Annotated in this window: 781 protein-coding genes, 3 tRNA genes and 6 pseudogenes (2 of these 790 running past the window's edge); 437 read left to right on the top strand and 353 right to left on the bottom strand. The window is 70.8% G+C overall.

Annotated features, from left to right (window positions below; all coding sequences use genetic code 11):
• On the bottom strand, positions 1–368 hold the 5' portion of the coding sequence (locus tag ACN26Z_RS23775) for a hypothetical protein (protein WP_282237333.1). The gene continues 184 nt to the left of window position 1, outside the view; the window shows 368 of its 552 coding nt (coding positions 1–368); the start codon lies at positions 366–368; its stop codon lies beyond the left edge, outside the window.
• Positions 369–497: 129 nt separating this feature from the next.
• Positions 498–1,373, bottom strand: a complete 876-nt coding sequence (locus ACN26Z_RS23770) for a S66 peptidase family protein (protein ID WP_421464705.1) — start codon at positions 1,371–1,373, stop codon at positions 498–500.
• Between the two features lie 171 nt (positions 1,374–1,544).
• Between ACN26Z_RS23770 and ACN26Z_RS23765 the strand changes: the two genes are divergently transcribed.
• The 5 genes from ACN26Z_RS23765 to mptB (ACN26Z_RS23745) all read left to right on the top strand — a co-directional run bounded on the left by ACN26Z_RS23765 (position 1,545) and on the right by mptB (ACN26Z_RS23745) (position 10,475).
• A complete protein-coding gene (locus ACN26Z_RS23765; RefSeq protein WP_421463481.1) occupies positions 1,545–2,309 on the top strand; it encodes a type 1 glutamine amidotransferase in 765 nt (254 codons plus the stop codon).
• Entirely contained in the window at positions 2,309–5,530 is a 3,222-nt protein-coding gene (locus ACN26Z_RS23760; RefSeq protein WP_421463480.1) for a bifunctional [glutamine synthetase] adenylyltransferase/[glutamine synthetase]-adenylyl-L-tyrosine phosphorylase, read from the top strand. The genes ACN26Z_RS23765 and ACN26Z_RS23760 overlap by 1 nt, the downstream gene beginning before the upstream one ends.
• A 59-nt stretch (positions 5,531–5,589) precedes the next feature.
• The gene (locus tag ACN26Z_RS23755) at positions 5,590–7,218 is read left to right on the top strand and encodes a hypothetical protein (protein ID WP_421463479.1); all 1,629 of its coding nucleotides are present in this window, start codon (positions 5,590–5,592) and stop codon (positions 7,216–7,218) included.
• A 145-nt stretch (positions 7,219–7,363) separates the two neighbouring features.
• Positions 7,364–8,776, top strand: coding sequence for a polyprenol phosphomannose-dependent alpha 1,6 mannosyltransferase MptB (mptB, locus tag ACN26Z_RS23750; RefSeq protein WP_421463478.1), 1,413 nt, complete (start codon positions 7,364–7,366; stop codon positions 8,774–8,776).
• 214 nt (positions 8,777–8,990) lie between these two features.
• Positions 8,991–10,475, top strand: coding sequence for a polyprenol phosphomannose-dependent alpha 1,6 mannosyltransferase MptB (gene mptB / locus ACN26Z_RS23745; RefSeq protein ID WP_421463477.1), 1,485 nt, complete (start codon positions 8,991–8,993; stop codon positions 10,473–10,475).
• A 163-nt stretch (positions 10,476–10,638) separates the two neighbouring features.
• Here mptB (ACN26Z_RS23745) and ACN26Z_RS23740 read toward each other — a convergent pair whose 3' ends face one another.
• The 3 genes from ACN26Z_RS23740 to glnA form a co-directional block, all read right to left on the bottom strand.
• Positions 10,639–11,607, bottom strand: coding sequence for a hypothetical protein (locus ACN26Z_RS23740; RefSeq protein ID WP_421463476.1), 969 nt, complete (start codon positions 11,605–11,607; stop codon positions 10,639–10,641).
• A 156-nt stretch (positions 11,608–11,763) separates the two neighbouring features.
• Positions 11,764–12,123 (bottom strand): PadR family transcriptional regulator, encoded by a 360-nt coding sequence (locus tag ACN26Z_RS23735; RefSeq protein ID WP_093401258.1) that lies wholly within the window; start codon positions 12,121–12,123, stop codon positions 11,764–11,766.
• Between the two features lie 97 nt (positions 12,124–12,220).
• Positions 12,221–13,645, bottom strand: coding sequence for a type I glutamate--ammonia ligase (gene glnA, locus ACN26Z_RS23730; RefSeq protein WP_093401257.1), 1,425 nt, complete (start codon positions 13,643–13,645; stop codon positions 12,221–12,223).
• A 311-nt stretch (positions 13,646–13,956) separates the two neighbouring features.
• Between glnA and ACN26Z_RS23725 the strand changes: the two genes are divergently transcribed.
• Positions 13,957–14,361 carry an RDD family protein gene (locus tag ACN26Z_RS23725; RefSeq protein WP_093401256.1) on the top strand — a complete coding sequence of 135 codons (405 nt, stop codon included), beginning with the start codon at positions 13,957–13,959 and terminating at the stop codon, positions 14,359–14,361.
• A gap of 63 nt (positions 14,362–14,424) precedes the next feature.
• Here the strand turns inward: ACN26Z_RS23725 and ACN26Z_RS23720 are convergent, their stop codons facing one another.
• A complete protein-coding gene (locus tag ACN26Z_RS23720; protein ID WP_093401255.1) occupies positions 14,425–15,114 on the bottom strand; it encodes a DUF4191 domain-containing protein in 690 nt (229 codons plus the stop codon).
• 195 nt (positions 15,115–15,309) lie between these two features.
• On the opposite strand from ACN26Z_RS23720, the gene ACN26Z_RS23715 reads away from it, so the two are divergent.
• Entirely contained in the window at positions 15,310–15,480 is a 171-nt protein-coding gene (locus ACN26Z_RS23715) for a hypothetical protein (protein WP_170863258.1), read from the top strand.
• A gap of 77 nt (positions 15,481–15,557) precedes the next feature.
• Positions 15,558–18,437: a helix-turn-helix transcriptional regulator gene (locus ACN26Z_RS23710; RefSeq protein WP_421463475.1), complete on the top strand. Its 2,880-nt coding sequence runs from the start codon at positions 15,558–15,560 to the stop codon at positions 18,435–18,437.
• A 24-nt stretch (positions 18,438–18,461) separates the two neighbouring features.
• Here ACN26Z_RS23710 and lipA read toward each other — a convergent pair whose 3' ends face one another.
• Positions 18,462–19,454 (bottom strand): lipoyl synthase, encoded by a 993-nt coding sequence (gene lipA, locus ACN26Z_RS23705; RefSeq protein WP_093401253.1) that lies wholly within the window; start codon positions 19,452–19,454, stop codon positions 18,462–18,464.
• A gap of 485 nt (positions 19,455–19,939) precedes the next feature.
• Here lipA and aspS point away from each other — a divergent pair, with 485 nt between their 5' ends.
• Positions 19,940–21,226, top strand: a complete 1,287-nt coding sequence (gene aspS / locus ACN26Z_RS23700; protein ID WP_421463474.1) for an aspartate--tRNA(Asn) ligase — start codon at positions 19,940–19,942, stop codon at positions 21,224–21,226.
• Positions 21,227–21,363: 137 nt separating this feature from the next.
• Here aspS and lipB read toward each other — a convergent pair whose 3' ends face one another.
• The gene (gene lipB / locus ACN26Z_RS23695) at positions 21,364–22,008 is read right to left on the bottom strand and encodes a lipoyl(octanoyl) transferase LipB (RefSeq protein WP_421463473.1); all 645 of its coding nucleotides are present in this window, start codon (positions 22,006–22,008) and stop codon (positions 21,364–21,366) included.
• A 107-nt stretch (positions 22,009–22,115) separates the two neighbouring features.
• Entirely contained in the window at positions 22,116–23,936 is a 1,821-nt protein-coding gene (locus tag ACN26Z_RS23690; protein ID WP_421463472.1) for a DUF2079 domain-containing protein, read from the bottom strand.
• 182 nt (positions 23,937–24,118) lie between these two features.
• On the opposite strand from ACN26Z_RS23690, the gene ACN26Z_RS23685 reads away from it, so the two are divergent.
• Entirely contained in the window at positions 24,119–25,348 is a 1,230-nt protein-coding gene (locus tag ACN26Z_RS23685; RefSeq protein ID WP_421463471.1) for a PHB depolymerase family esterase, read from the top strand.
• A 95-nt stretch (positions 25,349–25,443) separates the two neighbouring features.
• Here the strand turns inward: ACN26Z_RS23685 and ACN26Z_RS23680 are convergent, their stop codons facing one another.
• Genes ACN26Z_RS23680 through ACN26Z_RS23670 form a run of 3 tightly spaced genes read right to left on the bottom strand, consistent with a single transcriptional unit; the run spans position 25,444 to position 30,856 of the window.
• Positions 25,444–26,343, bottom strand: a complete 900-nt coding sequence (locus ACN26Z_RS23680) for a TIGR01777 family oxidoreductase (RefSeq protein ID WP_093401575.1) — start codon at positions 26,341–26,343, stop codon at positions 25,444–25,446.
• Between the two features lie 47 nt (positions 26,344–26,390).
• Positions 26,391–27,398 (bottom strand): aldo/keto reductase, encoded by a 1,008-nt coding sequence (locus ACN26Z_RS23675; protein WP_421463470.1) that lies wholly within the window; start codon positions 27,396–27,398, stop codon positions 26,391–26,393.
• A 44-nt stretch (positions 27,399–27,442) separates the two neighbouring features.
• The gene (locus ACN26Z_RS23670; protein WP_421463469.1) at positions 27,443–30,856 is read right to left on the bottom strand and encodes a DEAD/DEAH box helicase family protein; all 3,414 of its coding nucleotides are present in this window, start codon (positions 30,854–30,856) and stop codon (positions 27,443–27,445) included.
• Positions 30,857–31,064: 208 nt separating this feature from the next.
• On the opposite strand from ACN26Z_RS23670, the gene ACN26Z_RS23665 reads away from it, so the two are divergent.
• From ACN26Z_RS23665 to ACN26Z_RS23650, 4 genes are read left to right on the top strand one after another with little or no spacing between them, the layout of a single operon-like run.
• Positions 31,065–31,328: a hypothetical protein gene (locus ACN26Z_RS23665; protein WP_421463468.1), complete on the top strand. Its 264-nt coding sequence runs from the start codon at positions 31,065–31,067 to the stop codon at positions 31,326–31,328.
• Positions 31,329–31,331: 3 nt separating this feature from the next.
• Positions 31,332–31,592: a hypothetical protein gene (locus tag ACN26Z_RS23660; RefSeq protein ID WP_421463467.1), complete on the top strand. Its 261-nt coding sequence runs from the start codon at positions 31,332–31,334 to the stop codon at positions 31,590–31,592.
• Complete coding sequence (locus tag ACN26Z_RS23655; protein ID WP_421463466.1) at positions 31,589–32,251, top strand: hypothetical protein; 663 nt, start codon at positions 31,589–31,591, stop codon at positions 32,249–32,251. The genes ACN26Z_RS23660 and ACN26Z_RS23655 overlap by 4 nt, the downstream gene beginning before the upstream one ends.
• Positions 32,241–32,672 (top strand): hypothetical protein, encoded by a 432-nt coding sequence (locus ACN26Z_RS23650; RefSeq protein ID WP_421463465.1) that lies wholly within the window; start codon positions 32,241–32,243, stop codon positions 32,670–32,672. Before ACN26Z_RS23655 ends, ACN26Z_RS23650 begins: the two co-directional genes overlap by 11 nt.
• A gap of 84 nt (positions 32,673–32,756) precedes the next feature.
• Here ACN26Z_RS23650 and ACN26Z_RS23645 read toward each other — a convergent pair whose 3' ends face one another.
• Positions 32,757–33,101, bottom strand: a complete 345-nt coding sequence (locus ACN26Z_RS23645; protein ID WP_421463464.1) for a hypothetical protein — start codon at positions 33,099–33,101, stop codon at positions 32,757–32,759.
• A gap of 60 nt (positions 33,102–33,161) precedes the next feature.
• Between ACN26Z_RS23645 and ACN26Z_RS23640 the strand changes: the two genes are divergently transcribed.
• On the top strand, positions 33,162–33,992 hold the full coding sequence (locus tag ACN26Z_RS23640; protein WP_421463463.1) for an alpha/beta fold hydrolase: 831 nt from the start codon (positions 33,162–33,164) through the stop codon (positions 33,990–33,992).
• Positions 33,993–34,103: 111 nt separating this feature from the next.
• On the opposite strand, the gene ACN26Z_RS23635 is transcribed toward ACN26Z_RS23640, so the two are convergent.
• Together ACN26Z_RS23635 and ACN26Z_RS23630 are read right to left on the bottom strand one after the other, a co-directional pair.
• Positions 34,104–35,273 (bottom strand): helix-turn-helix domain-containing protein, encoded by a 1,170-nt coding sequence (locus tag ACN26Z_RS23635; RefSeq protein WP_421463462.1) that lies wholly within the window; start codon positions 35,271–35,273, stop codon positions 34,104–34,106.
• Positions 35,270–35,395, bottom strand: coding sequence for a hypothetical protein (locus tag ACN26Z_RS23630; RefSeq protein ID WP_421463461.1), 126 nt, complete (start codon positions 35,393–35,395; stop codon positions 35,270–35,272). The genes ACN26Z_RS23635 and ACN26Z_RS23630 overlap by 4 nt, the downstream gene beginning before the upstream one ends.
• A 196-nt stretch (positions 35,396–35,591) precedes the next feature.
• Between ACN26Z_RS23630 and ACN26Z_RS23625 the strand changes: the two genes are divergently transcribed.
• Positions 35,592–36,359 carry a DUF5753 domain-containing protein gene (locus ACN26Z_RS23625; RefSeq protein WP_421463460.1) on the top strand — a complete coding sequence of 256 codons (768 nt, stop codon included), beginning with the start codon at positions 35,592–35,594 and terminating at the stop codon, positions 36,357–36,359.
• The gene (locus ACN26Z_RS23620; protein ID WP_421463459.1) at positions 36,350–36,541 is read left to right on the top strand and encodes a DUF397 domain-containing protein; all 192 of its coding nucleotides are present in this window, start codon (positions 36,350–36,352) and stop codon (positions 36,539–36,541) included. The genes ACN26Z_RS23625 and ACN26Z_RS23620 overlap by 10 nt, the downstream gene beginning before the upstream one ends.
• Before the next feature lie 101 nt (positions 36,542–36,642).
• On the opposite strand, the gene ACN26Z_RS23615 is transcribed toward ACN26Z_RS23620, so the two are convergent.
• The 4 genes from ACN26Z_RS23615 to ACN26Z_RS23600 all read right to left on the bottom strand — a co-directional run bounded on the left by ACN26Z_RS23615 (position 36,643) and on the right by ACN26Z_RS23600 (position 41,470).
• On the bottom strand, positions 36,643–37,854 hold the full coding sequence (locus tag ACN26Z_RS23615; protein ID WP_421463458.1) for a restriction endonuclease subunit S: 1,212 nt from the start codon (positions 37,852–37,854) through the stop codon (positions 36,643–36,645).
• Positions 37,851–39,386 (bottom strand): type I restriction-modification system subunit M, encoded by a 1,536-nt coding sequence (locus tag ACN26Z_RS23610; RefSeq protein ID WP_421463457.1) that lies wholly within the window; start codon positions 39,384–39,386, stop codon positions 37,851–37,853. The genes ACN26Z_RS23615 and ACN26Z_RS23610 overlap by 4 nt, the downstream gene beginning before the upstream one ends.
• 137 nt (positions 39,387–39,523) lie before the next feature.
• Positions 39,524–40,846, bottom strand: coding sequence for a low temperature requirement protein A (locus ACN26Z_RS23605; protein ID WP_421463456.1), 1,323 nt, complete (start codon positions 40,844–40,846; stop codon positions 39,524–39,526).
• Between the two features lie 45 nt (positions 40,847–40,891).
• The gene (locus tag ACN26Z_RS23600; RefSeq protein ID WP_093401243.1) at positions 40,892–41,470 is read right to left on the bottom strand and encodes a TetR/AcrR family transcriptional regulator; all 579 of its coding nucleotides are present in this window, start codon (positions 41,468–41,470) and stop codon (positions 40,892–40,894) included.
• Between the two features lie 137 nt (positions 41,471–41,607).
• Here ACN26Z_RS23600 and ACN26Z_RS23595 point away from each other — a divergent pair, with 137 nt between their 5' ends.
• The gene (locus tag ACN26Z_RS23595; RefSeq protein ID WP_421463455.1) at positions 41,608–42,561 is read left to right on the top strand and encodes an SDR family NAD(P)-dependent oxidoreductase; all 954 of its coding nucleotides are present in this window, start codon (positions 41,608–41,610) and stop codon (positions 42,559–42,561) included.
• Between the two features lie 99 nt (positions 42,562–42,660).
• Here the strand turns inward: ACN26Z_RS23595 and sucB are convergent, their stop codons facing one another.
• Positions 42,661–44,490, bottom strand: a complete 1,830-nt coding sequence (sucB, locus tag ACN26Z_RS23590) for a 2-oxoglutarate dehydrogenase, E2 component, dihydrolipoamide succinyltransferase (protein WP_421463454.1) — start codon at positions 44,488–44,490, stop codon at positions 42,661–42,663.
• 72 nt (positions 44,491–44,562) lie between these two features.
• Positions 44,563–45,954, bottom strand: coding sequence for a dihydrolipoyl dehydrogenase (gene lpdA, locus ACN26Z_RS23585; RefSeq protein ID WP_282237354.1), 1,392 nt, complete (start codon positions 45,952–45,954; stop codon positions 44,563–44,565).
• A gap of 179 nt (positions 45,955–46,133) precedes the next feature.
• Between lpdA and ACN26Z_RS23580 the strand changes: the two genes are divergently transcribed.
• Positions 46,134–46,463 carry a hypothetical protein gene (locus ACN26Z_RS23580; RefSeq protein WP_093401239.1) on the top strand — a complete coding sequence of 110 codons (330 nt, stop codon included), beginning with the start codon at positions 46,134–46,136 and terminating at the stop codon, positions 46,461–46,463.
• A 132-nt stretch (positions 46,464–46,595) separates the two neighbouring features.
• Here ACN26Z_RS23580 and ACN26Z_RS23575 read toward each other — a convergent pair whose 3' ends face one another.
• Positions 46,596–48,167: a leucyl aminopeptidase gene (locus ACN26Z_RS23575; RefSeq protein ID WP_421463453.1), complete on the bottom strand. Its 1,572-nt coding sequence runs from the start codon at positions 48,165–48,167 to the stop codon at positions 46,596–46,598.
• Between the two features lie 162 nt (positions 48,168–48,329).
• On the opposite strand from ACN26Z_RS23575, the gene gcvT reads away from it, so the two are divergent.
• Positions 48,330–49,454 (top strand): glycine cleavage system aminomethyltransferase GcvT, encoded by a 1,125-nt coding sequence (gene gcvT, locus ACN26Z_RS23570; protein WP_421463452.1) that lies wholly within the window; start codon positions 48,330–48,332, stop codon positions 49,452–49,454.
• A gap of 121 nt (positions 49,455–49,575) precedes the next feature.
• Here gcvT and ACN26Z_RS23565 read toward each other — a convergent pair whose 3' ends face one another.
• The 5 genes from ACN26Z_RS23565 to ACN26Z_RS23545 form a co-directional block, all read right to left on the bottom strand.
• Entirely contained in the window at positions 49,576–50,865 is a 1,290-nt protein-coding gene (locus tag ACN26Z_RS23565) for a DUF2314 domain-containing protein (RefSeq protein ID WP_421463451.1), read from the bottom strand.
• A gap of 67 nt (positions 50,866–50,932) precedes the next feature.
• On the bottom strand, positions 50,933–51,706 hold the full coding sequence (locus tag ACN26Z_RS23560; protein WP_421463450.1) for an adenosylcobinamide-GDP ribazoletransferase: 774 nt from the start codon (positions 51,704–51,706) through the stop codon (positions 50,933–50,935).
• Positions 51,696–53,642, bottom strand: coding sequence for a bifunctional adenosylcobinamide kinase/adenosylcobinamide-phosphate guanylyltransferase (locus tag ACN26Z_RS23555; protein ID WP_282237359.1), 1,947 nt, complete (start codon positions 53,640–53,642; stop codon positions 51,696–51,698). Before ACN26Z_RS23555 ends, ACN26Z_RS23560 begins: the two co-directional genes overlap by 11 nt.
• A 74-nt stretch (positions 53,643–53,716) precedes the next feature.
• Entirely contained in the window at positions 53,717–53,923 is a 207-nt protein-coding gene (locus ACN26Z_RS23550; RefSeq protein ID WP_093401233.1) for a hypothetical protein, read from the bottom strand.
• A 52-nt stretch (positions 53,924–53,975) separates the two neighbouring features.
• Positions 53,976–55,640: a protein kinase domain-containing protein gene (locus ACN26Z_RS23545; RefSeq protein ID WP_421463449.1), complete on the bottom strand. Its 1,665-nt coding sequence runs from the start codon at positions 55,638–55,640 to the stop codon at positions 53,976–53,978.
• A gap of 117 nt (positions 55,641–55,757) precedes the next feature.
• Between ACN26Z_RS23545 and ACN26Z_RS23540 the strand changes: the two genes are divergently transcribed.
• A complete protein-coding gene (locus tag ACN26Z_RS23540; protein WP_421464704.1) occupies positions 55,758–55,958 on the top strand; it encodes a hypothetical protein in 201 nt (66 codons plus the stop codon).
• Positions 55,958–56,749 carry a site-2 protease family protein gene (locus ACN26Z_RS23535; protein WP_093401230.1) on the top strand — a complete coding sequence of 264 codons (792 nt, stop codon included), beginning with the start codon at positions 55,958–55,960 and terminating at the stop codon, positions 56,747–56,749. Before ACN26Z_RS23540 ends, ACN26Z_RS23535 begins: the two co-directional genes overlap by 1 nt.
• A gap of 61 nt (positions 56,750–56,810) precedes the next feature.
• On the opposite strand, the gene ACN26Z_RS23530 is transcribed toward ACN26Z_RS23535, so the two are convergent.
• Both ACN26Z_RS23530 and ACN26Z_RS23525 read right to left on the bottom strand, forming a co-directional pair.
• Positions 56,811–57,809, bottom strand: a complete 999-nt coding sequence (locus ACN26Z_RS23530) for an aldo/keto reductase family protein (protein WP_093401229.1) — start codon at positions 57,807–57,809, stop codon at positions 56,811–56,813.
• A gap of 45 nt (positions 57,810–57,854) precedes the next feature.
• Positions 57,855–58,520 (bottom strand): TetR/AcrR family transcriptional regulator, encoded by a 666-nt coding sequence (locus tag ACN26Z_RS23525; RefSeq protein ID WP_282237362.1) that lies wholly within the window; start codon positions 58,518–58,520, stop codon positions 57,855–57,857.
• 108 nt (positions 58,521–58,628) lie between these two features.
• Here ACN26Z_RS23525 and ACN26Z_RS23520 point away from each other — a divergent pair, with 108 nt between their 5' ends.
• Positions 58,629–59,153, top strand: coding sequence for a quercetin 2,3-dioxygenase (locus tag ACN26Z_RS23520; RefSeq protein ID WP_421463448.1), 525 nt, complete (start codon positions 58,629–58,631; stop codon positions 59,151–59,153).
• Positions 59,154–59,330: 177 nt separating this feature from the next.
• Here the strand turns inward: ACN26Z_RS23520 and ACN26Z_RS23515 are convergent, their stop codons facing one another.
• From ACN26Z_RS23515 to nadA, 4 genes are all read right to left on the bottom strand, one after another.
• On the bottom strand, positions 59,331–63,419 hold the full coding sequence (locus ACN26Z_RS23515; protein WP_421463447.1) for a WG repeat-containing protein: 4,089 nt from the start codon (positions 63,417–63,419) through the stop codon (positions 59,331–59,333).
• A gap of 521 nt (positions 63,420–63,940) precedes the next feature.
• Complete coding sequence (locus ACN26Z_RS23510) at positions 63,941–64,546, bottom strand: DUF3043 domain-containing protein (RefSeq protein WP_093401226.1); 606 nt, start codon at positions 64,544–64,546, stop codon at positions 63,941–63,943.
• A gap of 80 nt (positions 64,547–64,626) precedes the next feature.
• Positions 64,627–65,982 (bottom strand): UDP-N-acetylglucosamine 1-carboxyvinyltransferase, encoded by a 1,356-nt coding sequence (gene murA, locus ACN26Z_RS23505; RefSeq protein WP_093401573.1) that lies wholly within the window; start codon positions 65,980–65,982, stop codon positions 64,627–64,629.
• A 227-nt stretch (positions 65,983–66,209) separates the two neighbouring features.
• On the bottom strand, positions 66,210–67,385 hold the full coding sequence (gene nadA / locus ACN26Z_RS23500) for a quinolinate synthase NadA (protein WP_421463446.1): 1,176 nt from the start codon (positions 67,383–67,385) through the stop codon (positions 66,210–66,212).
• A 68-nt stretch (positions 67,386–67,453) separates the two neighbouring features.
• On the opposite strand from nadA, the gene ACN26Z_RS23495 reads away from it, so the two are divergent.
• The 3 genes from ACN26Z_RS23495 (at position 67,454) to ACN26Z_RS23485 (ending at position 70,362) form a co-directional block, all read left to right on the top strand.
• Positions 67,454–68,593 (top strand): glycerate kinase, encoded by a 1,140-nt coding sequence (locus tag ACN26Z_RS23495; protein WP_421463445.1) that lies wholly within the window; start codon positions 67,454–67,456, stop codon positions 68,591–68,593.
• A gap of 152 nt (positions 68,594–68,745) precedes the next feature.
• Entirely contained in the window at positions 68,746–69,114 is a 369-nt protein-coding gene (erpA, locus tag ACN26Z_RS23490; protein WP_093401225.1) for an iron-sulfur cluster insertion protein ErpA, read from the top strand.
• A gap of 270 nt (positions 69,115–69,384) precedes the next feature.
• The gene (locus ACN26Z_RS23485; protein WP_421463444.1) at positions 69,385–70,362 is read left to right on the top strand and encodes a carbohydrate kinase family protein; all 978 of its coding nucleotides are present in this window, start codon (positions 69,385–69,387) and stop codon (positions 70,360–70,362) included.
• A 106-nt stretch (positions 70,363–70,468) separates the two neighbouring features.
• Here ACN26Z_RS23485 and ACN26Z_RS23480 read toward each other — a convergent pair whose 3' ends face one another.
• Positions 70,469–70,687 carry a sulfurtransferase TusA family protein gene (locus ACN26Z_RS23480; protein WP_421464703.1) on the bottom strand — a complete coding sequence of 73 codons (219 nt, stop codon included), beginning with the start codon at positions 70,685–70,687 and terminating at the stop codon, positions 70,469–70,471.
• A 71-nt stretch (positions 70,688–70,758) separates the two neighbouring features.
• The gene (locus ACN26Z_RS23475; RefSeq protein WP_421463443.1) at positions 70,759–71,910 is read right to left on the bottom strand and encodes a cysteine desulfurase family protein; all 1,152 of its coding nucleotides are present in this window, start codon (positions 71,908–71,910) and stop codon (positions 70,759–70,761) included.
• A gap of 193 nt (positions 71,911–72,103) precedes the next feature.
• Here ACN26Z_RS23475 and coxB point away from each other — a divergent pair, with 193 nt between their 5' ends.
• Together coxB and ACN26Z_RS23465 are read left to right on the top strand one after the other, a co-directional pair.
• Positions 72,104–73,075: a cytochrome c oxidase subunit II gene (gene coxB, locus ACN26Z_RS23470; RefSeq protein ID WP_093401222.1), complete on the top strand. Its 972-nt coding sequence runs from the start codon at positions 72,104–72,106 to the stop codon at positions 73,073–73,075.
• Between the two features lie 10 nt (positions 73,076–73,085).
• Entirely contained in the window at positions 73,086–73,514 is a 429-nt protein-coding gene (locus ACN26Z_RS23465; protein WP_093401221.1) for a cytochrome c oxidase subunit 4, read from the top strand.
• 77 nt (positions 73,515–73,591) lie between these two features.
• Here the strand turns inward: ACN26Z_RS23465 and ACN26Z_RS23460 are convergent, their stop codons facing one another.
• From ACN26Z_RS23460 to ACN26Z_RS23445, 4 genes are all read right to left on the bottom strand, one after another.
• Positions 73,592–73,792 carry a hypothetical protein gene (locus ACN26Z_RS23460; RefSeq protein WP_282237370.1) on the bottom strand — a complete coding sequence of 67 codons (201 nt, stop codon included), beginning with the start codon at positions 73,790–73,792 and terminating at the stop codon, positions 73,592–73,594.
• Positions 73,793–73,898: 106 nt separating this feature from the next.
• Positions 73,899–74,945: an anthranilate phosphoribosyltransferase gene (trpD, locus tag ACN26Z_RS23455; RefSeq protein WP_421463442.1), complete on the bottom strand. Its 1,047-nt coding sequence runs from the start codon at positions 74,943–74,945 to the stop codon at positions 73,899–73,901.
• An 84-nt stretch (positions 74,946–75,029) separates the two neighbouring features.
• Positions 75,030–75,425 carry a hypothetical protein gene (locus tag ACN26Z_RS23450; protein WP_093401218.1) on the bottom strand — a complete coding sequence of 132 codons (396 nt, stop codon included), beginning with the start codon at positions 75,423–75,425 and terminating at the stop codon, positions 75,030–75,032.
• Positions 75,426–75,588: 163 nt separating this feature from the next.
• Positions 75,589–76,590 carry a cytochrome c oxidase assembly protein gene (locus tag ACN26Z_RS23445; RefSeq protein ID WP_421463441.1) on the bottom strand — a complete coding sequence of 334 codons (1,002 nt, stop codon included), beginning with the start codon at positions 76,588–76,590 and terminating at the stop codon, positions 75,589–75,591.
• 108 nt (positions 76,591–76,698) lie between these two features.
• On the opposite strand from ACN26Z_RS23445, the gene ACN26Z_RS23440 reads away from it, so the two are divergent.
• The 5 genes from ACN26Z_RS23440 (at position 76,699) to ACN26Z_RS23420 (ending at position 81,773) form a co-directional block, all read left to right on the top strand.
• Complete coding sequence (locus ACN26Z_RS23440; protein WP_093401217.1) at positions 76,699–77,298, top strand: cytochrome c oxidase subunit 3; 600 nt, start codon at positions 76,699–76,701, stop codon at positions 77,296–77,298.
• Between the two features lie 76 nt (positions 77,299–77,374).
• Positions 77,375–78,214 (top strand): cytochrome c, encoded by an 840-nt coding sequence (locus ACN26Z_RS23435; RefSeq protein WP_093401216.1) that lies wholly within the window; start codon positions 77,375–77,377, stop codon positions 78,212–78,214.
• 11 nt (positions 78,215–78,225) lie between these two features.
• Complete coding sequence (locus tag ACN26Z_RS23430) at positions 78,226–79,311, top strand: ubiquinol-cytochrome c reductase iron-sulfur subunit (protein WP_421463440.1); 1,086 nt, start codon at positions 78,226–78,228, stop codon at positions 79,309–79,311.
• A complete protein-coding gene (locus ACN26Z_RS23425; RefSeq protein WP_093401214.1) occupies positions 79,308–80,927 on the top strand; it encodes a cytochrome b in 1,620 nt (539 codons plus the stop codon). The genes ACN26Z_RS23430 and ACN26Z_RS23425 overlap by 4 nt, the downstream gene beginning before the upstream one ends.
• Positions 80,928–81,095: 168 nt before the next feature.
• Complete coding sequence (locus ACN26Z_RS23420; protein ID WP_282237373.1) at positions 81,096–81,773, top strand: DUF4142 domain-containing protein; 678 nt, start codon at positions 81,096–81,098, stop codon at positions 81,771–81,773.
• 48 nt (positions 81,774–81,821) lie between these two features.
• On the opposite strand, the gene ACN26Z_RS23415 is transcribed toward ACN26Z_RS23420, so the two are convergent.
• The 5 genes from ACN26Z_RS23415 to ACN26Z_RS23395 all read right to left on the bottom strand — a co-directional run bounded on the left by ACN26Z_RS23415 (position 81,822) and on the right by ACN26Z_RS23395 (position 87,711).
• Positions 81,822–82,109 carry an Lrp/AsnC family transcriptional regulator gene (locus ACN26Z_RS23415; protein WP_093401212.1) on the bottom strand — a complete coding sequence of 96 codons (288 nt, stop codon included), beginning with the start codon at positions 82,107–82,109 and terminating at the stop codon, positions 81,822–81,824.
• A gap of 429 nt (positions 82,110–82,538) precedes the next feature.
• A complete protein-coding gene (locus tag ACN26Z_RS23410; protein WP_421463439.1) occupies positions 82,539–83,426 on the bottom strand; it encodes a nucleotidyltransferase family protein in 888 nt (295 codons plus the stop codon).
• The gene (locus tag ACN26Z_RS23405) at positions 83,423–83,965 is read right to left on the bottom strand and encodes an NUDIX hydrolase (protein WP_093401210.1); all 543 of its coding nucleotides are present in this window, start codon (positions 83,963–83,965) and stop codon (positions 83,423–83,425) included. Before ACN26Z_RS23405 ends, ACN26Z_RS23410 begins: the two co-directional genes overlap by 4 nt.
• Before the next feature lie 74 nt (positions 83,966–84,039).
• Positions 84,040–85,827, bottom strand: a complete 1,788-nt coding sequence (locus ACN26Z_RS23400) for a RelA/SpoT family protein (protein ID WP_282237374.1) — start codon at positions 85,825–85,827, stop codon at positions 84,040–84,042.
• 129 nt (positions 85,828–85,956) lie between these two features.
• Positions 85,957–87,711, bottom strand: a complete 1,755-nt coding sequence (locus ACN26Z_RS23395) for a DEDD exonuclease domain-containing protein (RefSeq protein WP_421463438.1) — start codon at positions 87,709–87,711, stop codon at positions 85,957–85,959.
• A 128-nt stretch (positions 87,712–87,839) separates the two neighbouring features.
• Between ACN26Z_RS23395 and ACN26Z_RS23390 the strand changes: the two genes are divergently transcribed.
• The 3 genes from ACN26Z_RS23390 to ACN26Z_RS23380 all read left to right on the top strand — a co-directional run bounded on the left by ACN26Z_RS23390 (position 87,840) and on the right by ACN26Z_RS23380 (position 91,858).
• Positions 87,840–89,273: an NYN domain-containing protein gene (locus ACN26Z_RS23390; protein ID WP_421463437.1), complete on the top strand. Its 1,434-nt coding sequence runs from the start codon at positions 87,840–87,842 to the stop codon at positions 89,271–89,273.
• A 180-nt stretch (positions 89,274–89,453) separates the two neighbouring features.
• Positions 89,454–90,713, top strand: coding sequence for a M48 family metallopeptidase (locus ACN26Z_RS23385; protein WP_421463436.1), 1,260 nt, complete (start codon positions 89,454–89,456; stop codon positions 90,711–90,713).
• The gene (locus ACN26Z_RS23380) at positions 90,710–91,858 is read left to right on the top strand and encodes a glycosyltransferase family 4 protein (protein ID WP_421463435.1); all 1,149 of its coding nucleotides are present in this window, start codon (positions 90,710–90,712) and stop codon (positions 91,856–91,858) included. Before ACN26Z_RS23385 ends, ACN26Z_RS23380 begins: the two co-directional genes overlap by 4 nt.
• Before the next feature lie 21 nt (positions 91,859–91,879).
• Here the strand turns inward: ACN26Z_RS23380 and ACN26Z_RS23375 are convergent, their stop codons facing one another.
• The 5 genes from ACN26Z_RS23375 to ACN26Z_RS23355 all read right to left on the bottom strand — a co-directional run bounded on the left by ACN26Z_RS23375 (position 91,880) and on the right by ACN26Z_RS23355 (position 98,771).
• Complete coding sequence (locus tag ACN26Z_RS23375; RefSeq protein ID WP_282240742.1) at positions 91,880–93,535, bottom strand: putative bifunctional diguanylate cyclase/phosphodiesterase; 1,656 nt, start codon at positions 93,533–93,535, stop codon at positions 91,880–91,882.
• A 79-nt stretch (positions 93,536–93,614) separates the two neighbouring features.
• Positions 93,615–94,424: an SAM-dependent methyltransferase gene (locus tag ACN26Z_RS23370; RefSeq protein ID WP_093401205.1), complete on the bottom strand. Its 810-nt coding sequence runs from the start codon at positions 94,422–94,424 to the stop codon at positions 93,615–93,617.
• Positions 94,425–94,586: 162 nt separating this feature from the next.
• On the bottom strand, positions 94,587–95,255 hold the full coding sequence (locus ACN26Z_RS23365; RefSeq protein ID WP_007072219.1) for a response regulator transcription factor: 669 nt from the start codon (positions 95,253–95,255) through the stop codon (positions 94,587–94,589).
• Positions 95,256–95,262: 7 nt separating this feature from the next.
• On the bottom strand, positions 95,263–96,957 hold the full coding sequence (locus tag ACN26Z_RS23360; RefSeq protein WP_093401204.1) for a GAF domain-containing sensor histidine kinase: 1,695 nt from the start codon (positions 96,955–96,957) through the stop codon (positions 95,263–95,265).
• 14 nt (positions 96,958–96,971) lie between these two features.
• The gene (locus ACN26Z_RS23355; RefSeq protein ID WP_421463434.1) at positions 96,972–98,771 is read right to left on the bottom strand and encodes an AMP-dependent synthetase/ligase; all 1,800 of its coding nucleotides are present in this window, start codon (positions 98,769–98,771) and stop codon (positions 96,972–96,974) included.
• A gap of 145 nt (positions 98,772–98,916) precedes the next feature.
• Here ACN26Z_RS23355 and ACN26Z_RS23350 point away from each other — a divergent pair, with 145 nt between their 5' ends.
• From ACN26Z_RS23350 to ACN26Z_RS23325, 6 genes are all read left to right on the top strand, one after another.
• Positions 98,917–99,372: an SRPBCC family protein gene (locus ACN26Z_RS23350; protein WP_421463433.1), complete on the top strand. Its 456-nt coding sequence runs from the start codon at positions 98,917–98,919 to the stop codon at positions 99,370–99,372.
• A 40-nt stretch (positions 99,373–99,412) separates the two neighbouring features.
• Positions 99,413–100,129: a hypothetical protein gene (locus ACN26Z_RS23345; protein WP_421463432.1), complete on the top strand. Its 717-nt coding sequence runs from the start codon at positions 99,413–99,415 to the stop codon at positions 100,127–100,129.
• 73 nt (positions 100,130–100,202) lie between these two features.
• Positions 100,203–101,150, top strand: a complete 948-nt coding sequence (locus ACN26Z_RS23340) for an ROK family glucokinase (RefSeq protein WP_421463431.1) — start codon at positions 100,203–100,205, stop codon at positions 101,148–101,150.
• 44 nt (positions 101,151–101,194) lie between these two features.
• On the top strand, positions 101,195–101,884 hold the full coding sequence (locus ACN26Z_RS23335; protein WP_421463430.1) for an endonuclease/exonuclease/phosphatase family protein: 690 nt from the start codon (positions 101,195–101,197) through the stop codon (positions 101,882–101,884).
• 90 nt (positions 101,885–101,974) lie between these two features.
• Entirely contained in the window at positions 101,975–103,381 is a 1,407-nt protein-coding gene (locus tag ACN26Z_RS23330) for a flavin-containing monooxygenase (protein ID WP_421463429.1), read from the top strand.
• Positions 103,382–103,392: 11 nt separating this feature from the next.
• Positions 103,393–104,196 carry an alpha/beta hydrolase gene (locus tag ACN26Z_RS23325; protein ID WP_421464702.1) on the top strand — a complete coding sequence of 268 codons (804 nt, stop codon included), beginning with the start codon at positions 103,393–103,395 and terminating at the stop codon, positions 104,194–104,196.
• A gap of 29 nt (positions 104,197–104,225) precedes the next feature.
• On the opposite strand, the gene ACN26Z_RS23320 is transcribed toward ACN26Z_RS23325, so the two are convergent.
• A complete protein-coding gene (locus ACN26Z_RS23320; protein WP_282237383.1) occupies positions 104,226–105,641 on the bottom strand; it encodes an alpha,alpha-trehalose-phosphate synthase (UDP-forming) in 1,416 nt (471 codons plus the stop codon).
• Positions 105,642–105,816: 175 nt separating this feature from the next.
• On the bottom strand, positions 105,817–106,665 hold the full coding sequence (locus ACN26Z_RS23315; RefSeq protein WP_282237384.1) for a DUF308 domain-containing protein: 849 nt from the start codon (positions 106,663–106,665) through the stop codon (positions 105,817–105,819).
• A 549-nt stretch (positions 106,666–107,214) separates the two neighbouring features.
• Here ACN26Z_RS23315 and ACN26Z_RS23310 point away from each other — a divergent pair.
• Entirely contained in the window at positions 107,215–107,925 is a 711-nt protein-coding gene (locus ACN26Z_RS23310; RefSeq protein ID WP_093401562.1) for a lysophospholipid acyltransferase family protein, read from the top strand.
• A gap of 54 nt (positions 107,926–107,979) precedes the next feature.
• Here the strand turns inward: ACN26Z_RS23310 and ACN26Z_RS23305 are convergent, their stop codons facing one another.
• Entirely contained in the window at positions 107,980–111,543 is a 3,564-nt protein-coding gene (locus ACN26Z_RS23305; protein ID WP_421463428.1) for an ATP-binding protein, read from the bottom strand.
• Positions 111,544–111,710: 167 nt separating this feature from the next.
• Here ACN26Z_RS23305 and ACN26Z_RS23300 point away from each other — a divergent pair, with 167 nt between their 5' ends.
• Entirely contained in the window at positions 111,711–111,920 is a 210-nt protein-coding gene (locus ACN26Z_RS23300) for a hypothetical protein (RefSeq protein WP_210939792.1), read from the top strand.
• Between the two features lie 71 nt (positions 111,921–111,991).
• Here the strand turns inward: ACN26Z_RS23300 and ACN26Z_RS23295 are convergent, their stop codons facing one another.
• Entirely contained in the window at positions 111,992–112,684 is a 693-nt protein-coding gene (locus ACN26Z_RS23295) for a Crp/Fnr family transcriptional regulator (protein WP_093401197.1), read from the bottom strand.
• A gap of 263 nt (positions 112,685–112,947) precedes the next feature.
• Between ACN26Z_RS23295 and ACN26Z_RS23290 the strand changes: the two genes are divergently transcribed.
• From ACN26Z_RS23290 to ACN26Z_RS23260, 7 genes are all read left to right on the top strand, one after another.
• Positions 112,948–113,445, top strand: coding sequence for a polyadenylate-specific 3'-exoribonuclease AS (locus ACN26Z_RS23290; RefSeq protein ID WP_093401561.1), 498 nt, complete (start codon positions 112,948–112,950; stop codon positions 113,443–113,445).
• A gap of 105 nt (positions 113,446–113,550) precedes the next feature.
• A complete protein-coding gene (locus tag ACN26Z_RS23285) occupies positions 113,551–114,045 on the top strand; it encodes a pyridoxamine 5'-phosphate oxidase family protein (protein ID WP_421463427.1) in 495 nt (164 codons plus the stop codon).
• Positions 114,046–114,202: 157 nt separating this feature from the next.
• Positions 114,203–115,231 carry a 6-phosphofructokinase gene (locus ACN26Z_RS23280; RefSeq protein WP_093401195.1) on the top strand — a complete coding sequence of 343 codons (1,029 nt, stop codon included), beginning with the start codon at positions 114,203–114,205 and terminating at the stop codon, positions 115,229–115,231.
• Positions 115,232–115,301: 70 nt separating this feature from the next.
• On the top strand, positions 115,302–116,120 hold the full coding sequence (gene proC, locus ACN26Z_RS23275) for a pyrroline-5-carboxylate reductase (RefSeq protein WP_282237388.1): 819 nt from the start codon (positions 115,302–115,304) through the stop codon (positions 116,118–116,120).
• A gap of 259 nt (positions 116,121–116,379) precedes the next feature.
• Positions 116,380–116,730, top strand: coding sequence for a DUF2203 domain-containing protein (locus ACN26Z_RS23270; RefSeq protein ID WP_093401193.1), 351 nt, complete (start codon positions 116,380–116,382; stop codon positions 116,728–116,730).
• Positions 116,731–116,745: 15 nt separating this feature from the next.
• The gene (locus ACN26Z_RS23265; protein WP_421463426.1) at positions 116,746–116,952 is read left to right on the top strand and encodes a GNAT family N-acetyltransferase; all 207 of its coding nucleotides are present in this window, start codon (positions 116,746–116,748) and stop codon (positions 116,950–116,952) included.
• The gene (locus ACN26Z_RS23260) at positions 116,952–117,548 is read left to right on the top strand and encodes a GNAT family N-acetyltransferase (RefSeq protein ID WP_421463425.1); all 597 of its coding nucleotides are present in this window, start codon (positions 116,952–116,954) and stop codon (positions 117,546–117,548) included. The genes ACN26Z_RS23265 and ACN26Z_RS23260 overlap by 1 nt, the downstream gene beginning before the upstream one ends.
• Before the next feature lie 60 nt (positions 117,549–117,608).
• On the opposite strand, the gene ACN26Z_RS23255 is transcribed toward ACN26Z_RS23260, so the two are convergent.
• The 5 genes from ACN26Z_RS23255 to ACN26Z_RS23235 form a co-directional block, all read right to left on the bottom strand.
• Positions 117,609–118,517, bottom strand: coding sequence for a glycine betaine ABC transporter substrate-binding protein (locus ACN26Z_RS23255; protein WP_282237391.1), 909 nt, complete (start codon positions 118,515–118,517; stop codon positions 117,609–117,611).
• Between the two features lie 101 nt (positions 118,518–118,618).
• Positions 118,619–119,506, bottom strand: a complete 888-nt coding sequence (locus ACN26Z_RS23250) for an ABC transporter permease (protein ID WP_093401190.1) — start codon at positions 119,504–119,506, stop codon at positions 118,619–118,621.
• On the bottom strand, positions 119,503–120,885 hold the full coding sequence (locus ACN26Z_RS23245; protein WP_421463424.1) for a quaternary amine ABC transporter ATP-binding protein: 1,383 nt from the start codon (positions 120,883–120,885) through the stop codon (positions 119,503–119,505). Before ACN26Z_RS23245 ends, ACN26Z_RS23250 begins: the two co-directional genes overlap by 4 nt.
• A 681-nt stretch (positions 120,886–121,566) precedes the next feature.
• On the bottom strand, positions 121,567–122,238 hold the full coding sequence (locus ACN26Z_RS23240; protein WP_421463423.1) for an NADPH-dependent F420 reductase: 672 nt from the start codon (positions 122,236–122,238) through the stop codon (positions 121,567–121,569).
• Positions 122,239–122,421: 183 nt separating this feature from the next.
• Positions 122,422–122,910, bottom strand: coding sequence for a glutathione peroxidase (locus tag ACN26Z_RS23235; protein WP_421463422.1), 489 nt, complete (start codon positions 122,908–122,910; stop codon positions 122,422–122,424).
• 214 nt (positions 122,911–123,124) lie between these two features.
• Between ACN26Z_RS23235 and ACN26Z_RS23230 the strand changes: the two genes are divergently transcribed.
• From ACN26Z_RS23230 to ACN26Z_RS23215, 4 genes are all read left to right on the top strand, one after another.
• On the top strand, positions 123,125–124,753 hold the full coding sequence (locus ACN26Z_RS23230) for a glycosyl hydrolase family 18 protein (RefSeq protein WP_282237396.1): 1,629 nt from the start codon (positions 123,125–123,127) through the stop codon (positions 124,751–124,753).
• Positions 124,754–124,908: 155 nt separating this feature from the next.
• Positions 124,909–125,391, top strand: a complete 483-nt coding sequence (locus ACN26Z_RS23225) for a hypothetical protein (RefSeq protein WP_421463421.1) — start codon at positions 124,909–124,911, stop codon at positions 125,389–125,391.
• An 87-nt stretch (positions 125,392–125,478) separates the two neighbouring features.
• The gene (locus ACN26Z_RS23220) at positions 125,479–126,885 is read left to right on the top strand and encodes a class II 3-deoxy-7-phosphoheptulonate synthase (RefSeq protein ID WP_093401186.1); all 1,407 of its coding nucleotides are present in this window, start codon (positions 125,479–125,481) and stop codon (positions 126,883–126,885) included.
• A 14-nt stretch (positions 126,886–126,899) separates the two neighbouring features.
• Entirely contained in the window at positions 126,900–127,928 is a 1,029-nt protein-coding gene (locus ACN26Z_RS23215) for a threonine aldolase family protein (protein WP_421463420.1), read from the top strand.
• Between the two features lie 109 nt (positions 127,929–128,037).
• Here the strand turns inward: ACN26Z_RS23215 and ACN26Z_RS23210 are convergent, their stop codons facing one another.
• On the bottom strand, positions 128,038–128,916 hold the full coding sequence (locus tag ACN26Z_RS23210; RefSeq protein ID WP_396885835.1) for a deoxyribonuclease IV: 879 nt from the start codon (positions 128,914–128,916) through the stop codon (positions 128,038–128,040).
• A complete protein-coding gene (pknB, locus tag ACN26Z_RS23205; RefSeq protein ID WP_421463419.1) occupies positions 128,916–130,904 on the bottom strand; it encodes a Stk1 family PASTA domain-containing Ser/Thr kinase in 1,989 nt (662 codons plus the stop codon). The genes ACN26Z_RS23210 and pknB overlap by 1 nt, the downstream gene beginning before the upstream one ends.
• A gap of 165 nt (positions 130,905–131,069) precedes the next feature.
• Between pknB and ACN26Z_RS23200 the strand changes: the two genes are divergently transcribed.
• Complete coding sequence (locus ACN26Z_RS23200) at positions 131,070–131,453, top strand: Rv2175c family DNA-binding protein (RefSeq protein ID WP_282237401.1); 384 nt, start codon at positions 131,070–131,072, stop codon at positions 131,451–131,453.
• A 6-nt stretch (positions 131,454–131,459) separates the two neighbouring features.
• Here ACN26Z_RS23200 and ACN26Z_RS23195 read toward each other — a convergent pair whose 3' ends face one another.
• Both ACN26Z_RS23195 and ACN26Z_RS23190 read right to left on the bottom strand, forming a co-directional pair.
• Positions 131,460–132,542: a polyprenyl synthetase family protein gene (locus ACN26Z_RS23195; protein WP_093401181.1), complete on the bottom strand. Its 1,083-nt coding sequence runs from the start codon at positions 132,540–132,542 to the stop codon at positions 131,460–131,462.
• A gap of 277 nt (positions 132,543–132,819) precedes the next feature.
• Positions 132,820–133,329, bottom strand: coding sequence for a helix-turn-helix domain-containing protein (locus tag ACN26Z_RS23190; protein ID WP_421463418.1), 510 nt, complete (start codon positions 133,327–133,329; stop codon positions 132,820–132,822).
• 231 nt (positions 133,330–133,560) lie between these two features.
• On the opposite strand from ACN26Z_RS23190, the gene metF reads away from it, so the two are divergent.
• Both metF and ACN26Z_RS23180 read left to right on the top strand, forming a co-directional pair.
• Positions 133,561–134,478, top strand: a complete 918-nt coding sequence (metF, locus tag ACN26Z_RS23185) for a methylenetetrahydrofolate reductase [NAD(P)H] (RefSeq protein WP_093401180.1) — start codon at positions 133,561–133,563, stop codon at positions 134,476–134,478.
• Positions 134,479–134,521: 43 nt separating this feature from the next.
• A complete protein-coding gene (locus ACN26Z_RS23180; protein WP_093401179.1) occupies positions 134,522–135,211 on the top strand; it encodes a CDP-alcohol phosphatidyltransferase family protein in 690 nt (229 codons plus the stop codon).
• A 1-nt stretch (position 135,212) separates the two neighbouring features.
• Here the strand turns inward: ACN26Z_RS23180 and ACN26Z_RS23175 are convergent, their stop codons facing one another.
• The 6 genes from ACN26Z_RS23175 to ACN26Z_RS23150 all read right to left on the bottom strand — a co-directional run bounded on the left by ACN26Z_RS23175 (position 135,213) and on the right by ACN26Z_RS23150 (position 140,577).
• The gene (locus tag ACN26Z_RS23175) at positions 135,213–136,700 is read right to left on the bottom strand and encodes a phytoene desaturase family protein (RefSeq protein WP_421463417.1); all 1,488 of its coding nucleotides are present in this window, start codon (positions 136,698–136,700) and stop codon (positions 135,213–135,215) included.
• 18 nt (positions 136,701–136,718) lie between these two features.
• Positions 136,719–137,846, bottom strand: a complete 1,128-nt coding sequence (locus ACN26Z_RS23170; RefSeq protein WP_421463416.1) for a glycosyltransferase — start codon at positions 137,844–137,846, stop codon at positions 136,719–136,721.
• Positions 137,843–138,682: a carotenoid biosynthesis protein gene (locus tag ACN26Z_RS23165; RefSeq protein ID WP_421463415.1), complete on the bottom strand. Its 840-nt coding sequence runs from the start codon at positions 138,680–138,682 to the stop codon at positions 137,843–137,845. The genes ACN26Z_RS23170 and ACN26Z_RS23165 overlap by 4 nt, the downstream gene beginning before the upstream one ends.
• On the bottom strand, positions 138,679–139,272 hold the full coding sequence (locus ACN26Z_RS23160; protein WP_282237406.1) for a GNAT family N-acetyltransferase: 594 nt from the start codon (positions 139,270–139,272) through the stop codon (positions 138,679–138,681). The genes ACN26Z_RS23165 and ACN26Z_RS23160 overlap by 4 nt, the downstream gene beginning before the upstream one ends.
• Positions 139,269–140,012 carry a monooxygenase gene (locus tag ACN26Z_RS23155; RefSeq protein WP_282237407.1) on the bottom strand — a complete coding sequence of 248 codons (744 nt, stop codon included), beginning with the start codon at positions 140,010–140,012 and terminating at the stop codon, positions 139,269–139,271. Before ACN26Z_RS23155 ends, ACN26Z_RS23160 begins: the two co-directional genes overlap by 4 nt.
• A 76-nt stretch (positions 140,013–140,088) precedes the next feature.
• Positions 140,089–140,577, bottom strand: a complete 489-nt coding sequence (locus ACN26Z_RS23150) for a YbaK/EbsC family protein (protein WP_093401558.1) — start codon at positions 140,575–140,577, stop codon at positions 140,089–140,091.
• 572 nt (positions 140,578–141,149) lie between these two features.
• Between ACN26Z_RS23150 and ACN26Z_RS23145 the strand changes: the two genes are divergently transcribed.
• The 8 genes from ACN26Z_RS23145 (at position 141,150) to ACN26Z_RS23110 (ending at position 151,397) form a co-directional block, all read left to right on the top strand.
• Complete coding sequence (locus ACN26Z_RS23145) at positions 141,150–141,599, top strand: SAV_6107 family HEPN domain-containing protein (protein ID WP_093401173.1); 450 nt, start codon at positions 141,150–141,152, stop codon at positions 141,597–141,599.
• Positions 141,600–141,730: 131 nt separating this feature from the next.
• Positions 141,731–142,456 carry a hypothetical protein gene (locus tag ACN26Z_RS23140; protein WP_421463414.1) on the top strand — a complete coding sequence of 242 codons (726 nt, stop codon included), beginning with the start codon at positions 141,731–141,733 and terminating at the stop codon, positions 142,454–142,456.
• Positions 142,449–144,122, top strand: coding sequence for a DNA polymerase Y family protein (locus ACN26Z_RS23135; protein WP_421463413.1), 1,674 nt, complete (start codon positions 142,449–142,451; stop codon positions 144,120–144,122). The genes ACN26Z_RS23140 and ACN26Z_RS23135 overlap by 8 nt, the downstream gene beginning before the upstream one ends.
• A gap of 105 nt (positions 144,123–144,227) precedes the next feature.
• A complete protein-coding gene (locus tag ACN26Z_RS23130; protein WP_421463412.1) occupies positions 144,228–147,620 on the top strand; it encodes an error-prone DNA polymerase in 3,393 nt (1,130 codons plus the stop codon).
• A 34-nt stretch (positions 147,621–147,654) separates the two neighbouring features.
• Complete coding sequence (locus tag ACN26Z_RS23125) at positions 147,655–148,419, top strand: methyltransferase domain-containing protein (RefSeq protein WP_282240745.1); 765 nt, start codon at positions 147,655–147,657, stop codon at positions 148,417–148,419.
• On the top strand, positions 148,416–149,588 hold the full coding sequence (locus ACN26Z_RS23120; RefSeq protein WP_421463411.1) for an alkaline phosphatase family protein: 1,173 nt from the start codon (positions 148,416–148,418) through the stop codon (positions 149,586–149,588). Before ACN26Z_RS23125 ends, ACN26Z_RS23120 begins: the two co-directional genes overlap by 4 nt.
• 38 nt (positions 149,589–149,626) lie before the next feature.
• The gene (locus ACN26Z_RS23115) at positions 149,627–150,886 is read left to right on the top strand and encodes a DNA polymerase IV (RefSeq protein WP_093401170.1); all 1,260 of its coding nucleotides are present in this window, start codon (positions 149,627–149,629) and stop codon (positions 150,884–150,886) included.
• Between the two features lie 115 nt (positions 150,887–151,001).
• Complete coding sequence (locus ACN26Z_RS23110; protein WP_093401169.1) at positions 151,002–151,397, top strand: DUF3040 domain-containing protein; 396 nt, start codon at positions 151,002–151,004, stop codon at positions 151,395–151,397.
• Positions 151,398–151,605: 208 nt separating this feature from the next.
• Here the strand turns inward: ACN26Z_RS23110 and ACN26Z_RS23105 are convergent, their stop codons facing one another.
• The 3 genes from ACN26Z_RS23105 to ACN26Z_RS23095 are packed head-to-tail and all read right to left on the bottom strand — an operon-like array spanning position 151,606 to position 156,446.
• Entirely contained in the window at positions 151,606–154,077 is a 2,472-nt protein-coding gene (locus tag ACN26Z_RS23105) for a transglutaminase TgpA family protein (RefSeq protein ID WP_421463410.1), read from the bottom strand.
• A 16-nt stretch (positions 154,078–154,093) separates the two neighbouring features.
• Positions 154,094–155,392: a DUF58 domain-containing protein gene (locus tag ACN26Z_RS23100; RefSeq protein ID WP_282237414.1), complete on the bottom strand. Its 1,299-nt coding sequence runs from the start codon at positions 155,390–155,392 to the stop codon at positions 154,094–154,096.
• A 1-nt stretch (position 155,393) separates the two neighbouring features.
• The gene (locus tag ACN26Z_RS23095) at positions 155,394–156,446 is read right to left on the bottom strand and encodes an AAA family ATPase (protein ID WP_093401166.1); all 1,053 of its coding nucleotides are present in this window, start codon (positions 156,444–156,446) and stop codon (positions 155,394–155,396) included.
• Positions 156,447–156,700: 254 nt separating this feature from the next.
• Here ACN26Z_RS23095 and mbhE point away from each other — a divergent pair, with 254 nt between their 5' ends.
• The 7 genes from mbhE to leuS all read left to right on the top strand — a co-directional run bounded on the left by mbhE (position 156,701) and on the right by leuS (position 165,386).
• A complete protein-coding gene (gene mbhE / locus ACN26Z_RS23090) occupies positions 156,701–159,469 on the top strand; it encodes a hydrogen gas-evolving membrane-bound hydrogenase subunit E (protein ID WP_421463409.1) in 2,769 nt (922 codons plus the stop codon).
• Positions 159,466–159,837, top strand: coding sequence for a sodium:proton antiporter (locus ACN26Z_RS23085; protein WP_093401164.1), 372 nt, complete (start codon positions 159,466–159,468; stop codon positions 159,835–159,837). Before mbhE ends, ACN26Z_RS23085 begins: the two co-directional genes overlap by 4 nt.
• Positions 159,834–161,297, top strand: coding sequence for a proton-conducting transporter membrane subunit (locus ACN26Z_RS23080; RefSeq protein WP_421463408.1), 1,464 nt, complete (start codon positions 159,834–159,836; stop codon positions 161,295–161,297). The genes ACN26Z_RS23085 and ACN26Z_RS23080 overlap by 4 nt, the downstream gene beginning before the upstream one ends.
• The gene (locus ACN26Z_RS23075; protein WP_421463407.1) at positions 161,294–161,710 is read left to right on the top strand and encodes a Na+/H+ antiporter subunit E; all 417 of its coding nucleotides are present in this window, start codon (positions 161,294–161,296) and stop codon (positions 161,708–161,710) included. Before ACN26Z_RS23080 ends, ACN26Z_RS23075 begins: the two co-directional genes overlap by 4 nt.
• Positions 161,711–161,712: 2 nt before the next feature.
• Complete coding sequence (locus ACN26Z_RS23070) at positions 161,713–161,970, top strand: monovalent cation/H+ antiporter complex subunit F (protein WP_093401161.1); 258 nt, start codon at positions 161,713–161,715, stop codon at positions 161,968–161,970.
• Complete coding sequence (gene mnhG / locus ACN26Z_RS23065) at positions 161,967–162,329, top strand: monovalent cation/H(+) antiporter subunit G (RefSeq protein ID WP_282237418.1); 363 nt, start codon at positions 161,967–161,969, stop codon at positions 162,327–162,329. Before ACN26Z_RS23070 ends, mnhG begins: the two co-directional genes overlap by 4 nt.
• A 231-nt stretch (positions 162,330–162,560) precedes the next feature.
• Complete coding sequence (gene leuS, locus ACN26Z_RS23060) at positions 162,561–165,386, top strand: leucine--tRNA ligase (RefSeq protein ID WP_421463406.1); 2,826 nt, start codon at positions 162,561–162,563, stop codon at positions 165,384–165,386.
• A 113-nt stretch (positions 165,387–165,499) separates the two neighbouring features.
• Here the strand turns inward: leuS and ACN26Z_RS23055 are convergent, their stop codons facing one another.
• Positions 165,500–166,342 (bottom strand): hypothetical protein, encoded by an 843-nt coding sequence (locus tag ACN26Z_RS23055; protein ID WP_421463405.1) that lies wholly within the window; start codon positions 166,340–166,342, stop codon positions 165,500–165,502.
• A complete protein-coding gene (locus tag ACN26Z_RS23050) occupies positions 166,339–167,250 on the bottom strand; it encodes an ABC transporter ATP-binding protein (protein WP_421463404.1) in 912 nt (303 codons plus the stop codon). The genes ACN26Z_RS23055 and ACN26Z_RS23050 overlap by 4 nt, the downstream gene beginning before the upstream one ends.
• A 3-nt stretch (positions 167,251–167,253) precedes the next feature.
• On the opposite strand from ACN26Z_RS23050, the gene ACN26Z_RS23045 reads away from it, so the two are divergent.
• Together ACN26Z_RS23045 and ACN26Z_RS23040 are read left to right on the top strand one after the other, a co-directional pair.
• Entirely contained in the window at positions 167,254–168,726 is a 1,473-nt protein-coding gene (locus ACN26Z_RS23045) for a sensor histidine kinase (RefSeq protein WP_421463403.1), read from the top strand.
• On the top strand, positions 168,723–169,376 hold the full coding sequence (locus tag ACN26Z_RS23040) for a response regulator (protein ID WP_421463402.1): 654 nt from the start codon (positions 168,723–168,725) through the stop codon (positions 169,374–169,376). The genes ACN26Z_RS23045 and ACN26Z_RS23040 overlap by 4 nt, the downstream gene beginning before the upstream one ends.
• 151 nt (positions 169,377–169,527) lie before the next feature.
• Here the strand turns inward: ACN26Z_RS23040 and ACN26Z_RS23035 are convergent, their stop codons facing one another.
• The 3 genes from ACN26Z_RS23035 to ACN26Z_RS23025 are packed head-to-tail and all read right to left on the bottom strand — an operon-like array spanning position 169,528 to position 172,257.
• Entirely contained in the window at positions 169,528–170,304 is a 777-nt protein-coding gene (locus tag ACN26Z_RS23035) for a TVP38/TMEM64 family protein (RefSeq protein ID WP_282237424.1), read from the bottom strand.
• Entirely contained in the window at positions 170,301–171,020 is a 720-nt protein-coding gene (locus ACN26Z_RS23030) for a type 1 glutamine amidotransferase (protein WP_093401153.1), read from the bottom strand. The genes ACN26Z_RS23035 and ACN26Z_RS23030 overlap by 4 nt, the downstream gene beginning before the upstream one ends.
• A complete protein-coding gene (locus ACN26Z_RS23025) occupies positions 171,010–172,257 on the bottom strand; it encodes a Mur ligase family protein (RefSeq protein ID WP_093401554.1) in 1,248 nt (415 codons plus the stop codon). Before ACN26Z_RS23025 ends, ACN26Z_RS23030 begins: the two co-directional genes overlap by 11 nt.
• 356 nt (positions 172,258–172,613) lie before the next feature.
• On the opposite strand from ACN26Z_RS23025, the gene mraZ reads away from it, so the two are divergent.
• The 24 genes from mraZ (at position 172,614) to ACN26Z_RS22905 (ending at position 197,772) form a co-directional block, all read left to right on the top strand.
• Entirely contained in the window at positions 172,614–173,045 is a 432-nt protein-coding gene (gene mraZ, locus ACN26Z_RS23020; protein ID WP_421463401.1) for a division/cell wall cluster transcriptional repressor MraZ, read from the top strand.
• 210 nt (positions 173,046–173,255) lie between these two features.
• Entirely contained in the window at positions 173,256–174,362 is a 1,107-nt protein-coding gene (rsmH, locus tag ACN26Z_RS23015; protein ID WP_093401553.1) for a 16S rRNA (cytosine(1402)-N(4))-methyltransferase RsmH, read from the top strand.
• Positions 174,359–174,964, top strand: coding sequence for a septum formation initiator family protein (locus ACN26Z_RS23010; protein WP_093401151.1), 606 nt, complete (start codon positions 174,359–174,361; stop codon positions 174,962–174,964). The genes rsmH and ACN26Z_RS23010 overlap by 4 nt, the downstream gene beginning before the upstream one ends.
• Before the next feature lie 3 nt (positions 174,965–174,967).
• Positions 174,968–177,193: a peptidoglycan D,D-transpeptidase FtsI family protein gene (locus ACN26Z_RS23005; RefSeq protein WP_282237426.1), complete on the top strand. Its 2,226-nt coding sequence runs from the start codon at positions 174,968–174,970 to the stop codon at positions 177,191–177,193.
• A 112-nt stretch (positions 177,194–177,305) separates the two neighbouring features.
• Positions 177,306–178,796, top strand: coding sequence for a UDP-N-acetylmuramoyl-L-alanyl-D-glutamate--2,6-diaminopimelate ligase (locus tag ACN26Z_RS23000; protein WP_421464701.1), 1,491 nt, complete (start codon positions 177,306–177,308; stop codon positions 178,794–178,796).
• Positions 178,793–180,220: a UDP-N-acetylmuramoyl-tripeptide--D-alanyl-D-alanine ligase gene (locus ACN26Z_RS22995; RefSeq protein ID WP_282237427.1), complete on the top strand. Its 1,428-nt coding sequence runs from the start codon at positions 178,793–178,795 to the stop codon at positions 180,218–180,220. The genes ACN26Z_RS23000 and ACN26Z_RS22995 overlap by 4 nt, the downstream gene beginning before the upstream one ends.
• Positions 180,217–181,350, top strand: a complete 1,134-nt coding sequence (gene mraY, locus ACN26Z_RS22990) for a phospho-N-acetylmuramoyl-pentapeptide-transferase (RefSeq protein WP_093401147.1) — start codon at positions 180,217–180,219, stop codon at positions 181,348–181,350. Before ACN26Z_RS22995 ends, mraY begins: the two co-directional genes overlap by 4 nt.
• 318 nt (positions 181,351–181,668) lie before the next feature.
• A complete protein-coding gene (locus ACN26Z_RS22985) occupies positions 181,669–183,078 on the top strand; it encodes a peptidoglycan glycosyltransferase FtsW (RefSeq protein WP_093401552.1) in 1,410 nt (469 codons plus the stop codon).
• Positions 183,078–184,184, top strand: a complete 1,107-nt coding sequence (gene murG / locus ACN26Z_RS22980; RefSeq protein ID WP_093401146.1) for an undecaprenyldiphospho-muramoylpentapeptide beta-N-acetylglucosaminyltransferase — start codon at positions 183,078–183,080, stop codon at positions 184,182–184,184. Before ACN26Z_RS22985 ends, murG begins: the two co-directional genes overlap by 1 nt.
• A 14-nt stretch (positions 184,185–184,198) precedes the next feature.
• Positions 184,199–185,731, top strand: coding sequence for a UDP-N-acetylmuramate--L-alanine ligase (murC, locus tag ACN26Z_RS22975; protein WP_421463400.1), 1,533 nt, complete (start codon positions 184,199–184,201; stop codon positions 185,729–185,731).
• Between the two features lie 32 nt (positions 185,732–185,763).
• Positions 185,764–186,543, top strand: a complete 780-nt coding sequence (locus tag ACN26Z_RS22970) for a cell division protein FtsQ/DivIB (protein ID WP_421464700.1) — start codon at positions 185,764–185,766, stop codon at positions 186,541–186,543.
• Positions 186,544–186,783: 240 nt separating this feature from the next.
• A complete protein-coding gene (gene ftsZ, locus ACN26Z_RS22965) occupies positions 186,784–187,899 on the top strand; it encodes a cell division protein FtsZ (protein ID WP_421463399.1) in 1,116 nt (371 codons plus the stop codon).
• A gap of 9 nt (positions 187,900–187,908) precedes the next feature.
• Positions 187,909–188,658, top strand: coding sequence for a YggS family pyridoxal phosphate-dependent enzyme (locus ACN26Z_RS22960; protein WP_093401142.1), 750 nt, complete (start codon positions 187,909–187,911; stop codon positions 188,656–188,658).
• Positions 188,659–188,851: 193 nt separating this feature from the next.
• Positions 188,852–189,547: a cell division protein SepF gene (locus ACN26Z_RS22955; protein ID WP_093401141.1), complete on the top strand. Its 696-nt coding sequence runs from the start codon at positions 188,852–188,854 to the stop codon at positions 189,545–189,547.
• 29 nt (positions 189,548–189,576) lie between these two features.
• Positions 189,577–189,882 carry a YggT family protein gene (locus ACN26Z_RS22950; RefSeq protein WP_093401140.1) on the top strand — a complete coding sequence of 102 codons (306 nt, stop codon included), beginning with the start codon at positions 189,577–189,579 and terminating at the stop codon, positions 189,880–189,882.
• Positions 189,883–189,926: 44 nt separating this feature from the next.
• Complete coding sequence (locus ACN26Z_RS22945; protein WP_093401139.1) at positions 189,927–190,730, top strand: DivIVA domain-containing protein; 804 nt, start codon at positions 189,927–189,929, stop codon at positions 190,728–190,730.
• Positions 190,731–190,804: 74 nt separating this feature from the next.
• Positions 190,805–191,377 (top strand): hypothetical protein, encoded by a 573-nt coding sequence (locus ACN26Z_RS22940; protein WP_093401138.1) that lies wholly within the window; start codon positions 190,805–190,807, stop codon positions 191,375–191,377.
• 10 nt (positions 191,378–191,387) lie between these two features.
• Complete coding sequence (locus tag ACN26Z_RS22935) at positions 191,388–191,693, top strand: DUF167 domain-containing protein (RefSeq protein WP_093401551.1); 306 nt, start codon at positions 191,388–191,390, stop codon at positions 191,691–191,693.
• Positions 191,694–191,922: 229 nt separating this feature from the next.
• Complete coding sequence (locus ACN26Z_RS22930) at positions 191,923–192,342, top strand: TraR/DksA family transcriptional regulator (protein WP_093401137.1); 420 nt, start codon at positions 191,923–191,925, stop codon at positions 192,340–192,342.
• Between the two features lie 67 nt (positions 192,343–192,409).
• The gene (gene lspA, locus ACN26Z_RS22925) at positions 192,410–193,090 is read left to right on the top strand and encodes a signal peptidase II (RefSeq protein ID WP_421463398.1); all 681 of its coding nucleotides are present in this window, start codon (positions 192,410–192,412) and stop codon (positions 193,088–193,090) included.
• Positions 193,087–194,031 (top strand): RluA family pseudouridine synthase, encoded by a 945-nt coding sequence (locus ACN26Z_RS22920; RefSeq protein ID WP_093401135.1) that lies wholly within the window; start codon positions 193,087–193,089, stop codon positions 194,029–194,031. The genes lspA and ACN26Z_RS22920 overlap by 4 nt, the downstream gene beginning before the upstream one ends.
• A gap of 41 nt (positions 194,032–194,072) precedes the next feature.
• Positions 194,073–195,116 (top strand): hypothetical protein, encoded by a 1,044-nt coding sequence (locus ACN26Z_RS22915; RefSeq protein WP_421463397.1) that lies wholly within the window; start codon positions 194,073–194,075, stop codon positions 195,114–195,116.
• 96 nt (positions 195,117–195,212) lie between these two features.
• Positions 195,213–196,646 (top strand): MinD/ParA family ATP-binding protein, encoded by a 1,434-nt coding sequence (locus tag ACN26Z_RS22910; protein WP_421463396.1) that lies wholly within the window; start codon positions 195,213–195,215, stop codon positions 196,644–196,646.
• A gap of 298 nt (positions 196,647–196,944) precedes the next feature.
• On the top strand, positions 196,945–197,772 hold the full coding sequence (locus ACN26Z_RS22905; protein WP_421464699.1) for a DUF2567 domain-containing protein: 828 nt from the start codon (positions 196,945–196,947) through the stop codon (positions 197,770–197,772).
• Here the strand turns inward: ACN26Z_RS22905 and ACN26Z_RS22900 are convergent.
• Positions 197,684–198,385 carry an LON peptidase substrate-binding domain-containing protein gene (locus ACN26Z_RS22900; protein WP_421463395.1) on the bottom strand — a complete coding sequence of 234 codons (702 nt, stop codon included), beginning with the start codon at positions 198,383–198,385 and terminating at the stop codon, positions 197,684–197,686. The genes ACN26Z_RS22905 and ACN26Z_RS22900 overlap by 89 nt on opposite strands.
• 106 nt (positions 198,386–198,491) lie before the next feature.
• On the opposite strand from ACN26Z_RS22900, the gene hisD reads away from it, so the two are divergent.
• From hisD to hisF, 9 genes are all read left to right on the top strand, one after another.
• On the top strand, positions 198,492–199,850 hold the full coding sequence (gene hisD, locus ACN26Z_RS22895; RefSeq protein WP_421463394.1) for a histidinol dehydrogenase: 1,359 nt from the start codon (positions 198,492–198,494) through the stop codon (positions 199,848–199,850).
• The gene (locus tag ACN26Z_RS22890) at positions 199,847–200,968 is read left to right on the top strand and encodes a histidinol-phosphate transaminase (RefSeq protein ID WP_421463393.1); all 1,122 of its coding nucleotides are present in this window, start codon (positions 199,847–199,849) and stop codon (positions 200,966–200,968) included. Before hisD ends, ACN26Z_RS22890 begins: the two co-directional genes overlap by 4 nt.
• Positions 200,965–201,576, top strand: coding sequence for an imidazoleglycerol-phosphate dehydratase HisB (hisB, locus tag ACN26Z_RS22885; RefSeq protein WP_099844733.1), 612 nt, complete (start codon positions 200,965–200,967; stop codon positions 201,574–201,576). Before ACN26Z_RS22890 ends, hisB begins: the two co-directional genes overlap by 4 nt.
• A 28-nt stretch (positions 201,577–201,604) precedes the next feature.
• Positions 201,605–201,778 (top strand): hypothetical protein, encoded by a 174-nt coding sequence (locus ACN26Z_RS22880; protein WP_247673964.1) that lies wholly within the window; start codon positions 201,605–201,607, stop codon positions 201,776–201,778.
• Complete coding sequence (hisH, locus tag ACN26Z_RS22875) at positions 201,775–202,446, top strand: imidazole glycerol phosphate synthase subunit HisH (RefSeq protein WP_282237439.1); 672 nt, start codon at positions 201,775–201,777, stop codon at positions 202,444–202,446. The genes ACN26Z_RS22880 and hisH overlap by 4 nt, the downstream gene beginning before the upstream one ends.
• A gap of 30 nt (positions 202,447–202,476) precedes the next feature.
• Positions 202,477–202,797, top strand: coding sequence for a hypothetical protein (locus ACN26Z_RS22870; RefSeq protein WP_093401544.1), 321 nt, complete (start codon positions 202,477–202,479; stop codon positions 202,795–202,797).
• Between the two features lie 22 nt (positions 202,798–202,819).
• Entirely contained in the window at positions 202,820–203,545 is a 726-nt protein-coding gene (priA, locus tag ACN26Z_RS22865; RefSeq protein WP_093401543.1) for a bifunctional 1-(5-phosphoribosyl)-5-((5-phosphoribosylamino)methylideneamino)imidazole-4-carboxamide isomerase/phosphoribosylanthranilate isomerase PriA, read from the top strand.
• Positions 203,546–203,599: 54 nt separating this feature from the next.
• Positions 203,600–204,598 carry an NADP-dependent oxidoreductase gene (locus ACN26Z_RS22860; protein WP_421463392.1) on the top strand — a complete coding sequence of 333 codons (999 nt, stop codon included), beginning with the start codon at positions 203,600–203,602 and terminating at the stop codon, positions 204,596–204,598.
• 67 nt (positions 204,599–204,665) lie between these two features.
• Positions 204,666–205,433: an imidazole glycerol phosphate synthase subunit HisF gene (gene hisF / locus ACN26Z_RS22855; protein ID WP_093401541.1), complete on the top strand. Its 768-nt coding sequence runs from the start codon at positions 204,666–204,668 to the stop codon at positions 205,431–205,433.
• A 66-nt stretch (positions 205,434–205,499) separates the two neighbouring features.
• Here the strand turns inward: hisF and ACN26Z_RS22850 are convergent, their stop codons facing one another.
• Positions 205,500–205,961, bottom strand: a complete 462-nt coding sequence (locus tag ACN26Z_RS22850) for a hypothetical protein (RefSeq protein WP_093401625.1) — start codon at positions 205,959–205,961, stop codon at positions 205,500–205,502.
• A 143-nt stretch (positions 205,962–206,104) separates the two neighbouring features.
• On the bottom strand, positions 206,105–206,752 hold the full coding sequence (locus ACN26Z_RS22845; protein WP_396885869.1) for a YitT family protein: 648 nt from the start codon (positions 206,750–206,752) through the stop codon (positions 206,105–206,107).
• 58 nt (positions 206,753–206,810) lie between these two features.
• On the opposite strand from ACN26Z_RS22845, the gene ACN26Z_RS22840 reads away from it, so the two are divergent.
• Positions 206,811–208,268 carry a PLP-dependent aminotransferase family protein gene (locus ACN26Z_RS22840; RefSeq protein ID WP_093401539.1) on the top strand — a complete coding sequence of 486 codons (1,458 nt, stop codon included), beginning with the start codon at positions 206,811–206,813 and terminating at the stop codon, positions 208,266–208,268.
• A 141-nt stretch (positions 208,269–208,409) separates the two neighbouring features.
• The gene (locus ACN26Z_RS22835) at positions 208,410–209,705 is read left to right on the top strand and encodes a low temperature requirement protein A (protein WP_421463391.1); all 1,296 of its coding nucleotides are present in this window, start codon (positions 208,410–208,412) and stop codon (positions 209,703–209,705) included.
• Between the two features lie 106 nt (positions 209,706–209,811).
• Here ACN26Z_RS22835 and ACN26Z_RS22830 read toward each other — a convergent pair whose 3' ends face one another.
• From ACN26Z_RS22830 to ACN26Z_RS22820, 3 genes are all read right to left on the bottom strand, one after another.
• Positions 209,812–211,632 (bottom strand): AMP-dependent synthetase/ligase, encoded by a 1,821-nt coding sequence (locus tag ACN26Z_RS22830; RefSeq protein ID WP_210938191.1) that lies wholly within the window; start codon positions 211,630–211,632, stop codon positions 209,812–209,814.
• A 139-nt stretch (positions 211,633–211,771) separates the two neighbouring features.
• Positions 211,772–212,710, bottom strand: a complete 939-nt coding sequence (locus ACN26Z_RS22825; protein ID WP_282237445.1) for a terpene synthase family protein — start codon at positions 212,708–212,710, stop codon at positions 211,772–211,774.
• Between the two features lie 122 nt (positions 212,711–212,832).
• Complete coding sequence (locus ACN26Z_RS22820; RefSeq protein ID WP_282237446.1) at positions 212,833–213,462, bottom strand: TIGR03085 family metal-binding protein; 630 nt, start codon at positions 213,460–213,462, stop codon at positions 212,833–212,835.
• Between the two features lie 162 nt (positions 213,463–213,624).
• Here ACN26Z_RS22820 and ACN26Z_RS22815 point away from each other — a divergent pair, with 162 nt between their 5' ends.
• The 3 genes from ACN26Z_RS22815 to ACN26Z_RS22805 all read left to right on the top strand — a co-directional run bounded on the left by ACN26Z_RS22815 (position 213,625) and on the right by ACN26Z_RS22805 (position 218,076).
• Positions 213,625–215,493, top strand: coding sequence for an ABC transporter ATP-binding protein (locus tag ACN26Z_RS22815; protein ID WP_421463390.1), 1,869 nt, complete (start codon positions 213,625–213,627; stop codon positions 215,491–215,493).
• 2 nt (positions 215,494–215,495) lie between these two features.
• On the top strand, positions 215,496–217,280 hold the full coding sequence (locus ACN26Z_RS22810; RefSeq protein WP_421464698.1) for an ABC transporter ATP-binding protein: 1,785 nt from the start codon (positions 215,496–215,498) through the stop codon (positions 217,278–217,280).
• A 64-nt stretch (positions 217,281–217,344) separates the two neighbouring features.
• Positions 217,345–218,076 carry a DUF2470 domain-containing protein gene (locus tag ACN26Z_RS22805; RefSeq protein WP_093401532.1) on the top strand — a complete coding sequence of 244 codons (732 nt, stop codon included), beginning with the start codon at positions 217,345–217,347 and terminating at the stop codon, positions 218,074–218,076.
• Between the two features lie 11 nt (positions 218,077–218,087).
• Here the strand turns inward: ACN26Z_RS22805 and ACN26Z_RS22800 are convergent, their stop codons facing one another.
• The 3 genes from ACN26Z_RS22800 to ACN26Z_RS22790 form a co-directional block, all read right to left on the bottom strand.
• Entirely contained in the window at positions 218,088–218,684 is a 597-nt protein-coding gene (locus ACN26Z_RS22800) for a TetR family transcriptional regulator (protein ID WP_093401531.1), read from the bottom strand.
• A 77-nt stretch (positions 218,685–218,761) separates the two neighbouring features.
• Positions 218,762–219,517 carry an ABC transporter permease gene (locus ACN26Z_RS22795; RefSeq protein ID WP_421463389.1) on the bottom strand — a complete coding sequence of 252 codons (756 nt, stop codon included), beginning with the start codon at positions 219,515–219,517 and terminating at the stop codon, positions 218,762–218,764.
• Positions 219,517–220,248: an ABC transporter ATP-binding protein gene (locus ACN26Z_RS22790; protein WP_421463388.1), complete on the bottom strand. Its 732-nt coding sequence runs from the start codon at positions 220,246–220,248 to the stop codon at positions 219,517–219,519. The genes ACN26Z_RS22795 and ACN26Z_RS22790 overlap by 1 nt, the downstream gene beginning before the upstream one ends.
• A 117-nt stretch (positions 220,249–220,365) precedes the next feature.
• On the opposite strand from ACN26Z_RS22790, the gene ACN26Z_RS22785 reads away from it, so the two are divergent.
• The 5 genes and pseudogenes from ACN26Z_RS22785 to ACN26Z_RS22765 all read left to right on the top strand — a co-directional run bounded on the left by ACN26Z_RS22785 (position 220,366) and on the right by ACN26Z_RS22765 (position 224,575).
• Positions 220,366–220,758, top strand: coding sequence for a MerR family transcriptional regulator (locus tag ACN26Z_RS22785; protein WP_093401528.1), 393 nt, complete (start codon positions 220,366–220,368; stop codon positions 220,756–220,758).
• A 109-nt stretch (positions 220,759–220,867) separates the two neighbouring features.
• A pseudogene (locus ACN26Z_RS22780) lies at positions 220,868–221,572 on the top strand (phosphoribosyl-AMP cyclohydrolase); the annotation flags it as partial.
• A gap of 180 nt (positions 221,573–221,752) precedes the next feature.
• Positions 221,753–222,181 carry a phosphoribosyl-AMP cyclohydrolase gene (gene hisI / locus ACN26Z_RS22775; RefSeq protein ID WP_093401624.1) on the top strand — a complete coding sequence of 143 codons (429 nt, stop codon included), beginning with the start codon at positions 221,753–221,755 and terminating at the stop codon, positions 222,179–222,181.
• 76 nt (positions 222,182–222,257) lie between these two features.
• Positions 222,258–223,820 carry an anthranilate synthase component I gene (locus tag ACN26Z_RS22770; RefSeq protein ID WP_421463387.1) on the top strand — a complete coding sequence of 521 codons (1,563 nt, stop codon included), beginning with the start codon at positions 222,258–222,260 and terminating at the stop codon, positions 223,818–223,820.
• 173 nt (positions 223,821–223,993) lie between these two features.
• A complete protein-coding gene (locus ACN26Z_RS22765) occupies positions 223,994–224,575 on the top strand; it encodes a Trp biosynthesis-associated membrane protein (protein ID WP_421463386.1) in 582 nt (193 codons plus the stop codon).
• Between the two features lie 19 nt (positions 224,576–224,594).
• On the opposite strand, the gene ACN26Z_RS22760 is transcribed toward ACN26Z_RS22765, so the two are convergent.
• Positions 224,595–224,846, bottom strand: a complete 252-nt coding sequence (locus tag ACN26Z_RS22760; protein ID WP_396885872.1) for a hypothetical protein — start codon at positions 224,844–224,846, stop codon at positions 224,595–224,597.
• A 443-nt stretch (positions 224,847–225,289) separates the two neighbouring features.
• Here ACN26Z_RS22760 and trpC point away from each other — a divergent pair, with 443 nt between their 5' ends.
• The 5 genes from trpC to ACN26Z_RS22735 all read left to right on the top strand — a co-directional run bounded on the left by trpC (position 225,290) and on the right by ACN26Z_RS22735 (position 230,912).
• The gene (gene trpC / locus ACN26Z_RS22755) at positions 225,290–226,093 is read left to right on the top strand and encodes an indole-3-glycerol phosphate synthase TrpC (RefSeq protein ID WP_170863280.1); all 804 of its coding nucleotides are present in this window, start codon (positions 225,290–225,292) and stop codon (positions 226,091–226,093) included.
• Between the two features lie 39 nt (positions 226,094–226,132).
• A complete protein-coding gene (gene trpB, locus ACN26Z_RS22750) occupies positions 226,133–227,371 on the top strand; it encodes a tryptophan synthase subunit beta (protein ID WP_093401525.1) in 1,239 nt (412 codons plus the stop codon).
• Between the two features lie 4 nt (positions 227,372–227,375).
• Complete coding sequence (gene trpA, locus ACN26Z_RS22745) at positions 227,376–228,191, top strand: tryptophan synthase subunit alpha (RefSeq protein WP_421463385.1); 816 nt, start codon at positions 227,376–227,378, stop codon at positions 228,189–228,191.
• Positions 228,192–228,357: 166 nt separating this feature from the next.
• Positions 228,358–229,716, top strand: a complete 1,359-nt coding sequence (gene lgt / locus ACN26Z_RS22740; RefSeq protein WP_421463384.1) for a prolipoprotein diacylglyceryl transferase — start codon at positions 228,358–228,360, stop codon at positions 229,714–229,716.
• A 14-nt stretch (positions 229,717–229,730) separates the two neighbouring features.
• Positions 229,731–230,912, top strand: coding sequence for an FAD-dependent oxidoreductase (locus tag ACN26Z_RS22735; protein WP_421463383.1), 1,182 nt, complete (start codon positions 229,731–229,733; stop codon positions 230,910–230,912).
• A gap of 129 nt (positions 230,913–231,041) precedes the next feature.
• On the opposite strand, the gene ACN26Z_RS22730 is transcribed toward ACN26Z_RS22735, so the two are convergent.
• Complete coding sequence (locus tag ACN26Z_RS22730) at positions 231,042–231,884, bottom strand: GNAT family N-acetyltransferase (RefSeq protein ID WP_421463382.1); 843 nt, start codon at positions 231,882–231,884, stop codon at positions 231,042–231,044.
• A 147-nt stretch (positions 231,885–232,031) separates the two neighbouring features.
• On the opposite strand from ACN26Z_RS22730, the gene gltB reads away from it, so the two are divergent.
• The 7 genes from gltB (at position 232,032) to ACN26Z_RS22695 (ending at position 243,951) form a co-directional block, all read left to right on the top strand.
• Complete coding sequence (gene gltB / locus ACN26Z_RS22725; protein WP_421463381.1) at positions 232,032–236,753, top strand: glutamate synthase large subunit; 4,722 nt, start codon at positions 232,032–232,034, stop codon at positions 236,751–236,753.
• A complete protein-coding gene (locus tag ACN26Z_RS22720) occupies positions 236,746–238,248 on the top strand; it encodes a glutamate synthase subunit beta (protein ID WP_421463380.1) in 1,503 nt (500 codons plus the stop codon). Before gltB ends, ACN26Z_RS22720 begins: the two co-directional genes overlap by 8 nt.
• 181 nt (positions 238,249–238,429) lie before the next feature.
• Positions 238,430–239,230 carry an SGNH/GDSL hydrolase family protein gene (locus ACN26Z_RS22715; RefSeq protein WP_093401518.1) on the top strand — a complete coding sequence of 267 codons (801 nt, stop codon included), beginning with the start codon at positions 238,430–238,432 and terminating at the stop codon, positions 239,228–239,230.
• Between the two features lie 163 nt (positions 239,231–239,393).
• On the top strand, positions 239,394–241,931 hold the full coding sequence (locus ACN26Z_RS22710; RefSeq protein WP_421463379.1) for an FtsK/SpoIIIE domain-containing protein: 2,538 nt from the start codon (positions 239,394–239,396) through the stop codon (positions 241,929–241,931).
• A gap of 3 nt (positions 241,932–241,934) precedes the next feature.
• A complete protein-coding gene (locus ACN26Z_RS22705; RefSeq protein ID WP_421463378.1) occupies positions 241,935–242,999 on the top strand; it encodes a hypothetical protein in 1,065 nt (354 codons plus the stop codon).
• Between the two features lie 225 nt (positions 243,000–243,224).
• Positions 243,225–243,488, top strand: coding sequence for a DUF6244 family protein (locus ACN26Z_RS22700; RefSeq protein WP_093401516.1), 264 nt, complete (start codon positions 243,225–243,227; stop codon positions 243,486–243,488).
• A 25-nt stretch (positions 243,489–243,513) separates the two neighbouring features.
• A complete protein-coding gene (locus tag ACN26Z_RS22695; RefSeq protein WP_421463377.1) occupies positions 243,514–243,951 on the top strand; it encodes a hypothetical protein in 438 nt (145 codons plus the stop codon).
• A gap of 13 nt (positions 243,952–243,964) precedes the next feature.
• Here the strand turns inward: ACN26Z_RS22695 and ACN26Z_RS22690 are convergent, their stop codons facing one another.
• From ACN26Z_RS22690 to ACN26Z_RS22670, 5 genes are all read right to left on the bottom strand, one after another.
• Positions 243,965–245,065 carry a J domain-containing protein gene (locus ACN26Z_RS22690; protein WP_421463376.1) on the bottom strand — a complete coding sequence of 367 codons (1,101 nt, stop codon included), beginning with the start codon at positions 245,063–245,065 and terminating at the stop codon, positions 243,965–243,967.
• Between the two features lie 172 nt (positions 245,066–245,237).
• Positions 245,238–245,735 carry an RloB family protein gene (locus ACN26Z_RS22685; RefSeq protein WP_282237462.1) on the bottom strand — a complete coding sequence of 166 codons (498 nt, stop codon included), beginning with the start codon at positions 245,733–245,735 and terminating at the stop codon, positions 245,238–245,240.
• 85 nt (positions 245,736–245,820) lie between these two features.
• Positions 245,821–247,134 (bottom strand): AAA family ATPase, encoded by a 1,314-nt coding sequence (locus ACN26Z_RS22680; protein WP_421463375.1) that lies wholly within the window; start codon positions 247,132–247,134, stop codon positions 245,821–245,823.
• A gap of 178 nt (positions 247,135–247,312) precedes the next feature.
• A complete protein-coding gene (locus tag ACN26Z_RS22675) occupies positions 247,313–247,567 on the bottom strand; it encodes a flavin reductase (protein WP_421463374.1) in 255 nt (84 codons plus the stop codon).
• Positions 247,564–247,932 carry a hypothetical protein gene (locus tag ACN26Z_RS22670; RefSeq protein WP_421463373.1) on the bottom strand — a complete coding sequence of 123 codons (369 nt, stop codon included), beginning with the start codon at positions 247,930–247,932 and terminating at the stop codon, positions 247,564–247,566. The genes ACN26Z_RS22675 and ACN26Z_RS22670 overlap by 4 nt, the downstream gene beginning before the upstream one ends.
• A 234-nt stretch (positions 247,933–248,166) precedes the next feature.
• Between ACN26Z_RS22670 and ACN26Z_RS22665 the strand changes: the two genes are divergently transcribed.
• Positions 248,167–248,976 (top strand): helix-turn-helix domain-containing protein, encoded by an 810-nt coding sequence (locus ACN26Z_RS22665; protein ID WP_421463372.1) that lies wholly within the window; start codon positions 248,167–248,169, stop codon positions 248,974–248,976.
• Positions 248,964–249,158 (top strand): DUF397 domain-containing protein, encoded by a 195-nt coding sequence (locus tag ACN26Z_RS22660; protein WP_421463371.1) that lies wholly within the window; start codon positions 248,964–248,966, stop codon positions 249,156–249,158. Before ACN26Z_RS22665 ends, ACN26Z_RS22660 begins: the two co-directional genes overlap by 13 nt.
• A gap of 316 nt (positions 249,159–249,474) precedes the next feature.
• Here ACN26Z_RS22660 and ACN26Z_RS22655 read toward each other — a convergent pair whose 3' ends face one another.
• The gene (locus ACN26Z_RS22655) at positions 249,475–250,824 is read right to left on the bottom strand and encodes a pentapeptide repeat-containing protein (RefSeq protein WP_421463370.1); all 1,350 of its coding nucleotides are present in this window, start codon (positions 250,822–250,824) and stop codon (positions 249,475–249,477) included.
• 326 nt (positions 250,825–251,150) lie between these two features.
• Here ACN26Z_RS22655 and ACN26Z_RS22650 point away from each other — a divergent pair, with 326 nt between their 5' ends.
• Both ACN26Z_RS22650 and ACN26Z_RS22645 read left to right on the top strand, forming a co-directional pair.
• A complete protein-coding gene (locus tag ACN26Z_RS22650; RefSeq protein WP_421463369.1) occupies positions 251,151–251,960 on the top strand; it encodes a TerC family protein in 810 nt (269 codons plus the stop codon).
• Between the two features lie 227 nt (positions 251,961–252,187).
• Positions 252,188–253,234, top strand: a complete 1,047-nt coding sequence (locus ACN26Z_RS22645) for a lipase family alpha/beta hydrolase (RefSeq protein ID WP_421463368.1) — start codon at positions 252,188–252,190, stop codon at positions 253,232–253,234.
• A gap of 239 nt (positions 253,235–253,473) precedes the next feature.
• Here the strand turns inward: ACN26Z_RS22645 and ACN26Z_RS22640 are convergent, their stop codons facing one another.
• Positions 253,474–254,349, bottom strand: coding sequence for an aldo/keto reductase (locus ACN26Z_RS22640; RefSeq protein ID WP_421463367.1), 876 nt, complete (start codon positions 254,347–254,349; stop codon positions 253,474–253,476).
• A gap of 122 nt (positions 254,350–254,471) precedes the next feature.
• Here ACN26Z_RS22640 and ACN26Z_RS22635 point away from each other — a divergent pair, with 122 nt between their 5' ends.
• Positions 254,472–258,608: a CHAT domain-containing protein gene (locus ACN26Z_RS22635; protein ID WP_421463366.1), complete on the top strand. Its 4,137-nt coding sequence runs from the start codon at positions 254,472–254,474 to the stop codon at positions 258,606–258,608.
• Between the two features lie 108 nt (positions 258,609–258,716).
• Here the strand turns inward: ACN26Z_RS22635 and ACN26Z_RS22630 are convergent, their stop codons facing one another.
• Positions 258,717–259,178, bottom strand: a complete 462-nt coding sequence (locus ACN26Z_RS22630) for a hypothetical protein (RefSeq protein ID WP_421463365.1) — start codon at positions 259,176–259,178, stop codon at positions 258,717–258,719.
• Positions 259,175–259,495: a hypothetical protein gene (locus tag ACN26Z_RS22625; RefSeq protein WP_421463364.1), complete on the bottom strand. Its 321-nt coding sequence runs from the start codon at positions 259,493–259,495 to the stop codon at positions 259,175–259,177. Before ACN26Z_RS22625 ends, ACN26Z_RS22630 begins: the two co-directional genes overlap by 4 nt.
• A gap of 224 nt (positions 259,496–259,719) precedes the next feature.
• On the opposite strand from ACN26Z_RS22625, the gene ACN26Z_RS22620 reads away from it, so the two are divergent.
• The 5 genes from ACN26Z_RS22620 to ACN26Z_RS22600 all read left to right on the top strand — a co-directional run bounded on the left by ACN26Z_RS22620 (position 259,720) and on the right by ACN26Z_RS22600 (position 264,313).
• Positions 259,720–260,085: a YciI family protein gene (locus ACN26Z_RS22620; protein WP_093401503.1), complete on the top strand. Its 366-nt coding sequence runs from the start codon at positions 259,720–259,722 to the stop codon at positions 260,083–260,085.
• A gap of 244 nt (positions 260,086–260,329) precedes the next feature.
• Positions 260,330–261,778, top strand: coding sequence for a pyruvate kinase (pyk, locus tag ACN26Z_RS22615; protein ID WP_093401502.1), 1,449 nt, complete (start codon positions 260,330–260,332; stop codon positions 261,776–261,778).
• Positions 261,775–262,656 (top strand): acyl-CoA thioesterase, encoded by an 882-nt coding sequence (locus tag ACN26Z_RS22610; protein WP_164448335.1) that lies wholly within the window; start codon positions 261,775–261,777, stop codon positions 262,654–262,656. Before pyk ends, ACN26Z_RS22610 begins: the two co-directional genes overlap by 4 nt.
• Before the next feature lie 112 nt (positions 262,657–262,768).
• Complete coding sequence (locus ACN26Z_RS22605; RefSeq protein ID WP_093401500.1) at positions 262,769–263,230, top strand: RrF2 family transcriptional regulator; 462 nt, start codon at positions 262,769–262,771, stop codon at positions 263,228–263,230.
• Between the two features lie 135 nt (positions 263,231–263,365).
• Positions 263,366–264,313 (top strand): sulfite exporter TauE/SafE family protein, encoded by a 948-nt coding sequence (locus ACN26Z_RS22600; protein WP_282237471.1) that lies wholly within the window; start codon positions 263,366–263,368, stop codon positions 264,311–264,313.
• 73 nt (positions 264,314–264,386) lie between these two features.
• Here ACN26Z_RS22600 and ACN26Z_RS22595 read toward each other — a convergent pair whose 3' ends face one another.
• The gene (locus ACN26Z_RS22595; RefSeq protein WP_421463363.1) at positions 264,387–265,823 is read right to left on the bottom strand and encodes a pyridoxal-dependent decarboxylase; all 1,437 of its coding nucleotides are present in this window, start codon (positions 265,821–265,823) and stop codon (positions 264,387–264,389) included.
• A 241-nt stretch (positions 265,824–266,064) separates the two neighbouring features.
• Between ACN26Z_RS22595 and ACN26Z_RS22590 the strand changes: the two genes are divergently transcribed.
• Positions 266,065–268,335 carry a cellulose binding domain-containing protein gene (locus ACN26Z_RS22590; protein ID WP_421463362.1) on the top strand — a complete coding sequence of 757 codons (2,271 nt, stop codon included), beginning with the start codon at positions 266,065–266,067 and terminating at the stop codon, positions 268,333–268,335.
• A gap of 275 nt (positions 268,336–268,610) precedes the next feature.
• On the opposite strand, the gene ACN26Z_RS22585 is transcribed toward ACN26Z_RS22590, so the two are convergent.
• Positions 268,611–269,615 carry an LLM class flavin-dependent oxidoreductase gene (locus ACN26Z_RS22585; RefSeq protein ID WP_421463361.1) on the bottom strand — a complete coding sequence of 335 codons (1,005 nt, stop codon included), beginning with the start codon at positions 269,613–269,615 and terminating at the stop codon, positions 268,611–268,613.
• Between the two features lie 56 nt (positions 269,616–269,671).
• Positions 269,672–270,151, bottom strand: coding sequence for an Lrp/AsnC family transcriptional regulator (locus ACN26Z_RS22580; RefSeq protein ID WP_421463360.1), 480 nt, complete (start codon positions 270,149–270,151; stop codon positions 269,672–269,674).
• Between the two features lie 83 nt (positions 270,152–270,234).
• Here ACN26Z_RS22580 and ACN26Z_RS22575 point away from each other — a divergent pair, with 83 nt between their 5' ends.
• Complete coding sequence (locus tag ACN26Z_RS22575) at positions 270,235–271,410, top strand: trans-sulfuration enzyme family protein (RefSeq protein WP_421463359.1); 1,176 nt, start codon at positions 270,235–270,237, stop codon at positions 271,408–271,410.
• A 56-nt stretch (positions 271,411–271,466) separates the two neighbouring features.
• Here the strand turns inward: ACN26Z_RS22575 and ACN26Z_RS22570 are convergent, their stop codons facing one another.
• Together ACN26Z_RS22570 and ACN26Z_RS22565 are read right to left on the bottom strand one after the other, a co-directional pair.
• Complete coding sequence (locus tag ACN26Z_RS22570; RefSeq protein ID WP_421463358.1) at positions 271,467–272,216, bottom strand: terminase gpP N-terminus-related DNA-binding protein; 750 nt, start codon at positions 272,214–272,216, stop codon at positions 271,467–271,469.
• A 35-nt stretch (positions 272,217–272,251) separates the two neighbouring features.
• Positions 272,252–272,325, bottom strand: a tRNA-Leu gene (locus tag ACN26Z_RS22565).
• A 107-nt stretch (positions 272,326–272,432) separates the two neighbouring features.
• Between ACN26Z_RS22565 and ACN26Z_RS22560 the strand changes: the two genes are divergently transcribed.
• From ACN26Z_RS22560 to polA, 8 genes are all read left to right on the top strand, one after another.
• The gene (locus ACN26Z_RS22560; protein ID WP_282237477.1) at positions 272,433–273,053 is read left to right on the top strand and encodes an ANTAR domain-containing response regulator; all 621 of its coding nucleotides are present in this window, start codon (positions 272,433–272,435) and stop codon (positions 273,051–273,053) included.
• A 71-nt stretch (positions 273,054–273,124) separates the two neighbouring features.
• Positions 273,125–274,327 (top strand): hypothetical protein, encoded by a 1,203-nt coding sequence (locus ACN26Z_RS22555; protein WP_421463357.1) that lies wholly within the window; start codon positions 273,125–273,127, stop codon positions 274,325–274,327.
• 364 nt (positions 274,328–274,691) lie between these two features.
• Positions 274,692–275,846 carry a branched-chain amino acid ABC transporter substrate-binding protein gene (locus ACN26Z_RS22550; RefSeq protein WP_421463356.1) on the top strand — a complete coding sequence of 385 codons (1,155 nt, stop codon included), beginning with the start codon at positions 274,692–274,694 and terminating at the stop codon, positions 275,844–275,846.
• Between the two features lie 66 nt (positions 275,847–275,912).
• On the top strand, positions 275,913–276,896 hold the full coding sequence (locus ACN26Z_RS22545; protein ID WP_093401491.1) for a branched-chain amino acid ABC transporter permease: 984 nt from the start codon (positions 275,913–275,915) through the stop codon (positions 276,894–276,896).
• Between the two features lie 8 nt (positions 276,897–276,904).
• Positions 276,905–278,050 (top strand): branched-chain amino acid ABC transporter permease, encoded by a 1,146-nt coding sequence (locus ACN26Z_RS22540; protein WP_232511008.1) that lies wholly within the window; start codon positions 276,905–276,907, stop codon positions 278,048–278,050.
• On the top strand, positions 278,043–278,981 hold the full coding sequence (locus ACN26Z_RS22535) for an ABC transporter ATP-binding protein (protein WP_093401489.1): 939 nt from the start codon (positions 278,043–278,045) through the stop codon (positions 278,979–278,981). Before ACN26Z_RS22540 ends, ACN26Z_RS22535 begins: the two co-directional genes overlap by 8 nt.
• Complete coding sequence (locus tag ACN26Z_RS22530) at positions 278,971–279,681, top strand: ABC transporter ATP-binding protein (protein ID WP_093401488.1); 711 nt, start codon at positions 278,971–278,973, stop codon at positions 279,679–279,681. Before ACN26Z_RS22535 ends, ACN26Z_RS22530 begins: the two co-directional genes overlap by 11 nt.
• Before the next feature lie 107 nt (positions 279,682–279,788).
• Positions 279,789–282,488 (top strand): DNA polymerase I, encoded by a 2,700-nt coding sequence (polA, locus tag ACN26Z_RS22525; RefSeq protein WP_421463355.1) that lies wholly within the window; start codon positions 279,789–279,791, stop codon positions 282,486–282,488.
• Positions 282,489–282,749: 261 nt separating this feature from the next.
• Here the strand turns inward: polA and ACN26Z_RS22520 are convergent, their stop codons facing one another.
• The 4 genes from ACN26Z_RS22520 to ACN26Z_RS22505 form a co-directional block, all read right to left on the bottom strand.
• Positions 282,750–283,181, bottom strand: a complete 432-nt coding sequence (locus tag ACN26Z_RS22520; protein ID WP_421463354.1) for a DUF3140 domain-containing protein — start codon at positions 283,179–283,181, stop codon at positions 282,750–282,752.
• On the bottom strand, positions 283,168–283,386 hold the full coding sequence (locus ACN26Z_RS22515) for a DUF2945 domain-containing protein (RefSeq protein ID WP_093401484.1): 219 nt from the start codon (positions 283,384–283,386) through the stop codon (positions 283,168–283,170). The genes ACN26Z_RS22520 and ACN26Z_RS22515 overlap by 14 nt, the downstream gene beginning before the upstream one ends.
• Positions 283,387–283,450: 64 nt before the next feature.
• On the bottom strand, positions 283,451–284,053 hold the full coding sequence (locus tag ACN26Z_RS22510) for a Uma2 family endonuclease (protein WP_396885899.1): 603 nt from the start codon (positions 284,051–284,053) through the stop codon (positions 283,451–283,453).
• Between the two features lie 65 nt (positions 284,054–284,118).
• Positions 284,119–284,925 carry a class I SAM-dependent methyltransferase gene (locus ACN26Z_RS22505; protein ID WP_421463353.1) on the bottom strand — a complete coding sequence of 269 codons (807 nt, stop codon included), beginning with the start codon at positions 284,923–284,925 and terminating at the stop codon, positions 284,119–284,121.
• 325 nt (positions 284,926–285,250) lie between these two features.
• Between ACN26Z_RS22505 and rpsA the strand changes: the two genes are divergently transcribed.
• Positions 285,251–286,744: a 30S ribosomal protein S1 gene (gene rpsA / locus ACN26Z_RS22500; RefSeq protein ID WP_093401481.1), complete on the top strand. Its 1,494-nt coding sequence runs from the start codon at positions 285,251–285,253 to the stop codon at positions 286,742–286,744.
• 240 nt (positions 286,745–286,984) lie between these two features.
• A complete protein-coding gene (gene coaE, locus ACN26Z_RS22495) occupies positions 286,985–288,166 on the top strand; it encodes a dephospho-CoA kinase (RefSeq protein WP_421463352.1) in 1,182 nt (393 codons plus the stop codon).
• Positions 288,167–288,207: 41 nt separating this feature from the next.
• On the opposite strand, the gene ACN26Z_RS22490 is transcribed toward coaE, so the two are convergent.
• Complete coding sequence (locus ACN26Z_RS22490) at positions 288,208–289,797, bottom strand: hypothetical protein (RefSeq protein ID WP_421463351.1); 1,590 nt, start codon at positions 289,795–289,797, stop codon at positions 288,208–288,210.
• Between the two features lie 407 nt (positions 289,798–290,204).
• Here ACN26Z_RS22490 and uvrB point away from each other — a divergent pair, with 407 nt between their 5' ends.
• Together uvrB and ACN26Z_RS22480 are read left to right on the top strand one after the other, a co-directional pair.
• A complete protein-coding gene (gene uvrB, locus ACN26Z_RS22485; RefSeq protein WP_421463350.1) occupies positions 290,205–292,313 on the top strand; it encodes an excinuclease ABC subunit UvrB in 2,109 nt (702 codons plus the stop codon).
• A gap of 110 nt (positions 292,314–292,423) precedes the next feature.
• The gene (locus ACN26Z_RS22480) at positions 292,424–293,278 is read left to right on the top strand and encodes a helix-turn-helix domain-containing protein (protein ID WP_282237485.1); all 855 of its coding nucleotides are present in this window, start codon (positions 292,424–292,426) and stop codon (positions 293,276–293,278) included.
• 172 nt (positions 293,279–293,450) lie between these two features.
• Here the strand turns inward: ACN26Z_RS22480 and ACN26Z_RS22475 are convergent, their stop codons facing one another.
• On the bottom strand, positions 293,451–293,744 hold the full coding sequence (locus ACN26Z_RS22475) for an antibiotic biosynthesis monooxygenase family protein (protein WP_093401613.1): 294 nt from the start codon (positions 293,742–293,744) through the stop codon (positions 293,451–293,453).
• Positions 293,745–293,936: 192 nt separating this feature from the next.
• Here ACN26Z_RS22475 and ACN26Z_RS22470 point away from each other — a divergent pair, with 192 nt between their 5' ends.
• Complete coding sequence (locus ACN26Z_RS22470; protein ID WP_093401477.1) at positions 293,937–294,935, top strand: TerC family protein; 999 nt, start codon at positions 293,937–293,939, stop codon at positions 294,933–294,935.
• Positions 294,936–294,990: 55 nt separating this feature from the next.
• Here the strand turns inward: ACN26Z_RS22470 and ACN26Z_RS22465 are convergent, their stop codons facing one another.
• On the bottom strand, positions 294,991–295,158 hold the full coding sequence (locus ACN26Z_RS22465; protein ID WP_421463349.1) for a hypothetical protein: 168 nt from the start codon (positions 295,156–295,158) through the stop codon (positions 294,991–294,993).
• Between the two features lie 188 nt (positions 295,159–295,346).
• On the opposite strand from ACN26Z_RS22465, the gene ACN26Z_RS22460 reads away from it, so the two are divergent.
• Entirely contained in the window at positions 295,347–296,159 is an 813-nt protein-coding gene (locus ACN26Z_RS22460; RefSeq protein WP_421463348.1) for a tyrosine-protein phosphatase, read from the top strand.
• On the opposite strand, the gene ACN26Z_RS22455 is transcribed toward ACN26Z_RS22460, so the two are convergent.
• Positions 296,113–297,015: a serine hydrolase gene (locus ACN26Z_RS22455; RefSeq protein WP_421463347.1), complete on the bottom strand. Its 903-nt coding sequence runs from the start codon at positions 297,013–297,015 to the stop codon at positions 296,113–296,115. The two genes, ACN26Z_RS22460 and ACN26Z_RS22455, sit on opposite strands and share 47 nt — an antisense overlap.
• Positions 297,016–297,023: 8 nt before the next feature.
• A complete protein-coding gene (gene typA, locus ACN26Z_RS22450) occupies positions 297,024–298,892 on the bottom strand; it encodes a translational GTPase TypA (protein WP_210938523.1) in 1,869 nt (622 codons plus the stop codon).
• A gap of 126 nt (positions 298,893–299,018) precedes the next feature.
• On the opposite strand from typA, the gene ACN26Z_RS22445 reads away from it, so the two are divergent.
• Together ACN26Z_RS22445 and ACN26Z_RS22440 are read left to right on the top strand one after the other, a co-directional pair.
• Positions 299,019–300,371: a DedA family protein gene (locus ACN26Z_RS22445; protein ID WP_282237489.1), complete on the top strand. Its 1,353-nt coding sequence runs from the start codon at positions 299,019–299,021 to the stop codon at positions 300,369–300,371.
• Between the two features lie 97 nt (positions 300,372–300,468).
• On the top strand, positions 300,469–301,374 hold the full coding sequence (locus ACN26Z_RS22440; RefSeq protein WP_421463346.1) for a transglycosylase SLT domain-containing protein: 906 nt from the start codon (positions 300,469–300,471) through the stop codon (positions 301,372–301,374).
• Here ACN26Z_RS22440 and ACN26Z_RS22435 read toward each other — a convergent pair.
• Positions 301,320–303,449 (bottom strand): MMPL family transporter, encoded by a 2,130-nt coding sequence (locus ACN26Z_RS22435; RefSeq protein WP_421463345.1) that lies wholly within the window; start codon positions 303,447–303,449, stop codon positions 301,320–301,322. The two genes, ACN26Z_RS22440 and ACN26Z_RS22435, sit on opposite strands and share 55 nt — an antisense overlap.
• A gap of 169 nt (positions 303,450–303,618) precedes the next feature.
• On the opposite strand from ACN26Z_RS22435, the gene ACN26Z_RS22430 reads away from it, so the two are divergent.
• The 3 genes from ACN26Z_RS22430 (at position 303,619) to ACN26Z_RS22420 (ending at position 306,874) form a co-directional block, all read left to right on the top strand.
• Entirely contained in the window at positions 303,619–304,134 is a 516-nt protein-coding gene (locus ACN26Z_RS22430) for a MarR family winged helix-turn-helix transcriptional regulator (RefSeq protein ID WP_282240757.1), read from the top strand.
• A gap of 3 nt (positions 304,135–304,137) precedes the next feature.
• The gene (locus ACN26Z_RS22425; protein WP_421463344.1) at positions 304,138–305,814 is read left to right on the top strand and encodes a CocE/NonD family hydrolase; all 1,677 of its coding nucleotides are present in this window, start codon (positions 304,138–304,140) and stop codon (positions 305,812–305,814) included.
• A 163-nt stretch (positions 305,815–305,977) separates the two neighbouring features.
• The gene (locus tag ACN26Z_RS22420; RefSeq protein ID WP_282237492.1) at positions 305,978–306,874 is read left to right on the top strand and encodes a hypothetical protein; all 897 of its coding nucleotides are present in this window, start codon (positions 305,978–305,980) and stop codon (positions 306,872–306,874) included.
• Between the two features lie 77 nt (positions 306,875–306,951).
• Here the strand turns inward: ACN26Z_RS22420 and ACN26Z_RS22415 are convergent, their stop codons facing one another.
• A complete protein-coding gene (locus ACN26Z_RS22415) occupies positions 306,952–307,155 on the bottom strand; it encodes a cold-shock protein (RefSeq protein WP_093401468.1) in 204 nt (67 codons plus the stop codon).
• 236 nt (positions 307,156–307,391) lie between these two features.
• Between ACN26Z_RS22415 and ACN26Z_RS22410 the strand changes: the two genes are divergently transcribed.
• Complete coding sequence (locus tag ACN26Z_RS22410; protein WP_421463343.1) at positions 307,392–308,000, top strand: DedA family protein; 609 nt, start codon at positions 307,392–307,394, stop codon at positions 307,998–308,000.
• A 195-nt stretch (positions 308,001–308,195) separates the two neighbouring features.
• Here ACN26Z_RS22410 and ACN26Z_RS22405 read toward each other — a convergent pair whose 3' ends face one another.
• Entirely contained in the window at positions 308,196–308,849 is a 654-nt protein-coding gene (locus tag ACN26Z_RS22405; protein WP_421463342.1) for an MBL fold metallo-hydrolase, read from the bottom strand.
• Positions 308,850–308,855: 6 nt separating this feature from the next.
• Positions 308,856–309,572 (bottom strand): maleylpyruvate isomerase family mycothiol-dependent enzyme, encoded by a 717-nt coding sequence (locus tag ACN26Z_RS22400; protein ID WP_421463341.1) that lies wholly within the window; start codon positions 309,570–309,572, stop codon positions 308,856–308,858.
• A 258-nt stretch (positions 309,573–309,830) separates the two neighbouring features.
• Between ACN26Z_RS22400 and rsgA the strand changes: the two genes are divergently transcribed.
• The 3 genes from rsgA to ACN26Z_RS22385 all read left to right on the top strand — a co-directional run bounded on the left by rsgA (position 309,831) and on the right by ACN26Z_RS22385 (position 314,764).
• A complete protein-coding gene (rsgA, locus tag ACN26Z_RS22395) occupies positions 309,831–310,874 on the top strand; it encodes a ribosome small subunit-dependent GTPase A (RefSeq protein ID WP_421463340.1) in 1,044 nt (347 codons plus the stop codon).
• A gap of 277 nt (positions 310,875–311,151) precedes the next feature.
• Positions 311,152–314,094: an excinuclease ABC subunit UvrA gene (uvrA, locus tag ACN26Z_RS22390; RefSeq protein ID WP_282237497.1), complete on the top strand. Its 2,943-nt coding sequence runs from the start codon at positions 311,152–311,154 to the stop codon at positions 314,092–314,094.
• A 193-nt stretch (positions 314,095–314,287) separates the two neighbouring features.
• Positions 314,288–314,764 carry a Rieske (2Fe-2S) protein gene (locus ACN26Z_RS22385; RefSeq protein ID WP_421464697.1) on the top strand — a complete coding sequence of 159 codons (477 nt, stop codon included), beginning with the start codon at positions 314,288–314,290 and terminating at the stop codon, positions 314,762–314,764.
• A gap of 55 nt (positions 314,765–314,819) precedes the next feature.
• Here the strand turns inward: ACN26Z_RS22385 and ACN26Z_RS22380 are convergent, their stop codons facing one another.
• Positions 314,820–318,071: a penicillin acylase family protein gene (locus tag ACN26Z_RS22380; protein ID WP_421463339.1), complete on the bottom strand. Its 3,252-nt coding sequence runs from the start codon at positions 318,069–318,071 to the stop codon at positions 314,820–314,822.
• A 190-nt stretch (positions 318,072–318,261) separates the two neighbouring features.
• On the opposite strand from ACN26Z_RS22380, the gene uvrC reads away from it, so the two are divergent.
• On the top strand, positions 318,262–320,376 hold the full coding sequence (gene uvrC / locus ACN26Z_RS22375; protein WP_421463338.1) for an excinuclease ABC subunit UvrC: 2,115 nt from the start codon (positions 318,262–318,264) through the stop codon (positions 320,374–320,376).
• An 86-nt stretch (positions 320,377–320,462) separates the two neighbouring features.
• On the opposite strand, the gene recQ is transcribed toward uvrC, so the two are convergent.
• The 5 genes from recQ to ACN26Z_RS22350 all read right to left on the bottom strand — a co-directional run bounded on the left by recQ (position 320,463) and on the right by ACN26Z_RS22350 (position 326,791).
• Entirely contained in the window at positions 320,463–322,343 is a 1,881-nt protein-coding gene (gene recQ / locus ACN26Z_RS22370; protein WP_421463337.1) for a DNA helicase RecQ, read from the bottom strand.
• 114 nt (positions 322,344–322,457) lie between these two features.
• Positions 322,458–324,116 carry an alpha/beta hydrolase gene (locus ACN26Z_RS22365; protein ID WP_421463336.1) on the bottom strand — a complete coding sequence of 553 codons (1,659 nt, stop codon included), beginning with the start codon at positions 324,114–324,116 and terminating at the stop codon, positions 322,458–322,460.
• Positions 324,117–324,208: 92 nt separating this feature from the next.
• Positions 324,209–324,901, bottom strand: a complete 693-nt coding sequence (locus ACN26Z_RS22360; RefSeq protein ID WP_421464696.1) for a response regulator — start codon at positions 324,899–324,901, stop codon at positions 324,209–324,211.
• Between the two features lie 8 nt (positions 324,902–324,909).
• Complete coding sequence (locus tag ACN26Z_RS22355; RefSeq protein WP_421463335.1) at positions 324,910–326,085, bottom strand: sensor histidine kinase; 1,176 nt, start codon at positions 326,083–326,085, stop codon at positions 324,910–324,912.
• A 52-nt stretch (positions 326,086–326,137) separates the two neighbouring features.
• Positions 326,138–326,791: a hypothetical protein gene (locus ACN26Z_RS22350; protein ID WP_421463334.1), complete on the bottom strand. Its 654-nt coding sequence runs from the start codon at positions 326,789–326,791 to the stop codon at positions 326,138–326,140.
• Between the two features lie 244 nt (positions 326,792–327,035).
• On the opposite strand from ACN26Z_RS22350, the gene rapZ reads away from it, so the two are divergent.
• The 8 genes from rapZ to ACN26Z_RS22310 all read left to right on the top strand — a co-directional run bounded on the left by rapZ (position 327,036) and on the right by ACN26Z_RS22310 (position 333,988).
• Positions 327,036–327,908: an RNase adapter RapZ gene (rapZ, locus tag ACN26Z_RS22345; protein WP_093401610.1), complete on the top strand. Its 873-nt coding sequence runs from the start codon at positions 327,036–327,038 to the stop codon at positions 327,906–327,908.
• Entirely contained in the window at positions 327,905–328,876 is a 972-nt protein-coding gene (locus ACN26Z_RS22340; protein WP_421463333.1) for a gluconeogenesis factor YvcK family protein, read from the top strand. The genes rapZ and ACN26Z_RS22340 overlap by 4 nt, the downstream gene beginning before the upstream one ends.
• Positions 328,877–328,930: 54 nt before the next feature.
• Complete coding sequence (gene whiA, locus ACN26Z_RS22335; protein ID WP_093401454.1) at positions 328,931–329,911, top strand: DNA-binding protein WhiA; 981 nt, start codon at positions 328,931–328,933, stop codon at positions 329,909–329,911.
• A gap of 248 nt (positions 329,912–330,159) precedes the next feature.
• Complete coding sequence (gene gap / locus ACN26Z_RS22330; RefSeq protein WP_093401453.1) at positions 330,160–331,164, top strand: type I glyceraldehyde-3-phosphate dehydrogenase; 1,005 nt, start codon at positions 330,160–330,162, stop codon at positions 331,162–331,164.
• Positions 331,161–332,360, top strand: coding sequence for a phosphoglycerate kinase (locus ACN26Z_RS22325; protein ID WP_421463332.1), 1,200 nt, complete (start codon positions 331,161–331,163; stop codon positions 332,358–332,360). Before gap ends, ACN26Z_RS22325 begins: the two co-directional genes overlap by 4 nt.
• Positions 332,360–333,151, top strand: coding sequence for a triose-phosphate isomerase (gene tpiA, locus ACN26Z_RS22320; protein ID WP_093401451.1), 792 nt, complete (start codon positions 332,360–332,362; stop codon positions 333,149–333,151). Before ACN26Z_RS22325 ends, tpiA begins: the two co-directional genes overlap by 1 nt.
• A gap of 95 nt (positions 333,152–333,246) precedes the next feature.
• Positions 333,247–333,507, top strand: coding sequence for a preprotein translocase subunit SecG (gene secG, locus ACN26Z_RS22315; RefSeq protein ID WP_093401450.1), 261 nt, complete (start codon positions 333,247–333,249; stop codon positions 333,505–333,507).
• A 136-nt stretch (positions 333,508–333,643) separates the two neighbouring features.
• Positions 333,644–333,988: an RNA polymerase-binding protein RbpA gene (locus tag ACN26Z_RS22310; RefSeq protein ID WP_281603492.1), complete on the top strand. Its 345-nt coding sequence runs from the start codon at positions 333,644–333,646 to the stop codon at positions 333,986–333,988.
• Between the two features lie 23 nt (positions 333,989–334,011).
• Here the strand turns inward: ACN26Z_RS22310 and pgl are convergent, their stop codons facing one another.
• From pgl to tkt, 5 genes are all read right to left on the bottom strand, one after another.
• The gene (gene pgl, locus ACN26Z_RS22305) at positions 334,012–334,776 is read right to left on the bottom strand and encodes a 6-phosphogluconolactonase (RefSeq protein ID WP_282237505.1); all 765 of its coding nucleotides are present in this window, start codon (positions 334,774–334,776) and stop codon (positions 334,012–334,014) included.
• Between the two features lie 58 nt (positions 334,777–334,834).
• Positions 334,835–335,851, bottom strand: coding sequence for a glucose-6-phosphate dehydrogenase assembly protein OpcA (locus ACN26Z_RS22300; protein ID WP_210938482.1), 1,017 nt, complete (start codon positions 335,849–335,851; stop codon positions 334,835–334,837).
• Between the two features lie 31 nt (positions 335,852–335,882).
• Entirely contained in the window at positions 335,883–337,454 is a 1,572-nt protein-coding gene (zwf, locus tag ACN26Z_RS22295; RefSeq protein ID WP_093401446.1) for a glucose-6-phosphate dehydrogenase, read from the bottom strand.
• Positions 337,455–337,702: 248 nt separating this feature from the next.
• Positions 337,703–338,884, bottom strand: coding sequence for a transaldolase (tal, locus tag ACN26Z_RS22290; RefSeq protein WP_421463331.1), 1,182 nt, complete (start codon positions 338,882–338,884; stop codon positions 337,703–337,705).
• A 17-nt stretch (positions 338,885–338,901) separates the two neighbouring features.
• Complete coding sequence (gene tkt / locus ACN26Z_RS22285; protein ID WP_421463330.1) at positions 338,902–341,040, bottom strand: transketolase; 2,139 nt, start codon at positions 341,038–341,040, stop codon at positions 338,902–338,904.
• Between the two features lie 289 nt (positions 341,041–341,329).
• Here tkt and ACN26Z_RS22280 point away from each other — a divergent pair, with 289 nt between their 5' ends.
• From ACN26Z_RS22280 to ACN26Z_RS22270, 3 genes are all read left to right on the top strand, one after another.
• Positions 341,330–342,286: a heme o synthase gene (locus ACN26Z_RS22280; protein ID WP_421463329.1), complete on the top strand. Its 957-nt coding sequence runs from the start codon at positions 341,330–341,332 to the stop codon at positions 342,284–342,286.
• 191 nt (positions 342,287–342,477) lie between these two features.
• Complete coding sequence (locus tag ACN26Z_RS22275) at positions 342,478–342,813, top strand: hypothetical protein (protein ID WP_093401442.1); 336 nt, start codon at positions 342,478–342,480, stop codon at positions 342,811–342,813.
• Between the two features lie 6 nt (positions 342,814–342,819).
• Positions 342,820–343,749 carry an ATP-grasp domain-containing protein gene (locus ACN26Z_RS22270; RefSeq protein ID WP_421463328.1) on the top strand — a complete coding sequence of 310 codons (930 nt, stop codon included), beginning with the start codon at positions 342,820–342,822 and terminating at the stop codon, positions 343,747–343,749.
• A 39-nt stretch (positions 343,750–343,788) separates the two neighbouring features.
• Here the strand turns inward: ACN26Z_RS22270 and ACN26Z_RS22265 are convergent, their stop codons facing one another.
• Positions 343,789–344,742, bottom strand: coding sequence for a COX15/CtaA family protein (locus ACN26Z_RS22265; protein WP_421463327.1), 954 nt, complete (start codon positions 344,740–344,742; stop codon positions 343,789–343,791).
• 178 nt (positions 344,743–344,920) lie between these two features.
• Between ACN26Z_RS22265 and ACN26Z_RS22260 the strand changes: the two genes are divergently transcribed.
• The 10 genes from ACN26Z_RS22260 (at position 344,921) to ACN26Z_RS22215 (ending at position 353,288) form a co-directional block, all read left to right on the top strand.
• Positions 344,921–345,658, top strand: coding sequence for a helix-turn-helix transcriptional regulator (locus tag ACN26Z_RS22260; protein ID WP_421464695.1), 738 nt, complete (start codon positions 344,921–344,923; stop codon positions 345,656–345,658).
• Positions 345,655–347,085 carry a Fe-S cluster assembly protein SufB gene (gene sufB / locus ACN26Z_RS22255; RefSeq protein ID WP_093401439.1) on the top strand — a complete coding sequence of 477 codons (1,431 nt, stop codon included), beginning with the start codon at positions 345,655–345,657 and terminating at the stop codon, positions 347,083–347,085. Before ACN26Z_RS22260 ends, sufB begins: the two co-directional genes overlap by 4 nt.
• Positions 347,086–347,140: 55 nt before the next feature.
• Positions 347,141–348,283, top strand: a complete 1,143-nt coding sequence (gene sufD, locus ACN26Z_RS22250; RefSeq protein WP_421463326.1) for a Fe-S cluster assembly protein SufD — start codon at positions 347,141–347,143, stop codon at positions 348,281–348,283.
• Positions 348,283–348,609: a non-heme iron oxygenase ferredoxin subunit gene (locus tag ACN26Z_RS22245; RefSeq protein WP_093401437.1), complete on the top strand. Its 327-nt coding sequence runs from the start codon at positions 348,283–348,285 to the stop codon at positions 348,607–348,609. Before sufD ends, ACN26Z_RS22245 begins: the two co-directional genes overlap by 1 nt.
• On the top strand, positions 348,609–349,382 hold the full coding sequence (sufC, locus tag ACN26Z_RS22240; RefSeq protein ID WP_093401436.1) for a Fe-S cluster assembly ATPase SufC: 774 nt from the start codon (positions 348,609–348,611) through the stop codon (positions 349,380–349,382). Before ACN26Z_RS22245 ends, sufC begins: the two co-directional genes overlap by 1 nt.
• Positions 349,383–349,409: 27 nt before the next feature.
• Positions 349,410–350,714 (top strand): cysteine desulfurase, encoded by a 1,305-nt coding sequence (locus ACN26Z_RS22235; RefSeq protein WP_282237512.1) that lies wholly within the window; start codon positions 349,410–349,412, stop codon positions 350,712–350,714.
• Positions 350,714–351,190: a Fe-S cluster assembly sulfur transfer protein SufU gene (gene sufU, locus ACN26Z_RS22230; RefSeq protein WP_421463324.1), complete on the top strand. Its 477-nt coding sequence runs from the start codon at positions 350,714–350,716 to the stop codon at positions 351,188–351,190. The genes ACN26Z_RS22235 and sufU overlap by 1 nt, the downstream gene beginning before the upstream one ends.
• A complete protein-coding gene (locus ACN26Z_RS22225; protein WP_093401433.1) occupies positions 351,187–351,606 on the top strand; it encodes a metal-sulfur cluster assembly factor in 420 nt (139 codons plus the stop codon). The genes sufU and ACN26Z_RS22225 overlap by 4 nt, the downstream gene beginning before the upstream one ends.
• Positions 351,607–351,923: 317 nt before the next feature.
• Complete coding sequence (locus ACN26Z_RS22220) at positions 351,924–352,595, top strand: LysE/ArgO family amino acid transporter (protein WP_421463321.1); 672 nt, start codon at positions 351,924–351,926, stop codon at positions 352,593–352,595.
• A 30-nt stretch (positions 352,596–352,625) separates the two neighbouring features.
• Complete coding sequence (locus ACN26Z_RS22215) at positions 352,626–353,288, top strand: acVLRF1 family peptidyl-tRNA hydrolase (RefSeq protein ID WP_421463319.1); 663 nt, start codon at positions 352,626–352,628, stop codon at positions 353,286–353,288.
• A gap of 79 nt (positions 353,289–353,367) precedes the next feature.
• Here ACN26Z_RS22215 and ACN26Z_RS22210 read toward each other — a convergent pair whose 3' ends face one another.
• The gene (locus ACN26Z_RS22210; RefSeq protein ID WP_282237516.1) at positions 353,368–354,279 is read right to left on the bottom strand and encodes a neutral zinc metallopeptidase; all 912 of its coding nucleotides are present in this window, start codon (positions 354,277–354,279) and stop codon (positions 353,368–353,370) included.
• A 230-nt stretch (positions 354,280–354,509) separates the two neighbouring features.
• Here ACN26Z_RS22210 and ACN26Z_RS22205 point away from each other — a divergent pair, with 230 nt between their 5' ends.
• From ACN26Z_RS22205 to ACN26Z_RS22190, 4 genes are all read left to right on the top strand, one after another.
• Entirely contained in the window at positions 354,510–356,114 is a 1,605-nt protein-coding gene (locus ACN26Z_RS22205) for an ABC-F family ATP-binding cassette domain-containing protein (protein WP_421463317.1), read from the top strand.
• A gap of 146 nt (positions 356,115–356,260) precedes the next feature.
• Positions 356,261–356,488: a helix-turn-helix domain-containing protein gene (locus ACN26Z_RS22200; RefSeq protein WP_007072022.1), complete on the top strand. Its 228-nt coding sequence runs from the start codon at positions 356,261–356,263 to the stop codon at positions 356,486–356,488.
• A 58-nt stretch (positions 356,489–356,546) separates the two neighbouring features.
• On the top strand, positions 356,547–357,314 hold the full coding sequence (locus ACN26Z_RS22195; protein ID WP_421463315.1) for an enoyl-CoA hydratase/isomerase family protein: 768 nt from the start codon (positions 356,547–356,549) through the stop codon (positions 357,312–357,314).
• Positions 357,315–357,424: 110 nt separating this feature from the next.
• Positions 357,425–359,401 (top strand): ABC transporter ATP-binding protein, encoded by a 1,977-nt coding sequence (locus ACN26Z_RS22190; protein WP_421464694.1) that lies wholly within the window; start codon positions 357,425–357,427, stop codon positions 359,399–359,401.
• Between the two features lie 21 nt (positions 359,402–359,422).
• On the opposite strand, the gene mug is transcribed toward ACN26Z_RS22190, so the two are convergent.
• The 6 genes from mug to ACN26Z_RS22160 form a co-directional block, all read right to left on the bottom strand.
• On the bottom strand, positions 359,423–360,055 hold the full coding sequence (gene mug, locus ACN26Z_RS22185; RefSeq protein WP_421463313.1) for a G/U mismatch-specific DNA glycosylase: 633 nt from the start codon (positions 360,053–360,055) through the stop codon (positions 359,423–359,425).
• Positions 360,052–360,813, bottom strand: coding sequence for an SDR family oxidoreductase (locus ACN26Z_RS22180; protein WP_421463311.1), 762 nt, complete (start codon positions 360,811–360,813; stop codon positions 360,052–360,054). The genes mug and ACN26Z_RS22180 overlap by 4 nt, the downstream gene beginning before the upstream one ends.
• 64 nt (positions 360,814–360,877) lie before the next feature.
• Positions 360,878–361,366: a hypothetical protein gene (locus ACN26Z_RS22175; RefSeq protein ID WP_421463309.1), complete on the bottom strand. Its 489-nt coding sequence runs from the start codon at positions 361,364–361,366 to the stop codon at positions 360,878–360,880.
• Positions 361,363–362,181 (bottom strand): DUF692 domain-containing protein, encoded by an 819-nt coding sequence (locus ACN26Z_RS22170; RefSeq protein ID WP_421463307.1) that lies wholly within the window; start codon positions 362,179–362,181, stop codon positions 361,363–361,365. Before ACN26Z_RS22170 ends, ACN26Z_RS22175 begins: the two co-directional genes overlap by 4 nt.
• Positions 362,178–363,089 (bottom strand): TIGR04222 domain-containing membrane protein, encoded by a 912-nt coding sequence (locus tag ACN26Z_RS22165; RefSeq protein WP_421463305.1) that lies wholly within the window; start codon positions 363,087–363,089, stop codon positions 362,178–362,180. Before ACN26Z_RS22165 ends, ACN26Z_RS22170 begins: the two co-directional genes overlap by 4 nt.
• A 103-nt stretch (positions 363,090–363,192) precedes the next feature.
• Positions 363,193–363,765, bottom strand: coding sequence for a TetR/AcrR family transcriptional regulator (locus tag ACN26Z_RS22160; protein ID WP_093401424.1), 573 nt, complete (start codon positions 363,763–363,765; stop codon positions 363,193–363,195).
• A gap of 152 nt (positions 363,766–363,917) precedes the next feature.
• Here ACN26Z_RS22160 and ACN26Z_RS22155 point away from each other — a divergent pair, with 152 nt between their 5' ends.
• Together ACN26Z_RS22155 and ACN26Z_RS22150 are read left to right on the top strand one after the other, a co-directional pair.
• Positions 363,918–364,562, top strand: coding sequence for an HAD family hydrolase (locus tag ACN26Z_RS22155; RefSeq protein WP_282237523.1), 645 nt, complete (start codon positions 363,918–363,920; stop codon positions 364,560–364,562).
• Positions 364,563–364,723: 161 nt separating this feature from the next.
• Entirely contained in the window at positions 364,724–365,656 is a 933-nt protein-coding gene (locus ACN26Z_RS22150; RefSeq protein ID WP_282237524.1) for a serine protein kinase RIO, read from the top strand.
• A 69-nt stretch (positions 365,657–365,725) separates the two neighbouring features.
• Here ACN26Z_RS22150 and ACN26Z_RS22145 read toward each other — a convergent pair whose 3' ends face one another.
• Positions 365,726–365,974, bottom strand: a complete 249-nt coding sequence (locus tag ACN26Z_RS22145; protein WP_093401421.1) for a DUF2630 family protein — start codon at positions 365,972–365,974, stop codon at positions 365,726–365,728.
• A 307-nt stretch (positions 365,975–366,281) separates the two neighbouring features.
• Here ACN26Z_RS22145 and ACN26Z_RS22140 point away from each other — a divergent pair, with 307 nt between their 5' ends.
• From ACN26Z_RS22140 to ACN26Z_RS22130, 3 genes are all read left to right on the top strand, one after another.
• Positions 366,282–368,762, top strand: a complete 2,481-nt coding sequence (locus ACN26Z_RS22140) for a nitrate- and nitrite sensing domain-containing protein (RefSeq protein ID WP_421463302.1) — start codon at positions 366,282–366,284, stop codon at positions 368,760–368,762.
• 85 nt (positions 368,763–368,847) lie between these two features.
• The gene (locus tag ACN26Z_RS22135; protein WP_093401419.1) at positions 368,848–369,279 is read left to right on the top strand and encodes a roadblock/LC7 domain-containing protein; all 432 of its coding nucleotides are present in this window, start codon (positions 368,848–368,850) and stop codon (positions 369,277–369,279) included.
• Between the two features lie 113 nt (positions 369,280–369,392).
• On the top strand, positions 369,393–369,992 hold the full coding sequence (locus tag ACN26Z_RS22130) for a GTP-binding protein (protein WP_421463300.1): 600 nt from the start codon (positions 369,393–369,395) through the stop codon (positions 369,990–369,992).
• Positions 369,993–370,054: 62 nt separating this feature from the next.
• Here ACN26Z_RS22130 and ACN26Z_RS22125 read toward each other — a convergent pair whose 3' ends face one another.
• On the bottom strand, positions 370,055–372,910 hold the full coding sequence (locus ACN26Z_RS22125; protein WP_421463298.1) for an aconitate hydratase: 2,856 nt from the start codon (positions 372,908–372,910) through the stop codon (positions 370,055–370,057).
• A 294-nt stretch (positions 372,911–373,204) separates the two neighbouring features.
• On the opposite strand from ACN26Z_RS22125, the gene ACN26Z_RS22120 reads away from it, so the two are divergent.
• Positions 373,205–373,564, top strand: coding sequence for a VOC family protein (locus tag ACN26Z_RS22120; protein WP_421463296.1), 360 nt, complete (start codon positions 373,205–373,207; stop codon positions 373,562–373,564).
• Between the two features lie 173 nt (positions 373,565–373,737).
• On the opposite strand, the gene ACN26Z_RS22115 is transcribed toward ACN26Z_RS22120, so the two are convergent.
• Positions 373,738–374,394 (bottom strand): C39 family peptidase, encoded by a 657-nt coding sequence (locus ACN26Z_RS22115; protein WP_421463294.1) that lies wholly within the window; start codon positions 374,392–374,394, stop codon positions 373,738–373,740.
• 490 nt (positions 374,395–374,884) lie between these two features.
• Here ACN26Z_RS22115 and ACN26Z_RS22110 point away from each other — a divergent pair, with 490 nt between their 5' ends.
• Positions 374,885–376,558 carry a right-handed parallel beta-helix repeat-containing protein gene (locus ACN26Z_RS22110; protein ID WP_282237526.1) on the top strand — a complete coding sequence of 558 codons (1,674 nt, stop codon included), beginning with the start codon at positions 374,885–374,887 and terminating at the stop codon, positions 376,556–376,558.
• Between the two features lie 7 nt (positions 376,559–376,565).
• Here ACN26Z_RS22110 and ACN26Z_RS22105 read toward each other — a convergent pair whose 3' ends face one another.
• Entirely contained in the window at positions 376,566–376,754 is a 189-nt protein-coding gene (locus ACN26Z_RS22105) for a hypothetical protein (protein WP_421463292.1), read from the bottom strand.
• A 19-nt stretch (positions 376,755–376,773) separates the two neighbouring features.
• On the opposite strand from ACN26Z_RS22105, the gene ACN26Z_RS22100 reads away from it, so the two are divergent.
• The 5 genes from ACN26Z_RS22100 to pulA all read left to right on the top strand — a co-directional run bounded on the left by ACN26Z_RS22100 (position 376,774) and on the right by pulA (position 385,245).
• Positions 376,774–377,466, top strand: a complete 693-nt coding sequence (locus tag ACN26Z_RS22100) for a hypothetical protein (RefSeq protein WP_282237527.1) — start codon at positions 376,774–376,776, stop codon at positions 377,464–377,466.
• 37 nt (positions 377,467–377,503) lie between these two features.
• Positions 377,504–377,893 (top strand): hypothetical protein, encoded by a 390-nt coding sequence (locus ACN26Z_RS22095; protein ID WP_093407440.1) that lies wholly within the window; start codon positions 377,504–377,506, stop codon positions 377,891–377,893.
• A gap of 154 nt (positions 377,894–378,047) precedes the next feature.
• Positions 378,048–378,848, top strand: a complete 801-nt coding sequence (locus tag ACN26Z_RS22090) for a hypothetical protein (RefSeq protein ID WP_421463290.1) — start codon at positions 378,048–378,050, stop codon at positions 378,846–378,848.
• Positions 378,849–378,927: 79 nt separating this feature from the next.
• A complete protein-coding gene (locus ACN26Z_RS22085) occupies positions 378,928–379,620 on the top strand; it encodes a cellulose binding domain-containing protein (protein ID WP_421463288.1) in 693 nt (230 codons plus the stop codon).
• 132 nt (positions 379,621–379,752) lie between these two features.
• Positions 379,753–385,245: a pullulanase-type alpha-1,6-glucosidase gene (gene pulA / locus ACN26Z_RS22080; RefSeq protein WP_421463286.1), complete on the top strand. Its 5,493-nt coding sequence runs from the start codon at positions 379,753–379,755 to the stop codon at positions 385,243–385,245.
• Between the two features lie 120 nt (positions 385,246–385,365).
• Here the strand turns inward: pulA and ACN26Z_RS22075 are convergent, their stop codons facing one another.
• From ACN26Z_RS22075 to ACN26Z_RS22065, 3 genes are all read right to left on the bottom strand, one after another.
• Positions 385,366–387,051, bottom strand: a complete 1,686-nt coding sequence (locus ACN26Z_RS22075; protein ID WP_421463284.1) for a hypothetical protein — start codon at positions 387,049–387,051, stop codon at positions 385,366–385,368.
• 352 nt (positions 387,052–387,403) lie between these two features.
• Entirely contained in the window at positions 387,404–389,137 is a 1,734-nt protein-coding gene (locus ACN26Z_RS22070; protein ID WP_421463282.1) for a right-handed parallel beta-helix repeat-containing protein, read from the bottom strand.
• Positions 389,138–389,496: 359 nt separating this feature from the next.
• Complete coding sequence (locus tag ACN26Z_RS22065) at positions 389,497–390,978, bottom strand: aminopeptidase P family protein (RefSeq protein WP_421463280.1); 1,482 nt, start codon at positions 390,976–390,978, stop codon at positions 389,497–389,499.
• A 135-nt stretch (positions 390,979–391,113) separates the two neighbouring features.
• Between ACN26Z_RS22065 and asnB the strand changes: the two genes are divergently transcribed.
• The gene (gene asnB / locus ACN26Z_RS22060; protein ID WP_282237535.1) at positions 391,114–393,075 is read left to right on the top strand and encodes an asparagine synthase (glutamine-hydrolyzing); all 1,962 of its coding nucleotides are present in this window, start codon (positions 391,114–391,116) and stop codon (positions 393,073–393,075) included.
• A gap of 60 nt (positions 393,076–393,135) precedes the next feature.
• Here asnB and ACN26Z_RS22055 read toward each other — a convergent pair whose 3' ends face one another.
• Positions 393,136–394,251, bottom strand: a complete 1,116-nt coding sequence (locus ACN26Z_RS22055; protein ID WP_093407421.1) for a lytic polysaccharide monooxygenase auxiliary activity family 9 protein — start codon at positions 394,249–394,251, stop codon at positions 393,136–393,138.
• A 403-nt stretch (positions 394,252–394,654) separates the two neighbouring features.
• On the opposite strand from ACN26Z_RS22055, the gene ACN26Z_RS22050 reads away from it, so the two are divergent.
• On the top strand, positions 394,655–395,590 hold the full coding sequence (locus ACN26Z_RS22050) for a PfkB family carbohydrate kinase (protein WP_282237536.1): 936 nt from the start codon (positions 394,655–394,657) through the stop codon (positions 395,588–395,590).
• A gap of 68 nt (positions 395,591–395,658) precedes the next feature.
• Here ACN26Z_RS22050 and ACN26Z_RS22045 read toward each other — a convergent pair whose 3' ends face one another.
• Both ACN26Z_RS22045 and ACN26Z_RS22040 read right to left on the bottom strand, forming a co-directional pair.
• Positions 395,659–396,495 (bottom strand): MBL fold metallo-hydrolase, encoded by an 837-nt coding sequence (locus ACN26Z_RS22045; protein WP_421463277.1) that lies wholly within the window; start codon positions 396,493–396,495, stop codon positions 395,659–395,661.
• Positions 396,492–396,896: a thioesterase family protein gene (locus ACN26Z_RS22040; protein WP_282237538.1), complete on the bottom strand. Its 405-nt coding sequence runs from the start codon at positions 396,894–396,896 to the stop codon at positions 396,492–396,494. The genes ACN26Z_RS22045 and ACN26Z_RS22040 overlap by 4 nt, the downstream gene beginning before the upstream one ends.
• 124 nt (positions 396,897–397,020) lie before the next feature.
• Between ACN26Z_RS22040 and ACN26Z_RS22035 the strand changes: the two genes are divergently transcribed.
• The gene (locus ACN26Z_RS22035; RefSeq protein WP_421463275.1) at positions 397,021–398,079 is read left to right on the top strand and encodes a phosphatase PAP2 family protein; all 1,059 of its coding nucleotides are present in this window, start codon (positions 397,021–397,023) and stop codon (positions 398,077–398,079) included.
• A 139-nt stretch (positions 398,080–398,218) separates the two neighbouring features.
• On the opposite strand, the gene ACN26Z_RS22030 is transcribed toward ACN26Z_RS22035, so the two are convergent.
• The 3 genes from ACN26Z_RS22030 to ACN26Z_RS22020 form a co-directional block, all read right to left on the bottom strand.
• Positions 398,219–399,694 (bottom strand): PH domain-containing protein, encoded by a 1,476-nt coding sequence (locus ACN26Z_RS22030; protein WP_421464693.1) that lies wholly within the window; start codon positions 399,692–399,694, stop codon positions 398,219–398,221.
• Between the two features lie 119 nt (positions 399,695–399,813).
• Entirely contained in the window at positions 399,814–400,344 is a 531-nt protein-coding gene (locus ACN26Z_RS22025) for a PH domain-containing protein (protein ID WP_282237540.1), read from the bottom strand.
• 39 nt (positions 400,345–400,383) lie between these two features.
• On the bottom strand, positions 400,384–400,656 hold the full coding sequence (locus tag ACN26Z_RS22020; RefSeq protein WP_282237541.1) for a hypothetical protein: 273 nt from the start codon (positions 400,654–400,656) through the stop codon (positions 400,384–400,386).
• Between the two features lie 236 nt (positions 400,657–400,892).
• Here ACN26Z_RS22020 and ACN26Z_RS22015 point away from each other — a divergent pair, with 236 nt between their 5' ends.
• Genes ACN26Z_RS22015 through ACN26Z_RS22005 form a run of 3 tightly spaced genes read left to right on the top strand, consistent with a single transcriptional unit; the run spans position 400,893 to position 403,938 of the window.
• Positions 400,893–401,999, top strand: a complete 1,107-nt coding sequence (locus ACN26Z_RS22015; protein ID WP_093407405.1) for an AAA family ATPase — start codon at positions 400,893–400,895, stop codon at positions 401,997–401,999.
• Positions 401,978–402,991, top strand: coding sequence for a DUF58 domain-containing protein (locus ACN26Z_RS22010; RefSeq protein ID WP_421463273.1), 1,014 nt, complete (start codon positions 401,978–401,980; stop codon positions 402,989–402,991). Before ACN26Z_RS22015 ends, ACN26Z_RS22010 begins: the two co-directional genes overlap by 22 nt.
• A complete protein-coding gene (locus tag ACN26Z_RS22005) occupies positions 402,988–403,938 on the top strand; it encodes a VWA domain-containing protein (protein ID WP_282237543.1) in 951 nt (316 codons plus the stop codon). Before ACN26Z_RS22010 ends, ACN26Z_RS22005 begins: the two co-directional genes overlap by 4 nt.
• A gap of 557 nt (positions 403,939–404,495) precedes the next feature.
• On the opposite strand, the gene ACN26Z_RS22000 is transcribed toward ACN26Z_RS22005, so the two are convergent.
• From ACN26Z_RS22000 to ACN26Z_RS21985, 4 genes are all read right to left on the bottom strand, one after another.
• Entirely contained in the window at positions 404,496–405,623 is a 1,128-nt protein-coding gene (locus ACN26Z_RS22000) for an acyltransferase family protein (protein WP_421463271.1), read from the bottom strand.
• Positions 405,620–406,582 carry an alpha/beta hydrolase gene (locus tag ACN26Z_RS21995; protein ID WP_421463269.1) on the bottom strand — a complete coding sequence of 321 codons (963 nt, stop codon included), beginning with the start codon at positions 406,580–406,582 and terminating at the stop codon, positions 405,620–405,622. The genes ACN26Z_RS22000 and ACN26Z_RS21995 overlap by 4 nt, the downstream gene beginning before the upstream one ends.
• A gap of 98 nt (positions 406,583–406,680) precedes the next feature.
• On the bottom strand, positions 406,681–407,346 hold the full coding sequence (locus ACN26Z_RS21990) for a response regulator (RefSeq protein WP_282237546.1): 666 nt from the start codon (positions 407,344–407,346) through the stop codon (positions 406,681–406,683).
• Complete coding sequence (locus ACN26Z_RS21985; protein WP_421463267.1) at positions 407,343–408,626, bottom strand: sensor histidine kinase; 1,284 nt, start codon at positions 408,624–408,626, stop codon at positions 407,343–407,345. Before ACN26Z_RS21985 ends, ACN26Z_RS21990 begins: the two co-directional genes overlap by 4 nt.
• A gap of 153 nt (positions 408,627–408,779) precedes the next feature.
• On the opposite strand from ACN26Z_RS21985, the gene fabG reads away from it, so the two are divergent.
• From fabG to ACN26Z_RS21965, 4 genes are all read left to right on the top strand, one after another.
• Positions 408,780–409,484 carry a 3-oxoacyl-ACP reductase FabG gene (gene fabG, locus ACN26Z_RS21980; protein ID WP_093407398.1) on the top strand — a complete coding sequence of 235 codons (705 nt, stop codon included), beginning with the start codon at positions 408,780–408,782 and terminating at the stop codon, positions 409,482–409,484.
• A 26-nt stretch (positions 409,485–409,510) separates the two neighbouring features.
• Positions 409,511–410,278 (top strand): enoyl-ACP reductase FabI, encoded by a 768-nt coding sequence (gene fabI, locus ACN26Z_RS21975; RefSeq protein WP_421464692.1) that lies wholly within the window; start codon positions 409,511–409,513, stop codon positions 410,276–410,278.
• A 79-nt stretch (positions 410,279–410,357) separates the two neighbouring features.
• A complete protein-coding gene (locus ACN26Z_RS21970) occupies positions 410,358–411,389 on the top strand; it encodes a ferrochelatase (RefSeq protein ID WP_282237548.1) in 1,032 nt (343 codons plus the stop codon).
• The gene (locus ACN26Z_RS21965) at positions 411,338–412,207 is read left to right on the top strand and encodes an HAD-IIA family hydrolase (RefSeq protein ID WP_282237549.1); all 870 of its coding nucleotides are present in this window, start codon (positions 411,338–411,340) and stop codon (positions 412,205–412,207) included. The genes ACN26Z_RS21970 and ACN26Z_RS21965 overlap by 52 nt, the downstream gene beginning before the upstream one ends.
• Positions 412,208–412,219: 12 nt before the next feature.
• Here the strand turns inward: ACN26Z_RS21965 and ACN26Z_RS21960 are convergent, their stop codons facing one another.
• Positions 412,220–412,996 (bottom strand): alpha/beta fold hydrolase, encoded by a 777-nt coding sequence (locus tag ACN26Z_RS21960; protein WP_421463265.1) that lies wholly within the window; start codon positions 412,994–412,996, stop codon positions 412,220–412,222.
• 28 nt (positions 412,997–413,024) lie between these two features.
• Between ACN26Z_RS21960 and ACN26Z_RS21955 the strand changes: the two genes are divergently transcribed.
• Positions 413,025–413,630 carry a TetR/AcrR family transcriptional regulator gene (locus tag ACN26Z_RS21955; RefSeq protein ID WP_421463264.1) on the top strand — a complete coding sequence of 202 codons (606 nt, stop codon included), beginning with the start codon at positions 413,025–413,027 and terminating at the stop codon, positions 413,628–413,630.
• A 139-nt stretch (positions 413,631–413,769) separates the two neighbouring features.
• Here ACN26Z_RS21955 and ACN26Z_RS21950 read toward each other — a convergent pair whose 3' ends face one another.
• Positions 413,770–414,564 (bottom strand): hypothetical protein, encoded by a 795-nt coding sequence (locus ACN26Z_RS21950; RefSeq protein ID WP_093407386.1) that lies wholly within the window; start codon positions 414,562–414,564, stop codon positions 413,770–413,772.
• 204 nt (positions 414,565–414,768) lie between these two features.
• On the opposite strand from ACN26Z_RS21950, the gene ACN26Z_RS21945 reads away from it, so the two are divergent.
• The gene (locus ACN26Z_RS21945; RefSeq protein ID WP_282237553.1) at positions 414,769–415,581 is read left to right on the top strand and encodes a DUF3097 domain-containing protein; all 813 of its coding nucleotides are present in this window, start codon (positions 414,769–414,771) and stop codon (positions 415,579–415,581) included.
• Positions 415,582–415,657: 76 nt separating this feature from the next.
• Entirely contained in the window at positions 415,658–416,947 is a 1,290-nt protein-coding gene (locus ACN26Z_RS21940; protein WP_421463261.1) for an AI-2E family transporter, read from the top strand.
• Positions 416,948–417,039: 92 nt separating this feature from the next.
• Here ACN26Z_RS21940 and ACN26Z_RS21935 read toward each other — a convergent pair whose 3' ends face one another.
• Positions 417,040–418,359 (bottom strand): serine hydrolase domain-containing protein, encoded by a 1,320-nt coding sequence (locus ACN26Z_RS21935; protein WP_421463259.1) that lies wholly within the window; start codon positions 418,357–418,359, stop codon positions 417,040–417,042.
• Positions 418,360–418,441: 82 nt separating this feature from the next.
• Between ACN26Z_RS21935 and ACN26Z_RS21930 the strand changes: the two genes are divergently transcribed.
• From ACN26Z_RS21930 to ACN26Z_RS21915, 4 genes are all read left to right on the top strand, one after another.
• Positions 418,442–418,912, top strand: a complete 471-nt coding sequence (locus ACN26Z_RS21930; RefSeq protein WP_093407378.1) for an NfeD family protein — start codon at positions 418,442–418,444, stop codon at positions 418,910–418,912.
• A gap of 4 nt (positions 418,913–418,916) precedes the next feature.
• Positions 418,917–420,026, top strand: a complete 1,110-nt coding sequence (locus ACN26Z_RS21925; protein ID WP_093407375.1) for an SPFH domain-containing protein — start codon at positions 418,917–418,919, stop codon at positions 420,024–420,026.
• A 546-nt stretch (positions 420,027–420,572) separates the two neighbouring features.
• Positions 420,573–421,382: a hypothetical protein gene (locus ACN26Z_RS21920; RefSeq protein ID WP_421463257.1), complete on the top strand. Its 810-nt coding sequence runs from the start codon at positions 420,573–420,575 to the stop codon at positions 421,380–421,382.
• A 290-nt stretch (positions 421,383–421,672) separates the two neighbouring features.
• Positions 421,673–423,862, top strand: a complete 2,190-nt coding sequence (locus tag ACN26Z_RS21915; RefSeq protein ID WP_421463255.1) for a transglycosylase domain-containing protein — start codon at positions 421,673–421,675, stop codon at positions 423,860–423,862.
• Between the two features lie 110 nt (positions 423,863–423,972).
• On the opposite strand, the gene ACN26Z_RS21910 is transcribed toward ACN26Z_RS21915, so the two are convergent.
• The gene (locus ACN26Z_RS21910; RefSeq protein WP_282237557.1) at positions 423,973–425,823 is read right to left on the bottom strand and encodes a thiamine pyrophosphate-requiring protein; all 1,851 of its coding nucleotides are present in this window, start codon (positions 425,821–425,823) and stop codon (positions 423,973–423,975) included.
• Positions 425,824–425,963: 140 nt separating this feature from the next.
• Between ACN26Z_RS21910 and ACN26Z_RS21905 the strand changes: the two genes are divergently transcribed.
• Positions 425,964–427,055: a DNA glycosylase AlkZ-like family protein gene (locus ACN26Z_RS21905; RefSeq protein WP_282237558.1), complete on the top strand. Its 1,092-nt coding sequence runs from the start codon at positions 425,964–425,966 to the stop codon at positions 427,053–427,055.
• A gap of 162 nt (positions 427,056–427,217) precedes the next feature.
• On the opposite strand, the gene ACN26Z_RS21900 is transcribed toward ACN26Z_RS21905, so the two are convergent.
• Complete coding sequence (locus ACN26Z_RS21900) at positions 427,218–427,742, bottom strand: hypothetical protein (RefSeq protein WP_421463253.1); 525 nt, start codon at positions 427,740–427,742, stop codon at positions 427,218–427,220.
• Between the two features lie 70 nt (positions 427,743–427,812).
• Between ACN26Z_RS21900 and ACN26Z_RS21895 the strand changes: the two genes are divergently transcribed.
• From ACN26Z_RS21895 to ACN26Z_RS21870, 6 genes are all read left to right on the top strand, one after another.
• Positions 427,813–428,676 (top strand): LysR family transcriptional regulator, encoded by an 864-nt coding sequence (locus tag ACN26Z_RS21895; RefSeq protein ID WP_421463251.1) that lies wholly within the window; start codon positions 427,813–427,815, stop codon positions 428,674–428,676.
• On the top strand, positions 428,673–429,218 hold the full coding sequence (locus tag ACN26Z_RS21890) for an RNA 2'-phosphotransferase (protein WP_282237561.1): 546 nt from the start codon (positions 428,673–428,675) through the stop codon (positions 429,216–429,218). The genes ACN26Z_RS21895 and ACN26Z_RS21890 overlap by 4 nt, the downstream gene beginning before the upstream one ends.
• Before the next feature lie 33 nt (positions 429,219–429,251).
• Positions 429,252–429,548 (top strand): ArsR/SmtB family transcription factor, encoded by a 297-nt coding sequence (locus ACN26Z_RS21885; protein ID WP_421463249.1) that lies wholly within the window; start codon positions 429,252–429,254, stop codon positions 429,546–429,548.
• Positions 429,548–429,934, top strand: a complete 387-nt coding sequence (locus ACN26Z_RS21880; protein WP_170863517.1) for a VOC family protein — start codon at positions 429,548–429,550, stop codon at positions 429,932–429,934. Before ACN26Z_RS21885 ends, ACN26Z_RS21880 begins: the two co-directional genes overlap by 1 nt.
• A gap of 46 nt (positions 429,935–429,980) precedes the next feature.
• On the top strand, positions 429,981–430,850 hold the full coding sequence (locus ACN26Z_RS21875; protein ID WP_282237563.1) for a TrmH family RNA methyltransferase: 870 nt from the start codon (positions 429,981–429,983) through the stop codon (positions 430,848–430,850).
• 61 nt (positions 430,851–430,911) lie between these two features.
• A complete protein-coding gene (locus ACN26Z_RS21870) occupies positions 430,912–432,909 on the top strand; it encodes a PucR family transcriptional regulator (protein ID WP_421463247.1) in 1,998 nt (665 codons plus the stop codon).
• Positions 432,910–433,069: 160 nt separating this feature from the next.
• Here ACN26Z_RS21870 and ACN26Z_RS21865 read toward each other — a convergent pair whose 3' ends face one another.
• A complete protein-coding gene (locus ACN26Z_RS21865) occupies positions 433,070–434,425 on the bottom strand; it encodes a hypothetical protein (protein WP_282237564.1) in 1,356 nt (451 codons plus the stop codon).
• Positions 434,426–434,508: 83 nt separating this feature from the next.
• On the opposite strand from ACN26Z_RS21865, the gene murD reads away from it, so the two are divergent.
• From murD to ACN26Z_RS21850, 3 genes are all read left to right on the top strand, one after another.
• A complete protein-coding gene (gene murD, locus ACN26Z_RS21860; protein ID WP_282237565.1) occupies positions 434,509–435,858 on the top strand; it encodes a UDP-N-acetylmuramoyl-L-alanine--D-glutamate ligase in 1,350 nt (449 codons plus the stop codon).
• Between the two features lie 63 nt (positions 435,859–435,921).
• Positions 435,922–436,779, top strand: coding sequence for a hypothetical protein (locus ACN26Z_RS21855; protein WP_282237566.1), 858 nt, complete (start codon positions 435,922–435,924; stop codon positions 436,777–436,779).
• A gap of 8 nt (positions 436,780–436,787) precedes the next feature.
• Complete coding sequence (locus ACN26Z_RS21850) at positions 436,788–437,564, top strand: hypothetical protein (protein WP_421463244.1); 777 nt, start codon at positions 436,788–436,790, stop codon at positions 437,562–437,564.
• On the opposite strand, the gene ACN26Z_RS21845 is transcribed toward ACN26Z_RS21850, so the two are convergent.
• The 4 genes from ACN26Z_RS21845 to ACN26Z_RS21830 are packed head-to-tail and all read right to left on the bottom strand — an operon-like array spanning position 437,536 to position 444,143.
• The gene (locus ACN26Z_RS21845; protein ID WP_421463242.1) at positions 437,536–438,900 is read right to left on the bottom strand and encodes an acyltransferase family protein; all 1,365 of its coding nucleotides are present in this window, start codon (positions 438,898–438,900) and stop codon (positions 437,536–437,538) included. The genes ACN26Z_RS21850 and ACN26Z_RS21845 overlap by 29 nt on opposite strands.
• Before the next feature lie 38 nt (positions 438,901–438,938).
• Positions 438,939–442,727 carry a hypothetical protein gene (locus ACN26Z_RS21840; RefSeq protein WP_421463240.1) on the bottom strand — a complete coding sequence of 1,263 codons (3,789 nt, stop codon included), beginning with the start codon at positions 442,725–442,727 and terminating at the stop codon, positions 438,939–438,941.
• Positions 442,724–443,590, bottom strand: a complete 867-nt coding sequence (locus ACN26Z_RS21835) for a pentapeptide repeat-containing protein (protein ID WP_232511330.1) — start codon at positions 443,588–443,590, stop codon at positions 442,724–442,726. Before ACN26Z_RS21835 ends, ACN26Z_RS21840 begins: the two co-directional genes overlap by 4 nt.
• On the bottom strand, positions 443,580–444,143 hold the full coding sequence (locus tag ACN26Z_RS21830) for a hypothetical protein (RefSeq protein ID WP_396885972.1): 564 nt from the start codon (positions 444,141–444,143) through the stop codon (positions 443,580–443,582). The genes ACN26Z_RS21835 and ACN26Z_RS21830 overlap by 11 nt, the downstream gene beginning before the upstream one ends.
• A gap of 342 nt (positions 444,144–444,485) precedes the next feature.
• Between ACN26Z_RS21830 and ACN26Z_RS21825 the strand changes: the two genes are divergently transcribed.
• The 5 genes from ACN26Z_RS21825 to ACN26Z_RS21805 are packed head-to-tail and all read left to right on the top strand — an operon-like array spanning position 444,486 to position 449,565.
• Positions 444,486–445,448, top strand: coding sequence for a MurR/RpiR family transcriptional regulator (locus ACN26Z_RS21825; protein ID WP_093407330.1), 963 nt, complete (start codon positions 444,486–444,488; stop codon positions 445,446–445,448).
• Positions 445,445–446,194 (top strand): SIS domain-containing protein, encoded by a 750-nt coding sequence (locus tag ACN26Z_RS21820; protein ID WP_282237571.1) that lies wholly within the window; start codon positions 445,445–445,447, stop codon positions 446,192–446,194. The genes ACN26Z_RS21825 and ACN26Z_RS21820 overlap by 4 nt, the downstream gene beginning before the upstream one ends.
• Positions 446,195–446,220: 26 nt before the next feature.
• Positions 446,221–447,624 (top strand): N-acetylglucosamine/diacetylchitobiose ABC transporter substrate-binding protein, encoded by a 1,404-nt coding sequence (ngcE, locus tag ACN26Z_RS21815; protein WP_093407325.1) that lies wholly within the window; start codon positions 446,221–446,223, stop codon positions 447,622–447,624.
• Positions 447,625–447,647: 23 nt separating this feature from the next.
• Positions 447,648–448,589, top strand: coding sequence for a carbohydrate ABC transporter permease (locus ACN26Z_RS21810; protein ID WP_093407322.1), 942 nt, complete (start codon positions 447,648–447,650; stop codon positions 448,587–448,589).
• 13 nt (positions 448,590–448,602) lie between these two features.
• Complete coding sequence (locus tag ACN26Z_RS21805; RefSeq protein ID WP_282240764.1) at positions 448,603–449,565, top strand: carbohydrate ABC transporter permease; 963 nt, start codon at positions 448,603–448,605, stop codon at positions 449,563–449,565.
• An 85-nt stretch (positions 449,566–449,650) separates the two neighbouring features.
• Here ACN26Z_RS21805 and ACN26Z_RS21800 read toward each other — a convergent pair whose 3' ends face one another.
• Positions 449,651–450,346: an ArsR/SmtB family transcription factor gene (locus ACN26Z_RS21800; RefSeq protein ID WP_421463237.1), complete on the bottom strand. Its 696-nt coding sequence runs from the start codon at positions 450,344–450,346 to the stop codon at positions 449,651–449,653.
• A gap of 64 nt (positions 450,347–450,410) precedes the next feature.
• Between ACN26Z_RS21800 and ACN26Z_RS21795 the strand changes: the two genes are divergently transcribed.
• The 3 genes from ACN26Z_RS21795 (at position 450,411) to ACN26Z_RS21785 (ending at position 452,551) form a co-directional block, all read left to right on the top strand.
• Positions 450,411–451,073: a hypothetical protein gene (locus ACN26Z_RS21795; protein ID WP_421463235.1), complete on the top strand. Its 663-nt coding sequence runs from the start codon at positions 450,411–450,413 to the stop codon at positions 451,071–451,073.
• Positions 451,070–451,825, top strand: coding sequence for an isocitrate lyase/PEP mutase family protein (locus tag ACN26Z_RS21790; RefSeq protein WP_421463234.1), 756 nt, complete (start codon positions 451,070–451,072; stop codon positions 451,823–451,825). The genes ACN26Z_RS21795 and ACN26Z_RS21790 overlap by 4 nt, the downstream gene beginning before the upstream one ends.
• A 180-nt stretch (positions 451,826–452,005) precedes the next feature.
• On the top strand, positions 452,006–452,551 hold the full coding sequence (locus ACN26Z_RS21785; RefSeq protein ID WP_421463232.1) for a hypothetical protein: 546 nt from the start codon (positions 452,006–452,008) through the stop codon (positions 452,549–452,551).
• Positions 452,552–452,563: 12 nt separating this feature from the next.
• Here ACN26Z_RS21785 and ACN26Z_RS21780 read toward each other — a convergent pair whose 3' ends face one another.
• From ACN26Z_RS21780 to ACN26Z_RS21770, 3 genes are read right to left on the bottom strand one after another with little or no spacing between them, the layout of a single operon-like run.
• The gene (locus tag ACN26Z_RS21780; RefSeq protein ID WP_421463230.1) at positions 452,564–452,971 is read right to left on the bottom strand and encodes a VOC family protein; all 408 of its coding nucleotides are present in this window, start codon (positions 452,969–452,971) and stop codon (positions 452,564–452,566) included.
• Positions 452,968–453,738: an ArsR family transcriptional regulator gene (locus ACN26Z_RS21775; RefSeq protein WP_421463228.1), complete on the bottom strand. Its 771-nt coding sequence runs from the start codon at positions 453,736–453,738 to the stop codon at positions 452,968–452,970. Before ACN26Z_RS21775 ends, ACN26Z_RS21780 begins: the two co-directional genes overlap by 4 nt.
• A gap of 60 nt (positions 453,739–453,798) precedes the next feature.
• On the bottom strand, positions 453,799–454,392 hold the full coding sequence (locus tag ACN26Z_RS21770) for a DJ-1/PfpI family protein (RefSeq protein ID WP_421463226.1): 594 nt from the start codon (positions 454,390–454,392) through the stop codon (positions 453,799–453,801).
• 40 nt (positions 454,393–454,432) lie between these two features.
• Between ACN26Z_RS21770 and ACN26Z_RS21765 the strand changes: the two genes are divergently transcribed.
• The 3 genes from ACN26Z_RS21765 to ACN26Z_RS21755 all read left to right on the top strand — a co-directional run bounded on the left by ACN26Z_RS21765 (position 454,433) and on the right by ACN26Z_RS21755 (position 456,721).
• A complete protein-coding gene (locus ACN26Z_RS21765; RefSeq protein WP_421463224.1) occupies positions 454,433–455,392 on the top strand; it encodes a GlxA family transcriptional regulator in 960 nt (319 codons plus the stop codon).
• A gap of 40 nt (positions 455,393–455,432) precedes the next feature.
• Positions 455,433–456,215 carry an alpha/beta hydrolase gene (locus ACN26Z_RS21760; protein ID WP_421463223.1) on the top strand — a complete coding sequence of 261 codons (783 nt, stop codon included), beginning with the start codon at positions 455,433–455,435 and terminating at the stop codon, positions 456,213–456,215.
• 128 nt (positions 456,216–456,343) lie between these two features.
• Positions 456,344–456,721: a YybH family protein gene (locus ACN26Z_RS21755; protein ID WP_282237581.1), complete on the top strand. Its 378-nt coding sequence runs from the start codon at positions 456,344–456,346 to the stop codon at positions 456,719–456,721.
• A gap of 52 nt (positions 456,722–456,773) precedes the next feature.
• Here the strand turns inward: ACN26Z_RS21755 and ACN26Z_RS21750 are convergent, their stop codons facing one another.
• Both ACN26Z_RS21750 and ACN26Z_RS21745 read right to left on the bottom strand, forming a co-directional pair.
• Positions 456,774–457,346, bottom strand: a complete 573-nt coding sequence (locus ACN26Z_RS21750; protein WP_421464691.1) for a class I SAM-dependent methyltransferase — start codon at positions 457,344–457,346, stop codon at positions 456,774–456,776.
• A 72-nt stretch (positions 457,347–457,418) separates the two neighbouring features.
• A complete protein-coding gene (locus ACN26Z_RS21745; protein WP_421463221.1) occupies positions 457,419–458,315 on the bottom strand; it encodes a LysR family transcriptional regulator in 897 nt (298 codons plus the stop codon).
• Positions 458,316–458,416: 101 nt separating this feature from the next.
• Here ACN26Z_RS21745 and ACN26Z_RS21740 point away from each other — a divergent pair, with 101 nt between their 5' ends.
• Positions 458,417–459,454 (top strand): SMP-30/gluconolactonase/LRE family protein, encoded by a 1,038-nt coding sequence (locus tag ACN26Z_RS21740; protein ID WP_282237584.1) that lies wholly within the window; start codon positions 458,417–458,419, stop codon positions 459,452–459,454.
• A gap of 120 nt (positions 459,455–459,574) precedes the next feature.
• On the opposite strand, the gene ACN26Z_RS21735 is transcribed toward ACN26Z_RS21740, so the two are convergent.
• Positions 459,575–460,516 carry an SDR family oxidoreductase gene (locus ACN26Z_RS21735; protein WP_282237585.1) on the bottom strand — a complete coding sequence of 314 codons (942 nt, stop codon included), beginning with the start codon at positions 460,514–460,516 and terminating at the stop codon, positions 459,575–459,577.
• Positions 460,517–460,592: 76 nt separating this feature from the next.
• Positions 460,593–461,465: a helix-turn-helix transcriptional regulator gene (locus ACN26Z_RS21730; RefSeq protein ID WP_282237586.1), complete on the bottom strand. Its 873-nt coding sequence runs from the start codon at positions 461,463–461,465 to the stop codon at positions 460,593–460,595.
• Between the two features lie 173 nt (positions 461,466–461,638).
• Here ACN26Z_RS21730 and ACN26Z_RS21725 point away from each other — a divergent pair, with 173 nt between their 5' ends.
• Complete coding sequence (locus ACN26Z_RS21725) at positions 461,639–462,439, top strand: phosphotransferase family protein (protein ID WP_282237587.1); 801 nt, start codon at positions 461,639–461,641, stop codon at positions 462,437–462,439.
• Between the two features lie 95 nt (positions 462,440–462,534).
• Here the strand turns inward: ACN26Z_RS21725 and ACN26Z_RS21720 are convergent, their stop codons facing one another.
• Complete coding sequence (locus ACN26Z_RS21720) at positions 462,535–464,124, bottom strand: DUF6194 family protein (protein WP_421463218.1); 1,590 nt, start codon at positions 464,122–464,124, stop codon at positions 462,535–462,537.
• 63 nt (positions 464,125–464,187) lie between these two features.
• Between ACN26Z_RS21720 and ACN26Z_RS21715 the strand changes: the two genes are divergently transcribed.
• Positions 464,188–464,919, top strand: coding sequence for a TioE family transcriptional regulator (locus ACN26Z_RS21715; protein WP_421463217.1), 732 nt, complete (start codon positions 464,188–464,190; stop codon positions 464,917–464,919).
• A 177-nt stretch (positions 464,920–465,096) separates the two neighbouring features.
• Positions 465,097–465,762, top strand: a complete 666-nt coding sequence (locus tag ACN26Z_RS21710; RefSeq protein WP_421463215.1) for a helix-turn-helix domain-containing protein — start codon at positions 465,097–465,099, stop codon at positions 465,760–465,762.
• Here ACN26Z_RS21710 and ACN26Z_RS21705 read toward each other — a convergent pair.
• The 7 genes and pseudogenes from ACN26Z_RS21705 to ACN26Z_RS21675 all read right to left on the bottom strand — a co-directional run bounded on the left by ACN26Z_RS21705 (position 465,751) and on the right by ACN26Z_RS21675 (position 470,060).
• Positions 465,751–466,146 carry a VOC family protein gene (locus ACN26Z_RS21705; RefSeq protein ID WP_093407284.1) on the bottom strand — a complete coding sequence of 132 codons (396 nt, stop codon included), beginning with the start codon at positions 466,144–466,146 and terminating at the stop codon, positions 465,751–465,753. The two genes, ACN26Z_RS21710 and ACN26Z_RS21705, sit on opposite strands and share 12 nt — an antisense overlap.
• 168 nt (positions 466,147–466,314) lie before the next feature.
• Positions 466,315–467,283: a GNAT family N-acetyltransferase gene (locus ACN26Z_RS21700; RefSeq protein WP_421463213.1), complete on the bottom strand. Its 969-nt coding sequence runs from the start codon at positions 467,281–467,283 to the stop codon at positions 466,315–466,317.
• 33 nt (positions 467,284–467,316) lie between these two features.
• Positions 467,317–467,964, bottom strand: a complete 648-nt coding sequence (locus tag ACN26Z_RS21695; RefSeq protein WP_421463211.1) for a GyrI-like domain-containing protein — start codon at positions 467,962–467,964, stop codon at positions 467,317–467,319.
• A gap of 175 nt (positions 467,965–468,139) precedes the next feature.
• Entirely contained in the window at positions 468,140–469,024 is an 885-nt protein-coding gene (locus ACN26Z_RS21690; protein ID WP_421463209.1) for a fructosamine kinase family protein, read from the bottom strand.
• Between the two features lie 70 nt (positions 469,025–469,094).
• Positions 469,095–469,271: an alpha/beta fold hydrolase gene (locus ACN26Z_RS21685; protein WP_421464748.1), complete on the bottom strand. Its 177-nt coding sequence runs from the start codon at positions 469,269–469,271 to the stop codon at positions 469,095–469,097.
• Positions 469,272–469,411: 140 nt separating this feature from the next.
• A pseudogene (locus ACN26Z_RS21680) lies at positions 469,412–469,702 on the bottom strand (hypothetical protein); the annotation flags it as partial.
• The gene (locus ACN26Z_RS21675) at positions 469,686–470,060 is read right to left on the bottom strand and encodes a VOC family protein (protein ID WP_421463207.1); all 375 of its coding nucleotides are present in this window, start codon (positions 470,058–470,060) and stop codon (positions 469,686–469,688) included. The pseudogene ACN26Z_RS21680 and the gene ACN26Z_RS21675, both read right to left, overlap by 17 nt.
• Positions 470,061–470,238: 178 nt before the next feature.
• On the opposite strand from ACN26Z_RS21675, the gene rox reads away from it, so the two are divergent.
• The 5 genes from rox (at position 470,239) to ACN26Z_RS21650 (ending at position 475,960) form a co-directional block, all read left to right on the top strand.
• Entirely contained in the window at positions 470,239–471,672 is a 1,434-nt protein-coding gene (gene rox / locus ACN26Z_RS21670) for a rifampin monooxygenase (RefSeq protein WP_421463205.1), read from the top strand.
• Between the two features lie 26 nt (positions 471,673–471,698).
• A complete protein-coding gene (locus ACN26Z_RS21665) occupies positions 471,699–472,073 on the top strand; it encodes a nitroreductase family deazaflavin-dependent oxidoreductase (protein ID WP_139233179.1) in 375 nt (124 codons plus the stop codon).
• A 25-nt stretch (positions 472,074–472,098) separates the two neighbouring features.
• Positions 472,099–473,808, top strand: a complete 1,710-nt coding sequence (locus tag ACN26Z_RS21660) for a bifunctional 3'-5' exonuclease/DNA polymerase (protein WP_421464690.1) — start codon at positions 472,099–472,101, stop codon at positions 473,806–473,808.
• A 212-nt stretch (positions 473,809–474,020) separates the two neighbouring features.
• Positions 474,021–475,127, top strand: coding sequence for a hypothetical protein (locus tag ACN26Z_RS21655; protein ID WP_421463203.1), 1,107 nt, complete (start codon positions 474,021–474,023; stop codon positions 475,125–475,127).
• Between the two features lie 239 nt (positions 475,128–475,366).
• Positions 475,367–475,960 carry a nucleotidyltransferase family protein gene (locus ACN26Z_RS21650; RefSeq protein ID WP_093407260.1) on the top strand — a complete coding sequence of 198 codons (594 nt, stop codon included), beginning with the start codon at positions 475,367–475,369 and terminating at the stop codon, positions 475,958–475,960.
• A 117-nt stretch (positions 475,961–476,077) separates the two neighbouring features.
• Here the strand turns inward: ACN26Z_RS21650 and ACN26Z_RS21645 are convergent, their stop codons facing one another.
• The 12 genes from ACN26Z_RS21645 to ACN26Z_RS21590 form a co-directional block, all read right to left on the bottom strand.
• Positions 476,078–477,475: a GH1 family beta-glucosidase gene (locus tag ACN26Z_RS21645; RefSeq protein WP_421463201.1), complete on the bottom strand. Its 1,398-nt coding sequence runs from the start codon at positions 477,473–477,475 to the stop codon at positions 476,078–476,080.
• Complete coding sequence (gene yicI, locus ACN26Z_RS21640; RefSeq protein WP_421463199.1) at positions 477,472–479,703, bottom strand: alpha-xylosidase; 2,232 nt, start codon at positions 479,701–479,703, stop codon at positions 477,472–477,474. The genes ACN26Z_RS21645 and yicI overlap by 4 nt, the downstream gene beginning before the upstream one ends.
• Positions 479,700–480,575: a carbohydrate ABC transporter permease gene (locus tag ACN26Z_RS21635; protein ID WP_282237599.1), complete on the bottom strand. Its 876-nt coding sequence runs from the start codon at positions 480,573–480,575 to the stop codon at positions 479,700–479,702. The genes yicI and ACN26Z_RS21635 overlap by 4 nt, the downstream gene beginning before the upstream one ends.
• Positions 480,575–481,528 carry a carbohydrate ABC transporter permease gene (locus ACN26Z_RS21630; protein WP_093407249.1) on the bottom strand — a complete coding sequence of 318 codons (954 nt, stop codon included), beginning with the start codon at positions 481,526–481,528 and terminating at the stop codon, positions 480,575–480,577. The genes ACN26Z_RS21635 and ACN26Z_RS21630 overlap by 1 nt, the downstream gene beginning before the upstream one ends.
• A gap of 54 nt (positions 481,529–481,582) precedes the next feature.
• Positions 481,583–482,878: an ABC transporter substrate-binding protein gene (locus ACN26Z_RS21625; RefSeq protein ID WP_093407246.1), complete on the bottom strand. Its 1,296-nt coding sequence runs from the start codon at positions 482,876–482,878 to the stop codon at positions 481,583–481,585.
• Positions 482,879–482,915: 37 nt separating this feature from the next.
• Positions 482,916–484,028 carry a LacI family DNA-binding transcriptional regulator gene (locus tag ACN26Z_RS21620; RefSeq protein WP_093407243.1) on the bottom strand — a complete coding sequence of 371 codons (1,113 nt, stop codon included), beginning with the start codon at positions 484,026–484,028 and terminating at the stop codon, positions 482,916–482,918.
• A gap of 148 nt (positions 484,029–484,176) precedes the next feature.
• Entirely contained in the window at positions 484,177–485,067 is an 891-nt protein-coding gene (locus tag ACN26Z_RS21615; RefSeq protein WP_421464689.1) for an amidohydrolase family protein, read from the bottom strand.
• A 23-nt stretch (positions 485,068–485,090) separates the two neighbouring features.
• On the bottom strand, positions 485,091–485,900 hold the full coding sequence (locus tag ACN26Z_RS21610) for a metal-dependent hydrolase (RefSeq protein ID WP_093407241.1): 810 nt from the start codon (positions 485,898–485,900) through the stop codon (positions 485,091–485,093).
• Positions 485,901–486,097: 197 nt separating this feature from the next.
• Positions 486,098–486,676 (bottom strand): DUF1707 SHOCT-like domain-containing protein, encoded by a 579-nt coding sequence (locus ACN26Z_RS21605; protein WP_421463197.1) that lies wholly within the window; start codon positions 486,674–486,676, stop codon positions 486,098–486,100.
• Between the two features lie 31 nt (positions 486,677–486,707).
• Positions 486,708–488,585, bottom strand: a complete 1,878-nt coding sequence (locus ACN26Z_RS21600) for a serine/threonine-protein kinase (RefSeq protein ID WP_421463195.1) — start codon at positions 488,583–488,585, stop codon at positions 486,708–486,710.
• Between the two features lie 133 nt (positions 488,586–488,718).
• Positions 488,719–490,050, bottom strand: coding sequence for a glycosyltransferase family 4 protein (locus ACN26Z_RS21595; protein WP_282237604.1), 1,332 nt, complete (start codon positions 490,048–490,050; stop codon positions 488,719–488,721).
• Between the two features lie 140 nt (positions 490,051–490,190).
• Positions 490,191–492,122 (bottom strand): amylo-alpha-1,6-glucosidase, encoded by a 1,932-nt coding sequence (locus tag ACN26Z_RS21590; RefSeq protein WP_421463192.1) that lies wholly within the window; start codon positions 492,120–492,122, stop codon positions 490,191–490,193.
• A gap of 41 nt (positions 492,123–492,163) precedes the next feature.
• Here ACN26Z_RS21590 and ACN26Z_RS21585 point away from each other — a divergent pair, with 41 nt between their 5' ends.
• From ACN26Z_RS21585 to ACN26Z_RS21550, 8 genes are all read left to right on the top strand, one after another.
• A complete protein-coding gene (locus ACN26Z_RS21585) occupies positions 492,164–494,860 on the top strand; it encodes an MGH1-like glycoside hydrolase domain-containing protein (protein ID WP_421463190.1) in 2,697 nt (898 codons plus the stop codon).
• A gap of 83 nt (positions 494,861–494,943) precedes the next feature.
• Positions 494,944–495,528, top strand: a complete 585-nt coding sequence (locus ACN26Z_RS21580) for a TetR/AcrR family transcriptional regulator (protein WP_282237607.1) — start codon at positions 494,944–494,946, stop codon at positions 495,526–495,528.
• Positions 495,529–495,751: 223 nt separating this feature from the next.
• Positions 495,752–496,657: an acetyltransferase gene (locus ACN26Z_RS21575; protein ID WP_421463188.1), complete on the top strand. Its 906-nt coding sequence runs from the start codon at positions 495,752–495,754 to the stop codon at positions 496,655–496,657.
• Between the two features lie 162 nt (positions 496,658–496,819).
• Positions 496,820–497,494 (top strand): HAD family hydrolase, encoded by a 675-nt coding sequence (locus tag ACN26Z_RS21570; RefSeq protein ID WP_421464688.1) that lies wholly within the window; start codon positions 496,820–496,822, stop codon positions 497,492–497,494.
• A gap of 1,071 nt (positions 497,495–498,565) precedes the next feature.
• Positions 498,566–506,380, top strand: a complete 7,815-nt coding sequence (locus ACN26Z_RS21565; RefSeq protein WP_421463186.1) for a DNRLRE domain-containing protein — start codon at positions 498,566–498,568, stop codon at positions 506,378–506,380.
• Positions 506,377–507,018: a hypothetical protein gene (locus ACN26Z_RS21560; protein ID WP_421463184.1), complete on the top strand. Its 642-nt coding sequence runs from the start codon at positions 506,377–506,379 to the stop codon at positions 507,016–507,018. Before ACN26Z_RS21565 ends, ACN26Z_RS21560 begins: the two co-directional genes overlap by 4 nt.
• 475 nt (positions 507,019–507,493) lie before the next feature.
• A complete protein-coding gene (locus tag ACN26Z_RS21555) occupies positions 507,494–509,137 on the top strand; it encodes an RHS repeat-associated core domain-containing protein (RefSeq protein WP_421463182.1) in 1,644 nt (547 codons plus the stop codon).
• Complete coding sequence (locus ACN26Z_RS21550; RefSeq protein ID WP_421463180.1) at positions 509,127–509,867, top strand: hypothetical protein; 741 nt, start codon at positions 509,127–509,129, stop codon at positions 509,865–509,867. Before ACN26Z_RS21555 ends, ACN26Z_RS21550 begins: the two co-directional genes overlap by 11 nt.
• Positions 509,868–510,723: 856 nt before the next feature.
• Here the strand turns inward: ACN26Z_RS21550 and ACN26Z_RS21545 are convergent.
• On the bottom strand, positions 510,724–511,152 hold the full coding sequence (locus ACN26Z_RS21545) for a hypothetical protein (protein ID WP_421463179.1): 429 nt from the start codon (positions 511,150–511,152) through the stop codon (positions 510,724–510,726).
• A 171-nt stretch (positions 511,153–511,323) separates the two neighbouring features.
• On the opposite strand from ACN26Z_RS21545, the gene ACN26Z_RS21540 reads away from it, so the two are divergent.
• Positions 511,324–512,019: a hypothetical protein gene (locus ACN26Z_RS21540; RefSeq protein ID WP_421463177.1), complete on the top strand. Its 696-nt coding sequence runs from the start codon at positions 511,324–511,326 to the stop codon at positions 512,017–512,019.
• Between the two features lie 66 nt (positions 512,020–512,085).
• On the opposite strand, the gene ACN26Z_RS21535 is transcribed toward ACN26Z_RS21540, so the two are convergent.
• Positions 512,086–512,949 carry an IS5 family transposase gene (locus tag ACN26Z_RS21535; RefSeq protein ID WP_421464646.1) on the bottom strand — a complete coding sequence of 288 codons (864 nt, stop codon included), beginning with the start codon at positions 512,947–512,949 and terminating at the stop codon, positions 512,086–512,088.
• A 195-nt stretch (positions 512,950–513,144) separates the two neighbouring features.
• Between ACN26Z_RS21535 and ACN26Z_RS21530 the strand changes: the two genes are divergently transcribed.
• On the top strand, positions 513,145–514,965 hold the full coding sequence (locus ACN26Z_RS21530) for a BTAD domain-containing putative transcriptional regulator (RefSeq protein WP_421463175.1): 1,821 nt from the start codon (positions 513,145–513,147) through the stop codon (positions 514,963–514,965).
• A gap of 3 nt (positions 514,966–514,968) precedes the next feature.
• On the opposite strand, the gene ACN26Z_RS21525 is transcribed toward ACN26Z_RS21530, so the two are convergent.
• From ACN26Z_RS21525 to ACN26Z_RS21515, 3 genes are all read right to left on the bottom strand, one after another.
• Entirely contained in the window at positions 514,969–515,238 is a 270-nt protein-coding gene (locus tag ACN26Z_RS21525; RefSeq protein ID WP_332907863.1) for a hypothetical protein, read from the bottom strand.
• A 46-nt stretch (positions 515,239–515,284) separates the two neighbouring features.
• Positions 515,285–515,716 carry a hypothetical protein gene (locus ACN26Z_RS21520; RefSeq protein ID WP_093407610.1) on the bottom strand — a complete coding sequence of 144 codons (432 nt, stop codon included), beginning with the start codon at positions 515,714–515,716 and terminating at the stop codon, positions 515,285–515,287.
• Positions 515,717–515,906: 190 nt separating this feature from the next.
• Positions 515,907–516,602 carry a VOC family protein gene (locus ACN26Z_RS21515; RefSeq protein ID WP_421463173.1) on the bottom strand — a complete coding sequence of 232 codons (696 nt, stop codon included), beginning with the start codon at positions 516,600–516,602 and terminating at the stop codon, positions 515,907–515,909.
• 290 nt (positions 516,603–516,892) lie between these two features.
• On the opposite strand from ACN26Z_RS21515, the gene ACN26Z_RS21510 reads away from it, so the two are divergent.
• Genes ACN26Z_RS21510 through ACN26Z_RS21495 form a run of 4 tightly spaced genes read left to right on the top strand, consistent with a single transcriptional unit; the run spans position 516,893 to position 521,213 of the window.
• On the top strand, positions 516,893–518,182 hold the full coding sequence (locus tag ACN26Z_RS21510; RefSeq protein ID WP_421463171.1) for an ABC transporter substrate-binding protein: 1,290 nt from the start codon (positions 516,893–516,895) through the stop codon (positions 518,180–518,182).
• Complete coding sequence (locus tag ACN26Z_RS21505; RefSeq protein WP_421463169.1) at positions 518,179–519,159, top strand: carbohydrate ABC transporter permease; 981 nt, start codon at positions 518,179–518,181, stop codon at positions 519,157–519,159. Before ACN26Z_RS21510 ends, ACN26Z_RS21505 begins: the two co-directional genes overlap by 4 nt.
• 1 nt (position 519,160) lies before the next feature.
• Positions 519,161–519,994, top strand: coding sequence for a carbohydrate ABC transporter permease (locus ACN26Z_RS21500; protein ID WP_164448176.1), 834 nt, complete (start codon positions 519,161–519,163; stop codon positions 519,992–519,994).
• Positions 519,995–520,004: 10 nt separating this feature from the next.
• A complete protein-coding gene (locus tag ACN26Z_RS21495) occupies positions 520,005–521,213 on the top strand; it encodes an ABC transporter ATP-binding protein (RefSeq protein WP_282237612.1) in 1,209 nt (402 codons plus the stop codon).
• A gap of 54 nt (positions 521,214–521,267) precedes the next feature.
• On the opposite strand, the gene ACN26Z_RS21490 is transcribed toward ACN26Z_RS21495, so the two are convergent.
• From ACN26Z_RS21490 to ACN26Z_RS21465, 6 genes are all read right to left on the bottom strand, one after another.
• Complete coding sequence (locus ACN26Z_RS21490; RefSeq protein ID WP_421463166.1) at positions 521,268–522,995, bottom strand: IlvD/Edd family dehydratase; 1,728 nt, start codon at positions 522,993–522,995, stop codon at positions 521,268–521,270.
• An 82-nt stretch (positions 522,996–523,077) separates the two neighbouring features.
• A complete protein-coding gene (locus ACN26Z_RS21485) occupies positions 523,078–523,956 on the bottom strand; it encodes a carbohydrate ABC transporter permease (protein WP_421463164.1) in 879 nt (292 codons plus the stop codon).
• Positions 523,956–524,897, bottom strand: a complete 942-nt coding sequence (locus ACN26Z_RS21480) for a carbohydrate ABC transporter permease (RefSeq protein WP_093407206.1) — start codon at positions 524,895–524,897, stop codon at positions 523,956–523,958. Before ACN26Z_RS21480 ends, ACN26Z_RS21485 begins: the two co-directional genes overlap by 1 nt.
• Positions 524,898–524,974: 77 nt before the next feature.
• Complete coding sequence (locus ACN26Z_RS21475; RefSeq protein WP_421463162.1) at positions 524,975–526,315, bottom strand: ABC transporter substrate-binding protein; 1,341 nt, start codon at positions 526,313–526,315, stop codon at positions 524,975–524,977.
• 48 nt (positions 526,316–526,363) lie between these two features.
• Positions 526,364–527,887 carry an aldehyde dehydrogenase (NADP(+)) gene (locus ACN26Z_RS21470; protein ID WP_421463161.1) on the bottom strand — a complete coding sequence of 508 codons (1,524 nt, stop codon included), beginning with the start codon at positions 527,885–527,887 and terminating at the stop codon, positions 526,364–526,366.
• On the bottom strand, positions 527,884–529,068 hold the full coding sequence (locus ACN26Z_RS21465; protein ID WP_282237617.1) for a fumarylacetoacetate hydrolase family protein: 1,185 nt from the start codon (positions 529,066–529,068) through the stop codon (positions 527,884–527,886). The genes ACN26Z_RS21470 and ACN26Z_RS21465 overlap by 4 nt, the downstream gene beginning before the upstream one ends.
• Positions 529,069–529,230: 162 nt before the next feature.
• Between ACN26Z_RS21465 and ACN26Z_RS21460 the strand changes: the two genes are divergently transcribed.
• Positions 529,231–529,989, top strand: a complete 759-nt coding sequence (locus tag ACN26Z_RS21460; protein WP_282237618.1) for an IclR family transcriptional regulator — start codon at positions 529,231–529,233, stop codon at positions 529,987–529,989.
• 64 nt (positions 529,990–530,053) lie between these two features.
• Here the strand turns inward: ACN26Z_RS21460 and ACN26Z_RS21455 are convergent, their stop codons facing one another.
• Together ACN26Z_RS21455 and ACN26Z_RS21450 are read right to left on the bottom strand one after the other, a co-directional pair.
• Positions 530,054–530,308 carry a flavin reductase gene (locus tag ACN26Z_RS21455; protein WP_421463159.1) on the bottom strand — a complete coding sequence of 85 codons (255 nt, stop codon included), beginning with the start codon at positions 530,306–530,308 and terminating at the stop codon, positions 530,054–530,056.
• Entirely contained in the window at positions 530,305–530,601 is a 297-nt protein-coding gene (locus ACN26Z_RS21450) for a hypothetical protein (protein ID WP_421463157.1), read from the bottom strand. Before ACN26Z_RS21450 ends, ACN26Z_RS21455 begins: the two co-directional genes overlap by 4 nt.
• A gap of 313 nt (positions 530,602–530,914) precedes the next feature.
• On the opposite strand from ACN26Z_RS21450, the gene ACN26Z_RS21445 reads away from it, so the two are divergent.
• Positions 530,915–531,721 (top strand): helix-turn-helix domain-containing protein, encoded by an 807-nt coding sequence (locus ACN26Z_RS21445; RefSeq protein ID WP_421463156.1) that lies wholly within the window; start codon positions 530,915–530,917, stop codon positions 531,719–531,721.
• Positions 531,708–531,899 carry a DUF397 domain-containing protein gene (locus tag ACN26Z_RS21440; RefSeq protein ID WP_421463154.1) on the top strand — a complete coding sequence of 64 codons (192 nt, stop codon included), beginning with the start codon at positions 531,708–531,710 and terminating at the stop codon, positions 531,897–531,899. Before ACN26Z_RS21445 ends, ACN26Z_RS21440 begins: the two co-directional genes overlap by 14 nt.
• 208 nt (positions 531,900–532,107) lie before the next feature.
• Here ACN26Z_RS21440 and ACN26Z_RS21435 read toward each other — a convergent pair whose 3' ends face one another.
• Complete coding sequence (locus ACN26Z_RS21435; RefSeq protein ID WP_421463152.1) at positions 532,108–533,121, bottom strand: NAD-dependent epimerase/dehydratase family protein; 1,014 nt, start codon at positions 533,119–533,121, stop codon at positions 532,108–532,110.
• Between the two features lie 144 nt (positions 533,122–533,265).
• Here ACN26Z_RS21435 and ACN26Z_RS21430 point away from each other — a divergent pair, with 144 nt between their 5' ends.
• The gene (locus tag ACN26Z_RS21430; protein WP_421463151.1) at positions 533,266–533,679 is read left to right on the top strand and encodes a hypothetical protein; all 414 of its coding nucleotides are present in this window, start codon (positions 533,266–533,268) and stop codon (positions 533,677–533,679) included.
• Here the strand turns inward: ACN26Z_RS21430 and ACN26Z_RS21425 are convergent.
• The 3 genes from ACN26Z_RS21425 to ACN26Z_RS21415 form a co-directional block, all read right to left on the bottom strand.
• A complete protein-coding gene (locus tag ACN26Z_RS21425; protein ID WP_421464687.1) occupies positions 533,663–534,733 on the bottom strand; it encodes a winged helix DNA-binding domain-containing protein in 1,071 nt (356 codons plus the stop codon). The two genes, ACN26Z_RS21430 and ACN26Z_RS21425, sit on opposite strands and share 17 nt — an antisense overlap.
• A gap of 326 nt (positions 534,734–535,059) precedes the next feature.
• Positions 535,060–535,647 (bottom strand): HAD family hydrolase, encoded by a 588-nt coding sequence (locus ACN26Z_RS21420; protein ID WP_421464686.1) that lies wholly within the window; start codon positions 535,645–535,647, stop codon positions 535,060–535,062.
• Positions 535,648–535,692: 45 nt separating this feature from the next.
• Complete coding sequence (locus ACN26Z_RS21415; RefSeq protein WP_282240770.1) at positions 535,693–536,181, bottom strand: GNAT family N-acetyltransferase; 489 nt, start codon at positions 536,179–536,181, stop codon at positions 535,693–535,695.
• A gap of 124 nt (positions 536,182–536,305) precedes the next feature.
• On the opposite strand from ACN26Z_RS21415, the gene wrbA reads away from it, so the two are divergent.
• Positions 536,306–536,923: an NAD(P)H:quinone oxidoreductase gene (gene wrbA / locus ACN26Z_RS21410; RefSeq protein ID WP_421463149.1), complete on the top strand. Its 618-nt coding sequence runs from the start codon at positions 536,306–536,308 to the stop codon at positions 536,921–536,923.
• 94 nt (positions 536,924–537,017) lie between these two features.
• Here wrbA and ACN26Z_RS21405 read toward each other — a convergent pair whose 3' ends face one another.
• Complete coding sequence (locus ACN26Z_RS21405; RefSeq protein ID WP_421463148.1) at positions 537,018–538,928, bottom strand: anthranilate synthase family protein; 1,911 nt, start codon at positions 538,926–538,928, stop codon at positions 537,018–537,020.
• A gap of 255 nt (positions 538,929–539,183) precedes the next feature.
• Here ACN26Z_RS21405 and ACN26Z_RS21400 point away from each other — a divergent pair, with 255 nt between their 5' ends.
• The 3 genes from ACN26Z_RS21400 to ACN26Z_RS21390 all read left to right on the top strand — a co-directional run bounded on the left by ACN26Z_RS21400 (position 539,184) and on the right by ACN26Z_RS21390 (position 543,629).
• The gene (locus tag ACN26Z_RS21400) at positions 539,184–540,566 is read left to right on the top strand and encodes an FGGY family carbohydrate kinase (RefSeq protein WP_421463146.1); all 1,383 of its coding nucleotides are present in this window, start codon (positions 539,184–539,186) and stop codon (positions 540,564–540,566) included.
• Between the two features lie 124 nt (positions 540,567–540,690).
• Positions 540,691–543,210, top strand: coding sequence for a nitrate- and nitrite sensing domain-containing protein (locus ACN26Z_RS21395; RefSeq protein WP_421463144.1), 2,520 nt, complete (start codon positions 540,691–540,693; stop codon positions 543,208–543,210).
• 5 nt (positions 543,211–543,215) lie between these two features.
• Positions 543,216–543,629 carry a roadblock/LC7 domain-containing protein gene (locus ACN26Z_RS21390; protein ID WP_155218583.1) on the top strand — a complete coding sequence of 138 codons (414 nt, stop codon included), beginning with the start codon at positions 543,216–543,218 and terminating at the stop codon, positions 543,627–543,629.
• Between the two features lie 32 nt (positions 543,630–543,661).
• On the opposite strand, the gene ACN26Z_RS21385 is transcribed toward ACN26Z_RS21390, so the two are convergent.
• Both ACN26Z_RS21385 and ACN26Z_RS21380 read right to left on the bottom strand, forming a co-directional pair.
• Positions 543,662–544,897: an MFS transporter gene (locus ACN26Z_RS21385; protein WP_421463142.1), complete on the bottom strand. Its 1,236-nt coding sequence runs from the start codon at positions 544,895–544,897 to the stop codon at positions 543,662–543,664.
• Between the two features lie 60 nt (positions 544,898–544,957).
• A complete protein-coding gene (locus ACN26Z_RS21380) occupies positions 544,958–546,451 on the bottom strand; it encodes a GH1 family beta-glucosidase (RefSeq protein ID WP_232511360.1) in 1,494 nt (497 codons plus the stop codon).
• Between the two features lie 967 nt (positions 546,452–547,418).
• Here ACN26Z_RS21380 and ACN26Z_RS21375 point away from each other — a divergent pair.
• Complete coding sequence (locus ACN26Z_RS21375) at positions 547,419–550,319, top strand: glycoside hydrolase family 48 protein (RefSeq protein ID WP_093408059.1); 2,901 nt, start codon at positions 547,419–547,421, stop codon at positions 550,317–550,319.
• Positions 550,320–550,597: 278 nt separating this feature from the next.
• On the opposite strand, the gene ACN26Z_RS21370 is transcribed toward ACN26Z_RS21375, so the two are convergent.
• Entirely contained in the window at positions 550,598–551,323 is a 726-nt protein-coding gene (locus ACN26Z_RS21370; RefSeq protein ID WP_421463140.1) for a DUF3159 domain-containing protein, read from the bottom strand.
• 82 nt (positions 551,324–551,405) lie between these two features.
• Between ACN26Z_RS21370 and ACN26Z_RS21365 the strand changes: the two genes are divergently transcribed.
• Together ACN26Z_RS21365 and ACN26Z_RS21360 are read left to right on the top strand one after the other, a co-directional pair.
• Positions 551,406–552,293 carry a phosphatase PAP2 family protein gene (locus ACN26Z_RS21365; RefSeq protein ID WP_421463138.1) on the top strand — a complete coding sequence of 296 codons (888 nt, stop codon included), beginning with the start codon at positions 551,406–551,408 and terminating at the stop codon, positions 552,291–552,293.
• Positions 552,294–552,297: 4 nt separating this feature from the next.
• Positions 552,298–553,020, top strand: a complete 723-nt coding sequence (locus tag ACN26Z_RS21360) for a maleylpyruvate isomerase N-terminal domain-containing protein (RefSeq protein WP_421463136.1) — start codon at positions 552,298–552,300, stop codon at positions 553,018–553,020.
• A gap of 96 nt (positions 553,021–553,116) precedes the next feature.
• Here ACN26Z_RS21360 and ACN26Z_RS21355 read toward each other — a convergent pair whose 3' ends face one another.
• Positions 553,117–553,980: a DUF1028 domain-containing protein gene (locus ACN26Z_RS21355; protein WP_421463134.1), complete on the bottom strand. Its 864-nt coding sequence runs from the start codon at positions 553,978–553,980 to the stop codon at positions 553,117–553,119.
• Between the two features lie 101 nt (positions 553,981–554,081).
• Between ACN26Z_RS21355 and ACN26Z_RS21350 the strand changes: the two genes are divergently transcribed.
• Both ACN26Z_RS21350 and ACN26Z_RS21345 read left to right on the top strand, forming a co-directional pair.
• A complete protein-coding gene (locus ACN26Z_RS21350; RefSeq protein ID WP_093408046.1) occupies positions 554,082–555,062 on the top strand; it encodes an LLM class F420-dependent oxidoreductase in 981 nt (326 codons plus the stop codon).
• On the top strand, positions 555,059–555,898 hold the full coding sequence (locus tag ACN26Z_RS21345; protein ID WP_421463132.1) for an SDR family oxidoreductase: 840 nt from the start codon (positions 555,059–555,061) through the stop codon (positions 555,896–555,898). The genes ACN26Z_RS21350 and ACN26Z_RS21345 overlap by 4 nt, the downstream gene beginning before the upstream one ends.
• On the opposite strand, the gene ACN26Z_RS21340 is transcribed toward ACN26Z_RS21345, so the two are convergent.
• The 6 genes from ACN26Z_RS21340 to ACN26Z_RS21315 form a co-directional block, all read right to left on the bottom strand.
• Positions 555,853–556,140: a hypothetical protein gene (locus ACN26Z_RS21340; RefSeq protein WP_421463130.1), complete on the bottom strand. Its 288-nt coding sequence runs from the start codon at positions 556,138–556,140 to the stop codon at positions 555,853–555,855. The two genes, ACN26Z_RS21345 and ACN26Z_RS21340, sit on opposite strands and share 46 nt — an antisense overlap.
• A 29-nt stretch (positions 556,141–556,169) precedes the next feature.
• Complete coding sequence (locus ACN26Z_RS21335; RefSeq protein ID WP_421463128.1) at positions 556,170–558,443, bottom strand: transglutaminaseTgpA domain-containing protein; 2,274 nt, start codon at positions 558,441–558,443, stop codon at positions 556,170–556,172.
• Positions 558,419–559,579, bottom strand: a complete 1,161-nt coding sequence (locus ACN26Z_RS21330; RefSeq protein ID WP_421463126.1) for a DUF58 domain-containing protein — start codon at positions 559,577–559,579, stop codon at positions 558,419–558,421. Before ACN26Z_RS21330 ends, ACN26Z_RS21335 begins: the two co-directional genes overlap by 25 nt.
• Before the next feature lie 15 nt (positions 559,580–559,594).
• On the bottom strand, positions 559,595–560,590 hold the full coding sequence (locus tag ACN26Z_RS21325; protein WP_421463125.1) for an AAA family ATPase: 996 nt from the start codon (positions 560,588–560,590) through the stop codon (positions 559,595–559,597).
• Positions 560,591–560,615: 25 nt separating this feature from the next.
• Positions 560,616–563,228, bottom strand: coding sequence for a fibronectin type III domain-containing protein (locus ACN26Z_RS21320; protein ID WP_421464685.1), 2,613 nt, complete (start codon positions 563,226–563,228; stop codon positions 560,616–560,618).
• A gap of 215 nt (positions 563,229–563,443) precedes the next feature.
• Positions 563,444–566,113: a tetratricopeptide repeat protein gene (locus ACN26Z_RS21315; protein WP_421463123.1), complete on the bottom strand. Its 2,670-nt coding sequence runs from the start codon at positions 566,111–566,113 to the stop codon at positions 563,444–563,446.
• Positions 566,114–566,327: 214 nt separating this feature from the next.
• Between ACN26Z_RS21315 and ACN26Z_RS21310 the strand changes: the two genes are divergently transcribed.
• From ACN26Z_RS21310 to ACN26Z_RS21280, 7 genes are all read left to right on the top strand, one after another.
• Positions 566,328–566,411, top strand: a tRNA-Leu gene (locus tag ACN26Z_RS21310).
• Between the two features lie 636 nt (positions 566,412–567,047).
• The gene (locus ACN26Z_RS21305) at positions 567,048–568,262 is read left to right on the top strand and encodes a hypothetical protein (protein ID WP_421463120.1); all 1,215 of its coding nucleotides are present in this window, start codon (positions 567,048–567,050) and stop codon (positions 568,260–568,262) included.
• Positions 568,255–568,812, top strand: coding sequence for a hypothetical protein (locus tag ACN26Z_RS21300; protein WP_421463118.1), 558 nt, complete (start codon positions 568,255–568,257; stop codon positions 568,810–568,812). The genes ACN26Z_RS21305 and ACN26Z_RS21300 overlap by 8 nt, the downstream gene beginning before the upstream one ends.
• Complete coding sequence (locus ACN26Z_RS21295) at positions 568,809–569,474, top strand: hypothetical protein (RefSeq protein WP_421463116.1); 666 nt, start codon at positions 568,809–568,811, stop codon at positions 569,472–569,474. Before ACN26Z_RS21300 ends, ACN26Z_RS21295 begins: the two co-directional genes overlap by 4 nt.
• A complete protein-coding gene (locus ACN26Z_RS21290; protein WP_421463113.1) occupies positions 569,471–572,569 on the top strand; it encodes a hypothetical protein in 3,099 nt (1,032 codons plus the stop codon). The genes ACN26Z_RS21295 and ACN26Z_RS21290 overlap by 4 nt, the downstream gene beginning before the upstream one ends.
• On the top strand, positions 572,566–573,855 hold the full coding sequence (locus ACN26Z_RS21285) for a DUF2399 domain-containing protein (protein WP_421463112.1): 1,290 nt from the start codon (positions 572,566–572,568) through the stop codon (positions 573,853–573,855). Before ACN26Z_RS21290 ends, ACN26Z_RS21285 begins: the two co-directional genes overlap by 4 nt.
• Positions 573,856–573,911: 56 nt before the next feature.
• Positions 573,912–574,403 carry a hypothetical protein gene (locus ACN26Z_RS21280; protein WP_421464747.1) on the top strand — a complete coding sequence of 164 codons (492 nt, stop codon included), beginning with the start codon at positions 573,912–573,914 and terminating at the stop codon, positions 574,401–574,403.
• Here ACN26Z_RS21280 and ACN26Z_RS21275 read toward each other — a convergent pair.
• The gene (locus tag ACN26Z_RS21275; RefSeq protein WP_421463109.1) at positions 574,286–574,711 is read right to left on the bottom strand and encodes a sugar nucleotide-binding protein; all 426 of its coding nucleotides are present in this window, start codon (positions 574,709–574,711) and stop codon (positions 574,286–574,288) included. The two genes, ACN26Z_RS21280 and ACN26Z_RS21275, sit on opposite strands and share 118 nt — an antisense overlap.
• 586 nt (positions 574,712–575,297) lie before the next feature.
• On the opposite strand from ACN26Z_RS21275, the gene ACN26Z_RS21270 reads away from it, so the two are divergent.
• Together ACN26Z_RS21270 and ACN26Z_RS21265 are read left to right on the top strand one after the other, a co-directional pair.
• Positions 575,298–577,598: an ATP-dependent nuclease gene (locus ACN26Z_RS21270; RefSeq protein ID WP_421463106.1), complete on the top strand. Its 2,301-nt coding sequence runs from the start codon at positions 575,298–575,300 to the stop codon at positions 577,596–577,598.
• Positions 577,595–579,460 carry a UvrD-helicase domain-containing protein gene (locus ACN26Z_RS21265; RefSeq protein WP_421463103.1) on the top strand — a complete coding sequence of 622 codons (1,866 nt, stop codon included), beginning with the start codon at positions 577,595–577,597 and terminating at the stop codon, positions 579,458–579,460. The genes ACN26Z_RS21270 and ACN26Z_RS21265 overlap by 4 nt, the downstream gene beginning before the upstream one ends.
• 302 nt (positions 579,461–579,762) lie before the next feature.
• Here the strand turns inward: ACN26Z_RS21265 and ACN26Z_RS21260 are convergent, their stop codons facing one another.
• The 6 genes and pseudogenes from ACN26Z_RS21260 to ACN26Z_RS21235 form a co-directional block, all read right to left on the bottom strand.
• The gene (locus ACN26Z_RS21260; RefSeq protein ID WP_421460383.1) at positions 579,763–581,049 is read right to left on the bottom strand and encodes an IS256 family transposase; all 1,287 of its coding nucleotides are present in this window, start codon (positions 581,047–581,049) and stop codon (positions 579,763–579,765) included.
• A complete protein-coding gene (locus ACN26Z_RS21255) occupies positions 581,049–583,292 on the bottom strand; it encodes a hypothetical protein (protein ID WP_421463101.1) in 2,244 nt (747 codons plus the stop codon). The genes ACN26Z_RS21260 and ACN26Z_RS21255 overlap by 1 nt, the downstream gene beginning before the upstream one ends.
• Positions 583,293–583,494: 202 nt before the next feature.
• Entirely contained in the window at positions 583,495–584,688 is a 1,194-nt protein-coding gene (locus ACN26Z_RS21250) for a hypothetical protein (protein WP_421463099.1), read from the bottom strand.
• Positions 584,689–585,201: 513 nt separating this feature from the next.
• Positions 585,202–585,510 (bottom strand): hypothetical protein, encoded by a 309-nt coding sequence (locus tag ACN26Z_RS21245; protein WP_421463097.1) that lies wholly within the window; start codon positions 585,508–585,510, stop codon positions 585,202–585,204.
• Between the two features lie 690 nt (positions 585,511–586,200).
• The gene (locus tag ACN26Z_RS21240) at positions 586,201–586,548 is read right to left on the bottom strand and encodes a hypothetical protein (RefSeq protein ID WP_421464746.1); all 348 of its coding nucleotides are present in this window, start codon (positions 586,546–586,548) and stop codon (positions 586,201–586,203) included.
• Positions 586,445–586,840 (bottom strand): annotated as a pseudogene (locus tag ACN26Z_RS21235) (IS110 family transposase); the annotation flags it as partial. The gene ACN26Z_RS21240 and the pseudogene ACN26Z_RS21235, both read right to left, overlap by 104 nt.
• A 197-nt stretch (positions 586,841–587,037) precedes the next feature.
• Between ACN26Z_RS21235 and ACN26Z_RS21230 the strand changes: the two are divergent.
• Positions 587,038–587,592, top strand: a complete 555-nt coding sequence (locus tag ACN26Z_RS21230) for a hypothetical protein (protein WP_421463095.1) — start codon at positions 587,038–587,040, stop codon at positions 587,590–587,592.
• Between the two features lie 187 nt (positions 587,593–587,779).
• Here ACN26Z_RS21230 and ACN26Z_RS21225 read toward each other — a convergent pair whose 3' ends face one another.
• From ACN26Z_RS21225 to ACN26Z_RS21190, 8 genes are all read right to left on the bottom strand, one after another.
• Positions 587,780–588,619: a hypothetical protein gene (locus ACN26Z_RS21225; RefSeq protein ID WP_421463092.1), complete on the bottom strand. Its 840-nt coding sequence runs from the start codon at positions 588,617–588,619 to the stop codon at positions 587,780–587,782.
• Complete coding sequence (locus ACN26Z_RS21220) at positions 588,616–593,103, bottom strand: AAA domain-containing protein (protein WP_421463088.1); 4,488 nt, start codon at positions 593,101–593,103, stop codon at positions 588,616–588,618. The genes ACN26Z_RS21225 and ACN26Z_RS21220 overlap by 4 nt, the downstream gene beginning before the upstream one ends.
• 899 nt (positions 593,104–594,002) lie before the next feature.
• On the bottom strand, positions 594,003–594,569 hold the full coding sequence (locus ACN26Z_RS21215; RefSeq protein ID WP_421459488.1) for a GNAT family N-acetyltransferase: 567 nt from the start codon (positions 594,567–594,569) through the stop codon (positions 594,003–594,005).
• A gap of 50 nt (positions 594,570–594,619) precedes the next feature.
• A complete protein-coding gene (locus ACN26Z_RS21210) occupies positions 594,620–595,276 on the bottom strand; it encodes a GNAT family N-acetyltransferase (RefSeq protein ID WP_421459489.1) in 657 nt (218 codons plus the stop codon).
• Positions 595,277–595,289: 13 nt separating this feature from the next.
• A complete protein-coding gene (locus tag ACN26Z_RS21205; protein ID WP_421459490.1) occupies positions 595,290–596,783 on the bottom strand; it encodes an APC family permease in 1,494 nt (497 codons plus the stop codon).
• A 47-nt stretch (positions 596,784–596,830) separates the two neighbouring features.
• Positions 596,831–597,580: a GOLPH3/VPS74 family protein gene (locus ACN26Z_RS21200; protein WP_421459491.1), complete on the bottom strand. Its 750-nt coding sequence runs from the start codon at positions 597,578–597,580 to the stop codon at positions 596,831–596,833.
• Entirely contained in the window at positions 597,577–597,810 is a 234-nt protein-coding gene (locus ACN26Z_RS21195; RefSeq protein WP_421459492.1) for a hypothetical protein, read from the bottom strand. Before ACN26Z_RS21195 ends, ACN26Z_RS21200 begins: the two co-directional genes overlap by 4 nt.
• Positions 597,807–598,082, bottom strand: a complete 276-nt coding sequence (locus ACN26Z_RS21190; protein WP_421459493.1) for a hypothetical protein — start codon at positions 598,080–598,082, stop codon at positions 597,807–597,809. The genes ACN26Z_RS21195 and ACN26Z_RS21190 overlap by 4 nt, the downstream gene beginning before the upstream one ends.
• Before the next feature lie 682 nt (positions 598,083–598,764).
• On the opposite strand from ACN26Z_RS21190, the gene ACN26Z_RS21185 reads away from it, so the two are divergent.
• From ACN26Z_RS21185 to ACN26Z_RS21175, 3 genes are all read left to right on the top strand, one after another.
• Entirely contained in the window at positions 598,765–599,151 is a 387-nt protein-coding gene (locus tag ACN26Z_RS21185) for a hypothetical protein (RefSeq protein ID WP_421463085.1), read from the top strand.
• A gap of 1 nt (position 599,152) precedes the next feature.
• Positions 599,153–600,016 carry an IS5 family transposase gene (locus ACN26Z_RS21180; RefSeq protein WP_421464646.1) on the top strand — a complete coding sequence of 288 codons (864 nt, stop codon included), beginning with the start codon at positions 599,153–599,155 and terminating at the stop codon, positions 600,014–600,016.
• 400 nt (positions 600,017–600,416) lie between these two features.
• A complete protein-coding gene (locus ACN26Z_RS21175) occupies positions 600,417–601,529 on the top strand; it encodes a prolyl oligopeptidase family serine peptidase (RefSeq protein ID WP_421463084.1) in 1,113 nt (370 codons plus the stop codon).
• Here the strand turns inward: ACN26Z_RS21175 and ACN26Z_RS21170 are convergent.
• Positions 601,509–602,894, bottom strand: a complete 1,386-nt coding sequence (locus ACN26Z_RS21170) for a helix-turn-helix domain-containing protein (RefSeq protein ID WP_421459499.1) — start codon at positions 602,892–602,894, stop codon at positions 601,509–601,511. The two genes, ACN26Z_RS21175 and ACN26Z_RS21170, sit on opposite strands and share 21 nt — an antisense overlap.
• Positions 602,895–603,272: 378 nt before the next feature.
• Between ACN26Z_RS21170 and fxlM the strand changes: the two genes are divergently transcribed.
• From fxlM to ACN26Z_RS21145, 5 genes are all read left to right on the top strand, one after another.
• Positions 603,273–604,514, top strand: a complete 1,242-nt coding sequence (gene fxlM, locus ACN26Z_RS21165; RefSeq protein ID WP_421459495.1) for a methyltransferase, FxLD system — start codon at positions 603,273–603,275, stop codon at positions 604,512–604,514.
• Between the two features lie 12 nt (positions 604,515–604,526).
• Positions 604,527–604,682: an FxLD family lanthipeptide gene (gene fxlA, locus ACN26Z_RS21160; RefSeq protein ID WP_421459496.1), complete on the top strand. Its 156-nt coding sequence runs from the start codon at positions 604,527–604,529 to the stop codon at positions 604,680–604,682.
• 67 nt (positions 604,683–604,749) lie between these two features.
• The gene (locus ACN26Z_RS21155) at positions 604,750–607,497 is read left to right on the top strand and encodes a lantibiotic dehydratase (RefSeq protein WP_421459497.1); all 2,748 of its coding nucleotides are present in this window, start codon (positions 604,750–604,752) and stop codon (positions 607,495–607,497) included.
• A complete protein-coding gene (locus ACN26Z_RS21150) occupies positions 607,494–608,564 on the top strand; it encodes a lanthionine synthetase C family protein (protein ID WP_421463081.1) in 1,071 nt (356 codons plus the stop codon). The genes ACN26Z_RS21155 and ACN26Z_RS21150 overlap by 4 nt, the downstream gene beginning before the upstream one ends.
• A 12-nt stretch (positions 608,565–608,576) precedes the next feature.
• Positions 608,577–609,341, top strand: a complete 765-nt coding sequence (locus ACN26Z_RS21145) for a thiopeptide-type bacteriocin biosynthesis protein (protein WP_421463079.1) — start codon at positions 608,577–608,579, stop codon at positions 609,339–609,341.
• A 221-nt stretch (positions 609,342–609,562) separates the two neighbouring features.
• Here the strand turns inward: ACN26Z_RS21145 and ACN26Z_RS21140 are convergent, their stop codons facing one another.
• Positions 609,563–610,438, bottom strand: coding sequence for a hypothetical protein (locus ACN26Z_RS21140; protein WP_421463077.1), 876 nt, complete (start codon positions 610,436–610,438; stop codon positions 609,563–609,565).
• Here ACN26Z_RS21140 and ACN26Z_RS21135 point away from each other — a divergent pair.
• From ACN26Z_RS21135 to ACN26Z_RS21115, 5 genes are all read left to right on the top strand, one after another.
• Positions 610,431–610,664, top strand: coding sequence for a hypothetical protein (locus ACN26Z_RS21135; RefSeq protein WP_421463074.1), 234 nt, complete (start codon positions 610,431–610,433; stop codon positions 610,662–610,664). The genes ACN26Z_RS21140 and ACN26Z_RS21135 overlap by 8 nt on opposite strands.
• Before the next feature lie 572 nt (positions 610,665–611,236).
• Positions 611,237–611,677, top strand: a complete 441-nt coding sequence (locus ACN26Z_RS21130; RefSeq protein ID WP_421463072.1) for a hypothetical protein — start codon at positions 611,237–611,239, stop codon at positions 611,675–611,677.
• A gap of 471 nt (positions 611,678–612,148) precedes the next feature.
• Entirely contained in the window at positions 612,149–612,649 is a 501-nt protein-coding gene (locus ACN26Z_RS21125) for a hypothetical protein (RefSeq protein WP_421463070.1), read from the top strand.
• A gap of 810 nt (positions 612,650–613,459) precedes the next feature.
• Entirely contained in the window at positions 613,460–614,299 is an 840-nt protein-coding gene (locus ACN26Z_RS21120) for a formyltransferase family protein (protein WP_421463068.1), read from the top strand.
• Positions 614,300–614,320: 21 nt separating this feature from the next.
• The gene (locus tag ACN26Z_RS21115) at positions 614,321–616,711 is read left to right on the top strand and encodes an ATP-binding protein (protein WP_421463065.1); all 2,391 of its coding nucleotides are present in this window, start codon (positions 614,321–614,323) and stop codon (positions 616,709–616,711) included.
• 199 nt (positions 616,712–616,910) lie between these two features.
• Here the strand turns inward: ACN26Z_RS21115 and ACN26Z_RS21110 are convergent, their stop codons facing one another.
• Positions 616,911–618,197 carry an IS256 family transposase gene (locus tag ACN26Z_RS21110; RefSeq protein ID WP_421460383.1) on the bottom strand — a complete coding sequence of 429 codons (1,287 nt, stop codon included), beginning with the start codon at positions 618,195–618,197 and terminating at the stop codon, positions 616,911–616,913.
• 145 nt (positions 618,198–618,342) lie between these two features.
• Between ACN26Z_RS21110 and ACN26Z_RS21105 the strand changes: the two genes are divergently transcribed.
• The 4 genes from ACN26Z_RS21105 to ACN26Z_RS21090 all read left to right on the top strand — a co-directional run bounded on the left by ACN26Z_RS21105 (position 618,343) and on the right by ACN26Z_RS21090 (position 626,311).
• The gene (locus ACN26Z_RS21105; protein ID WP_421463063.1) at positions 618,343–620,220 is read left to right on the top strand and encodes an Hsp70 family protein; all 1,878 of its coding nucleotides are present in this window, start codon (positions 618,343–618,345) and stop codon (positions 620,218–620,220) included.
• Between the two features lie 28 nt (positions 620,221–620,248).
• The gene (locus ACN26Z_RS21100) at positions 620,249–622,186 is read left to right on the top strand and encodes an AfsR/SARP family transcriptional regulator (RefSeq protein ID WP_421463061.1); all 1,938 of its coding nucleotides are present in this window, start codon (positions 620,249–620,251) and stop codon (positions 622,184–622,186) included.
• A gap of 330 nt (positions 622,187–622,516) precedes the next feature.
• Positions 622,517–625,495 (top strand): BTAD domain-containing putative transcriptional regulator, encoded by a 2,979-nt coding sequence (locus ACN26Z_RS21095; protein ID WP_421463060.1) that lies wholly within the window; start codon positions 622,517–622,519, stop codon positions 625,493–625,495.
• A gap of 318 nt (positions 625,496–625,813) precedes the next feature.
• Entirely contained in the window at positions 625,814–626,311 is a 498-nt protein-coding gene (locus ACN26Z_RS21090) for a nitroreductase/quinone reductase family protein (protein ID WP_421463059.1), read from the top strand.
• Between the two features lie 143 nt (positions 626,312–626,454).
• On the opposite strand, the gene ACN26Z_RS21085 is transcribed toward ACN26Z_RS21090, so the two are convergent.
• Positions 626,455–627,468, bottom strand: coding sequence for a DUF3885 domain-containing protein (locus tag ACN26Z_RS21085; RefSeq protein WP_421463057.1), 1,014 nt, complete (start codon positions 627,466–627,468; stop codon positions 626,455–626,457).
• A gap of 152 nt (positions 627,469–627,620) precedes the next feature.
• Between ACN26Z_RS21085 and ACN26Z_RS21080 the strand changes: the two genes are divergently transcribed.
• A complete protein-coding gene (locus ACN26Z_RS21080; protein WP_421463055.1) occupies positions 627,621–627,869 on the top strand; it encodes a hypothetical protein in 249 nt (82 codons plus the stop codon).
• On the opposite strand, the gene ACN26Z_RS21075 is transcribed toward ACN26Z_RS21080, so the two are convergent.
• From ACN26Z_RS21075 to ACN26Z_RS21060, 4 genes are all read right to left on the bottom strand, one after another.
• Positions 627,849–628,775 (bottom strand): formylglycine-generating enzyme family protein, encoded by a 927-nt coding sequence (locus tag ACN26Z_RS21075; RefSeq protein ID WP_421463053.1) that lies wholly within the window; start codon positions 628,773–628,775, stop codon positions 627,849–627,851. The genes ACN26Z_RS21080 and ACN26Z_RS21075 overlap by 21 nt on opposite strands.
• A gap of 159 nt (positions 628,776–628,934) precedes the next feature.
• Positions 628,935–629,909 carry a hypothetical protein gene (locus ACN26Z_RS21070; protein ID WP_421463052.1) on the bottom strand — a complete coding sequence of 325 codons (975 nt, stop codon included), beginning with the start codon at positions 629,907–629,909 and terminating at the stop codon, positions 628,935–628,937.
• A 318-nt stretch (positions 629,910–630,227) separates the two neighbouring features.
• Positions 630,228–630,299, bottom strand: a tRNA-Pro gene (locus ACN26Z_RS21065).
• A gap of 100 nt (positions 630,300–630,399) precedes the next feature.
• Positions 630,400–631,812, bottom strand: coding sequence for a hypothetical protein (locus ACN26Z_RS21060; protein ID WP_421463050.1), 1,413 nt, complete (start codon positions 631,810–631,812; stop codon positions 630,400–630,402).
• Positions 631,813–632,354: 542 nt separating this feature from the next.
• On the opposite strand from ACN26Z_RS21060, the gene ACN26Z_RS21055 reads away from it, so the two are divergent.
• Positions 632,355–635,273: a caspase, EACC1-associated type gene (locus ACN26Z_RS21055; RefSeq protein ID WP_421463049.1), complete on the top strand. Its 2,919-nt coding sequence runs from the start codon at positions 632,355–632,357 to the stop codon at positions 635,271–635,273.
• An 809-nt stretch (positions 635,274–636,082) separates the two neighbouring features.
• Here ACN26Z_RS21055 and ACN26Z_RS21050 read toward each other — a convergent pair.
• Positions 636,083–637,081 (bottom strand): hypothetical protein, encoded by a 999-nt coding sequence (locus ACN26Z_RS21050; RefSeq protein WP_421463048.1) that lies wholly within the window; start codon positions 637,079–637,081, stop codon positions 636,083–636,085.
• Positions 637,082–637,256: 175 nt separating this feature from the next.
• On the opposite strand from ACN26Z_RS21050, the gene ACN26Z_RS21045 reads away from it, so the two are divergent.
• The 4 genes from ACN26Z_RS21045 to ACN26Z_RS21030 all read left to right on the top strand — a co-directional run bounded on the left by ACN26Z_RS21045 (position 637,257) and on the right by ACN26Z_RS21030 (position 640,517).
• On the top strand, positions 637,257–637,616 hold the full coding sequence (locus ACN26Z_RS21045; protein WP_421463047.1) for a hypothetical protein: 360 nt from the start codon (positions 637,257–637,259) through the stop codon (positions 637,614–637,616).
• Between the two features lie 107 nt (positions 637,617–637,723).
• Entirely contained in the window at positions 637,724–638,365 is a 642-nt protein-coding gene (locus ACN26Z_RS21040; protein WP_421463046.1) for a DUF7003 family protein, read from the top strand.
• Between the two features lie 194 nt (positions 638,366–638,559).
• On the top strand, positions 638,560–638,892 hold the full coding sequence (locus ACN26Z_RS21035; protein ID WP_421463045.1) for a hypothetical protein: 333 nt from the start codon (positions 638,560–638,562) through the stop codon (positions 638,890–638,892).
• A 530-nt stretch (positions 638,893–639,422) separates the two neighbouring features.
• On the top strand, positions 639,423–640,517 hold the full coding sequence (locus tag ACN26Z_RS21030; protein ID WP_421463044.1) for a hypothetical protein: 1,095 nt from the start codon (positions 639,423–639,425) through the stop codon (positions 640,515–640,517).
• Between the two features lie 290 nt (positions 640,518–640,807).
• On the opposite strand, the gene ACN26Z_RS21025 is transcribed toward ACN26Z_RS21030, so the two are convergent.
• From ACN26Z_RS21025 to ACN26Z_RS21000, 6 genes are all read right to left on the bottom strand, one after another.
• Positions 640,808–641,338 (bottom strand): hypothetical protein, encoded by a 531-nt coding sequence (locus ACN26Z_RS21025; protein ID WP_421463043.1) that lies wholly within the window; start codon positions 641,336–641,338, stop codon positions 640,808–640,810.
• An 800-nt stretch (positions 641,339–642,138) separates the two neighbouring features.
• Positions 642,139–643,002, bottom strand: coding sequence for an IS5 family transposase (locus tag ACN26Z_RS21020; protein WP_421464646.1), 864 nt, complete (start codon positions 643,000–643,002; stop codon positions 642,139–642,141).
• A gap of 69 nt (positions 643,003–643,071) precedes the next feature.
• Positions 643,072–644,358 (bottom strand): IS256 family transposase, encoded by a 1,287-nt coding sequence (locus tag ACN26Z_RS21015; protein WP_421460383.1) that lies wholly within the window; start codon positions 644,356–644,358, stop codon positions 643,072–643,074.
• The gene (locus tag ACN26Z_RS21010; protein ID WP_421463042.1) at positions 644,358–645,455 is read right to left on the bottom strand and encodes a M23 family metallopeptidase; all 1,098 of its coding nucleotides are present in this window, start codon (positions 645,453–645,455) and stop codon (positions 644,358–644,360) included. Before ACN26Z_RS21010 ends, ACN26Z_RS21015 begins: the two co-directional genes overlap by 1 nt.
• Before the next feature lie 418 nt (positions 645,456–645,873).
• Positions 645,874–646,827, bottom strand: a complete 954-nt coding sequence (locus tag ACN26Z_RS21005; RefSeq protein WP_421463041.1) for a DUF2637 domain-containing protein — start codon at positions 646,825–646,827, stop codon at positions 645,874–645,876.
• Positions 646,828–647,095: 268 nt separating this feature from the next.
• Positions 647,096–647,893: a hypothetical protein gene (locus ACN26Z_RS21000; RefSeq protein ID WP_421463040.1), complete on the bottom strand. Its 798-nt coding sequence runs from the start codon at positions 647,891–647,893 to the stop codon at positions 647,096–647,098.
• Here ACN26Z_RS21000 and ACN26Z_RS20995 point away from each other — a divergent pair.
• Entirely contained in the window at positions 647,892–648,257 is a 366-nt protein-coding gene (locus ACN26Z_RS20995; RefSeq protein ID WP_421463038.1) for a hypothetical protein, read from the top strand. The genes ACN26Z_RS21000 and ACN26Z_RS20995 overlap by 2 nt on opposite strands.
• Before the next feature lie 370 nt (positions 648,258–648,627).
• Here ACN26Z_RS20995 and ACN26Z_RS20990 read toward each other — a convergent pair whose 3' ends face one another.
• From ACN26Z_RS20990 to ACN26Z_RS20895, 20 genes are all read right to left on the bottom strand, one after another.
• Positions 648,628–649,143 (bottom strand): hypothetical protein, encoded by a 516-nt coding sequence (locus ACN26Z_RS20990; protein WP_421463036.1) that lies wholly within the window; start codon positions 649,141–649,143, stop codon positions 648,628–648,630.
• Positions 649,140–649,412 (bottom strand): hypothetical protein, encoded by a 273-nt coding sequence (locus tag ACN26Z_RS20985; RefSeq protein WP_421463034.1) that lies wholly within the window; start codon positions 649,410–649,412, stop codon positions 649,140–649,142. The genes ACN26Z_RS20990 and ACN26Z_RS20985 overlap by 4 nt, the downstream gene beginning before the upstream one ends.
• A 1,159-nt stretch (positions 649,413–650,571) precedes the next feature.
• Positions 650,572–651,189, bottom strand: coding sequence for an endonuclease domain-containing protein (locus ACN26Z_RS20980; RefSeq protein WP_421463033.1), 618 nt, complete (start codon positions 651,187–651,189; stop codon positions 650,572–650,574).
• A 1,163-nt stretch (positions 651,190–652,352) separates the two neighbouring features.
• Positions 652,353–652,919, bottom strand: coding sequence for a hypothetical protein (locus ACN26Z_RS20975; protein WP_421463031.1), 567 nt, complete (start codon positions 652,917–652,919; stop codon positions 652,353–652,355).
• A gap of 141 nt (positions 652,920–653,060) precedes the next feature.
• Positions 653,061–654,086, bottom strand: coding sequence for an ArdC family protein (locus ACN26Z_RS20970; protein ID WP_421463029.1), 1,026 nt, complete (start codon positions 654,084–654,086; stop codon positions 653,061–653,063).
• Positions 654,087–654,206: 120 nt separating this feature from the next.
• Entirely contained in the window at positions 654,207–655,553 is a 1,347-nt protein-coding gene (locus ACN26Z_RS20965; protein WP_421463027.1) for a hypothetical protein, read from the bottom strand.
• Between the two features lie 286 nt (positions 655,554–655,839).
• Positions 655,840–656,178, bottom strand: a complete 339-nt coding sequence (locus tag ACN26Z_RS20960; RefSeq protein ID WP_421463025.1) for a hypothetical protein — start codon at positions 656,176–656,178, stop codon at positions 655,840–655,842.
• Positions 656,175–656,825 carry a diguanylate cyclase domain-containing protein gene (locus tag ACN26Z_RS20955; protein ID WP_421463023.1) on the bottom strand — a complete coding sequence of 217 codons (651 nt, stop codon included), beginning with the start codon at positions 656,823–656,825 and terminating at the stop codon, positions 656,175–656,177. The genes ACN26Z_RS20960 and ACN26Z_RS20955 overlap by 4 nt, the downstream gene beginning before the upstream one ends.
• A gap of 146 nt (positions 656,826–656,971) precedes the next feature.
• Positions 656,972–657,979 carry a DUF4192 domain-containing protein gene (locus ACN26Z_RS20950; RefSeq protein WP_421463021.1) on the bottom strand — a complete coding sequence of 336 codons (1,008 nt, stop codon included), beginning with the start codon at positions 657,977–657,979 and terminating at the stop codon, positions 656,972–656,974.
• A 52-nt stretch (positions 657,980–658,031) separates the two neighbouring features.
• A complete protein-coding gene (locus ACN26Z_RS20945) occupies positions 658,032–658,385 on the bottom strand; it encodes a hypothetical protein (protein WP_421463019.1) in 354 nt (117 codons plus the stop codon).
• A gap of 202 nt (positions 658,386–658,587) precedes the next feature.
• A complete protein-coding gene (locus tag ACN26Z_RS20940; protein ID WP_421463017.1) occupies positions 658,588–659,253 on the bottom strand; it encodes a hypothetical protein in 666 nt (221 codons plus the stop codon).
• A gap of 288 nt (positions 659,254–659,541) precedes the next feature.
• Positions 659,542–659,973 (bottom strand): hypothetical protein, encoded by a 432-nt coding sequence (locus tag ACN26Z_RS20935; RefSeq protein WP_421463015.1) that lies wholly within the window; start codon positions 659,971–659,973, stop codon positions 659,542–659,544.
• 220 nt (positions 659,974–660,193) lie between these two features.
• On the bottom strand, positions 660,194–661,315 hold the full coding sequence (locus ACN26Z_RS20930; protein WP_421463013.1) for a diguanylate cyclase domain-containing protein: 1,122 nt from the start codon (positions 661,313–661,315) through the stop codon (positions 660,194–660,196).
• Between the two features lie 1,846 nt (positions 661,316–663,161).
• Positions 663,162–667,295: an NACHT domain-containing protein gene (locus ACN26Z_RS20925; protein ID WP_421463011.1), complete on the bottom strand. Its 4,134-nt coding sequence runs from the start codon at positions 667,293–667,295 to the stop codon at positions 663,162–663,164.
• Positions 667,296–667,985: 690 nt separating this feature from the next.
• Positions 667,986–668,879: a replication-relaxation family protein gene (locus ACN26Z_RS20920; protein WP_421463010.1), complete on the bottom strand. Its 894-nt coding sequence runs from the start codon at positions 668,877–668,879 to the stop codon at positions 667,986–667,988.
• A gap of 237 nt (positions 668,880–669,116) precedes the next feature.
• Positions 669,117–671,594 (bottom strand): type IV secretory system conjugative DNA transfer family protein, encoded by a 2,478-nt coding sequence (locus ACN26Z_RS20915; RefSeq protein ID WP_421463008.1) that lies wholly within the window; start codon positions 671,592–671,594, stop codon positions 669,117–669,119.
• Positions 671,591–673,417 carry a VirB4 family type IV secretion system protein gene (locus ACN26Z_RS20910; protein WP_421463007.1) on the bottom strand — a complete coding sequence of 609 codons (1,827 nt, stop codon included), beginning with the start codon at positions 673,415–673,417 and terminating at the stop codon, positions 671,591–671,593. Before ACN26Z_RS20910 ends, ACN26Z_RS20915 begins: the two co-directional genes overlap by 4 nt.
• Positions 673,414–674,337: a PrgI family protein gene (locus ACN26Z_RS20905; RefSeq protein WP_421463005.1), complete on the bottom strand. Its 924-nt coding sequence runs from the start codon at positions 674,335–674,337 to the stop codon at positions 673,414–673,416. Before ACN26Z_RS20905 ends, ACN26Z_RS20910 begins: the two co-directional genes overlap by 4 nt.
• A 33-nt stretch (positions 674,338–674,370) precedes the next feature.
• Positions 674,371–675,852, bottom strand: a complete 1,482-nt coding sequence (locus ACN26Z_RS20900) for a hypothetical protein (protein ID WP_421463003.1) — start codon at positions 675,850–675,852, stop codon at positions 674,371–674,373.
• Entirely contained in the window at positions 675,852–676,193 is a 342-nt protein-coding gene (locus ACN26Z_RS20895; RefSeq protein ID WP_421463001.1) for a pilin, read from the bottom strand. The genes ACN26Z_RS20900 and ACN26Z_RS20895 overlap by 1 nt, the downstream gene beginning before the upstream one ends.
• Positions 676,194–676,677: 484 nt before the next feature.
• Between ACN26Z_RS20895 and ACN26Z_RS20890 the strand changes: the two genes are divergently transcribed.
• On the top strand, positions 676,678–677,676 hold the full coding sequence (locus ACN26Z_RS20890; RefSeq protein ID WP_421462999.1) for a DUF5954 family protein: 999 nt from the start codon (positions 676,678–676,680) through the stop codon (positions 677,674–677,676).
• Positions 677,677–677,784: 108 nt separating this feature from the next.
• On the opposite strand, the gene ACN26Z_RS20885 is transcribed toward ACN26Z_RS20890, so the two are convergent.
• Positions 677,785–679,071, bottom strand: a complete 1,287-nt coding sequence (locus ACN26Z_RS20885; RefSeq protein ID WP_421460383.1) for an IS256 family transposase — start codon at positions 679,069–679,071, stop codon at positions 677,785–677,787.
• A gap of 357 nt (positions 679,072–679,428) precedes the next feature.
• Positions 679,429–680,034 carry a hypothetical protein gene (locus ACN26Z_RS20880; RefSeq protein WP_282237808.1) on the bottom strand — a complete coding sequence of 202 codons (606 nt, stop codon included), beginning with the start codon at positions 680,032–680,034 and terminating at the stop codon, positions 679,429–679,431.
• 203 nt (positions 680,035–680,237) lie between these two features.
• On the opposite strand from ACN26Z_RS20880, the gene ACN26Z_RS20875 reads away from it, so the two are divergent.
• Entirely contained in the window at positions 680,238–682,943 is a 2,706-nt protein-coding gene (locus ACN26Z_RS20875) for a LuxR C-terminal-related transcriptional regulator (protein ID WP_421462997.1), read from the top strand.
• Between the two features lie 211 nt (positions 682,944–683,154).
• On the top strand, positions 683,155–683,625 hold the full coding sequence (locus ACN26Z_RS20870; RefSeq protein ID WP_421462995.1) for a UPF0158 family protein: 471 nt from the start codon (positions 683,155–683,157) through the stop codon (positions 683,623–683,625).
• A 94-nt stretch (positions 683,626–683,719) separates the two neighbouring features.
• Here the strand turns inward: ACN26Z_RS20870 and ACN26Z_RS20865 are convergent, their stop codons facing one another.
• Both ACN26Z_RS20865 and ACN26Z_RS20860 read right to left on the bottom strand, forming a co-directional pair.
• Positions 683,720–684,349 (bottom strand): hypothetical protein, encoded by a 630-nt coding sequence (locus ACN26Z_RS20865; protein ID WP_421462994.1) that lies wholly within the window; start codon positions 684,347–684,349, stop codon positions 683,720–683,722.
• Positions 684,350–684,599: 250 nt separating this feature from the next.
• Positions 684,600–685,139: an AAA family ATPase gene (locus tag ACN26Z_RS20860; RefSeq protein ID WP_421462992.1), complete on the bottom strand. Its 540-nt coding sequence runs from the start codon at positions 685,137–685,139 to the stop codon at positions 684,600–684,602.
• A gap of 160 nt (positions 685,140–685,299) precedes the next feature.
• On the opposite strand from ACN26Z_RS20860, the gene ACN26Z_RS20855 reads away from it, so the two are divergent.
• The 3 genes from ACN26Z_RS20855 (at position 685,300) to ACN26Z_RS20845 (ending at position 688,135) form a co-directional block, all read left to right on the top strand.
• A complete protein-coding gene (locus ACN26Z_RS20855; RefSeq protein WP_421462990.1) occupies positions 685,300–685,827 on the top strand; it encodes a hypothetical protein in 528 nt (175 codons plus the stop codon).
• Between the two features lie 167 nt (positions 685,828–685,994).
• Positions 685,995–686,687: a response regulator transcription factor gene (locus tag ACN26Z_RS20850; RefSeq protein WP_348774966.1), complete on the top strand. Its 693-nt coding sequence runs from the start codon at positions 685,995–685,997 to the stop codon at positions 686,685–686,687.
• Positions 686,684–688,135 carry a HAMP domain-containing sensor histidine kinase gene (locus tag ACN26Z_RS20845; RefSeq protein WP_421462988.1) on the top strand — a complete coding sequence of 484 codons (1,452 nt, stop codon included), beginning with the start codon at positions 686,684–686,686 and terminating at the stop codon, positions 688,133–688,135. Before ACN26Z_RS20850 ends, ACN26Z_RS20845 begins: the two co-directional genes overlap by 4 nt.
• A 354-nt stretch (positions 688,136–688,489) precedes the next feature.
• Here ACN26Z_RS20845 and ACN26Z_RS20840 read toward each other — a convergent pair whose 3' ends face one another.
• From ACN26Z_RS20840 to ACN26Z_RS20825, 4 genes are all read right to left on the bottom strand, one after another.
• A complete protein-coding gene (locus ACN26Z_RS20840) occupies positions 688,490–689,086 on the bottom strand; it encodes a DedA family protein (protein WP_421462986.1) in 597 nt (198 codons plus the stop codon).
• Entirely contained in the window at positions 689,077–689,724 is a 648-nt protein-coding gene (locus tag ACN26Z_RS20835; protein ID WP_421462984.1) for a DUF998 domain-containing protein, read from the bottom strand. Before ACN26Z_RS20835 ends, ACN26Z_RS20840 begins: the two co-directional genes overlap by 10 nt.
• A complete protein-coding gene (locus ACN26Z_RS20830) occupies positions 689,721–691,481 on the bottom strand; it encodes a glycosyltransferase (protein ID WP_421462982.1) in 1,761 nt (586 codons plus the stop codon). The genes ACN26Z_RS20835 and ACN26Z_RS20830 overlap by 4 nt, the downstream gene beginning before the upstream one ends.
• Positions 691,482–691,749: 268 nt before the next feature.
• Complete coding sequence (locus ACN26Z_RS20825) at positions 691,750–693,168, bottom strand: phosphatase PAP2 family protein (protein WP_421462981.1); 1,419 nt, start codon at positions 693,166–693,168, stop codon at positions 691,750–691,752.
• 183 nt (positions 693,169–693,351) lie between these two features.
• Between ACN26Z_RS20825 and ACN26Z_RS20820 the strand changes: the two genes are divergently transcribed.
• Positions 693,352–694,560, top strand: a complete 1,209-nt coding sequence (locus tag ACN26Z_RS20820) for a monooxygenase (RefSeq protein ID WP_421462979.1) — start codon at positions 693,352–693,354, stop codon at positions 694,558–694,560.
• Positions 694,561–694,794: 234 nt separating this feature from the next.
• Here ACN26Z_RS20820 and ACN26Z_RS20815 read toward each other — a convergent pair whose 3' ends face one another.
• Complete coding sequence (locus ACN26Z_RS20815) at positions 694,795–695,460, bottom strand: response regulator (RefSeq protein WP_421462977.1); 666 nt, start codon at positions 695,458–695,460, stop codon at positions 694,795–694,797.
• A 556-nt stretch (positions 695,461–696,016) separates the two neighbouring features.
• On the opposite strand from ACN26Z_RS20815, the gene ACN26Z_RS20810 reads away from it, so the two are divergent.
• The 7 genes from ACN26Z_RS20810 (at position 696,017) to ACN26Z_RS20780 (ending at position 703,470) form a co-directional block, all read left to right on the top strand.
• Positions 696,017–696,727 carry an ABC transporter ATP-binding protein gene (locus tag ACN26Z_RS20810; RefSeq protein ID WP_421462975.1) on the top strand — a complete coding sequence of 237 codons (711 nt, stop codon included), beginning with the start codon at positions 696,017–696,019 and terminating at the stop codon, positions 696,725–696,727.
• 53 nt (positions 696,728–696,780) lie between these two features.
• Positions 696,781–699,258 (top strand): FtsX-like permease family protein, encoded by a 2,478-nt coding sequence (locus ACN26Z_RS20805; RefSeq protein ID WP_421462973.1) that lies wholly within the window; start codon positions 696,781–696,783, stop codon positions 699,256–699,258.
• Between the two features lie 210 nt (positions 699,259–699,468).
• Positions 699,469–699,864 carry a YkvA family protein gene (locus ACN26Z_RS20800; protein ID WP_421464684.1) on the top strand — a complete coding sequence of 132 codons (396 nt, stop codon included), beginning with the start codon at positions 699,469–699,471 and terminating at the stop codon, positions 699,862–699,864.
• Between the two features lie 824 nt (positions 699,865–700,688).
• Positions 700,689–701,072, top strand: coding sequence for a DoxX family protein (locus ACN26Z_RS20795; protein WP_421462971.1), 384 nt, complete (start codon positions 700,689–700,691; stop codon positions 701,070–701,072).
• A 68-nt stretch (positions 701,073–701,140) separates the two neighbouring features.
• The gene (locus ACN26Z_RS20790; RefSeq protein WP_421462969.1) at positions 701,141–701,404 is read left to right on the top strand and encodes a hypothetical protein; all 264 of its coding nucleotides are present in this window, start codon (positions 701,141–701,143) and stop codon (positions 701,402–701,404) included.
• Positions 701,405–701,572: 168 nt separating this feature from the next.
• The gene (locus ACN26Z_RS20785) at positions 701,573–702,550 is read left to right on the top strand and encodes a hypothetical protein (RefSeq protein WP_421462967.1); all 978 of its coding nucleotides are present in this window, start codon (positions 701,573–701,575) and stop codon (positions 702,548–702,550) included.
• Between the two features lie 263 nt (positions 702,551–702,813).
• The gene (locus tag ACN26Z_RS20780; protein WP_421462966.1) at positions 702,814–703,470 is read left to right on the top strand and encodes a hypothetical protein; all 657 of its coding nucleotides are present in this window, start codon (positions 702,814–702,816) and stop codon (positions 703,468–703,470) included.
• A 305-nt stretch (positions 703,471–703,775) separates the two neighbouring features.
• On the opposite strand, the gene ACN26Z_RS20775 is transcribed toward ACN26Z_RS20780, so the two are convergent.
• From ACN26Z_RS20775 to ACN26Z_RS20765, 3 genes are all read right to left on the bottom strand, one after another.
• Positions 703,776–705,452 carry a cellulose-binding protein gene (locus ACN26Z_RS20775; protein WP_421462964.1) on the bottom strand — a complete coding sequence of 559 codons (1,677 nt, stop codon included), beginning with the start codon at positions 705,450–705,452 and terminating at the stop codon, positions 703,776–703,778.
• Between the two features lie 537 nt (positions 705,453–705,989).
• Positions 705,990–706,739, bottom strand: coding sequence for an SDR family oxidoreductase (locus tag ACN26Z_RS20770; RefSeq protein ID WP_421462962.1), 750 nt, complete (start codon positions 706,737–706,739; stop codon positions 705,990–705,992).
• Positions 706,736–706,933: a helix-turn-helix domain-containing protein gene (locus tag ACN26Z_RS20765; RefSeq protein ID WP_421462960.1), complete on the bottom strand. Its 198-nt coding sequence runs from the start codon at positions 706,931–706,933 to the stop codon at positions 706,736–706,738. Before ACN26Z_RS20765 ends, ACN26Z_RS20770 begins: the two co-directional genes overlap by 4 nt.
• Before the next feature lie 1,017 nt (positions 706,934–707,950).
• Here ACN26Z_RS20765 and ACN26Z_RS20760 point away from each other — a divergent pair.
• From ACN26Z_RS20760 to ACN26Z_RS20740, 5 genes are read left to right on the top strand one after another with little or no spacing between them, the layout of a single operon-like run.
• The gene (locus ACN26Z_RS20760; protein ID WP_421462959.1) at positions 707,951–708,484 is read left to right on the top strand and encodes an RNA polymerase sigma factor; all 534 of its coding nucleotides are present in this window, start codon (positions 707,951–707,953) and stop codon (positions 708,482–708,484) included.
• Entirely contained in the window at positions 708,481–709,287 is an 807-nt protein-coding gene (locus ACN26Z_RS20755) for a zf-HC2 domain-containing protein (protein WP_421462958.1), read from the top strand. The genes ACN26Z_RS20760 and ACN26Z_RS20755 overlap by 4 nt, the downstream gene beginning before the upstream one ends.
• 14 nt (positions 709,288–709,301) lie before the next feature.
• Positions 709,302–710,108, top strand: coding sequence for an ABC transporter ATP-binding protein (locus tag ACN26Z_RS20750; protein WP_282237831.1), 807 nt, complete (start codon positions 709,302–709,304; stop codon positions 710,106–710,108).
• On the top strand, positions 710,105–711,445 hold the full coding sequence (locus tag ACN26Z_RS20745) for a hypothetical protein (protein ID WP_421462956.1): 1,341 nt from the start codon (positions 710,105–710,107) through the stop codon (positions 711,443–711,445). The genes ACN26Z_RS20750 and ACN26Z_RS20745 overlap by 4 nt, the downstream gene beginning before the upstream one ends.
• Positions 711,442–712,017 (top strand): hypothetical protein, encoded by a 576-nt coding sequence (locus tag ACN26Z_RS20740; protein WP_421462954.1) that lies wholly within the window; start codon positions 711,442–711,444, stop codon positions 712,015–712,017. Before ACN26Z_RS20745 ends, ACN26Z_RS20740 begins: the two co-directional genes overlap by 4 nt.
• A gap of 17 nt (positions 712,018–712,034) precedes the next feature.
• On the opposite strand, the gene ACN26Z_RS20735 is transcribed toward ACN26Z_RS20740, so the two are convergent.
• Positions 712,035–712,493, bottom strand: a complete 459-nt coding sequence (locus ACN26Z_RS20735; RefSeq protein WP_421462952.1) for a MerR family transcriptional regulator — start codon at positions 712,491–712,493, stop codon at positions 712,035–712,037.
• A gap of 15 nt (positions 712,494–712,508) precedes the next feature.
• Positions 712,509–713,528, bottom strand: a complete 1,020-nt coding sequence (locus ACN26Z_RS20730) for an MDR family NADP-dependent oxidoreductase (protein WP_421462951.1) — start codon at positions 713,526–713,528, stop codon at positions 712,509–712,511.
• 167 nt (positions 713,529–713,695) lie between these two features.
• On the opposite strand from ACN26Z_RS20730, the gene ACN26Z_RS20725 reads away from it, so the two are divergent.
• From ACN26Z_RS20725 to ACN26Z_RS20695, 7 genes are all read left to right on the top strand, one after another.
• Positions 713,696–714,994 carry a sensor histidine kinase gene (locus tag ACN26Z_RS20725; RefSeq protein ID WP_421462949.1) on the top strand — a complete coding sequence of 433 codons (1,299 nt, stop codon included), beginning with the start codon at positions 713,696–713,698 and terminating at the stop codon, positions 714,992–714,994.
• Complete coding sequence (locus ACN26Z_RS20720) at positions 714,982–715,644, top strand: response regulator (RefSeq protein ID WP_421462947.1); 663 nt, start codon at positions 714,982–714,984, stop codon at positions 715,642–715,644. The genes ACN26Z_RS20725 and ACN26Z_RS20720 overlap by 13 nt, the downstream gene beginning before the upstream one ends.
• A gap of 130 nt (positions 715,645–715,774) precedes the next feature.
• On the top strand, positions 715,775–716,548 hold the full coding sequence (locus ACN26Z_RS20715; RefSeq protein WP_421462945.1) for an ABC transporter ATP-binding protein: 774 nt from the start codon (positions 715,775–715,777) through the stop codon (positions 716,546–716,548).
• A gap of 3 nt (positions 716,549–716,551) precedes the next feature.
• A complete protein-coding gene (locus ACN26Z_RS20710) occupies positions 716,552–719,089 on the top strand; it encodes an FtsX-like permease family protein (RefSeq protein WP_421462943.1) in 2,538 nt (845 codons plus the stop codon).
• A 95-nt stretch (positions 719,090–719,184) separates the two neighbouring features.
• Complete coding sequence (locus tag ACN26Z_RS20705) at positions 719,185–720,420, top strand: serine hydrolase domain-containing protein (RefSeq protein ID WP_421462941.1); 1,236 nt, start codon at positions 719,185–719,187, stop codon at positions 720,418–720,420.
• Between the two features lie 195 nt (positions 720,421–720,615).
• Positions 720,616–721,800: a serine hydrolase domain-containing protein gene (locus ACN26Z_RS20700; RefSeq protein ID WP_421462939.1), complete on the top strand. Its 1,185-nt coding sequence runs from the start codon at positions 720,616–720,618 to the stop codon at positions 721,798–721,800.
• 173 nt (positions 721,801–721,973) lie between these two features.
• Positions 721,974–722,435 carry a hypothetical protein gene (locus ACN26Z_RS20695; protein WP_282237841.1) on the top strand — a complete coding sequence of 154 codons (462 nt, stop codon included), beginning with the start codon at positions 721,974–721,976 and terminating at the stop codon, positions 722,433–722,435.
• A gap of 133 nt (positions 722,436–722,568) precedes the next feature.
• Here the strand turns inward: ACN26Z_RS20695 and ACN26Z_RS20690 are convergent, their stop codons facing one another.
• Together ACN26Z_RS20690 and ACN26Z_RS20685 are read right to left on the bottom strand one after the other, a co-directional pair.
• On the bottom strand, positions 722,569–724,371 hold the full coding sequence (locus ACN26Z_RS20690; protein ID WP_421462938.1) for a carbamoyltransferase: 1,803 nt from the start codon (positions 724,369–724,371) through the stop codon (positions 722,569–722,571).
• 238 nt (positions 724,372–724,609) lie between these two features.
• Positions 724,610–725,140, bottom strand: a complete 531-nt coding sequence (locus tag ACN26Z_RS20685) for a pyridoxamine 5'-phosphate oxidase family protein (RefSeq protein ID WP_421462936.1) — start codon at positions 725,138–725,140, stop codon at positions 724,610–724,612.
• 366 nt (positions 725,141–725,506) lie between these two features.
• On the opposite strand from ACN26Z_RS20685, the gene ACN26Z_RS20680 reads away from it, so the two are divergent.
• From ACN26Z_RS20680 to ACN26Z_RS20670, 3 genes are all read left to right on the top strand, one after another.
• Positions 725,507–726,016 (top strand): hypothetical protein, encoded by a 510-nt coding sequence (locus tag ACN26Z_RS20680; protein WP_139233254.1) that lies wholly within the window; start codon positions 725,507–725,509, stop codon positions 726,014–726,016.
• Between the two features lie 97 nt (positions 726,017–726,113).
• A complete protein-coding gene (lepB, locus tag ACN26Z_RS20675) occupies positions 726,114–726,764 on the top strand; it encodes a signal peptidase I (RefSeq protein ID WP_421462934.1) in 651 nt (216 codons plus the stop codon).
• Between the two features lie 271 nt (positions 726,765–727,035).
• Positions 727,036–727,452 (top strand): GNAT family N-acetyltransferase, encoded by a 417-nt coding sequence (locus ACN26Z_RS20670; RefSeq protein ID WP_421462932.1) that lies wholly within the window; start codon positions 727,036–727,038, stop codon positions 727,450–727,452.
• A 134-nt stretch (positions 727,453–727,586) separates the two neighbouring features.
• Here ACN26Z_RS20670 and ACN26Z_RS20665 read toward each other — a convergent pair whose 3' ends face one another.
• The 4 genes from ACN26Z_RS20665 to ACN26Z_RS20650 form a co-directional block, all read right to left on the bottom strand.
• Positions 727,587–728,177, bottom strand: a complete 591-nt coding sequence (locus ACN26Z_RS20665) for an SUKH-4 family immunity protein (RefSeq protein WP_421462931.1) — start codon at positions 728,175–728,177, stop codon at positions 727,587–727,589.
• A 241-nt stretch (positions 728,178–728,418) separates the two neighbouring features.
• Positions 728,419–728,790 (bottom strand): hypothetical protein, encoded by a 372-nt coding sequence (locus ACN26Z_RS20660; protein WP_421462929.1) that lies wholly within the window; start codon positions 728,788–728,790, stop codon positions 728,419–728,421.
• A gap of 144 nt (positions 728,791–728,934) precedes the next feature.
• On the bottom strand, positions 728,935–729,768 hold the full coding sequence (gene pyrF / locus ACN26Z_RS20655) for an orotidine-5'-phosphate decarboxylase (protein WP_421462927.1): 834 nt from the start codon (positions 729,766–729,768) through the stop codon (positions 728,935–728,937).
• A 66-nt stretch (positions 729,769–729,834) separates the two neighbouring features.
• Entirely contained in the window at positions 729,835–732,420 is a 2,586-nt protein-coding gene (locus ACN26Z_RS20650; protein WP_421462926.1) for an ATP-binding protein, read from the bottom strand.
• A 482-nt stretch (positions 732,421–732,902) separates the two neighbouring features.
• Between ACN26Z_RS20650 and ACN26Z_RS20645 the strand changes: the two genes are divergently transcribed.
• Positions 732,903–734,828 (top strand): serine hydrolase, encoded by a 1,926-nt coding sequence (locus tag ACN26Z_RS20645; RefSeq protein ID WP_421462924.1) that lies wholly within the window; start codon positions 732,903–732,905, stop codon positions 734,826–734,828.
• A gap of 197 nt (positions 734,829–735,025) precedes the next feature.
• Here ACN26Z_RS20645 and ACN26Z_RS20640 read toward each other — a convergent pair whose 3' ends face one another.
• Complete coding sequence (locus tag ACN26Z_RS20640; RefSeq protein WP_421464683.1) at positions 735,026–736,018, bottom strand: sigma-70 family RNA polymerase sigma factor; 993 nt, start codon at positions 736,016–736,018, stop codon at positions 735,026–735,028.
• A gap of 140 nt (positions 736,019–736,158) precedes the next feature.
• Here ACN26Z_RS20640 and ACN26Z_RS20635 point away from each other — a divergent pair, with 140 nt between their 5' ends.
• Positions 736,159–736,989, top strand: coding sequence for an alpha/beta fold hydrolase (locus ACN26Z_RS20635; protein WP_282237852.1), 831 nt, complete (start codon positions 736,159–736,161; stop codon positions 736,987–736,989).
• A gap of 85 nt (positions 736,990–737,074) precedes the next feature.
• Here ACN26Z_RS20635 and ACN26Z_RS20630 read toward each other — a convergent pair whose 3' ends face one another.
• The gene (locus ACN26Z_RS20630) at positions 737,075–738,013 is read right to left on the bottom strand and encodes an AraC family transcriptional regulator (protein ID WP_421462921.1); all 939 of its coding nucleotides are present in this window, start codon (positions 738,011–738,013) and stop codon (positions 737,075–737,077) included.
• A 108-nt stretch (positions 738,014–738,121) separates the two neighbouring features.
• Between ACN26Z_RS20630 and ACN26Z_RS20625 the strand changes: the two genes are divergently transcribed.
• The 3 genes and pseudogenes from ACN26Z_RS20625 (at position 738,122) to ACN26Z_RS20615 (ending at position 741,040) form a co-directional block, all read left to right on the top strand.
• Positions 738,122–738,835 (top strand): SDR family NAD(P)-dependent oxidoreductase, encoded by a 714-nt coding sequence (locus ACN26Z_RS20625; RefSeq protein ID WP_421462920.1) that lies wholly within the window; start codon positions 738,122–738,124, stop codon positions 738,833–738,835.
• 34 nt (positions 738,836–738,869) lie between these two features.
• Positions 738,870–739,745, top strand: a pseudogene (locus ACN26Z_RS20620) (NAD(P)-dependent oxidoreductase); the annotation flags it as partial.
• Positions 739,746–740,278: 533 nt separating this feature from the next.
• Entirely contained in the window at positions 740,279–741,040 is a 762-nt protein-coding gene (locus tag ACN26Z_RS20615) for a GNAT family N-acetyltransferase (RefSeq protein ID WP_421462918.1), read from the top strand.
• 194 nt (positions 741,041–741,234) lie between these two features.
• Here ACN26Z_RS20615 and ACN26Z_RS20610 read toward each other — a convergent pair whose 3' ends face one another.
• Positions 741,235–741,606: a nuclear transport factor 2 family protein gene (locus ACN26Z_RS20610; RefSeq protein ID WP_421462916.1), complete on the bottom strand. Its 372-nt coding sequence runs from the start codon at positions 741,604–741,606 to the stop codon at positions 741,235–741,237.
• A 76-nt stretch (positions 741,607–741,682) separates the two neighbouring features.
• Between ACN26Z_RS20610 and ACN26Z_RS20605 the strand changes: the two genes are divergently transcribed.
• Positions 741,683–742,276, top strand: coding sequence for a TetR/AcrR family transcriptional regulator (locus ACN26Z_RS20605; RefSeq protein ID WP_421462914.1), 594 nt, complete (start codon positions 741,683–741,685; stop codon positions 742,274–742,276).
• Between the two features lie 237 nt (positions 742,277–742,513).
• Positions 742,514–743,038: an orotate phosphoribosyltransferase gene (gene pyrE, locus ACN26Z_RS20600; RefSeq protein ID WP_282237859.1), complete on the top strand. Its 525-nt coding sequence runs from the start codon at positions 742,514–742,516 to the stop codon at positions 743,036–743,038.
• 87 nt (positions 743,039–743,125) lie between these two features.
• On the opposite strand, the gene ACN26Z_RS20595 is transcribed toward pyrE, so the two are convergent.
• Entirely contained in the window at positions 743,126–743,506 is a 381-nt protein-coding gene (locus ACN26Z_RS20595; protein WP_282237860.1) for a hypothetical protein, read from the bottom strand.
• Positions 743,507–743,804: 298 nt separating this feature from the next.
• On the opposite strand from ACN26Z_RS20595, the gene ACN26Z_RS20590 reads away from it, so the two are divergent.
• Positions 743,805–744,572, top strand: a complete 768-nt coding sequence (locus ACN26Z_RS20590) for a class I SAM-dependent methyltransferase (protein WP_421462912.1) — start codon at positions 743,805–743,807, stop codon at positions 744,570–744,572.
• Between the two features lie 24 nt (positions 744,573–744,596).
• Here the strand turns inward: ACN26Z_RS20590 and ACN26Z_RS20585 are convergent, their stop codons facing one another.
• Complete coding sequence (locus ACN26Z_RS20585; protein ID WP_421462910.1) at positions 744,597–745,223, bottom strand: histidine phosphatase family protein; 627 nt, start codon at positions 745,221–745,223, stop codon at positions 744,597–744,599.
• 186 nt (positions 745,224–745,409) lie between these two features.
• Between ACN26Z_RS20585 and ACN26Z_RS20580 the strand changes: the two genes are divergently transcribed.
• Both ACN26Z_RS20580 and ACN26Z_RS20575 read left to right on the top strand, forming a co-directional pair.
• Entirely contained in the window at positions 745,410–746,324 is a 915-nt protein-coding gene (locus tag ACN26Z_RS20580) for an AEC family transporter (protein WP_421462909.1), read from the top strand.
• 183 nt (positions 746,325–746,507) lie between these two features.
• A complete protein-coding gene (locus tag ACN26Z_RS20575; protein ID WP_421462907.1) occupies positions 746,508–747,059 on the top strand; it encodes a GrpB family protein in 552 nt (183 codons plus the stop codon).
• Positions 747,060–747,109: 50 nt separating this feature from the next.
• Here the strand turns inward: ACN26Z_RS20575 and ACN26Z_RS20570 are convergent, their stop codons facing one another.
• Entirely contained in the window at positions 747,110–748,036 is a 927-nt protein-coding gene (locus ACN26Z_RS20570) for a helix-turn-helix transcriptional regulator (protein ID WP_421462906.1), read from the bottom strand.
• 133 nt (positions 748,037–748,169) lie between these two features.
• Here ACN26Z_RS20570 and ACN26Z_RS20565 point away from each other — a divergent pair, with 133 nt between their 5' ends.
• The gene (locus tag ACN26Z_RS20565; RefSeq protein WP_282237865.1) at positions 748,170–749,075 is read left to right on the top strand and encodes an oxidoreductase; all 906 of its coding nucleotides are present in this window, start codon (positions 748,170–748,172) and stop codon (positions 749,073–749,075) included.
• Positions 749,076–749,143: 68 nt separating this feature from the next.
• Positions 749,144–749,227: pseudogene (locus tag ACN26Z_RS20560) on the top strand (deaminase); the annotation flags it as partial.
• Between the two features lie 28 nt (positions 749,228–749,255).
• On the opposite strand, the gene ACN26Z_RS20555 reads toward ACN26Z_RS20560, so the two are convergent.
• Positions 749,256–750,502, bottom strand: a protein-coding gene (locus tag ACN26Z_RS20555; RefSeq protein WP_421459667.1) for an IS3 family transposase whose coding sequence is annotated in 2 segments (ribosomal slippage) — positions 749,256–750,220 and positions 750,220–750,502 — 1,248 coding nt in all. Because the reading frame shifts where the segments join, the coding sequence is not laid out codon by codon here.
• Between the two features lie 48 nt (positions 750,503–750,550).
• On the opposite strand from ACN26Z_RS20555, the pseudogene ACN26Z_RS20550 reads away from it, so the two are divergent.
• A pseudogene (locus ACN26Z_RS20550) lies at positions 750,551–751,030 on the top strand (dihydrofolate reductase family protein); the annotation flags it as partial.
• A gap of 125 nt (positions 751,031–751,155) precedes the next feature.
• The gene (locus ACN26Z_RS20545; protein WP_282237868.1) at positions 751,156–751,800 is read left to right on the top strand and encodes an alpha/beta fold hydrolase; all 645 of its coding nucleotides are present in this window, start codon (positions 751,156–751,158) and stop codon (positions 751,798–751,800) included.
• 210 nt (positions 751,801–752,010) lie between these two features.
• Here the strand turns inward: ACN26Z_RS20545 and ACN26Z_RS20540 are convergent, their stop codons facing one another.
• A complete protein-coding gene (locus ACN26Z_RS20540; RefSeq protein WP_421462903.1) occupies positions 752,011–753,054 on the bottom strand; it encodes an alpha/beta fold hydrolase in 1,044 nt (347 codons plus the stop codon).
• On the opposite strand from ACN26Z_RS20540, the gene ACN26Z_RS20535 reads away from it, so the two are divergent.
• From ACN26Z_RS20535 to ACN26Z_RS20515, 5 genes are all read left to right on the top strand, one after another.
• Positions 752,959–753,960 carry a helix-turn-helix transcriptional regulator gene (locus ACN26Z_RS20535; protein ID WP_421462902.1) on the top strand — a complete coding sequence of 334 codons (1,002 nt, stop codon included), beginning with the start codon at positions 752,959–752,961 and terminating at the stop codon, positions 753,958–753,960. The genes ACN26Z_RS20540 and ACN26Z_RS20535 overlap by 96 nt on opposite strands.
• Before the next feature lie 69 nt (positions 753,961–754,029).
• Positions 754,030–754,488: an FGGY-family carbohydrate kinase gene (locus ACN26Z_RS20530; RefSeq protein ID WP_421462900.1), complete on the top strand. Its 459-nt coding sequence runs from the start codon at positions 754,030–754,032 to the stop codon at positions 754,486–754,488.
• A gap of 1 nt (position 754,489) precedes the next feature.
• Complete coding sequence (locus ACN26Z_RS20525; RefSeq protein WP_282237871.1) at positions 754,490–755,263, top strand: (Fe-S)-binding protein; 774 nt, start codon at positions 754,490–754,492, stop codon at positions 755,261–755,263.
• 17 nt (positions 755,264–755,280) lie between these two features.
• Positions 755,281–756,690: a LutB/LldF family L-lactate oxidation iron-sulfur protein gene (locus tag ACN26Z_RS20520; RefSeq protein WP_421464682.1), complete on the top strand. Its 1,410-nt coding sequence runs from the start codon at positions 755,281–755,283 to the stop codon at positions 756,688–756,690.
• Positions 756,687–757,316: a LutC/YkgG family protein gene (locus tag ACN26Z_RS20515; protein WP_421462898.1), complete on the top strand. Its 630-nt coding sequence runs from the start codon at positions 756,687–756,689 to the stop codon at positions 757,314–757,316. The genes ACN26Z_RS20520 and ACN26Z_RS20515 overlap by 4 nt, the downstream gene beginning before the upstream one ends.
• 507 nt (positions 757,317–757,823) lie before the next feature.
• Here ACN26Z_RS20515 and ACN26Z_RS20510 read toward each other — a convergent pair.
• Entirely contained in the window at positions 757,824–758,948 is a 1,125-nt protein-coding gene (locus ACN26Z_RS20510; protein WP_421462896.1) for an FAD-dependent oxidoreductase, read from the bottom strand.
• A gap of 58 nt (positions 758,949–759,006) precedes the next feature.
• Here ACN26Z_RS20510 and ACN26Z_RS20505 point away from each other — a divergent pair, with 58 nt between their 5' ends.
• The 3 genes from ACN26Z_RS20505 to ACN26Z_RS20495 all read left to right on the top strand — a co-directional run bounded on the left by ACN26Z_RS20505 (position 759,007) and on the right by ACN26Z_RS20495 (position 760,895).
• On the top strand, positions 759,007–759,612 hold the full coding sequence (locus ACN26Z_RS20505; protein ID WP_282237874.1) for a TetR/AcrR family transcriptional regulator: 606 nt from the start codon (positions 759,007–759,009) through the stop codon (positions 759,610–759,612).
• 429 nt (positions 759,613–760,041) lie between these two features.
• Entirely contained in the window at positions 760,042–760,467 is a 426-nt protein-coding gene (locus tag ACN26Z_RS20500) for a hypothetical protein (RefSeq protein WP_421464745.1), read from the top strand.
• On the top strand, positions 760,455–760,895 hold the full coding sequence (locus ACN26Z_RS20495; protein ID WP_282240775.1) for a DUF6223 family protein: 441 nt from the start codon (positions 760,455–760,457) through the stop codon (positions 760,893–760,895). Before ACN26Z_RS20500 ends, ACN26Z_RS20495 begins: the two co-directional genes overlap by 13 nt.
• Before the next feature lie 189 nt (positions 760,896–761,084).
• Here the strand turns inward: ACN26Z_RS20495 and ACN26Z_RS20490 are convergent, their stop codons facing one another.
• The 8 genes from ACN26Z_RS20490 to ACN26Z_RS20455 all read right to left on the bottom strand — a co-directional run bounded on the left by ACN26Z_RS20490 (position 761,085) and on the right by ACN26Z_RS20455 (position 768,419).
• Complete coding sequence (locus ACN26Z_RS20490; RefSeq protein WP_170863636.1) at positions 761,085–761,846, bottom strand: S1 family peptidase; 762 nt, start codon at positions 761,844–761,846, stop codon at positions 761,085–761,087.
• A 152-nt stretch (positions 761,847–761,998) separates the two neighbouring features.
• Positions 761,999–762,460 carry a hypothetical protein gene (locus ACN26Z_RS20485; protein WP_282237877.1) on the bottom strand — a complete coding sequence of 154 codons (462 nt, stop codon included), beginning with the start codon at positions 762,458–762,460 and terminating at the stop codon, positions 761,999–762,001.
• Positions 762,461–762,684: 224 nt separating this feature from the next.
• A complete protein-coding gene (locus tag ACN26Z_RS20480) occupies positions 762,685–762,879 on the bottom strand; it encodes a DNA-binding protein (RefSeq protein WP_093411060.1) in 195 nt (64 codons plus the stop codon).
• A 92-nt stretch (positions 762,880–762,971) separates the two neighbouring features.
• A complete protein-coding gene (locus ACN26Z_RS20475) occupies positions 762,972–763,994 on the bottom strand; it encodes a methyltransferase (RefSeq protein ID WP_421462893.1) in 1,023 nt (340 codons plus the stop codon).
• Positions 763,991–765,154 carry an aminotransferase class V-fold PLP-dependent enzyme gene (locus ACN26Z_RS20470; RefSeq protein WP_421462891.1) on the bottom strand — a complete coding sequence of 388 codons (1,164 nt, stop codon included), beginning with the start codon at positions 765,152–765,154 and terminating at the stop codon, positions 763,991–763,993. Before ACN26Z_RS20470 ends, ACN26Z_RS20475 begins: the two co-directional genes overlap by 4 nt.
• Positions 765,151–766,416, bottom strand: a complete 1,266-nt coding sequence (locus ACN26Z_RS20465) for a tryptophan 2,3-dioxygenase family protein (protein ID WP_421462889.1) — start codon at positions 766,414–766,416, stop codon at positions 765,151–765,153. The genes ACN26Z_RS20470 and ACN26Z_RS20465 overlap by 4 nt, the downstream gene beginning before the upstream one ends.
• An 86-nt stretch (positions 766,417–766,502) precedes the next feature.
• Positions 766,503–767,189 carry a tryptophan 2,3-dioxygenase family protein gene (locus ACN26Z_RS20460; protein ID WP_421462887.1) on the bottom strand — a complete coding sequence of 229 codons (687 nt, stop codon included), beginning with the start codon at positions 767,187–767,189 and terminating at the stop codon, positions 766,503–766,505.
• Positions 767,190–767,564: 375 nt separating this feature from the next.
• The gene (locus ACN26Z_RS20455; RefSeq protein WP_421462885.1) at positions 767,565–768,419 is read right to left on the bottom strand and encodes a DUF6745 domain-containing protein; all 855 of its coding nucleotides are present in this window, start codon (positions 768,417–768,419) and stop codon (positions 767,565–767,567) included.
• Positions 768,420–768,587: 168 nt separating this feature from the next.
• Here ACN26Z_RS20455 and ACN26Z_RS20450 point away from each other — a divergent pair, with 168 nt between their 5' ends.
• On the top strand, positions 768,588–768,875 hold the full coding sequence (locus ACN26Z_RS20450; protein WP_421462883.1) for a DUF2277 domain-containing protein: 288 nt from the start codon (positions 768,588–768,590) through the stop codon (positions 768,873–768,875).
• A gap of 99 nt (positions 768,876–768,974) precedes the next feature.
• Here the strand turns inward: ACN26Z_RS20450 and ACN26Z_RS20445 are convergent, their stop codons facing one another.
• Positions 768,975–769,862 carry a LysR family transcriptional regulator gene (locus ACN26Z_RS20445; RefSeq protein ID WP_421462881.1) on the bottom strand — a complete coding sequence of 296 codons (888 nt, stop codon included), beginning with the start codon at positions 769,860–769,862 and terminating at the stop codon, positions 768,975–768,977.
• Positions 769,863–769,947: 85 nt separating this feature from the next.
• Between ACN26Z_RS20445 and ACN26Z_RS20440 the strand changes: the two genes are divergently transcribed.
• The gene (locus tag ACN26Z_RS20440) at positions 769,948–771,261 is read left to right on the top strand and encodes an aspartate aminotransferase family protein (RefSeq protein ID WP_421462880.1); all 1,314 of its coding nucleotides are present in this window, start codon (positions 769,948–769,950) and stop codon (positions 771,259–771,261) included.
• A 70-nt stretch (positions 771,262–771,331) separates the two neighbouring features.
• Here ACN26Z_RS20440 and ACN26Z_RS20435 read toward each other — a convergent pair whose 3' ends face one another.
• From ACN26Z_RS20435 to ACN26Z_RS20395, 9 genes are all read right to left on the bottom strand, one after another.
• Complete coding sequence (locus ACN26Z_RS20435) at positions 771,332–771,988, bottom strand: response regulator (RefSeq protein ID WP_421462878.1); 657 nt, start codon at positions 771,986–771,988, stop codon at positions 771,332–771,334.
• Positions 771,985–773,139, bottom strand: a complete 1,155-nt coding sequence (locus tag ACN26Z_RS20430) for a sensor histidine kinase (RefSeq protein WP_421462876.1) — start codon at positions 773,137–773,139, stop codon at positions 771,985–771,987. Before ACN26Z_RS20430 ends, ACN26Z_RS20435 begins: the two co-directional genes overlap by 4 nt.
• A gap of 23 nt (positions 773,140–773,162) precedes the next feature.
• Positions 773,163–773,912 carry an ABC transporter permease gene (locus tag ACN26Z_RS20425; RefSeq protein ID WP_421462874.1) on the bottom strand — a complete coding sequence of 250 codons (750 nt, stop codon included), beginning with the start codon at positions 773,910–773,912 and terminating at the stop codon, positions 773,163–773,165.
• The gene (locus ACN26Z_RS20420) at positions 773,909–774,805 is read right to left on the bottom strand and encodes an ABC transporter ATP-binding protein (RefSeq protein WP_282237890.1); all 897 of its coding nucleotides are present in this window, start codon (positions 774,803–774,805) and stop codon (positions 773,909–773,911) included. Before ACN26Z_RS20420 ends, ACN26Z_RS20425 begins: the two co-directional genes overlap by 4 nt.
• Before the next feature lie 169 nt (positions 774,806–774,974).
• Positions 774,975–776,027 carry an HAD-IIIC family phosphatase gene (locus tag ACN26Z_RS20415; protein WP_282237891.1) on the bottom strand — a complete coding sequence of 351 codons (1,053 nt, stop codon included), beginning with the start codon at positions 776,025–776,027 and terminating at the stop codon, positions 774,975–774,977.
• Positions 776,024–777,160, bottom strand: a complete 1,137-nt coding sequence (locus ACN26Z_RS20410; protein WP_421462871.1) for an acyl-CoA dehydrogenase family protein — start codon at positions 777,158–777,160, stop codon at positions 776,024–776,026. The genes ACN26Z_RS20415 and ACN26Z_RS20410 overlap by 4 nt, the downstream gene beginning before the upstream one ends.
• Positions 777,161–777,183: 23 nt before the next feature.
• Positions 777,184–777,432 (bottom strand): acyl carrier protein, encoded by a 249-nt coding sequence (locus ACN26Z_RS20405; protein ID WP_093411088.1) that lies wholly within the window; start codon positions 777,430–777,432, stop codon positions 777,184–777,186.
• A 31-nt stretch (positions 777,433–777,463) separates the two neighbouring features.
• A complete protein-coding gene (locus tag ACN26Z_RS20400; RefSeq protein WP_421462869.1) occupies positions 777,464–778,315 on the bottom strand; it encodes a 3-hydroxyacyl-CoA dehydrogenase family protein in 852 nt (283 codons plus the stop codon).
• Positions 778,316–778,336: 21 nt separating this feature from the next.
• Positions 778,337–779,434, bottom strand: coding sequence for a ketoacyl-ACP synthase III family protein (locus ACN26Z_RS20395; protein ID WP_282237895.1), 1,098 nt, complete (start codon positions 779,432–779,434; stop codon positions 778,337–778,339).
• A 177-nt stretch (positions 779,435–779,611) separates the two neighbouring features.
• Here ACN26Z_RS20395 and ACN26Z_RS20390 point away from each other — a divergent pair, with 177 nt between their 5' ends.
• The 10 genes from ACN26Z_RS20390 (at position 779,612) to ACN26Z_RS20345 (ending at position 796,521) form a co-directional block, all read left to right on the top strand.
• Entirely contained in the window at positions 779,612–781,351 is a 1,740-nt protein-coding gene (locus ACN26Z_RS20390) for a condensation domain-containing protein (protein ID WP_282237896.1), read from the top strand.
• Entirely contained in the window at positions 781,348–788,604 is a 7,257-nt protein-coding gene (locus ACN26Z_RS20385; protein WP_421462867.1) for an amino acid adenylation domain-containing protein, read from the top strand. Before ACN26Z_RS20390 ends, ACN26Z_RS20385 begins: the two co-directional genes overlap by 4 nt.
• Positions 788,601–790,238 (top strand): amino acid adenylation domain-containing protein, encoded by a 1,638-nt coding sequence (locus ACN26Z_RS20380; RefSeq protein WP_282237898.1) that lies wholly within the window; start codon positions 788,601–788,603, stop codon positions 790,236–790,238. Before ACN26Z_RS20385 ends, ACN26Z_RS20380 begins: the two co-directional genes overlap by 4 nt.
• Entirely contained in the window at positions 790,235–790,588 is a 354-nt protein-coding gene (locus ACN26Z_RS20375; RefSeq protein ID WP_421462865.1) for a deaminase, read from the top strand. The genes ACN26Z_RS20380 and ACN26Z_RS20375 overlap by 4 nt, the downstream gene beginning before the upstream one ends.
• A gap of 448 nt (positions 790,589–791,036) precedes the next feature.
• Positions 791,037–792,884, top strand: coding sequence for an FAD/NAD(P)-binding protein (locus tag ACN26Z_RS20370; protein ID WP_421462863.1), 1,848 nt, complete (start codon positions 791,037–791,039; stop codon positions 792,882–792,884).
• Positions 792,881–793,591 carry a class I SAM-dependent methyltransferase gene (locus tag ACN26Z_RS20365; protein ID WP_282237901.1) on the top strand — a complete coding sequence of 237 codons (711 nt, stop codon included), beginning with the start codon at positions 792,881–792,883 and terminating at the stop codon, positions 793,589–793,591. Before ACN26Z_RS20370 ends, ACN26Z_RS20365 begins: the two co-directional genes overlap by 4 nt.
• 92 nt (positions 793,592–793,683) lie before the next feature.
• Positions 793,684–794,655, top strand: coding sequence for a kinase (locus ACN26Z_RS20360; protein WP_421462861.1), 972 nt, complete (start codon positions 793,684–793,686; stop codon positions 794,653–794,655).
• Positions 794,652–795,359 (top strand): AzlC family ABC transporter permease, encoded by a 708-nt coding sequence (locus ACN26Z_RS20355; protein WP_093409032.1) that lies wholly within the window; start codon positions 794,652–794,654, stop codon positions 795,357–795,359. Before ACN26Z_RS20360 ends, ACN26Z_RS20355 begins: the two co-directional genes overlap by 4 nt.
• Positions 795,359–795,658 carry an AzlD domain-containing protein gene (locus ACN26Z_RS20350; RefSeq protein ID WP_282237904.1) on the top strand — a complete coding sequence of 100 codons (300 nt, stop codon included), beginning with the start codon at positions 795,359–795,361 and terminating at the stop codon, positions 795,656–795,658. Before ACN26Z_RS20355 ends, ACN26Z_RS20350 begins: the two co-directional genes overlap by 1 nt.
• A gap of 119 nt (positions 795,659–795,777) precedes the next feature.
• Positions 795,778–796,521: an alanyl-tRNA editing protein gene (locus ACN26Z_RS20345; RefSeq protein ID WP_093409027.1), complete on the top strand. Its 744-nt coding sequence runs from the start codon at positions 795,778–795,780 to the stop codon at positions 796,519–796,521.
• A 49-nt stretch (positions 796,522–796,570) separates the two neighbouring features.
• Here ACN26Z_RS20345 and ACN26Z_RS20340 read toward each other — a convergent pair whose 3' ends face one another.
• The 5 genes from ACN26Z_RS20340 to ACN26Z_RS20320 are packed head-to-tail and all read right to left on the bottom strand — an operon-like array spanning position 796,571 to position 801,104.
• Positions 796,571–797,743, bottom strand: coding sequence for a hypothetical protein (locus tag ACN26Z_RS20340; protein WP_421462858.1), 1,173 nt, complete (start codon positions 797,741–797,743; stop codon positions 796,571–796,573).
• Positions 797,740–798,921, bottom strand: coding sequence for a cytochrome P450 (locus ACN26Z_RS20335; RefSeq protein WP_421462856.1), 1,182 nt, complete (start codon positions 798,919–798,921; stop codon positions 797,740–797,742). Before ACN26Z_RS20335 ends, ACN26Z_RS20340 begins: the two co-directional genes overlap by 4 nt.
• A 10-nt stretch (positions 798,922–798,931) precedes the next feature.
• A complete protein-coding gene (locus ACN26Z_RS20330; RefSeq protein ID WP_282237907.1) occupies positions 798,932–799,624 on the bottom strand; it encodes an RraA family protein in 693 nt (230 codons plus the stop codon).
• Complete coding sequence (locus tag ACN26Z_RS20325; RefSeq protein ID WP_170863578.1) at positions 799,621–799,890, bottom strand: acyl carrier protein; 270 nt, start codon at positions 799,888–799,890, stop codon at positions 799,621–799,623. Before ACN26Z_RS20325 ends, ACN26Z_RS20330 begins: the two co-directional genes overlap by 4 nt.
• Positions 799,891–799,904: 14 nt before the next feature.
• Positions 799,905–801,104 carry an aminotransferase class III-fold pyridoxal phosphate-dependent enzyme gene (locus ACN26Z_RS20320; RefSeq protein WP_421462854.1) on the bottom strand — a complete coding sequence of 400 codons (1,200 nt, stop codon included), beginning with the start codon at positions 801,102–801,104 and terminating at the stop codon, positions 799,905–799,907.
• A gap of 855 nt (positions 801,105–801,959) precedes the next feature.
• Between ACN26Z_RS20320 and ACN26Z_RS20315 the strand changes: the two genes are divergently transcribed.
• The 12 genes from ACN26Z_RS20315 to ACN26Z_RS20260 are packed head-to-tail and all read left to right on the top strand — an operon-like array spanning position 801,960 to position 816,434.
• On the top strand, positions 801,960–803,867 hold the full coding sequence (locus tag ACN26Z_RS20315) for a KedN5 family methylcobalamin-dependent radical SAM C-methyltransferase (RefSeq protein ID WP_396885625.1): 1,908 nt from the start codon (positions 801,960–801,962) through the stop codon (positions 803,865–803,867).
• A 33-nt stretch (positions 803,868–803,900) separates the two neighbouring features.
• Positions 803,901–804,884, top strand: coding sequence for a methyltransferase (locus tag ACN26Z_RS20310; RefSeq protein WP_421462852.1), 984 nt, complete (start codon positions 803,901–803,903; stop codon positions 804,882–804,884).
• Positions 804,885–804,886: 2 nt separating this feature from the next.
• Entirely contained in the window at positions 804,887–805,930 is a 1,044-nt protein-coding gene (locus ACN26Z_RS20305) for a methyltransferase (RefSeq protein WP_282237911.1), read from the top strand.
• A gap of 20 nt (positions 805,931–805,950) precedes the next feature.
• Complete coding sequence (locus ACN26Z_RS20300; protein ID WP_421462850.1) at positions 805,951–807,834, top strand: ABC transporter ATP-binding protein; 1,884 nt, start codon at positions 805,951–805,953, stop codon at positions 807,832–807,834.
• Positions 807,831–809,621 (top strand): ATP-binding cassette domain-containing protein, encoded by a 1,791-nt coding sequence (locus tag ACN26Z_RS20295; protein ID WP_093409003.1) that lies wholly within the window; start codon positions 807,831–807,833, stop codon positions 809,619–809,621. The genes ACN26Z_RS20300 and ACN26Z_RS20295 overlap by 4 nt, the downstream gene beginning before the upstream one ends.
• Complete coding sequence (locus ACN26Z_RS20290) at positions 809,618–811,105, top strand: condensation domain-containing protein (protein WP_421462848.1); 1,488 nt, start codon at positions 809,618–809,620, stop codon at positions 811,103–811,105. The genes ACN26Z_RS20295 and ACN26Z_RS20290 overlap by 4 nt, the downstream gene beginning before the upstream one ends.
• Entirely contained in the window at positions 811,102–811,977 is an 876-nt protein-coding gene (locus ACN26Z_RS20285; RefSeq protein ID WP_093408997.1) for a diiron oxygenase, read from the top strand. The genes ACN26Z_RS20290 and ACN26Z_RS20285 overlap by 4 nt, the downstream gene beginning before the upstream one ends.
• A complete protein-coding gene (locus ACN26Z_RS20280; protein ID WP_421462846.1) occupies positions 811,974–812,831 on the top strand; it encodes an aminoacyl--tRNA ligase-related protein in 858 nt (285 codons plus the stop codon). The genes ACN26Z_RS20285 and ACN26Z_RS20280 overlap by 4 nt, the downstream gene beginning before the upstream one ends.
• Positions 812,824–813,822 (top strand): NAD(P)H-dependent flavin oxidoreductase, encoded by a 999-nt coding sequence (locus ACN26Z_RS20275; protein WP_421462844.1) that lies wholly within the window; start codon positions 812,824–812,826, stop codon positions 813,820–813,822. The genes ACN26Z_RS20280 and ACN26Z_RS20275 overlap by 8 nt, the downstream gene beginning before the upstream one ends.
• Positions 813,819–814,373, top strand: coding sequence for a holo-ACP synthase (locus tag ACN26Z_RS20270; RefSeq protein WP_421462842.1), 555 nt, complete (start codon positions 813,819–813,821; stop codon positions 814,371–814,373). The genes ACN26Z_RS20275 and ACN26Z_RS20270 overlap by 4 nt, the downstream gene beginning before the upstream one ends.
• On the top strand, positions 814,366–814,593 hold the full coding sequence (locus ACN26Z_RS20265) for an acetyl xylan esterase (RefSeq protein WP_093408987.1): 228 nt from the start codon (positions 814,366–814,368) through the stop codon (positions 814,591–814,593). Before ACN26Z_RS20270 ends, ACN26Z_RS20265 begins: the two co-directional genes overlap by 8 nt.
• Before the next feature lie 26 nt (positions 814,594–814,619).
• On the top strand, positions 814,620–816,434 hold the full coding sequence (locus tag ACN26Z_RS20260; protein ID WP_421462840.1) for a condensation domain-containing protein: 1,815 nt from the start codon (positions 814,620–814,622) through the stop codon (positions 816,432–816,434).
• Positions 816,435–816,477: 43 nt separating this feature from the next.
• Here ACN26Z_RS20260 and ACN26Z_RS20255 read toward each other — a convergent pair whose 3' ends face one another.
• The 5 genes from ACN26Z_RS20255 to ACN26Z_RS20235 are packed head-to-tail and all read right to left on the bottom strand — an operon-like array spanning position 816,478 to position 821,159.
• Entirely contained in the window at positions 816,478–817,701 is a 1,224-nt protein-coding gene (locus ACN26Z_RS20255; protein ID WP_421462838.1) for a pyridoxal phosphate-dependent aminotransferase, read from the bottom strand.
• Positions 817,698–818,651 (bottom strand): alpha-ketoacid dehydrogenase subunit beta, encoded by a 954-nt coding sequence (locus tag ACN26Z_RS20250; RefSeq protein WP_396885614.1) that lies wholly within the window; start codon positions 818,649–818,651, stop codon positions 817,698–817,700. The genes ACN26Z_RS20255 and ACN26Z_RS20250 overlap by 4 nt, the downstream gene beginning before the upstream one ends.
• Complete coding sequence (locus ACN26Z_RS20245; RefSeq protein WP_093408977.1) at positions 818,648–819,649, bottom strand: thiamine pyrophosphate-dependent dehydrogenase E1 component subunit alpha; 1,002 nt, start codon at positions 819,647–819,649, stop codon at positions 818,648–818,650. Before ACN26Z_RS20245 ends, ACN26Z_RS20250 begins: the two co-directional genes overlap by 4 nt.
• Positions 819,646–820,257 (bottom strand): O-methyltransferase, encoded by a 612-nt coding sequence (locus tag ACN26Z_RS20240; RefSeq protein WP_421462836.1) that lies wholly within the window; start codon positions 820,255–820,257, stop codon positions 819,646–819,648. The genes ACN26Z_RS20245 and ACN26Z_RS20240 overlap by 4 nt, the downstream gene beginning before the upstream one ends.
• Positions 820,254–821,159, bottom strand: coding sequence for an LLM class flavin-dependent oxidoreductase (locus tag ACN26Z_RS20235; RefSeq protein WP_396885613.1), 906 nt, complete (start codon positions 821,157–821,159; stop codon positions 820,254–820,256). The genes ACN26Z_RS20240 and ACN26Z_RS20235 overlap by 4 nt, the downstream gene beginning before the upstream one ends.
• 682 nt (positions 821,160–821,841) lie before the next feature.
• Between ACN26Z_RS20235 and ACN26Z_RS20230 the strand changes: the two genes are divergently transcribed.
• Genes ACN26Z_RS20230 through ACN26Z_RS20215 form a run of 4 tightly spaced genes read left to right on the top strand, consistent with a single transcriptional unit; the run spans position 821,842 to position 825,550 of the window.
• A complete protein-coding gene (locus ACN26Z_RS20230; protein ID WP_093408969.1) occupies positions 821,842–822,801 on the top strand; it encodes a thiamine pyrophosphate-dependent dehydrogenase E1 component subunit alpha in 960 nt (319 codons plus the stop codon).
• Positions 822,798–823,802: an alpha-ketoacid dehydrogenase subunit beta gene (locus ACN26Z_RS20225; RefSeq protein ID WP_232511396.1), complete on the top strand. Its 1,005-nt coding sequence runs from the start codon at positions 822,798–822,800 to the stop codon at positions 823,800–823,802. Before ACN26Z_RS20230 ends, ACN26Z_RS20225 begins: the two co-directional genes overlap by 4 nt.
• Positions 823,795–824,307 (top strand): biotin/lipoyl-containing protein, encoded by a 513-nt coding sequence (locus ACN26Z_RS20220; protein ID WP_093408964.1) that lies wholly within the window; start codon positions 823,795–823,797, stop codon positions 824,305–824,307. Before ACN26Z_RS20225 ends, ACN26Z_RS20220 begins: the two co-directional genes overlap by 8 nt.
• Positions 824,288–825,550, top strand: a complete 1,263-nt coding sequence (locus ACN26Z_RS20215) for a DUF1116 domain-containing protein (protein ID WP_421462833.1) — start codon at positions 824,288–824,290, stop codon at positions 825,548–825,550. Before ACN26Z_RS20220 ends, ACN26Z_RS20215 begins: the two co-directional genes overlap by 20 nt.
• A gap of 21 nt (positions 825,551–825,571) precedes the next feature.
• Here ACN26Z_RS20215 and ACN26Z_RS20210 read toward each other — a convergent pair whose 3' ends face one another.
• The 7 genes from ACN26Z_RS20210 to ACN26Z_RS20180 all read right to left on the bottom strand — a co-directional run bounded on the left by ACN26Z_RS20210 (position 825,572) and on the right by ACN26Z_RS20180 (position 832,275).
• A complete protein-coding gene (locus ACN26Z_RS20210) occupies positions 825,572–827,707 on the bottom strand; it encodes an SAM-dependent methyltransferase (protein WP_396885609.1) in 2,136 nt (711 codons plus the stop codon).
• A 26-nt stretch (positions 827,708–827,733) separates the two neighbouring features.
• Positions 827,734–828,834 carry a monodechloroaminopyrrolnitrin synthase PrnB family protein gene (locus ACN26Z_RS20205; RefSeq protein ID WP_139233220.1) on the bottom strand — a complete coding sequence of 367 codons (1,101 nt, stop codon included), beginning with the start codon at positions 828,832–828,834 and terminating at the stop codon, positions 827,734–827,736.
• Between the two features lie 133 nt (positions 828,835–828,967).
• Positions 828,968–829,546, bottom strand: a complete 579-nt coding sequence (locus tag ACN26Z_RS20200; RefSeq protein ID WP_396885608.1) for a dihydrofolate reductase family protein — start codon at positions 829,544–829,546, stop codon at positions 828,968–828,970.
• Entirely contained in the window at positions 829,543–830,742 is a 1,200-nt protein-coding gene (locus ACN26Z_RS20195) for an RNA polymerase sigma factor (protein ID WP_396885607.1), read from the bottom strand. The genes ACN26Z_RS20200 and ACN26Z_RS20195 overlap by 4 nt, the downstream gene beginning before the upstream one ends.
• Positions 830,743–830,762: 20 nt before the next feature.
• A complete protein-coding gene (locus ACN26Z_RS20190) occupies positions 830,763–831,116 on the bottom strand; it encodes a YciI family protein (protein ID WP_282237932.1) in 354 nt (117 codons plus the stop codon).
• A gap of 30 nt (positions 831,117–831,146) precedes the next feature.
• Positions 831,147–831,560, bottom strand: a complete 414-nt coding sequence (locus ACN26Z_RS20185) for a DUF6069 family protein (RefSeq protein WP_093408946.1) — start codon at positions 831,558–831,560, stop codon at positions 831,147–831,149.
• Positions 831,561–831,666: 106 nt separating this feature from the next.
• Positions 831,667–832,275: a YdeI/OmpD-associated family protein gene (locus tag ACN26Z_RS20180; RefSeq protein WP_093408944.1), complete on the bottom strand. Its 609-nt coding sequence runs from the start codon at positions 832,273–832,275 to the stop codon at positions 831,667–831,669.
• A gap of 118 nt (positions 832,276–832,393) precedes the next feature.
• On the opposite strand from ACN26Z_RS20180, the gene ACN26Z_RS20175 reads away from it, so the two are divergent.
• From ACN26Z_RS20175 to hisC, 20 genes are all read left to right on the top strand, one after another.
• On the top strand, positions 832,394–833,011 hold the full coding sequence (locus ACN26Z_RS20175) for a helix-turn-helix transcriptional regulator (protein ID WP_093408941.1): 618 nt from the start codon (positions 832,394–832,396) through the stop codon (positions 833,009–833,011).
• A gap of 22 nt (positions 833,012–833,033) precedes the next feature.
• Positions 833,034–833,489, top strand: a complete 456-nt coding sequence (locus tag ACN26Z_RS20170; RefSeq protein WP_093408939.1) for a DUF3291 domain-containing protein — start codon at positions 833,034–833,036, stop codon at positions 833,487–833,489.
• A 202-nt stretch (positions 833,490–833,691) separates the two neighbouring features.
• Positions 833,692–834,909 carry an ROK family transcriptional regulator gene (locus ACN26Z_RS20165; RefSeq protein WP_421462828.1) on the top strand — a complete coding sequence of 406 codons (1,218 nt, stop codon included), beginning with the start codon at positions 833,692–833,694 and terminating at the stop codon, positions 834,907–834,909.
• Between the two features lie 131 nt (positions 834,910–835,040).
• The gene (xylB, locus tag ACN26Z_RS20160; RefSeq protein WP_093408934.1) at positions 835,041–836,438 is read left to right on the top strand and encodes a xylulokinase; all 1,398 of its coding nucleotides are present in this window, start codon (positions 835,041–835,043) and stop codon (positions 836,436–836,438) included.
• A gap of 42 nt (positions 836,439–836,480) precedes the next feature.
• A complete protein-coding gene (locus tag ACN26Z_RS20155; protein WP_421462826.1) occupies positions 836,481–838,088 on the top strand; it encodes an ABC transporter substrate-binding protein in 1,608 nt (535 codons plus the stop codon).
• A complete protein-coding gene (locus tag ACN26Z_RS20150; RefSeq protein WP_232511395.1) occupies positions 838,058–839,101 on the top strand; it encodes an ABC transporter permease in 1,044 nt (347 codons plus the stop codon). Before ACN26Z_RS20155 ends, ACN26Z_RS20150 begins: the two co-directional genes overlap by 31 nt.
• Positions 839,094–840,002 carry an ABC transporter permease gene (locus ACN26Z_RS20145; protein ID WP_421462824.1) on the top strand — a complete coding sequence of 303 codons (909 nt, stop codon included), beginning with the start codon at positions 839,094–839,096 and terminating at the stop codon, positions 840,000–840,002. The genes ACN26Z_RS20150 and ACN26Z_RS20145 overlap by 8 nt, the downstream gene beginning before the upstream one ends.
• Positions 839,999–840,967, top strand: a complete 969-nt coding sequence (locus ACN26Z_RS20140) for an ABC transporter ATP-binding protein (RefSeq protein ID WP_421462822.1) — start codon at positions 839,999–840,001, stop codon at positions 840,965–840,967. Before ACN26Z_RS20145 ends, ACN26Z_RS20140 begins: the two co-directional genes overlap by 4 nt.
• Positions 840,961–841,614, top strand: coding sequence for an ABC transporter ATP-binding protein (locus ACN26Z_RS20135; RefSeq protein WP_282237943.1), 654 nt, complete (start codon positions 840,961–840,963; stop codon positions 841,612–841,614). Before ACN26Z_RS20140 ends, ACN26Z_RS20135 begins: the two co-directional genes overlap by 7 nt.
• A gap of 315 nt (positions 841,615–841,929) precedes the next feature.
• Positions 841,930–842,943, top strand: coding sequence for a hypothetical protein (locus tag ACN26Z_RS20130; RefSeq protein ID WP_421462820.1), 1,014 nt, complete (start codon positions 841,930–841,932; stop codon positions 842,941–842,943).
• Positions 842,940–843,992: a cysteine synthase family protein gene (locus ACN26Z_RS20125; protein WP_396885599.1), complete on the top strand. Its 1,053-nt coding sequence runs from the start codon at positions 842,940–842,942 to the stop codon at positions 843,990–843,992. Before ACN26Z_RS20130 ends, ACN26Z_RS20125 begins: the two co-directional genes overlap by 4 nt.
• The gene (locus tag ACN26Z_RS20120; RefSeq protein WP_421462818.1) at positions 843,989–845,485 is read left to right on the top strand and encodes an argininosuccinate lyase; all 1,497 of its coding nucleotides are present in this window, start codon (positions 843,989–843,991) and stop codon (positions 845,483–845,485) included. Before ACN26Z_RS20125 ends, ACN26Z_RS20120 begins: the two co-directional genes overlap by 4 nt.
• A complete protein-coding gene (locus tag ACN26Z_RS20115) occupies positions 845,467–846,708 on the top strand; it encodes an ATP-grasp domain-containing protein (RefSeq protein WP_421462816.1) in 1,242 nt (413 codons plus the stop codon). Before ACN26Z_RS20120 ends, ACN26Z_RS20115 begins: the two co-directional genes overlap by 19 nt.
• Complete coding sequence (locus tag ACN26Z_RS20110) at positions 846,705–847,748, top strand: GntG family PLP-dependent aldolase (RefSeq protein ID WP_421462814.1); 1,044 nt, start codon at positions 846,705–846,707, stop codon at positions 847,746–847,748. The genes ACN26Z_RS20115 and ACN26Z_RS20110 overlap by 4 nt, the downstream gene beginning before the upstream one ends.
• 44 nt (positions 847,749–847,792) lie before the next feature.
• Positions 847,793–851,206, top strand: coding sequence for an AMP-binding protein (locus ACN26Z_RS20105; protein WP_421462812.1), 3,414 nt, complete (start codon positions 847,793–847,795; stop codon positions 851,204–851,206).
• On the top strand, positions 851,203–857,904 hold the full coding sequence (locus ACN26Z_RS20100; RefSeq protein WP_421462811.1) for an amino acid adenylation domain-containing protein: 6,702 nt from the start codon (positions 851,203–851,205) through the stop codon (positions 857,902–857,904). The genes ACN26Z_RS20105 and ACN26Z_RS20100 overlap by 4 nt, the downstream gene beginning before the upstream one ends.
• 36 nt (positions 857,905–857,940) lie before the next feature.
• A complete protein-coding gene (locus ACN26Z_RS20095) occupies positions 857,941–862,092 on the top strand; it encodes an amino acid adenylation domain-containing protein (RefSeq protein WP_421462809.1) in 4,152 nt (1,383 codons plus the stop codon).
• Entirely contained in the window at positions 862,089–863,351 is a 1,263-nt protein-coding gene (locus tag ACN26Z_RS20090; protein WP_198413237.1) for an MFS transporter, read from the top strand. Before ACN26Z_RS20095 ends, ACN26Z_RS20090 begins: the two co-directional genes overlap by 4 nt.
• Positions 863,338–865,692 carry a penicillin acylase family protein gene (locus tag ACN26Z_RS20085; protein ID WP_421462807.1) on the top strand — a complete coding sequence of 785 codons (2,355 nt, stop codon included), beginning with the start codon at positions 863,338–863,340 and terminating at the stop codon, positions 865,690–865,692. The genes ACN26Z_RS20090 and ACN26Z_RS20085 overlap by 14 nt, the downstream gene beginning before the upstream one ends.
• A gap of 121 nt (positions 865,693–865,813) precedes the next feature.
• Positions 865,814–866,887, top strand: coding sequence for a histidinol-phosphate transaminase (gene hisC / locus ACN26Z_RS20080; protein WP_421462806.1), 1,074 nt, complete (start codon positions 865,814–865,816; stop codon positions 866,885–866,887).
• A 136-nt stretch (positions 866,888–867,023) separates the two neighbouring features.
• On the opposite strand, the gene ACN26Z_RS20075 is transcribed toward hisC, so the two are convergent.
• The 4 genes from ACN26Z_RS20075 to ACN26Z_RS20060 all read right to left on the bottom strand — a co-directional run bounded on the left by ACN26Z_RS20075 (position 867,024) and on the right by ACN26Z_RS20060 (position 871,269).
• On the bottom strand, positions 867,024–868,409 hold the full coding sequence (locus ACN26Z_RS20075; RefSeq protein WP_421462804.1) for an MBL fold metallo-hydrolase: 1,386 nt from the start codon (positions 868,407–868,409) through the stop codon (positions 867,024–867,026).
• A 78-nt stretch (positions 868,410–868,487) separates the two neighbouring features.
• Complete coding sequence (locus ACN26Z_RS20070; RefSeq protein WP_282237954.1) at positions 868,488–868,904, bottom strand: carbonic anhydrase; 417 nt, start codon at positions 868,902–868,904, stop codon at positions 868,488–868,490.
• A 2-nt stretch (positions 868,905–868,906) separates the two neighbouring features.
• The gene (locus ACN26Z_RS20065) at positions 868,907–870,670 is read right to left on the bottom strand and encodes a SulP family inorganic anion transporter (RefSeq protein WP_282237955.1); all 1,764 of its coding nucleotides are present in this window, start codon (positions 870,668–870,670) and stop codon (positions 868,907–868,909) included.
• A complete protein-coding gene (locus ACN26Z_RS20060; protein WP_421462802.1) occupies positions 870,667–871,269 on the bottom strand; it encodes a rhodanese-like domain-containing protein in 603 nt (200 codons plus the stop codon). Before ACN26Z_RS20060 ends, ACN26Z_RS20065 begins: the two co-directional genes overlap by 4 nt.
• A gap of 151 nt (positions 871,270–871,420) precedes the next feature.
• Here ACN26Z_RS20060 and ACN26Z_RS20055 point away from each other — a divergent pair, with 151 nt between their 5' ends.
• Entirely contained in the window at positions 871,421–871,687 is a 267-nt protein-coding gene (locus ACN26Z_RS20055; protein ID WP_421462800.1) for a metal-sensitive transcriptional regulator, read from the top strand.
• Between the two features lie 45 nt (positions 871,688–871,732).
• On the opposite strand, the gene ACN26Z_RS20050 is transcribed toward ACN26Z_RS20055, so the two are convergent.
• From ACN26Z_RS20050 to ACN26Z_RS20035, 4 genes are read right to left on the bottom strand one after another with little or no spacing between them, the layout of a single operon-like run.
• Positions 871,733–872,356, bottom strand: a complete 624-nt coding sequence (locus tag ACN26Z_RS20050) for a DUF6518 family protein (RefSeq protein WP_421462798.1) — start codon at positions 872,354–872,356, stop codon at positions 871,733–871,735.
• 45 nt (positions 872,357–872,401) lie between these two features.
• Positions 872,402–873,058 (bottom strand): response regulator, encoded by a 657-nt coding sequence (locus ACN26Z_RS20045; protein WP_421462796.1) that lies wholly within the window; start codon positions 873,056–873,058, stop codon positions 872,402–872,404.
• A complete protein-coding gene (locus ACN26Z_RS20040) occupies positions 873,055–874,425 on the bottom strand; it encodes a sensor histidine kinase (RefSeq protein ID WP_421462795.1) in 1,371 nt (456 codons plus the stop codon). The genes ACN26Z_RS20045 and ACN26Z_RS20040 overlap by 4 nt, the downstream gene beginning before the upstream one ends.
• A gap of 32 nt (positions 874,426–874,457) precedes the next feature.
• Positions 874,458–876,500, bottom strand: a complete 2,043-nt coding sequence (locus ACN26Z_RS20035; protein ID WP_421462793.1) for a serine hydrolase domain-containing protein — start codon at positions 876,498–876,500, stop codon at positions 874,458–874,460.
• A gap of 253 nt (positions 876,501–876,753) precedes the next feature.
• Between ACN26Z_RS20035 and ACN26Z_RS20030 the strand changes: the two genes are divergently transcribed.
• Positions 876,754–877,407, top strand: coding sequence for a hypothetical protein (locus ACN26Z_RS20030; RefSeq protein ID WP_421462791.1), 654 nt, complete (start codon positions 876,754–876,756; stop codon positions 877,405–877,407).
• On the opposite strand, the gene ACN26Z_RS20025 is transcribed toward ACN26Z_RS20030, so the two are convergent.
• The 6 genes from ACN26Z_RS20025 to ACN26Z_RS20000 form a co-directional block, all read right to left on the bottom strand.
• On the bottom strand, positions 877,408–877,926 hold the full coding sequence (locus tag ACN26Z_RS20025) for a MarR family winged helix-turn-helix transcriptional regulator (protein WP_421462789.1): 519 nt from the start codon (positions 877,924–877,926) through the stop codon (positions 877,408–877,410).
• An 8-nt stretch (positions 877,927–877,934) separates the two neighbouring features.
• Positions 877,935–879,182 (bottom strand): FAD-dependent oxidoreductase, encoded by a 1,248-nt coding sequence (locus ACN26Z_RS20020; RefSeq protein ID WP_282237963.1) that lies wholly within the window; start codon positions 879,180–879,182, stop codon positions 877,935–877,937.
• 63 nt (positions 879,183–879,245) lie between these two features.
• A complete protein-coding gene (locus ACN26Z_RS20015) occupies positions 879,246–879,365 on the bottom strand; it encodes a DUF1905 domain-containing protein (protein ID WP_421462787.1) in 120 nt (39 codons plus the stop codon).
• Positions 879,366–879,435: 70 nt separating this feature from the next.
• Positions 879,436–880,506, bottom strand: coding sequence for an alpha/beta hydrolase family esterase (locus ACN26Z_RS20010; protein WP_421462785.1), 1,071 nt, complete (start codon positions 880,504–880,506; stop codon positions 879,436–879,438).
• Between the two features lie 93 nt (positions 880,507–880,599).
• Positions 880,600–882,153 (bottom strand): class I adenylate-forming enzyme family protein, encoded by a 1,554-nt coding sequence (locus ACN26Z_RS20005; RefSeq protein ID WP_421462783.1) that lies wholly within the window; start codon positions 882,151–882,153, stop codon positions 880,600–880,602.
• On the bottom strand, positions 882,150–883,721 hold the full coding sequence (locus tag ACN26Z_RS20000) for an NAD(P)-binding domain-containing protein (RefSeq protein WP_421462781.1): 1,572 nt from the start codon (positions 883,719–883,721) through the stop codon (positions 882,150–882,152). The genes ACN26Z_RS20005 and ACN26Z_RS20000 overlap by 4 nt, the downstream gene beginning before the upstream one ends.
• 74 nt (positions 883,722–883,795) lie before the next feature.
• Between ACN26Z_RS20000 and ACN26Z_RS19995 the strand changes: the two genes are divergently transcribed.
• From ACN26Z_RS19995 to ACN26Z_RS19970, 6 genes are all read left to right on the top strand, one after another.
• Positions 883,796–885,328 carry an aromatic amino acid ammonia-lyase gene (locus tag ACN26Z_RS19995; protein WP_421462779.1) on the top strand — a complete coding sequence of 511 codons (1,533 nt, stop codon included), beginning with the start codon at positions 883,796–883,798 and terminating at the stop codon, positions 885,326–885,328.
• A gap of 34 nt (positions 885,329–885,362) precedes the next feature.
• Complete coding sequence (locus ACN26Z_RS19990) at positions 885,363–886,943, top strand: FAD-dependent oxidoreductase (protein ID WP_282237971.1); 1,581 nt, start codon at positions 885,363–885,365, stop codon at positions 886,941–886,943.
• A 4-nt stretch (positions 886,944–886,947) separates the two neighbouring features.
• Positions 886,948–888,069: an alpha-hydroxy acid oxidase gene (locus tag ACN26Z_RS19985; RefSeq protein ID WP_232511391.1), complete on the top strand. Its 1,122-nt coding sequence runs from the start codon at positions 886,948–886,950 to the stop codon at positions 888,067–888,069.
• Positions 888,066–889,433 (top strand): cytochrome P450, encoded by a 1,368-nt coding sequence (locus tag ACN26Z_RS19980; protein ID WP_421462776.1) that lies wholly within the window; start codon positions 888,066–888,068, stop codon positions 889,431–889,433. Before ACN26Z_RS19985 ends, ACN26Z_RS19980 begins: the two co-directional genes overlap by 4 nt.
• A 175-nt stretch (positions 889,434–889,608) precedes the next feature.
• Positions 889,609–890,220 carry a response regulator transcription factor gene (locus ACN26Z_RS19975; protein WP_282237973.1) on the top strand — a complete coding sequence of 204 codons (612 nt, stop codon included), beginning with the start codon at positions 889,609–889,611 and terminating at the stop codon, positions 890,218–890,220.
• Between the two features lie 47 nt (positions 890,221–890,267).
• Positions 890,268–891,524, top strand: coding sequence for a sensor histidine kinase (locus tag ACN26Z_RS19970; protein ID WP_282237974.1), 1,257 nt, complete (start codon positions 890,268–890,270; stop codon positions 891,522–891,524).
• A gap of 44 nt (positions 891,525–891,568) precedes the next feature.
• On the opposite strand, the gene ACN26Z_RS19965 is transcribed toward ACN26Z_RS19970, so the two are convergent.
• Together ACN26Z_RS19965 and ACN26Z_RS19960 are read right to left on the bottom strand one after the other, a co-directional pair.
• Positions 891,569–892,054, bottom strand: a complete 486-nt coding sequence (locus ACN26Z_RS19965) for a MarR family winged helix-turn-helix transcriptional regulator (RefSeq protein WP_282237975.1) — start codon at positions 892,052–892,054, stop codon at positions 891,569–891,571.
• A 51-nt stretch (positions 892,055–892,105) separates the two neighbouring features.
• The gene (locus ACN26Z_RS19960; protein ID WP_421462774.1) at positions 892,106–892,780 is read right to left on the bottom strand and encodes a GntR family transcriptional regulator; all 675 of its coding nucleotides are present in this window, start codon (positions 892,778–892,780) and stop codon (positions 892,106–892,108) included.
• Positions 892,781–892,932: 152 nt separating this feature from the next.
• Here ACN26Z_RS19960 and ACN26Z_RS19955 point away from each other — a divergent pair, with 152 nt between their 5' ends.
• The 3 genes from ACN26Z_RS19955 to ACN26Z_RS19945 are packed head-to-tail and all read left to right on the top strand — an operon-like array spanning position 892,933 to position 896,256.
• Entirely contained in the window at positions 892,933–894,294 is a 1,362-nt protein-coding gene (locus ACN26Z_RS19955; RefSeq protein WP_421462772.1) for an MBL fold metallo-hydrolase, read from the top strand.
• Complete coding sequence (locus ACN26Z_RS19950; RefSeq protein ID WP_282237978.1) at positions 894,291–895,598, top strand: MFS transporter; 1,308 nt, start codon at positions 894,291–894,293, stop codon at positions 895,596–895,598. The genes ACN26Z_RS19955 and ACN26Z_RS19950 overlap by 4 nt, the downstream gene beginning before the upstream one ends.
• On the top strand, positions 895,591–896,256 hold the full coding sequence (locus ACN26Z_RS19945) for an ArsR/SmtB family transcription factor (protein WP_093408846.1): 666 nt from the start codon (positions 895,591–895,593) through the stop codon (positions 896,254–896,256). The genes ACN26Z_RS19950 and ACN26Z_RS19945 overlap by 8 nt, the downstream gene beginning before the upstream one ends.
• A 54-nt stretch (positions 896,257–896,310) precedes the next feature.
• On the opposite strand, the gene pflA is transcribed toward ACN26Z_RS19945, so the two are convergent.
• Together pflA and pflB are read right to left on the bottom strand one after the other, a co-directional pair.
• Complete coding sequence (gene pflA / locus ACN26Z_RS19940; RefSeq protein WP_421462769.1) at positions 896,311–897,090, bottom strand: pyruvate formate-lyase-activating protein; 780 nt, start codon at positions 897,088–897,090, stop codon at positions 896,311–896,313.
• Positions 897,090–899,369, bottom strand: coding sequence for a formate C-acetyltransferase (gene pflB / locus ACN26Z_RS19935; RefSeq protein WP_421462767.1), 2,280 nt, complete (start codon positions 899,367–899,369; stop codon positions 897,090–897,092). The genes pflA and pflB overlap by 1 nt, the downstream gene beginning before the upstream one ends.
• Before the next feature lie 170 nt (positions 899,370–899,539).
• Between pflB and adhE the strand changes: the two genes are divergently transcribed.
• The 11 genes from adhE (at position 899,540) to ACN26Z_RS19880 (ending at position 914,086) form a co-directional block, all read left to right on the top strand.
• A complete protein-coding gene (gene adhE / locus ACN26Z_RS19930; RefSeq protein ID WP_421462766.1) occupies positions 899,540–902,200 on the top strand; it encodes a bifunctional acetaldehyde-CoA/alcohol dehydrogenase in 2,661 nt (886 codons plus the stop codon).
• A gap of 122 nt (positions 902,201–902,322) precedes the next feature.
• Positions 902,323–903,597 (top strand): ATP-grasp domain-containing protein, encoded by a 1,275-nt coding sequence (locus ACN26Z_RS19925; protein ID WP_421462764.1) that lies wholly within the window; start codon positions 902,323–902,325, stop codon positions 903,595–903,597.
• Positions 903,594–904,442 carry a Rossmann-like domain-containing protein gene (locus ACN26Z_RS19920; RefSeq protein ID WP_421462762.1) on the top strand — a complete coding sequence of 283 codons (849 nt, stop codon included), beginning with the start codon at positions 903,594–903,596 and terminating at the stop codon, positions 904,440–904,442. The genes ACN26Z_RS19925 and ACN26Z_RS19920 overlap by 4 nt, the downstream gene beginning before the upstream one ends.
• On the top strand, positions 904,436–905,512 hold the full coding sequence (locus ACN26Z_RS19915; RefSeq protein ID WP_421462761.1) for a PLP-dependent cysteine synthase family protein: 1,077 nt from the start codon (positions 904,436–904,438) through the stop codon (positions 905,510–905,512). The genes ACN26Z_RS19920 and ACN26Z_RS19915 overlap by 7 nt, the downstream gene beginning before the upstream one ends.
• A complete protein-coding gene (locus ACN26Z_RS19910) occupies positions 905,509–906,531 on the top strand; it encodes an enolase C-terminal domain-like protein (RefSeq protein WP_421462760.1) in 1,023 nt (340 codons plus the stop codon). Before ACN26Z_RS19915 ends, ACN26Z_RS19910 begins: the two co-directional genes overlap by 4 nt.
• Positions 906,528–907,790: an MFS transporter gene (locus tag ACN26Z_RS19905; RefSeq protein ID WP_421462758.1), complete on the top strand. Its 1,263-nt coding sequence runs from the start codon at positions 906,528–906,530 to the stop codon at positions 907,788–907,790. The genes ACN26Z_RS19910 and ACN26Z_RS19905 overlap by 4 nt, the downstream gene beginning before the upstream one ends.
• Positions 907,787–908,590, top strand: a complete 804-nt coding sequence (locus tag ACN26Z_RS19900; protein ID WP_421462756.1) for a class I SAM-dependent methyltransferase — start codon at positions 907,787–907,789, stop codon at positions 908,588–908,590. The genes ACN26Z_RS19905 and ACN26Z_RS19900 overlap by 4 nt, the downstream gene beginning before the upstream one ends.
• A 30-nt stretch (positions 908,591–908,620) precedes the next feature.
• Complete coding sequence (locus ACN26Z_RS19895; RefSeq protein WP_421462754.1) at positions 908,621–910,186, top strand: ABC transporter substrate-binding protein; 1,566 nt, start codon at positions 908,621–908,623, stop codon at positions 910,184–910,186.
• Positions 910,183–911,127 carry an ABC transporter permease gene (locus tag ACN26Z_RS19890; protein ID WP_421462752.1) on the top strand — a complete coding sequence of 315 codons (945 nt, stop codon included), beginning with the start codon at positions 910,183–910,185 and terminating at the stop codon, positions 911,125–911,127. Before ACN26Z_RS19895 ends, ACN26Z_RS19890 begins: the two co-directional genes overlap by 4 nt.
• Positions 911,124–913,514: an ATP-binding cassette domain-containing protein gene (locus ACN26Z_RS19885; protein ID WP_421462750.1), complete on the top strand. Its 2,391-nt coding sequence runs from the start codon at positions 911,124–911,126 to the stop codon at positions 913,512–913,514. Before ACN26Z_RS19890 ends, ACN26Z_RS19885 begins: the two co-directional genes overlap by 4 nt.
• On the top strand, positions 913,511–914,086 hold the full coding sequence (locus tag ACN26Z_RS19880; protein ID WP_282237991.1) for a GNAT family N-acetyltransferase: 576 nt from the start codon (positions 913,511–913,513) through the stop codon (positions 914,084–914,086). The genes ACN26Z_RS19885 and ACN26Z_RS19880 overlap by 4 nt, the downstream gene beginning before the upstream one ends.
• Positions 914,087–914,108: 22 nt before the next feature.
• Here ACN26Z_RS19880 and ACN26Z_RS19875 read toward each other — a convergent pair whose 3' ends face one another.
• Together ACN26Z_RS19875 and ACN26Z_RS19870 are read right to left on the bottom strand one after the other, a co-directional pair.
• Positions 914,109–915,305, bottom strand: a complete 1,197-nt coding sequence (locus ACN26Z_RS19875) for an NAD(P)/FAD-dependent oxidoreductase (RefSeq protein ID WP_421462748.1) — start codon at positions 915,303–915,305, stop codon at positions 914,109–914,111.
• Between the two features lie 175 nt (positions 915,306–915,480).
• The gene (locus ACN26Z_RS19870) at positions 915,481–916,719 is read right to left on the bottom strand and encodes a serine hydrolase domain-containing protein (RefSeq protein ID WP_421462746.1); all 1,239 of its coding nucleotides are present in this window, start codon (positions 916,717–916,719) and stop codon (positions 915,481–915,483) included.
• A gap of 279 nt (positions 916,720–916,998) precedes the next feature.
• Between ACN26Z_RS19870 and ACN26Z_RS19865 the strand changes: the two genes are divergently transcribed.
• On the top strand, positions 916,999–917,145 hold the full coding sequence (locus ACN26Z_RS19865; RefSeq protein WP_210934774.1) for a hypothetical protein: 147 nt from the start codon (positions 916,999–917,001) through the stop codon (positions 917,143–917,145).
• A 101-nt stretch (positions 917,146–917,246) separates the two neighbouring features.
• Here ACN26Z_RS19865 and ACN26Z_RS19860 read toward each other — a convergent pair whose 3' ends face one another.
• Together ACN26Z_RS19860 and ACN26Z_RS19855 are read right to left on the bottom strand one after the other, a co-directional pair.
• Positions 917,247–918,065: a class I SAM-dependent methyltransferase gene (locus tag ACN26Z_RS19860; RefSeq protein ID WP_421462743.1), complete on the bottom strand. Its 819-nt coding sequence runs from the start codon at positions 918,063–918,065 to the stop codon at positions 917,247–917,249.
• Between the two features lie 153 nt (positions 918,066–918,218).
• Positions 918,219–918,800, bottom strand: a complete 582-nt coding sequence (locus tag ACN26Z_RS19855; protein WP_170863565.1) for a helix-turn-helix domain-containing protein — start codon at positions 918,798–918,800, stop codon at positions 918,219–918,221.
• A gap of 201 nt (positions 918,801–919,001) precedes the next feature.
• Between ACN26Z_RS19855 and ACN26Z_RS19850 the strand changes: the two genes are divergently transcribed.
• Both ACN26Z_RS19850 and ACN26Z_RS19845 read left to right on the top strand, forming a co-directional pair.
• Complete coding sequence (locus ACN26Z_RS19850; RefSeq protein ID WP_421462741.1) at positions 919,002–920,609, top strand: MFS transporter; 1,608 nt, start codon at positions 919,002–919,004, stop codon at positions 920,607–920,609.
• Positions 920,610–920,721: 112 nt separating this feature from the next.
• Positions 920,722–921,363, top strand: coding sequence for a GNAT family N-acetyltransferase (locus ACN26Z_RS19845; RefSeq protein WP_282237997.1), 642 nt, complete (start codon positions 920,722–920,724; stop codon positions 921,361–921,363).
• Between the two features lie 84 nt (positions 921,364–921,447).
• On the opposite strand, the gene ACN26Z_RS19840 is transcribed toward ACN26Z_RS19845, so the two are convergent.
• Positions 921,448–922,002, bottom strand: coding sequence for a hypothetical protein (locus ACN26Z_RS19840; RefSeq protein ID WP_282237998.1), 555 nt, complete (start codon positions 922,000–922,002; stop codon positions 921,448–921,450).
• A 161-nt stretch (positions 922,003–922,163) separates the two neighbouring features.
• Between ACN26Z_RS19840 and coaD the strand changes: the two genes are divergently transcribed.
• Positions 922,164–922,622: a pantetheine-phosphate adenylyltransferase gene (gene coaD, locus ACN26Z_RS19835; RefSeq protein WP_421462739.1), complete on the top strand. Its 459-nt coding sequence runs from the start codon at positions 922,164–922,166 to the stop codon at positions 922,620–922,622.
• Between the two features lie 89 nt (positions 922,623–922,711).
• Positions 922,712–922,746 carry the 5' end (the start) of an RNA polymerase subunit sigma-70 gene (locus ACN26Z_RS19830; protein WP_421462737.1) on the top strand. 967 nt of this gene lie beyond the right edge of the window, so only the first 35 of its 1,002 coding nucleotides appear in the window; the start codon lies at positions 922,712–922,714; its stop codon lies off the right edge, out of view.

Below are 922,746 nucleotides of genomic sequence, written 5' to 3'. Positions count from 1 at the left end.
CGCCGCTCGCCCTTACGGCCCTCGGCGGCACCGTCGCCGCCCATCCGTCCCTCACCACGCCCCGGGAATCCCCGGTGGCCCTCGCGGTCCGTCCGGCTCTCCGGCTGGTGCTGCTCGCGGAGCTTCTCCAGCGCCTCGGTCACCTTCTCGGTGGGCACGCCCAGCTCCTCGGCCAGCGCCTCGGCGAACTGCGCGTGCCGTGCGGCCCGCTGTTCCTGCCGGTCGCCCTGCGGCTCGCTGCTCGCGCTGGCGCTCGGAGTGGCCTTGTCGTCGGCGAGCGCCACGGTGGGAGCGGCGATCCCCACGCCGAGCACGCCTGCCGCGGCCAGGCCGGCCAGCAGGTGCTTCTTCGAAATCGTGCGGGACATCGTTCCTCCAACTCGTCGGTGATGCGATGACGTCACCGACAGTGACGAGCCCGGCTGGGCGCGAACCATGGCGAAGCTGTCAGCGAGCTGGCAATCCGGGCCAGAAATCCGGACGTGTCCGACAAAGAGTCAGCGGACGGCGGCGACCACGCTGAGGGTGCCGGCGTCGGCGTCGAGGGTCGCCCGGGTGCCGACCGGGACGGTGAGCTGCCCGGGGCCGTGACCGATCGGCAGACCCCCCAGCACCGGTACGCCCAGGTCGCCGAGGCGTTCGACGAGCACGTCGACCACCGTGGTGTCCCAGCCGTCGGCGCAGTCGGTGAACTGCCCCACCGCCACCCCGGCCAGCCCGTCCAGCGCGCCGGCCCGGCGGAGCTGGGTCAACATCCGGTCGACCTTGTACGGCGGTTCCTGCACGTCCTCCAACAACAGCACCGCGTCGGTCAGGTCGGGCATGTCCGGGGTGCCGAGCGAGGCCACGACCAGGCAGAGGTTGCCACCCAGCAGCCGGCCGGTGGCCCGGCCCGCGACGCGTACGCCGAAGGTCTCCTCGCCCTCGACGGCGCGTACGGTGATCGGCTCGGTGCTGGTCATCGCCGCGTGCAGGGACTCGGCCGAGGACAGCGGAGTGCGCTCGTCGCGCCAGGCCGCCCCGGGACCGTGCACCCCCGCCAACCGGGCACCCCGCCAGAGCGCCAGTTGCAGCGCGGTGATGTCGGAGAACCCGGCCACCACCTTCGGGTCACGGCGTACCGCCGCCATGTCGATCGCGTCCACCACCCGCTGCGCCCCGTACCCGCCCCGGGTGCAGATCACCCCGCGCACCTGCGGATCGGCGAACGCCGTGTTCAGGTCGGCCGCCCGCAGCGCGTCCGCCCCCGCCAGGTAGCCCTGCCGGGCGTAGGCGTTGGGCGCGAGCACCGGTCGCAGTCCCCAGCCGGTGAGCAGCTCCACGCCCCGGGCCACCCGTTCCGGGCGGGTCGGTCCGGACGGCGACACCAGCATCACCGTGTCGCCGGGGCGCAGGGCGGGTGGGCGTACGACGTCGTCGGGCGTGCTGCGGTCGGACACAGCGGCAGAGCCTACTGCGGTGGCCGGCGAAACCTTCGACGTTGCCGGACACGGCGCCGATCCCTCGCGCGGGCCGGGGCGGCCGGACCGGATAGCCTCGACGATGTGGCAACCGCGTTGGTGATCGAGAACGACCAGACCGACGACCCGCGCCGGCTGGGGGAGTGGCTGACCGAAGCCGGGCTGGAGCTGGCGGTGGTCCGCCCCCACGCGGGCGAGGCCCTCCCCACCGACCTGGACGGGTACGCCGCCCTGGTGGTGCTCGGCGGTGATCAGCAGGCCTACCCGCTGGTCGACGGGGTGCCGGCGGCCCCCTGGTTCCCGGCGGTGGAGAAGCTGCTCCGCAAGGCGGTGCGGCACCGGCTGCCGACGCTGGGTGTCTGCCTCGGTGCGCAGCTGCTCGCCACCGCCCACGCCGGCACGGTCGTGCGCAGCCCGTCCGGGCCGGAGGTCGGGCCTGCCGTGGTCGGCCGGCGTGACGCGGCCGAGTCCGACCCGCTCTTCCGGTACGTTCCGCTGATCCCCGACGTGTTGCAGTGGCACGCCGACGAGATCACCGAGCTGCCCGCCGGTGCCACCCTGCTGGCCGCCTCCACCCGCTATCCGCACCAGGCGTTCCGCCTCGGCGACCGGGCCTGGGGGTTGCAGTTCCACATCGAGTGCGACACCGCGATGATCGCCGAATGGGCCACCGACTCGGCGCTGCTGGCCGAGCTGGGCTACGACCCGCAGCTGGTGATCTCCGCCTGCGACGCGGTGATGGCCGACGTCGAGGAGGTCTGGCAGCCGTTCGCGGCGCGGTTCGCCGCGCTCGCCCTCGGCGAGCTGGACGAGGGGTCGCGACGCAGCCTGCCCCTGCTCGGGCACTGATGGGCCGGCCGACAAGCGCCACGGGCCGGCTCGCCCGCTACGGCTTCGGCGTCACCGACGACGACGCGGGCGCCCGCGCCGCCGACCTGCTCGGCCCGGACGGCCTCGACCTGTGGCGCGCGCAGACGCAGGAACCCACCGGCGAGCAGGCCCAGGAGCTGCTCACCGCGCTGTCCCGGGCCGCCGACCCGGATCTGGCGCTGCGTCAGCTGCACCGGCTGGTCGAGGCGGAACACCGCGTGACGGCTGGCCCGAACCGCACCGCCGGCCCGGGCGCGGCGGTGCGGCAGCGGGGTGCGGGGCCCGGCCGGGTCACGGCGACCCCCACCGGCCAGGGCGGCGCCACCGGGAGCGGGGATGCCGGTGGCGCCGCGGGCGAGGGTGCGACCGGCAACGGCGGCAGCGCCGGAGGTGACGGCACCGCCGGCAGTCAGGGCAGCACCGCGGCCGTCGGCGGCATCGGAGCAGGTTCGGCGCTGCTCGCCGCTCTGCACGACGACCCGGGTCTGCGTCGCCGGCTGCTCGCCGTGCTGGGTGCCTCCTCCGCGCTCGGTGACCATTTGGTGGCCAACCCCGACCAGTGGCCGGTGCTGCGTACCGAACCGGACGGCCTCGCACCGACCGCCGACGGCCGGCTCGACAGGTCCGGCGAGGGCAATCCCGTCGCGGTGCTGCGGCGAGCGTACCGGCTGGCGTTGCTGCGGGTCGCGGCGGCCGACCTGACCGGCGGGCGCGGCCTGGAACAGACCATGGCCGCGCTCTCGGCACTTGCCGACGCCACGCTGTCGGCCGCCTACCAGATCGCCGTGGCGGAGCTGCCCGAGGGCACCCGGGAACCGCGACTGAGCGTGGTCGCGATGGGCAAGTGCGGCGGCGGCGAGCTGAACTACGTCTCCGACGTCGATGTGATCTTCGTGGCGGCCGAGGACGACGACCTGACCGCCGCCACCACCGTGGCCACCCGACTGATCCACATCTGCGGGCTGGTCGCCTGGCCGGTAGACGCGGCCCTGCGCCCCGAAGGCAACCGGGGGCCGCTGGTGCGGACCCTCGCCAGCCACCTGGCCTACTACCGGCGTTGGGCCCGGACGTGGGAGTTCCAGGCGCTGCTCAAGGCCCGCCCGGCCGCCGGTGACCTGGCGCTCGGCCAGGAGTGGATCGACGCGCTGGCACCGCTGCTCTGGCAGGCGGCCGAACGCCCCGAGGCGGTCGAGGACGTCCGGGCCATGCGGCGCAAGATCATCGATCACATCCCGCCGAAGGAGCTGGAACGCGAGATCAAACGCGGCCCCGGCGGGCTGCGCGACATCGAGTTCGCGGTGCAGTTGCTGCAACTGGTGCACGGCCGGGGCGACGAGACGTTACGCGCGCCCGGCACCATCCCCGCCCTACGCGCGCTGGTCACCGGCGGTTACGTCGGCCGGGCCGACGGCGAGGCGCTGCTGCGCGGCTACCGATTCCTGCGCAGCGTCGAGCACCGGCTGCAACTCCAGGGCCTGCGGCGTACCCACACCGTGCCGACCGAGCCCGGCGCGTTGCGCTGGCTCGCCACCGCGCTCGGCTACACCGCCGGACCCGGGCGCAGCGCCGTCGAGGAGTTCCGCGCCGAGTGGGTCACCCACGCCTCGGAGGTACGCCGGCTCCACGCCAAACTGCTCTACCGGCCGCTGCTGGAGTCGGTGGCCCGGGTACCGGCCGACGGGCTGCGGCTGACCCCGCAGGCGGCCCGCAACCGCCTGGAGATCCTCGGCTTCGCCGACCCCGCCGGGGCGCTGCGTCACCTCCAGGCCCTCACCGGCGGGGTGAGCCGTACGGCCGCCATCCAACGCACCCTGCTGCCGGTGCTGCTCAGCGAGTTCGCCGACGCCCCGGAGCCGGACCGGGGCCTGCTCAACTACCGCCAGGTCTCCGACTCCCTCGGCAGCACCCCCTGGTACCTGCGGCTGCTGCGCGACTCCGGGCCGGTGGCCCGCCGGCTGGCCCGGGTGCTCTCCTCCTCCCGGTACGTCGCGGACCTGCTGACCCGCGAGCCGGAGGCGCTGCGCCTGCTGGCCGAGGAGAGCGAGCTGAGTCCGCGCCCACGGGAGGTGCTCTTCGACGGCCTCACCGCCGCCGCGGCCCGGCACAGCGATCCGGTCGAGGCGACCCGGGCGGTACGCGCGCTGCGCCGCCGCGAACTGCTCCGCCTCGCCTGCACCGACGTGCTCAGCCGGGCCGGTTCGCTGGCCCCGGCCCGTCCCGACGGCGGCCGGACCACGCCCGCCCTGTCCGACATCACGGCGGTCGGCACCGCGCTCTCCGACGTCACCGACGCGACCCTCGCCGCCGCGCTGCGGACCGCCCGGGCCGCCCAGCCGGCCATGCCGGGACTCACCTTCGCGGTGATCGGGATGGGTCGGCTCGGCGGCTACGAGTCGAACTACCTCTCCGACGCCGACGTGCTCTTCGTCTACGACCCGCCGGAGGGAGTCAGCGAGAGCGCGGCCAGTGCCGCCGCGCACGCCATCGCCGAGGAGCTACGGCGGCTGCTCGGCATGCCCGCACCCGACCCGCCGCTCGGCGTCGACGCCGACCTGCGTCCCGAGGGCCGGCAGGGTCCGCTGGTCCGTAGTCTCGCCGCCTACCAGCAGTACTACGCCCGCTGGTCGCGGGTGTGGGAGGCGCAGGCGCTGCTGCGCGCCCGCTGCGTCTGCGGCGACGCCGAACTGGGTACCCGGTTCGAGCAGATGGTCGACCCGATCCGGTACCCGGCCGACGGGCTGACCCGGGAGCAGGTCATCGAGATCCGCCGGATCAAGGTGCGGGTGGAGACCGAGCGGCTGCCCCGTGGCGCCGACCCGGCCACCCACACCAAGCTGGGCCGGGGCGGCCTGGCCGACGTGGAGTGGGCGGTGCAGCTGCTCCAACTGCGCCACGCCGGTGCGTACCCGCAGCTGCGCGGCACGCGTACCCTCGACGCGCTTGCCGCCGCTCGGGAGGCGGGCCTGGTAGATCCGGCGGACGCCGAGGCGATGACGGCCGGCTGGACGCTCGCCGCGCAGGTCCGCAACGCGCTGATGCTGGTCCGGGGCCGCGCCGGCGACCAGCTGCCCCGGCACGGCGTGGAACTGGCCGGCGTGGTCCGGCTGCTCGGCCGCGACGACCCGGGCGAATTCCTCGACGAGTACCTGCGCACCGGCCGCCGCTCCCGCGCCGCCACCGAGCGCGTCCTGGAGATGTGACGCCGGTGTCCGGGTGACCCGCCACCCGGGCCGGTCACTGATCGTGGTAGGACTGCTCGGTGCCGACCTCGACCCACGCTGCCGTCCCGGAGGGGCAGGCCGCCGAAGCTGCGCCGGGTGCCGGTGCACCCAGGGCGGCGTGCCCGGTCCTCGGCGCGCTTGTGGTGTCGCTGCTGCTGGCTGTGGCGTTTCTGCTGGCCCCGCCCATGGGCACCGACCTCTCCGCGCAGGTGGCCCGCGCGGGTTTCGCCGAGCGCAACGGTCTCGCCCCGCTGGACTTCTCCTGGTACGGCGGGGTCAACCAGTTCGGTTACAGCCTCTACACCCAGATGCTCGGCGCGCTGGTCGGGGTGCGCCCGGTCGGTGCGGTCGCGGCGGTCGTCTCCGCCGTGGCACTGGCCTGGCTGCTGGTGCTGACGGGTGCCCGCCGTCCGCTGCTCGGCGGCCTGCTGGGTGCGATCGTCCTGGTGGGGAACCTGGCCAGTGGCCGGATCACCTTCGCCGTCGGCCTGATGTGGGCGCTGCTCGCGCTCTGCCTGGTGGCGCTGCCCCGGGGGGCGCGTTGGTGGCGGCTGGCGGCGGCCGGTGCGGCGGCGGTGCTCGCGACAGCCGCCAGCCCGGTGGCCGGCCTCTTCCTCGGTCTGGCCGGCGGTGCCCTGCTGGTCCTCGACGTCTGGCGGGACCGGCGACCCGGAACCGCCGCCCTGGTCCTGTGCCTCGCGCCGCTGGTGACTGTGGCGCCGATGGCGGCGCTCTTCGGCAACGGTGGCCGGCAGCCGTTCAGCGCCGAATCACTGCGGATCAACCTCGCCCTGGCCGTGGTGGTGCTCGCGCTCGTACCGGTCCGGGCACTGCGGGTCGGTGCCGCGCTCACCGCGCTGCTCCTGGTCGCGGCCTATCACCTGCCCAGCCCGATCGGCTCGAACGCGCTGCGCCTGCCGATGCTCTTCGCCCTGCCGGTCGTCGCGGCGTACGTCGGACTGGGCCGGCGCTGGCTGGCCGCGCTGCTCGTCGCGCTGTTCTGGTGGCAGTCCCCGGTGATGACCAACGACATCGCCCGCCGGGGGTCGGCACCGGCGTACGCCGCCTTCCATGAGCCGTTGCTGGACGACCTGGAGCGGCGGGCACCGGTGGGCCGGATCGAAGTGGTGCCGCTGCGGGACCACTGGGAGAGCGCCTTCGTGGCCGCCGCCATACCACTGGTCCGGGGCTGGGAGCGGCAGGTCGACGTGGGACGTAACCCGCTCTTCTACGACGGCAGTCTCGATGCCGGGCGGTACGGCGAATGGCTGCGCCGCAACGCCGTCAGCTACGTCGCCGTCGCGCCGGACGCGGCCCTCGACCGGTACGGCCGGGACGAGGCGACGCTCGTGCTGGCCGGCCAGCCGTACCTGCGGGAGGTCGGCCGCCCCGGGCAGTGGCGCCTGTACCAGGTGCTCGACCCGGCACCACTCGTCTCTGCTCCGGCTCGGCTCGTCACCTCCGACGACGCGGGGGTGCGATTCACCGTCGACGCCCCCACCGATGTGCTCGTCCGGGTCCGTTGGTCCCGTTGGCTGGCACTGTCGGCGGGAGACGGGTGCCTGAGCGCCGACCCGGACGAATGGGTCATCGTACGGGCCCGAACTGCGGGAACCTTCGAGATCACGAGCAGCCTGCGGCCCTCCGGCCACTGCCCGCCCGGCTGACGGCGGGCGCTCGACGGCTGGGCTGGGCGGCCGCCGGTGCGTTGGTTGCCGGTGGGCGCGGGCGGGGGCCGGGCAGGGGCGGCGCGCGTCCGCCGCGCGATGCCCACCTCCGCAGCGGGCACACGGTACTGGCAGCATGTCGGACGTGCCCCATCACCTCGTGCGCTGGACCGGACTGGCTGGATCGATCATGCTCGCCGTGGCGGCGTTCCTCGGCGGTGCGCTGCCCGACGGTGATCTGCGACCCAACCCGGTCAAGATCTGGTTGGGCCCGAACGGGCCGCTGATCATCGGGCTGTGGCTGTTCGGCACCGCAGCCATGGCGGTGGCCTGGTGGACGCTGCGGGACCGGGTGCCGTCGGCCCGGTGGGCCCTGGTCACCGCCGGGCTGTGGGCGCTGCCGTTCCTGTTCACGCCGCCGCTGGGCAGCCGGGACGCCTACGCGTACGCCTGCCAGGGGGCGAGCTACGCCAATGGCATCAGCCCGTACGAGTACGGCGTGTCCACGCTGCCCTGTCCGTGGCTGGACACCATGTCGTACATCTGGCGGGACACCCCGGCGCCGTACGGGCCACTGTTCGTGGTGCTCTCCGGCGCGGTGGTCGCGGCGACCGGTTCCCTGATCGGCAGCATCGCGCTGTTCCGGGTGCTTGCGGTGGCCGGCGTCGTGCTCACGGCGGCCTGCCTGCCGGTGCTGGCCCGCCGCAGCGGCGTGCCGACCGGCCGGGCCCTCTGGCTCGCCCTGGCCAGTCCGCTGGTCGGGGTGCACCTGATCTCCGGCGTACACAACGACGCGCTGATGGTCGGGCTGATGGTGGCCGGGCTGGCCGTGGTGGTCAGTCGCCCCGGGCGGCCCTGGCCGCTGCTGGCCGGCGGCGTCGTGCTCGGCCTGGCCGCCGGCATCAAGGTGACCGCGCTGGTGGTGGTGCCGTTCGCGGCGCTCGCCGCGATCACCGGCGGCTTCTCGCTGCGCGCGCTGCTGCGCCACGGTACGCCGGTGGTCGGCGGTGCCGTGGCCACGCTGTTCGGCGTGACCCTCGCCGCCGGGCTGGACCTCGGTTGGATCACCGGGCTGTCGCACGGCAACGAGGTGGTCGCCTGGACCTCGCCGCCCACCGCCGTCGGGCAGACCGTCGGTTACCTGGTGCTGCCGTTCGGCCTGCACATCGACGCGTTGCCGGTGACCCGGAGCATCGCGGTACTGGTGCTGGCGGCGTTGCTGGTGTGGCTGTGGTTCCGGGCCCGCCACCGGGAACCACTCTGGCACGCCGCGCTGGCGTTGACCGCGACGGTGGCGCTCGCCCCGCTGTTCCACCCCTGGTACTGGTTCTGGCCGCTGGCGCTGCTCGCCGCCACCGCGCAGCGCACCTGGTGGTTCAGCGCGGTGACGGTGTACGCCGCGTTCCTGGTGCTGGCCGACGGCACCGGCCTGCCCCGGTACACCAAGACGGTAGGTGCGCCGCTGATGACGCTGTTCGTGATCGTGGTGACGGTCCGCTTGGTACGGTCGGCGAAGGAGGCCCGGACGGCGGCCCGTCAACCGGTGCCTGCCGATTAGGGCGGGCCTTCCAGGAGGGGACCCACTGGGCCAGTTCCGGCGAGGCGTCCCTGGACCCCGCACCTGAGGAGAGGTACCGCCGGTGAACGATCCCGGCGCCCGTCCCCATCCCGAGCCCCGCTCCGCGTCCGGCGACCGTAGTGCTCCGGATCTCCGGCGCGATCCGGGTCCCGGGCGCGATCGGGGACTGGGGCGGGCTCCCGATGCCCGGGCGGTGGGCACGCGGGACCGGGTCGCCCGGTACACCGGACTGGTGGGGGCACTGCTCCTGGCGGTCGTCGGGTACCTCGGCGGCGCGCTGTCCGATGCCAGCACCGCCCCCGACGGCGGACCGCTGACCGTCACGTTGTGGCTGCTCGGCACGACCGCCATGGTGGGCGCCTGGTGGGCGCTGCGCGACGGTGCGCCGTCGACCAGGTGGGCGTACGTCACCGCTGGGTGGTGGACGCTGCCGCTGCTGGTCACCGCCCCGCTGGGCAGCCGGGACGTCTATTCGTACGCCTGCCAGGGCTGGATCTACGCCGACGGTGGTGATCCGTACGCCGTCGGCGTGGCTGCGGCCGGCTGCCCCTGGGCCGAGGCGGTCGCGCCGGTCTGGCGGGACACCCCGGCCCCGTACGGGCCGTTCTTCGTGCTGCTCGCCGCGCTGGCCGTGGTGCTCGGCGGTGGGCTGGTCGGCACGGTGCTGCTGCTGCGGACGCTGGCGCTCGCGGGCGTGCTGGCGGCAGCGGCCTGCCTGCCCGGCCTGGCCCGGGCAGCCGGCGTGCCACCTCGGCGGGCGACCTGGCTGCTGCTGGCCTGCCCACTTGTCGGCGTGCACCTGGTGGCCGGGGCGCACAACGACGCGGTGATGCTCGGCCTGCTCCTGCCCGCCCTACTGGTCCTCGTGCACCGTCCGGGCCGGCTCGGATCGCTGCGGCCGGTCGGTGTGCTCGTGGTCGCCGGGGTGCTGCTCGGTCTGGCGGTGTCGGTGAAGGCGACCGCCGTGGTGGTGCTGCCGTTCGCGGCGCTGGTCACCGTGCGGGGCCGGCCCGTCGTGCGGACGCTGCTGCGCGACGGTGGCGTGCTGGCCGTTGGGGCGGTCGGCGGGCTGCTGGCTCTCTCGCGGCTGGCCGGTCTCGGGCTCGGCTGGCTCGGTGGGCTGGGCCGCAGCGGCGACACCGTGCAGTGGACCTCGCCGCCGACCGCCGTCGGCATGCTCGTCGACTACGTCGGTGAACTCTTCGGCCGTCACCCCGACGCGGTCCCGGTAACCCGCACAGCCGCCCTGCTTCTCCTGACCGCCCTGCTCCCCCTCCTCTGGCTCCGCACCCTCTCCACCCTCCACCCCCCACCGAAACCCCACCCCAAAGCGTTGATCAAGAGGTTTTTGCCGCAGCAAGCGCTCATCGAAGGCAAGAACCTCTTGATCAACCCGGTCGGGGGTGCGGGGGTGGGGTTGGTGGCCACTGTGGTGCTCGCGCCGGTGTTTCATCCCTGGTACGCCACCTGGCCGCTGGCGTTGCTCGCGGTGGCGGCGACCCGGACCGCCTGGTTCGTGGTGCCGTGCGCGCTGGCCTCGTTCCTCGCTCTGCCGGACGGCACCAATGTGGCCCGGCTGACCAAGGCTCCGGGCGCGATTGCGATGACGGCACTGGTCCTGGCCACGGTCCTCTGGTCTCTGTCCCGCCGCCGACCCTGGCGATCAACCCCACCCTGATCGACGGCGCTCCGCCCGTCTGCCCCTGCTCAGGCGCGCGGTTGCGCGGTTGCGCGGCCGGAGCGTGGCAGCAAAAGCTGTTCGACACGCCGGTGTGAAAGCACCTGCACTGCCACAGCCGCCGGGCGCTCCGTGCGCGGTCAAGCGGTGGCGGCGGGGCCGGTCAGCGGCGGGCGCCACAGGTGGGACAGGGCTCGCTGGGACTGTTGCCGCCGATGCGACGGCGCAGGGCTACGGCAGCCGGCAGCACGGCCGGCCCGAGCAACCCGACGGTGAGAGCGGCACCGACAAGCGTCGGATAGGTCGGACGCGGAGCGCCGCCGAGGCCGTCCACCGCCCCGGCCAGGATGTGCACGCTGAGTAGACCGATTGGGGTGAGCAGGGCGACCACCGCCCAGCCGCCCCGCGAGTCCCGCCGCATGGCCAACCCGACGGCGAGCAGCAGCACGACCCCCAACAGAGCCGCCCCGGTCGCTGGTAGCAACTGTTCGGCGCTCCACCGATAGGCGTCCCAGTAGTAGGCATGCCCGAACACGTAGCCAGCCGTCGCTGCCACGATCGGCAGGGCCCGAGCCGGCAGCGGCAGGTGGCTGTCGACGGCAAGCGCCAGCACGCCGAGGGCGACCTGTGGCACCAGCACCAGCAGCGGCGGCCGAGGCAGGCCGGCGATCGGACTGATCGAGAGAACCGCCACGGTGGCCAGCACCCCCACCGCGATGGCCACCCGGGTCGGTCGACCCGGTGCCACCAGGGCGAGGAACGTCGCCACCAGCCACGCCAGCCACGCCACGATGCCGGTCGACGTGAACGGGCCGAACACCGGCACACCCGCCTCGGTGGGTGGCGGGGTCTGCTCGACGAGCGTCCAGAAGCCGGCCAGGAAGGCGGCGGTGGTCAGCGCGAGCAGTGCCGCGAGGCGTACCCCGGGAATCAGGTCGGTGGCGCCGGCGGCCCGCAGCCGCTGGCGGAGGCCACCGCGCACCAGGTCGGCGGCGTCCGCGACGGAGGGCCAGCGCCGTCGCGGGTCCGCCAGGTCGAGGTACGTCCCGACGATCTCGTCGCCGCGGTCGTGGCGGTAGTCCGTCGGGTACGCCCGCAGCAGGTGCCGGTATCGGCGCTCCAGCGTGCTCATGCCGGCCCTCCGCTTCGCTGCGGGCCGGCATGAGGCACCAGCGCACTGCGTTGATGATTCGCTCGCTGACGCTCGCTCATGCCGGCCCTCCGCTTCGCTGCGGGCCGGCATGAGGCACCAGCGCACTGCGTTGATGATTCGCTCGCTGACGCTCGCTCATGCCAGACCTCCGGCGGTACGCGGGGCGAGTGGACGCGCCGCCCGGGCGCGCAGTCGGGCGGTGGCGGCCTCGACATTGCGGCGCAGCCGTTCGGTCTCGGCGGCCAGCGTGGCGTCACCGGTGGGGGAGAGGCGGTAGTAGCGGCGTAACCGTCCGTCAACGGTCTCCTCCCGGTCGAGTTCGACCAGGCCGGCGTCGGTGAGTCGGTCCAACGCGCCGTAGAGGGTGCCGGGGCGCAGCGACAGTCGCCCGTCGGAGAGGGCCGCGACCTCGCCGATGATCGCGTAGCCGTGCATCGGCTCGCGGGCGAGCGCGGTCAGGATGAGGAAGGTGGGTTCGCGTAGCGGAGTGTCCACTCCCTCAATATATCGGACGCGAAGGTATTGGGTTTGCCGAAACGCCGCGGGCCGGCTCCGCGTGGTGCGGAGCCGGCCCGGATGGCGCTGAGTGAGATCAGCAGTCGAAGTACATCGCGAACTCGTGCGGGGTCGGGCGCAGACGCACCGGGTCGACCTCGTTGGCCCGCTTCCAGTCGATCCAGGTGGAGATCAGGTCGGGGGTGAAGACGCCACCGTCGAGCAGGTAGTCGTGGTCGGCCTCAAGCGAGTCCAGCACGGCCGGCAGGGAGCCCGGCACCTGCTTGACGTCGCCCCACTCCTCCGGCGGGAGGTCGTAGAGGTCCTTGTCGATCGGCGCCGGCGGCTCGATCTTGCTCTTGATGCCGTCCAGGCCGGCCATCAGCATCGCCGAGAAGGCGAGGTAGACGTTTGCCGACGGGTCCGGCACCCGGAACTCGACCCGCTTGGCCTTCGGGTTGCTGCCGGTGACCGGGATACGGGTGCAGGCGGAGCGGTTGCGCTGCGAGTAGACCAGGTTGACCGGCGCCTCGAAGCCCGGGACCAGACGACGGTACGAGTTGACCGTCGGGTTGGTGAAGGCCAGCAGCGACGGCGCGTGGTGCAGCAGACCGCCGATGTACCAGCGGGCGGTGTCGGACAGGCCGGCGTAGCCGGTCTCGTCGTAGAACAGCGGCTCGCCGCCCAGCCAGAGGCTCTGGTGGGTGTGCATGCCGGAGCCGTTGTCGCCGAAGAGCGGCTTCGGCATGAAGGTGGCGGTCTTGCCGGCGGCCCAGGCGGTGTTCTTCACGATGTACTTGAAGAGCTGGAGCTGGTCACCGGCGTGCAGCAGGGTGGAGAACTTGTAGTTGATCTCCGCCTGGCCGGCGGTGCCGACCTCGTGGTGCGAGCGCTCCACGGTGAAGCCGGTGTCGATCAGCCGGCGGACGATCTGGTCACGCAGGTCGGCGTAGTGGTCGACCGGCGGCACCGGGAAGTAACCACCCTTGTACGCGGTCTTGTAGCCGCGGTTGCCGCCCTCCTCCTCACGGCCGGTGTTCCAGGCGCCCTCGATCGAGTCGATGTAGTAGTACGCCTGGTGCGCGGAGGTCTCGTGGCGGATGGAGTCGAAGATGTAGAACTCCGCCTCCGGACCGAAGTAGGCGGTGTCGGCGATGCCGCTGGCGGCCAGGAAGGCCTCGGCCTTCTTCGCCACGTTACGCGGGTCACGCGAGTACGCCTCGCGGGTGAACGGGTCGTGGATGAAGAAGTTCAGCGCGAGGGTCTTCTGCGCGCGGAACGGGTCGATGAAAGCGGTGGCGACGTCCGGGAGCAGGAGCATGTCCGACTCGTGGATCGCCTGGAAGCCGCGGATCGACGACCCGTCGAAAGCGAGACCGTTGGTGAAGAAGTCGTCGTCGACGGACTCCACCGGCAGGTTGAAGTGCTGCATGACGCCGGGCAGGTCACAGAAACGAACGTCGACGAACTTCACGTCCTCGTTCTTGAGGTAACGCAGGAGTTCCTCGGGATTGGCGAACACTCGTCCTCCTGGCACGTCCACGGATAGCTAGGCTCCTGGCGACGCTATGGCCGTGCGGTTGCCCGGCCATGTCTCCAGTGTTTCCGCCGTGTTACGTCCCTCGCGTTGGGTCACACCCGAGTGCCTGACCCGGACACCTCAACCCGAGGAACGGGTCCGGCTGTGCCAGTGTAGTGAAGCTTGATGAGATTGGTCCTTTTTGGCGTTCCGCGTCGGCGCGCCCGGCACCGGTCCGGCTCCTGCCCGGCACCGGTCCGGCTCCCGCCTGGCGCCGGGCCTGCGCGGGGCCGGCTGCCGCGCTGGCTAGGCTCATGCAGGTGACCACCCAGCCGAGCCCCTCGCCACCCCCCGCCGCGGATCCCGACTTCGTCCCGGCCGACCTGGGCCGCCGGTTCGGGGCTCTGGTCATCGACTGGATTCTCTGCCTGCTCGCGTCGGGCCTGTTCGCCAGCCCCACCCGGGACGCCTGGGCGCCCGTGCTGGTGCTGATCCTGCTGTACGGCGTTTTCCTGGGCCTGTTCGCCCAGACCCCCGGCATGTACCTGACCCGGATCCGGTGCGTCGACTGGACCGACGGCGGCCGGATCGGCCTGCTCCGGGCACTGCTGCGGGGTGTGCTGCTGGCCCTGGTCGTCCCGGCCCTCCTGATGGATCAGCACCGGCGCGGCCTGCACGACCGCCTAACCGGCTCGGTCGTCACCCCCGTACCGCGCTGACCCGCCCTCCCGCGCGAGCCCAGGGGCCCGAGCCGTGCGCTGACCGGTCCCTCCGTGCTGGGCTCAGCGGCCGCGCATCTGGCGGGACGCGCCGCGCGGCGGGCGGAGATTCTTGGGGATGGCGCCCTTGGGCATCTGGGGGCGGGAGGTGAGCGCCTTGAGGCGCTTGTCCAGGGAGTTGACGTCCTTGCCGCTGAGGTTGCGGGGCAGCCGCATCAGCGTCATCCGTAGCTTGCGGATCGGCAGCTCGCCCTCGTCCTGCCCGATGACGTAGTCGTAGAGCGGGGCGTTGCCGATCACCTTGGCCAGCCGACGCTTCTCCTGGCCCAGCAGGCCCCGGACCCGCTGCGGGTTGCCCTCCGCCAGCAGGATCACGCCGGGCCGCCCGATGACCAGGTGCACCATGTCCATCTGGGTGGTCGAGCTGACCGCCGGGGAGACCCGCCAGTCACCGCGCATGTTTTCCATGATCTGCGCGGCGGCGCCCGGTTGCCCCTCGGCCGCGTTCATCATCGCCCGGTTCGACCGAAGGTTGAGCACGATCAGCAGGCAGAGCAGGGCGAACAGGATGCCCAGCGGCAACCAGAGCCAGCCCCAGAGCGCGACCGCGACCACGGTCAGCGCAAGCGGGATCAGCACCGCACCGGTGGCCAAGGGGGCGAACCACTTGTCCTGCTTGGCGGTGAACCGGAACACCAACCCGATCTGCTTCAGCCGCTGGCCGAACGAGACCTTCTCCTGGGGCTTTGCCATGTCGTCGAGTCTAGTGGTCGCCCGCCGCACCGTTGATCCGCGGCCGGCTGAGTACCTTACGACGCCGCTACGCCGCCAGCGACCCGGCGTAAGGAGGGCGAGTGGGCACAGATCAGGCGCGGTGCCCATGCCCCGGCGGCACCTTCGCGAGCAGAGTCAGAGTCACCAGTTGACGACGATCGCAGGGAGCGCGCCATGTTCGGTCACGACGCCAACCTCATGCTCACCCTCTACCGTACGCACGCCGCGGAGCTGCGGGCCGAGGCCGCCCAGGACCGGCTGGCCCGGTCGCTACCGCACCGCTCGGCCCGCGGCTGGCTGCACCGCCGGCACCATCGGACGCGTACCGACGAGGCACGCCACTGAGCGTCGACCCGGGAGCAGCCGGCCGGGAGGACGGCGGCCGGCGGGCGGGCGACGGCGGGCGTGGCATGCTCGGTGCCGTGAGCGTCCGCCCCACCAGCACCATCCTCGTCGGCCGTCAGCGGGAGATGGCGCGACTACGTGCGGCGGCTGGCCGCGCCCGCGCCGGGGAGCCGGTCACCGTTCTGGTCGGTGGCGAGGCCGGGGTCGGCAAGACCCGCCTGCTGGAGGAGTTCGGCCGCTCCCTCGGCGACGACGCCCGCCTGCTGGTCGGGCAGTGCCTCGAACTCGGCGAGGCCGGACTGCCGTTCGCTCCGTTCGCCGCGGTGCTGCGGACGGTGCTGCGCCGCGACGGCCCCGGTGTCCTCGACGGGTACGACGCCGAGTTCGCCCGCCTGCTGCCGGAGCTGGCCCGGCCGGCCGGTGCCGCCGCGCCCGCCGCCGGACCGCCCTCGGACGCCCCCCGGGGTTACCTCTTCGAACTGGTCGCCCAACTGTTCGGCCGGCTCGCCGCCGCCCAGCCGCTGATCCTGGTGATCGAGGATCTGCACTGGGCGGACCGGTCCACCCGCGACCTGATCGCTTTTCTGGTGCGAGCGGCCCGCACCGGCCGGCTGCTGCTGGTCTGCACCTACCGGACCGACGAACTGCACCGGGGTCATCCGCTGCGGCCCTTCCTGGCCGAGTTGGACCGGGCCCGGGGCGTCGAGCGGATCGAGCTGTCCCGGCTGGAGCGGGACGGCACCGGGGCGGTCCTCGCCGGGCTGCTCGGTGCCGAGCCGGCCGCGCGGGCGGTCGACGACATCCACGACCGTACGCAGGGCAACCCCCTGTTCATCGAGGAGCTTGCCGCCGCTGGCAGCCCGATCGGCTGCGCCGCGCTGCCGGAGACGCTGCGTGATCTGCTGCTGGCCCGGGTGGACCGGCTACCCGAGCCAGCCCAACGGGTGCTGCGCATCGCCGCCGCCGGCGGCAACCGCCTGGCCCACCAACTGCTCGCCGAGGTCGCTGGCCTGCCCGAGGCGGAGCTGGACGACGCCCTGCGGGCCGCCGTCGCCGCTCAACTGCTGGTGGCCGACCCGGACGGCGACTACGAATTCCGCCACGCGCTGGTCCGTGAGGCGGTCCACGACGAGTTGCTACCCGGCGAACACGCCCGGCTGCACGCCCGATTCGCCGCCGCCATCGAGGCACACCCGCACCTGGTCGCCGCCGGCCGGGCGCCGGCCGAGATCGCCCACCACTGGTACGCCGCCCACGACCACCCCCGAGCCCTGGTGACCGCCCGGGTGGCCGCCTGCGCCGCCGCCGACCGGTACGCGTACGCCGAGCAGACCCGGCTGCTGGAACGGGTGCTGGAACTCTGGGAACTGGTGCCCGACGCCGCCGACCGGCTCGGCATGGACCACCTCGCGCTGCTTGAGGAGACGCTCGGCGCGGCGACCACCGCCGGTGACTACCAGCGGGCGTTGACCCTGACCCGGGCTGCGCTGGCCGAGGTGGACACCGGTGAGCAGCCGCTGCGCGCGGCGCGGCTGCTGGATCGGCGTGGCCGGATGCTGGCCATGCTCGGCAAGAGCGACGGCGCGACCGAGCTGCGGGAGGCGTACCGACTGGTGTCAGGGGTGTCGGACGGGCCCGACCGCTTGCGGCTGCTCGCCGACCTCGCCGATCACCTGGCCCGCATCGACCATGCCGACGCGGCCCGGATCGCCGCCGAGGTGGTGACCGCGGCACAGGCGGCCGACACCGACGCGGCCCTGCTGCTGGTGCAGCTGGCGGTGCTGAAACGACGGGAGGGCGCGGCCGATCTCGGGCTGGCCGAGCTGCGCCGTTGCGAGGCGCTGGCGCGTGCCGCCGGGGAGACGCCGGCACTGGTCAGCGCGCTGGTACACATCTCCGACGTGCTGTTCGAGCTGGGCCGGTACGACGAGTCGGCGCAGGCCGCCGCGGACGGGGTGAGCGAGGCACGTCGGGTCGGCATCAGCCGCTCCACCGGGGCGTACCTGCTCTCGAACCGGGCGGAGGCGCTGCTGGCGCTGGGCCGTTGGACGGAAGCCGACCAGGTCTGCGCCGAGGCGGCCCGGCTCGACCCGCCGGGCGTCTCCGGCCTGCACTGGCTGCAACTGCGGGCCGCGTTGCGACTGGCGCAGGGGCATCCCCGCGCCGACGAAACCGTCGCCCGGGCGCTGAGCTTCCTCACCAAGCCGTACCTGCATCCGCACAACCGGCTTCCGCTGTACCTGCTGCGGCTGGAGACGGCGCTGGCGGCCGACGACCGGGTCGAAGCGCTGCGGGCGGCGCAGGCGTGCCTGACCGACCCGGCGATCGTCGACTATCCCCGGTACAGCTGGCCGGTGCTGGCCGCGGCGGCCCGGGCCGCCCGACACGTCGGCGATGAGGCGGTGGCGGGCGAGGTCGCCGCGCTGGCCGGCGGCGTCGCGGCCCGGTTTCCCGCCGAGCGGGCGTACGCCGCCGAGGTGGTCGCCTGCGGAGCGTCAGGTGCCGAGACGCTCGTCGCCTGGCGGACCGCGGTCGCGGCCTGGCGGACCGCCGGTCAGCCCGGGGAACTGGCGCGGGTGCTGCTGGGCTACGCCGAGGCGGCGGCGGGTGCGGGAAAGCGCGACGAGGTCGGCGCGGCGGTGAGTGAGGCGGCGGGGCTCGCCGACGGGCTCGGCGCGGTCCGGCTCGCCGAACGCGCGGCCACCCTGGCTCGCCGGGTGGGGCTGCGTGGTGCCGGCAATGGTCGACCGGGCGCGGATCTGCTCACCGAGCGGGAGCGTGAGGTGTTGCGCCTGGTCGCCGCGGGTCACAGCAACAGCCGTATCGCCGAGCAGTTGTTCATCTCGCCCAAGACGGCGAGCGTGCACGTCTCCCGGATCATCGCGAAACTCGACGTGACCAACCGCGTCGAGGCCGCCGCCCTCGCCCACCGCCTCAACCTGCTCACCGACCCCTGACGCGGCGGGCCCGGGGCGGGTGGGTCAGCGGGTGGCCAGGGTTGCCGGTTCGCGGGCCGCGAGGGCCTGCTGGTAGAGGCGGCCGGCGCGGTAGGAGGAACGGACCAGGGGGCCGCTCATCACGCCCGCGAAGCCGATCTCCTCGGCCTCCTCCCGCAGCTCGACGAACTCCTCCGGCTTGACCCACCGTTCCACCGGGTGGTGCCGGGGGGAAGGGCGCAGGTACTGGGTGATGGTGATCAGCTCACAGCCGGCGGCGTGCAGGTCGCGCAGGGCCTGGGAGATCTCGGAGCGCTCCTCGCCCATGCCCAGGATCAAGTTGCTCTTGGTGACCAGGCCGTCGGCGCGGGCCTGCGAGATGACGTCCAGGGACCGCTCGTAGCGGAAGGCCGGCCGGATCCGCTTGAAGATCCGGGGAACCGTCTCCACGTTGTGCGCGAGCACCTCCGGTTTGGCACCGAAGACCTCGGCAAGCTGCTCGGGTACCGCGTTGAAATCGGGGATCAGCAGCTCGACACCGCAGCCGGGCTGCAAGGCGTGGATCTGCCGCACGGTCTCGGCGTACAGCCAGGCGCCGCCGTCGGGCAGGTCGTCACGGGCGACGCCGGTGATGGTGGCGTACCGCAGCCCCATCGACACCACCGACTCGGCGACGCGACGCGGCTCGTCGGCGTCGAACTCGGCCGGCTTGCCGGTGTCGATCTGGCAGAAGTCGCAGCGGCGGGTGCACTGGTCACCGCCGATGAGGAAGGTGGCCTCGCGGTCCTCCCAACATTCGTAGATGTTGGGACAGCCGGCCTCCTGGCACACCGTGTGCAGCCCTTCGCGGGCGACCAGCCCACGCAACTGGGTGTACTCGGGGCCCATCTTGGCCTTGACCTTGATCCACGGCGGTTTGCGCTCGATCGGCGTCTCGGCGTTGCGTGCCTCGATCCGCAGCAGTCGCCGCCCCTCAGGGGCGGGCGTCGCGGTACTCGCGGCCTGGCCGGTCGTCGGCGCGGAGTGCTCGATCGTCACAAAACGAGCCTACGCCGGACGGCGGCGGTCGATGAACGGCGGGCGACGGCCGTCACCCCGGAAATCCTGTGACGCCGGACACCGGGCTGCAAAAAAACACGTAACAGGACGACCCGACGGGGTGTTAGCGTGCGCGGCGAGTAGCGACGACGGAGCCGAGTAGCGCACCGATCCGCCAGTTGAAGAGAGCCGCCGGTGGCTGCGAGGCGGTCTGGCACCGGGGCCGCGAAGACCCTCCCGAGCTGCGGGAAGAACAGCGTTTGGTGCCTGGACGGTCCTGAGCAGGGCGGCTCCGGCATCCGCGCCCAGTAGAGCCCGCCCGGCTGGCCCCCGGTGAAAAGGCGACGAACGAGGCTCCCGTCCCCGACGGGAGCGAAGGTGTGGTGGCACCGCGAGGTTCCCGCTCGCCCACACCTCCCGGGGCTGAGGCGACGCCTCGCCACCCGAGGTGGCCAGGGCGTTGCGATCGACCGAGGAGAGCCACTGTGCAACGCATCCTGTCCGACCAGCTCGCGCCGTACACCGGGCGTACCGTCCGGATCGCCGGCTGGGTCCACCGCCGCCGCCTGCTCAAGTCGGTGGCCTTCCTGATCGTCCGCGACGCCGCCGGCCTCGCCCAGGTGGTCGTCACCGACCCGGCAGTGCGCGCCGACGTGGCGGCGCTGCCCGAGGAGACCGTCGTCGAGGTGGTGGCCACCGTGGTCACCAACGCGGCGGCGCCCGGCGGGTTGGAGCTGACCGACCCGACGATACGGCCGCTCGGCCCGCCCGCCGTGCCGCCCCCGTTCGACCTCTACCGACCCGAGCTCGCCGCCACCCTGCCGACGCAGCTCGACCACGCCCCGGTCGCCCTGCGCCACCCGACCCGATCGGCCGCGTTGCGGATCTCGGCGGCGGTGGTGGCCGGTTTCCGGGCCACGCTGGACGCCCGCCGCTTCGTGGAGATCCACACGCCGAAGGTGGTCGCCTCGTCCACCGAGAGCGGGGCGAACGTGTTCGCCCTGGACTGGTTCGGCCGGCCCGCGTACCTGGCCCAGTCGCCACAGTTCTACAAGCAGCTCATGGTCGGGGTCTTCGAACGGGTCTACGAGGTCGGGCCGGTTTTCCGCGCCGAGCCGCACGACACCGTGCGACACCTGGCGCAGTACACCTCGCTCGACGTGGAGCTGGGCTTCGTCACCGACCACCGCGACGTGATGACGGTACTGCGGGACACCCTCGCCGGGATGCTCGACGCGGTCGGTGACCGGGCCGCGGGTGCGCTGGACACCCTCGGCGTCACACCCCCACCGGTGCCGGCGCAGATCCCGGCGGTGCACTTCACGGAGGCGCTGCGGATCGCCAACGCCCCCGCCGACGAACCGGACCTGGCACCGGCGCACGAACGGACGCTGGGAGAGTGGGCCCGGCGCGAGCACGGGTCGGAGTTCCTCTTCGTCACCGGGTACCCGATGGCCAAGCGGCCGTTCTACACCCATCCGGACCCGGCGCGGCCGGGCTACTCCAACGGCTTCGACCTGCTGTTCCGGGGCCTCGAACTGGTCACCGGTGGCCAGCGGCTGCACCGGCACGCCGACTATCTGGCCGCGCTCGCCGACCGGGGTGAGCCGGTGGAACCGTACGCCGGCTACGTCGACGCGTTCCGCCACGGCATGCCCCCGCACGGCGGCTTCGCCATCGGCCTGGAACGCCTGGTCGCCCGCCTCACCCACGCCCCCAACATCCGCCAGGTAACCCCCTTCCCCCGCGACCTCCACCGCCTAACCCCCTAACCCCCCCGGTGGGGTTGATCAAGAAGTTTGCGTCGGGGATCCGCACCGGAACCGACGCAAACTTCTTGATCACCGCGGGACTGGGTGGAGCTGGAGCTGGAGCTGGAGCTGGAGCTGGAGCTGGGGTGGGGGAGGGGTTAGGGGGTGGGGAGGAGGGTGGGGAGGTGGCGTTCGACTGCGGGGAGGACGTCGGCGACGGTGACGGGGCGGCCGAGCTCGGCGGTCAGCGAGGTGACGCCGGCGTCGCGGATGCCACAGGGCACGATCCGGTCGAAGTACGCCAGGTCGCAGTCGCAGTTGATGGCGAAGCCGTGCAGGGTCACGCCTCGGGCTACCCGGATGCCGATCGCCGCGACCTTGCGCTCCGGACCTTTGTCGTCGGCGGGCACCCACACCCCGCTGCGCCCGTCGACCCGGCCCGCGGCCAGCCCGAACTCGGCGCACACGTCGATCAGCAACTGCTCGACCCGGCGTACGTACGCGACCACGTCGACCGGGTCGGGTAGGCGCACGATCGGGTAGCCCACCAACTGGCCCGGGCCGTGCCAGGTGATCTTGCCGCCGCGGTCCACGTCGATCACCGGGGTGCCGTCGACCGGGCGGTCCCACGGCTCGGTGCGCTTGCCGGCCGTGTAGACGCTCGGGTGCTCCAGCAGCAGCACGGTATCGCCCTGCCCGCCGGTGACCACCGCCTCGTGCAGGCGCCGCTGTTCGTCCCAGGCGGCGGAGTAGTCGAGGACACCGGCGCGTACGGCCGTCAGGCCGGAGGTCGTCACGGTCACGCGTCCAGCCTAGACCCGTACCCGCTGGTCACCAGTGGTGAGCCGGCTCACCGCCCGACCGGCTGGCTCACCGCCCGACCGGCTGGCTCGCAGCCGGACCGGCTGGCTCACGGCCGGACCTGCCACACCCAGACGTCCTCGACCCGCTCCGGCTCACCGAAGAGCAGGACCAGGGTGCGGCGGATGGCCTCCTCGTCGACCGGCCACTTGGCGCCGTGGACCTGGTCGGCGAGCACCACGGTCTCGATTCGCCAGTGCTCCAGGTCGGCCCGGACCTCCTCTCGGGTGCCCTCGGTGACGATCGGCGGCAGACCGCTGCGGGCGGCCTGGTCCAGCAGCGCGCCGAACGGGCGCGGCACCGGACCGATGCGTCCCCGGTCGTCCGGACCGCCGGGGCCGAGGAAGAAACCGGACGGGATGGCGAATTCTCCCTGTCGGTTCGCCAGCGCGTACGCCTGCCAACGCTGGCCGTCGGGGTAGACGTCGAGGGTGAGCGGTGCGGGAGTCAGCACCCCTCCCGGGGAGACGTGGTCCCGCCAGGCGCCGGAGGTGATGAAGCGGGGAATGGGCTCACGTTCGCTGGTCAGCAGCGGAGTGGGGAGCAGCGGCACCAGGGCCACCGCGAAGCCGACCGTCCAGGCCACAGTCGCGGGGCGGGAGGGCGGACGTCGACGCAACTGGTCCACCGCGTACGCCAGCAGCAGGCCGATCACCGGCGTCACCACCAGCGCGAACCGGGCGGGCAGCGCGGCGTTCACCACCGGCAGGTGCCCGAGCAGGTCGAAGGGCATCGGCAGGTCGGTTCGCCGGCCGTCGACCTTGGCCACCGGCCCGAACGAGAGCGCGGTGAACACCACCGCGACGATCCCGAGGGCCCACAGGGTGGCCCGTCGACGGGCGTCACCGCCCCGCCACAACAGCACGAAACAGCCGACGGCGAGCACCAGCAGCGGCAGCCCGAAGAAGGAGTTCTCCTCGGTGGGGTTCGGCGCCAGCGAGGTGCCGAACCCGGCCTCGCCGCCCAGGGAGCGGCGCGGATAGGCGGCGTACGCGGCGATGTCCTCGGAATGGATCACCGCGTCGAAGCCGGTGCCGTGGAATCGCTGCGGCCCGGCGAAGTGCAGCCACAGTGGGTAGGCCAGCAACACCCCGGCGACCACCGCGGTCACCGCCAGCCCGCGCAGGAACGAGGGCAGTACGGCGCGGGCCTCGGTCCGGTTGGCCGGGTGCAGCGCCCAGACGGCGACGAAGAGTCCGAGCGCCAGCGCGGTGAAGAAGAGTCCCTCGGCGGCGATCGAGAAGGCGACCGCGACGAGTACGCCGAGGACGGCGCCGTCACGCAGCCAGTGGCCTGGCCGGCGCAGCGCGAACAGCCGCCATGCCAGCAGTGGCACCAGCCAGCCGGCGGTCCAGTTCAGGTGGGCGTTGGCGTGCGAGACCATCCCGGGGGAGAAGCCGATGAACAGTCCACCGACGGCCGCGGCGAGCGGGCTGCGGACCAGGTGCCGGGAGAGCAACCAGTACCAGGCGACGGCGGTGGCGGCCAGATTGAGGGTGAGGATCACCAGGAAGGTGGCCGACGGGCCGATCAGGTACGTCAGCGGGGCGAAGACCGCCGCGTACACCGTGATCGAGGTGTTGACCGCGAGGTTCACCCCGTCCGGGACGTTGATGAGATAGGTGAAGAGGGGGTTGTCCCCGTGGGTCAGCGCGTGCCCGCCGAAGGCCAGCAACCATTCGAACAGCGCCTGGTCGCTGGAGTTGACGGTGATCGCCCGCCCGTTCGGGTCGATCCACAGCCCGCTGGTCACCCAGACGGCGAGCGCCAACGCGACAAGCACCACGATCAGATCGACGCGGCGGTCGCGGGCGACCCGCGACGGCGACGGTGAGGCGGGCGCGGGAGCCACGGACGGGGAGGTGGGCACCTAGCGGACGTTACCAACCGCACCGGGACACGCCGGTCAGACCCGGCAGGTAGGCGGCGGCCCGCGCTGCCACACCCGGACATCGACGAATATGTGCACGGCCGCCATGTCATCGGTGTGACACAAGTGCGTAACGTCGCGGCAATCATTGGTGACCCAGCTCACACCCTTTGGAGGCTCTCGTGCGCCGCACCCGTACCCGGCTCGCCGGTGCGCTGGCCGGGCTGGCCCTGGCCGCCACCGCGCTGGTGGCCGTCGCCGCGCCCGCCCAGGCCGCAACCCTGACCCAGGTCACCGGCTTCGGCTCCAACCCCGGCAACCTCGCCATGTACGCGTACCGGCCGGACAACCTGCCCTCCGGCGCCCCGGCCGTGGTGCTGCTGCACGGCTGCGCCCAGAACGCCAGCGGCTACTTCGCCAACTCGGGCTGGCAGAAGCACGCCGACCAGTGGCGGTTCGCGCTGATCGTCCCCGAGCAGCGTTCGGCGAACAACTCCAGCTCCTGCTTCAACTGGTTCGAGACCGGTGACACGTCCCGGGGGCAGGGCGAGGCGCTCTCCATCAAGCAGATGGTCGACCACGCCAAGTCGACGTACGGCACGGCCGCCAACCGGGTCTACGTCAGCGGGCTGTCGGCCGGTGGGGCGATGAGCGCCACCATGCTGGCGACCTACCCGGACGTCTTCGCCGGCGGCTCGATCATCGCCGGGCTGCCGCACCGCTGCGCCACCAGCATGATCAACGCCTTCTCCTGCATGAGCCCGGGTGTGGACAAGAGCCCCGCGCAGTGGGGTGATCTCGTCCGCAACGCCTACCCCGGCTACTCCGGTGCCCGCCCGAAGGTGGCCATCTGGCACGGGACCAGTGACTACACGGTGGCGACGGCTAACGCCACCGAGTCCCGCGACCAGTGGACCAACGTGCTCGGTGTCTCGCAGACGCCCACCAGCACCCGGCAACTGCCGGCCGGCACCAGCGTCGAGGTCTACGGCAACGACGTGGTCCGCGTACACCGGGTCTCCGGCATGGGGCACGGCACCCCCGTCGACCCGGGCTCGGGCGCGGACCAGTGCGGTACCGCCGCCGCGTACTTCCTGGACACCATCTGTTCGACGTACCACGACGCGGTCTTCTTCGGCCTGAACGGCGGCGTCACCCCGACCCCGACGGCGACTCCGACCACGTCGCCGAGCCCGACCGCGTCACCCACCCCGACCGCGAGCCCGACCCCCACCGGTGCCCCGACCTGCGTCACCGCCAGCAACTACGCCCACGTCTCCGCCGGCCGGGCGTACCACTCCGGCGGCTACGCCTACGCCAACGGCTCCAACCAGCGGATGGGCCTCTACAACACCTTCTACACCACCACCCTGCGCCAAACCGCACCCAACCACTGGCTCATCGGCTGCTAACCACCCCCGCGACGCCTGCGTTGATCATGAGGTTGGCGGCAGTTTCAGATCAACCCTGCCGCCAACCTCATGATCAACAGGCTGGAGGGGAGGGGTCAGTCGTGGAGGGCGGCGTGGAGGGCGGTGCGGAGGTCGGGGTGGCGGAAGGTGAACTGGGCGCGGTTGAGGACGCCGGGGAGGACGCGGGTGCTGGTCAGCGCCTCCTGGGCGAAGCCGCCCAGGGCGACCTTCAGGGCCAGCGCCGGGATCGGGATGACCGCGGGACGGTTCAGTTGGCGGGCCAGCTCGCGGGTGAACTCGGCGTTGGTGACCGGGGCCGGGCCGACCACGTTGACCGGCCCGGCGAGGTCCGCCCGGGCCAGCAGAAACGTGGTGGCGTTGAGCCAGTCGGTCATCGAGATCCACGGAATCCACTGCCGGCCGCTGCCGAGCCGGCCGGCGATACCCAGCTTGAACGGCAGCAGCTGCGGCTTGAGCAGCCCACCGTCGCGGTGCAGCGGTAGCCCGGTGCGCAGCCGCACCACCCGTACCCCGGCGTCCTCGGCCGGCCGGGTGGCCGCCTCCCACACCCGGGACACGTCGGCGAGGAAACCCTCGCCGGCCGGCGCGTCCTCCTCGACCACGCGGTCGCCGGTGTTGCCGTACCAGCCGATCGCCGAGGAGTTCAGCAGCACCTCCGGCCGATCGGCCGCCGGCAGCCCGGCGATCGTGGTGGCCAGGGTGGTGGTGGTGTCCACCCGGCTGGACCGGATGAGCTGCCGGTACCTGTCGTTCCAGCGCCGGTCGCCGACACCGGCGCCGGCCAGGTTGATCACCGCGTCGGCCTCGGCGACCACCGCCGGGTCCAACTGCGCCGCCGACGGCGACCATCGTCGCTCGTCGGCGGCGCGCGGCGGTCGTCGTACCAGCCGGGTCACCTGGTGCCCGTCGGCGACGAGCAGATCGACCAGCCGGGTGCCGAGGAAGCCGGACGCGCCGGCCATGAGGATCCGCATGCCCTCCATCTTCGGGTACGCGCGGCGACCCGGCCCGGTCGAGTCGGTCACGCCCGCGTGGCGGCCCCGTCCCGACGTAGCTCCGACAGGTGCCGCTCGACCTCGTCGTAGGCGTCGGCGGGCAGCGGCCCGAGGGTGAGCACCCGGGCGTTCTCCTCGACCTGCGCCACCGTGCGGAAGCCGGGGATCGGCACCGTACGCGGGCTGCGGGTCAGCAGCCAGCCGAGCGCGCCCTGGGCGAGGGTGCGGCCGTCGGCGGTGAGTGCCGCACGTACCCGAGCCACCCGCTGCGCCCACTGCGGCGCCGGCCTGCCGTCGGTGAACCAGGGCAACCACTCCGGTGCCCGCCCCCGCACGTCGTCGTCGCCAAGCGACCGGGTCGCGGCGGTCAGCAGCCCCATCGCCAGCGGCCCCCGGTTGATGCTGGCCAGGTCGTACTTCTCGCAGACCGCCAGCATGTCGGCGTTGTCCCGCAGCACGGACTGGTCGTGCTGGATCGCCGTGCAGTGCGGGGCGGCCGGTGCGAAGGCGGTGGCCGAGTCGGGGTGGTCGGTGCTCCACCCGTACGCCCGGATCTTGCCCTGGGTGACCAGGCCCTCGAGCGTGTCGACCAGGTCGAGCGCGAGCGCCGGCGCCAGGTCGTTCAGGTGCAGTTGCAACAGGTCGACGTGATCGGTGCCGAGCCGGCGCAGCGACGCCTCCAGACTCGCCACCGCGTACTCGGGACGGTGATCCTCGCCGGTGGCCCGGCGGGTCGCCTCGTCGGAGGTGAAGCCGAACTTGGTGGCGATCACCACCCGGTCCCGGCGCCCGGCCAGCGCCCGCCCGAGCACCCGCTCACTGTGCCCGGCCCCGTAGTTGCTTGCCGTGTCGAAGAAGGTCACGCCGTGCTCAAGCGCCGCGTGCACGGCCCGTACCGACTCCTCGTCGTCCACCTCGCCCCAGCCCAACGGCTGCCGGTCGTCACCCCACAGCGGCCCGCCGATCGCCCAGCACCCCATGCCGATGGCGCTGACCTCGATCCCGCTTCGACCCAGTTTCCGTGTCGTCGTCATGCCGCCAAGCGTCGCGCTTGGAGCACACTCGAAGTCAAGCGCGCTCACGCGACCTCGTGGGTGGGGGTGGCGGTGGCGCGTACGGAGGTGAGGATGGCGTCGATGCGATCCACGTCGGCGGGGACGAACAGCGACTCCGGGCCGTGCGGGGCGATCTCGGTGAACGGCGACTCGTAGAGCCGGCCGATCTCCATGGCGCCGTTCTGGGTCAGGTGCCCGATGATCATGTGGATGAAGTGGATCTGGTTCCTGGTCAGCGTCCGCCCGTCGAGGAACTCGTTGAACGCCTCCGTGGCGGCCTCACGGTCCAGGCCGACAAGTGACCGGATGAACAGCCCCAGCCCGTCGGCCGATCGCCGGGCACGCTCGATGTCGTCGGCGGCACCGACCCCGCTGTCGGCGAGCATCCGTTCCAACTCGACGAGGTCGGTGGGTGAGAGCTGCCGGTTGCGGCGCAGCTTCTGCAACGCCACGTGGTCCTCGTGCTGGCGCAGGTAGGCACGCGCCTTGATCCGGAACCGCTCGTAGTCGGTGCCGACCCGCGCCTGCGGAATGGTGATCTCGGTCAGCTCACCGAGCTGGTCGACGAAGTCGGTGTAAACGATGGTGCGCTTGCCCCGCTCGATCAGACGCACCAGAGACCGGACCCGGCGTCGCACCAACTCCAGCATCGGCAGGGTCACATCCTGCCACCACTCGTCGCTGACGACCTCGTCCAGCAGCTCTCGCTGCTCGCGGATCGCCGGAATGCTGGTCTGCTCCAGCAGCGCCGAGGCGATCTCCTGCACCTGCTTGCGTAGCCGCTCGTAGGCCGGCTCCACGTCGAGCTGGCCGAGCTGGAGGCGCAACATCATCAGGTCGAAGCGCTTGGCGGTCTCGTCGTCGTCCTTGACCGAGGTGGGCAACCCGGCCAGGTCGCGCCCGATCTCCTCGACCGCCTCCGGGGTGAGCCGGTGCCAGTTGGCGGCGTCGGCGTAGAACTGCACCGTCCGTCGCTTGGGCCGGACGACGAAATTGTCCAGGTGCATGCCGGTGACCCGCTCGTGCAGGTGGTGGGCGATGTCCCAGCGTAGGCCGGCTTCGCTGCGGGTGCCGTCCACGGCGGGCTCGCCGCCCTGCGGTAGGCGCTGGTCGAGCCGGTAGAGCAGTTCGACTCGTGCTTTGAACAGGCGGGCGGTGAGGGATTCGCCGAGCGAACCCTCGCTGGCCGGTAGATCCTGACTGAAGTACGCGAAGTTCGCGCAGCAGTCGAAGACGAAGAAGTTCTCCTTGTTCTGGCCGGGGCCGAACAGGTCCGGGCACAACCGGGTGCCCCGGCCGATCATCTGCCAGAACTTGGACTTGGACCGGACGATCTTGAAGAAGACCAGGTTGACGACCTCCGGCACATCGATGCCGGTGTCGAGCATGTCCACCGAGATGGCGATGTGCGGGGCCTTGTCCTTGACCGAGAAGTCGTCGATCAGGCTCTGGGCGTGGTCCACCCGGTGCGTGATCACCTGCGCGAAGTGGCCCTTCAGATGCGGGTAGTTGGCGTCGAACCGCTCGCGGATGAAGTTCGCGTGGTCGTTGTTCTTGGCGAAAATGATCGTCTTGCCGAGGCGGTCACCACCGGCGACCGTGTGCCCGTGCGTCATCAGGGTCGCCAGCACCTTGTCGACCGTGTCGGTGTTGAACAGCCACTTGTTGACCGCATCCGGGTCGACGCCGTCCGGCGGGCCGTCCTCACCCCAGTCGAGGGCGTCCCAGCGGTCCTTCTCTTCCTCGCTGAGGTCGTCGTAGCGGATGCCGTCCCACTGGAACTTCAGCGGCACCGCCACCGCCCGGGGCGGCACCAGGTAGCCCTCCTCGACCGCCTCGTCCAGGTCGTAGTGGTCGGTGGGCACGCCGTCTTCCAGGTTGAACAGGCTGTAGGTGTTGCGGTCGATCTCGTTGCGGGGGGTGGCGGTCAAGCCCAGCAGCAGCGAGTCGAACCAGGCGAAGATCGCCCGGTATTTCTGGTAGACCGAGCGGTGCGCCTCGTCGATGATGACCAGATCGAAGTGCCCGGGGCCGAAGCGCCGCACGCCACTCACGGTCTCGTTTATCAGGCCCATCATGGTCGGGTACGTGGAGACGTACACCCGGCCGTCGGTGGTCTTCTCGGTGACCAGATTGACCGTGGCCACCTCCGGCAGGTGCGCCTTGAAGGCGTTGACCGCCTGGTTGACGAGCGCGTTGCGGTCGGCGAGGAAGAGCACCCGCTTGACCCAGTTGGCCCGCATCAGCTGCTCCACCAGGGCGATGACCGTGCGTGTCTTGCCCGCACCTGTCGCCATCACCAGCAGCGCCTGACGCTGCCGGTGCAGCTCGAACGCCTCACCAACCGCCCGGATCGCCCGCTTCTGGTAGTGCCGCTCGACGATCCGCCCGTTGATGGCCAACTCGCCCAGCGGCCGGCGGCTCTCCCGCCGCTGCACAAGCAGTTGCAGCTCCGCCTTCGTGTAGAAGCCCTGCACCGGCCGGGGCGGGTAGGCGAGGTCGTCCCACAGCCAGTGCTCGTAGCCGTTCGTGTAAAAGATGACAGGCCGCTGCCCGTACGCCTGCTCCAGGCAGTCGGCGTAGAGCTTGGCCTGGTGCTGGCCGGCGGTGGCGTGCCGGCGGGCGCGCTTGGCCTCGACCACGGCGAGCGGCTTGCCGTCGTCACCCCACAGCACGTAGTCGACCGCGCCAGCGCCGCTGCCGCCGGGCATGCCGGTGACCGGGAACTCCCGATCGCGCCGCTGGTCGAGCGGCCAGCCGGTCTCCTTGAGGAGTACGTCGACGAACAGGTCCCGGGTCTGCGCCTCGTTGTAGTCGTGCTCGTCCGGCCGGGCCTCGTTCGCGGCCTTGGCGGCGGCGATCTGGGCGCGCAGCTTCGCCAGCTCGGCGTCCAGACTGGCGTTCTTCTCCCGCTCGGCGGCGAGCGCGGCGTCCTGCGCGGCGAGCTTTTCGGCAAGCGCCTTGATCTCGGCCTGGCTGGTCTGCTGCGGTTGACCGTGCGTCGGCCGGGGAAGCAGCGTCTCATCGAAGGCGAGGGTGCTCGGCGGCACCTGCGACTGGTCGCGGGTGTAGTGGCGGGCCACCCAGTACATGACGTGGAACAGTTCCCGCAGGACAGGAATGGAGTCGGTCGACTTGACCGGCGCCATCCTATGCACCGCCCAGTTCCCCTGCTTGCGGATGATGTCCATCTTGGTGCTCAGGGAGGGGCCGACCAGATGCTGCAATGTCGGCTCGTGGATCCTCCCGTTGAGGTCCTTCTTGTACGGCTGGTTGAGTGTGCTGTCGACCTCGAACAGCCAGGTGAGGGTGTGCTCCAGCGTCCGCCGGGCATAAAAGCAGGCGGTACGCGGGTCGAGCACCGCATTCCGTTCGGCCTTGGCGGCTTCCCGAAACAGATCGGGCCACTCGGTACGCAGAAAATGAAAGTTGCTCATTGCGCCAACCCCCACGATCGACAGCAGCCCCCGATGCTCTCACATCGGCAACCCCAATCGAGCCCTCCTGACAGCCACTGCCATTCACCGATCGGGCGGCGTCGCTCCACCGGCGGGGCTGCGGAAGAGGATTCACGTTGGGTAGTGTCTGCACCGCTACCGAAAGTGAAGGAAGTCGGCATCCCGCGCAGTGGACCGGAAGGACGGCATGGCCAGCATCGAGCAAGTCAAGGCCGAACTTGCCCAGGCAGCCGAGCAGTGCAACACGACGACGAACCAGATCCGGGCCGCCATCGAGGGCACCGAGCAGGTGCTCTCCCGACTCCGTGCCGTCGCCGCCGGCACCGGGCATCCGGCGATCGCGGAGGCGATCAGCCGGGCCGAGCAGAGCAAGCAGCGGCTGATCGAGGCGGCGACCGTCCTCCAGGGCAGCACCCAGGCGGCCCGGCAGTACATCAGCGTCCTCGGCTGACCTGTGAGCATCGGCGAGGTCAAGGCGGCTCTCGGTGAAGCCAACTACCTGCTCGACCAGGGTAGGGCCACGATCGAGGGAGTCGGCACGGCCCTGGACGAGGTTGCCGGGCTCGTGCTCGCCACCCTGCACGACAGCCAGCGGTCCGAGGCGGAACACGCGCGCAAGGCCATAGCCGACGCGATCCGTGAGGTGAAGCTGACTCTGCGAGCCATCGCGGCGGCGCAGGAGAGCGGCAACGCGTACCGGAAAGCGCTGGGATGAGCGGCCTGCTCGCCCAGGTCATCGCCCAACTCAAGTCCGCCATGGACCAACTGGACGCGCTTGCGGTCCGCGCCTCCCGGGCCGCCACCGATGTCGCCGAGGCCCACACCCGATACACGACGGTCGGCACGGGCTCCGACCATCCGGCGCTGCGCGCGGCGGTGACCCACACCCGCACCGGCGTCGACAAGGCCCACCGACTCGCCCGGCTCAGCAGCGAAGCGTCCCGACACCTCGGGACTTACCTGAACGTCATCGCCCCGGGCTCGGTGCCGCAGCAAGCCATCGCATCCGGACCGCCATCCGGCGAAGACCTGCTGTCTGACAGTGATCAGCGGGACCTGAGCCGCGCGAAGCTGAGAGCGTTCCTCAATCGACCCACTCGAAGGGCCGACGACGTACAGGACCATGTGACCACGACCGCCGATACGATCGAGCACTCGATCAGCGTGTTCCGTGACCGCAGCGGACCCAGCGGGACACACTCAACGGGCACCGCCGCCCCGACGGTCCCACCTGCCTCACCACGGCCAAAGATCGATGCTGCGGAAGCCGCAGGAAACCTGGCGGTGCTCGGCCTCCTGGCCGGTATAGCAGCACAACGAACCGTAACGGCGATCAGCAGACGGATAGCGAGGTTCAGAAGACGTGGACGTTAAACCACTGAGCGACCTTATCCGGGCTTTTGCCAGGGCTGACTGGGATGCCGCCGACGCCGTGGTGGCAGACATCAGGCAGCACGGCCTTTCCGACAGCCTACGGGTGATCGAGGCCGCGTTCGCCATCGCTGTTCACCGGCACCTAGGGGCCAACGCCACCCCGAATGATGTGGCCGCTTTCGTGTCCTCGGCTCGTGCCCAGTACGAGCAGGGCGACACTCTGTCCGCCCTTGAGACGGAGGGTGTCATCCGGGCGGCCCTCGGAGAACCGGCACTGATCGACAACATCCCTGCGGAGACCATCCTGGGAGCCGAGATATTCGTCCTCGGACAGATCCTGCTCGAATCGAACCTGACCCCGGCCGAACTGGACGAGTTCGTGGCCGAAGCCGAGGAACTCGCCGCCGAACACCTGTCGTAAGCATCGCCGGATGGTTTCAGCAGGGATCATGAAGATGGCCGGTAGTCGGTGGCGGGTCGGCAGCCGCCAAGGTGGTGGCCGACGTCATTTGATGCCGTGGAGGATGCAGGCGGCCAGGTCCCGCAGCCGGTCGAGGCTCGCGACGTAGTAGCTCTCGGGTTCTGGCCGGGGGAAGCTGGGGTGCGCGGTATGCCCGGCAACCCAGCTCGGGATCGAGCGACAGCCCTCCACCAGCCACTGGTCGGGCGCCTCGCGGCGGTCGTACCGCTCACAGACGACGCGCATCGCCGCCGCCAGGCGGGCGAAGGCCGCGCGATCCCATTCCAGGTCGATGCGTAGCTGCAGCAGGAAGGAGCCGTCATCGGCCCCGAACTGACTCCGCAACACGGCGAGCGCTTCTTCGACCGGCTGCTCGTGTCCTCCGCTCACGGGCGCAGCTTAGCCAGCCGAAGCTGCTCGCACCGATGACCGTCTGGCAATCTTGGCCGGATGGATCTGACGGAAGAGTTCGAGTGGCGCGGACGTACGGTCCGATGGGGTCGGACGGGTTCCGGGCCCGCCGTCATGTTCTGCCACGGGACGCCGTGGTCGTCGCAGTTGTGGGGCCCCTACGCCGAGGCCCTGAGCGACCAGTTCACGGTCTACCTGTGGGACATGCCCGGTTACGGGCTCTCCTCGAAGCTGCCAGAGCACCGGGTGTCGCTGGACGTCCAGGGTGAGTTGCTGGCCGATCTCCTCTCGTACTGGGAGTTGCCGTCCCCACATGTCGTGGCGCACGACTACGGCGGCGCCGTCGCGTTGCGGGCTCGTCTCCTGCACGGCTGTTCGTTCGCGTCGCTGGCGCTGGTCGACGTGGTGGCGCTGGCTCCCTGGGGGTCGGATTTCTTCCGGCTGGTACGGGAGAACGCCGACGTTTTCAGCGCCATGCCGCCCGCCGTCCACGAAGGAGCACTCCGGGCCTACATCGCCGGAGCCAGCCACCGGGGTCTCACACCCGACCAGATGCAGGCACTCGTGTCTCCGTGGCTCAATGCGACCGGGCAGGCCGCTTTCTACCGGCAGATCGCCCAGGCGGACCAGCGCTACACCGACGAGATCCAGGACCTTTACCCCCGTCTGGACCTGCCGGTCCTGGTGGCGTGGGGCACGGACGACACCTGGATTCCGGTCGACCGTGCCCACCGACTGACCGACCTCATCCCGGGCGCCCAGCTCAAGCTGATCGAGGATGCAGGTCACCTGATCCAGCTCGACCAGCCCGTACAACTGGCCATGACGCTGCACCGTTGGCTCACCGCGCAGGCCCTGCTGGGCCGGTGATTCGTGATCGCTGGCCAGCGGCTGCATCCGGGGGTCCCGCCCTCCGGCAGGGTCGGTGCTGATCGTCAATCGTCGGCTGGGGACTGCCAGCAGCTCCAGCGGGCGTGGACGTTACGTACTGACCAAGGTCAGGCCGATGGTGGTGGCGAGGCGGGTGAGGTCGGCGGGGGTGGGGCCGGCGCGGAGGACGGCAGCCAGCGCGGCGCGGGCGGCGGGTCGGATGCGGGTTTCGGCGGGGGCGATTTGGTCGGCGGTGACGAGGGCGCGGCCGGCGGCGTGGTGGTCGCCGGTGGCAAGGTACGCGCGGCTCATGTCGATGAGGTGGGCGGCGCGGTGTTCGGCGGGGAGCCGGTGCCAGCCGTCGGTGCGGGTGGCGGTCAGGTGGTTGGCGACGGCGAGCGCGTGGTCGCCGAGGATGGTGGCGGTCAGGGCGCGAGCGAGGTCCACCGCGGTCGGCCCGAACCCGTCGCTGTCCTGGCACCGCTGGGCGCGGCGGGTGGCCTGGTCGGCGAGGCTTCCGGCGGTGCTGGCGTCGCCGTGACTGGCGGCGGCGAGCGCAGCTTCGACCATCAGAGTTCCGGCGAGAACGGCGTGTTCCGGTGGAGCGTCGGACGGGAGTACGGGGTCGAGGTTGCGCAGTGCCGTGCTGCTGACGGCCAATGCCAGCCGGCCCCGGCGCTGGGCGCGTAGGGCCTGGGCGAGCGGGAGCACGGCGGTGGCGGTGCGTCGCGGGTCGCCGTGGGCGGCGGTCATGGCGCGGTCGGCGGCGAGCCACGCCAGGTCGGGCTCGCCGAGCTTGACCAGCAGGTGGGCGGTGAGCCGGTACGCCCCGACCAGCACGTCAACGGCGGGGGCGTGGCGGGCGGCGGTGAGCAGGTCGGGCAGCGTCCGCAGCACCTGCGGATGCTGGGCGTGCCGGTAGGCGGTGTACGCGTAGGCGATCTGCCGGTCCATGTCCGCGACGCAGCCAGCGGGAGTGTCGTAGCGGACCAGGGCTTCGCGTACCCGCTCCACGGCGGCGGCGACCTCGGTGACGGTCGCCTGCCGGGTGCGACGGCCGACCAGGAGATCGGGGGCGACCCCGAGGACCCCGGAGATCGCGTGGATCACGGACAGTCGATCGAGGTTGCGTACCCCGCGTTCGACCTTGTCGACCCAGCTCTTCGACTTGCCGATCCGGTCGGCGAAGACCTGCTGGCTCATTCCCCGGCGCACCCGTAGCTGCGCGACCCGCCGCCCGATCGGCACCTCACGCCGCTCCTGCCGGCCGGGGGCGGTCACCGCCGGACCCCCGGAGGTAGGGCGTGGGTCGAGGCACCGCAGCGCGGACACCACCGCGCCTTCACCCGGAACGCGAACAGCCCAGCCAGAAACCCCAGCAGTACGGCACCGAGCAGCATCATGACTGACCTCCTTCGCTCTGTCTGGGAGGGGCCGCCCCGGTTGCTCGCCCAAGGGCGGCCCCGATAGCGCGACCGGCAGGTTGGGGACCTCCACCGACCCGCGCCATCTACAGAAACCTTTGTGGCAGTGATGGGACGCCTACACAGCGTTGCCCTAGAATTGATAGACGTCAGAAACGTCTATCGAGGAGCCTGGGTGAATCACGGACTTATCCAAGCCATGGCCGAGGCCGGTGAAACAGCTGAAAGTCTCGCTGCTCAAGTCGGTGTAGATCCGAAGACCGCCGCGCGCTGGATGAGCCCTGGACGAGTACCGCACCCCCGCCACCGATCGAGGGTCGCCAGCATCCTCGATCAGGACGTAGGGGACCTTTGGCCGGACGTTCTTAAGCGACGTCAGCCAGTGTGGTTCCGGCCATGGGTTGAGATCGAACGCGAAGCCGTCGCGCTACGGGCGTACCAGCTCGCGTGGGTGCCGGGCCTCCTTCAGACGGAGTCGTACGCCCGTGCCACCGTGGAAGGCGAAGGGCTCTCGCCGGACGAACTGGAAGAGATGGTGGCAGCGCGGATCGCGCGCCACGCGATTCTCCGTAGGCACGGCGGTCCGCTGTACGTCGCCGTCATCGATGAAGGAGTGCTCCGGCGAAACGCGTACGGCAACCGGGCTCTGATGGCAGAGCAGCTGGCGTACTTGGTCGAGTGTGCCCAGCTCTCCTCGGTGCAGATTCATGTCGTCCCCTCGGAGGTCGGCATGTATCCAGGACTGGGTGGACCGTTCACCGTCGCGGAAATGCGCGACGGGACGCGCGCCGCATACGTGGACAGCCAGGCCGCAGCGCAGATCATCGATCAACCGGCCGACCTTGCTACGCTTGATCGACGGTGGGAACGCATCCGGGGCGAGGCCCTGCCCCGCAAGGGTTCCCTCAACTTGCTTAGGGAAGCGGCAGCATCATGGACCTGACCGGTGCACGGTGGCGCAAGAGCACGAAGAGTGGCAACAACCAGGGCGACTGCGTAGAGGTAGCCGACAACCTTCCCGGCGTCGTCGGCGTCCGTGACTCGAAGGATCCGGCCGGCCCGACGCTGGTTTTCACGCCGCTGGCTTGGGGGGCGTTCGTCGAACGCGTCGCCGAGCACGGCTGACCAACCCACAGGCGCACGTTGAAGCGCTCGCCCTCCGCCGGGGCGAGCGCTTCAACGTGCGGGGGGGTGCGCCAGCTACAGCGCTGGACCTCGAAAGCGAGCTACCTAAGCAGCGCTTCCCGGAAAGCCCGATCCTGCAATGAAGCAAACAGCGTGTCCAACTCGACGAGGCTTTCGCGATGAAGTGACTTGGTGGCGTCTATCTTGAGAATACGCTCAACGAATTCCAGCTGATCGGCGAGCGACGGCACCGGTATGGGTACCGAACCTAGATTCTCTGTGTTCAAGTTGTACTGGCCTGCTGAGGTCTTGCACCTATCTCGGAGAGCCGCTCTGCCGGCAGGTCCAGTCATATAAACCTGTGCGTAAGCGGGATGGATGCGTTGCTTATTCACGCGCGCCCGGATTAGGTAGGATGCGTAAATGAATTGGTCTGGTTGGAACCTCGATCGTCGAACGAGGCGTTGCTCGAAGACCGCGCAGCGTCCCACGTAGTCAGGGTTGCCGTTCGTTCGCACGAAGAGGAGATCGCCGTCAAAGAGTCTGAGGCGGCCAAATTCGGCGGGAGTTGCCGGAACTGTCTTGAGGTCCCGCAAATCGAGGGTTCCGTTGACTACATTCGGAATTCGCAGGGTCGGGGCGCCGGAGTTGCTGGACTTGTTCGAAGTGCCGTACCTAAATTCGTCGGTCAAACTTCCAAAAGTTTCTACCGGCAAGCGCCGTGGATTCTGTCGTGGATCGCCGAACATGTCGAGGAAGATGGACTGGGTGAGGTTGTCGAGGTGGGCGAGAGCTTGACGGCGCTTCGCGCGCAGCTCGTCCGCCCGATCCAGCACCTCCGCAATCCTCCTCTGCTCAGCGAGCGGGGGCAGAGGGATGATCATCTCACTCAGCTTCGCCACAGGAAAGTTGTCTGCCGTGGTGGCCCTGACCCAGCTTAAGATTTGGTTTGAATTCGCCTTAATAAATCGTGCCAGGTACTCTGGGTGCACCTCGGGGTCGCATAGTAGGGCTTTCATATCCTGGTTAATTGCAACAGGAATCTGATTTAGGCCGACCGGCACCGTGTGCTTCAGGACACCCGAGCGAACGACGATCAGAATCGACTGTGCCGGGACGAGTCGAGCGGCGCTGTTTGCGAGACCGGCGTCTGTGATCCTAATCTGGGAGCCGTCGATATGCCATGACTTCATGTCCTTGGGGGTGACCCACGGAATACTGCCATCGTAATACTCGGAGCTGCTTCGGGTTGGGGTGCCGCCGCCAACTATTCTCGTTACGTCCCCGAGGCGTACTGTTTTCGATGGGATCACTTGAGCATCGCCTTCAACTCGGCCATGCCCTGCTGGATTTCGGATTCCAGGCGTTCGAGGTCGGCGATGATTTCCAGGGGTGGGCGGTGTTCGACTTCCTCGTGGACGACTTCCTTGTAGCGGTTGAGGCTGAGGTCGTAGCCCTGGTCGGCGATGTCGGACTTGGGGACGCAGAAGCTCTGCTCGGTCCGGGCACGCTTCAGCTCGTCGCCGTCGCGGCGGGACCAGCGGGCTAGGGCGTCGGGCAGGTTGTTCTTGGCGTGCTCGTCGGCGGTGAGGGCCACCTTGAGGGCCGGGCCGAGCTTGTCATCAGGCAGTAGGGGAGTGCGCTTGTCGTCCAGGCTCCAGCCGTCGGCGGTCACCTCGTAGAACCAGACGTTGTCGGTGCCGCCGCTGTCAGTCTTGGTGAACAGCAGGATCGCCGTGGACACTCCGGAGTACGGCTTGAAGGTGCCGCTGGGCAGCTTGACCACGCCATCGAGCTTCTGGTCCTCGACCAGGATGCGGCGTAGCTCCTTGTGCGCCTTGCTGGAGCCGAACAGCACACCCTCAGGCACGATGACCGCCGCCCGGCCGCCGGTCTTGAGTAGCCGCAGGAACAGGGCGAGGAAGAGCAGTTCCGTCTTCTTGGTCTTGACGACCCGTTGCAGGTCCTTTGACGTGCTCTCGAAGTCGAGGCTGCCGGCGAACGGCGGGTTGGCGAGGATCAGGGAGTACTGCTCGGCCTCGCCGCTGACGCTCTCGGCGAGGGAGTCGCGGTAGCGAATCTTCGCGTTCTCCACGCCGTGCAGCAGCATGTTCATGCTGCCGATGCGCAGCATGGTGCCGTCGAAGTCGAAGCCGTGGAACATCTCGCCGTGGAAGTGTTCACGCTGCTTGGTGTTGTGCAGGGCTCCTGGGTGGTGCTTGCGGACGTACTCTCCGGCCTCGACCAGGAATCCCGCAGTGCCGCAGGCCGGGTCGCATATCACGTCGCCCGGTTCGGGCGCCATCATCGCGACCATCAACTGGATGATGTGCCGCGAGGTGCGGAACTGCCCGTTGTGGCCGGCGGTGGCGATCTTGCCGAGCATGTACTCGTACAGGTCGCCCTTGGTGTCCCGGTCCTCCATCGGGATGGTGTCGAGCATGTCGACCACCCGGTCCAGCAGCGCCGGATTCGGGATGGTGAACCGGGCGTCGTGCATGTGCTGCGAGTACGTCGAGCCGTCGCCGCCGAGCGTACGCAGGAACGGGAACACTCGGTCGCGTACCGTCTCGAACATCTCGGCCGGGGCGAAGTCCTTGAACTTCGACCAGCGCAGGTCGTCGTACTTGCGTCCCTGCTCGTCAGAGCCTTCCGGGAAGATCTCTTGCGGCTTCCTGCCGGTGCGTTCGAACCTGTTGTGCTCGCGGTTATAGATCTCATCCAGGCGCTTGATGAAGAGCAGGTAGGTGATCTGCTCGATCACCTCCAGCGGGTTGGAGATTCCACCCGACCAGAAGGCGTCCCAGATGCGGTCGATCCTGCTCTTCAACTCACCAGTGATCACGTAGCTTCGATCCCCACGCCGTCGGCCATCTCCAATTGACCTTCGCAGGGTAGTCCCGTTGGCGGGATGTCCGGCATAGGGCATCGGGTCGAGTCGGTGACCATTCGTCGCGCCCCTGGGCGGCAACTGGATGGTGCTCAGGTGGTGCCGGGGGGTTGGCCGTGCCAGCGGGCGCGGTAGGCGGCCTCGTTGGTCTCGTGGGTGGTGCGCTCCTCGAAGACCACCGCGCGCAGCGTGTGCCGGGCCTCGGACATCAGCACCACCTCGGCGAGGACCAGGCCGACGCAGATCGCGGTGAGCAGCCCGAGAGCGACCAGCCCGGGCATCGGCATGGCGACCGGGATCGCGGCGAGCAGCACGACCAGGGTGCCGACCCGGGTCCAGCTCAGCGTGTGCAGGGTACGTAGCTGGAACGCCATGTTGCCGAGCAGGTATAGGAACACCCCGCCGAACAGCATCGGCACGTCCGGCCCGCGCGCCGGCTCGGTCACCGGCACGCCGGGTTCGGCGACGTCGTGCACGATGCCCTCGGCGCCGAGGGCGAACAGGATGATCCCGGCGATCATCGGCAGGTAGAGGTACGCGTAGGCGTCGCGGGCCATCAGCACCCGGGCGCGACCCAGGGTGGCGTGCAGGGCGATCCGGGCGGCCGGGCCGATCAGGTCGTAGTGCACCCACCAGAGTGCGGCGGTGAAGAAGATCCCGAAGACGGCGGCGGTCACCCCGGGCCAGGTCGGAGCCTGGCCGAGCAGGTCGCTGCCGACGCCGACGGAGATCACCGACTCGCCGAGTGCGATGATCAGGATGAGGTCGTACCGCTCGGTCCAGTGCTCCGCCGAGGTCACCTGCCAGCCCCAGGTGCGGGCCAGCAGCCCGGTGCCGTACTGGAGCAGCACCACGCTCACCCAGAGCCCGTCCCGGACGAGGGCGGCCGTCCCGGCATCGGGGATGTGGGTGGGTAGCAGTGCCGCGACGAGCAGCAGCATGGTGCTCAGCGCCAGTTCGGGGGCGTATCGGAGCAGTTGCCGGCGTTCGGTCGGATCGTTCCGTACGACGTGCAGGAACAGGATCAGGTGGATGGCCCGGATGACCACGTAGCTGACCGCGACCACGACCGGACCCGCTTCATCCTTGTGGTCCATGAACGCCTGCGGCAGGGCGAGGGCGAAGCAGAAGAGCGCGGCCATCCCGATGACCATCAGCACCGGCACGAAACCCTCGCCGATGCGGATCCGGGTGGCCACCACCGTGTGCACCACCCAGCACCACCAGAGCACGGCCAGCACGAGGGCGGCGTGCAGCAGTTGGCGACCGTTGATGTTGGCGGCGGTGGCGCGGGTGATGATGAAGAACGAGAAGACGAAGACCAGGTCGAAGAAGATCTCGAACTTGTCGACCCGGGCGCCGGGTGCGATGCCGACGGCCGGCCCGAGCCGCCCCCGCCAGCCCATGTCGCCCACGGGCTGAGTCTGGCAGCGCCGACCTGGGCGTACGCCCGTTTCCGATCAGTCAGGCCGGCGGTACCGCAGGCCGTCCATCAACAGGTCGAGCAGGCGTCGGGCCTGGTCGCGCTGTTCCCGGCCGCCGGCGGCGAGCGACACCCCGCTGAGCCCGGCGAGGACGTCACCGGGTTCCACGTCCGACCTGATGGTGCCGGCCGCCGCGCCCGCCGCCAGCAGTCGGGTCAGGGCTGAGAGCAGCCGGTCCCGACTCTGCGCGAACGGGTTGGTGCCGGCGGCGATCACCAGGCGCAGCGCGTCGGCCATTTCCCGCTTGGTGGCGAGGTAGTCGATGAAGTGGTCCATCCAGGCCCGGGTCGCCGCCTCCGGAGGCAGCCGGTCGAGCAGCTCGGCGGCGGAGTCGCAGAGGCGCTCCAACTCGTTGCGGTAGGCGGCCTCGACCAACGCCTCGCGGGTGGGAAAGTGCCGGTAGAGCGTGCCGATTCCCACTCCGGCGTCGCGGGCTATCTGCTCCAGGGTTACCTCCGCGCCGGACCGGGAAAACGCCCGGACGGCCGCCTCCAGCAACCGCTGGCGGTTGCGTAGCGCGTCGGCGCGCAACGGTCGGGATGGCTGCTCCGGCACGTACTCCTCCTGACAGTCGGCCTCCGTCCGGTTGGCAAACGGAGGAACCTCCGGTTAGCCTGGCGGTAACGGAGGAGCCTCCGCTTCTCATCGTAGCGGCGGACCGACCCGCCGCACATCTGAGACAAGGATGGATCATGACCATCGGCACACCTGTCAGCACCCCGTTCACCGCGGCGTCCACCGCGCTGGAGGTCGTCGCCGGCATCGACCTCACCGGGCGCCGGGTCGTCGTCACCGGCGGCGGGTCGGGCATCGGCGTGGAGACCGCCCGGGCGCTCGCGTCCGCCGGAGCCGACGTCACCCTCGCCGTCCGCAAGCCCGAGCAGGGCGACCGGGCGGCAGCGGAAATCATCGGTACGACCGGCAACGACCGGGTCACCGTGGCCCCGCTCGACCTGGCCGACCCGGCCTCGGTGGCCGCCTTCGTGGCGACCTGGGACGGCCCGCTGCACATCCTGGTCAACAACGCCGGCATGATGGCCTCGCCGGAGATGCGTACCCCGCAGGGCTGGGAGATGCAGTTCGCCACCAACCACCTGGGGCACTTCGCGCTCGCCACCGGGCTCCACCCGGCCCTCGCCGCCGCGCAGGGCGCCCGGATCGTCTCGGTCAGTTCGGCGGCGCACCTGCGCTCACCTGTCGTCTTCGACGACATCAACTTCGAGCGCCGGGCCTACGAGCCGTGGGCCGCGTACGGGCAGTCCAAGACCGCCAACATCCTCTTCGCGGTCGAGGCGAGCCGGCGCTGGGCCGACGACGGCATCCTGGTCAACGCGCTGCACCCCGGCGCGATCCGTACCAACCTCCAGCGCTACGTGACCGAGGACGACCTGGCTCGGATGCGCGCCCAGAGCGGGCCGGCCACGCCATCCTGGAAGACCCCGGAGCAGGGGGCCGCCACCTCGGTCCTGGTGGCCACCTCACCGCTGCTCGACGGGGTCGGCGGCCGCTACTTCGAGGACTGCCAACAGGCCGGCCCCAACCAGCCCGGCACTCGCACCGGCGTGGCCGACTACGCCCTCGACCCCGAATCCGCCCACCGCCTCTGGAACCTCAGCACCCAATCAACAACGCCGCTAACCTCCTGATCAACAGGGGGCGGGCGGGGTCGGGGTACGGGTAGGGAGGGGCAGACAGCAGGGCGCCCCGGTCCGGTGGACCGGGGCGCCCTGCTGGTGCGCTGGGGGTTACAGGCCCAGTTCGGCTTCGAAGTTGCCGGCCTCCAGGCGCTCCTTGACCGCGGTCAGGAACCGGGCCGCGTCGGCACCGTCGATCAGCCGGTGATCGTAGGACAGGGCCAGGTAGACCATCTGGCGTACCGCGATGACCTCGCCCAGATCCGGGTCGTTCACCACTACCGGACGCTTGACCACGGCACCCGTACCCAGCATCGCCGACTGCGGCGACGGCACGATCGGGGTGTCGAAGAGAGCGCCCCGGCTGCCGGTGTTGGTCAGCGTGAAGGTCGCACCGGCGATCTCGTCCGGGCTGATCTTGTTGGTCCGGGTCCGCTCGGCCAGGTCGGCGACCCGCTTGGCGATACCGCCCAGGTTGAGGTCACCGGCGTTGTGGATGACCGGCACCAGCAGGCCCCGCTCGGTGTCCACCGCGATGCCGAGGTTCTCGGCGTCCGGGTAGGTGATCGTCCCGCCGTCCAGGTCCATGCTGGCGTTGACGATCGGGTACGCCTGAAGCGCCTCGATGGCCGCGAGAGCGAAGAACGGCAGGAACGACAGCTTGACACCGTGCCGCTGCTGGAACGACTCCTTGGCCTGCGCCCGCAGCTTGGCGACCTTCGTGACGTCCACCTCGACCACCGTGGTCAGCTGCGCCATCTCGTGCAGCGACGAGAGCATCCGCTTGGCGATGGCCGCGCGGATGCGCGGCAGCTTCTCGGTGGTGCCCCGCTTGGCGCTCGGCTGCGGCTTGGCGGCCGGCTTGGCCGGTGCGCCCGCCGCCGGCTGTGCCGCCGCCGGTGCCGGCGCGGCCTTGGCCGCCTTGGCCTTCTCGGCCGCGTCCAGCACGTCCTGCTTGCGGATCCGACCGCCGACACCGGTGCCGTTGACCGAGGCGAGGTCCACGTTGTGCTCGCTGGCCAGCTTGCGTACCAGCGGGGTCACGTAACCGGCTGCCTGCTCGCCGCCGTTGGACGGCGCCGCCGCGCGCTGCGGGGCCGCGGCCGGCGGTTGCGCCGCCTGCTCGGCCTTGACCGGCTCCTGCGCGGTCTCGGCCTCGGCGGCCGGCTCGTTGTACGACATGCCGGGCGTCGGCTCGGAGACCTGCGGCTCCGGCTTCGCCTCGGGCTCCGGCTTCGCCTCGGGCTCCGGCTCGGGCTTCGCCTCCGCCGCGGGCTTCGGCTCCGGCTTCGCCTCGGCCGGCGCGGCACCGGCGGCACCAACCACGGCCAGGGTCGCGCCGACCTCTGCGGTCTCGTCCTCGGCGACCTTGATCTCCAAAACGGTACCGGCGACCGGCGAGGGAATCTCCGTGTCGACCTTGTCGGTGGAGACCTCCAGCAGCGGCTCGTCGACCTCGACGGTCTCGCCGACCTGCTTGAGCCAGCGGGTGACCGTACCCTCGGTCACGCTCTCGCCCAGTGCCGGCATCTGCACCGGAGTGCCCTCGCCCGACGGCGCCGGGGCCGCCTGCGCCGGCTGCTCGGCCGGCTCCTCGACGGCGGGCTGCTCCGCCTCGGCCTCCGGCTCCGCCGCAGCCTCGGCGGCCTGCTCGGCGGGGGCCTCCTGCTGCTTCGGGGCGGCTCCGCCGCCGGCCGACTCGCCCTCGCCGGAGATCACCGCCAGCTCGCTGCCGACCTCGGCCGTCTCGTCCTCGCCCACCACGATCCGGGTCAGCACCCCGGCCGCCGGGGACGGGATCTCGGTGTCGACCTTGTCGGTGGAAACCTCGAGCAGCGGCTCGTCGACCTCGACGGTGTCGCCCTCCTGCTTGAGCCAGCGCGTGACGGTGCCCTCGGTGACGCTCTCGCCGAGCCGGGGCATGGTGACCGATACCGGCATGTTCTCCAGACTCCTTCATTTCCCTGGTGGGGGGAGCGCCGCCCGTCGCCGGACGCCGCGGGTACGTCGTGGTCAGGCGTGCGCGTGCAGCGGCTTGCCGGCGAGCGCGAGGTGCGCCTCGCCCAGGGCCTCGTTCTGCGTCGGGTGGGCGTGCACGAGCTGCGCCACCTCGCCCGGGTACGCCTCCCAGTTGTAGATCAGCTGCGCCTCGCCGACCAGCTCGCCGACCCGCGCGCCGACCATGTGCACGCCGACCACCGGACCGTCCTCGACCCGCACCAGCTTCACGAAACCGGCCGTCTTGAGGATCTGGCTCTTGCCGTTGCCGCCGAGGTTGTAGTTGTAGGTCTTGACCTTGTCAGCGCCGTACTGCTCCTTGGCCTTCGCCTCGGTGAGCCCGACCGACGCCAGCTCCGGGTCGCTGTAGGTGACCCGGGGGATGCCCGCCTCGTCGATCACCGCCGGGTTCTGGCCGGCGATCTCCTCGGCGACGAAGATGCCCTGCTGGAAACCGCGATGGGCGAGCTGGAGACCGGGCACGATGTCGCCCACGGCGTAGACGTTCGGCACGTTCGTGCGCAGCCGCTCGTCGGTCAGCACGTAGCCCCGGTCCATCTTCACGCCCTGCTCCTCGTAGCCGAGGTCGGCGGTGTTCGGGCCCCGGCCGACCGCGACCAGCAGCAGCTCGGCCTCGACGGTGTCGCCGCCGGCGATTGTCACCTTCACGCCGTTGTCGGTCTTCTCGACCTTCTCGAACGGCTTGCCGACCTTAAAGTTGATCTTCCGCTTGCGGAAGGCCCGCTCCAGCGCCTTCGACGACTCCTCGTCCTCGGCGGCGACCAGCCGGGGCAGCGCCTCGACGATCGTCACGTCCACTCCGAAGGACTTCCACACGCTGGCGAACTCGACGCCGATCACGCCGCCGCCGAGCACGATCGCCGAGGCGGGGACCCGGTCCAGGGTCAGGGCGTGGTCGCTGGTGATGACCCGCTCGCCGTCGATCTCCAGGCCCGGCAGGCTCTTGGCGTACGACCCGGAGGCCAGCACCACGTTGCGGCCGGTGTACCGCTTGCCGTCCACCTCGACCGCGTTCGGCGCGACAAGCTTGCCGTGCCCCTCCACGATCGTGATCGACTTGTTGCCCTTGAGCATGCCCTGCAGGCCCTTGTAGAGCCGCGAGATCACGCCGTCCTTGTACGAGTTGACCCCCGCCATGTCGATGCCGACCAGCTCGGCCTTGATACCGAACTGCTCCGACTCGCGGGTCTGGTCGGCGATCTCGGCCGCGTGCAGCAGCGCCTTGGTCGGGATGCAGCCGTTGTGCAGGCAGGTGCCGCCGAGCTTGCCCTTCTCGACCAGTGCCACGGAAAGGCCCAACTGGGTGGCGCGCAGTGCGGTCGCGTAACCGCCGCTACCACCTCCGAGGATGACGATGTCGAAGGTTGCGTCGTTCGGCTCGCTCACGTCCAACTCCCAGGTCGCTTCGCTGCATCGGGGGTCACGGCGGGGTAACACGGACACACCCCACCTCGGCCATCTTGTCACCACCGCGTCGCACCCGCGTACCGAGGTGCCCAACGACACGTTGCCGCCACGTACCCTTGGCTCTGCCTTCGATACGCCACGACTGGGGAGACGGCTCGGTGGGACTGTTCCGGCGAAGCAAGCGACCACGCGCGGCTGACCCTGACCGTACGGCCAATCGTGCCGATCTGGAGCACCTTGAGAACTTCGTCCGTACCCGTAAGGGCGTCGAGGCGTACATCGAACCGCGTACCACAGTCACCGAGACCACGGTGATCCTCATCGCCGACGACGGCGAGTGGACCCGACGCCGGATCGACGGACCGGACGGCGCGCGGCGGTTCGCGTACCGGCTGAGCATCCCGATCTACGACGTGGCGCTGATGGGCTACCCCCAACGCATGCGCGACTACAACGAGCGCCGCAAACGCCGCCCCGAGCAGTACTGACCCGCTCCCGCGCCCCGCGCCCGCGCCGGGGAGGCAGCAGTTTCGGGGAAGTTGCTGCCTCCCGGCGCGTGGACACAACAACTTCCCCGAAACTGATCGAAACCTGCGCAGCCCGCGCAGCCCGCGCGGGGCTCAGCCGTTGGCGGCCACGTCGTCGATCAGGTGCAGCAGGGTGCGGACCGGGACGCCGGTGCCGCCCTTGGTCCAGTAGCCGGTCGCCTCGCCTGCGTGGTACGAGGGGCCGGCGATGTCGATGTGCGCCCAGGCGACGTCGTCGGTGACGAACTCACGCAGGAAGACCCCGCCCTGGAGCATGTGACCGGCCCGGTCCATGCCCGCGTTGACCTGAGAGATGTCGGCGACGTCGGAGTCCATGCCCTTGCGCACGTCGTCCGGCAGCGGCATCGGCCAGGCGGGCTCGCCGACCGCGTCACCGGCACCGCGGACCCGCTCGCACAGCTCGGCGGTACCCATCACGCCGGAGATCCGCTTGCCCAGCGAGACGACCTGACCGCCGGTCAGGGTGGAGGTCTCGAACAGGTAGTCGCAGCCGTCGGCGCAGGCCCGGGCCATCGCGTCACCGAGGATCATCCGGCCCTCGGCGTCGGTGTTGAGCACCTCCACCTTCTTGCCGTTGAACATGGTGACCACATCGCCGGGCCGGTACGAGGTCCCGGACGGCATGTTCTCCGCCATCGGCACGTAACCGGTCACCGCCACGGACGGCTTCAGCTCGGCCACCGCCAGCATGGTGGCCGCCACCGCCGCCGCCCCGGCCATGTCGGACTTCATCTCCCACATGCCCTGGGCCGGCTTGATCGAGATGCCACCGGTGTCGAAGGTGATGCCCTTGCCGACCAGGGCGACCCGCTTACCGGTGCCGCCACCGTCCGGGGTGTAGATCAACTTGACCAGTCGCGGTGGGGCCTCCGAGCCCTGACCGACGGCGATGATGCCGCCGTACCCGCCCTCGCGCAGAGCGACCTCGTCGAGCACCTCGACGTCGAGACCGGCCGCCCGACCCGCCTCGGCGACCGCGTCGGCGAAGGCCGGCGGGCGCAGCTCGTTCGGGGCGATGTTGACCCAGTCGCGGGTACGCCGGACCGCACCGGCCACCGTCTGTGCCCGGACCACCTCGGCCTGTGCTGCTGCGTCCGCAGCGTCCGGCACGGCCACCAGCACCTCGGCGACCGGCTCGCGGCGGGTCGGCTGCGGACGGGTCTTGTACCCGGCGAAACGGTAACCGCCCAGCAGCGCGCCCTCGGCGACCGCGCGCAGCGCGTCGGCGGCGTCGGCGTCGTCCGGCAGCGGCAGCGTCATCGCCACGCGGGCCGCGCCGGCCAGGGCACGCACGGCGGCGCCCGCCGCCCGGCGCAGCGTCTCCGGGGCGGGTGCCGCACCACTGGGCTCCGGGCCGAGGCCGACGGCGGCGAGCACCGGCGCGCTGACGGTGCCCAGCGTCGCCAACTTGATCACCTCACCCGGGCCGCCGGTCGCGCCGAGCAGTGCCAGCGTCTCGGTCAGCTTGCCGTCGAAGGCGGCGGCGATGCTCTCGGCGCCGCTGGCGAGCAGCAGGGTGCCGGCGAGGCCGCTGGTGGCGTCCTGCTCGCCGGTCGTACTGTGCACGCCGATCACGATCGCGTCGACGGCGAGCTCGGCGGGGTCGGTGTCGACCAGGCTCAGGGTGGTGCTGGGCGATGTCACGGAGGCTGCTCCCGGGCGGGCCGGGCCGGTCGCGTGGTGGCGTACCGGCGATGGAGTTCCCCGACGGATGATTACCCGCCGGACGTCATTGCTGCCCCGCCGGGTCATCCGGCGGTCCCGCCGATGCTAACCAGCCCGGTGCGTCCCGGTAAGTTGCCACCCATGACCGAGGTGACCACCGACGCCGCCGCGACCCGGCTGCGTCGTTCCCCGCTGGCCGGCCGGCACACCGCGCTCGGCGCCAAGTTCGCTCCGTTCGGCGGCTGGGAGATGCCCCTGGAGTACGCCGGCGGCGGGGTGTTGCGCGAGCACACCGCGGTGCGTACCGATGTCGGCGTGTTCGACGTGTCACACCTGGGCAAGGTGCGGGTGACCGGGCCGGGGGCGGCGGAGTTCGTCAACACCTGCCTCAGCAACGACCTGGGCCGCATCGGGCCCGGCCGGGCGCAGTACACCCTCTGCTGCGACGAGGCGACCGGTGGGGTGGTGGACGACATCATCGCCTACCTGCACGCCGACGACCACGTCTTCCTCATCCCGAACGCGGCGAACAGCGCCGAGGTGGTACGCCGGCTGCGCGCCGCCGGGCCACCGCAGGTCACCATCACCGACGAACACGAGGGGTACGCCGTACTGGCCGTGCAGGGGCCCCGGTCGGCGGAACTGCTGAGCGATCTGGGTCTCCCCACCGAGCACGGGTACATGAGTTTCACCCGGGCGACGCTCGGCCCCGTCGAGCTGACCGTGTGCCGTACCGGCTACACCGGCGAACTGGGCTACGAGTTGGTGGTCCCGGCCGGCGACGCGGTCGCGGTGTGGGACGCGTTGTTCGCCGCCGAGCCGGCGCCGCAGGCGTGCGGGCTCGCCGCCCGGGACACGCTGCGCACCGAGATGGGGTACCCACTGCACGGGCAGGATCTCTCGCTGGAGATCACGCCGGTGCAGGCCCGCTCCGGTTGGGCGGTCGGCTGGGACAAGCCGGCCTTCTGGGGCCGCGACGTGTTGGTCGCGGAGAAGGCCGCCGGTCCGGCGCGTACGCTGCGCGGCCTGGTCGCCGTCGAGCGCGGCATTCCCCGCCCCGGCATGCCGGTGTACGCGGGCGACACCCGGGTCGGCACCGTCACCAGCGGCACCTTCAGCCCCACGCTGAAGCAGGGCATCGCCCTCGCCCTGATCGACACCGCCCCCGCCCTGCCCGACGGCGCCGAGCTGCACGTGGACATCCGCAACCGCCGCACCCCCGCCCACCTAACCCGCCCCCCCTTCATCCACCCCTCCGTCAAATAACCCCCACCCACCCACCCACCCCGGCAGAACCGCGTTGATCAAGAAGTTTGCGTCGCCGTGCAGCACGGAACCTGACGCAAACTTCTTGATCAACGCGAAGGTCAGGGGGTGGGGGTGAAGGTCAGGGGGTGGGGGGTTGGCCGGCGTCTAGGACGGCTTGGGTCCAGCCGCCCTCGATGACGCCGCTGGTGCCGAGGACGGCCCAGTCGACGATGTCGGCGACCTCCACCACGACGGGGGAGCCGATTCGTACGGTGGGGTCGGTGTTGGCGTCGCTGGCGCTGGCCCCGACGATCCGGTCCGGGGTGTCCCAGTCCGTCACGCCGGCCCAGACGTACTCGGGGCCGTCGTCGCCCGGCAGCCCGTACTTGACCACCAGCTGCGTCTCCGGTGGCAGCTGACCGTCGCGGAACCGGGCCCGGATGTCCGCCAGCCCGGCGCGGGCGGTGGCGATCGCCCGGCTCATCGCGTCACCGGTGCGGGCGTACCGCACGTCGGGTTGGATCCCGGAGAAGAGGGTGGCGCAGGCGTTGGCGAAGTACCGCCCGGCCGGACCGGGATGGCCGGCCGGCGGGCGCAGGCTGAGGAAGGAGTCGGCGTCCGGGTCGGTGGCCGGGTCCAGCTCCAGGCGCAGCAGCACCGGCGCGGTCGCCCCGTGCTGCTCCGGATTGCCGTACGCCACCGCGATGTCGTGCCCGGTCACCGTGGCCAGCACCGGTAGCTGGACGAACGCCGGGACGTCGTCGCCGGCCAGCCCGTCGGTCCAGTCCCTCAGCAGGCGTCGGGCGGCACCGGTCATCACCGCGCCCCAGGCCCGGGTGAGATGGTCGGGTACCCCCTGGGTCTGCAACTCCAGCAGGCCGAAGCGGCGCAGTCCCTTGGTGGTGAACCAGAGCCCCTCGGCGTCCGACGAGTAGGGCACCAGCACCCAGTCGACCAGCCGGACCCGACCCTGCGCGTCGGGCAGCGAGCGCAGCGCCGCGGCCGGGTCCAGGAACTGCAGGCCGAAGACGTCCACCACGTCGCCACCCACTGCCTCGGCGACCGCCGCGGCCACCGCCCGGGCGGCCCACTCGTGGGCGGGCGGCCAACCCGGCCGGTACTCCGCCTGCACCACCACCAGGTGGGTCGCCGCGGCGAGCCGGTCCAGCTGCGCCTCGCTGGCCCCGAAGGCGGTGAGCAGGTCCGGCGGCAGCTCGGGAAACTCGCCGACCGGCCGGATGTCGACGCTCATCAGCGGACTGTCCAGCATCTGCCGGGCCAGCCCGTACACCGGTTCGGCGAGGCGGCCGGCCAACTTCCCGACGGCCGTGCGGGCGGTCACCGACGGCAGCCCCACCGTCGGCACCAGGTAGGTCGCGCTGAGCGACTCCGGGACCGGAACGGGCAGGAAGTCGTCGGTGATGAGCATGTCGTCCCCCGGGTGGCCGCGCCGGTGCTGTCGTCGCAGGTACGCTACCCGGCGCCGAGCCATCGACTCAGGCGGACAGCACCAGACCCAGGTAGACGAGCGTGGTGACCAGCTCGACGACGGCACCGAGCACGTCTCCGGTGATCCCGCCGAGCCGGCGTACCACGTGTCGCAGCAGCCCGGCCGCGACGGCGAGCGCCGTCAGGACGGCCAGCGGGCCCTGCCACGGCCGGTGCGGCACCGCCGCGATCGCCAGCAGCGCCACGGCGACGGTGGCGATGCCCAGCGCCATCGGTCCGACGCTGCCGGCGACCAGCGCACCCAGCCCTTCGGGGCGCGCCGCCGGCACCCCACGGCGGCAGGCCAGCGTCACTCCGAGCCGCCCCGCGGCGGTGGCCGTCAGCACGGCCGCGAACACCGCCGGACGGGACCGACCGGCCAGCTCGGCCAGCGCCGCGGCCTGCACCAGCAGGACGAGGACCAGAGCGACCACGCCGAAGGGCCCCACGTCGGGCTTCTTCATGATCTCCAGAGCGGCCGGTCCGCTCCGGTACGACCCGAGCGCGTCCACGGTGTCGGCCAGCCCGTCCAGGTGCAGCCCCCGGGTGAGCAGGGCGGCCACCGCGACGGTCACCCCGGCGGCGACCAGCGGCGCGGTGCCGGCGTCCAGCAGCAGCAGTACGCCGGCCAGCGGCACCCCGAGCAGCACGCCGACCGCCGGGGCGAGCGTCATCGCCGTACCGGCGGTGGCCCGGTCGATCCGGCCGACGCGCAGCGGCAGGATGGTGAGGGTGGTCAGTGCCAGCCGCGCCCCGTCGCCGAGCCGGGGCTCAGCCGGCACGTGCGGCGGAGGTCTCCGCCGGCTCGGCGGCCGGCGTGGTGGTGGTCGGGCCGGGCCCCTCGGGTTCCGGCTCGTGGAAGTCGGGCTCCGCCTCCTCGACGGGGTCCACCTCGCCGCCCTCGCTGTCGTCGCCCTCGGGGCGGGCCGGCAGCGCGGCGGACAGCGCCAGCGCCGAGCGCAGCAGCGGCAGCAGGGTGAGCGCGTTCGCCCCCTCGCCGAGGTCGAGCCGCAGCTGGGTCAACGGGTCCAGGCCGAGCACGTCGGCGGCCAGCCGGACGGCCGGATGCCCGCCGTCGTCGGCCAGCAGGCACCAGTGCCGGGCCTGCCCGGCCAGGTCCCGACTGATCAGCGCGGAGGCCACCCCGACCGGCCCGTCCAGCAGCACCGGCAGCCGGCGGGCGGTCGCACCCAGCAGGATGCCGGTGGCGACGGCGATGTCCCCGCCGCCCAGCTCGGCGAGCACGTTCGCGGCGTCCCGGGAGGAACGACGGGTGCGGTGCAGGGCGTCGCGGACCGCGGCGCAGCGGGCCATCCAGGCCACGTCGTCGATCTCGCCACCCGAGGTGACCACCCGGGCGAGCACTGCGGGCGGTTCGGCGCCGGCGGTCGCGGCCAGCACCGCCGCGGCCGTGGCCTCCGCGCCGGCCCCGCACGCGGCCAGCACCAGCAGCTGTACGCCGGCATCCGCCGCCTCCTCGGCCAGCCGCCAGCCGTAGCGCAGGGCCGAGTCCACCTGCTCGGGGTCGAGCGCCGGGCCGTGCTCGATGGGTGCGGCGGCGGGCGCGTCCACCACCTGGAGGCTCGCGCCGCTCTCGGCGGCCAGCCGGGCGAGCACACCCTGACCGGCCCGGGCCTGCTCGGCCCGCCGGTCCGATTCACCGGTCACCGTGCCGGCGGCGACCCCGCCGGCGTGGTCGCCGTGCACCACCAGCACCCGCACCGACCGCCACGGCGTGGGGGTGGGGGTGCCCTGGGTGGCGGCGGCGAACGAGATCACCTGCTCCAGCGCACCGAGCCCGGTGCCCGGCACGTCCAGGCCCGCCAGCCGCTCGACGGCCTGCGGTCCGGTGTACTCGTCGGGCATGGGCAGTTCCATGCCGGGCTGGATGACCAGGCCGGTCGCGGCCGCCGGGAGCGCCATGGTGGGCGCGGTCCAGCCGGTGCCGCCAACGTCGGAGTTGGTTTCGGCGGGCACCTGCGGGGTGGTCACTGGCGGTGAGCCGGGCAGCGGCGGACCATCGGGGCCGACGGGCGACTGGCCGGTCGGACCGGCCTGTGCGGGCACCGTGGCGGCGGTCGGGCCGTTCTGGGCGGACACCGTCGCAGCAATCGGGGCGGGAGTGGCCGTCGCCGAGTCGGCCTGGGTGGGGTGGCCGACGGCGGGCTGGACGACGGCGGGCTTCAACCAGCACGGCTGGCCGGCGACCACCAGGACCACCGTGTCGCAGGCGTCGGCGACGGCGCGGTTGACCGCGCCGAGGGCGTCGGTGAAGGCCCGGCCCAGCGGTGTGGTGGGTACCAGGGAGAGCCCGACCTCGGGACTGACCAGCACCAGCCGGGCGGCGCAGGACCGCACGGCCGCGGCCAGCTCGTCGACGGTGGCGGTGTCGTCGGCCGGCTGGTGAGCCGGGTCGAGCAGCACGGTCACCCAGCCACCGAGGTCGTCGACGAGCAGCGTCTCCTCCGGCCGGGCGTTGGAGATCACGTCCGCGAGACGACGCGGGTCGGTCGCGGTCTCCTCCGTGCTCCAGGTCTCGGGCCGGCGGGCGCGGTGCGCGGCGAGTCGCGCGGCCCACTCGGGGTCGTCACCCGGGTCGGCGGCGGTGGCCAGGTAGCGGACCGTGGGCGCGTCGGCTACCAGGGACTCGGCGAACTCCGACTTGCCGGACCGGATGCCACCGAGGACCAGAAGCGTGTTCCACCCGTCTTGGGACATGCTGCGTACCTTACGTCCAGCGGGGCGGCCGGGGCACCGCAGGTGCGGCACCGTACCGCCGCCCCGCGACGCGGTCAGTGTCGCTCGGGGGCCTGGTACCGGAAGTCGTTGGGGTTGACGTTCGCCGGCTTCGGATCCTCCTGCCAGGCACCCTCACCGGGGCGGGCCTGCAGGGCGTCGATCAGTTCGTTCCGGTCCATCTCCCGCGCCCCTTCGATTCCGCCGCGCACCGCGATGTCGCGCAGTTCCGCCGTGTCCATCTGCGGGATCGGTGTCGTCATTGTCGCCTCCTGTGCGTCGGGTTCCCGAAACACATACCCGGCCACGGCAGGCTCAGTCGCAGTGCTCGAAGGGGCTGCTGTAGCTGGCGCCACCGGCGGAACCGCCCCACTTGACGCAGGTGCCGGCCGCCTCGGCCCGCACCGGGCCGGCGTAGTAGCGGAACGAGCCGTCGTCGGTAGACCGCCCGCGTCCGCGAACCTCCAGGAAGGCCGAGACCGCCGTCTGCGCGCCGACCGCGCTCTCCTTCAGCGTCACCACGCAGTTCGAGCCGGTGCCCGCGTGGTAGAGCAGGTGGACGGTGGCCTGCCGGCGACCGTCCGCGGTCAACGGCGCCGAGTTGATCAGCCGGTAGCCGCTGCCGCACGCCTGGGTGGCGGTGTAGGGGTTCGCCCGCTCGCCGCTGCTGGGTGTGGCGCTCGGCCGGGGCGAAGGCGAAGCGGAACGGGTCGGTTGCGGGGTGACCGCCCCGGCGTCGTCGCGCCCCGGTGCCGGCGACGAGCCCTTCGTCGCCGGTACGGAGGCTGTCGGTGACCGGCTCGCCGACCGCTCACCCGTGCCCTGCGCGCCGGTCTCGCCGGCGGTCACCAGTCCCGCCGCGTCCGGCGCGGACGCGGCAACCGGAGGGTCGGCGCCTTCGGCGTCCGGCTGCGACACCACTGCGAGCGCCACCCCCGCCGCGGCGACGATCACGACACCGGCCACCGCGGTCACCATGGCGGGTGCGCCGAACCGCCGGCCACCGTCCGGATGCGTCGGGGCGCTCGCCACGGTGACCGCCCCGGTACCGGATCCGGCCCCGACCGGCGCGGCCATGGCCAGGCCACCCTGCCCCGGATGCGCAGCCGGCGGCGGCACCGCGAAGCCGCTCGGCCCGGGAGGTGGGGCCTGCTCCGGCGCGCTGGAGCGGGCAGCGGCGGCCAGGTCCGCCGCGCTGGCGTGCCGGTCGCCGGGCTGCCTGGCCATGGCTCTGAACACCAGTTCGGCTACCGGCGGGGGAACGTCCGGCGGGAGCGGCGGTGGCTCTTCCCGCAGTCGCCGCAGGGCCACGTCGAGCGGGTTGTCCCCGACGAACGGAGGTCGGCCGGCGAGGCAGAGGTACGCCACGGCACCGAGCGCGTAGATGTCGCTCAGCCCGGAGATCGGCTGGCCGCCGGCCTGCTCGGGGGACATGAACGAGGCGGTGCCGAGCACCGTGTGGGCGGCGGTGATCCCGGCCGTGGTGCCGGAGCGGGCGATGCCGAAGTCCACAAGCACCACCTGGCCGTCCGCCTTGACCAGGAGGTTGCCGGGTTTCACGTCCCGGTGCACGATGCCGGCGAGGTGGGCGGTGTGCAGCGCCTCGGCGGTCTGGGCCACGACGGACATGGTGGTGGCCGGGTCCAGTCGGCCCAGCCGGCGCAACCGGGCGCTCAACGGCTCGCCCTCGACGTACTCCATCACCAGGTAGTCCACCCGGCTGCCGTCGGCGAGTGTGGCCTGGCCGACGTCGTGCACCGCGACCACCCCGGGGTGCCGCAGCGCGGCAAGCATCCGTGCCTCGGCCCGGAAGCGGGTGGTGAACTCGGGTTCGACGGTCAACGCCGGCAACAGCACCTTCACCGCCACCTCGCGGCCCAGCAGCAGGTCCGTCGCCCGCCAGACCGCGCCCATCCCACCGGTCGCCACCCGCTCGCCCAGCCGGTACCGTCCGCTGAGCACGCCCCCTTGAGTCAGCACCGGGCCACGGTACCGGCCGCCGATCGACGCCCGTGGCCCGGTCGTCGGCCGTGCGGTACGACTACGCTGGCGGAGGTCCGTCCCATGGGGGCAGCAGCGGCGAGGGGAGACGCGCACATGGCGTGGAGCTGGCGGTACGAGGGCGCGAACGGCGAGTCGGTCGACGGGCCGGCCGAGTCGTTTGGCAGCCAGGCGGATGCCGAGTCCTGGATCGGTCAGACCTGGCGGGAACTCGCGGCGTCCGGCGTCACCACGGTCGCGCTCCTGGAAGACGATCGGGTGGAGTACCGGATGAGCCTGCAGCCCGTGGCCGAGTGATGACACCCAGGGACTCCGAGCCGTTGGTGCTCGGGGTGCCCCGGGCGGCCTTCCGACCCAGCCCGGTCTTCCTGGCGCTGGTCGCCCTGCTGGTGACCAGCGCCGTATTGACCTGGCACGGGATCGGAAACGTCCGGCTCACCGTGTTCGGCTTCGTCGTCTGCGGCTGGCTGGTCTCGTTGTGCCTGCACGAGTACGCCCACGCCGTGGTCGCGTACCGCAGCGGTGACCGGGGGGTGGCCCACCGCGGCTACCTGACGTTGAACCCGTTGAAGTACAGCCACCCGTTGCTGTCCATCGCGCTGCCGGTGGTGGTGGTACTCCTCGGCGGGATCGGCCTGCCCGGTGGTGCCGTCTGGGTCGACCGGCACGTCATTCCGGGGCGGTTACGGCACACCCTGGTCAGTCTCGCCGGGCCCGCCACCAACGTGCTGTTCGCGCTCGTGCTGGTGGTGGTGCTGCGGCTCGGTGCGGGCGGCGGTGGGCCGGTGGAGTTCTGGGCGGCGGTGGCCCTGCTGGCCTTCCTGCAGATCACCGCCAGCCTGCTCAACCTGCTGCCGGTGCCCGGCCTGGACGGCGGCAACATGATCCAGCCGTGGCTGACGCCGCAGTACCGGCGGATGTACGACCTGTTCGCGCCGTACGGGTTCATCCTGCTCTTCGCGTTGCTGTGGAACCCGACGATCGGCGGCTGGTTCTTCACCGCCGTCTTCGCCGTCGGCGACGCGCTCGGCCTGCCGCCCTGGCTGTACGCGACCGGTCTGGACCTGATCCGCTTCTGGCAGGGCTGAGCAGGCTCGGGCGGCCCGTCCGCCCGGCCGACGTGCGGTACGCCGGCCGGGCCGGGTGGGGTCAGGGCCGTTCGGCCGGCGACTCGGTGCGCGCCGGGTCCCGCTCGGTGACCGGGTCGACGATCTCGTCGATCGCCTTGAGCAGGCCGGCGTCGAGCTTCACGCCGGCCGCCTTGACGTTGTCGTGCACCTGCTCGGGGCGCGACGCCCCGATGATGGCCGAGGACACGTTAGGGTTCTGCAGCACCCAGGCGATGGCCAGCTGGGGCATGGTCAGCCCGGCCTGGTCGGCCAGCGGCTTGAGCTGCTGCACCCGGGTCAGCACGTCGTCGGTCAGCCACTTCGCGATGAAGCCCGCGCCGGACTTCTCGTCGGTGGCCCGGGAACCGGACGGCGGCGGCTGGCCGGGAAGGTACTTGCCGGAGAGCACGCCCTGGGCCATCGGCGACCAGACGATCTGCCCGAGGCCCAGCTCTTCGCTGGTGGGGATGACCTCGCTCTCGATGACCCGCCAGAGCATCGAGTACTGCGGCTGGCTGGACACCAGCGGGATGCGCAGCTCCCGGGCGAGGCCGTGCGCCTCGCGGATCTGCGATGCCTTCCACTCGGAGACGCCGATGTAGTGCGCCTTGCCGGAGTGCACGACGTCGGCGAACGCCTCCATCGTCTCCTCCAGCGGGGTGCTGTAGTCGTACCGGTGGGCCTGGTAGAGGTCCACGTAGTCGGTACGCAGCCGGCGCAGCGATCCGTTGATCGACTCCATGATGTGCTTCCGGGACAGGCCCCGGTCGTTGCGGCCCGGCCCGGTGGGCCAGTACACCTTGGTGAAGATCTCCAGACCCTCGCGCCGCTCCTGCTGAAGCGCCCGGCCGAGAACGTCCTCGGCGCGGGTGCCGGCGTACACGTCGGCGGTGTCGAAGGTGGTGATGCCGGCGTCGAGGGCGGCTCGCACGCAGGCGAACGCCGCTTCCTCCTCGACCTGCGAACCGTGGGTGATCCAGTTGCCGTACGAGATCTCACTGACCATGAGGCCGGAGCGGCCCAGGTGTCGGAATTCCATGCTCTGACCCTAGCCCGCCCTGATGCGCCCGGCAGGAGACGGTGATCAGTCGGGGTCCGACAGCAGCGCATGGCGCAGGCTGCGGCCGAGCCACTGCCGGAAGGTCTCCTCGTGCCAGCCACGCTCCAGCACCAGCGCGCCGTAGTGCGCCGGGTCGTTGTAGAACCACACCTCGTCGATGGCAGCCTCGACGTCGGCGCCCTGGCGCAGCGGCCCACCCAGGGCGCACACCCGCTCGACCACCATCGTGGCGCCGAGCCGCCGGTTGCGTAGCAGCGTCTGCCAGACCTCGGCCACCTCGGGGCTGCTGTCGGCGGCGCGGCGGACGGTCTCGAACACCCGGGCGGTCCGCCCGCCGATCATGGTGCAGACCCCGGCGTACGCATCGAGCACCTCGCCCCCGGTGGTGGCCTCCCAGACCGGCTGGTACCAGGGGCGTTGCGCCACCGGCACCGGCTCGTCGTCGCCGGCGAGCGCCTCGTCGAGCACCTGACGCAGCAGCGCCGCCTTGGCGCCGAACGTGGCGAACACGGTGGGTCTGGCCACCCCCGCTGCGGCGGCCACGTCGGCCAGCGACGTGGCCGTGTAGCCCCGCGCGACGAAGAGGTCGGTCGCCGCCGCGACCACGGCCTGCCGGGTGCGGCGGGCGTTCTCCTCGCGGATCCGGGAGCGGTACGGCCGGGTCGGTTTTCCGTCCTTGACTTCATCCATGGCGTCGTCATACTAGCAATGTATTCACTATACTCACAGCTATCGAATAGTGGGCTAGCTATCCAATAGTTGGTTGTCCAGCGAAGTTCGTCGTCCCTGGGAGGCGCCATGTCCGTCGATCCGTTCGTCCGCGGCCCCGACGAGGGGGAGGCGTACTGGTTCCTGGGCAATCTGGTCACCGTCAAGGCGACAGGTGCGCAGACCGGCGGCCGGCTCACCGCTGTCGAGTTCGTCAACCCGCCCGGATTCGCCCCGCCACTGCACCGGCACCAGGTCGAGGACGAGATGTTCTACCTGCTGTCCGGCACCGCCACGTTCTACTGCGGCGACACGGTGCTGGCCGCCGCACCTGGTGACTTCGTGCTGCTGCCGGCGGGTCTGCCGCACACCTTCGTGGTCGGGACGGACGAACCGCTGCGGGTGCTGCAACTGACCACCCCCGCCGGCTTCGAGGAGTACGTCGCCGACGTCGGGGTGCCGGCGCTCGAACGTCGGCTGCCGGACCCGGCGCCGATCGATCCGGCCGCGCTCGGTCACGCCTCCGCGCGGCACGGGATCGAACTGCTGGGACCGCCGCCCGGTCAACAGCCGACCGGCCAAGCCGACCAACCGACCCCCCGGCCAGTGCCGTGACCACCGTCGGCGCCCGCTGGGACGAGACGCGGGGCCCCAAGACCGGTCAGGCCCGGCCCCACCACGCCCGGTGGGAGACGTCGGCCTGATCCTGGCCGACAACAGTGGTGCCCGGACGGCCCGGACGGTCGTCGTCCGGGCCGGCGCAGTCGGGCACGGCCTCCTCGAACAGGCTTTTCAGAGCACCGGGTTGGCGTCGGCGAGCAGCCCGTCGATCTCGGCGACGACCGCGCTCGGGTGATGGAACATCGGGTCGATCAACGACTCGCCCCGCCGGTCCAACGCACCCCAGTTCCCGGCGCTGTTGGTGGCCAGGAAGGCGACCGGGTGGATCAACAAGGCTGGATGCGCCGGTGCGACGATCACCTGCCCGTTACGGTCCACCACACCCTTGCGACCAGCCAGATCCACCACGGCCAGCCCCTCCTCGGTGAAGCCGTCGACGTAGTGACCGTCGGCCAGTGTGGTGTGGAAGCCGTGGTAGCGGGTCGGCACCACGATTCTTCCGGTGCGGTCGACAGCCCCCCAGCCCTCTCGGCGTACCACCGCCACGCCCTTGTGGAAGGGCCGCACGTCGGCGAAACCCGGCGGTACCGCGACCTCACCCGTGGTGTCGACGGCGTGCCAGCCGCTTTCGTCCCGTACCACCCAGGCCAGGCCGTCGGAGAACGGCCGAGCCGCCAGGTAGGTCGGTCCGAGCACCGGGTCGCCAGCCAGGTTGATCAACGACCACCGGTCGCTCTGCGGTTCGCGTACCCAGGCCAGGCCCTCCCGGAACGGCTGTGCCTCCGCGTACCGGGCGGGCACCACCATGTCGCCGTCCGCGTCCGCGTAACCCCACAGGCCCTGGCCGCCGTCGCGTGCCGGCACCGGCGCCCGGTCCCGCTCCAACACCTCGTCCCAACTACGCGGGTACGGCCCGAAGCCGCTCTCCTCGGCGCGGGCGGCCACCGCATCGAGGCCGGTCCGGACCCGGGCCAGCAACTCGGCGTCCTGCTCGCCACGCAGGTCGAGAGCTCGCTCGAAATGATGGCACGCCTCGATCAGCCGGCCCTGGTCGTAGCAGCAGCGGGCCGAGTGCTCGTGCAGTGCGGCGCGGAGCCGGTCGGGTAGTTCGATCGAGTTGGCCTCCGCGAACAGCCGGTCGGCCTCCGCGAACTCGCCGCGCCAGCGCAGCACATGGGCCAACCGGGCCTGGGCGAGCGCGGCCCGGCGCAACTCCCCGGTCGCCTCGGCGTAGGTAAGCGCCATCCGGGCGTCGTCCAGCGCATCGTCCAGGTCGTCGAGGACCCGCGAGGCCACCGCGCGCAGACTCAGCAGCCGAGCCCGAGACCGGTTGTCCAGCGCCGAGGCGAGCTTCTCGGTGAGCCGCTCCCGGACCTCCCGCAGTTCCTCCGGGTCGTCCACGATCTCGCGCAGAGTTGCTGGATCGAGTCGCCAGCGGAAGTTCGCCAACACCTGTTCGGGATCGGCCGGCGGTTCGGGTGCGGGCTCGTCGTCCTCCGCGTCCTCGGTGCTCTGCTCGCCGTCGGCCGGTGGGCCGGCTTCGGCGGAGGTGGCGAGCGTCGCGTCGACCGGGCCAGCACCATCACCCGGCGATCTCCCGTCACCGATGTCACCGGGCGGGGTGTCGACCGGAGGCTCGATGGTGTCAACGGATGCCTCGGTGCTCTCGGTAGTACCCGGCTCGGTGGGCGCGACCTGAGGCTGGTCCTCCGACGACGCGGAGTCAGCCGGCGGTGCCGACACCGGCACGGCGGAAACCGGCGCGTCGAGGTCGGGCTCGCCGGGGAGCGCGGAGACCGACGACCCGTACGCCGGCGGCGCGGAAACCGGCGGTGTCGGGGTCGGCGACTCCGGTACGGGAGGTGCCGGGACCGGGGACGCCGAGGTTGGCTGTGTGGAGGCCGGCAGGTCGGACGGGGGTGCGGGCGGTGCGGAGACGGGAGGCGCCGAGACCGGCGGCGCGGGGGCCTCGATGTCGTCGAGCGGCGCGATCTCCGGTGACGCGGGCCGGTCCGACGCGGGGAGGTTGGGCGGTGCCGGCACGGAGTCGGCGAGCGGATCGGTGCCAGGTGCGGCGCGCTGCTCCCGTGGCGGGGTAGTGGCCGGTGCCGCGGCTGCCGGCTCGGCGGCGGGCCCGAACCAGCTCTGCGGGCCGTCGGAGGCGGGACGGGCGGGCGGGGGCGCGGACGGCTCGGGTGCTGGTGGGACGTACCGGGTGGGCCGGCGGGCGGCCGGTGTGCTCGGCAGCCCGGCGTCACCGCCGGCCCGGTCGGGTCGACCCACCGGCGGCGGTCCGACCGATGCCGGGTCGGTGACGGCACCGGACGTCGGCCCCGACGATGTGGGCCCGGCCGGCTCGCTGGGTGGTGCGGAGACCGGTTGGTGGGTCGGTGGCGCGGAGACGGGGCGGTGGCTGGGTGGTGCGGAGACCGGTTGGTGGGTCGGTGGTGGGGCGACGGGTGGCGCGGCGGCGACCGAGGGGGCCGGGGCCGGTGGTGGTGAGGCGACGACTGGCTGGTCGTGCAGGGGCGCCGGACGGACCTGGTGCTCGTGCAACGGCGCGGGACGTACCTCGTGCTGGTGCAGGGGTGCCGGCCGGACCGCCTCCCCGGTCGGGGCCCGGTCGGCGCCGGAGGCGACGGCGGACCGGTCCCGGTCCCGGCCGGGAGGGTCGACCCGGTTCCGGTCGGGTCGCCCGGTCGGACCACGGTCCTGACCCGGCAGGTGGGTGTCGCTCCGGTCCCTGGCAGTGGCGGCGGCGGGGCGGCTCCGTTGCGGGCGGTCGATCTCCGGCTGGGGGTGCTGCGGAGCCGGGGAGACGGGCCGGGCCCGGCCGGCTGCGGGGGAGACGGGACGATCCCGTTCCGGAGCGGGGGAGACAGGGTGGTCCGGCACCACCGACAGGTGCCGGCGGCGTGGATCCTGGTCGGGTGCCGCGGAGACCGGCCGTTCGGGGTCGGGCAGCGCAGCGGCCGGCCGGTCGACGAACCGCTCCGGGCCGGGACCGTCAGGTGCGCCGGTCGGTCGCCGGTCGGCCTCCGGCTCCTGCGGTTTCGGCCGCTGGTACTCGCGATGGTCCCGTCCGCTGCTCGGCCGCAGCGGTCCGGGCGCGGGCCAGGGCAGGTCGCCACGCGACGGAGCGCCGTACGGCTGCTGATCCGGCGTCGGCGGTTCCGGGCGTCTCCGACGGGGATCCGGGCGGACCCATTCGTCGGGCGCGGCCGGGATCGGTTCGTCGTCGACAAAGCCGTCCGGGTACGGAGCGGCGTCCGGATCGCCGCCGCCGACGAAGTCGGTGCGATAGCCGTCCACCAGTGGGCCGTCGGTGCGGGTCGGCTGCCCGGGGTGGTGACTCCACTGGTAGCGAGGGCGCGGGGAGGCGTCTTCAGGCGCCCGGCGGTCGGCACCTTCCACCGGGCGGTGTGCGGCGGCGGGCCGGCGCGTCTCCTCGTCCACCTCGGCAGCCCAGCCGGGTTCCGGACGGGGGGCCGGGGACACCGGCGCGCCGCGCCGGTAGTCGTCGCGGCCAGCCGGCTCGGAGCGTCGGCGCGGCCGTTCCGGGTACGGCTCGGGCTCGCGCTGGCCACGTCGCTCTGGTTCGGGTCGCGGGTATCGGTTGTCGCGACGGTCCGGGTCACGCCGTTCGGGCTCCTGCCGGGCGTGCCGCTCCGGGCCGCGTCGCGCGTACCGGTCCGGGTCGCGCTGGTCGCGGCGGCGATCCGGGTCGCGTGGGTCGGGAAACCGATCGGGTTCACGCTGGTCGCGTCGATCGACATACCGGTCCGGGTCACGCTGGTCGCGTCGTGGTGGTGCGCCGGTACCGGTGCCCTGCGGGCCGAAGTCCGACCAGACGACCCCGTCGCGACCCCGGGCGGGCTCACCGTACGGCGAGCGCCGTCTGTCGGGCCTCGCCCTTTCGGACCGGGAGTCGGGCGGCACCGACCGGTCGTACGGTGACGAACCGTTGGGGCCGTCGGCGGGCCGCCGTTCAGGTGCCTCGTGTCGGCCCGGCCAACCATCCGGCTCGTCGTCCCAGGACCGGCCGACGTACGTGCCGTCGGGTCGGGTCGGCGCGAGCGGCGGCACCTCGGCGCGCCCGACGGCGCTCGCTCGACCTCGGGCGGACGGTGGCTGGTGCTCGACGCCGATGTCACCCGGATAACGCTGGCCAGGGAACTGCGGCTGCCATTCGCTCGTCGGCTCGACGACCCAGGATGGCTCCGCGGGATCGTGCCACCGGTCGGCGTAGCCGCGACTCATCCGCCGGACCTGTCGCTGCGGCCGGGACGCCGCCGGGCGGCGGCGCCAGTCACGACAGAAGACGCTTGGGCGCGTGCGGCGTAACCCCAACGATCGAGCCCGCCGTCCCGGCACGTGCCAGAACTCAGGGCCGGCGCCCGCTCGCTCACGGTCGCGCCCCGGTGGTCGGCTCGCGTCCGCTCGCTCACGGCGATGTCACCTCGTCGGAAATGGTCGCGCTGGGCACCCCGGAGACCGGTGAAATCGCTCGTCCGGGCACCGAATGGCTGCGCAAGGAGGGTAGCGGCGCGGGCTCGGTCACCGCCACTGCGGCACCCTCGTCAACCCAAACGTTATCCTATTGATCCGGACATTTATCCCTATGCCGGTATCGGACTTCCGACGATGCTGCACCCACCGTCAGTCGCCCGTTGCGGCTGCCCGGGGGGGGCGGGTGACGCGACCCAGGATCGCTCCGGCGCCAGCCCGGCGGAAGGGCCCGATTCGAGGATCCGACAGTGCTCGGCGTGTCTGGGTGGCGATCAGACCTGGTCGCCGATGGCGACCCGCGGCTCCGGCGAACGCAGCTTGCGGAAAGTGATCGAGCGCATGATCGCGTAGAGGTACAGCGAACCCATCCGCTGGGTGGACTTCGGGAACCGCTCGCGGACCAGCTTCTTGATCCTGCGGGAGATGAGCACCGAGTCGATCACCACGCCCAGCGCCAGCGCGCCCCAGAGCAGGTTGGAGGCCAACCGGATCACCGGCGGCATCGCCTGGTTCGAGCCGATCAGCACCACCAGGGCGCCGCCGAAGAACCAGGTACCGACGGTGCGTCGGGAGTCGACGACGTTACGGGCCAGCAGCCGCTCCGGACCCCGGTCACGGGGACCGCCCTCACGCCGGAACTCCGCGGCCGCCTCGGCACGTCGTTGCCGGCGCAGCGCTTTCGCCTCGTCCTTGCTCAGCGGCTTCGTCGCCCCGGCGGGTCGGCGGCCGGTGACGGGCCGCTTCGGCGTCTCCCGTCCCTTGGCCGGGGTGTAGGCACGGGACCGCGCCGCCTCGGCTGCCTCCTCCTGCGCCGGGGTCAGCGGCTCGGTGGGAGGATCGGCGAGGTCGGCGGACTTGCGACGAAACAGCGACGGCACGCGGCAAGGGTAGCCAACGCCGCGCGCCCGGTGCACATCGCGGTGCAGGCGAACGCGCGGCAGGCGGCGCGTCGAGTCGACTACGGCCGTTCCACCTGCGCGCCGAGATCGGCGAGCTTGGCCTCGAAGTCCTCGTAACCCCGGTTGATCAGGTCGACGCCGTAGACCCGCGACGTGCCCTCGGCAGCCAGCGCGGCGATCAGGTGGCTGAAGCCCGCCCGCAGGTCGGGAATGACCAGGTCGGCGGCGTGCAGCTTGCTCGGGCCGGCGATCACCGCGGAGTGCTTGAAGTTGCGCCGGCCGAAGCGGCACGGGGTGCCGCCCAGGCAGTCCCGGTAGACCTGGATGTTGGCGCCCATCGAGTTCAGCGCCTCGGTGTAGCCGAGCCGCTGCTCGTAGACCGTCTCGTGGACGATGGACAGCCCGCGAGCCTGAGTCAGGGCCACCACCAGCGGTTGCTGCCAGTCGGTCATGAAGCCCGGGTGCACGTCGGTCTCCAGCGCGGTGGCCTGGAGTTCACCGCCGGGGTGCCAGAAACGGATGCCGCCCTCCTGACCCGGCTGTCCGGGCCGAGGCGGACGGGTGTCGGTCACCTCGTACTCGCCGCCGACCGACCGGAAGACGTTCAGGAAGGTCATCATGTCGGCCTGCTCCGCGCCGAGCACCTCGACGTGGCCACGGGTGGCCAACGCCGCCGCCGCCCAGCTCGCCGCCTCGATCCGGTCCGGGATCGGCCGGTGGGTGTAGCCGTGCAGCTTCGGCACGCCCTGGATCTCGATGACCCGGTCGGTGTGCACCTTGATGATCGCGCCCATCTTCTGCAGCACACAGATCAGGTCGACGATCTCCGGCTCCACGGCCGCGTTGCGCAGCTCGGTGACACCCTCGGCCATCACCGCGGTCAGCAGCACCTGCTCGGTCGCGCCGACACTCGGGTAGGGCAGCGCGAACTTGGTGCCGTGCAGCCCGTTCGGCGCGGACAGGTGCAGCCCTTCGGGGGTCTTGTCGACGGTCGCACCGAACTCCCGCAGCGCCTGCAGGTGGAAGTCGATCGGCCGGGGCCCGATGTGGCAGCCGCCGAGGTCCGGAATGAAGGCGTGCCCGAGGCGGTGCAGCAGCGGCCCGCAGAACAGGATCGGGATCCGGCTGGAGCCGGCGTGCACGTTGATCTGGTCGGTGCTGGCGCTCTCCACGTTGGCCGGGTCGAAGACCAGCTCACCGTCCTCGACGCCGTCGGTGACCTTGACGCCGTGCAGCCCCAGCAGGCCCCGGACGACCTCGACGTCGCGGATCTTCGGTACGTCGAACAGCCGGCTCGGGCTGTCGCCGAGCAACGCGGCGACCATCGCCTTGGAAACCAGGTTCTTCGCGCCGCGCACGCGGATCCGCCCTTGCAGCGGCGTGCCTCCGTGTACGACCAGGACGTCGTCGGTCAACGCAACCTCCAGCGCGTGCGTGCTGCCGTTTCGATGGATGGACACCACCCGGTTCGCTACCCGGGACGCGGTCGCGCCCAAACGCCCGCGCCCGCGTATGTCGTCGCCCGGCAGCATAGCCCTCCGTGATGAGAATGGATCCGGTCACACCGCCTCGGAGGGCATTTATCGGTGATCCGGCACTTTCGCGTACACCGTCCCTCACTCAGCGTGAGGGACGGTGTAGGTTAGGCCCCGGGCAGTGCGAGCATCTGGTCCAGCGCCACCCGAGCGTGGTGCGCGGTGTCCGCGTCGACCGTGATTCGGTTGACCACCCGACCGGCGACCAGCTCCTCCAGCGCCCAGACCAGGTGCGGCAGATCGATCCGGTTCATCGTCGAGCAGTAGCAGACGGCCCGGTCCAGGAACATGATCTGCTTGTCCGGGTGGGCCAGCGCCAGCCGGCGGACCAGGTTCAACTCGGTGCCGACGGCCCACGCGGAGCCGGCCGGGGCCGCCTCGATGGTCCTGATGATGTACTCCGTCGACCCGACCAGGTCGGCGGCCTGCACCACCTCGTGCCGACACTCCGGGTGCACCAGCACGTTCACTCCCGGCACCCGCTGCCGAACGTCGTTGACGCTGTCCAGCGTGAACCGGCCGTGCACCGAGCAGTGCCCGCGCCAGAGGATCATCTTCGCCTCGCGCAGCTGCTCCGCAGTGAGCCCGCCGTTCGGCTTGTGCGGGTCGTACAGGACGCAGTCGTCCAGGGAGAAACCCATCTCCAGCACGGCGGTGTTGCGGCCCAGGTGCTGGTCGGGCAGGAAGAGCACCTTCTCACCCTGCTGGTACGCCCACTCCAGGGCCCGCTTCGCGTTCGACGAGGTGCAGACCACACCGCCGTTGCGGCCGACGAAGCCCTTGATGTCAGCCGAGGAGTTCATGTAGGTGACCGGGACGGTGCGCTCGGTCAGGCCCAGCTCGAAGAGGACCTCCCAGGCGTTCTCCACCTGCGGCAGCGCGGCCATGTCCGCCATCGAGCAGCCGGCGGCCAGGTCGGGCAGCACGACCTGCTGCGTGTCGGCGGTGAGGATGTCCGCGCTCTCGGCCATAAAGTGCACACCGCAGAAGACGATGTACTCGGCCTGCGGCCGGGCGGCGGCCTCGCGGGCCAGCTTGAACGAGTCGCCTGTCACGTCGGCGAACTGGATCACCTCGTCGCGCTGGTAGTGGTGACCCAGCACGAAGACTCGGTCGCCGAGGGCGGCCTTGGCCGCGGTCGCACGGGCCACCAGGTCGGGATCGCTCGGTGCCGGCAGGTCACCCGGACACTCCACGCCACGTTCGGTGGCGGGGTCGCTGCCGCGGCCGAGGAGCAGCAGCGCAGTGGCGGTGTTGGAGGGCTCAACCCAGGTCGACGTCACGCTCTCCATGGTCCCACAGCATGACCGCCGTGCCGCCCGTGCCGGTGTGGGCTGCCACACTGCCAGGCATGCGCGTACTGCTCTGCCCGGACAAGTTCGCCGGTACGCTGCCGGCCCCGCAGGTCGCCGCTGCCGTGGCCGACGGCTGGCGGGAGGTGGCACCCGGCGACGACCTGCTGGTCAGACCGCTGGCCGACGGGGGACCGGGCTTCCTCGACGTGCTCGCCGAGGCGCTGCCCGGTCGGCGGGTACCGGTGCCGACGACCGATCCGTTGGGCCGCCCGGCCACCGGTGAGATGCTGCTCACCGAAGGGGGTGCGGTCGCCTGGCTGGAGAGCGCGCAGGCCTGCGGCCTGCACCTGCTCGACGCCGCCGAGCGTGACCCGTTGACCACCACGTCGTACGGCCTGGGTCTGCTGATCGCCGCCGCGGTGGAGGCCGGTGCGCGCACGGTGGTGGTCGGGCTCGGTGGTTCCGCGACCAACGACGGCGGCGCGGGAATGCTCGCCGCCCTGGGCGCGGTGGGCCTCGACGGCACCGGCGCGGCCCTGCCGTACGGCGGTGCGGCCCTGGCCGCCGCGGCGAAGCTCGACGGGCTGCCCCGGTTGCGTGAGGCCCGGCTGATCGCGGCCACCGACATCGACAACCCGTTGCTCGGTCTGCACGGCGCCAGCAACGTCTTCGGCCCGCAGAAGGGCGCCGACCGGGCCGACGTGCTGCTGCTCGACGCCGCGCTCGGGCGCTGGGCCGAGGTGCTGGAGCGGGACCTGCCCGGCTGCCCCAGCGGGCTGGGCGCGCTGCCGGGTGGCGGCGCTGCCGGCGGCATCGGTGCCGCGCTGCTCGCCCTCGGCGGGCGGTGCGAGTCCGGCATCGGCCTGGTCAGCCGGGCCGTCGGGCTGGAAACAGTGCTCGACGAGGTGGATCTGGTGGTCACCGGGGAAGGCCGGTTCGACCACCAGTCGCTGCGCGGCAAGGTGGTGGCCGGCGTGGCCGGCGCCGCCCGCGACCGGGGCGTACCCTGCGTCGTGCTCGCCGGGCAGGTGAGCACCGGGCGGCGGGAGGCGGCGTCGGTCGGGGTGACCGACACGTACAGCCTGGTGGAGCACTTCGGCGGCGAGGAGCACGGCGGGCTGACCGCCGCGCTGGAGCGTCCGGCGGAGGGGCTGCGGGCGCTCGGCGCCCGGCTGGCCCGGCAGTGGAGCCGCTGATCCCGGTTCCCACCGAGTGCCTGGTCACGCCGCCGGGCCAGGCCGCCACCGGCGGCCTACAATCAAGAACTGGACCACTGTGGGAATCGCTGACCGGCGGCTGACGTTGGCCAGGGGAGGACCACACCGACGCGCCGCAGGGAGAATTCCACGTGACCACGCCAGCGCAGACCGAGTCGACCGAGGCCAAGGCCCCCACGTCCGTCGTCCTCACCGACGTCGCGGCGCAGAAGGTCAAGGCCCTGATCGAGCAGGAGGGCCGCGACGACCTGCGGCTCCGGGTCGCCGTGCAGCCGGGCGGCTGCTCCGGCCTGCGGTACCAGCTCTTCTTCGACGAGCGTTCGCTCGACGGTGACATCGTCACCGACTACGACGGTGTCGAGGTCGTCGTCGACCGGATGAGCGCCCCCTACCTGGCCGGCGCCACCATCGACTTCGCCGACCGGATCGACGCCCAGGGCTTCACGATCGACAACCCCAACGCGGGCAACTCCTGCGCCTGCGGAGACTCGTTCAGCTGAGTCCGGTTCTGCACGCGGACGGCGGTACGGCCCCAGCGGCCGTACCGCCGTCCGCGTCTCTGCACCCCGGCCGCCCGCATCCACCCAGTTGACCAAGAAGTTCTGGTCGCGATATGGCCGGCGGCGCGGCCAAAACCTCTTGATCATCCGTGCAGGCGGGTGGGTGGGGGGTGGGTGCGGGGGTGGGGGTGGGGTGGAGTCGGGTGGTCGCTCGGGGGGGCGCGGTGCCGGTAGGCTGATCGGGCTCTGCTGCCGACCCCGAGGGTTGCCATGAAGATCGCCGTGACCGGCTCGATCGCCACCGACCACCTGATGAGCTTCCCTGGGCGGTTCGCCGACCAGCTCATCGCCGATCAGTTGCACAAGGTGTCGCTCTCCTTCCTGGTGGACGATCTGGTGCTGCGCCGGGGCGGGGTGGCGGCCAACATCGCGTTCGGCATGGGGCAGCTCGGTCTCCGGCCGGTGCTGCTCGGCGCGGTCGGTGCCGACTTCGCCGACTACCGCTCCTGGCTGGAGCGGCACGGGGTGGACTGCGACTCGGTGCACGTAAGCGAGATCGCCCACACTGCCCGCTTCGTCTGCACCACGGACACCGACATGTGCCAGATCGCTTCGTTCTACGCGGGCGCGATGAGCGAGGCCCGCAACATCGAGCTGCACCCGGTCGCCCAGCGTCTCGGTGGGCTCGACCTGGTGCTGGTCGGCGCCAACGACCCGGAGGCGATGCTGCGGCACTCGGCCGAGTGCCGCGAGCGTGGCTACCGGTTCGCCGCCGACCCGTCCCAGCAGCTCGCCCGGATGCCCGGCGAGGACGTCATCGCGCTGATCGACGGCGCCGACTACCTGATGACCAACGACTACGAGAAGTCGCTGCTGCAGAGCAAGGCCGGCCTCTCCGACGACCAACTGCTGGACCGGGTGAAAATCCGGGTCACCACGCTGGGCAAGCACGGGGTGGAGATCGCGGGGCGGGAGATCGAGACGATCCACGTGCCGACCGCCCGGGAGACCCAGGCGGTCGACCCCACAGGTGTCGGGGACGGCTTCCGCGCCGGCTTCTTCACCGCGCTGTCCTGGGGGGTAGGGCTGGAGCGGGCCGCCCAGGTCGGCTCCCTGCTCGCCACGCTGGTGCTGGAGACCGTCGGCACCCAGGAGTACCAGGTGCGCCGGGACGTGTTCGTCAAGCGCCTCGCCGAGTCCTACGGCGACCACGCCGCCAACGAACTCCGCCCGCACCTCCTCCCCTGACTCGAACCCCGAGTGGGCACCAGCATCCCGGCGTCGGGATCGGTGTTGATCATGAGGTTGGCGGCAGCGTTCGATCCCACGGTGCCGCCCACCTCGTGATCAATTGTTAGTGGGTTCGGCGGATGTGGTAGGTGGGGCCGGGGTGGGCGCCGAGGAACTTCTGGCCACGCATCCGGCACCAGGCCGGGATGTCGACAGCTGCCGCCGGGTCGTCGGCGAGTACCCGGACCACCGCGCCCACCGGCAGCTCCGGTAGCCGGCGGGCCAGGGCGATCACCGGCAGCGGGCAGCGCTGGCCGAGACAGTCGAGCACCTCGTCAGGCAGCTGACCGGGCAGGTCGCTGGACGCGCCCCCCACGGGGCGGTCCGGTGTGTCACCGGTGGCGTCGGGGACGTTCACAGCCCTGTCACTCCCGCCTGTTCCCGCAGGTTGGCGACGATGCCGGGCAGTTCGGTGAGGAAGCGTTCCACATCGGCCTCGGTGTTGCCGGTGTGCAGCGAGACCCGGACGTTGCCGTGCGAGAGCATCCCCATCGCCTCCAACACGTGCGACGGGCGCAGGGTGGACGACGTGCAGGACGAGCCCGACGAGACGGCGAAACCCCGCCGGTCCAGCGCGTGCAGCAACGCCTCCCCGTCGACGTACAGGCAGGAGAAGGTGACCAGATGCGGTAGCCGGTGCTCGGGATCGCCGACCACCTCCACGTCCGGCACCTCGGCCGCCACCCGGGCCCGGATCCGGTCCACCAGCGCGGACAGCCGCGTCGCCTGGGCCGCCGCGTCGGCCGCCGCCGCGCGCAGGCTCGCCGCCGCCGCCACCACCGCCGGCAGGTTCAACGTGCCGGGCGTACGCCCCGACTCACGCTCGTCGGCCGGCCAGGGTGACTCCCAGCGGGTGCCTTTGCGGACCACGAGCAGTCCGACGCCGGGTGGACCGCCCCACTTGCGGGCACTCGCGGTCAACACCGACCAGCCGGACGGCACCGGTACCCGGCCCACCAGCTGCGCGGCGTCGACGTAGAGCGGCACGCCGACCCGGGCGCAGGCCGCCGCGGCGGCCTCGACCGGCTGGACGGTGCCCACCTCGTGACTGGCCGCGATCAGCGCGGCCGACGCCACCTCGGCACCGGTGACCGCCGCCGACCAGGCGTCCAGGTCCAGTCGGCCGAGGCGGTCGACCGGCACCTCGACCGCCGTGCCACCGCCGGCGACGTGCTGTTCGGCGGCGTGCAGCACGGCCGAGTGTTCGATCGCCGAGTGCACCAGGACTCGGCCGGCGCGTCGGCGCCCGCGCAGCCCACCGAGCACTGCGGTGTGCGCGGCGCTGGTGCCGCTGGCGGTGAAGGACAGCTCGTCGGGGCGTACCCCGAGGGTGTCGGCGGTGGCCTCGCGGGCGGCGTCGAGCAGGTGGCGGGCGCGCCGGGCCTGCGAGTAGAGCCGGTCGGGGTCGGCCCAACCGTCGTCGAGCGCGGCCAGCAGCGCCTGCCGGGCGACCGGATGCAGCGGCGCGGCGGTGGCCGCGTCCAGGTAGACGGGGGAGGAAGTCACGTCTGCCCACGCTATCGCCTCGGTCGGCACAAGATCCCCCGTCGGGTGCGGACAACGACCCCAACCGGGTCCAGCCCGTCATGGTCGAGTAATCTGCGACCGTCGGTGACGCCTTTGCCGCCGGTGCGGCGGCTCCGCTCGGCGGAGCCGGCCGAAACGAGGACACCGCGGCGCGCTAGGGAGGCAGGACCAGGTGGTCGCAAGGAGTTCGGAGGTACGGCCGACGGCCGTACGGCGCAGCGCAACCCCGCGAGCCGGTGGGCGGCGGGGGCGTCGTGCCGGGCGTCTCGCCGGGCTCGGATTCAGTGGGGCGGCGCTGCTGGTCCTGCTCACGGGCTGTGACGTCGGTGCGGCGTTCGGAGGCTTCGGGTGGCCGCAGGGCGGCATCACTCCCGAGGCCCGGCGGATGTACGACCTGTGGATCGCCTCGTGTGTCGCGGCACTCGCGGTCGGCTTCTTCGTCTGGGGCCTGATCTTCTGGTGCATCGTGCGTTACCGCAAGCGCGGCAACGAGCTGCCGGTGCAGACCCGCTACAACCTGCCGATGGAGTTCCTCTACACCATCGCGCCGGTGCTGATCGTCTCGGTGCTCTTCTACTACACCGCGGTGGTGCAGACCGACGTGGTGAAGACCACCAACAACCCCGACGTCACCGTCGAGGTCGTGGCCTTCAAGTGGAACTGGCAGTTCAACTACCGCGACGGCCAGGGCGTCGACGCCGAGACCACCGCGTCGGTGCTCGGCACCAGCGAGGTCATCCCGATCCTGGTGCTGCCGACCGGCCGGTCCATCCGGTTCGAGGAGACCAGCCGCGACGTCATCCACTCGTTCTGGGTGCCGGAGATGCTGTTCAAGCGGGACGTCATGCCCGGCAGCATCCGTAACGTCTTCGAGGTCTCCTCGCTGGAGACCGAGGGAGCCTACGTGGGCCGCTGCGCCGAGCTGTGCGGCAGCTACCACGCCTTCATGAATTTCGAGCTACGGGTCGTCTCGCCGGAGAACTTCGACCGCTTCCTCGCCGCCAAGCAGGGCGGTGCCTCGACCCAGGACGCGTTGACGTCGATCGGCGAGGAGCCGTACGCGACCACCACGCGGCCGTTCGAGACGCGGCGCACCGAGAGCAACTTCAACCCGGACACCGCTCCGGCCGGCACGGGAAGCTGAGGCAACCGGCATGAAGACCGAGTGGCGTATCTTCCTGATCATCGCCGGGTTCCTGCTGTTCGCGACCTTCCTCTACGGCGGCTGGACGTGGGCCGAAGCGGACGGTCGGGTCGAGTGGATCGGCACCGTGGCCCTGCTGCTGTCGTTCCTGCTCTGCGCGATGTGCGGCGGCTTCTTCTGGTTCGTCTCCCGCCGCATCGACCTGCGTCCGGAGGACCGGCCGGACGCCGAGATCGCTGACGGCGCGGGCGAGATCGGCTTCTTCAGCCCGGGCAGCTACTGGCCGTTCGGGCTGGCCCTGGCCGCCGCGATCGCCGGCCTGGGCCTGGTGTTCTGGCAGTTCTGGCTGCTCGGCCTCGGTGCGCTGGCCGTGATCCTGGCCGCCTGCGGCCTGCTGTTCGAGTACTACAGCGGGACTCGGCGCACCGCCGAGCACTGAGCCGCGGAAACGAAACGAGAGCCCGCCCCAACCGGGGCGGGCTCTCGTCGTTGTCGGTGCCGAGTGGGCGGGCCGGTTCAGGCGGCGCGGTGTCGGACCGCCGTGCGGCGACGGGACGACCGGCGCGGCGGGCTGAGGACGAAGACGGTGATGATCGCCGCTCCGCAGCCGGTGCAGGCGCGCTCGGGGCAGTCGGCCCCGTGGCCGTCGACGCAGGGCGGTGCCTCGAACGGCTGGATGCTGCCGCAGGTTTCGCAGTGAAGCTCGCGCTCCGTCACGGACCTCTCCTTCCGCTCGGCGGCCGGTCGCTGGGCGTCGCCGGAACTACTCAGTTGTAGTTTCCCACGGCCCTCCGACATACCCCGCGTCGAGCACCGGGTGGGATCAGACGGTGCGGGCGACCTCGATCCAGCGGTCCAGGGTGCGGGCGGCCGCGCCGGAGTCGATCGACTCGGCGGCGCGGCCCAGGCCGGCGCAGAGCGCGTCGGTCAGGTCGCCGTCCAGGGGCCCCTGGGTGGCCAGGGCCGCCGCCGCGTTGACCAGGACGGCGTCGCGTACCGGTCCCGGCTCGCCGGCGAGCAGCCGCCGGGCCACGTCGGCGTTGTGGGCCGCGTCGCCGCCGCGCAGATCGGCCAGGGTGGCCCGGGGTACGCCGAGGTCGACCGCGTCCACCACGGCCTCCCTGACGGTCCCGTTCTGGGCGATCCAGAACCGGGTCGCTGCGGCGGTGGTGAACTCGTCCAGCCCGTCCTCGCCGCGCATCACCAGCACCGAGTCGCCCCGGGCCGCGAAGACGGCCGCCATCACCGGCGCCATCGTGGCGTCGAAGCAGCCGACGGCGCCCGAGCGGGGACGGCCCGGATTGGTCAGCGGGCCGAGGAAGTTGAACGCGGTCGGCACGCCCAGTTCCCGGCGGACCGGACCGGCGTGGCGCATGCCGGGGTGGAACCGGGCCGCGAAGCAGAAGCCGATCCCGGCCTCGGCCACGCAGCGGGCCACCTGATCGGGCCCGAGATCCAGTGGAATGCCGAGGAACTCCAGCAGGTCGGCGGTGCCGCAGGAGGACGAGGCGGCCCGGTTGCCGTGCTTGACGACGCGTACGCCGGCCCCGGCCACGACCAGCGCCGTCATCGTGGAGATGTTGACCGTGTGGGCGAGGTCGCCACCGGTGCCGACCACGTCGAGCGCCTCGGCGCGTACCTCCTCGGGCAGCTCGACCGGGACGGCCCGGCTGAGCATCGCCTCGACCAGCCCGGTCACCTCGGCCGGGGTCTCGCCCTTGGCCCGCAGCGCGACGGCGAAGCCGGCGATCTGGGCCGGCCCGGCCGACCCGGACATGATCTCGCCCATCGCCCAGGCGGTGTCGGCGGCGGATAGTTCCTCGCCGCGCAGCAGCGCGGTGAGCAGGTGCGGCCAGGTCCGATCGCCCATGGTGGGCCTCCCGAGCAGACGGTTACGGGTGGGACGGGACCGGCGCCGGCTCGCCCGGCGCCGTGGCGGTGCCGGAGTGGGACGTCAGGCGGGCGCGCCCGCGCGCAGCAGCTCGGTCACGGTGGCGGCGGTGGTGACCGGGTCGAGCGGGTGCACCAGAGTGGCGTCGACCTCGGCGAAGGACGCCAGCCAGCGGTCGGCGGCGCGGGCGATCACCACACAGGTGGGTGGGGCGTCGTCACGGTCGTCCTTGATCTGCCGGGCGATGCCGATGCCGCCGCCGGGGGTGGCCTCACCGTCGAGCAGCATCAGGTCGATCTCGTAGTCGTCGACCAGTCGGACGCACTCGGCGTAGGTGGACGCCTCGACGAACTCGACCCGCAGGTCGGCCGCGGGTCGGGTGCCGACGGCGAGCCGCATCCGGTCCCGCACCTGCGGGTCGTCGCTGTAGAGCAGGACGGTGCACAGACGGTCGCTCATGCCGACACTCCGCTTCGCTTCGGGCCGTCCTGAGACACCATCACACCGAGCTCGATCCGCTCGCTCATGGCTTTCACGGCTCCCACTTCGTAGCTGCGTGGCTGATCGTACCGGTCGGTGTGGTGCGCGTGACACGCCGCCCCGGCCCGTTGCCGGGCTGCCCTCAGGCGGTCGTTTCCGCCGCTCGGCGGCGGGCCTCCTGGCGGTCCAGTTCGCGGTCGATCCGGCGGGCCTCCCGCTCGGCCTGACGCATCCACTGCACCACCAGGACTGCGAGCATCGTCACGCTGACGAACTCGCCACCGGCCCACAGGATCCCGCCGGCGAGCACCTGGTCCTCCCACGGGTCGGCCCAGCTCAGCCCGAGTGAGGGGTACCAGTCGCCGCCGAAGAGGGTGGTGCTCTGCATGATCGTCAGCCCGAGCACGGTGTGGAACGGCACCGACAACAGCATCAGCAGTGCCCGCCCGGGGTACGGCCAGCGTCCCGGCAGCGGATCCAGTCCGAGCAGCGGCCAGAAGAAGACGCAGCCGGTCATGATGAAATGCGCGTGCACCACCTCGTGCGCCCAGGCGTGCTCCAGCGTGTAGCGGTACAGGTCGGTGAAGTAGAGCGCGAACGGGTTCACCACGAAGATGGCGAACGCCACGAGCGGGAAGGTGTAGATTCGGGCGATCCGGCTGTGCACCACCGCGAGCAGCCGCTTGCGCGGACCGGTCGGCAGGGTACGCAGGGCCAGGGTCACCGGCGCGCCCAGCGCCAGGAAGATCGGCGAGACCATGGACAGCACCATGTGCTGCACCATGTGCACCGACAGCAGCGTGCTGTCGTACGCCTCCAGCCCGCTGACCGTCACCGAGGCGATGCCGCCGAGGCCGGGACCGAGGAAGAAGATCGTCCGGGCGACCGGCCAGCGGTCGCCGCGCAGCCGCAGCCGGTACACCCCGTAGAGATAGAGACCGGCGGCGAGGACCAGGCCGACGGCGAGCCAGCTGTCCAGCCGCGCCTCGGTCACCACGGCGGTGATGGAGAACGGCGGTGGGGCGGTTTCGGCCGCCACTGCCCCGACGCCCGTCGTCATCCCGTTCGCGGCCGAGCCGGTCATGGCCGCCGTGAGCAGCGGCGCGGCCGGAGCAGCCAGGGAGATCGGATCGACGTGCAGCACGCCAATCAGCCTAGGTCAGGCGAACCGGACGGTACCGATCGGGCCACACCTGGCCCGGGTTTCACCCCCCGCTGATCGCCGGCCGTGGTGAACGGCAATAATGACCGCGTGACTGCGGCCCCAGCCATTGACAAGAGCCGGATCCACTCCCTGACGCGTCCCAACATGGTCAGCGTCGGGACGATCGTCTGGCTCTCCAGCGAACTCATGTTCTTCGCGGCGCTGTTCGCGATGTACTTCTCCATCCGCGCGGCGGCACCGGAGCAGTGGGCGGAGCACACCGAGGTCCTCAACATCCCGTACGCGACCACCTTCACGGTGATCCTGGTGTTGTCCTCGGTGACCTGCCAGCTCGGCGTGTTCGCCGCCGAGAAGGGTGACGTCCACGCGCTGCGGCGCTGGTTCACGATCACCTTCGTGATGGGTCTGATCTTCGTGCTCGGCCAGCTCAACGAGTACCGCGAGCTGGTGCACCACGGTGTCAAGATCAACAGCGACGGCTACGGGTCGATGTTCTACCTGACCACCGGCTTCCACGGCCTGCACGTCACCGGGGGTCTGATCGCCTTCGTGATCTTCATGATCCGTACCACCATGGGCCGGTTCACCCCGGCTCAGGCCACCGCCGCGATCGTGGTGTCGTACTACTGGCACTTCGTCGACGTCGTGTGGATCGCGCTCTACGCCATGATCTACTGGCTCCAGTGATCTTGGCGCGCGCCAGCCGCCTTGCCGCTGCTCCACCCCCCGCAACACAAGGTCCAACCGGTTAAGGACACAGGTCATGACTTCTGACAACGACCGCCGACGCGGTCTGCTCGCGCGGCTGCGCGGGCGGCCCGGGGCGCCCAGCAGGGGCCGCCGCCGGCTGGGTGCTGCGGTCCGGCTGGTCGCCGCGCTGATGCTGGCCGGCGGCGCCTACACCGTCCTCGCCCCCGGCGCTGCCGCCCAGGAGAACCCGCCGCTGAGCACCGCCGCCGCCGACGGCAAGGCGCTGTTCGACGTGAGCTGTGTGACCTGTCACGGTCGCAACGCGCAGGGGGTCGAGGGGCGCGGGCCGAGCCTCATCGGCGTCGGCGCCGCCTCCGTGGAGTTCCAGGTGGGCACCGGTCGGATGCCGATGGCCCGGCAGGAGGCCCAGGCGGCGCGCAAGCCCGAGGTGTTCACCCGCGACGAGATCGACCAGCTCGCGGCGTACATCCAGGAGCTCGGCGGTGGCCCGGTCGTGCCGGCCGGTGACAACCTGCACGCCGACGGCAACGTCGCGATCGGCGGCGAGCTGTACCGGATCAACTGCTCGCAGTGCCACGCGTTCAGCGGCGGTGGCGGCGCCCTCTCCTCGGGCAAGTACGCGCCGAGCCTCGCGCCGGCCACCGACCGGCAGATCTACGCGGCGATGCTCAGCGGCCCGCAGAACATGCCGGTCTTCGGCGACAACCAGATCACGCCGGAGCAGAAGGCGGACATCATCGCCTACATCCAGCAGACGCTGAAGGACGACGGCGACCCGGGCGGCCTGTTCAACCTGGGCCGGTACGGACCCTCCACCGAGGGAGTGGCGATCTTCCTCGTCGGTATCGTCGCGCTGGTCTTCGCCAGCCTGTGGATCGCGGGCAAGTCGTGAGCGGGGGGACCATGAGCAGCCAGACCGGGCAGCGGGCCCTGCCGGGCGGCGAGCCGCTCGACGTGAACGACCCCCGGCTGAGTCGGTTCGACATCGTCCGGGAGGGCGCCCGGCGGGACGACATCGAGATCGTCCACTACGAGCCGCAGGTGGCCCCCGGCACCAAGGCCGAACGGCGGCTGGTCCGCACGGTGGCGGGCTTCTTCCTGCTGACCGGGCTGGCGGCGACCGCCTTCCTGGCCATCTACATCTGGTGGCCCTGGGAGTACGAGCCGGGTCGCGGCGGCGACAAGCTCTACACCCCGCTGCTCGGGGTGACCCTCGGCGTCGCCCTGCTCGGCATCGGCTTCGGCATCCTCACCTGGGGCAAGAAGCTGCTGCCCAAGGAGGTGTCGATCCAGGACCGGCACGAGGGTGCCCCGCCTGCCGAGGACCAGCGGATCACCGGCGAGACCATGGCGTACATGGCCGACGAGCTGGGGGTCAAGCGTCGGCCGCTGCTCGGGGTGTCGCTGCTGGCCGGGTTGCTGCCGGTCGGCGCTGTCGCCGCGGCGCCCCTGGTCGGCGGGCTGATCTCCGACCCGCACAAGGACGACCAGATGATGACCACCGGGTTCGCCCCCCGGGACGGTCAGAAGATCCGGCTGGTCCGCGAGGACGGCCGGCCCATCCGACCGGCCGACATCAGCGCCGGTGGTCAGATCACCGTCTTCCCGGGCGTGGAGCACGGGGTCAGCAACCGGTACGCGGACTCGCCCACCCTGCTGATCCACCTGCGCGAGGACGACGCCGAGGCGTCGCGCCGCAACAACGAGCGCGAGGGCCACGGCGGCTACATGTGGGGCAACTACGCCGCGTACTCGAAGATCTGCACGCACGCCGGCTGCCCGGCGAGCCTGTACGAACAGCAGACCAACCGGCTGCTCTGCCCGTGCCACCAGTCGCAGTTCCTGATCACCGACAACGCCAAGCCCGTCTTCGGTCCGGCCAGCCGGCGGCTGCCGCAGCTGCCGATCGAGGTGGACGCCGAAGGTTACTTCGTGGCTACGTCCGACTACACTGAACCCGTCGGGCCCGACTTCTGGGAGCGGCCGTGAAGCGGCGAAAGTTTGACGTGGCAGCAGTGCCGGGCAACACCGCCCGAGCGGTCGACGACCGCTTCCAGGTGGCGACTCCGCTGCGCCGACTGCTCAACAAGGTCTTCCCCGACCACTGGTCCTTCCTGCTCGGCGAGATCGCGCTCTTCTCGTTCATCGTCCTGCTGCTGACCGGTGTCTTCCTGACCTTCTTCTTCGAGCCGGCGATGACCGAGGTCATCTACAACGGCAGCTACGCCCCGCTGCGGGGCACGCCGATGTCGGCCGCGTACGCCTCGACGCTGGACATCTCCTTCGACGTCCGTGGCGGCCTGATCATGCGCCAGATGCACCACTGGGCGGCGCTGCTGTTCATGGCCGCGATCGTGGTGCACATGCTGCGGGTCTTCTTCACCGGCGCGTTCCGCAAGCCGCGCGAGACCAACTGGATCATCGGCTCGCTGCTGTTCTGGGTCGGCTTCCTGGCCGGCTTCACCGGCTACTCGCTGCCGGACGACGGCCTGTCCGGCACCGGCCTGCGGATCGCTTCCGCGATCATGCTCTCCATCCCGGTGATCGGCTCCTGGGTGACCGCGGCGGTCTTCAACGGCGAGTTCCCCGGCACGATCATCATCAGCCGGTTCTTCATTGCCCACGTGCTGCTCATCCCCGGCCTACTGGTCGCGTTGATCACCGTGCACCTGGGCCTGGTGTTCAAGCAGAAGCACACCCAGTGGCCGGGACCGGGCCGGACGAACGGCAACGTGGTCGGCGAGCGGATGTTCCCGCGCTACGCGATCAAGCAGGGCGGCTTCTTCATGGTCGTCTTCGGCGTGATCGCGCTGATGGGCGGTCTGTTCCAGATCAACCCGGTCTGGCTGTTCGGCCCGTACGAGGCGTGGGTGGTCTCGGCGGCCAGCCAGCCGGACTGGTACGTCATGTTCCTCGACGGCTCGACCCGCCTGATGCCGGACTGGGAGATCACCATACCCATCGGCGAGGGATACGTGATCCCGCCGCTGTTCTGGCCGACGGTGGTGCTACCCGGCATCCTGGTGGCGATATCCCTGCTTTATCCCTTCATGGAGGCTCGCCACCTGAAGGACTACCGCAGCCACAACCTGCTCCAGCGTCCCCGCGACGTCCCGTTCCGCACCGGTCTGGGCGTCATGGCCCTCACGTTCTACGTGATCCTGACGCTGTCGGGCGCGAACGACGTCATCGCCGACAAGTTCCACATCAGCCTGAACGCGATGACCTGGGCCGGTCGGGTCGGTCTGCTGCTCCTTCCGCCGCTGGCGTACTACGTCACCTACCGGATCTGTCTGGGCCTGCAGCAGCACGACCGGGAGGTTCTCGCGCACGGCGTGGAGACCGGCATCATCCGGCGGCTGCCGGACGGGCGGTTCGTCGAGGTGCACCAGCCGCTCAGTGCGGGCAACGGGCACGGCGAGCTGGATTACGCCGGCTGGGTGGTACCGAAGAAGATGAACCGGCTCGGTGCGCTCGGCCCGGCCATCCGCGGTTTCTTCTACCCGATCGAGCGCCCGGCCGAGGCTCCGGTCTCGCCGGGGCACCCGCCGGTCGAGCCGCGCCCGGAGCGGGAGGAGATCACCAGCGGGGAGACCCGCTCCTGAGATCCGTCGCAACGTGACGTGGCGCCCGCCGGACCAGTTCCGGCGGGCGCCACGTTCGTTTCGCCTCTTCCGGACCCGTCGCCGCCGTCTCCCGTCGTCGCCGGATCGCAGGAATAACCCCGGCCAGCCGGGTATCCGTGCGGTCCAACGTCTCAACGGGGAGGAAGCATGTTGGGTATCAAACGCCTCGGCCTGCTGGCCGCGCTGGTGCTGGTGGGCGTCGCGCCCGCCGCGGCGGCACAGGCGGCGGCGCAGCCGTCGGAACAGGACACCCAGTACCTGCAGGCGGTCCACCAGGTGAACCTGTACGAGATCGCCGCCGGTGAACTGGCCCAGGAGAAGGGCCAGAACCAGCAGGTCAAGGAGCTGGGGCAGCAGTTCGTCACGGACCACACCGAACTGGACCAGTCGGTGCAGGATCTGGCCGGACAGCTAAACGTCGAGCTGCCTAGCGAGCCGACCACCGATCAGCAGGACGGTCTCGACCAGCTCAACAACGCCAGCGGTGAGGAGTTCGACCGGCTCTGGGTGACCCAGGAACTGGCCGGCCACGTCCAGGCCATCCAGGCGACCCAGACGGAGATCTCGCAGGGTACCGAACCGCAGGTGGTCCAGCTGGCGCAGACCGCGCTGCCGGTCCTGCAGGCGCACTACGACGCCCTGGTGATGTTGGCCGAGGAACTCGGCATCCCGGTCCCGGAGACCAGCCCGAGCGGTACGCCCAGCCCGGGTGGCACCGTCCCGGCTCCGGGCGGCACCACGCCGACTCCGGGTGAGACCTTCACCGAGGAGGCCCCGGTTCCGGGTGGCACCGTCACCGAGACCCCGGTGCCGCAGCAGAGCTGACCCGGCGGTACGCGACGAGCCGGTCCACCCCGTGCGGGGTGGCCCGGCTCAGTCGGTGCTGCCCAGCCCGATGGCGAAGGCTTCCTCCAGGTCGTGCCGCGAGTACGCGCGGAAGGCGATGTGCGACTCGGTGTTGAGCACGCCCGGCACCTTCGAGATGCTGCCCGCGATGATCTGGGCGATCTCGTCGAACTCGCGGACCCGGACCATGGCGATCAGGTCGACGTGCCCGGCCACCGAGTAGACCTCGCTCACCCCCGGCAGGTTCGCCAGTGCCTCGGCCACCTCGGGGATCGCGTCGGTGGCGCAGTCGATCAGCACGATCGCGGTGATCACTGGAGGGTTCTCCGTTCGTCGGCGTCGCAGCCCATGCTAGTCGTGCGGTGCCGATGCAGTGCGCTGTGGCGAGCCGTCGCTCCATCGGGGACGACAACTCTCGGTGATTAGCACCTAGAGTGACGGTTGGTCCTCTCCGCCGCCACCCGACCAGTCTCCTATGCCGACGCTTTGCTCTGCTTCAACCGACGCAACGGTCGTCTTCCAGCGGCGACGCCACCATGGCTTCGGCGCTGTCGCTGCCGCCGAACGACGGAGGGTAACTGTTGCGTCGGTTGAAGCAGAGCAAAGGATGTGTGGGGGTGTGGTGGCGGGCGGCCTTCTGCTTACCCCGGGTGACGTCTGATTCGGGCTGGTGCACGGCGGGGGGAGCGATGCCGGTGGCCGGTGGCGTCGGTGGGGGTTACGGCATCGGATCGGACCGCCGGATCAGGCCGCCCGGACGGTCAGGTCGGCACCGACGCGAATCACGTCGTGCAGGTCCTCGTCGGCGCCGACGAGGGCGTTCGGCCAGATCACGCTGCGGCTGACCGCACCCCGGACGGTGGCACCCGCCCCCACTACGGAGCGATGGCAGGGGCCGGTGACCGTGGCGGCCGGGTCGATCAGGCCGCCGTCACCAGCGGCGTGCAGGTTCGCGGCGAGGTAGTCGGTCGGGGTGCCGGTGTCGATGAAGGTGCCCTGGTAACCGACCACGGTCAGCCGGCCGGCCGCCTCGGCCGGGCGCCACACCGCGCGTACCAGGTCGCCGAAGGTGGCGGGCAGGTCGCGGACCAGCCGCCACGGCAACAGCGAGAAACCGGTGAAGACGTGCCCGTCGAAGGTGCCCGGTGCGCCCGGGTCGGCGGCCGGCTGGCCGAGCAGGCGTACCGACTCGCCGTCCCAACCGTCGAGCAGCGTGGCGATGTCGGGGCCGGGCGGTGCCGCCGGATCGGCCAGGTAGGCGTCGGCGTTGCCGACCAGCACGCCCCGGCCGTCGATCCAGTCCCGCAGCCGTCCCACCCCGCCCGCGGTGCCGAGCGGACTGCCCGGCTCCACCGAGAGGTATGCCCGGGCACCCACCCGCTGCACCACCTGTTCGCCCAGGTAGCAGGCGTTGACTGCGACCGCCGCCGGGCCGCTCAGGCCGAGACCGGTGAGCCGGGCGAGCGCCCGGTCAAGCAGGGGCACGTTGCCCACCGGGCAGAGCGCCTTGGGTAGCCGTTCGGTGAGCGGGCGCAGCCGGGTGCCCTCGCCGGCGGCGAGCACCACCGCGCAGATGCCGGCGGCGGGCAGGGTGGGCCGACGGTCGCTCTCGGCACCCCCGGGCCGGGTCATGGCGTCGTGTCGGGCAGCGGCGGTGGGAACTGCCCGGCCAGCGGACCGATGTCGTAGTACGCCAGCAGGCGGGCGGTCGGCCAGGTCAGCTTCGGCAGATCGTCCAGCGGATGCCAGGCGGCCTCGAAGACCTCGGCGCCGTCCACGGTCAACTCGGTGCTGGACGCGGGCACCTCGGCGGTGAACACCACGTCCACCCAGCCCTTGGCGTGCACGATGGCGTTGGGCACCGCCGGGGTGAGTCGGGTGGGGGAGAGGCGGACACCGCTCTCCTCGTACAGCTCCCGGGCGGCGCCGACGGCCGGGTGCTCGGCGCGTTGCAGCAACCCCGCCGGCAGGGTCCACCCGCGGCCCGGTGGTTGCCGCAGCAGCAGCAACCGTCCGGCCCCCTCGGCCTCACTGTCCCGGAGCAGGGTGACCGCGCCGACGATGTATTTGGGTACGGCCATCCGGACCAGCCGACGTCGGACCGGCAGCGGCAGCCGGTAGAAGACCTGGTACGCGACGGCGCGCCCGGTGCGGCGGGTACGGGGGATCATGACTCCAGGCTAGTGGCCGTGAGGCGTGCTCGCGCCACGAGGACCACGCCGAGTACCGCGTACGGCCTGGGCGGTCACTGACGGTGGTCGACCAGATCGATTAGTTGGCGTACCACGGCGTCCGGCTCGATGACCCGGTCGAAGACCGCGACCAGCAGGGTTTCCAGATCCGGGTAGCCGAGTTCCTCCGACAGCCGCAGCAGCGGCAGATCACTGGCCAGCCCGCGGTTGTGCTGACGCAGGGCCAGCCCGATGGTGGCGCGGCCCAGGCGTACCTTGTCGCTGATCGAGATGCCCGGCTCGCTGTGCTCGGCGAACCACCTGTTGATCTGCATCTGTGCGTGCGGCGACTTGACGAACCCCAGCCACTCGCGACGCGGCCCCCGGGGAGCCACCTCGGCGTCGAGGCTGCTCTCCTCGTCGGTCTCGGTGAAGATCTCCACCACGTCACCCTCCTCAAGCTCGGAGGAGAGCGGGACCAGCCGACCGTTGACCCGGGCCGCCAGGCACCGTTCCCCCCGGTCCGTGCCCAGCTCGTACGCCAGGTCGACCGGGGTGGCACCGGCGGGCAGCACGATCTGCCGCCCCTCGGCGACCACCTGGATCTGCGCCTCGGACAGGTCGCAACGAAGCGAGTGGAGGAACTGGGCCGGGTCGGCCGCATCCTGCTCCCAGTCCAGCACCCGGCGCAGCCAGTCGAGCTGCCCCGGGCGGGCCGTCGTCCCGCCGGAGCGGGGGAAACGGAAGTCGGCGGCCACCCCGTACTCGGCCGCCCGGTGCATCTCCGTGGTGCGGATCAGCACCTCGACCGTGCGGTTCTTCGGCCCGCAGACGCTGGTGTGCAGGGATCGGTAGAGGTTGTTCTTCGGCGAGGCGATGAAGTCCTTGAACCGGCCCGGCACCGGCCGCCAGACGCCGTGCACGGCGCCGAGTGCGGCGTAACAGTCGGTCGCCGGGCCGTCCACCACGATGGTGATCCGGGGCAGGTCGAACGGGGCGGCGTGGTCGCCGGCCACGGTGTCCTTCCAGATCGAGTAGAGGTGCCGGGGTCGCGGAGCCACCTCGGCGTCGACCCGGCTGCGCCGCAGCGCCACCCTGGCCTGCGCGACCACCTCGGCGAGGTAGTTGTCCCAGCCGGGCCGGTCGTGTACGTGCCGCGCGATGCGGGCGTGCTCGTCCGGTTCGAGGTGCAGCAGCACCACGTCGTCCAGTTCCCGCTTGAGGGTCTGGATACCCAGCCGGTCGCAGAGCGGTACCAGCACCTCCTGGGTCTTGCGGGCGATCCGCTCGCGGGAGGCGGCCGAGCGTACGCCGAGGGTGCGCATGTTGTGCAGTCGGTCGGCGAGTTTGATGATCAGCACCCGGACGTCCTTGCCGGCCGCGACGATCATCTTGCGGATGGTCTCCGCCTCGGCGGCCTGCCCGTAGAACGCCTTGTCGAACTTGGTCACCCCGTCGACCAGGTGGGCGACCTCGTGGCCGAAGTCCTCAGCGAGGGCCTGCAACGTGTAGCGGGTGTCCTCCACCGTGTCGTGCAGCAGGGCTGCGACCAGGGTGGTGGTGTCCATACCCAGCTCCGCGCAGATCTGGGCGACCGCCAGCGGATGGGTGATGAACGGTTCCCCGCTCTTGCGGAACTGGCCGCGGTGCATGTTGTCCGCGATGGTGTAGGCGCGGCGCAGCACCGCCGGGTCGGCACCGGCGTGAATGGCGCGGTGGGTGCGTACCAGCTGGCCGACCGGTTCGGTCTCGGCGCTCGGCCAGGTCAGCAGCGAACGGAGTCGTCTGGTCAGGGGCAGCTCGCCGGGCTGTGTCGGGAGCGCACCGCCCAGGGCGCCGCCGTGTCCGGCGTTGACGTCCACCTGGGACACCCCCTCACGCCTGCTGCACCACCACCGGAATCCGGCAAGCGGGAGCAGACCCTCGAAACGGGCAGGACTGCACTTCCTTAACAGAGTAAGTGAGTCGACGTAGTCCGATCGGACAGTTGCTCATGAGCGTTCGGACCAGAGTTGCCGGGACGCCGCGTTCTCGGCCTTGGTCAACAGGTCCCGGAACCGTGCCGCCCCGGCCACCGGGGAGGACCAACCGGCTGACATCTCGACCAGCCGGGTCTCCGGTCGCTCCAACCAGGACAGGATCCGCTCGGACTCCTCCGGACTGGCGGCCGGTACCGGACCGTGCCCGGGTGGCACCGTCTCGGCGGTGGCTCGGATGGTGGCCAATGTCGGTCGAGGGTGGACGCCGGGCGGGGACACCCCGGCCCCGGCGAGCCGCCCATGCCGGATCAGCGCCAGCTCCCAGCCGCCGCTGGCCGCCGGGTGAGCGGCAGCCACCTCGGCGAGCCCACTCAACGCGGCGAGGCGCTGCATGCGTACGGCGGCCCGCAGCACCGCGGCGAGGCGGGAGCGCAGCACGGCCGCGTCCTCGTAGCGCTGGCCGGCCGAGAGTGCCTCGATCCGGGTGAGCAGGGCGTCCACCACCGGCTGCGGGTCGCCGGTGGTGGCGGTGGCGAACGGCGTGACCGCCTGGGCGTCGTACTCCTCGGGAGAGATCCGATGCTCGCAGGGTGCCGGGCAGCGGCCCAGCTCGGCCAGCGCGCAGGCCGGCGTGACGGTGCGCAGCGACAGCCGGTGGGTGCACTGCCGCAGCGGGACCGCGTCGTGGAAGCCGGCGGCGGCCAGCTCGGCGGCGCGTCGCGAGGTGAACGGGCCGAGGTAGGCGCGGTCGCCCGGGGAGATCTCCCGGACCACCGACAACCGGGGGTACGGCCCGTCGGTCAGCTTCAGCCAGACCACCCGCTCCGGGTACTTCGACCGGCGGTTGTACGGCGGCGCGTGCGCCGCGATCAGCCGCAGCTCCCGCACCTCTGCCTCCAGCGAATGTGCGCACTCCACCGCCTCGACCCGTTCGGCGGCGGCCAGCATCTCCGAGATCCGGGCGCGTTTCTCCGCGGCGGTGAAGTAGCTGCGCACCCGGGTGGCGATGTCCCGGGAGGTGCCGACGTAGAGCGGTCGGTCGTCGGCGGCCCGGAAGATGTAGACCCCGGGGGAGCGGGGCAGGCCGTCGGCCAGGTGCCGCTTGCGCCGCTGGGTCGGGGTGACCGCGCGGGCGAACTCGATGGCGTCGCCGATGGTGTCGACCCGGTGCCCGCCGAGGCGTCCGATGAGTCCGTGCAGCACGTCGACGGTGGCCCGGGCGTCGTCCAGGGCTCGGTGGGTCGGCTGCGTGGCGGCGCGGAAGTACGCGGCGAGGGTGCCGAGCTTGCGGTTGGGCACCTCGTCACGCAGCAGCACCCGCCGGGCCAGCGCCGCGGTGTCCAGCACCCGCGGGTTCGGCCAGCGGTAGCCGTGCTTCGCGCAGGCCGCCTTCAGGAAGCCGACGTCGTAGGGCGCGTTGTGGGCGACCAGCACGGCATCCGAGACGAACTCCAGGAAGCTCGGCAGCACCTGCTCGATCGGTGGGGCCGGCAGCAGCATCGCCTGGGTGATGCCGGTCAGCACGGTGATGAAGGGCGGAATCGGCACCCCGGGGTTGACCAGGGTGGCCAGCACCCCCAGCTCCTCACCGCCGCGCACCTTGACCGCGCCGATCTCGGTGATGCCGCCACCGTCGGGAGCTCCGCCGGTGGTCTCCAGGTCGACCACCACGAATGTCGTCGCGTACAGCGGCAGCGCCGGGTCGACACCGCCGACGGTCGGATCGAGCCCGGCCAGCGCCGGTTGCAGGAACTCCTGTGCTGCCATCCGCGGCACCGTAACGGTCCGGTCCGACACTCGCGCCCCATCCGTCCCACCGGCAACTCCCGGGTCTAGGATGAGAGATCGGCTCACTCACCGGGCGGTGGGCCCGGTCGCGGTGGGAGACTTGCCACATGCCCCTCACCGAGCCGCACGACGACAACCTCCCGCAGGAGGAGCAGGTCGTCGCGGTTCCTGCGACCGGTGAGGACGCCACCGACGCCCCGGCGGTGACGGATTCCGGGTCGGTGGAGCCCGGGCAGCCGGAGCCGGAGCCGAGCCTGCCCGAGCCGGTGCGACAGCGAATCATCTCGCTCACCGCCGCGGTGCTGCCCGGTCTGCCCGCCGACGAGGTGCCCGTGCCGCTGCGCCGGGTCGCCAAGTTCGCCCCGAACCGACGCGCCCGGCTCGGTGCGCCGGTGATCGCCGCTCAACTCGCCGCTGATCCACTGTTCCGGCAGCGGGTCACCGCCCGGGTCCTGACCGATGCCGGTGACCTGGGTACGGCAGTGGTGGAGGGCACCGCCCCCGCCGCCGCCGACCCGGTCGAGGTGGCCGCCCTGGCCTACCTGGCCCGCCCGCGCGGTTGGCGGGAGCTGATCGACGCCAGCGGGGCGGCGGTCCGCGCCGAGGCGGACACCGCGGTGGTGGCCGAACTGGTTCGGCAGGCCGAGCAGCGGGCCACCCGGGCCGAGCATGACCGGGCGGTGGCCCGGGTGGAGGCGGACAAGCTCCGCGACGAGTTGGCCCGGGTGCGCGAGGAGTTGGGCCAGCTGCGTGAGGAGGCCCGGCAGTTGGCCCGTACGCTCCGGGAGAGCCAGGCTCGCGAGCGCCGGGCGAACGAGCTGCTGGCCACCGAGCGGGGCCGGGCCACGCGGGCCGCCGCCGACGCGGACGCCGAACTGCGTCGCGCCCGAGCCCGACTGGCCGAGGCGGAGGCGGCGGCTGGAGCGGCCCGCAGCAGCGCCAAGGAGGCCCGCTCGGTCGACGACGCACGACTGTGGCTGCTGCTGGAGACGATCGGTCAGGCCGCCCTCGGGCTGCGCCGGGAGCTGGCCCTGGACCCGGTCGACCGGCTGCCCGCCGACTTCGTGGCCGACTCCTTCGCTGATTCTCCGGGCGCCACCGCTGCCGCGGCCCGAGCCCAGGACACCGACGACCCGGCCCGGCTGGATCAACTGCTGGCCCTGCCCCGGGCACACCTCGTGGTCGACGGCTACAACGTGACCAAACGTGGCTTCGGCGAGATGTCGCTGGAACAGCAGCGCAAGCGGCTGGTCACCGGCCTCGGCGGGATCGCCGCGCAGACCGGTGACGAGGTCACCGTGGTCTTCGACGGCGCCGAACGAGTGCATGGCCTGCCACCTGCCCCGCGCGGCGTACGGGTGCTGTTCTCCCGCAAGGGTGAGACCGCCGACGAGTTGATCCGCCGACTGGTCCGTGCCGAACCGCCCGGCCGCCCCGTGGTGGTGGTGTCCTCCGATCGCGAGGTCGCCGACGGGGTACGCCGGCACGGGGCGTACCCGCTGGGGGCGGACTCGCTGGTGCGTCGGCTGTCGCGGTCCTGAGCCCGACTGCGCTGGTCCTGGGCCGGCCGTGCGGGTGGGTCGACGGGCGTGGGGCGGGCACCCGCCGGGACATAGGATGGGCGCCCATGGCGACAGGAGCGGCGGTATGAGGCGCACGGGGGGCGACGGGTCGGTTCGCGTTCGCTGCGGCGGGTCGCCGGTGCCGGACGGGGCGTCGCGGTGAGCCCGCGGGGGTGGGCGGTGCTGACCCTGGCCGGGCTGGGCGTCGCGCTGGTCGTGGCGGCACTGGTGCTGGTCCCGTGGCAGCGCCCACCGGCTCCCCGGGCCGACCAGCTCGCCGCCCTGCGTGACCTGCCGACCGGGCAGGTGGAGCACGCCCGGCAGTTCCGATCCGCGTTGCGTCCCGGCGGATGGGCGGCCCTCGGCGTCGGCCTGCTGGTGGCACTCGCGCTCGGGTTGACCCCGCTGGGCAGCCGCCTGGTCGAGTTGGCCGGGCGCCCCTTCGGCGGGCACTGGATCGCGCAGGCGATCCTCGGCGGTCTGGCCGTGGTGCTGGTCGCCGACCTGGTGACGCTGCCGTTCGCGGCCTGGCGGCACAGCGTGCTCACCCGCTACGGGCTGGCCACCAACGGCTGGGGCGGCTGGGCGGTGGACCTGCTCAAGTCGTACGCGGTCAGTGCCGTCATCGGCGCGGTGGCCCTGCTCGGCTTCTACACCGTCATCCGACTCGCCCCGCGCTGGTGGTGGGCGTTCGGCGCGGCCGGCGCCGCCACCCTGGTGGTGCTGCTCTCCTTCGTGCTGCCGGTGCTGGTCGAGCCGGTCTTCAACCGGTTCAGCCCGATGGAACCCTCGCCGTTACGCAGCCAGCTCATGGAGTTGGCCGAACGCGACGGAGTGCCGGTGCGCGACGTGCTGGTCGCCGACGCCTCCCGGCGCACCCGGGCGGTCAACGCGTACGTCTCCGGCTTGGGGCCGACCCGCCGGGTGGTGGTGTACGACAACCTGCTGCGCGAGGCGACGCCGGCCGAGGTGACCGCGGTGGTGGCGCACGAACTCGGCCACGCCCGGGACCGGGACGTATCGGTGGGCACCCTCACCGGCGCGCTCGGCGCCGCCGCCGCGGTGGTGGCGCTCTACCTGATCGGATCCTGGCCCCCGCTGCTGCGCCTGGCCGGTGTCGACTCGGTGGCTGAACCCCGCGCGTTTCCGCTGCTGCTCGCCCTGGTGACGGTGGCCGGGCTGGTCTTCACCCCGGTGCAGTCGCTGATGTCGCGGCGGGTCGAGGCCCGCGCCGACGCGCACGCGCTGGCGTTGACCGGCGACCCGGTGGCATTCGAGTCGATGCAGCGGCGGCTGTCCGCGGTCAACCTCTCCGACCCCGACCCGCCCAGCTGGGAGTACCTCTACTCGGCGTCTCATCCGTCCACCGTGGAGCGGATCGCCGCTGCCCGCGCGTACGCCCGAAAGGTTGACCGGTGAGCGAGCGTCAGCGAGCGAATCATCAACGCACGTTGCTGGTGACGAACGACTTCCCGCCCCGGCCGGGCGGCATCCAGTCGTTCGTGCACAACCTCGCGGTGCGTCAGCCGGCCGGTTCGGTGGTGGTGTACGCGTCACGCTGGGCCGGCGCGGAGAAGTTCGACGCCGACCAACCGTTCGAGGTGGTGCGGGAGCGCACCAAGGTGCTGCTGCCCACCCCGCTGGTGGCCCGCCGGGCCGCCCAGCTGGCCCGGTCGTACGAATGCGACACGGTCTGGTTCGGCGCGGCGGCTCCGCTCGGCCTGCTCGCCGCCGGGCTGCGCCGGCGGGCCGGGATCCGGCGGGTCGTCGCCCTGACCCACGGCCACGAGGTCGGCTGGGCGGCGCTGCCGATCGCCCGGACGGCGCTGCGACGCATCGGTCGGGACACCGACGTGGTCACCTACCTGGGGGAGTACACCCGCACCCGGCTGGCTCGGGCGCTGGACGGCCTGACCGAGCTGCGGCGGCTCGCGCCCGGCGTGGACACCGACGTCTACCATCCGTCGGTCGACGGCGGCGCGGTGCGGCACCGGCTCGGCCTGGCCGACCGGCCGGTGGTGGTCTGCGTGTCCCGGCTGGTGCCCCGCAAGGGCCAGGACATGCTGATCCGGGCGATGCCGCTGATCCGCCGCCGGGTGCCCGACGCCGCGCTGCTGGTGGTCGGCGGCGGGCCGTACCGGACCACGCTGGCCCGGCTGGCCCGTCAGTCGGGGGTGGAGCGGGAGGTGGTCTTCACCGGCTCGGTGCCCTCGGCCGAGCTGCCCGCCCACTACGCGGCCGGGGACGTTTACGCCATGCCGTGCCGCACCCGCAACCGGGGACTGGACGTCGAAGGTCTCGGCATCGTCTACCTGGAGGCGTCGGCGACCGGTCTGCCGGTGGTGGCCGGCAACTCCGGCGGTGCCCCGGACGCGGTACGCGAGGGCGAGACGGGCTACGTGGTGGACGGTCGGGATCTCGCCGAACTCGCCGACCGGGTGGCCACCCTGCTGGCCGACCGGGACCTGGCCCGGCAGTTCGGCGCCGCCGGCCGGGCCTGGGTGGAGCGGGAGTGGCGTTGGGAGACGCAGGCGCTACGCCTGTCCACGCTGCTCGCCGGCTGAGACCGGCCACCGGAGGCGGGCTCAGCGGATGCGGGCGAGAATGTGATCGGGGGAGGCGGGGCGGCCGAAGTGCCAGCCCTGACCGGCGTCGCAGCCGATCGCCCGCAACCGTTCGGCCTGTCCGCCCGTCTCCACCCCTTCCGCGGTGACCGTGAGGTCCAGCGCGTGCGCCAGCGACACCAGCGAGGCGAGGATCCGCTCGTCGGCGAGGGCCTCGGGAGTGCGTAGGCCGCGAACGAACTCACCGGCCACCTTCAACTCGGTCACCGGCAGATCCCGCAGGTAGGCCAGGTTGCTGTAGCCGGTACCGAAGTCGTCGATGGCGATCCGGATGCCCAGGTCGGCGAGGGCACGAAGGGCGCGTACCGGCTCCTCGGAGGTGGTCATCATCGTGCTTTCGGTGATCTCCAGCTGGAGCCGGTTCGGCGGCAGGCCGGTACGCCGCAGCAGGGACCGCACCTCCTGCACCAGACCGGGGCGGCGGACCTGACGGACCGCCAGGTTGACGCTGACGTACGGCGGCTGGCCCGAGGTGGACGTCCAACCGACCGCCTCACGGCACGCCTCGGCGAGCACCCACCCACCGAGCTGCACGATCAACCCGGTCTCTTCGGCCAGACCGATGAACTTGTCCGGCCGCAGCACCCCGAGCCGTGGGTGACGCCACCGGACCAGCGCCTCCACCCCCAGCAGCGAGCCGTCGTGCAACGAGGTCAACGGTTGGTAGTCGAGGAAGAACTCACCCCGTTCCAGGCCCGCCGGGATGGCCGCGCTCAGCTCCTGACGGGCCTGTTCCCGCCCGTCGCGCTCCGCGTCGTACAGCGCCCACCCCGCGCCGCCAGCCGACTTGGCCCAGTGCAGGGTGCTGCCGGCGGCACGCATCAGGTCGTCCGGGGAGGTGCCCGCGACCCGCCGCTCCACGATGCCCACGCTCGCCGTGACCGTCACGTCATGCCCGTCGACCACCACCGGCTCGGAGAGCGCGGCCAGCGCCGCCTCGGCGACGGCGACCACGTCACCGGTGCCGGTGGAGCGTTCGACGAGGACGACGAAGGCGTCCCCGCCGAGCCGCGCGACCAGGTGCGGCTCGACCGCCCGCCGCAGGCGCTGCGCCGCCGCCACCAGGGCCCGGTCGCCGATCTGGTGCCCGAACGAGTCGTTGACCCGCTTGAACCGGTCCAGGTCGAGAAAGCAGAGCCCGACCCGGCGGCCGCTGCCGGCCGATCCGTCGACGGCGGCGGCGAGGCGTTCGGCGAAGAGCGTGCGATTCGGCAGGTCGGTCAACGGGTCGTGGGTGGCCTGGTGCCGGAAGCGGGCCTCGCTGGCCCGCAGGGCCTGCTCCGCCTCGACGCGGGCGGTCATCGCGGCCCGGCGGATGGACTCCTGCTCGTCCAGGGTCCGGTCACGCAGCGCCCGGGCGTATCCGGTGGCGACCGCGCCCAGCAGCCGGGCCATCCGGTCCTCGATGTCGTCGGAGACCAGGTCGAGGTCGCGGACCAGCCGAAGCTGGATCACCTCCACGGTCCGGCCGAGCGCCTCGGCGGAGACGATGTGCGCGGCTACCAACTCGTCGGCGACCTTGTGCCCCACCCGCAGGTCGAGCGGCTCCGCCCGCAGCGCCTCGGCCAGCAGGTCGGTGAGCCGTTGCAGCAGCAGCTCCAGTTGGGCGTGGGTCATCGGCAGATAGCTGGTGCCCGCTACCGCCTTCGCCCAGGCGCGGGCGAACACGCCGGCGCAGGGCTGGCCGTCCGGCGGCTCACCCACCGAGGCGCCCGACCCCGCCGAGGAACACCGCCCGTTCGGCGTCCTCGGCGCTCTCCGGGGTTTCCGGACGCCACTGCGGCACCCACACCACGCCGGGCTCGACCAGCTCGAAGCCGTCGAAGAACCCGGTCAGCTCGGCCCGGCTGCGTACCCACAGCGGGCTGTCGGTGCGCCGGTAGACCTCCTCGGCCTCGGCCCGCTCGGCTTCGTCCCGGCCGTCGTCGCTGGCCTGGGACAGGACCAGGTAGCTGCCGGGAGCCAGTGCCGCCCGCAGGGTCCGCAGCACCTCGGCCGGACGGTCGTCGTCGGAGACGAAGTGCAGCACCGCCACCACCAGCACGGCCATCGGCTGGGAGAAATCGAGCATCGCGCGGACGTCGGGGTGGGCCAGGATCCGGTCGGGCTGGCGCAGATCCTCCTGGATGACCGCCGTGCGGTCGTTGCCGGCCAGGATCTCCCGACTGTGCGCCACGGCGACCGGGTCGACATCGACGTAGACCACCCGCGAGTCGGGGGCGTGCAGCTGCGCGATCTCGTGCACGTTGCCCACCGTGGGGATGCCGGAGCCGATGTCCAGGAACTGCCGGATGCCGGCGTCGGTGAGGAACTGCACGGCCCGGCGCAGGAAAGCACGGTTGGCCTGGGCCATCAGCGGCGCCTGCGGCACCGCCGCCACCATCGCGCGGGCGGTCGCCCGGTCCACGGCGAAATTGTGTGAGCCGCCGAGGTAGTAGTCGTACATGCGGGCGACGCTGGGACGTTCGACATCGATTGTCTCGGGTGCCCAGTCCGGCCGCTGCAATGCCCTCACCCCTTCGCACGCCCACGGAGGCGACGCCGCCCCGGCGGGTATTCTGCCCCGCTTTCGCAAGGGAGGCCATAGCCGTTCGTGTCAGAGGGCGATGAATGCGAAGATCCGTGCCCCGCCGTGGCGGGACACGGATCCTCGTCGGTGCCGCGCCGGTCAGAACTTCGGCGCGTCCGGTGCCTCAAGCAGACCGAGCCGCAGCGCGGTCATCAGCGCCTGCGCCCGGTTGGCCGCGCCGAGCTTCTCGTAGAGCTTCGAGATGTGGGTCTTGGCGGTCGACTCGCTGACGAACAGCTGCTTGGCGATGCCGGCGACGCTCATCCCGTCGGCGAGCAGCCGCAGCACCTGTCCCTCGCGGGGGGAGAGCTGCGGCCCGGACGGGGCGAGTCGACGCTTCATCGCCTCGGCCAGGTCGGCGGCGGTGAAGGCGCTGGGGGAGGAGGCGGCGTGCCGGGCGGCGGCGACCACCTCGTCGGCCGGAGCGGTCTTCGGCACGAACGCGCTGGCGCCGGCCTCCAGGGCACCGAAGAGCTGGTCGTCGCCGGCGTACATGGTGAGCACCACGATGCCCATCGACGCACTGGACTTGCGTAGCGCCCGGGTGGCCTCCAGGCCACTGCCGTCGGGCAGCCGCAGATCCATGATCACCACGTCTGGCTGCAGGGCACCGGCCTGCCGGACGCCCTCCGCCGCCGTGGCCGCCTCGCCGACGACCTCGAACTGCCGGTCGCGCTCGAAGGCGTGCCGCAGGCCCTTGCGGATCAAATCGTGATCGTCGACAAGGAGGACCTTGGTACGGGTTGCCGGTGTCGGGCTTGTGGTCATCCTCGGCTTACTCCCCTTCTGCAGCGGCGGCGCTACCGCGAACGTTATCGCGCCGGGGCGGTGAACCGACCACCACCGCGACGGTCGTCCCGCTCGGCTGCCGCGGCCTGATCTCCAACCGGCCTCGGATACGTTCCGCTCTCTCGGCCATGATCGCAAGACCATAGTGCCCGTCCGAGCGCTGGTCACCTATGCCGTGACCGTCATCCGACACTTCGATCTGCGCGTAGGGCGGGTCCACCTCGCAGGTGACCCAGAGATTGGCCGCACCGGCGTGCTTGCGGGCGTTGGTGACCGCCTCCTGGGCGATGCGCAGCAACTCGGCCTCGGTCGCGGCGGGCAGCCGGGCGGTGGACTCGTCCAGGGACAGGTGCACCCGCAGCCCGCCGGAGGCGCCGACGGTGCGGGCGTACTCGGCGATCGCGGCGGCCAGGCCACCGTGCCGGTCAACCTCGCTGCGCAACTCGAACAGGCTCAGCCGCAGCTCGGTGATCACCCGGGTCACCTCGTGGCGCAGCAGGCGCAGCGACTCGGCGGTCTCCTCGGCGTCGTCGTGCACGGTGGCCAGGGCGTTGTCGATGCCGTAGCCCACCATCACCAGTTCCTGGGCCACCCCGTCGTGGATCTCCCGAGCCAGCCGCTGCCGTTCCTCGTTGGTGGCCAGCGAGCGCACCTCGTCGAAGAGCAGCGCGGCCTCCAGACGCAGCGCGGCCGGGCCGGTCAGCCCGGTCACCTGGGCCACCACCGGTGGCGGGTACGCGTGCGCCGTGTCGGTCTCCAGCACCACCAGACCCACCGTGCGCAACCCGGCCACCAGCGGCACGATCAGCGCCGAGACCTCCCCGCCCCGGTGCGAGCGGGACTGCGAACGGGCCGAGGTCTGCGACTGCTGGCTGGCCCAGGCGTCGGCGATGGCCGAGTCCGCGTCGATGGTGGTCTCCCAGTCGACCCGGTCCGCACCGAGTTGGGCGAGCACCACCAGCCGGCCACCACCGCTGGCGGAAAGCACCGCGCCCCGGTCGGTACGGGCCACCGTGCGCAGTTCCTCCAACAGGTGCTCGGAGATGCCGCCCGGGTCCAGCGTGGCGCCGGGCAGTTGGCGGGCCACCGTACGCAGCTGGGTCAGCAGCCGGGTCGCCTCGGCGTACGGCTGGGGTTTGCTGTCGTGGCGGACCTGCATGACCCGGTGCAGGGTGCCGGCGGCGTAGAGACCGAGGGCGGCCAGGATCAGCCACTGCGCGCAGACGGCGAGATACCCGGGCTGGCTGAGCTGGCGAACCCCGCCGACCTCGGTGACCGCGCCGGCGACCAGCAGACTGCCGGCGGTCACGGCGATCAGCGCCGCACCCTCACGGAATCGGCGACGCAGCGCCGTGACGGTCACCGGCACCGCGAGATACGGCAGCACCGCGGAGGCGCCCAGCCCGCCGATGTGGCCGCCGACGGTGGCCACCGCGGCGACCTGGCTGGCCGCCAGGCCGAGCACCACCACCTCCGCCACCCGGCTGAGTGGACCGACGAGCCGGTGCTGGGGGGCCAGCATCGCCGGTAGCCCGGCCAGCGCCAGCAGCACGATCCACCACAGCTGGGTGACGTCGCGGGTGGCGAACAGCGTCAGGACGGCGACCAGCGTGAGCACGACGACGCGCGCCGCCGCGGCGAGCGGGTGCGAGCGGGCCAGGGCGGATGTGGAGGCGGGCACGTGACGGATGGTAGTCAGCCGCGGTAGATATCGGCGATTTCCGCCGCGTACGTCTTGTGCACGACCTGACGCTTGACCTTCAGCGACGGGGTCAATTCCCCGGTCGCCTCGGTGAAGTCGTGCGGCAGCACCCGGAATACCTTGATCGCCTCGGCCTTGGAGACCGACTCGTTGGCCCGGTCCACCGCAGCCTGGATCTCCGCGCGCAGCCCGTCATGCTGACGCAGCTCCTCGATCCCGGTGTCCGCCGGTAGACCGACCGACTCCAGCCAGCCCGGCAGGGCCTCCTCGTCCAGGGTGACCAGCGCGGCGATGAACGGCTGCCGGTCGCCCACCACGACGCACTGGCTGACCAGACGGTGCGACCGGACCTGGTCCTCAAGCACGGCCGGGGCGACGTTCTTGCCGCCGGCCGTCACGATGATCTCCTTCTTGCGGCCGGTGATGGTCAGGTATCCGTCACCGTCGAGCGAACCCAGGTCGCCGGTGCGGAACCAGCCGTCGGTGGTGAGCGCCTCGGCCGTGGCCGCGTCGTTGTGCCAGTACCCCTGGAAGATGAGATCACCGGCGATGAGGACCTCGCCGTCGTCGGCGATGCGGATGGTCACGCCGGGCAGCGGCCGACCGACCGTGCCGATCCGGGTGAATCCGGGCAGGTTGGCCGAGGCGGCGGGAGAGGTCTCGGTCAGGCCGTAGCCCTCGCAGACCGTCACGCCGATGCCCCGGAAGAAGTGGCCGAGCCGGGCGCCGAGTGGCGCGCCGCCGGAGATCGCGTCGCGGCAGCGCCCGCCGAGCGCGGCCCGCAGCTTGCCGTAGACCAGCCGGTCGAAGAGCGCGTGCTGGGCACGGAGCGCCAGGCCGGGCCCGCCGGGCGTCTCCAGCGCCTCGCTGTACGCGATGGCGACCGCCTCGGCCCGGGCGAAGATCTTGCCCTTGCCGCCCGCCTCGGCCTTCTGCTTGGCACCGTTGTAGACCTTCTCGAAGACGCGCGGCACCGAGAGCACGAAGGTCGGCTTGAAGTCCTGTAGCTCGGCGACCAGGTTCTTGGTGTCCGAGCAGTGCGCCATGGTAGCCCGGGCCTGCACCACGCCGATCTGGATGAGCCGGGCGAAGGCGTGTGCGAGCGGCAGGAACAGCAGGGTCGAGGCGTTCGGCCCGAACAGGTTCGGCAGCACCGGGACGGCGTTGGCGATGTCGGCGTACATGTTGCGGTGGGTCAGCACGCAGCCCTTGGGCCGGCCGGTGGTGCCGCTGGTGTAGATGATGGTCGCCACGTCCGAGGAACGCAGGGCCGCGCGGCGGCGATCGATCTCGGTCGGTTCCACCTCCGCGCCGGCGGTCACCAGGTCGTCCACGCCACCCAGGTCGATCTGCCAGACATGGGCCAGGGCGGGCAACTGGTCACGGACGCCGGCCACCAGCGTGGCGTGCGCGGTGGTCTCCACCACGACGGCCACCGCGCCGGAGTCGCCCAGGATCCAGGCTGCCTGCTCGGCACTGGAGGTCTCGTAGATCGGCACGGTGACCGCACCGGCCGCCCAGATGGCGTAGTCGACGAGCGTCCACTCGTAACGGGTGCGGCTCATCAGCGCCACCCGGTCGCCCGGCTGCACACCGGCGGCGACCAGCCCGCGCGCGACCGCGGCCACCTCGTCGCGGAACTGCCGGCAGGTCACGTCGGCCCAGCCACCCGCAGCGTCGCGGCGGGCGAACTGCACCGCGTCGGGCGCGGTCTCGGCGTTGTCCCAGACCGGATCGGTGAGGTTGGCCGAATCGCCGACGGTGACGATCGGCGGAACGGTGAACTCGCGCACCTGCACTCCCTCGTGCTCACGGGACCGGGTCGGGACGCCACCTGCGCCGGTGGCTCTGTCGAAACCTACCCGCCCGGCCGACCGGGAGCACACCGCAGGTGGGCGGCGCGGCGCGCGGGGGGTCACCGGACGGTAGCCTCCCAGCATGGCGGACTCCTCCACCCAGTCGATCATCATCGGCGCGTCACCGGACCGGGTGGCCGCGGTCATCTGTGACTTCCCGAGCTACCCGGAGTGGACCGACGCGGTCCGTGCGGCGGAGGTGATCGAGGAGTACGAGGACGGTTACGCCAGCCAGGTCCGTTTCGTCCTCGATGCCACGGTGATGGCCGACGAGTACGTGCTGGCGTACGCCTACGCCGAAGACCTGTCCCGGATCGAGTGGCACCTGGTGGCCCCGTCGAAGATGCAGCGGGCGCAGCGGGGCTCGTACGACCTGGAGGCCAACACCGACGGAAGTACCACCGTGACCTACACCCTGGAGGTGGAGCTCGCGGTCGGGATGCTCGGCATGTTCCGTCGCAAGGCCGAAAAAATGATCATGGACGCCGCGTTGAAGCAGCTCAAGCGCCGGGTAGAAGCATCCGGTGCGGCGCAGTGACGCAGCTGGCGACCCGGTCGCCGCGGTAGAGGAGCCCAGCATGGGTGCGACAGATCCGGGTACGGCCCGGGAAGAGGCGGAGCGGCTGGTCGCCACTCTGCTGGCCACCGTACGGTTGGCCGCCGCCAACCCGGCGGCGGTGCCGCTGGGCCCGCTCGGCGGGATCGTGACCGGTGTCCTCGGTCACAACGACGTCCCTGGTGCGGCCTCCGCTGACACCGGAGCGGGTTTCGCCACCGGTGCGGCCGAATGCTGCGTCTGCCCGGTTTGCCGGGGCATCGCCGCGTTGCGTGATCCGAGCCCCGAGTTCGCCGAGCGACTGGCCACCGGTGCCGGGGATCTGGCCGCTGGCCTGGCGAGTTTCCTGCGTGCCTTCGCCCCGGCCGAGCCGCCGGCCGGACCGGGCGCGGCGCCGCCGCCGGGGCCCACCGCCGATGCCGCCGCCACCGCCGCCACCGATCCGTACGGCGACCACGTGTGGCGCGAGGCGACCCGGACCGGGCATGATTCTCAGCCGGCACCGGAGCGGGACGTCTGGTCCGCCGCGACCCGGGCGGAGGACGTCGCCGTCCCGGCCGCCGCGCCCGTCGATGCCGCCGGGCCGGTCGCACCGGCCGGACGCCGGACGCCGACCGAGCGTCGCGTGGTGCCCGCCTCCCGGGTACCCGACGGCGAGCCCGCGCCGGGCGACGAGCCCGCGCCGGACGGCCGTACCGTGCCCGGCGGGCGGCAGGGCGCACCAGGCGACGGGGCCTGATCACGGACGACCCGCAGCACCACCGGCGAGGGCAGGTGTGCGCGGGGTGGCACAGCAGAGGGGAGTGGCAGCGGTGACGCTGACCATCGGAGTCGACGTCGGTGGCACCAAGGTGGCCGGCGGTGTCGTCGACGACACCGGCACGGTCCTCGTGCAGACCCGACGGGACACCCCCGCCGACGACGTCGGCAAGACCCGCGACGTCATCATCGAACTCGTCGCCGAACTGAGCGCCGGTCATGACATCCAGGCGGTCGGCATCGGCGCGGCCGGCTGGATCGACGCCAGTCGTTCCACAGTGCTCTTCGCCCCCAACCTGGCCTGGCGCGACGAGCCGCTGCGGGCGTACGTCAGCGCGGCGGTCGGACTGCCGGTCATCGTGGAGAACGACGGCAACGTGGCGGCCTGGGCGGAGTTCCGCTACGGCGCCGCCCGCCACGCCGACGACTCGATGGTCATGTTCACCATCGGCACCGGCGTCGGCGGCGGCATCGTGCTCGGCGGTGAGTTGGTCCGCGGCGCCCACGGCATCGCCGCCGAACTGGGCCACATGCTCACCGTCCCCGACGGCCACCAGTGCGGCTGCGGCCGACTCGGCTGCATCGAGCAGTATGCCAGCGGCAGCGCCCTGGTCCGGTTCGCCCGGGCCGCCGCCCGGCAGGAGCCGCACCGGGCCGCCGCCCTGCTGGAGTTGGCCGACGGTGAGGCCGAAGCGATCACCGGCCCGATGGTCACCGCCGCCGCCAAGGGGGGCGACGCGGTCTCGGCCGAGGCGTTCGCACAGGTCGGCCGCTGGCTCGGCACCAGCCTGGCGGACATGGCGCAGATTCTCGACCCGCAGATCCTGGTCGTCGGTGGCGGCGTCATCGACGCCGGTGACCTGCTGATGGGCCCCACCCGTCGCTCGTTCACCGAGGCGCTGGCGCAGCGCAGCCGGCTGCCGGTGGCCGAGATCCGGCCAGCCGAGCTCGGCAACTCCGCCGGGGTCATCGGCGCCGCCGACCTGGCCCGGCGGATCTAGCGGTGCCGGTGTCCGCGACACCGCCTCCGGTGACGGAGCCCGGCGTGCCGCTGCGCGTGCTGTCGTACAACGTCCACGGCCAGCGCGACGACACCGCCGCGCTGGCCACGGTGGTGCGCGAGGCGGCACCGGACGTGGTCATCGTCCAGGAGGGACCGCGCCGGTTCCGGTGGCGGGAGAAGTCCGCCGCGCTGGCCGAGTCGTTCGGGCTGGTGGTCGCCGCCGGTGGGCTGCCGTCGCTGGGCAACCTGGTGTTGACCAGCCTCCGGGTGCGGGTGACCGCGACCCGCTGCCGGCGCTTCCCGCTCACCCCGGGCCGGCACCTGCGCGGCGCCGCGTACGCCGACTGTCGGGTGGGCGCCTCGGCCCGGTTCACGGTGGCCGGGTCGCACCTGTCCACCGATCCGGCGGAGCGTCCCGGACAGGCCGAGCTGTTCAAGCGGGACCTGACCGCCGCACCCCACCCGGTGATCGCCGCCGCCGACCTTAACGAGGAGCCGGACGGGCCGGCGTGGCGCGCCGTGGCCGACGGGCTGACCGACGCGGCGGTGGCGGCCGACCGGACCGATCGGCTCACCTATTCGTGCGCCGACCCCCGACGGCGCATCGACGCCCTGTTCGTCGACGCGCGGATCACCGTGGTCGACTACGACGTGGTGGACACCCCGCTGACCCGACGGGCCAGCGACCACTTCCCGGTCCTGGTCGACCTGCTGCTCCCCGCCGCCGCCTGAGACGGCCGTCCGCCGGGCTGGACATCCCGCTCCGTTGTGGAGAGGATTTCGCGCGACCCGGCACTCGTGCCGAGACGAAGGAGATCCCCGGTGCCCACCTCCACCGAGCCCGGCCGGCCAGATCCGGAGACGACCACGCTCGCCCGCGGCCACGACGGCCGCCCGGTCTCCGACCGGGGCGACACCGTCTGCGTCATCGGCGCCGGTGCCAGCGGCCTGACCGCGGTCAAGAACCTCGCCGAGCACGGCTTCGGGGTCGACTGCTACGAACGCGAGACCGGAGTCGGTGGCGCCTGGAACTGGCGGCACGACCGCAGCCCGGTGTACGCCAGCACCCACCTGATCTCGTCGCGGCCGTTCACCCAGTTCCCCGACTTCCCGATGCCCGACCACTGGCCGGACTACCCGCACCACAGTCAGCTGCTGTCGTACTTCGAGCGCTACGCCGACCACTTCGACCTGCGCCGGCACATCTGGTTCGGCACCGAGGTGGTGCGGGTCGAGCCGGTCGGCGACGAGCGGTGGGACGTCACCACCCGCAGCACCGGTGGCTACGGCCCCGAGCGAACCTCCCGGTACGCCGCCGTGGTGATCGCCAACGGGCACAACTGGTCACCGAAGCTGCCCCGCTACGAAGGACTGGAGCAGTTCCGGGGCGAGGTCATGCATGCCGCGTCGTACAAGGACTCGGCGCAGCTGCGGGGCAAGCGGGTGCTGGTGGTGGGCGCCGGCAACACCGGCTGCGACATCGCCGTGGAAGCCGCCCAGCAGGCGTCGCGTTGCTGGCACTCCACCCGTCGCGGCTACTGGTACGCCCCGAAGTACGTCTTCGGTCGTCCCGCCGACCAGGTGAACGACCTGCTGCTGGCGCTGCGGGTGCCGCTGCGGGTACGGCAGTGGCTCTACCACCGGACGCTACGACTGACCGTCGGCGACCTGACCCGCTTCGGCCTACCGAAGCCCGACCACCGGGTGTACGAGACCCACCCGATCGCCAACAGCCTGCTCGTCTACCACGTGGGTCACGGCGCGATCACCCCGGTGCCGGACATCGAGCGTTTCCACCCGCACTCGGTGGAGCTGACCGACGGCCGGCAGGTCGACCCGGAGCTTGTCGTCTTCGCCACCGGCTACCTGCCCCGCTTCGAGTTCCTCGACGGCAAGATCCTCGGGGACGACGAGGGGGTGGGCCGGCCGCGGCTGTGGCTCAACGCCCTCGTACCGGACCATCCCACGCTCGCGGTGACCGGGTTGCTCCAACCGGACTCCGGCATCTTCACCCTGGCCCACTGGCAGGCGGTGCTCTTCGCCCGGTTGCTGCGGTTGCGCGTCAGCCGTCCGGAGCGGGCCGCGGCCTTCGCCGCCCGGGTACGCGCCGGGGCCGGCGAGCGCTACTCGGGGCAGGTGAAGGATTCGACCCGGCACTGGTTCGAGGTCGGGCACGCCGACTATCTGCGCGCGCTGGAGCGCGCCCTACGCGAGCTGGAGAGCAAGTGACCGAGCGGGTGATGCGCAGCTGGGAGTGGGCGCGGCCGGTGCGCCCGGTCCGGCGTGAGGTGCTCAGCGCCGTCCCGGAGTTGGAGGAGGGGCGGCCGCCGCTGCTGTTCGTGCCCGGCTTCGGCCATGGTGCCTGGGCGTACGCGGAGAACTGGCTCGGACACGTCGCCGCCCGCGGCTTCGGCGGCTACGCGGTGAGCCTGCGCGGGCACGGCGCCAGCGAGCCGGCCCCGGAGGCGACCCTGCGGGCGTACGCCCACGACGTGGTCCAGGTGGCGGCGAGCCTGCCGCGCCGGGCGGTGCTGGTGGGGCACGGCGCAGGAGCCCTGGTGGTCGCGCATGCCATGACCCGCTATCCGGCTCGGGCAGCGGTGCTGGTGGCGCCGGTGTTCGGCGGCTGGGCGACGTTCGGCACCGCGTTGCGCCGCAACCCGCTCGGTACCCTGCCGGCAGTGTTCGGCGCCGGGCTGCGGCTGAATCGCCGGCAGCTGTTCAGTGGTGAGCTGCCCGACGCCGATGCCCGGCGGTACACCGGGCGGCTGGGGCGGGCGGCCCGGCGGGCCCAGTGGCAGCTGTTGACCGGCGCCGATCCGGAGCCGGCGGTGGGTGATCCGCCCGTGCTGGTACTTGGTAGCCCGGACGACCGGGTGGTGCCGGCCGCCGCGCTGACCCGCGCAGCACGGCGATACGGTTCGGCTCCGCTGCTCTTTCCCGGCATGGGGCACGACCTGATGCTCGACGCCAGGTGGCGGGAGCCGATCGACGCGATTCTCGACTGGCTGGTCAAGGACCCGGCCCGCGACGACCTCGGCTGAGGCGTCGTGGGTGTGCCCGGCGACCGGTCTCAGCCGCCACCGAGGCGGGTGAGCATCGAACCGCTCTGGTCCAGTGTGGACAGGTAGGAGCGGGCCCAGGCCCGGATGTCGTGCTCGTGCAGGTACGCACGCATCGATCGCATCCGTTCCCCTACGTCGGCGGGATCGGCCCGCAACGCGGCGAGCAGACCCTGCTTGAGCCCTTCCAGGTCATGCGGATTGACCAGGTACGCCTGTGGCAGTTCGGCGGCGGCCCCGGCGAACTCGCTCAGCAGCAGCGCGCCGCTGTCGTCGACCCGGGCGGCGACGTACTCCTTGGCGACCAGGTTCATCCCGTCGCGCAACGGGGTCACCGCCATCACGTCGGCGACCCGGTAGAGCGCGGCCAACTCGGCGCGATCGAACGGCTGGGTGAGGTAGTGGATGGCGGGCTCACCCACCCGGCCGAACTCGCCGTTGATCCGCCCGACCTCGCGCTCCACCCGGTCCCGGAGGATCTGGTATTGGCTGACCCGCTCTCGGCTCGGCACCGCCACCTGCACCAGCACCGTGTCGCGGACCTTGACGTGCCCACCGGCCAGCAACTCGCTGTACGCCTTGAGCCGCTGCTCGATGCCCTTGGTGTAGTCCATCCGGTCGACGCTGAGGATCACCTGGTCGGGGCTGCCCAGGTCGTGACGCAGCCGGTGCGCCCGGTCGGCCACGTCCGGGCGGTCGGCCAACGCCGCCATCTCGACAGTGTCGATCGACACCGGGAACGCGCCGATGCGCACCACCCGGTCCTCGACGCCGACCCGTCGGTCGGTGGCCGGCAGCCCCAGAACCTTCGTCACCAACTGGGCGAAGTTGTGCGCGGCCTGGGCGCGCTGGAAGCCGACCAGGTCGGCGCCGAGCATTCCGCGTAGCAGTTCGGCCCGGCGGGGCAACTGCATGAACAACTCCGGCGGGGGGAAGGGCACATGCAGGAAGAAGCCGATGCGCAGGTCGGGCCGCAGGGTGCGGAGCACCCCCGGGACCAGTTGCAGGTGATAGTCCTGCACCCAGACCACCGCGCCGGGCTCGGCGACCTGTGCGGTGGCCTCGGCGAACCGCTGGTTGACCCGCTGGTAGGCGTCCCACCAGCGCCGGTGGTGCTGGGGCTGCTCGACCGCGTCGTGATAGATCGGCCAGAGGGTCGCGTTGGCGAAACCCTCGTAGTGGTCGCGCAGGTCTTCACCGCTGAGCGGCACGGAGTGCATCCGTACTCCGTCGATGTCGGGCAGGGCGGGCGCGGGACCGGTGCCGCCGGCCCAGCCGACCCAGGTGGCGGGAGTGTGGCGCAGCAGCGGGTGCAGCGCGCTGACCAGCCCACCAGGGCTGCGCCGCCACTCGCAGGCACCGTCGGGGGCCACGCTGTCGTCGATGGGTAGGCGGTTGGCCACCACCACGAGGGAACTCTGTCGCATCTCGGGCATTCCGATCAGCAGGGGAGTGACCGCCACGAGGAAGGAACAACCGGGCAGTCGGCGGGTGACGTGACGTACTGCGGTATTCCTACTGACAGTAAGTTACACCACTGTTACGCGCGTCGGCACGGGCGGTCGCCGTCCCGGTATCCGGACGGCTACCCTGCGCGGTGACTCAGACGACGGCGCCGTCGTCCGGGTCGCGGTCGTCGGCGTCGCCGGGCCGCAGCCGCCACACAAGCGTGACGAAACCGGCGAGAATGCCGGTGAAGCCGAGCAACGTCACGATGCCCTGGTCGACGGGGAGCAGATCGGGGAAGAGGAACAGCACGAAGCCGAGCAGCACGGCGAGGATGCCGGCCAGCGCGAACTTCGACACCCGGGGCAGCGGTGGTGGCGGCGGCGGTACGTAGCGCTCGTCGTCGTCCGGGTCGTCGGGCAGCTCCGCGCCGAAGGTGTCCAGGCCGTCCAGCAGCGACGGCCCCTCCCCGTCGCGGGGGCCACGTCCCACCGAGACGCCGGAGATGTCGGCGGCGTACGGCAGTCGGCGTACGTCGGTGGCGGTGGGGCCGGGCTCCTCGGTGCCGGGTCGGGTGGCGGTGGCCGTGCCACCGCCCCGTCCGGCCGGGTCGTCCACATTCTCTGCGGCGGGCCACGGATGGTCGCCGGAGCCGGGCGGGGCGTGGAAGCCGGCGATGATCCGCTCCCACTCGGCGTCGATGTCCGGCTCCTCGCTGGCGCGGGCGTCGCCGGTCTCGTCGGCGAGTTGGCTGAGGTAGTCCCGGGCGGTGCTCAGGTGCGAGCGGTCCACGTAGAGCCGGTCCACCGGCCGGGGCGGCACGGTGGTGGTACGGGTGACCGGGTTCAGGTCGGCCGATGGTTGCAGGTAGGCGGCGATCCCGCCGGCGGCCAGCACGTCGAGCAGGTGCTCGCCGACGCGCGGATCGACGTCGCCGGCGATGGCGTACTCGCTCGCGTCGAGACCGTTGTCCCGCCGTCCCCGGCGGGCCCCACCCGCTGACACCGACCATCCTCCTCATCGCGCCACCGGCGCGCCCCGCAGCCCCTCGGCGCGCCCCCGCACGCCCCGTGCCCTGAATCGTGACACGTCGAGGGTGGGTTCGGGGAGTGCCTTGTGGCGCGGCGTACGGTCACCGGGCCCGGCCGATGGCCACAGCCGTCACTGTCGCACCGCCTGTCTGCCGGGCGACTCGGCCAGGCGACGACCCTCGGTGATGGCGACTCAGCGTGACGAAGCCCCCTCGGCCCCCGCCTACCCACCGCCCCCTTTGCTCTGCTTCAACCCACGCACAGCCGCCTGACCAGGTGGGATGGTGCCAGCGGAAGCCAGGTTCCGGCGAACAACCGCCACGGAAAGTGACTGTTGCGTGGGTTGAAGCAGAGCAAAGGGCGGAGATGGGAGGTGCGGAAGGGGAGCGGCCAACACCGAACGTGACGGGTGATTTCGGGCCGAGCGTCCGTTGCCGCGGCTGGCCGGTGGTTCGTAGGCTCGTGCCACGATCACCCGACCCGGCGCGGTCCGCGGTGAGCAACACCTGGGGAGAGGATGCCGGTGCTCTACTGGCTGCTGAAGTACGTGCTGCTCGGCCCGCTGCTGCGGCTCATCTTCCGGCCGCAGGTGGAGGGCCTGCACCACGTACCGGCGACCGGTCCGGTCATCCTGGCCAGCAACCATCTCTCCTTCTCGGACTCGATCTTCACACCGCTTATCGTGCCGCGGAAGGTCACCTTCGTGGCCAAGGCGGAGTACTTCACCGGCAGGGGGATCAAGGGCTGGCTGACCAAGATGTTCTTCACCGGCACCGGCACCATCCCGGTGGACCGCTCCGGCGGCCGGGCCGCCCGCGCCGCGCTGGACACCCAACTGAAGGTGCTGCGGGCCGGCGGCATCGCCGGCATCTACCCGGAGGGCACCCGCTCGCCCGACGGCCGGCTCTATCGAGGCAAGACCGGAGTGGCCCGGCTGGCGCTGGAGAGCGGTGCGCCGGTCGTGCCGGTGGTGATGCTCAACCTGGACGAGATCCAGCCGCCCGGTCAGCTCATCCCGAACCTGGCACGGGTCCGGATCCGCTTCGGCCCACCGCTGGACTTCTCCCGTTACGCCGGGCTGGCCGGCGACCGGTTCGTCGAGCGCGCGGTCACCGACGAGATCATGTACGAGTTGATGGAGCTCTCCGGCCGCGAGTACGTCGACGTCTACGCCCAGCAGCTAAAGGCCCAGCCCACGGCGACGACCCCGCCCGCCACACCTGTCGCGGCCTGAGGGGCCCACCGGAGACGGCAGGCCGGACGTGGGAGGCGAGTGGGCCGGCGACGGTCAGGAGGCGAGGATCTGTGCGGTGTCGGCGGGCGGCTGGGCCAGAGCGAGCAGGCCCGGTGCGCCGTTGCGGTGGGCGAAGGCGCGCAGCTCGGCCAGGGGCGCGTCGGCCGCCGCGAGGTCACCGGCGCAGGTCAGTTCGCGTACCGCGAAGGTCAGTGCCAACATCCGGTCGGTGACGTCGGGGATGCCGGCGTAGGTCTCGGCGGCGGCCAGGTGCAGCTCGGCGGCGTGCCGGTGGTTGTCGTCGGCCCCGGCCAGCGCGCCGGTCACCGTCCGCAGCGCCGCCTCGGACCAGGGCGTACGGTGACCGACCTGGTCGAGCATGGCGCGTATCCGGGCGGCGGGCTTGCGTCCGGTGAGGCACGCCGCCCAGCTGGCCGCGGCGATCCACTCGCCGCTGGCCAGCGCCGGTACCGCGGTCCACGACTCGGCCAGCTCGTCGACAAGCGCGGCGGCCTCGTCGAGGCGACCCTGTACCGCCCGGCACAACGCCCCCATCGCGAGCATCGTCCAGTGCAGCCGGTGGAAGCCGCTGCGCCGCGCGATGTCCAACGCGGCGGCCACGTCGTCACGCGGCGGTGTCCCGGTCGGCGCCCCGTCGGCGGGTGGGCCCGGCGGCACCGGCCGGCCACGCAGCACCAGCAGGCACGACCGCAGGCCGCGTACCTGCATGTCCCAGCTGCCGGTCGGGGTGTCCACGAACGCCTCGGCGGCGGCGAGCAGCCGGCCGAAGTCCCCCTCGAACCAGGCCCGCATCGCCTCGCCCGAGTAGCTGGTGGTCAGGGTCTGCCCGCTCGCGGTGCGGGCCGGCGCCGCCGACAGCAGGGCGTCGGAGCGTAGCCAGTCGCCCTCCTCGCGAACCGCGTAGGCGAGGTTCTGGGTGGCCCGGGGCAGGGCGAGCAGTTGGCCCGCCCGGCTGAACTCCACGATGGCGTACAGCTCGTCGAGCCCGGCGCGGTCGCCGGCCTGGTAACGGGCGGTGGCCGCGGTGATCCGGGCGTTGGTGCGGGTCTCGGTCAGCCCGAGTCGTTCGCCGATCTCGGCTGCCGTGTCCGCCGCCGCCACGGCCGGGTCACGCTCGTAGTTGAGCATGTGCAGCCGCCCCAACTCGGCGAAGGCGTCGGCCTTCTGCGGGCTGTCCGGCAGCGGCTCGAACAGCCGTACCGCCCGGTCCAGGCAGGCCAGGGCCGCCGGCCGGTCGGCCCGCAGCCATGCGGCCTGGCCGAGCAGCGTCCAGGCCCGCGCCGCGCACGCCTCGTCGCCGTACGCGAGCAGTCGCTCGGCGAGCGCCTGCACCTGCTCCGGCCCGCCGCTGGAGAGGAAGGCGTTGCCGTCGCGGTGGAACGAGATCTCGGTGCTGAGCAGCTCCAACTGGAGCCGGCCCACCGGATCGGAGTCGTCGGCCAGGCCGAGCGCCCGGGCGGCATGGCTGGCGGCGGCGTCCAGCCCGTGCAGCGCGTACGCCCGGCGCGCCGCCCGGTGCAGCGCGGCCCGGGCCGGCGCGGCGTAGCGGATGGTCTCCATGCCCAGCGAACGGGCGATCTCGTGCGCCGCCCAGCGGTGGTGGGCCAGCACCTCGGCCAGGTCGGTGTCCCGGCTCTGCGACAGCGTGTCCAGCCAGTCGGCGGTGCGTTCGTGCCGGGCCACCCGCTCGGTACGGGGCAGCCGCTGGTAGCACACGTCGCGGACCAGGACGTGCCGGAAGCGGTACTCCGGCTGACCGGCCATCGTGGAGGCGGCCTGCTCGTGGACGAAGTCCCGCTGCTCCAGCCGGCGCAGGGCACGCTCGACGGACTCGACCGGCTGCCCGACGGCGGCGGCCACCGCACCCGGCCAGAACTGCACCCCGACGACTGCGGCGGCCAGCAGCACCGCCCGGTCCTTCGCGTCGAGCAGGTCGACCCGGTTGGCGATGACCGCGTGCACGCTCTCCGGCATCGGCAGGTCCAGGTGCTTCTCCAGCGACCAGCCACGCCCGGACTGCCGCAGCGCCCCCTGCTCGATCAGCATCCGGACGTACTCGTGGGCGTAGAGCGGATTGCCGCCGGCCACCTCGATCAGCGGGGTCAGCAGGTCGGCGGAGAAAGCGGCCTGGCCGAACATGTGCGCGTACAACGTGGCGATGCCGGTGTCCCGCAACGGCGGCAGGGCGATGGTGACCGAGCCGGTGATCGTCCCGGCCCAGCTCGGATCCCGGTCGACAAGTTCGGGACGGGCGGTGCACAGCAGCAGCAGCGGTACGTCCCGGGCCGCCGCACCCAGCAGTTCCACGAAGCGCAGCATCGCGTCGTCGGCCCAGTGCAGGTCCTCGAAGACCAGCACGGTGGGGCGGCGGGCGGCGAGCGCCAGCAGGAACCGTCGCCACGCCGACTCCGCCTCCTCGGCCGGCAGCGGGGTGCCGGCCAGCCCGACCAGCGGTCGCAGCGCGTCGGCCACCCGGTCCCGCTCGGCGACGCCGACCAGTTCGCCCACGGCGGTGGCCAGCCGTTGGGCGGCGCTGGCCGCGGGATCGGTGTCGAGGATGCCCGCCTCGGCCTTGACGATGTCGGCCAGCGCGGCGAACGTGACGTTCTCGCCGAACGGCGGGCACCGGCCGATCCGCCAGGTCAGTGGCTCGTCCACCAGCCGGCCGGTGTGCCGGTGCAGCTCACGGACCAGTCGGCTCTTGCCGATGCCGGCCCGGCCGAAGACGGTCACCACCTGGGGCCGACGGTCACGCAGGCTGCGGTGCAGGGCGTTGACCAGCATGCCCAGCTCGTGTTCCCGGTCGATCAGCGGAGTGGTGTCCGGCTCCCGGTCGGTGGGCTGCTGGCGTACCGCGGACCGGGCCAGCCACACCTCGGTCGGTGCGGACCGGCCGCGCAGGGTGACCGGTGGCTGCTCGTCGTACCGGATGGTGTCCCGGGTCAGCGCGTGCGTGGCACCGTCGACGAGCACCCCGCCGGGCGGCGCCGCCGACTGCAACCGGGAGGCGGTGTTGACCACGTCACCGGCCACGATCGCCTGCCCGCCGTCGCGAGCGGCGGCCACGTCGACAAGTGCCTCCCCGGTCGCCACCCCGACCCGGAAGCGCAGCCCGTCGGTGCCGGTGGGGGTGAACCGGGTCAGCACCCGCTGCAACTCCAGCCCGGCCCGGACACACCGCAACGCGTCGGTCTCGGTGGCAATCGGCGCACCGAACAGCGCCATCACCGCGTCACCTATGTACTTCTCCACCACCCCGCCGTACTGGCCGACCACTCGGCGGGCGGCGGAGAAGAAGCCGGTCTGCATGCCGCGCACCAGCTCCGGGTCGGCCCGTTCGACGTACGGGGTGAAGTCGATCAGGTCGACGAAGAGCACACTGACCCGGCGGCGATCCTCCTGGTTGATGGTCGCCGGCCGGTCCGTGCCGGCGCGGGGTGACCCACAGGAGGTGCAGAAGGCCACGTCCGGCGCGAGGGGGCGCAGGCAGTGTGGGCAGACGGCACCGAGTTCCGCGCCGCAGCCACCGCAGAAGCGGTCGCCCTCGGCGGCGGTACGTCCACAGCGGTCACACTGTGCGGCGATGACACCCTCCATTGGCAGGCCCCCGACGCGCCGGGGCGCAGTATCGAGTATCGCCGCCCGCCGCACTGTCGGGTACCGGGCTGTTGGTTTGTGGACACTCAGCCGGGCAGCTCACGGCGTTCCGGAACGGCTAGATTCAGGCAGCCGATTTGTCGACAGCTGATCAGGGGGACAGCTCCATGGTGTACGTGATGCTGAAGAGCGACTGGACCGACGGTAACGGGGTCGCCCATTCTGCGGGTGACTCGGTGGACGTGGACGCCGCTACCCTCGCGCAGTTGCAGGCGCAGGGGATCGTCGGCGAGGTGCCCGGCGGTGGCAAGGACGGCACGGACTGGGCCGGACCGGGTGGCACAGACTGGGCCGGGCCGGGCAGCACCAAGCCCTGACCGAACAACGACGGGCGGGGCCGGGACGTTCGTCCCGGCCCCGCCCGCATTGTCGTCTGCGCGGTGGCCGCTCAGCGCTCGTTCATGCCGGCGCGGCGGCGCAGCGCGGGCACGTCGGTGACCACGATCCGGCGACCCTCGGTACGCAGCCATCCCCGGTTGGCGAACGAGCCGATCGCCTGGTTGACGCTCTGCCGGGAGCCGCCGGCCATCTCGGCGAGCTGGCTCTGGTTCAGCTCGATGGTGATCATCGGAGCCTGGCTCTCGCCGGCGAGCCGGACCAGCGTCTTGGCCACCCGGCCGGGCAGGTCGAGGAAGACGTGGTCGGCGTTCTGCTCGGTCAGCCGACGGATCAACGCACCGAGGGAGCGCATCACCGCGTCGAGGATGCGCGCGTTCGAGTGCACCAGCTCCATGAACGCCGGCCGGGACAACGCCAGCGCGGCAGTGTCCTCGATCGCCTCGGCCGAGGTCGACCGGGTCGAGGCGTCCAGCAGGGAGACCTCACCGAGCACGTCCGGCGGACGCATCACGGTCAGGATCGCCCGTTCACCGGTGGGCGCGGTCCGGAACACGGCCACCGCTCCCCGCCGCAGGATGATCAGCGACTCGCCCGGGTCGTTCTCCACGAACAGCAGCTGACCCTTGCGGTACGTCCGGGGCACCGCTGCGGCGACCACCCGCTGGCGTACCTCCGGCTCCAGCCCGGCGAACATGTCGACGCCGGTGAGCGCGTCGCCCGGCTCCGGCAGGCGCATCTCCACGGCCCCACCCCTCCCCGGTCAAGGACCCCAACTCGCTCACCGGGTGAGCCTGGCGGCCCTGACGAGGTGATCCGACACCCGTGCGGCGTCCGGCAGCGGTAACACATCAGATCATGACGGTCCCGTCGCGTGCTGTACACCCCTCAAATCACTTCCGTGACCGGTTCGAGCTGGGGCGTGACCTCCCGGCGGACCGTGGAAGCGCTCCCGGTGTCGCCGACCCGATGAACGGGCCGCGGTGACCGTCCGCGAGGATGGTCACGATGGCCTACCGCTACTTCTACGACTGCGAGTTCATCGAGGACGGCCGGACCGTCGAACTGGTCTCGATCGGCGTCGTCGACGAGCACGGCCGCGAGTTCTACGCGGTCTCCACCGAGTTCGACGCGTCCCGGGCGGTGCCCTGGGTACGTCGCAACGTTCTGGACAAGCTGCCCTCCCCGGCAGACCGGGCGTGGCGGTCCCGCGAGCGCATCCGCGATGACCTGTACGAGTTCCTCGTCGAGCCGATCCGGGGCCGCCCCGGCGAGGAGGTGGAACTGTGGGCCTGGTACGCGGCGTACGACCATGTGGCCCTGGCGCAGCTGTGGGGTGCGATGCCGGCGCTGCCCCGGGAGATCCCCCGGTACACCAAGGAGCTGCGGCAGCTGTGGGACGAGCGGGGTCGGCCTCCGCTGCCGAACGCCGCTGCGGCCCGGCACGACGCGCTTGTCGACGCCCGGCACAACCTGGCCCGGTGGCGGGCGATGACCGGTTCGTGAGATTCGGTATTTCGGTGGTTTGACCGGTGCTGTCCCGGGCACCGGGTTCGCCGACGGGCCGAGGCGAGGGAGTGCCGGCGTGGGCAGGTGCAGGGGAGTGTCGACGTGAGCGGCGGGGTGATCGGCGGCCGGCAGGCCCGGAGACGGATCACCGAGCTGATCCGGGCCGCGCGGATCTGCACCCTGACCACCATCTCCCTCGATGGTCGGCTGGTGGGCCGGCCGATGACGCTGCAACGGGCGGAATTCGACGGGCAACTGTGGTTCTTCGCGTACGCGGGCTCGGCGACCGCCCGGCAGGCGCGGGTCAACCCGGAGGTCGAGCTGAGCCTGCACGACCCGCAGGCGCAGGTCTGGGCCTCGATCACCGGCAGCGCCCGGGACGACCCTGACCAGGCACGCGCCGAGCGGCTGTGGCACCCCGGACTGGCCCCGTGGTTTCCGGACGGTCCGGCCACGGCGGGGCTCACGCTGATCGCCGTGCACCCCACGGCCGTGCGGTGCTGGGACGCCCGGGGTGGTCAGGTCGAGCTGATCGGCCCGGTCGGCGCGGCGTTCAGCGGTGGGTCCTCGGCCGATCACCGGGAGGACGGCTACTGACCGGTAGTGGGGCGCGGTGTGGGCCGTACCGAGCGGCGACTACAGTTCGTAGGGACGGCCCGCCCCGGGCCGGCAACGGTGCCGAGGGTCCGCGCTGACACATATCCTGGGGCTTGATCGGGCTTGACCAGATGCTCCCCAGGAGGATGAGCAGATCATGCGTATCGGCGTGCTCACCGGCGGCGGCGACTGCCCGGGTCTCAACGCGGTCATCCGGGCGGTGGTCCGTAAGGGCGTCGCCAGCTACGGCCACGAGTTCGTAGGCTTCCAGGACGGTTGGAAGGGTCCGCTCGAGGGGCTGTCCCGCCCGCTCGGCATCGCGGAGGTCCGTGGCATCCTGCCCCGTGGCGGCACGATCCTCGGCTCCTCCCGGACCAACCCCTTCAAGATCGAGAACGGCGTCGAGCGGATCAAGGACAACCTGGCGGCGCAGGGTGTCGACGCCCTGATCGCCATCGGCGGCGAGGACACCCTCGGTGTCGCCACCAAGCTCCACGAACTGGGCGTCAACGTCATCGGCGTGCCGAAGACCATCGACAACGACCTCGGCGCGACCGACTACACGTTCGGCTTCGACACCGCCGTCAACATCGCCATGGAGGCGATCGACCGGCTGCACACCACCGCCGAGAGCCACCACCGCACCCTGGTGGTCGAGGTGATGGGCCGGCACGCCGGCTGGATCGCCCTGCACGCCGGCCTGGCCGGCGGCGCCAACGTGATCCTGCTCCCCGAGCGGAACTTCGACGTCGAGCAGGTCGCCGGCTACGTCGAGAAGCGCTTCCAGCACCAGTACGCCCCGATCGTCGTGGTCGCCGAGGGCGCCCAGCCGCTGGAGGGCCAGATGGTCCTGCAGAACCAGGAGCTGGACGCGTTCGGTCACGTGCGGCTCGGCGGCATCGGCCAGTGGCTGGCCGAGCAGCTGGAGGCCAAGACCGGCAAGGAGGCCCGCACGGTCGTGCTCGGCCACATCCAGCGCGGCGGCACCCCCACCGCGTTCGACCGGGTGCTCGCCACCCGGCTGGGCCTGCAGGCCATCGACGCCGCCCACGAGGGCGACTGGGGCAAGATGGTCGCGATGCAGAGCACCAACATCGTTCGCGTCCCGCTCGCCGACGCGACCGCCGAGCTGAAGACCGTTCCGCTGGAGCGGTACGCCGAGGCCGAGGTCTTCTTCGGTAGCTGATCGTCGTTCCGGCGTCGCGGTCGGGCCGTCGGGCCCGCCGCGACGTCGGCCCACGAAGGGGGTACGCCAGGTGTCAGCCGGGGTGCACACGGTCGCGGTGATCGGCGCGGGCAAGATCGGCGAGCTGATGCTCTCCGGGCTGCTGCGGTCCGGCTGGCCGGTGGACCGGCTGCTGGCCACCGCCCGCCGCCCGGCCCGCGCCGAGGAACTGGCCGACCGCTACGGCGTACGGGTGGTGGACAACCTCACCGCCGTGGACGAGGCCGAGGTGCTGGCCGTCTCGGTGAAACCGCAGGACGCCGCCGCGCTGCTGGACGAGATCGGGCCCAAGGTGCCGCCCGGCAAACTGCTGATCTCGCTCTGCGCCGGCCTGCCCAGCAGCTTCTTCAGCCGCCGGCTGCCCGAGGGCACCCCCGTGGTGCGGGTGATGACCAACACCCCCGCCCTGGTGGACCAGGCGATGACCGCGATCTCGGCCGGCGCGTACGCCACCGGCGAGCACCTGGCGCTGGCCGAGGAGATGTTCAAGCCGCTCGGCGCGACGATCCGGGTGCCCGAGACGCAGCAGGACGCGGTGACGGCGCTGTCCGGCTCCGGCCCGGCCTACTTCTACCTGCTGGTCGAGGCGATGACCGACGCCGGCATCCTGCTCGGCCTGCCCCGTCAGGTGGCGCACGACCTGATCGTGCAGACCGCGATCGGCTCGGCGGTGATGCTGCGCGACTCCGGCGAGCATCCGGTGAAGCTGCGCGAGGCGGTCACCTCGCCCGCCGGCACCACCATCTCCGCTGTCCGCGAGTTGGAGAACCACGGCGTACGCGCCGCCCTGCTGGCCGCCCTGGAGGCCGCCCGCGACCGCGCCCGCGAACTAGCCGCCCAAGCCGAGTAGCACCCACCCCACCCGCCCCCCCGCCCGGGCCTCGCCCCCGCCCCGGCCCTGCCAGCCCCGCCCGCCCGGCCCGGGCCGCGCTGGCGGCGCGGGTTGCGGTAAGTGGCGGTATCCCGGTCGAGTTGAGGGCGCGAAATGCGGCGTCTCGTGCGGTGACGGGTAATCGGCCGGCTCGGGACGGTAGCGGGCGCGGACACAACGGCGGTCAGTTCAGCGGTGCCGGGTCGTTCCGGTGATCGGGGTGGCGCATACTGGCGCGGTGTTCACTCTCGCCCAGGCCCGGCATCTGGTAGCCACCCTGCATCCCCGGATCGACGAGCTGATCCGGGTCCGGGCCGACCTGGCCGAGTTGCAGGCCGACCTGGCCGGCCACGGGCTCAGCGCGCTCGGTGGTCGGGCCGAGGTCAAGGGCCTGGAGGCCCGGCTGTACGCGGTCCTCGACGAGATCCAGCAGCACGGCATCGAGGTCAAGAGCGTGGCACCGGTGCTGCTCGACTTTCCCGGCGAACGCGAGGGCCGGCAGGTGCTCTGGTGCTGGCTGGAGGGCGACTCGGACGTGCGCTGGTACCACCGTGCCGACTGCGGCTTCGCCGGCCGCCGCCCGATCTGAGACCGGGCCCGACAGGTGACCGCCCCCGGAAGGCCCGCACCGCCTGCGTACCGTCGTCGGGGTTTCTCGCGGGCCTGCCTGGGCGCGCTGCTCGACTGGTTCGTCGAGCGCGGCGTGCGCACGGTGGATCTGAAGGCCAGTGCGGAGGGCGAGCCGCTCTACCAGGAGCTCGGCTTCCGGCCCACGTCGATGGCCGCGATGCGGCGGGGTGAAGGGTGCTGATGTTCGCCACAGCGTTGGCTGCGGACGCCGAGCTGCGACCGCTGAACCCGTGGCACGCCGAGGAGTTCCTGGGCAACCTGGACCGGGCGCGGGAGCACATCGCGCCGTGGGTGTCGCCGTCCTTCGTGGCCACCGACCTGGCCGGGGCGCGGCACGTGCTCCAGCGTTATGCCGACCGGTGGGCCCGCGACGACGGCGGCATCTGGGGGATCTGGTCGGGCGGCAAGCTGGTCGGTGGGGTGCTGCTGGTGTCGCTGAACGCGACGTCCGGGGTGTGCGAGGCGGGTTGCTGGCTGGAACCGGCGGCCGAGGGCCGGGGCCTGGTGACCCGGGCGGTCGAACGGCTCATCGACTGGGTGCTGGTCGAGCGCGGACTGCATCGGGTCGAGTGGCGGACCAACGCCGGCAACGCGCGCAGCATCGCGGTTGCCCGCCGGCTCGGCATGCGGCGTGACGGCGTGCTGCGCGAGGTGCTTGCCGGCCCGGACGGCCGGATCGACCTGGAGGTCTGGTCGGTGCTGGCCCCCGAGTGGCGGGCCCGGCGTGCCGGCGTCCCGTCGATCCGGGACTCCGGCGGCGTCGCTCCTGACAAGTAGTTGAGCCGCCGGCGGCGGGGCCAACTGCCCCGCCACCGACGGCTTATCGCTCAGGCCCGGTCAGGAGTTGGCGACGTCCACCGTGCCGGCGTAGTCCGGGTTGGCCTTCAGCCACTCCTCGACGGCCTTCTCCTCGTCGTCCTTGTGCACGTTGAACATCAGGTCCTCGAGCGAGCCGAGCTGCTGGTCGTCCATCTTGAACTTCTTCAGCATCTCGGTGACCTCGGGGAAGTCCGCGCCGAAGCCCTCACGGGCCAGCGTGTTGATCTCCTCGGCCCCGCCGAGCGTGCCCTTCGGGTCCGCCAGGTCCTTCAGCGGGTAGTTCGCGTAGGCCCAGTGCGGGTGCCAGAGGGTCACCACGATCGGCTTCTGGTCCTTGATCGCGCCGTCCAGCGCGGCCAGCATCGCTGGCGTCGACGACGTCTTCAGGGTGAGCTTGCCGGTCAGGTCGTACTCCGGGATGACCTTGTCCTGGGTGGCGGCGGTCAGGCCGGCACCGGGCTCGATCCCGATGATCTCACCGCCGAAGGCGTCGGCGTTGGCAGCCAGGTCCTCAAGCGAGTTGACGTCGCTGACGTACTCCGGCACGGCGATGCTCAGGCTGGCGTTGTCGTACCAGACGCCGACCTTCTCGATCTTGTCGCCGTACTCCTTCATGTAGTCGGCGTGGGTCTGCGGCAGCCAGCTGTCGAGGAAGAGGTCGATGTCCCCCGTCGCCAGGCCCTGGTAGACGATCCCCGCCTCGACGTTCTTGAGTTCGACCTCGTAGCCCTTCTCCTCCAGCAGATTCTTCCAGAGGTAGGAGGCGGCGATGGCTTCGTCCCAGGCCATGTAGCCGATGGTGAGCTGCTTGTTGTCGCCGGCCGAGCTGCCGGAGTCGCCGTCGTCGCCGCAGGCGGCGACGCCGGTCAGCGCCAGGGCGGCGGTGGCCGCCAGCGCGACCCGGCGCACCAATTTACTGCTCCACATGTGGAGTTTCCTTCCCTTGTTGCGGTGAACCGGCGGAACTCGCGGTAGCGAGGCAGGGCGCCGGCAACCGGTGACTTCCCAGCGTGGGTCAGGACGTGGGGTCAGGCCTGTTGCATGGCGCGTTGCGCCTTCGCGGAGGCGGTACGCGCGCCTATCGAATCGGTGAGGCGGTCGAGCACCACCGCCAGGATCACCACGGCGATGCCGCCCTCGAAGCCCGCGCCGACCTGGACCCGGGCGAGCGCCGTCATGATCACCTCACCGAGCCCGCCGGCGCCGACCATTCCGGCGATGACGACCATCGACAGGGCCAGCATGATGACCTGGTTGACGCCGGTCATGATGGTCGGCAGGGCCAGTGGCAGTTTGGTCCGCAGCAGGATCTTCCACGGCGATGCGCCGAACGCCTCGCCGGCCTCGATGACCTCGCGGTCGACCTGGCGCAAGCCCAACTCGGTCAGGCGTACCCCGGGCGGCATGCTGAACACCACGGTGGCCAGCACGCCGGGCACGGCGCCGACGCCGAAGTAGAAGATGGCCGGGATCAGGTAGACGAACGCGGGCATCGTCTGCATCAGGTCCAGCACCGGCCGGACGACCGCCGAGACACGGCGGCTCTCCGCGACGAGAATGCCCAGCGGTACGGCGAGCAACAGGGCGATTCCGCTGGCCACCAGGACCAGCGCCAGCGTACTCATCGTCTGTTCCCAGATCGGCAACCCGGCCACCAGGCCGAGCCCGAGCGTGGTGCCGAGACCGAACTTCCAGCCCCGCAGCCACCAGCCGAGGCCAGCGAAGATCAGTACCATGACGATCGCCGGGGGCGCGGTCAGCAGGTCCACCAGCGGCTCGACAAGCGAATCGACGGCGGAGGCGATGCCGTCGAAGACGGCGGACAGATGATCCCTGGACCAGTCGACGCCGACCTTGAACGCGTCGCCGATCCGCACGTACGGCAGCAGGTCATCGATACTGTCGGCGCTGTTCATGCGGGCTCTCCCGTCAGCCGGGCCGATGGTTCGGCAACCACCTGGGCCGGCACCTCCGCTGTCGGGTCGTTGCTTCCGGTCGGTGCCGCCGTGCCGGCCGCTCCGACGGCCCGGGTCGGGTCAGTGGTCGGCGACGTGCCCACCTCGTCCGCAGGCCCCGGGGTGGCGGTGGCCCCGGCGGTGTCGGTGCTGAGGTTGCCCAGGGCGCTCAGCAGGGTGACCCGCGGAATCACGCCGACGAGCCGCCCGGCGCTGTCGACCACGGCGACCGGTGCCGGGCTCTGGGCGGCGGCGGCGAAGATGTCGGCCACCGGCGTCGTGTCCTCGACCGTGTGGGCGTACTCGGTCGACACGATCTCCTGGAGGTTCTTCCGGGCGTCCCGGACCGCCTGGGTGGCGGCGTCGGCGGTCACGGTGCCCAGGTACCGCTTGTCCCGGCCGGTGACGTAGACGGCCGACGTCTGGGTCTCGCGCAGCACCCGGGCGGCCACGCGTGGGCCGGAGTTGACGTCCACGACGCCGAGCGGTCGCTCCATGACCGCCGACGCGGTGAGGATCCTGGTCCGGTCGACGTCGGCGACGAACTGGGCGACGTAGTCGTTTGACGGGTCGGTGAGGATCTCCTCGGCGGTGCCGATCTGAACGATCCGACCAGCACGCATGACCGCGATGCGATCGCCGAGGCGCATCGCCTCGTTGAGGTCGTGCGTGATGAACACGATCGTCTTGCCGAGTTCGGCCTGTAGCCCGAGCAACTGGTCCTGCACCTCGCGGCGGATCAGCGGATCGAGCGCGGAGAACGCCTCGTCCATGAGCATGATGTCGGTGCCGGCGGCGAGCGCGCGGGCCAGGCCGACGCGCTGGCGCATGCCGCCGGAGAGTTCCTGCGGCAGCTTGTCCGCTGAGCCGTCGAGTCCGACCATCCGGAGCGCCTGCAGCGCCTTCTCCCGGCGCTCGGCGCGCGGCAGGCCCGCGATCTCCAGCGCGTAGCCGGCGTTGTCCAACACCGACCGGTGTGGCTGGAGCGCGAAGTGCTGGAAGACCATGCTGATCTTCTCGCGGCGCAGCTTCCGTAGCGCGGCGGGCTTGAGCTTGGTGATGTCGACCCCGTCGATCTCGACCGTGCCGTGCGTGGGGGAGAGCAGCCCGTTGAGCATCCGGATCAGGGTGGACTTCCCCGAGCCGGACAGGCCCATGACCACGAAGATCTCGCCGCGTCTGACCTCGAAGTTCGCGTCGACGACCGCGGCCGTGACCGGTAGTCCTGCCAGCTTGTCGTCCCGGCCTGCGCTGTTGCGGAGAATCTCCGCCGCCTTGTCGGCGCGGCTCCCGTAGACCTTGTAGAGGGATTTCACTCTGAGTGCGGACACGGTCTCCATTCCAATGGGCATGGGGTACGCGGGCAGCTTTCTTGGGCATCGCACGAAGGCGCGCTGCTATCGACACCAGGTGTTGCCGTGGGCCTGCCGAAGTCACGACAGCCCAGGTAAGCGAGGCTCGACCCTACCCGAGATTCTTCTGTGCACGGCTACCCCGATGCCCGGCCCGGTGTCGCCTCGTGGCAACGATGTGCAGTGATGGATGTCGATGCAATTTTGGTTGTTCATTGGCAACCGACGCGCAATTCTGGTAACGAGGATCGGGGTGCCGACCAGACCTCCGACCTTGCGACACTCCGGACGTAAGCGCATATACCGACGCCGACCCGATCTTGTTCTGCCGCCGTTACCGTCCGAATGAGTCATCTGCCCGGGTTGGCGCCAGGCGTCCGCCGAGGCTGGTGGTGCCGTTTTCGTCGCTGACAGCGCAGCATTTATGCGGTGTGGTCTGCGCCTCGGTCCGTCGGTTCGTCTCGCGCCCGTCGTATCTGGCCGGCTTGGACATTTGCGAGATCTACATGGAATCTCCATGGGACCGAGACGGAATCTCCATGACATCTACACGGGTCCGCCGGGCTGATTCCGCCGATGGCGGAACCGGAAATCGATGAATCTCGACCAGCGTCGGAATGGTGGCTCCGGCACGCCCCGGGGTGACGTCGGTGTCGGACCGCGGCCGGGTCAGCCGGCGTCGGCGAGGGCAGCGCGCAGCACGCCCGCGCCGGCCGGCGTCTCCTGTTCCCGGTTCGCCGGATCGGCGGAGTAGATGACCCCGTAGGCGGGGGTGTCCGGCTGGAAGCGCCAGCTGTCGGCGAGCGGGCCCCCGTCCACCGTGTCGTAGCCGATCCGATCCAGGAACTCGGTCACGGTTGCCTTGGCCGCCGGGTCGTCGCCGGCGATTGGCAGCGCGCTGCGGTCGGCGGCGACGCCGGGTCGGGCCAGGGTGAGCAGGTGCTTGAAGAAGATGTTGTTGAACGCCTTCACCACGTGGGCCTGCGGCAGGTGGCGTTGCAGCAGTTCGCTGCTGGTGGCGCTGCCCTCGTCCAGTTCGGGGATCTGGCCGTCCCGCTGCGGGTAGTAGTTGTTGGTGTCGATGACGACCTTGCCGGCCAACGGCTCGGCCGGTACGGACCGGTACGACTTGAGCGGAATGGTGACCACCACCAGGTCACCGGCGCGAGCCGCGGCGTCGACGGTGCCGGCGCTCGCCTGCGGCCCCAGCTCGTCGACCAGGTCGGTCAGGGTCTCCGGTCCGCGTGAGTTGCTCAACACCACGTCGTAGCCGGCGTTCACGGCCAGCCGTGCCAGGGTTCCTCCGATGTGCCCGCTGCCGATCAACCCCACCGTCGCCATACCTCACCCCTCCACCGCGCTGGCCTGCCCCGAACCTGCCTCGCTTCGCCGTTCCACCCACCCGGCTCGTCGATCATGCAGTTCTTGTCGGTCCAAAAGGTGCGAAAGCCAGAAAAAGCCGACCACAACTGCAAGATCGACGAGCTGGGGGTGGGGGTAGGGGTGGGCTGGGGGTGGGGTGGGTTACGCGGGGAGGTTCTTGTCGATGGTGGCGCGGAGGGTGGGGTCGTCGGGGGTGACGGTGGGGGCGAAGCGGGCGGCGACGGAGCCGTCGGGAGCGACGAGGAACTTCTCGAAGTTCCACCGGAGGTCGCCGGTGTGACCGTCGGCGTCGGCGGTGTCCACCAGGGCCGCGTACAGGGGGTGGCGTTCGGGGCCGTTCACGTCGACCTTCTCCGTGATCGGGAAGGTCACCCCGTAGTTGACCTGGCAGAACTCGCTGATCTCCGCCGCGCTGCCGGGCTCCTGGCCGGCGAACTGGTTGCACGGCACGCCGAGCACGGTGAGTCCACGGTCGGCGTACTCGTCCTGGAGGGTCTGTAGGCCCGCGTACTGCGGGGTGAGGCCGCAGCGCGAGGCGACGTTGACGATCAACAGGGCGCGTCCGCGGTACTGCGCGAGGTCGGCCGGGCCACCGGCGAGGGCACCGATCGGAATGTCGAAGACGGTCATGCCCGGAGGCTACCGCCGCAACGGTGGGCGCGGGCGATGCGGGTAGTGGTGAAGTTACCGATCGGTACCCGACCCCTGACCGGCGGTGACGCCGGGAGAAGTCCAATCTGGCCTCCTCGCCCAATCGATACATGGACATCTTGACGAAGTGGTGGCGTGTGAGTAGCGTCTCCTCATCCTTTTGGAAAGTTTCCTAACTGTTTGGAGACGCCACATGAAGAGATCGCTTCGCCGAGCCCTCTGGGTCGGCGCCGTGGTCGCGGTGACCGTCGCCACGGTCCCGATGGCCTCGGCGTTCGGCGCCGGAAGCGTGACCGCCTCGTTCACCCGGGTGTCGGACTGGGGTACGGGTCACGAAACGCGGGTCACCATCACCAACGGGTCGGACGCCAGCGTCAGCACCTGGCGCATCGAGTTCGAGCTGCCCTCAGGCACCAGCATCGGCAGCTACTGGGACGCCGACGTCACCCGCAACGGCAACCGCTATGTGGCGGTCAAGAAGAGCTGGGCCGGTGCGCTGGCCCCGGGCGCCTCCTTCAGCTGGGGCTACAACGGAACCGGCGCGTACCGGGCGCCGCTGAACTGCACCATCAACGGCGCGTCGTGCGGCGGCGGCACCACGCCGCCGACCACCACCGCACCGCCCACCACGACCCCACCCACGACCACGCCACCCACGACCACCCCGCCGACGACCACGCCCCCGACCACCACGCCGCCGAACCCGGGTGCACAGAAGGTGGTCGGCTACTTCGCCCAGTGGGGCGTCTACGCCCGCAACTATCACGTGCGGAACATCCACACCAGCGGCTCAGCCGCGAAGCTGACCCACATCCTGTACGCCTTCGGCAACACCACGGGCGGCCGGTGCACCATCGGGGACAGCTACGCCGACTACGAGAAGGCGTACACCGCGGCGGAGAGTGTCGACGGCGTCGCCGACACCTGGGACCAGCCGCTGCGTGGCAGTTTCAACCAGCTGCGCAAGCTCAAGAAGATGTACCCGCACCTCAAGGTGATCTGGTCGTTCGGTGGCTGGACCTGGTCCGGCGGCTTCACCCAGGCCGCGCAGAACCCGACCGCCTTCGCCGAGAGCTGCTACAACCTGGTCGAGGACCCGCGTTGGGCCGACGTCTTCGACGGCATCGACATCGACTGGGAGTACCCCAACGCCTGTGGCCTGACCTGTGACGCCAGCGGCCCGAACGCGTTCAAGAACGTGGCCAGCGCGCTGCGCGCCCGGTTCGGCGCGAACAACCTGGTCACCGCCGCGATCACCGCCGACGGCAGCAACGGCGGCAAGATCGACGCCACCGACTACGCCGGTGCCGCCACGCACCTCAACTGGATCATGCCGATGACGTACGACTACTTCGGCGCCTTCAACGCGCAGGGCCCCACCGCCCCGCACTCGCCGCTGTACTCGTACTCGGGCATCCCGCAGCAGGGCTTCTGGTCCGATGCGGCGATCCAGAAGCTCAAGAGCAAGGGCATCCCGGCCAACAAGCTGCTGCTCGGCGTCGGCTTCTACGGCCGTGGCTGGACCGGGGTCACCCAGTCCACGCCGGGCGGCACCGCGACCGGGCCGGCGCCGGGCACCTACGAGCAGGGCATCGAGGACTACAAGGTGCTCAAGAACACCTGCCCGGCCACCGGCACTGTCGCCGGCACGGCGTACGCGAAGTGCGGCAGCAACTGGTGGAGCTACGACACCCCGTCGACCATCGGCGGCAAGATGACGTACGCCAAGAACCAGGGCCTCGGTGGCGCCTTCTTCTGGGAGCTCTCCGGTGACACCAGCAACGGTGAGCTGATCAGCGCCATCAAGGGCGGCCTCGGCTGAGCCGACGGTCGACGCACCACCCACACGACGGGGAGGGGCCCCGCACCGGCCCCTCCCCGTCCGCTGTGCCCGGGGTCGATCTCGATGCCCGGACGGTGGTGTGACAGACTCGCCGCTCGACCGTGTCTCGATGTCCGGCGTCGAGGGAGGTGACGATGCGGGTCAGGAACCGGCGTCCGGCGAGCGTCATCGCGCTGCTCGCCACCGTGCCTCTCGCGCTCGTCGGCTGCGGGCTCGTCGGCGGTGAGCCCGAGGCGGAGCAACCGGGACGGGCACCGGCCGAGGAGGCCACCCTGAAGTCCCGCGAGCGGGTCCAGGCATATCTCGACGCGATGACCGCCAAGGACGTGGCGGCCGGGCGCAGCCAACTCTGCGCGGTGCTGCACGAGGCGTTCGACGCCGCCGCCACCGAGGCGAACGGAGACTTCGCCGACCACTTCGAGGTGTCCAAGTCCGAGATCACCGACATCCGGCCCGGTCCGTCCGGGCAGGAGGTCAGCACCGCGATCACGGTGACCGTCGGCAAGAAGAAGGCGACCCGCCCGCTGCTGTTCACCGTCACTCGCGACGGGCTCGACTGGTGCATCTCCGACGAGCGGCCGGGCGCACACAGTCCGGCGCCGGCACCGACGCCCTGACCTGCGTCGCCGTCGAGGGTCGTCCATCTGCCGGAACCCGGCCCCTCGCCGATGGCCCGTCCGGCTGGTCGCCGTACGCTGAATACCATGCGCCATGAGTGGCATCAGTTGAGTCATCCGGCAGTGGGCAGCCCGGTGCTGCAGACCAGCCGCCCGACCGTCGACTCCGCCGAGGACGAGGCTCTCGGCCTGGACCGCTGGCGACAGCTGCCGCGTGCCCAGACTCCGCCCTGGCCCGATGCGGCCCAGGTCGCCGAGGTCTGCAAGGTGCTCGACACCGTGCCGTCGGTGGTCGCTCCGTACGAGGTCGATCAGTTGCGTCAGCGTCTGGCGTTGGTCTGCGAGGGCAAGGCGTTCCTGCTCCAGGGCGGTGACTGCGCGGAGACCTTCGCCGACAACACCGAGAGCCACCTGCTGGCCAACGCCCGCACGCTGCTGCAGATGGCCATCGTGCTGACCTATGGCGCGTCGTTGCCGGTGGTGAAGGTGGCCCGGGTGGCCGGGCAGTACACCAAGCCCCGGTCGCTGCCGACCGACGCGCGGGGCCTGCCGGCCTACCGCGGCGACATGATCAACTCGCTGGAGGCCACGCCGGAGGCGCGGGTCGCCGACCCGCAGCGCATGATCAGGGCGTACGCGAACTCGGCCGCCGCCATGAACATGTTGCGGGCGTACCTGGCCGGTGGGCTGGCCGATCTGCACGCGGTGCACGACTGGAACAAGGGCTTCGTGCGCAACTCGCCGGCCGGTGAGCGGTACGAGGCGATCGCCCGGGAGATCGACCGGGCCCTGGCGTTCATCCGCGCCTGCGGGATGACCGAGGACGACGCGTTGCGTACGGTCACCCTGTACTGCTCGCACGAGGCTCTCGCGCTGGAGTACGACCGGGCGTTGACCCGGGTTTCCGGTGGCCGGCCGTACGGGCTCTCCGGGCACTTCCTCTGGATCGGTGAGCGCACCCGGCAGATCAACGGCGCGCACATCGACTTCATCTCCCGCATCGCCAACCCGATCGGGGTCAAGCTCGGCCCGACCACCACCCCGGACGAGGCGATCGAGCTGTGCGAGAAGCTGAACCCGGACAACATCCCCGGCCGGCTCACCCTGATCAGCCGGATGGGCAACCACAAGGTTCGCGACGCGTTGCCGCCGATCGTGGCCAAAGTGACCGCCGCGGGAGCCAAGGTGGTGTGGCAGTGCGACCCGATGCACGGCAACACCCACGAGTCGTCAAACGGCTACAAGACGCGCCACTTCGATCGGATCGTCGATGAGGTGCTGGGCTACTTCGAGGTGCACCGTGGCCTGGAGACCCACCCCGGCGGTCTGCATGTCGAGTTGACCGGCGAGGACGTCACCGAGTGCCTCGGCGGCGCTCAGGGAATCGCCGACCTTGACCTGCCCGACCGTTACGAGACCGCCTGCGACCCCCGGCTGAACACCCAGCAGTCGCTGGAGCTGGCCTTCCTCGTCGCGGAGATGCTGCGTGGCTGACGCGAGGAGTGACTGTGGCTGACCTGATCGACCTGCGGTCGGACACGGTGACCCGTCCCACGGCCGCGATGCGGCAGGCCATGGCCAGCGCCGAGGTGGGTGACGACGTCTACGGCGAGGACCCCACGGTGCAGGCCCTGGAGGTCGAGGTCGCCGCGATGTTCGGGCACGAGGCGGCGTTGTTCTGCCCGAGCGGGTCGATGGCCAACCAGATCGCCCTGCAACTGCTGGTGCCGCCCGGCTCCGAGCTGCTCTGCGATGCCGACGCGCACGTGGTCACGTACGAGATGGGGGCTGCCGCCGCGTACGGCGGGGTCACCTCACGGACCTGGCCTGCGGTGGGTGCCCAGCTCGACCCCGACGTGATCGCCGGCATGGTGCGTCCCGACGGCTACTGGGCGGTGCCCACCCGGGCGATCGCGGTGGAGCAGACCCACAACCGTGGCGGCGGCGGGGTGATTCCCCTCGATTCGCTGCGCGAGCTGCGCCGGGTCGCGGACGCCGGGCGGTTGGCGCTGCACTGCGACGGTGCTCGGATCTGGCACGCGCACGTCGCCGACGGGGTGCCCCTGGCCACCTACGGCGCGTTGTTCGACACCCTGTCGGTCTGCCTGTCCAAGGGGCTCGGTGCGCCGGTCGGCTCACTGGTCGTCGGCGCTGCCGACCGGATCGAACGGGGTCGGGTGATCCGCAAGCGGATGGGTGGTGGGATGCGTCAGGCGGGCATCCTGGCCGCCGCCGGTCGGCACGCCCTGGCTCACCACATCGGCCGGCTGGCGGCCGATCATGCGAAGGCGGCCCGACTGGCGGAGGCGGTCGCCCCGTTCGGGGTGCTGGCCGCCACGGTACGCACCAACATCGTTCCACTGGATCTGACCAAGGCCCCGCTGGATGCGCCGACGCTGGCCGCCGCCGCCCGCGCCGAGGGCGTACTGATCTCGGTGCTCGGTCCCCGCACGGCCCGCCTGGTCACCCACCTGGACGTCACCGACAGCCAGGTCGCCCGAGCCGCCGCCGCCCTCACCCACATCTTCCGCCGCTGACCCCCGCCCGCCCCGACCCGCCACCTCCGTTGATTCGGCGGCGATCTCGATCTCGGTGAGGGCTGCCAACCTCACGATCAACGGGGCGAAGAAGCCAGGCGTGGGGACGTTAGGGGCGGGGGAGAAGGCGGCGGAGGGTGGTGATGTCGGCGGCGTGGCCCTCGTGACGTTCGGTGGGGGTTTCCACCAGGATCGGGACACCTGCGGTGGCGGGGTGACGCATCAGCTCGGCGAAGGCGGGCTCGCCGATCATGCCCTTGCCGATGTTCTCGTGCCGGTCCCGGGTGGAACCGCACAGGTCCTTCGAGTCGTTCGCGTGCACCAGCCGCAGCCGGTCCGCACCGACCGTGGTCACCAGAGCGTCAAGCGTCGCGGTCATCCCGCCCTCGGCGGCCAGGTCGTGCCCGGCCGCCCAGGCGTGGCAGGTGTCGAAGCAGACCCCGAGCTGCGGATGCCGGTCGACCGCGTCGAGGTACGGGCCGAGCTGCTCCACCCGGCAGGCCAGTGACCGGCCGCCGCCGGCGCTCGGCTCGACCAGCAGCATCGGGCCGCCCGTGTCGGCGGCCGAGTCGAGCAGCGGCAGCAGCGACTCGCGTACCTGCCGCATGGCCGCGTCGGCGTGCCCGGCGTCCACCGCACTGCCGGCGTGGAAGACCACCCCGCGCGCGCCGATCGCGGTACCTCGGCGCAGCGCGTGCGCCAGGCTCTGAGTCGACCGCTCGACCGTTGCCTCGGTCGGTGAACCGAGGTTTACCAGTAGCGACGCGTGGATGTAGACGGCGACCCCGCGTTCGGCGCAGCCGTCCCGGAACAGCGCGTCCTGCACCGGATCGCCGGCCGGCATCGCCCAGCCCCGGGAGTTGCCGACGTAGACCTGCGCCACCTCGGAGCCGGCCGCGTCGACGTACGGCAGCGCCGCCTTGGCCAGCCCGCCCGAGGCGGGCGTGTGTGAACCGATCGGCCGGTGCCCGGCGTCCGGCGTCGGCATCAGAAGCATCCGATGGTGATCTGGGTCCCGGGCGCGACCTGGGCGTTCTCGTTCGGGTTCTGGAAGCGGGTGACGGCGTTCGGGTTGAACTGCACCGCCACCGGGAAGCCCTGGCTCTCCAGCACCTGCTTGGCCTGCTGACAGGGCAGGTCGACGACGCGCGGCACGGTCACCAGCGGCGGGCCCTCGCTGACCTCCAGCCGGATCTGGGCACCCTTTTCCACGCCGCCGCCAGCGGCCGGGCTCTGCCCGATCACCTCGTCACGCGGCTTGTCGGACTCCTTGCGCGTCGGCTCCACCAGCACCAGTCCGAGCTGCGCGATCTGGTTACGGGCGTCGTTGAGGTTCTTGCCGACCAGGTTCGGCACGGTGATCGGGGCCCGGCCCTTGCTGAGGATGACGGTGATCTCGTCGCCCGGCTTGACCTCTTCGCCCGCCTTCGGGTTGGTGGCCACCACGATGCCCTCCGGCAGGCTGTCGTCGTACCGGGCGGTGCCCTTAACCACCTCTAGCTGGGCGCTGAGCAGGTCGGCCTCGGCCAGCGCGAACTCCTTGCCGACCACGTCCGGCAGCTCGAAGCGCTCCGGCCCGAGCGACAGGGTGAGGGTGATGGTGCCGCCCTTGACGATCCGGGCGGACGAGGCGGGATCCTGGTCCAGCACGCCGTCGCGGGGGATCTGGTCGTCGTACCGAGGGTCGGCGTAGACCACCTCGAAGCCGGCCTGGGATGCCTGTGCCTCCGCCTCGGCCTTGGTCATGCTCACCAGCTGCGGCGCGGTGGTGTACCGACCGACGCCGAACCACCAGCCACCGAGCGCGGCCACCAACCCGAGCACCACGACCACGGCCGCGACGGCGAGACGTCCGCCGCCCTGGCCGGTCAGCCGGGCGCCCAGCCCGGCCAGTCGGGCACGCAGATCGTCACCGCCGCTCGGCGTCGCCCGACGCCGACCGCGAGCGGGCGGGCCATCTTCCGGCAGCCGGGCCCAGGTCGGTCGCTCGGCCGGACGTACGGGCGCGACCACCATCGTCGGTTGCGACACGGCCGGGCCGTCGGTCACCGGAGCGATCAGAGCGGTGTGGCTGTTCGGGCTGCCCAGCCCGTCCCGGGCCACCTGCACCTCGGCCAGCAGCGTGCCGGCATCGGCGGGACGGGCCGACGGATCGCGACGGGTGGCGCGGGCGACCAGGTCGTCGAGCACCCTCGGCAGGCCCGGCACCAGCGTCGATGGTGCGGGGACGTCCCGGTCGACGTGCTGCCAGGCGATGTCGATCGGCCGGTCACCGTCGTACGGAACCCGGCCGGTGAGCATCTCGAACAGCACGATGCCCGTCGAGTAGACGTCGGTGCGGGCATCGGCCCGGCCGTCGGTCACCAGCTCCGGGGCGACGTACGCCACGGTGGCCATCAACTGGTTTCCGCTGTCGTGGTCGGTGCTCGCCTCGACGGCACGGGCCAGCCCGAAGTCGGTCACCTTGACCACGCTGTCGACGAGGTTGGCCGGACCGCCGCTGGGTGCCTCCGCGACCAGCACGTTCTCCGGTTTCACATCGCGGTGCACCAGGCCGGCCCGGTGGGCGGCGCCGATGGCCGCGAGCATCTGCTCGGTGATGGCCAGTGCCTCGTCCGGGTTGAGCCGCCGCCGCTCGGCCAGCACCTCGCGCAGGGTGCGGCCGCGGACGTACTCCATGACCAGGTAGGGCCGCCCGGCGTGGGTCCCCTGGTCGTAGACCGCCACCACGTTGGGGTGGGTGAGGCGGGCGATGGTCTTGGCCTCGTCGGTGAACCGGTCGACGAAGCTGGGCCGGCCGGCCTGGCCGGGCGTTCCCTGTGCGGAATGGATGATCTTGACAGCGACGGTGCGTTCGAGCCGCTCGTCGGTGGCGGTGTACACGGTCGCCATGCCGCCACGGGCCACGCGACCGCGAATGCGGTAGCGCCCGTCGATCAGCGAGCCCAGCAACGTGTCGGCGACCTGTGTGTCCATCAGCAGGCAGTCTATGTGTCGGGGGGACGAAGGTTGAACAGGATGCTACCGACAGGCTTCCCAGCTTGGGTCCGGCGCGCGCGCAGGGTGACGGTCGCCCCTGCTCAGGGTGGTTGTCGGGAGGCCGTTGACCGGGCCTGGGGGTGGCGTGGCAGGGTGTTGCGCGTGACCGATTCCGTACCCGCCGAGGGCGGTGCGCCCCTGGCCGGTCCCGCCGACCCGGCGGGCTGGCTGACCCTGCCGGACGTCGCCGAGCGGCTCGACCTGCCGATCAGCAAGGTCCACCAGATGATCCGGGACCGGGAACTGGTCGCGGTCCGCCGCGACGGTGTCCGCCGGATCCCGGCCGACCTGGTGGCCAACCGGACCGTGCTCAAACACCTGCCGGGCGTGCTCACCCTGCTGGCCGACGCCGGCTACGACGACGAGGCCGCACTGCGCTGGCTCTACGAGCCCGACGACACGTTGGCCGGTGGCACCCCCGCGTCCGCCCTCGGCGGCGATCAGGCCCGTGAGGTCAAGCGTCGCGCCCAGGCCCTGGGCTTCTGAGGGGAGTCAGTCGGCGCGGCGGGTGGCGGCGATGGCCAGGTCCACCAGCGCCTGCCGGGCCTCGGTGTCGAGGTCGACGGCGGTGAGCGCGGCGAGCGCCGCGTCGGTCAGGGTGACGATGCGCTGCTCGGTACGGGCCAGCGCGCCGGTGTCGACGATCACTTCCCGTAGCCGAGCCACCCCGGCGGCGTCCAGCTCGCCATCGCCGAGGCCACCGAGCAGCAGCGCGCGACCGGTGTCGTCGGCCACCTCCAGGGCCGCCGCCACCAGGTAGGTCCGCTTGCCCTCGCGCAGGTCGTCGCCGGCCGGCTTGCCGGTCTGCGCCGGGTCGCCGAAGACACCCAGCACATCGTCACGCAGCTGGAAAGCCTCACCCAACGGCAGGCCGTACGCCGAGTAGGCGATGCGTACGTCGGCGGGGGCGTCGGCCAGCGCCGCGCCGATCAGCAGTGGCCGCTCCACGGTGTACTTGGCCGACTTGTACCGGGCGACCTTGCCGGCCCGTTCCAGCGAGGTGTCGCCGGTGGCCTGGGTCAGCACGTCGAGGTACTGCCCGATGGTGACCTCGGTGCGCATCTCGTCGAAGTCCGGTCGGGCGCGGGCCACCGTCCGGGGGTCGAGTCCGGCGGAGTGCAGCAGCTCGTCGGACCAGACCAGGCACAGGTCACCCAGCAGGATCGCCGCGGCGTCACCGAAGCCGTCCGGGTCGCCACCCCAGCCGGCGCCGCGGTGCCGGTTGGCGAACCGCCGGTGCACCGCGGGCTCACCCCGTCGGGTGTCCGAGCGGTCCATCAGGTCGTCGTGGATCAGGGCGCTGGCCTGCACGAACTCGAGCGCGGCGAGGGCGGTCACCACCGGGTCGGTGTCCACCCCGCCGGCACCCCGGTAGCCCCAGTAGGCGAAGGCCGGCCGCAGCCGCTTGCCGCCACCCAGCACGAACGCCTCGATCGCCTCGGCGACCGGCACCAGGGCGTCGTCGACGTCGGTCATCCAGGCGCGGCGGCCGGCGAGGAATTCCGACAGCGCTTTGTCGACCCGCTGGCGCAGGCTGGCACGGTCGACGGGGGAGACGGGAGCAGCATGGGTCACGTCCCGACGCTAATGGGTCGGGGTGCGCCGGCACGACCCACCCGCCCTCCGGCGCGTCGGGGCCAACTGCTGGTCGCGGCCGGATCGATGCCCTGCCGGAGGGGCGGGTCGACGATCGAGGCCCTCGGGGCGACGCTCGACGAGCCTGACCCCTGGCGCTCCACCAGCCACCTTGAGCCCTTCGATCAGGACGAAGACTGTCCGCCGTGCTGCGGTTATTCGCTTGTCGTCAATCTGATACCCCGCCAACCAGATCCACCCGTCGTACCTGGTCCAGTCAAGCGTCTTGATCACTCGGAGCGTGATCGGCCGGTAGAACTGTGGGCTCGCGTCCCGGGAGATCCGCAGGAGATCGCCCGACCGAGGTGCGCCGGGTCGAGCGGCGGTTGGTCGGGCGAGGGCTGTGACACCGGGGCCGGCGGGCACGCCCGGCGGGCCGGGCCGCCGTACCGACGGTTGTGGCGGCTGGGCGGGTCGGCCTGGCCGCCGGGCCGGTGGATCTGCCTGCCGGATCAGTGGGTGTGCCGGATTCGATCGACAGGGCGTCCGGCCCGGTGGCCAGCGGGCTCGCCGGCGCCGCGAGCACCAGGGCCAGCCAGCCACGCCAGAACCGGCCCGGCACCCGCACCTGCCGCTCCCACCGAGAAACCTCGTGCCGGCTCAGCGTGGACACTCCGGCGGCGGCGCAGAGTTCTGCCGCGAGGCGGGACTGGCTCCAGCCCTTGGCGAGTCGTAACCGGGCCACCATCGGGCCGAGCGGCGGTCGGCTGGGCGGGGGCTGTGACATCGTGGCCTCCGGGGCGGGTCGGCGTGGCGGTGGCCCGACCCACCCGTACGGGAGATGCCGGTGCGCACCGATCTGCTGTTGACCCCCGCGCGGCCCCCAGGTGCGGACTCGGCCGCATCCGCGCCAGACGTGCACGTTAGCCGGCAGGTGCGACAGTTCCTGAACGCGGCACGCGTCCCCACCGCTGGGAAGCCGGTGGGGGCGTCCGGCCCGGCCCGCTAGAGTCGGTGCGTGGCGCTCGGTCTTCCCTCGGTCCTCCCGAATCCGCAACCGGCGATCGGAGAGCTGGTCCGCGACTGCCAGCCGACCTTCTCCTTCGAGTTCATGCCCCCGAAGACGGAGCAGGGCGAGCGGCAGTTGTGGCAGGCCATCCGCGAGCTGGAGCCCCTGCGTCCGTCCTTCGTCTCGATCACCTACGGTGCCGGCGGCTCGACCCGGGACACCACGGTCGCGGTCACCGAGCGCATCGCCACCGAGACCACCCTGCTGCCGATGGCCCACCTGACGGCGGTCAACCATTCCGTCGCCGAGTTGCGGCACGTGATCGGCCGGCTGGCCGGCGTCGGGGTGCGCAACGTGCTTGTGGTGCGCGGCGACCCGCCGGGCGATCCCACCGGCGAGTGGATCCCGCACCCCGACGGCGTGCACTACGCCGAGGATCTGGTCCGGCTGGTCCGTCACTCCGGCGACTTCAGCGTCGGTGTCGCCGCCTTCCCCTACCGGCATCCGCGCTCGCCGGATGTCGACACCGACACCGAGTACTTCATCCGCAAGTGCCGGGCCGGCGCGGATTTCGCGATCACTCAGATGTTCTTCGACGCTGACGAATATCTTCGGCTACGGGACCGGGTGGCCGCCGCCGGCTGCGACACCCCGATCCTGGCCGGGGTGATGCCGGTGACCCGGATCGGCACCATCGAGCGCTCCGTGCAGCTGTCCGGGGCACCCTTCCCGCCCGCGCTGGCCGCGCGGTTCGAGCGGGTCGCCGACGATCCGGAGGCGGTCCGCCGGCTCGGCATCGAGCAGACCAGCGAGATGTGCCTCCGGTTGCTCGACGAGGGGGTCCCGGGGATCCACTTCATCACCTTCAACCGGTCCACCGCGACCCGGGAGATATGGCAGAACCTGCGGGTGGGCGCCGAGACGTGACACCCGGCGCGCGACACCTCGGCGCTGTCGCGACGGTTGAACCGTGGTGGGCAGACAGCTGAACTGGAACGATTACGCCACGGCGTGGGCCCGGCTGCACGGCGGGTTCGATCCCCGGGCCGCCACTCCCGTGGTGCGTGGCTGGCTGCGCTTCTCCTACCACATCGGATTCCTGCTGGGCCGGCTGCGGGTCGGCCCGACCGCGGTGACGGTGGTCGGGGTGCTGCTCTGTCTCTGCGTACCGCTGCTCGCGGTCCGACCGGGCGACGGGCCGTTCCTGGGCGCGCTGTTCGTGCTGCTCGCCTCGGTGGCCGACAGCGTCGACGGTGCGGTGGCCGTGGCCACCGGCCGCACCACCCGGCTCGGCTACGTCTACGACTCGTTGGCCGACCGGATCGGCGAGGCTGCCTGGCTGGTGGCGTTCTGGCTGGTCGGCGCGCCGGGGGCGCTGGTCGCCGCGGGTGGTGCGCTCTCCTGGCTGCACGAGTACGTCCGGGCCCGGGCGGTCGCCGCCGGGATGCGGGAGATCGGCGCGGTCACCGTGGGGGAGCGGCCCACCCGGGTCTGTGTGGCCGTGGCGGGGCTGCTGTTGGCCGGCCTGAGTGGACTGATCGAGGTGGACCTGGCCGCCGGCACCATCACCATGGCGACCGCGGTCTGGGTGCTGCTCGCCGCCTTCGGGCTGGGACAGCTGCTCTCCGCGGTGCGCCGGGCCCTGATCGACGCCGGCTGAGCTACCAGGCCGGGCCGATCGCCTCGGCGACGATCTGCGCGGAGAGGGTCACCATCGGCAGACCACCGCCGGGATGGCTGGAGCCGCCGACCAGCCAGAGTCCCCGGGCCGGTCCCCGGTTGGCCGGCCGGAGCAGGCCACCGGCCGTACCGTAGATGGTGCCGCCCGGTGCGCCGGTGGCGGCGGCCAGATCGGCCGGGGAGCGCACGTCGCGGAACACCAGCCGGTCGCGTACGTCCACGCCGCGTTCGGCAAGCACGTCGAGGATCCGATCGGCGTACGCCGGGGCCAGCCCCGGCCGACGCCAGTCGATCGCGCCCGGGGCGGTGCCCTGGCGGGCGGCGTTGACCAGCACGAACCACGCCTCGTGCCCGGCCGGGCGGACCGCCGGATCGTTCGCCACGGTGACGAAGACCGTCGGGTCGGCGGCCGGGCGGGCCCGCACCCCCCGTCCCGGGTCACCGAAGACCGCGTCGAACTCGGCGTCGTAGTGGCGCGGGAAGAAGACGTTGTGGTGGGCCAGCCCGGAGTCGCCGCGGACGCCGAGCAGCAGCACGAACCCGGCCAGGCTGCGGTCGGTGAGCCCGGCCAGCCGACGCGCGTCGGGCAGCAGGTCACGGTAGACGCTCAGCGCGTCGACGTTCGCCACCACCACGTCGGCCGGGACCGGAGTGGTCGAGTCGGCGACGCGTACCCCGTGCACCCGCCCGCCCACCGCGTCGATCCGGGTGACCGCGGTGCCGGTGCGCACCACCACCCCCAGGTCCAGGCAGCGCGACAGCAGCGCGTCGGCGAGGGTGCCCAGCCCGCCGCGCAGATACCAGCCGCCGAAGGCCAGCTCGGCGTAGGGGACCGCGACGAGCGCGGCCGGCGCGCGGCGCGGGTCGGCGCCGGTGTAGGTGGCGTACCGGTCCAGCAGCATCCGCAGTCGCGGATCGGAGATCAGGCTGCGACCCAGCCCGCGCAGGCTCTGGCCGGGCCGGATCGCGGCCAGGTCGCCCAGCCGCCAGGCCAACCGGGCCAGGTCGCGGGGCGAGTCGACGCGGCGGCGCAGGATGTCACGCTCGGAAGCCCGCCACACCCGGCCGGCGCGCCGCCACAGCCGCTGCCAGTCGGCGGCGGCCCGGTCGCCGAGGGCCACGCCGATCCGGTCGGTGAACTCGGTCGGGTCGGCGCAGGAGTCGAGCACCGGGCCGCCGCCGGGAAAGACGTGCCGCACGATCGGGTCAAGCGGCACCAGGTCGAGGTACTCGTCGAGCTTCGCCCCGGTCGCCTCGAACAGCTCGTGGAAGACCTGGGGCAGGGTGAGCAGGCTGGGGCCGGTGTCGAAGTGGAACGAGCCCTCGGGAGTGTCCCGGGTGTGCCGGCCGAGTTTGCCGCCGACCTCGTCGGCCCGTTCGAGGACTGTCACCTGGTGTCCGGTGACGGCCAGCCGGGCCGCGGTGGCCAGCCCACCCACCCCGGCGCCGACGACCACGATCCGCGCCATGTCGCGTCCCCCCAGGCTCTAACCCACCGGACGGCCACGCCAGGACAGGCGTCGCCGCTTGCGCAGATGGTACGACCGCAGGGTCAGCCAACCGAGGACCGCGACCGACACGGGATGGCCCAGCGCGTCGGGCCAGGCCCGGCCACCGGTGGCCCGGGCACTGACCATCCGCCCGGCCACCCCCGCCAGGTAGGCGCCCACTGCGACCCCGGCCACCGTCGGCGCACCGGCGAGCAGCGCCGCGACGGCCACCAGCGGCGGCGCGGTGTAGAGCGCCAGCAGCACGGTCAGCACCACGGCTGCGGCGCTCGGGTGCCCGAACGAGGCCCACAACGACTTGGTGTAGCCGTCACGCAGTTGCGGCCAGTCCTCGTACATCCGGCAACTGGCCAGCCGGGAGCCGTCGGCGAGGGCGATCCGGCCGCCGGCCCGCTTCACCGCCCGGCCCAGCTCGATGTCCTCCAGCACCTTGTCGGCGACCGCCGCGTGCCCGCCGGCCCGCAGGTAACCGGTTCGGTCGACGACCAGGAACTGCCCGCCGGCCGCGGCCAGCGACGGTCGCGGCGAACGCTCCATCGCCCGCAGCGGCAGGAAGGTCAGCCACAGCCACTGCAACAGCGGCTGCACCAGCCGGTCGGCCGCCGTCCGCACCACGATCCGTGGGTACGGCGACAGCAGTGTCGCCCCGGCGGCGCGCAGTTCAGTGACCGCCGCCGCCACGGCGTACGGTTCGAGCACCACGTCGGCGTCGACGAAGACCAGTGCGTCGGTCGGGTCCTCGACCCGGGTGGCCAGCTGCCAGCAGGCGTGCGGTTTGCCCAGCCAGCCCGGCGGGGGGTTCACCCCGGTGAGCAGGGTGACCCGGGGGTCGTCGGCGACCACCGCGCGGACCACCTCGGCGGTGCCGTCGACCGAGCCGTCGTCGAGCACCACGACGCGCAGCCGGGGCACTCCCCGCTGGGCGAGCAGGGCGCGCAGGCACGGGGTGACCCGGTCGGCCTCGTCGCGCAGCGGCAGCAGCACCGCCACCGTCTCGCTGATCTCCACCGGCCGGTCGGTCGGCCGGCGCAGCCAGCGGCCCGCGTTGACCACGGTGTGCGCGGTCAGCACGGTGACACCGAGCAGCAGAACCAGCGCGGCGATCATGCCGCCACGTCGACCGGGGAGCGTGGCGAACCGGTGGCCCGGTCGCGGGTCCGCCGGGCCCGCAGCAGGGTGACGGCCAGCGGTACGGCGACCACCGCCATGCCGGCCGCGCCCCACACCGCCGAGGCGGGCAGGTCGAGGAAGACAGCGTGGGCGAGCACGCTGGAGCCGTACGTCCACAGGTAGAGCGCGTACATCGGCTGGTCGCCGGTGCCGGTGGTGGCCACGCTGGGCCCGGCGAGCGGGCGCAGCGCGGTCATCATCAGCACCGCGAACAGCAGCCAGCCCAGGTAGTTGCTGACCGGGATGCCGGGCAACCCGGGCAGGGCCGGCGTGGCATCCCGCCATACCCAGTGCCCCTCGGCCACCATCTGCGGGTCGAGGAAGAGATCCCAGGCGGCCAACCCGACGGTGGCCAGCGCGATGCGGCCGGGCCAGCGCCACCGACCGGACGACCCGCCGGTGAGCCGGGTGGCCGCCAACCAGGCCGGCCAGGCCATCCAGGTCCAGGCCAGCGGGATGATCAGCGGTACGCCGGCCAGTTTCGGGCCGAGTTGGCCTGAGTAGTCGTAGCTGCCGAACGGGAAGCCGGTGGTCACGCCGAGCGCCTCGATGGCGAACCCGCCGCCGGTGGCCACCGCGACAAGCGCCGTCGCCGCCCGTGGCCCCCGGGTGACCAGGGCGTGACCGACCGAGAGCAGGTAGCCGAGCACGACGGTGGCCACGGTCAGCCGGGCCCGGGTGACTCCGCCGGTCAGCGGGTAGCAGATCTGCGCCAGTACCAGCAGGGCCAGCAACGTCCAGGCGTAGCCGCGGGCGGGTGCGCGTGCGGTCATGACCGGGTGGGCGGTGGGGTCGGCATCGATGGCGGTGGTGTCGGTCCCGGCGCGGGCAGCGGCAGATCCCGGCCGAGCACCCCGAACGGGCGTTCGTCGCCGGGGAAACGGAAGTCGCGCAGCACGTCGACGAAGCCGAACCGGCGGTACAGCCGCCAGGCGCGCGAGGTCTGCTCGTCGGCCTCCGGAGTGGACAGCAGGGTGGTGGCGTTCTCGGCCATGGTGAGCAGGGCCCGCAGTTGCCCGGCGCCCAGCCCGTGCCCCTGGGCCGGTGGCCGCACGTGCAACTCGACCACCTCGAAGCAGTCGGTCAGCCAGCGCCGCCGGGTGGGCTGGTCCAGTGCCCGCCAGACCTGGTCGTGCCACCACTGTCCGGCGGCGCCGACGTAGCCGTACCCGAACCCGGCCAGGTGGCCGGAGCTGGTGAGGCTGGCCACGGCGCGGAAGCCGGGCCGACGTACGTGGGTGGCGATGTAGCCGCGGCGGGCCTCCAGCAGGTCGGCGCGGTAACCCATCGCCTCGCCGTAGACGGCCACCACGTCGTCCAGTCGCCGGAGGAGATCGTCAGGTGTCCACCGCACCAACCTCATGCCCGTTCACCCTTCGCCGGGTCACCGTCGTCGGTGACCCACCCCAGTACCGTCCGGTCGCCGACCACGTCCCGCACCTCGAATCGGGCGAAGAGTTCCTCCGCGTACCACCGCTGGGTCTCCGTCCGGGTGATCGCGGCCCGGTGCTGCGGGTGACGGTACGCGAACGCCACGAGATCCGCCGGATCACGCCACACGCTCACCGTGCCCTGCCAGCCCAGGGGCGCCTCGCCGACGCCGAAGCGGGCCAGCAGCCCCGGTGCGGCGTGCAGGGCCGCGGCCACCGGCGGGACCGCCCGCCAGAAGGTGAGCGCCCGGGTCGGACGTAGCCGCGCCCGGGTCAGCGCCAGCACCGGACCGGTGACCCGGCCACCGGCGGGCGCACCGAACGGCCGCCGGCCGGACCACTCACCCCGGCTGGTCAACGGTCGCAGGTCGAGCCGGACGCCCGCGCGGGCGAGACCGGACCAGGCCCGCGCCACCGGCGAGTCGGCGAACCGGGCGGCCGCGGCGGGGGAGTCCCAGACCGTCAGCGCCGCCCACCGGGTCAGGTCCGCGTCGCCGGGCCCGAAGCCGGTGCCGGTCCCGGTGCCGAGCAGCTTGCCGAACCGTACGCCGGGCAGGGCACGCAGCCGGCGCGGGTCGACCGCCATCCGGGGCAGCGCCCGGCCCACGGCGGCCGGCGCGATCCGCCACACGTGCAGGGTGACCAGCTCGGGGACGCTCTCCGGGTGCCTCACGCCGCCACCTCGCTGCGCTCGCCGCCGGCACGGGGCACCACTGTGCTGTGCCTGATGGTTCGCTCGCTTCGCTCGTTCACGCCACGTCGGTCGGGGTCCCGCCGGTGACCCGGAGTAGTTCGGCGTACGTGGTGGGGAAGACCGCCTGCGGTACGCCGCCGGCGGCCCAGATCTCGTCGTACTTGTCCAGGGCGGTGTCGACGAGCGTGCGCAGCGGCTGCGGGTGGCCCACCGGGGCGACCCCGCCGATCACCTGCCCGGTGTGTTCCTTGACGAACTGCGGGGTGGCCCGGCGCAGCCGGGTGACGGCGAGCCGGGTGGCCAGCGCGGTGGTGTCCACCCGGTGCGCGCCGGAGGTGAGCACCAGCAGCGGGGCCCCGTCGGCGTCGAAGACGAGCGAGTTGGCGATGGCGCCGACGTCGACGCCGAGCGCCTCGGCAGCCGCGGCGGCGGTGTGTACGGCGTCGGGCAGCAGGCGGACCGTGGCGGGCGCGTCGGAGCCGTTCCGGGCGTTCGCGGCATCGAGCGCGTCCTGCACCGCCCGGACGTTCGGGTGTGACTGCATGCCGCCATTCTTCCCGGTACGCGGACCGCCCGCGCCACCGGCCACGTCACCCCGGGAGTCGGCGCGCAGCGATCACCAGATCGTCCCCGGGTTGCCGCATCTCGCGGTATCCGGTGCCGGTGAAGCCGCGAGTCGCGGCGTCCTGCGCGACGCTGCCGATCCGAGCGATGTTGTTGGCGCGTCACACGTTGCGTTTTCGTCGGTGGGAGGGTGTACTGTCAGCAGCAGTTAGAACGAGTGTTCGATTGCCTCGAACGTTCGTTCCAACCCCTCTCGGGGGCGGGTGTTTCGCGGCACCGGCTTCCGACAGGTGCGGTGCCGCGGACCGCACCTGGGCTCCGGGCAGTCGCGAGTCCGGGCCCGTCAGGCAGGCCGTCGTCCGCCGCCCAACGACCCCCGGGCGGCGGACGACGGACCCGCCGGTACGCCGGCCGGGTGTGGTGTGGGGAAGCTCCGCACCCGGCCGGCCACCCACCTGGTGCGTCTTCCTCCGCACCGACCGTCGCGGGTTGCCGCGTCGACGGCTCCACTCCGTCGCGCGCCTGCCCGCCCCGGCTCATCTGGAGGAGACCATGCCGACCAGTCCGGCTCAGGCGCCGACGGTGCCCGCGAACGTGCTGCCGCACCGTACTCCCGTCCAGTTGCTCGCGGTGGCCCGGCAGGGGCTCGCCGAGGCCGCCCGGACCGGCCCCGATGGCCTCCGGTATGCCGCCGCACATCTCGCAGCCCTGCGTGCCGCCGCGGCGGTGCTCGCCGCCCGCGCCCGTCCCGCGCCCACCCGACGCCACCGGATCACCAGCGTCTGGGTCCTGCTCGCCAGTGTCGCCCCCGAGCTCGACGAGTGGGCCGGCTACTTCGCCCTCGGCGCCGGCAAACGAGCCGCCGCCGAGGCCGGTATTCCCCGGGTGGTGACCGCCCGGGAGGCCGATGACCTGCTCCGCGCCGCCGAGGAGTTCGTGACGGTGGTGGAGGCGGCACTCGGCCTGGCGCACCAGCCGGCGATCGACGGTCTCGCCGCCTGAGCCGCGGCGTCCGGCCACCGTTGGCGGGACCCTAGGGTGGCCGGACGCCGCCCCGCCACACACACGTTCTTCTGATCCACGACAGCACCATCCACGGGCCGGATGTCCGTGGCGATGACGGGGGAGGTCCGATGGCGGGCCGCATGGTGGTCGGTTCCGCAGCGCTGGCCGGGCTGGTCCGCCCGGCCAGCGCACCCGACCCGGCGGGTGGGCACCGGGTACTGCCCGTGCGGCCCGAGTTGACCGGGTTGCTGCCCAACCGGGGGCTGCGGCGCGGCAGCACCATCGCGGTCGGTGGCGGGCAGACCCGACCCAGCGGCACCACCTCGTTGTTGCTCGCGCTGCTCGCCGAGGCGTCCCGCGCCGGATCCTGGTGCGCCGTGGTCGGGATGCCGACCTTCGGGGCCGGGGCGGCAGCCGAGGCCGGCCTCGTCCTGGACCGGCTCGCCCTGGTGCCGCAGCCCGGTCCGGAGTGGCCCACCGTCGTCGCCGCGCTCATCGACGGGGTCGACGTGGTGGTCACCGCGGTCCCGTCCACCGTCTCCGCCTCCGTCGCCGACCGGTTGGCCGCACGGGCCCGGCAACGCGGCAGCGTGCTGGTGCCGTACGGCCGGTGGGACGGCGCGGACGTGACGCTCCAGGTGGTCCGTGGGATCTGGCAGGGGCTCGGGTCGGGGCGGGGGCGGTTGCGTCGCCGGGAGGTGACCATCTCGGCTCGCGGGCGGGGCGCCGCCGCCCGACCCCGGGAGGCCAAGGTCTGGTTGCCCGGTGACGAGCTGACCCGGGTCGTCCCCGGCCCGGCCGCCGCCGCTCGGTCGGGTGCCACGCGTCTGCGGGTGGTGGCGGGCCGTGGATGAACCGGTCCGGACACTGCTGCTGTGGTGCCCGGACTGGCCGGTACTCGCCGCCGAGATCGTCGACGGGGTGCCCGCCACCGGGTCGGTCGCGGTGCTGCACGCCAACCGGGTGATCGCCTGTTCCGAGCGAGCCCGCGCCGAGGGGGTACGCCGAGGGTTGCGTCGGCGGGAGGCACAGGGACGCTGCCCCGGGCTCACCGTCGTCGACCACGATCCGGGGCGGGACGCCCGGGCGTTCGAGCCGGTGGTGGCCGCTGTCGAGGAGGTGGCGGTCGGGGTCGAGGTGATCCGCCCGGGGGCCTGCGCGTTGGCCGCCCGGGGGCCGAGCCGCTATCTGGGTGGTGAGGAGGCGGCCGCCGAGCGAATCGTCGAGCACGTCGCCCTCAGCTGCGCGGTGGAGAGCCAGGTCGGTGTCGCCGCCGGGGTCTTCGCCGCCGGCCTGGCCGCCCGTGAGGGGCGGATCGTGCCGCCCGGCGGGACACCGGAATTCCTGGCCGGTCAGCCCGTCGAGGCGCTCGGCCGCCCCGCCCTGGCCGACCTGCTGCGCCGGCTGGGGGTGCGTACGCTCGGCGACTTCGCCGCGCTGCCCGCCGGCGACGTGCTGGCCCGGTTCGGCTTCGACGGGGCGCTGGCCCATCGGCTGGCCGCCGGACGGGACGACCGGCCGCTCGCGGCGCGGCGCCCACCGGTCGACCTGACGGTCACCGCCGACCTGGACGAGCCGATCGACCGGATCGACGTGGCGGCCTTCGCGGCCCGGACACTGGCCGAGCAGCTGCACGAACGGCTCGCCGGACACGGACTGGCCTGCACCCGCCTGGGCATCGAGGCGGTAACCGCGCACGGCCAGGAACTGCACCGGGTCTGGCGGCACGACGGGCTGCTCACCGCGGCGGCGATCGCCGACCGGGTCCGCTGGCAACTGGACGGCTGGCTCTCCGGTGCCCGTCGCGGCGGTGACCGGCCGGCCCGTCCCACTGCCGGGATCGTCCGGCTGCGGCTGCTGCCGGACGGGGTGCTGGCCCAGGCCGGCCTGCAACCCGGGCTGTGGGGGGAGACCGGCGCGGAACGCGAGCGGGCACACCGTGCGCTGAGCCGGGTGCAGGGCCTGCTCGGTCCCGAGGCGGTGGTCACCGCGGTGCTCGGTGGCGGGCGGTCCCCGGCCGACCAGACCCGGCTGGTGCCCTGGGGCGACGAACGACTCCCGGCCCGTCCCGGTGGACGGCGGGTGGGTTCCGGGCCGGCGGTACCGCCCTGGCCGGGGCGACTACCGCCGCCCTCGCCGGCCGTGGTGCTGCCCAGCCCGCTCGCCGCCAGCGTGCTCGACGCCACCGGCGCGCCGGTCGTGGTGAGCGCCCGGCTGGCGGTGAGCGCCCCACCGGCCCGACTGAGCATCGGCACGATGCCGCCGCAGCTCGCCGGCCCCACTCCCGCCCCGGGTTCCGCCCCTTCGGCCACCCCCTCTTCGGCCGCTGCCCTCCGTGGTGGCACGGTCGGGTGGGTCGAGATCGTCGGTTGGGCCGGTCCGTGGCCGGTCGACGAGCGGTGGTGGGCCCCGGCCGAGGCCCGCCGTCGAGCCCGGTTCCAGGTCCGCCTCGCCGACGGCACCGCCCTGCTGCTCGCCGTCGAGTCCGGCCGGTGGCTCGTGGAGGCGATCTATGACTGACGGGGCACCCGGGCCGGCGGGCTTCACCAGTTGCGGTATGCCGGGGCATCCGGGCCGGTCGAGGGCACGAGATGCGGCGTCCTGCGCGACGGCGAGGTGGCGGCGGTGAGTTTCCACAACCCCCGGTTGCCGTGGTCGGAGTTGGAGCGGGTGCTCTCCGGGCGGCCGGGCGGCGGCGGGCAGGGCAGCGGCGGGGGCGGGAAGGGCGGCGGCGCGGGGCGGCACCTGCATGTGGTGGATCCGCTGGCGGTCGACGCCGACGGGGGCGACTCGCCGGCCTGGAGCCGACGGCGGGAGCACTACCGGCCGCCGGAGCTGACCCGGCCCGACGACGTGCCGCCGTACGCCGAACTGCACGCGCACACCAACTTCAGCTTCCTCGACGGTGCCAGCCACCCCGAGGAACTGGCCGAGGAGGCCGTCCGGTTGGGGCTCACCGCGCTCGCCGTCACCGACCACGACGGTTTCTACGGTGTGGTGCGGTTCGCCGAGGCGGCCCGCGCGCTGGGTCTGCCGACGATCTTCGGAGCGGAGCTGTCCCTCGGCCTGCCCGGCCCGCAGAACGGCGTACCCGATCCGCACGGCCACCACCTGCTGCTGCTGGCCCACGGCCACGAGGGGTACGCCCGGCTGGCCGCGACCATCGCCCGCGCCCAGCTACGCGGCGGTGAGAAGGGCCGCCCGGTCTACGGCGAGCTGGAGGAGATCGCCGCCGACCTGCGCGACCACGTGCTGGTGCTCACCGGCTGCCGCAAGGGGCACGTGCCGGCCGCCCTGCTCACCGAGGGAGTCGACGCGGCGGCCCGCGAGCTGGACCGGCTCACCGCGCTGTTCGGCGCGGAGACGGTGGCGATGGAGTTGACCGACCACGGGCATCCGATCGACGGCGACCGCAACGACGCCCTGGCCGAGCTGGCGGCCGCCGCCGGCCTGCCCACGGTGGCCACGAACAACGTGCACTACGCGACTCCGGGGCGGCGTCGACTGGCCACCACCCTCGCGGCCGTCCGGGCCCGGCGCAGCCTGGACGAGATCGACGGCTGGCTGCCCGCGGCAGGCACCGCCCATCTGCGCGACGGCGCCGAGATGGCGGCCCGGTTCGCCGCGTACCCGGGTGCGGTGGCCCGGGCTGCCGAGTTCGGCGCCGAGCTGGCCTTCGATCTCCAGCTCGTCGCACCGCAGCTGCCGGCGTACCCGGTGCCGCCGGGGCACAACGAGATGAGTTGGCTGCGCCACCTCACCGAGCAGGGCGCGCGGGAGCGCTACGGCCCGCGCGCGGCACACCCGCAGGCGTACGCGCAACTCGACCACGAGCTGAACATGATCGAAGAGTTGGGCTTCCCCGGCTACTTCCTGGTGGTGTACGACATCGTCGACTTCTGCCGGCGGGCGGACATCTACTGCCAGGGTCGGGGTTCGGCGGCGAACTCGGCGGTCTGCTACGCGCTGCGGATCACAAACGTGGACGCGGTCCGGCATCGGCTGTTGTTCGAACGCTTCCTGGCACCCGAGCGCGACGGGCCGCCCGACATCGACGTGGACATCGAGTCAGACCGCCGGGAGGAGGTCATCCAGCACGTCTACGCCCGCTACGGCCGGGAGCACACCGCCCAGGTGGCCAACGTGATCTCCTACCGGCCCCGCTCGGCGGTGCGGGACGTGGCCAAGGCGTTCGGCTTCCCACCCGGCCAGCAGGACGCGTGGAGCAAGCAGATCGACCGCTGGGGCGACGTGGCCACGGTGGACGTGCCGGAGATCCCCGAGCAGGTGGTCGCGTACGCCAACGAGCTCCAGACGTTCCCCCGGCACCTGGGCATCCACTCCGGCGGCATGGTGATCTGCGACCGGCCGGTGATCGAGGTCTGCCCGGTGGAGTGGGGGCGGATGCCCGGCCGCAGCGTGCTCCAGTGGGACAAGGACGACTGCGCCGCCGTCGGCCTGGTCAAGTTCGACCTGCTCGGCCTCGGCATGCTGTCGGCGTTGCACTACGGCTACGACATGATCGGGATGAGCCTGGATCTCGGCGACATGACGCTTGACGACCCCGAGGTCTACGACATGCTCTGCCGCGCTGACTCGGTAGGGGTGTTCCAGGTGGAGAGCCGGGCCCAGATGGCCACCCTGCCCCGGCTGCGGCCCCGCGAGTTCTACGACCTGGTGGTCGAGGTGGCGCTGATCCGGCCCGGGCCGATCCAGGGCGGCTCGGTGCACCCGTACATCCGGCGCAAGAACGGCCAGGAGCCGGTGACCTTCGCGCATCCGCTGATGCGCAACGCGCTGGAGAAGACCCTCGGCGTGCCGTTGTTCCAGGAGCAGCTGATGCAGCTCGCCATCGACCTGGCCGGCTTCGACGCGGCCGAGGCCGACCAGTTGCGCCGGGCGATGGGCGCCAAACGGTCGGTGCAGCGGATGGAGCAGATCGCCGACCGGCTCTACCGGGGCATGGCGGAGCGCGGCATCACCGGCGAACTGGCCGACGACGTCTACCGCAAGCTCACCGCGTTCGCCAGCTACGGCTTCCCGGAGAGCCACGCGATGAGCTTCGCCTACCTGGTCTACGCCAGCTCCTGGCTGAAGCGCTATCACCCCGGTCCGTTCCTGGCCGCGCTGCTGAGCGCCCAGCCGATGGGCTTCTACTCGCCGCAGACCCTGGTCGACGACGCCCGCCGGCACGGCGTGGAGGTACGCCGACCGGACGTCAACGCCAGCGACGCGAAGCCGGTACTGGAATCCACCCCGGACACCCGCTGGGGCAGCCGGGCGGGGGAACCGCCGCACGCCTGGGGGCTGGGCGGCCCGGCGGTCCGGCTCGGGCTGTCCAGCGTGCGTACCCTCGGCGACGGGGTGGCCGAGCGGATCGAGGCCGAGCGGGCGGCGAACGGCCCGTACCGCGACATGCCGGAGCTGGCCCGGCGGGTGGGTCTGACCGCCGCGCAGTTGGAGGCGCTGGCCACCGCGGACGCCTTCGCCTGTTTCGGCCTGACCCGGCGGCAGGCGCTCTGGGCGGCCGGCGCGGCGGCCCAGGAGCGGCCCGGTCGGCTGCCCGGCACGGTGACCGGTACGGCGGCGCCCGTGCTGCCCGGGATGGAGGAGGTGGACCGGCTGGTCGCCGACGTCTGGGCCACCGGGTTGTCGCCGGAGAACCATCCGGCCCGGTTCATCCGGCCGCAGCTGGACGCCGTGGGCGCGGTGCCGATCGACAGGTTGGGCCGGGTGGAGCCGGGACGGCGGATCCGGGTCGGCGGGATCGTCACCCACCGGCAGCGGCCGGCGACCGCCGGTGGGGTCACCTTCCTCAACCTGGAGGACGAGACCGGCATGCTCAACGTCACCTGCTCGCCCGGCCTGTGGCAGCGGCATCGACGGGTGGCCCGCACCAGCACGGCGTTGGTGGTGCGGGGCCGGCTACAGCGGCACGAGGGGGTGGTCAACCTGGTCGCCGACCGGCTGGACCCGATCGAAGCACCGGTCCGCCCCACCTCCCGTGACTTCCGTTGACAGCCGCAGGTGCCCCCTGGCGATCTGTTCCCGGCTGACTAGGCTCGACCGGGTGGAACAGACCCCAGGCCCGGCTGGGCCGCCGCTCACCCCCCGTACCGCCGTGGTCTGGTCGGTGCTGCGCGCCGAGCTGGACCGCCGGCCGGCCGCCGAGCTGACCGTGCTGGACGTGGGCGGTGGCACCGGCGGCTTCGCGGTGCCGCTGGCCCGGGCCGGCCACCGGGTGACAGTGGTCGACGCCAGTCCCGACGCGCTCGCCGCGCTCAGCCGCCGCGCCGCGGAGGCCGGGGTCGCCGGGCGGGTACGCGCGGTGCAGGGCGACGCTGACGCGTTGGCCGGCCTGATCGAGCCGGCAAGCGTGGACCTGGTGCTCTGCCACGCCGTGTTGGAGGTCGTCGACGACCCGGCGCCCGTGGTGTCCGCGCTGGTCGGCGTGCTGCGACCGGGCGGCGCGGCGAGCGTGCTGGTCGCCGGGCGGGCCGCCGCGGTGCTCGGCCGGGCGATGAACGGGCACCTCGACGTGGCCGCGATCCTGGCCGCCGATCCGACCGGCGCGGCCGGCGCCCGGGACACCCTGCGCCGCCGCTTCGACGTCGAGAGCGCCGCCGCGCTGCTGGCCGCCGCCGGGCTCACCGTCGAGGAGATCCACGGCGTACGCGTCCTGGCCGACCTGCTGCCCGCGGCGGTGGCGGACGGTCAGGCCGCTGCCCTGGTCGAGTTGGAGCGGACGCTGGCCGCGCAACCACCCTGGCGGGACGTCGCGGCCCAGCTGCACCTGTTCGCCCGCCGCCCGGCATGACCGGCCTGATCGGTCGGGCCCGACCGCTGGATGTCGTCGCGCCGGGATACGGCGGTGGGAGCCTCGCCGACGTGCTGCCCAGCGCGCTTGCCGTGCTCGGTGTCCCCGGCGCCACGGACCCGCTCGGCCTCGCCGCCGAACTGCCGGGGGTACGCCGGATCGCGGTGCTGCTTGTCGACGGCCTCGGCTGGTACCAGATCCCGACGGCCGCGCCGTACGCGCCGACGCTCACCGGACTGACCGCCGCGGCCGGCCGACCGCTCACCTGCGGTTTTCCCTCCACCACCCCGACCAGCCTGGTCACCCTGGGCACCGGTGTGGCGCCCGGGGCGCACGGGGTGCTCGGCTTCACCGTGTGCGTTCCGGGTACCGAGCGCGTGCTCAACCACATCGAGTGGCGCGACGGCGATCCCGACCCGCTGCGCTGGCAACCGGTCCCCACCCAGTTGGAACGGGCGCGGGCGGCGGGTGTGGCGGTGACCGTGGTGAGCCGGCCGGAGTTCGGCGGCACCGGCCTGACCCTGGCCGCGAACCGGGGCGGTGACTACCGGGGCGCGGCCGGGGTCGACGCGGTGGCCGCCACCACGCTGGCGGCGCTGACCGCCGGACCCGGTCCGACTCTCGTCTCCGCCTACCACCCGGACGTCGACCGCCACGGTCACCTCAGCGGCGTCGACTCGTTGCCGTGGCGGGTGGCGGTGACCGAGTTGGACGGGTTGCTGGCCCGGTTGCTGGACGGGTTGCCGCCCGACGCCGCGCTGCTGGTCACCGCCGATCACGGGCAGCTCGACATTCCCGCCGGGGACCGGTTCGACCTGGACACCGCCCCCCGGTTGACCGACGGGGTGCGGGTGGTGGCGGGCGAGCCCCGGGTGCGCTACCTGCATGTCGCGCCGGGGGCCACCGCCGACGTGGTGGCGGCCTGGTCGGCCGTGCTCGGCACCGCCGCCCGGGTGCTGACCCGTGAGGAGGCGGTGGCCAGTGGCCGGTTCGGGCCGGTGGCCACCGACCACCTGGACCGGATCGGCGATGTGGTGGTGGTCTGCAACGACACGTTCGCCGTGCTGGCCAGTCGGTCGGAGCCGCCGATGGTGTCCCGGTTGGTGGCCTTCCACGGCGCGGACACGGCAGCCGAGATGACCATTCCGCTGCTGGTGGTGCGGGGCTGACCGGCCGGAATGTCACTCCCGCGGGCTAACCTGCGCGGGTGGGCCGCAGCCAGTCGCTACCCCGGGGCGGTGATCCCCGGTTCGGGCCCGGCGCCGACGACGCCGGGTGCCCGATCCTGCACGTCGACATGGACGCCTTCTACGCCTCGGTGGAGGTCCGTCACCGCCCCGAGCTGCGCGGCCGGGCCGTCGTGGTCGGCGGGGTCGGTCCCCGCGGCGTGGTCAGTTCGGCCAGCTACGAGGCCCGGCGGTACGGCGTTCGCAGCGCCATGCCCACGATGCGGGCCCGTGCTCTCTGCCCGCACGCGGTCTTTCTCGCTCCCGACTTCGCCAGCTACTCGGCAGCCTCGCGGGCGGTCATGCAGATTTTCCGTGATGTCACGCCGCTGGTCGAGCCGCTCTCGCTGGACGAGGCCTTCCTCGACGTCGCAGGTGCCCGGCGACTGTTCGGTAGGCCGGCGACGATCGCCCGTCGCATCCGCGAGCGGGTCGCCGAGGAGCAGGGGCTGACCTGCTCGGTCGGGGTCGCGCCGAGCAAGTTCGTGGCCAAGCTCGGCTCGACCCGGGCGAAGCCCGACGGTCTGCTCGTGGTGCCGGCCGACCGGGTGCTCGAGTTCCTCCACCCGCTACCGGTCGCCGCGCTGTGGGGGGTGGGGGAGCGTTCCGAGCAGGCCCTGCTGCGACTCGGTCTGCGTACCGTCGGCGACCTCGCGCAGGCGCCGCTGGGCATGCTGCGGACCGCGCTCGGCGAGGCGGCCGCCGCGCACCTGCACGAGCTGTCCTGGGGCCGTGACCCGCGCCGGGTCAGCCCGGAGCAGGCCGAGAAGTCGATCGGCGCGGAGGTCACCTTCGACGTGGATGTCGACGATCCGGCCGAGATCCGTCGTACGCTGCTGGCCCTGGCCGAGAAGGTCGGTGCCCGGTTACGAGCCAGCGGTCAGGTGGGGCGGACGGTCTCGCTCAAGGTGCGGACCGCCGACTTCCGCACGGTGAGCCGGGCACGCACCCTGGACGTGCCCACCGACGTGGCTCGGGAGATGTTCGACACGTCCTGGGCGCTCTACACCGCGCTGGATCCAGGTGAGCGGATTCGCCTGCTCGGTGTCCGGGCGGAAGGATTGACGGCGGCGGACCAGACGCCGCAGCAACTCGCCCTCGGCCAGCCGGAGCGGGGCTGGCGGGAGGCGGAGGTGGCGGCCGACGCGGCGGCTGCCCGTTTCGGGCGGTCCGTCATAGGACCGGCCAGTCTTCTCACCGGGCGCGATCCCCGACGAAATGAAAATCCGACCCGGCCGTAGGTCGTCCCGCTTTCCGACGCGCGAGGGCCCTCGTAGACTTGCGGGTAAGCAGCCGGTTGGCTGCCACGGTCTGTCGGTCCGACCGGACCGACCAACGTGACCGGGGAGGAGTGCCGTGCCGCTCTCGGAGCACGAGCAGCGGCTGTTCGAGCAGATCGAGCGGTCGCTTGCCGAGGACCCCAAGTTCGCCTCGGCGGTGCGCGCCAGCGATCCGCGCTTCCACGCGCGGCGTCGCCTGCTCGTCGCTGCCGGCCTGATCATCGCTGGCCTGGCGTTGCTGGTCTATGGCGCGGTGATCAAGACTCCGCCGCTGGCAGTGGCGGGATTCGTTGTCATGTTGGCCTCGGCCGCGTTCGCGGTGCAGTCGCACCGTCGGGCGCAGTCACCCGACCTGCACGTCGTCGGGGGCACGGCGAGTCGTCGCCGGCCCCGAGGCCGTGCCGGCCGGAGGTCGGGTTTCCTCGACCGGATGGAGGACCGGTGGCGGCAGCGCCCGGAGGGGCACCGCTGACCCCGTTCCACCGTAGACGAGGAAGCACGTCACCCCGGGCCGACCGCCCGGGGTGAGTGGCGCGCAAACGGCCAGGGCGCCGGGTGGGGCTTCGCGTTGCCCTCCTGCCGCTGATGGCTGTCACCCGGCCGGTTGCCGGTAGGCGCGTCTGCCGGCGACCCACGAGGGTGTCGCCGGCAGACGGTGAGGATGGTGGGGCGGGTCGCGTTCAGCGCCCCGCGCGGCTGGCGATCAGCCGACGTGGACTGAACCGCAGCAGCCTCCGGCGCACCTGCCCGGCCGAGTTGACCAGTCGTGACGAGTTATCCGCGATCGCGGTGCGCCACCGGGACAACACCGACGGCGGCAGCATGGTCGCCACCAGCCGGGTCCGCCGGTCGGCCTGCCCGGCCAGCGCGTCGCGCACCGTCCGTAGGGCCGCCGGCAACGGTTCGCCGGTCAACGGGTCCCGGGCGTAACGGGCCCGCTCCTCCGCACGTCCGAGCAGACGTACCGCCGAGCCGGCGTCGGTCTGCGCGGCCAGGCGCTCCCGGGCCACCCGCTCCGCCGTGGCGCGGGGGGTTTCCGTCCGATCCACCCCGACCCGGTAGTCGACAAGCGTGTCGATCAGCTCGTCCCAGGCGGCGTGCGCGTCGGCCCGTGCCCGGTCCGGATCGGTGGCGACCACCACGACCGGTTGACCGGTCGCCGACGGGTCCGCGTCCGGCGCGTCGACCGCCCGCACCGCCGGTGCCGGCCGGCCCCGACGGCGGCGCAGCGCGAGTCGGCGCAGTGCGGGCACGGCGAGCAGGACCAGCAGCGTCAGGACGCTGGCGGCGACCAGCCACGGCCAGACTGGCGTCTGCGCGGTGGGAGTGTCGGAGCCGACCGCCGCACCCGGGTCCTCGCCCTCCTCGAACTGGTTCGGTCCCTGCTCCGCCTCGGCCGAAGGATCCGTCTCCTCGGGCGTGTCCGCGCTGCCGCCCTGCGGCGTGCTCTCCTCCGGGGCGTCCACGTCCGGCGCCCACGCCGAGCGGGTCGAGCCCGGCACGCCGTAGGCCGGGGTGGCGTCGAACGGCACCCAGCCGATCTGGTCGAAGTAGACCTCGGTCCAGGCGTGCAGATTGCGGTTGGTCAGGGTGAGGGTGTCGTCGCTGCGACGGCTGCCGTTGGTGAACCCGAAGGCGACCCGGGCCGGGATGCCCGCGTCGCGGACCATCCAGGCCAGCGCTGCGGCGTACTGCTGGCAGTAGCCGACCTTGTTCTCCAGGAAGTCGAGAATCGCCTCGCCGCTGCTGCCCTGCTCGGTGCTGAGCCGGTAGCTGAAGCCGTTGTCCTCGGAGAAGTAGTTGTAGATGGCTCGCACCTTGTCGTACTCGGTGCGCGCGCCCCGGATCAGGTCCTCCACCAGGGCCCGGACCTCCGGCACGTCCGGCGTCACGGTCTGCTGCCGGCGCAGCGGCAGGTCCGCCGGCAGCGGCTGAGCCCGCCGCAGCGCCTGCGGACTGTACGACGAGCGCACGTAGTCGAAGGAGTACTCCTTGCCCCGGGAGTTCTCCCGGTTGGAGAAGACGACCTGCAGGTTCGGGTCGTAGAACCAGTTGTTGCCCAGCTCGGCGAAGCTGACCGGCTCGGCGTAGACCGGCAACAGCGGCATGTTCAGCTCGCGGCTCACCTGCACGGTGGCCCGTTGCCGGGTGCGCTGGATGCCCGGCGCCGAACGCCCGGAGGGATCGGGCAGGTCGCCGGTGACCCGCCTACCGTTGGGCCCGCGCACCCGGAAGCCGTCGGTACGCAGGTCGTCGGCGACCCCGAAGCGCAGATAGAACGGCTCCTCCTCGGTGGTGGTGACCGTCACCAGGTCGGTCACCTGGGACTGGTTGAGCTGGCCACTGAGCGCGGCGAAGAGGTCGACCCGGCCCGGGGAGCCACCGAACCCGGGACCGATGCCGGAGCCGGGGCCGGAGTTGAGCGTGGTCATCAAGCCGGCGGTCATTCCCGGCACGGCCAACGGAACCAGTACGGCGAGCGCGAGGCCCACCACCGCGAGTCGCCGGCCGGCGGCGGCCAGCGGGGACGACTCCCAGACATCGACGTCGCGGCCGTCGCCGGTGAACCGCCGGCCGAACCGACGGACCCGGTCCACGTTGTCGGTGACCAGCAGCCACAGGAAACCGGCGGCGCCGATCGCGAACGGCACCGGCGGGACGCTGTCCACGTAGACCGCGACCGGCACCGAGTAGATGGCAAGCATGGGCAGCCCGGCCAGAGCGGGGCGGCGCAGCCCGACGCAGAGCACGTCCACCAGCACCGCCACTCCGCCGATGCCGAGCACGGTGATGAACAGCAGCGGGTCGGTGTCCGGAACCTTCACGCCGTGGGAGCGCATGTCCTCGACCGAGTTGCCGAGCAACTCGGCGAAGTGCCCGAAGGTGGCCGGGGTGGGCAGCACCGCGAGCAGTTCGGAGCCGCTGGGGAACAGCCAGGTCAGGGCCAGGGTGAGACCGCCGACCATGGCCAGGATCTGCACCCACAGCGGGGTCCGGCCGAGCCGGGCCAGCGACGCCGCGGCCGCCACCGCGGCCACCGCGATGACCGCCTGGACCAGCCACGTCCAGCGATCGAAGATGGCCGACAGTGGCGCTGCCGCGAGCAAGGTCGCGCCGGCGGCCACCAGGCCCAGATTCCGATGGGCGATCATGAGGGGGACCTTCCGTTCATCGCACGCCACCGGCCACGGTCTCGGCCATCGCCGCGCGCAGCGCGAACCCCTGCGAGCCCCGCCCCGCCTGTGGCCAGAGCGCCGCCAGCCGGCCGCCGTGATCGACGCCGATTACCCGCCAGCCGGAATGCAGCAGCGCCAGCGCCGCGGTGTCGTGTGCCTGATCGGCCTCGGCCCGCGCGGGCGTCGGCAGGTTCAACCAGGCGGAGCTGTCCAACAGGAAGCAGACACAGGTGGCGCCGTTGGCGCGCAACCCGGCCAACAGCTCCGCCTCGGCGGTGCTCAGCGACCCGAACAGCCCGATGATCAGCCCGCCGTCGGCGCGTTGCCGTACGTGCTGCACCAGAGTGGTGATCTCGACCCGCTGATCGAGCCGGACCTCCGCGAGCTGGTCGAGCAGCAGGCCGTCGCCGGCGCCCTCGGTGGCGTCGACGTCCGCGCCCGAGCCGGTGACCAGGCGCAGCTTGTACCCGGCCTGCCGCAGGTGCACCGCGATGCTGGCGGCGGCCGAGACCGCCCACTCGAAGCTCGCGGTCGGACCGTCGCCCTGATGTCCGTAAGCGCGGGTGTCCAGCAGCACCGTCGCCCGGCTCTCCCAGGGCTGCTCCTCCCGGCGCACCATCAGCTCGCCGGTGCGCGCGGTCGACTTCCAGTGCACCCGGCGCAGGTCGTCGCCGCGCCGGTACTCCCGGGTGGCCGCATCGTCCTCGCCGTGCACCGCCACCGAGCGGGCCCGACTCTCACCGCTGCCGGCGTACTCGCCGGGCAGCCGCACCGACGGCAGTGGGACCACCTGCGGAACGACGGTGAGCCGGTCGGTACCGGGGAAGGCGCGGCTGAGTTCGCAGAGGCCGAAGGGGTCGGTCATCCGGACCACCAGCGGCCCCACCTCGTACCGGCCGCGCACGTCGGCGCGCACCGTGTAGGCCACGGAGCTGGCCTGGTGCGCGCCGAGACGTTCCAGCACCACCCGGGGGCGGCTGCCGAGGGCGTACGGAAGCCGGTCCTCCAGCAGCAGGGTGCCGGTGGGCAGCCGGGACATGTTCTGCAGGCGCAGCACCACCCGGGCGGTCGCGCCGACCGGCACCCGGTGCGGCTCCAGCGACCGGTGGCAGGCGAGCTTGTAACGGCTGCGGCCGACGTACAGCGCGGCGAGCAGCGGCAGGACGGCCAGCAGCACGGCCACCCGCAGCAGGTCCTTCTCGCCGAGGATGCCGGCGGAGATGGCCGCCGCCACCGCCGCGGCCAGGAAGGAGCGGCCGCGGGTGGTCAGCCCGCGCAGCCCGTCACGCACGTCACGGCCTCCGCGGCTCGAAGGGGGCCCGGCCGTTACCGCTCGGTGGCCGGGTGTCGTAGGGCGAGCGCTTCCGGTCGTGCGGCAGCGGCAGCCGGTGCACCAGGTCGGCGACGATCGCGTCGGTGGTACGCCGGGCGAGCTGGGCGTCGGCCGTGGGGATGATCCGGTGCGCCAGCACCGGCACGGCGAGCACCTGAAGGTCGTCGGGCAGGACGTAGTCGCGCCCGTCGAGGGCGGCTACCGCGCGGGCGGTGCGCAGCAGTTGCAGGGTGCACCGGGGGGAGGCGCCCAGCCGCAGGTCGGGTGACTCGCGGGTGGCGGTGACCAGGTCGACCGCGTACTGCTTGACCGCGTCGGCGACGTGCACCTGCCGGACGTGACCGATCAGCCGGCGTACGGTGTCGGCGTCGGAGACCGGCCGCAGCCCGGACAGCGGGTCGACCGCACCGTGTCCGTCGAGCATGGCCAGCTCGGCGGTCGGGTCCGGGTACCCCATCGCGATGCGGGCGGTGAACCGGTCGCGCTGCGCCTCCGGCAGCGGGTAGGTGCCCTCCATCTCGATCGGGTTCTGGGTGGCGATCACCATGAACGGCGTCTGCAGCTGGTAGGTCACCCCGTCGACGGTGACCTGCCGTTCCTCCATGCACTCCAGCAGCGCGGACTGGGTCTTCGGCGAAGCCCGGTTGATCTCGTCGCCGACGACCAGGTTCGCGAAGACGGCACCCGGACGGAACTCGAAGTCGTGGGTCTCCTGGTTGTAGACGCTGACCCCGGTGACGTCGCTGGGCAGCAGGTCGGGCGTGAACTGGATGCGGCGTACCGAACAGTCGATCGACCTGGCCAGGGCCTTGGCCAGTTTGGTCTTGCCGACGCCGGGCACGTCCTCGATGAGCAGGTGACCCTCGGCGAGCAGGACGGCCAGCGCGAGCCGCACGGTCGCGGTCTTGCCCTCGATGACCTGTTCGATGTTGGTAACGATCGCGTCACTGGCGGCGCGGAACTCGTCGTACGGCAGCAGACCGCCAACGTCGTCCCAGGTCTGTTGTGTCACGGGCCTCCTCCTCGTCGCCGTCACGGCAGCTCTCTACAAGAGCACCTGGCCCCGCCGTTTCGTTCGCGACGTGTGAGCCTCATGTGCCGCGGCAATCTCACTGGCCTCTCAGGCTAACCATGTTTGTCGTCAACGCCGACCGCCGCAGGTGTTTGAGCGCTTACGCAGTGATTTGTCATTCACACAGCGCATGTCATCGGTTCTGCCGGGTAAGCGGGCCCGAATCCGCCTGCCGGACAGGAGGACATGACGAGGTGATCCTCGCCGCCACGCTCGCCTGGCAGGTCGGCCTGGCGGTCTGCGTACCGCTGCTGGTGCGGCGCTTCGGCCGTGACGCCGGCTATCCGCTGGCCGCCGGCTATCTCGTCGCGGCGGCGCTGCTGCTCACCCGGTTGCCGGTGATCCTCGACGACCGGGAAGTCACCGTGGCCTGGCGGTGGCTGCCCGGGCTGGCGGTCCACGCCGCGTTGCGGATGGACGCGCTGGGTTTGGTCTTCGCGCTGCTGGCGCTCGGCGTGGGCGCGCTCATCATGGCCTACTGCCCCCGCTACCTCGACGGCAGCGAGGCCGAGCAGCAGCGGGTGTACGTGACGATGACCCTCTTCGCCGCCGCGATGCTGGGCCTGGTCCTCGCCGACGACCTGCTGGTGCTCTTCGTCTTCTGGGAACTCACCTCGATCCTGTCGTTCGTCCTGATCGGGCAGGGCGGTCAGCCGGCGGCCACCGGACCGGCCGTGCAGGCGCTGCTGGTCACCGTCGCCGGCGGTCTCGCGCTGCTGACCGCGATCGTGCTGCTGGCGGTCCACCTCGGCACCACCAGCCTGGACACCATCGTGGCCGAGCCGGAGCGACTGAGCGGCGTACCGGCCTGGGTGGTGGGGACGCTGATCATCGTTGCGGCGTTCACCAAGTCCGCGCAGCTGCCGTTCCATTTCTGGCTGCCCGGCGCGATGGTGGCGATCACGCCGGTGAGCGCGTACCTGCACGCGGCGACGATGGTGAAGGCCGGCATCTACCTGCTGATGCGCTTCTCGGCGGTGTTCGGCGGCTCCTGGGCGTGGAACGGCACCCTGATCGCCGTCGGCCTGCTCACCGCGATCCTCGGCGCGCTGCTCGCGCTGCGCCAGTACGACCTGAAGGCGCTGCTGGCGTACTCCACGGTCAGTCAGCTCGGCCTGCTGGTCGGGGTGATCGGCGTCGGCACCCCGGACGCCGACGCGGCGGCGATCCTCTACACCGTCGCCCACGCGCTGTTCAAGGCGACCCTGTTCATGCTGGTCGGCATCATCGACCACCAGGCGGGCAGCCGCGACGTGCGGGAACTGGCGGGGCTGCACCGGGTGATGCCGGCGACGGTCTGGCTCACCGCGCTGGCGGCGATGTCGATGGCCGGCCTGCCGCCGACCATCGGCTTCGTCGGGAAGGAGGCGATCTTCGAGGCCCTCAGCGGGGCCTACGGGGGAGGGTGGTTGGGCTGGTGCGCGGCCGGGCTCGGGGTGCTCGCCTCGGTGCTCACCTTCGCGTACGCGGCCCGCTTGGTGCACGGGATGGTGGAGGGACCGACCCGGCAGCGCCAGCTGCGCGAGCCGTCCTGGGCGTTTCTCGCCCCGGCCGCGGTGGCCGCGGTGACCGCGACCGTGCTCGGCCCGACGGTGGCCGTGCTGAGCCCGCTGGTGGAGCGGGCCGCGGACGATGCCCGCCCGGAGGGTACGCCGCCCTATCTGGCCTTCTGGCACGGCTTCACCCCGGCGTTGGGGCTGAGCGTGCTCACCGTGCTGCTGGGCGTGCTGATGTTCCTCGGCCGGGTCCGGGTGGACCGGTGGCTTCGGTCCGTACCCACCATCCCGCCGTTCGCCGAGTTGTTCGAGCGCGCCCGGCAGGCGCTGCTGCATGCGGGCTCGTTCGTCGCCCGGACCGCGCGCGCGCCGGGGCCGGCACCGTACCTGGCCCGGCCGTTGCTGGCGACGGTGGCCCTGGCCACGGTCGCGGCGGTGACGCTGAGCGACGTCCCGGCCGGTCTGGGTGATGGCGACCCGGCCCGGCCCGGCGACTGGCTGCTGCTGGGGATGCTCGTGACGGCGCTCGCCGGGCTGCTGGTGGCGCGCTCCGCGCTGGCGGCGATCGGCCTCACCGGAGTGGTGGGGCTGCTGCTGTCGGCGTGGTTCCTGACCGTCGGAGCACCGGACGTGGCGTTGACCCTGATGCTGGTGGAGGTGCTGACCGCGGTGGTCGTCATGCTGGCTCTGCGGCAGCAGCCGCCTCGGCTCGCGCCCGTCGGACGGCGCCGGCCGGTCGTGGGCGCGGCCCTGCTCGCGGCCGCCACCGGTGTCGCGGCCGCCGCCGGTACGGCCGTGCTGACCGGCCGCGACCGGGTGTCCGGCCCTGGCCGGTGGTACCTCGACCGGGCGGAGGCGTTGACCGGCGGTGCCAACGTCGTCAACACCATCCTGGTGGACTTCCGAGCCCTGGACACCCTCGGCGAGGCGGTGGTGCTCGCGGTGGTGGCACTCGGGCTGGTCCGGCTTGCCGCCGGTCGCCCGGTCGAGCCGGCCAGCACCGGAACGGCCGGCGACGACCTCGTGCTCGGCCTCGCCTACCGGGTGCTCGCACCGGTGATGCTGCTCGCCTCGGCGGTGCTGTTCCTACGCGGACACGAGGAGACCGGCGGCGGCTTCATCGGGGCGCTGCTGGCGGGCACCGCCGTCGGGCTCGGCCAGTTGGCGCACCCCGGCGGCGCACCACTGCTGAGTCGGCTCAGGTCGGCGCCGCTGGTGGCGGCCGGGCTGCTGACCGCGACGGTCGCCGCGCTGGTGCCGCTCGCCGCAGGTCGGTCGCTGCTCGCGCCGCTCGCTCTGGGCACACCGGATCCGTTGCCGTCGCTGTCCACGTCGCTGCTGTTCGACCTCGGGATCTACCTGATGGTCCTGGCGCTGGTGGTGGCCGCGGTGCGCCGCCTCGGCGTACCGCCGGCTACTCCGACCGACCTGCCGACCGGCCAGCCGGAGACCGGAGGTGCCCGGTGAGCGCCGCGTTCGTGGTCGGCGTCCTGGTGGCCGCGGGGGTGTTCCTGCTGCTGCGGCCGGGCCTGCTGCGCGTGGTGCTGGGCTTCGTGCTGCTCGGTCACGCCGTCAACGTGGTGCTGCTCGCCGCCGGTGGGCTGGCCCGGCGGACCGCGGCGCTGGAGGAGGTCGGTCCCGACACCGCCGATCCGTTGCCGCAGGCGTTCGTGCTGACCGCGATCGTGATCAGCTTCGGAATCACCATCCATCTGCTCGGCCTGCTGCGACGCGGTGCCGGTGGGCCCGCCGCAGATCCGACCGGTGGCGACGCCGACGCCGATTCCGAAGGTGACGGCGGAGAGGGCGGGCACGGCACGGGGCGGCGCCGGTGAGCGGTCTGCTGCTGATCCCGGTGGTCGGGCCGCTGCTCGTCGCCGGGGTGCTGCTCGCCCTGCCGGGCCGCACCAGGCTGCATCGGGTCGGCGCGTTCACGACCATGACTGTGGTGCTGGCGACCGGGCTGGTGCTGCTGGCGTGGACCGGTGGGGGCGCGTTGGCCGTGCTGCGCGTCGGTGGCTGGCCCGGTCCGATCGCCATCAGCCTGGCGGCAGACGTGTTCAGCGCCCTGCTGGTCACGGTGACGGCGCTGGTGGTGCTTTGCTGTCTCGTCGCCGCCGTCGGCTCCGGAGACGACAGTCGCCCGTACTTCCTGCCGCTGGTGCTGGTGCTCGCGGCCGGGTCCGGCGGCGCGTTCCTCACCACCGATCTGTTCAACCTCTTCGTGCTCATCGAGGTGATGCTGGTGCCCTCGTACGTGCTGCTGAGCCTGGCCGGCGGGGCCGGGCGCGGCGGCGCGGGACGGGTGTACGTGGCCACCAACCTGCTCGGGTCCACCCTGCTGCTGGCCGGGGTGGCCCTGGTCTACGGCACCACCGGAGTGGTCGGGCTGGGCGACCTGGCCGGCGCGGCACGCGACCAACCGACCGTCGCGGTCGCCGGTGGCGTGGTGCTGCTCGCCCTCGGCGTCAAGAGTGCGCTGGTGCCGCTGCACGACTGGCTGCCCCGCACCTATCCGGTGGCCTCGCCGGTGGTGGTGGCGCTCTTCTCCGGGCTGCTGACCAAGGTCGGTCTCTACGCGGTGATCCGGATCTACGCGGTGGTGTACGGCGGCGATCCTGGATACCGCTGGCTGCTCGGCGCGGTGGCGCTCGTGTCGATGGTGGTCGGCGTGCTCGGGGCCGTGGGTGAGAACTCGATGCGGCGGATCCTGGCCTTCCACATGGTCAGCCAGCTCGGCTACGTACTGCTCGGCCTGGCCCTGTTCACCGCCGCCGCGCTTGCCGCGGCGGTCTACTACCTGGCCCAGTACATCGTGGTCAAGGCGGCGTTGTTCCTGTGCGCCGCAGCGATACGCGCCGGGCGCGGCACCGACCGGCTCGACGGTTCCGGCGGTCTTGCCGGGCAACGTCCGGCGCTCGCCCTGGCCTTCGCCGGGGCGGCGCTGTCGCTGGCCGGCCTGCCGCCGTTCTCCGGGTTCCTGGCGAAGTTCCTGCTGCTGCGGGCCACCGCGGAGGCCGGCGCCTGGCTGGCCATGACGGTCGCGGTGCTGGTCAGTCTGGTCACCCTGCTGTCCATGCTGAAGGTCTGGAGCGCGCTGTTCACCGGGGACCCGCCGGCCTCGTCGAGCGTGGCGAAGCGGATCGGCCCGACCCTGGTCGGCCCGCCCCTGGTGCTGGCCGGCCTCTCCCTGGCAGCCGGGCTGGCGGCGGCACCGCTGCTGATGCTCGCCGACACGGCGGCGGCCGGGCTGCGTGACCCGGCGGGCTACGTACGGGCGGTGACCGGCCGATGAGCACCGGCGCTATGCCGGTCCCGCGCCGCACGGTGGTGCGGGCTCGACGACTCCTGCGGTTCGCCGGCTATTTCGCGGTCCGGCTGGTCCAGGCGAACCTCGCCGTGGCCTGGGAGATTCTGACGCCGGGTTCCCGGCTGGCGCCGGCGGTGGTGCGGGTGCCGCTGCGGGCGACCACCGACACCGAGGTGGCCGCGGTGGCGCTGGCGGTGAGCCTGACTCCGGGCACGCTGACCCTGGGCGTGCACCGCGAACCCACCGCCGCGCTGTGGGTGCACGGCATGTACGCCGCCGACCCGGTGGCGTTCCGGCGGGCGGTGACCGAACTGGAGTGGCGGTTGCTGGCCGCCCTGCGTCCGGCCGCCCACCCGGACGGCCCGGACGCCGGCCGGTCGGAGGTGACCCGGAGGTGACGATGATCCTGCTCGACTCGGTACTCGTGGTCCTCGCCGGCTCGATGGCGGTGGTGATCGTCCGGCTGGTGGTCGGTCCGACCGACGCCGACCGGGCAGCCGCCCTGGATCTCGGCTTCTTCGTCTTCCTGGCGGCCCTGGCGGTGCTCGCCGCCCGGCTGCATGCCCCCGATCTGCTCGACCTGGTGCTGACCGGCACGCTTGTGAGTTTCCTGGCGACGGTGGCGATGGCCCGGCTGGTGCACCGGCGGCAGCGATGATCCGCACCGTGGCGGCGTCGACGTTGTTGCTGCTCGGCACCGCGCTGATCGCGACCAGCGCGGTCGGCCTGATCCGCCTGCCGGACGTCTATCACCGGATGAACTCCGTGGCCAAGGCGGCCAGCCTGGGGGTGAGCTGCGTGCTGCTCGGCGTGCTGCTGCTGATCCCTGGCTGGCGTACCGCCGTGGTGGTCCTGGCCGCCGTCGGGCTGCAACTGTTCACCGCGCCGATCGGCGGCTACACCCTGGCGCGGGCCGCCTACCGGTCCGGGGCGCCGCTGGCACCGATCACCCGCTACGACGAACTCGGTGGCCGGGCCGGCGAGGGCGGCGACGAGCCGGCCCGGGACCAGATCTGAGGGGTGGTGGGCGGCGGCGACACACCACGCGCGGTACACTGCCGGTCATGGCCGGAGTCTTCCTGCTTCTTACCGGGCCGTGCTGATGCGCTGAACGCGCGACAGCACGGCGGCCCCTCCTGCGTGAGGGGCTTTTTCGTGCCCGCTGCCGGCCCCCGACGGGCCGGTGTGGCAGACCCGAGACCAGCCAGCACTCCGACAGACTCCGCCGAGCGACGCGAGGAGAAGGCCATGACCGAGGCAGACGTCCCACCGTTCCGGTACACCGCAGCACTGGCCGACGAGATCGAAAGCCGCTGGCAGGACCGGTGGGAGCGGGAGGGTGCCTTCCACGCGCCGAACCCGTCCGGTCCGTTGGCCGATCCGGCCCACCCGCGATCAGGTGCGGAGAAGCTGTACGTGCTGGACATGTTCCCGTACCCGTCCGGGGCCGGGCTGCACGTCGGGCATCCGCTGGGCTACATCGGCACCGACTGTTTCGCCAGGTACCAGCGGATGGCCGGCCGCAACGTGCTGCACGCGATGGGTTTCGACGCGTTCGGGCTGCCCGCCGAGCAGTACGCGGTGCAGACCGGTACCCACCCCCGGACCACCACCGAGGCCAACATCGAGCGCTACCGGGCGCAGCTGCGCCGGCTGGGCCTGGCCCACGACCAGCGACGTTCGGTGGCCACCATCGACACCGACTTCTACCGCTGGACCCAGTGGATCTTCCTGCAGATCTTCAACTCCTGGTACGACCGGGAGGCCGGCCGGGCCCGGCCGATCAGCGAGCTGATCGCCGAGTTCGCGGGCGGCGTGCGGCGCACCCCGGACGGCCGGCCGTGGGCCGAGCTGTCGGCCGCCGAGCGGAGCGCCATCGTCGACGACCACCGCCTGGCGTACGTGTCGCAGGCGCCGGTGAACTGGTGCCCCGGGCTGGGCACGGTGCTGGCCAACGAGGAGGTCACCGCCGACGGTCGATCCGAGCGGGGCAACTTCCCGGTCTTCAAGCGCAACCTGAAGCAGTGGATGATGCGGATCACCGCGTACGGTGACCGGCTGCTGGACGACCTGGACAAGCTGGACTGGCCCGAGCCGATCAAGCTGATGCAGCGCAACTGGATCGGCCGGTCGCAGGGCGCGCACATCGACTTCCCGACCCCGGTCGCCCCGATCCGGGTGTTCACGACCCGGCCCGACACCGTCTTCGGCGCCACCTACATGGTGCTGGCCCCGGAGCACGAGCTGGTCGACACGCTGGTGCCGGCGGCGTGGCCGGCGGGCACCCGGGACGCGTGGACCGGCGGGCACGCCGGCCCGCGGGAGGCCGTCGAGGCGTACCGCAAGGCGGCGGCGGCCAAGACCGACGTGGAGCGGCAGGCCGAGACGAAGGAGAAGACCGGCGTCTTCACCGGCGCGTACGCCACCAACCCGGTCACCGGCGGGCAGATCCCGATCTTCATCGCCGACTACGTGCTGGCCGGCTACGGCACCGGCGCGATCATGGCGGTGCCCGCCCAGGACGAGCGGGACTGGGAGTTCGCCGAGGTTTTCGAACTGCCCATCGTGCGTACCGTGCAGCCGCCGGAGGGCTTCGACGGCAAGGCGTACACCGGGGACGGCCCGGCGATCAACAGCGCCGCGCCCGAGCGCGGCCTGGACCTGGACGGCCTGGGCGTGGCCGACGCCAAGGCCCGGATCATCGGCTGGCTGGAGGAGACCGGCAACGGTCAGGGCGCGGTGACCTACCGGCTGCGGGACTGGCTGTTCAGCCGGCAGCGCTACTGGGGCGAGCCGTTCCCGATCGTGTACGACGCCGACGGCGCCGCCATCGCCCTGCCGGAGGAGATGCTGCCGGTCGAGCTGCCCGAGGTGGACGACTTCTCCCCGCGCACCTTCGACCCGGAGGACGCGGCCAGCGACCCGGAGACGCCGCTGTCGCGCCGCCGCGACTGGGTCGAGGTCGAGCTGGACCTGGGTGACGGCCCGAAGCGCTACACCCGGGAGACGAACGTGATGCCGCAGTGGGCCGGCTCCTGCTGGTACGAACTGCGCTACCTGGACCCGACCAACGAGGGCCGGTTCGTCGACGCGGAAAACGAGCGGTACTGGATGGGCCCGCGCGCCGAGGGCGACTGCGGCGGCGTGGACCTGTACGTCGGCGGTGCCGAGCACGCCGTGCTGCACCTGCTGTACGCCCGGTTCTGGCACAAGGTGCTGTACGACCTGGGCCACGTCTCCAGCTTCGAGCCGTTCCGCAAGCTGTTCAACCAGGGCTACATCCAGGCGTACGCGTACACCGACGCCCGGGGCGCCTACGTGCCGGCGGAGGAGGTCGCCGAGCGTGACGGCGGCTTCTTCCTGGGCGACGTCCAGGTCAACCGCGAGTACGGCAAGATGGGTAAGTCCCTGAAGAACGTGGTGACTCCGGACGAGATGTGCGCCGCCTACGGCGCGGACACGTTCCGGGTGTACGAGATGTCGATGGGGCCACTGGAGGTCTCCCGCCCGTGGGAGACCAGGGCGGTGGTCGGCTCGTACCGGTTCCTGCAACGGGTCTGGCGGGCCGTCGTCGACGAGCGGACCGGCGAGTCCCGGGTCACCGACGACCCGGCCGACGAGCAGACCCGGCGGCTGCTGCACAAGGTCATCGACGGAGTCCGGGGCGACATGGAGCAGATCCGGTTCAACACCGCGATCGCCAAGCTGATCGAGCTGACCAACGGGGTGACCCGCCTGTCGCGTACCCCGCGCGAGGTGGCCGAGCCGCTGGTGCTGATGGTCGCGCCGTTCGCCCCGCACATCGCCGAGGAGCTGTGGCAACGGCTGGGCCACTCCACCTCGCTGACGTACGCGGACTTCCCGGTCGCCGACCCGGCCCTGCTGGTCGCCGAGACGGTCACCTACCCGGTGCAGGTCAACGGCAAGGTCCGGGGCCGCGTCGAGGTGCCCGCCGACGCCAGCGAGGACGACGTACGGCAGGCGGCCCTGGAAGCCGTCGCCACCACCCTGGCCGGCACCCAACCCCGCAAGGTCATCGTCATCCCCACCCGCATGGTCTCCATCGTCCTGTAACCCCACCCACCCCACCCTGGCCGATTCCATCCGCGTTGATCATGAGGTGGCGGCAGTTTGAAGATCGACTACCGCCGTCAACCTCATGATCAACGTTGGGTGGGGTGGGTGTTTCAGGGGGTGCGGTGGGTCAGGGCCAGCGCGGTGATCAGGGCGGTCAGGGCGGCCCAGGCGGTGTAGGTGGTCCAGGCGCCGGAGACGGTGGCGGGGTGGATGTCGGTCAGCCACGGCGGGGGGCCGTTCGGGTCCCTGAGCCGCTGCCACGCGGGCACCAGCATGGCGTGCCGGAGCAGTGCGCTCCAGCGTTCGTCCTCGTCGACGGCGGTGGGCAGCAGGAGCAGCACGGTCGCGGCGGTGACGATCGCGGGTGCGGTGTGCCGGATCAGCGCGGCGAGGGCCATACCGACGAGCGCGCAGAGCGGCACCAGCAGGGCGGAGGCGGCGATGCCGCGCAGCGCGCCGGGATCGCCGATGGACATGTTCGCGTCGACGTCGGCGAGGATCGCCTGCGACACCACGAACGCCGCCGCCGTGCCCAGCGCCCCCAGCAGGGTCAGCACGCCGGTCAGCACGGTCAACTTGGCGGCGGCCACCGCGTAGCGTCGGGGGACGGCCGCGAACGTGGTGCGCATCAGCCCGGAGGCGTACTCACCGCCGATCGCGACCGCGCCGACACCACTGGCCGCGAGGACGACGAACATCTGCGCCTCGGTGGGAAAGGCGTCCCAGAGCGGGGAACGCAGCGCCCGCTGCTCGGCCGACCAGTCCGGCCAGCCCGCGTGGGTGGCCAGCGCGGCGTGGCCGGCGAGGCCGACCATGGCGAGCAGGATCAGGGCGAACGCCGCCCAGGTGGAGCGGAGCGACCAGAGTTTGATCCACTCGGCGGCGAGCAGGTCGCGGTAGCGGGCCGGGTGGGTCGGGCTGGTGCGCGTGGCGGGTCGGGTCGCGGTGGTCATCGGGTCCTCCCGGCGGCGTACTCGACGTCGGCGGCGGTGAGTGCCATGAAGGCCTCCTCCAATGAGGCGGTGCGGGTGGTCAACTGGTGCAGCGGGATCCGCAGGCCGAGGGCCAGGTCGCCGATCCGTTCCGCGTCCACCCCGCTGACGGCGAGCGCGCCATCCGCAGCCGGCCGCACGTCCGCGCCGACGTCCACCAGAGCCGAGGTCAGGGCGGCCGGTTCGGGGGTACGCAGGACGACCTCGGCCCGGCCGGCGCGGGCGGCGAAGTCGTTCAGGGACTCGTCGGCGATCAACCGGCCCCGGCCGATGACGACGAGATGGTCGGCGCAGTGCTCGACCTCGCCCATCAGGTGACTGGAGACGAAGACGGTACGACCCTCGGCGGCGAGCCGTCGGAACAGTTCGCGCACCCAGCGCACCCCTTCCGGGTCGAGGCCGTTGAACGGCTCGTCGAACATCAGCACGGGCGGGTCGCCCAGCAACGCGGCGGCGATACCGAGGCGTTGCCGCATGCCGAGCGAGAATCGGCCGACCCGGCGGTTGGCGGCATCGTCGAGGCCGACCAGTCCCAGGACCTCGTCGGCTCGCCGGGAGCCGATGCCGTTGCCGCGGGCGAGGGCCGTCAGGTGCGCCCGTGCGCTGCGCCCGGCGTGCACGTCCCCGGCGTCGAGCAGCGCGCCGGCGTGCCGTAGCCCCCGGGCAAGGTCCCGGAACCGGACGCCAGCGACCGTGACGGTGCCGCTGGTCGGCGTGGTCAGCCCGAGCACCATGCGCAGGGTGGTGGACTTGCCGGCGCCGTTCGGGCCGAGGAAGCCGGTCACCCGGCTGGGTCGGACGGTCAGGGTCAGACCGTCGACGGCGGTGGTGCGGCCGTACCGCCGGGTCAGGCCATCAAGTTCGATCATGCCGTGCACGATGCCGGGCGCCGGGCACTGCCGCGTCGACCCGCCGGCCGTACCGGGCACCTGGATGGTGGCCTGCGGGCGTACGCCCCCGGGCCGATGCCGGCGCGGCGCGGCGCTGGATACCGTGTGCCGGTGGAGGTCACCGCCCTGATCCGGCCGCGTGCCACCGTGCCGGTGGTGCGGGCGGTCCTGGTGTGGGCCGGGGTCGCCCTGCTGCCGGTGCTCTGGGCGCTGGCGCCGGCCGTGGCGAACAGCGGCGACGGGGTCGGCGTGGTGGGCTGGTGGCTGCCGGTGCGCTACCTGGTGCCGGTGCTCATCGTGGCGCTGCCGGCGGGCCTGCTGCGGCGCCGCCCGCTGACCGCGCTCGGCTTGATGCTCGCCGGAGCGACGCTGTGCGCCGCGACCGTGCACGGCCGGGATCCCGGGTACCTCGGCGACATCTTCAACCTTCAGTTCCTCGCCGTCGACGCGGCGCTCGCCGTCGTTGCCGCGAACCGCTCCCGTCGGGTGTCGGTGCCGGCCGCCGGGGCGGTGCTGGTGACACAGGTGCTCGCCGCCTTCGTGAACCTCGGAGTCGAGCCGGTGGACCAGGCCGCGCTGACCGTGCTGGCGGTCGCGACAGCCTGGATCGCCGGCAACTCGGTGCGGGCACGGCGGAGCTACGCGGCAGCGATGCGCGGGCACGCCGCCGCCGAGGCGGTCACCGCCGAGCGGCTGCGCATCGCCCGGGAACTGCACGACATGGTCGCGCACAGCATCGGGGTGATCGCCATCCAGGCCGGGGTCGGGGCACGGGTAATCGACACCCAACCGGCCCAGGCCCGCGCCGCGCTCGCCACCATCGAGGCGGCCAGCCGGGACACCCTGGCCGGGCTGCGGCGTACCCTCGGCGCGCTGCGCCGCGGCGACGGTGATCCGGCGCCGCTGGAGCCGGTGCCCGGATTGGTGGACCTGGAGCGGCTGATCGCCGCGACGGGTGATGCCGGAGTCCGGGTCGAGTTGTGCTCGGCCGGCGACGGGCCGGTCCCGGCCGAGATCGACCTCGCCGCGTTCCGCATCGTCCAGGAGGCGCTCACCAACGTGGTCCGCCACGCCGGGGTGGACGCGTGCCGGGTCGTCGTCGAGCGCGGCGACCACGCGGTCATGGTGGAAATCGTCGACGACGGCCGGGGCGGTCCGATCGGCGTCGAGGGGCACGGCTTGATCGGCATGCGCGAGCGGGTCATGGCCGTCGGCGGTCGGTTCCGGGCCGGACCACGGTCCGAGGGAGGCTTCCGGGTGACAGCCTGGCTGCCGGTGTCGCCGCAGAGCGCAGTCCCGGCCGGTGGCTGTCCGGGTGGTGCTGGTGCCGTCGGTGGCCGTCCGGCTGGTGGCGGCCGGGTCGGCGACGGTCCGGATGGTGCCAGTTCCGACGGTCGTCGTCCGGCTGGTGGTGGCGGGGCCGGCGGTCGCCCTGAGGAGGTGGCGGAGCGGTGACCATCCGGGTGCTGCTCGTCGACGACCAGCCGCTGGTGCGGGCCGGGCTGCGCGTGCTGATCGCCGACGTGCCGGACATGGCAGTGGTCGGCGAGGCTGGCACCGGCGCCGAAGCCGTACGCCTGACTCGTGAGGTGTTGCCCGACGTGGTGCTGATGGACCTGCGGATGCCGGGGACCGACGGCATCCAGGCGACGCGGACGATCACCGACTCCGGCGGTCCTGCCCGGGTGCTGGTGCTCACCACGTTCGACGACGACGAACACGTGCACGCCGCGCTGCGGGCCGGCGCGAGCGGCTTTCTCGTCAAGGACATGGCGTTGGAGGACATCCTCGGCGCGATCCGGGTGGTGGCGGCGGGGGACGCGCTCATCGCACCAGGTGTGACCCGGCGACTTATCGCCGAGTTCAGTCGCCGGCCGGCGGCTGCGACGCCACGGTCGCTGGCCGGGGTGACCGATCGGGAGCGCGAGGTGCTCACCCTCGTGGGACGGGGCCTGTCCAACGCCGAGATCGCCGCCGAGCTGGTGATCAGTACGGCTACCGCAAAGGCGCACGTGGCCCGACTCTTCAGCAAGCTCGGCGCCCGCGACCGGGTGCACCTGGTCATCGCCGCCTACGAAGCCGGCCTGGTCACCGTATCCCGCTGACCCACCCCACCACCCCATCACCCCCACCCACCGCGCGCCCGCATGCCCCGCATGTGCAACTTCGGGGGAAGTGCTGCCTCGACCGCCTCGGAACCAGCACTTTCCCCTAAGTTGCGCGGTCCCGCTGGGTGCCTGGGGGTGGGGAAGTCGGTCAGCGGCGGAGGCGGCGTTCGGCGCGCCACCAGCGGGCGAGCAGTACGGCGCTGGCGATGAAGCCCAGCGAGGCCGGGGCGGCGGCGAACCAGTTGATCTCGCCGGGGCTGGTCACGGCTGCGCCGACCGCCGCGTAGCCGAACGCGGTCGGCGCGGAGGCGATCACGCTGCCGACGAGGAACGGCAGCACCCGCGCGCCGGTGGTGCCGTAGCCGTAGCTGACCAGACCGAAACCGGAGATCGGCAGCAGCCGTACGGTGACCACGCCGAGGACGCTCTGCCGGGCGAACCAGCGGTCGAGGCGGGCCAGCCGGCCCCGGACGCGTTCGGCGACGAACTCCCGACCCAGCACCCGACCCACGGTGAAGCCGATCGCCGCCGCCAGCAGTGCGGCGCCGAGCGCGTACGCGGCACCTTCCAGGGCACCGAAGATGGCACCTGCGGCGAGGGTGATGAACGTGCGGGGGACCAGCGCCACCAGCAGCAGTGCCCCGCCGAGCACACCGGCCACCGGGGCGAGCCGCCCCATCCGGTCGGCCAGGTCCGGCAGCGCCGTCGGCTCGGGGTGCGGCACCAGCAACAGCGTCGCCCCGAAGACAGCGAGCAGGAGCAGCAGCAGCGCGAACCGGGTGACCGACGGCGTCGCGGCGACCAGCAGACGGCGCCACCCGACGGGCGGGGGGCCGACCAGTGGGCTGTCGGGCTGCGGGGGGCCGGCCGCAGGGGCACCCGACCGGCTCGCCCGCAGGAGTCGTCTCCGCAGCTTGCGGATCATGCCCGGGCGGTGGCCACCGCGGTCCGGCGTTCGGCCCGCAGCCGGTCGGCCCAGGTGTCGTCGAGCGGGGGCAGGTGCTGTGCGCCGGTCGCCCAGCGCAGCAGCAGGTCGGCCAGGGCCGGATTGCGGGCCAGCGCGGGGCCGTGCGAGTACGTGCCGAGCAGCTTGCCCCGCCAGGCCCCCTCGGTGGCGCCGTCGTTGCCGACCCCGGCGGTGACCCGGGCCAGCGGGGAGACCCCGGGGCCGAGGTGGGTGCGACCGCCGTGGTTCTCGAACCCGGTCAGCGGCGGCAGGCCGAGGCGGGCGTCGATGTCGCCGGCCAACTCGCCGACGGCCCGGCTGGGACCCCGGTCCGAGGAGAGGTCGAGCAGTTCCAGGCCCTGGTACTGGGTGCCCTTGGCAAAGAACGAGGTGCCCAGCAACTGGTAGCCGGCGCAGACACCGAAGACCACCGAGCCCTGGGCCACCGCCCGGTGCAGGCCACCGTCGGCGAGCAGTCGTTGCGCGCCGAGCGCCTGCGGGCCGTCCTCACCGCCACCGATGAGGTAGATGTCGGCCGTGGTGGGCAGCCGCTGGTCGGAGCGGACCTCCAGCACCTCGACCGGGAACCCGCGCTGCTGGGCCCGGCGGGCCAGGATCAGAGCGTTGCCCCGGTCGCCGTAGGTGGACAGCAGGTCCGGATAGATCCAGACGATGCGCAGGGTCTCAGTTGACACGGTCCAACTCCGCTCGGATGTCCTGGAACGCGGTGTAGTTCGCGATGACCTCCAGCCGACCCGGAGGTACTGCCCGGACGGCTTCGTCGAAGGTGCGTACGTACTGGAAGGGCACGTCGTTGATCTCCAGCCGCACGGCCAGGTCGTACGCCCGGTCGCCGGTGATGAGCACCAGACGTCCGCGCAGCGGAGCGAAGTCGACATCGAAGAGCCAGGAGGTGTCCAGCCCGTCGGGGTCCCGCGCGTTGATGGACAGCAGCGTCGGCGCCTCGTCCGCCATGTCGAACGCCTCCAGCCAGCTGGCCGGGTTCTTGGCCAGCAGCAGTCGCACGGTGCGACCCTCCCGGACCACCTGGGCGTAGCGTCCGGCCACCGAGGTCACGTCACCGAGGCGGGGCACCGCGTCGAAGGGGCGTACGCCGAATTCGGCGGCGACCGCGAGGGCGGTGGCCGCGTTGCCGACGTTGACCTTGCCGGGTAGCTGGAGCTTGACCTTGTACCAGGCGCCGGTCGGGTCGACGACGCCCTCGTCGTCCACGGTCCACTGCGGCTCCGGCCGGCGTAGCGGGCAGCCGGTGCACCACCACTGCTCGCCGGAGCGCTGGATGGTGGAGCCGCACTCGGGGCAGACCCAGGAGTCGTCGTGCCAGCGCTGCCCGGCGGAGAACCAGGTGACGTGCGGCGGGGTGATCCGCTGGTCGTGGGAGGCCGGCGGGGTGGCCGCCCAGACCACCATCGGGTCGTCGGCGTTGGCGACCACGCGGATGTCCGGATGCCGGGCCAGCGCCGCGCGCCAGAGCTGCGCCATCATGGCGACCTCCTTGGCCCGGTCCAGCTGGTCACGGGAGAGGTTGAGCAGCGCCACCACGTGCGGGTCGGTTGCCTCGATCACCTGGGCGAGGTAGTGCTCGTCGACCTCCAGCACCGCGTACGGCGTGCTGCCGGCCTTGGCCAGCGCGGAGGTGTGTCCGGTGGGCATGTTGGCGCCGAACGAGTTGGTGGCGACCCGCCCGAGCACCCCGACGGCCGCGGCGGCGAGCCGCGTGGTGGTGGTCTTCCCGTTGGTCCCGGAGATCAGCGCGATGGCCCGGCCGGCGGAGAGGTGGGCGAGCAGTTCGGGGTCGATCTTCAGGCCGAGCCAACCACCGATCACCGAGCCGTCGCCCCGGCCCGCCGCCCGGGACAACGCCGCGGCGGTCCGTGACACGGAGCTGGCCACCTTCGCCCGCAGGGGCATCTTCGCGTCCGTCACCCGAGCGAGGTTACCGGACCAGCGGACCCGCGAGATCGGCACCGACGGCGATCCGTTCGGCTCGGCTCTGCCGGCGGCCGGTCGGATGACCCTCGGCCGGACGGAGTCGATCTATGTCGGAAAGCGGACCCGCCCTGCGGGGCCGCCGGGCCCTCCACTCCGCTCCACCCCGCCTGACGTGCGCTTTTGTGGCGACGCGCGGCGCGCCACGCGGTCGAATCTGGTTGCGAGTGGAGGGAAGTGGAGTAGAGTGGGGCGCATTGGTGGGGCCGGGAGGGGCCCACCGGCCCGGGGGGTCAGCGGCGCGCGAACGCCGCTCAAAGGGCGAGGGGGTTGGGCCGATGTTTCTCGGCACCCACACTCCGCGCCTGGACGACAAAGGCCGGTTGATCCTTCCGGCCAAGTTCCGGGATGAGCTGGCGGGGGGTGTCGTGATCACCAAAGGGCAGGAGCGCTGCCTCTACGTCTTCCCGACGCCGGAGTTCCAGCAGATCGCGGAGCAGTTGCGTGCGCAGCCGATGACACACAAGGCGGCCCGGGCCTACAGCCGTGTGTTCTTCGCCAGCGCGCACGACGAGGTGCCGGACAAGCAGGGTCGGGTGATTATCCCGCCGCACCTACGTACATACGCGGGGCTCGACCGGGACCTGGTGGTCATCGGTGCGAGCACCCGGGTGGAGATCTGGGACAAGGTCGCCTGGGAGACCTACCTCGCCGAGAGCGAAGACGACTTCGCCGACATCGAGGAAGGGGTGCTGCCCGGCGGTCTGTAGGGCGTGGCGACGCCCGACGTACTGCGAGATCTCCAGCCGCTTTCGAGTTCCTGGCATCCCTTCCCCGGTGCCAGGCGCACGATCCGACCCTCCGGGCCTGCGGCCCGACGGGCGGGCGGAGAGCGGATGGGGATCTGGCGGTACGACGGCACGGCGTCGTCCGACGAACAGGGCGCGGATACACAACCGGTTCAACCAGTGGGGGTCGACATGGGGGAGCTACGCGGCACGCACGTGCCGGTGCTGCTCGAGCGGTGTCTCGAGCTGCTGGCCCCCGCGCTGGGCCGGGGTGGCCGCACCGTGCACGTCGACGCGACGTTGGGTCTGGCCGGCCACGCCGAGGCGGTGCTTCAGGCCCATCCGGAGACGGTGCTGGTGGGCCTGGACCGGGACACCGAGGCGCTGGCCCACGCCAGGGTCCGGCTGGCCCGGTTCGCCGACCGCGTCCATCTGGAGCACGCCGTCTACGACGAACTGCCCGAGGTACTCGACCGGCTGGGATATCCGTCCGTGGACGGGGTCCTGTTCGATCTCGGTGTCTCCTCGTTGCAGCTCGACGCGCCCGACCGCGGGTTCGCGTACGCGCAGGACGCGCCGTTGGACATGCGGATGGACCAGACCCGGGGGGTGACCGCCGAGGAGGTGGTCAACACCTACCCGCACCCGGACCTGGCCCGGGTGCTGCGGGTGTACGGCGAGGAGAAGTTCGCCGGCCGGATCGCCTCGGCGATCATCCGGGAGCGGGAACGCGGCCGGATCACCTCGTCGGCGCGGCTGGCCGAGCTGGTCCGGGAGTCGATTCCGGCACCAGCCCGACGAACCGGGGGACACCCGGCAAAGAGAACGTTTCAGGCTTTACGGATCGAGGTAAACAGAGAACTGGCAGCGCTGGAGACAGCGCTGCCGGCCGCTCTGGACCGGCTCGCCGTCGGCGGTCGCCTGGTGGTGCTGTCCTACCACTCGCTGGAGGACAGGCTCACCAAGCAGGCGCTCGCCGATCGGGTCCGCAGCACGGGCCCGATCGACCTCCCGGTCGAACTGCCCGGGTCAGAGCCGACGTTCCGGCTGCTCAGCCGGGGCGCGGAACTGCCTGGGGAGGTGGAGGTCACCGCGAATCCGCGGGCCGCTTCGGTGCGCCTGCGGGCCGCGGAGCGGATCGACCCGCAGGCACGGCAACGGGGGCGTACCGACCGCGAACGGTACCGCCGCCGGGTCAAGGCGATGCACCAACCGGGGACGGGGTCCACCACGGAATCCGGTCCGGATCCGCGGCGGGCGCCGGGGGACACCACGGACGAAGAGGGGGAGGGGACATGAACGTAGACAAGCGTCGGGACATCGCCGGCGCCGGGCAGCGCGCACCGCGGTCGGGGGGCCGGATCGCGGCGGAGCGGACCCGGGGAGCGGGCGACGGTGCTCGGCGGACGGACCGGGTGAACCGGTCGGCGGAGACTCGCGCCCGGGGGGCGCGCGAGTTCCCGACCCAGGGCAGCGCGGCGCTGCGTCCGGTGGAGCGGGTCGCCGTCGCGGCCGAGCGGTCGGAGTCGCCGCGGCTGCGGGTCGCCCCGCCGCCGCCGGTGCGGGTGCCGCGGGCACCGTTCGCCGCGCTGGTGGTGGTGCTGGTCGTCGGCGGGGTGCTGGGCATCCTGGCGGTCAACACGAAGATCAACGAGAACGCCTTCCGGCTGGACGAGTTGCAGCAGCAGCAGGCCAAGCTCGACGTGGAGCAGCAGCAGCTGAAGAAGCAGATCGCCGAGTCCGAGTCGCCGGGCAACCTCGCCGCCCAGGCCCGCAAGCTGGGGCTGGTCGAGTCGGGTGAGCCGGCGTACATCCGGCTGCCGGACGGCAAGGTGATCGGGGTGCCGCAGCCGGCCGGTGGGAAGCTCTCCATCGCCAGCCAGCAGGGCGGGCAGGGGTAGGCCGTGCCACCGAGGTCGGAGGAACCGCGCCGGGACGCCGAAGGCTCCCGGCGCGGTTCGTCGCGTGGCGGCGGGCAGCGGGGTACGCCGCCCCGCGCGACGGCGGAGCGGGACGCGGATCCGGGCCTCGGCGGCATCTCCGACGCCCGCGCCTACACCCCCCGGGGCCGCACCGTGCGCGAGGGCGGCGCGGCTGCCGGCACCGGACGCGCGGAGCAGCGGCGTACCCCGCGCAGCAACCGGTCGCAGGACCCGTTCCGCCCGGCGCTACAGGTGCTCGACGGTGGCCGGGGCGCCGCCGGCCGGGCGGCCGGCCGCCCGGGCCGCCGGGACGGTGGCGCCGCACGTGCCACGGTGACCCGTACGGTCACCGACCGCACCCCGCGCGACGAGCCCCCGGTCACCGCCCCTCGGCGGCGGGTGGCCACCCGGGAGCCGCGTCACGGGGACCGCACGCCGCCGCGCCGGCCGGCACGCAAGCGGCCCCGACCGCCCCGGCTGGCCGACCCGGGACGTCGGCTGCGACTGGGTACCGCGCTGACCCTGGCCCTCTTCGTCGCCGTCGGGGTGCGGCTGGTCGTGCTCCAGACCGTCGACACACCGGCGTACGCCGACGGCGGGCTCGCCGACCGCACCCGGACCGTGCAACTGCCCGCGCCGCGGGGCGCCATCTTCGACCGCTCCGGCGAGGCCGCCCTGGCGCACAGCGTCGAGGCCCGGTACGTCTACGCCGACCCGACCCGGATCGTCGACATCGCGGCGACCGCCCGGGCGCTCTCCCCGCTGCTGGGCATCCCGGCCTCCGAACTGGCCGAGAAGATGAAGCCCCGCAAGCGGATCAACGGCGTCGACTCGCAGTTCGAGTACCTCGCTCGGGGGGTGGACATCGACCGCGCCAAGGAGATCATGGCGCTCAAGCTGCCCGGCATCGCCACGCACCGCGACGAGCGGCGCGAGGTGCCCGGCGGGGATCTCGCGGCCAACCTGATCGGCTTCACCAGCCCCGACATGGTCGGGCTGGAGGGTCTGGAGGCGCGCTTCGACGACCTGCTGCACGGCGAGGACGGCCAGCGGGTCTTCGAGGTCGGCCTCGGCGACCTGGCCGCTCCCATCCCCGGCGGCTACAGCAGCACCACGAAGGCCAAGCCGGGCAGTTCGGTGGTGCTCACCATCGACCGCGACCTGCAGTACATGGTGCAGCGCATCCTCAGCGACCGGATGCAACAGGTGCAGGGCAGCACCGGCGCCGCCGTGGTGCTGGACGCGCGTACCGGTGAGGTGCTGGCCCAGGCCAGCCACCCCACCTACAACGCGGCGAAGCCCTTCCCGAGTGAGCCGACCGACCGGGAGGACGCGGCCACCAGCTTCATCGTCGACCCCGGCTCGGTGCACAAGCCGATCACGTTCGGCGCTGCCCTTCAGGAAGGCGTCATCACCCCGGACACCTCGTTCCCGGTGGCCAACGCCATCCGCAAGGGCGACACCTGGTTCCGCGACACCCACCAGGCGAACGGGCGGCGGATGAGCGTCGCCGGCATGATGGCGTACTCCTCGAACGTCGGCACCATCCAGATCGCCGACAAGCTCGGCGCGGAACGCCTGCTCGACTACCAGCGGCGGTTCGGCCTGGGCAAGCCGACCGAGGTCGGGATGCCCGGCGAGGCGAGCGGGCGGCTGCTGCCCGTGGAGGAGTGGAGCGACTCGTCGTACGGGTCGGTGCCGATCGGGCACAGCGTGGACGCCACCCCGTTGCAGATGGCCGCCGCCTACGCCGCCATCGCCAACGACGGCACGTACATCCAGCCGCACCTGCTGAAGGAGACCATCGCGCCGAACGGGAAACGGACCCCCGCGCCGGCGCCGGAGACCCGGCAGGTGCTCAGTCCGGACAACGCCGCCGCCCTGCGTACGATCATGGAAGCGGTCACCACTGTCGACGACGCCACCGGGCTGGCCGCCGCCGTCCCCGGTTACCGGGTCGCCGGCAAGACCGGCACCGGCTGGCGACTGGTCGACGGCAAGAAGCAGCCCGGCGAGGTCGCCTCGTTCATCGGGATGGCCCCGGCGGAGAATCCGCGCTACGTGATCGCGGTCTTCGTGCACAGCCCGAGCGGTGGTGGTGGCCAGATCTCGGCACCGGCCTTCCAGGACATGATGACCTTCACCCTGCGTCATCACCGGGTACCGCCGTCGACCGAGCCGGCGCCGACGTTCACCGTCTTCCCGTAGCCACCACCTGCGGTTCGACTTCATCAGACGGAGATTCAGGCGCGCCGTGCGGCCCGGACCGAGCGACCGGGTAGGGTCTGACGCCGTGCGCGGCAATCCTCGTCCCCGTTCCGTGACCGGGATCCGGCTCGGTGACCTGGCCGCCCGGCTCGCCGTGGCGTCCCCGACAAGTGCCGACCCGGTGGTGACCGGGGTGACCCACGCCAGCGGCGAGGTCGGTCCCGGTGATCTGTACGCGGCCCTGCCCGGCGCTCGACGGCACGGCGCGGAGTTCGCCGCCGCAGCGGCGAGCGCCGGTGCGGTCGCGATGCTCACCGATCCGGCCGGCGTCGAGCGCGCCGCCGACAGCGGGTTGCCGACCCTGGTGGCGGCCGACCCCCGCGCGGTGCTCGGCATGCTCGCCTCGGCCGTCTACGGCGATCCCACGGCCGGGCTGACCGTGATCGGGGTGACCGGTACCGCCGGCAAGACCTCCACCGCTTACCTGGTCGAGTCGGGGTTGCGCGCCGCCGGCCACACCACCGGCCTGATCGGCACCGTGGAGACCCGCCTCGGTGATCTGGTGATCGACAGCGTGCGGACCACGCCCGAGGCCACCGACCTGCACGCCATGCTGGCCGCCGCTCGCGAGCGTGGCGTGACCGCGGTGGTCATGGAGGTCTCCAGCCACGCCCTGGCGATGGGCCGGGTCGGCGGGGTGCGGTTCGCCGTCGGCGGCTGGACCAACTTCGGCTCCGACCACCTGGACTTCCACGCCGACGCCGAGGACTACTTCGCGGCAAAGGCCCGGCTGTTCGACGGCCGGTGCGCGGTCGAGGTGCTCAACCACGACGACCCGGCGCTGAAGGCGCTGTTCAAGCCGGGCACGGTCAGCTTCTCCGCGCTCGGGGACCGGGCCGCCACCTGGTGGGCCGACGAGCAGACCGGCGAGGGGTACGCGCAGCGGTTCACCGCGCACGGCCCGGACGGACTGACGCTGCCCGCCCGGGTGGCGCTGCCCGGCCGGCACAACGTGTCCAACGCCCTGCTCGCCATCGCCAGCCTGGTGGCTGCCGGGATCGACCCGGTTACCGCCGCCGAGGGCGTGGCCGCCTGCGGCGGCGTACCCGGGCGGCTGGAGTCGGTGGGCGTGGCCGGCGGGGTCCGCGGGGTGGTCGACTACGCGCACAAGACCGACGCCGTGGTGGCCGCGCTGGCGGCGCTGCGGGAACTCAGCACCGGCCGGCTGATCTGCGTCATCGGGGCCGGTGGTGACCGGGACCGGGCCAAGCGGCCGGCGATGGGTGCCGCCGCCGCGGCCGGCGCCGACGTGGTGGTGGTGACCGACGACAACCCCCGCACCGAGGATCCGGCGGTGATCCGCGCCGAGGTGCTCGCCGGTGCGCGCCGGGCCGGCGCGTCGGCCCAGGTGATCGAGGTCGGTGGTCGCCGGGCGGCGATCGACGAGGCGGTGCGGCTGGCGACGCCGGGTGACGTGGTGGCCCTGCTCGGCAAGGGGCACGAGCGGGGCCAGGAGATCGCCGGCGAGGTGTACCCGTTCGACGACCGGACCGAGCTTGCCGACGCGCTGCGGGGCCGCTTCGGGGATCTGGAGGGCCAGTGATCACGCTCAGCCTGGCGGAGGTGGCCTCGGCGGTCGACGGTCGGCTGGTCGCCGCCGATCCCGCCGCGCAGGTCACCGGCAGTGTGGAGTTCGACTCCCGCAAGGTCACCCCCGGTGGGCTGTTTGTCGCCTTCGACGGGGAGAAGGTGGACGGCCACGACTTCGCCGCCGCGGCGGTGGCGTCCGGCGCGGTGGCTGTCTTGGGTACCCGCGAGGTGCCCGGGGTGCCGATGATCGTTGTCGCCGATCCGTTGGCGGCGATGGGCCGGCTCGCCCGTGCGGTGGTGGACCGGCTGCCCGGGCTCACCGTGATCGGGCTGACCGGCTCGTCGGGCAAGACCACCACCAAGGACCTGATCGCCCAGTTGACCGCCCGGCTCGGTGAGACGGTGGCGCCGCCCGGATCGTTCAACAACGAGCTGGGGCACCCGTACACGGCGTTGCAGGCCGGCCCGACCACCCGCTACCTGGTGATGGAGAAGGGCGCCCGGGGCATCGGCCATGTGCGGTACCTCTGCGAGGTCGCGCCGCCGCGCATCTCCGTGGTGCTCAACGTCGGGGTGTCGCACATCGGCGAGTTCGGGTCGCAGGAGAACATCGCCCTGGCCAAGGGCGAGCTGGTCGAGGCGCTGCCGGCCGACGGCCTGGCGGTGTTGAACGCCGACGATCCGCTTGTCGACGCCATGGCGGCCCGTACGGTGGCCCGGGTGATCCGCTACGGCGAGTCGGCGCACGCCGACGTGCGGGCCGTGGACGTGACGCTTGACGAGCGGGGACGGCCCGCGTACACCCTCGTCACGCCGGAGGGCAGTGCGCCGGTGCGGCTCGGGCTCACCGGCCGCCACCAGGTCTGGAACAGCCTGGCCGCGGCGGCCGTGGCACGGGAGCTGGGCATGCCGCTGGCCGAGCTGGCCACCGCGCTTGGCGCGCTCGGGCTGGTTTCCACCCGTCGGATGGACGTCTTCGAGCGCACCGACGGGATCACCGTGATCGACGACTCGTACAACGCCAACCCGGCGTCGACGGCGGTGGCGCTGCGGGCGCTGGGCGGCATCGGCGCGGGACGGCGTACCGTCGCGGTGCTCGGCTACATGGCCGAGCTGGGCGAGTTCGAGGCGCAGGGACATGCCGAGGTGGGCCGGCTCGCGGCCGAGCTGGGTGTGGACCGGTTGCTCGTGGTCGGCGAGGCGGCGGCGCCGATCCATCACGGGGCGACATCGGTAGGTGACTGGGGAGGAGAGTCGGTGCTGCTCACCGATCAGGCGGCGGCCGTCGAGGTGCTGCGCAGCGAGCTACGGCCGGGCGACGTCGTCCTGGTGAAGGGCTCCCGGTACCGGACCTGGGAGGTGGCCGACGCGCTGCGCGTCGAGGCCGCCGGGGGCGGTACGGGTACGTCGGCGTCGGCCGGGGGTGGCGCCGCGTGAGGGCGGTAATCGTGGCCATCGGGGTGGCCTTCCTCGTCTCGCTGTTCTGCACCCCGATCGCGATCCGGGTCTTCACCCGGCTCAAGGCCGGCCAGCCCATCCGGGCCGAGGGCCCGCAGATGCACCAGGGCAAGAAGGGCACGCCGACGATGGGCGGCGTGGTGTTCATCCTGGCCACTGTCATCGCGTACGTGGCCGGCCACCTCGCCCTGACCACGTTGCCCGACGCGCAGATCGCCCAGGTCGAGCCGACCATCACGGCGCTGGTGCTGCTCGGGCTGATGGTCTTCTGCGGCGCGGTCGGCTTCATCGACGACTTCCTGAAGGTGCGCAAGCGGCACAGCGGTGGCCTGAGCGCGCGGGGCAAGCTGCTCGGGCAGATCCTGGTCGGCGCGGTGTTCGGAGTCGTCGCGCTCTGGTTCCCCTCCACCATGACCGACGCCACCGGCGCGGTGACCAACACCGAGACGGTCGGCAGCACCACGCTCAGCTTCATCCGGGACATCCCGGCGCTGGACGTGACCAAGATCGGTGCGGTGATCATCTTCATCTTCGTGGTGATGGCGGCGACCAACGGCGTCAACCTCACCGATGGTCTCGACGGGCTGGCCACCGGCGCCTCGGTGATGGTGCTCGGCGCGTACGCGGTGATCGCGTTCTGGCAGTACCGGCACTGGTGCGCCGACCCGGCGTACACCGCGAACCCGGACAACTACTGCTACACCGTCCGCGACCCGCTGGAGATCGCGCTGATCGCCGGAGCGGCGGCCGGCGCCTGCGTCGGCTTCCTGTGGTGGAACACCTCGCCAGCCCGGATCTTCATGGGCGACACGGGGGCGCTCGGCCTCGGTGGCCTGATCGCCGGGATGGCGATGTCGACCCGTACGATCCTGCTCCTGCTGATCATCGGTGGTCTGTTCGTGATCATCACGATGTCGGTGGTGATCCAGATCATCTCCTTCAAGACCACCGGCAAGCGCGTCTTCCGGATGTCGCCGTTGCAGCACCACTTCGAGTTGGCCGGCTGGAGCGAGGTCAACATCGTGGTCCGGTTCTGGATCATCGCCGGCATCGGCGTGGCCATCGCCCTCGGCCTCTTCTACAGCGACTTCCTGGCCAACATGGGCTGACCCACCGCGCTGGGCGGCGTTGATCAAGAGGTTTGGGTCGGGATCCGTAACGGATCCCGACCCAAACCTCTTGATCAACGCCTTGGGGTGGCGTGTTGGAGGGACAGCGGAGGGTGGTTGGCGCAAGTGCGACACGCCGACCGGGCCGTACCGCCCCGGTCGGGTGCCGGTAGCGGCGATGATGACGCTGTGGGGGAGGCGCGAGCAGACGACGTGGCAGTGGACCGCAGCCCGGCGCGTCCGGAGGTGTCGGTGACCGCGGTGACCGGACGCGGCGACGCCGAGGGGGCGTGGCGTGGGTTGGACACGGTGGGGTCGTTGGCCGCGTTGCGGGGCCTGCTGTCCCGGCCGCTGGCCTCGTACCACCTGCTGCTGGCCAGCGCCGGGTTACTGCTGCTGATCGGGCTGACCATGGTCTTCTCGGCCACCAGCGTGCGGGACTACGCCCTGGGTGGCAACGCCTCGGCGTCGCTGACCAAGCAGGCGATCTTCGCGGTGATCGGCATCGTGGCGTTCTGGGCCTGCCAGCGCCTGCCGGCGCGCACCTACCGGGCCCTGGGCCGGCCGACCCTGGCCGTCGCGGTGGGGCTGCTGGTGGTGCTGAACCTGCTGGTGGCGTACGGGCGGCTGACCGACGGCGACGCGAAGATCGGCCCGCTGGAGGCCCAACTGCTCTGGCTGTACGTCGGCGAGGTCAGCCTGCAACCGTCGGAGCTGGCGAAGTTCGCGCTGGTGCTGTGGGGTGCGCACGTGCTCGCCCGCAAGGGCGCGGCGCTGGGTTGGTGGCGGGAGTTGGCCACGCCGTTGTTCCCGGTGGTGGGGCTGCTCTTCGTGCTGGTCGGCTACAACGACCTGGGCAGCATGCTCTGCCTGCTGGCCCTGGTGGTGGGGCTGCTCTGGGCGGCCGGGGTGCGGCTGCGGGTCTTCGCCGCGCTCAGCGCGATCGGGCTGCTCGGCATCGGCCTGCTGGTGGCGGTGGCCTCCCTCGGCGCCGGTTCGGGCGTACGGGGTGAGGAGAACTACCGGCTGGCCCGGCTCACCGTCTTCTTCAACCCGCCGCCGCTGGACGGATGCAAGGAGCAACTCTGCTACCAGATGGTCCAGGCCCGTTACGCCATCGCCAACGGCGGCTGGTTCGGCACCGGGCTGGGCCAGGGGCGGACCAAGTGGGCCTGGCTGCCGGCCGCGGAGAACGACTTCATCTTCGCGGTGATCGCCGAGGAGCTGGGGGTGGTCGGCTGCGCCGTGATCGTCACCCTGTTCGCCGTGCTCGGCTACACCGGCCTGCGCATCGCCCGTCGGGTCGACGACCCGTTCCGGCGACTGGCCGCCGCGGGCGCCACCGCCTGGCTCGTCGGGCAGGCGTTCATCAACATCGGCGGCGTCATCGGGCTGTTGCCGCTGACCGGCGTACCGCTGCCGTTCATCTCCGACGGCGGCAGCGCCCTGGTGGTCACCCTCGCGGCGGTCGGCATGCTGGCCTCGTTCGCCCGCGCGGAACCCGATGCGGCCCGGGCCCTGCATGCCCGTCCACCGGCCCGGTGGGTCCGACTAGTGTGGGCACCGTTGCCGCCGCTTCCCGGCCGGCGGCGCCGCTCGGCGCCGCCGTCGACGGCCCGGGGCTCCGTGCCCCAGGCACGCAAGCGGCGTAGGGACGACCAGGCCGCGTCGCGTGGCGCCCGGGACAGCCGGGGTCGCAGCGGGTCGGCGAGCGAGAGGAGACGTTGATGGGTCCGCTGCGTTCGGTGGTGCTCGCAGGAGGTGGCACCGGGGGGCACATCTACCCGTTGCTCGCCTTCGCCGACTGCCTGCGCCGGCACGACCCCGGCGTCCGGATAACCTGCCTCGGCACACCGAAGGGCCTGGAGAACGAGCTGATCCCGCCGGCCGGCTACGACCTGCGGAACATCCCTGCCTACCAACTGCCCCGGTCGATCAACATGAACCTGGTCCGTACCCCGGGCCGGATGTGGACCGCGGCCCGCGCGGCCGGCAAGGTCATCGACGAGGTACGCGCCGACGTGGTGGTCGGCTTCGGCGGGTACGTCTCGGTGCCGGCCTATCTGGCCGCCTGGCGGCGGGAACTGCCCATCGTGATCCACGAGGTGAACGTGCCGCCGGGGGTGGCGAACCGGTTGGGCATGAAGTTCACCAAGCACGTCGCCGTCGGTTTCCCGCACCAGCCGGCGCAGGCGGAGTCGCTGCGCGACGCCCGGGTGGTCGGCGTGCCGCTGCGCCGCAGCATCGCCGGGCTGGACCGGGCGGCGATGCGTAACGCCGCGCGGGCCCACTTCGGGCTCCGCCCCGACCTGCCGGTGCTCTTCGTCGCCGGCGGCTCGCAGGGCGCCCGGTCGATCAACCTCGCGGTCTCCGGGGCGGCGAAGGAACTGGCCCGCAACGGCGTCCAGGTGCTGCACGTGATCGGCGCCCGCAACGAGCCGGTGTCGGTCCCGACGGACCTGCCGGTGCCGTACGTGACGCTGCCGTACCTGTCCGACATGGACGCCGGGTACGCGGCGGCGGACCTGATGCTCGGCCGGGGCGGGGCGATGACCTGCGCCGAGGTCGCCGCGATCGGGCTGCCGACGATCTACGTGCCCTACCCGCACAGCAACCAGGAGCAGAAGCGTAACGCACTGCCGGTGGTCGAGGCCGGTGGCGGCCTGCTCGTCGACGACGCCGAGGTGACTCCGGACTGGCTCGAACGTACGGTCATTCCGCTGATCCGCGATCCGCAGCGGCTGCACGCGATGGGTACCGCCGCCGCGGCCTACGGGCGGCGCGACGGCGACGAGGCGCTGCTCAACTTCGTCTACGAGGCGGTTACCCGGTGAGCGCGAGGAGCGAGATGACCACGTTCAGCCCGGCGGGCACGCTTACCGCCGAGGATCTCGGCCATATCCACCTGATCGGCGTGGGCGGGGTCGGCATGAGCGGGCTGGCCCGGCTCTTCCTCACCCGGGGCCTGCCGGTCTCCGGCAGCGAGCTGCGCGAGTGGCCGTCGCTGGCCGGCCTGCGGGCGCTCGGGGGAACGATCCACATGACCCACGAGACGGCCAACCTCGACGGGGTCGACACTGTCGTGTACTCCTCGGCGATCCCCGCCGACCATCTGGAGATGGTCGAGGCACGCCGCCGCGGGCTGCGGGTGCTGCACCGCTCGGAGGCCCTGGCAGCCGCGATGACCGGTCGCCGTACCGTGGCCGTCGCCGGCACCCACGGCAAGACCACCACCACCTCGATGGTCACCATGGTGCTGCAACAGGCCGGGGCCGATCCGTCCTTCGTGATCGGTGGGGAGATCTCCGAGGTCGGCTCGGGGGCACACCACGGCACCGGCGAGTACTTCGTGGTCGAGGCCGACGAGAGCGACCGCTCCTTCCTCATCTACCGTCCGTACGTCTCGATCGTCACGAATGTCGAGGCGGATCACCTGAACACCTACGGCGACCTGGCCAACCTGGAGGCCACCTTCGCCGAGTTCGCCCGGCTCACCGACCCGGAGGGGTTCGTCATCACCTGCGCCGACGACGCGGGTGGCCGGCGGCTGGCGGCGACGCTGCGCGCCGAGGGGCGTCGGGTGTACACCTACGGGGAGGCCGAGGACGCTGACCTGCGACTGACCGACATCGCCTCCTCGGCGCGGGGGGTGCGCTACCTCGCCCACATCGACGGTCGCTCGCTGGGCGAGTTCCGACTGCCGGTGCCGGGCCGGCACATGGGGCTCAACAGTGCCTCGGCGGTGCTGGCCGCGTACCTGCTGGAGCTGCCACTGCCGGCGGCGGAGGCCGCGCTCGCGGCCTTCCCGGGGGTGCGCCGACGTTTCGAGCGCAAGGGCGACGTCGACGGGGTGCTCGTCTACGACGAGTACGCCTACCACCCGACCTCGATGACGTTGGCCCTGCGGACGTTGCGCGAGGTGGCCGGGGAGGGCCGGCTGATCGTGGTCTTCCAGCCCTACCGGCTCTACCGCACCCGGGAGTTGCAGGCGGAGATCGCTGAGGCGCTGGCGATCGCCGACGAGCTGGTGCTGCTGGAGGTCTTCGGGCCGGGCGAGGAACGTGCCCCCGGCGAGGGCTCGACGGCGCTGGTCGAGGCGGTGTCGCTGCCGGCGGAGCGGAAGGTCTTCGTCGACACGTGGGAGGCGGCGCCGGCCGAGGTGGCCCGCCGGGCCCGGCCGGGCGACGTGGTGGTGACGATGGGGGCTCCGCCGATCTCGCTGATGGGTGACGAGTTGTTGGCCGCGTTGGCGGCGCGTACCGCCGGTGCGTCGGCGCTGACCGGCACCGTCGCCGGCGGGGTGGCCGGCGGGTCGACGAGCATCGGGGGCAGCGTTCCCGGAGCCGTCGGCGTGGACGGCGCGGCGCCCGTCGCGGAATGAGTCCCGGTCCGGCCCGGGGGCGCGGCACCGGTGTGGACGGTGGCGCGGGGCGTCGCCCCGTGCGCCGGTGGCAGTTGGTACGTGCCGGCAGCGACGCGGTACCCGCCTCGACCCGGCGGTTCATGGCCCGGGCCCGGCGTCGGCGGATGCGCGCGGCGTTGCCCTGGGCGGTGGCCGGTGGTGTGGTCGCGGTGGCCGGGCTGGTGGCGTGGACGCTGCTGGGCACCGGCCTGTTCGGGGTACGCGAGGTTCGGGTGGAGGGTGCCGAACTGGTGACGGCGGTGCAGGTGCGGGACGCAGCGGGCGTGCCGGACGGTGCTCCGTTGGCCCGGGTGGACCTGGCCGCGCTGGCCGGCCGGATCGGTGCCCTGCCGCCGGTGGAGCGGGTCACCGTCACTCGGGACTGGCCGGACGCGTTGGTGGTACGACTGACCGAGCGTACGGGTGTGGCGGTGGTGCCGCGCGGGGAGCAGTTCGCGGTGGTCGACGCCGCCGGGGTGGTGTTCCGGACGGTGCCGCAGCGGCCGGACGGCCTGCCGCTGGTACGGCTGGCCACGCCCGGTCCGGACGACCCGGACACCCGGGCCGGTCTGGAGGTGCTCGGTGTGCTCACCCCGGAGCTGCTCGACCAGCTGGTCGAGATCAGTGTCGAGGGGCTGGCCCGGATCAGCCTGAGGTTGCATGACGACCGTACGGTGTTCTGGGGCGACGCGACCCGTGGCGCGGACAAGGCGCGGGTGGCCACCGCGCTGCTCGACCAGGATGCGGCCCGGATCGACGTGAGCGCGCCGGATGTGGTCACCTTCCGGTGAGCGACCGGTCAGTGGTGAGCCGTCTCGCTACACCGGCGACACGCCGGAGAGGTCCTTGGCTCATCGCTCGGCTGCGCTTACGTTGCCCCGAAGAGGATCAGTGGTTGACATAACTCTAACCCTCTAGTAGAGGGTGAGGGTTTACCTCTCGACCTCGGTGGTGGTAACTGCGTCGACCGTCGGTCCGGCCAGGCCGTAGCTCGGTCGGGGAGTAGCCGATCTCGAAGGAAAGGACCGGAGATGACACCTCCGCACAACTACCTGGCGGTCATCAAGGTCGTCGGCATCGGGGGTGGCGGCGTCAACGCCGTCAACCGGATGATCGAGGTTGGGCTCAAGGGCGTCGAGTTCATCGCGATCAACACGGACGCGCAGGCGCTGCTGATGAGCGACGCCGACGTCAAGCTCGACGTCGGCCGCGAGCTGACCCGGGGGCTGGGCGCCGGCGCCAACCCGGACGTCGGCAAGAACGCCGCCGAGGATCACCGCGACGAGATCGAGGAGGTCCTCAAGGGGGCCGACATGGTCTTCGTGACCTGCGGTGAGGGTGGTGGCACCGGCACCGGCGGCGCGCCTGTGGTGGCGAACATCGCCCGGAAGCTCGGCGCGCTGACCATCGGTGTGGTCACCCGCCCGTTCTCCTTCGAGGGCAAGCGCCGCCAGGTGCAGGCGGAGGCCGGCATCGACGAGCTGCGTAACCAGTGCGACACCCTGATCGTCATTCCCAACGACCGGCTGCTGGCGCTCGGTGACCGCAACATCAGCATGATGGACGCGTTCCGGACGGCCGACCAGGTGCTGCTCTCCGGTGTGCAGGGCATCACCGACCTGATCACCACGCCAGGTCTGATCAACCTCGACTTCGCCGACGTCAAGAGCGTGATGAGCGGCGCGGGCAGCGCGCTGATGGGCATCGGTAGCGCCCGGGGCGAGAACCGCGCGGTCGAGGCCGCCGAGGCCGCCATCTCCAGCCCGCTGCTTGAGCAGAGCATGGACGGTGCCCGTGGCGTGCTGCTCTCCATCGCCGGTGGCTCCGATCTCGGCCTGTTCGAGATCAACGACGCGGCCCAGCTGGTCACCGACGCGGCACACCCGGACGCGAACATCATCTTCGGTGCGGTCATCGACGACGCGCTCGGCGACGAGGTGCGGGTCACCGTGATCGCGGCGGGCTTCGACGGTGGCACACCGGCGTACAAGGCGGCCGAGCCGGCCCGCAAGACCAACCAGAACCAGCCGGCACAGCCGAGCACACCGATCCTGCCGCCGCCGGCCGCGCCGGCCGCGCCGCAGTCGCCGCGTCGGGTGCTCTTCGACGACGTGGATGTGCCCGACTTCCTGAAGAACGGGTCCTGAACACCGCCGATGACCGACAGCCAAGCCCCGGCGAGAGCCGACCGGCGCGCGGAGATCGCCGCCGGGCTCGCCCGCGTACGCTCCCGGATCGCCGACGCCTGCGCGGCTGCGGGCCGGGATCGGGCGGAAGTGACCATGATCGCGGTTACCAAGACCTATCCGGCCTCCGATGTGGTGACTCTGGTGGGCCTCGGCGTGACCGACGTGGGGGAGAACCGTGACCAGGAGGCGGCGACCAAGGCGGCGCAGGTCGCCGCCGCCGGGGTCGCCCCGCGCTGGCATTTCGTCGGCCGGTTGCAGCGCAACAAGGTCAAGTCGGTGCTGCGGTACGCGGACGTGGTCCAGTCCGTCGACAGTGTCCGCCTGGCGTCCGCGTTGGACGCCGGTGTCACCGCCATTGGCCGGGACCGGCCGTTGGACGTCCTGGTGCAGGTCAGCATCGACGGAGACGCGGCCCGGGGCGGTGCCGTGCCGGACTCGGCCGATCCGGACGCCGGCCTCGGCGCGGTCACCGAGGCGGTCGCCGCCGCCGGTGGGCTGCGGCTGGCCGGCCTGATGGCGGTGGCGCCGCTGGGCTGGGAGCCGGAGCGCGCCTTCGCCCGGCTGGCGGCCATCGCGGCGCTGGTGCGGGCGGACCATCCGCAGGCCACGGAGCTGTCCGCCGGCATGAGCGGCGACCTGGAGGCGGCGATCGGTCACGGCGCGACACATGTCCGCGTCGGCAGCGCGTTGCTCGGAATGCGTCCCACGCTGCGGTAGCCTGGCCGCGAGGGAAGCAAATTACATCAGTGTTGTTTGTGGGAACGGCCTTCCCGGCGACGGGGGGCGTGACGTGCAACGCGAGTTGCGCGTCGGGGGATTGCCGTTCCAGTCCGGTGGGCAGGGATGGTCCACTCGCGACAGGCGACACGGCGGGGGCGTGTGCCGCACGGCGGACGGGAAGGGCGCGGGGATGGGTGCACTGCGCAAGGCGGGGGTCTGGCTCGGACTGGTCGAAGAGGACGACGAGCGGGCCTACGACGACGGTGGCTACGACAAGGGTGGCTACCGGGAGTCGCGCTACCGGCAGAGCCGGTACGCCGAGGAGTTCGCCGACGAGGAGGAGGAGCCGGAGGAGCCGCCGGCGCCGCGTCCACGGTTGGGTGACCGTGGGCGGCTGAGCGAGCGGTCGGGCCGGCTGGGTGAGGCCGAGCGGCTGGAGTCCGAGCGCCCGGAGCGGTCCGAGCGGTCGGAGCGGTCCAGTGTCCGGTCGATCACCAGGTCGACCGGCGAGCCGTCCGGCGCGCTGACTTACCACACCCGGGACAATCTCGCCCTGGCGCCGCAGGTGCAGCCGCGTGAGCGCCCGCTGGTGCCGGAGGAGGAGCAGCGGTACCAGATCACCACGTTGCACCCGACGACCTATCGCGAGGCGCGGACGATCGGCGAGCACTTCCGCGACGGGGTGCCGGTGATCATCAACCTCACCGAGATGGATGAGGCGGATGCCCGCCGTCTGGTGGACTTCGCCGCCGGGCTGGCCTTCGGGCTGCGCGGTACGATCGAGCGCGTGACCAACCGGGTGTTCCTGCTCTCACCGGCCAATGTCCAGGTCACCGCGGAGGACAAGGCCAAGATCGCTGAGGGCGGGTTCTTCAGCCTGAGTTGACCCGCCCGACCCGAGGGACGTCGCCTGCCGTGTTGTCGATCTTGTTACAGGTCCTCTACCTGACCACGTATGTCTTTCTGATCGTTCTTCTGGCCCGTTTCGTGCTGAGCGCGGTGTTGCAGTACGGCCGACGCTGGCAGCCCGGTCGGGGAGCGTCAGCCGGACTGGAATCCGTGTGGAGCGTCACTGATCCCCCGCTCCGGGCGTTGAGGCGTGTGATCCCTCCGCTGCGAATTGGTACCGTGAGCATCGACCTGGCCTCCCTTGTGCTCCTGGTTATCCTGTTCGTGCTGATGAGGTTTGTGTTAGAGCCGGCGATCATCAGGACCGCCTGATGACCGACGCGCTATCGCGGCCGCAACTGACCCGAGGAGTTTCGATGCCGCTGACCCCGGCCGACGTCCACAACGTCGCCTTCAAGAAGCCGCCGATCGGCAAGCGGGGCTACGACGAGGAGGAGGTCGACGCCTTCCTGGACGAGGTCGAGCGCGAACTCGCCCGTCTGATCGAGGAGAACAACGAACTGCGCGCCCAGGTGGAGCGCGGTGGACGGGGCGGTGCCCCGGCCGGCCCCGGCGGCGACGCCCGCCTGGCCGCCGAGCTGAACGACGTCAAGGCCCAGCTCGACCGGGTGCAGCGCGACAAGGCCGCCGCCGAGCAGGCCGCCCGCGCCATGCAGGCCGAGCTGGAGCAGGTCCGCTCCGTCGGTGTCGGTGGCGCCGTGGCCGGCCCGGACGGCGAGCAGCAGGCGCTGCGCGTGCTCATGATGGCCCAGCGCACCGCCGACGACCACGTCTCCGACGCTCGCCGCGAGGCCGACCAGCTGCTCTCCGAGGCCCGTTCCAAGGCCGAGGAGGTCACCCGCGAGGCCCGTGCCAAGGCGGACGCGCTGGAGCGCGACGCCCGGCAGCGGCACCAGGAGGCCATGGGTGGCCTGGACGCCAAGCGCACCGCGTTGCAGAAGCACATCGAGGAGCTCAAGCAGTTCGAGCGCGAGTACCGCACCCGGCTCAAGGCGTACCTGGAGAGCCAGCTGCGGGACCTCGACGGCCGCGGTCAGGGCCTGGAGGCCGAGATGACCCGCGGCGAGGGCGCCCGGGCTGCCGGCAACGGGCTCGCTGCGGCGGGTCTCGCCGGTTCCTACGGCGGGGGCCGCTCCGGCGCGCTTGAGGCCGGTCGCTGAACCGGGTCGGTGACTGCCGCCAGCGCGGCGATCACCCGCCCAGCCTCATCGGTACGACACGGCGAGGGTGAGCCATGATAGTCATCAGTCTCGGGCTCATCCTCGTCGCTGTGGTGCTGCTGGTCTTCGGCCTGGCTGGTGGCTCCAGCCCGCTGCTGGTCGTCTCGATCGGGGCCAGCCTGCTGGCCGCCGTGGCACTTGTCGCAGGCGCCCGCCAGGCGGCTGGCCGGGCTTCGGCTCCCAGCGGCGCTACGGCTGGCCAGACCCGTCGCGACGGCGACGGGCGTGGGTGGGGCATTCCGAACCAGCAGACCTCGGCAACCGTGGACACCGGCGATGTCGGGTGGCGGCAACCACCCGGCTCGCCGGTGACCGAGCCGCGCGAGCGGTCGGGTGTTGCCGACGAGTACGACGACGAGCCGGCCGCCGAGGAGACCACGGCGGAGCAGGCCGCCCGGGTGGCCCGCCTCGCGGACGAGGTGCGGGTCGTCGACGGCCGGCCGCGGTACCACCTCGACGGGTGCCCGCACCTGGTCGGCCGGGAGCACGAGCCGCTGCCCGTCGCCGAGGCGGTCGAACTCGGTTTCACCCCCTGCGCGCACTGCACGCCGGACACCGTGTTGCTGGCGGAGACCGAGCGCCGCTGACGTGGTCCCGATGGACGATGCGCTGGTCGTCGCCGTACGGGTGAAGCCGGGTGCCTCCCGGGCCCGCGTGGGTGGCCGGTTCGACGGCCCGCACGGGCCCGCTCTCGTAATCGCGGTGCATCCACCGGCGGCGGACGGTCGGGCCACCGAGGCCGCCCGGCGCGCGTTGGCTGCCGCGCTCGGCGTCCGGCCGGCCGCCGTGTCGCTGCGCACCGGTGCGGCGAGCAGAGACAAGCTCTTCCTGGTCACGCCCTCCGGGCCGGATCTGATCGGTCGGCTGAGCCAGCTGCGGGACGGCGCGGAACCGACCGGCTGAGTGTCGGACATCTGCTAGCGTTCCCTTTGCCCCGAAATGGCAGTAACCGGGGTGGAACGGGCGTCGCGGTGCGGCACGTTGTCGGACGCCTTTACGTTCCGTATCCTTGCCAACCTCCGGAGTGCGCGGCCCCGTGGCCGCGCGCCCGTTTTGTACCTGGGGCGGCCGATGCGGCGGCCCCTGTCGAGGCGTCGCGGGCAACCGCGGCTCCGTGGCCGAGGGAGCGACGATGGCCAAGCCAGCCGACACCAGGACCGCAGGCCGCAAAACTGCGGCGAAGTCCACCCGCAGCGCCGCGGAGACCGAGAAGATCCGAGCCGCGTTGGCGGCCCGGCACGAGGAACTGCGAGCCGAGTACGATCAGACGCTGAGCGAGATCACCGAGCTGCAGCGCGACCGTCTCACCGACTCGGCCGGGGACGACCAGGCCGACACCGGCACCAAGACGTTCGAGCGGGAGCAGGAGATCTCCCTCGCCAACAGCATCCTGGAACGGATCACGCAGGTCGAGCGCGCCCTTGAGCGTCTCGATGAGGGTGGCTACGGCTGGTGCGAGCGATGCGGCAACCCCATCCCGGTGGAGCGGCTGGCCGCGTTCCCGTCGGCCACTCTCTGCGTGACCTGCAAGCAGCTGGAGGAGCGGCGCTGACGGCACGTTCCCCGGCGTGAGTGCGCAGCGGTGCGACCGTACCGCCGCGATAGTCGATGGGGAGCAGATGAGCGCAGCACCGCCCGCTGGATCCGGCACCACCGGGTCGGGCACCGCCACGAGATCGCGGCGCCGAGCCGTCACGATCCTCCTCTCGCTTGCGGTGTTCGCGTTGGCCGTCGACCTGTTGACCAAGCACCTGTCCCTCCAGGAACTCAGCGACCGCGAGCCGGTGCGACTGCTGGGTGGGGCGCTCTACCTGTCGCTGACCCGCAACAGCGGGGCCGCGTGGAGTCTGGGCAAGGACTACACCTTCATCTTCCCGATCATCGCGATCGGGGTGCTGGGCTGGATCGCCTGGATGGCGCGGACGTTGCGCTCGGCGCCGTGGGCGGTCGCGCTGGGCCTGGTGGTCGGTGGCGTCACCGGCAATCTGCTCGACCGGATCTTCCGGGCGCCGGGCTGGTTCGTCGGGCACGTGGTCGACATGTTCAGCGTCTTCGACCCGTACGGTCGGGTCTTCCCGATCTTCAACGTCGCAGACAGTGCCCTGGTCTGCGGTGTGCTGCTCGCCGTCGCGCTGGAGTTCACCGGACGCCAGCGCGACGGCACCCGGGCGCTGCCCGACGGCCGGCGCAGTGCCACCGACCGGGAAGACCCACCGGCCGGTGGCGGCACCGCGGACCGGCAGCCCGCCGGGGCCGGCGATCAGAGCGACACCGACGGCGGACGGCGGGAGCGGGCGTGACGGCCACCTTCGCCGCCGGCGGCGACCAGCGGAGCCTGCCGGTGCCCGACGGACTCGACGGGATGCGACTGGACCAGGCCGTCGCCCGGCTGTTCGGCCTGTCCCGTACCGCCGCCGCCGCGCTCGTCGATGCCGGGGAAGCGCTGGTGGACGGTGCGGTACGACCCAACTCGCACAAGGTGCGGGCGGGCTCCTGGCTGGAGGTGACGCTGCCCGCGCCGGCCACGGCGCCGGTGGTGGTGCCCCAGGCGGTGCCCGGCCTGCGGGTGGTGTACGCCGACGACGACATCGTGGTGGTGGACAAGCCGGTCGGCGTGGCCGCGCATCCCAGTCCCGGCTGGACCGGCCCGACCGTGATCGGCGGGCTCGCCGCGATCGGGCACACCATCGCCACCAGCGGCGCCGCCGAGCGTCAGGGCGTCGTGCACCGCCTCGACGTCGGCACCACAGGGGTCATGGTGGTGGCCAAGAGCGAGCAGGCGTACAGCGTGCTGAAGCGGGCCTTCAAGTATCGGGAGGTGGAGAAGCGCTACCACGCGGTGGTGCAGGGCCACCTGGACCCGTTGCGGGGCACCATCGACGCCCCGATCGACAGGCATCCGCACCACGACTACCGCTGGGCGGTGGTCTCCGGCGGTAAGCCGAGCATCACCCACTACGACACCATCGAGGCGTTTCCGTCCGCGAGCCTGGTCGACGTGCGGCTGGAAACCGGCCGTACGCACCAGATCCGGGTGCACTTCTCGACGCTGCGGCATCCGTGCGTGGGTGACCTCACGTACGGCGCCGATCCGACACTCGCCGCCCGGCTCGGACTGGACCGGCAGTGGTTGCACGCCAGAGAGTTGAGCTTCGAGCACCCCCGTACGGGGGACGAGGTCCGCTTCGTCAGCGACTACCCTGACGATCTGGGACGCACGTTGGAGATCCTCCGCGACTGACGCGTCCCACCCGTTTCGACCGACCGACGAGGGGACCGCCCGTGCGCGCCGGCGATCTGCTGCGGAAGTTGGACCAGCGACTGCTGCCCCGCCTCGCGGCCACGGTGACCCGGCTCGGCCATGGCCCGAGCCGCACTCCGCTGCTCGGCTGGGTGGCGATGCTGTCGTGCACCACGGTGCTGGCCACGGCCGTGCTCGCCACCGGTGGCCCGCCCGTGCCGGACCGCACGGTCGGCGAGGTGACCCGGGTGGGCGTGGTCGAGGGCGACTCCATCCCCCGTTACGAGGCGACCGCGGCGGCCGACCTGGCCGCGCTGGCCGGCTCGCTCGGCGACGGCACGTACGCCCTCGTCTCGCTCACCGAGTACCTCACCCCGGCCCGACTCGCCGCGGTGGTCGGTGACGTGGGGGTCGCGGTGGTGTTCGGACGGGTGCCGCTGCCGGAGCGGCAGACCGAGATCGTCCGTATTCCGACCCAGCGGGTGCCGGAGGACGTGACGGCCGGAATGATCAAACTCGCCGAGCGCAAGGAGCGGGAGGCCGCCGACTACCGGGCCCGGGCCACCGCGTTGGGCGGTGGTGGCCCGGAGGAGCGCGAACTGCGCGGCCTGTACCTCAGCGGCGCCCAGGTCGCGGCGGCGGAGGCGGCCGCGTTCCGGGCCGAGTGCGCCTGCCTCTACGCCCTGGTGGTACGCGCCGAGCCGGCGAAGCTACGCGGCGTCGCGGCCCGCTCCGGGGTGCGGGTGGTGGATCCGGCTCCGGAGGTTCGGCGGTTGGAGCGGACCGTCTTCACCCCGCCGCTGCCGGAGCAGCGAGATGTGGTCCGGCCGCCGGTTGACCGGACGGCCACACCGGAACCGACGGCGAGCGCCACCGTCTCCGCCACCGCAAGTGCCACCACAGCCGCCACCGAGGGCCCGCCCGCGCCGGAGCCGACAGTGGCGGACCGCTCGCTGACACCGCCGGAGGTGACGGATCCGTCACCGTCACCGTCGCCGCCCGCACCCGCGCCTTCGGCCTCGACATGGACGCCCTCGACCTCGGCAGACACCGACGACGAGGGTGATCCAGAGTCGGCACCTTGACGGTTGTCGACACATCCGGTTGTCGCCCGGTGTGGCCTCAGTAGGCTTTCGTTCGTAGCCTGTCAGACGGAGACCGAAGCGCTGGGGAGGCGATCCGTGGAGGGCAGCGAGACCGGTTGGGAACGGCCCGCCGAACCCGCACCGCGGTGGCGGGCGCTGCTCGACCGAGCCCGCCTCGGCGGACGCAGCGCAGAGCCGGCCGCCACCGAGCGGCGGGCCGAGGAGCCACCGCCGTCTCCGTCACCTGAGCCGTTGCCGCGGCGGGGGCCCGGCACCGGCTACGCGGGGCGGGCGCCGGCCGTCGGCCAGCCGGCGGACCGGTCGTACGGGGAGGAGCCGGCCTACCGCGCCGAACCTGCCTACCGCGCCGAACCTGCCTACCGGGTCGACCCGGCGCATCCGGTCCAGCCCTACCGCGGACAGCCGGCGCAGCCGCCGTACCCGGCGGTGCCGGAGCCGCGCCGGCCGGAGCCGATGGAGTCCCGGTACAACCTGCTGGACAACGGCTACCGGCACGCCGCGCCGCCGGTGGAGTCCCGGTACGCCCTGCTGGACAACGGCTATCAGCCGCCCTCGGCGGCGATGGCGCCCCCTGCCGTGGCGCCGCCGGTGGCACCGTTGCCGGCCGTGGCCCCGCCGACCCCGCCGCCGGCTGTGCTGCCGCCGGCCACCGTGGCCGGCCGCCCCGGGCGCATCGAGTGGCGTGCGCAGAGCGCCGGCAGCGACCTGGAACGGGCCGCCGCCGTGCTCCGGCGCGACCTGGGCACCCCCCGGGTGATCGCCTTCGCCAATCCGAAGGGCGGGGTGCACAAGACCACGGCCACCGTGCTGGCCGCGGCGACCGTCGGCAGCGTACGCGGCCGAGGCGTGCTGGCCTGGGACGACAACGAGCTACGCGGCACCCTCGGGCTGCGCGCCGGCAGCGCCCGGCACGCCCGAACGATCCGGCACCTGGTCGCCGATCTCGTGCAGATCGAGATCCGGGAGGGGGCGGAGCTGCTGGAGATCCTGGACGACTACCTGCGGCACGCCTCCGACGGGTCGTACGACGTGCTCGCCGGTGAGGAGAGCCCCCGGTTCGCCCAACGGCTGGACCAGTTCACCGTCAAGCGGGTGCTGGAGCTGCTGCGTCGCACCCACGACGTGATCTGTGTGGACACCGGCAACAACGTGGAGAGCCCGAACTGGCGTACCGTCATGCAGGCCGCCGATCAGCTGGTGGTCACCACGGTGCCCCGCGAGGACGCCGCGTTCAGCGCAGACTGGATGCTCGACCTGCTGCACGAGGAGGGGATGGGTCAGCTGGCCGACAACGCCGTCACGCTGATCTCCTGCCCCACCCCGGGCCGGTTGCCGTTGCAGGGCGACCTGGAGAAGCACTTCGCCACCCGGACCCGCGCGGTGACCGTGGTGCCGTACGACCCGGCGCTGGAGACCGGCTCGTCGATCGAGTACCACCAGCTCCAGGGCGAGACCCGACAGGCCTGGCTGCGGGCCGCCTCGGCGATGCTGGAGCCGTTCGGCCGCTGACCGACACGCGGGATACCGGCCGGCCGGGCGGCTCGCGGCACCTGCTGCCGCGACACGGTGTACGACCGACGACGGTAGCTGCGAGGATCATCGGGTGAGCCCGACCACCCCCGCCGCCGAACCGCCCGCCCGGCCGTCGGCTGCCCTGCCTAATTCGTCGACCGAGCCGACGACCAGATCGACAAGCCAGCCGGCGACGGACGCCGCCGTGGCGGCTACCCAGTCGGCGAGCCAGCCGGCCGCCGAGGCCGCCGCGCCGGGTACCGAGACCACCGAGCCGGGTGGCAAGGTCGCCGGGCTGGCCGCCGAGATCGACGGGCCGGCGGCTGCGGCCACCGGGCCGAGCAGCGACCCGGCTGCGGGGGCCGCGGTGCTCTCCGCCGAGACCGTCGATTCGACCGCCGGGGGGCCGGGTGGGCGTGGCCGAGTGGCGGCGTTCGGGGCGGCGACGGTGTTGGTCCTGGGCCTGCTGGGGGCGCCGCTGGGGTGGCTCTGGGCGGCGGTCGCGCCGGCCACGCCGGTCGTCAAGAGTGGCGACGGCGCGGTGTACGGCCAGGCGCAACCGGAACAGCCGATCGCCGCGGACGGATGGTTCAGCCTGCTCGGGCTGGCGTTCGGGGTGCTCACCGCGCTCGCCGTGTGGTTCCTGCTGCGTCGCCACCGGGGGCCGGTCGGGCTGGTCGTCGCGGCGGCCGGTGGGCTCGCCGCCGGACTGGTCGCCTGGCAGGTGGGGCGTCGGGTCGGCCTGGCCAGCTACCAGCGGCTGCTGGACAGCGCCCCGGACGGCACGCGCTTCAGCAAGCCGGCGGACCTGCGGGCCGGCGGGATCGAGCTGTTCCTCGGGGTGCTGCCGGTGCCCTACGGCAACCTGCTGCTGCCGGCCTTCGCCGCCGCGGTCACGTACACCCTGCTCGCCGGCTGGTCACGATGGCCGTCGCTGCGGCCCGAGCCGGAGCCGGACGCGGCCTGGCTCGCCGCGCATCCGCCGCTGCCCGCCGGGCCGGCGGGAGCAGCCGGTTCGGGGCCGGCGGGCGAGGTCAGTTCGGGGCCGGCGGGGGCGAGGCCAACTCCGCCAACGGCACCGGAACCGCCCGCACCTGGCGAAGCAGCGCCGCCTCGCGGTTGAGCAGGTGCAGTTCGGCGCGCAGCCGGGCCGCCGTGCCGTCGATGGCGAGTAGGCGCTGGCGGTCGGTCAACGTCAGCGCCGCGGTCGCGGCGACCAGGTGGGACAGCACCGTCGGGTCCTCGGGCAGCTGCTCGGTGAGCTGACCGGCCTCGGCCCGGATCAGGCCCAGGTACTGCCGGAAGACAGCGATCACCCGGGCCGCCAGCAGATCGGCGGTTTCGTCCGGGCCGTCCGGCTCGGGCAACCACTGCACCTCGGCGGTCAGGTACGGCGCGGAGGTCCGGTCGACGTCGCCCATCCGGAAACGACGCCGCCCCACGGTGACGATGTCGAAGCCTCCGTCATCCAACTCGCTGACCTGCCGCAGTTCGGCGGTGCAGCCCACCTCGTGCAGGGTGACCTCGCCGGTGCCGGACATGTCCTGGCCGGCAGCGGAGGCGACCTCCCAGCCACTGCGGATGGCCACCACCCCGAACTCGCGTGGGGCGCCCTCGGGCAGCGCGACGAGGTGTCGGACCAGCGCGCGGTAACGCTCCTCGAAGATGTGCAGCGGCAGTACCAGCCCCGGGAAGAGCACCGTGGCGAGCGGGAACACCGGCAGCCGTGCGGTCACGTGATCAAGCGTAGCCCGATCGGCGGGCGGCGGCGTGTCCCGGCTCACCGTCCCGGACAGCGGACGGCGCGGTCGGCCCGACGGAGGGCCGCCTAGACTCGCAGGCGTGTTGAACCGGATCGACCTGCGCGGTGGCGCGCGTGACCCGCGCCACCTGCTGCCTCGTGCCCAGCTCGACGTCTCGGTGGCGGTCGAGCGCATCCGCCCGATCGTCACGGCGGTGCGTGAGCATGGATATCCGGCGGTCCGCGAGGCCAGCGAGCGGTTCGACGGGATCGCCCCCGAGGTGCTGCGGGTGCCGGCGGAGGCCATCGCGGCGGCGGAGGGCACGCTGGACGACCAGGTCCGTGCGGCGCTGCTGGAATCGATCGCCCGGGCCCGGCGGGTGCACGCCGATCAGCGACGGGTCGACCACACCACCCAGGTGGTGCCCGGCGGCACGGTCACCGAGCGGTGGATCCCGGTCGACCGAGTCGGTCTCTACGTCCCCGGTGGGCTGGCGATGTACCCGTCGACCGTGGTGATGAACGTGGTGCCCGCCCAGGCGGCCGGCGTCCGGTCGCTGGTGGTGGCCAGCCCGCCGCAGAAGGACAACGGCGGCCTGCCCGATCCGCGGGTGCTCGCCGCCTGCGCGCTGCTCGGCGTCGACGAGGTGTACGCCGTCGGCGGCGCCCAGGCCGTGGCGATGCTGGCGTACGGCTGTGCCGTCGACGCCGCCGGCAGCGCGCACTGCGCACCGGTCGACATGATCACCGGCCCGGGAAACATCTGGGTCACCGCCGCGAAGCGGCTGCTGCGCGGGGTGGTCGGCATCGACGCGGAGGCTGGCCCGACCGAGATCGCGATCCTGGCCGACGACACCGCCGACCCGGTGCACGTCGCCGCCGATCTGATCAGTCAGGCCGAGCACGACCCTCTCGCGGCCAGTGTGCTGGTCACCCCGTCGGTCGCCCTGGCCGACGCGGTGGATCGGGAACTGGCCCGACTGGTGCCGGCCACCAAGCACGCCGAGCGGGTCGGCACCGCGCTGGGCGGCGAGCAGAGCGGCGTGGTGCTCGTTGACGACCTGACGGCGGGCCTGCGGGTGGTCGACGCCTACGCGGCCGAGCACCTGGAGATCCAGACCGCCGACGCCCGTCAGTGGGCGATGCGGGTACGCAATGCCGGCGCGGTCTTCGTGGGCGCGTACTCGCCGGTGTCGCTTGGCGACTACTGCGCCGGCTCCAACCACGTGCTGCCCACCGGGGGATGCGCCAGGCACTCGTCCGGGCTGTCGGTGCAGTCGTTCCTGCGCGGCGTGCACGTGGTGGAGTACACCGAGGAGGCGCTGCGGGAGGTCGCCGGCCACGTGGTGACCCTGGCGAACGTGGAGGATCTGCCGGCGCACGGCGAGGCCGTCACCGCCCGGGTTCCCGGTGCTTCCCCACCCCCGGCGCCGCAGTCGCCGACCGGGGCGACCACATGACCGGGTTGGCCGACCTGCCGATCCGTGACGATCTGCGGGGGCTGTCGCCGTACGGTGCGCCGCAGCTCGACGTGCCGGTGCGGCTGAACACCAACGAGAACTCCCACCCGCTGCCGGAGGCGGTGGCCGAGGCGATCGGCAAGGCCCTCGCGGCGGAGCTGCGCGACCTCAACCGCTACCCCGACCGGGACGCGCTGGCGTTGCGGGCCGACCTGGCCGGGTACCTCGGCCACGGGCTCACCGCCGACGGGGTGTGGGCGGCCAACGGTTCCAACGAGGTCCAGCAGCAGCTGCTCCAGGCGTTCGCCGGGCCGGGACGCAGCGCGCTCGGGTTCACCCCGGCGTACTCGATGCATCCGCTGTTGGCCCTCGGCACGGGCACCCGGTGGGTGCCGGCCCGCCGGGGCGCCGACTTCGCGCTCACCGCCGACGACGCGGTCGAGCAGGTCCGCGAGCACCGGCCGGACGTGGTCTTCCTCTGCTCGCCGAACAATCCCACCGGCACCGCGCTCGACCCGGCGGTGATCGGCGCGGTGCTGGACGTCGCTCCGGGGATGGTGGTCGTCGACGAGGCGTACGCGGAGTTCGCCCGGCCGGGCACGGTCAGCGCCCTGTCGATGCTGCCCGGGCACCCACGGCTGGTGGTCACCCGGACGATGAGCAAGGCGTTCGGGTTCGCCGGGGGTCGGCTGGGCTACCTGGCCGCCGATCCGGCGGTGGTGGCGGCGGTGCAACTGGTCCGCCTGCCGTACCACCTCTCCGCACTCACCCAGGCCGCCGCCCGGGCCGCGCTGGCGCACTGCGAGGCCCTGCTCGGCACGGTCGCCGAGATCGCCGAGCAGCGCGACCGCATCGTCAGTGAACTGCGCCGCCGTGGCCTGCGGGTCGCCGACAGCGACGCCAACTTCGTGTTGTACGAGGTGGGCGGCGACCAGTCGGTGGCCTGGCGGGCGCTGCTGGCGCACGGCGTGCTGGTACGTGACGTCGGCCTGCCCGGCTGGCTGCGGGTCACCGCCGGTACCCGGGCCGAGACCGACGCCTTCCTGGCCGCCGTGGACAGTATTCAGCGCGAGGGTTCCATCGCCCCGCAGCCGCGACCGACGAAAGGCACATCATGAGCCGGACCGCCCGGGTGGAGCGGATCACCAAGGAGACCAAGGTCCTGGTCGAGGTCGACCTCGACGGCACCGGAGTGGCCGAGATCAGCACCGGGGTCGGGTTCTACGACCACATGCTGCACCAGATCGCCCGGCACGGTGGCTTCGACCTGACCGTGCGCACCGTGGGCGACCTGGAGATCGACGCGCACCACACGATGGAGGACACCGCGCTGGCCCTCGGTGCCGCGTTCGACCAGGCGCTGGGCGACAAGGCCGGCATCCGCCGGTACGGTTCGGCCACCGTGCCGATGGACGAGGTGCTGGTCCGGGCGGCCGTGGACCTCTCCGGCCGGCCGTACGTGGTGCACGACGAGCCGCCCCTGGCGCCGTACATCGGTCCGGTCTATCCGACAAGCATGACCCGGCACATCTGGGAGTCCTTCGGCCAGGCGGCCCGGATCACGCTGCACGTGGACGTGTTGCGGGCGGCCCGGCCCGGCGGGCATCCGGACGCCCACCACGTGGTCGAGGCGCAGTTCAAGGCGGTGTCCCGGGCGCTGCGGGAGGCCACCGCGGTGGACCCGACGGCGGGCGGGGCGATTCCCAGCACCAAGGGGGCGTTGTGACGGGTACGGCGCGGCGGAGGTGTCGCCGGTGAGCGGCATCCTGCCCACGTTGCTGTTAATCCTGGCCGGCGTGCTTGTCGGCGGGGCGTTGTCCCTGCATCGGCAGGGTGCGCCCCGCGGCGCGGTGGTCGTCACCGCGCTGCTGGCCGTGCTGGCCACCGCCGCGGGGGTGCTCTGGCTGCTACCGGGGGACGGGTCGTGACCGGCCGACCCGACGGCGGGGCGGCCCCCCGTGGACGGCGTCGAATCGTGGTGCTCGACTACGGCTCGGGTAACCTGCGCTCCGCCGAGCGGGCGCTGGCCGCAGCCGGCGCCGACGTGGTGGTCACCGGTGACCTCGCCGCCGCGGCCGACGCGGACGGTCTGGTGGTTCCCGGAGTGGGCGCCTTCGCCGCCTGCGTGGCCGGCATCGAGGCGATCGGTGCCGGGCCGGTGATCGCCGGACGGGTCGCCGCCGGCCGCCCGGTGCTGGGCATCTGCGTCGGCATGCAGATCCTCTTCGAGTCCGGCGACGAGCACGGGGTGGTGACCAAGGGGCTGGGACTGCTGCCGGGCTCGGTCACCCGGCTCGCCGCCGCCCGGCTGCCGCACATGGGCTGGAACACCGTGCAGGCGCCGGTCGGCTCGGTGCTCTTCGCCGGCCTGCCCGCCGACAGCCGGTTCTACTTCGTCCACTCGTACGCTGTCGGCGACGCCGCCGCGTTGACGGCGTCCGGGGCCCGGGTGACCACGGCCCACCACGACTGTGACTTCGTCGCGGCGGTGGAACGCGGCGCGCTGTCGGCCGCCCAGTTCCACCCCGAGAAGTCCGCCGAGACCGGTGCCGCGTTGCTGCGCAACTGGCTGGCCACCGTGCCGGCCGGTGACTGAGCCGGTGGGGCGCACCCGCCGGGAGGCACAGTGAGCAAGGAACGGGCCCAGCGCCGGGCGGCCCGCGAGGCGGAGGCGGCCCGGCAGCGGGTGCTGCGCGAGCGGGCCACCGCCCGTCGGGCCCGCCGTCGGGCGTTGGTCCGCCGGGTGGTGCCGGCGGTGCGTCGTGGCCGCACCGGCCGGTTGCCGCGATACTCCCGGGGAGAGCGGGCCACGATCGTGGCGCTCACCCTGGCGGCGATCACCCTCATCTGGGTGCTCGTGCCCGATCTGGCGCTGCGGGTCGGGCTGATCCTGCTACTGCTGCTCGTCCTGCCGGTGATCGTGGTGATCGCCCTGGACCGCCGTTGACCATGCGAGAGGGACAAGACACATGAGCCTCACCCTGTTGCCCGCCGTGGACGTCGCCGACGGCCAGGCCGTCCGGCTCGTGCAGGGCGCCGCGGGCAGCGAGACCACCTACGGCGACCCGCTGGAGGCCGCGCTGGCGTGGCAGCGCGACGGCGCCGAGTGGATCCACCTGGTCGATCTCGATGCCGCCTTCGGCCGGGGCAGCAACGCCGAGCTGCTCGCCGAGGTGGTGCGCCGTCTCGACGTGCGGGTGGAGCTGTCCGGTGGCATCCGGGACGACGCCTCGTTGCGGGCCGCGTTGGCCACCGGTGCCGAGCGGGTGAACATCGGCACCGCCGCGCTGGAGGACCCGCAGTGGTGCGACCGGGTCTGCGCGGAGTACGGCGACCGGGTCGCGATCGGGCTGGATGTACGCGGCCGGACCCTGGCGGCCCGGGGCTGGACCCGCGACGGCGGCGACCTGTACGAGGTGCTGGAGCGGCTCGACAAGGCCGGTGCCTCTCGGTACGTGGTCACCGACATCACCAAGGACGGCACCATGCGGGGGCCGAACCTGGACCTGCTGCGCGAGGTGTGCGCCCGTACCGACGCCCCGGTGATCGCCTCCGGCGGCGTCTCCACCCTGGACGACCTGCGGGCGCTGGCCACCCTGGAGCCGGTCGGCGTGGAGGGCGTCATCGCCGGCAAGGCGCTCTACGCGGAGGCGTTCACCGTGGCTGAGGCGCTGGCGGTCCTGGCCAACCCGTGATCGGGCCGAGGCCCGGTCGCGCCATCGCCCCGACGGCAGAGAAAGGACACTCCCGTGCCCACCAACCGTGAGATCCAGCTGGCCTCGCGCCCGCAGGGCTGGCCCACCGAGGACAATTTCCGGCTCGTCACCGCCGAGGTGCCCACGCCCGGCCCGGGGCAACTGCTGATCCGCAACCGGTACATGTCGGTGGATCCGTACATGCGCGGGCGGATGAACGACGTTCGGTCCTACGTGCCGCCGTTCGCCCTGGACGCGCCGCTGGACGGCGGGGCGGTCGGTGAGGTGGTCGGCGGCGAGGCCGACGGGTTCGCCCCGGGTGACACCGTGCTGCACGGTCTCGGCTGGCGGGACTACGCGCTGGTCGAGGCGAAGGCGGCCCGCAAGGTCGAGCCGGGTCTCGCGCCGGTGACCGCGTACCTCGGTGTGCTCGGGATGACCGGGCTGACCGCGTACGCCGGGCTGCTTGAGGTGGCCGCGATGCGTCCGGGCGAGACGGTCTTCGTCTCCGGGGCGGCCGGCGCGGTCGGCAGCATGGTCGGCCAGATCGCCCGGCTCCGCGGTGCGGGCCGGGTGGTCGGCAGCGCCGGATCGGCGGCGAAGGTCGAGCGACTGCGAGCGCTCGGCTTCGACGACGCGTTCGACTACCACGACGGCCCGGTACGCGACCTGCTGCGGGCCGCCGCCCCCGACGGCGTCGACGTCTACTTCGACAACGTCGGCGGCGAGCACCTGGAGGCGGCCATCTCGTCGATGAACCTGCACGGTCGGGCGGCGATCTGCGGCATGATCGCGCAGTACAACGACACCGAGGCGCCGGCCGCCCCGCGCAACCTGGCCCAGGTGATCGGCAAGCGGCTGACCCTGCGCGGCTTCCTGGTCAACGATCACGGCCACCTGCGGGAGCAGTTCGTGCGGGAGGTCTCCGGGTGGCTGCGCGACGGCACGCTGGCGTACGACGAGACGGTCGTCGACGGCCTGGAGAACGCCCCGGCGGCCTTCCTCGGCCTGCTGCGGGGGGAGAACCTCGGCAAGATGCTGGTGCGGCTGTGACCGGCGGCGCACCCCGTCGCCCTGGTCGGGCCGGCGCAGGTCGTCCGGGCGGCGATAGGCTCGTCGCATGACGGTGGCGGTGCGGGTGATCCCCTGTCTCGACGTGGACGCGGGACGGGTGGTCAAGGGCGTCAACTTCCTCGACCTGCGGGACGCGGGCGACCCCGTGGAGTTGGCTGCCGCGTACGACCGCGCGGGTGCCGACGAGTTGACCTTCCTCGACGTCACCGCCTCGTCGAGCGACCGGGGGACGATGCTCGACGTGGTCCGGCGTACGGCGGAGTCGGTCTTCATCCCGCTGACCGTCGGCGGCGGGGTGCGGACGGTGGCGGACGTGGACACCCTGCTGCGCGCCGGAGCCGACAAGATCGGGGTCAACACGGCGGCGATCGCCCGGCCGGAGCTGCTCGCGGAGATCGCGGAGCGGTTCGGTCGGCAGGTGCTGGTGCTCTCGCTCGACGTGCGCCGCGCACCGGCGGGCACCACTGCCAGTGGCTTCGAGGTGACCACCCACGGCGGGCGGCGCGGCACCGGGCTGGACGCCGTGGAATGGGCGCGGCGCGGCGCGGAGCTGGGCGCGGGTGAGATCCTGCTCAACTCGATGGACGCCGACGGCACGAAGGCCGGGTTCGATCTGGAGCTCATCGGCGCGGTGCGCCGGGTCGTCGACGTCCCGGTGGTGGCGAGCGGCGGTGCCGGTGCGGCGGCCCATTTTCCTCCGGCGATCGGTGCCGGCGCCGACGCGGTGCTGGCCGCCAGTGTGTTCCACTTCGGGGAGCTGACCGTGGCGGAGGTCAAGGACGTGCTGCGCGGCGCCGGTCACCCCGTGCGCTGACGCCGATCACTGCGCTGCGGCCGTCAGGGCGCATCCTGGCAGCCGCGGCGGACGACGGCGCGGAGGTCAACCGCGTCCGGAGTGTCCCTCGGGGGAGCGTCGGGGCATCGGGATGGATCGCACCAGGTACTCCTGCACGGCGGCGGCGTGCTCCTGCTCGTCGAGGTGCCAGTCCGCGGTGCCGGGCGCGTGCCGGCGGCTGAGCACCCCCTGCACGGTGTCGACGGTGGTGGCCAGCCCGGCGCTCGGCCGGGAGCGCCACAGGTGCTCGCCGTCGGGCGTGATCCGGAACCAGCCGTCGGAGACGTCGACCAGCCCGGCGCCGAGCAACCGGCGGATCGCCTCCTCGATGTCGTGCCGATCGGGGATGCTGCGGTCGAGATGGTCGGCCGTGGAGAGCACGTCGGCGAGGCGTACCCCCTCGGGGCGGCGAGTGGTCGTGGACCGTCGGTGGCGTCCGGCGCCGCTGGCGATCACCAGCGAGACGAAGATCCATGCGTCGGTACGACGCCAGGCGTTGTCCCCCATGCGGAGATTCTGCCGGGCGACCCGGCTCCAGGAAAACACCGACCGTCGCACTGCGACCGTGAGTGGCATCATGATTGCCGACAGTCGATGTGGGTGGACGGAAGCGGCCCGATCCGGTATGTGGCGGTGGCGCTGGGTGGTCGTCAGGTCGCCGGAGCCGGCTCGATCCGGGCCGGTGGGTTCGGTTCGGCGACGTCGAACAGCGGCAGGAACAGTTGGGCCAGTGGTCCGATGGTCAGCGCGTAGGCGATGGTGCCGATGCCGACCGTGCCGCCGAGCAGCGCTCCCACGGCCAGCACGCCGACCTCGATGACGGTGCGGACCAGGCGTAGCGACCGGCCGGGGCGGCGGGCGACCAGGCCGGTCATCAACCCGTCGCGGGGGCCCGGGCCGAGTCGAGCGCCGAGGTAGAGCGCGGTGGCCGCGCCGTTGCCGACGATCCCGACGACCAGCAGGACGATTCGCAGCGCAAGTGGCCCTCCGGGTGGCAGCAGGGCCAGGGTCGCGTCGACCGCCAGGCCGATCACCACCACGTTGGCGACGGTGCCGAGGCCGGGGCGTTGGCGCAGCGGGATCCAGGCCAGCAGCACCAGCGCGCCCACCGCGATGACCACGGTGCCCATGCTCAGGCCGGTCAGTCGGGACAGCCCCTGATGGAAGACGTCCCACGGGTTCAGCCCGAGCCCGGAGCGGATCATCAGCGCCATGCTGAAGCCGTAGAGGACGAGCCCGACGAACAGGTGGGTGAGCCGTCGCGTCGGCCGGTGCCGGAGGTTGCCAATCATTGCCACGCATGCCACTCTAGGTGCCAATTGGCCCCGCGACAGAGCCAATATTGGGAGAGTGGCCATGGTCAGTCAAGTGCGTGGGGTCCAATTGGCCCGGCTGCTCGGGCAGTGGCACGCCCTGCCCGGCCGGCGACGCAGCCCTGACTACGCCGCGCTGGCCGGGGCGGTACGCGGTCTGCTCGCCGACGGGCGGCTACCTCTCGGCGTGCGCCTGCCGGCCGAACGCGACCTGGCCGAAGCGCTGCGGATCAGCCGTACCACCGTCACGGCCGCGTACCGCGAGCTGCGCGACAGCGGGCACCTGGCCAGCCGGCGGGGTGCCGGAAGCTGGACGATGCTGCCGGGAACGCACCGGGTGGCGCCCAACGGGCTCTGGATCCCGCTGGACGACCGGGACATGCTCGACCTCGGGGTGGCGGCGCTGGCCGCCCCGCCCGAGCTGCTGCCGGCGGCCCGCGCGGCGGCGGAGGACCTGCCCCGCTACCTGAGCGGCGCCGGGTACCACCCGATCGGGATCATCGAGCTGCGGGAGGCGGTCGCCCAGCGCTACACCGAGCGGGGCCTGCCCACCTCGCCCGACCAGATCATGGTCACCAACGGTACGCAGCACGCCCTGGACCTGGTACTACGGTTGGCACTCGCGCCGGGCGGCGGGGTGCTTGTCGAGTCGCCGAGCTACCCCAACGCGCTCGCCGCGCTCGCCGCCCGGCGAGCCCGGATCACCACGTACGGCCTGGCCGCCGATGCCGACGGTTGGGACGCAGACCTGCTGCTGGGCACGCTGCGGCAGGTGCGGCCCCGGGTCGGGTACCTGATCCCCGACTTCCAGAACCCGACCGGGCACCTGATGCCGGCCGAGCTGCGGGAACGGGTGGTGGCCACCGCGCACGCGGTCGGCACCGACCTCGTGATCGACGAGTCGTTCGTGGACCTGCCGCTGGACGGGACGGACCTGCCGCCGCCGACGGCGAGCTTCGACCGGCACTCCCGGGTGGTGAGCATCGGCGGCATGAGCAAGCCGTTCTGGGGCGGGCTGCGGATCGGCTGGATCCGCACCTCGGCGCCACAGGTGCAGCGGCTGGCCGCGGCCCGGGTGGGGGTGGACATGTCCAGCCCGGTGCTGGACCAGTTGGTCGCGGTGCACCTGCTGGACGTCGCGCCGGCCATCGTGGCCGCCCGGCGGGCGCAACTGGCCGTGCAGCGTGACGCGTTGCTCGGCGCGCTGGCCGCCCGGCTGCCGGAGTGGCGGGTCACCGTGCCGCGTGGCGGAGTGACCCTCTGGGCCGAGTTGGACGGGCCGATCTCCAGCGCTCTGGCGCGGGCCGCCGAGGAGGTCGGCGTACGCCTGGCGCCCGGACCCCGCTTCGGCCTCGACGGGACGCTGGAGCGTTTCCTGCGGCTGCCGTTCACCCTGCCGGCCACCGACCTGGTCGAGGCGGTCGGACGGATCGCGGCGGTCCGGTACGACCTGGACCGGGCGGGGCAGCCCCGCTGGCGGGAGCCCGCCGTCATCGCCTGAGCGGCGCAGCGGCACGGGTCGTCACCGGCTCGGCCGGTCGGGAGGCGGGCTCGATGCGGCCGTGTCGCGGCGGCCGGCCACCGGTGCCGGGGGTTCGTGGAACCTGCCCGGGCCCGTCGTCGTCCTTGGCACACTGCCCGGGTGGGCACTGGCGGGAGACTCGAACTGGTCAGCTGGGGACGGCCCGGCACCCGGGTGACCCGCCTTGAGCTCTTCTACGACGTGGTCTTCGTCTTCGCCTTCCTCAACGTCACCACCTTGACCTCCGAGAATCTAACCGGGGTGGCCCTGTTCGAGATGTTCCTCGTGCTGGCGCTGCTGTGGTCGTGCTGGAGCGGCTTCGCCGCACTCGGCAATTTCGTCCGTGCCGACCAGGCGATCATGCCCGCGATCGGCTTCGGCATCATGGCGTCGATCTTCGTGCTGGCCCTCACCACCGACGTGGCGTTCTTCGACGAGCCGGGCGGTCTGGACGGTCCGCTGGTGTTCGCCACGGCCTACCTGCTCACCTGGCTGATCAAGATCGTGACCTTCTGGGTGGGTGTGCGGGTGTTGTCACGTCGCCGGGCGCTGCTACTGACGCTGCCGACGACGGGCGGCGCGGTGCTCATCCTGATCGCCGCTGTGCTGCCCGACATGTTCTTCGACGGCACGGTGGCGCTGGGCGTGCGGCTCGGGCTGTGGGTGGTGGCACTGTCGTTCGAGTACGCCACCGCCCTGATGCTGATCCGTACCGAGTGGCAGGTGCGCTCGGCCGGGCATCTGGCTGAGCGGCACGGACTGATCGTGCTCGTCGCGCTGGGTGAATCGGTGATCGCCCTGGGCCTGGGTGCGGCGGAACGCACCGGACGGCCGATCACCTGGTGGGCCATCTACGCGGCCGGCGTCACCCTCGGCATCATCTTCGCGCTGTGGTGGCTCTACTTCGACACCCTCGCCCTCGCCATGGAGCAGCACCTGCACGGTGTGCGAGGGGCGGAGCGGATCCCCCTGATCCGCGACGTCTACACCTACCTGCACCTGGCGTTGATCGTCGGGATCATCTTCTTCGCCCTCGGGATCAAGCGCATGCTCGCCCGCCTCACCGACCCCGACGTGCTGGCCAGCCGGGACATCTTCGGCGGGCTGGAACTGCTCTCGCTCTACGGCGGGTTGGTGGTCTACCTGCTGGCGTTGGTCGCCATGCAGTGGCGCATGTTCCATCGGTTGGCCCGCCGGCCGCTGGTGGCTGCCGGCCTGCTGACCGTCTCGGCGCCGGTGCTGCTGTCGTTGCCGACCCTGGTCGACCTGACCCTGATCGGTGTGGTCTTCGTCGTCCTGGCGCTGATGCAGATCGGGCGGGACCGCCAGGTGCGCCGACGGGTGCGGAGCCTGGCCCTGGAGGAGCAGGTCGCCCTGGAGGACGAGGCGAACGTGTTCCGCGGCCGCCGCCTGTGAGCCGAGCGTCATCGCCTGAGCGGCTGACTCGCCGCTGTCCGTGGCGCGGCACGGATCGGCCCCGCACCCCGGGGAGGGACGGGTGCGGGGCCGAGGCCGTGGGCCGTCAGATCTCGGCGACGGTGCCGGCGTACATCTTGTCGATCTCGTCGGCGAAGTTGTTCTCCACGCCACGGCGCTTGATCTTCAGCGAGGGGGTGATCTCGCCGTCCTCGATGGTGAGGTCGCGCCGCAGGATGGTGACCTTCTTGATGGTCTCCCAGCGGTTCAGCTTCTGGTTGAGCTGGGCGACGTACTCCTCCACCATGGCCTGGGCCTCCGGAGAGGCGACGATCTCGGCGTACGGGCGACCCTCCAGCGGGGTGCCGGCCGCCCAGCCGGCGATGGCGTCCGGGTCCAGCGTGACGAGCATGGTGCAGTAGTTGCGGGCCTGGCCGATCACCACGGCCTGCGAGGTGTACGGGCAGGTGGCCTTGAACATGCCCTCGATGTGCGACGGTGCGACGTACTTGCCGCCGGAGGTCTTGACCAGGTCCTTCTTGCGGTCGGTGATGCGCAGGTAGCCGTCGTCGTCGAGGCTGCCGATGTCGCCGGTACGGAAGAAGCCGTCCTCGGTGAACGCGGCGGCGCTCTCCTCGGGCAGGTTGTGGTAGCCCCGCATCACCGGCCGGCCCTTGAGCAGGATCTCGCCGTCGGTGTCGATGCGGCACTCGAGGTCGCCCATGGCCCGCCCGACGGTGCCGATCCGCAGCCCGTCGGGCGGGTTGACGAAGTTGCCGGCGCTGGTTTCGGTAAGCCCGTAGCCCTCGGAGATCGGCAGGTTCGCCGCGGCGAAGAAGGTGGCGATCTCCGGGCTGAGCGGGGCGGCGCCGGAGACCAGTACCCGGATCCGGCCACCGAGCCGGGCCTGGAGCTTGCTGAAGACCAGCTTCTCCGCCAACGTGTACTTGAGCTTCAGCCCGCCCGGCACCGGTTTGCCGGCCTGCTCCAGGGCGACCTTCTCCTTGCCGACGCCGACCGCCCAGGCGAAGATCTTGGCCTTCGCCCCACCGGCGTCCTGTGCGGTGGTGACCGACTTGTTGTAGACCTTCTCGAAGACCCGGGGTGCGCCGCACATCAGCGTCGGGCGGACCACCGAGAGCAGTTCGACGAGCTTGTCGACCCGGCCGTCCACGTACGTGGGCAGGCCGACGTGCGTGGCGCCGCAGAGCAGCGTCTTGCCGAACGAGTGGGACAGCGGCAGCCAGAGGTACTGGAGGTCGTCCTCGCGGAGCAGCCCGACCGCCTCCTGCGCCACGCCCTCCCAGCACCAGCCGCCGTGCAGGAGCTCGACGCCCTTGGGACGGCCGGTGGTGCCGGAGGTGTAGATCAGGGTGGCCAGATGATCCGGGCCGATGCCGGCGACCAGGCGCTCGATCAGTTCCGGATCCTCGGCGAGCCGCTGGGCGCCCTGCTCCTCCAACTCGGCGAGGGTCAGTTGCGGCACGGCCGCGGACGGGTCGGGGGCACCGTCGAAGAGGACCACGTGGGTCAGCGCGGGCAACTGCGCTCCGGCGATCTTGGCCGCCTGGTCCGGGTTCTCCGCGAACAGCACCTTGGAGCCGGAGTCGGAAATGATGTAGGTGGCGTCCTCCGGCTCGGTGGTCGGGTAGACGGTGGTGGTGGCGCCGCTGGCGCACATGATGCCGAAGTCGGCGATCACCCACTCGATCCGGGTGTTCGCCAGGATCGCGACCCGGTCCTCCTGACCGACGCCCAGGCCGTGCAGGCCGGCGGCGATCGCCGTGGCCCGCTGGGAGACCTGCGCCCAGGTCAGCCAGACCGGGCCGTCGGGGCCGGGGTGGGCGAAAGCGTGGCGGTCGGGGGAAGCCGCGACGCGCTTGAGGAACATGTCAGGAATGGAGCTGTACGGTACATCGAGAGCCATCGCTGTAGCCGCCTTCGGGGGTGGAGGCGTGACGGTCGTCACGGTCGGTGTTCGTTACCGAAGGGTATTGCCTGTCCCCGGGCATCGGCTAGCCCTGACGATCATCCACCAGCCTCTTCCCACGAAAGGCACCCTCGTCTCACTCGTAGCGGGCCGCCGCCCGTGACCAGTCGTAGGTGGCCCGGATCCAGTTCCGCCGGGTGTCCAACGCCGGGCGTACCGCGTCGCCGTGGCTGGCCAACAGGTCGGTCTCGGCCGCCAGATACGCCCCGAGTCGATCGTTGAACCGGTCGGCAGCGGCCCGCAGCGCCACCGACTCGTCGCCGGTCTCCCTGGCCAGTACCGTGATCAGATTGTGCGCGTCCGGCCCACCCTGGTGCTCCTTGCGGTAGGAGAAGACGTCGTTGCACCAGCAGATGAGATCGGCGGCCAGCGCCTCCAGGGTGGCCCACCCGGGATCGGCTCGGCGTACGGCCGGCGGAAAGCCGTCCAACGCCAGGTCGGTAAGGGTGAGGCTGGGGTACACGGCGCCGGTGTGCCGGCGCATCTGGACGTACTCGTCGATCGGCGGGACCCGCTCGTGTTCCCGGTTCGCCGCCTCCCACAGCAGCGCGAGCAGGTACTCGCGCATCCCGGCGACGAATCGCAGCAGCACCGCCGGACGCCGGTGGCCACGCACCCGTTGGCACAGGTCGGCCAGGCCGAGCGCCAGCGTCCCGGCCGCTCCGGGCGGCACCGGACCCGGCGCGCCCTGGCGGTCCAGCACGTCCAGCAGCGCTGCCACGGTCGGCGCGAGTCGGGTGGGTTCGGCACCCAGCCCGTCCTCGTCGCAGGCGTCGTCCATCACGAACAGCCAGGAGATCAGATCGGTCAGTAGGCGCAGACGTTCCCGCGGAGCCTGCGGACAGGCCCGCCCAGCGAGCCCGGCGGCATCTGCCCGGTGCAGCCGCTGCCCGTTACTGATCAGGCCCAGGTCCTGCGCCCAGTCCGCGCTCTCCCGCGCCACGTGCTCGGTGTCCTCGTGCCGCACGTGGGCGAACGGAGGCTCGCGCAGGGCCGAGACCACAAAGCTTCGCATCGCGCTCCCTGTCGCCGCCCCCCCACGAGGCGGCGCGGTCAGCGTACGGGAGCACCGATCGTGGTCGACCGATGAGCTGAGTAACGTTTCGGATTTTGCCGTGACCGGTTCCGCACAGAGGGTTAGAAGCCCAGGCTGGCGGTGCGGAGCCGATCGGCCAGGGCCGGCGCGCCGTCGAGTTGCACCCGCGCCGCGCGTTGCCGGCCGGACAGGAACAGGGCCAGCTCACCGGGGGTGCCGACCAGCCGCAGCGGTTCGCCGCCACGGCCGGTGGCCACCTCGCCGTGGCCGGGCGCCTGCACCAGCACCTGGGCCGGAAAGCGGCGCAGCGCCATCCGCCCCAGCGTCGACACCCGTCGCCACAGTCCCCGCTCCAACCCCACCGGCAACTCCCGGGGCTGCCAGCCGGCCCGGGCGCGGCGTACGTCCTCGTGGTGGATGAAGAACTCCAGCGTGTTTGTCAGCTCGTCGGTCAGCGGGTTGCTCACCGGGCTCCACAGCGGAGGACGTCGCACCTGAGCGAGCAGTTCGGTCCAGTCGAGGGCGGCGACCTGACGCCGCACCCGCTCGGCGTGCCCGCTCAGTGGTGGGAGGACGATGCCCGCGGCGGCGTCCGGACGACGCTCCCGGACCACCAGGTGGGCGGCGAGGTCACGGGTCGTCCAGCCCTCGTTGAGGGTCGGGGCGTCCGGGCCCAGGGTGGACATCAGTTCGGTGAGCGCCTCGCGCTCCGATCGGGCGTACCGCGGCATGGCAGTGATCGTAGGCCGGTGCGGGGCAGCTCGCGTCCTGAGCCGGGCGCGCGGGCGACCCGGGTCCCGGGGTGACGTCGGACATATCGCCGCGGGTCGGCGTACCGGGTCGGTAGCGGTAAGGATGAGAGAGGATTATGGCGGCTTACGGCGGGGGAGAATGTGGCGAGCGGGACTAGTCGGGACGTGCTCGGTCGCGGGCTGACCGTTCTCGGGCGGGCCATCCGGGAACAACCGAGGATCTTCGCGGTCGCGGTGGCCGGCAGCGTGCTGTTCGGGCTGATGGTGGTCGCCAGCGCGTTCGTGGTCGGCGCGGTCGTCGGTGATGTGGTGGTGCCGGCCGTCGAGAGCGGTTCGGTGGCGGTGGGCGCGTTGGGGCTGGCCGCCGCGGCACTGCTCGGGCTGAGTGTGCTGCGGGTGGTCGGCATCTTCGGTCGCCGGCTCGGCGCCGGCTACATGCAGTTCCGCCTCCAGGCCGCCTACCGTCGCCGGGTCACCCGGCGGTACCTGGAACTGCCGCTGTCCTGGCACCACCGCAACGCCACAGGCACGCTGCTGTCCAACGCCAACTCCGACGTCGAGGCCGCCTGGCAGCCGATCGCGCCGCTGCCCTTCGCGGTGGGCACGCTGGTGATGCTGATCGGCGCGGTGACGTCGCTGTTCGCCGTCGACTGGGCGCTGGCGCTGGTCGGGCTGGCCGTCTTCCCGGCCCTGTTCGCGCTCAACGTGGCGTACTCCCGCCGGATGGCGCCCCGGCAGGCGCGGGCGCAGCGGCTGCGCGCCGAGGTCAGCGGCATCGCGCACGAGAGCTTCGACGGCGCGCTGGTGGTCAAGACGATGGGTCGGGAGGCCCAGGAGACCGCCCGGTTCGCGGCCCGGGCCGGCCAGTTGCGCGACGCGCTGATCTCGGTCGGTCGGCTGCGGGGCATCTTCGACCCGATGCTGGAGACGCTGCCCAGTCTCGGCACCCTCGCGGTGCTGGTGGTCGGCGCGTACCGGCTGCGGCAGGGTGCCATCGAGGTGTCCGAGCTGGTCAGCGTGGCCTTCCTCTTCACCGTGCTGGCGTTCCCAGTGCGGGCCATCGGCTGGGTGCTGGCCGAACTGCCGCGCAGCGTCGCCGGCTGGGACCGGATCCGCCGGGTGCTCGACGCCACCGGCGAGATGCCGTACGGCGACACCCGGCCGGACCCGGCCGTGGCGACGCCGGCCACGCTCACCTTCACCGACGTCGGCTTCGCCTACGAACCGGCGGAGGCGCACCTGCCCGGCGCCGAGGTGTTGGGCGAGGTCACCTTCACCGTGCCGGCGGGCAAGACCGTCGCCCTGGTCGGACCGACCGGCGCCGGCAAGTCGACGATCACCGCGCTGGCGGTCCGGCTGGTCGATCCATTGTCGGGCACGGTCAGCATCGACGGCGTGGATGTTCGCGACCTGGCCGCTGACGTGCTTGCCGGCACCGCCGCGCTGGTCGCCCAGGTGCCGTTCGTCTTCGACGACACGGTCCGGGCCAACGTCTCGCTGGACCGTCCGGGCGTCGACGACGAGGCCGTCTGGGCCGCGCTGCGCCTGGCCGAGGCCGACGGGTTCGTCGCCGCCCTGCCCGACGGGCTGGACACCATGGTCGGTGAGCGGGGTACCTCCCTCTCCGGCGGCCAGCGGCAGCGACTCACCCTCGCCCGGGCGTTGGCGGGTCGTCCCCGCCTGTTGGTGCTCGACGACGCGACAAGCGCGGTCGACCCCCGGGTGGAGGCCGCCATCCTGGCCGGGCTGCGCTCGTCGTCCGGCGGCGGCCCGGGCGCGTCGATCCTGGTGGTGGCCTACCGGCGGGCGACCATCGCGCTCGCCGACGAGGTCATCTACCTGGAACAGGGGCGGGTCGTGGCGCGGGGCACCCACAGCAGGCTGCTGGCCACCGTGCCGGGGTACGCCGATCTGGTCACCGCCTATGAGCAGGCCGAGGTCGACCACGACCGGCAGCGCACGTACGACGAGGTCACCCCGATGACCTCCGGACTGGAGGTGGACCGGTGAGCGTGGGAGCGGGGACGGTCGGCGAAGCGCCTGAGCAGGCCGAGTCGACGTGGCGGACGCTGCGGCGAGGGCTGGCGCTCTCCCCGGAACTGCGGGTCGGGCTGGCCGGCACCCTCGGTCTGGCGCTCGTGTACATGGTCGGCCGGGTGGCCGTGCCGGTGGCGGTGCAGCAGGGCATCGACCGGGGCATCGCCGGCGGGTTGGACCTGGACGCGCTGTTCGTGGTGGTGTCGGTCACCGCGGCGGTGCTGGTGGTGACCACGACGTGTGGCTACCTGATGATGCGCCGGCTGTTCACGGTCAGCGAGACGGCGCTGGCGGGGGTACGCGTACGTGCCTTCCGGCACGTGCACGACCTGTCGATGCTGCACCAGCAGTCGGAGCGGCGCGGTTCGCTGGTCTCCCGGGTCACCAGCGACGTCGACCAGATCACCCAGTTCCTCCAGTGGGGCGGGGTGATCCTCCTGGTCAACCTGGGGCAGTTGGCGGTCACCACGGCCGTGATGCTGGCGTACTCGTGGCAGTTGACCCTCGTGGTCTTCGCCGCCTTCGGGCCGGCGGTGCTGGTGATCCGGCTGCTCCAACGCCGGCTCGCCGCGGCGTACGGGGTGGTCCGGCAGCGCACCGGCGCCCTGCTGGGCGCGGTCGGGGAGAGCGTGGTCGGCGCGCCGGTGATCCGGGCGTACGGCATCGCGGGGCGCACGGCCCGGCGGCTGGACGAGGCGATCGACGGTCAGCGGCGGGCACAGCAGAAGGCGATCCGGATCAGCATTCTCGGCAGCTCGGTCGGTGAGCTGGCGGCCGGCCTGGCGTTGGCCGGTGTGGTGGTGCTGGGGGTGTTCCTCGGCGCCGACCAGACGCTGAGCATCGGTGAGATCACCGCGTTCCTGTTCCTGGTGACGCTCTTCATCCAGCCGGTACAGATCGCCACCGAGGTGCTCAACGAGGCGCAGAACGCGATCGCCGGCTGGCGTCGGGTGCTCGACGTGCTGGACGTCGAACCGGATGTGGCGGATCCCGGGTCGCAGGGGCGTGAGCTGCCCACCGGGCCGCTGGACATCCGCTTCGGCGGCGTACGTTTCGCCTATCCGGGCGGCCCGACGGTGCTGCATGACATCAGCCTGGAGATACCGGCGAAGAGTCGGGTGGCGGTGGTCGGTGAGACCGGCAGCGGCAAGACAACCTTCGCCAAGCTGGTGACCCGGCTGATGGACCCGACGGCGGGGGCGGTGCTGCTGTCCGGGGTGCCGCTGACCGACGTGCGCTTCGACTCGCTGCGCTCCCGGGTGGTGATGGTGCCGCAGGACGGGTTCCTGTTCGACGCCACGGTGGCCGACAACGTCCGCTTCGCCCGCCCGGAGCTTACCGATGAGCAGCTGACCGCCGCGTTCACCGAGCTGGGTCTGGCTGACTGGCTGGACGGGTTGCCCGCCGGGCTGGCGACCGGGGTGGGGGAGCGGGGCGAGGCGTTGAGCGTGGGGGAGCGTCAGTTGGTGGCGTTGGCCCGGGCGTACGTGGCCGATCCGGACCTGCTGGTGCTGGACGAGGCGACAAGCGCGGTGGATCCGGCCACCGAGGTGCGGTTGCAGCGGACGTTGGACGCGGTGACCCGGGGTCGGACCACCCTGGCGATCGCGCACCGGTTGTCGACCGCGCAGAACGCCGACGAGGTGATCGTGGTGGATCAGGGGCGGGTCGTGCAGCGTGGTTCGCACGACGAGCTGATCCGCGACCCGGATTCGGTGTACGGGCTGCTCTACGCCTCGTGGCTTGAGCAGACCCGGTAGACGCCGCCGGGCCGATGCCATACCCTCCGAGTTAGGTAAGCCTAACCTCAAAGGAGGTCGTGTCATGCGGCCCAGCCCCGCTGAGATCGTCCGGACCCTGGTTGCGGGTCGGTTGCCTGGCCTCGTTCACCTGGCCTGCCGGCCCGGCCTGCATCATGCGCGCCACGCCACCGACCCCGAGGGGCGGGTGCTGCTGCTGGTGCCGGTGGTCAGCGATCTCGCGGCAGCGCTGGGTGCCGGTGCCGAGGAGCGTGCCGTCGCGGTGGTGCTCGACGTGCTGGACCTGCCGCCCGCCGCCGGGGCGCCGTCACTCGGCCGGGCCCTGGTCTCCGGTTGGGCGCGCCGGTTGGCCGGCGACGAGGCACGGGGCGCCGCGCTGGACTTTGCCGCGGTGGAGCCCACCGGCGACCTGCTCGACGTCGGCACCCGCTTTCGGCTGTTCCGCTTCGAGGTGGCGGAGGCGCGTTGGCACCGGGCCGGCGAGTTGCGCCGGATCGACCCGGCGGCGTACGCGGAGGCCGAGCCGGATCCGCTGCACCCGGTCGAGGCGGGGCTGCTCGCCCACCTCGGCGAGGACCACGCCCAGCGGATGACGGACTACCTGCGCCGGCAGCTTGGCCTGGCCGCCGGTCCGGCCGGGCACGCGCCACGGGTCGAGCGGATCGACAGGTACGGAATGCTGGTGACCTTCGGTCGGCCGGGTGCCCGGCGACGTGCCCGGCTCTCCTTCGGCCGCCGGTTGACCGACCAGGCCGACCTGACCCGGCTGCTGGAGCCGGTGCTCAGCGCGGGCTGATCCTGGGCGACTCAGCCGCCGAGTTCGCCGGTCAGATAGCGGTGCACGGTCGGGCCGACCGTGGCGATCAGGGTCTCCGGCGCGGCGGAGGCGACCGGCTCCAGCCGGATCACGTAGCGCATCAGCGCCAGCCCGACGAGTTGGCTGGCCACCAGCGACCCGCGCAGCGGCACCTCGGCCGGATCGACGTCGAGCTGGTCGAGGACCCGGCGCAGCACCTGGGTGGTGAGAAACTCGCGCAGCAGCCGGGCGGTCCATTCGCTGCTGACCGCGGAGCGCAGCAGGGCCACCCCGGCGGCACCGGCGGGCGAGTCCCAGACCGTGACGAACATGCGGACCAGCCGTTCGCCGAGGGCTGCACGGTCACCGGCGAGCACCTTGGGCAGCAGTTCCCCCGGGTTCACCGGAAAGCGCATGGCGGCCAGGAAGAGCTGTTCCTTGGTGCCGAAGTAGTGGTGCACCAGCGCCGGATCGACCCCGGCGGAGGTGGCGATGGCTCGGATGGTGCTGGTGTCGTAGCCGCGTTCGGCGAAGACGGCCCGGGCGGCGTCGAGAATCGTGTCCCGGGTGCCGGGTTTGCCGGGTCGCCGTCCGCTGCGCCGTACCATCGCCCTCCCTCGCTCCTGTCCGCGCCGGTGCCTGCCCGGCGCGCGCGGTCCACCCGCGCCGGGCAGGCATGGTGCCGTCAGCCGCTGCGTCGGCGCAGGGTGGCCGCGGCGAGCACCAGCGCCAGCACCGCCGCGCCGGCGACGATCGCCACGTCGCGCCACATCGTCCCGGTCGGTTCGGCGTGCCTGCCGACCTCTTGCAGGGCCTCGACGGCGTACGACAGGGGCAGCACGTCACTTATCGCCTGCAACCAGCCGGCCATCTCGTCGCGGGGTACGAACAGCCCGCAGAGCAGCAGTTGTGGTGCGACCACGACCGGCATGAACTGTACGGCCTGGAATTCGGTGCGGGCGAAGGCACTGCAGAGCAGCCCGAGCGCGACGGCGAGCACGGCGTTCAGTGCGGCGATCATGATGACCAGCGCGCTGCTGCCAGCGGTCTGGAGACCGAAGACCCAGTACGCGACGGCGGAGGCGATGCCGGCCTGCACCGCGCCGGCCAGCCCGAAGGCGATCCCGTACCCGAAGAGCAGGTCGGTCTTGGCCAGTGGAGTGGTGAGCAGTCGTTCCAGCGTGCCGGTGGTGCGCTCGCGCAGCATCGCGATGCTGGTCACCAGGAACATGATGATGAACGGGAAGAAGCCGAGCATCACCAGCGCGATGCGGTCGAACGTCGACGGCTGCCCGGGCGGCGCGGGCTGGTCGGCGTACATGTAGTAGATCAGGGTGAGCAGGACGGCGGGCACGGCCACCAGCAGCGCGACGGTTCGTTTGTCGTGGCGCAGCTGCCGCAGGATGCGGGCGACGGTGGCGGCCAGGATGCGCGGGCTCATCACGCCTCTCCGGACTGGTCGGGCTGACTGGCTCTGATCAGCCGCAGGAACGCCTCGTCGAGGTCGTCGACCCCGGCTGCGGCCCGGACGGCCGCCGGGGTGTCGTCGGCGATGAGCCGTCCCTCCCGGATGAGCAGCAACCGGTCGCACCGGGCGGCCTCGTCCATCACATGACTCGACACCAGCAGCGTCGTCCCGGTCGCGGCCAGCGCATGGAATCGGGCCCAGAGGTCGGCCCGCAGCACCGGATCCTGACCCACTGTGGGCTCGTCGAGCACGATCAACTCGGGCTCGCCGACCAGTGCGCAGGCCAGCGACGCCCGGCTGCGCTGCCCGCCGGAGAGGGTGCCCACAAGTTGGCCGGCCGCCGAGGCGAGGCCGACGTTGGCTACCGCGCGGTCGGCCTCGGACCGGTCGCGGCCGTGCAGCGCGGCGAAGTAGCGGGCGTTCTCCCGCACCGTCAGGTCGGCGTAGACGCTCGGCGACTGGGTCAGGTAACCGACCCGGTGGCGCAGCGGCGGTGAGCCGGCCGGGGCCCCGAGCACCGTCACCTTGCCGGCGCTGATCAGCTGCACGCCGACGATCGCGCGCATGAGCGTGGTCTTGCCGCTGCCGCTGGGCCCGAGCAGCCCGGTGACCGAGCCGCGCGGCACCGTGGCGTCGATGCCGTGCAGCACCCGCCGTCGGCCCCGGTCCACGACCAGGCCCCGAACGGCGATCGCGTCGTCCATCGCCCACCTCCCCAAATTCATTGTCTGTTGAAATCAACGGTAGGTGAAATACGGCCGGTTCGGCAAGCGCGGGTCACGGGGTCGCGCCGGGCCGTCCGGTGCTGGGACCCTCGAACGATGGACATCGGTACGCGGGAGCCGACCTACACCGTCAGCGAGGCGGCCCAGCGGGTCGGCCTGACCACCCACACGTTGCGTTGGTACGAGCAGGAGGGGCTGGTGGCCCCGGTGGGCCGGGATTCCGCCGGTCGGCGTCGCTACACCGCGGACGACGTCAACTGGCTGCTGCTGCTGACCCGGCTGCGCCGTACCGGCATGCCCGTCCGCGACATGCGCCGCTACGTCGAGCTGGCCCGACAGGGCGACGGCACGCTCGGCGCCCGCCGGGCGCTGTTCGAGGAGCACCGGGTACGGGTGCTGCACCGGATGGCCGAGCTGGAGGAGGACCTGAAGGTCCTCGACTTCAAGATCGACCATTACCGGCGGGCGGAGCTGGGTGAATTCGACTGAGCCGCAGAATTGGGCGAAACGCCCTCTGGGTTAGGAAGGCTAATAGCACGGTCAGCTGCCGTCAGATCGGACGCCAGGTCCGTCACCGGTCATTGCGCCCGGATCGGACGTGCGGCACGATTGCTCAGTGGATCACGCTCCGTCACCGGACAGTGGGTTCTTCGACGACTGGGCCGCCCGGCTGCGGGCGAGCGCCGACCGGCCCGTGGTTGGCATCCTGCTGCGTGGCAGCCACGCGCGCCGGGCCGCCACCGCGCACAGTGACGTCGATGTCGACGTGCTGCTCGGTGGCGCTCCGTACGCGGCCCGTCGGGCGTACCTCGCGGAGCACTCCGGCCGGCTGACCCATGTGTCGGTGGCGGCCCGGGACATCCGCTCCTGGGTGACCCGCCTCGGTGAGCCGGCCGACTGGGCGTTCGGCCTGCCGGTGACGGCCCCTACCCGGCTGCTCTGGGCCGACCCGTACTGGCGGCACCGCATCGACCTGCCGGTGCTCTGCCAGCCGGCCGACGAGCCCCGGCTGGAGGAGTTGATCGCCACGCTCGGCAAGGTGGCCGCGGCCCGGGACGACGAGGATCCGCTCGGTGCCCGGCTGGCCGCCGCCGACCTGGCCCGGCTCTGCCCCTCGGTGCTGCGGCTGGCGAACCCGTCGGTACGGGTGGTCTCCCGCCGGTCCGCCTTCGCCGCCGCGCTCGACCTGCCGGTGGCGCCGGCCGGCTACCGCGAGGACATGCTGCGCTGTCTCGGCCTGCGTCCCGGCTCGACCGGCCAGGTGTGGGCGGCAGCGGCTCGCCTGGTGACCGGCACCCTGCCGTTGATCCGTCCGTACGCGGCCGAGGTGGGCCAGGTAGCCGGTCCGGACCTCGCCGACGCCCTGCTGGACGGGCGCCTGGACCGCTACGTGGCCCAGCTGGGCCGAACCGGCGGCGGTGCCCCGTCCGCCAGCCGGGAGCCCGCTGGGGTGCCCGCGCCGCGTGCGGGACAATGGGTCACTGTGCCCGTACCTGACGCGCCGGTGACCGGCGCCCACCCTGACCAGCCGGAGCCGTTGGGCGGTTCGCAGCGACCGTCACGGCTCGATCCGGCTATCGCCGGCCGCCTGCGGCGCACCCCTGACGGCCTGGTGGCCGCCGTGGTCCGCCAACACGACAGCGGTGAGGTGCTGATGATGGCCTGGATGGACGACGAGGCCCTGCACCGCACACTTACCACCGGTCGGGCCACCTACTGGTCGCGCAGCCGGCGCGAGTACTGGGTCAAGGGCGCCACCTCGGGCCACCACCAGTACGTCCGCTCCGTCGCGCTCGACTGCGACGGTGACGCGGTGCTGGTGAGCGTCGACCAGGTCGGTGCCGCCTGCCACACCGGGCAGCGCACCTGCTTCTCCACCGAGCTCCCCGTAACCGGCGAGGTGGCCTCATGAGCGAGCGGAGCGAGCGAATCATCAGGCTCGGCGCGGTGGTGCCTCATGGCGGCGCGGAGCGAAGCGGAGTGCCGGCATGAGCGAGCGGAGCGATGGTCGGGTCAGCCCGGACGCGGCCACCTTCACCGAACTGGCCGCCCGGTGGCGAGTGGTGCCGGTCACCCGTCGGCTGCTTGCCGACGCGGAGACGCCGGTCGGCGTCTATCGCAAGCTCGCCGGTGGCCCGGGGACGTTCCTGTTGGAGTCGGCCGAGCAGGGGGTCGGCTCGTCCGGGCTGGCCTGGGCCCGGTACTCGTTCGTCGGGGTGCGCAGCAGCGCCACCCTGGTCGAGCGGGACGGCTCCGCGGCCTGGCTCGGCGTGCCCCCGGCCGGGCTGCCGACCTCCGGGGATCCGGTCGAGGCGCTACGCGCGACGGTGACGGCGCTGGCCGGCCCGCCCGGCACCGCGGGTGACGGGATGCCACCGCTGACCGGCGGCATGGTCGGTTATCTCGGCTACGACCTGATCCGCCGCTTCGAGCGGCTGCCCGCGTTCACCGAGGACGATCTGCGCCTGCCGGAGTTGGGCATGATGCTCGCCACCGATCTGGTGGTGCTCGACCACTTCGACGGTTCGGCGATCCTGGTCGCCAACGCGATCCTGCCGCCGTTGGATGAACCGGGGCGCGACGAGCGGGTCGTCGCCGCCTACCACCACGCGGTGGGCCGCCTGGACGCGATGACCACGGCGCTGTCGCGGCCCATCCCGCCGATGGTCGCCACGGTCGCCCGCCCGCCGGCCGGCGAGGTGCGCAGCCGCACCCCGGAGGGCGGATACCCGAAGGCGGTGGAGGCGGCCAAGGAGGCGATCCGGGCTGGTGAGTGCTTCCAGATCGTGCTCGCCCAGCGGTTCGAGCGGGAGACCGACGCCGACCCGTTGGACGTCTACCGGGTGTTGCGCACCACCAACCCCAGCCCCTACATGTACCTGCTGCGCTTCGACGACTTCGACATCGTCGGCTCGTCACCGGAGGCGCACCTGAAGGTGACCGGTGAGGTGGACGGCGAGCGGCGGGCACTGCTGCACCCGATCGCCGGGACCCGGCCTCGTGGCGCGACCCCGGAGGCCGACGCCCGGCTCGCCGCCGAACTGCTCGCCGACCCGAAGGAACGCGCCGAGCACGTGATGCTCGTCGACCTGGGCCGTAACGACCTCGGCCGGGTCTGCCGTCCCGGCACCGTCGAGGTGCCGGAGTTCGCCACCATCGAGCGGTACAGCCACGTGATGCACATCGTCTCCACGGTGGTCGGCACGCTGCGGGCGGACCGCACCGCCTTCGACGCGCTCGCGGCGACCTTCCCGGCGGGCACGCTCTCCGGCGCGCCGAAGGTACGCGCAATGGAGATCATCGAGGAGCTGGAGCCGGTCCGCCGGGGCCTCTACGGCGGGACGGTCGGCTACTTCGGTTTCGCCGGTGATCTCGACATGGCCATTGCGATCCGGACCGCGCTCATCCGGGGTGGCCGGGCGTACGTGCAGGCCGGGGCAGGCGTGGTGGCCGACTCCGACCCGGCCGCCGAGGACCAGGAGACCAGGAACAAGGCCGCCGCGGTGCTGGCGGCCATCGCCGCCGCGGAAACCCTCAGGCCGGCCCGGTGAGCGCGAGGAATGTAGCGCAGCGGAGTCCCGCAGTCGCGAACGGAAGGCGGGCTCGGTGAGCGCGAGGAATGTAGCGCAGCGGAGTCCCGCAGTCGCGAACGGAAGGCGGGCTCGGTGAGCGCGAGGAATGTAGCGCAGCGGAGTCCCGCAGTCGCGAACGGAAGGCTTACCCGGTGAGCGTGCCGGCGGGGCCCGGGACGGGCGACGCACGGCCCGTGCCGGGCCGGCGTGAGCTGGCGTACGCCGTGCTGCTCTGCCTGGCCGGCGCGGGGCTGGCGCTGTGGGCGGCGACCCGCACCTGGGTGGTCGGGGTGGTCGGCCGGTCGGAGCCGATGCTGCTGGTGGAGGAGGGCCGCACGGGCGGGCAGCTGCTGCCGTGGCTGCCGGCGTTGGCCCTCGTCGGGCTGGCCGGTGGCGGCGCGGTGCTGGCCACCCGGGGCCGACTGCGTCGGGTGCTCGGCGGGCTGCTGACCCTGCTCGGCCTGGCCCTCGCGGCGGGCGGAGGCTACGGGCTGGTCGGTGACCTCGGGGACCCGGTCACCTGGCAGTGGCCGGCGCTCACCCTGCTCGGCGGGATCCTCGCCGCCGTCGGTGGCGCGCTGACCATGCTGCGTGGTCACCGCTGGCCGGCGATGGGTGCGCGCTACGAACGGCGGACCACCCGGCCGACCGGCACCGGCGGTCCGATCGGCGGGGCGGGCACCGTCGATGCGTGGGAGGCGTTGGACCGCGGCGAGGACCCGACGATCCGCTGACCGGTCGGCGTCGGTGGGGTCAGCCGACCGGTTGCCGGGCGCGCGCCCGGGCGGCGCTGAGCTCCGCGACGAGGCGGTCCAGTTCCGCCCGCTGGTCGGCTCGGGCACGGTCGGCGCAGATGGCCTCCCAGGCGTTGCCGGACGCGGTCCGCATCCGGTCCGGTCCGATCACTGCCCGCTCCAACGTGTGGACGACACCGACGGCGAGCGACGCGACGGTGCGCGAGATGGTGGTGAGTCCGATGGTCTGGTGCGGCGCGGAGGTACTCATGATCACCCCGGGGAGAGATCGTCGTGGCGATGGGGCAGGCGCGTCATTGAGTGTGCCCGAGCCTGATGCTGCTCGGCCCGGGTTTCGTGGTGATGACTGCACCGTCAACTCTGCGGTAGCGGGCCTGACCGGCACAGGGACCTTGGTCCTTGAGCTTGGTCACAGCATCGACATGGCCGGATCCCGCCGGCCGTCGCGCGACCTCCCGGCCGCTCTCACATGGGTGATCGTCGATGATACCGTGACGTAGAGTCACGGTCCGTGCGCACAAGTGGGCCATTATGCCGCAGCCCATTTCGTGAGGAGCGCCATACCCCCGGCGGTCGGGTCCAGGTGGGGCCCCCTAGCATCGGCCCATGACACCCGGAGAGGGGAGTCCGTTGGTGACTGCTGAACATGCCCACGCGGAGGGGGACGAGGCCGGCTCGGCGACGCCCGTCAGCGTGCTCGACGAGATCCTGGCCGGCGTCCGGGAGGACGTGGCCCGGCGGCAGGAACAGGTTCCGCTGGAGCGGATCCGTGAACTGGCCGCCGCCGCGCCGCCGCCACTGGACGCGTACGCGGCCCTGCGCCGGCCCGGCGTCGCGGTCATCGCCGAGGTGAAGCGTGCCTCGCCGTCCAAGGGCAAGCTGGCCGAGATCGCAGACCCGGCGGACCTGGCCGGCGAGTACGCGGCCGGTGGTGCCCGCGCGATAAGCGTGCTCACCGAGGGGCGCTGGTTCGGCGGGTCACTTGACGACCTCGCCGCCGTGCGGGCCGCGGTGAACATCCCGGTGCTGCGCAAGGACTTCGTGGTCTCCAGCTACCAGGTGCACGAGGCTCGCGCCCACGGCGCGGACCTGGTGCTGCTGATCGTCGCCGCGCTGGAGCAGAACGTGCTGGTCGGCCTGCTGGAGCGGATCGAGTCGCTGGGCATGACCGCGCTGGTCGAGGTGCACGACGAGGAGGAGGCTGACCGGGCCATGGAGGCCGGCGCTCAGGTCATCGGGGTCAACGCCCGTGACCTGCGTACCCTTCAGGTCGACAGGTCGGTGTTCGAGCGGATCGCGCCCGGCCTGCCGAGCAACGTCGTCAAGATCGCCGAGTCGGGCGTACGCGGCCCGCACGACCTGATCCGGTACGCCTCGGCCGGCGCCGACGCCGTCCTCGTGGGTGAGGGTCTGGTCACCCAGAAGAGTCCCCGGGAGGCGGTGGCCGAGCTGGTCAACGCCGGCAACCACCCGGCGACGCCCCGCCCGGTGCGCTGAACCGAGCCGGGCGACCGTTTGTGAGCGAGAGGACCCGCGATGAGTGCTGACGCCACGAACACCGAGGTGCCGGCGCAGTTCCCCGACGCCGCCGGCCACTTCGGCACGTTCGGCGGCCGGTTCGTGCCGGAGGCACTTGTCGCCGCGCTCGACGAACTGGCCCTGGCGCACCAGGCGGCGATGGCCGACGAGACGTTCCGGGCCGAGTTCGCCGGATTGTTGCGCGACTACGCGGGGACGCCGTCGCTGCTCTACGAGGCCCGGCGGTTCTCCGCCCGGGCCGGTGCCCGGGTGCTGCTCAAGCGGGAGGACCTCAATCACACCGGCGCGCACAAGGTGCGCAACGTGCTCGGTCAGGCGCTGCTGACCCGGCGGATGGGCAAGCGGCGGGTGATCGCCGAGACCGGTGCCGGTCAGCACGGTGTCGCCACCGCCACCGCCGCGGCCCTGTTCGACCTGGAGTGCGTGGTCTACATGGGGCAGGTCGACACCGAGCGGCAGGCGTTGAACGTGGCCCGGATGCGGATGCTCGGGGCGACTGTCGTGCCGGTGACGACCGGCTCGCGCACCCTCAAGGACGCGATGAACGAGGCGATGCGGGACTGGGTCGCCAACGTCGACGAGACCCACTACCTGATCGGCACCGCCGCCGGACCGCACCCCTTCCCGGCGCTGGTCCGCGACTTCGTCCGGGGCATCGGCGAGGAGGCCCGGGCGCAGTGCCTGGACCTGACCGGTGCGCTGCCGGACGCGGTGACCGCCTGTGTCGGTGGCGGCTCCAACGCGCTGGGCATCTTCCACGCCTTCACCGACGACCCGCAGGTGCGGCTGTACGGCTTCGAGGCCGGCGGCGACGGGGTGAACACCGGCCGGCACGCCGCGAGCATCACCGGCGGCTCCACCGGCGTCCTGCACGGCACCCGGACCTTCGTACTCCAGGACGCCGACGGCCAGACGCAGGAGTCGCACTCGATCTCCGCCGGCCTGGACTACCCGGGCGTGGGCCCGGAGCACGCCTGGCTGCACGACACCGGCCGGGCCACGTACCAGCCGGTCACCGACGACGAGGCGATGGCCGCCTTCGAGCTGCTCTGTCGGACCGAGGGGATCATCCCCGCGATCGAGAGCGCGCACGCCCTCGCGGGCACCCTGGCCATCGCGCCGAAGCTCGCCGCCGAGCTCGGCCGGCAGCCCACCATCGTGGTCAACCTCTCCGGCCGGGGCGACAAGGACGTGCACACCGCCGGCGAGTACTTCGGCATCCTCGACAAGGAGTGAGGCCATGAGCGAGCGGACCAGCCGGATCGGGGTGGCCTTCGACAAGGCCCGGGCGGACGGCCGGGCGTTGCTGGTGGGCTGCATGCCGGCCGGCTTCCCGACCGTCGAGGGCAGCATCGCCGCGATGAAGGCGATGGTCGCCGCGGGCGTCGACGTGATCGAGGTGGAGATCCCGTACTCCGACCCGGTGATGGACGGCCCGGTGATCCAGCGTGCCAGCGACATCGCCCTGGCCGGCGGCGTACGCACCCGGGACACGCTGCGCATCATCGAGGCGGTGGCCGCCACCGGCGCGCCGGTGGTGACGATGACCTACTGGAACCCGATCGAGCGGTACGGGGTGGACGCGTTCGCCCGGGATCTCGCCGCAGCCGGCGGGACCGGGCTGATCACCCCCGACCTGATCCCCGAGGAGGCCGGCGAGTGGCTGGCCGCCTCGGACGCGCACGGGCTGGACCGGACGTTCCTGGTCGCGCCGTCCTCCACCGATGAGCGGCTGGCGATGACGGCCGCGCACTGCCGGGGCTTCGTCTACGCCACCGCGATCATGGGCGTCACCGGTGCCCGGTCGCAGACCTCCCAGGCGGCGCCGGTGCTGGTGTCCCGGGTGCGGGAGGTCACCGACCTGCCGGTCGGCGTCGGGCTGGGTGTGGGCACCGGTGCCCAGGCCGCCACGGTCGCCGGGTACGCCGACGCGGTGATCGTCGGCAGCGCGCTGATCCGCTGCCTGCTCGACACCCCCGACGAGGCGGATGCCCTGACCGCCCTGCGCACGCTGAGCGCCGAACTGTCCGACGGCGTCCGCCACCCCGACCGCTGATCTTCCACGCCACCCCTCAACGTCGATCTTGCAGTTTTGGTCGCTGTTTAGTCCTTGATGCCGGCTTTGCGGTGACAGGAAGTGCAAGATCGCGAGCGTTGGTGTGGGGAGGGTGCGACAGACCGGGGTGACGGTACGGGGGTCCGCAGCGGTAGCGTGTGCACCCGTGAGTCTCGCCTCGCCGACGTCCCTGGCCGCCATCCCCAGCCCGAGCAACGCCGTGTGGCAGCTCGGCCCGATCCCCATCCGGGCGTACGCGCTGTGCATCATCGCCGGCATCGTGGTGGCCTGCTGGGTCACCGAGCGGCGGCTGCGCCAGCGCGGCGCGGCTCCGGGTGTGGTGCTCGACATCGCCGTCTGGGCGGTGCCGGCGGGCATCATCGGCGCCCGGATCTACCACGTGATCACCTCGCCGGAGCAGTACTTCGGCACCGGCGGGGAGCCGATCAAGGTGTTCTTCATCCACGAGGGTGGGCTGGGCATCTGGGGCGCGGTCGCCGGTGGCGCGGTCGGCGCCTGGATCGCGGCCCGGCAACTGGGCATCCCGCTGACCGTGGTCGCCGACGCGCTGGCGCCGGGCCTGCCGCTGGCCCAGGCGATCGGCCGGCTCGGCAACTGGTTCAACAACGAGCTCTACGGCGGTCGGACCGACCTGCCCTGGGGGCTGGAGATCCACCGGATGGACGGCGGGCAGGCGCTGCGCGACGAGGCCGGCCAGCCGATCCTGGAGGAAGGGCTCTACCACCCGACCTTCGCGTACGAGTTGCTGTGGAACGTCGGCGTCGCCGCGATGGTGTACTTCCTCGACCGTAAGCTGCGGCTCGGCCGTGGCCGCGCCTTCGCCCTCTACGTGATGGGCTACACCGCCGGCCGGTTCTGGATCGAGATGATGCGTACCGACGAGGCCAACACGATCCTCGGCGTACGGGTCAACGTCTGGACCGCGGCGCTGGTGTTCCTCGGCGCCCTCATCTACTTCCTGCGGGTACGCGGGCCACGGGAGTACCTGATCCCGGTCGGCCTGCCGAGCGTCGCCGCCCCGCCCGCCGGCTCCGACGTCTCGCAGGTGGACCTGTCGGCCAAGGGCGCCACCACCGAGCCGGCGGTACCCGAGGGCTACCGGGTGGTCGGCGAGGAGCAGTTCGCGCACTGGCGACGGACCGGGGAGGCGCCACCCGAAGCGGCGGCCCCGGTCGACGCGGGCTCCGAGTCCGCCCCGGACCGGCCGGCCGGCGAGGCGTCCGCCCCGGACCAGTCGGACATGGACGACGTGGTGACCCCCTCGAAGCGGGCCGACGAGGCGTCCGTCCTGGACCGGCCGGCCGGCGAGGCGGCGACCGCCGCCCGGCCGCAGGGTGAGCCGTCCGGAGGGTCGGCTGGCGGGCCCGCCGGGTTGGCTGGTGAGCGCCCCGGGTCGGTTGGTGGGCCCACCGACGGCGAGGAGACCGGGTCGGCGTCGGATTCACCGGCCGAGAGCACGGCGGGCGAGTCCGCCGCTGCGCGGCCCGCCGACCGCGACAGCTGAGGCCGGGTACGGTCATGCGGACCGCGGTGGTGGTCGGCGGCGGGCTCGGCGGCCTGGCGGTCTCCGGTGCCCTCGCCCGTTCGGGCTGGCAGGTCACTCTCCTGGAGCGGGCCGACCGGATCCGTCCCGAGCCGGCTGCCGTGGTGCTCTGGCCCAACGGGGTCCGGGCGTTGCGCGCCCTGGGGCTCGGCGCCGGTCTGGACGCCATCGCCACCACCCTGTCCGACGGCGGGGTACGCCGTCCGGACGGGCACTGGCTGGTGCAGCCCCGACCGACGCCGGCCGAGCGTCTCCCGGTGGTGGTGCACCGGGAGGACCTGCACGACGCGCTGATCGCGGGCCTGGGCGAGCGGGTCGAGCTGCGTACCGGGGTGACGGTGCGGACGGTGCGCGCCGCCGCCGGTGAACGGCCCGCTGTCGGCGACGGCCGGCACACGCACGAGGCGGATCTGGTCGTCGCCGCCGACGGCACGGACAGCGTGATCCGACGTCAGCTCGCCCCCGCCTCGGGGGTGGTCAGCTCCGGCTGCGCCGCCTGGCGGGCGGTGATCCCCTGGTACCGCGCGCCGAGCCTGCCCGATGCGGTCGGCGGTGAGATCCTCGGTGCCGGTTACCGTTTCGTGTCCGCCTCGCTGGGCGAGCGCGGCTCCTCCGGTGCCTCCAGCCGTGGCGGCATCTACTGGATGGCCACCGCGGCGGGCGCGGCCCGTCCCGAGCCGCCGGAGACCCAGTTGGCGCTGCTGCGCCGCTGGTACGCCGGCTGGCCCGCGCCGGTCGCCGAACTGCTGGCCGCGACCGAGCCGGCCGACCTGGTGCAGCGGGAGATCCGGGAGCTGCGTCCGCTGCCCCGGACGTTCGGCTTCCCGGCCGGGCCGGGCGGGGTGGTGCTGCTCGGCGATGCCGCGCACGCCATGCCGCCGCACCTCGGGCAGGGTGCCTGCCTGGCCTTCGAGGACGCCGCGACCCTCGCCGTGCTGCTCCGCGAGTCCACCCTGCCCGACGCGGTGTTGGCGTACGACCGGGCGCGGCGACCCCGCGCGGCTGCCGTGGTCCGGCAGACCCGACGGATGTCCGCCGTGCTGCGCACCCGGGGGCGCCTGGCCCTGCGCGCCCGCGACGCCGCCCTGGGCACCATCACCCCCCGCCTACTCGGCACCGCCGCCACCATCGCCGCCCAATGGCGCCCCCCAACCTGACCCGCCCCCGCCCCCGCGCCTGTCGGGGTTGATCAAGAGGTTTTGGTCGCCCGCAGCGGCCGATTGCGACCAAAACCTCTTGATCAACCGGTTGGACGGGCGGGGTGGGTGGGGTGGGGCGGGGTGGGGTCAGGGGTGCGCGGGGGTGGGGGAGGCGATGCAGGCGGTGCCGATGCGGCGGAAGCCGACGCGCAGGTAGACGCGGGCGATCTCCTCGCTACCGGCGGAGAGGAACACCAGGTCGGTGCCGGTGTCCAGCAGGGCGCGGGCCAGGGTGGCGGTGACTGCCGCGCCGAGCCCTCGACGGCGGGCGGTGGGCAGCGTGGCCACTCCGGCGATCTCGGCGACGTCGCCGACCCGCAGGGCCATCCCGCTGGCCAAGGGGCCCTCCGTCGGGGTGCCGGCCAGCGCGGACAGCCGGCTGCCGTCGGCGATACGGGACCGTTCCTCGTCGACCGCCGCCGCGTCCAGCCCGATCATGGCAGCGTCGCGGTCGGCCGGTCCGGCCTCGCCTCGTCCGGTGCCGGGGGCGGCGAATCCGACCGCCGCCACGGCCCGCCGGGCGGCCACCGCCGAGTCGAAGTCCTCGTCCGCCGGGTCGAGCAACCGCACCGGTGCGCCCAGCTCCGCCTGGTTCGGCAGGGCTGCCGGATCGAGCACCATCAGCGGAGCTTCGAGGACGCACAGGCCGCCCGAGCGGGCCACCGCCAGCAGCGCGGGGGTGGTGTCGTGCACCCATTCGAGGGCCTCGGGCAGACCGAGTTCGCGCTGGCGCGTCCGCACCGCCGCCACGTCGGCGAGAGTCGGTGACCCGGTGCCGTCCCGCCGTGGCCGGGCGTAGAACGGCCATCCCGGGCCTTCCCGGACGAACAACACCAGACCGCCGTGATCTTCCACACGGGCCGCGTCCCGGGGCACCGCGTCGTAGAACCGTTCCAACCGGTCGAGGAGGTCGGAACGCTCGGAATCCACGGCGCGAGACTACATGTCCCAGACTTTGGACGGTGTGATCAATCTGCACTGGCCTTGCGTGCCGGGCCCTAACGTAGACTCAATAGTCCGATACAGGGCCGACGTCGTCCCGACCATGATCCAGCCTGAGCGACGACAGGAGGCCCGGTGGCCCTTGCGTACCCACACCGCCCCCAGCCGGCGCCGCGAGAAGGCCAGGTAGCGTCCCCTGCCGGCCTCCATGACCCCGCGTACGAGCATGACGCGTGCGGCGTGGCCTTCGTGGCGGACCTGCACGGCCGGCGCTCGCACACGGTGGTCGCCAACGGCCTCGGCGCGCTGTGCCGGCTGGACCATCGTGGTGCCCGGGGCGCCGAACCGAACACCGGTGACGGCGCCGGCATCATGATCCAGGTGCCGGACGCGTTCCTGCGCGCGGTGGTCGAGTTTCCGCTGCCTCCGGCCGGCGAGTACGCCACCGGTCTGGTCTTCCTGCCCGACGACGACGCTGCCGAGGCCCGTGCCCGGCAGGTGGTCGAGAAGTACGCCCTGGTCGAGGGGGCCGAGGTGCTGGGTTGGCGGGACGTCCCGGTCGACCCGAGCGACCTCGGTGAGACGGCGCTGGCGGCGATGCCCCGCATCCGTCAGGTCTTCCTCGCCGCGAGGCGGCTCACCGACACCCCCGCCGGCCCGGCCGGCGCCCCGCTGGCCGGTGTCGAGCTGGAGCGGGTCGCCTTCTGCGTACGCAAGCAGGCCGAACGGGAGACCGCCGAGCGGGGCGTGCCGGCGTACTTCCCGTCGCTGTCCGGCCGGACCATGGTCTACAAGGGGATGCTCACCCCGGACCAGCTGCCCGCGTACTACCCGGATCTCACCGACGAGCGGGTGGCCAGTGCCATCGCCCTGGTGCACTCCCGGTTCTCCACCAACACCTTCCCGTCCTGGCCGCTGGCGCACCCGTACCGCTTCATCGCCCACAACGGCGAGATCAACACCATCCGGGGCAACCGGAACTGGATGCAGGCCCGTGAGGCGCTGCTGCGTACGCCGGACCTGCCCGGCAACATCCGGCGGGTCTTCCCGGTCTGTACCCCGGCCGCCTCCGACTCGGCCAACTTCGACGAGGTCCTCGAACTGCTGCACCTGGCCGGGCGCAGCCTGCCGCACGCGGTGCTGATGATGATTCCGGAGGCGTGGGAGAACGACCCCGACATGCGCGCCGACAAGCGCGCCTTCTACCGGTTCCACGCCAGCCTGATGGAGCCGTGGGACGGCCCGGCCTCGGTCGCCTTCACCGACGGCGAGATCGTCGGCGCGGTGCTCGACCGCAACGGTCTGCGTCCGGGCCGCTGGTGGCAGACTGCTGACGGCCTGGTGGTGCTGGGCAGCGAGGCGGGCGTCCTCGACCTCGACCCGGCTGCCGTGGTGGCCAAGGGTCGGCTCCAGCCGGGCAAGATGTTCCTGGTCGACACCGTCGCCGGCCGGATCGTGCACGACGACGAGATCAAGACCGAGTTGGCCGCCGCCCAGCCGTACGCCGACTGGCTGCACGCCGGGCTGATCGAGATGGACGACCTGCCCGCCCGCGAGCACGTCGTCTACACCCACGACTCGGTACGCCGCCGCCAGCAGACCTTCGGCTACACCGAGGAGGAGCTGAAGATCCTGCTCGCGCCGATGGCGCGGACCGGCGCGGAACCGATCGGCTCGATGGGCACCGACACCCCGATCTCCCCGTTGTCCACCCGGCCACGGCTGCTCTACGACTACTTCCATCAGTTGTTCGCCCAGGTCACCAACCCTCCGCTGGACGCCATCCGGGAGGAGTTGGTGACCAGCCTGGCCACCACCATCGGCCCGGAGGGCAACCTGCTCGATCCCGGCCCGGCGAGCTGCCGGCAGATCGTGCTGCCCTACCCGGTGATCGACAACGACGAGCTGGCGAAGATCCTCTGTATCGACGAGGACGGTGACCTGCCCGGCTTCAAGGCGGTACGGGTCTCCGGGCTCTACCGCATCCGCGACGGTGGCGCCGGGATCCGGGCCCGGCTGACCGAGATCTGCCGGCACGTCTCCGAGGCGATCGAGGACGGCGTACGGATCCTGGTGCTCTCCGACCGGGACTCCAACGCCGACCTGGCTCCGATCCCGTCGCTGCTGCTCACCGCGGCGGTGCACCAGCACCTGGTGCGGGAGCAGACCCGGACCCAGGTCGCGCTGATCGTCGAGTCGGGCGACTGCCGCGAGGTGCACCACGCGGCGGTGCTGATCGGCTACGGGGCGGCGGCGGTCAACCCGTACCTGGCCTTCGAGTCGGTGGAGGACATGATCTCCACGGGCGCGCTGGCCGGGGTCGAGCCGCGGGCCGCGATCCGCAACTACGTCAAGGCGCTCGGCAAGGGCGTCCTGAAGATCATGTCCAAGATGGGCATCTCGACGGTGTCGTCGTACTGCGGCGCACAGGTCTTCGAGGCGGTAGGCCTGGACACCCGACTGGTCGAGCGGTATTTCCGGGGTACGCCGAGCACCATCAGCGGGGTCGGCCTCGACGGCATCCACGCCGAGGTGGCCGCCCGGCACGCGCTGGCCTGGCCGGCGGCCGGCGCCGAGGCGGTCGACCTGCTGCCGGTGGGCGGCGAGTACCAGTGGCGCCGCGAGGGTGAACTGCACCTGTTCAACCCGGAGACGGTCTTCCTGCTCCAGCACGCCACCCGCAGCCGCCAGTACGACGTCTTCCGCGACTACACCGCCAAGGTCGACGAGCTGGCCGCGCGGGCTGGTTCGCTGCGCGGGCTGTTCCGGCTACGCAGCGGCGTGCTGCCGCCGGTGCCGATCGAGGAGGTGGAGCCGGCCAGCGAGATCGTCAAGCGGTTCGCCACCGGCGCCATGTCGTACGGGTCGATCTCGGCCGAGTCGCACGAGACCCTCGCCATCGCGATGAACCGGCTCGGCGGCAAGTCCAACACCGGCGAGGGCGGGGAGGACGTCGAGCGGTTGCACGACCCCGCCCGCCGTTCCGCCGTCAAGCAGATCGCCAGCGGTCGGTTCGGGGTCACGAGCGAATATCTGGTAAACGCCGACGATCTCCAGATCAAGATGGCGCAGGGGGCCAAGCCCGGCGAGGGTGGTCAGCTGCCCGGCAACAAGGTCTGGCCGTGGATCGCCCGTACCCGGCACGCCACCCCCGGCGTCGGCCTGATCTCGCCCCCGCCGCACCACGACATCTACTCCATCGAGGACCTCGCCCAGCTGGTGCACGACCTCAAGTGCGTCAACCCGGCCGCCCGGGTGCACGTCAAGCTGGTCAGCGAGGTCGGTGTCGGCACCGTCGCCGCCGGGGTGGCCAAGCTCAAGGCCGACGTCATCCTGATCTCCGGCCACGACGGCGGCACCGGCGCGTCTCCGCTGAACTCGCTCAAGCACGCCGGTACGCCGTGGGAGCTGGGCCTGGCCGAGGCGCAGCAGACGCTGCTGCTCAACAAGCTGCGTGACCGGGTGACCGTCCAGGTCGACGGGCAGCTCAAGACCGGCCGGGACGTGATCGTGGCGGCGCTGCTCGGGGCCGAGGAGTTCGGCTTCGCCACCGCCCCGCTTATCGTCTCCGGCTGCATCATGATGCGCGTCTGCCACCTGGACACCTGCCCGGTGGGCATCGCCACCCAGAACCCGGTGCTGCGCGAGCGCTACACCGGCAAGCCCGAGTTCGTGGAGAACTTCTTCCTGTTCCTCGCCGAGGAGATCCGCGGCTACCTGGCCGAGCTGGGGCTGCGCAGCATCGACGAGGCGATCGGGCGTACCGAGCTGCTCGACGTCGCACCGGCGGTCGAGCACTGGAAGGCCGGTGGGCTCGACCTCGGTCGGGTGCTGCACCTTCCGGAGCTGCCCGAGGGCGCGGCCCGACGCGGCGTACGCGCTCAGGACCACGGCCTTGAGCTGGCCCTGGACAACGAGCTGATCGCCCTCGCCGAGCCGGCGCTGGGCGCCACCGGTGCCGACGAGTCGGTGCCGTTGGTGCGGGCCGAGGTGGCGATCCGCAACGAGCACCGCAGTGTCGGCGCGATGCTCGGCGGTGCGGTCACCCGCCGCCACGGCGGTGCCGGCCTGCCGGCCGACACCATCGAGTTCACCCTGCGCGGCACCGCCGGGCAGTCCTTCGGCGCGTTCCTGCCGCGCGGGGTGACCCTGCGCCTGCACGGCGACGCCAACGACTACGTCGGCAAGGGACTCTCCGGTGGCCGGCTGATCGTCCGGCCGGACGCGGCGGCACCGTTCGTCTCGGCCGACGCCGAGGCGGGCGGCCGGGCCGAGGATCAGATCATCGCCGGCAACACCATCCTGTACGGCGCCACCGCCGGTGAGGTCTACCTGCGGGGGCGGGTGGGGGAGCGGTTCGCGGTCCGCAACTCGGGCGCGGTGACGGTCGTCGAGGGTGTCGGCGACCACGGCTGCGAGTACATGACCGGCGGCACCGTGGTGGTGCTCGGTCCGACCGGCCGCAACTTCGCCGCCGGCATGTCCGGCGGGACGGCGTTCGTCTGGAACCTCGACCGACGCCGGGTCAACACCGAGCTGGTCGACCTGTCCGCGCCGAGCGAGGCGGAACGGACCCGCCTGCACGAGCTGGTGCAGCGGCACTTCGCCGAGACCGACTCGGCGATCGCCGAACAGCTGCTCAAGCGTTGGCCGGAGGCGGTGGAGGAGTTCACCGCCGTGGTTCCCCGGGACTACCGCCGGGTGATGGAGATCATGCGGGCCGCCGAAGCCGCCGGCCAGGACGTCGACGACGCGGTGATGAGCGCACTGGCGGCACCGGGGCAGCCGGCCGCCGGCTCGTCCGCGCCGGTAGCCCCCGCCCCGCGGGCGGTCGCCCAGGAGGTGGCTCGTGCCTGACCCGAACGGTTTCCTGCGTTACGGCCGGCGGCTGCCGGCCCGCCGGCCGGTGCCGGTGCGCATCAGCGACTGGCGGGAGGTCTACCCGCCGGCCGGCGAGGGACTGATCCGCGAGCAGGCCACCCGCTGCATGGACTGCGGCATCCCGTTCTGCCACGACGGCTGCCCGCTGGGCAACCGCATCCCGGACTGGAACGACCTGGTCCGCACCGGCAACTGGGACGCGGCCGTGGAGTCGCTGCACGCCACCAACAACTTCCCCGAGTTCACCGGCCGGCTCTGCCCGGCGCCCTGCGAGGCCGCGTGTGTGCTCGGCATCGCCGGTGGCGCGCCGGTCACCATCAAGCAGGTCGAGGTGGAGATCGCCGACGCGGCCGCGGCCCGGGGACTGACCCCGCGTCCGGCGCCGGCACCCTCCGGTCGGTCGGTCGCCGTGGTCGGCTCCGGGCCGGCCGGGCTCGCCGCCGCGCAGCAGCTGGCCCGCGCCGGTCACGCCGTGACCGTGTACGAGCGCGACGACGCGATCGGTGGCCTGCTGCGGTACGGCATCCCCGACTTCAAGCTGGAGAAGCGGCACATCGACCTCCGGATGACGCAACTGCGCGCCGAGGGGGTCGACTTCCGGACCGGGGTGAACGTCGGGGTCGACGTCACCGCCGAACAGCTGCGCGCCCGGCACGACGCGGTGCTGCTGGCCTGTGGCGCGTTGCAGGGCCGGGACACCGACACACCGGGACGGCAGCTGCGTGGCGTACACCAGGCGATGGCGCATCTGGTGGCGGCCAACCGGGTGGTCGCGGCGGCCGGCGAGGGCCAGCCGGCGCTGGCCACCCTGCCGGACGGTACGCCGATCGACGCGGCCGGCAAGCACGTGGTCATCATCGGCGGTGGCGACACCGCGGCGGACTGCCTGGGTGTGGCGCACCGGCAGGGCGCGGCCGGCGTGCACCAGCTCGACCTGTATCCGCAGCCGCCGCGCGCCCGGGACGAGGGCCGCGACCCGTGGCCGACGTGGCCCTGGATCCTGCGGGAGTACCCGGCCCACGAGGAGGGCGGCGAGCGGGTCTTCGCGGTGGCGGTGCAGGAGTTCGTCGACGACGGCACCGGTGCGGTGCGGGCGGTGCGGATCGCCGAGGTGACCGTCGAGAAGCGCGACGGCCGGCGGATCGTCACGGCGGTGCCGGGCACCGAGCGGGAACTGCCGGCCGACCTGGTGCTGCTGGCGATCGGCTTCGAGGGCACCGAGGAGCAGCCGTTGCTGGCGCAGCTCGGGGTGGCCCGGAACGCGCGGGGCGCGGTCGACTCCCGGGCGGACTGGCAGACCGAGGCCGACGGGGTCTTCGTCGCCGGTGACATGCACCGGGGTGCGTCGCTGATCGTCTGGGCGATCGCCGAGGGGCGGGCCGCCGCCGCGGCGATCCACACGTACCTCGACGGCGTCGGCGCCCTGCCGGCCCCGGTCCACCCGGCCAGCCAGCCCCTGGCGGCCCGCTGACGGCCAGCTGCCGGAGAGGTCTCGACGAGGCCGCGTCCACGCGGGACGACCGCGCGGACGCGGCCTCTCCTTAACGGCTATTCACTTTATCCAGATGTTTCGATAGCATTACCGACCAGTAACAACCCTTGGCCACGCGCGCGGCTCTCGGGCTCCACCACCACCCCCGTGGAGGTCCGTCATGCCCCACCGTCCGTTGGCCCGCGCCCTGACCGCGCTGGTCGCCCTCCTCACCGCCGCCGTCGGCGCGCTGGCCGTCCCCGGCGTCGCCCAGGCCGCCGCCCCGATCCACTACGTCGCCCTGGGCGACTCGTACTCCTCCGGCGTCGGCGCCGGACCGTACGACCTGTCCACCTGCCTGCGCAGCCAGAAGTCGTACGCCCCGCTCTGGGCCGCCGCCAACAACGTGGCCAGTTTCCGCTTCCCGGCCTGCGGCGGCGCGGTCACCGCCGACGTGCTCGACAACCAACTGGGCGCGCTCTCCGCCACCACCACCATGGTCACCATCACCATCGGCGGCAACGACGCCGGTTTCGCCGACGTGATGACCGACTGCCGGTTCGGCAGCACCTCCACCTGCACAAACGCCGTCAACGCCGCGAAGGCGTTCGCCACCGGCACGCTGCCGGCCCGGCTGGACCGCACCTACGCCGCCATCCGGGAACGGGCCCCCAACGCCCGACTGATCGTGCTCGGCTATCCACGGCTGTTCGAGACCCGCTACTGCGGACTGCTGGCCATGAGCACCTACAAGCGCACCATCCTCAACGAGGCGGCCGACGTCCTCGCCACCGTGACCGCCGACCGGGCCGCCGCGGCCGGCGCCACCTTCGCCGACACCCGACCCACCTTCGCCGGTCACGGCGTCTGCGGCGCCCAGCCGTGGATCCGGGACGTCACCGGGGTCATCGAGGCGTACCACCCGAACGCCGACGGCTACCGCTACGGCTACCTGCCGGCGCTCAACGCGGTCACCGGCTGACCGTACGCCGCGGCCGACGGTCCGGTTCGGGCCGTCGGCCGCAGCGCGTCAGCACCCGGCCGAGGCGGCGGTCCGACACGTCCGGTTCGGACACGTGCCGGTGTCGCCGCCGTCCGTTAGGGTTTCTGCGACCAGGCGGCGCTCGGCGGCGAAGGGCAGGGGTGTGGGCAGGCTCGCGTCGGCGTACGAGCAGGCGGTCGCCGCTCACCGGGCGGCCCGCGCCCACCTCGAATCCGCCCGCACCGCGCTGAGCGCCACCCCACCATCGGCCACAGTGGTCGACACCGACCTGCTGGCCCGGCTGGCCCGGGTCGGTGCCGCGCTGGCCACCCCGACGCCGGGCACCCCACTGGCCCGCCGACCCGTCCCGGTACGTGTCGGGGAGGCGGTCACCGCCGGCGGCGGCTTCCCGGTGCTGCTGCCCCTGGGCGCCGGGCACCACCTGGCGATCGACGGCGACGCCCGCCAGCCGACGGTCGCCGGCCTGCTCCGCGCCCTGGTGCTGCGGCTGTTGGCCACCGCCGCGCCCGGTGGTGTCCGGGTCGCCGCGCTGGACACCGCCGCCCTCGGCGCCACCTTCGGTCCGCTGCGACCGCTGCTCGACGCCGGAGTCGTCGACCCGCCGGCCACCACCGAGGCGGAGGTCACCACGCTGCTCGACGCCGCCGAACGGCACGCGCGGGCCGCGCGGCAGGCCGACCGACCGGACCAGGACCTGCTGGTGCTGGTCGCCGCCTCCATCCCCGCGCCCCGCGAGGCCGCCCGACTGGCCGCGCTCACCCACGCCGGCCCCGCCGCCGCCGTCTGCGTGCTGCTCGCCGGCTGGCCGCCGGCCGGGCCGGGCGAGTCCGCCCCACCGCTGGGCGCCACCACACTGCTCCGACTGACCGACGGGTACGCCCGGGTCGGCGACCCGCCCGGCACGCCGTTCAGCGCCGACGGCAGCGGACTGGCCGCGCCGGTGGTCCTCGACGGCGACCCCCCGCCGGCCTCCGTCGCCGCGCTCGCCACCCACCTGGGCGAGGCGGCCCGACGCGGCGAGGCGGTCGGCTTCGCCGACCTGCTGCCCGGGCAGCGGTGGGGGCTCTCCGGCCGGGCGGGCCTGCGCACCGTGGTGGGCCGCGCCGGACGCGACCCGTTCCCGATGGCCTTCGACGACGCCACCCCGCACTGGCTGGTCGGCGGGCGTACGGGCGCCGGCAAGACCGTCTTCCTGCTCGACGTCCTGTACGGCCTGGCGGTCCGCTACTCGCCCGCCGAGTTGCAGCTCTACCTCCTGGACTTCAAGGAGGGGGTCAGCTTCACCGAGTTCGTGCCCACCGAACGCGACCCTTCGTGGTTGCCGCACGCCCGCGCCGTCGGTATCGAGAGCGACCGGGAGTACGGCGTGGCGGTGCTGCGCGAGCTGCGCCGCGAACTGCACCGGCGGGCCACCGCACTCAAGCGGCACGGCGTCACAAAGCTCGCCGACCTGCCCGCCGACACCCCGGTGCCCCGGATCGTCGCGGTGATCGACGAGTTCCACGTGCTGCTCGCCGGCAACGATCCGCTGGCCCGCGAGTCGGCGGACCTGCTGGAGGAGTTGGCCCGTAAGGGCCGCTCGTACGGCGTACACCTGGTGCTGGCCAGCCAGAGCACCACCGGGATCGAGGCGCTCTACGGCCGCGCCGAGGCGGTCTTCGGGCAGTTCGCCCTGCGGGTGGCGCTGCCCGGCGGCGGAGGAGTCCTCGACCACCTCAACGACGCCGCAGCGACGCTGCCGGTCGGCTCGGCCGTGGTGAACACCGCCGCCGGCGCACCCGGCGCGAACACCGTGATCCGCTTCCCCGACGCGCACGCCGCAGCCGACGAGTTGACCCGGCTGCGTCACGAGCTGTGGCAGGCCCGCCCGGCGGGGGCCCGCCCACCGTCGGTGTTCCGCGGCTACGACACCGCCCGCGTCGAGGAGGACGCCACCTTCACCGGGTTGCGCCCCGGCGGCCGGCGTCCCCTGGCGTTGGTCGGCCGGACGGTCGACGTGGACGGCACCACCGCCCTGTTCATCATGGACACCGCCCCCGGCCGGCACCTGGCCGTGGTCGGCACCTCGTCCGCCGGGGCCGAGGTGCTGCGGGCAGCCACCCTGAGCCTGGCCCGACAGCATGCCCCCGGCGAGGCGGTGTTCGTGCTTGCTCCGCTGGTCGCCGCCGCCGACCCGGCGGCCGACGACACGGCCGCCACGTTGGCCGCCGCCGGGCACCGGGTCCAGCGGCTCGACGCCGCTGCCCTACGCGACCGGATCAGCCCCCTCGCCGCCGACGGAAGCGGTGACCGGCCCGCGCGCAGCTATCTGGTGGTGTTCGGGATGGACGCCGCCGCCGGCCTGCTCGGCGAGAGCGACCCGACCACGTTCCGCTCCGGCCACGATGACCTGCGGGTGCTGCTGCGCCAGGGGCCCGGCCACGGGGTGCACCTGCTCGGTTGGTGGCGCGGCCTGCGCCGGCTCGCCGACGACCTCGGCGGTACGCAGAACCGCGACGACGTCGCCTGCCTGGTCGCGCTGAACGTGCCCGGCTCGGATCTCGGCCTGCACCTCGGCGTGCACGACCTCGCATACACCCCCCGCGCGGATCGGGCGCTGCTGGTGGACCGGCATGACCAGCGGGTCCGGTTGATCGTGCCGTTCGCCCGCGACGGTCACCCCTCCGACGGGCAGGAGTGAGGCGTGTCCACCTTCGACGAGTACGCGGCGCTGGCCCGTCACCTCGCCGTGCAGCAGCGCGCCGGGGAGCAGGGCGCCGCCGCCGAGGCCGAACGGCAGCGGGATCTCGGCGCCGCCGTGGAGTACCTCGACCGGCGGCTGACCGCGCAGGGGCAGCGCCTCGACCACCTCGGCCGCACCATTGGCATCGCACCGGGCGGCCCGAGCGGCACCGCACCGACCGGTGCCACGCCGGGGGCAGTCGTGCCCGGTGGTCCGCCTCCCGGTCCGCCCCCGCCCGGCGCGCCGATGTCCGGCCCGCCGGCCCCACCCGGCGCACCGGTGTCCGGCGCACCGGTGTCCGGCGCACCGGTGTCCGGCCCGGCCGGGCCGTCGCCGACCGGCGCACCTGTGTCGGGCGCACCGGCCCCGCCCGACCAGTCGTGGCGCGGGGCAGCGGTGTCGGGCCCGCCGGGTCGGCCGCCGGGTCCGCCCGGGTACCCGGGCGGCGGGTGGGGACCGGGGACGGGGTCGGACGGCGGCGCAGCCGCCGCCCCGGGGCGGCCGGATGTCGGGGCGTACTCCCCGGTTGGGGTGGGACAGACGGGCCCGGCGCTGCCGGTGGCCGTGAGCGCGACGGCGGCTGGGGTGCCGGCCCCGCGCGCCGGAGCGGTCGACCCGGCGACGGAGCTGGAGCTGGCTCGGCGGTGGGCCGACGAGGCCGACCGGCACGGGCAGCAGGCCGAACTGCTCGCCCAGCAACCGGCGCTGTTACCTGGCTGGTCGTCGCGGGCCCGAGCGGTCGCGGTCTACGCCGGTGCCGCCGGCATCGCGGCGCTGCTGTTGCTGGTCCTGACGTTCGGCTGGAGCCTCGGCGTGGTCGGGTTGGGCACCCTGCTCGCCTGGATGCTCGCCGGCCTGCCCGCCATGGCGCTGATCGGCGGCTGGCTGGTGCTCGGCCGCTGGGGGCGGCCGGCTGTCGGCGCCGCCACCCCGCCGCGCCATCCGGTCTTGGGTTTCCTGATCTGCTTCCTCGCGGTACCCCTCGCCTACTGCGGCTACCTGCTGCTCTTCCGCGTGCTGCGCTGACCCCGGAGCCGGTCCACCGAGTCGTCGGCACGGCGGCTGGCGGGACGAGGCGAAACGGGGGGTGGGTGCAGTTGTTGTCGCCATGACAGCGACAGATGTACCCACCCTTGGCGGTGTGGCGCGTTCGGGTGGTCGCGATGCGTGTGTGGATCTCGTACGCTCCTGTGTGGTCGCTGCTCGTGGGCAGGCGGCGACGCCGGGGTGGTGCGATCGTGGGGAGGGCGTGTGAGCGCAGCGGAGATGATCGCCAGGCTGGCGGCGGCGGCGCAGAAGCTGGACGAGGCGAAGGCGAAGACAGCGGCGGCGGCGCAGGACGCGGCCGAGGCCCGCCAACTCGTCGCCGGGGCCCTCCAGGGTGTCGCCGCCGGGCCACTGATCAACATGATCGACTCGTACCGGCAGGCGCTCACGCAGGCGGCGCAGGGGCACGAGCCCGCCCGGCAGCACGTCCAGGAGACGATCGCCAAGGTACGGGCGCTTGGCAACTGAGTCGGAAACCGATCGAGGCGGTGGGATGAGCAGCGGCGAGAGGCGGGACGGCGGGCTGCTTGACGGTTTCCACATCGGGCAGGTGCCGGCCGGTGTCGGCGACGAGGTGTCCGACTTCGCCACCGAGTGGGGCGACGTACGCTTCGCCAGCCGGGTCTGGGAGCGGCAGACGCCCGAGGGGCATCGCGTGGATCTGCGGGTCCACGTGCTGCGCGGGGACCGGCTGGTCGACGTGACCGCGCTACGGGACTTCCTCTGCGAGTATCACGAGCGCGACCCCGCCGAGTGGCACCTGAGCGAGTTCCCGCACGGTGACAGCGCCGGTCTGCACGACGGTGTCCAGGCGTTCTGGCTGGTCGAGCCCGGCGTCGCGGTAAACGTGCTGACGCTCCCGGAATTCAGCGATGCGCTGCTGCCGACCGCCCGGTCCATCCAGGCCGGTGACAGCGGGCCGCAGGAGTGACGAGGCTGGCCGCTCAGCGCAGCCACCGTACGCGTTTCTCGACGTTCCGGATCACCCTGCGCCACGCGATGCTCGCAGGCCCCGAATTCATGGCGTCGAGCCGACGCCGTGCGCCCCATCCGGCGAGTGGTCGGTCGGCGACCCGCATCAGATCGTCGAGCGTGTCGATCGCCGATCCGACGCGCAACACCTCCAACGCCTCGGTGATCCCGAACGCCTCCGCGATGTCCACCAGGAGATCGCGGTTGGTGATGAAGAGTCGGGGAACCCAGTCGGTCACCGGGCGCCTGATGCTGTAGAGAATCAACCCGAAGTCGTACGACCGATCGTCGTCGACGCTGATTCCGGCCTTGAGAATCGAGTTCATGAACTCGTCCCAACCGCCAACGGCGGCCAGCTCGTGGGAGCTGGTCTCGGTCAGGTACCGGTGCAGCGTCTCCTTGGCGCGGAACAGGAGCAGCTCGCCGTCGGCGCCGGGAAAGAAGACCACAGACTCCTGGTCTTCGGATCGAGCCAACAGCGTGTAACCCTCGGCGCCATCCGACAACGAGATGGTTATCGGTTCGATGGTCAGCGGTTCCGGTAGCTGCGCCGCCTGGTACCGGGGATGCGTCCACCGGGCGCGGGGATGCTGGTGCTCGCGTGCCTCCCGCTCGCGTATCCGCGCCAGCCGCTCGGCCTCCGCCCGCTCGCGCACCTCGCGCTCGCGGGCTTCCTGCGCGCGTGCCTCGCGTGCCGCCCGCTCCCGGGCCCGACGTTCGTCTGCCGCCCGCTCCCGGGCCTCCTGTTCACGCGCCTCGCGTTGCTGTGCTGCCCAGTCGCTGGCCCGCTGCCCACTGCCCGCCCGCTGGTGCGTCGCGCGTTGCTGTTCCTCGGCCTGGCGGGCCTGGCGCTCGCGGGTCTCGCGTTCCCGAACGTCGGTGAGCAGTTTGTACGCGTGGTTGATCTGCTGCATCTGCCGGGTGGCTTCGGCGCGCACGTTCTCCGGGCTCGACTGATGCTTGTCCGGGTGCCAGACCTGCACCAGGATCAGGTAGCGCTCACGAATCTGCGCCAGCGACGCATCCCGGCTGACGCCGAGAAGCACGTACGGATCCTGCTCGTTCCGAGACATCGATTCGCCGGATCCTCATGAGTGCTGACCGCGTCCGCCGGTGATGCTAACAGCACCCGTCGATACGGAGGATCAGGCCGCCGCCGCAAGAGTGGAGCGCTCCATCATGGACCAAAGCCAAAGATCACAGAGGCTGACGTCTGTGCAAACACCGGTTGATGAGGCGTCCAGATCAACGCTGTAGTGCGGCGACAAGCTCACCAACTGAGGTGGAGGGATTTCCAGCGGGTGGTGGATCGAGTCGCGCTGCCCGCCGGCATGCGTCGGGGACGCCGCTGCGGAAGCTGTCGAAGTCGAGCAGCGTCTTGTCCCAGTGGGGGAGGTGCTTACGGAGCAGGTCCCGGGCCTTCTTGGCGTTCTCGACATAGCCGGCGTGGTGACACAGATGGAGTAGCAGCCACACCTCGAAGCAGGGGTTGGACCAGGCAAGCCGTACCCCCGACCGCTGTGCCTCGGCTGAGGCTTCCTCGGGTGGGTAGTGGTCGACGTCGCACACGGCCCATGCCTCGTCGTAGTCGTTGTCCCGCTGCCGGCGGCCCGTGCCGCGTACCAGGTCGGTGGGGGAGCCGCGCTCCACTGCGACTGCCACTTTGGCGCTGATCCACGGTTCGCGCTTCAGCGCGTCGAAGTACGTCCGCTCGGTCGATTCACCGTTCGTGGTGATCAGCACGGTTCGCCGTTATTCCCGAGAAGCCGGCTGCCTGCGTAGGTCGGTTTCCCGCCGGCCGGTGTCGACCGTGCGGCCTGTCCGGTGTTCAACGCGTCGAGGCGTCATCCACGTCTCCACGGGTGGCGAGTGCCTGCTCGAACAAGTGGCTGGACAGGTCGGGGACCGCCCCGTAGTTGCCGTTGAGGTAGCGGCGTTGACGGTTCTCACCCTCTTTGCGGGGTTTGAAGTCGGTCAGCGGATAGAGCGAGGACGTTCCCTGGCCATCCTTTTCCACAAACCAGATCTCATCGCGGCGCAGGATCTCCTCAGCGTCGATGGTGCCGAGCAGCGCCGCGTCGTGGCTGGTAAAGATGAGTTGGCTGCCCAGGGGGTTGGCCTGCGGGCTGCGGAACAGGCTGATGAGCTTGGCGGTCAGGATCGGATGCAGGCTGGCGTCGATCTCATCGATCAACATCGTGGCGCCGGTGCGGAGCATCGCAGCGGCGTGCAGCCCCAGGGTGAGCAACTGCCGGGTGCCGCTGGACTGGTCGTGAAGATCGAGCAGCGCGGTGCCGTTGGGACCTTGGTGCGCGAACTGGATCCGGGGGAGGCGCATCGAGGCAACCGCTGTTCTCAGCCACTTACTGAGCGCATTCTGCGCGGGTTGCTCCTCGGGGTCTGCGTCAGTTCGGACCACGATGTCGACGATGCCCACGTCAGCGGCCTGCAACAGGTCGACGACGAGTTGGCGTACCTTCTCCGCGTCCGAACTGCCGGCACGCATCAGGGCGGAGAGCCCGGAGGCAGGATCGGTGCGCTGGCTCATCAGGTAGAACCATCGGTAGGTGTCGTGCAGCGGCTGCGGGTTTGCCGGATCCGGCTCCGGGCGGCTGTGGCCGAAACGGGCGACGGTGCTGAGGAAGAGCGCGGTCGGGGCGGTGATCTCGGCGATCTGCTCCAAGGGACGGCGGCCCGACTCTTCGCCCCAGGAGAATTCGCTTCCATCTCGTTCGAAGATGCGCCGCCTGCGACCCAGCGGATAGTGGTAGAGCCATTCGTCGAGCACCCGGTCGTCATCGATCGTGAACCCGTAAGTGTGCCGGACCCCGCCGAGCATGAGGTCCACGACGTACTGCGAGGGCTGCGTGGCGATGTCGGGATCCAGCCGGAATTGCTCCCGAGACAGTCCCACCCCGGGCTCGACCGCCCGGTCTGACTCCACGACCATCTGTCGCATGAAACCCAGGGCACTCAGACAGTTGGACTTGCCGGATGCGTTGGCTCCGAAAATGCCAACGACCTGGACCGCCTGCGGAGCTAGCTCGTCCGCCTCGGCGCCGTCGCCGTAGACGGGCATGAGGTTGAGCTGATGCTCGTCGCGAAATGAACGATGGTTGGCGAAGCGGAAACTTAGCAACATCGGCGGTGTGCCCCTACCCTGTAGGCGGTTACGAGCCCATCCTTGCGAGTAAACCACGGGAACGACACCCAAGCCCTTGAATGGGTCGCCCTGCTTCCGTGTCGGAGCTGACCGCATCATCCGCAGGACCCGCCCCCGGACGCGGCAGGGGATTACCGCGCTCCAGGGCGGGTGGCCTTCAGCGGGAGCGGGCCGGTATCCAGTCGGTGAAGCGTCGGTGCAGGTCCGGCAGGCGGGTGCCGGGATCCCGTTCGGCGAGTTGGGCGATGGCCTCTTCGCGTAACGTCACGAGGTAGATCATGAGTCCGGGGAGGTTGCCCCGGTACTCGGCGAGCAGACGCAGCTTCGCGGCAGCGCAGGGCCAGGCGATGCCGCAGGCCCGGCAGCGCCACGTCGGGCGGGACGGTGTGTGCTCACGGGCGGGCGTGCTCATCCGGCGGCCCTTGTCTGAGTACGCCGGGCCGGTGGGCTGTGTGGGTGCGGCGGCGCGGGGCGCATCCCGTCGGGGCGTACGTACAACTCGCGGCGGTCGGTCGCCTCGCCACGGGAATCGAGCTGATACACCTCGATCCACGCCCAACCGTCGTAGGTGCTCCGACCGGTCCGCTCGCGGATCACCCGTACCGTGATCGGCCTGACGAACTGCGGGGATGCGTCGCGGGTCAGCAGGTAGACGCCGGGTGTGACCCGGGGCGTACCGTCCTCGCGGGTGCCGCCCGGCGCGACGGCGGGGCGGGCGGCTCGGCGGGTCGGCCAGCGCGCTGTCGGAACGGCATTGGCGTGCCTCGTCGCGGACACGACACACCTCCTTGGTCGGTGGCGGGGATCGGGGGTCGCCGCGGATGCTCGCCCAGCGGCGACCCCCGGCACGTACGCGCCAACCGGTCCGGGGGATAGACCGTCCCCAGGTGCGCCGTGCTCCTTCCACCCTGGACGCACGCCCCCTACGCTCGGAACAGTCATTGCTCGATCGCGGAACGTGACGACCGGTTTCGAGGTGGCACGGAACGGCGTGGACCGTCATGGAAGGGCGTGGAAGTCGTGGGAATCTCGCCGTCGGAGTACCTGCTTCGCGAGCTGAGGCGACGTCGGGCGACCGCCGGGCTGACCCAGGCTCAGCTCGGCGAGCGGGTCTTCTGCTCGGACTCCCAGGTGAGCGCGATCGAGACCGGCACCAAGCCGCCGACGCTGCCGTACCTGACCGCCGTCGACAAGGCGCTTGACACGGGTGGCTACTTCGCGACGCTCTGGGACGAGCTGGTCAAGGGCGAGGCCGCGCCGGTCTGGCTGCGCGAGTGGATCCAGATCGAGCGGGAGGCGACGGCGCTGCGCTGGTATGAGCACTCCTTCGTGCCGGGGCTGCTCCAGACGGAGGCGTATGCCCGCGCGGTCTTCCGGGCGGCCGGGACGCCGCTTGCCGAGCTGGACCAGCGGGTCGCGGCGCGGCTGGAGCGGCAGGCCGTGCTCGCGCGTGACCCGGCCCCGCAGCTCTTCGTGGTGCTTGACGAGATGGTCCTGCGCCGGGCGTGCGGTGGCCCCGATGTGATGGGTGAGCAGGTCGAGCACCTGTTGAGCTGCGCCGAGCAGCCGCATATCCGGTTGCAGGTCGTGCCGCTCTCCGCTGGCATCTACTCAGGACTGGCCGGCACGTTCATCCTGGCCGACCTGCCCGACGGATCACGAGCCGCCTGCGTGGATCATCAGTTGGAGTCGCAAACCACCGGGCAGTCGGATTCGATTGCTCGTCTTGCACTGGCATGGGACGTGGTTCGGGACGAAGCCCTTCCATTGGGGCAGACCCTCGACGTACTCAAGGAGGCGGCGAAGACATGGACCACCTGACCGGCGCGCGGTGGCGAACGTCGTCCCGCTCGTCCACGAACGGCGGCGTCTGTGTGGAGGTCGCCGACAACCTGCCCGGTGTCGTCGGCGTGCGGGACTCGAAGGACCCCTCCGGCCCGGTGCTGACCTTTGCCCCGACCGCCTGGCAGGCGTTCCTCACTCGACTCGCCGACCGGCCCTGACCCGGCGAGCCGTCGGAACGATGGTCATCGACGGGCGCACCTGACTCGGCCGGATGCCACGGCGGTCGCGGGATGCGGCATGACGGCGTCACCGGGGCACGTGATGCCGCGACATGCCGCACGTCGCTTCCGTGCCGTCCCCGTAATCCTGCGGGGGCGGCGTGTCCGTTCCTGCTGGGGCTCGCGGGATGCGGCATGTCGGCCGTTCCGGAGCGCGTGATACCGCGACATGCCGCAATCCGTGCCGGCATCGGGTCGACAGCAGGTCGTGTCGGCGTCGGGCCGACACCGCAGGTCGTGGCGGCGTGGGCGGGGGCTACGGGTCGGTGAGCAGGAGCCAGTCGGTGTCCAGGGGTTCGACGTGCGTACCGTCGGGCCAGGTGTGGTGTGCCGACGTGGTCGCTCGGGCCTGATCGAACAGGGGTCGGTGGGCCGTGGTGACGCTCTCGAAGGTGACCGGGCCGTGGAAGCGGGCGCGGCCGAAGCTCGTCGCCCCGGCGAAGCGGGCGTCGGCGAACGAGGCTTCGCCCCCGAACTCGGTCCAGCGGAACAGGGCCAGGTCAGCGAAGTGGGCCCGTCGGAAGCTCGCGTCCCCGCCGAACGTGGTGTGTTCCAGGGACAGGCCGCCCTGGAACGCAGCCTCCCGGAAGCTGGCGCTGCCGCCGAAGGTGGTGTGGTCGAAGGTGACCGTCCGGCGGAACGTGGTGCCGCGCCAGGTCGTCTCGCCGATGGTGGCCCGCTGGCAGGACAGTTGGCCACCGATCTCGGCCCCGTCCGCGCTGAACCCACCGGTCACCCGGGCGTCGTCCAGAACGATTGTGGCGTCGCCGCCGACACCGTCGAGCAGCAGCGTGTCGAAGCTCGCCCCGAGGGCGAGCCGGCCGCGCAGCGTCGCGCCGGTGAAGCGGGTGACGCCGGTGCAGGTGGCACCGGTCAGGTCGGCGTCGTCGAGGGAACAGCCGGTGGCGTCGAAGTCGTCCAGCCGCGCACCGGTGAGGTCCAGGCGCATGCCGGGCCAGAAGACGTCACCGTCCGCGCGTAGGTGCCGGGTCAGCATCCGCTGCGCGCTGCGGCGTACCTCCGCCTCTCGCGCGTCGTCCGGCGACGGCATCCGCAGGTACGCGCAGAGCACCCCGACGATCGTCGTACGCTGCGCCGGGTGGTCCTGGGCGAGCCGTTCCAGGGCGTGCAGACCACCGAGGCGTACGGCCGCGTTGTCGTTGCCGAGTAGTTCGACGGCCCGGGTGTACAGCTCGGTCAGCCGGCGTTCGGCCGCGTCGTGCGCGGCGGCCTCGGCCTGGTGTTCCTGGTGTCGCTGCCCGGCCTCGGCGACCGCCTCGGCGTGCGCCTGAACCCGGTCACGGTGTGCCTGGTCGGCGGCGGCGACGACCTCCTGGTGCCGCTGCGCCCGCTCGCTGATCCACTGTCGCCGGGCGGCGAGCAGCAGCGCCAACCCGCCGCCGGTGCCGACGACCACCGTCAATCCGGTGCGGATGGCGTCGATGCGCAGCGTGGCCCGGGTGTCCGGCGCGGCGGCGCGGTCGGCCTCGCCGAGCAGCCAGTACAGCACCCACCAGCCGAGCAGGGCGGCCAGCAGCAGCCCGATGAGTACCAGCCACCACGGCATGACCCGCAGTCGTTCGTCGGGAGGTGAGGTGCCGGGCACGGCCACAGCATGCCATCGATTCGTCAGTGGCGTAGGGCCCCGGGCCCGCCCGTCCGAAGAGCTGTCGGCGCCGCCGCCGTGGCGCGCGACCGAGACCGACCGGGACCTGTCGGGACGTCTGTCGTGGGTTGCGGTATGTCGGGGCTCCCCGTCGCCGGGAAGGGCCGACATACCGCAAGTCGTGCGACCGGTCCCAGAAGTGGCCGGGGGTGCTGTGGGGCGGGCGGGGTTGCGAAGCGGTTGGCGGCCCGGTAGGTCATCATGATGCAGATCAGCCGATGGTCCGGGTGCCGACCCGGCGGCCGGTCGTGAGAGTCGAGGATGGCATGGAGTTCCTGACCAGTCCCGAGCTGTGGATCGCGTTCGCGACCCTGCTCCTGCTGGAGATCGTGCTGGGCATCGACAACGTCGTGTTCATCTCGATCCTGTCCGGGCGGTTGCCCGAGCACCAGCAGGCCCGGGCGCGGACGATCGGCATCTCGCTCGCCCTGATCACCCGACTGCTGTTGCTGGCGTCGTTGTCCTGGATCATCGGTCTGACCGCGCCGCTGTTCACCGTGCTCGGGCAGGAGATATCCGGGCGCGATCTGATCCTGCTACTCGGCGGAATATTCCTGGTGGGCAAGGCGACGTACGAGATCCACGAGCATCTGGAAGGATCCGACCACGGCCGCGAGGGCGGCAAAGTGGTCTCGTTCGGCGCGGTCATCGCGCAGATCCTGGTGCTGGACGTGGTCTTCTCGCTCGACTCGGTGATCACCGCGGTCGGCATGGTCGACGAACTCGCCATCATGGTCGCCGCCGTGATCATCGCGATGATCATCATGCTGGTCTCGGCCGGTGCGGTCAGCAGGTTCGTCAACCAGCACCCGACGGTCAAGATGCTGGCTCTGTCGTTCCTGCTGCTCATCGGGGCGAGCCTCATCGCGGAGAGTTTCGACCAGCACATCCCGAAGGGCTACGTGTACGGCCCGATCGCCTTCTCGATCTTCGTGGAGTTCCTCAACCTGCGGGTCCGGGCGCGGCAGCGTCGCCAGCAGGAGAGCCGGCCGGTGCAGCTGCACCCGACGTACGTGAAGCAGGGGCAGGCCCGTCCTGAGCCGGAGTCGGAGCCGGAGACGACGCCAGCCAGCTGACCCACGCCGAACTCGACGCCGCACGCACCCATCCGGTGCGTGCGGCGTTCGTCGTACGTGGACGGTTTGTCGGCTCCACTCGCGGAACGCCCGGTGGGGCATTCGCTACCCGCGCGTAACTTTTCATTGACGTTTCTGGATCGTGACCCGCATCATCAGTGCACGGTCGATCGGACATCCCACCGCCTCCACCCGGTAACCCCGGGATCCCCTTGGGAGGTGCAGCGATGCTGCTCCGAAAGGCTGTCCCCGTCCTGACGCTCACGGTCGCCGCCGTCCTCACGGCTCCCGCCGCCACCGCCGCTCCGCCCGATCCGGCAGCACCCACCGCCGCCGCAGCACCCACCGCCACCACCGCCGCTGCCGGCACCGTGACCGCCGGCACCACCGGGCCTGCTGGCACCACCATCACCGGCATCCCCACCACGAACGGTGCGACCGCAGCGGCCGGCGTGCTCGCTGCGCCCGGCACCGCCGCCGGGTCTGCCCGCGAGGTCGGGTCGGTTCGCGAGGTCGGGTCTGCCCGCGAGGCTGGAACTGCCGACACGGCCGGGTCTGCCGGCGTCGCGTCCACCGGTGCGGCTGCCGCCGACGCCGGCTTGCGGGCGCTGGCCGACGCCAATCCGGTCATCGTGGTAGGTGGGCTCAGCGGTATCGCCGCCGTCTACGAGCCACTCGCCGCCCGGCTGCGCGCCGACGGCTACCGGGTCTGGATCTACCAACTGCCCAACCTCGGACTTGGTGACATCACCGCGTCCGCCGCCGGGCTGCGCGGGTACGTCGGGCAGGTCCGCGCCGCCGCCGGAGGCGCCAAGGTCGACCTGGTCGCACACTCCGAAGGCGGCCTCGTCAGCCGCTACTACATCAAGAACCTCGGTGGCGGCGATTCCGTCGAGCGCTACGTCAGCCTGGGCACCCCGCAGTACGGCACATACGTGGCAAACATCGTGTCGTTCCTCGGTCTGGGCAGCTGCGCCGGCGTGGTGGCCTGCCAGCAGATGACCATCGGGTCGTCGTTCCTCACCGCCCTCAACGCGGGCGACGACACGCCGGCCCCGGTGCGTTGGACTGCGGTGCGGACCTGGCAGGACGAACTGGTCCGACCGGTCGACAACGCGAAGCTGGCGGACGGCGCGACAAACGTACTGATCCAGTCCCGGTGCCCGTTGCGCGTGGTCGGCCACCTCGGCCTGGTACTCGACGGCACCACCTACACCGTCATCCGGCAGGTTCTCCGCGACGCCGCGATCAAACCCAACTGCCTCGCCCTGTGACCCACCCGGCCCGGCGGCTTCACCGAGTCGCCGGGCCGCAGCCATCGATACCCCACCCAGACAACACCCCCGATGCCAGGCGGGCCGCGCAGGCAGCATTTTTCCCGAAGTTGTCGGGTCCAGGCGGGCGCAGGCAGCAGTTTCCCCGAAGTTGCAGGCGCACGACGCACGGCGCACGGCGCAGGGTATGGCGCGGGGGCGACGCGGCGTGGGCGGGGGGTGAAGTGTCGCGTGGGGGGTCAGGCGGTGGCGGCGGAGAGCCTTTCGTACTCGGCGTCGGTCAGCTTCACCTGGGCCGCGGCCAAGTTCTCCTCCAGGTGCGCCACCGACGACGTACCGGGGATCGGCAGCATGACCGGCGACCGGCGCAACAGCCAGGCGAGGGCCAGTTGCGCGGGCGTCGCATCGTGCTCGGCGGCGACGGCGTCCAGCGGGCCGCCCGGCCGGGCCAGGTCACCGGTCGCGATCGGGAACCACGGGATGAACGCGAGATCGTGCCGTTCGCAGTGGTCGAGCACGTCCTCCGCGTCGCGGTTGGCCAGGTTGTACAGGTTCTGCACGGACACGATCGGCACGATGCGGCGGGCCGCCTCGATCTGGTCGACGGTCACCTCGGAGAGCCCGATGTGCCGGATCTTGCCCTCCTCCCGCAACAGTGCCAGCTCACCGAGCTGGTCGGCCAGTGGCACCGCCGGATCGATGCGGTGCAGCTGATAGAGGCCGATGGTTTCCAGCCCCAGGTGGCGCAGGCTCAACTCGCACTGCTGACGCAGGTACTCCGGTCGGCCCACCGGCCGCCAGTCACCCGGGCCGCTGCGGGTCAGCCCGGCCTTCGTCGCGATGAGCAGGTCGTCGGCGTACGGGTGCAGCGCCTCGCGGATCAGCAGCTCGGAGACGAACGGACCGTACGAGTCGGCGGTGTCGATGAACGTCACCCCCAGCTCGTACGCGCGACGCAGCACCCGGACCGCCTCGGCCGGATCCTTCGGGTCGCCCCAGACCCCGGGGCCGGTGATCTGCATCGCGCCGTAGCCGAGCCGGTCGATGCGAAGATCGCCCCCGATGCGGTAGGTGCCGGACTCCTTGGCAGGCCGGGTGCCGGCTTCGAGTGCCATGGGGATCACCTTTCCGATCGTTGCCTGTCGGAGCCCCAAGTTACCCGGTCGGTTTTGGGACAGCGGCCGTTCACCGCAGCTGCTACCCCTGGGCGGACGGTGCCTGCGACGGGAGGGCTGGCATGTGGCAGCGATTCAGGTCCGACCCGGTGCGGCGGCTGCGGAAGCGGCTCGACGACTTCGGCACCACCATGGAGCCCAGGTGGGTGCTGGAGCCCGCAGCCCTCCAGGAGGCCCGACCGGTGTACGAACTGCTCGACGGGGTGGCCGGGCGCGATTCACTCGCCGAGCACGAGGCTGAGGCCCTGTTCCTGCTGGCCTGCCTGCACTGGTACCGGTACCAGAGCCTGCCGGCCGGGCAGAACGCTGCGGATCTCGTGCAGGCGGTCGGGTTGACCCAGATGCTGCTGTACCTGGCACCGCAGCGGGTACCGCCGTCGCTGCTGGCCCTGCTCCACGCCCACACGCCCACCAGCGCTGGTTCCGCCCAGACCGGTGGCCGGAGCCCGGCCGCCCGCCCCGCGTCCGCCCGGACCGGTGGCCGGATCCCGGCAGCCCGCTCAGCGCCCGGCCGGTCCGGCGGCGACGCGCCGGCCGAGCTGTTCCGCCAGGCGGTCGCGCTGATGGGCGGGGCCGAACGTTCCGGGGACTACCGGGTGGCCGGCCAGGCGCAGGCCCTGCTGGAACGGGCGCTGGCCGAAACACCGTCGGGCGTACCCGAGCGCCTGCACTACCTTTCCGCGCTCGGACGGGTGCACCGGGACCAGTACCTGCACCTGGGCCGGCAGCTGTCGCTTCCGGCGGCGATCGACGCGCACCGGGAGAGTCTGGAGTCGACTCCGGCCGGTGACCCGGAGCGCCCCACCCGGCTGTTCAACCTCGGCAACGTTCTCGGCGACCGGTTCGAGCAGGCAGGTGACGTGGCGGCGCTGGACGAGGCGATCCGCCTGCTCGGCGACGCGGCCCGGGCCGCGTCCGCCGACTCGCCGGTCTGGATGATCGCCCGCGTCAACCTCGGCGATCGGCTGCGCGAACGCTGGCAGCGACGCGGTGAGCCGGCCGACCTCGACCGGGCGGTCGACGCGCTGGCGCAGGCGGCGTCGGCCCGGGCCGATCCGCTGGTGGTCTTCACGTACGCGACGCTGGCCAGTAGGCGGTTCGTCGCCAGCGGCACCGACGGCGACCTGGACACGGCGATCGACGCCAACCGTGCCGCGCTGGCGGCCGGGCTCAGCGAGCAACGGGAAGGTCTGGCCCGGGCCACCCTGGCCGGGCTGGTCGGCGAGCGTCACCAGCGGCGACAGACCTCGGCCGACCTGGACGCGGCGATCGAGGCGTATCGGGCGGCGGCGGCCGGACCTCGACTCGACGGGCTCGACATTGGCGGGCTGTGGCAGGCCGAGGGCAAGCTGCGGGAGGCGCGCTATGCGCGGCACCGCCGGGCTGAGGATCTCCACGAGGCGGAGCGACTGCTGCGGGCGGCGGCCGACGGAACGAGCGACCCGGTGGAGCGGGCCCGACGGCTCGGCGACCTCGGTCACGCGCTGGGCCGCTGGTACGCCGACCTGGCCGGGTTGGCGACCCTGCGGGAGGCCCGCGACGTGCTCACCGAGGCCGAGCGACTGCTGCCGGCGGATCATCCGGATCGGCCCGACCTGCTCAACAACCTGGGCACCACGCTGCGGGAGCTGACCAACCTGGCGGGGGAACCCGACCTGCTGGAACCGGCCGTGGTGCGGCTGCGGGAGGCGGTCGCCGCCACCGCGAGTTCCGCGAAACTGCCGCTCCGCCTGTCGAATCTGGGTCTGGTCCTCCAGGAACTCTTCGGCCGCACCCAGGACCTGGGCATCCTCACCGAGGCGATCGACGTGCTGCGGCGGTCGGTGGCGGCTGCCCCACCCGGGCACCCGGACCGGATGCTCGGCCTGCTCAACCTGGGCTCGGCGTTGAACCGGCGCACCGAACTGGTCGTCAACGCCGCGCTGCCGGCCGATGGCCGCACCGCACCGGAGCAGGCCCGGGCCGCCGCGCTTACCGACGCCGAACAGGCGGTCGCGCTGCTGCGGGAGGCGGCGGAGCTGGCGCAGCGGGAGGCCGAGCCCGTCGACCGCGTACGGATCGCCCGCACGCTGGCCCTCAGCCACCTGCTGCGGCACCAACTCTCCGAGGACCCCGCCACGCTCGACGAGGCGGTCACGCTGCTGCGCCAGATCGAACAGGCGACACCCGCCTCGGCCCCGGAACGGCACCAGCTGCTGACCAACCTCGGTAACGCGTTGCTGATCAGGTTCCGGGCCGGCCGGGCCGGCCGCGACGCCCACGAGATGCTGACCGTGTACCGGGCGGCGGTCGCGGCTCTGCCCGTCGACCATCCAGAGCGGACGATGTGCCTGAACAACCTGGCCGCCGCCGTCGAGGAGATCGCACGCGCCACCCAGGACGCCTCGTCTCCGGCTGACGCCGCCGCCGCGCCGGACCCGGCCACCGGCGGCTCGGCCAGCACGACGCTGCCCGCAGACCCGACCGGCATCGTTCCGGCCGTCTCCGGCGACCTGCCGCCGGTCGACCTGTCCGAGGCGATCGACGTGCTGCGTGCGGCCGCGGCGATCGAGGCGGCGCCGTCGCTGTTGCGGGCCGGCGCCGCGCGGACGTACGCCGGTCTCGCCGCCGAAGCCGGCGACCTGCCGGCGGCGCTTGAGGGCTACACCACGGCGATCGAGCTGCTCGACCTGGTGGCCTGGCACGGCATGGACCTCGACGACCAGGGCCGGCTGCTCGGGCAGTTCCCGGGCCTGGCCGGCGACGCCGCGGCGGTGGCGATCGCGCTCGACCGGCCGGAGCGCGCGGTGGAGCTGCTGGAGTACGGCCGGGGGGTGCTGCTCACCCGGGCCCACGACGCCGGGGCGGACCTGGCCGCGCTACGCGAGCGGGAACCCCGGTTGGCCGAACGACTGGCCGACACACAGGCCGCCCTCGACCGTCTCGATCCCCGGCCCGGCCCGTCGTCGGTCGCCGGGCTGACGGCCCCGATGGTCGCCGGGACGAACGTCGACCAGGTGGGCTCGGAACGCCGGCACGAGCTGGCCCGCCAGCGACGCGAGGTGCTGGCGGAGATCAGGCGGCTGCCCGGCTTCGACGGTTTCCTGCGCCCACCCCCCTTCGCCGACCTTGCCCGGGCGGCCGGGAACGGCCCGGTGGTGCTGGTCAACGTCGCCGCCCGGCGCTGCGACGCGCTGCTGGTCGACGAGGGGCGGGTGACGGTGGTGCCGCTGCCCGAACTGACCCTCGGCGAACTGCACCTGCGGGCCGCGTACTTCCTGACCGGCCTGGCCGAGGTCACCGCGTCCGGTGGTGACCCGGGACCGGAGGCGCAGCGTCGCCGGGAGGCGTTCCGACGGCGGATCCCGGAGACCCTGGACTGGTTGTGGCGGGTGGTCGCCGCCCCGGTGCTCGACGCGCTGGGTTCACCCGCCGGGCCACCGGACCCCGGCGTCGTCCCGGCCCGCCTGTGGTGGTGCCCCACGGGAGCGCTCACCCTGCTGCCGCTGCACGCCGCCGCCCCGCTGGGTGGGGGGACCGGGGTCCTCGACCGCGTCGTCCCGTCGTACACGGCCTCGTTGCGGGCGCTCATCCGGGCCCGGCGGGGGCCGACGGGCAGGGACGTGCCGGTCAGCTCGGCCCTGGTGGTCGGGATGCCGCGGACGCCGGGGCTGGCGGACCTGCCCGGCGCGGCGGGAGAGGAGGCCGTGGTGCGCCGGTACGTGACCGACGTGAGGTCGCTGACCGGGCCGGCGGCCACCCCTTCGGCGGTGCTCGGCGCACTGCCGGGAACGTCGGTGGTCCACCTGTGCTGTCACGGCACGCAGGATCTCGCCGCACCGGCCCGGGGCCGGCTCGCGTTGGCCGGCGGCCCGTTGCACGTCCGGGATCTGTGGCGGCCGGCGGGCACCACTGCCGCGCTCGCGGTGCTGTCCGCCTGCGACACGGTACGCGGCGGCGCGGCCCTGCCCGACGAGGCGCTGACCCTGGGCACCGCGTTCCAGTTGGCGGGTTTCCGACACGTCATCGGCGCGCTCTGGGCCATCTCCGACACGTTGACCGTGCAGCTGTGCGAGGACCTGTACGCGGCGCTGGCGGTACCCGGCGGGCTCGACCCGGAGCGGGCCGCGTCCGCCCTGCACCACGCCGTCCGGCAGGTGCGTGCCGCCCTGCCCGACCTGCCGGAACTCTGGGCCGGCTACGTCCATATCGGTCCCTGACCGGGGAGCGTCCCGCCGGGCGCCGATCACCGGCGCGACCCGCAGCGGACCCGGCCCACGACGCACGGCCGTGCGCCGAGCCCCGGGCCGGTACGGGGGCGGCGCTGGTCAGGGTTGGCCGGGCGCGTACCAGGTGACTCCCACGGCGGCGACCAGCAACGCGGTGCAGAGCAGCACCAGCAGCACCCCGAGGCGCAGTGCCCGGGCCGCGACGAGGGCCTCCCGGTGTTCGCCGAGCGGAGCCGGAGGCATCTCGGCGACCGGTGTCACCGACAGTGGCCCGTGCGCGGCCCGCAGCAACGCCAGCGCTCCGGCGACCCCGGCGATGATCGCGGCCAGCAGCAGTACGCCGACCAGCGCGCCCCAGCCCGGGGCGAGAGTGCTGACGTCGGAGCGACCCCGGATCAGGCTGAAACCGACCAGCGCGACGAGCAGGCCGCCCAGCCCGTTGCGCCAGGCCAGCGCGGCCGCCCGGACCCGGTCCAGTTCACCGCGCAGCAACGCGGCCAGCTCCTGCGCCCGGCGCAGGTCGGTGAGCGTCGCCGCAGGACCCGGCCGCACTCGGATCACGACTCGACCTCCAGCGTCACCGTCCAGTACGCGCCGCAGCCAACCAGCCCGTCCGGGCGGGCCGGGTGGTCGGCGGCGCAGCTGCACAGCAGCGTCCGGTAGCCAGGATCGACGGATGTCAGCGGCGTCTCCCGCCGGTACACCTCGCCGACGATCGGGCAGGTGATCGGGTGCCGGCAGCGGGGGCAGTCGCCGCTGAGCAGCACCGCCGGACCGTACCGGCGCACCGAGAACGTCTCCGCGACCCGGCTGCCGTACCCCGCGTCGGTGACCTCCGCGTAGGGCAGCGGCTGCGCCGCCGGCTCACCATCCCGCACCGATGCACCCTCCCACCGTCACCCGCACGACATCGACCACACCGTAGCGACCGCCCGCCCGTCGGTCACCCGGCGCGCGGGGGGACCCGGCGACCGGGCACCGGGGGAGGGGGAGCCCCCGGGGAGGATCGGCGGAGCGCCCGTGCGGTCGGACCGTCCGTGGGAGGCTGGACGGTACCGCCGCCTGCACCGCCCGGCGTCGGGGGCCGTGCGAAAGGGAAGCCATGTCAGGGGAGCCGCAGGTCGACTTCGCGCTCGACACGTACGAGTGCATCGTGCTGTATCCCGGCGCCGCCGGACGGGCGTTGCCGGCCGAGACCGTCCAGCGGTTGCAGGCCGAGCATGCCCGGCACATGCAGGCGATGCAGGAGCGGGGGATCATCCTGGTCGCCGGTGCGGTGGACGGCCAGGCCCGGGAGCCGGACCCGCCGCTCGGCTTCGGGCTGGCCCGGACCGGATCGGTCGACGATGTCCGCAGCGTGATGGAAGCCGACCCGGCGGTGCAGGCCGGCCTCTACCGGGTGGACGTGATGACCTTCCTCTGCCCGGCGGGATCGATGGAGTTTCCGCTGGTCAAGACGGAGAGCTGAGCCAGCCCGACCGCACTCACGCCAGGTGGTCGAATGGTGGCGTACAGTTGCTGCCCCGGAGCGCCCCGACGCGCCCTGGCGCCGGGGGCGTACCATTCCGGCGCGCGGTCGCCGTTGCCCGCCATCGACGTCCGGAGCGGCCCACGCTCGCCGGCTGCGCGCGTGAGCCGCGCGCCGTTGGACAACTGTTCCACATTGCGCAAGGGGTCGGCCGGTGGTCCGACCCGGAGGAGAGACTAGCCTGATGGGCGTGACACGCCGCGCGAAGATCGTCTGCACTCTTGGCCCCGCCACCTCGTCGCCCGAGCGCATCCGTGGGCTCGTCGAAGCCGGCATGAACGTGGCGAGACTCAACTTCAGTCACGGCAGCCACGCCGACCACGAGTCGGTCTACCGCCTCGTCCGGGAGGCGGCTGAGGCGGCGGGCCAGCCGGTGGCGATCCTGGCCGACCTCCAGGGGCCCAAGATCCGACTCGGCCGGTTCGCCGACGGGCCGCACGAGTGGCGTACCGGTGACTCCGTGGTGATCACCGGCGACGACGTTGTGGGCAGCAAGGAGCGGGTCTCCTGCACGTACCGCAAGCTTCCCCAGGAGGTCAAGCCCGGTGACCGGCTGCTGATCGACGACGGCCGGGTCGCCGTCGAGGTCACCGACGTCACCGGCAACGACATCCGGGTGCTTGTCACCGAGGGTGGGCCGGTCAGCAACAACAAGGGCGTCTCGCTGCCCAACGTGGCGGTCAGCGTGCCCGCCCTGTCGGAGAAGGACGCCGCCGACCTGCGCTTCGCGCTCGGCCTCGGTGTCGACCTGGTCGCCCTGTCGTTCGTCCGCTCCGCCGACGACATCAAGCTGTGCCACGCGATCATGAGCGAGGTCGGCGTGCACCGCCCGGTGCTGGCCAAGGTCGAGAAGCCGGAGGCGGTCGATCACCTCGAAGCGATCGTGCTGGCCTTCGACGGGGTCATGGTGGCCCGCGGCGACCTCGGCGTGGAACTGCCGCTCGACGAGGTGCCGCTGGTGCAGAAGCGCGCGGTGCAGTTGTGCCGGGAGAACGCCAAGCCGGTGATCGTGGCCACCCAGATGCTCGACTCCATGATCGAGAATTCCCGGCCCACCCGTGCCGAGGCCTCCGACGTCGCCAACGCGGTGCTCGACGGCGCCGACGCCGTGATGCTCTCCGGTGAGACGAGCGTCGGCAAGTATCCGGTGCTCACCGTCAGCACCATGTCCAAGATCGTCAGTACCACCGAGGCCGGATCCATCCTGGTGCCCCGCCTCCAGCACGACCCGCGTACGCACGGCGGGGCGCTCACCGTGGCCGCCTCCTCGATCGCCCGGGCCATCGGCGCCAAGGCGCTCGTCGCGTTCTCGCAGACCGGTGACACCGTGCGTCGGCTCAGCCGGTTGCACTGCGACCTGCCGCTGCTGGCCTTCACCCCGGTGCCCGAGGTGCGCGCGCAGCTCGCCCTCTCCTGGGGGGTGGAGACCTTCCTGATGCCGTTCGTGCAGCACACCGACGACATGTTCCGTCAGGTCGACCAGGCGCTGCTCGGGCTGAACCGGGGCAACCCCGGCGACTACGTGGTGATCGTGGCGGGCAGCCCGCCCGGCAGCCCCGGCTCGACCAACACGCTGCGGGTACACCAGCTTGGCTCGCTTGTCGACGCCGCCACCGCGCGGGCGTTGCAGTGACCGACGGCTCGCTCGTCGGCCAGGCCGCCGTCGACCAGCTGTTGGAGGTCCTGGACCTCGCCCCGACCGGCACCATGTCGTTCCGCGGGATGAGCCCGCCGGTCGGTCCGCAGCGGGTGTACGGCGGCCAGGTCGCCGGCCAGGCCCTGGTCGCCGCCGGCCGCACCGTCGATGCGGAGCGGGTGGTCCACTCGCTGCACGGCTACTTCGTGCGTGCCGGCGACCCGGTCGAGCCGATCGAGTACGAGGTGGAGAACATCCGGGACGGCCGCTCGTTCTCGGTGCGCCGCTCGGTCGCGCTCCAGCACGGCAAGCCCATCTTCTTCATGTCCGCCTCGTTCCAGCGGCCGGAGGAGGGGCTGGACCACCACGCCCCGCTGCCGCCGGACGTGCCCGGGCCGGAGTCGGTCCCGACCATGACCGACCGGCTTTCCCGCTACCCGGAGCGGCTGGGCATCTGGGGGCAGATTCCCCGCCCGATCGACGTGCGCTACGTCGGCGAGCCGGGTTGGGTCCGGCCGGGCGACCGGCCGGCCGACCCGCACCAGCGGGTGTGGATGCGTATCGACGGCAAGCTGCCCGACGATCCGCTGTTGCACGCCTGCGCCCTGACGTACGCCTCCGACCTGACCCTGCTCGACTCGGTGCTCTCGGTGCACGGCGAGGTGTGGGGGCCGGGCGGCGTGGTGGGTGCGAGCCTCGACCACGCCCTGTGGTTCCACCGGCCGTTCCGGGCCGACGAGTGGTTCCTCTACGACTGCTGGAGCCCGTCGGCCTCCGGGGCGCGCGGGCTGGCCACCGGCCGCATGTTCACCGTGGCCGGCAGCCAGATCGCCAGCGCCGTGCAGGAGGGCCTGCTGCGCCGGGTCGGCGGCTGAGACACCGTTCGGCGTCCTCGGTCGGCGACCGACAGCGACCACGGTATGACGCGCCGGACCTTGGTCGGGCCGCCGGGCAACCTCCGGATACCCGACAGTTAACCTTTCCGACATGCGTCTCTCAGCCCGGGTGGACTACGCCCTTCGAGCGGTCGCCGAACTGGCCTCGGTGACCGGGGCTGGACGTGGTCGCCCGGTCACCGCCGACCAGATCGCGCGGGCCCAGCAGATCCCACCGAAGTTCCTGGAGAGCATCCTGCTGCAACTGCGCCGTGCCGGTGTGGTGCAGGCCCAACGCGGGCCCGAGGGCGGCTACTGGCTGGCCCGGCCGGCCGAGGAGATCTGCCTCGCCGACGTGATCCGGGTGATCGACGGGCCGTTGGCCCACGTTCGGGGCCAACGCCCCGAGCATCTCGGCTACCAGGGTGCGGCCCGGGCGTTGCAGGAGGTCTGGATCGCGTTGCGGGCCAGCGAGCGGCAGATCCTCGAACTGGTCACCGTCGCCGACGTGGCGCGGGGCACCCTGCCCGAGCCGGTCACCAAGCTGGTCGCCGACCCCGGCGCCTGGACCTGACCAACCGCGCCACCGTCGGACGGCGGCCACGCGTCGGCGTGTCGTCTCACTGACTGATCCCAGGGTTGACCGGAGACCGACCATGCCGCATTCTCGACCAAGCCGATAGGAGATATCGAATAGCCAGGAGGCGTCGTGCGCAAGCTGCTCGTCATCGCGTTGGTGGGGCTCGCCGCGCAACTGGTCGATGGTTCGCTCGGCATGGCGTACGGGCTGACCTCCTCGACGCTGTTGCTCCTGGCCGGCGTCGCACCGGCCGCCGCGTCCGCCTCGGTGCACCTGGCCGAGATCGGCACCACGCTCGCCGCAGGCACGGCGCACTGGCGGTTCGGCAATGTCGACTGGCGGGTGGTGCGCCGCATCGCGCTGCCCGGCGCGCTCGGCGCCTTCGCCGGCGCCACCTTCCTCAGCGCGCTCTCCACCGAGTCGGCCGCACCCTGGATGGCCGCGATCCTGTTCACGCTCGGCGCGTACCTGCTCATCCGGTTCTCCCGGCCGCTGCGCCGAAACCCGGCCGCCGGCCGGCTGCGCGGGCGTTTCCTCGGCCCGCTCGGCCTCGTCGCCGGCTTCGTCGACGCCACCGGCGGCGGTGGCTGGGGCCCGGTGGCCACCCCGGCCCTGCTGGTCAGCGGCCGGATGGAGCCCCGCAAGGTGATCGGCTCGGTGGACACCTCCGAGTTCGTCGTGGCCGCCGCCGCCAGCCTCGGCTTCCTGATCGGTCTGGGCACCGAGGGCTTCCTGCTGCCGATCGTGCTCGCGCTGCTCGCCGGTGGCCTGATCGCCGCACCGATCGCGGCCTGGCTGGTACGCATCGTGCCGGCCCAACTGCTCGGCGCGGCCGTTGGCGGCGTGATCGTGCTGACCAACGCCCGCGTCCTGATCCGCGCCGGTGACCTGGGTGGTCCCCTGCCGGTGCTCGTCTACCTGCTGCTGGCCGCGGGCTGGATCACGGCCCTGACGCTGGCGATCCGGGTGCTGCTGCGGACCCGCCGCGAGCGGGCCCTCGCCGCGACCCACGCCACCGACGTGGCGCCCCCCACCGCCGAGCCGGTCGGCGCATCCGCCCACCCCGATCCCCGTTGACCATGAGGTTTGTCGTTTCGGCAAGCCGGAGCGGGGGACGACGACCTCATGTCGACAAGCGGGTTGCGGGCGATCAGATCTCCCGGGGCAGGGTCGCTGCGGTGCGCGAGATCAGCTCCCATGCCTCGTCGACGTGCGCCTGCGTGGTCTGCGGGGCGCCGATGGCCAGCCGCAGAGTGTGGCGGCCGGCGACCCGGGTGTGGGTCAGGTACACCTTGCCGGCGGCGTTCACCGCCGCCAGCAGCCGCTCGTTCGGCCCGTCCGCGCCGCGCAGCCGGAAACACACAAGGGCGTACGGGTGGTCGGCGACCAGTTCGAACCGGTCGTCGGCGCGGACCCGGTCGGCGAACCCGGCCGCCAGCGCCACCCCTCGGCGGATGTGCTCGCGCAGGCCCTCGACGCCGTACCAGCGCAGCACGAACCACAGCTTCAAGGCCCGGAACCGCCGACCCAGCGGCACCTGCCAATCCCGGTAGTCGATCACCGCGCCGGACTCGGTGGCGGCGTTGCGCAGGTACTCCGGCAGCACGGTCAGCGCCTCGACCAACTCGCCCGCGTCGGCGACCCAGAACGCGTCGCAGTCGAAGCCGGTGAGCAGCCACTTGTGCGGGTCGAAGCAGTACGAGTCGGCGTACTCCAGACCCGCGTGGCCGAACCGCAACTCCGGGCAGACCGCCGCCGCGCCCGCGTACGCGGCGTCGACGTGCAGGAAGACACCCTGCTCGGCGCAGATCGGGCCGATGGCCGGCAACGGATCCACAGCCGTGGTGGAGGTGGTGCCGACGGTCGCCACCACCAGGGCGGGCACCACCCCGGCAGCCCGGTCCGCCTCGATCGCGGCGCGCAGCGCCACCGGCGACATCGCCCGGGTCACCGGGTCAACCTCGATCAGGCGTACGCCGTCGGCGCCCAGCCCGGCGATCCGGGCGGCCTTCTCCACCGACGAGTGCGCCTCCGTCGAGGCGTACACCCGGTAGCGGCGGTCGACGCCGGTCTGACGCCACCGCCCGCCGGCGGCCCGGTGCAGCGCGATCAGGGTGGCCACCAGGGTGGCCGAGGAGGCCGAGTCCTGGATGACGCCGCCGCCGCTGCCGGTGGAGCGAAACCGGGTCGGCAGGTCCAGCAGGTCGGCCAGCCAGTCGAGCAGCACCGTCTCCAACTCGGTGCAGGCCGGACCGGTGGCCCAGAGCATCCCCTGCACGCCGAGCCCGGCGCTGACCAGGTCACCGAGCACGCTGGGGCCCGAGGTGTTGGCCGGGAAGTACCCGAAGAAGCCCGGATGCTGCCAGTGGGTGAGCCCGGGAGCGACCAGCTTGTCCAGGTCGGCGAGGACCGCCTCGACCGGTTCACCGTGGGCCGGTGGCCCGGCCGGCAGCCCGGCGGCCACCGTGCCGGGCGGGTCCTGGGAGGTCACCGGGCGTTGCGGCAGGGTCGCCCAGTAGTCGGCGATCCAGTCGACCACCGCGTACCCGGCCCGGCGGAACTCCTCGGGCGTCATGTGTGCAGCCACCTGGCGAGTGGATCAAAGGAGCGGCTCCGGAGCAAGGCGGCAGATCGATTGTGAGCAGAAAACGCTTGCCCTAGCATCACAGATGCGCGGGAACGCACTCACTGCCATCGATTCGATGGACTCTTTCCGCTAGCGCGGCGCGGCCGCCGGCCCGGGCACGGCCGGTGGACAACGCTCGTCGGCTCCGGGCACGGTCGGCGGACCACCTGACGCCGCGCGTCCGACCTCCACCGGAGGAACCATGCTTCGCACCGCCCCCCGGGCGGCCCTGTTCGCCGCGGCCACCGTCACCGCGGTCGCCGCCGCCGGCGTGCTGACCACCCTGACCGCCTCGGCCGCCGCCGCGGGATGCCGCGTCGACTACCGCGTCACCAACCAGTGGACCGGCGGGTTCGGCGCCGACGTCACCGTCACCAACCTCGGCGACCCGGTGAACGGCTGGACGCTGACCTGGTCCTACGCCGCCGGGCAACAGGTCACCCAGGCCTGGAACACCACAGTCACCCAGTCCGGCGCCCAGGTGAGCGCCCGCAACGTCGACTACAACGCCGCCATCGGCACCAACGGCAGCGTCAACTTCGGCTTCAACGGCTCGTGGAACGGCAGCAACCCGGCCCCGACCAGCTTCGCGCTGAACGGCACCACCTGTACCGGCGCCACCACCCCGACCACCCCGCCACCCACCACCTCGCCACCGACCACGCCGCCACCGTCACCCACCACGCCTCCGCCCACCACGCCTCCGCCCACCACGCCACCGGCCGGAGCCATGCAGGCGGAGGACCTGGACCGGGGCCTGGTCAGCGTCCGCTCCGGGTCGGCCAACCTGGTCTCCTGGCGGCTGCTCGGCACCGAGACCACCGGCGTCGCGTTCAACCTCTACCGGGGCACGACCAGGGTGAACTCCAGCCCGATCACCGGCGCGACCAACTACCTGGACAGCGGCGCGCCGGCCGGCGCGCCGTACACCGTACGGGCCGTGGTGGGCGGCACCGAGCAGGCCGCTTCCGCCCCCGCTCTGCAGTTCGCCTCCGGCTACCTGGACGTGCCGTTGCAGGTTCCGCCCGGCGGCACCACCCCCAGCGGCGAGGCGTACAGCTACAGCGCCAACGACGCCAGCGTCGGCGACCTCGACGGCGACGGCCGGTACGAGTTCGTGCTCAAGTGGGACCCGTCAAACGCCAAGGACAACTCGCAGTCCGGCTACACCGGCAATGTCTACGTCGACGCGTACACCCTCACCGGCACCCGGCTGTGGCGCATCGACCTCGGCCGCAACATCCGGGCCGGGGCCCACTACACCCAGTTCCAGGTGTACGACTACGACGGCGACGGCCGAGCCGAAGTGGCCATGAAGACCGCCGACGGCACCCGCTCCGGCACCGGCCAGGTGATCGGCAACGCCGGCGCCGACCACCGCAACTCCGCCGGCTACGTTCTCGCCGGCCCCGAGTACCTGACCATGTTCGACGGCCGCACCGGCGCCGCCCTCTCCACCGTCAACTACGACCCGCCGCGCGGCACCGTCTCCTCCTGGGGCGACAACTACGGCAACCGGGTCGACCGGTTCCTCGCCGGCACGGCGTACCTCGACGGACAACGCCCATCGCTGATCATGGCCCGCGGCTACTACACCCGCGCGGTCATCGCGGCCTGGGACTTCCGCAACGGCACCCTCACCAAGCGGTGGACCTTCGACTCCAACGCCGCCGGCAACGGTGCCGCCGCCGGGCAGGGCAACCACAGCCTCTCCATCGCCGACGTCGACGGCGACGGCCGGCAGGAGATCGTCTACGGCGCGGCCACCATCGACGACAACGGTCGCCTGCTCTGGTCGACAGGCCACGGCCACGGCGACGCCGGGCACGTCGGCGACCTCGACCCGTCCCGACCCGGGCTGGAGTACTTCAAGGTCAGCGAGGACGGCAGCAAGCCCAGCTCCTGGTTCGCCGACGCCCGCACCGGCCAGATCCTCTGGTCCACCCCGACCGGCGGCGACAACGGTCGGGGCGTCTCCGCCGACATCTGGGCCGGCAGCCCCGGCGCAGAATCCTGGTCGTCCGCAGTCAGCGGACTGGCCAACACCCGCGGCCAGAACATCGGCCGCAAGCCCTCCTCGACGAACTTCCTGATCTGGTGGGACGGCGATCCGGTCCGCGAACTGCTCGACGCCACCCGGATCGACAAGTACGGCACCGGCGGCGACACCCGCCTGCTCACCGGCAGTGGCGTGGCGGCCAACAACGGCACCAAGGCCACCCCCGCGCTCTCGGCCGACCTGTTCGGCGACTGGCGGGAGGAGGTGGTCTGGCGTACCAGCGACAGCCGGGCGCTGCGGATCTACAGCACCCCGACGCCGACAGGCACCCGGATCCACACCCTGATGCACGACCTGCAGTACCGGGTCGCCATCGCCTGGCAGAACACCGCCTACAACCAGCCCCCGCACCCGAGCTTCTTCATCGGCGACGGCATGACCACGCCACCCCCGCCCGACATCCACCTGCGTTGACCGGCGGCCGGACGAAGCGGTAGAAGAGAGAAAGGAAAGGCACCGGGCCGCAATCGCGGAATCCGCACAACTGCGGCCCGGTGCCCCACACCGCGGCACCCCCGACCCGTCCCGACCGGGGAGTGCCGTACCACCACCGGATACAAAGTTAGGCGGGCTCCGCGTCGCGAGGGTGACGCTGTCGTGAAGATCGTGTTTCGCGGCCCCGGAAACGCTGTGACCTGGGCCACCATGCGGTCCCGGCCAGCGAAGCCCACCGGGCGGCGGCCACCGCGTCAGCGGCGCAGACCGCCAGCCACCTCGGTCGCGATCAGCTCGAACGAACGCACCCGGTCGGCGACGTCGTACACCATCGTGGTCAGCATCAACTCGTCCGCGCCGGTGCTGGCCAGCAGGTCGCCCAACTGCCGGCGTACCGTCTCCGGGGAACCGCTCGCCTGACCCTGCCGGCGCTGCGCCAGGAACTCCCGCTCGAAATCGGTGTACGGGTACGCCGCCGCCTCGTCCGGGCTCGCCAGAGGCTGCGGCCGACCCGACCGCAGCCGCAGGAACGACAACCCGGCCGGCCCGGCCAACCACTCGGCGCGCTCGTCGGACTCCGCACACACCGCGTTCACCGCCACCATCGCGTACGGCCGCTCCAGCCACCGCGACGGACGGAAACTCTGCCGGTACAGCGCCAACGCCGGCAACGTGTTCTGCGCGCTGAAGTGGTGCGCGAAGGAGAACGGCAGGCCCAGCGCGCCGGCCAGCTGAGCGCTGAACCCACTGGAACCCAGCAACCACACCGCCGGTCGCTGCCCACGCCCCGGAGTCGCGATGATCCGGCCCGACCCGGCCTCGTCGAAGTAGCCCATCAGGTCGTTCAGCTCGCGGGGAAAACCCTCGGCCGACAGGCCCTCCATGGTCCGGCGCAGCGCCAACGCGGTCACCTGATCCGTGCCCGGAGCACGGCCGATGCCCAGGTCGATCCGCCCCGGATGCAACGCCTCCAGGGTGCCGAACTGCTCGGCAACCACAAGCGGCGGGTGGTTGGGCAGCATCACCCCACCCGAACCGACCCGGATGTCGGTGGTGTGCGCGGCCAGATGCGCGATCAGCACCGCCGGCGCCGAGGACGCGATGGCCGGCATGTTGTGATGCTCGGCCACCCAGAACCTGTGGTAGCCCAACTCGTCGGCGCGTCGCGCCAACGCGGTGGTGTGCCGCAACGCCTCACCGGCGGAGGCGCCGGCGGCGACGGGAGCGAGGTCGAGGACAGACAACGGTACGTCGATCACGCGGCTGGCCAACCCGACGTACGCCCGTTCTGTTCCCGAACCGTACGGCGACGTGATCAACCTGACCCGCGGGCCTGTTCGAAGATCAGGCTGGTCTGCGTGTGCTGCACCGCCGGATCCACCGCCAGATGGTCCAGTACGAAGTCGCGCAGCGCCTCCGCCGAGGCCGCCCGCACGTGCAGCACGTAATCCTCCGCGCCGGCAACATGGAACACCGACACCACGCCCGGCAGGCGCACCGAGCGGGCCCGGAACGCGTCCACCGCCGCCCGCGCGTGCTCGGTCAGCCGCACCGACACCAGCGCCTGCAACGGCAATCCCAACGCCCCCGGATGCACCTCGGCGTGGAAACCCCGGATCGCTCCGCTCTCCCGCAGTGCCCGGGTGCGCGCCAGGCAGGTCGACGGCGCCACCCCCACCCGTTCGGCCAGGGCATTGTTCGGCAACCGGCCGTCGCCGGCCAGCGCGGCCAGGATGGCGCGGTCGGTGTCGTCGAGGGCCGCGAACGGCCGAACATCGTTCGATACGGGGGGCATGCCGCCATCCTGCACCGAACGCCGCCGGCAACGAAAGGGATTATGGCGAATATTATTCGGAACTATTGCCCATGATGGGCGGGATGTTCGATCCTCTCGACATGACGACCGTGGACACCCGAGCCGTGCACGCCGGCCGCGACGACCTCGCCGCGCTCGGCGTCCACGTGCCGCCGATCGACCTGTCCACCACCAACCCCCTGCCCTCGGTGGACGCCGGCGGCGACGCCTACGAAACCCTCGCCACCGGCGGCACCCTCCCCACCGACGCCAGCGCCGTCTACCAACGGCTGTGGAACCCGACCGTCGCCCGCTTTGAAACCGCCCTCGCCGAACTGGAAGGCACCACCGAAGCCGTCGCCTACGCCAGCGGCATGGCCGCGCTCACCGCCGCCCTGCTCGCCGCCACCCGCGACGGCCGACGACACCTGGTCGCCGTCCGCCCCCTCTACGGCGGCACCGACCACGTCCTCGCCACCGGCCTGCTCGGCACCGACGTCACCTGGGCCCGGCCCGACACCGTCGCCGCCGCCATCCGCCCCGACACCGCCCTGGTGGTCGCCGAGACCCCGGCCAACCCCACCCTCGACCTGATCGACATCGCCGCCCTCGCCGACGCCGCCGGCCAGGTGCCCCTGCTGATCGACAACACCGTCGCCACGCCGGTCCTCCAGCAACCCACCCGACACGGTGCCCAGCTGGTGCTGCACAGCGCCACCAAGAGCATCGGCGGCCACGGCGACGTCCTCGCCGGAGTGATCGCCTGCGACACCGAGTGGGCCGCCCGGCTGCGTCAGGTCCGCGCCCTCACCGGCGCGATCCTGCACCCACTCGGGGCCTACCTGCTGCACCGCGGCCTGCAAACGCTGCCGCTGCGGGTCCGTGCCCAGCAGGCCGGCGCCGAGAAACTCGCCCCCTGGCTCGCCGCGCACCCGGCGGTCGCGCGGGTCCACCACCCCGGCACCAACGACCCGGCCGGGCTCGTCGGCCGGCAGATGTCCGGCCCGGGCAGCCTCCTCGCCTTCGAGGTACGCGGCGGCGCACCCGCCGCCGCAGCGGTCGCCGACGCGTGCCGGCTGATCACACACGCGGTCTCCCTCGGTGGCGTCGACACGCTCATCCAGCACCCGGCTTCCCTCACCCACCGCCCCGTCGAGGCGGATGCCAGACCCGACGGCGGACTGCTGCGCCTCTCCGTCGGCCTGGAGGACCCCGAGGACCTGCGCGCCGACCTGGAGCACGCGCTCGCCACGATCTGACCCCGGTCGACCCTTCGGGGGTGCGGAGAGTCGTCGGTCGGCGGTGTCCGCGTGGTTCACGACTTCGGGCCGACGTGGCGATCGAGCGCGGCGACCGCCTCCCGCCGGGCGACCGAGAGGCTGTTGGGACGGTTCATCCGCCAGGCGATGCCGAGCAGGTCCAGGCCCCACTGGCAGAGGCCCATGATGTCGGTGGACTCGTTGACGAACATGTAACGCGGGTAGACGTACGTCTTTCCCCGCACGGTGACCCGGTTCGCGATCCGGCAACCGTCGGAGTGGAACAGGCCGCGCAGAAAGGCGCCGGGGACCGTCCGGACAATGCGCTCCTGCCAGTCGGCAAGAGCTATCCGCCGTTCGTGCTTCTTGCCGGGCCCGTGTTGCGGCAGCAGGCAGGGCCAGTGTGTGCCGTAGCTCTGCACGCTGACGCAACCTTGCTGCTGAACCCGTTGGACCATATTCGCGAGCACCGCTCGCATGGCCACCTCGCATGCATCGATCAGGCCAGGCCAGACGTTGCTGCATGAAATGCGTAGGACCGGCACTCGCGCGGAGGTCACCAGGTGCCCGTCGCCGAGGTAGAGGCCGAGCAGGTAGGCGTAGGCGGCATCGTCTGTCGGGTTGTCGACTTCGGCGCGACATCGGAAGCAGCGCAAGGCGGTGGACCGCATCTTTGGCATTGGTCGATCCCTGCACCAGTGACGCACGGTGGCATAGGGCAGGCCCACGCTCCGGGCAACCTCTGCGACAGTCACACCAGCCAGGTACAAGCTACGTGCTCGGGCGCGCACCTCGGGTGGATGCATGGCGTTATCATCGAACGCCCGTACGACACCTGCGGTGTCCCCGGTGGGATTCGAACCCACACTGTCGGAGGTTTGAGCTCCGTTTCTCTACCGGTTGGAATACGGGGACCTTCTCGCTCAACGCCTGTCGCGTCGCCCCATAGGTTACCCACTACGCTAGGAGCGGCGACACCCGGTACCGCGGGTGTCACGGCACAGACTGGGTGGGAGTGGCTCGTGGCCGAGACGCAGACGGATGCCGCGCGCAGGCGGGTACTGATCGCCGAGGACGAGGCGCTGATCCGGCTGGACCTGGCCGAGATGCTGGCCGAGGAGGGCTACGAGGTGGTCGGCGAGGCCGGTGACGGCGAGACCGCCGTCCGGCTGGCCGAGGAACTCAAGCCCGACCTGGTGATCCTCGACATCAAGATGCCGATCATGGATGGGCTGGCGGCCGCCGAGCGGATTGCCGGTGCCCGGATCGCCCCGGTGATCATCCTGACCGCGTTCAGCCAGCGTGATCTGGTGGAGCGGGCTCGCGCGGCGGGTGCGATGGCGTACCTTGTCAAGCCCTTCCAGAAGAGCGACCTGGTGCCGGCCGTGGAGATCGCCCTCTCCCGCTACTCGGAGATCGCCGCGCTCGAGGCCGAGGTGGCCGGGCTGACCGATCGGCTTGAGGTCCGCAAGACCGTCGAGCGGGCCAAGGGCGCGCTGATGACCACGTACAACATGAGTGAGCCGCAGGCGTTCAAGTGGATCCAGCGCACCGCGATGGACCACCGGATGACCATGAAGGAGGTCTCCGAGCGGATCCTCGCCGAGACCGCCGGCGGTGAGGTGGCCGAGCCGGCCTCCTGACCGACCGTCGACCGGCTCGCCGTGGTCATGCCCATCGCCGAGGCTCGTTGGCGCCGCTAGCATCTGCCCGTATGGGCGTTCGGTGCTTCGCGCGTACCCGGCGCTCTGCTGGTCGTCGCTTCTTCCTCGTGGTGTGCGGCCTGCTCGTGGTGCTGCTGGCTGGCTGTCCCGCAGCCGGCGGTGAGAGCGGTGAGCCGGACCCGGTGTCGCTGGTGTGGCAGCGGGTCCAGCTGCCGTCGCCCGACGGGCCGGGCCGGATCGTGGTGCGGGATCTGGCTGTCTGCGCGGGCCGTTGGTATGCGGCGGGTGCGGTTGCCGACGGGGCCGGTGTCGCCCGACCGGCAGCGTGGTCCAGCCGGGACGGTGCCCTGTGGACGCCGGTGCGGGTGGTGGCCGATTCCTATTACGGGCGGCGGAGCGTGTTGTTCTCGATCGCCTGCCGCGACGGGCGCGCTGCTGCCGTCGGCGGCAAGGTGGGTGGTGCGCACGGCAATCCGCGGGTGAGCACCTGGTGGCAGCGGGGGGACGGCACGCTGGTCGAGGTGGCGGCGTCGTTCGAGCTGTACGGCGGGCCGAAGGCGGTGAATGTCTCCCGGTTGGCCGCCGGTCCCGCCGGTTGGCTGATCGTCGGCAATCGGGCCAGCGGTGCGGCGGCCTGGGTCTCGCCGGACGCTGCGGAGTTCACGCTGATCGAGGGCGCGCCGGAGCTGTCCACCGACGAGCAGGGTGTGACCTGGGCGTTCGATGCGGTGGCCGGGTCGTCGGGGTGGTTGGCGGTGGGTGGGCTGTTGGTCCCGGGCCGCATCGACCGGGATCCGGTGGCGTGGACGTCGGCGGACGGGCGTGGCTGGCGTCGCACCGTACTGGCCGGCACCGAGGCGTACGAGGAGATGCAGCGGGTGGTCCTGGTCGACGGCGCGCCGGTGGGGGTGGGGCTGCGGGGCCGGGGGTTCGGCGCGTGGCGTCAGGAGCCGACGGGTTGGACGGCGGCCGGTGGGTTCGGCGGGGTGGCCGGCGGGGTGCCCTCGGTCGGTGGGCTGGCCGCCGGGGCCGGCCGGATCGTGGCGGTGGTTTCCGACGGGGAGCGGTACGGCGGGTGGCTGTCGGACGACCGGGGTGACAGGTGGCGGGTGGTCGAGTTGCCGGTGCCGGCACCGGTGGGGGCGGACCGGAGTGTCAGCCTGGCGGCGGACGACAAACGGTGGTTGCTGGCGGTGGACGACGGCTTGGCCACGTCGCTCTGGTTCGCCCAGTTTCCGGCGACGCCGCAGTGAGTCCATTTGGCTACTTTCTGTAGCTGCTTCGGTTGATCGTACGGCGACGTCCGATTGTGGTGCTCGGCGTTCGGTACAGGTCCGTTCGGGTGATCGACGACGTCCCGAGTGGCGGACGGGCAGCCGCTCAACGACCGGTCAGCGGATTGACCTGTTACGGGAGTGGCGGCATTCGGGGTCGTCTTCGTAACGGTTTCGCAGACCCCGCCTCTGACTCTTCCGAGACCGTAGGAGTGTGGGTACGCTCCGCCATCACGAGCCGTAATGCAGGGGGTGTCCTTGCTGGGCCGGTGGTGCCGCGCCACAGCCGTCGCCGCCGCCCGGATCAGGTACCTGTCCTGCTTCTGGAGGAGGTCAGGAAGCCGTGAGGCGAAGCTATTCAAGGGCGCTGGGTACTGCCGCGCTCGCCGCGGTGCTGGTGGCAGCCGCGGGTTGCCAGGACACCGGTGGCAGCAACGGCGATGACACCGCGTCCGGGGACTGCGGTGGCAAGATCGCCATTTTCGGCGCGTTCAGTGGTGACAACGCGGGTCTGGTGCTGCCGTCGCTGAACGGCGCCAAGCTCGCGATCAAGCAGCACAACGACGCGAACGCCGACTGCCAGATCGAGATGGTCGAGTTCGACACGCAGGGTGACCCGGCGCAGGCCACTCCGGTGGCGAACCAGGTTGCGGGTGACGCCTCGTTCCTCGGTGTCATCGGCGGTCACTTCTCCGGTGAGTCGGACGCCACCATGCCGGTCTACGAGGCCGCCGGTCTGGTGATGGTCGCCCCGTCGGCGACCCGGACCGACCTGACCCAGAAGGGCAACAAGTCCTTCTTCCGGGTGGTCGGCAACGACGGCACCCAGGCGGGCGCCGTGGCGACCTACCTGAAGTCGCAGAACGCGCAGCGGGTCTTCCTGATCGACGACGCCAGCGCCTACGGTGCCGGCATCACCGCCGAGCTGACCAAGAACCTGGGCGCCACGGTCGCCGCCAGCGACAAGATCCAGGAGCGGCAGGCGCAGTTCGACGCCACCATCTCGAAGATCAAGGCGGCGAACGCCGACTTCGTCTTCTACGGCGGGTACACCCGTGAGGCCGCGCCGCTGGTCCGCCAGATGCGTGCCGCCGGTGTCGAGGCGAAGTTCATCGGCCCGGACGGTCTCTACGACCCGGCCTTCCCGGCGGGTGCTTCCGGCGGTGCCGAGGGCTCCATCATCACCTGCCCGTGCCTCCCGGCCGACAAGGCCGGCGGTACCTTCACCGCCGACTACCAGGCCGCGTACGGCCAGGCGCCGGGTTCCTACGGCGCTGAGGGCTTCGACGCCGCGCAGATCTTCGTGGACGCCTTCAAGGATGGCAAGAAGAGCCGCGCCGAGATCCTGGAGTACGTGAAGAACTACGACAAGCAGGGCGTGTCGAAGTACATCAAGTTCGACGCCAACGGTGACGTTGACCCGTCGCGGGTTGTCATCTGGTCGTACGAGATCAAGGGCACGGCGTTCGAGCCGCTGCAGGAGCTCAAGCTCAGCTGACGACCGGCACCGAGTGCGGCCGGGGTTGTTCGTTGCCCCGGCCGCGCTCCATGCAAGGAGACCTTGGTGAATTTCGACGATCTCTTCGGCCACATCGGCCAGCACACCGTCGACGGGTTGTCCAAGGGGGCGATCTATGCCCTGATCGCCCTGGGCTACACCCTGGTGTACGGCGTCCTGCGTCTGATCAACTTTGCCCACTCCGAGGTGTTCATGGTCGGCACCTTCGCGGTGCTCGGCCTGTGGACCGCCTTCGGGGTGGAGAACAACCCGCCGATCGGCCAGGCGGTGCTGCTCCTGGTGCTCGGCCTGATAGTCGCGGCGCTGGCCTCGGGCGGCACCGCGCTGGCGATCGAACGGATCGCCTACCGCCCGCTGCGGCGTAAGAACGCGCCGCCACTGATCTTCCTGATCACCGCCATCGGCCTGTCGCTGGTGCTGGTGGAGATCTTCGGCCTGGTGCTGCCGAAGCTGCTGGGCGAGGCGGTGCCCTCGATCTTCGGTCGGGCCCGGATCATCCTCGGCATGCCGACGATCATCGAGCAGAAGACGCTCTTCACGATCTTCGGCACGTCGATCACCAACATTCAGTTGATCGTGTTCGTCTCCGCCGTGGTGATGATGGCGCTGCTGGACTGGTTCATCAACCGCACCCGGTACGGCCGGGGCGTGCGGGCGGTGGCGCAGAACCCGGAGACGGCGGCGTTGATGGGCGTCAACCAGGAGCGCGTGATCATGCTGATCTTCGTGCTGGGCGGCATCATGGCCGGCGCGGCGGCGCTGTTGTGGAGCATGCGCTTCGGCTTCACGCAGAACAGCATCGGGTTCGTGCTCGGTCTCAAGGCGTTCACCGCGGCCGTGCTCGGTGGCATCGGTAACCTGCGTGGCGCGCTTGTGGGCGGGCTGTTCCTCGGCATCGTCGAGGTCTACGGCGCCACCCTCTTCCAGTCCAGCTGGGAGGACGTCATCGCCTTCGTGGTGCTGGTGGTGGTGCTGATGTTCCGGCCCACCGGCATTCTGGGCGAATCGCTGGGGAGGGCCCGAGCATGATCAACAAGATGCGAGAGCTGGACCGCGGTCGGGTCAACGCCCTGCACGCGGTCGGCGACCGGTGGCGCGCGCTGCCGAAGTGGCAGCGGTCCCTGGCGTTCGTCGCCTTCGTGGTGTTCCTCTACTACCTGCCGCTGCTCGGCATCCCCGGCCTCACCTGGTTGCGTACCGACTCGATCTCGGGCGGCAGCAACTGGGCGGGTGTGCTCTTCACCTGCGCCGTCTACGTGCTGGTGGCGATCGGCCTCAACGTGGTGATCGGCCTGGCCGGTCTGCTCGACCTCGGCTACATCGGCTTCTTCGCCATCGGCGCGTACGCGGTGGCGTTGTTCGGTTCGGTGAACTCGCCGGTGGTGCAGTGGTTCCAGCGGGAGTTCGACCTGCCGCCCACCTGGGCGGTGACCTGGGCGATCTGTGCCTTCATCGCACTGGTGCTGGCGCTGATCTCCGGGGTGCTGCTGGGCTGGCCGACGCTGCGGCTGCGCGGTGACTACCTGGCCATCGTGACGCTCGGCTTCGGTGAGATCATCCGCATCGTGGCCCGCAACCTGGAGGGCGTCACCCGGGGCCCGCAGGGCATCTCGGCGATTCCCGGCCCGGAGGGACCGCCCTCGCCGGACAACCAGATCTTCGGCCTGATCGACATCAAGCCGTGGTACTGGCTGGCGATCACCGTCGTGCTGCTCATGGTCTTCGCGGTACGGCGGCTGGAGCACAGCCGGGTCGGTCGTTCCTGGCTGGCCATCCGGGAGGACGAGGACGCGGCCGCGGTGATGGGCGTCTACCCGTTCAAGTTCAAGCTCTGGGCCTTCGCCATCGGCGCGGCGCTCGGCGGCTTCGCCGGGTTCCTGTTCGCCAGCCGGTACGCCTTCATCGACCCGACCCAGTTCAACGTGAACCTCTCCATCCTGTTCGTGGCGATGGTGGTGGTCGGCGGGTCGGGCAACATGGTCGGCGTGTCGGTGGGTGCGGTGCTGCTGGCGTACCTGCCGGAGCGGTTCCGGGAGATCGCCGACTACCGGTGGCTGGCCTTCGGTCTGGCCATGGTGCTGGTGATGATCCTGCGTCCGCAGGGCTTGATCCCGAGCCGGCGGCGGGCCCGTGAGCTGAAGGACCGCGCGGCGGAGGCAGAGGAGGCGCCCGCTCATGTCTGATGAGACGAAGACCCCGGCGGCGCCGAAGATCCCGGCCCAACCGGGACCGGCCAGGAACCTCCTGGAGGTCGACAACGTCACGCTCCGGTTCGGTGGTGTGGTCGCGCTCAACGAGGTCAACTTCGAGATCAAGGAAGGCGAGATCCTCGGCCTGATCGGGCCCAACGGTGCCGGCAAGACCACCTGCTTCAACGTGATGACAGGGGTCTACAAGCCGACCTCGGGTGCGGTCCGGTTCGGCGGCGAACGGGTCACCGGTCGCAAGCCGCACCAGATCAGCCGGCTGGGCATCTCCCGGACGTTCCAGAACATCCGGCTGTTCCCGGAGATGTCGGCGCTGGAGAACGTCATGGTCGGGACGGACTCCCGGCACAAGACGAGCGTGCCCGGCGCGCTGTTCCGGCTCTACCGGGTGCGGCCCACGCCGGAGCAGTTGCCGGAGGTCACCGCCGCCGGCGGTGTCGCACGTACCTGGCAGCAGTTGCGACGGTCCTTCGCCAAGACCTTCGGCCTGTCCCGCTACGTTCTGGAGGAGCGGGCGGCCGAGGAGAAGGCGATGGAGTTGCTGCGTTTCGTCGGCATCGCCGACCGGGCCAACGACGCGGCGCGCAACCTCCCGTACGGCTACCAGCGGCGGCTGGAGATCGCCCGGGCGCTCGGCACCGAGCCGAAGCTGCTCTGCCTGGACGAGCCGGCGGCCGGGTTCAACCCGGCCGAGAAGGAGGAACTGCTGGGGCTGATCCGCCGGATCCGCGACAACGGCGTCACCGTGCTGCTGATCGAGCACGACATGCGGCTGGTGATGGGTGTCACCGACCGGATCGTGGTGCTTGAGTTCGGCAGCAAGATCGCCGACGGCCTGCCGGACGAGGTCAGCCGAGACCCGCGGGTGATCGCGGCATACCTGGGGGAGTCCGCCGATGCTGCTTGAGTTGGACAACGTCAGCGTCTCGTACGGCCGGATCGAGGCGTTGCACGGCATCAGCCTCACCGTCAACGAGGGTGAGGTGGTGGCCCTGATCGGTGCCAACGGTGCCGGCAAGACCACCACCATGCGGGCGATCTCCGGTATCCGGTCGCTGTCGGGCGGCCGGATCACCTTCAACGGTGAGGACATCAGCAAGCTCCGCGCCGACCTGCGGGTGGTCCGGGGCCTGTGCCAGTCGCCCGAGGGTCGGCAGATCTTCCCCGGCATGACCGTGCTGGAGAATTTGGACATGGGGGCGTACACCCGGCGCGACCACGCCGGCATCGCCGCCGACCTGGAGCGGGTGCTGGAGATGTTCCCCCGGCTGCGCGAGCGGCGTAAGCAGGCCGGTGGCACCCTCTCCGGCGGTGAGCAGCAGATGCTCGCCGTCGGCCGGGCGCTGATGAGCCGGCCGAAGCTGCTGCTGCTGGACGAGCCGTCGATGGGTCTCGCTCCGATGATCATCCAGCAGATCTTCGACATCATCGTGGAGATCAACCAGCAGGGCACCACGGTGCTGCTGGTGGAGCAGAACGCCCAGCAGGCGCTCTCCCGGGCCCACCGGGCGTACGTGCTGGAGACCGGTCGGATCGTCAAGGAGGGCACCGGTCAGGAACTCCTGCACGACCCGTCGATCAAGGAGGCGTACCTGGGCGTGGCCTGAGGTGTGTCGTACCGGCGTCGGCCGTCCGTCCCTCGTGGGTGGGCGGCCGGCGGCGTTCCGGTGCTGCCGCGCCAGCCTTGTCGGCGGTACGGACTAGAGTCGCAGCCGTGACAGCTACGACCCCGCGCCTGCTTCTCGTCGACGGACACTCCCTGGCCTACCGGGCGTTCTTCGCCCTGCCGGTGGAAAATTTCTCCACCACGACCGGGCAGCCGACGAACGCGGTCTACGGCTTCACCTCAATGTTGATCAACGTGTTGCGCGACGAGCAACCGACCCACATCGTCGTCGCCTTCGACGTCTCCCGCCGGTCCTTCCGCACCGACCGCTACGCGGAGTACAAGGCAGGGCGCAGCGAGACCCCGACCGACTTCAAGGGCCAGGTCAGCCTGGTGAAGGAGATCCTGGCAGCGCTGCGCGTCCCGGTGGTGGAGAAGGAGGGCTACGAGGCCGACGACGTCATCGCCACGCTGGCCTGCCAGGCCCGCGACCAGGGCATGCCGGTGCTGATCTGCACTGGCGACCGGGACGCCTTCCAGCTCGTCGACGAGCACATCACTGTGCTCTACCCGCGCAAGGGCGTCTCCGACCTGGCCCGGATGGACCCGGCTGCGGTCGAGGCGAAGTACGGCGTCACCCCCGGCCGCTACCGCGACCTGGCCGCCCTCGTCGGCGAGACCAGCGACAACCTCCCCGGCATCCCCGGCGTCGGCCCGAAGACCGCCGCGAAATGGATCAACACGTACGGCGGGGTGGACGGCGTCATCGCCCGCGCCGACGAGATCAAGGGCAAGGCCGGCGACAGTCTCCGGGAACGCCTCGCCGATGTGATCCGCAACTACGAGATCAACCAGCTGGTCGCCGACCTGGAGTTGCCGCTGCGTCCCGAGGACGCCCGCTGGCAGGGATGGGACCGCGAGGCGGTGCACCAGGTCTTCGACACCCTTCAGTTCCGCATCCTGCGGGACCGCCTCTACCAGTACCTCGAAGCGGTCGAGCCGGAGGCGGAGTCGGGCTTCGACCTGGTCGGCGAGGTGCTGTCCGCGTCCGGCGCGCTCGTGGGTTGGCTGGAGACGCACGCGCCGGCCGGCACCGGCGTCGGCGTCGCGGTCAAGCTCGACACCGGCCCGAATCGCCGGCACACCGCAAGTGTCACAGGCATGGCGCTGGCCACCGCCGACGGTGCGGCGGCCTGGTTCGACCCGGGCCAGCTGGAGGCCGGCGACGAGGCGGCGCTGGCGGCGTGGCTGGCCGACGAGACCCGGCCCAAGGTGCTGCACGACAGCAAGCCGGCCGTGCTCGCCTTCGCCGCGCACGGCTGGGATCTCGCCGGCATCGCGCGTGACACGCAGATCGCCGCGTACCTGGCCCGCCCGGATCAGCGTTCCTACGACCTCACCGACCTGGCGCTGCGCTACCTGCACCGGGAACTGCGGGTCGACGCCCCGGAGACCGGGCAGCTGACCCTCGACGGGCTCGGCGGCGACAGCGAGGCCGAGCAGAACCTGATGCTGCACGCCCGGGCCACCCTCGACCTGGCCGACGCGATCGACGCGGAACTGTCCCGCGACGGGGAGCAGTCGGCCCGGCTGATGGCCGGGGTCGAGCTGCCGCTGATGCGGGTGCTGGCGCAGCTGGAGCGCACCGGCATCGCCGCCGACACCGACTACCTGACGGAGTTGGAGGCGCACTTCGCCGCCGAGGTGAAGGCCGCCGCGCAGGGTGCGTACGAGGCGGTGGGGCGGGAGTTCAACCTCGGCTCACCCAAGCAGTTGCAGGAGATCCTCTTCGGCGAGCTGAATCTGCCCAAGACCAAGCGGATCAAGACGGGTTACACCACCGACGCGGACGCGTTGCAGTGGCTCTACGCGCAGAACCCGCACCCGGTGCTGGCCCACCTGCTGCGGCACCGCGACGTGGCGAAGCTCAAGTCGACGGTGGACGGGCTGCTCAAGTCGGTCTCCGACGACGGGCGCATCCACACCACCTTCAACCAGACGGTGGCCGCCACCGGCCGGCTCTCCTCCACCGAGCCCAACCTGCAGAACATCCCCATCCGCACCGAGGAGGGGCGACGGATCCGCCGCGCCTTCGTGGTGGGGGAGGGCTTCGAGTGCCTGCTCACCGCCGACTACAGCCAGATCGAGATGCGGATCATGGCGCACCTGTCGGCCGACGACGCGCTGATCCAGGCGTTCAACTCCGGCGCCGACTTCCACGCCGCGACGGCCTCGTCGGTCTTCACCGTGCCGCTCGCCGAGGTCACCCCGGACCAGCGGCGCAAGATCAAGGCAATGAACTACGGCCTGGCGTACGGGCTCAGCGCCTTCGGCCTGTCCCAGCAGCTCGGCATCAGCGCCGAGGAGGCGCGCGGGTTGATGGAGAACTACTTCGCCGGGTTCGGCGGGGTACGCGACTACCTGCATGAGGTGGTCGCCCGGGCTCGCCAGGACGGCTACACCTCCACCATCCTCGGCCGTCGGCGGTATCTGCCCGACCTGGTCAGCGACAACCGGCAGCGTCGGGAGATGGCCGAGCGGATGGCGCTCAACGCCCCGATCCAGGGCTCCGCGGCGGACATCATCAAGGTCGCCATGCTGCACGTCGACACCGCATTGCGGGACGCCGGCCTGCGCTCCCGGATGCTGTTGCAGGTGCATGACGAGCTGGTCTTCGAGGTCGCGCCGGGAGAACGGACGGTGCTTGAGGAACTGGTCCGGCGCGAGATGGGTGGGGCGTACCCGCTGTCAGTGCCGTTGGAGGTGTCGGTGGGCGACGGCCGCGACTGGAACAGCGCCGACCACTGATCCTGCACGGCGGGCTTTCCGGGCCTGGAGGGGTTTCGGGGCAGCCCGACCCGCTCCGGGCGGTCAGGCTTGATCCCTGCGCGGGTCGGGCTGCCCCGAAACCCTGACGTGGTCGGGGAACGCCGGTCGGTCACGGTCCTGTGGACGAACCGCGCTGATGCCACCCAGTTTCGGGGCAGTTGTTGCCTCGCGGGCGGCTGACACAGCAACTTCGCCGAAGTCGTCGCCTGCTGGGGTGGGCCCGCAGTCCGGCGCGGGATCTCAGCGGCCGGGGCCTCGGCGGGACTTGGGTGGGGTGCCGTGCCGGTCGAGGGCCTTGCGGGAGGGGCCGCCGGGCGTTGGCAGCGGCGCCTTGACCGGGTCGTGACCCCAGTTCATCAGCGAGTACCGCCACCGGGTGTCGCGGACGTCGCCGCTGGGACGCTGCGCCATGTGCCGTCGGACGTACCCGACGACCTTGCGCATGTGCTTGTAGTCGGCCTCGGTCAGCTGGCCGCGTTTGCGGCGCAACAGGTCGATGATCTTTCGGCCGGATTCGTGGCCGACCGTCTCGCCGCCCCCGCTGCCCTTTCTCCGCCAGCCGACATGCTTGGACTCGTCGGTGTCCAGCCACTTCGACAACTCGCCGGGCTTCATGTTCACCGCCTCGGTGAACTCCCGGTAGGTCTGATCCGGGTCGTCACGACTGCTCACGGCGCAGCACCTCCGGACGGTGGGCCACGTCCCGACCCGAGTCGTCGTTGCGGATGCGGTACTGCGGCTGCTCCGGTGACGCGTTCACGGGGTGCCCGCGTACGTGGGTCCGTTCGGTCAGCTTCTCCTTGACCACACCGTGGGCCCGGCCGCTGTGGCTGGCCCAGGAGACGTGGTCACCCTTGCGGAACTCCTGGTCGGCCATGGTGTTCGGGTACCCGGGGGCGGTCGGTGAAAACGCCGCCGTCGGGTCACGTGCACGGTCGGTGCTATGGAGTGAGGTCGCGGACCGGAAGTTTGATCTCGAAAGGCTCGGTCAGCTCGATCAGCTCCGCGCTGTCGGCGACTAGTTCGTACTGCCGTTCCCCGCCCGGCCCGATCCGGTCGCCGAGCCGGTACGCGTACACGTGCACCGGGTTCTGCTCGACGCGCCAGTAGAAGGGGATGCCGGCGGCGGCGTACTCGCCCGGCTTGGCGAACCGGTCGACGCGGCGGGTACCCGGCGAGACGACCTCGACGGCCAGCACGACGTCCGCTGGTCGCAGCCGGGACCGGTCGGCGGGCAGTCCGGCGCGGCAGAGCAGCACGTCCGGTTGTCGGCTGGTGTTGTGGCTGAGCCCGACGCCGATCGCCTGGGCGGCACGCAGGTGCGCTGGCGCGTGGGATCGCAACCACGACGTCAGCAGGAATGAGATGTCCTGATGGCCCAGGGTGGGGGAGGGTGTCACGTGGATGACTCCGTCGACGAGTTCGACGCGGGGGGCGTCGTCCGGCAGGGCGAGCAGGTCCTCCAGGGTGTAGTCCGCACGCTGCTGCCGCATCGGGTCCGGACACCAGGGGCCAGGTGATGTCGGGATGGGCTCGGCGCTCATGTGGTGAGCGTAACGCCACCCGGGGACGACGGCGTCGCACTGACCGTCCGGCACGGCGTCGTTCCTCAGCGGGCCGGTTTCTCGGTGACGAAGATGGCGGTGCCGGGAAACAGTCGGCCGCGCATCGGGCTCCACTGCCCCCAGATCCCCTCGTGTCCCTCCGGCCACTCCGGTTCCACCAGGTCCAGCAGCCGGAACCCGGCACCTACCAGCTCGCGTACCCGGTCGCCGAGGGTGCGGTGCTGCTCGACGTAGCTGGCCCGGCCGTGTTCGTCCAGTTCCACGTACGGCCGGGTGTCGAAGTACGAGTGCACGGCGGTCAACCCGCCCTCCCCGGGATCGTCCAGGAAGATCCAGCGCATCGGGTGGGTGACCGAGAAGACCCACCGGCCGCCGGGACGCAGCACCCGGTGCACCTGGCGCATCAGTGCCGCCGAGTCCTCGACGAACGGGACCGCGCCGAACGCCGTGCAGGCGATGTCGAAGGTCTGGTCGGCGAAGGGCAACGCCAGCGCGTCGGCCTGCGCCAGTGGCACGCGTACCCCGCTGCGGGCGTTGGCCTGTGTCGCGTGCCGCAACATGCCGGCGGACAGGTCCACCGCGACCGGCCGGGCCCCCTGGGCGGCCAGCCAGCGGGAGCAGGAGGCGGCACCGCAGCCGACCTCCAGCACCTGCCGCCCGGTCACCTCGCCGAGCAGCCCGGCGTCGGCCTCGCGCAGCCCCTCCGGGCACCAGACGAAGTCCACGTCGCCCAGGAAGCTGCCGTGTTCGGCCTGGTACGCGTCGGCGTCGGCGTCCCACCAGCGCCGGTTGGCGGTGCGTGCCTCGGCATCACCGACCCGACGCCGGGTCACCCGGTCCTCGTCGTCCACCAGGCCACGCTAGGCCCTCACCGCGGTGGGGCCGGCGGCGGCCCGTCGCGCCCGCGGCATCTCTGGTCGAAATCTCCGCTTTCGCTGCTGGTGCGCCGATGAGTAGACGGGAGGGCTTGCACGCTGTGGTAATGCAGCAGGTAGGGTAGACGATGCGCTCGCGGATCGTGTGCCTCGGCAGGGAGCAGGTGCGCGGTCGACGGAGTCACATCAAGATCTCGTTCAGCGATATCCAGGTGGGCCCGCCGACGGATCCGTTGGCGCGCACAGGTCACCGCGACACCAGCCTGCTGTGACACACCATCCGACCGGAGCAACCGCCCACATGACGAGCAGCATCGAGGCCCCCTCGAGCGCCACCAAGGTCACCGTCGACGATCTCGGCTCTGAGGAGGCTTTCCTCGCCGCGATCGACGAGACCATCAAGTACTTCAACGACGGCGACATTGTCGAAGGCACCGTCGTCAAGGTCGATCGGGACGAGGTCCTGCTCGACATCGGCTACAAGACCGAGGGTGTCATTCCCTCTCGGGAGTTGTCGATCAAGCACGACGTGGACCCGGCAGAGGTCGTCTCGGTGGGCGACCACATCGAGGCCCTTGTCCTTCAGAAGGAGGACAAGGAGGGCCGGCTGATCCTCTCCAAGAAGCGGGCGCAGTACGAGCGGGCCTGGGGCACGATCGAGAAGATCAAGGACGAGGACGGCGTCGTCCGCGGTTCCGTCATCGAGGTGGTCAAGGGTGGCCTCATCCTCGACATCGGGCTGCGTGGCTTCCTGCCGGCCTCCCTGGTCGAGATGCGCCGGGTGCGCGACCTGCAGCCGTACGTCGGCCGCGAGCTCGAAGCCAAGATCATCGAGCTGGACAAGAACCGCAACAACGTGGTGCTGTCCCGCCGGGCCTGGCTGGAGCAGACGCAGTCCGAGGTGCGTACCGAGTTCCTCAACAAGCTCCAGAAGGGGCAGGTCCGCAAGGGCGTCGTCTCCTCGATCGTCAACTTCGGCGCCTTTGTCGACCTGGGCGGCGTGGACGGCCTGGTGCACGTCTCCGAGCTGTCCTGGAAGCACATCGACCACCCGTCCGAGGTCGTCGAGGTGGGCCAGGAGGTCGAGGTCGAGGTTCTGGACGTCGACCTGGACCGCGAGCGGGTCTCGCTGTCGCTGAAGGCGACCCAGGAAGACCCGTGGCGTCAGTTCGCCCGCACCCACGCGATCCAGCAGATCGTGCCGGGTAAGGTCACCAAGCTGGTGCCGTTCGGCGCCTTCGTCCGGGTGGACGACGGCATCGAGGGTCTGGTCCACATCTCCGAGCTGGCTGAGCGGCACGTGGAGATCCCCGAGCAGGTCGTTCAGGTCGGCTCCGAGGTCATGGTCAAGGTCATCGACATCGACCTGGAGCGTCGCCGGATCTCGCTCTCGCTCAAGCAGGCCAACGAGGGCTTCGTCGAGGGCGAGGAGCACTTCGACCCGACCCTCTACGGCATGGCCGCGACGTACGACACCGAGGGCAACTACATCTACCCGGAGGGCTTCGACCCGGAGACGGGCGAGTGGCTCGAGGGGTACGACAAGCAGCGCGAGACCTGGGAGAACCAGTACGCCGAGGCGCGGCAGCGCTGGGAGGCGCACCAGAAGCAGGTGCAGACCTCCCGGGCCGCCGAGGCCGAGGCCGCTGCCAACCCGCAGCCCGCCCCCACGGGCGGCGGCACCACCACCTCGACCAGCGCGGCCCCGAGCCGGCAGGCCGAGGAGCCGGCGGGCACGCTGGCCACCGACGAGGCGCTCGCCGCACTGCGGGAGAAGCTCGCCGGCGGCAAGTGAATCTGCGGCACGTCCAGTCGCGGGGTGTCTGACGCCGCGCCGCGACCTGGATCTGTCGGTTGACAACGGAGGGCCCCGCCCCGACCCGGAACACCCGGGTCGGGGCGGGGCCCTCCTCATCCCCGTTGATCATGAAGTTGACGGCAGTAGTCGATCAACAAGTGTCGCCAACCTCATGATCAACGCTGGGGCGGGCGGGGTGGGGTTGGCGGGGGTGGGGTGATCGGGTTGACTGGTGCCGTGCTGAGGGTGGGGTTGACCGGCGGGATCGGTTCGGGCAAGAGCGCGGTGGCGGCACGACTTGTCGAGCGGGGTGCCGTGCTCATCGACGCCGATCAGCTCGCCCGGGAGGTCGTCGCACCCGGTACCGAGGGGCTCGCCGAGGTGGTCGCCACCTTCTCCGACCGGGTGTTGGACGCCGACGGGGCGCTGGACCGGGCTGCCCTGGGTGACCTGGTCTTCGCCGACGAACAGGCCCGGCGCAGGCTGGAGGCGATCATCCATGGCCGGGTCCGGGCCCGTACCGTCGAACTGACCGCCGCCGCCTCGCCGGACGCCGTGGTGGTCAACGATGTCCCGTTGCTGGCCGAGGTGGGACTGGCGCCCGCGTACCACCTGGTGGTCGTGGTGCAGACCGGGGTCCACATCCGGCTGGCGCGGCTGGCGCGCGACCGGGGGATGAGCCGGGCAGAGGCGCAGCGTCGGATCGCCGCCCAGGCCGACGACGCCCGCCGCGCGGCGGTGGCGGACGTGCTGCTGACCAACGAGGGCACCCTCGACGAACTGCACGAGTCGGTCGACGCGCTCTGGCGCGACCGGCTGGTGCCCTTCGAGACCAACGTCCGTCATCGGCGGGCGGTGCGACTTCACCAGGTCAGGCTGGCCGATCCCGACCCGACCTGGCCGAGACAGTACGCCCGGCTGGCGGACCGGATCCGGCACGCCATCGCCCCGGCCGACCTGCGGATCGATCACATCGGTTCGACCGCCGTCGCCGGCCTGGCCGCCAAGGACGTCATCGACATTCAGCTAAGCGTGCCGTCCCTCGCCGAGGCCGACGGTGTGTTGGCCGAGCGGCTGGCCGAAGCCGGTTTCCCGCGGTTGCCGGGCGAGTGGTGGGACAGTCCCCGACCGGCCGGTAGCGGCCAGTGGGCGAAGCGGCTGCACGGCAGCGCGGACCCGGCCCGCCCCGTCCACCTGCACGTGCGGGTGACCGGTTCGCCGGGCTGGCGGTACGCCCTGCTGATGCGCGATCACCTACGGGCCGATCCCGACCAGCGGGCCGCGTACCTGGTGCTCAAGCGGGAACTGGCCGCGTCCGCGCCGGACAGCGGCGCGTACGCCACGGCGAAGGACCCGTGGTTCGACGAGGAGCACCTCCGGGCGGAGGAGTGGGCCGCCCGCACCGGTTGGCGTCCCTGACGGTTCGTCGGGGTCGCATGGGAGGGCGTCCGATGGCCCGGTCAACGCTGCCGCGGCGACGTCAGCCGTGGCACCCGGCCCGGGGCCAGGTCGAGCTGCGCCCAGGCACCCGCCCGCGTCGGCAGTTCCAGCCGGCGCAGCATCCCGGACCGGTCGACCCAGTAGCGCAGCGGCCCGCGGGCCGTGTCGACCTGCACCACGTCGACAGTGGTGCCGGCGAGGGTGTCGCCGCGTAGCCGTCGCGCGCTGCCCTGGACGCCGGTGCGCTGTGCGGCCTGGAGCGCGGCAGCCACCAGCGGGTCGAGAGCCTGCGTGCGGTGCGGTCCCGCCCGCCAGCCGGCGGCCGGCGGCGGCAGCGGCGGACGCGCCGAGTCGCCGGTGCCGTCGATCCGGGTGACCTTGCGGCCGTGGTGGCGGACCAGGGTGCGTCGACCGTCCGCGTCGAGGTCGGTGACGCCGAGGTAGGCGCTGCCCGACTTCCAGCTCAGCCAACCGCTGCCACGTAGGTTGGTGGCGGTGGAGACGGGCATGGTCAGGGTGGCCGTTGCCCCGCCGGCGGTGCGCAGGCGGGCCGGCAGCCGGCGCCAGCGGTCCCGCTCGGTGGCGGTCAGGGCGCGGGGCAGGCCGGGTCGGCCGCCGAGCGCCTCGACCGGTCGCAACGTCGGTCGGTCCGCCCGGTTCAGGACCACCGTGACGGGTCCGATTCCGGCGAGGTCGGCCTGTACCCGGTGCAGCCGGCCGGCCCGGTCCAGCCAGTAGCGGACCGGGGCGCCGGCGTCGGCCGGGGCAGCGGGTTCGCGGCTCGGCGACGCACCGGAGCCCGGCGTCGACACCTCCAGCACGTCGACCGGCTCACCGTTGAGGTGTTCCCGGTCCAGCCAGCGGCCGACCCAGCCGTCCACCTCGTCGGGCCGGTCGGCGGCGAGCGCGAAGATCATCCCGAGTAGCGGATCGAGCCCCCGGTCCGCGGGTAGCCGCCAACCGTCGGCCGGTGGCACCAGCGGCGGCATGGCCGGCGTCGGTACCGCCGTCGGGTCGGGTCTGATCACCAGCACGGTGGGAGTGGCCTGGGCCAGTCCGCGCGACGGGCCTGCGCCGGGGCCACCCACGTCGAGATAGGCCAGCCCCCGGGACCAGTCGACCCAGCCGAGCAGGTCGGTGCGGGCGGCACCAGCACCGGCGGTGACGTGCAACCCGGCGCGCAACTCGCGATAGTTGGTCACCCGCATGACGGCCAGGCGCTCCCGTTCGGCCGTGGTCAGGTCCCGTGGCGGCGGCCCGTCCGGCGTCCAGTTGACCAACGTGGTCACCAGCATCACGGCGGAGAGCACCGCGGTGAGGGTCAACCCGGCGAGGGTGAGACGACGTCGGCGGTTGGCCGCGCGCCGTGGGCCGTCGGCCCCGGTGGCCGCCCCGGCCAGGTCCTCCTCGTCGGCGCGGTTGCCGGCGGCCAGGTCGAGCAGCCCGCCGGAGACCACTGCCCGGCGGATGCCCGGCCGTGACTGCGGTGTCCGGCCGGCCGTCTCGGTGCTGCCCAGGTGGAGGACCGCGGGTGGCACGATGCCGGCGCGGTGGCGGCGGTTGGGCGCGCGGCGGCGGCGGTCGGACGGCGGTCGTGAGTTGTTCTCCACGGGAGGATGAACGGCCCGGAGCATGCCGGGGTGACGAGCAGGGGCGCTCGCGGCGGCCGGTCAGCGCGATCCGCGCGACCACGTCCGGTGCGCACGCCAGGCATGCCGGGTGCTGCGACCCTCGGTGCCGGGGGCGGCGTGGCCTGTGCGGCCCGCCACCGGCCCGGTCGGCCGCCGCGAGCGGCCTACAGGAAAAGCGTAGCCGGGTGAGAAGAACCACACAATGCGAATATCGAAGCCGATCAGGTGCCGCACGTAGTCGTCCGAAAGGTGGGCGGGTCCGCCGACGCGGTCCGCCGGCCGCGCCGAGCCGAACAGCGCCCCACCGGTGTCGACCTGGCGGTCCGCCGGGTCGCCGGGGGCCGGAAGGGGCCTGGCTGTCATAGCCCCGGCGTACCGTTGACGTCATGGCGCTCGACATACCCCGGCTCGACGGCCGTTTCCAGGTCATAAGTGATTTTCAGCCGGCCGGTGACCAGCCGGCGGCGATCGACGACCTGGAGCGGCGGGTGCGTCGCGGCGACCGGCACACGGTTCTGCTGGGCGCGACCGGCACCGGCAAGAGCGCCACGACGGCCTGGCTGATCGAGCGGCTGCAACGCCCCACGCTGGTGCTGGCACCCAACAAGACGCTTTGCGCCCAGCTGGCGAAGGAGTTCAGCGAGCTGCTGCCGGACAACGCGGTGGAGTATTTCGTCTCCTACTACGACTACTACCAGCCCGAGGCGTACATCCCGCAGACCGACACGTACATCGAGAAGGACTCCTCGATCAACGAGGAGGTCGAACGGCTGCGGCACTCCGCGACGATGTCGCTGCTCACCCGCCGCGACGTGGTGGTGGTCGCGACCGTCTCGGCGATCTACGGGTTGGGCACCCCGGAGGAATACCTCGACCGCGCGGTACGGGTGGCCGTCGGCCAGGAACTCGACCGGGACCAACTGTTGCGCCGTCTGGTCGACATCCAGTACACCCGCAACGACATGGCCTTCCAGCGGGGCACCTTCCGGGTCCGCGGCGACACCCTGGAGATCATTCCGGCGTACGAGGAACTCGCCGTGCGCATCGAGCTCTTCGGTGACGAGGTGGAGAAGCTCTACTACCTCAACCCGTTGACCGGTGACGTGGTGCGTGAGGTGGACCATCTGCTGATCTTCCCGGCGACGCACTACGCGGCCGGCCCGGAGCGGATGGAACGGGCGGTCCGCGACATCGAGGCGGAGTTGGGCGAGCGGCTGGCCGAGCTGGAACGGCAGGGCAAGCTGCTGGAGGCGCAGCGGCTGCGGATGCGCACCACCTACGACATCGAGATGATGCGGCAGGTGGGCTTCTGCTCGGGCATCGAGAACTATTCGATGCACATCGACGGCCGGCTGCCCGGCAGCCCGCCGCACTGCCTGCTGGACTACTTCCCCGACGACTTCCTCACCGTGGTCGACGAGTCGCACGTGACGATTCCCCAGATCGGCGGCATGTACGAAGGGGACGCCTCGCGCAAGCGGATGCTTATCGATCACGGGTTCCGGCTGCCCAGCGCCGCCGACAACCGGCCGCTGCGGTTCGACGAGTTCCTGGAGCGGGTCGGCCAGATGGTCTTCCTGTCGGCGACCCCCGGCCCGTGGGAGCTGGAGCACGCCCAGGGCGAGTTCGTGGAGCAGGTGATCCGCCCAACGGGTCTGGTCGACCCGGAGGTGGTCGTCAAGCCGACCCGCGGGCAGATCGACGACCTGATGCACGAGATCAAGTTGCGGACCGAGCGCAACGAACGGGTGCTGGTCACCACGCTGACCAAGAAGATGGCCGAGGATCTGTCCGACTATCTGCTGGAGAACGGCATCCGGGTGCGCTACCTGCACTCCGAGGTCGACACCCTGCGCCGGGTGGAGCTGCTGCGCGAGTTGCGTCGGGGCGACTACGACGTGCTGGTCGGCATCAACCTGCTGCGCGAGGGCCTCGACCTGCCCGAGGTGTCGCTGGTGGCGATCCTGGACGCGGACAAGGAAGGCTTCCTGCGCAGCGGCCGGTCGTTGATCCAGACCATCGGCCGGGCGGCCCGTAACGTCTCCGGCCAGGTGCACATGTACGCCGACAAGATCACCCCGTCGATGGCCGACGCGATCGAGGAGACGAACCGGCGGCGGGCCAAGCAGATCGCCCACAACGAGGCGCACGGCGTCAGCCCGGAGCCGCTGCGCAAGAAGATCCACGACATTCTCGACGACATCTACCGTGAGGCGGAGGACACCGAGGCGACCCGGGTCGGCGGTGCGGTGCGGCAGCTGTCGCGCGGCAAGGCGCCGGTCAAGGAGACCCGCAGCCGAGCTCGGGGCGGCACCGCCACCCCGGTCCGCGAGGGCATGGCACGGGCCGAGCTGGCGCAGCTCATCCAGGAGCTCAACGACCAGATGCTGGCCGCCGCGCGGGACTTGCAGTTCGAGTTGGCCGCCCGGATCCGCGACGAGGTCGCCGACCTCAAGAAGGAGTTGCGGGGGATGGACGCCGCCGGCGTGCGGTAGGCGCCGCCAGCCGGGCAATCCACATCCTACGGTGGGGCAATAGCGGAATGCGAGCGTCCTATTGCGCTAAGTGATCGCCCTGCGTACTCTCCCTCGGTGGGGAGGCAGGGATGCCGTTGCCAACAAGTCCGGTCATTCGACGTGCGCGACTGGGCGCCGAGTTGCGTCAGCTACGCCGACGGGAGGCGCTGACGCTGGAACAGGTGTGTGAGCGACTCGGTTGGGCGTCCACCTCCAAGCTGTCCCGCATCGAGCTGGGGCAGAGCCGGCCCGACCTGGCCGACGTGCTCGACCTGCTCGACGTCTATGAGGTGCCGTCGTTGCAGCGCGACGCCCTGATCGTGATCGCCCGGGACGCGGCGACCAGCCGGGGCTGGTGGAAGTCCCTGGGGGAGATGAGCGAGCGGCAGCGCACGTACGCCGAGCTCGAGGCCGGGGCGGCGGGCATCGTGGAGTACCAGCCGGTGATCGTGCCCGGGCTGCTGCAGACCCCGGCGTACGCCCGGCTGCGCATCGTCGCCGGTCAGCTCATCGACCCCACGGTGGACGTGGAGGCCGACCTGCGGGCCCGGGCCGCCCGGCAGGCGGTGCTGCGTCGTGTAGAACCGCCCCGCTACACGGCGCTGGTCACCGAGGTGGCCTGCGAGCCGGGCGACGACCCGGTGGAGGTGTGGCGCGAGCAGGTGGGGCACCTGCTCGAACTGGCCGCCCTGCCGCACGTGACGATCCGGCTGCTGCAGGTCGGCGCGGGCCGGCGCCCGCTGCCGCTGACCCCGTTCTCCTGCTACTCATTCCCAGACCCGGCGGACCCGCGCACGGTGATGCTGGAGGCGTTGACCACCGATGTGCGGCTGACCACCGCGACCGACGTCGACCGGTACGAACGGATGACCGACTGTCTGCTGGAGACGGCGTTGCCGGAGGAGGAGACGGTGCGGCTGCTGTCCCGCCGGCTCGACGGATGACGAACTGCACCTGCCACCCATCAAAGGGGGCGGCAGGTGCACACGCGGTCGTGGCGTCGGGACCGGACCCGGCGCCCCCGAAGCCGTCGGGGCCGGTGCCGACGCGAGACGCACGATAGGTGGACGGTGTGACACTTTCTCGGTTCGGTGCGTGGTGATGATCCGGTGTCGGTCACGCGGGTACGTCGACGAAGTGTTCGACTCGCGGTGGCGCGGCGAAGTGCGGACCGATCAACTCCCGCCAACCGGCGAAACGCTCCGTCGCCCGGAAGTTCTGCTCGTGCGCCTCGACCGTGTCCCACTCGACCAGCAGCACGAAACGGGAGGGTGACTCCAGGCCCCGGGTCATGCGTACCGAGCGGCAGCCGGGCGTGCCGGCGAGCAACGGGCGCCCCTGGGCGTACGCGGCGGCGAACGCCTCCTCGTGACCGGGAATGACATCGATGAGCGCAACCTCAAGGACCATGCCGGCAGCCTGCCACATCGCTGCCGGCACCATGCCGGCTGGCCGGCATCTCCGTCACCGTCTCCTGCCCGGGGCCATCACCCACCCCGGTAACCCATCCTCCTAGGATGCCCAAAGGGGGTGGGGCACCCACCTCACCCGACAGGGCGTACCGTGTGCCGGTTGCTGGGTGGCGACCGGAGGAATGAGACTGTGAACGTGTCCGGACTGGTGTGGGCGGCGACGCTCGCAGCCCTGACCACGGTCCTCGTGGTGGACCTGCTCATCATCGGGCGCCGGCCGCACGAGCCGAGCGTGCGGGAGTCGAGCCTCTGGGTCGCCTTCTACGTCGGTCTGGCCCTGCTGTTCGGTGGCGGACTGTGGCTCACCGCCGGGGCGAGCGTGGCGGGGCAGTTCTACACCGGCTGGCTGACCGAGTACAGCCTCTCGGTGGACAACCTCTTCGTCTTTGTGATCATCATGGCCCGCTTCGGGGTGCCCCGGCAGTACCAGCAGAAGGTGCTGCTCGTCGGCATCGTCCTCGCGCTCGTCATGCGGGGTGGTTTCATCGCCGCGGGGGCGGCATTGATCTCGCAGTTCACCTGGGTGTTCTACGTCTTCGGGGCGTTCCTGATCTACACCGCGATCAACCTGGCCCGGCAGGGCGAGTCGAGCGAGGAGGAGTTCACCGAGAACGTCCTCATCCGCTGGAGCCGGCGGGCGCTGCCCATCTCCCGGGGCTACGAAGGCGCCCGGCTGACGGTACGGGAGAACGGCCGGCGGATGTTCACGCCGATGCTCATTGTCATGATCGCCATCGGCACCACCGACCTGATCTTCGCGCTCGACTCGATTCCAGCGATCTTCGGGATCACCCAGGAGCCGTACCTCGTCTTCACCGCCAACGTGTTCGCACTGATGGGGCTGCGGCAGCTCTACTTCCTGCTCGGTGGGCTGCTCAACCGATTGATCTATCTGAGCCACGGGCTCGCGGTGGTGCTCGGCTTCATCGGGGTGAAGCTGATCCTGGAGGCGCTGGCGGAGAACAATCTCCCGTTCGTCAACGGTGGCGAACACGTCGGCTGGGCACCACACATCCCGATCTGGCTGTCCCTGCTGATCATCCTCGGCACCCTGGCGGTGGCCACGGCGGCGAGCCTGATCAGGTCCTCGCGGGACCGGCGACGCGAGTTGGCCGAGTCCCGCCGCTGAGCCGGCTTCGAGCCGCACCCGGGCAGGGTGGCGTCCGAGGGCTGCGTCATTAGGACTACCGGGCGGCGGCGAGGCCGGCGACCCACGCCCCGACGTCGGCGGGTGAGCCGAGCGCCGGGGCGTCCACCGGCCGGACCGCGCCGGGGCGACTCCACCGGGCAGCGACGGCGACTCGGCTCACCGCCTCGGTGCCCGACTGCACGACCACCCCGGTCGGTCGCACCCCCGTTGCTCGGACCATAGGGCGGACCACCACGACCATCAATTCGTCAGTCTGGATTCTTACGGCGACCGTCCCGGCACCGCCGGGCCACGGACCGGTGCCGGCGGGCTGTAGCCACTCCGCGATCGGGCGACGGGTGCCTGTCGCGACGATCATCGGGTACGGCACCCTGTACGCGAGGGGGCGACATGATTGGTGAGCGAGCGACGGCATCGGGCTGGACACTCGTCGGTGCACCCAATGCACGGGACCTCGGTGGACTGATCGGTGCCGAAGGCCGGCGGGTACGACCCGGACGGCTGATCCGAACGCCCGCGCTCGGCCGGCTGACCGACGAGGACCTGCCGGTGCTGGCGAAGCTCGGACCGGCCTGCGTGGTGGACCTCCGAGCCGAGTCCGAGGTGTCGGTGGCGCCACCGGACCGGCTGACCGGCGAGCCGACCGTGGTGCACCTGCCGGTGCACGACCCGGCGCATCCGGTCTTCACGTACGTCTCGGCCGTGCTGCTCGGCCACGACCTGAGCGAGTACGCGGAGCTGGCGCGGCAGGGGACACCGGCGGCGATGGCAGCGATCTACCGCTGGTTCGTCACCGGCGCCGCGGCCCGGGAGGGCTTCGCCGCGGCGGTCCAGCTGGCGGCCGACGAACGCAACGTTCCACTGGTGTACCACTGCTCGGCGGGCAAGGACCGCACCGGTTGGCTGACCGTGGTGCTGCTGCACGCCCTCGGGGTGGACGAGGCCGCGATCCGAGCCGACTACCTGGCCCACAACCCGTTGACGGAGAGCCTGCGCGAGGTGCTCGTCGATGCGATGCGCCAGCGTCACCCGGGGCTGGACGAGACGGCGGTCCGGCCGGTGCTGGAGGTCCGCCCGGAATACCTCGACGCCGCGTACGAGCAGGTGCGGCAGGTACACGGGTCGTTCGGGGCGTACCTGCGCGACGGCCTGGGGATCACCGAGGAGACGGTGGCGGCGTTGCGGGCGAACCTGCTGGAGTGAGCGCGGTGAGGTTGTGACGGGCCTGCCACACCTCGCGGGAGATGTCGGCCACCAACTGGTTGGCGTCGACGTCGGCCTGAGCGTTGGTCTGGTCGTCGTCGACGGTGGTGCAGACGACGAGCAGGTAGGGCGCGGCGTCGTCGGGGTAGACCACCGCCGCGCCGTGCCGTACGCCGCGTACCCAGCCGTTCTTGTGGGCGAGCCGGATGCCGGGCGGCAGACCTTCGGCGACATCCTGACGGATCTGCTGGGCGCAGAGCACGTCCAGCATGGCGGCGCAGCCGGCGGGTGAGGCGATCGGGCCGGGGCGGTTGGCGCCGGTGGCGACGGCACCGAGCAGCGCGGCCAGGTCGGCGGCGGTGACCAGGTTGGTGATCTGGGCATCGCGGGCGGCGAAGTCCTCGATGCCCCGCCCGGTGACGCTGTGCCGGGCACCGGCCAGTCGCCAGACCTCGGCCACCGCAGGCAGCCCGACGTGTTCGATGACCAGGTTGGTGGCGAGGTTGCTGGAGCGGACGATCATCCGCTCGGCGAGCCAGCGCAGCGACGCCCGTCCGTCCAGCCGGTCCCACACGGCCTCGTCGTTGTCGTACGCCCGCCGGCAGGAGTACGGCGGGGCATCCGGCCGGGCGGAGGTGAACCGGTTGACGACCTCGATCGGGGCGTCCGGGTCGAGGTGGCCGACCTCGGCAGCGCGGTGCAGCGCGGCGAGCACGGCCAATTTCATCGTGCTCGCCGCGTAGTGGGTGGCCTCGGCGTGCCGGGTCCAGGTGGGTGGGGCACCGAGGGGCCCCACGTACACCGAGATCGTGCCGGGCTCCCGGTCCAGCCGCGCGTGGAGGTCGCCTGCGGCCATCGCGCGTCTCAGCCGGCGTGCTTGCGGCGGGCGGCGGTGCGGGCCCGCTGGGTCTGGTCGAGCACGACCTTGCGGATGCGGACGGCGGCCGGGGTCACCTCGACGCACTCGTCCTCGCGGCAGAACTCCAGTGCCTGCTCCAGCGAGAGCTTGCGCGGCGGGATCAGCTTCTCGGTCTCCTCCGAGGTGGAGGAGCGCATGTTGGTGAGCTTCTTCTCCTTGGTGATGTTGACGTCCATGTCGTCGGAGCGGGAGTTCTCCCCGACGATCATGCCCTCGTACACCTCGGTGCCGGGCTCGACGAAGAGCGTGCCGCGCTCCTGGAGGTTCATCATGGCGAACGCGGTGGCGGCGCCGGAGCGGTCGGCGACCAGTGAGCCGTTGTTGCGGGTCCGCAGCTCGCCGAACCACGGCTCGTACGACTCGAAGACGTGGTGCAGGATGCCGGTGCCCCGGGTCTCGGTGAGGAACTCGGTACGGAAGCCGATCAGACCGCGGGCCGGTACCAGCCACTCCATCCGGATCCAGCCGGTGCCGTGGTTGACCAGCTGCTCCATCCGGCCCTTGCGGGTGGCCAGCAGCTGGGTGATCGCGCCGAGGTACTCGTCGGGCGCGTCGATGGTGAGCCGTTCCACGGGTTCGCAGGTGCGCCCGTCGATCTCCCGGGTGACCACCTGGGGCTTGCCCACGGTCAGCTCGTAGGACTCGCGGCGCATCTGCTCCACCAGGATGGCCAGGGCCAGCTCGCCCCGGCCCTGCACCTCCCAGGCGTCCGGTCGCTCGGTGGGCAGCACCCGCAGCGACACGTTGCCGACGAGTTCCTTGTCCAGGCGGTCCTTGACCATCCGGGCGGTCACCTTGGCGCCCTTGACCCGGCCGACCAGTGGCGAGTTGTTGGTGCCGATGGTCATGGAGATCGCCGGCTCGTCGACGGTGATCAGCGGCAGCGGGACCGGGTTCTCGGCGTCGGCGAGGGTCTCACCGATCATGATCTCGGGGATGCCGGCGACCGCGATGATGTCGCCCGGGCCGGCGCTGTCGGCGGGCTTGCGCTCCAGGCCCTCGGTCATCAGCAGCTCGGAGATGCGGACCCGCTGGGTGCTGCCGTCGGTGCGGCACCAGGCCACCGACTGGCCCTTGGCGATGGTGCCCTGCCGCACCCGGCACAGCGCGAGGCGGCCGAGGAACGGCGAGGCGTCCAGGTTGGTGACGTGCGCCTGCAGCGGGGCGCTCTCGTCGTACGCGGGCGGTGGGATGGTGTCGAGCAGCGTGCGGAACAGCGGCTCCAGGCTGTGGCTGTCGTCCGGCACCGAACCGTCGGCGGGCTGGGTCAGCGAGGCGATGCCGTCGCGGGCGCAGGCGTAGACGATCGGGAAGTCGATCTGCTCCTCGTCGGCGTCGAGGTCGAGGAAGAGTTCGTAGGTGTCGTCGACGACTTCCTTGATCCGGGCGTCCGGGCGGTCCACCTTGTTGATCACGAGGATGATCGGCATCCGGGCCTTGAGGGCCTTGCGGAGCACGAACCGGGTCTGCGGCAGCGGCCCTTCGCTGGCGTCGACCAGGAGCACCACCCCGTCGACCATGGTCAGGCCACGCTCCACCTCGCCGCCGAAGTCGGCGTGCCCGGGGGTGTCGATGATGTTGATGGTGACCGGGTCCGAGCCGTCGGCGGGCAGGTAGCGCACGCCGGTGTTCTTGGCCAGGATGGTGATGCCCTTCTCCCGTTCCAGGTCCATCGAGTCCATCACCCGCTCGGTCACCTCGCCCCGGGCGCCGTAGGCGCCGGCCTGCCGCAGCATGGCGTCGACCAGGGTGGTCTTGCCGTGGTCGACGTGGGCGATGATGGCGACGTTGCGGAGGTCCGTGCGAAGCTGCATGAGCTCCATCCTCCCGCCTGCGCGGTAGCCGCGTGGCGTCGGGGTCACCGGAGAGTGGGGCGGCGCGGTGACGGAGGGCACTGTCACACTTGCAGGGCAGTTCTGCCGAGGTGATCCGGGGGCGCCGTGCACGATCTGCTCAGTTCGGTGCAGAGCCTGCCGCCGTCGCTGATCTACGTGGTGGCGGCGCTTATCGTGGCCGCCGAGACGGCACTGATCATCGGGTTGGTCGCGCCCGGGGAGGCGACCCTGCTGCTGGTGGGCTTCCTCACGTACACCGGCACGTTGCGGTTCGGACCGGCGTTGCTGGTGATGATCGCCGCCGCCGCGTTGGGGGACGCGTTGGCGTTCCGCGCCGGCCGGCGTTACGGGCCCCGGCTGCGGGCCAGCAGGTGGGGTGCCCGGGTGGGGCCGGAGCGGTGGGCCCGCGCCGACGCGATGCTCGACCGGATGGGTGGGCGAGGTGTGCTGACCGCCCGTTGGGTGGCGTTCGCCCGCACGCTGGTGCCCCGGCTGGCCGGTGCGGCGGGGATGCCGTACCGCCGGTTCGCGCCGTGGAACCTCGCCGGGGTGAGCAGCTGGGTGGGTGCCTCGGTGCTCGTCGGGCATCTGGCCGGGGAGTCGTACGAGACGGTCTCCCGGCTGCTGGGTCGGGCCACCGGAGCGGTGCTGGTGCTGGTGGCGGCGCTGGTCGCGGTGGTGCTGGCCGGTCGCTGGCTGGGCCGAAACCCCGATCCGGCCCGGGCGTTGCTGACCCGGGCGGCCCGGCTGCCGCCGCTGCGGTGGCTGTCGGCCCGCTACGGGCTGCTGTTCTTCCTGCTGAGCCTGCGCCTCGGGCCGGCCTGGGCGTTGCTGGCGAACCTGGCCGTCGGGGTGGTGCTGCTGTTCGTGGTCGCGTTGATGATCGCCTGGGTCCTGCGGGTGGTGGTTCGGCAGAGTGGGTTGGCTCTGGTCGACGGGGCGATCGCGAGCTGGTTCGCGGCGCGGCGTACGCCCGATGCGGTGGAGGCGACCCAGGCGGCGGTGTCGCTGCTGCGTGGCTCGTCGCTGATCGTGATGGTGGCGGTGGTCGCCCTGATTCAGGCGTGGCGGCAACGACCCTGGCGGGCGGACCTGCTCAGTGTGGTCGGTACCGTCGGCGCATTCGTGCCGCTGGTGGTGTTGGCGGCCGTGGCGGATTTGGCCGCCGGTGGGCGGGTGGTGCTGTTCTCCACCCAGAACGTCGTGGTGACGGCGAGCCTGTGCACCCTGGCGTGGCTGTTGTCGCGGGGTGCCCGGTGGCCGGTGGCGGTGGCCGCGTGGACCGTGGCGGCGGCCGGTGTGGTCGCCATCGGCGGCGCCCGGCTGTATCTGGGGTTGAGCACGGCCAGCGGTACGGTCGGCGCGGTGCTGCTCGGTGCCGCCTGGACGGCGGTGTTCATGGTCGCCTGGGCCACCCGGGACCGTGCGGTGACGGGCGGTAGGTCCGCCGTCGGGTGAGGCCGGTGCCGTGATCCAGGCGGCGGTCGCGGGGCCACGCGCGACGGGCAGTAGCTGTTAGTGTGCGGCGGGTTCGTCACGGCCGGAGGAGGTCGACATGGGACACAACGTCGCACGGTGGGGTGTCGCGGTGGTCGCCGCGATGCTGCTGCTGGCTGGCGGTGGGTGTGCCAAGGTGGACAGCCCTACGGCGGAGGTGCCGGCCCCGGTCGCGCTCCCGGAGGAGTTGCCGGACGCCTCGGGCGAGGCCACCGGATTGACGGCACCGGGGGACGCGACGGCGACACCGTCGGCGGTGGAGGCGATGGGCGCCGCGCCGAAGGCCACGCCCAGCGCCAGCGCGTCACCGTCGGCGGCGGAGAAGCGGAGCCCGAAGCCGAAGCGCACCACGGCCACCGCCCCCCGGGCGGTGCCGAAACCGCCGACGGAGACAGAGGTGCCGCCGGATCCGCCGAAGCCGCCCTCAAGCGAATGCAAGCCCAGCTACAAGGGCGATCAGGCCAGCCGTGCGCAGGTCAAGGCGGCGTTGACCGACGCGGCCGGGCGCACCTACTGGCCGACGTCGGCGCCGGACATCCGCGTCCCGCTGAATCTGATCAAAGCGACGGCGTGGCAGGAGAGTGGTTGGCAGTCCAACATCGTGGCCTGCGACGGGGGCATCGGCCTGATGCAGGTGATGCCGGACACCGCGACCTGGATGAACCAGCGTTTCGGGCAGAGCTACGACGTCTGGGACTACCAGGACAACGCCTACCTTGGCGGCACCTACCTGGCCTGGCTGACCAAATACATCGGCGACATGTACTTCGACGCCGACTACCGGCTCGACGCCGACCTGTGCACCTCCGAGCTGAACTCGTGCCTGTTGAACGCGATCATCGCGGCCTACAACTACGGGCACGGGGCGGTGGCCCGGGAGGGGGAGCCGCTGACCATCCCGAACCCGAGCTACGTGCGCAACGTCCGGGCGCTGATGTCGGAGTGCGTCTGCCTCGGTTTCTGATCGGCGCTGACCCGGCCGGGCCACCAGAACCGTTCCCCGAGCAGGAACGCCAGGGCTGGGACGACCACCGTGCGGACCAGCAGGGTGTCCAGCAGCACGCCGAGGCAGACGATGATCCCGATCTGGGTCAGGGTGATCAGCGGTAGCACGCCGAGGACGGCGAAGACGGCGGCCAGCAGGATCCCGGCGCTGGTGATCACGCCGCCGGTCACGCGCAGCGCGGAGAGCATGCCCTCGCGGGTGCCGGCGGTGCGGGCGTCCTCGCGGGCGCGGGTGACCAGGAAGATGTTGTAGTCCACGCCGAGCGCCACCAGGAAGACGAACGCCAGCAGCGGCACGGTGGTGTCCAGGGCGGGGAAACCGAGCACGTGGTCGAAGAGCAGCCAGGCGCCGCCGAGGCTGGCGAAGTAGGACGCGACAACGGTGACCACGAGCAGCACCGGGGCGAGCAGGCCGCGTAGCAGCAGGACCAGCACGGCACCGACCAGGAGCAGGATCAGCGGCAGGATGACGCGTAGGTCCTCCGCGTCGGCCGCCGACGCGTCGTACGTGCCGGCCACGGTGCCGCCGACGATGGCGCCGGCCGGGGTGTCGCCGCCTGCCGGGGCGGGCGGCGCGGAGTCGGGTACGGCGGCGACCGCGTCCCGCAGGGCCTCCAGCGTTCGGTCGGAGGCGGTGGTGCCGGGCTCGGCCTCGAGGACCACGTCGACCTGAGCGACGGTGGGGCCGGCGGTGCCGGGACGGGCGGAGGCGACCCCGGGCACCTCGGCGGCGGCCGCGGTTACCGCCGGTACGGTGTCGGGTCGGGTCATCACCGCGACCGGCTGGGTGGTGCCGGCGGGGAAGGCGCGGGCGAGGGTCTCTGCTCCGGCGACCGCTTCGGGCTGTACCCGGAACTGCTCGGTCTCCGACAGCCCGGTCCGCAGGCCGAGGCCGCCCAGGGCAAGCCCGGCCAGCAGCAGCGTGGCCAGGACCGCGACGGGCACCGGTCGGCGGATCACGGCGGCGCCGAGCCGGCCCCAGACCCGGCCCTCCCGACCTTCGCTGCCGACGTGCGGTACGAACGGCCAGAACAGGCGCCGCCCGAGCAGCACCAGCGCGGCCGGCAGCACGAGCAGAGCCGACGCCATGGCCAGGAGGATGCCGGTGGCGCAGGCGACGGCGAGGGCCCGGTTGAGTTCCCGCTCGCTGAGCAGCAGGGTGAGCACCCCGAGCATGACGGTGCTGCCGCTGGCGAGGATCGGTTCGGCGGTGCGGCGCAACGCGGCGCGCATGGCGGCGAAGCGGTCCGCCTCGCGGCGCAGTTCCTCCCGGTAGCGGGCGATCAACAGCAGGGCGTAGTTGGTGGCGGCGCCGAAGACGAGGACGCTGGCGATGCCGGAGACGGCACCGCCGGCGAAATTGATGCCGACGGCGGGGATCACCGTGTCGAGGGCCCGCAGGGCGACCTGTTCGGTTGCGGCCACGACGGCCAGGGGCGCCATCCACAGCAGCGGGCTGCGGTAGGTGACGAGCAGCAGCAGCGCGACCACGGCGGCGGTGACGGCGAGCAGGGTGGTGTCGGCGCCCTCGAAGACCTTGGTGAGGTCGGCGGTGAAGGCCGGGGGGCCGGTCACCTCGACTGTCAGTTCGGCCGGCAGCGCCGTCAGCGCCTCGCGGACCTCGGCGACGGTGGCGGCCACCGCTTCCTGACCACCCTCGGTGCTCAACGGCACGGCGACCAGGGCGACGGTGCCGTCGGGGGACAGTTGCGGCGGCGCGACCTGACCGCCGACGGTGAACCCGCCGAGGGCGCCGGTGCCGGTGGTGACGGCGGTGCGGTCGGCGTCGGTCAACGGCGCGCGGTCGTCCCGGGTGACCACGACGATGGCCGGCTGGACGTCGCTGGCCGGCAGTTCGTCCTGCAACCGCTCGACCTGGGTGGATTGCCAGCGGTCGGACAGGCCGGTGGCGGAGACGGGTGCCGGGTTGTCGGGGGTCGGCAACCAGAAGACGGCCGCGCCCACGGCGAGCGCCGCGAGGATGGTGAACCAGGCGTTCAGGCGACCGCCCGCCACGCGGGTGAACACGGACATCAGGACCCCCAGGCAAAAGTATCTAGACAGCCGAGATTTTCGCCTATCAAGAGAGACGCTGCAACAGCTCAGTGGTAGAGAATCTCGGCAAACGAGACGAGGCTCTCTCTCGGTTATGCTGCGAACCCGGGACGTCGGGAGGAAGCGGCGGGACGTGGCAGCTCACGGTATGTACCGCAGGCGCGACACGCGCCGGGACGTGTTGATCGCCGAGATCACGGCCGAGCTGCGCCGCTACGGCGTGGACGCGCAGCACGTCGGGCACGCCTTCGCCGGCCAGCACGGCCTCAACGCCACCGACCTGCAGGCGCTGATCGCCGTGATGGACGCCGAGCTGGTCGGCGACCCGATCACGCCGGGTCGGCTCGGCGAGCACCTAGGGCTCTCCTCCGGCTCGGTCACCGCGCTGATCGACCGGCTGGAACGGGGCGGGCATCTGCGCCGGGACCGGGACACCACGGACCGACGCAAGGTCCTGCTGCGCTACGCCGAACGCGGCGCCGAGCTGGCGATGGGCTTCTTCCGGCCGCTGGGCGAGCGCACCGACCGGGTGATGGCCGGATTCCGTGACGACGAACTGGAGGTGGTGTACCGGTTCATGACGGCGATGGGAGCCTCGCTGCGGGAGCACCGGGACGAGGTCCGTGCCGCCCGGACCGAGCCGCACCGCCGCCGGTCGGAGTGAGTCGTGCTTGATCGTCTGGCGGCCGGGCTCGCCGCTGCCGCCCTGCGACTGCCACCGGCGCGGACCCGACGGGTCACCGTCACCCGGGACATCGCGCTGCGGGTACGCGACGGGGTGATTCTGCGCACCGACCACTACGCTCCCGACCTGCCCGCCGCGCCCACCGTGCTGATCCGCACCCCGTACGGTCGGGCCGGACCGATGCGGCTGCTCTGCCGACTCGCCGCCGAGCAGGGATTCCACGTGGTCATCCAGTCCTGCCGGGGCACGGGCGGCTCCGGCGGCGAGTTCGAGCCGTTCGTGCACGAGCGCGACGACGGCCTGGACACGCTCGACTGGCTGCGTCGGCAGCCGTGGTGGATCGGCGCGTTCGGCATGTTCGGCGCCAGCTATCAGGGATTCGTGCAGTGGGCGCTCGCGGCGGACGCGGGCCCGCAGCTGCGCGCGATGGTCGCGGTCGCGACCGCCTCCACCACCCGTGACTCCACGTACGCGGGCGAGTCGTTCGCCCTGGACACGGTGCTGACCTGGGCCGAGCTGCTCCAGGCGCAGACCGTGCCGTGGCTGGCCCGCCAGTGGGAACTCAAGCGCGGCCAGCCGAAGCTGACCGCCGCCCTGTCCCACCTTCCGTTGATCGAGGCGGACCGGGTCGCCACCGGGGTGACCGTGCCGTTCTTCCAGGAGTGGCTGCGGCATCACACCCCACAGGCCGACTACTGGCGCAGTCGGGTTTTCGACGACCGACTGCACCTGGTCAGCTCCCCGGTGGCGATGGTCAGCGGCTGGCACGACATCTTCCTGCCGGCCCAACTGCGCGACTACACGGCGTTGCGGGCCACCGGTGCCCGTCCACGCCTGGTGGTCGGGCCCTGGACGCACGGCAGCCCCGGGTTGTTCATCGCCGCCCTGCGTGAGGGGCTGAGCTGGCTCGGCACCCACCTGTCCGACGATCGGGCCGGCGAGGTCGCCGATCCGACCGACGCTCCGGTGCGGGTGCACGTCGGTGGTGCCGGCGGGGGCTGGCGTGACCTGCCCGACTGGCCGCCACCCGCCGACGTCGTGCGGTGGCACCTGCATCCGGGGGCGACCCTGAGCCCGTCGGACCCGGTGCCGTCACCGCCGGACGGGTTCTGGTACGACCCGGCCGACCCGACACCGTCGCTGGGTGGTCCACTGCTGGTGGCCCAGCGGGCCGGACCGTTCGACAACCGCCCGGTCGAGGCCCGGCCCGACGTGTTGACCTGGACCAGCGAGCCGTTGGCCGCCGGGATCGAGGTGGTCGGGCCGGTGCGCGCCGAGATCCACCTGCGCAGCGAGCTGACCCACCTGGACGTCTTCGTGCGACTGTGCGACGTGGATGGTCGGGGACGTTCGTGGAACATCTGCGACGGTCTGGTCCGGCTCGACCCGCAGCGGTTCCCCGCCGACGACACCGGCGCCGTCGTGGTGCCGGTCGAGATGTGGCCCACCGCCCACCGCTTCGCCCCGGGGCACCGACTGCGGCTGCAGGTCTCCGGTGGGGCCCACCCCCGCTACGCGCGTAACCCCGGCACCGGCGAACCGCTCGGTGCAGCTGTCACACTCCGTGGTGGATTCCGGGAGATCCTGCACGACCCGGATCATCCGTCCGCAGTGGTCCTACCGGTCGTCCACTCTGCCTCTCAGCCTTCTCCAAGCTGAATCAAAGCGCCTCTGAGCTGGGCATTCTCTAACAACCCGAGCTATCGTGGTGATACGCCCGGCGCCGTGCACCCGATTGGCCGGGCCCGCCGGTGAGCCCCTCCACCGCGTACGCGGTGTCACCGTCGCGCCTGGTCCCCAACGAGTATGCGAAGGGGGAGCCATGACGCGGGCCCCGGCAAATCTGCTCGCCGTTCGTAGTCTGCTGCTTGAGCATCTCAACCGTGACCCCAACCGCAGCCGCGACGCCGACCTCGAACCCAACGAGGTCGGCATCGTCGGCGACGCCAACCACCGAGGGGGCTACCACTGCGGGTCGGACCGGGTCGTCACCAACGACTACTCGGTGGTCGAGTCGCCCCGCGACCGCAACGGCCTGACGCTCGACGCCGCCGCCCTGGATGTCGGAACGTTCCAGCTCAGTTCCAACGGCCGTACCCACAACCTGTTCACGTTCTCGGCCTGGTGCGTGGCGCAGTGCGTCGCCAACGCCCCGGACACCCGCGACATCCGCGAGATCATCTACTCGCCCGACGGCAAGGTGGTCCGGCGCTGGGACCGGCTCGGTCGCCGCAGCACCGGCGACCGGTCCCACCTGTGGCACACCCATTTCAGTTTCTTCCGGGACTCGATCAAAGCGAACCGCGACCAGCGGCCGCTGTTCCGCCGCTACCTGACCGCCATCGGACTGCTGAACTCCGAGGAGGGGGAGAACGACATGACACCCGAGGAACACAACTGGCTCAAGACCGTCCACCGCAACCTCACCGTCCTGGACGGACGCAACCCGGTCGGGCAGACCTACACCCGGATGGCGATGGGCGAGGATCACAAAGATCCCGACTTCCGGGTCTCCCACCCGACACTGCGCACCATCGGCGCGCAACTCACCGCACTACAGAACACGGTGGACTCGCTGATGAACCGGGACTTCACCGACGAGCAGGCGATCGTCACCGGAGTGCTGGCGGGTCTCACTCCGCAGGAGATAGCGGCGGCGATCCCGCCCACCGTGGCGCAACAGGTCGTCAGCGAGTTGAGCCGCCGACTGGCGGCCTGAGGCGACGCTCCGACGGGTGGCGGCCAGTACCGGCCGCCACCCGCCGCCGTGCGATCAGCCCCGCCGGACCGTACGAGTCAGAGCGGACGGACGTTGTCCGCCTGCGGGCCCTTCTGCCCCTGGGTCACGTCGAACTCGACCTTCTGGCCCTCGGTCAGTTCGCGGTAACCGCCGGACTGGATGGCCGAGTAGTGGACGAAGACGTCGGGCCCTCCGCCGTCCTGCTCGATGAAGCCGAAGCCCTTTTCGGAGTTGAACCACTTCACGGTGCCGGTTGCCATGCGTACTCTCTCCCTGTTCCATGCGGGCGACCGCTGGCTTGCGCGCCGGTGATCGCCCAATACCTTCCCGACAGTAACCGGTGAATAGCGGATTTGCCGGGCGAAGCGCCTCAGGCGTTGCGGCGGATGGCTCCGAGGCGGCGGGCGCGATCAGGGATCACCCTCAGGGGCGCCACCCGGAGGATGGGGAGGAAACCCGATGTCCACGGTGGCGAGCAGGTCTTAGCGTACGAGGCATGGTGGACCAGTTGGCCCAGGTCGGAGAGCTTCCCGTGGTGGTGCTGATGGCGGTGCTCGGGGTGGTCATGCTCTTCGACGCGGTGCCGCTGTTCGGCGTCCTCGTGCCCGGTGACGTGGCGGTGCTCGCCGCAGTGGCGGTCGGCAGCCCCGCCACCGGGTTGGCGACCTTCGTCGCCGTGGTCACCGGCTGTCTCACCGGTTGGTCGTTGAGCTTCCTCGTCGGCCGGCGGTGGGGCGACCGGCTGCGGCGCAGCCGCTTCGGCGGTTGGGTCGGCGAGGCGCGGTGGGCGGCAGCGGAGACCATCCTGCGCCGCGACGGCGGCCGGCTGGTGCTGATCGCGCCCTTCCTGCCGGTGTTCAACGCCCTGCTGCCCCTGGCCGCAGGCGGGCTGCACATGTCGTACCGACGATTTCTCGGGTTCGCGGCGCTCGGCGCGGCCGGATGGGCCGGTCTCTACCTGGTGGTGGGTACGGCGTCGCGGACACTGGCCGGGCTCCTGCCCGCCGGAGCGAGTCCGCTACTGGTGACCATGCTGGGCGGACTGCTGCTGGCGGCCCTGGTGCTGCTCGGCACCCGCCGGCGGTTGCGCGCGGCCACCCGCTGAACCGGCCGGTCCGGGAACTCGACGGCAGCCTCGGCTCTGGTCGAACCCGGGGTGGCTGTCGCACCCGTCGGGCAGGATCAGCAGCGTCCAGCCGCACCTGCGTGAGGCCCCTTCGCCGGCCTGCGGTACCGCTTCGAGGATTACGACGACGACCAGATCCGACGGCTGCGCATCGCTCCCTGAGCAGCGCGGCTGTCACCAGCCTCGGGCGCGCCACTCGGCCAGGTGGGGGCGTTCCGCGCCGAGCGTCGAGTCCCGACCGTGCCCGGGGTAGAACCAGGTCTCGTCGGGCAGCCGGCCGAACAGCTTGTGCTCGACATCGTCGATCAGCGCGGCGAACCGCTGCGGATCCCGGTCGGTATTTCCCACCCCGCCGGGGAAGAGACTGTCGCCGGTGAAGAGGTGCGGCACGCCACCGGGGTCGCGGTAGAGCAGCGCCACCGAACCCGGGGTGTGCCCCCGCAGGTGGATGACCTCCAGGGCGCAGTCGCCGACCGGCACGACGTCGCCCTCGGCGAGGGTCTGCGCCTCGATCGGCAGCCCGTCGGCGTCGTCGGCGTGCACCAGCGCACGGGCGCCGGTCTTGGCCACCACCTCTTCCAGACCCACCCAGTGGTCCATGTGCTGATGGGTGGTCACCACCGCGGTGAGCCCCGCGTCGCCGATCAGCTCCAGCAGGCGGGGCGCCTCGTTCGCGGCGTCGATCAGCACCTGCTCACCGGTACCGCCGCAGCGCAGCAGGTACGCGTTGTTGTCCATCGGGCCGACCGACACCTTGGTGATGGTCAGCCGGTCGAGTTCGCGTACCGCCGGCGGGCCGCCGGGGGTGACTTCTCCGCTGTAGGTCATGGCTCCCTAGATCCATTCGGGCGGGTGGGGCAGCTGCCCGTCGGGGGTGACGGTCAGCGTGGCGCCGGGGTCGCGGCCGGTCAACCACGCGGCGAGTTCGGCCGCCGAACCGGTGACGACCGGTGCCGCTGCCCGGTCGCCGAGCACCAGTTCGTGGCTGCTGCCGTCGAAGCGAAGCACCATCGCCGGTACGTCGTCCCGGTCGGCGAAGCCGCCTGTCACCTCGTGCAACAGCCGGTGACCGAAGTCCGGTGACCAGTCCGTGGGCCGGTAGCCGGCCGCCAGGTCGACATGGTGGATCTCCAGCTCCCGCAGCCGACCCCAGACGAGCAGAGCCGCCGGCTGCGAGCCGCGCCGGGTCTCGACGGTGACACCCCAGGCCGGCACCGGCATCGCGGCCACGGCCTCGGCGAACCGGTCCGCGCTGCGCCGCAGGTCGTCCAGCTGCTCCTCCGGGGTACGCGTGGCCCCCGCCTCGATGTCGGCGGTCCGGGCGGCGGCGCTGGCGTACATCGGGATCGGTTCGCCAGTGCGGGCCGAGGTGAGCAGGTTGACGAAGCCGTCGGCATTGCGGCAGAGGTGGGCCAGCACGTGTCCGCGGCTCCACCCGGGCAGCAGCGACGGTGCGGCGAGGTCGGCGGCGTCGAAGGTGGCCGCCGTGCGCAGCAGGCGCGCCGTGGCCTCGTCCACGTCGCCGGTCAGCAGCAGCGGATCCATCGTCACGGTGCTGACCCTAGTGGCCCGCGCCCACCCGCGTCGCCGGGGAATTCACTTCCGGCGTGGCGTGGCCCGACCTACCGTCTGTGCCAGCGACCCCTTCGACCGGGTCACGCGACGCGGACGGCTCGTCTGCTGCCTCGCGGCCCGGTCACCACCGGGGGAGGTCGACCAGGTTCGTGCGCGGCGCCGGAGCGGAGGAGGTGGTGGTCATGCCGGTCACCGCACCCGTGTATCACCCGCACCGACACTGAACGAGGAGCCATGACCATCTCGCTGACCGCCCTGGGCTGGGACACCGACCGGGCGGCCCACCTGCGACGTATCCGTACCGATCAGCGTCCCGGCCGGGTGGCCCGGGTCGACCGGGGCGTCTGCACCGTACTCACCGAGGCCGGGCCGGTGCGCGCCTCGACCGGCGGGGCGCTGCTGGCCGGCGCCGTGCGCGACGCGACCCGGCTGCCCGGCGTCGGCGACTGGGTGCTGCTGTGCGCCTGGCCCGACGGGCGGGTGACGGTGGAGGTGGTACTGCCCCGGCGTACCGCGTTGATCCGGCGCACCGCCGGTAAGGACGCCAGCGGTCAACTGCTGGCCGCCAACCTCGACGTGGCCGCCGTGGTGGAGCCGGTGCACCCGGCACCGGACGCCGCCCGGATCGAGCGGCTGCTCTCCCTGGTCCACGAGTCCGGTGCCCGGCCGTTGGTGGTGCTGACCAAGACCGACCTGGCGGCCGATCCGGCGGCGGTAGCGCGTCAACTGGCGGCCCTGGCTCCGGGGGTGCCGGTGCTGCCGGTCAGCGCCGAGCACGGCACCGGACTGGAGGCGCTGCGCGCCGAGGTCGGCCCCGGCCGAACCCTCGGGCTGCTCGGGCCCTCCGGCGCCGGCAAGTCCAGCCTGGTCAACGCGCTCGTCTCGGCGGTGGTGATGCCCACCCAGGCGATCCGCCGGGTCGACGGTAAGGGTCGGCACACCACCACCTGCCGGGCGCTGGTGCCGCTGCCGGGTGGGGGCGCCGTGGTGGACACGCCCGGGGTCCGGGCCGTCGGCCTGCTCGACGGCGCGACCGGGCTCGACCGCGCCTTCGCAGACATCGCCGACTTGGCCGCCAGCTGCCGGTACGGCGACTGCCGGCACGAGGCCGAACCCGGCTGCGCGGTGCGGGCGGCGCTGGATGCCGGCGCGCTGACCGCCCGCCGCTACGACAGCTGGCGCCGGCTGCAACGGGAGGTCGCCCACGAGACCCGTCGCCGCTCCACGCGCCCCACCCGTGTGTCCCGCGCCACCCGCCGCACCCCCCACCCCCGCTAATCACTGCCCACCCCACCCGTGTGTCCCGCGATCATGCAGTTGTGGTCGTCGGTACGGGCGATTTGACTGCTTTTTTCCGTGCCACAGCTGCATGATCGGCGCGCAGCTGGGCGGGGAGCGGGTGGGTGGGGGCGGGGTGGGATGTGTGGGTGGGGGAAGTTGTCGGGGGTCGGGTCTACAGTTGCCGGGGCGCACTCTCCGCGCTGACACAACCGCTGGGGTCACCTCAAAAGCGGACAGATCTTCCTCTTCATTCTCACCCGGGAGTACACGGACCGTGGCCGACCGTTTGATCATTCGTGGCGCGCGCGAGCACAACCTGCGTGACGTCAGCCTCGACCTGCCCCGGGACGCCCTGATCGTGTTCACCGGGCTGTCCGGGTCGGGCAAGTCGAGCCTGGCCTTCGACACGATCTTCGCCGAGGGGCAGCGACGCTACGTCGAGTCGCTGTCGTCGTACGCCCGGCAGTTCCTCGGCCAGATGGACAAGCCGGACGTCGACTTCATCGAGGGCTTGAGCCCGGCGGTGTCGATCGACCAGAAGTCCACCTCCCGCAACCCCCGCTCCACCGTCGGCACGATCACCGAGGTCTACGACTACCTGCGGTTGCTCTTCGCCCGCGTCGGGGAGCCGCACTGCCCGGTCTGCGGCGAGCGGATCTCCAAGCAGAGCCCGCAGCAGATCGTCGACCGGGTTCTCGCCATGGTCGAGGGCACCCGGTTCATGGTGCTCGCCCCGGTGGTGCGGGGACGCAAGGGCGAGTACGTCGACCTGTTCGCCGAACTCCAGGCCAAGGGGTACGCGCGGGCCCGGGTCGACGGTGTGGTGCACCAGCTCACCGACCCGCCGAAGCTGAAGAAGCAGGAGAAGCACACCATCGAGGTGGTGATCGACCGGCTCAGCGTCAAGCCCAGCGCCAAGCAGCGGCTGACCGACTCGGTCGAGGCGGCCCTGGGCCTCTCCGGTGGTCTGGTCCTGCTCGACTTCGTCGACCTGGCCGAGGACGACCCCGACCGGGAGCGGCGCTACTCCGAGCACCTGGCCTGCCCCAACGACCACCCCCTCGCGATCGAGGACCTGGAACCCCGGGTCTTCTCCTTCAACGCCCCCTACGGCGCCTGCCCGGAGTGCACCGGCCTCGGCACCAAGAAGGAGGTCGACCCGGAGCTGGTCGTCCCCGACCCGGAACGCAGCCTGCGCGAGGGCGCCATCCAGCCGTGGGCGACCGGGCACAACCTGGAGTACTTCCTGCGGCTGCTGGAGGCGCTCGGCGAGGCGGAACACTTCGACGTCGACACCCCGTGGCGGGCGTTGCCGTCGCGGGCGCAGAAGACGATCCTGCACGGCTCCGACGACCAGGTGCACGTGCGCTACCGCAACAAGTACGGCAGGGAGCGGTCGTACTACACCGGCTTCGAGGGTGTGGTGCAGTGGATTGAGCGCCGGCACTCCGACACCGAGAGCGAGTGGTCGCGGGAGAAGTACGAGGGCTACATGCGCGACGTGCCGTGCGCGGCCTGCGGCGGTGCCCGGCTCAAGCCCGAGGTGCTCGCGGTCACCCTGGCCGGGCGCAGCATCGCCGAGGTGTGCAACCTGTCGGTAGGTGAGTGCGCCGACCTGCTGGCCGGCATCGAGCTGACCGACCGGCAGAAGCTGATCGCCGAGCGGGTGCTCAAGGAGATCAACGCCCGGCTGCGCTTCCTGCTCGACGTCGGGCTGGACTATCTCTCCCTGGACCGCCCGGCCGGCACCCTCTCCGGCGGTGAGGCGCAGCGCATCCGGTTGGCCACCCAGATCGGGTCGGGCCTGGTCGGGGTGCTCTACGTGCTCGACGAGCCGTCGATCGGCCTGCACCAGCGGGACAACCACCGGCTGATCGAGACGCTGGTGCGGCTGCGTGGCCTGGGCAACACGCTGATCGTGGTCGAGCACGACGAGGACACCATCCGCACCGCCGACTGGATCGTCGACATCGGTCCCGGCGCGGGGGAGCACGGCGGTCGGATCGTGCACAGCGGCTCGGTGCCGGCGCTGCTGGAGAATCCCGAGTCGCTGACCGGGGCGTACCTCTCTGGTCGGCGGGAGATCCCGACCCCCCGGGGACGCCGCCCGCAGACCCCCGGGCGGGAGCTGGTGGTGCACGGGGCCCGCGAGCACAACCTGCGCAACCTGACCGTGAGCTTCCCGCTCGGCCAGCTGATCGCCGTCACGGGCGTCAGCGGCTCGGGCAAGTCGACGCTGGTCAACGACATCCTCTACGCGGTGCTGGCCAACCAGATCAACGGCGCCCGGCTGGTGCCGGGCCGGCATACCCGGGTCTCCGGCCTGGAGCACGTCGACAAGGTCGTCGGCGTCGACCAGTCACCGATCGGCCGTACCCCGCGCTCCAACCCGGCCACCTACACCGGCGTCTGGGACCACGTGCGCAAGCTGTTCGCCGAGACCACCGAGGCCAAGGTTCGGGGGTACGGCCCCGGACGGTTCTCCTTCAACGTCAAGGGCGGTCGCTGCGAGGCGTGCTCCGGCGACGGCACCATCAAGATCGAGATGAACTTCCTGCCCGACGTGTACGTGCCGTGCGAGGTCTGCAAGGGCGCCCGGTACAACCGGGAGACCCTTGAGGTGCACTACAAGGGCAAGACCGTCTCCGACGTGCTGGAGATGCCGATCGAGGAGGCGGCCGAGTTCTTCTCCGCCATCCCGGCCATCCACCGGCACCTCAAGACGCTCGTCGACGTGGGGCTGGGCTACGTACGGCTGGGGCAGCCCGCGCCGACCCTCTCCGGTGGCGAGGCGCAGCGGGTCAAGCTCGCCTCGGAGTTGCAGAAGCGCTCCACCGGGCGGACGGTCTACGTACTCGACGAGCCGACCACCGGCCTGCACTTCGAGGACATCCGTAAGCTGCTGCTGGTGCTGGAGGGCCTGGTCGACAAGGGCAACACGGTGATCACGATCGAGCACAACCTGGACGTGATCAAGAGTGCCGACTGGTTGATCGACATGGGCCCGGAGGGTGGCCACCGGGGCGGCACCGTGCTCGCCACCGGCAGCCCGGAGGAGGTCGCGGAGGTCGCCGAGAGCCACACCGGGCAGTTCCTGCGTACCGTCCTCAAGCTCGACGGCGCGGCGAAGGGTGCCGTGGCGGCGACCACCAGGGCGGCGAAGGCGAACGGTAGCCGGGCCCGGGGCGGTCGGAAGACCACAGCTGCCGCGCGCTGACGGGCCGACTCCGCCGGGCGGGATACCGACCGGCGGCGGTCGGCGGGTGTCTGACGGTCGGACGGTGCGCCTGGGTGGCCGATCGGGTGAACCGCCGGGCAGAGTGGTGCGTGCAGGGAGAGTAGCGACACATCATGCACCGGAGTGACCGACGGAGGGGCGAGGCATGAGCGAGCCGCAGGGCAGCGCTGGCATTGGCGACGATCAGGTGCCGGCCGGGCCTGGAGTGCGTAGCCGTCGGGCCGTGCTCACGGGCGCGGGGGCGGTCGGCGCGGCGGTGGTCCTGGCCGCCTGCGGCGGTGAGGACGACGGCGGCGCGGCACCGAGTCCTGGACCGCAGGTCACCAACACCGGCGACGCTGGCGGCGGGGATCGTGAGGGCGCCCAGTCACTGGCCCGGACGACCGACATCCCGGTCGGCGGCGGCGCGGTCTTCGCCGCCCAGGGCGTGGTGATCACCCAGCCCACCGCAGGTGACTTCAAGGGTTTCGACCCGGTCTGCACCCATCAGGGCTGCCCGGTGTCGAACGTCGACGGCGGCACCATCAACTGCACCTGCCACGGCAGCAAGTTCTCCATCGAGGACGGCTCCGTCACGGCCGGCCCGGCGACCACGCCGCTGCCGGCCAAGAACATCAAGGTCGACGGCGACCAGATCGCGCTGGCCTGAGCCGGCCGAACGACGGTCGCGGCCGGGACGTGCCGTCCCGGCCGCGACCGCCGCGTCACTGGGCGTAGACCGACATCTCCCACAGTGAGAAGCCGTAGGAGGTGCCCCGAGTCAGCCCGTACATCCGCACGTACCGGGCCTGTTGCGGGGCGAAGCTGACCACGTCGGTTCCGCCGTTCCCGGCGGTGGTCGACCAGGCCGGCCGCCAGGTGGTGCCGTCGGCGGAGACCTCCACCCGGTACGACCGGGCGTAGGCCGCCTCCCAGGCCAGGACCACCCGACCGACCTGCCGTACGGAACCGAGGTCCACCCGCAGCCACTGGTTGTCCGACCAGGAACTCGCCCACCGGGTGCCCAGGTCACCGTCGACGGCGCGGCCGGCGCCGTTGAACAGTTGACTGCTGGACGCGGTGACCGGGCGGCCGGCGGCCAGGTTGGTCAGGTCGTCGCCACGGCGGGCGGGGAACGAGACCACCTGCTGGTAGGTGGGGCGGTTCTGCCAGGCGATGGTGGCGTGCTTGATGCCGCCCAGCGGTGACTGGACGATGGCGTCGGCGCACCACTGGTCACCGGCGGCGCACGTCGAGTCACCCGGATAGGTCTGCGTGGCCGGCGTCGCCGCCGCCGTCCGCAGCGTGTCCAGCAGGATTTGCCGGCAGGCGGCGAGGTCGCCGTCGCCGCAGAAGGTGCGCCCCGGCCCGCCGGCCACCGGGTCACCCAGGACGGCTCGCAGATCCTTGTCGACCCAACCCCACCACCCGTACTGGAACGCCGAGCCCTTGTGGGTCTGGGCGCTGTTCGCCGACGACGGCAGGTTCGACACGTCGCCCTGCTGGTGGCCGGAGGGTGACTCGTTGACCTGGAGAGTGTTGACCAGGGACTGGTACAGCTCCGTGCCGAGCGGTTCCCGGAACATGCCCCGCACCAGCAGCGGCCACCAGGCGTCGAGGGTCCGGATCGCCTCGGCGTGCTGGTAGACCTTGCTGCCCTCGGCCGTCTCCACCCGCAGCGCGCCGGCCTGCCGCCACGCCTTCAGCCGTGCGATCTCGCTGGCCAGGGCGGTGTCGGTGACCGGTTGGCTCTCCAGTACCCGGATCAGCTCGCCGAGCACTTCGGCGCCGCGTAGATCGGTCAGCCCGGCCCGCTGCACCAGCTCGGTGAGCGAGGCCCGGTCGAAGGTGCGGCCCGCCGCGAGTGCCGCCTTGACCGGCCGGTCCAGCAGGTCACCACGGTGTACGGCACCGAAGCTGAAGTTGCCGTCGGCGGCGCCGAAGTCCTTGGCCTGCTTGTTGTTCCAGCTGACGTAGTAGTCCTGGTTCACCGACTGCGGGTGGGCCGCCGCCGGCGCGTACCGGGCGGTGCCGGATTCCGGGTCGAAGTCCTGCCACTCGTACGCCCGTTCGGCCTTCATCGGCAGGTTCGGGTTGCTGCCGGACGCCCGCAGCGGGTTGAGCCCGGAGTTGAAGTACGCCGACTCGGTGGAGTTGACGTAGAACCAGTTGAACGCGTACTCGACGTTGTTCGCCGAGGCGCGGAAGGCCGCCGCGGAGCCCATCTGGGTCGGGTCGTTGTACATCTGGAAACCGATCGCGGAGTCGGCCTCCCGGCCGTAGGTGGACCGCAGGTGGGTGAAGGCGTGCGGCACCCCGCCGACGGTGCCCCGCCAGGCCACCAGGCCGAGCTTGGTACGCCAGGCGACAAGCTTGTACGACCCGGCTGCGGTGCCGTCGGCGACGGTCGGGCTCCACCGGTTGACGTGGGACAACTCCTCCATCGCCAGGCACTGGCCGCGGAACAGGTAGTGGTTGCTGCCCAGCGTCGGCGTGCCACCGCCGGGTACGCAGAGCGGCACCGCGTACGTGTCGGTGATGTCGTGCACGGAGGAGGTGGCGCTCCAGGCGTAGTCCTGGCCCCGGCCGAGCAGGACGTACAGGTTCAGCCCGGCGAAGGCGGCGCCTCGGGCGCTGATGCCCGGCCCCTGCAACTCCTGGACCATCAGCAGTTGGGGGGAGAAGTAGCCGGTCTGCGGCCCGAACACCGCCACCGGGTGCCCGCTGGTGGAGTGCTCTGCCGAGATCACCGCCGCGTTCGACATACCGCGGTGTGCCGGGTCGATGGTCAGCCCGGACAGCGCGGCGGCCAGCTCGGAGCCGCTGTTCGAGGTCGTGGCGGTGGTCGCGGAGCCGGTCGGGTCGGTGAAGACCGGTTCGACCCGGGCCGAGCCGGCGTCCGGCAGCACCACGCTTGGCGCGTCCGGGGAGGCGTCGCCGTACGGAAAGCTCTGCCCGTCGTGCAGCGTCAGCACGGTCTCCGGGTCGTTCTGGCCCCGGAAGCCGTTCCACACCCGGTCGCCCTCCACCGGGCCGAACTTGGCCCGGGCGGCGATGCGGACCAGCGCGGACTGCATCTCGGTGCCGCCCCCGCCGCCGAACAGGCCACCGACCACGCCGGCGATGGCGACCAGGTCGGTCAGCACGAACGGCTCGGGCCCACCGGCGTTGGTGATCGCGTCGAGGTGCCCGGTGAGCACGTACTCGCCGGGGCAGTTGCGGTTGGCCATGCAGGTACGGATGTAGGCGTTGATCCCGGCGATGTACTCCTGCACGTCGGTGTAGAGCTGCTCACCGCGGTCACCCTTCTGCCGCAGCGCGGCGACCTGCGCCGACAGGTCGGCCTCGGTGTACGGGGAGGTCCGCCAGACGCTCTGCTCCAGCGCCCGGTTGCCCGGTGCCCCTCCCGCGAACGGGGTAAGCGTGCCCCGGCCGACGTGCCGCAGCAGGTCCATGGTGAACAGCCGGTCCTCGGCCCCGGCGTAGCCGGCGCCGAACATGGTGCCGGCGCGGGTGGTACCGGTGATGTGCGGGACGCCGGTGGCCCGGTCCCGCAGGATGCGGACGTCGGAGCGGGGTGAGTAGTCGCGTTCGACCTGGCTGGGCGCGACGCCGAAGGAGGCGTCGTTGAAGAAGGCGTCGATCTGGTCCTCGCGCAGTCCGGCATAGCCGTAGACGAGGTCGGCGTACCTGTCGAGCTGGTCGGCGGAGTGCCGGGGCAGGGTGCCGAGAGCCTGGTTGCCCAGAATCTCGACGAGGGTGGCGTTGCCGTTCTGGCCCGGCGGCAGGATTTCCGAGCATTCCCCGAGGCAGTAGTCGTTGGCGGCGAAGGCATTTGCGACGTTTGTCGCGAGGGTGCTCCCGGTCGGGGCGCTGGCTGCGGTGGCGGTGGTCGGGGCCGCGACGAGGAGGGCGGCGACGGCGGTGGCGGTCGTGGCACCGGCGAGCAGCCGGCGGGCGGTGGTGTGACCGGTCATGGCGATCCTCTGTGGACGGGGGCCATCGGACGGGATCATTACATGAAGAACATTCGGTTACTGGATGGTAGGCCGCCACGCTCGATATTGGAAGGAGTCGATAAGTGCTCCGGTGCTGCCGCCCAGGCGCGGGGAGAACGGGCATCAGGGGACGATCCGGGCTGTCGGGGGCGGCGACTAATCTCGGAGTGTGGCTGATCCGTCGACCTACCGTCCCGCGCCGGGCACGATTCCCGAGGCGCCTGGGGTCTACCGCTTCTACGACGGCACCGGCCGGGTGATCTATGTCGGCAAGGCGAAGAACCTGCGCAGTCGACTCAACTCCTACTTCGCCGACCTGTGGGGGTTGCACCAGCGCACCCAGCAGATGGTCACCACCGCCGAGGCGGTCGACTGGGTCACCGTGGGCACCGAGGTCGAGGCGCTCCAGCTCGAATACCTCTGGATCAAGCAGTACGACCCGAGGTTCAACGTGCGGTACCGCGACGACAAGTCGTACCCCTACCTGGCGGTGACCCTCGACGAGGAGTACCCACGGCTCCAGGTGATGCGCGGCGCCAAGCGCAAGGGGGTGCGCTACTTCGGGCCGTACTCACACGCCTGGGCGATCCGCGAGACACTCGATCTGCTGCTGCGCGTCTTTCCGGCCCGCACCTGCTCCGCCGGGGTGTTCAAGCGGGCCGGCCAGGTCGGCCGCCCCTGCCTGCTGGGCTACATCGGCAAGTGCTCGGCCCCCTGTGTCGGCACCGTCTCCGCCGAGCGGCACCGCGAGATCGTCGACGGCTTCTGCGACTTCATGGCCGGGCGCACCGACACCATGGTCCGCAAACTGGAACGCGAGATGGCCGAGGCCAGCGAGCAGCTGGAGTTCGAGCGGGCGGCCCGGCTGCGCGACGACGTCGCCGCGCTGCGCCGGGCGATGGAGAAGCAGACCGTGGTGCTCGGCGACGGCACCGACGCCGACGTGGTGGCCTTCGCGGACGACCCGCTCGAAGCCGCGGTCCAGGTCTTCCACGTGCGGGGCGGCCGGGTACGCGGCCAGCGCGGCTGGGTGGTGGAGAAGACCGAGGAGCTGACCATGGGCGACCTCGTGCACCACTTCTGCACCCAGGTCTACGGCGGCGAGCACGGCGAGGCCGATGTGCCGCGTGAGTTGCTGGTGCCCGAGCTGCCCGCCGACGCCGACGCGTTGGCCGACTGGCTCTCCACCCACCGGGGCGGCCGGGTGACGCTGCGGGTGCCGCAGCGCGGCGACAAGCGGGCCCTGATGGAGACGGTGGAACGCAACGCGAAGGACGCCCTGGCCCGGCACAAACTCAAGCGGGCCGGTGATCTCACCACCCGCAGCAGGGCCCTCGACGAGATCACCGAGGCGCTCGGTCTACGGACTGCGCCGCTGCGCATCGAGTGTTTCGACATCTCGCAGATCCAGGGCACCGACGTGGTGGCGAGCATGGTCGTCTTCGAGGACGGCCTGCCCCGCAAGAGCGAGTACCGCCGGTTCATCATCCGGGGGGCCACCGACGACCTCTCGGCGATGTCCGAGGTGCTGCGCCGCCGCTTCGCCCGCTACCTCGACGCCCGCGCCGAGACGGGCGAGGCAGGAGTCGAATCCGCCGCCGACCTCGCCATCCCGGCCGCCGCCATGGACCGTGCCGACATGGACCGCGCCGTCGTGGACACGGTTGCCGCTGACGCCGCTGCCCGTGAGTCGGCCGCCGCCGCCGACAACCCCGGCGGCGCACCGGTCGCCATCGGCGGGGGTGACGCAGACGCCGCTGACGGCAGCGACGAGCCGCGGATCGGAACGTTGGTGGACCCGACCACCGGCCGGCCACGCCGGTTCGCGTACCCGCCGCAGCTGGTGGTGGTCGACGGCGGAGCGCCGCAGGTCGCCGCCGCCGCGCAGGCCCTCGCCGAGTTGGGCATCGACGATGTGGCGCTCTGCGGGCTGGCCAAGCGGCTGGAGGAGGTCTGGCTGCCCGACGACGACTTCCCGGTCATCCTGCCGCGCGCCTCCGAGGGGCTCTACCTGCTGCAACGGGTACGCGACGAGGCCCACCGCTTCGCCATCACCTTCCACCGGCAGCGCCGCTCCAAGCGGATGACCACCTCGGCGTTGGACAACGTCCCCGGCCTGGGCGAGGTTCGCCGCAAGGCGCTGCTGCGTCACTTCGGCTCGCTGAAACGCCTCTCGGCCGCCACCGTCGAGGAGATCACCGAGGTCCCCGGCGTCGGCCGCCGTACCGCCGAAGCAATCCTCACCGCCCTCCGCACCCCCACCCCCGAACCTCCCGCAAGCTGACAACATCGGGGATGTTGCGGTCTCCACGGCATCTGGGACAGCAACAACCCTGAAGTTGCGCGGATCTTGATGGGGGGTGCGGTACCTCAGGTGGTGTTGGCGAGCACGCCGAGGAGTTGCTCGCCGTACTTGGCCAGCTTGTTCTCGCCGACGCCGCTGATCCGGGACAGCTCGGCCAGCGACGACGGCGCGTCGGCGGCGATCTGGCGCAGCGTCGCGTCGTGGAAGATGACGTACGCGGGTACGCCCTGCTCCTTCGCGGTGGCCGCCCGCCAGGCCCGCAGCCGCTCGAACGTGCCGGCCGCCTCCGCCGGCAGCTCGGCGACCACGGTGGCCGCGCCGCGGGGCTTGGCCGCCTTCGCCGGGCGCGCCGCCTCACGACGCAGCATCACGGTACGACGCCGGCCGAGCACCTCGGCGCTGGCGTCGGTGAGTGTCAGGGTGCCGTAGTCGCCCTCGACTGCGAGCAGTCCCTCGGCGAGTAGTTGTCGGACCACGCCGCGCCACTCCGCCTCGCTCAGCTCCCCGCCGATGCCGAACACGGTCAGCGAGTCGTGTCGATGCTGGCTGATCTTGTCGGTGGTACGACCGAGCAGGATGTCGATGCAGTGCCCGGCGCCGAACCGCTGGTTGCGCTCCCGGTCCAGCCGAAAGACGGTGGAGAGCAGCTTCTGCGCGGCCACCGTGCCGTCCCAGGACTCGGGTGGCTCCAGGCAGGTGTCGCAGTTGCCGCAGCCGCCGGTGGCCGGCTCGCCGAAGTACTCCAGCAGTTGCGCCCGGCGGCAGCGGACCGTCTCGCAGAGCGCCAGCATCGCGTCGAGGTGGGCGGCGAGATTGCGCCGGTGCGCCAGGTCACCCTCGGACGTGTCGATCATCTTTCGCTGCTGGACCACGTCCTGAAGCCCGTACGCCAGCCAGGCGGTCGACGGCAGGCCGTCGCGGCCGGCGCGACCGGTCTCCTGGTAGTAGCCCTCCACCGACTTGGGTAGGTCGAGGTGGGCGACGAACCGTACGTCGGGCTTGTCGATGCCCATGCCGAAGGCGATCGTCGCCACCATCACCACGCCGTCGGCGCGCAGGAAGCGCTGCTGGTTGGCGGCGCGGGTGGCCGCGTCCAGGCCAGCGTGGTAGGGCAGCGCGTCGATGCCGTTGGCGACCAGAAAGTCGGCGGTCTTCTCCACTGAGGCGCGGGACAGGCAGTAGACGATGCCCGCGTCGCCGGGATGTTCGTCGCGCAGCAGGGCCAGCAGCTGCTTGCGCGGCTCCCGTTTGGGCACGATCCGGTACTGGATGTTGGGCCTGTCGAAGCTGGCCACGAAGTGCCGCGCGTCGGTGAGGCTGAGGCGGGTGGCGATCTCGGCCCGGGTGGCACTTGTCGCGGTGGCGGTCAACGCGATGCGGGGTACGCCCGGCCAGCGTTCGTGCAGCATCGACAGGTTGAGGTAGTCGGGCCGGAAGTCGTGGCCCCACTGCGACACGCAGTGCGCCTCGTCGATGGCGAAGAGGCTGATCCGTCCCCGGTCCAGCAGGTTCAGCGTGCCCCGGCTGGCCAGCGCCTCCGGCGCGAGGTAGAGCAGGTCGATCTCGCCGGCCACGAACTCCGCCTCGACCAGCCGGCGGGTGTCCGGGTCGAGGGTGGAGTTGAGGAAACCGGCCCGTACCCCGACCGCGGTCAACGCGTCGACCTGGTCCTGCATCAGCGCGATCAGCGGGGAGATCACCACGGCCACACCGTCGCGGACCAGCGCGGGAATCTGGTAGCACAACGACTTGCCGCCGCCGGTGGGCATCAGCACCAGCGCGTCGCCGCCGGCCACCACATGGTCGATGACCTCCCGCTGGAAACCCCGGAACGAGTCGTACCCGAAGACCCGCCGCAGCACATCGAGCGTCGCTGTCACCTTCTCGGCGGTGGGTGCGTCGGAGGCGGCCAGGTCGGTGACGCTCACGTCGACGGGAGAGACCATCCGAGGATTCTACGAGCCACGTTGGGCGACATGGGTTACGGCATGTCGCGGTATCCGCGCTGGCGGAAGCCACGACATGCCGCATCTCGCGTACCGGGTAGATCGATGACGCGGTTACCCCGCCGGTGCCGCGCCGGCGGACCCGGACGGCGAGGGCCCCAGCGGCCGGGTGGTGGCGGGTGGCACGGCGTCGCACACGGTGCCCTCGGCGGGTAGCACTCCGTCGATCAGTGCGGCGTCGATGGCCGCGTCGACGCACGGGCCGCTGGTGCGGTAGGAGGTGTGGCCGACGCCCTCGCGGGTGAGCAGGACGGCGTCCTCCAGCCGCTCCGCCATCGCCTCGGCCCAGTGGTGCGGGGACACGTTGTCCAACCGGCCGCCGACCACCAGGATCGGCGGGGCGCCCGCGCCGGTGAGTTCCCGGGTGACCCGGTCCTCATTCTCGACGGGCCACAGCGCGCAGTTGAGCGCACTGTAGGCGGCCCGGCTGCCGAGCCGTTCGCCGCGTTCGGTGATCTTCTTGGCCGCGACATGATGCTCGGACAGTTTGTCCAGCTTCGGCCAGTCGACGCACCGCACGGCGGTGTGCGGTTCCTGGAGGATCGCGAACGGGCCACCGAACGGTGCAACGGTGACGAATGAGACCACGAAGTGCAGGCCCGTGCCATCACCGTGCTGCGCGCCCAGGAGGCCCGCGGTGAGTACGGGCCAGAGTGCCCGGTTGCCCGCGGCGGCCCGTGCGGCCTCCAGGGCCATTGCCCCGTCGAGCGTGCCACCCGGCGTCAGGCCCTCGACCGGGGGGACCACCAGCGGCTTCGCCTCCAGCTTGGTGATCAGGGCGTCGAAGGCGGCCCGCGGGTCGCCGTCGCCGAACGCGCACACCTGCACGCCCTCGGCGCGGCAGGTGTCGAACCAGGCGTCGAGCGTCTCTTCGTTGGAGCGGGCGACGTCGTCCAGGAGTCGCAGCGGGTCGTTCTGCCACAGGTCGGTGTCGACCGGGGCGTCGATCACCATCTGGCGTACGCGGTCGGGGAAGAGTGTGGCGTACATCGGACCCACCACCGTGCCGTACGAGGCACCGTAGAAGGTGATCTTCTCCTCGCCGAGCGCGGCACGCACCTGGTCCAGGTCGCGGGCCACGTTGTCGGTGGACAGGCTCGCCAGGAACTCGGGGCTCTGCTGGTCCAGACAGCCCTTGGTGAAGGTGCGGGCGTCGATGAGCAACTTCCCGAACGGCTTCCCACCCGGGATGCGTGGGTCGCGGTTTTCGGTCGCCTGCTCGGCTCGCTGCTCGTCGGTGAGGCAGCGCACGGCACCGGACTGACCGACACCGCGCGGGTCCATGCCGACAACATCGAACCGGGCGACGACCTCGGGCGTGTAGGGGCCTGTGTCGTTGGCGGCGTCGATGGACGCGACCGTCTCGGTAGCCGGCACCCCCGGACCACCCGGATTGATGAACAGGCTGCCGATGCGCCGCTCCGGATCGGTGGCCCGGTGCCGGGTCACGGCGAGGCTGATCTGCTCCCCGTCGGGTTCGGTGTACTCCAGCGGCACCTCGACGGTGGCGCAGTCGAGGCTCGGCCCGCACTCCTCCCACTGCACCGGGTCCGGGATCGGGGCGGGCACGGTCGGGCCGGAGGAAGGCCGGCCCGCTGCCGCCGTACTGACCCCACCGGTGCAACCGGTCAGGGCAAGCACGGCGGCGGCCAGCACCGCGGCGGTCCGTCGGGGTACCGGTGACACGCGGGTATGTCGGAGTGAAGGTGGCATGACATCGACGCTAGGCGGGCCGGCTGGCTGCGTTCTCCGTCCAAGGCTCCGGATCCACAAACCAAAGTAGGAACGTGCCCGGTGCTGCCCGATCAGTCCGGGGGAACGAGCCCCGCCTCCTGCACGAGGAGTGCGACCTGCACGCGATTGTTGAGATCCAGCTTGGTGAGGATCGCCGACACGTGGGTCTTGACCGTGGTCAGGCCGAGGTGGTGCCGCGCGGCGATCTCCGCGTTGGTGCGCCCAGCGCCGATCTCGACCGCGACCGTCCGCTCGCGGTCGGCGAGTACGTCGAGACGGCGTCGGGCGATGTGCTGCCGGCCGTCCTGCCCCGACTCCGCGACCCGCGCGATGAGTCGACGCGTCACCTCGGGCGAGAGCACGGGACGCCCCTGTGCCGCGTGCCGGATCGCGACGACGAGTTCGTCCGGCGGCGTGTCCTTCAGCAGGAACCCGGCCGCGCCCGCCCGTAGGGCACGCAGCACGTGGGCATCGGCGTCGAAGGTGGTGAACACGATGACCTGCGGCGCGGACGATTCGCCACGCAGCGTTTCCGTGGCGGTGAGCCCATCGGTGCCGGGCATCCGGATGTCCATCAACACCACGTCGGGTCGGTGACGCCGGGTCAGTTCCACCGCCTCCGCGCCGTCGCTCGCCTCAGCCACCACCCGCAGATCGGGAGCTCCGCTCAGCATCATCTTCAGCCCGAACCGGACCACCGGGTCGTCGTCGACCACCAGTACGTCGATGACTGGCTGGCCGCCGACCGCGTTGTCGGCAGGCATCGGGTGGGTCACGACGGCCAGGGTAACCGGAGCCGGACCCGCCAGCCGCCCGACTCCGTCGGGCCGTGGTCGAGCTGCCCGCCCACGAGCCGGGCGCGCTCACCAAGCCCGCGCAACCCCGCCCCGGAACCGTCGGGGCGCGAGCGTGGACCCGCCGCCCGGGCGTTCACCACCTCGGCGGTCACGTGGTCGCCGGGCCGCCCGGTGATCCGGACCACCACCGGCGTACCCGGGGCGTGCTTGCGCACGTTGGTCAGGCCCTCCTGCACGAGGCGGTAGAGCGTGCGACCCGGCGTCGCCGGGAGGATCCGGTCATCGGTCGTCACCCCGGCCTCGTCCCGCAGCTCGACCGGTGTGCCGGCTTGGCGAGCCTCGTCGATCAGCTCCAGAACGTCCACGACGCCCGGCAGCGGCAGCTCGCCCACGGGGGCTCGGAGTACCCCGATCACCTCGCGGAGATCCTGCAGGGCGCGGTGCGCGTTCTCGCGGACCACCTCGGCCGCCCGCGCCCGGTCCTCGGCCGGCGCGTCGCGGGAGTAGGTGAGGGCGCCCGCATGGACGCTGAGCAACGAAAGCCGGTGTCCGAGGACGTCGTGCATCTCCCGCGCGAGCGCCTCCCGAGCCTCCCGCGCGGCGTGCTCGGCCCGCAGCAGCGCCTCGACCTCGGCTGCTGCCGCCCGCTCCCGTAGGGATGCGACCAACGCCCGGCGGCTGCGCACCGACAGTCCCCACGCCACGGTGGCGAGGTGCCCCAGCACGATGATGATGAACACCGTCAACGGTGGAGCCGTCGTCTCGGGCCACTGCAGCTGATACGTGCCGAGGGCGGCGAGACTGATCGTGCACACCACGACCGTCGCCCTGATCGATCGGTGCACTGCGACGGTGAACAGCGCGACGATCGCGGCCGGGGCGACCGTTTCGGAGAATGAACTCGCCACGGCCAGGACGACGCCGAGCACGACCGGGAACCGGCGTCGCCACCACAGTGCGAGGTAGCCGAGCGCCCCCGTGACCCAGTCCGCGTACCGGAGCCAGGCGGAAACCGGCGTGGGGTCGTTCACCTGGTCGACCACCGTGATCAGTCCCACGGTGGCGGCCAGCACGATCAGGGTGGCGTCGACCGTCCGGTCGCCCACCGCCTCGCGGAAGGTCCGCCCCGAAAGTTGCGTTGCTCCGGCCATCGGCCCGAGCTTAGAGCGCGTTGCAGCCCGAGCGAGGTTCCGTGCTACGCCGTCATGGGGTAGGCGGGACGGGGACGCGTTTGGCCCAGCGGACGTCGCCGTCGGGATCGACGTAGCAGAACGCCACCACCAGGCGGGACGGGTCGGTCAACGGCAGGGCGCCGGGCAGCAGCCGGAAGACAGCGATCAGGCTGCCGTCGGCGGTCGCGCGGGTGCCCACCGCGCCGACGTGCGGCGGGGTGGTGAACGTGCCCTCGGGGTCCTCGCGGGTGGCGGTGTCGGCGAGCCAGGCGTACCGCTCGGCCAGCACGTCGTACGCCCCGGCCCAGTTGGAACCGGTGTCGCCGTCGGCGTCCCAGCCGGCGTACGGCTGTACCACCCGGGCCGGTTCCACCCGGCCGTCGAGCAGGATGACCTGGTAGTGGCCCTTGCGGGGCGGCCCGGACCAGCGCAGCCGCAACACCACCGACCGCCGGTCGGGGTCGCCGACGACGTTGTCCACCGGCTTAGGCCAGCCGAACGCGACGACCGCGTCCGCCACCTGGTCCGGCTCCGGCAGCACCGCCTCGACGGTCACCGCCACCTGGTCGCCGCCGCGTGCCCATTCGCGTTCGCGGTCGACGTACCGGTCCACCGTGGCCAGCACGGCGATGGTGACCGACACCAGGGCAACCACCCAGCGCAGCCGCGCCCCGTGCCTGCCCATGGCCGGAGGATAGCCGTGTCGCGCGTCGCGCGCCGTCAGTCAGCCGACACGCCGGGTGCGCGCTTCCGACGGCCCTGCGGCGTGGCGGCGGTACGTCCCCCCGGAGCCGGACACCGGCGAGCTAGAGTCGCTGCTTGACCATGCCCGGCCGGATCGGCCGGGGCGACACGGTTGGAGGGGCAGACGGGTGGGCGAGGCGCACACGACCGGTCACCGTGCGGGCGTACCCGGTGAGCAGACCGCGGTGCCCGCCGAAACGGACACCACACTGGTCGTGGTCACCGGTCTCTCCGGTGGTGGACGCAGCACCGTGGCCCGGGCGCTGGAGAACGTCGGCTTCTACGTCGTCGACAATCTGCCGCAGGCGCTGCTGCTGGACATGGCCGAGCTGGCCGTGAAGGCGGGTGGGGCGGCCCGGCGTACCGCGATGGTGCTGGACGTGCGCTCCCGGGCCTTCTCCACCGATCTGGCCGAGGCGATCCGGGAGCTGAAGGAGCGTGGCTACGCCCCCCGGGTGGTCTTCGTCGACGCCGACGACGAGGTGCTGATCCGCCGGTTCGAGAGCGTGCGACGCTCGCATCCGTTGCAGGGTGACGGCCGGCTCGCCGACGGCATCGCCGTCGAGCGGGGACTGCTGGAAGAGGCCCGCGACCAGGCCGACGTGATCATCGACACCAGCCACCTCAACGTGAACCAGTTGCGCCGCCGGGTCGAGGAACTGTTCGGCGGGGAGGACGCCCGCCGGTTGCGGCTCACGGTGATCTCCTTCGGCTTCAAGTACGGCCTGCCGCCGGACGCTGACTTCGTGATGGACGCCCGGTTCCTGCCCAACCCGTACTGGGTACCTGAACTGCGCGAGCACACCGGGCGTGAGGAGGCGGTCAGCGCGTACGTGCTGGGGCAGGAGGGTGCGAACGCCTTCGTCGACGCGTACGCGGACCTGGTGAACGCCACCACGGCCGGCTTCGAGCGGGAGGGCAAGCGGTACCTGACCGTGGCGGTCGGTTGCACCGGCGGCAAGCACCGCAGCGTGGCGATCGCCGAGGAGTTGGCGGCCCGGCTGCGCCGCGCCGGGCTGGCCGCCAACGCTCAACACCGCGACCTGGGGCGGGAATGACGATCCGGGTGGTGGCGTTCGGCGGCGGGCACGGCCTGTCCGCCTCGCTGCGAGCCTTGCGGCGCTGCGCACCGGAGCTGGATCTGGACATCACGGCGGTGGTGACCGTCGGCGACGACGGCGGCTCCAGCGGCCGGCTGCGCGCCGAACGGGGCGGACTACCCCCCGGTGACCTGCGGCAGGCGCTTGTGGCGTTGGCCGGCGACCACCCCGCCACCCGACGCAGCGCGGGGTTGTTCCAGCACCGCTTCGCGGACACCACCACGGGCGGCCGGGGCGACGGGCTGGCCGGGCACGCGGTGGGCAACCTGGTGCTCTGCGGTCTGATGGAGCTGCTCGGCGACCCGGTGGCCGCCCTGGAGCATGCGGGAGCGATGCTCGGCTCGGTCGGCCGGGTGCTGCCGATGTCCCGCCAGCCGGTCGACATCGAGGCCCGGGTCCGCGGGGCCGACCCGGGACGTCCCGACGAGGTGTGCACCGTACGCGGACAGCATCAGGTCGCGGTCACCACGGGCCGGGTCGAGTCGCTTCGGCTCACCCCGCAGGCGCCGGCGGCGTGTGTCGAGGCGGTCGCCGCGATCGGCGTCGCCGACTGGCTGATCTTCGGGCCGGGCAGCTGGTACACCAGCGTGCTGCCGCACCTGCTGGTGCCGCAGCTGGCCGCGGCGATCCTGGCCAGCCCGGCCCGGCGGCTGGTCACCCTCAACCTCGCCGCCGAGAAGGAGACCCTCGGTCTCTCGGTCGCCGACCACCTGGCGGCGCTGCGCTGGTACCTGCCGGAGCTGACTGTCGACTTCGTGCTCGCCGACGCCAAGGCGGTCGGTGACCCCGAACCGGTCCACGGTGCGGCAGAATCCCTGGGAGCCCGGCTGGTCCTCGCTCCCGTCGCGGTCGACGACGGCACGCCCCGTCATGATCCGGCTGCTCTGGGCGCCGCCCTGGTGCCTGTACTGGGCGCCGATCGTTAGACACGTACGTAATCTCCGGCGACACGCCGGAACCGGTCCGTGAGGGGACGCACAATGGCGATGACGGCTGCGGTCAAGGACGAGCTGAGTCGGGTCGACGTGCCCAAGCCCTGCTGCCGGCGGGCGGAGATGGCGGCGCTGCTGCGGTTCGCCGGTGGGCTGCACATCGTGTCCGGGCGGGTGGTGGTGGAGGCCGAGCTCGACACCGGCGCGGTGGCCCGGCGGTTGCGGCGCGAGATCGCCGAGGTCTACGGCTATCCGAGCGAGATCCACGTGCTCGCCTCCGGTGGGCTGCGCAAGGGCAGCCATTTCATCGTCCGGGTCGTCAAGGACGGCGAGGCCCTGGCCCGGCAGACCGGGCTGCTCGACGTGCGCGGCCGGCCGGTACGCGGGCTGCCGCCGCACGTCGTCGCCGCCAGCGTCTGCTGCGCGGTGTCCGCCTGGCGGGGCGCGTTCATGGCGCACGGCTCGTTGACCGAGCCGGGCCGGTCCAGCGCCCTGGAGATCACCTGCCCCGGGCCGGAGTCGGCGCTGGCGCTTGTCGGCGCGGCCCGGCGGTTGGGCATCACCGCCAAGAACCGCGAGGTACGCGGCGTCGACCGGGTGGTGGTCAAGGACGGCGACGCGATCGCCGCGCTGCTCACCCGCATCGGCGCCCACTCCAGTGTGCTGGCCTGGGAGGAGCGCCGGGTCCGGCGGGAGGTGCGGGCGACGGCCAACCGGCTGGCGAACTTCGACGACGCCAACCTGCGGCGTTCGGCCCGCGCGGCGGTCGCCGCCGCGGCCCGGGTGACCCGGGCGCTGGAGATCCTCGCCGACGACGCGCCGGAGCACCTCACCTCGGCCGGCCGGCTACGCCTGGAGCACCGGCAGGCCTCTCTGGAGGAGCTGGGTGCGCTGGCCGACCCGCCGCTGACCAAGGACGCCATCGCCGGGCGGATCCGCCGGTTGCTGGCGTTGGCCGACAAGCGGGCCCGCGACCTCGGCATCCCGGATACCGAAGCGGCCGTCACGCCCGACATGCTCGTGGTCTGATAGGACGGTGGGGCGACCACCCGGCGCAGCGTGGCTCAGCGCGCTCGGATAAGGTCGCTGCGTACGGCAAGGGGGCCGGCACCGGTGTTCCCCGCCGTATCCACCGCCTCGACGGCGGTCAGGTCCCTCGGACCGCGGCGGGGTGGCCGGGATGAACCGTCAACGGCCGGCTCCAACGGTCGGCGCACACAACTTCGCCGGCCGAGGGTCTCCACGCCGGCGGACCAGAACGCGAGGAGATGGGACCTGTGACCATCCGGGTTGGCATCAACGGCTTCGGCCGGATCGGCCGTAACTTCTTCCGGGCAGTGCTGGCGTCCGGCGCTGACGTCGAGGTCGTGGCCGTCAACGACCTGACCGACAACGCGACGCTCGCCCACCTGCTCAAGTACGACAGCATCCTGGGCCGCCTCCCGCAGGAGGTCAAGGCCACCGCCGACGAGATCACCGTCGGTGGCAAGTCCATCAAGGCGTACGCCGAGAAGGACCCGGCGGCGCTGCCGTGGGGCGACGTCGGCGCGGACGTGGTCATCGAGTCGACCGGCTTCTTCACCGACGCCACCAAGGCCAAGGCGCACATCGACGGCGGGGCCAAGAAGGTCATCATCTCCGCTCCGGCGAAGAACGAGGACGTCACGGTCGTGATGGGCGTCAACGACGGCCAGTACGACCCGGCGAAGCACAACATCATCTCGAACGCCTCCTGCACCACCAACTGCCTGGCGCCGATGGCGAAGGTCCTGCACGACACGTTCGGCATCCAGCAGGGTCTGATGACCACCATCCACGCGTACACCCAGGACCAGAACCTCCAGGACGCGCCGCACAAGGACCTGCGCCGGGCCCGTGCCGCCGCGCTGAACATCGTGCCGACCTCGACCGGTGCCGCGAAGGCCATCGGCCTGGTGCTGCCGGACCTCAAGGGCAAGCTCGACGGGTACGCGCTGCGGGTGCCGATCCCGACCGGCTCCGCCACCGACCTCACCGTCACCGTCGGTCGGGAGACCTCGGTGGACGAGGTCAACGCCGCGCTGAAGGCCGCCGCCGAGGGCCCGCTGCGGGGCATCCTGACCTACAACGAGGACCCGATCGTCTCCGCCGACATCGTCACCGACCCGGCGTCGTGCATCTTCGACGCGCCGCTGACCAAGGTCATCGGCAACCAGGTCAAGGTCGTCGGCTGGTACGACAACGAGTGGGGCTACTCCAACCGCCTGGTCGACCTGGTGAAGCTGGTTGGTTCGTCGCTGTGAGCATCCGTAACCTCGACGACCTGCTCGCCGAGGGGGTCTCGGGTCGGCGCGTGCTGGTGCGCGCCGACCTGAACGTCCCGCTCGACAAGCAGACCGGTGCGATCACGGACGACGGTCGGATCCGGGCGGTGCTGCCGACCCTCGGCGCGCTGACCGAGGCCGGTGCCAAGGTCGTCGTCTGCTCCCACCTGGGTCGGCCGAAGGGTGCGCCGGACCCGCAGTTCAGCCTCGCCCCGGTCGCCGGGCGGCTCGGTGAGCTGCTCGGCACGCCGGTGCACGCCGCCACCGACACGGTCGGCGAGTCCGCCCGGGCGACGGTGGCGGCGCTCGCCGACGGCGAGGTGGCGCTGCTGGAGAATCTCCGCTTCAACCAGGGGGAGACCAGCAAGGACGACGCCGAGCGGGGCGCCTTCGCCGATCAGCTCGCCGCTCTCGGCGACGTGTACGTCGACGACGCCTTCGGCGCGGTGCACCGCAAGCACGCAAGCGTCCACGACGTGCCCGCCCGGCTGCCGCACTTCGCCGGCCGGCTGGTGCTGCGCGAGGTGGAGGTGCTCTCGCAGCTCACCGGCGACCCGCAGCGGCCGTACGTGGTGGTGCTCGGCGGGTCGAAGGTCTCCGACAAGCTCGCGGTGATCGAGGCGTTGCTGCCGAAGGTCGACCGGCTGCTCATCGGTGGTGGCATGTGCTTCACCTTCCTCAAGGCCCAGGGCCACGAGGTCGGCTCCTCCCTGCTGGAGGCGGAGATGGTGGAGACCTGCCGCAACCTGCTGGAGCGTTCCGAGGGCAAGATCATGCTTCCGGTCGACGTGGTGGCCGCCGACGCGTTCGCCCCGGACGCCGCGCACGACACCGTGCCGGCCGACGGCATCCCCAGCAAGCGGGTGGGGCTGGACGTCGGCCCGAAGACGGTGGCGGGCTTCGCTGCCGCGCTGAAGGGCGCCCGGACGATCTTCTGGAACGGCCCGATGGGCGTGTTCGAGATGCCCGCCTTCGCGCACGGCACCCGTGGGGTGGCCGAGGCGATCGCCGGCTCGGACGCGTTCAGCGTGGTCGGTGGTGGTGACTCCGCCGCCGCGGTGCGGGCCCTGGGTCTGGACGAGAAGTCCTTCGGGCACATCTCGACCGGCGGTGGCGCGTCCCTGGAGTACCTGGAGGGCAAGACCCTCCCCGGCATCGCGGCTCTGGAGAACTGATGGCGAGCGCCCCCCGCCGGCCACTGATGGCCGGCAACTGGAAGATGAACCTCAACCACCTCGAGGCGAACCTGCTGGTGCAGAAGCTGGCCGCCAGCCTCACCGAGAAGCAGCTGACCGAGGTGGAGACGGTGGTGCTGCCGCCGTTCACCGACCTGCGCACGGTGCAGACCGTGGTGGAGGGCGACAAGCTGCTCATCGGCTACGGCGGACAGGACCTGTCGCCGCACGCCTCCGGCGCGTACACCGGGGAGGTCTCCGGCGCGATGCTGGCCAAGCTCGGCTGCACGTACGTGGTGGTCGGGCACTCCGAGCGGCGGCAGTACCACCGTGAGGACGACGCGTTGGTGGGCGCCAAGGTGCAGGCGGCGCTGACCCACGGGCTCACCCCGATCCTCTGCGTGGGGGAGGGACTGGACGTCCGGGAGCAGGGCACCCACGTGGCGCACTGCACCGACCAGCTCGACGCTGCCCTCAAGGGGCTCAGCCCGGAGCAGGTGCTCCGGGTGGTGGTCGCGTACGAGCCGGTCTGGGCGATCGGCACCGGCAAGACGGCCACCCCGGAGGACGCCCAGGAGGTGTGTGGCGCGCTGCGGGCCCGGTTGGCCGAGACCGTGGACCAGGCCACCGCCGACGGCGTACGCATCCTCTACGGCGGCTCGGTGAAGTCGTCGAACGTCGCCTCGATCATGGCGCAGCCGGACGTGGACGGCGCCCTGGTGGGCGGCGCCAGCCTGGACGCCGAGGAGTTCGCGAAGATCTGCCGGTTCCCGGAGCACATCTCCGGCTGATCGCTCGCTATCCTTGACTCCGCCCGTCCGCCGGTCGGTGCCGCCGTGCCCGAACTGCCCGGGCGAGGATCGTAACGAGAGGACTGACCCCCGCCATGCCGATCTGGTTCGCCTACACGTTGATCGTGTTGCTGGTCATCACGAGCGTCCTGCTCACCCTGCTGATCCTGCTGCACCGAGGCAAGGGCGGTGGGATGTCCAGCATGTTCGGCGGTGGCGTCAGCTCCAGCCTGGCCGGCTCGTCGGTGGCCGAGAAGAACCTGGACCGCTACACCGTGCTGGTGGGCATCGTCTGGTTCGCCTGCATCATCGGGCTCGGTCTCTGGCTCCGGCTTGAGGTGGGTACGGGCGTCTGATTCGACCCCCGAGGCGTACAATCTGCGCGCGGTCCGTCACCCGACGGGCCGCGCGCAGTCCGTTTCACCCGCTGCACCGCGTCGCCCGCCGTCCACCCCCCGACGGCGGTCCCCTCCGACGACAGGAGTCAGCGCCGTGCCGAACGGCCACGTCATCCGGGGCGCCCGCGTCGGGTCCGCGCCCCCACGTCCCCCCGAACGCCACCAGCCGGTCCCGTGCCGGTCGGTCAGCTACTGGTGCCGCAACGGGCACCGCACCGACATCCGGATCGTCGCCGACGTGGCGGCCCCGACCGTCTGGGACTGCCCCCGTTGCGGGCTGCCCGCCGGTCAGGACGCTCAGGATCCGCCGGGCCGCGCCCGGGCCGAGCCGTACAAGACCCACCTGGCGTACGTGAAGGAACGTCGAACCGACGCCGAGGGGGAGGCGATCCTCGCCGAGGCGCTCGCCGCGCTACGCCAGCGCCGCGGCCGGTCGTAGCTTCGGGCCCGCCGCCGGCCGCGTCAGCGCAGGCTGCGGAAGCGGGCCGGCAGGTCGGCCGCCGCGGCCCGGTCCAGCAGCCAGAGGGTACGCCCGGTGCCCTGCACGCCGGCCGCCGGCACCTGTACCGGGCCGGCACCGGACAGCGCCATGCCGACCGCGTGCGCCTTGTCGCCGCCACCGGCCACCAGCCACACCTCCTCGGCGGTGTTGATCGCCGGGAGGGTGAGGGTGATACGTACCGGCGGCGGCTTCGGGCTGCCCCGCACCGCGCTGACGGGTCGGCTCTCGTAGTGGACCGGGTGCTCCGGGAAGACCGAGGCGACGTGCCCGTCCTCGCCGACGCCGAGCATCAGCACGTCGAAGTGGGGCAGCAGGGCGGTGCCGGGCCGGGCCGCCTGGGCGAGTTCTGCCGCGTACCGGGCGGCGGCCTCCTCCGGGTCGGCGCCGCCGTCCGAGGCCGGCATGGCGTGGATCCGGGCCGGGTCCACCGGCAACGCGTCGAGCAGCGCCGCGCGGGCCTGGGTCTCGTTGCGCTCCGGGTCTCCGGAGGGCAGGAACCGTTCGTCGCCCCACCAGAAGTCGACCCGGGACCAGTCGACCGCATCCCGGGCGGGCAGTGCGCCCACCGCTCGGTAGACCGCCGCGGCGATCCGACCGCCGGTGAGCACCACCGACGCCTGGCCGCGTGCGGCCTGGGCGTCGAGCAGTCGCACCACCAGTCGGGCCGCGACCGCCTGCGCCAGCAGGTCGGCGTCGGCGTGGACGGCGACACTAGCCTCACTCATGGTGTCCTTCCGCGACCGCCGGGCGGTCGGTGTCGTGCGTACCGGAGGGGTGGGAGGGTCAGGAGCCGGCGTTCGTCGTGGCGTGGGCGGTGACGCCGGCCTCGGCCCGCTGGGCGGTGGCCGGGTCCTTCCAGACGTGCACCCGCTGACTGGGCCGTCGATCCAAGTTGTTGAGCCCGGCGAAAGCGCCCAACGCCTCCGCGTACACCTGGTCGGTGCCGAGCCGGCGCAGCTCCTCGGCCAGTTCGTCGCCGAGCGGCCGGCGCACCAGCGGCAGGATCCGATCCTCCTGGCCGGTACGCCGGAACGTGGCCACGCTGTCCTCGCGGGTCAGCGTCAACTCGTCGCCGTTGGCGCAACGCAACTGGACCTCCCGCATCCGGGGGAACTCCCGGGTCCGGTCCCAGCGCGGCTTGATGCCGAGCCGGCTGCGCAGCCAGCCCCGCATCAGCGCGGCGGTCGGGTCGGTGGGTGGCGCGACCACCGCCGCCTCGGTGAGCTGGGCGTCCGTGGTGTCGAATGCGCCGGCCACCAGGGTGCGCCACGGGGTGATCCTGGTCCAGGCGAGGTCGGTGTCGCCGGAGAAGTAGTCGCGGGCCCGCTGCCGCAGTGCCGCGATCGGGTCGGCGGCCTGCGCGGAGTCGGTGATGCGCCGGTCGGCCACCACACCGAGGAAGTCGGTGGCGATCTCCTCCGGCGGCTCACCGTGCCACCAGGTGACCACCGGTACGTCCGGCACCAGCAGCGGCATGACCACGGACTCGGCGTGCAGCGCCAGCCGCCCGTACATCCGCATCACCACGGCCTCGCAGGGGCCCAGCCGCCCGCCGACCACGATCTCGGCGTCGAGCCGGTTGCGGTCGCGGTCCACGTCGGAGCGAACCACCACCAGCAGCCGGCACGGGTGCGCGGCGGCGGCGATGGTGGCTGCCGCCTCCGCCTCGCGGACCCGCTTCTCGTCGACCACCACGATCAGGGTCAGCGCCATGCCGCTGGCTACCCCGCCCGCGCTTCGTCGTTCCGCGGCGAGCGCCTTGACCACCTCGTTGCCGGTGGTGTCCCACAGTCCGATCACCGCAGCCTCCTGCTTCGCTCGCCTCGCTCGCTCACGCTCGCCGCCAGGCCCGGCCCTCGCGGGCCAGCATCTCGTCGGCGGCCCGGGGGCCCCACTCGCCGGACCGGTAGGGCTCGGGCTTGGTGCCCTCCCAGGCGTGCTCCAGCGGGTCCACCACGGCCCAGCTCTGCTCGACCTCGGCGGCGTCCGGGAACAGCGTCCGGTCGCCGATCAGCACATCCAGCACCAGCCGCTCGTACGCCTCCGGGCTGGACTCGGTGAACGCTTCGCCGTACTGGAAGTCCATCGCGATGTCGCGGACCTCCATCGTGGTGCCGGGCACCTTGGAACCGAACTTGAGCACCACGCCCTCGTCCGGCTGGACCCGGATCACCAGCTGGTTGTTGCCGAGCATCTCCATGTCGGCCGGATTGAACGGCAGGTGCGGCGCCTGCTTGAACATCACCGCGACCTCGGTGACCCGCCGCGGCAGCCGCTTGCCGGCCCGGATGTAGAACGGCACCTCCGCCCACCGGCGGTTCTGAATGCCCAGCCGCACCGCCACGTACGTCTCGGTGGTCGACGTCGACGGGACGCCGTCCTCCTCCAGGTAGCCCCTGGCCCGCTGCCCGCCGACCCAGCCGGGCAGGTACTGACCGCGGACCGTGCCCTGGGTGACGTCCTTCGGCAACGTGATGGCCTTGAGCACCTTGAGCTTCTCGGCCCGGATCTCGTCGGCGTCGAAGCTGGTCGGCTCCTCCATCGCCACCAGGGCGAGCAGTTGCAGCAGGTGGTTCTGCAACACGTCGCGGGCGGTGCCGACCGAGTCGTAGAACCCCGCCCGGCTACCGATACCCACGTCCTCGGCCATGGTGATCTGCACCGAGTCGACGTACTGCGAGTTCCACAGCGGCTCGAAGAGGCTGTTGGCGAAGCGTAGGGCGAGGATGTTCTGGACCGTCTCCTTGCCCAGGTAGTGGTCGATGCGGAAGACGTCCTGCCGGGTGAAGACGTCGTCGACCAGGTCGTTGAGCGCCTTGGCCGAGGGCAGGTCGTTGCCGAACGGCTTCTCCACCACCACCCGGCGCCAGCCGCCGCACTTCTCGTTGTCGGCCATGCCGGTGCGGGCCAGCTGCTTGAGCACCACCGGGAACGCCGCCGGTGGGATGGAGAAGTAGAAAGCCGCGTTGCCGTGGATGCCGTGGCTGTCGCGCAGACCGTCCAGGCAGCGGGCGAGGTTGTCGAAGGCGGTGTCGTCGTCGAACGACCCGCCGACGAACTTGATGTTGTGTTCGAGTCGCGACCACACCTCCTCCCGCCACGGGGTTCGGGCGTGGGCCATCGCCGCCTCGCGGGCCAGCGAAGCGAAATCGCCGTCGCCCCAGTCCCGCCGGGCGAACCCGACGACCACGAAGCCGGGCGGCAGCAGCCCCCGGTTGGCCAGGTCGTAGACCGCAGGTAGCAGTTTCTTCTGAGCCAGGTCACCGGTCACCCCGAAGATCACCAGAGCACACGGCTCCGGAATTCGGGGCAAACGCCGATCCTGCGGGTCGCGCAGCGGGTTCACGCCGCCTCCTCGCTCCGCTCGTCCACGTCGTCCATCGTCATGCCCGTAGCGACCCATCGCGCCGAGGCCCGCCGACCGATCGGTCGGATGCCGGTGCGGCAGCGGACGTCACCGACCGGCCAGGGGCGCCGGCCACCGCCGGCGACTCCCCGACAGGAGTACGGATTGCCGGGCACCGGTAGATCAACGTCGACCGTACCGGTTGTCTGAAGAAAGCTACCCACCTGCGAACCGTTCGCGTAGCGCCACCGACCCACGCCGCCACCCGGTGCAGGTGGCGGCGTGGGTGCTGCCGGACGGCACCGTCACGCATTTCCTCCGGCGCGCGCGGCGGCGTCGGCGTTGCCCCGGGCGGCGTCGCCGGGACTGCTGCTGCCCTGACCGGCGGCGGCCAGCGACTTGCGGACGCCGTCGAGCAGTTCCTGCCAGCTCGCCTCGAACTTCTCCACCCCTTCCCGCTCCAGGGTGGCGATCACGTCGGCCAGGTCCACGCCCACCGACTCCAGGGCGGCGAAGACCCCCCGGGCGTCGTCGTACGCGCCGGTGACCGTGTCCGGGTGGGTCTCGCCGTGCTCGGCGTAGGCGTGGATGACCGGCTCCGGCATGGTGTTGACCGTGCCCGGCGCGATCAGCTCCTCGACGTAGATGACGTCCCGGTAATCCGGGTTCTTGGTCGAGGTGGAGGCCCACAGCGGGCGCTGCGGGTGGGCACCGGCGTCAGCCAGCGCCCGCCACCGGTCGGTGGAGAAGACCTCGCTGTAGCGCTCGAACGCCAACCGGGCGTTGGCCACCGCCGCCTTGCCACGCAGCGCCTTGGCCTCGGTGGAGCCGATCTTCTTTAGCCGGGCGTCGACCTCGGTGTCGACCCGGGAGACGAAGAACGAGGCCACCGAGCCGATCGTGCTCAGGTCGTGGCCGTTCGCCTTGGCCTGCTCCAGCCCGGCCAGGAACGCCTCCATCACCTGGGAGTAGCGGTCCAGGCCGAAGATGAGCGTCACGTTGACGCTGATCCCCTCGGCCAGCGCCGCGGTGATCGCCGGCAGACCGGCCTCGGTCGCCGGGATCTTGATGAACAGGTTCGGCCGGTCGACCAGCCACCACAGCGCCCGGGCCTCGGCCACGGTGCGTTGCGAGTCGTGGGCCAGTCGTGGATCCACCTCGATGGAGACCCGGCCATCGACGCCCGCGCTGGCGTCGTACGACGGGCGCATCACGTCGCAGGCCCACCGCACGTCGTACGTGGTGAGCATGCGGACGGCCTCTTCCACGTCGACGCCCCGGGCGGCCAGGTCCCGCAGCTGCCAGTCGTACTCGTCGGCGTCGCTCAACGCCTTCGCGAAGATGGTCGGGTTGGTGGTGACCCCGACCACGTGCTTGTCCCGGCGCAGCTGGTCCAGCCCGCCGGAGTTCAGACGTACCCGGGATAGATCGTCGAGCCAGACCGCCACTCCCGCGGCGGTCAGCTCGCCCAGCCTGTCGGTCGTCATGTGCGCCAACGCCTCCCTCAGTTGCCGGTCGTGAAACCGGTGATGTCGCCGACCCGGGTCTGCGCCGCGTGCGCGGCGGCGACGATCCGGTCCGGCGTGAAGCCGAACTGCTCGAAGAGCACGGTGTGCGGGGCACTCGCGCCGTAGTGCTCGATGCTGACGCTCTCGCCGCAGTCGCCGACGATCCCGCGCCAGGACATCGCGATGCCCGCCTCCACGCTCACCCGGGCCTTTACCCCGCGCGGCAGCACCGACTCGCGGTACGCCTCGTCCTGCTCGAAGAACCACTCCTGGCACGGCATCGACACGACCCGGGTGGGGGTGCCGTCGGCCTCCAGCCGCTCCCGGGCGGTGAGGCAGAGCTGCACCTCGGAACCGGTCCCGATGATGATCACCTCGGGCTTGCCGTTGGACGCCTCGGCCAGCACGTAACCGCCCTTGGCGACCCCCTCCGCGCCGGCCAGCTGGGTGCGGTCCAGGGTCGGCAGCGCCTGCCGGCTCAGGGCCAACGCGGTCGGCCGGTCGGTGTGCTCCAGGGCCTGCCGCCAGGCCCAGGCGGTCTCGTTGGCGTCGGCCGGGCGGACCACGTCCAGGCCGGGAATGGCCCGCAGCGCGGTCAGGTGCTCCACCGGCTGGTGGGTCGGGCCGTCCTCACCCAGTCCGATGGAGTCGTGCGTCCAGACGTAGACCACCGGCAGCTTCATCAACGCGGCCAACCGGACCGACGGCCGCATGTAGTCGCTGAAGACCAGGAAGGTACCGCCGTACGGGCGGGTGCCGCCGTGCAGGGCGATGCCGTTGAGGATCGCGCCCATGGCGTGCTCGCGGATGCCGAAGTGCAGCGTGCGGCCGTACTCGTGGCCGGGGAACTCCTTGGTGGCGTACTGGCTGGGCACGAAGGAGGGCTCGCCCTTCATCGTGGTGTTGTTGCTCTCGGCCAGGTCCGCGGAGCCACCCCACAGCTCGGGCAGCACCGGCGCGAGCGCGGCCAGCACCTTGCCGGAGGCGGCCCGGGTGGCGACGCCCTTGGCGTCGGCGGGGAACTCCGGCAGGGCGTCGGCCCAGCCCTCGGGCAGCGTCCGGCCGGCCAGCCGGTCGTAGAGGGCGCGGCGCTCGGGGTTGGCCTTCGACCACGAGTCGAAGGTGGTCGTCCACTCCTGCTGTGCGGCCTCGCCACGCCGCAGCGCCGACCGGGTGTGGCCGAGCACCTCCTCGGTGACCTCGAAGGTGCTGGCCGGGTCGAAGCCGAGGATCTCCTTGGTGGCGGCCACCTCGTCGGCGCCGAGCGCCGAGCCGTGGATCTTGCCGGTGTTCTGCTTGTTCGGCGCCGGCCAGCCGATGATGGTGCGCAGCGCGATGAACGACGGACGGGCGGTCTCCGCCTTGGCGGTTAGCAGTGCCTGGTACAGCTCCTCGACGTTCTCGTGGTAGTCGCCCTTCTCGGCGTCGCCGCGCCGCCAGTCGACCGTCTGCACGTGCCAGCCGTACGCGGCGTAGCGGGCCGCGACGTCCTCGCTCAGCGCGATGCGGGTGTCGTCCTCGATCGAGATCTCGTTGTCGTCGTAGATCACGCAGAGGTTGCCCAGCTGCTGGTGCCCGGCCAGGGCGCTGGCCTCGTGGCTGATGCCCTCCTCGATGTCGCCGTCAGAGGCGATGCACCAGATGTGGTGGTCGAAGGCGGACTCACCGGCCTCGGTCTCCGGGTCGAACAGGCCGCGTTCGCGCCGCGCCGCCATCGCCATGCCGACGGCGTTGCCCAGGCCCTGCCCGAGCGGGCCCGTGGTGGTCTCCACACCCGGGGTGTGCCCGTGCTCGGGGTGCCCCGGGGTGAGCGAACCCCACTGCCGTAGCGACTTGAGGTCGTCCAGGCTGAGCGGGTAGCCGGCGAGGAAGAGCTGGATGTAGAGCGTCAGGCTGGAGTGCCCGGCGGAGAGCACGAAGCGGTCCCGGCCGGGCCAGTTCGGATCGGCGGGGTTGTGCCGCATCACCCGGTTGAACAGCAGGTACGCCGCGGGGGCGAGACTCATCGCGGTGCCCGGGTGGCCGTTGCCGGATTTCTCCACGGCATCCATGGCCAGTACGCGGACGGTGTCCACGGCACGGCGGTCGAGGTCGGACCAGTCAAGTGCGGGGTGCGCGGGTCGGTTGGCAGCCACGGTGGTTTGTGCTCCTCGGCGAGATGGGCGGAACCCTCAGTGGTGACCCTATCGAGCGCGGCTAAACGTGCGCCCGAGGATCTCAGCATGCTGGTCTGTACGTTTCGGGTGCGCTTCGCGGTTCACCCTCGTCACGGGCCCGCCCGCCAGCCTCCGGTGTGACGACTGGCACCGTTGCCGGGTCGCCCGGGCAGCCAAAACGACGACGCGTAGTGTGTGGGTCGGTGTGTGGACCCGAGTCGGTCCCGCCGCCGTGACCTCCCCTCCCGACGCCGGAAGGTGGCAATCCGTGAGCATGATCACCGAGCGCCCCGTCAGTAACCCTGCCGGGCAGCCGCCGGTGCGTACGGCCGGGGAGACCCCAGCCCGCCCCCGCGACCTGCGGGCGGTGGTGGCGGCGTACGTGACGCTTACCAAGCCGCGGATCGTGGAGTTGCTGCTGGTCACCACGGTGCCGGCGATGATGCTCGCGGATGGCGGGTTGCCCTCGCTGTGGCTGGTCGCGGTGGTGCTGGTCGGTGGCTCGCTCGCGGCGGGCGCGGCCAGCGTGCTCAACTGCTACATCGACCGGGACATCGACCAGTTGATGCGGCGGACGAAGCGACGTCCGCTGCCGGCGCACACCGTGACGCCCCGCAACGCGCTGGTCTTCGGTCTGGTGCTGGCGATGGTCTCGGTCGCCTTGATGGCGGTCTTCACCAATCTGCTCGCCGCCGGGCTCACGCTGGCCGCGATCGTCTACTACGACGTCGTCTACACCCTGTGGCTCAAGCGCACGACGACGGCGAACACCTTCTGGGGCGGCGCCTGCGGCGCCGCGCCGGTGCTGATCGGCTGGGCCGCGGTGACCGGCTCCCTGTCGCCGGTGGCGTGGGGGTTGTTCGGGGTGGTCTTCTTCTGGCAGATGCCGCACTTCTACCCACTGGCCATGAAGTACAAGGACGACTACGCACGGGCCGGCATCCCGATGCTCCCGGTGGTCGCCTCGGTACGGCGGGTCAACGCCGAGATCGTGCTGTTCGCCTGGCTGACCGTGCTGACCTCGCTGGCCGTGTGGGCGTTGGGGCTGAGCGCGGTCTACGGCGTCCCGACGCTTGTGGTCGGCGCGATCTTCCTGGCCGAGGCGCACCGGCTCGCCGGTCGGGCTCGTCGGGGCGAGCCGGTCAAGCCGATGCGGCTGTTCCACTGGTCGACGTCGTACCTGACCATCGTCTTCGCCGCCGCGGCCCTCGACGCCCTGCTCTGACGGCTGACCGCGCCGGACCTCCAACCCTGCGAAGCCCGCTTGGTGACGTTTTGCGCTCCGATTGGCCCGGTTTGGTGCTGATAAATACGGGCGAAACGTCTTTGGTCTTCCTTAAACCTGCGGGTAATGGGTATCACAAAAGGTTGATGGTTCTCGCCCTTCCGAGTGCATCTCTGCTTAGTCTTCACGTTATGGCAGATGGTTCCGATACGACGCTGACGACTGATCAGACCGCCTCCGGGCAGACCCCCAACGGGTTGGTCGCGGGCATCAAGTCGTTCGCCGCTGAGCATGGCGGGGCGAAGGCGGTCATCGAGTACGTCGGCAAGCGCGGTGCCCGCATCGTCCTGGTGGGCGCCGACGGCGCGTGGGGCGACCAGTTCGCCGAGGACACGGTGACCGCCCGCGAGGCCTGCGCGCAGGCCGGGGTCGCCGTGGAGAACGCCTGGGAACGGGAACTGATGGACCAGATGCGCCCGAGCAACGACCTCTGGCGTTCGATGGCCCGCCGCACGATGGCCCGTTGAGATAAATTGACCGATCACCACCAGCCGACCCGGGGGAAACCCCGGGTCGCTCTCATTACCTGCACCGACCTGGCCGACCTGCACGACGACGATCGTCTGGTGGTGGCCCCGCTGGCCGCCCGGGGGATCGTCGCCGAACCCGTCGTCTGGGACGACCCGGCAATCGACTGGGTCGGCTACGACCTGGCCGTGCTCCGCTCGACCTGGGACTACACGTTCCGCCGGGACGAGTTTCTCGCCTGGACGGCGCGGGTGCCGCGGCTGGTCAACCCGGCCGACGTGGTGCGCTGGAACACCGACAAGCGCTACCTCGACGAGTTGTGCACGGCCGGTGTGCCCACCGTCCCCACCGGCTGGGTGTCGCCCGGCGAGCCGTGGCAGCCGCCCGCCGACGGTGGTGAGTACGTCATCAAACCGACGGTGAGCGCGGGCAGCCGGGGCACCGGCCGTTACGACCTGGCCGACCCGGAGCACCTGGATCTCGCGGCGGCCCACGTACGCCGGCTCGGCGCGACCGGTCGGGTGGCCATGGTCCAGCCGTACCTGAGCGCGGTCGACACCGTCGGTGAGACCGCGCTGCTCTTCCTCGCCGGCCCGGCCGGGCTGACCTTCAGCCACGCCGTCCGCAAGGGGCCGATACTGACCGGGCCGGAGCAGGGCGACGACGTGCTGAACGGGGCCGAGGAGACCAGCGCCCGCACCGCCCAGCCGGCGCAGCTCGCCGTCGCCGCGCAGGCCCTCGCGGCCGTGCCCGGCGGGACCGAGCGCCTGCTCTACGCCCGGGTCGACCTGATCCCCGCTGCCGACGGCGCCCCGGTGCTCGTGGAACTCGAACTGACCGAGCCCTCACTCTTCCTCGCCCACGCCGACCACGCCCCCGACCGCCTGGCCGACGCCATCCTCACCCAGCTGTCCCACCCCACCCCTTCTCGTTGATCATGAGGTTGATCTTCTCAGGTGTCGCTAGCCTCATGATCAACGAGAAGCTCGGGCGGGGGTCAGGGTTTCGGTGGGGTTCTGGGGGTGGGGGAGTTGGGTGGGGTGGCGTTCGTGGGTTGACCAGAGCAGGGCGAGGTTGGCGAGCCAGACCAGGCAGGAGCCGAGCATGTGCAGGCCGACCAGCAGCGCCGGCAGGTTTGTGAAGTACTGCACGAAGCCGATCACCCCTTGCCCCAGCTCGACCAGGAGCAGGGTCAGCGCGGCCCGGACGGCCCGCGCCGGTGCGCCGACCGCGCGCAGCGCCAGCCACAGCCCCACGGTCAGGCCGACGAGCAGGAACACCAGGTCGGCGTGGACCTGGGAGATCGTCTGCGGGTCCAGGCCGTTGCGGACGGCGTCCGCGTCGCCCGCGTGCGGGCCGCTTCCGGTCACCGCTACCCCGACAACGATGACCGCCGCGCTGGCCACCAGGGTGATCCAGGTCAGGGACCGCAGCGCCGGCGGCACCACCGGCACCTTGCGGCCGTCCGGCTCGCTCACCCGACGCCACAGGGCGTACGCGACGAGCAGCAGCAGCATCGATACCACGAAGTGAATGCCCACGATCGAGGGATGCAACTGGGTGCGGACGGTGATCCCGCCGATCACCGCCTGCGCCACGATGCCGAGCACGACGGCCAGCGCCAGGGGCACCGCACCGCGACGCCGGGGACGGTACGCCAGCACGGCCAGCAGGGTCGCGCCCGCGATCAGCACCAGCACGAAGGTGAGCAGGCGGTTGCCGAACTCGATCACCCCGTGCATGCCCATCTCGGCGGTGGTGGTGTACGACTCGTCGGTGCACCGGGGCCAGGTGGGGCAGCCCAACCCGGACGCGGTCAACCGCACCGCCCCGCCGGTGACGACGATCGCGGCGTTCGCGACGATGTTGGCGAACGCCAGACGACGCAGCAGGGTGCGGGAGACCAGGGAACGGTCGGGTCGCTTCACGAAGCGAATCCTACGCAACGTAGTTGTCGCCGATCGGGTGACTCCGCCCGTGCGGTGGTTCGGATCACCGGGGTCACGTTTGCGGGCCCTGGTCGAATTACGTAACGTGGGCGTTGTGAAAAAGGCGGCGGCGCTCACCGGGCACCAGCCGACGACCGCTGTGGTCGCCGGCCGGTCGCTGTCAGGTGTCGACGTCACGCCTGAGCAGCCGGCTCCGACCGGCACGCTCGCCAGTGAGCCGTCGACCCGGGACCGGGTCACCCTGCTGCTTCTGGAACGCCGCGCCGCGACCGCGGCGCAGTTGGGCGACGCGCTCGGGCTGAGCCCGGCGGCGATCCGCCGGCACCTGGACGCGATGCTCGCCGACGGCGACGTCGTGGCCCGTGAGCAGACCGTACGCGGTCACCGCGGGCGGGGCCGGCCGGCCAAGGTGTTCCTGCTCACTGATGCCGCCCGCAGCCGGTGTGGCACCCACCATTACGACAACATGGCCACCGCCGCGCTGCGCTGGATCGCCCGCACCGGTGGCACGCAGGCGGTGGAGCGCTTCGCCGCCGAGCAGGTGGCCGCCCTGGAGACACGCTGTCAGGCCGCGCTGGCCGACGCCGGCGACGATCCGATGGCCCGTGCCGAGGCTCTCGCCGCGGCGCTGACCGCCGAGGGATACGCTGCCAGTGCCTCCACGATCGCCTCCGGCGGCCAGCTCTGCCAGCACCACTGCCCGGTGGCGCACGTGGCCGCCGAGTTTCCCCAACTGTGCGAGGCCGAGACCACGGTGATCTCCCGCCTGGTCGGTACCCACGTGCAGCGCCTGGCCACCATCGCGCACGGCGACGGGGTGTGCACCACGCACATCCCGGGTTCGCCGCACGCCCAGTCCGGTAAGACCGTCACCACTGTGAGGACAGATAGATGACCGAGCAGATCGTCCAGCCCCTGACCCAGGAGGAGCAGCTCGCCGCCCTGGGCAACTACGAGTACGGCTGGGCCGACCCGGACGTCGCCGGAGCCTCGGCTCAGCGCGGCCTCAACGAGGCGGTGGTGCGGGACATCTCGGCCAAGAAGAACGAGCCGGCCTGGATGCTCGACCTGCGCCTGAAGGGCCTGCGGCTGTTCGAGCGCAAGCCGATGCCGGCCTGGGGCGCCGACCTCACCGGGATCGACTTCGACAACATCAAGTACTTCGTACGCTCCACCGAGAAGCAGGCCGCCAGCTGGGAGGACCTGCCCGAGGACATCAAGAACACCTACGACAAGCTGGGCATCCCGGAGGCGGAGAAGCAGCGCCTCGTCGCCGGTGTCGCCGCCCAGTACGAGTCCGAGGTGGTCTACCACAAGATCCGTGAGGACCTGGAGGAGCAGGGTGTCGTCTTCCTCGACACCGACACCGCCCTCAAGGAGCACGAGGATCTGTTCAAGGAGTACTTCGGCACGGTGATCCCGGTCGGCGACAACAAGTTCGCCGCGCTGAACACCTCCGTGTGGTCCGGCGGCTCGTTCATCTACGTGCCGAAGGGTGTGCACGTGGAGATCCCGCTGCAGGCGTACTTCCGGATCAACACCGAGAACATGGGCCAGTTCGAGCGGACGCTGATCATCGTCGACGAGGGTGCGTACGTGCACTACGTCGAGGGCTGCACCGCGCCCATCTACTCCTCGGACTCGCTGCACAGCGCGGTGGTGGAGATCGTCGTCAAGAAGAACGCCCGGTGCCGTTACACGACCATCCAGAACTGGTCGAACAACGTCTACAACCTGGTCACCAAGCGCGCCGTGTGCCACGAGGGCGCGACCATGGAGTGGATCGACGGCAACATCGGCTCCAAGGTCACCATGAAGTACCCGGCGGTCTACATGACCGGTGAGCACGCCAAGGGCGAGGTGCTCTCGGTGGCGATGGCCGGTGAGGGGCAGCACCAGGACGCCGGCGCCAAGATGGTGCACGCGGCACCGCACACCAGCAGCACCATCGTGTCGAAGTCGATCGCCCGGGGCGGCGGCCGGACCTCGTACCGGGGGTTGGTCCAGGTGCTGGAGGGCTCGTACAGCAGCGCCAGCACGGTCAAGTGCGACGCCCTGCTGGTGGACACCATCTCCCGCTCCGACACCTACCCGTACGTCGACATCCGCGAGGACGACGTGTCGATGGGGCACGAGGCGACCGTCTCCAAGGTCAGCGAGGACCAGCTCTTCTACCTGATGAGCCGGGGCCTGAGCGAGGACGAGGCGATGGCGATGATCGTGCGCGGCTTCATCGAGCCGATCGCCAAGGAACTGCCCATGGAGTACGCCCTGGAGCTCAACCGCCTGATCGAGCTGCAGATGGAGGGCGCGGTCGGCTGACCCTGGCCGCACCAGAGCACCGGACACCGTCGTCGTAGACACAAACAAGGACGAGATGACTACCCAGGCTTCCGCGCCGCCCAGCACCAAGTCGCAGGCGCTGCGTTCGTACGATGTCGCCGCCTTCCCGGCCCTGACCGGCCTGGAGGAGGAGTGGCGTTTCACCCCGCTCAAGCGGCTGCGTGGGCTGGTCGGCGACGATCCGACCGCCACCGGCGCGGTCCGGCACGAGTACGCCGATCTGCCCGAGGGCGTGTCCGTGGAGCGGGTCGGCCGCGACGACCCACGGGTCGGCAGCGTGCTCACCCCGTTCGACCGGGTCAGCGCGCTGGCCTACGGCGGGGCGGAGCAGGCGCTGCTGGTCCGGGTGGCGCAGGACGCGGTGATCAGCGGTCCGGCGATTCTCCGGGCGGTCGGTGCGGGCGTCGAGGGCCTGGCCTTCGGGCACACGGTCATCGAGGTGGGCCGGTTCGCCGAGGCGATCCTGGTGCTGGAGCACGTCGGCTCGGCCACCCTCGCGGACAACGTCGAGGTGTCGGTGGGCGACGGGGCGAAGCTCACCCTGGTCACCGTGGCCGACTGGGCTGACGACGCGGTGCAGGCGCAGCACCTCAAGGTGCGGTTGGGGCGCGACGCGCGGGTGCTGCACGTTCAGGTCACCCTCGGTGGCGATCTGGTCCGGCAGTACACCACTGTCGAGTACACCGACCGCGGTGGCGAGGCCGAGCTGTACGGCCTCTACTTCGCCGACTCCGGCCAGCACCAGGAGCACCGCCAGCTGGTCGACCACACCGTGCCGGACTGCCGCAGCTACGTCGGCTACCGGGGCGCGTTGCAGGGGGAGAGCGCCCGTACCGTCTGGGTCGGCGACGTGCTGATCCGGGCCGAGGCGACCGGCACCGACACGTACGAGATCAACCGGAACCTGCTGCTCACCGACGGTGCCCGGGCCGACTCCGTGCCGAACCTGGAGATCGAGACCGGCGAGATCGCCGGCGCCGGTCACGCCAGCGCCACCGGCCGCTTCGACGACGAGCAGTTGTTCTACCTGATGGCCCGGGGCATCCCGGAGGCCGAGGCGCGCCGGCTGGTGGTGCGCGGCTTCTTCGCCGAGCTGCTGAACAAGATCCCGGTGGAGTCCCTGCGTGAGCGGCTGGGGGACGCTATCGAGGCGCGGCTGACGAAGGCGGGCGCCTGATGATCCGCATCTGCGCCAGCGAGGACGTGCCGAAGGGCACCGCGATCAGCGCGGACGTCGACGGCACCCAGATCGCGCTCGTGCACGGCGAGGACGACCAGTTCTACGCCGTGTTCGACGAGTGCTCGCACGCGGCCGTGGCGCTCTCCGAGGGCGAGGTCGAAGGCTGCACGCTTGAGTGCTGGTTGCACGGCTCCCGTTTCGATCTGCGTACCGGCGAGCCGACCGGGCTGCCCGCCACCGAACCCGTACCCGTCTACCCCGTCGAAGTCCGCGACGGTGACATCTACGTCAGTCTGACGCCGAGCAATGGAGTGACCCGATAATGAGCACCCTGGAGATCCGCGACCTACAGGTGTCGGTGAAGCTGCCCGAGGGTGAGCTCAAGCCGATCCTGCACGGTGTCGACCTGACCGTGAAGTCGGGGGAGACCCACGCCATCATGGGCCCGAACGGCTCCGGCAAGTCGACCCTGGCGTACTCGGTCGCCGGCCACCCGAAGTACGAGATCACCGGCGGCTCGGTGACCCTGGACGGCGAGGACGTCCTGGAGATGTCCGTCGACGAGCGGGCCCGCGCCGGCCTCTTCCTCGCCATGCAGTACCCGGTCGAGGTGCCCGGCGTGTCGGTGGCGAACTTCCTGCGTACCGCCAAGACCGCCATCGACGGCGAAGCGCCGAAGCTGCGCACCTGGGGCGGCGAGCTGCGTGGTGCCATGGAGCGGTTGCACATGGACCCGGCCTTCGCCCAGCGCAACGTCAACGAGGGCTTCTCCGGCGGTGAGAAGAAGCGCCACGAGATCGTGCAGTTGGAGCTGCTCAAGCCGAAGATGGCCATCCTCGACGAGACCGACTCCGGCCTCGACGTGGACGCGCTGCGCGTGGTGAGTGAGGGCGTGAACCGGGTGCGCGACACCGGCGACACCGGCCTGCTGCTGATCACCCACTACACCCGGATCCTGCGCTACATCAAGCCCGACTTCGTGCACGTCTTCGTCGCCGGTCGGATCGTCGAGCAGGGCGGCCCGGAACTGGCCGACAAGCTTGAGGAGTCCGGCTACGAGCGGTACGCGGCCGGGGCCGGTCCGGCGCGGGTCTGATCTGCGAAGGAAGGACCGGTCACGACGATGACCACCATCGCGATCCCGCCGGGGATGCCGCAGTACGACGACGTGCCCCGTTACGACGTGACGGCGGTGCGCGCCGACTTCCCGATCCTCGACCGGGAGGTCAACGGGCATCCGCTTGTCTACCTGGACAGCGCCAACACCTCGCACAAGCCGCGCCAGGTGCTCGACGTGCTGGCCGAGCACTACGCCCGGCACAACGCGAACGTGTCCCGCTCGGTGCACACGCTCGGCACCGAGGCGACCGAGGCGTACGAAGGGGCCCGGGCGAAGGTCGCCGCGTTCGTCAACGCGCCGAGCGTCGACGAGGTGGTCTTCACCAAGAACTCCACCGAGGCGATCAACATCGTGGCGTACGCGTTCTCCAACGCCTCGCTGCGGGCGGACGCCGACCCTCGGCTCCGGCTCGGGCCGGGTGACGAGATCGTCATCTCCGAGATGGAGCACCACTCGAACATCGTCCCGTGGCAGTTGCTGGCCGAGCGTACCGGCGCGACGCTGCGCTGGTTCCCGGTCACCGACAACGGCCGGCTGGACGAGTCGGGCCTGACCGACCTGGTCAACGAGCGGACGAAGATCGTCTCACTGGTGCACATGTCCAACATCCTGGGCACCGTCAACGCCACGTCGCGGATCACCGCCCGGGTCCGTGAGGTGGGGGCGCTGCTGCTGCTGGACTGCTCGCAGTCGGTGCCGCACATGCCGATCGACGTGGTCGACCTGGACGCGGACTTCATCGTCTTCACCGGGCACAAGATGTGCGGACCGACCGGGATCGGCGTCCTCTGGGGCCGCATGGAGCTGCTGGCGGCGATGCCGCCGGTGTTCGGTGGCGGTTCGATGATCGAAACGGTGACGATGGGCGGCTCCACGTACGCCGCGCCACCGGCCCGGTTCGAGGCCGGTACCCCGCCGATCGCCGAGGCGGTCGCGCTCGGCGCGGCAGTGGACTATCTCTCCGGCATCGGCATGCGGGCGATCCAGTGGCACGAGAAGCAGCTGACCGCGTACGCGCTGGACGCCCTGGGTGCCGTGCCCGGCCTGCGGATCTTCGGCCCGGAGGTGCCGGTGGGCCGGGGCGGCACCATCTCGTTCGCGCTCGGCGACGTGCACCCGCACGACGTGGGTCAGGTGCTCGACTCCCTCGGCGTGCAGGTGCGGGTGGGCCATCACTGCGCCCGCCCGGTCTGCACCCGGTTCGGGGTGCCGGCCACCACCCGGGCCTCGTTCTACCTCTACACGACGACCGAGGAGATCGACGCGCTGGTGGCGGGCCTGGAGCAGGTGCGGAAGGTGTTCTGCTGATGCAGCTTGAGTCGCTGTACCAGGAGATCATCCTGGACCACTACAAGCACCCGCACGGTCGCGGGCTGCGCGACGCCGAGGATCCGGCCGACCGGGTCGGCGAGGCGCACCACGTCAACCCGACCTGTGGGGACGAGATCACCGTCTGGGTGGCCACCGACGGTGCGACGCTGCACGACGTGTCGTACGACGGGATGGGCTGTTCGATCAGCCAGGCGTCCGCCAGCGTGCTGCACGAGCTGCTGACCGGCCGGGGCGCGACGGAGGCGTTCGAGGTGCACGAGGCGTTTCTGGCGCTGATGTCCGGTCGTGGTCAGGTCACGCCGGACGAGGACGTGCTCGGTGACGGGGTGGCGTTCGAGGGCGTCGCCCGCTATCCCGCCCGGGTCAAGTGCGCGCTGTTGCCGTGGATGGCGTTCAAGGACGCTGCGGCACGCGCCGGTGTGGGCGCGAGCCCGACGGAGGTGAAGGCATGAGCGAGAACACTGCGACCGAGGCGACCTCGGCGGCCGGCGAAGGCACGGCGACCGGCCCGGTGGCTGACGGCAGCGTCGCGCCGACCGGCGGCAAGGCCGCCGTCGCCGACATCGAGGAGGCGATGAAGGACGTCGTCGACCCGGAGCTGGGCATCAACGTGGTCGATCTCGGCCTGGTGTACGGGGTGCACGTCGACGATCAGAACGTCGCCACCCTGGACATGACGTTGACCTCGGCGGCCTGCCCGCTCACCGACGTGATCGAGGACCAGGCCCGCCAGGCGCTGACCACCGGGCCCGGCGGTGGTCTGGTCGACGACATCCGGATCAACTGGGTCTGGCTCCCCCCGTGGGGCCCCGACAAGATCACCGACGAGGGCCGCGACCAGCTCCGCTCTCTCGGCTTCAACGTCTGACAGTTCCTCCGGGCAGGCTCAACAGTTCCGCCTCGGGCGCGGCATCCACCGGATGCCGCGCCCGACGTCGTCTTGTTCTCGGCCGGTTCGTACTCCCGACCGCGGGATACCGCAATGCGCGCCGTCAGGCTGCCTTCGACCGACCGACATGCCGCAACTCGGCCCGGCCCGGAAAAGCCGTGGCGCCGGTGCGGCGGATCGCCGCAGGATGACGCGGTGAGTGAGGCGTACCCGATGCAGCTGAGTCCTGTCGCCGTGGCCACCGCCGCGCGCCGACAGCGGCTGTGGCCGGGCCGCGTCTCGGCACGGCGTCCGTCGTGACCGGCGCGTTCCTCGCCGGTCTGGTCGCCGGCTACGGCGTGGCCGTCCCGGTCGGCGCGATCGCCGTGCTCATCCTCGGGCTCACCGCGCGGACCTCGTTCCGGGTCGGTGCGGGGGCCGCACTCGGGGTGGCCACCGCCGACGGGCTGTACGCCGGTGTCGCGGCGCTCGGTGGCGCGGTGGTCGCGGGCTGGCTCGCGCCGCTCGCCGGGCCGCTGCGACTGGTCGGCGCGGCGGTGCTGCTCGCCCTCGCCGTCCACGGCGCCTGGCGCGCCCTGCGGGCGCGTGGCACCCGCAGTTCTCCGGAGCGGCCACCGGCGCACGACGCCACGCCGGGGCCGGGCCAACCGTTGGCGCGGCGTGGACTGGACACGCCGGCCCGGGCGTTTGTCGGGATCCTCGCGCTGACCCTGCTCAACCCGGCGACCGTCGTCTACTTCACGGCCCTGGTGCTCGGCCGGACGGAACTGGGTGGCTCCGGCACGGCCGTCGCGGTGGTCTTCACCCTCGGGGTGTTCATCGCCTCGGCCAGTTGGCAGCTGCTGATCGCCGGGGGCGGCTCGCTGATCGGGCAGGTGCTCACCAGCAACCGCGGTCGCCTGGTCACCGCCCTGCTGTCCAGCGCCATCATCACCGTGCTCGCCGTCGGTCTGCTCCTCGGTGGCTGACCCGAGCCGGCCGTGCCGTACGGTCGGGTGATGAGCAGCCGACCCGCCGCCGGGGGCGGCCGGTGGGTGGAGGTCGATCCGGGCCGTGCCGCCCGCTGGGTCGCCGGTTTCGTCGACCGGCACGGCCCGCCCACCGTCAGCGCGCAGGCGTACGGCCTGCTGCTGTCCGCTCCCGACGGTGCCACCGCCGAACTGCACGCGCCCCCGGGCTCGTCGCCGGCCACCGATCTGGCGGGTTTCGTGGCGGCGGTGATCGTGCCGCGCCGGCTCGGGCTGCTGCTGGTCCGCAAGGGCGCGGTGGCGGTGGGCATCGCGGAGGGGGAGCGGCTGCCGGTGCACAAGGCGGACACCCGCTACGTTCAGGGGCGCACCGCCGCCGGCGGCTGGTCCCAGCAGCGTTTCGCGCGCCGCCGGGACAGCCAGACCAAGGCGGCGCTGGCCGACGCCGTCGAGTTGGCCGTCCGGCTGCTGCTGCCCGCGGTCGACCGGCTGGACGCGCTTGTCGCCGGTGGGGACCGGCGGGCTGTGGACACCGTGCTGGCCGACCGTCGACTCGCCCCGCTGGCCGCCCTGCGCGCCGACCGCCTGCTCGACGTCCCCGAACCCCGGCACGCGGTGCTGCTGGCCGCGGTGGCCGCCGCCCGGGCGGTTCGCATTCTGGTCCGCGAACCGCAGCCGGAAGCCGGCCGCTAGCACCCGGCCCGGCGGACCGGGCACGTCGTGCGGCTGCGGGCCCGGTCACCAGTGACCGGGCCCGCAGTGTGCCGGTTCGTCAGACCGCGCCGCTGAACGTGTCGCAGGAGGCCGGGTCGCCGCTCTCGTAGCCCTGGTTGAACCACCGCTTGCGGTCGGCGGACGAGCCGTGGGTGAACTCCTCCGGGTTCACCGGCCGGTCGGCGCGCTTGGAGATGGCGTCGTCACCGATCGCCTCGGCGGTGTCGATGGCCTCGGCGATGTCCTGCTCGGTGATGCTGGTGAAGATCTTCTGGCCGCTCTCGTCGGCGGTGCCGGTGGCGTTCTTCGCCCAGGCTCCCGCATAGCAGTCGGCCTGCAGCTCCAGGCGTACCGACAGGTCGTTGGCGTTGCCCGGGTCGCGCTGCTGCTGGCGGCGCACCTGCTCGTTGGTGCCGAGCAGGTTCTGCACGTGGTGGCCGTACTCGTGGGCCAGCACGTACGGCTGGGCGAACTCGCCCTCGGCGCCCAGCTGAGTGGCGAGCACCTCGTAGAAGGAGAGGTCGATGTAGACGAGCGAGTCGGCCGGGCAGTAGAACGGGCCGACGCCGGAGTCTGCCTGGCCGCAGGCGGTGTTCACGGCCTGGCTGAAGAAGACGGTGCGGGTCGGGCGGTACTGCTCGCCGAGGGCCTGCGGCAGGGCGGTGCGCCAGTACGCCTGGATCGAGTTGACATAGAGGGTGTTGCGGCAGTCGAGTTGCTCAAGGGCGTTCTCGGCGGAGCAACGCTGCTCCAACGCGGCGTTGTCGCCCTGCTGGTCGCCACCGGTCATGGCGTTCAGGCCGAAGCCGCCACCGACGAGGGCCACCAGCACGGCGATGACGATGCCGACGATGCCGCCGCGTCCGCCGCCGATCGGAATGGGGATGCCCATCCCGCCGCCGCCTCCGCCGCTGCCTCGCCGGTCCTCCACCTGGCTGGTGTCGATCCGTGCGTTCTCGTTCAGCTCCATGGTGACCCCGATCAGTCAGTGGCTCGTGGGCCGGAACCGGTCCGGTCGGCGATCCGGTACCCGACGATCTTGGTCGGTAATCCGCAGGGGCTGCCGGCCGGGGCCCGGTACACTTGACGCCGTGCTGCGCTGCGAAGGCTGAACGCCCCGCGCCGACGGGTCACCGGGATCCGCCGGCGCTTTCGTGTGCCCTGAGTCAGCCCTTCGGATCCCGAGAGCGAGTACCTAAAATGATCACTGCCACCGGCCTGGAACTGCGCGCCGGAGCCCGGATCCTGCTGTCCGACACCACGCTGCGGGTGCAGCCGGGCGACCGGATCGGTCTGGTCGGGCGCAACGGCGCCGGCAAGACCACCACCCTGAAGGTGCTCGCCGGGGAGGGGCAGCCGTACGCCGGGCAGGTCGACCGGCGCAGCGCCGTCGGCTACCTCCCGCAGGACCCGCGTACCGGTGACCTGGACGTCACCGGCCGCGACCGGGTGCTGTCCGCCCGCGGGCTGGATGCGCTGATGGCCGGGATGAAGGAGCTGGAGGCGCAGCTGGCCGAGGATGCCGACGAGCGACTGGTGCGCCGCTACGGCGCGCTGGAGGACCAGTTCGCCGCGCTCGGCGGGTACGCGGCGGAGGCCGAGGCGGCCCGCATCTGCGCCAACCTGGGGCTGCCCGATCGCGCCCTGGCGCAGACCATCGGCACCCTCTCCGGCGGTCAGCGTCGCCGGATCGAGCTGGCCCGGATCCTTTTCCGGGACGCGGGCGAGAACGGCGGCGGGATTCTGCTGCTGGACGAGCCCACCAACCACCTCGACGCCGACTCGATCACCTGGCTGCGAGGTTTCCTGGCCAACCACAAGGGCGGTCTGATCGTGATCTCTCACGACGGCGACCTGCTGGAGTCGGTGGTCAACAAGGTGTGGTTCCTGGACGCCACCCGTAGCGTGGTCGACGTCTACAACCTGGGTTGGAAGGCGTACCTGGAGGCGCGGGAGACCGACGAGCGTCGCCGCCGCCGGGAGCGGGCCAACGCCGAGAAGAAGGCCGGCGCGCTGATGGCCCAGGCCGACAAGATGCGGGCCAAGGCCACCAAGACGGTCGCCGCCCAGAACATGGCCCGCCGCGCCGAACGGCTGATGTCCGGCCTGGAGGAGATCCGCGTCGCCGACAAGGTGGCCAAGGTGCGCTTCCCCGCACCGGCACCGTGCGGAAAGACCCCGCTGACCGCGACCGGCCTGTCCAAGTCGTACGGCTCGCTGGAGATCTTCACCGACGTGAACGTGGCGGTGGACCGAGGTTCCCGGGTGGCCATCCTCGGGCTCAACGGTGCCGGCAAGACCACCCTGCTGCGGATGCTCGGCGGCCTGCTGGAGCCGGACACCGGCGAGGTGCGCCCCGGTCACGGGCTGCGACTGGGCTACTACGCTCAGGAGCACGAGACGCTTGATGTGGAACGGACCGTGCTGGAGAACATGCGGGCGGCGGCGGTCGAGCAGACCGACACCGAACTGCGGAAGATCCTGGGGGCGTTCCTCTTCTCCGGCGAGGACGTCGACAAGCCCGCCGGCGTGCTCTCCGGCGGGGAGAAGACCCGGCTGGCCCTGTCCACCCTGGTCTGCTCGGGCGCCAACGTGCTGCTACTCGACGAACCGACAAACAACCTCGACCCGGTCAGCCGCGAGCAGGTGCTCGACGCCATCGCCCGCTATCCCGGCGCGATCGTGCTGGTCACGCACGACCCGGGCGCGGTTCTCGCGCTCAAGCCGGACCGGGCGATCCTGCTGCCGGACGGTGACGAGGACGCCTGGAGCGACGACCTGCTGGAACTGGTCGAGCTGGCCTGAGCCTCGTGCGGCATCACCTATCGGGAAGCTGACATTGCATAGCGTGTCGGTTGGCGAATAGTTGATATCTGGCGCATGATCGTTCGAGACGGTCTAATAGGTGGGACCGTATCCGAACCGCACAGTCTGGGACGTGAGGACACAGCATGGCAGCCACTGGCACAGCCACCAGCACTGAGAAGGGTCGCCGGATCGTCGGAGCCGAGCGTCAGACGCTCGCGAAGGACCTCGTCAAGCGGTACACCGGGGGCGAGAGCATCCGGGCGCTCGCGGCCTCGACCGGGCGATCGTACGGGTTCATCCACCGCGTACTCACCGAGTCCGGGGTGCAGCTGCGGCAGCGCGGCGGCGCCCGGCGCCGCAAGAAGGCGTGACCCGCCCGTCAGCGTCGTCCAGCAGCACCGCCACCACCACCGCGACCCGGGCCGCCTGGTGACCGCCGAGGCGACCGGGGTCCGGCTGGAATGCGACGGGCCGGTCGCCACGGTCACCCTGTGCCGGCCCGACGTGCTCAACGCGCAGACCGCGGCGATGTGGCGCGCGATGAGCGACTTCTCCCGGGAGCTTCCCGGTGACGTGCGGGTGGTCGTGGTACGCGGCGAGGGGCGTGCCTTCTCCGCCGGTCTCGACCTGGCCGTCGCCGGTGCCTCCGGGCCCGGCTCCTTTGCCGAGCTGACCACCCTGTCGGAGCAGGAGTGCGCCGACAAGATCGCTGAGTACCAGGGCGGATTCACCTGGCTGCACCGCCCCGACGTGATCTCGATCGCCGCCGTCCAGGGGCACGCCATCGGTGCCGGTTTCCAACTCGCCCTCGCCTGCGACCTGCGGGTGCTGGCCGAGAACGCGACGCTCTCCATGGCCGAGGTGACGTTGGGCCTGGTTCCTGACCTGGCCGGCACCAAGCGCCTGGTCGAGTTGGTCGGCTACGCCCGCGCCCTGGAGATCTGCACCACCGGGCGGCGGATGGACGCCGCCGAGGCCGACCGGATCGGCCTGGCCACCCTGGTGGTGCCGACCGCTGAGCTTGACGACGCGGTGCGTGACCTGACCGCCGGGCTGCTCACCCACGACCGGGACGCCGTCGTCGAGACCAAGGCGCTGCTCGCCGGTGCCGCTGGGCGTACCCACGCCGAGCAGCAGCGCGCCGAGCGGGAGGCGCAGACGCGACGGCTACGGGACCTCGCCGGCCGGGGAGAATAGTAAGGACCGTTCGGGAAGATCCGGGTTACTCGCGTGGTTGTCGTAGTCATCGGGAGAATTGACCCGACGGTCTACGACGTCCTGATCCGGAGGTGAGCGTGTCCAACCACATGGCCGCTGGTGGCATGGGCGGTTGGAGCATGCTCCGGTCGATGCGCAGCCAGGACGACATCGCCGCGCACCGGCTTAAGCGTGGCGTCGCCCGCCGGATCGTCGCCTTCGCCCACCCCTATCGACGCGACATCGTCGTCTTCCTGCTCACCGTGATCGTCGCCGCGGTGATCGGGGTGGCGACCCCGCTGCTGGCCGGCGACGTGATCGACGCGATCACCCGGGGCGGCGCCGAGGCAGGGGCGCTGGTGATCCGGCTGGCCCTGTTCATCGCCGCGCTCGCGGTCGCCGACGCTCTCCTGTCGCTGGCCCAACGGTGGTATTCGGCCCGCATCGGCGAGGGCATCATCCTCGACCTGCGTACCCGCGTCTACGACCATGTGCAGCGGATGCCGTTGCAGTTCTTCACCCGGACCCAGACCGGCGCACTTGTCAGCCGGCTCAACAACGACGTGATGGGTGCCCAGCGTGCGTTCACCTCGACGCTGTCGGGCGTGGTCAGCAACGTGATCCAGTTGGTCCTCACCGCCGCGGTGATGCTCACCCTCTCCTGGCAGATCACGGCGCTGTCACTGGTGCTGCTGCCGGTGTTCATCATCCCGGCACGTCGGGTGGGCCGGCGGCTGGCCGAGATCACCCGTGAGTCGTACGACCTCGACGCCAAGATGAACGCGACGATGACCGAGCGGTTCGGCGTCGCCGGCGCTTTGCTGGTGAAGCTCTTCGGCCGACCCGACGCCGAGGCGGCCCGGTTCGCCACCCGCGCCGAACGGGTCCGTGACATCGGCATCACCTCCGCGATGTACTCGCGGACCTTCTTCGTGGCCATGCTGCTGGTGGCCTCGCTGGCCCAGGCCCTGACCTACGGCCTGGGCGGCTGGCTCGCGGTCAGCGGCCAGGTCAGTGCCGGCACCGTGGTGACCCTCGCGCTGCTGCTCACCCGCCTCTACGGCCCGCTCACCGCGCTGAGCAACGTCCGGGTGGATGTGATGAGCGCGCTGGTCTCGTTCGACCGGGTCTTCGAGGTGCTCGACCTGCAACCCGGCATCAAGGAACGACCCGACGCGGTGCGGATCCCCGAGGGCGCGGGAACTGTCGAGTTCCGCGACGTCCGGTTCCGCTACCCGAGCGCCGCCGAGATCTCCCTCGCATCGCTGGAGGAGGTCGCCGCGCTGGATCGTACGGTCAACGAACCGGTGCTCAAGGGCGTGTCGTTCAGCGTCGATCCGGGGCAGATGGTGGCCCTGGTCGGGCCCTCCGGCGCCGGCAAGTCCACGCTGTCCATGCTGATCTCCCGCATCTACGACGTGACCGACGGGCAGGTGCTGGTCGGCGGAGTCGACGTCCGGGACGCCCGGCTCGACTCGCTGCGCGACGAGATCGGGGTGGTCACCCAGGATTCGCACCTGTTCCACGAGACCATCGCGGAAAATCTGCGCTACGCGAAGCCGGACGCCACCGACGACGAGCTGTGGGCGGCGTTGGCCGGGGCGCAGGTCGCCGACCTGGTCAGGTCCCTGCCGGACGGGCTTGAGACGACCGTCGGTGAGCGTGGATACCGCTTCTCCGGTGGCGAGAAGCAGCGCATCGCCATCGCCCGGCTGCTGCTCAAGGCACCGTCGATCGTGATTCTCGACGAGGCGACCGCGCACCTGGATTCGGAGAGCGAGGCGGCGGTGCAACGGGCGCTCTCAGTGGCGTTGACCGGGCGTACCGCCCTGGTGATCGCCCACCGGCTCTCCACCGTCCGGGACGCCGACCAGATCCTGGTCCTCGACGACGGCCGCATCGTGGAGCGGGGCCGCCACGACGAGCTGGTCGCGGTCGGCGGCCTCTACGCCGAGCTGTACCGCACCCAGTTCGCGGTGGCCGACTCACCCACGCCGTACGCCGACGCCACCGGCCCGGAGCCGGTGGTCATCCCCAGCCGGGAGTACATCGCCGACGAGGCCATGCCGCCCGCCGCCGCCAACTGAGGCTGCTGGTCCATTAGCCGCTCACCCGAGGGCGGCCGAGTGGAGTTCGGCGAAGGCGGCACCGAGGGTCTGCGGGGTGTAGTGGGCGTTCAGCCCGCTGGGGTTGGGCAGCACCCACAGCCGGGCATCTGCCAACTGCTCCGGTTGCGGCCCGAACCCCGCCTTCGGTCGGGCAAAGCCGATCCGGTACGCCGTCACCCCGACCACCGCGACCCAACGTGGCCGGTACCGACCCACCTTGTCGGTGAGCTGCCGTGCGCCGTCGACCAGTTCGGCGGCGGTCAGCTCGTCGGCGCGGGCGCTGGCCCGGGCCACCATGTTGGTGATCCCGAGCCCGAGGGCCGGTAGTTCGTCCTGCTCGCTGGGGTGCAGCAGCCGGGGAGTGAATCCACCCCGGTGCAGCGCCGGCCAGAACCGGTTGCCGGGTCGGGCGAAGTGCCACCCGGTCGCGGCCGACCAGAGCCCCGGGTTGATCCCGACGAAGAGCACGTCCAGCCCGGCGCCGATGAGGTCCGGGATGGTCTTGTCGGCCGCGGCGGCCAGCTCCTCCCGGCTCGGGCGTGGCTGCGGCTCCTCCCGCCCCGGCCGGGACCGGGTGGACGACCTGCCGTGCGTGGCCCGCCGGTCGCGGCGGGACGGCTGTCCGGCGGTCACAGGCCGCGCAGCGCGCCACCGTCGACCGGAACGGTGACGCCGGTGAGGTAGCTGGCCGCGGGGGAGAGCACGAAGGCGGCGACCCGACCGAATTCTGCGGGGTCACCGATGCGGCGCAGCGGGATGGCGGCCTCCACCTCGGTCCGGGCCCGTTCCGGGTCGCCGGAGGCAGCGAAGAGTTCCCGGTTGCGGTCGGTCAGGATCCGTCCCGGCAGCAGCCCGACCACCCGTACGCCCCGGGGGCCGTACTCGTCGGCGACATCCTTGGCAACACCGGCCAGACCCGGCCGCAGGCCGTTGGAGATGCCCAATCCGGGTACCGGGCTGCGCGCCGAGGTGGAGAGCACCAGCGCGATGGCGCCACCGTCGGGCATCGCGGCGGCGACCGTTCGTACGGTGCGGACGCTACCGAGGAAGACAGTCTCGAAGGACCGCCGCCACTGCTCGTCGTCGACCGACGCGGCACTGCCGGCGGGCGGTCCGCCGACGGAGACCAGGGCACCGTCGACGCGGCCGAAGTGGTGCTGTGCGGTGGTCAGCAGGCGGTCGGGGGTCGTCGGGTCCGCCAGGTCGGCGGTGACGCCGACCGCCCGGTCGGGGCCGCCGAGACTGGCCACGGCGGCCTCCACCGCGTCGGCGTGCCGGGCGGAGAGCACCACCCGGGCGCCATCGGCCACCAGGCACTGTGCGGTGGCGTAACCAAGCCCACGGGAGGCACCGGTGAGCACGTACACCCGATCGGTAAGTCCGAGATCCATGCCGACGATCCTGCCCCAGCCCGCTGGGCCGGAAACAGCCCCGGTCCCGTGTCGTGGGTCAGGTTCAGGGACGGGCCGGGCGCAGCAGGCGTACCCGGCCGGCGACCTGAAGGGCGAGCACGGCGCCGACCCGGCCGAGGGCGGGTGAGCGGCGGCGACGCGGTGCCCTTTGCCCGTCGTAGCGGAACTGCGCCTCGCGGACGGCCAGTTCCTCGGCGCCGAGTGCCGGCAGGGCGGTGCGGGCGTGCAGTGCACGGGCCAGGTCCCAGCCGTCGCGCAACCCGCCGCCGATGGGTCGGTCCGCCGCCCATTCGACGAACACCGTCGGCCAGGTGGGGCCGAGCCCGGCGGCGAGCAGCGGCCAGTGTCGGGCGACCTCGCCGGCCCGCTTGCGCAGCAATGCGGCACGGGCGGCGGCCAACGGGCCGGGCGCGAAGCCGGGCGGCGGCGGACCGCCGGCCACCAGGGCCGCGACCAGTTCCGCCTGCCGAGAGGCGAGCGATCCGACCGGCCTTCCGGCCGGGCCGGCGGGCCCCGCCCCGGCCGGCGTCACGTCACCTCCGGAAAGCCGCAGGCGGCGGCGACGGCGTCCAGTTCGGTGCGCAGCTCGGCCGCCGGTGGGTAGTGCCCGTCGCGTTCCAGCAGGGCCGCCGGTGGGCGGTGCCGGGCGCACAACTCGGCGAGCAGCTCCAACACCTCCCGCCCGATCGGATCGGTGTGCGTGTCGTGGTAGAAGCCACCACCCTCGGCACCGCCCGCGACGTGCAGGTACGCCACCCGTTCCAGCGGCAGCCGGTCCAGCAGCGCGAGCGGGTCGGTGCCGCGGTTGCGGGCGTTGGCATACACGTTGGCGACGTCGAGCAGCAGCAGTGCTCCGGTGCGGTCCAGGATCTCGTTGAGAAACGCCGCCTCGTCGAGTTCGTCGTCCGGCCAGTCGAACAGGGCGGCGATCGGTTCCAGCGCGATCGGCACCGGCAGGTCCGCCTGGGCACGGGTGATGTTGGCGCAGATCGCGTCGACCGCTTCGTGGGTGCGGGGCAGGGGTAGCAGGTGGCCGGCCTCCAGGCCGCCGGCCCGGACGAAAGCGATGTGCTCACTGACCAGCGGTGCCGCCAGCTGCTGCGCGACGGCCGCCAGGTGGGCGACCCGGGCCGGGTCGACCGGTTCCGCGCCGCCGAGGGAGAGCCGCACGCCGTGCGGTACCACGGTGACGCCGCGGTCGCGCAGCTCGATCAGGTCGGCCGGTGGCGGTCCGGCGGTCGGTACCGACTCGGCGATCACCTCGACGAAGCGCAGGCCGGGCAGCTCGGCGACGAATCCGGCGATCTCCGGGCGCCAGCCGATCCCCACGCCATGCGGGGTGTTCATCCGCCGCACCCGCCGCCGCAGCCCCCGCCGCCGCAACTGCCGCCACCGCAGCCTCCGCCGCCCGCTGCGCCGCCGCCACACCCGCCGGTGGACGTCGCGCCGCCGGCTGCGGCTTGGCGTTGGATCTCGGCCTGCTGGGCGAAGGTCGGATCGAGTGCCCAGAGTGACGCGGTGCCGTAGAGGGCCACCGCCATGGCGGCTCCCGCCGCTCCATAGGTGGCGTACGCCGGGTTCGCGGTGGGCGCGAGGTGCCGGTTGCGCTGGCGCAGTGTCCGCAGGGCGGCCTCGGCTGCCCGGGTTCGGCGGGGCACCCGGACGAGCAGCACAGCGGTCAGTACGCCGAGCGCGACGACGGTGAGCACCAGATACCAGACCGGGCGGTCGTTGGCGAGCCCGGCGACGATTCGGGCGACACCGAGCACCAGGAGTGCGACCAGCAGCAGCGGACCGTGCCGCAGGGCGGCCCGCCGGTCCGGACCGATCGCGAGACCGCGCTGGTCGAGGCCGTCACGCAGTTCGGTGAGGGCCCGCTCGACCCACTCGGTGCGCCGTAGCTCCCGGGCCAGGGTGCGCTGCGTCGCGGCGTAGTGGATGGCCCGGTCGAGTGGGGTGGCGGCGGGCGGCAGCGGACCGTCGGCGGTCAGCCGGCGGTCCGGGTCCACGCCGATCGCGCCCTGGCTGCGCAACGCGCCGAGCGAGGTCCAGACGGCGAAGTCATCGCCGCCGTTGAGGTAGGCGACCTGCTGCGGGTTCAGCTGGTCGGCGGGGGGAGCGGCACGCCCGCCCAGCAGCGCCCGGCGGCGGATCAGCACGACGGTGACGGCGAGCACCGCAGCCACCAGGTAGAGCGTGATGAAGGTGGGACCGGGAACTCCCCAGGTGTCGTAATCGACCGCGAAACCCGTCATGGCCTGCTCCTGTCACGCGAGGGAACGCGGCTTCATTGTGGAGCGGCGATGCCAGCATCCGGCTGCCCGTAGGGTCGAGTTATCTTCTCGTTACCTGACGGGTTCAGCGTCGGCGCACCGCTTCCTCGACCAGATCGAGCACCGCGCCCAGGTCACCGGCGGGCCGACCCATGGCCAGGTGCAGCACCAGCCCGTCGTAGGCGAGTTCGAGGAACCGGGCCAGCACGTCGATGGGGATGTCCTCGCGGAGTACGCCGGCCTCCCGTTGACGGGCCAGCCGGTCCCGGGTCGCCTCGGCGATGGCGGCCGACCGCTGTGCCCAGCGGGTGGCGAAGGTCGGGTCGGTACGCAGCCGTCGCGACACCTCCAGTTGGCTGCCCAGCCAACCTGTGGTGTCCGGGGAGACCGCCCGGGCGAGCAGGTCACGCATGACCTGGACCAGTCCGTTGCGGGCGACCGTCTCCACCATCGTGGCTGCGTCGTCCTCAGCGACGGCGAGGAAGAGGGAGTCCTTGTCCCGGAAGTGGTGGAAGATGGCGCCACGGGAGAGGCCGGTGGCCTCCTCCAGGCGTCGTACGGTCGCGCCCTCGTAGCCGTGCCGGGCGAAGCAGGCTCGCGCGGCGGCGAGGATTTCCTGACGGCGGGCGTCGAGCTGATCCTGGCTTACTCTGGGCACGTGTCGATCGTGTCAGCTCCCCTCGACTGACGCAAACCGTACGTACGGCTTGGTTCCTGGGGTCGGCCGCATGCGACGGCTGTTCCGGACCGACACCACCGCGTAACCTTCCGCCCTGTCGGCGAGGTACCCGATTCCCGTAAGGTGCCCGAGTGCCGCTGCTCCTGCTGGACCTGGACAACACCCTGCTCGATCGGGCCGGGCCGTTCCGCACCTGGGCAGAGCGCTTTCTCGACGGCATCGGAGCACCTCCGCACGACATCGAGTGGTTGCTGTCCATCGACGCCGACGGATTAACGGACCGCTGGGACGTGGCGGACGCGATCCGGGACCGCTATCGGTTGCGGATCCCCTCCATCGACCTGGTGGAGGAACTGCACGACGGGGTGGTCGAGTTCACCCGGCTGGACCCGCTGGTGGCGTGCGCCCTGCGGATCGCCGACGACGCCGGCTGGATGCCGGTCGTGGTGAGCAACGGCGCGGTTCGGCAACAGGACGCCAAGATCAGACGTACCGGGTTGGACCGGTACGTCGCCGACTGGGTGATCTCCGAAGAGGCGGGGGTCAGCAAGCCCAACCCCCGCATCTTCGCGCTCGCCGCGCAGCGGGCCAGAATGCCGCTGCGCGGTGCCTGGGTGGTCGGCGACGGCCCGGAGGCGGACATCGGCGGAGCCACCGCCGTCGGTCTGCCCAGCATCTGGCTGCACCGGGGGCGTCCCTGGACCGACGCCCGGTTCGCGCCCACGGCGACGGTGGACACCGTGATCGCCGCCATCGCCGAGATCATGGGCGCCTGAGTCGCGCTAATTGGGTTGACCCGACCGGTGCGGCCGACGAGCATGGTCCGCGCATCGTGCACTCCGGGCGTGCGCCCGGTCGAGGAGAGGGGGTCGGTCATGGCCGTCTTCGCAGGTCACTTCCTGCCTCCCCACACCTCGACCAAGGGATTACCAGCGTCATGCGTGATCACGACTTTCCGGCGCCCGAGCGCCGAACCCGCGGCCGACGCCGCTTCGACGACGACGAACCGCACTTCCTGAAGCGCGGCCGGCCGACCGGCCCCGCTCCCACCGACCCCGACGAGCCCGACCCGGGGACCGGCGAAACGTGGTCCTCCTGGGACGATGCGCTGCACGGCCCGCAGCCCCACCCGCACTGGCTGGTCACCGAACTGGCGGCGAAGGACACCGAGCTCGGTGTGCTCAAGACCGGCAAGGAGGCCGACGTTCACCTGGTGCGCCGGGGTCTACCCGGCACCGACCGGTCCTGCCTGCTGGCGGCGAAACGATACCGGGATCCTCGGCACCGGCTGTTTCACCGGGACGCGGGATACCTCGAAGGGCGCCGGGTGCGCCGCTCACGTGAGATGCGGGCGATGACCGGCCGGACCGCGTTCGGCCGGCAGATGATCGCGGGACAGTGGGCGGCGGCGGAGTTCGCCGCCCTGAGCCGGCTCTGGGAGATCGGCCAGCGCTACGGCACCATCACCGTGCCGTACCCGGTGCAGTTGCGGGGCACCGAGCTGATGCTGGAGTTCCTCGGCGACGCCGAGGAGGGACGCGCCGCACCCCGGCTGGCCGAGTTGCGCCCAGCACCGGCCGAACTCCGTGCTCTGTGGGGGCAACTGGTCGACGCGCTTGTCGTCCTGGCCCGAGCCGGGTACGCGCACGGCGACCTGTCGCCGTACAACCTGCTGGTGCACGCGGGGCGACTGGCGCTGATCGACCTGCCGCAGGTGGTCGACGTGGTGGTGAACCCGCAGGGGCGGGAGTTCCTGGCCCGCGATGTTCGGATCGTCGCCGCCTGGTTCGTCGCCCGGGGACTGCCGGCGGACCTCGTGGACCCGACGGTGCTCACCGAACTGCTGTGCCGCGAGGCAGGTCTGGCCTGACCGGCCGGGCTCCGGGTGGCGGTGGCCACCGCCACCCGGAGCCCGTCGCGGGGCGTGGGCGAGCGGGATTCACTGCAGATAGCGTTCGACCTCGGACGTCGGGCGGGCGCCCTGGGCCTCAGGATCGCCATGGGCCTGCCGAGCTGCACGGCGGCGGCGCAGCAGATCCCAGCACTGGTCGAGGGACTCCTCCAGCTCCCGCAGGCGGGTGCGTGCCTCATCGTCGGTGCCAGTCTCGTGGGCCTGCGCCTGTGCGCGCAGCCGGTGCTCCTCGTCAACCAGATCCGAGATCCGGCTGAGGATGGTCTTGTCGTCCATGTCCCTGAGCCTGGCACAGCGGGGCCGACCACGGCTCGCATTCCCGTCGGCGAATCGCACAGACCGGCCGATGTGCCCCGGCGGCCAGCCGCCGCCGCTCATCGGGCGGGCGACGGTGCGGGCGGCCCGGCGGCCGGCGCTCTGGTCGCCGGACCGTGCGCCTGCGGCGGGTGACCCGGGTCGACCAGCGCATGATCACCAGCGCTTGAGTTGCTGCGGTGACGTTGTTAGGTTGCGCCGGGGCCGGTGTGCTGTGTGGCTCGCTCCTGACTGACCGGTCAACTAGCTCACGGCCAGGGACGGTGTGATGGGTTCCCGCAGTACGAAGCTGCGTGCCAAGGTGGTGGCCCTGCTGGCCGCGCTGGTGGCGCTCTGGAGCTTCGCCGCCTGGGTCACCGTCCGCGATGGAGCGAACCTGTTCGGTGTGCAGGCGCTCGACGCGCAGGTGTTCGATCCCACCGAGCCGCTGCTGCTGCAGTTGCAGTTGGAACGGCGCACCTCGCTTGTCTATCTCGGACGCCCGCAGGAGGCGCAGCTTGACGAGTTGACCCGGCTGCGTGCCCGTACCGACCAACTGGCCGCCGAGTTCGTCGAGTCGACCGACGACTGGCAGGTCGGCGTGTTCGGCAGCGACGCGCTGCACGACCGTATCGCGGAGCTGGAGCGGCAACTGGCCGCGCTGCCCGACACGCGTACTGCCGTCGACGGGCGCAACATCGGCCGCAGCGACGCCGGTGCGACGTTCACCGAGCTGATCGAGTCGATCTACCAGGTGTACGACGAACTCGGCAATCTCGACGACGACCAGGTCGCCGAGGACACCGCACAACTGATCCGGCTCGACCGTGCCCGGGAGCTGTTGTCCCAGGAGGACGCCATGCTGGCCGGCGTGCTCGCCGCAGGCCGGATCACCTCGGTCGAGCGGGCCGAGTTCACCCGGGTTGTCGGTGCCCGTCAGTTCGTCGCCGAGCAGGCGATCGTCCGGCTGCCCGAAGCTGATCAGCGTCGCTACGAGCAGATGGTCACCGGGGCGAGCTTCCGGCGACTGGCCGACCTGGAATCTCAGGTCATGAACGGCAACGGCACCTACCGACTGCCGTTCTCGACCTCGGACTGGTCCGACACCACCGCTCCGGCGCTAATCGAGATCGGTGACGTGGTGCTGGCCGGTGGTGACGACATCGTCAAGCGGGCCACGCCGGTCGCGATCGGTGTCATCGTCCGGCTGGTCCTCGTCGCGGGTCTCGGCCTGCTCGCGGTCATCGCCTCGGTGGTCGTCTCGATCACCACGGCACGGGCGCTGGCACAGCAGCTGCAACGACTGCGCGATGCGGCGTTCCGACTCGCCAACGAACGGTTGCCGAGCGTGGCGGAGCGGCTCGGGCGCGGTGAGCAGGTGGACGTCGCCAGGGAGATGCCAGCGCTGCGCTTCGATGAGGACGAGTTCGGCCAGGTGGGTCGGGCCTTCAACGTGGTGCAGGAGGGGGCCGTCCGCACCGCGGTCGAGCAGGCCCAGCTGCGTGGGTCCGCACGCGAGGTGTCCCTGAGCCTGGCCCGGCGTACCCAGGCCCTGGTGCACCGCCAGCTCACCCTGCTCGACGCGATGGAGCGTCGCGAGCAGGACGCCGAGGAGTTGGCAGACCTGTTCCGCGTCGACCACCTGGCCACCCGGGTGCGACGTGCCGCGGAGAACCTCATCGTGCTCTCCGGCGCGACCCCCGGCCGGGCGTGGCGCCGCAGCGTCCCGATGGTGGACGTGGTCCGGGGTGCGGTCGGTGAGGTCGAGGACTACACCCGCGTCACCCTGCTCTCGATCGGCGGTGTGTCGCTGGCCGGGCGGGCCGTCGGTGACGTCATCCACCTGCTCGCCGAACTGATCGAGAACGGACTCTCGTTCTCTCCGCCACACACCAACGTCGAGGTACGCGGAGAACTGGTCGCCAACGGCTTCGCCATCGAGATCGAGGACCGCGGTCTGGGCATGACCGAGGACGACCTCGCCGCCGCCAACCACCGCATCGTGGACCGTTCCGAGCGGAACCTCGCCGACGCGTCCCGGCTGGGCCTCTACCTGGTGAGCCGGCTGACCGACCGGCACGGCGTGCAGGTCCGGCTCAAGGAGTCGGCGTACGGCGGGACGACCGCCGTGGTGTTGATCCCGCCTGATCTGATCGTCGACGAGGCTGAGCCGAGCATGGCGGAGGGACGACCTGCGGACGCCGCGGCCCAGCCCACCGGCGACGGTGGCGTGATCGGGACCGGCCGGGAGGTACCGGCGGAGATCGGGCACTCCAGCGGTGACGGTGCCGATGTTTACGGGCTGCCGAGCAGTTCTCGGCCCGGTGCCGGGCACTCCGTTGCCTGGGACGGACCGACGATTCCGATCGGACTGCCGGTCACGTCAGCGTCCAACGACGGTCCGCAGTGGCCGCCGCGCCGGACAACTGATCCCGGCACCGGAAGCGGTGCGGGCCCCGCCGCCGGTCGACCGGCCGACCCGGTGACCCCGGGTGGCCCCATGCCCGCCGAGATCGAGCCGACCCGCACCGAGTCGGGCCTGCCGGTCCGGGTACGCCAGGCGAGCCTGGCCCCGGCGTTGCGGGCCGAGCCCGAGACGGTGCAAGCGGACGAGGACGTGGTCCGCGAGCCCGAACAGGTGCGGCGCATGATGAGTTCGTACCAGACCGGCACCCGGCGCGGACGTTCCGATGCCGCACGGCTGCTCGGTGCTGGCGGTCGGTCCGGGCCCGACGATGAGCCCGAGGACGCCGATCAACAGGCGACCTGACCGAGGTGCGCTGCCCGGCGAGCCGGGGAGAACGGTCAGGCCCAAGTGAGCACGGCGATGAGCCGGGGGAGAAGAGGACGACGAAGTGGCGCAGAAGACGGCTTCGAGTGCCGACCTGACGTGGTTGCTGGATGATCTGGTTGGCCGGGTCAAGCAGGCCGAACACGCGGTCGCGCTGTCCGCCGACGGTCTGCTGATGGCCTCCTCGCAGGGGCTCAGCCGCGACGACGGTGAGCACCTGGCGGCGATGGCGGCCGGCATCCAGAGCCTGGCTCGCGGCGCCGGCAAGCGTTTCGGCGGCGGGCAGGTGCAGCAGACGATCATCGAGATGCAGTCTTCGTTCCTGTTCGTCACAGCCGCCGGGCGTAACGCCTGCCTGGCGGTGCTGGCCAGTGAGGACGCCGACGTCGGGTTGATCGCGTACGAGATGGCCATGTTGATCACCCGGGTCGGCAGGTACGTCGCCTCGCCGTCCCGGCCAGCCGAGCAGGCCAACGGGGAACAGCAGCCCGGATGACGGTGGAGGGAACGCGGTGACCGGCGGCCGGGCCCGCCCGGTCACCGGCCCGCCGGCCTGGGCCCGCTGCACCTGGCGATCGTCGGCACACAGCATCTTCGAGGCGGTTATCAATGGACTACGGGCACGCTGAGCGGCCGTCGGACATGGCGGCTCTGCCCACAGCGATCAAGATTCTGATCGCCGGCGGGTTCGGGGTGGGTAAGACCACGTTGGTCGGCGCGGTCAGCGAGACGCGTCCGCTGCGGACCGAGGAGGTGCTTACCGAATCGGGCGTGGGCATCGACGACCTGGAAGGCGTCGAGACGAAGCGGACCACCACCGTGGCGATGGACTTCGGTCGGATCACCATCAGCGACGACCTGGTGCTGTACCTCTTCGGCACCCCGGGCCAGGACCGGTTCTGGTTCGTCTGGGACGAGCTGGCACTCGGCGCGATTGGCGCGGTGGTGCTCGCCGACACCCGTCGGCTGGCCGACTGCTTCCCCTCCCTCGACTACTTCGAGGGTCGGGGGACCCCTTTCCTCGTCGCGGTCAACTGCTTCGAGGGCGCCCGCCAGTACCGGCTCGACGAGGTGCAGGCGGCGCTGAACCTCGATCCCGAGGTGCCGGTGCTGCTCTGCGACGCCCGGCAGCGGGAGTCGGTGAAGGAGGTGCTCATCATGCTGGTGGAGCACGCCATGAAGATTCGGGAGGCACGTCGCGCCGACTGACGGGACACCAGACGCCGTGAGGGCTCCCACCCGTCCGGGTGGGAGCCCTCACGGCATCGCGGTCAGTTGGCGATCATGCGCCGCAGCACGTACTGCAGGATGCCGCCGTGCCGGTAGTAGTCCGCCTCACCCGGGGTGTCGATCCGCACCACCGCGTCGAACTCCACGCCGCTGTCGGTGGTGACCTTCACCGTACGCGGAGTGTCGCCGTCGTTGAGCGCGGTCACTCCGGCGATGGTGAACGTCTCGGTGCCGGTCAGCCCCAGCGACTCGGCGTTCTCCCCGGCGGGGAACTGCAACGGCAGCACGCCCATCCCGATCAGGTTGGAGCGGTGGATCCGCTCGTACGACTCGGCGATGACCGCCTGCACCCCGAGCAGCATGGTGCCCTTGGCCGCCCAGTCCCGCGACGAGCCGGAACCGTACTCCTTGCCGGCCAGGATGACCAGCGGCACGCCCGCCTCCTGGTACGCCATGGAGGCGTCGTAGATCGAGGTCTGCTCCCCGGTCAGGTGGTTGACCGTGAAGCCGCCCTCCACCCCGGGGACCAGCTGGTTGCGCAGCCGGATGTTGGCGAAGGTGCCCCGGATCATCACCTCGTGGTTGCCCCGGCGGGAGCCGTAGGAGTTGAACTCGTGGCGCGGCACGCCGTGTTCGGCGAGGTACTGCCCGGCGGGGGAGTCGGCCTTGATGGAACCGGCCGGCGAGATGTGGTCGGTGGTCACCGAGTCGCCGAGCTTGGCCAGCACCCGAGCACCGGCGATGTCCGTCACCGGCTCCGGCTGCTGCCCCATGCCCTCGAAGTACGGGGGCTTGCGGACGTAGGTGGAGTCGCCGTCCCAGGCGAAGGTGTCCCCGGTCGGGGTCGGCAGGGACTGCCACCGCTCGTCACCGGCGAAGACGTCGGCGTACGCGGAGCTGAAGCCGGTGGCGCCGATCGCGGAGGCGATCACGTCCTGGATCTCGGCGGTGCTCGGCCAGATGTCGCGCAGGAAGACCGGGTTGCCCGCGCTGTCCTCACCGAGCGGCTCGTTGGCCAGGTCGATGTCCATCGTGCCGGCCAGGGCGTACGCCACCACCAGCGGCGGGGAGGCCAGGTAGTTCATCTTCACGTCCGGGTTGATCCGGCCCTCGAAGTTCCGGTTGCCGGAGAGCACCGAGACGACCGCGAGGTCGGCCTCGTTCACCGCCGCGGAGATCTCCTCCGGCAGCGGGCCGGAGTTGCCGATGCAGGTGGTGCAGCCGTAGCCGACCAGGTGGAAGCCGAGCTTCTCCAGGTACGGCGTCAGACCGGCCCGTTCGTAGTAGTCCATGACGACCTTGGAGCCGGGCGCGAGGGTGGTCTTCACCCACGGCTTGCGGTTCAGGCCCTTGTCCACGGCGTTACGGGCGAGCAGCGCCGCACCGATCATCACCTGCGGGTTGGAGGTGTTGGTGCAGGAGGTGATCGCGGCGATCACCACGGCGCCGTGGTCCAGCTCGAACTCGGTGCCGTCGGTGCCGGTGACCCGGATCGGGTTGCTGGCCCGTCCACCGGAGCCGACCGCGGAGTTGACCAGCTCACGGGGCGCGTCGGCCGGGTCGTCGATCCCGTTGGCCGGGGAGTCGCTGGCCGGGAACGACTCGGCGCTGGCCTCGTCGGCGTGGCCGGTCACGCCGTACGGCTGCTCCTGCTGTGGGACGCCCGGCTTGCGGCCCGGGTCGCCGCCGGTCTCGTCGGCGGACACGTAGTCGGTGAGCGCCGAGCGGAACAGGGTCTTGGCGTTGCCGAGCGGCACCCGGTCCTGCGGGCGCTTCGGCCCGGCGAGAGAGGGCTCGATGGTGCCCAGGTCGAGTTCCAACTGCTCGGAGTAGACCGGCTCGTGGTCCGGGTCGTGCCAGAGGCCCTGCTCCTTGGCGTACGCCTCGACCAGGGCGACCTGCTGCGGGTCACGGCCGGTCAGCTCCAGGTAGCGGACGGTCTCGGCGTCGATCGGGAAGATCGCGACGGTGGAGCCGTACTCCGGGGACATGTTGCCGATGGTGGCCCGGTTGGCCAGCGGCACCGCGCTCACGCCGGGGCCGTAGAACTCGACGAACTTGCCGACCACGCCGTGCTTGCGCAGCATCTCGGTGATGGTCAGTACCAGGTCGGTGGCGGTGGTGCCGGCCGGCATCTCGCCGGAGAGCTTGAAGCCGACGACCCGTGGGATCAGCATGCTCACCGGCTGGCCGAGCATGGCGGCCTCGGCCTCGATGCCGCCGACGCCCCAGCCCAGCACGCCCAGACCGTTGACCATGGTGGTGTGCGAGTCGGTGCCGACGACCGTGTCCGGGTACGCCTGGCCGCCGCGCTCCATCACGGTGCGGGCCAGGTACTCGATGTTGACCTGGTGCACGATGCCGGTGCCGGGCGGGACCACCTTGAACTCGTTGAACGCGCTCTGGCCCCAGCGCAGGAACTGGTAGCGCTCCTTGTTGCGGGTGTACTCCAGCTCGACGTTGCGCTCGAAGGCGTCCTCGCGGCCGAACAGGTCGGCGATGACCGAGTGGTCGATGACCAGCTCGGCGGGGGCGAGGGGGTTCACCTTGGTCGGGTCGCCGCCGAGGTCGCGGACGGCCTCACGCATGGTCGCCAGATCGACCACGCAGGGTACGCCGGTGAAGTCCTGCATCAGCACCCGTGCCGGGGTGAACTGGATCTCGACGTTCGGGTCTGCGGTCGGGTCCCACGCACCGAGCTGGCGGATGTGCTCGGCGGTGATGTTCGCGCCGTCCTCGGTCCGCAGCAGGTTCTCCAGCAGGATCTTCAGGCTGTAGGGGAGCCGTTCCTGGCCCTCCACCTTGCTGATCTTGAAAATCTCGTAGCTCGCGTCTCCGACGCGTAGCTGGGTCTTCGCACCGAAGGTGTCGAGGCTCGCCACGTCGTACTCCTTCACACCAGCGACCGTGAGTAGTCCTGAGCAGTCTTTCGCACCGGCCAGAGTGCTGCCGTGGTTAGGCAACACTTACCGCCGATTCTCGCCGTCAACAAAACCGTACGTCCGTCTTGCTATTCATGCAACCCGGTGTCACTGGGTGGACGGCAGGTACCTGCTGCGGCCCGATCTCGACACCCTCGCCGTCCGGCTGACAGCCGCCGGCTGGGTCCGGTCACCGGGGGTGACGAAGAGCTGCCCGGGCGCTCCGTGAGCGGTTGACAGCGCGGGCAGAGGTGGCGAACGCTGATCGGCGTGCGTCTTCGTCATCTCGGGCTGCCTGTGCGTGACTACGAACGTAGCTTGCGCTTCTACACGACGTACTTCGAATTCGACCCCGCCACCGCGCGGTCGTACCCGGACGGCACGGTGATCGTACGTAACGCGGACGGGTTCGACCTGGCGCTGCATCCGGCGGCGGAGGCGCCCCCGACGTCCACCTTCCTGCACATCGGGTTCGCCATGGCCGACCCGGCGGCGGTCGACGACCTGCGTACCCGGTTGGCGCGCGACGGCGTACCGATCGTGGAACGGGACGACGAATCGGACCTGGTCTCGTTCAAGTGCCTGGACCCGGACGGTTGGCGGGTGGAGGTGTACTGGGAAGCGGCGTGACCCCGGATCCCGTGCCGACCGCAACCGGAGGCGACAACATCGGGGATGTTGCTGTGTCACGCCACGGCGAGGGAGCAACATCCCCGATGTTGTCGAAGCCCGGGGTGGGTTGGGGGTGGGACGACGAAGGGCCGGCCCTGGGTGGGGTCGGCCCTTCGTGGTGTTTCGGTTGGTCAGGAGGTGGCGCTGTAGCCGCGGGTGGCGATCCAGTCGGCGAGGGTGTCGATGCTCATTCGGTAGGAGGCTTGGGCGGGGTCGGCGGAGTCGGCGATGGTGACGGTGTCGCCGCCGTCGCGGTAGCCCACGACGCTGATGTAGTGGCCGCCTTCGAAGCTGTGGGTGGTGCCGTCGGTGTCGGTGGCGGTGCCGGCGATGTTGGCGACTACGGCGCGGCCGTCGTTGACGGTGCGGACGATGTCGTCGCGCAGCTTGTCGGTCTGCTTGTCGTCGGCCTTGGGGTCGGTGATCTCGACTGAGCGGTAGACGTCCTTGCCGGTCTCCTTGTTGAGCACGGGGGTGATGTCGTTGATGGAGTTGGTGCCGGCCTCGGTGGTGCGCATCTGCTTGGCCATGGTGTCGACGTCGATGTTCTTGCCCTGCACGCTCAGGGCGTTGCGGGCGGCGGCGGGGCCGCAGTAGTAGAAGTTGGGCTGTGCTTCGTAGCGGACGCCGAGTTCGCGTTCGCCGCCGGGCTTGCGGTCGGCCTGCACGGCGCTGGCCTGGGCGCCCGGGGTGGCGTGGGCGGCGATCGCGGGGCCGGCGATGCCGCCGGCGGTGGCGGCGGCAGCGGCGATGGTCAGGGCGGTCTTACGCAGGATGGTGGTAGCCATGATGATCTGTACCTTTCGGTCGGGGGTGCGCGCGGCTGCGCCCGCGTGTGGGGGATGCGGGTGAGCCATGCGGAAAGGGGGGAGGTTTTGCGGTGTTCGTCCGGTGTCCCGGGAGGCGGGGTGACACCGTGGCTCGCGGCCCGGCCAGGTGTAACGCCGGGTGGGCCGGGGTCATTCCGGGGGCCTCGCGGGGAGGCGGATGGCGCTGGCGTTTGTCGTCCGGGGGTGTAACGCCCGACGGCGGGGAGCCATTCCGACCCGGGCCGGGGGCGGCGCTCGGAGGCGCTCGTGGTTACGCCATGTACAACCACCGGACCCGGCCCGCGATTCCGCCGCGGGGGTGACCCCGGCCACCGCGCACCGCCCGATAACTGACATATCTGGTCAGATTGTCGTCATCCGTTGCCGGGGTGAGCCGGGTGGGGCGTTTTCGGGCGGGGGGAAGGGGAAAGCGGCGGCGGTCAGGAGGTCACGACCGAGGGGAGAGGCCGTGCGGCAGCAGGACCGGTCCGTCGCCATCCGGGAACGTCTGTCGCCGGTCGCCGGGGCGCCGCTGTGGTGCGATGCGCTTGACTTCGGACTTCGGGGTGATGGGGTCACCAACGACCAGCCTGCGCTGTCTGCCCTGGTTGACCGCCTGGGTGAGGGGTACGCCGCCGACAGTAGGGCGCGGGTCATCTACTGCCCGCCGGGCATCTACTCGATCAGGGACGCGGGCACGATCTGGCGTAGCGGCGTGTCACTGATCGGTGCGGGGCCTGGAGCCACCCGGTTCGTGCTGAGCAACGAAGGGAACCGGGCAGACCCGACACCGCTGGCCTTCTGGACCACCGTGCAGCACGGCGCCGACCGGGACCGGCACATCGCCGACTGCACCTTCGCCGACTTCGAGATCGACGGCTCGGGCGTGGCGATGGCGGAGTACAGCTATCTGGCCAAAGGGCTCGGCCTGCAGTACGTCGTGCGGGGCGTTTTCCGCAATCTTTACATTCACCACACCGGTGCCACCGGGCTCGGCTGCGACTTCCTCCAGGACAGCCTGATCGACGGCGTGGTGGTGGTCGGCTGTGGTCGGCTGGACAACGGTGAGGAGATGGGCGGCGCGGGCATCGGCATCGGCATCGGCGGCTGGGGTGCAGTGGAACGTTGCACCATCAGCAACTGCACCACCCTCGGCAACGGCACCAACGGGATCTTCCTGGAACTGCAGAAGCCGTACTGGACGCCGCCGCGCGGGTATCGCATCATCGGCTGTCACAGCCAGGCCAACCGGTTCGGCATCTCGGACTGGGGCGCCGACGGCCTGATCGTCTCCGCCTGCACGCTCACCGGGAACCTGGAAGCCGGCTTCGACGTCTCCGCCAATGGCACGGCGGGCATCGCCGGCCGGGGCGGCATTCTCAGTGACTGCGTGATCGACCGCAATGTCCGCGACGGGATCAGCATGGGCAACACTCCCGGGCCGTACACGATTCGGGGCAACCGGATCAGCGGCAACGGTTGGTACGGGTACCACCAGCACAGCCTGGGCAACGGCTATGAAGGCCCGGCGTCGGACGTGGTGATCGACAGCAACGAGTTCTGGGACAACGGTCTGGACGGAATCCGGGTGGACCGGCCGATGGTCGACGCGGCGGTGACGAACAACCGGATCCGGAGCAACGGGCGGCAGTGCGCCCCGGCGGCCACCGGCTCCGGGGAGTCGGTGCGGTACGGCCGGCGTGCGGTGTCGGACCGGGCGGCGGTGTGGGCACCCGACGGGCATCGCGGAAAGCTGCTCCGGGTGGGGTCCCGACTGGCACTGGTGGTCGGCAACACCGAGATGGAACTGGACCTGGCGGACCTGCGGCCGGATGCGGCGATCGCCTGGAACGAGGACGTGCCACCACCGGGCGCGCGCTACGAGTTGCCGGCGGCGGCGCCGGTACGGGCCGGGTTCACGGTGAACGCCCACTTCGAGTCGGCGATGGTGCGCGGCAACCGGATCTGGGACAACCGCGACGACCCGACCCAGCGTTACGGCATGTGGATCAGTGATCAGGGGGCATGCGTCTCCTGCCGGGTCGAGGACAACGACCTCGCCGGCAACGCCGAGGGAGCGATGCGGCTGGACAGCCAACCGGTCGGCGGCCGATGGGACCGCAACCACATCGACGTGGACTGAGGGCGACTCAGCCGGCCTCGCCGGCCGGGGAGTTCGAGCTGGCCTCCGCGTGCCGGTCGCGCAACCGGGCCCGGATCTCCTCCGGGGTGTACGCGCGCCGCCGCCGTTCCGCCCGGGCGATCACCACGCCGGAGGCCGCGACACCGGCCAGACCGGCCAACCCGAGGACCTTCCACCACCGCATCCGTCGCCGCATCCGCTTAGGGTAGTCCCCTATGAGCATCAGCCTGGACGAGGCGGTGGAGCTGACCCGTACCGGCGATCTGTGGGTCTTCCGTGGCCGCAGCGTGCCTGACCGGGCCATCCAGTTGACCACCAACAGCCCGGTCAACCATGTGGGCATGGCAGTGGTGCTGGACGACATGCCACCGCTGATGTGGCATGCCGAGCTGGGGCGGTCGCTGCCGGACCTGTGGACCGGCACCCACCAACGTGGTGTGCAGCTGCACGACCTGCGGGACGCGGTCTGTGTCTGGGCCAACCGGTACGGCCAGCGGGGTTGGCTGCGCCAGCTCGAACCGCCGGCCGACGCGGAGATGGAGCGGTCGGTGCTGCGGACCATCGCCCGGCTGGACGGCACACCGTTTCCGTCCACCGCCCAGCTGGCCTGGCGGTGGGTGCGCGGGCGGGTACCGTCGCCGCGGTTGCCGCTGCCGGCCTTCCGGCGACGCGTTCCGGCCGTTGACCCGCAGCCGGATCCGCCTGCCGGAGGGGCGCGGGACCTGGACCTGGAAACCGCGTACTGCGCGGAGGTTGTGGCGGTCACCTACGAGGCGATGGGTCTGCTGCCGGTCGGACGCCGACCGAACTGGTACGACCCGGGTCGGTTCTGGAGCGGGGACGACCTGGGGCTGCACGGAGGTGCCCGGCTGGGCAGCGAGATCGAAGTGCGGATCCCACCCCGTTGAGGTTTCGCCGGGGCACCCCCCGGCAATTGCTTGCGGCGTGACTGCTTCCACCGATCTCGACCTGCTGACCGACTTCTTCGACAGGTACGGCGTGGCGTTGACCGCCGGTGACCTGCCGGCGATCGCCGGCTGCTACGCCCTGCCCGGGCTGGTGGTGGCCGACACCTACAGCTTCTCGTTCAACTCCCCGGCCGCCGTCGCGCTGTCCTTCGTGGGTGCCGCGCCGGACTACGCCGAGCGCGAGTTGGTTGCGGCACACGCCGACATCGAGCAGGTGCAGCAGATTTCCGCCCTGCTCGTGGAGGTCGCGGTGCGCTGGGAGTTCCTGGACAGCCAGGGCCGGCAGGTGCCCGGCGAACGGTACCGCTACCTGCTGCGTAGCACCGAGGAGGGGCCGGCCATCTGCACTGTCGTGCGGACGGGCTGAGCCAGCGGTACGGCTCCGGCCGCCGACCAGCCAGGTGCGACGCGTCGATGTGTCGGGTGCGTCGGCGGGTCGGGCGGCTTTGGCGCCTGCCCGTTTCGCGCCGCGGCCCGGCGTGACTAGGCTGGCCCGTCGGCGACGACGAGTGGGGACCTCAATGTCAGTGCGGCCGTCCGGTGATGCCAACGACGATGCCACCGGTGACCAGGGTGGTGATACCACGGGTGACCGGAACGGTGACGCCGCCAGTGGGGTGGTCGGTGGGCACGATCTGTCCAGGATGGTCGCCTCCGTACCCTGGGTGGTGGCGCTGGTCGGCGTCGCGGTGCTGGCGGTGCTGCTTGTGGTCGCACTGTTGTCGTTCCGCGGCCCCGAACGTCCGTCGGCATGGGCGCCGGGCCCGCCGATGAGCCTGCCGACGACTGCCACGGCGAGCGCGGAGGCAGCGCCTACAGCTCGTTCGACGACCTCGACCGGCCCCACCGCGACAGCTTCGGTCACACCGACCGGCTCACCCACGCGGTCCGGATCGCCGGCACCGCCGACCGATCCGTCGCGTACCGGATCGCCCGCGCGGCCGGAGGCCAGCCGGTCACCGAGCACGTCCGCCCCGGCGGCGCCGACCGACGGCGGCGGGGCGGTCACCGCCAGCTACCGGGTGCTCGACAGCGGCGACGCGGATCACTTCGAGGCCCAGTTGGTGGTCAGCAACGGCACCAGCGGGTCGGACGACTGGCAGGTGGAGTTGCGTTTCAGCGGCGGTGTCACCGGGATCCGGGCCTCCAGCGGCCCGGGGGTCTCGGTGACCATCAGGGGCCCTGGCTGGTACCTGCTCAGCGGAACCGGTCAGCTCGCCGCCGGGGCCCAGCAGTCGGTGCAACTGCGGTTCACGCGTACCGGGGGCGGGGAGTATCCGAGCCAGTGCACGGTCAACGGAACCGGCTGCGGGATCGGTTAGGACAGTTGGTGATTCGTCGGGCACTTTCCGGCGCGGCTGAAGATCGTTACGCTTGCCGGGCTGCCCGCTGAGGAGAGACATGTCCGGTACGCGCCGCGCTCCCCGTCAGTTTCCGCCGCACGGCTCAACCGCCGTGGCTTCCTCGCCGTGGATCCTGGTGTCGATCGGCGTCGTCATCATGGTGGTGCTGCTCGTCATCGCGGTCGGCGCGTACCGGGGGCCTGGGCCGGACTTCCAGCCGGTGCCGCCCGGACAGCCACCGGTTGCCGCCGCGCCGATGCCCGAGCGCGCCTCCTCGGCAGGTCGAGAGGCGTCGGCGCCACCGTCGGTGGCGGTGCCGGGGCTCTCCCCACGCCGGACCGACCCGCCGAGCCCGACCCCCAGCGCGGCACGTACGACGCCGCCGCCGGCCGCGCCGCCATCGGTCGCACCGTCCCGTACGCCGGCACCGCCGCCCGCGCCGATCGAGGCCCGCTATCGGGTTTTGCACACGTTCCACGGAGGCTTCATCGCCGAGGTGTCGATCCGCAACGCCTCCCACCGTGACCTGGACTGGGTGGCGCGGGTGGAGTACCCCGGCGGGCGGGTGGTGACCGCCTGGCTGGAAGGCGTTCCACAGGGGACGTTCAGCGGTGCGGACGGAACGTTGACCTACCGCAGCGGGCCGGACCTCGCCGGCGGATCGTCCGTGTACCTGCGCTTCCACATCGAGTCGGCCGATCCCCGGCCCGCGAGTTGCCGCGTCTCCGGACGCATCTGCCGCAGCCGTTAGCGTCCACCGGGGACGGGCCGCGCCTGTCTTGCGCAAGTGTCTGCCTTGTTGCAGGTCTGTTTGCAAGGTATTGCAGAATCTTTCGGCAAGGGCTAGCGTGCGGGCCAATCAGCGACCAGAGGAAGGCCGTCGATGAAGCCCCCGCCGACACCCCGCACATTCCTGCTCGCCCTTGTCTTCCTGCTCACCGTCACCCTGGTCGGCACGCCTGTCGCGGTGACCCCCGCCGCCGCGGCCGGTCGGCCCGCCGGCACCGGGGCACCGAGCGCCGCCGGTGCCGTCACCTGGCACGCCGAGCCCTCCGCCACCGCCCTGCTCGCCGCCGGCCGTAGCCAGGCTGAGGCCGAGCAGTTCTACTTCGTGCTGCCCGACCGGTTCGCCAACGGAGACCCGCGCAACGACCGGGGCGGCCTGGTCGGGGACCGGCTGCGTACCGGGTACGACCCCACGGACAAGGGGTTCTACCAGGGCGGCGACCTCAAAGGACTGACCGAGCGCCTGGACTACATCGAGGGGCTGGGCACCACCGCCATCTGGCTCGCGCCGGTCTTCAAGAACCGGCCGGTACAGGGCGAGGGCGACGACGTGTCGGCCGGCTACCACGGCTACTGGATCACCGACTTCACCCAGGCCGACCCCCACTTCGGCAGCCCCGCCGACCTGAAGAAGCTGGTCCAGCTCGCCCACCGGCGCGGCATCAAGGTCTACCTCGACGTCATCGTCAACCACACCGCCGACGTCATCGCCTACGAAGAGGACACGTACACCTACGTCGACAAGGCGACCGCGCCCTACCGCGACGCGCAGGGCCGGCCGTTCGAGGATCGCAACTACGCCGACGGCAGCCGGGACTTCCCGAAGGTCGATCGGGAGTCCTTCCCGTACACCCCGACCTTCGAGACCCGGGCCGACGCGAAGGTCAAGGTCCCGGCGTGGCTGAACGACCCCACCATGTACCACAACCGTGGTGACTCGACCTTCGCCGGAGAGAACAGCGAGTACGGCGACTTCTTCGGTCTCGACGACCTGTGGACCGAGCGGCCCGAGGTGGTCCGCGGCATGACGAAGATCTACGCCGACTGGGTACGGTCCACCGGAGTCGACGGATTCCGGCTGGACACGGTCAAGCACGTCAACATGGACTTCTGGCCGCAGTTCAGCCAGGGGGTGCAGGAGGCGGCGGCCCGGGCCGGCAAGAAGGACTTCTTCATGTTCGGCGAGGTGTACAGCGCGGACCCGGAGATCGCCTCCAGCTACGTGCGGCAGGGCGGGCTGCCCGCCACGTTGGACTTCGGCTTTCAGGAGGCGGCGCGCGGCTACACCGCGAACGACGGATCGGCCAGGGCGTTGGCCGACCTGTACGCCCGCGACGACCTCTACGCCGCCCGGGACACCCACGCCGGTCGGCTGACCACCTTCCTCGGCAACCACGACATGGGCCGGATCGGCTCGTTCATCGCCAACGGACCCACCGACCCGGCCACCCACCTGCGGCGGGACCAACTAGCCCACGAGCTGATGTTCCTCACCCGTGGCCAGCCGGTGATCTACTCCGGCGACGAGCAGGGCTTCACCGGCGCCGGCGGCGACAAGGACGCCCGGCAGCCGATGTTCGCCTCGCGTACTGCGGACTACCTCGACGACGACCTGCTCGGCACCGACCGCACCCACGCGGTCGACCAGTTCGACAGGACGCACCCGCTCTACCGCACCATCGCCGACCTGGGCCGGTTGCGCCAGGCCCACCCTGCCCTGCGCGACGGCGTGCAGGTCACCCGGTACGCGGCCGACGGCCCCGGCGTCTTCGCCTTCTCCCGGTTCGATCCGGACGACCGCACCGAGTACGTGGTGGCGGTCAACAACGCCACAGCCGCGCAGACTGTCACCGTGGACACCTGGTCGGCCGGCGCCACCTTCACCGGCATTCACGGCGCCACCGCCCGACCGGTGGCTGCGGGCGACGGCGAGCTGACCCTGACCGTGCCGCCCCTGTCAGCGGTGGTGCACCGGGCCGGCAGGCCGGTCGCGCTGCCCGACGTCAGGCCGGGCATCACCATCACCGCCCCGGAGGGGTCGCCGGCCACCCGGGCCGAGGTGACCGCCCAGGTCACCGGCGACCCGCTGGCCCGCGTGACGATGGCGGCCAGGGTGGCCGGCGGGAAGTGGACGTTGCTCGGCTCCGCTCATCGCGCGCCCTACACCGTGCACCACGACCTGACCGGTCTGGCCGCGGGTACGAAGATCGAGTACAAGGCGGTGGTCCGCGACGGTCGGGGCCGCACCGCTTCCGGCCACGCCACCGCCACCGTGGGCACCCCTGACCTGCCCGGCTCGTCACGGGACTGGCTGGTGGTCCATCACCAGCGCCCGGATGGTGACTACGACGACTGGGGGCTGTACGCCTGGGGTGACATCGACCCGGAGTACGCCACCGAGTGGCCGCAGGGGCAGCCGTTCGCCGGCACCGACGCGTACGGGCGGTTCGCCTGGGTGAAACTCAAGCCGGGGGCCAAGTCGGTCGGCTTCCTGGTGGTCGACGCCGATGGCAACAAGGACGTCGACAACGACCGGACCGTCGACGTGACGCAGACCGGCGAGGTCTGGGTCAAGCAGGGCGACCCGGCGACGTACCTGACCCGGGAGGAGGCCGCAGGTGAACCTGCCCCGCCGGTCGAGGAGGGTACGGCGGTCATCCACTACCACCGGCCCGACGGCGACTACGACGGCTGGGGCCTGCACCTGTGGGACGGCGCGGCCACCCCCACCGACTGGGCGAAGCCGATGCCGCCGACCCGGGTCGACTCCTTCGGCGCCGAGTTCCGGGTGCCGCTGGCCGAGGGCGCGACCGGGCTCAGCTACATCATCCATCGCGGCGACGAGAAGGACCTGCCGCAGGACCAGCGGCTCGACTTCGCCGACGCCGGCCGCGAGGTCTGGTTGCTCGCTGCCACACCGGGCCGGCTGCTGCCGGCGACGGTCACCGGCAGCAGCCGGGACACCGACATCACCAAGCAGCGGGCGCACTGGATCGACAGGTCCACGGTCGCCTGGCGCACCGGCCCCATCGACGGGCGGGCGCACGCCCTGGTGACCGCGCCGGCCGGCGGGGTGCGCGTGGTCGACGGCGAGCTGGTCGGGACGTACACCTCGCTGCCGCTGACCGCGCAGCGCAACGGGCTCACCGAGGCGCAGCGCGCGGCCTTCCCGCACCTGTGGGACCACCGAGCCTTCACGCTGGACCGGAAGGATCTGGCCAAGGTGCCGGCGGCGCTGCGCGGGCAGCTGCTGGTGACCGAGCGGGCCGCCGACGGCACCCTGCTCGGTGCCACCGGCGTGCAGATCCCGGGTGTGCTCGACGACGTCTACGCCCCGGCCACCAAGGCGAGCCTCGGTGCCACCTTCACCGGCGGTGTGCCGACCCTGTCGGTCTGGGCACCCACCGCCCGGACGGTGTCGCTGGAGCTGTACGACTCGCCGACGGCCACCGCACGACAGGTGGCGATGCGTCGCGACGACCGCACCGGCGTCTGGTCGGTACGCGGGCAGCGGTCCTGGAGCGGCAAGTACTACCGCTACCGGGTGCAGGCGTGGCAGCCGGCAGCGCAGCAGCTGGTCACCGCGTCGGTCACCGACCCGTACTCGGTGGCGCTGGCGGCGGACTCCACGCACAGCCAGCTCGTCGACCTGACCGACCCGAAGCTCGCTCCGGCGGGTTGGGCGCGGCTGCGCAAGCCGGCCGCGGCGCCCCCGGCCAAGGTGCAGATCTCCGAGCTGTCGGTGCGGGACTTCTCCATCGCCGACGACACCGTCCCGGCGCAGCGGCGGGGCACCTTCCTCGCCTTCACCGACCCGGCCACCGCCGGGATGCGGCACCTGAAGGCGATAAGCGACGCCGGGGTGACCCACCTGCACCTGCTGCCGGCGTTCGACTTCGCCACCATCCCCGAACGCCGGGCCGACCAGCGGCAGCCGGACTGCGACCTGGCGGCCCTGCCACCGGACTCGGAGCGGCAGCAGGAGTGCGTGGCCGGGGTGAAGGAGACCGACGGCTACAACTGGGGGTACGACCCGCTGCACTACACCGTCCCGGAGGGCGGGTACGCGGTCGACCCGGAGGGCGCCCGGCGCACCACCGAGTTCCGGCAGATGGTGGCCGGGGTCAACGACGCGGGGCTGCGGGTGGTCATGGACGTGGTCTACAACCACACCTCGGCCGCCGGCACCGACCCGAAGTCGGTGCTGGACCAGATCGTCCCCGGCTACTACCACCGGCTGCTCGACGACGGCACGGTGGCCACCTCCACCTGCTGCGCCAACACCGCACCGGAACACGCCATGATGGGCAAGCTGGTGGTGGACTCACTTGTCACCTGGGCCAAGGCGTACAAGGTGGACGGGTTCCGGTTCGACCTGATGGGCCACCACCCGAAGGCGAACATCCTGGCCGTGCGCGCCGCACTGGACAAGCTGACCGTGGCCCGGGACGGCGTGGACGGGAAGAACATCCTGCTCTACGGCGAGGGCTGGAACTTCGGCGAGGTGGCCGACGACGCCCGTTTCGTGCAGGCGACGCAGGCCAACATGGCCGGTACCGGGATCGGGACGTTCAACGACCGGCTACGCGACGCGGTACGCGGCGGCGGCCCGTTCGACGAGAACCCGCGCCAGCAGGGCTTCGCCTCCGGCCTGTTCACCGACCCCAATGGCGACCCGGTCAACGGCTCGGCTGCCGAACAGCGGGCCCGGCTGCTGCGCCAGCACGACCTGGTCAAGGTGGGGCTGACCGGCAACCTGCGCGGCTACCGGTTCGTCGACTCGGCGGGCCGGCAGGTCACCGGCGCCGACGTGGACTACAACGGCTCACCGGCCGGCTACACCGACGCGCCAGGGGAGGCGGTCACCTACGTCGACGCGCACGACAACGAGATCCTGTACGACGCGCTGGCGTACAAGCTGCCGCAGGCCACCTCGGCGGCGGACCGGGCCCGGATGCAGGTGCTGGCGCTGAGCACCGTGGTGATGGGCCAGGGCACCGGATTCGTCACCACCGGCACCGAGCGGCTGCGGTCCAAGTCGCTGGACCGCAACTCGTACAACTCGGGGGACTGGTTCAACCAGATCCGGTGGGACTGTGCCCAGGGCAACGGCTTCGGCATCGGTCTACCGCCGGCCGAGGACAACCGGGACAAGTGGCCGTACGCGAAGCCGCTGCTGGCTGATCCGAAGCTGGTGCCGGACTGCGCGGCTGTCGAGTTGACCGACGCCCGCTACGCCGAACTGCTGCGGATCCGGACGTCGTCGCCGGTCTTCGGGCTGCCCAGCGCGAAGGAGGTGCAGCGGCGGGTCGCCTTCCCGCTGTCGGGCGCGGACGAGACACCGGGTGTGCTCACCATGGCCCTCGACGCCCGTGGGCTCGGCGGGAAGTGGCGGTCGGTGACGGTGGTCTTCAACGCCACTCCGGAGAGCGCCACGCAGCGGGTGGCCGGGCTGCGTGGGGCGGACGTGACGCTGCACCCGGTGCTGCGTTCCTCGGCCGACCCGGTGTTGCGTGAAGCGGCCTTCGACAGCTCCAGTGGCACCTTCACCGTGCCGGGACGCAGCGTGGCGGTCTTCGTCCAGCGGTAGTGCCGCTCCGGCACACGACGCCGGAGTACGCTCCGGCCCCGCCGGTCCGATCCGTCTGGATCGGACCGGCGGGGCCGAAGTCCCCTCACCTCGGTCCGGCAGGAGCCGGTGCCGCGTTGATCAGCCGAAGCAGTTCGGGATCGGGGTGAAGGTGCCGGCGCAGTTGGTCGGCTTGTTGGCCGTGATGGCCGACTTGTCGTCCACGTTCACCTCACCGAGGAAGCTGAAGACGCCGCCAGCGGTGAGAGTGGCGAAGTTGTGCGCCACCTTCGTCTTCTCCAGGTCGATCACACCGGCGACGGTGAAGATGCCGCCGCCCACGCCCAGCGGGCCGACTGCCCGGTTGCCGCTGATCTCGCTGTGCCGGAAGGTCGCCTCACCGGTGCCGTTGAACACGCCACCGCCGAAGAAGCCGGCCTTGTTCTCGACGATCTTGGTTTCCTCGACGTTGGCGATCGCGCCGAAGCCGAGGGCCAGGCCGCCACCGACACCGACCGTGGTGTTCTTGGCAACCTCGACGTGTGCCAGTTCGAGGGTGCTGTCGTCACCCGCCGCGGTGACGCCACCGCCGGCCAGGACCGCGGTGTTCCCGATGACCTTGGAGTACCGGACGGTCGTGTTGCCCTCGATGTCGAGCACGCCACCGCCGAAGCCGAGCACCTCGTTGCCGACGACCTCGGTCTTCTCGATCCAGGCGGTGCCGCCGTCGATGTCGGTCCGGAAGATGAACGCCGCGCCGTTGGCGATGCCGCCACCACCGATGATCGCGTCGTTGTTCTTCACGGTCGACTCGGCCACCCGCAGCACGCCGGCGTTGAAGATGCCGCCGCCGTAGAGGAAGGCGGTGTTGTCGGCGACCGTGGTGTGGTAGAGGCTGGCCTTGCCGAAGTTGGCCAGGCCACCTCCGACGCCGCCGGCCTGGTTGGCGACGATGTGCGTCTCCTCGAAGGAGGCGGTGCCGCCGGGCTGCACGAGCACGCCACCGCCGTCGTTGGACTCCGGGTCGACCAGCACCGACGGTGCGCTCGCGGCCTTTTCCTTGAGCGCGATGCCCTTCGGCTTGGCGTGGAGCAACGGCAGGTATTCCTTCTTCGCCTCGGCGGCCTTGGTCGCCTCCACCGAGTTCGAGAACCGCGACCAGACGGCTTCCGGCGTGTCGCCGTTGACCGGCAGTGCACTGGTCTGGCCGTTCTTGATGGTCAGGCCCTTGACGGTCAGGTTTCCGCCGCGACCCACGTTGAGGATCCGGAACTCCTCGGCCGTGGCGTCCCGGACGATCTTGGTGTCGTGGCCCTTGAGCACCACGTTCTCCGTAATCACCGGAAGGCCGTTGGGGCCGGTACCGTCGCCCGCGTCGGAACGGGTCAGGGAGTAGGTGCACCCCTTGGCCAGGTTCAGCACGCCGCCGTGGTTCTCGTTGGCGAAGACCAGGGCCTGGATCAGCTTGTCGCTGTCGCAGGGCACATCCTTGCCGTGATCCCTCTCCTCGCCGTCCCGCTTCTGGTCGTCCCGCTTCTGGTCGTGCCGGGCACGCTCGTCGGCGGCATTGTCGGCCCGGTCCTCCTTCTTGCCCTTGTGCCCCTCGGGGGCGACCGCGTTCTGGTCGCCGTCCCTGCTGACCTGCTGGGCGGTGGACCAGCGCAGACCATCGGTACCAACCGCGCCGGCGCCGGTGGCGACCCCGACGGCGGCGATGCTGACCACGCCGGTGAGCCCGGCGACGCCACTGGCGAGCCAGAGCTTACGACGCCGCTTGGGCGTCGCCTCCGACTCGCTGGCGTTGTTCTTAGCTACGTAGTTGGACATCGGAGCTCTCTGCCCTCTCGTCGTACCAGACAGGGTCGTCACGCACAGGCGAGCGTCCCCTGCTACAAATCGGTTGTAGCTCCCAGAACCACCGTATGAGAAGGTTCCTCGCCTCAGGGCCTTATCCGAAATAACCCCACATTAGGTACGTCGTGGGTCGGTGACGCCCAGGCTCGTGCTGATCGGCACGCCGGGGTGGCTTCCGCCCGGACCTGCTCTGACCTGTCCGGACGGCCCTGGAGAAGCAGCAAGCGGGACGAAGGTGGGGCTCCTCCGCAGCGCCGAGCGCCACGGAGGAGCCCCTCTATGTGGTGGTGCTGTCCTGTTGCTCGTCGCTCGCCTCGACGATGGATCAGCCGAAGCAGCGGTCGGGGATGACCGGGCTGCCGATGCAGTTGGTCGGTCGGTTGCCGGTGACAGCCGACTTCCGGTCGATCTCCACCTGGTCGTTGTCGGTGTAGATGCCGCCGGGTGCGTTGGAGGCCACGTTGTCGGCGACCTTGGTCCGGATCAGCGTGGTCACCCCGTCCTGGTTGGCGAGGCCGCCCGCGAAACCAGCCGTACCCGAGGCCTGGTTGGCCCACAGCTCGGAGTCGCGCAGGGTTACCGAGGCTTCGTCGTTGAACAGGCCGCCGGCAGCTCCGTTGGCGGCCACATTCTCCTTGACGACGCTGTGGGCGATGACCGCCGTGGAATCCTCGGCGATCCCGAGACCACCGGCGTCGTCGTTCGCGAAGTTCCGGGCGACCAGCGTGTGTTCCAGGCTCAGCCGGCTGTCGCCGAGAGCGACCAGGCCGCCGCCGTCGAGGCTGCTGGTGTTGTCGGTGAGTTCGCTCTGGACGGCGGTGGTGTCGCCGCCGTTCACGAAGACGCCGCCGCCGAGTACTCCGGTCCGGTTGTGGCTGATCGTGCTCTTCCAGACCCAGACCGTGCCACCCGTGCCGGCGAAGCCGTTGGGCGTGGAACCGTTGGCGACGCCGCCGCCCCCGGCACCCGAGTTGTTGTACACGATCTTCGACTCCTCGACCCGCAGCGTGCCCGTGCTGAACAGGCCGCCGCCGAAGCTACCGGCACTGTTCTGTTCCACGGTGCTGTGGCGGATCGTGGTGGTGCCGTAGTTGGCGATGCCACCGCCGTTGCGGGTCGCCTGGTTCTGCACGATGCGGCTGTGCTCCAGGTCTGCGGTGCCGCCTTGCTGCACCAGGATTCCACCCCCGTCGACGCCGTCAGCGGCGATGCTCGGCGGAGCGACTTCCGCCCCGGCGGCCTTGGCCTTGGCCTCGGCCTTGGTCGCCGGAGATGGCTTCGCCTCCGCTGCCGCCTTGGCTCCGGCTGCCTTGACCCCGTCGGTCGTGGCCTTGGCTCCGGCCGCCTTGGCCTTGGCTCCGGCCGCCGGGGTGCTCCCGGCGGGCTTCACGGTGCCGAGTTCCAGTCCCTCGACCGGCGCCGCAATCGTCATGCCCGGAGCGGTCTGGCCGCCCTTGACCGTCACACCCTTCAGCGTCAAATGGCCACCTCGGCCGACGTTGAGGATGCGGAACCGCTCGGCGTTCGCGGCCCGCACGATCTTGCTGTCGTCGCCCTTCAAGGTGATCGGTTTGGTGATCACCGGAAGCCCGTTGCCGTCATCGCTGCGGGTCAGCTCGTAGGTGCAGTACCGGGCCAGGGCAAGTACGCCACCGTGGTTCTGGTTGGCGTGCACGATGGCCTGGATCAGCTTGTCCGTGTCGCAGGGCACCTCGTGGGCCCTGTCCTTGTCGGCACCGCCACCGTCCTTGCGCCCGGCACCCTTGCGGCCGACGTGGTCGCCGGCCGAGTCGTCCCTGGTGCCGCCGTTCTCGGTTGCGTCGGCCTTCCCCGCGTCGCTGACGTTCTGCCGGGCGTTGGACTGCGCGTCCGTCCGGCCCGGCGTACCGGATCGGTCGTCGCGGGCGGCCACCCCACCCAGCGCGGCCAGACCGACCACGCCGGTCAGACCGGCGACGCCCGCGGTGATCCATAGTTTTCGTCGTCGAAGTCCCGGCGGTGCCGGGGGTGGTGGTGCCGGGGGCGGCCCACCGTAGGAAGTGGTCACGTCATCAGACATCAGAGCCTTCCGCCCTTTCCTGCTACCAGACTGGTTCGCACCGAGCGAATGGGTGCGAGCAGCTACAAATGGGTTGCAGCCTCTGATGACCACCGTATGAGAATGTTCTTCGCGAGAAGGATGAATCCGAAATAACCCCGCATTGGTACCTGATCAGGCATCGCCGCGTCATCGCGCAAGATCTGGCCGAAAGCGGTTGACCAGGACGAACGCTTCATCCGCCGGACAGACGAGGGCGGGCCCCGCGCTGAAGCGACACTCTGGTCGCTCCGGCGGGGCCCGCCCTCCTGGGTCCGGTTGCACAGCTCGGCGAGCCTGGGGAACGCGGCCTACGCGTGGCGCTAGTGCGGGCGCTCCGGTCAGCCGGGCAGTCGCGGGCCGGCCTCGCGCTGCTCGGCCAGCCAGGTCTCCAGCTCGTCGGCCCGGCGTGGCAGGCCCGCCGACAGGTTCACCGCGCCGGCCGTGGTGACCAGCACGTCGTCCTCGATCCGGATGCCGATACCGCGCAGCTCCTCCGGGACCAGCTCGTCCTCCGGCTGGAAGTACAGCCCGGGCTCGACGGTGAGCACGTACCCCTCGCCCAGGGTGCCGTCGCGGTACATCTCCTTGCGGGCGTTGGTGCAGTCGTGCACGTCGATGCCGAGCATGTGCCCGAAACCGTGCAGGGTCCACCTGCGGTAGACGGTGGAGTTGTCGTCCATCGCCTCGTCCACGCTCACCGGCAGCAGTCCCAGCTCGGCCAGCCCCTCGGCGAGCACCCGCATGCAGGTGCGGTGCACGTCCTTGAACGCCACCCCCGACTTGATGAACTCGATGCCGGCCTGCTGCGCGGCGTACACGATGTCGTAGACCTGGCGCTGCAACGGGGTGAACCGCCCGTTGACCGGCAGCACCCGCGTCACGTCGGCCGTGTAGAGGTGACGTCCCTCCACACCCATGTCCATCAGCAGCAGCTCACCCGGACGGGTGACGCCGTGGTTGTGTACCCAGTGCAGGATCGTGGCGTGCTCACCGGCGCCGACGATCGAGCCGTAGCCGATGTCGTTGCCGTCGTGCCGGGCCCGCAGCGCGAAGACCCCCTCCAACAGCCGCTCGGAGACGCCCCGGTCGGCCGGCAGCACCCGGGCCACGTCCTCGAAGCCGCGTACGGTGGCGTCGATGGCCTCCTGGAGCTGGGTGATCTCCCACTCGTCCTTGACCAGCTTCAGCTCCGCGACGGCGATCGCCAGCTCACGGTCGCGGGCCGGCTGCCCCTCCTCGCGCGGGCCGTCCCAGGGCCGCACCGCGGTGTCCACCCGCGCGTCGAAGCCGCGCAGCACCCGGGTACGCGCGGGTGCCAGCCCGGCCAGCGCCGCCTCCAGCTCGGTCAGGTCGGCGGTGGGCAGGCCCAGCTCGGTCGACTTCTCGGTCAGGGTGTGTCGCCGACCCACCCACAGCTCGCCATGACGGCTGCGGAAGAACTCGTCGTTCTCCCGTGAGGAGCGGGGCCGCATGTAGAGCGTGGCGTCGTGGCCGGAGCCGGTCGGTCGCAGCACCAGCACACTGTCCGGGTCGTGGTCTCCGGTCAGGTACGCGAAGTCGCTGCCCGGTCGGAACCGGTACTCGGTGTCGTTGGCGCGTACCTTCTCGCCGCCAGTGGGAATCACCAACGTCTCGCCCGGGAAGGCCGCCGAGAGGGCGGCCCGGCGCTTGGCGTAGTTCGGCACCTCCGGCCGCGGGCCGACCGGCAGGGTGGTGTCCCGCCAGCCCTGCCGCATGAACGACAGGAACGCGGGCGGGAAATCCGGGTCGTGCGACTCGGTGCCGTCGGTCGGTTTACCGTCGGTGCGTTCCTCGGTCATTGCCCCGCTCCCTTCGCCTCATTGCTGGTCCCGACGGTACCGCGAACCCGGTCGTGGCCGACCCGCCGGTGGGGCGTCGCGGTGAGCCCGACAGTGCCGCGACGGCCGATCAGCACGCGTGGAAAGATGACGGACATGTGCGGACTCCTGGCTTTCTTCAGTGCGCGCGGCGATGCCGCCGCCCACCGCGACAACATCGCCGGAGCGTTGGAATGCCTGCACCACCGCGGCCCGGACGAGACCGGGGTCGAGGTGGTAGGCGACGCCTCCGGCCGGTACGCGGACGGGGTGTTCGCCCACAAGCGGTTGGCGATCATCGACGTCGCGCTCAGCCACGAGCCGCTGCCCTACGCCGACGGGCGCTACCTGCTGACCTTCAACGGCGAGATCTACAACTACATCGAGCTGCGCGAGGAACTGATCCGCGACTTCGGCGCCCGGTTCGCCACCAACGGTGACGGCGAGGTCATCGTCGCCGGCTACCACTACTGGGGCGAGCAGGTGCTCACCCGGCTGCGGGGCATGTTCGCCTTCGTCATCTGGGACCGGCAGGAACGTCGCGCGTTCGGTGCCCGCGACTACTACGGCATCAAGCCGCTGCACTACCTGGAGACCGCCGACGGGCTCTACCTCGCCTCGGAGAAGAAGGCCCTGCTGCCCTTCGCCCAGTCGGCGTACGCCGGGGACGCCGGGGTGGATCCGGCCAACCTCAGCCACTACCTGACCCTGCAGTACGTCCCGGAGCCCGGCACCCTGCACCGGGGGATCAACCGGATCGGCTCGGGGGAGTACCTCACCTGGACCCCGGGCGGCCGGATCGACGTACGGCGCTGGTACCGGCCGGTGTTCCGGCCCGCGCCGGTCTCCGACGAGCAGAAGCTCTACCAGGAGATCCGCGAGACGCTGCGCGAGAGCGTACGTATGCACATGCGCTCCGACGTGCCGGTCGGTTCGTTCCTGTCCAGCGGCATCGACTCCACCGCGGTGGTCGCCCTGGCGCGGGAGTTCAACCCGAACATCCTCACCTTCACCGTCGGCTACGACGTGCCGGGCTACTCCGAGATCGACGTCGCCCAGGACTCGGCCCGGCACCTCGACGTGACCACCATCCCGACCAAGATCGGGCCACAGGACATGATCGAGGCGCTACCGAAGATCGTCTGGCACCTGGACGACCCGGTCGCCGATCCGGCGCTGGTGCCGCTCTACTTCGTCGCCAAGAAGGCCGCCGAGCACGTCACCGTGGTGCTCTCCGGCGAGGGCGCCGACGAGTTCTTCGGCGGTTACACGATCTACCGGGAGCCGCTCTCACTGAGCAGCGTCAACGGGCTGCCCGACGGGGTGCAGAAGGGCCTGCGGGCAGTCTCCAAGGCGATTCCGCAGGGGGTCAAGGGCAAGAGCTTCCTGGAGCGCGGCACCACGCCGATCGAGGAGCGCTACTACGGCAACGCCCGGATGTTCACCGAAGAGGAGAAGCAGCACCTGCTGCGCCGCTACGACCCGTCGGTGCGCTACACCGACGTGACCGCGCCGATCTACGCCGAGTGCACCGAGCTGGACGACGTCACCAAGATGCAGTACGTCGATCTCTACACCTGGCTGCGCGGCGACATCCTGGTCAAGGCGGACCGGATCTCCATGGCGCACTCGCTCGAGGTGCGGGTGCCCTTCCTCGACCGTGCGGTGTTCGAGGTGGCGGCGAAGATCCCGGTGGAGCTGAAGTTGCCGCCGCGTTCCGACGCCACCAAGTACGCCATGCGCCAGGCGTTGCAGGGCGTGGTGCCGCCGGCCATCGTCAACCGCAAGAAGCTGGGCTTCCCCACCCCGACCCGGGTGTGGCTGCGCGGCGAGATGTACGAGTGGGCCCGGCATGTGCTGACCACCTCCGGCGCCGGCGAGCTGCTCGACCTGTCGTACGCGCTGCGCCTGCTGGAGGAGCACAAGCGGGAGGAGTTCGACCACTCGCGCAAGGTGTGGACGGTGCTGATCTTCTGCATCTGGCACGCGATCTTCGTCGCGAAGACCCTCGACCCGGGCATCCAACGCAACCAGTCGGCGCTGTTGACCAAGCCCGTCGTCGGCTCCATGGTGCGCTGACCGACAAGCGGACCAGCGGAAGGGGGCCCCGGTCGGGGCCCCCTTCGTGGTGCTGGTAGGTCAGCTGCTGGAGCAGGTCGCCGTCGGCGTCGCGCCGCTGCCGCTGGCGAGGAAGCCGAAGCTCGTAGTGCCGTTGGCCGCGACGGAGCCGTTGTACGACACGTTACGGGCCGTCACCGACGATCCGGACGTGGTCTGGGTCGCGTTCCACACCTGGCTGATCTGCTGACCACCGGGCCAGCTCCAGTTGGCGGTCCAGCCGCTCAACGCCGAGCTGCCGGTGTTGCGGATCTCGACCTCACCCTGGAACCCACCGGACCAGCTGCTGGTCACCTTGACCGTGGCGGTGCAGCCACCGGGGCCCGGCGGCGGGGTGGTCGGGTTCGGCGGGGGCGTGGTGGGGTTCGGCGGCGGGGTGGTCGGGTTCGGCGGCGGGGTGGTCGGGTTCGGCGGCGGCGTGGTCTGGTTGCCGCCGATGCCGGTCACCTCACCGTTGCCGCCGTCGAAGACCACGTCGGAGCAGCCGAAGAAGTTCTCCTGGCTGTCCGAGCGGACCCACCGGGAGTAGATGATGTGCCGGCCGCTCTTGTTCGACGGCAGGTTGCCGGTGAAGTAGTAGTGGCCGTCGTTGGTGCCGACCGCGCCGCGCTGCGGCGGGTTGGTCACCGTCAGGAACGGCTGGGCCTCCAGGTCACTCCAGGCCAGCGCCCGGGTGGGGCTCCAGCTGTCCCGGGTGACGTAGAAGTAGAACGTGCCCGGGTGGTGGGCCCAGTTGCTGTACTTGAACTCGATCGACCGGCCGGCCGTCAGGTGCGTCAGCGGCCAGTCGTTGCGGGCCAGGTCGTAGCCGCGGAAGCCGGTGGCCCCGCCGCTGCACAGCTGCCCGTCCGGGATGAAGCCGGTGGTGCGACCGCCGGCGTCCGAACGCAGCACGCTGAACCAGTTGTAGAGCGAGTTCGTCCCGCTCTGCGCGACGGCGGCAGCGCAGGCCGGGTTGTTCGGCCTGATCTCACCGGTCTGGGTGAGGCCGTCGCGCCAGCACAGGAAGGTGCGGGCGCCCGGCGTCATAGCCGCGCCGTGCGCGGCGGCCGGCTCGGGGCTGGCGGTCACGACGACCGCACCCGCGAGAAGAGTGAAGGCCGCGGTTAGCAGCGCGGCCAAGCGTGGACGGTGCACGGGTTTCTCCTGACTCGGGAGCGCACCACGTGGGTGCGCCCCGCCGAACGCGCGGGTGGCGGGTGTGGTGCCGCCCCCGCTGCTGCGGGCGAAAATGCGGCTACGCGGCGACCGTGCGGATGGGGACGGATGGCCCAGCCCGGCACGCTGTCGCCAGCGGAGTGTCGACGCGTGAATGCCCTCGCGCGATGTGAAGCCCGGCACCGGTGGACGCGCAGCCCCGCGCCACCCGGCATCATCATCCCACCACGCCGGCCCGCTCCGCGCAATAGCCACCCCTCGATGTGTGAATCGGACCCGGTGCGCGGCCCCCAGGTCGCGCCAATACCGTGGCTTCCACGCCCCGGCACACACCCGCTGTGCCAGCCTGGGCATCACGTACGGCAGACGGAAGGACCTGACGATGGGATACGCGGTGGTGCTCGGCGAGGCGCTCGTCGACCTGCTGGACACCGAGTGCGACGGCGCGCCGGTCTACCGGCAGGCGATCGGCGGTGGACCGCTGAACGTCGCCGTCGGTGTCGCCCGGCTCGGTGGCGCGGTGCAGTTCGTCGGGTCGCTCGGCGATGACGTGCTCGCCGGTCGGATCCGGGACTTTCTCACTGCCGAGCAGGTGGGCCTGACCGGCGCGGTGACCGCCGCGGTGCCGACCACGCTGGCCGTGGCCACCTTCTCCGGCGCGGAACCGGACTTCCGCTTCTACGGCGAGCCGCCCTCCTACGCGCTGCTCGGTCCCGACGAACTCGACGTCTCGTTGGTCGAGGGCGCCGACGTGCTCTACTGCGGCTCGATCGTGCTGCTGGCGCCGACGACGCTTGCCGCCGCCCGCCGGGCCTGGGCGGCTGCCCCGGGGCTGCGGGTGTTCGATCCGAACGTCCGACCCCGGCTGCTGGCCGGCCCGCAGGCGCTGGCCGGGCTGCGCGAGGTGGTCGCCGAGTTCGCCGCCGGGGCGCACCTGGTCAAGCTCAGCGCCGCCGACGCGGAACTGCTCTATCCAGGTGAGCCGGTCGAGTCGGTGGCCGTGTACCTGCGCGAACTCGGCGCGGCCACGGTCGTGGTCACCCTCGGCGCGGCCGGCGCGGTGGTCGCCGCCGCAACTGCCGATCCGGTACGCGTACCCGCCCCGAAGGTCGACGCCGTCGACGCCACCGGCGGAGGTGACTCGGTGATGGCCGCCCTCGTCGCCGACCTGCTGACCGACGGCGAGCCGGTCGGGCCGTCCGGCTGGCACGAGCGGGTCGGCTACGCCCTGCGCGTGGCCGGCCTGGTCTGCGAACGTCCCGGTGGCGCGGTCGCCATGCCCACCCGCGCCGAGGTGCGCCAGCGCTTCGGTGACTGACGATCAGCCCGACTGACCGGGAGATCCACACCGGCCGGCTGACCGGCGGCGTCGATCGTGGGAACGGGTCAGGCGGTGCCGTCGAGTTCGGCGTACCCGCGCCGGGCGGCGGTAAGCGCGTGACGGGCCGGGAACGGGGCGTCGGCGGCCACCCGCTCCGGTGGTGCGCCGCCGGTGTGCCCGGCCCGGATCAGCCAGGCCAGCTCCACCAGCTGGGCGTGCTGGGCCCGGACGAACTCCGCGTCGACCGGCTCGCCGTGCCCGGGCACGACCACCGTCGCCGGTGACATCGACCGCGACAGCTCAGCCAGCGCGTCCGGCCACTGCAACGGGTACGAGTCCTCGAACGCCGGGGGACCGGCCTGCTCGACAAGATCACCGGCGACCAGCAGGTCGGCGTCAGGCACCTGGACGACGAGGTCGGCGTCGGTGTGGCCCCGCCCGGGATGGCGCAGCACCACCTGTCGGCCACCGACATCGAGGACCGCCTCGGTGCGCACCGTGTGGGTGGGCGCCAACAGCGCGGTGTCGGCCAACTCGGCGGCGAGTTCGGGATGCCCGGACCGCAACTCCGCGTACGCCTCCCGGCGCAGCCGGTCCGCCTCGTCGCGGATGGTCGCGGCGGCCAGCTCGTGCGCCCAGACCGGGCGGGCCGGATCACCGGCCAGGGTGGCGTTGCCGAAGCAGTGGTCGAAGTGGTGGTGGGTGTTCACAAGCGTGAGCGGATCGGTGGTGACCGCGCGTACGGCGGCGGCCAGTTCGGTCGCCTGCCCGGCGGTGGAGAGGGTGTCGACAAGCAGCGCCGCGCCGTCGCCCAGCACCAACGTCACGTTTACCGCGAGCACCGGCTCACGCAGCACGAGCACCCGGTCGGCGACCTCGACGAACCGGCCGGTCGTCGTCATGCCGCACCAGCGGCGCGTGCCAGGAACCGTTGCCGGTCGACCAGGGCCCGCTCCACCCGCCCCTCGGCGACGGTCTGCCCGCCCTCGGTGACGGTGATCTCGAACACCAGCCGCCGCCGCTCCACCTCGGTCAGCCGGGCCTGCGCCGCGACCATGCGGCCCACAGGTGTCGCGGCCCGGTGCTCCAGCTCGACCCGGGTGCCGACGGTGGTCGAGCCGTTCGGCAGGTGGCCGGCGGTGGCAGCCACCGTCGCCGCTTCGGCCAGGGCGAGCACCCGTGGCGTGCCGAGCACCGGAACGTCGCCGGAGCCGACCGCCTGGGCGGTGTCGGCGTCGGTGACGGTCAACTCGACCCGGGCCGTCAGACCCGGGGTCAGGGCTTGATCCGGTAGCTCCCGCATGGCCACAGCGTAGGTCCTCGGCGGAGCCCGGGTCACGCGGCCGGGCAGATGCGCCACGCCCGCCACGGCACCGCAGGTGCTCCTGCCGCCGGTCGGGCGCGGGTCGCCGCTAACCTTGTCCGCGATGTCTGCCGTCACCGACCCCCAGCCCCCAGCCTCCACCGAGCCGCCCACCCGGCGCGACGGTGGGCGCCGCCGCGTGATCGCGATGTCGGTCTGGGGCGTCGCCTTCGTAGCAGGCTGGCTCGTCATCGGCCTGCCCACCGACCCGGTGTACGCGTTCTTCTGGATCTGGGCCGGCACCATCGCCTGGTACTCCGCCCGCCCGTGGCGCAGCCACCTACGCTTCGCCCGGGACTGGGTGCCGGTGGTGCTGCTACTGGTCGCCTACAACCTCTCCCGTGGGTTCGCCTACCACGACGGGACCGTGCCGCACGCCTACGAGTTGATCCTGGCCGACCGTCTGATGTTCGGCTGGGCCATGGACGGTCAGGTGCCGACCGTCTGGTTGCAGCAGCACCTCTACCAGCCGGAGGTGCGCTGGTGGGACGTCCTGGTCAGTTGGGTGTACTTCTCGCACTTCGTGGCGGCGCTGGCCGCCGCGGCGGTGCTCTGGATGGTCGAGCGCAGCCGGTGGGCGGCGTTCATGCGCCGCTGGTTCTTCCTCTGCGCCACCGGCCTGATCACCTACTTCCTCTACCCGGCCGCGCCACCGTGGTGGGCGGCGCAGAACGGGTTGATCGAGGAGGTCGCCCGGATCTCCACGCGGGGCTGGAAGGCGTTCGGCATGCACGGCGCGGGCAACCTGCTCAACGCCGGGCAGTTGGCCTCCAACCCGGTGGCCGCGATGCCGTCGCTGCACACCGCCTTCGCCCTGTTCGTGGTGCTGTTCTTCCTGCGTAACGTCCGTCGCCGCTGGTGGCCGCTGCTGCTGGCCTACCCGCTGGCGATGACCTTCACGCTGGTCTACAGCGGCGAGCACTACGTGATCGACGTGCTGGTCGGCTGGGCGTACGTCGCCATGACCTTCCTGGTGGTCGGCTGGGCCGAACGCTGGTGGGCCCGCCGGAAGGCCCGCGCCGCCCCGACCGACACCTCGACCGCCGAGCCGGCAACCCCACCTGACCCCGCCGCCCCGCCAGCACCCCCCACCAAGGCACCCCCCATCCCATCCCCCCGCTGACCCCCCACCCCACTTCCACCACCCCCGTCCGTATCACCTCGCCGATCTTGCGGTTACGGTCGCCGATACGCCCCTTATGTCGGCTTTTCCGAGACGAGAAGTGCAAGATCGCGGGAGCGGGAGCGGGAGCGGGCGGGTGTTAGGGGGTGGGGTTGCGGGCGGCTTGGCCGCGGGCGGTCAACTCCGCCGCCAAGGCCCAGGCGTCGGCGAGGTCCCGGTCGGCCGCCGCAGCGCCGGCCCCACCCGCGGTGTCGGCGTGCACGGTGGCCAGCCCGAGCATGCGCTGCACCGGCCCCTGCACCACCCGGACGCTCTGCAACCGGGCGTACGGCACGATCGTCAGCTGGCGGGTGAGCAGGCCGGACCGGACGGCGAGCACCTGCTCGGTCAGGCCGGCGCCGAGCACCTGGCGGCTCAGCGGGTTGACCCAGCGGGCCCGGGCCGGTGGTGGCCGCAGCGGCAACGACGACAGCGCCACCCCGGGCAGCACCTCGGCGACGATCATCTCGCCGGTCGGTTGGTCACCGACGGGCAGCAGCCGGTCCGGCCGGTTGCGCTCGTCGGCCTCGCCTGCGGCGTAACCGGCGACCTCCAGCCGCAGCCGCAACCAGCCCTTCATCCGCCACAGCAACGGCCAGGTCACCCGCACCGTCTGCACCCGGTGCAACGGCACGGTCTGCGACCTGGTCTCCAGCAGGCCGTTGCGGATGCGCAGCCGGTCCTCGTCGCGGGCCAGCTGGAACCGCCAGTCGTCGAGGACCCGTCGAACGGGTTGCAGCAGGACACCGGCCATCGCGGTGAGCGTGCTCGCCACCGCGATGAAGGACCACGACCCCTCGGACAGGAACTGCGTCGCCACGAAAGCCACGCCGAAGGGCAGCAGAAACGCCTGCGGAGTCAGCAGCTGACTGATCAGCAGGTCCCGGTTGCTCACCGCGTGCAGCGGACGGCCCGGTGGCGGGGGTGGCTCGGCACCGGCCGGCACCGGCCGCGCCGGGGCCGCCGGCGCCGCACCGGAGGGGCTGCCGGCCAGGGTCAGCAGGCGCTGGCGCAGCGCCGCGGCCTCGGTGACGCTGAGGTACGCCAGTGGCGCCTCGGTCTTGCCGCCGCCGACCACCTCCAGGCGCAGCTCGGCCAGCCCGGTGAGCTGCGCGAGCAACGGCCGAACCACCTCGACGGCCTGGAGCCGTTCCAGCGGAATCGCCCGGGTACGCCGCCAGAGCAGCCCCTCGTGGATGCGTAGTTCCCGGCCCACCACCTGGTAGCCGGTGTTGTACCAGCTGACCACAGCCAGCACGCTCGCGCCCAGCGCGAGCACGATCACCATCGCGACGAACCAACCGAACCCGACCCGGGACAGGGTCGACCAGGACAGCCCGGCGATGACCACGACCAGCGACTTGGCGCCGTGCAGCGCGGGACTCAACGGATGCAGCCGTTGCCGTGCCGACGGATCCTGCGGCGGCGGACCGGCCCACCCGGCGGGCGGCTGCGGCGGACCGGACGGCGATGACGGCCCGGCCACCTGGTACGGGTTCGGCGGCGGACCCACGCCCGGTGGTGCTGCCTCGGCTGCCGGCCCGGCGTGGTCGGACGGTGGTGTCTCGGCGGGCATCGCCGGCACAGCGCGTTCGGCGGGCTGACCGGGAGCTTGGTCGCCCACCGCGTTTACGACGTGCTGACGCTCGTCCGAGCTGGGCGGGGTCCGGTCCGGACCCGGTCCGGCCGACCCGCTCACAGCCCTTCCGCCCGGTCCTCGCCGAGCGCGGTCAGGCGGTCCCGCAGCCGGGACGCCTCCGCCGGACGCAGCCCCGGCACCCGGGCATCGCTCGCCGCGGCCGCGGTGTGCAGCTGCACGGTCGCCAGATCGAATGCCCGCTCCAGCGGACCGGCGCTCACGTCGACGAACTGCATCCGCGAGTACGGGACGATGGACAGCCGACGGACCAGCAGACCGTGCCGGACCAGCAGATCGTCCTCACGTTCGGCGTAGCCCCAGGCCCGTACCGCCCGGACGATGGTCACCACCCGCCACAGAGCGAACAACCCGACGGCACCGAGCGCCAAGCCGAACGGCCAGGAACCGGTAAGTGCCCAACCGACACCGAGCACCGCCGAGACGACGGCCACCCCGGCCGCCAGGCGCAGCAGCTCCACCCAGATCAGGTCGGTCGAGATCGACTGCCAGTTGACGGTTTCCGGCCACGGTTCGAGCGGGCTGGTCGGCGCGGCCGGCGGCCGGACCTCAGGCGCGTCATCACTCACAGTGCCAGCCTTTCGTGCGCGACTGCGGGGCTCGCAAGCTCACTCCTCGCGCTCACGGGGCCGGCTTTTCGTTGTACGCGTCCACTCTTCGAGCGTAGGCGATCCCGCCAGCGGGGTGACCTCGCGCAGAAAGGCCCGCGCGCCGAGGAAGTCGCCGAGTGACGACCGGTGCACGTCACAGGCGAGCCAGGTCTTGCGCCGCTCCGGCGCGTGCAGGCGGGGATTGTTCCAGTGCAGTGCCCATCGGGCCGCCGCACGACACCCACGGGCCGAACACGGTAGTGCTTCGGCGGGGCTGTCGGGGTGGGTCATCCCGCTCAGTCTAGGACGGCGGGGAAGAGTGAGCGCCGGGCGGCCACGGGGGAAGCCGCCCGGCGACGGATGAATGGTACACACGCCGGGGCGGCTTTTGTCCACTGGCGATCGGCGATTCCTCCGTCCCGGAACGGCGTGGCGGAAATCGGTCGCTCCCTCCGTCGGTACTCAGTCGGGCATGCGAGGCTTGGTACCGCACACGCCGCGACGACCGATCACGCTGTGGAGGACCAGTGGCCCAGCCGACCACGCCCGACGCCCCGCCGCCGAACGGGGCGCAACCACAGGCGCCCGCACCGCCGACCACGCCGGCGCAGGACGCCTCCCTGCTGGAGCGGGCACTGTTCGAGATCAAGCGCGTGATCGTCGGGCAGGACCGGATGGTCGAGCGGATGTTCGTCGCGTTGCTCGCCCGCGGGCACTGTCTGCTGGAAGGCGTACCGGGGGTGGCCAAGACCCTCGCGGTGGAGACCCTCGCCAAGGTGGTCGGCGGATCGTTCGCCCGGGTGCAGTTCACCCCGGACCTGGTGCCGGCGGACATCATGGGCACCAGGATCTACCGGCAGTCCAGCGAGAAGTTCGACGTCGAGCTGGGCCCGGTCTTCGTCAACTTCCTGCTCGCCGACGAGATCAACCGGGCACCGGCGAAGGTGCAGTCCGCGTTGCTGGAGGTGATGAGCGAGCGGCAGGTGTCGATCGGCGGCGAGAGTCACCGGGTACCGAACCCGTTCCTGGTGATGGCGACGCAGAACCCGATCGAACAGGAAGGGGTGTACCCGCTGCCGGAGGCGCAACGGGACCGCTTCCTCATGAAGATCATCGTGGGGTACCCGACCGACGCCGAGGAGCGGGAGATCGTCTACCGGATGGGCGTCGCCCCGCCCGAGCCCACCGCCGTGTTCGACACCGAGGATCTGATCGCCCTGCAACACAAGGCCGACCAGGTTTTCGTCCACAACGCCCTGGTCGACTACGCGGTCCGGCTGGTGCTGGCCACTCGTACGCCGGCGGAACACGGCATGCCCGACGTCGCGCAACTGATCCAGTACGGTGCCAGCCCCCGGGCCTCGCTCGGGCTGGTCCGGGCCACCCGGGCGCTGGCCCTGCTCCGCGGTCGCGACTACGCCCTGCCGCAGGACGTGCAGGACATCGCGCCGGACATCCTGCGGCACCGGCTGGTGCTCAGTTACGACGCGCTCGCCGACGACGTACCGGCCGACCACGTGGTGCACCGGGTGATGTCGACTATCCCGCTGCCGTCGGTGGCGCCCCGGCAGCAGGCCACCCCGCCCGTCGGGGCGGTGGCACCTACCTCGGGGTGGCCCGGGCAGCGGCCGTGACTTCGACCACCCCTCGACCCGGTGAGCCGGACCCGCTGGCGGCCACCAACCGTTCCGGCGCCGTGCTGTCCCGCCTGCAACTGCTGGTGACCCGCAAACTCGACGGTCTCCTCCAGGGCGACTACGCGGGCCTGCTGCCCGGCCCGGGCAGCGAGGCCGGCGAGTCGCGCGAGTACCGCCCCGGCGACGACGTGCGCCGGATGGACTGGCCGGTGACCGCCCGGACCACCACCCCGCACGTGCGGCGTACCGTGGCCGACCGTGAGCTGGAGACGTGGCTGGCGGTGGACCTGTCGGCGAGCCTGGACTTCGGCACCGGCCAGTGGCTCAAGCGGGACGTGGTGATCGCGGCGGCCGCCGCGATCACGCACCTGACCGTGCGGGGTGGCAACCGGATCGGTGCGGTAGTCGGCAGCGGCGGCGACGTCCCGGCGCCCCGCCGTGGCCGGCGGCAGCCGCCCCCGGCCGGCCCGGGACGGCTGGTCCGGCTGCCCGCCCGGTCCGGGCGCAAGGAGGCCCAGGGCATGCTGCGGGCGATCGCCGGCACCGAGATCCGGCCCGGCCGCGGTGACCTCGGCGCGCTCATCGACATGCTCAACCGCCCGCCCCGGCGGCGCGGTGTCGCCGTGGTCATCTCCGACTTCCTCGCCCCGCCGGCCCAGTGGGCGCGTCCGCTGCGCAAGCTTCGGGTACGGCAGGACCTGCTCGCGATCGAGGTGGTCGATCCGCGGGAGCTGGAACTACCCGACGTCGGGGTGCTCCCGGTGATCGACCCGGAGACCGGCGAACTGCACGAGGTGCAGACCGCCGACCCGGGCCTGCGGCACCGTTACGCGGCAGCCGCCGCGGCGCAGCGGGCGGAGATCTCCGCCGCGTTGCGCGCCGCCGGCGCCGCTCACCTGCGACTGCGTACCGACCGAGACTGGCTGCTGGACATGGTGCGCTTCGTGGCCGCCCAGCGGCACGCCCGCACCCGAGGGACGACGAGATGATCCGACTGCTGCAACCCTGGTGGCTGCTGGCCGTGCTGCCGGTGCTCGCCCTCGCCGCGCTGTACGTCTGGCGGCAGCTGCGCCGGCGCGACTACGCGCTGCGGTTCACAAACGTGGACCTGCTGCGTACCGTGGCGCCGAAGGGCCTCGGCTGGCGTCGACACCTGCCGGCCACCGCGTTCCTGCTGGCGCTGCTGGTGTTGGCCGGTGCGTTGGCCCGGCCCGCGGTCGACACCCGGGAGCCGTTGGAGCGGGCCACCATCATGCTGGCCATCGACGTGTCGTTGTCCATGCAGGCCGACGATGTGCCGCCGAACCGCCTGGAGGCAGCGCAGGAGGCGGCCATGCAGTTCGTGGCGGAGCTGCCCGAGACGTACAACCTGGGGTTGGTCTCGTTCGCCAAGTCGGCAAACGTGCTGGTGCCGCCGACCAAGGACCGCCCGGCGGTGACCAACGCCATCGAGGGACTGGTGCTGGCCGAGGCGACGGCCACCGGTGAAGCGGTCTTCACCTGCCTGGAGGCGATCCGGTCGGTGCCGGCCGACGGGGCCGCCGGTATCCCGCCGGCCCGGATCGTGCTGCTCTCCGACGGCTTCCGCACGGCCGGACGGTCGGTCGAGGAAGCGGCGGCCGCGGCGCAGGCGGCGAACGTGCCGGTCTCCACCATCGCCTTCGGCACCGACTCCGGGCACGTCGACATCGGTGGCCAGTTGCAGCGGGTACCGGTGGACCGGCTCGCCCTGGCCGAGCTGGCCGAGACCACCGAGGGATTCTTCTACGAGGCGGCCACCGTCAACGAGCTGAAGCAGGTCTACCAGGACATGGGCAGCTCGATCGGCTTCCGCACCGAACCCCGCGAGATCACCCAGTGGTACGCGGGCATCGCGTTGCTGCTGGCCCTCTGTGCCGGCGCATTCAGCCTCCTCTGGTCCTCCCGCATGATCTGACCGCCGCCAAAGCCTTGTTGATCATGAGGTTGGCGGCACTCATGGAGATCAAACCGCCCGCCAACCTCATGATCAACAGAGGCGGACGGACGAGTGGGGTCAGTGGGTGGCGCTGGCCAGGAAGAAGAGGACGGCTACCCAGACGGCGGCGAGGGTGAAGCCCAGCGGGGCGACGTAGCGGCTCATGACAGCTCCGACGTGGCGACTGGCGGCCCGGGCAAGGCGGACCGCGAGAGGGGTGGATCAGGACGCGCACACGCGAAGTCGTGACCGGGCTGCTTTTCCGGCGGTACCCGTCCGATCGGCCGCCGCGACAGGGGAGCGGGACGGCGGAACGGATACCCGGGGAGCGGGCCAGCTCAGGCGGAGCGGGGCTCAGCGTGGCTGGCGGTCGGCCCGGCCACGACTGGGAGGATCGCTATCTCGCACAGCGATCACCTCCTGCGGTCGGATTCCGGGGCGACGCGGGCCGCCGAGCGACCCGCAAACGCGGATCATCGTACACCCGGCGGGCATGCCCGGCGCACTCGGCCGACCGGCCCACGGAACGCGCCCGTTCATCGGCCGACGGCGGCCCGGCCGCCGCTGCCGGGTGCCCTCGTCGGCCGGGGCTCGCCGCGCCGGACGAGCAGCGCCAGCACGGCGGTGAGGACCGGCAGCCAAGCGATCCGGGCCAGCAGCCAGGTCGGATCGTCCGGCGCGGTGTGTAGCCCCGGCAGCGCGGTCCCGCCGTGCGCGGCGAGCACCACCACCGCGACCAGCACCGGCTGGTGCCCGAGGTAGATGCGTACCGCGTGCCGGTTGATCTCCTCCGCCAGCCTGCGAGGCAGCGGCCGGGACAGCAGTCGCACCAGCGTCGGCCGGGCCGACAGGCCGAGACCTGTCTGGGCCACCGCGAGCGCTACCACAAGCAACGACGGCGGATCGAGATTGGATCTGCCATCGCCGGGGACCCCGACCGCGCTGGCGGGATAGCCGAGGGCGAGTACGGCGGCCAGTCCGACCGCCCCCGTGACGACCAGCCACCGGGCGTCGCGCCGTCGGCTCAGTCGGCCGTCCGCGTGCGCCAGGCCCAGCAGATACGGCACGGCCCAGGCTGCCAGCACCGTCACCGGTGGCAGCCAGGTGCCGGCCGGGAGCAGGCGCACGGCCAGGTCGGTGCCGGCCACCACGGCCGCCGCGGTGACCGCGCAGCGCAGTGTGCCCCAGCGGCGTACCGCGGCGCGCAGCGGGCCGGTGAGCACCACCAGGGCCAGCAGTGGGGCCAGGAACCAGAGGGGACTGATCGCCAGCGTCAGCGCCACCGACAGCGTGTCGTCGGCGACGCCAGCGACGGCAGCGGCGAGTAGTACGGCTGAACCGGTGCCGAGCAGGGCGATCGCGGGCAGGAGCAGCCGCCGCAGTCGGTGTGCCACCCAACCGGGTCTGGCGTGCCGGTCAGCCGAACGGGCGGAGGCGTGACCGGCGGCGAAGAAGAACAGCCCGAGGGTCTGCAACACCCAGCTGACCGGGGCCAGGGCTGGCATCGTGGTGAGCGGGCTGACCAGGTCCAGCGCGCCTTCCGTGTCGAGTACCAGTCCGGTGACGAGCCAGTGACCTAGCACCACTCCCACGACGGCGAAGGCGCGCAGCCCGTCGACGAGGGGATCCCGAGCCCGTCGGTGGGCGGTGTGGTGGTCGCTCATCGGGCCTGTCCCGTCGTCCGGACGGTCACCGGGTCGGCGGTGTGCCCGGAGGGCGGTGGGGGCGAATGGACTCCGTGCGGTTGCGTGGTGCCGTGCAGCACCACTGCGGCGATCGCGGTAAGCGTCGGCCCGCCGGGTAGCAGGTACCCGTCGTGACCGGTGGCATCGACCGGCAGCGGTCGGGCGCCGAAGGACGGGGCGCCCGGTCGGACGCCGTGTCCCAACCCGGGCAGGCGGAGCTGCGGCACCCACCGGATCCAGTCGTCCGGTGCCTCGGCGGCCCACATGCGGACCGGGCCGAAGCGGTCGGCGTGCTCCGCGCCGACACCCACCCCGCCGAGGGTGACCACGTCGGTGACCTGCGGCGGGGCCTCCCTGGCGGCCAGCCCGACGACAAGCGCGCCGTAGCTGTGACCCACCAGGGTGATGCGGACGGTCGGTAGCTGCCCGGCCAGTGTCCGCAGGTGGTCACCGAGTTGGTCGGCACCCCGGCGGGCGGCAAGCGGGGTGGCTGCCGTGGCGATGCCGTCGGGCGGGTCGTAACCGAGCCAGGCCAGCACGGCCACCCGGGCGTGCGGATCGGCGGCGTGCAACGCGGCACGTAGGTCTCGGGCCTGCTGGGCCGGGGCGCGCCGGGGCTCTCCGCCCAGCCCTCGGTCGAAGTCGGCAAGCCGGGTACCGACGCCCGGCACCAGCACCGCGATTCGATCGGCGCTGGCGAGGTCACCGAGGACCTCGACGGCCCGGCCGTCGCGGTGCGGGTCGAAGGCCAGGAACTGCCGACCCTGTGCGGCCCAGCGGGCGTACGGTGCTCCGGCGGCCTGCATCGCGGCGGCAGTCGACGGGTACGCCTCGACGAAGCCGGCCGGGGCGGCGTCGGGCGGCACCGTTGGTGGCCGTACCAGTCCGGTCGCCAGCATCGCCGCGAGGCTTAGCCGGATCATTTCCCTGCCCACCATCACGCGCTCCCTCCACCCGGTCGTGGCGTGCAGGATGTGTCGGCGGTGTGGTGCCGGTCGTCAACCCGGGGAGCCGTTGATGGCCTGGCACTGGGGGGCTACTCCCCGGCGGCGACCAGTCCGGTCTCGTACGCGAGCACGACGGCCTGGGCGCGGTCGCGCAACTGGAGTTTGGCCAGGATCCGGCCGACGTGGGTCTTGACGGTCTGCTCCGCGACGACCAGTTCGGCGGCGATCTCGGCGTTGGAGCGCCCCTGGGCGATCAGCCGCAGCACCTCGGTCTCGCGTGGGGTGAGCGCGGCGAGGACTGTGGGCCGGGGCCGCTGCCGGTGTGGCCGGGCCGCGAATTCGGCGATCAGGCGGCGGGTGACGGTCGGGGCGAGCAGCGCGTCACCGCCGGCGACGACGCGTACCGCGTGGATCAGGTCGGCGGCGGGGGCGTCCTTGAGCAGGAAGCCGCTGGCTCCGGCGCGCAGCGCCTCGTAGACGTAGTCGTCCAGGTCGAAGGTGGTGAGGATGAGCACACGTGGCCGGTCGGTCGGCCGGTCGCCGAGGAGTTTGCGGGTCGCGGCGAGGCCGTCGAGCACCGGCATCCGCACGTCCATCAGCACCACGTCGGGGTCGAGTCGGCGGGCCTGCGCGACCGCCTGAGCGCCGTCGGCGGCGTCGCCGACCACCAGCAGGTCCGGCTGGGCGGCCAGCAGCGCGCCGAAGCCCTGCCGAACCATCGCCTGGTCGTCGGCGATCAGCACCCGGATCGTCATGTTGGGTCCTTCGGCTCGTCGGATGGCGGCGGGTCAGCCGGCAGCAGCGCGTCGATCGCGTAGCCGCCGTCGGCGGTGGGGCAGGCGGTGAAGCTGCCGCCGAGGGCGAGGACCCGCTCGCGCATGCCGGTCAGTCCCTGCCCGCCACCGCGTGCGTCCGGGCTGGTCGGGGTCCCGCCGGCGGCGTTCTGGATGCGTACCGTCAGGGCGCCGGGGTGATCGCGGACCGTCACGCGCACCTCGGCACCGGCCGCGTGGCGGGCCGCGTTGGCCAGCCCCTCCTGAACGATCCGGTAGGCGGCCAGCCCGACCGGTGCTGACGGCTCGGTGGCGGTGTCGTTGTCCAGTTCCACGGTCATGCCGGCCCGCTGTGCGGCGGCCACCAGGTCGGGTAGTTCAGCCAGCGTCGGCTGCGGGGCGGTCCGAGTGCCCTCCGACTCGCTGCGCAGCACGTGCAGCAGCCGCCGCATGTCGGTAAGCGCCGCCCGGGCGGCCTCGGCGATGGCGCTGAATTCGGCCCGGGCCGGCTCGGGCACGGCGAGGCGGTACGGCGCGCTTTCGGCCTGCACGGCGATCAGTGACATGTGGTGCGCGACGACGTCGTGCAGTTCCCGCGCGATGCGGGTGCGCTCCTCCAGTACCGCCCGCCGGGCCTTCTCCAACTCGCTCACCTCGGCCTGCTTGGCCAGCGCCCGTCGGGTGAGCAGGTTGTGCCGCAGCAGGTCGCCGACGATGAGCAGCACCACGAACAGCAGGGTGACGCCCACCTGGTTGCCCGGCGGCACGAATATCCAGACCGGGAGCAGGCTGAACAGTCCCGTCCAGGCGAGCACGGCCCGGTCGACCCGTGCCGCCACGGTGATCAGCACGACGATGATGACCAGGATCTGTGTCGGGTTCCACGGCCAGAACTCGTACGTGGCGGGGCCGAGCACCACGGCGTTGTCGGTCGTACGCCGGTTGAAGGTGCCGAACAGTTGCCCGATGAACATGATCCGCCAGGCCAGCAGTGGTCGGGTGGGCAGCAGGGGCAGCGGCGCGACGGTGAGCAGGGCGATGACCCACGCGGTGGCGATGGGCAGGCGCCGCGTGTCCAGCAGAAACTGCGCGGTGATCAGGGCCAGCCCGAGGAGAAGCAGCAGGCCGGTCGTCCGCAGGACGGCGGCGGTGCGGGGCCGGTGTCGCAACCGGTCCAGTGGTCGGCGGCGCGCCGGATAGTCCGGCCCCACCACGGTGCGGCGCAGCCCGGCCAGGGCGGCACGGACGGTACTGCGGTCCATATCCCGGCAGGGTAGTTCCAGTGGCCGGCTCCGTCGTGCGACCAGGGAGTGATCCATCCAGTGGTACCCGGGTACGACGTGCGGCGGGTTAGTGATTACCGTGCGGTAGCGCCTAGTCTCCAAGCCGCAGCGATCTTTGGGAGGGGACGCACCGTGTCACGAACTGTGCTGGTTACCGGGGGCAACCGGGGGATCGGTCTGGCCATCGCCCAGGCCTTCGCCAAGCAGGGTGACCGGGTGGCGATCACCCACCGGGGCAGCGGGGCGCCGGACGGGCTGTTCGGCGTGCGGTGTGACATCACCGACAGCGAGTCCGTCGAGGCGGCCTTCGCGGCGGTCGAAGCGGAACTGGGACCGGTGGAGGTGCTGGTCGCCAACGCGGGCATCACCGACGACACGCTGCTGCTGCGCATGTCGGAGGAGCAGTTCACCCGGGTGCTGGACACCAACCTGACCGGCGCGTACCGCTGCGCCAAGCGGGCCTCCGGAAAGATGCTGCGGGCCAGGTGGGGGCGCATGATCTTCGTCTCCTCGGTGGTCGGCCTCTCCGGCGGTGCCGGCCAGGTCAACTACGCGGCCAGCAAGGCCGGCCTGGTCGGGGTGGCCCGCTCGATCACCCGGGAGCTGGGCGGCCGGAACATCACCGCAAACGTGGTCGCGCCGGGCTTCATCGAGACCGACATGACCGCCGGGCTGACCGACCAGCGCAAGGCCGAGATCCTCAAGTCGATCCCGGCGGGTCGGATGGCCAGCCCGGACGAGGTCGCCGCGGTGATCACCTGGCTGGCGGGCGACAGCGCCGGGTACGTCTCCGGCGCGGTCATCCCGGTCGACGGTGGCCTGGGCATGGGCCACTGAATCCTGAGCACGGAGGAATGAGCGTAATGTCCGGACTGCTGGCCGGTAAGCGGCTGCTCGTCACCGGCGTCATCACCGACGCCTCGATCGCCTTCTCGGTGGCCAAGCTCGCCCAGGAGAACGGCGCCCAGGTCGTGCTCACCGGCTACGGCCGACTGTCACTGGTGGAGCGGATCGCCAAGCGGCTGCCCGAGCCGGCACCCGTGATCGAGCTGGACGTGACCGACCCCGAGCATCTCGCCGGGCTGGCCGACAAGGTCCGCGAGCACGTCGACGGCCTCGACGGGTTGGTGCACTCGATCGGTTTCGCCCCGCAGAGCTGCCTCGGCGGCGGGTTCCTCGACGCCTCCTGGGACGACGTGGCGACGGCGCTGCACGTCTCGACGTACTCCTACAAGTCCCTTGCCGTCGCTGCGCTGCCGCTGATGTCGCCGGGCGGCTCGGTGGTCGGTCTGACCTTCGACGCCAGCCAGGCGTGGCCGGTGTACGACTGGATGGGCGTGGCCAAGGCCGGGCTGGAGTCGGCCTCCCGCTACCTCGCCCTGCACCTGGGCAAGCAGGGCATCCGCAGCAACCTGGTGGCCGCCGGTCCGCTGCGCACCATGGCCGCGAAGTCCATCCCCGGCTTCGAGCAGTTCGAGGACGCCTGGGCCGGACGTGCCCCGCTGGGCTGGGACCTCACCGACCAGGAACCGGCCGCCCGGGCCTGTCTCGCCCTGCTGTCGGACTGGTTCCCGGCGACCACCGGCGAGATCGTGCACGTCGATGGCGGTTACCACGCAGTCGGCGCCTGAGGTGTAGCCGGGGCGCTGTTAACGACCGGGACCCGGGGGCGTTGCCGGGACGCCGCAGGCCACCGGCAAGAATGGACCCATGGCGTACGACGCGGTGGTGCTGGTGTCCTTCGGTGGCCCGGAAGGGCCCGACGACGTGCTGCCGTTCCTGCAGAACGTGACCCGGGGACGGGGCGTGCCGCCGGAGCGGCTAACCGAGGTCGCCGAGCACTACCAGCACTTCGGCGGGGTCTCTCCGATCAACCAGCAGTGCCGGGAGCTGTTGGCGGCGGTCCGCGCCGACTTCGCCGCCAACGGGCTCGACCTGCCGGTGTACTGGGGCAATCGGAACTGGGATCCGATGCTCGCCGACACGGTGGCCCAGATGCGCGACGACGGCGTACGACGGGCGCTGGCCTTCGTCACAAGCGCCTTCGGCGGATACTCCTCCTGCCGGCAGTACCAGGAGGACATTGCCGCCGCACGGGCGGCGGTCGGCCCGGACGCGCCCGTGATCGAGAAGCTGCGCCAGTTCTGGGATCATCCCGGCTTCGTCGAGCCGCACGTCGACGCGGTGCGCTCCGCGCTCGCCCAACTAGACCCGGCGCGGCGGGACAGCACCCGGCTCGTGTTCACCGCACACTCGGTGCCGATCTCGGCGGCCGACAGCGCAGGCCCGCACGGCGGCCGGTACACCGCCCAACTCGCCGAGACGGCCCGGCTGGTGCACGCGGCGGCGGCCCCGGATCTGCCGTACGACCTGGTCTGGCAGAGCCGGTCCGGCCCGCCCCACGTGCCGTGGCTGGAGCCGGACATCAACGACCACCTGGAGACGCTCGCCGAGCAGGGCGTGACCGGGGTGGTGGTCAGCCCGATCGGATTCGTCTCCGACCACCTCGAGGTGGTGTGGGACCTGGACACCGAGGCGTTGGACACGGCCAAGAGGCTCGGGGTGGACTTCGTCCGCGCCGGTACCCCCGGCACCGACCCGCGCTACGTGACCATGGTTCGGGAACTGGTGCGGGAACGGATTGACCCGGACGGCGCGGAGCTGCGTCGTCGGCTGGGCGAGCTGCCGATGTGGGACAGCTGTCCCACGGTCTGCTGCGTCCCACCCCGCCGTCCGTCCTGACCGCCGCGGCGAACCCGACGACACCCCTGGGGATGATCATGCAGGACCGTAAGCCCGTCGAGAGTTGGCTCAGCGACATGGACGGCGTGCTGGTGCACGAGGGCCAGCCGGTGCCGGGCGCGCCGGAGTTCGTCAAGCGGCTGCGTGCCTCCGGCAAGCCGTTCCTGGTGCTGACCAACAACTCCATCTACACTCCGCGCGACCTCCAGGCCCGGTTGGCCCGGATGGGCCTGGACGTGCCGGAGCAGGCGATCTGGTCGTCCGCCCTGGCCACCGCCCAGTTCCTGGCCGACCAGCGGCCGGGCGGCACCGCGTACGTCATCGGGGAGGCCGGGCTGACCACCGCTCTGCACGCGGTGGGCTACGTGCTCAGCGACTTCGCCCCCGACTACGTGGTGCTGGGGGAGACCCGCACCTACAGCTTCGAGGCGATCACCAAGGCGGTCCGGCTGATCAACGACGGGGCGCGGTTCATTTGCACCAACCCCGACGCCACCGGGCCCTCGGTGGAGGGTGCCCTGCCGGCCGCCGGCTCGGTGGCCGCGATGATCTCGAAGGCCACCGGAGTGGAGCCGTACTTCGTCGGCAAGCCCAATCCGATGATGATGCGGTCGGCCCTGAACACGATAAACGCACACTCGGAGAGCACCGCGATGATCGGTGACCGGATGGACACCGACATCCTCTGCGGCCTGGAGGCCGGGCTGGAGACCATCCTGGTGCTGACCGGGATCAGTTCCCGGGTGGAGGCGGAACGTTATCCGTACCGACCCTCCCGCATCGTCAACTCGGTCGCCGACCTGATCGACGAGATCTGAGCCGGCGCCGGGTCACTGGCGTGCCGCGTCGCGGCACAGGAATTCGGCGAGCACCGGGGCGAGGACGGTCGCTGGCACACCGTGCCACTCGCCGGGCAGGCCGCGCTGCTCGGCGGCGGGCAACAAGCCGGCCATGGTGGCGGCCATCTCGGCCAGGTCGTCGGTGCTGCCGGCGCTGTGCAGAACCAGCGCCGGGGTGGTGACCCGGGCGAGCACCGTCGGCCCGGTGGCTTCGCTCAGCAGGCTGTCGTAGGCCAGGGTGTGCGCCACCGAGACCATGGCGTTCCAGTGTGGCGTGTCGCGCATCCCGGACAGCAGTTGCTCGGGTACGCCGATGGAGGTCAGGAAGAACGTCACCGCCTCGGCACCGCCCAGTCGGCTCAGGGTCGCGGTGAAGGCCCGCTTGCCGGTTTCGTCATCGTCGACGCTGAGCGGTGGCTCCAACAGGACCAGTCGTCGTACGTCGAGGCCGGCGGCGGCCGCGTGCAACGCGAGCAGACCACCCGAGGAGTACCCGTACAACGCGGCGGGCGCCTTCGCCGCGGCGATCAGCGCGGCGAGATCCTCGACCTCGCGTTCGGGGGCGTAGGGCGGGGTGTCGTCGCTGTCCCCACGCCCACGACGGTCGTAGCGGTAGATGGTGAAGTGGGGTATGAGCAGGTCGGCGAGTTCACTGAGTGGGCTGTTGGCGCGGAAGTGCCCGGCGGCGTCGATGAGGATCAGCGGCGGGCCGGCGCCCTCGCGTTGGTAGGCGATGCGCGTGCCGTCCCGTGAGGTGACCATCGGCATGAACTGAACCGTACAGTACAGTTACGGTGTGCGAAAGGACGTCAACCGGCGCGGGATCCTCGACGCCGCTCTGATCGAGTTCCTCGAACACGGCTACGTGGCCGCCGGGATGGACCGGATCGCCGCCCGTGCCGGCGTCTCCAAGGTGACCGTGTATGCGCACTTCACCGACAAACACGGCCTCTTCGAGGCGGTGTTCACCGGCGCGATCGCCGAGGCCGAGCGGGCCGGCTCGGCGTACGTCGAGGCCCTGGCCGACTCCGACGACCTGCCACGGGACCTGCGGGCCTTCGCCCGCGAGCACATCGCCACGGTCACCGCCCCGCACCTGCTCCAGTTGCGTCGGATGCTGATCGGCGAGGCGGGCCGCTTTCCTGAGCTGGCCCGGGCGTGGCACCGCGCCGCGCCCGAACGTGGCCACGCCACTCTCGCCGCGGCCATCACCCGTCTCGCCGAGCGGGGCCTGCTGCGCGCGCCCGACCCGCTGCTCGCGGCGCAGTACCTGAACTATCTGATCCTGTCGATTCCGCTCAACGAGGCGATGTTCGCCGTTCGCGTGTCCTTCTCCGAGGCGGACCTGCACCGCTGGGCCGACGAGGCAGTCCGGATCTTCCTCGCCGCCCACACCCCCTGAACGGCCACCCGCGCCCCGCGATCTTGCACTTGTGGTCGCCGCAATACGGCCTCCATCCGCTTTTGTCCCGACCAAAAATGCAAGATCGCGGGTGCCGGGTGCCGGGTGCCGGGTGCCGGGTGCCGGGTGCCGGGTGGGGTCAGGGGCGCAGGGGGGCGTTGCAGGCGGCGACGAGGGCCTGACGGCAGGCGGCGGTGAGGGGGCGCAGGGCGGCGTCGCGCTGCTGGGCCTCGTAGTTGTTGACCGCGCCGCCGGGTGCCGCGTGCCCGGCCAGGGCGAGGACCCGGTCGAGCACGGCGGCCCGGGCGAACAGCCGGCGCGAGCGCGGGTCGAACCCGGGGGGCAGGTCGGTGGTGCCGTCGGGGCGACGCAACGCCTCCAGGGCGCCGGCCAACTCCGGACGCCACTGGGCCACGTCGAGGCGGGTGAGCGCGGCTGTGGTGTCGGCCAGCGCGGCGGCCAGCTCCGCCTCCGCTTCGGCGGCACCGGGCAGGGTGAGGCAGGCGGCGGGAGCGTCCGCCGGCAGCGGGTGCACTCGCCAGAGCACCGTCTCGAAGGTGTCGCCGGAACCAGAGGTGTGTACGCGTACCTCGGGGATCAGCCCTAGCCCGCCGGCTATCACGGCCTCGCCGGCAACCAGCGCGGCGCCGGCGAAGTCGCCCGGGCCGGGTAGGCCGCGCGGGTCGCCCGGCGCCGGCAGCACCAGCCGGATCTCGTCCGGCGAAAGCTTGGCCAGGGTGGGCAGCGCCTCCCGTAGCGGTACGTCGGTCCAGGTGCCGGGCGCGTCGGCGACCAGGTGCTCCTCGGTGCCGGCGACGGCGTCGGCGACCTCGTCGAAGGGCACCAACCCGGCGCGCCACGCGCGCACCCAGGCAACGAACCGGCTCGACCGGCGCGGCGCGAGGATGGCCGCACCCGCAGCGGGGGTGGACATGCCGAAAGAGTACGTGGTGACGCCGGTCCGTGTCTCGACTGCCGCGCCGCCGCCTCCCCGTCGCGCCGATCATGCAGTTGCGGTGGGCGGTTGGCTTCCCTTCACGGCTTTTGTCAGGTGCCACAACTGCATGATCGCGATCGGAAGGTAGGGACGGGGTGTGTCGGGGTTGGGGCGTGGTAGTGGCGGGCTTAGCGTGACGGGATGGGGCGGCGGTACGGCGAGGACGTGTTGGCGGGGGACTGGCGGCGGCGGAAGGTGACCCCGGAGGTCGACGCCGAAGCGGACCTCGTGGTCGAGGACGCCGAATCCGGTTTCTGCGGGGCGGTCGTCGGCTTCGAATCCGGTGCGGTGGTGCTGGAGGACCGGCACGGTCGGCGGCGCAACTTTCCGCTGTTGCCGGCGGCGTTCCTGCTCGACGGCCGCCCGGTCACCCTGCGCCGTCCCACCCGGCCGCCGGTGCCGGCGGCCCGGCGGCGTACCGCCTCAGGGTCCGTGGCGGTGGACGGGGTACGCGCCCGGGTCGCCCGGGCCAGCCGGATCTGGGTCGAGGGTGTGCACGACGCCGCCCTCGTCGAGCGGATCTGGGGCGACGACCTGCGCATCGAGGGTGTGGTGGTGCAACCGCTGTCCGGCATCGACGCGCTCGACGCCGAGGTACGCGACTTCGGGCCGGGCCCGGGCCGTCGGCTCGGTGTGCTGGTCGACCACCTCGTGCCCGGCTCCAAGGAGAGTCGCATCGTGGCCCGGGTCAACTCGCCGCACGTCCTGGTCACCGGTCACCCCTACGTCGACGTCTGGCAGGCGGTGAAACCGGCCGCGCTGGGCATCGCGGCGTGGCCGGTGGTGCCGCCGGGACGGCCCTGGAAGGAAGGCGTCTGCGCCGCGCTCGGTGTCGCCGAACCGGCCGAACTGTGGCGGCTGATCCTGTCCCGGGTGGACAGCTTCGCCGACGTGGAGACGCCGCTGATCAACGCGATGGAGCGGCTGATCGACTTCGTGACCGAACCGGACTGAGCCGCCGGCCCCACCGGCGAGGACGTCGACCGCTACCGTGAACGGCCTGATCCCTACCACCCCCGGGGGTACGCACGTGAGCCGGTTAGAGCAACTGCGACAGCGGTTGCGTCAGGCGTACGCGACGGGACGCGAGTCGGTGCGTGCCGCCCGCGAGCGGGAGAACGCGCGGCGCATCGAGCGGGCGGCCGAGCGGGACCGGCTGATTCCCGAACCGGTGACGCCGACGGACGACGCGGCCGTCTCCACGACCAGCCGCGACGACGCGGACGTGCCGAGGGGCCTGCGCATCGCCGCCGCTTGGTCGTGGCGGCTCCTGGTCATCGGGATCGTCGGCTGGGCGTTGCTGCGGATCTTCGGCGCCATCCGTGTCGTCATCGTCCCGTTGCTGGTGGCGTTGCTGCTCGCCGCCCTGCTGGCGCCGGCCGTCGGCTGGCTGCTGCGCGCCCGGTTGCCGCGTACGCTGGCCACCGCCGTGGTGCTCATCGGCGGGCTGGCCGCAGTGGTCGGCACACTGACCTTGGTGGTCAACGAGTTCATCGCGGGCCTGCCGGAGCTCAGCGCCAGCGCCGCGGCCGGCATCGGGCAGATCCAGACCTGGCTGCGCGACGGCCCGTTGAACCTCTCCGACACCCAACTCGACAGGTACATCGAGGCCGGGCAGAACTGGATCAACGAGAACTCGCAGGCGTTGACCAGCAACGCGCTCGCGACGGCAGGCACCGTGGTCGAGGTGTTCACCGGCGCGCTGCTGGTGCTGTTCGCCACGTTCTTCTTCCTCCGCGACGGCGACCGGATCTGGCGGTTCCTGGTCGGGACGTTCCCGGTCGCCGCCCGCTGGCGGGTAGACGACGCCGGCCGGGCCTCCTGGCGGACGTTGGTCGCCTACGTACGCGCCACGGTGCTGGTGGCGTTCATCGACGCCGTGGGCATCGGGATCGCCCTGGTGCTGTTTGACGTGCCGTTCGCCTTCCCGCTGACGGCGCTGGTGTTCCTCGGCGCGTTCATTCCGATCGTCGGCGCGACGCTGTCCGGCGCGGTCGCGGTCCTCGTGGCGTTGGTGGACGCCGGCTGGGTCACCGCCCTGATCATCTTCGGTGCGGTGATCGTGGTGCAGCAGGTGGAGGGCAACGTCCTGCAACCGTGGATCATGGGTCGGGCGGTGGCGTTGCATCCGCTGCCCGTGGTGTTGGCGGTGACCGCCGGGGTGGTGCTGGAGGGCATCGTCGGCGCGCTCGTCGCCGTACCGCTGATCGCGGTGCTCAACACCGCCGTGCGCCGCCTGTCCCGGCAACGGCCGACGCCGACGCCACCGCCGCCACCAGCGGCGCCGGAGGCGGTGGTGGTCCGCTCCACCCCGGTCTGACGGCCTCGCCCGGTCGGCGGCAGACGCCGCCGACACGTGCCCGATCTGTTGGCCGAGCCGGGTCTGCGCGCGGCGAGGCACGTCACGCCGGGTCAGGGTTCGTCGTCCGGGGAACGGGTGAAGACGAAGGTGGCGATGTCCAGCGCGACCGGGCGACCCGTCTCGTCGCGCAACACCGTCAGGACCTCGCCGTTCTCGACGCCGCTGACGCCGCGCCACCGGTCGGGCCCCTCGGGGGCGTAGCGACTGATCCGGTCGCCGCGTGACGCGCCGACCAGTTCCCCGGTGGTGTGGTCCCAGCTGACGTCGAGCGCGGTACCCATCCACCACCAGCGGCCGGTAAGCGGGGACAGGTCGGCCGGCGGTGGGGCCTCGGCCGGCTGCCACGGCCGGGCCGGCACGGGCTCGACGTCGAGCACGTGGGTGAGGACCCGGTGGCCGAGCGGCCCGATCCCACCGGTGCGGAAGCCGTACGAGTTGGCGAAGCCGACGACGCCGGTGCGGCTGGGGCGGTGCACGGCCAGCGTGGCGACGTAACCGGGCATCGAGCCGCCGTGCCCGACGTGGATCCGGTCGCCGTCGCGGGTGAGCTGGATACCGAGGCCGTATCCGCCGCGCCAGGCGTCCAGGTCGCTGAGGATCACCGGGGCGCACATCTCATCGAGGGTGGCGGGGCTGAGTACGGCCGGATCCGGGTCGGCGAGGAAGGCCGCCCAGCGGGCGAGATCGGTGACGGTGGACCAGAGCTGACCGGCCGGCGCCATCGCCCGGCTGTCGGTTCGTGGCTCCTCCCGTAGCGTGTCGTGCCAGGGGTGCAGCACGTAGCCACGGGCGAACGGCTCGGTGGCCGCGTAGGTGGTGCGGTGCAGCCCGAGCGGCTCCAGGATCCGCTCCCGCGCCAGTTGGGCCCAGGGCGTACCGGTGACCCGCTCCAGCGCGCCGCCGAGCAGCCCGTACGCCAGGTTGGAGTAGTGCCAGACCCGGTGCGGCGGATGCGCGACCTTCGCGGTGGTGAATCCGGTAAGCAGGGCGGTCAGGTCGACGCCCTCGCTGCGTTCCCACCACGGGCCGTCGGGTTCGCGTTGCAGACCGCCGGCGTGCCCGAGCAACTGCCGCAGGGTGACCGCCCCGGCCGCGGCGGCCTCGGGCAGGTGCCGGCGCAGCGGGTCGTCCAGTGCCAGCCGGCCGGCGTCGCGTTCCTGCATCACCAGCACGGCGGTCATCGTCTTGGTGATCGAACCGATCCGGTACTGGAGATCGGCGTCGGGGTGCGGCTGCGTGCCGGCGGCGGCTAGGTGGGCCAGCGTGCCGTCGCGGACTACGCCGATGATCAGCGATGGGACGTGGCCGGCGGACTGCGCGTCGGCCACCAGAGCGTCGACCTGCCGGGCGGTTTCGGGACGCAGGGGCACGAAGTCTCCCTCGATGTCGGTAGGGTCGCCCTATGATCATGACAGTTCGATGACACGTGCACGGACATGTCACGATCGTTACGTGGATGCCGTGTTGTGGATCGTGCTGGGTGTGGTGCTGGCGGTCGCTGAGATCTTCACGGCGACCCTGTTCCTGATCATGTTTGCGGTCGGCGCGTTCGCCGCTGCGGGTGCCGCCGCGCTGGGTGCGCCGGTGGCCGTGCAGGCGGTGGTCTTCGCGGTCGTCTCCGCGCTGACCGTGTTCGCCGCGCGACCGGTCATTCAACGACACAAACAGACCAGCTCCGACAGCGACGACACCACCTTCGGGGTCGAGGCCATCGAGGGCTCGACCGCCCTGGTGCTTGAGCACGTGGACGCCGACCGGGGCATGGTGAAGATCGACGGCGAGGTGTGGAGCGCTCGCGCCTACGACGCCACCCAGGTTTTCGCACCCGGCGAGCGGGTGCAGGTTATCCAGGTCAAGGGAGCGGTAGCCCTGGTCTGGCGGGACGTCACCACTCCCGGTGAGCTACCCGAAGCGGAAAGGTGAACGGATGGAGTTCGTAGTTCCCGCCCTATTGATAGCAGTGGCGCTGATCGCCGTGGTCACCCTGGCCAAGTCGGTGCGGATCGTGCCGCAGCAGCGTCAGGACGTCGTCGAGCGGCTCGGCCGGTACAAGCGCACGCTGAATCCCGGCCTCAACATTCTCGTGCCGTTCATCGACGCGGTACGCACCAAGGTCGACATGCGCGAGCAGGTGGTCAGCTTCCCGCCGCAGCCGGTGATCACCTCGGACAACCTGGTCGTGTCGATCGACACCGTCCTCTACTTCAAGGTGGTGGACTCCGTCCGGGCCACCTACGAGATCTCCAACTTCCTCCAGGCGATCGAGCAGCTGACCGTCACCACGCTGCGTAACGTGATCGGCTCGCTGGACCTGGAGCGGGCGCTCACCAGCCGGGAAGAGATCAACCGACACCTCTCCGGCGTACTGGACGAGACCACCGGTCGCTGGGGCATCAAGGTGACCCGGGTGGAGATCAAGGCGATCGAGCCGCCGCCGAGCATCCGCGACTCCATGGAGAAGCAGATGCGCGCCGAGCGGGACCGCCGGGCGGCGATCCTGAACGCCGAGGGGCACAAGCAGTCGCAGATCCTCTCGGCCGAGGGTGAGAAGCAGGCGGCGGTGCTGCGCGCCGACGGTGACCGGCAGGCCCGGATCCTGCAGGCCGAGGGTCAGGCAAAGGCGATCCGTACCGTGTTCGACGCCATCCACCAGGCCAACCCGAGCCAGAAGGTGCTCGCCTACCAGTACCTCCAGGCCCTGCCGCAGATCGCCAACGGCACGGCCAACAAGGTGTGGATCGTGCCGACCGAGCTCACCAAGGCTCTGGAGGGCATGGGCGGCGCACTCGGCGGTCTGGGTCAGATGGTCGGCGACGCGCCGAGCAAGGAGGCCTCCGATGATGCCAGCGCCGTCGAGCGGGAGGCCGCGGAGGCCGCGCAGGCCGCCGCCGCCGCGGCCCAGGAGATCCACAACGAGGTACGCGTAGCCGAGGCGCAGGCCACCGGCGGCAACAGCCCGCAAGGGCTGCCCGCGCCGGAGCCGGTTTCCCCGGCTGCCCTGCTCAACGACACCTCGGATCAGCGCGAGCGCGGCTGACCCGATCCGGTGCCGGCCCGAACCGCTGTAGCGGTTCGGGCCGGTTCGCGTCCTGCCCGGGTTCGCGGTCTCCGCCGCCGCCAGACGACCCGGGATGCCGCAAGGTGCGGTCTACGCGCCGCCAGATGGCCCGGGAAGCCGCAACTCGCGGGTCTCTGCCGTGTGCCTGGTCGGTCCGGGATGCGGCCGGCCCGGGATGCCGCAAGGTGTGGTCTGCGCGTGGCTGGTTGGCGCGGGATGCCGCAACTCGCGCTTTCCGCCTGGCTGGTCGGCGCGGGATGCCGCAACTCGCGGCCTCCGCGTGCCTGGTGGGCGCGGGATGCCGTAACCCGGGCGAGGGCGGGGCACCGACCGAGTGTCTGACAGGTGGTCTCGCGCAGTCGCGGGGTCGGGTTCCGCCGGCCGGGCTCGGACCCGGCGACAAATGCGAGAAAGACTCATGAGGCGTCCCGGTGCCTGCCACCATCGGTCGTAGTACGGGTGGTGACCAGGCATCGGGGCGCCTCGGCGCGTCCCGGCACCGCCCGCAGGTGAGCGAGGTGACGCATGGAGCCGGTGCGGCGATTGTGGTCCACGCCGGAGGTGCCCGGAGCCCATGACCCGAAGGGGCCGATGGGCACCCGGCGTACGGGTGGGGGGTTCGGCGTTCTTCCCTTCATCGACGAGCCGGCACCACCCGGGCCCGCCACCAACGCCAGCTGGGCCTGGTCGCTGCGGCGGCTGGCCCGCGCTGCGGTCTGGTTGCTGCCGGCGTACGCGATTCTCTACGGCGCGGTCGCGATGGCCAGCGACGGTGGGGTGGGCAACGACCCGTATCCGGCCGACGGCCGGGCGCTGTACCTGATCGGCTGGGTTGCCGCGGTCTGGCTCGGCCTGCTGGCCCTGCTCGGGCTGACCGGGCTGCTCGCCGCCACCCGCAGCCGGCACGCCGCGGTGGCCGGCCTGCTGGTCAGCATCGCCGGCACGGTGCTCATGCTGCCGTTCGCGGGGCTGTCCGAGCAGACCCCGGTGTTTGGCACCAACGCCCGATCGCTGGTGCTGGTCGGCGCCACCTGTTACAGCGCGGGCTGGCTGCTCACCGGCTGGGCGGTGGCCCGTTCGGGGATGTTCAGCATCGGGGACGGGACGATGCTGATTATCGCCAGCCCGCTGCTCGGCCTCGGCGGGGCGTTGATCGGTTCGTTGCAGACCTTCGGAGCGATCTTCGTGTTGATCTCCGGCATCGGCATCTGCTACCGCTCGGGCCGCCTGCTGCCCCGGGAGATCCTCCGGGACGCCACCAGCGCCAGCGTCGCCACCGCCGGTCCGCCGGCGCCGATGGGCCCCGGCGGCGCGGGCCCACTCGGAACGGCTTGAGTAGACCGCCTCGGGCGGCATGGTGCGGCAGGTGCGTGACAGGCATCGTTAGTTGACCGGCGATGGCGTCGAGGCGCCAAGGTCGCCGACAAGGTCGACGTGCCAGGTTGCCGACAAGTCGGAACCGTTGTCTGTCCTGCGACCGACTGCGCCGCCTGTCGCCTCTCGCACCAAATCCGGCGATCTGCTCCACGACCAGGGCAGCAGTGGCTGGCAAATAGCGGTGAATTGCCTGACAACTAGCCAATTGTGGTGGCCGGAAGGTGGCATTCGCGGCAATCCTGGGGACCATGGCCACCCCTACGCCGCTGTCGCGGCTGTTCACCGTCGTACTGGCCGGCGTGCTCGCCGGCCTGGTCCTGGCGGTCGCCGCGCTGCCGGGCAACCTGTTGCTCGGTTTCGCCGCGAAGGCGGCACTCGGGAACTACGCCGCGCTGCCCGACGCGTTGCGGACCCCGGCCACCCCGCAACGGTCCTACCTCTACGCCAACGACGGCAAGACGTTGATCACCACGTTCTACGACGTCAACCGGACCGACGTGGCGCTGGCGGAGATCGCGCCGGTGATGCGTCAGGCCATCGTGGCTGCCGAGGACCGGCGCTTCTACGAGCACGGCGGGGTCGACCTGCGCGGCATGCTCCGGGCGGTGGTCAGCAACGTCACCGAGGGCAGCGGGCAGGGCGGCTCGACGCTGACCATGCAGTACGTCCGCAACGTGCTCAAGACCGATCCGAACCGCACGGCGGAAGAGCGGGCCGCGGCCACCGAACCGACCATCGGGCGCAAGCTCCAGGAGATTCGGTACGCCAACGCGCTGGAGCAGCGTCTCGGCAAGGACGAGATCCTCAACCGCTACCTGAACATCGCGTACTTCGGCTCCGGGGCGTACGGGGTGGCCGCCGCGAGCCAGCGTTACTTTTCCAAGGCGCCGGCCGACCTGACCCTCGCCGAGGCGGCGCTGCTCGCCGGCCTGGTGCAGTCGCCGGAGGCGTACAGCCCGATCGACGGCGACGCCGACGCGGCGTTGGAGCGCCGGGGGTACGTGCTGGACTCCATGGTCGAGACGGGCGCGATCACCGCTGCGCAGGCTGCCGACGCCCGGGCCGAGGCGTTGACGCTGGACCCGAGCGAGCAGGCCAACGGCTGTGCCGCCACCGCCGGCGGGGGCGAAGAATGGGGCTTCTTCTGCGACTACCTGCGCCGCTGGTGGGTCAGCCAGCCGGAGTTCGGCGACACCGCGCAGGAGCGGGAGCAGGCGCTACGACGTGGCGGCTACACCGTGGTCACCACGCTGGACCCGCAGATCCAGGCCACCGCGCAGCGCCAGGCCACCGACATCTACGGGTACGACAACCCGCGCGCGGTACCGATCGCCGCCGTTGAGCCGGGCACCGGTCGCGTCCTGGCGATGGCGGTCAACCGGCACTACAGCCTCGACAGCAACCCCGACGGGCAGGTCAACTACCCGAACACCGTCAACCCGTTGATCTCCGGCGGCACCGGTGTCGCCGGCTACCAGGCGGGCTCCACCGTCAAACTGTTCACCATGCTCGCCGCGCTGGAATCCGGACGGACCCTGTCCACCGGCTTCGACGCGCCGAGTCGGCTGCCCACCCGGTACCCGGCCGAGGGGGAGAGCAGCTGCGACGGCCGCTGGTGCCCGGCCAACTCCAACCCGGAGTGGATGGACGGCTACCGGATGATGTGGGACGGCTTCGGCCGCTCGGTGAACACCTACTTCGTCTGGCTGGCCGAGCAGGTCGGGCCGGAGAAGGTGGTCGAGATGGCCGAGCGACTGGGCATCACCTTCCGCGCCGAGTCCGACGCCGACTTCGCCGAGAACGACGCGGCCGACTGGGGCGCGTTCACCCTCGGCGTGGCCGCCACCACCCCACTCGACCTGGCCAACGCGTACGCGACGGTGGCGGCCGAGGGGACGTACTGCGCGCCGCTGCCGGTGGTGTCGGTGACCGCGCCGGACGGGCAGCGGCTGCCGGTCGGCGACCCGGACTGCCGCGAGGTGCTCGACCCCGACGTGGCCCGCGCCGCAACCGACGCGGCGCGCTGCCCGGTGGGTCAGCAGTCCGCCTTCGGGCAGTGCAACGGCGGCACCGCCACCGCTGTGAGCCGGATTCTCGACGGGCGCCCGGTGGCCGGCAAGACCGGCAGCTCCGACCAGGCCGCCACGGAGAGCTTCGTCGGGTACACCCCGCAGGTCGCGGTCGCCGGTATCGCCGCCAACCCGGACGATCCGACCGACCACGTCGGTGCCGCCGTGCAGGCCCGGGTGATCGACGCGGTCGCCCGGATCATCGGCACGGCGGTCGAGGGCCAGCCGGAAGAGGAGTTCACCCCGCCCAGCCGCGAACTCGTCGGCACCCCCCGCCGCCCCGTCGAACGCGATCCGCTCCCCGATCCCCGCCGCACCCCCGACAACCCCCTGTCCGACCTCCGTCGCTGGCTCCAAGGCCGCGGCTGACCCCACCCACACTCCCGAGATCCCGTCCCGTTGATCATGAGGTTGCCGGCAAGCTCTCCATGAGTGCCGCAACCTCATGATCAACAGGGCGAAGTGGGGTGGGTGAGGGGTCAGGGGCGGCGGGGGCGGTAGGTGGTCACGACGCTGGGGATGCCGCGGCGGATGATGCCGGCCCAGTCGGTGTCGCCGCGCAGCACCGCGGCGGCGGTCTTGCGGGCCTGTTCGGTGGTGAAGTGTGGGGGCATCATCAGCTCGGCGGGGTCGACCAGCGCGTTGATCACCGTCGGCCGGTCGGCGCGTAGGGCCCGGTCCCAGACGTCGGCCACCTGGTCCGGGCGGTCGACCAGCTCGCCGCGCAGCCCCAGCACCTCACCCCACCGGTGGTACGCGATGTCGGGCAGCTGCTGACTGTCCGGGAACATCGGGGTGCCCTCGTCGGAGCGCTGCTCCCAGCTGACGAAGGCCAGGTCCCGGTTGTTGAGCACCAGCACCACGAACCGGGGATCGGCCCAGCTCTGCCAGTACTTCGCCACCGTGATCAGCTCGTTGACCCCGTTCATCTGCATCGCGCCGTCGCCGATCAGGGCCACCAGTGGGCGGTCCGGGTGGGCGAACTTGGCCGCCAGCGCGTACGGCATGGCGCCGCCCATGGAGAGCAGGGTGCCGGACAGGCTGGCCAGCATCCCCGGACGCACCTTGACGTGCCGGGCGTACCAGGCGGTGGTCGTGCCGCAGTCGACGGCGAGCATCACGTCGTCGGGCAGACGTTCGCTGAGGCTGGCGAAGAGCAGCTGCGGGTTGACCGGGCGGGCGTCCTGCTCGGCCAGTTCCCGCTGCGACTGCCGCCACGCGGCGGTGGCCCCGGCGATGGTCTCCCGCCAGCGGGTCGGTCCCGGTCCGGGGCCGAGTGCGGCCAGCAGCGCCCGCAGGGTCGGTGCGGCGTCGCCGGTCAGGTTCACCTCCGTCGGGTAACGCAGACCGAGCTGGGTGCCGTCATGATCGATCTGCACCGCCCGCGCCTGACCGGGTGGCGGATAGAACTCCGAGTACGGCATGTTGCTGCCGACGATGAGCAGCCGGTCGCACTGGTTCATCAGCTGCCAGCTGGGCCGGGTGCCGAGCAGGCCGATGGCACCGGTCACCCAGGGCTCGCGGTGATCCACGGCGGTGAACCCGAGCAGTGCCGTCGCCACCCCCGCGCCCAGGCGATGAGCGATCTCGCGTACCTCGTTCTCGGCACCGAGCGCGCCCTGGCCGACCAGCATGGCCACCCGCTCGCCGCTGCTCAGCACCTCGGCGGCGTGCCGGATGTCCGGCTCCGGCGGCACCGTCGGGCCGCTGCTCGGCACACTGCTGGTGTGGTAGAAGCCGTGCGCGTGCGGCGGGTTGGGCACCGCCGGCAGGTCCTGCACGTCGAGCGGCAGCACCAGGGCGGTGACGGTACGCCGGGCCAGCGCGGTCCGGCACGCCCGGTCCACCAGGTGGCGTACCTGGGACGGGTGGTCGAGCTGGGCCAGGAACGCCGCCGCCACGTCCTTGTAGAGGGCGAGCAGGTCCACCTCCTGGTAGTAGCCGCCGCCCTCGGCGGTGAGCGCGGTGTGCCCGACCAGGGCGACCACCGGCTGATGATCCAGTTTTGCGTCGTAGAGACCGTTGAGCGCGTGGATGGCACCGGGACCACTTGTCACCAGCACCGCGCCGAGCGGCCCACCGCCGTACTTGACGTGCGCCGACGCGGCGAACCCGGCGGTCTCCTCGTGTCGCACCTGGACGAACTGCACCTGCTCGTTGGTGCGTTGCAGGGCCGAGGTCATCCCGTTGATGCCGTCGCCGGGAAAGCCGAAGTAGCGGCGTACGCCCCAGCAGGCGAGCCGCTGCACGATGTGGTCCGCGACGCTGGCGCCACGGGGCAACGGCCACGGGTCGGCCGGCACATAACTGCCGACATGCTCTGCGCTCATCGCATACGCCTCTCCGGCTCGGGCTACTGGCATTCGGCCGCAACTTCCCTGATGTTGCGGCGTCGCAGGTGCCGGAGGCGGCAATATCCCCGAAAGTGCGCGGATCTTGAGAGGGTCGACGGTCGGGTAGGGTCGGCGGTGTGGTCGTTCATCGGCTGACGCGGGACGAGGCCCGGCGGATCGCGGTCCAGGCCCAGTTGCTCGCCGCGCCGCGCCCGAGCGACCTGGTGGAGGTCGTCGAGCGCCTCACGATTCTGCAGCTCGACCCCACGGCGGCCATCGCGCCCAGCGCCGATCTCGTGCTGTGGAGCCGACTCGGTCCGGCCTACGACCCCGCGCACCTGACCAGGGCGATCGAGGTCGAGCGCAGCCTGGTCGAGACCGTCGCCTACATCCGGACGCCGGGTGACCTGCCCGCCGTGATCGCCGAGGCCCGCGCCGCGACCCATCCGTCCGCCCGAGCCTGGATGGAACAGAACGCGTCGTTTCGCCGGGACATCCTGGCGGCGTTGGCGGCGAGGGGACCACTGTTGTCCCGGGACATCCCCGACACCAGCGTGGTGCCGTGGCCGTCGAGTGGCTGGACGAACAACCGAAACGTCACCAAGATGCTCGAACTGCTGGCTCGACACGGCCAGGTGGCGATCTGCGGTCGCAAGGGGCGGCAGCGCTACTGGGATCTCCCCGAGCGGGTGTACCCGGTCGACCTGCCCGACCTCGATCCGGACGAGGCGGCCCGGCTGCGCGACGAGCGTCGGCTCGCCGCATTGGGCATCGCTCGGTCCGGTGGGACGCTGACCCCGGGTGAGTCGCCGTTCGTCGGTGCCGCGGGGGAGGAGGCCGTGGTCGAGGGCGTACCGGGGACGTGGCGGGTCGACCCGGCGTACCTCGGGCTGCCGTTCGAGGGGCGCACCGCGCTGTTGTCGCCGTTCGACCGGCTGATTCACGACCGGGTACGCACCGAGCAGTTGTTCGGCTACGAGTATCTCCTGGAGATGTACAAGCCTCGGGGCAAGCGTCGGTGGGGCTACTTCGCCCTGCCCGTACTCCATCATGACCGGCTCGTCGGCAAGCTGGACGCGACCGCCGACCGCAAGGCGGGTGTCCTCACCGTCAACGCCCTGCACGAGGACGTCCCTTTCACCCGGGCGATGACCGCCGAGGTCGACGCCGAGATCGAAGCTCTCGCCACCTGGCTGGGTCTGACCACGACCCGAGCCCAGGTGTCTTAGTCGTCGCCAGGATCGGGTGGCCCGACCGCGCGCGTCGACGGCGGGCGGATCCTCCTCGCGGGTTGCGGCATCACGGGGTGTCGGCGGAGCGGTAAGGCGCGAGATACCGCAACCCGTGAGGGCGAACCGGCCGGCCTGCCGACCTGACGCGCCGCTGGTGTCCTACCGGCGGGCCGGGCTCGCGGTAGGTAGCGAGCCGACGATGTGGCGCTCGACATCGGCCCAGGTGGGCGTGGGTCGGCCGTAGGCGGGCACCGGATGGCGCTGGGGCCCGAAGAAGTACTGATGGGCGACGGTTCCCCGGATGGCGGCGTGCACCTCGCGATGGTCGTCGACGAAGTGGGTGAGGGCGAGGTCGAGGCAGTGGGCCCGCTTGTCGGCCCGCGCCCGGCAGAACCGGACGTGGTCGTGGGGGACGCCGCTGCGCCGGTGGAAGTCGTGGGCGGCAAGCCAGCGCAGGGTACGGGCCTGGACGCGCGGGCCGCATTTGGAGATCAGCCATACCTGGCCGCCGAACAGGGTGACGAGGCGGGCGATGGTGTCGACGGCACCGGGCACCTCGGGGGTGGCCAGCATGGTCGCCTCGTCTCCGCTGAAGAAGGCGGTGTCGCCGCCGCCCGGGTGGGCGGGGCCGTCGATGATGACCCGGCCGATGTCGATGCCGAGCCGGGAGACTTGGTTCGTCATACCGTTCAGGATGCGGCCCACCCAGCCCGCGCAGAACTATTGTTTGATGCCTGGTCTATAGTCACTGACTATGGATGGGCGGGACCTGCTGGAAGCCGACCCGTTACGCTCGTTCGCGGTCTTCGCCGAGCACCGCAACTTCACCACCGCCGCACGGGAGTTGCACATCAGTCAGCCCTCCCTGCACGTGAAGATCCGGAAGCTGGCCGCCGCGCTCGGCGTGGAGCTGTACGAACGCGACGGTCGCCGGCTGACCCTGACGGTCGCGGGGGAACGGCTCGCCGCGTACGCGCTGGACTCCCGCCGACGGGCCGAAGAGTTCCTGCGGGAGCTGCACCACCAGTCCGCGCCGACGCTGACCATCGCGGCCGGGCGGGGCGCGCTGCGGTGGGTGATCGGCGAGGCGATCCAGCGGGTCGGGCGCCGGGGCCGTCGGGTACAGGTGATCACGGCTGATCGGGACGCGGCCCTCACCGCCGTCACCAGCGGGCAGGCCGACCTCGCCATCGTCGCCCACGACCCGCCCGGTCGGCAGGTCGAGGCCATGCAGATCGCCGCCTACCGACAGGTGCTCGTACTCGGTGACGGGCACCCCCTCGCCGCGCGCGGGCAGGTCCGGCTCGGTGACCTCGAAGGTCTGGATCTCGTCGTACCCCCGGCCGGGCGTCCGCACCGCAGGGCGCTGGACCGCGCCCTGCTCGACGCGGGCGTGCGCTGGCAGGTCGCCGCCGAGGTCGACGGGTGGGACCTGTTGGTGCATCTGGCCGCGTTGGGGGTCGGCGCCACCGTGGTCAACGGCTGTGTGGGGCTTCCCGAGGGTCTGCGTGCGGTCCCGATCCACGGCCTGTCGGATATCCGGTACTGGGCGACCTGGCGGCCACCCCGACGGGCCGTGGTGCAGGACCTGCTCGACCAGTTCGGAACCGGCCAGTGACCGACCGGCTCACCTCGGCCAGCAGGTTCCTCGCGTACGTGCTCCGCCACCGTCCGGAGGCCGTCGACATCACCCTCGACGAGGGCGGTTGGGTCGACGTGAAGGTGCTGCTCGCCGCGCTCGCCCGACATGGCCGTCCGGTCACCCGACAGGTGCTGGCCGAGCTGGTCGCCGGCACCGACAAGCAGCGTTTCGAGCTGCACGCCGGGCGGATCCGCGCCGCGCAGGGCCACTCGGTCCGCGTCGACCTGCGCCTGGAACCCGTCGTGCCGCCAGCGCTGCTCTACCACGGCACGGTGTCCCGCCACCTGCCCGGCATCCGGGCCGAGGGGCTGCGCCCACGCGGCCGTACGCACGTCCACCTGTCGGTGGACCGGGAAACCGCCGTCACTGTCGGTGCCCGACGTGGCGACCCGGTCGTGCTGACCGTCGACGCGGCCGGCATGCACCGCCGCGGGTTCGTCTTCTACCGGGCCGTCAACGGTGTCTGGCTCACCGGCCACGTTCCACCCGGCTGGATCGTTGTCGGTGAGTCGGCTTGACGGGCAAGTGGCCACTTGCCTATAACTGTGCGAGTGGACGCGGAGCGTGACCTGTTCAGGGCCATTGATGACGCGACGCGACGCACGATCCTGGACGAGTTGATCGACCGGGACGGCCAGACGCTCTTCGAGATCTGCGGCCGACTGGCCGTGAAGCACAACCTGACCTCCTCGCGCCAGGCCATCTCACAGCACCTCGCGGTGCTCGAAAAGGCCGGCCTGGTACGCACCCGGCGACAAGGCCGGTACAAGTTCCACCACATCGACACGAGCCCGCTGCGGGTGATCGTCGAGCGGTGGCCCATCGACCGAGAGGTACCAGATCCGTGATCCGTATCCATGTGACAAGCGTGTTCGTCGACGACCAGGCAAAGGCGCTCGCCTTCTACACGGAGAAGCTGGGGTTCACCAAGAAGACCGACATGCCCGCCGGCGAGTACCGCTGGCTGACCGTCGTCTCACCGGCCGACCCGGACGGGGTCGAGCTGCTGCTGGAGCCGGCCAACCACCCGGCGACGGGTCCGTTTCAGCAGGCCCTGGTCGCCGACGGCATCCCGTTCACCTCGTTCGCCGTCGACGACGTGTACGCCGAGGTCGAGCGCCTCAAGAAGCTGGGCGTCGAGTTCACCCAGGAGGCGACCGACCTGGGCCCGGTGGCGACCGCCGTGCTCGACGACACCTGCGGCAACCTGATCCAGCTCGCCACCATGAAGTAGCCGTACCCACGCCCTCGGTCGGTGGACGCGGCCTTGCGTGGCCGTCATGCCGGTCGGGCGCCGGCCGGTCAGCTCCCGGCATCACCCGATCCGGCAGAATCGGCGGGTGCCCGTCCACCTGATCACCGAGCCCGGCGACGAGCGGATCGCCGACTACCGGGCGCTTACCGACGTGGAGCTGCGCACCCGCTGGGAGCCGCCGCACGGCCTGTTCATCGCCGAGGGTGAACTGGTGCTGCGGCGGGCGCTGCGGGCCGGCTACCCGGCCCGGTCCTTCCTCGTCGACGCCAAGCGGGTCGACCAACTGGCCGACCTCGACACGGGCGACGCCCCGGTGTACGCCGCGACCCCCGACGTGCTGCGCGAGGCGACCGGGTTCCACGTGCACCGGGGAGTGCTCGCGTCGTTCCGGCGCAAGCCGCTGCCGACCGCCGCGGAGGTGCTCGCCACCGCCGGTCGCGTGGTGATCCTCGAAGACGTCAACAACCATACGAACCTGGGGGCGATCTTCCGGGCGGTGGCGGGGTTGGGGGTGGACGCCGTGCTGCTCTCACCAACCTGCGCCGATCCGCTCTACCGGCGCAGCGTACGGGTCAGCATGGGTGAGGTCTTCGCCGTGCCGTACGCGAAACTGGAACCGTGGCCGACGGCGCTGGCCGACGTGCGCGCCGCCGGGTTCACCGTGCTGGCGATGACGCCGGCACCCGACGCGGTGCCCATCCAGCGACTGGACCCGGCCCAGCGGTCCCGGGCCGCGCTGCTGCTCGGTGCCGAGGGCGCCGGACTGACCGGCGCGGCGATGGCGGCCAGCGACGTCCGGGTGGTCATCCCGATGCGACGCGGTGTGGACTCGCTGAACGTAGCTGCCGCCACCGCCGTGGCCTGCTGGGAACTGGGCCGCGACGACCCGCTCTGAGTAGCAGCCGTGGCGGCACCGGCGAGCAGCCCCGCAAGTCACGGACGGTAGCGTGTCGCGGGTGTTCCCTACCGTGCGTGAGGTCCTCGCCCTGGATCCGGTCCGCCACGGCGCGCCACGCCTCGTCGCGGGGGAGATCGGGCTGGACCGTCGGGTGCGCTGGGTGCACGTCGCCGAGGTACCGGACATCGCCACCCTGCTCGGCGGCGGCGAGTTGGTGCTCACCACGGGTATCGGGCTGCCCGGCGACGACGCCGGACTTCGGGCCTTCATCGGCGACCTGGCCGGCGTCGGTGTCTCCGGGCTGGTCGTCGAGTTGGGTCGGCGCTACCACGACGGTGTACCCCGGGTGATGGTGGCCGCCGCCGAACGCCACGGCCTGCCCTTGGCGGAACTGCGTCGGGCCACCCCGTTCGTGCGGATCACCGAGGCGGTGCACGCCCTGATCGTGGACGCCCAGCTCACCGAGCTGCGCGCCACCGAGGAGATCCACCAGCGGTTCACCGAGCTGTCGGTAGAGGGGGCCGACCCCGGTGAGGTGGTCCGGCAGGCGGCCGAGTTGTCCGGCTGCCCGGTGGTGCTGGAGAACCTGTCCCGCCAGGTGCTGGCGTACGACCCGGCGGGGGAGAGCGCCGAGCTGCTGCTGGACGGGTGGGAGCAGCACTCCCGGCGGGTCCGGCCCGAGGGGCGCACGGCGTACGACCCGGACCGGGGCTGGCTGGTCACCATGGTGGGCGCCCGAGGACAGGACTGGGGCCGGCTGCTGCTGCGCTGGCCACCCGGTGGGGATCTGGCCGGTGGTCAACCGTTGCCGGCCGGCGGGCGGTCCGCCCCGGTGCCAGCCCCCGGGCGGACCGTCGCGACCCCGGCCGGGCATGGTGACTCGCCCTCGGCGCCGCCGACCAGGCTGATCATCCTCGTGGAGCGGGCGGCGTCCACGCTCGCCCTCGGCCGGCTGATCCGGCGGGATGCCGAGGGACTGGAACGCCAGCTCCACCGGACCCTGCTCACCGCCCTGCTCGACCACTCCTGGCCGGTGGACGAGGTGGCCCTGCGGGCCCGGGCGCTCGGTGTGGTGCTGGAGCGCCGTCAGCTCGTCGGGGTGGTGGTCCGCCACCGTGCCGAGGCCGGCGGCGAGGACATGGCGCGTCACCGCCAACCGGCGGGCAGTTGGCCACTCGCCGAGCCGGGACACCCCGGCGAGGCGCTCGACAACGTCCCGGACACCGGGCCCGCCCGGCTGCGCGACCTCGCCGAGGCTGTCGGACAGGCGCTGCGCGAGGCCGGTCTGACCGGCCTCACCAGCGCCCTGGACGACCAGACGGTGGGTGTCCTGCTCGCCCTGCCGGATGCGGCAGCGGAGGATCGGGCGCTGGCCGCCTTCGCCGCCGCGCTGCGCCGGACCCGCCCCGACCTGCGTGGGCGCGCCGACCTGTCCGGGAGCGGTGACCTGCCTGCGCGTGCTGACCTGTCCGGACGTGCTGACCTGCCTGGGCGCGTTGACCCGTCCGGGCGTGCTGACTCGTCGTGGCGTGCTGACTCGGTGGGGCGTCTCGGAGCGTTCGGCCGCTCCGACGACGCGCCGGCGAACGCTGGCCGACGGTCCGTCGCTGGGCTGCTGATCGCCGCCGGCTCCGGCGTGGGTAGCCTGCGGGAGGCACGCCGGTCGCTGATCGAGGCCCGTCAGGTCGCCGACGCGGCCCGCCGGGACCGGCGTGACCTGCCGATTTTTCGGTTGCCGCACGTGGGGTTGGCCGGGCTGCTGCACCTGTTGCGCGACGAGCCCCGGGTGCAGACCTTCGTCGAACGGCAACTCGGCGCACTGCTGGCGTACGACGCGCAGCATCCCCGGGAGCAGTTGCTCGGCACCCTGCGCGCCTACCTGGAGCAGGGCCGGAACAAGTCCGCGGCGGCGGTGGCCGCGCACCTGTCCCGCCCGGCGTTCTACGAGCGGCTGGCCCGGATCGGCCGGATCCTCGACATCGACCTCGACTCGGTCGACGCCTGCCTCTCCCTTCACGTGGCCCTGCTGGCCCTCGACGCCATCCGCACCCCCTAACCACCCCCACCAACCCCCTCCACCCCCCGACCCCCTCACCGCGTTGATCAAGAAGTTTGCGCCATTTTCGATCTCCAACGAGGACCAAAACTTCTTGATCAACGCGGTGAGGGGCGGGCGGGGAGCGGAGCACGGGTGGGGTGGGGTGGGGTGGGTGGGGTTAGGGGGTGAGGGTTTGGAGGGTTTTTTGGTAGGTGGGGGGGATGTGGTGGTTGGCGGCGGCGGGGGTGAAGGTGTCGGAGGTGGCGGCCGTCGCCCACGCGCTGTCAGGAACGGCGGCTACCAGGGCGGTCACGACGGGGGTGTCGCGCCAGTCGGGCTGTTGGGCGAGCAGGCTCAGCGCGACCACCGACTCCTCCACCTCGCCGACGCACTCGAACGGCTTGTGCCCGTCGATGCCGAGTAGTTCGCGGTAACCGGGAATCTGCGCGGAGTCGGCGAGCAGGTCACCGCCGAAGATGTGGGTGATCCGCTCGCGGGGCATGAACGGAGCCAGGGCCAGGAAGACGAAGCGGCACTTGGGGCAGTCCCGGCACCACCGCTCGCTGGCGTCGCGGAGCTTGAACGCGGCGTTGCAACTGGTGACCACGTCGTCGTAGCGGTCGATGCCGGCGAAGAGCCGGGCGATGTGCAGCTCCGACAGCGGGCGCAGCAGCGAGAAGTACGGTTCGGCCAGCCCGGCGTGCTCCGCGAGCGCGGCCCGCAGCAGTCCCTCGGCCTCGACGCCCTTGGACCACTGGTGGTTGATCTCGTGACCGTTCCAGATCAGGTTCGGATCCGACGCCGAGCGCTCGTTGGACATCACCACCGGGCCCAGCCCGTGCAGCACCGCCGTGGCGACCGCGATCAACGAGTTGATCGCGGTGACCGGGATGTGTCCGTTGCGGGCGCCGGCCGCGTTCAGCTCGAACAGCACCGGGTCGATGCGTCGTCGGGCCGCGAGAGCGGGCAGCCCCGACGCCGCGTTCACCGCGTTGATCACGTGGTTCGGGTTGACCGAGAAGGGCACCGGGTCGAGGCCGGCCCGGCGCAGCGCCTCCAGGCTGACGATCGAGTCCTTGCCGCCGCCGACCGCCGACAGCGGGCGCCGGTCGGAGTTGTCGTACTCGGCTGCCGGCTTGACCTGTCCGTCGGGCACGCGCGGGGTCAGCTCCAGCACGTGCGGCAGTTGGTTGCGGTACGCGTACTCGGCGAGGCCCTTGGTGTAGACGGCCGTGACGAACTCGACGGCGGCCGGGCCGAGCGGTGCCGGCAGCACCAACTGCCCCGGCGCGGCCGTCTTGTAGTAGCTGACCCCGGCCACCACGTGCAGCAGCTCCAGCACCCGACCCAGCGCCGCCACGGCGGCGTCCGACGGGGACTCCTCCGGCACCGGCAAGGTGACCACCTCGGTGAACCGCTGCTCACCGTCGGGCCCCGTCAGGGCGTAGTCGAACAACGCCTCGCCGGTGGACAGGTCGATCGAGTAGGACGGGAAGGTGAACGCGTCCATCCGCGCCAGCTGCGTGTTGAGCACACGCCATACTAGGCCCTGGTTCGTCCGGCCGTGCCCGGCTCGGCCGGACCGCGCCCTGCCGCCGTCGTACCCGAGGAGAACCTGTGCGCTTGTCTGACCTGCGCGGACGTAAAGTCGCAGTCTGGGGGGCCGGCCGGGAGGGCCGGGCAGCGGTGACGGCCATCGCCGCCCACGGCCCGGCCGACCTCGTCGCCGTCGACGACAGCGCGAACTTCCTCTCGCTGCCCTGGGACGGACCTTTGGCGGAGGCCGCCCCACTGGTCACCGGCGACGAGGGTTTCGCCCGGCTGGCCGCCGCCGACGTGGTGGTCCGCTCGCCGGGCGTGCCGCAGACGCATCCCTGGCTGATGGAGCTGCGCCGCCAGGGCGCGACTGTCACCCAGGGCACCTCGCTCTGGATGGCCGACCACGGCGACCGCACCATCGGGGTGACCGGCAGCAAGGGCAAGAGCACCACGTCCAGCCTGATCAGTCACCTGTTGACCGCGGTGGACCGGCCGAACGTCTTCGGCGGCAACATCGGCGTGCCGACGCTGGACCTGCCGGAGGCGGAGCTTTATGTCCTGGAGCTGTCCAGCTACCAGTGCAGCGACCTGACCGACTCGCCCCGGGTGGCAGTGGTCACCGCCCTGTTCCCCGAGCACCTCGACGCGCATGGTGGCGAGCGGGAGTACTACCGGGACAAGCTCAACCTGCTCGCGTACGGGCCGCGTACCGTGGTGGTCAACGGCGCGGATCCGCGGCTGGCGTTCGAGTTGGGCGACCGCGCGGCGGTACGCGCCGGCACCGCCGACTCGGTGAACGTCGCCACCGGCCCGGACGGTACGCCCTGGTTCCACCGGGTCGACCAGCCGCTGTTCCCACGGGCGGTGCTGCCGCTTGTCGGTCGGCACAACGAGGGCAATCTGTGCGTGGCCCTGGCCGTGCTCGACGCGTTGGGAATCGATCTGGTCGAGCGTAAGGACGCCCTGGCGGTGGCGGTCGCCGAGTTCCAGGGACTGGCCCACCGGCTGACCGAGATCGCAGACCCGTCCGGCCTGACCTTCGTCGACGACACCCTCGCCACCAGCCCGTACGCGGCCATCCACGCCATCGACGCGTACGACGGGCGGCCGTTGACCGTGATCGTCGGGGGCAACGACCGGGGGGTCGACTACACCCCGCTGCGCGAGCATCTGGCCGAGCGGGAACTGACCGTGATCGGCATCCCGGACAGTGGTCCGCGGATCATCGGGGCGCTCGACGGGCTGCCGAAGGTACGCACCGAACTTGTCGACGACCTCGCCGAGGCGGTGCAGCTGGCCCGCCAGGTGACTCCAGCCGGCGGTGTGGTGCTGCTCTCGCCCGCCGCCCCCAGCTACGGCCGCTTCCGCAACTTCGAACACCGCTCCGAAGCCTTCGCCGAAGCCATCCGCGCCACCGCCCCCGCCTAACCACCGCGGGGGTGGTGGTTGGGGGGTTTTACGCTGACGGGAGTCGGTTCCCGGAGGTGGTTGATGGTTCAACTGCTGCGCCGCCCAGGTGCCGGCCCGCGTGCGCACGCGGTCGGCGTCGCGCGGCTGATGGCGCACACCGACCCGGTCGCCCTGATCGGTGTCGCTCTGTCGATCTCGCTCTCCGTGACGCTGGACCTGACCGGTGCCGCCACCGGCGTGGAGTCGTTGCTGGCCGGTCTGATGGGCATCACCATCTCGTTGCTGGTGGACTCCATCGCCCGAGCCGAGCGTCGGTTCCAACTGCGAGCGCTGCTTGCCGGCCCGCACTGGCTGGTCCGGGCAGTTCCGGAACTCGCCACCGCCGCCACCGAGGCGGTCGACCGCCACCCAGGCACCCGGGTCGCGGAGGAGACCCAGCGCCGGTTCGAGCGGTTCCACGCCGACCTCGGCCAACTCCGGCAGGGGCGCATCATCCGGCCCGGCGACGACTACCAGGACATGCTCGGCGCCACCCGGGACTGCGTACGGCAGTTGGAGGCGCTGACCAACGTGCTGCCCCGGCTGGCCTGGTGGCGCGGTGACATCGGCCGGCGGTACTGGGCGGAGAATCTCGCCGCGCTGGCTCGCGGCGTAGAGATCACCCGGATCTTCACCTACACCGAGTTCTCCGACGAGTTGGCGGAACTGGTGGCGACGCAGCGTCGGGCGGGCGTACGGGTGGGTCTGCTGTCGACCGTCGCGGTCCCGGCCGACCTGCACGTCAATCTGATCCGCTGGGACGGCACAGCATGCTGGACAGCCGGCATGAGCGCGCACGGCGAGATCAACGAGAACCGGTTCTCGGTGAACGCCGCCGACCTTGCCCGGGCCGACGAGACGTTCCAGGCGTGCCTCAGTCGGGCCGCCTTCGACACCTGACGGAAGGGATGACCGCCCAGGGCGTACTGCTGGTGACCGTGGTGGTCTGGGCGGTTACCCTGATCCGTCCGGTCCGGTGGCGGGCCCTCGTGGCCGCGCTGCCACTGCCCATGACGGCCGCGCTGCTGGCCACCGATCATCCCGTCGACGGCGCGCAACTCGTCGGGGTGGTCGGGCTCAACCTGTTCTTCGGCGTCGTGGCACTGGCCCATCACCGTTTTCGGTGGCCGATCCTGTTGGCCGACCTGGCGGGTGTCGGCGGCTACCTCGCGATCGCGGCGGCGCTGCGTCCGGTCGCGCTGCCGTTCTGGCCGACACTGGCCGCCACGGTCGCCTGCTGGCTGCTCGCCGTGCTGGTGCTGCACCGGCTTCCGGGGCCTGGCCACCCGACCGATCCGACCGATCCGGCTGGCCCGACCGATCCGGCTGGATCGGCGCGGTTGCCGGTGGCGGTCCGGCTGCTGCTGGTCCTCGCCGGTGCGGCGCTGACCGGGCTGCTCGGCCAGGTGCTGCGGGGGCTGGTGGTGACCTTCCCGTACGCCGGGGTGCTGGTGGCGGTCGAGGTGCGACGGGACCTGCCGGTCTTCTGCCGGCACTTCGCTCGCAACAGCCTGGCGCTGATCGGGTTCCTGGTCGGGGTCCACCTGGGCCAGGACGTCTCGGTCGTGGTGGCGCTGGTCGCCGGCTGGGCCGGGTTCGCGCTGGTCGCGGCGGCGCTGCACCTTCCCGCCTGGTGCCGTGCAAAACGCCACCCGGTCAATCTCGGCTGCCCCACCCGGACCTGAGCAGGCGCAGCGTGCCCGCGCCGGCCAGGTAGGCCACCAGCGCCTCCACCGGCCAGCCGAACGGCTCCGGCGCGGTCTTGGCCGCCGCGCCGTTTGCCGCCAGGGCGTACCCGACGGCGGCGAATCCGGCGACGGTGAGTGCTGCGCGGGCACCCGCCCACCTGGCCGACGCCCTCAGGTGCCGGGGGCGGCCGGTGGACGCCTCGATCGGGCCGAAGATGGCGACCAGGACGGCCAGCACCACAGCCAGCATCAGCACCCACGGCAGCCGCCAGGCCAGCCAGGCCGCCGTACCGGCTTCCGGCGTGGGGAGCAGACCGAGCCCGTGCAGCGCACCGACCAGCAGCACGGCCGCGCTCAGGTGCCACAGGAAGACCGTCAGTACGACTGAGTTGACCGCGATCACCGCCTGCCACGGGCGGTTCCGGTGCAGCCACCGTTCCGCCCGCTCCCGCAGCAGCAAAATCAGCCCGATTTGGGCGGTGGCGACCGCGAGCAGGGCCACGCTGGGTGGGGCGGCGTTGGCCAGCCGCTGACCGGGAAGATTGATCATGCTTATCGGGTACGGCCCGGGGCCGGTGAGCAGGATCGCCACGGCGAGACCGCCGAGCAGCATCGCACTCGCGGCTCGGCGGGACATCGGCAGGCACCGGGTACGCAGTCCGGACGGGTGGCAGTGCCCGCGGCGGGCGTCGTACCAGGCGAAGCCGATCTGGTGGACGGCGAGCCAGCCCAGTAGGTAGTTGGGCAGGGCCAGGTTGGCCGGCCCCAGCGCACGGCCCAGGTCACCGGCGGCGACCAGCACCACCAGCGCCAGCGGCACCAGCAGCCCGAGGCGGCGGTGCAGCGCGTACATGACCGGGGTCAGCGGCACCACGGCCAGGTAGGCGGCGAGGAACCACAGCGGAATGGTGGCGAACCAGACGACCGGGCGAACCTCGTCCGGCTGGGCACCGCCCAGCCGGGCCACCAGCGCGCCACCGGCGAGCACCAGCACCAGGGCGCTGGTCGGGCGCAGCAGGCGGGCGCTGCGGCCGAGCAGCCATCCGATCGCGTCGCCGCCACGGCGCTGGTGGGCGGCCAGTGAGGCGGCGTTGGCGTAGCCACCGACCAGGAAGAAGACCGGCATGACCTGGACCGCCCAGGTCAGCGGGTACGCCCAGGGCAGGGCGGTAAGTGCCGAGTGGCCGTCGGGTCGGCCACTCTCGTCGTACTCGACCGCCGCTATCGCCCAGTGTCCGAGGACCACCAGCACGATCGCCAGCGCCCGGAGCAGGTCGAGGTAGCGCTCCCGGTCCGCCGGCGTACGGGCGGCGAGGCGGGCCAGGCGGCGCATAGTCCGAAAGTATGCCGACGGAAGCCGCACCGTCGGGACTATTCCCTCAACTGCTTTACCGCTGCCGGAGCTGTCAGCGCGGCGAGCAGCGCCGCCGTCTCCCGCAACACGGCGTCGCGCAGGTGGACATGCGGCTCGGCGACCCGCCACCGGGGAATCCAGCGGTGCAGTCGGGTCAGCACGTCGACCGCGCCCTGGTGGGTGAATCGCCCCGCCCAGACCAGCGACTGGACGCGCCGCGCTGCCTCGCTGAACTGGGAGTCTTTCGGGCAGTTCGGGTTCAGCGCGGACGGATGGGCCAGCCAGCGGAGAACGATGTCGTCGAGGCGTGCCCCGGCGATTCCGCAGCGCAGTGGGTGACGCCGGCAGAGCGCCTGGACCAGGCCGTCCAGTTGACCGTGCCCGTTCACCTCCGCCGTGTCGTGCTCGACGGCGTCCAGGTAGCCCTCCACCGAGTGCAGTAGCCGACCGGCCAAGCTCGGATAGCGGTCGATGCATGTAGCGATGCCGGTCAGGCGCCAGGGGATGTCGACATCCTCCGGATGCGTGGCGGCCCACTGCAACACCACGTCCGCAGTGGTCTCGGTCAGGGCTTTCTGCCGGGTGAGCTGCTTGCTGACGAAAACGACGTGCGGCGTCGACCGGTGTTTGTCCGCCCAGTGGTCGATCAGCGGCGAAAGCCACTGCGGCAGGTCGGTCAGCTTCCTTCTGGCCAGCAGCGGTGGTAGGACGAATCCGGCACCGACCGTGTCGCCGTGGTTTTGAAGCCAGGCCAGAGCGATGTCCACGGCACGAGGTGCCACATCTGCCGGCACATCGTTTCGGCCGAGTAGCGGCGGTAGGACGAACTGGGCTTGGGTGAGGGTGCCGTGGTGGTCGAGCCAGCGCAGGGCGTGCCGGATGGCGGGTGGTGCGTCGTCGGGTGTTAGGTCGTTTCGGCCGAGTAGCGGTGGTAGGACGAATCCGGCACCGACCGTGTCGCCGTGGTTTTGAAGCCAGGCCAGAGCGATGTCCACGGCACGAGGTGCCACATCTGCCGGCACATCGTTTCGGCCGAGTAGCGGCGGTAGGACGAACTGGGCTTGGGTGAGGGTGCCGTGGTGGTCGAGCCAGCGCAGGGCGTGCCGGATGGCGGGTGGTGCGTCGTCGGGTGTTAGGTCGTTTCGGCCGAGTAGCGGTGGTAGGACGAATCCGGCACCGACCGTGTCGCCGTGGTTTTGAAGCCAGGCCAGAGCGATGTCCACGGCACGAGGTGCCACATCTGCCGGCACATCGTTTCGGCCGAGTAGCGGCGGTAGGACGAACTGGGCTTGGGTGAGGGTGCCGTGGTGGTCGAGCCAGCGCAGGGCGTGCCGGATGGCGGGTGGTGCGTCGTCGGGTGTTAGGTCGTTTCGGCCGAGTAGCGGTGGTAGGACGAATCCGGCATCGATCGTGTCGCCGTTCTGATCGAGCCAGATTAAGGCGGTGCCCACAGCACGAGGCACCACGTCCTTTGGTAGGTCGTTTCGGCTGAGCAGCGGTGGTAGGACGAACTGGGCTTGGGTGAGGGTGCCGTGTTCATCGAGCCAGCACAGGGCGGCTTCGATACCTTGACGGGCATCCTCCGGGCGCAGGTCGGCACGGCCCAGCAAGGTCGCGATGACGAAGCTTGCCTCCAACGCCGTTCGATGCAGCGCCAGCCAGACGGCCGCCACGTCGATCAGGTGGGCGGCCTGCGTGGTGGCGACGGTGCGCAGTCCCTTGTAGAGGATGTGGCGCGCCGGCAGTGATTTTCCGTGCTCGGTCAGCCAGGGTTCCCCGAGTTGCGGCCAGTGTTGGAACAGCGCTTGCGCCCATGCGGAGTTGTCCAGCACCGAGCCGAGGGCGTAGGCGCCCACGTCACGCTGGCTGGCCAGCAGCAGGCCGGCCGCGTCCGCGTTGGCTGCCAACCAGGCCGTGCAATGCCCGGCGAGCGGCCCGTCGCGGTCCTGGAGGGCCATGTCCCGCAGCAGCCGGTCCAGATTCATGGCGTACCGGCCGATGGTGCGGGCACTGGTCAGGCACGCGTCGAGGATCCGGTCGGCGACCTTGGTACGGACCGTGTCGAGGCCTGCCCGCACGGTGGTGTGCTCCAGCAACTGGTCGACCACGATGTCGTGCACCGGCGCCAGGCCGTCCGGCGTGTGGATCATCCAGCCCATCGCGAGCAGGACGTCGAGCAGGTGCTCGGCGCGCGACTCGTCGCTCTGCTCGACCCGGCCGCCGCAGGCGACCAGGGCGGGACGCGGCTGCGGAGTGGCGGCGGCCATCGCGGCGTAGACCTGTAGCCGCAGGTCAGGGTCGCGCGCGTCGTCCAGCCGCTCGGCGTGATGCAGCAGGTCGTCCTCGTTGAGCCGGCGGACCAACCAGTCCAGGAGGTTCTCCGGCCGCAGGTCGCCGATCGCCGTCGACAGCCGCCCCCGATCCGCCTGTGCCTCGGCCGCAGCGGCGATCAGGGTGGCGATGACCGGTCGTCGGCCGCACAACCGCGACAGCCGCTCCTCGCCGAGGATCGTTCGCGCCCGGGGGGCCAGCGCGGTGACGACCTGGTGCCGGATCCGGTCGAGGTGCTCGTCGTCGGGTCGCAACTCGACAGGTTTGAACACCTCGGTGAGTGGGGTGTTGTCCTTCTGGTGGAACCAGCCGGGCCGGGCCGATCCGAGCAGGGCCAGCCGGATGCCACGGGCGCGCGCGGCCGGCAGCAGTCGGTGCCGGATCGCCGGGTAGTCCAGGGCGCTGAGGTTCAGGTAGTCGATGATGATCAGCAGGCGTTCGTCGGCGTAGCCGGTCACCACCTCAATCAGCTGCTCGGTGGTGACCAACGGTTCGCCGGGGCGTACGTGCAGCACCCGCCAACCCGCGTCGACCGCGCGGCCGGCGACCTCCAGGCAGGTGCGGGTCTTGCCGATTCCGGCCTGACCGACCAGGAGCAGGCCGGATTGGCCGGCCTGCTCGTCGAGGCGTTTCAGCAGCCGTACGGGATGGGTGGCGGCGTCGCTGTCGGCGGGCGACACGTATGGCAGTCGGTCGCCGCGCAGGTTGTCGGCCAGCTCGGTCAACGCCTCCGCGTGTTCGACGATTCCGGTCGGCAGCAGCTGCGGTGGTTCCCGTTCGACCTGGTCGAGCGAGGTGCCGACCAGGCCGGCGAAGGCGGGGTCGGTGAGCAGCCGGGTGATGCGTACCGCGTCCAGCCGGCCAGGACCGTACCGGGACGGCACCGCCACCATGACACCCAGCAGGAGCTGCCGATCGCCCGCGGTCAGCAGCGGGGCACCCGAGTAACCGCTGTGCGGGTGCGGCTCCAACACCGGCGTGCCGGTGTCGTCGCGTACCACCGCACCGGTGTCGTCGCGCTGTGGCTGCGGCGGCTGCGGCGCGATCCTGGTGGAGTCCAGGGCGTACCGGTGGTCCTCGAAGCCGAGGCTGGGCATGACCTGCCCGGGCAGCTCGTCGAGGTGGCGGCCGTCGTGCGTGACCCGGACCCAGGGATAACCGACGGTGAGACAGGGCACCGGCCGATGTCCGCGCAACTCGCCGTAGCGGATGCGAGTCTGCTCGCGGGACCAGAGCGGCACGTCCATCCGGATCAGGGCCGCGTCGGCGTCGAGGTCGTCGCCGCGCCAGATCACCGTCGCCCGGTGTTCCGGCTCGGTGGGGCTGTCGCTGCGGGATACCCAGGTCGGCTCCCCGCGTGCACCCACGACGTGACCTGCGGTGAGCACCAGGTCCTCCCCGACGGCGTACCCGGAGCCGAGCAGCCTGCCGCGCACCTTCACCACCTGTTGGACGTGCGGCTCCAGTCCCGTCACGAGAGGTGGCCGGCGCAGGTGTGACGGTTGTCGTCGCTGTTGGTGCCGTCGGGGCAGATCGTGTTCCGCCAGACGACCCCGCCGATCGAAGCGCCGGTCAGGTCCGCGCCGGTCAGGTCGGCGTTGGTGAAGTCGGCGTGGTCGAGCTTGGCGTCGCGCAGATCGGCGTCCCGCAGGTACGCGTCGACGAAACGGGCGTTGCGCAGGTCGGCGGTCGGCTGGACGGCCGGCGGGTTGGCGGCCCAGGCGAAGGCCACGATGCCGATGGCGGCGACGGCGGTGGCCAGCATCAATTTACGCAAGGCGTGCCGGAACTGGTTCTTCAGCGCCTCGTGGGTGGCGGTGTCCTCGATCGCGGTGATCCGTTCGTCGAGGTCGGCGATCCCGGCCGCCAACTGCGTCCGTACGTCGTCAGCGGTCGACGGCTCGCGCTGCGCGGCAATCAGTTCCTCGCGGGCGGTGATGATGTCGGCCGGCGTGGAGAAGCCCTGGAGGTACTTGGGGTTGCGCCGGAAGTGCTCCACGACCGTGGTCAACTCGGATCGCCGTTGCGTCCACGCCGCGTCCAGGTCGCTGACCAGCACCAGCTTCGGGAGCAGAATCTGCACGGCGGTCCAGATGGCGTAGACCACAGTGGAGAGCCCGGCAGCCGCACCGGTTACCGCGACCCACAGCCGGGCGCGGTCGACGGAGTCGGGTACGCCGAGCGGAAGTTCGCCGATGCTTGACAGTTGGCTGCCGGCCAGCATCGCCGCACCCACCGCGGCGGCGCTGGCCACCAGCCACTTCGCCGCGTCACGGATGCGGTCGTTGCCGCGTTCCAGGGCGTCGGTGCCGCCGGTGGCCTCCCCCTCAGTGATCATCACGTTCGATGTCCACACCGGGCTTCGGGCGGACGATCGGCGGCAGTTGGGCGCTGCCGATCCAGTTCGGGTCGAGACCCACCTCGGTCTCGTCCGCGCCACGGGTTATCCGGTCGGCGTTTCCGGGCTCGATGTCGTGGGGTTGTCGGTGCCGCGGAACGGGAGAGTGCCGTGGCTGCCGCCATGGATAGAGCGTCAATCGAATGCGATGTGCGTGGGTGTTTTCGACAGGCGCAAGATGCCACGTGACGCCGCTGCCATTCTCCCGGGTGACCAGGTGCAGTTCCACGTCGACGCTGTCTTCGGCAGCGCCGGATGTCGATCGCTGCAGATCCCGGATCAGCGCGGACAGTGCGGTGGGCAGGGAAATGTCCGGCACCAGGCCTCCAACATGGACTTCGACTGGCAGCTGCTTGCAACTGAACGTTAACCGACCGGACAAGGCGCCGAATCCACCGGTAGGTGTATCGGCGGTGGCCTTACGAAGGGCATCGAATCGACGAGTCGGTAATGCGACTTTCCTGGGACGGCTCGGGGCGATTCTGCTAGCCATTGACGACTCGGCCGGCGAGCGAATGTTGACAAGAGGCCGACGGGCTCAACGACCGGCGCGGCCGAGCGCACGTGCCGGCGGGTGGGTGGTGCCTGTCCGCTCCGGGGTGACCGGCAGCGGCGAGGGTCCGTCGGCCACGGCGGTGCCGGAGGCCACCCCCGGCTCCCTGATCGGCGGGCGCTCATGCTGGTCGTGGCGGTTTCCGGGGCGGGGTGTGCGGCCGCGGCAGACCCGGTGTCGCAGGTAACAGTTTGAAAACTTCGCCCACGGTCTTGACATGGAGGGGCCTTCAGTAAGAACTTTTACCACTAACAGTTAACAGTCTTTTCCGAAAGGCGTCCCATGGTTGATCACGAGGCGGACACCTCCGCGGGCACCGCGGTGGCCGACGTCGATGGGGTTGACCGCCGGGGCGCACTGGGCGTTGCCTCCGACGGGACACTGGCCCGGGTCCGCACCGGTGCCGCCGAACTGACCGGCGCGCTGCGGCGGGTCGCCGAGCACGTGCTCAGCGACCCGGAGGCGGCGGCCCGCGCCACCATCGTGGAACTGGCCGAACGCAGCGGCACCTCGCCGGCCACGGTCACCCGGTTCTGCCGCGCAATGGGCTTCGACGGCTACGCCGACCTGCGTCTGGGTATCGCCGCCGAGACCGGTCGGGCACGCTCGGCCGGCTGGACCGTTGACATCGGCCGAGAGATCCAGCCCGGCGACCCGCTGGAGCGGGTACTGGAGCAGATCATGGCCGCCGACACCCGGGCCATGCATGACACCGCCGCGCTGCTCGACCTGACCGAGGTCGAGCGGGCCGCCGTCGCCATCGCCGGTGCCGAGCGGGTGAACATCTTCGGTGCCAGCGGCAGCGCGCTCGTCGGCGAGGAGATGCAGTTCAGCCTGCACCGCATCGGCGTGGCCGCGTGGGCCTGGAACGACGTGCACTCCGGGCTGGCCGCTGCCGCGCTGCTGCGTCCCGGCGACGTGGCGTTGGGCATCTCGCACAGCGGCCAGACCCGCGAGGCCATCGAGATGCTCGCCGAGGGCGGCAGCCGGGGTGCCACCACCATCGCGCTCACCGGATTCCGCCGGTCGCCGCTGGCCGAGTTGGCCGACATCGTGCTGCTCACCGCCAGCCAGGCCACCACGTTCCGGCCGGACGCGCTGTCGGCCCGGCATCCTCAACTTGTCGTCCTCGACCTGCTCTACATCGCGGTCGCCCAGCGCACCCACGACCGCGCCCACGCGGCCTTCCGGCGTACCGCCCAGGCCGTGGACGGGCACAAGGCAGCGAGGGAGGCCAGCGCATGATCAGCGCCCAGGGGTACGCCGACGCCGTCCGGCCAGTCCTCGACCGGCTGGTCGAGCGGGGTGCCGAGTCGCTGGGCCGGGCCGCCGACCTGATCGCCGCCAGCCTGCGTGACGGTGGGGTGTTGCAGGCGTTCGGCGCCGGACACTCGGAAGCCTTCGCCGCCGAACTGGTCGCCCGGGCCGGCGGGCTGGTACCCACCAACCGGATCTCCCTGCACGACCTGGTGCTGCACGGCGGTGTCTCGCATCAGGTGCTTGCCGACCCGAAGCTGGAACGTGACCCGGCCGTCGCGCATCAGCTCTACGCGATCGCCGCACCCCAGCCGCAGGACGTCTTCGTGGTGGCGTCCCAGTCCGGCATCAACGGTTCGGTGGTCGAACTGGCGCTGCTGGCCACCGAACGCGGTCATCCGCTGATCGCGGTCACCTCGGTCGAGCACACCGGACGGGTGGCCCCGCGGCACCCGTCCGGCCGGCGGCTCGTCGATCTCGCCGACGTCGTGCTGGACAACGGCGCGCCGTACGGCGACGCACTGCTGCCGCTCGAGGGCGGCGGCGCGGTCTGTGCGGTCTCCTCGGTCACCTCGGCGCTGCTGGCGCAGCTGCTGACCGCGGAGGTCGTACGACGGTTCCACCAGGCCGGAGAGGCACCCCCTATCTACCTCTCCGCCAACGTCCCCGGTGGGGACGAGCACAACCTCGCCCTCGAGTCGCGGTACGCCGGGCGACTCCGGCGCACCGCCTGACCCGACATCACAAGGAGAGTCACACGATGTCCGTTACCCCCGATCTCGACCGCCGGACCCTGCTGCGCCGCGCGGCGGCCGCGGGCCTCCTGGTGACCCCGGCCGCCGGTCTGCTCAGCGCCTGCGCCGGTAGCACGCCGAGCCAGAACGACGACAGCGCCGGGGAGAAGAGCAACGACAACCCCTTCGGCGTGCAGGACGGCAGCGCCGTGAAGGTGGTCATCTTCAACGGTGGGTTGGGTGACGCCTGGGCCAAGGAGGACCAGGCGATCTTCAATGCCAAGTACCCCAACGTCACCGTCAACATGAGCTCCACCCAGAAGATCAAGACCGAAGAGCAGCCCAAGATGGCGACGCAGCCCAGCGACGTCGTCATGAACTCCGGCGCCGACATGATGGACATCAGCACCCTGGTCAACGAGGGTGCCATCGAGCCGCTGGACGACCTGCTGGCCGCCCCGGCCTGGGACAGCGAGGGTACGGTGGCCGACACGCTGCTGCCGGGCACCGTCGGTGACGGCACCTACCAGGGCAAGTTCTTCGTGGTGAACGTGGCCTACACGGTCTGGGGCAACTGGTACAACTCGGTGCTCTTCGACAAGGAGGGCTGGACGCCGCCGAAGACCTTCGACGACTTCTTCGCCCTCGCCCCGAAGATCAAGGCCAAGGGCATGGCCCCGTACGTGTACGACGCCGTGCACGGCTACTACCCGCGCTGGGCGCTGATGGCGACGGTCTGGAAGTCCGCCGGCAAGCAGGCCGTCATCGACATCGACAACCTCAAGGAGAACGCCTGGCGGGCCGAGGGCGTCCTGCCGGCGCTGGAGGCGTGGGAAAAGCTGGTCAAGGACAAGCTGCTGCTGCCCGGCAAGCTCGACCACACCCAGTCGCAGCAGGCCTGGCTCGACGGCAAGGCGGCCTTCATCCAGGTCGGCACCTGGCTGAAGAACGAGATGGCGGCGACCATCCCGCCGGGCTTCGAGATGAAGATCTCCGACTACTGGGGCCTGGGCGCCACCGACAAGGCGCCGAACGACGTCTACGCCGGTGCCGGCGAGGGCATCGTCGTCCCGGCCAAGGCGCCGAACAAGGCCGCCGCCAAGGAGTTCCTGCGCGCGGTGCTGTCCAAGGCCGGTTCGGCGAAGTTCGCCGAGCTGACCAAGTCCCTGGCCTCCACCAAGGGCTCCGGCGACAACGTCCAGGACGCCGCCCTCGCCAGCGCCAACGAGCTGATGAAGAACGCCAGCTCGGACCTGATCTCGATCAAGCTCTGGAACTTCTACGCCGACCTGGACAAGGAGAGCCAGAACCTCTCCGCCGAGTTGATGGCCGGCCGGTTGACCGCCGCGCAGTTCGTCGACAAGATGCAGGCCGCCGCCGACAAGGTCGCCCAGGACTCGTCGATCACCAAGCAGACCCGCGACGCCTGATCCGAACGGAAAGAGTGAGTCCCATGCGGCACGGTGTTGCGCGTTTCGTCACGGGTTTCCTGGCCCTGCCGGTCGGGCTGTACCTCTTCTACGTGGTGTGGCCCTTCCTCCAGGCGGCCGGGTACTCGCTGACCGACTGGGGAGGTTACTCCGACAGGCAGCAGTTCGTCGGGCTGGACAACTACCTCCGGCTGTTCTCCGACGAGCTGATCAGGAAGGCGTTCTGGCACAACGTCTTCTTCCTGATCACCGTGCCGCTGTTCACCATCGCGCTGGCCCTGTTCCTCGCGTTCCTGCTCAACGTGGGCGGACGCGAGGACAAGGCCGGCATCCGGGGAGTGTTCGGCTCCGGCCTCTACAAGGTGATCTTCTTCTTCCCGCAGGTGCTGTCCCTGGTCGTCATCGCGGTGATGTGGCAGCAGATCTACCGCGCTGACGGCCAGGGACTGATCAACGGCATGCTGATGAAGATCGGGCTGGTCAGCGAGGACGACCCGATCACCTTCATGTACGACCCGGAGCCCTTCCTCGGCGTACCGGCGGTGCTGTGGTGGCTGTTGCTGATCGCGGTCTGGAGCGGCGCCGGCTTCTACATGGTGCTCTTCTCCGCGGCCATGCAGTCCATCCCGAAGGACGTCTACGAGGCGGCCATCCTGGACGGTGCCGGCCGGTTCCACACCTTCTTCCGGATCACCCTGCCGCTGCTGCGGGACACCGTCTCGGTGGCCTGGGTCTATTTGGGCTTCATCGCCCTGGACATGTACGCCCTGGTGTTCGTCATGACGCCCAGCCAGGGTGGCCCGAACCACGCCAGTGAGATCTTCGCGTCGGTGCTGAACTTCACCGCCTTCCAGAAGGGTCAGTTCGGTTACGCCTGCGCGATGGGCGTGGCACTGGCGATCTTCACGATCCTGCTGGCCGCTCTCCAGCTGAGGATCACCCGTCGTGAGCGGATCGAGTACTGAGGAGACCTGGACGATGAGCACGGTGACCCATACTCCGGGTGGCCTGGCCGGCCCCGACCAGACTCCACCACCGGCCGGTACGCCGGCACAGCGCGCCGCCGTCGGCGGCGGCCGGGCCGGAGCGCGCTTCTTCAACGGCTTCTCACACCTGTTCCTCGCCGTATGGGCGATCATGGTGGTCTACCCGCTGCTGTGGGTGGTGATGTCGGCGCTCAAGACCGACTCGGAGGTCATCCGCAAGCCGCTGTCGCTGATCCCCGAGCAGTTGCAGTGGGGCAACTTCGCCCGGGCCTGGACCGAGGGGCACATCGGGTCGTTCTTCCTCAACACCATCCTGGTGCTGACCGGCAGCGTCTTCCTCACCATGCTGCTCGGCTCGATGGCCGCCTACGTGCTCGCCCGCTACGAGTTCCCCGGCAACCGGCTGATCTACTACATGTTCCTGTCCGGGCTGACCCTGCCGATCTACCTCGCTGCGGTGCCGCTGTTCAAGGGCGTCTACAACACCGGCGTGGTGCTGCCGTTCCTCGGCCCGAACAGCCACGTCATGCTGATCCTGGTCTACGTTGCCTGGTCGCTGTCGTTCACCGTCTTCTTCATGCACTCGTTCTTCCGTACCCTGCCCAACGCCATCGCCGAGGCGGGCATGGTCGACGGCGCGTCGCACAGCCGGTTGTTCTTCAGCGTCATGTTGCCGATGGCCAAACCGGGCCTGATCAGCATCGGCATCTTCAACGTCCTCGGCCAGTGGAACCAGTGGTACCTGCCGACCCTGCTCATGCAGTCGGTGGCCGGGGAGCCGAAGAACCAGGTCATCTCCCAGGGCCTGATCGAACTGTCGGTCAACCAGGGCTACCGCTCCGACTGGTCCGGCCTGTTCGCCGGGGTCACCATGGCGATGCTGCCGGTGCTCATCGTCTACATCGTCTTCCAGCGTCAGGTGCAGTCCGGCCTCACCGCCGGCGTCAGCAAGTAACCGCCGCCGCGCAGGGCGTGCTCGGTCCGGGAAACCAACGGCCTCCACCCGAGTCCGACCGGTCCCGGACCGAGCGCGCGCCACCTCAGTCGAGGATGATCCCCAACTGGTCGCGCAGGGCCGCCTGCCCGGCGGCGGTGTGGCGTACGGCGCGGCCGGACCCGATGCGCACCACCCACCCGTGGCCGAGAAACCGCTCGCACAGTTTCGCGCCAACCAGTCCGCCGAGGTGCTCCCGGCGTTCGGTCCAGTCGAGGCAGCCCCGGACCAGCGGCCGGCGGCCCGACCGGGGCCGCGCCGGATCCCAGCCGAGCAGGTCGATCAGCCAGGACCGGCCGGCCGGGGTGAGCGCGAAGCCGCCGCCGTTGTCCAGCAGCCCTCGCCCGATCATCGCCTCGGTCACCGCCACACCGAGCCGTCCGGCCAAGTGGTCGTAGCAGGTACGGCCCCGGCGCAGGGCCGCGCTGGCGGTGGCCGCCCGCAGACCACCGGTCCGGGCGGGACGCGGTTCGAACCGGGCCGACAGGTCCTCCAGCAGTTGCGCCACCGAGGGGTCGGCGAGCTGCACGTACCGGTGCCGGCCCTGGCGACGCTGAACGAGCAGGCCACCCTCGACGAGGCGGTGCAGGTGCCCGGTGGCGGTGGAGGGCGCGACACCCGCGTACGCGGCGAGTTCGCTCGCGGTCCACGCCCGGCCGTCGAGCAGCGCGAGGCAGATCCCCGCACGGGTCTCGTCGGCCAGCAGCGCCGCGAGCCCGGCAAGGTCGGCAGCGGAGGTCACCTACCCATTGTCGGGTACGACAGTTCGGTGCTCACCGAAGGATCGTGGTCGTAGCCTTCGCCGCATGCTGGAGATACGCGGCCGCGCGGCCGCCCTCGCGGTGCTGACCGACCCGACGTTCGTCGTGCCGCCCGTCCCACCCGCGTCCACCGGCGTCGCCTGGCTGCGCGCCACGGTGGGCCGGTTCAGTTCGGGCATCGAGTACGAGCGCCGGCGCGACTTGTCCGTCGCGATCCTGGACGCGATCCCGCTGGAGCCGCTACGCCATGCCGGTGACTCCCACCCGGTGGCGGTCCTGGCCCCTCGGCTGGGAGTCACCCGTCCCGTGGTGCAGTTGATCCGCGACGTGGCGCAGGCGTACCAGCCCGGCACCGGTGACGAGTCGCGGGCCGACCCTGCCGTGCATCGGTTGGTGGCGCTCTTCGGCGGTACATTCGACGAGCCGACCGCCGCCCGCATCGGCGTGCTCGTCCAGGCCTGCGAGGCAACGGCCGTCCTGATCGACCGGACCCGACACCGTCACGTCGACGAGGTGCTGCGCGACGATCCGCCGGTGCCGGCGACCAAACGGCAGGCGACGGTCACCGCCACCGTGGCCGGTATGACCGTCGAGGCCGGTGAGGTCGTACGGGTGCCCTTGGCCGGTGATCTGGCGTTCGGTGCGGGACCTCGACGCTGCCCCGGCCGCGCCCACGCTCTCGCGTTGGTGGCCGGAGCACACGGATGAGCGGCTTCGCGGCGCTGCACCGTGTCGACGACCCGCTGGTTCTGCCGAACGTCTGGGACGTCGCGTCGGCCCGGTTCCTGGTCGGGGCCGGTTTCGCCGCGCTCGGTACCACCAGCCTCGGCGTCGCGGCCGTCAACGGCCTGCCCGACGGCGCGGCCGTCACCGGGGCCGCGACCGTGTCGCTCATCCGCCGGCTGGCGGCGCTGCCGGTACACCTCACCGCCGACATCGAGACCGGATCGGTCGCCGCGGCGGTCGCGGTGGCCGAGGCCGGCGCGGTGGGCGTCAACCTGGAGGACGCCATGGGTCCGGCGCCGGAGCACGCGGCACTGATCCGGTCGGTGAAGCGGGAGGTGCCGGGGCTGTTCGTCAATGCCCGTACCGACACGCACTGGCAGCGTCCCGGTGACCTGACGGAGGCGGTCGACCGGGTTCGACGCTACGCCGACGCCGGCGCCGACGGCGTCTTCGTCCCCGGTCTGGCCGAGCCCGCCGACATCGCGGCGGTGGTGGCCGCCGTCGACGTACCGGTAAACATCCTGTTCCTACCGGCCCGGCACACCGTGACCACCCTGGCGGAGCTGGGTGTGCGGCGGATCAGCACCGGCTCACTGCTGTTCCGGGCGGCCCTGGCTGCCGTCGTGGACACCGCGAGAGCGGTACGCGAGGGGCGCGCCGTACGCCCCGACCTCCCGTCGTACGCCCGGGTGAACGTCGGGCCCGGCGAGCGCGCCGCCGGGGACGTCCCCTAACGGTGCCGGTCGGCGGTCGCGTCATGCCTGCGATGTCGGCGAGACGAGAAGTCGTCGCACGGATAGGCGCGCCAAACCGCGTTGCTGCCGACATCCCGATGGAACCAGTCCGCGGGTGGGTCAGCTCACGGCGCCCGTGGCCGGCCACGGGCGCCTGAAGCTCATCACTAACCTGCGGGTATGGGCGTCGATGAGCGGCTGCGGCGAATCCGGGGCTGGCTGTGGGTCGTGGTGGTGGGCCTGTTTCTGAGCGGTGTCACCGCGTTTCCTCTGGAGATCGAGGTGGGCTGGCTGCTGCGGGCGGCCGACCCGCTCGCCGAGCAGTTCCCGGCCCTGGTCGGCTGGATCGAGCGGGTCCACGTCGGACTTGTCGAAACCGGGGACCGGTACCCGTTCATGCGGTACGGGACCGACTGGCTCGCCTACGCCCACCTGGTGCTGGCCGTGGCGTTCTGGGGACCGCTGCGTGACCCGGTGCGCAACGTCTGGGTGGTCCAGCTTGGCATGATCGCCTGTGTCGGGATCGTGCCGCTGGCGCTGATCTGCGGGCCGCTGCGGGAGATCCCGTGGTTCTGGACGGTGGTGGACCTGTCTTTCGCCGTCGGGGCGTTTCCGCCGTTGTGGTTCGCGTACCGGCACATCCGGGCGATCGAGTCGCAGCGGGCCGAACCGGCAGCATCGACCCGCTCGCCGACCCCCGAGACCGCCGGGCCGGCCCATCCGTGACAGTGGTTCCGCTCAGGACGTGGCCGTTGCGCCAGCGGCGAGGCGGTGGGCGGGTTGGAACAGTTCGATCAGGTTGCCGGCCGGGTCGGCGAGCAGGATCTGGCGTCCGCCCGGGCCGCTGACCACTTCGCTGCGGAACGACACTCCGGCGTCGCGTAGTCGATCGATCTCGCCATCCAGGTCGCCGACGACGAGGTGGATGCGGTTGTGGCCGGCGGTGGCGACGTCGGTGGGGGTGGCGCGGGCACCGGAGCTGGCCGGCCCGGACAACAGCAGCCGGAGCGGGCCGCGCACCACGTCGGCGAAGGCGGGGGCGGCGCTGGTGTGCAGGGCGAACCCGAGATGCGTGGTGTAGAACTCGACGGCGGCGCTCACGTCCTCGACGAGGTAGCGGACGCTTGCGTACTGGGGGTCTGTCATGGCCGGATCTCCTTCGCGGGCCGGGCTGCGGTGAGCACGGGTAGCAGATGTCGGACGCGGATGTCGATGTCGTTCGCGACGCGTTGGAAGGCGGGATAGTCGGCGGTCGTCGCGGGATCGGGGATGCTCCAGTGGACCCGTCGGGGCTCGTGGGGCAAGTCGGGGCAGACCTCGCGGGCCTTGTCGCACATGGTGATCACGTAGTCGTACCGGCGGCGGGCGACCGTGTCGAGGTGCCGGGGCCGCTGCCCGGCAAGGTCGACACCGAAGCTGTCGCGCAGTACGCGTACCGCGTGCGGATGCAGGCCCGACCTGGGCCGGGTGCCGGCACTGACCACCCTGACCTCGCCGCCGGAGCGGCGGAGCAGCAACGCCTCGGCGATCGGTGAGCGGGCGCTGTTGCCGGTGCACACGAAAAGCACGCTCAGCTTCCGCGATCGCCGCCGATCCACCGGGGGAGGCGTTGTCGTGGCGAGCAGCGCGGGATGCAGGGCCCTGCCGGCCTCGGCCAGCGCCAGGGCGCAGGAGTCCAGATCGAGGTGGTAGTAGCTGTCCCGGCCGTCGAAGCTGCTGCGCGAGGCGCTGACCAGCCCGCCGTCGCGCAGCAACCGAAGGTGGTAGGAGACCAGATTCTGCGGCTCACCGACAAGCGCCACCAACTCCCGGACGCGGTGGTCACCGGTCGCCAGCTCGGTCAACAGTCGCCAGCGCAGCGGATGTGCGGCCAGGTGCAGGAATGACGGAGTGGTACGACCCGATGACGCCACGACTGGATATTACATCAAATCCACTTGATGGGTTGGGTTGACCTGCCGGTGTCGGCATCGCTACCTGGTCGTGGCCGGGTTCTTCCAGACCGGGCCGCGCAGAGCGAAGTCGATGGTGGCAGCCACGGTGGCAGCGCGTTCCGTGCCGTACTCCCGCTCGGTCAGCCACAGGCCCAGATCGATACCGGCGCTCAACGCGCCCGCGGTGACCCGGTCGCCGTCGTCGACTACCCGCTCCTCGATCACGTGCACGCCGTAGGCGCGCAACTCGTCGTACGCGTGGCGATTCGTCGTGGCGTTGCGCCCGGTGAGCAGACCGGCCGCCGCGAGCAGCATCGCGCCCGTGCAGACCGACGCCATCCACCTTGCGGAACCGGCGACCTCAGCCAATCTGCTGGGCAGCACGCCGGCCTGAGCCTGCGCCCAGGAGCCCTGCTCGGCCCGGTTCAGCCAACCACCGCCGACCACGATCACTCCGTCCGGGCGATCCAACACACCGGGAACGTTCAGCTGGACGCCCCGCATGCTGCGAACCGGACCCGGCCGCTCCGCGACCACCAGATCCACCTCGAACCCGGCACTGGACAGCACCTCGAACGGGCCGAAGGCATCGAGTTCATCAAAGCCGTCGAATACGACGATCTCTACTCTCACCCGTACAGCCTCGCGATCGCCGCCAGGACGGGCCAGTGGCATGCTTGCCATCGTGCGTGAGGAACCGGCCATTCATCGCGTTGCTGTACTGGCCCTCCCTCCGGTCGTGGCGTTCGACGCGGCCATCGCCACGCAGGTCTTCGGCCACGAAGGTCTCGGCAGGTACGAGGCTGTCCTCTGCTCGCTGCGGGCCGGGCCGGTGCCGACCACCACACCCGGGTTCGGTATCACCGTCGCGGCCGGCCTCGAAGCGGTTGCCACCGCCGACACCGTCATCGTGCCCGGATTCCGGCGCGGGCCAGCGCCGGCAGCCGCGCTCGACGCGCTACGCGCCGCGCACCAGCGCGGAGCCCGGATCGCCGCCATCTGCAGCGGCGCCTTCGCGCTGGCCCAGGCCGGTCTGCTCGATGGCCGTCGCGCCACCACCCACTGGGTCCACGTCGCCGCCCTCGCCCGGGAACATCCCACCGTGCAGGTCGACCCGGCGGTCCTCTACGTAGATGAGGGCACCGTACTGACCAGCGCCGGCCTCGCCGCCGGCCTCGACCTGTGCCTGTACCTGATCGGTCTCGACCACGGCCAGCAGGCGGCCATCCAGCGGGCCCGGCACATGGTCACACCGCTGCACCGCGCCGGAGGGCAGGCCCAGTACACCGTGCCGAGCGCCGTGGTGGTGGGGGAGCGGCTCACCGGCGTGACGGACTGGGCACTGGCCAACCTGCACCGGCCCATCACGGTGGCCGACCTCGCGCGGCAGGCGATGCAGTCCACCCGAACGCTCAGTCGCGCCTTCGCCAGGGAGCTGGGCACGAGCCCGCGCGCCTGGCTGATCGCGGCCCGGCTACGCCGGGCCTGTGCCCTGCTCGAAAACGGTGACCTGACCGTCGAGGAGATCGCTCGACGCAGTGGCCTGGGCAGCGCCGCCAACCTCCGGCTTCAGTTCCGTCGGGCGTACGCCACCACTCCGCTCGCCTACCGGGCTGCGTTCCAGCAGCGCTGACCGGTTGTGGACGCGTGCGTCCGATGGTCGAATGCGGCTCATGACGGCAGCCTGCCGAGAGTCCTCGCTGCTCTTTCACGCCGCCGACGGCAGCGAACTGCCCTTGCTGATCTTCGAGCCGGGCGCCGGCAAACCACCCCGTGCCGGCATCGTGCTGTTCCATGGCGGCGCCCTCCGCGAGGGATCGCCTGACGGGCTCGCCCCGCACTGCCGACAATTGGCGTCGCGCGGGATCCTCGCCGGTTCAGCCGGGTATCGGCTGCTCGGCCGCGGCGCGGTCAGCATCGACGACTGCATCGCTGATGTTCGGTGGGCGATCGACCAGTTCGCCCGGGTGGCCGCGGTGCGCGGGCTCGAAGCGTCGCACCTGGCCTCGGGCGGCAGCTCAGCCGGGGCTCACCTCGCGGCTGTCGCGGCGATGACCCCACCCGCCACCACCGCGGCACCGACGGCCGGTACGGCGGCCCTGGTGGCCCTCAACCCGGCGGGATCGAATCTGCGCTCCTTCGAGCCGGCCGCGCAGCGCCGCCTCGAACGGCAGGTCGGCATCGCACCGGGCAGACTGATCGAGTATTCACTTGTCGAACTCGTGCGGCCGGGGAACCCACCGATGCAGATCCACCACGGCACCCGCGACGAGGTCGAGCCGATCGACTCGGTGCGGCAATTTCGGGACGCGATGGTGCGCTCCGGCAACGAGTGCGTGCTCATTGAGTACGAACAGGCCCGCCACGGATTCCACTACCCCGACGACAGCAGGCACTTCGACGACGTGCTCGATGCCATGGCGCTGTTCCTCCTCGACCGGCTCGCGACGAGGTGACCGGGCAATGTCCCGATTGTCGAAGCCCTGACCGGGGCATCCCACCCCCTCCCTGACGGTTCACCAGTGACAACGCGTCATACGTCTACCGCCGCCCGGCACGCCCTCGGAATGGCATTGTGTTGTCCATGAACAGAAAGCAGGTCGCCGACTGGATCGCTGCCTACGAGCAGGTGTGGCGGACGCCGGGTACGCAGGCGCTGGTCACGCTCTTCACCGAGGATGCAAGCTATCAGCAGGGGCCGTACTGGACGCCCGTCGTCGGCCTGCCGGCCATCGCCGAGATGTGGGACCAGCAGCGCAAGGGCCCCGACGAGGTGTTCCAGATGACCACGGAGATCGTGGCGGTCGACGGCGACACCGCGGTGTCGCGTCAGGAGGTCCGCTACGGCGACCCGGTCGACCAGGAGTACCGCGACCTTTGGATCATGCGATTCGCGGACGACGGACGTTGTCGGTCGTTCGAGGAGTGGCCGTTCTGGCCGGGACAGCAGCCGGCTGCCTGATCGCAGCGGCCGGCCGTAGACACGGTCCAGATGTCGGATGCTGCGGGTGGGCTCACACGGCGGTTGCGGCGATGGCCGCGTACCTGCGGTCCGGGCGGTCCGGGAACTGCTGTTGCAGGCGCCGGAGTTCGCGGAAACCAGCTCTGATCAGGCGAGCGGAGAACTCGTCGACTGGCCAGCGGTACGCGGTGAGGACCTTGTGGTCGAACTCGGCCACCTCGTCTTCGCTGTCGAAGAAGCCGATCACCAACCGCCCGGACGGGGTCAGCATCCGGCGGAACTCGGTGAGCACGTGGTCCAGTTCCGGTGGTGGCAGGTGGATCGTCGAGTACCAGGAGAGGACGCCGTCCACCGAGTGGTCGGGGACGTCCAGTTCGGTCATCGAGCCGAGCCGGAACGCCGGCCCGGGGAAGTTCGCTCGGGCGTGGTCGATGAACTCGGGGACCAGATCGATGCCCGTCACCTCGACGCCGAGCGAATGCAGGTAGGCGGTCCAGTGGCCGGGACCGCAACCGAGATCGAGCACCGCGCCGTCCAGGCCCGCGAGATGGTCCCGGATGAGAGCCGTGTCGTCCGCGTGGGCCTGCCCGCCGCCATCGAAGAGTGCGATGTACTGCGCCGACATTGACGAATAGGCATCGCGTACCGGCTGGTTGCTCACCGTGGCACTGTAGACCCGGGTCGGGGCGTCGGGCGGTTACCCCGCCCAGCCGCGCTGCCGGGCGAGGTGAGCAGCCACGTCGACGACGACCGCAGCGGCCGGCGACAGCGCATCGCGTCGCCACACCAGCTCCAGGTCTGGTGCCGGGAGGTCGTCGGTGAGGGTGAGGACGACGCCGTCGACCGTGGGCAGCGCGGCAAGCGACCGGGGTACCAGCGAGAATCCGGTGTCTTCGGCGATGCCCACGCGACGCCAGCCGAGCTGCTGGCAGTCCCGAGCGGCGAACTGCACGTCCGCGCGGGCGCAGGCGGTGAAGACGGCAGCGCGGTAGCCGGGCGTCAGGTGTTCGGGCGGCAGGTTGAGCGGGCCGATCCGCAGGTCGCCCAGTGTCGCGGTCGGACGCCCGGCAAGCGGGTGCCGGGGACCGACGACGGCGACCAGCGGCTCCCGGCGTACCGTCTGCCGGGCGAGGTCCGACTGAGCAGCCGCGCCCCGCGACAGCACCAGATCGAAGCGGCCGGCGCGCAACCCGGCCTCGAGTTCGGTCGGCCATGCCTCGCCCGTGCGAACGGTGATGTCCGGATGCATCGCCCGCAGCGCGTCCAGCAGTTGCGGCACCACCTCGTGTGCGGCGCTGGCGACCGTTCCGATGCGCACCGTGCCGGCGCGGCCCTGCCCGGCCGCCCGCGTCGCCCGGACCATCGCGTCCGCGTCGCTGAGCACCTGACGCGCAGACGCCACGAAAGCCGTCCCGGCCTCGGTCAGGCGGGTCGGGCGGCGGGTGAACAGTGGTACGCCGAGCTGCCGCTCCAGGTCGCGGATCTGTCGACTCAGCGGTGGCTGCGCCATGTGCAGACGCTGCGCGGCCCGCTCGAAACTGCCCTCCTCGGCGACCACCACGACGTACCGCATGAGGCGTAGATCCACCGACATACCGCGAAGGTACCCGCCCATACCTCATGGATCTTGTCGGTGACTCACCACCGAGGCCACGCTCGATGCGACAAGCCTGATCGGAAGGAAACGTGCGAAACATGCGACGACTGCTCGCGATTCTGATCGTCCCGGTGCTCGGCGTGCTCGGCGCCGTACCTGCGCCGGCGTCAGCGTCTGTGCCGACCTCGGCTTTCGGTGCCCCCGGCCCGCGACCGGACAGTTACGTTCTGGCCGGCGACGACGCCTACCCCGAGGGCATCGCCCGAGACCCCCGGAGTCCGTACTTCTACGTCAGCAGCCTGACCGACGGGCGTATCTACCGCGGTGACGTCCGCTCCCCGCGAACCACGGTGTGGCTGCCCGGCAACGCCGCCGACGGCCGGACCACCGCCGGCGGGATGAAGGTCGACCATCGCGGCCGGCTCATCGTCGCTGGCGGAGGAACCGGGTACGTGTGGGTGTACGACACGCGCACCGGCGCGCTCCTGCACCGCTTTGCCACTGCCGCACCGAATTCCATGCTGAACGACGTAGCGCTGACCGCCAACGGCGACGTCTACGTCACCGACTCGTTCCAGCCGACCCTCTACCGGATTCCTGCGGCGGACCTGCGCGGTGGCACGGGCACCACCAGGCCGCTACCCACCTTCCTCGACCTGCGCGGCACCGGCATCGAGTGGAACGCCGGGTTCAACCTCAACGGCCTGGTGGCCACCCACGACCAACGCCACCTCATCGTCGCCGACTACAACGACGGCGCGCTGCACCGCATCGACCTGCGGCGGCGCACGGTCCGGGCGATCGACCTGGGCGGCGCCACGGTGCACGGCGACGGCCTGCTCGTACGTGGCCGCACGCTCTACGTGGTCAGCAACATCGACGGGAACGGCAACACAGTCAACGTGCTGCGGCTCAATCGCCGCGCTGACCAGGCAAGGCTGCTCGGGCGACTGACCGACCCCGCGCTGCACGGCCCGTCGACGGCGGCGTTCGACGGTCACGACCTCCTGGTGGTCAACTTCCAGTACGGGGCGGAGAATCCAGTCCTGCCGTACACGGTGGTGCGGCTCGGTGCGGGACTTGCCTGGCCTCCCGTATCCGGGGGACGGACGGCGTCCGACGACCGGCTGTCCTGAACGGTCTCCCGTCTCCCACGACCTGTGGGTGACCGGGGCCGACACCCCTGCTACGGGCGTCGGCCCCGGTCACGATGAGCTGACATGCCATGGCGCCGCCCAGCCGTCATCGGCCGGAAGTCAGCTCAGGCGGGGAATCGCAGTCCCGATCAGCCGCTCGGAGACCTCCCAGAGTCGGCGGGCGTCGTCGTCGCTGCGCAGCGGAGCCCACAGCTCGCGCTGCGCGGGCGCGCCGCCGACGTCGCCGAAACCCTTGGGGCCGAAGAACTGTCCGCCCTGGGAGTCGGGGCCGGTCGCGGCCAGCAGCGCCGGCAGTGCCGCCGAGGAGACCGTGCCGGCCACGCCGAGGCGGGACATCAGACGGATCATGCGGACCGAGGTGGTGTCCTTCGCGCGGCCCATGCCGGGTTGCGCGGCGAGCAGATTCGTCGGCGACACCCCCGGGTGGGAGAGGTTGCTGGTGACGCCCCATCCGGCCGCCGCGCTGCGGTTCTGCAGCTCCCGGGCGAACAGGCCGACGGCGATCTTGGACTGGGCGTACGCCTTCATCGTTTCGTAGCCGCGCTCCCAGTTGATGTCGTCCCAGTTGATCGCCCCGCTGCGGGCGGCGACGCTGGTCTGGTGGGTCACCCGCGCCCGCCCCTGCCGCAGCAGCGGCAGCAGTCCCTGGGTGAGCGCGAAGTGACCGAGATGATTCGTGCCGAACTGCAGTTCGAAGCCGTCCTTGGTGAGCTGGCGGGTGGGCGGGTTCATCACGCCGGCGTTGTTGATGAGGATGTTGACCGGGCGGCCCTCGTCGACGAGTTGGCTGGTCAGGGCGGCCACCGAGTCCAGCGATGACAGGTCGAGCGCGCGGGTGCCGATTGTGGCTCCGGGGACACGGCCGCGGATGCGGTCGGCGGCCTGTTGCCCCTTCGCCGGGTTGCGGACCGGCATGATCACCTGTGCGCCGGCCCGGGCGAGGCGGCCGGCGATGACGAAGCCGATCCCGTCGCTCGCGCCGGTGACGACGGCGAGCTTGCCGGACAGGTCGGGGATGGTGAGGTCGAAGTGGCGGGCCATGTCGGTCTCCTCGTGTCGGCCGATCCGATCGAATCGGCGGGTGCGATTCGATCGTCGGCGACCGCCGACGGCGGATTCAGGGCCTTCGGAGCCACGGATCGGCGATCCCACGATGAGCGTCGCCACCGAGCACGGCGAGCAGCTGGAGCTTCTCGTAGCTCTCGCTGCCCGGGACCGCGGTAAAGACGTGCAGGTAGTGGGACTGTCCCGGATCCACGAGTGTCTGGCAGTTCAGCTCCAGCAGACCGAGTTCGGGGTGCACGAAGTTCTTGCCATCGTCCGGGCGCAGGCCGACCTCGTGCTGCTCCCACAGCTTGCGGAACTCGTCGCTGCGCTCAAGGAGCAGCTCGGTGAGCTGCGCCGCCCGGGAGCCGGGGCCGCGCAGTGTCGCGATCTCTCGGGCGCCTGAGGTGAACATGCGGGACAGGAAGCCGTGGTCTTCGGGCGCGTACCGCCGGCGGGTGGCCGGGTCGGTGAACCAGCGGTAGACGATGCTGCGGGCGGGACCGGTGTAGCCGGTGGTGTCGCCGGTGAGGGCGACGCCGAGCGCGTTCTGCCGGAGCGTCTCTCCGAGTTCGCTGACGATCTCGGCCGGGGTGTCGTCGAGACGGTCGAGTACCCGTAGCAGGCCAGGACTGATGTGGTCGCTGGTGGCGCCGCGCGGCGGAGGACGGTGCCCGGCCAGCCGGAACAGGTGGTCGCGCTCGTCGAGCGACAGGTGCAGGCCCTGCGCGATCGAGGCGATCATCTGCTCGGACGGGTGTGGCCCGCGCTCGCGTTCCAGCCGGGAGTAGTAATCGGTCGACATGTGGCAGAGCAGGGCCGCCTCCTCGCGCCGCAGGCCGCTGGTCCGGCGGCGCGGTCCGCGCGGGAGGCCGACGTCCTCGGGCTGCAGCGACTCCCGGCGGCGCCGGAGAAAGTCGGCCAGGCCGGCCCGGTCGATCGTCATGTGCGCTCCCTGTCTCGGTCCTGCCTCCTTCCTACCGGCCAGGTGACCGGGGCAGCCACGGATCGCCGATCCCCCGCTGCCCGCGGAGGGGGCTGCTCGCTGTTTCCTGGCGGGCAGGCCGGGGCGCTGCCGAGCAGCCCAGTGGGCCAGCCCGTGGCCGACTCGATCACGCCGTGGGTGGCACCGGCAGCGATGACCGCAGCGGCGTCGTTGATCGGCCCTCGATAATGGCCGGCGTGGAAGAGGTCACGGTCGTCGTCGCCCATGATGAGCGTGCGACCCTGCGCGTCGGCGATGTGTTCCTGAAGGTGGACAGTGATCAGGCGCGTATCGATGTCGAGGTCGAGGCGATGCGGCTGGCGCCCGTGCCGACTCCCGAGGTCCTGTGGCGCAAGCCGCCCGTCCTCGCGATCACTGCTGTCCCCGGCCAGGCGCTGGGCCGCCTCGGCGAGCCGTCGCCCGCGTCACCGGCGGCGTGGGCCGCGGCGGGCGCGGTGATCCGGACGCTGCACGACGCGCCACCACCGCCGTGGGCAGGCAGGAAGCTCGTCGGGCTGGACGCGGAACTCGAACGCGAATGCGCCTGGCTCGTCGACAGTGGCGTCCTGCCCGCCGACCTGGTCGGCCGCAACCGCGAGATAGCCGAGGCGGCGCTTCGGCCGTGGACGCCGGTGTTCATGCACGGAGACCTGCAGATCACCCACATCTTCACCGACGGCGACCAGGTCACCGGCGTGATCGACTGGTCCGAGGCAGCGCCCGGCGATGCGCTGTACGACCTGGCCGTGCTTACCCTCGGGCACGAGGAACGCCTCGATGATCTCCTGACCGGTTACGGCACCGACGTCGACCGGGATGTGATTCGCGCCTGGTGGTCGCTGCGCAGCCTGCTGGCTTCCCGCTGGCTGATCGAACACGGCTTCGACCCGTCCGCGCCAGGCTGCGAGTTCGACGTACTCAGATCGCGGATGTGAGGAGCAACGCCCGGCGTCCGGGCCCATCACCCTCGGACCCGACGGCAACCTGTGGACGGCATTGGAAACGGTACCCTGGCCCGAATCGCCGGGGCTCAGTCTGGCCGGTCAGCCGCCCGGCGTGCGGCGCGTTCGTGGCGGTCGACTGCTCGGCCGTGAGCGATGGCGAGGAGTCGGTCGATCTCGGGCAGCAGGTGCGGGCCGGGCATGACGATGCTGCCGAAGCCGTAGAGCGCGTAGCCCGGGTGTGGTACGACAGTGTCCAGCCGAGCGAAGTCGAACTCCTGCCGGTGCTCCTCGAACGCCTTGGGTGGGAAGCCGAACAGTCTCTCGAACTCGGCTCGGCCCAGGTCGAGGTTGAGGCGGAAGACGCCGGGACGGTCGAGCTGGGAGGCGTCGTCGAAGCCGGGCACGTCGTGGTCGACGATGGTGGCGAACGGTTGGCGGCGGTCGGGGCCGACGTAGAAGAACCGGTCGCCGCTGGCACCCTCGGGTGATCCGTTCTCCTCGTTCGTCACGATCTGCTCGACGCCGGGTAGCGCGAGAATCCGGTCGGCGAGCACGGCCGCGTCGACGCCGGTGGGGATGTGCAGCACCGCGTCGGCGTGGTCGATGGTGGCCTGATCGAGCGGGAAGTAGCGGTGATCGTGCGTTCTCCGCTCGGCCGCTGCTATCTCGGCCGCACGGACGTACCGCGGAAGCATTGTTCCCCGCTGAAGTCTGCCTTCGTAGGTCGACGGAGCCGGCGCCCCGATGCCGAGCGCGGGGCTCGCGCCGAGACTACCGACGATCACCGCGTACCGGTCATTCAGCAGCGACGCGACGATGGCACCGGCGCCGGCCCACGAGACGTCCTTTCCGGCCATGGTCATCGTGCTCGATTGGCGCTGGAGGTGTGTGTTGTGCGCGAAGACCAGCGTGGGTCCACGGTGTGCCTCGGCCGATCGGATCTGAAGCAGGTTCTCCGCCATCAGCGCGTCTCGGACCCCGGCCAGGCGGGCGAAGCGTTCCGCCCGCTCCAGCCGTGCGGCGGCCGCCGCGTGGTAGCGCAGCACCGCGACAGCGGACATGGCCTGCACGAACGCTGCCGGCCAGCCCCCGGCCAGTCGGGGTGCGTTCAGGTACAGCTCGATCAGCAGCTCGTCGGCGATCACCCGCAGGCGCTGGGCGTCGGCCGAGCGCCCGATCGACCTGCCGGGTTCCCAGATCGCTGCGGTGTCGCTCCATCGCGCCTCGTCCCCGATCAGGTCGTCGATCTCCGCCGATCGGTCGAGGCCGAGGAATTCGCAGGTCCGGATGAGGTAGTGCCGTGGACTCGGGGCACCCTCGATCTCCAGCGGGGCGTCGAAGCCGTGGAACGTCAGGCGTTCGGAGGCCGGTCGGCCGGCGTTCCACTCGCGCATCCGCAGCAGTAGGTCACGGTTGGCCGGGGCACCGCCGAACCCGTGGCTGAACCCCTCGGTGAGCGCACGGTCGAGCGTGACGGCGGTGGAGCCCTGGACGAACTCGTTGGCGATCAGCCCCGCCGCCCGGTCGCTCTCCAGCGCGATCGACCGGTAGCCCTGCACGGCCAGCGACATGAAGGTCTCGTTGCGGATCTGGAGGAAGGCGGACTCGCCGTGCGTCGGTTCACCGAGCGCGAGCAGCGCCGGTGGTACGGCAAGCAGGTCAAGAAGGGACGTCATTGCATCGACCGTATCGTTGAACTACCGGTTGAGACTTTTCAGCGACGGAGCGAGGTGACCGCCATGAAACCCTCAAACCCACGGGTACGCCGACCAGTCGATCTCGCGCGCCGTCACGGCCTTTCCGCGCAGGCCGTGCGCAACTACGAGCGGGATGGCGTGCTGCCGCCGGCCCAGCGCAGTCCGACCGGCTATCGCCGGTTCACCGAGGTGCACGCAAAGGCGCTGAGCGCCTATCTCGGGCTGGTCGTGGGCCACGGCTACCGGGCCAGCGGTGACATCATGCGTGCCGTCAACCGGGGTGACATCGACGCCGCGCTGCGTACGATCGACCACAGCCACGTCCTGCTTCAGCGCGACAGAGACACGTTGGACGCGGTGGAGACGGCGGTCGCCGTCCTCACCGGTTCACCGCGGCAACCACAGGGCCGGAAAGCAGTGCCGATCAGCATGCTGGCCCACCGTCTCGGCGTACGACCCGCAACCCTGCGCAAGTGGGAGCGGGCCGGGATTCTGCAGCCGGCGCGTGACCCGGCCACCGGCTACCGCGACTACTCACCAGACGATGTCCGCGACGCCGAACTCGCTCACCTGCTGCGTCGCGGCGGGTACCGGCTCGACCATATCGCCGGCGTGCTGCGTCGGGTGCGCGAAGCCGGTGGCACCGAACCGCTCGCCGCGTCACTGCGTCAGTGGCGGGAACAACTCACCGCCCGTGGCCAGGCCATGCTCACCGGGGCCGCCCGGCTCGCCGAATACCTCGACGCGGACACCCGGTCCGTCGTACGGCATTGACCCCGTCGGAACGCCCGCCCATACCGTAGGCCGTGGTGGCGGGCTACCGGATGAGGCAGAACGGGTGGCCGGCCGGGTCGGCAAAGACCCTGAAGCGCTACGGCAACCGGCACAGAAGCATGTCGCTCGATCGGGCATCCTCGTGAGTTGTCGTGCCCGGATGGGAGGGTCGAGGGCGTGTACGAGGAATGGTCGTCACCGCTGCCGTACGTCGTGGCCTGGCGGAGTGTCACGCCGCCGGACGGTGGATCCAAGCGCATCGTGCCGGACGGCTGTCTCGACATCATCTGGTGGGACGGCACGGTGTTCGTCGCCGGGCCGGACACGACCGCCCAGGTCGAGTCTGTTCTGCCCGGTAGTCGGTACGTTGCGCTGCGGTTCGGCGCGGGCACCGGGCCCGGTGTGCTGGGCGTACCCGCCTCCGAGTTGGTCGATCGGCGTGTGCCGCTTGACGCGGTGTGGCCGGCGGTGGTCGTGCGGGCCATCGCCGAGTCCGATGATCCCGCCGCCGCGCTGACCGAGGCCGCGAGCCGGCGCTGGCAAGGGGTCGACCGGGTGATGGTTGCTCTGGCCGGTGCCGCGCAGGCCGGGTTGCCTGTCGGGTCGGTCGCCGAGCGGTGCGGGCTGAGCTCCCGACAGTTGCAGCGGCGCTGCAACACCGCCTTCGGTTACGGGCCGAAGACCTTGCAGCGGATTTTGCGGTTGCAGCGGGCCCTTGCGTTGGCCCGGTCCGGTCGGTCGTTCGCGACGGTGGCGATCGATGCGGGCTACGCCGATCAGGCCCACCTCGCACGCGAGGTACGGGCGATGGCTGGCGTGCCGCTGAGTGCTCTACTGCGGTGACGAGTTCCAGGCGAAGAGATCCACGACGTTGCCGTCCGGATCGCGTACCTGTGCATAACGCTGCCCCCACGGTGCGTCCCAGGGCGCGTTGACCGACCGGTGTCCGGCGGCGACCAGGTCGCCGTGGCATCGATCCACCTCTGCCGCATCGGCGCAGAGAAAGGCCCAGCCACCGGAGGGCGGTGCCGGCTGGTATCCCGGGTCGAAGGACTGCAACGAGGCGTGCGTGTCCCACATGAGACGGATACCGCCCGCAACCGTCGTCTCGACGTGCGGCTCCTGCTCGGCACCGTCCGGAAACTCCAGGCCGAGTCGCCGGTAGAAGGACAGGGACGCGGCCATGTCGGCCACCGCGAGGCCGATCGCGTTGAAGGTGGGTGCCATGAATCCGACCGTACGAGCGTGCCGCCGAGAAGTCTTGAACGAATCGGACACCGGTCAGCGTCCGGTCGGCCCAGAAGCTGCTCGTTGCCGGGCACAGGCGGCGGTGGACCACTGATTCCGGCTGAGGCCGAGGACGAGCGTCTGGTTGCGCACGCTCGTAGCAGGCGCTCAGAAACGGATCAGCCGGTGCAGCCGGAGGAACGTGTCGGTGAAGCCCAGCTTCGGCCAGGCCCGCGAGGAGAGCAGGTTGGTGACCCGCCAGTCGGTGACCACGCTGTCGAAGCCCGCCGATACCGCCCAGTCGATGACCGCGGTGCCGAGGGCTCGTCCGGCGCCGACGCCGCGCGCGTGCGGGAGGACCGCCGCGAACCCGAGGAACCCGGCGTGCTCCGGGCGGGCCAGGCTCAGGTGGGCGCTCGACTTCTCCAGCGCGCAGCCGATGGCAGAGCCGATGACCTGGCCGTCCGTTTCGGCCACGAAGGTGGCGTACCCGGGGTTGTCGATGTCGGCCGTCCATTCGGCGACGGCCTCCTCCAGGGTGCCCATCGGACCGGCGGAGAAGGTCGGGGACTGTCCCTGGTGCAGCGGCAATTCAAGATCGAGTTGAGCGAGTAGCGGGATGTCGGCCCGGGTCGCCCGACGCACCGACAGCCCGGCCGGGGTGACCGTTGCCGACCGTGCGGCGGGCCGGATGGCGTGCGCGTGCTGCTGGCCGAAGCCCAGCCGGAACCAGGCTTGTACCAACTCCGCGTCGTGTGCCGGAACGACGACGTAGTGCGCCGTGCGGCCCTCGTCGACCCAGCGGGTGGCGGCGAGCGCGTACAGGTCGCGCATCACCTCGGGATCGACGGCCGCCATCCCGGCGGCCTCCACCCAGATGTTCGGCCCCCACAGCGGTGACGGCTTCGGCGCACCGAGGACGAAACCCACCGGGCCACCGGCACGGTAGGCGACCGCCCCCGAGGCGTCCGGCGTCTCGTACGCGCTGGTCAGCTCGGCCAGCGTCGCGGCGGCGTCCTCGAAGCGGGCGGACAGCAGCGGCTGGGCGACGCGGTGCCGGCGGTGCCGGTCAGCCAGCAACGTGGCGCAGGCACCCAGGTCGGCGGCCGTGAGCGGCCGTAGCTCGGCGCGGGACATGGCCGGCACCCTACGCAGCACCGGGCGTCGCGGTCATCCGGGTTTCGACGGCGCGGACGCGGCCACGGCGGTGACCGGCTGCCTCAGGATGGTGCGCTGTTTCTCGGGTGCGACCCGGCGGAAGTCACTGAGGTATATCTCGTGGTGCTTCCCGGCCATGCGCAGCCCCTGGGCCGGGATGAACTCGTCATGCAGGTGGGCGAGCACGGCTGCCTCGTCGTCGAAGGCGCCGACGTGCAGCGTCTGCACGCAACGTCCTTCGGACAGGGTTTCCAGGCGGACGTCATCGAGGCGTACCGGCTGATTCTTCGCCCCGGCCTGCGCGAAGGCGGCGTCGAACATGGCCCGGTCGACCCAGTCCGGGACCATCAGCAGCAGGGTCCAGTTCCACCGTGACTTGTCCCGAGACGTGGTGAAGGCGGCCATGTCCTCGGCCCACCACAGGCCCTCCAGAGGCGGGACGACGTAGTCGCGCCCGAGGTGCCGCTTGCTGGCGAACTTGAGCTTGTACGCCACCGGGTAGAGCGCTTCGACGGCGGTGGTGAAGGCGGGTGAGGTGTTGGGGTCGCCGTGGCCGTCGATCATGAGGTAACACAGGTCGGGTACGTCGACGATCCGGAATCGTCCCCGTGGTGCCTGGTAGGCGTCGACGGTCTTCTTGAAGTCAATCTTGTCTGTCATCGGGTTCCTGGGCCGGGTCGAGCGGCGCACCGCCGAAGCCGATCTCGTAGCCGTCGGGGTCGCGGTAGATCACCAGTCGCTGACCGGAAGCCCGGCGAAGAGGTCGACTGTCATGCGCCCAGGCTAGCCCGCCTGCACTCAGAACGAGCCGCTGCCTCCGGCCTTGCCTGCGGCGTCAGGACCGTCTCCGGAAGGGAGCAAGGGTGGCGCGGATCTGATCGCCCGCGCCCCAGTCGTCGTCGAACTGGGCCAGAACGGCGAGGTGTTGTCGTAGTTGAACGATCGGCATGCGTACCCGCCAGTCATCGTCGAGGGAGGTCAGCTCCGCGTAGACGTCGAAGAATCGTTGGGCCTCGGGCGGGGGCGAGGTGGACCACATGTGGGCGAGGTCGACCTCGGCCCACATGTAGGACACGGCCGGGTCGATAAGCGCGGGCTGTCCGTCCGGGGTCGCCAGCACGTTGTGGGCCCACAGGTCGCCGTGCGTCAAACAGGCTGGCCGGTCCGGCAGTAGGTCGGGCAGCCGCTGACACAGTCGCTCCAGCGCTGCCCGGTCCGCGGAGTCGAGTGCCGCGTCGACGCGGGGCTGTCCGAGCCACCGGAGCAGCCGGTGCTGTGCGAAGAAGGCGAAGCCGTCGTCTTCCCAGGTGTTGACCTGCTGGCAGCGGCCGAGCCAGTTGTCGCGGTGCCATCCGAAGCGCGGGTGCGTGGTGCTCAGGTGCAGGCGGGCGAGGGCGTGCGCGATCTGCTCCCAGAAGCTCCGGCTGTGCGGCCTCGGGTGTAGCACCGACAACACGAGCAGTTCCCGCTCCGCGAGGATCACCTCGGGCGTGGCCACACCGCCGAGGTCGCGCAGGGCGACCAGCCCTTCGGCCTCCGCGCGGAACACGTCGTCGGTCGGCGCGTCGCCGAAGGCCTTGACGAACAGCGGTGGTGCGTCCCGGCGGGTGGCAATGCCTGCGAGCGCCGCGACGCCACCTGTCGCCGGCCGCACGGTGACGACATCCCGTATCCCGGCTCGGTGCAGACACTCCAGTAGGAACGTCGTCGGGGGGATCACGACACTCCTCCTGCCTGGGACGCGTGTGCGCCCCGATCGTATTGCGGGGGCTGCTGGTGCCGTCAGCCCATCAGCCCGTCAGATACGCGGTAAGCCGGTCGGCGAGTTGCGTCGGGTGGCTGAGCGCCACCGCGTGGCAGCCGTCGATCTCGTCGGGGACGACACCGAGTCGGTCGGTGGCCACCCGGCGTTGGAAGTCCACCGGGAAGAAGCGGTCCTCGCGGGCGATGAGCACCTTCGTCGGCACGTCCGGCCAGGCATCCAGCGGCCACGGTTCGTTCCACTCGGTGCTGATCTGGTCCCGTCCGTGCGCCGGAGCCTGCCACCCGGGTACGACAGGCGGGGCGGCCCCGGTCTGTCGCAGGGGCCGGGCAGAATCACGTTCGTGCGTGACTTGTCCCGCGAGGTGGTGAAGGCGGCCATGTCCTCGGCCCACCACAGGCCCTCCAGAGGCGGGACGACGTAGTCGCGCCCGAGGTGCCGCTTGCTGGCGAACTTGAGCTTGTACGCCACCGGGTAGAGCGCTTCGACGGCGGTGGTGAAGGCGGGTGAGGTGTTGGGGTCGCCGTGGCCGTCGATCATGAGGTAACACAGGTCGGGTACGTCGACGATCCGGAATCGTCCCCGTGGTGCCTGGTAGGCGTCGACGGTCTTCTTGAAGTCAACCTTGTCTGTCATCGGGTTCCTGGGCCGGGTCGAGCGGCGCACCGCCGAAGCCGATCTCGTTGCCGTCGGGGTCACGGTAGATCACCTTGCGCACACCGTTGTCGTACGTCTCTCGTGAGGCAGGTTGGATGCCTCGGGCGGCGATGCCGTCCACCCGCTGATCGAGGTCGTCGACGAACACGGTCTGGAGGGCGTGGCCGGCCCGCTCGGGCAGTTCCTCGATGTAGAGGTACCGGTGCTCGGCAAGCTCCCACACCGCCTCGGTGTCGTTCGGCACGAACGTGGGTGCGGAGCCCAGCAACCGCTCGTACCAGGTGAGGGCACGCTGATAGTCGCTTACCGGAAGCCCGGCGAAGAGGTCGACTGTCATGCGCCCAGGCTAATAGCTCTGGACGCGGGCCGGCGAGCCGGACCGTAAAGCACAAAGGCAAGGAGGAGAACTCCTTGCCACTATCAACATATACCGCACCCCCGGCATTGCGGCAAGACCCCGGTCGTGGCGCACAATCGTCGGCCAGCGCCTGAATCGGAACACCTGGGGGAAATGCATGTTCGATGTGGTCGTCGTCGGCGGCGGGCCGACCGGCATGATGCTGGCGAGCGAATTGCGGTTGCGGGGCGTTTGCGTGCTCGTGTTGGAGAAAGAGGCCGAGCCGCCGCCGTTCGTGCGGTCGCTCGGGCTGCATGTGCGCAGCATCGAGGTGATGGATCAGCGGGGGTTGTTGGAGCGGTTCCTCGAAAACGGTAAGCAGTTTCCGATCCGGGGATTCTTCGCGGGTATCGACAAGCCCGCCCCCAGTGGACTGGACACCGCCCACGGATATGTGCTCGGGATCCCGCAGACGCGCACCGATCGGCTGCTCGCCGAGCACGCGGCCGAGGTTGGCGCCGAGATCCGGCGGGGCTGCGCGGTGGTCGCGCTGGAGCAGGACGACGACGGTGTGACCGTCCACCTCGGAGACAGCAGCGTGTCGCCGGTGCGCGCCCGGTTCGTGATCGGTTGTGACGGCGGGCGCAGCACGGTTCGGAAGCTGCTCGGCGTCGGCTTCCCGGGCGAGCCCTCGCGAGTCGACACGCTGCTCGGTGAGGCCGAGGTGACGGCCTCGCCGGAGGACATCGCCGAGGTGGTGACCGAGGTACGCAAGACCGAGAAGCGGTTCGGGTTCGGGCCGTCGGGCACGCCGGGGACATTCCGGGTGGTCGTGCCGGCGGAGCACGTGGTCGAAGACCGGTCGAAGCCCCCGACGCTCGCGGAGTTCCAGCAACAGTTGCGCGCGTACGCGGGCACGGACTTCGGGCTGCACTCGCCCCGCTGGCTGTCGCGCTTCGGTGATGCCACCCGCCAGGCAGAGCGATACCGGGTCGGACGGGTGTTCCTGGCCGGTGACGCCGCGCACGTGCACCCGCCGATGGGCGGTCAGGGGCTGAACCTCGGGATCCAGGACGCCTTCAACCTGGGTTGGAAGCTGGCGGCGGCGATCAACGGCTGGGCGCCGGACGATCTGCTGGGCAGCTACGAGTCCGAGCGGCATCCGGTGGCAGCGGATGTGCTCGACAACACGCGGGCCCAGATGGAGTTGACCACGAACGAGCCCGGGCCGCAGGCCGTCCGACGGTTGGTGGCGCAGCTGATGGACTTCAACGACGTCAACCGGTTCCTGATCGAGAAGATCACGGCGATCGGTGTCCGGTACGACTTCGGCGAGGGCCATGCCCTGCTCGGGCGGCGGCTGCGCGACGTCCAGCTCGAACGTGGGCGGCTGTTCGAGCTGATGCGCTCCGGGAACGGGCTGCTGCTCGACCGGACCGGGCGACTCGCGGTGGACGGCTGGCGCGACCGGGTAGATCATGTCGTCGACACCAGCGAGGAGCTGGACGTGCCGGCGGTCCTGCTTCGGCCAGACGGGCACGTCGCGTGGGTCGGCGCGGACCAGCCGACCCTGGAGGCGGCGCTGTCCAGGTGGTTCGGTGGTGCTCGCTGACACGCACCGAGAACGAGGAGGTCGGCATGGCGTTGCCGCGGTGGCTCGCCCGGTTCAACAAACGGTTCGTCAACCCGCGGGAAGTCCGTCGGGGCGTCCGACCGGTCCTGACGCACGTGGGCAGATCGTCCGGCAGGACGTACCAGACTCCGCTGGACGCCCACCCGCTGCCCGACGGATACCTGTTCCTTCCGCTGTACGGGCCGCGTACCGACTGGGTCCGCAACGTCCTCGCAGCCGGAACGGCGCGGCTGTCCGTCGACGGCGAGCAGGTGCAGTTGGATTCTCCTCGGCTGGTGCGCAAGCAGGAGGTCTGGTCGCTGGTTCCGGCGGGCACCAAGGCGCCACCAGGCCTGTCCGACGAGTCCGAACTGCTGCGGATGAGCCTTCGCCGAGACTGACCAACGGACCGAGCCCGGCCCCGGTCTGTCGCAGGGGCCGGGCAGAATCACGTTCGTGCTGGTGGCGGTGGTGTCCGACGACCGGGGCGGGGGAGTTCTGCAACCCCTCGACCCGACCGGCGCGCCGCTGGGCGTGCCCGAACCGGTCGTCGATCTGCCCGCCGCGGTGGCCGCCCGGGAACGCACCGACCAGCCGCGCTGGGTGTGGGCATCCGGGGCCGCGCTCTACCCGGCGCTGCTACGCGCCGGGGTAACGGTGCAGCGCTGCCACGACGTGGAGTTGACCGAGGCGCTGCTGCTCGGGTACGCGGGCCGGTGGGGTGAGCCCCGCGGGCTGGCAGCGGCCTGGGCGCGGTTGACCGGCGCGCCGGTGCCGGCCGATCCGCCGCCGCGCGCCGCCACCCCGCCCGGCACCGGCCAGGCCGCGCTCTTCGACGCCGTGCCGGGGCCGCCGGGCCCCGGCCTCACCGCCCTGACCCGGGTGTACGCCGACCAACTCGGCCGGGTCGCGGGGACCGGTGACCCGGGCAGGTTCCGGTTGCTCGTGGCGGCCGAGTCGGCCGGTGCGTTGATCGCGGCCGAGATGGGCGCGGCCGGGCTGCCCTGGCGGGCCGACGTGCATGACGCGGTCCTCGCCGAGTTGCTGGGTGAACCCTCTCCGGTGGGTGGGCCGCCGCGCCGGTTGGCGGAGCTGGCCGCGCGGATCGCCGACGCGTTCGGGGTCCGGCAGGTGCACGCGGACAGCCCGGCCGAGCTGCTGAAGGCGTTCGCGCGGGTCGGCGTGGAGCTGCCGAACACCCGGGCGTGGGTGCTGCGCGGGGTCGATCATCCAGCGGTGCCGCTGATCCTGGAGTACAAGGAGCTGTACCGGATCTGGACGGCGCACGGCCGGGCGTGGCGGGACGCCTGGGTGCGCGACGGCCGGTTCCGCCCGGAGTACGTTCCCGGCGGGGTGGTTTCAGGGCGGTGGGCCACCCGGGGTGGCGGCGCGTTGCAGATTCCGAAGGTGATCCGCCGGGCGGTGGTGGCCGACCCGGGCTGGCGTTTCGTGGTGGCCGACGCCGGGCAGTTGGAGCCACGGGTGCTGGCCGCGGTCTCCGGTGACGCCCGGCTCGCCGCCGCCGGGGCGACCGGTGACCTTTACGCCGCCCTGGCTCGGGACGCGTTCGACGGTGACCGGGGCCGGGCCAAGCTGGCGCTGCTCGGGGCCATGTACGGGCAGACCGGTGGGGCCGCGGTGCCCGCGCTGGCGGTGCTGCGACGCAGCTATCCGACCGCGTTCGGCTACGTCGAGGCGGCGGCGCGGACCGGCGAGGTGGGCGGCCTGGTGCGTTCCTGGTTGGGGCGGACCTGCCCGCCCGGCACCGCCGGGTTCGGCGTGGACGAGGCGGTTGGGACGGATCCGGAGGCGGACAGCGACGCCCAGTCGCCCCGGGCCCGGGCCGCCCGGGCCCGGGGCCGGTTCACCCGCAACTTCGTCATCCAGGCCACCGCGGCCGAGTGGGCGTCCACCCTGCTCGCGGTGCTCCGCGGCGAGTTGGCCGGCACCCGGGCCGAGCTGGTCTTCTTCCAGCACGACGAGGTGATCGTGCACTGCCCTGTGGCGCAGGCCGGGCAGGTCGCCGAGGCTGTCGATCGGGCCGGTCGACGGGCCGCCGCGCTGCTGTTCGGGGACACTCCGGTCCGCTTCCCGTTGGATCTGTCTGTCGTGGAGTGTTATGCCGACGCGGCCTGACGGTGCCTTCGAAAAGGTCATGTCCTGCTGCGCCAACTAATCCGGGCGAGACTGTTCACCAGAATTTCGTGGCCCATACATCTCTGCGGAACAGGGAATTCGTCTTCCGGAAAAGGCGTCGCCCGCTGTTTTGGCGTGCGCCCGCCGTATGTCACTCTGGCTCCGCGAAGGTGACCACTTCGATCGACATGGTGTCGGGTCCGGGAGGCGGCATGGCCAGGCGCGTCTATCTGCATATCGGTGCGCCGAAGACGGGAAGCACCTATGTGCAGAACGTGCTCTGGAACAATTGCGCCGCTCTGCGGGACGCCGGCATTCTGTTGCCGGGAAGTGCCGTGGCGCACGACCACGCGATGGCCGATCTGCGGGCGGCGCCCTGGCGGGACAGCGACGTCTACTGGACCTGGGACCGGCTGGCCGAGAAGGCGCGCAGCTGGCCCGGTGATGTGATCATCAGTAACGAGGGGCTGGGCGCGGCGACCAGCGAACAGGCCGCCCGGGCGGTGGAGAGCCTGGAGGCCGCCGAGGTCCATGTCATCGCGGCCGGCCGTGACCTGTGGCGGACCTTCCCTTCCTTCTGGCAGCAGAGCGTCCGGGCGCGCAGTGGCTGGCGGTTCGGGGCGTTCATGCGCGCCGTCGAGGGTGGCAGGGCCGAGGCCTTCTGGAACAACCACACGGCGCCGCGCATGCTGCGCCGCTGGGGCGACCTGGTCCCCGCTGAGCACCGGTATCTGGTGACGGTACCGCCGCCCGGCGCACCGAGGGACCTGCTCTGGCGGCGGTTCGCCGGGATCCTGGGGATCCCGGACGGGCTGTGCCAGCTGGCGGAACCGACCTCCAACCCGTCGCTCGGCGCGGCCGAGATCGAACTGCTTCGCCGGGTCAACCTGGCGTTGGGCGACAGGTATCCGCTGCGGACGCCGTACCAGAAGGTGGTCCACCGACATCTCGTCGACGCCGTGCTCAAACGGCGTGAGGGGGTGCCCTTCGGCGTCGGCCTGGACCGGGCGGACTGGGTGCGGGAGCAGGCGGAGCAGCAGATCAAGGAGCTTCAGGACTACCCGTGCCGGATCGTCGGTGACCTCGACGACCTGCGGCCGACAGTGATGCGGCAGAGCATCAGCCCCGACGAACTGGACGAGGAACAGCTGCTCCAGGTCGCTGTCGAGACGATCGTGGGCATGCTGGGTCACGCCGACACCCTCAGTCGGCGGCCGGACGGCCTAGCCGACAGCGTCAACGTCCTCTCCCGGCTCAGGACCCGCGCGGCCGGTGGCGTCAAACGCCGGCTGCGGCTGGCTACCCGGCGCGATCCGTAGCCGATCAGATCGTGTCCCGGCGCTTCACCGGGCGGTGGCGGATGAGCCTCGGGCCGAACACAGCGGATCAGCCGAACATGATGCGAGCCGGATAGATACCCAATTTACACCAAATGCGCCGCCACTCTCCTCCGACCGCTGTCGTTGCAAACGGTGTGCGTAGGACGGGAGGGTCGGGGTCACACGGCCCCGACCGCTCCCACGCTGGAGGGAGCGCAGCTCTGAACCGGATCGCAGGAATGATCATCGCTGCGGGGGGTGGCCGCCGGATCGGCGGGCCGGAGGCCCTGCTGCACCAGGGCGGTAAACCCCTGGTCGACCAGATGATCGACACGCTGACGGAGGCAGGCTGCGGGCAGATCGTGGTCGTTCTGGGCGCCGCGGCCGACCAGGTCCGCCAGACCGCCGACCTGAGTCGCGCCACGGTGGTGGTCAACCGCGCCTGGGGTACCGGCGTGGGCTCGTCCATCCGGGCCGGTCTCGCCGGCATCGACGACGACCGGGTCGAGGCGGCGGTGGTGGTGCCGGTGGACATGCCCGGGCTCACCGCCGCAGCGGTCCGCCGGGTGGCCGCGCTGCCCTTCCCCGACGTGCTGGTCTGTGCCACCTACAACGGCCTGCGCGGTTACCCGATGCTGTTCGGCCGTCGGCACTGGCCCGGCATCGCCACCCTGGCCAGTGCCGACGTCGGCGCCCGCCCGTACCTGCTGGCGCACAAGGACCAGATCGTCGACATCGCCTGTGACGCGGTGGCCGACGGCAGCCGGGTCGACACCCCCGAGCTGATGGCCCTGTACGGCCTCACCGTCCCCGAACAACGCGTAGGCGCCTGACCCCCACCGCCCCTCCCGAGCGCGTTGATCAAGAAGTTTTGGTCGGGATCGCGCCGGCCGCAGGACCAGAACTTCTTGATCAACGCATATCAAGTCGGGCGGGGGCGGGGGCGGGGGTCAGGGGAGGCGGTTGGTGGTGGTCAGGCGGCGGTACCAGTGGGCGGAGTCCTTCCAGGTGCGCTGCTGGGTTTCGTAGTCGACGCGGATGATGCCGAAGCGGCGGTCGTAGCCGTACGCCCATTCGAAGTTGTCGAGCAGGGACCAGACGAAGTAGCCGCGTACGTCGGCGCCGGCGGCCATCGCGTCGTGCGTGGCGGCGATGTGCCGGTGGAGGTAGTCGATCCGGCGGTCGTCGTGGATCGTGCCGTCCGGCGACACGACGTCGTCGAAGGCGGCGCCGTTCTCGGTGATCATCAAGGGCTGGTCGGGATACTCGCGGTGCAGGCGCAGCAGCAGCTCGGTCAGGCCGGCCGGCTCGATGTTCCAGCCCATCGCCGTGTACGGACCGGGTTGCGGCAGGAACTCGACCTGCTCCGAGCCGACCCACGCCGAGTGCGCCGAGCGGCCGTGCCCGTCGGCGTCCGACTTGGGTGAGACGCCGTCCCAGGCACGGACAAGCGTGGTCGAGTAGTAGTTGACGCCGAGCACGTCCAGCGGCACCGCGGCGGTGGCCTCGTCGCCGTCCCGGACGAACGACCAGTCGGTGACCGCGGCGGTGTCGGCGAGCAGGTCCGGCGGGTACGCCCCGTCCAGCATCGGGCCGAGGAAGGCCCGGTTGGCCAGGGCGTCGATCCGGCGTGCCGCGTCGGCGTCGGCGGCCGAGCCCGACGCCGGCCGGATGACGTGCAGGTTCAGCGTGACCGAGAGCTGCGCCGCCGGTGCCAGGTCACGGATCACCCGGCCGGCCAGGCCGTGCGCCAGGTTCAGATGGTGTACGGCGGCCAGCGCCGCGGCCGGCTCGGTCCGCCCCGGCGCGTGCACCCCGGAGGCGTACCCGAGGTAGGCCGAGCACCACGGCTCGTTGAACGTGGTCCAGGTGTGCACCCGGTCCCCGAGCGACCCGACGATCTTCTCGGCATAGTCGGCGAAGCGTGCGGCGGTGTCCCGGGCCGGCCAGCCGCCCGCGTCCTCCAACTCCTGCGGCAGGTCCCAGTGGTACAGCGTGGCCACCGGCCGGATGCCGAGTTCGAGCAGCCGGTCCACCAGGCGGGAGTAGAAGTCCACTCCCGCCTGGTTGAGCGCGCCGGAGCCGCCGGGCTGCACCCGGGGCCAGGCGATCGAGAACCGGTACGCCCCGAGCCCGAGCGCGGCCACCTGGTCGAGGTCGTCGGCCCACCGGTGGTAGTGGTCGGCCGCGACGTCGCCGGTGTCCCCGTTCAGGGTGCGGCCCGGGGTGTGACTGTAGGTGTCCCAGATCGACGGCCCCCGTCCGTCCTCCTTCGCCGCGCCCTCGATCTGGTACGCCGCCGTCGCCGACCCCCACACGAATCCCTCAGGAAACACGACCTCGCTCATGTCGCCACCTCCGTCACCTCGCACTCGTACCCGGACGACGCGCCCGCCACCAGCTCGGCGCTGGCCGTTCCGTCCTGGTAGGACACCTCGAACTCGGTGCCCGGTCCGCCGTCGGGTGCCGGTACCCGCACCCGGGTCCGCTGCCCGGGGGCCGGCGCGAACATCCGCAGCCGTACGCCGTCGGCCCACGGGTAGTCCGGGCGGTCGGTGACCGAGCCGAACGCGATGACCGACCCGGGCCGGGCCAGCACCGGAACGCTGTCGAAGTCGTGCTTCTCGGTGACCCAGCCCGGACCGGTGACCTGTGCACCGGTGGTCAGCTGGGTCCAGGTGCCGGCAGGCACGTAGTAGGTCACCTGGCCGTCGGCGCTCATCACCGGTGCGACCAGCAGGTCCGGGCCCAGCATGTACTGCCGGTCGAGGTGCGCGGCGGTCGGATCGTCCGGGAACTCCAGGACCATCGGCCGCATCACCGGTACGCCCTCGCGGTGAGCCTCCTCGGCCGCTGCCGCGAGGTACGGCATCAGGCTCAGCTTGAGCCGGGTGAAGCGGCGCAGCACGTCGACCGCCTCGTCGTCGTACGCCCACGGCACCCGGTAGGAGCCGGAGCCGTGCAGCCGCGAGTGCGACGACAGCAGGCCGAAAGCGATCCAGCGTTTGAACACCGCCGGGTCGGGGGTGCCCTCGAAGCCGCCGATGTCGTGGCTCCAGTAGCCGAAGCCGGAGGCGGCCAGCGACAGCCCGCCGCGCAGCGACTCGGCCATCGCCACGAATGTCGACTCGCAGTCGCCACCCCAGTGCACCGGGAACTGCTGACCGCCGGCGGTCGCCGACCGGGCGAAGACGACCGCCTCGCCCTCCCCGCGTTCGGCCGCCAGCAGCTCGAAGACGGTCTTGTTGTAGAGGTACGCGTAGTAGTTGTGCATCCGTTGCGGGTCTGAGCCGTCGTGCCAGACCACATCGGTGGGGATACGCTCGCCGAAGTCGGTCTTGAAACAGTCGACGCCCATGTCGAGCAGCACCTTGAGCTTTCCGGCGAACCAGTCGACCGCGTCCGGGTTGGTGAAGTCGACGAGCGCCATGCCGGCCTGCCACTTGTCCCACTGCCAGACCGAGCCGTCCGGGTTGCGGACCAGGTAGCCGGCCTGCCGGCCCTCCTCGAACAGGTACGACCGCTGGGCGATGTACGGGTTGATCCAGACGCACACCTTCAGGCCACGCTCGTGCAGCCGGCGCAGCATCCCCTCCGGGTCCGGGAAGGTCGCCGGATCCCAGATGAAGTCGACCCAGTGGAACTGCCGCATCCAGAAGCAGTCGAAGTGGAACACCGACAGCGGCAGGTCCCGCTCGGCCATGCCGTCGATGAACTCGGTGACCGTCTTCTCGTCGTACGAGGTGGTGAACGAGGTGGACAGCCACAGCCCGTACGACCAGGCCGGGACCCGCGCCGGCCGGCCGGTGAGCGCGGTGTAGCGGCGCAGTACGTCCTTCGGGGTGGGCCCGTCGATCAGGTGGTACGTCAGCGACTGGCCCGGCACGCTGAACTGGGTCTGCGACACCACCTCGGAGCCGACCTCGAACGATACGTGCTCCGGATGGTCCACGAAGACCCCGTAGCCGGCGCTGCTGAGATAGAACGGCACGTTCTTGTACGCCTGCTCGCTGGCGGTGCCGCCATCGGCGTTCCAGATGTCGACGGCCTGGCCGTTCTTGACGTACGCGCCGAAACGCTCGCCCAGCCCGTAGATGGTCTCGCCGACGCCCAGGGCCAGCCGCTCGTGGACGTACTTGTTGCCCTCGGCGTCGGTGACCGCGCCGATGCTGCGCTCGGTGGACGAGGTGACCAACCGGTCGCCACGCAGGAAGTCCACCCGCCACGGCCCGGTCAGCGCGACCCGGACGGTCAGCTCGCCGGTGGTCAACCGCGCGCTGAGCCCGGTGACCTCCACCTGCACCGGATGCTCGGTGCTCTCGGCCAGGGTGAACCGCGGCTGCTTGGGCAGCCCACCGGTGTGGTGACCGATTGTCACCCCGACCACGCCGGGCGCGGGGGAGAAGAACCGTACGGTGATCACCGGCCGGTTGAGGGTGTCCCCGCGTCCGGTGATCCGCCCGATGGGTGCGAAGACGGTGAAGGACCGCTCGTCCGGCTCCACCGACTCCACGGTGCCGGGGCGCAGCACGCTGACCCCGGGACGCAGTTGCCAGTACCCGTCGGTGAACTTCACTTGTCGGCTCCTGCCGTGATGCCGCGCGAGAGGGTGCGCTGGAAGATGAGGAAGAACAGGATCGCCGGAAGGAGACTGATCAGTGCCCCGGCGTTCGTGGTGGGGGCGTCCATCAGCCGGTCGCCCTGCAACGAGGCCAGCGCGACCGGGACGGTCTGCGTCTGGTTGTCGATGAGCATGACCAACGGGATGAGGAACTCGTTCCAGGTCCAGATGAAGAAGAAGACGAGCAGCACCGAGATGGTGGGCCGGATGTTCGGCAGCACCACCCGCCACAGGGTTCGCCACCGGCCGGCCCCGTCGAGCGCGGCTGCCTCCAGCAGGGTGCGCGGGAAGGTGCCGAGCACCGAGGCGAGCAGGTAGGTGCCGAAGGCCGCCTGGATGACGGTGAAGATGATGATGACCGCCAGGCGGGTGTTGTAGAGCCCCGCCTCCTTGGCGAAGTGGTAGAGCGGGTAGATCAGCGCCTCCTGCGGCAGCATGTTGGCCAGCAGGAACAGGCCGATGATCCAGAGCCGGCCGCGGACCCGGCCGATGCCCAGGGCGTACGCGCTGAGCAGTGACACGACGACCGCGAGGACCGCCACCGAGCCGGAGATGAGCACCGAGTTCCACAGCTTCACCGGGAAGTCGACCTGCTCCCAGTAGGTGCGCAGGCCGGTGGTGTAGAACTCGCCCGGCCAGCTCAACGGGCCGTTTGTCGAGTAGTCGCCGGGCGACTTGAAGGCGTTGAGCAGCATGAACGCGAACGGCACCAGCATGGCGAGTGCCGCCGCGCCGACCAGCGCGAGCACGATCCACCGGGCGATGCCCCGGTGCCGCCGGTCAGCGGGACGCCGTACCCGCCGGGGCGGGGTGAGGGTGATCGCCATCAGAGCACTCCGTCCCGGCGCTCGGCACGGTTCTGCGCCCGGATGAACAGCACCGCGACCACGACGATGATCAGGGTCAGCACCATCGAGATCGCCGAGCCGTAGCCGACCTGCAACCGCTTGAAGAAGGTGAAGTACGCGAAGTAGGAGGGCACGTTCGTGGCGTTCTCGGGCCCGCCGCGGGTCAGCGCGAAGATCGGGCCGAAGACCTTCATCGCGGCGATGGTGCAGGTGAGCCCGACCACGAACGTCTCCGGCCGGATCTGCGGCAGGGTGATCGCCCGGAACCGCCGGAACCAGCCGGCCCCGTCGATCTCCGCCGCTTCGTACAGCTCCGGGTTCACCCGTTCCAGGGCGGCCATGAAGACCACCACCGGGTAGCCGAGCTGAACCCAGATCATCACGGCCATCACGGCGGGCAGCGCGGTGTTCGGGTCGCCAAGCCAGTCGTGGGTGAGCGAGCCGAGCCCGACTGCGTCGAGCAGCCCGTTGAGTGCGCCGTCGGGCCGCAGGATCCAACCCCAGACGATGCCGGCCACCACGACCGGGAGCACCTGCGGCAGGTAGAAGGCGGCCCGCAGCGCGGCGGCGGTGCGGGGCCGGAACCGGCGTCCGATGGTGTCGAAGAGCACCGCGGCGAGCACCAGTCCGATCAGGGTGGGCAGCACCACCATCGCGATGATCATCGCGACGGTGTTCTGGAACGAGGTCCAGAAGACGTCGTCGGTCAGCAGATCGCGGTAGTTGTCCAGCCCGATGAAGGTGGGGTCGCCGACGCCGGACCACTTGGTCAGTGAGAGGTAGCCGGTGTAGACCAGCGGACCGCCGATGACCAGCAGGAAGAGGACCGCGCCGGGGAGCAGGTAGAGCCAGTACCCGGCGTCGGAGCCGGACCGGCGGCGCCGACCTGCCGGTTTCCGGGCCGGGGCGTCGACCGTGTCGAGGGATGCCATGGAAATCCTTCCAGGGGCGGGGCAGGCGCGCGGGCGCGCCTGCCCCGGCCGCCGTCAGTCGCGCTTGATCTCCGCGACGCCGTCCTGGTACGGCCCAGAGATCGCGTCGAGGACCTGCGCGGGCGACCTGGACTGGTTGATCAGGCCCTGGAATCCGGAGACCAGCACGTCGTAGTAGCCCGGGACCGGCCAGTCCGGGTAGAAGGCCAGACCGTCCTGGGAGCTGACCGTGTTGAAGTCCTCGATCAGCTTGCGGTCCTTCGGGTCGTTGATCGTCGCCGGGTCACCGGCCACCGGCACGCCACCGTTGTTGCCGATCAACGCCTGGATCTCCGGCCGCATGGTGATGTCGATGAAGTCGTACGCCAGGCTCTTGGCCTTGCTCGTCTCCGGGACCACCCACAGGTTGCCCGAGGAGCCGGCGTGCAGGGTGTTGCCGGGGAAGAGGAAGGTGTCCCAGTCGAAGGAGATCTCACTTTTGAAGCGGCCGAACCACCAGCTGCCGGAGACGATCATCGGGGTCTTGCCGGAAATGAATCCGGTGCCCATGTCCTCCGCCTTGAGGCTGGCGGAGTCCTTGGCGATGTACCCCTTGTCCACCCATTCGGCGAAGGTCTCGGCGCCGTACTTGAGCGGGTCGGCGGTGAAGTCCACCGGGTTGGCGTAGAGCTGGTAGTTGTCGACGAAGGCCCGGTCGGCCCGGGAGAGGGCGAGCTGGTAGAAGAGTTGCCCGGCCGGGTACTCGGCGCCGGACATGCCCAGCGGCGTGACGCCCTTGGCGACGAAAGTGTCCATCGCGGCGGTCATCTCGGCCAGCGTCGTCGGCACCGTGACCCCGTGCTCGGTGAAGAGGTCCTTGTTGTAGTAGACCATCACGTACTCGCCGTAGTTGGGCACGCCGTACCAGTTGCCGGAGCCCATGACGCCGTTGTCGTACCTGGCCGTGGTCTGGAGGCTGGGGCTGAGCGCGGTGTCCCAGCCACGCTCGGTCGCCTCCTCGGTGAGGTCGGTGAGCAGGCCCTGCGAGGAGAGCAGCCCGGCGGTCGCGTTGCCCTTGTTGTACTCCATCACGTCCGGACCCTCGGACGAGTTGATGATCATGCCAGCGTTCTGCTGGATCTGCTCGAACGCCTTGCGCTCGAAGCGCACCTCGACGCCCTCGTGCTCTTCCTTGAAGATCTCGATCGCCCGGTCCCAGGCGATGCCCATGGCGCTGTTGGCGCTCTCGTAGTGCCAGAGCTTGAGGACGTTGGCCTCGCTGTCGCCACCGTCGTCGCCGCACGCCGCCAGGCTGGTCGCCGCGAGCGCCGCCACTGTGGCGGCCACGGCTACGCTACGGAATCGTCGCATTGCTAGTCTCCCTGGTGAGTATCGAGCCGGTACTCCTTCAAGCCCGTCGTCGCGTGGCAGCGCGACGGCGGGCTGCTTCGGTACCCGGGGACGACCGTTCGTCGGCCGCCTCCGGGTCGGTGGTGCTGGCAGCCGGCGTACGTGGCGGGCCGCTGGATCCACGGACCTCCAGCACGCACGGCAGCAGTTCCTGGTGGATCTCCCCGTCGCCGCTCTCGACGTGCCGCAGCAGCGTCTGCACCGCGATGCGGCCGAGCGCCGAGCCGGGCGACGTCATCGCCGTCAACGCGGGCGTGGCCAGCTCGGCGACCTGCGGTGAGGTGACCATCGAGACGACGGACACGTCGTCGGGGACGGTCAGCCCCCGGGTGGACAACTCGCCGAGCAGCCCGAAGACGGCGCTCTCGTTCATCGCCAGCACGGCGGTGAGATCGGGCTCCTGGCGCAGCGCGCTGGCCAGTGCCGCTCGACCACTGGCGGCGCTGTCCTCGGCGGGGATCATCAGCGGTGTCAGACCGTGCTCGGTCATCGCGGCGGTGAACGAGTCACGGGTGCGCAGGGCCGGGCCGTAACCCTCGGCGATGGTGTCGGCCGAGTGGTTGACGTAGACGATGCGCCGGTGGCCGAGGCCGACCAGGTGGTCGACCGCCGCGCGGACGGTGCGGTCGAAGTCGATGTCGACGTACGACAGGCCGCTCGGGTCCTCGGTGCGCCCGATCAGCACCGTCGGCACGCCCGCCTCGCGCAGCACGTCCACCCGGGGGTCGTGCAGCTGGACCTCCATCAGCAGCGCACCGTCGAGGATGCGCTGGCTGGCCAGCCGGCGCAGCTCGTCGAGGTCGCCGACGCCGATCGGGGAGAGCACCAGGTGGTAGCCGGCGGCCACGGCGGCGGAGGTCGCGCCGGTGACGAAGGCGGTCTCGGTGGCGCCGATGCCGCGCTCGTCCATCGGCAGCAGCAGGCCGAGGATCCGACTGCGCCGGCTGGCCAGCCCACGGGCCAGGGCGTTGGGCTGATAGTCCAGCTCGGCCATGGCGGCGAGGACCTTGTCCCGGGTGGCCTGGGAGATCGGTCGGGCGCCGGTGAGCACGTACGACACGGTGCTGACCGACACCTGGGCGCGACGTGCGACGTCCTGCATGGTGGCCATCCGGCACCTCCTCGCGGTATGCCCCGGCGTTGTCGAAGCGCTTCGACTAAGCGGTTCGACAGAAGGTAGGTCAGGTGTTACGACCACGTCAATAGGCAGTGACGAACTGAGGTCGGATCCCGCTCGATCAGCGTGCCGGCAGGTCGAATCAGCCTGTGGGCAGGTCGAAGAGGTCCGTTGCGGCCTGCCAGCAGACCATCCGCAGCCAGTCGTCACCCAGGTCGAGCCCGGCCAGACCGGTCAACTGGTCGGCGTAGGGGTAGGGGATGTTGGGGAAGTCGCTGCCCAGCAGCACCTTCCCGGCCAGCCCCAGCTCTCGCAGGCGCGGCAACTCCTCGGCCGGGAAGGGCACGAGCTGATCGAGGAACGGGGTGAAAGCCATCGTGGTGTCCAGCCGGACCCGCTCGTGCCGCTCGGCGAGTTCCAGGAAGGCGGGATAGTCGGGCGCACCCAGGTGGGCGACGATCGCGGGCAGCCGCGGGTGCCGGGCGAGCAGCGCGGCGAACGGCTCCGGCCCGGTGTGCGCGGTGCCCACCGGCGCGTGCCCGGCATGCACGACCACCGGCACGTCGGCCGCGCTGAGCAGGTCCCACACCGGCGCCAACGCCGGGTCCGTGGGTGCGAAACCACCCACCTGGAAATGCACCTTGAACACCCGGGCACCGGCGTCGATCGCCTCGGCGACGTAGCGCGGCGCCGTCGGCTCGGGGAAGAAGGTGGCCGACGGCAGGCATCCGGGGGTGTCGCGGGCGAAGTCCAGCGTCCACTGGTTGAGTTGCTCGGCCATGCCGGGCCGGTGGGCGTACGCGAGTGCGCTGAATGCCCGTACCCCCAGCCGACGGAGGTGATCGACGCGTTCCGCGTCGCTCCACCGGTACCGGATCGGCCACTCCAACCCCACCAACGGACCGGCCGACTCGAAGTACTCCCACACGCGGCGGCGCAGCCTCGGCGGCAGGAAGTGCACGTGGACGTCGGCCAGACCGGGCAGACCGAGCCCCTGCCAGAACCGTGGCACCGCCTCGTCGGCGGCCACGATCGCCGGGTCGACGGGCTCGACGCTCACAGGTCGAGGTTGAACTTCTGGAGCACCGAGGGAGCGACCAGCCCGACCGCGGCCAGCACCGACACGATGGTCAGTGCGGTGCGGACCACGACGATCTCGGTCTTGCCCCCGGCCCGCAGCGCGATCTTGTCGGGCAGGCTGATCGGTGTCCACATCCGGCGTTTGATCGGAATCGGCCAGAGAATCGGTACGCCGGCTCTGGTGATCATGTCACCGATGATATGCACGAAACTGCCCACGCCGACGGCCAGCCCGATCATCGGATAGCCCCGGTCGCCGGGCAGGTTCGCCGCGGTGAACGTGGCCGCGCCGGCCGAGACCAGGGTGACGATGACCCAGCCCGCGCGCTCGGCCCACTCGTCGAACAGGCCGCGCAGCGCGAGGCCGATCATGAAGAACAGGATGCCGATGACCGCCCACTTGCCGTACCGCGCGCAGAGCGTGGTGGTGCCCCAACCGACCAGCACGGTGAACGGGATGGTGTGGGTGAGCGTCCGGTGGCCGTTGCTGCGCTTGGGATCGCGGCTGAGCTTTGTGGCGTAGTAGACGCCCAGCGAGACCTTCTCCACCACCTCGGCGATGAACAGCGAGAAGACACCGAACGTGCGGGCCACGGTCGCGCCGCCCTGGTTGCGGGTGACCTTGCCGGACAGATCGAGATCGGGCAGCAAAGCCCCACCGGCGCAGACGGCGGTGCCGACGGCCAACGCCAACGGCGACTGCTCGTAGTCGTAGAAGTGCTGTAGCGCCCAGGACCCGCTCAGCCATACCGCCGCGCCAGACAGCGCGTGCGACGGTCCCATCATCTCGGCTCGCCCTCCCCAGGGATCTTGAGCGCCAAAACTACGCCACTGTAGTTCGCGGCGACGCCGCAGGGGGACCATCCTTGTTGTCCACTTCGGACAACCATCGGAGGTGGTCGGTGGGCCGGGCCGACCACCAGGAAGTATGGCAGCGTGTGACGGTCGGTCGGCCCGATCTGTCGGCGATGGGACGGGCGGCGTCACCACCAGCGCTTGCGCGGCGCGCGGACGGTCACGTCGCCGAAGATCGCCCGGCAGCGCACCTCGATCACTGGTGCGCCCGCCGCGACAGGGCCGCTCAGCTTGGACTGCTTGCTCCCGAAGATCGCGCTGCCGGTGAGCCGGACATCGGTGCCCTCCGCCACGACGATCGTGACGTTGCCGAAGATCGCCTCGGCGTCGATCCGGGTCACCCGCCCGGGCAGCCGGGCCTCGTGCAGCTCGATCCGGCAGTCACCGAAGACCGCCCGGGCCTCGATGCGCTCCGGTGCCGGCCATGCGCCCTTACGCACCTCGTTGCCGAAGACGGCCAGCAGCTTCTCCGTCGCCGGGACGAGCGCGCCGGCGGCGGGTCGGGTCGCCGCGTCGGGCAGGTCCCTGGTCACCCTGGCCAGTTCCCCGCGGGTCTGTGCGGCGTGGGCCGTACCGGCCCGCTCGGAGTACTCGTCGAGGGTCAGCCGGCCCTCGGCCGTCGCCTTGCCGAGCAGCTCCACGACCTCCTCCCGTTCCCGGTCGGAGACTCGCAGCTGGTCGGTGTCGTCGTGCCGGTCCGGTTCCACGGTCCGAGACTAACCGTGTCCCGCGAGCGCCCTAGGGACGGAAGCTGAGCCGGACGGTCGCCAGGTCGCTCGCCGCAGCCGCCCAGTCATGTTCGCGTGTGATCCAACCCAACGTCCAGGAGCGGCCCCGCGTCGGATCCGGCACGATCTGCGTGGCGCGCAGCCGGTCACCGTGCGGCGTCAACCACCCGAACTCCCACTCGACGGCGTCGCCGACCCGGCCGAGGCGGAACTCCTGGTAGCCGGGCAGGGTGCCGTCGGCCAGTTCCCGGTCCCGCACCGCCCGGAGCCGGGCGGCCGGTTCGGTGGTGACGTCGGCGCTGTCCGCGACGGTGAACGCACGACCGGTGGCCGGATCCTGGAAGCAGGCCACGTCGTTGTCGCGGGAGTGCCGCCAGTCGGCCGGCAACGCCACCCGGAAGCCGCCGGCATCGGCGTGCCACACCCAGCCGGCGGGCGGCCGGAATCCGTCGGTCGGACGGGGTGGGGCGGTGCGCAGCGAGGCGCCGTCGACCCACGGGCGTACGCAGGGCAACGGCGGGGGGACGACGCCGCCGGGCGGCGGACCGGGCGGGCGTCGCCCGTCGCGCGGGAACGGGCCGCCGGGCCCCGGCGCGCCCACGTCGTACGAGGGCGGGCTCTGCGTCGCCGGGCCGGGTTGGTCCGCGCCGGTGCCGACCACCGTGAGTGCGGTGCCGATCCCGGCCGCCATGGCGACCAGCACGGCGACCCCCGCCAGTGCCCAGGACCGGGCCACCGGCTCCCGGCGCTGCCCGGTTCCCGGCGTCGCCGCCGGGGTGCTGGCGGGCGCGGTCGGTGGCGGTGACCCGCCGGTCCGGCCCGGGCCGTCCCCGCCGGTCCGGCCCGGGCCGTCCCCGCCGGTCCGGCCCGGGCCGTCCCCGCCGGTCTGATCCGGGTCGTGCCCGGCCGACGGCCGGGTGGCCTCGTCGGCGCTCGGGCGCCGGTTCGGCTCCCTGCGGGGCGAGCCGGCGGTCATCGCCGGAGCGTCAGCGGCCTCGATGGACGCGGCGGTGCCGGCGGGAGACCCTCCGGCCGTGGGCAGCGGAGCGGTGTCCTCGCCTGACCGGTCGGGCAGGTCGGCCGGGTCGGGGCCGGTGGCGGCCAGCAGCCGGCGGCGCGTCTCGGCGTGGTCGGTGCGGTGCGCGGGGTCGCGGCGCAGCAGTCCGGCCAGCACCGCCGACAGCGGCCCGGCGTGCGGTGCCGGGTCCGGTGGTGCGGAGGCCAGCGCGCTCAACGTCGCCATGGCGGTGCTGCGGGCGTACGGGGCGCGGCCCTCGACGGCGGCGTGCAGCGTGGCGCCGAGCGACCAGAGGTCGGCGCGTTCACTGGACACCCCGTCGGCGGCCCGCTCCGGCGCGACGTACTGCGGCGAACCCAGGATGGTGCCGGGCCCGGTCATCGTCTGATCGCCACCGTCGAACACGGCCAACCCGAAGTCGGTCAGCAGCACCCGGCCGTCGTCGGCGACGAGGACGTTCGCCGGCTTGACGTCGCGGTGCAGCACCCCGGCGTGGTGCGCCGCCCGCAGCGCGTCCAGCAGCGCCAGACCGATCCGAGCGGTCCGCTGCGGCGACAGCGGCCCGTCCGCGTCGAGGAGGTCCTGGAGGGTACGCGACGGCACGTACTCCATCACGATCCACGGCTCGTCGGCCTCGGCGACAACGTCGTAGACGCGGACCACGTTGGGATGGTTCAGCCGCGCCGCGGTCCGCGCCTCACGCAGCGTGCGGGCCCGCGACTGGTCCAGCTCGTCACCGCCGAGCCAGGCCGGCAGCACCACCTGCTTGATCGCCACCTGGCGGTGCAGCAGCTCGTCCTCGGCCCGCCACACCGTCCCCATCCCGCCGCGCCCGACCAGATCGAGCAACCGGTACCGGCCGGCGATCACCGCTCGCACATTTCTCCCATCCGCCACGGTCCGGCGTACATCCCCAGGGTCTGGTCGACGTCCTCGGCACAATCGAGCACGTCGACTCCGACCCTAGCCAGCGGATCGGGAATCACCTATCCGACAGGTCCACTCAGGAGGCGGCACCTCCCACCGCGAGGAGGTTGCCGTCCGGGATGGCGATCGTCTGCCGGCGTGTGGGCAGCTCGGCGGCGACGCGCCGGGGTTGCGGCGCGGTGTGCTCGCGGCGGGCCGCGGCGTACGTGTCGGCGGTGCGGTCGGCGATGGTGGCCCAGCCGTAGCGCCGGCCGACCATGCTGCGTGCCTGGCGAGCGACGCGGCGGGCGAAGACCTCGTCGCCGAGCAGCTGCCCGACGGCGCCGGCCAGCGCCGACGGGTCGCTGTGCGGGAAGGTGACGCCGGTGACGCCCGGTTCGACGATCTCGGCGAGTCCGCCGGTGCGGGCCACGGCCAGTGGCGCTCCGGCTGCGGCGGCCTCCAGCGCCACCATGCCGAAAGGTTCGTAGAGGCTGGGCACCACCGTCGCGTCGGTGGCGCCGAGCACCGCCGGCAGCTGGGTGTTGTCGAGGAAACCTGTGAAGCGGACGGTGCCGGCGAGCCCGAGCTGGTGGGTCCGGTCCTCCAGCTCGCCCCGGTAGGGGCCGTCCCCGGCGATCAGCACCCGCAGCCCGGGATGCCGCGCCCGTAGCTTCGGCACGGCGTCGACCAGGTGCTGCACGCCCTTCTCGTAGACCAGGCGGCCGGCGTACCCGACCAGCGGCCCGTCCCCGGCGAAGCGGGCCCGGGCCGAGGCGACCGCGCGGGGCCGGGCCCGCCAGGCCCGGTCGTCGACCCCGTTGGGCACCACGTCGACGCGCTGTCCGGGGGTGCCGAACAGCCTGGTGACCTGTTCGCGCATGTAGCCCGAGCAGGCGATGACCCGGTTCGAGGCGTTGCTCAGCCAGTGCTCGACGCCGTGGATGGTGCGGTTCATGTCTTCGGGTAGCCAGCCCTGGTGCCGGCCGGCTTCGGTGGCGTGGATGGTGGTGACGAGGGGGAGGTGGAGGTGGTCGCGCAGGGTCATGGCGGTGTGGGCGACGAGCCAGTCGTGGGCGTGGATGACGTCGTACTGACCGGTGCTGGTGGCGTGCAGGGCGGCACGGGTGAGGGTGTGGTTGAAGGCCATCGTCCAGGCCAGCAGGGAGTTGGTGGCGAGGGGGAAGGCGACGGGGTCTTCGGCGGCCCGGATGACGCGTACGCCGTCGACGTATTCCTCAAGGGGTGCGCCGTCGGTGTGGCGGGTGACGACGGTGACCTGGTGACCGGCGGCGGCCAGGGCCACCGACAGGGCGTGCACGTGTCGGCCGAGCCCGCCGACGAGAACGGGTGGGTACTCCCACGACAGCATCAGCACCCGCTGCGAGCGTGCGGGGTTGATGTCGATCACGTCGGCGTTCGGTGACATACGCGCCCCCTTTGACTTGTCTCCGCGCACCCCTGGGAAGCCCCCTGACGGGTGGCGTTCGCGTTGCGGCCGGATCGGGACCAATCCTGGTCGCACCTGGCTAACCAGCGGAGACATAACCGTTGCGGGGGTGTAAAGCGCTACCGGCGGACGCGCAGCAGTTCCGCCACCGACCATGCCTGGAAGGGACAACCGGTGGCGGTGTGCGGGGCCGTACCGTCGGCCGTCTCGCTGACCGAGCCGAGGCCGTACTCGCTCAGGTGCGCCTCCAGACCGGTGAACAGGTCGTCGACCGGCAGACCGGCCCGCCGGACGGCGTCGGCGTACGGACCGATCAGCCACGGCCAGACCGTGCCCTGGTGGTACGCGGTGTCCCGCTCGGCCGGCCCGCCCCGGTGCCGGCCCAGGAAGCCGGGACAGTCGGGGGAGAGGCTGCGCGGGCCGAGCGGAGTGAGCAGCCCCGCCCCGAGGTGGCCCAGCGCCTCGGCATCCGGCTCCATCGGCGCGAACGGCAACGACCAGGCCAGCAGCTGGTTGGGACGCAGCAGGTCGTCGTCGTGGTGGGTCGCGCCACCGAGCGGGTACGCCGGTGCGGGCGCGTCGACCACGTCGTGCAGCCAGCCGGCCGGGGTGGGAAACCGCTTCCGGAACGCCTCGACCGCCCGCTCGTGCAGCCGGTGCAGCCCCCCGGCGTCCTGCCCGGCCAGCTCGGCCAGTTCGGCGACCCCGGCCACCCCGTTGACCCACAGGGCGTTGACCTCCACCGGCTTGCCGTGACGCGGGGTGACCGGCACCCCGTACACCCGGGCGTCCATCCAGGTCAGCGCGGCGCCGGGGGCACCGCAGGCGAGCAGCCCGTCGGTCGGATCGACGGCGATGCCGTACCGGGTGCCGGCCACGTGGGCGTCGATCACCGCGCGCAACGCCGGCAGCAGGTCGTCGCCGAGGTCGGTGTCACCGGTGACGGTGACGTGCCGGCTGACCGCGTGCAGGAACCACAACGTGCCGTCGACGGTGTTGTACTCGACCCGCCCGGTGTCGGCGGTGTTGGCCAGCATCCCCTCCGACAGCGTCGCCGCGTACGAGCGCAGCAGCTCACGGCCCAGGTCGGCCCGACCGGTCCGGAGGAAGAGCCCCTCGTACGAGATCATCGTGTCCCGCGACCAGGCGCCGAACCACGGATAGCCGGCCACCACGTCCGGACCGGTGGCGGTCCGCACGACGAACGCGTCGGCGGCGAGCGCCAGGGTCGCCTCGACCGCGTCGGCCGGCCGGGCCGCCGCGACCACCTGCCGGTTGCGTTGCCGCGCCGACGCCACCACCTGCGGTCCCGGCGGTGGTTCCTGCTCCAGGTCCGTGGCCCAGGCCAGCACCGAGAGCGTGTCCCCGGGGCGGTGCAGGGTGTCGCGGAACTGGCCCGCATACCACAGGTCCTCCTCCGGGTGCAGGCCGCGCGCCGCCTCCTCACGGTGGTACACCCCCCGCCACCAGTGGCCCTGCGGCGACCAGCCGGGCCCGGACAGCCGGTACGCCTCCTCGATCACCGCGCCGCCGTCGACCGGGTCCATCCGCAGCGGTGGTCCGTCGCCGCGCCGCTCGCCGTGCGCGTCCCGCCAGGTGCAGGCGGCGGCCAGTTCCAGCTCGACCGGGCCGCCGCTGACCAGCCGGTGCACCACCGCCACGCAGGAGCGGCCGGGCAGCATGGCCAGCTCCCGCTCGATCACCACGTCGCCGATGCGCCACCGCCAGCGCGGCAGCCCGTCGGTCAGGTCGAAGCGTTCCAGCAGCTCGAAGCCGCGCGGGTCCACATCGCCGGAGACCCACTCGTGCGCGCCGAGGCGCACCCGGGCACCGGAGGGCAGCAGCACCGCCGGATCGAGGCTTACCAGTCCCACCTTTCGGGAGGCCGGCGTTTCACCCGGAACCACCAGCAGCCCGTGGTAGCGGCGGGTGCGCAACCCGCCGACGGTGCCCATGGCGTACCCGCCGAGGCCGTCGGGTACCAGCCATTCACGGCTGGCGGCGCTGGTCAGCTCGCCGCAGACCTGCGAACCGTAGCGAATTTCGATCAACTTTCCTCCACGGCGGCGAGGTGTAACACGACACGACGACAATGGCCGCTGTGGTGCAGTACCCCGGCGGCGTCGAAGATGTTCAGGTGATCACTGACGGTTCGCCCTCCGCCCCCGACGTCGAGCGGATCCGGCTCGCCCAGGCCGATGCCGGGGAGCAGGACTGGCGCGCATGGGGTCCCTATCTGTCCGAGCGGGCGTGGGGGACGGTACGGGAGGACTACAGCGAGCACGGCACGGCCTGGGACTACTTCCCCCATGACCATGCGCGGTCCCGAGCCTACCGGTGGTCCGAGGACGGCATGGCGGGCGTGTGTGACGACCGGCAGACGTTCTGTTTCGCTCTCGCGTTGTGGAACGGACGCGATCCGATCATCAAGGAGCGGATGTTCGGCCTCGGTGGGGACGGCGGCAACCACGGCGAGGACGCCAAGGAGTACTGGTGGTACGAGGATTCCACCCCCACCCACTCCTGGATGCGGTGGCGGTACCACTATCCGCAGGCCGCCTTCCCCTACGACGAACTGGTCGCGGTCAACGGCCTGCGGGGCCGTGACGACACGGAGTACGAGCTTGTCGACACCGGCATCTTCGACGACGACAGGTACTGGGCGGTGACCGTCGACTACGCCAAGGCCGGACCGACCGACATGTGCATCGTGGTGACCGTGGCCAACCGTGGCGAGGAGGCCGACCGGCTGCACGTGCTGCCGCACCTGTGGTTCCGCAACACCTGGGCGTGGGGGCTGCCCGGCGGTGACCGGGTGCCCCGGATCGTCGGGTCCGGGCGGCGGCTGGTCGGCGAGCACTGGGTGCTCGGTCAGGTCGTGCTCGAAGGCGACGGCGACCCGACGCCGCTGCTCTGCGACAACGACACAAACGCCGAGCGGCTGTGGGGGCTGCCGAGTCGCACCCCGTACCCGAAGGACGGCATCAACGACCATGTGGTCGACGGTGCGGAGACGGTCAACCCGCAGTCGGAGGGCACCAAGGGAGCGCTGCACTACGTGCTGGACGTGCCGGCCGGCGAGCAGCGGCGGATCCGGCTGCGGCTGACCCGTACGGCCCCGCCGCCCGGCGGCGGCGAGCCGCCGCCGGCCGACCTGGGCGACGGCTTCGACGCGGCGGTGTGGGCCCGTCGCGCCGAGGCGAACCGGTTCTTCGACACGGTCATCCCGGCCAAGGCCAGCCCCGACGAGGCGTTGATCGCCCGGCAGGCCATCGCCGGGCTGATGTGGGGCAAGCAGTTCTACCACTTCGACGTCAAACGGTGGTTGGAGGGCGATCCCGGTTCGAACCCGCCGGCCGGTCGCCGGCACGGGCGCAACAGCCACTGGTGGCACATGACCAGCTTCGACGTCATCTCCATGCCGGATCCGTGGGAGTACCCGTGGTACGCCGCCTGGGACCTGGCCTTCCACTGCGTGAGCATCGCCCGGGTCGACCCCGGCTTCGCCAAGGAGCAACTGCTGCTCCTGCTGCGGGAGTGGTACCTGCACCCCAACGGGCAGATCCCGGCGTACGAGTGGGCCTTCGGCGACGTGAACCCGCCGGTGCACGCCTGGGCGGCGTTGAAGGTTTTCGAGATCGACGGCAGCCGGGACCACGACTTCCTGGCCCGGATGATGCACAAGCTGCTGATGAACTTCACCTGGTGGGTCAACCGCAAGGACACCGGCGGCAACAACGTCTTCGAGGGCGGGTTCCTCGGGCTGGACAACGTCGGCCCGTTCGACCGCTCGGCGGCGCTGCCGGTGGCCGGGGTGCTGGAGCAGTCCGACGGCACCGGCTGGATGGCGATGTACGCGCTCAACCTGCTGGACATCGCCATCGTGCTGGCCGAGCACGACCGGACCTGGGTGGACACCGCGACGAAGTTCTTCGAACACTTCGCCTACATCGCGGCGGCCGCGTACGACCAGGGGCTGTGGGACGACGAGGACGCGTTCTTCTACGACGTGCTGCGGTTGGCCGACGGCACGAAGGTGCCGTTGAAGGTGCGCTCGGTGGTGGGTCTGCTGCCGTTGGCCGCGGTGACCCGACTGACCGCGCGAACCCTGCACCGGCTGCCCGAACTGGGCGCCCGGCTGCGCTGGTTCCTCACCAACCGACCCGAGTACGCCGCGGTGGTCGGCGCGCGGCGGCTCGGTCCGGACGGGCGGCAGCAACGGTTGCTGTCCATGTGCGGCCCGGAGCAGGTGGTGCGGCTGCTCGCCCGGATGCTGGACACCGACGAGTTCCTCTCCGAGTACGGGCTGCGTACGCTGTCCCGCGCCCACCTGGACAAGCCGTTCGCGGTGACCCTGGGCGGGCAGGAGTTCTGCGTAGGCTACGAGCCCGCCGAGTCGACGAGCGGCCTGTTCGGCGGCAACTCCAACTGGCGCGGTCCGATCTGGATGCCGACCAACTTCCTGTTGATCAGCGCGTTGCGGGACTACGCCGCGTTCTTCGGCGACGACCTCCAGGTGGAGTATCCGACCCGTTCCGGGGTGAAGAAGACCCTCGACGAGATCGCCGACGACCTGTCGGCCCGGCTGATCGCGCTGTTCACCCGCGACGGCTGGGGCCGCCGGCCGATCTACGGCGCGGCGCAGTTGTTCCAGACCCACCCGGACTGGCGTGACCTGATCGCGTTCCCGGAGTACTTCCACGGCGACAACGGCGCCGGCCTGGGTGCCTGGCACCAGACGGGCTGGACCGCCCTGGTCGCCGACCTCATCCTCACCCTGCGCCGCTGACCGGGCTGCCCGGCAGACCTGCCTTCAGTCGCCAATCCGTCGTGACCGGGTGACCCTGCGTTACGCGGGCTAGCATCGTCGGCGTGTCCGGAGCAGACGAACCAGGCACCGGGCGGGACGGCGACGCTATCGTCACCACCGCCTGGCAGCTGGCCGAGGCCGAGGGCCTGGCCGCGGTGACCACCCGCCGGCTCGCCGAACGCGCCGACGTCGACCTCGGTGCCCTTTACCAGCGCTTCGCCGACCGGGACGCGGTGGTGGCCGCCGTCGCGGTGCGCGGCTTCGCCGACCTGGCCGCCGCACTGACCGGGGCACGCATGTCTGTCGATCGCCCGGCGGAGGTCTGGCCGGCGGTGATGGCGGCCTACCTGGACTTCGCGTACGCCAATCCCGAGGTCTACGACGCGATGTTCGCCCACACGCCGGAGCTGACCCTCGGCGCGGAGCAGGTTCCCGAGACGGTCGCGGCCACCTTCGGTGAACTGCGCACCGCGCTCAGGCCGTTGGCCGCCGGCCGCGACGCCGACATCCTCGCCGAGCTGGGCTGGAGCCTGCTGCACGGCATGGTGATGCTCACCCGGGGCGGCCGACTGCGTCCCGACACCCAGGACCACCGCGAACACCTCCTCAGCCAGAACCTCTTCACCCCCCGCCCCTCGTCTCGGTGATCAAGAAGTTTGCGTCGGATTTCGCGGGCGTGGACGACGAAAACTTCTTGATCAACCGGGAAGGGATGGGGTGGTTGCGGGGGGTGGGGTGGGGGCGTAGGTTGGCTGGCACGCCGATCGAGTGGAGGGGAGGTCAGAACAATGTCCGATGTTCTGCGCCCCGTCCGCGGCCCGGCGTCCACGCGGATCTGACCCGGGGCGTCGCTGTCCCGGAGGATCTGCCATGACCGATCTGGTCATCCGCCCGCTCGTCGCGGGCGAGGAGGAACTGTTCGACTCGATGACCGACCCGCTGCCGCAACTGCGACAGATCAGCTACGCCGACGGGATCGCCGGTGGCGGCTACCGGCCGGAGCACACCTGGGTCGCCCTGCGCGCCGACCGGGTGGTGGGTCGCGCCGCGTGGCTGCTGCTACCCGGTTCCGTCGGTGAACCATGGCTGGAACGGTTCGACCTGGACCTCGCACCCGCCACCGAAGCCGCAAGCGCCGTGGGCGCCGCGTTGCTGCGTACCGCACACGCCGCGCTGGGCGGTCCGAAGGTGTATTACGCCGCGCTGCCGGCGTACTGGCGTCGGCAACCCGAGGTGCGCTCCGTCGCCGAGGCGACGATGGCGGCGGCCCGGCTCGCGGGACTTGTCGAGCGGGGAGAGCGGATCAGGTTCAGTTGGGCGGGTGGGCCGTTGCCGGCCCCGTCCGGGCGGTTCTACTTCCGCCCCGCCGCCGACGCTGCGGAGATCAACGCCTTGGTGGGCCGGATCGCCGAGCCGGTCGTGCTGACCGGTGCCGAGACCGCCCGGGAGGTCGCCGGGGTTGACCTGGCCCGCAATCCAATGGCCTGGTTGACCGGTACGCAGCCCGGAAACTGGCGCGTCGCACTGCACGGCGACCAACCGATGGGGTTGGCAGGGCCGACGGCCGACGCCTGCTTCCCGATGATCGCCTACCTCGGCCTGCTGGACGAGTCGGTGTTGGGTGAGCTGCTGGCCGGCTCGGTCGCGGCGCTGGCCGGCGGCGGGGCGTACGAGGTGGTCGCCGACGTGGACGCGCACCGGGTGACGGTGGTGGCGGAGCTGGAGCGGACCGGCTTCCGCCGGATCCGCTCGCGGGTGGTCTACACCCCGGCCTGAGCCGACGATCGTCTGCATTCCAGTGACCCGACACGCCGACCCGACGGTCACTGGAATGCAGACGATCAGGGACGGGTCTCCCGGTTATCCGGTCGTCGGGGGTGTGCCGGTTCGCCTAGAGTCCGCGAGGTGACGCGTGAGGCAGCCATCGAGCCGGGCCGGGTGCTGGTCTTCGACGCCGACGACACCCTCTGGGAGAACAACGTCGTGTTCGAGCGGGTGATCGACGACTTCCTGAAGTGGCTGGACCATCCCACCCTCGACCGGACACAGCTGCGAGCGGTGCTCGACGACATCGAGCGGGCCAACGCCGTCACCCACGGGTACGGCAGCAAGGTCTTCCTGCGCAGCCTGCGCGAGTGCCTGGAACGACTGCGCCAGCGACCGGCGACCGAGGCGGAGCGTCGGGAGATCGACGACCTGGCGGTGGCCCTGGTGACGCATCAGGTCGAGCTGATGCCGGGGGTGGCCGACGCCCTGGACGAGTTGGCCGGCCGGCACGAGCTGCTGCTGCTGACCAAGGGCGAGCGCGAGGAGCAGCAGCGCAAGCTGGACGCCTGCGGGTTGCTGCACCACTTCCGGGCGGCGCACATCGTGCCGGAGAAGAATGTGGAAACCTACCGGTGGCTGGCGAAGGAGCACGGCTTCGACCCGGGGAGCGCCTGGATGATCGGCAACTCCCCGAAGTCCGACATCGTCCCGGCCCGGACGGCTGGCATGAACGCCGTGTTCATCCCCAACGAGAACACCTGGGTGTTGGAACACGACGAGTTGGACCTGGCGGACGCGGGTTTGCTGTGCCTCGCCGCCTTCCCGGACCTGCTCCTCCACTTCTGAGTGGCGTCTGGCCGCCCGCCGCAAAACGTCCGCGCAATCCTCGCTTCGAGGGGCGCCAGGAGTCGCGGAAAGCTCCGACGCGTGGCTATCTGATCGATAGCCCGGGATGTATCGACCAGACCTAGCTTCTACCCGTCGTATTGGCCCTTGACCGGAGGGTGACGGGTGAAGAGAAGACTACGGGGACCGTTGATCGCGGTCCTGGCGGTCACGCTGGTGGGCAGCACCGTCAGCGGGACGCAGCTGCTGACCTACGACAGCCCCGACCAGGCAGCGAGTTCCGAGGATGGGCCGGGCCTGCTGGAGCGCATCGGCGGCGCGGCGAGGGACCTGGTCGGCGGAGGTACCGGGCGTAGCAAGCCCGAGGTGGTCAGCGCCGGGCTGACGGTCCACGAGAAGGCGCTACCGGCCAAGGCATGGCCGCCGCAGAAGCGGGTCCGGGAGCTGACCGGCAAACGGACGGCGAACGCCCGCGTCTACCAGCTCTCCGACGGGCGGACACAGGCGGAGATCTCCGCGGTGCCGCTGCACTACAAGGACGCCAAGGGCCGCTTCCAGCCCATCGACACCAAGGTCCGCCCGACCACCGAGAAGGGCTACGTCCAGGGCAATCGCAGCAACACCTTCACCAGCCTGTTCGGTGACAGCTCGGACGAACTGGTCCGCTTCGAACGGGACGGGCGCAGCATCGAGCTGGGCCTGGCCGGCGCTGCGAAGGACGTGACGCCGAAGGTCAGTGGCTCGACGGTCACCTACCCGGGCATCGCCCACGGCGCCGACGTCGTCTACGACGTCACCGCGACGGCGCTCAAGGAGAAGATCGTTCTGCGCAAGGCGCCGAGCGGAGCGGCGTCGTACACGTTCACTCTGGAGACCGCCGGCCTGACCGCGCAGCAGCGGGAGGACGGCTCGATCGCCTTCGTGCGGGCGAGTGGCGGTGAGCCGGTCTACGTGATGCCGGCGCCGTTCATGTACGACGACAAGGACGACAAGTCGTCCCCGCACGGCAAGGTGTGGAGCGACAAGGTCACCCAGACGGTGACCCAGTCCGGCGGCACCTCGACGATCACGGTGACCGCCGACGCCGGCTGGCTCGCCGACCCGGCGCGCGTCTACCCGGTGGTCATCGACCCGACGATCAAGATCCAGCCCGTCCCCGCCGACGCGCAGGACGTGCAGATCTACTCGGGGAACACGACCAAGAACTACAACGACACCTACCAGCTGAAGGTGGGCACCGAGGCGACCCACACCTGGCGGTCGCTGCTGAAGTTCAACCTCGGCACCATCCCGGCGAACACGCCGATCGACGACGCGCAGCTGCAGCTGTACTACTCGCAGACCCACACCCAGTGGGCCTACGACGTGCCGATGGAGGCGCGGCGGGTCACGACGGCATGGTCCGAGGAGACCGCCAACTGGGCGAACATGAGCGGCAACATCGCGGGCGCCCCGGCCGGCAACGTGGTGACCAAGGACGACGGCGACTCCGGCACGTCGGTGGTCGGTTCGTGGCCGTACTCCAGCAACGCCACGCTGAAGCCGAAGGCGGTCAACGGCGACTACCGCTACCACGGCAGCGCCAGCTCGTCGGACACCCACACCTGGGTGCCCACCATCACCGAGGCGGGCGACTACCAGGTGGAGGTGCACTACGTCGGTGCCTCCGACCGGCCCACGAACGCGAAGTACACAGTGCACCACAGCGGCGGCTCGAAGGCCTACACCGTCGACCAGACGACGCCCGACAGCGCCGGCAAGTGGGTCACCCTCGGCACCCATCCGTTCGTGGCCGGCACCGCCGGCAAGGTGGTCCTAAACGGCGTCCCGGGCACGTCGGCGAACGCCGACGCGGTGCGCTTCACCAAGGCCGGTGCGGTCAAGAAGTACGCCAAGTCGAGCGTGTGGACGTCGTTCCCGGTCCGCAACCTGGTGCAGGACTGGGTGAACGGGACGCACTCGAACCATGGTTTCATGATCAAGGCCCTGGACGAGGCCACCAAGGACCGGGGCGGCCCGATCTACGAGGCGTCGGAGTACGCGTACGCGAACGACCGGCGGGACCACAACCTGCCGAAGCTGGTCGTCACCTACGGGCGGCCGGGCGTTTCGGTGGACCCGCCGACCACGATCACCTCGACCGGCGCGGTGCTGTCCTGGCCGGCGTACGTCGACCCGTCGACGGCGACCGGCGACGACATCACCGAGTACCAGGTGCACCGCAGCGTGCACCAGAACTTCACGCCGTCGGCGGCGACGCTCATCGCCCCGGTTTCGTCGGGCACGCGGACCTATCAGGACACCACCGCGGAGCCGACGGCGGCCGACAACACCGACCCGATGGCCCGCAAGTTCTTCTACTACATGGTCGCGGTGAAGACCCGCGACGGGCAGTTGCTCGCCGGCCCGACCCAACCGGCGATGCTGCCGAAGGCCGGCCAGATCACCCGGATCTACCGGACCGCGGCGACCGACGCGACCGGCTCGAACGGCGTAATCGACACCACGCTCTCCGCGGCGCGGCCTACGGAGAACGTCGACGTCTACGACGGAGACCCTTACGTCAGCCCGGGTAACAACTCGCCGTACTACGGGGACTCCCGGGGTGTGGTGAAGTTCCCGGCGCTGACCGGCATCCCGACCGACGCCAGGGTCGTCGGCGCCGAGCTGCGGATGTACAACAACGCCTTGTTCCCCGGCACGGACACCGACGAGTACGTCGATGTCTACAAGCTCAAGCGCGCCTTCAACGAGACGAAGGCGACGTGGAACAGCTACGACGGGGTGAACGCCTGGACCACGCCGGGCGGTGACTACGACGCCACCTGGAAGGCGAGCTTCAACGGCTTCACCAATGACCCCGAGTGGGAGACCTGGGACGTCACCGCCGCCGTCGACGGCTGGGTGAAGACCCCGGCCAGCAACTACGGCCTGCTGCTGCGCCAGCGCGACGAGGCCAACCAGACCGCCCGGGCGATGCTGCTCTCCTCCGAGGGCGCCGAGCCGATGCTGCGGCCGACGCTTGAGGTCACTTACCTTGAGCAGACCGCCGAGTCGACGTACTACGCCGCCTCGACCCCGCAGGTGCTCACGCCGAACACCACGTACACGCTGCCGGTGACCATGTCGAACCCGACGCTCGCGGCCTGGAACACCAGCGACTGGGAGCTGTCGTACGACTGGAAGCGCGCCGACGGCGTCACCGACGGTGCCGACGCGAGCTTCGAGCTGCGCACGCCGCTGCCGAAGAACGTGCCGGCCGGCGGCACGGTGGACGTCGCCGCCCAGGTGAAGGCCCCGCCGTCGTCGACGGAGGGGAGCAAGCGCACGCCCTACGTACTCAAGTGGGAACTGCGCAACAAGCTCACCGGCAAGAAGCTGTCGGAGACCACGCCGATCGAGGCGCTGCCGCAGAACGTGGCGGTCGAGGAGCCGACCTCCGACCAGCTCGGCCTGGAGAAGTTCTACTCGTACGCGGGCAAGAACACCGGCGCCGGCTCCACCGTGATGAACAACCTGTACGCCGGCAACACCGTCTGGTCGTACAACGCGTTCACCAACCCGTCGCGGGGCCTGTCGACGTTCGTGCGGCTGGCGTACAACTCGCTGGACACCAGCGACACGGTCGCCGGGTTCGGCTGGTCGCTGCAGGCGTCGTCGCTGGCCCGGCTGGGCACCCCGCTCGACTTCCACCCCAACCCGAACCCGACGAAGGTCACCCTGACCGACGGCGACGGCACCAGCCACTGGTTCACCTGGGACGCCGCCGCGAACGAGTGGAAGAGCCCGAAGGGCGTGCATCTCTACCTGCAGAAGCACACCCCGGTCGACTGCAAGCCCAACACGCAGGAGCCGAAGGCCTGGGTGCTCACCAAGCCGGACCGGACGCAGTTCTTTTACGACTGCGAGGGCTTCCTGTCCAGCGTGGTGGAGAACAACGGCAACGAGATGCGCTTCGTGTACGAGGAGCGCACGTCCAACAACAAGCCGACCAAGTTTCTCCGCTACATCACCGACGCGGCCGACCGGCGCACCCTCACGGTCGACTACCACGTCAAGGGCCAGGCGTTCGACTACATCGATGACACGACCTGGACGCGGAAGTCAGGCACCAACCTGACCAACCCGCACATCATCGACAAGGTCTCGCAGATCACCGACATCTCGGGCCGTAAGCTCACCTTCACCTACACCGACAAGGGCCTGCTCGGTGAGCTGGTCGACGGCGCCGGCTCCATCAACGGCGCGCCGAAGACGTTCAAGTTCGCCTACGACATGACCCAGGGCAACAAGAACGTCAAGCTGGTCAAGGTCACCGACCCGCGCGCCAACGCGACCAACCTGGTCTACAACTACCCGCAGACCGGCGACGACCCGAAGTGGCACTGGACCACCAAGTCCTACACCGACCGGCTCGGGCACCCGACCCAGTTCGCCTACACCGACCCGGACGGGCCGCAGGGCAACAACATCGACACAACGGTCACCGACGCGGAGAACCACGCGACGGCGTACCGGATGGACGGCTACGGCCGAACCGTCGAGGCGACGAACGCCAAGATCGAGACCACCAGAATCGGATGGGATGAGGGCCACAACGTCATCCGGTTCGAAGAGCCCAACGGTGCGGTGTCGATTCGTGAGTACGACCAGAAGACCGGCTACACGACACTGATCAAGGACGCAGAGGCGGTTGCCAACGGCACTCCGGGGACTGAGGTTGTCTACCAGCGGCAGCTCAACGGCTACGTCGCTGACGTGATCGAAAAAACCAGCCCGCAGGGCCGCAAGTGGACCTTCGGTTACGAGGCCGACGGTGACCTGGCGTGGGTGGTCGACCCGATGGGCAACACGACGTCGGATCCGGACGACTACAAGACCTCCTACACGTATGACGCGTGGGGTCAGATGCTGACGGCGACGGATGCCAACGGCAACGTCACCGTCAACAAGGACTTCGACGGGAACGGCTACCCGCAGACCATCACGGATGCGCTCGGCAAGTCGACCAGTTTCATCTACGACGAGCGCGGTCAGGTCACCAAGGTGACCGATTCCTACGACAAGGAGACCAGCCAGACGTACGACACCTTCGGACGTCCGCTGGAAAGCCGTGTACCGAAGGACCAGGACGCTGGCGATTTCATCGTAAGACCGGGGCCGAAGTACGACGAAAACGATAACGTTCTTGAATCGTACGCCCCGAACGGCGCCGTCAGCAGGGCGATTTACGACGAGGTCGACCAGGTCGAGGAGACGTATGCGCCGAAGGACGTGCCCACCGACCCGGAGCGAAAGACGAGTTTCACCTACAACAAGGTCGGCAACCTGCTGACCACCGTTGAGCCGAGAGGCAATCTGACGCCGGCGGCCGGTGACTTCGTCACCACCAACGACTACGACGAGATCTACCAGCTCACCAGCGTCACCAACGCCGAGGGTCACCGGATCACATACGAGTACGACAACGTCGGCAACCTCACGAAGGTCACTGACCCGCTCAAGAACGAGTCGTCGACGACCGCCGACTACACCACTCGGTACGAATACGACAAGGCCCACCGGGTCACGAAGACCATCGATGCGTTGGGCAAGTTCACGATCAACACATACGACCTCGACGGTCTTGTGAAGGCTAGGACGGACCAGCTCGGCAACACTGCTGAGGTCCTGTTCGACCCTCGCGGCAAGCCGAGTGAGGTTAAGGTGCCGCACAAGAACGAGAACGGCACGATCACCCACCGGATCACCAAGTACGAGTACGACAAGGTCGGCAACCAGACCAAGGTGACCAGCCCACGGGGTATGGAAACCCGCGACGACCCGGACGATTTTGCGACGGTCAAGGTCTACGACGAGCTGAACCGGGTGAAGGAGACCCACACCGCGTACGACCGGGAAGACGCCCGCTACAAGACTGCGGACGTCACCATCTACGAATACGACTACGTGGGCCGGTTGGCGAAGGTCAGCATGCCGCCGTCTGCGGGTGAGTCGGTTCGTAATGACACGAACTACACGTACTTCGACAATGGCTGGACTCGGAGCAGCCGGGATCCCTGGGACATCCTGACGCGCTACGACTACGACAAGATGGGTGCCCAGACGAAGCGGACGCTCACGCCGGCAGGCGAGGATCCCAGCGGGTCGTCCAGCCGGACCATGACGTGGTCCTACTACCCGGACGGCAAGCTGGCGTCCCGCGCGGACAGCGGCGTGCCGGTCGGCAGCCACGTGGTGCTGGTTGACAACTCCGATTTCAACAACACCGCCGCCGCCGGCAACTGGAGTGCGGCCACCGAGGCGCAGGACAAGTACGGCCACAACTACGCCACTCGCCCGGCGGGGACGGGCACGAATAACTTCACCTGGCAGTTGAACGTGCCACAAGACGGCACGTACGAGGTCTTCGCCCGTTACCCCTCGGTTCCGGACGCCGCGACCGACGCCACATACACGGTGAACCACGACGGCGGCGACACCGAGCGGACGGTCGACCAGACCGCCAACGGCGGCGACTGGATAAGCCTCGGCTCGTACAGTTTCGCCGAGGGTAACAGCCACAAGGTGTCGCTGTCGGACGATGCCATTGGCAGCGTCGTCGCTGACGTGGTGAAGCTTGTCCGGGACAACTCGGGCGAGACCGACGACGAGGAAGTCGACTACACCTACCGGTATGACCCGAACGGCAACCTTGAAAGCATCACCGACTCGTTGCCCAACGCCCGGGTGGATACATATTCGATCGATTACAACGGCCTCAACTTGGCTGAGGAGGTCACTGAGGCCAAGGGTGGCGTGGTCAAGAACACCTCCATTTTTACCTACAACGAAAACAGCGCTCTGCTGACGACCAAGCACGACAAGCAGTATGCGAGCTACAGCTACGACCCGCGGAACCTGATTTCCACGGTCACCAACGGCAAGTCGGAAGCGGATCCGGGCAAGAAGATCACCACGTTCACCTACACCGACCGCGGTGAGAGGCTGAGGGAGGTCAAGGGCAACGGCAATACGGTCGACTACACGTACTTCCTGGACGGCCTGCTGAAGACCCAGGTCGAAAAGAAGTCGAATGGAACGGTCGTTTCCGAGCACACCTACCGCTACGACCCTAACGGCAACCGAATCCAGGACATCGCCAGGAAGATGAACGCCGACAACCACTCGGCGTACCTCACCACCACGAGCGACTACACCTACGACCCTCGGGACCGCCTAGCCAGGTTGGTCAAGACGGGCGACGGGGCCGACACCGAAACGTACATTCACGATGCAAACAACAACGTTGTCGATCAAACCATCAAAAACGTCAGAACGACGTTCAACTACGACCGCAACCGACTGCTGACAGCGACGGTTGATGGAGCGACCACCTCCTACAACTATGATCCATTTGGTCGGCTTGACACCGTCATCGTCGGCGGTCGGGTGGTTGATCGCAACGTTTACGATGGCTTCGATCAGATCAGCGAGAACCGGAAGAGTAACGGGGTCAGCACCTCACTGACCAAATACACCTACGACCCATTGGGTCGTACGACGACGAGGACCACCGACGCCGGAGGGACGGACGAGAAGACGACCACCTTCAACTACCTAGGCCTATCGAAAGAGGTCATGGACGAAGAGGTGGCCGGCAAGCTCACCAAGTCGTACCAGTACTCGCCTTGGGGCCAGCGACTGTCCCAGGTCATCCACAAGGACGACGGCGCGGAGGAGGACGCCTACTACGGCTACAACCCACATACCGACGTCGAGATTCTGACGGACGAGACCGGTGACACTAAAGCCACATACGGCTACACCGCGTACGGCAAGAACGACGAGGCCCAGTTCACCGGCATCGACAAGCCCGATGTCGGAAACCCCACCAAGGAGGACTACAACTCCTACCGGTTCAACTCCAAGCGATGGGACCAGAACTCTGAGTCCTACGACATGGGCTTCCGCGACTACAGTCCTGGCCTCAACCGCTTCCTGTCACGTGACAGCTATAACGGTGCCCTTGCCGACCTCAACCTCGGCAGCAACCCATGGAGTAACAACCGGTACGCGTTCGGCGGCGGCAACCCCATCAACGCTGTCGAACTAGATGGGCATTTTGCGATCTTAGCCGTGCTGCCAGCGGCTCTCGTTGTTCTGGCCGTGGCCGTGGTCGCGACAACGGCTGTCGTTGCGGTCGGCGCAGGGGTCGAGTGGGCTAAGAGCAAATGGAATGAGAAGAGGAGAGACGAAGGTGGCGATTCGGCGCCGAAGCCGCAGCCGCTTCCTCGGCAACGGCCAGTTCCCAACGACCAGCGGTCAGGCGACTGTGGCTGGGTTGAACACGGCGACGTCGACGCGGCAAATGGCAACCGCGCTACATACATGACTTCCTGTCTTAACAAGGAGTACGTGGACAGCCACCCCGGATCGGCTACCGATACGAGCAAGTTCGCCCCGCCGGGATACCGTTGGGCCCAACGGGTTGCCGGATGGGCGAGTGCGACACCGGTTGCCGAGAACATCAATGCCTGCCACCTCCTCGCCAAGCAACTGGGTGGATCTGGAACCGATTCGCGCAACCTAGCGACCTGCTCGCGGACGGCCAACGCGGCGCAGTTCGGAGCGGTTCCCGGTCAGAACATGGCGTTCTACGAGAACCAGGTCAAGGCGGCGGTGGACTCAGGGCAGAATGTCCGGTATTCTGTTGTGCCGCACTACAGTGGTAGCCGGACCGTACCAAGCTATTTCCGCCTGACTGCTGTTGGCACCTATGCGGATGGCGCCCCTGGCCTCTCCTTCGATGTGGCGATCGATAATGAGCTCAGGACGGGACAAAACCTGGGGACCTTTAACGATCCGCGGACGGGTCAGCCAGTCCCGACCGGTGGAATGCCGTGATCTGGGCCAAGGTGAGCGAGAGGATGATTGTGAGTCTGACGGCGCTGCGGCGAATGATGCCACCCCCAATTGGGCCTGACGTGGCTGTGGACTGGGGACGGATGAGTAGAGCCTGGGGAAAGCAGTTTCCGGCCGACTACCGCCAGTTCATGGACGTGTACGGTCCGGGGACGATAGCTGAGTTCTTGGTGGTCAAGCAGCCCGAGCCCAGGGAGGTGCTTTCCGGCGCTGCAGCGGGCGGAATGGTTTGCGAGACCGCCAATGCCGAGGCGGCGTGGACGGAGTTTCGTAAGGAACCCACGCTTGCCGAGGTCAATCCGATGCTGATCGCGTGGGCGGTGAGCGCCAGCGCGGACATTCTGTGTTGGGATTCGTCCGGTGACGACCCGGATGGCTGGCCGGTTCTGGTGTGGAACCGGGATGACACGGCATGGCGCCGTTATGACTGCGGCATGGTGGAGTTCTTGCGGCGGGTATTGGAAGCGGAATTTGAGGAATGCCCGCTGAGTGGCACCAACGTCTGGGGTATTGCCACGGCGAAATACCTGACGTTCGGTGAGGAGACGCGGCTGCGGAAGGCCGGGTTTGATCCATGGACCGGCGAGCCAGATCCGTACGCCGGAATGTTTCCGATGTAACGGTGCAGGCGAGCTCTCAGTGAGGCAGTGAGGGCTGAATCGGCAACGTGTGGGGCTCCGGCCGGGTCGGCGGACTGGTGGGGTTGGGAACCAGTACGTCGGCCCGGAGCCTGCGCTGCCAGGACGGCGACCCTGAACGATGTCCTCGAATTCGATGCGGATGAAATGGGGTGACTGGTCAGGTGGTCGCTGCGGTGGTGGGTAGCTAACCTCGATGATTCACGCGTAACGCGGACGTGCTCCATCCCGGCCGCTGCGATCGAGTAACGTCGATTGCTTTGGGTGACGGGGCATGGTTGTGAGCCGATTGTCGCGGCGGCGGGCGTGGTCTCCTGGGTTCCTCCGGTCGTAGGGTCGGCGGCTGAGCGGGTCAGCCGGGTGCGGAGATCGCCGCGATCCGGGTGAACGCGGCGATGATCTGCTCGGCCCAGGGCCAGGTCGAGGGGATGCGTACGAGCGCGATCTGGTGTCGACGGTGGTCAACGGCAAGTCCGCCACGGACTCCGGCAAGAAGAAGTCGAACGGGACGTTGGTGTCCGAGCACACCTTCACCCACGACCTCAACCGCACGCGGGACGTCGCGAAGAAGATGAACGCCGACAACAACTCGGCGTACCTGAACACGACAAGCGACTACTCCTACGACCCGCGTGACCGCCTTACACAACTGGTCAGGGCCGGTGACGGCGCCGACACGGAAACCTACGTCCACGACGCCAACAACAACGTCATCAACCAGACGATCAAGGGCGCCTCAACCACCTTCAACTACGACCGCAACCGGCTGCTCACGGCCACCACGGGTGGCGCGACCGCGTCGTACAACTACGACCCGTTCGGCCGGCTCGACACGGTGACCGCGGCCGGTGTGGTGATCGAGAAGAACCTGTACGACGGGTTCGACCACGTCATCGAGAACCGCAAGAACATTGGCACCGGCACCACGGTCACCAGGTACACCTACGACCCGCTGGATCGGACGGCGACGAAGACGACCGACGCCGGTGGAACGAAGCAGAAGGTCACCACCTTCAACTACCTCGGGCTGTCGTCGGAGGTCCTCGACGAGGAGGTGGCTGGCGAACTCACCAAGTCTTACCAGTACTCGCCCTGGGGTCAGCGGCTGTCGCAGATCACGCACAAGGACGACGGCACCGAGGAGCAGGCGTACTACGGGTACAACCCGCACACCGACGTCGAACAGCTGACCGACGCGACCGGCAACACGAAGGCCACCTACGGCTACACCGCGTACGGGAAGGACAACGAGGCGGAGTTCACGGGCATCGACAAGCCCGACGCCACGGATCCGTTGAATGAGCCGTACAACGCCTACCGGTTCAACGCCAAGCGGTGGGACCAAGCGTCCGAGTCGTACGACATTGGCTTCCGCGACTACAGCCCTGGACTCAACCGGTTCCTCACCCGAGACAGCTACAACGGTGCACTGGCCGATATGTACCTCGGTACGAATCCCTGGACCGGCAACCGATATGCCTTCGGCGGGGGCAATCCAATCAGCGCAATCGAGATTGACGGGCACTGCTGGGAAGTGTTCCAGGGAGCCTGTGATGCTCTGGAGGCGGGAGCAGAATGGGTGGATCACAATTCGGAGGCCCTTACCGACCTCGCAGTTGATTCCGCCGAGATGCTCCTTGGGGGCGCCGCGATGTACGGCGGAATCGCGTTGATCGGGACCGGCCTTGCTGCCTGCGGGGTGAGCCTGCCGGCGCTCGCGGGAGGCATTACCGCACCTATCACCGGTGCGGCCTGCGCCGCAGGAGGCGCTGCTGTGGTAGGCGGTGGAGCCTTGGTTGTCGGAGGCCTCGCGATGGCGGCTCACGGAGGGTCCAATCTCTGGGACGACCTTGGCCGACTGGAATCACCAGGCGCTCGTGGCGGAGGTAACTTTGAGACGCCTAAGCCCGACAACCCCAAGAAGCGGGACGACAAGTGGCTGAAAAAGAATGGGATTGACCCGCATGAAGTGAAGGACGGCTTGCCGGGCCCCGTGGCGCACTTCGACCTCTACGTCGACAAGAACGGCAACATCTTCGCCGTCAGAAAGGGTGCTGATCCGAACGCCGGGGAGTACATTGGAAACGTTAATGATTACTGACGGCGGCAAGGGAGGCTCGGTGGTGGAAGGGATGGAAGCTGGCTTTCCCGGCTTCGTCGTGAGGCGGCAGCCTCGCCTTCTGGCGAATGTTGGCACGCTCAAGCGGATAGCCATGGCAAAGTTGTCGAGTATCCGAATGATCAGCGCCTCCTTCTCGGGAACTCGCCTGCTGTTCCAGCCTTGGTTGACGATGCTGATCGATGAAGGTCATCGTGCATTCGTCGTCGGGGTGTATCGGACCGACTCTGCCCTGTCCGAACCGGAGGGGGAGGGGCCGACCTTCTGCTTGAGGAAATCAATCTGGCGGAGGGATGCCGACCTCGACTCAGCGAGGAAGGTGTCCGAGCTGAGGTCATACCTGTCTAACGGCGATCAAATCGAGAACAGATTCACATTCCTAAACCACAGCACCCGCCCGGGGGTGATCCGTGGTACCGAAGAGTTCGTCGCTTCCATGGGCGAAGCTGGGTTGACGCTCCGTGCCGCCGATCGGGCCGACATGCACTGGAAGTTCATAAGTCTGGAAGTAGGTGACGAGGTCCGTGCTTTCGGCATCGACTACTCCCCTATAACGACCTCCATTGATTTGGTGGAGTCGACGCTTCCTCAATGGTTAGCGTTGGTTGACGGAGCTGTGGCTGCCTCAGCAATCAAACCGGACGGCCCGTTGACCATTACCATCGACAGATCAGTGCCGGAGCTTTTGAGTCAGCCGGGGAAGCCCGAATAGTTGTGGCAGAGGGTGGCTCGTCGCTGGTGCGGCGAGCCACCACGCCGGCTCGTGGGAAATCGCACTGGATAACCCCCAAGGCGTTTCCTGGTGGGGTGGTGCCAGAGCGTCCGATGGGAGCCGGCTCTCGAGCCGTTGCAGTATATTAATTGGTCGACCTCTTTCCCCTCTGGTGGGGCGCGACAGGATGGGGACATGAATGCCGTTCGGCTACTGTAGCCGCCCTGGTGTGGCTGTCGTGATGTTGGGTGGATGTTTCGTCGGGGTTGCTCCTGCTCGTGACGAGCGGGCAGACCTAACCGCCGGAGACCTGGTCGGTACCTGGCAAGACGACGCGGGCGATGGTTTGGTTTTCAGGGAAGCTGGAGAATTCTCGGCAACCAATCTGCCCTATGAGAAGTTCAAAGACTTCCGAATCGGATGCGGCGGCTACTTAACAGGTCTGCGTGGGACCCGGACGCGGTTCGGGACGACTTGTTCGCCTACGTGTCCGAGCACCGGCCATGACGATGGAGTGCTGATCGTCGACGAGACCGGGTCTCACCCTCGGCGCGGTCCGACGTCTCCTGGCACACCTGATCACCACCACCCGCCCCTTCGACCACATCCATCGATGGTCATGATGGCGACGCCACACCAATACCGCGCCAAAACAGCCCACTACCAGCGAAGACACCGACTACGTCAGGTGCGGCCGGAGTACTAAGTAGCTGAGTAGAGGGAAGCGCCAGCCGGACGGCTGAGGTGACAGACACGGGTCCCTCACCAGCGGCCGATTTTCGTCGTCATCACAAAATCCCCTCCGAAGTCGATGCCGGCTATCTCGCCACACTGCCGTCGGCGCGACGCCGATACCTCACCGACTTTGCGTCGCCATCGCGCGGCGCAGCAGTGAAATGCACAACACAATTCCGAGCGCAGTCAGAATCAATACCCCCACGGCCAAGGGAGAGTACGTGCGCGCCCGGTTCCGCACCACCTCCGTCGGGTCGCTGGCGGAGTACTCGACCTCCATGCGGTCGCCCTCATTCGGACAGGAGGTACCGCAGTAAACCCAGGCCTCATATCGCTTGGCATCGACGAAATACTCTACCTTCGCCTCGCCCTGCCGGCCGCGCACGACGTCCAGCGCGAGGGCGCTGACCACTTGACCGTCGCTGTGCGTACCGTTGCGGAACCAGAATGTGCCTGCCACCGACGATGCAGCCACCAGAAAGAGCATCGCCAAGACAGCGACTAAGGCCACAAGTACGCGCGCTCGGCGGTCGTCGAATTCATGCCCCATATCGTCTCCCTCACCACCGCGGCCGGGGTCGCTGGGCCTCTCGCCCAGCGACCCCCGACATGTCGTCACAACATGATCTCGAACGGTCTGCTTACCATCGAGAAATTGGTTGAACAAGAGACCACCGGGATAGAGTTGGTGAGGGGATGCCCAAGGTTGGGAGGAGGGGCCATGATCGCCGGGTGTGGAGAGTTCCCGTTGATCGATGGTGCGCCGATGCTCCAGGATCCCCTGTTCTGGCCGACCTACTTGTCGGCCACGATGGCGCCCCACCGTGATTCGCTGGTCACCGAAGCTTTCGCGGTTGACGTAGCGGCCTGCTTTGAATACTTCGATCGACTGACCGATCCTGACGAGTGGCCGGTGTTTCGGATCGCCCTGCGTGATGGATACGAGATCGATCTGGTCTACTGGAATGAGCCGGACGACAACAGTACGGAGTTTGTTTTGCGTCGATCCGGTCAGAATTCCAAGCTGGATCTGGCAAGTGTGGGAGGGCACGAGTTCCGGCCGGGAATGAGTTGGCCGGAGCTCGTAGCCGCCGCCAACCTCTCCGGCGAACCGCATGGGATCGTCGAGCCGCATGCTCGACTGCTGTTGCTGCTACCCGCCTTCGGGGACGCGGACCTGCCGGCCGACGCGAACGGGATGGTGGCCGCCGCGTTGAGGAGTTGTGGCGCGGGAGTGGGAGCAGGTGAACTGGCCGCGTATATGCTGCGCCAGCCGGAGAGGTGGCCTCGCTGGCGGTCCGACGTCAACGGTGCGCTGGTGTGCGATGGGCGGCACAGTCGGCGCAACCCGGCGGGACCAGCTGCGCATTCACCCGCCGATCTGCTCGAGATCTCCAGGGCGCTAGCCGAAAGATGATCTGTTTGATAGCGGGCCTGACCGGCAAGGGTTTGCTGGCTAAGTGCGTGTTTGAGATGGGGTTGATCAGGTCTGGTTGAAGGTGCGGCGGGCTTGACGCCGTGCCGGTCGGCCGCGGGTGATGCGGCGGGTCATGCCGGTGATGGCGGCCCAGCGGATGAGGGCTTCGGAGACAGTCGGGTGGCGTTCGTAGTCGCGGGCCAGGCGGCGGCAGGCGGTGAGCCAGGCCAGGGTGCGTTCGGCGACCCAGCGGCGGGGGTGGACGGCGAAGCCGCGTTGGTCGGCGGGTTTGCGGACGATCTCCAGCGTCGTGCGTAGGGTGTCGCGGGTCCAGTCGACCAGCCGTCCGGTGAAGCCCTGGTCGGCGTAGACGTGCCGGATCGGGGTGAGCATGTAGGCGTGGAGCAGGGCGGTCTTGGCGCCGTCGCGGTCCTGCCATGACGCGGCGAGCACGGTGACGGTGACCAGCAGGCCGAGGGTGTCGGTGATGATGAACCGCTTACGGCCGTTGATCTTCTTGCCCGCGTCGTAGCCTCGGGTGTCCCGGCCGACGGTGTCGGCGCCCTTCACGCTCTGGGAGTCGATGATCCCTGCCGACGGCTGCGACTGACGGCCCTGCTGCACCCGTGCCTTGATCCGCAGTGTGGTCAGGAGTTCCTCGGTCACGCCGGCTTCTTCCCACCGGGTGAAGTACCAGTACACCGTCTGCCACGGCGGCAGATCCGCCGGCAGGTACCGCCACGGACACCCCGACCGCACCACGTACAGGATCGCGTTGACGAGCTCCCGCCGCGGATGCTTCTCCCGGCGGCCGTCCGTGTTCGGCTCCGGCAACAACGGCTCGATCAGCGCCCACTGGGCGTCAGTCAGGTCGGAAGGGTAGCCACGGCGCGCAGACACCGCGCCACCCTGCCCGCCCCACCGCTGGATGTCATGCCGCCACGCCGTCCACAACAGACCTTCTCAAACACGCTCTAAGCGTTTTCAGCCGCCGGATCGTTACGCTGACGCGCCGCCGTAACCGATAGACATTCATCACGATTGTTGCCGATCGATGCACCTTGTTGTCGCCTGCGGTCGGCACTTAGCCTGAGCGCGCTCGAAGGCTCAACGGGGGAGCGAAACATGCAGGTTGACCTCAGGCTACTCGGCCGGATGCAACTGATCGTGGAGGGTGCCACCGTCACGCCGGGATCCGTGAAGCGGCAGGCGGTCCTCGCCGCCCTGGCTCTGGCGGCGAACCGGCCGGTTTCGCTGGACCGTCTCTCCGAAGTGGCCTGGGGCGACGAGCCGCCGCCTTCCGCGGTGGCCAACCTGCGGTCGCACGCGATGAGGCTCCGCAAGGTGCTCGGTGACCGGCTGGTCGCCCGTCCCAACGCGTACGAGCTGTGCCTGGCTGACGGGGAACTGGACGTCGACCGGTTCCAGCGGCTGGCCCGTGCGGGCCGGGCGGACCTGGCGGCCGGGCATCACGGCTCGGCGGTCGCCTTGCTGACCGGTGCGCTTGATCTCTGGCGAGGCCGCGCCGGTGACGGACTTCCGTCGGGTCCGGCGTTGGACGGCCACTGGGCCAGCCTGGAGGAGCAGCGCCTTCAGGTGTTCGAGGAGTGGGCGCAGGCGCGCCTGGCCGTCGGCGAGCACGGCGACCTCCTCGGCGATCTGCGGCGTCACCTCGCCGCGCACCCGCTGCGGGAGCGCGCGTGGGGGCAGTTGATGCTCGCCCTCTACCGGTGTGGGGACGTGCCGGCGGCGCTCACCGCGTACCAGGAGGCACGCGCGGCGCTCGACGAACACCTCGGCATCGAGCCGGGGGAGGACCTGACAGCGCTGCACCGGTCGATGCTGGATCGGTCGCCCGATCTGGCGCAGGGCGACAGTGCCCGGAGCCGGCCGGACGAGAAGTCCCGGCCCGTGACCCCGGCTGCCCTCGTACCCCGGGAACTGCCGGCGGACCTCACGACGTTCGTCGGGCGTACCCGGGAAGTGGCGGACGTGGTCGCGGCCGCCTGCGGTGGCAGGCCGGCCGCCGTGGTCGTCAGCGGGCCGGCCGGCAGCGGGAGGACGGCGGTCGGGGTCCGGGCGGCGCACGCGGTCGCCGCGGAGTTCCCGGAGGGGCAGGTCTTCGTCGACCTCGGGTCCCGGCCGTCGGTGACCTCCGGTGAGGTGCTGGGCCGGGTGCTACGCGCCCTGGGTGTGCCGGCGGACGAGGTGCCGGAGGATGTGGACGAGCGGGCCGGCTGGTACCGGACCCGGGTCGCAGGCCGGCGGATCCTGCTGGTGCTCGACGGGGTGATCCGGGCGGAACAGGTGCGACCGCTCGTCCCCGCCGGGCCCGGTCCGGCACTGATCGTCGTGGGCCTGCGGAAACTGTACGGCCTGGACGACGTCACGTCGGTCGGGTTGCGGCGGCTGACTGACTCCGAGGCGCGGGCGCTGCTGGCGGCCCATGTCGGCGCCGACCGGCTCAAGGCGGAACCCGCCGCCACGGCGAAGCTCGTCCGGCTCTGCGCCGGTTCGGTGCTGGCCCTGCGGATCGCCGCCGCACGGTTGACGAGCCGTCCGGACCTGCCGGTCGGCGTCCTGGCGGAGCGGGCGGACGGCGGGCGCGGCCGGCTGGACGTCCTGGCGTTCGGTGACCTGTCCGTGCGGACGAGCCTGGCGACCCGGGTCGCCGCGGTCCGCGCCACGGACGAGGTGACCGGCCGGATCCTCGCGCTGCTCGGGGAGTCACCTGACGCGTCGGTCGCTCCCGAGCAGACCGCGGCGCGGCTCGGCCTCCCTGCCGAGCGGGTGTGGCGGGCACTGGAGGGCCTGGTCGACGCGCACCTGGTCTACCGGGACGAGCCCCTCGGTTACCGGCTGCCCGCGCTGGTCAGCGACTACGTGGCCGAGCTGGCGGCACGGCCGACGAGGACGGAAGCGCGGGCGAGACCGGTCGCGGCATGAACGTCAGGTGGCGGCGCCGCGGACGATGGCGACCGCCACCCGGCACAACTCGTCCATGTCGGGCTCGAAACCGGCCGCGATGTCGGGGTGCAGGCCGGCCCGGGTCTCGTCGAGCAGCCGCTGGCAGACCTGCTCCACCGGCTCACCGGCGTAGCTGTCGCGCACCCGGTCGGCGGCCACCTGCAGGGCAGAGGTCAGCTGCTCCTCCAGCGGCCCGCGCAGCTTCTCCTGCACCGGGTCGTGTGGATCCAGCGTGACGTGTGGCTCCGACATGGCGCTCCCTTCGTCGGCGGCTGCGGTACCCCACCGCTGCCGTCGGTCAAACCCCGTCCGGTACGGCGGCGACGCGTACCTGGTACGAGAAGTCCTCGGCTGGCTGTTCCAGGTACGACAGCCGGCGGATCTGCTTGTCGTCGTCGTAGAGTGCGACGTCGACAAGCACGCCGAGGTGGGCCAGCCCGATGCTGGACACCCGCTTCTTGTCCTGAAGCACCGCGCACACCCCACCCAGCAGCGTGCTGGCGTCGGAGGTGCGGTGCCCGGGCGGGCAGCGCAGGGTCAGGTCGATCTCGATCGGGCCGGACAGTGGCGTCCAGCCGGTCTCCTGCGCGGCCGCGCAGGCGGCCTGCAACAGGGCGCGTACCCTCGTCGCCTGCCGATGCCCGGCGGCGAAGATGGACAGCGCTTCGGTCTTGACCGGTGGCAGGCCGCTCACCTCGAACGTCAGGGTGAGAGCGCGGGTGTCCTGCACCACGGCGGCACCTCCTCGTTGGGGACGATCCTGCCCAACCGGTAACCGGTGAGGGGCTGTTCCCGCGAGAACCAACCGATCGGGCGGGTCGGGGTCGGCCGGTGGCGTATCGACGGCGACGGCGTACGCGCTGGCGGCGGAGCTTGTTAAACGCTAGTCCACCTGACGGTCGCCCGGTAGCACCGGCCGGTCAGTCCCGTGGTGGGAAGGCGCAGAATTCGTTGCCCTCCGGGTCGGCCAGCACCCACCAGGACACCGCGTCGTCCGGCTCCCGCAGCAGGGTGGCCCCGGCCCTGATCAGCGCGGACGGCTCGGGGGCGGCCAGGTCGACGTCCCAGTGCATCCGGTTCTTGACGGTCTTACGCTCCGGGACGGGGTCGAAGACCCAGTGGTCCCAGGGGAAGCCGGCCGCGCCGGTGACCGAGGCGTGCCCCTCCTCGCTGACCTGGACCTCGCCGCCGACGACGCCGGCCCACCAGGTGGCCTGGGCGCTCGGGTCGGCGGAGTCCACCACCAACTCGAACGGCCCCGGGCGGGAGTCGTCACCGGGGGCGAACGCGCAGAACTGGTTGCCGTCGGGGTCGGCCAGCACCCACCAGCTGATCTCCGAGTCCGGCTCGCGGACCAGCCGCGCGCCGGCTTCCAGCAGCGCCGCCGGGCTCGCCTCGGCCAACCGCAGGTCCAGGTGTACGCGGGTCTTGACGGTACGCGGTTCGGGCACCCGGTTGACCCAGATCGACTCGGCGCTGGTACCGGTCGGCGAGTCGACCCGGGTGTCGCCGTGACCGGCGTCGACCAGTTCCCCGTGCAGAATCCGAGCCCAGAAGCCGCCGAGGGCGTGCGCGTCGGCGGCGTCGAGACAGAGGTCCTTGAAGCGTGCGATCATCCGCCGATCATGCCGGCCGGAACCGACATCCGCCTCCGAAGGCCGCGGGCCGTGGTCAGCGGCGCTTGCCGGCCCCGGCGATCCGTGCGACTGCCAGCACGTGACGTGGGCCACACACTTTGGTGTTTAGCGCGTCTCGGCTCGGGCAGGTTTCGCGGCTCCACACGTCGGGCAGTGTTCCAGCCACGAAACGCAGGGGTGCGAAGCAGCAGGTCAAAGCCCTGACCGTCTCGCCGTGCGCCGGGGCACGGAGACCTCCCCGGCTGTTGGCCGAGAACGAGGGGAGGGTCATGAGCGAGCGGAGTGATCCGGCTGGCGGTCGACGCCGGCCCCGCGTACGGATGGCGGCGACGGCCGCGGCACTGACGCTGGTGGCACCGATGGCGGCGTGTGCCGCTGGTGACGACGGCGGCGTGCCCACGATCAACCTGTACTACCCGCCGGAGCAGAACCTGCAGCAGGTGGTCGACAGGTGCAACACCGAGGCCGGCGGGCGGTACCGCATCGTCAACCGGGTGTTGCCGCGGGAAGCCGACGAGCAGCGGGTGCAGATGGTGCGCCGACTCGCGGCCGAGGACGACGGCATGGACGTGCTCGGCCTCGACGTGACCTGGACTCAGGAGTTCGCCAGCGCCGACTGGATCCTCGAATGGACCGGGCAGGACCGCGCCGAGGCGGAGCAGGGCACTCTCGAAGGCCCGCTGGAGACCGCCCGGTACCAGGACAAGCTCTACGCCGCACCGAAGCACACAAACGTCCAGTTGCTGTGGTACCGCAAGGATCTGGTGCCCGAGCCGCCGACCACCTGGGACGAGATGATCTCGACGGCGCAGCGGCTGCGGGATCAGGGCCAGCCGCATCAGGTGCTCACCATGGGCGCCCAGTACGAGGGACTCGTGGTCCTCTACAACACCCTCGTGGCCAGCGCGGGCGGCAACATCCTCAACGACGACGGCACCGAGGCCGTGGTGGACGACGGCGCCGTGCGGGCACTTGAGGTGCTGCGCGACTTCGCCACCTCCGGGGTGACCTCGCCGTCGTTCAGCAACGCCACCGAGGATCCGGTGCGGTTGGAGTTCCAGAGCGGCAACGGTGCGTTCCAGGTGAACTGGCCGTTCGTCTATCCGGCCATGCAGGAAGCCAACCCGGAGCTGGCGGAGCAGGTCGCCTGGGCCCGGGTGCCGGGAGTCGAGGAGGGCACGCCGGGGCGGGTCACCATCGGCGGCATCAACCTGGCCGTGAGCCGGTACTCGGAGCACCCGGAGGAGTCCTTCGAGGCGGCCAGGTGCCTGCGCAACGCGGAGAACCAGAAGTTCTCCGCGATCAACGACGGGGTGCCGCCGACCATCGAGAGCGTCTACGACGACCCGGAGATGGACGAGGCGTACCCGATGAAGGAGACCATCCTCGAACAGCTGCGGGACTCGGCGGTGCGACCGCTGACCCCCGCGTACCAGAGCATCTCGACCGTGACCTCGGCGATCCTGTCGCCGCCGTCGGCGATCGACCCGCAGGCGACCGCCGACGAGCTGCGCGAGGCGGTCGCCGCCGCCCTGGAGTCGAGGGGAGTCCTGCCGTGAGCGAGCAGCGCGTGCGAACCATCGGCACCGACACCCGCAGCGGCCGGCGGGCCGCGGTACCCGGGCAGCGGGACAACCGGCGCGGCAAGCCGCCGTTGAGTGAGAACAAGCGGGCCGAGCGCCGGCTGGGTTGGCTGCTGTGCGCCCCGGCGGCGCTGGTCATGCTGGCGGTGACCGCCTACCCGATCCTGTACTCGGTGTGGCTGTCGTTGCAGCGTTACGACCTGAGGTTCCCCGCCGAGCGGGAGTTCATCGGTCTGCAGAACTACGCCACCGTGCTCACAAACGAGTTCTGGTGGACGGCGTTCGGGGTGACCATGCTGATCACGGTGGTCACCGTGGCCGTGGAGCTGGTGCTCGGCATGGGACTCGCGCTGATCATGCACCGTACGCTTGTCGGGCGGGGGATCGTCCGGACCTCGGCGCTGATCCCGTACGGCATCGTCACGGTCGTGGCCGCCTTCTCCTGGCGGTACGCGTGGACGCCCGGCACCGGATACCTGGCCAACCTGTTCTCCGACGGCGCGCCGTTGACCGAGCGGGCCAGCTCGCTGGCGATCATCATGCTGGCGGAGATCTGGAAGACCACGCCGTTCATGGCGCTGCTGCTGATGGCGGGGCTGGCGCTGGTGCCGGAGGATCTGCTCAAGGCGGCCTCCACCGACGGCGCGACCGCCTGGCAGCGGTTCACCAAGGTGATGCTGCCGGTGATGAAGCCGGCGATCCTGGTGGCCCTGCTGTTCCGCACCCTGGACGCGTTCCGGGTCTTCGACAACATCTACGTGCTCACGTCGGGGGCCAACGAGACCTCGTCGGTGTCGATGATCGCGTACAACAACCTGATCCGAGGGCTGAACCTCGGCATCGGCTCGACGATGTCGGTGCTGATCTTCATCACCGTGGCGATCATCGCATTCATCTTCGTGAAGTTGTTCGGTACCGCTGCTCCGGGCAGCGACGACGGAGAGAGGCGCTGACATGGCTGACACCACCACCCGGGCCAAGGTGCGCTGGGGCCTGCTGGACGTCGCCGTGGTCGTGTTCGCGCTGACCCCGGTGCTGTGGATCATGTCGTTGTCGTTCAAGACGCCGGCGACGCTCACCGACGGGAAGTTCATCCCGCGAGAGTGGACGCTGGAGAACTACCGGACGATCTTCGCGACCGACCAGTTCGTCCGAGCGTTGGTCAACTCGATAGGCATCGCGTTGATCGCCACCACGATCGCCGTCGTGCTCGGCGCGATGGCCGCGTACGCGATCTCGCGACTGGATTTTCCCGGCAAGCGGTTGCTGATCGGCGTCTCGCTGCTTATCGCGATGTTCCCGCAGGTGTCGCTGGTCTCGCCGCTGTTCGAGATCGAGCGGCAGCTGGGCCTCTTCGACACCTGGCCGGGCCTGATCCTGCCGTACATCACCTTCGCGCTGCCGTTGGCGATCTACACGCTGTCGGCGTTCTTCAAGCAGATCCCGTGGGACCTGGAGAAGGCCGCCAAGATGGACGGCGCCACCCAGGGGCAGGCGTTTCGGCGGGTGATCGCCCCGCTGGCCGCGCCGGGGCTGTTCACCACGGCGATCCTGGTCTTCATCTTCTGCTGGAACGACTTCCTGTTCGCCATCTCGCTGACCTCCACCGAGCGCTCGCGCACGGTGCCGGTGGCGTTGTCGTTCTTCACCGGCGCCTCGCAGTTCGAGGACCCGACCGGCGCGATCTGCGCCGCCGCCGTGGTGATCACGGTACCGATCATCCTGTTCGTGCTCTTCTTCCAGCGCCGCATCGTCTCCGGCCTGACCTCCGGCGCCGTCAAGGGATAGGTGGTAACTCGTGGCTGACATCGTGCTCGACAAGGTGAGCAAGAAGTTCCCGGACGGCACCACGGCGGTGCGGGACGTCGACCTGGAGATCGCCGACGGCGAGTTCGTCATCCTGGTCGGCCCCTCCGGCTGCGGCAAGTCCACCACCCTCAACATGATCGCCGGGCTGGAGGACATCAGCTCCGGTGAGCTGCGCATCGGCGGGCAGCGGGTCAACGACAAGGCTCCCCGCGACCGGGACATCGCCATGGTGTTCCAGTCGTACGCGCTCTACCCGAACATGACCGTCCGGGAGAACATGGCGTTCCCGCTGCGGCTGGCCAAGCTCGACAAGGAGACGATCGCGCAGAAGGTGGAGGAGGCGGCGAAGGTCCTGGAGCTGACCGCGTTGCTGGACCGCAAGCCGGCCAACCTCTCCGGCGGGCAGCGGCAGCGGGTGGCGATGGGTCGGGCGATCGTCCGGCAGCCCAAGGCGTTCCTGATGGACGAGCCGTTGTCCAACCTGGACGCCAAGCTGCGGGTGCAGATGCGGACCGTGGTGTCCCGCCTGCAGAAGCAGCTCGGCACCACCACCGTGTACGTCACCCACGACCAGACCGAGGCGATGACCCTCGGCGACCGTGTGGTGATCATGCGGGGTGGCGCGGTGCAGCAGGTCGGTCCGCCGCAGGAGCTGTACGACCACCCGAACAACCTCTTCGTGGCCGGGTTCATCGGCTCGCCGTCGATGAACTTCCTGACCGCCAAGGTCGAGGAGGGCACGCTGCGTACCGCCCTGGGTGACGTGCCGATCGGCGACCGGATCCGCCGCGAGCTGGAGGGGGCCGACGCCCCTCGGGAGCTGATCCTCGGCATCCGTCCGGAACACTTCGAGGACGCCGAACTGATCGACGAGGAGACCCGCCGTCGGGGCATGGAGTTCACCGCCCCGGTGGACATCGTCGAGTCGATGGGCTCGGACAAGTACGTCTACCTGAGCGTCGAGGGGGAGCGGGCCACCTCCGCCGAGTTGGAGGAGTTGGCCGCCGACGCGGGTGCGGCCGACTTCAGCGGTGCCGGGTCGAACCTGGTCACCCGGTTGTCGGCGGAGTCGACAGTCACCGAGGGCGAGGACCGGCGGGTCTGGTTCAACCTGGAGAAGATCCACCTGTTCGACCCGTCCGACGGCCGCAACCTCACTCTGCACGAGGGCCGCGCCGCCGGCACCCTCGCCGACTGACCGGCCCGGCCGGGTGCACCTGCCACTGCGGATGCACCCGGCCGCAGGTGCGGGTCAGTGTGAGTGTCGAGGCACCGCGCTGCCGCTGCCACCGACCAGGAAGTCCAGGTCTGCGCCCTTGTCAGCCTGCTGCACGTGCTCGCTGTACAGGCGTACCCAACCCCGATCGGCTGCCGGCCCCGGCGGCTGCCAGGCGGCGCGGCGTTCGGCGAGTTCCGCCTCGTCGACAAGCAGGTCCAGGCGGCGTGCCGGGACGTCGAGGCGGACCAGGTCGCCGGTGCGTACCAGCGCGAGCGGGCCGCCCACCGACGCCTCCGGCGCCGTGTGCAGGACACAGGTGCCGTACCCGGTGCCGCTCATCCGGGCGTCGGAGATCCGCACCATGTCCATGACGCCGTCGGCGAGCAACCGTCGTGGCATGGGCACGTTGCCCACCTCCGGGAAGCCCGGGTAACCGCGCGGCCCGGCGTTGCGCACCACGATGACGGTGTCGGGCGTGACGTCGAGATCCGGGTCGTCCGCCGCGACGACGTACTCCTCGATCCGGTCGAAGACCAGCGCCGGCCCGGTGTGGGTGAGCAGGTGCGCCGAGGCGGCGGAGACCTTCAGCACCGCCCCGGACGGCGCGAGCGACCCACGCAGCACGACGGTGCCCGATCCGGCGGGCTGGAAGGGTTCGGCGAGGGTGCCGATGACCTGCCGGTTCCAGCACTGGACGCCGTCGATGTTGTCGGCCACGCTCTTCCCGCTGACCGTGATCTGGTCCAGGTGCAGGAAGGGGGCGATCTCCGCCATCACCGCCGGCACCCCACCGGCGTACGCGAAGTCCTCCATCAGGTACGTCCCGGACGGCATCAGGTTGACAAGCATGGGCACGTCTCCGGTGAGGGTGTCGAAGTCCTCAAGCGACAGGGGCACGCCGATGCGGCCGGCGATGGCGAGCAGATGCACCACGGCGTTGGTGGAGCCACCGATCGCGGCGTTGACCCGGATGGCGTTCTCGAACGCCTCGCGGGTGAGCACCGTGGACAGGCGCTGATCCATGTCGACCATGTCGACGATGCGCCGTCCGGCGGCGTGGGCGAGCGCGTACCGTCGTGAGTCGACCGCCGGAACCGCGGCGGCGCCCGGCAGTTGGACGCCCAACGCCTCGGTCACGCAGGCCATGGTGGAGGCGGTGCCCATGGTCATGCAGTGGCCCCGGCTGCGGGACATGCAGACCTCCGCCTCGGCGCAGTCGGCGGCGGTCACCCGGCCGGCCCGCAGGTCCTCGGTGAAGCGCCAGACGGCGGTGCCGGACCCGATGTCCTGGCCACGGAACTTGCCGTTGAGCATCGGCCCGCCGGTGATCAACAGGGTCGGCAGGTCGACGCTTGCCGCACCCATCAGCAGGCCGGGCGTGGTCTTGTCGCAGCCGGAGAGCAGCACCACGCCGTCGAGGGGGTTGGCCCTGATCAGCTCCTCCGCCTCCATCGCCAGCAGGTTGCGGTAGAGCATGGTGGTGGGCCGCATGAGGGGTTCGCCGAGGCTCATCGCGGGAAACTCCAGCGGCAGGCCGCCGCTCTCCCAGATGCCTCGCTTCACCGATTCGGCCAGTTCGCGCAGGTGGGCGTTGCACGGGGTCAGTTCCGACCAGGTGGTGGCGATGCCGATCACCGGTCGACCGTCGAAGACGTCGTCGGCGAACCCCTGGTTGCGCATCCAGGACCGATGAACGAACCCGTTGCGGCCGTCGGCACCGAACCACTGGCCGCTGCGTAGCGGTCGACTCGTCATCGACATCAGCACACCTTCCTGTCAAAGCTCTGGCCGCGCCGTACGCGGCGGTCGAGGGGCAAGCTGTTGATCAGTTGGCGGCGGCGGGCTACCTGAGGCCCCCGACGGACAGTCCGCCGCGCCAGTGTCGTTGCAGGCTGAAGAACGCGATGATCAGTGGAATGACCGATACCAGGGAGCCCAGGATGATCAGGCTCCACAGGGAGGTGCCGCCCGCGTTGTTCGCGGAGGCGACCCCCTGCCAGAGGCCGAGGCCGACGGTGACCGGGAAGAGTCGGTTGTCGGAGAGCATGGCGAGCGGCAGGAAGTAGTTGTTCCAGGACGCGACCGCGGACAGGAGAAGGACGGTGACCACCGCGGGGCGCATCAGCGGAAGGGCGATCTGGAGAAACGTCCGTACCTCTCCCGCGCCGTCGGCCCGCGCCGCGTCCAGGATCTCGTCGGGGACCGCGTCGCGCGCGTACACGTGCATCAGGTAGACGCCGAACGGATTGAGCAGCGACGGGAGGATCACGGCCCAGACCGTGTTCGTCAGGCCGAGCCGGGAGAACATCATGAAGGTCGGGATGACCAGGGCGGTGGCGGGCACCATCAGCGCCCCGAGCACGACCGCGAAGCTGAAGCGCCGGGCGGCGAAGCGATACTTGGCGAACCCGTAGCCGGCCATGACCGCCAGGACGGTGGCGCCGATCCCACCGGCGAGCGCGTACAGCGTGGAGTTCAGCAGCCACCGCAGGTAGATGCCTCCGTCGTAGGTGAACAACTGCCTGAGGTTGCCGAGGTAGTCGACCTGGTCGGCGAACCAGAGGGTGTTGCCGCCGCCGAACAGGCCCGGCGCGTCCTTGGAGCTGTTGACGACGACCCACCAGAACGGCACGAGAAAGTAGATCACCAGGAAGCCGAGCAGGATCTGCAGCGGAAGGTGGCGGTGCGCTCGGCGGTGGCCGGCGCTGGCGCTCTCGGACATCAGAGGAAGCTCCTCCGCTTGCGGGTGAAGAACAGGAAGGCGTAGACGCAGACGAAGACGACTCCGCCGAGGGCGAAGGAGATCGCCGACCCATAGTTGAAGTTGGCCAGCCCGAACGCCTGTTGGTACGCGTACATGTTGGGCGTGAAGTCAGACCCGATCGTGCCGGCTGCCAGGTATCGCAGGATCTGCGGTTCGTTGAAGAACTGCAGGGTGCCGATGAGCGAGAAGACCAGGATCAGGATCAGCGCGGGTGCGATCAGCGGAATCTTGATCCGCCGGGCGACCTGCCATCGTCCGGCGCCGTCCATGCGGGCGGCCTCGTAGAGTGTCGGGTCGATGCCCTGGAGGGCCGCGTACAGGATGATCATGTAGTAGCCGGCCCACTGCCAGGTGACGATGTTCAACAGGCCGTAGAAAATCAGGTTGCTGCTGAGGAAGTCGGGTGCGGTGGCGCCGAAGAACCCGAAGACGTCGGTGAGCGGGCCGAAGCTCCGGCTGTACAGGAACCCCCACATCACGGCCCCGATGACCGTGGGGATCGCGTACGGCAGGAAGATCATGAGGCGGGAGAAGCGGGTGAACAGCGAGGTCACCGCGTCCAGGATGAGGGCCATGGCGAGCGCGACGGCGATCTGGACCGGGATGGCGACGAGCGCGAAGCGGATGACGAACCACGCTCCGGACAGGAAGCTCGGGTCGGTGAACGCCTTCACGTAGTTGTCGAACAGGACGAAGCTGGTGCCACCGATCAGCTTCTTCTGAAACAGGCTGAGGTACAGCGCGTACGCCAGTGGGGCGATGAGGAACGCCAGGAAGACGACCCCGAACGGCCCGACGAACAGCCACCCGGTCAGGTGCTCACGGCGGCGCGTCTTGCCGCGGGTCTTGCGCTTCTCATCCTGAGTACGCGGTGCGCGCTTCTCGGTCAACGATGTCATCTCGGGCTCCGGGACGAGGGCCGCTGGGGGTGGAGGGTGGGCCGGTCGGGGGAGGACGGCACGGCCCACCCGGTCGGTCACTGGACGGTGAATCCCTGCTCGGTGGCGTGCTTCGTCACGTCTTCCTGGAGCCGGTCAGCGGCCTGCGATCCGGTGATGGAGCCGGCGCTCATCTCGCTGATCTGCTTGGTCATGGCATCGAAGTAGTACTGGCCGAACGGGCTGTAGACGACGCCCTGGTAGGCGTTGGCGGCGGGGACGTACACCTCCTTGTTCGCCTGCTGGCCGTCGAAGAATTCCACCTTGAGATCGACGAACTCGGGATTGTTGAGCGCGGTCAGGTTGAGCGGAAAGATGATCTGGTTGGTCCAGCCGTCGGTGAGCGATTCCTGGTCGGCGTAGAGACCGTAGGCGGCCTTGGCCGCGAGTTCCGGCTGTTTGGACTGGCTGGTGACGGAGAAGGCCGATCCGCCCCAGTTCACCTGGACCGGATTGTTCGGATCCCACTGCGGCAGCGGCGCCACCGCGAACGTGCCGGTGTCGTCACCCTGACCGACGCCCGCGCCGGTCAGGTAACCGGGCGCCCAGGCGGCCGAGATGTAGGTCGCGTAGTTGCCGTTGATGACTCCGGAGATGTACTCCGGGGTGAACTGGTCCTGCGTCCCGACCAGGCCCTTGCGGACCAGACCGCCCCAGTAGTCCAGGACGTCCTTCGACGCCTGGTCGTTCAGCCGTACCCCGATCGATTCCGGCTGGGCGGGATCGTAGGTGAAGGGGGCCGCGCCCTTCTGGATCTGGAGCGCCATCATCAGCGCCGGGACGTTCGCGCCGAGGTCACCGAAGAGCGGTCCACCGGCGTCCTTCACTTTCTGGGCGGCCTGCTCGTACTCCGCCCAGGTCTTCGGTGGGGTGATGTCGTACTTGTCGAAGATGTCCTTGCGGTAGATCATCGCCAGCGGGCCGCCGTCGACAGGTACGCCGTAGACCGCGTCGCCTACCGACACGTCCTTCCAGGCCCCGTCGCCGTAGTTGGCCCGGACCGCGTCGAGGCCGTACCCGCTGATGTCGACGAGCGCGTTCTGGATCTGGAAGGTCGGGATCCGGTCCATCTCGACCATGATCACGTCGGGTGCTCCGGTGCCTGCGGAGATGGCCGTCTGGAACTTGTCGTACTGGTCGCCGCCCTGCCCGACGTTGGTCCAGCAGACCTGGACCTCGTTGTTGGCCTTGTTGAAGTTGTCCACGACCAGCTGCATGTTGGGGTACCAGGCCCACATCGTGACAACCGGCAGATCCTGCTTGGTGATGGTGTTCGTGCAGTTGCTCGCGTCGCTTCCGCCCTCGTCGGAGGAGCAGGCGACCAGGCCGCTCGCGGCGGCGAGCATCGCCACCGTCGCGAGTGTTCGTCTCGTCTTCATTGACGTGGTTCCCTTCGGGCTCGGTGCGCGAGGTTCCATGCGTCCACATCAGGGCTGGCGATCGATCCCTGACATCCACCTCCCGTCGACTCGGCGGGGAATGGCGGTGTACTCGTCTCGCAACTCCGCGGGCAGAATCCACTCCGGAGCGTTCTGCCAGGCCAGCGGGCGCAGGAAGCGTCGGATCGAGGTGGCGCCCACGGAGGTGTGCACGGCATTCGTCGACGGCCAGGGACCGCCGTGGTGCTGGGCCCACGACACCCGGACGCCGGTGGGATAGCCGTCGAAGACGATGCGACCGGAGCGGGCGGCGAGGACGTCGACGAGCCTGCGTACGGCGTCGGTGTCATCGCCCGGTCCGCTGTGGATTGAGCCGGTCAGCGACGGCGGCACGGTCGCCAGCGCGGCGTCGAGTCCGGTGACGTCGCGGTAGCGGACCACCACCATCAGCGGGCCGAAGCACTCGCCGGCGATCTCGGTGGTCAGGCCCGGCAGGTCGACCTCCAGCAGCGTCGGCGCCACCGTGAAGCCCGCGTCGGCGTCGATCCGGGGCTGCGCGACGAGGCGAGCGCCGGCCTTCTCCAACGCGTTGGCCCCGCTCTCGTACGCGTCGCGGATGCGCTGGTTGAGCAGCACCATCCCGCCGGCGGCGGCGACCTTTCCCCGGAGCGCGTCGACCAGCCGGTCTCCGCCCGGGTCTGCCGGAAGGAACGCCAGCCCCGGTTTGGTGCAGAGCTGACCGCCCGAGGCGGTGAAGGAGGCGAACAGCCCGTCGGCGATCTGGTCTCCCCGGCTGGCCGCCGCGTCGGGCAGGACGACGATCGGGTTCACGCTGCCCAACTCGGCGTACAGCGGAATGGGATCGGCGCGTTCGTCGATGGCCGCCTGGATGGCGCGGGCAGCACCGATCGAGCCCGTCAGGGCGGCCGCCCGGATCGTCGGCTGGCGCACCAACGACCGGCCGGCCTGCTCCCCGTACACGGCCGCGAGCACGCCGTCGGGCCCACCCAGGTCGCGGACGGCCGACTCGATCGCGTCGGCGGAGGCACGCGACGTCAGCGGATGGGACGGGTGGGCCTTCACGACCGTGGGGCAGCCGGCGGCCAGCGTCGAGGCGGTGTCACCCCCGGCGACGGAGAAGGCGAACGGGAAGTTGCTGGCGCCGAAGACGGCCACCGGTCCGAGGGGTACGAGCATCCGTCGCACGTCCGGGCCGGGTCCGAGTGGCGTGTCGGCGGCGTGGTCGATGGCCGCCTCCAGGTACCCACCGTCGCGCAGCACCGCCGCGAACATCCGGAACTGGATCGCCGCCCGGGTCAGCTCCGAGTCGAGTCGTGCCTGCCCCAGCCCGGTCTCCGCCTCCGCCGTCGCGACCAGATCCGCACGACGGGACTCCAGGGAGCCGGCGACCGCGTCCAGCAGCTGCGCCCTGCCGGTCCTGCCCAGGTCGGACAGCCACTGTGCCGTTCGGAACGCCTGGCCGGCGATCGTCGCCACGCCAGCCTCGTCCGTCTCGGTGAGATCCGTCGGGTGTTGCCGGCCGTCGCGCGGATCGGTGGTGGTGACTTTCACAGCAGTCCTCTCCTCGCCAGATTGCTCATGAGATCGCGGACGCCGAACCGCCACGGCTCGCACTGCTCCGCGTGCCACACCCGGTTGACCAGGGTGCCGAGCGCCGGGCAGCTGATCCGCACCACGTCGTCGACCTTGTGGGTGAAGCCCTCACCGGGGCGCTCGCGGTCCTGGGTGGGGGCGAACATGGTGCCGAGCATCAGGACGGCGCCGTCGGGATACTGGTGATGGGGGCCGATCAGCTGCCGGACCAGCTCCGCCGGGTCGCGTGACATCCGCGCCATCTCCGAGGTCGCCGTCAGGTGGAAGTCGTCCACCCCGTGGACCTGGAGACCCACCTCCAGTTCGCGTATCCGGCTGAGCGGAAACCGCTCGTCGAACAGCCGGATCAACGGACCGAGCGCGCATGCGGCGTTGTTGTCCTTGGCTCGGGGGAGCAGCAGCGCCGACCGTCCCTCGACGTCCCGCAGGTTGACGTCGTTGCCCAGGGTGGCACCGACGATCCGACCGCTGGACTGGACGATGAGAGCGACCTCGGGTTCCGGGTTGTTCCAGGTCGAGGCGGCGAGTACGCCGACCGGAACGGCGGTGCCGACGGCGGAGAGCGGCTGACCCTTCGTGAAGATCTCGGCGTCCGGACCGATCCCCACCTCCAGGTACTGACTCCAGAGGCCTTCGGCGATCAGTGTGGCCTTGAGCCGCTCCGCCTCGACCGAGCCGGGGACCAGGCTGTGCAGGTCGGCACCGACGTCCGCGAGCATCCGGCCACGAATGTCCGCCGCGAGGGTCAGGTCTCCCCGCGCCCGCTCCTCGATGACGCGTTCGATCATCGAGACGGGAAACGTCACGCCGGCGGCCTTGACCGCTTGCAGGTCGACCGGGGCGAGCAGCCAGGGCCGGCTCCGGTCCCGGTTCGCGGCACCGGTGTTGGCCAGCAGCTCGTCGAAGCCGCCGACCCGTGGCCCGTCCAACCCGGCCACGGCCTTGGCGGGCTCGGGCAGCTCGCAGATGTCCCGGACGGTCGGAAACTGGCGGCTGAGGTCGATGACGTCGCCGTCGCGAACGGTCACCGGGGAGGGGCCGTCCACGGACGGATCCCAGATCCGGCCGATGAGGACGCTGTGGTCGACGTCGTCCGGCAACGCCTCGGCGGCACTGCCGAACCAGGGCTCCTTGCTCATCGTCGCTCCCCTGTCGCAGGTCAGAGTCGCCGAGCTGGAATCTGCAACGATCGTAGCGACATGTGCAACGGTGTCAATAGTCGGTTGCGCTGAGGGCGGACTACATTGCATATGATGCAACCGGCGGCCGTCCCGGGTCGCCGCGCGGAGGGAGACAGGACGTTGTCGCAATCGATTCGCCGGGCGGTCGACCTGATCCGTCGCGCCGCGGAGCATCCGCTGTCACTCACCGAGGCGGCGGAGGTCCTGGGAGTGCACAAGTCCACCGCCCTGCGGATCCTCCACACACTCGAATCGGCCCGCTTCGTCCGCCGGACCGGTGCCGGGACGTACGTGCTCGGCAGCGGCATCATCGAACTGTCGGAACTCGCCCTGGGCTCGATGGACCTGCGCCAGTTCGCCGCCGCGCCCCTGCGTGCGCTTCAGCGCGAGACCGGCCACACCGTGCACCTGGCGCAGCTGACCGGCGACGAGATCATCTACATCGACAAGGTCGACAGTCCCGCTTTCGACGCGGTCAAGCTGCCGTCACGGATCGGGCGGGCGGTCTCGATCTACGCGAGCGCCGTCGGCAAGACGATCCTGGCGTACCTGCCCACAGAGGAACGCGACCGCCTCCTCTCCCACGTCGTCTTCGAACGATTCACCCCCACCACGTACGCCGACCGCGAGTCTCTCGACGCCGAACTCCTCCGCATCAAGGACCAGGGCTGGGCCGTCGACAACGGCGAACACGACACGTACGTCATGTGCGTGGCGGCGCCGATCAGGGACTCGCGTGGGCAGGTCATCGCCGCCGCCTCGATGACCGCGATCGAAGTCATCGCCAGCCTCGACCAGCTCAAGGAGAGCCTCCCGCTGCTGCTCGACACCGCGAACCAGATCTCCCGGGAACTCGGCCACCCCGCCGACCTCGGCTGAGCCCGAGCGGTGGAGCCCGCCCCGGGCCCGCGTCGGGGGAGTGCGCGGACCCGGGGCGGGCGGCTCATCTGGGCCGGGCCGGCACCCAGTCGGTGAAGCGGCGGTGCAGGTCGGTCGGCGGCTCGCTGCCGCCCAGCCCGGCGAGCTGCTCGGCGGCCTCCTCGCGCAAGGTCACCAGATAGACCATCAGGCCGGGCATGTTGTCGCGGTACTCCGCGAGCAGACGCAGCTTCGCCGGGGAACAGGGCCAGGCGGTCCCGCAGGCCCGGCAGCGCCACGTGGGACGGGACGCGACGTGCTCGACCGGGCCGCTGCTCACCCTCCGGCCCGCGCGGCGGGGAGGGGCGGGCGCCGACGCGTGGCGTAGGGGACCGGTGCCAGGCGCACCGGACGCATACCCTGCGGCATCACGAACAACTGCCGCTTCTCCGTCGCGTCGCCGTGCCGATCGAGCTGATAGCAGTCGACCCAGGTCCAGCCGTACGGCGGGTGCCGGTCTGGCAGCTCGCGGATCACCCGCACCAGGATCGGGCTGGCGAACTGCGGGGAAGCCGCCCGGTCCAGCAGGTACACACCGGGGGAGACCAACGGCGTGCCGTCCTCCCGCGTCACCCGACATGGCGACGATCGGGCCGGGCCGGCCGGCGGGACGCGGGTACGACGGTGGTGGGCTTCGGGACGGGCACGGCGGGCCTCCTCAGTCGACACGGAGTTGGGGGAGGGCCGCGCGAGAGTGCTCGCCCGTCGGGCGGCCCCGTGCTGGTCCCGCCGACGGGCCGTGCCACGCCTGCGGTTCCGCTGGTGACACTCTGGTATGGAGGCCGTTACTCTCGGAAGGTGCTTTCGCTGTCCGGGCTGAGCTGGCGAAACGGCCGCTGACTCCGTGGCGACGTGGGTAGTTGACCTTCAGTGTGGGGAGCCTTGAATGCCTGACATGCCGAACCCCGTGGCGTCCTTCATCGTGGGCGAGATCCGCCGGGCACGGGGCGCGGCCGGCATGACCCAAGAGGCATTCGGGCGCGGCGCCGGCTTCAGCGCCTCCCACGTCAGCGCTGTTGAGGGCGGTACTCGGGCCTTGACGTTGGACTTCGCCCGAGGTGCCGACCGCGCGCTGAGCAACGGTGGCCTGTTCGAGCGGCTGGCGACGAAGCTCGGCACACCGTCCTGGTTCCTGCCATGGCTCGACGCCGAGCGCGGTGCGACGCAGCTCCGCTACTTCGAGCCCAACCTGATCCCGGGCCCGCTACAGGTGGAGCACTATGCCCGTGCGGTACTTCGGACCGTGGACAGCCTGACCGATGACGAGGTCGAGCAGCGCGTCAAGACACGTATCGACAGGCAAGCGATCCTGACCGGCGAACGCCCGCCGCAATTCGTCGCCGTGCTGGACGAGGCGGCAGTTCGCCGTACTGGCGACGACCTCGGCGGGATCATGGCCCAGCAAGTTGCCCACCTGATCGCATTGGCCGAGCTTCCGCACGTTCACGTGCACGTGATCCCTCTTTGCAGCGGCCTGCACGTCGGGCTGTCTGGGCCGTTCGCGCTGGCGCGGTCCCGCAACGGTGTCTGGGTCGGCCACCTTGAAAATCAGCTCGGCGGGGACGTCGTCGACAAGGATGATGATGTGGCTTCCCTTCAAGCGAGGTGGGAGAGTGTCCGGAACGAGGCGCTACCACGCCGGCAGTCCATCGACCTGTTGAAGGAAGTAGAGAGCCATCATGGACCTCAGTAACGCCCGGTGGCGCAAAAGCAGCCGCAGCGGCGCGAGCGGCGGCAACTGCGTTGAGGTTGCCGACAATCTTCCCGGCGTCGTCGGTGTCCGCGACTCGAAGAACCCGAACGGTCCCGCGCTGACCTTCGCCCCGTCCGCGTGGCGTGCATTCGTCACCCAGCTCTGCGATCGGATCTGACCCGGGCGCTTTGCCGTTGGCAGCGCGACACGCCGACATGGCGCAGCGCTGTGAGTAAGCGCCGGGAGGTACGTTGCTCGCCGGTGACGCCCGCCGGGCCGCCTACAACTACGGGGATGTTGCTGCCTCGCGGTGGCTTGACGCGACAACATCCCCGATGTTGTCGCCGTTCTCGGCCAGCTACGGCGTCAGCGTCCGGCGGCAGGCCTTAGGGGGCTGACCTGGGGCCGTTCGATTGGGCCAGGGCGTCGAGCAGTTCGGCCTCTCGGCCGGCGCTCAGGCCGGCGCGCCGGTCACGGTTCAGCCCCGCCTCGCGCTCCCACGCAAGAATGTCCGCCAGCAGGTCTGGGCGTGGCCGGTGCCGCAGCCCGGCGGCGACCGCCGCCGCCCCGCCACGCGCCGACCAGCCGGACCAGCCCGGCTCGACAAGCCACATCGGCAGCGACTCAGGGCCCATGTACTGGGCCACGCCTTGGGCCACCAGCCAGTCGGCATCGACGTCGACCACCGGGCCGGTGTGCCCGCCGACGGCACGACACAGGGCGACCCATTCACCGAAGGGCACCACCGGACCGACCACGTTGAACGTGCCGACCGTCCCGGCCGCGGCGCTGTCCAGCAGCCAGGTGGCCAGATCGCGCACGTCCACCACCTGCGTCGGCAGATCGGGGGTACGGGGTACCAGCATCGGCGCCTCGGGGGCGCGGGCGGCACGGGCGACCCAGTAGCCGGAGCGATCGGTGTGGTCGCCGGGGCCGCCGATCAACCCGGCCCGGGCCACCAGCAACCGGTCGCCGACCTCGGTGGTGGAGAGCTGCTCGCAGGCCACCTTCGCCTCGCCGTACTCCGCACGGTCGACCTCTTCGTGGACCGTCGCCGGGAGGGTGGCCGCCGACTCGTCGGCGCCGGGTGTGTCGTGGCTGGCGTAGGCGCTGACCGACGAGACGTAGCTCCAGTGCCGGGCCCGGTCGCCCAGCGCGCGCAGGGCCTGCCGGACGAAGCCGGGCTGCCACGACACCTCGATGACGACGTCCCAGTCCCGGTCGCGCAACCGGTCGTACGCTGTCGGGTCGCGGCGGTCTGCCGCGACCAGGGTCGCGCCGTCCGGCACCGCTCCGCTCTCCCCACGGGCCAGGCAGGTGACGGCGTGTCCCCGAGCGACGGCCTGCCGGGCCACCTCCTGCCCAAGCCATGCCGTTCCGCCGAGCACCAGTGTCTGCATGGCACTCAGCCAAGCAGTGGTGGCGCGGCGCGGCCAAGGATCTCTGCCGTGGGCAGAACGGCCGGGCGGATTCGCTGACCAGCGCCGAAGGAGGCACGCCCTATCCTGCACGCGTCATGGTCCGCGCATCCGGGGGAAGACATGATGTCGAAGGTCGTCATCCGGGCCGCCGCCGTCGCTGGCGCGGGAGGCACCCTCGTCGCGGTCTTCGGCCTGCCCTGGGCCTGGTACGGAGACCGGGCCGTCCGCCTCACCGAGTTTCCGGGATGGGCCTGGTACGTCGGCGCGGCCGTCCTGCTCAACGTGGTCACCGCGTGGACGATCGCCGACCCGGGTCGGCGAGGGTGGCTGCCGCTGGTGGCCGGTGGGCTCGGTGTCGTCACGATCGTGGCCGCAGTCGCTGTCATGACCACCTACGCCGACGTGTTCCTCGGCCCGGTCGTCCCCGCGGTCCGTCCGTCGCTCGGACCGGGCGGGCCGGTCGCGGTGTTGGCGGGGCTCGCCGGCCTGGCCGCCGTCGCCGGCTCACGGTACCCGCAGTTCAGTCGCTCCAGCTGACCCGGGGCGGCAGGGCGAGGAAGTCGGCGTACCGGTGTAGCGCCTGCTCGATCTGCTCGCGGCGGGCCGGGCCGAGGTCGGCCAGCGGTTTCACGGTGAGAGTGACGCGGGTCTTGGTCAGGCTGCGTTTCCAGGTGCCGACCACCCGACCGCCTACCACGACGGTGGCCTGGAAGACGCCGTTGCCGCCGGGGATGATGGCCTGCTTGTGCTCGGGGTCGAGCATCAGCGCGCGGTCCTTGTAGCCGAGCAGGTATTCGTCGAAGCCGGGCAGGGTCAGCACGTCGTCCACCACGGCGCGGGGTGCGTCCAGCAGCGGGGTGTGCAGCACCGCCTCGACGCCGTCGACCAGAACGGTGGTCAGATCCGCACCGGCGGCGGCGATGCCGCGTTTGGCGTCGGCAGCGGTCAGGCCCGTCCAGCCGGCGAAGTCCTGCCGGGTGGTGGGGCCGTGGCTGCGGAAGTAACGCAGCGCCAGGGTGGCCAGCGCCTCGTCGCGGTCGAGCTTTCGCTGTTCAGGTGCCCACTCGTCGAGCAGCGCGAAGGTCTGCTCGGTGCCGACATTGGGGGCGATGCAGGTGACCCCGCGCTGGGCCGCGTACCACAGCAGGTGGTAGCCGCGCTGCCCAGCACCGTCGATGCCGGCCGCCACCAGCGCGGCCACGCACTCGGTGCGGGTCAGCCGACCGCCACCGGCGAGGATCCCACCCAGTACATCGGCCGCGCGGTCCGCCTCCGCCTCCGACAGGCCGAGAAACTCACGTCGCTTCGCCGCACCGGCGAGCGCGCGTACGCCGGTCAGCTCCAGCAGCCAGCGGGCGTCGCGGGCCGGCACCAGGTGGATGGTGCCGCGCATCGGCCAGGTCCGCAGTGCCTCCCGACGCTCCAACGCGGCGTGCACGTCGACGTGGGTCGACCCGGGCAGCCGTACGCCAAGCGACCACATGCCGCTGGCCAGGTCCTGGGCCTGCATGGCGCCGAACCACTCCACCACGTCGGCCACCGTCGTCGGCGCGGCGGCGGTGGGGTGGGGGCGCAGCAGCAGGCTGGTCATCCGCAGCGCGAGGGCCTCGGAGCCGCTCAGCGCGATCGTGCCGGGAGGTGCCACGACGTCGGCCGCCTTCCTTTCGGTGGTCGACGGCAGCATAGGTGCTGACACCGACAACACCGATCGGGCCGGAACACCGGGCGGTTCCCCCTGATCGCGCTACGCCAACATCGTTGGTGGCGGAGCGCGATCCCCCGTTCAGGTCGACCGGTGTGAGGGCGGCTACGGAAATGCCGGCACCGGTGTCAACAGGATGACGTTTTCCTACCTGTTCGAGAACTGTGAACCACGCAACTTGCGGATATCTTGAGCAAGCCGGGGCGGGCTCGCGGTCAGCCCCGACGGGGTTGCGGCACCCGGACGGCGGCCATGCCGGCTGCGGTCGCGGCCTCGATGCCCAGGTCCGCGTCCTCGAAGACCAGGCAGGACCGCGGCGGTACGCCGAGCAGTTCGGCGGCGCGCAGGAACGGCTCCGGGTCGGGCTTGGGACGGGCGTAGTCGCCCGCGCAGACCAACACGTCGAACCGGTCGAGGATGCCCAGCGCGTCCAGCGAGGCGGTGACCGCCTCCCGGGTGCTGCCGGAGACCACGGCGAACGGGATGCGTCCGTGCGCGTCGTCGATGTGCCGCAGCACACCGGGGATGCCGGCGGCGGTGGGCAGTAGCTGCTGGAAACGCGTCTCCCGGTGCGCGACGACCGTCTCCACCGGCATGTCCAGGCCGTGTTGTTCGTTCAGGGCGACGACGATGTCCGCGGTCGGTCGCCCGGCCCAGGCGTAGAAGAGGTCCTCGGGGAAGGCACAGCCCCACCGGTCGAGGGTGTCCCGCCACGCGATGTAGTGCTGGGGCATCGAGTCGACGATCGTGCCGTCGCAGTCGAACAGGTACGCCTGGAACTCGCCGTTCGGCAGGGGCAGCATCACCGGCCCAGGCTATCCGGCGGTGCGCGACGGTCGACGCGCCGCTCAGAGCCGCCGATACATCACCAGCAGGTCGACGTAGCCCTCGACGGCGTGTCGGAAGCCTTCCGGGATCCGCCCCACCACCTCGAAGCCGAGTGACCGCCACAGCGCCACCGCGCGGGTGTTGACCGCGACCACCGCGTTGAACTGCATCGCCCGGTAGCCGTCGGCGCGGGCCAGGCCCAGCACGTGCTCGCCCAGTGCCCGCCCGATGCCGCGCCCGGCCGCCGACGGAGCGACCATGAAACTGGCGTTTGCGACATGTGCCCCCGGCCCGAGCTGGTTGGGGGTCAGCTTCGCCGAGCCGAGGACCGTGCCGTCGGTGTCGACGGCGACCACGGTGCGGCCCGGCGGAGGTACCAGCCACATCTGTCGGGCCTGTGTCTCGTCGACGTCCCGGGGCCAGGTGTACGTCTCACCCGCCGCGACGATCTCGCGCAGGAACGGCCAGATGCCGGGCCAGTCGTCGGCGGTCGCGATCCTGATCTCCATCGCCGACCAGCCTGCCAGTACGCCGCCGGTGCCGGCCACCAGATATCCACGCGCGCCGCCCAATGTTTGTCACCGCAAGCATCGGGTAGTCGCCGGAGCTGATCCCAAGGAGGAAGGACGAGCGATGGCGGCACAGGTCAAGGTGGCGGTGATCTACTACAGCGCTACGGGCATCACCTACCAGATGGCGCAGGCGGCCTGCGAGGCCGCCGGTGAGGCGGGTGCGGAGGTGCGGCTGCGCAAGGTACGGGAGCTGGCACCGGACGAGGCGATCCGCTCCAACTCGGGATGGCGGGCGCACCGGATGGAGACCCAGGACGTGGAGGAGGCGCAGCCGGACGACCTCAGCTGGGCGGATGTGGTGATCTTCGGTTCGCCGACCCGCTACGGCCTGGTCGCCGCCCAGCTCAAGCAGTTCATCGACACCACCGGCCCGCTGTGGGCCCAGGGCGCGCTGGCGAACAAGGTCTATTCGGCCTTCACCTCCACCGCCACCGAGCACGGCGGGCAGGAGTCGACGTTGCTGTCGCTGTTCCACGTCTTCTACCACTGGGGCGGGATCGTGGTCACCCCCGGGTACACCGAGCCGAGCCAGTTCACCGCCGGCAACCCGTACGGTGCCTCGCACACCAGCAACAACGGCGAGACCGCGCCCGACCACGTCGCGCTGGGGGCGGTCGCGCTGACCGCCAAGCGGGCGGTACGCATCGGCGCGGCGCTCAAGCAGGGCATGGCCGCCTGAGCGGCCCGACACCACGGGACCGACGGTCCGGGCGGGGGCTCTCAGACCCGCCCGGACCGTCGGCCATGGACAGCGCTACCCGGGATCGGGCCGGCTATGCCTGCGCCGCCGGGGACAACTCACCGGCCGCTGCCGGCAGCAGGTCGCGCAGCAGGTCGGTCAGCACCGCCACCCCGTCCGGGCTGAGCACCGACTCGGGATGGAACTGCACCCCGGCGAAGCCGCGTCCCCGCAGGGCGTGCACCGCGCCGTCGGACTCGTCGCGCGCCAACTCCACCGGCCCGTACGGGCCATCGAGACGACCGGTGGTGGCGCGGGCGGTGAAGGTGGCGTAGAAGCCGACCCGACGGGGCGTGCCGAAGAGGGTGACCGTGCGTTGCAGCCCCTGGTAGGGGGCGTCTCGGCGGTGCACGGGCAGCCCGAGCAGACCGGCGAGGAGCTGGTGACCGAGACAGACGGCGAGCGTTGGGTGCCCGGCGTCCAGCAACCGGGTGAGCAGGGCGCGCAACCTGGTCATCTTCTCCGTGTTGCCGGTCGGGTCACCCGGGCCCGGCCCGACCACCACCAGGTCGTACGCCTGGACCGGCTGCTCGTCCTGCCACGGCCGGACGGTGACCGACAGCCCGAGGGCGCCGAGCTGGTGGGCCAGCATCCCGGTGAAGGTGTCCTCCCCGTCGACGATGAGGGCCCGGCGGCCGGTCAGGGTGGGCAGGGCCAGAGCGCCCGGTGGCCGCTGGTCCAGCCAGAACCGGGCCAGCGGCGCGTTGCGGGCGGCGAGGGCGGCGCGCACCTGCGGATCGTCGGTGAGCCGGTGCGTCGCCTGCGGCCCGGCCGGCGCCTGCGGCCCGAGACCGAGGGCGGCCAGCACACCGGCGGCCTTGGCGTGGGTCTCTGCGACCTCGGCGGCGGGGGTGGAATGACGCACCAGGGTCGCACCGACCGGTACCCGCAACTCACCGGCGGGGGAGATCTCGGCGGTACGGATCAGGATGGGCGCGTCGAGGCTCTGCCGGCCCGTCTCGTCGTGGCCGAGCAGGGCCAGCACCCCGGAGTAGTAGCGGCGTCCGGTGCGTTCGTGCCGGGCGATCACCCGGCAGGCGTTCTCCATCGGGCTGCCGGTCACCGTCGGCGCGAACATCGTCTCCCGCAGCACCTCGCGGACGTCCTTCGTGCCCCGTCCGGCCAGCAGGTACTCGGTGTGCGCCAGGTGGGACATCTCCTTCAGGTACGGCCCGACGACCTGCCCACCGTGCTCGGCGACGGTGGCCATCATCTTCAACTCCTCGTCGAGGACCATGTACAGCTCTTCGGTCTCCTTGGTGTCGGCGAGGAAGCGCAGCAGCGCGGCCCGGTCGGCAGCGGCGCCGGTGTGCCGGAACGTGCCGCTGATCGGGTTCATCAGCACCAGACCGTCGTCGACGCTCACGTGCCGCTCCGGGCTCGCACCGACCAGGGTGCGCGCCCCGGTGTGCACCACGAACGTCCAGTACGCTCCGCGCTCCCGGGTCAACAGTGAGCGCAGTGCCGCCAGCGCGGCGGCCAGCGGGGCACCCTGCACCTGGGCGCGTAGCGTACGGTGGATGACGAAGTTCGCGCCCTCTCCGTGGCCGATCTCGTCGGCCAGCACCCGGGCCACGATGGCGGCGTACTCGTCGTCGCTGATGTCGAAGGCGGCGCCGGTGGTGCGGATGGGCGCGGTCGGCAGGGCGTCGAGGACACCGGCCAGCGGCAGCCGGTGGTGGTGGTCGACGCGGAGGCATTCCAGTGGTACCCCGTCGTCGGCACAGGCGAAGCCCCGCTCGGCGACCTGGCGGTACGGCACCAGGGCCAGCGTCGCCGGGCCGGCGGCCGTGGCGGGCAGCGGGATGTCGGCGAGCCGGTCGACGGTCGACACGGTCCCGGTGAACAGGTCGAGATGCTCGGCGCCGTCGCGGCGTAACAGCGCGAACGGGCCGGGGTCGAAGCCGGCGGCGAGCGTGTCGAGCAGGTCGGTGAGCTGGTGCATCGGTCTCCTCAGGCCGGGTGACCACCGTTGGGGGGCGGCCCGGAAACCGGGAGATGACCGGCGGCCGCCTCGTCGGGCGGCCGCGTTGATGAAGCTACGCGCGGGGGAGGGCCGCCGGGTCGGCGGGCCACCAGCAGGTCAATCGCGCAAGCATGCGAACACTCTACGCGTCGGGTGGCCGGCGCGGAAGCCGATCGGCGGACCCGGCGCCCGGCAGCGTTGTCGAGTCACGATCACCGGGTACGTTGACCCGCGATGAAGATTCTCGCGCTGGACCTGGGCACCTCGTCGGTGCGTGGGCTCGTGCTGGACGACGCGCAGCCGTTGCCGGGGGCGCTGGCTCGTCGCCGCATGGCGGTCACCGTCGACGACGAGGGTGCCGGCACCCTGGACGCCCGTGCCTACCTGGCCTGCCTGATCGAGTGCCTGGACGAGTTGCACGGACAGGGCTGGTTGGACGGGGTGGAACTGGTGGCGATCAGCGGCCAGTGGCACTCGGTGGTGCCGCTGGGTGCCGACGACGAGCCGCTCGGCCCGGTGCTGACCTGGCTCGACACCCGGCCCGAGCCCTCGGCCACCGCAGTCGGCCCGGTTGACCCGGACGCCTTCCACCAGCGCACCGGCACCTGGTGGCACCGCTGTTACTGGTCGGTGCGGCTGCCCTGGCTGCGAGTCCACACCGGTGACCGGGTGGCCCGGTTCACCGGACTTGTCGAGTACGTGCTCGGCGGGTTGCTCACCGAGGCGCCGATGTCGATGTCCCAGGCGTCCGGCACCGGCCTGTTGGACCTGCACACCTTGGACTGGGACCCGGAGGCCTGCGCGCTGGCCGGCAGCGACGGTGCCGACCTTCCCGAACTGGCCCCACGCGGCTGGCACGGGAGGCTGCGCGCCGAGTACGGGCGGCGGTGGCCGGCCCTGGCTCGGGCCCGGTGGACGCCACCGCTCGGCGACGGCGCCGCCTCCAACGTCGGCTCCGGCTGCGTCGACCCGACCCGGGCGGCGGTGACCGTGGGTACGTCCTCGGCGGTGCGGCTGTTGCAGCGGATGTCGACGTCCGCCGAGCCGACCGCCCTGCCCCACCGGTTGTGGCGCTACCGCGTCGACCACGACCATGTGGTGACCGGAGTCGCGTACTCCTCGGGCGGGAACCTGTTCGCCTGGGCGGACCGGGAGCTGCGGCTGCCGACCGGCCGCGAGTTGGAGGCGGCGCTGGACCTGCTGCCGCCCGACGGCGGTCGGCCGGCCAACGTCCGTTTCGGCGGTGACCGTCCGCCGGGCATGCGCCCGGCCGGGCTGGGCGAGCTGCGGGGACTGGGCTTCGGCACCACTGCGGTGGAGATGCTGGCCGGACTCATGTACGGGGTGTGCGAGCAGGTCGTCGACGACCTGGTGGTGCTGGAGTCCACGGTTGGCCGGCCGGTGGAGGTGGTCCTCGGCGGCGGCGCGATGGCCGCCTCGAGCTGGTGGCGGAGAGCGTTCGCGGCGGTGCTGGCCCCCCGGCCGGTCCACTTCGCGCGGCACCCGGAGATCGGGGCCACCGGCGCGGCGCTGGTGGCCACCGGCCGGATCGCCAATGCCGTGGTGGTGGCCGACATCGGCCGGACGGATGATCAAGACTCGGCGACCTCGGCATAGGGTTGCGACCAGCAGTACCCTTCCTTAACCGTTCATAAGGGCAGGGCGTTGACACTGCTCCCGGGCCTGGTTGGATGGACGGCGCTCCCCGGACCGCGGCGGACGCGTGGGGGAGGAGGAGCGGGTGGGTGTAGGACCGGAGCAGGCGCACGGGGTGTCGCAGCACCGCCGGCGTCGGTTCGACGTCCGGGTGGTACCCCACCGGCGTCGCTCTGCCCTGCGCCTGCGGGACTGGCGGATGCGTACCAAGCTGGCCACGGTGCTGGTGATTCCGTCGGTCGCCTTCCTGGTGCTGGCGGGGGTGCAGACCGAGAGCCTGGTCAGCCGCGCCAGCGTCCTGGGTGACTTCGCCGCCCAGGTCGGCATCGGACGCGAGATCACCACGCTGACCCACCGGTTGCAGATGGAGCGCGACCGTACGGCCGGGGAACTGCCCGCGCTGCGTGACGCCGCCGACGAGGAGGCGAGCGAGGAGCGGCTGGCCGTGTTGCAGCCCTACCGCGACGCCGCCGACCAGGCAGCGGCGGAACTGCGCGCGGCGGCTGAGCCGTTGGCCGAGGCGGACGCCTCGTGGCGGGACGTCTACGTGGTGGCCTCCCAGGCGTACCAGCAGGTCGGCTACATCCGGAACACGATGACCACGGTGGTGCTCAGCGACGACACCATCATCGGTAACTACCACCGGGCGATCGACGCGTTGCTGAATCTGCTCGCCCAGCCGACGCCCGGCGCCGACCGGCCGGAGCTGGCCGACGCGGTGCTGCGCTACGTGCAGTTCGCCCGGGCCAAGGAACTCTCCTCGCGGGTCCGGGCGGAGCTGTACGCGGCGGCCCGTGCCGGCAGCTACGACTCCGAGGACGCGGCCCAGCTGCCCGACCTGCGGGCGCGTCAGCTGACCGCGCTCGGCGCGTTCCGGATCGCCGCGACGAGCGCACAGGTGACCCGCTACGACGAGATGAGCCTGGACCCCGCCTTCATCGCCGCCTCCCGGATGGAGGAGCAGGCGCTGTCGCAGGGCACGTCCGGGTCGGCGGTGCTTGACGCGGAGCAATGGTGGACGGCCAGCGAGGCCCGCCACGAGCTGTTGCAGGCCTTTGAGGCAGACGTGCTGTCGGCCTCGGCGCGGCAGGCCGACGACGCGAGCGAGACCCAGCTGCGGGAGACGCTGCTGGTCGTCGGCGTGATCATCACGGTCCTGCTGGTGGCGGTGCTGATCTCGGTGCTGATCGGTCGGTCGTTGGCCCGGTCGATCCGGCTGCTGCGTTCACAGGCGCTGCGGATCGCGCAGATCGAGCTGCCCGAGGCGCTGGCCCGGCTGCGGTCGGTCTCCGGTGGCGTACCGCCGATCGACGTCTCGCCGGCGGTCGTACGGTCGCTCGACGAGATCGGAGAACTGGCCGAGGCGTTCGTCGCGGTGCACCGCAGCGCCGTCGGGGTGGCCGTCGAGCAGGCGAACATGCGTCGCAACGTCAACGCGATGTTCATCAATCTCGCCCGACGCAGCCAGGTGCTGGTGGAGCGGCAGCTGGAGCTGCTCGACGACCTGGAGCGCGAGGAGGGCGACCCCGAGCAGCTGGAGAACCTGTTCAAGCTGGATCACCTCGCCGCCCGGATGCGCCGTAACGACGAGAGCCTGCTGGTGCTCGCCGGTACCGAGTCGACCCGCCGGTGGAACCGGCCGATCGGGCTGAGCGCGGTGCTGCTGGCGGCCAGCGCCGAGATCGAGCAGTACCAGCGGGTGCGGCACGAGGCGGTGGCGGATCTGCACGTGGTCGGGCACGCGGTTGGTGAGCTGGTGCACCTGCTGGCCGAGTTGCTGGAGAACGCGACCGCCTTCTCCCGGCCGGACACCATCGTGCAGGTGATGGCCCGGGTGGAGGGGTCTGGAGCGGTGATCGAGATCGCCGACCAGGGCCTCGGGATGAGCCCGGCGGCACTGGCGGAGGCGAATGCGGTGCTGGCCGCCCCGCCGGCCGCCGACGTGGCGGCGGTCGAGCGGATGGGTCTGTTCGTGGTCAGTCACCTCGCCGCTCGGCACGGCATCGAGGTGCGGTTGCACGGCGGTGCCGGTGGACTGGTGGCCCGGGTACGCCTGCCGCGTCCGCTGCTCGCCGAAGCGCCGCCGCCGAGCCTGGACCCGGTGCCTTCGCCGCGCGGGCTGCCCGTCGCGACACCTCGTCCGGTCGCCCCGGCCGACCCGGGGCCGGCGGATCTGCCGGTGGCCGGGCGACGTCCGACCACGGTGCCCCGCCAGGCCCACCCGGTGCCGGTACGCGCCGAGGACGTGCTCGCCCCGGCAGCGGCACCGGCCAGCGGCGGAAGCGGCTGGTGGTCGCGGGAGGGCCCTTCGTCGTCGGTCGTCCCCGCGGTCGGGGCCGGCGCGCCGGCCCCGCCGGCCGTGCCGGTGACCGCCGGGACGAACGAACGGGGTCTGCCGATGCGGGTGCCGATGGCGCAGCTCAGTGCGGTGACCCAGCCGGCCCGTCCAGAACAGCAGTCGACGGCCCGCGACGATCCGGATCCGGAAGCCGTCGGCGGGATGTTGTCCAGGTTGTACAGCGGCGTACGGCGGGCAGAGGCTGAGGAGACCACCGAGATACCCGTGCCACCGCTCGGGGCGTGGAGCGAAGGAGGACGGAAGTGACGACGTTGTCGCAGGAGGCTCGCGACCTGAGCTGGCTGGTCAGCGCGTTCGCGGAGCGGGTGCCCGGGGTGGCGCACGCGGTGGTGGTCTCCTCCGACGGGCTGCTGGTCGCGATATCCGACCACCTGCCACGGGACCACGCCGACAAGCTCGCCGCGGTGACCTCGGGACTGATGAGCATCACCGCCGGTGCCGCCCAGATGTTCGACGGGGACGTGGTCAAGCAGACCGTGGTGGAGATGGGCCGGGGCTACTTCCTGGTGATGCAGGTACGCGACGGCTCGATCCTGGCCACCCTGGCGGCGGCGGACGCCGACATCGGCGTGGTGGGCTACGAGATGGCCCGGCTGGCCAAGCAGGCCGGGGAGATGCTGACCCCGGCCCTGCGCGCGGAACTTCAGCAGGCGCTGCCCCGCTGATCCGGCGGGGCAGTGGGCGGCCGGCCGAACGCTTACCGGAGGCCGGGCGCGGCGCCGGGGGTGGTGGGTCGGGAGGCGACCCACCAGGCGACGGTGGCGGCCACGGCGACGACGCCGCTGAACAGGAACGGCGCCTCGATGCCGGCTCGGGCGGCCAGGGCACCGCCGGCCAGCGCGCCCAGCGCGGTGCAGCTGTAGGTGACCACGCGGGAGGCGGCGATGACCCGACCGAGCAGCCCGCCCGGCACCAGCCGTTGGCGTACCGACAGCGCGGCGACGTTGAGCACGGCGAACGCGGCGCTGGTGGTGACCACCACGACCACCGCGACGGCGCGGTGCCCGACGACGGCCAGCAGGACCGGTACGCCGGCGGTGACGGCCATGGACCAGGTCAACACGGACCGGTGCTGGAAGCGGGCGACGAGACGGTCGGCGGCGAACGAGCCGATCAGTCCGCCGGCGGCGCCGGTGGACAGCAGCAGACCGAAGCCGAACGCGCCGAGGCCGAGGGCATCGCGGGCGTAGAGCACGAAGATCGCGAACCAGGCGGTGTCCGCGGCGGCCACGGCAGCGGTGACGAGCACCAGGGTGCGCAGCGTCGGCTGGCGGACGAGCCAGCGCAAACCGGCCAGGGCCCCGTCGCCGTCGGCGCTCGGCGGGGCGTCGCCGGCAGCTGCGGTGGCCCGGTGCGCCAGGGTCAGCGGCAGCGAGAGCACGAGCATCACCGCCAGGGCCAGGGTGGCCCCGTTGACGGCGAACGGGATGGCCGCACCCAGCACGAACAGCAGGGCGCCCACCGGTGGGCCGACGAACTCGTTACCGACGATCTCCCCGGCGACCAGCCGCCCGTTGGCCTTCTCCAACTGCGGGTCGGGGACGAGCCTGGGTACGGCGGTCTGGGCGGCGGTGTCCCGGATGGTCTCGCCGACGCCGAGCAGGAACGCGGCGGCGACGACGAGCGAGATGGTGGCCCAGCCCAGGGCGACCGTGGTGGCCAGCGCGGCCAGCACCACCACGCGGCCGGTGTCGGCGGCGGCGAGCAGCGTACGGGTGGCTCGGCGGTCGGCGAGGGCCCCGGCGAACATCCCGGAGACGAGCCACGGCAGGAACTGCGCGGCGGCAACCGCACCTACGGCCAGCGGGTCGTCGGTGAGCGCGGCGGCCAGCAGCGGGAAGGCGGCCACCCGGATGCCGTCGCCGAGATTGGCCAGCGCGGCGGCGCTCCAGAAGGTCCAGAACGGCCGGCCCAGACGGTTGTGCTCAGGCATGTCGGGATCGTACGTGCCGCGGCGGCGGCCCCGGGGTCGGGCCGCCGCCGCGCTGACGCGTCAGACCGCGTTGTCCGCGATGACCTGGCGGTACCAGTGGGCGCTGCGCTTGAACACCCGTCGCTGGGTGGGGTAGTCGACGTAGATCAGCCCCCAGCGCTGCTCATAGCCCTCGGCCCATTCGAAGTTGTCGAGCAGGGACCAGACGTGGAAGCTCTCCAGCGGCACGCCTTCGGCGATCGCCCGATGTGCGGCGGTCAGGTGGTCGCGGAGGAAGGTGACGCGGCCGTCGTCGTCGACGGTGCCGTCGGCGCTGAGTTCGTCCGGCGTGGGCAGGCCGTTCTCGGTGACGGTGAGGGGGATCGGCCCGTAGTCGCGGGTGACCCGGGTCAGGACGTCGTACATCCCCTCGGGGTAGATCTGCTGCCAGTCCGCCTCGGAGGTGGGCCAGCGGCGTACCGTGCCGCCGGACGCGGTGACGTAGATCGGGGTGTAGTACTGCACCGCGAGCAGGTCGATCGGGGTGGAGATGATCTCCAGGTCACCGTCGCGGATGGCGCGGACCATCCGGCTGTCGGGTCCTAGATCGGCCAGCACGTCGGCCGGGTAGCTGCCGGTCAACGCGGAGTCGAGGTAGAGGCGGTTCTCGTAGCCGTCGTAGAGGCGGGCGGCCTCCGCGGCGGCGGTCGAGTCGTCCGCGGGGTAGCAGGGGTGCAGGTTGAAGGCGGGGCCGATGCGGCTCTTTCCGCCGGTGGCGCGCAGGGCGCGGACGGCGAGGCCGTGGGCGAGTTGGAGGTGGTGGGCGACCAGGTACGCCGCGTCGGGGTCCTGCCGGCCGGGGGCGTGGTGGCCGAAGAGGTAGCCGTTCTGTACCACGGTCTTCGGCTCGTTGATGGTCAGCCAGACCGGTACCCGGTCGCCGAGGGCGTCGAAGACGATGCCGGCGTAGTCGGCGAAGCGCTGGGCGACGTCGCGGGACTCCCAGCCGCCGGTGTCCTGCAGGCTCTGCGGCAGGTCCCAGTGGAACAGCGTGGCCATCGGGGCGATCCCGCGTTCGTGCAGACCGTCGACGAGACGACGGTAGAAATCGAGGCCGCGTTGGTTGGCGGCGCCGGTTCCGTCGGGCTGGATGCGCGGCCAGGAGATGGAGAACCGGTAGCTGCGCAGCCCCAGGTCGCGCATCAGATCGAGGTCTTCGGCATAGCGTTGGTAGTGGTCGGCGGCCACGTCGCCGGTGTCGCCGTTGCGGGTGCGTCCCGGCGCCCGGCTGAACGTGTCCCAGATCGATTCGCCGCGGCCGTCCTCCTTGGCGGCGCCCTCGATCTGGTACGCGGAGGTCGCGGCGCCCCAACCGAAGTCGGGCGGGAAGGACCGCCGGGTGCTCGGGCTCGACGCGGTGGCCGTCTCGTCGGCCGGGTCGCCGGGCTGGCAGCCGGCGAGACCGGTGGCGGTGGTGGCCGCGGCGGTGCTGCCGAGGACGGCGCTGACCGGGGTGGCGGCGGTGGCGGAGAGCGCCGCGCGGCGCAGCAGGTGCCGCCTGGTGAGTATCGACATGGGTTCTCCTCGTGGATGGGGACGACCGCCTGAGCCCGGGAGCGCTCCCAACAAAGGGTAGAGGGTAGGCGGTCCCCGCCGGGTCGAGTCGTCACGAGGGGTGGGGCGGACGACCTCGGTGGCGGGATGACGTGGGGTGGGGAAGGGCGCTGTGCCGGTCGGGCAGTTGGTGCGAGCGGGACCGGGTGCGCCGAGTACCGCGGGCGGACCTTTGTGCGCGCCCGGGCGGTCGGCGGGGCGTCGCGGATGGCGGTCGGCGGGCGGGTCGACTGCCGTGCGGGGCGCGCGGGTGGTGCGCGTCTGACCCGTCGGCCTCTTTTCCCATCGTGAACGGGGGTTTAGTGTGGGGACGGGGGAGGGCAACCCCCGTCCCCACCGTGTTGCGGTACACGCACGTTCGGATTGGCGTCCCAGTTGTGCGTGTCGCGCGGGAGCCGGGCCACGCGAGTGGCTGAGGATCCACCTCCCTCCACTGTGGTGGGGTGACGGCTGACGGCGGTGTCCGGGCTGGCCCGCCGTCGGCCTGTGGTCTGTTCCCCGGAGCCGTGGGCACGACCCCGAGCGATATTCCGGGTGGAACTCTGTCGATGGAAGCGCTCCCATCGACGTTGTTGCGACTGTAACGCCCGTCACGGCTTTGTGAAAGCCCCAAAATGAGATCGAAACAAGTCGGTGTTTCCGGAAGTTCCCTTGCTGGTGTTGGGAGCGCTTCCATGGCACACTGTCGATCGACCGCGCGGAGCCAAGTTACGCGTGAGCGCGGGTCGCCGAGGGCTTCCGGCTCGTCCGGTACGGCGTCCTGCTAGCAGCGGGAGCAGCTGCCGTCCCATACGGCGCCCCCGCCGCGCTGGCCCGACCCGGGCCGCAGCGACCACCATCCACTGGCATCTCGGCGGACCCGTCGTCCCCGAGGCGCCACCGCCGGTGCGCCACCGCCACCGGCCTGGTCCGAGGAGACACCGCGCAGATGAGAAACCTGGCTAGACGCCGGCGCCTGGCGTGGCTCGCCGCCGCGGCGCTGGCGATCGGTGGGGCGACAGTCCCCGCCGCCGCCGCACAGGCCGCACCGGCCTGCGACGTGGTTTATACGACAAATGACTGGAGCAACGGCTTCACCGCCAACGTCACCATCAGGAACACCGGTGACGCGATCAACGGATGGACCCTGAAGTTCGCCTTCCCCGGCAACCAACGGGTCACCCAGGGCTGGTCGGCCCGGTGGAGCCAGAGCGGCAACGAGGTCACCGCCGTCAACGAGTCCTGGAACGGCAACATCCCGGCCGGCGGCAGCACCAGCATCGGCTTCAACGGCTCCTACTCCGGCACCAACGCGAAGCCGACCTCGTTCTCGGTCAACGGGGTCACCTGCGGTGGCACGGCGCAGCAGCCCCCGACGGTCAGCCTGTCGGTGCCCGCCGGCCCGTTCACGGCCCCGGCAACCGTGCCGCTGACCGCCACCGCCAGCGACCCCGACGGCACCGTCGCCCGGGTCGAGTTCTACCGCAACGGGCTGCTGGTCAACACCGACACCAGTGCCCCGTACGCGTACACCCTGGAGAGCCTGCCGGCCGGTGACTACACGGTGCAGGCCCGGGCGTACGACAACAGCGGTCTGTCCGCGATCGCCGAGCGGTCGTTCACCGTCGCCGCGTCCACCTCGCCGGCCGTGGTCGCCACGCCGACCGCGGTGACCGTCCCCGAGGGCGGCAGCTCGACGTTCAACCTCAAGTTGAGCCGGGCGCCCTCCGCGAACGTCGCGGTGAGCCTGGCGCGTACCGGCGACACGGACGTCACCGTCACGCCGACCTCGGCGACGCTGACCACGTCGAACTGGAACACCGGCGTCGACGTGACCGTCCGGGCGGCGGAGGACGAGGACACCGTCGGCGGCACCGCCACCGTCACCGCCTCGGCCACCGGCCACACCCCGGCGACGGTCACCGTCACCGAGATCGACAACGACGTGCCCGGCGGGGACGACGAGTACGTGCAGCGCTTCCTCACCCAGTACAACAAGATCAAGAACGCGGGCTACTTCAGCCCGGAGGGCGTGCCGTACCACTCCATCGAGACGCTCATCGTCGAGGCGCCGGACCACGGCCACGAGACCACCTCCGAGGCGTTCAGCTTCTGGCTGTGGCTGGAGGCCTACTACGGTCGGGTGACCCAGAACTGGGAGCCGTTCAACGACGCCTGGACGGTGATGGAGCGGTACATCATCCCGTCCGACGCCGACCAGCCGACCGCCGGCTCCGCCGGTGACGCCACCTACGCCGCCGAGCACGACCTGCCCAGCCAGTACCCGTCGCAGCTGGACTCGAACGTGCCGGTCGGCCAGGACCCGCTGCGCGCGGAGCTCCGGTCGACCTACAACACCGGCTCCGTCTACGGCATGCACTGGCTGCTGGACGTCGACAACGTCTACGGCTACGGCCGCTGCGGCGACGGCACCACCCGCCCCGCGTACATCAACACCTTCCAGCGGGGCACCCAGGAGTCGGTGTGGGAGACCGTGCCGCAGCCGTCCTGCGACACCTTCGCCCACGGCGGTCAGTACGGCTACCTGGACCTGTTCATCAAGGAGTCGCAGGCCCCCGCCAAGCAGTGGAAGTACACAAACGCTCCGGACGCCGACGCGCGTGCCGTGCAGGCCGCGTACTGGGCGCTGACCTGGGCCAAGGAGCAGAACAAGGAGGCCGACGTCGCGGCCACCGTGGCCAAGGCCGCCAAGATGGGTGACTACCTGCGGTACGCCCTGTTCGACAAGTACTTCAAGCGGATCGGCAACTGCGTCGGGGCCAGCACCTGCCCGGCCGGCTCCGGCCGCGACTCCGCCCACTACCTGCTCTCCTGGTACTACGCCTGGGGCGGCGCGTACGAGACCAGCCAGAACTGGTCCTGGCGGATCGGCTCCAGCCACAGCCACTTCGGCTACCAGAATCCGTTCGCGGCCTGGGCGCTGACAAACGTCGACGAGCTCAAGCCGCGCTCGCCGAACGCGGCGGCGGACTGGACCAACAGCCTCGAACGGCAGTTGGAGCTCTACACCTGGCTCCAGTCGGCCGAGGGCGGCATCGCCGGTGGCGCGACCAACAGCTGGGGCGGGCACTACGGCCAGCCGCCGGCCGGCACGGCCACCTTCTACGGCATGTTCTACGACGAGGACCCGGTCTACAACGACCCGCCGTCGAACCGGTGGTTCGGCATGCAGGCCTGGTCGATGCAGCGCATCGCCGAGCTGTACCTGGTCAGCGGCAACGCCCAGGCCAAGGCGCTGCTGGACAAGTGGGTTCCGTGGGCGATCGAGCACACCACGCTGGGTGAGGACTGGTCCATCCCGTCGGACATGGAGTGGACCGGCCAGCCCAACAACTGGAACCCGGACAACCCGCAGCCGAACAACAACCTGCACGTCGAGGTGACGGTCCGGGGCCAGGACGTCGGCGTCGCTGCCGCCTACGCCCGCACCCTCATCGCGTACGCGGCGAAGTCGGGCGACACCGAGGCGAAGGAAACCGCCAAGGGGCTGCTGGACGCGCTGCACGCGCACACCGACGACCAGGGTGTCTCGACGGTGGAGAAGCGTGGCGACTACGAGCGCTTCGACGACGTCTACGACGCCTCCACCGGGCAGGGCCTGTACATCCCGCCGGGCTGGACCGGTGAGATGCCCAACGGTGACGCCATCGCGCCGGGGAAGAGCTTCCTCGACATCCGGTCGTTCTACAAGGACGACCCGGCGTGGCCGAAGGTGCAGGCGTACCTCGATGGTGGGCCGGAGCCCGAGTTCCGTTACCACCGCTTCTGGGCCCAGGCGGACGTCGCCATGGCCTACGCCGACTACGGGAAGTTGTTCCCCAACGGCTGAACGAACTCCTCCGGGTGGGCGGTGACCCACCCGGAGGCACCGGCCGGGCCTCGGGGGTAGAGGCAGGTCCGGTAGACGGCCTGACACCCACGGTCAGGCCGGGGTGGGTCGGCCCTCTGGCCGACGCAGCGGAGCGGTCGGCCCACCCCACCACCCCGACCCGCCGAGCACGGCGCGCACATAGCGAAAAAAAGTGACCGCCCCGGGATCACAACCCGGCCCGGGACGGAGTAACGTACATCACCGGAGAGGCCGCTCCCCCCGTGGCGGCCTCTCCCTTATTGTCCCTGCCCCGGTGCGCTCGACCCGCCGTCGTCCGGTGCCCTCGCGGCCGGCTCGGTCCGCGGCGTCACCGGGTGCCGCAAACCCGGGTGACCGGCCGGCAACGACCGGCGCAGCACGGCCCAACTGGCCGCCAGCGCCGCCGCGACCAGCGGCCAGGTCAGTGCCACCCGGGCCGCGGTCAGGGCGAGCACGTGACCACCGAGATACAGCGGCACGAACACCGCCACCCGTAGCAGGTAGGTCCCCGTCCACACCCAACTGGCCCGCCCGTACGCCCGCAGCAGCGCCGGGTCACGGCGCCAGCGCCCGCGCTGCCCCAGCGCGGTGCCGACGACCACCCCCAGCAGCGGCCAGCGCACGAGGATGCTCACCGCCCACGCCAGCGCGCTGGCGGCGTTGGCCAGCACCTGCACGAGGAAGAAGTCCTCCGCCCGCCCGGTGCGCACCGCCACCAGCGCGGCCACGCAGACCGCGAGCAGCCCGACCAGCACCGACCGGGGCCGGTCACCGCGGCGCAACCGCCAGCCGGCCACCACCGTGCCGGCGATCAGCGCCGCCACCACCCCGACCCAGACCGACCGTCCGGCCACGAGCCAGCCCACCGCGAACGCGACCGGCGGCACGGTGGCGTCCACGGCCCCGCGGCGCCCGCCGAGCAGATCGGCCAGCGACTCGGGCCGCCCGTCCACGGCGACGTCCCGCTCCGACGTACCGGTCACGCGCCCTCCTTCGCCTGCGGCCAACCTATCTCCACGCCACGGACGGGCCACCGGCCGGACGCCGGTGGCGTGCCGCTAAGTTGTGCGGGTGCGCGTGACGCCCAGGGGTGGTACTGCGGTCTGGCTGGTCGTGCTGGCCCTCATTCAGACGGCGGCCTTCATCGCCGTCTGGCGATTCGCCCTGCACACGGAGATCGGCCAGTGGATCGACACGGTGGCCCTCACCGGCAACCGGATCGGCCGCGACCACATCGAGGAACCGGTCGACCGGATCCTCAACGCCATGTCCGTGGTGTCGCTGCTGGCAGTCACCGTGATGATCGGGTTCATCGCGCTGATCCGAGGTCGGGTCGCCCTGGCCGTCGCGGCGACCCTACTGATCGCGGGCGCCAACGTCACCACCCAACTGCTCAAGTACGGGCTGAGCCGCCCCGACTACGGCATCGACCTGGAACGGGCGTACGTCGGCAACAGCCTGCCCAGCGGGCACACCACGGTCGCCGGATCGGTGGCGGTGGCCCTGGTGCTCGTGCTCCCGCCCAAGGTGCGGGCCGTCGGCGCCGTGATCGGCGCCGGCTACGCCGCGACCGCCGGGGTGGCGACCCTGTCGGCGGGCTGGCACCGGCCCAGCGACGCGGTCGCCGCGTTCCTGGTGGTCGGCGTCTGGGCGGCGCTGGCCGGCCTGTTGCTGCTGATCACCCAGCGGGAACGGGCCGAGGTCGCGCCCGGTGACGCGCACCGGCTCACCGCCCTGCTGCTGGGCGTGGGCGGGCTGCTCGCGATCGCCGGCTGCGCGCTGGCCCTGTGGTGGCTGGTGGGCCTGCGGTCCACCCCGGCGGCGGAGCTGCCCCGCCGTCCACTGTTCGTCGGCTACGCGGGCAGCGCCGCCGGCATCGCCGGCTCCATGGCGGTGGTGATGGCGCTGGTGCTCACCGCCGTGCACCGGCTCGTGCCCCGCTACAAGGGCTGACCGGATGAGCGTCGTACGGGCGGCCTTCCGCGACGAGTGCGAGCGGCTCGGCTCGGTGCTGCGTACCCTCGACCACTCGGACCTCGACCGCCCGACCCGCTGCGTCCCGTGGACGGTGGCCGACCTGCTGGCCCACGTACGCACCGGGGCCGGCCGGCTGGCCGACATGCTGGCCGCCACGGCACCCGGTCCTGCCCAGGTCGATGCCGCCGGATACTTCGGCGCCGCGAAGTTCGTCCCGAAAGTCGACGCCGCCCGGATCGACGCCGCCCGGGTCGAGGCCGCCCGCACCGAGGCCGCCCGGGTCGAGGCTGTCCCGGGCGGCGGCGAACGGCTGGCGGAGCGGACCGGCGCGCTGCTCGACGCGGACTTCGACCGGACCTGGCGGGCCACCCTCACCGCGGTCGACGCCCACCCCGCCGACCGGGTGGTACGCACCCGGCACGGCGACGCGATGACGGTGACGGAGTTCCTGCGTACCCGGGTGGTGGAGGTCGGTGTGCACGGCCTCGACCTGGCCGAGGCGCTGAACCGACCACCGTGGCTCACCCCGACCGCCGCCCAGGTGATCGCCGAACTGCTCACCGGCGGGCAGGCGCTGCCGGTGGGCCTCGGCTGGGACCGGCTGACCCTGATCCGCAAGGCCACCGGACGCAGCCCGCGCAGTCCGGCCGAACAACACGCCCTCGACACCGCCGGCATCCGACTGCTCGCCTTCGGCGGCTGACCGGCGACCGGCCCGCGTATCCGCATTCGCCCGCCCGGGCCGTCGCCGGGGGCCCGGAGCAGACACGCGCCGCCGCTGCGCGCGGCAGCCGGCGGATCAGGCGGCGGTGCGGGGTGCCGGCACGTGCGGAACGGCGGCGCGCAGGTGGGCCAGGACCACCGGGTCGATCCGACCGGGTGCCAACCGCTCCTCCAGGTTCTCCAGCCCGGCCCAGGCGACCAACGCGTCCTCGGGCTCCGCCGGATCGGCCGGGTACCCGAGCGCGGTCAGCAGACCGGCGACCTCGGCGGCCAGCGCGCCGGTCAGGTCCAGCAGGGTGGCCGGATCGGGCCGGCTGAACAGCAGGGTGTGCACCGCGAGCAGCCGGTCGAGTTCCGTGACCGGGTCTGGATGGTCGTCGACCCGCAGGTCGATCATGACGTCGCCGGTGCCGCCGTACCCGCCACCACGGCGCACCACGAGCAGCCCCGCGCTCTGCCGGCCGCGTCGGTCGCCGCCAGCGGCCTCACCGGCCCGCAGCGCCGTGAGCAGCCGCTGCGCGAACGGCAGGTCGACACCGGCCAGCCAGGCGTCGCGGAGCGCGTCGACGACCTGCGGGCCGGTGAGGATGTTCCCCTGCGCCGCCCAGCCGTCGCCGGCCTGCCCACCGGCCCAGCCCCGGCAATGGGCGCCGGTCCAGGTGGCACCCGGCCCGGTGGCGGCGACCACCCCGAGCTGCCGGTGATCGCGTTCCGGATCGGCGGCGACCAGGCCGGCGACCACGCCGGCGGCGGACACACCGGTCCGCAGCAGCGCCAGCCCCTGCGGCCGGTAGGCCAGGTTCACGTGCGCCTGGGTGGCGATCGCCCCCACATCGGCTGCGGCACCCGGCACGAGCGCGCCGGCGGCCAGGAAACGGCTCGCCACGACGATGCCGTGCAGCCGGCCGTCGTCGGAGCGGGCCACGAGCGAGAAGGTCACGCTGGGAAGGTTAACGCTGGTGACGGCCCTGCGACCGCCGCCATGACCTTGCCCGACGAGGCAGGGGCGGGCACCATCGACCGATGACGACGCGATGGGCAATGACGGTGCCACTGGGCGGGATCCCGCTCGCTGACCACGCCGCGGTGTACGCGGCCCTCGCCGACGCCGGCTACACCGACGTGTGGTCCTCCGAGGTCAACGGGGCCGATGCGTTCACCCCGCTGGCGCTGGCCGCCGCCTGGCAGCCCGGACTGCGGCTCGGCACCGCGATCACACCGGCGTTCACCCGTGGACCCGGCCTGCTGGCGATGAGCGCCGCCGCGCTGGCCGACGTCGCCCCCGGCCGGTTCGCCCTCGGCATCGGCGCGTCGTCGCCGGTGGTGGTCTCCGACTGGAACGCCGTGGAGTTCACCGAGCCGTTCCGGCGCACCCGCGACGTGCTGCGTTTCCTGCGGGCGGCGCTGCGCGGGGAGACCGTCGACGGTGCCTTCGACACCTTCGCCGTCCGCCGGTTCGCCCTGGAACGGCCACCGGCGGTCCCACCGCCGCTGCTGCTGGCCGCGCTGCGTCCGGGCATGCTGCGGCTGGCCGCCGCCGAGGCCGACGGAGTCATCCTCAACTGGCTCGCCGCCACCGACGTGCCCCGAGCGGTGACCGAGCTGGGGCAGCGGCGTCCACAGTTCGAGGTGGTCGCCCGGATCTTCGTCTGTCCCACCGAGGACGCCGGGTACGCCCGCACCCTCGGCCGCCGGATGATCACCAGCTACCTGACCGTGCCCGCGTACGCGGAGTTCCACCGCTGGCTCGGTCGGCAGGAGGCGCTGGCGGACATGTGGGCGGCGTGGGCGGCCGGCGACCGGCGCGGTGCCCTGGCCGCGATCCCGGACGAGGTGGTCGACGCGTTGATCCTGCACGGCTCGCCCGAGCAGTGCCGGGCACAGGTGAGTCGGTACGTCGACGCCGGGGTGGACGTACCGGTGCTGGCCTTGCTGCCCACCCCCGAGGTCACCGCCACCGACCCGGCGGCGCTGGCCACCCTTGTCGCCCGGCTCGGGCGCGACGCGAAGGAGTCGGCGTGAACCTCACCGACCGGGTAGCGGTGATCACCGGCGGGGCCGGGGGAATCGGTGCGGCGCTGGCCCGACGGTTCGCCGCCGAGGGAGCCGCCGCGCTGGTCCTGGCCGACCTGGACGGTGCCGCCACCGAGGCGGCCGCCGCCGCCGTGGGCCCGCTGGCCCGGGGCGTCGCCGTCGACGTCACCGACGAGGAACAGGTACGGGCCCTGGTCGTCGACACCGAACGCCGCTACGGCCGGATCGACGTGTTCTGCGCCAACGCCGGAGTGAGCAGCGGCGGGGGAGTGGAGGTCGACGACGCCGGCTGGGAACGGTCATGGCGGGTCAACGTGCTCGCCCACGTCTACGCCGCCCGGGCGGTGCTGCCGGCGATGCTCGCCCGGGGCAGCGGCTACCTGCTGCACACCTGCTCGGCGGCGGGAGTGCTGACCGCCGTCGGCGACGCCGCGTACACCACCACCAAGCACGCCGCCGTGGGGTTCGCCGAGTGGCTGTCGGTGACCTACCGGGACCAGGGGATCCGGGTCAGCGCGCTGTGCCCGCAGGGGGTCGACACGCCGATGCTGGCCGCCGGGTTGGCCGCCGGGCACCTCGGTGCCCAGGTGATCGCGGCCTCCGGCGCGGTGCTCAGCCCGGACGAGGTGGCTGCGGCGGCGGTGGCGGGGATGGCGGAGGAACGGTTCCTGATCCTGCCGCACCCGGAGGTGGCCGAATATGCTCGCCGCCGCGCCGAGGACCCCGACGGCTGGCAGTCCGGCCTCCGCAAACTCGTCCGCCGGTTGCGTGCCGCCGATCAGGACGCGCCGCCGCTGCCGCCGAAGCCGGCAGCATCACCGTAGGTGGCGTTCTCGGCGATGGCGGCGGAGTGGCGGTCGGGCACACCGGTCGGCCCGACGCCGGAACCACGGCGTCGGCGGGGTGCGGAGCGACGCAGTTCCCGGGTGGCCTTCGCGGCAGCGGCCAGTCGCTGCTGACGGGTCATCGGCCGGGGGACCCGTCGGCGACGGGCGACGACGAGCGTCGCGGCGGTGACGGACACCACCGCGACCAGCACGGTGAGCAGAGCTAGCCAGGTGGTCACGGCTCGACGGTAGGCACCCCGGGCAAGCTTCAGCGGTGCCAGCGCAGCGGGCCGGGGTGCACCGACCAGAGCAGTCGCCGCCAGCGGGGACGAGCCGCTCGCACCGCCGCCGTGTAGGCGGTGGTCGCCGCGGCGGCGGCACCGGCCTGCTCCTCGTCGGCCGTGCCAGGAGCGAAGCTGACCTGGTTGACCAGCCGGGCCAGCTCATCGACGGCCCCGTACGCCGCGGCCGGTGGCCGGACGTCGGTCAGGGCCTGCCGGGCCCGCGCGGCGACCTCGGTGGCGGACAGGTCGGCGGCGACCGGCCGGCCGGCCAACCGCAGCGTGTCGGTCAGCTCCCGCCAGGCGCCGGCGATGCGGTGGCCGGGGTCGCCCCGGTGCAGTCGGGCCCGGGTCTGTGCCCGGCGCAGACCGGCGAGAGTGGCCAGCAGCGCCACGACCACGAGCAGCAGACCGCCGCCGGTGCCGCCGACAAGCACCGGCGTCGGTACGCCCCCGCTGTCCGTGGGGCCGGCGGGAGCGGCCTGCGCCGGTGGCGAGGCGGTCGGCTCCAGGGTGGGCTCCGGCTGCTCCGACGGGGGCGGATCCTCCGGCTGGGGGCGGAAGTCCTCCTCCACCGGTCGGGGCTCCTCGTCCGGTCGGGGCAGCGGATCGAACGCCACCCAGCCGAGGCCGTCGAAAAGCACCTCCGGCCAGGCGTACGCGTCGGCGGCCCGCACCGGACCCGACCCGGGAGCGGCGAACCCGACCACCACCCGGGTCGGTAGCCCGGCGAGCCGGCCCAGCACCGCGAACGACGCCGCGAACTGTTCGGACGTGCCGCGCTGTCCACCGCCATTGCGCGGCCCGAACAGGAAGAACGCCAAGTTCGGGTAGGCGTGGCCGCTAGGCGCGTCGGCGACCAGCCGGTAGTGCTCGGCCAGCCACTGCTCGATCGCCGCCGCCCGCGCGTACGGCGCGCCGTTCTCCTCGGCCAGCTGGGTGGCCAGCCGCCGCAGCTGCTCCGGTGCCCCGTCGGGCACGTGCAGCACCCGGGCCACCGCGTCCCCGGCCGGGGTGTTCGCGGTGGCCAGCAGGTTGGCGTCGGGGCGCTCCCGGGCCGACGTCACCGTGTAGCGCAGGCCGGGGGCGAGACCCTCGGGACGGATCAGCGTGCCGGTGCCCGGGTCGTAGGCGACCCGGGCGCCGCTTACCTCACGTGGGGTGGGTACCGCGGGCAGCAGCCGTCCACTGAGGTCACCGACGGTGATCTCCTGGCGGACGGTTTCGACGGTGGCGTACGGCGCCGGTTCGACGGCGGGCAGGATCCGGCCGGCGTTACGGTAGGTCGCGCCCACCCGCCAGGTGACCCCGTCGTAGTCGCTGAGCACGGCCAGCCGGATCCGCTCCCTGGCACTGCCCGTCGCCGCGCCCTCGGGCGGTTCTGTCAGGCCTGGGTCGCCGGGGGAGTCGGTCGCCACCTGGAACAGTTCCTGCTCCGGATTCAACGCCCAACCGGAGATCCGGATCAGCGGGTTCTCGTCAAGCGTCTCCACCTGCGGCGGCTGCACATAACGCCGAGGATCCACCGGCCGGGTGTCCACCAGGGCCGCCACCGCCGGGCCGAGCAGCACCGCCAGCGCCACCACCATCGTCGTACCGGCGGCCGAGGCCACCGCCAGCCGGGCCCGCACCCCCGACCGGACCGCCGGGGCGAGCCCGTCGGCGGGGTCACCGTCCGCGGGTCGGGACGACACCGCCAACCCGAGCGCCGCCGTCACCACAAACGCCACCGTCGCGCCGATCGCGGGCTCCGCGTTCGGTCCGACCACGTACACCGCACCGACGTGCAGCAGCACCGGCGGCAGGTAGCCCAGCAGCACCCGCCCGGCCCGCAGCGCCACCTCCGCCCCGGCCAGCCCAGCCAGCCAGGCGGCCACCACCGGCAGCAGGATCGTGTCCGGCGTCGCCTCCACCGGGATCATCGCGGTCAGCAGCCGGGGAATGGCGTTGCGGGCGGCGTCACCGGCCACCTCGACGAACCCGCCCGGCACCCGCGCGTCAGCGGCCGCCACCCGCAGGCAGACCGCCGTCCACCCGAGCATGGCCAGCACCGACACCGGCGCCACCTGCCAGGACGGCAGCCGCCGGGTCACCACGCTGACCAGCACCGACCCGACCGCCGCGCCAGCCACCAGCATCGTCAGCAGCGACCCCGCGTACACCCGGCCGAGCACCACACCGGCCAGCGTGACCAGCACGACAAGCGTCGCCGGCACCGCCACCGCCCGCAGCAGCCTCACCACCGGCGCACCCCGTCCCACTCGGCGGCGAAGCCCGCCCCGTCGGCCGCGTCGACGACGACCAGGCCGGCCGCGCCCGGCGGCGTCGGCTCCGCCGCCCCGAAGATCCCGACCACCACCGACGGGTACGCGCCGCGCAGCGCCCCGACGTGCCCCAGATCCTCGGTCGCTCCCGGTCCGGTGAGGACGACAAGCGTGTCGCCGAGCCGGTCGCGGCGCAGCCGCGCCGCCGCGGCCTGCAGCGTCCCCTCGCCGGTCAGCGTCACCGCCGCCAGTCGATCCAACGGTCCACTCGGACCCGTCCCGATCGACTTGACGGAGGTGTCCTCGGCGGCGACGAACAGCAGTACCACCGGCAGGTCCTCGCGGACCGCCGCGGTGACCACCGACGCCGCCGCCTCACAGGCCGACTCGAACGACTCCGCCACCCCGCCGACCCGGTCCGGATGCGCGGTGGACCGGTTGTCGAGCAGCACCACGATCCGGGGCAGGCTGGTGTCCACGTTCTCCCGCACCATCAGCTCACCCACCCGGGCACTGGTGCGCCAGTGGACGCGACGAAGCTCGTCGCCGACGACGTACTCCCGCAACGAGTCGAAGGTGATCGAACCGTGCGGGACCGCGTCGACCCGCCCGTCGAGACTGCGTCCCGCGCCGGTGGGCACCGCCCGCAGCGGATGGATCCGCGGATGCACCCACACCGGCACCACATCGCCGTAGGAACGGGCCAGCACCACCAGGCCGAGCGGGTCGCGGCGGGTCACCCGCAACGGCCCCACCGGCACCACCCCACGCCGGCTCGTCGGCACCGGGTAACTGACAGTGGTGTCCGCGCCGGGTCGCAGCCGCAGCACCGGCACCGGCACCATCCGGCCACCGCAGCGGTCGGTGGCCAACATGCTCGCCGCCCCCACCCGTCCCGCATTGCGTACGGTCAACGTCATCGTGGCCGGCTCGCCCCGGGCCACCCGATCCGGGTCGGCCCGCCGGGCCACCCGCAGCCGGGGCCGCCGGGCCGCGGCGACCAGAGCGACCGCCAGCGCGGTGCCGGCCGCCGCGCCGAGCAACGTCAACTCCGGGTACCCGAACCGGAAACCCGCCCCCAGCAGCAGCACGGCCGCGACGAGCAGACCGATGCCCCGGGCGGTGATCCCCACGCCAGACCTCGCCGGTCAGCGGTGCGCCGGGGCCGGCTGGCCCGACGGCAGTGGCACCGGCACCGAGGCGACCGCCTGCCGCAGCACGTCCGCAGCGGTCACCCCCCGCACCTGAGCGTCGGGAGTGAGCAGCAGCCGGTGCGCGAAGACCGGCTCGGTGAGCGTCTTCAGATCCTCCGGCATGATCCAGCCCCGGCCGTCGATCAACGCGTACGCGCACGCCGCCCGGGTCAACGCGATCACCCCACGTGGACTGACCCCGACCCGGACCTGCGGATGGGTACGCGTGGCCGCCGCCAGCCGCACCGCGTACGCGTACAACGGCTCGGCGATGTGCACTCGTCGGGCCATCCGGACCATCTCGCCGACGGTGGCGGTGTCGGTCACCGCCGCGAGCGCCTCGGGAGAGCGGACCGTCGCCCCGCGCAGCACCTCCACCTCCACCGACTCGTCCGGATATCCCACCGACAACTTCACCAGGAACCGGTCCAACTGCGCCTCGGGCAACCGGTACGTGCCGTCCATCTCCACCGGGTTCTGGGTGGCCACCACCAGGAACGGCTGCGGCACCGGATGCCGCACCCCGTCCACGGTGACCGTCCGCTCCTCCATCACCTCCAGCAGCGCCGACTGCGTCTTCGGCGACGCCCGGTTGATCTCGTCGGCGATGACGATGTTGGCGAACACCGGGCCGGGGTGGAACTCGAAGCCCCGGGTGGCCTGGTTGAAGATGGTCACCCCGGACACGTCGGAGGGCAGCAGGTCCGGCGTGAACTGGATCCGCCGCCACTGCCCCTTCACCGTCGCCGCGATCGCCCGGGCCAGGGTCGTCTTGCCCACCCCGGGCACGTCCTCCAGCAACACGTGCCCCTGCGCGAACAACGCGGTCAACGCCAGCCGCACCACCTGCGGTTTGCCGAGCACCACCGTATTGACGTTCTCGGCCAGCCGGGCGGCCAGGGCGGCGAAGCCCTGCACCTCCTGCTGGGTGAGCGGTTCCTGGCTGTTCACGGTGGTGCTCCTCGCCTGGAGTGGATCAGCAGGTGGGCAGGACGCTTATGTCGTCCCCGCCCTCCAGGTTGAGCCAGGCCCAGGGGATGTAGTTCCGTCCGCTGTACTCGACCTGCACCCACCAGGTGCTCTGCTTGTTGTCGTTGTAGATCCAGGAGTCGATGTCCGTGCCCCGCACCTTGCAGTACGCCTTCAACCGGGTGCCTGGCTCCGCCCAGCCGACCTGGCGGTCGTTGTCCTGCCGGGGCACCGAGAAGATCTCGTTGCCGTTGCGGCCGTCCCGGTCCCGGTCGCAGTAGGTGCGCTGGTCACCGTCGGGGCCGTTCTCACAGGTGGCTATGCCGTACAGGGCGTCGGTTCGCTGAGCCCTGGTGGCGGTGCCGCTGCCGGCGGCATTGGTCGCCGTCACCGTGAACGTGTAGCTGGTGCCGGGAGTCAACCCGCTCATCGTGATGCTCGAACACGGGCCACTCTTCGCCGGCTGACCCGACCGGGACAGCGTACAACTGGCCTGGCCGCCACCGGCGTCCACGGTGAACGTCACAGTCGCCGCCGTCGCGGTCGCCGACGAACCGGTCACCGTCACCCGGGGCGCCGCCACCGTACGCGCCGTCGTCGTCGCCTGCGCGCCCTCGCCAGCCTCGTTCACCGCCCGGACCCGCACCGTCACGTTCTGCCCGTCACCCAGGCCACCCACGGTCGCCCGGGTGTCGGTCACCTCGCTGCGCTTGTCACCCACCTCGACCACGTAACCGGTCACCGGCCGGCCGTTGGCCACCGCCGGCGTCCACTGCACCGCCACCGTCCCCGGCTGGTCGGCCACCGTGCTCGCCCGCAACTCCAACGGCTCACCGGGAACCGTGAACGGCACCACCGTGTTGCTCACCGGCGACGCCTCCGACGCCGCGCCCTTGTCGTTCACCGAGACCACCGTGAACGCGTACTGCGTGCCGTACTCCAGCTCGCCGGCCTTCACCACCAACTCCGTACCGGTCGCCTCACCGACCGGGGCGTTCGTGCCCGCAGAGGTCGCCGACACCGCGTACCTGGTGATCGTGTTGCCCTGACCGTTCGCCTCCGGCCAGCTCACCACCACCGTGCCGTCCGCCCGTGCCTCGGCGGTCACCTCGGTCGGCGCGTCCGGCACGTCCGCGGTCGGCGTCACCGGGTTGCTGTTCCGAGCTGGACCCGCGCCTTTCGCGTTCACCGCGTGCACCGAGAAGCGGTACGTCTCACCGTTGGTCAGCTCCGTGACCTCCACCGACCGCTGGTTCGCGCCGACCTCCAACCGCTGCCCGGCACCCTCCACCACGTACCGGATGATCTCGGCGCCGTTGGCCGCCGCCGGTCGCCAACTCACCCTGGCCTGCGCGTCGCCGGCCGCCGCCGTGACGTTACGCGGCGCGCCCGGCTTGCTCACCTGAGGCTTCTTCGGCGGCGGCGGAGGTGGCGGCGGAGGCTCCGGCGGCGGATCACCACCGAGCACGTCGTTGGCGTACTTGTCGACCTCCCGCACCTGGTGCGAGTCGTTGACCACCCGCGCGGTCGCCGCGTCCGGCGCGTTGATGAACAGGTAGTTCTCCCGCACCTCCAACTCCAGCGGGCCACCCCACCTGCCCCGGATCGTGTCGGTCAGCTGGCCCGTCGCGTCGAACGCGTACACCGTGCCCGCCGCCTCGTCCGCGCAGTAGAACCGCCCGGCCCAGGCCACCGCCGGACCGAGCCGGTCACCGTCGCCCGGCACCGTGAACGACCGCACCTCGCCACCGTCGCCGATCGCGTGCACCTGCCGCTGCCCGGGCACCGTCACCGGCACCACCGGCCCGCTGGTACGCACCGGCAGGATGCCGGGCCCGGTCAGCGTCGACGCCAACGCCGTGCGGCGGGTCGTACCGTCCACGACGGTCACCAACGCTCCGGCCGTGCGGTCCAACACCGCCACACCGTCATCCAACGTGGAGACCACCAACTCGTGGCTGGCCTCCGCCACGTCGTACGTCTCCACCTGTGGCGAACCCACCGGTGAGTCCGCCGCCTCCGACGGCAGCACCGCCGGGGTGATCGCCGAGACCGTGCCCTCCGCCGGCACCGCGACCCACAGACGGCCCTCGCCGTCGAACGCGCCGCCGGTGATCCCCGGCGGATAGCGGACCGGCTCGCCAACCGGGGCCAGCGACCGCGGATCCAACTGCCGCACCACACCCTGGACCGCGTCCACCACGAACGCGGCGTCCTCGTGCAACGCCACACTCACTCCGAGCCCGGGCATGGTCGGCGTGGTCGCCGTGATCTGCAACGTCGCCAGGTCCAGCGCGCTGATCTGACCCGTGTTCAGATCCCGCAGCACCAGCAGCCGGTCCGTCTGCGTCACCTGCATCGGATGCCGCCGCGCCGCCGGCACCTCCATCCGGGTGTCCACCCGGGCGGTGACCCCGTTGACCCGCGCCAACTCGCTGCGCGCCGCGCTCCACAACCATGAACTCGCGTCGTAGTTGGCCACCGCGTTGTCCGCCGAACCCAGACCGAGCACGGTCAGCCCCATCGCCGCCAACAGCGCCACCACCGTACCCACGGTGACGAGACCACCGCGTACCCGGGACCGGGATCGTGGGGTGCGGGCCGGAACGGCCTCGTCGATGCTCGCCACAGCCGGCAGCCTCCCGTGTCGTCTCGGCAGGTGGCGCCCCCGTACGGCGACCCCTCCCCTGAGCCGGGAGCCATCATATGGTCACCCCACCGACCCCGGGAACCCGCACCGTCCGGCTGTGGACACCCAGCGTGGCGTGTCGTCGGCGTGTCCCGCCACGACTGTCCGTCCGGGACCGATCGGCCCCCTCAACCCGACGGGTCGGCCTACCGCGACGTGCACACCTGGTCGGAAGTGGCGAACTGGTCGGTGTCGTAGACGGCGAGCACCGCGAAGCAGTAGTTCACCCGGGTGCTCAACCCGTTGACCGTGTAGCTCGTCCGACCCGGGTCCACCGTAGCCATCATGCCCAGCGACTGCCCGGTCCGCCCACCGGCCACCATGAACGGCACCAACCCGTCCGACGGATCCGTCCAGGTCAACGTGATCGTCGTGATGTCGTCGCGCATCGTCAGGTCCCCCGGAGGCGGGCCGACCGAACCGGGTGGCGATGTCGGCGCCGACGCAGGCCCCGACGAAGGCGCGGCCCATCGGTCCAGGACCAGCAGACCCACCCCGACCACCGCGGCCAGGGCCACCAGGACCGCCACCACCGCCACGCCGATCGCCACCCGGTTACGACCCGGCGCCGGCTCCGCCGTCGGCATCGCCAACGGCCCCTGGTACGGCGCGGCGATCCCCGGAACCTGAGCACCGGACGGACCCCAGGCCGGCGGCGCGGCGGGCCCCGGATAGGCCGGCGGCGCACCCGGTGAACCGTGCGGCTGGGCGCCACGACCCGGCCCCGCCAGCCGGGGGTCATGCTGCGGGACACCGACCCCGGGTCCGTACGGGTTGGCTCCGCCACCCGGGCCCTCGGCCGAGCCGCCACCGCTCACCGGCCCGTACGGCGGGGGTACGGGGTGGGCGGCTCCGCCGGTCGCCGGGTAGCCGCCCGGCCCGCCGGTGGGCGCTCCGCTGGTCGGCGGTGCATACCCAGACGGTCCACCGGTCGTTGGTGGGTAGCCGGGTGGTCCGCTGGTCGGCGGCGCCCAGCCGGGTGGTGCGCTGTTCGGGCCGGGTTGCGGTAACGGCGCGGTCAGGTCGTGCGGGCCTGCCGTCGGGCTGACCAGTGGGGTGCCCTGCGGAGGCACCGGGGGAGTGCCCGGTGGTGCGCTGACCGGTGGCGCACTCACAGGTGGTGCGCTGACCGGTGGCGCGCTGACGGGTGGCGCGCTGATCGGTTGGGCCTGGCTCCAGGCCGCCTCGGCGAGCTGTCCCAGCGCTGGTGGCGCGCTGACCGGCTGCCCCTCGGCCGGCGGCTCGGTCACCGCCGACGACCAGGCCGGGGACGCGCTCACCGGTGAGGGCACAGTCTCCGCCGGTGCCGGAGACTCAGGCGTACGGCCGGCCCGAGCCGCTTCCTCCTCCAACAGGGGACCGATCTGCTGCACCCGGATGGTGGGCCGGGCCCACTCGGGATGCCCGGTGGAGGCAGACTCGACGCCCGCCGATGTCGCGTCGTCGACCGCCGGGGCGTGCCGCAGTACGCCGGTCTGTTCCTCGTCCTCGATCGGCTGGCGCGGAGCCGGTCCGGTCGGAGACTGGCTGGACGGCGTGACCGACGGTGCGGTGTGTGACGGAGCCGGCGACGACGGGGCCGGCACCCTGCTTGTCGGCCTGGTCGCGGCGGTAGCCGCAACCACCGGGGCGGGTGGCACCCCTGCCGATCGGGCCCGGTCGACCGGAGTCGCGACCGGACGTACTGACTGATCATGAAAAGCGGTCCGGGCCTGCGGTACCACCGGCGGCGCAGGAACGCCGGGCGGCGTTGAAACCTGCGGCGGGGCAGATGGTGCCGTGGCTGACGGTGGCACCACCGACGGCGGTACGCGCGGTGGGCCAGGCGGCGCAGCGGATGTTGGTGGGGTGGGCCGCGGAACCTGCGGCACCACGGTTGGCGGCATGGCGGGCGGCGGCGGGATCTGCGGCGCGACAGTCGGAGGCGGCGGGATCTGCGGCGCCGCGGTGGGGGGTGGCGGTATCTGCGGCGCTGCTGTAGGAGGGGTTGGTGTGACCTGCGGCGCTGCTGCGGGAGGCACGGTGGACAACGGCGGGATCTGTGGCGGGGCGGGCCGCCCCGGCTCGGCCGAGGTCTGCGGTGCGGCGGGAACGATCTGCGGTGCGGCGGGAATGACCGGTGGCGCCGGTACGGCGGCCCCCAGGGGGGAAACAGGCACGGGAGGGACGGTCGCCGCTCCAGGGACGCCGGAAGTGGGCTGGTCGCCGGCAGGCGGTGACGCCGAGGGGGCGACGGGACGCGCCGGTGCTGCCGTCGACGCCTCGTGCGGCTTCCACAGCGTGGAGAGCACGGCCAGGGAGACCGTCGGTTCGTCCAACGCTCCCCGGCCCGGCGGACTGGCCGGACCAGGCTGAGGGGCGGTCGGGACAGCGGGCTGAGGGGCGGGAGCGGCGTCGCCGAGATACTCGCGTGCCATGCGTACCGCCGGATGGTCGGCACCGAGCACGGCGGGGCCGGCAGCGGCCACGCGGGTGTAATTGCGGCGCGCCTCGTGGCGATTGCCCAGCTCGTCCGCGACGGACGCCAGCTCGAAGGCCAACGCCAGCATCAGCGGATCGGCATGCGGCCAACGGCGCTCCCCGGCGGCGAACGCCTCCTCCAGCACCCGCCGGGCCGCGCTCGGATCGTCCGCCTCCCGATGCAACCTGGCCAGCAGATGAGCGGTGCTGAGCACGTCCGGATGATCTTTGCTGAACGGCGGCCGAGTGGACTCGACCGCATCGGCCAGCAGGCCACGGGCGGCGGCGAGGTTACCCGCACCACGCAGCGCGAGGGCCCGTTGCTGAGCGACGGCCAGGGGAGAGGCATGGGGCACGAGGCCCATGCTGCCGGGTACGGGCACCTCGACGCTACCCGGCGCACACACCTGCCGAGGGGCCGCTACCGGGCGTTGCGACCAGTGCCGGACCGGGGCCGATGCCGATGTGCATGATCCACCTGTGGCGTGTACAGTAACTCCCCGTGCAGCCCAGCGGGCGGCCTGCGGGTGATGAGATCACCGAGGCTGACGCGGTAGGCTGGGCAAGTGGGTCCGGGTGGCGGAATGGCAGACGCGCTAGCTTGAGGTGCTAGTGCCCGTATAGGGCGTGGGGGTTCAAGTCCCCCCTCGGACACAGAATTTCCGCATCGGTGCGCATCTTGAGTGCGCATGCGCTGATACTACAGTCTGCTGGCGGAGCGGCAGTGAGTGCGTCCAGCGGGCGCAAGCTTTGCTGCCATTCGCTGGCCGTCGGTGGCACAGTTCGGCCTGCGTTTCGGTCGCCACCGTGGAGGCCAGATCTGGTTGAGGCGATGCCCGAGGTCGACCGCGCGCGGCCGAGGGCGGAGCCGCAGTAGTGCAGCGTGCTGGTGGTCAGGTCGAGGGCGGCGACTTCGTGGCGTGCGCCCTGGTCTCGGGTGTAGGTGGCGTGCAGTCGCACGGGGTGTGCGGCAACCGCCAACTTCGCACGCGTCGACCAGCACATGTGGCGCCGCCTGGCGTGGGACGCTGCGCGCGCAGTCGCTTGCTCTTTCCCGTCGGCGGTTACCTTTCTCCTCGACGGCCGATCCATTGCCGTCCACCGCCGTGGAGGTCGGGCGACGACGCGTGCAACTGGTCCATAGAACCAGCATTGTGAAAGATGCTCCGCTTTGCTGCTTTGGGTCCGTCCTGATGCCGATGGCAGGTCCCGCTGTCACACAGGGCTCGGGCGGCGGTGCGCGATGTCGGTACTCTCCGCTATGGTCTGCTAACTGTGCCGGATCTTTCAGTGTCAACTTTCGATGAGTATGCCGCCGATGCCGCTCTCGTGGATGTCTATCAGCAGGTTTTCGCGGTGCTGGCGCGCGCGTCGAACCAGATGGTGGAGGACGTCGAGTCGGTGATGGTTGACGAGGCGATCCTCGACGCCTTCGCGCAGGCGGGGCCGGCTGGGCTGACGATCGACCAGGTCGCCGTTGCATGCCGCCATCTTCCGGACAGTCAGGTTCGGCGCCGATTCTTGGTGCTGCGCTCGTACCGCGCCGTTGTCAAGGTCAACGATCGGGCGAACGAGTTGTACTACCAGGCGACGTTCGCTCCGTACGTCATGCTGCTGTTTCTGCGCCGGATCGGCGACGCGGGCGGGCAGGCCGAGCTGCACCGGCTGTTGTCGATGGCCCGAATGTCTCTCGATGATCAACACGCGACCGTTGATGATGCGCGCGCTCACCTCGTCGAGATCACCAACGTGTTCCGGTTGCTGGCCAATCCGCTGATGCAGATGGCGACCTCTGCCAAGATCGAGCAGCTTCGGGCGCAGGCACGGGGCCTGCTGGGCAACGAGGAGCTGCTGGCGAAGGCGCAGGAGTACCACGACGCGGCGGCGACCCAGTGGCCGCAGCTGCTGCCCGCGTGCGGCGAGTTGCGGATGGCGCTGGCCGCGTACCGGGACGCGGTGAGCACCGCCGCGCAGCGGTTGCTGGCTCATGCGGGCAAGACCCGCGCGTTGGGGCTACTGCCGGTGGAGCGCTGGCGTAGCTTCGCCCGCGACAGCACCGCCGCGACGCTCGCGTCCGCGCTCGATGGTCTGCTATTCGATGCGCCGGCCCCACACTTTCCGGTGGAGGCGCTGCTGGACGCCGTCGAGGAGGGCCTTCACGCGGAGGGTAGCCGAGTGCCGCCGCCCCGGCCGAGGACAGACGATGAGGAACCGCCGGGCGAGCATCAGGCGGACCTGGAAGGGCCGCAGCTGGCCGAGCTGGCGGAGGAGCTGCTGGCTGGCAGTGATCGAGTGGCCGTAGCCAGCGTGCTGCATGCGGCAGGCGACTGGCCAGCAGCCCGCCGGGTGTTGTCGCAGATGGTGAGCATCCATCATCGCGACGACTTGCCGTATGGCCTGACCTGGGGTGATGGACTAAAAGTCGATCTCGACTCGGCGTTTAGCTGGGTGACCGACGGCTGGTTCGAGCGCCGTGCCGGGGCGGAGGTGGTCACGGGTGGATGAGCGCGATATTGCGCTGTGGTGGGCGAAGATCCGCTCTGGCGGTCCGCAGCGCGTACCTCCTGGTGGCGCGACGCCGACTGGGTTGCGGCGTCTTGTCGAGGCCGACGCGCAGGCGGTGTGGCTTGTGCCGAACCTGCCCGAGTCGGCGGGTCCTGCCGTGTTGGACGAGTATGGGCTGCCCAGCCAGTCGGTCGTTGACCACAAGGGCACCATGCGCGTGCTCGCGGCGTGTTTGCGCTGCTGCTGGGCGAATCCTGGGTCGGACCTGTGGCCGGGCGAGACCGCCGCACTCGACCAGGTGGCGGTCGTCTTCGCCCACCTGACCCCCGGTCGCGGTACCCGTGACCGGCATCGAACGCTGCTGGGAGGTGTGCGGCGACTGGATCGTGCGGGGTGGTTGCGTTATGACGAAGCTCGCCGAACGGTGCGCCTGGGGGCTCGGGTGGCGTCCTGGGGATCGCTGGACCTGAGCACGTTGCGGGAGCTGTGGCGCATGGTCCCCAGCGGCGACGACCAGTCGCAGCCGCACAAGGCGGGAGGTAGTCGATGACGGCGCGTCCGAACCCGATCTTCGAGCAGACGCTCGGGCACCTCAACGATCGGCAACGTGAACAGGTCGAGGCGGCGTTCGCGCTGCTGGAGCACAGCAGCGAACCGGTCCACCGCCAGTTTCTGCCCGCGCTGGAGGACGCGACGTCACGAGCGTGCCTGCAACGATTGCTGCAACGCACCGGGCGAACCTTGGTTGAGGTAGTACCAGGTCTGCGGTACACCTCCGGCTTCGACGACACGATCGCGGCCGATCTGACCGCCGGTTGGCAGCCGATGGGCGAGATGGACCGCGCCGTGCTGACGGTGATCCTGGTGAACTCGGTGGCCATTCCCCGCAGCGAAGAACAGCTACACGCCGACACGTGGAGCAGCCCGTATCCCACCGCGGTCACCGAGATCTTGCGCAATACCAAACTCCCGCCTACCGAGGCCAGAGCTGCGCTGACCAGGCTGACAGCCTCCGGCCTGGTCAAGCTCACCAGGGGTGGAGAAAGCGACGGCGGCTATGTTCCAGGTCCGCAATTGCTGCGCCTGACACCGGCCGCGCGTGAGCGGCTTCAGGAGCAGCTCATCCTCGCCGCCGCCCCTGACCACCCGATTGCCTCCGCCATCCGCGAACGCCGACGCAGTCAACAGCAGAAAGGAAACAGCACCCCGTGACGGCCAGCCCCACCCCCGCTCCCGACACCAGCGATCCGCAGCAGGTTGTGGGCAACCGGGTCCTCGTCGGCGTCCAGATGATCAACATTTCGCGGTTGTCGACCCACCCTGTCCCGATCACGACCAGCGGGCTGATCACGGTCGCCGGGCAAGGCCCCACCGACTCCAACGGGGCCGGGAAGTCGTCGTTCATCGCAGGACTGAGCCTTCTGCACGCCGATGATCAGTGGCGGTTGCAGTCAGGCGCGCAGGCCGCCGCCGAACTGCTGTTCACCGCCGAGCTGGCCGGGCAGGAGGCAATGCACGCCAATGCCGATCGCGGATACATCATCGGCGTATTCGCGCCACCGGCGGCGCAGAGCATCCCCGAACTCGATGCGGCCGTGCTCACCGTATGGCTGCGTATCAACCGGCAAAGCCCACACATCGAACTGCGGTGGGCGCAGCGGCTGCACGTCGCCTACGGTGAGACCGAAGACGAACGCGCCGCCAGCGCCGACACACTCTGGGACGCGCTACCCAAAAGCAACGGCCGCACCGACATCCGCGCCAACAAGCTGGCCAAGGCTCTCTACGGCGACACCGTGCGATGCGTGTCGTTCCTGTCGACCTCGGTACGTGCCAGCCCCACAGCCAATCTGCTCGCCCAGCCGCTCAACGAACTGACCCCCGAGCGGATCTTCGATGCGATCGGTGCTCTGACCGGGCTGTCCACCGAGCTGGAAGGCGAGCAGAAGGCCCGCTCTCGCGAACACGCCGACGCGGCGAAGGCCAAGGAAGCGCGTGAACAGTACGACGAGTGGGACGCCCGGATGAGCGTCGTCGAACAGGGCATCCGCACCCGGCAACGCGCCCGAGAAATCCTCGGCGAGGCCAGGAACTCGTGGCGCAGCCGCTGTGCCCGCTACCTCACCGACGGCCTCGACGAAGACGAAGGCATCGCCGTGGACCTGAAGAACAATGAACAGGCGCGCAAGGAGATCGGCGAGGGCATCGACACGGTCAAGTCCATGCTGGGCACGCTCACCGACGACAAATCGTTCGAGCGCAGCTTCCGCGACCGCGTCGACCGCTACCAGCAGCTCACCAAGCAGGTAGATGCGCTGAAAACCGAGCACGCGCAAAACGTCCGCGAGATCGAGATGCTCGGCATCCGCAAACGTGACCTGGAAAGCAAGGCCACCGCAGCCGACGGCCTGACACCGCACGAGGCGGCACTCGCCAGAGCCAAGGCGGAAACCGAGCTGGGAACGGCCCAGCAAGCCAGGGGCATCACGGACGCCGCCTTGCGAGCCGCCCAGACTGCCCTCGCCGCCGCCGAACGCGGCGACGATGTCGCCTCGGCACAGGTACACACCCTGCGCAGTGCCAACATTGACACCGCGCCTCTGATCGACGTCATCACGCTCCCCGACGGCCAGCGAGCCGTATGGGAAGCCCGGCTGCTGCCCTACCGGCAAGCGATCGTCGTACGCCACGAAGATGCCACCACCGCCACCAAGCTTCTGGCCGGCATCCCCGGCTCGCTCATCGTCAGCGCCGATCCCCACAACCACCCGGCGGCCGGCACGGCAGATCTGCCCGCTGCCGTCCCCGCATACCCGTTGACGAGCTTCCTGTCCGCTCTGGCAGACCGAGCAGGCGCCGAATTCTCGCATATCGACCTGGCGGCAGGCGTGCACTCGGTGAGCGGCTTCGCCGACCCGCTGACCGGCAGGGCAGGTCGCATCCGACAGGCCCGCGCCGCCGTCGAGGCCGCCGCTGATGCCGACGACGATGCCGAAGCAGCAGTCACGGCCGCCCGGCAGACCCTCAAACGCGCCCAAGAACGCGAGCAAGCCGCCCAAGCGGCCGTTGAAGCAGCCGAGCTCACCCAACGCATCCAGCACCTGCGCGACCTCAACGAAGCTAACGACCGCGAACAGGGCAAGCTCGCTACGCCGCTGGCGCTGGCCACCGAGCACTACCGGCAGGCCCTGGCCGACAAACAGTCCCGCGACACACGCATCGAGGCCGTCCGCAGCCAACTGAATCAGGTGGAAGGAGACCAGAAACGCGCCGAGGAAGCCTGGCACAAGCTGATGGCCCGGCGAGACGAACTTGACCTGCCTGGCCGACACACGGCCTGGGGCGGCACCGCCGACACCGCTCGCCAACACCTGCTCCAGCTCAACGAGGCGGAGCGGAACATATCGCTGCCCGTATGGGACGACGCCGCTGACGACCTCGCCGATCGCGTCCGCCGGGCCTGCTTTCCCATCGGCACCCCCTCAGAACACCTGCCGGAAGAACTTCGCGTCATCGACCAGCAGCGAGACACCCGGCGTACCGCCGAGCGCATCGGCCTGATCCCGGCGATGCTGCGCGTCGTCGGCACCTACCTCGACCAGCACGAACAAGTCGACAAGCAGCAGAAGGCCGACATCGAACGCCAACGCGCCGACAAGACCGCGACGCTGACCAGCGCCGAGGCAGCGCTGAGCGAATCGCGCGAGGCAGCCGCTGCCGTTCGCGCCACCCTCGCCACCGCAGTCAAAGCGAAGCTCAAGCTGGTCTCGGCCGAGTTCGACCGGATCGACAAGGCGTACGACGGTTACGGCGGCGAACTGGATTTCCCCGAACCGGAACCGCCCGCCGACCCCGACAAACCCTGGCGCTGGTCGGTGACACCGAAATGGCGGCGCAGCGAGGGCAAGCCACCCGCGTCGTACCGGCTGCGCGGCAACACGGCCCAGATGGACGACAAGGCCGTCAAGCTCGTCTGCGCAGCGGCCCTGGCCGGCTCCGGCGACAAACCGCTGCTGCTTGTCCTGGACGAGCTCGGCCGTAACCTCGGCGCGGCCCACCGCCGCGCGGCCGTGGCCCTCTTTGAAAACATCGGCCGCGACCGCTCCATCAGCGTCGTCGGCGCCCTGCAAGACGACATGGAGCGTTACGCCATCGCCGCCTCCAGCCTCTACATCAAGCTGCGGCGGAGCTCCGACACCATGCCGTACAACCAGGCGCCGGTGATCATCGGAAGTGACTCCAACCGTGCCAGGGTGCAGATGCTCGCCGACTGGCTCACCTCCTACCGACCGGCCCCCCAACCATGAACACTGTCGACCCGACAAGCCCGCATGGCGACGAGGACCCTGAGATCGTGCTTCGCTGGATGGACGATCTACCCGAAGGACTCTGTGCCTACGCGCCAGTGCCCCCCGGCGGCAAGTACTCCCGCGACCGACTCGGCCGCCCCAAGTTCCGCCGAGTGCGGCTTCGCGCCAGCGAACCCGTTGCACAGCCAACCCGTCCCGACGGCCTCGTCGCGGACAGCGACTGGGCATGGATCACCAGCAGCCCACGCAACTGGGACAGCATCACAGGACGACTCGGCGACAACGCCACCACCATCGTCCACGCGCTCGCCCGAGCCGGATGCCTCACGATCGAACACGACCTGCACCTCAGCAAACTCGCCCAGCCCGCCCGGCGCACCCATCCGCACCCGAAACTCGCCGGCGCACAAGCCGCCGCCCGAGAAAACCGCCGCACCGAGGCCAGCTCAGTGCGCTCGCGGGCACTGTCCCTGGCCGAAACCCTGACCGACGAGTGGCCCGGCGTGGCCAAGGCGTTGCGCTCCACCATCGGCACCGACCGGCTGGTATGGGCCTTACGTGCCGCGTCCGACCTCGCCGACGGGCGCACACACAACTCCGTCCGTGCCTTCGTACAAGAACACGCCGAGCACACCAAAGCCCGCGACGACGTCCACCACCTGCTGGCAGAACTCGGATTTGAGCAGGAAGCCATCACGGCACTTGGCCTTGCCCGCAACCCGTACATCGGTCTCGGCGGACCCATCCGACTACAGACCCCTACCGGCATCATTGACCTCACAGGGCTTACCGGCCCCCACGATCTGCGCCTGCCCGCCAGCCAGGACATCACGCTCCAGCTACCCGCGACATCTCCCGAGATGATCATCATCGAAAACCGGCAAGCCGCTGAGACCATCTGCGATGTCCGCCCCGACCTGCCGGTCATCTGGTGCCATGGCCAGCCGCCGAAAGCCGTGCTCGAACTGATAGCCCAAGCAGCAGCACAGGTCGACACCGTAACCGTCTGCACGGATGCCGACCTCGGCGGCGTCCGCATCGCGGCGCGGATCACCGATCACCTCGCCCCAAATCGACACTGCCTGATTATCGACATCGGCACTGCTGACCATGCCGTCGGCAAGTCCTTCAACGCCCACAGCCGTACCCACCTCTCCACCCTGGCGACCCGGGCCGACGAAGTTGGACAGTTCGCCGAGGCGTGCCTGACACGTGGCTACGCCATCGAGCAGGAAGCCGCAGCCAAAGCGGCACTGCGAGGGGCCCTTGCACCTGCCGAATAAGACAGTTCGTCGGAGCAACCACGCTCCCGGGACATCGAGTAGAGAGGGCTGGCTTGATGAGACTCGCGCTCGTTCAGGCAGCGCTCGCCGGTCCCGGCGTCGCGCCGGACGCCACGCCAGGTGTGTACGTCTGGGCCAGTCACACGGATCCCGATGCCGAGATGTTGCACATCGGCGAAGCCGTGAACCTGTGGAAGCGCATCTCCAAGGAGAAGCAGTGGACACAGACGTTCCTGAACAACCGACGCAACGGTCTGAACCTGTGGGACTGCGCGGGCTGTGGCGTTGAGGCCGTGCTGGCCCGACATCCCGCCCGACTGCCGATCACGTGGCCGCTGCCACCCCACGAGCGAAAGCACGGCCAACTCGCACTCATCCGCATCGCCGCCCTCACCGGGGCGACACCGCCCGGCCAGGGTGCCGGATGGGACTACGCCAAAGGCAATCCCGGCGGCACGGATGACCGAGCAAGCACACTGCTACGAAAACGGTTTGCCAGCGCGAACTTTAGCCTCCACGTCGAACAAGACGGCGCCACCTTAGCTTGAGCGCAACCCCATCGAAGACTCCCGCTGCTGACGTCCACCAGCGTCGCGCCCACGGCTGCGGCGGCACGCGCCACATGCTCGGCGCCGGCGGCGTTGGTCAACCAGCTGTGCATCGGGTCGGACTCGCACGCCTCCAAGTCCGTCTCGGCGGCGAGGTGAATGACCAGGTCGGGCCTGACGACCGACACCACGTGATGAACGGCGTCGCGGTCGCGGACGTCGAGGTGGAGCCATCCCGCCTTGATGACGGTGCGGAACACCTGGGCGCTGGTCCTGTCCACAGCGGCCAGGACCGCCGATCCCAGCATGCCCGCGGGCACCGGTCACCAGCACCCGCCGATGGCCGCCACGACCGTCGCCGGCCGCGTTGCGTCCCGGCTGGAGAGTCATCGATACCTCCGGGGGGTTATACGTGAGCAGTCCGGTTGCGTGCTGCGATGCTCACGTAACGCGGTGCGGACGCCTGTCGGCCACGTCCGACATGGACCTTCGACACGTGAGCCTCCGCGGCCCGCGACGACCGACAGCTCTCGCGTCGCCGACCGGACGCCCGTCGGCCACCGGTCAAGCCGGCAGGCAAAAGCCGGAGCCGACAGGACGCCGATCAGGCTGGCGGGAATGGGCCTTCGTGGCGTGGATTCCCGAGTGGGGGTCGTGCCGAGAGTGCGCGTCAACGGTGTAGGACCGGCCGGTCCTGGTTGGTCAAGTCAGGTCGCGGTTGGCCATTCAGCGATGCGGTTGGCTTCCGCTCATAGCTGAGAGGAGCGCGTTGCCCGGCCTGACCTCGGAGACAGCTCATTGTCACCCGAACGGGTGAATATCGCGGCAATGCTGCGATCGTTATCGATGGTTTTGGTGCTCTACCTCGATCTTCTACTTTCATCTTAGCGGGTAGTGCTGATCTGGCGAAACGCCGATCGCGAAGAGGGTCTATCATTCGATGGCCCGCGCGCTTCCATGGCGCGCTCCTGTCCGAGCGGAGCGGTGTTGTACATCAAGACCTTCCGGGTGAGGAACTTCCGCCGGCTGCGCAAGGTCGGGATCGATCTTGACCCGGAGACGACGGTCTTCGTCGGAGCGAACAACAGTGGAAAGACGTCTGCGGCGCAGGTCTTCAGGCTGTTCCTCGGCGAGGGCAAAGGCCGTTTCCAGCTTTACGACTTCACGGCTGACTGCTGGGATTCGTTCGATGCTTTTGACACCGCGTCGGACGATCCTGAGGAACTCCCGCGTATCGAGCTTGACATCTGGTTGGATCTGAAAGGTGACGATGTCAACCTGCACCGGGTGATCGACTTTCTTCCCGATCTGAGCTGGTCTTCGGAGCTGGTTGGCGTTCGGCTGTCTTACCGGCCCAGGAGCGGCAAGCAGCTGGTCGAGAACTTCGAGGAGTGTCGCAACAAGATCACGGCGGCCAGTCGCGCGGAGGGCTCGTCGTATGAGCCGTGGCCGCGTTCACTGACCGACTACTTGACGCGCGAGCTGCAACGTGAATACGAGATCGCCTATGCGGTCTTGGACGCTAGCCAGTGCGATGAGAACTTTGATTTCATCGATGGCTATAGCCCGGCGTGGGTCAGCGGTGGCGAGAGGAAGCTCGGCGGCAAACTCGATGGTCTGATCAGGCTAGACTTCCTCAATGCCCAGCGCCACCTGGTTGATGGGGAGAGTCGTGGCCGGGCGGAGGATCTTTCTCGGAAGCTGAGCGGCTTTTATGCTCGAAACCTCGAACAGCGGGAGGCCGACCTGGCGGCGGTCGCCGCTATCGCGGACTCGGAACTTCGGCTTAACCAGCACTTCGCGGAAGTCTTCGAGTCGACCCTCGACAAGCTCTCCGACCTCGGCTACCCGGGCTTCCAGCATCCGCGTCTGGTGGTGAAGGCATCATTTAACGCGCAGACCATCCTCACTAGCGGAGCGCGGGTTCACTATGCGCTGCCTGCGGGCGACGGCTCCGGCGGCGGAGCGGAGCGAACACTGCCTGATCAGTACAACGGGCTCGGCTTCAAGAACCTCATCTACATGGTCGTCGAGGTCTTGGACTTCCATCACCGGTGGATCGACGCAGACGGCGACCGCCCGCCGATCCACCTGGTGTTCATCGAGGAGCCGGAAGCTCACCTACACGCCCAGCTCCAGCAGGTGTTCATCCGGAAGATCCGTGAAATCCTTCCCGACGCCGACCCGGCCTTCACCACACAGATGGTCGTCACTACCCACTCCGCGCACGTCATCTACGAGAAGTCGTTCGAGCCGATCCGCTACTTCAGACGAACCGGTCTGGACGGCAACATTCACCACACCGACGTCAGGGACCTGATGACGTTCAGGGGCGCTGCGGAGGAAGCCACGCGGCACTTCCTCCGGCAGTATCTGAAGCTCACTCACTGCGACCTGTTCTTCGCTGATGCTGCAGTCCTGGTCGAAGGGAACGTTGAGCGCCTGCTTCTTCCGTTGATGATCCAGCAGTCGGCACCAGAGCTGCAGTCGTGCCACCTGACAATCCTGGAGGTGGGTGGGGCCTTCGCCCACAAGTTTCGGGAACTCGTCGAATTCCTCGGTCTGCCGACGCTGGTCATCACCGACATCGACAGCGTCCACGGACCGAAAGCAGACGATGCTGCTGCCACACTCGATGCGAGCGGGCCGGACGATGCCGACGGGCAGGAATGCCGGGCGTCGTGTATGACCACGAAGGACGACGCCGTCACGAGCAACGAGACGCTGGCGACGTGGATCCCAGGCATCCGGCCGATCGCCGATCTCCTCGACCTGCCCGACAAGGACAAGTGTCCGCCGTCAGGCCGCAATTCCGGCCACGTTCGGGTCGCGTACGAGACGCGCCAGGCAGTCGAGTGGAACGGCGAGCGCGACGATCGAGCCGGCCGTACTTTTGAAGAGGCCTTCGCCCTGGAGAATCTGGCCTGGTGCCAAGACCCGAAACAAGCAGACCTCGGCCTGTGCGTGCGGAAGGCAGCAACGATGTCGTTGGATCAGCTACACGAAGCGATCCACCGACGCGTAAAGAACCTCGACAAGACGAACTTCGCCCTCGCGCTGATCACCGCGAACCCGGCAGAGTGGACGGGGCCGCGCTACATCGTAGAGGGCCTCGAATGGTTGCGTGATCAACTTACGATGGAGACGTCTAACACCTCACGGTTGACTGAGATCGAAGCTGAGGTGGGCGGATGACCAGGCGCATCGACGCCCGGGACACCGACGCCGACCGGGCCTTGCGTGCGATTCTCGACCAGCGCGGTAAGTGCGGGTTTGTAGTAAACGCCGGAGCAGGGTCCGGAAAGACGACCTCCCTGGTCAAGGCACTGGCGTATGTCGCCAGCGAACGCCGCGAGCAACTACGTGCACGCACCCAGCAGGTTGCCTGCATTACCTACACGGAAGTCGCTGCTGCCGAGATCCACGACGACGTTCACGACGATCCGCTCGTCTACGTTTCCACGATCCACGGTTTCCTGTGGGATTTGGTCGCACCGTTCCAGTCCGACATCGGCGCCTGGATTGAGGGCCAGCTCACGGCCAAGCTTGCTGAGACCGCCGAGAAGATCGACAAGGCTAGGACGTCCGCCAAGCGCGAGTCAGCGGAGCAGGACCGTGACCGCTACCAGCGTCAGCGCGACGGCCTACGATCGGTGCGCAGATTCACCTACGGCGTCGGACCTGACTACGGCAAGGGGCAGATCGGGCACGCGGACATCCTCAAGATGGTGCCACACATGCTGATGAGCCATCCGCTTCTGGCGAAGGTGGTCGCCGCACGGTTCCCGATCATCTTTGTCGACGAGAGCCAGGACACGGAGACAGAAGTCGTCAGGAGTCTTATCCACCTGTACCGGACTGTTTCGGGTGACTTCCTCCTGGGATTCTTCGGCGACCCCATGCAGCAGATCTATGCCACAGGCATAGGCCGAATCCCGGCGGAGCCCGACTGGACTCTGATCAACAAACCGGAGAACTTTCGGTCGTCACGGCAAGTTCTCGAGGTTGTCAACCGTGTCCGGGCCGCCGGCGACGGAGACCAGCAAATCCCGGGCCGGCCGGGCGAACTGACTCCGGAAGGACACGCCTACTTCTTCGTGCTGCCCACAGATGCCGACCGCGCCGCCAGCATGGACACCGTCCGCCGGTGGCTCGCGCATCGCACATCCAATGAAGCCTGGACCAGTGATGCGCCCGGCGGCGCCAAGATCCTTGTAGCCATGCATAAACTCGCCGCTCGGCGACTCGGCTTCGCTGGCCTATACGCCGCCTTCCACCAGTCGAAAGCGCCAGCCGCGCTGTCCGCTGGCTTCGACGAAGGCACAGCCTGGCCTATCGCACCGTTCGTGAACGTCATCCTGCCACTGTGCGAGGCAACGAATGCCACCATAGCGCCGCGGATCCTGCGCAAGCACAGCACTACGCTGCGAGACGGCATCGCCGAACCGGGAATCGCGCGTCAGCGCCTCGCCATGGCACGGGAAGCAGTGCGGGAGCTCCAAACGCTGGTAGCCGAGGCTGGTGCAAGCTCGGTGGGAAAGGTACTGCGGCACGCGTACCAGAAGGGACTCATTGAAGCGGTCCCGCTGCTCTCCCGTTACCTCGACCCTGACGGGACGCACAGCGACCAGGTGCTCGGTGAGAAAACCCGGGAAGTTCTGGACGCATTCATGGCGTGCGACGTCGATGAGCTGGACGGCTACCTGCGATACGTCAGACGCGAGTCCCCCTACTCCACACAACATGGGACCAAAGGCGCCGAATTTCCGAACGTCATTGTCCTGCTCGACGACTCCGAAGGAACACTGCCAGCCCACTCCTACGACAAGCTTCTCGGACTCGCAGAGCTTTCCGACACCGATCGTCGTAACAAGGCCAGCGGCAAGGACACCACCGTGGATCGGAGCCGGCGACTCCTGTATGTCTGCGTCTCACGAGCACGAAACGAACTCGCCGTCGTCCTCTACGCCACCGATGTGGACGCCGCGATCTTGTCTCTCAAGGCCGCAGGTCTGACGGACCATCCACTGACGATGGACGACCTATCGGCGACCTGACGGCAGCCGCGTCATCACGCCTCACTGCTGAAGGATGCCTACCAAGATCGGCTCAACGTCTTCACGGCTCGCGCAGGCGGTCAGGTCGGGGACCTCGCGCCAACCGCCACCTGCTTGGAGCACCGCGAGTACTACCTTCTCGTCTCAGCCTCGCTCAGGTGAACCTGCGGGTCGACTCTCTACTCGCTTGTATGACGCCAAGCCGACACATGCTGCGGCAGCAGGGTGACGAGATCACCGACTACTGGACCGCGCCGGACGGATCGGGCCTGTCTCGCTAAGGGTGTTTCCGGCGATCTTGGTTAGTAGGTTTCAGCGGCTGGGAAGCGGTCGCTGAAGGTGATGGCGAAGGCGTTCAGGGCGGGTTTCCAGCGCATCGTCCATCGGGTTCTGCCTGCCCCGGTGGGGTCCAGGGATCGGGTCACCAGGTACAGACACTTCAACGCGGCCTGCTCGTTGGGGAAGTGGCCGCGGGCCTTGACCGCCCGCCGGTAGCGGGCGTTCAACGATTCGATCGCGTTGGTCGAGCAGATGACGGTGCGGATCTCCAGGTCGTAGTCGAGGAACGGGATGAACTCCGCCCACGCGTTGTCCCACAGCCGGATCACCGCCGGATACCGGCCGCCCCATTTCTCGGCCAGGTCGTCGAACGCGGCCCTCGCGGCGGTGGCGTTGACGGCGGTGTAGATCGGCTTGATATCGCGCTTCAGCTCATCCCAGTAGCGCCGCGAGGTGAGCCGGAAGGTGTTGCGGATCAGGTGGATCACGCACGTCTGCACGATCGTCTGCGGCCACACGTTCGTGACGACATCGGGCAGGCCCTTCAACCCGTCGCAGACCAGGAAGAACACGTCCTTCACGCCCCGGTTGCGCAGGTCGGTGAGCACGCTCATCCAGAACTTCGCGCCCTCACCACCCGAGCCGGCCCACAACCCGAGGATGTCCTTGTCCCCGTCGAGGGTGACCCCGATCGCGGCATAGAACGGCCTGTTCGCCACCTGCCCATCCCGCACCTTCACCACGATGGCGTCGATGAACACCGCCGCGTAGATCTCGTCCAGGGGCCGGTGGGACCAGTCGGTCATCTCCTCGATCACCTTGTCGGTGATCCGCGAGATCGTCTCCTTGGACACCGAAGCCCCGTAAATCTCGGTGAAGTGCGCCGAGATCTCCCCGGTGGTCAAACCCTTGGCATACAACGACAACACCACCTCATCGACGCCCGACAGGCGACGCTGCCGCTTGCGCACGATCTGCGGGGTGAACGTGCCCGCCCGGTCCCGCGGCACGTCGATCTGCACCGGTCCCGACGCGTCGGTCAACACCGTCTTCGACCGAGTGCCGTTGCGGATGTTGCCCGAGCCGGCGCCGTCGGGTTCGTGTTTGGCATAACCGAGATGCTCCGTCATCTCCTCGTTCAACGCGGTCTCCAGGACCGTCTTGGTCAACTGCTTCAACAGCCCGTCCGGACCCGTCAACGACAAGCCCTGCTCCTTCGCGGCCCGAACCAGCTCAGCGGCGGCTTTCGCCTCCGCCGACGGCTCGGGCCGCTTCTTCCGTCCGGTCTGGTCGTTCAGTGTCGCGGTCATCACGGCACCCTCCTCACCAGGCACAACGCCCGGCAGGTCAGGCCGGAAACACCTTTAGATCCACAGACCCGACGGATCCAGTCGGCGAAGATTTCGGGAAGGCGGGTCAGGTCTGACGGCCGAACCGTGACGAGTCGAATCCCCGAGATATCGGCAAGCTCGATCTTGCGTCGGACCTTGGCGGCGTAGTCGTCCTGCTCCAGCATGCCGAGGGCCTCGACGTACGTGCCGTCGGTCAGTAGCCAGTCGGCACGCAAACCAGTCGTGTTCAGCAGGTGGTGCCGGGGGTAGTGCGGTTCCACCTCGTGTGCGATCCCGCGGTGGTGCAGGAAGTCGTCGATGTGCCGTTCGAACATCGACCGGCACAGGTGGCCGTCCGCCGCGATGGAGAGGATGCCGCGCGCCGGTCGGGAGGCGTCGCCGAGCAGCCCTGAGACTCTGAGCCAGTCGGTCCAGGTGCGCTGCATGCGGCCTGGGCGGGCGGTGAGGGAGTGGGTGCGGGGAATGAGGAACCGGCAGAGCATCGCCTCGTCGGCGAGGAGGGGGTCGGTCAGGGCGATGCGGGAGAGCTGTTCCTTCGACGGTGGACCGGAGAACTCGATCTCAGCGAGTCGGCGTAGGGCCCAGATCGTCGCGTCGGTCCATGGTCCGTCGCTACCGTTGTCGCGTAGGACGCCCTGGCGGGCGAGGCTGCAGCAGCCGAAGCAGTAGGCGAGTCCGGACCGGGTACTGTGCGCCGCCGTGCCGCAGAGCCGGCACGGGTAGGTGCTGTCGGTGATGTCGTCGGTGCGGAACAGCTCGCCGAGGATCTTGCGCTGCAACTCGAGCGTGAAGGCGGCCACCTCGCGTGCGGGCTCGTGCGCCACGCGTACGTTCAGCCAGGGCCGGTGTGGCACCGGTACCAGGTTGATGGCCCGCGCGGTCAGGTTGCACGATGCCGGGACGACCGCCAGGTCGTCGACGATGGGCCCGCCTCCCAGCTGGTAGATCGAGTTGTCGCGGACGACCGGACGAAACGGCCCGATCTCCGCAGCCAGGAAGGCGGCAGCCCGCCGGTTGTGGTCGATGGTGGTGGTCGACGCCGATGCCCAGTGCGCCTCGGCGGGATGGACGCCGTGCCGTTTGAGCAGGGTGGTCAGCGGGGCGAGATGGGGGCGGGCGTAGACCGTCAGAACGTCGGAGTCCGGGTCGTACATGCCGGCTTCCGGTAGTTCGTCGAGGTCGACTCCGTCGCGTACCAACCGGATGGACCAGATCCGCTCCCGATCCGTCGGATTGTCGCGGAACCGGTCCGTCCTGATGATCGCGTCCGGGAACTCGCCGAGCTCGGCGAAGCCGTCGGGAAGTGAAACATCCACGCCGTGGTCGCGCAGGGCTGCGATCGCGTCCGGGCGGACCCGCTCGTCGATCAGCGTGAGGGGGCCGTCGGGCAACTCATAGCGACCGATCTCGAGGCCGGACCGGTCGGTGACGATGACCCGCTCGAAGCCCCAGGTGGATCGGCTGACGGCGCGAACGCCCTCGTACGGGTGCGGGACCCGCCGGTAGTCCGCCCACGTGTGCAGGTCCGCCGAAGCCTCGGCGTCCCACCGCTCGTGCTTTCGGCTCCGCTCCGTCGGGACACCCCAGCGTCCCGTCGCCACCCTGGTGGCCAAGGCACCACGGAGCACTTGACCGAACTTTCCGATCAAGCCCGCGCGGACGGGGTCCTCGACGGGGAGGTCCACCGTCGGCGGTGTCGCCGCCTCGAACTGGTCGACGAGTAGGTGCAGCGGGCCGGCGTCTGGCAGATGCAGCCGGATACGGCCGATGTCGTAGCCGATGCGGCGCATTTCCGCCCGTGTAAAGGGACTGTCCCGGCTGGGCTCCCAGTCCTCGCCATCATCCTCCCAATCCTGATCCTCAAAGGGGTGGAGTTCGATCCAGCCATGGCAGCCGATGGGATGGGGCGCGGCGACGGCAGCGAGCCGATGCAGGCTCTCGCCCACCCAGTGCAGGGTGCTGTTGTACAGGAAACCCAGGTGCCGATCGATGACCGAGCCGCTGCTGCTGGACGGCTCGACCACCCCGATCGCCTTCGGGTTGTAGGCGTTGTCCGGGCGGGGCACGAGGCCTAGTAACACCGGAAGCCGCAGCTCGACCTCGTCGTGCCGGTTACGTGCCTCGACGATCCGGTCGGCGCGGGTCAGGCTGTCGAGGACGAACCGGCGCAGCGCTGCGACGGAGTCGTCGAAGACAGCCATGCCCGTCGAGTAACGCGTGTTCCCCGATGGGATGAGGACCATCCCTGTGGTGCTCTGATAGGCGATTTGATCTGGCTCGGCGGGCATCAGTGGATCATGCCAGAGGCCCGAGCGGACGCTCTGTGGGTGGGCCGAACTGGTGCACATCGAGGGGCGAAGCGGTGGTCCCCCGCCGCTGCTGCCCATGGCGGCCCGGCGGCGCTCAGGTCGTCTCGTTGTGCGCGTGGATGATCTGGCGCAGGATCAGGTGGAGCCCCGACCAGTCCTGGCCACGCAGGGGTCGGCCCCCGTTGCGTCGGGCCGCCGCGACCTTGTCCCGGTACGCCTGCTGGACGGCCGCCTTGCCGGTCACCTCGCCTTGGTAGCGCTGCACGCCGGTCAGGAACGACGTCCACTGCACCGGGCGCAGGTTACCGTTTGCGTCGTTCAGCACGTCCTGACCGAGGTAGAGCTCGATGCTGCCGGCGAGCCCGTTGACGTTCGCGGCGGCGAGAACGCCCTCCGGGGCATCGCTGCTGGGCGGGCCGAGGGTGGGATAGTGGCGGGCCAGGTCGAGGTCGGGGTAGCGGTCCACGACGATGTTTTCCGGCAGCGGCACCTTGTCGAGTCCCCGTCTGGCGTCGGCCGCCGCGGAGTCGTTGTCGAACAGGGCGACAACCCGGTTGGTGATCCCGGCTGCGGCGAATGACTTGATCGACTTCACCAGCGCTGACGCGCTCCCCTCCGGCCGCGTCTCGAAGTCTAAGAAACGCACCAAATCGGTCAGGTGTGGGTACAGGATCGACATCGCGGCATTGAGGTACTCGACGTCGGTGCGGCCTTCGGTGAGCACGACTGTGGGCGAGTAGGTGGCACCCAGCAACTGCATGACCTGCAGGGAATCGGACGCTGCCGTCTCCGATCGCTCTTCCAACCATCCTTCACCACGGTCGGTGAGGGTTACCGTTACGTGCTCGTCGGGGAACGCCAGCAGGCCGAGCCGTAACGCATAGCGGTAGTCCAGGGAGCCCAGCAGGCCCAGGAGCCATTCAATGTCGGTCTGGTAGTCCCTGCACAGGCCGTGGGAATCGCTGGTCGTCGCGGCAGCGCGAGTCGTCTCGACCCAGGTGGGACCATCGAGGCGGTCGAGGAGGTCACGCCTGGTCCCGCGGGGGTCCGTCAGCTCCATGTGCTTCGGGTTCTCGGCGTTCCACCCTTTTGTGAAGGTGACGCTGTCCCGAAGTGCGTCGAACACGGTGGCCTTATCGACGCCGATCACGTTGAGCCGGTCCGTGACCTGATGGCCGGGCATGCGATAGGCGATCTCAGCGAGGTCATCATCGTCCGGCTCAATCATGGCGTCATCGCGCAGAATCGCCAGTAGGTGAGCCTTCTCGCCCTCCTCGATTCGCGCCACCGTGTACGGGCCTACCTTGATCAAGCCATAAGTGCTCACGTTGCGGCCACTGGTCCACTCACGACCGACAGGCTCACGGACGCCGTCACCTCCTGCGGGCTGCGCGAGTCCCTGCCGAGTCTATAGCCCGGTCGCTGGCCGGCCCGGCGGTCGCGGGCGCCGCACCCCGATTCGAACGCCGGCACAACCGGACGTCCCCGCAGTCGCGGCACCGGATGACCAGGCGTCCGCCGCCCGGCATGCCCACCAGTCCCGCATCGGCATGCCAGGTAGCCGTTCGCGCTGCCGGCACTGCTACGGCTCATCGCCGATTAGCTCGCGGGCAGCCCGGTACGGAAGGCGACCACATGCGGGTCCGCGCGGGCCGGTCGAGCCGGAAGGGGAGCCGACGACGCGCTCGACGACGGTCACGCAGGCCGGGTGCTGTCGTCCCCGTCCCAGCGGATCGTGATGTGCCAGCGGCTGCGCCACTCCACCTGGCCCAGGGCTATCGAACGAACGTTCGTGACGCTGTCAGCCCGGCAGATCCTTGAGCGCGTCGCCCGGCTCAGGCAGATCCTTGAACGGGTCGTCCGCCTCGGGCGGCTTGAACAGGTCCAGGACGTGAAGCATGACTTCTGTGCGGCTTTCGCCGAGATCGACCCGGCCGCCGTTAGGAAGGCCAGGGTCGGGGCGCATCAGCGAGACGCACTCCGCGTACAGGGCACCGACGTAGGCGACCATCATCGTCGCCTCGGTTTCGGGCCTTTCAAGCAGCTCGAGCGTAACGTCGAGCTTGGCGATGGCGGACCGGACCTCGTCGGAGCCGTAGAACTCGGCCACGGCCAGGCGCTGCTTCCAGCCGTCCAGCACCTCAGGCGCGCGCTTCCACTCCCCTGAGGCTTGGGGGCAACGGCGGAAAGCTCTCGCCCGAGCAACTGCGGATGGCCGAGGTCATCCTCCAGCTACACGAGCTGCCTGCGGGCGATGGCGATAGTGTCCAGATGGATCTGTTGCCGCTTCTCAGCCCACAGCCGCCGGTCCTCGCGCGACCAACTCTGCGAGCCCCGTGCGGGGATTCCGGCCGCACGTCACCGTCGCCCACCGCGGCGCACCAGCACCAACCGAACCCATACGCGCCCGGCTGGCCGAACTCCGTGACCAGCCCCCGGTGCAGGTGACAATCAGGCAGGTGCCGCTGAGCGCGCTCCGACGGGAGAACCGCGCCTACCGATGGCCGACGGTCGCGAGGGTGCCCTTGGCTGAGGGGCGAGACAGGCCGGGATGTCTGCCACTTCGGCTCCGTCGGCGACTGCGGACGCAGTGGCCTCCCTCCGCGGCAGCTTACGTTGGGTTACCAGTAGATCCGGCCGGCGCGCCCGGATTGCGGCTAGATTAGGACGCCCCCGCGCCAGGCGTCGGACTGGTGCGCTGCCGGCGATTGGCTATCCGGCAAGATCGTGTTTCGAGCTTCACTTGACGAGGGTCGCGCAGGGTGATGCCCGGACAGGCGTATGCATAGGGGTGATGGACTTAAGCATCGATCTCGTAGCGGTACCAGCGCCGGCGATCGCCGTCGACCTGAAGCCAGAGCATTTCGTCACGGCCGACCTTTCCACGCGCACAACCTGACGGTTGCCGGCCGTCTGGCAGCAGCAGCTGCTCGCGTTCCTTCTCAACCACGACGTCGCCGTCGTGGCGGGCTCGACGAATGTCCCAGCGGTACCGTCCATCCTCCCGGTGCTGGTCGAGGAAGGCGACATCGGCGCCGGACACGGCCAGCGGCCTGCCGGTGATGGGTGTGGTCCAGCCGCACGATCTCCGCCAGGACGTGCGCGTCACCGGCGTCGGACTTTGCTCCGGATGTCGAATGCCGTTCACGGTAGCGGGCAACGGACATCGGGTTGATCGCGTACACCCGGTAGCCGGCCGTGAGTAGCGCCTGTACCCACGTGCCGCGATCGGTCTCGATCCCGAACCCCACCCTGCCGGCAGCCTCGGCCGGGTCGAGGTCTGCCCAACCGGCGGGCATGTGCTCGGCGATCAGCGCGTGTAGCCGCTGCATGCCTTCCAGCCCCTCCGGCAACCTTGCCTTGGTCAACCGCCGGCCGTCCTCGCCCAGGATCTCGATGTCGTGATGGTCCTCGGCCCAGTCATCTCCTACCCAGATCATCGTCGCCTCCTTTATGGACACCGTGTGGTGAGCAGCGCGGAGGAGACATCAGCGATCTAATAGTCAAGTGCTCACCGTCACGAGTCGGGGCACGTCATCCCATCAGCTGTCACGTCTCCTTACGAACAGCGGGCGCACGGTCTGCCGCAAGGACTGCAAGGCGCAGTCCAGTTGTCGCTATGCTGGAGGATGGTTGTATGGCGGTGCCGTGGGATGTCCTTGCGCCTACTCTCGGCGGTGTTGCGGCTGCCCTGGCCGGCGGGACGGCCGGCGGGTGGCTGGCGCACCGGTCGCAACGGACGCACTGGACGAGGGACTCCCGGTTACAGGCGTACGCGGAGTTGGTGAGGTGCTACGCCGAGGCGTACAGCAAGCTGAGTGAAGAGCCGTCTGATACGGGTCGGGCGAGGGTTGACTGGTCGGACTGGAACCGGGCGCTGGCCGTCGTGAGCATGATCGCACCGACGTCGGTGGCGATACGAGCCATCGACATCGATGCGGCGATGTGGCGGCTGACGCTGGAGGCGGAACGAGGGTATGTAGAGAGCTGGGTACGTCTACGGGAGCCCCTTGAAGGAGCTGTACTGGAGTTTCTCAATGACGCTCGACGTGATCTTGGCGAACGGGGCGAACGGTTGGTGCGGCTGAGCGGACGTCCGAGTGCGGGAGACGCGGTCTGGCGGCAGTCCGTTGCGACACCACCGGCATGCGGGTCGGCGGTCACATGTGATGGGGAGACGGTTGAGAGGTAACGGGATTCCGCGCAGACGTGGACGCTCTATCACCCACCCTGCAGCGTCGGTAGGGTGCGCAGGACCGCGTGCTCGGTGAGCCATTCTCATTGTGGGTGGCGGCCATCCTCGTGCTCCAAGCCGCCGAGGACGCCCGCCACCCACGATGAAAATGGCTCTCTGCCCGCCCACTTAAAAGCTCAAAGAGTTAGGAGCTCTTATTCAGCTGTTCGAGGTCGTTGAGCGCGGCTACGACCACGTTCCAGGCGATCCGGACGGTGTCGTCATCGGGGGAGTAGTGCTGCTTGATCTGTTTCTTCGGGTGTACCAGGTTGCGGTGGTTACGCAGCACGTGGGCGTAGTCGATGACGTCTTGAGCGATCCACCGTTTCTCGGCGGCCAAGTCGATCAGCGACTCGAGGTGATCGGTCGGGCGCTGGCCTTCCGAGTGTTGAGCGAGCGCCACGTCGTAGAGGACGCCCTCTAACAGACTCCCGAGCAGGATGACGGCAGCGGTGCAGGCGCCGGATTGCCAGCAGAGATGGGCTTCGTTGAGCCGAGCCGTGAGTTGGCGACCGAAGTCTGGGTCGCTCAGTATGCTACCGAGGCTCGCGGTGAGTTCCAGGGGTATCTGCCTAGCAGGTCGTTCCATCGTAGGAGCCTGTGCAACCAGTTCCGGTCGGCCCGACGAGTAGTGGATCTGGTAGCCCTCGACGGCGAGTAACCCGTTGAGGTCGTCGACGAGATGCCGCCGAGCCTCGTCGTCGTTGAGATACTCGCGAGGATCGGCGAGGCGGAGCAGCAGTCGGCGAAGCCCATCGGGGTCGCGGCGGCGACGCAAGGTACCGATGACCCATTCGCGGCGGCCGCCGTCGACGTCGCCCACGCGGCGCCAGCCTGCGGCGGTGAATAGTGCGGTGATCTGTCGGCCGGTACGGTAGTAGGGGGTGCTGTCGTCGCCGCAGATAAGGTCTGCGAGTCGATCGAGGACGTTGTCGTCAAGGTCGACATGGATGTCCCTACTGTTGTTTGCGGACAAACCTGTCATGAGGTCTGTTCCTCCTCAAGTTCGGAAGGCAGCTCAATCGGCTTCCACGTATTAGTGGGCGCATCCTGCACACTCCGCGGGGCTATCTCGCGTTCGGCGAGCCGGGTGAACAGGATTGCGAGTTCCTTATCGGGGTCAAGCTCAAACTCACTCTCGCGTATGCGGATGACTTCCCAGCCCATGCGGAATAGCTCGCGGTCGCGACGTCCATCGGAGATGACGTCTGTCGGTCTGGTGTGCCAGCGATGGCCGTCACATTCCACTGCGAGCCTGCCGCCGCTTCCGATGACCACGAGATCTAAGGTACGCGACCCGACTTTGAATTGGGGAACGACGTGGTATCCACGGCGTTTCAAGATTCGATACACCCGTTGTTCGAGCAAGGATTCGAACGGGGGGCAGTGGCGGTCGGAGCTGACGCTCTTGAGGTCTGGCGATGGGCCGTACACGGACGGTGGGTTCAGCATGTAGCTGACCAGTGAGGCGCGCAAGTCGTCGGGTTTGTAATCGTTGGGCGACACGGAGGTGAACAGCCAGAGCTGATCGCGGGCGCGACTGACGGCGACGTTGTAGTTCCGGTAGAGGTTCTCGCCGATCCGGCGGGGCGCCACAGTGACCACTGTGGACAGGAAGATGATGTCACGCTCCGCTCCCTGAAAGTTGGGCGCTGAACCGACGCGAATCTGGCGGGCTGCGCGAACTTCCGGCGCGATGGCGGCGTTGATCTCGTGCTCAAGAAGTCTGATTTGACCGTGTCCGTGCAGCACGATGATGCCGAACGTCTTGCCCGAGTACTTCGAGTCGTTAAGGCAATCAAGTAGTCGCGACACAATGCGTTTCGCCTCTACAGGGTTGCGCACGGTCTGCCCGTTACCCTCCCGGTATGCGCCCTCGACGTGAACGACGCGTAGGGGTTCCAGATCGGAAGCTGTGCGCTCGCGCAACGGAATGATCTCACTGGCGCCACGATAGAACTGATCCTTAGACCAGTTGATGATCTCCGGCATACATCGGAAGTGCTCGCGCAGGCGGACGACGGCGTCTTTTCCAGATCGTGCTGAGAGCAGGCCGTATAGGTGTGACTTGGGAGTGAAGTGGTATCGAATCTCGATATCAAGGTCGCCGAGATGCTCCCGAAGGGCCTGAAAATGCTCATCGAAAGTTCTACCCATCCGATTGGGTGCCGGGGTGCATTGCTGATCGTCGCCCACCACGATGATCCGCGGGGCCAACCAAAGGAGAAACAGATGTTCTAGTCCGACCTGACTCGCCTCATCAACGATGATCACGTCGAACGCATTGCGCTTGACGGTCAGATTCTCAAGCAGGCTCGGCAGCGGGATCACCCATGCGGGCACGATGTTCTGGGCTTTGCTCATCGCTGCCTGTGCCGCCTGGCGCAGCTCGCGAACCTTACGCCCCCCGCCGGCTCCGATCTGCTGCCGGAAGCCGCGGAAGCTGCGTAGGGCTCGCGTGTCGGCGTCAGTCATACGTTCGACGAACGCGCGGACTGCTTCAGCCGCTACAAGCTGCTCCGTGACCTGGGCGAGGCGTACCTCGACGTCGTCGTACTCCCGCCTGACCCGCTGTTCCGCCCCAGCTGTGCGCTGCCCGCGTACGAAACAGTCCGCTTGATACCACGCCCATGCGGCAGGCAACTCCCGCATCCTGGCCTCCCAATGGAGATCGAGGCAGGTGTCCTGCAGCAGGCGAAGCAGCTGCGGATGCGCGCCCTCCAGCAGGTGGGCGAGCCTGACGCGGTGCCGCTCGGCGTCGCGCTCTTGACGTGCCGCCTCCAGCGCAGCGACCCCTTGGTGGTACGCATCCGTGGACCGCTGATCGATCGCGGCGATCAGAAGTTCGCCCTCAGGGCACGGATTCTCGTGGATCAGGTGCCTGCGGACTGTATCGCGGTGTCCTGCAATGGCAGCCTCGGCTGATTGGAGCCGTATGTGGTGGCGGGCGGCTGCCGTAGACGACGTCATCGCAATGACATCATCAATAGCTGGCAACCTGGCCGGTAGGCCGGCGGATTCCAGGCGGTCGCGGATGGTGGTGTAAACGGCGGTGAGCTGTTGGACATCCTGAAGTAGGCGGTAGTAATCCTGCAGCTCGGAGAGCGTCGCCGTGACGCTGCCGGCCGTGACATCGACTCCGACGTCGGCCCATAACCGTAGGAGCTGAGTCGTTTCGATATGTACTTCAAGGTGATCAAGCGCGGCCTCCAGCAGCGGCAGCGTGGTTGGCGGTCGGCCATCTACGCGCACGCCGTTGATCAGCGTTGTGGCCTTGAGGCGGGCCGATTGAACGGTTAGAAGCGTGCGACAGGTAAGGCTTCCAGTGAGATGAGTGCGCAATTCGCGCCCCACAGTAAGCATGCGACGGGCTTGCCCAAGGTCCAGCTCGCGAGCGTTCGTGAAACGCACCTCCGCACCTAACGCGTGTGCCCGAAGCTTCGCCTGCAAGCGCTCGGCACGGCCAGCGACTTCGGTCAGATGCCGCCATAACGACTGCCTTCGCCCCGAGAAGTGATCCGCGATCGCACGTGTCACCCAGCCCGACGAGGACGTCGGGTCTTCGTCCAACCCCAGCCGCCCTACGATCGCGGTAAATCGCTGCCCAAGCAGATCCAGATCATTCAACATGTCATCGCCAGCAGCCGCCAAGCGTGGCCCCCACGCGGTGGTGTGTTGCCGAACAGCGGTCGCCGCGTCGAGTTCGGCGGCGAATGCCTCAGCGAGTGCGGCCGGCACGGGCAGGTCTGATAGGTCAGGGATCGCTTGAGCAAGTCGAGCACATCGAGCCGGGGTCGTCGTCCGCAGCAGGTGCACCAGCTCGACAGCTTCGGCGGCCGTCACGGGTGGTCTGTCGGGCAGGCCGGTTTCGGTCGGCGTTATCCAGTCGAACCGTCCTGCGCTGCTCCTGACTTGGCGCGCGATCTGACCAAGCGACCCCCGATACAGCTCACCGCTGAACCAGGGAGCAACCGGGTCGTGAGCGGTGAATTCGACCTCGCGTAGCTGTTGAATGCGCTCATTGAGGGTGGTGGATCGAGATTGCAGCTCATGTCGTTCGGCGCGAAGCGCCTCAACCAGTTTGGTCTGCTTCTCCGTATCGAAGTAGGCGGTCAACTGCGACAGGGCGTCAAGGCCGTGACCAACTTCAGTCGCGGCGTTCCTGCCGTCGGTCATCAATACACACAGATCTCGCAGCGATGCTGGAACCTTCTCGCGGAGCTCACGTAGCGCCTGATCCTTCTGGCTCGTGACAAGCACCCGCTGCCCGCGAGCCAGGAGCGCCGACACCAGATTGGCGATCGTGTGTGTCTTGCCGGTGCCGGGAGGTCCCTGTACGACAATCCCTGTCTCGGAGCGAAGAAGCTCGATGACATGCATCTGCTCATCGTTCGTCGGCAACGGAAACAGGGGGTCGCTGCCAAGCACGTTGCCGCTGACAGCGCCCTGATCCCTGAGCCACCGGTTACGTTGCTCTGGCTCCGTGTCCACCACGAGTTGGGCAAGCGCGACGGGTACCCGCGCGTCAGGTTGGCGCAGCGCATCACGGATGTGCTGATAAGCCTCGGCCAGGAGCACCCGACTACGTCGGCGCACCAACAGCGCCGGCGACAAGCTGACCACCGGCACGGCCGGCAACTCATCGTCCGTCACCACAGGACGGGCATCCCGGTGTACCGGAGTGTCAAGGCATTCCTCGAGGAGATCCACGATCGGAGGCAGCAGGTCCACTGATAGCAAATCTCCGTCGGTGATCTCCTGACGGTGATGCCGTCCACGCTCACCCCGGAACAGCTCAAGGTCGCCAAGGATCTCCCGGTCTTCGGTCCTGCGGCGTCCCGCGCCGGTCGATACCGAAACCTCGGCCGTCGCTCCGTCTAAACGAGCAACCACACCCTCCGCCACAACGTGGCGACGAATACGGCTGCCGTCTGGAGCCATCCACCGAAGCAAACCAATCCCCAGGACGAACTCGTACTCGTCGTCCTGCTGCTCCATCATCTTGGCGGCGCGTTCCAGTTGCTCGTACAGATGCCGAACAGCGTGCAGGCGTCGAGTCTCGTCGCACCATGCCTGCCACTGCTCAGCCCAAACGTTGAAGGCGCGTACGATCCGCCCGGGCGGCGCCCCGGGACTGTCATCGCCGCTTAGAGGGGCAGAGTCCAGCAGACGTGGCGCAGGACCAGCAGCGCCGCGGGGTGAATCCACGTCAATCCAACCCTGCAGCAACTCCGGTGGCGCCGGCTCTGCGAGCTGGCGGGGCGGGCGCAGCCGCATGATCACATCATCGGCAGGGCTTGCCACCCACTGGACGCCCTGCGGCAGAGTGTCGAGCCATACGACTGGATCCGGGGCGTCGAGGTCGTCCAGGATGTCGAACACTGGGTCTCGCTCGACTGCGGCGGTCACCTCTGCAAGGAACTCGATCAGCTTCGTCGACTTCTCGATCGCGTCTTGACTGAGAGTCATGCTCGCATGCACCCCCTGTGATTCTGCAGGCAACGTCACAGACTGCGTTGCCTCCAGCCAAGATCACAAGGGGTCGGGCGCAGCCCGATAACCTCTGATTGACCGTCTAGGCGTTGGACTCTGCTGTGCACGCATGAACACCTGTTTCCGGCAAGCGTGCAGGGTGCGTGGTATGGCGGCGAGGACGTGGAGGGCTGTCGCCCGTTGTTGCTGGTTGAGGTATTGGCTGGTGGTCAGGCCGACGATGCCTCCGGCGAGTAGTCGCGGGTAGGCGGGCTCGCTGGACAACTCGGGTGGGGCGAGGAGCGCGGCCAGCGCGGTCGGATCTGTAGGCAACGGCCCGGCCAGCTAGGGGTGCAGGTTGCCGACCCGATGTCGGGTCAATGTCGGCGGGGCTTGGTGGAACAGGTCCCGTTCGGCGGGGGTGGGCTGGTGGTTCACGCCGGGCAGGTCGGGTGGGCGACGGGTGATCTCTCGACCGGACCCGTCGTCGTGTCGCCAGCGCTGCAGCTCGGTTCGGATGATCGTGTTGGTGGCGCGGGTCCAGGTTCGGGTGTGCAGGTAGGTGTAGGGCAGGTCGGTGGTGTTGTCGCCGGGGGTGGGGGCGACGGCTGCGGCGATGGTGGTGAGGCGTTGCTGCGCGGTGAGGTCCGGTGCAGTGGCCGCCGTGGCGGTTGCGGCGGCGGGCTGCTGGCCAGGCGGTCGTGTTGGTGGGATGCTGGGTTGGTGGGAACAGCGTGGCAGCCGGCGAGGACGACGCTGCCGAGGACAACGGCCAGCCGGCAGGCCGGCGCGATCAGTCTGACCATGAGGGTGGTGCTTCCTTGCTGTCGCTGGTCTGGCCCCGGCGGCTGCCCTCTGCGGTGAGGCGCAGCCACCGGGGTGGGGTGTCGTGCGGTTCAGTCGGCCGTGTTGGGCGGGACCGGGCCGGCGGCGCGGTGCAGGGGCCACATCGGTGGACCGGCGGGCAGGTGCAGGGGCAGGCCCGCGCGGTAGCCCCGCCCGGTCAAGTAGTCCCGGCTGCCGGTGGTGGTGACGACGGTGTCGATCGGGTGGCCGAGCTGGTCGACGCGCTCATGGTGATGGGCGAGCAGCGTCCGACCGATGCCGTGGCGGCGGGCGTCAGGGCTGACGTGCAACCAGGCGAGCCAGTGATGCGGGGCGTCGGACCGGTACCGGCGGAGCAGCGCGTGCCATTGCTCGAACCGTGGCAGCGCCGAGCCGGTGAGAGCGCTCAGGTGGTAGATCCCGAACGGAGCCGCCTGCGACGCCGGATGGTGGTGCCACACGGCAACAGCCGTCATGTCGAGCGTGACGTCGACGGTCCCGAACTCAACGGCGTGGTCGATCTCCATCGCCAGCAGTCGGTGGAAGATGTCCTGCCGTTCGGTCGGGTCCGGGATGAGCCATGCGGCGACCGGGTCGGATGCGACGGCGTCGACGAGCAGCGTGACGATGGTGGCCACGTCGCCGGGCTGCGCAGGGCGGAGGGGTCGCGCGGTCGCAGCCGTGGTCTTCACGACAGCCCTCGGCGTGGTCTGGTGGGTGGAAACGGGGACCGGCCGCCGCTGGTGGGTGCGCCGCGCCACATGCGCCAGATCGTCGGCCCCTGTGCGGGAAGCACCATGGTGGGGCCGGCGGTGTAGCCGAGGCACAAATAGAGCTGCCGGTTACGCATGGTGGTGGCTTCCAGGTAGGCCGGCAGCGCGAGTTGGTCGAGGCGACGGTGGTAGTCGGCGAGCAGCGCGGTGCCGAGACCGCGGTTCTGTCGAGTGGGGTCGACGGCGAGGTAGGCGAGGTAATGGTGTGGCTCGTCGGGGTGGAAGGCGTCGAACATCTCCTCCAGCAGCACGAACTTCGGTGCGTACGCCCCAGCGATGCGCTCCAGCGCCTCCACCCGTTGATGAGCGTCAGCGGGGGCGGGTGCGAGGCGGGGATACCAGATGGCGACGGCGTACTGGTCGCTGGTGGTGTACACCTCGCCGTGCTCCAAGCCGTGGTGGAACGCGTCACGGAAGTACCGGTAGTAGACGGCACCCCGATCGTCCGGGTCGGGGATGAGCCAGTCGGCGACGGGTCCTTTACGGAACGCTTCAGCCAGGACCGCGATCAACGGGCCGGCATCCGTCGTGGTGGCGGGGCGGACAGTCAGGTTGTCGTTGGTGATCGTCACGGCGGCTCCCTGGTCAGGCGGGTTGGCGGGCGAGGTCGGGGGCGCGTAGGGGTCCGGTGTCGCTGTCCGCGCCCAGGCCCACCGCCGCGTACACGTCCGGTCTGGTGGTACGCAGGACCAGTGCCCAGGCGATGCCGAGCAGTACGGCAGCGGCGTACGCGGCGGGGAAAGCCCAGCGCAGCGGCGAGTCCGGTGCCACGCCGAGGAGGGTGGCGAATTCGCGCAGGGTGACGGTGAGGATCCCGCCGAGCGCGAGCGCGGCGATCCCCGGTGCGATCACCGACCGCCACGGTCCCTCGGTGTGAGCGGTGCGGGTGAAGAAGCCGATGACGGCGGCAGAGGTCAGCGTCATGAGGATGAGCACGCCGAGGCCGCCGGTGACGGTGATCCAGAAGAACAGGTGCACGATCGGGTCCGCCCCCGCGAGCGCGTAGCCGACCAGCACGGCGAAGGCGAGGCCGCTCTGGACGAGGGAGCCGACCTTCGGCGCGCCGGTCCGCCGACTGGTGCGACCGAACACGGCGGGCAGCACCCGTTCGCGGCCGAGGGCGAACAGGTACCGGGCGACGGTGTGGTGAAACGAGAGCAGGGCGGCGAACAGGGAGGTGATGAACAGGACCCGGGAGACGGTGATGACACTCTGGCTCAGATGCGGCGACACGAGGTTGAAGATGAGGTCGGTGCCGTCGGTGCGGGCCGCCTCCACGATGCGGTCCGGGCCGGTGGCCACGGACATCGCCCACGCGGACAGCCCGTACAGCAGGCCGGTCACCGCGACGGCGATGTAGGTGGCGCGGGCGATCGTCCGCCGGGGATCCTTCGTCTCCTCGGAGAACACGACGGTGCCTTCGAAGCCGACGAACCCGGTGATCGCGGTGACCAGGGCGGCGCCGATGCCGGCGGCGAACAGGTGCGTCGGGGCGAGGGTGGCGAAGCTGACGGTGCCGTCGGCGGGGTGGGTGAGCATGATGGCGTCGAAGGTCAGTGCGACGGCGCATTCGGCGACCAGGACGACGGCGAGGACGCGGCCGTTGAGGTCGATCCGCGCGACCCCGAGCACCGTGACGATGGCCCAGACGGCGAGGGCGCAGATCCACCAGCTGAGCTGCCAGCCGTACCGGTCGTTGAGGAATGCGGCGGTGACCGCTCCGGCCCCGCCGTACAGGCCGATCTGCATCGCGTTGTAGGCGAGGAGGGCGACCATGGCGGCGCCGACGCCGGCGGGGCGGCCGAGTCCGCGGGTGACGTAGGTGTAGAAGGCGCCCGCGTTGACGATGCGGCGGGACATGGCCACGTAGCCGACCGCGAACAACGCCAACACCGCCGCTACCAGCAGATAGGCCACCGGGATGCCGGTGACACCGGTGACCGCGTACCCGGTGGTCGCACCGCCCGCAATGACGGTGAGGGGTGCGGCGGCGGCGATGACGAAGAACACCACGGACGGGATACCGAGCCGGCCTCTGGCGAGGACGGCGGACACGGTGTCGGGTTTCGAGGGGGACATTCGGTTCTCTCTCAGCAAATAGGGGATGGATAGGGATGTGGCCGCAGTCAGGAGGTGCGGTGCCTCAGCACGGCGCCGCCGACGACGGCACCGAGATCGGCAAGAAGGTCGCGCAACGGCGGGTGCGCCTGGTCGACCTGGTGGCGCAGGAACGCGCGGACGGCAAGGGGTGTGCCGTCGAGCAGGATCGGGTCGAGCTGCGTGTGCAGGGCCAGACCCGCGAGGACTTGGTCGAAGGCGTTGAGCGGCTGGTAGTTGCGCAGCTGGAAGGACAGGCGAGCCCAGGACCAGGCGGCCGTGTTGACGTCGGTGGGGACGTAGACGGTGCGCTGGCGCCACAGCCGACCGACCTGCTCCGGCCGCAGCAGCCCGACCTGCCACATCCGGGTGATCACCTGCTCGCAGGCGGTGGTGGCGAGGAACGCCAACCACGTTCGGGTCGCGGTGTGACGCGGCTCGGCCACCAGCCGATCCAGGACGAGATGTTGCAGCCAGTCCTTCGGCGGGACGGTGTTGATCACCCGCACATGGCGGCCCTCGAAGGTGACCCGACCCTCCCGGTACAGCTCCGCCAGCAGCGCGGCGGCCAAGCCGTGCGCCGTTGCCGACTCGAACAGACGCGGACGGCCGGTCTGGTCGTCGTGGGCCAGGTAGAAGAATTCGTCGGCAAGCCGCGTGGTGGTGTGGGCGGCGGCGCTGCCAACGGCGCGCACTGGCCGGGCCGGTTCTATTGGTGCCGGGTGTTCGTACAGGTGGGGTGCGTGGTCGTTGGATGCGCCGGAGGGCGGGGTGTTCACCGCGGCTGACCTTCCTCGGTCGATTCGTCAGAGGGGATGGGAAGCCCGACCTTCCGGAGGAGCTTTAGGCCGCCGGGGTGGCGGGCGAGTTCCTCGATCGCCCAGGCGTGTTGTCCGCATCCGCCGGTCTGGCAGTGGAAGCAGGTGCCGCCGTCGCGGTGCTGGAGCGCCGTGTTGCGCGCCGATTCGAAGCGATCGACGGGGCGGTCGCCGTCGTCGGTGCTGGTCATGGCCTGGGAATCTGACGGTGCAGCGCGGTGACGGTGACCCGCACCTCCATGCATGGCGGGTGCCGGTCGACGTGCGGGTAGTCGCACTCGGGACGGTGGCCGAGGATCCAGATCCACTCGTCGCTGCGGTTCGGCAGGTCCCGAACTCCGGTGACGACGACGGCCACGGGGGTACCGGGGGTGAGGTCACGGCCGTAGGACCAGTCGTTGGCTTCAAGTTGGAGCAAAGTGCCCGGGGCGACGTCGGGGAGTGGGGGAGGGACTCGGTTCACGGCCGAGGTCTTCCTCTCTCCGAACGGTGGCGCAGGACGGTGCCTGGGGACCCCCGATCGTGTCTCGCTCCCAACGTGTGGTCGTTCCTGGGGAGATCCGCGTGCGATGTGGTGTTGGCGTCGCTGCACCGGGTGGCCGCGGATCCGTCGCGGTGGGAGAAGCGCACTGCAGCCCCCTGGCAGTCGATGCCGAAGGGTGTGAACGGCCTCTCTTCATCGCCGGGGAGGAACCACTTGACGCGCACTACCGTCACCTTTCTCAGCAATTCGATATACGCGCAGCTCGAGCATCCCCCGGAGACCGGCCGCACATTGGAACGGTTGGGAGGTGCGGGCGCCGCGTCCCGCTTCTCGTGTTGACGGGACGTGCCCCATAGGAAGTCGAGGTTGTCGGTCCCGAGGTAATAGGTTGCTCGATTTGGACGACTCGGTCGATATGAGAGATGCGGACACGGCTGTTGTCCGCATCGACGTGGTCGCCACCAAGAGTGAATCCACGACGGGGAGGGTCGACGCATCCAGCGCCAGCGACAGATCCGTAGGCGTAGAGTCGGCCGGGTCTGAGAGGACGTCGTGCCGGCAGAGTGGCATGGCAGCGTCCGCTGTGCCGGGGTGGTGTCGCGGAGACTGGTTGGCGAGCTGTAGTCACCCTGTCACGCGCGGAAGTTGCTCAAGGAGAGTCGTGAAGCTGGCGGACAGAATCGCTGCGGTCTCGACGAAGGACGCGGTCAAGGCCTCGGTGAGCTATGACCAGCTGCGTGCCGCGGGTGGTGCGTTCTGTTGGGTGGAGACGCGCCCCGACGCTGGCGGGGTTACGACGGTGACATGCTGGCGGCCCGGCGACGGTATGCATGACGTCAGCCCGCAAGGCTTCGCCGTCTCCAGCGGCGTTCACGCGTACGGAGGCGGGTCGTTCGCTGTTGTCGACGGCATGTTGTGGTGTGTCGGCCGAGACGGGCTTTACCGGAGCCGCCGTAATGGTGGCGATCTCGAGTTGGTCAGTCGGGGAGCCTTCGGCGATCTGAGAGCGTGTTTGAGAAGGTCTGTTGTGGACGGCGTGGCGGCATGACATCCAGCGGTGGGGCGGGCAGGGTGGCGCGGTGTCTGCGCGCCGTGGCTACCCTTCCGACCTGACTGACGCCCAGTGGGCGCTGATCGAGCCGTTGTTGCCGGAGCCGAACACGGACGGCCGCCGGGAGAAGCATCCGCGGCGGGAGCTCGTCAACGCGATCCTGTACGTGGTGCGGTCGGGGTGTCCGTGGCGGTACCTGCCGGCGGATCTGCCGCCGTGGCAGACGGTGTACTGGTACTTCACCCGGTGGGAAGAAGCCGGCGTGACCGAGGAACTCCTGACCACACTGCGGATCAAGGCACGGGTGCAGCAGGGCCGTCAGTCGCAGCCGTCGGCAGGGATCATCGACTCCCAGAGCGTGAAGGGCGCCGACACCGTCGGCCGGGACACCCGAGGCTACGACGCGGGCAAGAAGATCAACGGCCGTAAGCGGTTCATCATCACCGACACCCTCGGCCTGCTGGTCACCGTCACCGTGCTCGCCGCGTCATGGCAGGACCGCGACGGCGCCAAGACCGCCCTGCTCCACGCCTACATGCTCACCCCGATCCGGCACGTCTACGCCGACCAGGGCTTCACCGGACGGCTGGTCGACTGGACCCGCGACACCCTACGCACGACGCTGGAGATCGTCCGCAAACCCGCCGACCAACGCGGCTTCGCCGTCCACCCCCGCCGCTGGGTCGCCGAACGCACCCTGGCCTGGCTCACCGCCTGCCGCCGCCTGGCCCGCGACTACGAACGCCACCCGACTGTCTCCGAAGCCCTCATCCGCTGGGCCGCCATCACCGGCATGACCCGCCGCATCACCCGCGGCCGACCGGCACGGCGTCAAGCCCGCCGCACCTTCAACCAGACCTGATCAACCCCATCTCAAACACGCACTGACGGTTGGCGACGGTGAGTTACTGGCGGTGCGGGAATCGGAACATGGTGACGAGCTCATTGCGGTGTCGCTTACCGGTGCTCCGCAGATGCGGACTATCGCCGAATCCCGCGGGTTTTTCGGCGCGCCGCGACCCGGTCGGGGTTTGTTGGCCTGGACCGCTTGGGGCGAGCAAAACATGCCCTGGGACGCATGTGAGGTGTGGCTCGCTTCCTACTCACCGCACGGTAGGCCAGAGAACCCGGTACGGCTCGCCGGCGGTCCGGATGAGTCGGCGGTGGAGCCGAAGTGGGGACCCGACGGGGCCTTGTACTTCGTATCCGACCGCAGTGGTTGGTGGAACCTATACCGGTGGAACGACAGCAAGGTCGAGGCGGTGGCACCGATCGGGGGCGAGTGCGCTGCCGAGCCGTGGGAGTTGGGCTACGCGTCGTACGAGTTCCTTGCCGATGGCCGGATCGTCATGGTGGTGCAGGAGGGGCCGCGGCACCGCCTCGTCGTCATCGAACCTGACGGCTCCATTCACCCGGTCGATCTTCCCTACACGTCGATCAAGCCCTACCTGGCGGCGCACGGTACGACAGCGGCGCTGATCGGATCAACACCGACCGCCGCTCCGCAGGTCGCGCTGGTGCACGTCGCCGATGACGAGCCCCGGTTGGAGGTGCTCGCCAGGTCGGAGCACGCTGCACTGTCCAATGCGCAGGTGTCCGTACCGACGGAACTACGGATCGGTGTCCACGGGAGCCGTGAGGTGGTTGCCCTGGTGTATCCACCGACGGGTTCGGCGGCGGACTGGCGTGCACCGCTGATCGTTCGGGCGCATCCTGGGCCCACCGCTTCCTGCCTGCTGCGCCTGGACTGGCAGGCGCAGTACTTCACCAGCCGCGGCTTCGCCGTGGTCGATGTCGACTATCGGGGCAGCACGGGGTATGGCCGCAGCTTCCGGGAGTCGCTCTACGGCCGGTGGGGCTTCTACGACGTGGATGATTGTGCGGCTGTCGCGAGCCATCTGCTGGAGGTGGGGCGGGCGGTGCACGGCCAGGTCTTCATCCGGGGTGCCAGCGCCGGGGGATACACGGCATTACACGCGGTGTCGATGGACGGTCCGTTTGCGGCGGCTACCGCGGTGTCTGCGATCGTCGATCCAGATCGGTGGGCGCAGACCGTGCCTCGGTTCCAGCGGGCGCACGCTCTGCGGCTGCGCGGTGGCGCGGGCCGGGTCCGTGCCGCCACTCTTCAGCGTCCTGTTCTGTTCATTCATGGCATGGCTGACGAGGTGGCGGTGGTCGAGGAGGTGCGGGAGCTCGCTGACGAGTTGGTGGCTCTCGGTGTGGGGCATGAGTTGCTGCTGCTTCCCGATGTCGGCCATTACGTGGCGACGTCCAGCCGGGCGGGTACGGCGTTGGAGGCAGAACTGGCGCACTACCGGTCGGTGATGGCGGCGGCAGCGGCTGTTCAGCCGGGCTCACAGGACTGCCAGCGGTAGCTGCTGGCGCACATAGTCGCTGAGTTCGCGAACCTCCGGTTCGCATCGGTAGGGCTCAAGATCGGCTTGTACCTCAACGATGCGCTGCAAGCAGCGGTGCGACGTGGTCCGCGCGGCGTGGTCTACCGCATTATGGGCGGCGGCGCACGCTTCGTCGATCTTGCCGGCGGCAGCCAGTGACGACGCCAGGAGTGCGGTGTCGATGGCGAGTCGCCGGACGTGTGTGGGGCTCAACTCGGTGAGGGCTTCTTGGAGATGCCGCTGGGTCTGCTGCGGTCGGCCCAGGTCGTGGAAGCAGTGGGCGATCTCGTCGGCGAGATAAGCAGGGGTGAAGTACCGGATCCACGACGGCTCGTTCTCGGGTTTGCTGAGGGCGAGATGCCTTTCTGCGATGTCGAGGTGGGTCAGGCAGTCGCTCTCATGTCCGAGGCGGGCGTGGGCCCGCGCCACCACGGCGTGCAGGGCGGCGGTGACGCCTGGCGTCGCCTGCGGCTCACCTCCTCGCACCGCCGTGAGCGCCATCCGTAGCGCTGGCTCGGGGTGACCACAATGCAGTGCCAGGTGGCCAATGTTCACGGCGAGCAGGTAGCTGCCGAAGACACGGTCATCGCCGGCCTGTGTCAGCCGTAGAGCGCGTAGGTAGCGACGCTGCGCGAGACCGTGGGCGCCCGTGTCGACCGCCTGGTACCCGCACAGCTCGAAGAATCCCGCTGCCAAGGTGTAGAGGTGCCGACCGATCGCATCCGAGGCGGGCGGGCTGGCCAGTAGCCGGTTCAGTTCGCGTTCGACGTACCGTTGCACCTGGGCGTGGAGTTGTCCGGCACCGTGTGTGTGATCCAACTGCCGGAACATTGCCAGGGCGGTCTCAGCGGCGTCGAGATCCTCTTCGTGTACCTGATCAGGCGAATCGGCTCGGCCGGCCACGGACAGACGGGGTCCCGCTGGGGCGTTCAGCCAGTCCAATGCGGCGCGGTCAAGAACGCCGGGCTGGAAGGGAACACGAACGACCATGTCCGCCACCCCGGGAACCTGTGCCGGTTGGGCGGGCAGCAGGGTGCCGGTGTTGGTAGCACCGCTCGGGGAATCTGTCCGTATACCCGCGCGGTCACGGCTGCCCTCAAGAAGCGGTAGCAGACGAGTCAAGGCCCCTTCGGTCGCCAACGCCCTGTCGCAGGCTTCCACGAATTCCCGGGACGGAAAGCGGTCCGCTGTCTCGACTCGACGTACCAGATCAGCGCTGAACCGGATCATCGCGCCGAGTCGCGCTTGAGAGAGGTTGGCCCGCTCCCGCAGCCGACGCAGCTCGGCGCCGAAGAAGTGGCGCTCGGACAGGGACGGCTGCAGCATCCGCGGGGTTTGACCCATGCACCGCCTCCTCAGGCTGCTCACACCACCACGGTGATGAGCAGTGTGGATGTCGCGCACATAGGGTCACTCAGTGTTCAGCGCGGCGCAACCAAGAACACGCGAGATGCGTGGATGCGGCTGCGGCAAAGCTGTCGGCTCCGATGCGGACAACCGCATCGTCCGCATGTTCCGCATTCACCCCACCGCCTCAACGGGTCAGTGTGGAGACAGGGCGCTGCCTACTCGTCAGATCCGCCCTGACTCTGACCGGCACCACATCGATCTTGACTTCCATGGGGCGTGGCGGGTCCAGCGGCTTGACGCCCTGTTGGCCGAGAAGAGTTCAACGGCGGGCCCTCCGATCGGGAGGCCCTCAATGAAGGGGAGAGCACCCGAATGAGTGCCGACACGGCGAGCGGCGAGGATCTCCATGCCGCGATGGTTGATCAGCTCGTCGCTGATCAGGCAGACAAAGGGCTGATCATGCGGCCTGAGGTGGAGGCGGCGCTACGGTCCGTGCCACGCCATCTGTTCACACCGGATAGCGCGCTGCGGGAGGCATATCGGGCCGACCAGGCTGTGGTGACCAAGCGTGTCGGCGATGAGGCGGTCAGTTCGGTGTCGGCGCCGTGGCTCATCGCGGAGATGCTCGGGCAGGCAGCCGATGCCATCGACGGAGGATTGGCAGGCCGGCACGTCCTGGAAATCGGCTCCGGGGGGTACAACGCCGCGCTGCTGCGGGAGCTGGTAGGTCCGTCAGGTTCGGTCACGACCGTGGACATCGATCGCGAGGTGACCGACCGCGCCACCGCCTGCCTCACCGCGGCGGGTTACGACGATGTGGCCGTGGTGTGCGCGGACGCCGAGCGGCAGCTCGACCCGGGCCGCTCATACGATCTGATCATCGTCACGGTCGGGGCGTGGGACATTTCCCCCGCCTGGACCGCGCAACTCGCCGAGAACGGCACGCTGGTCGTACCGCTGCGGACGTTCGGGATGACCCGCTCGTGGGCGATGCGTCGGACGGGAGACCGGCTGGTCAGCCACAGCCAGCGGTTGTGCGGGTTCGTGTCGATGCAGGGCGCCGACGCGCATGAGGTGCGGTACGTCGACATCGCTGACGGCGTCCACCTGCGGCTGGACGAGGACCAGCAGGTCAACCAAGACGCGGTCGGCGAGCTGTTGGCGCAGCCACCGGTACAGGCATGGGCCGGGGTGAGCCTGCCCCCTCGTACCGTCCTGGCTGACCTCGACCTGTGGCTGGCGAGCCGCATCATCGATGCGGGACAGCAGTTCGTTGTTCTCACAGCTCAGCAGGAGGCCGTCGACGCGGGCGTCGTCGCTCCGGCATGGCGTTTCGGTACACCGGCCGCCCTCCACAACGACGCGTTTTGCTACCGCTCGACGCTGCGCTGGACCGACGAGGACATGTTCGACCTTGGTGCCCGTGCGCACGGGCCCGGTGCCACGGCGGCGGCCGGTCGGATGGTCGGACACATGCGCGCGTGGCTGGATGCGGGCGGCCCTTCGCCGGTGCTGCACGTCCTGCCCGCTGGTACTCCCGACGGTGACCTGCCGGCCGGGACGGTGCTGGACAAGCGGCACAGCCGCCTCGTCCTCACCTTCACCCCCGCATAGAAGGGAACGCACGTGAACGAAACCGACGACTCGGAGTTCGCCCTGGACGTCAGCCTGGTGGACGTCGGCCCGACCGCGACCGGTTACGCCACCTCCACCAACGACGGGTGCGGCTCCGGCAACACCGGCTCCAACGCCTGCACCACGAAGTCCGACGGCGACAGCTGACCCATCCGTTTCTCTCACGATCGGGCCCGGCGTGGAGCGCGCCGGGCCTGTCGATTCGGTGGTGCTCATGGTTCCCGCAGCTGGTGCGGCGCTGATCAGAATCGCCGCCTACCCCAAGGGCCTCGTTCTGCCGGCCTGGCCCGACATGGTCCACGGTCATCCGGATCAGTGGCGCGATTGGCTGGACGAGACGTGGACGCTGCCCGGCTTTGCGGCTGCCGTCTCCTGCGCGGCGCCGCAGCTGGCCGACCAGATCCAAAGCGCTCTGAGCGGGGAGCCGATGCCTCAGCAGCGACTGCGGCGCCTGGTGAAGTCAACGGTCCGATACCTGCTGCGCTGGACCACCCGTGCGACCCCGTTCGGCACATTCGCCGGCGTCGCCCCGGTCCAGTTCGGCACTCGGGCGATGGTCGTCCTGGGTGAGGCTCATCGCGCGGTCTCCCGCCCCGACGGCCAGTTCATCGCCGAGCACACCGCGCGGGCCGAACACGACCTGGCCACCCTACGCACCGTCCCCGTCGTGACAAACTCGTTGGGATACCGGCGCGGCGACAGGTGGGTGCTGCCCTGTGCCCACGCCAGCGCCGATCGGCGGTGGGACGTGGAGGTCCGCCTGACCGGCCCGATCCTGGCGGCGATCCAGGTTGCTCGGTCTCCGGTCAGGTTCGCCGACCTCGCCGCGACGGTCGCCGGACCCGCCAGCATCGCCGACGCCGAGCGGCTGCTAGCCGAACTGGTACACACCGGGGTGCTGCTGTCGGCCCTACGCCCACCCATGACCGCCACTGACCCGGCCTCCCATGTCGCCCGCCACTACGTCATCTCGGATCCAGGCAGCCGGACTGCTGTCGATTTACGCGCCGACATCGCCGTGACCCTCCCTCCGCCGGTACTGCACGAAGCGGAGCGGGCCGCGTCCACGCTCGTGGCGGTAGCGCCGCCTCACGCCGCTGGATGGACCGAGTACCACAACGCGTTCATCGAGCGATGGGGCCCAGGAGCGGCCGTTCCAATCCGTGAGGTGTTGAACATGCTGGGGTTTCCGGCCGGGTACAGGGGATCCACTCGCCGCGCCCCAGCGCTGTTCACCAGCCGCGACCGGCTGCTCGGACAGCTCGCGCAGCAGGCTGCACTCGACGGCTGCGCCGAAGTGGTGCTCGACGACGCACTGATCGACCTGCTGCGCGGGAATGACGACCGACCGCCGATCCCGCACACCGAACTGCGGTTCACCCTCGCCGCCGACACCCCGCACGATCTGGACCGCGGCGCGTTCACCCTGACGGTACTCAGCGGGTCCCGCCATGCCGGCGTCGCCGCCGCCCGGTTCCTGCACCTGCTCATCCCCGCCGAGTTCGCTGGATTCCAACAGGTCTACCGGCATTTGCCGACCGCCCTGTCCGGCGCGGCCCCGCTGCAACTTTCCGGACCTCCGCTGGACGCCAGGCTCACCGCGGTGGCTCGGACGCCCGAGCTGCTGCCCGTCCTTCCTGTCGGCGACTTCCACCCGAGACCGCCGTACACGATCGAGGACCTGGCGGTGACCGGCGACGGACGCCGCCTGTGGCTGGTGTCACTGGCCACCGGTCAGCCCGTCGAACCGCTGCTGTTCAACAGCGTGCTGCTGCCCACGCTGCAGCAGCCACTGATGCGATTCCTGACCGAGATCTGGGCCGCGTGGACGGCACCGTGCAGCCGGTTCGACTGGGGACACGCCGGTAGCCTGCCATTCCTACCCCGACTGCGGCGCGGACGCACCATCGTGCACCCCGCCCGCTGGACCATCGACCACACCGCGCTTCCCGCTCAGGGCACCGCATGGCCGCAGTGGCGTGACGCCTGGCAGCGGCACCGCCACCAGAGGCACATCCCGCAGCAGATCCTGGTCGGCGACGACGACATCCGCCTACGCCTTGACCTGGACGACCAGGCCCACCTGACGGTCCTACGCGACCACCTCGACCGGCATCCCCGCACCGTGATCACCGAGGCTCCAGGGCCCGCCGGCTGGATCGACGACCGCCCCGCCGAACTCCTGCTCACCCTCACCCACCCCACACCGGCTGCCCGACCAGCCCGACCAGCCCGAATTGCCACCACTGCTCAGCACTGGCCCGGGCGGTCACGGTGGCTGGAGGCACACCTACACGGTCGGCTCAACGACATCCTCACCGACCTCGCCCGCCGCCCCGCCGACCACCTCCCAGCCGGCTGGTGGTTCCTGCGGTATCCCCACCCCGAGCAGCACCTGCGGCTACGAATCCCACTTCCGAACGCCAGCCGGTTCGCCGACATCGCCCGCCATCTCGCCGGCTGGGTGCAGCACCTGCACGACGGCGCCGTCGTGCACGACTACAGCCTGCACCCGTACCGCCCCGAAACCCGCCACGGTGCCGCAGCGACCCTCGCCGCCGCCGAGCGGGTGTTCGCCGCCGACTCCCGCGCCGCCCTGCACAGGCTCACCGGCGACCGGCAAGCCGCCACCGCCGCCGGGATGATCGCCATCGCCGACGGCTTCACCGGCGACGGGCCGCACTGGCTCGCCACCCACGTCGCCCACTGGACCGGTCCCCGCCTCGACCCCGCCCAGCTCGAACATGCCCGGCTCCCGGTGCATGACGAGCGACTCGCGGCAGCGCTGGCCGCCTACCGGTCGTTGGTCGTCGATGACGGACTCGACCCCGACGAGGTGCTGGGCGACCTGCTGCACCTGCACCATGCCCGCATGATCGGCGTCGACCTCGCCTCCGAACAGCACTGCCTGCGGCTGGCCCGAACCATCGCCCGTACCACCATCGCCGGGCGTAAGCCGTGACCGCAGGACAGTCCCTCGCCGACGGCGCGGCCGGCATCGCCCTGCTGCACCTGGAAACCGGCAACCGGCCCGCAGCGTACGAGGCACTGCGCCACGCCACCGCCGGTGGTGTGAGCATCGCCGAGGGAGCCAGCCTCTTCTACGGCGCGCCCGCGCTCGCCTTCGTCCTCGCCATCACCGACCACCCGGGGCTCGCCCAGGCGCGAGCGGCCACCGCCGACGGCACCGCCACGGTGACCCGCCGCCGGCTCGACGCCGCCCACCGTCGCATCGACCAACACCAGCAACCGCACTACGCCGAGTACGACCTCATCCGCGGCCTGACCGGACTCGGCGTCGTTCTACGCCGGCTTGGCGATCACGACCTGCTCCGTCAGGTCCTGGACTACCTCGTCCGACTCACCGAACCGCGAGGCGAGTTACCCGGCTGGTGGTGCCGGAACGCACCCGACCGCTGCCAGCCACCTCCGGCCGGCGGTCACGCGAACTTCGGCATGGCCCACGGCATCACCGGCCCACTGGCACTGCTCGCCCTCACCCTCCGCGACGGCATCACCGTCGCCGGACATACCACGGCGATCAACTGCATTAGTCGATGGCTGGACACCTGGCAACAGCACACCGACGGCACAATCTGGTGGCCACAAACCATCACCCTCACCGACCTGCACCGCGCAACCCCAGCCCAACAAACCCCGCTGCGACCGTCCTGGTGCTACGGCACCCCCGGCATCGCCCGCGCCCAGCAGCTCGCCGCACACGCCCTGCACGACACCACCCGCCAGCACCTCGCCGAGACCGCATTCACCATCTGCGTCACCGACGCCGGACAACTTAGGAGACTCACCGACCGAGGCCTGTGCCATGGCACCGCCGGACTGCTGGCCACCGCCCGCCGCATCGCGTCAGATGCCGTTAGCCCCATACCCCTCGACATCGTCGACGATCTCCACCGGCAGGCCAACCCCACCCCCGACGAGCCCGAAGGGCTTCTCGAAGGAATTGCAGGGGTCGGCCTCGTCACCGCCGCCACCACCGCCTGGGATGCCTGTCTCCTCCTCACCTGAGAAAGAGCCGCCGTGGACCACACCCCCTGGCACCAGATCAACATCACCTACCCCGGCCAGACCGCCCGGGAGCGCGAGCAACAGGCAGTCGCCCACCTCAGCCGAGTGCTTCCCGCCGCCGAGACCGCCGGCCTGATCACCTCCTGGTGGTTCATCCGCAAAGGCGCCTGGCGAATCCGCTACCTCCCCACACTCAGGCCAGACAGCGGAGAGCAGGCCCGCCGGCTACTCACCGAAGGAGTCACCTGGACCAGCGACATCTACGAACCCGAAACCCACGCGTTCGGCGGCCACGACGCCATGACCACCGCCCACACGCTGTTCCACCTAGACAGCCGCCACCTCCTCACCTACCTCCATGAGCACCCCACCACCCGGCGCGAACACTCCCTCATCCTGTGCACAGCACTGATGCGCGCAGCAGCACTGGACCTCAACGAACAAGGCGACGTATGGGCACAAGTCGTCGAGTACCGCGCAGCGCACCTCAACCTCGCAACCGAGGTTCCCAGGTGGGGGATCTTTACGGGACACGTTCGGCGCCTGCTACTCGGCGAGCCTCGCACCACCGGCGACTGGCGCACTGCATTCGGGGAAGCAGGCGCAGCCCTACATCGCCAACGGGAGAGGGGCAGCCTCACCCGTGGCCTACGAGCGGTGATCGCGCTGCATGTGATCTTCCACTGGAACAGGCTCGGCCTACCCGCCACCACCCAGGCCATCCTCGCCCAAGCGGCCCGGGAAGCCATCTTCGGACTGCCCGATCCCCCTGCCTGAGCGCGACTCAGATCGCGACCACGCACGCCTGGACCTCAACGAGCAAGGCGACATATGGGCACAAGTCGTCGGGCACCGACGAACACGCCTTGCCATTTTCCGGCAGAGCGACATTCGCTCGGAACCCGAGCGCGTTCGCGGTGTCGAGGACGCAGTTGTCAACGCCGCACGAACGTCGTGCTCGTCACCAGCCCTCTGTGGCCGTGCGAATGCGAAGCGCTCTAGCCTTGCGTATACCTTCCCAGCAACCCCGCCGTCGTCGCCAAGATCGCCTCGGCGTCGGCCCGGCTCCAGGAGAAGCTCCCCGTGGTGTTGTCGTCGTGGTGAGCGGCATGGGTCATTCCCTTGACGTCCCAATAGACGGCCGCCCAACGCTGGTCCTGGGTGCGGCTGTCTGCCGGCACCGAGAAGACCTGTTTGGCGGACGGGATACTAACGAGCCGGGAGATGTTTTCCAGTACCCGCCGGCAGGTGGCCACGCAGCCCTCCCACTGCTGGTCACGCAGCTCGGCCCGCGCCTGGCGTAGTCGGGCTGCAGCTTGACTCAGCGAGGCCGCGTCCTTGTCGGAGGCTGCCGGCGGCGGCGTGAGGGCCGAGTCGGTCAGTGGGCTGGGCACCCGGAGCAGTACGCCCACCTCCGTGCCGGCCTGGTCAAGCAGCTCCAGCCAACGGCCACGCGGAATGCGAACCGGCAGCTCCTCATGGGCCACCGGATGCACGCCGTCCGGCGGCGACAACAGGGTTACCTGAAGCTTGAGCCGCAGGACGATGTCGTCCTGTCCGCGGGCGCTTTCCAGGGATATGAGCTGATCGTCGGTGAGGGAAACGACCAACTCCTCCGCCGCCGGATAGCCGCGGACGGTCATGACCTGGGGCTCCAGGCCCGCCACCCAGCGAAAGGACGGCCGCTCCAGCCAGACGGTGCCAGCAGACAGCGCCTGGACGTTGCTCTCAAGGGCCTTGGCGTCCAGCCAGGTACCCGTGACTTGGGCCGGAATGATCAGGCGGTGGTTGGCGACACCAGGCGTCAGTTGGACATCCCCGAAGGAGACGTGGATCTGACCGAGCGGGAGGTAGCGGAAGGAGGCCATGGTCACGGAGACAGGAGTAGCACATGGCTGCGACAAGATCGCTGGTACACCCCCGTATCTGGGCATCGGGTTCGGCGAGGCCCAAGCCAAGATCGACGGAGTGTGCATGTTCGGAGCCCGCGTCCAGCTGCCACCCACGATCACGCTCGGCGAGCTGACACAAGAACTCTCCAACCTGTGCGGCCTTATCGATGACATGGCCAAAGTCGTCCCACCCGAGGCGGCGCAGTAAGCGTTCGACGATGATGCGCGCCGTTGGTGGGGCTGCGGCTCCGCTGTTCGGCGGAGCGTGACCGGTTTGCAGCGTCGGCGACAATGACGGTACGCCCTCTTACTGGAGACGCCGTGCCACAGAAGCCCGGTCCGCCTGAGCCCTCGGCGCAACAGCCGCTTGGACCCGACGGGTTGTCGGCTGCAGGGCCCCCAAGGCAGCCCGTTCCGGCAGCGGTTCCATCAGGGCACGTGAGGATGGGTGTCGTCCTACTGGTCGTGGTCGTGGGTGCTCTGTCGTGGTGCTGCGTGGGCGGAACCGGCCTGGTCGCCTTGGCTGTGATCGTCGGTGACACTGCACCCTCTGGTCCTGCTCCCGTCAGTTCGGCTACCGAGCCGGCACGGTCACCGAGTATCCGCGCGCCGCAGTCCACCGGCACCACCGCTGCGCCTGCCCCTCCAACCGCCACGGTCACCACGCCCTCGTCAGGGGCGACGCGCGACGTCGGCCCTGAACAGCCCGCACCTGCCCACGAGATTTTCGAACGGAAGGACGTCAGCGCCGGCTCTGGGGCTCGTCGGCTCGCTGTTCGGGTGGAACTACGCGTCTATCCGGTCACCGGCGCCGAGGTCAGCGACGTCGTGGCGCGGATTGTGGAGAGCCATCGCGGTCAGGGATGGCAGGCGCTGTCGATCGTGGTCACCTACGACCGGCGTGAGGTCGTACCGAGCTACGCGGTCTACGAGTGGGCACCGGCGGGACGCTGGTCGGATGCTGCCAAGGGAGATGCCTCATCCTGGCGTGGCTACCGGCTCCATCAGACCGTCGTGCGAGACAAGCTGGCGCAGCCCAACGATTGCACAGTCCCGACGGAGCAGGCATACGTGCTCAACACAGAGTTCAACCAGGCAACCGAGGACAACGTCGACGTCAGCGAGGCAACGGTACTGGCGAAGATCGCCAAGCAACACCACATCTCGACCGCCCGTGCAGAGAAACTGGTGCTGACCGTCGAGGACTGGACGATGTGCTGAGCCGCCGAACGTGTCACGCCCCGGAGGATGGGCCTGCTCACCGAACTCGGAGTTTCCGGGGCAGGGGACTGCCGGCCGCGGCTACGGCGAGGCCGCCGTCGACCAGGCCCTGCACGATCTCGACGTGAAAACCATCGCCATACCTCGCAAGGGAAAACCATCCGTCGCCCGGCAACGGCAGGAACACACACCCAGCTTCCGGCGACTTGTCAAATGGCGCACCGGTAGTGAGGGACGCATCAGCCACCTCAAGCACCGGTACGGCTGGGCACGCAGCCACGTCGACGGCCTCGACCGCACCCGCACCTGGTGCGGACACGGCTCATTCTGCCCACAATCTAGTGATGATCAGCATCCCCGCCGCCGGATGACCACCGCGACCGGTACCTAACCCGCACCCGGATGTGACCCCGCCGCGAATCGCCGCCCTCAACCGGGGTTTTCCAGGTCGAAGTAGCTAGGCATCCGGCGGTGACCTTCCTGCCGTACCTGCGTGTGGAGCTCTACTATGGAACGGGCACGGACATCACAAGCTGTCGATTGATGCGCTGCTGTCGCCACGGATCGGTCTCGGCTGTGGAGGTGGAGATGGACCTCGTGTCAGCTACTGTCCTAGCGGCGCTGGCGAGCGGTGCAGGTGGTGAGATGGGTCGGCAGGCCTGGGCGGCTCTTACATCGTTGGTGCGCAGCCGGCGTCGCTCTACCGACAGCGGGGATTTGTCAGCCCTGCCGACGGGGGAACAGGAACTGGACGAGCTCGAGGCGGCGCCGGCGGACTCGGAGGCTGCCGCCCGATTGGCTGCGGTGCTGCGCCGCCGCGCCGAAGCTGACGACGAGTTCGCCGCCGACCTGACGAAGCTGCTGGCCCCGGTTACGCCGAACTTCTCGCAGGTGAACAACCTCATCAGTGGCACAGTCTCAGGTACTGCCATCCAAGGCCGAGACTTTCACGGGCCGATAACGTTCACCTGACCAGCATGTTCGGTGACGCGAATAGTGGGCCAGTAATGGCTGGGCAGTCCTCGGGCTGAGTCCCTGGGGCGTGACCGGGGAGCGCACAACTCGCCTCGCTGCCGATCCTGGCGCTCAATCATCCAGCGCGCGACCTGATCCGGCTCCTCCGCTGCCGGCGAACCTCGTCCCATCCAGACCGACCGCAGGGGTGTGCCTAGATGTACCCGTCCATAAGGGTAACGACACGGACCAATCGACATTGATACCGCGGTACGTCGATCGCGGTGACCTATGTTTGGTGGTTGCTGCGCTGCTGATACGCCGCTGTAGCGCCCAGGAGGAGATCAGGTGAGATCTTCACGGCCGTTTCTCCTGGTAGGACGTTCGTCAACTCACCCTCGGTGGCATCGTCCAACCGGAGGCCCTGAACCACGATATCGCCGTCTTCAGCAATGTAGATGGTGGGACAACTGCTGGACGACTCGCCATACAACAGCCTTAGCTTCATCAATCGCCCCTGCTGCGCTCGTCGTTGCCTTCAACCGTGTGCGAGATTGCCAGTATCCGGTACATCACGCTACGTAGTCAAGGCTCAGGGTGCTCATGTTGGTCGATCAAGTAAGGCCCTGACCTGCGGCAACACCGACCACCGGCGCAACTCGCCGCCGGCGAGAGTCTTCAGCCGCCGTACCTGCGCGAGACTCATTTGGCTTCACATGCGACAACCAAACCAGTGCCACCACTTCTGCCAGCACACGTGCATCGGCTGTAGGTAAAGCGTTAAGTTTGACGACCACAGGTGTCGACCTCTGATCGATCGGACATGCCATGACGCGCATGCGTGTGGCCTACGCTGGCCATGACTTCTTCTCATCCTGCCTGGAGCTATTGGCGCAGCGTGCCGACCTCGATCTCGTCGTGATTTTCAGCGACGGCCCCGGCGGCCAACCCACCGACAATGTCCGCGCAATCGCTGCCGCCCAGAACACGCCCGTCCGGAGTGGACGGTGGTCGACCGAGCAGATCGACGCCTTCAACACCCTGAACGTTGACCTGCTGGTCTGTGCGGCGTACATGTACCGCATTCCGGTCGAACGCCTTGATGTCAGCTATGCGGTCAATGTCCATCCAACGCTGTTGCCCTACGGCCGCGGCCCCAACCCGCTGGCCTACCTCACATTCGAACACCCTGACCTCAACGGGATCACCATTCACGAGATGACCCCCGATCTCGACCAAGGGCCCATCCTGCTCCAAGAGCCCTTCGACCGCGACAACGACGACGGTTTCGACGAGACGTTCCTCAAACTTTGGGCGTACGCGCCCCGCGCCCTACAACGCCTCATCGACGACATCGATCACTACTTCCAACACAAGCGTGACCAAGGCGCCGGATCGTACTGGCCCGAACCACCCGAGGCTGAACGCACCCTGCACGCCGCCACCGCCACCGTCGCCGACGCCCAGCGTCTGCAGGCGCGATTCGGTCACCTCGGCTTCGTGCTGTATCCGGCCGACGCGCCGCCCCTGCAGGTACGCAGCCTGACCGCATCACGCTGCCAGCATCAGTACCCACCCGGCCGCCTCGCCGCGAAACTGCACCACGGTTGGATCGTCGCGGTCTCCGACGGTCTCGTGCACATCCACCCCGCGCAGCCACGAACCTGAAGCGCATAGGGAGGACATCGCGTGCACGACACACCACCCGAGCCATCCGAGCAGACCCGATCAGTGCTCTACGGCGCCGCCCGCGACGTCGTGCAGGCCCGCCACGTCAGCGGCGGAGTCCACTTCCACAGCGCACAATCCGCAGGACCCACCCCACGCCTGCTCCCACCCGGCGTACCCGACTTCGTCAACCGCACCGACGACCTGCAGAACCTCACCGCCGCGTTGGCCGCCACCACTGACGCACGCACACCCAGCGCCATCGTCGTCATCGCCGGCACCGCCGGCGTTGGTAAGACCTCCCTCGCCCTGCACTGGGCACACCAGGTCCGCGACCAGTTCCCCCACGGTCAGCTCTACGCCAACCTGCGCGGTTACGACCCCGGCCAACCCGCACGGCCACACGACATCCTCGAACGGTTCCTCCGCGCGCTCGGTGTACCCCACGACGACATTCCCGCCGACACCGACACCCGCACCGACCTCTACCGCTCCCTGCTGGCAGAACGCCGCGTCCTCATCGTCTTGGACAACGCCGCGACCGTGACCGACCTACGGCCCCTCCTGCCGGGCACCGGCGAATGTCTGACCCTCATCACCAGCCGCAGCAGACTGTCCGCACTCGTCGCCCGCGACGGCGCACGCCGCCTCACCCTCGATGTCCTCGCCGACCCCGACGCCGTGACACTGCTGCAAATCACCACCGACGGCTACCGCCGCGGCGACGACCCGCAGGAGCTCACCGAACTTGCCCGACTCTGCGCCCGGCTCCCACTGGCCCTGCGCATCGCCGCCGAACGCGCCTCCCGCTATCCCCAGCACACCCTCAGCGACCTGATCCAAGACCTCCGCGACGAATCCGGCCTCTGGGAACTGCTCGCCACCGGCGACGACGACGAAACCAGCCGAGTCCGCAGCGTATTCGCCTGGTCCTACCAGGCACTGCCCGCTGACGCCGCAGGCCTGTTCCGCCTGCTCGGCCTGCACCCGGGCGCCGACTTCTGCACCAACGCCGCCGCAGCCCTGGCGGCGCAGAGCCCCAACCGCACCCGCAGCATCCTCGACGTCCTCGTCGGCGCCCACCTGATCGAGCAACAAGCCCGCGACCGGTACCAGTTCCACGACCTGCTGCGCGCCTACGCCGCAGACCAGGTGCAGCACGACGAACCCGTCGAATCCCGCACCAGGGCACTGCTGCGAGTCATCTCCTGGTATCTACACAGCGCCGACAACGCCATCGCCGCCAGCGATTACGGCCGCCGACGCTTCGAGCTGGAAGCACTACCCGATGGCGTGACTGCGGCATCGTTCACCACCCACGAAGACGCCCTCACCTGGTACGAGGCAGAACGGAGCAACCTCGTCGCCGCTACCCGCGCCGCCCACACCGCCGGCCTGCACCAGCACGCATGGCAGCTACCCGCCCTCCTGCACCACATCTACAACTTCCGCCATCCCTTCCACGAATGGTTCACCACCACCGAGATCGGACTCGCCTCCGCCCGCGCCATCAACGACCGACGAGCCGAAGCGCTCCTTCTCCACAGCCTCGGCAAGGCATACACCCAGGCCAACCGCCACCACGAAGGCCTCGAGCACCTCCGGCAGGCCATCGCCCTGCACGAGCACACCGCAGACCCGGCCGACGAAGCCGAAACCCTGTGCGGCGCCGGCCTGGCCTGCCTACGCCTGCGCCGCCTCGACGAAGCCCTCGAACTGCTCCACCGAGCCCTCACCATCGCCCGGCAACTCCGCGACCGCCATCAGGAAGCCTTCGCAACCCACCTGATCGGCTGGGCCCTGCTCGAACTCGACCAACCGGCCGAAGCCCTGCAGCACAGCCAGACCGCAGCCGAGACAATGCGGCAACTCGGCAACCGCGCATCGGAAATAGACGTCCTCGTCAAACAATGCGACATCCTGCGCCACCTCGGCCGTCTCGACGAGGCCCGCACCGTCGCGCAGCACACATTGACCGTCGCCTCCGACACCGACGACCCCGTCATCACCGCCGCCGCCTACATCGAGCTGGGCAGGATCCACCAGGACCTCCACGAACCAGACGAAGCCCTCGCCGCCTACCAGCGCGCCACCGTCCTCCAACGCCGCCTCGGCAACCGGGGTCGCGAAGCCACCGCACTCGACGCCACCGGACTGGCCTACCACCAACTCGGCCGGTACGCCGAAGCCGCCGAGTTTCACCTCCACGCGGCAACGATGCAGCGTGAACTCGCCGACCCCTGGCTGCAGGCGATCGCGTTGACCCACCTCGGCGACGCTCTCCACGCCGCCGGCCGTACACCAGAGGCCATCGAGTCCTGGAACGACGCGCACCACCTGCTGCGCCCATTCGACGACCCCGCCGCCCGAAAGCTTCGCCACCACATCTCGGCCGCGATGACGACGAGCTGAACAATCCGTCCCGCCGGTGCTCGGCACCTCGCCCTGCGCCCGTGCTCGCAAAGCAACGCCGTACACGGCGCGCCGGCGACCGCACGCACCCATCACGTCGATGCGCAGCTCATCCCGGCGACGCCCCAGAATCCACCGGCCCGTCCAGCCCCGGGGGAGACCGGGCCTGTCTCGCTAAGGGTGTTTCCGGCGATCTTGGTTAGTAGGTTTCAGCGGCTGGGAAGCGGTCGCTGAAGGTGATGGCGAAGGCGTTCAGGGCGGGTTTCCAGCGCATCGTCCATCGGGTTCTGCCTGCCCCGGTGGGGTCCAGGGATCGGGTCACCAGGTACAGACACTTCAACGCGGCCTGCTCGTTGGGGAAGTGGCCGCGGGCCTTGACCGCCCGCCGGTAGCGGGCGTTCAACGATTCGATCGCGTTGGTCGAGCAGATGACGGTGCGGATCTCCAGGTCGTAGTCGAGGAACGGGATGAACTCCGCCCACGCGTTGTCCCACAGCCGGATCACCGCCGGATACCGGCCGCCCCATTTCTCGGCCAGGTCGTCGAACGCGGCCCTCGCGGCGGTGGCGTTGACGGCGGTGTAGATCGGCTTGATATCGCGCTTCAGCTCATCCCAGTAGCGCCGCGAGGTGAGCCGGAAGGTGTTGCGGATCAGGTGGATCACGCACGTCTGCACGATCGTCTGCGGCCACACGTTCGTGACGACATCGGGCAGGCCCTTCAACCCGTCGCAGACCAGGAAGAACACGTCCTTCACGCCCCGGTTGCGCAGGTCGGTGAGCACGCTCATCCAGAACTTCGCGCCCTCACCACCCGAGCCGGCCCACAACCCGAGGATGTCCTTGTCCCCGTCGAGGGTGACCCCGATCGCGGCATAGAACGGCCTGTTCGCCACCTGCCCATCCCGCACCTTCACCACGATGGCGTCGATGAACACCGCCGCGTAGATCTCGTCCAGGGGCCGGTGGGACCAGTCGGTCATCTCCTCGATCACCTTGTCGGTGATCCGCGAGATCGTCTCCTTGGACACCGAAGCCCCGTAAATCTCGGTGAAGTGCGCCGAGATCTCCCCGGTGGTCAAACCCTTGGCATACAACGACAACACCACCTCATCGACGCCCGACAGGCGACGCTGCCGCTTGCGCACGATCTGCGGGGTGAACGTGCCCGCCCGGTCCCGCGGCACGTCGATCTGCACCGGTCCCGACGCGTCGGTCAACACCGTCTTCGACCGAGTGCCGTTGCGGATGTTGCCCGAGCCGGCGCCGTCGGGTTCGTGTTTGGCATAACCGAGATGCTCCGTCATCTCCTCGTTCAACGCGGTCTCCAGGACCGTCTTGGTCAACTGCTTCAACAGCCCGTCCGGACCCGTCAACGACAAGCCCTGCTCCTTCGCGGCCCGAACCAGCTCAGCGGCGGCTTTCGCCTCCGCCGACGGCTCGGGCCGCTTCTTCCGTCCGGTCTGGTCGTTCAGTGTCGCGGTCATCACGGCACCCTCCTCACCAGGCACAACGCCCGGCAGGTCAGGCCGGAAACACCTTTAGATCCACAGACCCGGGAGACCAGCCCGACCACTGCTGACTGTAGTTACGGCATGACGTGAATGTGATCCTCATGTTTGACTGTCGGGTATGCGAGCGGGGCAGGCGCGGCTGGCGATCGATTGTGGAAGCGCCACGACGACCGCGGTCCTGGCCTGGCCTGACGGGTCGTGGTCGCCGCTGCTGTTCGACGGCGAACCGGGGCTGCCCAGCGCGGTGCTGGTGGCTGGTGATGGGTCGGTGGTGACGGGGCAGCGGGCGTGGCAGGCGGCCACCGTCGATCCGCAGCGGTTCATACCTCGTCCCCGGCGCCCCGCCGACGAGCAGGTGAGTGTCGCCGACGTGCAGGTCGCGCCGGCGGATCTGGTGGCGGCGACGCTGCGGCGCGTCGTCGACGAGGCCCATCGGATGGTCGGCGGGCCGGTGGAGGACGTACGGCTGGTGGTGCCGGCGGGGTGGGGGCCGCGCAGGCGGACGTGGCTGCGGCAGGCCGCCCACCGCGCCGGTCTCGCGCAGCCGCGCCTGGTGGAGGCGCCGGTGGCGGTGGCCTCGGACGCCCTCGCCTCGGGTGTGCAACTGCCGGTGGGCTCGGTGGTCGTGGTGTGTGACCTGGGCGCCGGCGTCGAGGTGAGTGTGCTGCGGCGCGGCCCGACCGGGTTCGAGGTCCTGTCGACCCTCGCCGACCCCGACGCCGCCGGTGACGCCATCGACGCCGCGCTGACCGCCACCCTGCTCCCCGACGGCGGGGCGCCGGCGGCGGACGGGTGGGCGCTGACGGCGAGCCTCCGCACAGCGAAACACGCCCTGGCAGGGCATGCGGCGGTGGCCGTGCCGGTTTCCTCAGGGCCGGCGGTGGTACTCAACCACACGGCGGTAGAGCAGGCCGCCCGCCCGGTCCTGACGCGGGCGGCGGGCCTGGTGCGCGACGCGGTCGACGCCGCCGAAGTCGACCCGACCACCGTCACCGCCCTGTGGTGCGTCGGAGGTACGGCGCAGATGCCGCTGGTCGCCGACGTGATGACTGCGGAGACCGGGTTGCGGCCGCTGCTGGTGCCGGATCCGCTGGTGGCGGCGGCCCGCGGCGCGGCCGACGCCGGCGGCCTCACTACGGAGCAGACGGCACCGGTGGGGGAGCCGGTGCCGTCGGTGTGGCGGGCGGTGGCGATCGGGGTGCCGGGGTTCGCGTCGCTGGCGCTGGTGTCACACGCGCTGTTCACGGCGACGTGGCATTCCGGGCTCATTCGGGAGTGGGCGTTCATGAACTGGGGTGAGGTGGCGATGGCCTCGGTGTTCGCCGTGATCGCCTGCCTCGCCGCCGGCACCGTCCTCGGTTCGTCGCTGGCCTCGCGTACCGACAGCGGGGTGCCGCTGTCACCGGCCGCGCAGGTCGCCACCGGCATCCTTACCTCCGCGTGGCTCGGGGTCGCCGTCGTCGGCATGTACGCGGTGGTGGGTTCGCAGTACATCGGCACCGAACTGGGGGCGTTCCTGCGCTGGACCCTGCTGCCGGTCGCGCCGATCCTGCTGGTCGCGATGGTCCTTGCGCTGATCGCGTTCCGTCAGTGGCGTACCCCGCGAGGCGGCTGGTCGGAGTTCCTCGCGTTTCCCGTCTCGTCGACGCTGACGGCCACGGTGGGGATGGTCCTGGTTCAGTGGTCGCTGCCCGCGACCTATTCGCCCGGCATGGAGGTGTGGCTGGGGCTCGGGAGTCGCCTCGGTGGTCTGCTGATCGGGGTGGGGGTGATCACCGCGTTGGTGTCCGGGTGGTGGTTGCGGCTGGTGATGGGTGTTCCGTTCGCGATCCTCACCGCGACCCTGGTCGGCCGGTACAACACCGGGACGGTGGCCGGCCTCTACGTCGTCGCTGTCACGGCGTGGTGGCTGGCTCGCCTGTGGACCCGAATCCTTTACACGGCGCCTAGCCAGCCCCGAGGCAACCTTGTCCCACCCGGCCCACCACGTTCGTGACGCGCAGCCGGGAGGGGGTGAGGAGAGAATGCGGTGGCCGCGGCACGTCGCGTCGCTGCTGCTGACCGCCGTCCTGCTGGTGGGTCCGCCGATCCTGCTGGTACGGCTGGTGGGTTGGCCGTCGATCGACTCGCCGCAGGTGGCGTTGTGGCAGTGGGTCCGTGACCCGTTGACCGAGCAGAACCTGATTCTGCTGCTGGTGGGGCTGGCCTGGCTGCTGTGGGCCTTCGTCGCCTACTTCGTCACGGCCGCGACCGCGACCCGTGTGTGGGCCGGCGTGCGGTGGCTGCGCCGCCTACCGCTGCCCACCCCGTGGCAGGCCACCGCCACCGGCATGGCCGGCGCCGCCGCCCTGACCATCGCCACCCCGACCGCCCCCACCCCCGACGCCAGCCACCCGGGGACAACCACCACCACTGGCACCGACCACGACATCGTCGAACAGGCTGACACCGCCGACGGGGTCGCCCTGTCCGGCGGATGGCTGCCCTACGAGGTCGCCGAGCAGGTGACCGCCGCGGCCGGGCTGGTGTGGCTGCGACGCCGCCGCGCCTACCGCCCCACCCGCCCACACCGCCACAGCCAGGACGCGCAGGACCTGGCCCCGCTCCCGTCCACCGTCGCCGCCATCCAGGCCGCCACCGGCAGCCGACCCCCACCACCGGTGTCCGCCCCGGCCGCAGGGCTACCGCCGATCGGATTCCCACCCACCGGAGTTGGGCTGACCGGTCCGGGAGCGCTGGACGCCGCCCGCGGACTGCTGATCACCGCACTCCTGGCCACACTGCGGCAGAACACGGTGGAGCTGGTGATCACCCGCCGCGCCGTGGACATACTGCTCGGACCGGCCGCCCCACACCTGCGGCCCGGGGCAGGGCTGCGGATCGTCGACACCGCCGCGCACGCCACGGCCCTGCCGGCCGACGCCAGGCCGTCCCTGTCACACGGCGCCGAAGGTGGCCGGCGGGTGTTGATCCTCGACGAACCGCCCCGGAGCAGCCTCGCCAACAGCGGGGCGACAATGGTGGTGCTGACGGCATGGCCGCACGCGACGACGTGGTACGTCGAGGCAGGCGGCCACACCCGCACCTCCGACACGGCAAACGCCGGCCCACGGGTATGTGTGCTCGATACCGTCGCCACCACGGACCTGCTCACCGTCACCGGCCACCTCCAGCCACCGGCACCCGACACTCCCACACAGCCCCAGCCCCAGCCGCAGGTGCGGGTGCCGCGGCCCACAGCCCCACACCACGACACCATCCGTCCCGACAAGCGGGTGCTGGTGCGAGTTCTGGGTGAACCGGCACTGCTCGTTGACGGCGCGGCCCTGACGGTGCGGCGTACCGCCGCCCGGCAGGCTCTGGTCTTCCTCGCCGTGCACCCCGACGGGGTCGACAGTCATCTCATGGCCGAAGCCCTCTGGCCAGGACTACCCGGCCAGCGGCTCACCGGACGCCTCTACACCACCCTGAGCGAACTCCGCACCGCCGCGCGCACCGCCGGCCTGCCCATCATCGACCGCACGGGCGACCGCTACCGTCTGCACCCTGACCACGTCGACGTCGACCTGTGGTACTTCCACCGTGCGGTCGACCGCGCCGCGGCCATCCTCGCCGACCCCTCCACGGCCTGGCAGGCCGTCGTCGACGCCTACGCCGGCGACCTCGCCGCCGGACACGCCTGGGCATGGCTCGATCCGCACCGCGAATCCACTCGCCGTCATGTCCTCTACGCCTATGCCGCCCTCGCCGCCGCCGCACCTGATCCCCGCCAGGCACTGGCCTACCTACAGGACGGCATCCGCGTCGACCCGTACAACGCCGACCTGCACCACCGCGCCGCTAGCATCCTGACCAGCCTGGGTGAGCACATCGCCGCCGCCGACCTGACCGACCGGTACACGCGGCGACTCGCCACCGCCGGTCTCACTGCCGAGGGCGCGCTCATACGCGGCGGCACCTGACCGCCAGCTCGGTCCCGCACCGCAGTACCGTCCCGAATGGCACCTGGCCGGGCCTCAACCGATCGACCGGGCGCGGTGAAAGCAGATGGGGCGGCTGCCGGCGTGGTCGCCGCATCACGGTGCTCGGGCCTGGTGTCAGCAACCGCGACCGGCCCTCAGCGGCGAGGCCCATATGGGCGGCACCGGGTCTGACCTGCGGTTGTAAGGTTCTGTTAGACGGTGTTAGGTGCTGTTAGACCCGCAGCCGGCCTCAACCGCCCGCCTTTCTCCTACGTTCGGTGTCACGACCGCATCGGTCGCCACGGATGAACGACGCAAGGGGAGGGCAGCGTGAAACCACCGGTCTCGACAGCGGGGGTCGCCGCGGTCGTGCTCGCGGCGGCGCCACTGGTGCTGCTGTATCTGGCAGGCTGGCCGACGCCCACGATGCCATCTGACAGCCAGCTGCGGGCGTGGCTGTACCAGCCCCTGACCACCGGGTTCCTCACCACAATGCTGCAGACCAGCGCCTGGCTGCTCTGGGCCATGCTCGCCACCGCCATCGCCCGCCGCGTACACACGGCCCTCACGGCTCGGCTGCGATGGCGGATCGCGCTGCGCATGCCGGGACCGATGCAGGGCCTCGCGGCCGCGCTCCTCGGCGCCACCGCCGTCACCTCCACCGCGCTACCCGCCGCCGCGCACACCACCACCACGACCGACACGACGCCCGACAGCCCGCCAGGTGAGGACTCCCTCGCCCCGCGGTCCGACGCCGAGCTGTCCACCTCGGACCGCCTCGGCGCAGGCGGGACATCACCAGCGAACACCGGCCACGGCGCCGGTGACAACACTGGTCAGGAGAACGCTGCTCGACGCGGCACGTCCATCTCCGCCAACGCTGTCCACGCGGCGAGCGGAGCACCGGCGGCGACGCGGCCGACGGACAGCCACCGGGACAGAGCAGCGTCCGGGCAGACCTACACCTGCATAGTGGAGCGCGGAGACAGCCTCTCAAAGATCGCCAAAGAGTGGCTCGGCGACCCCAACCGGTGGCCCGAAATCTTCGCCCTCAACCGAGGCACCCACTTCCGCGATGTCGGTGGCACGCTCACCAACCCCAACCTCATCTACCCCGGCTGGACCCTGCACCTACCCGACGACGCCACACCACCGACCACCGCGCAACCGCGAACCCCGCCAGCACCCACCCCGCCACGCACACCGAACCAGCCACCTTCAGCGACCCCACCACCCGCCTCCACCGCCACACCAGACACGGCGCCACCCGCCCCGCAGTCGACGGCAGCGCCATCGACGCCGGCCACCCCCGACCCCGACTCCGTGGTCGAACGTCCCCCGGACACCACGCCGTCTGCCGCTGCGACCTCCCCGACGACCTCCCCGGCCCCGAGCAGCACCACACCGACCGCATCCCCAACGGCCGACAACCGGCCACACGACGACACCGGCGGGGTCAGCCTTCCCGGAGGTTGGGTACCCATCGGACTGGCAGCGGCGCTGGCCGCCGCCGCATCGATGGTCTGGCTACGACGCCGCACCCGCTACAACCCCATCACCGATCCCAACCCGGCCAACGACCCGACCCTGCAACCGCTGCCCGCCGTCATCAGCCGGCTGCGCCGAGCCGCCCGCGAGCAGGCACCCGACCTGGTCACCCCACCCGCCCCGCAGCCCACCGTCCGCGACATCGCCGAAGGCACACCACCGGCACCAACCCCGACCGGCCCGTCCGGCCCGCAACTCGCCGGCCTGCCAGAGCATCCCGCCGACGAACTCGGACTCACCGGAGCAGGCGGACCCGACGCGATCCGCGCAATGCTCGTCGCCACCCTGTCCTCCGGCAGCCCCGACGACCCCGACGCCCGCGGCCACATCGTCATCCCCGCCACCGCGCTGGCCGACCTGCTCGGCGGCAACGCCATCACCGACCTCGTCGGCGTCATCCCCCGACTCCACGTCACCGCCGGCCTGGACGACGCTCTCGCCCACATCGAAGCCCAGATCATCCACCGCACCCGCGCCGTCACCGACGCCGACGTCACCAACCTCGACGACCTCCACCAAGCCGACCCGCACCACGAACCGCTCCCACCGATCATCCTGATCACCGATGTGCCGGACACCGCGATCCGAGCCCGGCTCTGCACCGCCCTGCACCTCGGCCACCCCCTCGGCATCACCGCCCTCATCGCCGGCGACTGGCCCCGCGGCACCACCCTGACCGTCGCCGCGGACGGCACCACCACAGACAACGACACCCAACCCGGACCAAAACTGGCCGTCCTGGACAGCGACACCACCCTGCAACTGCTCACCGTCCTCACAGAGGCACACACCGGCGACCGCGCCAACCCACCGCCCCCGTCGGATCCGCAACACGAGCAGACCGCCCCTGCGGCGGAACCGGGAGCCGCCACCGACCTCGCAGCGCCCGTCACCGCTGAAACCGACACCAACCAGGCGGACATTGCCCGCCAGCCGCCAACCGACAGCCCTGAGCCGCCAGAACCAGCGGCGAACCGTATACAGCCGAAGGTCCGCGTCCGGATCCTCGGCAGCCCCGCGATCATCGGCGCCGACGGAACCCCGGTAACGGGCGTCCGACGGGCCAGCTACGAACTGCTCACCTACCTCGCGGTCCACCGCGACGGCGCCGACATCACCGACATCGAAGTCGCCATGACCCCGGAGGCCACACCCCGCCGCGCTCGCGACCGCCTCTCCACCAACGTCGCCAACCTCCGCAACCGGCTCACCACCGCCGCCGGACTCAACCCAGGCGACGACACCCACACCTTCAAACCGGTGGTCAACCCCGGCGGCCGCTACTACCTCGACCCCAACCTCCTGGACATCGACTGGTGGCGAGTCCTCGACGCCACCAGCCGCGCCGGACGCACCACCGACCGACAAGCCCAGCGCGAAGCACTCGAGGAAGCCGTCAGCAACTGGGGTGGCCTGCTCCACCACGACTACGAATGGTCCGACGGCCCGGAACACACCTGCCGACAAGTCGGCGTCAACATCCACGCCCGCCTCGCCGTCCTGGTCGCCGACACAGATCCCGACCGCGCCCGCAACCTCCTCGACGCGGCATGCACTATCGACCCCATCAACGAGGAGATCGCCCGCCTCGCGATGACCGCCCACAGCCAGACCGGCGACACCGCAGCCGTGCGAACGCGACTCACCGCACTCACTCAGGCGCTCCACACGATCGACGAAGAACCGTCCGAGGACACCCACCGACTGGCCCGCCGCCTGCTCCACCCCGCATCACCAAGAACGGACAAACGGTCGACGTAGCTCGCCGGCCTCCGGCACGTTGCGCGGCACCAACAGCTGGTGTCGGTGTCCGCGTTCCCGTGCGGAGCCAGGTACGCCCGACGTACACAGGGCGGGATGTCCGCCACTTCGGCTCCGTCGGCGACTGCGGACGCAGCGGCCTCCCTCCGCAGCTCACGCTGGGCTACCAAGTAGACCCGAGTCGATGCGCTCGGATCGCGGCCATGAGCGGACGTTGACTCGATCGGGTGGGCAGGCCGGCTGTCGTCAGAGCGTTCGGCGCTACCGGCCTGCCGCCGGTTGCCGTTCGTGCGTGACAGCGGCCCATACGATGAAGGAGTGACCGAGTCCTCGCGCCCTGCGAAGAAGCCGTGGTTGCCGCCCCGTTGGTTCATTCGGCTGTTCTGGTCGGCTCACCGGGGCGTGTTCCGGCGATCCGGCGGCCGGGTCGGACTGTCGCGTCCGCGCGGCAACCGGTACGGAATGCTGCGCCTGACCACCGTCGGGCGTCGCACCGGCCAGCAGCGCAGCGTGATCCTCGGGTACTTCGAGGACGACGGGAATCTGGTCTCGCTGGCCATGAACGGCTGGGGAGAGCCCGAGCCGGCCTGGTGGCTCAATCTGCAGGCGCACCCGGACGCGACCGTTGACCTGGTCGACGGGCCGCGGCCGGTGCGCGGGCGTGCTGCGACCGGCGACGAACGGTCACGGCTGTGGGCCCGCTGGCGTGAGATCGACAAGAACCTCGATGGCTACGCAGCGCGGCGGTCATCCGAAACCGCGGTGGTCGTCCTGATGCCCCGGCCCGACCCGTCTGAGGCGTCGCGGGACACCTGATCCACTGGCTCTTGCTGGATGGGCTGATCAATCACGTGTTCATGGACGTGGAACCAGCGGCCGACGCCCACCAGCCGCCTCCAGTGACGAGCGCCTTCGCGACATGACAGTACGTCCGATGCGGGGCCGGGCGGCTGCTGGGATCAGAGTCCGGCGGGATGGCTTGACAGCCATTGGCGATGACGGTCACGTAGGGCATCGCGCTGCGCGGTGTTCGCCAGCAGCACGTCCGCGCCACCGTCGTAGGGCGCGTAGAGCCAGGCCAGATCAGGTGGTGCGATGATCACATTGGTGATCCGGTCGTCAGCGACTTCACGAAGCAGTCGATCGAGGCGACCGGGCTTCCAGGCGATGTGGCTGACGTAGGTGTGGGCGAAGGCAAGTTCGGGATCGAGGTCTGGCCAGGACAGCACCGACCAGCATTCACCGTCCGGTAGCAGATCCTGCAGGATCGGCGTTCGACGACGGGGCACTGGCGTGAACGCTACTTCCAGCGTGATCACGAGCAGCTCCGTGGTATCGCCGCGAAGTTCATCGAGAATGGTGTTGTGCCGGTGCAGGATGGTGCCGTACTCGGACTCGCTGTCGGCGTAGCGCTTTGAATCAGGCAGGCTATGCAATCGCACCCAGCGGTCATCCAGCCGCCTGAGGTGATGACTGATGGGTGCGACCTGCGGCCAACGGGTCTCCCAGACCTCCTGCAGACGATGCCCGACAGCGCCTGGTGGGGGCCACACTCGGACCTCGCCGGAGGGCACCGACTGCCGGCCCGACAGGACCACCTCCCGCAACGCGATCACATAGGGATCGTCGCTCGGTGCATCCGGGTCGGCGTCGAAGACCACGATCAGCGGATCCTCTTCCCACTCCCAGCCCTGGATCTCACGCCAGATCCGCAGGTTCGGATGCTCGACCTCCCGGCATGCCTCGGCCGGCGCCAACATCCCGATCGCCTCCGCAAGCTGCGCCTGCCCCAGCCGCACCGAGCCGCTGCCACCACGCCACCCCGTGACCGTGGCCAGCACTGCAGCCGATAGCAGATCCTCACGCGCGTTGACCCGCACGAACCCGATCTCCCACTCCATGGCGACGGAGGCGATCTTCCCATCCAGGCCGTGCTCGATGACGCGAGGAATGAAGCCGATGCCATGCAGCACCGGCCTCTCCCAGCCCCGATCCTGCTCACATCGCACCAGCGCTTCCTCGATCTCCCGAGGCGTCGACCACCTCTGCGACATGCCGAGATCATCCCAAACACGATGACCCCCCGGCTGCTGACCCAAGCGCCGACAATGGCGAGCGAGGCGAGGTGCCGCTGTTCGTCGGTACTCCGACCGCCGACGAGATTGAATTGGGCGTCGGCCTGCGCGGAATGGAGCCCGGGTGGGAACGCTGGTCGGACGATGAGTGGACTGCCTGGTACGAAACGACGCCGTCCGAGTCCGATGTGATGGCGATGGCCGGCCGCTGGAGCACCGACCCGAGCGCAATCGACGACGCCACCGTGACTGAAGGTGGCATCTACGGACTACCACCGTCAGTCTCCGACACGTCTTGAACTGACAATCCGGCTCGCAGACCCTCGGTCCCCTTGCGGACTCTCGTCGGCAGAGCCGTGAGCCGGAGGACCCAGCACGCACGACGTTCGTAGCGAGCGCTGATCCGCGCGCGCCGTGGCGCATCTGTCCTGTCCGGCGGCTGGGGCTAACGGCGAGGTGGCAGTGGTGCGACCGGGCGGACCGCGGTGAATTGGGTGTGCTCGTACCGGGTGGCGGCGAGTAGCAGCAGCCATTCGTCGCAGCCCCTGCCACGGGTAGACGTCGGCGGCACCGCCGCGTACCGTTCTGGGACCGTCACCGGTGCGTGGGCGGGCATCCGCCGGGGCGTCGGCGAACCCGGGAATCCACACGTCGGCGCAGATCTCGTTCGCCGAGCCCATCGCGGCCAGCCCGAACGCGTTCTCGGTGGCGGCTGTCCGCTGTTCATCGCTGAAGTCGTCGAGCACCTGGTCTTCGCCGGGTTTCCCGTCGCCGCGGAAGGTCAGGGTGGTGGTGCCGGCTCGGGCTGCGTACTCCCACTCCGCCTCGCTGGGCAGCCGGAACGGCAGCGCATCGAGGAGGTCATCCAGGTCATCCTCAAGCCGGGCCGTGCCGGATTCCGCGTCGGCGTAGTCGTCCTCGTACTCGGGCAACCAGTGCTGCACCTGCGCGACCGTCAACGGATGCCGAGCGATAAGGAACGACTCGACCCGCACCTCACGGACCGGCTGGGCGTCACCGGCGCCGGCGAAGAACGGCTCAACAGTGTCCTCGACTCCGCCGCCGCGCTCGATGACGCGTACCGCCGCCAGTTCCGCCTCGGACAGACCCATCCGGAAGGTCCCACCCGGCACCTTTCGAAACACCACGCCGGACGCGACGTGCCGCCAAGCCGGCCGCCCCGCCACCATCTCCTCGGTCCACATGGCGCCGAACGCTAGCAGCCACCAACCCCATCGCCCGGTACGAGCACTCGGTCGCCACGCGCTCACCGGCTACGACCGTGCTCCGGTCGCCCGAGCTGAACGAGACGCTACGTGGCGAGCGATTCGCGTCAGAAGCGGACGTCTGATCTTGAAATGCGCTCATTCAGTGAGCCGGCGGCACGCACTCCGGCTGGGCGGTAATCCGGCCTGCTTGAAGATGAGCTGGCAGCTCCCGTTCGTGGGGTCCCAGAGCTGATCGTTTGTTACCAGCGCCCGAACCAGTGCGCGTTGCGGTTCAGTAAGGGGCCGGTGCGTCGCGTACGGCTTGGGGAACGCGAACCGCACCAACGCGCCCCAGCTGTCGTCGAAGCCGGCCCAACTGTCCCGACTGGCCGCCTGGCAGGCAGCCGTGGCGATCTCGTCGAAGTCAGCGGCCACGCGGATCGCCGCGCCTACGAGAGCGAACTGGTGAACCCCCGGAGGTGGTGGCTCAGCCAGCGCGGCCAGGATCAGCTCACGGGCGTGTGGGTCGTCCTCGTGAGCCAGCGCGGCCCGGAGCCGGACCGCTGGGTTCGGGTCGGAGAGCCGGTCGCGGAGGTCAACGCCGAGTTGGCCGAGGCAGTGCATCCACTCTGCCTGCGGCCCGGCGCCGCGTTCCGACCACTCGAGGACGAGCGCCGCCAGTTCCTCCTGCCGGTCCGCCAGGGACTGCAACCGCGCGATCGCCACGAGATTCTCCGCGCGGAACAGCGCCCGATCTGGCGGGGACGCCGCGAGCAGCGGAAGCACTACCGGGTACGCCTGCGCCACGGCATCGGCGAGGTCCGGCAGTATCTTGGCGAAGTCGCGATCGTCGGCGAGGTGGGTCACGCTCATAGCCGCGTCGCCGAGGAACTCTAGAAGCGATTCGACGGCGTCCGGGTGGGCTCGCTTCTCGGCGAGCAGCGCGGTCACGGCCCGAACTGCCGGCGCGGTCGCGGTCTCCGGGAAACCCTGATGCAGCACCGCCATGTCAAGGTGATCCAGCGCGGCCTCCCGGGCCTCGACATCACCGAACTCCAGCGCGACCAGGTGCCCCGGGGTGTCGGTCGCCCGGCCGTATGCGTGCCCGAGCCGGCTCCAGTCAACCGTCATCGTCTCGTCCTCCGGTCCAGGTCATGGCTCGGGCACGACCTGGATCTCCAGTCGATGCCGGAGGTAGTCGTCGGTTGAGGTGCGAGCGGTCTGCCCGGCCTGAGCAACGTGGTCCCGCATCTGGCTGGGGTACGTCTGTGTCCAGGATGGGGCCTGGCAGTATGCATCGACACAGGTCCAGGTCGCCGGTCAGGAAGAGGCGTAGTGCGCTCAGGTGGAGATCCACCGGCTACTCGCCGAGGGGCCCGCCGCCTCGACTCGCCGTTGACGTGCATTTCCCACGCTTCTCTCCAGCGCCCCAGATGGTAAGGCCGGGAGATCCGTTGACCGGGCTCGAACCGGCGTCCTCCCGGTCCCTAGCCGGGTGCTCTACCACTGAGCTACAACGGACCTCCACAGGCCTCGCCGACCGGGCTCGAACCAGAGTCCACCCGGGCCAGAGCCGGGCGCTCTACCACTGAGCTACGACGGGCGCGATCATGCTGCCCGATCACGGCTCGACGTGTCCACCCCGTTCCGGCAGCTCGCTGACCACGACGTCACCCGGGATCAGCGACTGCTCCAAGCCACCCTTGATCGTCTTGCCGGAGAACGCCCCGCCAGCACGCAGCATCGACGCCCACAACGGGTCCGCGATCGACACCCCATGCACCAACTCGGGCGTGGGCCGGAACACCCCGACGGCTGACAGTGGCTTGAGCCCTGTCCAACCCGACGTGACCGGGTCGACGCCACCATCGGCGCATGCCGCCTCCACATCCGTACGGGTGCAGGCGGCGGTGCCGTCGAGCACATCCCACGGCAGCGGCAGCCGAGCCCACACGCCCACGTCGGGGTGCAAGCCGCCGCCGGTCGACCGGTGCCACGCCGCCAGGTCCGCCGCGATCAGCATCATCGCCTTGCCTGGGCAGGACGCCTCCAGCAGCCCAAGGCTGCCGGAGGCGTCCAGCGTCGCGATCCACGCCGCCCGCGCGGCGTTGTACGCGCCGCACAACAGGTTCCACGTCGACGAGTCGTTACCCCGCCTCACGATCATGGTGGCCCGATCGAACTTGCTGGCCACCCACACCCGCTTGAGCAAAAACGCGACCTGGCGCATCGTCGCCCACCACCGGCCCAGCAGCTCACCACGCTGCGCGTCGGTCAGCCGGGCGAGCACCGCCGGCGTCGGATGGGCCTGGGCGATCATCCACCAGTCCGTCGCCGGGCTGGCGGTGCAGTGCTTGAACAGCAGGTCGGCAATGCCGTCGTACGGGTTGTCCCGCCCTGACAGCGTGAACTCCCGCCGCAACTTACGCTTGGCTGTCAGATACGCCACGAAGCACCCCGCCCACGGATCAGCCACAAACGCATCCCGCTCGATGCTCCCCGCGAACCCGGCCCGCGCGACCATCGTCAAATGCCGCTTGGTCTGCTCGACCGCCAACCTGTCGGCCTTCGCCGACAGCCGCTGCGTCACCCGGAACCGCCGGTTGTACTGCCGCTTCGACAACTCGATCCCGGCCGCGGCCCGGCCCTCCCGATTCAACCGATCACGCAGAAAATCCAGCCGGGCCGGATCGACGGCACCCAACGATTCACTCAGGCGGGCCGAGAAATCCAGCAGCGAAACGGGATCGTCCGGGTCGATGCCGTCCCGCGGCAGCTCGAACAGCCGCGCCGCGGCGTCGATCTGACGGGCACCTCCCACCGACCGCGCGAAGTCCGCCGACATCGAACTCCACCCGTTCCACCGCGACGCCGCACGAGCCGCCCGCCCCAACGCCATCCGGTCCCGAAGCCCCAACTGGCCGCCCACCACCCGCAACACCAGATGCGCGACCTCCTCCGGCCGACGCCGTTCATCCAACGACGTGTGCAACGCGACCAGAGCATCCTCAGCAGAGGTCTCGGCGATCGACATGGCGGGCATCCTGGCAGGCACGACGACACCGGAGCAATCCGATTCACCACTGAACCTGGCACCACACCAGGGGCATGCTCCACGTTGCCTACGCCACCTTCGATGGCGAGCGCCTCCGCGCGGGACCGCCCCGGCGAGTTGGGCAGGCCCAACAGCTGGTGTCGGTGTACGAGAGTTTTAATACAGAGCCAGGTACACCAGACGTACACAGGCGGAATCCGCCACTACGGCTCCGTCGGCGAGTGCGGACGCAGCGGCCTCCCTCCGCAGCTCACGCTGGGCTCGCAGATCCGGGTCCGCGCGCCCGGGTGAACCGCCCCGGATTTTGTAGAGAGGTCGCCAGAAACCTGGTGGTCGATATGCCCGCTCTGGCGGAGTCCGGCCCAATCAGTGCCTGCCGCGGGCAGATGGTCGCCAACCCGCTACAACGGTAGTACTCGCCGGCAACACGGGCCGTAACTGAGGTCCGCGTGGTGGATCGATCGTGCGCAATCGGCAGGTTACGTTCGATGGATCCTGCCGATCGATCCGCCGGAGCGTCGATGCGTCTGCCCGACCGAGCACGGTCCTCGCTGCTCCTCATCGGCTCGGCCCAGTATCGGTCCGAGCACCTGCCCGACCTGCCTGGGGTCGCGAACAACGTCGCCGATCTGGCGGATGCGCTCACCGGCGATGCGGGCGGCTTCGATCAGCGTACCTGCGTGCAGCTGCTGAATCCGGACTCGGCACTCACCGTGCAGCGGGCGTTGCGCCGGCAGGTTCGGAGCACCGAGGACACGCTGCTGGTGTACATCGCGGGGCACGGTTGGCTCGGTCACCGGGGTGAACTGTATCTGGGGCTGCCGGACGTCGACCCGGAGGAGCTGCGGGTGACCGCGTTGGCGTTCGACGCCGTCAGAGAGGCGCTGCTCGATTCGACCGCCGCGAACAAGGTTCTCATCATCGATGCCTGCTACAGCGGCCGGGCACTCGAAGGGGTGATGGCGAGCGAGGCTCCGCTGGGAGCACTGACCGCGATCGAAGGCACCTACACGCTGACCGCCACCAGTGGCAACCGGCTGGCCATCGCCCAGCCGGGAAGCCGGCACACCGCCTTCACCGGTGAGCTGCTTCGGCTCTTGACCGACGGTGTCCCCGGCGGTCCGCAGCTGCTAACCCTGGACCTGCTGTATCAGGAGCTTGTTCAGGCGGCGAAGGCCAAAGACTTTCCACAGCCCGAACAGGTCAACAGGGGGACCGTTCGCGATCTCGCCATTGCCCGCAACGCCGCGGTGGAGCAGACCGACGGCGGTGTCGGCGAGCAGTTCGACGACGGGGCTGTTGAGCTGCCGGCCATCGCACCGCGGTGGATTGTGCCGGGGTTCGCCGGCGAGCATGGGCTCACGCGCGACATGCTCGGAATCAAGGCCGACTCCGACGCGGTGGCGGTGCTGCTGGCATCGCGGAGCCTGAAACCGCCGCTGGCCTTCGGCGTGTACGGCAAGTGGGGCAGCGGCAAGACATTCTTTATGCGCACCCTTGAGCGCGAGGTCAAGGCGCTGGCCGACGATGAGCTGCCAGGGCTGTGCCGCAAGGTCGAGAGTGTCTGGTTCAACGCATGGCACTACGCCGAGGGAAACCTGTGGGCAAGCCTCATCCATCGGATCTTCTCATCCCTGCACGGCGACGGCCCGGCGGCCGAGAAACGGCTCGACGCCGCCATGTCCAAGATCACGGCGGTGACTGAGGCGAAGGCCGAAGCGCAGGCCAAAGTACAGGCGGCCCAGGCGACCGCCGATGTCGCGGCCGATCGGCTCCAGCAGATCAAGATCGATTACCAAGAAGCCCGGAACAAGGCGAAGCAGGCCACCCTCAAGGACTCCTGGAAGGCGTTCACGCTCGATACCGAGGTCCGCGGACAGTTCGACGAGGCCAGACAGACGCTCGGACTACAGAAAGCCGGGGACAGTGCTCGCGAACTCGCCGACGCCGCTGCGGAGGTGCGGCAGCTCGCCGGGCGCGGCTGGGCGCTCGCGACCGCCGGACGTTGGTGGCAGACACCGCTGTTCCTGGGGCTGGTCGCGGCCGCGCTCGTCGGGGCGGCAGGCCTGGGCATCGCGGCGCTGCTCGACGGCCGTACGACGTGGCTGTCCCCCGTCATCCTCCGGATTTCCGAGCTGGGTGCCTTGGCCGCCGGAGGCGCGGCCTGGCTGCGGCGACAGACGGATCTCGCCCGCCGGCTGCTCCGGCCCGCCGAGGCGGTGCAGCGTCTGGTCGACGAACGTGTCGCCGCGCTCGATCGCGAGCACCAGAGCAAGTGCGAGGCGGCCGAACGGGAGCTCCGCGAGATCGAGGACCAGCGCGACGGTGCCCTGGCCCAGCTGGCCGAGGCCCAGGCGCGCGTCGCCGAGGCCACCGCCGAGCTCGACCAGCTCCACGGGCCGCGGCTGCTGGAGCACTACCTGGCCGAGCGGGTGAACAGCGCCGACTACCGGCAGTACCTCGGCGTCGTGGCGCAGGCTCACCGCGACCTGGAGGACCTGAACTCCTACTTCACGACCGCCCTCGACAGCGCCGGCGATGCGAAGCCGGTCGACCGGATCATTCTCTACATCGACGACCTCGACCGGTGCTCGCCGACGATGGTGGTCAGGGTCCTGGAGGCGGTTCACCTGCTGCTGGCCCTGCCCCTGTTCGTCGTGGTGGTCGGCGTCGACGCGCGGTGGCTCATCCGGTCGCTGCGCGAGGAGCATTCGGTGCTGCTGGAGTCCGGCGAGGACGCGTCGACCGCGACGACGGCCACCGACTACCTCGACAAGATCTTCCAGCTCGGCTACGGCCTGCCCGACATGACCGTCGACCGGTGCGCCGCGTTGCTGATCAACGCGGCCGTCGCCAGCCAGACGACTGGGCCGGACCAACCCGCGGCAGAGCGGGCGGCCGCCGACGCTGCCGAGCCCTCCCGGGCCGCGCCAGGCGCGGCGCGGTCCGATTCCACCGGCCGACCGGCCGTGAGCCGGCCCGCGGACATGCAGCTGGCGGCCGTCAACGCGCTCGTGCTCGACGACCCGGAGCTGGCCCTGCTCGCTGCGGTCGCGCCACTGGTCGGCACGTCACCGCGACGGACGAAACGCTTCCTCAACGTTTACCGCGTGATCCGCGCCCGCACGATGATGGACGAATCGCATAGCAGGCTCCTGGCCGAGCCCGGTGCCTCCGCTCAGCTCATCACCGTTGTCGCGCTTGCGCTCGGGCTGCCCAACCGGATGCCCGTCGCGCTCGACCTCATCGCGGCCGACGACCCCACCACCGTGAGCGCCTTCCTCTCCGCGCAGCAGGTCCCCCCGTCCGAGGCCCGGCTTATCCGAGGCTTCCTCGAAGTCGGCGGCGAGCTGCAGGAGCTGCCCGTCGGGGTGCTGACGCGATGGCTGCCGCTCGTCCGGCCGTTCGCATGGCCGTTCGGCAACACCCTGACGTACTGAAGGCCGCTATCCCCAGCGGGCCGAGTCCGGAGGGCGTCTTGCCCGTTGGTGAGGCGTCCTCAAGCCCGTCCGAGCGGACAGCGGCTACCTATTGACTGGTGGTACGACCGCAGCTCGGCCAGATCCGTACACACGATTACCTCAAGAGCGGCCTGCGACATCGGGGCACGCGGGAAGCCCTACGCCGGGCAGCATGTAGTCGTGGCTCCCGACCAACTCGTTGGCTGCGTTATTTTCGGGTTAGCCTCCGCCGGCGTGGCCGTTGCTCGTGCGATACGTCATTCGCGCAACCGCGCCTCCGCGGGGTTGCGGCCCTCGATGCGCTGCCAGGAGGTTCTGGCGGGGGACCGAAGAGTGATCGCGCCTGACCCGCGAAGTGTGACCAGGGCCGTGTGACCAGATGAAACTTCATCGACCGTTCGGTGGTACCAGAGGATGTGAGTCAGCTTGAGATCGATGGGTTCCGCCGAGTCGCTGACTCGGTGAAATCGGGCGCCGCGGAAGACCGGGCCGCGGAGGTTTCATACGGTCACAGTCGCCCCGGTCTCACCAGAGCCGCGAACCTCGCAAATCTGCAGCTCCACGTCATTCGGTACATCATCCATATGTCGATAATCGCCGACGCGCCCACCAGCCGGCGGGAGACCGGACGGGGCGGGGGCGTCGGACGGAACTGGCGTCAGGGGCGGGGTGTCGGCGGCATGTCCGGATGGCGCTGGTAGGCAAGGCGCGTGTGGACGGGCTGTACAGGTGATGCGGCGGGCGGGCGGCGGCCCGGCTTCAGGCAGGCTCGGGACAGTCGTGCAGATTCATGCTTCGAATGGGTCCCAGTGGGTCGTGTAGCGCAGCAGCGAGCGGGCCAGGTCGGGGTTTGCCGCTGCCCACCGGGTTTCGAAGAGGAACCATTGGTCGAACCCGAAGAAGTCATCGATGTATCGGGCGACTTGTGCGATGTGGGGGTCGAGCCGGATCAGCGATTCGGTAGGCCGCCGCGCGGCTCCCGGCTCTCCTACGTCTTCACGGGTCGGGTCGGGTGTGGGCGCGTGGTCGAGGCCGGCGGGCGAGGGTGCGTAGCCGGGTAGCCGGGCGTAGCGTCGCAGGGCCGAGCCGACGTCGTTGTCTTCCGGGGCGACGAGGGCTTTCAGGAGCTGGGCGTCGTGGGGCCAGGTGTGGGCGTCGAGGTCGTCGGCGTCGCGCAGATGGGTGGCGAGGTCCGGCAGGGTCAGGCCGGGGAACACGGTGGCACCCGGCAGGTCCAGATTCCGGTAGGTATCGGGTGATTGCCAGCAGAGACGCACCGAGTAGACGGACTCGGGGCCGGGCGGAACCAGCCGGACGGTCTGGACGGGCACCGCAGGGTTGAAGACCGCACCGCAGGCGGCCGTGCTGGTGGGCAGGGGCCAGGTGTCGTGCAGCAGGAACGCGAGCCGGTCAGGCGACGCGTCAACGGCGGCGGCGTCGAGGAAGTAGTAGGCCAGGTCCACCTCGTCGTCATCGGTACGCACGCGCAGGGCGTGCTCACCGAGTCGGATGAAGGTGTCCTCGTCGTCGCCCTCCACCCACAGGTGCTCGGTCAACAGCGCACGCAGGTCGTCAACGGACTCCGGACGAGGCAGGTTCCGATTCCGGGCCTCCTCGAAGATCGACTCCAAGCCGTAGACGTCGCCGCCCAACTCGCTGTCGATCCATGCGTGCGGGTCGTCGTGCTCCCAGCCGCGGCGGAACCAGTCCAGCACGGTCGCGTCCGGCACGGTGACCACCCGCTTGCTGAACGGCGACTCCTCCCGCCACCGGCACACGAAGAACATGCCGGACACCCTAAGCGGATGGTCCGACACGGCCCTGCGGCGACGTCCCCCCGGCTACGTCCGGACGCCACAGCGGTCGGGCACCAACGTCATCTCCGCGGCAGGCGCTCTGTGGAAGACCCACCGTCGCCTCGGTGGGCTCGCTTCCGGCGAGCCGGAGCGAGACGATGGGTCGATGACCAAGCCGAACGAACAGACGCAGGACGAGGTTGGCTGGTTCTGCGTCCGCTGCGTCTTCCGTGTGGGCTCCGACTCGGCGAGCCAGTTGTACGAGGAACGGCTGACGCTGTGGCGCGCCGCAGGTTTCGACGAGGCGATCGGACTGGCCGAGGACGAGGCGCTCGGCAATGCGGCGGAGCACCCCGACATGGACTATGTAGGACTCTCCCAGGCGTATCGGCTGTTTGATGAGCCCGGGCATGGAGCAGAGGTCTTCTCGCTGCTACGGGCCAGCGACCTGGATCCGCCGACCTACCTGACGAGGTTCTTCGACACCGGCGAGGAAAAACAGGGCGGGCTTGAACCCGACACCTGACCGAGCGCCACCCCTGTTTCCAGCACGTTTGCGCCGATCTCGCACCCGATCCGCGGCATGTGCGTGTACCGATCATGGTGGAGAACCCGTGGCTACACTCCACGATCATGCGCTCTGCCGAGATCCTCGACCAGTTCGACACCGCAGCCGCGGACTTCACGTTTCCGGACCTGGGCCACGGCTACTACTACGCGGTCGATGCCCGGCTTCACGCCTACCGCGACGCGCAGCGATGGGCGCTCATCGTTGAAACGTTGGGATACTCGCCCAGGGCTGGCAACCTCATCGACGTCCTTCACATCTTCGGCAACTGTCTGACCGAGGGCGAACCGGGCTACGTCAACGAGGACTTCCTCAGCCGGGTCGACAACTGGGACGAGATCGAGGACGTTGACCAGCCCGAGACCTATCAGGGAGCATCGATTGTGGTACGAGGCCGACGGATCGCAGTAGCCGCCGACCGGGGCGAGGATCTGGTCGACGTGCTTCGCCGGCTCGTGCCGGACCACCGGGATCTGCTCCTGGCCGACGAAGTCGAGCTGCGGCGGCGAATCCCGGCCGACATCCCAGAGATCATGCGGCTGGATCAGTGGCACCACCCCGACCTTCTCCAGGACACACCTCCCAGCCAGTCAATCACCTTCCGCCAGCTCGCCGACGTACTGACGACAGGAGACGTGAGCCGGTACGCACCAGACACGCCACCCAACACGCACTGGTCCAACTGGCCAGAGTCCGGGAACCTGTAGCACGCCCGATCGCGCACCGGCAGCGGCTATGAGCGTGCATGCCGGGCTGATCACATCCGCTCATCGGCTACGAGCGGACGCTGACCGGGCGCGCGGTCTGCGGCCAGAAGGGGACACTTCAAAGCATCCGGATGGCCATATGTCTGGCGGATCAGATGAACCGTCGCAGGTCAGACTTGTTCTACCGTGGCCGGATGGCTGAGACGTTCGAGGTCGACCGAGTTGATCGCATCGCGGACATCCTTTTCGGCGTCGCTACAGCGAAGGGACTGATCGGCTATGGCCCCCTCGCAAAGCGGGTGGAAACCAGGCCGGACTTCCTGAGCCAGCCGCTCGATAGAGTCTCCCGTCGAGCGTTCGACAAAGGTGAGCCGCTGTGGAGCGCGCTGGTCGTCTCCCGCAGCACCGACCGACCGAGTTCGGGCTTCTACGGCCTCGCTCGAAAGATGCGACCCGAGTATGTTTCGCTGAGCGATGACGAGTTGTGGCAGCAGGAACGCGAGCGCTGCTACGAAGCGGCCTCCTAAAGAGCGAAGGCCGGCATGCCCAGCTGGCAGGACCAGATAGGTGTGTCGGACCTGCTCGGATCGCCACGCCTCCTTCGTGGCAGATCAGTACGCCGTCACGACTCGCGTGAGTTTTAACTCGGTAGCGATTGACGCTGTAGGCGGATAGTCTGCCCGGCCTGGAGGGTAACGAACCTGCGGAGGTCATTCATGACATTGACCCGAAAAAGGTCTAGGGGCATTGCTGTCGATGGTCTTATAATTAGCAGGCTGTTCAGCCGTAGGTCTACCTATTGCCAAGCGGCAGCCGCGCAGAGCAGGCCCGGCATCCATCCTGGCGCTCGACAGAGCGCAGCGGCGATCTCTGCTCGCCGAGCACTATAGGCGTCACCTCAATCCACGGACCGCCAGGAACACTAGTCGGAGCCTGCCGGTCTGGAGGCACATGCCACGGGCCGCCAAATTTAGGAGTCGCGATGACCGAATTACACCCGGCTCAGGGGACGGCCTTTCCGCTCCATGTCCCGATCCGTCCAGGGCCAGGAATAGACATGGATGAGCTTCGCGGCTGGGCGGCGCGAAAGCTGATGTACGAGGACGGGAGATGGGTAGCCGACCTCGCCCGATCGACAGCATTAGATAATCTTGTCACAGGTTACGTAGGATTATTCTTAAGCCACCACTTCGTACGCATCGCACACGAGGGCGCGACGGCTATCCGTTCCACCTCCAGGTACGTGGGTATCCCGGAGTTCGCCGCCGAACTGTCTGATAAATACGCGGCGATAACTGCGCGCAGCCGGCATACGACTAAGATCCTGGACGATAATAAGAAGACTCTGACCGATGTGCTGGCGGAGTTCCGCGACGCACTGGCCATGCATCGAGATGCCTTCACCGGTAAGGCTCGGTGGTGGGTTCGCTGGGCAGAGACGGACCTAGGCCTGTACTTCCTTGGCGACTCACTCATAGGCGCTACAGTGCCAGCCTCGTATCGGCTGGGGATAAATCCAAGCGAGCAGGATCTCAACAAGATCGGCCAGGCGCTAGCTGAAGTCTCAAGTGAATGGGGTGGTGCAGTCGCCGTGATGTGCGGTGCCACATTCGTCATTGACGAGCCCGAGGCCACCATCGACTTCTCTAGCCTGACGATCCGCACACGTAACTGCCGACCGCATCGATACCTTGCCGGCCGGTTCGAGACCATTTTTCCACTGGAATTGAAGATGTTGTTGCTTCTGATCGAAGCAGATCTTAATACATCTAGACTTGTTCTTCCACTTGCTGCCCACGGGCACCAGGGGGCAGTCTTTCGAGCGCAGACGATAACCGCGTACCACTGCCTGACCGCACTTCGCCGAATTGCTGGCTTGTATCCAGATTTAGTGTCACCAGCGATCACGCAGCTGCAGGCAATACTTGACGGCGATCCAGCCAAGCGAATAGTTTCGACCGCGGGCCTGAAGATCCGAAACCGATGTGTTCACTATGAAATGAACGATCCAAGGTTTCAACCTGACTTGACGATGCCAATGTGTGGCCTAGTTGAAGCCCTGCTGCCGGGGCATACCTGGGAATCATTCGCGTCGGATGTGGGTCAGGTTACGGCGGTGGTCGCAGAGTTCTTGGCGAGGTGGCGTCCGTAGTCGCTGGTGTGGGGCGACAACTTCTCGGACACCTTGGCGATTACGGCACTCGCGTTTCGATAAACGGCACGGATCACGTGTAGCGCAGAATATAGGAAACAATCACCGCAAACTGTCGCTGTCTGGTGGCATGGGAGGGACGCACGCTCATCGGCCAGATCCGCAAGCATGATTGTTTCCCGCCTATCGTCTCAACTACTTCGGGTAACCGCGAGTCTCAGGTTCTCTGTGCCTCAAGTGGGCGGTGTTGACGAGGCGGTCCGGCCGCGCGGCTCCCGGCCGGACCGTGGTTAGTCCTCGTCGTTCTTCAGGCGGAGCGCGTCCCTGACCTTGTCGTTGCGAAGCGGCACGTACGCGCCTTCGACGAACCGACCGCCCTCGAAGATCTTCATGAACGCGGCCGAGGTCTCGTCGCTGAGTAGCGAAGAGTTGGCTTCGAGCATTCGGTTGACGGTGTCCGTGAGGTCAGCGGCGGAGAGCTTCGCTAGTGCCATTCGCAGTTCCCGGGGCGCCTCGGCGTCCTCGACGCGAGCGTGGGACAGCGCTCGGATCTGGTCCGCGATGAAAGCCGCGGCAATCATGATCATCGCGATCCGCCGTTGCGCTTCCTCACTGCTCATACCTGCCCGGAGGTCCTCCAGCGCCAGTTCCACCTGCTGGGGAAAGCCCGTCTCGGCGTCACCCTCCCGGGCCGGCTGCCTGTCGGCCTCGCCGTTCAGTTTCGACTTCATGCCGTTGATCCAGCCCTTGATGTGCGGCGCGGCCTTGACCGTGAGGACGGTGCCGCCGACCGCGACGGCACCGGCCGTGAAGCCGATCACTAGGTGCTTAAGTTCGGCCCCCTTGAGCAGGTTTGCGATCGCCTCGTCGGCCGACAGCAGGTCGGCTCGTCCGAGGTTTCCGGCGACATCGAAGGTGTTCGTACTGAAGGCGCCGATGTTTCTGGCCGACGCCGCGAGGTCGTGGCCCCGCGTCGACGATGACCCGATAGAAGTCAGGCATATCTCTTCACGCGCCGCACTCTACTGACTCTTTGGCCGACCGAGATGTCGCCTCGCAGCGTGATCCGGTGCATGCTCCGCCGCGGCAGCGAGCAACGGCGAACGCAGCGCGGTATGCGTGTGAACGAGGCGCCGCCGATCACGTCGTAGTCATCACGGCCAGCCTCTGCTGGCCGCATCGGCGCGCCACTCGCGCGGCTGCGCAGACTGTCGTAGCGACATGCGAGAGCTCCGCGCAGAGCATCCGCTCATCGGCCGAATCTGCTACCCGAGGAAACGGCTGGCCCAGCAACACCCGTTACGCAACGTCACCGACTCGGACCGCTGTCAGGTCAGGCGGCGAGTCGCCGGACGTAGACCGAACTCGGCGCCGATGTGCGCTTGCAGCCCTACCTGCCTCTGCACTCGGACCTGTACGCCGACAGTTGTCCAAGCGACGTGATCGCCAGTGCCGTCACCGAGCTGCTGGTCGGGCGGCTGTCCACCGTGGTCGCTCTGACCAGCCAGTACCCCGACATAAGCGGCCGTCCTACCCTGGGGATTCACCCAGTGGCGCTCCGACGGCGATCATGAACGGGACGGGGCCTGTCTCGCTAAGTGCGTGTTTGAGATGGGGTTGATCAGGTCTGGTTGAAGGTGCGGCGGGCTTGACGCCGTGCCGGTCGGCCGCGGGTGATGCGGCGGGTCATGCCGGTGATGGCGGCCCAGCGGATGAGGGCTTCGGAGACAGTCGGGTGGCGTTCGTAGTCGCGGGCCAGGCGGCGGCAGGCGGTGAGCCAGGCCAGGGTGCGTTCGGCGACCCAGCGGCGGGGGTGGACGGCGAAGCCGCGTTGGTCGGCGGGTTTGCGGACGATCTCCAGCGTCGTGCGTAGGGTGTCGCGGGTCCAGTCGACCAGCCGTCCGGTGAAGCCCTGGTCGGCGTAGACGTGCCGGATCGGGGTGAGCATGTAGGCGTGGAGCAGGGCGGTCTTGGCGCCGTCGCGGTCCTGCCATGACGCGGCGAGCACGGTGACGGTGACCAGCAGGCCGAGGGTGTCGGTGATGATGAACCGCTTACGGCCGTTGATCTTCTTGCCCGCGTCGTAGCCTCGGGTGTCCCGGCCGACGGTGTCGGCGCCCTTCACGCTCTGGGAGTCGATGATCCCTGCCGACGGCTGCGACTGACGGCCCTGCTGCACCCGTGCCTTGATCCGCAGTGTGGTCAGGAGTTCCTCGGTCACGCCGGCTTCTTCCCACCGGGTGAAGTACCAGTACACCGTCTGCCACGGCGGCAGATCCGCCGGCAGGTACCGCCACGGACACCCCGACCGCACCACGTACAGGATCGCGTTGACGAGCTCCCGCCGCGGATGCTTCTCCCGGCGGCCGTCCGTGTTCGGCTCCGGCAACAACGGCTCGATCAGCGCCCACTGGGCGTCAGTCAGGTCGGAAGGGTAGCCACGGCGCGCAGACACCGCGCCACCCTGCCCGCCCCACCGCTGGATGTCATGCCGCCACGCCGTCCACAACAGACCTTCTCAAACACGCTCTAAGGGTGTTTCCGGCGATCTTGGTTAGTAGGTTTCAGCGGCTGGGAAGCGGTCGCTGAAGGTGATGGCGAAGGCGTTCAGGGCGGGTTTCCAGCGCATCGTCCATCGGGTTCTGCCTGCCCCGGTGGGGTCCAGGGATCGGGTCACCAGGTACAGACACTTCAACGCGGCCTGCTCGTTGGGGAAGTGGCCGCGGGCCTTGACCGCCCGCCGGTAGCGGGCGTTCAACGATTCGATCGCGTTGGTCGAGCAGATGACGGTGCGGATCTCCAGGTCGTAGTCGAGGAACGGGATGAACTCCGCCCACGCGTTGTCCCACAGCCGGATCACCGCCGGATACCGGCCGCCCCATTTCTCGGCCAGGTCGTCGAACGCGGCCCTCGCGGCGGTGGCGTTGACGGCGGTGTAGATCGGCTTGATATCGCGCTTCAGCTCATCCCAGTAGCGCCGCGAGGTGAGCCGGAAGGTGTTGCGGATCAGGTGGATCACGCACGTCTGCACGATCGTCTGCGGCCACACGTTCGTGACGACATCGGGCAGGCCCTTCAACCCGTCGCAGACCAGGAAGAACACGTCCTTCACGCCCCGGTTGCGCAGGTCGGTGAGCACGCTCATCCAGAACTTCGCGCCCTCACCACCCGAGCCGGCCCACAACCCGAGGATGTCCTTGTCCCCGTCGAGGGTGACCCCGATCGCGGCATAGAACGGCCTGTTCGCCACCTGCCCATCCCGCACCTTCACCACGATGGCGTCGATGAACACCGCCGCGTAGATCTCGTCCAGGGGCCGGTGGGACCAGTCGGTCATCTCCTCGATCACCTTGTCGGTGATCCGCGAGATCGTCTCCTTGGACACCGAAGCCCCGTAAATCTCGGTGAAGTGCGCCGAGATCTCCCCGGTGGTCAAACCCTTGGCATACAACGACAACACCACCTCATCGACGCCCGACAGGCGACGCTGCCGCTTGCGCACGATCTGCGGGGTGAACGTGCCCGCCCGGTCCCGCGGCACGTCGATCTGCACCGGTCCCGACGCGTCGGTCAACACCGTCTTCGACCGAGTGCCGTTGCGGATGTTGCCCGAGCCGGCGCCGTCGGGTTCGTGTTTGGCATAACCGAGATGCTCCGTCATCTCCTCGTTCAACGCGGTCTCCAGGACCGTCTTGGTCAACTGCTTCAACAGCCCGTCCGGACCCGTCAACGACAAGCCCTGCTCCTTCGCGGCCCGAACCAGCTCAGCGGCGGCTTTCGCCTCCGCCGACGGCTCGGGCCGCTTCTTCCGTCCGGTCTGGTCGTTCAGTGTCGCGGTCATCACGGCACCCTCCTCACCAGGCACAACGCCCGGCAGGTCAGGCCGGAAACACCTTTAGATCCACAGACCCACGGGACGGTATCTTGGGCGCCTGCGCTGCTGGAGTCGCCGTTGGTGTGAATCTCGTAGTGCAGGTGTGGGCCTGAGCTGTGTCCGGTGGAGCCGACGAGACCGATGGGTTGGCCGACGGTGACGGGCTGGCCTGGTTGGACCAGGGGCGGCTTGTCCATGTGGCAGTAGCGGGTCATGATTCCTTGATCGTGCAGGATGTCGACGTACCAGCCGCATCCGGTCGTGTGGTTGGGGTTTCCGTCGCGGTGGCAGCCCCAGTTGCTGCCGTCGCGGCGGTCGATGGCGTTGCAGCGGACGCGGGTGACGGTTCCGGTGGAGGCGGCGCGGATGATGGTGCCGCGTGGGGCGGCGAGGTCGACGCCGTCGTGCCCGGGGCGTGCGGCGGTCCGGAATCCGGATCCTACGGGGGCGTGGATCGGTTGGGTCCACGGTCCGGTGACGTCGCAGTTCTCGGCGGCTGGTGATCCGTCCGACGGGAGGTTGCCGCCGGTGATGGTGGTGACCAGCAGGGTGGCGTCGGGTTCCCATTTCGCGTACGCGTTGGGGTGGGCCGAGATTTGGACGCGTTGGGCGGCTTCGGTCAGCGGCATGCTCTGCCAGTGGGGGACGGTCAGGAGTGTGGCGTAGAACGTGGCGGCGGCGTGGGCGGGGTCGAGGAGTTGCTGTGGGGTGCCCCATCCTTGGCTTGGGCGTTGTTGGAACAGGCCGATGCTTTCGCGGTCGCCGCCGGGGAGGTTGCGCAGGCTGGATTCCTGCATGGCGGTGGCGACGGCGATGACCCAGCCGCGGGCGGGTACGCCGTCGCGGGCGCCGACGGCGGTGATGGTGGCGGCGTTGCTGACCTGGTCGCGGTCCCAGCGGCCGATGGTCGGCCACCCGGCGGCGGGGGCTGGCGGTAGGGAGGTGGCGGGGCCGGGTGCGCAGCCGATGGCGGGGGTGCCGACCAGGACGCTGGTGCCGGCGAGACAGGTGAAGATCACCGCGAGGCTGACGGCGAGCAGGATGGTGGCGAGGCGGCGGCTCACCGTCGTGCCCCGGGCGTGCGGTAGCGGATAGAGGCGGTTGCTGGCGTGGTCATGAGGTCCTCCAGGTGTGGGGGCGGCAGTCGTTGAAGTTCGCCGCCCTTTTCGGTGCGGTATTCGTGGTTTGTGTTGCTTGTGGCTGCTGGGTTGTGGGCACAAAAAATGGCCGCATCTGCGGCACGGTCGAGTGCGGGGCTTGCAGCGGCTGTGACGTCAGTAGCGGTTCGGGCAGGGATTGGGGCCCTGGCGTCGGGGAGACGGTTGGTGATGTCACGTGCCCGCCGTTCCCGACGCCAGGGCTTGTTGAGGGTTGGTCAGCAGCCGAGATCCGCTCGGCCTGTGCACAACTGGCGGCGGATGCCAGCAGAGAACCCGGCTTCCCGACGAACGTGGGGGTGGCTTACCGAGGCGGCGGGGTCGGTCACGGTGAGGCCGGTTGGGTATCGGTGGCCGGCTGGGGTGGTGGTTCGTGGTGTCCGGTGGCGGTGGGGAGTGCGGCGAGGCGTCGTGCGGGCGGGTCGGGGTGGTCGAGGATGCCGAGTTGTCCGGCGCGGCGGATCGCTTGGACAGAGCGCACGTCGAAGCGGTGTCGCCGGGCGAGATCCTTGAGGTCGGTGTGGCCGGCTTTCAGGTCAGCCCAGACTGCCTGCCAGCGTTGGTAGGGCTCGGGGTTGACGGGGATGCGGCGCATGAGCGTGACCGGCCAGTCGTCGGCGGCTGCCGCGTCACCGTCGGTGTCGTCGGATTGCGACACGGTCGGGTCGTCGGGTGTGGCGGGCGGTTCGTGTCGCGACACGTTCTCGGTCGGCGCGCTGTCGAGCGCATCGGCCGGATCCGCGGTCGTACTGGTGGAAAAGGCTGGAGGGCATCGGTCGGGTGGGGTGTTGTGTCGTGGGGCGTGTTCGAGGATGCCGGAGAGCATTTTGATCGCGGCGATGAGTGCGATGGCGGGCCAGCCGGCGATGATCCGGGCGATCAGGTCGTCCTGGGCGACGAGGATGTTCGCGCCGAGGCTGGCGATGCCGCCGGCGACGAGCGCGGTCCAGGTGACCCAGGTGGAGGGGCGGCCGGCGCGTCGGTCGGCCAGGATGGTCAGGGTCGCCACGATTTCGACGCCGTCCACGGTCAGTGGGAAGGCGTGGGCTCGCCAGCCGGTTTCGCCTCGGGACTCGGCGAGTTCGCGGAGATGGTCGTAGCTGACGGCGCCGGCGATGCCGGCCAGGCCGAGGGTGGTGAGGGTGGCGGCGGCGGTGATCGTCAGGTCGGCTGGTGACCGTCGTGGTGTGTCGTGGCGGGTGCGTAGCCGCAGGACGATGTCGGTGAGGGTGAGTGCGACCGCGACGGCGATGCCGGCGGCGAGGAGACGCCCGTCCATCATCGGCACCCCCGCCGGTGGGGTAGGTCGTCGACGGGGTCGCGGGCCTTGTCGGTTGTCGCGACATCGGCGGGACCGGTGGTGTGGTGTCGGGTGGGACCGGCGGTCGGTTCGTGGGTGGTGTGGGTCGAGGGCATCAGAGGTTGTGCCTTCCACTCAAAAGTGCGGTGCCGGCGCTGGGGCGCCGGGCACCGCATGGGTGTGATTTCGGCGTCCAGGGGGAGCACCTGTCGGTGCGTCACCCGGGGGTCAGGAACAGACCGCGGGGTCAGTCGGTGGTGGGGTCGTAGTCGCTGTGGTGGACCGGTGTGATGTCCACGGCGCGGATGTCGACGGTGTGGGCGTGGGCGACGTCGAGGTGGTCGAGGTCGGCGGTGACCATGTCGACGGCGATGGGGATGGCCTCGCGGTGGTCGAGGGCCTTGACCGTGACGACCAGCGGCACCACCCACACCACCCGGTACCGGTACTGCTGCTGGTCGGGGTGCGTTGACGGTTGGTCGAGGACGCGTAGCCGCAGCTGCCACGGTTCGGTGGGGCGCACGGCCGCATCGAGGCTGCGCAGGTCGACGCGCAGGAGGTGCTGCGCCGAGGCGACGGCGTCGTCGGTGGTGGCGGCGTCGACGTCGACGGCCAAAGGGGTGTGGACGGTCGCCTCGAAGTGGGTGCGCAGGGGTGGCGGCATGGTCAGGTAGTGCAGGGCGTTGTTGGCGTCGGCGACGGACAGGGTGCCAGTGTTGACCGCCCAGATGATCCAGCGTCGGACGAGGTCGACGAACTGCTGATACCGGTATTCCAGAGCGCTGTTGCTGTCGCGCAGGGTGTCATCGGCCTGTGTGAGCGCGCCGCGCAGCGTGTCGATCAGGTCGGTGTCGGCGCGGCGCAGGAGCGCCACCTGCTGCGCGATGAGGTCTGCGGTGGCGCGCAGGACGGTGTCGTCCGGCATTCCGCCGCGGCTTTGCTGGAGTCCGGCGTGCAGCAGGTCGGTGATCTGTTCGGCGGTCCACGGCGTCTGCTCGGGCAGGGCCCCACTGCTGGTGTCGGTGGGGTAGGGATGGTCTTCCATGACGGGTCCTTTCGGTGGCCGCGCGGAAGCGGCGCGGGCGGGTGTCGGTCTGTCGGGAGCGGCCGAGTTCGACCAGACACGGGCAGGCGCGCAGGACGCCGCCGTGGGCGCGGTCGAGGACCCGGCCGATGTCGGCGGGTATGGGGTCCAGATCGGGGTGGGCGAGCTGCGCATCGACGGCGGCGCGCAGCTGGCCGGCGGCGAGGCGAGGGCGACGCGACACGGGGCTGGGTGCGGCCGGTTCCGGAGCGCTTCCGTGAGCCGGCGGTGCAGTCCTGGCACGACATTCCTGCTCGTGCAGGGGGCGGGTGAGGTCGGTAGCAAGGGCCTCGCCCGCCCCGTCCGTGAGGTCAGTCAGGGCTGAGGCAGTCCACACGCAGCGCAGACGGACGAGGCGGGTGCCGGTGAGTGGCCCGCCGGAATTCGTCTGTCGGCTGGTGCAGTCAGATGGCCCGTTGCGTTCGGCTCCACGGGAACTGCTGTCTTCCGCGTGTTCGGCTGCTTGGTCGAGCAGGTCGCGGCGGTGGCCGGGTCACCCGGAGGCCAGGGGCTTCATGCGAATGTGGCGGGCCTGGCGTGGAGGAATTCGCCGTCCGGCCCGGCGTGGTGACCCGACCGCAGTGATGGCATTCAGCGATGCGTCATCGGGTAGGCATCGGGCCGACGGGGGTTTGTGGTCACGGACACCGTGGTACGCCGGTACCTCTGCCTGGACTGTGGGCAGGTTGGTCCGGTCAGCGGTGCCGGCGTGAGGCCAGGTCGTGGATCTCGCCGCGAAGTAGCCTGATCCCGTCGGTGGCGGCGGCCTCGACGGTGTCGAACGATGCCACGCGGGCGCCGCCGTCGGTGTAGGAGGGGAAGCCGACCCCGGTGACCCGGTTGTGCACGCTCACGTGCCAGCCGGAGGTGTCGGTGGGTGGGTGCAGATAGGTTGTCGCCTCGATGACTCCGCCGGGCGCGTGGATGGCGATCGCGTACGGAACGCCGTCCATTGCCTGGTGAGGTCTGGCCGTCCAGCCCTCGGGCAGCATCCGGTGGACCTGGGGCAGGTTGTCGGTGACCTGGCGGGCGGAGGCGGCGATGCGCCGTGCCGTCTCGGCGGCTCGGTCCCGTGACGCATGGTCGGCGTAGCTGACCCACTGGCCGGTCGGCTCGTGCAGGACGAGCCAGATGCGGCAGGTGTCGCACCACGGCCGACCGTCCCGCACCCCGCCGGGGGTGGCGCAGGCGCCGCATACGGGCCGGGTCACGGTCTCCTCCCTTCCTGACCGCGTGGCCGGTCGGTGATGGTGGGCGGGGCGGCCCGCGGCGCGGGCAGCCGTGCGTGCAACCAGTCCGCGATGAGGTCGCCGACGTCGCGGACGAGGTCGCGACCGGGGTCCGGCATGGCGGTGCCGAGTTCCGGATACCGTGCGGCCACCGTCCTGACCACGGCGCCGGCGGCGGCCGACGCGGCAGCGGACAGCCGAGCCCGCCGCGCCTCGACCTCGTCGATGGTGGCGATGACCAGCGCGCACACTTCCGCGGTGGTGGTGTGTGTTCGGGTACCCGGACGCACCACCAGCTGTCCTGGTCGTCGGGACCGATGGTGAACTCGCTGGTGTCCGCGACGGGCCGGCGGCGGCCGGGTGCGTCGAACCAGCCCGGCCCGGCGGTCACTGACCATCGGGTGTCGCCGAGACGGTCGGTGTAGCGGCTGCCGGTGTAGAGGGTGGCGGTGTTGCCGCCGCTGTGCGCGACCAGAGCCGGACGGCCCTGCTCGGCCAGGTGGGCGGCGAGGGCGTCCAGGTCGATCAGGTGGGGGCGCCGGCCGGCGTTGAAGGCGTCCCGCAGGTCGTCGACGAGGAGGTCGTCGACGGATGCGGGCAGCCCGAGGCGGTGGTGGCGGGCGTACGCCCACAGGTCGTCGTCGCTGGGCAAAGACGTGTCGTTGCGGCGGCTGGCCTCGCCCCACGCCGTGGTGAGGTCGAGCAGTTCCTGCCAGTCCTGGGCTGTGTCCACCGTGCTCCTTCCAGGTTGACGTCGAAGGTGTGGCGTGGGTGTGGGGTGCCGATTGCGGCGCGCATCTGCCGGGGTGCCCGGGATGTGGCGCAGCCGCTGCCCGGGCACATCAGGCAGATCGCGGCTCAGGTCGGCTGCTCACGCAGGGGCGGGTCGGTGACCTGCCAGCTCCAGCCGTCGAGGACGTAGTAGCAGTCGACGTCGGCCGTGATGGTGCTGGTCGACTCTGTGGGCGTGCCGGCCCGCTCGGTCTGGCGGACGGTGCCGTCGACCAGGCGGATGCGGGTGGTGCCGGCCGACTCGCCGACCCGCGCCGCGAGCGCGTCGCAGTCGGCCGCGATCCGGGCGACCGTGTCGGCGGTGAACCGGACGATCGGCCAGCCCTGCGGGCTGAGTTACACCAGGAGCTCATTCTGGTTAGCGACCAACGTCTACCAAAGAGCGGCCTGGGGAACCGGACGGGATTGATTCCGGCACCGGACTCCAGGCCGACTCAACTGGTCCTTCCAACGTGGCGCGTCGACTGGTTAGCGCGCGCTGGAAAGGGGCGGCGAGCATGGGGCGCTCTTCGGATTCATCCCCCGCTGGCCGGTCAGGCTTCTCATGCCACGCCCGCAACGCCCTGGCCGCCGGCTCGATCCTGGTTGGGATTACGGTCGGTGCGGCGTCGGGATGGGTCACAGCTCGTCGAGGTTTGGCCCGAGTTCGTTGGCCTTTGCCCGCTTCTGCGCGGTCCGTCGGACGATCTCGTCCCACACTGGTTGACCGGTGGCGATCGCCGCAGCGATCCATCCGCCCGCGCCGTTCGGATTATCGGTGCAGTGGTAGCAGCGGCAGTCCATCCCGTCTCTGATCCGTCGGTCGCGGTGGATGCGTCCGCCGGCGGTGAACCGGTCCGGGTCCCACGGGTCGACCCCGGCGCAAGCCAGGTAGGCGCGGGCAGCTTCGATCCATCGCTCTGACGACAGCATCGCGTTGCCGTGCAGCTCGATCAGGCCGAGGAATCCGTTACAGCCGGCGCACAGAAGACCCCGCACGCACTGGCCACAAGAATCCCGGCCAGGGCAGCACGGGTGGTCATGGTCGATCGGCAGGGGGACCAAGCCGACCGGCTCCCGCCAAGCAGGGCCGCCGCAGATCCCGCACCCACCGCCCTGCGCACATAGCAACTCTCGGTATCGCGCCGCAGTGATCCGATGCCGCAGTAGCGCCTTTCTAGGCGTCTCAAGGCAACAGACCTCGAAGGTGCGATAGGTGGGGATCAAGCCGAGCACGCGAGCGTCGCCGAAGACCACCTGCCGAATTCTGAAGGCCGGGTACGACAACAACCAGGTAGGAAGACCTGAACCCGCTGGGCGTCTACGTGCGCGACGCGTGGACCAGGGCCGGTGTGACCGGTCGAACCGCAGAGGCGCGCTCTTTCGAGACAGGTGGTATGACCCCGGCCTACGCTTGCGCTGGCTGCGCGACGCCGCGTGGATCCGATCCCACCCTGCTCAAGGTTCAGGGCCCCGCTCGGCCACGCCCGTCGATGACACCGCTCGCTACTTCCGCTCTGGGACCCTATGGGCTCGACGCTTCACGTCGTTCCGCTGCGACACGGCGTGTCCGGCTGGGAAGTGCCGGCCCTGATCCGTAACGTCACTCCGCAGCACTGCAACTGTGCAGTCCTCCACTCGCCTGGCCCGTGTTCCGGAGCGAAACCGGCCGGTGCTTCGGACCGTCCGGAGACCGGGAAGTGGAGGACACGGTGCAGGAGCAAGAGCAAGAGCCGACGCGGCCGGTTCCGTACCTGATACGGGTCTGGCGGTTCACGGGGCCAGCGCTGGAGCTGACCGCCTTGCTGGCGGTCCACCAACAGCGCGAGGACCTTGCCGTGGCGGCCAAGGCCCTCGCAGTGCTAGGACAGTCCGCGGCGGTCTGGATTGGAGCCCGGGAACGTCGCTGACGTGTCCGTCCGGGGCGGGGAGCTTTTGCTTCCCGCCCTTGGCATACGTGCCATGTATGGCACGTGGAGAACGTTACGACACGTTACACGCGGCCTGTGGGACGCACGCCGTTGCGGTCTACTTCTTCGTCGCGAAATCGTAGACCTCGAGGTCACTGATCAGCTCCGGGGCGACCCGGCGGCGGGCCTTGCCGACCGCGTCACGGGGTCCGACCTTGGCCCGCCGCGACTCAACCACACTCATGATCTTGAACGGCCGTGGTCTCCGGGGCGATCGGCGGTACCGCGACCTGCGCCGCGCAGGGTGGGAATCCGGTTCCGGATCGGGAACTATCCGTCGAGATGGTCCACGTCCCAGAGCACCAGCTTTTGCCCATGGCCGTGCTGCCGGCCGCCGCGCAGGTCGGCGGTCTCAGACATGAGCAGTTCCTGGCGGACATGCGAAACGCCACCCGAGACAGGGTGGCGCCAGATGAGAATCGATGATCGGACCTCGACGGGCGCTGCCAGTCACAGGTGGTGGGTGGCGGTGACCAGTCGGCTCAGCACGTCGGGGATGGCGCCGGCCAGGAGTTGCGGCGTGAGTGCGTCGTGGACCGTGATCGGCTGGGCAGCTTCGCCCCGGATGCGGTTGGTCTCGTAGCAGCGGCCGTCGGTGTCGATGGCGACGACGATGCGTACCTCGGCGTCGGCCATCGCCGGCACGGTGTTGATGTCGCCGTACGTGTAGTCGGCGTACGGCGTGTACTGGAAGCCTTCGAACACCAGCGCGTACCCGACGAACGTGCGGTGCGTGGCGTCGAGCCAGTCCGTCAGCTCGGGTGCGTTCTCGGGGATGCAGATGAAGCCGGCGAGCAGGTTCAACACGCCGGCGAGGCCGGAGTCCGAGCCGGGCTCCAGGTCGAGAGCGAACGGTGAGGGCTCCACCTCGATCAGGTGCAGCGGGGAGCCCGTGACCAGTTGGCGGTGGAACAGGGCGAGAAGCACCGGTGGGGCGGCCCAGCCGAGATGCTCGGCTTTCTCCTCAATCCCGGTGACGACCTCGGGCAGCGCGAGGGTGATCTGCGGGGACAGCATATTCATGCTCCTAACGAGTGCGGGGTGTGTGTGCACGATCTGCCGGCATGGGGACGGGCGCGTGTGCCCGGTGCCGGCCGGGCCGGCGCGGGATGAGATGTCGACGGGGTGGATGAGGAAGCAGTCGGCGGCGGTGGCCGGTCAGACGGGCTGCGCCTCGACGGCGAGCCCAGGTCCGGCGGCCGCGGCGAGGTCAGCGTCGTCGGTGGTGAGGTCGCGCAGGATTGCCTTGGCCACCCGCAGCACGGTCTGCGCGCAGTCACGGATCAGGTCGAGGTCGCCGTCGGCCCAGCCGAGCACGTAGGCGTCGGAATAGGCCTGGGTGTCGAGGCCGAGCGCCCGGCACACCAGGTGGGCGACGCTCTCGGCTTCGGTCTCGCGTCGGCCGCGGTGCAGCAGTTCCTGCCGGTCGAGGTCGTCGAGGTGCCCGCACCGGATGTGGGCCAACTCGTGCAGGCTGGTCTTGATGCGCTGCGCGCCGCTGACGTCGTCGCGCACCCACACCACCTGCACACCGGTCCCCTTGACGGTGACCCCGTTCGCGTGGCCCAGGTGGGCGCTTCCCGCAGGCATGAGCGCGAAGTCGTAGCCGGCCTGTCTGATCAGTCCGACGACGTCGTCGTAGGCGCCGGTGGGGTCATCGCCGGTGAGCTGCTGCGCGGTGCGCCCGCCGGGGGCCTTCACTTGGCGGCGGCGCCGCACGGTGGGCACCTCAAAGGGTTCACCGTCGGTCTGGCTGATGTCGAAGGTGCTGGTGGGCCGGAATCCGACGACCTGGATCGCGGGGCGGCCGTCCGGGTCGCGTCGGACGGTGCGGCCGGCGGCCTCCCACTCGCGGGCCTGCTCCTCGGTGGGGTGGCGGGTGACTGGCGCCCAGATGAGGAACCCGGTCTCGCCTGCGCGGACGTGCCGGTTGAGGGCCTTCCAGCCTGAGGTGCCTTTCCTGTTGCCGTAGGGCAGGAAGTAGCGGGGCTCGATGTTCCGTTCCGCGGATTGCAGCATGAGCAGGAACTGGTTGTGCAGGCTGTAGCGGGCGCCGAAGATCGCCGCTTCCTCGATGAAGGTGACCCACTCGGTGGGGTCGGCGGCGAGGCGCGCCAGCCGGGCGTCGAACTCGGCTTGGGTTCGTTCGAGTAACGCGTCGCGTTGCTCGGCTGTCATGGCCATGGTGGCCCTCCTGTCTCCGCCACGTGGCGGCGGACAGGCTGGGGCCGCAGCCCCAGCCGGCCCGTAGGCACGAGGTGGGACTGCAGCCCGGGTGTTGCGAAGCGCGGACGGAGGTGCGCGTCAGCTCCGGGTCGGTGCGGGAAGAGTCGCGGCCAGCGCGGCGGTCTTGGGTGCGGTGCGGAACATCGAGACCGCGTTGGGGGTGATGTCCGCCACGCCGTCGGCGCGTTCGGTGGCGGTGAAGGGGAGCTTGGCGTGGGGGCCGACCCGGAACGCGGGCAGGGTGTAGTGGGTACGGGCAACGACGGTGCCGTCGGCGGCGGTGTACTGGTCGAAGGAGGCGAGGTCGAGTCCGTCGATGGGTGTCTCGCGGTTGCCGGTGCAGACGATGACGAGGTCGTAGGTGCGCCCGCCGATCAATGCGGCGTCGGGTAGCGCGATGGGACGCACCCGGCGGCTGATCACGGTGAGTCGTTGGACGCCGTGCCGGTCCGCCCGTAGGTAGCGGCCGGTGGCCTGATAGCGGCCGCGGATGTCGGTCTGCCACTGCTCGCAGGTCGTCGGCAGGTCCTCGGCGTACCAGTCGATGCGGTCGACCTGGTCGAGGGCGGCGGCGGCCATGAACGGTTGCGGGGCGAGGCCGAGGCACGACTCGACGGCGCATTTGGCGGAGTCACCGCCGCCGACGACCGCGACGCGACGCAGTCCACGCAGCGGCCACATGCCGGCCATCCGCTGCATGAACTGCCGGAAGGTGAGCACGGTGGTGCCGTTGGCGCCATCTTGGATCGGGTCGCCCACGCCGCGGGCGTCGATGACCCGGCCCGCCAGAATCGGGGCCTTACCCTCGATCTCGATGCTGGCCCCAGCGCCGGCGGCGCTGACGGACGAGACGGTGGCGTTGGTCACCACGTCGGCGAACTGGGCCAGCGCGAGGCGGATCACGAACGCCATGTCCGTGTTCGGCTGATATTCGATCATGGACAGGTCTGCGGCCTGGATCGGTGCGCCTGGCAGGTAGTTCAGGCTCGCCCCTTGGTCGCCGGCGGGTCCGGCGCCTCCGGCGCGGTTGCGGGAGTTGAGCCAGAACGTCGGCCGTGCGGTCAGCGCGAACGTGCCGCCGACGCGCTGGTGGCGTTCCAGCACCAGCGGCTTCGGGTAGCCGGCGAGGACGCGGATCGCCGCGTAGGTGGCGGCGTGGAATCCGCTGCCGATGATGACCTCACGGTCGGTGCGGCCTGCGCTGATGATGTCGTGGTGGCGCTGTTCGTCGGACCAGTAGGTGTCCAGGAACTGGTCGGCGAACTCGCGGCCGTAGGGGTCCAGGGCGATCCCGGTGAGCTGTGCCTGCGTCTGGCTGGGGAACTCGGACTGGCGTTGCATTATCGTCCGCATTCCCTCGGCGGCGGCCGGCCGTAGAGAGACGGCGGCGAGCAGCGTCTGGATCTGCGCGGATGGCTCGATCATGGGGCTCCGTGTCCTTTCGTGCGGAGTCCAGGCATCGCGCCGGGCCGTGCACCCACCCCGGGTGGCCCCCGGGGTTTGCGGCACACGGCCGGCACGATCCCCGGAAGGGGGCAAAGCGGGATGGGTTCCTGGGCTGGCGGTGACCAGCCCCTGGTGGGTCGATTGCCGACGTGGTCGGCGTGGACCGTCAGCCGGTCGCCGCCTCAGCGCAGGGCGGATGCCCGGCGGTGTGGCGGTGGACGGGCAGCCGGCCGGTGGCAGCGGCGAGGCTGCCGTGGCGGGGCGGTTATCGGGCGATCACGACCTCGTCGTCGAGGACGGCGAACCAGGGGATGGCGGTTGCCCGGCGCAGCTGGGTCAGCCAGTCGTCGATGGCCGTGATCGGGCTGTCGGGATCGGGCAGCGGATACCGGTCGGTGAAGTCCGGGGCGTCCTCGGCGAGGCTGCCCGTGTCGGCGAGGGTGCGGGCGAAGAGTCGGATCGCTTCCCGCTTCACCGCCTGGTCGCTGCTGCCGACGATCAGGATCGGCGCGTCGTCCCAGTCGATCAGCCCGTACACGTCCCCGCCGACATCCGCAGCGCCAGGCGCCCGGCGGCGGCAGATGACCAGCCGGCGGGTCTTCACCGGACCGGTCCGCCGTCGATGGCGCCGGGCATGGTGGCGGGGTGGAACACCGTCGTGTGCCCGCGACCGGTCTGTTTAGCCGCGCGCAGGGCGCGGTCGGCGTGCACGAGCGCCAGCCGCCGCGCGGCCTCCTGGTGTGGCGTGACGGACGCGACGCCGGCGCAGGCGGTGACGGTGACCGTGACGGGCGGCCCGGTGAGATGGATGTCGGTCGGTTCGGCGACGGCAGCGACCAGCCGCGCGGCGAGACCAGCGGCGTCGGCGCGATCGTCGATGACTGCCGCGAACTCGTCGCGGCGCAGACGGAACACCTGTGCGCCGGCGGCCTGCGCGGCGTGGTGGAGGCGACCGGCGGTCAGGACGAGCAGTTGGTCGAACGCGCGGTCGCCGTAGCGGGCCACGAACGTCCGGGTGCCGTCCAGGTTGATCAGGATCACCGCGACGGGTCGTCCGGCGACGGCCAGGGCGACGTGCAAACCCGCCCGGTTACCGAGGCCGGTCAGGTCGTCGTGGTGGAGGCTGTGCAGGGCGGCGGCGACGGCCGCCCGGTAACGGCCGGCGGCGCGCAGCCGGGCCAGGTGGTAGGTGACAGAAGCGGTGATCACGATCGCCGTCAGCAGGACGGTGATCTGCATCAGGGTGGACACGGTGCCCACACCTCCAATCCCCAGGGTTGGGGAGGTATCGAGGGCAGCCGGGGGATGCCACCGGCTGCCCTCACCTCGAACGGTGTGCGAGCGTCTGCTCGCGACAGGGTGCCGGCGGCGCCCGGGTCGGGCACCGCAGCGACGAACTACTCGGCGGTGCCGGTGGTGGCGGCCCGCCACTGCTGCGGCGACACACCAGAGCGCAGGGCGTGGCCGAGCAGGTGCGCCAGGTGGTAGTCCGGGTCGGCGTACAGGGCACGGTGCACGGCGATGTTCGCCATGGCGCCGCCACCGGCCAGGTAGGCCGTGATGGCGAGCAGGCAGGCTGGGGCGGCGCTGGTGGCGGGCATCGCCCGTCGGGTCACGTCGATCCACAGCCGCCGCTGCGCATCGCTGCCGTCGCAGGTGATCCAGGCGTGATCGCGGATCTCGGGGACCATGAGGACGGCGGTCAGCCACCCCACCTCGTCGTCGGACAGGGGCTCGTCGCGGGCAGCGGACTCGTATGCCTGCTGCACCGCCGCGATCCCGGCGCGCACCATATGCTCCGGTGCCACCGGCTGCCCGCCGCTGGCGGTCGAGACGGCGCCCTCGGCCAACATGACGGCCATCCGAGACAGCGCGGTGTATGTCGCAGTGCGCATCCGGACGCGCTCCGGCCCCGATACCGGCGTGATGAGGCGTTCCAGCGCGCCCCGGTCGGGCAGGGGCGCGAGACCGCGGTAGACCGCTTCCGCCGCAATCCTGCTGCCAGCCGGGTCGTAGGCCACACCGTCGGCGCAGCCGGCGTCACCGCACAGGCACCAGTAACGGCCGTCGCCGACCCGCAAGGCTTCGAGGACGTCGACGCCGGCGGTGGTCAGCGCGGTGGTGAGCAGCGTGGCGGCGGGTGCGACCCGGTCGGCCGGTCCGTAGCCGACGAGGAACGCCGCCGACCCGTGCCGGGCGATCATCGCGGCGTTCTGCGCCGCCGGTACCGCCAGGTCCGCAAGGTCGGACGGGTGGGGTAGGTCGAGGCGGGCGGCGAAGCGGACCTGCCTGCCGTCCAGGACCACCACGACCAGGCTGTTGGTCGGGGTGAAACCGACGAGGTAGGGCACTGCGGCGACACGATCGTCGCGGGTGGTGAGAGTCAGCTTGTCAGGTGTGACCACGGTGGGTTCTCCTTCCCGAGGCCGTCGGCGGCCCGTGCCGCCGACGGGCAGGTCAGCGGCAGCAGGTGAGCGCGGTGAGCACCGCGTCGGTCTGGGTGGTGGTGAGACTGATGACGGTGGTGCCTCGGCGACCGGTGACGACGACAGGTCGCCCCAGCGGTAGGTCACCGCCGCCCAGGCGCGCCACGAGCAGGCGGGCGACCGGGTTCGGGCGCAGGGCTTTCGGGTGGCCGTCCTCGTCGCCCCAGGCGTAGAGGTCCGGGACGCTGATCGGGATCGGTGTCAGCCACCCGCCGACCGTGCGTCGCAGCAGCGACGCGATGTCGCTGTGGCGCAGTCGGGTGTGGTGTTCGTGGCTCGTGCCGTCCTCGGCGACCAGGATGTATCGGAACGTTTCACGGGCCATGCAGACTCCTGTCAGGGCAGTTGCCGGGCATGGCCGTCTGGCCATGCCCGACACGGAAATGGGGTGGCCGGGCATCGGCCAGGACAAGTGGTGTGCAGGTACGGCCGCCGCTGGCAGCGCAGGTCCGTGGCGGATGGACGCCTGGACCAGGAGGATGTCCGGGGTGGTCACTGCGGGGTGGGCGGCCGCCGCGATGCGCGCCTCAGTCGCTGAGGTCTTCCACGTCGGCCGTGACGTCGATCGTCACGGTGTCGTCGTCGACGTTGTCGACCCGATTGGTGTCGATCCGCAGGTAGCTGCGGACGTCGGACTCGGTGTCCTCGGTGTCGCGGTCGGCGTCGGGAATCACGTCGAAGCTGCCGCTGATGGTGAACCGGACCCGGTGGCGCGGCTGGTAGGGACTCAGGTCAAACCGGGACAGGAGGCTGTCGAGCCCGTCGCGGGTGATGTCTGCCTCGCGGTACTGGTCGATGGCGTAAGACCGGATCTCGGTGAGTTGGCTGGCTTGGCGTCGCCGATCCTCGTCGCGTTGCTCGACCAGGCTGCGGGCGCGTTCGACGGCGCTGTCCTGTTCCGCCAGCGCCCACGCCACGGCTTGCCGGGTCAACGCCAGCGCGGCGGCCGGGTCCGTGACCGGTACCGCGGAGATGTCCGCGCGCAGGCTGCGGACCTGCCCGTCGACCAGGACACGGACCATGCTCGTCCCCGGGGCCGGGGACAGCACGACGGCGTCGTAGCGGGCGCCTGCTTCCAGGATGGTGACCGCCTGACCGGGAGATCCGGCGAAGGCGGTCAGCGGACGCGGTGACGGCTGCGTGGTGACGGCGGTCGGGGAATCGGGGCGTTCGGAGGTCAGGGCGTCGGTCATGGCGATGCCTTTCAGGGAAGCCCGGCGGGACACCGGGACGTGGAATGGGGTTCGCGCCCAACGGCGCGCAGAGGGGAGTGGTGAACCGGCCACGCGATTACGCCCGGCGCGGGGTGTGGACTGCTGCGACGTTCGGCCCGCTCGCGTATCGGGGTCGCAGGGCACTGCCGGTGACGTCGACCATCGGCGCCGGGTCGGTCAGCGGCGTAGCCGCATTCGCCCGTGCTGGTGTGGCCGTCATCGGCACAAAGTTCAGGTGCATTTGCCAGCGGGCTGTCGGCTGCCGGGTCAGTCGGGTGGGTCGATGAGGACGTCGATCAGGGGTTCGCCGGCGAGTGCCGGATCGTCGAGCCAGCCGCTGCGCGTGAACGCATGCGCGGCGGTGCTTACCTGGAACGTCCCGCTGCGGGGGTCGCGGTCCAGCCAGCGCAGCCGGACCAGCCGGTGTAGGGCCGACTTGACCGAGCCGGTCGACATGCTGGTCCCGTCGACCAGGTCGTGCGGCTGGCAGCCCGAGTAGGTGCCGCCCGTCGCGGTGACGCAGTCCGCGTGATGGTGCACGGCCGCACACACCAGCCGCTGGGCCGGCGTCAGGTCGTCCGGGTGCAGACCACGTCCGGCGCGCCCGCCGGCCAGCAGCCACCAGCCGTAGGCGGTGTAGGTGCACAGCCTTCTGGTGGCAGCGGCCAACGCGCTCAGCCGCTGCGGCCGGCCGGTCACCGGCCGTCCCGTCCGGGCGCTGGCGACAGGCGGACGGTGTGGTGGCGGCACCGCACCTGGACCATTGCCCGGCCACGCGTGCCGTTCGAGGTCCGACGGCACTCAGGTACGGCGAGGACGACCTTCACCTCACCGGGCGGCCGGATGAGGTCGTCCTGCCGCAGGTCGACCGCCGCGCGCTGTCCGACGACCACCAGAGAGGGCATCGGTCGTGGCCGGGTCATGATTCGCCGCCGGGCATGTCGAGGGCCGCGGCGATCGCATCGGCGAGGGTGGCGTACGTGGCCATTGCCGACTGCGCCCCCGCCCTGATCCGATCGATCCCCGCCGCCGGGGGCGTGACATCGATCGTATGGTCCGCTCCGTCTGCCGCACCGCTGCCCGTCGGAGGAGGTGGGGCGATGGCTGCCCACCTGTCGTGAGCGATTCGAAGGGCGTTGACGATCGCTGCCGCGTCCGCTGCCCTGCACAGGATCCGGACCGGCGGGACCGGCCTGTCGGTGAGCACGATGTCGCGGCCGGGCTTGAGGTCACGGCGACGGACCTGCGCCCGGGTACCGTCGGCACGCGGTATCCCGTCGCGGTCCGGCTCGTACACCAGGGTCTGGTTGCCGGACCGCTTCGCGGTGTACATGGCAGCGTCGGCCTGGGCGAGGGCGTAGCGGGGACTGCCGCCGTCGCTTGCGGCCACGCCGACGCTGGCCCGCGGTGCCGGTTCGTCAGCGGTCGGTGCGGTGAAGGCGGCATGGATCGCGTCGGCCAGCACGGCTGGGTCGGTGTGCGGGGCCACGATCACGAACTCGTCGCCGCCGGCACGAGCCACGACGGCGTCGGCCCGCACAGCGGTGGCCGCGGTGGTGAGCCGATCCGCGATCGCGGTGAGGTACCGGTCACCCGCCGCGTGCCCACCGTCGTCGTTGACCTGGTGCAGACCATCGGCGTCGGCCACCGCGACCGCCACAGGAGCACGCTGCTCGGCGGCGGTAGCCAGGGCCCTCTCGACGACCGCCCGGGTGGGCAGGCCGGTGAGCGGATCGGTCAACGCCGCGGCGAGTTCCCGCCGCAGGCTGTTCTCCCGGTCGGCGGCCGCGGCGAGACTGGCCCACAACCGCTCGAAATCGGTGCCCCACCTGTGCTGGTGGTGGCGGGCAAGCCGGACCAGCGCCACGGCGCCCGGCAGCGCCACCACCCCGGTGATGACGGCGGCTACCGCCGCGGCGGTGAATCGTCCGGTGGCGGCAAACGCGCCAGCCGGCCCGGCGGTGATGATGGTGGCGATGACGATGAGCGTGCCTGCCCTGGTCAGGCGGGGTTGGCGGTCTGGTCGCTGAGGAGGCAGCATTCAAGGGCTCCTTGTGGCTGAGGAGCACCGGGGGCGGACCGGCTTGACTGGGCAGGGCCCGCCCCCGGGCCCATGTGAAGCCGGCCCACCGGTCAGGCGGGCTGGCCAGGGTTTGTCCGACGGTGAATCGGCCCGTGCACGGCCTACGGCGACAGGTGGTGGCTGCGGTGCGGCTCGCGCGAGCCACCGGCAGGACCCCAAGGCGGCGCGTGTTGGCCGGCGGGACGCGGTGAGGCGCATTCTCTTTACCGGTGTGGGCGCTTCAGCGCCTGGCGGCGGCCAGCGGAGCGGGGGCCGATGCGGGTGGGGCGGCGACGATCCATGGCAGGCTTGGGTCGTCGAGCCGGTAGAGGCCGTCGGCGTGGGCGAGGAGCGGCACGACGGGGTGTCGGGGTCGCCGAAGCGGCGGATGAGGTGTGCCTGACCGTAGTGCAGGCAGATGACGCACGGTGGGACACTGGCGGCGGCGTGGTGTCGATGAGCAGGGTCAGGTGCTGCTCGGCGAGTCCGGTGCCGGGACGGGCGCAGGTGAACATGACCGGCCCGCGCAGGAACGGCGTCCCACGGGCAGGCGTACGGCTTCCCTAGGAGGCCGGTGGCCATTGGACATCGCCGTCGAGCCAGACCGCGAGGCCGTCACCCAACTCGATCCGGTAGGTGGTCCCGGTCTAGGTGCGTCGGTGGAACGCCGTCAGGGCGTCGACGCTACTCAGGAAGGTGAGTCGGCCCGACAGATTGACGACGAGGTGCGTCGGTTCCGTCCTGGGCGCGACTGCGGACAGGTCAGTCCGGTGCGGCGGCGTGAACAAACGCGGTCACCGCCATTCTCCTTACTGCGGAAGCGGCATGAGTCGGTCTGGGCATGGCAATGACCGGGCAGGCGCAGTGCCTGTCCGGCGCAAGATGACGAACAAGGGGCTTCTCGGGCAGGCGATGCCTGAGATGGTTGCCAGAGTTATCCGATCGGGTGGGCGGCGATGGCGACCAGTGGAGTGTGCGAGGGCAGCTGGCCGGTGTAGTCGTTGGCGGCGTGGAGAGCGTGGGGTGATTCCGGTGGTGCGGGTGGGCGGGCGTCGCGGGAGGAGATGTCACTGTCGACCGGCCGATGAGGCGGGTGGGTGGGTGCAGCTCCTGCCGCGACGGGCCGAGGCCCAGGGGTGGTGCACGATGGAAGACTCAAGAATGAGTTCTCACCGTAACTCGCCCGCCCAACGAAGATTGATCAGGCTCCGGTGCCGGCCACTCAGGCTCTGACCAGGACTGTTGGCCATGTTCAGGGCGCTATGGCGGCTGATTCCGCCCAGTCCTGTTGGCCGCCAGGATCGGCTGTTGGCCCGCAAGCCCTGGCTTTCGGGTCACGGTTGGGTGGCGGTGGGTTGTGTGCTGTGCAATGCGTGCCGCCCTGCGGCGGCTGTGCGACGGGTCATGCGATTGCTACGTGCAGCGCCGCGAGCACTGTGGGTTGCGTAGTAGTGGCGAGAGGAGCGGTCTTCCTTGCAGCCGCCTGCGGTGCTCAAGCGGCAGCTTGTCGTCATCCGCGGCCTGCGGCCCGGCCGACTTGTTCGGCTCCTGGGGATGTCGTGCTGACGCCGCCGCCGGCTGGCGCGGTCGGCGTCAACGGCGGCCTGCCAATCGCTGGCGCGGCGGCCGACCAGTTTTCGAAGCGTGGCGGGGACGCTGTGGCGGGAATCCCGACCAGTCGAGGAAGAGACCAGTGAGAAGGCCGCTCGCCTCCTGTGAGGTCCCGCCGGTGGCGCTGATGGCATCCTGGTCGGGGAAGATGTCCGCGACGTGATCGATGATGAGGTCAAGCACCGCGAATCACCGAAGGGCCCGCCCCGTCGGGTCAGGTCGAGCGGGCGGACGAGCTTTTTGCGAGGCGGCGCAGGCGCGACTGCTCGTCCGGTCCGCGCACACCCTTGAGCTTCACGCCGCCGCAGCGCAAGGTGAGCTCATACCGGGCGACCTCGCCGTCGTCGCTGTTGCCGCCGGTGTGGGTCACGCACAGCCCCCGGTCTACGCCGCCCGTGACGAGGCGGTCCGCGCCGAGGAAGGCGATCGCGGTCACGGGACCTGCGTGCATCTGCCGTTTCCAGCGGGCGACCGCTTGGCCGCCGATGACCTGGTGAACAACGACCAGTCCGTCCTCGTGTCCTGTGGCCACCAGCGTCTCCCCGACCGGATCGGTCCGCATCGTGATTGCGCTGACCTGCGACGCCGGCCAGCTCACGGCCGCTGGCCCGTGGACGCTCACCCGATCGGGCGTGGCCACGGCCCAGCTGCCGCCCGCGCAGACATGCCAAGCCCGGGCGCGCGGTAGGCCGAGCATGACGGCCTTGCCCTCGTCCGGGCGGAATGACAAGAGGGAACCGTTGTTCAGGCTCTCGTCGAGCACAAGGGCGTCTTCAACCGCGGCGTGCAGCCCTCGGTAGCGGGACTTCAGGCGGAACGACAAGGTCGTGGCCCAACCGACGGGGGCGAGTACGGTGAGCGTTGAGTCGCCCACTGCGGCGATCCGGCCCGCGGGAGTCAGCCACAGCCGCTCCGCGGGGTGGGGCAGCTGGCAGAGCAGGCGGTCGGTGGTGCGTCCAGTGTCGATCTGCCATGAGCGCAGAGTGCGGTCGCCGTACGCCGCGAAGATCGTTTCGTCGTGATCGACGAGGATCGCGGTCACAGCGGCGGTCTCCTCAAGGCGCACGCCGGTCAGGTCCGCGTCCGTCAGGTCCGTGCCCGTCAGGTTGGCGTTGTCGAGGTTGGCCCCCTGCAGCGAGCTTCCACGGAAGTTGAGCCCGGCCAGATCGGCTCCGGGCAGCTGAACGTTGTCGAGCCGCACTCCGACGTAGTCGCGGCCAGGCAACTTCTTGTCGACGGCGTACAGCAGTGACAGAGCGTTGGCGCCGAGTGGGGACGGTCGGTCATGCACCGTTACGGAACGCGACCATCGGTCGAGCGCGCGCTGGGCCTCCTCGCTTCGACGCGCACGCAGGATCAAGGCGGCGAACCGCAAGATCTCCGGCGACAGATCAGCCTTGCGCAGGAGAGCGGGAGGATCGTCGCTATCAGCGATGATGTCGTTGACCACCCCCCGTGCGACGAAGTACTCCCGCATCGACCGATGGGCGAAGTCCACCGGCCACCGTTCCGGGTCGCCTTCGGAATGGCCGCGCAACAGCGAGCGGATCCCGATCCTGGCAGTCGCGTCCTGCCGGTGTTCGTCATCCGGCGAAGTGTCCTCCCGAAGCGACCACAACATCGCGGCGATGCCTGGGCCGCCGTCGCCCCGCAGACCGCCCGACTCGAAGTCTCGGAGGTAGAGGTATCTGGCGTTGGTCCGATGCAGCTCACCGGCCACCCTTTGCAGAATGTCCAGCAGGTTCCGCATGATCGCGCCAGGAGTCGCCGACAACTGGTCGTCGTCGAGTAGCTCCAGCTTGCGCTCGAGCGTACGCTCGATATACGTCTCGTACAGGGTCTCCTCGGTGAAGTCGCGCTCGGGCAGATACGGCAGCGCTTCCTGGATCATCGCGTGGTACAGCGGCTTCGTGGCCAGCCCGATGGGATCGTGCATATTCTGCAGCCGCCGTACGACACGCTGCTGCTGGCTCTCGGCCGAGCGCATCAAGGAGGAGATCACCTCGGTGCGGTCGAACCGCCGCAGGTGGACCAGTTGGGGGTCGCCGATCCGCTCGAGGAGGCCCCTCTGATCGTCGGGGCCGCCGAACGCGCGGCTACGCGAGGTGAGCAGCACTTTCGAGGTGGCAAAAAGCTGGTAGCACTCCTGGGCAGCGCGGATATTCGCCCGGATGCTCTCCGGGCTCAGGCTCGTCGACATCTCATCGAAGCCGTCCAAGATCACCAGCGTTGGTTGCGACGAAGCGAGCCGGTGCCATTCGTCGATGCTCATGCCCATGTCCTCGAGGCGATCGCGCAGCAGTTCCCGCGCGCCGCCCGTGCGGGAGAAGCTTCTCAGGGCCAATCGCAGCGGCACACGCATCTGCGCGGGGGCCGCCACGCCCTCCTCGCAGAGCCGGCGGGCGAGGTTGTAAGTGAAGAACGTCTTGCCATCCCCGAAGTCTCCGAGGAGAACGAGGCTGCGCTGGTCGCTCTCCAGCCACCTAGCGACGTAGTCCAGGGCCGTGCCGGCGACGGCTGTGCGACGCTCGTCCAGCAGACGCGTGGGCAGCTGGTTGTCGTAGGTGGCGGCCAGTTCGAGGTGGTTCTCGCCGGCGAAAGCCAGTCGGGCAGGGTCCCGGACGTATTCGTTCCAGCGGCCGGGAAGCCGAAGCTGGGGGCGCAGCTGCTGTACATCTTCTGCGGTGAGCGCGGAGTCGATGGCGTGCACCCCGAACGTGAACTTACTCCGCTTGGTCCAAGCCGCCGTGAGCGTTCGCACGTCGTCGGATACCGTGCCTTCCAGCAAGACGAAGACAAGGTGGTCGACGTCCTCCTTGGCCAGCTGTTCGTCCCGGCGCAGCACCTCAAAGCTGACTGCTGCCTCCGTCAGTTCGCCTGCACGCTGAAAACAGATGACATGGCACAGGGCAGTCGTTGAGCTCCTCGGCACCGCGCGGAATTCGAGGCGGTGCAGCGGGTGTCGTTTCGATCCAGCAACTCGTTCCTTGATGGCACAGTGAACCTCAGCGGACAGCTCGAAGACGGTGTACAGGAGATCCGCTCCGGCCGGGTTCGCCTTTCTGCGAGCTTCGGATGCTGCTATGCCGAGGGGGGCAGGGGCCGGCGCTGAGGATGTCGCGTCGCTGGAGAGGTCGTTGCCGCCGGAGATCTTCAGCACGGCGCTGACCACTTCGCGCCGCGGCTGGCCGATTACCGTGCCGGCATGATTTGCCGCGGCCAACTGCATCCACAGGCCGGAGAGGAAACTGCGATCCCTGTCGTTGAGGACTACGAATCCGGTCTCCAGCAGCACCTTCTGGGCGCGGCGGGGGTTCTGCTCGGTCAACACGTCAAGCGCCGTCCGGGCGTTGTCGAACCGGTTGGACCGGACCGCCTCCAGATACCTCTCCTCAGTCTGCTGCGCTACGTTGGCCTCCACTGAGGTACGACGAGATCTCGCCTTCTCGATGCGGTCGGACGCCGCCGCCACCAGCAAGTCACCCCGCTGCTTCAACTCACCGGCGAACGGCAGTGCGGGGACTGGTGACTCTTGAATCGGCGACCAACTCGAGCCTTCGTATAGAGGTTCGTAGTGATGCTTGAGTGCTACGCCTGAAGTAGGGAAACGGCGGCTCAACGCGTCGATCGGATGGACGCCTGACCCGAGGTCCGCGATGAAGGCGGACATGTCGAGTTCACGAGGGGCCAATTCCGGGACGATGGAACCGAGGACGAGGTTGCGCCGGGTGTCGTTGTACTCGTCATCCGTGTCGAGGAACGGAGTGATGATCCAGGTCGCCGCCATGAGCAGGCCGACCCAGTCTTTCTCATGAACCTGCTTCCGGTCGCCCGTCAGCACGTCCAAAGTCTCAGGATGATCCCGCAGCAACGCATAGATGCCCAGCGGTTCATCGTTGCCGCCGTCCGACTGTACGAAGCTTTCGACCAACACCTCCGCCTCCTCGTCGGACATCTCGATGATGTCAGCCAGGACGTCGCCACCGTCGCCACGTTCTGGGAATTCCTCAATCATCGCCGACGCCGCATCGGTGGCGGTCGTCTGCTTCCAGAAGGTGATTGCCTTGGCTACGGCGGCGCTGGGATCGCGCGGTGGATTGGCCATCAGGGACAGCTGCCTGACGATCGTCTCCAGAACCTCGAACCGGGTGCGGCGTCCTTTGAGCACGCTCCGGATCGACTCGTGGCTCGCGGTCGTGGCGAGATCGTCGTTGGCCGCGATGCGTTCGGCAATGTGGCGCACGGACGGGCGGCCAGCATCCTCGTAGAGATCACGAACCGTGAGAGTTAGGTCACGCAACGGGCCAGGCGGCAGCTCCCGTTGGTCAGGAAGGTCGATCCCGGGCACGAAACCTCCTTTGCCGAGCCGCGGCGCGCCGAGGCACTCGTCAAAGTTTGACATCCCTCATAAACAACGGTGACCCATCGTCAGCCGACAGTCTTGCCAAAGTTCCGGCCCGCGGCGTCAAAATCCAGCGGACCTGCCGGAACTGGCCCGAAGACTCATCGGTGGAAGGCGGAGCCGAGTAGGAACGAGGACACCGATGGAGATCTGGATTCTGATCATGCGAGCGGTCGGCGATTTCGTCTACCTGATCGCGGCGGTGATCACGCTCATGGTGGCACTCTCCACCCGTGACCGTTGACTTGCAGTTTGTGGCGACAGGCCAACCCGGCCTGTCGCCACAGCGGGGCAGCGCGGCCAGTGGACGTGAGTTCGCCGAGTTCGGACCACTCTTGCTGACGGGTTGTCTGATGACCCTCCAGAATTCGCGCCAGAGCCAAGGCTGAGCCGGCGCTGGCGCACCCTTGCGTGTTACCCAGTTGAGGCTGATCCCGAGCAGCCGTGTGGCTACAGCGGCTGGCATCCCGCTGGCCACCCCCATAGGTGGGGTGTTGTGGCCGAGCATGGTGATATGCCCAGCACGTAGACGTCGCAGCAGGTCTCTGGGGGCGAAGGGCTGTCCGAGTCGCCAGCCTGGATAGAGCGATTTGCGGTCGTCCGGTCCGGTCGTGGTGGCGTCCCGGCGGGTAAGAGTCAGGTGAGTTCGTGGAGCGGGTCGTGGTCGAGTGTGGGTGGTCCGGGGTTGAGGGGGCCGGGTTCGTCGTTGGTGTTGGGGAGGTCGGCTAGGCGTAGCCGGTGTCCGCCGTTGCCGACGAGTCGCCAGATGGGGCCGGCGGGGCCGTGGCCGTTGACGCGGTCGCGGGCGCAGGTGGCGATGGTGATGGTGGCCAGGGCTGCGGCGATGCGGGGGTCGCGGCCGGCGGTGTCGATCAGCTTGTGGTGGAAGTGGCGTTCTCGTTCCCTGTTGGGTAGGGAGAACAGCAGGGTGTAGTCGGGTCCGCCGTCGTTGCGGAGTCGGCGGTAGGGCTCGAGTTTGTCGCGTAGTCGTGGGTGGTGTTCGGTGCCGCGGTCGTGTTCGAGCCAGAAGCCGGCGTGGTGGTGGCCGGTGGTCCAGATGCCGTGGCCGTCGGGGCGTATACGGCGGCCGAATGCGGCGGTGGTCTGTTGCTCGGACCACCAGCGGGTCAGCCGGGACCGCGGGTGCGATCGGCTGTGGACGAGTAGGTCGATGAAGAACTGGTTGGTTTCGATGGTGTGTCGGCGGGTGCGGTCGGACAGGACGCGGTCGGCGGCGAGTGCGACTGCTTTTGGGGTGGGTGGGGTCTCGCCGCGGGCGAGGGCGACCAGGCGGGCTGACAGCCGGCCGGGTACCCAGTAGACGTGGGTGGGTTGGCCGGGGTGGGCGCGCAGCACGCGGTTGATGAAGTCCATGCGGCGCAGCGTGTAGAGGCGGTGGCCGCAGGTGATCGGTGAGTCGAACAGCACCGCGGCGATCTGCTCGGTGGTGAGGGCGGTGTGGTCGGACAGGAGGAAGGCGATGACCCGGTCGCGGGGCCGCAGCCGGGCAGAGATGTCAGCCAGGGTCACGGTCGTACGCCGGGCCGGTGTGCGGGGGAGCGGGGGCGATGGGCCGCCCCCCGGTCGGAGAGTGTCCCCCCGCAGGGACTGTCGGGACGGTTGATCATCGGGCATTCGTGGCACCTACCTGCACTGTTGGGTATCCGAGGGTGAGTGGGGGCCGGCCGGGTCTGGGACCGGGGCGCGGACCGGTGCCCGCCCGCCGCCAGGCCGTGCGGCACGTCGGAATGGGGGCAGCGGACGGGTTCACCGGCGGCGGTGGGTGTCGGCTCGGGTGGCCAGCCGTGTGGCGAGTTGCTCGATCGCCGTGGGATCGCCTGCGCCGCCGCTGGCCGCGGCGCAGACCGCCCGGATCTGGTCGGCCGCGCCGACGATGGGGCGGGGTGGTCGGGTGTGCAGGGTGAACGCGGCGGTTTCCCGGTTGCCGATCACGAGGCGGGCGGCGGCCTGGTAGGCGTCGAGGTGGCTGAGGTCGTGGTCGGACAGTTCGGGGAACATGTGCCGGGCCATCTGGTGGGCGTCCTCGGGTGCCACGTTGAAGGTGATTTTGTTGCGGGCGTTCGCGGACAGGGCCAGTTGGGTGGGGCGGGGGAGTTGGGCGAGGTCCTGGTGGGCCAGGACGAGGCTCATCCGGTAGCCGCGGGCTTCGGCGAGCATGTCGTCGACGGATCCGGGCAGGTTCAGGAAGTTGTGGCATTCGTCGATCACGACGGTGCAGTCGCGTCGTTGGTGTTCGGGGAGTTTCGCGCGGGCGGTGGCGGCCTGCCAGGCGCGGGCCAGGACGAACGAGCCCATCAGCCGGGAGGTGTCCTCGCCGAGTTGTCCTTTGGGTAGGCGTGCGAGCAGGATCCCGCCGCTGTTGAGTAGCCGTCCCATGTCGAATGATGAGCGTGGGGTGCCGAGGGTGCGGCGGGGGAAGTCCCGCAGCAGGAACGCGCGTAGGCGGGCCATGACGGGGCCGATGACCTGCGCCCGCACGGGTGGGGGCATGGACTCGTACCAGGTCCAGTATCCGAGGAGTCCTTCCGGGTCGTCGAGGCCTTCGGTGAACGCGAGGCGGAACTGTTTGTCGTTGAGTAGCGGCGGGACCAGGGCGAGGGTGGCGTTGGCCTTACGCATCAGGGTCAGGCACGCCACGCGCAGGGTGTCGTCGATGCGGGGCCCCCAGTGCCGTTGGAAGATTTTGGAGAAGATGGAGACGACGTTGTCCACGGCGAGGTCGTGGTCGTCGCCGGACAGGGGGTTGAAGTAGCCGCCCTGGGTTTGGTCGGGGTCGATGAGCACGACCCGGTCGGCGACGTTCGGGTTGAGCCGGTCGAGGACGTCGGTGACCAGGTCGCCTTTGGGGTCGATGACGACGACGCCGCGGCGGGCGGCCACGTCGTCGAGGATCATGTTGACCAGCAGGGTGCTTTTCCCGACGCCGGTGGAGCCGAGGACGTGCAGGTGTTGGCGGGCGTCGACGACGGGCAGCCCGACGGCGTGGCCGCCGATCTGCGCCCGGCCGAGCTGTTTGACGCCTCGGCCGCCGGTGGTGGGCACGTCGACCGGCATCGGCATCGGTTTGGCGCGGGCCCGCAGCAGGCCGGGCACCGCCACGTCGGAGGGCAGGGCGGCGACGGCGGCGAGTTCAGCGGCGCCGAGCAGGTAGCCGGTGCGCAGTGGCCGGTTCGCCAGCACCGTGGCGGGTTGGGTGAGGCGAACGCGGCGCAGCCGCTGCCGGGCGGTGTAGAGGCCGTAGGCCGAGGCGACGCCGTCGGCGAGGCTCGTCAACCGGGCCCGCAGGTTCTCCTCCGGGGCGTGGCGGGGGTTGGTGTGGGCGATGCCGTAGCGGATGGACGTCTCCCACAGCTGCCCGCAGGCCAGCTTGTCCACCGCGGCGCGGGCGTCGCGGTCTCGTTCCGGGTCACCGACCGGCGGCCGGTAGGTGGTGGCGCGGCTGCCCGTTGCGGGGCGGGTCGGGCCGGGCGTGAGGAGAGCGACCAGTCCTTCCAGCCAGGCCGACGGGTCGAGAACGCCGGGGGTGCGCTGGCCGGTGCGCAGTGCCGCGGTGCCGGCGCGCAGCCGGCGGATCTGCCGGGGTGTGGCGGTGCGGGCGAGGATCTGCACGCAGGCGTACTCGTGGTCGCGCAACCCCGACAGCGCGGAGATCAGAGGGCGTAGCGGGTCGGTGTCGTGGTCGGTGACGATCGGGTACCACGCCGGCAGGGTCGGTGTCAGGGCGCCGCCCTCGGCGATGACGCGGGTAGGGATCGGGTCTGTGGCGTCGGTGACAGTGGTGGTGGCGCCGGGCCAGGCGCCGGCGATCGCGGCGAGGACCGGTCCCGTCGGAATCGTGCCGGGCAGCCAGATGGTGATGGTCAGCTGCCGGCCCGCCCACCGGTACTCGTAGCCGACGTGCGGGGTGCCGTAGAGCCACCGTCGCCAGCCGGCCGGCCGCAGGATCTCCGCGCAGGTCGCCCACCACCTCGCGGCGCTGTCCGGCTCCACTTCCGGCGGTGGGGTGATGGTGACCTGCTGCGCATGCCGCTGCCGGCGTCGCTGCCGCCAGATCTGCAGCCGGCCGTGGGCGACGACCGCGACCACGCCTGCCGCGGCGGCGACGGTGGCGAGCCACGGCCGGGCCACCACCCACCCGAGCGCGGCGGCGATCGTCTCGGCGACCGGGTTGGTCGGCGTGACCGACGACGGCAGCGGCGGGGTGGGTGGGGCGAGCCAGGTCATGGCTCGTCCTGCGGGTCGGTGCCGGTGACGCACAGCTCGTGTTCTCGGTAGGAGGACACGGCGTGGCTGGCCACCCGGTTGGCCCCGGAGAGGAGGAGTCCTTCGCCGCGTTGGGCGGACAGCAGCATCCGTGCTTCTCCGCCGGTGAGGTGGAAGCTGTCGGCGACGGCGGCGATGGCCTGGGGGGCTTGGCGCATCAGCACCTGGGTGGCGCTGTTGGCGATGACGGCTTGGCCGAGGTCGGAGCCGAGCAGGTCGGCGGCGTCCTGCGTGATCACCGACAGGCCGGCGCGGCGTTTGCGGGCCGCTTTCGCCAGCCGGTTCAGAAACCGCACGCCCTCACCGTCGCGCAGCAGGGTCCAGGCTTCGTCGACGATGACCAGCCGCCGCGGGTCCCCGGTCGGACCGGCGGCCGGTGGGGCGTCCACGATCCGCCAGATCGCGTCCAACGCCAGGAGCATCCCGGCGGGGCGCAGCTCGTCGGCGAGGTGGCGGGTCGACCACACCACCAGATGCCCGACAGGGTGGGTGGTGGTGGGTCCGGCGAACAGGTGACTGAAACTGCCGGTCGTCCACGGCGACAGGCGGGCAGCGAGAGTGGCCGCCGGCGGCGAGCCGTCGGCCTCCAGGGCGGCGGCCACGTCACGCAGCAACGGCGCTGGCCGCGCCCAGGTGCCCGGGTCGTTGGTGACCCCCGCCTCCAGGTAGGCGGTGTTGACGGCCCGGTCGAACGCGGCACGTTCGGCCGGCTGCATTCCACCGTCCTGCCCGGCGCCGAGGAGCACGGTGACCAGGGTGTGGGCGAACAGCGCCCGGCGGGTACGCGCGTCGGGCCGCCGGTCGTCGGCGGCGATGTCGAACGGGTTGAGCCGCACGTCGGGGGCGCCGAGGTTGATCACGGTGCCGCCGACCGCCTCGGCGAGCCGCCGGTACTCGTCCTCCGGGTCGATGACGTGGACCTGCACCCCGTCATACAGGCTCCGCAACGTCTCCAGCTTGATCATGTAGCTTTTGCCCGCTCCGGAACGGGCCAGCACCACGGAGTTGTGGTTGTCGGCGGCCCACCGGTCGTGCCACACGATCCCGTTGGTGGCCGTGTTCAACCCGTACAGGACACCGGAGGCGGTGGGCGGATCCCCAGGCAGCGGCGCGGGGAGATCGGCGGAGGCCAGCGGCATGCCGGCGGCGAGGCTGTCGGTGTCGAACACCCGCCGCATCCCGATGCTGTCCACCCCGAGCGGCAGGGTGGACGTCCACGCCGGCAGCTGCCGCCAGGTCGCCGCAACCGTGTCGAGCATGACTGAGGCGGCGGTTGCCCGCACATGCGCCACCGACTCGGTCAACTCCTCCAAACTCGTTGCGTGCACGGCGACGTAGTGCGCGACCCGGAACAGCCGGCTCGCACCCCGGGCCACCCGGTCGGCCAACTCCGCGGCATCCGCGGCGGCGGCCTCGGTGCTCGGGTCGTCGAGACGGCCGTGCTCGGCATCCGAGCGTCGGGACGATTCCAGGCGGGCACGCTGGCGGCGCAGCCGCGACGCGGCCACCTGCGGATCGAGCGGCTCGATGTGGATAACCACGTCGGCCCGGCCCGGCCAGCCGGTCAACGGCGACAGCCAGCCCGCGCCGACCTCCGCCGGATAGCCGTTGACCAGCAGCGTCGAGGTGTAGCCGTCGCCGACCTTCAAGTAGCGGGGGGTCACCTCGATGCTCGCCGGGCCGATCAACGCGGCCACAGCGTCAACCTGCGACCCTGCCGACGGTGCCGCCGGCGGCGGCGTGCGGGTGGGAAGCAGAGCGCGCAGCACGGTGCGGAGCGTCATCGGTGCCCTCCGGTGACCGGCTCGTCCGGCAACGCCCGCTCCCCGGACAGGGGGAGGGTGTAGGGGTCGACCGCGGCGGCGAGCACGGCGGCGACCGCCGGCCCGTCCAGAACCCGGGTGGCGGCGCCCACACCCTGCAACGCGGCAGCGGTGTGCTCGGCGGCCCGCAGCACATCGGTGTCGCGGCGCGCCCCGGTGGCGGTGTGCACAATGGTCACCGTTCGCCACAGCGGCTGCCGCTCCTCCTCCACGTCGAGGAGAAACTCGGCGTAGTCGGCGGCGGCGTCCGCCAACGCCGGATGAGGCAGCAGATCCGCGGCGTCCGCGATGCGCTGCGCATGCCCGGCCAGGTCCACCGGCTGCGTGGACACCACGATCTGCACCGGCGCGGTCAGACTGTTCAACCAGCGGGCGTAGGCGCCGACCAGCGCCGCCTGCTCCGCCGGCGTCCGCAAACCCAGGTTCACCGTGGTCACCGCGACCAGGGCGGCGCTGGTCCCGCCCAGGTCCACCACCCCGTTGGCGGCGATCGCCCGCGCCGGCAGCCGCAACAGCGCCGGCGGCGTCAGGTCTCCCTCGGCCCCGACCGGGCTCGGCGCCCACCGCGGCGCCTTCGCCCCCGGGGTGGAGACCTGCCGGCGCGGAGTGCGCGAGCCCCGGACCGCCGCGAGGAGCCACGCGTCCAGACCCAGCCCGTCACGACGACCCAACGCCAGGACCGTGGCGGCCCCGAGCAGCGGAATCACGGCGGCAAGGAGGATCGGCATCGGCACATGGCCCAGCAGGGCCCGCCACAGCAGGTACGCCACCGCGGCAGCGGTGGCCAGGATGGCCACCTGCCGCGAACTCAGCTGGTACAGCAGACGATCCGGGGCCTCAATGTCCGCCGGAATACGAGCACGAAGATCAACATCAGACATGGGAAACACCAATCCTTGACATCAGAAGGAAGGTCAGCCCGGCCAGCCGGCGCCGCTGCTGTCGCGTCCGGCAGCCGGCCGAGCCGAAGGCCGCGGTCGTGACCGGGTAGTAGCTGCGGCACGTGCTGCCGCCGAGGTGCGGGTGGTCCGGGGTCCGTAGGTGGGCACCGACGGCCATCCGGTGCCGCCGGCCGTTCGCGCGGATTCAGGGACAGCAGCAAGCACCGGCGGCACGCGCGGGCCTGGCACCGACTCGACCGACCGGCCCGTCCCGGACGCTCGCCGAGATGCGCCGCTCGGCCAGCCGGTACCGGATTCGGTGTAGGCCCACCAGCGACGCCACCGCGGCATCCGCTGCGGCATCGCCGTCGCCGGAGTCCGCCCCGACGGCACCCTCCGCACCCCGACCCCGGGCTGCGCCTGGGACGGCCGGACAGGCGTCGACGCCGCAGCAGTTCGCGGCGGACGACGCGCCACCGGACCAGGCCCCGCACCAGTGCGAACCCCCGCGGGCTGCGGCAGCGGCACTCCGCCGGAACGGGCAGCCATGCTCCCGGCACGACGTGTCCGGCCGACGGCGGCTCCCACCGCAGCACGCCCCGCGCCACCCCACAAACCCCCGGTGAGCGCGCGGCCGAGTTGCTGAACGATAGCGACCCGAACGAACGCGCCGACCACGTTGCGGGACTGCCCACCCGTGACGTACCGGCGCACCAGACCCGGGATCCGCGTCACCGCCAGCAGCAGGCAACAGACGATGAACAAGTTGAGCGTGCCCGTCGGATCGTTCGGCAGACCCAGGGCCGGCAGATTCGCCGTCGGGCTGACGAACACCGTCAACCCGGCGTGCAACGCGATGCCCTGACCTGCAACCGTGGCGAACACGCCGAGGAAAGCCCGCCACCACAACTTCGCAGCCGGCTCGGTCCACGGCGTGCCATGGCAGGCCAGCGCCGCAGGTGCGAGACCAACGAGGATCACCAGCAGGCCCAGCCGCAGCACCCAACCGACCATGATCATGGCGGCGAGCACGGCGATGACCACGCCGATGACGAGCGTGAGCAGGGCGTTGGCCGGATTGGTCAACGCGTCGACGATCGTGCGACGCAACTGGTCCAGCGAGCCATCGGTGGTGACCGACTCACCGATGAGTGCTTGGATCAGCGCATTACCCAGCGCGATGAGTTCCCGGCACATCGGCATCGCGAAGTTCGCGCCGATGATGCCGATCAGCAGGCGCGGCGCGAGTTCCGCGACGCCGTAGCGGGCCTGGACGCTGTCGCGGGCCATGACCACCACGCCGCAGGCGACGATCGCCACCACGTAGCAGGTGTTGGCGATGACCAGCGCGCGGGTGCTGATCGTCTGGACCTGCGGTAGGGCGGTCACGTCCGGCACGACGAGGAACGCCCAGGACAGCAACCTCCACAGGGCGTCGATGACGTCCGCGACCCGTGCCGCGATCCATTCCAGGACCCTGTCCAGCACCGCCGCGATGGTGAACGGGTTGTACATCAGTTCGTCCCGAGGATGCCGCGCAGGATGCTCATCAGCACCGGCGCGAGCACCGCCAGGCCGTAGCCGGTCGCGGCGCCCTTCAGCGCACCCTTGGCCTTCTCCACCTGACCGGGATCGCCGCCGGCCATCAGATACAGGGCACCGCCGTAGGTGAGGAACAACGTGGCGACGCCGACGAGGATGCCGACGATCCAGGCGATGAGGTTGTTGATGACGGTGTTCAGGCTGTTGACCGCCAGCAGTTCTGGCGGCCCAGCCTGAGCCGCACCGGCCGTGCCGGCGACAACTGCGGCGACGAACGTGGTGGACAGGAACAGACGGGACAGGACACGGCGCATCTGGTCTTCACCTCCCACCCCGCCAGGCGGCGGGGCATGCGTGACAGCCGATAGGGAGGCGCCGCCCGCACGGGCGGAGACCGTGGAAGCACTCTCCTTCCACAACCAGGTTCGGAAATTGTGGTGAGCACGGACCGACGCCGGGCCGAGTCACCACCCACACCGGGCGGCGCCCAAGACCGCCCGCAAACCCGGCTGGCGTGCCGGGCTGGATCGGTCTTGTGACCGCCAAAAGCCGCTGTTGGCCGCGAACTGCGGGGACCTGGCACCCAACAGCGGCCAACGGCAACCCAACTGTTGGGGCGTCTCCTCGGAACCGAGACATGCATCGGACGCGGTGGACCTCCGCATGTGCGCCTGCCCTCACCTTCGCGCAGCGACCTTCTCCAACTGCGGCGGTCCCTGTGAAGAGGTCGCTGACAGTGGAGGATCTGTGGTGGTGGCGGTGCTGCGTTTCGGCGATCCGGGGGCACACAATGCGTACATGGCCCATCACGACAAGCATGTGCCTGAGCACCTGCTGATCACCGTCGAGCAACAGGACGATCCCGTGTCGGCGGTATCCGAGGACGATGCCCGACGCCGCTCGGTCGCCTATCCCACACTGATGTGGAGCGCGCCGGTCTTCGGCTGTGCCGAGGAGGTCGACGGCCGGTGGCGGATCGTGCGACTTGACGCCGACGAGCCGCAGCATGCACGCGACAGCCTCGCGTCGCACTTCCGAAAGCTGTACAGCGAGACGCCGCCGACCGTCGAGAACGCGGCCGTGCGGGCGGCGTACGAGATCCTCGACTGGGAGTCGGTGAATGAGCTGACCGTCAGTGGCCGTCGTTACCGGATCATCCGGGCGCAGCCGTTCATCCGGATGGGTCCAGACGGACCGGAGCCGCCCCGGCCCACCGACGCCGACCCGTACCCGCCGGGCAAGGCGCAGCAGACCACCTCGCCGATGGACGGATTCGTCATCGACCCGGCCGCTGGCACCGGACTCACCGACGCCCTCGTACGGATGGAACTGGTCTCGGCGACCTACTCGGCGACGTCCTTCCCCGCCGACGTGTACGCCGACTCGTGCCGGGCCCTGGTGACGCACCCGAACGTGGTGCTGCTCCCGGTCGGCTTCACCGTGGGGGAGCAGGTCGACGGCAGGTGGCGACCCCGGTCGTTCACCACGTACCCGACGCCGCAGGCCGCCCGGGACGCCGGGTCCTTCGCCATCGCCGACATCCCACGCGACGCCAACACCCCGATCGAAGAGTTCATGGCGGCCTACGCGCACGCCCGCGCGGCGCACCGTCCGCCACGCACCGACGACTTCGAGGTCGGCGGTGTGCCGTGCCGGGTGACCCGGGTCGAAACCTTCATCCGGTACGGCCCGGACGGCCCGGAAGGACCCCGCCCCTCAGACCACGACCCGCTACCACCGCCAGCCAGCCAGGTCGAACAACTCCGCGCGCAGGGCCTGATGCCCGAACCAGACTGACCCGAACACGGCAGGCATTCGGCGGCAGGTACGCCGTGCGCCGCAGGCGGCGCCCGTCACGCCCTGCGGCCGGGCCTGTCTCGCTAAGGGTGTTTCCGGCGATCTTGGTTAGTAGGTTTCAGCGGCTGGGAAGCGGTCGCTGAAGGTGATGGCGAAGGCGTTCAGGGCGGGTTTCCAGCGCATCGTCCATCGGGTTCTGCCTGCCCCGGTGGGGTCCAGGGATCGGGTCACCAGGTACAGACACTTCAACGCGGCCTGCTCGTTGGGGAAGTGGCCGCGGGCCTTGACCGCCCGCCGGTAGCGGGCGTTCAACGATTCGATCGCGTTGGTCGAGCAGATGACGGTGCGGATCTCCAGGTCGTAGTCGAGGAACGGGATGAACTCCGCCCACGCGTTGTCCCACAGCCGGATCACCGCCGGATACCGGCCGCCCCATTTCTCGGCCAGGTCGTCGAACGCGGCCCTCGCGGCGGTGGCGTTGACGGCGGTGTAGATCGGCTTGATATCGCGCTTCAGCTCATCCCAGTAGCGCCGCGAGGTGAGCCGGAAGGTGTTGCGGATCAGGTGGATCACGCACGTCTGCACGATCGTCTGCGGCCACACGTTCGTGACGACATCGGGCAGGCCCTTCAACCCGTCGCAGACCAGGAAGAACACGTCCTTCACGCCCCGGTTGCGCAGGTCGGTGAGCACGCTCATCCAGAACTTCGCGCCCTCACCACCCGAGCCGGCCCACAACCCGAGGATGTCCTTGTCCCCGTCGAGGGTGACCCCGATCGCGGCATAGAACGGCCTGTTCGCCACCTGCCCATCCCGCACCTTCACCACGATGGCGTCGATGAACACCGCCGCGTAGATCTCGTCCAGGGGCCGGTGGGACCAGTCGGTCATCTCCTCGATCACCTTGTCGGTGATCCGCGAGATCGTCTCCTTGGACACCGAAGCCCCGTAAATCTCGGTGAAGTGCGCCGAGATCTCCCCGGTGGTCAAACCCTTGGCATACAACGACAACACCACCTCATCGACGCCCGACAGGCGACGCTGCCGCTTGCGCACGATCTGCGGGGTGAACGTGCCCGCCCGGTCCCGCGGCACGTCGATCTGCACCGGTCCCGACGCGTCGGTCAACACCGTCTTCGACCGAGTGCCGTTGCGGATGTTGCCCGAGCCGGCGCCGTCGGGTTCGTGTTTGGCATAACCGAGATGCTCCGTCATCTCCTCGTTCAACGCGGTCTCCAGGACCGTCTTGGTCAACTGCTTCAACAGCCCGTCCGGACCCGTCAACGACAAGCCCTGCTCCTTCGCGGCCCGAACCAGCTCAGCGGCGGCTTTCGCCTCCGCCGACGGCTCGGGCCGCTTCTTCCGTCCGGTCTGGTCGTTCAGTGTCGCGGTCATCACGGCACCCTCCTCACCAGGCACAACGCCCGGCAGGTCAGGCCGGAAACACCTTTAGATCCACAGACCCTCACGCATAGCCGGGGGACTGCGGATGAAAGCCGTGGACGGGAGTCGGCTGCGGATCGGGTCGCGGAAGCTGGTCAGGGATCGTGTGGCGCGGTACCGGTCCTGAGCTGGGAATCGTCGCGGGTTCAGTCGGTCGTAGCGGGGGAAAAACCGGACTGCGCTGCTGGCGCAGCGGACAAAGGCGGCGCTGCCTGGACCGAGACGGTAGCCGGTGGTGTGCGTGATGTCGCAGAGCCATCCCGACGACTCTGCGACATCACGTTGAATCGGCGATCGTACCGGGCGGGATCAGAGGCGGACGCAGCCCATGGTGAAGTCGTCCCAGGCGATCTGGGCCCAGTAGGGGTTGTTGAGGAGCCCGGTGGAGGTGAACGGGTAGGCGTACAGGCTGATCTCGATTGCGGTGGTGTTCGCGGTGAAGCTAGTCAGCGTGACCTTGGTCCATCCGCTGTTCGCGGGGAGGGTCTGGGTCACCGAGCGGAGGCCGGTGCCGTTGCTGGCGCGTTCGGCCCTGACCCGCACCCGCTGGCTGGTCGGCGACAGGTTGCGGACATAGACCGTTGCGGCGCACGTCGTCGCCATCGTGTTGTACGTGAGGGTACGTCGCGCCTCACCGGGGGAGTCGGCGCTCATACTGTTCTCCTGCATCAGCACACCCCAGCTTCCGCTGCGGACCGCCGAGGCCTGGGTCGTGCGGCCCACCCAGTGTCCCCAGTTGATGTACTGCCACGCCGGCTCGCCGGCCTCCCAGCTGACGTAGTGATTGGTGCTCGCGGCCTGGGCGGGCGTGGCCACCCCGACCACGCCCACCAGCGCCAAGGCGACGGCGGCGCCGATCCGGCCTGCCCAGGTGCTCCTGCGGCGGACGGGGCCCTGGCTGGCTGTGCGTGACATGCGATTCTCCTTGAGCTGTGGCCACTATGGATGGAGGTCCGTGGTGACCTTCGGATTGGTGATCAACACGCTACGGCTGCGCACCGTCGACATTCGTGAGTAGTGGGCACTCAACTTCGGCCGGGCGCGGTACTCACGTCCGCGCACACCGGCAGCCCTGGCCCACCCGCCAGGTGCGTACAGTCCACTGTGGGAGGTGTCTGGTGGAGGGATCGCGAGCGACGGTGATCGACCGGGCGGTGCCGTTCGTCGGTCGCGAGGCGCAGCTGGCCCGACTGATCGACACGATCACCTTGCGCCCGGGCGCGGTGATCGTGACCGGGGCACCGGGGGTCGGCAAGACGCGCCTGGCCGAGGAGGCGCTGGGGGTGCTGGCCGGGCGCGGCTGGCGCTGCCTGCGCGGGTACGCGGTGGCAGCCGGGCGGGACATCCCGCTGGCCGCCCTCTCCGGCATCGTCCCGGCCATGCCGCCGATAGATGCGGACGGGCCGGCGGGCCTGCTAGCCGGCGTCGTCACCGCGCTGAACTCGCTCGCCGAGACTGGTCGGATCGTCGTGTTCGTCGACGATGTGCACCAGCTCGACAACGTGTCGGCGGTGGCGCTGCACCAGGCGGTCCGGGCCGGATCGCTGGCGCTGCTGGCCACGTTGCCCACCGGGGCCGAGGTGCCGGAGACCATTGGGGCTCTGTGGCGGTCCGGCCGGGCAGCCCGGATGGACGTCGACCCGCTGGAGGCGGCGGATCTCGAACAGGTCCTGGTCGGCTGGTTGGGCGGCCCGGTGGCCTGCGGAACCCTGGACCAGGTGCGGCGGGCCACCGCCGGTAACCCGCTCTACCTGCGTGAGCTGGTGCTGGCCGCCCACGACAGCGGTGCGTTGACCCACGACAACGAGCTGTGGCAGTTGCGCGAGTTGCCTGCGGCGGCTGGTCGGCTCGACGATCTTGTCCGGTGCCGGCTGGCTGGGCTCGACTCCGCCGAGCGTACCGCGCTCGAGGTGCTGGCCCTGGCCGAGCCGGTCGGCGTCCGGCTGCTGCACGACGTGCTCGGCGGTGACGTGGTGGAGACCCTTGAGCGGCGCGGCCTGATCACCGTCCGAGCCGACGGCCGCCGATGGGAAGCGCAGCTGGCCCACCCACTGTATGGGGAGGTCCTGCGCGGCAGGATCCCCACCAGCACCCGTCTGCGGTGGTACCGGAGGCTCGCCGACGCCCTGGAAGCGTACGGCGTGCGCCGGTGGAGCGATCTGCTGCCGTGGGCCGTGTGGCGGGTCGACGGGGGCGGCCCGGCTGACTCGGCGCTGATCGCCGCCGCCGTGCGGGAGGTCGCCGACCAGCCCGCCGACCCGCGTCTGCGGGAGCGGCTGGCCCAGGCGGCCTGGGAGTCGACCACCGACCTCGACGCCGGGCTGCTGCGCTGTCGAGTGCTCATCGAGCAGGGACGCACCGGCGCGGCCCTGACCGCACTGGAGGACGTGGCGGCGCACGCCGGTGACGACCGCGCCCGCCGGGACGTGGCGACCGCCCGGTCGTGGTTTCTCGGCTGGTGCCACGGGTCGGTCGCGGATGCGTTGTGGCGCCTGCGTCAGGACGCTGCGGCGCTGGCCGACCCGGTGTCACAGGTGACCCTGCGGGTGGATCGGGCCAACCTGCTGGCCTGCGCCGGCCGGCCCCGCCACGCCGCCAGACTGGTGGCCGACGTGGATGTTGCCGACTCTCCCGAGTTGACGGTGCGGGTCGCCGCCGTCCAAGGGGTGGCGCTCCTGCTCTCCGGCCAGCTTGACCAGCTACGAACCGCACTGGCCGGCGCGGTCGCCCCGCCGGTGAGCCGGTGCGCCATGTATCCGGCCGAGTACGCCTCCGGCGCGCTGCCGGTCGACGTGTGGGCGTACGACGGGATGATCGCGCAGGCCCGGGAAACCGGCCACGAGGTGCTGACCCACACCTACGGCCTGGGCGACCGGATCGCCCACGCTTCCGCGTTGACCAGCCTTGCCCTTGCCGAGATCACTGCCGGCGCGCTCGGTACCGCCCGGCGCTATGTGACCGAGGCGCTTCCGGTGCTGCGCGACTTCGGGGTACGCCACCATGAGGGACGGTGCCTGGCGGCTGGGCTGCTCGCCGCCACCTACCAGGGGGATGAGGCGGCGGCCGACCGGTTCGAGAGCCGGCTCGCCGAGATCTGGCCGGCCCTCGCGCAGATCGAGCTGTTCCGGTTCGAGGTGGACCGGGCGCGTGCCTGGCGGTGGTGGCAGCGGGGCGAACCCGGGGCCGCTCACGCGCTGCTGGCTGCCAGCGCCCGGCGCTGGGACCATCGGGGCGGCCTGCTTCCAGCGGTGCTGCTTGCCAGCGATCTGGCCCGGATGGGAGAGCCCACGACTGCGGCCCGCCTGCTGCCGGCGGATCCGATACCGGCGCGTTGGGGGCTGGGCGTGGCGTTGGTGGACCTGGTCCGGGCATTGACCGCGCCCGACGTGGCGGAGCTGGAGCGAGTCGCGGCGATCCTGGCCGAGCTGGGATGCCACCTTTACGCCGCTGAGGCGACCGCCGCAGCCGCGGCGGCGGGGGCTCGCCGCCGGGCGACCGGCCGGACGGGTACCGGCGTCCGCCGTGGCGAGGTGGATGACGCCGCCCGCGCAAAGGCCCGGGCGGCGGTGGCAGCCGGCCGGTGCGATAACGCGCGCACCCCGCTCCTGGCCTCGGTCGGCGACCGTTCGCACCTGACCAGACGAGAGCGGGAGATCGCCGCGCTGGTGGCGCGAGAGCTGTCGAACCAGGCGGTCGCCGAGCAGCTCGCCCTGTCGATACGCACGGTGGAGAACCACCTCAACCGGATCTTCGCCAAGCTCGGCGTTCACGGCCGGGCCGAACTCGCCGACGTGCTGCGGCAGGGCCGGCGCGACCAGCTCTGACTCGAATTCTGCGACACCGAATCCTGCTCGGCTGACCGGCACTCACCGTCACCACCGAATGTGAGACAGAGCCATTCGCCTTGCGGTCGGCCGGACTTCGATGCCAGCTGTCGCAATGTCTAGCGGGTGCTGCCAGCGACAGTGCCCGGATCTGCCGCTGGTCGCGCTTTGGCTGGTCGAAGCTTGGACGGTAGTGGTTTAGGGTGGCCGGATGCTTGACCTGAGCAGGTTGGATCTGGAGGAGATCGCTACCGCGCTCGAGGACCAGACGTACTACGACCATCGATGGCTGATCGACCCGCGAACCGGTGAGATCTTGTTCTGGACGACGGACGGGGGCGTCGACGGGCGTACGCCGGTTGACCTTGACGACCTTGACCTGGTGGGTATCGATCCGCTGCCGTCCTCCGTGTGGTACCGGGACATGGTCGACTTCGCTGAAGGAATCAGTGACGCGGCGGTCGGCCGCAGACTCGCGCGAGCGATCCAGGGCCGGGGTGCCTTCCGCCGGTTCAAGAACACGTTGCATGAGGAGTATCCGCACCTGCTGCCGGCGTGGCACGCCTTCCGCGACGCGCGCTCACGGCGGCGGGCGGTGGAGTGGCTGGTCGACAACTCGCTGATCGACGACGAAACGGGCGAGCGTTGCATGGTTGAGCACCCGGATCCCGACCTTCCCTGAGCTGGCGCCTGCGCCGCAACGTCCCCGACGACGACGAAGGCACGCACCTACCGCTGGTGCTTGCCGTCGTTCGCCCGCTGCCTACACATGGGCGTTACTGCGAGTAGTCGGCGTGTAGTTCGGCGTACGGCCGACGTTGGTCAGGGTGGCGGCGGATTCTGCCCATGCTGATCTCGGCGCAGCAGTGCGTACCCGGCGTGCGGGCACGATGAGCCGGACACTCCTCGGCCAGGGCGCGGACCTGGTCGGCTTCCAACTCGAATGCCTCGCGGCTGCCGGTCAGCACCAACGTGTCAGCGGCGATGTCCCACCGGAGATGATCACGGAACTCCTGATGCCAGACTCGTTGATGGTCGGCGACCGACCGCACCGGCCATGCATCGTCGGGTAGGACGACGGTGTGCGGCCGGCCGGTCCCCAACCGGGACCGGACCTGCTTCCACCGTGACGGCGGGAACGCCAGACGGTGATGCAGCAGCACCAGGTCGAGCGGGCGTCCCCAGACATGGTGGGTGGGCAGTTCCGCGCGGCGCAGCGGGAGGTAGACGATCGTGTGCGGCGACCGGGCAGCCAAGCCCCACGCCAGGGCGAACATGGCTGCCGTTTCCTTGTCGAGGCAGAACTGGGCGCCGAGACGGCCCTCGTATAGGCCGGCGAACCTCGGTGCCTTCGCCGGGCGCACGACTCGATAGCGGCGGCCGCCGAGGTGGACGGTACTGACCATCACCGGCCATTCGCGTCCGCCCAACCGTCGACCCACTCCCGCAACACCCTTCGACACGTGCCGTCTCGCCGTTCGGCGAGCATTGTTGCCCGACCTGGCACAACACGGCGACCGAGTTACCTGACGGCATTTTCCACCCGAGTCCGGATCGAGTGCGCTCCCATGCCGCGTGTGGCGCGGTTTGCACTTCGTGACGGAGATCAGTTGCCCGGATTGGCGTCTTCCGGTGGGCGGGGGTGATGAGCAGGGCTCAGCAGATCGTTGGCGGCCAGCGATGCCTGCGCCACTCGTCCCATGTCGTGAACCCGGTCGGTGGGTTGTCAACGGGTTCACTGCCGTCGAGTTCACCTGGCGTGGGGATATCGAAGCGGTCGGCCCACTGCGCGAGTTCCCGATCGGACATGGGCCACGTGGTGTGTGGCGCTGCCGCTTGCCGCTGGTCGCGTCGTCTCCGCTGCTCCGTGGGGGTGAGTTCGAAGTAGCGCATCTCCACCGCCGCACCGAGGTCTGCTGCTGCCTGGCGGAGCGCGGAGCGCTCGTTGCGGTCCCAGAGGCCGAAGTCGATCACAACGTTGTTGCCGAGTTCGAGGACGCGCAGCCCGATCTGGAGGAGCCGTCCCTCGATCACGTCCCCGGCCGAAGGCGGATTCTCGTGCCCGTAGAGGGCCTTCACCCACTCGTCCTTCGTCAGGCGAAGCGCTTTCTGCTCGACCTCAATGCGCCGAGCGGCCGTGGTCTTCCCGGTGCAGGGGAGCCCCACGGTCAGGAACAGTGTCGGTTGCCCCACCATCACCTCCGTACGGACGCCCCATCATTGCTGACACCCGCTCATGCCGCGGCGCGGGCGCGCGGATCTGGATCTGCCGCGGACCGTGCGTCACGTTGGGTGAGGGAGTGGCGGCGCTCGATGCGCGGTCCTGCCGCTGGGCGTACGTCGTATCGTGTTGGTCATGGTCGAGGCCGTTGCGCCGAGGACGGGTAATCGGAGAGGCACGGTCGCCCTCGTGTTGGCGTGCGTGAGTTTGCTTCTGTCGTTGATCGCGTGCGGCGTGGTGGGGCTGTCCGTCGGCAGCGACGGCGTGGACCTGCTGCCAGTGCAGTCCGGGCCGGAGGTCGCCAGCGCGGCCCAGGTGGAAGCCATCGCTCAGGTGACCTTGCCGCCCGGCAGCGTGCTGCTGGTCGCGGTGTACCGCAACGGCCTGGAAACTGAGCTCTCGGCCAAGTTCCGCATACCTCGCACGGAACTCGACGCCTTCGTCGCCACGGCGAATTTCACGACGGCTATCGCACCAGGGCTTCGGGCGGTCGACGCCACGCACAACGTCGGTGGCGGCAGCACGTGGGACCCCGAAACCGCCAAGACCATCGCCGGCCTCGATGAGGAGCAGCCACTTGCAGACGGCACACACCGAGCGCTTTTGATCGACCTCGACGCACCCGATGCCGTCACCGTCTACCTGTACGCCAGCCGCGGCTGAACCCTTCAGGCGTACCCTCCGCCGCAAGCAGCGGACGCCGGACGTCGGCTGCGGATCGGACTTCAGTATTCGTAAGAGCGCGGTTCCCCAGCGACGCTCTAATCCTGGCCTCAGCTTGATCGGGGACGATGAGCAGCAAGGCATCGACTGGAAGGGGGCGGGTCGGCGTGCGGATCATGATCGCGGATGATGACGCGGCCATCCGTGAGTCGCTGGAGCGGGTGCTCCAGGTCGAGGGTTACGACACAAGCACCGTCGCCAACGGCCTCGCCGTGCTCGACGAGGTCGGTGGGGCCGGCGGTGACACCTTGGATCTGCTGATCCTCGACGTGATGATGCCCCGCCTCGGCGGGTTGGAGACCTGCCGGCGGTTGCGGGCCGCGGGTCGGGATCTGCCGGTGCTGATGCTGACCGCCCGTGACCAGGTCTCCGACCGGGTCGCGGGGCTGGACGCGGGTGCCGACGACTACCTGCCCAAGCCGTTCGCCACCGAGGAGTTGCTGGCCCGGGTACGGGCCCTGCTGCGCCGGCGCACGCCGGGCGACGGCGAGTCGCAGGTTCTGTCGTTCGCCGATGTCCGGCTCGATCCCGACAGGTTCGAGGCGCTGCGGGGCGGACGGCCGCTGCGCCTGACCCGGACCGAGTTCCTCCTCCTGGAGGTCCTCGTGCGTAACGCGACCCGGGTGTTGACCCGCGAAGCGCTGTTCGAGGCGATCTGGGGCTTCGACATGAGCGCCACCGCCAACAACCTCCAGGTGTATGTGAGCTACCTGCGCCGCAAGATGGAGGCCGAAGGTGAGCCACGTTTGATCTACACGCTGCGCGGCCTGGGATACACGTTGCGGGAGACTCCTCCGTGAGCAGGCCCGCGGGCCGGGAACCGCGTCGGCTGACCCGATGGTGGCGTCGACGGTCCCTGCGGACCAGGTTGACGGTGATCGCGGCGACGGCCATCGCCGTCAGCGTGTTCCTGGCCTTCCAGGTGTCCAGTGAGCTGCTGGACTGGCAGCTGCGGGACAGCGCCGAGAATCAGTTGCGCGCCGACTCCCGCGTCCTGGCGGCGACCGCGGAGCGCGCCGGTCTGGGGCAGGTCCCGCTACCGCCGTATCCCGGATCCGGTCCGCTGGTGCGGGTCATCCTGCCCGACGGCTCGACCCGGACGCCGGTCGGCCAACCCGCGCTGCCCCCGGTCAGCGAGCACGCCGGGCGCGTGGCGCAGGGCGGCTTGGCCGACCTGATGGAGTCGAACGACAGCGACGAGGACGGCTACGTCATCTACACGCTCCGGGCGGGCGACGGCGCGGTCCAGGTGGCCCGCGTCGTCGACGACAGCCCGATCAACCAGTTCGGGTTCGGGATGCTGCTGATCGGGCTGCTCTGCGTGGTCGGCGGCGCCCTTGTCGGGCGGACCGTGGCGCGGACCGGGCTGGCACCGATCGACCGGCTGACCGCCGCCGCGGAACGTGTCGCGCACACCCGGGATCTCGACGCCCACATCCCGGATGAGGGCGGTGGGGAGATCCGGCGGCTGATCCAGTCGATCAACGACATGCTCGCCGCGCTCCGCGACTCCCGGCAGGCCCAGCGGCTGCTCGCCGAGGACGCCGCCCACGAGCTCAAGACCCCGCTCACCAGCCTGCGCCTCAACGTCGAGCTGCTTATCCGGCTCGATCGGCGCGGCACCCTGGACAGCGCACTGCCGGCGGACAGCCGAACCCGGCTGCTCAACGATCTCGGCGGCCAGGTGGCCGAGTTGAGCACCCTTGCCGCCGAGCTGACCGACCTGGCCCGCGGTGACGTCAGCGACGAGAACACCGAGCTGCTCGACCTCGCCGACCTGGTGGTGGCCGCCGCGACCCGGGCGCGTTCCCGCGTACCCGACATCGAGATCGCGCTCGACCTCACCTCCGTGTGGGTGAGCGGCCGTCCCGCCGCGCTCCAGCGGGCGGTGCTCAACCTCATCGACAACGCTGGCAAGTGGTCCCCCGCGGACCAGCCGGTCCAGATCCGGCTCCGTGCCGAGGGCACGTCGGCGGTGCTCGAGGTCGACGACGCCGGGCCGGGCATCGACGCCGCCGACGTACCTCGGGTGTTCGACCGGTTCTACCGTGCCGACAGCGCCCGGGCGTTGCCAGGATCCGGTCTCGGGCTGTCGATCGTGCAGCGGGTCGTCAACGCCCATGGCGGCCGAGCCACCGTCGCACGCTCCGCACGCGGTGGCGCGCTGCTCCGGGTTGATCTTCCGGCCGCGACCCCGCCCGCCCCGATCGCGCGCCGTACCGCGGGGGAGGACAGCGCGGTGCGCTGACCCGTCCCCCCGCCCGGCGGACGCGGCGTAGGACAAGGGACGGCGGCCCTCGGGCATGGCTCCGCGGGATGGCCGGTCAGATCCGCCTGCCGAGCACCCACGAGCACCGCTGGGAACGGCGTCAGCATGGCCAGACGCACCCGACCTCATCCGACCAAGGGTGTCTCTGGGCCTGGATGAAACGCGGGCGTCACCACCATCGCGTCCACGGCGTCGACCACCTCGCCGACCTGGTCCGACAGCTGCTAGTTGGGTCGGTGTGTCGTGGGGTGGTCCGGGTGGGGGCGGGCAGCTGAGCCCGCCCGCACGTGTAGGCGTACGACTCGGGTACGACGTACCCGGTGCCCGTCGACGTCATCCGGCCGCGATCGCCGCTCGGCGGCGGCGCAACACGTAGCGGACCAGTTCGCCGAGCGCGGTGATGGACAGGGCGAGACCGAGGCCGACCGCGAGGCCCAGCGTCCGGTTGGATTCGAAGGCGGCGCCGCCGAGGTAGCCGATCAGGCCGGAATAGCCGGCCCAGGTGACGGCGGCGATGGCGGTGAACGGGGCGAAGCGGGCAAGCGGGTAGCCGGTGGCACCGCTGGCGGTCACGATCGCGGTACGGCCGCCGGGGACGAACCGGCCCGCGATGATCAGGGCGCCGCCCCGGCGGTGCAGGTGCGGGGCGATCCTGTCGGCGGCGCGGATCAGGCGGCCGCCCGGACGGCGCCTGCGCAACAGGCGCCCGATGAGGAAACCGATGTGATCACCGACGAAGGCGCCCAGCGCGGCGAACACGATGATCAGCGGAAGCGACGGGATGCCCGAGACGGCGAAGACCGCCGCCGCGATGACGACCGACTCCGACGGCAGGAACGGCAGGAACGCGTCGAGGATCGCCAGCGCGAGGATCGCCAGATAGATGAACGGAGAGGTCATCGCGTTCTCGATCGTGGCCATCAGGTCCATCGGGACCGCTCCTCCCCTTCGAGCACCCAGGCGCAGAGCCCGACTACGGCGAGCACGAGCGCCAGCAGAACCCGTTCGGCCAGGCCCGCGAACGGGAGATGGCCTTGGCCGAGCAGCACCGCCGGCCCGTTCGCCGCCGCGAACGCGACGCACGCGGCGAACGCGGACCACCCGGCCGCGCGCAGCCAGCGAACCCGCGCCGGGTCTGCCCCGCGCCCGGCACGCTTGGCGATGAGAAGGGCGAAGAGCGGTGGCAGCGCTGCCATCAGCGCCGCCCCGAAGCGGTGCACCGCGGCGGCGACGTCCGGTTCTGTCCCCGGGAGGTTCGTGGGGAATGCCACCACCGTGACCAGGGACACGCACCACACCGACAGCAGCACGGTGAGGGGCCAGGCCGGTGGCAGCGTGCGCCGGGCGCCGACCAGGAGCCATGCGCCGGCTGCCGCGAGCCCGCACGCCGCCAGGGCCAGCAGGACGGCGCCCGGCACCGTCCGGATCGATTCGCTGACCATCTGGTCCACCGGGTCGACGTCGCCGACCAGCAGCAGGCCCGCCCCGGCCGCCGTGCCCAGGCCCAGGCTCAGCTGGACGTTGCGATACCAGCGGGAGGTGCCCGCTCGGATGATCGTCGCTGTCATGCGGCGACCTCGGCGGGCGCGGGCGACTCACGGGCCGGACGCATCCGGTAGAGCTGCTCGAACGCGGACACCGTGTGGGTCTGGTCGTGCTCCTCGGCCACGGCACGAGCCCGGTGCCCCAGCTCTTCTGCGTGCTTCGGGTCGCCGAGCACGGTGAGCAGTCGCTCGGAGAGCACGACCACGTCGCCGGGCGGGAACAGATAGCCGGTCTCCTTGTCCCGGACGAGGTGGGGCAGGGCTGCGGCATCGGCGCCGATCACGGGTCTTCCGCTGGCCATCGCTTCGAGCGTGACCAGGCTCTGCAGCTCGGCGGTGCCCGCGTTGACGAAGACCGCCGACGCCGCGTATGCGGAGGGAAGGTCCTCGTCAGGGATGAAGCCGGTGAACGTGACATGCTCGGCGACGCCTAGTTCCCCGGCGAGCGACCGCAGCGTCCGGTCCTCGGACCCGGTGCCGACCAGAAGCAACTGGACGTCGAGGGAGCGCCGCACCACCTCGAATGCCCGCATCACGACGTCGAGGTTCTTCTCGGCGTCGAGCCGGCCCACGTACGTGATGGTGGGCTTGTGCGCGAGGCTGTAGGCCGATCGGAACTCGGCCGCGGGTGCCTGCTCGCGAAAGCGGGTGAGGTCGATGCCGCACGAGATGGGCAGGACCGGTCCGGACACACCGGAGACGACGGCGAGCGTGGCGGCGTACGGGGTCGGGGCTGTGACGATGTCTGCCTTGGCGAACACCCGGGCGGCGTCGCGCCATGCCCAGTTGTGCGCCCTCGTCCGGCCAGCGTTGCCGATGGGCAGGTAGTGGATCAGGTTCTCGGGCATGAAGTGGTTGGTGGCGATGACGAACAGGCCGCGCTCGTGCGCCGCGTCGACCAGCGCCCGGCACAGCGGGAAGTGGCTCTGCACGTGCACCACGTCGGGCTGGACCTTGTCGAGGATCCGGCGGGCTGCCGCGCGCAGCCCCAGCGGCGGGCAGAACCGAAAACGTGGGTGGCCCGGCACCGGCAGGGAACGCACGCGGTGCTCGACGATGCCGTCGCTGGACATGCCGGCATGGTTGCGGGTGTCCGTCGACGGCGCGACCACGTGCACCTCGTGCCGGGCGGTCAGTGCCACGGCCAGGCGCTGGGCGAAGTAGGACGCCCCGTTGACGTGCGGGGCGTAGGTGTCGGCACCGATGAGGATGCGCATGGGACGAACTACCTTTCGTCGGTGGTATCGCTTGATGACGAGGCGGAAGACAGCGACCGGCACGGCGACGGCTGCGGTGAGCAGGAAGATGCCGCCGGGCAGTGCGAGCAGGCCGGACAGTTGGCTGCCGAGCAGTGCACCGAGACCGATCAGCACCAGGCCGCGTACGGCGGCGGCGGCACCCACCCAGGCGGCGAATCTTGGGTACGGGAGCCCGGCGAGCCCGGCCGACACGAACGCCGGGAGGGCGAAGACGTCGACGAGCTTGGCGGTGATCACCAGCCGAGGCAGTGACATCCCGGTCAGCCGGTCGAGCAGCGCCGTCGCCTTGAACCTGCTCAGCAGTGACGCCACCCAGGGCCGCCGGGCCGACCGGCCGATGAGGTAGAGCAGGCTGTCGCCCACCACCTCGGCCAGCGCGACGATCAGCCAGATCGGCCAGAACGCCGCAGCGCCGGCGCCGACCAGGGTGCCCGCGGTGATCGTCGCGGCCGGCCCCTCGATGAGCACGAAGGGACCGAGCACCAGGTAGGGGTGCTCAAGCACGGCCTGTGTCAGATCCATGTCGTGACGCTTCGGCCGAAGGCTGTGCACCGGTCGTTCCTGCGCGAGGCCGAGCGATGCAGCTCCGTGGTAGGGGCTCCGATCACCGACCGCGGCACCCATCGGCCTGCCAACCGACCGGCCCGCGCTTGCCCGGGCGGCGCTGCGTTGACTGCCATCACTAGCCCCCTACGTGCGGGTTACGTCGCTTGTCTGAGACCTACTGATACCGAGCGAATCTGAGGCGAGCGTTAATGCGGCGCTCAGCCCGGGTGGCCGAACCGGGTGCTCACGTACGCAACTCGACCGGCACCGCCCGCGCGTTCGGCCGTAGCGCCCACCACAGCAGGCCGACCCAGAGCGCGGTCAGGATCGCGGCGCCGAGCAGGTCGGTCGGGTGGTGCATGCCGCGGTACAGCCGGGACAGCGCGACACCGGCCGGCATGACCACCGCGAGCACCACGGCGAACCAGCGCCACCGGCTGCTCACCCGGCCCATGATCAGGACCGCGATCGCCACCGAGATGCACATCGTCGCGGCGACGTGCCCCGAGGGGAACGACGACGTGGGCATCGGGCCGTCGAGCTGCGGCACCGGCGGGCGGTCCCGCTGGACGCTGGCCGCGGTGCACAGGAACAGGGTGAGCTCGCCGACCATGGTGAGCACCACGAACACCACCGGTCGCCACTGCCGCCACACGGCCAACGCGATCAGGCAGAACACCAGCGATATGGCCAGGATGGCGCGGGTGTCGCCGACCTTGCTCCACACCCAGCTCACGTTGTCCAGGGTGGGCGTGCGCAACGTCTGCAGCCACCGGACCACGCCGTCGTCGACACGTCCGAGCCAGGTGCCCTCGGTGTGGTTCTTCACCAGGTAGCCGACGACGTACAGGATGCCGAACGTGAACACCCAGCCGGTCAGGATCTCGGTGGCCTTGACCCACCGGTACGGAACAGGTCGGCCGGAGTCCGGCACCGGTTCGATCGCCTCGACGGCCTCCGGCTCCAGGCCGTCGTCGAGCGGCGCCACCGGGTGCCCCGTCTCGCGCTGCCACAGCCGGAACGCGTACGCCGTGACGCTCAGCCACAGCGCGCCGAGCAGCCAGCCGGCCAGTACGTCGGTCAGATAGTGCACGCCGAGCGCGATCCGGGTCACCCCGATCGCGACCACGAGCAGCGCGACGGCCGCCGTGAACAGCTTCCGGTAGCGCACCGCGGGCAGGAACACGAGCAGCAGCGCGCCGTAGACCACCATCGACCCGAGCGCGTGCCCGCTCGGGAAGCTGTTGCCGAGCCCGATCGCCACCGGTGCCTCGACCACCGGGCGCAACCGGCCGACCAGCGACTTCACCGACGGGTCGAGCAGCAGCGCGCCGGCGGTGGTGGCCAGCAGGTAGACGGCGAGGCGGACCCGCCGGCGCACCAGCAGCAGCGCGGCGACGCCGACGAGCCAGAGCATGACCGGCCGCCCGCCCAGCCGGGTTATCCCGTTGAGCGCGTCCACCAGGTACGACCGGGGCGACACGACCTCGTTGAGCTCCCGGGCAACAGCTTGGTCAACGCTCGTCACCGGCTCCAGGTGCAGCCGGACAAGGAGCACCAGCAGCCCGAACCCGAGCCCGATCGCGACGACCAGCAGCGGCGCCCACCGGTCGGCCAGCCGACCGGGCGGCGCTTTCCCGCACGGCGCCGCGTCGATCGCCATCAATCGCCTCCAGGTACGAGCTGCATCGCTTATCCGATGCGAATTCGTACCGAGCGAATCTGAGGCGACGATTAATAGACATCCGGGCGGTGAGGTGAAGTGGCACCGTGGTACCGCCTCACTGCGGAGGATTGCAACCGCAGTACGACGAAACAGGGCGGAATCGGGCCTAGCTTGGAGGCTATGACGAAGCTTGACAGTCCACTGAGGAGGGTTGGTGCGGCCACCATGGCGCTGGCGACGGCGCTCGCTGCCGTCGCCTGCGGGTCGGACGCCGACAACAGTGCGGCGCCTGTTGAGGCCGGCTCGCACAGCGCGCACGCGGGCGGGTCGTCAGCTCCCTCGCAGCCGCTGCGCGCTGGCGAGCGGTTCGTCGGCCTGAAGATGGCCGAGGCCTACACGCCTGCGCCGCCGGAGGGGGGCGGCTCGGACGAGTACCGGTGCCAGGTGCTCGATCCGGGCCTGACCGCCACGGCGTTCCTGACCGGGACCCAGTTCATGCCGGAGAACGTCGCCATCGCGCACCACGCCATCGTGTACGCGGTGCCGCCGGGCGGCGCGGCCGCGGTGCGCGAGCACGACGCGAAGACCCCCGGCCTCGGGTGGCAGTGTTTCGGCGGGACCGGCGTGGCCGGCGCTGAGGTAGAAGAAGGGGACGCGGCGTGGGTGGACACCTGGGCACCGGGCGCCACGGAGACGCTGCTCAGCCAGGACGCCGGCTACAAGCTGGAGCCGGGCAGCCTGCTCGTGCTCCAGATCCACTACAACCTGCTCGCGACCGGCGGCAAGCCGGCCGGGTCGGACCGCTCGGCGGTGCGGCTGCGGCTGACGGACGGTACGCCGCAGACCCGGGAACTCGAGACGTGGTCGCTCGACGCGCCGATCGACCTGCCCTGCGCCGCCGACGAATCGGGTCCGCTGTGTGACCGGGCGGCCTCGATCGTGGACGTGACGAAGCGTTTCGGGGCGGAGGTTGGTGAGATGGCGGACCGTCAGGTGGAGGAGTGCAACCAGGGCGGCGTGCCGAAGCCCGGTGACATCCAGACCTGCGATCACAAGGTGGAGGCACCGATGACGTTGTTCGCCGGGTTCGGCCACATGCACATGCTCGGGCGGGCCTTGAAGGTCGAACTCAACCCGGGCACGTCGAAGGCCAGGGTGGTGCTGGATGTGCCGCAGTTCGACTTCGACAACCAGCGGCTGATGAGGCTGCCGTCGCCGGTGGAGATCGGTCCGGGGGACACGCTGCGGGTGACCTGTACGCACGACGCGGGGCTGCGGAAACTAGTGCCGCAGCTGAAGAAGCTGCCACCGCGCTACGTGGTGTGGGGCGACGGTACTAGCGACGAGATGTGCATCGGCATCATGGTGGTCTCCCCACGCAAGCCCTGACGAAGCGTCGAACGTGTGTGAGTTCACGGAGGTCACAAGCCGAACAGCTCCGAGCTCACACACGTCCGCACTGAACTCATACGCGTACGGCGTCGTGGCGGTGGGACGGGCGGTGACGTGAGCGGCTGCAGGCTGATCCGGCAGCGGAGCTGTCGATCACGCGGAGCGGATCGGCCCGGAGCAGCGCGGCTGGGAACTACGGTCGCGCTTCCGACGGACGCGCGAGATGAAGCGTCAAACCGGGCGGGCGAGTCTCAGGTCGTAGGCGAGGGTGACGGCCTGGATCCGGTCTCGCGCGCCGATCTTGGCTAGGACCCGCCCGACGTGGGTCTTCACGGTCGACTCCGACAGCGTGAACCGTTGCGCGATCTCGCCGTTGGTGAGGCCGTGGCCGATGGCGACGAAGACCTCGCGCTCGCGCTCGGTGAGGGAGTCCAGCCGGGGATCCTGCCGCTGCACGGGCCCGCGGAGTTCATCGTCGATTCGGTCGGCGAACGCGTCGAGCAGCCGCCGAGTCAGCGCCGGCGCGATCACCGCGTCCCCGGCGGCGACGGCCCGGATGCCGGCGAGCAGCTCATCCGGGCGGGTGTCCTTGAGCAGGAAACCGCTCGCCCCGGCCCGCAGCGCGGCGAGCGCGTTCCGGTCCACGTCGAGCGTCAGCACCAGGATCCGCGAACGTCCGCCGGCGGCGACGATGCGCCGGGTGGCCTCGATCCCGTCGCCGTCCGGCGTACGGATGTTCATCAGGACCACGTCGGGATGCAGCTCGATGGTCCATCGAACGGCCTCGGCACAGTTCTCGACCTCGCCGACGATCTCGATGTCGGGGGTGTTCTCCAGCAGCATGCGAAACCCGAAGCGTTGCAGCGGCCGGGTCTCCACCACGAGCACAGTGATCATGAATGGCCGCCTTTCCGGGTCGCGTGCACGAAGCAGCCGCCGTCCGGTGCGGGCCGGCGCTGACCGTGTCGCCGAGGGGCGCGGCGCGTTCGGCATGCAGGCGGGGCCGAGACCCGGGTCGCCCGGCGATGCCTACTTTCCTACCGAGCGAACCTGAGACGACTGTTAGAACCAGTGACGTACGGGGCACGTGCCGCCGACGTCGTACTCCCACATGTCGGGGCGGACCGGGGTGATCTCTCCCTCCGCCACCAACTTGTGCGTGGCGCTGGGCAACTGGTCCGGCCACCCGGCCTGAGCGCCGCATTAACGGTCGCCTCAGGTTCGCTCGGTACCACTAGGCCTCAGACAGCGCCGTAACCCGCAGTAGGGGGCTGGTGATGGCAGTCAACCCAGCGCCGCCCGGGCAAGCGCCAGCCGGTCGGTTGGCAGGCCGGTGGGTGCCGTCCCTGACCAACCACTCATCGGAGGTCTCGTGTCGTCACGTCCAGGTTCCACGGTCGTCGATAGGCAGCCCGGCAGCCCGCTGCCAGCCAACGCTGATGACGCTGCGGCCATGCTCGTCGGCGCCGTCAAGCGATACGGCTCCGACCGGTCGGCCGTCGTCGCGCTCGACGATGTCACCATCGCGTTCCCGGCGGGGAAGTTCACGGCCGTGATGGGCCCGTCGGGTTCGGGAAAGTCGACGATGATGCACTGTGCCGCCGGGCTGGATCAACTGACGTCGGGCCGCGCATTCGTCGGCAACACCGATCTGTCGACGCTCAACGATCGCGAGTTGACCAGGCTGCGCCGAGAACGGATCGGGTTCGTGTTCCAGGCATTCAATCTCGTGGCGACGCTCACGGCCGAGGAGAACATCTGCCTGCCGATGACGTTGTCGGGGCGCCGGCCGAGTGTCGCAGTGCTCGATCAGGTCGTGTCGCTGCTGCGCCTGGATGATCGGATGCATCATCGGCCGGCGGAGCTCTCGGGTGGCCAGCAACAGCGAGTTGCCGTCGCCCGGGCGCTGGTCGCCCAGCCGCAGGTGGTCTTCGCCGACGAGCCCACCGGCAACCTCGACACCCGGTCCGGACAGGAGATCCTCGGATTCCTGCGATCAGCAGTCGATCTGCATCACCAGTCGATCGTGATGGTCACGCACGATCCCAACGCCGCTGCCTGGGCGGACCACGTTGTGTTCGTCGTAGACGGCCGAGTGCACGACGTGATGGATCACCCGTCGGCCGATTCGGTGATCGACGTCATGAAGGGCCTGGGGCGATGAGCCAGATGATGCGGAGTGCGGCTCGAAGCGTGCTCGCGGGTCGGGGTAGGTTCGTGCTGACGGGCACGGCGATCATGCTGTCGGTGGCGTTCCTCGTCGCGACGCTGGTGCTGTCCGACTCGATGCGCGGCCGAGCAGCCGGTGACATCGCCGAAGCGTTGGCCGGGACGGATGCCGTGGTGCAGGGCGTCGTCCTCGGCGAGCCCGGCGGAGGGCCGGGAGATCCGGAAAGGTCGGTTCGGCGCTCGCTGGATCCCGACATCACCGAACGCGTCGCTACGGTCGATGGCGTCGACGGCGCCGCCTCGCAATGGATCGGCTTCGCGAAGCTGGTCGTCGACGGATCGTCAGTCGGAACGGGCACGGCGAGCGATGTCGGTCGCAACTGGGTTGCCGACTCGGCGCTCAATCCGTTCCGGCTCACGAGCGGGCGACCACCGATCGAGGTCGGAGATATTGTGATCGACCGATCGCTCGCCGATGACGCGCGCTTGGCTCCGGGTGACGTCGTACAGGTCCTGACCACGACGGGGATGCACGACGCGACCATCACCGGTGTCGCGACGTTCGCGTCGGCGGACGCGGCACCGCTGCAGCGAACGGTGTTGTTGCCCGACGGAGCGGTGTCCGCCTGGCTCGACACCGCAGCGCCGACGGAGGTGCTCGTCGACATCGCGGAGGGCGCTGACCGCGCCGAGGTGCTCGACCGATTGTCAGCGCTGACTGATGCCGAGGTCATCGACAGGTCCGACCACATCCGGACGATGCAGGACGCCGCGACGTCACCGTTGCAGTTCCTGACCGTGTTCCTCCTGGCATTCGCCGTGGTCGCGGTGTTGATCGGTGTGACGATCATCTTCAACACGTTCGCGCTCACCGTCGCCCGCCGCCGGCGGGAATCGGGGCTGCTACGTGCGATCGGTGCGGAACGACGCCAAGTGCTCGGCGGAGTGGTGATCGAGGCGGCCCTCGTCGGGACGATCGCCACGCTCGCCGGCCTCGTGTGCGGGGTCGCGGGAGTGGGCGCGCTGCGCTGGCTCGTCGGGCTCGCCGGGGTCACGTTGCTCACCGGGCCGTCGATCGTGAGCACGACCTCGATCGCGGTCGCCGCGACCGTCGGAATCGGCGCAACGATCCTCTCGGCATGGATCCCGGCTCGCCGCGCGGCGGCGACACCGCCGGTCGAGGCGCTACGCGAGAGCGCGGCGGAACCCCGGATCGTGAGCCCGGCGCGAACTGCGAGCGGGCTCGTGCTCGCCGCGGCGGCGATCGCTGGAGGAACTGTGGCTGTGGTGCGCTCGAGCGCGACGTGGGTCGTGTTCATCGCTGCAATCGTCCCGGCGCTCGTGCTCTGCGGCCCGGCGATCGTGACCGCCGCAGCGCGTGGGAGCGCTCAGGTGGCCCGCCGCGCCGCCGGTGTGTGTGGCTCGATCGCAGCGGGCAACCTGGCTGCCAGCCCCCGTCGATCGGCGTCAACGGCGCTCGCGCTCATGCTCGGCACCGCGATGGTGACGATGTTCGCGATCTTCGCGAGCTCACTGACGAGCGCAGTCGGGACGGACGTTCGTAAAGGACTGCAGGCCGACCTGGTGGTCACGTCGGCGACCGCCGATTTCCCGACGATCGATCCCACCCTGGCCGGTCGGATCGCAACGCTGCCCGACGTCGACGCGGTCGCTGCGCTGTCGGTCGCCGAAGGGATCGTGGCAGGTAAGGCGGAGGCGATCGGCGGCATCGACCCGACGGCACTGCCCACCATGTTCGACCTCGACCCGATCGCCGGCGACCTCGCCGAGCTGAGCGAGGGGGGCGTGGCCGTGGTCGGCGACGACCCGACGCTGCTGGGCGGCACCCTCGCGATCGAGTTCGAACGCTCGACACTTGAGGCGCCGATCGTTGCCGTGGTCGCGAGGAGCACCGGCGGTTTCGAAGCCCCTTTGTACTTCGTCGACCGTGCGACGCTCGACGACTCGGTCGGTCGTTTGCTCGACGCTCTGTTGTTCGTCGACCTCGCCGACGGAGTGGTCGCGGACGCCGAGGAAGACGTGCGGGCCCTGGTCCGAGCCACGCCCGGGTCGTTCCTTGAGACCCGGGCAGAACACGTCGCCAACAGCGGGAGCGAAATCGCCGCGTTTCGGAACTTCATCGACGGAATGCTCCTCCTCGCTAGCTTCATCGCGCTCCTCGGAGTCGCCAACACCACGGCGCTCGCGATCAACGAACGCTCTGGAGAGCTCGGGCTGCTGCGAGCGGTCGGCGCGACTCGCCGCGAGCTGCGTCGAATCGTGCGGCTCGAGGTGGCACTCCTGTCGTTCGTGGCAGCATCGATCGGTATCGCCGTCGCAGTCGGCTTCGGCTGGGCGCTGATCGACGTCACCGGTGGCACGGAGATCCCATCCGTCGTCGTACCGTGGTCCCGCCTCGCAGTGACGCTCGCCGTTGCGGTCGCAGCCGGAGTCGTCGCCGCGGCGTGGCCCGCGTTCCGGGTCTCCCGGGTACCCGTGCTTGAGCTGGCGGGCCGGGACCGCTGATGCGCAGATCCTGTTCAAGCAGAGAGTGGCAGCACCGGTGTCACCGATCTGCTGGTGATCGTGTTATAGCCGACGTCGCAGCAGAACGGCTCGGCCGACGACTACACCTCGTCACCGACGGGCCCTGCTGGTCGCGGTGATTCGCGGCTGGGCGTACGTGCTCGATGTGCTCGCCCACGGGTACGCCAGTGGCATGCTGAGCCCGTGAGCGTGCGTGACTGGCTCGTCGGCATGGCCATCGCGGTCGTGCTGCTGCCTGTCTCCTGGGCGCTGCTGATCCTGCTCGCCCGCCGCCTGCCACCGGGCATCATGCGCGACCTGGCCGCCTTCGTCCCCGACTGCGTCACCACCGTCCGTCGACTGCGCGTCGACCCGCGAGTGCCCCGCCGAGCAAAGATCGCCGTGCTGATCGCCGGGATCTGGGTAGCCAGCCCCGTCGACCTGATTCCCGAGTTCCTGCCCGTCATCGGCCCCCTCGACGACATCGTCGTTGTCGCGCTCGCTCTGCGTTACGCCGCACGCCGGGTACCTCGAGACGTCATCCTCGCGGCCTGGCCCGGTCAACCGCGGCTGATCGAACGGCTGCTCGGTACGCCGCCACCCTGACAGACCGGACCACCCTGGCGGACTGACCTTGTGATCGTGCACGACCTGTGTTGATCCGCGCCGCCGGTACGCCGCCCTGCGCCCTGGCGCGCCATCTCGCGGTCGCCGGTCTCGACGGCGGGACGCTGCTGCCCGTGCCCATTCAGCAGCCGACAGTTCCCGGCAGCTCGCGTCTCGCGGGTCGTTGATGGTGTATCTCGCTGCCCCGGCCAGGCGGCCATGGCCAGTTCCGCAGTGTCGCTGAGCTCGGCCGTCGTGGCGCCATCGCGGGCGCGCTGGGACATGCCGTGCATGACGGCCCAGATGGACTCGCCGGCCGGGGAGCGGCCGTACGTCTCGATGACCTCGTTGAACAGGGACCGCTTGTCGCCGAACGCCGCGTAGAGGCTGCCGGGGTCGGATGCCCATCGCCCGGGTCAGGTCGTTGATCGAGGTCCCCTCGTATCCGTTCTCCCAGAACAGGCGGGTGGCGGCTGCCAGTGCCGCCGCCCGGTTGAAGGTCGGCGGCCGGCCTCAACTCGCGGCGCAGCAGACGGCGCGCGTCGCCCTCGGTCGGCTGGGCGAGGCGGACGACGTGGTCAGCATCATCGCCTTCCTCGCCTCCGAGTTCGTGGGTGGCGTTGATGGTGCGTGTTGGCGCCCACGCCTGTGCAGTTGTCTGCCTCACACCCCGTCAGAAGGATCAGGCACGCGGTGTCTTGAGGCTGAGCCCCTGGAAACGAACGGAAGGCCTGCCCTCCTGGTCACGCATCGGCGATCCCATCCATCGGTGCTGGACGCTTCCAGGACATCTGAGTCATCTGCACCCAGCAAGGAGAAACCGGATGAACCTGTCTCTTTGGATTGCTGCCGGACTGCTGGCAGCGGTCGCCCTGGCCGGCGGCATCAGCAAGACATTCGTACCCAAGGAGAAACTGGCTGCGCACAGTGGCGGGGAGTGGACCGGACACGCCAGCGTCGTCTTCGTCAAGACTCTCGGGGTCCTCGAACTCCTGGCTGCGGTTGGCCTGATCCTGCCCGCCGTGCTCGACATCGCGCCGTTCATGGTGCCGGTGACCGCCGCCTGCTGGATCTTGCTCATGGTCGGCGCGATGATCACCCATGGCCGCTTTGGTCAGCCCAAGTTGGTAATGCTGAACTTGGTCTATCTTCTGCTTGCAGCCTTCATCGCGTGGGGCCGCTTCGTCCTTGAGCCTTTTACCGGCTGACGAAGACGTGCCGCTGGCCGGGGTGGTGTCCTGTGCGCGGGTAATCCGCAGCACGGGCCGCCCCGGCGGTGGCTTCGGCCGGATCGACCGGCTGCCTCTCGTGGTCGGTCGTCGGGCGCGGGAAGAAGTTCAACGGCCGCAAGCGGTTCATCGTCACCGATGCTCTGGGCCTGTTGGTCATCGTCCGGGTCCTGGCCGCCTTGTGGCAGGACCGCGACGGCGCCAAGGGCGCTCTGCTCGCCACGTACACCATCGAGCAGCGAACTGTATTCCGTCATCCGGGCGAATCGCCGCCAAAGGATAGAATGCTCGGGCACGACGAGTGGCCATAGTGGATCACTGGAGGCGATCTGGTGCGGTGGCAAACGGCGGCGATGCACGACCCGCGCCTACCGCTCCGGCTGTCCGAGCGGGCCGGCGCGCCGTCAGGCCGGCGTCATCTCCCGGGCGCGGCACCGTCGGCCGGCCAGGCGCCGGCGCGAGCCTGGTCAACGAGGGCCATGCTCGCCGGACTGGTGAGTCTGCTGCTTGCCGGTTGCACCACTGAGCCGGAGCCGACCCGACTGGACGGCACCGATCAGATCGTCGAGCCGATGGTCAGCACTGCGGCACCGCCCGGCCCTGAGTTCGACCTGGCCCGTCGGAGTCTCGCCGGCGCCCAGCTCACCCGGGACGGCAAGTATCAGGCTCGGCTGGCCGGTGACTGGGTGGTCATCTCCACCGCCGCCGGTGCCGAGTTCGACCGGTTCGGCACCGGCGCCGAAGACGCCCGGATCAAGATGGACTTCTCTCCCGACGGGCGATACCTCGCGGTCGGACTACCGGACTCGGTGGTCCTCTACGACTTCACCACGAAGAATCCCACGGCGCTGCCCCTGCCGGAGGAGGTAGAGCGGCCGGACGGCGCACCCCAGCCGCGCGCCGGCAGGTTGCGCTTCTCGGCCGACAGCGGCTATCTGGTGGTCGAACTGTTCGATGAACGGAGCAACAGTCGCTACTGGCTTCACGATCTGCACAGTCGCCGTCAGATCGTTTCGCCGCTTCCGTCGAGCATCGAGGTTCCGAGTGATCCGGGTTCCATCTTGTATGTGGCTGGGCTGGCCGTGGTCAACGGCGGAAAGCGGGTGGTGATCGCGGGTCAAGAAGGCTTCCTGGTCTGGGCACCGGACGAGCAGACATTCCAGTGGCGGCTCTGCGCCTGCGGCAGCACGCTGACCAGCACGGTGGACCGGCAGGCTCGGCACGTGGCATTCCTGACTCTGAACGACGAAGTGGTGCTCTGGGACCCGGGCCCTCCCCAAGAGATTGGACACTGGAAGGTGCCGGCCGTGCCACTTGGCGCCAAACCGGCAGTGAACCCCGCCGAGATGGAGTTCACCGAAGACGGCGGCTGGCTGCTGGCCGGCCCGGAGTACGGCCACGTGTGGTCGGTCCCGGACGGCAAACTGGCGGGTTCGTGGCAGGGGCCTGGGTCGTGAGCGGTGGCAAACCGAAACGGCGGCGCGGCACCAGCGGTCGGGACCGGAAGAAGGCAGTCCGGGGTGGGCGTCCGACAGCGGCCCAGGACAAACCGGGTGGCGATCAGCCGCTACCGCGGCTGCGCCGGGTGCTGGGATCGTTACATCGGGCCTGGTGGTTCGTGCTGGGCACTGCGGTAGCCGCCCTCCTTGGCGCCGTCGCGGGCATTTATGTTCCCAGGTGGGTTGACCATCTGGACCCGCAGGTCGTCGCGGTACATGTCGTGGCGAATCCAGCCACCGTGGACACCTGGGGCACTGCTGAGTTCGCCATGGTGCTGCCGAAGGACGTCCGGCCCCCCGATGATCCACCGGTGGGCTGCGCGACGCTGATCGACTGGGCGCGCGCCCTCGGCGCTGTCGATCACAAGGTGAGCCGGGTGCGCGTCGTCGTGCAGGGCGCCAGCGATCAGGGGGTGCTCATCGACAACCTGCGTGCTCGCGTGATCCGGCGCAGCCAAACTCCGGAACCGGCCGGCGTGCAACTGCGCTGCGGCGGCCAGCAGGGAGCCGTCGAACCACGGGACGTCGAGATGGACCTGGACGCACCCCAGCCGGCCGCACGTTACCGCACCCTGATCGAGGGGCGTAGGCCACTGTTCGGGTTCACCCTCGCTAAGGGCGAGACCGAGGTGTTCGACCTGACCGCGTCCACCACCGGCACGGTGGAGTGGACTATCGAACTCGACCTGGTGGTCGCTGGGAAACGGAAGCGGGTCGAGGTGACCAACCGGGGTCGGAGCTTTGTCACGACCGCAGCGCCCGGACCCCGGACCTACCAGGTACCCCCAGGCGGCGACCACTGGATCGAGTGTGCGCAGACGCCCCGCCGCGCCTGCCCGGAGGGCGGTCCGCCGGCACACTTCAGGTACGACGCCTGACAGCTCCTCAGCCTGCGGGAAACGGTTCCCTCCTAAGCGAAGACGGTCGGCTGACGCTGCCTTCGTCGATGCAGCAGTCGTTGCCGTCGCGCCGGACCATCAGTACGAAGCGTCCGCTGTCACTGACCCGCCGCCGGGGGCACGGGAGTTCCGTCTTGTGGCCGTACCCGGCGGCGGGCGTCGCCCGCGCGTCGTGAGAAACCGACGGCGGGGCACACCCGGTCTACGAACGGCTGCAGATCCCCGGTGGACCAGAGCCGATGCCGGCGTCGCCTCGACGGTGACGCCGGCATCGGCCGCGCTCGTTACGGAGTGACCACTCGGCCGCCGAAGGTCACGACCAGTCGACCGTCGGAGGCGAACGACCAGCCCAGAGCGCCGGTGTACGACGAACACCGGGTTCCGTTGGTGCCGGACCAGAACTGGTTCGAGCTGTCGGAGTTGCCGATGATCCGGTCGTTCGAGCCGCCGTTGCACGAGGTGTTGTTTCGGAACACCGAGGAGCCGCCGTCGAAGTTGAAGTTGCGCTCGGCGTTGCCGATGTTGGCGTTGTTCGACACCGTCATCGTGCCGGGGTTGCGGTTGTAGGTGAACCCGTGCTTGCCGTTGGCGTAGGCGATGTTGCCGCGGATGGTGTGGTTCACCGCGATGTCCTCGCCGCCGAGCTTGAATCCGTTGCGGTCGCCGTTGCCGGCCTGGCCGCCGTTGCTCAAGGTGCCGTTGTGGTAGGCGAGGGAGGACTCGATGGTCACCGCGCCGATGGCCCCGGTGTCGCTCTTGGTGTAGAGGTCGTAGCCGTCATCGATGTTGTTGTGTGCCACCGTGTAACGGAAGACGTTGCCGGGACCGACGGTCAGCTTCGGGGCGAAACCGTCGGCATCCTCGCCGTCGGAGTCGACGTTGTCGTGCGACACCGTGCTCACCACGAGGTTGTTGGAGGGCCACTGGTCGCGGGGCGCGTTTGCGATCAGCCGCGAGAGTTGCAGCCCCGAGTCCCGGTTGTGGCGGGTGATCGTACGCTCGATGATGTTGTTGTTGCCGGCCAGCAGGATGCCGTTGTCGCCGGCCCGCTCGACGATGATGCCGCGGATGTGCCAGTACGATCCGCCCACCGCCAGGCCCCGGTTGGCCGGGTCCTCGCTCTGCGCCGAGAAGTTCAGGATCGGGATCTCACCCGCGTACGCGAAGATGTTCTTGCGTGCGCTCGACGTGCCGTTGTTGCCCTGGGCGATGGTGATGGTCTGCGAGTAGCGGTAGGTGCCGCCGCGCAGGAGGATCGTTCCGCCTGTGGGAATCCGGGTGATCGCGGAAGTGAGCGTCGTCGGGTTCGCAAGCGTGCCGGCCGCGCTGTCGGTGCCGGTCGGCGCCACGTACAGCGTGCCGCTCGACGGTGGGGGCGGGCTGGTCGGTGGGGGCGTGCTCGGTGGCGGGGTGGTCGGCCCGGTCGTCGGCGGCGGGGTCGTCGGCCCGGGCGTGGCACCTGAGGCGTACGTCTCGAACTCGGCGATCCTCGGCGTGCCGCTTGCGCCGGTGATCTCGAAGTTGATCTTTCTCAGCGAGGTGGCGGGGAAGTTGATGACCCCGGCCCCGGCGCCACTGGCCAGGGTGGCGCCGGTGTCGTTGTTGACGAGTCGCCAGGAGCCGACGACACCTACCGCGCCGGCCGCCTCCCGGATGTTCACCGACGCCACGGTGGTGGCGGTGCCCCACTTGACGGAGATGCGACCGGTCGTGCCGGTCGGCGACCAGTAGCTGCCCATGTCGCCGTCGATCACGTTGCCGTAGCTGGTGCCGCTGGCCTTGCTGGAGCCGTCGGCGCCGGCCCCGAGACTGAGGTTCGTCGCGTTGGCGCTCACCGATGCGGCGGCGAATCCGTCGGCCGAGCCGGACGCTTGGGACGCCGGCAGCGCCGAGGCAACGGCGGCTGCGGCGGCCACGGCGGTGCCGCCGGCGAGCAGCCTTTGTCGCACGGTAGTTCTCACTGTTCGTCTCCTCGGGGAGTGAGCACGGTGCAAGGCGTCTCCTGCACAGCCCGACACCGCAGGGTGGCTACATGTTCATGTCGTCAGCCTGGCTATAGAGCGAAACATCGATGTAATGCCAGGCTAGGAAAGCGCTTGCCGGGATGACAAGCCCAGCGATGTGCAGGTTTGTTGCAGGATTGTGGGCAGCCGGCCGTCGAGCCGGAAGACACGGGCAGCACGGCAGCGCGAACCGCCTCCACCGCGCACGGCCCGCACGTGCAAACCCGGCTGGAGCGACGGGCAGCCAAGGTATGCGCGAGACTCGCCACGATCGACACCGAACGTTCGACGCGCGCCATGGAGCCTTGAGACGCTGATGTCCTAGGACGCTCTGCAGGGGGTGAGGCGTCTCATGAAAGCGAGGATCAAGCCCACCCGTAACGCCTACCGGCAGCCGGCAAGGACTGGTCGGGGCGGTCAGCGGTAGGGCGTTGCAGGGCTCGCCAGCGGGGGAGGCGATGGGCTGGCCGGTCGCCTAGCGGGTCCGGCGGCCGGTCAGCCGTTGCGTAGGACGCGGTAGCCGAGCGTGGGTGAGAGCCGCATGATCGTGCGTAGCAGCTTGGTCCTACCGACGTAGATCTCGTCGCCGCCGCGGCGCATGCCGTCGAGGACCGCAGCCGCCGCCTGACTGGCGCTGATCTTGCCGCGGCCACGCCCGTGCGTCATATCGGTGTCGACGAGGGCCATGACTGCATCGATCACCCGTACGTTCGGGGCTGCGTCCTGGCACTGGTAGCGAAGCGCACGGGTGAAGGTGCGCACACCCGCCTTGGTCGCGCAGTACACCGGTGCCGATTGTTTGGGTGCCAGTGCCAGCCCGGTGGAGACGTTCACGATCGCTGCGGAGGGCTGCCGGCCCAGGTGTGGCAACAGGCCGGTGGACAGCGCGATGACGGCGTCGAGATTGACGGCGACCTCGCGACGCACGGCCGGCCGCAGGGAATGCGGGTCGGCGCCGAGGAAGTCGGTGAGTGTCTGCACACCGGCATTGTTGATCACCACCGAGAGAGCGGGGTGTCGGTCGGTGACCTCGCCGATGAAGGCATCGACCGCGTCGGGGTTTGCCAGGTCGACCGTCCAGGGGTGGACACGGCCGCGGTGCTCGGCCTCCAGCGCGGCGAGCTGGCCGTAGTCGCGTCCGACAGCCACCACCTGTGCTCCACGTTCGACCAGTTGCCGAGTGAGCTCTCGGCCGATGCCCCTGGCGCCGCCTGTGACAAGAATCGTTCTGCCTGCGAGGTTCATCGCCCCGCCTCCTTTACTCGCGCCAATTGGTGGTCCCGGTTGCCGAGGTGAGGCTGGGAGGTCGGGCGGGCGAAGGCCGTCCGGTACGCTGCGGGCGTCATGGCGGTCCGGCGTCGGAACTCGCGGGTGAAGTGTGGTTGGTCGGCGTAGCCACAGGCGAAACCGACCACGCCGAGCGAGTGTCCGGCGTTCATCAAGAGGTCGGCGGCGGCCTCGGCGCGCGGCGGCGAGCAGCACGGCGAAGCCGCCCTCGGCCTGCAGCCGGCGTTGCAGGCTGCGTGGTGCCATGCCCAGCTCGGCGGCCAGGGTACCCAACGTCCAGCGGTGGGCGAGGTTGCCGGCGAGCAGACGCCGGGCCCGGGCTGCCACGTCGGTTCCGGTGAGCGGCCGATCCGCCCTTGCCGTCGGCGCAAGCGACGACCATGCGAAGTGCCAGACCGCGGTGGCGTGACCGGGCGGTGGGGCCGTGAAGACCCCGTCGGCGTACACGACCAGCATCGGGCGTGAATCGAGCGCGACCGTTACCCCGCGCGCACCGATCGCCGCCAGGAACGCTGTCAGCACGCCGAGGATCAGCGCGTCCTCGGCGGGCTCGGGCGGCGCTCCGGGCGGCCCGACGTGCTCGGCGACGAGGTGGGACGGGCCCGCCTCGCGCACCACGACCCGGTGGCGCGAGTGGGTGAAACGCTCCAGCCGGCCCCACCGTGCGAAGAGGTCGTCGGGGGTCCTGGCTGCCGCGAGCGCCAACAGGGCCGGATCCGGCGGCAGCCGCGGCAGGAACAGGCCCACGCGCAGCAGTGGCAGCAGTCCGTGGGCCTGCGCTACGCCTTCCAGGAGTCGGCGTTTGGCATCGAGCGGCATCAGCGCACCACCCGACGGGTACGCCGGGACCGCGATCGCCTCCTCGGCGAGCGCGCGCCGCACCGCTGCGATCAGGACCGCGCTCGCGAACTCGTCCACCGGCTCCTCGTCCCATCTCCCAAACTGTTTCGGGGAAGGCTATGCCGGCAGCGACCGGACGTCTTGAACAATGACGCCAGCCCTGCAACGCGAAGGTCCCCCCCGGGTTGTCTCTGGTGCCGGGGCCTCGACTGCCGAATCCACAGACCGCAAAGATCGGGCCGCCGGCACGCCGCCTGGCTTACCAGCAGCCGAGTTGTGGAATCATCGGCGACGAGAACCTGATCTTGGCGGTTGGCGTCTGTATGGACGTGAGGCAAGACGAAGGGGAGTTGCTGCGGCGGATCGCGCGTGGCGACGGCGCGGCGTTCGACGAACTGTACCGCCGGACGTCTCCGTGGTTGCTCTTTCGTCTCCGCCGTCGCTGCGCGGACGACGACCTGATCGCTGATGTCATCCAGGAGACGTATCTCGCGGTGTGGCGGGCCGCCGACTCCTACGCGGGTATGAGTGCCGGTAGCGCGGTCGGCTGGCTGTGGTCGATCGCCGCGCGGCGGCTCGTCGACGGATTTCGGCGACGCGCGAGGGAATCCCAGGCGGTACCGCTGCCGCTGGCCCTGGAGGACTCGCCGGCGGCGGAGGACGTGGTGTTGGCCAGCGCGATCGGCGACGACATGGGTGATGCGCTGCGCCGGCTGGCACCGGAGCTGCGCCAGGTGCTGCACGCTCTGGTGTTGGACGGACTTTCGGTCCGGGAGACCGCGCTCATGCTCGGCCTTCCGGAGGGAACCGTGAAGACTCGCGCCCGTCGTGCGCGACTGGCACTGCGGGAGGCGTTGTCGTGAACGCACACATCCCGGTCCGGGCATTGGGCCGCTATGCCGCCGGTGATCCGGGCATCGCAGCGGACGTCCTGTGGGCGATGGAGACGCACCTGGAGCAGTGTGCCGACTGTCGGAGCCGGCTGGCGGACGCCAGCGACGGTGATTCGATGGCGCTGCTGGCCACCGTCTGGGTGAAGGTGGAAGCTGCGATGTCCGCCGCCGAGCCGGCGACTGTCCGGCGCCGGTGGATGCCTGCGCGGTCCGCCCGGTGGGTGACGCCGGTGCTCGTTCCCTGGCTCGTGACGACGGTGCTGGTGGTGCTGGTCGCACTCGGGTTCGACCTGGCGGTCGCCGGCCGGGGCGTGGCACCGCCGTCGCTGGTGGTGCTCCTGGCGCCGGTCGCGCCGCTCCTCGGGGTCGCCACCGCCTGGACCGGGCGGCTCGATCCGGCCCACGAACTGGTCGTCGCGACCGCCCGGGCCGGCCTCGGGATGGTGCTGCGACGAACCCTGGTCGTGCTCGTGGTGGTGATCCCGGTGCTGACGGTGGCCGGTTGGATGGTCGGCGCATCCCCGGCGCGCTGGTTGATGCCCTGCCTGGCGTTCACGGCGGGTGCGCTGGCGCTCGGCAAGGTGGTCGGTCTGCCGAGGGCGGCGTGGGGCCTGGCGTTGCTCTGGGCCACGGTGGTCGTCGGGCCGAGCATCGTCACCGCCCGGCTGCCGGTACTGCTGACCGAGGCCGCCCTGCCGGGCTGGGCGGCGCTGACCGTGGTGGTGGCTCTCGTCCTCCTGCCTCGTCGCAGTGGTTACGCGGAGCTCCGATGAGAAGAAGGTACGGAATGAGGAAAGGGATCAGTGCCGCCCTCCTGGCGCCGACGACATACGCGTGGGCGATCCGGGCGGTGGAGCTTCGGGTGCGAGCGGGCAGACGCCTGGCCGTCGATGGCCTCGACCTCTCGATGGGCAACGGCGTGCACGGGCTGCTCGGGCCCAACGGAGCCGGCAAGACGACGCTGATGCGGGCGCTCGCGACCGTGTCGCGCCCGGCCGGCGGCGTGCTCGAACTACTCGGTCACCCCGTGCACGCACGATCCGACCTGCGGACGTTGCGCCGGTCGATCGGCTACCTTCCGCAGGAATTCGGGTTCTACGGCCGGTTCACGGTGCGGGAGTTCGTCGAATACCTTGCCTGGCTGAAGGAGGTGCCGGCGCACGACATCCCGGACGCGGTGCAGCGTGCGTTGGAACGTGTGGGCCTGGCCGAGCGTGGCGACTCACGTCTGAAGACGCTGTCCGGTGGGATGGTACGGCGAGCCGGCATCGCGCAGGCGATCGTCAACGATCCGGAGATCCTGCTGCTGGACGAGCCCACGGTAGGTCTCGATCCCGAGCAGCGGCTGGCCTTCCGCTCGCTGCTGCGCGAGCTGGGCGAGCACACCTGTGTCGTCGTCTCCACCCACCTGGTGGAGGACGTGGTCGCTGCCTGCACGAACGTGGTGCTGATGGATGCCGGTCGGCTGGTGTTCCACGGTGGTCCGGCGGATCTGGTGGAGCTGGGCCGCGAGGGGGTGGGCGACAGTTCGGCCGAACGCGGGTACACCGAGCTGTTGCGCCGGCACCGCGCGGCGGGGGAGCACACCGCATGACCGGCCGGATCCTGCGCATCGAGATCCATCGGTCGGTGGCGCCCTGGACGGCCCTGGGCGCCGCGCTGGTCGGCGCCGCCCTGCTCTACGTCGCGCTGGACGGTTGGGGGGGACGCTGGATGCTGCTGGCGCTCTGGCAGCGGGAGTTTCTGTTCATCCTCTGGCCCATGGCGCTGGGCCTGGGCGCGTGGCAGGCCGGCCGCGACCGCCGCTGCCGCACCGAGGAACTGGTCGCGGCGACCGCCCGTCCGCGGTGGCAGCGGGTGCTGCCGGCAGCCACGGCGATGGCGCTCGCCGGGGCCGCCGGCTACGTCCTGATGTATCTCGGCGGCGCGGTCCAGGTCGCGGCGTATGCGAGCTATCTGCCGGGGCAGTCCATCGTGATAGCCGGTGTCGGTGTGCTGTGGATGGTGTCCGGCGTCTGGCTGGGCATGACCGTCGGGGCACTCGCCCCGTTCCGCCTGACCCCACCCGTCACCGCCGTCGTCGGTGCCACCGTGGCGCTCGTCGCCATCACCGACCGGGGGTACGCCCACGTGCCGAAGATCGTTCATCTGCTGACGCCGTCACCGTTCGGGTTCTGGGGCGACTTCGTGACGGTGCTGGGCAGAGTCAGCGTCGCCCACACTGTCTGGCTGGTCGGCCTGGCAGCGAGCGCGCTCGCCGGCTTCCTCTGCGCCACCCGGACCGCCCGGATGGTGGCGGCACTGCCCGCCGTGGTGGCGGCCGTGGTGGCCCTGGCGGTACTTCCCGACGGCCGGCAGCGGCTGCCGGTGCCCGATGCGGCGGCGGTCGCGCTGGTCTGCACCGCCGGACCGGGGCCCGAGGTGTGTGTCACCCGGGTTCACGCCAGCGCTCTGGCGGAGCTGCGGGATCCGGCGCGGCAGGCGCTCGCGACGATGTCGGCGAAGCTCCCGCAGGCACCGACCTCGGTCCACGAAACACCCGAATCCTGGTACGAGAACCAGCCGACCCCGCGACCGAGGGATGTGCTGCTCGTGGAACTCGAGCTCGCGCCCTGGGGTGGCGTGAAGGCAACCCCCGACGAGTTGCGGTGGCGTCTCCTCGACGGGGCGGGCACCCGGCCGTGTGCGTACACCATCGGAAAACCCGACGCGGCCCGGGCGAACCGCGTCGCTCGGCTGGCCGCGGCCGCCTGGCTGGCCGACAGTGCGCCACCGGACGGCCCGGACGGCGACGCGGCACGCCAGGCGTGGCAGGCACTTCGCGCGTTCCCGGCGGCCGAGCAGCGGGACCGCGTCGCCGCGCTGCGGAGGGCGGCGCTGGCCTGCACCGAGGTGAATTTGCTCGACCTTCTGGTCGGTGACCACCCATGAGATGGCTCACGTTGTACCTGCGGTGCCGGGGCGTCCCGGCCGCCGCCGGGGCGGCGGCGGCCGGCGTACTCGTGTTGTGGGGGCTGGGCCAGACGGCCGAGGAGCCGCGACTCAGGCTCGCGGTCGCGTTGTTGTCGACGCTCGTCGCCGTCGTCGCGTTCGGGCCCGGGCTCGCCGGCGCCGATCCCGCGTTGGAGCGGACGGCGTCCCTGCCGTGGCCGCCGCGGCGCGCCGCGCACATCCTGGCGGTGATGGCCACCGCGACGCTCATCGCCGCGGCGCCGGCGCTGACCGGTGAACCGCTGGCGACGGCGGCGCTGATGATCAGGAACACCACCGGGCTCGGTGGGCTCCTCGCCGTCGGAGCAGTCTGGGGTGCGCAGTGGGCCTGGCTTCTCCCGGTCGGGTGGACACTCGTGGTGATCCTGTCCGGGCCGGCGAGCGGGCACCTCTACCAGGAGATCCTGACCTGGATGCTGCAGCCGGCCGCCACCGCCTCGGCCGCTGCCTGCGCCGCGACCATCGCCGTCGTCGGCGTGGTCACCCACGCCGTTCTCGGGGCCCGCCGGTGAGCACCCGTCCCGGCGGATCACCGAATCGTCCCGGCCCGACCCGGAGCGCGGCCGTCACTGGTCCGACCGAGGGTGTCTGCCGTCGCGGGCGGCGCTTTCTCGGCCAACTGAGCGTGGCAGACGGACAGCAGTTGCCGCAGTCGGGTCAGTCGGGCGATGTGCTCGTCGATGATCTCCAGCCGGCGGCGGAACATTTCGCTCGCCTGTGGCAGCCGGATGTGGTCGGGCACGGTGTGTTCGGGCAGAGTGTCGCCGTCGAGCAGATGAAGATGGGCGCTGAGCGTGGCGATGTCGTCGACGGTCAAGCCGAGCGACAGCAACTCGCGGATGATCTTCACTCGGGCCACGTCGGCATTGCTGTAGGTCCGTTGCCCGGTGCGAGTGCGTATCGGTGGCGCCAGCAGTCCCCGCTGTTCGTAGAAGCGTAACGCCCGCGGTGTGGTTCCCGCTGCCGCTGCGGCGTTACCGATACGCATCGTGCCTCCCGAGTGTCAGAGCGCTACGAGGACGGCGCCGACATGCCGTCCCTCGACGACCTCCTGGAACGCTTGGACGGCCCGGTCGATTCCATGGATGCGGGTATGCGGAAACCGGATGCTGCCAGCCTGTAGCCAGTCGCCGAACCGCTGCGTCCATTCGGCGAGCGCGTCGGGGTGGTCGGCGGCGTTGAACCCGCGCATGCTGATTCGCTTGAGCACGATGGGCGCGAGGTCCAGTTCCAGCGGCGCGGTCGTGCCAGCGCCCTCGGCGGCGAGTTGCGCCGACAACGCGCCGATCAGCACGATGCGCGCGTGGGGCCGGGCGGCGTGCACCGCCGCCTGAAGTTGTTCGCCGCCGACGGTGTCGAGCGCCACGTCGATGCCGTCGGGAGCGGCGTCGGCGAGCTGCGTGGTGATCGGTTCCGCTCCGCGTACGACGACCGCGTCGTAGCCGAGTTCGGTGGTCAGGAGGCGGGCCTTCGCCGGTGAGCCAGTGGTACCGATGACTCTGGCCGCGCCGAGACGACGGGCGATCTGGCCGGCGAGGGAACCGACGGCACCGGCGGCGCCGGTGATGAGCACCGTGTCGCCGGCACGAACGGCGGCGGTGCGGGTCAGCGCCGCGTACGCGGTCCAGCCCTGCGACAGGTGAGCCAGCGGATCCGGTAGCGAGTCTCCGAGCCGACGGCACTGATCGACCGGGACGACCGCGTACTCGCGCCAGCCGAGGTCGTGCCCGACCAACTCGCCCGGACGCAGGCCGCTGGAGTCAGGGGCGGCGACGACCTCGCCGATCGCGGCGCCGGGCAGCGGATCGCCTGGTCGCGGACCGGGCAGTCCCGCCGCGGCCGCGCCGATGAGGGTCCGGAGCAGGGCCGCGGAGACCAGGAAGGCACGGTTGCGGACCAGAACCTCGCCGGACGAGCGGGGTGGCACCGGGACCTCAACGAGTGTGAAGTCTTCCGGGCGCGGCAGGCCGTCCGGAGTCGTGAGCAACTGAACCTGACGATGGGTGGAAGGCAGTGAAGGCACGTGACGCTCCTTGCTCGGTCGGTGGAGCGCGACCGTAAACCCTGACCCATGCGTCAGCTGCAAGTCTCAAGGGCACCCACAGGACTGGTACAGCAGGCTGTACTTTCTGGGCCGCGGCACGCCGGAGCCGACCTTGCGTCGCTATGGTCTCTGCCGGGAGGTACGGGATGCCGCGCAGGGACGCCGCTGGCGCTTCGGCCGCTGTGGGACGTCTGGGCCCGCAGCTCTGGCGGGCGGCGCGGCGATACCTGCGTCGCCGCCTACGAATGTCTGTCGACGCCATCGAACACCTCGTCGGCGGCCTCGGCACGTCGATCCTGGCGCTGGCGGCCGTACTGCTCCTGGTCCTGGTGGCGCTCGCCAGCGTGGTCGGCGTCGGCCTGGCGATGGTCTCGTCGGTGGCGAAGGCGGTCCGGCTCGCCGCCAACCGGGAGCGGGCCCGGCTGTCGCGATGGGACCGCGATCTGCCCCTGCCGCCGGCGGTCCCCACCAGCCTGCGCGACGTCCTGCGCGATCCGTGGTTTCGGCGTGAGTGCGCGTTCGTGGGCATCCACGGCACCGTCGGGTTCGGGCTGGGTGTGCTCGGGTTGTCGCTGCCGATCTCCGCCGTGCAGAACCTGCTGTTCCCGCTCTACTACTGGGTGCTGCCGCCGGAGGCGGGCGGCCCGGGTTTCATCGACTGGCGGATCGACGGGCTCCCCGACGCGCTGCTGGTGGGGCTGATCGGGGTCGGCTGGCTCGCCGCGACCGTGGCGCTCAACCCGCCGCTGGCCGGGCTGCAGGCGCTGCCGGGGCGACGGTTGCTGGCACCCCCGCGCGACGTCGACATGTCGCTGCGGATCGCCGAGCTGACCGCCACCCGGGCGGCTGCGCTGGACGCGCACGCCGTCGAGCTGCGGCGCATCGAGCGGTCCCTGCACGACGGGGCGCAGAACCGGCTGGTCGCGGTCACCGTGCTGCTGGGTGCCGCGCGGCGGGCGATGCTCCGGGATCCGGCGCGGGCGGTGGAGATCCTGGACCGCGCGCACGACTCGGCCGAACTGGCCCTCGCGGAGCTGCGCAGCGTCGTACGCGGGATTCTGCCCCCGGTGCTCGACGACCGTGGGCTCGCCGCCGCGCTCGACGGACTGGCCGCCGGCTGCGGGGTGCCGTGCACGGTGGAGGTCGACGTCCCGGGCCGATGCGCCGCGTCGGTCGAGGCGACGGCGTATTTCGTGGTCGCGGAGGCGTTGACAAACGTCGCCCGGCACAGTGGTGCCGCCTCGGCGGCGGTCACCGTGCGGCGCAGTATCGACCGGCTGTACGTGTCGGTCGTCGACGACGGCCGGGGCGGTGCCGACGAGGGCCACGGCTCGGGCATCGGCGGCATCCGGCGGCGGGTGCAGGGCCACGACGGCCGGTTCACTCTGACCAGCCCACCCGGTGGGCCGACGACCCTACTCGTGGAGCTGCCATGCGGATCGTGATCGCCGAGGACGACGCCCTGCTGCGGGAAGGTCTGTCGCTGTTGCTGCGGGCCGAGGGGCTCGACGTGGTCGCCACCACCGACTCACCGACGACCTTCCTGGCCGCCGTCGACGAGTTCCGGCCGGACGTCGCGATCGTCGACGTCCGGATGCCGCCCACCCACACCGACGAGGGCATCGTGGCCGCCGTCGAGGCCCGGCGTCGTCGACCCGACCTCGCGGTGCTGGTCCTGTCGGCGTACGTCGAGCAGGCATTCGCCACCGACCTGCTCGCCGGCGGCGCGGTCCGGCTCGGCTACCTGCTGAAGGAGCGGGTCGGCCGGGTCGAGGAGTTCCTCACCGCACTGCACCGGGTCGCCGAAGGCGGTACGGCGATCGACCCGGAGGTGGTCGGCCAGTTGTTCGCCCGCAGCCGTCCCGACAGCACCCTGAGCCGGCTCAGCGCCCGGGAACGCGACGTGCTTGCCCTGATGGCTGAAGGGCTCGGCAACGGGGCGATCGCGCAACGGCTGTTCGTCACCGACGGGGCCGTGCACAAGCACATCCGCAGCATTTTCGCCAAGCTCGGTCTCACCCCGGACGACCGCGCCGACCGGCGGGTGACGGCGGTGCTGCGCTACCTCGAGGACGCCCAGCGCCGCAGTTGGTGAAGCTGGCGACGCGCGATTGGTACAGCCTGCTGTACCCCGGTTGGCCAGTACGCTAGATCGTCCGACAACCCGTCTGACCATAGCGTTCTCCATGTCATCGTCCTCTGACGACATGGAGAGGTTGGTCCAGATGTCCGTCCGCGTTGGACGCCCCGCCGACCCGGCGGTCCGCGTGATACAGCTCGCCCGTACGTATGGTTCCGGACCGCAGGCCGTCACCGCGCTCGCCGGCGTCGACGCGGAGTTCCACCGCGGCACGTTCACGGCGGTGATGGGGCCGTCCGGTTCCGGCAAGAGCACCCTGCTGCAGACCGCAGCCGGCCTGGACCGGCCCTCTTCCGGGCAGGTGTGGATCGGTGACCAGGAGCTGTCGCGGCTGTCGGAGACGAAGCTGACCAAGCTGCGGCGCAGCCGGATCGGCTTCGTCTTCCAGGCCTTCAATCTGATCGGCGCGCTGACCGTCGAGGAGAACATCCACCTGCCGCTGCGGCTGTCCGGGGTACGCCCGGACGCCGCCTGGCTGCGTCAGGTGGTCGAGCGGGTCGGGCTCGGCGACCGGTTGCACCACCGCCCGGCCGAGTTGTCCGGCGGGCAGCAGCAGCGGGTGGCGATCGCCCGGGCGCTCGCGATGCGCCCCGAGGTGATCTTCTGTGACGAGCCGACCGGCGCGCTGGACACCCAGACCGCCGCCGACGTGCTGGCCCTGCTGCGGTCGGTGGTCGACGACGCGCAGCAGACGGTGATCATGGTGACCCACGATCCGGTGGCGGCCTCGTACGCCGACCGGGTGATGGTCCTGGCCGACGGTCGGATCGTGCGGGACATGCCCCAGCCGGGTGCGGAGCAGATCGCCGAGCAGTTGGCGTGGCTCGGCCGCCGCCAGCTCGTCACCCAGGAGAGCTGAGCCATGCTGATGCTCGCCCTCCGGATGCTGCGCCACCGCATCGGCAGCGCGGTCGCCACCCTCGTCGCGCTCACCTGCGGCGTCATCATCCTCATGTCGATGGGCGTGATGGTCGAGTCCGGGATGCGGTTCACCCCCGCACCCCAGCGGTACGGCGCCGCCGACATCCTGGTCGCGGATCGCGACATGACCATCGAGACCACCGAGTTCGGGGAGACGTCCGCGGTCACCGTGGACCTGCCCACCGGCGGAAGCGTGCCGGTCACCCTCGCCGAACGCATCGGGCAGCTGCCCGGTGTGGCGGTCGCCGCCGCCGACCGTTCGATCCAGGCGGTCGTGCCGATCGACGACTCCGCACAGGGGGCGGTCGCGCACGGTTGGAGCAGCGCCGCGCTCACCCCGTACCGGATCGTCGACGGCAACCAGCCGGACACCACCGACGAAGTCGCCATCGACGGCCGGCTCGCCTCGGCAGCCGGCGCCCAGCTGCGGCCCGGCGACCAGATCACGGTCCTCGCCGCCGGCTCGGTCAACCAGTACCGGATCAGCGGCATCGTGGACCGTACCGCCGCCGGTGACACCCCGTCCGCGTTGTTCTTCACCGACGAACACGCCGCGGCGCTCAGTGGCAGCCCGGACCGGGCCGGACTGATCGGGATCGTCCTGGCCGCCGGCGCGGACTCGGCGGCCGTGACGGCCGAGGTCGACCGGCTGGCCGCCGACTCCGGCGCGACGGTCTACACGGGCACCGAACGGGCCGGAGTCGAACAGTCCGAGGCGCTCATGGCGGCCGACATGCTGATCCAACTCGGTTCGGTACTCGGTGGCTACGTCGCCGGGCTCGTCCTGTTCGTCGTCGCCGGAACGATCGGCCTGGCGGTCCGCCACCGCCGCCGCGACCTGGCCCTGTTGCGCGCCGTCGCGGCGACCCCGGGACAGGTACGGCTGCTGGTCGTCGCCGAGGTCGCGCAGCTGGCCATCGTCGCGGCGGCGATCGGCATCCCCGCCGGCCTGTGGGCGACCGACTGGGCGCACCGACAGCTCATGGACCGCGGCTTCATCCCCCACGGCTTCCCGTTCGACGGCGGGGTGCTCACCGCGGTGGCGGTCAGCGTGGCGACCGTGCTGGTGGCGGTCTCGGCGGCGCTGATCGCGGCCCGTCGCACGCTGCGGATCCGGCCGACCGAGGCGCTCGGTGAGATCGCCGTGGAGCCGGCCCGCAGCAGCCTCCTCCGGCTCTTCGCCGGTCTGATCGCACTCGGCGGCGGCGTCACGTTGACCATGTTCACCACCGCCCTCCGTGGCCAGGCCGGACTCGGCGCGGCGCTGGGCATGCTGTTCGTCTTCGTCCTCGCCGCCGCACTGCTCGCGCCGTGGATCAACCGGTACGCCGCACAGGTACTCGGCCCGGTGCTGCGCGCTGTGTGGGGCGACAGTGGATACCTGGCGGCGGCCAACCTGCGGGCGAACGCGCAGGGTATGGCGACGGTGCTGACCGCGCTGGTGCTGTCGGTCGGCTTCGGCGGCTCGATCTGGTTCCTGCAGGACAACCTGGACCGGGAGGCCGTCGCCCAGACCCGCGACGGGCTGCTGGCCCAGCACTCGCTGGTGTCGGCGGTCGGGCTGCCGGCGAGCGCCGCAGCGGACGCCCGCGAGTTGCCCGGCGTCGTCGCCGCCACACCGATCCGGCGTACCTCGGTGATCGTGCCGGTGATGGGGGGCATCGAACCTGTCGGTGCCCAGGCTATCGACCCGGACGGGGCCGACCGGACCATGGACCTGTCGGTCACCGAGGGCAGCCTCGCCGACCTGCGTGGCGACACCGTGGCGCTGTCGACTCTGCAGGCTTCCACCCAGGGGGCGGAACTCGGCGACCAGGTCGAGATCTGGCTCGGCGACGGCACCCCGGTGACGCTGCGGCTGGTCGCCGTCTACGAACGCGGGCTCGCCTTCGGGGACGTGACCCTCAACCGGGAGACGGTTGACGGCCACACCTCGACCAACCTCGACGACGAGGTTCTGATCCGCACCGAACCAAGCGACGCCGAGGCCGACGCCGGGCTTGCCGGCCTGGTCGAGCGGTACCCGGGCAGCGGCCTGGTCGACACCGGAGCCGTCGGCGCCCAGCTCGCCACCGACCTGGCGCTCAGCGCCTGGATGAACAAGCTGGTCATCGGCGTCATGGTCGGCTACGCCGCCCTCGCTGCCGCCAACACCATGATCATGGCCGCGCTGACCCGGGGCCGTGAACTGGCCCTACTGCGCCTGGTCGGTGTCACGACCCGTCAGGTCAAGCGGATGGTGCACGCCGAACAGGTCGGCCTGCTCGGCACGTCGCTGCTCATCGGTGGAGCCATCGCCGCCGTCACGTTGGTCTCGGTGGTCCGGATGATGACCGGACAGCTGATCCCCTACGTCCCGCCGCTCGGCTGGGTCTCGATCATCGGCGGTACCACGCTGCTCGCGCTGGTCACCACCATCGCTCCCATCAGCGCACTCCTGCGGACCCCGCCGGTCAACAGCATCGGCGTCAAGGAGTGACCGTCAGCCAGTCCACCGCAGGCTCCGACGAGTCGTCGTCGGCTCCGTGGATCGGCGCACAGGGCGCCCGATCCGAACACTCACCAGGAGATTCCATGTCACCGCAACACACGGACAGGTCCGGTAAGGCGATCACCAACGACGATGGCGCCGCGACGCCGCGTAAACGGTTCGGCGCCGGCCGTCGCACCGCCGCCGCACTGGCGCTCGTCGCGCTGGTCGCGTCCGCCGGCATCGGCATCCAGTACGCCGACGCCGCGCAGGCCCAGCGCCCGAAGAAGGACACCGTCCAACGTAGCCTGGACGCGCTGGTCAAGGCCGGCGTCGCGCCCGGGGCGCTGGCCTCGGTACGGGACAGCAAGGGTCGCGTCACCAACTACACCGCCGGCGTCAACGACCCGCGTACCCGGGCGAAGGTGCCCACCGACGGGTACGTACGGATGGCGAGCAACACCAAGATGTTCACCGCCGTCGCCGTCCTGCAGCTCGTCGACGAGGGCAAGGTGCAGCTCGACGAGCCGATCGAGACGTACCTGCCGGGGCTGGTCCGTGGCAAGGGCTTCGACGGACACACCATCACGGTCCGGCACCTGCTGAGCATGACCAGCGGGCTGCCCGAGTACGACCTGCCGGACGTCTCGGTGTGGGGCAACAGGTACTACGAGCCGCGCGACATGCTCGACTCGGCGTTCGCCCACGAGGCGCACGCTCCGGCCCCCGGCGGGCAGGTGCAGTACCGCAACGCCAACTACATCGTGGCCGGTCTGCTGGTGCAGAAGGTCACCGGTCGCCCGATCAGCGAGGTGATCACCAACAAGATCCTGAAGCCGGTCGGGCTGCACGAGACGTACTGGCCGGGTGTCGGTGACAAGACCATCCGTCGGCCGTACGCCAAGGGCTACCTGCCTGACCCGGAGACGATGAAGTGGGTCGACACCACTCAGGTGGACCCCTCCATCGCCTGGGCGGCCGGCCAGATGATCTCCACCCCGAGCGACCTCAACAAGTTCCTGGTGGCGCTGCAGTACGGGAAGCTGATCTCGCCGGCGACCCTGGCCGAGATGCGCGACAGCAAGGTCTTCCACCCCGGTGGCGAGGCTTTCCCGGACCTGGTGTGGCAGTACGGCCTCGGCGCCACCGGGTACGACCTCTCCTGCGGCGGTCGCGCCTGGGGGCACGGCGGCGACATCGACGGATACTCCAGCCGTTCCGCCATCACCGCCGACGGTCGCGCCGTGACCATCGTGGTGACGGCCGGATCGAGCCCGGTCCCCGACGGCGTCTTCCAGGTCCTGGACGCGTTCGACGCCGCCCTGTGCGCCGGCAGGTAGCCGTCGCCGGTCAACTGACCCGATCCCTTCGCCCGACCCGCCACTGACGGGGCGACCCGCCTCGCCGGACCGCCGCCTGGACACCGCCTCGGCTCGACCGAGGACTTCGACACGGGCCTAGCCGGAACGCCTGGCGCACCCGGCCCGGGCGGCGGTCCGGCCGCCATCCGTACCCAGTCCAAGGAGCAGCCTGCCATGCCCACTCACCCCACTCGACTCCGCCGGCCCACCCGGTCGCGTCGCCGGGTCGTCGCCATGGCGACGACCGCGGTGATCGCGGCGGGCGGTCTCACGGCCGCCGGCCCGGCCGGCACCGCCTGGGCCGAGACCCGTCCCGACGCCATCGGGCAACGCATCGAGAAGCTCGTCGGTACCGATCGGCACCCGGGGGCGCTGGCCGCCGTCCGGGACCGTCGCGGCCGGAACCAGCACTACACGGCCGGGCTCGCCGATCTGCGCACCGGCGCCAAGGTGCCGAAGAACGGCCGGGTACGCATCGGCAGCGCCAGCAAGATGTTCGCCTCCGTCGTCGTGTTGCAGCTCGTCGGTGAAGGCACACTGGATCTCGACGAGTCGGTCGAGACGTACCTGCCGGGTCTGGTGCGCAGCCCTGGTGTGGACGCCGACGCGATCACGGTCCGCCAACTGTTGCAGCACACCAGCGGACTGCCCGACTACACCGACACGATGTTCCCGGAAATGATCGACATCCCGCGGTACCAGCACACCTACTTCGAGCCGCGGGACCTGCTCGACATGGCCAACGCCAGGGCAGGCCGGCCGGCCGGCGACTGGGCCTACAGCAACACCAACTACCTGCTGGCCGGCCTGATCGCCCAACGGGTCACCGGCCGGCCGTTCAACGAGCTGGTCACCACCCGGGTCATCGAGCGGATCGGCCTGCGCGACACCTACACGCCCGGGGTCGGTGAGGAAGGTATCCGCGGCCGGCATCCCAAGGGTTACCAGCTCGACGAAGCCACCGGCGAACTGCTCGACTTCACCCGGATGGACCCGAGCTGGGGATGGGCCGCCGGCCAACTGGTCTCCACTCCGGCCGACCTCAACACGTTCCTGCGGGCCCTGCTGGCCGGCAAACTGCTCAAACCCGTGCAGCTGGCCGAGATGCGGACCACCGTCGCGCCGCATTCGCAATCGGGAGTGGGGTACGGGCTCGGTCTCTTCCGCACCCCGTTGAGTTGCGGCGGGGTGGCATGGGGCCACGGCGGTGACATCCCCGGTTACTCGACCGTCAACGGCGCCACCGACGACGGTCGCGCGGCGACGCTTGTGGTCACCTCGCTCAACGGGTCGGTCACGGACGGCTCCGTCGCCGCCGACCGGGCCGCCCTCGTCGACGCCGCGCTCTGCGCGAAGTGACCGGCATGGCAGGAGTACGACTCTCAGCATCGCCCGATCAGCAGTAGGCCATGCTCATGGGAAGTACCGCAGGACCGGGGTTGCCGGTCAACGCCGGCTGAACTTCTCAGGCGTAGCCGACACTGCGCGACATGGGCGGGTCAGGTGTTGGTCGATGTCAGTACCCTGCCGACATGTGTCGGTTCGCCCGCAACCGCGTCAGAGGCCACACGGTGCAGGGTTTGCCACCCGCCGCGTACGGCGGCTTTGTGCTGGTTTTCGGGGTGGTCCTCATGGTGATGGGGGCCGAGCGAAGCTACGCGTTCGTCGCCGGGGTGCCAGGGCACGTCGCGGTCAGTGATTGCCACTTCGAGTCTGACGGTAAGCGGGACGGTTGGGCGTGTTCGGGTCCCTTCACCGCAGACGACGGCAGCGTCCGCATCGACCGGGTACACATCCGCCCCTTGCGCTACGACCGGCCCAACGGCGCGATCAGGGCCAAGGTGGCGCGGCCGGGCGCCACCTTGGCCTGGGAGCCGGACCCCTGGTTGCTGCTGCCAGCCGGCGGAGGTCTGGTCCTTTTCATGCTCAGCGCCTTCGGTCTGTGGTCGACGCTGCGCCCCGACCGGGGCGGCCCGGAGTTCGCCACCCCCTGACAGGCGGTGGCTCCGGTGGGGAACACGTGCACCCGCCACTGCGTCGACGCCGCAGCTCTACGGACAGCTCCTCAAGTCGACGTACCGTCACCGCCAGGTCCACGTCCCGTTACCAGAGGGCGCCTCATGACGCTCAGGCACCCGCGACACGCTTGGCGACCAGGCGGTTGCCGAGCACGAGGTGGTCGATCTCGGTGCTCAGGAAGCAGTTCAGCGCGTCGGTCGGGCTGCACACGATCGGTTCGCCGGCCACGTTGAAGGACGTGTTGATCAGGCACGGCACGTCGGTAAGCGTGGTGAACCGCTGCAGCAGCGCCGCCAGCCTTGGGGTCTGCTCCGTGGTGACGGTCTGCACCCGGGAGGTGCCGTCGACGTGCACAGCGCCTGGGATGACCTCCCGGAACTCCGGCCGGACCGGGAAGACGAAGGTCATGTAGGGCGACCGGATCTTCCGGCCCATCTCGAAGACTCTCGGCGCGTCGTGCTCCATCACCAGCGGCGCGAACGGCCGGAACGGCTCCCGGTGCTTGACCCGCTTGTTGATGATGTCTTTGATGTCGGGGAAGTTCGGGTTCGCCAGGATGCTGCGGTGCCCGAGGGCCCGGGGCCCGTGCTCGATCCGGCCCTCGAACCAGCCGATCACGACCTTGCCGGTGAGCAGCTGGGCCACCTGGTCGACGACCTCGTCATCGGTCAGCCGGGCGGTCCACTCCACCCGGTCGGCGAACTCACCGAGCGCCCGCTCGACCTCCGCGTCGTCGTACTCCGGACCGAGGTAAGGGGTGACCGACGGCGCGTACTTCACCTCGGCGGTGTTGGCCAGGTGGTTGACCCACGCGAACACCGTCGCGCCGATGGCCACACCGGTGTCACTGGCGCCGAAGCTCACCGAGACGTCGGAGAACCGCGAGCCCTCCAGCAGCTCGGTGTTGTTGACGCAGTTGAGCGCCACCCCACCCTCGACCAGCAGGTGATCCAGGTCGGTCCGGGTCTCCAGCGCCGCCACCTGGTGCCGGGTCACCACGGTCACCATCTCCTGGACCGCCGCCGCGACCCGGGACTGGTACTCGATGGTGGCCTCCGCTGGACCGAAGTGCTTCTCGATCAGGGGCTCGAACTGCCGCGGGTTCTCCAGGTCGTTGGGCAGGACCATGGTGTACCGCCCGCCCTCGTGCAGTTCGACGAAGTGCTCCAGGAACGGGTTGGGAGACGGGGGCTCGCCGAACCCGGCCAGGCCCATCACCTTGTATTCATCGTTGTTGGGCACGAATCCCAAGAACCGCGTGACGCAGGAGTAGAGATTGCCCAGCGAGTCATTTGCCGTTACGAACGAGTCCTCGAAGACCCGGATCCGGCCGTCCCGGATCTCCCCGGTCAGCGACGACAGCAGCTCGGCCCGGCCGTCGCTGATCAGGAATGCCGCGTCCTTGACCCCCGCCATGTAGTAGCCCGTCATCGCGTGGGCGAAGTGGTGCGGGACGAACACCACCTTCGCCGGGTCCGGGGTGAAACCGGTACGAGCGGCGAAGTCAGCCAGGATCGCGTCGTGTCCCAGCACCGTGGCGAACACCATGCCGATATGGTTGAGACGAACCAGCTTCTCCATCGGCGGCATCGGGATCGATGCCAGTTCGCCCAGCGTGCTGTCGAAGACCTTGGCGTCGAAGTTCCACGGGATCGCGATCAGGTCGACGTCACCGAAATCGATCCCCGCATGATCCAGGACCCAGCGGATCGAGTTGATCGGGAAGTCTGAGGTCTTCTTCTGCCGATTGAGGCGCTCCTCCTCAACCGCGGCGACCAGCTCGCCGTCCACCAGCAGCGCCGCGCCGGCGTCGTGCCCGAGCAGGTAATGCTTCTCGGTGCCAACTGCGCCATAGTGTTCGGCAAACATCTCCGCACTGCGGGAAAAACCGTTGCACCCCAGAATGATCATCAGCTGGCATCCTTTACTCTGGTGTCACGCTGCGGTTTCGGCTGCGTTGCTTTTAGATCTCCCTATCGGAAGCTATCCGGGTGCCGATCACCGGGCAAGGTGCGTAACACACCAGTGGGCATGCATTCCTCACGGCTGTATTCCGTTTCTGGCTTGAACGGTTCGCCCTTGGCCAGGCGGTAACGAGACCTCCGACGAAGCGGGTCTTGGACGCGCATCGGTTGGCCGGTGCTGTGGATCAGGGCTGGGACGCCACGGTGAGCTTTGCGATGTCGGGGGCATAGACGGTCATCCAGTGCGGATGCAGCCGGTAGTAGACCACGTCGTTGTCCCAGTCGAAGAGGTCCTCGCCGTAGAAGTCCTTCAAGTACGCGAGCACGTCCGGCCAGTCCGCGGCGTGGTCGCCGTTGCGGGGGTTGAGGATCTCCACCTTGCCGTGCGTGAAGACGCCGAGGTCCTCACCGCGCATATGTGCGGCGCTGACGGCGGGCCGCGCCGCGAGGTGGCGCGCCTTGGCGGCGTCGGGCGCCGTGCCGAAGTACCACTTGCCTCGCAGGAAGTGCCCGTCCACACCGCTGATCCGCGGCTCACCCTTCGCCGTCACGCTGGCCAGAGCGAGGGTGCACATGCCGGTGAGGACCTGGGTGAGCTGCTCTGCGTTCAGTGTGCGCGCGGTGTTGATGATCGAGCGGAGGTGGGAGGTGGAGCCGGCGAGGGAGGCGTCAAGGAGAGCTTGGAGCCTTTCGAGATCTTCTGGGGTTTCGCGCATGGAGGTCCTTGTCTCTCCGTATCTATCTGTGCCGAGGTCCGCGCCTGTCACCGGCGCCGGCCGATGAACCCATGCTCCACCCAAAACCTGACACCTTGCGTCATATTTCTTCACCTGGCTTGCGGACACCAGCGGGCCGCACGGCAGCCGGCGCGACATGAATGGCTCCCGGCTGGCGACGCGCACGCTCTGCGGCTGGAAGAGGACGGGATCTCGTCGAGTCTTCTGGAGGTTACGAGACCTGGACCCTGAGGCCGCCGGCCAGTTGCTGTGACGGCGCGTCGCGAGCGACTCGCGGCATAGAAAGACGCTTGATCTTGGCTCGTGGGCTCACGCTCGCCCGACGCGATCGTCATAATCGGCCTTGTGAGAGAGGCGCTGTTCGCGTTGGCAGGTACTGCCTTGGGTATCGTCGGCACGCTGCTCACCGACCTGTGGCGGGCCAGGAAGGCCGACATCCGCGAGCGGCGCGAGCGGCTGCGCAATGCGTGCGTCGACTTCACTGCGGCCCTCGTCCGCCTGCGGCAGGCATTCTGGGGGCGAGGCTACGATGCGGAGGGCCGCCGTACGACGATGCGGGAAGCCCACGACGAGGCCCGGGTTCAGTTCGAGCGGTTGAGGCTCAGCACGACCTCGCTCCAGGTGCAAGAGGAAGCCCGGTACGCATTGCGGTACGGCTACGGACTCCTGCGCCAGCTCGAAGGGCTGCCGCCGCGGGAGGACGAGGTCGAGCCGTCGGCGCTGGATCAGCTCGAAGACCACCTGGTCAGGCTGTTCGTGGAGGTCCGTCAGGAACTCGGGGTCCCACGCCCCCACCACGTACTGTCCGAACGCGCCTTCTTCGAGAAGATCTCCCCGACCGCAGCCGTCGATTGACCGACAATCGCCGGAGTCCCAACCACACTCCGAGGACGTACCACACCGACCGACTTTTCCTCGTGTTGGCGAACGGACACTCACTCCGAAGCCCCGCATGGCCGTCACCACCACGGGCACGAGCGGACGGCGGCATGACAGCGCATGTGACCCTGGGGCAGCAGCGCCGAGTAGCGACGCGCCCGGCGGACCGCACGGCACCGTCGATTCTGGCAGGATCCGTCGGATGCGCAGACTGCTGGTGTTCCTTCTCGTGATGGCTGTTGCCGGCTGCGGCGACGGTGACGCGACCGGGACGGGAACCACCGAACAGTTCACCCAGGGCGGCGTCAGCATGGAGCCGACGGTCAAGGCCGGCCAGGTTGTCACCGCACAGACAGTAACCGGCACCTATGAGGCACGGCGCGGCGATGTCGTCCTGATCCGTTCCCCCGGCGGTCTCTGGGGTGACCGTAAGGCGCCGCTGCTCAAACGCGTCGTCGCGGTCGGCGGCGAAACCATCGCCTGCTGCGATACCTCAGGCAGGGTGACGGTCGACGGTAAGCCACTGGCCGAGCCCTATGTGACTGAGGACGCGTCGCTCGACGAGCCGCCGAACCCGAACTACTGCGGGCCGCGCCGGTTCGCCGCGGTCACCGTGCCGGCCGACTCCGTCTTCGTCCTGGGCGACAGCCGCGCCCGGTCGAACGACTCCCGGTGTGCCGGGCCGGTGCCGGTGTCGTCGGTCTTCGCCGTAATGGTCGACTGACCAGAGCGCACCTGACACTTGCCACGGACGCGCCCGAGGTGGCCGACGCCAAGCGCTCGGACGGCGGCAGATCAGTACACCGGCTTGGACCTGATGGCTTACTTGCCGGTGCTGACCACAATTGCCTGCAGATTGGCAGCGAGCTCCTCAACCGATGGAGAAGCGTGGTGACGTCTTGGTCCGTGGTCGCCGAAGCCTTCGACTCAACCGATGCCTGCGCTCTTCGTCGTGACTACTACGCCGAAGTCGCCGGCCGCTACCTAGGCGGCCCGTGACTGCCGAGGAGATCGACCATGGGATGGCCGGGGACGGTGCCGAACTGCTCACCCCACCCACGGGTCAGTTCATCGTCGGACGTTATGCGGGGGAGCCGGCCGCTTGTGGTGGATTCTCGATGCTCGACGACGAACGCGCTGAGCTCACCCGCGTCTACGTGCGGCCTGGCTTCCGCGGCCGTGGGGGTGCCCGCCTGCTGCTGACAGCGCTGGAGCACCATGCACACGTGCTGGGTGCAAGGGAGATGGTTCTCAACACCCGCCTCGATCTGATCGAGGCACGGTCGCTCTACATTCGACACGGCTACCTCGAAATCCCGGCGTACTGCACGGGTCCGTACATGGAGATTTGGTACGGCAAGCGTCTCACTCATTCGGCGCTGTTCAAAGGCCTTCCGGCAGCTAGCCGATAGGAGTGACCTCAATTTTGACTGGCGTACGGAGGCACCCTGCCCCATAACCTTCGGCGGCCTGCTTTGTCCGGATGGCCGATGAGCGTCCAGGACGTCTCACTTCGAAATCACCACGGCCGTTGTGAGCAGATGGTTCAAAGGTCGTCGGTGATGGTCTCCACCCACAACGACCCGAGGTCGCGGTCGCCTAGCGTGGGGTCAAGCGACGTCATTCGGGTCAGGAAAGTCGCGCAGGATCGTTCCACTTCGGCGTGGTGCTGTTCGTGCTCTTCGAGGGGCGCGGTGTAGTGCGGATCGGGGTGTGCCCGGAGCAGTTCGACGGCCGCGTGCCAGCGCCAGGCGACTTCGACGAACGCCGCTACCGAGGCGTTGAAGTAGCAGACGGCCGGATGGTAGAGGTTCGGGTGGTAGGCGCGCAGCTGTTCGGCGAGGTCGTCTGTGGTCATCGGCCGTGCTCGTATGCCCATGACTTGTCCGGTGCCGGCGACCGCCCCTACTCGAATCGAGAGGTTGGCATCAAAGTCGGCGCCATAGACGCCCAGCAGATACAGCCGGTGGTCTGCCGAGATGAGCCGACGTTCTGGCTCACCGGAGACGTTGGGTGTCAACGTGGGACGTGAGCCAGCTTGCGGCGTCGGGCGCAGTAACGGTCCGTCGGGCAGGCCCCACAGCCGCAGCGCCGAGCGATCTGATTCGGGCAGGTGCCATTGGCCGATGACCCGCACCGACTCGAATCTGGGACCGCGGCTCGATCACAGAAGAAAGCGGCGCGTCGAGGACGGCCAGCATCTCGTCGTACAGGCTTCGCACGCTCACCTCCAGAGGCGAGAAGATCGTAGTGGCCACGCCGGCCCGTAGGTAGCCACAGTCGCCTACACCGCACCGAGTGCTTCCGGTTCCGGTCGCGGAGGCGGACTGGGCGCACGCACATCGGCTACTTTGTCCGGAGGGTGGCCTCGGGAGCAGTCACCGTCCGTGGCACGCGGTCGGCGGTAGATCCGCGTGCTGTCCGCCGCGTGTGGAAAGGTCCTCACCGCTGATCACGGTGCAGCCGAACGTCTCGCCGAGGACGGCCCGCTGGTGCTCAGCCAGCGGATTTGCGAACACCACCACCTGAACCTGCCTCGCCCGACACGCATCGGCGACTTCGCGGGCCTTGCCCGCGCTTACCAATGTCCGCCGTGAGAACGGAGCAGCCATCTTGTCCGCACCGCCGTGCGAGACACCCCGGCGCTGCACGACCCGGCCCACGACCCGCGCACCGTATGCCTCCACCACAGCGGCCAAGAGATCCATTTTGGTGTTCATCTCGGAGTCCTTCGCCGAGAACAGGCCCACGAGTAACACCTCGGCACCCGGCAGCACTCGCGCTGACTCCGTCCGGCGTTGGGTCACGCAGCGATCATGCCAACGCCGGCCGCTTGGCGCACTCATCAGCACGAGCGCGCACACCCCGCCCACGCCGCAGAGGTTCAAATCAAGTTAGGGGCGTGTGGTGGATGCTGAGGCGAGGCGGGCGTTGAGCGTGCTCGCTGCACGGTGGGCGGTGTCGGCGAAGTCATCTCCGGCTGACGCGTACAGGATGTCGCGGGAGGAGTTGACGATCAGACCGAACGTCGCGCCAGCCGTGCCGCCGCTCAGGCACGCGTCGATGTCGCCGCCCTGTGCACCGATCCCGAGAAGGAGGATCGGCATCTCCCCGACGGCAGTGCGGATGCGAGCGAGCTTGGCAGGATCGTTCGCACCCGCGGTGACCGCACAATTGGCGTGGACATTCCACTTCTCCGCGACCGTTCGGCAGACGTGCTCGAACAGCGTCGAACCGTCCGCGAGAGCGAGGTCCTGGAACTCGGTCGCCCCAGGATCGGAGTTGGCGCCCATGACGATGGCACCCTTCTCCGAGCGGCGGAGAAATGGTTTGAGCGAGGCTCCACCGAAGTACGGGTGGACTGTCAAGACGTCGGCGCCCCATGTGTCGAACACCGCGGTCGCGTAATACTCGTTGGTGTTTGCGATATCGCCGCGTTTCGCGTCCACGATGACGAGGACACTCGGGTGCCGATCCTTGATGTAGGCGATCACCCGCTCCATGGCCACGATCCCGTCGGCACCGAGCGCTTCGAAGAATGCGCTGTTCAGTTTGAACGCGGCAGCGTAGTCGTGGGTAGCGTCAACGATCTCACGACAGAAGTCAGCGGTGCGACGCGCGTCACTGCCCCGGACGGCCGACGGCAGCCGAACTGGATCGGGATCGAGCCCGACGCACACGAGCCGTCCCGCAGCCCACCGGCCGCGCACCATCTCGTAGAAACCCATCGCACCCTCCAGCGACCAGGCTACCGACAGCGGCGCTGAACCTGACGGACCTCAGGCCCAGCAGGTTCATGTAACCCCGCCGCGAGTCGAAGCAGTGTCCACCGGACGCCGCGGCACGCCTGCCGGTCGGTGGTCCCGCAGCCTGCGTCGCCTTGAGCGTCGACTGATCGGACGCGCTCTTCTGCTCGTCGCGCGTTCGTGTCTCCCGCCCCGGGTGATGCGGACGATCTGCTCGCGGACGCACTCCGCGTCGGGGTGACCGAGCTCGTCAAGGATGCGCAGGGCCCGCTGCCAGGTCTGCACGGCACCCGCCCGGTCGCCCGACGAGCGTCGGCTGGCACCGAGCCGGATCAGGCTCTCCGCTTCGTCGTACCGGTCACCGATCTGCACGAACAGGCGCAGCGCCCGGTGGTAACACCGGACCGCTCGACGGTGGCGACCGAGACGGTCGTGGATGAAGCCGAGGCTGTCCCAGGTGTTCGCCTCGCCGTGCCGGTCGTCGGTCTGGCGCAGCAGCACCAATGCCCGCCGGCAGTGTTCGAGCGCCGGCCCGTACTGGCCGAGTTGCGCGTACGCCCAACCGATCCCGTTCTGCGCGCTGGCCTCCCCGGACAGGTGGCCGACGATCCGATACAGATCCGCGGCGCGTTGCGCGTGGTACAGGACCTCGGTGTGCCGACCGAGCCGGTCCAGCATTGCGCAGAACGCCCGATGGGTACGCGCCTGCCCGGCGTGGTCGTCGAGTTCACCGAAGAGCTTCAGCGCTGCGCGGTAGTGACTCTCCGCCCTTTCCTGCTCGCCTGTGCGGGCCAGCACCCGGGCGAGGTCGCGGTGGGCGCTGGCGTGCCCGGACGGGTCGTTCGATCGCCGAGCCGCGGCCAAGGCGGTCTGCTGCACGTCGACCAGGTCGAACCAGTGGCCCCGGCGTTGCAGGAAGTCGACCAGGGTGCGGGCCAGCCGCCACGCGTGCCCCTCGAACCCGATCCGCGCTGCCTGGGCGACTGCCGCGAGGAGGACGCGATGCTCGGCGGTGAACCAGGCCAGCGCGTGGCGGTGGTCGCTGATCGCCTCGGGCACCACCCCGGGTGGGGTAGCGGCCAAGGGGATCGGATCCCAGCTGGGCTGCAACCGCAGCGCGGCGTTGTGTGCCGAGTGCAGGTAGTGGTCGAGGCCGCGTTGGATCGCCGCGCGGTGGGTCTCGGGTGTCTCGGTGTTCTCGATGAGCTCGGCTGCGTACTCACGTAACAGGTCGTGGGTGCCGAACCTGCCCGGCGCGTGTTCGGTGACGAGGTGGGCGTTGGCCAGTTCCGTCAGCAGCCGGTGCACCTGATCGCGGGGCAGCCCAGCCAGGCTGGCGGCGGCGGGTATCCCGATTTCGGGACCGCAGTGACAACCGAGGAGCCGGAACAGTCGCGCGGCGGGCGGGGTGAGGCTCTGGTACGACCAGGAGAAGACCGCCTGCACGTCGGTGACGACGTCGCAGGCGTCGAACGCGTCGCGTAGGCGCTGCGTCTGCCGCAGTTCGGCGGCGAGGGTGGCCAGGGGAAACCCCGGGTGTGCCAGTCCTCGGGCGGCGACCACGGCCAGCGCGAGCGGCAACCGCGCGCACCGCTCGATCATGTCGTCGACGGCCCGTGGTGCGACCGTCAACCGGTCGACACCGAGGCGCCGGGCCAGCAGCTGGCGTGACTCCTCGACGGTGAGCAGGTCAACGGTTATCGGTCGGGTTCCCTCGGCGGCAACCAGACCGCTGAGACGGTTGCGGCTGGTCACCAACGCCAGGCAGCCCGGGCTGCCGGGCAGCAGGGGGCGCACCTGGTCGGCGTCGTGGGCGTTGTCCAGCACCACCAGCATCCGCCGGCCGGCGAGAAGGCTTCGGTACAGCCCCACCTGTGCGGACAGTTGGGCGGGGATGCGCTCGGGTGGCACGTCGAGGGCCTCAAGGAACCCCCGGACCGCCTCGGCGGGCGTCGTCATCGGGCCGGCGGGATCGAATCCCCGGAGGTTGACGTAGAGCTGTCCGTCCGGGTACCGCTCGGCGACCCGGTGCGCCCAGTACACCGCAAGGGTCGTCTTACCGACCCCTGCGGTGCCGGAGAGCACGACGCTCGTCGCGGCGGGTTCACCGGCGCCACCTGCGTCCGGGACGGCAGACCCGTTGCCGACACCGCCGGCGGCGTCGAGTTGGGCGAGTTGCGCGGTACGGCCGACGAAGCTGGCCAGGGCCGGTGGTAGCTGGTGCGGGACGACGGTCGATCTCCGCACGGCACCTGCTGCCGGAGTGCTCGCCTGGGCCACCGGGACTTCGGTTTCCTCCTGCCGGTCGGCCGGATTCGGCGGCCGCCGACCTTCCTCGACCCGGTCACGCGCGGTGGCCAGCGCTCCCTGCTCGGCGCCAGTGGCGCCGAGCAGACCGGTCAGGATGTCGAAGCGCTCGGTGGAGGGCAGCACGTTTCCCGCGAAGTACTCCCCGATGACGCCGCGCGACCAGCCGGTCTTCGCCGCCAACTGCCGGTACGTCAAGGGGGTGTCGCCCTGCTGCCGGGCATGTCGGCGCCGCAGCTGGCGCAGCAGCCCGGCCAGATCGTGCACCGTCCGCACCTCGGCGGCCTCGCGCACGATGGCGAGTGCGGAACGGGATCCCTCAGACATACGGTCGATCGCCGGTCGGGCGTCGGGACGTACGGACATGCGGCCTCCGCGTGCTGGCCGCCCGGCGGTGGGCGCTGGTATCCGGGAGCGTAATCAACCCGGTTGATCACCGAGAGCAGATCGACCGATATCCGTCAATGCACCCAGACTTCGGGAAGGCGCTTGCTTGCGGCGCGTCCGTCCACCGTGGTGGACGGTCGGCGCGGGCCCGGCATCCGGGTCGAGGGTGGTGGCCGGTAGCCGGCAGATCGGTTTCGACGGTGCCGACCGGCACCGGTGTCTACCCCGGTTCGGTCTCGTCTGCCCGTGTCCAGTGGCGTCCAGTGGCGTCCAGGATGCCCCGCGCTCGGCTGGAACGCGTGCCACCGTCCGTGGGCGGGATCGTCCCGCCCATCAGATCGAGGAAGGAACACGACGTGAACTTCCGGCATGTGACACCGCGAGGTCCGGCGACGGCACCGCGCGACCGAAGGGGAGGCCCCATGACAGACACCGATCGCCTGCTGCGCGTCAGCCGCACCAACTCGACGGTTCTCATCAGCCCTCAGCGGCTCGGCGCCCTGCTGTTGGCGCTCGTCCTCGCCACCGTCTTCGCCGTCTGGATCGACCAGCGGCCGGCGCGGGCCGATGCCAACGCTCTCACCGACGACAAGTCGGTGTCCGTCGCCACCGGATGGTGGTCCTACACCAACGTCACCGAGCAGTACGTGACGGACCGGCTCGACGAGCACGACGCCCGGTTGACCGATATCGAGGTGTACGACGCCGCCGCCGGCACCTACACCGTCGTCATGGTCCGTGACTCGGGCGCGTACGCGGTGCCCGGCTGGTGGTGGTACCCCAGCCTCACCTTCGCCGAGGTGGGCCAGAAGATCAACCAGCACACCGCTCGGCTGATCGACATCGATCCGTACGTGATCAACGGCCAGGTCCGGTACGCCGTGGTGATGGTCTCCAACACCGGCTCCGCCGCGCGCGCCTGGTGGTGGTCGAGTGGCGTCACCTCCGCGGCGGTCGGTGACTTCCTGGCGGCGAACAAGCCCAACGTCGGTGACCCGGTCAAGCGTCTGATCGATCTGGAGACGCACACCGTCGGGGGCAACAAGGTGTACTCCGCCATCTACGTCGCCAACACCGGGACCGACGCCAAGTCCTGGCAGTGGTGGCTCAACCAGAGCGCTGCCTCGGTGCGGCAGAAGATTGACGATTTCGGCGGACGGATCACCAACCTGGAACGTCAGGCCGACGGAACGTACAACGTCATCCAGGTGCACAACTCGGGCAGCGACGCCAAGGCGTCCTGGGTGCATTTCGGCCTCACCTCGCTGAGCCAGGCGCTCGACGTCGCGGTGCAGCACGGGGCGCGAGTGTTCGACGTGGACACGTACCTGGTCGGCGGCGCACGCCGGTACGACGCTGTCATGATCGACAACGTCAGCGCGGAGACCCGGCGGCTTACCGATCTCATCGCGCCCGCGTACACCGACGCCGATGGGCTGCCAACCGCCGACTTCGGCTTCTACCTCAAGCGGGTGGGCGGCAGCCAGAGCACCGGCCTGCGAACCACCTTGCAGTACGAGCCGGCCAGCTCCATCAAGGCGGTGCACAACCTGACCGCCATGCGCAGCGTACGCAACGGCGAATCGCTCAACTCGTCGTTCACCTACTACAACTACCCGAACAGCCCGTTCAACGCGAACACGAAGGACGCCTGTCCGATCCCGGCGGACGAGGTGCTGGCCAACCGGGTCACCAGCACCCTGGACCTCGGAAAGGACAACATGATGTCCATCTCCGACAACCGCACGACCAGAGGCATCGTCCTGAGGTACGGGTTGGGAGCGGTCCAGGGCGCGGCGAACGCGGCCGGGATGACCTCGACCACCATCAATCAGGACCAGGCCGGCTGCGCGTACCTCGGCGGGAAGCGCAACTTCACCACGCTCGTCGACATGGGCCGGCTCTACGAGGGGGTGGAGGACGGCACCCTGCTCGGCGCAGGGCAGTTCCGCACCGAGTTCTACCAGCCGATGAACACCGGCGTGGGTGGCGGCAGCCCGCTGGCGGCGATCGTGACGGCCGAGGCCAACGCGCAGGGCAAGGGCGCCGTGGCCGCCCAGTTCATCGCCCTCATGCGCAACCACTTCAAGGGCGGCAGCTACAACGTGCCGTGCTCCCAGGTCGGTTGCTCGAACGGCTGGGTCTACGTCCGCACCAACGCGGGCAGGATGGCCCTACCGGTCAAGTCGGGCGGCGTCGTGGGCGAGCGGGTCTTCGTGTACGGCACGTTCGTGGACAACCAGTACGTCTGCAACACCTGCTCGACGGTGTCGCTGGACAACGCCGTGGGGACGATCAACGCCGAACTGTTCCGCGCCGAGATCCGATCCGCCCTGCTCACCTGGTAGTCGAAGGGCCCGACCCCGACATCAGCAGGACCGCACCGCTGCTGTAGCCGGTGGGGCGCGCCGCGTCGCGCGCCCCACCGGTCATTGAAGAGACATCTGGTCCGGCGGGTGCGGCCGTCCAGCCACGCCGAGAGCGATCGATTCGCTCAGGTAACACACCGGGGGTGGCTACAGCAGCCCGAGACGGTGTGCCGTGATCAGGCAAGGGTGTCCGGTAGCCGGAAGTGCGCGAAGTGCGCCGAACCGATGAATGAGGTAATTGCAGCGATCTTCTCGCCGTCCAGGGTCAGGACGTTGATCGACCAGGCAAGGTACCTGCCGGCGTCGGCGTTCCACAGATAGCACCCGACGGTGGGCTGGCCGTTGGCGCTGGTCGGCAGGTGCCGCCAGGAGCCGCATCCGGTCAAAGGGACCCGCACCGCGAAGTCCATTACCGCATCGACGCCCTGGTACCAGTGGGGCAGCGGCGGCATCGACCAGGTCACGTCTCTGGTCAGCAAGGTGACGAGGCCGTCGGCGTCACCGTTTTCGAGCGCGGCGGAGAACGCGACGACGATCTCTCGTAGGCGGCCGTCGTCGATCTTGCGCAGTGTCTGCTGTTGCGAGCGGGAGGGAGTCCGTTGCGCGATGACCTTGCGGGCGCGCGCCAGCGCGGAGTTCACCGATGTCGTCGACGTGTTCATCATGGTGGCGATCTCGGCGGCGGTGAAGCCCAGAACGTCGAAGAGCAGCAGCGCAGCCCGCTGGTTGCCCGGTAGGTGCTGGAGGGCGGCCACCATCGCGAGTTCGACGGCTTCGCGCTGTTCGTACCGGGCGTGCGGGCTCGCCCGGCCGCCGTCGAGACCCGCGTCCGGGTATGGCTCGAGCCAGGCGACGTCGGTGCGGGGGGCCGCGTCGAGCACGGTGTGTTGGCTGGACGGGCCAAGATCGACAGGCACGGCTCTCCGCTGCCGGGTTTCCATGAGATCCAGGCAGGTGCGGGTGGCCACCGTGTAGAGCCACGAGCGCAACGAGCCGCGCCCCTCGAACCGGGCGAGTCCTCGCCACGCACGAAGCAGCGCTTCCTGCAGCGCGTCGTCGGCGTCGTGGGTGGAGCCGAGCATGCGGTAACAGTGGGCGTGCAGTTCCCGACGCAGCGACTCGACCAGGCGCGTGAACGCGGCGTTGTCGCCGTCGCGTGCACGGGCCAGGTCGGCGTCGGCACCGTCCGCGGTCGTCGCATCCGGCGTACGCCTGAGAAAAAGATCGCTCACGAGCGACGATTCTGCCCCACGACGCGAGTCACCTACTTCCGAAGGAGCAACACAGTCCTGTTCCCAGGAGGATCACGATGAACGCCGCATCGACCGTTCCCGTCACCGCCGCGACGCTGGAGGTACCCGGCGCGCGGCTGTACCACGAGGTCCGCGGCCAGGGGCCACTCGTGGTGCTCGTCGGCGCCCCGATGGACGCCAAGTCGTTCGCGCCCCTGGCGGACCTGCTCGCCACCGACCACACCGTGCTCACCACCGACCCCCGCGGCATCAACCGCAGCCCCGTCGACGACCGCGACCGGGACTCCACCCCCGAGATGCGCGCCGATGACCTGTCCCGGCTCCTGTCCCATCTCGGCCGCGGCCCGGCCGCCGTGCTCGGGTCCAGCGGCGGCGCGGTCAGCGCACTCGCCCTCGCCCAGACCCACCCCGAGCAGGTTCATACGGTGATCGCCCACGAGCCGCCGCTGGACGAGTTGCTGGACGACCGCCAGGAACTGCGCGAGCAGACCGAGGACATGATCGCCACGTACCTCTCCGGCGATGTGCGGGGTGCCTGGACGAAGTTCCTGGCTACGGCGAACATCCAACTGCCGGACGAGGTGTTCGAGGCGATGTTCGGCGAGCGGGACGCGCAGACGGCCGCGGACGAACACTTCCAATTCGCCCACATGCTCCGTGCGACCACCCGCTGGCAGCCGGACGTAGCGGTCCTGCGCTCCGCGCCGCCCCGGATCGTCGTCGGCATCGGTGAGGACTCCAGCGGCCAGCTCTGCGACCGCACCTCAAGGGCCCTCGCCGCGGCGTTGGGTATCGCCCCGACCATGTTCCCCGGCGGCCACATCGGCTTCGTCGAGGACCCTGAGCGGTTCGCCACCCGGCTGCGTGTCGCTCTGCGTGAGGGCTGATGCGACACCGGGCCGCCGCACGGAGAGACAGCGGGGACCGGGGATACGGCGGTGGCCCGGCGGTCGGCCGTGTCGTCTGGTGTGGTTACCCGGTGGCGGCGTGTCGGCGGTAACGGCCGGGTGGTTGGCCGTGGGTGCGGGTGAAGGCGCGGTTGAAGGCGAATTCGGAGGTGTAGCCGACCTCATGGGCGATGGCGGCGACAGGCCGGGTGGTGTCGCGGAGCTTGCGTGCGGCTACGTCGAGGCGCCAACGGGTGAGGTAGGTCAGCGGGGGGTCGCCGACGTGGTGGGTGAATCGTCGGGCGAGGGTGGCGCGGGAGACGTTGACAATTGTGGCGAGGGTGTCCAGAGTCCAGTCGTGGCCGGGGCGCTCGTGTAGCACGGCGAGGGCACGTGCGGTGACCGGGTCGCGCAGGCCGCGTAGCCACGAGGGGGCCATGGTGTCACCTTCAGTATCGAGCCAGGCTCGGACGACGTGGATCAGCAGCAGGTCGAGTAGGCGTAGCGCGGCGGTGCCGGAGCCGGTGGCGGTGTGGCTGCGGGTCTCGTGGGCCAGCAGGTCCAGCACCGAGCGCAACCAGGGTCCGCTGTCCGGCTGGGCGGTGGCCACGTGCAGCACCGGCGGCAGCAGCCCCAGCACGGGATGGGCGATGTCGGTCGCGTACTGGTAGCCGGCGCACAGGATCCGGGTCCGCGCCCCCGGCCCGTCGAGGACCAGTTCCCCGTCGGGACGGATGAGGCTGCGCTTGACGTCCTCGTCGAAGCGGCGGGTCGGCAGGCCCGGATCGGTGGCCAGTTGGTGGCGGGTCCCGGCGGGCAGCAGCACGAGGTCGCCCGGGGACAGCAGGCGAGGCGGCGCGGCGTCGGTGGTGAACCAGCAGGTGCCGGCGACTACGGCGTGGAATGCGGCTCCGTGGCGGGCCGGCAGCTCGATGGCCCAGGGTGCTCGCGCGTCGAAGGTTGCCATGAGGCTCGCGTCGACCCGGGCCAGCGCCAGTACGTCCCCCAGAACATCCACCCGCACAGCGTAGGGCCGTAGCAGGGACAGCGGCGGACCGGATGAGACGGACGGGCAAACAAATGAGTAGCGCAGGCATTCATGTCCTCATCGGCGAGCGGCAGGGTGGTCGGCATGGAGATCACCGGAAGCACCGCCCTCGTCACCGGAGCCAACCGGGGCCTGGGCCGCGCCCTCATCGATGCCCTGCTGGAGCGCGGCGCCGAGCGTGTCTACGCCGGTGCCCGCGACCCGGGCATGGTCCGCCCCGATGAGCGGATCACGCCCGTCGCCCTCGACGTCACCGACCGGGCCGCCATCGCGCAGCTCGCCACCGTCGCCACCGACGTCGACTTGCTGATCAACAACGCTGGCGCAGCCGCGTTCGCCCCCGCCCCGGACGCTGACCCGGACGGGCTGGCCCGGGAGTTCGCCGTCAACTTCACCGGCCTCTATGACATGATCCGGGCGTTCACCCCGATCCTCATACAGAACAAGGGCACGCTGGTCAACGTGCTCAGCCTGCTCGCCTACGCGCCGGCACCCCCGATGGCGGGCTACTCGGCATCCAAGGCCGCGGCACATTCCCTGACCCTCGCCCTGCGGCCGGCGCTGACCCGAGCCGGGATCGGTGTGCACGGCGTCTACCCCGGCGGCATCGACACCGACATGCTCGCCGGTGTGGACGCGCCCAAAGCAGCGCCTCGCTCCGTGGCCGCCGCGATCTGCGACGGCATTGCGGCCGGAGACGAGGACATCTACCCCGACCCGAGTTCCGCGCACATGGGCGAACTGTGGAATCGCGACCCGCGGGCCTTCACCGCCGCGTTCGCCGCGATGGGCTCCTGACCGTCGCACCGCCACCCACCGACAAAGGAAAATTATGAAGATCACTGTGTTGGGACTCGGCGCGATGGGCTCGCGGATGGCCCGCCGACTGCTCGCCACGGGCGAGCACGACATCACCGTATGGAACCGCACGGCCGAGGCGACGCGGCCCCTGATCGAGGTGGGTGCCGCTGCGGCGACGACGCCGGCGGCCGCCGCCGAGCGGTGTGACCTCGTGCTCAGCATGCTGCGCGACGACGACGCCGGCCGCGAGGTGTGGCTGGCGCCGGAGAGCGGCGCGCTGACCACGATGGCACCTGGGACGGTCGCCGTCGATTGTTCCACTGTGACCCCGGCGTTCTCCGCCGAACTCGCTGCCCGGTGCAGCCGGCGCGGGGTGGATTTTCTCGACGCCCCGGTCCTTGGCTCGCGCCCCCAAGCGGACGCCGGCACACTCATCTTCCTCGTCGGCGGCCGACCGACGGTGGCGCACCGGGTGGAGCCGGTGCTGCGACAGATCGGCGGCGCCGTGCACCAGATGGGACCGACCGGGACCGGAGTACGGATGAAGCTGCTCCTCAATTCTCTGTTTGCCGTCCAGGTCGCCGCCGTCGCCGAGCAGCTCGGCGCCCTGCACGGCACCGACCTGGACACCGCCCGTGCGGTCGAAGTCCTCGCCGCCACTCCGGTGGCAAGCCCGGCCGCCGCCACCGCCGCCACCGCCATGCTCGGCCACACGTTCCCGGCGTCCTTCCCCATCGATCTGGTCGCCAAGGATCTGCGATACGCCGCCGCAGACGCTGCCTCCCGTCACGTCACCGTCGCCCTGACCCACACGGCCGCCGACACCTACCAGCAGGCGATCGACCGAGGACATGGCCAGGACAACATCACCGGAGTCGTTCAACTCTTCCGAGCGTTGCGGCCCGCCTGACAGGCGGCGGCGCACCTCGGCGATGCTGCCAGCAGCAGCGCCAGCACATATCGGCTTCGTCGCACCACCTAGACGTGGATAGAGCGGAACGTCGGATGCTCCGTCATCCGGGTGTTCGCCGGACACCAGGGACGGTCTGAGGCGGGCACGGCCATTGCGCGCGTACGGGCCGACATCGCACAAGGCCACGCGCTCGCGGCGAGAATGACCCCACGCCTCACCGGCAGGCCCCGACGGGCTATGACCACCGGAGAGGGGCACGGGCCGTTTCGGCTGCCTTTCCCGGCTACCGCGGTAGTGCCGCCGCCGTTGGCCGTTACGCCCTTTAGGGCTCACTGTTCCCGGTTCCCCGGTGTCCGGCCGCCGCAGACGGGTAGACGTCGGCGAGGGCTGGTCGATCGGTTGGGTCAGACGATGGCCCGGCGGACCCGGCCACGCGCCGAGAAACGCGACGCCCTCGGGCCGCTCGTGAGCAGCAAGGTCAGGCGCTCGGGCAGAGCCGCCTGGCCCTGACCAAGGGAGTCGATGTTATGCGCATTCCTTACGGCATGATCGACGAACTCCGCGGGAGCGTCGTCGCGCCGCAGGCCCCCGATCTGGTCCCTGCCGTCGAAGGTCGGCTTGCGCTCCGCCAGGCGGGGTCTCGGGATCTGCCGGCGATGTCCCGGGCTCACGTCCAGTTGCTTCCGATCGGGCTGTTCCCGTCGCTTGGAGCCCGCTTCATCCGCCGATGGCAGCGCACTTATCTGAACTCACCACACGGCGTGGGTGTCGTCGCCGTCGACACCGCTGCCCCCCAGGATGAGGTCGTCGGGTTTGTGCTCGGTGCCAGAGACCACGCCGCCTACACGACCGAGTTGACGAAGGACAGGCGCGTACTGGTGCCCCTGGCCCTCGCCGGGTTGGCCGCGCTTGCGGTCCGGCCCCATGTTGCCCTCCGCGTCCTGCGAACGCGGGCCCGGCCGTGGATCCGCCGGGTGCTGGGACACCGGGCGACTGTGGTGAGACCGGCGCGCGCTGGGTCGGTTGCGGCTCCACAGGTGGCGGTCATGACTGCGCTGGCGGTGCAGCCGGAATGGCGCAAGAGCGGCATCGGGATGATGCTGGTTGATCGTTTCGTCGAGCTTGTGCAGGAAACGGGCGCGAGGTGGGTCGAAGCGCAAACGTCGACCGGACCCCTGGGGGCTACCGGATTCTACGAACGGTTGGGTTGGGAGGCTCGGACCCACTGGTCCACACCCGACGGTGACCGGGTACGGACCTACCGCTGCCGGGTCGGCCGCGCGGATTGAAGCCCTGGGCTCCTTCGGTGGCTGCCGACTGGGGTTCGGTATCGACAACCCGCCGATGACACTCTCGGTGCCGAGCGCTTCCCGGCAATCAGGACGCCCCGCGGGTTGCAGGTACGACAGTCAGCAGGTGTCGGCGAGCAGTGCGGTGATCAGTGTGCTGGGTTTGGCGGTCGCTGACCTGGGTCGGGCCCGGGTCAGCGTCCGGGTGACACGTCGCGGGTGACCTGGTCGATCCGCCGAAGTCGCCCGTCCGCCGAGAGCTGCCCGAACATGTAGATCTCCGTCGCGATTGTCTTCCCGGTGGCCATGTCTGCGGTCAGGGTGTATCGCGCGGCCACCCGTTCAGCCGAGCTCACCGTCTCATGGACCTCGACGCGGACGCTTGTGGCGCGCTTGCGGGCCGGTCGGACGTGCGCCAGGAGCCTCTCCCGAGCGAGATGGATGCCGTCATTGCACATGACGAAGTCGGGCGTGTGGTATCGGTCGAACACCGTTGCCGCGTCCTCCTCCCCGAAGGTGACCTCCTGCGGGTAGCGCATGAGATAGGCGGTGACATTGGCATCCATGTGTTCGCCTCCAGGTGCATCAACGTAGCTCTGACAGTACCGTCAAATTTAGCGCCACCCGGTAGGCTTGACAAACGTGTCTGAGCTAGGGGAGTCGCGGCAACGACGGCAGCGGGCCGACGCGAGGCGCAGCATCGCCGCAGTCTTGGACGCCTCGGTCGCGTTGCTGGGGCGGCAACCAGACGCGTCGATGGAGGAGATCGCAAGGGCGGCCGGGGTCTCCCGCCAGACGATCTACGCGCACTACCCATCGCGCAGCGCGCTGCTGGAGGCTGTGACGCAGCGCGTCACAGCAGAGGTCGCGCGGGAACTCGGCGGCGTCGACCTCGACCGGGGCAGCGCCCTTGACGCCCTGGGACGGTGGGTCGACGCCAGTTGGGCACTGTTGGAGCGTTACCCGGTGCTGCTCACTCCGGCGATTGCCGCATCGGGGAACGGCGACGAACGGGAGCGCCACGAGCCGGTCGTCGGCGGACTGCTGCGGCTTTTCGAGCGGGGGCGCCGCTGCCGCGAGTTCGACCGGGCGATGCCGACGACCTGGTACGTCGCCGCGATCATCGGCCTTGGCCACGCCGCAGGTCGGGAGGTCACCGCTGGCCGGATGACACAGGCCGAAGCCGGTGCGGCATTCCGGGAGAGCGTGCTCAGGGTGTGCCGCGCCCCGCTGTGACAAGGCGTGCAACACCCCGCCGATTTGGCGGACGAAGGAGGGCGGCAGAGGTGTGCAGTCGGGGTTGGGGATCGAGGCAACCCGGCATGGATCGTCAGGATGGATGCCGCCGTCAGGTCGGCAAGGGATAGTGAGGCGTTGTCCCGCAGAAGCATCATCGCAGGCTCCGCTCGGGACACCACGATGCTGACGCGGGCTCGGTGTTCCCGATTCAGACCGGGATGCGAGGCTGGGCGGGTGACCTACCCGCTTGCGCGTCGCGTCTACGACACCTGCCATCTGACCGGACGGTTCCGTCTGCGCTCCGGGCAAATCAGCGAGGAGTACTTCGACAAGTACCTGTTCGAGGGAGAACCGGATCTGTTGCGCGAGGTCGCCGAAGCGATGGTGGCGCTGCTGCCGGAGTGCGACGTGCTGGCGGGGATGGAGATGGGCGGCATCCCCCTGGCCACCGTGATGTCGCAACTGACCGGGCTGCCCACGGTCTTCGTGCGGAAGCACGCCAAGGAGTACGGCACCAGCAAGGTCGCCGAAGGCGGTCCCGTGAACGGGCGGCGGGTCGTTCTGATCGAAGACGTCGTGACCACCGGAGGCGCCCTCCTGGCGTCGTGCGGACAGCTCCGCGCCATCGGCGCCCAGGTGGACACCGTGGTCTGCGCCATCGACCGTGAACAAGGCGGTCGCGAGAACCTGGCAGCCGAGGCGCTACAGCTCCACGCCGCCCTTACCCGTCGCGATCTGGAAGCCTCCCTGATGGCGTGAAAACACCGGTGCCGGCTCGATCTGCGGCAGAAGGAGTGTGCGTCGGCCGCCCGGTATGAGCGGCTGTGGCATGCCGAGGAGTCCGGATCAGAGCTCATCCAGCAGCAGAACGCCCTGTGGTGAGTAGAAGTAGTCGCGTACGTGCCTCGCCCAGTCTTCGATCTTCGGGTCCTCCGCGTGCACCAACCACTCGGACAGATGCGCGTACTCGTCGGTGTATCCGTTCTCCCAGAGCCACCGCAGCGTTTCGTGTCGACCCGCTCCGAAGATGGCCTGGGCGTCGAAGCCGGAACCCAGATCCATGTCACCAGTGCGGAACTTCGCGCCGTACAGGCGGCACGAGTCTGCGGGATCACCGATCAGGAATAGCAGGAAGGCAGCTACGTAGATCTGCTCGTACTCGTCGCTCTCCCCGTCGTCGGGACTCTCGCGCCAGGCCCTTTCGCGGTCGAAGATCTCTCGCAGCATCCCGTGATGGGGACGCGGGTCGCCGACGTCCACTATCCGGAGTGCTTCCCGGCGCGAAGCCGGACTCGACAGGTCCACAGACATGGGCACGCGTGCACAGTAGTCGAGCACGATTCGTCCAGTTGAGCCGTGGAAGAACAGGCTCGCCCTGGGTTGCCGAGCACGACGGCAGGTAGCTGACGATTCCCGGCCCCTCGGGCAGATCCATCCTGACGGATGGGCCTTTCGTACGACGGCGACGCAAGAGACACGGGACAAAGTGGTTGCCTCCCGGGTGCTCGTGCGAAAGGTTTCCCGCATGGACGAGATGACGCTCGCCAACCGCACCGCTTGGGACAAGGCGTACCAGGCGCAGCAACTCCACGCCTACGACGAGATGTCGGCCGAGGCGGCGACCGGCGTCACGCTTGTCGCCAGTGAACTCGAGCTGCTCCGGGACATTCTGACGGCACGGCCCGTGGTGGTCCATCCACAGAGCGGCAATGGACAGGATGACATCGCCCTGGTCCAGGCCGGCGCTCGTGAGGTGATCGGGGTCGACTACAGCGAGACCGTGGTCCATGCCGCGCGGGGACGCGCAGACGCCCTCGGTGTCGCCTGCCGCTACCTGATCGCGACGGTCCCCGGCGTGCCGCTGCTCGACGGCTGCGCGGACCTGGTCTACACGGGCAAGGGTGCCCTGATCTGGATGCCCGACATCGATGCCTGGGCCGTCGAGATGGCCCGCCTGGTGCGGCCCGGCGGACACCTGTTCCTCCACGAGGGCCACCCGGCGACCGAGCTGTGGACCTGGGATCTGGACGAGCCGCGCATCCGACCCGACCGCAGCTACTTCGGGCGCTCTTTCGTCTGCGACGACAACAGTTTCCCAGCGAACGGGGCTGTCATGTGGCAGTGGACGCTCGGCCAGACCGTCAGCGCGGTCGTCAGGGCGGGTCTGCAAGTCCGGTGCCTTGAGGAGTATGCGGAGCCGTTCTGGCGCATGGGTGACATCGACGCGGCCGCTTTCCGCGGTCGTCTCCCGAACACTTTCGCACTGTTGGCACGTCGCCCCGCCGCGCCATGAGCCGGGTTGCGCGAATTGCGGCAGTCAGGCCAGGTGGTGGGTGTCATTGAGTTGGACGATCCAGCGGTTGTGGAAGTAGTCGTCCTCGCGCAGATGGGTTATGCCTCCAGGGGAGAAGCGGATGCCCACCAGACCGGCCGCGTCGATCGGCATGCCAATCCAGGCCGCGAGCAGGAACGTGGCCGTTCCCCCGTGGGTCACCACGACCTGATGCTCCGCCTTCGACCGTAGGATCCGCTCCAGCGCGGCGTAGGTGCGTACGGCCAGCTCCCATTTCGTCTCAGCACCGGATACGCCCTCGTCATGACGCATCCGCTCACCGTTGGCGGGCGGCGGTATGAACCGTTCGTCCAGCCATGCCTGCGGGCGTCCTCCTGCCTCGCCGTACGACTTTTCGCGTAGGTCGGTGTCCAGCACCACGCGCGCTGCGAGCCGCTCGCCGATCACCTCCGCTGTCCGCCGGGCTCGCAGCAAGTCGGACGAGAACACCTCGACGCCAGCAGCAGACGACAACCGGTCGGCGAGCGCCTGCGCGATGAGCTCAGCGTGCGCACGGCCGCGGGCAGTCAGGTCAGAATCGAACCAACCGCCGACCAGTCCATCGACGTGGTGCGTCGCCTCCGGGTGCGTGACGACGTACAGGTTCCTCATGGGCGCAGGATGCCATGCCGCTGGTCGTTACCGTTAGGCTCCCGAGGGGCGCGTGCTGCGCAGCGATGGCGGCCTTCGGCGGGTGGCGGGCTGATGGGCATCGATTACGGACACGACCATTCGTACGCCCTAGACGCCCGCCAGTCCCTGAGCCCGGCGCGACACCAGTGTGCCGGTGACGCCCGTATGAGACTGGTGTCGGCATTCGTACCGATCTGGATCCTTACCGCGCTCGGCTACGCGGCTTGTCGTTGGGGCCTGCTGGGTGAGACGGGGGCGTCGGTGCTCGGCCGGTTCGTGTTCCACCTTGCGATGCCGTCCGCGCTGTTCCTGGCTCTGTCCCGAATGCCGCTTTCCGGGCTGGCCGGTCGCTCGCTGCTGGCCTTTGGGGTGAGCACGGCTGCGGTCGTCGGGCTCGGGTGGCTCGGCGCGAGTCGGCTGTTCGGTCGCGAGCCCGGCGAACGGCCGATCTGGGGCATGGCCGCCGGGTACGTGAACTCGGCGAACCTCGGCATCCCGATCGCCACGCAGGTTCTCGGCGATGTGGCGTTCCTGGCAGAGGTGGTGCTGTTGCAGGTGCTGGTGGTGACGCCCGTGATCCTGGTCGCGCTTGACCGGCACCGCGACCCGGCCGGGCGGGTACGGGTTCGCCGTATCGCCTCCCTGCCGGTACGCAATCCGGTGATCCTGGCGTCGCTGCTCGGCGTCGCATGCTCGGCTGCCGGCCTGCAGCTGCCGTCGGCGGCCAATGCGTCGCTCGCCCTGCTGTCAGGCGCTGCGGTTCCGGCCGCCCTGGTCGCGCTCGGGGCGTCGCTGCACGGCACGACACCGTCCCGGGCCGAGCCGGCCGAGCTGGCCGTGATCACTGCGCTGAAGCTCGTCGTGCAGCCCGTCATCGCGTACGCGGCCGGATTGGCCATGCACCTGTCCGCGCCGCAGCTGCTCGCCGTGGTGGTGTGCGCGGGCCTGCCGACAGCGCAGAACACGTTCATCTTCGCCCAGGAGTACGGCGTCGGCGAGACGGTGGCCAACCGGGCGGTCATGGTGACCACGACGCTGTCGCTGGCCACCCTGGCCGCGGTGGCGGCGCTGCTCGGGTAGGTCCGTCAGCGGCGACTCGTTCAGCGATCACGGCTGCGGAAGAGGGCACTCCGGGAAAGGCTGGTCAGACGACCTGGTCCGGTCAGAGCAGGATGGCGGATAGCGGCAGAGAAGGGAACCTGTGAGAGAAGGGACGATGAGGCACCGCACGGTCCGTACTCGCACTGAGAGGCAGTTGTCGTGATGCACGCACCGGTTACCCTCAGCCCGTACGACCCGCAGTGGGCTGCGCTGTTCGAGCAGGAGCGGGTCAGCCTCGAAGCCGCTCTGGCGCAATGGCTGGTCGGGCCGGTTGAGCACATCGGCTCCACATCGGTTCCCGGGTTGGCGGCGAAGCCGATCATCGACATGATGGCACCGGTGCGCAGCCTGTCAGAGGCGGCAGCCGCCATCGAGGTGGTGACCGCTCTCGGCTACCGCAACGGTGTGCACCGTCCGGAAGAGGCGCACTACTTCTTCAAGCCGGAGACCGACAACTGGTGGGAACGTACCCACCAACTTCATCTCACCGAGCCGGCCTCCCTGCTCTGGCGGCGACGAGTCGTCTTCCGCGACGCGCTCCGGTGCCGGGCGGACTACCGGTCCCGGTACGAGCAGCTCAAGCGCGATCTCGCGCACGCTCGCGGCACCGACCTCATGGCCTACGCGCGCGATAAGGACGACTTCGTCAACGAGGTCCTCGGCGTGCGCGACAGGACGCAAGCTCCGACCGTCAGTTACTCCCGGAAACCGTGACAGTCTCCGACACCCGACGGATAAGGCCGAGCGGATCAGCGCGCACTCGATCATGAAGTCGCGCTGGGGGTGGGGCCGGGGGCGGTCCTGTCCGTACGGCAGGGGTGGGTGTTGGTGGATGCTGCGCGGGTCGCGTGCAGCGATGCCAGGAGTCGTAGCCGGTCGGCGTCGGCGCTGCCCGGCTCGGTGGTGAAGACGAGCATGACGGGTCCGGGGTTTCCCGGTAGGGGGTAGGTGTCCCAGTCCAGGACGATGTCGCCTACCTCGGGAATCCGGAAGGTCTTGGTGCCGCTCACCGACTCCCGTACGTCGTGCCGGGCCCACAGCCGCCGGAAGTGGGCGCTGCGGATGCTCAGTTCGCCGACGATCGCGGTGGCGCGTGGGTGGGTGGGGTCGGTGGCGACGGCGGCGCGCATCATGCCGATGTAGTCCAGAGCCTGCTGCTCCCAGTCCGGGCAGCTCCGCTCGCCGGTCAGCGTGTCGTCGAACAGCAGCAGGAGCATGTTGAGCCGGTCGCTCGGGTAGGCGTCCGGGTCGCCGAGCAGCGCCTGCGCCATCGGGTTCCAGTCGAGCAGATCGAGATGCCGGCCGAGGATGACCGCGGGGGTGTCCATCACCCGCAGCAGGCGCCGGGTGCTCTCCGGTACCCGCTCCGGATCGCGGTTCACGCGGGCGGGGGTGGGCCGGCGGGCGGCGTGGGCCAGGGTGAACAGGTGCCGGCGTTCCTTGTGGTCGAGGCTGAGCGCGCCGGCAAGGGCGTCCAGGACGTCGTCGGACGGGCGTACCTCCCGGCCCTGCTCGATGCGCTGGTAGTAGTCGGTGCTCAGCCCGGCCAGCAGGGCCAGCTCCTCGCGCCGCAGCCCGGTGACCTTGCGCCGGCCACCCGGCTCCAGGCCGACGTCGTGTGGACGCAGCCGGCCACGCCGCGCGCGGAGGAAGTCGCCGAGCTCCCGAGCGTACGGATGAGGACCGTTCATGCCGCAAGTGTGCCGCGGCCCGGACCGCCGAAGGTAGGTCCCGCAGACCTAGGCAACCGCGAACGATGGAACCGGCCCGGATCGCTCCTAACGTCGACGGCCGCAGCGCACCGACACCCCTCAGGAGCAGCAGATGACCGGATGGACCGCCGACCGCATTCCCGACCAGCACGGTCGGGTCGCCGTCGTGACCGGCGCGAACTCGGGCCTCGGCCTGGTCACCGCCACCGAACTGGCCCGCCACGGCGCCCACGTCGTGCTTGCCGTCCGCAGCACTCCCGCTGGCGAGGAGGTCGCCCGCCGGATCGGCGGCGACGTCGAGGTCCGCGAGCTGGACCTGGCATCCCTCGCCTCCGTGCGGGCCTTCGCGGCGAAACTGACCGGCGACCACCCGGCTATCGATCTGCTCGTCAACAACGCCGGTGTGGTGCTGCTCGGCCCGCGCCGCACCTCCGCCGACGGATTCGAACTGCACCTCGCCACCAACATGCTGGGCCACTTCGCCCTGACCGGTCTGCTGCTCGGGAACCTGGCCGCGGCGCGGGACGCCCGCGTGGTCAGCCTCAGCTCGATCACCCACAAGAGCGCGCACCTGGACTTCGCTGACCTGATGTTCGAACGCGACTATCGGGCAACCACCGCCTACGGCCGGTCCAAGCTCGCCACCACGATCTTCGGCATCGAACTGGACCGGCGCCTGCGCGCCGCCGGGGCGCCGATCGTCAGCGCGCTGGCCCACCCCGGTCTCACCCGCACCAACCTGACTCCGCGCGCCTGGGAACACCGTGGCCGGTTCGGGCGAATGATCGCCTGGGCCGGGCTGCTGGCGACCCAGCCGGTGGAGCAGGGCGCGCTGCCACAGTTGTGCGCCGCGACCGAGCCCGGTGTACGCGGCGGCCAGTTCTTCGGACCGTCCGGGCTCTGGGAGACGCGGGGCAGGGTCACCGAGGCCCGGCTCAGCCGGGAGGCCGCCGACCCGGCCGTCGGCAAGCGGCTGTGGGCGGCAGCCGAGGACCTGACCGGCGTCACCTATCCCTGACCCACCACTCGGTGGTCGACATCTGCTTGGGGCGGCGACGAGGGTGGTGGGCGTTAAAGTCGCCAGACATGGGACTTCTGACCTTCAGCCTCAACGTCACCTTGGATGGTTGTGTCGACCATCAGGAGGGAATCGCCGACGACGAGACGCATGTGAACCGCCCCGGGTTCTGTGGAGACCTCAGCTGTTGGCTCCAACCATCTCGCGGGGCTGGGGTTGAGCGTAGAACGCCGATTCGTGTTCGGCGGGTGGGACGTGCCCGATGGCTGAGTGCAGGCGCTGGTTGTTGTACCAGTCGACCCACTCGGCGGTGGCCAGTTCGATCTGAGCGAGGCTGCGCCACGGACCTCGGGGTTTGATCAGCTCGGTCTTGTAGAGGCCGATGGTGGACTCCATCAGGGCGTTGTCCAGGGCGTCACCGACGCTGCCGATCGAGGCGTCGATACCGGCGTCGAGCAGGTGGGTGGTGAACCGGAACGACGTGTACTGACTGCCCGCATCGCTGTGGTGTACCAGGCCCGCCCCGACGGTTTGGCCGGCGCGGTCTCGGCGCCATAGCCCCATGTCGAGGGCTGCCAGGACCAGCGGGGTGCGTTTGGTCGTCGCGGCGGACCAGCCGACGATCGCCCTGGAGTAGACGTCGACGACGAACGCGACGTAGACGACGCCGGACCAGGCGGCGACGTGGGTGAAGTCCGCGACCCAGCACCGGTTCGGGCGGGCGGCGGTGAAGTCCCTGTTGAGCAGATCGGCGGCCCGTTCATGCCCGGGGTCAGCGACCGTCGTGCGGATCTTCTTGCCCCTCACGACACCAACCAGGCCGGCGTCACGCATCAACCGCTCGACCGTGCACCGGGCCGCCGGGTGACCACGGCGGTGCAGCTCGTGCCAGATCTTACGGGCTCCGTAGACGCCGTAGTTCGCCGAGTGGATCTCGCGGACCAGTTCCCTCAGCTGCGTATCGCGGACCTGTCGCTTCGACGGCGGACGCTTCTTCGCCGCCCAGTAGCCACTCGGGGTGATCTGCAACCCGTGCTGGCGCAGCACGCGACAGATCGGCTCGACTCCGCCGAAGCGGTCCCGATGCTTGTCGACGAAGGTCACGAGCGTGTCGTAGGCCGGTCGAGCTCGGCCGCGAAGAAAGCCGACGCGGCCTTCAAGATCTCATTCGCCCGACGCAGCTCGGCGTTCTCCCGCCGCAGCCGCTTCAGCTCCGCCGACTCCTCCGACGTGACCCCGGGCCGCTGCCCCTGGTCGACCTGCGCCTGGCGGACCCACTTGCGCAACGTCTCGGCCGTGCCGATCCCGAGCCGGGCCGCCACCGCCGTGATCGCCGCCCAGTCCGACTCGTAGTTCGGCCGCACCTCCACGACCATCCGCACCGCGCGCTCACGCAGCTCCTGCGGATACGGCTTCGTTCCTGCCATCTCTCGATCCTTCCCAAGCGGGGAAGTCTCTACAAGATCCGGGGCGGTTCACATGCCCTTTTTACCCGTCTCATGGATGAGGCCGGCGCGATGCTGTGGGGCCGGGTCACCTACGAGATGATGGAGAGCTACTGGCCTGCCGTCGCCCGCGGCGACGTGGAGGCGCCGCCGGCCTTGCGTGAGTGGGCGGTCAAGCTGGAGGCCAAACCGAAGTACGTGGTGTCGTCGACGCGCCAGGACTTCCCGTGGACCAACAGCCACCACATCGCCGGCGATCTACGCGAGGGCGTGCAGAAGCTCAAGGACACGACCCCGGCGGGGGTCCTCCTCTGCAGCGGCAAGCTCGCGACCGAGCTCGACCGGCTGGACCTGATCGACGAGTACAAACTGCTCGTCCATCCCAGGATCGCCGGCCACGGTCCGACGCTGTACCAGGGCGGGCTTCCCGGCACGCGTCGGCTCGAGCTGCTCTCGGCGGATTCGCTGCGCAACGGTGCGGTGGCCATGCACTATCGCCGCGCCAGCTGAATCACAGCAGTCCGGTCGCCGCCAGCGCGGTGCCATGCTGCCGGGTGAGGCCTTCGGTGGCCGACCTGGTGTGGAGAACCGGGCAGTGCGGCTGGCTGTCGTACCCGTGTGTGAGGCTTCGGGGCATGGCGACTTTCGTTCTGATCCACGGCGGCGGGGGCAGCGCCTGGGACTGGCATCTGCTGGCCCCTGAGCTGTCCGGAGCGGGCCACGACGTGGTGGCGCCGGAGCTGCCGATCGAGGACAGGTCTGCGGGTTTCGCCGAGTTCTGCGAAACGGTCGTCAGCGCGATCGGTGACCGCAGTGACCTTGTGGTCGTCGGGCACTCGTATGGGGCTTTCACGGCTCCACTGATTGCCGACAAGCTGCCGGTGCAGCTGATCGTGCTGCTCACGCCGATGGTCCCGCTGCCGGGTGAGCGGCCCGGGGACTGGTGGGACAACACCGGTTACCGCGGCACGGAAGGGCTCAGCGAGGAGCAGCAGTTCTACAACGGCGTACCGGCCGAGATCGTCGCTGAGGCTGCGGCGCACGGCCGGGACCAGGTCAGCGCGGAGTGGAACGAGCCATGGCCCCTGGACGCCTGGCCGGCCGTGCCGACGAAGGTGCTCATCGCCCGTGAGGACCGGTTCTTCCCGGCGGATTTCCAACGTCGGGTGGCCGCCGACCGGCTCGGCGTGACTCCGGACGAGATTGACGGTTGTCACGCTTTGGCGCTCAGTCATCCGAGGCAACTCGCCGACCGGCTGACCGCGTACCTGCGGCACTGACGCCTACCGTGTGCGGGCCGGGAGGCTGTGCACCGGTGTCGCCGAGGAGGTTGAAGGTCCGTGGTGGCGTGAGACGGATCGCTCAGGCAAGGGGCGGCGCATCGTGCGGGTTGGTGGCGTCGGGCCACCAACCCGCAGCGCAGGGGCATGATCAGTGACTACAATCCGCAATCCCTCAGCGGACCGTGAAGCGGATCTCCTGCTGCGGTGCTAGACGGCATCCCGCTGGTCCAGCCACTTGAGAATTGCCTGGTTCGTCTCTTCCGGCTTCTCCTGCTGAATCCAGTGACCGCAATCCAGACTGATCACTTCCACGTTCGGCACGAATTCCGTCAGCCTTTCAGACCTCGCGACCGGGTCGCGGTCACCGTAGATCATGAGGGTGGGCTGTTGGATGATCGGGTTCACGTCGGCGAGCAGACGCCAGTTGCGGTCCAGGTTCCGATACCAATTCAGACCGCCCGTGAAACCTGTTGATTCGAAGGCGGAGACGAAGACGGCCAGCTCGTCGTCGCTCATGATGGGATCACCGAGTGGGGTTTCCATTCTGGCGAGGTTGATCCACACGTTGCCCGGCTGCGGCTCTGTGAGGGGCACGTTCTTCCGGTACAGGTTCCGAAGGAACTGGAACGTGTTCTCCTCGAACACGGCGTCCGCGACGCCCGGCTGTCGGTTGAAGTGGACGAAGTAGAAGTCGCTACCGAGCACATCCTCCATGAACTCGATCCAGGGCCTGTCCCCGCGCTCGAGGTACGGCAGGCTCAGGTTGATCACCTTGTTGACGCGGTTCGGGTGCAACAGGGTCAGGCCCCAGACGACGGCCGCACCCCAGTCATGACCAACGAAGGTGGCATCGTCGTATCCGTAGTGATCGAGCAGTGCGACGAGGTCGCCCGACAGGTGTGCGATGTCGTAGTCGGTGACGTCGGCCGGGCGGGACGAGTCGCCGTAGCCGCGCTGATTCGGGACGATGACGTGGTAGCCCGCTGCGGCTAGGGCGGGCATCTGGTGACGCCAGGAGAAGGCGTGCTCCGGCCAGCCGTGACAGAGCACGATGGGGTTCCCCGCGTTCTGCCGGCCGGCTTCGAAGACTTCGAGCTCTACACCGTTGACCGGAACGCGGGTCGGCTCGGGGAATTCGGTTGTCATGCCGGGATCATGCCGACCGATACCGGTCACCTCCTGACCGGTTTTCGTGGAAGTGTTGTCGAGGTGCGAGCCGACCGGTTGATGGCCATCCTCCTGCTGCTGCAACAGCGCGAGCAGGTGACCGCAGCGGAGGTCGCCCGGGAGTTGGAGATCTCCGAGCGCACCGCCCGCCGCGACCTCGACGCGCTGGGTATGGCCGGAGTCCCGGTGTACTCCATTCAGGGTCGAGGCGGCGGCTGGCGCCTCGTGGGCGGTGCCCGCACCGACCTGTCCGGATTGACGGCGAGTGAGGCCCGCGCCCTTTTCCTGGTCGCTGGCCCGGCCTCGGCTGCGACGCCGGCCGTGAAAGCGGCGCTGCGCAAGCTTGTCCAAGCCCTGCCGGAACCTTTCCGGGCGCAGGCCGAGGCGGCAGCGTCGTCGCTCGTGATGGACCCGCAGCGATGGGGGGCGAGCCGGGGAGAGCCGCGACCGCCCCGTTTCCTCGACGCGCTCCAGGACGCGGTGATCCGCGGGGTTCAGGTCCGGCTCGGCTACGTCGATCGCGAAGGGACCGAAACCGAGCGAACCGTGCACCCGCTGGGCATCGTCGCCAAGGGCCCCTCGTGGTACCTCCTCGCCAACACCGAGGCCGGACGGCGGACCTTCCGGATCGACCGCGTCTCGTCCGCCGATCCGACCTGCGATCCCGTACACCGGCCCGAGGACTTCGATCTCGCCGAGAGTTGGCGCGCGATCGCCGACGAGGTCGACCGCAAACGAACGCCCCTCGAAGCCCGGGCGGTGTGCGCGCCCCGGGGGATAGGCGTGCTCCGGATAGGATTCGGGGGCCGGCTCGAGGTGGGAGGCGCCACGACCGACGGCCGCATCGAGGTCGTGATCCGCGGCAACGACGAACGCACACTCGCTGGCGAGCTTGCCGGGTTGGTCGAATGGATCGAGGTGACCGGCCCTCCGGGTGTGCGCGACCACCTGGCCTCGATCGGCACTACGCTCGTCGAGCGATACGGCTGAGACCGGCAGCCCTGGGGAACCAGGACCTGAGCGACCTGTTGGCCGCCGCCGAAACCGGCATTCCGCAGCGTGGTCGACAGCGACGCGCCGACGTTCCTGCCCCCGGGCGACACCCCGGCCCGGATCACCGAGGCGTGCCGGCTCGCCGGGCAGCCGGTACCGCAGTCGCCGGCCGCCGTCGTCCGCTGCGTCCTTGGCAGCCTGGCCCTGGCCCACCGCCGGGCGGTGCGTCAGGTGCAGGACCTCTCCGGCCGGCAGGTCGACGCGGTGCACATCGTCGGCGGGGGAGCGCGCAACGCCCTGCGCTGCCAGCTCACCGCGGACGCGTGCGGGCTACCGGTGCTGGCCGGGCCGGTGGAGGCCACCGCGATCGGCAACCTGCTGGTCCAGGCACGAGCGGCCGGCGTGGTCGGTGGTGACCTTGCTGCGTTGCGGCGGCTGGTGCGGCAGACTCAGCGGATCGTGCGCTACGAGCCGGGCGACGGGTCCGGGACGGCGCGGGCAGCCGAGCGGCGGGTGGGGGTGTGAGGTGCGGATCGCTTTGTTCGTGACGTGTCTGGCGGACACCCTGTTTCCGGAGGCGGCGAAGGCGACGGTGCGGTTGTTGGAGCGGTTGGGGCATGAGGTGGTGTTCCCGCCGGGGCAGACGTGTTGTGGGCAGATGCACGTGAACACCGGCTATCAGGAGCAGGCGGTGCCGTTGGTGCGGCGGCACGTGCGGACCTTCGACCCGTTCGACGTGATCGTCGCGCCGTCAGGGTCGTGTGTCGGGTCGGTACGGCATCAGCACACGATGGTGGCGCGGCGGGCCGGTGATGTCCGGTTGGCGGCGCGGGCGGAGTCGGTGGCAGCGCGGACGTTCGAGTTGTCGGAGCTGTTGGTTGATGTGCTCGGGGTGACTGATGTGGGGGCGTTCTTCCCGCATCGGGTGACGTACCACCCGACGTGTCATTCGCTGCGGATGTTGCGGGTGGCCGATCGGCCGGTGCGGTTGCTGCGGGCGGTGCGGGGGCTGGATCTGGTGGAGTTGCCGGCGGCCGAGCAGTGTTGCGGGTTCGGTGGCACGTTCGCGGTGAAGAACGCGGACACCTCGACGGCGATGTTGGCGGACAAGCTGCGGCACGTTGTCTCCACCGGTGCGGAGGTCTGCACGGCCGGGGACGCGTCGTGCCTGATGCACATCGGTGGCGGGCTGTCGCGGTCGGGTGGCGGGGTGCGTGCGATGCACCTCGCCGAGATCCTGGCCTCGACCGAACAGGACGAGAGCCCCGGCGAGCGGGATGAACTGGTGGTGCGGTCGTGAGGCGGACGTTCCTCGGCATGCCGGCGACCGCCCCGGCGGGTGTCGGGCACCTGCGGGGTGAGGAGCCGTTCCCGGCTGCCGCCCGGCGGGCGCTGGCGGACACGCAGTTGCGCCGTAATCTCGGGCACGCGACCGCGACGATCCGGGCGAAGTCGGCTGGTGTGATCGGTGAGGTGCCGGACTGGGAGCAGCTACGGGCGGCCGGTAGCGCGATCAAGGCCGACGTGCTGGCCCGGTTGCCGGAGCTGTTGGAGCAGCTGGAAGCAGCGGTGACGGCGGCCGGGGGAGTGGTGCACTGGGCCGCCGACGCCAACGAGGCGAACGCGATAGTCGTCGACCTGGTGCGCGCCACCGGCGGTGACCGGGTGATCAAGGTCAAGTCGATGGCGACGCAGGAGATCGGCCTCAACGAGGCCCTTGAAGCGGCCGGGATCGCGCCGGTGGAGACCGATCTGGCCGAGCTGATCGTGCAGCTCGGCGAGGACCGGCCGAGTCACATCCTGGTGCCGGCGATTCACCGTAACCGGGCCGAGATCCGGGAGATCTTCCTGCGGGCGATGCCGGGGGTGGATCCGGAGTTGACCGACGAACCGGCGGTGCTCGCGGCGGCGGCGCGTCGGTTTCTGCGGCAGACGTTCCTGTCCACGTCGGTGGCGGTGTCCGGGGCGAACTTCGCGGTGGCGGAGACCGGCACCCTGGCGGTGGTGGAGTCCGAGGGCAACGGTCGGATGTGTCTGACCCTGCCGGAGACGCTGATCACGGTGATGGGTGTGGAGAAGGTGGTGCCGACCTGGCGGGACCTGGAGGTGTTCCTGCAACTGCTGCCCCGGGCCTCGACCGGGGAGCGGATGAACCCGTACACCTCGATGTGGACCGGGGTCACCCCGGGTGACGGGCCGCAGGCGTTTCATCTGGTGCTGCTGGACAACGGTCGCAGCGCGGTGCTCGCCGACGAGGTGGGCCGGCAGGCGCTGCACTGCATCCGCTGCTCGGCGTGTCTGAACGTGTGCCCGGTGTACGAGCGCACGGGTGGGCACGCGTACGGGTCGGTGTATCCGGGTCCGATCGGTGCGGTGCTGTCCCCGCAGCTGACCGGGGTGGCCGACAACGCGTCGCTGCCGTACGCGTCGTCGCTCTGCGGAGCCTGCTACGACGCCTGCCCCGTGAAGATCAACATTCCGGAGCTGCTGGTGCACCTGCGCGGCCAGGCGCCACATCCGCGCGGTGAGTCGGCCGCGATGGCCGCCGCCGCGTACGCCATGGACCACCCGGCGCTGTACGCGGCGGCGCAGCGCGCGACGCGGCTGAGCCGGCTGGCCGGCCGGCGTGGTCGGGGCCTGCCACCGCCGTTGTCCGGCTGGACCGCCAGCCGTGACCTGCCCGAGGCACCGGCGCAAACCTTCCGGCAGTGGTGGGCGCAGCGGTGAACGCGCGGGAGACTATCCTCGCCCGGCTGCGGGCCGCCCTCGACCCCACCGCCCCCGACCGGGCCGCTCCCAACCCGGCCGCGCCGGCGCCTGTGGAGGTGCCGCGCGACTACCGGCGGGACGGCCCGGTCGACCTCGACCTGCTGGTCGACCGGCTGACCGACTACCGCGCTCACGTACACCAGGTCGCTGAGCCGGCCATCGCCGACACCATCGCCGGCATCCTCCCGGTCGGCGCGATCGTCGTGGTACCACCGGGGCTGCCGTTGGCCTGGCTGCCCGCGACCGTTACCGCCCTGGCCGACGAGGGTCTCGACACCACCGCGATCGCCGCCGCCGACGGCGTGATCACCGCCGCCGCCGTCGCCATCGCCGACACCGGCACCGTCGTGCTGGACGGCTCACCCGACCAGGGACGCCGCGTCCTCAGCCTCCTACCCGACCTGCACATCTGCGTGGTCCGCGCTGCCCAGGTCGTCGCCAACGTGCCGCAGGCACTCACCCGGCTCGCCCCGCACCGACCACTGACCTGGATCAGCGGCCCGTCAGCCACCAGCGACATCGAACTCAACCGCGTCGAGGGCGTCCACGGCCCCCGCACCCTGCACGTCATCCTGCTGCCCTGAGTTCACCCGGCATCGGCTGACCACCGGCGACGGCATCCCGCCGACCCCAAACGGGGGCGGCGGGGGGTATCCGTTAACCACCGGCGAAACTGCCCGATGTGGCCGGACGCTGACGCCCACCCTGACACGACGCCCGGGCGGGGAGGTGAGCGCTCACCGCGACGGGGTCGATGAGTTGATGGAGGTGTCCGCCGGGAACCTCTGCGACGCTCCAGCCCCGGGTGCGTGCCTCTTGCGCCATGCGGTCGTACGGCGGCCGGCGGTCGGGGAACAGCGGCGCGACGGTGTCCTCGTCCCACCAGTTCGTCCATTGCGGCAGCCGGCCCTCCGTCGCGATCGACCGCAGGTAGGTCAGGCGTTCGGGTGACGCGGTAGGCGTGGGCCCGTACCGCGAGGGCAGACTGGCATCGACGAACACCCGACGACCGGACGGTCGGCAGCCGGTACGACAGTTGGCACCAGAAGACCGGCGTTGCTATGAGCAACCTGCGCCGCACGACCGCAGTGTCAGACCGTCTCGTCGTCGAGAACGCTGCTGACGCCGCGAAGCTGCGCAACGTAAGCCTTACCGACCAGCCTCGGCGGAATGATCCGGGTCAGCACGCGTACCGGTGGGGGAACGGGTTTGTTGGTTCGTTCGCGCACGGCTCGCCGCGAGACCTTGCGCACGCGGCGGGCTCGCAGCATCTCGTAGCGGCGCAGCGTTCGCGGTACGTCGGCGGGGGCGACGCGCAGCGCGCGGCTGAGCAGCCAGGCGTCTTCGAGTGCCTGGTTGGCGCCCTGCGCCTGGGTGGGCGGGAAGGCGTGCGCGGCGTCGCCGAGCAGGGTCGCCGCACCACGACCCCACTGGTCCGGAACCTGATGGGTGACGTGCCGGAACGGCTCCAGGTCCTCTTCGCGGATATTCCCAAGCAGTTGTTCGACGAGCGCGCCGTAACCGGTGAACCGGTTGGCGAGGGCGGCGACGGGCGAGCCCTCCAGCGGCTGGTGGACGTCGAACCACCACATGAGAAGCCCGTCGCCCGAGGGCAGGAGGCCGACCAGACCAGCAGGGCCTACGACACAGACACCCGTGGTGCCGGTGGCCAACTCGGGCAGGACCGGCGACAGGCCCTGCCAGGTGGTCCACTCGTTCGCGGTGGCGGGCGTCGGGTCGAGGACCGCGCGGCGCACGGTGGAGCGGTGCCCGTCCGCCCCCACAACGACGTCGGCCTCGTGGCGGTCACCGGTGGCGTCGATCGCGGTCACACCGTCGGGGCGGACCTCGACGTCAACGACCTTTCGGGAGAACTCCACCGACACCCCCTGCGCGAGGTGCTCGATCAGGGCGTACCGCGGTACCGAGGTCACCGGGAAGCCGGTGCGCTGGGCGAGGACCGTCAGGTCGGCGCTGACTATGGTGCGGCCGTCGGCGGTGCCGAACCGCAGCGTGTCGAGACGGCCGCCGAAGCCGTCGAGTGGCGCGCCGAGCCCCGCCAGCGCCGCCGCACCGTTGCTGAAGATGGTGACCGCCGCGCCCCCCGTCCGCAGCTGCGGGGCCTGTTCGAAGACGCGTACGCGATGCCCCGAGGTCGCGAGCCCGCGGGCGAGGGCGAGCCCGCCGACGCCGGCCCCGGCGATCAAGATGTGCACAGAACCCTCCCCGTTCACTACGGCCGTTGTACTACGGATGCTGTCATATGATGGTCGGGTGCCGCCACCGAACGAACGACGCCGGGCGCAGCTCGCGGATGCCGCCATCGATCTGCTCGTGGAGTCGGGCATCCACGGCGTCACACACCGGGCCGTCGACCGGCGGGCCGGGCTGCCAGCCGGAACCGCGTCGAACTACTTCCGGAGCCGGGAAGCTCTGCTGGTGGCGACCGCCCGCCGGATCGTCGAGCAGCACCAGGCCGACATGGCCGAGGCGAGCCGACCTGACGCTGCGGCCGTACCGGGCAAGGGAGACAGCGTCGAGCTCGCCATCGACCTGATCTCGGGCTCGCTGATGCTGGCCGCGGGCCCGCACCGCGCGCGGTACCTGGCCGTCTTCGAGCTACGCCTGGAGAGCCTGCGGCAACCGGCGCTCGCTGCGGTGATCGACGAATTGACGGCGGCGATGGCGGCATTCACGGGCGGGTACCACGCCGAGCTCGGACTGCGGATTCCCCCGGCTGCGATCCCGCCGATGCTCGTGATGTACGCAGGCGCGCTCTTCGCGTTGGTCACCGGGCCCGCGGAGGCCGTGACACCGGCGGCCGTACGACCGCTCGCGGCCGCGATCGTGCGAGGCGGAATCGCGGCGGCGCAGGCGTAACCGTGCCGCGGAGGCCACCGCCAGGGTGGCCGCGCCGTGCGGTCTCCTAGCGGTGCGCTCGGCTTCGTCCGCCCACCGCTCGGCCTGCCGCAGCCGAATCCTGGACCGTCCGTGACTCATGCGCGCATCTTCTCCGGACGTCGCCCGGGCGACTCCTGCCCGCGGATGAGCGGCCGCCTACCGCGCCGGCGGTACTTGCGCGGCGCCTGCCGCGTCTGCGGCAGCCGGTTACGTCCTCGGCCGCAGCGCGAAGTGCATCCATCTGCGGGACGACCAGCGGTGCGTCCGGCGACATGATCGGGCGGCAGCCAGCCATCGAGGAGAAGATGATGACAACCGAGGCTTCCCCGTACGGACGGAGCTCTGGCGGGGCTGGCCCGCTTCTGTCAACGACGTCGCCGCCTGATCCTGCTGGCCTGGACCGTCGGCGTGATCGCCGTGGGGTTCATCGGCTTCGGCTTCACCACCTCCCTGCTCGGCCCCGACGTCGCGGTCAAGCAGGGCGGGCTCGGCATGGCCGTTGCCGTGCTCATCGACGCCACCATCGTGCGGATGGTGCTCGTCCCCGCGGTGATTGAGCTGTGCGGCAAAGCCAACTGGTGGATGCCCGGGCACCGAAGCCGACCCTGCCCGTGCCGACCAGGCTCGCGGACGAGGCCAGCGTCTGACCCTTTCCAGCACCTGCAGCGCCGCGCAGCCGTACGTCACATGCGGCGGCACGAACTCTCGCCGCCGCGCGACGACCGGGCGGTGCGACCCGAAGACATCGCACTTGCTGAACGAGATGCACGAGAAGGAGAAGGCACATGGGTTCATCGAGAGTCTCGATGCCAGTCCGACGGATGCTTACGGTGACCGCAGCCGTCCTGGTCGGAGGCATCACCCTCGCCGTACTGCTCGGAGCGACCGGGCTCGGCGGACCGGCGGCCGCCGACGGACCGGGAGCCGCCATCGACGCCTACGAACTGACCACCGGGCGATTCGTGTCCCTCGTGGGCGCGCTTGCGGCGCTGGCCGGCGTGGTCATCGGCGGACTGGCTCTGAGCCGCCCCAGTAGTCGCATCGGCACCCGCCGCGGGCGGCTCGGAGCCACAATCGCGCTGATGGCAGGGCTGGTCGGCATGGCCCTCGGCGGATATGTGGTGGCCGCCGCCAAGGGTGGTCCCGGCACCGGCTACGGAATAGTCGGTGGCGTCATGGCCCTGGTGGTGGGGCTGATCGCCGTGGCCCTTGGCGGACTGGCCCTGGCCCGCTACCGCCGGACCGGCCGGCTGAGCAGCTGACCGGGCGTGCTGAGGAGTCCCCCTGCTCGTATCAGACGGGCAGGGGGACGCCGGCAACAGCGACAACCAGCGTTGTACTCGCCGAGACCAGTTCACCGGACAAGGCCGTAGCCGGCGACCGTCGTCGGGTTCGAGGCGATCCAGCAGAGGATTGCCGTGTCCGGTTGGGCTACCACTGCCGGGTGGTGATCAGCTGGAGCTTGTGAGCAGTTGGTCGGCGGCGCGCTGGATGCTCTGGCTGAAGTAGGCGACGTCGGTGTAGTTGGGGGTCGGCTCCTCGCCGATGTCCCAGTCACAGTCCGAACCGGCGCTCACGATGCCGACCTGCTCCCAGACGCCGTGGGGAAGCCGGTGCAGAGCTGGCCCGCCGGAGTCGCCGGGGCAGTGGCTCTTCTGGTCCACCGACTTCGCGCAGATCGTCGACCTCGGGTACTCAGGGTGCTCATCCCACCAGGGGTCGTCGAAGCACTGCTCGTCCGGCAGGAACGGCAGCTTCACCTTGTGGAGGAAGCGTTCCTGGGGGCCGCCTGACTTCTTCGTGCCCCAGCCGGTCACGGTAAGCGTCCGTAGCTGTCGGGGCTCGGTGGCCAGCCGCAGGATGGGCAGGTCGAGCGGCCGTTCCAGCTTGATCACCGCCCAGTCCGGTCCATCCCACCACTCGGTTCCGCCGATGTGAGCGGTGGATCTGGTCATCGTCCGGCGTGGGTTCTTGAGGTCGACGGTGCCGGAGACGACCGTCAGGCTGTCGGCTGGCTGCTCATCGACGCAATGCTGGGCGGTGAGCACCAGCTGCGGGTGAATAAGGGTCCCGCCGCAACCCACCGGCAGAAGCCGGACCATCCACGGGAACTCACCGGGCGCGGCCCGTTCACCGCCGCTGATTGCCGCGGCCGGAGCCGCCGTTACCAGCACGGCGGCCGATGCCACCACGGCGATCAGGAGTCGTTTCAAGCGCATCTGACACCCTTCGATGGACTACCGGTACGGAGGTAGAACGGCGCCAGCGGGCGTTTTTGTTGCAACCCGAGGGAGATCCGACGGCCGGCACCACCCCTGTACGCCGTGCGGAGCGTCGCGGCGGTGGGGCTGTGGTGTTCGGGGGTTCAGTCGGACGGGGTTGTTTCGGGTACTTGAAGGGCTCGCCCGCACACTGCCACCCAGTTGGCTTCGACGGCGACGTGGTCGACGGTGTTGGCCAGGTATCTGATGGGAGCGTTGGGCTTGAGCGGCAGGAGCGCGTCGAGGATGTCCATGTAGAGCGACTCCCGCAGGATCTCGGCGAGCAGTCCTGGCAGTCTCGTGGGCATGTCGGACAGCGGTGGGCAGCCGGCAGCGACGAGAGCCTCGATCTCGGGCCAGTCGTCGCTGCCGTTACGGACATCGGCCAGTCCGTCGTTGAAGAAGGTGTCGTAGACCGGTTGGAACACCGTGACGAGGTGCTGGATCGGCACGTGCAGGCAGTACGGTGCCACCGACCAGCCTGGAACATCCTGGCCGAACTGCATCGGCCCTCGGCGGACGAGCTCACCGGCTGCGACGGGAGTATCGGCAACAAGGGCGAACACGGCAGCCAGTATGCCTCCCTCGGTGCGGGATGCCCTACCCGCTTATGAGAAGGCCAAAAGTGGCATCGGGCTGTGCCGGATGCTGCTGAACGCATCCTCGTGCAGGTCGAGGAGGATGCGAGGCTCGTGCGCCGCGACGCTGATTACCGGACGGGTCTCCGCAGTCACTGAGCGCCAACGCCGCCGGTCGCGTAGGTATGAGGTGCCGCTGAGTCGGGCCAGCGTCAGCTCAGCCTCAGATTGTGCTGTTCGAGGGCGGCCTCGATGGTGTCCAGTGCTTTGGGTCCCATGCCGTGCAATCTGGCCAGGTCTGCGCGCGGCACGCCCGCGAGCTGGCGTAGGGCGGTGTAGCCGGCGGCGTTCAGCGCCCGCGTCGCGGGTGCGCTGATCTTCGGCAAGGTGTCAAGGGACGAATCCATCGCTCGATGCTAGACCGCCGACACCCGATGAAGACCTGTGACGCTCTCCTTGAGCAAAAGATCAGGTGGAGAAGGGGCCAGATGGGACAGGATCATCGGGTCGGTTTGTACGCGACGACGAGCTCCCAGGTGCCGGGCAGCACCGCCACGTGGTGGAAGCCGGTCTCCGTGAGCAGGGTGGTGTAGAAGTCCACCTCGCGTAGGCGGCTGACGCTGCTGTCGACGCCGATCAGGAAGTAGCTCCAGAAGAACTGCATGGCGAGCCGGTCGGGGGTGCGGAACTCCTCGCAGATCAGGATCAGCCCGCCGGGCTGCAACGCCGCGTACGCCTGGCGGACCAGGTCGCGGGCGACCGCGTTTGGCCAGTCGTGCAGAACCCGGACGAAGGACAGCGCGTCGTAGCCGCGCGGTAGGGGTTCGGCGAAGAAGTCGCCGCCGACGAAGCCGAGCCGTTCCGGGTGACCGCGGTCGTCGCGGGTGGCCGCCACCAGTGGTTCCACCGCCGGCAGGTTGTACACGTCGGCCCGCAGGTGCGTAGCGGCGTCGAGGATGTGTGCGGCGAGTGTCCCGTCACCGCCGCCGACGTCGAGCAGGCGGTGCCGGTCCGACCAGAGTCGAGGTGAGTGCCGGCGTATCGTCTCGATCGCCGGTCCCAGCCCGAGGGCCATGCTGCGTTCGAAATCCGCGGTCTGCTCGGCGGTCTTCGGTGGCCAGGCGAAGCCGTCGTCGATGCTGACCTCGCCGCGTAGGCTCTCGGCCAGCCGGCCGTGCAGCTGCCGCCACGGGTAGCGGTCCCGGTCCCGTTCGGTGGCGCCCGGCCCGACGACCGCGTTAACCGCGTCGCGTAGCCCTGGCACGGCTCGGTAGCTGGTCGCGCCGATGTCGTCGCCGGGCTCGTCGCGGATGACGAAGCCGAGGCTCTCGATGCAGTCGAGGAATTTGTACAGCCGTAGTGGGAGCACCCCGAACCGGGTGGCCAGCGCGTCGAGGCGGACGGGTCCGGCCTCCAGCGCGTCGAGCAGCCCCAGGTCGAGTGCCGTGTGCAGGACGTCCATGGCCTTGGGGCCGTTGACGAGCAGGCTCATCAATGCCCGGGGCGAGAGGGTGACGGTCACCGGTGCAGCTCCTCTTTCAGCGCATCCATGAACAGGTCGATCTCGTCTAGGGTGTTGTAGACGTGCGGGCCGACCCGCAGATAGCCGCGCCAGCTGCAGATCACGTCACGGGCGGCCAGCCGCCGCTTGACGGCCTCGCCGTCGGGGATGTCCAGGCACACCACCCCGCCTCGCCGGGCGATGCTGGTGGGGCTGACCACGACGATGCCGGCGGCGTCGACCCGGTCCAGCAGCCGTTGGGTGAGCGCCAGCGAATGCCGCCGGATGGCGTCGATACCGACACCGAGCAGCAGGTCCAGACCGATCTGGGAGATCAAAGAGGTGAGCGGGTAGGGGGTGCCGCCGGCGAAACGACGGATACCGGTCGCCCAGCCCGGTGACGGTCGGAAGGTCAGCGCGCGGTCGCCGGCCTGCCAGCCGGTGGCGGCCGGAGTCAGCAGTGGCACCAGGTCCGGCCGGACGTAGAGGAATCCGGTGCCGACACCGCACAACCACTTGTGGGAACCGCCGATGACCACGTCGACGCCGAGCGCGGTGACGTCCAACGGCATCACCCCGACGCTCTGGAAGGCGTCCACCACCACCAGCGCGCCGACCTGGTGGGCGCGGGCGACCAGGCGGGACAGGTCCGTAGTGGCGCCGGAGGTGAAGCTGGCGTGCGGCACGCACACCAGCAGCGTCCGCTCGTCGATCCGGGCCTCCAGCGCGTCCTGGTCCAGGTGGGGACCGCCGGTGCCGACCACGTCGAGCTGCGCGCCATATCGGGCGTACGCCCGGAAGATGAACGGCACCGTCGGATAGTCGAGATCCGTGATGACGACGCGGTTGCGGGGCGAGCGGTAGTCGAAACAGGACGCCACCCGGGCCAGGAAGGTGCTCAGATTCGCATCGGTGATCACGCTGCCCGGCGGCGCGCCGATCAGCGCGGCCACCGAGTCGGCGTACCGGTCGAGGCCGACGTGCCAGTCCTGCCAGACGTCGTCGCGCCAGGTGCGCAGCGTCTCCCAGTAGTCGTGCAGCACCCGCTCACCGCCCCGGGGCACCGCGCCGGTGGAGTTGCTGTTGAGGTAGACGCAGGTGTGCACCAGCGGGAACTCGGCGCGCAGGGCGGCGTGCGTGCCGGCGTCGAGGCATCGGGGACTGTGCTCGGGCTGGCTCATGCGCAGCGCCTTCCAGTCGGGCCGGCCGCCGGCGGATCGGTGGTCATGGGGGTGAAGACCGGTGCTGCGCTGTTCGCCGCGAGGTACGGCGTGCCCTCGGTGTAGCCGGTGCCGGTCTGGGCGCCGAGCATCCACACCGCCACGCGGAGATGGGTCCGGCGCCACTGCGACAGGGCACCGGCGAACGCAGCCATCCGCCGCGCCACCAGGGCGCCGTCGGCGCCGGTGAGCCGGCCCTCAGACACCGCCGACCGGTACGCCTGGTCGACCGTCGGCTGGCCGACGCGTACCCGGGCCTGTATCTCCGGTACCGACTGGTAGGCCACCGAGTCCAGCCGATCCGCCTGCGGGGTGCGACACAGCGATTCGATGAGCTTGTACGAGCGGGACTGGATCGCGCTGGCGCCCTCGGTGTACTGCCGGAAGGTACGGAACGACTCGGGCTGCATGGTGGCCAGGAGGGAGAAGAGTGGAGCCGCGGCGCGCAGCAGGTCGCCTGCGTACCCGAGCCGGTCGGCGGCGGTGCCCGGTGTGTGCCCGGCCAATGCGGCGACCGCCGCGCGAAGTTCGTCGGCGACCCCGGCGAAGAGGCACTCGTAACCCTGGAGTACCCGGATGAACAGGTACTCGTCGTGCGTCACGTGGACCGGCAACATGGTCAGCCGCAGCAGCGGATCCCCGGGGAACGTCAGGTCCCGGGCGATGGTGTGCAGGTTGGCCGCGGTCGTGGTCGGGGCGTCGCTCCCGATCGCCTCGGTCATGCCGAGACGGGCCAGCGCGGGTGCGGCGGCTCGGACACCGAGTCGGCAGCGTTTGACGACCACCGCTGGCCCGGGTCTCTGCAACGGAAGTAGCCCGGTCGTGCGCGCGTCGGCGGCCAACTCGAACGCCAGTGCGTCGGCGACCAGGCGGACGAGGAGCCGGTCCCGGCTCTGCCGCCGGGCAGCGGCCTGCGCGCCCGGGGTCGGATCGTTTGTTCCGCAGGGCAGCCGGAGCAGCCGCAGGGCGAGGTAGCTGCGGTAGTCGTAGCGGCCGTCCCACTTGTCGAGTGCGACGTCCAGGAAGGCGGTCAGCTGACGGGCCGCGGCGTCGCCGGTGCCGGAGACCGGGCGGGTCACCGCCTGCCGGGCGCTGTCGAGCAGGGCGAGGAAACTCTTTTCCGCGAAATGTTTGCCGCTGCGGTGAAACTCCTTCAGCACTGGGGAGTAGGGAAAGCGGCGCGGTTCGGTCGGGCGCGACAACCAGTGAATCAATGGACGCACGTGCCACCCCTCGAAGTTGACGAGACGAACCTCACTGACGGTCGCCGGAAATGCCGGCGATCGCAGCTGCGTATGGTTCAGCCGGGCTATTCGTCAGTGGTGGGGCGCAGTCGCGCCTGCCACAACTCGGGAAAGAATCGGTGTCCGGCGAGTCTTGCCAGCATGTTCGCTGGGCTGCCGGGGGCACCGGCCGGGGGATGGCCGCCAATTCGCAGGGCCACCTGGTAGTGGCGGACCCGCCACACCGACACCCGTTCATCCCATTCCACCATCGCCTCGGCGAGCCGGTGCAGCGGATCCGACGGATCCGCCGGGCACAGGTCGGCCGCCTCGACACCGTGGGCGGCAAGCTGCTCGCCGAACGCGCGGCCGAGCTGTCGGCTGGCGCCCTGGATCTGCCGCCAACCGGGTGACTCCGCACCAGAACCGTTGCCGAGGGCGGGCTGCATCGCCTGAAAGTCCACTGGGGACAAATATCGCAGCATCTCCAGTTGGTCGGTGATCAAGCGGACCGCGAGCGTCGCCCGGGCCAGCAGCGCCTCCGCGGCCGGTAGCTGACCGGCAGCCACCTGGGTGGTCGCCTCCGCCAGCTCCGCCGCAGCCAGTTTCAGCCACAACTCGGTCGACTGATGCACCACCTGAAAAAGCAGCTCGTCGCGATGTATGACCTCGTCCGGCGTACGTTGGAGACCGAGCAAAGTATCTGTCCGCATGTAGCGTGCATAGTCCGTAGCGCCGTGACCTGGCAGAACAGGTGAATGGTCGTGCTTCACGGAATAGGCCCTCCGTTTGGCGCTGACGCCGGATCAAAAATACGCTGGCGGACATCATTCCAACGACGGACACCGATGCGCTACCCCTTGGTCTCGATGAATCTGGAAACGTGTCGAGGAGCTTGCCGGTTTCCCCCGTGTCTTCCGCATATTTGGGCAGGCCACTGCGGACAGCGTTGTCGTTGGCCGTGATGGGCGCGTCGCCGGCTTCCCGGCCTGAGGTCATCGCCGTCGCCCGTCGGCAGCGGGCCCGAGCGGCTTGGCGGGCGGGGACCGGCTTGTCCTTCCCGGCCCTTCCGCGTTTCGACGTCGTTGGCTGCCGAAACGGCCGCCCGCCAAGCCTCTCTCGTCCTCGTGTCGGTGTTCAGCCGTCGGTCAGCACGGCGGTGGTCGCCAGCCGTCGCGGTACCCGACCCCGTCCGGTCGTAGCCGGACCTCGTCGTACCACGAGCCGGGTACGGGTTCGGTGCGGATCACCGCCGGCCGCTCCACCACGACGCAGACGTCCGGGCCGGGCCACCACCAGCCGCCGGATCGCGCCAGGTCGGTCCAGGTCCGCAGCTGGTCGCTTGCCTCGGCGGTGTACGCGGCCAGTCCGAGCCGGTGCAGGGCGTCGTAGTACCCGACCCAGAATGCGTCCTGCTGGCCGTACCAGCAGACCGGCGTCTGTCGGTCGCCACCGGGCAGCCCTGCGCGGACCGGTTGCGTGAAGCCGGGGATCAGGCTGCGGTGCAGGGCGTTGCGGACGCCTCGGTGCAGCACGACGCCGAGTGGCACCTGCCGGTCGAGAGCATCCTTCGGTGGCAGGTCCGGCCAAGGTTCGCGGGTCCTGCCTCGGCGAACGGGAGACAGTTCGGGGTCGGTGTGCTGGACCCCGTCGCCGAGCGCGGCCCTCAGCCGGGACGCCACGGTGGCTATGTCGCTGGCCGGGGGCGGTGGGCCGGCCGGGGCGGGGTCACGGACCCGTTGGAGGAGCTGGCCGAGGGTGGGCAGTTGCCGGATCAGTGGCAGGGCCGCGGCGGGGGAGTCCACCCAGACGAACCGGGGCTGGTGGCGGCCAGCTCGGGCGTAGATCGCCGTGAGGCACCGTTGCGTGGTGGGTCGGTCGGCGGGTTCGGTGGAGAGGGCGTACCCCAGCCACTCCTGCCGGATCACTTCGGCCTGCCGCCACAGATCGCGGGGGGCCGGGGAGAGGGGCGCGGCATCGTCGTGCCGCGTGGGCGCGGTCAACGCGCCAGGGCGTGTCCGCCCTTCCGGTTGGAGATCATCGCTAGATGATGGCCGGTCTTGCCACGATGCGCAACTGCTCTGAGTGGCCCCGGGGAGACCTCAGGGTGGGCTCGCGTGGTGACCAGCTCGGCATGCTGGCCTGGCGGTTGTGCGTGGCATGGTGGAGGCATGTGCAGGAACATACGCGTGCTCCACAACTTCGAACCGCCGGTGACCGACGATGAGATCGAAGCCGCCGCCCTCCAGTACGTGCGCAAGGTCAGCGGCACGACCCGGCCCTCAGCGGCCAACGAGGAGGCGTTCGGCGAGGCGGTCCGCGCTGTCACGGCGGCCACCCGAACCCTGCTGGACAGCCTTGTGACGAAGGCGCCTCCCCGTGACCGGGCAGCGGAGGCGGCCAAGGCCAAGGCGCGCGCGGCCGAAAGGTACGGGCCTCGAACGATCACCTCGGGATGATCCGACCTGCCGGCCACGCGTTGGTCGGCCCGTTCCTGCTCGAACGGCATTCGGCGGAAGGCGACGTGGCCACTGTGGCGAAGCCCGACACCCCGGCGGTCAGTCACCTGCTCTCAGCGCGCTGAGCACGGCCGTCACCTCGGGTCGTGACGCAGCCGGTCGCCGGACCGCGGTCGTGATGCGCCGGGTCAGCGGCGGGTTCAGCGGCCGGGTCACCACCCGGTACCGCGGGTCAACCGCCAGCTTGGGCAGCATGGTGATCGAACGACCGCTCTCCACGTGCTGGAGCGCCAGCATGTAGTTGTTGAACCGGCAGATCACCACGGGCTCGAAGCCGGCCTCCCGGCACAGCCGGGTGGACAGCTCGGACATGTACGAGCCGGCGACGTCGAACGTCCAGCGCTGCTGCGCGCACGCCTCCAAGGCGACCGACTCGGCGCTGGTCAACGAGTGCTCCGGGGGCAGCACGAGCACGATCGGATCGGTGGCGAGCGGCACCAGGTCGATCTCCGGCGAGAGTTCGGCGCCGGTGAAGTCGGCCGTCGTGATGATGAGGTCGACGTCCCCCCGACGCAGCGCCGGCATGCTCTCGTGCGGCTCCAGTTCCAGCAACACCACGCTCACGTCCGGGTGCCGGGCCGCGAGCCGGGCCAGCGCCGGTTCGGCGAGGGCTTGCACGGCACTCTGGAACGCGGCCACGGTGACCGTGCCGGCCGGTTCGTCGGCGAGGCGGCGCAGCTCCGCATCGGCCCCGTCCATGGCCGCGAGGATCTCCCGAGCCCGGCCGGCGAGCAGTACTCCGGCTGCGGTGAGCCGCACCCGCCGCCCGGTTCGTTCCAGCAGCGCGGTCCGGGTCTCCCGTTCCAGCGTGGCCAACTGCTGGGACACCGCCGACGGGCTAAGGTTGCCGCGCTGTGCGACAGCCCGGACGGTGCCGTAGGTTGCCAGGTCGGCGAGCAGGCGCAGCCGCCACGGATTCAGCGTCATGCCCCCCGACTGTACGGCTCTGCTTAACAGCGACAGCGGAAATGTGCGATGGACGTGCCTTAGCGGGGCTGCCTAGCGTCGGCTCATGGCTGATTCGTTCTGGTCCGACGCCGATCGTCACCTGGTCCGCTACATCGGCGCGGGCAGCTTCGTCCGCGAGATCATCGACCACGCCGAAGGCAGTTTCGTGTTCACCGCCGACGGCCGCCGCCTGCTCGACTTCACGTCCGGGCAGATGAGCGCCATCCTCGGTCACTCCCACCCGGCTGTCGTAGCCACCATCCAGCAACAGGCCGCCACCCTCGACCACCTGTTCAGCGGCATGCTGAGCCGGCCCGTGGTGGAGCTGGCCCGCCGCCTCGCCGGCTCCCTGCCCGCGCCGCTCGAGAAGGTTCTGCTGCTCACCACCGGCGCAGAGTCCAACGAGGCGGCGATCCGGATGGCGAAGCTGGTCACCGGCCGGCACGAGATCATCTCGTTCGCCCGGTCGTGGCACGGGATGACGCAGGCGGCGGCGAGCGCCACCTACAGCTCGGGACGCAGAGGGTACGGGCCTGCGGCGCCCGGCAACGTCGCGATCCCCACGCCGAACGCGTACCGGCCCGACTTCACCCTCCCGGACGGCGAGCTGGACTGGCGGCGTCAGTTGGAGTTCTCGTTCGAGCTGTTCGACGCCCAGTCGGTGGGCAGTCTGGCGGCATGCATCGTTGAGCCGATCCTCAGCTCCGGTGGCGTGATCGACCTGCCGCCGGGATACCTCGCGGCGCTGCGGGACAAGGTGCACGAGCGCGGCGGGCTGCTGATCCTCGACGAGGCGCAGACCGGTCTGTGCCGCACCGGCGAGTGGTACGCGTTCCAGCGGGACGGCGTCGTGCCGGACATCCTGACCCTGTCCAAGACGCTCGGTGCCGGCCTGCCGTTGGCTGCGGTGGTGACCAGCCCGGAGATCGAGCAGACGGCGCACGAGCGCGGTTTCCTCTTCTTCACCACGCACGTCTCGGACCCGCTGGTGGCCGCGGTCGGCAACACGGTCCTGGACGTGCTGGAGGCCGACCGGCTCGACGAACAGGCGGCGCACCTGGGCGCATACCTCCGGAAGGGGTTGCGGGAGATCGGCCAGCGACACCCGGTGGTCGGCGACGTGCGCGGCCGCGGGCTGCTAATCGGGCTCGAACTGGTAAGCGACCGGGAGTCGAAACGACCGGCCGACGCGCTGGGCGCCGCCGTGACCGGGCGGTGCCTGGAGCTGGGACTGCACATGAATGTGGTGCAGTTGCCGGGCATGGGCGGCGTGTTCCGTATCGCGCCGGCGCTCACCTCCACGCACGCCGAGCTGGACCTGGGCCTGGAGATCCTCGACCGGGCGCTCGCTGACGTGGTGCCGCAGTTCACGGCCTAGCGGTCAGAAATCCGGGTGGCCGATGGCATCGTGCCCGCGCCTGGCGAGGAGGCCACTCCACGACGACCGTTCAGGCACGTGGTTCGACCAGGCCGTTGTCGTACGCGAAGATGACGGCCTGGATGCGGTCTCGCGCCCCGATCTTGGCCAGGATGCGCCCGACATGCTTCTTCACGGTGGATTCGGTGAGGGTGAAGCGTTCGGCGATCTCGGTGTTGGTGGCGCCCTGGCCGATCGCTTCGAGGACCTCTCGCTCTCGCTCGCTGAGCGTGGTGAGGCGAGGGTCCGCACGGATGTTCGACGCCGGTTTCTGGAGGTAGGCGTCCATCAGCTTGCGGGTCAGGCTGGGGGCCACCACCGAGTCTCCGCTCGCAACGGCGCGGATGCCGGCGATCAGCTCCTCGGGGCGGGCGTCCTTGAGGAGGAAGCCGCTCGCGCCGGCCCGCAGTCCCGCATACACGTACTCGTCCAGGTCGAATGTGGTCAGGATCAGCACGTGGGTGCGGGAGCCGGCCGCGGTGATGCGGCGGGTGGCTTCGATGCCGTCCATGCCGGGCATGCGCACGTCCATCAGCACCACGTCGGGCCGGGTCTGCTCGACTTTCCGTACTGCCTCGGCGCCGTTGGCGGCCTCGCCCACCACGCTGAAACCGGGTGTGCCGTCGAGCAGCATCTTGAAGCCCATCCGTTGCAGCTGCTGGTCGTCGGCGATCAGGACAGTGGTCATGCAGGCTCCTTGAGGACTACGTCGACGAGCCAGCCGTGCTCGGTCGGGCCGGCGGTCACCACCCCGCTGTACATGGCGGCGCGTTCCCGCATGCCGAGCAGGCCGTGGCTCGGGGCGGCGGGTCTGCCACGGCCGTTGTCGCGTACCCGTACCCGTACCTCTCCATCGGAGGCAGCGAGAGTGACGTCCGCGGTCGCGCCGCTTCCCGCGTGTTTGAGGGTGTTGGTGAGCGCCTCCTGAACGATGCGGTAGACCGCGAGCTGCACGCCTCGGCCGAGGGTGTGCAACTCGCCCGAGGTCGAGTAGGTGACCGGCAGCCCGGCCGCCCGCACGCTCGGCAACAGCCGGTCGAGATCGTCGATGCCCGGCTGCGGGCTCAGTTGCGGATCGTCGTCTCCTTCGCGCAGCACGCCCAGCACCCGGCGTAGCTCGGACAGCGCCTGCCGGCCGGTGTCACCGATCAACCGGAGCGGTTCGGCGGACTGCTCAGCCCGCGAGGTCGCGAGCGCGGCACCGCCGTCGGCCAGGCCCACGATGACCGAGACGTGATGGCCGACGATGTCGTGCATCTCGCGGGCCACCCGGGCCCGCTCCTCGGCGACGGCGAGGCGGGCCCGCTGATCCCGCTCGACCTCCAGGCGGGCGGCGCGGTCCTCGAGAGCGATGAGGTACGCCCGGCGGATGCGCACCGCGATGCCGGACGCGACCGCGGCAACTGAGGTGCCGATCACCAGGAACAGCGTGATGGTGCGGTTCTCCGTGACCGGATTGATCAGATAGATCTGGGCGACCAGCAGCGCGAGGGTGATCCCCGAGGCCCAGGCCAGCGCCCGCCACGAACCTCGGGAGGCCACGCCGAACAGCATCACGAGCAGGATCACTCCGGCGCCGACGCCGACGTCCAGCAGTCCCTCTGTCAAATCGATGGCCGCGGTGACCAGGAACGCCGGGAACGGGTACCGCCGTCGCCAGTACAGCGGCGGTAGCAGGACCAGGGTCGCGATCGTCGCCGAGAGGGGATTCTCGATGATGTTCGGGATGCTGAAGAGCACGATCGGGACGGCCACCAGGGTGTCCATCACCCACGGGCTGCGCCGGTCGAAGGCTCGTAACCGGGCCTGCCGGTCCACCAGCCATCCCTGGGTGCTCATCACCGGATTCTCCCTCTACCCGCTCACGCGTCGGTCGTCTTCAGCCGGTACGCCGTCGCGGCGAGCGTCACGACCACGTACCCGGCGAAGACCGCGAGGCCGGCCCACGGGGCCAGGGCGCCGTCCGATTGCGTCAGCGTCATCACGGCGCTGCCGGCGTTGCTGGGCAGGTACGGGGTGATGGCCTCGGAGATCGAGTCCGGCAGCAGAGCGGCCAGACCGGGCACGATCAGCAGCAGGCCGGCCAGGATCGCGATGGCGCCGGCGCTGGAGCGGACGAGCATGCCGAGCGCGACCCCGAGCACCGCGACCAGGCCGAGATAGAGGCCGGCGCCGAGCAGTGCCCGCAGCACGCCGTCGTCGCCGAGGTCCAGAGCACCGATCTCGGCGTTGAGCACGGCCGACCCCGCCACGAAAGCGGCGAAGGCGCCGGCGGTCATCGTGACGAAGGCGGCCGACCCCGCCACGAGGCTCTTCGACCAGAGCACCGGCAACCGGCGCGGCACCGTGGCGAAAGTCGCCCGGATCATGCCGGTGGTGTATTCGCCGGCGCCCAGCAGCGCGCCGAGCACGCCGACGGACAGCGCGGCCAGGGCACTGCCGGACAGGGCGAGGTCGATCGAGGTCAGGTTGTCGCCCGAGAAGGAAACCGAGGCGATCATGCCGAAGGCGATCAGGAGGAAGACGGATATGCCGGTCGTGATCCAGGTGGAGCGCAGCGAGGAGAACTTGGTCCATTCGGCGGCGACGACGCCACCAGGAGTGATCTTCATCGGGAGGCCTCGTATTCGACAGCGTCGCGGGTCAGGTCCATGAACGCCTCTTCGAGGGAGGCGTTCTGCGGGGTCAGTTCGAACAGCGGGATGCCACGGGATGCCGCGGCCAGCCCGATCACGCGGGCGGAGGCGCCGGCGACGAGCAGTTCCTCCGCACCGGTCGAGGTGACCGTGACACCCGGGCCGGCAATCGTCGTGCGCAGCGCGTCAGGGGCGGGAGTGACGACCCGGACACCCTCGGCCGTCACGAGGTCGGCCACGGTGGTGTCGGCCAGCAGCCTGCCCCGGCCCACGATGACCAGATGGTCCGCGATCAGCGAGACCTCGCTCATCAGGTGCGAGGACAACATCACGGTGCGGCCCTCGGCAGCCAGGCCGGTGAGCAGCTTGCGCACCCAGAGGACACCCTCCGGGTCGAGGCCGTTGACCGGTTCGTCGAGCATCACCACGGCCGGGTCACCGAGCAGGGCGGCGGCGATGCCGAGCCGCTGGCCCATGCCGAGGGAGAAGGCGCCGACCCGCTTGTGGGCGACGGCCGAGAGACCGGCCAGGCCGAGCACCTCATCGACGCGCGAGCGCGGAATGCCGTGCGTACGGGCCAGGGCCAGTAGGTGGCTGACCGCCGTCCGGCCGGGGTGCGCGGCCTTGGCTTCGAGCAGCACGCCGATCTCGCGCAGCGGCGCCTTCGACGACGCGTACGGCTTACCGTTGACCAGCACGTCGCCGGAGCTCGGCGCGTCGAGGCCGACCACCATCCGCATGGTCGTCGACTTGCCAGCCCCGTTGGGGCCGAGGAAGCCGGTGACCTGCCCGGGCTTCGCGGTGAACGACAGGCGGTCGACGACCGTCTTCGTGCCGTACCGCTTGGTTACTTCACGTATCTGAATCATGCCCGCAACGCTAGGTGCGCCCAGCGTCAGGTCCGTGGTACCGCAGTCGACACTTTCCGGGCGCCCGTGGTACTCCGGTACCACCGACAGCAGTCTCCTGGGTATGTCGGACAGCGGATGGGTGGCACACCTGCCCTTTGCGCCTGCCGCACCAACGTCGCTGCGTACGTCAATCCGCGATCAGCCGGACGAAGGGCGGCACGGGCGGAATGACGTCCAGATCTGCGCGCAGCGTCACATGCTGATCGGCTCGATCGATCTCCCGGAAGCCGGCGAAGGCATAGGTGATCTGCATCATTCTGTTCCGGCCGGTCTCGACCAGGTCCGCGTGCAGCTCGACGCAGGCATCCCGCGCCTGCCGCATCAGGTGGCTGAGCACGATCCCCCCGACGCCGCGGGACATCACGCGGCACGACATCAGCAACAACCGTAGCCGCCAGACCTTTTCTGACGTCTCGATCAGGACGAGCCCGATCTTGCCGTAGGAGCCGAAGCGGTCGTCGAGGGCGACGACATAGAGACGGTGGTCGTCTGAGGCGCGCGACTTGTCGAGGTCGTCGTAGGAGTACGTCCGACCGGTCGAATTCAGCTGGTTGGTGCGGATTGTCAGTTCCTGGGCCCGTTGCAGGTCGGCCCGGGTGGCGGATTCGATCCGGACGACCAGCCCCAACTGGGAGAGGAACTCGTCGGGGGTGCCGATGAACCGCTTCTCCTCGTCGTCGCGTCGGATCTGGTTGCGGTACATCTGGCGGCGTTCCCGCGACTCGTCGGTGCGGAACCGCGGCTGGAATGCCGGCGTCCGCATCGCCTCGACGAGTTCCGCCGGGTCCATGCACAGCACCTGCGGACACGCCATGGCGACCTCCGCCCGCTCGAACTCCTGATCGTCGACGAAGGCGATCGTGTCGAGCCCGATGTTGAGCTTCTCGGCGATCTGCTGAACGGAGTGTGACTTGGCGTTCCACCCGATCTGCGGGCAGAGGAACATCTCGGCGAGACCACTTCGCGCTATCTGTGTCCAGGCCGCCTGGTGATCGTTCTTGCTGGCGATGGAGTGCAGAATTCCCAACCGGTCGAGCGCCTCGATCGCCTCGACGACCTCCGGCTTCACCGTCACCGTCGCGTCCTCCAGCAGGACGCCGGTCCAGATCGTCTGGTCGAGGTCCCAGACCACACACTTGATCCGACCGTGCCGCTCCTCCTCACACGGGTCGTCGCTCACCGAACATCCTTTCGGTACGCGTCGGCCGCGATCGTGATCCGCTGGATCTCGTTGCTGCCTTCGATGATTTCCATGACCTTGGCGTCGCGGTACAAGCGCTCCACCAGATGGCCGGGGGTGCAGCCGACGGCACCGTGGATCTGTACTGCCTCGGCGGCATGTCGGGCGGCTGCGGTCGAGGCGAAGTACTTGGCCACCCAGGTGGCCATCAGTGTGTCCGCGTCGCCCTGGTCCTTCAGCCGCCCGGCGGCCTCGTAGAGCAGTCGCGCGGCCCGGGTGTCGGTGACCATGTCGGAGAGCTTCGCCTGGATGAGTTGCCTGTCGCGCAATGCTGTGCCACCGACCTTGCGGTGCGTGGTGTGGTGGGCGCAGGCGTCCAGGCAGGCTTGGAGGATGCCGACTGAGCCGGCGGCCACGCTGTAGCGGCCGAAGTCCAACACAGCGCTCATCACCATGCCGTTCACGAAACCGTCCGGACCGACGAGGGCGTCCGGTCCCACCCGTACCCCTGCCAGGGTGAGCCGTGCGAGCATGCTGCCGCGGGTGCCCAGCATGCCGGGGATCGGCGTCACCGTCAGCCCTTCGCTGTCGCGGGGCACCAGGAAGGCGGCGATGCCGGCGCCGGTGCGTGCGAACACCAGGAACAGGTGCGCCCGTTGGCCTCCGGTGATCCACGTTTTGGTCCCGTGCAGGACCCATCCACGTTCGTCCCGGACCGCTCGGCTGGTCAGGCTCCCGGCGTCGCTGCCGGCGTCCGGCTCGGACAGGCAGAAGGCCCCCAGCACCGATCCGGCGGCCAGGCGCGGGAGCCACTGCTCCCGTTGCCGGGGCGTGCCGAACCTCAGCAGCGCCCAGGAAACCATTCCGTGCACGGTGAGCAGGCTGCGTACCGATGAGCAGGCGTGTCCGATCTCCTCGTGCACCTGACCCACCGTCAGCATCGAGGCGCCCTGCCCGCCGTACCCGACCGGTAGGAACGGTGCCCACAGTCCGGCCGCGCCGATACGGTCGAGCGTCTCCGACGGGATGCTGCCGGCCTGATCGAACCGGGTGGCCAGCGGTGCGAGGTGGGTCCGGGCGAAGCAGCGGGCCGCAGTTCGATCCGTTGGTACGCGTTCGGTGCTCGCAGCCATCGGTGACATCGCCGGTGCCGCCGTCACACCGTCGCGGACTGACGGTCGACCAACGCGCTTATCGCGTCGATGCTGCGGAAGCTGTCGATCCGCATCTCGTCGCTGGGCACGGTGAAGCCGAAAGTCTTCTCCACGAACATCACCAGCTCCAGCGCGAACAACGAGTTGACCAGGCCGAGGGCGAAGATGTCCTCATCGTGGGCGATCTCCACGTGCGGGAACCGCTGCTGGAGGAACGCGGCGACGACGGCGCTGGGGTCGTTGTGGGACATGTGTTCCCCTCCTGTGCTGGTAGCCGAGTAGTCAGGCGGTCGGGCCGTACTCGTAGAAGCCACGACCGGACTTGCGCCCGTGCCGGCCGGCGTTGGCCATGGTGCGCAGCAGCGGGCAGGGCCGGTACTTGCTGTCGCGGTAGTGCTGGTAGAGCACGTCGATGCTGTGCAGGATGGTGTCGACGCCGATCAGGTCGGCAGTCTCCAACGGGCCCATCGGGTGGCCGAAACAGCTCCGAAAGACCTCGTCGACCGCTTCGGCGGTGGCAACGCCCTGGTGGACCAGGAAGGCCGCTTCGTTGACGGTCAACATCAGGACGCGGTTGGAGATGAAGCCGCAGACGTCCTTGACGTCGATGGCCTTCTTGCCCATCGCGTTCAGCAGTTCACGGGTACGCCGAACCGTCTCGGCCGAGGTGTGCTCGCCCGCGATGAGCTCTACGGCGGTCTTCATGGGTACCGGGTTCATGAAGTGCACGCCGACCAACTGCTCCGGTCGGCCGGTCACCGCTGCGAACTCGGTGATCGGAATCGCGGACGTGTTGACGACGAACACCGTCGCCGGATCGCAGATCCGGTCCATCTCCAGGTACAAGGCTCGTTTGAGGTCCCACCTCTCGGGGATGTTCTCGATGACGAAATCCACCTCGGCGAGCGCCTTCGGATCCACGCCGGTGCTGATCAACGCCATCGCCGCAGCCGTGTCCACGGCAGGACCGCCGAGCATCCGGCTCATCCGCAGCTGCGCCTCGATCTTCTGCAGAGCCGCGTCGAGAACCTGCTGTTCGGTGTCCACAAGGACCACCTGATGCCCGGTCTGGGCCAGGTTCTGCGTCACGCCGATCCCCATCACGCCGGCTCCGGCAACGCCGACAACGCTCATGGTCGGGTTCCTCTCCTCAGGTCAGATCACACGTCCGTCTCGGGAGCTGGTGTGGTGTCCAGGAACCCCGTCGGTCGTCGGCTGGGCCCGGCGTGGCCCGGCCCCGAGCCGGTCACCGACGGTGAAGTCACCGGGATCGCCGACGACCTCGACCAGCACCATGCTCCAGGCGGCCACGGGACTGGCGCTGATCAGCACGGCCCGCTCACCCTCGCGCAGCCGCCCGGTCCCGATCTCGGTCGCCAGGTTGAGCAGGACGTCGTTCGCGCCGAGATGGCCCAGGTCGCGCAGGTTGTCGTGGCAGGCCGCCGCGATTGTCACGCCGAGCGTCTCCTCAAGGAACCGGAACCCGCCCAGGGACAGGTTGTGGCACACATTCCGGGCGACGTCCCCCGGCGCGAGCCCGTTGCGGTCCAGCAGGCGTCGGTACATCGCGCCCAGCCGGTCACGGCTCTCCAGCGCCAGGGTGAAGGAGTACTCCTGGAGGTCGCGGCACTGCTCGGACCAGCGGGCCGACGGGCGGTCCCGGTAGTCCACCCGGAACAGGTCCCAGTAGTGGCCGTTGGTCTCCTGCAGCACGTCGAGAACGCGCAACGGCCCCTCCCTCGAGACGACCGCGGCCATGCCCCCGTCGCCGCTGACCGTCACCGGGTGCCGGTAGCGCCGCGGCGTGGCCGGCGTACTGCCGTGCACGACGAGGACGTCGCTCAGATCCGGATCGGCGGCCAGCAGGCCGCGCGCCACCAGCAGCGCCGGCGTCATCGACACACAGCCCAGCCCGCCGACGGAGAACGTCAGCGCCCGGTTGGCGCCGAGGTGTGCCTGCAACCGGGTCTCGGCGGAGCTCATCAGCGTGGTCGGCGCACGGGACTCGACCGCGACCAGGGCCCCGATCTGATCCGCGTCGAGGCCGGCGGCGACAAGCGCCCTGCTGGCGGCGCCGGCGGCCAGGTGGAGCGCGTCCAGCTCCGGATCGGTGCGAATCCGCTCGATTCCGAGGTCGGCGCAGAGCTGCCGCTCGGCCGGTCCCAGGTACGCCAGTTCCGGCAGCTCGGCCACGGCGACCGACCGTTCCGGCAGGAACGACGCCACCGTGCGTAGGGCGAACGTCCCGGACATGTCGCCGCCTCTCCCCGGTTTCCGCTGACCCTGCCGACTCTGCCGGCCCCGCCCGGCCGCTGGCAGAGAAGGACGGGCAGAGGCGGGGTTGCTGGTCCGGCTCTGGTCCGGGCCCGCCCGTGGGCACCACTCTCGGAACCGATGCCGATGCCGATCGCCGGTGAAGGGGGGCCACTGATGTCGGCCCGAGTTGGTACCGCGATGAACATCCCGCCGCCGATCCGGCCGGTGCCGCGCACCGGCGTGCTGCGGCTGTCACCCGGGCAGGAGCGGCTCTGGTTCCTCGACCGGCTGCACAGCGGCGGTACCGGGTATCTCATCCGGTCACACCTGCGCCTGCGCGGCGCATGGGATCCCGCGGTGTTCGAGCGCGCCGTGACCGAGGTCGTCCACCGGCACGAGGTGCTGCGCACCCGGTACGAGGACAACGCCGGCGATCCCGTGCAGGTCATCGACCCACCCGGCCCGGCCGACGTCACGGTCGTGGACCTGACCGGCGGCCCGGCGGGGGATCCGCATGCCGCGACCCGGGCGGCGGCGATGCTCGACGCGGCGGCGGCCCGGCCGTTCGACCTGCGCCGGGAACACCCGCTGCGAGTCGTCGTGGTACGGCTTGCGCCCACCGAACACCTGGTCGGGCTCACCCTGCACCACATCGCGGTCGACGGTTGGTCGTGCGACATCCTGATGCGCGAACTGGATCAGGCGTACCGCGCGCTCGCGGCCGGCCGGCCCCGGCCGGCGCCACCGCCGGTGCAGTACGCCGACGTCGCGGCCTGGCAGCGGAGCCGTCGGGAGGCCACCGGCACGTCCGGCATCGAGTACTGGCGGGACCGGCTCGCCGGGCTGGACCCGGTCACACTGCCCACCGACCGGCGGCGCGATGCCGGCCGCGACCGGCGCGGCGACGTGTTCACCGTCGACGTGCCGCGGCACGTCGCCCGGCTGGTCGACGGCATCGGCGAGCGGCACGGCACGACCGCGTTCATGACACTGCTGGCCGCGTTCAAGGTGCTGCTGGCGCACCGGACCGGCCGCACCGACATCGCGGTCGGGCTAGCCGACGCCGGGCGGGACGAGCCGGAGACCGAGGACCTGATCGGCTTCTTCATCAACACCCTGGTGCTGCGGACCGACCTGTCCGGCGGGCCGTCGTTCGTCGAGGTGCTGCACCGGGTGCGCGAGACGGTGCTGAGCGCACTGATGCACAACGACGTGCCGTTCGACGACGTCGTGGCCGCGGTCCGACCCGGCCGGGACCCCGCCCGCAACCCGCTGTTCGACATCATGTTCCAGGTCCTCCACACCTCCGGTACGCCCGGCACGCTCGGAGGCGCCGCGGTGGAGCCGCTGCCGGCGACTGCCACCGCCGCCAAGTTCGACCTGGTGTTCACCGTTCACCGCACGGCGGCGGGCGACCTGCAGTGCATGCTGGAGTACGCCGCTGATCTGTTCGACCGGACGACGATGCAGTGGCTCGCCGAGGACTACGTGGCGCTGCTCGAGCGGCTGGCCGGCGCACCGCAGGTCCGCGCGGTCCAGCCGGCCCCGACGCCCGGCGCGCCGACCACGGCGGCCACCCCTGCGACACAGCCGGCAGCCGCCCCGGTGCCGCCGTCCGGCCCGGTCGAGCAAGCCGTCGCCGGAATCTGGTCGGCTCTGCTCGACGTCGACGACATCGCCGCCGACGACGACTTCTTCGACCTCGGCGGCAACTCGCTGCTGGTGATCCGGGTGCGCGCCGCGCTGCGGCGCACGTTCGCTGTCGATCTGCCCGTGCAGGTCCTGTTCGAGGCCGCCACGGTGGCCGAACTCGCGGCTGCGGTCACCGCCGCGGTCCGCGCCGACGTCGGCCGAATGTCCACCAGCCAGGTGCAGGGCGTACTGCTCCGGGCCGCCCCGAAAGGAACCCGATGACCGAGATGTTGGAGTCGCCCAGCCTGCACGAACAGCTGCTGGAGCGCCGGCTGCACGGCCTGGAGACGTTCACCGAGCCTGGTATCCCTCAGGTGTCACGGGCCGTCGCGCCGCCGCTGTCACCCGCGCAGCGCCGGCTGTGGATTCTCGACCAGCTGCGTCCCGGTGGTGTCGAGTACGTGGTCCAGATCGCGCTGCACATGGTCGACCACCCCGGCAGCCGGCTCGACGTCGCCGCGTTGCAGGCCGCGCTGGACGGGCTGGTGGCGCGGCACGAGGTGCTGCGCACCCGCTACCCGGCCGGCCCTGACGGCGAGCCGGTGCAGCTGATCGACCCACCCGCCCCGGTCCCGTTGCCGGTCCGGGACCTCACCCACCTCGACAGCGAGACCCAGGGCACGCTGCTCGACCAGCTCATGTCGGTCGACCGCGAGCCGGTTGACCTGGCCGCCGGGCCGGTCTTCCGCGCGCTGCTGGTCCGGCGTGAACCGGACCAGAACCTGCTGCTGCTCACCACCCACCACATCGCGATGGATCTCTGGTCGGAGAACCTGCTGGTGGACGAGCTGCGCCGCCGCTACACCGCCGCCCTCGACAATCGCCCCGCCGACCTCGCCCCGCTGTCGGTGCAGTACGCCGACGTCGCGGCCTGGCAGGGACAACGGATCGCCGAGCTGCGCGGCACCCAACTCCCGTACTGGCGTCGGCAGCTCGCCGACGCCACGCCGGTGGACCTGCCGACCGACCGGCCGCGGCCGGCGGTACGCGACGCCGCCGGCGACATCGTGCCGTTCACCGTGCCCACCAGCGTGGCGGCGGCGCTGGGCCGGCTCGCCCGCGCGCACCGCGCCACGCCGTTCATGGTCCTGCTGGCGGCGTACGCGGTCGTCCTCGGACGGTGGAGCGGCCGGACCGACGTCACGGTCGGAACGCCGGTCGCCGGCCGTGGGCACGACGACACGCACAACCTGATCGGACTCTTCCTCGACACCGTCGTGGTGCGGGCCGACCTGGAAGGCGACCCGACGTTCGGTGACCTGGTCGACCGGGTCCGTGGTGCCGCGTTGGGCGCGATGGCCCACCAGGAGCTGCCGTTCGATCAACTCGTCGATGACCTGGCACCGGTCCGCGACCCCGCGCGCACCCCGCTGTTCTCGACGATGCTCGTCTGGCAGGAGGCCGGTCCGGGCGGCTTCCACGCCCCCGGCCTGCACGTCGAGCAGGTACCGATCCCGTTCGCCGACGCCAAGGTCGACCTGACCTTGGCGGTGGCGCCCGGCCCGGACGGCACGCTCGCCGGTGCCCTGGTCTACGCGACAAGTCTGTTCGACCGCGACACGATCGAGCGGTTCGCCGCGCAGGTGGGGCAACTGCTGGCGGGTGTCGCCGCGGCGCCGGACACCCCGCTGTCCGCCATCACCATCCTGCCGCCGACCGAACGCGAGCTGCTGCTCGACGGCTGGAACGACACCGCGTCCGACGTGCCGGCCGGCACGGTGCCGGAGCTGTTCCGGGCCCAGGTGGCCGCCACCCCGGACGCGGTGGCCGTACGGACCGAGGACGGCAGCCTGTCCTACGCCGAGCTGGACGTCCGGGTCACCGCGCTGGCGCACCGGCTGCGTGCGCTCGGCGTCGGCCCCGAGTCGGTGGTCGGGGTGTGCCTGGAACGCGGCCCGGAGCTGGTGACCGCGCTGCTGGCCGTGCTCACGGCCGGCGGGGCCTACCTGCCGCTGGACACCGAGAGCCCGGCCTCGCGGCTGGAGGACCAGCTCACCGAGGCCGGCGTGCGGATCGTGGTGACCGACCGGACGACCGTCGGCCACACCACGCGGACGCTGGTCCGGCCGGACGCCGTCGATGGCGCCCCCGACGGGCCGCTCGGCGCCGACCTCCACCCGGACCACCCGGCGTACGTGCTGTACACCTCCGGCTCGACCGGCCGACCCAAGGGCGTGGTGATCACCCATCGGGCGCTGCTGAACCGGCTGACCTGGATGCAGCGCGAGTACCCCCTCGACGGCACGGACCGGGTGCTGCACAAGACGCCGTACGGCTTCGACGTCTCGGTCTGGGAGCTGTTCTGGCCGCTGGTGACCGGCGCGACGCTTGTGGTCGCCCGTCCGGGCGGGCACCGCGACCCGGCGTACCTGGCTCGGGTGATCGCTGAGCGCGGCGTGAGCACGCTGCACTTCGTGCCGTCGATGTTGCGGGCCTTCCTCGACGAGCTGCCCGGCCCGCTGCCGTCGGTGCGGCGACTCTTCGCCAGCGGCGAGCCGCTGCCCGCCGAGGTGGCGGCGACCGTGCATACGAAGATCGGCTGCCCGTTGTACAACCTCTACGGTCCCACCGAAGCCACGATCGACGTGACCGCGGCCCGGTGCCGGCCCGGGGAGCCGGTCACGATCGGCCGGCCGGTCGCCAACACCCGCGCCTACGTCGTCGATGCGGACCTGCGCCTGCAGCCGGTCGGCGTGCCCGGCGAACTGGTGCTGGCCGGCGTCCAGCTCGCCCGTGGCTATCTGCGCCCGGCGGACACGGCCGACCGGTTCGTTCCCGACCCGTTCGGCGCCGGGGGCCGGCTCTACCGCACCGGCGACCTGGTCCGGCACCGCGCCGACGGCACGATCGAATACCTGGGCCGGCTGGACCGGCAGGTGAAGCTGCACGGCAACCGCATCGAGCCGGGCGAGGTCGAGGCGGTACTCACCGCGTACCCGGACGTCGCCGCCGCCGTGGTCACCGTGCACGACGACCGGCTCGTCGCCTACCTCGAAGGCTCGGCCGATCCGAACGTGGTCGCGGCGTACGCCCGGGCCCGGCTGCCGCTGAACCTGGTGCCCACGCGCTGGATCGTCCTCGACGCGCTACCGCTGACCGCCGCCGGCAAGGTCGACGTGCGGGCGCTGCCGGCGCCGCCCGCGCATGTCGGGCCGGTCGAAGCGGAGCCGCTCACTCAGCTTGAGCGGACGCTCGCGGACGCGTTCACCGACGCGCTGGGCATCGACACGATCGGCCGGCACGACGCGTTCTTCACCCTCGGCGGTGACTCGATGCGGGCGATCCGGGCCGTCGGTGCGCTGCGGGCCGCTGGCCTGCCGGTGTCGGTGCACGACCTGTTCAGCCACGCCACGGTGGCCGAGCTGGCCGAACTGGTCGGTACGCGGGAACCGGTCGAGCCTGGTGCCGGCCCGTCGGCCGTGGCGTCGTTCGCGCTGCTGTCCGACGCCGACCGTGCGCTGCTGCCGCCGGGCGTGGTGGACGCGTACCCGATGGGCGAGATCCAGGCCGGGATGGTGTACGAGATGCTGGCCGCACAGCGGCCCGTCTACGTCAACGTCAGCTGCTACCGCATCGCCGACGAGCTGCCGTTCGACCTGGCCGACCTGCGCGCAGCCGCGGCGTTGCTGGTGCAGCGGCACGAGATCCTGCGCACCTCGTTCGCGCTCACCGGCTACACCCGGGCGCTGCAACTGGTGCACGAGAACGCTGAGGTTCCGGTGGAGCTGGACGACCTGCGCGACCTGCCCCCGGCCGCGCAGCGCCAGGTCCTGGACGAGTTCCTGATCGCCCAGCGCGACGTGCCGTTGGACCTGGCCATGCCGCCGCTGCTGCGCTACACGGTGCACCGCACCGGAGAACGCGAGTGGTGGCTCACACACGTCGAGTGCCACGCCATCCTGGACGGGTGGAGCCAGACGTCGGTGGTCGGTGAGCTGATCCAGACCTACCGGACGCTGCGCCGGGGCGACACCCCGCAGCCGGCGCCGCCGCCCGCCGTCCGGTTCGCCGACTTCATCGCCGCCGAGCAGGAGTCGCTGGCATCGGCCGCCGATCGGGACTTCTGGACCGCCACCATCACGGCCACGGACAAGCTGGAGATCCCGGCCGGGTGGGGCGATCCGGAGGCCGGCGCGGACCGGACCGACGACGCGCCGGACTCGATCGACGTCGGGTACGCCGACCTGGAACCGGCGCTGCGCCGGCTGGCGGCCGACGCGGGTGTGTCGCTGAAGAGCGTGCTGCACGCCGCCCACCTCACGGCCTGGGGCGTGGTCACCGGGCGGCAGCGCTTCTCCGCCGGGCTGGTCGTCAACGGCCGGCCGGAGCTGCCACGCGGTGACGAGGTGATCGGCATGTACCTGAACACGGTGCCGTTCCCCGCCGATCTGACCGCGGCGAACTGGCCGGACCTGGTACGGGCGGTCTTCGCGCAGGAGGCCCGGCTGTGGCCACACCGGCGCTACCCGATGGCGGCGATGCGACGCGACGGTCGGCACCTCTCGTCGCTCGTCGACGTCAGCTTCACGTACCTGGACTTCCACATGATCGACTGGAGCTCCGGCATCGGTTTCGAGTCCGACTTCAGCCCGAGTGAGCTGCCGTTCTCCGCGGTGTCGTTCCCCGGCCGCCTGTGCCTGGTGGGCCGACCGAGCCGGATCCGACGGCCGTACCTGGAACTGGTCGCCCGCACCTACCGCCAGGTCCTCGCCGCGATGGCCGCCGGCCCGGACCGCGACCCGGCTGCCCTCCCGGACGCGGCACCGGCCACGGGGCCGCGCACCGTGACGCTGGCACCTGTCGACCGCGACCGGGTCCTCGTCGCGCCGAACCGCTCCGACCGTATCTGGCCCTCCGACGAACCGGTGCACCGGCTGATCGCGCGGCAGGCCCGGTCCACACCCACCGCCGTCGCGCTGCGGCAGGGCGCCGTCAAGGTCTACTACGCCGAGCTGGACCTGCGTGCCAACCGGCTGGCACACCGACTGCGCGCGCTCGGCGTCGGCCCGAACACCGTCGTCGGCGTCTGTCTGCCGCGCACACCCGACCTCGCCATCAGCATTTTGGCCGTCCTCAAGGCGGGCGGCGCGTTCCTACCGCTGGACCCGCAGTACCCGGTCGAGCGGCTGCGGTTCATGCTCGACAACGCGGCGGCCGCAGTGGTTCTCACCGCCGGCCCGCCACCGGCCGGCCTCACCGGGGCCGGTTCCGCGCAGGTGCCGACCGTCGACGTGACTCACGAGTCCGCCCTGCTGGACCTGCCGGTCACCGCGCCGCAGGAGACCGTGTCACCGGACGACCTGGCGTACGTCACCTACACGTCCGGCTCGACCGGGCGCCCCAAGGGCGTCGCCGTGCCGCACCGGGCCGCCCGCAACCTCCGCTACGCCCAGCAGGAGATCTTCGACGTCCGGCCGGGCGACCGGATGCTGCAGTTCTTCTCGGCGAGCTTCGACGCATCGGTGTCCGAGTTGCTCGCCGCGCTCACCGCCGGCGCCGAGCTGGTCCTGCCCGGGGTCGGCCGCGACCCGGGCGACCTGCGCGGCGAGGCAGCCACCCTCACCCACATCCTCCTGCCGCCGTCGATGCTGAGTCGGTTGGACCCGGCGGATTTCCCGAAGCTGCGGATCACCCTCGTCGGGGGCGAGGCGTGCCCCGCGGCGCAGGCCGACCGGTGGGCGCGGCACGCCGCGTTCGTCAACGTCTACGGCCCAACGGAAACGTGCGTGTATGCCACGTATGCGCCGGTCCTCGCCGGCACGCCGGACCGGGTACCGCCGATCGGCACCCCGCTGGCGAACGTGCGTTGCTACGTCCTGGACGCCGAGCTGCGACCACTGCCCGCCGGGGTGCGCGGCGAGTTGTACGTCGCCGGCGCGGGGCTGGCCCGCGGTTACCTCGGCCGACCCGGCCTGACTGCGGACCGGTTCGTTCCGGACCCAAACGGAGCGCCCGGCAGCCGGATGTACCGCACCGGCGACGTGGTGTCCCGCGCGGACGACGGCGCCCTGTACTTCCACGGCCGCGGCGACCAGCAGGTCAGCGTCCGCGGCTTCCGGATCGAACTCGGCGAGGTGGAGCACGCGTTGCAGGTGCATCCGGCCATCGCGGCCGCGGCGGTCGCGGTCGCCGCGGCGGGCACCGAGGACGCGACGCTTGTGGCGTTCGTCCGGCTCACCGACGGCGCCGGCGGCGCTGCCCCCTCGGCTGCCGAACTGCGCGATCACGTCCGCCGCCAGCTGCCGGCACACCTGGTGCCGACCCGCTGCCACATCGTCGCCCAGTTCCCGGTAACCGCCTCCGGCAAGGTCGATCGCGCTGCGCTGGTGGCGGCCGAGCCGGAACCGGTCGCCGCGCAACTGGAGCGGGTGGCGCCGCGGACGCCGCTGGAGCGGGCGATCGCCGGTGCCTGGGAGCAGGCGCTGCGGCTGGACCGGGTCGGCGTCGACGACGACTTCTTCGACCTCGGCGGCCACTCGATGGCGATGATGCGAATCATCTCGCTGCTGCGGGAATCGCACGGCGTGGAGCTGACGTTCCGCGCCTTCCTGGAGCACCAGACCGTCGCGCGGCTGGCTGCCGCGATCGTTGCCGGCGCGGTCGGCATCCCGGAGCAGCCGGCCGAGGCCGGTAGCCGCAACTGCGCGATGCTGTGGCTGCGTCGCGGCACCGGCGCGCCGCTGTTCTGCATCCACCCGGGCGGCGGCAGCGCCCACTGGTTCCAGCGTTTCCTGCCCTATCTGGACCCCGAACTGCCGCTGGCCGCGTTCGAGTGGCCGAAACCGCACGGTGACAACGCGCCGATCCCTACCGCCGACGAGATGGCCCGCCGGCACTTCGACGAGCTACGGGCCGTCCAGCCGCACGGGCCGTACCGGATCTTCAGCTGGTGCGGCGGCAGCACCATCGCGGCGGCGCTCGCCACCATGCTGCTCGACGCCGGCGAGGAGGTGATCTTCATGCTTCTCGACCCGGTACTGGACGCAAAGACCAGGCCGAAGTTCTACGAGCAGATGGGCTTTGTGCGCCGGCTGGAGAAGCTGGTCCTGGAGATCGACCGGGGTGGGCCGCAGATGGACACACCCGAACGCCGCGCCGAGATCATGGACCTGTACGGACGGGTCGCCAACGACATCGACGACAGCGAGGGTATGGCGCTGCCCGAGCGCGGTGTCGGCACCGCCTGGCCGCGGATGGTCCGCGTCTGGCGGGAATCGCTTGAGGCACTGATCGAGTACCCGAACCCGACCTACGCCGGCAAGCTGCACCTCATCGTCAGCGACGCGCTCGCCAACAGTCGGCACGTGGTGACCTCCGGCCAGGCATTCACCGACTACTACGCTCGGTGGGAGGAGCTGATCGACGGTGGCATCGAACTGCACCGGGTACCCGGAGACCACATCGGGATCATGAAACCGCCCCTGCTCAAGCACCTGACCGATGTGATCAGCGCGGTGCTGGGTGGCTCCCGATGACCACGACGACGACCGGCACGGCCGCACTCGGGCCCACCGCGCAGCAGCGGGCGTGGAACACCACCACCCGCGGGTTCACCGCGGACGGCCCCGTGCACCGGCGGTTCGAGGCGCAGGCCCGGCTCCGACCGGACGCGGTGGCGGTGCGCTGGGCCGGCGGCACGTTGACCTTCGCCGAACTGGACCGGCGTGCCAACCGGCTGGCGTGGGCACTGCGCGACCGCGGGGTCGGACCGCAGACACCGGTCGGGATCCGGGTGCCGCGCGGCCCGCAGCTGGCGGTCGCCGTGTACGGCGTGCTGAAGGCGGGCGGCTACTACCTGCCGGTGGAGCCGACGCTCCCGGCCGAGCGGGCACACACCCTCCTGGCCGAGGCCGGTGCGCGGGTACTTGTCGTCGCGGCCGGCGGGGACAGTTGGTCGGTACCGGCCGGGGTAGCTGCGGTGTCCGCCGACCACCCTGTCCCGGACCGCCGTGAACTGTGCGGCCCCGAACCCGGCACCGACGCCGACTCCACCGCCTATGTGGTCTTCACCTCCGGCACCACCGGCCGACCCAACGGCGTCGAGGTGGCGCACCGGTCGCTGCACAACCTCTTCGCCTGGTGTCAGCGCACACACGGTTTCGGCCCGCACGACCTCGGCCTGTCGGTCGCCTCGTTCAGCTTCGACCTGTCCGTCTTCGACCTGCTCGGCCTGCCCGGGTACGGGGCCGGCGTGTACATCGCCGACGATGCGCAGCGACGCGACCCGGAGCTGCTGATCGACGTCCTGCTACGCGAGCCGGTGACGTTCTGGAACTCCGCGCCGACGACGCTGGCCCACCTCGCGCCGTTGCTCGACGGACACCGCGACGACGCCGGGACGGGCGACCTTCGCCTGGTCTACCTCGCCGGCGACTTCCCACCGCTGACCCTGCCGGACGACGTGCGGTCGGTCTTCACCCGGGCGACGATCGTCAACCTTGGCGGCACGACCGAGACGACCGTATGGGCGAACTGGTACGAGGTCGGGGCGGTCGACCCGGCCTGGCGGAGCGTTCCGTACGGCCGGCCGATCGACAACGCCCAGTACTGGGTGGTCGACGAGAACCTGCGGCCGTGCCCGGTCGGCGTCCCGGGCGACCTGCTCATCGGCGGCGATGTCCTCGCGATCGGCTACCACGGCCAGCCGGAACTGACCGGGCAGCGGTTCATCCCGGACACGCTGGGACCCGACCCCGGGGGTCGGCTGTACCGCACCGGCGACCGGGCGAGCTTCGGCCCTGACGGTGTGCTGACCATCCTGGGCCGGGTCGACGGGCAGGTGAAGATCCGCGGCGCGCGGGTCGAGCTCGGGGAGGTCGAGCACCGCCTCCGCGGCCACGCTGACGTCCGGGACGTGGTGGTGCTGGCCCGGCCGAACCGGGACGGCGACCGGGTGCTGGTGGCCTACGTCCGGCCGGCACCCGGCTGCCGTCCGACCGTACGGGAGCTGCGTCGGCATGTGGCGGCGGGACTGCCGGACTACATGGTTCCGGCGGCGGTCGTGTTCGTGGACGGCTTCCCAGCCACCGCCAACGGCAAGCTCGACCGCGCCGCGCTGCCCTGGCCGGCGCAGACCGGCAGCACGCACACGCTCGGTGCCCCGGGGTGAGCCCCGCAGCGACCGCCGCGCCACCCGGGCACCGTCGCGGGCTGCGCGCGGTGGTCGCCGCCGGTGCCGTGTCCGCCTGCGGCTACCAGGCCAACACCCTCGCGCTGCCCTGGCTGATCCGGGAACTGGGCCCCGAGGTGGCGGCCGGCACCACGATGTACACCAGCTGCCAACCGTGCCCGATGTGCGCCACCGCCATCGAACGCTCCGGCCTCGGCCGGGTGGTGTTCGCGCTCTCCGCCGAGCAGTTCGAAAGTGTCAAGCCGGCCACCCCGGCGCCGGCTCCGGTCCGGTACGACGGGCCGGCGCTGTTCGCCGAGGCCCGTCGACCGATCGAGGAGCACTACTGATCGGAGCTGCGGAAATGCGGCCGGTCTGTGCAGCCGCACCAATGATCAAAGGCCCGACCTCTGGAGTATGTCCGTATAACGGCCCACCCATGATTTACGGGGATTGACAGGCCCGGATCCAGGCCGGTAATGTGTGCCGCACCGCGAATGCAAATGCGCATGTGCACTGTCTCTGTACGCGCCACGATGGACCGCGTCCAACATGTGGATAACTATTGACGGATCGCCGTCACGTCGACATAGGATTCGCTGGACACATTTCTACGTCCACTTGATGGTGGATTCTGCTGGTCAGCAGAGAGGTCGGGGCACGTTGGGGTCGCCCCGCCGGAGTGAACCTAATGTTCATCCGGAATTCTCGCCGTCCGTGAATGGGGCTGCGGCGAGTCCTTTCTGAACGCCGCGGTGGTGGCGTCTCGTTCGTTTCGTGTCACGGGGGAAGCATCGAATGCCGTCCGAGTACGCGGTGGCAATTGTTGGTCTGGGCTCGAGAGGGTGCAGCGTCTTCGAGCGTATCGTCGCGCTCGCCCGGCTCGGGGTACCCGGTGCGCCCACCCGGGTGGAGATCATCGACCCGCGCTCCGACGGTCAGGGACTGCATGGCACCGACCAGCCGGATTATCTGCTGCTCAATACGCTCTGCGGTGAGATCTCCATGTATCCCGACGAGGAGTCGGTCGGGTCGTACTGCGGGCCGGCCGGCCCGGATCTGCACAGCTGGGTGACCGAGCGCGGCCTACGGCTGGCCGAGGACGGGCACACTCTCGGGCCTGCCGGCCGCCCGGTCCGGCCCACCGATTTCCTTCCCCGACGCGTCCTCGGTGAATACCTGCGCTGGTTCTTCGAGCAGGTACGCCGTGGCGTTCCCGACGGTATGCGGGTGACGGTGCACCGTTCGGTCGCCGTCGACCTCGACTCCGACCAGCGCGGTGGTGTGACAATCACCTTGGCGGACGGCTCCCACGTCCGCACCGACTACGCGTTCCTGACGATCGGACACACCGGCAACGAGCCGCCGCCCGAGGGTGCCGGGGACGCCAGGGCGGACCGTCGGATCACCGATCCGTACCCGCTGCCCCGGCGGCTCGACGTGATCGGCGCGGGGGAGACCGTCGCCGTCGCCGGCTTCGGACTCTCGGCCATGGACGTCATCGCGAGCCTCACGGTCGGACGCGGCGGGAGGTTCGAGCGGCAGGGCGGCGCGCTGCGGTACCGGCCGAGCGGCGCCGAACCACGAATACTGCTGTACTCCCGGTCCGGCGTGCCCTTCCGGGCCCGGCCGGACCGGGCGGAAATCGCCACCGCCTTCCCGCCGATCGCGCTCACCCGGGCCGCGGTACACCGACTGCGCGACGCCGGGCCGATCGACTTCGACCGCGCGATCCTGCCGCTACTGATGATCGAGATGCGGGTCGCGTACCACAGGTGCCGCACCCTGCTCCGGGACGGGCCGGACGCGCAGGAGCAGTTGGCCGCCGGTCTGGCCGAAGCTGCGGGTGACGGCAAGCTGGTCGCCGCGGTGGACTCGCTCGACCGGTTGCACGGTGGGATAGATCCCGCCGAACTCTGGGACGGGTCAGCGGCCGTGCGCATGGAGGACAGCGACAGCTACCAGCGTTGGCTGCTGGCCACCATCCGGGCTGACCTCGACGAGGCCGACCGGGGGGTGCTGGGCAGTCCGATCAAGGCCGCCCTGGAGGCGATCCGCGACGTCCGGGACTTCCTACGCGACGCGGTCGCGGCCCAGGGGCTCGCCCCGGGCTCCCGGGAGCACTTCTTCGGGCAGGTGGTGCCCCTGATGAACCGGGCCGTCGTCGGCCCGCAGAAGGATCGTCACCACGAGTTGGTCACCCTGGCGGAGGCCGGCCTGATCCGGTTCCCGCTGGGGCCCGCGCCGCGCGCCGCCTTCGACCCCGGCGCCGGTCGCTGGGAGCTGACCTCCACCCGGCTGGCCACGGTGCACCGCGAACACGCGGACTGGCTCTGCGCCGGCAGTTCCCCCTGGCCCACCGTGCACTCCTCGGCCAGCCCGCTGGTGCGCTCGTTGTACCGGCGAGGACGCCTCCGGCGGCACGCGCCCGGCAGCGCAGCGGTACACGCCGCCGACGTCGACGCGAACCTGCATCCGGTGGGTGAGGACGGCAGCGATCCGCGGCTCTGGTTGATCGGGCCGCTGTGTGAGGGCCCCACCTTCTACAACCACCTGATCCCCACCCCGGGATACTCCCGCGCTTTCGTCGACGCGCACCGCTGCGTCGCGGAGATGTTCCACAAGCAGAAAGGACCGCAGTCATGAGTACCCTGGCCGAGGCCGACGAGGCTGCCAAGCACCAGTGGAACGAGGCGTATCAGCTCGACGGGCACCCCAACCTCTGGGGTGATCCACCGGTGCCGTACGTGGTGAACGCCGCGAAGCTCTTCGCCGACCACGACGCGATGGTCGTGCTGGACCTCCCCTGTGGCGACGGACGGAACCTGTCTCCGTTGGCGCAGGCCGCGACGGTGGTGATCGGTGGCGACACCTCCGTCAACGCGATGGGCCTCGCCCGTCGGGTGATCGCCAAGGCGAACGCGGACAATGTCGTCCTCCGCGCGGTGGACGTCTTCGCCACCGGTCTGCCCGACGACGCCGTGGACGGCATCTTCTGCTGGGATCTGCTGGGTCACCTCACCGAGCCGGTCAAGGCGCTTCAGGAGCTGTACCGGATCTGCCGGCCCGGTGGTCACATCGTCGCGAACATGTGGACCATGAACGACTGCCAGGTCACCGACCCCGGCATGGTCGAGACCGGGCCCAAGGAGTACCTCGACCACGCCGGTTTCTACTGCAAGTTCTACGACCGGGACGATCTGGCGGCTTATCTGGAGGCCGGCGGGGTCAGCGAGGAGGTCGCCGGGGTGGAACTGCTGCGCTGGACGGAGCCGCCGCATGCCGGCTACCGGCCCTGGTTCCACGAGCACGAGAGCCTCGCCTTCACCATTCGGAAGCGGGCCAGGCGGTGACGGGTCGCTAGCGGGTCGGCGCCGCCCTTGCCGGCGGCGACCGGCCGCGCATCCTTCATCCCACCGAAATTGACACCACCAACGGGGACTCGATGTATCTGCGGAAGGTAACGGGCTTCGGGACAGCCAACGGCACGTTCGGTGAACTGCTGCAGGGGGTCCTGCCGGAGGACGAGCGCCACTTCCTGGTGACCCTCCCGATAGCAGGCTGGGCACACGCGGCATTCCACTATCTTCCGGACCGGCCGGAGGTCGAGGTGCGACCGGCGCACAAGACCAAGGCCCGCCGGCTGGCGATGCGCCTGCTGCGGACGTACGGGATATCCGGCGGCGGCGTGGTGGAACTCGGTGGTGCGTTGCCGGAGGGCAAGGGCCTGGCCAGTTCCTCGGCGGACCTGGTCGCCACTGCCCGGGCGATCGCCGATGCCATCGGCATTTCTCTGGACGCCGCGGCGATCGAGGGTTTCCTGCGTGATGTGGAGCCCTCCGACGGGGTGATGTATCCGGGCATCGTCAGCTACCACCATCGAGAGGTACGGCTGCGGGAAAAGCTCGGTTTCCTGCCGCCGCTGACCATCGTGGCGCACGACCTCGGCGGCATGGTCGACACGATCCGGTTCAACCGGTCGACCGCCCTGCCCCCGATGCGGGTCCGCCACGAGTACCGCGTGCTGCTGGCCGAGATGGCCACCGCCGTGCGGGCCGGTGACCTGATCACGGTCGGCCGGATCGCCACCCGCAGCGCCGAGTTGCACGTGCACCGGCATCCCCGTGCTGACTTCGCGCAGCTGCGTCAGGTGTGTCGTGAGGTCGGCGGCCTGGGGTTGGCGATCGCGCACAGCGGGACCTACCTCGGTATCCTGCTCGGCGAACATCGAGAGGGCGAGGAGCGGACCGCCGCCGCCCTCGCCCGCTGCGCCGACCTGCCGGGTAAGGTGCGGATTTTCCGAACCCTCGGCGCCGCCGACTATCCGACCGGGCCCGCCACTGCCGGGCCCGCGAGCCGGTGCGGTGAAGGGCTGACCGAGCTGCGTGAGCAGGTACGTGAAGGGACGCCGACGTGAGTACGACAGACACGATCGCGGATCGGAGTTGGTCGCGGGCGCGTACCGCTGTACTCCGCGACGCGGTCGGGGTGGGCGTGGCCGTCGGTGCGCTCGGGCTCTCCTTCGGCGCACTGTCGGTACTGGCCGGCTTCTCCGTCGCACAGACCTCTGCGCTGTCGCTGCTGATGTTTTCCGGCGCGTCGCAGTTCGCGGTGATCGGGGTGATGGGTGCCGGCGGTGGCGCGCTGACCGGCGCGGCCACCGCCACCCTGCTGGGGGTGCGCAACAGCCTCTACGGCCTGAACCTCGCGTCCCTGCTGCGGCTCCACGGGGCGCGGCGCCTGGTCGGCGCGCACCTCGTGCTCGACGAGAGTTCGGCGATGGCGACGGCCCGCAGCGACCCGCGCGAGGCGCGTCTGGCGTTCTGGGCCACCGGGATCTCCGTCTTCGTCCTCTGGAACATCGCCACACTGGCCGGTGCGCTCGGCGCACACGTGCTGCCCGACCCGGAAGCACTCGGGCTCGACGTGGCCGCACCGGCCGCGTTCGTCGCCCTGCTGCTGCCGCGACTGCGCGGCCGACGGCTGTGGGCACTCGCCGTCGCCGCTGCCGTCATCGCGCTGATCATGGTGCCGCTGTTGCCGGCCGGGATACCGGTGCTGGTGGCCGGACTGACCGCCATCGTCGCGGCGTTCACTGCCCGCCGGGCGGGTGACCGCTGATGTGGACGGCGGTCCTGCTGGGCACCCTCGGGGTGTATCTGCTCAAGCTCGTCGGGCTCTGCGTACCCAAGTCGGTGTTGGAACAGCCGCAGGTGCAGGAGGCGTCGGCGTTGCTTCCGGTGGCGCTGCTGGCCGCCCTGGTCGCGGTGCAGACCTTCGCCACCGGCCACGATCTGGTGCTCGACGCGCGCGCCGCCGGCTTCGCCGTCGCCTTGGTGGCGGCGTTGCTGCGGGCACCGTTCCTGATGGTTGTCGCCCTCGGCGCCGGTACCGCCGCCGTGCTGCGTCTGATCACTTAGCGCCACCGGGGTGTTTGTCCTCGGTGTCCACTGCACGAATAATTGTGGTGCAGATGACCACACGAGCGCTGAAGGGGGACGGAGTGGCGAGCCGTCGAGGGTCGCCCTCCCATCAACCTATGGGTATTGATCACCACGGCCGGACCCAACGGCTGGACTGGGCAGACGTCACACTCCGCGAATGGGACTGCACGGTCCTGTGGTCGGATCCGGCGGATCCCGACCAGGGCATCGTGCTGGACCGGTCCGCGTTCTACCCTGGCGGTGGCGGTCAGCCGCCGGACCACGGCGTGCTGATCTGGCAGGGTGTGCAGACGCGGATCGTCGGCACCCGCAAGGGCGACGACCTCTACCTGTTGCCCGCGCCGGGGGACCCGGTGCCCCCGGTCGGCACCACGGTGACCGGTGCGATCGACGACGACCGCCGTAGCTCGCTGATGCGTACGCACTCGGGTCTGCACGTGCTCTGTGGCACCGTCTTCCGCGACTTCAACGTGCTGGTGACCGGCAGCAACATGGAGCCCGGCGAGGCCCGGATGGACTTCAACCTGCCGGAGATCCCGCCGGGCTTCAAACAGAGCCTGGAGGATGCGGTGAACGCCGAGATCGCCGCGGACCGCAAGATCGTGGTGCGGATGCTCTCCCGGGAAGAGGCGAACGCAACGCCCGACCTGGTACGGACCCAGTTCAAGGCACCGCCGGAGCTGCCCGAGGTGCGGGTGGTGGACATTGTCGGGCTCGATGTGCAGGCCGACGGGGGCACTCACGTGGCGTCGACCGGTCAGATCGGCCGGGTGACCGTCACCAAGGTCGAGAGCAAGGGTCGGCAGAACCGGCGGGTCCGGATCAAACTGAGTTCCTGACCTGCGGGGCTGGGCCGGTGTCGTGACCACCGGCCCGGCCGCACACCGGTCAGCGGGCGTCGGGCAGTTCGCGCCGCAGGATCGCGGGCCACTGCTGCGGGTCGTCGCCGAGGTAGCCGTGGATCCAGTGCAGCCAGCGGTCCATGCCGAAGCCGACACACGCCGACGACGCCGTCGCTCCGGTGGCTTCGGTCATCGCGAAGCCCTGGCCGAAGTGCTGCTGGTGCAGGTTGACCGAGCTGACCGCGACCGCGGCTCCGCTGCCCGCCATCCGTCCGCACACCTCCTGCTTGAGATCCCAGGTGCTCTGGTAGCTGGCGAGGTCGGCACGGCTGTCGGTGAAGAACGGGTCGTTGGCCGAGCCGATCCGTGCCGGCAGCCCCAGTTCCCGGACCACCTCGGTGAGATCGGCGAGTGCCCGGTCGCGGAACCGGCGGGCACCGGCCCGGTCACCCACGTAGATCACCTCGCGCATGTCGAAGGACCAGAGCCGGGTGACCTCGTCCGTGGTGCCGGCCTCGTACCGACCGCACGACTGACGGGCGGTGGCGATCAGCGGCTCGGTGAGCCGGGTGCCGCTGAGCGCGGCGAACAGGTGCAGGCACACGGTCGGTGCCACGGCCACCGGCGCCTCCCGCAGCTCGGCACGGCGGTCGGCGGTGGTGCGGGCCCGGGCGAACCGGTCCAGCGCCGGCAGGTCGGAGGCCACCACCGCGCAGGTGGTCAGGTGCTGCGGGAAGGTGCGGGCGTAACCGGCCCGCTCGATGGTCTCCCAGGCGACCAGGTGGGGGACCAGGTACTCGTCGGCACCCCAGCCCCGGGCCAGGCGGAGAAACAGGGCGTCCAGGGCGCGGACGAGCCGGGCGGGACCTGGACCGTGCACGGCCAGGCCGGGCCCGACGGCGACGCGATCCGGGCGGTCCTCGGCGCCGGTGACCGGCGTCACGTCGGCGGACCAGGAGTCGTACACGATCCGGGCCTGCCGGTCCGGCACGACGCGGGCCCGCTCCAGGGCCTCGGTCAGTCGCTGACCGATTTTCTCTGCCGCGTTGTCGTCGACGTGGTAGACCACTGTGAGCTGGTCGGCGTGATCACATTCCCATGACCATGCCTCGTCCAGGCAGTAGGGGAGCAGATCGTCGAAACACCGTCGGCCGTCCGGCGTGAGGCGGACGTCGGCCTGCCACACCCTCGGTGCCGGCGTCACGATCGGGGCGCTCATCGTCGACTCCGGGGCCGGCAGTCCAGGCGCAGGCCGCTGGCGGCGCGGAAGCCCCGCCCGCGTACCGGAGGGACGGGACCGAGCGGGTGCACCTCGGCCACCCGCTCGACCAGCGCCTCCAGCACGACTTCCAGCTCGGCCTGGGCGAGACCCATGCCGAGGCAGACGTGCCGGCCGGCGCCGAAGGCGAGAGACGGTCGGTCCCGGCGGGTGTGATCGAACCGGTGCGGGTCCGGATAGATCCCCGGGTCGCGGTTGGCGGCGGCCAGGCAGACCTGGACCGGAGTGGCCCGTGGAATCGGTACTCCGGCCAACTCGACGTCGGCAGCCGCGAACCGCAGCGTCACGTGCAGTGGTGGCTCGTGCCGCAGCGTCTCGGCGACGACCGCTGGGATCAGCGCCGGGTCGGCGGCGACCCCCGCGTACAGCGCGGGATCCGCGGCCAGCCGGGCGAACAGATTGTTGATCGCCGCTGCGGTCGTCTCGGTGCCCGCGGCCAGCAGCAGGATCGCGTTGTTGACGACGTCCGCCTCCGTCAGCACCTCGTCGGCGGCGAGGACGGCGAGGATGCCTCCGTCATCCGTGCCGGCGGCGATCCGGCTGCGGAAGTACGCGGCGAGTTCCCGCCGCCGCTGCACCACCGCCGCCAGCGGAACCGGCGCGTGGTCGACGTATTCGACGAGCGGCCGCATCGCCTCGTGCAGCCACTCGGCGTCCCCGTCGGGCAGCCCCATGAAGCGGCACACGACCCGCATCGGCAAAGCGGTGGCCAGCCGGTCGGCGAGGTCCGGGCGGGCGTCGGCCAGCAGGTCGTCAAGCGTCGCCGCGGCCAGTGGAGCGATGATGTCGCGGGCGAACGCGGCCACCTTCCGGGGGCGCAGGACTCCGGCCGTGGCCGCCCGAGCCCGGGTGTGCGCCGATCCTTCCTGGTCGAGCATGGACGGCCCGAAGGCCCGTCGGCTGGTGCGGAACGGGTGGTAGACGGTGAAGTCCGGCGAGGTGACGACCCGGCGGACCAGGTCGTACCCGACCACGAAGTACGACTCCAGGGCGGGGACGTACGACACGGGTTGGTGCTCGCGGTGCCAGTCGTACAGCGGCCAGGGGTTGGTCTGGAAGACCGGGTCGGCGAAGTTCAGCTCACCGGCCGGCCCGGCGGTCAGATCGACCGTCGGCATGGAACCCTCCTCAGGGTGTGAAGCCCAGGTCGCCGGTGCCGTCCAGGAAGTCGTCCAGGTGGGTCAGGTCGGCGAGGGTTTTTCCGTCGTGCTGCATGGCCTCCTTCAGTGCCTCCTCGCGGTCGCGAAGGACCGCGCCCGCGGCGAACACCGCGCCGACGCGGTCGGCGGGGAGCAGCAGGAAGCCGTCCGGGTCACCGAACAGCCAGTCGCCGGGGCGAACCGCGGTGCCGGCCACCTCGACGGTCTGCGGCAGGTCGATGGCGCGCTGACTGGTGGTGCGCGCCGACACGAACGTCACCTGCGTGGAGAAGACCGGCACGTCGATGGCGGCGAGGTCGGTCAGGTCGCGTACGGCGCCGTCGACCACGATCCCGCCGAGCCGTTGCACCGCCGCGGAGGTGAGGAAGATGTCGCCGACGATCGCCTCGGAGCGCGTGACGGTGTTGTGGATGAACAGCACGTGCCCGGGCGGTGTCTGTGCCAGTGCCTGCAACGCCGGGAGCATGTCGTCGGTCGTGGCCACCGGGAAGACCGGCCCGCAGACGCGTGGCCGGCCGTTGCGCGGCACCGCCGGCAGGTGCAGCGGCGCCACGAACTCGGGCGCGGCGTCCGCGAGCTGGGCACAGCCGACGGTCGCGAAGCGACGGCGGATCCGGTTGATGTGTTCCTCGTCGGTGGGTCGCTGCTCGGTGACGGTCATACCCGTTCTTCCGTTCCGGCGACGACGTCGTACAGGCCGCGGAGGGTGTAGAAGGTCTCCAGCTCGTGGTCGGCGAGATCGACCGCCACGCCGGTGGTCTCCTCGACGAAGACGATCATCCGGATCATCGAGAAGGAGTTGACCAACCCGAGGTCGAACAGGTTGTCGTCCGGGTCTATGTCGGCGGGCGGGGCGGTGGTGCCCGCCTCGGACGCGGTTCGGGTCAGGAACCCGACAACCTCACGGTAGAACTGCTCTCGCTCCATCTGCTGCCTCCCGGTCATCCGTTGAGTACGTTCCACAGCGTGTCCACGCCGCCGCGCAGTTGATCAGCCGGCACCGTCAGCGGCGGTGCGATCCGGATCCGTTCGCCGTGCCGGCCACCGGCGAACACCAGGACGCCCGCCTCGAAGGCGGCCGCCACCACCGCACGGCTGGTCCGTGCGGTCGGCCGGAAGGACAGCGCCGGGCCGGTGACGTGCACCTCGTCGGCGAGCCCGGCGGCGGTGAGGCGGTCGGCCAGATCCCGCAGCGGACGCTCGACGGTGGCAGCCATCGCGGCTACGTCGTTGCTGTCGAGGTAGGCCGCGACCGCGACCGCCGCGGCCGGGCCCATGGTCCCGGTCTGGAAGGTGTGCGCGAGGTAGACGGCGGCCGCGTCCCGCTCCAGGTGTTGTTTGTAGACCACGGCGGAGAGCGGGTACATCCCGTTGGTCAGTGACTTGCTGAACAACACCACGTCCGGGTCGAGGCCGGCGGCGGCGGACGGGCTGAAGGGGCCGTGCCGGTGGAAGCCGCACTGGATCTCGTCGGCGATCAGCAGCACCCCGGCGGAGCGGGCCGACTCGGAGAGCTGGCGCAGCCAGTCCACGTCGAGCGGCACGTAACCGTTGGCGCCCTGCACCGGTTCGTAGATGACGCAGGAGACGTCGGTCCAGTCGTCGGGGACCTCGCCGGGAGTGAGGTGCCCGACCTCTGTGTTGAGCAGCTCGACGAATCCGGTGTCCTGAAGGGAGAACTCCCGCTGGACGGTGGTGACGGCGGCTGCGTCGACGCCCAGGCCGTGGAAGGCACCGCGTACGCCCAGCACCCGGCCGGGCCGGTGCCGGCGGGCCAGGGCCAACGCGGTGGAGACCGCGAAACTGCCGCCGATCTGGAACAGCACCCGCCGGTCGGCGGTGCCACCGATTCGGCGGCACAGCCAACGAGCGATCAGTTCGGCGTCGGCGGTCTGGAAGGGAGCGGCGAGGTCCGACGGTCGTCGCAGCGCCTCCACGATGGCCGGATTGCGATGTCCGAAGTTGACCGCGGCGAACGCGGACATGAAGTCGGTGCAGGACCGTATCCGCCCGGCCGGGTCGGCCAACCGTAACGTCGCGTTCTCGGCGTCGACGAGGAGATACCGGCCTGGTAGGACGCCGCCTTCGTCGAGGCGGCTGAGGTACGAGGTGGTCTCACGGTCCAGTACGGCGTTGCTCACAGGCTCAAACTCCTCGGAGAGGTCCCGGGACGCAGGTGCACGCGGCGACGCGTGGATGCCGGCGACGCTGAAGCGCAGCAACCGGCGGACGGCTCAGCGGCTGGACCCCGACGGTCCGCAGCTGGGCAGGGCACGTTTTGCCGGCTGAGGTCGACGCAGAGCTTGGGCCGCACCTGTCGCCGGCGCGGATTGCGCGCCTGGCCGGTGCGAGGAGATGACCGCCCGTTATGAACGCGAAGTCGTGGTGTTTCCCCCGATCCACCCGAACACGCGACAGACGCTAGACCAACCCGGCGCGCACGGTCAACCGAAATGCTGTCGCATTTCCGCGCCGGTCTTCCTTCCGCCGAGCGCCTCGTGGTGGTCGTCTGCGCGCCGCCACTGTTGAAAGATCTAGATTGCTGCCGCATCGCTGGCGGGCGGTTGTCGACGAGGACTGGGGAGTGCCGTCCGGACGTTTCCGTTCCAGCATGCGGACAGCTAATGCTGACAGAGCCACAGGTGGGGGCGTATGGGCGGTCCGGAGAACGTCGGCAGCATTGACACCCGTCAGGGGGCTGTCTCACCATGGGAGCGCGCCCACGGCCGGCCATCGCTCGCCCGTGAGCGCAGAAGTGCTGGTCGCCGATGGGAAACAGGCAGCCGGTGCCGAACAACGGGGGATTGCTGCAAACGCGTCGCGACGATCTCGTGGCCGGGTGTACGCGCCTCCGTGTCGGTGAGCGCCACCCACTCTCCAACTCCGTTCTGACCGTCGTGCCTATTGGGCCGCGCGGTCCGCGGTGAACGGCTGTGAGTTGTGCCCGATGAGGAGTTCGCGTGCCCGTTGACAGTGCCAAACGGCAGGTTTGGCTCGTGCAGCAAGGCGTTTGGGACACGCCGATGGAATCCATGCCCCTCGCCGCCGGCTACCTCAAGGCCACCGCGCTCGCCGACGAACGGATTGCGCGGGAGACCGAGATAGAGATTCGCAATTACCGCGGCGGGATGAAGCTTTCCGCGCTCTCCCAAGATCTATTTCGGGACGGCGCGCCCGATGTCCTGGCGTTCTCCGTGCTCGGTTGGAACTACCGGGAGTTCGGGGTCCTGGCGGAGACGTTCAAGCAGCTTCGCCCGGACGGCTGGGTGATCTTCGGCGGCACCCACGTGGCCAACCGCGCCCAGCGGACCTTCGCGATGGTTCCCGAGGTCGACGTGGTGGTCAACGGCGAGGGCGAGTTCGTCTTCACCGAGCTGGTCACCGCCTACCTCGACGGGCGCTCGCCGCGGTCGCTGGGCGACATCGACGGAATCTCCTTCCAGGATCCGGACGGTGCGGTGGTGACCACGCCGGACCGTCCGCGCCTGGAGGACCTGGACGTCATCCCGTCGCCCCTGCTGACCGGGGCCATCCCACTGCTCGACGACGCCGGCGAGTTCCGGTACGACGTCGCCCTGATGGAGACCAACCGGGGCTGCCCGTACAAGTGCTCGTTCTGCTACTGGGGCGGTGCGGTAGGCCAGCGGGTGCGGGCCTTCTCCCGCCAGCGTCTCCGCGACGAGCTGGAGTTCCTCGCCCAGCACAAGGTGCACACGGTGGTGCTCTGCGACGCCAACTTCGGCATGCTGCCGATCGACGCGGAGTTCGTCGCGGATCTGCTGGAGATTCGTGAGCGTTACGGGTACCCGCGCACGCTGGAGACGTCCTGGGCCAAGAACAAGTCGAAGGTCTTCTACCAGATCGTCCGGGACATGAAGAACGCCGGGATGCGCAGCTCGTTCACCCTGGCCCTGCAGACCCTCTCCGACGACGCCCTCAAGCTGATGAACCGCCGCAACATGAAGGTCAACGACTGGCGCGACCTCGTCGAGTGGCTCAAGGCCGAGGAACTGGACTGCTACGCGGAGCTGATCTGGGGAGCCCCGGGAGAGAGCCTGCAGTCGTTCCTGCGTGGCTACGACCGCCTCGCCGAACACGTGTCCCGGATCGCCGTCTATCCGATGCTCCTGCTGCCGAACACCGAGTACTTCGACAAGAAGGACGCGTACGGGTTCGTGACCGTGCGCGGCGACACCGACGACTTCGAGTACGTCCTGGCCCACCACACCATGCCGCTGCGGGAGAATCTCGAGGCCCGCCGGTTCATCTTCTACGCCCGGGTGCTGGCGGAGAACCTGGTGCTGCGGCACGTGTGGGCGCCGGCCCGGGTGTACGCCGGGCTCAGCCAGTCCACGTTGCTGCTGAACTTCGCCGACTGGTTGGAGCGTCAGGACGACGCCGACTCGGCGCCGCTGCGGGAGGCGGCCGCCAACGCCGCCGCCGAGTTCGGCGCGGTCAGTCCGGCGCTGGTCTACATGTACGGCGATCCACGTGCCAAGACGGTGCTCAGCCGGTGGTGGCAGGAGGCGGTTCGTCCGCTGGTGCCGGAGTCGGCCCGCCGGTGCCTGGACGAGGCATTCCGGTACGACATCGTCACCCAGCCCACCTGTGCCGAGCCGGGCAGCCTGGAAGCGGCCGGGTTGGATCTGGTCGACATCGACGGCGAGGCCTTCCTGCGCGGCGCGCCGGTCGAGTTCGAGTTCGACGTGCCGCGCCTGGTGGAGGCGATCGGACGTGGCGAGACGGTGCCGATCGAACCACGGCGACTGGTCACCTCCTTCTACTACAAGGTGGGTTTCGCCGCATTCGTGGCCACCACGAATCACGAACAGTCGGCGTACTTCCTCGGCCGGCCAGAGCGCGACGTCCTGGGCGGCCAGCTGGTCCAGGACGTAGCCGGATGACTTGAGCGATCGGAGAGACATATGGACCTGGGTATGCGGCACGTGACGCAGCTGACCGTCGGCACCTGGCAGGCGGAGGTGCTCTACACCCTCGCCGAGCTGGACGTCTTCACCGCGCTCGCCGACCAGCCGGCCACCGCGGCGGAGCTGGCCGCCGCCCATGGGTGGCACCCGGAAGCCACCGAGGCGGTACTCGACGCCGGCGTGGCACTGCGGTTGCTGAGCCGTACCGGAGCGGTGTACGCCAACACCGAGCTGTCCCGCCGGCTGCTCACCGGGGACACCGACGAATGCCTGGTCGAGTGGGTACGAACCATGGGCCGCTGGGCCCGGGCCTGGGCGCGGCTGACCGACGTGGTCCGCAACGGCGGGCCGGCCCTGGGCCACGACATTCGGCTGACCGAGGACCCGGCCTACCTCGCCGACCTGGAGGTCGGGTTCTTCCGGTACGCCACCCGGCTCGCCGAGGAACTGGCCGTGTGCGTACCGGGCCCGCTGGAGGGTGCACTCGTCGATCTCGGCGGGGGCTGCGGCGCGTACTCGATGGCGCTGTGCCGGCGGCATCCCGGGCTCACCTCCGTCATCTGGGAACTGCCGGACGCGGTGCCGCTGGCCAGCAAGGTGATCGCCGAACACGGGATGGCCGACCGGGTCAGCGTGGTGGGGCGCGACTACACCGGGGAGGAGTACGGCACCGGCCTCGCCGCCGTGCTCATGTCCAACATGCTGCACTCCGAGCGGCGGGAGACCGCCGCCGACATGCTCCGGCGGGCGCACCGGGCGCTCGCGCCGGGCGGCCGGCTGATCGTCAACGGCAACCTGCTCAACGAGGACCGCACCGGGCCCCTGTTCTCCGCGCTGCACAACGTCTCGTCGATGGTGCTGTGGGAGGGCGGACGGGACTTCAGCGTGGCCGAGCTCAGCCGGCTGATCATTGACAACGGCTTCGGTGAGCCTCAGGTGGAGCCGATCGCCGGGGCCTCGTCACACGTGCTGATCGCACGCAAGCCGGAGTGACGGTGCGCCACGAGACGGTCGTCACCGATCCCACTGAGCTGTACCGGCTCCGCGACGGCGTGTACGCCGCCGACCTGCTCATCGTGGTCGTCGCGGAGCTGGACCTGTTCACCTGGCTCGACAGGTACGAGCGCGAGCACGACGACCCGGCCGGGATCGAGCAGGTGTGCGGGGCGCATCACCTCGACCCACGGGCGGCCGACGTGACGATCACCTACCTCGTCGCGCGGGGGCTGCTGGTCCGCGTCGGCGACCGGATCGTGCCGACCAGGGTTGCCCGGGACCACCTGGTCGCCGGTTCGCCGTACGACCTGCGGGCCTACTACGCCTCGCTGCGGGAGCGGCCCACCTGCCGGGATCTGCTCGCGGTCCTTCGTTCCGGACGCCCTGCGGCGTGGGCCGGCGCCGGTGGCCAAGAGGTGTGGTCGGATCGGCTGGCGTCGCCGGAGTTCGCCGCTTCGATCACCGCCGCGATGGACGCGCGGGGCGCGTATCTGGGCCCGGCCCTGGCCGAAGCGATCGCGGACCTGCCCGCACGCGCGGTCCTGGATGTGGGCGGTGGCTCCGGAATCTACGGCTCCGCGCTGGTGGAGCGACTGCCTGGTCTGCGGGTCGATGTCTTCGAACGGCCGCCGGTGGACGACGTCGCCCGCACCCTGCTGGCCACGCGCGGCCACGCGGACCGGGTCGGTGTCGTGGCCGGCGACATGTTCGCCGGCCTGCCCGGTGAGTACGACGCCCACCTGTACTCGCACGTGCTGCACGACTGGGGAGCCGGCGAGGTCCGCCGGCTGCTGGCGAACTCCGCCGCCGCCCTGCCGCCCGGCGGCTGGCTCGTGGTGCACGACACCCATATCGACGATGAACGATCAGGGCCGTTGCCGGTGGCGGAGTACTCGGTGCTGCTCATGCACTCGACCCCCGGCAAGTGCTGGTCCGTGGCGGAGCTGCGCGGCATGTTCGCCGAGGCCGGCTTCGACTACGTGGACTGTCGGCCGACCGCAGCCGACCGCACCGCCGTCATCGGTCGGCGGGCCCGCCGATGACCGAGAGAAAGGTGGCGGCCGTGTCGCCCACCCTGACCGAACGCGTACGCGGTTGGACGCGGCCGACCCGGGAACGCTGGTCGGCCATCTTCCGGCTGCTACCCCGGGCCGGCGCCTCAGTGATCATCGCTGCGGTCCTGCTCAACCTGGCGATCGGCGTGCTGCCGATGGCCTTCATCATCTGGACCGGCCAGGTGCTCGGTGACCTGCCGGCAGTCGCCGGTGGGACTCCGGACGCCTGGCGCACCGTCGTGCTCAGCCTGACGATCGCGGTGGCCGCCTTCGTTCTCCAGCAGATCCTGGTGCCGTTCCAGTCGGCTCTGGGCGAGGTGGTGATCCGGCGGGTGGACGGCTTCTGCGCCGGGCGGCTGGGCCGCGCCGCCCTTGCCGAAGCCCCGATCGCGGTGCTGGAGCGACCCGACATCAGCGGGCTGCTCGGTGAGGCGCGGGGCGGCTACGACCGGGTGCTGCCCACGCCGGGTGACGCGGTCGCGGGCGCGCTGGCGTTGATCGCGCGGTACAGCCAGCTCGCCGGTGCGGTCATCCTGGTCGGGTTCGTGCTCTCGGTACCCGCTGCGCTGCTGATCGGGGCGACCGCGTTGATCGTCCGGTACGGCCAGCGTGGTTCCCTCGGCCGCTTCGGCGCGCTCTGGGTCAGTCTGCTGCCGAGCCGGCAGCGGGTGATGTATCTGCGCTCCTTCGGCACCAGCACCAAGGTGGCCAAGGAGATGCGGATGTTCGGGCTGCTGGAGTGGTACCAGCGCCGGCATCGGGACGACTCACGTTCCTACCTGGATCCGCTGTGGGTCGGCCGGCGGCGGATCCTGCTGCGCCCGTTCCTCGCGTACGCCGCCGTCGCGCTGGTCGGCGGCGCGACGGTGCTGTACTGGCTGGCCGGTGCCGCCGGCAGCGGCACGCTGACGCTCACGCAGCTGGGTATCGCCATCCAGGGGGTGCTGATCCCGATCCGGTTCGGGGTGTTCTTCCCGGAGTCGGACGTGCAGACCCAGTACGGCATGCAGGCGTACCAGGCGCTGACCACGTTCGAGCGGACCGCCGCCGAAGGCCGGGCCGGCGTCGCCGGTGACCTGCCGGTGCCGGCCGGTACGATCGGCCCGATCCGCTTCGACGACGTGGCGTTCCGCTACGGCGAGGCCGGCAGCCCGGTGCTCGACGGAGTCTCCTGCACCCTGCCTGCGGGGCGGAGCACCGCCATCGTCGGGCTCAACGGTGCCGGCAAGACGACGTTGGTCAAGCTGCTGGCCCGGCTCTACGACCCGACCGGCGGGGCGATCTCGGTCGGCGGCGTCGACCTGCGCCAGTACTCACCGCGGGACTGGCAACAACGGCTCGCCGTCATCTTCCAGGACTACGTGCACTACGAGCTGGACGCGGCGGCGAACATCGGCCTGGGCGCGGCGGACCACCTCGACGATCGGGAAGGTCTGCTGGCCGCCGCCCGCCGGGCGGGCGCCGAGGACGTGATCGACGCTCTGCCGCACGGACTGGACACGATCCTGTCCCGGCAGTACGCGGGCGGCACCGACCTCTCCGGTGGCCAGTGGCAACGGATCGCCCTCGCCCGGGCGCTGTTCGCGGTGCGGCACGGCGCGTCCGTCCTGGTGCTCGACGAACCCACCGCCCAACTCGACGTCCGCGCGGAGGTCGAGTTCTACGACCGGTTCCTCGAACTGACCCGCGGACTCACCACAGTGATCATCTCGCACCGGTTCTCGACCGTACGACGCGCCGACCAGATCATCGTCCTGGACGGCGGACGGGTCACCGAGCAGGGCAGCCACGACGAGCTGATGGCGGCCGGCGGCCAGTACGCCGAGCTGTTCCGTCTCCAGGCGCGGCGCTTCTCCGGCGACGACGAGCCGCTCGTGGAGGTGACCGCATGATAGGGCTGTTGCGTACCGCCCGTTTCATGCTGGGCCTGGCGGCCCGCCTGGACCGTGGCCGGCTCATCCGGTCGGGCGTGTTGATGCTCCTGGGCTACGCCGCGACCCCGTTCATCGCGCTGGGCCTGCGGGATCTCACAAACGCCGCGCTGAGCGGCGACGTCTCGGCGGCCACCATCGCCGCGCTCGTCGTCGCGGTGCTGCTCACCTTCGAGCTGATGTTGGGCCACTTCGCGCACCTGTCGTACTTCGAGGTTGGCGAACTGGCCGAGGTGGCCCTCAACGAGGAACTGTTGCGCCACGTCAACGCGGGCCACGGGCTGGAACGGGTGGACGACCCGGAGTTCGCCGACGGCGTGACGATGGTGCAGGAGGAACTGGTCCGCACCCGGGTCGCGCTGGAGGCGGTGCTGCAACTCGGCGGCCTGCTGCTCCAGGTTCTCGTCACGACCGTCGTGCTGGCGATGCTGAATCCGTGGCTGCTCCTGCTGCCCGTCGCGGCTCTTGCGCCGGTGTTCATCGGTAAGCGGGCCCAGGCGACCATCGACGCGGCCAAGGAGAACGCCGCCGAAACCACCCGGCAGGCACGGCACCTGCTGGAACTGGCCACCACTCCGGCCGCGATCAAGGAGATCCGCCTGTTCCACGGCGAGCAGGAACTGCTGCGCCGGCACGAACGGGCCTGGTCGGCGTCGACCCGACTGTTGTGGCGGGCGCACCGCCGGGCGGCGACGCTGCGCTCCGCCGGCCAGTCGGTGTTCGCGCTGGCGTACGGCGGCGCGGTGGTGCTGATCATCTCTCAGGTACGCGACGGGCGCGCCGACGTGGGCGACGTGGTCCTGGTGATCACCCTGGCGGTGCAGGTGGCGGTGCAGGTGGCCAGCGCTCTCAACCTGCTCGCGCTGTTGCAGGGGGTCGGCCGGACCGTGGCCCGGCTGACCCGGCTGCGCCGGTCGACCGGCGCGGCGGCCACCGTGGGCACCGAGTCGTCCGGCGTGGTGCCGGAGCGTCTGAACGACGGCATCGTGCTGGAGAACGTCAGTTTCCACTACCCGGGAACCGACCGTCTCGTGCTCCGCGACATCAACCTGCGGTTGCCGGCCGGGGGTTCGGTTGCCATCGTCGGTGAGAACGGCGCCGGCAAGAGCACGCTGGTCAAGCTCCTCTGCGGGCTGTACCAGCCGGTGTCCGGGCGGATCCTGCTGGACCACGGCGACCTGGCTGACGTGCCGGACGACGAGTGGCGCAAGCGGGTGGCCCCGCTGTTCCAGGACTTCGCGCGCTTCGAACTGCTGGTGCGGGAGAGTGTCGGGCTCGGTGACGTGGCGCGCGTCGAGGACCGCGACGCGGTCGCCGACGCCGTCGACCGGGCCGAGGCCGGCGGCGCGGTGGCCGCGGTGCCGGGTGGTCTGGACGGGCTGCTCGGAAAGGGGTACGGCGACGGCGCGGAGCTTTCCGGCGGTCAGTGGCAACGGCTCGGGCTGGCTCGGACGATGATGCGCGACCGACCGCTGTTGCTGGTGCTCGACGAACCGGCGGCGGCCCTGGACGCGGCCGCCGAACACGCCATCTTCGAACGGTACCGGGACTCCGCCGGGCGGGTGGGCGCCGTCAACGGTGGCGTCACGCTCTTCGTGTCGCACCGGTTCTCCACCGTACGCATGGCGGACCTGATCGTCGTGCTGGACGGTGGCCGGGTGGCCGAGAGTGGCAGCCACGCCGAGCTGATGGCGCGCGGCGGTCTGTACGCGGAGCTGTTCGGCATGCAGGCGCGGGTGTCCACGTGACGGCGTCGATGACCGTGCCGTTCGCCGGCACCCGTACCGCCGAGGCGGCGCTGAGCTGGGGGCAGGAGTCGATCTGGCGGACCGTACGCTGGCTCGACGAGGACGACCCGTACTTCAACATCCCGTACGTGCTGCCGATCGTCGGCGGCCCCGACCTGGACCGGGTCGGTGCCGCGTTGCGCCGGCTGGTGGAGCGGCACGAGGCGCTGCGCACCACGATCGCGGACACTCCGGGCGGTGCCCGACAGACCGTTGTGGCGGCCGGCGAGCTCTGCGTCGACGTGCACGAGGCCGGGGACGACGACGCGCAGGTGGCGCAGCGGGTCGCCGCCGACCTCGCGGCACGCGCCTTCCGGTACGCCGAGGAGCTGCCGTTCCGCTGCGCGGTGGTGCGCCGCGACGGTGTGGCCACCCAGCTGGCGCTGGCCCTGTCGCACCTGGCCGTGGACGCCTGGTCGATCCGGGTGCTCACCGACGACTGGGCCGCCCTGGTCGCCGGCGCGGACCCGGGTGACGTGCCGACGCAGCCGCTGGACCGGGTGGCGTTCGAACGCGACGGCGCCGGCGCCGGTCGGGGTGCCGAGTCGGTGGAGTACTGGGCCCGGACGCTGGCGCAGGCGCCACGGACACTGTTCGACTTCCCGCCACGGGAACCGGAGACGCTACGGTTCGTGCGGGTCGGCATGGAGTCGCCGGCCCTGGCGGTGGCCGCCACGGAGCTCGCGCACCGGTGGGGAGTGAGCACCGCCAGCGTGCTGACCGTGGCCTGTGGCGTCCTGCTCGGGGTGCACACCGGGCACGACCGCGTCGCGCTTCAGCTCATCGTCGCCAACCGGCACGACCGGCGGTTCCGCACCATGGTCGGCCCGGCGGCCCAGGACGGCCTGCTGCTGCTGGATCTGGACGCGGGCTCCTTCGCCGAGACGGTGCGGCGGGGCCACATGCAGGCGATGGCGGCGTACCGGTACGGGCATTACGATCCGGCGGCCGTTCGCCAGTTGCGGGAACAGGCCGGCCTCGTGCGGGGCGCTCCGATGGACCTGTCCGCGTACTTCAACGACATCCGAGCCTCCGGCGTCTGGCCCCGGCTGCCGGCCGCGCCCGACGGCCTACGCGGCCTCAGCTCACGGACCCGCACCTTTGTGGTGGGCTCGCACGCCAAGGTGGACGCCAAGGCGTTCTTCGCCACCGGCGCGGCCCCCGACACCGGCCAGCTGTACCTGCTCGCGGACACCGCCTACCTGGCTCGCGAGACGGCGTTCGCCCTGCTGCGCGCGGTCGAGGAGATCCTGGTCACCGCCGTGGAGGCCGACGATCTGCGGATCTCCGACCTCGCCGCGGTCGCCGGGCTCGCCGTGGTTCGGCGCGGACCCGACTGGACCCGCAGCGGTCCGGACTGGGTACACCTCGACGCGCCCGCCGGAGCATCGCAGGACACGCCCGAGATCGTGCAGAGGTCTTCTACCCCCGGAGGCGCCGTATGACCGCTGTGACCGAACTGACCTGGGACGACGAGATGCGGACCGCGGTGGACCGCCTCACCCACACCGCCGAGGAGAACTACTACAACCCCTACCAGACGTTCGAGTGGCCGGATCACATCGACGAGAGCATTCCGTGGATGAGTGCCGACCTGATGACCGTGCACGGCACCGAGGCGGCCGCCGAACTGTCGTCGGCGCAGCGACTGGCGCTGTCCAAGTGGGAGAGCATCCACTTCTACAGCCTCAACGTGCACGGGATCCGGGACCTGATGACCGAGGTCGTGGCGCGGATACACACGCCCGGATTCGAGATCCCCACCCCGTTCTTCCATCACTTCCTCGGTGAGGAGAACGAGCACATGTGGTTCTTCGCCGAGTTCTGCCTGCGCTACGGCGGGAAGATCTATCCGGACCGGACGATGGCGTTTCCCCGGGAGCCGGCCAGCCCGGTCGTCGACCACTTCATCGTCTTCAGCCGGATCCTCATCTTCGAGATCATCGTCGACTACTTCAACAGCCGGATGGCGGCCGACGCCACTCTGCCGGAGACGATCCGGGCCATCAACCGGGTGCACCACCAGGACGAGTCACGGCACATCGCGTTCGGCTGCCACCTCGTCCGGGTGCTGTTCGACCGGTTGCGGGCCACCTGCGAGCCGGCCGAGGTGGAGCAGGCCCGCCGGTACGTGGCCCGGTACATCGAATCCTCTCTGCACCAGATGTACAGCGTGGACGCCTACCGGGACGCGGGGATCGACCGGCCCGCCGCGTTCCGGCAGCGGCTGTTGGCCGACCCGGGACGCCGAGCGGTGCACGACGCCTTCGCCGGGCGCGCGTACAGCTTCTACCGACGGATCGGGGTGCTGGCATGACCGCGGGCCCGACCGAAGCTCATCTCGGCGCCGTGCCGGCGCTGCGCGACCCGGGCCCCGGGCTGATCGTGCTCGACCCCGACCAGGCTCGCCTCTTTCACCTTCTCGACGGGCTCTTCGTCGGGGTCGCGGAGCGGTTCGGCGCGGCGCCCGTGGTCGGGCCGCCGCTGCTGCCGGCGGCGGACCTCGTCCGGCTCGACTACTTCCGTAACTTTCCGCACCTGGGCGTGCTGGCCGCCCGCCTGACACCCGAGGCGACCGCCGAGGCCGCCGCCGGCGCCGACCCCACCGCGCTGGACACCGTGCCGACCGGCTACCTCCTGCCCTCCGCGACCTGCTACGGGTTGCTCACCGCCATGACGGGCGTCCGCCTCGACGCCCCCGTACGGCTGTCCGCGACCGGCCGATGTTTCCGCAACGAGGAGCGGTTCGAGGGCCTGCGCCGGCTCTGGGGCTTCCACATGCGGGAGATCCTGTTCGTGGGGGACCAGGAGGGTGCCGCCGGGCACCTGAACGTCTCCCGCGAGATGATCCTCGACCTCGCCAACCGGCTCGGCGTGCCGGTGACGGTGGAGGCGGCCAACGATCCGTTCTACGACCGCACCGGTTCCCGGGCCCGGCTGGCCATGCTGGACCCGGTCAAGCACGAGTTCGTCACCGTGGACGGCACCGCCATCGCCTCGGTGAACCGGCATCGCAACTTCTTCGGTGAGCGGCTCGACATCCGGCTCGGTGCCGACAACGCGTACAGCTCGTGCACCGCGTTCGGTGTCGAACGCTGGATTCACGCGATGGTGTGCGCGCACGGGTCGGTGCGCGCTGCGCTGGCGGTCGCGGAGCGGGCCAGTGGCTGACGTCCCGGTCACCGCCGGTGTGCTCGGCGTCCGGCTGCCCCTGGTGCAGGCCGGCATGGGCGGGGTGGCCGGCCCCGCCCTGGCCGCGGCGGTGGCCGAAGCCGGCGCGTTGGGGACGGTGGCGCTGTACCGCGTCGACGCGTCGACCGCCGCCGAGTTGGTCCGCCGCACGGCGGAGAACACCGCGGCCACCTTCGGCGTCAACGTCATCCCGGAGGTTGCCGGGGCGACGCTGCCCGCGCAGGTCGCCGCGGTGCTGGACGCCGCCGACCGAAGACTGGTGATCAACGTGTACGGCCTGCCGCCGTCGTGGCTGATACCCCGGGCGCACGACGCGGGGCACACCGTTCTGGTCCAGGTCGGGTCGGCCGCCGACGCTCAGCGGGCGGCGGCGGACGGCGCCGACGTGCTCGCCGTGCAGGGCGTCGAGGCCGGCGGACACCATCTGGGGGACCGGCCGGTGGCCGATCTGCTGGCCGAGGTGCTGGACCGCGGCGTGTCGGTGCCGGTGCTGGCCGCCGGTGGTATCCAGCGCGCCGACCAGGTCGCGGAGCACCTGCGGGCCGGCGCGGGTGGCTGCCTGTGCGGCACGGCGTTCGTGGTCGCGGCGGAGGCGGCCGCGCATCCGGACTACCAGGCCGCCATCGTGGCGGCCGGCGAGGACGCCACCACCGTCACCGACCGGTTCGCGATCGGCTGGCCGGGTCGTCGGCACCGGGTGCTGCGTTCGGCCGTCACGCAGGCGGCGCAACCGCCGGCCGGCCGCTTCGTCGCCTGGACCACGGTTACCGGCCGGCGGTTGCCGGTGCCGCGCGGGTCCGCCGCCGTGCCGACCGTCGAGACGCAGGGCGGGATCGCCGAGATGGCCCGCTATGCGGGTACCGGCGCCCGGTGGGTGACGGCGGTGGAGCCGGCCGCGGAGATCGTGTCGCGTCTGACGGGCCTGCCGGCCACCGGCGAATCCGTCGCGCGGGTCGGAAGTGCGCTGTGACCCGCACGGTGCCGCCGGGCGCACCGGACGGTCGGGACCTGGCGGGCCGAGGTCCGGGGCTCCGGGATCTGCCGGGCCGGGATCTCGACGGTCGCGGACCGGGGTGTGGGCCTGTCGAGGCACTGCGCCGGCTGGTCGGTGATGCGCCGGAGGTCGGTCTCGACCTGGTCGCGGTCGATCGGGTCCGCCGCGCGATCGACCGCCACGGGGACCGCTGGCTGGCCGACATGTTCACCGGGGCGGAACTGGAGCAGTTGCGACTCGTCCGCGGTGATCTGCCCGAACGGGCGGCCGGCCGGGTCGCCGCCAAGGAGGCGGTCGTCAAGGCGTTGCGCCCGGACGACCTTGTGGCCTGGCACGACATCGAGGTGCTGCGGCTGCCGCACGGCGCTCCGGTCGTGCGGTTGTCCGGCCGGGCCGGGCGGCACGCCGAGTACCGCGGCGTGCGTTCGGTCGCGGTGAGCATCACCCATCAGGACGGCTGGGCCGCGGCGATCGCGGTGGCCTGGTCCGCTGACCCCGACTCGATCGAGGAGTACCCACATGGATGAGATCCGCGAGTGGATCCGGAGCAGGAACCCGTCGCTGACCGGCGACATCGGCGAGGACGACGACCTCATCGAGGCCCGCTTGATCGATTCGCTGGACTTCCTGGATTTCGTCTACCTCCTGGAGGAGGTCTCCGGCAGTCCGATCGACCTGCAGCAGTTGAGCGTCGATGACTTCCGGACACTGGGCCGGATCCGCAAGCGGTTCCTGCCGGCCGAATGAGGCCCGCCGCACGGGGGGACGACAAGATGCCGAACTCCCTTCTCGTCCGGGTGACGGACGAACGGACCGTCGAGGCGGAAGCGACCTGGGGACAACGGGCCATCTGGTCCTGCATCCAGTTCATGGGGGAGCACGATCCGTACTTCAACGCGGGGCGGGTTCTGCCGGTGCCGCAGCGGTGCGGTCTGACCGATGTCGCCGACGCACTCGGTGAACTGCTTCGCCGGCACGAGACGCTGCGAACCGTGTTCGAGTTCGCAGACTCGACCCTGCGGCAGACGGTGCAGGGCTCCGGCGAGCTGCCGGTCGCGGTGGAGCCGTTGTCCACCGCCGGGCACGCCTCGGCGGACGCGGCCGCCTGGACACGGATGTACCAACTCGCCGGCCTCGTGTTGCCGGTGCACGAGTGGCCGGTACGGATCGCGGTGCTGACCGAGGCTGACCGACCACGGTTCGTGGCGGTGGTGTTCAGTCATCTGGCCGTCGACCACACCGGTGCCGAGCTGGTCATGGCGGATCTCGCGGCGCTGTTGGCCGGGCGACGGCCGCCGCTTCCCGAACGCCAGCCCGTCGACCAGGCCGCGTACGAGCGGTCCGAGGCGGGGCACGCCACGAGCGAGACAGCCCTGCGGCACTGGGCCCGTACGCTCCGGAACATTCCCGCCTCCATCTTCGACTACCGCACCCACGACACCGGGTCCCCCCGATTCCGCCGGACGATCATGTACAGCGAGGCGGTCACCGCCGCCGCCGCGGCTGCCGCCGTACGCCTGCGGGTCACCTCGTCGGCGGTGTTGTTGGCGGCGCAGGCTCTCGTGTTGGGCCGGTACACCGGCCATGACGTCGTGCCGGTGCAGCTCATCTGCGCCAACCGCGACGCGGAGCGGGAACGGCTGGTCGCCACGGTCGCCGGAGACGGCATCGTCCGGGTCGATCTGGCTGAGGACTCCTTCGCGCGGATCGTCCGGCGGACCTTCCTGGCGGGCGTGGGCGCGTACCGGTTCGGTTACTACGACCCCGAGGCGGCCTGGCGGATGAGGGCCGCCGAGCACCTCGCGCGTGGCGCGGTCCTCGGCATCGGCGTCTACTTCAACGACGTACGCGACGGCGTCGCGTCCGCCGTGCCGACCGACCCGGCGGACGAGCGGACGATACGCCGGCTGGCCGCCGGCACGAGGATCGAGCCGGCCGGCGGTTGGGACCTGATGGATGCCCGGGTGTTCCTGACCGTGGCCACCGCTGGCGCGGCGACCCGGCTGTCGATGCTCTGTGACACCGCGTACGTGCCGACGGAGGACGTCGTCGCACTGCTGCACGGCATCGAACGGGTGGTGATCGCAGCGGCGACCGACGACCTCACCGCAGAGCTGACCTCCGAGGTCATCGGGGTGCCGTCGGTCGTGCGCGGCCCGGACTGGGTGCGTGGCCCCGACGGATGGGTCGATCTGGCCGGCACTCGCGCGCTGTGGCGCGATCTGCTGCCCGGCGCCACCGTGGGTGGGGTCTTCCTGGACGAGGACCGGGCCCTGACCGGCTCCGGGTTGGTCGGTTATCTGGCCGGGCCACCCGACGGCGACCCCAGGGCGGCGTTCGTCGCCGACCTCGGCGACCTGCACGAGGCGTTCGTCGCCGCGCTCGGCGAGCGGACGGATGTTCGCGCACCGTCCCGCTACGTCCGGTGCGCCCACGGGCCGGACGATCCGGACGACCGGCTGGCGTGGGAGAAGTGCCCGGTGCTCGCCGAGGGAACGGGACGGCGGGCCGACGGCCCCACCGATCGGCTCTCGGTCGATCCTGCGGTTCGTCGCGCGGCCTGGGTTGCCGCAGACGACGGTCGCTGAAGAACTTCGGGCCACGACCGGGGGAACGGCCGTGGCCCGGGCGTCACGCCAGTTCCGCCAGGAACCGGTGCATCCGGTCGAGCGCGTCCGTCAGGCGGTCCGGTGGCTGGGTGAACGACAGCCGGACATGGCCCCTGCCGTGCCGGCCGTAGCTGCTGCCCGGCATGACGGCGACTCCCGTCTCGGCGAGCAGCCGCTGCGCGAAGACCACGTCCGGCAGGCCCGTGTCGCTGATGTCGGGGAACGCGTAGAAGGCGCCCATCGGCGGGGTGAGTCGCACCGAGGGCATGTCGAGTAGCCGGGTGACGGTGAGGTCACGACGGGCGCGGTACTCGGCGGCGTACCTCGCCGACCAGGCTGCCGTCTCGGGCGCGGTCAGCGCTGCGGGCAGCGCCCGCTGGACGAAGGCCGGCATACAGCAGTTCGTGTTGGTCATCAGGACCGTGAAGTCGGCGGCGAGGTGTGGGGGAGCCACCATGATCCCGGCCCGCCAGCCGCACATGGCATGACTCTTCGACAGTGTCTCCGAGACGATGACGCGTTCCGGCGGCAGCTCGGCCAGCACCGCGTCGGTGTCCACACCGGTCCAGTTCAACCCCCGGTACGCCTCGTCGCGCAGCACGTAGAAGGAGTGCCGCCGGACGAGGTCCGTCAGCTCCCGGGCGGTCTCCGGGAGCAGGACGGCTCCGGTGGGATTGTGTGGTGAGTTGACCACCAGCAGGCGGGTCCGGGCGGTGACCCGGGCGGCCAGTTCAGCGATGTCGGGGGCGAAGCCGGCCGTACCGCGGAGCGGATAACTGACGGGCACCCCGCCGGCGAGCCGCACCAGCTCGGCGTAGACCGGAAAGCCTGGATCCGGCAGCAGCACCTCGTCGCCGGGAGCGACGAGGGTCAGCAGGGCGAAGTGCAGGACCATGTTGCTGCCGGGCACGAGCAGCACCTGCTCGGCGGCCACCGGCATCCGCAGCAGTCGCGCGTAGTGTCCGGCGAGGTGCTGGCGTATCTCCGGGTCACCGGCCGGGGCCGTGTAGTGCGTCCAACCGTCCCGCGCGCTGCTGACCATCGCCGACACGATGTGGGCCGCCGTCGGCAGGTCGGGCTCGCCGAGTTCGAGGTGGATGACGTCCCGGCCGGTGGCGGCCAACTCGTCCGCCTGACGCTGCACCGCGAACGCCGAGTGCCGCAGCAGACTGCGCAGGGGAGGCTGCGCGGATACGACGCGGGACGCTGGCGGTGGAGTTGCCAGCGTACGCAGGGCCTCGGTCATTCCGGCTCGCCCAGCACCCGCTGTACCTCGGCGCGAATGCGTCCCTCGGTCGGCCACATCGTCTCTTCCAGTGGGGGAGCGGACGGCACCGGAACGTCGGGCTGGCACACGAACCCGATCCGCCCACCGGCCGCAGCCGCCACCCCGGGCTCGTCGAGCAGCCGGGACAGGACCTGCGCGGGCGCACCGGAGCGCGGGCCGTCGTCGACGAAGACCAGTCGCCCGGTACGGCGGACCGATGCGGCCAACGCCGCGGTGTCCAGCGGGACCAGCGTGCGGGGGTCGAGGACGTCACAGTGCACGCCGTCGGCGGCGAGCGCGTCGGCCGCGTCCGACGCGACCTTGACGGCGCCACCGATCGCCACGATCGTGGCCGCGTCGCCGTGACGCAGGTGCGCGGCCTCGCCGAAGCGCAGCGGAGCGGCGGCGAGCGCGGCACTCAGCCCCCGCTGACGGTTCAGCTCCGGTGCGACGAAGTACAGGACCGGGCCGGGCCACCGCGTCGCGCCGCGGAGCAACGCGCACGCGTCCCGCAACGAGCCGGGTACGACCACGGCGAGACCCGGTGTCTGCATGAAGATGCCGTACGGACACTGTTCGTTCTGCGGGCCGAGCTGCTGCCGCCCGCGGGTCGCCGACGTCACGATCATCGGCACCCGGTACTGGCCGCCGGAGAGATAGTGCATCCGGCCGGCGTGGTTGACCAGTTGGTCCATCACCAGCATGGCGAACGAGGCCCGGTTCAGGTCGACGATCGGCCGCAGGCCGCTCATTGCCGCGCCGACCGCCATGCCGGTCATCGCCTGTTCGGAGATCGCGCAGATGCGCACCCGGTCCGAGCCGAATCGTCGGCGCAGCGACGCCGGTGAGTTGGTGGCCAGGAACACCAGGTTCGGATCCCGGGTGAACTCCTCTTCGAGGACGAGATCCAGCAGACCGACTTCGTTCACGGTTCCTCCGCCCAGACATGCGTCGCCGCTTCCTCCGGTGCCGGCCATGGGGAGCTGCGGGCGGTTTCGACGGCGCGCTCGACCCGCTCGCGGGCCCGCTCCCAGATGGCCTCGACGTCCGCGTCCGACAGCCGGTCCCGCAGGGGTGGGCTCTGTCGTGCGGTGTCGATCGGATCCCGCGCCCGCCACGCCGCCATCTCGTCCGATGGCCGCACCTCCGGCGAAGGGCGCTCGAACTGCAGGTGGAACCGGGTCAGGTAGGTCCGCGCCTCGATGAACGTCGGGCCCCCGCCGCCCCGGGCGAGTCGCACGGCATCGTGGGCCGCCGTCGCGACCGCGGCCACGTCGTTGCCGTCGATCCCCACCGCGCGGACCCGGTGTGCCTCGGCCAGGCGTAGCAGTGACACCTCGGGATAGACCTCCTCGGTGCGGTTGCCGGCCTGGTACCCGTTGTGCTCGCAGACCAGCACCAGCGGCAGCCGTTGCACGGCGGCGATGGTGAGGGTCTCGTGCACCGCGCCGCTGCCCAGGGCGCCGTCACCGATGAACGCGACGCTGACCGCCGGCTCACCGCGTACCTGGGCGGCCATGGCGGCGCCGGCGGCGACGGGTACGCCGGCGCCGACGATGCCGCTGGACATCAGCAGATTGGTCCGGCTGTCACTGATCAGCGCGGCTGCCTTACCGCCACACAGCCCGGCGGCTCGGCCGAACAGCTCGGCGGTGAGGGCGTCGAGGTCCACCCCGCGGGCGATCGCGTGCCCGTGCCCCCGGTAGTGGCTGACCAGGGAGTCCGCCTGGGTCAGTGCCGCGCACACCCCGACGGCGATGGCCTCCTGGCCGACGTACGGATGCACCGGCCCGATCACCTCACCGGCGGTGCGCAGCTCCATCATCCGCTCCTCGAACACCCGGATCAGCACCATGCTGGCGAACATGGCGACCGGGTCCGGCGCGGCCGGTTCGGCGCTCCTGGCCGGGGCGACGGCCGTGGTCATGGGGTCTCCTCATCTCGGCTGTCGTGCGGAAGGTCAGGTCGTCGGGTGCTGATGATCAGGCCGGTGCCGGCCGGGATCGGCGCTGTGACGAGCCGGGGGTCGTCGGTCAGCGTCCGTTCCACCCGCAGCACCGCGGCGCGGTGTTCGGGGTCGGTGTAGCGCCCCAGGTCCATGTCGTCGACGACGAGCAACCCGCCGGGCGCCAGCGCGTCGATCGTCAGGTCGAGGCCGGTCCACTTGCCGGCGACGGCGTCGGCGAAGACGAGGTCGAACCGGCCCAGCGTGGGCAGCAACGCCTCGGCGTCACCCGTGTGGATCACGACGTTCGTCGGCCAGTCGTCGGCGCGCACGGCTGCGGCCAGGGACTCGTCCAGCTCGACCGTCTCCAGCCGGGCGTCGTCGCGCCGGTCGATCCCTTCGGCCAGCCACGCGGTGCCGACCCCCGTACCGGTGCCCAGTTCCAGGATCCGACCGTTGGGCGGGACCGCTGCCGCCAACGTCGCCAGCAGCGGACCCACCGGGTCTTCGCAGGCGCCGTGGAAGCCGTGCTCGGACGTGCGGGCGAGGGCGCGGCGCACCCGGGGCGGCACCGCGGTGCGGGTCGTCATGGTGCCACCTCCGACGGGTCGGGACGGGATTTCGCGTGCCACTCGTCTCGTACCGGGGTGATGACCTCGGTCACCAGCCGGCGCAACAGCGTCGGCGACGCGTCGGGCGGCAGACTGAACACGACGTGCCGGGCCCCGGCGGCCACCAGCCGCGCCGTCCAGAACCGGGCCGCGAGCAGGTCCCCGGCGGCCACGTGCAGTTGCGCCGACAGTGTGATCTCGGCAGGGTCGCGTCCGCTGTCGACACAGTGCTTGGCCAGGACGTCCCGGCCCCGACGCAGGGTGCTGACCTGGCCGTCGGCCACGTTCCAGACGTCTGCGTGCCGGGCCACGACCTTCAGGGCGCGCGGTCCGGAGGCCCCGAGGACGAAGCGGGGCCGGGTGCTCGGGCGCGGATTGAGACCGGCGCCCTCCACCTGGTAGTACCGGCCGGCGAAGTGGACGGTGTCCTCGGTGCAGAGCCGGTGCACGACGGTGCATGCCTCGTCCCAACGGGCGAGCCGTTCCGCCGGAGCGGGCAGGGGTATGCCGAGCCGCCGGCATTCCTCGGCGTGCCAGCCCGCACCGAAGCCGAACTCGACCCGCCCGGCGGAGACGTGGTCGACGGTGGCGAGCATGTGCGCCAGCACGGCGGGATGCCGGTAGACGTTCCCGGTGACGAGGACGCCGATCCGTAGTCGTGCGGTCTGGGTCGCCAAGGCGGCCAGCAGGGTCCACGCTTCCAGGCAGCTGCCGTCGGGCGCGGCGTTCACCGGCTGGAAGTGGTCGTAGAGCCAGGCGTCCCGCCATTCGCCGTCGGCGTCGGCGGCGGACCAGAGCCGTTGCAGTTGCGACCAGCTGATGAGCTGCTGTGCGACCTTGAAGCCGAAATTCAGCTGGGCGGCCGTCACGGCGTACGCCATCGCGTACGGATGGTGGACCGACTCATCGAGTGCTCCTGTCCCGCGGTCGAGGCGCACGGCACACCCCACCAGCCGGCACGAATATGGCAGAACCAGACGGCGGCAGGCCGTTCCCGACGGCGGTCGCGGTGTCATTCCCGTGTCGTGGCGACCGACGACGCGAATTGTTAACTTAGCGTCAGTTCAGTTCGCACAACATTGTCGTCAGGGCACGCGTCAACGCACCTGACGTCACTTCTGCGCAGTTGCTGACCAAGCCCTCGATGCGGTCGCCAATTGTGGTGCGACGGCATGGGCGTACGCGATGTGTGCTATTTGAATCCCCCGTTGAACGACCGGTGTGGTGTCGCCTGAAGAAGGTGGCCACCTGTCTCTGTTGAGCCTCCGGTGTGACGCCGTGACAGTCGGTCGTGACGCCTCGATGATGGAACCGTGGCTAGCGCCGGGTCGTCAACCAGCATCCCGCGCAGTGAGAAGCGCCTATCTCGACAACGGCCCGGGACCACGGAAAACCATAGTGGACCATCCCGCTGCCTTGACGGGATGGCTATTGTCGTCCGGGAGCCCGCGCGCCGGCCGGTCCGCACTGCGGCCGGCGACACTTTACGAATCCAGCCGCTATCATCGGACGTCGCGCGCGCTTTGCCAGATCGCTTTCACGCCGACGGGGGAACGAAGGCGCATGATCAACCATGCTCGGTCGCGCAATACCACCGCGGTGCTCGACGAGGGCGCCGGCCCACCGTCGCGCAGCCGACTGTCGGACGCGGACCTGTCCGCCATGCTGCTCATTCGGCACTTCGAGAAAAGCCTGCTCAAACTCTTCGAGCAGGGATTCCTGCACGGCACGACACACACCTGTCTCGGGCAGGAGTACGTACCCGTGGCGCTGACGCCCCTGCTGCGCGACGACGACCACATCTTCAGCAACCACCGGGGCCACGGCCACTACCTGGCCAGATACGCGGACCCCGAGGGCCTGCTCGCCGAGTTGCTCGGTCGCGCCGGTGCTGTCTGCGGCGGTGTCGGCGGCAGCCAGCACCTGCTCCGCGAACGGTTCCTCTCCACCGGCGTGCAGGGGCAGAGCCTGCCGGTGGCCACGGGCGTGGCGTTGCACCTCAAGCGGTCCACCCCGGGAGCGCTCGCCTGCGTCTACACCGGTGACGGCACCTGGGGCGAGGGTGTGGTCTACGAAGCTCTGAACATCGCCGCCCGGTGGGAGCTGCCGCTGCTCGTCGTCACGGAGAACAACGGCATCGCCCAGTCGACGCCGACCGCGCAGCAGATGGCGGGCGACATCGGTGGCCGGGCGGCGGCCTTCGGCATCGCGTACGAGCGGTTCACCGACACCGACGTGAACCGGCTGCGAGCGGCCCTGCGGCCGCTGGTGGAGCAGGTGCGCCACGCGTCACGGCCGTTCGTCGTCGAGTTCGTCACCCATCGCCTCGGCCCGCACAGCAAGGGCGACGACTCCCGCTCGCCGGCCGAGTTGCGTGCGGTCCGCGCGGCGGACTGGGCGGCCGGATACGCGGCCGGGCACCCTGAGCAGTTCGATCGAATCGACGCGGAGCAGTCGCGGCGGGTCGAACGGATCGTCGCCGAGGTGCTGGCCCGGCCGCTGACGGCGTGGAGCCCACGGTGACCGCCCCCCGGGTGGCCGGCGATCTCAATACCGCGTTGCACCGGCTGTTCGCCGAGGACGAGCGGGCCATGCTGCTCGGCGAGGACGTCTGCGATCCGTACGGTGGCGCCTTCAAAGTCACCCGGGGGCTCTCCACCCGGTATCCCCACCGGGTCCGCAACACACCGATCAGCGAGGGTGCTCTGGTGGGTGTCGCCAGCGGGCTGGCCCTGGCCGGCGACACCGCCATCGCGGAGATCATGTTCGCCGACTTCGTCACGCTCGCCTTCGACCAGTTGGTCAACTTCGCCAGCAAGTCGACCGCCATGTACGGCCGTCGCCTGCCCCTGCGCCTGGTGGTGCGTTGCCCGACCGGTGGGAATCGCGGGTACGGGCCGACCCACAGCCAGACCCCGCAGAAACATCTCGTCGGCGTACCCGGGCTGGCGCTCTACGAGGTGTCGCCGTTGCACGACAACCACACGCTGCTCACCCGGATGCTCGATGACGGGGTGCCCGCCGTGCTGTTCGAGGGCAAGGTCCTCTACGGCGAACGCATGTTCACCGGCGGCATGGTGGACGACCTCTTCGGCTACGAGCTCACCGACGGCGTGGCCCGGATCCGCCTGCACGACCCGGTACCGCCGGACTGCGTGCTCATCACCTCCGGCGCGCTGGTGCACCGCGCCGTCGAGGCGCTGCGTGAGCTGCTTCTGCACGACGAGATCGTGGCCGAGCTGCTTGTCGTGTCCCGGCTCTACCCGGTGGACCGGGCGCCCCTGCTGAGCTTGACGGGGCCGGCGCGGCGGGTGGCGGTGATCGAGGAGAGCACCGCCGGCGGCACGTGGGGCGCCGAGGTCGCAGCGGCTCTGCATCCATCCCTGTGGGGCACCCTGGCCGCACCGATCCGCCTGATCCACTCGCTCGACAGCATCATTCCCGCCGCAGCCCACCTGGAACGACAGGTGCTGGTGCAGAGCGGCACGATCCGGCACGCCGTCAAGGAGCTGGTCAATGGCTGACATCCGAATCCCCCGGCTCAACACCAACGATGCCTCGTACGTGCTGGTCGAATGGTTGGTCGACGACGGCGCGACGGTGCAGAGCGGCGCGACGGTGGCGACGGTCGAGACGTCGAAGGCCCTGGAGGACCTGGTGTCCGAGCACACCGGGGTGCTGAGCCGCCGACTGCCGGCCGGCGCCGACTGCCGGCCGGGTCAGGTCGTGGCGGTACTGACGCCGCCGTCGCAGGCGCCGCCGCCGGTTGCCGGCCCGGACCGCGAGGAGGCCGACCGTACGCCGCAAGCCCCACGGGTCGTGCCCGCTGCCCTGGTGATCACGGAACCGGCGCGGGCCCTCATGCGGGAACACGGCATCGACGAACAGGACCTGGCCATGCTGGGCCGCGCGCTGATCCGTCGCAGTGACGTGGCGGCTCTGCTGGCCGGTCCGGTCGTGCCGCCGCTCGACGCAGCGGAGGTCACCGCGGTTTCGCAGGAGGACGGCCATGCCCGGCCCACCCGCTGACCACGGCCCGGAGCAGCCGTTCCCCGGCTGGGAGAGCGTGCAGGTCAACCTGGCCGGAGCGCACCTCGCCGGCGCCGTCTGCGCCGAGCTGGATCGCCGCACCTTCCTGCACCCCGGTCCGCCGCTGGACATCGCCGACGCGCCGGCACCGATGCGGTCGGCCATCGTGGGCGCACTGCTTCTCGAAGAAGAGGCCGACAGCCCCGCCGCCGCCGAGCGGCTGATCGACCGCCGCGAGGTGCGGCTGCTGCCGTCGGTCGATGTGGGTGCCGTGGTGCCGATGACGGGGGTGCTGTCGCCGTCCATGCCGGTCGTGGTCGTGGCGGACGCCGACGGGCGGCAGGCGTTCGGTCCGCTGGAGAACGGCGCTGGCGCGTGCCTGCGCTTCGGCTGTCACGAGCAGCAGGTGCTCGACCAGATCCGGTGGATCGGCCAGGTCGTCGTACCAGTGCTCGACCAGGTCGCCCGGCTGACACCGATCAACGTGACCCGCATCATGGCCGAGTCCCTGCGCCGTGGCGACGAGTGCCATGCCCGCACCGTAGCGGGTAGCTCCCTGCTACTGACCCAGGTCTTCGCCACCCTGCTGGGTCGCCAGCTGTCCGGCCCGGACGTGTCCCGCGTGGCCCGGTGGTGCCGCGCCAACCTGCACCTGTTCGGGGCGTTCGCCACACCCGCGGCTCGCCTGCTCGCCGACACCGCACACGGCCATGACCGCAGTCCGATCGTGACCGCGCTGGCCTCCAACGGGAACGAGTTCGGCGTCCGGGTCAGCGGTACCGGCGACCGGTGGTTCGTCACCGAGGCGCCGGTGGGCGAGGTCGTGCTCTTCGACGGGTACCGCCCGGCGGACGCCCACCCGATCGCGGGTGACTCCTTCGTCATGGAGGTCGTGGGTCTCGGCGCCGTGGCGCTTGCCGCCAGCCCCGTGGTCGCCGCGCAGCTTGGTTGGTCGGCGGCGAGTGTCGCGCGGCACACCGCCCGGATGCGCGAGATCACCGCCGCGCCGGGGGACCGGTTCAGGCTGGCCGGCGACGATTTCCGGGGCGTCGCCACCGGCATCGATGTGCATCGGGTGGCGCGTGCCGGCTTTGGTCCGTCGGTAAACACCGGCATCGTGCACCGACGGCCCGGCGTCGGCCAGATCGGTGGCGGCATCGCGGAACTGCCGACCGCACCGTTCCGCGAGGCCGCGGTCGTGCTCGGTGCGGCCAGGGGAGTGCCGTCATCGGTTGGGCGTTGAGGTCGGTCGGGGTGAGGCTGCTCAGTCGAGCTGGGCGCGAGCAACCCAGTGATGGTCACGGGGCGGGCAGAGGCGCTCGGGCGGCGCGGGCAGCCACGAGCACTCGCCCGCGTAGAGCTGCCGCAGCGTGTATGCCTCCGCCGTCCAGCCCTGGTGGCGCAGGAAGTCGCCGAGGTCGTCGAAGCCGAGTTGGAAGGCGGATCCCCGTGACGTCATGAAGGCCAGAAACGTCTCGTTGGCCGGATCGGTGTAGTAGTCGGTGTGCGGCGCGTCGACAAGCAGTACCGAACCGCGCGTCGACATCTTCCGCACGGTCCCGATCAGCCGGGTGAAATCCTCGATCTCAAGGTAGGGAAGCAGCCCCTCGATGATCCAGACCGTCGGTTCGTCTGGTTCGTAGCCGGTTGCCCGCAACTGCTGCGGCCACGTGTCATGCCGAAGATCCGCGCCGAGGGAGGTCCGACGGCAGAGGAGCCGGTCCCGGACCGGCTCCAACATCCGCTCCTTGGCCTCCAACTGGCCCGGCAGGTCGACCTCGAAGAACCGGGTACGCGAGGGAAGATCCAGTCGCCATGCCCGGGTGTCACTGCCGGCCGCCAGACAGACCACCTGGGTTATGCCAGCGTCGGCCGCCGCTTGAAGCGCGATGTCACCGAACCGGGCTCGGACGATCACGGACCCGACGGTGCCGCCGGCGGCCAGCGCCGCCTCCGTCATCTTCCGGGACACCGGGGTGCTCAACAGCTTGGCGTACCGGTCCACCAGGTAGGCGTCGGGGCGGTCGTGCTCAATGGCTCTGATGACGGCGGTGATGAAGCCGGTCTCCTTCACCGCCCTGGACTCGTCGTTGCGCCCGGCGAGGTCCGCCGCCGCCGTGCTGGTACCCGCGCTCTTGCCGGGCTGCCGAGCTACGCCCAGCGACGGTCGGGAGTTGACCCAGTCCTGGTCGAACCTGCCGGTCCGGGCATAGCTGCGGGAGATTTCCGCGAGTTCCGCCTCGCTGAAGACCTCCCGCACATCCGTGAACCCGTGCGGTGCCCGCTGGTGGGCGAGCGTGATCACCTTCTCGGGCCCCAGGGAGCGGTTCGCGTGCTGCAACTCGGTCATCTGCGGGCGGCGTTCGTCCTCGTAGGCGCGCAGGGCGCTGCCCAGATCGGCGTGAGTCGCCAGGTGCCACGACAACACCCGGGCGTCGACGATGGCCTGGGTGGCCCCGTTGGACCCGGCCGGATACATGGCGTGGGCGGCGTCGCCCACAAGCGTCACGTCGTTGAAGCTCCAGCGCGGGATCGGGTCTCTGTCGATCATCGGGTACCGCTGGACGTCCGCCGTGTCGTCGAGCAGGCGGGGTAGGTCCACTCCCGGCGGCGCCCAGCTGCCGAACTGGCGAAGTACGGCCGCGCGCCGGTCGGCGGCGTCCGTGCGATCGTGCGGCAACGGGTCGGCCTCGTCGTCAGGGAAGGCGGCGACCCAGTTGATCAGAGACTTGTTCGTGGCGTTGTCCCTGTCGACGGGATACAGCACGAGTCGCCGCCGGTCGTCACCGAGCACCGCCATCGTGCTGCCCGTCAGGAAGTGGCGGCCCCAGGCGGTCCCTCGGTACATCGTCATGCCGTTGGCCGGGGGCGGTCCCTCGGCCGGGTAGAACGTCGCCCGGACAGCGGAGTGAATGCCGTCCGCGCCGATGAGAAGCCCGGTGTCGACCGTACGCGTGGTGCCGTCCCGGTCCATGAAGGTCCCGTACGTCCGACCTGGCTCGCTGTGCAGGCCGACGAGCCGTGCGTCGGCGACGATGGCCCTGTCACCCAGGCGCCGTCGTACCGCGTCGGCCAGAACCGTCACGAGCCGGGCACGGGAGATCGAAAGCTGCGGCCATCGGTAACCCGCCTGAGTGCCGCGATCCTCGCGCCACACGAGATCCCCACGGGTGTTGTACATCGCCAGTTCCCGGGTGCGGACCGCGTGCTGCTGCAACTCGTCGAGCAGCCCGAGTTCGGCGAGTTCCCGCACGGCGTTGGGCAGAATGTTGAGCCCGAGCCCGTGTGGACGCAGATCCGGCTCCGCCTCGAAGACCGTGACCCGGTCGAAGCCCGCCGCGTGCAGGCTGAGCGCGGTGGCCAGCCCCGCGACCCCGGCCCCCACTATCGTGATCTCCATCGTCAGCGTCCTACCTTCCGGGTACGTCACGGCAGTTGGACCCGCTGCGCAGCGGTGGCGTTGAGCAGGGCGCGGTTCTGTCTTGTCAGGGCGAGGATCTCCTCAAGGAGCCCCACACTCCCGCCGCCACTGCCCAGTTCATACAGTCGGAGTTCCTCCTGATAGGCGCGTCGCGCCATCACCAGATGCTTTCCGCGGAACGACGTGAGGGTCTGCAGGGCTCGCCGCAGGCTCCTCGCACTGGCCTCGACGATCTCGTCCGGGGACCGTGCGCCGGAGGTGCCGAGGGCCGCGACGACGCGGGATGTGATGGATGGCGTGTTCGCCCACTCCGCGTACCGCTCCCGCCACTGCGGCAGGGTCTGCGCTGACACCTCACGGCAGAACTGCAGATATCCCGGACTTCCTCGGTCCGAGGCCCACAGGAGCAGGTCGATGAGAAAGATCGGAATGTGGGCCGCCGCCGGTCCCATGTAGGTGTGGCCGGCGACGCGGACGTCCTCGTAGAACGGTCTGAGCACCCGCGCGAAGAACTCGGGGGTGACGCTCGCCTGGATACCGCTCATGACCGTGTCCGCCACCGCGATGTGCGCGGCGAGCGACGCGATCCGCTCCGCGTGGACGGGCGCGGCCGGGTCCTCCTGCATCAGCGAGCGTCCGACGTCGACCGCGTGGGCGAGGTTCGGCACGCAGGTGCGTACCGCGTTGATCAGGCTGCGCTCCATCGGGTGCCCCGTGTAGAGCCGTTCCCGCTCACCCGTCGGATTCCACGACGTGTAGTGGTACACCGTGTCCCGCGGAATCATCCCGGTACGCTGGCCCAGCAGTTGGAATGACCTGGTCGCGCCCGGCACGGCGTCGAAGGCGGACACCCCGTGCCGTTGCAGGCTGCCGAGATACATGCCGAGATCACGCATGGCGGCGAGACACTCCGCGGTGGTGAAGGCCGCGATGCTCTCCGCCGGGGGAAGCGCAGCGCCGAGCACCCGTGCCAACGCGGCGACATCGGCGGCCCTGTTCAACCTGGGCAACATCCGAAGCTCGCTGTCCAACCGCAACGGGTCGAGCCTTCTGACCTGCTCGTTGTGCTCCTCGGAGATCACATCCACATTTGCGCTGCGGTGCACGTGAATCCTTCCCCCACGCGGATCCAGGCGATGTCCCTGATTCGAGCAGGAAGGCGTCGTGCCGTACGAATACCTGACAGAGCCCTGACAGATAGCCGTGCCCGTGCGGCGGTGACCGAGGGGCCGGGCGGAGTCAGACGTGCAGGGTGGGGCGGTAGATGAGTTCCTGGGCGCGGCCGTCGAGGGTCCGGCTTTCGAGCAGTTCCAGGTCGAAGTCGGCCGCGCCCTGGAAGACGGGTTCCGTGCCGGTCTGGCCCGTGATCACCGGGAAGACGGTCACCTGGACGCGGTCGACCAGGCCGGCGGCCATCAGCGCCCGGTTCATCGACAGGCTGCCGTGCGACCGCAGGGGTATGTCGGACTCCTCCTTCAGCCGGGCGACGACGTCGACGGCGTCGCCGCGCGCGATTGTCGCGTCCGGCCAGTCAAGGGGAGCTTCGAGGGTGTTCGACACCACCGTCGCCGGGAGGTTGCGCATCCGGGTGACCCAGGCGTCGCGTACCTCGGACTCCTCGGTGCTCTCGGCCAGCAGCTGCGCGAACACCCGGTACGTGTCGGCGCCGAAGACCATGCGCTGCTCCGCGCGGTACACGGCGAGGCGGTGCGCGAGCAGCTCGGGGCCCTGCTTGCCCCAGTAGCCGCCCCAGTCGCCGCTGTGGGTGCCGTAGCCGTCGAGGCTGGCGAAGACGTCGAAGGTGTAGGTGACGGTCATGAGGTTCTCCTCGTCCGGGTGAGTTCGGTGTGCCGACGTTGCAGGAAGGCGCGTTCGGTCTGGTTGGTGGCCAGTGCCATGGCCTCGTGGTAGGCGGCCCGGGCCTCCGTGTCGCGGCCGAGCCGGGCCAGCAGTTCGGCGCGGGTGGCGGGCAGCCGGTGGTAGCCGGGTAGGTCGATGTCCGCCAACGCGGCGAGGGCCACCGCCGGGCCGTGTACCTCCGCCACCGCGACCGCCCGGTTGAGCGCGACGATCGGCGTCGGTGCCAGCGCGAGCAGTTGGTCGTACAGTGCCAGGACCTGTGGCCAGTCGGTGGCGGCGCCGTCGGTGTGCACCGCGCTGATCGCGGCCTGGATCTGGTACGGCCCGGGCCGGTTGCGCCGCAGGCAGCGGCGGACCAGGTCGTGGCCTTCGGCGATGAGATCCCGGTCCCACAACGACCGGTCCTGATCGGCCAGCGGGACGAGTTCCCCGGTCGGGCCGAGCCGGGCCGGGCGGCGTGCCTCGGTCAGCAGCAGCAGGGCGAGCAGGCCGAGCACCTCGGGTTCGTCGGGCATCAACGCGGCGAGTTCGCGGGCGAGCCGGATCGCCTCGGTGCACAGGTCCGTCCTGATCAGCGGCCCCGCGGTGGACGTGTAGCCCTCGTTGAACATCAGGTAGAGCACGGTGAGCACGGGCGGTAGCCGATCCGGCAGTTCGTGTTCGGCGGGCACCCGGTACGGGATGCCGGCGTCGCGGATCTTCTTCTTGGCGCGCACGATCCGCTGGGCGACGGTGGCCTCCTGGATCAGGTAGGCCCGGGCGATCTCCGGCACGTCGAGGCCACCGAGGAGCCGGAGCGTGAGGGCGGTACGCGCGTCGGGGGCGAGCGCCGGGTGGCAGCAGGTGAAAATGAGTCGGAGTTGGTCGTCCCGCACCGGTCCCACCTCCTGGGGCTCGTCCGGTTGGTGCAGTAGCAGGGCTTCGGCGTGCCGGGCCTCGCGGGTGGTCTCCCGGCGGAGCCGGTCGACGGCCCGGTTCCGGGCGGTGGTCACGATCCAGGCGCCGGGGTTCGGCGGCAGCGTCTGCCACTTCTGCAGCGCCGTGGTGAAGGCGTCCTGCACCGCCTCCTCGGCGAGGTGGATGTCGCCGAGGAGGCGGGCCAGGGTGGCGACGCAGCGGCCGTACTCCGCGCGGTAGACGTTCGCCAGGTCCATGTCGGGTGACCGGCTCCGGTTCAGGCCTGGGACAGGTCGTCGAAGGGGCGCACCTCGACCGGGCCGCAGGCCGCGGCGCACTTCTCGGCCCAGGCGAGCGCCTCGTCCAGGTCGGCGCACTTGATGACCCAGAAGCCGGCGATGTGTTCCTTCGTCTCGGCGAACGGCCCGTCGCTCATGGTGGTGGCGCCGTTCTCGATCCGCACGACGGTGGCGCTGTCGGGCGACCGGAGCCCTCCGCCGAAGACCCAGGCGCCGGCGGCCTGCATCTCGTCGTTGACCCGGCCGGTCTCCCTGAACATGGTCTGCATCTCCTCGTCGGACGGCTCCGGCGCGCCCTCGACGAAGTGCACGGACAGCAGGTACTGCTTCATGACGATCCTCCGGTAACTCGATGGGTGGGCTCAGGCGGCCAGGCGGCGCGCGACAGCGGGGATCACGATCGCGGCCGCGACCAGGTGGGTGAGCATCAGCAACGCCTTGGTGGCCGGGCCGGCGTCGACGATCACATCCGGCACCAGCGACAGCACGGTCAGCACCACTGTCGTACGGACGAAGGTGCGCCGCGGACGTCGGGCGAAGCGGGACAGCAGCGCGGCGATGACCACGCCGATCAGCGAGAAGAAGGCGGTCAGCACACTGAAGCCGGCGACCGGGATCGGGGCTGCGCCGATGTCGAGGCTGACACCGGCCGCGTTGCCGGCGGCGGCGACGGCCATCGTGGCGACGCTGGCGGCAGCCGTCGCGACAACGCCGGTTCCGATCAGCGCACCGGTGGCCGGCAGGGTGGCGCGGGTGGTGTTCGTGGTGGTGCTCATCGTGCCCTCCAGCAGGCGTCTCGTCCGGCTCGGTGCCGGGCTCTCACCAGAGCTACGAAGAGGACCCACCCCGATCGACAGGCACGCCAAGATTTTTTGCGGAAGTTCAGTCCGGCGTGGGCTGGGGCCGGGCTTTCTGCGGATAGAACGTCTCGTGGCGGGCCAGCATGGCGACGAACTCGCCGATCTTTCGTTCCCGGGTCTGGGCTCGCTTCACGGCGTTGAGGCGGTGGATGAGAGCGAACCGGTTGGTCTTGGTGAGCACGTCGAACATGGCCTGGGCGGCGGGCTCGGCCGCGATGGCGGCGAGGAGGTCGTCCGGCACCTCGGCTTCCGACGGTGGGGCGTACGCGGCCGCCCATCGGCCGTCCGCCTTCGCGGCCTCCACGGCGGCGCGGCCCGATGGCAGCATCCGCCCCTGCGCCTCCAGCCGGGCGACGTGGGCCACGTTGCGCTGGGACCAGGAACTGCGGGGTCGGCGAGGGGTGTACCGGATCCAGGAGGTCTCGTGATCCCGTTTGCGGGCCTGCCCGTCGATCCAACCGAAACACAGGGCCTCGTCGACCGCCTGCTGCCAGGTCACGGTGGTGACCGAGCCGCCCTTCTTGGTGAGGGCGAGCCAGACGCCGGGCGACGTGGCGTGGTTGACCGACAACCAGGCACGCAGGGCGTCGGCGTCCGCGACGATCAACTCATCCAGCTCAGTGCTCGCCATGACGGCAGACTAGTGCGGTACCCGGACATGTTGGCCGTGTCGCCGCCCGGACCGGCGAACCTGGTCGGGCGCCGCAGCCTCGGCAGGTGACAGTGATCGGGCGGGTAGCGTCGGCAGCATGTCGTTGGAGGCCGTCGGGGCGCTGCGGGAGCCGGTGCGCCGGGCGGTGTACGAGTACGTTGTCACACAGGCGGAACCGGTGAGCCGTAACGAGGTCGCCGAGGCGGTGGGCGTCGGCCGCACCCTGGCGGCCTTCCATCTGGACAAGCTGGCCGAGGCCGGACTGCTGGAGACGTCCTACGCGTCGCGCAGTGGCGGGCCGGGTGCGGGACGGCCGGCCAAGCTGTACCGGCGGTCGGCGGCCGAACACGCGGTGACGCTGCCGCCGCGCGACTATCGGCTGCTGGCCGATGTGCTGGCGAGTGCGGTCGAGCGGTCCGGTGTGGAACCGGCGGTCCACTCGGCAGCGCGGGAGCTGGGCGCGAAGCTCGCCGGTGGCGGGGTGTTCGAACGACTGGGGACGCTCGGCTACGAGCCGTTCGAGGATGTCGACCAGACGATCCGGCTGCGTAACTGTCCGTTCCACGCTCTGGCCCAGGCGTACCCCGCGCTGGTCTGCGGTTTGAACCTGGCACTGCTCGACGGTCTGGTCGGCGACCGTGGCTGGGACGTCCGGCTCGACCCCGGGCCGACCGGGTGCTGCGTCGTGATCCGATCTAAAAACAATCAGGATTGACATAGAATGTAGGCTTGGTCGCATGGCCGACCATCACGTGGCGCAACTGAACATCGCCCGGCTTCGCGCCCCTCTCGACAGCCCCGAGCTTGCCGATTTCGTGGCCCTGCTTCCCGAGGTCAACGACCTGGCCGAGCGCTCGCCCGGTTACGTGTGGCGACTGCAGGACGAGTCCGGTGACGCGACCGCCCTGCGACCCTTCGAACCGGACATCATCGTGAACCTGACCGTGTGGCAGTCGATCGAGTCGCTGCGCGGCTTCGTGTACCGGACCGCGCACCTGGAGCCGATGCGTCGGCGGCGGGAGTGGTTCCTGCCGCTCGACCGCCCCCACCTCGTGCTGTGGTGGATTCCCGCCGGCGTCCTGCCGACCCTCGCCGAGGCCGCCGAACGGCTGGAACTGCTGCGCCGTGGCCCGTCGCCGGAGGCGTTCACCCTTCGCGAGCCGTACCCCGCTCCCGCCGAGCGCGTCGCCTGAGCGGCCACGCCCCGTCATCGATCGACGTCCTCCTGGACTGGGCCGACCAGCATCTGGGCGCGATCGAGGCGGCGCGCCGGGCGTACGACGCCGCCGCTTCGACCACCTGAAGCGCGGGCCCGTCGGGTACGGCGCGACGTCGACCGGTGGCCGGGCCGGGTCCGGTCTCCGATCAGGTGATCGGCGCGGGTAGCGTGAGGCGATGGAGGGCGCGGGGCCACGACGCGGCGCGGACCAGAACGTCGTGCGCGAGGTGAACCGGTCGCTCGTGCTCGCTGCCCTCAGGGCGGGCGGACGGATCTCGAGAGCCGGCATCGCGCGGGTCACCACGTTGGCCAAGCCGACCGTTTCCGCGATCGTCGACGAGTTGATCGCCGACGGCCTGGTCCGGGAGGTGGGCCGAGGGGCCACCTCGGTCGGTGGCGGCCGGCCGCCGATCCTGCTGGAGTTCAACGCCGCCTCGCATCTCGTCGTCGGCGCGCACATCGGCGCCCGGCGTACCACGGTGGCGGTCAGCGATGCCGACGGGCACGAGCTGGGGCGTCGTGAGTTCGACACGCCGACAGGCACGCCCGAGGCGGTGCTGCGGGAGGTCGCGGCGCAGGCGGCGGGCGTCGTCGGGGCGGCGGTGCCGGACGGCCGAATCGCCGCGGTCGGTGTGGTGCTGCCCGGGCTCACCGACTTCCACCGCGGTGTCTGCCTGCTGGCGCCGAACCTCGGGTGGCGCGACGTACCCGTCGGCGAGGTGTTGAACGCCATCCTCGGCGTGCCGGTCTACCTGCACAACGCCGGTCAGGCGGCGGCGGTCGCGGAGCATCTCGAAGGCGTCGGCGCCAAGGTCGGGGACCTGGCGTTGCTGTACGTGGGTACCGGCCTGTCGGTGGCGGTGCTCTGCGCCGGCCAGGTGCTCTACGGCGCCGGTGGCACGGCCGGCGAGATCGGACACTGCCGGATGCCGGGCGGTACCGTGCCGTGCAACTGCGGCAACGTGGGCTGCCTGGAGACGCTGGCGTCCGGGCCGGCGCTGGTCCGGCTCGCGCGGGAGGCGCTCGCGGCGGGCCGGGGGTCGGTGCTGAACGGCGGGTTCGACGTACGGGACGTGGCTGCCGCGGCCCGCTGCGGTGACGCCGTGGCGACCGAGGCGGTGGCGGAGGTGGGCCGCAACCTGGGCCTGGCCGCGTCGTGGGTCATCAACGCGTACAACCCGGCGATGCTGGTTCTCGGTGGCGGCCTCGCCGCGATCTCCGATCTGCTGCTGCCCCACCTCCGGGCGACGACGACGCAGTACGCGCTCGGTCCCGCCCGACGTGCTGTGGAGATCCAGGTTTCCACTCTCGGCCGGGACGCGGAGGTACGCGGTGCGGTGCTGCTCGCGTTGCAGCACTCCACGACGTACGACCGGGTGGTTCTCCGGTCGTGAGGTCGCGGACCGGCCGCGTCCCGACCACTTAGGAAGGGCATTGAACTAACTGGTTCCCAGCCGTAGAGTCGGCCGCGACAACATCGCCCGAGTGCCTCGACACACCGGCACCGGACCCTGTGGAGCGTGCGATGACACTGGTAGCCGGCGTCGACTCATCCACCCAGTCGACGAAGGTGGTGGTGTGCGACGCGGACACCGGCGAGGTGCTCCGCGAGGGCCGTGCCCCGCACCCCGACGGGACGGAGGTCGACCCGCACCTGTGGTGGGCCGCCTTCGAGCGGGCCAGCGCCGGGCTGCTGGACGGCGTGGCCGCGATCGGCGTCGGCGGGCAGCAGCAGGGCATGATCTGCCTCGACGAGGCCGGCGAGGTGGTGCGTCCCGCCTTGCTGTGGAACGACACCCGCTCGGCGCGCGCCGCGGTCGACCTCACCGGCGAATTCGGTGGCCCGCAGGCGTGGGCCGACGCGGTCGGGCTGGTGCCGGTAGCCAGCTTCACGGTCACCAAACTGCGCTGGTTCGCTCGCGCCGAGCCGGAACTCGCGGCCCGGACCAGCACGGTGCTGTTGCCGCACGACTGGCTCACCCATCGATTGCGCGCTGGCGGGGGAGAGCCGACGACGGATCGCGGTGAGGCCTCCGGCACCGGGTACTGGTCACCGGCGACCGGGGAGTACCGGCGGGACCTGGTGCGGCTCGCCTTCGGCCGGGACGTGGCACTGCCCCGGGTCGCCGGCCCTGCCGAGACGGTAGGCGAGACCGCGTCCGGTGCGATACTCGCCGCCGGCACCGGCGACACCATGGGCGCGGCACTCGGCGTCGGCCTGGGACCCGGCGACGTGGTGGTGTCGCTGGGCACCTCGGGATGCGCGTTCGGGCTGAGTGAGGTCCCGACCGCCGACCCGAGCGGGTTGGTGGCCGGCTACGCCGACGCGACAGGTCGGTTCCTGCCGCTGGTGTGCACGCTCAACGCGGCAAGGGTGCTGGTCGCGGTCGCCGATCTGCTGGGCCGGTCGCTGGCCGAACTCGACGAGTTGGCGCTCTCGGCACCGCCCGGCGCTGACGGATTGACGCTCCTGCCGTACCTGGACGGGGAGCGCACCCCGAACCTGCCTGACGCCCGCGGTCTGCTCGCCGGGCTGACCCGCGCGAACGCGTCGGCGGCGAATCTGGCGCGGGCCGCCGTGGAGGGCATGCTCGGCGGTCTCGCCGACGCCCTCGACGCCCTCCGCGCCCAGGGCATCCCGGTCGTCCGGGTGCTGCTGGTCGGCGGCGCGGCCCGGTCGCGTGCGGTGCGGGCGGTCGCGCCGGCGTTGTTCGGCGCACCGGTGAGCGTGCCGCGCCCTGGCGAGTACGTCGCGCTCGGCGCGGCACGTCAGGCGGCCTGGGCGTTGGCCGGTGGAGCCGAACCGCCACAGTGGCCGGTCGCTGCCGACGAGGTGGCCGCCGCCGGCACCCCGGACGTACACGAGCGCTACGTCGACGTCCGTCAGCGGGCGCTCCCACTGCTCGCGGCGACGGAGGGCTGAGCACTATTGCCAAAGATGTGCAGATGCATTTAGCTTGCATCTGTGGCCATCTCGTGGATTCGCGCCGCCGTCGGCTTGCCCGTTGCCCTCTCCGTGGCGCTCGTCAGCGGTTGCGGTGGCCCGCCCCGGGACGATCGTGCGCTGGGTGGCACCAGCATCGTCATCGGCGCGGCGTCGGAACCGGACAACCTCAACCCGGTACTCGGCTACGCACCCAACGGGGCGAGCAAGCTGTTCGACGGCCTGGTGGACCGGGACGCCGACCTGACCCTGCGGTCGGCACTGGCAGCGGAGCTGCCCCGGGTCTCCACTGACGGCCTGACCTGGACCGCGGATCTGCGGCCCGGCGTCACCTTCTCCGACGGTCAGCCGGTCACCGCCGAGGACGTGGTCTTCACCTACGAGGCGGTGGTGGCGCCCGCGTCGCAGTCGCCCATCGCCGCGGACTACGAGGCGCTGGAATCGGTGCGCGCCGTCGACACCGACACTGTCGAGTTCCGGCTCAGGTACCCGTACCAGCCGTGGGCGCAGCGGCTGGCCCTGGGCATCGTGCCCAAGCAGGCGCTGGCCGGGCAGGACATCCGCAGGGCGCCGTTCAACCGGAACCCGGTCGGCACCGGTCCCTATCGGTTGGTGGACTGGCGGGCCGGCGAACGGATGGTGCTGACGGCAAACCCCGACCACTACCGGGGCGCCCCGCAGGTCACCGACGTGACGATCGTGTTCGCCGCCGACGACAACGTACGCGCGCAGCGGATGGCTGCCGGCGAGTTCGATGCCGCCGCGTTGCCGCCGAAGCTCGCCAGGACCTACGAAGGCCGGCCCGGCTACCGGGTCGTCTCCAGCCGTAGCGCTGACTACCGTGGCATCGGGCTGCCCGTCGACCTGCCGATCACCGCGACGGCGCAGACCCGTCGCGCCGTCAACCTCGCCATCGACCGGCAGGCCATGGTGGACACCATCCTCGCCGGCCAGGGCACGCCGGCGAGCAGCCCGGTCGCGCCCGCGCTGGCGCAGTGGCACGTACCGAGCACGGCGTTCGCGTTCGACCGGGCGCAGGCCGCACGACTGCTCGACGAGGCCGGGTGGCGGCCGGGCCCGGACGGCGTACGGGTCAAGGACGGCGTGCGGGCCGAGTTGCCGGTCCTGTATCCCGGCGACGACGTGCTGCGCAAGGAGTTGGCGGTGGCTGCGGCCAGCGACATTTCCGAGATCGGGATCGAGGCCCGGGCGGAGAGCGCCACCTTCGAGCAGATGTTGCAACGGCGCACCAGCACCGCCGGACTCTGGGGCGGCGGCGACCCCTACGACCCGGACAGCGCCGCCTACACCCTGCTGCACTCAAAGTACGCCGACACCGGCGGCTACGTGAACATGACCCGCTACCGCAATGCTGAGGTGGACGCCGCGCTGGATCGCGGCCGGCAAGCCGGCGACACCGACGCGCGCGTCGCGGCCTACCACGACTTCCAGCGCGCCTACGCCGACGATCCGGGTTGGGCGTTCCTGGTCTTCCTGAACCACACGTACGTGTTGCGGGAGGGCTGGACGGGTCTGCGTGACCAGGTGGAGCCGCACGACCATGGTCTGATCCACGGGCCTTGGTGGAACCTGGAGGAGTGGACTCCGGCCGCGGCGGCGGTCCGGTGACGGTCGCCGAGCCGACGAGCGCACCGCCGCGCCGGTCGCTGGCCGGGGCGCTGGGTCGGCTGGTCCTGCGCCGGCTGCTGCTCGCCGTCCCGGTGTTGGCCGCGGTCAGCGCCACCATCTTCGTCCTCGGCAAGGCATCGCCGTTCGACCCCGTCGCCTCGTACTTCGGTGTGCGGATTCTGCGTGCCTCCCCGGAGCAGGTGGCGCAGATCCGGCGGGACTGGGGCGCGGACGACCCGGCTCTGGTGCAGTACGGTCGGTGGCTGAAACACCTGCTCAGCGGCGACCTCGGCGACTCCCGCACGTTCGGGTTGCCGGTCGCCACCCTCATCGGTGACCGACTCGGCTGGTCCGCGCTACTGGCCGGCACGGGTCTGCTGCTGGCGTTGGCACTGGCACTGCTCGCCGGCACGGCGGCCGCGTGGCACCGGGGCGGGTGGTTCGACCGGGCGGTCTCCTCGGTGGCCTACACGCTGGAGGCGACGCCGGTGTTCTGGCTGGCGCTGGGCGCCCTGTCGCTGTTCGCCGTGCGACTGCGCTGGCTGCCGGCGGCTGGGCTGACCGACCCCGGCGCCGACATCTCCGTCGCGCAGGTCGCCGAACATCTGATTCTGCCCGCCGCCGTGCTGGGTGTGGCACAGGCGCCGTGGTTCCTGCTGTTCATCCGCGAGTCGGTGGCGCACGGGCTGACCCAGGACTACGTCCTCGGTGCCCGCGCCCGTGGCCTGGGGGAACGCACGGTGGTGTTGCGCCACGCGTTGCGCACCGGCCTGCTCCCGCTGATCACCCTGGTCGGCGCGCGGGTACCCGAACTGATCACCGGCGCGGTGCTCGTGGAGGCGGTGTTCTCCTGGCCCGGCGTCGCCGCCGCCACCGTCACCGCCGCGACCACCGTCGACTTCGCGCTGCTGGCGGCGCTGACCCTGCTCGGGACCGTCTCGGTGCTCGTGGGGAACCTGCTGGCTGACATCGGCTACTCGATCGCCGATCCCCGGGTGCGTGCCGATGGGTGAGCAGGCTCTCGCGCCGCACTGGCGGCCCGCCGCCCGCCGCCGCGCCGGATCCGCCCGGCCCGGTCAGGCGTACCGGCGTCGGGCCCGGCTCCGGCTGGCCGTCTCGGTTGCGGTGCTCGCCACCCTGACCCTCACGGTCCTGATCGTCCCGCCCATCGTGGACCTCGGCCAGCAGAGCGTCGACCTGCGGCAGGCCCTGCTGCCACCGTCGTTCGCCCACCCGTTCGGCACCGACGAGGTCGGTCGAGATGTCCTGCTGCGTTGCGTGTACGGGCTGCGCGTCTCCTTCATCGTCGGGCTGGTCGCTGCTGCGGTGTCCACCGTCATCGGCGTCGCCGTCGGCGCGGTGGCCGGTGCCTTCGGCGGCTGGGTCGATCGCATCCTGATGCGCGGCGTAGACGCGGTCGCCTCCGTACCGCATCTGCTGCTGGGTATCTTCATCGTGGCGATGTTCCAGCCCGGCCTGGTGCCGGTCATCGCGTCGATCGGGCTCACCCACTGGCTCGGCACCGCCCGCATCGTCCGATCGGAGATCCTGTCCCTGCGGGAACGACCGTTCGTCGACGCCGCGGTTGTCGGCGGTGCCTCCCGCTGGTACGTCATCCGGCGACACCTGCTGCCCAACGTCGCCGGGCATGCCGCCCTCGCCGCGACCCTCGTCGTGCCGCACGCGATCTGGCATGAGACCGCGCTGTCGTTTCTCGGCCTCGGACTGCCGGCCCACCTGGCCAGTCTCGGCAACATGCTCAACGACGGTCAGCAGTCCCTGCTCACCGGCGGCTGGTGGAACTCCTTCTTCCCTGGGCTGCTGCTGGTGGCGGCCGCGCTGGCCATCGCGGGGCTCGCCGGTTACGCCCGCGAGCGCACCGACCCGTATCGGAGTTCGGAGATGATCCGGTGACGGTCCTCGTCGACGTACGTGATCTGTCGGTGCGCTTCCGGCTGCCGCGCGGGACCACCGTGCGGGCGGTGAGCGGCGCGTCCTTCCAACTGCGGGCCGGGCGTTGCCTCGCGCTCGTCGGCGAGAGCGGCTGCGGCAAGTCCGTCCTGGTGGGTGCCCTGCTCGGTCTGCTGCCCGGCAACGCCGAGGTGGCCGGCACCGCTGCGCTTACCGACGGCGTCGGTCGGGTGGACCTGCTCACCGCCCCGGAACCGGTGCTGGCCCGGCAGATCCGTGGCCGGCGCATCGGTCTCGTGCCCCAGTCACCGACCGCGCACCTGACCCCCGTGCACACGGTGCGCCGTCACCTCACCGAAACCCTGGCCACACTGCGGCCGACGACCGGGCGGCCAACCCGGCGACGGCGACGGGCGGCGGACCTGGCCGCCGTCGAGGCCGGGGCACGGGTCGGCCTGCCCGCGAGCGCCCTGGATCATTACCCGCACGAGCTTTCCGGCGGCATGGCGCAACGTGCCGTCACCGCCCTCGCCCTGGCCGGCGATCCTGAGGTCCTGCTCGCCGACGAGCCCACCACCGGCCTGGACGCGCCTCTGGCCAGGCGGACGCTGGACGAGTTGCGGCATCTCGTCGACCTCGGGCATGCGGTTCTGTTGATCACTCACGACCTGGACGCCGCCGCCCGCATCGCCGACGACATCGCGGTCATGTACGCCAGTCGCATCGTCGAGACCGGGCCCGTCGAGACGGTGCTGCATCGGCCTCGGCACCCGTACACCGCTGGTCTGCTGGCCGCCCTGCCGCGCAACGGTTTTCACCCGATCCCTGGCCTGCCACCGCAGCTCGACTCGCTACCGGACGGCTGCGCGTTCGAGCCGCGCTGCCAGCGTGCCGGCGCCGAGTGTGCGCAGGTGCCGCCGGCGGCGACCGACGGTGGGCACCTGGTCGCCTGTCACCGGCCATGCTGACCGCTCGCGGGATCACCGCCGGCTGGACGCCGGGTCGGCCCGTCGTCCGAGGGGTCGACGTCGACCTCGAACCTGGCGAGGTGCTGGGGTTGCAGGGCCCGAGCGGCTGCGGCAAGTCCACCCTCGCCCGGGTGCTCGCCCTGTTGCACCGGCCCACGGCCGGTGTGGTGCGTATCGACGGCGATTCGGTGAGCGGACACCGGTACGCCGTTCCACGCGAGCTGAGAACCCGGATCGGCGTGCTGTTCCAGCAGCCGAGGATCTCCGTCGACCCCCGCCTGACGCTGCGTCAGATCATCGTGGAACCGCTGCGAGCCAACGGTCGGCGCGCCGAGGCGACCCAGCGGCTGTCCGAGCTGGCCGGGGCCGTCGGACTCACCGAGGACCTGCTCGACCGCCGTCCGCACGCGGTGAGCGACGGGCAACTGCAGCGGGCCTGTCTCGCTCGTGCTCTCGCGTTGCGGCCCAGGTATCTGATCTGCGACGAGATGACCGCCATGCTGGACGCTTCAACCACCGCCGCTCTCGTCCACGTGTTGAACGCGTACCGGGATCGGGAAGGCGCCGGAATCCTCGCCATCAGTCATGACGACGACCTGCTCGCTTATTGGACTGACCGTGTTCACCGGCTGCACGACCAACATTGACATTGCCGTCATCGCGCGTGATGTCGGGCGATTCTACTATACATGCCGCCGCAACTTGCTCACCATGTCATGATTCTGAAAGGTGGCTGGGGTATTAATTCTGCACATCCGTGACAAGGTGCTCGATGAATGTCTCGTCGAATGTCACACGGCATTGATCATGAGCTCGTCCAATGCACTCTGACCTGCGTATTCGTGTTCCCTGGAGGCTGCATTGACAGACTTGGTGGTCGCGGCTACTGTTTGCGACGGAGCCGTTGCGGTGTCGTGAGAGCCTCCGGCGGTCGCAGTATGTCCCTAGTCCGGGGGGAATTGTTGGACATCCGCGAAATGCCACGTAAACATCAACCGAGGTCTTTTGCTCAAACCGATATCGCGACAGAATCGACACCTTCCTGGTGGGGTAGAGTCGGCGTTGGCACTGCCATGGGGCACCATGGCGAGTTGCTCCAAGGCGTTTTCCACGACAAATCCGGTAACCCTCGTCGTGGTCTGGTCACGATGCCGGTCGTCGACCTGAAAACGGTGGCGATATTCCGAGGAAAGGCCGGCTCCGGTCCGGTGCGGATCACGGTTGAGCCGGGCAGTAAGGACAAGGCCCGTCGGGCCGCCGAGCTCGCCGTCGACTACTGCGCTCAGCGCTCCGGGAGCCCTGCCGTGCACGGGCACCTGGTGAATCACACGGCGGTCATGAGCGGTCTGGGCCTAGGCGCGTCCACAAGCGACGTGGTCGCCAGCATCCGTGCCGTGGCCGACTGGTACCGGTTGTCCCTGCAACCGGCGGAGATCGCCCGACTGAGCGTACTCGCCGAGCGCGCCTCCGACTCCATCATGATCGAGGACCGGACCGTGCTCTTCGCGCAGCGCGAAGGGGTGGTGCTGGAGGACTTCACCACCCCGCTGCCGCCGGTGATCGTCGTCGGCTGTGTGGCCGGTCCCGACCTCAGCGTCGACACGTTGACGCTCACGCCCGCCGAGTACGACCCGGACGAGTTGATTCGACTGCAGGTCATGCTCTCGACGTTGCGGCACGGCATCGCCACCGCCGACGTGACGCTGATCGGCGCCGTGGCGACGGCGAGCGCCCGGATGAACCAGCGCTTCCTTCCCAAGCCTGAACTCGAAACGTTGATCGCAATCGGTGAGGCGCACGCCGCCGCCGGAGTGCAGGTCGCGCACAGCGGTTCCGTCGCTGGCCTGATCTTCGATCCGGAGCGTGCGTCCGTCTCGGACGACATCGAGCGCTGTGTCCGGGCCATGAGACATGCCGGCATCACCCATACCGAGGTGTTCTGTTCGCAGCCGGCCAAGACGGGAGGACGGGGATGAGATCCTCAGTGTTCGAGGAGATCACCGCAGGGGTGGAACGACCGCAGATCGTCCGACTGGGACCGAACCTCTTCGGCGTCGTGTTCACGCTGATGAAGATGATCCCGGCACGCTACATCCTGCGGCAGGCTGTCGCGCGCGGCGACATCGGTCCCGACACGCTCATCGTGGAGACCACCTCGGGTACCTTCGGACTCGCCCTGGCCATGCAGACCGCGCTGCTGCGCCGACGCCTGATCCTGGTCAGCGATCCGGTGATCGATGACGAACTGCACCGGCGACTGACCGACCTCGGCGCGACCGTGGAGATCGTCCGGCACATGGCCGCGAGCGGTGGCTACCAGGGGGCGCGGCTGGAACGGCTCGCGGAGATCCGTGCCGAACACGAAGACTCGTTCTGCCCCGAGCAGTACGCGAACCCGGACAACCCCCGCTCCTACTCCCTGGTGGCCGAGCTGCTCAGCGAAGCCCTGCCCCAGGTCGACCTGCTGATCGGACCGGTCGGGTCGGGCGGATCCATGTGCGGTACGGCCTCCTTCCTCCGATCGGTCAGTCCCGACCTGCGGCTGATCGGCGTGGACACACACCGCAGTGTGCTGTTCGGTCAGCCCGACGGAGCGCGATCCCTGCGCGGCCTCGGCAACAGTCTGATCCCGCCGAACCTCGACCACACCGCGTTCGATCAGGTGCACTGGTGCAGCGCCGGTCAGGCCTACCGGGCCACCCGGAAACTGCACCGCGAGCACGCGGTCTTCCAGGGGCCGACCAGCGGCGCGGCCTTTCTCGTGGCCGAGCGGGCGGCGATGACGAACCCCGACGCGGTGACCGTGGTCATGCTGCCCGACCAGGGCTACCGCTACCAGTCCACCGTCTACGACGACCGGTGGCTCGCCGAGCAGGGGCACCTGGCCGACTCGACCGAGGACCGGCCGGTGGAGACGAGTCACCCCCTTGCCGAGCACGCGGAGTGGTCCTGGTTCAACTGGGGACGACGGAGCCTGCACGAGGTCCTCGAACATCGCGGCACCGCCAGCGTGGCGGCGCGATGAGCGACACGGGCCGGATCAAGGAGCCCATCGGCCTGCGGACGCAGCGGCAGATCTACGGTGAGCCGACGCCGGCCGAGATCGCCGAGGAACTCGATCGCACCACCCTGGTGGACCTGGCACACGTGGTCATGCTCAGGGAGCGGCGGCTGATCGAGCCCGGGGCGGCGGTCGCGCTGGTGACGCTGATCGAGCAGCTTCGCGACAGCCGCTTCGCCGCCCTCGCCAACGCCCGCATGCCGCGCGGGCTGTATCTGGCCTACGAGCAGTACCTCACCGCGGAACTCGGCGAGGACGTCGGCGGCGTACTGCACACCGGACGTTCCCGCAACGACATGAAGGCCACCATCACCCTGACCCGGCTGCGCGAGTGGCTGCTGTCCTTCGTTCAGGAGACGTCGAGGCTCGTCGCGGTGCTGCTGAGCCGGGGACGTGAGTACCGCGACGTCGTGATGCCGGTGCACACCCACTACCAGGCGGCCATGCCGATCACCTACGGCTACTACCTCACCGGCGTGGCGGCCGGGCTGACCCGGGAGATCGAGTCGGCCTGGGATTCGGCGAGGGGACTACGGCGCTGCCCCATGGGCGCCGGTGCGGTCGCCGGGAGCGACCTGCCGATCGATCCGGCCCGGGTCGCCGCGCTGCTGGGATTCGAGGAACCACCGGTGCACGCCCTGGACGCCATCGCCAGCCGGGACGTCTCGCTGCGACTGCTTGCGGACGCCACCGGCGTGGCCGTCGTGCTGAGCAGGCTCGGCACCGACCTGCAGCTGTGGAGTACCGAGGAGTTCGGCTTCATCCAGTTTCCCGACCGTCTCGTCGGCGGCAGTTCGGCGATGCCGCAGAAGCGCAACGCCTTCCTGCTCGAACACGTCACGGCCGCCGTGGGGCGGGTGAGTTCGTCCTGGGTGGGCGCGGTCACCGCGATGAAGGGCGCACCCTTCACCAACTCCATCGAGGTCGGCACCGAGGCGGTCGGACTCGCCTGGCCGGGTCTGCGAGCCGCCACCGACGTCGTACAGCTCGGTCAGGTTCTGGTCAGCGGCGCCCGACCACGTCCCGGCCGGATGCGACAGCGGGCGGTGGAGGGGATCACCACGGCCACGGCGGTGGCCAACCGACTGGTCCAGGACGGCATGCCCTTCCGGGTCGCGCACCACACCGTCGGTGCGGCCATCCGGGAGCAGCTGGCCGAGGCCGATGGCGAGCCGACCGGCATCGACTGGGTGGCGCAGCGATTCCCGGCGGCTGCCAAGGTCGCCGACCCGGCGATCGCGGCGAGCCTCACCGACGCCGGCGGCGGCCCCGGTGACTGGCAGCGCGGGTACGACGACGTGTACGGCAGGTTGCGGGTCCTCCGCGACCGGAGTCAGCGGGAGTTGGCGCGGCTGACCGCCGCCCGTGCCGAGCTGAACAGCGCCGTCCGTGAGCTGCGGCTCGGCAGGACCACGGCCAACCAGCAGAAGGAGGATCGGTGGACGCCTCGGGGGTGATGGTGTTCGTGGAGAGCAACACCACGGGGACCGGTCGGCTCTACTGCCGGGCAGCTCGGCACCGAGGACTACGTCCGGTCATGCTCGCCCGCGATCCGTCCCGTTATCCGTACCTCGCCCAGGACGGGATCGATTCGCTCGTCCTCGACACCGGTGACGCCGAGACGGTCGCGCGTGCCTGCCAGCAGCTGGGGCCGGTCGCGGGCGTCACCTCCAGCTCCGAGTACTTCGTCCCGGTCGCCGCCCGGGCGGCACTGCGGGTGGGTCTCGCCGGCCCCGATCCCGTTGCCGTCGAGCAGGCCCGCGACAAGGGGTTGCAACGGGAGGCGCTGCTGGCATCGGGCGTATCCGTGCCTGACTTCCGCGTGATCCGTACGCCGGGCGAGGCGACGTCGGCCGCGGTCGAACTCGGCTGTCCGTTGGTGGTGAAGCCGGTGCGGGGCTCGGGCTCGGTGGGGGTGCGGCTGTGCCGTACCAGCCGGGAGGTCGTCGAGCACGCGACCCGGTTGCTCGCCACCAGGGTCAACGAGCGGGGTCTGCCCGTTGAGCCGAGAGTCCTCGTCGAGCGCTTCGTCAGCGGGCCTGAGTTCTCCGCGGAGTTCTTCGACGGTGAGCTGGTGGGCCTGACCGCCAAGCAGCTCGGCCCGCCACCACACTTCGTCGAGACTGGGCACGACTTTCCCGCGGAGCTGGCGCCGACGACTGCTGCCGCGCTCACCGAATGCGCGCGATCCGCGTTGCAGGCGCTCGGCCTGACCTGGGGGGCGACGCACACCGAGCTGCGGTTGAGTCCCGACGGACCGATGATCATCGAGGTGAACCCACGCCTGGCCGGCGGCTTGATCCCCGAGCTGGTACGCGCGGCCCTCGGCATCGACCTGGTGGACTGCGTCATCGCGCGGGCAAGCGGCGACCTGCCCAAACTGCGTCCACTGCGCAACGCACACGCCGCGATCCGATTCCTCATCGCGCCGGGCGACGGGGAGATAGCCGAGGTCGACGGGGTCGAGCCGGCGGAACGGACCGCGGCGGTCCGCGCCGTCAACATCGGCGTGGCGGTCGGGGATCGCGTCACGGTGACCGGGGCGTTCACCGACCGGATCGGCTCGGTCATCGCCGCTGCCGACACCGGTCCGGAGGCCGCTCGGCAGGCCGAGACGGCGCTGGGTCGACTGACCGTACGGCTCGCAGACCACGCGGAGAACGGAATGGCCGGCAAATGATCGAGTTGCGTAGTGACACCTTCACCGTGCCCGACGCGACCATGCGACACGCCATCGCCGAGGCCGCCGTCGGAGACGACGTCTACGGTGAGGACCCGACCGTGCGGGCGCTGGAGCGGCGGGCGGCGGCGCTCACCGGGCATCAGGCGGCGGTGTTCACCCCCAGCGGCACCATGGCCAACCTCTGCTCGGTCATGGCCCAGGCGGAACGTGGGCGGGCGGTGATCGTCGGTGACCGCAGCGACCTGTACCTCTTCGAGGCCGGCGGACCGTCGGTGCTCGGCGGCACCGTGCTGCGCCCGGTGCCGAACCTGCCGGACGGCACGCTCGACCCGCGTCGGTTGACCGAGGAGCTGACCGTCGACCGGCAGGATCCGCAGTTCGCGCTGCCCGCACTGCTCTGCGTGGAGAACACCCACAACATGGCCGGGGGCGTGCCACTGGACCTGGGATACCTCAAGCACCTGCGGGATCTCAGCGGGGAACACGGCATCCGGCTGCACCTGGACGGTGCGCGGGTCTTCAACGCCGCGGTCGCCCTCAACGTACCGGTAGGCGAGATCACCAGCCTCGCCGACTCGGCGCAGTTCTGTCTGTCGAAGGGGCTGGGCGCGCCGGTCGGCTCGCTGCTGGTGGGTAGCGCGGAGGTGATCGAACGGGCCCAACGGATCCGCAAGATGCTCGGCGGTGGCATGCGCCAGGCCGGTCTGCTCGCGGCGGCCGGTCTCATCGCGCTCGACGATGTCGAGCAGCGGCTGCGGAGCGATCATGAGCACGCGGCCATCTTCGCCGAGTTGCTCATGGCCTCCGACGCGCTGGAACTGCGTGGCGGAGCACCCCGTACCAACATCGTCTTCTTCCGGGCCGCCGGCGTCGAGAGCCAAACCTCGTTCCTGCGGCACTGCGCCGACGGGGGAGTTCGCCTCCTCGAACTCGAAGCCGGCTGGGTGCGGGCGGTCTTCCACGGCGGGGTCAGCGGGGCGGACGCGCGACGCGCGGCCCACGTCATCCGTACCGCCGCCGAACGCCTCCCGCGCTGACAGACCCCGCTCCGACCGCCGCCGTCCGTGGCAGGAAGGCCGAGATGAGTAGCCTCCCCGAGTTCCCTTCGATCCCCGCCGCGCTGAGCCACTGGGCACAGCGGCGTCCGGACGCTGTCGCGTTCACGTTCGTCCAGGCCGGCGGGGCGATCGAGCAGGTGACCTACGCGCAGCTTGAGGAGAACGCGCTACGGGTCGCGTTGTCGCTGCGGGAATCGACGCGGCCCGGCGACCGTGCCCTGCTGATCCTGCCACCCGGTCTCGACTTCCTGACCGCGTTCCTCGGCTGCCTGCACAGCGGTGTCGTCGCGGTGCCGCTCTACCCGCCCCGCCCGGGGGCGCGGCTCGATCGGATCGAGAGCGTCGTGCGCAGCTGCCAACCGGCGCACGCGGTCACCACGGATCTCTTCGTCGAGCAGTTGACCGCCTTTTTCGGTGGGAACGCGACCGCCTCGATGCGGATCCATCCGTTCAAGTCACTCCTGCACGGTGAGCCCGGCAGCGCGGGGGTGGCTGCCGTCAGGCCTGGGCCCGGCGGCGAGGATCTGGCCTTCCTGCAGTACACCTCCGGCTCGACAGGCCAGCCCAAGGGCGTGATGGTCAGCCACCGCAACCTCGTGCAGAACGAGGAGGCGATCGCCGAGGGCTTCGGCATCCGCCCCGACGACACCGTCCTCAGCTGGCTGCCGATGTACCACGACATGGGGCTGATCGGTACCGCCCTGTTGCCCGTCTACCGGGGCATTCCCTCGGTGCTGCTGGACACCTTCGCGTTCGTGCACGATCCGATGCTGTGGCCGCTGGCCGTGGACCGCTTCGGCGCCACCTGCTCCGGTGGCCCGAACTTCGCCTACCAGTTGCTCGTCGAACGCTACGACCGGGCCCGGCTCACCGACATCGACCTGAGCCGGTGGCGGATCGCGTTCAACGGGGCCGAGCCCGTGCGCGCGGAGACGATGCGGGACTTCGCGACGTGCTACGGCGTGCACGGTTTCGACAGCGACGCCTTCTTCCCCTGTTACGGGCTGGCCGAAGCCACTCTCTTCGTCGCCGGAGCCGAACCGGGAACGGGGTACCGGTCCCGACAGGTCAGCCGCCGGGAACTGGAGCGTGGCCGGCTGGTTGAGCTGCCGGAGGAGACAAGCGAGGCCGGCACGAGCCTCGTCTCGTCGGGGCGACCGGCCCGGCACACCGAGATCGTCATTCGCGGCGGTGACGACGACCGGGTCCTGCCCGACGGGGAGATCGGGGAGATCTGTGTGCGGGGGCCGGGCGTGGCCCAGGGGTACTGGGACGATGCGACGGCCACCCGACAGACCTTCCACGCCGACGTTCCTGGTCGCGAGGGGCGCTATCTTCGGACCGGGGACCTCGGCTTCACCTGGCAGGGCGAGTTGTACCCGGTCAGCCGCAGCAAGGACCTGCTGATCGTCGCCGGGCGGAACTTCTACCCGCACGACGTCGAGACCGTCGCGCTGACCGCCTGCGCCGACCTGCGCGGCGGTGCCGCAGCCGCATTCCAGCCGGATTCCGACGCCCCGCCAGTGACCCTGGTGGCCGAGGTGGCCCGGGCGTCTCTGGCCCGCCTGCGCGATCCGGCTGCGGCGGCCGCTGTGCGGACGGAGGTGCTGCGCGCCGTCGGTGTCGAGTGTGACCTCCAACTGGCCGAGGTGGTGCTGGTCTACCCGGGCTCCCTGCCCAAGACATCGAGCGGAAAGATCCGGCGGAGCGAGACCCGGGCCCGCCATCTCACCGGCCGGCTGCGGGTGCTGGGGCACTCGGAGAATTCACAGCCGCGTCCGGCACCGCCCACCGCCGACCAGCTCGGCGCGCTACACCGTCGCGACCGGGACACGCGGCGGCAGCTGGTGCGTCAACTGCTGGCCGCGCTGGTCAGCGCCGCGGGGCAGCAGCTGACGGTGCAGGACTGGTCCCGGCCGCTGGCCGCACTCGGGCTCGACTCGCTGCGTACCGCCACCGTGAAGGTGAGATGCGAACAGCAGCTCGGCCGCTCCCTGGACAGTCGACTCTTCACCAGCGACCGCTCCCTCGAAGAGATCGCCGAAGCGGTGGTGGCGCTGACCGGGCAGCCCCCGGAGCCCGCGCAGCCGGAGCCGACGACCGGATCTCCGGATCGGGTCGCGCCGGCCACCGACGGCCAGGTGCAGATGCAGTTCTATGACGAGTTCCATCCGCAGGACACGGCGAACAACCTGACCAGCGCCGTCCGCCTGTCCCGTCGGTACGACCCCGACCTGCTGCGCGCCGCGGTGTCGGCGGCCGTGGCCCGGCACCCGGCGCTGCGCACGGTGCTCGGGTCGCCCGGCAGCGGGACGCAGATCGTCCGGGACAGCCCTCAGCTCGACTGGTCGCAGGTGGCGCTCACCGATATCGACGAGTCGGTCGACTTCTTCCTGCGGGAGGTCGCCGACCGGCGGTTCTGTCTCACCGAAGGTCCGCTGGTCCGGGCCGCCGCCGTGCTGACGCCGGAGAGCACCGTCTTCATGCTCGTCTGCCACCATGCGATCGTCGACCACTGGTCGTTGCGGGTGATCTTCATGGAGATCCTGGCGGAGCTGCCCGGGGTGCGCCTGGGCGGAGAGCTTCCCGCCACCGACCGGGGCGACTACGTGCAGCGGCAGCGGTGGTTGTCCGCCTCAACCGACGACGAGTCGGCCCGGCGCCGGCTCACCGCGCTTGCCGAGCGGTGGCACCCACTGCGCGACCACCTGCTCTTCCCGACCGTCCGAACGGGAGGCACTCCGGGCCGGAACCCCGCCGCGATCATCGACTTCGAGGTGGACGGTGCCGACCGCCTCTACCAGCGGGCCCAGCTCCGTGGGCACACGCCGTTCGTCAGCCTCGTCGCGGCGTACCTGAGGGCGCTGCATCGGACGACCGGCGAACAGCGGATCGTGGTCGGCACCCCACACCATGGCCGGGACGACTGGCGCTTCGCCGACATGGTCGGCTACCTGGTCAACATGCTGCCCCTGGCCGGCCGGTTCGAGGGCCACGAGCGCCTGGAACAGATCGAGGACCGCAGCCGGGCCGAACTGCGCGACGCCCTGGCCGACGCTGATCTGCCGTTCGCCCGGCTGGTCAAGGCGCTCAGCCCGGACCGGCACGGGCAGACACCCCTGTTCCAGGCCACGTTCACCTTTCAGCAGTCGACGGACGGGCTGCTCGACGATGGTTTCTCGATCCCCTCCAGCGGATGCCGCCAGCGGCTCGGAGAGGTCGAGGTGTCGGTGGTGGACGTAACTCCCCGGGATGTCGCCTTCACCGTCAGCCTGTACGGCACCCGGCACGCCGACCGCCTGACGTTCCGTCTGGTCTACCAGCGGGAGCGGATCGACGCCGCCACCGCAGCCCGGATCGTGGCGGAGTTCCAGTCGGCCCTGAAGGAGATCGCATCGCCCGGCCCCGCGCCGGCCGTCGAGGAGGCAGGACGATGAACAGCCAGGACATTCCGGTGCCGTCGGTGGGGCAGGCGCGGAGTTTGGTGGCGGGGTTTGGGGAGTCGGTTCGGTGTTTTCCGGATCGGGTGGCGGTGCGGTGTGGTGGTCGGGGTGTGACGTTTGCGGAGTTGGATCGTCGGGTGGGGGTGTTGGCGGGGGCGATTCGGGCTGCGGGTGTGGATGTGTCGCGGCCGGTGGGTGTGTTGTTGGATCGTTCTGTTGACATGGTTGCTGCGGTGCTTGCGGTGTTGCGGGTGGGGTCGTCGTATGTGCCGTTGGATGTGGGGACTCCGGCGGGTCGGTTGGAGTTGATTGTGGATGATGCTGATCCGTCGGTGGTGGTGACCAGTGGTGGGTTGGTGGGGTTGTTGCCGGAGGGTGTGCCGGCGGTGCTTGTGGATGATGAGGGTTTGGCCGGTGGTCCGGTGGATGTGGCCGTGGCGGATTCGGGTGGGGATGATCGGGCGTATGTGATTTTCACGTCGGGGACGACGGGGCGTCCGAAGGGTGTGCAGATTTCGCACGGTAATGTGTTGCGGCTTTTTGGGGTGACGGAGCGTCATTTCGGGTTTGGTCCGGATGATGTGTGGGCGATGTTCCACTCGTTCGCCTTCGATTTCTCGGTGTGGGAGATGTGGGGGCCGCTGTTGTACGGCGGCTGCCTGGTGATCGTGCCGAGAGAGACCGCCCAGGATCCTCGGGCATTGTGGGACCTGCTGGAGCAGGAGCGGGTGAGTGTGCTGTGTCAGACGCCCACCGCCTTCAATCAGCTGATCGCCGAGGACGCGACCCGGGGCCGTCGACTGCCCCTGAGGTGGGTGATATTCGGCGGCGAGGCGCTGCACTTCGCCGACCTGCGGCCGTGGGTGGCGCGGTACGGCGACGAGCAACCACAACTGGTCAACATGTACGGCATCACCGAGACCACGGTGCACGCCACCTACCGGCGGGTGCGGCGCGACGACCTGGATCAGGGGCGGTCGCTGATCGGAGTGCCGCTGGCGGACCTGCGGTTCACCCTCGTCGACGCCGACCTCAACGAGGTGCCGGCCGGCGAGGTGGGGGAAATCATCGTCACCGGGCCGGGGGTCAGCGCGGGCTACCTGGGCCGGCCCGAGCTCGACGCCGAGCGGTTCGTCCGGTTGCCCGGCAGCACGGCGCGGTCCTACCGCTCCGGCGATCAGGCCGTGCTGGTGGAGAGCGGCGAGTACGAGTACCGGGGCCGGCAGGACGACCAGGTCAAGATCCGCGGATTCCGGATCGAACTCGGCGAGGTGCACGCCGCCTTCGCCGGCATCCCCGGCGTACGGCAGGTCGTCGTCACCGTGGTCCGGCCCGAGACCGCCGCCGATCCGGTGCTGCGAAACCGGACCGCGTCGGTGGAGATCACCGATGTGCGGGATCTGCTGCGCGGCGAGAGCCGCCGTGCCCCGTCGCCGAGCACCGGCCCACGGATCGTCGCCCACCTGGTCGCCGATGACGACCTCGACCCCGGCGAGCTTTTCACCCGCCTTCGGGGACGGCTTCCGAACTACATGATGCCGTCGTTCATCGTGCCCGTCGACGCCATCCCGCTCACCCAGAACGGCAAGGTCGACCGGGATCGGCTGCCGACCGCCACCCCCGCGAACAGCCTGCGTGAATCCCGCCCGGTGGAGGCCGCCGGGCAGGGCAACCTGGTGACCCTCATCCGCCAGATCTTCGCCGAGGTGCTGGGCGTACCGAGCGTCGGCAGCGACGACTCCTTCTTCAGCGTCGGCGGTGACTCGATCACGGCCCTGCGGCTGCGTGCCCGCGCCCAGGAGCGCGGCGTCACGCTGAACCTGGTCGACATCTACGGCACTCCGACACCCGCCGGACTCGCCGCCCTTGCCGGAACTGCGCAGGCGCCGTCGGAGAATCGCCCGCCGACCCCGCCCTTCAGCCTGATCAGCGCAGCGGACCGCGCGGCGCTACCGGACGGCGTGACCGACGCCTACCCGGTCAGCATCCTCCAGGGGGGCCTGCTCTTCCACAGCGCCTACGACGCTGACGTCAACATGTACTGCGACATCTTCATGTTCCGGCTCCGAGCCGGCTACGACCATCGGGCGATGGAGCAGGCGGTCGCGCGAGCGGTGGCCCGCCACGAGATCCTGCGCACCTCCTTCACGTTCACCGACCACTCGCAACCGCTGCAACTGGTGCACCGCAGCGCGCCGTCCCGGGTGACCGTGGTGGACCTGCGGCACCTGGGTGGAGAGGAACAGGATGCCGAGCTGAGCCGGTGGCAACTGGGGGAGCGGCAGACCGGGTACGACTGGAGCGTCGCTCCGTTGATGCGGTACACGGTGCACCTGCTGTCGGCCGACGAGTTCCAGTTCTCCGTCAGTTTCCACGACGCGCTGTTGGACGGGTGGAGCGAATCATCGCTGATCACCGAGATCCTCTCCGACTACTGGCAGCTGCGGGCGGGGGACAAGCCGGTGGCCGCCCCACCCCGACGCCGCTACGCCGACTTCATCGCGCTTGAGCAGGAGACGCTGCGCGATCCGTCAGTCCACGAGTTCTGGGCGCGGGAGCTGAGCGGGGCGGAGCCGACCCTGCTGCCCCGGAATGCCGTCGCGACCGGGACGGCCGCCCGTAACGAGATCGGCTTCCTCAGCGTCGAGGTCGACGCCGATCTTTCGGCGGCGCTCGACGAACTCGCCGCCCGCTGCGCCGTCTCGCTCAAGCACGTGCTGCTGGCGGTACACGCCCGGGTGCTGGCCACCGTCACCGGACGCTCCGACCTGGTGCTGGGCGTGGAGTCGAACGGTCGGGTCGAGGAGGAGGGCGGCGCCGAGGTGATCGGCGTACACCTCAACCTGCTGCCGTACCGGCTGGCCACCTCCGGCACCACCTGGATGGCGCTGATCCGGGCGGCGTACGCCAAGGAACAGCAACTGTTGCCCGTGCGGCGGTTTCCCTACGCCGAACTGCAGCGGCTCAACGGCGGCCGGGAGCTCACCGACGTGAGCTTCAACTACACGCACTTCCACAGCTACGAACAGCTGGCGTCCGCGACGTCCCTGACCGTGGTGGACGCGAAGGCGTACATCCAGACGCACTTCGCGCTCCGTACCGAGTTCAACAAGGACCCCTTCACCAAGCTGCTCTCTCTCGATCTTGAGGCCGATCTGCACCGGTTGAGCGAGCCGCAGGTGCGGCTCATCGCCGCCCTGTACCGCCACGCGTTGGCCGATGCCGTGGCCCACCCCGAGACCGTGCCCAGCCGGCGTACGTTGCTCGGTGAGACGTACTGGCAGGAGCTTGTCGCCGCGTTCGGACCGCCCGCCCGGCCACTGTCCGCGCCCGGCTACTTCACCCTGCTGGAGCAGTCGTGCGCGACCCACGCGGAGGCGCTGGCCGTGCGCTGCGGCGAGGATTCGCTGACCTACGCGGAGCTGGCCGTACGCATCGAGCGGATCGCGGCCCGGCTGGCGCGACGAGACGTCACGGCCGGAACCGTGGTCGGCATGTCGGCCGCACGGGGCATCGACTCGTTCGTCACCGCGCTGGCGGCGATGCGTATCGGCGCGATCTACCTGCCCCTGCCCTCGGGGCCACCGACCAGGGTGGCCAGCATGCTGCGGACCAGCCAGGCCGCGCTGGTCCTCGGCGACCGGCAGAGCGAGGCAGCGCTCCGTGAGGCGGCCGGGCCGACACCGTTGCTCCTGCTCGACGAACTGGTGGCCTCGGGCGACGAGCACGATCGATACGCCGGGCCACTGCCCGGCGGTCGGGCCGCCGCCTACGTCATCTTCACCTCCGGCTCGACGGGTGAGCCCAAGGGCGCGACGATCCGGCATGACGGGATGCTCAACCACCTGGAAGCGAAGATCGGCACGCTGGGAATCAGTGCCGGCGACCTCGTCTCCCAGGACGCCGCCGCCACCTTCGACATCTCGATCTGGCAGATGCTCGCGCCGCTGGCGGTGGGCGCGACATCGGTGATCTATCCCGACGAGATCAGTCAGGATCCGTCACGGTTGCTGCGCGCCGTGGCCGAGGACGGCATCACCGTACTTGAGGTCTCACCCACGGTGTTGAGCGTCTTCAGCGCCGAGTTGACCCACTACGGACTGGCCGCCTTCCCGCCGTTCCGGCTGCGCTGGGTCGTTTCCAGCGGGGAGACGTTGACCCCGAAGAGCGCCAACGCATTCCGTCGGCACCTGCCGCAGGTGCGACTGCTGAACATGTGGGGGGCCACGGAGGTCTCCGACGACTGCACCCACTACGAGATCATCGGGTGGGCCGACGAGCGGGCCGCCTCGGTGCCGGTGGGCCGTCCCATCGACAACGCCAAGGTCTACGTCCTCGACGAACACCGTGAACCGGTGCCGACGGGCACCCCGGGCGAGTTGTACGTCGGGGGGCTCTGCGTCGGTGCCGGCTACGTCAACGACGTCGAGCGCACCGCCGCCGCGTTCGTACCCGATCCCATTGCCGAGCAGCCTGGGATCGTGGCCTACCGGACGGGTGATCGGGGCCGACTGCTGCCTGACGGGAACCTCGAGTTCCTCGGCCGGATCGACAAGCAGGTCAAGATACGCGGACACCGCGTCGAGCTGGCTGAGGTGGAGGGGGCGCTCGCCGCGATCCCGACACTGCAGGAGAGCGTGGTCATCGTGCGTTCGGACGGCGAACACGGCAACCAGCTCGTCGCGTTCTTCGTCCCGCAGACGGTTGCCGGCGACGGTGGGACCGCTGCCGGATCGGGCCCGTCCCGGGCCGAGGTGTCCCCGCTGGAACTACGCGAGCAACTGGCCGCCATCCTGCCCCGGTACGCGGTACCGGATCACCTTGTCCGCCTCGACGTGCTGCCCCGCACGCCGCACGGCAAGGTCGACACCCGGTCCCTCGCCGGATGGCAGCCGGCACCGCCGCCCGAGCTGACCGACGACCTCGAACCGGGGAACGAGACCGAGGCCGTCGTGATGGATGTCTGGCGCAGCGTGCTGCGGCTGTCGATGTGGCCCGGTCCACTCACCGACTTCTTCGGCCTGGGCGGTCACTCGCTGCACGCGGCGCAGGTGATGGCCCGGCTACGGGATCGCTTCGGGATGGATCTGCCGATCCGTCTGCTGTTCGAGAATCCGAACCCCCGCGCCCTGGCCCAGCGGATCGCCAGCGGTCGCGGGGTCGTGCCGGCGACCGACGGAACGCGTATCCAGCCGGCACAACCCCGACCGGACCGGTTCCCGCTGGCCGCCAACCAGGCCGCCCTCTGGTTCCTGTGTCAGGTCGACCCGGACGACCGCTCCTACGACAACACGGTGCTGTTGCACCTGTCCGGGGCGCTGGACATCACCGCGCTGCGCTCCGCGATCACGACTCTGACCAGCCGGCACGAGGTGTTCTCGATGCGCTTCGGCACCGAGGAGGGCAGCAGCTATCAGCGACCCGACCGGGACGCGGTGGTGACGCTCGACGTGGTGGACGCGACGGGGGAGCAGCTCACCGATCCGACGGAGATGACGAGGTACGTGCGGGACCAGGTCCTCAGTGACCTCGTGCTGGACCTGACCAGCGGCCCGGTCGTGGTCACCCGCCTGTTCCGGTTCACCCCGACCGAGCATGTGCTGCAGTGGAGCAGTCATCACCTGGTGTCGGATGGCTGGTCCACGAACGTGGTCTTCAGCGAGATCACCGAGGCGTACCGGGCGCACCGGCAGGGGCTGCCGCCCCAACTGCCGGAGCTGCCGATCCAGTACGCCGACTATGCCCTCTGGCGGCACGAGCGGACGGCGGCCACGGCCGGCGCGGACGTCGACTTCTGGCGGGACTACCTGGACGGCTACTCCGGCGACCTCGGCCTGGTGACGGACTTCCCCCGAACCGAGGAGCGCAGTCGGGAGGCCGGTTACGTGGCGGTGCGGTGGCCAACTGGACAGCGGGATCGCGTGCAGCGCGCCGCGGAGGAGGCCGGGGTCACCACCTTCATGCTCCTGCACAGCGCGGCGGCGATCGTGCTCAGCCGATTCGCCCAGCACACCGACATCGTGTTGGCCGCCCCGGTCGCCGGCCGCGACCTTGCCGAGACGGAGAACCTGGTCGGCTACTTCGCGGACACGCTGCCCTTCCGATACCGGGTGGAGCCACAGGCCACCGGCGCTGCCCTGGTCGATGCGATAGCTGCCAGCGCCCTCTCCGCGCTGGATCATCAACAGCTGTCGTTCCAGGAGATCGTGCGGGCGGCGCGGCCGCCTCGGGTCGCGGGGATGCCGACCTTGGTCCAGGCCATGGTCGCCGTCGACAACTACCCGCTCGACCTACGCACGCTGCCCGAGGTGACCGGTCGGCTGGTGCAGCTGCCACCGGCGACCGCGCTGTTCGACCTGCTGTTCCGCTTCGTGTTCGACCCGGAGCCGGAGCTGTCCGCACAGTACGACGCGACGCTCTTCACCCGTGCCACCATCGATCGGCTCCTGGCTGCGATCGGCCGGGCGCTGGAGTTCCTGGTCACCCACCCCGACATGAAGCTCTCCGAGATGCGGCTCATCGATCAGGACGACCAGACGGAGCTGGAGCGCCTCTGGCGCGAGATCAGCGGCGATGACATCGACCTCGGCAAGGCGGCGGCGCAGATTGTCGAGTCCCCGTCCTGGCCGGACTTCCTGGCGGCGGTCCAGGCACGGCAGGGCCTGCTCGCCGCGCTGCTGCTCGCGTTCTGACCCACCGATACCAACTGTTTTGACGAAGGGCCAACCGTGAATCAGGTTCTTGCAGATCTTCTGCGTCAGCGGGTGATTCAGCGTAGTCAGTCGGATTCGACGGTCACCGATGGCGACGCGCGGATCGGCCGGAGCGTGCCGTCGGTGGGGCAGGCGCGGAGTTTGGTGGCGGGGTTTGGGGAGTCGGTTCGGTGTTTTCCGGATCGGGTGGCGGTGCGGTGTGGTGGTCGGGGTGTGACGTTTGCGGAGTTGGATCGTCGGGTGGGGGTGTTGGCGGGGGCGATTCGGGCTGCGGGTGTGGATGTGTCGCGGCCGGTGGGTGTGTTGTTGGATCGTTCTGTTGACATGGTTGCTGCGGTGCTTGCGGTGTTGCGGGTGGGGTCGTCGTATGTGCCGTTGGATGTGGGGACTCCGGCGGGTCGGTTGGAGTTGATTGTGGATGATGCTGATCCGTCGGTGGTGGTGACCAGTGGTGGGTTGGTGGGGTTGTTGCCGGAGGGTGTGCCGGCGGTGCTTGTGGATGATGAGGGTTTGGCCGGTGGTCCGGTGGACGTGGCTGTGGCGGATTCGGGTGGGGATGATCGGGCGTATGTGATTTTCACGTCGGGGACGACGGGGCGTCCGAAGGGTGTGCAGATTTCGCACGGTAATGTGTTGCGGCTTTTTGGGGTGACGGAGCGTCATTTCGGGTTTGGTCCGGATGATGTGTGGGCGATGTTCCACTCGTTCGCCTTCGACGTGTCCGTGTGGGAGATGTGGGGGCCGCTGTTGTACGGCGGCTGCCTGGTGATCGTGCCGAGAGAGACCGCCCAGGACCCCCAAGCCCTCTGGGACCTGCTGGAACGGGAGCGGGTCACGGTGCTGTGCCAGACGCCCACCGCGCTCAACCAGCTCATCGCCGAGGACGCCACCCGCGACCGTCGACTGCCGCTGCGCTACGTCATCAGCGCAGGTGAGGCGCTGCACTTCGCCGACCTGCGGCCGTGGGTGGCCAGGTACGGCGACGAGCAACCACAACTGATCAACATGTACGGTCCGACGGAGACCACCGTCTACGCCAGCTACCGGCGGGTGCGGCGGGAGGACCTGGATCAGGGGCGGTCGCTGATCGGGGTGCCGCTGGCGGATCTGCGGTTCACCCTCGTCGACGCCGACCTCAACGAGGTGCCGGCCGGCCAGCCGGGCGAGATCGTGATTACCGGCCCCGCGCTGAGCAGCGGATACCTCGGCAGCCCGAGACTGAATCGGGCGCGTTTCGTGCGCCTGCCGGCGACGGGGGAGCGCGGCTACCGCTCGGGCGACCAGGCCGTGCTGATGGAGACCGGCGAGTACGAGTACCGGGGCCGGCAGGACGACCAGGTCAAGATCCGCGGATTCCGGATCGAACTCGGCGAGGTGGAAACCGCCCTGCGCGCTCTCGGCTCGGTCTCCGCGGTCGCCGTTGTCGCCCGTGATCTACCACAACGTGGCACCGCGCTGGTGGCCTACCTGGTGCCGAGCCAGCCAGGACTTACCGCCGTCGCCCTGCGGCGTGCGCTGGCCGCGTCGCTGCCGGCGTACATGATCCCGAGTGTCTTCGTCACCCTGGACGCCCTGCCGCTCAACCAGAACGACAAGGTGGACCGGCGGGCGTTGCCGGATCCCGCCCAAGCGACGCTCCTACCCGACACCGAGCACGGCCCGGCGCCGATCGCCGCGCCGGTGTCGACCGCGTCGAGCGGTGACGTCGACGAGGACCGGGTGGCACAGGTGGTGGCCGGCCTGCTCGGCATCGAGCGGGTCGATCCGCAGACCAGCTTCTTCGAGTTCGGCGGCCACTCCATCCTCGCCATCCGGCTGGTCGCCCGGATCGGGAGCGAGTTCGGCGTCGACATACCGCTGCGTCTCTTCCTGCGCGACCCGACCGTACGCGGGCTCACCCAACTCGTCCGGCGCGGCGGCGCCGACGGGCGTACCTCGGGCGGTGGCGGCATTCCGCTGTACCGCGTGCCACCGGGCGAGCCGGTGCCGGTGACCGACCCCCAGGGACGGTTGTACTACCTGGCCCAGCTGCAGCGGGACAGCGCCGCGTACAACCTGCACCAGACCGCCCTGATCGAGGGTGAGCTGGATGTCGACGCGCTGGAACGGGCCTTCCGGGCCATCGTCGACCGGCATGCCGCCCTCCGCACGGTCCTGCGCCTGACCGACAGCGGCATCGTGCAGGTCGTCCGTCCCGCCGGCCAGTTCAGGATGGCGGTCGAGACGGCGGAGGTGCCGCCCGGCGCGGACCTGAAGGCAGTGGCCGAGCGGTTGTCCGAGCAGGAACTACGCCGTCCGTTCGACCTGGAACATGACGACATGCTGCGGGTACGCCTGATCAGGCTGATGCCCCACACGCACGCACTGCTGATCAGCATGCACCACGTCGCCTCCGACGGCTGGTCGATCGGCATCCTCGCCCGCGAGGTCGGCCATCTGTACCGCGCCTTCCACCAGGGCCTCGCAGCCGATCAGGCCGAGCTACCGCCGTTGCCGGCGACCTACGCCGACTACTCCTACAGCGTGACGCGCTGGGCCGACAGCCCGCAGGCGACTCGTGACCTCGGCTACTGGGAGGAACGTCTGCGGGATCTGCCACTCGTGCACGGCCTTCCACTCGACCGGCCCCGCCCCATCGAGGCGACCCATGCGGGTGAGAGCATCATCCAGCGGCTCGACCCGCGGCTCACCGAGGCGGTACGAGCGCTGGCCCGAACCTCTGGGGGGACCCCGTTCGTGCTGCTGCACGCGGTGTTCGCGATGCTGCTGGCGAAGCGGTCGGGCAGCGGTGACGTGGTCGTCGGTACTCCGGTCGCCAACCGCAACGGCACCGAACTCGACGGACTCATCGGAATGTTCGTCAACACCCTGGTACGCCGGACCCGGGTGGACGACGCCCCCACTTTCCTGAGCTACGTGCAGCACGTCCGGGAGGAGGCACTGCTCGACCTCGACCATCAGCATGTGCCGCTGGACATGGTGGTGACCCGGATCAATCCGGCCCGCTCGACCGCCCACTCACCGCTTTTCCAGATCATGTTCGCCTACCAGGACGACCAACGCGGCGGCATCGAGTTGGACGGACTTGCTGTCGACCTGCTTCCGTCACCGAGTCAGGACACCCAGGCGGAGCTGATGCTCGATGTTTTCGACATCGGCCGGAACCTCGAACTGCGCTGGCACTTCAACCCCGACCTGTTCGACCGACCGACCATCCAGTCCTGCGCCGACGAGTACGTCGACCTGCTGCGACGTGCCCTGGCGGAGCCGCAGTCCAGTGTGGCGGCCCTGCTCGGCCGGGAAATACGCGGCACCCGGCGGCTGCTGGCGCTGCGTCGGCGGCCCGAGGGCGCCACGCCGATCTTCGCGCTTCCCGGGGTGCTCGGTCTTGGTACCTCCTTCGCCCAGCTGAGCGCCATGTTCGACGATCGTTCGTTCTTCGCGGTGTCGACCAGAGAGCTGTTCCAGGAGGGGGGCGACGGCACCGTCACCGCGCTGGCCAGCAGATGCGCCGAGGTGATCGCCGCGGCGGCGGGCACCGGACCTGTCGATCTCGTGGGCCACTCCTTCGGCGGCGCGCTCGGCCTCTACGTCGCGCACGAGCTGCAGGCCCGAGGCGTTCCGGTCACCCGCCTGGTGGCGCTGGACTCGGTGGACCCGGAAGCGGTGGGGCGTCGCCTGGGGACCAGCCGCGTCGAGCAGTTCGTCTCGTTCCTGGCGATCCTGGCGGAGATGTTCCCGGTGGTGCGCGAGCACGCCCCCTCGGACCTGCCGAGCCTGCTGCGAACCACGCCGGAGGAGCAGATTCTCGCCGAGGTCCAGGAGCTGATCGGGACGGACGCGCCAGAACTGCTCAACGGTGACCTCACCGAGGTGTTCGACGCGTTCAGCGGGATGTCGTCGCTGCGCTGGCCGCCGGTCACGGTCCCGCCGGACCTTTCGATCATGCTGATCGAGGCCGCGCAGACTCGCCATGACCAGGGCGAACAGCCGAGATCGGGTTGGCAGCGGATCGCCGGGGAGACGTTGACGTACGCCTCGGTCGCGGCCGGACACGAGGCGATGCTCTACCGTCCGCACGTCACCGAGGTGGCCGAGCTGATGCGCCGCTTCCTCGGTCAGCGTGGGCCCGTCGCCACGGACGGGGCAGGGTCGGCCTCCCGATGACGACGACAACCCGCCCCATGATGTTGGCCCGACTACTGATCGCCGGGGCCGGGATCATGAGTCTGGCGAACTCGGTGGCGATCCCCTTCCTCGCGATCTTCCTCCATCGGGAGCTGGGACTCACCCCGACCACGATCGGCTTCATCATCGGGTCGTCGGTCTTCTTCTCGATCTTCGCCGGCTTCGTCGGTGGCTCACTCTCCGACGCGCTGGGCCGCACCAGGCTGCTGCTGCTCGCGTTGTCCGGGGTCATCGCCTCCTTCGTGGCCTTCTACTTCAGCAACGGGGTGCTGGCGGTCTTCTTCATCAACGCCGCCCTGGCCCTCAGCAGCAGCACCTTCAACCCGGTGGCGAAGGCGCTGCTGAGTGATCTGCTGCCGGCGGAGGACCGGCTGAGATGGTTCTCGTACCAGTACATGGCGGTCAACGTCGGGTTCGCCGTGGGGCCGTTGCTGGGCGCGTACGCCGGCCTCTCCGGCGGCCGGGTGGCCTTCCTGGTCGGCGCGGCGGTCTACGCGGTCTATCTCTGCCTGTTCGGGCTGACGCTGCTGTTCCTGCCACCGATGACACCTGCGGTGCTGGAGCAGGAGCCCAGCACCGGCTTCCGAACCCACCTCGAAGGGCTGCGGGACAGCTTCCGGGTGGTCGTCCGGGACTTCCGGTTGCTCTGCTTCATCGCCGCGGGTCTCCTGCTGGAGGCGGTACACAGCAAGATCTCGGCGCTGCTGGCGCAGCATCTCTCCGCCGGATTCGCCGACGGCACGAAGATCCTCGGCTACGTGCTGACCACAAACGCCGTCACCGTGGTCGTCGTCCAACTCTTCGTCTCGCGGTACGCGCGCAAGCGTGACCCGGTGCGGTCGATCGTCATCGGCGGGGTGCTCCTCGTCGCGGGCATGGTGGGCTTCGCCTTCGCCGGTCCGGGTTGGCAGTTCGTGGCGGCAATGGTGATCTTCACGATCGGGGAGACCTTCATCATCCCGGCGGAGTTCGCCGTCATCGACCGGATCGCACCCCCGGACCGGCGGGGCAGCTACTTCGGGGCACAGACCTTCGCGCAGCTCGGTGGCTTCATCGGACCCTTCACGGGTGGACTGATCCTGGCGCATTACGGCGGCACGGCGATGTTCCTCGGGGTGAGCGTCTTCGCGGTGATCAGTGTCCTGATCTACCTCCTGGTGGGACGTAACCTGCCCGGTCTTCAGATGGGCAAGGCCACCCCTCGGGCTCGGACGGCGGTCGGCGATGGCGCGACGTGACCGGGTACGCGACGGGGCGCTGCGGCTGCTGCGCACGCCGGCCGTGCGGGCACACGCCGATCGTGGCTCGGTGCGGCTGAGCGGCCTGACCGACCGGGCCATGGTGCGCCGCGACGACCGTGGGGTGCCGTGGATAATCGCCCACGACGAGCGCGACCTCTACTTCGCCAGCGGCTTCGCGCAGGCCAGCGACCGGCTGTGGCAGATGGACGTGCTCCGGCGACGAGCCCGCGGCCGACTGGCGGAGGTGCTGGGCGAGACGGTCGTGCCCGAGGACGTACGGGCCCGCAGGCTCGCTCTGGAACGGGTGGCCCGCCAGTCGCTGGAACTGGTGGACCGTGCGTCGTACGCCTGCCTGGTGGCCTTCAGCGACGGCGTCAACGCGGCGATCCGCCGGCTCCGGCGGCGGGCCGGTCTGCCGGTGGAGTTTCTGCTGCTCCGCTACCGACCCGAACCCTGGACACCGCTCGACTCCGTGCTCATCGTCAAGCACCTGGGGTTCGACCTCGGCACCAACCTCCGGCAGGAGGTCTTCCGCATGCGACTCGCGGCGGAGCGGCCCCGCTACGCGGCCTCCTTCTCCGCGCCGCGCTACCCGATCGACGGCGCGGTGACCATCAGGCGTCCGGGGCAGGGCGTCGACATGCGCCTCGGCCGCCCGGGAGCGTCCGAGTCCGCCCCGGTCGTCGAGTTGCCTGAGCAGTCCCGTGCCTGGCTGCGGGGGCTGCTGGACGGGGAGACGTCCCCCGGATCCAATGCCTGGGCGGTCTCGGGGCGACTCACCCGCTCGGGCGCGCCCCTGCTGGCCAACGATCCGCACGTGCTGTTCACCCAACCGAGCATCTGGTACCAGATGGGTTTGCTGCTGTCGGCGGAGCCGGCGACGGCGTACGGCATCACCGTCCCCGGACTGCCCGGACTCATCGCCGGCAGCAACAGCCGGCTGGCCTGGGGCATCACCAACGCCACTGTCGACACCCAGGATCTCTGCCTGCTCGACGGCCCGGCAGCGCGGCCGACCTGGCGGCAGGAGAGCGTCATCTCGGTCCGGGGCGGCGCGGACGTCGCGGTCCGGGCCGCGGGCGGGCAGCGGCACGTCGAGTTCGACGCGCCGGGTCCGGACGGCGCCGCCCGGCTCGGCCTCTTCTGGAGCGGCTTCGTGCCCTCCACCGAGATCGTCGGTTGTCTGCGGATGTGGCGGGCGGAGACCTATCCCCGCTTCCGGGCGGCCCTGCGGGACTTCGGCGTGCCGGTGCTCAACGTGGTGGTGGCCACCGCCGACGACGTCATAGCGCTCAAGACCGCCGGGAACGTGCCGCGGCGACGGCCGGGCAGCGGGCTTGCCCCAGCATCGTTCGGCGACGTCGCCGAGTCGTGGCAGGATCTGCTCTCCTTCGACGAGCTGCCGGAGACGGTCAACCCCGCCGAGGGCTACATCATCTCCGCGAACCACAAACTGGTGCCGGACGACGCGAAGGTCCACGTCGGCGTCGACTGGGTCGCCCCGTACCGGGCCGAACGCATCGAGCAGCTGATCCGTGACGGGTCGATTTCGGCTGAGGAGTGCGCGCGCTGGCAGAACGACCTGGCTGACGGAAGGGCGGCCCGGGTGCTGCCGGTGCTGCTGGACGCGCTGGCTGCCCGCCCGCCCACGGATCCGCTGGCGGGGACCGGGCACCGCCTGCTCAGCGAGTGGGACGGCCACGCCCGAGGCGAGCAGCCGGCGCCACTTGTCTTTCTCCGGCTGCTGCAGGCCCTGGTGGACCGATGGGTGACCGAACCACTGGGTGCGGATCTGGCTACCAGCATGCCGGATCTGACCCTGCAAGTTGATCATCTCATTCTCGACGCGGAGGCCCGCCGGCAACTCGGCGAGACCGAGCCACTTCCGGTCGTCGTCGCCGAAGCGCTGGAGACGGCGATCGCGAGAATCGTCACCGCACACGGCACGGACCCGGCAGGTTGGCGTTACGACGCGGTGCACCGCGTCAACGACCGGCATCCGATCGCCAAGGCGCTTCCCGGGCTGCGCGGACTCTTCGGCGGCGACGAGACCCCGGTCGGAGGCAGCGGCCACTCGGTCTGCCTCATGACCCCGGATCGCAGCGGCGCCGCGATCGAGGGAGCACCCTGGCGCTTCGTGGCCGAGGTCGACCCCGCCGGGCCGCTGCTGCGGGACGTCCTGCGCCACGGCAGCTCGGGGCTGCCCGGCTCCGCGCACTACGACGACCAGACGCCGGTCCATGCCCAGGGGCAGACCTACCTGGTTCCGCTCGCCGGGCCGCAGGGCGCGGCAGACCGGACGCTCACGCTGCTGCCGTCACGCCCGGCGACAGGTTGAACGACGGTACCGCACCGCGGGATCGACAAGCGCCCACCGACGGGCCGGCCGACCGGCCGGGGACGGTACCCTGCGCCTACCGGGGGCGGCCCCGGCCCGGCCGGAGAGGATCGCGCAGCTCGTGGATGACATCGTTTCGCTGGTCCGGCCCGAGATCTACGCGATGCGGCCCTACAGTTCGGCGCGCGTCGAGGCGGAGCAGGTCGCCCGGGTCCACCTCGACGCGAACGAGAACCCCTACCCGCCGTACCCGGGCGGGCCCGAGCAGGAGGGCCTCAACCGGTACCCGGAACCGCAGCCGCCGTCGCTGCTGAGCCGCTTCGCCGAGATCTACGGCCTGCCGGTGGAGCAGCTCTTCCTGTCGCGTGGCGCGGACGAGTCCATCGACCTGTTGGTCCGCGCGTTCTGTGCGGCCGGCCGGGACGGCATCCTGATCACACCGCCCACCTTCGTCATGTACGAGACGGCTGCGGCCATCCAGGGTGCGTCGGTGTGCCGGGTGCCCCTCGTGCCCGGGGTGTACCAGCTCGACACCGACGCGATGCTGGCGGCCTGCGACGCCGATCCCGGGATCAAGCTCGTCTTCGTCTGCTCGCCGAACAACCCGACCGCCAACCTGATGGACCGGGCGTCCGTGCTGTGGCTCGCCGAGCGGCTACGCGGCCGGGCGATGGTGGTGGTCGACGAGCTCTACCTCGATTACTCGGGACAGCCGTCACTCGCGGGCGACATCGCCGGCCATCCCAATCTCGTCGTCGTGCGCTCGCTGTCCAAGGAGTACAGCCTCGCCGGTGAGCGCTGCGGCATCACCCTCGCCCACCCGGAGGTCGTCGGGGTCCTCCGTCGCATCATGCCGCCGTACCCGCTCACCGTCACGGCGATCCGCGCGATCGGCGCGGCGATCTCACCCGCGGGCATCGCGCACGGTCGGCGCAACATCGAGCGTATCGTCGCCGAGCGGGACCGGGTGCGCAACGCCTTGGCGCAGCTGCCGGCAGTGATCGAGGTGTTCCCGTCGGACGCGAACTTCCTGCTGCTGCGGACCGAGGATCCGCAGCGGCTGTGCGGCGCCTTGGCCGCGCAGGGCATCCGGCTGCGGGACCGCAGCAGTGTGATCGACGGTGGCGTCCGGCTGTCGATCGGCACTCCCGAGGAGAACGACGAGCTGCACCAGGCTCTCAAGCTGCACGGCTGAGCCGTTCCCGTCGGCCCGGTCTCCGGTTGTCCGGCCGCGGTTCGGGCCGTTCGCGGCGTGGGAACCGGCCGGCGCGCGGCCGGGTAGCGTGCGGGCGTGACCGCGACAGGAGCGGTCACGCCCGCACCGGTCGGGCTCAGGCTGCGGTGGGTTGCCGCAGCGCCTGCCAGGCGCCGTAGCCGCCGAGCAGGTCGGCGACGTCGGTACGGCCGGCCTGGCGCAGCAGGCTGGCCGCGACCGAGGAGCGGTAGCCGCCGGCGCAGTGCACGACGACGGGCCGGTCGTCGGGCACCTCGTCGAGTCGCCGGGGCAGTTCGGCCAGCGGGATGTGCAGCGACCCGGCGATGGAACCCTGCTCACGCTCACCGGCGTTGCGCACGTCGAGCACGCGCGGCGGCTCGGTCCGGTCGAGGGACTCGCGCAGCTCGGTGGCGGTGACCCGGCTGGCCGGGGTGAGGTCGGCGACCATCTCGCGGAACGCGTCCTCGGGATCGCGCAGGTAGCCGGCGACATGGTCGAAGCCGATCCGGGCGAGGCGGGTCACGATCTCCTCCTCGCGGCCCTGGTGGGCGATGACGAGGATGGTGCGCTCGGGCGCGACGACGCTACCCGCGGTCTCGGCGAAGCGGCCGTCGGCGGGGATGTTGATCGCGCCACGGAGGTGCCCGGCGGCGTACTCGTGCGGGTCGCGGGTGTCGACGACGATGGCGCCGTCGGCCCGGGCGGCGAGGAACTCGGCGGGGGTGAGCGGCCGGGCGGCGCGGGCGTGGTCGAACAGCTCGCGGGTCTTGCGGTTGAGCACCGCGTCGAAGGCGAAGTACCCGGGTGCCGCCGGCTGACCGCCGGTGACCAGCGCGACGAACTGGTCCTCGCTCATCGGCGCGCAGGCGTAGTTGGTGCGGCGTTGCTCACCGATGGTGGACTGCCGCTCGGTCGACAGGTTCTTGCCGCAGGCCGAGCCCGCGCCGTGGGCCGGGAAGACCCGCACCGCATCGGGCAGGGCCATCAGCTTGCGGTGCACGCTGTGGTAGAGCATGCTGCCCAGCTCGTCGGCGGTGACGCCGAGCGAGGCGAGCAGGTCGGGCCGGCCCACGTCGCCGATGAACAGCGCGTCGCCGGTCAGCACGCCGTACGGCACGGTGTCCTCGGCGTGCTCGTACACCAGCACGCTCACCGACTCCGGGGTGTGGCCGGGCGTTTCCATGATCTGCAGGGTGACCTCGCCGAGGCTGATCCGGTCGCCGTCGGTCAGCTTGCGGATCGGGTACTCGGTCTCGGCGCGTCGGCCGTACCCGATCCAGGCGCCGGTCGCCGCCGCCACCTCCAGATGCCCGGCGAGGAAATCGGCGTGGAAGTGGGTGTTGATCACGCCCTCGATGGTCAGCCCCCGGGCCCGGGAGTCGGTGAGGTACTCCTCGATGTCGCGGCGTGGGTCGACCAGGACCGCCCGACCTGTGGTGTCGTCGGCGATCAGGTACGACGCCTGGGAGAGGCAGTCCAGGTAGTACTGGGTGAACAGCATGGTCAAACTCCTTCATGACGAGAACGGTCGACGGGACTTCTTCTGCCATACCCCTGGGGGTATATGGTGGGCACAGTGCTACGGTCCGGTCTTCGGCGGGATCACCTCCGCGACGAGTTCGGGTGCCCAGCACCGCTCGCCGCATCGGCCGGCGTGCACGGCCAGGATGCGGGTGCCCGGCAGCCGGGTGGCCAACCGGGACAGGCCGGCGCGCAGTTGACGATGATGCTCGGCCACGCTCACCGGGTTTCCCGCGCAGTCCGAGTGCGCGGCGACGACCAGGGTCGCGCTGCCGTGTGCCCGCTGGGAGACCCGCACCTTTTCCAGCAGAGTGTCCAGTCGGGACTCACCCGTCGTGGCCAGCAGCGCCTCCGGCCCGGGCTCGGTGATGGTGTCGAGGTACTCGACGTCGAGATGCCGTTTCACCCACTCGTCGAGGGGACGCTGGATGCGGCCGTCGATGCAGCTCAGCAGCGTGGCGAACCGGTCGGGCACGGCTAGAACACCTCCTGTGGCGACGGCGGCCGTGCGGGTGTGTCGACCACCGGCTGCGTCGCCCCGCCGCCGCTGGCCGCCACCGCGGCCGTCAGGTCGGGGTGCACCTGACCGCCGCTGTGCACCGTCTGCCACACGCCCGCCCGCCCGAGCAGGTCGCGCACCGGCCCACGGACCGTGGCCAGGTGCAGCGCCACGCCCCGGGACGCGAGACGTTTGTGCAACTCGGCGACGGCGTGGGCACCGTCGGCATCGGCGTCGCTGATCGCGCTGGCGTCGAGCACCAGTGCCGTCAGTTCCGGCCGTTGCTCGGCCAGGCTGAGCAGTCGGTCCTCCAGGAACTGGGCGTTGGCGAAGTACAGCGGCCCGTCCACCCGGACGATCGCGACCCGGGGGTCGGTGATCAGGCCCGCGTAGCGCGCCACGTTGCGGTACGTCTGCGTGCCCGGCACCCGGCCGAGTTCGGCCAGATGCGGCCGGGCCGAACGCCACAGGAAGACCGCCAGGGCGAAGGTCACGCCGGCGGCGAGACCGGGTTCGACCCCGAACAGCAGGGTGACCGCGAAGGTGAGCGCGAGGGTCAGCCCGTCCGAGCGGCGGGTCCGCCACGCGGTCACCGCCGACCGGCGGTCGACCAGCCCGAGCACCGCCACCACCACGATGGCGGCGAGCACCGCCTTGGGCAGGTGGTGGAAGGCCGGCGTGAGGAACACCGCGGTCAGGGCCACCATCAGGGCGGTGACCACACTGGCCAAGGGGGTGCGTGCCCCGGCCGAGTAGTTCACCGCGCTGCGGGAGAAGCCGCCGGCCACCGGAAACGCCTGGAACAGGCCGGCCGCGACGTTTGCCGAACCGACCGCCGCGAGTTCCTGGTTGGGGTTGATCTGCTGGCGGCTCCGCGCCGCGAGGGACTTGGCCACGGCGATGCCCTCCATGTAGGCGACCAGGGCGATCGCCACGGCGGCCGGCAGCAACGCCGCCACGTCCGAGCCGCCGAGCGCGGGGACGGCGGGGGCGGGAAGCCCGCCGGGGACCTCAGTGAGGATCCGCACGCCGTGCGTGCCGAGGGAAAAGGCGGCGCTGGCCACGGTGACGCCCGCCACCACGAGCAGGGCGCCGGGCAGTTTCGGCAGGTAGCGGCGAACCAGTAGCAGACCGGCGACGCTGGTCGCCGAGACGAGGACCGTCAGCGGGTGGACGGTGGTGGCCGACCGCCAGAGCGACGCGGCGATCTGCGGAAAGGTCTCCGCCCGCCCCGCGTCGAGTCCGAGCAGGTCCTTCACCTGGCTGGCCGCGATCACGATCGCGGCGGCGGAGGTGAAGCCGGACAGCACCGAGTGGGACATGAAGTTGACCAGGGCGCCGAGCCGGAGCACACCCATCAGCACCTGGATCGCGCCGACCAGCAGGGCGAGCAGGCCGGCGAGAGCGGCGTAGCGGGCGGGGTCGCCGTCGGCGAGCGGAGCGAGCGCGGTGCCGGTCATCAACGCGGTGATGGCCACCGGCCCGACCGCCAACGATCCGGAACTACCCAGCAGCGCGTAGACCAGCAGCGGCACGACCGAGGCGTAGAGCCCGGTGACCGGGGGCATACCGGCCAGCGCGGCATAGGCCATGCTCTGCGGCACCAGCATGACCGCCACGGTCAGACCGGCGATCAGGTCGTGGCGCAGGGTGCGACGGTCGTAGTGGCGCAACCATCCGAGCAGGGGCACCACCCGGGCCGGGCCGGAGCGGTCCTGCCGGACGTACTCCGTACCGTTCACGCCTGTTGCCGATCGTTGCGCAGCCGCGCCAGGGACCGGTCGACGTCGCAACCGGCGCCGCGGTTGTAGGGCAGCCGGGACAGCATCGCTCCCATCGCGCAGGTGTCGGTCAGGGCGGCGAACGTCAGGCCGGCGCCGATGAAGCCGGCCACGAAGCGGGCGGCGGGCACCCAGACGCTGGCGACGACGGCGAGCAGCACCACCCCGCCGGCGACGAGGCGGACCTGGCGTTCCAGGCTCCACCGCTGCCGACCACGCTCGACCGGTCCGCCCGCGGCGACCCAGGCGTTCATGCCGCCGGTGATGACGGTGGCATCGGTCAGGCCGGCGTTCGCCAGCCGGGCGCAGGCCGTCGTGGCCCGGTTGCCGGACTGGCACATCAGCAGGATCCGGCCCCCCGCGTCGTTGACGATCCGGCCGAGGTGCGCGTCGACCTGGTCGAGCGGCAGGTTGATCGAGGCGGGCACGTGCGCGGTCTCGAACTCGCCCGGGGTGCGTACGTCGACGATCAGCACGTCGGGGTTGTCGGCGACCAGGGCCCGCGCGGCGGGCACGTCGATGGTCGGGGAACTGTTCCTGGCGGTCACGGGACACTCCATCCTCAGGCTCGGCTTATACCCCGGGGGGTATCTGGATCCGAGTATTGACCAGGAATCGGCGAACCGCAAATGGCTCCCGGTCGCTCGCGGTCAGCCGCCCGGAAATACCCCCCGGTGTACGGTTGTTCGACGACGTGGGAAGGGGTGGGGGATGCGGGTCGACGAGGACGCGGTAGGTGACGTGGTCAAGCGACTTCGCCGTGCCGAGGGCCAGATTCGCGGCGTCATCGGCATGCTCGAAGAGGGCCGGGACTGCGCCGAGGTGGTGACCCAACTCGCGGCGGTCTCGCGCGCGCTGGACCGGGCCGGCTTCAAGATCATCGCGAGCGGTCTGGAGCAGTGCGTCAGCGGCTCCGCCGGGGAGGACCGCAAGGCCAACCTCGAACAGATGGAGAAGCTCTTCCTGTCGCTGGCCTGAGGTTCGTCGCCGAACGGTCGCGCCCCGGTGGAGTCGGGGCCGCGGTCAGCGGAAGCCGGCGATCAGAAACGCCGCCAGGCCCGCCAGCGCCAGCGGCAACGCCGCGGCGAGGGCCAGCACACGCTGCCGGTTCGTCCGCCCGGCCAGGGCGAGGACCAGCAGGCCGAGCGCGATCCTGATCAGGGCGTCCCAGATCGGGTCGTCGCCGTAGCTGGGGTCGCCGATCCGGCGGATCTCCAGCCCCGCCTCGGCGAACAGCACCGCGGCCGGCAGCGCCGGCCCGACCACCTGTCGCCAACCTGCCCCGTGTGTCCATGTTCCGGCGATGCCGAAGATCACTCCGGCGAGGACGCCGAAGGACATCCAGAGCAGCGAGGTCGGTGCCCACAGCACGGCCCAGTCGTCTCCCTGCACGAGGGCCGCCGTGGCGTAGTAACCGGGCACCGCGACCACGAGCGCGACAGCGGCGCCAGCCGCCGCGCGCAGCCGGCCCGACCGCACCCAGAAGCCGAAGAGGAAGGCGGCGACCGCCCACACCGCGCTGGAGTTGCCGAGGTTGCCGACGGGATACGGCACGTACTTGATCCAGATGAAGTCGAGGCAGCCGAGCAGCAGTCCGCCCAGGGTCGCCGCGAGCGCCACCCGCCGGTTGTCGGGTTCAGGTCGCATGGGCTGCGAGCATACCGGGTATGCACCGACGCCGCGCGTCGCGGGTCAACGCGGTGCGACGCCGTTGCGGTAGGCCCAGACGACAGTCTGGAGCCGGTCCCGTACGCCGATCTTGGCCATGGCGCGGCCGAGGTGCGACTTGACCGTGCTGGTCTCGATGAACAACTCGTCGGCGATCTCGACGTTCGACAGCCCTCGGGCGAGCAGTCCGATGATCTCGACCTCCCGCGCGGTGAGCTGGTGCGCCGCGGCGGCATCGCCCGCCGGTGCCGGGGTGCGGCGGGCGAATTCCGCTATCACGCGTCGGGTGACGGCCTGGTCGACGAGCCCCTGACCGTCGGCGAGGCGCCGCACCGCCTCGATCAGTTCCTCCGGCTCACAGTCCTTGAGGATGAAACCGCTGGCGCCGGACTCCAGCGCGCCGAAGACGTACTCGTCGAGGTCGAAGGTGGTGACCACCAGCACGGCCGGCGGCGACCCGACCGCCTCGGCGATGATCCGGCGGGTCGCGGTGAGGCCGTCGCCGCCGGGCATGCGTACGTCCATGCAGATGACCTCGGGCCGGAGCCGGCGGGCCAGCTCGACGGCGGTGGACCCGCTCGACGCCTCACCCACCACCTCGATGTCGCCGGCCTGTTCGAGGATGACGCGGAAGCCGGCCCGGACGACGGACTGGTCGTCGACGAGCATCACTGTGGTCATCTCTGGTCGTCTCCGTTCACGGTCGCCGTCGCCCCGGTGGCGCGGGCATCGTCTCCGGTCGTCGGCACCGTCACGGTGACCGACCATCCGCCGGTCGTCGTCGGGCCGGCGGTGAACTGCGCGCCGATCAGATGTGCCCGCTCGCGCATGCCCACCAGCCCGATCCCACCGGTCGCCGACGATCTCGGCTCGGCCCGGCGGGTCGGCCGGTCGTTGCTCACCTCAAGCGATACCTGCCGCGGCAGGAAGCGCAGTTGCACGCGGACCGGCGCGCCCGGGGCGTGCTGGCGGGCGTTGGACAGGGACTCCTGGACGATCCGGTACAGCGCGACGTCGGCGATCGGCGGCACGTCCCGGTGCTGCCCGTGCCGGACGAACTCGACCGGGCTGCCGAGCTGCCGGGCGTCGCTCACGAGATCGTCGAGCATGGCCAACCCGGGCACCGGAGCGTTGCCGTCGCTGTCCCCGGGACGACCACGCAGCACCCCCACCACGAGTCGGAGATTGTCGAGGGTCTCCTTGCCCTGGGATCGGATCCATGCCACCGCGGTCTTCGCCGCGGATGGATCCGGGTCGATCAGTCGCTCGGCCGCCGCCGCCTGCACCACCATGCCGGACAGGTGATGGGCGGCGACGTCGTGCAACTCGCGCGCCATCCGGGCGCGTTCCGCGCCGATGGCGGCGCGCACCGTGGCCTGCTGTGCCCGCACCGCCTCGTCCGCCCGGACCCGCACCAGTTGCAGGTACCGCCGGTAGGTGGCCACGTAGCTGCCGACGAAGACGAGACCGGCGTAGACCAGGGCGCTGGTGGCCAGATGACCGACGGTCGTGACGAGCGGCCCGGGGCCCGGCCCGCCGATGGCGAAGTCAGCCGCGTCGGCAGCTCGCACCGCCACGGCCACGCTGGACGTCTCCACCACCACGGCCGCGCCGGCAGCCAGCAGCGCCGAGCGGAGCGGGAGCAGCGTGCCGACGGTGTACGCCGCGACGAACGGTGCGATACCGCGGATCGTCGCCTCGGGTACCGAGAGGACGATGACCGGCACCTGGAGGCCGACGACGAGCGCGAGGCAGAGCCGTGGCCGGACCCGACGCAGGCACAGCAGCATCGCCTGCCCGCTGCACAGGGCGGTGACCAGCCAGACCCGCGCCGGGCCGAAGCTGAGCCCCTGCGCCGGTGCCACGTACCGGAACAACAGCGCCATGACCAGGAACATCAGCACGGTGAGCAGCGCCGCGAGCAGGCAGTCCCGCGCGAACCGACCGGTCACCCCGACCCGGGTCAGCCGCTCGTCGAACCAGCGGGTCAGCCGGGGTGGACCCGGGACGTCGACGGCGTCCGTGACGGTGCCGCTGTGGTCGGACATGCGATGGCCGTCCTCGCTCCGGTTCGTTTCGGTCAGTAGGAGATGCTAGGGGCCAGCAGCATGAACTCGACGGCGAACCAACCCGTGCCGGCCAGCGCGAGCAGCACCGCCACGCCGCCGGTGATCCGGTGCCAGCCGGTCCGGCGTCGGATGTCGTCGACCAGCCGGACGGCGGCCGGCAGCACCCCGAGCAGGCCGATCAGCTGCATCAGCTGCACCACCCGCAGGCTGGTCGCGGAGACATCCTGCAAGCCCATGATGCTGACCAGGCTCACCGCCCAGCCGGCGAGGGCGAGCAGCGTGCCGGCGACGGCGACCCGGGTGAGGATCCGCGCGGTTCGGCCGGCCCGGTCCCGGGGCGCACGGCCGAGGCGGCGGCGGACGATGGCGCGTACCGGCCACGAGAGGGCCACGAGCAGCAGGACCACGGTGGATGCGGCGAGCACCGTCAGCACCAGTGCCGAGTCGCGTTCGGCCGGCACCGGCAGCAGCGCGAACGCGGAGTCGAAGCTGATCGCCTCCACCTGTCCGTCGGTCACCCGCATCGCCACGGTGCGCTGCCCGCCGACCTCGCGCCACACCCACGGCGAGACCTCCTCGTACAGCGCGGGGGAGTCGGACAGTGGCGCGGGCTCGAACAGCAACCGGTTGCCGTCGGCGACGCTGACAGTGGTACGCCCGACCAGGCCCATCATGGTCAGGAAGTTGCTCCGCACCGCCCGCGAACTCTCGTACGTCCCGGCGGCCAGCGCGGCGTGCTCGGCGGCGGTGGCCGGGTCGACGTCTGCGACCGGTTGCGTGCCCGCGACCTGTTGCGTGGCCTCGGCGGGGAAGTAGCGGTCGGCGAAGCCGTTCAGTACGGCCTGCCGGAGTTCGTGACTGTCCAGCGCACCCTCCCCGGTGCTGTTCAGCGAGAGGTAGATGCCGGTCCGGTCGTCGGGGTAGAGCTGGAGGTGGGAGTGGAAGTAGCGGGTGTCGCCGCCGTGGCCGAGGATGCGGTGCCCGTTGCGGCTCTCGTCGAAGTAGCCGAGGGTCATCCGAGGGCCCTCGGCGAGCGTGCCGAGTGACGTGGCGTCGAGTGCCGGGCGCTGCATGAGTTCCCGCGTCGGCGCGTCGAGCAGCGGTGCCTCACCCACCTGCTCGCCCAGCTGGGCGAGCATGAACCGGGCCATGTCCGTCGCCGGGGCACTGAGCGCGCCGGCCGGGGGAGTGCTCACGATCTCGAACGGCGCTGCGGGCGCGCCGGCGCGTTCGTACCCGTTGGACATCCGATCGCTCAGGTGCGGGGGCAACGGCTGCTCAAAGGTGGACGATGCCATGCCGGCGCGGGCCAGCACGTTGCTGGCGACGTACTCCTCGAAACGGAGGCCGCTGGCCCGCTCGACGAGGTAGCCGGCCAGCGCGTTGCCGTAGTTGGAGTAGGCCGGCACCGTGCCCGGCTCGTAGATCTGCTCCGGCGGGTCGTTGATCAGGGCGGCCCGCAGGTCGACGTCGGTCCCGGTGGCGCCGATGAGGCCGGCGATCCGCTCCTCGAACCCGGCGGTGTGGGTGAGCAGGTGCCGCAGCGTGACGTCCTGCGGATAGCGGCGGGGCACGGTGAAGTCGAGGTACTCGCCGATGTCGGTGTCCAGCTGGAGCTTGCCGCTCTGCACGAGTTGCAGTGCCGCGGTGGCGGTGACCAGCTTGGATACCGATCCCACCCGGAACAGGTGCCGGTCGGGATCGACCGGGACCGCAGCCGCGTCACCGACACCGGTGTCGGCGTGGCCATAGCCCCGGGCGGTGAGGGTTTCGCCGTCCCGGACCACGGCGACGCTCGCGCCGGCGACGCCGGTACGCGCCAGCGCGGCCGGCAGCAGCCCGTCGAGCCAGGTGTTGACGTTCGCGCCGGTCAAGGCGGCGGGCTCGGCCGGGGCGGGCGGTGCCGAGCCGGGCGGTGCCGGGGCGCTCTGCGGAGTGCCGCACCCCACCATCGTCGCGGCGACCGCGACCGCCGTGGCCAGGGCAGCGCCGACTCGTACGCGGCGCGAGCGGGATCGGGTTGCGCGAGGTCGGGTCACGGTCTTGTGGATCATGGTCCGCAGCCACCTTTCGGGCCGCACGGGTGTCCGGAATGCTTCCGTACGGCGTCACCCGGGGGCCTGGTGCCAGCCTGCGGGAGCGCCGTCGGCGCGACATCTGGCGCAGGACGGCATTCGACTTACGACCTGAGTAGCAACCCAGGGTGCGACCGCATACCCGCGTGGCCTGCCGGGTACGTCGATCGACGAGGACGGCCGGGGGGCGGTGCGCCGGCCCTACGGCCCCGATGGGGAGCGAGGAATGTCGATGCGAAAGTGGTCTGCCGGAGTGGGGTTGGCGGCGCTGGCGGTGGGGGTCGCAGGTTGCGGTGGCACCAGCGCCACGGACGGGGGGTCCGCGTCGCCGACGGCTACCCGGACGCCGATCGCCGAGGCCACCACCGGGGAGGTGCCGGCGCCCACGGCGTCGGTACCGGCCAGCCCGGCGCCGACCGCCACCCCGGCGGTGTTGTCCGGTACCCGTCAGGTCACCATCACCCGGGTCGACGGCTTCGAGGCGGGACTGTCGTTGACCGACGACGGCCGCCTGGCCGAGGTGGACGACGACAGCGGGCGGCAGTTGTTCGTGCCGACCCCACTGAGCGGGCAGAACTTTCTGATCCGGTCCTATCGGGGGACGGGCGGCGGCCCCGGCGCCGGCGAGCCGGTCTGCTGGCAGGTCCGCAACCCGGGCGGCAGCCAACCGCTGGTGGTGGAGGGCGCCGCCTGCCGTCAGGACGAGCCGCGACAGCACTTCACCATCTCCGCCGCCGACGCGGACGAGGGGTTCCTGATCAGCAACAACTCGGCGTACCTGCGGACGTCGCGGGAGTCCGGGTTGATTCTGGAGGAGTTGGGTGACGCGCCACCGGCGAGCAGCTTCCGGTTCAACGACAACGGGCCGGCACCCGACCGAAATTGATCACCCCACCGGGTGGTTCCGCCCCGTGTTCCCGCGATTCCCACCTTCGTCGGAGTCGCTGCGGAGGCGGTCCAACTCGGCGAGGTACATCGCCTGCATCCGGTCGTAGTGCCGAACCAGTAGGGATATCTCCTCGACGCTGTAGCCCTCGACGAGCCGCTCCGCCCGCCCGGCGAACCGCTCGTACGGTCGCGCCAGCTCGGCGATCCGCTCGGGCCGCAGGGCGACGATCACCCGCCGCCGGTCCGCCGGATCGCGCTCGGCCGTCACGTAGCCCGCCTGCTGGAGCCGGCGGAGCATGCTTGTCACCGCCCCGGTGGTGAGGTTGGTCCGCTCGGCGACCTGACCTGCGGTGGCGGAGCCGACGTCCGCCAGGTAGTCCAGGCACTCCAGGTCGCTCACGGTGAGGCCCAGCCGTTCCGCGATGGCGTACCGGAACACCATGGACAGCCGCGACGTCTCCCGCCCGGCGCGCATGAGGTCGGCGATCGCGGCGGCACGGGCCGGCTCGTGGGACATGACCGTCATCATGCCTCCGGCACGGTGACCCGGTGCAACCGAGGTAACACCCGGGTCAGCACCCAGTGCGGTGCGGCGGCGCCCCCGGTCAGGCGGCGCATCAGCCGAGCGGCGGTGTCGACGGCGCGGAAGGCGTACGGCACCATCTCGTTCTGGTACCTGGCGATCGCCACCTCCACCGGGGTGCCGTTCGTCCGAGCCTCGACCAGCCGCTGACCGAGCAGGGCAGCGTCGCGCAGCGCGGTGTTGCCGCCCTGCGCACCGAAGGGCGGCATGGCGTGCACCGCGTCGCCCATCATCGTCGCCCGGGGTACCGCCCACCGGTGCGGGCGCTGGCCGGTGGCGAAGAGGTTGAGCACCGTGGCGTCCAACTCGGCCGTGTCGACCAGCCGCCGGACGAGCGGGTGGAAGTCGGCACTCATCCGGGCGGCCAGTTCCCACAGCGTCAGCAGGTGCCCGCGCACGCCGATGGGCACCTCCTCCCGCCGCAGCAGCAGTGCCCACATGACGTAGTCGTCGCCGGTGGGCGCGTAGCTGCCCGGGGCCAGACGGGCGAATGCCTCGCGCGGGCGCTCGCCGAACCGCATGGGGGTGAAGAAGAAGGCGCGGCCGGGCCGGTCGGCGATGGCCAGGACCCCGCTGGTGCGCAGCGCTTCCGGGATGACGCTCTCGCCGTGGTGCCGCAGGGGAGACCGGCCGTAGATGCCCACCATCGGGGTGTCGGTCGGGTGCGCGTCCGGCATGAGCTGCGCGCGCAGCGCCGAGCCGACGCCGTCCGCGCCGACGACGACGTTCGCCGGGGCGGCCCCGCCGTCGGAGAACCGCAGCCGAAGCCGGGCCGGGTCGTCGCTGTCCACCGCGACGGCCGTCTTGCCGTAGTGGATGCGCCCGTCCAGCCCGGACTGCAGGATCGACCGCAGGGTCAGCCGGTCGACCTGGCGGGTCGCGTACGGCTCGTCCTTGAAGGTGATGGTGAACGCGTCGCGCAGCCGGCTGTCGGTGAAGCGCAGCTGCCCGCCGGGCTCGTCGCCGGTGGACAGCGCCAGGCGGTACAGCGGGCGGGGCAGGCTCTCGCGCAGGGCCGCCAGCCCGTACCGGTCGAGGATGATCCGGTAGCCCTGCCGCCGGACGAAGGGGCCCGAGTCCCGTTCGTAGACGTGCACGTCGATGCCGGCGCGCATCAGGTACTGGGCGAGGCAGAGGCCGGAGAGGCCGCCGCCGGCGATCGCCACCGAGAAGTCAGTCGATACGCTCATGAGCGTTATCTTAATGACTAAGATAATTTGGGCAAGGGCTGCCGGCCTGCGATGCCCCCTGCGTCATTGATCGATCAGCTCGACGGTGACGATGGCGGTGTCGCCCGGGTCGAGGTCCTCGGCGGCGCGGACGGCACGCTTGACCGGCAGCACGTAACAGCCGCGCGTGCTGTCGACGCCCATCATCACACCCAGGACCGACAACGCCCTGTTGTCAGCGCCCCCGGACGGGCGGCTGCGGCGACAGCCGTCCTCACCGCATCGGGTGGCGTTCGGCGAACCGCCACACGATCTCGCTGGCGTCGGGACCCGCGTGATCGGTGTACCTGCCGTCGCCCTCCGGGCCCGGCCAGGCGTGCCCCATGCCCTGGACGAGGTACGACTCGACGATCGACGAGCCGTCCGACGCGGTGATCGTCGTATGCGTGTACGCGTGTCGTCCCGCGGCGGCCGGCACGGACGTGGTCTCCTCGGTCCGGCCGAGGCTGTCGTTGGGCTGCCCGTCGTCGATGAGGTCACCCACCGCGGTCCAGTGCGCGGCGAGTCGGGTGGCGACCAGAGGCGGCACGACATCGTCCTGCTCGCCCTGGATGATCAGCAGCGGCACCCGCCGGGCCCGTTCGCCCATCTGCGCCCAAGCCTGCCGCGCCGTGTCCAGCGGTGAGGTCGAGTCCGGGTCGTCCGGGTCGACCTGGTTGAGGCCGTACTCACCGCCGGCGACCGAGGTCACCGTGGCGAAGACGTCGGGATAGGTCGCGCCGAGGATGACGGCGGTGCCCGCCCCCGAGGACGCGCCGGCCACGTGCACCTGCGCCGGATCCGCGTCGTACCTCTCGACCACCTCGCGGGCGACACCGGCCAGCAGCGCGGGTTCTCCGGTGTGCCGCTGCTGCTGGCGAGGGTCGGCCGAGTTCCAGCAGGCGATCACGTTGCGAGTGATCAACTGCGTGGGGTAGACGACGATGAAGCCTTCCCGGTCGGCCAGGCTGTTGAACTGCGTGGTGGCCTTCATCGAGTTCCACCCGTAGCCGGTCATCGCGCAACCGTGGATCGCCATGACGACCGGCAGCCGGGCGGTCCCGTCCTGCTGGGGCGGGAGATGAACCTGGTAACGCTGCGAACCAGCCGGGCCCTCGTAGACATGGTTGCGGTCGCCCTCGCCCATCTGCCAGGGCAGGCCGAGCTGGAGAGCGGCGACGCCGAGACTGACGACGGCCACGGCGCTGACGAAGATGCTGGAGACGATCCCCAGCCACCGCCGCCGGGGACGACGAGAATCGGCGTCGGCATGCATCGCGGCCTCGTTGGCAGGGGTGATGGACATGTACCCAGCAAAGCGCGGACGCCGCCAACCTGTCAGTGCCGTGGTGTCATGACCGCATGTGACACAGCGTCACTGGTCGTGGCCGCTGGATGATCACGATGACGTGCGCTCGTCGGGCAGGCTGGCCAGGCGTCGCTTGTCGGGCTTGCCGGCGGCCGTGACCGGCGCCTCGGCGATGAAAGTGATCTTCCGGGGGGTGCTGGGCTCGCCGAGCTGCTTGCGGACCAGCTCGCGCAGCACGTCCGGATCCGGCTGCCGGCCCTGGGTGGCGGGGACCACGAAGGCGTGCACCGCCTCGCCGGTCTCCTCGTCGGGTGCGGCCACCACGTACGCCTCGGCGACGTCGTCGCAGCTGGCCAGGACACGTTCGATCGGGCCGGCGTACTGGAGGTCGGCGTTGACGATGATGACGTCCCGGGCCCGTCCCAGCAGGTACAGGTAGCCGTCGCCGTCCAGCCGGCCGAGGTCCCGGGTGCGTACCCAACCGTCGGTGAAGACCTCGGCGGTCTCTGCCGGTTCGTTCCAGTAACCACTGGCCTGGGACGGGGTGCGGACGAAGACCTCCCCTTCGACCCCGGCCGTGACCGGCCGGCCGTCGGTGTCGCGGACCTGCACCTCGACCGCGGTTGGTGGACGACCCACCGAGGCGAGCAGGGCCGGTGCGGCGAGCATCTCCGTCGGGGTCAGCATGGAGATCATGCCGGTCTCGGTCTGGCCATAGCCGTGGTAGACGACCGGCCCGAGGACGGAGAGCGCCTCGGCGAGCCGGGCCGGATGCAGGGGCGCGCCGGAGACCAGCAGGGCGCGTAGCGTGCCGAGGTCGGCCGGCGCGGCGCGCTGGGCGGCGACCAGCTTCGCCAGCCTGGGAACGGTGATCACGCTGGCGGTCGCCCGGTGCCGGACCAGCGCGTCGGGGAAGAACGGTGCACCGGCACGAGGTGGCTCGGCGACCACCATGGTGCCGCCGGCGGCCAGGGTGAGGACGCCGTACTCCAGCATCACCTGACTGTTCAGCGAGCCGAAGACCAGGTAGCGGTCGAGGTGGCCGGCAAGGTCGCGGACCGCCGGCGGCCACCGGTCCGGGTGCGCCGCCCAGGCGGCGTCGAGGGACCCGTACGTCTGGAGGCAGCCCTTGGGGTTGCCGGTGCTGCCGCTGGTGTAGACGACCCGGGCGACGTCGTCCGGATGCCCGGCGGGGACCGGTGGTGTGACGTCGGCCCGGGTGGCGGTCAGGTCGGGTGTCCCGTCGACCGGGCCGATGCCGAGCAGGGCAAGGTCGGCGCTGGCCGACCGCAGCTGCGGTGTCGCGGTCGAGCGGTCGACGAGCACCGCCGCGATCCGGTGGCCGAGCAGGTGCCGGAGGTGATCGGCGGGTAGTCCGGGGCGTACCCCGGCGACCCGGGCGCCGACCACCTGGGCCGCGACGATGGCGGCGAACGCCTCCGGAGACACGCCGAGCGCCACCGCCACCCCAGCGCCCGGGCCGATTCCGGCCGCCTGGAGACCTGCGGCGATCCGGGCGATCAGCTCGGACATCTCCTCGGCGCCGACGGTGCGCGGACCGTGTTCGAAGACCGGCCGGGCCCGCCCGCTGTCCAGCAGGTCGAGGATCGCCTGCGGAAAGCCCGTTTCGGCTCCCGCCGTCACCCGGCTGCTCCTGCGGCCGGGGCGACGCCGGCCAGGGACTCCTTGACGAAGACCGCCAGCGGCTGCTGGTGCACGGTGGGCAGGTTCCACTCGTTCTCCAGGTTTTCCGCCAGGTGGTGCACGGCCACCACCTGCCCGTCCCGGTGGTGCCGCACGACCGGGTGCAGGTACGTGGCCCGGTGCGCGCCATGCGCGTCGTTCTCCGCCACCCGGGGCACCGAGATGTCGAACGGGTCGACGGCATCGTGGTCCGGCCCGTACTCAAGGGTGACGGCGAGCGCCCAGCCGCCGCCCAGCCCGCCGTCGGCGAGGTACGCCATCGGCACCTCCTCGTGGTAGTAGGCGGTGTCGTCGCGTACCGTGACCACGTCGCCGAGCACCCCGAACTGCTGCCAGAGCGCCGACGAACGGTTGACCCGGGCGATGATCGCGTCGGTGATCGCCTCGGGGGTCGCCTCCATTCGGGCGGTCGGCCACTGCGTGTCGTGGTAGCGGGAGGCGAGGATGCGGTGCAGCGCCCGTACCCCGTACCGGAAGCCGTGGATGAAGCCGCTTGTCGATCGTTTGAAGTCGCGTTGCTGGGTGAGAGTGCCGGCGAAGTAGAGGTCGGGGACCGTGGTCGACTCGTACGCCGAGGTCTGCTCCGGGAAGCGGTCGTCGATCACCAGCCGGGGCCGGCAGCTCTCGTCGAAGATGCTCGCGTCGAATCGGAATCCGGTGCAGGCGATCACCCGGTCGTAGCGGATCTCCCGGATCGCCTCGGCGGAGCGGGCGTACCGGAAGCGGACGAGGTAACCGCCCTCGGGCTGGCGGCGGATGCTCTCCACCGTGCCGTCCAGCACGGCGTTCTGCGACTTCAACTGGTAGGTGTCGAGGAAGTTGTTGTTCACCGCCCGCAGGTGCCCGACATAGTGTGACTGCCAGGCGAACCGGACCGAGCGGGGCCCGGCCAGGTGCACCACGGCGGCGGTCTCCATCAGCGCGTCGGCGGTCTCGAAGCCGGAGTTTCCCTTGCCGATGATCATGACGCGTTGGTTGACGAAGTCGGCCGGGTCGACACTGACCGTGTCGTACCGTTCGGCGTTCTCGATCCCGTCGATGGCCGGCACGTACAGCTGCGAGACACCGGTTGCGACGACCAGCCGACGTCCCCGCCAGGTGTGGCCGTCGGCGTCGAGGGCGTGGAAGCCGCCGCTGTCGCGGCCGATGCGGACCACCCGGGTCTGGTAGCGGACCCGCACCCCGGTCGCCCTGGCGAAGTCGGCGAGGTAGCGCAGCAGGTCGTCGGCGGCCGGGAAGTACCGCTGGCTGTACCGGCTGAACAGCAGGTCCGGATCGTCACTGAGCAGCGAGTTCCAGTCCATCCGCAGGTTGAACTCCGGATCGTCGGAGCCGGTGTGGACCTTGTTGATGGAGATCAGCTTGCGGTGTCGCGGATAGCTGCGGAAGAAGGAGCCGGGCTCGGCACCGGCTTCCAGGACGACGTAGTCGTGACCGTCGCGTTCGAGCGACGCGCCGAGTTGCAGTCCCGCCGGCCCCGCACCGATGATCAGGTAGTCGTGCGTCATGTGCCCGGACGGTAGCGACGGGTCATCAGAGATAACTCAGACCGCTCTGAGAATCCCCGGCTACGGTCGGCCCGATGACGACCCACACCGCGCCCGACGCGGTCAGCCCGATCGACCTGGCCCGCCCGCTGCGGGTGGCCGACCTGCGCCGGGCCGCCACCGAGGTCACCGTCGACATCGCCGCCGAGGTACGCGACCGGGTACGGCGCTCCCGCGACCACCTGCGCGCGGTCCTCGGCGACAACCGTCAGGTCTACGGTGCGACCACCGGGTTCGGCGCGCTCGTCGGGTTCGCCGGCCGGGACGACGACGCGGACCAGTGCGACAACACCCTCGCCCACCTCGGCGCCGGCCAGGGCCCGGACATCGACCCGGAGGTGGTCCGGGCGGCGATGCTGGTCCGGGTGTGGTCGCTGGGCCAGGGAACCTCCGGCGTCTCGCTGCGGGTCGTCGAGGGGCTCGCCGCGATGTTCGGTACGACGTTCGTGCCGGCGATGCCCCGCCTCGGGTCGGTCGGGGCCAGCGGTGACCTCATCCCGCTCGCCTATGCCACCCAGTCGCTGCGGGGCCGGGGCTGGGCCTATCTGGACGGTGACCGGAGGCCCGCCGCCGAGGCGCTCGCCACGGCCGGGCTGACACCGCTCCTCCTCGACGGACGCGACGCGCTCGCGCTGGTGAACGGCACCTCGCTTACCACCGCCGCCACCGCACTCGCGCTGGACGACATCCGCCGCGCGCACCGGGCCGCCCAACTGCTGAGCTGCCTCCTCGTCGACGTGCTCGGCTGCGACCCCGGCCAGTTCCTGCATCCCCGGCTGCTGGCCGCGTACGGGCATCCCGGCGCGGTCGACGTCGGCGCCCGGATGCGGGAGTGCCTTGCCGGCGCGGTGCCGTCGGGTGGGCGCCCGCTCCAGGAGGCGTACAGCATCCGCTGCACTCCGCAGCTGCTCGGCGCCGCCGAGGACGCGTTGCGGTACGTCGACGGCGTGGTGGAGTCGGATCTGCGCAGCGTCAGCGACAACCCGCTGTTCTTCCCGGACGACGATCTGGTGCTGCACGGCGGCAACTTCTTCGGCCAGCCGGCGGCCTTCGCCGCCGACGTGCTGGCGACCGTGGCGGCCCAGCTCGGCAACCTCGTGGAGCGCCAGCTCGACCTCCTGGTCGACCCGGTCCGCAACGGCGGGCTGCCGCCGATGCTCGCGGCCGGGCCGGGACGGCAGCACGGGCTACAGGGCGCCCAGCTCGCCTCGACCGCGATGGTCGCGGAGATCCGCCGGCAGGCCACCCCGGCCGGGATGCAGAGCCTGCCGACGAATCTGCACAATCAGGACGTCGTGCCGTTCGGTACCCAGGCCGCGCTGCGCGCCGTGGACCAGGCACGGTTGCTGCGGCTGATCTGCGGAACGCTTGCGGTCGGGCTGCGTCAGGCGGTCCACGTCGGTGCGCGTACCCCGACCGCACCGGCCTGCGTCGCCGTGCTGGAGCGGCTCGCGGAGATCGTGCCGGCGATCGACCCGGACCGGCCGCTCGACGCTGATGTCCGCCGTGCCGCCGACCTGCTCGACCTGCTGACCGAGCCACCACAATTACCGGCCTCGGCTGGCTGATTTTTCTCTGAGTTCGCCTTCGTACCGTCGCCTGGTGACCGCAGAGATGCTCGACTATCTGATCATCGGGGCGGGGCCGGCCGGACTTCAGCTGGGGGCGCTCCTCGAACGGGACGGCCGGCGGGACTACCTGGTACTGGAGTCAGCCGACATCCCCGGTGCCTTCTTCACCCGGTTTCCCCGACACCGTCAACTCATCTCGATCAACAAGCCGCACACCGGATCCGACGATCCGGAGCTGAACCTGCGGCTGGACTGGAACTCGCTGCTCAGCGACGACCCGGCGTTGCGGTTCACCCGCTACACCGAGCGCTACTTCCCGGACGCCGAGGTGATGGTCCGCTACCTGGCGGACTTCGCGGCGGCCACCGGGGTCCAGGTCCGCTACCGCAGCCGGGTGGTCCGGGTCGCCCGGTCCGCCGACGGTGGCTTCGCGGTCACCGACCAGGAGGGTACGACCCACCGGGCGCGTCGGGTCGTCGTGGCGACCGGTGTCTCGAAGCCGTACGTCGCGCCGATTCCCGGCATCGAACTCGTGGAGCGGTACGACGAGATGCCGGTCGATCCACGCGACTTCCTCGACCAGCGGGTGCTGATCATCGGCAAGGGCAACTCCGCTTTCGAGACCGCGGACAGCCTGATGGAGACCACCACCCTGGTCCACGTGGCCGGGCCGAGTCCGGTCCGGATGGCGTGGCGGACCCACTACGTCGGGCACCTGCGGGCGGTGAACAACAACTTCCTGGACACCTACCAGCTCAAGTCGGCAAACGCGATCCTGGACGGGCACGTGCGCGCCATCGAGCGGGACGGTGACGGCTACCGGGTGACCTTCGGCTTCTCCCGAGCCAACGAGGTCACCAAGGAGCTGCGCTACGACCGGGTGCTGGCCTGCACCGGTTTCCGCTTCGACGCGTCGATCTTCGCCGACGACTGCCGACCGACGCTGGTGATCAACGACCGCTTCCCGGCCCAGACCCCCGCCTTCGAGTCGGTCAACGTTCCGGGTCTGTTCTTCGCCGGCACGCTGACTCAGCAGCGCGACTTCAAGAAGTCGACGAACGGCTTCATCCACGGTTTCCGGTACGGCGTCCGGGCACTGCACCGCATCCTGGAACAGCGGTACCACGACAATCCGTGGCCGGCGGAGAAGCTCGACGCGACCGCCGAGGCGGCGGCCGACGCGATCATCGAGCGGGTCAACCGTTCCTCCGGCCTCTGGCAGCAGTTCGCGGTGCTCGCCGACGTGCTCACCGTGGCCGAATCGGGCGCCCGCTACCACGAGGAACTGCCCGTCGACTACATCGGGCAGGCCGGGCTGGCCACCGCCGATCATCAGGTGGAGCACGCCTTCGTCGTCACCCTTGAGTACGGTCCCGACCACGACCAGGTCGACCCTTTCGACATCTCGGTGAGCCGGATCGCCCAGGACGTGCCCGGCCAGGCCCACGACGCGGCGTATCTGCATCCGGTGGTGCGCCATCACCGCGGGGGTCAGCTGACGGCGGTGCACCACCTGGCGGAGAACCTGGAGAACCAGTGGGACAAGCCGCAGGTGCACCGGGCGCCGCTGGTCGCCTTCCTGCGCCGCTGCCTGACGAGCACTGTGGGCTGACGCGATGCCATCGGTGCCTGCGCAGGTGACCCCGTCGCGCACCGCAATGGCCGACCCGGGGCCCCTGCACCGTCTCGACGATCTGGAAGCCGAGGCGCGGCTGCGGCTCGATCCGGTGCATCGGGACTTCTTCGCCGGCGGTGCCGGGGACGAGCGGACGCTACGGGCCAACGAGACTGCCTTCGACGCGTACCGGATCCTGCCCCGGGTGCTGCGGGGCGGCGGTGAGCGCGACCTGCGGACCGAACTGCTCGGCGAGACCCTGCCCATGCCGGTGCTGGTCTCTCCGACCGCCTTTCACCGGCTGGCGCACCCGGAGGGGGAAGTGGCGACGGCCCGGGCGGTGGGGGCGGTCGGCACCGTACTGGTGGTGAGCATGGCCTCCACCACGCCGATCGAGGCGGTGGCCGAGGCGATCGAGCCGTCGGACCGGTCGGCGCGGCTGTGGTTCCAGCTCTATCCACAGCCGGATCTCGGCTTCACCGCCTCGGTGGTCAGCCGGGCGGAGGCGGCCGGCTGCCGCGCCCTGGTGGTCACTGTCGACTCGCCGGTCTTCGGCCGCCGCGACCGCGACCTGCGCAACGGTTTCCTCGACCTGCCGCCCGGCTACTGTTGCGAGAACATGCGCGACCCGGAGACCGGCCGGGTCCGGGACATCGTCATGGACGCCACCCTCGACTGGGCCCGAATCGAGTGGCTGCGCGCGACGACGCGGCTGCCGATCGTGCTGAAGGGGATCCTGCACCCGGCCGACGCCCGCCTCGCGGTCGCGCACGGCGTGGACGCCGTGCTGGTCTCCAACCACGGCGGGCGGCAGCTCGACGGGGTGCCGGCGAGCATCGACGCCCTGCCGGCGGTCGTGGCGGCGGTCGGGGGTCGCATTCCCGTCCTGCTCGACGGCGGGATCCGCCGGGGGACCGACATCCTCACCGCGCTGGCGCTCGGGGCGGTCGCGGTCGGGGTCGGTCGACCGGTGCTCTGGGCGCTGGCGGCCCGGGGCGAGCGCGGCGTCAGTCAGCTGCTCGACCTGCTCCGCGCCGAGCTGGCCCGGGCCATGACGCTCGCCGGTGCGGTCCGTCCCGCCGATCTCACCCGCGAAATGATCCTCGACCGGGTGCCGGGATGACCCACCCGCTGGTGCTGCTGTGCTGCCTGGCCGGCCTGCTGGCGGTGGGTTGGCTGCTGCCGCGCCGGCTGCCGCCGGCGGTGATCCGGCTCCGCGAGTGGATCTTCAGGCGGGTGAACGGCGCCGAGGGGATTCCGGTGCCCGGCCCCCGGATCGGTCCCGAGCACTTCACCCGGATCTACTCCCATCCGGCGGCCAGCGGGCGTAGCCGGGGCGCCGGCATCTCCGACCTCTTCTGGTACTGGCTGGCGCCCGGGCCGCAGATGCACCAGGAACACCTGGAGCCGGGCGAGCGCTACCGCACGGTGGCCCGGACGACCAGGCGGGTGGTCGCGGTGTCGCATCGACGTTCGACCGAGCTGGCCGGCGCGGCGACCCGACGGATCCTCGACGAGCTGCCGGCCGGCCGGACCCGCCACGTCCGGCTGCGGGACCTGATGATGCCGATCTGGGCGGAGGTCTACTACGAACTCGTCTTCGGCGCCGCGTGCCCGCCGGACGTCCGGGCGCTGATCGTGGCCAACGCCGACGACGTGGTCACCGCGCTCAAGTGCTGCGGGCTTCGGCACCTGGACCGGCGCGATCGGCTCACCCGCTATCTGCGAGCCCGGGTCGAGGCCGGTACGGCGCCGGTGACGCTGCCGGATCCCTTCACCGCCGAGGAGACCGCGTGGTATCTCCAGGGCACCTTCTTCAACACCGCCGTGGTGCAGATGTCGGAGGCGATGGCGCACCTCCTGCTCGCCGTGGCGCAACACCCGACGGTGCAGCGGGAACTGGTCGCCACCCTCGACGACCCCGATGGCGACGCCGCCCTGGATCGGGTGATCGACGAGACGCTGCGGGTGCATCCGCTGTTCGGGGTGGCGCACCGGATCACGTCCGGCCCGATCGAGGTCGACGCCGGGCTGACCATCCCGACCGGCTCGGTGCTGCTCTTCAACTACCTGGCCTACCAGCGCAGCGGACCGGCGGCCGACGACACCTTCGCGCCGGAACGTTGGCTCACCCAGGACCGGGGCGACGTGCACTTCGTCCCGTTCGGTGTCACCGCCAACCGGGCCTGCCCGGCCCGCGGCGTCGCGCCGGTGATGATGCGCGCGGTGACCCGGGAGGTGCTGCGCCGGTACGCCCTGGTCTCCACCGTGCGGCACACCCGGTCGCTGCCGAACCGCGGACCCTGCTTCCTCGTCCCGACCGACGCTCGACCGCCGGCCCCGGCCCGACTGTCGGTGATGCGGTGGGGCGACCGCTGGTCCGACGTGGGGCGCAGCCTCGTCCAACTGGCGCTCGGCACCTGGATGGTGCTCGACGCCCGACGTCAGCGCCTCTGCGCGAGCTACTTCGAGCAGGTCCGGCGATGACCACGGATGGTCGATCGGGCTGGCGGCGATCGCCGATCGAAACAACATAGAGACATTGGTCACAATCGATGTCGAGGGATCGGTGTGGGATTCTCGACGTGTGCTACAGGTAAGCGGGGTATCACCAGACGTACACCGGCTGCTCCTGGTCGAGGACGACGCGGAACTCGCGGACATGCTCACCGAGGTACTTGCCGACGAGGGATACCAGGTCGACGTGGCTCGGGACGGACATCGGGGGTTGCACCTCGGGCTCACCCGACCCTACGACGTGATGGTGATCGATCGGCTGCTGCCGGCGCTCGACGGGCTCAACCTGCTGACCCGGCTGCGCTCGCGCGCGATCGGTGCCCGTGCGTTGCTGCTCACCGCGCTCGGCACGGTCGACGACCGGGTGGCCGGCCTGAACGCGGGCGCCGACGACTACCTGATCAAGCCGTTCGACCTGGACGAACTGAGTGCCAGGCTCCGGGCGCTCTGCAGACGTACCTCGGACGGCGCCGAGGCGCTGCCGATCGGCACCGGTCGGCTCGACCTCGGCCTGCGAGACGTGGTGCTGGCGGACGGCACCCGGGTGGCGCTCTCCGCCCGGGAGTTCGAACTGCTCCGCGTGCTCGCCGTACGCCCCCGGGCGGTGCACACCCGCGCCGAGCTGCGCCGCCGGGTCTTCGACGAGGCGGCGGCGACCTCCATCGTCGACACCTATGTGTACTACCTGCGACGCAAGCTCGGCCGGACGGCGGTCCGCACCGTGCACGGCCTCGGCTACCGGATCGGTGAGCTGTGACGCCGTGGCGGAGGCTGCGCCGGCCGGCGCCGGCCGGCCTCTCCTGGATGGCGGCCGAGCGCATCGTGGTGGCCCGGGCCCGTCGCCGGGTCGGCGTGCTGGTCGGGCTCGCGGTGACCGTCCTGGTCACGGCGGTCGGCGTGCTCGCCTACGGCATGCTGGTCCGTGACCAGGAGCGCCAGATCAAACGCGAACTCGCCTACACCGCCAGCCGTAGCGACCCGTCCGGTCCACCCGGCTGCACCTGGCTGTTCCTGCTCCGCGACGGCGAGATCACCGGCGGTACGGTGCCGGCGCCGCCCGGGTTCCCGCTGGCGACGGCGATGACCACCACGGCCAGCACCGGAGTCCCGGCGGAAACCACGATCACGCGCAACGGCACGGTCTACTTCGTCCTGACCGAGACCCGTGGCGAGGACGTCGTGCAGGCGATCTTCGACGCCCGGTACCAACTCGCCGACCGGCGTCACCTGCTCGTCGCGCTCGCCGTCGCGGAACTGCTCGGGCTGATCGTCGCCGTCGCCAGCGGTTGCGTGGTGGGCCGGCTCGCCGTCGCGCCGCTGGCCGACTCCCTCGCCCGGCAGCGCCGATTCATCGCCGACGTCAGCCACGAACTGCGTACGCCCATCGCGCAGGTGCACACCCGGGCACAACTGCTGGCGCGGCGGGCCGGCGCCGCCGGCATCCCCGTCGAGTACCAGTCGGAGCTGAATCGCCTGACCGGCACCACCAGACGACTCGGCGAGGTCGTCAACGACCTGCTGCTCTCCGCCCGGCTGGCCGCCGCCCCGGGTGACCGGCCGGCCGCCGACCCGGTGGACCTGGCCACTCTCGCCGAGGCCGCCGTGCTCGCTGAGAACGACCGGGCCGGCGAACAGGGTGTGGCGCTCACCCTCAGCCGTCCGGACGTGCCGGTCCCGGTCGCCGGGGTGGAGTCGGCGCTGCGGCGGGTGATCAGCGAACTGCTGACCAACGCCCTCACCCACACCCCGGCCGGCGGACGGATCGACGTGACGGTGCGCCTGCCCGCCCCCGACGTGGCGGAGTTGATCGTCGCCGACACCGGCAACGGCTTCGACCCGGCCGACCGCATCTTCGACCGGTTCTACAGCGGCGCGGGCCCGGAGAAGCGCCACACCGGGCTCGGCCTGGCACTGCTTCGGGAGGTGGTCACCGGGCACGGAGGCAGCATCGACGCCCGCAGCCATCCCGGTCGGGGCGCCCGGTTCGCCGTCCGGCTGCCGGTCGGGACGAGCCCGCGACCGGCCGCGTCGACGCTCGCGTCGGTCTCCGGCGACGCCTGACCGGGGAGGGCGTACGGGACGTGCGGAGAGCTGACCTGCCGGTGTCAACGGGGGCGCGCAGCGGCCTCCGGGGTCTCGGCGATCTGCCGCGTCACGTGGCAGGCGACCTCGCGCAGGACGTCGATCTGACTCGCGGTGAGGCCGTCGATGACGTAGTGACGGACGGCGGCGACGTGTCCGGGGGCTGCGGCGACCACAAGATCCCACCCGTCTTCGGTGAGCGTGGCCACGGTGTAGCGGGGGCTCTCCGGGTCGGGTGCGCGGCGCAGCAGTCCCCGCTGTTCGAGCCGCTTCACGACGTTCGACAGTCGGGACAGCGAGCAGCTGATCTGGCTGGCCAGATCACTGAGCCGCAGGGTGCGTGCGGGGGCCATGGACAGGCCGCTGAGCACGAAGTAGTCGAACAGCGTGAGGTGGTTGTCGCGCAGGAGTTGGGCGTCGAGGGCGCTCGGCAGGTTGAACATGAGTTTGGCCAGGGCAAGCCAGGCGTCGCGCTCGTGGTCGGTCAACCACCGAGGTTCCTCAGCCATGCCGCAAGCGTACGTCCCGGCCTGACCTGCCCGAGTGGGGGACGTCCCAGCTCAGCCGGTTGACTCGGGGGCGTCGGTGTCGAGCAGGGGAGCGAGGGTCTCCCAGTTGGCGCGGGTGGCCTCCGCCGCACCTGCGACATCTCCGGCCTCGCACCGCGCGATGATCAGCTCGTGCTGAGCGACCGACTCTCGGCCGCTGAGTGAGGAGAAACGCAGTCGCTCCAGGCGACGCAGCACCGGGGTGAACTGTTCGAGCACGTCGCGTAGGGCCTGGTTGGCGCTGGCCTGGACGGCAACTGCGTGGAAGGCGTCGTCGGCGGCGATGGCCGCGTCCACGTCGTTACGCCGCAGCGCCTCGGCGAACCGGGCGTTGGCTGCGCGCATGACGTCGATCTCGTCGGCGGAGAGGTTGGGCAGCGCCTCGCGGACGGCCAGTTCGTGCATGGCGGCCGTGACCGACTGGGCGTTTCGGGCGGCGCGGACGTCCAGCGGGCTGACCATCGTGTATCGGCCGGGTCTGGTCTGCACCAGACCTGCCTGCTCCAGGCGGGCCAGGGCCTCCCGGACCGGGGTGCGGCTCACGCCGAGCCACTCGACCAGGTCGTTGTCGTTGAGGCGTTCGCCGGGGGCCAGCGTGCCGCCGACGATGGCGTCGCGGATCGCCCGGTAGGCCTCGTCGCGGAGAAGTGACCTGGGAGCGAGTCCCGGCCCCCGTGGAACAGGCATGCAATATGTTGCACACCGGATGTGCCAGCTGTCAACCAGGCTCGCCTCGCGATGGATTGAGGACGTCGGCTCTTGCCCTTCTCCAATATTCGTTGGAATACTGTATTTAAGGTGTGGTCTGTCGACGTGGACGGCCAGGCGAGGAGGATGTGATGGCTGAGGTGAATGTGGTTCCGCTGGTCGACGAGGGTCTGGGGAACACGGCGTATCTGCTGGATCTTGGTGATGGTCGGGCGCTGGCGGTGGACGCGAGCCGTGACCTGCGGACGCTGCGGGCGGTCGCCGAGCGTCGTGGCCTGCGGATCGCTTACGCCGCTGACACGCATCTGCACGCGGATTTCCTGTCCGGTGCCCGTGACCTGGCGGCCAGCGACGGTGCGCGGGTGCTGGCCTCGGCGGCGGGCCAGCGCGAGTTCGGACACGTCGCGCTGGCCGACGGGGACGAGGTGGACCTGGGTGGGTTGACCCTTCGGGTCCTGGCGACCCCGGGGCACACGCACGAGCACATCGCCTTCGAGGTGCTGGACGGCCCGCGGACCGTCGGGGTGTTCACCGGGGGATCGCTGCTGGTCGGAGCTGCCGCGCGTACCGACCTGGTGGCGCCGGAGCGCACCGAGGAACTGGCCCGGGCCCAGTACCGGTCGCTGCGCCGTCTCGCGACGCTTGGCGACGCGGTGGCGGTGTGGCCGACACATGGCGCGGGGTCGTTCTGCTCGGCACCGCCCAGCGCGGAACGGACCTCGACCATCGGGGCTCAGAGGGCGACGAACGCGCTGTTGCGCGCCGAGTCCGAGGACGCGTTCGTGACGGCGCTGCTGGGTTCGCTGGGCACGTTCCCGCCGTACTTCCTGCGACTGCCGGAGCTGAACCGTCTCGGGCCGGCGCTGGTCGGGAGCGCAGCCGTCCTGCCCGACCTGAGGGTCGAGGACGTTCGGCGCCTGCGCGAGGCCGACGCCGAGGTTGTCGACGTCCGGCCGGTTGCCGACTTCGCCGCCGGACACATCCCCGGCTCGCTGTCCATTCCGCTGCGCGGGGTGTTCGCCACGTGGCTGGGATGGCTCGTCGACCCCGACCGCCCCTTGGTCGTGGTTCGCAACGCCGACCAGGACCGGGACGAGGTGATCTGGCAGGCATTGAAGATCGGCTACGACCGGCTCGCTGGTGAGTTCACCGGGGGCATGGCCACCTGGACCGCGGCCGGTGGGCAGCTCAGGTCGATTCCGCTGGTCGACGGCGCGGCGCTGGCCGATGCCTCCATCCTGGACGTTCGGCAGATCAGCGAGTACACCACCGGTCATGTCCCGGGCGCCCGGCACATCGAACTCGGCGGCCTTGCCGCTCGTGCCGGGGCAGCGCCAGTCGGCCGCACCGTGTTGATGTGCGGCCACGGAGAACGGGCTATGACGGCCGCCAGCCTGCTCGCCCGGGCCGACCGCACCGATCTCGCCGTGCTCGCCGGCGGCCCGTCGGACTGGTCCACCGCGACTGGCGCGAAGCTGGAGGTGGGAGCATGAGTCTGCGCGCGACTCAACGCCCGATCGCCCTGGGCCTGCGGCAGAACGCAGCCCAGTTTTCCCTGCTCGTCGCGGTCAATGCCCTTGTCGGCGGGATGCTCGGCCAGGAGCGGACGGTGCTGCCGCTGCTGGCGGAGTCCGGGTTCGGTCAGCAGGCGTACACCGCCGCACTGACCTATATCCTGGCGTTCGGCCTGGCCAAGGCCGCGACGAACTACTTCGCCGGCACCTGGTCGGACCGCTACGGCCGCAAGCCGGTGCTGGTCGCGGGCTGGCTGATCGCCGTCCCGGTACCGCTGCTGCTGATCTGGGCACCGACCTGGGGGTGGGTCGTCGCCGCCAACGTGCTGCTCGGCGTCAGCCAGGGGCTCACCTGGTCCACCACAGTGATCATGAAGATCGACCTGGTCGGGCCGGCCCGGCGTGGGTTCGCGATGGGGTTCAACGAGGCCGCCGGCTACCTGGCCGTCGCCGCGACCGCGCTCGCTACCGGGTACCTAGCCGAGGCGTACGGGCTGCGCCCGGCACCGTTCCTGCTCGGGATCGCGTACGCGGCGCTCGGGCTGGGTCTGTCGACGCTCCTGGTGCGGGAAACCCGCGGGCACGCCCGCCTGGAGGCAGCGAACCACGTAGCCCGTGCCGACGGCCGCCACGATCACCTGCATCCGGAGCTGAGCAACCGGCAGGTGTTCACCCAGACCAGCTTCCGCGAGCCCGCGCTGTCGTCGGCCAGCCAGGCCGGTCTGGTGAACAACCTCAACGACGGTCTCGCGTGGGGGCTGTTTCCCGTGCTGTTCGCCGCCGCAGGTCTGTCCGTCGGACGCATCGGCATCCTGGCGGCGCTCTACCCGGCGGTCTGGGGCCTCGGGCAACTGTTCACCGGCGCGCTGTCGGACCGGTGGGGGCGCAAGTGGTTGATCGCTGCCGGCATGTGGGCCCAGGCCCTCGGCCTGGCGCTGATCGCCCTCGCCGACGCCTTCACCTGGTGGGCGGTCGCGGCGGTCCTGCTCGGCGCCGGCACCGCGATGGTCTACCCGACGCTGCTGGCGTCCATCGGTGACGTCGCCCACCCGGCGTGGCGGGCCCGCTCCGTCGGCGTCTACCGGCTCTGGCGCGACGGCGGCTTCGCGGTAGGCGCCCTGCTCGCCGGTGTCGTCGCCGACGCCTTCGGAATCCGGGCGGCGATTTGGACCGTCGCCGCCCTCACCGCCGCGTCCGGGCTGGTCGTCGCCGCCAGAATGTACGAGACCCACCGACGCCGGATCCCGGCCTCGTCAGCACCCCAGGGAGGCACCAATGGGTGACCGAGCCGCCAAGGACGCGCTGTTCGCCGAGTTCGCCGCCGTCGGCAAAGCCCTCGGCAGCCCGAAGCGCCTGGAACTGCTCGACCTGCTCGCCCAGGGCCCGCGCAGCGTCGAGGACCTCGCCAACGCCGCCGACCTCGGGCTGTCCACCTGCTCGGCGCACCTGCAACGTCTCCTCGCAGCCGGGCTCGTCGCCACCCGCCGCGACGGCACCCGGATCTGGTACTCCCTGGCCGGCGACGACGTCGCCGCCCTGTTCGCGAACCTCCGCAGCGTGGCGCAGCGGCACCGACCGCACACCGAGCAGGCCCGCCGCGCCTACCTTGGTCCCGACGACACCGAACAAATCGATCTGGCCGAGCTGCTCCGCCGGGCCGAAGCCGGCGACGTCGTCGTCCTCGACGTGCGACCGGCACCGGAGTACGCCGCCGGGCATCTGCCCGGCGCGGTATCCATACCACTTGACGAACTCGAGGACAGGCTCGCCGAACTGCCCGAAGACCGGGAGGTCATCGCCTACTGTCGCGGTGCCTACTGCGCCCTCGCTCACGACGCGGTCCGGCTCCTCAGCGCCCACGGCCGGCAGGCACGGTGCGCCACCGACGGCATCCTGGAATGGCGAGTGGCCGGCCTGCCCGTCCAGTTCAGGGCCGCCTGAGCGCGAACTCGACGACCAGGACGTCATCGGATCCTCCCCTTCTCGAAGGAGTGGTCACAGGGCCAGCAAACCCCGGTCGGTGAACTGGGCGCGGACCCGGTCGAGCAGTTCGGGCGTGGGTGGCTCGGTGTCGGCACAGGCAAACGGCAGCCCCAACTCGCGGTACTTGTGCGCGCCGAGCCGGTGGAACGGCAACACCTCCACCCGCTGCACGGTGGGCAGCGTGGCGACGAAGTCGGCGACGCCGGCCACGTTGGCCGGGTCGTCGGTGAGGCCGGGCACCAGGACGAAGCGGATCCAGATCGGGGTGCCCCGCTCGGCGAGGCGGCGGGCGAAGCGCAGCGTCGGCGCGACCGTACCGGTCCGGGTGACCCGGCGGTAGGTCGCCGGATCCCAGCTCTTGATGTCCAGCAGCACCAGGTCGGTCGCGTCGAGCAACTCCGGGGTGGCGCGGTCGCCCAGGAAACCGCTGGTGTCCAGGGCGGTGTGCAGACCCAGCTCCCTGCACCGGCGCAGCACGGCCGCGGTGAACCGCGCCTGTTGCAGTGGCTCGCCGCCGCTGAGCGTGACGCCGCCACCGGCGACCTTGATGAAACGTTCGTATCGCCGGATCTCGGTGACCAGGTCGTCGACGGTCATGGCCCGTCCGCTGCGCTGGTACCAGGTGTCGGGGCTGTGGCAGAAGCGGCAGCGCAACGGGCAGCCGGCGAGGAACGCGACGAAGTGGGTACCGGGCCCGTCCACTCCGGTCGAGATGTCGAAGGAGTGGACGGACCCGACCACCGCACCCGCGGGCACGAGGTGCGGGCGCGACGGCCAGACCTGCGGCGTCATCACAGCCGGCCGTGGAAGGTGCGGGAGATGACGTCGCGCTGCTGCTCGCGGGTCAACCGGACGAAGTTCACCGCGTACCCGGAGACCCGGATGGTGAGCTGCGGGTACCGCTCCGGGTGCGCCATGGCGTCTTCGAGGGTGGCCCGGTCGAGGACGTTGACGTTGAGGTGGAAGCCGCCCGCGTCGGCGTAACCGTCGAGCACTCCCACGAGATTGTCGACCTGCTCGTCGCGGGTGCGGCCGAGCCCGTCCGGGGTGACAGTGGTGGTGAGCGAGATGCCGTCGCGGGCGCTGGCGTACGGCAGCTTCGCCACTGACAGCGCCGCCGCGACGAGGCCGTGCGTGTCCCGGCCGTTCATCGGGTTCGCGCCGGGCGCGAACGGCTCGCCGGCCCGACGACCGTCCGGGGTGTTGCCGGTGTGTTTGCCGTAGACCACGTTCGAGGTGATGGTGAGCACCGACAGGCTCGGCTCGGCCCCCCGGTACGTCGGCTGCGCCCGTACCTTGTCCATGAAGCGCTGCACCAGGTCGACGGCGATGGCGTCGGCCCGGTCGTCGTTGTTGCCGAAGGCCGGGTAGTCGCCGTCGACGGTGTAGTCGGTGACCAGGCCGGTGTCGTCGCGCAGCACCTTGACCTGGGCGTGCCGGATCGCCGACAGGCTGTCCACGGCGACGGAGAGCCCGGCGATGCCGGTGGCGAGGAAGCGGTGCACCGGGTGGTCGTGCAGCGCCATCTCCAGTCGCTCGTAGGCGTACTTGTCGTGCATGTAGTGGATGACGTTGAGCGCGCGTACGTAGGTGCGGGCGAGCCAGTCGAGGGTCCGGTCGAACGCGGCCAGGACGGTGTCGTAGTCCAGCACGTCGTCGGTGACGGGCGGTGTGGCAGGCGCGACCTGCTCGCCGCTGATCTCGTCCCGACCCCCGTTGATCGCGTAGAGCAGGGCCTTGGCGAGGTTGGCGCGGGCGCCGAAATACTGCATGTCCTTGCCGACGCGCATCGCCGACACGCAGCAGGCGATCGCGGTGTCGTCGGAGTACACCGGCCGGATCAGGTCGTCGCTTTCGTATTGGATGGCGCTGGTGTCCAGCGACACCTGGGCGCAGAAGCGTTTGAAACCGGTGGGCAGGTCGGCCGACCAGAGGACGGTCAGGTTCGGCTCGGGTGCCGGACCGAGGTTGTACAGCGTCTGCAGGTACCGGAAGCTGGTGCGGGTCACCAGCGGCCTACCGTCCGTGCCGACCCCACCGATGGCCTCGGTGACCCAGGTGGGGTCGCCGGAGAACAGCTCGTCGTACTCGGGGGTACGCAGGAAGCGGATGATCCGCAGCTTGATCACGAAGTCGTCGATCAACTCCTGGGCGGCGGACTCGGTGAGCCGGCCCTCGGCGAGGTCGCGGTCCAGGTACACGTCGATGAAGGTCGACGTGCGACCCAGCGACATGGCGGCGCCGTTCTGTTCCTTGGTGGCGGCCAGGTAGGCGAAGTAGAGCCACTGGACCGCCTCGCGGCCGGTGGCGGCGGGTGCGCTGATGTCGCAGCCGTAACCGGCGGCCATCTCCTTGAGTTCGCCGAGGGCGCGGATCTGCTCGGCCAGCTCCTCACGATCGCGGATGACGTCCTCGGAGCAGGGACGGTCGTCCAGGGACGCCTTGATCGCCTGGCGTTCGGCGACGAGGCGGTCGACGCCGTAGAGCGCGACCCGCCGGTAGTCGCCGATGATCCGGCCGCGACCGTAGGCGTCGGGCAGTCCGGTGACGATGTGCGAGCGCCGCGCCGCCAGCACGTCGGCGGGGTAGGCGTCGAAGACCCCGGCGTTGTGGGTCTTGCGGTACGTGGTGAAGACGCGGCGCACCTGCGGGTCCAGCTCGAAGCCGTACGCGGCGAGCCCGTTCTCCACCATCCGGAGCCCACCGTTGGGCATGATCGCCCGGCGCAGCGGCGCGTCGGTCTGCAGCCCGACGATCAGCTCGTGATCCCGGTCGATCCAGCCGGGCGCGTGCGAGGTGATCGTGGCGGGGGTGTGCGGGTCCACGTCGTAGATCCCGCGCTCCCGTTCGGCGATGAACAGGTCACGCAGTCGGTCCCACAGTTGTGTGGTGCGAGCGGTCGGGCCGGCGAGGAACCGGGCGTCCCCGTGGTACGGGGTGACGTTGTCGCGGACGAACGCGGCGACGTCGACGGTGTCGCGCCAGGCGTCGCCGTGGAAGCCGCGCCACGGGTCGGGCCGCGCCGTCGGGCGCTGCTCGGACCGGGCCGCCGGGCTGTGCTGCTGGGCCATGTCTCCTCCTGGAAGCTCTCTTCGAGCCTCTCGCGGGGGTGGCCGGGCGGTCAGGGGCGAAAGGCCCGGGCGGTCCGGGCCGCTGGACACCGGCGTGGGCCCCGGTGCGGCGGCGACGATCAGGGTGTGACCGGACGACGTGACCGGCATCGACGATCGGAGTGATCCGCATGACCGCCGCCACCGCGACGAGCCTCCTGCCAACCTCGGCCCCGCCGCCGCAGCGCGGGGCGGCCAGCACGCCCGGGACCGCCATCGACACCTTGGTCGGCAATGGACTCAAGGCGCTCGACGACTACGCCGCGTTCGACCAGGAGCGCGTCGACCGGATCGTGGCGAAGGCCTCTGTGGCGGCGCTGAGCCGGCACGCCGAGCTGGCTCGGATGGCGGTGACCGAGACCGGCCGGGGCGTTTTCGAGGACAAGGCGGTCAAGAACATCTTCGCGTGTGAGCACGTCACCAATCACATGGCGGCCCTGAGGACGGTCGGGGTCATCTCCCGTGACGAGATCAACGGCATCGTCGAGATCGCCGAGCCGGTCGGCGTGGTCTGCGCCGTCACTCCGGTCACCAATCCCACGTCGACGACCATCTTCAAGGCGCTGCTCGGGCTGAAGACCCGCAACCCGATGATCTTCGCCTTTCATCCGGCCGCCCAGCGGTGCAGTGTCGAGGCGGCCCGGGTGGTCCGGGACGCCGCCGTCGCGGCGGGCGCACCCGAGCACTGCATCCAGTGGATCGAGCAGCCTTCCGTGGAGGCCACCGGCGCGCTGATGAGGCACCCCGGGGTCGCCACGATCCTGGCCACCGGTGGCAACGGGATGGTGCGGGCGGCGTACTCGTCCGGAAAGCCGGCTCTTGGCGTGGGTGCCGGCAACGTGCCGGCGTACGTTCATCGCGGTGCGAAGCTGCGCCGGGCGGTACATGACATCGTGCTGTCGAAGTCGTTCGACAACGGCATGATCTGCGCCTCCGAGCAGGCGGTGATCATCGATGCCGAGGTGTATCCGGCGGCGATGGCCGAGTTCCAGCGACTGCACGCCTATCTGGCCGCTCCCGACGAGAAGCGCCGGATCGAGGAGCTGATCTTCGGGGCCGCCGCCGGTGGCACCGATTGCGCGGGTGCGCGGCTCAACCCGGAGGTCGTCGGTCGGAGCGCGGTGTGGATCGCCGAGCGCGCCGGCCTGACGGTGCCGGCCGACACGTCGGTGATCCTGGTGGAGGTGGACCGGGTCGGCCCGGCCGAACCACTCACCCGGGAGAAGCTCTGCCCCGTCCTGGCGGTGCTGCGCGCCGAGTCCACCGAGGACGGCATCCGGCACGCCGAGCAGATGGTCGAGCTTAACGGCCTCGGGCACAGCGCGGTCATCCACACCGAGGACGCGCACCTCGTCGAGGAGTACGGGCGGCGGGTCAAGGCGGTGCGCATCATCTGGAACGCTCCCGCGTCGCAGGGCGGCATCGGCGACATGTACAACGCGTTCCTGCCGTCGTTGACCCTGGGCTGCGGCAGCTACGGACGCAACTCGGTGTCGAACAATGTCACCGCGGTCGACCTGCTCAACGTCAAGCGGATCGGCCGTCGGACCAACAACCTGCAGTGGTTCAAGGTTCCACCGAAGATCTACTTCGAGCCGAACGCGATCCGCTACCTGGCCGACCTGCCCGACGTGCACCGGGTCACGGTGGTCACCGACCACACCATGACCCGGCTGGGGTACGTCGACCGGCTGATCACCGTCCTGCAGCGGCGGCCCGAGCGGGTGGCGTTGCAGATCATCGACGATGTCGAACCGGAGCCGAGCGTCGGCACGGTCGACCGGGGCGCGGAGCTGATGCGGTCCTTCCGACCCGACACGATCGTCGCGTTGGGCGGCGGCTCGGCGATGGACGCCGCCAAGGTGATGTGGCTGCGCTACGAGCACCCGGAGGTGGTCTTCGCCGACATGCGGGAGAAGTTCTTCGACATCCGCAAACGGGCCTTCAAGTTCCCGACGCTGGGGGAGCGGGCCCGCCTGGTCTGCATCCCCACCACCTCCGGCACGGGCGCCGAGGTGACGCCGTTCGCGGTCATCACCGACACCGCCACCGGCAAGAAGTTTCCCCTCGCCGACTACGCCCTGACGCCGAGCGTGGCCATCGTCGACCCGGTGCTCGCCGCCGACCTGCCGCCTACCATCACGGCGGACAGCGGCTTCGACGCGCTGACCCACGCCACTGAGTCGTACGTCTCGGTCTATGCCAACGACTTCACCGACGGTCTCGCGTTGCAGGCCATCAAGCTGATCTTCACCTACCTGGAGCGCGCGGTGCGCAACGGCGCGGCCGACGCCGAGGCCCGGGAGAAGATGCACAACGCGGGAACCATCGCCGGCATGGCCTTCGGCAGCGCCTTCCTGGGCATCGTGCACGCCATGTCGCACACCCTGGGTGCCACCTTCCACGTGGCGCACGGACGCACCAACGCGATCCTGATGCCGCACGTCATCCGCTACAACGGCACCACACCGACCAAGCTGACCGGATGGCCCAGGTACGAGGACTACCGGGCGCCGGAGCGGTTCCAGGACATCGCCCGGATGCTGGGCCTGCCGGCGGCCACCGCGCAGGAGGGGGTCGAGTCGTACGCCGCCGCGGTGGAGCGGCTGCGCGACGCCGTCGGCATCGAGCCGTCCTTCCAGGCCGTCGGCGTCGATGAGGAGGCTTTCCTCGCCGCGTTGCCGCAACAGGCACTCAACGCGTACGAGGACCAGTGCGCTCCGGCCAACCCGCGGATGCCCATGCTCGACGACATGCAGCACCTCATGCGAGCCGCGTACCACGGCACGTGACCACGGCACCGGTCGCGGCGGGTGGGTTCGCGGTGGTGACCGAGGAGACCCCGGCTAGCCATCGCAAATGACAACCGTTATCGTCTGGTGGTCGGGGATCCCCTGAACATCGGGAGTGCGCGGTGGGACATGTGCTGGTGGTCGAGAGCTGGGTGGGTGCGATGAGCACCCTGCTGCCCCGGGCGATCCGGGAAGCCGGACATCGGTTCACCTTCCTGACCAGGAACCTGCACCACTACCTGGGCCGGGGCAGCGGCGACGGGGTGCACCCGCTGCTCACCGCGGACAATGTGATCACCGCCGAGACCAACGACCTGGACCTGCTGCTGCCCCAGGTCCAGCGGCTGCACGAGGTACTGCGCTTCGACGGTGTCATCACCTCCTGCGACTACTACCTCGGCACCGTCGCCCGGCTGGCCGCACACCTGGGTCTGCCGGGTGCCCGGCCGCAAGCCGTCGAGTACGCCTGCCGCAAGGACCTGGCGCGGCAACGGATGCAGGCGGCCGGCCTGCCCGGCCCGGATTTCGCGATCACCGAGGACTGGCCGGGTGCCGAGGCCGCCGCGCGTACGCTGGGCTTCCCGCTGGTGATCAAGCCGGTCGACCTGTGCGCCGGAATGTTCGTCCGGCTGGTGGCCGACCGGACCGAACTGCGCGAGGCCTTCGACGCCCTCGACGCGTTCCCGGTCAACGCCCGTGGCCAGCAGCGCGCACCACAGGTGCTGCTGGAAGAGGTGCTGGTCGGGCCGGAGGTCAGCGTCGAGACCGTCACCGTCGACGGCACGACGACGGTGCTCGGTGTGACGGACAAGAGCCTGGCCGGCGAGCCGTGGTTCGTCGAGACGGGGCACATGTTCCCCGCCGCGCTCGACGCCGCGACGGTCACCGCGGTGGGCGACACGGCGGTCGCCGCCCTCGCCGCGGTCGGGTTCGACCGGGGAGTGGCGCACACCGAGCTGCGGCTGACGGCCGCCGGGCCGCGGGTGGTGGAGATCAACCCACGCCCGGCGGGCAACCAGATCACCGAGTTGGTGCGGCGGGCGACCGGGGTGGATCTGCCCATGGTGTACGCGCAGCTCGCCATCGGTGAAGAACCGGAGGTCACAGTGACCGACACGGGCGTGCGCAGCGCGGCCATCTCGTTCCTGCTGCCGTCCCGCGCCGGGACCGTCGCCGGGATCGACGGCTCGGCCACGTTGGCCGCAGCGCCCGACGTCGTCGACTGGGCGGTGAAACCCGTTGGGCACCGCACCGGCGACGCGGTGAGCAACAACACCTACCTCGGCCATGTCATGACTGTGGACACCACCGGCCCCGGCGCCCGCGCCCGCGCCGAGGAACTGATCGGCGGCCTGCGTGTGCGATACGCCGACGAGCTGGCCAAGGCGCTGGCGTGACGACACCGACGCCGGTGGAGACCGGTGAGCCGTTCATGTCGGTGACGGACCTGATCGACGCCGTCAGCGCTGGCCGAATCGGCCCTGACCCGGCCACCGAGCAGGTCAGCGTCGCGTTCACCACCCGGCAGGGTGCCCGGCACGCCGGACGCGGCCGCAGCTACCGCAACCACGTACTGAGTCTGCGGGTGGGCGCCACCGTCGGTTCCTGCTCGACGGAGCCGGCTGAACTGACCGACGACGTCGCGTACGACTGCGTGGGTCGCAGCGTCGCGGAACTGCTCACCCACCCGGTGCCGGCGGTCCGCGTCGCGGCCCTGGACGCCTACCTCGCCGCGGCCCGTCCGCACGCGCACGCTGCCGACGACGCGGTCACCATCCCCGCCGGCACCTCGCTGGCCAAGTCGACCGCCAGAGCCGCCGCGGTGGTGGACCTGCTGCCGGTGGCCCGGGGGCAGCAGGTCCTGGTGGTCGGCGTGGTCAACTCCCTGCTCGGCCAACTGCGCCGCCGCGGCATCGGCTACCTGCCCTGCGATCTGGCGGGCGGCAGCACCGAGTGGGACGAGCCGTGTCTGCCGGACGCCGACGCGCTGCTGGAACGCTGTGACGCTCTGCTGGTGTCCGGAATGACGCTGGGCAACGGCACCTTCGAGCCACTGCTGCGGCACGCCCGCGCCACCGGCAAACCGATGGTGGCCTTCGCGCAGACCGGCAGCGCCGTCCTGCCGTGCTTCCTCGGCGCCGGGCTCAGCGCCGTGTCCGCCGAACCGTACCCGTTCTTCTGGCTCGACGGCGGGCCGACGACGGTCTACCGCTACCGCGCCGCCGACGGGTCGCCATGCTGACCGGCGCCGCGCCGGGAACGTGCGCACCACACCTGCTGGACCTGCTGGGGCGCTCCCCGGTGGCGTACGTCGACACCCCGCTGCCGCACCCGCACGGCGGCTTCCACGCCAAGGTGGAGTATCTGAACCCCGGCGGCATGAAAGCACGCGCCGCCGTGGCCATGCTCCAGGCCGCCCGGCAGCGCGGTGACCTTCGACCGGGAGCCACGGTGGTGGAGTCCACAAGCGGCACCCTCGGGATCGGGCTGGCGTTCGCCGGGCAGGCCCTGGGCCACCCGGTCATCCTCGTGGTGGACCGCGACATCGAACGACCGATGCGGGCGCTGCTGACCGCCTACGGGGCGGTGGTCGAGGTGGTCGAGCAGCCGCACCCGGTCGGCGGTTGGCAGCAGGCCCGCCTGGACCGACTGCACGAGATCCTGGCGCGCATCCCGGACGCCTACTGGCCTGATCAGTACCACAACCCGGACAACGCCGCCGGTTACCGCACTCTCGCCGCCGAGCTGACCGGGCAGGTCGAGGCCGTCGACGTGCTGGTGTGCAGCGTCGGCACCGGCGGGCACAGCGCCGGCCTGGCCCGGGCGCTGCGGCGGCACTGGCCCCGGATGCGGCTCGTCGGCGTCGACACCGTCGGCTCGACGATCTTCGGTCAGCCCGCGCGGCCACGGCTGATGCGCGGTCTGGGCAGCAGCATCTTCCCCCGCAATGTCGACTACACCGCCTTCGACGAGGTGCACTGGATCGGCCCGGTGGAGGCGGTGGACACCTGCCGCCGGCTGGCACGCTCGGCGTTCGTCACCGGCGGTTGGAGCACCGGCGCCGTGGCCCGGGTCGCCGCGTGGATCAGCCGCATGCAGCCCGGCGCGCGGGTGGTCACGATCTTCCCGGACGGTCCGCACCGCTACCTCGACTCGATCTTCGACGACGCGTTCTGCGCCGCCCACGGGCTGTTCGCCCCCGCACCGGGCCACCCGATCGAGATTCCGTACCCGGACGCCGTCGAGGTCACCCGGTGGAGTCGCTGCCGGACCGTCCGCGACCCGCTGCGCCGCCTGGCGGTGCCGGCATGAGGCTCGGCTGGCGCAGCTACCCGCTGCGGCTCCGCGAGCCGCTGCGGATCTCCCGCTCGACGATGCCGGGCCGCGACGCCGTGCAGGTCGAGCTGTCCCACGACGGCTTCACCGGCCACGGCGAGGTCGTCACGAGCGTCTACTACGGCCTCGACCTGGCCGCCATCCTCGACCTGCTCGCCGGGCTCAGGGACCGGGTGCGCGGCTACGGCGAACCCGAGACGCTGGTGGCGGACCTGCCCGCGCTCGCCGCTGAGCTGCCCGCCGGAGTGCTGGCGGCCCTGGACGCCGCCGTCCACGATCTGGTGGGCCGGCGCGCCGGGATGCGGGTGCATCGGTGGCTCGGCCGGCCGGATTTCGCCCCGGTGCCCACGGCTCACACCATCGGCCTGGTCGCCCCCGGGGACGCGGCCACCACCGCTCGGGCGCTCGGGCGGCGCGGCTTCCAGTTCGTCAAGGTCAAGTGCGGCGACGCCGCTGACCTGGCCCGCATCGCCGCCGTACGCGTTGCCGCGCCGCAGGCCCGGCTCCTGCTCGACCCGAACGGCGCCTGGACAGCCGAGCAGACCGTGCGGCTACTCGACACGATGCGCCCGTACCGCATCGACGCCGTCGAGCAACCCATCGCGCCCGGAACACCGCAGCTGCTCGCCTGGATCAGCGCGCGCACCGAGGTGCCGGTCATCGCCGACGAGGACGCCGCCACGGTGGCGCACCTCGACGCGCTCGCGGGCACGGTCGCCGGCATCAACATCAAACTCGCGAAGTGTGGCGGCATCCACGCCGCACAGCAGATCGCGGCCACCGCCCGCGCGTACGGCATGGATCTGATGCTGGGCTGCCTGGTGGCCAGCTCGCTGGGGATCGCACCAGCGGTGCACCTCACCGGCGACGCCCGCTGGATCGACCTGGACGGGCATCTGCTGCTCGCCGACGATCCGTGGACCGGTATCGGCGGTCACGACGGTGTCCTGCGGCTGACCGACGAACCCGGTCTCGGCGTGCGGGCGGCCCGATGAACACGTGGGCCACACTGCGCAGCTTTCCGCTGCCGATCCGACTGCTGGTGGTCAACCAACTCGGCGTCAACATCGGCTTCTACCTGCTGCTGCCCTACCTCGCCGGCTATCTGGCCGACGACGTCGGCCTGTCCGCCGCCGTGATCGGCGTCGTGCTCGGCGTGCGGAACCTCAGCCAGCAGGGCCTGTTCCTGCTGGGCGGCTCGGCCGCCGACCGGCTCGGTGCCCGCGGCGTCATCATCGCCGGCTGCGCCCTGCGCGCCGTCGGCTTCGGACTGTTCGCCCTCAGCACCTCGTTGCCGCTGCTGCTTGCCGCGTCGATCCTGTCCGGGCTGGCCGGGGCGCTGTTCAACCCGGCGGTGCGCACCTATGTGGCGCAGGCCGCCGCCGACCGGCGCGCCGAGGCGTTTGCGTTGTTCAACGTGTTCGCCAGCGCGGGCGCGCTGCTCGGCCCACTGCTGGGCTCGGCACTGCTGCTTGTCGACTTCCGGGTCGCCGCGTTGACCGCCGCGGCGGTGTTCGCCGCGCTCACCGTGGCGCAGGCGGTCTGGCTGCCCGCCCAACCGGTGACGTCCAGCGCGGCCACCGTCTGGCAGGACTGGCGCACCGGCATCGCCGACCGCCGGTTCCTGGCCTTCAGCGTGGCGCTGGCCGGCATGTTCGCGTTGCAGACCCAGTTGTATCTGATCCTGCCGGTGCAGGCGGAACACGTCACCGGGCAGCCGGTGGCGGTCGCGGTGCTGTTCGTCGTCTCCACCGTCGTGACGCTCACCCTGCAACTGCCCCTGACCGGCTGGCTGCATCGCCGGGTCAGCCGCGGTACGAGCATCACCGCAGGCATGGCCGTGATGGGAGCCGGTTTCCTGCTGCCGCTGCTGCGGGTGGAGTCGGCGCCTCCGGCGCTGCGGCTGCTGCCCGTACTGGCCGCTGCCGTCCTGCTCACCGTCGGGGTGATGATCACCCAGCCGTTCGTTCTGGAGCTGATCCCCACCTTCGCCGGGCCGGGACTGACCGGCACCTATTTCGGCCTGTTCTACCTGGTGTCCGGGATTCTCGCCGCCGGCTGCACCGCTGCCGTCGGCGCGGCGGTGGGCGGCTCCGGAGGCGCCGGTGTGCCCGCGGCGGCGTGGCTGCTCACGGCCGGTGTCGGGCTGGCATCGGCAGGCGCGGTGTGGCTGCTGCGCCGTGGCGGCCTGCTCACCCCGGCACCGGCGGCACCGGCGGCACCGGCGGCGGCGGCGTCGGCGGGCGTGTCATGAGCGGAGAGAATCTGCTCACCGACAACCCGGAGCTGTACGAACAACAGTTTCCCGACCCGGGCCACATCGCCGCCCGGTTCGTCGACGACCTCGTACGCCGATTCGCCGACCGCGCCGTCGCCGCGCCCCGGCTGCTCGACGTCGGTTGTGGCACCGGTCGCGACGCCGGGCACCTCGCCACCCTCGGTTACACCGCCACCGGGCTGGACATTTCGGTGCCGATGTTGACCTACGCGCAGCGCCGCCATCCCGGAGTCCGGTTCGTGCACGCCGACCTGCGCACCTTCGACCTGACCGGTGACTTCGACGTGATCACCTGCCTGGACAGCGCGTTGCTGTACTGCCACCACAACGCCGACCTGACCGCGTTCCTGCAGCGCTGCCGCCGGCACCTGCGGCCCGGTGGGCTGCTCGTGGCGGAGATGCGCAACGGTGCCTTCTTCCTCGGCAGCACCGAACTCCTAGACGGTGCCCGCACCCGCAGCGTGACCTGGCGCGACGTCACGTACACCTCCGCGACGCGGCTGTGGATCGACCACCGTGAGCAGCTGCTGCGCCGTGAACGCGTCTGGACCTGGCCGAACTGCCCGCAACCGCTGGTACAGACCTCGGCGTGGCGGCTGCTGTTCCCCGCCGAACTGCGGCACCTGCTCGACACCGCCGGGTTCGACGTGGTGGCCCTGTTCGACACCCCCGGGCCACGGACCGACCCGCCCTGGCATCCGGCGGCCGCGCTGTCTGACGCCCTGTCCGGCGACCGTCTGCACCTGGTCGCCCGCCGCCGCAACGAGGCGGCGTAACTCGCACCCGCGTATCGAAAGGACATCCCCATGATCCACCCTCCCGTCACCACGCCGCGAGTATCTCGCCGTGGCCTGCTCGGCGGCGCCGCCGCCGTCTCCGCCGCCCTGCTCACCGGCTGCGGCCCGGGTCAGGACCCGGCCACCACCTCGGCCGGGCAGCCCCAGCGCGGCGGCCGGCTGCGGGTGGCGTTCGCCGGCGGCGGTGTCAACGAGACGTTGGACCCGCACCTGGCGAACCTGTTCAACGAGGCATCGCGCGCCAAGGCGATGTTCGACAAGCTCGCCGACTACGGCCCGGACGTCTCCATCCAGCCCCGCCTCGCCGAACGCTGGGAGCCCAGCGGCGATCTCACCCGCTGGCGGATCACCCTGCGCCAGGCCACCTTCCACGACGGCAGGCCGGTCCGCTCCGCCGACGTGCTCTACAGCTACACCAGGATCACCGACCCGAGGCGGGCGTTCCGCGCCAAGGCCAGCCTTGGCCTGCTCGACCTGCCCAACAGCCGGGCCGTCGACGACCGCACCCTGGAGTTTGCCCTCAAGCAGCCCTTCGCGGAGTTCCCCAACGCCCTGGCCGCGTTCGGCGCGTACATCGTCCCCGAGGGCGCCGACAGCTTCGAGCGGCCCGTCGGTTCCGGGCCGTTCACCTTCGACTCCTGGCAACCCGGCCGGTCGCTGCTGCTCAAGCGGTACGGCGGCTACTGGGAGGGCGCCGCGCACCTCGACGAGCTGGAGTATCTGATCAGCAACGAGGAGTCGGCCCGAGTCAACGCCCTGCTCGCCGGCCAGGTCGACTACGCGCACGACATCACCCCCACCACCGCCCGTACCCACGCCGACGGCGGCCGGATGACCGTCACCCGGATGCCGAACAGCACCATGCAGTCGTTCGCCATGAAGGTCGACCGGCCACCGTTCGACAACCGCGACCTGCGCGAAGCCATGTTCCTGCTCACCGACCGTCAACAGTTGGTCGACACTGTCCTGGCCGGTTCCGGCCAGGTCGGCAACGACCTGTTCGGCAAGGGCTACCAGTACTACGCCGACGACATCGCCCAGCGCACCCGCGACCTCGACCGGGCCCGGTTCCTCATCGACAAGGCCGGCGCCAAGGGGCTGCGGATCCCGCTCGACACCGCGTCGGTGGCCAGCGGTTTCGTCGAGGCCGCCAGCGTCTTCGCCGAACAGGCCAAGCAGGCCGGGCTCGTCATCGAAACGGCGATGGGCAACAAGGACACCTACTGGAAGGACATCCTCAACTCCGGTGTGCTGGCCTCGTACCGCTCCGGTGCCATGCCGATCGAAACGCACATCTCGCAGCGGCTGCTGACCAACTCCACCACCAACGCCACCAGATGGGCCCGCCCCGAGTTCGACGCCCTGTACGCCAAGGCCATCTCCAGCGCCGATGAGGCGACCCGCCGGCAGGCGTACGGTGACATGCAGCGCACCCTGCACGCCGAGGGCGGATTCCTGATCTGGGGTTTCGCGGACTTCCTCGTCGCCACCGCGCCTCGCGTCGGTGGGGTCTCCTCCGACGCCCCGGCCAACACCCTCGACTGGGCCCGTTTCGACAAGGTCTGGCTGGGGTGAGTCTGCCCCGCTACGCGGCCGGTCGGCTGCTGCTCGGCCTCGGGCAGGTCGCCGGGATCACCACAATCGTGTTCGTGCTCACCGAGGCGTTGCCCGGTGACGCCGCCGTGGTGATCGCCGGCGACCAGCCCGACCCGGCCCGCATCGCCGCGATCCGGGCACAACTGGACCTCGACCGACCGGCCTGGCAGCGCTACCTCGACTGGCTGACCGACCTGATCCGCGGTGACCTCGGCGTCTCGCTGATCTCGCAGCGGCCGATCGTCGAACGCCTCGCCGACAGCGCGGCGGCCACTCTGCTGCTGGCGGCGGTGACCCTCCTCGTGCTGGTACCACTTGCCATCGCGTTGGGCATGCTGGCGGCCCGCCGGGAAGGGGGACGACTGGACCGGATGGTGTCGGCGGTGTCGGTCGCGCTGTACGCGGTACCCGAATTCGCCCTGGCGATCCTGCTCATCGCCGTCTTCGGCGTCCAACTCGGTTGGCTGCTGCCCACCGCGTTCGGCGCGGACCTGCTCGCCCGGCCGTCCGTGCTCGTGCTGCCGCTGCTGGTGCTGCTCGCTCGGCCGATCTGCACCATCAGCCGGCTCACCCGCGCCGGCATGCTCGACGCCCTGCGCGGCGAGCACGTGCGCCATGCCCGACGGCTCGGCATCACCGGCAGCCGGCTCTGGCTTCGCCACGCCCTGCCTGGTGCGTTGGCACCCGTGGTGCAGCAACTCGCCCGCACCACCGACTGGCTGCTCGGCGGCGTCATCGTCGTCGAGGCGGTGTTCGTCATCCCCGGCCTCGGCACCGCCCTGGTCGACGCCGTGTCCACCCGGGACATCCCGACCGTGCAGGCGTTGTGCGTCCTGGTAGCCGTCACCACCGTGGTGGTGAACCTGGCCGCCGACCTGGTGGCGTTCCGCCTCGCACCCCGGATCGGGGCTGTCCGGTGAGGCGGCTGCGCACCCTCACCGGGGCACTGCTGCTCGCGGTGCCGCTCGCGCTGGCCGTGTTCGGCCCGCTGCTGGCCGGCGAGGCGGGCGACCGCACGTTCCCGTTCTCCGGCGACGGTCCGCTGGGCACCGACTTTGTCGGCCGCGACGTGGGGCAGCAGGTCCTGCTCGGCGGCCGGTCCGTCGTCGTGGTCGCCGTCTGCGCGACGCTGCTGGCGTACCTCGTCGGTGTGCCGGTCGGGCTGCTGGCCGCCGCCACCCGCCGCCGATGGGTCGACGAGCTGCTCATGCGCCCCCTCGACCTGATGCTGGCGGTGCCGTCGCTGCTGCTGCTGATCCTGCTGGCCGCCACCGCGCCGCCCGGGCCCCTCACCCTGGTCGGGATCGTCGCGCTGATCGGGCTGCCGGAGATCGCCCGGATCACCCGGGCCGCCGCGCTGCCGCTGGCCCACGGGACGGCCATGGAGGCGATGCGCCTCTACCGGGAGACCTGGTGGCGGCGCGGTCCCGGCTACATCGGTACCGGCATCCGGCGGATCCTGCTGGCCGACGCCGGGGTCCGGTTCATCGGCGCCATCTACCTGGTGGCCACCGCGAGTTTCCTGGGCATCGGCGTGGCACCCGACGCCGCGGACTGGGCCGTCATGGTGGACCGCAATCGCACCGGCCTCTTCCTCCAACCCTGGGCCGTCGCCGTGCCGGCCGCGCTGATCATCTGCCTGGCCGTCGGTCTCAACCTGGTCACCGACCGGATGCTGGTCACCCCTGCCGTGCCCAGCCTCGCACCACCGCCCGTACCAGCCACGACCGGCGACCGCCCGCACGCGCAGAACGCCCTCCTTCAGGTGCGGGAGCTGACGGCCCTGGCCGTCGACCGGACGTTGGTCGACGGCGTCTCGTTCAGCCTGCCGGCTGGCGAGATCCTCGCCGTGATCGGCGCATCCGGCAGCGGCAAGACCACCACCGCCCGGGCCCTGCTCGGCGAGGTAGCCCCCGGCGTCACTCTCACCGGCAGCATCACCCTGGCTGGCCAGCCGGTCACGACCGTCAGCCCGCCCAGGCCCGGCACCGTCGGCTACGTGCCCCAGCAACCCGGCACCGCACTCAACCCCGTACGCCGCATCGGCGCGGTGCTCCATGAGATTGCCCGGCACCAGACACCCGAAGACAGCCGCAGCGCCCATCGGAGCGCGGTGACGGCGACCCTCGAACACGTCAGCCTGCCGACCGATCGCCGGTTCCTGCGCCGCTTCCCACACCAGCTTTCCGGCGGTCAGCAACAACGCCTCGTCATCGCCCACGCCCTGCTGGCCCACGCCGTGCTGCTCATCGCCGACGAACCCACCACCGGCCAGGACGCGATCACCCGCAACGCCGTCGCCCGGGAACTGACGAAACTCGCCCGCGACGGTATCGCCGTCATCCTGCTCAGCCACGATCTGCACCTGGTACGAGCCGTCGCCGACCAGATCCTCGTGCTGCACCGAGGTGCCGCCGTCGAATCCGGTCCGGCCGCCGAGGTGCTCGCCGTGCCGCAGCACCGGCACACCCAGCAACTGCTCGCGACGCCACCGGCCGGGCCACCGGCGGTGGTCGGCGAGGACCGGCCGCTGCTGCGCGTCACCGGCCTGAGCGCCGCCCACCGCGACGGTGGTCGACACCGCGACGTGCTCCGTGACGTCAGCGTGTCCGTCTCCGCCGGGCAGTGCCTGGCGGTGGTCGGCCGGTCCGGCAGTGGCAAGACCACGCTCGCCCGCTGCATCGCCGGCCTGCACCCCGCCCGCACCGGCCAGGTGATCCTCGCCGAGCACCGCCTCGCGGCGCAGCTCGACCAGCGCCAGCCCCACGAACTCGGGGCGGTCCAGTACGTGTTCCAGGACGCCCATGCCAGCTTCAACCCCTACCGGCCGGTCCTCGACCAGATCGCCGGGCCCGCGCGCCGGCTGCGGGACGCCACGCCGGACCAGGCCCGTCACACCGCCCTGCACCTGCTCGAACGGGTGGGTCTCGCCGAACACACCGTGATCCAACGTCCCGACCGGCTCTCCGGCGGCGAACTGCACCGCGCGGCGCTCGCTCGTGCTCTCGCCAGCGAGCCCCGCGTCCTCATCTGCGACGAGACGACCGCCGGATTCGACAGCGTCACCCGGCACGGCATCCTCACGCTTCTCGACGAGCTGCGACGCACTCTCGGACTGACCGTGGTCATGATCAGCCACGACCGCGACGTCGTGGCCCACCTCGCCGACCACATCGCCGTTCTCGACGACGGAACCGTCGTCGACAGCGGACCGGCCGACGCCCTGCTCAACCACGCACACCACCCGCTGACCCGCGCGCTTCTGCACATCGACCCGGCGACCGCCGCGGCACCGTCGAACCCATGACCGGAGGCACCATGCAGCAGTACCGACGCAACGTCGGCCCGTACGACGTCCAGCCGGCCGACCAACGGCACCTCGACGGAGCGCGCGGCGTCATGCTCGACAGCTTCTACCGCGACTTCGGCTACGGCTACCGGCCCGACTGGCACCGGGACGTCATCGACCTCGACGGCACCTACCTCACGCCGCAGCACCACGCCCTGTTCGTCGCGACCAAGGGCGACGAGGTCGTCGGCACCACCGGGGTGCGGGCCGGTGGGCCCAAGAGCCCACCACACCCGCGTTTCCTCGCCCAGCGCTACCCGGACGAGACCACCGCACAGCTGTTCCGGGTCTACGTCCGGCCGGAACACCGACGCTACGGCCTCGCCCGGGCACTCGTCGGCCTCGCCATCGACTTCGTCACCCGGCAACCGCATTACCAGGCGCTCTACCTGCACACGGATCCGCGCATCGACGGTGCCGAACCGTTCTGGCGGAGCCTGGCCACGCCGATCCACGACCCGCGTGACGGCGGCGACGACATTTACCAGACCGTCCACTTCGAGATCGCGTTGCCCGGCCGCCCCCGTTAGCGACCGGGCAGACCTCGTCGCGCTACGCCGAGCGTTCGGCGGCAGCCCGTGCCGGGCCCGATTCCGCCTCCACCAGTTGGCGGCGCTTGTTGTTGCTGAGCCACCGGTGCGATCCGGGCTTGCGGGCCTCGTTCGTGAGGTGGGCAACGGCGAACCGGTAGGTGAGAGCCTTCAGTTTCGCGCCGAAGCGGCCGCCGACGTACATCCTGTTCGCGGTGTCGTCCCGGCCCGCCAATTGGTAGATGCCGGCATGGGTGCCCAAGCCGACACACATGGCACCGAAGAAGACACTCGCCGGCTCGGCGGGCGTACCCGCGATGCGCCGTAGCACCGTGTCCGCGGCGTGCGCGCCGAGGCAACTCGCCGTGTACGCGCTCATTCGGTACGGCACGCCCGACGGCGCCGCCGAGTCCCCGGCCGCGACGATGCGTTCGTCGTCGACGCTGGTCAGCGTCTCGTCGGTGATCAGGCGCCCGAGGGCGTCGGTCCGCAACCCGCTGCGCGTGGCCAGATCCGGCACCCCGAAGCCTGCGGTCCAGATGGTGATCGTGCTCGGCAGCGTACGACCGTCACCGAGCCGCACGGCGTCCCGCGTGACCTCGGTGACCTCGGTGCCGGGACCGGCCAGGACGTCCACGCCGATCCTGGTGAGTGACCTGGCGGCGGCGCGTCGGGCCCGTGGGTGCAGGTACGCGCCGAGCGTACCCCCGCAGACCAGACTGACCCGGTGCCCCCGCTCGGCCAACTCGGCGGCGGTCTCGATGCCGGTCGGCCCGGCGCCCACGACCGTCACCGGAGTCGCGGGGCCCTGGTCGTCGAGGATCGAGCGCAGCCGCTGCGCTGCCTCGAGGGTGGCCATCGGGTAGGCGAACTCGGCCGCGCCGGGAACGCGTGATTCGGCGCTCGCGCTGCCCGCCGCGTAGACGAGGTAGTCGTAGCCGAGTGTGCCGGCCCCCAGCAGAGTCACACTGCGCTGAGCCGCGTCGATTGCGGTGACGGTGTCCTGGATCAGCCGCACGTCTTCGGCCAGCACCTGCCGGTAGGGCACGACCGCATCGTGGACACCGGCGACCACGTGGTGCAGCCGGAGCCGGATGACGAAGTCCGGCCGCGGATTCACCACGGTCACGGTGACGTCGTCGCGCTGCATCAGGCGATTGGCCGCCATCACGCCGGCAAATCCGCCGCCGACCACTACCACCCTGGTGTTCCCTGCCATGTCTGACTCCCTTCGCGGACGGTTCAACCCCCGAGACACCGGCAGAGCCCCAGGTGTGACTGGCGTGGCTCACCTCACTTCCTGCCGCCGCCATCCCGACTGGTCGGCGGGTGGTGGAACGGCGTGATCCCCTGACGGGATCAACAGGCCGTCAGGGGATCACCGCGGAGTCGGGTCAGAGCGCCGCCACCGCCGCGTCGTCATTGCCCGGCATCCGGGTCACGCTGGGCAGCAGCGGATCGGTCACTGCCGATCGTCGGCTCGCCTCGTCGGTCGGGCAGATCGCGGTTTGCAGCAACGTGTACCAGGCAATGTCGATCGGGTGTGGATCGGGCAGGCCGATCTGGTAGTGGCTGAGGTTGATCCCGGAGGACACCTGGCGGGTGCCGTCGCGGCTGTGCATCGAGTACGTCAGGTGACCGATGACCGCGCCGTCATGCCCCCAGAACTCGCCGCACGGCGTGGGCAGTGAGTAGATGCCGAGCCCGTAGCTGCCGGCTTCGGGTTGCTCCGGCAGCATCGGCACCCCGGTGAGCATCTCGTCGAGGGTGGTCGGGCTGAGCAGGTCACCGCCGAGCAGCGCCCGGAAGAAGGTGTTCAGGTCTGCCGTGGTGGCGATCATCTCGCCGGCCGTCCATGCCCAGCTCATGTTGAACTCGCTGAGGTCGCGTACGCCGAAGGGGGCGAAGTAGGCACCACTGTGCGGGCCGCGGATCCTCGGGTCGACGCCGGGGAAGGATGTGCCGGTGAGCTTCAGCGGACGCAGGATGCGCCGCTGCACCTCGGCTGCCGCATCCTTGCCGGTGATCTTCTCGATCAGCAGTCCGGCCAGGACGTAGTTGGTGTTCGAGTAGCTGAACCGGGCGCCGGGAGCGTTTGTCGGCGGCATGGCCAGGCCGATGGTGACCAGGTCCGCCGGAGCGTACGTGGTGACCTGCATCTGGTTGATCGCCGCGTACGAGTCGAGCATGGCGTTGGTGTAGTTGCCGATGCCGCTGGTGTGGTTCAGCAGCATCCGGACGGTGACCTGGTCGCCGAGCTCACCCGGCACGACGTCGGGCAGCCACTGCCCGATCGGGTCGTCGAGGCCCAACCGGTCCTCGTCAACGAGTTGGAGCACGGTGGTGGCGACGAAGGTCTTGGTGATGCTGCCGATCCGGTGCCGCAGTTGCGGCTGCATCGGTCGAGGTCTGGTCAGGAACGCCTGGCCGGCGGCGTCACGCCAGTCGCGCCGGCCATCGCGCACGGCGACCAGGACGCCTGGGGCGCCGGCTTCGGGTACCGCGGCGAGTGCGTTGCGCAGTTCGGCGCGGTCCAGCCCGCCGGCGGTTGGCCCGGCTGGCGGACGCGGCTGCGCTGCGGCGGATGCGGGTACGACAGCGATCGCGGTTGCCAGCGCCACGCTGGACGCCACGATCTTTAGTGTCCGAAATGTACGTGACATACAGACATACTCACCGGGTCCGACCCTGGTCACATCCTGCTCAGGCGGGAGATCCGGCTCCCGCTGCGGTACGAAGGAGAGTCAACCGATCGACGCACGGCCGGGCTGTCGATGTTCGACTTTCCGGTTCGAGCGGCAACTCTCGGGGTGCGTCCTGCCGTCGTCATGCCCAGGCAGGCGGGGTTTGGCGACTGCGGCGACGGGGGTAGAGAGCGTCCGCTCGTCAGCCAACCCCCGAAGGAGACGGTCATGTCGGTGCAGGCGTTCCTCTATGTCGTCGCGGTCATCCTGCTCGTGCTCGCCGCGTTGCCCCTGCCTACCCGGGGCGTCTCGCTCGCGCTGCTCGGCGCGGCGTGCGCCCTGCTGGCCTACGCCTGGCCGGTGATCACCGGTTAGGAAGGACCAGTCGTGCTCGTCCGAGGAGCCCTGCCGTCGCTATGGCAGGGCTCCTGCCGTTGTCGCCGCCTGTGGTGCACGCAGCGGGTGCGGTGGTCGACTCACCGTGTCGGTCGGCGGGCGGCCCAGACGCTGCGCTCGGTTCGGACGGCGAGATCGCTGCGGCGCAGGATGCTGCGCTGGTTGTCGGTGTCCAGCAGCCGGTCGAGTGCGGCAAGATCCTCGGGGGCGAGGGCGTCGGCGACGCTGTGGCGGATGCGCTGGAGGCTGGTCTGGGCGTAGACGCCGACCCGCTTGTCGTTCGAGCCGTTGACCCGCACGGTCAGCCGGCGCTCAGCTTCGACTGTGAATCCGGCGGCGGTGAGCAGCGGCCCCCAGTCGGCGCCGCGGTGGGGAAGGTGCGCGGCGTGGACGCGGGCGCCGGCGGCGTGGCAGCGCTCTTCCAGACCGGGGCGGTCGTCCGGGGCGCTCTCGGGGAGGAATCGCGGGAAGCCGGCCAGCTCCACGACGGCGAACAGGCCGCCCGGGGGCAACAGGTCGTGGACCGCGCGCAGGACCTGGTCGGGGTGGGCCATGTGGTGCAGCGAAGCGGAGGCCCACACCAGGTCCGGGGTGCCGAGCTCGGGCCAGTCGGGCTCGTCGAGGTTGGCCTGGACGGTCCGCACCCGCTTCGTCTCACCTCGGCCGTACGCCTTGTCCCGCAGCCGCTGGAGGTGCCCGGCCGAGGAGTCGACAGCGGTCACGTGCGCCTCGGGGAAGCGGTCGAGGAGGGCGAAGGTTCCCGCTCCGGTGCCGCTGCCCAGATTCACGATCTGGCGCGGGGGAGTGTCGACAGGTAGCCAGGCCGTGATCTCGTGAGGTGCGCCGCGAGGACTTCCGCGTCCAGGTCGAGGATCTCCGCCTGTCCGGCATCGTGGCATGCGCGGTGGGCTGCGTGGGTCATACCCCGACGTTAAGACGGTCATGCGCACACGGCACGATCGCTTCCCGATTACGCAAGACGGTGGGCGAAGGAGTGGCCTGACACGCAAGAACGATCGTCTGCGCCGCGCCTGTGGTGGTGGGACGAGCCGTCACCGTCGCGGGTTCTCGTTCTCGCGCTGCTGGTGTCCGCGGCGGGCGTCGCGGTCGAAGATGCCCAGGATCTCGCAGGGGCGACCGTCGGCGCCGATGGCGTGCGGCAGCATGGTGGGGAACTCGGCGGCCTGGTTGGTCTCGAGGCGGAAACGCCGGTGGCCGAGCAGCAGGACCGCAGTGCCGGACAGGACCACGAGCCATTCGCGGCCAGGGTGGGCGCGCATGCGGGCCGGATTGTCCGGTGGCGGCTCGGTCATCCGTTGACGGACGACGGACATGCCCGGATCGGCCTTGATGGGCCAGCGCATCAACCCGTGGGCGCCATCGATCATCGGGCTGGTGACGATGTCGTCTGAGGCGGTCTCCACGAGCTGGTCCAGGGTGGTGTCGAGGGCGCGGGCGAGCGTGACGAGCTGGTCCAGGGCGAGGCGGCGCTGGCCGTTCTCGATGCGGCTGAGCGAGGACTGACTGAGCCGGGCCCGGGTGGCCAGTTCTTCCAGTGACCAGCCCTGGGCGACCCGCAGAGCGCGGATCCGTTTGCGTACGAGGCTGTCCAGGTCACCATCATCTTGCGTCATAGGCAACATTGTATGCCCCTAGGGCAGTGCGTGGTTAGCGTCGTGCGTACCAGGCCCGGACCATTCGGGCCGTTCGCAGAGGAAAAGACCGATGACCTTCGTACGGCGCACCCTACGCCGCACTCCGCAGGCCCTTGACCCGCTCCGGGGCGTGCCCTCGGTTCGCCGATCGCTACCGCGCCCCCTTGTCGGGAGGAATTCATGAGTACGTACCAGCCGGCGGAGCTGAGCACAGCGGCGCAGGACGGTGCTGTGGTCAGCGGAAGCGCGCCAGATGCCCGTCAGCTTCGCTTGATCCTGATCGCGGTCTCCGTCGCCCTGATGGCCGTGATCGCTTCCGTCTCGGGCCTGAACGTGGCCCAGACCCATCTCGCAGTCGACTTCGGCGCCGCACAGACCACCGTCCTCTGGATCATCAACAGCTACACCCTCACCCTGGCTGCGCTGCTGCTCCCGCTCGGTGCCCTGGGCGACCGGTTGGGTCGCAAACCCATGCTGATCGCCGGGCTGGTCGTGTTCGGTGCGGCAAGCGTCGCAGCGGGCCTTGCCCCGAACGCCGAGATCATGATCGCGGCACGGGTGCTCAGTGGTGTCAGCGCCGCGATGATCATGCCGATCACCCTGGCGGTGATCACCTCCACCTTCCCCGAGCGCGAACGCGGCAAGGCGATCGGCGTCTGGACGGGCGTCGCCGGTGGCGGTGGCATCCTCGGCATGTTTCTCTCCGCCCTGCTCGTCGACGTGGCCTCCTGGCGCTGGCTGTTCGTCCTGCCCGTCGCCCTGAGCATCGTGGCCCTGGCCATGGCGGTGCGGTCGGTGCCCAACTCCCGCGAGTTCTCCGCCCACCCCTTCGACCTCCTCGGCGCGCTGACCTCCAGCGTGGCCGTGGTGGGGCTCATCTACGTGCTGCACGAGGCACCGGAACGCGGCTGGAGCGACCGCGTCACCATGATCAGCCTCGTCGTCGGCCTGGCCGCACTCATCGCGTTCGTGACCTGGGAACTGTGGCGTCGGGACGCCTCGCTGTTGGACGTCCGCCTGTTCCGCGAGTGGGATCTGGCCGGTGGTTCGCTCACGCTCCTGGTCGTCTTCGGCGTCCAGGCAGGCATCGCCGTGGTCCTCTTTCCGTTCTTCCAGGCCGTGCTCGGCTGGTCGGGACTGCTGTCGACCCTCGCGATGATGCCCATGGCGGTACTGATGATGATCACGTCCGCGCTGGCCCCGCACCTTGCCGCCCGCATCGGCTCCCGATCCACCGTGGCCCTCGGTGTCGCTCTGGGTGGCGTCGGTCTGACCCTCATGGCCCTGGTCGTCTCCGTGGACGGCGGCTACCGCTCCGTCCTGCCCGGCATGCTCGCCATGGGCATCGGCATGGGCTTCTCGATGGCTCCCTCCACCGAGGCGATCACCAGCTCCCTGCCCGTTGCCAAGCAGGGTGTCGCCTCCGCCCTCAACGACATCACCCGTGAGTTCGGCACCGCGCTCGGCGTCGCCATGCTCGGCGCACTACTGTCCGCCGGCTACCGCGTTTCCATCGACGACAAGCTGCACGGCATTCCCGCCGACACCGCCAGTACCGCCCGTGAGGGTGTCGCCAACGCCCTGGACGTGGCCGGGGAATCCAGCTCCCACGGCCCGCAGGTGATCCACGCCGCGCAGCAGGCGTTCGTGGACGGGTGGCGACAGGCCATGGTGGTAGGCGCCGCCGTCATGGCTGTCATGTTCCTCGTCGTCCTGGCCGGCGGCCCCAAACGCCGCCCCGCACCACCGGCCGAGGTGACCGGAGGCACCGGGACCGTCCCGCGCTGACCACTGGTGCTGGTGGTGAGCTCGCGGACACCACGGTGACTGTCGAGCTGGCATGCTCTGGGAAGTGTCGGGACTGATCGGGGGAACCGCCGGGCGCCGGGAAGGGACCACCATGGGCACCGAGTTGGCCGACATCCTGGATGCGGCAGCCCAGGGGCACTTCCCGGCGCCGGACGGCGGCGTCACCGTGGTGCCACAGCCGAACAGTCGTGATGCCGGAGTGGTCGCCTTCACCGCCCACTCGGTGGTCTTCACCGACGAGGACCCGTTGTGGGTGCGCCGCATCCTCGCGTCGCTCGACTGCGACCCCCTGGCGGCCACGATGAATCCGGCCTTTCTGCACGCGCTGCTCGACCGCACCCGGCGCGCCATGGACACGATCGACCTCCTGACCGTGGCGAGCCCGCTGGCCGGTGAGCCTCCGCTGGACCTGACAGAGGTGACCAACGCGGATCATCCACGCCGGATCAGGGCCGGTAAACGCCGTGACGAGCTGCGCGTCTGGGCGGCCGACGGCGGAATCGTCATCCTCGGCCGCGGTGTGGCAGGCCGCTGGGAGACGGCGATCGAGGTCGACGAAGGCCATCGAAGCCGGGGCCTCGGGCGGGCACTGGCGACCGCCGCCCGGCACCTGGCGCCCGACGGCCAGCCTGTCTGGGCGCAGCAGGCCGCCGGCAACGCACGCAGCGTCCGCGCTTTCCAGGCGGCTGGCTTCCGGCCGGTGGGAGCCGAAGCGCTCCTGATCTGCACGTAGTGCGGTGTCCAGCAACGTTCGCAACGTTTCTGGACACCGCACTAGGCGACACCGAGCGCGGTGGTGCGGGTCGGGATGGACGCGTCAGCTCAACCTGAAGGCCACGTTGTCGACGTCGAAGGTCGTGACGCCGTTGCCGGCCGTCTCGCTGGCGAGGAAGCTGACCGTCGCGGCGCGTTCGGTCGTCGCGGTCCCGGACGACATGGTGTACTGCCGCCACTCTGCTCCTCCGTCGAAGGCCAGGGAGAACCGGGTCTTCGGGGGGATGCCGGTTACTGCCAGCCCGACGTTCAGGTAATCGCCACGGCGGGTTTCGGTGGTGGTGGTCCGGACCCAGAAGCGGACCGTCAGGTCGCAGTTGGCCGGAACCGTGACGGTGGTGCGCAGCAGGTCGGTGCGGGTGACGTCCAACCCGGCGAAGGTGGCGTACGCGCGGCCGGTGCGCGCTGGCCGGGTCGTGTCGCCGAGCACGACAATGCGGGGGCCGGCCTCCCAGCCGGTGGTGCCCCGCTCGAACCCGGGGTTGGGATGGATCTGCCCGGTGCAGGGCGGATCGGCTGCCGGCTGGCCGGCGGGTGCGCTGCCCGTGGTCAGGAGCAGCAGAGCCGCAGCGATTGTGGTGGTGACGAGGGCCTTCATCAGTTCTCCCCGAAGCAAGGCATTCGAGACGGTCAATCGACCATGCTTCACGGAGGTTGGCGCGTCAAGCCCGTCCCACCAGGGACAGCGGAGCCGGCAGCCTACAGTCGGACCATGAGCACCGACACCGGAATGCGGCTCCGATTGCCTCGGCCGCAGTCGTGACACCCGCAACGTCAGCAGGGTCAGGAGCGACAGCAGCCGCCGCCGGTCCCGTACGCGCCGTCTACCCCGGCAGCTTTCATCCCTTCACCGCCGGGCATATGAACGTGGTGCACCGTGCACGTGGCCTCTTCGACGAAGTGGTCGTGCTGGTCGCCGTCAACAGCGACAAGCGCCCAGGCGTCGACGACGAGGAGCGGGCCGCCGCCGTCCGGGCTGCCCTGCCGGTCGAGTGGACCTCTGTCACCGTGGTGGCCTGGAGCGGGTTGACCTCCGACTACTGCCGTAGCCATGACGTGGCGGTCATCGTGCGGGGCGTGCGGAACACCACCGACCTTCAGGCCGAGTACCGACTCGCCGCGATGAACCAGTCGCTCAGTGTCCCCACGGTGTTGCTGCCAGCGCAGCCCGAACTGACCAGGCTGTCCTCGACAGCGGTACGCACGCTGGGACGCTGACCCGCTTCGAAGATGCCGACCGACCCTGGTGATGAGTTGTCGCGCCCGCATCCGTCATACCTACGACGGGACACCGACGGAAGGATGACGTGATGGGTGCGAACACGCGGCCGAAGGAGCTGGG

Source organism: Verrucosispora sp. WMMD703 (genome assembly GCF_049178935.1).
In the GTDB taxonomy this organism is placed as follows: domain Bacteria; phylum Actinomycetota; class Actinomycetes; order Mycobacteriales; family Micromonosporaceae; genus Micromonospora; species Micromonospora sediminimaris.
This window is presented reverse-complemented; position numbering and strand designations above follow the sequence as displayed.

Coding starts and splice junctions, on each gene's coding strand:
- ACN26Z_RS23770 (WP_421464705.1), bottom strand. CDS start 1,373: ATGCTGGTGTCGCCGTCCGGACCGACCCGCCCGGAACGGGTGGCCCGG.
- ACN26Z_RS23760 (WP_421463480.1), top strand. CDS start 2,309: ATGGGCCGGCCGACAAGCGCCACGGGCCGGCTCGCCCGCTACGGCTTC.
- ACN26Z_RS23740 (WP_421463476.1), bottom strand. CDS start 11,607: ATGAGCACGCTGGAGCGCCGATACCGGCACCTGCTGCGGGCGTACCCG.
- ACN26Z_RS23725 (WP_093401256.1), top strand. CDS start 13,957: ATGCAGGTGACCACCCAGCCGAGCCCCTCGCCACCCCCCGCCGCGGAT.
- ACN26Z_RS23720 (WP_093401255.1), bottom strand. CDS start 15,114: ATGGCAAAGCCCCAGGAGAAGGTCTCGTTCGGCCAGCGGCTGAAGCAG.
- ACN26Z_RS23715 (WP_170863258.1), top strand. CDS start 15,310: ATGTTCGGTCACGACGCCAACCTCATGCTCACCCTCTACCGTACGCAC.
- ACN26Z_RS23680 (WP_093401575.1), bottom strand. CDS start 26,343: ATGCGGATCCTCATGGCCGGCGCGTCCGGCTTCCTCGGCACCCGGCTG.
- ACN26Z_RS23675 (WP_421463470.1), bottom strand. CDS start 27,398: ATGACGACGACACGGAAACTGGGTCGAAGCGGGATCGAGGTCAGCGCC.
- ACN26Z_RS23670 (WP_421463469.1), bottom strand. CDS start 30,856: ATGAGCAACTTTCATTTTCTGCGTACCGAGTGGCCCGATCTGTTTCGG.
- ACN26Z_RS23665 (WP_421463468.1), top strand. CDS start 31,065: ATGGCCAGCATCGAGCAAGTCAAGGCCGAACTTGCCCAGGCAGCCGAG.
- ACN26Z_RS23655 (WP_421463466.1), top strand. CDS start 31,589: ATGAGCGGCCTGCTCGCCCAGGTCATCGCCCAACTCAAGTCCGCCATG.
- ACN26Z_RS23640 (WP_421463463.1), top strand. CDS start 33,162: ATGGATCTGACGGAAGAGTTCGAGTGGCGCGGACGTACGGTCCGATGG.
- ACN26Z_RS23630 (WP_421463461.1), bottom strand. CDS start 35,395: ATGATGCTGCTCGGTGCCGTACTGCTGGGGTTTCTGGCTGGGCTGTTC.
- ACN26Z_RS23620 (WP_421463459.1), top strand. CDS start 36,350: ATGGACCTGACCGGTGCACGGTGGCGCAAGAGCACGAAGAGTGGCAAC.
- ACN26Z_RS23595 (WP_421463455.1), top strand. CDS start 41,608: ATGACCATCGGCACACCTGTCAGCACCCCGTTCACCGCGGCGTCCACC.
- sucB (WP_421463454.1), bottom strand. CDS start 44,490: ATGCCGGTATCGGTCACCATGCCCCGGCTCGGCGAGAGCGTCACCGAG.
- gcvT (WP_421463452.1), top strand. CDS start 48,330: ATGACCGAGGTGACCACCGACGCCGCCGCGACCCGGCTGCGTCGTTCC.
- ACN26Z_RS23565 (WP_421463451.1), bottom strand. CDS start 50,865: ATGCTCATCACCGACGACTTCCTGCCCGTTCCGGTCCCGGAGTCGCTC.
- ACN26Z_RS23555 (WP_282237359.1), bottom strand. CDS start 53,642: ATGTCCCAAGACGGGTGGAACACGCTTCTGGTCCTCGGTGGCATCCGG.
- ACN26Z_RS23550 (WP_093401233.1), bottom strand. CDS start 53,923: ATGACGACACCGATCCCGCAGATGGACACGGCGGAACTGCGCGACATC.
- ACN26Z_RS23540 (WP_421464704.1), top strand. CDS start 55,758: ATGGCGTGGAGCTGGCGGTACGAGGGCGCGAACGGCGAGTCGGTCGAC.
- ACN26Z_RS23535 (WP_093401230.1), top strand. CDS start 55,958: ATGACACCCAGGGACTCCGAGCCGTTGGTGCTCGGGGTGCCCCGGGCG.
- ACN26Z_RS23530 (WP_093401229.1), bottom strand. CDS start 57,809: ATGGAATTCCGACACCTGGGCCGCTCCGGCCTCATGGTCAGTGAGATC.
- ACN26Z_RS23525 (WP_282237362.1), bottom strand. CDS start 58,520: ATGGATGAAGTCAAGGACGGAAAACCGACCCGGCCGTACCGCTCCCGG.
- ACN26Z_RS23520 (WP_421463448.1), top strand. CDS start 58,629: ATGTCCGTCGATCCGTTCGTCCGCGGCCCCGACGAGGGGGAGGCGTAC.
- ACN26Z_RS23515 (WP_421463447.1), bottom strand. CDS start 63,419: ATGAGTCGCGGCTACGCCGACCGGTGGCACGATCCCGCGGAGCCATCC.
- ACN26Z_RS23495 (WP_421463445.1), top strand. CDS start 67,454: ATGCGCGTACTGCTCTGCCCGGACAAGTTCGCCGGTACGCTGCCGGCC.
- ACN26Z_RS23485 (WP_421463444.1), top strand. CDS start 69,385: ATGAAGATCGCCGTGACCGGCTCGATCGCCACCGACCACCTGATGAGC.
- ACN26Z_RS23465 (WP_093401221.1), top strand. CDS start 73,086: ATGAAGACCGAGTGGCGTATCTTCCTGATCATCGCCGGGTTCCTGCTG.
- trpD (WP_421463442.1), bottom strand. CDS start 74,945: ATGGGCGATCGGACCTGGCCGCACCTGCTCACCGCGCTGCTGCGCGGC.
- ACN26Z_RS23450 (WP_093401218.1), bottom strand. CDS start 75,425: ATGAGCGACCGTCTGTGCACCGTCCTGCTCTACAGCGACGACCCGCAG.
- ACN26Z_RS23435 (WP_093401216.1), top strand. CDS start 77,375: ATGACTTCTGACAACGACCGCCGACGCGGTCTGCTCGCGCGGCTGCGC.
- ACN26Z_RS23430 (WP_421463440.1), top strand. CDS start 78,226: ATGAGCAGCCAGACCGGGCAGCGGGCCCTGCCGGGCGGCGAGCCGCTC.
- ACN26Z_RS23420 (WP_282237373.1), top strand. CDS start 81,096: ATGTTGGGTATCAAACGCCTCGGCCTGCTGGCCGCGCTGGTGCTGGTG.
- ACN26Z_RS23410 (WP_421463439.1), bottom strand. CDS start 83,426: ATGACCCGGCCCGGGGGTGCCGAGAGCGACCGTCGGCCCACCCTGCCC.
- ACN26Z_RS23405 (WP_093401210.1), bottom strand. CDS start 83,965: ATGATCCCCCGTACCCGCCGCACCGGGCGCGCCGTCGCGTACCAGGTC.
- ACN26Z_RS23395 (WP_421463438.1), bottom strand. CDS start 87,711: ATGGCAGCACAGGAGTTCCTGCAACCGGCGCTGGCCGGGCTCGATCCG.
- ACN26Z_RS23390 (WP_421463437.1), top strand. CDS start 87,840: ATGCCCCTCACCGAGCCGCACGACGACAACCTCCCGCAGGAGGAGCAG.
- ACN26Z_RS23375 (WP_282240742.1), bottom strand. CDS start 93,535: ATGACCCACGCCCAACTGGAGCTGCTGCTGCAACGGCTCACCGACCTG.
- ACN26Z_RS23365 (WP_007072219.1), bottom strand. CDS start 95,255: ATGACCACAAGCCCGACACCGGCAACCCGTACCAAGGTCCTCCTTGTC.
- ACN26Z_RS23350 (WP_421463433.1), top strand. CDS start 98,917: ATGGCGGACTCCTCCACCCAGTCGATCATCATCGGCGCGTCACCGGAC.
- ACN26Z_RS23345 (WP_421463432.1), top strand. CDS start 99,413: ATGGGTGCGACAGATCCGGGTACGGCCCGGGAAGAGGCGGAGCGGCTG.
- ACN26Z_RS23325 (WP_421464702.1), top strand. CDS start 103,393: ATGCGCAGCTGGGAGTGGGCGCGGCCGGTGCGCCCGGTCCGGCGTGAG.
- ACN26Z_RS23320 (WP_282237383.1), bottom strand. CDS start 105,641: ATGCGACAGAGTTCCCTCGTGGTGGTGGCCAACCGCCTACCCATCGAC.
- ACN26Z_RS23305 (WP_421463428.1), bottom strand. CDS start 111,543: ATGGAGGGTGTCATCGCCGCACAGTGTGACCGCTGTGGACGTACCGCC.
- ACN26Z_RS23300 (WP_210939792.1), top strand. CDS start 111,711: ATGGTGTACGTGATGCTGAAGAGCGACTGGACCGACGGTAACGGGGTC.
- ACN26Z_RS23290 (WP_093401561.1), top strand. CDS start 112,948: ATGGCCTACCGCTACTTCTACGACTGCGAGTTCATCGAGGACGGCCGG.
- ACN26Z_RS23280 (WP_093401195.1), top strand. CDS start 114,203: ATGCGTATCGGCGTGCTCACCGGCGGCGGCGACTGCCCGGGTCTCAAC.
- ACN26Z_RS23260 (WP_421463425.1), top strand. CDS start 116,952: ATGTTCGCCACAGCGTTGGCTGCGGACGCCGAGCTGCGACCGCTGAAC.
- ACN26Z_RS23255 (WP_282237391.1), bottom strand. CDS start 118,517: ATGTGGAGCAGTAAATTGGTGCGCCGGGTCGCGCTGGCGGCCACCGCC.
- ACN26Z_RS23250 (WP_093401190.1), bottom strand. CDS start 119,506: ATGAACAGCGCCGACAGTATCGATGACCTGCTGCCGTACGTGCGGATC.
- ACN26Z_RS23245 (WP_421463424.1), bottom strand. CDS start 120,885: ATGGAGACCGTGTCCGCACTCAGAGTGAAATCCCTCTACAAGGTCTAC.
- ACN26Z_RS23240 (WP_421463423.1), bottom strand. CDS start 122,238: ATGGCGACGGTGGGGTTGATCGGCAGCGGGCACATCGGAGGAACCCTG.
- ACN26Z_RS23235 (WP_421463422.1), bottom strand. CDS start 122,910: ATGACCGTCTTCGACATTCCGATCGGTGCCCTCGCCGGTGGCCCGGCC.
- ACN26Z_RS23230 (WP_282237396.1), top strand. CDS start 123,125: ATGAAGAGATCGCTTCGCCGAGCCCTCTGGGTCGGCGCCGTGGTCGCG.
- ACN26Z_RS23225 (WP_421463421.1), top strand. CDS start 124,909: ATGCGGGTCAGGAACCGGCGTCCGGCGAGCGTCATCGCGCTGCTCGCC.
- ACN26Z_RS23220 (WP_093401186.1), top strand. CDS start 125,479: ATGCGCCATGAGTGGCATCAGTTGAGTCATCCGGCAGTGGGCAGCCCG.
- ACN26Z_RS23210 (WP_396885835.1), bottom strand. CDS start 128,916: ATGCCGACGCCGGACGCCGGGCACCGGCCGATCGGTTCACACACGCCC.
- pknB (WP_421463419.1), bottom strand. CDS start 130,904: ATGGACACACAGGTCGCCGACACGTTGCTGGGCTCGCTGATCGACGGG.
- ACN26Z_RS23190 (WP_421463418.1), bottom strand. CDS start 133,329: ATGTCACAGCCCCCGCCCAGCCGACCGCCGCTCGGCCCGATGGTGGCC.
- ACN26Z_RS23175 (WP_421463417.1), bottom strand. CDS start 136,700: ATGGCGCGGATCGTGGTCGTCGGCGCCGGGGTGGGTGGGCTGGCCACC.
- ACN26Z_RS23170 (WP_421463416.1), bottom strand. CDS start 137,846: ATGATCGCCGCGCTGGTTCTGCTGCTCGGTGTCACCGTGCTGACCGCG.
- ACN26Z_RS23165 (WP_421463415.1), bottom strand. CDS start 138,682: ATGACCGCACGCGCACCCGCCCGCGGCTACGCCTGGACGTTGCTGGCC.
- ACN26Z_RS23160 (WP_282237406.1), bottom strand. CDS start 139,272: ATGAGGTTGGTGCGGTGGACACCTGACGATCTCCTCCGGCGACTGGAC.
- ACN26Z_RS23150 (WP_093401558.1), bottom strand. CDS start 140,577: ATGCAGTCACACCCGAACGTCCGGGCGGTGCAGGACGCGCTCGATGCC.
- ACN26Z_RS23145 (WP_093401173.1), top strand. CDS start 141,150: ATGCCGACCAGTCCGGCTCAGGCGCCGACGGTGCCCGCGAACGTGCTG.
- ACN26Z_RS23140 (WP_421463414.1), top strand. CDS start 141,731: ATGGCGGGCCGCATGGTGGTCGGTTCCGCAGCGCTGGCCGGGCTGGTC.
- ACN26Z_RS23120 (WP_421463411.1), top strand. CDS start 148,416: ATGACCGGCCTGATCGGTCGGGCCCGACCGCTGGATGTCGTCGCGCCG.
- ACN26Z_RS23105 (WP_421463410.1), bottom strand. CDS start 154,077: ATGATCGCCCATCGGAATCTGGGCCTGGTGGCCGCCGGCGCGACCTTG.
- ACN26Z_RS23075 (WP_421463407.1), top strand. CDS start 161,294: ATGAGCACCGGCGCTATGCCGGTCCCGCGCCGCACGGTGGTGCGGGCT.
- ACN26Z_RS23070 (WP_093401161.1), top strand. CDS start 161,713: ATGATCCTGCTCGACTCGGTACTCGTGGTCCTCGCCGGCTCGATGGCG.
- mnhG (WP_282237418.1), top strand. CDS start 161,967: ATGATCCGCACCGTGGCGGCGTCGACGTTGTTGCTGCTCGGCACCGCG.
- leuS (WP_421463406.1), top strand. CDS start 162,561: ATGACCGAGGCAGACGTCCCACCGTTCCGGTACACCGCAGCACTGGCC.
- ACN26Z_RS23055 (WP_421463405.1), bottom strand. CDS start 166,342: ATGACCACCGCGACCCGACCCGCCACGCGCACCAGCCCGACCCACCCG.
- ACN26Z_RS23050 (WP_421463404.1), bottom strand. CDS start 167,250: ATGATCGAACTTGATGGCCTGACCCGGCGGTACGGCCGCACCACCGCC.
- ACN26Z_RS23035 (WP_282237424.1), bottom strand. CDS start 170,304: ATGATCCGCAAGCTGCGGAGACGACTCCTGCGGGCGAGCCGGTCGGGT.
- ACN26Z_RS23025 (WP_093401554.1), bottom strand. CDS start 172,257: ATGCCCCTGCGGGCGAAGGTGGCCAGCTCCGTGTCACGGACCGCCGCG.
- mraZ (WP_421463401.1), top strand. CDS start 172,614: ATGTTTCTCGGCACCCACACTCCGCGCCTGGACGACAAAGGCCGGTTG.
- rsmH (WP_093401553.1), top strand. CDS start 173,256: ATGGGGGAGCTACGCGGCACGCACGTGCCGGTGCTGCTCGAGCGGTGT.
- ACN26Z_RS23010 (WP_093401151.1), top strand. CDS start 174,359: ATGAACGTAGACAAGCGTCGGGACATCGCCGGCGCCGGGCAGCGCGCA.
- murG (WP_093401146.1), top strand. CDS start 183,078: ATGGGTCCGCTGCGTTCGGTGGTGCTCGCAGGAGGTGGCACCGGGGGG.
- murC (WP_421463400.1), top strand. CDS start 184,199: ATGACCACGTTCAGCCCGGCGGGCACGCTTACCGCCGAGGATCTCGGC.
- ftsZ (WP_421463399.1), top strand. CDS start 186,784: ATGACACCTCCGCACAACTACCTGGCGGTCATCAAGGTCGTCGGCATC.
- ACN26Z_RS22960 (WP_093401142.1), top strand. CDS start 187,909: ATGACCGACAGCCAAGCCCCGGCGAGAGCCGACCGGCGCGCGGAGATC.
- ACN26Z_RS22955 (WP_093401141.1), top strand. CDS start 188,852: ATGGGTGCACTGCGCAAGGCGGGGGTCTGGCTCGGACTGGTCGAAGAG.
- ACN26Z_RS22945 (WP_093401139.1), top strand. CDS start 189,927: ATGCCGCTGACCCCGGCCGACGTCCACAACGTCGCCTTCAAGAAGCCG.
- ACN26Z_RS22940 (WP_093401138.1), top strand. CDS start 190,805: ATGATAGTCATCAGTCTCGGGCTCATCCTCGTCGCTGTGGTGCTGCTG.
- ACN26Z_RS22935 (WP_093401551.1), top strand. CDS start 191,388: ATGGACGATGCGCTGGTCGTCGCCGTACGGGTGAAGCCGGGTGCCTCC.
- ACN26Z_RS22930 (WP_093401137.1), top strand. CDS start 191,923: ATGGCCAAGCCAGCCGACACCAGGACCGCAGGCCGCAAAACTGCGGCG.
- lspA (WP_421463398.1), top strand. CDS start 192,410: ATGAGCGCAGCACCGCCCGCTGGATCCGGCACCACCGGGTCGGGCACC.
- ACN26Z_RS22890 (WP_421463393.1), top strand. CDS start 199,847: ATGACCGGGTTGGCCGACCTGCCGATCCGTGACGATCTGCGGGGGCTG.
- hisB (WP_099844733.1), top strand. CDS start 200,965: ATGAGCCGGACCGCCCGGGTGGAGCGGATCACCAAGGAGACCAAGGTC.
- priA (WP_093401543.1), top strand. CDS start 202,820: ATGAGCCTCACCCTGTTGCCCGCCGTGGACGTCGCCGACGGCCAGGCC.
- hisF (WP_093401541.1), top strand. CDS start 204,666: ATGACGGTGGCGGTGCGGGTGATCCCCTGTCTCGACGTGGACGCGGGA.
- ACN26Z_RS22850 (WP_093401625.1), bottom strand. CDS start 205,961: ATGGGGGACAACGCCTGGCGTCGTACCGACGCATGGATCTTCGTCTCG.
- ACN26Z_RS22840 (WP_093401539.1), top strand. CDS start 206,811: ATGGTCAGTCAAGTGCGTGGGGTCCAATTGGCCCGGCTGCTCGGGCAG.
- ACN26Z_RS22830 (WP_210938191.1), bottom strand. CDS start 211,632: ATGGCTCTCGATGTACCGTACAGCTCCATTCCTGACATGTTCCTCAAG.
- ACN26Z_RS22825 (WP_282237445.1), bottom strand. CDS start 212,710: ATGCGAAGCTTTGTGGTCTCGGCCCTGCGCGAGCCTCCGTTCGCCCAC.
- ACN26Z_RS22820 (WP_282237446.1), bottom strand. CDS start 213,462: ATGCCGCGGTACGCCCGATCGGAGCGCGAGGCGCTCACCGAACTGATG.
- ACN26Z_RS22805 (WP_093401532.1), top strand. CDS start 217,345: ATGCGGCCCAGCCCCGCTGAGATCGTCCGGACCCTGGTTGCGGGTCGG.
- ACN26Z_RS22800 (WP_093401531.1), bottom strand. CDS start 218,684: ATGGTACGGCGCAGCGGACGGCGACCCGGCAAACCCGGCACCCGGGAC.
- ACN26Z_RS22795 (WP_421463389.1), bottom strand. CDS start 219,517: ATGAGCCCGCGCATCCTGGCCGCCACCGTCGCCCGCATCCTGCGGCAG.
- ACN26Z_RS22790 (WP_421463388.1), bottom strand. CDS start 220,248: ATGGACGACGCGATCGCCGTTCGGGGCCTGGTCGTGGACCGGGGCCGA.
- ACN26Z_RS22785 (WP_093401528.1), top strand. CDS start 220,366: ATGGACATCGGTACGCGGGAGCCGACCTACACCGTCAGCGAGGCGGCC.
- ACN26Z_RS22770 (WP_421463387.1), top strand. CDS start 222,258: ATGAGCGAGCGGAGCGATGGTCGGGTCAGCCCGGACGCGGCCACCTTC.
- ACN26Z_RS22760 (WP_396885872.1), bottom strand. CDS start 224,846: ATGAGTACCTCCGCGCCGCACCAGACCATCGGACTCACCACCATCTCG.
- trpB (WP_093401525.1), top strand. CDS start 226,133: ATGAGTGCTGACGCCACGAACACCGAGGTGCCGGCGCAGTTCCCCGAC.
- trpA (WP_421463385.1), top strand. CDS start 227,376: ATGAGCGAGCGGACCAGCCGGATCGGGGTGGCCTTCGACAAGGCCCGG.
- ACN26Z_RS22735 (WP_421463383.1), top strand. CDS start 229,731: ATGCGGACCGCGGTGGTGGTCGGCGGCGGGCTCGGCGGCCTGGCGGTC.
- ACN26Z_RS22715 (WP_093401518.1), top strand. CDS start 238,430: ATGCCCCACCGTCCGTTGGCCCGCGCCCTGACCGCGCTGGTCGCCCTC.
- ACN26Z_RS22695 (WP_421463377.1), top strand. CDS start 243,514: ATGAGCAGCGGCGAGAGGCGGGACGGCGGGCTGCTTGACGGTTTCCAC.
- ACN26Z_RS22690 (WP_421463376.1), bottom strand. CDS start 245,065: ATGTCTCGGAACGAGCAGGATCCGTACGTGCTTCTCGGCGTCAGCCGG.
- ACN26Z_RS22680 (WP_421463375.1), bottom strand. CDS start 247,134: ATGTTGCTAAGTTTCCGCTTCGCCAACCATCGTTCATTTCGCGACGAG.
- ACN26Z_RS22675 (WP_421463374.1), bottom strand. CDS start 247,567: ATGAGCACGCCCGCCCGTGAGCACACACCGTCCCGCCCGACGTGGCGC.
- ACN26Z_RS22660 (WP_421463371.1), top strand. CDS start 248,964: ATGGACCACCTGACCGGCGCGCGGTGGCGAACGTCGTCCCGCTCGTCC.
- ACN26Z_RS22650 (WP_421463369.1), top strand. CDS start 251,151: ATGGAGTTCCTGACCAGTCCCGAGCTGTGGATCGCGTTCGCGACCCTG.
- ACN26Z_RS22645 (WP_421463368.1), top strand. CDS start 252,188: ATGCTGCTCCGAAAGGCTGTCCCCGTCCTGACGCTCACGGTCGCCGCC.
- ACN26Z_RS22640 (WP_421463367.1), bottom strand. CDS start 254,349: ATGGCACTCGAAGCCGGCACCCGGCCTGCCAAGGAGTCCGGCACCTAC.
- ACN26Z_RS22635 (WP_421463366.1), top strand. CDS start 254,472: ATGTGGCAGCGATTCAGGTCCGACCCGGTGCGGCGGCTGCGGAAGCGG.
- ACN26Z_RS22620 (WP_093401503.1), top strand. CDS start 259,720: ATGTCAGGGGAGCCGCAGGTCGACTTCGCGCTCGACACGTACGAGTGC.
- pyk (WP_093401502.1), top strand. CDS start 260,330: ATGGGCGTGACACGCCGCGCGAAGATCGTCTGCACTCTTGGCCCCGCC.
- ACN26Z_RS22605 (WP_093401500.1), top strand. CDS start 262,769: ATGCGTCTCTCAGCCCGGGTGGACTACGCCCTTCGAGCGGTCGCCGAA.
- ACN26Z_RS22590 (WP_421463362.1), top strand. CDS start 266,065: ATGCTTCGCACCGCCCCCCGGGCGGCCCTGTTCGCCGCGGCCACCGTC.
- ACN26Z_RS22580 (WP_421463360.1), bottom strand. CDS start 270,151: ATGCCCCCCGTATCGAACGATGTTCGGCCGTTCGCGGCCCTCGACGAC.
- ACN26Z_RS22575 (WP_421463359.1), top strand. CDS start 270,235: ATGTTCGATCCTCTCGACATGACGACCGTGGACACCCGAGCCGTGCAC.
- ACN26Z_RS22570 (WP_421463358.1), bottom strand. CDS start 272,216: ATGCATCCACCCGAGGTGCGCGCCCGAGCACGTAGCTTGTACCTGGCT.
- ACN26Z_RS22555 (WP_421463357.1), top strand. CDS start 273,125: ATGGGCGTTCGGTGCTTCGCGCGTACCCGGCGCTCTGCTGGTCGTCGC.
- ACN26Z_RS22540 (WP_232511008.1), top strand. CDS start 276,905: ATGCGAGAGCTGGACCGCGGTCGGGTCAACGCCCTGCACGCGGTCGGC.
- ACN26Z_RS22535 (WP_093401489.1), top strand. CDS start 278,043: ATGTCTGATGAGACGAAGACCCCGGCGGCGCCGAAGATCCCGGCCCAA.
- ACN26Z_RS22530 (WP_093401488.1), top strand. CDS start 278,971: ATGCTGCTTGAGTTGGACAACGTCAGCGTCTCGTACGGCCGGATCGAG.
- ACN26Z_RS22515 (WP_093401484.1), bottom strand. CDS start 283,386: ATGGCCGACCAGGAGTTCCGCAAGGGTGACCACGTCTCCTGGGCCAGC.
- ACN26Z_RS22510 (WP_396885899.1), bottom strand. CDS start 284,053: ATGAGCGCCGAGCCCATCCCGACATCACCTGGCCCCTGGTGTCCGGAC.
- rpsA (WP_093401481.1), top strand. CDS start 285,251: ATGACGAGCAGCATCGAGGCCCCCTCGAGCGCCACCAAGGTCACCGTC.
- uvrB (WP_421463350.1), top strand. CDS start 290,205: ATGGCGCTCGACATACCCCGGCTCGACGGCCGTTTCCAGGTCATAAGT.
- ACN26Z_RS22480 (WP_282237485.1), top strand. CDS start 292,424: ATGCCGTTGCCAACAAGTCCGGTCATTCGACGTGCGCGACTGGGCGCC.
- ACN26Z_RS22475 (WP_093401613.1), bottom strand. CDS start 293,744: ATGGTCCTTGAGGTTGCGCTCATCGATGTCATTCCCGGTCACGAGGAG.
- ACN26Z_RS22460 (WP_421463348.1), top strand. CDS start 295,347: ATGATTGGTGAGCGAGCGACGGCATCGGGCTGGACACTCGTCGGTGCA.
- ACN26Z_RS22455 (WP_421463347.1), bottom strand. CDS start 297,015: ATGGCCGCAGGCGACCTCCACGCGCGGCTGGACCGGGAGCCCGGCACG.
- typA (WP_210938523.1), bottom strand. CDS start 298,892: ATGCAGCTTCGCACGGACCTCCGCAACGTCGCCATCATCGCCCACGTC.
- ACN26Z_RS22440 (WP_421463346.1), top strand. CDS start 300,469: ATGGGACACAACGTCGCACGGTGGGGTGTCGCGGTGGTCGCCGCGATG.
- ACN26Z_RS22435 (WP_421463345.1), bottom strand. CDS start 303,449: ATGTCCGTGTTCACCCGCGTGGCGGGCGGTCGCCTGAACGCCTGGTTC.
- ACN26Z_RS22430 (WP_282240757.1), top strand. CDS start 303,619: ATGTACCGCAGGCGCGACACGCGCCGGGACGTGTTGATCGCCGAGATC.
- ACN26Z_RS22420 (WP_282237492.1), top strand. CDS start 305,978: ATGACGCGGGCCCCGGCAAATCTGCTCGCCGTTCGTAGTCTGCTGCTT.
- ACN26Z_RS22415 (WP_093401468.1), bottom strand. CDS start 307,155: ATGGCAACCGGCACCGTGAAGTGGTTCAACTCCGAAAAGGGCTTCGGC.
- ACN26Z_RS22410 (WP_421463343.1), top strand. CDS start 307,392: ATGGTGGACCAGTTGGCCCAGGTCGGAGAGCTTCCCGTGGTGGTGCTG.
- ACN26Z_RS22405 (WP_421463342.1), bottom strand. CDS start 308,849: ATGACCTACAGCGGAGAAGTCACCCCCGGCGGCCCGCCGGCGGTACGC.
- rsgA (WP_421463340.1), top strand. CDS start 309,831: ATGACCATCTCGCTGACCGCCCTGGGCTGGGACACCGACCGGGCGGCC.
- ACN26Z_RS22380 (WP_421463339.1), bottom strand. CDS start 318,071: ATGACCGGTCACACCACCGCCCGCCGGCTGCTCGCCGGTGCCACGACC.
- recQ (WP_421463337.1), bottom strand. CDS start 322,343: ATGGTCTCTCCCGTCGACGTGAGCGTCACCGACCTGGCCGCCTCCGAC.
- ACN26Z_RS22365 (WP_421463336.1), bottom strand. CDS start 324,116: ATGCCACCTTCACTCCGACATACCCGCGTGTCACCGGTACCCCGACGG.
- ACN26Z_RS22360 (WP_421464696.1), bottom strand. CDS start 324,901: ATGCCTGCCGACAACGCGGTCGGCGGCCAGCCAGTCATCGACGTACTG.
- ACN26Z_RS22355 (WP_421463335.1), bottom strand. CDS start 326,085: ATGGCCGGAGCAACGCAACTTTCGGGGCGGACCTTCCGCGAGGCGGTG.
- ACN26Z_RS22350 (WP_421463334.1), bottom strand. CDS start 326,791: ATGGGCAGGCACGGGGCGCGGCTGCGCTGGGTGGTTGCCCTGGTGTCG.
- ACN26Z_RS22340 (WP_421463333.1), top strand. CDS start 327,905: ATGACGATCCGGGTGGTGGCGTTCGGCGGCGGGCACGGCCTGTCCGCC.
- whiA (WP_093401454.1), top strand. CDS start 328,931: ATGGCGATGACGGCTGCGGTCAAGGACGAGCTGAGTCGGGTCGACGTG.
- tpiA (WP_093401451.1), top strand. CDS start 332,360: ATGGCGAGCGCCCCCCGCCGGCCACTGATGGCCGGCAACTGGAAGATG.
- secG (WP_093401450.1), top strand. CDS start 333,247: ATGCCGATCTGGTTCGCCTACACGTTGATCGTGTTGCTGGTCATCACG.
- pgl (WP_282237505.1), bottom strand. CDS start 334,776: ATGAGTGAGGCTAGTGTCGCCGTCCACGCCGACGCCGACCTGCTGGCG.
- zwf (WP_093401446.1), bottom strand. CDS start 337,454: ATGGGTCGCTACGGGCATGACGATGGACGACGTGGACGAGCGGAGCGA.
- tal (WP_421463331.1), bottom strand. CDS start 338,884: ATGACGACCGACAGGCTGGGCGAGCTGACCGCCGCGGGAGTGGCGGTC.
- ACN26Z_RS22275 (WP_093401442.1), top strand. CDS start 342,478: ATGGCAGATGGTTCCGATACGACGCTGACGACTGATCAGACCGCCTCC.
- sufB (WP_093401439.1), top strand. CDS start 345,655: ATGACCGAGCAGATCGTCCAGCCCCTGACCCAGGAGGAGCAGCTCGCC.
- sufD (WP_421463326.1), top strand. CDS start 347,141: ATGACTACCCAGGCTTCCGCGCCGCCCAGCACCAAGTCGCAGGCGCTG.
- ACN26Z_RS22245 (WP_093401437.1), top strand. CDS start 348,283: ATGATCCGCATCTGCGCCAGCGAGGACGTGCCGAAGGGCACCGCGATC.
- sufC (WP_093401436.1), top strand. CDS start 348,609: ATGAGCACCCTGGAGATCCGCGACCTACAGGTGTCGGTGAAGCTGCCC.
- ACN26Z_RS22235 (WP_282237512.1), top strand. CDS start 349,410: ATGACCACCATCGCGATCCCGCCGGGGATGCCGCAGTACGACGACGTG.
- sufU (WP_421463324.1), top strand. CDS start 350,714: ATGCAGCTTGAGTCGCTGTACCAGGAGATCATCCTGGACCACTACAAG.
- ACN26Z_RS22225 (WP_093401433.1), top strand. CDS start 351,187: ATGAGCGAGAACACTGCGACCGAGGCGACCTCGGCGGCCGGCGAAGGC.
- ACN26Z_RS22215 (WP_421463319.1), top strand. CDS start 352,626: ATGAGCAGCCGACCCGCCGCCGGGGGCGGCCGGTGGGTGGAGGTCGAT.
- ACN26Z_RS22210 (WP_282237516.1), bottom strand. CDS start 354,279: ATGGAGCTGAACGAGAACGCACGGATCGACACCAGCCAGGTGGAGGAC.
- ACN26Z_RS22205 (WP_421463317.1), top strand. CDS start 354,510: ATGATCACTGCCACCGGCCTGGAACTGCGCGCCGGAGCCCGGATCCTG.
- ACN26Z_RS22200 (WP_007072022.1), top strand. CDS start 356,261: ATGGCAGCCACTGGCACAGCCACCAGCACTGAGAAGGGTCGCCGGATC.
- ACN26Z_RS22190 (WP_421464694.1), top strand. CDS start 357,425: ATGGCCGCTGGTGGCATGGGCGGTTGGAGCATGCTCCGGTCGATGCGC.
- ACN26Z_RS22180 (WP_421463311.1), bottom strand. CDS start 360,813: ATGGATCTCGGACTTACCGATCGGGTGTACGTGCTCACCGGTGCCTCC.
- ACN26Z_RS22170 (WP_421463307.1), bottom strand. CDS start 362,181: ATGAACACCCCGCATGGCGTGGGGATCGGCTGGCGCCCGGAGATCGCC.
- ACN26Z_RS22165 (WP_421463305.1), bottom strand. CDS start 363,089: ATGACGGGTTTCGCGGTCGATTACGACACCTGGGGAGTTCCCGGTCCC.
- ACN26Z_RS22150 (WP_282237524.1), top strand. CDS start 364,724: ATGCGTGATCACGACTTTCCGGCGCCCGAGCGCCGAACCCGCGGCCGA.
- ACN26Z_RS22145 (WP_093401421.1), bottom strand. CDS start 365,974: ATGGACGACAAGACCATCCTCAGCCGGATCTCGGATCTGGTTGACGAG.
- ACN26Z_RS22140 (WP_421463302.1), top strand. CDS start 366,282: ATGGGTTCCCGCAGTACGAAGCTGCGTGCCAAGGTGGTGGCCCTGCTG.
- ACN26Z_RS22130 (WP_421463300.1), top strand. CDS start 369,393: ATGGACTACGGGCACGCTGAGCGGCCGTCGGACATGGCGGCTCTGCCC.
- ACN26Z_RS22115 (WP_421463294.1), bottom strand. CDS start 374,394: ATGGCTACCACCATCCTGCGTAAGACCGCCCTGACCATCGCCGCTGCC.
- ACN26Z_RS22105 (WP_421463292.1), bottom strand. CDS start 376,754: ATGCGGCGACGGATGCGGTGGTGGAAGGTCCTCGGGTTGGCCGGTCTG.
- ACN26Z_RS22100 (WP_282237527.1), top strand. CDS start 376,774: ATGAGCATCAGCCTGGACGAGGCGGTGGAGCTGACCCGTACCGGCGAT.
- ACN26Z_RS22090 (WP_421463290.1), top strand. CDS start 378,048: ATGTCAGTGCGGCCGTCCGGTGATGCCAACGACGATGCCACCGGTGAC.
- ACN26Z_RS22085 (WP_421463288.1), top strand. CDS start 378,928: ATGTCCGGTACGCGCCGCGCTCCCCGTCAGTTTCCGCCGCACGGCTCA.
- pulA (WP_421463286.1), top strand. CDS start 379,753: ATGAAGCCCCCGCCGACACCCCGCACATTCCTGCTCGCCCTTGTCTTC.
- ACN26Z_RS22075 (WP_421463284.1), bottom strand. CDS start 387,051: ATGTCCAACTACGTAGCTAAGAACAACGCCAGCGAGTCGGAGGCGACG.
- ACN26Z_RS22070 (WP_421463282.1), bottom strand. CDS start 389,137: ATGTCTGATGACGTGACCACTTCCTACGGTGGGCCGCCCCCGGCACCA.
- ACN26Z_RS22065 (WP_421463280.1), bottom strand. CDS start 390,978: ATGACCGAGGAACGCACCGACGGTAAACCGACCGACGGCACCGAGTCG.
- asnB (WP_282237535.1), top strand. CDS start 391,114: ATGTGCGGACTCCTGGCTTTCTTCAGTGCGCGCGGCGATGCCGCCGCC.
- ACN26Z_RS22050 (WP_282237536.1), top strand. CDS start 394,655: ATGGGATACGCGGTGGTGCTCGGCGAGGCGCTCGTCGACCTGCTGGAC.
- ACN26Z_RS22045 (WP_421463277.1), bottom strand. CDS start 396,495: ATGACGACGACCGGCCGGTTCGTCGAGGTCGCCGACCGGGTGCTCGTG.
- ACN26Z_RS22040 (WP_282237538.1), bottom strand. CDS start 396,896: ATGCGGGAGCTACCGGATCAAGCCCTGACCCCGGGTCTGACGGCCCGG.
- ACN26Z_RS22035 (WP_421463275.1), top strand. CDS start 397,021: ATGTCTGCCGTCACCGACCCCCAGCCCCCAGCCTCCACCGAGCCGCCC.
- ACN26Z_RS22030 (WP_421464693.1), bottom strand. CDS start 399,694: ATGCCCGCCGAGACACCACCGTCCGACCACGCCGGGCCGGCAGCCGAG.
- ACN26Z_RS22020 (WP_282237541.1), bottom strand. CDS start 400,656: ATGACCCACCCCGACAGCCCCGCCGAAGCACTACCGTGTTCGGCCCGT.
- ACN26Z_RS22005 (WP_282237543.1), top strand. CDS start 402,988: ATGATCCGACTGCTGCAACCCTGGTGGCTGCTGGCCGTGCTGCCGGTG.
- ACN26Z_RS22000 (WP_421463271.1), bottom strand. CDS start 405,623: ATGAGCGACCACCACACCGCCCACCGACGGGCTCGGGATCCCCTCGTC.
- ACN26Z_RS21995 (WP_421463269.1), bottom strand. CDS start 406,582: ATGGTGGGCAGGGAAATGATCCGGCTAAGCCTCGCGGCGATGCTGGCG.
- ACN26Z_RS21990 (WP_282237546.1), bottom strand. CDS start 407,346: ATGACGATCCGGGTGCTGATCGCCGACGACCAGGCGATGGTTCGGCAG.
- ACN26Z_RS21985 (WP_421463267.1), bottom strand. CDS start 408,626: ATGGACCGCAGTACCGTCCGTGCCGCCCTGGCCGGGCTGCGCCGCACC.
- fabI (WP_421464692.1), top strand. CDS start 409,511: ATGTCCGGACTGCTGGCCGGTAAGCGGCTGCTCGTCACCGGCGTCATC.
- ACN26Z_RS21970 (WP_282237548.1), top strand. CDS start 410,358: ATGGCGTACGACGCGGTGGTGCTGGTGTCCTTCGGTGGCCCGGAAGGG.
- ACN26Z_RS21960 (WP_421463265.1), bottom strand. CDS start 412,996: ATGCCGATGGTCACCTCACGGGACGGCACGCGCATCGCCTACCAACGC.
- ACN26Z_RS21950 (WP_093407386.1), bottom strand. CDS start 414,564: ATGTCCACCCCCGCTGCGGGTGCGGCCATCCTCGCGCCGCGCCGGTCG.
- ACN26Z_RS21945 (WP_282237553.1), top strand. CDS start 414,769: ATGGGGCGGCGGTACGGCGAGGACGTGTTGGCGGGGGACTGGCGGCGG.
- ACN26Z_RS21925 (WP_093407375.1), top strand. CDS start 418,917: ATGGAGTTCGTAGTTCCCGCCCTATTGATAGCAGTGGCGCTGATCGCC.
- ACN26Z_RS21920 (WP_421463257.1), top strand. CDS start 420,573: ATGGAGCCGGTGCGGCGATTGTGGTCCACGCCGGAGGTGCCCGGAGCC.
- ACN26Z_RS21915 (WP_421463255.1), top strand. CDS start 421,673: ATGGCCACCCCTACGCCGCTGTCGCGGCTGTTCACCGTCGTACTGGCC.
- ACN26Z_RS21910 (WP_282237557.1), bottom strand. CDS start 425,823: ATGAGCGCAGAGCATGTCGGCAGTTATGTGCCGGCCGACCCGTGGCCG.
- ACN26Z_RS21900 (WP_421463253.1), bottom strand. CDS start 427,742: ATGACGAACCAAGTCTCCCGGCTCGGCATCGACATCGGCCGGGTCATC.
- ACN26Z_RS21895 (WP_421463251.1), top strand. CDS start 427,813: ATGGATGGGCGGGACCTGCTGGAAGCCGACCCGTTACGCTCGTTCGCG.
- ACN26Z_RS21875 (WP_282237563.1), top strand. CDS start 429,981: ATGCCGGTCGGGCGCCGGCCGGTCAGCTCCCGGCATCACCCGATCCGG.
- ACN26Z_RS21855 (WP_282237566.1), top strand. CDS start 435,922: ATGGTTCAACTGCTGCGCCGCCCAGGTGCCGGCCCGCGTGCGCACGCG.
- ACN26Z_RS21850 (WP_421463244.1), top strand. CDS start 436,788: ATGACCGCCCAGGGCGTACTGCTGGTGACCGTGGTGGTCTGGGCGGTT.
- ACN26Z_RS21845 (WP_421463242.1), bottom strand. CDS start 438,900: ATGCGCCGCCTGGCCCGCCTCGCCGCCCGTACGCCGGCGGACCGGGAG.
- ACN26Z_RS21835 (WP_232511330.1), bottom strand. CDS start 443,590: ATGATCACTGAGGGGGAGGCCACCGGCGGCACCGACGCCCTGGAACGC.
- ACN26Z_RS21830 (WP_396885972.1), bottom strand. CDS start 444,143: ATGGCTAGCAGAATCGCCCCGAGCCGTCCCAGGAAAGTCGCATTACCG.
- ACN26Z_RS21825 (WP_093407330.1), top strand. CDS start 444,486: ATGGTTGATCACGAGGCGGACACCTCCGCGGGCACCGCGGTGGCCGAC.
- ACN26Z_RS21820 (WP_282237571.1), top strand. CDS start 445,445: ATGATCAGCGCCCAGGGGTACGCCGACGCCGTCCGGCCAGTCCTCGAC.
- ngcE (WP_093407325.1), top strand. CDS start 446,221: ATGTCCGTTACCCCCGATCTCGACCGCCGGACCCTGCTGCGCCGCGCG.
- ACN26Z_RS21810 (WP_093407322.1), top strand. CDS start 447,648: ATGCGGCACGGTGTTGCGCGTTTCGTCACGGGTTTCCTGGCCCTGCCG.
- ACN26Z_RS21805 (WP_282240764.1), top strand. CDS start 448,603: ATGAGCACGGTGACCCATACTCCGGGTGGCCTGGCCGGCCCCGACCAG.
- ACN26Z_RS21795 (WP_421463235.1), top strand. CDS start 450,411: ATGCTGGAGATACGCGGCCGCGCGGCCGCCCTCGCGGTGCTGACCGAC.
- ACN26Z_RS21790 (WP_421463234.1), top strand. CDS start 451,070: ATGAGCGGCTTCGCGGCGCTGCACCGTGTCGACGACCCGCTGGTTCTG.
- ACN26Z_RS21785 (WP_421463232.1), top strand. CDS start 452,006: ATGGGCGTCGATGAGCGGCTGCGGCGAATCCGGGGCTGGCTGTGGGTC.
- ACN26Z_RS21780 (WP_421463230.1), bottom strand. CDS start 452,971: ATGACAGACCCCCAGTACGCAAGCGTCCGCTACCTCGTCGAGGACGTG.
- ACN26Z_RS21765 (WP_421463224.1), top strand. CDS start 454,433: ATGCTTGCCATCGTGCGTGAGGAACCGGCCATTCATCGCGTTGCTGTA.
- ACN26Z_RS21760 (WP_421463223.1), top strand. CDS start 455,433: ATGACGGCAGCCTGCCGAGAGTCCTCGCTGCTCTTTCACGCCGCCGAC.
- ACN26Z_RS21755 (WP_282237581.1), top strand. CDS start 456,344: ATGAACAGAAAGCAGGTCGCCGACTGGATCGCTGCCTACGAGCAGGTG.
- ACN26Z_RS21750 (WP_421464691.1), bottom strand. CDS start 457,346: ATGTCGGCGCAGTACATCGCACTCTTCGATGGCGGCGGGCAGGCCCAC.
- ACN26Z_RS21745 (WP_421463221.1), bottom strand. CDS start 458,315: ATGTCGGTGGATCTACGCCTCATGCGGTACGTCGTGGTGGTCGCCGAG.
- ACN26Z_RS21740 (WP_282237584.1), top strand. CDS start 458,417: ATGCGACGACTGCTCGCGATTCTGATCGTCCCGGTGCTCGGCGTGCTC.
- ACN26Z_RS21735 (WP_282237585.1), bottom strand. CDS start 460,516: ATGGCCCGCCACTTCGACCTCACCATCCCCGACCTGTCCGGCAAGCTC.
- ACN26Z_RS21730 (WP_282237586.1), bottom strand. CDS start 461,465: ATGACGATCGACCGGGCCGGCCTGGCCGACTTTCTCCGGCGCCGCCGG.
- ACN26Z_RS21720 (WP_421463218.1), bottom strand. CDS start 464,124: ATGACGTCCCTTCTTGACCTGCTTGCCGTACCACCGGCGCTGCTCGCG.
- ACN26Z_RS21715 (WP_421463217.1), top strand. CDS start 464,188: ATGAAACCCTCAAACCCACGGGTACGCCGACCAGTCGATCTCGCGCGC.
- ACN26Z_RS21705 (WP_093407284.1), bottom strand. CDS start 466,146: ATGGCACCCACCTTCAACGCGATCGGCCTCGCGGTGGCCGACATGGCC.
- ACN26Z_RS21700 (WP_421463213.1), bottom strand. CDS start 467,283: ATGTCCCGCGCCGAGCTACGGCCGCTCACGGCCGCCGACCTGGGTGCC.
- ACN26Z_RS21695 (WP_421463211.1), bottom strand. CDS start 467,964: ATGACAGACAAGATTGACTTCAAGAAGACCGTCGACGCCTACCAGGCA.
- ACN26Z_RS21675 (WP_421463207.1), bottom strand. CDS start 470,060: ATGACAGTCGACCTCTTCGCCGGGCTTCCGGTAAGCGACTATCAGCGT.
- rox (WP_421463205.1), top strand. CDS start 470,239: ATGTTCGATGTGGTCGTCGTCGGCGGCGGGCCGACCGGCATGATGCTG.
- ACN26Z_RS21665 (WP_139233179.1), top strand. CDS start 471,699: ATGGCGTTGCCGCGGTGGCTCGCCCGGTTCAACAAACGGTTCGTCAAC.
- ACN26Z_RS21655 (WP_421463203.1), top strand. CDS start 474,021: ATGGCCAGGCGCGTCTATCTGCATATCGGTGCGCCGAAGACGGGAAGC.
- ACN26Z_RS21650 (WP_093407260.1), top strand. CDS start 475,367: ATGATCATCGCTGCGGGGGGTGGCCGCCGGATCGGCGGGCCGGAGGCC.
- ACN26Z_RS21645 (WP_421463201.1), bottom strand. CDS start 477,475: ATGAGCGAGGTCGTGTTTCCTGAGGGATTCGTGTGGGGGTCGGCGACG.
- ACN26Z_RS21635 (WP_282237599.1), bottom strand. CDS start 480,575: ATGGCGATCACCCTCACCCCGCCCCGGCGGGTACGGCGTCCCGCTGAC.
- ACN26Z_RS21630 (WP_093407249.1), bottom strand. CDS start 481,528: ATGGCATCCCTCGACACGGTCGACGCCCCGGCCCGGAAACCGGCAGGT.
- ACN26Z_RS21625 (WP_093407246.1), bottom strand. CDS start 482,878: ATGCGACGATTCCGTAGCGTAGCCGTGGCCGCCACAGTGGCGGCGCTC.
- ACN26Z_RS21620 (WP_093407243.1), bottom strand. CDS start 484,028: ATGGCCACCATGCAGGACGTCGCACGTCGCGCCCAGGTGTCGGTCAGC.
- ACN26Z_RS21610 (WP_093407241.1), bottom strand. CDS start 485,900: ATGATGGGACCGTCGCACGCGCTGTCTGGCGCGGCGGTATGGCTGAGC.
- ACN26Z_RS21595 (WP_282237604.1), bottom strand. CDS start 490,050: ATGTCACCGAACGCCGACGTGATCGACATCAACCCCGCACGCTCGCAG.
- ACN26Z_RS21585 (WP_421463190.1), top strand. CDS start 492,164: ATGGCCGCTGTGGTGCAGTACCCCGGCGGCGTCGAAGATGTTCAGGTG.
- ACN26Z_RS21575 (WP_421463188.1), top strand. CDS start 495,752: ATGACCGATCTGGTCATCCGCCCGCTCGTCGCGGGCGAGGAGGAACTG.
- ACN26Z_RS21550 (WP_421463180.1), top strand. CDS start 509,127: ATGATTACTGACGGCGGCAAGGGAGGCTCGGTGGTGGAAGGGATGGAA.
- ACN26Z_RS21545 (WP_421463179.1), bottom strand. CDS start 511,152: ATGGGGCATGAATTCGACGACCGCCGAGCGCGCGTACTTGTGGCCTTA.
- ACN26Z_RS21540 (WP_421463177.1), top strand. CDS start 511,324: ATGATCGCCGGGTGTGGAGAGTTCCCGTTGATCGATGGTGCGCCGATG.
- ACN26Z_RS21530 (WP_421463175.1), top strand. CDS start 513,145: ATGCAGGTTGACCTCAGGCTACTCGGCCGGATGCAACTGATCGTGGAG.
- ACN26Z_RS21525 (WP_332907863.1), bottom strand. CDS start 515,238: ATGTCGGAGCCACACGTCACGCTGGATCCACACGACCCGGTGCAGGAG.
- ACN26Z_RS21515 (WP_421463173.1), bottom strand. CDS start 516,602: ATGATCGCACGCTTCAAGGACCTCTGTCTCGACGCCGCCGACGCGCAC.
- ACN26Z_RS21510 (WP_421463171.1), top strand. CDS start 516,893: ATGAGCGAGCGGAGTGATCCGGCTGGCGGTCGACGCCGGCCCCGCGTA.
- ACN26Z_RS21500 (WP_164448176.1), top strand. CDS start 519,161: ATGGCTGACACCACCACCCGGGCCAAGGTGCGCTGGGGCCTGCTGGAC.
- ACN26Z_RS21490 (WP_421463166.1), bottom strand. CDS start 522,995: ATGTCGATGACGAGTCGACCGCTACGCAGCGGCCAGTGGTTCGGTGCC.
- ACN26Z_RS21485 (WP_421463164.1), bottom strand. CDS start 523,956: ATGTCCGAGAGCGCCAGCGCCGGCCACCGCCGAGCGCACCGCCACCTT.
- ACN26Z_RS21480 (WP_093407206.1), bottom strand. CDS start 524,897: ATGACATCGTTGACCGAGAAGCGCGCACCGCGTACTCAGGATGAGAAG.
- ACN26Z_RS21475 (WP_421463162.1), bottom strand. CDS start 526,315: ATGAAGACGAGACGAACACTCGCGACGGTGGCGATGCTCGCCGCCGCG.
- ACN26Z_RS21465 (WP_282237617.1), bottom strand. CDS start 529,068: ATGAGCAAGGAGCCCTGGTTCGGCAGTGCCGCCGAGGCGTTGCCGGAC.
- ACN26Z_RS21445 (WP_421463156.1), top strand. CDS start 530,915: ATGCCTGACATGCCGAACCCCGTGGCGTCCTTCATCGTGGGCGAGATC.
- ACN26Z_RS21440 (WP_421463154.1), top strand. CDS start 531,708: ATGGACCTCAGTAACGCCCGGTGGCGCAAAAGCAGCCGCAGCGGCGCG.
- ACN26Z_RS21435 (WP_421463152.1), bottom strand. CDS start 533,121: ATGCAGACACTGGTGCTCGGCGGAACGGCATGGCTTGGGCAGGAGGTG.
- ACN26Z_RS21430 (WP_421463151.1), top strand. CDS start 533,266: ATGTCGAAGGTCGTCATCCGGGCCGCCGCCGTCGCTGGCGCGGGAGGC.
- ACN26Z_RS21425 (WP_421464687.1), bottom strand. CDS start 534,733: ATGACCAGCCTGCTGCTGCGCCCCCACCCCACCGCCGCCGCGCCGACG.
- ACN26Z_RS21420 (WP_421464686.1), bottom strand. CDS start 535,647: ATGCTGCCCCTGCCGAACGGCGAGTTCCAGGCGTACCTGTTCGACTGC.
- ACN26Z_RS21415 (WP_282240770.1), bottom strand. CDS start 536,181: ATGGAGATCAGGATCGCGACCGCCGACGACTGGCCCGGCATCTGGCCG.
- wrbA (WP_421463149.1), top strand. CDS start 536,306: ATGGCGGCACAGGTCAAGGTGGCGGTGATCTACTACAGCGCTACGGGC.
- ACN26Z_RS21405 (WP_421463148.1), bottom strand. CDS start 538,928: ATGCACCAGCTCACCGACCTGCTCGACACGCTCGCCGCCGGCTTCGAC.
- ACN26Z_RS21400 (WP_421463146.1), top strand. CDS start 539,184: ATGAAGATTCTCGCGCTGGACCTGGGCACCTCGTCGGTGCGTGGGCTC.
- ACN26Z_RS21385 (WP_421463142.1), bottom strand. CDS start 544,897: ATGCCTGAGCACAACCGTCTGGGCCGGCCGTTCTGGACCTTCTGGAGC.
- ACN26Z_RS21380 (WP_232511360.1), bottom strand. CDS start 546,451: ATGTCGATACTCACCAGGCGGCACCTGCTGCGCCGCGCGGCGCTCTCC.
- ACN26Z_RS21375 (WP_093408059.1), top strand. CDS start 547,419: ATGAGAAACCTGGCTAGACGCCGGCGCCTGGCGTGGCTCGCCGCCGCG.
- ACN26Z_RS21360 (WP_421463136.1), top strand. CDS start 552,298: ATGAGCGTCGTACGGGCGGCCTTCCGCGACGAGTGCGAGCGGCTCGGC.
- ACN26Z_RS21350 (WP_093408046.1), top strand. CDS start 554,082: ATGACGGTGCCACTGGGCGGGATCCCGCTCGCTGACCACGCCGCGGTG.
- ACN26Z_RS21295 (WP_421463116.1), top strand. CDS start 568,809: ATGACGGCGCGTCCGAACCCGATCTTCGAGCAGACGCTCGGGCACCTC.
- ACN26Z_RS21285 (WP_421463112.1), top strand. CDS start 572,566: ATGAACACTGTCGACCCGACAAGCCCGCATGGCGACGAGGACCCTGAG.
- ACN26Z_RS21280 (WP_421464747.1), top strand. CDS start 573,912: ATGAGACTCGCGCTCGTTCAGGCAGCGCTCGCCGGTCCCGGCGTCGCG.
- ACN26Z_RS21275 (WP_421463109.1), bottom strand. CDS start 574,711: ATGCTGGGATCGGCGGTCCTGGCCGCTGTGGACAGGACCAGCGCCCAG.
- ACN26Z_RS21265 (WP_421463103.1), top strand. CDS start 577,595: ATGACCAGGCGCATCGACGCCCGGGACACCGACGCCGACCGGGCCTTG.
- ACN26Z_RS21260 (WP_421460383.1), bottom strand. CDS start 581,049: ATGACCGCGACACTGAACGACCAGACCGGACGGAAGAAGCGGCCCGAG.
- ACN26Z_RS21255 (WP_421463101.1), bottom strand. CDS start 583,292: ATGGCTGTCTTCGACGACTCCGTCGCAGCGCTGCGCCGGTTCGTCCTC.
- ACN26Z_RS21230 (WP_421463095.1), top strand. CDS start 587,038: ATGGCGGTGCCGTGGGATGTCCTTGCGCCTACTCTCGGCGGTGTTGCG.
- ACN26Z_RS21225 (WP_421463092.1), bottom strand. CDS start 588,619: ATGACAGGTTTGTCCGCAAACAACAGTAGGGACATCCATGTCGACCTT.
- ACN26Z_RS21220 (WP_421463088.1), bottom strand. CDS start 593,103: ATGACTCTCAGTCAAGACGCGATCGAGAAGTCGACGAAGCTGATCGAG.
- ACN26Z_RS21205 (WP_421459490.1), bottom strand. CDS start 596,783: ATGTCCCCCTCGAAACCCGACACCGTGTCCGCCGTCCTCGCCAGAGGC.
- ACN26Z_RS21195 (WP_421459492.1), bottom strand. CDS start 597,810: ATGACCAGCACCGACGACGGCGACCGCCCCGTCGATCGCTTCGAATCG.
- ACN26Z_RS21170 (WP_421459499.1), bottom strand. CDS start 602,894: ATGGGTCAAACCCCGCGGATGCTGCAGCCGTCCCTGTCCGAGCGCCAC.
- fxlM (WP_421459495.1), top strand. CDS start 603,273: ATGAGTGCCGACACGGCGAGCGGCGAGGATCTCCATGCCGCGATGGTT.
- ACN26Z_RS21155 (WP_421459497.1), top strand. CDS start 604,750: ATGGTTCCCGCAGCTGGTGCGGCGCTGATCAGAATCGCCGCCTACCCC.
- ACN26Z_RS21135 (WP_421463074.1), top strand. CDS start 610,431: ATGGTCACGGAGACAGGAGTAGCACATGGCTGCGACAAGATCGCTGGT.
- ACN26Z_RS21120 (WP_421463068.1), top strand. CDS start 613,460: ATGACGCGCATGCGTGTGGCCTACGCTGGCCATGACTTCTTCTCATCC.
- ACN26Z_RS21110 (WP_421460383.1), bottom strand. CDS start 618,197: ATGACCGCGACACTGAACGACCAGACCGGACGGAAGAAGCGGCCCGAG.
- ACN26Z_RS21105 (WP_421463063.1), top strand. CDS start 618,343: ATGCGAGCGGGGCAGGCGCGGCTGGCGATCGATTGTGGAAGCGCCACG.
- ACN26Z_RS21100 (WP_421463061.1), top strand. CDS start 620,249: ATGCGGTGGCCGCGGCACGTCGCGTCGCTGCTGCTGACCGCCGTCCTG.
- ACN26Z_RS21075 (WP_421463053.1), bottom strand. CDS start 628,775: ATGTGGACCGAGGAGATGGTGGCGGGGCGGCCGGCTTGGCGGCACGTC.
- ACN26Z_RS21070 (WP_421463052.1), bottom strand. CDS start 629,909: ATGACGGTTGACTGGAGCCGGCTCGGGCACGCATACGGCCGGGCGACC.
- ACN26Z_RS21060 (WP_421463050.1), bottom strand. CDS start 631,812: ATGTCGATCGCCGAGACCTCTGCTGAGGATGCTCTGGTCGCGTTGCAC.
- ACN26Z_RS21055 (WP_421463049.1), top strand. CDS start 632,355: ATGCGTCTGCCCGACCGAGCACGGTCCTCGCTGCTCCTCATCGGCTCG.
- ACN26Z_RS21050 (WP_421463048.1), bottom strand. CDS start 637,081: ATGTTCTTCGTGTGCCGGTGGCGGGAGGAGTCGCCGTTCAGCAAGCGG.
- ACN26Z_RS21045 (WP_421463047.1), top strand. CDS start 637,257: ATGACCAAGCCGAACGAACAGACGCAGGACGAGGTTGGCTGGTTCTGC.
- ACN26Z_RS21040 (WP_421463046.1), top strand. CDS start 637,724: ATGCGCTCTGCCGAGATCCTCGACCAGTTCGACACCGCAGCCGCGGAC.
- ACN26Z_RS21035 (WP_421463045.1), top strand. CDS start 638,560: ATGGCTGAGACGTTCGAGGTCGACCGAGTTGATCGCATCGCGGACATC.
- ACN26Z_RS21030 (WP_421463044.1), top strand. CDS start 639,423: ATGGATGAGCTTCGCGGCTGGGCGGCGCGAAAGCTGATGTACGAGGAC.
- ACN26Z_RS21015 (WP_421460383.1), bottom strand. CDS start 644,358: ATGACCGCGACACTGAACGACCAGACCGGACGGAAGAAGCGGCCCGAG.
- ACN26Z_RS21005 (WP_421463041.1), bottom strand. CDS start 646,827: ATGGACGGGCGTCTCCTCGCCGCCGGCATCGCCGTCGCGGTCGCACTC.
- ACN26Z_RS20995 (WP_421463038.1), top strand. CDS start 647,892: ATGACGGGTCCTTTCGGTGGCCGCGCGGAAGCGGCGCGGGCGGGTGTC.
- ACN26Z_RS21000 (WP_421463040.1), bottom strand. CDS start 647,893: ATGGAAGACCATCCCTACCCCACCGACACCAGCAGTGGGGCCCTGCCC.
- ACN26Z_RS20975 (WP_421463031.1), bottom strand. CDS start 652,919: ATGCTGTCCCCGCAGATCACCCTCGCGCTGCCCGAGGTCGTCACCGGG.
- ACN26Z_RS20970 (WP_421463029.1), bottom strand. CDS start 654,086: ATGGCCATGACAGCCGAGCAACGCGACGCGTTACTCGAACGAACCCAA.
- ACN26Z_RS20965 (WP_421463027.1), bottom strand. CDS start 655,553: ATGATCGAGCCATCCGCGCAGATCCAGACGCTGCTCGCCGCCGTCTCT.
- ACN26Z_RS20945 (WP_421463019.1), bottom strand. CDS start 658,385: ATGGCCCGTGAAACGTTCCGATACATCCTGGTCGCCGAGGACGGCACG.
- ACN26Z_RS20940 (WP_421463017.1), bottom strand. CDS start 659,253: ATGACCGACGCCCTGACCTCCGAACGCCCCGATTCCCCGACCGCCGTC.
- ACN26Z_RS20930 (WP_421463013.1), bottom strand. CDS start 661,315: ATGCTGCCTCCTCAGCGACCAGACCGCCAACCCCGCCTGACCAGGGCA.
- ACN26Z_RS20915 (WP_421463008.1), bottom strand. CDS start 671,594: ATGACCTGGCTCGCCCCACCCACCCCGCCGCTGCCGTCGTCGGTCACG.
- ACN26Z_RS20910 (WP_421463007.1), bottom strand. CDS start 673,417: ATGACGCTCCGCACCGTGCTGCGCGCTCTGCTTCCCACCCGCACGCCG.
- ACN26Z_RS20905 (WP_421463005.1), bottom strand. CDS start 674,337: ATGTCTGATGTTGATCTTCGTGCTCGTATTCCGGCGGACATTGAGGCC.
- ACN26Z_RS20900 (WP_421463003.1), bottom strand. CDS start 675,852: ATGTACAACCCGTTCACCATCGCGGCGGTGCTGGACAGGGTCCTGGAA.
- ACN26Z_RS20895 (WP_421463001.1), bottom strand. CDS start 676,193: ATGCGCCGTGTCCTGTCCCGTCTGTTCCTGTCCACCACGTTCGTCGCC.
- ACN26Z_RS20890 (WP_421462999.1), top strand. CDS start 676,678: ATGGCCCATCACGACAAGCATGTGCCTGAGCACCTGCTGATCACCGTC.
- ACN26Z_RS20885 (WP_421460383.1), bottom strand. CDS start 679,071: ATGACCGCGACACTGAACGACCAGACCGGACGGAAGAAGCGGCCCGAG.
- ACN26Z_RS20880 (WP_282237808.1), bottom strand. CDS start 680,034: ATGTCACGCACAGCCAGCCAGGGCCCCGTCCGCCGCAGGAGCACCTGG.
- ACN26Z_RS20870 (WP_421462995.1), top strand. CDS start 683,155: ATGCTTGACCTGAGCAGGTTGGATCTGGAGGAGATCGCTACCGCGCTC.
- ACN26Z_RS20865 (WP_421462994.1), bottom strand. CDS start 684,349: ATGGTCAGTACCGTCCACCTCGGCGGCCGCCGCTATCGAGTCGTGCGC.
- ACN26Z_RS20860 (WP_421462992.1), bottom strand. CDS start 685,139: ATGGTGGGGCAACCGACACTGTTCCTGACCGTGGGGCTCCCCTGCACC.
- ACN26Z_RS20855 (WP_421462990.1), top strand. CDS start 685,300: ATGGTCGAGGCCGTTGCGCCGAGGACGGGTAATCGGAGAGGCACGGTC.
- ACN26Z_RS20840 (WP_421462986.1), bottom strand. CDS start 689,086: ATGGACCTGATGGCCACGATCGAGAACGCGATGACCTCTCCGTTCATC.
- ACN26Z_RS20835 (WP_421462984.1), bottom strand. CDS start 689,724: ATGACAGCGACGATCATCCGAGCGGGCACCTCCCGCTGGTATCGCAAC.
- ACN26Z_RS20830 (WP_421462982.1), bottom strand. CDS start 691,481: ATGGATCTGACACAGGCCGTGCTTGAGCACCCCTACCTGGTGCTCGGT.
- ACN26Z_RS20825 (WP_421462981.1), bottom strand. CDS start 693,168: ATGGCGATCGACGCGGCGCCGTGCGGGAAAGCGCCGCCCGGTCGGCTG.
- ACN26Z_RS20820 (WP_421462979.1), top strand. CDS start 693,352: ATGACGAAGCTTGACAGTCCACTGAGGAGGGTTGGTGCGGCCACCATG.
- ACN26Z_RS20815 (WP_421462977.1), bottom strand. CDS start 695,460: ATGATCACTGTGCTCGTGGTGGAGACCCGGCCGCTGCAACGCTTCGGG.
- ACN26Z_RS20810 (WP_421462975.1), top strand. CDS start 696,017: ATGCTCGTCGGCGCCGTCAAGCGATACGGCTCCGACCGGTCGGCCGTC.
- ACN26Z_RS20795 (WP_421462971.1), top strand. CDS start 700,689: ATGAACCTGTCTCTTTGGATTGCTGCCGGACTGCTGGCAGCGGTCGCC.
- ACN26Z_RS20785 (WP_421462967.1), top strand. CDS start 701,573: ATGCTCGCCGGACTGGTGAGTCTGCTGCTTGCCGGTTGCACCACTGAG.
- ACN26Z_RS20770 (WP_421462962.1), bottom strand. CDS start 706,739: ATGAACCTCGCAGGCAGAACGATTCTTGTCACAGGCGGCGCCAGGGGC.
- ACN26Z_RS20765 (WP_421462960.1), bottom strand. CDS start 706,933: ATGAACGCCGGACACTCGCTCGGCGTGGTCGGTTTCGCCTGTGGCTAC.
- ACN26Z_RS20750 (WP_282237831.1), top strand. CDS start 709,302: ATGAGGAAAGGGATCAGTGCCGCCCTCCTGGCGCCGACGACATACGCG.
- ACN26Z_RS20745 (WP_421462956.1), top strand. CDS start 710,105: ATGACCGGCCGGATCCTGCGCATCGAGATCCATCGGTCGGTGGCGCCC.
- ACN26Z_RS20740 (WP_421462954.1), top strand. CDS start 711,442: ATGAGATGGCTCACGTTGTACCTGCGGTGCCGGGGCGTCCCGGCCGCC.
- ACN26Z_RS20735 (WP_421462952.1), bottom strand. CDS start 712,493: ATGCGTATCGGTAACGCCGCAGCGGCAGCGGGAACCACACCGCGGGCG.
- ACN26Z_RS20725 (WP_421462949.1), top strand. CDS start 713,696: ATGCCGCGCAGGGACGCCGCTGGCGCTTCGGCCGCTGTGGGACGTCTG.
- ACN26Z_RS20720 (WP_421462947.1), top strand. CDS start 714,982: ATGCGGATCGTGATCGCCGAGGACGACGCCCTGCTGCGGGAAGGTCTG.
- ACN26Z_RS20715 (WP_421462945.1), top strand. CDS start 715,775: ATGTCCGTCCGCGTTGGACGCCCCGCCGACCCGGCGGTCCGCGTGATA.
- ACN26Z_RS20710 (WP_421462943.1), top strand. CDS start 716,552: ATGCTGATGCTCGCCCTCCGGATGCTGCGCCACCGCATCGGCAGCGCG.
- ACN26Z_RS20705 (WP_421462941.1), top strand. CDS start 719,185: ATGTCACCGCAACACACGGACAGGTCCGGTAAGGCGATCACCAACGAC.
- ACN26Z_RS20700 (WP_421462939.1), top strand. CDS start 720,616: ATGCCCACTCACCCCACTCGACTCCGCCGGCCCACCCGGTCGCGTCGC.
- ACN26Z_RS20695 (WP_282237841.1), top strand. CDS start 721,974: ATGTGTCGGTTCGCCCGCAACCGCGTCAGAGGCCACACGGTGCAGGGT.
- ACN26Z_RS20690 (WP_421462938.1), bottom strand. CDS start 724,371: ATGATCATTCTGGGGTGCAACGGTTTTTCCCGCAGTGCGGAGATGTTT.
- ACN26Z_RS20685 (WP_421462936.1), bottom strand. CDS start 725,140: ATGCGCGAAACCCCAGAAGATCTCGAAAGGCTCCAAGCTCTCCTTGAC.
- lepB (WP_421462934.1), top strand. CDS start 726,114: ATGGCCGTCACCACCACGGGCACGAGCGGACGGCGGCATGACAGCGCA.
- pyrF (WP_421462927.1), bottom strand. CDS start 729,768: ATGGGTTTCTACGAGATGGTGCGCGGCCGGTGGGCTGCGGGACGGCTC.
- ACN26Z_RS20650 (WP_421462926.1), bottom strand. CDS start 732,420: ATGTCTGAGGGATCCCGTTCCGCACTCGCCATCGTGCGCGAGGCCGCC.
- ACN26Z_RS20645 (WP_421462924.1), top strand. CDS start 732,903: ATGACAGACACCGATCGCCTGCTGCGCGTCAGCCGCACCAACTCGACG.
- ACN26Z_RS20635 (WP_282237852.1), top strand. CDS start 736,159: ATGAACGCCGCATCGACCGTTCCCGTCACCGCCGCGACGCTGGAGGTA.
- ACN26Z_RS20625 (WP_421462920.1), top strand. CDS start 738,122: ATGGAGATCACCGGAAGCACCGCCCTCGTCACCGGAGCCAACCGGGGC.
- ACN26Z_RS20615 (WP_421462918.1), top strand. CDS start 740,279: ATGCGCATTCCTTACGGCATGATCGACGAACTCCGCGGGAGCGTCGTC.
- ACN26Z_RS20610 (WP_421462916.1), bottom strand. CDS start 741,606: ATGGATGCCAATGTCACCGCCTATCTCATGCGCTACCCGCAGGAGGTC.
- ACN26Z_RS20595 (WP_282237860.1), bottom strand. CDS start 743,506: ATGCTGCGAGAGATCTTCGACCGCGAAAGGGCCTGGCGCGAGAGTCCC.
- ACN26Z_RS20590 (WP_421462912.1), top strand. CDS start 743,805: ATGGACGAGATGACGCTCGCCAACCGCACCGCTTGGGACAAGGCGTAC.
- ACN26Z_RS20585 (WP_421462910.1), bottom strand. CDS start 745,223: ATGAGGAACCTGTACGTCGTCACGCACCCGGAGGCGACGCACCACGTC.
- ACN26Z_RS20580 (WP_421462909.1), top strand. CDS start 745,410: ATGAGACTGGTGTCGGCATTCGTACCGATCTGGATCCTTACCGCGCTC.
- ACN26Z_RS20575 (WP_421462907.1), top strand. CDS start 746,508: ATGCACGCACCGGTTACCCTCAGCCCGTACGACCCGCAGTGGGCTGCG.
- ACN26Z_RS20570 (WP_421462906.1), bottom strand. CDS start 748,036: ATGAACGGTCCTCATCCGTACGCTCGGGAGCTCGGCGACTTCCTCCGC.
- ACN26Z_RS20565 (WP_282237865.1), top strand. CDS start 748,170: ATGACCGGATGGACCGCCGACCGCATTCCCGACCAGCACGGTCGGGTC.
- ACN26Z_RS20545 (WP_282237868.1), top strand. CDS start 751,156: ATGGCGACTTTCGTTCTGATCCACGGCGGCGGGGGCAGCGCCTGGGAC.
- ACN26Z_RS20535 (WP_421462902.1), top strand. CDS start 752,959: ATGCCGACCGATACCGGTCACCTCCTGACCGGTTTTCGTGGAAGTGTT.
- ACN26Z_RS20520 (WP_421464682.1), top strand. CDS start 755,281: ATGCCGGCGACCGCCCCGGCGGGTGTCGGGCACCTGCGGGGTGAGGAG.
- ACN26Z_RS20495 (WP_282240775.1), top strand. CDS start 760,455: ATGCTTACGGTGACCGCAGCCGTCCTGGTCGGAGGCATCACCCTCGCC.
- ACN26Z_RS20480 (WP_093411060.1), bottom strand. CDS start 762,879: ATGGATTCGTCCCTTGACACCTTGCCGAAGATCAGCGCACCCGCGACG.
- ACN26Z_RS20470 (WP_421462891.1), bottom strand. CDS start 765,154: ATGAGCCAGCCCGAGCACAGTCCCCGATGCCTCGACGCCGGCACGCAC.
- ACN26Z_RS20450 (WP_421462883.1), top strand. CDS start 768,588: ATGTGCAGGAACATACGCGTGCTCCACAACTTCGAACCGCCGGTGACC.
- ACN26Z_RS20445 (WP_421462881.1), bottom strand. CDS start 769,862: ATGACGCTGAATCCGTGGCGGCTGCGCCTGCTCGCCGACCTGGCAACC.
- ACN26Z_RS20440 (WP_421462880.1), top strand. CDS start 769,948: ATGGCTGATTCGTTCTGGTCCGACGCCGATCGTCACCTGGTCCGCTAC.
- ACN26Z_RS20435 (WP_421462878.1), bottom strand. CDS start 771,988: ATGACCACTGTCCTGATCGCCGACGACCAGCAGCTGCAACGGATGGGC.
- ACN26Z_RS20430 (WP_421462876.1), bottom strand. CDS start 773,139: ATGAGCACCCAGGGATGGCTGGTGGACCGGCAGGCCCGGTTACGAGCC.
- ACN26Z_RS20425 (WP_421462874.1), bottom strand. CDS start 773,912: ATGAAGATCACTCCTGGTGGCGTCGTCGCCGCCGAATGGACCAAGTTC.
- ACN26Z_RS20420 (WP_282237890.1), bottom strand. CDS start 774,805: ATGATTCAGATACGTGAAGTAACCAAGCGGTACGGCACGAAGACGGTC.
- ACN26Z_RS20410 (WP_421462871.1), bottom strand. CDS start 777,160: ATGGCTGCGAGCACCGAACGCGTACCAACGGATCGAACTGCGGCCCGC.
- ACN26Z_RS20405 (WP_093411088.1), bottom strand. CDS start 777,432: ATGTCCCACAACGACCCCAGCGCCGTCGTCGCCGCGTTCCTCCAGCAG.
- ACN26Z_RS20400 (WP_421462869.1), bottom strand. CDS start 778,315: ATGAGCGTTGTCGGCGTTGCCGGAGCCGGCGTGATGGGGATCGGCGTG.
- ACN26Z_RS20395 (WP_282237895.1), bottom strand. CDS start 779,434: ATGTCCGGGACGTTCGCCCTACGCACGGTGGCGTCGTTCCTGCCGGAA.
- ACN26Z_RS20390 (WP_282237896.1), top strand. CDS start 779,612: ATGTCGGCCCGAGTTGGTACCGCGATGAACATCCCGCCGCCGATCCGG.
- ACN26Z_RS20385 (WP_421462867.1), top strand. CDS start 781,348: ATGACCGAGATGTTGGAGTCGCCCAGCCTGCACGAACAGCTGCTGGAG.
- ACN26Z_RS20380 (WP_282237898.1), top strand. CDS start 788,601: ATGACCACGACGACGACCGGCACGGCCGCACTCGGGCCCACCGCGCAG.
- ACN26Z_RS20370 (WP_421462863.1), top strand. CDS start 791,037: ATGCCGTCCGAGTACGCGGTGGCAATTGTTGGTCTGGGCTCGAGAGGG.
- ACN26Z_RS20365 (WP_282237901.1), top strand. CDS start 792,881: ATGAGTACCCTGGCCGAGGCCGACGAGGCTGCCAAGCACCAGTGGAAC.
- ACN26Z_RS20360 (WP_421462861.1), top strand. CDS start 793,684: ATGTATCTGCGGAAGGTAACGGGCTTCGGGACAGCCAACGGCACGTTC.
- ACN26Z_RS20350 (WP_282237904.1), top strand. CDS start 795,359: ATGTGGACGGCGGTCCTGCTGGGCACCCTCGGGGTGTATCTGCTCAAG.
- ACN26Z_RS20345 (WP_093409027.1), top strand. CDS start 795,778: ATGGGTATTGATCACCACGGCCGGACCCAACGGCTGGACTGGGCAGAC.
- ACN26Z_RS20340 (WP_421462858.1), bottom strand. CDS start 797,743: ATGAGCGCCCCGATCGTGACGCCGGCACCGAGGGTGTGGCAGGCCGAC.
- ACN26Z_RS20335 (WP_421462856.1), bottom strand. CDS start 798,921: ATGCCGACGGTCGATCTGACCGCCGGGCCGGCCGGTGAGCTGAACTTC.
- ACN26Z_RS20330 (WP_282237907.1), bottom strand. CDS start 799,624: ATGACCGTCACCGAGCAGCGACCCACCGACGAGGAACACATCAACCGG.
- ACN26Z_RS20325 (WP_170863578.1), bottom strand. CDS start 799,890: ATGGAGCGAGAGCAGTTCTACCGTGAGGTTGTCGGGTTCCTGACCCGA.
- ACN26Z_RS20310 (WP_421462852.1), top strand. CDS start 803,901: ATGCGGCACGTGACGCAGCTGACCGTCGGCACCTGGCAGGCGGAGGTG.
- ACN26Z_RS20295 (WP_093409003.1), top strand. CDS start 807,831: ATGATAGGGCTGTTGCGTACCGCCCGTTTCATGCTGGGCCTGGCGGCC.
- ACN26Z_RS20285 (WP_093408997.1), top strand. CDS start 811,102: ATGACCGCTGTGACCGAACTGACCTGGGACGACGAGATGCGGACCGCG.
- ACN26Z_RS20280 (WP_421462846.1), top strand. CDS start 811,974: ATGACCGCGGGCCCGACCGAAGCTCATCTCGGCGCCGTGCCGGCGCTG.
- ACN26Z_RS20265 (WP_093408987.1), top strand. CDS start 814,366: ATGGATGAGATCCGCGAGTGGATCCGGAGCAGGAACCCGTCGCTGACC.
- ACN26Z_RS20260 (WP_421462840.1), top strand. CDS start 814,620: ATGCCGAACTCCCTTCTCGTCCGGGTGACGGACGAACGGACCGTCGAG.
- ACN26Z_RS20255 (WP_421462838.1), bottom strand. CDS start 817,701: ATGACCGAGGCCCTGCGTACGCTGGCAACTCCACCGCCAGCGTCCCGC.
- ACN26Z_RS20245 (WP_093408977.1), bottom strand. CDS start 819,649: ATGACCACGGCCGTCGCCCCGGCCAGGAGCGCCGAACCGGCCGCGCCG.
- ACN26Z_RS20240 (WP_421462836.1), bottom strand. CDS start 820,257: ATGACGACCCGCACCGCGGTGCCGCCCCGGGTGCGCCGCGCCCTCGCC.
- ACN26Z_RS20235 (WP_396885613.1), bottom strand. CDS start 821,159: ATGGCGTACGCCGTGACGGCCGCCCAGCTGAATTTCGGCTTCAAGGTC.
- ACN26Z_RS20230 (WP_093408969.1), top strand. CDS start 821,842: ATGATCAACCATGCTCGGTCGCGCAATACCACCGCGGTGCTCGACGAG.
- ACN26Z_RS20220 (WP_093408964.1), top strand. CDS start 823,795: ATGGCTGACATCCGAATCCCCCGGCTCAACACCAACGATGCCTCGTAC.
- ACN26Z_RS20215 (WP_421462833.1), top strand. CDS start 824,288: ATGCCCGGCCCACCCGCTGACCACGGCCCGGAGCAGCCGTTCCCCGGC.
- ACN26Z_RS20210 (WP_396885609.1), bottom strand. CDS start 827,707: ATGGAGATCACGATAGTGGGGGCCGGGGTCGCGGGGCTGGCCACCGCG.
- ACN26Z_RS20200 (WP_396885608.1), bottom strand. CDS start 829,546: ATGACCGTCACCTACACCTTCGACGTCTTCGCCAGCCTCGACGGCTAC.
- ACN26Z_RS20195 (WP_396885607.1), bottom strand. CDS start 830,742: ATGGACCTGGCGAACGTCTACCGCGCGGAGTACGGCCGCTGCGTCGCC.
- ACN26Z_RS20190 (WP_282237932.1), bottom strand. CDS start 831,116: ATGAAGCAGTACCTGCTGTCCGTGCACTTCGTCGAGGGCGCGCCGGAG.
- ACN26Z_RS20185 (WP_093408946.1), bottom strand. CDS start 831,560: ATGAGCACCACCACGAACACCACCCGCGCCACCCTGCCGGCCACCGGT.
- ACN26Z_RS20180 (WP_093408944.1), bottom strand. CDS start 832,275: ATGGCGAGCACTGAGCTGGATGAGTTGATCGTCGCGGACGCCGACGCC.
- ACN26Z_RS20175 (WP_093408941.1), top strand. CDS start 832,394: ATGTCGTTGGAGGCCGTCGGGGCGCTGCGGGAGCCGGTGCGCCGGGCG.
- ACN26Z_RS20170 (WP_093408939.1), top strand. CDS start 833,034: ATGGCCGACCATCACGTGGCGCAACTGAACATCGCCCGGCTTCGCGCC.
- ACN26Z_RS20165 (WP_421462828.1), top strand. CDS start 833,692: ATGGAGGGCGCGGGGCCACGACGCGGCGCGGACCAGAACGTCGTGCGC.
- xylB (WP_093408934.1), top strand. CDS start 835,041: ATGACACTGGTAGCCGGCGTCGACTCATCCACCCAGTCGACGAAGGTG.
- ACN26Z_RS20145 (WP_421462824.1), top strand. CDS start 839,094: ATGGGTGAGCAGGCTCTCGCGCCGCACTGGCGGCCCGCCGCCCGCCGC.
- ACN26Z_RS20135 (WP_282237943.1), top strand. CDS start 840,961: ATGCTGACCGCTCGCGGGATCACCGCCGGCTGGACGCCGGGTCGGCCC.
- ACN26Z_RS20125 (WP_396885599.1), top strand. CDS start 842,940: ATGAGATCCTCAGTGTTCGAGGAGATCACCGCAGGGGTGGAACGACCG.
- ACN26Z_RS20120 (WP_421462818.1), top strand. CDS start 843,989: ATGAGCGACACGGGCCGGATCAAGGAGCCCATCGGCCTGCGGACGCAG.
- ACN26Z_RS20110 (WP_421462814.1), top strand. CDS start 846,705: ATGATCGAGTTGCGTAGTGACACCTTCACCGTGCCCGACGCGACCATG.
- ACN26Z_RS20105 (WP_421462812.1), top strand. CDS start 847,793: ATGAGTAGCCTCCCCGAGTTCCCTTCGATCCCCGCCGCGCTGAGCCAC.
- ACN26Z_RS20100 (WP_421462811.1), top strand. CDS start 851,203: ATGAACAGCCAGGACATTCCGGTGCCGTCGGTGGGGCAGGCGCGGAGT.
- ACN26Z_RS20090 (WP_198413237.1), top strand. CDS start 862,089: ATGACGACGACAACCCGCCCCATGATGTTGGCCCGACTACTGATCGCC.
- ACN26Z_RS20085 (WP_421462807.1), top strand. CDS start 863,338: ATGGCGCGACGTGACCGGGTACGCGACGGGGCGCTGCGGCTGCTGCGC.
- ACN26Z_RS20075 (WP_421462804.1), bottom strand. CDS start 868,409: ATGCTGTTCACCCAGTACTACCTGGACTGCCTCTCCCAGGCGTCGTAC.
- ACN26Z_RS20060 (WP_421462802.1), bottom strand. CDS start 871,269: ATGGAGTGTCCCGTGACCGCCAGGAACAGTTCCCCGACCATCGACGTG.
- ACN26Z_RS20055 (WP_421462800.1), top strand. CDS start 871,421: ATGCGGGTCGACGAGGACGCGGTAGGTGACGTGGTCAAGCGACTTCGC.
- ACN26Z_RS20050 (WP_421462798.1), bottom strand. CDS start 872,356: ATGCGACCTGAACCCGACAACCGGCGGGTGGCGCTCGCGGCGACCCTG.
- ACN26Z_RS20045 (WP_421462796.1), bottom strand. CDS start 873,058: ATGACCACAGTGATGCTCGTCGACGACCAGTCCGTCGTCCGGGCCGGC.
- ACN26Z_RS20040 (WP_421462795.1), bottom strand. CDS start 874,425: ATGTCCGACCACAGCGGCACCGTCACGGACGCCGTCGACGTCCCGGGT.
- ACN26Z_RS20035 (WP_421462793.1), bottom strand. CDS start 876,500: ATGATCCACAAGACCGTGACCCGACCTCGCGCAACCCGATCCCGCTCG.
- ACN26Z_RS20030 (WP_421462791.1), top strand. CDS start 876,754: ATGCGAAAGTGGTCTGCCGGAGTGGGGTTGGCGGCGCTGGCGGTGGGG.
- ACN26Z_RS20025 (WP_421462789.1), bottom strand. CDS start 877,926: ATGTCCCACGAGCCGGCCCGTGCCGCCGCGATCGCCGACCTCATGCGC.
- ACN26Z_RS20020 (WP_282237963.1), bottom strand. CDS start 879,182: ATGAGCGTATCGACTGACTTCTCGGTGGCGATCGCCGGCGGCGGCCTC.
- ACN26Z_RS20015 (WP_421462787.1), bottom strand. CDS start 879,365: ATGGGCGTCGACAGCACGCGCGGCTGTTACGTGCTGCCGGTCAAGCGT.
- ACN26Z_RS20010 (WP_421462785.1), bottom strand. CDS start 880,506: ATGTCCATCACCCCTGCCAACGAGGCCGCGATGCATGCCGACGCCGAT.
- ACN26Z_RS20000 (WP_421462781.1), bottom strand. CDS start 883,721: ATGACGCACGACTACCTGATCATCGGTGCGGGGCCGGCGGGACTGCAA.
- ACN26Z_RS19995 (WP_421462779.1), top strand. CDS start 883,796: ATGACGACCCACACCGCGCCCGACGCGGTCAGCCCGATCGACCTGGCC.
- ACN26Z_RS19985 (WP_232511391.1), top strand. CDS start 886,948: ATGCCATCGGTGCCTGCGCAGGTGACCCCGTCGCGCACCGCAATGGCC.
- ACN26Z_RS19980 (WP_421462776.1), top strand. CDS start 888,066: ATGACCCACCCGCTGGTGCTGCTGTGCTGCCTGGCCGGCCTGCTGGCG.
- ACN26Z_RS19975 (WP_282237973.1), top strand. CDS start 889,609: ATGCTCACCGAGGTACTTGCCGACGAGGGATACCAGGTCGACGTGGCT.
- ACN26Z_RS19970 (WP_282237974.1), top strand. CDS start 890,268: ATGGCGGCCGAGCGCATCGTGGTGGCCCGGGCCCGTCGCCGGGTCGGC.
- ACN26Z_RS19965 (WP_282237975.1), bottom strand. CDS start 892,054: ATGGCTGAGGAACCTCGGTGGTTGACCGACCACGAGCGCGACGCCTGG.
- ACN26Z_RS19960 (WP_421462774.1), bottom strand. CDS start 892,780: ATGCCTGTTCCACGGGGGCCGGGACTCGCTCCCAGGTCACTTCTCCGC.
- ACN26Z_RS19955 (WP_421462772.1), top strand. CDS start 892,933: ATGGCTGAGGTGAATGTGGTTCCGCTGGTCGACGAGGGTCTGGGGAAC.
- ACN26Z_RS19950 (WP_282237978.1), top strand. CDS start 894,291: ATGAGTCTGCGCGCGACTCAACGCCCGATCGCCCTGGGCCTGCGGCAG.
- ACN26Z_RS19945 (WP_093408846.1), top strand. CDS start 895,591: ATGGGTGACCGAGCCGCCAAGGACGCGCTGTTCGCCGAGTTCGCCGCC.
- pflA (WP_421462769.1), bottom strand. CDS start 897,090: ATGACGCCGCAGGTCTGGCCGTCGCGCCCGCACCTCGTGCCCGCGGGT.
- pflB (WP_421462767.1), bottom strand. CDS start 899,369: ATGGCCCAGCAGCACAGCCCGGCGGCCCGGTCCGAGCAGCGCCCGACG.
- adhE (WP_421462766.1), top strand. CDS start 899,540: ATGACCGCCGCCACCGCGACGAGCCTCCTGCCAACCTCGGCCCCGCCG.
- ACN26Z_RS19915 (WP_421462761.1), top strand. CDS start 904,436: ATGCTGACCGGCGCCGCGCCGGGAACGTGCGCACCACACCTGCTGGAC.
- ACN26Z_RS19910 (WP_421462760.1), top strand. CDS start 905,509: ATGAGGCTCGGCTGGCGCAGCTACCCGCTGCGGCTCCGCGAGCCGCTG.
- ACN26Z_RS19905 (WP_421462758.1), top strand. CDS start 906,528: ATGAACACGTGGGCCACACTGCGCAGCTTTCCGCTGCCGATCCGACTG.
- ACN26Z_RS19900 (WP_421462756.1), top strand. CDS start 907,787: ATGAGCGGAGAGAATCTGCTCACCGACAACCCGGAGCTGTACGAACAA.
- ACN26Z_RS19895 (WP_421462754.1), top strand. CDS start 908,621: ATGATCCACCCTCCCGTCACCACGCCGCGAGTATCTCGCCGTGGCCTG.
- ACN26Z_RS19880 (WP_282237991.1), top strand. CDS start 913,511: ATGACCGGAGGCACCATGCAGCAGTACCGACGCAACGTCGGCCCGTAC.
- ACN26Z_RS19875 (WP_421462748.1), bottom strand. CDS start 915,305: ATGGCAGGGAACACCAGGGTGGTAGTGGTCGGCGGCGGATTTGCCGGC.
- ACN26Z_RS19865 (WP_210934774.1), top strand. CDS start 916,999: ATGTCGGTGCAGGCGTTCCTCTATGTCGTCGCGGTCATCCTGCTCGTG.
- ACN26Z_RS19860 (WP_421462743.1), bottom strand. CDS start 918,065: ATGCCACGATGCCGGACAGGCGGAGATCCTCGACCTGGACGCGGAAGT.
- ACN26Z_RS19855 (WP_170863565.1), bottom strand. CDS start 918,800: ATGACGCAAGATGATGGTGACCTGGACAGCCTCGTACGCAAACGGATC.
- ACN26Z_RS19850 (WP_421462741.1), top strand. CDS start 919,002: ATGAGTACGTACCAGCCGGCGGAGCTGAGCACAGCGGCGCAGGACGGT.
- ACN26Z_RS19845 (WP_282237997.1), top strand. CDS start 920,722: ATGGGCACCGAGTTGGCCGACATCCTGGATGCGGCAGCCCAGGGGCAC.
- ACN26Z_RS19840 (WP_282237998.1), bottom strand. CDS start 922,002: ATGAAGGCCCTCGTCACCACCACAATCGCTGCGGCTCTGCTGCTCCTG.